This is a genomic window from Cellulomonas sp. P4_H4, from assembly GCF_056400865.1.
This window is the reverse complement of sequence record NZ_JBFUKL010000001.1, coordinates 109982-1021542: the sequence shown is the minus strand read 5'-3', so window position 1 is coordinate 1021542 and position 911561 is coordinate 109982. Positions and strand designations below refer to the sequence as shown.

At 71.6% G+C, this 911561-nt stretch carries 852 protein-coding genes, 12 tRNA genes, 1 other RNA gene, 2 pseudogenes and 5 riboswitches (1 of these 872 cut by a window edge); of the genes and pseudogenes, 347 read left to right on the top strand and 520 right to left on the bottom strand.

The window, feature by feature from the left end:
• Both AC1DPN_RS04920 and AC1DPN_RS04915 read right to left on the bottom strand, forming a co-directional pair.
• On the bottom strand, positions 1 to 487 hold the 5' portion of the coding sequence (locus tag AC1DPN_RS04920; RefSeq protein ID WP_477083579.1) for a glycosyltransferase family 2 protein. Its footprint begins 3014 nt before the window's first position; 487 of the gene's 3501 nt are visible here — the first part of the coding sequence; its start codon is at positions 485 to 487; its stop codon lies off the left edge, out of view.
• Positions 488 to 554: 67 nt separating this feature from the next.
• Positions 555 to 884 carry a WhiB family transcriptional regulator gene (locus AC1DPN_RS04915; protein ID WP_477083578.1) on the bottom strand — a complete coding sequence of 110 codons (330 nt, stop codon included), beginning with the start codon at positions 882 to 884 and terminating at the stop codon, positions 555 to 557.
• A gap of 181 nt (positions 885 to 1065) precedes the next feature.
• Here AC1DPN_RS04915 and AC1DPN_RS04910 point away from each other — a divergent pair, with 181 nt between their 5' ends.
• Positions 1066 to 1803: a TIGR03089 family protein gene (locus AC1DPN_RS04910; protein ID WP_477083577.1), complete on the top strand. Its 738-nt coding sequence runs from the start codon at positions 1066 to 1068 to the stop codon at positions 1801 to 1803.
• Between the two features lie 8 nt (positions 1804 to 1811).
• On the opposite strand, the gene AC1DPN_RS04905 is transcribed toward AC1DPN_RS04910, so the two are convergent.
• Entirely contained in the window at positions 1812 to 2909 is a 1098-nt protein-coding gene (locus tag AC1DPN_RS04905) for a glycosyltransferase family 4 protein (RefSeq protein ID WP_477083576.1), read from the bottom strand.
• A gap of 72 nt (positions 2910 to 2981) precedes the next feature.
• On the opposite strand from AC1DPN_RS04905, the gene AC1DPN_RS04900 reads away from it, so the two are divergent.
• A complete protein-coding gene (locus AC1DPN_RS04900; protein WP_477083575.1) occupies positions 2982 to 3995 on the top strand; it encodes a lysylphosphatidylglycerol synthase transmembrane domain-containing protein in 1014 nt (337 codons plus the stop codon).
• A 39-nt stretch (positions 3996 to 4034) separates the two neighbouring features.
• Positions 4035 to 6125: a hypothetical protein gene (locus AC1DPN_RS04895; RefSeq protein WP_477083574.1), complete on the top strand. Its 2091-nt coding sequence runs from the start codon at positions 4035 to 4037 to the stop codon at positions 6123 to 6125.
• Here AC1DPN_RS04895 and AC1DPN_RS04890 read toward each other — a convergent pair.
• The 3 genes from AC1DPN_RS04890 to AC1DPN_RS04880 all read right to left on the bottom strand — a co-directional run bounded on the left by AC1DPN_RS04890 (position 6063) and on the right by AC1DPN_RS04880 (position 9154).
• The gene (locus tag AC1DPN_RS04890; protein WP_477083573.1) at positions 6063 to 7094 is read right to left on the bottom strand and encodes a glycosyltransferase family 2 protein; all 1032 of its coding nucleotides are present in this window, start codon (positions 7092 to 7094) and stop codon (positions 6063 to 6065) included. The genes AC1DPN_RS04895 and AC1DPN_RS04890 overlap by 63 nt on opposite strands.
• A 97-nt stretch (positions 7095 to 7191) precedes the next feature.
• Complete coding sequence (locus tag AC1DPN_RS04885; RefSeq protein ID WP_477083572.1) at positions 7192 to 8163, bottom strand: GDP-mannose 4,6-dehydratase; 972 nt, start codon at positions 8161 to 8163, stop codon at positions 7192 to 7194.
• A gap of 4 nt (positions 8164 to 8167) precedes the next feature.
• Complete coding sequence (locus AC1DPN_RS04880) at positions 8168 to 9154, bottom strand: GDP-mannose 4,6-dehydratase (protein WP_477083571.1); 987 nt, start codon at positions 9152 to 9154, stop codon at positions 8168 to 8170.
• 107 nt (positions 9155 to 9261) lie between these two features.
• Between AC1DPN_RS04880 and rfbA the strand changes: the two genes are divergently transcribed.
• From rfbA to AC1DPN_RS04845, 7 genes are all read left to right on the top strand, one after another.
• Positions 9262 to 10131, top strand: coding sequence for a glucose-1-phosphate thymidylyltransferase RfbA (rfbA, locus tag AC1DPN_RS04875; RefSeq protein ID WP_477083570.1), 870 nt, complete (start codon positions 9262 to 9264; stop codon positions 10129 to 10131).
• Positions 10128 to 11342: an acyltransferase family protein gene (locus tag AC1DPN_RS04870; protein WP_477083569.1), complete on the top strand. Its 1215-nt coding sequence runs from the start codon at positions 10128 to 10130 to the stop codon at positions 11340 to 11342. Before rfbA ends, AC1DPN_RS04870 begins: the two co-directional genes overlap by 4 nt.
• A 74-nt stretch (positions 11343 to 11416) precedes the next feature.
• Positions 11417 to 12058 carry a class I SAM-dependent methyltransferase gene (locus AC1DPN_RS04865; RefSeq protein WP_477083568.1) on the top strand — a complete coding sequence of 214 codons (642 nt, stop codon included), beginning with the start codon at positions 11417 to 11419 and terminating at the stop codon, positions 12056 to 12058.
• 87 nt (positions 12059 to 12145) lie between these two features.
• A complete protein-coding gene (locus AC1DPN_RS04860) occupies positions 12146 to 14650 on the top strand; it encodes a peptidoglycan recognition protein family protein (protein WP_477083567.1) in 2505 nt (834 codons plus the stop codon).
• 71 nt (positions 14651 to 14721) lie between these two features.
• The gene (locus AC1DPN_RS04855) at positions 14722 to 15336 is read left to right on the top strand and encodes a dTDP-4-dehydrorhamnose 3,5-epimerase family protein (protein WP_477083566.1); all 615 of its coding nucleotides are present in this window, start codon (positions 14722 to 14724) and stop codon (positions 15334 to 15336) included.
• Between the two features lie 20 nt (positions 15337 to 15356).
• Positions 15357 to 16277 (top strand): glycosyltransferase family 2 protein, encoded by a 921-nt coding sequence (locus tag AC1DPN_RS04850; RefSeq protein ID WP_477083565.1) that lies wholly within the window; start codon positions 15357 to 15359, stop codon positions 16275 to 16277.
• A gap of 57 nt (positions 16278 to 16334) precedes the next feature.
• Positions 16335 to 17726 (top strand): ArnT family glycosyltransferase, encoded by a 1392-nt coding sequence (locus AC1DPN_RS04845; RefSeq protein ID WP_477083564.1) that lies wholly within the window; start codon positions 16335 to 16337, stop codon positions 17724 to 17726.
• A 24-nt stretch (positions 17727 to 17750) separates the two neighbouring features.
• On the opposite strand, the gene AC1DPN_RS04840 is transcribed toward AC1DPN_RS04845, so the two are convergent.
• From AC1DPN_RS04840 to AC1DPN_RS04830, 3 genes are read right to left on the bottom strand one after another with little or no spacing between them, the layout of a single operon-like run.
• Positions 17751 to 19577: a DUF6077 domain-containing protein gene (locus AC1DPN_RS04840; protein WP_477083563.1), complete on the bottom strand. Its 1827-nt coding sequence runs from the start codon at positions 19575 to 19577 to the stop codon at positions 17751 to 17753.
• The gene (locus AC1DPN_RS04835; protein ID WP_477083562.1) at positions 19574 to 19972 is read right to left on the bottom strand and encodes a DUF2304 family protein; all 399 of its coding nucleotides are present in this window, start codon (positions 19970 to 19972) and stop codon (positions 19574 to 19576) included. Before AC1DPN_RS04835 ends, AC1DPN_RS04840 begins: the two co-directional genes overlap by 4 nt.
• Before the next feature lie 4 nt (positions 19973 to 19976).
• Positions 19977 to 20648, bottom strand: coding sequence for a glycosyltransferase family 2 protein (locus AC1DPN_RS04830; protein WP_477083561.1), 672 nt, complete (start codon positions 20646 to 20648; stop codon positions 19977 to 19979).
• Positions 20649 to 20761: 113 nt separating this feature from the next.
• Here AC1DPN_RS04830 and AC1DPN_RS04825 point away from each other — a divergent pair, with 113 nt between their 5' ends.
• Entirely contained in the window at positions 20762 to 21784 is a 1023-nt protein-coding gene (locus AC1DPN_RS04825; protein WP_477083560.1) for a hypothetical protein, read from the top strand.
• Here the strand turns inward: AC1DPN_RS04825 and AC1DPN_RS04820 are convergent.
• Both AC1DPN_RS04820 and rffA read right to left on the bottom strand, forming a co-directional pair.
• Positions 21771 to 22541, bottom strand: coding sequence for a GNAT family N-acetyltransferase (locus AC1DPN_RS04820; RefSeq protein WP_477083559.1), 771 nt, complete (start codon positions 22539 to 22541; stop codon positions 21771 to 21773). The genes AC1DPN_RS04825 and AC1DPN_RS04820 overlap by 14 nt on opposite strands.
• Position 22542: 1 nt before the next feature.
• Complete coding sequence (gene rffA / locus AC1DPN_RS04815; protein ID WP_477083558.1) at positions 22543 to 23691, bottom strand: dTDP-4-amino-4,6-dideoxygalactose transaminase; 1149 nt, start codon at positions 23689 to 23691, stop codon at positions 22543 to 22545.
• A 40-nt stretch (positions 23692 to 23731) separates the two neighbouring features.
• Here rffA and AC1DPN_RS04810 point away from each other — a divergent pair, with 40 nt between their 5' ends.
• Genes AC1DPN_RS04810 through AC1DPN_RS04800 form a run of 3 tightly spaced genes read left to right on the top strand, consistent with a single transcriptional unit; the run spans position 23732 to position 27467 of the window.
• The gene (locus AC1DPN_RS04810; RefSeq protein ID WP_477083557.1) at positions 23732 to 24172 is read left to right on the top strand and encodes a GtrA family protein; all 441 of its coding nucleotides are present in this window, start codon (positions 23732 to 23734) and stop codon (positions 24170 to 24172) included.
• Positions 24173 to 24219: 47 nt separating this feature from the next.
• Positions 24220 to 25167, top strand: coding sequence for a glycosyltransferase family 2 protein (locus AC1DPN_RS04805; RefSeq protein ID WP_477083556.1), 948 nt, complete (start codon positions 24220 to 24222; stop codon positions 25165 to 25167).
• A complete protein-coding gene (locus tag AC1DPN_RS04800; RefSeq protein ID WP_477083555.1) occupies positions 25164 to 27467 on the top strand; it encodes a hypothetical protein in 2304 nt (767 codons plus the stop codon). Before AC1DPN_RS04805 ends, AC1DPN_RS04800 begins: the two co-directional genes overlap by 4 nt.
• Here the strand turns inward: AC1DPN_RS04800 and AC1DPN_RS04795 are convergent.
• The 3 genes from AC1DPN_RS04795 to pseB are packed head-to-tail and all read right to left on the bottom strand — an operon-like array spanning position 27452 to position 31028.
• On the bottom strand, positions 27452 to 28894 hold the full coding sequence (locus tag AC1DPN_RS04795; protein ID WP_477083554.1) for a lipopolysaccharide biosynthesis protein: 1443 nt from the start codon (positions 28892 to 28894) through the stop codon (positions 27452 to 27454). The two genes, AC1DPN_RS04800 and AC1DPN_RS04795, sit on opposite strands and share 16 nt — an antisense overlap.
• Positions 28895 to 28903: 9 nt before the next feature.
• Positions 28904 to 30034, bottom strand: coding sequence for a UDP-4-amino-4,6-dideoxy-N-acetyl-beta-L-altrosamine transaminase (gene pseC / locus AC1DPN_RS04790; protein ID WP_477083553.1), 1131 nt, complete (start codon positions 30032 to 30034; stop codon positions 28904 to 28906).
• A gap of 10 nt (positions 30035 to 30044) precedes the next feature.
• Positions 30045 to 31028 (bottom strand): UDP-N-acetylglucosamine 4,6-dehydratase (inverting), encoded by a 984-nt coding sequence (gene pseB / locus AC1DPN_RS04785; protein WP_477083552.1) that lies wholly within the window; start codon positions 31026 to 31028, stop codon positions 30045 to 30047.
• A gap of 88 nt (positions 31029 to 31116) precedes the next feature.
• Here pseB and AC1DPN_RS04780 point away from each other — a divergent pair, with 88 nt between their 5' ends.
• Together AC1DPN_RS04780 and AC1DPN_RS04775 are read left to right on the top strand one after the other, a co-directional pair.
• A complete protein-coding gene (locus AC1DPN_RS04780; RefSeq protein WP_477083551.1) occupies positions 31117 to 31884 on the top strand; it encodes a cytidylyltransferase domain-containing protein in 768 nt (255 codons plus the stop codon).
• Positions 31884 to 33293 (top strand): GNAT family N-acetyltransferase, encoded by a 1410-nt coding sequence (locus AC1DPN_RS04775; RefSeq protein WP_477083550.1) that lies wholly within the window; start codon positions 31884 to 31886, stop codon positions 33291 to 33293. The genes AC1DPN_RS04780 and AC1DPN_RS04775 overlap by 1 nt, the downstream gene beginning before the upstream one ends.
• Positions 33294 to 33297: 4 nt before the next feature.
• Here the strand turns inward: AC1DPN_RS04775 and pseI are convergent, their stop codons facing one another.
• Positions 33298 to 34356, bottom strand: coding sequence for a pseudaminic acid synthase (gene pseI / locus AC1DPN_RS04770; protein ID WP_477083549.1), 1059 nt, complete (start codon positions 34354 to 34356; stop codon positions 33298 to 33300).
• Positions 34353 to 35198, bottom strand: coding sequence for a dTDP-4-dehydrorhamnose reductase (gene rfbD, locus AC1DPN_RS04765; RefSeq protein WP_477083548.1), 846 nt, complete (start codon positions 35196 to 35198; stop codon positions 34353 to 34355). The genes pseI and rfbD overlap by 4 nt, the downstream gene beginning before the upstream one ends.
• Before the next feature lie 113 nt (positions 35199 to 35311).
• Between rfbD and AC1DPN_RS04760 the strand changes: the two genes are divergently transcribed.
• The 5 genes from AC1DPN_RS04760 to AC1DPN_RS04740 all read left to right on the top strand — a co-directional run bounded on the left by AC1DPN_RS04760 (position 35312) and on the right by AC1DPN_RS04740 (position 40449).
• Positions 35312 to 36052, top strand: coding sequence for a glycosyltransferase family 2 protein (locus tag AC1DPN_RS04760; protein WP_477083547.1), 741 nt, complete (start codon positions 35312 to 35314; stop codon positions 36050 to 36052).
• Entirely contained in the window at positions 36049 to 36435 is a 387-nt protein-coding gene (locus AC1DPN_RS04755; protein WP_477083546.1) for a DUF2304 domain-containing protein, read from the top strand. The genes AC1DPN_RS04760 and AC1DPN_RS04755 overlap by 4 nt, the downstream gene beginning before the upstream one ends.
• A gap of 8 nt (positions 36436 to 36443) precedes the next feature.
• Positions 36444 to 37697, top strand: a complete 1254-nt coding sequence (locus AC1DPN_RS04750; protein WP_477083545.1) for a hypothetical protein — start codon at positions 36444 to 36446, stop codon at positions 37695 to 37697.
• A complete protein-coding gene (locus tag AC1DPN_RS04745; protein ID WP_477083544.1) occupies positions 37694 to 38713 on the top strand; it encodes a glycosyltransferase family 2 protein in 1020 nt (339 codons plus the stop codon). The genes AC1DPN_RS04750 and AC1DPN_RS04745 overlap by 4 nt, the downstream gene beginning before the upstream one ends.
• Before the next feature lie 170 nt (positions 38714 to 38883).
• The gene (locus AC1DPN_RS04740) at positions 38884 to 40449 is read left to right on the top strand and encodes a DUF2142 domain-containing protein (RefSeq protein WP_477083543.1); all 1566 of its coding nucleotides are present in this window, start codon (positions 38884 to 38886) and stop codon (positions 40447 to 40449) included.
• Positions 40450 to 40457: 8 nt separating this feature from the next.
• On the opposite strand, the gene AC1DPN_RS04735 is transcribed toward AC1DPN_RS04740, so the two are convergent.
• Positions 40458 to 42959, bottom strand: a complete 2502-nt coding sequence (locus AC1DPN_RS04735) for a SpoIID/LytB domain-containing protein (RefSeq protein WP_477083542.1) — start codon at positions 42957 to 42959, stop codon at positions 40458 to 40460.
• A 147-nt stretch (positions 42960 to 43106) separates the two neighbouring features.
• Here AC1DPN_RS04735 and AC1DPN_RS04730 point away from each other — a divergent pair, with 147 nt between their 5' ends.
• A complete protein-coding gene (locus AC1DPN_RS04730) occupies positions 43107 to 45491 on the top strand; it encodes a DUF1906 domain-containing protein (RefSeq protein ID WP_477083541.1) in 2385 nt (794 codons plus the stop codon).
• Positions 45492 to 45529: 38 nt separating this feature from the next.
• On the opposite strand, the gene AC1DPN_RS04725 is transcribed toward AC1DPN_RS04730, so the two are convergent.
• From AC1DPN_RS04725 to AC1DPN_RS04700, 6 genes are all read right to left on the bottom strand, one after another.
• A complete protein-coding gene (locus tag AC1DPN_RS04725; RefSeq protein WP_477083540.1) occupies positions 45530 to 47416 on the bottom strand; it encodes a methyltransferase in 1887 nt (628 codons plus the stop codon).
• A gap of 44 nt (positions 47417 to 47460) precedes the next feature.
• Complete coding sequence (locus tag AC1DPN_RS04720; protein WP_477083539.1) at positions 47461 to 49365, bottom strand: glycoside hydrolase family 99-like domain-containing protein; 1905 nt, start codon at positions 49363 to 49365, stop codon at positions 47461 to 47463.
• A 175-nt stretch (positions 49366 to 49540) separates the two neighbouring features.
• On the bottom strand, positions 49541 to 50368 hold the full coding sequence (locus AC1DPN_RS04715) for a rhamnan synthesis F family protein (protein ID WP_477083538.1): 828 nt from the start codon (positions 50366 to 50368) through the stop codon (positions 49541 to 49543).
• Between the two features lies 1 nt (position 50369).
• Positions 50370 to 50546 carry a hypothetical protein gene (locus AC1DPN_RS04710; RefSeq protein ID WP_477083537.1) on the bottom strand — a complete coding sequence of 59 codons (177 nt, stop codon included), beginning with the start codon at positions 50544 to 50546 and terminating at the stop codon, positions 50370 to 50372.
• Complete coding sequence (locus AC1DPN_RS04705) at positions 50543 to 51688, bottom strand: ABC transporter ATP-binding protein (protein ID WP_477083857.1); 1146 nt, start codon at positions 51686 to 51688, stop codon at positions 50543 to 50545. Before AC1DPN_RS04705 ends, AC1DPN_RS04710 begins: the two co-directional genes overlap by 4 nt.
• A gap of 158 nt (positions 51689 to 51846) precedes the next feature.
• Complete coding sequence (locus AC1DPN_RS04700; protein ID WP_477083856.1) at positions 51847 to 52617, bottom strand: ABC transporter permease; 771 nt, start codon at positions 52615 to 52617, stop codon at positions 51847 to 51849.
• Between the two features lie 320 nt (positions 52618 to 52937).
• Here AC1DPN_RS04700 and rfbB point away from each other — a divergent pair, with 320 nt between their 5' ends.
• A complete protein-coding gene (gene rfbB, locus AC1DPN_RS04695) occupies positions 52938 to 53933 on the top strand; it encodes a dTDP-glucose 4,6-dehydratase (protein ID WP_477083536.1) in 996 nt (331 codons plus the stop codon).
• A 9-nt stretch (positions 53934 to 53942) separates the two neighbouring features.
• Here rfbB and galE (AC1DPN_RS04690) read toward each other — a convergent pair whose 3' ends face one another.
• Positions 53943 to 54953: a UDP-glucose 4-epimerase GalE gene (galE, locus tag AC1DPN_RS04690; protein WP_477083535.1), complete on the bottom strand. Its 1011-nt coding sequence runs from the start codon at positions 54951 to 54953 to the stop codon at positions 53943 to 53945.
• Positions 54954 to 55100: 147 nt separating this feature from the next.
• Between galE (AC1DPN_RS04690) and AC1DPN_RS04685 the strand changes: the two genes are divergently transcribed.
• Positions 55101 to 56318 carry an LCP family protein gene (locus AC1DPN_RS04685; RefSeq protein WP_477083534.1) on the top strand — a complete coding sequence of 406 codons (1218 nt, stop codon included), beginning with the start codon at positions 55101 to 55103 and terminating at the stop codon, positions 56316 to 56318.
• A 465-nt stretch (positions 56319 to 56783) separates the two neighbouring features.
• A complete protein-coding gene (locus AC1DPN_RS04680; protein WP_477083533.1) occupies positions 56784 to 57713 on the top strand; it encodes an LCP family protein in 930 nt (309 codons plus the stop codon).
• A 16-nt stretch (positions 57714 to 57729) separates the two neighbouring features.
• On the opposite strand, the gene purE is transcribed toward AC1DPN_RS04680, so the two are convergent.
• Complete coding sequence (gene purE, locus AC1DPN_RS04675; protein WP_477083532.1) at positions 57730 to 58269, bottom strand: 5-(carboxyamino)imidazole ribonucleotide mutase; 540 nt, start codon at positions 58267 to 58269, stop codon at positions 57730 to 57732.
• Between the two features lie 132 nt (positions 58270 to 58401).
• On the bottom strand, positions 58402 to 59562 hold the full coding sequence (locus tag AC1DPN_RS04670) for a 5-(carboxyamino)imidazole ribonucleotide synthase (protein WP_477083531.1): 1161 nt from the start codon (positions 59560 to 59562) through the stop codon (positions 58402 to 58404).
• 119 nt (positions 59563 to 59681) lie between these two features.
• Between AC1DPN_RS04670 and AC1DPN_RS04665 the strand changes: the two genes are divergently transcribed.
• Positions 59682 to 60239, top strand: a complete 558-nt coding sequence (locus tag AC1DPN_RS04665; protein WP_477083530.1) for a GtrA family protein — start codon at positions 59682 to 59684, stop codon at positions 60237 to 60239.
• 3 nt (positions 60240 to 60242) lie between these two features.
• On the opposite strand, the gene manA is transcribed toward AC1DPN_RS04665, so the two are convergent.
• From manA to AC1DPN_RS04645, 4 genes are all read right to left on the bottom strand, one after another.
• Positions 60243 to 61439 carry a mannose-6-phosphate isomerase, class I gene (gene manA, locus AC1DPN_RS04660; protein WP_477083855.1) on the bottom strand — a complete coding sequence of 399 codons (1197 nt, stop codon included), beginning with the start codon at positions 61437 to 61439 and terminating at the stop codon, positions 60243 to 60245.
• A gap of 101 nt (positions 61440 to 61540) precedes the next feature.
• On the bottom strand, positions 61541 to 62860 hold the full coding sequence (locus AC1DPN_RS04655; protein WP_477083529.1) for an ATP-binding protein: 1320 nt from the start codon (positions 62858 to 62860) through the stop codon (positions 61541 to 61543).
• A 3-nt stretch (positions 62861 to 62863) separates the two neighbouring features.
• Positions 62864 to 63562 (bottom strand): response regulator transcription factor, encoded by a 699-nt coding sequence (locus tag AC1DPN_RS04650; protein WP_477083528.1) that lies wholly within the window; start codon positions 63560 to 63562, stop codon positions 62864 to 62866.
• A 93-nt stretch (positions 63563 to 63655) separates the two neighbouring features.
• On the bottom strand, positions 63656 to 64690 hold the full coding sequence (locus AC1DPN_RS04645) for a glycosyltransferase family 2 protein (RefSeq protein ID WP_477083527.1): 1035 nt from the start codon (positions 64688 to 64690) through the stop codon (positions 63656 to 63658).
• 35 nt (positions 64691 to 64725) lie between these two features.
• On the opposite strand from AC1DPN_RS04645, the gene AC1DPN_RS04640 reads away from it, so the two are divergent.
• From AC1DPN_RS04640 to AC1DPN_RS04630, 3 genes are all read left to right on the top strand, one after another.
• Entirely contained in the window at positions 64726 to 65793 is a 1068-nt protein-coding gene (locus AC1DPN_RS04640; protein WP_477083526.1) for an ABC transporter permease, read from the top strand.
• A gap of 142 nt (positions 65794 to 65935) precedes the next feature.
• Positions 65936 to 66580, top strand: coding sequence for an ABC transporter ATP-binding protein (locus AC1DPN_RS04635; RefSeq protein WP_477083525.1), 645 nt, complete (start codon positions 65936 to 65938; stop codon positions 66578 to 66580).
• 299 nt (positions 66581 to 66879) lie between these two features.
• Positions 66880 to 69009 (top strand): acyltransferase family protein, encoded by a 2130-nt coding sequence (locus tag AC1DPN_RS04630; protein ID WP_477083524.1) that lies wholly within the window; start codon positions 66880 to 66882, stop codon positions 69007 to 69009.
• Positions 69010 to 69080: 71 nt separating this feature from the next.
• Here the strand turns inward: AC1DPN_RS04630 and AC1DPN_RS04625 are convergent, their stop codons facing one another.
• From AC1DPN_RS04625 to AC1DPN_RS04615, 3 genes are all read right to left on the bottom strand, one after another.
• Positions 69081 to 71207, bottom strand: a complete 2127-nt coding sequence (locus tag AC1DPN_RS04625; RefSeq protein ID WP_477083523.1) for a glycosyltransferase family 2 protein — start codon at positions 71205 to 71207, stop codon at positions 69081 to 69083.
• Between the two features lie 245 nt (positions 71208 to 71452).
• Complete coding sequence (locus tag AC1DPN_RS04620; RefSeq protein WP_477083522.1) at positions 71453 to 73798, bottom strand: glycosyltransferase; 2346 nt, start codon at positions 73796 to 73798, stop codon at positions 71453 to 71455.
• Positions 73799 to 74033: 235 nt separating this feature from the next.
• Positions 74034 to 74435: a hypothetical protein gene (locus AC1DPN_RS04615; protein ID WP_477083521.1), complete on the bottom strand. Its 402-nt coding sequence runs from the start codon at positions 74433 to 74435 to the stop codon at positions 74034 to 74036.
• 12 nt (positions 74436 to 74447) lie between these two features.
• Here AC1DPN_RS04615 and AC1DPN_RS04610 point away from each other — a divergent pair, with 12 nt between their 5' ends.
• Complete coding sequence (locus AC1DPN_RS04610; protein ID WP_477083520.1) at positions 74448 to 75077, top strand: class I SAM-dependent methyltransferase; 630 nt, start codon at positions 74448 to 74450, stop codon at positions 75075 to 75077.
• Positions 75078 to 75263: 186 nt separating this feature from the next.
• Complete coding sequence (locus AC1DPN_RS04605; protein WP_477083519.1) at positions 75264 to 76523, top strand: nucleotide sugar dehydrogenase; 1260 nt, start codon at positions 75264 to 75266, stop codon at positions 76521 to 76523.
• Here AC1DPN_RS04605 and AC1DPN_RS04600 read toward each other — a convergent pair.
• Positions 76520 to 78637, bottom strand: coding sequence for an acyltransferase family protein (locus AC1DPN_RS04600; RefSeq protein WP_477083518.1), 2118 nt, complete (start codon positions 78635 to 78637; stop codon positions 76520 to 76522). The genes AC1DPN_RS04605 and AC1DPN_RS04600 overlap by 4 nt on opposite strands.
• On the bottom strand, positions 78634 to 79782 hold the full coding sequence (locus tag AC1DPN_RS04595; RefSeq protein WP_477083517.1) for a polysaccharide pyruvyl transferase family protein: 1149 nt from the start codon (positions 79780 to 79782) through the stop codon (positions 78634 to 78636). The genes AC1DPN_RS04600 and AC1DPN_RS04595 overlap by 4 nt, the downstream gene beginning before the upstream one ends.
• Positions 79783 to 79958: 176 nt before the next feature.
• On the opposite strand from AC1DPN_RS04595, the gene AC1DPN_RS04590 reads away from it, so the two are divergent.
• Positions 79959 to 81515 (top strand): polysaccharide pyruvyl transferase family protein, encoded by a 1557-nt coding sequence (locus tag AC1DPN_RS04590; RefSeq protein ID WP_477083516.1) that lies wholly within the window; start codon positions 79959 to 79961, stop codon positions 81513 to 81515.
• A gap of 10 nt (positions 81516 to 81525) precedes the next feature.
• Entirely contained in the window at positions 81526 to 82593 is a 1068-nt protein-coding gene (locus AC1DPN_RS04585) for a glycosyltransferase family 4 protein (RefSeq protein ID WP_477083515.1), read from the top strand.
• Positions 82594 to 82602: 9 nt separating this feature from the next.
• Here the strand turns inward: AC1DPN_RS04585 and AC1DPN_RS04580 are convergent, their stop codons facing one another.
• The 3 genes from AC1DPN_RS04580 to AC1DPN_RS04570 all read right to left on the bottom strand — a co-directional run bounded on the left by AC1DPN_RS04580 (position 82603) and on the right by AC1DPN_RS04570 (position 86176).
• Positions 82603 to 84339, bottom strand: a complete 1737-nt coding sequence (locus AC1DPN_RS04580) for a glycosyltransferase family 2 protein (protein WP_477083514.1) — start codon at positions 84337 to 84339, stop codon at positions 82603 to 82605.
• 65 nt (positions 84340 to 84404) lie between these two features.
• Positions 84405 to 85208 carry a hypothetical protein gene (locus tag AC1DPN_RS04575; protein WP_477083513.1) on the bottom strand — a complete coding sequence of 268 codons (804 nt, stop codon included), beginning with the start codon at positions 85206 to 85208 and terminating at the stop codon, positions 84405 to 84407.
• Positions 85205 to 86176, bottom strand: coding sequence for a glycosyltransferase (locus AC1DPN_RS04570; RefSeq protein WP_477083512.1), 972 nt, complete (start codon positions 86174 to 86176; stop codon positions 85205 to 85207). Before AC1DPN_RS04570 ends, AC1DPN_RS04575 begins: the two co-directional genes overlap by 4 nt.
• 61 nt (positions 86177 to 86237) lie before the next feature.
• Here AC1DPN_RS04570 and AC1DPN_RS04565 point away from each other — a divergent pair, with 61 nt between their 5' ends.
• The 9 genes from AC1DPN_RS04565 to AC1DPN_RS04525 all read left to right on the top strand — a co-directional run bounded on the left by AC1DPN_RS04565 (position 86238) and on the right by AC1DPN_RS04525 (position 99772).
• The gene (locus AC1DPN_RS04565) at positions 86238 to 87506 is read left to right on the top strand and encodes a cytidylyltransferase domain-containing protein (protein WP_477083511.1); all 1269 of its coding nucleotides are present in this window, start codon (positions 86238 to 86240) and stop codon (positions 87504 to 87506) included.
• A 42-nt stretch (positions 87507 to 87548) separates the two neighbouring features.
• The gene (locus AC1DPN_RS04560) at positions 87549 to 88433 is read left to right on the top strand and encodes an N-acetylneuraminate synthase family protein (RefSeq protein ID WP_477083510.1); all 885 of its coding nucleotides are present in this window, start codon (positions 87549 to 87551) and stop codon (positions 88431 to 88433) included.
• A 5-nt stretch (positions 88434 to 88438) separates the two neighbouring features.
• Entirely contained in the window at positions 88439 to 89434 is a 996-nt protein-coding gene (locus tag AC1DPN_RS04555) for a hypothetical protein (protein WP_477083509.1), read from the top strand.
• Positions 89431 to 90660, top strand: a complete 1230-nt coding sequence (locus AC1DPN_RS04550; RefSeq protein WP_477083508.1) for a DUF6716 putative glycosyltransferase — start codon at positions 89431 to 89433, stop codon at positions 90658 to 90660. The genes AC1DPN_RS04555 and AC1DPN_RS04550 overlap by 4 nt, the downstream gene beginning before the upstream one ends.
• An 88-nt stretch (positions 90661 to 90748) precedes the next feature.
• On the top strand, positions 90749 to 91963 hold the full coding sequence (locus AC1DPN_RS04545; protein ID WP_477083507.1) for a sensor histidine kinase: 1215 nt from the start codon (positions 90749 to 90751) through the stop codon (positions 91961 to 91963).
• Positions 91960 to 92670, top strand: a complete 711-nt coding sequence (locus AC1DPN_RS04540) for a response regulator (RefSeq protein ID WP_477083506.1) — start codon at positions 91960 to 91962, stop codon at positions 92668 to 92670. Before AC1DPN_RS04545 ends, AC1DPN_RS04540 begins: the two co-directional genes overlap by 4 nt.
• 177 nt (positions 92671 to 92847) lie before the next feature.
• Positions 92848 to 93639: an ABC transporter ATP-binding protein gene (locus AC1DPN_RS04535; protein ID WP_477083505.1), complete on the top strand. Its 792-nt coding sequence runs from the start codon at positions 92848 to 92850 to the stop codon at positions 93637 to 93639.
• A 23-nt stretch (positions 93640 to 93662) separates the two neighbouring features.
• Positions 93663 to 96164, top strand: a complete 2502-nt coding sequence (locus AC1DPN_RS04530) for an ABC transporter permease (protein WP_477083504.1) — start codon at positions 93663 to 93665, stop codon at positions 96162 to 96164.
• Between the two features lie 89 nt (positions 96165 to 96253).
• The gene (locus AC1DPN_RS04525) at positions 96254 to 99772 is read left to right on the top strand and encodes an FtsK/SpoIIIE domain-containing protein (protein ID WP_477083503.1); all 3519 of its coding nucleotides are present in this window, start codon (positions 96254 to 96256) and stop codon (positions 99770 to 99772) included.
• Here the strand turns inward: AC1DPN_RS04525 and AC1DPN_RS04520 are convergent.
• Positions 99757 to 100221: a hypothetical protein gene (locus AC1DPN_RS04520; protein ID WP_477083502.1), complete on the bottom strand. Its 465-nt coding sequence runs from the start codon at positions 100219 to 100221 to the stop codon at positions 99757 to 99759. The two genes, AC1DPN_RS04525 and AC1DPN_RS04520, sit on opposite strands and share 16 nt — an antisense overlap.
• 398 nt (positions 100222 to 100619) lie before the next feature.
• Here AC1DPN_RS04520 and AC1DPN_RS04515 point away from each other — a divergent pair, with 398 nt between their 5' ends.
• Positions 100620 to 100868 carry a WhiB family transcriptional regulator gene (locus tag AC1DPN_RS04515; RefSeq protein ID WP_477083501.1) on the top strand — a complete coding sequence of 83 codons (249 nt, stop codon included), beginning with the start codon at positions 100620 to 100622 and terminating at the stop codon, positions 100866 to 100868.
• Positions 100869 to 100949: 81 nt separating this feature from the next.
• Here AC1DPN_RS04515 and AC1DPN_RS04510 read toward each other — a convergent pair whose 3' ends face one another.
• Positions 100950 to 102437: a sensor histidine kinase gene (locus tag AC1DPN_RS04510; RefSeq protein ID WP_477083500.1), complete on the bottom strand. Its 1488-nt coding sequence runs from the start codon at positions 102435 to 102437 to the stop codon at positions 100950 to 100952.
• Positions 102438 to 102565: 128 nt separating this feature from the next.
• Between AC1DPN_RS04510 and AC1DPN_RS04505 the strand changes: the two genes are divergently transcribed.
• From AC1DPN_RS04505 to AC1DPN_RS04480, 6 genes are all read left to right on the top strand, one after another.
• Positions 102566 to 103063 (top strand): DUF2505 domain-containing protein, encoded by a 498-nt coding sequence (locus AC1DPN_RS04505; RefSeq protein ID WP_477083854.1) that lies wholly within the window; start codon positions 102566 to 102568, stop codon positions 103061 to 103063.
• 373 nt (positions 103064 to 103436) lie between these two features.
• Positions 103437 to 104738, top strand: a complete 1302-nt coding sequence (locus tag AC1DPN_RS04500) for an ABC transporter substrate-binding protein (protein ID WP_477083499.1) — start codon at positions 103437 to 103439, stop codon at positions 104736 to 104738.
• Between the two features lie 97 nt (positions 104739 to 104835).
• Positions 104836 to 105843, top strand: a complete 1008-nt coding sequence (locus AC1DPN_RS04495) for a carbohydrate ABC transporter permease (RefSeq protein WP_477083498.1) — start codon at positions 104836 to 104838, stop codon at positions 105841 to 105843.
• Positions 105840 to 106799: a carbohydrate ABC transporter permease gene (locus AC1DPN_RS04490; protein ID WP_477083497.1), complete on the top strand. Its 960-nt coding sequence runs from the start codon at positions 105840 to 105842 to the stop codon at positions 106797 to 106799. The genes AC1DPN_RS04495 and AC1DPN_RS04490 overlap by 4 nt, the downstream gene beginning before the upstream one ends.
• 112 nt (positions 106800 to 106911) lie before the next feature.
• Positions 106912 to 107940, top strand: coding sequence for a LacI family DNA-binding transcriptional regulator (locus tag AC1DPN_RS04485; RefSeq protein ID WP_477083496.1), 1029 nt, complete (start codon positions 106912 to 106914; stop codon positions 107938 to 107940).
• 242 nt (positions 107941 to 108182) lie between these two features.
• The gene (locus AC1DPN_RS04480) at positions 108183 to 109481 is read left to right on the top strand and encodes a right-handed parallel beta-helix repeat-containing protein (RefSeq protein WP_477083495.1); all 1299 of its coding nucleotides are present in this window, start codon (positions 108183 to 108185) and stop codon (positions 109479 to 109481) included.
• Between the two features lie 66 nt (positions 109482 to 109547).
• Here AC1DPN_RS04480 and AC1DPN_RS04475 read toward each other — a convergent pair whose 3' ends face one another.
• Positions 109548 to 112799 (bottom strand): bifunctional proline dehydrogenase/L-glutamate gamma-semialdehyde dehydrogenase, encoded by a 3252-nt coding sequence (locus AC1DPN_RS04475; protein ID WP_477083494.1) that lies wholly within the window; start codon positions 112797 to 112799, stop codon positions 109548 to 109550.
• 144 nt (positions 112800 to 112943) lie between these two features.
• Between AC1DPN_RS04475 and AC1DPN_RS04470 the strand changes: the two genes are divergently transcribed.
• A complete protein-coding gene (locus AC1DPN_RS04470; RefSeq protein WP_477083493.1) occupies positions 112944 to 114212 on the top strand; it encodes a Glu/Leu/Phe/Val family dehydrogenase in 1269 nt (422 codons plus the stop codon).
• A 59-nt stretch (positions 114213 to 114271) separates the two neighbouring features.
• Positions 114272 to 115303: an LLM class flavin-dependent oxidoreductase gene (locus AC1DPN_RS04465; protein ID WP_477083492.1), complete on the top strand. Its 1032-nt coding sequence runs from the start codon at positions 114272 to 114274 to the stop codon at positions 115301 to 115303.
• Between the two features lie 132 nt (positions 115304 to 115435).
• On the opposite strand, the gene AC1DPN_RS04460 is transcribed toward AC1DPN_RS04465, so the two are convergent.
• From AC1DPN_RS04460 to AC1DPN_RS04420, 9 genes are all read right to left on the bottom strand, one after another.
• Positions 115436 to 115795: an META domain-containing protein gene (locus AC1DPN_RS04460; RefSeq protein WP_477083491.1), complete on the bottom strand. Its 360-nt coding sequence runs from the start codon at positions 115793 to 115795 to the stop codon at positions 115436 to 115438.
• Positions 115796 to 115841: 46 nt separating this feature from the next.
• Complete coding sequence (gene hemQ, locus AC1DPN_RS04455) at positions 115842 to 116534, bottom strand: hydrogen peroxide-dependent heme synthase (RefSeq protein ID WP_477083490.1); 693 nt, start codon at positions 116532 to 116534, stop codon at positions 115842 to 115844.
• A 36-nt stretch (positions 116535 to 116570) separates the two neighbouring features.
• Positions 116571 to 117707: a ferrochelatase gene (locus AC1DPN_RS04450; RefSeq protein ID WP_477083853.1), complete on the bottom strand. Its 1137-nt coding sequence runs from the start codon at positions 117705 to 117707 to the stop codon at positions 116571 to 116573.
• A 126-nt stretch (positions 117708 to 117833) separates the two neighbouring features.
• Positions 117834 to 118838 (bottom strand): carbohydrate ABC transporter permease, encoded by a 1005-nt coding sequence (locus AC1DPN_RS04445; protein WP_477083489.1) that lies wholly within the window; start codon positions 118836 to 118838, stop codon positions 117834 to 117836.
• On the bottom strand, positions 118835 to 119776 hold the full coding sequence (locus AC1DPN_RS04440; protein WP_477083488.1) for a carbohydrate ABC transporter permease: 942 nt from the start codon (positions 119774 to 119776) through the stop codon (positions 118835 to 118837). The genes AC1DPN_RS04445 and AC1DPN_RS04440 overlap by 4 nt, the downstream gene beginning before the upstream one ends.
• Before the next feature lie 139 nt (positions 119777 to 119915).
• On the bottom strand, positions 119916 to 121301 hold the full coding sequence (locus AC1DPN_RS04435; protein ID WP_477083487.1) for an ABC transporter substrate-binding protein: 1386 nt from the start codon (positions 121299 to 121301) through the stop codon (positions 119916 to 119918).
• Between the two features lie 113 nt (positions 121302 to 121414).
• Positions 121415 to 123100 (bottom strand): glycoside hydrolase family 13 protein, encoded by a 1686-nt coding sequence (locus AC1DPN_RS04430; RefSeq protein ID WP_477083486.1) that lies wholly within the window; start codon positions 123098 to 123100, stop codon positions 121415 to 121417.
• A 223-nt stretch (positions 123101 to 123323) separates the two neighbouring features.
• Positions 123324 to 124349: a LacI family DNA-binding transcriptional regulator gene (locus AC1DPN_RS04425; protein ID WP_477083485.1), complete on the bottom strand. Its 1026-nt coding sequence runs from the start codon at positions 124347 to 124349 to the stop codon at positions 123324 to 123326.
• 67 nt (positions 124350 to 124416) lie between these two features.
• Positions 124417 to 124902, bottom strand: a complete 486-nt coding sequence (locus AC1DPN_RS04420) for a MarR family winged helix-turn-helix transcriptional regulator (protein WP_477083484.1) — start codon at positions 124900 to 124902, stop codon at positions 124417 to 124419.
• 118 nt (positions 124903 to 125020) lie between these two features.
• Between AC1DPN_RS04420 and AC1DPN_RS04415 the strand changes: the two genes are divergently transcribed.
• From AC1DPN_RS04415 to AC1DPN_RS04405, 3 genes are all read left to right on the top strand, one after another.
• Positions 125021 to 125596, top strand: a complete 576-nt coding sequence (locus AC1DPN_RS04415; RefSeq protein ID WP_477083483.1) for an NYN domain-containing protein — start codon at positions 125021 to 125023, stop codon at positions 125594 to 125596.
• Positions 125597 to 125861: 265 nt separating this feature from the next.
• Positions 125862 to 126473, top strand: a complete 612-nt coding sequence (locus AC1DPN_RS04410; protein ID WP_477083482.1) for a hypothetical protein — start codon at positions 125862 to 125864, stop codon at positions 126471 to 126473.
• 1 nt (position 126474) lies between these two features.
• Entirely contained in the window at positions 126475 to 129102 is a 2628-nt protein-coding gene (locus tag AC1DPN_RS04405; protein WP_477083481.1) for a methyl-accepting chemotaxis protein, read from the top strand.
• Between the two features lie 53 nt (positions 129103 to 129155).
• Here AC1DPN_RS04405 and AC1DPN_RS04400 read toward each other — a convergent pair whose 3' ends face one another.
• From AC1DPN_RS04400 to nirB, 5 genes are read right to left on the bottom strand one after another with little or no spacing between them, the layout of a single operon-like run.
• Positions 129156 to 129890: a sirohydrochlorin chelatase gene (locus AC1DPN_RS04400; protein ID WP_477083480.1), complete on the bottom strand. Its 735-nt coding sequence runs from the start codon at positions 129888 to 129890 to the stop codon at positions 129156 to 129158.
• Positions 129887 to 131005 (bottom strand): uroporphyrinogen-III synthase, encoded by a 1119-nt coding sequence (locus AC1DPN_RS04395; RefSeq protein WP_477083479.1) that lies wholly within the window; start codon positions 131003 to 131005, stop codon positions 129887 to 129889. Before AC1DPN_RS04395 ends, AC1DPN_RS04400 begins: the two co-directional genes overlap by 4 nt.
• Positions 131002 to 132231, bottom strand: coding sequence for a uroporphyrinogen-III C-methyltransferase (cobA, locus tag AC1DPN_RS04390; RefSeq protein ID WP_477083478.1), 1230 nt, complete (start codon positions 132229 to 132231; stop codon positions 131002 to 131004). The genes AC1DPN_RS04395 and cobA overlap by 4 nt, the downstream gene beginning before the upstream one ends.
• Positions 132228 to 132626, bottom strand: a complete 399-nt coding sequence (nirD, locus tag AC1DPN_RS04385) for a nitrite reductase small subunit NirD (RefSeq protein ID WP_477083477.1) — start codon at positions 132624 to 132626, stop codon at positions 132228 to 132230. Before nirD ends, cobA begins: the two co-directional genes overlap by 4 nt.
• Complete coding sequence (nirB, locus tag AC1DPN_RS04380) at positions 132623 to 135205, bottom strand: nitrite reductase large subunit NirB (RefSeq protein ID WP_477083476.1); 2583 nt, start codon at positions 135203 to 135205, stop codon at positions 132623 to 132625. Before nirB ends, nirD begins: the two co-directional genes overlap by 4 nt.
• Before the next feature lie 134 nt (positions 135206 to 135339).
• On the opposite strand from nirB, the gene AC1DPN_RS04375 reads away from it, so the two are divergent.
• From AC1DPN_RS04375 to AC1DPN_RS04360, 4 genes are all read left to right on the top strand, one after another.
• Positions 135340 to 135867: a DUF1697 domain-containing protein gene (locus tag AC1DPN_RS04375; RefSeq protein WP_477083475.1), complete on the top strand. Its 528-nt coding sequence runs from the start codon at positions 135340 to 135342 to the stop codon at positions 135865 to 135867.
• A gap of 24 nt (positions 135868 to 135891) precedes the next feature.
• The gene (locus tag AC1DPN_RS04370) at positions 135892 to 136338 is read left to right on the top strand and encodes an HIT family protein (protein WP_477083474.1); all 447 of its coding nucleotides are present in this window, start codon (positions 135892 to 135894) and stop codon (positions 136336 to 136338) included.
• Positions 136339 to 136348: 10 nt separating this feature from the next.
• Positions 136349 to 136864 carry a hypothetical protein gene (locus tag AC1DPN_RS04365; RefSeq protein ID WP_477083473.1) on the top strand — a complete coding sequence of 172 codons (516 nt, stop codon included), beginning with the start codon at positions 136349 to 136351 and terminating at the stop codon, positions 136862 to 136864.
• Between the two features lie 86 nt (positions 136865 to 136950).
• Positions 136951 to 138480, top strand: a complete 1530-nt coding sequence (locus AC1DPN_RS04360) for a molybdopterin-dependent oxidoreductase (protein WP_477083472.1) — start codon at positions 136951 to 136953, stop codon at positions 138478 to 138480.
• Here AC1DPN_RS04360 and AC1DPN_RS04355 read toward each other — a convergent pair.
• The 8 genes from AC1DPN_RS04355 to AC1DPN_RS04320 form a co-directional block, all read right to left on the bottom strand.
• A complete protein-coding gene (locus tag AC1DPN_RS04355) occupies positions 138473 to 139543 on the bottom strand; it encodes a zinc-binding metallopeptidase family protein (RefSeq protein ID WP_477083471.1) in 1071 nt (356 codons plus the stop codon). The genes AC1DPN_RS04360 and AC1DPN_RS04355 overlap by 8 nt on opposite strands.
• Before the next feature lie 37 nt (positions 139544 to 139580).
• Positions 139581 to 141068 carry an FAD-dependent oxidoreductase gene (locus AC1DPN_RS04350; protein WP_477083470.1) on the bottom strand — a complete coding sequence of 496 codons (1488 nt, stop codon included), beginning with the start codon at positions 141066 to 141068 and terminating at the stop codon, positions 139581 to 139583.
• Complete coding sequence (locus tag AC1DPN_RS04345) at positions 141065 to 143260, bottom strand: molybdopterin oxidoreductase family protein (RefSeq protein ID WP_477083469.1); 2196 nt, start codon at positions 143258 to 143260, stop codon at positions 141065 to 141067. The genes AC1DPN_RS04350 and AC1DPN_RS04345 overlap by 4 nt, the downstream gene beginning before the upstream one ends.
• A 5-nt stretch (positions 143261 to 143265) precedes the next feature.
• Positions 143266 to 144669 (bottom strand): MFS transporter, encoded by a 1404-nt coding sequence (locus tag AC1DPN_RS04340; RefSeq protein ID WP_477083852.1) that lies wholly within the window; start codon positions 144667 to 144669, stop codon positions 143266 to 143268.
• Between the two features lie 146 nt (positions 144670 to 144815).
• The gene (locus AC1DPN_RS04335; RefSeq protein ID WP_477083468.1) at positions 144816 to 145877 is read right to left on the bottom strand and encodes a sulfate/molybdate ABC transporter ATP-binding protein; all 1062 of its coding nucleotides are present in this window, start codon (positions 145875 to 145877) and stop codon (positions 144816 to 144818) included.
• Complete coding sequence (locus tag AC1DPN_RS04330) at positions 145874 to 146686, bottom strand: ABC transporter permease (RefSeq protein WP_477083467.1); 813 nt, start codon at positions 146684 to 146686, stop codon at positions 145874 to 145876. The genes AC1DPN_RS04335 and AC1DPN_RS04330 overlap by 4 nt, the downstream gene beginning before the upstream one ends.
• Positions 146687 to 146706: 20 nt before the next feature.
• Positions 146707 to 147534 carry a molybdate ABC transporter substrate-binding protein gene (modA, locus tag AC1DPN_RS04325; protein ID WP_477083466.1) on the bottom strand — a complete coding sequence of 276 codons (828 nt, stop codon included), beginning with the start codon at positions 147532 to 147534 and terminating at the stop codon, positions 146707 to 146709.
• Positions 147531 to 147935: a TOBE domain-containing protein gene (locus AC1DPN_RS04320; protein ID WP_477083465.1), complete on the bottom strand. Its 405-nt coding sequence runs from the start codon at positions 147933 to 147935 to the stop codon at positions 147531 to 147533. The genes modA and AC1DPN_RS04320 overlap by 4 nt, the downstream gene beginning before the upstream one ends.
• Before the next feature lie 110 nt (positions 147936 to 148045).
• Between AC1DPN_RS04320 and ppk2 the strand changes: the two genes are divergently transcribed.
• Entirely contained in the window at positions 148046 to 148891 is an 846-nt protein-coding gene (gene ppk2, locus AC1DPN_RS04315) for a polyphosphate kinase 2 (RefSeq protein ID WP_477083464.1), read from the top strand.
• Positions 148892 to 148945: 54 nt separating this feature from the next.
• Positions 148946 to 150325: a Na+/H+ antiporter NhaA gene (nhaA, locus tag AC1DPN_RS04310; protein WP_477083463.1), complete on the top strand. Its 1380-nt coding sequence runs from the start codon at positions 148946 to 148948 to the stop codon at positions 150323 to 150325.
• Positions 150326 to 150337: 12 nt separating this feature from the next.
• Here the strand turns inward: nhaA (AC1DPN_RS04310) and AC1DPN_RS04305 are convergent, their stop codons facing one another.
• The 7 genes from AC1DPN_RS04305 to AC1DPN_RS04275 form a co-directional block, all read right to left on the bottom strand.
• The gene (locus AC1DPN_RS04305; RefSeq protein ID WP_477083462.1) at positions 150338 to 150775 is read right to left on the bottom strand and encodes an SRPBCC domain-containing protein; all 438 of its coding nucleotides are present in this window, start codon (positions 150773 to 150775) and stop codon (positions 150338 to 150340) included.
• A 48-nt stretch (positions 150776 to 150823) separates the two neighbouring features.
• Positions 150824 to 151624, bottom strand: coding sequence for an SDR family NAD(P)-dependent oxidoreductase (locus AC1DPN_RS04300; protein WP_477083461.1), 801 nt, complete (start codon positions 151622 to 151624; stop codon positions 150824 to 150826).
• On the bottom strand, positions 151621 to 152133 hold the full coding sequence (locus AC1DPN_RS04295) for a DsbA family protein (protein ID WP_477083460.1): 513 nt from the start codon (positions 152131 to 152133) through the stop codon (positions 151621 to 151623). Before AC1DPN_RS04295 ends, AC1DPN_RS04300 begins: the two co-directional genes overlap by 4 nt.
• A gap of 41 nt (positions 152134 to 152174) precedes the next feature.
• Entirely contained in the window at positions 152175 to 153188 is a 1014-nt protein-coding gene (locus AC1DPN_RS04290) for an NAD-dependent epimerase/dehydratase family protein (RefSeq protein WP_477083459.1), read from the bottom strand.
• Positions 153189 to 153238: 50 nt separating this feature from the next.
• Positions 153239 to 153799 (bottom strand): methylated-DNA--[protein]-cysteine S-methyltransferase, encoded by a 561-nt coding sequence (locus AC1DPN_RS04285; RefSeq protein ID WP_477083458.1) that lies wholly within the window; start codon positions 153797 to 153799, stop codon positions 153239 to 153241.
• A 91-nt stretch (positions 153800 to 153890) separates the two neighbouring features.
• A complete protein-coding gene (locus AC1DPN_RS04280; protein ID WP_477083457.1) occupies positions 153891 to 154700 on the bottom strand; it encodes an ABC transporter permease in 810 nt (269 codons plus the stop codon).
• Complete coding sequence (locus AC1DPN_RS04275) at positions 154697 to 155686, bottom strand: ATP-binding cassette domain-containing protein (protein ID WP_477083456.1); 990 nt, start codon at positions 155684 to 155686, stop codon at positions 154697 to 154699. The genes AC1DPN_RS04280 and AC1DPN_RS04275 overlap by 4 nt, the downstream gene beginning before the upstream one ends.
• A gap of 87 nt (positions 155687 to 155773) precedes the next feature.
• Here AC1DPN_RS04275 and AC1DPN_RS04270 point away from each other — a divergent pair, with 87 nt between their 5' ends.
• The gene (locus AC1DPN_RS04270) at positions 155774 to 156760 is read left to right on the top strand and encodes a helix-turn-helix transcriptional regulator (protein ID WP_477083455.1); all 987 of its coding nucleotides are present in this window, start codon (positions 155774 to 155776) and stop codon (positions 156758 to 156760) included.
• Here AC1DPN_RS04270 and AC1DPN_RS04265 read toward each other — a convergent pair.
• Together AC1DPN_RS04265 and AC1DPN_RS04260 are read right to left on the bottom strand one after the other, a co-directional pair.
• Complete coding sequence (locus AC1DPN_RS04265) at positions 156741 to 157370, bottom strand: nucleoside/nucleotide kinase family protein (protein WP_477083454.1); 630 nt, start codon at positions 157368 to 157370, stop codon at positions 156741 to 156743. The genes AC1DPN_RS04270 and AC1DPN_RS04265 overlap by 20 nt on opposite strands.
• Positions 157367 to 158749, bottom strand: a complete 1383-nt coding sequence (locus tag AC1DPN_RS04260) for a mechanosensitive ion channel family protein (protein ID WP_477083453.1) — start codon at positions 158747 to 158749, stop codon at positions 157367 to 157369. Before AC1DPN_RS04260 ends, AC1DPN_RS04265 begins: the two co-directional genes overlap by 4 nt.
• Positions 158750 to 159059: 310 nt before the next feature.
• Here AC1DPN_RS04260 and AC1DPN_RS04255 point away from each other — a divergent pair, with 310 nt between their 5' ends.
• Positions 159060 to 159911, top strand: coding sequence for a DNA-3-methyladenine glycosylase family protein (locus AC1DPN_RS04255; protein ID WP_477083452.1), 852 nt, complete (start codon positions 159060 to 159062; stop codon positions 159909 to 159911).
• A 124-nt stretch (positions 159912 to 160035) separates the two neighbouring features.
• Complete coding sequence (locus AC1DPN_RS04250; RefSeq protein WP_477083451.1) at positions 160036 to 161067, top strand: DUF4349 domain-containing protein; 1032 nt, start codon at positions 160036 to 160038, stop codon at positions 161065 to 161067.
• A 5-nt stretch (positions 161068 to 161072) separates the two neighbouring features.
• Here AC1DPN_RS04250 and AC1DPN_RS04245 read toward each other — a convergent pair whose 3' ends face one another.
• Positions 161073 to 162449 carry a pyridoxal phosphate-dependent decarboxylase family protein gene (locus tag AC1DPN_RS04245; RefSeq protein ID WP_477083450.1) on the bottom strand — a complete coding sequence of 459 codons (1377 nt, stop codon included), beginning with the start codon at positions 162447 to 162449 and terminating at the stop codon, positions 161073 to 161075.
• Positions 162450 to 162626: 177 nt separating this feature from the next.
• Between AC1DPN_RS04245 and AC1DPN_RS04240 the strand changes: the two genes are divergently transcribed.
• Positions 162627 to 163643 (top strand): hypothetical protein, encoded by a 1017-nt coding sequence (locus tag AC1DPN_RS04240; RefSeq protein WP_477083449.1) that lies wholly within the window; start codon positions 162627 to 162629, stop codon positions 163641 to 163643.
• Positions 163644 to 163677: 34 nt separating this feature from the next.
• Here AC1DPN_RS04240 and AC1DPN_RS04235 read toward each other — a convergent pair whose 3' ends face one another.
• A complete protein-coding gene (locus tag AC1DPN_RS04235) occupies positions 163678 to 165834 on the bottom strand; it encodes a glycoside hydrolase family 3 N-terminal domain-containing protein (RefSeq protein WP_477083448.1) in 2157 nt (718 codons plus the stop codon).
• 116 nt (positions 165835 to 165950) lie between these two features.
• Here AC1DPN_RS04235 and AC1DPN_RS04230 point away from each other — a divergent pair, with 116 nt between their 5' ends.
• Positions 165951 to 167474: an ArnT family glycosyltransferase gene (locus tag AC1DPN_RS04230; protein WP_477083447.1), complete on the top strand. Its 1524-nt coding sequence runs from the start codon at positions 165951 to 165953 to the stop codon at positions 167472 to 167474.
• 34 nt (positions 167475 to 167508) lie between these two features.
• On the opposite strand, the gene AC1DPN_RS04225 is transcribed toward AC1DPN_RS04230, so the two are convergent.
• From AC1DPN_RS04225 to AC1DPN_RS04200, 6 genes are all read right to left on the bottom strand, one after another.
• A complete protein-coding gene (locus tag AC1DPN_RS04225; protein WP_477083446.1) occupies positions 167509 to 167952 on the bottom strand; it encodes a DUF5658 family protein in 444 nt (147 codons plus the stop codon).
• Positions 167953 to 168183: 231 nt separating this feature from the next.
• Positions 168184 to 169296 carry a substrate-binding domain-containing protein gene (locus tag AC1DPN_RS04220; protein WP_477083445.1) on the bottom strand — a complete coding sequence of 371 codons (1113 nt, stop codon included), beginning with the start codon at positions 169294 to 169296 and terminating at the stop codon, positions 168184 to 168186.
• A 92-nt stretch (positions 169297 to 169388) separates the two neighbouring features.
• Positions 169389 to 170765: a multiple monosaccharide ABC transporter permease gene (gene mmsB / locus AC1DPN_RS04215; protein WP_477083444.1), complete on the bottom strand. Its 1377-nt coding sequence runs from the start codon at positions 170763 to 170765 to the stop codon at positions 169389 to 169391.
• The gene (mmsA, locus tag AC1DPN_RS04210) at positions 170765 to 172309 is read right to left on the bottom strand and encodes a multiple monosaccharide ABC transporter ATP-binding protein (protein ID WP_477083443.1); all 1545 of its coding nucleotides are present in this window, start codon (positions 172307 to 172309) and stop codon (positions 170765 to 170767) included. The genes mmsB and mmsA overlap by 1 nt, the downstream gene beginning before the upstream one ends.
• A 325-nt stretch (positions 172310 to 172634) precedes the next feature.
• On the bottom strand, positions 172635 to 173171 hold the full coding sequence (locus AC1DPN_RS04205) for a hypothetical protein (protein WP_477083442.1): 537 nt from the start codon (positions 173169 to 173171) through the stop codon (positions 172635 to 172637).
• An 18-nt stretch (positions 173172 to 173189) separates the two neighbouring features.
• Positions 173190 to 173975 carry a hypothetical protein gene (locus tag AC1DPN_RS04200; RefSeq protein WP_477083441.1) on the bottom strand — a complete coding sequence of 262 codons (786 nt, stop codon included), beginning with the start codon at positions 173973 to 173975 and terminating at the stop codon, positions 173190 to 173192.
• A 178-nt stretch (positions 173976 to 174153) separates the two neighbouring features.
• Between AC1DPN_RS04200 and AC1DPN_RS04195 the strand changes: the two genes are divergently transcribed.
• Positions 174154 to 174741, top strand: a complete 588-nt coding sequence (locus tag AC1DPN_RS04195; RefSeq protein WP_477083440.1) for a class I SAM-dependent methyltransferase — start codon at positions 174154 to 174156, stop codon at positions 174739 to 174741.
• A gap of 60 nt (positions 174742 to 174801) precedes the next feature.
• Here AC1DPN_RS04195 and AC1DPN_RS04190 read toward each other — a convergent pair whose 3' ends face one another.
• The 7 genes from AC1DPN_RS04190 to AC1DPN_RS04160 form a co-directional block, all read right to left on the bottom strand.
• Positions 174802 to 175167 (bottom strand): hypothetical protein, encoded by a 366-nt coding sequence (locus AC1DPN_RS04190; RefSeq protein WP_477083439.1) that lies wholly within the window; start codon positions 175165 to 175167, stop codon positions 174802 to 174804.
• 361 nt (positions 175168 to 175528) lie between these two features.
• Complete coding sequence (gene narI / locus AC1DPN_RS04185; protein ID WP_477083438.1) at positions 175529 to 176257, bottom strand: respiratory nitrate reductase subunit gamma; 729 nt, start codon at positions 176255 to 176257, stop codon at positions 175529 to 175531.
• Between the two features lies 1 nt (position 176258).
• Entirely contained in the window at positions 176259 to 176975 is a 717-nt protein-coding gene (narJ, locus tag AC1DPN_RS04180; protein WP_477083437.1) for a nitrate reductase molybdenum cofactor assembly chaperone, read from the bottom strand.
• Positions 176972 to 178627 (bottom strand): nitrate reductase subunit beta, encoded by a 1656-nt coding sequence (gene narH, locus AC1DPN_RS04175; protein WP_477083436.1) that lies wholly within the window; start codon positions 178625 to 178627, stop codon positions 176972 to 176974. The genes narJ and narH overlap by 4 nt, the downstream gene beginning before the upstream one ends.
• A gap of 15 nt (positions 178628 to 178642) precedes the next feature.
• Complete coding sequence (locus AC1DPN_RS04170; RefSeq protein WP_477083435.1) at positions 178643 to 182347, bottom strand: nitrate reductase subunit alpha; 3705 nt, start codon at positions 182345 to 182347, stop codon at positions 178643 to 178645.
• Positions 182344 to 183651, bottom strand: coding sequence for an MFS transporter (locus AC1DPN_RS04165; RefSeq protein ID WP_477083434.1), 1308 nt, complete (start codon positions 183649 to 183651; stop codon positions 182344 to 182346). Before AC1DPN_RS04165 ends, AC1DPN_RS04170 begins: the two co-directional genes overlap by 4 nt.
• Positions 183644 to 184429, bottom strand: coding sequence for a DUF2249 domain-containing protein (locus tag AC1DPN_RS04160; protein ID WP_477083433.1), 786 nt, complete (start codon positions 184427 to 184429; stop codon positions 183644 to 183646). Before AC1DPN_RS04160 ends, AC1DPN_RS04165 begins: the two co-directional genes overlap by 8 nt.
• 68 nt (positions 184430 to 184497) lie before the next feature.
• On the opposite strand from AC1DPN_RS04160, the gene AC1DPN_RS04155 reads away from it, so the two are divergent.
• From AC1DPN_RS04155 to AC1DPN_RS04145, 3 genes are all read left to right on the top strand, one after another.
• Positions 184498 to 185187, top strand: coding sequence for a helix-turn-helix transcriptional regulator (locus AC1DPN_RS04155; RefSeq protein WP_477083432.1), 690 nt, complete (start codon positions 184498 to 184500; stop codon positions 185185 to 185187).
• Between the two features lie 614 nt (positions 185188 to 185801).
• Positions 185802 to 186980, top strand: coding sequence for an N-acetyltransferase DgcN family protein (locus AC1DPN_RS04150; protein ID WP_477083431.1), 1179 nt, complete (start codon positions 185802 to 185804; stop codon positions 186978 to 186980).
• The gene (locus AC1DPN_RS04145; RefSeq protein WP_477083430.1) at positions 186977 to 188071 is read left to right on the top strand and encodes an alanine/ornithine racemase family PLP-dependent enzyme; all 1095 of its coding nucleotides are present in this window, start codon (positions 186977 to 186979) and stop codon (positions 188069 to 188071) included. Before AC1DPN_RS04150 ends, AC1DPN_RS04145 begins: the two co-directional genes overlap by 4 nt.
• A gap of 21 nt (positions 188072 to 188092) precedes the next feature.
• On the opposite strand, the gene AC1DPN_RS04140 is transcribed toward AC1DPN_RS04145, so the two are convergent.
• A complete protein-coding gene (locus tag AC1DPN_RS04140) occupies positions 188093 to 188947 on the bottom strand; it encodes a carbon-nitrogen hydrolase family protein (RefSeq protein WP_477083429.1) in 855 nt (284 codons plus the stop codon).
• Complete coding sequence (locus AC1DPN_RS04135; protein WP_477083428.1) at positions 188944 to 189795, bottom strand: class I SAM-dependent methyltransferase; 852 nt, start codon at positions 189793 to 189795, stop codon at positions 188944 to 188946. Before AC1DPN_RS04135 ends, AC1DPN_RS04140 begins: the two co-directional genes overlap by 4 nt.
• Positions 189796 to 189916: 121 nt before the next feature.
• On the opposite strand from AC1DPN_RS04135, the gene AC1DPN_RS04130 reads away from it, so the two are divergent.
• Both AC1DPN_RS04130 and AC1DPN_RS04125 read left to right on the top strand, forming a co-directional pair.
• Complete coding sequence (locus tag AC1DPN_RS04130; RefSeq protein ID WP_477083427.1) at positions 189917 to 192622, top strand: ATP-binding protein; 2706 nt, start codon at positions 189917 to 189919, stop codon at positions 192620 to 192622.
• Between the two features lie 42 nt (positions 192623 to 192664).
• On the top strand, positions 192665 to 193492 hold the full coding sequence (locus AC1DPN_RS04125) for a PhzF family phenazine biosynthesis protein (RefSeq protein ID WP_477083426.1): 828 nt from the start codon (positions 192665 to 192667) through the stop codon (positions 193490 to 193492).
• A 63-nt stretch (positions 193493 to 193555) separates the two neighbouring features.
• Here AC1DPN_RS04125 and AC1DPN_RS04120 read toward each other — a convergent pair whose 3' ends face one another.
• Positions 193556 to 194128 carry an NADPH-dependent F420 reductase gene (locus AC1DPN_RS04120; protein WP_477083425.1) on the bottom strand — a complete coding sequence of 191 codons (573 nt, stop codon included), beginning with the start codon at positions 194126 to 194128 and terminating at the stop codon, positions 193556 to 193558.
• 141 nt (positions 194129 to 194269) lie between these two features.
• Here AC1DPN_RS04120 and AC1DPN_RS04115 point away from each other — a divergent pair, with 141 nt between their 5' ends.
• From AC1DPN_RS04115 to ligD, 3 genes are all read left to right on the top strand, one after another.
• A complete protein-coding gene (locus AC1DPN_RS04115) occupies positions 194270 to 194641 on the top strand; it encodes an ArsR/SmtB family transcription factor (RefSeq protein WP_477083424.1) in 372 nt (123 codons plus the stop codon).
• Positions 194638 to 196308 carry a SulP family inorganic anion transporter gene (locus tag AC1DPN_RS04110; RefSeq protein ID WP_477083423.1) on the top strand — a complete coding sequence of 557 codons (1671 nt, stop codon included), beginning with the start codon at positions 194638 to 194640 and terminating at the stop codon, positions 196306 to 196308. Before AC1DPN_RS04115 ends, AC1DPN_RS04110 begins: the two co-directional genes overlap by 4 nt.
• 77 nt (positions 196309 to 196385) lie before the next feature.
• Positions 196386 to 197348 (top strand): non-homologous end-joining DNA ligase, encoded by a 963-nt coding sequence (gene ligD, locus AC1DPN_RS04105; RefSeq protein ID WP_477083422.1) that lies wholly within the window; start codon positions 196386 to 196388, stop codon positions 197346 to 197348.
• 149 nt (positions 197349 to 197497) lie between these two features.
• Here ligD and AC1DPN_RS04100 read toward each other — a convergent pair.
• Together AC1DPN_RS04100 and AC1DPN_RS04095 are read right to left on the bottom strand one after the other, a co-directional pair.
• Positions 197498 to 197571 (bottom strand) — tRNA-Met (locus tag AC1DPN_RS04100).
• Between the two features lie 94 nt (positions 197572 to 197665).
• Complete coding sequence (locus AC1DPN_RS04095) at positions 197666 to 200632, bottom strand: UPF0182 family membrane protein (RefSeq protein ID WP_477083421.1); 2967 nt, start codon at positions 200630 to 200632, stop codon at positions 197666 to 197668.
• 196 nt (positions 200633 to 200828) lie between these two features.
• Here AC1DPN_RS04095 and AC1DPN_RS04090 point away from each other — a divergent pair, with 196 nt between their 5' ends.
• Positions 200829 to 201380, top strand: coding sequence for a PPA1309 family protein (locus tag AC1DPN_RS04090; protein WP_477083420.1), 552 nt, complete (start codon positions 200829 to 200831; stop codon positions 201378 to 201380).
• A gap of 18 nt (positions 201381 to 201398) precedes the next feature.
• Here AC1DPN_RS04090 and AC1DPN_RS04085 read toward each other — a convergent pair whose 3' ends face one another.
• Together AC1DPN_RS04085 and AC1DPN_RS04080 are read right to left on the bottom strand one after the other, a co-directional pair.
• Positions 201399 to 202523 (bottom strand): YlbL family protein, encoded by a 1125-nt coding sequence (locus AC1DPN_RS04085; RefSeq protein ID WP_477083419.1) that lies wholly within the window; start codon positions 202521 to 202523, stop codon positions 201399 to 201401.
• Between the two features lie 29 nt (positions 202524 to 202552).
• Positions 202553 to 203605, bottom strand: a complete 1053-nt coding sequence (locus AC1DPN_RS04080) for an NAD-dependent epimerase/dehydratase family protein (protein ID WP_477083418.1) — start codon at positions 203603 to 203605, stop codon at positions 202553 to 202555.
• 139 nt (positions 203606 to 203744) lie between these two features.
• Here AC1DPN_RS04080 and AC1DPN_RS04075 point away from each other — a divergent pair, with 139 nt between their 5' ends.
• On the top strand, positions 203745 to 205145 hold the full coding sequence (locus AC1DPN_RS04075; RefSeq protein WP_477083417.1) for a zinc-dependent metalloprotease: 1401 nt from the start codon (positions 203745 to 203747) through the stop codon (positions 205143 to 205145).
• A 7-nt stretch (positions 205146 to 205152) separates the two neighbouring features.
• On the opposite strand, the gene AC1DPN_RS04070 is transcribed toward AC1DPN_RS04075, so the two are convergent.
• Positions 205153 to 205806 (bottom strand): SprT-like domain-containing protein, encoded by a 654-nt coding sequence (locus AC1DPN_RS04070; RefSeq protein WP_477083416.1) that lies wholly within the window; start codon positions 205804 to 205806, stop codon positions 205153 to 205155.
• A 192-nt stretch (positions 205807 to 205998) separates the two neighbouring features.
• Here AC1DPN_RS04070 and AC1DPN_RS04065 point away from each other — a divergent pair, with 192 nt between their 5' ends.
• Positions 205999 to 206157, top strand: a complete 159-nt coding sequence (locus AC1DPN_RS04065) for a DUF5679 domain-containing protein (RefSeq protein ID WP_175348182.1) — start codon at positions 205999 to 206001, stop codon at positions 206155 to 206157.
• A 146-nt stretch (positions 206158 to 206303) separates the two neighbouring features.
• Entirely contained in the window at positions 206304 to 207251 is a 948-nt protein-coding gene (locus tag AC1DPN_RS04060) for a ThiF family adenylyltransferase (RefSeq protein WP_477083415.1), read from the top strand.
• 3 nt (positions 207252 to 207254) lie between these two features.
• On the opposite strand, the gene AC1DPN_RS04055 is transcribed toward AC1DPN_RS04060, so the two are convergent.
• The 3 genes from AC1DPN_RS04055 to AC1DPN_RS04045 all read right to left on the bottom strand — a co-directional run bounded on the left by AC1DPN_RS04055 (position 207255) and on the right by AC1DPN_RS04045 (position 210101).
• Positions 207255 to 207608, bottom strand: a complete 354-nt coding sequence (locus AC1DPN_RS04055) for a WhiB family transcriptional regulator (RefSeq protein ID WP_477083414.1) — start codon at positions 207606 to 207608, stop codon at positions 207255 to 207257.
• A 141-nt stretch (positions 207609 to 207749) separates the two neighbouring features.
• Positions 207750 to 207938 carry a hypothetical protein gene (locus AC1DPN_RS04050; protein ID WP_477083413.1) on the bottom strand — a complete coding sequence of 63 codons (189 nt, stop codon included), beginning with the start codon at positions 207936 to 207938 and terminating at the stop codon, positions 207750 to 207752.
• A 189-nt stretch (positions 207939 to 208127) separates the two neighbouring features.
• On the bottom strand, positions 208128 to 210101 hold the full coding sequence (locus tag AC1DPN_RS04045) for an ATP-dependent helicase (RefSeq protein WP_477083412.1): 1974 nt from the start codon (positions 210099 to 210101) through the stop codon (positions 208128 to 208130).
• Positions 210102 to 210224: 123 nt separating this feature from the next.
• Here AC1DPN_RS04045 and AC1DPN_RS04040 point away from each other — a divergent pair, with 123 nt between their 5' ends.
• Positions 210225 to 210485, top strand: coding sequence for a mycoredoxin (locus AC1DPN_RS04040; protein WP_477083411.1), 261 nt, complete (start codon positions 210225 to 210227; stop codon positions 210483 to 210485).
• 11 nt (positions 210486 to 210496) lie between these two features.
• On the opposite strand, the gene nudC is transcribed toward AC1DPN_RS04040, so the two are convergent.
• The gene (gene nudC, locus AC1DPN_RS04035; RefSeq protein WP_477083410.1) at positions 210497 to 211459 is read right to left on the bottom strand and encodes an NAD(+) diphosphatase; all 963 of its coding nucleotides are present in this window, start codon (positions 211457 to 211459) and stop codon (positions 210497 to 210499) included.
• Positions 211460 to 211583: 124 nt separating this feature from the next.
• Here nudC and AC1DPN_RS04030 point away from each other — a divergent pair, with 124 nt between their 5' ends.
• Entirely contained in the window at positions 211584 to 212537 is a 954-nt protein-coding gene (locus AC1DPN_RS04030; RefSeq protein WP_477083409.1) for a phosphotransferase, read from the top strand.
• 54 nt (positions 212538 to 212591) lie between these two features.
• On the opposite strand, the gene AC1DPN_RS04025 is transcribed toward AC1DPN_RS04030, so the two are convergent.
• The 3 genes from AC1DPN_RS04025 to AC1DPN_RS04015 all read right to left on the bottom strand — a co-directional run bounded on the left by AC1DPN_RS04025 (position 212592) and on the right by AC1DPN_RS04015 (position 220465).
• Positions 212592 to 216263 carry a UvrD-helicase domain-containing protein gene (locus AC1DPN_RS04025; RefSeq protein WP_477083408.1) on the bottom strand — a complete coding sequence of 1224 codons (3672 nt, stop codon included), beginning with the start codon at positions 216261 to 216263 and terminating at the stop codon, positions 212592 to 212594.
• Positions 216260 to 219466: an ATP-dependent helicase gene (locus tag AC1DPN_RS04020; RefSeq protein WP_477083407.1), complete on the bottom strand. Its 3207-nt coding sequence runs from the start codon at positions 219464 to 219466 to the stop codon at positions 216260 to 216262. Before AC1DPN_RS04020 ends, AC1DPN_RS04025 begins: the two co-directional genes overlap by 4 nt.
• A gap of 66 nt (positions 219467 to 219532) precedes the next feature.
• Complete coding sequence (locus AC1DPN_RS04015) at positions 219533 to 220465, bottom strand: DUF3152 domain-containing protein (RefSeq protein ID WP_477083406.1); 933 nt, start codon at positions 220463 to 220465, stop codon at positions 219533 to 219535.
• Positions 220466 to 220512: 47 nt separating this feature from the next.
• Between AC1DPN_RS04015 and AC1DPN_RS04010 the strand changes: the two genes are divergently transcribed.
• Entirely contained in the window at positions 220513 to 221181 is a 669-nt protein-coding gene (locus tag AC1DPN_RS04010; protein ID WP_477083405.1) for a TetR/AcrR family transcriptional regulator, read from the top strand.
• A 69-nt stretch (positions 221182 to 221250) separates the two neighbouring features.
• Positions 221251 to 221481 (top strand): DUF3107 domain-containing protein, encoded by a 231-nt coding sequence (locus AC1DPN_RS04005; RefSeq protein ID WP_477083404.1) that lies wholly within the window; start codon positions 221251 to 221253, stop codon positions 221479 to 221481.
• Between the two features lie 63 nt (positions 221482 to 221544).
• On the opposite strand, the gene AC1DPN_RS04000 is transcribed toward AC1DPN_RS04005, so the two are convergent.
• Entirely contained in the window at positions 221545 to 222282 is a 738-nt protein-coding gene (locus AC1DPN_RS04000; protein WP_477083403.1) for a ferritin-like fold-containing protein, read from the bottom strand.
• A 369-nt stretch (positions 222283 to 222651) separates the two neighbouring features.
• Between AC1DPN_RS04000 and AC1DPN_RS03995 the strand changes: the two genes are divergently transcribed.
• Positions 222652 to 224430: a DEAD/DEAH box helicase gene (locus AC1DPN_RS03995; protein WP_477083402.1), complete on the top strand. Its 1779-nt coding sequence runs from the start codon at positions 222652 to 222654 to the stop codon at positions 224428 to 224430.
• A 66-nt stretch (positions 224431 to 224496) separates the two neighbouring features.
• On the opposite strand, the gene AC1DPN_RS03990 is transcribed toward AC1DPN_RS03995, so the two are convergent.
• On the bottom strand, positions 224497 to 225120 hold the full coding sequence (locus AC1DPN_RS03990; protein WP_477083401.1) for a MarC family protein: 624 nt from the start codon (positions 225118 to 225120) through the stop codon (positions 224497 to 224499).
• Positions 225117 to 225959 carry a PHP domain-containing protein gene (locus AC1DPN_RS03985; protein ID WP_477083400.1) on the bottom strand — a complete coding sequence of 281 codons (843 nt, stop codon included), beginning with the start codon at positions 225957 to 225959 and terminating at the stop codon, positions 225117 to 225119. Before AC1DPN_RS03985 ends, AC1DPN_RS03990 begins: the two co-directional genes overlap by 4 nt.
• 41 nt (positions 225960 to 226000) lie before the next feature.
• Here AC1DPN_RS03985 and AC1DPN_RS03980 point away from each other — a divergent pair, with 41 nt between their 5' ends.
• Positions 226001 to 227515, top strand: coding sequence for an aminopeptidase P family protein (locus tag AC1DPN_RS03980; protein ID WP_477083399.1), 1515 nt, complete (start codon positions 226001 to 226003; stop codon positions 227513 to 227515).
• Between the two features lie 195 nt (positions 227516 to 227710).
• On the opposite strand, the gene AC1DPN_RS03975 is transcribed toward AC1DPN_RS03980, so the two are convergent.
• Both AC1DPN_RS03975 and AC1DPN_RS03970 read right to left on the bottom strand, forming a co-directional pair.
• On the bottom strand, positions 227711 to 228367 hold the full coding sequence (locus AC1DPN_RS03975) for a YflT domain-containing protein (RefSeq protein WP_477083398.1): 657 nt from the start codon (positions 228365 to 228367) through the stop codon (positions 227711 to 227713).
• A gap of 53 nt (positions 228368 to 228420) precedes the next feature.
• Positions 228421 to 229269 (bottom strand): class I SAM-dependent methyltransferase, encoded by an 849-nt coding sequence (locus AC1DPN_RS03970; protein ID WP_477083397.1) that lies wholly within the window; start codon positions 229267 to 229269, stop codon positions 228421 to 228423.
• Between the two features lie 152 nt (positions 229270 to 229421).
• Here AC1DPN_RS03970 and AC1DPN_RS03965 point away from each other — a divergent pair, with 152 nt between their 5' ends.
• From AC1DPN_RS03965 to AC1DPN_RS03925, 9 genes are all read left to right on the top strand, one after another.
• Entirely contained in the window at positions 229422 to 230708 is a 1287-nt protein-coding gene (locus AC1DPN_RS03965) for a magnesium transporter MgtE N-terminal domain-containing protein (RefSeq protein WP_477083396.1), read from the top strand.
• The gene (locus tag AC1DPN_RS03960; protein ID WP_477083395.1) at positions 230701 to 231261 is read left to right on the top strand and encodes a DUF1003 domain-containing protein; all 561 of its coding nucleotides are present in this window, start codon (positions 230701 to 230703) and stop codon (positions 231259 to 231261) included. The genes AC1DPN_RS03965 and AC1DPN_RS03960 overlap by 8 nt, the downstream gene beginning before the upstream one ends.
• Positions 231262 to 231282: 21 nt before the next feature.
• On the top strand, positions 231283 to 232437 hold the full coding sequence (locus tag AC1DPN_RS03955; RefSeq protein WP_477083394.1) for an Mrp/NBP35 family ATP-binding protein: 1155 nt from the start codon (positions 231283 to 231285) through the stop codon (positions 232435 to 232437).
• 75 nt (positions 232438 to 232512) lie between these two features.
• Positions 232513 to 233349: a DeoR/GlpR family DNA-binding transcription regulator gene (locus tag AC1DPN_RS03950; protein WP_477083393.1), complete on the top strand. Its 837-nt coding sequence runs from the start codon at positions 232513 to 232515 to the stop codon at positions 233347 to 233349.
• Entirely contained in the window at positions 233346 to 234545 is a 1200-nt protein-coding gene (gene galT, locus AC1DPN_RS03945) for a galactose-1-phosphate uridylyltransferase (RefSeq protein WP_477083392.1), read from the top strand. Before AC1DPN_RS03950 ends, galT begins: the two co-directional genes overlap by 4 nt.
• Positions 234542 to 235753, top strand: a complete 1212-nt coding sequence (gene galK, locus AC1DPN_RS03940) for a galactokinase (protein WP_477083391.1) — start codon at positions 234542 to 234544, stop codon at positions 235751 to 235753. The genes galT and galK overlap by 4 nt, the downstream gene beginning before the upstream one ends.
• A gap of 279 nt (positions 235754 to 236032) precedes the next feature.
• Positions 236033 to 237061 (top strand): permuted SH3 domain-containing protein, encoded by a 1029-nt coding sequence (locus tag AC1DPN_RS03935; RefSeq protein ID WP_477083390.1) that lies wholly within the window; start codon positions 236033 to 236035, stop codon positions 237059 to 237061.
• Entirely contained in the window at positions 237058 to 237840 is a 783-nt protein-coding gene (locus tag AC1DPN_RS03930; protein ID WP_477083389.1) for an ABC transporter ATP-binding protein, read from the top strand. The genes AC1DPN_RS03935 and AC1DPN_RS03930 overlap by 4 nt, the downstream gene beginning before the upstream one ends.
• Positions 237837 to 239087 (top strand): ABC transporter permease, encoded by a 1251-nt coding sequence (locus tag AC1DPN_RS03925; RefSeq protein ID WP_477083388.1) that lies wholly within the window; start codon positions 237837 to 237839, stop codon positions 239085 to 239087. Before AC1DPN_RS03930 ends, AC1DPN_RS03925 begins: the two co-directional genes overlap by 4 nt.
• Here the strand turns inward: AC1DPN_RS03925 and AC1DPN_RS03920 are convergent.
• Positions 239077 to 239661 (bottom strand): ArsR/SmtB family transcription factor, encoded by a 585-nt coding sequence (locus AC1DPN_RS03920; RefSeq protein WP_477083387.1) that lies wholly within the window; start codon positions 239659 to 239661, stop codon positions 239077 to 239079. The genes AC1DPN_RS03925 and AC1DPN_RS03920 overlap by 11 nt on opposite strands.
• Before the next feature lie 54 nt (positions 239662 to 239715).
• Here AC1DPN_RS03920 and AC1DPN_RS03915 point away from each other — a divergent pair, with 54 nt between their 5' ends.
• Positions 239716 to 240990: an MFS transporter gene (locus AC1DPN_RS03915; protein ID WP_477083386.1), complete on the top strand. Its 1275-nt coding sequence runs from the start codon at positions 239716 to 239718 to the stop codon at positions 240988 to 240990.
• A 10-nt stretch (positions 240991 to 241000) separates the two neighbouring features.
• Here the strand turns inward: AC1DPN_RS03915 and AC1DPN_RS03910 are convergent, their stop codons facing one another.
• From AC1DPN_RS03910 to AC1DPN_RS03870, 9 genes are all read right to left on the bottom strand, one after another.
• On the bottom strand, positions 241001 to 241300 hold the full coding sequence (locus AC1DPN_RS03910; RefSeq protein WP_477083385.1) for an SHOCT domain-containing protein: 300 nt from the start codon (positions 241298 to 241300) through the stop codon (positions 241001 to 241003).
• Positions 241301 to 241421: 121 nt separating this feature from the next.
• Positions 241422 to 242090 (bottom strand): response regulator, encoded by a 669-nt coding sequence (locus AC1DPN_RS03905; protein WP_477083384.1) that lies wholly within the window; start codon positions 242088 to 242090, stop codon positions 241422 to 241424.
• Positions 242087 to 243340, bottom strand: coding sequence for a sensor histidine kinase (locus AC1DPN_RS03900; RefSeq protein WP_477083383.1), 1254 nt, complete (start codon positions 243338 to 243340; stop codon positions 242087 to 242089). The genes AC1DPN_RS03905 and AC1DPN_RS03900 overlap by 4 nt, the downstream gene beginning before the upstream one ends.
• Before the next feature lie 166 nt (positions 243341 to 243506).
• The gene (locus tag AC1DPN_RS03895) at positions 243507 to 246200 is read right to left on the bottom strand and encodes an Ig-like domain-containing protein (protein WP_477083382.1); all 2694 of its coding nucleotides are present in this window, start codon (positions 246198 to 246200) and stop codon (positions 243507 to 243509) included.
• 69 nt (positions 246201 to 246269) lie between these two features.
• Positions 246270 to 247082 carry an exodeoxyribonuclease III gene (locus AC1DPN_RS03890; RefSeq protein WP_477083381.1) on the bottom strand — a complete coding sequence of 271 codons (813 nt, stop codon included), beginning with the start codon at positions 247080 to 247082 and terminating at the stop codon, positions 246270 to 246272.
• A 36-nt stretch (positions 247083 to 247118) separates the two neighbouring features.
• Positions 247119 to 247598, bottom strand: a complete 480-nt coding sequence (locus AC1DPN_RS03885) for a VOC family protein (RefSeq protein ID WP_477083380.1) — start codon at positions 247596 to 247598, stop codon at positions 247119 to 247121.
• Between the two features lie 94 nt (positions 247599 to 247692).
• Entirely contained in the window at positions 247693 to 248577 is an 885-nt protein-coding gene (locus AC1DPN_RS03880; RefSeq protein WP_477083379.1) for a bifunctional methylenetetrahydrofolate dehydrogenase/methenyltetrahydrofolate cyclohydrolase, read from the bottom strand.
• On the bottom strand, positions 248577 to 249860 hold the full coding sequence (gene glyA / locus AC1DPN_RS03875) for a serine hydroxymethyltransferase (protein WP_477083378.1): 1284 nt from the start codon (positions 249858 to 249860) through the stop codon (positions 248577 to 248579). Before glyA ends, AC1DPN_RS03880 begins: the two co-directional genes overlap by 1 nt.
• Before the next feature lie 65 nt (positions 249861 to 249925).
• A riboswitch (ZMP/ZTP riboswitch) is annotated at positions 249926 to 250016 on the bottom strand.
• Between the two features lie 38 nt (positions 250017 to 250054).
• Positions 250055 to 250552, bottom strand: coding sequence for a GNAT family N-acetyltransferase (locus tag AC1DPN_RS03870; RefSeq protein WP_477083377.1), 498 nt, complete (start codon positions 250550 to 250552; stop codon positions 250055 to 250057).
• 48 nt (positions 250553 to 250600) lie between these two features.
• On the opposite strand from AC1DPN_RS03870, the gene purU reads away from it, so the two are divergent.
• Complete coding sequence (purU, locus tag AC1DPN_RS03865) at positions 250601 to 251488, top strand: formyltetrahydrofolate deformylase (RefSeq protein ID WP_477083376.1); 888 nt, start codon at positions 250601 to 250603, stop codon at positions 251486 to 251488.
• On the opposite strand, the gene AC1DPN_RS03860 is transcribed toward purU, so the two are convergent.
• From AC1DPN_RS03860 to AC1DPN_RS03845, 4 genes are read right to left on the bottom strand one after another with little or no spacing between them, the layout of a single operon-like run.
• Positions 251481 to 252695 (bottom strand): sugar ABC transporter permease, encoded by a 1215-nt coding sequence (locus AC1DPN_RS03860; RefSeq protein ID WP_477083375.1) that lies wholly within the window; start codon positions 252693 to 252695, stop codon positions 251481 to 251483. The genes purU and AC1DPN_RS03860 overlap by 8 nt on opposite strands.
• Positions 252692 to 253477, bottom strand: a complete 786-nt coding sequence (locus AC1DPN_RS03855; RefSeq protein ID WP_477083374.1) for an ATP-binding cassette domain-containing protein — start codon at positions 253475 to 253477, stop codon at positions 252692 to 252694. The genes AC1DPN_RS03860 and AC1DPN_RS03855 overlap by 4 nt, the downstream gene beginning before the upstream one ends.
• The gene (locus AC1DPN_RS03850) at positions 253474 to 254568 is read right to left on the bottom strand and encodes a substrate-binding domain-containing protein (protein ID WP_477083373.1); all 1095 of its coding nucleotides are present in this window, start codon (positions 254566 to 254568) and stop codon (positions 253474 to 253476) included. Before AC1DPN_RS03850 ends, AC1DPN_RS03855 begins: the two co-directional genes overlap by 4 nt.
• Entirely contained in the window at positions 254565 to 255749 is a 1185-nt protein-coding gene (locus AC1DPN_RS03845) for an ROK family transcriptional regulator (protein ID WP_477083372.1), read from the bottom strand. The genes AC1DPN_RS03850 and AC1DPN_RS03845 overlap by 4 nt, the downstream gene beginning before the upstream one ends.
• Positions 255750 to 256184: 435 nt before the next feature.
• Here AC1DPN_RS03845 and AC1DPN_RS03840 point away from each other — a divergent pair, with 435 nt between their 5' ends.
• The 3 genes from AC1DPN_RS03840 (at position 256185) to AC1DPN_RS03830 (ending at position 259417) form a co-directional block, all read left to right on the top strand.
• Positions 256185 to 257471 carry an ABC transporter substrate-binding protein gene (locus AC1DPN_RS03840; protein WP_477083371.1) on the top strand — a complete coding sequence of 429 codons (1287 nt, stop codon included), beginning with the start codon at positions 256185 to 256187 and terminating at the stop codon, positions 257469 to 257471.
• Between the two features lie 150 nt (positions 257472 to 257621).
• The gene (locus AC1DPN_RS03835) at positions 257622 to 258527 is read left to right on the top strand and encodes a carbohydrate ABC transporter permease (RefSeq protein WP_477083370.1); all 906 of its coding nucleotides are present in this window, start codon (positions 257622 to 257624) and stop codon (positions 258525 to 258527) included.
• Positions 258524 to 259417: a carbohydrate ABC transporter permease gene (locus tag AC1DPN_RS03830; protein ID WP_477083369.1), complete on the top strand. Its 894-nt coding sequence runs from the start codon at positions 258524 to 258526 to the stop codon at positions 259415 to 259417. The genes AC1DPN_RS03835 and AC1DPN_RS03830 overlap by 4 nt, the downstream gene beginning before the upstream one ends.
• A 75-nt stretch (positions 259418 to 259492) precedes the next feature.
• Here AC1DPN_RS03830 and pulA read toward each other — a convergent pair whose 3' ends face one another.
• From pulA to AC1DPN_RS03795, 7 genes are all read right to left on the bottom strand, one after another.
• On the bottom strand, positions 259493 to 265258 hold the full coding sequence (pulA, locus tag AC1DPN_RS03825) for a pullulanase-type alpha-1,6-glucosidase (protein ID WP_477083368.1): 5766 nt from the start codon (positions 265256 to 265258) through the stop codon (positions 259493 to 259495).
• A gap of 169 nt (positions 265259 to 265427) precedes the next feature.
• On the bottom strand, positions 265428 to 266156 hold the full coding sequence (biuH, locus tag AC1DPN_RS03820) for a biuret amidohydrolase (protein WP_477083367.1): 729 nt from the start codon (positions 266154 to 266156) through the stop codon (positions 265428 to 265430).
• Complete coding sequence (locus tag AC1DPN_RS03815) at positions 266153 to 266758, bottom strand: cysteine hydrolase family protein (protein WP_477083366.1); 606 nt, start codon at positions 266756 to 266758, stop codon at positions 266153 to 266155. Before AC1DPN_RS03815 ends, biuH begins: the two co-directional genes overlap by 4 nt.
• A 64-nt stretch (positions 266759 to 266822) precedes the next feature.
• Complete coding sequence (locus tag AC1DPN_RS03810) at positions 266823 to 267983, bottom strand: BMP family ABC transporter substrate-binding protein (protein WP_477083365.1); 1161 nt, start codon at positions 267981 to 267983, stop codon at positions 266823 to 266825.
• 63 nt (positions 267984 to 268046) lie between these two features.
• The gene (locus AC1DPN_RS03805) at positions 268047 to 268958 is read right to left on the bottom strand and encodes an ABC transporter permease (protein WP_477083364.1); all 912 of its coding nucleotides are present in this window, start codon (positions 268956 to 268958) and stop codon (positions 268047 to 268049) included.
• On the bottom strand, positions 268955 to 270085 hold the full coding sequence (locus AC1DPN_RS03800; RefSeq protein WP_477083363.1) for an ABC transporter permease: 1131 nt from the start codon (positions 270083 to 270085) through the stop codon (positions 268955 to 268957). The genes AC1DPN_RS03805 and AC1DPN_RS03800 overlap by 4 nt, the downstream gene beginning before the upstream one ends.
• Positions 270082 to 271632: an ABC transporter ATP-binding protein gene (locus tag AC1DPN_RS03795; protein ID WP_477083362.1), complete on the bottom strand. Its 1551-nt coding sequence runs from the start codon at positions 271630 to 271632 to the stop codon at positions 270082 to 270084. Before AC1DPN_RS03795 ends, AC1DPN_RS03800 begins: the two co-directional genes overlap by 4 nt.
• Before the next feature lie 174 nt (positions 271633 to 271806).
• On the opposite strand from AC1DPN_RS03795, the gene AC1DPN_RS03790 reads away from it, so the two are divergent.
• Positions 271807 to 272433, top strand: coding sequence for an alpha/beta fold hydrolase (locus AC1DPN_RS03790; protein WP_477083361.1), 627 nt, complete (start codon positions 271807 to 271809; stop codon positions 272431 to 272433).
• 14 nt (positions 272434 to 272447) lie between these two features.
• Here the strand turns inward: AC1DPN_RS03790 and AC1DPN_RS03785 are convergent, their stop codons facing one another.
• The 4 genes from AC1DPN_RS03785 to AC1DPN_RS03770 all read right to left on the bottom strand — a co-directional run bounded on the left by AC1DPN_RS03785 (position 272448) and on the right by AC1DPN_RS03770 (position 275468).
• Complete coding sequence (locus AC1DPN_RS03785) at positions 272448 to 272726, bottom strand: DUF167 domain-containing protein (protein ID WP_477083360.1); 279 nt, start codon at positions 272724 to 272726, stop codon at positions 272448 to 272450.
• Position 272727: 1 nt separating this feature from the next.
• On the bottom strand, positions 272728 to 273144 hold the full coding sequence (locus tag AC1DPN_RS03780; RefSeq protein ID WP_477083359.1) for a hypothetical protein: 417 nt from the start codon (positions 273142 to 273144) through the stop codon (positions 272728 to 272730).
• A gap of 1 nt (position 273145) precedes the next feature.
• Complete coding sequence (locus AC1DPN_RS03775) at positions 273146 to 274138, bottom strand: malate dehydrogenase (protein WP_477083358.1); 993 nt, start codon at positions 274136 to 274138, stop codon at positions 273146 to 273148.
• A gap of 112 nt (positions 274139 to 274250) precedes the next feature.
• The gene (locus AC1DPN_RS03770; RefSeq protein WP_477083357.1) at positions 274251 to 275468 is read right to left on the bottom strand and encodes an NADP-dependent isocitrate dehydrogenase; all 1218 of its coding nucleotides are present in this window, start codon (positions 275466 to 275468) and stop codon (positions 274251 to 274253) included.
• 304 nt (positions 275469 to 275772) lie between these two features.
• Here AC1DPN_RS03770 and AC1DPN_RS03765 point away from each other — a divergent pair, with 304 nt between their 5' ends.
• A complete protein-coding gene (locus AC1DPN_RS03765; protein ID WP_477083356.1) occupies positions 275773 to 276813 on the top strand; it encodes an aquaporin in 1041 nt (346 codons plus the stop codon).
• A gap of 102 nt (positions 276814 to 276915) precedes the next feature.
• Here AC1DPN_RS03765 and AC1DPN_RS03760 read toward each other — a convergent pair whose 3' ends face one another.
• A complete protein-coding gene (locus tag AC1DPN_RS03760; RefSeq protein ID WP_477083355.1) occupies positions 276916 to 277386 on the bottom strand; it encodes a DUF3017 domain-containing protein in 471 nt (156 codons plus the stop codon).
• A 35-nt stretch (positions 277387 to 277421) separates the two neighbouring features.
• Here AC1DPN_RS03760 and AC1DPN_RS03755 point away from each other — a divergent pair, with 35 nt between their 5' ends.
• On the top strand, positions 277422 to 278684 hold the full coding sequence (locus tag AC1DPN_RS03755; RefSeq protein WP_477083354.1) for an NAD(P)/FAD-dependent oxidoreductase: 1263 nt from the start codon (positions 277422 to 277424) through the stop codon (positions 278682 to 278684).
• A 1-nt stretch (position 278685) separates the two neighbouring features.
• On the opposite strand, the gene purH is transcribed toward AC1DPN_RS03755, so the two are convergent.
• Entirely contained in the window at positions 278686 to 280272 is a 1587-nt protein-coding gene (gene purH / locus AC1DPN_RS03750; protein ID WP_477083353.1) for a bifunctional phosphoribosylaminoimidazolecarboxamide formyltransferase/IMP cyclohydrolase, read from the bottom strand.
• 33 nt (positions 280273 to 280305) lie between these two features.
• Positions 280306 to 280393: riboswitch (ZMP/ZTP riboswitch) on the bottom strand.
• A 4-nt stretch (positions 280394 to 280397) separates the two neighbouring features.
• A complete protein-coding gene (purN, locus tag AC1DPN_RS03745; protein WP_477083352.1) occupies positions 280398 to 280982 on the bottom strand; it encodes a phosphoribosylglycinamide formyltransferase in 585 nt (194 codons plus the stop codon).
• A gap of 105 nt (positions 280983 to 281087) precedes the next feature.
• On the opposite strand from purN, the gene AC1DPN_RS03740 reads away from it, so the two are divergent.
• Positions 281088 to 281669, top strand: a complete 582-nt coding sequence (locus AC1DPN_RS03740) for a hypothetical protein (protein WP_477083351.1) — start codon at positions 281088 to 281090, stop codon at positions 281667 to 281669.
• Between the two features lie 2 nt (positions 281670 to 281671).
• On the opposite strand, the gene AC1DPN_RS03735 is transcribed toward AC1DPN_RS03740, so the two are convergent.
• From AC1DPN_RS03735 to sucC, 3 genes are all read right to left on the bottom strand, one after another.
• A complete protein-coding gene (locus AC1DPN_RS03735) occupies positions 281672 to 282985 on the bottom strand; it encodes a cell division protein PerM (RefSeq protein WP_477083350.1) in 1314 nt (437 codons plus the stop codon).
• 230 nt (positions 282986 to 283215) lie between these two features.
• Positions 283216 to 284103 carry a succinate--CoA ligase subunit alpha gene (sucD, locus tag AC1DPN_RS03730; RefSeq protein WP_477083349.1) on the bottom strand — a complete coding sequence of 296 codons (888 nt, stop codon included), beginning with the start codon at positions 284101 to 284103 and terminating at the stop codon, positions 283216 to 283218.
• A gap of 32 nt (positions 284104 to 284135) precedes the next feature.
• On the bottom strand, positions 284136 to 285329 hold the full coding sequence (gene sucC / locus AC1DPN_RS03725; RefSeq protein ID WP_477083348.1) for an ADP-forming succinate--CoA ligase subunit beta: 1194 nt from the start codon (positions 285327 to 285329) through the stop codon (positions 284136 to 284138).
• Positions 285330 to 285563: 234 nt separating this feature from the next.
• Between sucC and AC1DPN_RS03720 the strand changes: the two genes are divergently transcribed.
• From AC1DPN_RS03720 to AC1DPN_RS03710, 3 genes are all read left to right on the top strand, one after another.
• On the top strand, positions 285564 to 285776 hold the full coding sequence (locus AC1DPN_RS03720) for an RNA polymerase subunit sigma-70 (protein ID WP_477083347.1): 213 nt from the start codon (positions 285564 to 285566) through the stop codon (positions 285774 to 285776).
• Positions 285776 to 286333: a Clp protease N-terminal domain-containing protein gene (locus AC1DPN_RS03715; protein ID WP_477083346.1), complete on the top strand. Its 558-nt coding sequence runs from the start codon at positions 285776 to 285778 to the stop codon at positions 286331 to 286333. Before AC1DPN_RS03720 ends, AC1DPN_RS03715 begins: the two co-directional genes overlap by 1 nt.
• 124 nt (positions 286334 to 286457) lie before the next feature.
• A complete protein-coding gene (locus AC1DPN_RS03710; RefSeq protein WP_477083345.1) occupies positions 286458 to 286856 on the top strand; it encodes a hypothetical protein in 399 nt (132 codons plus the stop codon).
• Positions 286857 to 286881: 25 nt separating this feature from the next.
• Here AC1DPN_RS03710 and pcrA read toward each other — a convergent pair whose 3' ends face one another.
• The 5 genes from pcrA to AC1DPN_RS03685 all read right to left on the bottom strand — a co-directional run bounded on the left by pcrA (position 286882) and on the right by AC1DPN_RS03685 (position 292361).
• The gene (gene pcrA / locus AC1DPN_RS03705) at positions 286882 to 289401 is read right to left on the bottom strand and encodes a DNA helicase PcrA (RefSeq protein WP_477083344.1); all 2520 of its coding nucleotides are present in this window, start codon (positions 289399 to 289401) and stop codon (positions 286882 to 286884) included.
• 81 nt (positions 289402 to 289482) lie between these two features.
• Positions 289483 to 289965: a DUF456 domain-containing protein gene (locus tag AC1DPN_RS03700; protein WP_477083343.1), complete on the bottom strand. Its 483-nt coding sequence runs from the start codon at positions 289963 to 289965 to the stop codon at positions 289483 to 289485.
• A 20-nt stretch (positions 289966 to 289985) separates the two neighbouring features.
• Entirely contained in the window at positions 289986 to 290336 is a 351-nt protein-coding gene (locus tag AC1DPN_RS03695; protein WP_477083342.1) for a hypothetical protein, read from the bottom strand.
• A gap of 37 nt (positions 290337 to 290373) precedes the next feature.
• Positions 290374 to 291030 carry a LuxR C-terminal-related transcriptional regulator gene (locus tag AC1DPN_RS03690; RefSeq protein WP_477083341.1) on the bottom strand — a complete coding sequence of 219 codons (657 nt, stop codon included), beginning with the start codon at positions 291028 to 291030 and terminating at the stop codon, positions 290374 to 290376.
• Positions 291027 to 292361, bottom strand: a complete 1335-nt coding sequence (locus AC1DPN_RS03685) for an ATP-binding protein (RefSeq protein ID WP_477083340.1) — start codon at positions 292359 to 292361, stop codon at positions 291027 to 291029. The genes AC1DPN_RS03690 and AC1DPN_RS03685 overlap by 4 nt, the downstream gene beginning before the upstream one ends.
• A 97-nt stretch (positions 292362 to 292458) precedes the next feature.
• Here AC1DPN_RS03685 and AC1DPN_RS03680 point away from each other — a divergent pair, with 97 nt between their 5' ends.
• Together AC1DPN_RS03680 and AC1DPN_RS03675 are read left to right on the top strand one after the other, a co-directional pair.
• Entirely contained in the window at positions 292459 to 293943 is a 1485-nt protein-coding gene (locus tag AC1DPN_RS03680) for a PspC domain-containing protein (protein WP_477083339.1), read from the top strand.
• The gene (locus tag AC1DPN_RS03675) at positions 293943 to 294674 is read left to right on the top strand and encodes a hypothetical protein (protein WP_477083338.1); all 732 of its coding nucleotides are present in this window, start codon (positions 293943 to 293945) and stop codon (positions 294672 to 294674) included. Before AC1DPN_RS03680 ends, AC1DPN_RS03675 begins: the two co-directional genes overlap by 1 nt.
• 48 nt (positions 294675 to 294722) lie before the next feature.
• On the opposite strand, the gene AC1DPN_RS03670 is transcribed toward AC1DPN_RS03675, so the two are convergent.
• The 4 genes from AC1DPN_RS03670 to AC1DPN_RS03655 form a co-directional block, all read right to left on the bottom strand.
• A complete protein-coding gene (locus AC1DPN_RS03670; RefSeq protein ID WP_477083337.1) occupies positions 294723 to 295397 on the bottom strand; it encodes an aromatic ring-opening dioxygenase LigA in 675 nt (224 codons plus the stop codon).
• A gap of 146 nt (positions 295398 to 295543) precedes the next feature.
• Positions 295544 to 296677 carry a glycosyltransferase family 4 protein gene (locus AC1DPN_RS03665; RefSeq protein WP_477083336.1) on the bottom strand — a complete coding sequence of 378 codons (1134 nt, stop codon included), beginning with the start codon at positions 296675 to 296677 and terminating at the stop codon, positions 295544 to 295546.
• A gap of 1 nt (position 296678) precedes the next feature.
• Positions 296679 to 297107 (bottom strand): DUF3817 domain-containing protein, encoded by a 429-nt coding sequence (locus tag AC1DPN_RS03660; protein ID WP_477083335.1) that lies wholly within the window; start codon positions 297105 to 297107, stop codon positions 296679 to 296681.
• A gap of 90 nt (positions 297108 to 297197) precedes the next feature.
• A complete protein-coding gene (locus tag AC1DPN_RS03655; protein ID WP_477083334.1) occupies positions 297198 to 297773 on the bottom strand; it encodes a hypothetical protein in 576 nt (191 codons plus the stop codon).
• 299 nt (positions 297774 to 298072) lie between these two features.
• Here AC1DPN_RS03655 and AC1DPN_RS03650 point away from each other — a divergent pair, with 299 nt between their 5' ends.
• Genes AC1DPN_RS03650 through AC1DPN_RS03635 form a run of 4 tightly spaced genes read left to right on the top strand, consistent with a single transcriptional unit; the run spans position 298073 to position 302094 of the window.
• Positions 298073 to 299155 (top strand): ABC transporter ATP-binding protein, encoded by a 1083-nt coding sequence (locus tag AC1DPN_RS03650; protein ID WP_477083333.1) that lies wholly within the window; start codon positions 298073 to 298075, stop codon positions 299153 to 299155.
• A 26-nt stretch (positions 299156 to 299181) separates the two neighbouring features.
• The gene (locus tag AC1DPN_RS03645) at positions 299182 to 300396 is read left to right on the top strand and encodes an extracellular solute-binding protein (RefSeq protein ID WP_477083332.1); all 1215 of its coding nucleotides are present in this window, start codon (positions 299182 to 299184) and stop codon (positions 300394 to 300396) included.
• Between the two features lie 4 nt (positions 300397 to 300400).
• On the top strand, positions 300401 to 301291 hold the full coding sequence (locus AC1DPN_RS03640; RefSeq protein ID WP_477083331.1) for an ABC transporter permease: 891 nt from the start codon (positions 300401 to 300403) through the stop codon (positions 301289 to 301291).
• Positions 301288 to 302094, top strand: coding sequence for an ABC transporter permease (locus tag AC1DPN_RS03635; protein WP_477083330.1), 807 nt, complete (start codon positions 301288 to 301290; stop codon positions 302092 to 302094). Before AC1DPN_RS03640 ends, AC1DPN_RS03635 begins: the two co-directional genes overlap by 4 nt.
• A gap of 4 nt (positions 302095 to 302098) precedes the next feature.
• Here AC1DPN_RS03635 and guaA read toward each other — a convergent pair whose 3' ends face one another.
• Positions 302099 to 303682, bottom strand: a complete 1584-nt coding sequence (gene guaA / locus AC1DPN_RS03630) for a glutamine-hydrolyzing GMP synthase (protein WP_477083329.1) — start codon at positions 303680 to 303682, stop codon at positions 302099 to 302101.
• 187 nt (positions 303683 to 303869) lie between these two features.
• Between guaA and AC1DPN_RS03625 the strand changes: the two genes are divergently transcribed.
• Genes AC1DPN_RS03625 through arfB form a run of 3 tightly spaced genes read left to right on the top strand, consistent with a single transcriptional unit; the run spans position 303870 to position 307766 of the window.
• Positions 303870 to 305603: an ABC transporter ATP-binding protein gene (locus AC1DPN_RS03625; protein WP_477083328.1), complete on the top strand. Its 1734-nt coding sequence runs from the start codon at positions 303870 to 303872 to the stop codon at positions 305601 to 305603.
• Positions 305600 to 307333: an ABC transporter ATP-binding protein gene (locus AC1DPN_RS03620; protein WP_477083327.1), complete on the top strand. Its 1734-nt coding sequence runs from the start codon at positions 305600 to 305602 to the stop codon at positions 307331 to 307333. Before AC1DPN_RS03625 ends, AC1DPN_RS03620 begins: the two co-directional genes overlap by 4 nt.
• 13 nt (positions 307334 to 307346) lie before the next feature.
• Positions 307347 to 307766, top strand: a complete 420-nt coding sequence (arfB, locus tag AC1DPN_RS03615) for an alternative ribosome rescue aminoacyl-tRNA hydrolase ArfB (RefSeq protein WP_477083326.1) — start codon at positions 307347 to 307349, stop codon at positions 307764 to 307766.
• A gap of 30 nt (positions 307767 to 307796) precedes the next feature.
• Here arfB and AC1DPN_RS03610 read toward each other — a convergent pair whose 3' ends face one another.
• Positions 307797 to 308687 (bottom strand): SURF1 family protein, encoded by an 891-nt coding sequence (locus AC1DPN_RS03610; protein ID WP_477083325.1) that lies wholly within the window; start codon positions 308685 to 308687, stop codon positions 307797 to 307799.
• A gap of 281 nt (positions 308688 to 308968) precedes the next feature.
• Here AC1DPN_RS03610 and AC1DPN_RS03605 point away from each other — a divergent pair, with 281 nt between their 5' ends.
• The 3 genes from AC1DPN_RS03605 to AC1DPN_RS03595 are packed head-to-tail and all read left to right on the top strand — an operon-like array spanning position 308969 to position 314755.
• Positions 308969 to 311434, top strand: coding sequence for a phosphoketolase family protein (locus tag AC1DPN_RS03605; RefSeq protein WP_477083324.1), 2466 nt, complete (start codon positions 308969 to 308971; stop codon positions 311432 to 311434).
• Positions 311435 to 311468: 34 nt separating this feature from the next.
• Complete coding sequence (pta, locus tag AC1DPN_RS03600; protein WP_477083323.1) at positions 311469 to 313538, top strand: phosphate acetyltransferase; 2070 nt, start codon at positions 311469 to 311471, stop codon at positions 313536 to 313538.
• Positions 313535 to 314755, top strand: coding sequence for an acetate/propionate family kinase (locus AC1DPN_RS03595; RefSeq protein ID WP_477083322.1), 1221 nt, complete (start codon positions 313535 to 313537; stop codon positions 314753 to 314755). Before pta ends, AC1DPN_RS03595 begins: the two co-directional genes overlap by 4 nt.
• A 3-nt stretch (positions 314756 to 314758) precedes the next feature.
• Here AC1DPN_RS03595 and AC1DPN_RS03590 read toward each other — a convergent pair whose 3' ends face one another.
• From AC1DPN_RS03590 to AC1DPN_RS03555, 8 genes are all read right to left on the bottom strand, one after another.
• The gene (locus tag AC1DPN_RS03590) at positions 314759 to 316387 is read right to left on the bottom strand and encodes a succinic semialdehyde dehydrogenase (RefSeq protein WP_477083321.1); all 1629 of its coding nucleotides are present in this window, start codon (positions 316385 to 316387) and stop codon (positions 314759 to 314761) included.
• An 88-nt stretch (positions 316388 to 316475) separates the two neighbouring features.
• Positions 316476 to 318185 carry a phosphoenolpyruvate--protein phosphotransferase gene (ptsP, locus tag AC1DPN_RS03585; protein WP_477083320.1) on the bottom strand — a complete coding sequence of 570 codons (1710 nt, stop codon included), beginning with the start codon at positions 318183 to 318185 and terminating at the stop codon, positions 316476 to 316478.
• Positions 318182 to 318451, bottom strand: coding sequence for an HPr family phosphocarrier protein (locus AC1DPN_RS03580; protein WP_477083319.1), 270 nt, complete (start codon positions 318449 to 318451; stop codon positions 318182 to 318184). Before AC1DPN_RS03580 ends, ptsP begins: the two co-directional genes overlap by 4 nt.
• A 60-nt stretch (positions 318452 to 318511) precedes the next feature.
• Positions 318512 to 320023 (bottom strand): PTS fructose transporter subunit IIC, encoded by a 1512-nt coding sequence (locus tag AC1DPN_RS03575; RefSeq protein ID WP_477083318.1) that lies wholly within the window; start codon positions 320021 to 320023, stop codon positions 318512 to 318514.
• Positions 320020 to 320475, bottom strand: a complete 456-nt coding sequence (locus tag AC1DPN_RS03570) for a PTS sugar transporter subunit IIA (RefSeq protein ID WP_477083317.1) — start codon at positions 320473 to 320475, stop codon at positions 320020 to 320022. Before AC1DPN_RS03570 ends, AC1DPN_RS03575 begins: the two co-directional genes overlap by 4 nt.
• A 1-nt stretch (position 320476) precedes the next feature.
• Positions 320477 to 321424: a 1-phosphofructokinase gene (pfkB, locus tag AC1DPN_RS03565; protein ID WP_477083316.1), complete on the bottom strand. Its 948-nt coding sequence runs from the start codon at positions 321422 to 321424 to the stop codon at positions 320477 to 320479.
• Positions 321421 to 322182 carry a DeoR/GlpR family DNA-binding transcription regulator gene (locus AC1DPN_RS03560; protein ID WP_477083315.1) on the bottom strand — a complete coding sequence of 254 codons (762 nt, stop codon included), beginning with the start codon at positions 322180 to 322182 and terminating at the stop codon, positions 321421 to 321423. Before AC1DPN_RS03560 ends, pfkB begins: the two co-directional genes overlap by 4 nt.
• A gap of 225 nt (positions 322183 to 322407) precedes the next feature.
• Positions 322408 to 323532, bottom strand: coding sequence for a GuaB3 family IMP dehydrogenase-related protein (locus tag AC1DPN_RS03555; protein ID WP_477083314.1), 1125 nt, complete (start codon positions 323530 to 323532; stop codon positions 322408 to 322410).
• Between the two features lie 133 nt (positions 323533 to 323665).
• Here AC1DPN_RS03555 and AC1DPN_RS03550 point away from each other — a divergent pair, with 133 nt between their 5' ends.
• Both AC1DPN_RS03550 and AC1DPN_RS03545 read left to right on the top strand, forming a co-directional pair.
• Positions 323666 to 324385 (top strand): exonuclease domain-containing protein, encoded by a 720-nt coding sequence (locus tag AC1DPN_RS03550; protein ID WP_477083313.1) that lies wholly within the window; start codon positions 323666 to 323668, stop codon positions 324383 to 324385.
• A gap of 110 nt (positions 324386 to 324495) precedes the next feature.
• Positions 324496 to 326070, top strand: coding sequence for a helix-turn-helix domain-containing protein (locus tag AC1DPN_RS03545; protein ID WP_477083312.1), 1575 nt, complete (start codon positions 324496 to 324498; stop codon positions 326068 to 326070).
• 72 nt (positions 326071 to 326142) lie between these two features.
• Here AC1DPN_RS03545 and AC1DPN_RS03540 read toward each other — a convergent pair whose 3' ends face one another.
• The 4 genes from AC1DPN_RS03540 to AC1DPN_RS03525 form a co-directional block, all read right to left on the bottom strand.
• Positions 326143 to 326895: a class I SAM-dependent methyltransferase gene (locus tag AC1DPN_RS03540; RefSeq protein ID WP_477083311.1), complete on the bottom strand. Its 753-nt coding sequence runs from the start codon at positions 326893 to 326895 to the stop codon at positions 326143 to 326145.
• A complete protein-coding gene (gene guaB, locus AC1DPN_RS03535; RefSeq protein WP_477083310.1) occupies positions 326892 to 328403 on the bottom strand; it encodes an IMP dehydrogenase in 1512 nt (503 codons plus the stop codon). Before guaB ends, AC1DPN_RS03540 begins: the two co-directional genes overlap by 4 nt.
• 57 nt (positions 328404 to 328460) lie before the next feature.
• Entirely contained in the window at positions 328461 to 329186 is a 726-nt protein-coding gene (locus AC1DPN_RS03530; protein ID WP_477083309.1) for a helix-turn-helix transcriptional regulator, read from the bottom strand.
• Between the two features lie 186 nt (positions 329187 to 329372).
• Entirely contained in the window at positions 329373 to 330275 is a 903-nt protein-coding gene (locus AC1DPN_RS03525) for a MerR family transcriptional regulator (RefSeq protein ID WP_477083308.1), read from the bottom strand.
• A gap of 256 nt (positions 330276 to 330531) precedes the next feature.
• On the opposite strand from AC1DPN_RS03525, the gene AC1DPN_RS03520 reads away from it, so the two are divergent.
• Positions 330532 to 330828: a WhiB family transcriptional regulator gene (locus tag AC1DPN_RS03520; RefSeq protein ID WP_477083307.1), complete on the top strand. Its 297-nt coding sequence runs from the start codon at positions 330532 to 330534 to the stop codon at positions 330826 to 330828.
• A gap of 63 nt (positions 330829 to 330891) precedes the next feature.
• Here AC1DPN_RS03520 and groES read toward each other — a convergent pair whose 3' ends face one another.
• Entirely contained in the window at positions 330892 to 331188 is a 297-nt protein-coding gene (gene groES / locus AC1DPN_RS03515; protein WP_477040242.1) for a co-chaperone GroES, read from the bottom strand.
• Between the two features lie 206 nt (positions 331189 to 331394).
• On the opposite strand from groES, the gene AC1DPN_RS03510 reads away from it, so the two are divergent.
• Both AC1DPN_RS03510 and AC1DPN_RS03505 read left to right on the top strand, forming a co-directional pair.
• Entirely contained in the window at positions 331395 to 332585 is a 1191-nt protein-coding gene (locus AC1DPN_RS03510; protein WP_477083306.1) for a class I SAM-dependent methyltransferase, read from the top strand.
• A complete protein-coding gene (locus tag AC1DPN_RS03505; protein WP_477083305.1) occupies positions 332585 to 333733 on the top strand; it encodes a glutamate--cysteine ligase in 1149 nt (382 codons plus the stop codon). The genes AC1DPN_RS03510 and AC1DPN_RS03505 overlap by 1 nt, the downstream gene beginning before the upstream one ends.
• Here AC1DPN_RS03505 and AC1DPN_RS03500 read toward each other — a convergent pair.
• Together AC1DPN_RS03500 and tsaD are read right to left on the bottom strand one after the other, a co-directional pair.
• Positions 333730 to 336546, bottom strand: coding sequence for a PKD domain-containing protein (locus AC1DPN_RS03500; RefSeq protein WP_477083304.1), 2817 nt, complete (start codon positions 336544 to 336546; stop codon positions 333730 to 333732). The genes AC1DPN_RS03505 and AC1DPN_RS03500 overlap by 4 nt on opposite strands.
• 108 nt (positions 336547 to 336654) lie before the next feature.
• Entirely contained in the window at positions 336655 to 337701 is a 1047-nt protein-coding gene (gene tsaD, locus AC1DPN_RS03495; protein WP_477083303.1) for a tRNA (adenosine(37)-N6)-threonylcarbamoyltransferase complex transferase subunit TsaD, read from the bottom strand.
• An 87-nt stretch (positions 337702 to 337788) separates the two neighbouring features.
• On the opposite strand from tsaD, the gene AC1DPN_RS03490 reads away from it, so the two are divergent.
• Positions 337789 to 338430, top strand: coding sequence for a malonic semialdehyde reductase (locus AC1DPN_RS03490; protein WP_477083302.1), 642 nt, complete (start codon positions 337789 to 337791; stop codon positions 338428 to 338430).
• Between the two features lie 64 nt (positions 338431 to 338494).
• Here the strand turns inward: AC1DPN_RS03490 and AC1DPN_RS03485 are convergent, their stop codons facing one another.
• The 7 genes from AC1DPN_RS03485 to AC1DPN_RS03455 are packed head-to-tail and all read right to left on the bottom strand — an operon-like array spanning position 338495 to position 344165.
• Positions 338495 to 339304: a sulfurtransferase gene (locus AC1DPN_RS03485; RefSeq protein ID WP_477083301.1), complete on the bottom strand. Its 810-nt coding sequence runs from the start codon at positions 339302 to 339304 to the stop codon at positions 338495 to 338497.
• Positions 339301 to 339759, bottom strand: a complete 459-nt coding sequence (gene rimI / locus AC1DPN_RS03480; protein ID WP_477083300.1) for a ribosomal protein S18-alanine N-acetyltransferase — start codon at positions 339757 to 339759, stop codon at positions 339301 to 339303. Before rimI ends, AC1DPN_RS03485 begins: the two co-directional genes overlap by 4 nt.
• Positions 339759 to 340424, bottom strand: coding sequence for a tRNA (adenosine(37)-N6)-threonylcarbamoyltransferase complex dimerization subunit type 1 TsaB (gene tsaB / locus AC1DPN_RS03475; protein WP_477083299.1), 666 nt, complete (start codon positions 340422 to 340424; stop codon positions 339759 to 339761). Before tsaB ends, rimI begins: the two co-directional genes overlap by 1 nt.
• Before the next feature lie 4 nt (positions 340425 to 340428).
• A complete protein-coding gene (gene tsaE / locus AC1DPN_RS03470) occupies positions 340429 to 340929 on the bottom strand; it encodes a tRNA (adenosine(37)-N6)-threonylcarbamoyltransferase complex ATPase subunit type 1 TsaE (protein WP_477083298.1) in 501 nt (166 codons plus the stop codon).
• Entirely contained in the window at positions 340926 to 342089 is a 1164-nt protein-coding gene (alr, locus tag AC1DPN_RS03465) for an alanine racemase (RefSeq protein WP_477083297.1), read from the bottom strand. The genes tsaE and alr overlap by 4 nt, the downstream gene beginning before the upstream one ends.
• Before the next feature lie 22 nt (positions 342090 to 342111).
• Positions 342112 to 342720 carry a nucleoside/nucleotide kinase family protein gene (locus tag AC1DPN_RS03460; RefSeq protein WP_477083296.1) on the bottom strand — a complete coding sequence of 203 codons (609 nt, stop codon included), beginning with the start codon at positions 342718 to 342720 and terminating at the stop codon, positions 342112 to 342114.
• On the bottom strand, positions 342717 to 344165 hold the full coding sequence (locus tag AC1DPN_RS03455) for a bifunctional ADP-dependent NAD(P)H-hydrate dehydratase/NAD(P)H-hydrate epimerase (protein ID WP_477083295.1): 1449 nt from the start codon (positions 344163 to 344165) through the stop codon (positions 342717 to 342719). Before AC1DPN_RS03455 ends, AC1DPN_RS03460 begins: the two co-directional genes overlap by 4 nt.
• An 87-nt stretch (positions 344166 to 344252) precedes the next feature.
• Here AC1DPN_RS03455 and AC1DPN_RS03450 point away from each other — a divergent pair, with 87 nt between their 5' ends.
• Positions 344253 to 345239: an LLM class F420-dependent oxidoreductase gene (locus tag AC1DPN_RS03450; protein ID WP_477083294.1), complete on the top strand. Its 987-nt coding sequence runs from the start codon at positions 344253 to 344255 to the stop codon at positions 345237 to 345239.
• 23 nt (positions 345240 to 345262) lie between these two features.
• On the opposite strand, the gene AC1DPN_RS03445 is transcribed toward AC1DPN_RS03450, so the two are convergent.
• Both AC1DPN_RS03445 and glmS read right to left on the bottom strand, forming a co-directional pair.
• Positions 345263 to 345616, bottom strand: a complete 354-nt coding sequence (locus AC1DPN_RS03445) for a holo-ACP synthase (protein ID WP_477083293.1) — start codon at positions 345614 to 345616, stop codon at positions 345263 to 345265.
• Positions 345613 to 347469 (bottom strand): glutamine--fructose-6-phosphate transaminase (isomerizing), encoded by a 1857-nt coding sequence (glmS, locus tag AC1DPN_RS03440; protein WP_477083292.1) that lies wholly within the window; start codon positions 347467 to 347469, stop codon positions 345613 to 345615. Before glmS ends, AC1DPN_RS03445 begins: the two co-directional genes overlap by 4 nt.
• Positions 347470 to 347523: 54 nt before the next feature.
• On the opposite strand from glmS, the gene coaA reads away from it, so the two are divergent.
• Positions 347524 to 348474: a type I pantothenate kinase gene (gene coaA / locus AC1DPN_RS03435; RefSeq protein WP_477083291.1), complete on the top strand. Its 951-nt coding sequence runs from the start codon at positions 347524 to 347526 to the stop codon at positions 348472 to 348474.
• Between the two features lie 3 nt (positions 348475 to 348477).
• Here the strand turns inward: coaA and AC1DPN_RS03430 are convergent, their stop codons facing one another.
• The 8 genes from AC1DPN_RS03430 to AC1DPN_RS03395 all read right to left on the bottom strand — a co-directional run bounded on the left by AC1DPN_RS03430 (position 348478) and on the right by AC1DPN_RS03395 (position 355257).
• Complete coding sequence (locus AC1DPN_RS03430; RefSeq protein ID WP_477083290.1) at positions 348478 to 349062, bottom strand: hypothetical protein; 585 nt, start codon at positions 349060 to 349062, stop codon at positions 348478 to 348480.
• A 146-nt stretch (positions 349063 to 349208) separates the two neighbouring features.
• Positions 349209 to 349943: a DedA family protein gene (locus AC1DPN_RS03425; RefSeq protein WP_477083289.1), complete on the bottom strand. Its 735-nt coding sequence runs from the start codon at positions 349941 to 349943 to the stop codon at positions 349209 to 349211.
• A gap of 111 nt (positions 349944 to 350054) precedes the next feature.
• A complete protein-coding gene (locus AC1DPN_RS03420) occupies positions 350055 to 350726 on the bottom strand; it encodes a DedA family protein (protein WP_477083288.1) in 672 nt (223 codons plus the stop codon).
• Between the two features lie 162 nt (positions 350727 to 350888).
• Positions 350889 to 351575 carry a peptide deformylase gene (locus tag AC1DPN_RS03415; protein WP_477083287.1) on the bottom strand — a complete coding sequence of 229 codons (687 nt, stop codon included), beginning with the start codon at positions 351573 to 351575 and terminating at the stop codon, positions 350889 to 350891.
• A gap of 34 nt (positions 351576 to 351609) precedes the next feature.
• Entirely contained in the window at positions 351610 to 352959 is a 1350-nt protein-coding gene (glmM, locus tag AC1DPN_RS03410; RefSeq protein WP_477083286.1) for a phosphoglucosamine mutase, read from the bottom strand.
• A 130-nt stretch (positions 352960 to 353089) separates the two neighbouring features.
• Positions 353090 to 353578: a 30S ribosomal protein S9 gene (gene rpsI / locus AC1DPN_RS03405; RefSeq protein ID WP_456844719.1), complete on the bottom strand. Its 489-nt coding sequence runs from the start codon at positions 353576 to 353578 to the stop codon at positions 353090 to 353092.
• Positions 353579 to 353616: 38 nt separating this feature from the next.
• A complete protein-coding gene (rplM, locus tag AC1DPN_RS03400) occupies positions 353617 to 354066 on the bottom strand; it encodes a 50S ribosomal protein L13 (protein ID WP_477083285.1) in 450 nt (149 codons plus the stop codon).
• Positions 354067 to 354324: 258 nt separating this feature from the next.
• Positions 354325 to 355257, bottom strand: a complete 933-nt coding sequence (locus AC1DPN_RS03395) for a LysR family transcriptional regulator ArgP (RefSeq protein WP_477083284.1) — start codon at positions 355255 to 355257, stop codon at positions 354325 to 354327.
• Positions 355258 to 355328: 71 nt separating this feature from the next.
• Between AC1DPN_RS03395 and AC1DPN_RS03390 the strand changes: the two genes are divergently transcribed.
• Positions 355329 to 355925 (top strand): LysE/ArgO family amino acid transporter, encoded by a 597-nt coding sequence (locus tag AC1DPN_RS03390; protein ID WP_477083283.1) that lies wholly within the window; start codon positions 355329 to 355331, stop codon positions 355923 to 355925.
• Here AC1DPN_RS03390 and AC1DPN_RS03385 read toward each other — a convergent pair whose 3' ends face one another.
• The gene (locus AC1DPN_RS03385; protein WP_477083282.1) at positions 355926 to 357608 is read right to left on the bottom strand and encodes an ABC-F family ATP-binding cassette domain-containing protein; all 1683 of its coding nucleotides are present in this window, start codon (positions 357606 to 357608) and stop codon (positions 355926 to 355928) included.
• 79 nt (positions 357609 to 357687) lie between these two features.
• Between AC1DPN_RS03385 and AC1DPN_RS03380 the strand changes: the two genes are divergently transcribed.
• A complete protein-coding gene (locus tag AC1DPN_RS03380) occupies positions 357688 to 358137 on the top strand; it encodes a DUF5709 domain-containing protein (protein WP_477083281.1) in 450 nt (149 codons plus the stop codon).
• Between the two features lie 21 nt (positions 358138 to 358158).
• On the opposite strand, the gene truA is transcribed toward AC1DPN_RS03380, so the two are convergent.
• Positions 358159 to 359073, bottom strand: coding sequence for a tRNA pseudouridine(38-40) synthase TruA (gene truA, locus AC1DPN_RS03375; protein WP_477083280.1), 915 nt, complete (start codon positions 359071 to 359073; stop codon positions 358159 to 358161).
• Between the two features lie 109 nt (positions 359074 to 359182).
• On the opposite strand from truA, the gene AC1DPN_RS03370 reads away from it, so the two are divergent.
• Positions 359183 to 359950, top strand: coding sequence for an ROK family protein (locus tag AC1DPN_RS03370; protein WP_477083279.1), 768 nt, complete (start codon positions 359183 to 359185; stop codon positions 359948 to 359950).
• A 48-nt stretch (positions 359951 to 359998) separates the two neighbouring features.
• Here the strand turns inward: AC1DPN_RS03370 and AC1DPN_RS03365 are convergent, their stop codons facing one another.
• From AC1DPN_RS03365 to AC1DPN_RS03195, 35 genes are all read right to left on the bottom strand, one after another.
• Positions 359999 to 360727, bottom strand: coding sequence for an alpha/beta fold hydrolase (locus tag AC1DPN_RS03365; protein ID WP_477083278.1), 729 nt, complete (start codon positions 360725 to 360727; stop codon positions 359999 to 360001).
• A 67-nt stretch (positions 360728 to 360794) separates the two neighbouring features.
• Positions 360795 to 361316, bottom strand: coding sequence for a 50S ribosomal protein L17 (gene rplQ, locus AC1DPN_RS03360; RefSeq protein WP_477083277.1), 522 nt, complete (start codon positions 361314 to 361316; stop codon positions 360795 to 360797).
• Positions 361317 to 361389: 73 nt separating this feature from the next.
• A complete protein-coding gene (locus tag AC1DPN_RS03355; RefSeq protein ID WP_477083276.1) occupies positions 361390 to 362400 on the bottom strand; it encodes a DNA-directed RNA polymerase subunit alpha in 1011 nt (336 codons plus the stop codon).
• A 134-nt stretch (positions 362401 to 362534) separates the two neighbouring features.
• Positions 362535 to 362936, bottom strand: a complete 402-nt coding sequence (gene rpsK, locus AC1DPN_RS03350) for a 30S ribosomal protein S11 (protein ID WP_028045043.1) — start codon at positions 362934 to 362936, stop codon at positions 362535 to 362537.
• A 60-nt stretch (positions 362937 to 362996) separates the two neighbouring features.
• The gene (rpsM, locus tag AC1DPN_RS03345; RefSeq protein WP_477083275.1) at positions 362997 to 363377 is read right to left on the bottom strand and encodes a 30S ribosomal protein S13; all 381 of its coding nucleotides are present in this window, start codon (positions 363375 to 363377) and stop codon (positions 362997 to 362999) included.
• 158 nt (positions 363378 to 363535) lie between these two features.
• Positions 363536 to 363649: a 50S ribosomal protein L36 gene (gene rpmJ, locus AC1DPN_RS03340; protein WP_013117849.1), complete on the bottom strand. Its 114-nt coding sequence runs from the start codon at positions 363647 to 363649 to the stop codon at positions 363536 to 363538.
• Between the two features lie 60 nt (positions 363650 to 363709).
• Positions 363710 to 363931, bottom strand: a complete 222-nt coding sequence (gene infA / locus AC1DPN_RS03335) for a translation initiation factor IF-1 (RefSeq protein ID WP_013770189.1) — start codon at positions 363929 to 363931, stop codon at positions 363710 to 363712.
• 344 nt (positions 363932 to 364275) lie between these two features.
• Positions 364276 to 365130, bottom strand: coding sequence for a type I methionyl aminopeptidase (map, locus tag AC1DPN_RS03330; protein ID WP_477083274.1), 855 nt, complete (start codon positions 365128 to 365130; stop codon positions 364276 to 364278).
• Positions 365131 to 365145: 15 nt separating this feature from the next.
• Positions 365146 to 365724: an adenylate kinase gene (locus AC1DPN_RS03325; protein ID WP_477083273.1), complete on the bottom strand. Its 579-nt coding sequence runs from the start codon at positions 365722 to 365724 to the stop codon at positions 365146 to 365148.
• Positions 365721 to 367016 carry a preprotein translocase subunit SecY gene (secY, locus tag AC1DPN_RS03320; RefSeq protein WP_477083272.1) on the bottom strand — a complete coding sequence of 432 codons (1296 nt, stop codon included), beginning with the start codon at positions 367014 to 367016 and terminating at the stop codon, positions 365721 to 365723. The genes AC1DPN_RS03325 and secY overlap by 4 nt, the downstream gene beginning before the upstream one ends.
• Before the next feature lie 162 nt (positions 367017 to 367178).
• Entirely contained in the window at positions 367179 to 367934 is a 756-nt protein-coding gene (rplO, locus tag AC1DPN_RS03315) for a 50S ribosomal protein L15 (RefSeq protein WP_477083271.1), read from the bottom strand.
• A gap of 2 nt (positions 367935 to 367936) precedes the next feature.
• Positions 367937 to 368119 carry a 50S ribosomal protein L30 gene (rpmD, locus tag AC1DPN_RS03310; RefSeq protein WP_028045050.1) on the bottom strand — a complete coding sequence of 61 codons (183 nt, stop codon included), beginning with the start codon at positions 368117 to 368119 and terminating at the stop codon, positions 367937 to 367939.
• Positions 368119 to 368790, bottom strand: coding sequence for a 30S ribosomal protein S5 (gene rpsE, locus AC1DPN_RS03305; RefSeq protein WP_477083270.1), 672 nt, complete (start codon positions 368788 to 368790; stop codon positions 368119 to 368121). The genes rpmD and rpsE overlap by 1 nt, the downstream gene beginning before the upstream one ends.
• Positions 368791 to 368830: 40 nt before the next feature.
• Positions 368831 to 369202, bottom strand: a complete 372-nt coding sequence (rplR, locus tag AC1DPN_RS03300; protein ID WP_477083269.1) for a 50S ribosomal protein L18 — start codon at positions 369200 to 369202, stop codon at positions 368831 to 368833.
• Positions 369203 to 369204: 2 nt separating this feature from the next.
• Positions 369205 to 369744: a 50S ribosomal protein L6 gene (gene rplF / locus AC1DPN_RS03295; protein WP_477083268.1), complete on the bottom strand. Its 540-nt coding sequence runs from the start codon at positions 369742 to 369744 to the stop codon at positions 369205 to 369207.
• A 24-nt stretch (positions 369745 to 369768) separates the two neighbouring features.
• Positions 369769 to 370167, bottom strand: coding sequence for a 30S ribosomal protein S8 (rpsH, locus tag AC1DPN_RS03290; protein WP_477083267.1), 399 nt, complete (start codon positions 370165 to 370167; stop codon positions 369769 to 369771).
• Positions 370168 to 370244: 77 nt separating this feature from the next.
• Positions 370245 to 370430 carry a type Z 30S ribosomal protein S14 gene (locus AC1DPN_RS03285; RefSeq protein ID WP_028045055.1) on the bottom strand — a complete coding sequence of 62 codons (186 nt, stop codon included), beginning with the start codon at positions 370428 to 370430 and terminating at the stop codon, positions 370245 to 370247.
• 2 nt (positions 370431 to 370432) lie between these two features.
• Positions 370433 to 371002: a 50S ribosomal protein L5 gene (gene rplE / locus AC1DPN_RS03280; RefSeq protein WP_477083266.1), complete on the bottom strand. Its 570-nt coding sequence runs from the start codon at positions 371000 to 371002 to the stop codon at positions 370433 to 370435.
• Complete coding sequence (gene rplX, locus AC1DPN_RS03275) at positions 371002 to 371343, bottom strand: 50S ribosomal protein L24 (RefSeq protein WP_477083265.1); 342 nt, start codon at positions 371341 to 371343, stop codon at positions 371002 to 371004. Before rplX ends, rplE begins: the two co-directional genes overlap by 1 nt.
• A gap of 2 nt (positions 371344 to 371345) precedes the next feature.
• Positions 371346 to 371714 carry a 50S ribosomal protein L14 gene (gene rplN / locus AC1DPN_RS03270; protein WP_028045058.1) on the bottom strand — a complete coding sequence of 123 codons (369 nt, stop codon included), beginning with the start codon at positions 371712 to 371714 and terminating at the stop codon, positions 371346 to 371348.
• Positions 371715 to 371875: 161 nt separating this feature from the next.
• Positions 371876 to 372169, bottom strand: coding sequence for a 30S ribosomal protein S17 (rpsQ, locus tag AC1DPN_RS03265; RefSeq protein ID WP_477083264.1), 294 nt, complete (start codon positions 372167 to 372169; stop codon positions 371876 to 371878).
• A gap of 4 nt (positions 372170 to 372173) precedes the next feature.
• The gene (gene rpmC / locus AC1DPN_RS03260; RefSeq protein ID WP_426593028.1) at positions 372174 to 372413 is read right to left on the bottom strand and encodes a 50S ribosomal protein L29; all 240 of its coding nucleotides are present in this window, start codon (positions 372411 to 372413) and stop codon (positions 372174 to 372176) included.
• The gene (rplP, locus tag AC1DPN_RS03255) at positions 372413 to 372829 is read right to left on the bottom strand and encodes a 50S ribosomal protein L16 (RefSeq protein WP_028045061.1); all 417 of its coding nucleotides are present in this window, start codon (positions 372827 to 372829) and stop codon (positions 372413 to 372415) included. Before rplP ends, rpmC begins: the two co-directional genes overlap by 1 nt.
• A 5-nt stretch (positions 372830 to 372834) precedes the next feature.
• A complete protein-coding gene (gene rpsC, locus AC1DPN_RS03250; RefSeq protein ID WP_477083263.1) occupies positions 372835 to 373662 on the bottom strand; it encodes a 30S ribosomal protein S3 in 828 nt (275 codons plus the stop codon).
• Positions 373662 to 374033 carry a 50S ribosomal protein L22 gene (gene rplV, locus AC1DPN_RS03245; protein WP_426593030.1) on the bottom strand — a complete coding sequence of 124 codons (372 nt, stop codon included), beginning with the start codon at positions 374031 to 374033 and terminating at the stop codon, positions 373662 to 373664. The genes rpsC and rplV overlap by 1 nt, the downstream gene beginning before the upstream one ends.
• 56 nt (positions 374034 to 374089) lie before the next feature.
• Complete coding sequence (gene rpsS / locus AC1DPN_RS03240) at positions 374090 to 374371, bottom strand: 30S ribosomal protein S19 (RefSeq protein ID WP_028045064.1); 282 nt, start codon at positions 374369 to 374371, stop codon at positions 374090 to 374092.
• 12 nt (positions 374372 to 374383) lie between these two features.
• The gene (gene rplB / locus AC1DPN_RS03235; protein ID WP_055912153.1) at positions 374384 to 375223 is read right to left on the bottom strand and encodes a 50S ribosomal protein L2; all 840 of its coding nucleotides are present in this window, start codon (positions 375221 to 375223) and stop codon (positions 374384 to 374386) included.
• 16 nt (positions 375224 to 375239) lie between these two features.
• Complete coding sequence (gene rplW, locus AC1DPN_RS03230; RefSeq protein WP_028045066.1) at positions 375240 to 375542, bottom strand: 50S ribosomal protein L23; 303 nt, start codon at positions 375540 to 375542, stop codon at positions 375240 to 375242.
• On the bottom strand, positions 375539 to 376225 hold the full coding sequence (gene rplD, locus AC1DPN_RS03225) for a 50S ribosomal protein L4 (protein ID WP_477083262.1): 687 nt from the start codon (positions 376223 to 376225) through the stop codon (positions 375539 to 375541). The genes rplW and rplD overlap by 4 nt, the downstream gene beginning before the upstream one ends.
• A gap of 2 nt (positions 376226 to 376227) precedes the next feature.
• Positions 376228 to 376887 carry a 50S ribosomal protein L3 gene (rplC, locus tag AC1DPN_RS03220; protein WP_477083261.1) on the bottom strand — a complete coding sequence of 220 codons (660 nt, stop codon included), beginning with the start codon at positions 376885 to 376887 and terminating at the stop codon, positions 376228 to 376230.
• A 22-nt stretch (positions 376888 to 376909) separates the two neighbouring features.
• On the bottom strand, positions 376910 to 377218 hold the full coding sequence (rpsJ, locus tag AC1DPN_RS03215; RefSeq protein ID WP_013117879.1) for a 30S ribosomal protein S10: 309 nt from the start codon (positions 377216 to 377218) through the stop codon (positions 376910 to 376912).
• Positions 377219 to 377548: 330 nt separating this feature from the next.
• Positions 377549 to 378205, bottom strand: coding sequence for a LuxR C-terminal-related transcriptional regulator (locus AC1DPN_RS03210; RefSeq protein WP_477083260.1), 657 nt, complete (start codon positions 378203 to 378205; stop codon positions 377549 to 377551).
• On the bottom strand, positions 378202 to 379668 hold the full coding sequence (locus AC1DPN_RS03205) for a sensor histidine kinase (protein WP_477083259.1): 1467 nt from the start codon (positions 379666 to 379668) through the stop codon (positions 378202 to 378204). The genes AC1DPN_RS03210 and AC1DPN_RS03205 overlap by 4 nt, the downstream gene beginning before the upstream one ends.
• Before the next feature lie 4 nt (positions 379669 to 379672).
• Positions 379673 to 380029: a response regulator gene (locus AC1DPN_RS03200; protein ID WP_477083258.1), complete on the bottom strand. Its 357-nt coding sequence runs from the start codon at positions 380027 to 380029 to the stop codon at positions 379673 to 379675.
• 46 nt (positions 380030 to 380075) lie between these two features.
• A complete protein-coding gene (locus AC1DPN_RS03195) occupies positions 380076 to 381545 on the bottom strand; it encodes a TRAP transporter substrate-binding protein (RefSeq protein WP_477083257.1) in 1470 nt (489 codons plus the stop codon).
• Positions 381546 to 381683: 138 nt separating this feature from the next.
• Between AC1DPN_RS03195 and AC1DPN_RS03190 the strand changes: the two genes are divergently transcribed.
• On the top strand, positions 381684 to 383378 hold the full coding sequence (locus AC1DPN_RS03190) for a sensor histidine kinase (RefSeq protein WP_477083256.1): 1695 nt from the start codon (positions 381684 to 381686) through the stop codon (positions 383376 to 383378).
• Between the two features lie 83 nt (positions 383379 to 383461).
• Here the strand turns inward: AC1DPN_RS03190 and tuf are convergent, their stop codons facing one another.
• From tuf to rpsL, 4 genes are all read right to left on the bottom strand, one after another.
• Positions 383462 to 384655, bottom strand: coding sequence for an elongation factor Tu (gene tuf, locus AC1DPN_RS03185; protein ID WP_477083255.1), 1194 nt, complete (start codon positions 384653 to 384655; stop codon positions 383462 to 383464).
• A gap of 123 nt (positions 384656 to 384778) precedes the next feature.
• The gene (gene fusA, locus AC1DPN_RS03180) at positions 384779 to 386881 is read right to left on the bottom strand and encodes an elongation factor G (RefSeq protein ID WP_477083254.1); all 2103 of its coding nucleotides are present in this window, start codon (positions 386879 to 386881) and stop codon (positions 384779 to 384781) included.
• 84 nt (positions 386882 to 386965) lie between these two features.
• The gene (rpsG, locus tag AC1DPN_RS03175; protein ID WP_028045072.1) at positions 386966 to 387436 is read right to left on the bottom strand and encodes a 30S ribosomal protein S7; all 471 of its coding nucleotides are present in this window, start codon (positions 387434 to 387436) and stop codon (positions 386966 to 386968) included.
• A complete protein-coding gene (gene rpsL / locus AC1DPN_RS03170; RefSeq protein ID WP_013770160.1) occupies positions 387436 to 387807 on the bottom strand; it encodes a 30S ribosomal protein S12 in 372 nt (123 codons plus the stop codon). The genes rpsG and rpsL overlap by 1 nt, the downstream gene beginning before the upstream one ends.
• Positions 387808 to 388306: 499 nt before the next feature.
• On the opposite strand from rpsL, the gene AC1DPN_RS03165 reads away from it, so the two are divergent.
• The 3 genes from AC1DPN_RS03165 to AC1DPN_RS03155 are packed head-to-tail and all read left to right on the top strand — an operon-like array spanning position 388307 to position 393988.
• Complete coding sequence (locus tag AC1DPN_RS03165) at positions 388307 to 391708, top strand: S8 family serine peptidase (RefSeq protein ID WP_477083253.1); 3402 nt, start codon at positions 388307 to 388309, stop codon at positions 391706 to 391708.
• Positions 391705 to 392016 carry a hypothetical protein gene (locus tag AC1DPN_RS03160; RefSeq protein ID WP_477083252.1) on the top strand — a complete coding sequence of 104 codons (312 nt, stop codon included), beginning with the start codon at positions 391705 to 391707 and terminating at the stop codon, positions 392014 to 392016. The genes AC1DPN_RS03165 and AC1DPN_RS03160 overlap by 4 nt, the downstream gene beginning before the upstream one ends.
• A gap of 4 nt (positions 392017 to 392020) precedes the next feature.
• The gene (locus tag AC1DPN_RS03155) at positions 392021 to 393988 is read left to right on the top strand and encodes a M14 family zinc carboxypeptidase (protein WP_477083251.1); all 1968 of its coding nucleotides are present in this window, start codon (positions 392021 to 392023) and stop codon (positions 393986 to 393988) included.
• A 53-nt stretch (positions 393989 to 394041) separates the two neighbouring features.
• Here AC1DPN_RS03155 and AC1DPN_RS03150 read toward each other — a convergent pair whose 3' ends face one another.
• From AC1DPN_RS03150 to rplJ, 4 genes are all read right to left on the bottom strand, one after another.
• Positions 394042 to 397917 carry a DNA-directed RNA polymerase subunit beta' gene (locus AC1DPN_RS03150; protein WP_477083250.1) on the bottom strand — a complete coding sequence of 1292 codons (3876 nt, stop codon included), beginning with the start codon at positions 397915 to 397917 and terminating at the stop codon, positions 394042 to 394044.
• Between the two features lie 113 nt (positions 397918 to 398030).
• Positions 398031 to 401537: a DNA-directed RNA polymerase subunit beta gene (gene rpoB / locus AC1DPN_RS03145; RefSeq protein WP_477083249.1), complete on the bottom strand. Its 3507-nt coding sequence runs from the start codon at positions 401535 to 401537 to the stop codon at positions 398031 to 398033.
• Between the two features lie 478 nt (positions 401538 to 402015).
• On the bottom strand, positions 402016 to 402405 hold the full coding sequence (rplL, locus tag AC1DPN_RS03140) for a 50S ribosomal protein L7/L12 (RefSeq protein ID WP_477083248.1): 390 nt from the start codon (positions 402403 to 402405) through the stop codon (positions 402016 to 402018).
• A gap of 94 nt (positions 402406 to 402499) precedes the next feature.
• Positions 402500 to 403033, bottom strand: coding sequence for a 50S ribosomal protein L10 (gene rplJ, locus AC1DPN_RS03135; RefSeq protein WP_477083247.1), 534 nt, complete (start codon positions 403031 to 403033; stop codon positions 402500 to 402502).
• Between the two features lie 325 nt (positions 403034 to 403358).
• On the opposite strand from rplJ, the gene AC1DPN_RS03130 reads away from it, so the two are divergent.
• Positions 403359 to 403772, top strand: a complete 414-nt coding sequence (locus tag AC1DPN_RS03130; RefSeq protein ID WP_477083246.1) for a DUF4383 domain-containing protein — start codon at positions 403359 to 403361, stop codon at positions 403770 to 403772.
• Positions 403773 to 403857: 85 nt separating this feature from the next.
• Positions 403858 to 404316 (top strand): hypothetical protein, encoded by a 459-nt coding sequence (locus AC1DPN_RS03125; protein ID WP_477083245.1) that lies wholly within the window; start codon positions 403858 to 403860, stop codon positions 404314 to 404316.
• Between the two features lie 6 nt (positions 404317 to 404322).
• On the opposite strand, the gene AC1DPN_RS03120 is transcribed toward AC1DPN_RS03125, so the two are convergent.
• Positions 404323 to 406791, bottom strand: coding sequence for a CHAT domain-containing protein (locus AC1DPN_RS03120; protein ID WP_477083244.1), 2469 nt, complete (start codon positions 406789 to 406791; stop codon positions 404323 to 404325).
• A 262-nt stretch (positions 406792 to 407053) separates the two neighbouring features.
• Here AC1DPN_RS03120 and AC1DPN_RS03115 point away from each other — a divergent pair, with 262 nt between their 5' ends.
• From AC1DPN_RS03115 to AC1DPN_RS03105, 3 genes are all read left to right on the top strand, one after another.
• Positions 407054 to 408457 carry a S8 family peptidase gene (locus AC1DPN_RS03115; protein ID WP_477083243.1) on the top strand — a complete coding sequence of 468 codons (1404 nt, stop codon included), beginning with the start codon at positions 407054 to 407056 and terminating at the stop codon, positions 408455 to 408457.
• A gap of 68 nt (positions 408458 to 408525) precedes the next feature.
• On the top strand, positions 408526 to 409155 hold the full coding sequence (locus tag AC1DPN_RS03110) for an RNA polymerase sigma factor (protein WP_477083242.1): 630 nt from the start codon (positions 408526 to 408528) through the stop codon (positions 409153 to 409155).
• Positions 409136 to 409648: a hypothetical protein gene (locus AC1DPN_RS03105; RefSeq protein ID WP_477083241.1), complete on the top strand. Its 513-nt coding sequence runs from the start codon at positions 409136 to 409138 to the stop codon at positions 409646 to 409648. The genes AC1DPN_RS03110 and AC1DPN_RS03105 overlap by 20 nt, the downstream gene beginning before the upstream one ends.
• An 85-nt stretch (positions 409649 to 409733) precedes the next feature.
• Here AC1DPN_RS03105 and rplA read toward each other — a convergent pair whose 3' ends face one another.
• The 5 genes from rplA to AC1DPN_RS03080 all read right to left on the bottom strand — a co-directional run bounded on the left by rplA (position 409734) and on the right by AC1DPN_RS03080 (position 412474).
• Positions 409734 to 410453, bottom strand: a complete 720-nt coding sequence (rplA, locus tag AC1DPN_RS03100; RefSeq protein WP_477083240.1) for a 50S ribosomal protein L1 — start codon at positions 410451 to 410453, stop codon at positions 409734 to 409736.
• An 83-nt stretch (positions 410454 to 410536) separates the two neighbouring features.
• Positions 410537 to 410968 carry a 50S ribosomal protein L11 gene (gene rplK / locus AC1DPN_RS03095; RefSeq protein WP_477083239.1) on the bottom strand — a complete coding sequence of 144 codons (432 nt, stop codon included), beginning with the start codon at positions 410966 to 410968 and terminating at the stop codon, positions 410537 to 410539.
• Between the two features lie 82 nt (positions 410969 to 411050).
• The gene (nusG, locus tag AC1DPN_RS03090) at positions 411051 to 411887 is read right to left on the bottom strand and encodes a transcription termination/antitermination protein NusG (RefSeq protein ID WP_477083238.1); all 837 of its coding nucleotides are present in this window, start codon (positions 411885 to 411887) and stop codon (positions 411051 to 411053) included.
• Between the two features lie 106 nt (positions 411888 to 411993).
• Complete coding sequence (gene secE / locus AC1DPN_RS03085) at positions 411994 to 412272, bottom strand: preprotein translocase subunit SecE (RefSeq protein ID WP_477083237.1); 279 nt, start codon at positions 412270 to 412272, stop codon at positions 411994 to 411996.
• Positions 412273 to 412401: 129 nt separating this feature from the next.
• Positions 412402 to 412474, bottom strand: a tRNA-Trp gene (locus AC1DPN_RS03080).
• Positions 412475 to 412746: 272 nt separating this feature from the next.
• Between AC1DPN_RS03080 and AC1DPN_RS03075 the strand changes: the two genes are divergently transcribed.
• The 4 genes from AC1DPN_RS03075 (at position 412747) to AC1DPN_RS03060 (ending at position 416673) form a co-directional block, all read left to right on the top strand.
• On the top strand, positions 412747 to 413973 hold the full coding sequence (locus AC1DPN_RS03075) for a pyridoxal phosphate-dependent aminotransferase (RefSeq protein ID WP_477083851.1): 1227 nt from the start codon (positions 412747 to 412749) through the stop codon (positions 413971 to 413973).
• 344 nt (positions 413974 to 414317) lie between these two features.
• Positions 414318 to 415322 carry an adenosine deaminase gene (locus tag AC1DPN_RS03070; RefSeq protein WP_477083850.1) on the top strand — a complete coding sequence of 335 codons (1005 nt, stop codon included), beginning with the start codon at positions 414318 to 414320 and terminating at the stop codon, positions 415320 to 415322.
• A gap of 71 nt (positions 415323 to 415393) precedes the next feature.
• On the top strand, positions 415394 to 416293 hold the full coding sequence (locus AC1DPN_RS03065; protein ID WP_477083236.1) for a hypothetical protein: 900 nt from the start codon (positions 415394 to 415396) through the stop codon (positions 416291 to 416293).
• Complete coding sequence (locus AC1DPN_RS03060; protein WP_477083235.1) at positions 416290 to 416673, top strand: GntR family transcriptional regulator; 384 nt, start codon at positions 416290 to 416292, stop codon at positions 416671 to 416673. Before AC1DPN_RS03065 ends, AC1DPN_RS03060 begins: the two co-directional genes overlap by 4 nt.
• On the opposite strand, the gene AC1DPN_RS03055 is transcribed toward AC1DPN_RS03060, so the two are convergent.
• The 3 genes from AC1DPN_RS03055 to AC1DPN_RS03045 form a co-directional block, all read right to left on the bottom strand.
• Positions 416663 to 417760, bottom strand: a complete 1098-nt coding sequence (locus AC1DPN_RS03055) for a UDP-N-acetylmuramate dehydrogenase (protein ID WP_477083849.1) — start codon at positions 417758 to 417760, stop codon at positions 416663 to 416665. The two genes, AC1DPN_RS03060 and AC1DPN_RS03055, sit on opposite strands and share 11 nt — an antisense overlap.
• Positions 417761 to 417823: 63 nt before the next feature.
• Positions 417824 to 419041 (bottom strand): MFS transporter, encoded by a 1218-nt coding sequence (locus tag AC1DPN_RS03050; RefSeq protein ID WP_477083234.1) that lies wholly within the window; start codon positions 419039 to 419041, stop codon positions 417824 to 417826.
• Between the two features lie 26 nt (positions 419042 to 419067).
• The gene (locus AC1DPN_RS03045; protein WP_477083233.1) at positions 419068 to 420429 is read right to left on the bottom strand and encodes an MFS transporter; all 1362 of its coding nucleotides are present in this window, start codon (positions 420427 to 420429) and stop codon (positions 419068 to 419070) included.
• Positions 420430 to 420620: 191 nt separating this feature from the next.
• Between AC1DPN_RS03045 and AC1DPN_RS03040 the strand changes: the two genes are divergently transcribed.
• The gene (locus AC1DPN_RS03040) at positions 420621 to 421688 is read left to right on the top strand and encodes a LacI family DNA-binding transcriptional regulator (RefSeq protein ID WP_477083848.1); all 1068 of its coding nucleotides are present in this window, start codon (positions 420621 to 420623) and stop codon (positions 421686 to 421688) included.
• 34 nt (positions 421689 to 421722) lie between these two features.
• On the opposite strand, the gene AC1DPN_RS03035 is transcribed toward AC1DPN_RS03040, so the two are convergent.
• From AC1DPN_RS03035 to AC1DPN_RS03010, 6 genes are all read right to left on the bottom strand, one after another.
• Positions 421723 to 422142: a MaoC family dehydratase gene (locus tag AC1DPN_RS03035; RefSeq protein ID WP_477083232.1), complete on the bottom strand. Its 420-nt coding sequence runs from the start codon at positions 422140 to 422142 to the stop codon at positions 421723 to 421725.
• Positions 422139 to 422588: an FAS1-like dehydratase domain-containing protein gene (locus tag AC1DPN_RS03030; protein ID WP_477083231.1), complete on the bottom strand. Its 450-nt coding sequence runs from the start codon at positions 422586 to 422588 to the stop codon at positions 422139 to 422141. The genes AC1DPN_RS03035 and AC1DPN_RS03030 overlap by 4 nt, the downstream gene beginning before the upstream one ends.
• A 20-nt stretch (positions 422589 to 422608) precedes the next feature.
• Complete coding sequence (gene rpmG / locus AC1DPN_RS03025; protein WP_028045094.1) at positions 422609 to 422779, bottom strand: 50S ribosomal protein L33; 171 nt, start codon at positions 422777 to 422779, stop codon at positions 422609 to 422611.
• An 82-nt stretch (positions 422780 to 422861) separates the two neighbouring features.
• Positions 422862 to 422935, bottom strand: a tRNA-Met gene (locus AC1DPN_RS03020).
• A 59-nt stretch (positions 422936 to 422994) separates the two neighbouring features.
• A tRNA-Thr gene (locus AC1DPN_RS03015) sits at positions 422995 to 423067 on the bottom strand.
• A gap of 127 nt (positions 423068 to 423194) precedes the next feature.
• Positions 423195 to 423276: transfer RNA gene (locus AC1DPN_RS03010), tRNA-Tyr, on the bottom strand.
• A 160-nt stretch (positions 423277 to 423436) separates the two neighbouring features.
• Between AC1DPN_RS03010 and AC1DPN_RS03005 the strand changes: the two genes are divergently transcribed.
• Complete coding sequence (locus AC1DPN_RS03005; protein ID WP_477083230.1) at positions 423437 to 423943, top strand: YajQ family cyclic di-GMP-binding protein; 507 nt, start codon at positions 423437 to 423439, stop codon at positions 423941 to 423943.
• A gap of 4 nt (positions 423944 to 423947) precedes the next feature.
• On the opposite strand, the gene htpX is transcribed toward AC1DPN_RS03005, so the two are convergent.
• On the bottom strand, positions 423948 to 424832 hold the full coding sequence (gene htpX, locus AC1DPN_RS03000; protein WP_477083229.1) for a zinc metalloprotease HtpX: 885 nt from the start codon (positions 424830 to 424832) through the stop codon (positions 423948 to 423950).
• Positions 424833 to 424934: 102 nt separating this feature from the next.
• Here htpX and AC1DPN_RS02995 point away from each other — a divergent pair, with 102 nt between their 5' ends.
• The 3 genes from AC1DPN_RS02995 to AC1DPN_RS02985 are packed head-to-tail and all read left to right on the top strand — an operon-like array spanning position 424935 to position 427383.
• Positions 424935 to 425777: an ABC transporter substrate-binding protein gene (locus tag AC1DPN_RS02995; RefSeq protein WP_477083228.1), complete on the top strand. Its 843-nt coding sequence runs from the start codon at positions 424935 to 424937 to the stop codon at positions 425775 to 425777.
• 2 nt (positions 425778 to 425779) lie between these two features.
• Positions 425780 to 426652: an amino acid ABC transporter permease gene (locus tag AC1DPN_RS02990; protein WP_477083847.1), complete on the top strand. Its 873-nt coding sequence runs from the start codon at positions 425780 to 425782 to the stop codon at positions 426650 to 426652.
• On the top strand, positions 426649 to 427383 hold the full coding sequence (locus tag AC1DPN_RS02985; RefSeq protein WP_477083227.1) for an amino acid ABC transporter ATP-binding protein: 735 nt from the start codon (positions 426649 to 426651) through the stop codon (positions 427381 to 427383). Before AC1DPN_RS02990 ends, AC1DPN_RS02985 begins: the two co-directional genes overlap by 4 nt.
• A 15-nt stretch (positions 427384 to 427398) precedes the next feature.
• Here the strand turns inward: AC1DPN_RS02985 and AC1DPN_RS02980 are convergent, their stop codons facing one another.
• On the bottom strand, positions 427399 to 428778 hold the full coding sequence (locus tag AC1DPN_RS02980) for an FAD-dependent oxidoreductase (RefSeq protein WP_477083226.1): 1380 nt from the start codon (positions 428776 to 428778) through the stop codon (positions 427399 to 427401).
• A 179-nt stretch (positions 428779 to 428957) separates the two neighbouring features.
• On the opposite strand from AC1DPN_RS02980, the gene rarD reads away from it, so the two are divergent.
• The gene (gene rarD, locus AC1DPN_RS02975; protein WP_477083225.1) at positions 428958 to 429899 is read left to right on the top strand and encodes an EamA family transporter RarD; all 942 of its coding nucleotides are present in this window, start codon (positions 428958 to 428960) and stop codon (positions 429897 to 429899) included.
• Here the strand turns inward: rarD and AC1DPN_RS02970 are convergent.
• Positions 429880 to 430620 carry a PP2C family protein-serine/threonine phosphatase gene (locus AC1DPN_RS02970; protein ID WP_477083224.1) on the bottom strand — a complete coding sequence of 247 codons (741 nt, stop codon included), beginning with the start codon at positions 430618 to 430620 and terminating at the stop codon, positions 429880 to 429882. The genes rarD and AC1DPN_RS02970 overlap by 20 nt on opposite strands.
• Before the next feature lie 268 nt (positions 430621 to 430888).
• Here AC1DPN_RS02970 and AC1DPN_RS02965 point away from each other — a divergent pair, with 268 nt between their 5' ends.
• Complete coding sequence (locus AC1DPN_RS02965) at positions 430889 to 433048, top strand: MMPL family transporter (RefSeq protein ID WP_477083223.1); 2160 nt, start codon at positions 430889 to 430891, stop codon at positions 433046 to 433048.
• Between the two features lie 24 nt (positions 433049 to 433072).
• Here the strand turns inward: AC1DPN_RS02965 and AC1DPN_RS02960 are convergent, their stop codons facing one another.
• The 18 genes from AC1DPN_RS02960 to AC1DPN_RS02875 all read right to left on the bottom strand — a co-directional run bounded on the left by AC1DPN_RS02960 (position 433073) and on the right by AC1DPN_RS02875 (position 454515).
• The gene (locus AC1DPN_RS02960; RefSeq protein ID WP_477083222.1) at positions 433073 to 434548 is read right to left on the bottom strand and encodes an RDD family protein; all 1476 of its coding nucleotides are present in this window, start codon (positions 434546 to 434548) and stop codon (positions 433073 to 433075) included.
• A 72-nt stretch (positions 434549 to 434620) separates the two neighbouring features.
• On the bottom strand, positions 434621 to 435619 hold the full coding sequence (locus AC1DPN_RS02955) for a polyprenyl synthetase family protein (RefSeq protein ID WP_477083846.1): 999 nt from the start codon (positions 435617 to 435619) through the stop codon (positions 434621 to 434623).
• Positions 435620 to 435713: 94 nt separating this feature from the next.
• Positions 435714 to 437435: an NADH-quinone oxidoreductase subunit NuoN gene (gene nuoN / locus AC1DPN_RS02950; protein WP_477083221.1), complete on the bottom strand. Its 1722-nt coding sequence runs from the start codon at positions 437433 to 437435 to the stop codon at positions 435714 to 435716.
• On the bottom strand, positions 437435 to 438964 hold the full coding sequence (locus AC1DPN_RS02945; protein ID WP_477083845.1) for an NADH-quinone oxidoreductase subunit M: 1530 nt from the start codon (positions 438962 to 438964) through the stop codon (positions 437435 to 437437). The genes nuoN and AC1DPN_RS02945 overlap by 1 nt, the downstream gene beginning before the upstream one ends.
• 14 nt (positions 438965 to 438978) lie before the next feature.
• Positions 438979 to 440964: an NADH-quinone oxidoreductase subunit L gene (gene nuoL / locus AC1DPN_RS02940; RefSeq protein ID WP_477083220.1), complete on the bottom strand. Its 1986-nt coding sequence runs from the start codon at positions 440962 to 440964 to the stop codon at positions 438979 to 438981.
• A gap of 11 nt (positions 440965 to 440975) precedes the next feature.
• The gene (gene nuoK / locus AC1DPN_RS02935; protein ID WP_477083219.1) at positions 440976 to 441275 is read right to left on the bottom strand and encodes an NADH-quinone oxidoreductase subunit NuoK; all 300 of its coding nucleotides are present in this window, start codon (positions 441273 to 441275) and stop codon (positions 440976 to 440978) included.
• Entirely contained in the window at positions 441272 to 442114 is an 843-nt protein-coding gene (locus AC1DPN_RS02930) for an NADH-quinone oxidoreductase subunit J (RefSeq protein ID WP_477083218.1), read from the bottom strand. Before AC1DPN_RS02930 ends, nuoK begins: the two co-directional genes overlap by 4 nt.
• Positions 442115 to 442122: 8 nt before the next feature.
• Positions 442123 to 442803: an NADH-quinone oxidoreductase subunit NuoI gene (nuoI, locus tag AC1DPN_RS02925; RefSeq protein WP_477083844.1), complete on the bottom strand. Its 681-nt coding sequence runs from the start codon at positions 442801 to 442803 to the stop codon at positions 442123 to 442125.
• A 148-nt stretch (positions 442804 to 442951) separates the two neighbouring features.
• Positions 442952 to 444319, bottom strand: a complete 1368-nt coding sequence (gene nuoH / locus AC1DPN_RS02920; protein WP_477083217.1) for an NADH-quinone oxidoreductase subunit NuoH — start codon at positions 444317 to 444319, stop codon at positions 442952 to 442954.
• The gene (locus tag AC1DPN_RS02915) at positions 444316 to 446883 is read right to left on the bottom strand and encodes an NADH-quinone oxidoreductase subunit G (RefSeq protein ID WP_477083216.1); all 2568 of its coding nucleotides are present in this window, start codon (positions 446881 to 446883) and stop codon (positions 444316 to 444318) included. Before AC1DPN_RS02915 ends, nuoH begins: the two co-directional genes overlap by 4 nt.
• On the bottom strand, positions 446880 to 448217 hold the full coding sequence (gene nuoF, locus AC1DPN_RS02910) for an NADH-quinone oxidoreductase subunit NuoF (RefSeq protein ID WP_477083215.1): 1338 nt from the start codon (positions 448215 to 448217) through the stop codon (positions 446880 to 446882). The genes AC1DPN_RS02915 and nuoF overlap by 4 nt, the downstream gene beginning before the upstream one ends.
• Positions 448217 to 449065, bottom strand: coding sequence for an NADH-quinone oxidoreductase subunit NuoE (gene nuoE / locus AC1DPN_RS02905; RefSeq protein WP_477083214.1), 849 nt, complete (start codon positions 449063 to 449065; stop codon positions 448217 to 448219). Before nuoE ends, nuoF begins: the two co-directional genes overlap by 1 nt.
• Positions 449065 to 450414, bottom strand: coding sequence for an NADH-quinone oxidoreductase subunit D (locus tag AC1DPN_RS02900; protein WP_477083213.1), 1350 nt, complete (start codon positions 450412 to 450414; stop codon positions 449065 to 449067). Before AC1DPN_RS02900 ends, nuoE begins: the two co-directional genes overlap by 1 nt.
• The gene (locus AC1DPN_RS02895) at positions 450411 to 451196 is read right to left on the bottom strand and encodes an NADH-quinone oxidoreductase subunit C (RefSeq protein WP_477083212.1); all 786 of its coding nucleotides are present in this window, start codon (positions 451194 to 451196) and stop codon (positions 450411 to 450413) included. Before AC1DPN_RS02895 ends, AC1DPN_RS02900 begins: the two co-directional genes overlap by 4 nt.
• Positions 451193 to 451744: a NuoB/complex I 20 kDa subunit family protein gene (locus tag AC1DPN_RS02890; RefSeq protein WP_477083211.1), complete on the bottom strand. Its 552-nt coding sequence runs from the start codon at positions 451742 to 451744 to the stop codon at positions 451193 to 451195. The genes AC1DPN_RS02895 and AC1DPN_RS02890 overlap by 4 nt, the downstream gene beginning before the upstream one ends.
• Before the next feature lie 60 nt (positions 451745 to 451804).
• Positions 451805 to 452167, bottom strand: a complete 363-nt coding sequence (locus tag AC1DPN_RS02885) for an NADH-quinone oxidoreductase subunit A (RefSeq protein ID WP_477083210.1) — start codon at positions 452165 to 452167, stop codon at positions 451805 to 451807.
• A gap of 59 nt (positions 452168 to 452226) precedes the next feature.
• Positions 452227 to 453501: a geranylgeranyl reductase family protein gene (locus AC1DPN_RS02880; RefSeq protein ID WP_477083209.1), complete on the bottom strand. Its 1275-nt coding sequence runs from the start codon at positions 453499 to 453501 to the stop codon at positions 452227 to 452229.
• Between the two features lie 318 nt (positions 453502 to 453819).
• Positions 453820 to 454515, bottom strand: a complete 696-nt coding sequence (locus AC1DPN_RS02875; RefSeq protein WP_477083208.1) for a demethylmenaquinone methyltransferase — start codon at positions 454513 to 454515, stop codon at positions 453820 to 453822.
• A gap of 129 nt (positions 454516 to 454644) precedes the next feature.
• Between AC1DPN_RS02875 and AC1DPN_RS02870 the strand changes: the two genes are divergently transcribed.
• A complete protein-coding gene (locus AC1DPN_RS02870) occupies positions 454645 to 455982 on the top strand; it encodes an isochorismate synthase (protein WP_477083207.1) in 1338 nt (445 codons plus the stop codon).
• 245 nt (positions 455983 to 456227) lie between these two features.
• On the opposite strand, the gene AC1DPN_RS02865 is transcribed toward AC1DPN_RS02870, so the two are convergent.
• From AC1DPN_RS02865 to AC1DPN_RS02845, 5 genes are all read right to left on the bottom strand, one after another.
• On the bottom strand, positions 456228 to 457988 hold the full coding sequence (locus AC1DPN_RS02865) for a S1C family serine protease (RefSeq protein WP_477083206.1): 1761 nt from the start codon (positions 457986 to 457988) through the stop codon (positions 456228 to 456230).
• Positions 457989 to 458096: 108 nt separating this feature from the next.
• Positions 458097 to 459890, bottom strand: coding sequence for a 2-succinyl-5-enolpyruvyl-6-hydroxy-3-cyclohexene-1-carboxylic-acid synthase (gene menD, locus AC1DPN_RS02860; RefSeq protein WP_477083843.1), 1794 nt, complete (start codon positions 459888 to 459890; stop codon positions 458097 to 458099).
• The gene (locus AC1DPN_RS02855) at positions 459890 to 460840 is read right to left on the bottom strand and encodes an o-succinylbenzoate synthase (protein ID WP_477083205.1); all 951 of its coding nucleotides are present in this window, start codon (positions 460838 to 460840) and stop codon (positions 459890 to 459892) included. The genes menD and AC1DPN_RS02855 overlap by 1 nt, the downstream gene beginning before the upstream one ends.
• A 9-nt stretch (positions 460841 to 460849) precedes the next feature.
• Positions 460850 to 461413 (bottom strand): TetR/AcrR family transcriptional regulator, encoded by a 564-nt coding sequence (locus AC1DPN_RS02850; protein WP_477083204.1) that lies wholly within the window; start codon positions 461411 to 461413, stop codon positions 460850 to 460852.
• Complete coding sequence (locus AC1DPN_RS02845; protein ID WP_477083203.1) at positions 461413 to 461736, bottom strand: DMT family transporter; 324 nt, start codon at positions 461734 to 461736, stop codon at positions 461413 to 461415. Before AC1DPN_RS02845 ends, AC1DPN_RS02850 begins: the two co-directional genes overlap by 1 nt.
• A 136-nt stretch (positions 461737 to 461872) precedes the next feature.
• Here AC1DPN_RS02845 and AC1DPN_RS02840 point away from each other — a divergent pair, with 136 nt between their 5' ends.
• The gene (locus tag AC1DPN_RS02840) at positions 461873 to 462835 is read left to right on the top strand and encodes a 1,4-dihydroxy-2-naphthoyl-CoA synthase (protein ID WP_477083202.1); all 963 of its coding nucleotides are present in this window, start codon (positions 461873 to 461875) and stop codon (positions 462833 to 462835) included.
• A gap of 7 nt (positions 462836 to 462842) precedes the next feature.
• Here the strand turns inward: AC1DPN_RS02840 and AC1DPN_RS02835 are convergent, their stop codons facing one another.
• The 3 genes from AC1DPN_RS02835 to AC1DPN_RS02825 all read right to left on the bottom strand — a co-directional run bounded on the left by AC1DPN_RS02835 (position 462843) and on the right by AC1DPN_RS02825 (position 465316).
• Positions 462843 to 463007, bottom strand: a complete 165-nt coding sequence (locus tag AC1DPN_RS02835; RefSeq protein ID WP_477083201.1) for a hypothetical protein — start codon at positions 463005 to 463007, stop codon at positions 462843 to 462845.
• An 85-nt stretch (positions 463008 to 463092) separates the two neighbouring features.
• Complete coding sequence (locus tag AC1DPN_RS02830) at positions 463093 to 464154, bottom strand: DUF3048 domain-containing protein (protein ID WP_477083200.1); 1062 nt, start codon at positions 464152 to 464154, stop codon at positions 463093 to 463095.
• 70 nt (positions 464155 to 464224) lie between these two features.
• Positions 464225 to 465316 (bottom strand): DUF3048 domain-containing protein, encoded by a 1092-nt coding sequence (locus tag AC1DPN_RS02825; RefSeq protein WP_477083199.1) that lies wholly within the window; start codon positions 465314 to 465316, stop codon positions 464225 to 464227.
• A gap of 89 nt (positions 465317 to 465405) precedes the next feature.
• Between AC1DPN_RS02825 and menE the strand changes: the two genes are divergently transcribed.
• Together menE and AC1DPN_RS02815 are read left to right on the top strand one after the other, a co-directional pair.
• Positions 465406 to 466503 (top strand): o-succinylbenzoate--CoA ligase, encoded by a 1098-nt coding sequence (menE, locus tag AC1DPN_RS02820; protein ID WP_477083198.1) that lies wholly within the window; start codon positions 465406 to 465408, stop codon positions 466501 to 466503.
• A gap of 16 nt (positions 466504 to 466519) precedes the next feature.
• Positions 466520 to 467392, top strand: a complete 873-nt coding sequence (locus AC1DPN_RS02815; RefSeq protein ID WP_477083197.1) for a 1,4-dihydroxy-2-naphthoate polyprenyltransferase — start codon at positions 466520 to 466522, stop codon at positions 467390 to 467392.
• Here AC1DPN_RS02815 and AC1DPN_RS02810 read toward each other — a convergent pair.
• Positions 467389 to 467649, bottom strand: coding sequence for a DUF4229 domain-containing protein (locus AC1DPN_RS02810; protein WP_477083196.1), 261 nt, complete (start codon positions 467647 to 467649; stop codon positions 467389 to 467391). The two genes, AC1DPN_RS02815 and AC1DPN_RS02810, sit on opposite strands and share 4 nt — an antisense overlap.
• 73 nt (positions 467650 to 467722) lie before the next feature.
• Between AC1DPN_RS02810 and AC1DPN_RS02805 the strand changes: the two genes are divergently transcribed.
• Complete coding sequence (locus AC1DPN_RS02805; protein ID WP_477083195.1) at positions 467723 to 468058, top strand: PLD nuclease N-terminal domain-containing protein; 336 nt, start codon at positions 467723 to 467725, stop codon at positions 468056 to 468058.
• On the opposite strand, the gene ccsB is transcribed toward AC1DPN_RS02805, so the two are convergent.
• From ccsB to AC1DPN_RS02775, 6 genes are read right to left on the bottom strand one after another with little or no spacing between them, the layout of a single operon-like run.
• Entirely contained in the window at positions 468043 to 469035 is a 993-nt protein-coding gene (gene ccsB, locus AC1DPN_RS02800) for a c-type cytochrome biogenesis protein CcsB (protein WP_477083194.1), read from the bottom strand. The genes AC1DPN_RS02805 and ccsB overlap by 16 nt on opposite strands.
• Positions 469032 to 470723, bottom strand: coding sequence for a cytochrome c biogenesis protein ResB (gene resB / locus AC1DPN_RS02795; protein WP_477083193.1), 1692 nt, complete (start codon positions 470721 to 470723; stop codon positions 469032 to 469034). Before resB ends, ccsB begins: the two co-directional genes overlap by 4 nt.
• 1 nt (position 470724) lies before the next feature.
• Positions 470725 to 471519, bottom strand: a complete 795-nt coding sequence (locus tag AC1DPN_RS02790) for a cytochrome c biogenesis CcdA family protein (protein ID WP_477083192.1) — start codon at positions 471517 to 471519, stop codon at positions 470725 to 470727.
• Positions 471516 to 472121, bottom strand: coding sequence for a TlpA family protein disulfide reductase (locus AC1DPN_RS02785; RefSeq protein ID WP_477083191.1), 606 nt, complete (start codon positions 472119 to 472121; stop codon positions 471516 to 471518). The genes AC1DPN_RS02790 and AC1DPN_RS02785 overlap by 4 nt, the downstream gene beginning before the upstream one ends.
• A 1-nt stretch (position 472122) precedes the next feature.
• On the bottom strand, positions 472123 to 472830 hold the full coding sequence (locus tag AC1DPN_RS02780; protein WP_477083190.1) for a histidine phosphatase family protein: 708 nt from the start codon (positions 472828 to 472830) through the stop codon (positions 472123 to 472125).
• A 30-nt stretch (positions 472831 to 472860) separates the two neighbouring features.
• Complete coding sequence (locus tag AC1DPN_RS02775) at positions 472861 to 473391, bottom strand: MarR family winged helix-turn-helix transcriptional regulator (RefSeq protein ID WP_477083189.1); 531 nt, start codon at positions 473389 to 473391, stop codon at positions 472861 to 472863.
• 100 nt (positions 473392 to 473491) lie between these two features.
• Here AC1DPN_RS02775 and AC1DPN_RS02770 point away from each other — a divergent pair, with 100 nt between their 5' ends.
• The gene (locus AC1DPN_RS02770) at positions 473492 to 474052 is read left to right on the top strand and encodes a YceI family protein (RefSeq protein WP_477083188.1); all 561 of its coding nucleotides are present in this window, start codon (positions 473492 to 473494) and stop codon (positions 474050 to 474052) included.
• Positions 474053 to 474111: 59 nt separating this feature from the next.
• Here the strand turns inward: AC1DPN_RS02770 and AC1DPN_RS02765 are convergent, their stop codons facing one another.
• Positions 474112 to 474807: a redox-sensing transcriptional repressor Rex gene (locus tag AC1DPN_RS02765; RefSeq protein ID WP_477083187.1), complete on the bottom strand. Its 696-nt coding sequence runs from the start codon at positions 474805 to 474807 to the stop codon at positions 474112 to 474114.
• A 48-nt stretch (positions 474808 to 474855) separates the two neighbouring features.
• Positions 474856 to 475149 (bottom strand): glutaredoxin family protein, encoded by a 294-nt coding sequence (locus tag AC1DPN_RS02760; RefSeq protein WP_477083186.1) that lies wholly within the window; start codon positions 475147 to 475149, stop codon positions 474856 to 474858.
• Between the two features lie 63 nt (positions 475150 to 475212).
• Between AC1DPN_RS02760 and AC1DPN_RS02755 the strand changes: the two genes are divergently transcribed.
• Both AC1DPN_RS02755 and AC1DPN_RS02750 read left to right on the top strand, forming a co-directional pair.
• On the top strand, positions 475213 to 476064 hold the full coding sequence (locus AC1DPN_RS02755; RefSeq protein ID WP_477083185.1) for an HAD family hydrolase: 852 nt from the start codon (positions 475213 to 475215) through the stop codon (positions 476062 to 476064).
• Positions 476061 to 476597 carry an N-acetyltransferase family protein gene (locus AC1DPN_RS02750; protein WP_477083184.1) on the top strand — a complete coding sequence of 179 codons (537 nt, stop codon included), beginning with the start codon at positions 476061 to 476063 and terminating at the stop codon, positions 476595 to 476597. Before AC1DPN_RS02755 ends, AC1DPN_RS02750 begins: the two co-directional genes overlap by 4 nt.
• A gap of 102 nt (positions 476598 to 476699) precedes the next feature.
• Here AC1DPN_RS02750 and AC1DPN_RS02745 read toward each other — a convergent pair whose 3' ends face one another.
• The 3 genes from AC1DPN_RS02745 to AC1DPN_RS02735 form a co-directional block, all read right to left on the bottom strand.
• Entirely contained in the window at positions 476700 to 476798 is a 99-nt protein-coding gene (locus tag AC1DPN_RS02745) for a 30S ribosomal protein bS22 (protein ID WP_003792170.1), read from the bottom strand.
• Between the two features lie 178 nt (positions 476799 to 476976).
• A complete protein-coding gene (locus tag AC1DPN_RS02740) occupies positions 476977 to 477201 on the bottom strand; it encodes a helix-turn-helix domain-containing protein (RefSeq protein WP_477083183.1) in 225 nt (74 codons plus the stop codon).
• Between the two features lie 167 nt (positions 477202 to 477368).
• Entirely contained in the window at positions 477369 to 478574 is a 1206-nt protein-coding gene (locus AC1DPN_RS02735; protein WP_477083182.1) for an acetoin utilization protein AcuC, read from the bottom strand.
• Positions 478575 to 478701: 127 nt separating this feature from the next.
• On the opposite strand from AC1DPN_RS02735, the gene AC1DPN_RS02730 reads away from it, so the two are divergent.
• Positions 478702 to 480078, top strand: coding sequence for a TrkH family potassium uptake protein (locus tag AC1DPN_RS02730; RefSeq protein WP_477083181.1), 1377 nt, complete (start codon positions 478702 to 478704; stop codon positions 480076 to 480078).
• Positions 480071 to 480778: a potassium channel family protein gene (locus AC1DPN_RS02725; RefSeq protein ID WP_477083180.1), complete on the top strand. Its 708-nt coding sequence runs from the start codon at positions 480071 to 480073 to the stop codon at positions 480776 to 480778. The genes AC1DPN_RS02730 and AC1DPN_RS02725 overlap by 8 nt, the downstream gene beginning before the upstream one ends.
• Positions 480779 to 480801: 23 nt before the next feature.
• Here AC1DPN_RS02725 and AC1DPN_RS02720 read toward each other — a convergent pair whose 3' ends face one another.
• Positions 480802 to 481632 (bottom strand): maleylpyruvate isomerase N-terminal domain-containing protein, encoded by an 831-nt coding sequence (locus AC1DPN_RS02720; RefSeq protein ID WP_477083179.1) that lies wholly within the window; start codon positions 481630 to 481632, stop codon positions 480802 to 480804.
• 62 nt (positions 481633 to 481694) lie between these two features.
• Here AC1DPN_RS02720 and AC1DPN_RS02715 point away from each other — a divergent pair, with 62 nt between their 5' ends.
• Positions 481695 to 482072, top strand: coding sequence for a DoxX family protein (locus AC1DPN_RS02715; protein WP_477083178.1), 378 nt, complete (start codon positions 481695 to 481697; stop codon positions 482070 to 482072).
• Here AC1DPN_RS02715 and AC1DPN_RS02710 read toward each other — a convergent pair.
• From AC1DPN_RS02710 to AC1DPN_RS02645, 14 genes are all read right to left on the bottom strand, one after another.
• The gene (locus AC1DPN_RS02710; protein WP_477083177.1) at positions 482069 to 482686 is read right to left on the bottom strand and encodes a TetR/AcrR family transcriptional regulator; all 618 of its coding nucleotides are present in this window, start codon (positions 482684 to 482686) and stop codon (positions 482069 to 482071) included. The two genes, AC1DPN_RS02715 and AC1DPN_RS02710, sit on opposite strands and share 4 nt — an antisense overlap.
• Positions 482687 to 482705: 19 nt before the next feature.
• Positions 482706 to 483533: a pyrroline-5-carboxylate reductase gene (gene proC, locus AC1DPN_RS02705; protein ID WP_477083176.1), complete on the bottom strand. Its 828-nt coding sequence runs from the start codon at positions 483531 to 483533 to the stop codon at positions 482706 to 482708.
• Positions 483534 to 483649: 116 nt separating this feature from the next.
• Positions 483650 to 485599, bottom strand: coding sequence for a hypothetical protein (locus AC1DPN_RS02700; protein ID WP_477083175.1), 1950 nt, complete (start codon positions 485597 to 485599; stop codon positions 483650 to 483652).
• A complete protein-coding gene (locus tag AC1DPN_RS02695) occupies positions 485592 to 486545 on the bottom strand; it encodes a hypothetical protein (protein ID WP_477083174.1) in 954 nt (317 codons plus the stop codon). Before AC1DPN_RS02695 ends, AC1DPN_RS02700 begins: the two co-directional genes overlap by 8 nt.
• A gap of 20 nt (positions 486546 to 486565) precedes the next feature.
• Positions 486566 to 487798: an ABC transporter permease gene (locus tag AC1DPN_RS02690; RefSeq protein ID WP_477083173.1), complete on the bottom strand. Its 1233-nt coding sequence runs from the start codon at positions 487796 to 487798 to the stop codon at positions 486566 to 486568.
• Positions 487795 to 488529 (bottom strand): ABC transporter ATP-binding protein, encoded by a 735-nt coding sequence (locus tag AC1DPN_RS02685; protein ID WP_477083172.1) that lies wholly within the window; start codon positions 488527 to 488529, stop codon positions 487795 to 487797. Before AC1DPN_RS02685 ends, AC1DPN_RS02690 begins: the two co-directional genes overlap by 4 nt.
• Positions 488522 to 489715 carry an efflux RND transporter periplasmic adaptor subunit gene (locus tag AC1DPN_RS02680; protein ID WP_477083171.1) on the bottom strand — a complete coding sequence of 398 codons (1194 nt, stop codon included), beginning with the start codon at positions 489713 to 489715 and terminating at the stop codon, positions 488522 to 488524. Before AC1DPN_RS02680 ends, AC1DPN_RS02685 begins: the two co-directional genes overlap by 8 nt.
• Before the next feature lie 139 nt (positions 489716 to 489854).
• Positions 489855 to 491366 carry a DUF7059 domain-containing protein gene (locus AC1DPN_RS02675; RefSeq protein WP_477083170.1) on the bottom strand — a complete coding sequence of 504 codons (1512 nt, stop codon included), beginning with the start codon at positions 491364 to 491366 and terminating at the stop codon, positions 489855 to 489857.
• Between the two features lie 13 nt (positions 491367 to 491379).
• On the bottom strand, positions 491380 to 492015 hold the full coding sequence (locus AC1DPN_RS02670; RefSeq protein WP_477083169.1) for an endonuclease/exonuclease/phosphatase family protein: 636 nt from the start codon (positions 492013 to 492015) through the stop codon (positions 491380 to 491382).
• Between the two features lie 92 nt (positions 492016 to 492107).
• The gene (locus AC1DPN_RS02665) at positions 492108 to 494426 is read right to left on the bottom strand and encodes a sodium-translocating pyrophosphatase (protein ID WP_477083168.1); all 2319 of its coding nucleotides are present in this window, start codon (positions 494424 to 494426) and stop codon (positions 492108 to 492110) included.
• 174 nt (positions 494427 to 494600) lie between these two features.
• The gene (locus AC1DPN_RS02660) at positions 494601 to 494924 is read right to left on the bottom strand and encodes an STAS domain-containing protein (protein ID WP_477083167.1); all 324 of its coding nucleotides are present in this window, start codon (positions 494922 to 494924) and stop codon (positions 494601 to 494603) included.
• Between the two features lie 84 nt (positions 494925 to 495008).
• Positions 495009 to 495854, bottom strand: coding sequence for a 5-oxoprolinase subunit C family protein (locus tag AC1DPN_RS02655; protein ID WP_477083166.1), 846 nt, complete (start codon positions 495852 to 495854; stop codon positions 495009 to 495011).
• Complete coding sequence (locus AC1DPN_RS02650; RefSeq protein ID WP_477083165.1) at positions 495851 to 496474, bottom strand: 5-oxoprolinase subunit B family protein; 624 nt, start codon at positions 496472 to 496474, stop codon at positions 495851 to 495853. Before AC1DPN_RS02650 ends, AC1DPN_RS02655 begins: the two co-directional genes overlap by 4 nt.
• 13 nt (positions 496475 to 496487) lie before the next feature.
• Positions 496488 to 497249, bottom strand: coding sequence for a LamB/YcsF family protein (locus tag AC1DPN_RS02645; protein WP_477083164.1), 762 nt, complete (start codon positions 497247 to 497249; stop codon positions 496488 to 496490).
• 119 nt (positions 497250 to 497368) lie between these two features.
• Here AC1DPN_RS02645 and AC1DPN_RS02640 point away from each other — a divergent pair, with 119 nt between their 5' ends.
• A complete protein-coding gene (locus AC1DPN_RS02640; protein ID WP_477083842.1) occupies positions 497369 to 499891 on the top strand; it encodes a DEAD/DEAH box helicase in 2523 nt (840 codons plus the stop codon).
• A gap of 57 nt (positions 499892 to 499948) precedes the next feature.
• Here AC1DPN_RS02640 and AC1DPN_RS02635 read toward each other — a convergent pair whose 3' ends face one another.
• The 7 genes from AC1DPN_RS02635 to ssd all read right to left on the bottom strand — a co-directional run bounded on the left by AC1DPN_RS02635 (position 499949) and on the right by ssd (position 504181).
• A complete protein-coding gene (locus AC1DPN_RS02635) occupies positions 499949 to 500302 on the bottom strand; it encodes an Rv3654c family TadE-like protein (protein ID WP_477083163.1) in 354 nt (117 codons plus the stop codon).
• Positions 500299 to 500634, bottom strand: a complete 336-nt coding sequence (locus AC1DPN_RS02630; protein ID WP_477083162.1) for a TadE family type IV pilus minor pilin — start codon at positions 500632 to 500634, stop codon at positions 500299 to 500301. The genes AC1DPN_RS02635 and AC1DPN_RS02630 overlap by 4 nt, the downstream gene beginning before the upstream one ends.
• A complete protein-coding gene (locus AC1DPN_RS02625) occupies positions 500631 to 500957 on the bottom strand; it encodes a DUF4244 domain-containing protein (protein WP_477083161.1) in 327 nt (108 codons plus the stop codon). Before AC1DPN_RS02625 ends, AC1DPN_RS02630 begins: the two co-directional genes overlap by 4 nt.
• 116 nt (positions 500958 to 501073) lie before the next feature.
• Positions 501074 to 501616 (bottom strand): type II secretion system F family protein, encoded by a 543-nt coding sequence (locus tag AC1DPN_RS02620; RefSeq protein ID WP_477083160.1) that lies wholly within the window; start codon positions 501614 to 501616, stop codon positions 501074 to 501076.
• Positions 501613 to 502353 (bottom strand): type II secretion system F family protein, encoded by a 741-nt coding sequence (locus AC1DPN_RS02615; protein WP_477083159.1) that lies wholly within the window; start codon positions 502351 to 502353, stop codon positions 501613 to 501615. The genes AC1DPN_RS02620 and AC1DPN_RS02615 overlap by 4 nt, the downstream gene beginning before the upstream one ends.
• Positions 502350 to 503507, bottom strand: a complete 1158-nt coding sequence (locus tag AC1DPN_RS02610; protein WP_477083841.1) for a TadA family conjugal transfer-associated ATPase — start codon at positions 503505 to 503507, stop codon at positions 502350 to 502352. The genes AC1DPN_RS02615 and AC1DPN_RS02610 overlap by 4 nt, the downstream gene beginning before the upstream one ends.
• Before the next feature lie 2 nt (positions 503508 to 503509).
• Positions 503510 to 504181, bottom strand: a complete 672-nt coding sequence (gene ssd / locus AC1DPN_RS02605; protein ID WP_477083158.1) for a septum site-determining protein Ssd — start codon at positions 504179 to 504181, stop codon at positions 503510 to 503512.
• 191 nt (positions 504182 to 504372) lie between these two features.
• Between ssd and AC1DPN_RS02600 the strand changes: the two genes are divergently transcribed.
• The gene (locus AC1DPN_RS02600) at positions 504373 to 505194 is read left to right on the top strand and encodes an HAD family hydrolase (RefSeq protein WP_477083157.1); all 822 of its coding nucleotides are present in this window, start codon (positions 504373 to 504375) and stop codon (positions 505192 to 505194) included.
• 267 nt (positions 505195 to 505461) lie between these two features.
• On the opposite strand, the gene AC1DPN_RS02595 is transcribed toward AC1DPN_RS02600, so the two are convergent.
• Positions 505462 to 506277, bottom strand: coding sequence for a Fic family protein (locus AC1DPN_RS02595; protein ID WP_477083156.1), 816 nt, complete (start codon positions 506275 to 506277; stop codon positions 505462 to 505464).
• 49 nt (positions 506278 to 506326) lie between these two features.
• Between AC1DPN_RS02595 and AC1DPN_RS02590 the strand changes: the two genes are divergently transcribed.
• Positions 506327 to 507739, top strand: coding sequence for an NAD-dependent malic enzyme (locus tag AC1DPN_RS02590; RefSeq protein WP_477083155.1), 1413 nt, complete (start codon positions 506327 to 506329; stop codon positions 507737 to 507739).
• Here AC1DPN_RS02590 and AC1DPN_RS02585 read toward each other — a convergent pair.
• Positions 507736 to 508470, bottom strand: a complete 735-nt coding sequence (locus AC1DPN_RS02585) for an IclR family transcriptional regulator (protein WP_477083154.1) — start codon at positions 508468 to 508470, stop codon at positions 507736 to 507738. The genes AC1DPN_RS02590 and AC1DPN_RS02585 overlap by 4 nt on opposite strands.
• 79 nt (positions 508471 to 508549) lie before the next feature.
• Between AC1DPN_RS02585 and hutH the strand changes: the two genes are divergently transcribed.
• Genes hutH through hutI form a run of 5 tightly spaced genes read left to right on the top strand, consistent with a single transcriptional unit; the run spans position 508550 to position 515355 of the window.
• Positions 508550 to 510085, top strand: a complete 1536-nt coding sequence (gene hutH / locus AC1DPN_RS02580) for a histidine ammonia-lyase (RefSeq protein WP_477083153.1) — start codon at positions 508550 to 508552, stop codon at positions 510083 to 510085.
• Entirely contained in the window at positions 510082 to 511746 is a 1665-nt protein-coding gene (gene hutU / locus AC1DPN_RS02575; protein WP_477083152.1) for a urocanate hydratase, read from the top strand. Before hutH ends, hutU begins: the two co-directional genes overlap by 4 nt.
• 11 nt (positions 511747 to 511757) lie before the next feature.
• Positions 511758 to 512906, top strand: a complete 1149-nt coding sequence (locus AC1DPN_RS02570) for an allantoate amidohydrolase (RefSeq protein WP_477083840.1) — start codon at positions 511758 to 511760, stop codon at positions 512904 to 512906.
• Entirely contained in the window at positions 512903 to 514216 is a 1314-nt protein-coding gene (locus AC1DPN_RS02565; RefSeq protein ID WP_477083151.1) for a formimidoylglutamate deiminase, read from the top strand. The genes AC1DPN_RS02570 and AC1DPN_RS02565 overlap by 4 nt, the downstream gene beginning before the upstream one ends.
• A complete protein-coding gene (gene hutI, locus AC1DPN_RS02560; protein ID WP_477083150.1) occupies positions 514213 to 515355 on the top strand; it encodes an imidazolonepropionase in 1143 nt (380 codons plus the stop codon). The genes AC1DPN_RS02565 and hutI overlap by 4 nt, the downstream gene beginning before the upstream one ends.
• Here hutI and AC1DPN_RS02555 read toward each other — a convergent pair.
• Positions 515352 to 516422, bottom strand: coding sequence for an NADH:flavin oxidoreductase/NADH oxidase (locus AC1DPN_RS02555; RefSeq protein ID WP_477083149.1), 1071 nt, complete (start codon positions 516420 to 516422; stop codon positions 515352 to 515354). The two genes, hutI and AC1DPN_RS02555, sit on opposite strands and share 4 nt — an antisense overlap.
• A 192-nt stretch (positions 516423 to 516614) precedes the next feature.
• Between AC1DPN_RS02555 and AC1DPN_RS02550 the strand changes: the two genes are divergently transcribed.
• Complete coding sequence (locus tag AC1DPN_RS02550; protein ID WP_477083148.1) at positions 516615 to 517706, top strand: hypothetical protein; 1092 nt, start codon at positions 516615 to 516617, stop codon at positions 517704 to 517706.
• A gap of 85 nt (positions 517707 to 517791) precedes the next feature.
• Positions 517792 to 519813: an acetate--CoA ligase gene (gene acs, locus AC1DPN_RS02545; RefSeq protein ID WP_477083147.1), complete on the top strand. Its 2022-nt coding sequence runs from the start codon at positions 517792 to 517794 to the stop codon at positions 519811 to 519813.
• Positions 519814 to 519932: 119 nt separating this feature from the next.
• On the opposite strand, the gene AC1DPN_RS02540 is transcribed toward acs, so the two are convergent.
• The gene (locus AC1DPN_RS02540) at positions 519933 to 520769 is read right to left on the bottom strand and encodes a hypothetical protein (RefSeq protein ID WP_477083146.1); all 837 of its coding nucleotides are present in this window, start codon (positions 520767 to 520769) and stop codon (positions 519933 to 519935) included.
• 122 nt (positions 520770 to 520891) lie between these two features.
• A complete protein-coding gene (locus AC1DPN_RS02535; protein ID WP_477083145.1) occupies positions 520892 to 522091 on the bottom strand; it encodes an NAD(P)-binding domain-containing protein in 1200 nt (399 codons plus the stop codon).
• A gap of 115 nt (positions 522092 to 522206) precedes the next feature.
• Here AC1DPN_RS02535 and mshD point away from each other — a divergent pair, with 115 nt between their 5' ends.
• From mshD to AC1DPN_RS02520, 3 genes are read left to right on the top strand one after another with little or no spacing between them, the layout of a single operon-like run.
• Complete coding sequence (gene mshD, locus AC1DPN_RS02530; RefSeq protein WP_477083144.1) at positions 522207 to 523178, top strand: mycothiol synthase; 972 nt, start codon at positions 522207 to 522209, stop codon at positions 523176 to 523178.
• A complete protein-coding gene (locus AC1DPN_RS02525) occupies positions 523175 to 525421 on the top strand; it encodes an RNA degradosome polyphosphate kinase (RefSeq protein ID WP_477083143.1) in 2247 nt (748 codons plus the stop codon). The genes mshD and AC1DPN_RS02525 overlap by 4 nt, the downstream gene beginning before the upstream one ends.
• Positions 525418 to 526395, top strand: coding sequence for an NUDIX hydrolase (locus AC1DPN_RS02520; RefSeq protein ID WP_477083142.1), 978 nt, complete (start codon positions 525418 to 525420; stop codon positions 526393 to 526395). The genes AC1DPN_RS02525 and AC1DPN_RS02520 overlap by 4 nt, the downstream gene beginning before the upstream one ends.
• Here the strand turns inward: AC1DPN_RS02520 and AC1DPN_RS02515 are convergent.
• The 3 genes from AC1DPN_RS02515 to AC1DPN_RS02505 form a co-directional block, all read right to left on the bottom strand.
• Entirely contained in the window at positions 526392 to 527408 is a 1017-nt protein-coding gene (locus tag AC1DPN_RS02515) for an inorganic phosphate transporter (protein ID WP_477083141.1), read from the bottom strand. The genes AC1DPN_RS02520 and AC1DPN_RS02515 overlap by 4 nt on opposite strands.
• A 5-nt stretch (positions 527409 to 527413) precedes the next feature.
• On the bottom strand, positions 527414 to 528034 hold the full coding sequence (locus tag AC1DPN_RS02510; RefSeq protein ID WP_477083140.1) for a DUF47 domain-containing protein: 621 nt from the start codon (positions 528032 to 528034) through the stop codon (positions 527414 to 527416).
• 355 nt (positions 528035 to 528389) lie between these two features.
• The gene (locus tag AC1DPN_RS02505) at positions 528390 to 528989 is read right to left on the bottom strand and encodes a hypothetical protein (RefSeq protein ID WP_477083839.1); all 600 of its coding nucleotides are present in this window, start codon (positions 528987 to 528989) and stop codon (positions 528390 to 528392) included.
• 189 nt (positions 528990 to 529178) lie between these two features.
• Between AC1DPN_RS02505 and AC1DPN_RS02500 the strand changes: the two genes are divergently transcribed.
• From AC1DPN_RS02500 to AC1DPN_RS02490, 3 genes are all read left to right on the top strand, one after another.
• Positions 529179 to 530684 carry a sugar porter family MFS transporter gene (locus AC1DPN_RS02500; protein ID WP_477083139.1) on the top strand — a complete coding sequence of 502 codons (1506 nt, stop codon included), beginning with the start codon at positions 529179 to 529181 and terminating at the stop codon, positions 530682 to 530684.
• Between the two features lie 179 nt (positions 530685 to 530863).
• Positions 530864 to 531385 carry a MarR family winged helix-turn-helix transcriptional regulator gene (locus AC1DPN_RS02495; RefSeq protein WP_477083138.1) on the top strand — a complete coding sequence of 174 codons (522 nt, stop codon included), beginning with the start codon at positions 530864 to 530866 and terminating at the stop codon, positions 531383 to 531385.
• 63 nt (positions 531386 to 531448) lie between these two features.
• The gene (locus AC1DPN_RS02490) at positions 531449 to 533161 is read left to right on the top strand and encodes an MDR family MFS transporter (protein ID WP_477083137.1); all 1713 of its coding nucleotides are present in this window, start codon (positions 531449 to 531451) and stop codon (positions 533159 to 533161) included.
• Between the two features lie 59 nt (positions 533162 to 533220).
• Here the strand turns inward: AC1DPN_RS02490 and AC1DPN_RS02485 are convergent, their stop codons facing one another.
• The 3 genes from AC1DPN_RS02485 to msrB form a co-directional block, all read right to left on the bottom strand.
• Positions 533221 to 533673 carry a MarR family winged helix-turn-helix transcriptional regulator gene (locus AC1DPN_RS02485; RefSeq protein ID WP_477083136.1) on the bottom strand — a complete coding sequence of 151 codons (453 nt, stop codon included), beginning with the start codon at positions 533671 to 533673 and terminating at the stop codon, positions 533221 to 533223.
• A 123-nt stretch (positions 533674 to 533796) separates the two neighbouring features.
• Entirely contained in the window at positions 533797 to 534579 is a 783-nt protein-coding gene (locus AC1DPN_RS02480; RefSeq protein WP_477083135.1) for a nuclease-related domain-containing protein, read from the bottom strand.
• Positions 534580 to 534703: 124 nt separating this feature from the next.
• Positions 534704 to 535105 (bottom strand): peptide-methionine (R)-S-oxide reductase MsrB, encoded by a 402-nt coding sequence (msrB, locus tag AC1DPN_RS02475; protein WP_477083134.1) that lies wholly within the window; start codon positions 535103 to 535105, stop codon positions 534704 to 534706.
• A 192-nt stretch (positions 535106 to 535297) separates the two neighbouring features.
• On the opposite strand from msrB, the gene AC1DPN_RS02470 reads away from it, so the two are divergent.
• The 4 genes from AC1DPN_RS02470 to AC1DPN_RS02455 all read left to right on the top strand — a co-directional run bounded on the left by AC1DPN_RS02470 (position 535298) and on the right by AC1DPN_RS02455 (position 539191).
• The gene (locus AC1DPN_RS02470) at positions 535298 to 537433 is read left to right on the top strand and encodes a putative bifunctional diguanylate cyclase/phosphodiesterase (protein ID WP_477083133.1); all 2136 of its coding nucleotides are present in this window, start codon (positions 535298 to 535300) and stop codon (positions 537431 to 537433) included.
• A gap of 79 nt (positions 537434 to 537512) precedes the next feature.
• Positions 537513 to 538175: a hypothetical protein gene (locus AC1DPN_RS02465; RefSeq protein ID WP_477083132.1), complete on the top strand. Its 663-nt coding sequence runs from the start codon at positions 537513 to 537515 to the stop codon at positions 538173 to 538175.
• A 145-nt stretch (positions 538176 to 538320) separates the two neighbouring features.
• Entirely contained in the window at positions 538321 to 538935 is a 615-nt protein-coding gene (locus AC1DPN_RS02460; protein ID WP_477083131.1) for a signal peptidase I, read from the top strand.
• Positions 538916 to 539191 (top strand): hypothetical protein, encoded by a 276-nt coding sequence (locus AC1DPN_RS02455; protein WP_477083130.1) that lies wholly within the window; start codon positions 538916 to 538918, stop codon positions 539189 to 539191. The genes AC1DPN_RS02460 and AC1DPN_RS02455 overlap by 20 nt, the downstream gene beginning before the upstream one ends.
• Before the next feature lie 25 nt (positions 539192 to 539216).
• Here the strand turns inward: AC1DPN_RS02455 and AC1DPN_RS02450 are convergent, their stop codons facing one another.
• The 7 genes from AC1DPN_RS02450 to AC1DPN_RS02420 all read right to left on the bottom strand — a co-directional run bounded on the left by AC1DPN_RS02450 (position 539217) and on the right by AC1DPN_RS02420 (position 547158).
• Positions 539217 to 540620 carry an FAD-binding oxidoreductase gene (locus AC1DPN_RS02450; RefSeq protein WP_477083129.1) on the bottom strand — a complete coding sequence of 468 codons (1404 nt, stop codon included), beginning with the start codon at positions 540618 to 540620 and terminating at the stop codon, positions 539217 to 539219.
• 137 nt (positions 540621 to 540757) lie between these two features.
• Positions 540758 to 542626, bottom strand: coding sequence for a sensor histidine kinase (locus AC1DPN_RS02445; protein WP_477083128.1), 1869 nt, complete (start codon positions 542624 to 542626; stop codon positions 540758 to 540760).
• Between the two features lie 43 nt (positions 542627 to 542669).
• On the bottom strand, positions 542670 to 542834 hold the full coding sequence (locus tag AC1DPN_RS02440) for a hypothetical protein (protein WP_477083127.1): 165 nt from the start codon (positions 542832 to 542834) through the stop codon (positions 542670 to 542672).
• 77 nt (positions 542835 to 542911) lie between these two features.
• Positions 542912 to 544396 carry a glycosyltransferase family 2 protein gene (locus AC1DPN_RS02435; protein WP_477083126.1) on the bottom strand — a complete coding sequence of 495 codons (1485 nt, stop codon included), beginning with the start codon at positions 544394 to 544396 and terminating at the stop codon, positions 542912 to 542914.
• A complete protein-coding gene (locus AC1DPN_RS02430) occupies positions 544393 to 545106 on the bottom strand; it encodes a histidinol-phosphatase (RefSeq protein WP_477083125.1) in 714 nt (237 codons plus the stop codon). Before AC1DPN_RS02430 ends, AC1DPN_RS02435 begins: the two co-directional genes overlap by 4 nt.
• 13 nt (positions 545107 to 545119) lie before the next feature.
• Positions 545120 to 546076, bottom strand: coding sequence for an ATP-grasp domain-containing protein (locus tag AC1DPN_RS02425; protein ID WP_477083124.1), 957 nt, complete (start codon positions 546074 to 546076; stop codon positions 545120 to 545122).
• The gene (locus tag AC1DPN_RS02420) at positions 546073 to 547158 is read right to left on the bottom strand and encodes a PIG-L deacetylase family protein (protein WP_477083123.1); all 1086 of its coding nucleotides are present in this window, start codon (positions 547156 to 547158) and stop codon (positions 546073 to 546075) included. Before AC1DPN_RS02420 ends, AC1DPN_RS02425 begins: the two co-directional genes overlap by 4 nt.
• 153 nt (positions 547159 to 547311) lie before the next feature.
• On the opposite strand from AC1DPN_RS02420, the gene AC1DPN_RS02415 reads away from it, so the two are divergent.
• Together AC1DPN_RS02415 and AC1DPN_RS02410 are read left to right on the top strand one after the other, a co-directional pair.
• A complete protein-coding gene (locus AC1DPN_RS02415; RefSeq protein WP_477083122.1) occupies positions 547312 to 548466 on the top strand; it encodes an LLM class flavin-dependent oxidoreductase in 1155 nt (384 codons plus the stop codon).
• 41 nt (positions 548467 to 548507) lie between these two features.
• On the top strand, positions 548508 to 549131 hold the full coding sequence (locus AC1DPN_RS02410) for a CE1759 family FMN reductase (protein WP_477083121.1): 624 nt from the start codon (positions 548508 to 548510) through the stop codon (positions 549129 to 549131).
• Between the two features lie 155 nt (positions 549132 to 549286).
• Here AC1DPN_RS02410 and AC1DPN_RS02405 read toward each other — a convergent pair whose 3' ends face one another.
• Entirely contained in the window at positions 549287 to 549562 is a 276-nt protein-coding gene (locus tag AC1DPN_RS02405) for an adhesin (RefSeq protein ID WP_477083120.1), read from the bottom strand.
• A gap of 140 nt (positions 549563 to 549702) precedes the next feature.
• Between AC1DPN_RS02405 and AC1DPN_RS02400 the strand changes: the two genes are divergently transcribed.
• The 5 genes from AC1DPN_RS02400 to AC1DPN_RS02380 all read left to right on the top strand — a co-directional run bounded on the left by AC1DPN_RS02400 (position 549703) and on the right by AC1DPN_RS02380 (position 554545).
• Positions 549703 to 550107 carry a PNPOx family protein gene (locus AC1DPN_RS02400; protein WP_477083119.1) on the top strand — a complete coding sequence of 135 codons (405 nt, stop codon included), beginning with the start codon at positions 549703 to 549705 and terminating at the stop codon, positions 550105 to 550107.
• Positions 550108 to 550118: 11 nt separating this feature from the next.
• Positions 550119 to 550499, top strand: a complete 381-nt coding sequence (locus tag AC1DPN_RS02395; protein WP_477083118.1) for an iron chaperone — start codon at positions 550119 to 550121, stop codon at positions 550497 to 550499.
• Positions 550500 to 550675: 176 nt separating this feature from the next.
• Complete coding sequence (locus AC1DPN_RS02390) at positions 550676 to 551974, top strand: threonine/serine exporter family protein (RefSeq protein ID WP_477083117.1); 1299 nt, start codon at positions 550676 to 550678, stop codon at positions 551972 to 551974.
• A gap of 729 nt (positions 551975 to 552703) precedes the next feature.
• On the top strand, positions 552704 to 554098 hold the full coding sequence (locus AC1DPN_RS02385; RefSeq protein WP_477083116.1) for an HNH endonuclease signature motif containing protein: 1395 nt from the start codon (positions 552704 to 552706) through the stop codon (positions 554096 to 554098).
• A 96-nt stretch (positions 554099 to 554194) separates the two neighbouring features.
• A complete protein-coding gene (locus tag AC1DPN_RS02380) occupies positions 554195 to 554545 on the top strand; it encodes an MmcQ/YjbR family DNA-binding protein (protein ID WP_477083115.1) in 351 nt (116 codons plus the stop codon).
• Positions 554546 to 554803: 258 nt separating this feature from the next.
• On the opposite strand, the gene AC1DPN_RS02375 is transcribed toward AC1DPN_RS02380, so the two are convergent.
• Positions 554804 to 555910 (bottom strand): LLM class flavin-dependent oxidoreductase, encoded by a 1107-nt coding sequence (locus AC1DPN_RS02375; protein WP_477083114.1) that lies wholly within the window; start codon positions 555908 to 555910, stop codon positions 554804 to 554806.
• A gap of 187 nt (positions 555911 to 556097) precedes the next feature.
• Between AC1DPN_RS02375 and AC1DPN_RS02370 the strand changes: the two genes are divergently transcribed.
• Entirely contained in the window at positions 556098 to 557411 is a 1314-nt protein-coding gene (locus AC1DPN_RS02370) for an alpha-amylase family glycosyl hydrolase (protein WP_477083838.1), read from the top strand.
• A gap of 131 nt (positions 557412 to 557542) precedes the next feature.
• On the opposite strand, the gene AC1DPN_RS02365 is transcribed toward AC1DPN_RS02370, so the two are convergent.
• Together AC1DPN_RS02365 and AC1DPN_RS02360 are read right to left on the bottom strand one after the other, a co-directional pair.
• Complete coding sequence (locus tag AC1DPN_RS02365) at positions 557543 to 559564, bottom strand: glycosyl hydrolase family 28-related protein (protein WP_477083113.1); 2022 nt, start codon at positions 559562 to 559564, stop codon at positions 557543 to 557545.
• Positions 559565 to 559764: 200 nt separating this feature from the next.
• The gene (locus tag AC1DPN_RS02360) at positions 559765 to 561255 is read right to left on the bottom strand and encodes a glycosyltransferase family 39 protein (RefSeq protein ID WP_477083112.1); all 1491 of its coding nucleotides are present in this window, start codon (positions 561253 to 561255) and stop codon (positions 559765 to 559767) included.
• A 78-nt stretch (positions 561256 to 561333) separates the two neighbouring features.
• On the opposite strand from AC1DPN_RS02360, the gene AC1DPN_RS02355 reads away from it, so the two are divergent.
• Complete coding sequence (locus AC1DPN_RS02355; RefSeq protein ID WP_477083111.1) at positions 561334 to 562644, top strand: NAD(P)/FAD-dependent oxidoreductase; 1311 nt, start codon at positions 561334 to 561336, stop codon at positions 562642 to 562644.
• A 12-nt stretch (positions 562645 to 562656) separates the two neighbouring features.
• On the opposite strand, the gene AC1DPN_RS02350 is transcribed toward AC1DPN_RS02355, so the two are convergent.
• Genes AC1DPN_RS02350 through AC1DPN_RS02340 form a run of 3 tightly spaced genes read right to left on the bottom strand, consistent with a single transcriptional unit; the run spans position 562657 to position 567209 of the window.
• Entirely contained in the window at positions 562657 to 564219 is a 1563-nt protein-coding gene (locus tag AC1DPN_RS02350; RefSeq protein ID WP_477083110.1) for an outer membrane protein assembly factor BamB family protein, read from the bottom strand.
• A gap of 45 nt (positions 564220 to 564264) precedes the next feature.
• A complete protein-coding gene (locus AC1DPN_RS02345) occupies positions 564265 to 565701 on the bottom strand; it encodes an outer membrane protein assembly factor BamB family protein (RefSeq protein ID WP_477083109.1) in 1437 nt (478 codons plus the stop codon).
• Between the two features lie 8 nt (positions 565702 to 565709).
• Positions 565710 to 567209: an outer membrane protein assembly factor BamB family protein gene (locus AC1DPN_RS02340; RefSeq protein ID WP_477083108.1), complete on the bottom strand. Its 1500-nt coding sequence runs from the start codon at positions 567207 to 567209 to the stop codon at positions 565710 to 565712.
• A gap of 234 nt (positions 567210 to 567443) precedes the next feature.
• Here AC1DPN_RS02340 and AC1DPN_RS02335 point away from each other — a divergent pair, with 234 nt between their 5' ends.
• Together AC1DPN_RS02335 and AC1DPN_RS02330 are read left to right on the top strand one after the other, a co-directional pair.
• A complete protein-coding gene (locus AC1DPN_RS02335; RefSeq protein WP_477083107.1) occupies positions 567444 to 567680 on the top strand; it encodes a hypothetical protein in 237 nt (78 codons plus the stop codon).
• A gap of 19 nt (positions 567681 to 567699) precedes the next feature.
• Positions 567700 to 568173 (top strand): NUDIX hydrolase, encoded by a 474-nt coding sequence (locus tag AC1DPN_RS02330; RefSeq protein ID WP_477083106.1) that lies wholly within the window; start codon positions 567700 to 567702, stop codon positions 568171 to 568173.
• 16 nt (positions 568174 to 568189) lie between these two features.
• On the opposite strand, the gene AC1DPN_RS02325 is transcribed toward AC1DPN_RS02330, so the two are convergent.
• Positions 568190 to 569947 carry an APC family permease gene (locus AC1DPN_RS02325; protein WP_477083105.1) on the bottom strand — a complete coding sequence of 586 codons (1758 nt, stop codon included), beginning with the start codon at positions 569945 to 569947 and terminating at the stop codon, positions 568190 to 568192.
• Between the two features lie 213 nt (positions 569948 to 570160).
• Between AC1DPN_RS02325 and AC1DPN_RS02320 the strand changes: the two genes are divergently transcribed.
• Positions 570161 to 570856, top strand: coding sequence for a rhomboid-like protein (locus tag AC1DPN_RS02320; RefSeq protein WP_477083104.1), 696 nt, complete (start codon positions 570161 to 570163; stop codon positions 570854 to 570856).
• 30 nt (positions 570857 to 570886) lie between these two features.
• Here AC1DPN_RS02320 and AC1DPN_RS02315 read toward each other — a convergent pair whose 3' ends face one another.
• Together AC1DPN_RS02315 and AC1DPN_RS02310 are read right to left on the bottom strand one after the other, a co-directional pair.
• Positions 570887 to 573058, bottom strand: coding sequence for an MMPL family transporter (locus tag AC1DPN_RS02315; protein ID WP_477083103.1), 2172 nt, complete (start codon positions 573056 to 573058; stop codon positions 570887 to 570889).
• 105 nt (positions 573059 to 573163) lie between these two features.
• The gene (locus AC1DPN_RS02310) at positions 573164 to 573709 is read right to left on the bottom strand and encodes a TetR/AcrR family transcriptional regulator (RefSeq protein ID WP_477083102.1); all 546 of its coding nucleotides are present in this window, start codon (positions 573707 to 573709) and stop codon (positions 573164 to 573166) included.
• 126 nt (positions 573710 to 573835) lie between these two features.
• Here AC1DPN_RS02310 and AC1DPN_RS02305 point away from each other — a divergent pair, with 126 nt between their 5' ends.
• From AC1DPN_RS02305 to AC1DPN_RS02295, 3 genes are all read left to right on the top strand, one after another.
• Positions 573836 to 574162, top strand: coding sequence for a hypothetical protein (locus tag AC1DPN_RS02305; RefSeq protein WP_477083101.1), 327 nt, complete (start codon positions 573836 to 573838; stop codon positions 574160 to 574162).
• Positions 574163 to 574255: 93 nt separating this feature from the next.
• Positions 574256 to 574429 carry a DUF2510 domain-containing protein gene (locus AC1DPN_RS02300; RefSeq protein ID WP_477083100.1) on the top strand — a complete coding sequence of 58 codons (174 nt, stop codon included), beginning with the start codon at positions 574256 to 574258 and terminating at the stop codon, positions 574427 to 574429.
• Between the two features lie 44 nt (positions 574430 to 574473).
• Positions 574474 to 575568, top strand: coding sequence for a DNA glycosylase AlkZ-like family protein (locus AC1DPN_RS02295; RefSeq protein ID WP_477083099.1), 1095 nt, complete (start codon positions 574474 to 574476; stop codon positions 575566 to 575568).
• Here the strand turns inward: AC1DPN_RS02295 and AC1DPN_RS02290 are convergent.
• Complete coding sequence (locus AC1DPN_RS02290; protein ID WP_477083098.1) at positions 575556 to 576449, bottom strand: SDR family oxidoreductase; 894 nt, start codon at positions 576447 to 576449, stop codon at positions 575556 to 575558. The two genes, AC1DPN_RS02295 and AC1DPN_RS02290, sit on opposite strands and share 13 nt — an antisense overlap.
• A gap of 86 nt (positions 576450 to 576535) precedes the next feature.
• On the opposite strand from AC1DPN_RS02290, the gene AC1DPN_RS02285 reads away from it, so the two are divergent.
• Positions 576536 to 577099, top strand: coding sequence for a TetR/AcrR family transcriptional regulator (locus AC1DPN_RS02285; RefSeq protein ID WP_477083097.1), 564 nt, complete (start codon positions 576536 to 576538; stop codon positions 577097 to 577099).
• 67 nt (positions 577100 to 577166) lie between these two features.
• On the opposite strand, the gene AC1DPN_RS02280 is transcribed toward AC1DPN_RS02285, so the two are convergent.
• A complete protein-coding gene (locus tag AC1DPN_RS02280; RefSeq protein ID WP_477083096.1) occupies positions 577167 to 581369 on the bottom strand; it encodes an nSTAND1 domain-containing NTPase in 4203 nt (1400 codons plus the stop codon).
• 102 nt (positions 581370 to 581471) lie between these two features.
• Between AC1DPN_RS02280 and AC1DPN_RS02275 the strand changes: the two genes are divergently transcribed.
• A complete protein-coding gene (locus AC1DPN_RS02275) occupies positions 581472 to 581867 on the top strand; it encodes a hypothetical protein (RefSeq protein WP_477083095.1) in 396 nt (131 codons plus the stop codon).
• 34 nt (positions 581868 to 581901) lie between these two features.
• Here the strand turns inward: AC1DPN_RS02275 and AC1DPN_RS02270 are convergent, their stop codons facing one another.
• Entirely contained in the window at positions 581902 to 583329 is a 1428-nt protein-coding gene (locus AC1DPN_RS02270) for a GH1 family beta-glucosidase (protein WP_477083094.1), read from the bottom strand.
• A 184-nt stretch (positions 583330 to 583513) separates the two neighbouring features.
• On the opposite strand from AC1DPN_RS02270, the gene AC1DPN_RS02265 reads away from it, so the two are divergent.
• The 4 genes from AC1DPN_RS02265 to AC1DPN_RS02250 all read left to right on the top strand — a co-directional run bounded on the left by AC1DPN_RS02265 (position 583514) and on the right by AC1DPN_RS02250 (position 587579).
• Positions 583514 to 584284 (top strand): DUF2510 domain-containing protein, encoded by a 771-nt coding sequence (locus AC1DPN_RS02265; protein ID WP_477083093.1) that lies wholly within the window; start codon positions 583514 to 583516, stop codon positions 584282 to 584284.
• A gap of 159 nt (positions 584285 to 584443) precedes the next feature.
• On the top strand, positions 584444 to 586258 hold the full coding sequence (locus AC1DPN_RS02260; RefSeq protein ID WP_477083092.1) for a ribonucleoside triphosphate reductase: 1815 nt from the start codon (positions 584444 to 584446) through the stop codon (positions 586256 to 586258).
• Positions 586255 to 586902 (top strand): anaerobic ribonucleoside-triphosphate reductase activating protein, encoded by a 648-nt coding sequence (locus AC1DPN_RS02255; RefSeq protein WP_477083091.1) that lies wholly within the window; start codon positions 586255 to 586257, stop codon positions 586900 to 586902. The genes AC1DPN_RS02260 and AC1DPN_RS02255 overlap by 4 nt, the downstream gene beginning before the upstream one ends.
• A 191-nt stretch (positions 586903 to 587093) precedes the next feature.
• Entirely contained in the window at positions 587094 to 587579 is a 486-nt protein-coding gene (locus AC1DPN_RS02250) for a GNAT family N-acetyltransferase (protein WP_477083090.1), read from the top strand.
• 9 nt (positions 587580 to 587588) lie between these two features.
• Here AC1DPN_RS02250 and AC1DPN_RS02245 read toward each other — a convergent pair whose 3' ends face one another.
• The 3 genes from AC1DPN_RS02245 to AC1DPN_RS02235 all read right to left on the bottom strand — a co-directional run bounded on the left by AC1DPN_RS02245 (position 587589) and on the right by AC1DPN_RS02235 (position 591234).
• Positions 587589 to 588350 (bottom strand): DinB family protein, encoded by a 762-nt coding sequence (locus tag AC1DPN_RS02245; protein WP_477083089.1) that lies wholly within the window; start codon positions 588348 to 588350, stop codon positions 587589 to 587591.
• A gap of 126 nt (positions 588351 to 588476) precedes the next feature.
• Positions 588477 to 589541 (bottom strand): SDR family NAD(P)-dependent oxidoreductase, encoded by a 1065-nt coding sequence (locus AC1DPN_RS02240; protein WP_477083088.1) that lies wholly within the window; start codon positions 589539 to 589541, stop codon positions 588477 to 588479.
• A 31-nt stretch (positions 589542 to 589572) separates the two neighbouring features.
• Positions 589573 to 591234, bottom strand: a complete 1662-nt coding sequence (locus AC1DPN_RS02235) for an FAD-dependent oxidoreductase (RefSeq protein ID WP_477083087.1) — start codon at positions 591232 to 591234, stop codon at positions 589573 to 589575.
• A gap of 96 nt (positions 591235 to 591330) precedes the next feature.
• Between AC1DPN_RS02235 and AC1DPN_RS02230 the strand changes: the two genes are divergently transcribed.
• The 3 genes from AC1DPN_RS02230 to AC1DPN_RS02220 all read left to right on the top strand — a co-directional run bounded on the left by AC1DPN_RS02230 (position 591331) and on the right by AC1DPN_RS02220 (position 594591).
• Positions 591331 to 591966 carry a TetR/AcrR family transcriptional regulator gene (locus AC1DPN_RS02230; RefSeq protein ID WP_477083086.1) on the top strand — a complete coding sequence of 212 codons (636 nt, stop codon included), beginning with the start codon at positions 591331 to 591333 and terminating at the stop codon, positions 591964 to 591966.
• A gap of 180 nt (positions 591967 to 592146) precedes the next feature.
• Positions 592147 to 593175, top strand: coding sequence for an alcohol dehydrogenase AdhP (adhP, locus tag AC1DPN_RS02225; protein WP_477083085.1), 1029 nt, complete (start codon positions 592147 to 592149; stop codon positions 593173 to 593175).
• A gap of 111 nt (positions 593176 to 593286) precedes the next feature.
• Positions 593287 to 594591 carry an APC family permease gene (locus AC1DPN_RS02220; protein ID WP_477083084.1) on the top strand — a complete coding sequence of 435 codons (1305 nt, stop codon included), beginning with the start codon at positions 593287 to 593289 and terminating at the stop codon, positions 594589 to 594591.
• Positions 594592 to 594595: 4 nt separating this feature from the next.
• Here the strand turns inward: AC1DPN_RS02220 and AC1DPN_RS02215 are convergent, their stop codons facing one another.
• Positions 594596 to 594769 carry a hypothetical protein gene (locus AC1DPN_RS02215; protein ID WP_477083083.1) on the bottom strand — a complete coding sequence of 58 codons (174 nt, stop codon included), beginning with the start codon at positions 594767 to 594769 and terminating at the stop codon, positions 594596 to 594598.
• 107 nt (positions 594770 to 594876) lie between these two features.
• Between AC1DPN_RS02215 and AC1DPN_RS02210 the strand changes: the two genes are divergently transcribed.
• Positions 594877 to 596169 (top strand): alpha-hydroxy-acid oxidizing protein, encoded by a 1293-nt coding sequence (locus AC1DPN_RS02210; RefSeq protein ID WP_477083082.1) that lies wholly within the window; start codon positions 594877 to 594879, stop codon positions 596167 to 596169.
• A 177-nt stretch (positions 596170 to 596346) separates the two neighbouring features.
• Complete coding sequence (locus AC1DPN_RS02205; RefSeq protein WP_477083081.1) at positions 596347 to 596916, top strand: NADPH-dependent FMN reductase; 570 nt, start codon at positions 596347 to 596349, stop codon at positions 596914 to 596916.
• Between the two features lie 226 nt (positions 596917 to 597142).
• Here the strand turns inward: AC1DPN_RS02205 and AC1DPN_RS02200 are convergent, their stop codons facing one another.
• From AC1DPN_RS02200 to AC1DPN_RS02190, 3 genes are all read right to left on the bottom strand, one after another.
• Positions 597143 to 598537, bottom strand: a complete 1395-nt coding sequence (locus AC1DPN_RS02200; protein ID WP_477083080.1) for a TrkH family potassium uptake protein — start codon at positions 598535 to 598537, stop codon at positions 597143 to 597145.
• Positions 598538 to 598701: 164 nt separating this feature from the next.
• On the bottom strand, positions 598702 to 599337 hold the full coding sequence (locus tag AC1DPN_RS02195) for a cysteine hydrolase family protein (protein WP_477083079.1): 636 nt from the start codon (positions 599335 to 599337) through the stop codon (positions 598702 to 598704).
• Between the two features lie 49 nt (positions 599338 to 599386).
• A complete protein-coding gene (locus AC1DPN_RS02190) occupies positions 599387 to 602167 on the bottom strand; it encodes an FAD-binding and (Fe-S)-binding domain-containing protein (protein WP_477083078.1) in 2781 nt (926 codons plus the stop codon).
• A gap of 114 nt (positions 602168 to 602281) precedes the next feature.
• Here AC1DPN_RS02190 and AC1DPN_RS02185 point away from each other — a divergent pair, with 114 nt between their 5' ends.
• Positions 602282 to 602974, top strand: a complete 693-nt coding sequence (locus AC1DPN_RS02185) for a GntR family transcriptional regulator (RefSeq protein ID WP_477083077.1) — start codon at positions 602282 to 602284, stop codon at positions 602972 to 602974.
• A gap of 26 nt (positions 602975 to 603000) precedes the next feature.
• Here AC1DPN_RS02185 and AC1DPN_RS02180 read toward each other — a convergent pair whose 3' ends face one another.
• A complete protein-coding gene (locus tag AC1DPN_RS02180) occupies positions 603001 to 603489 on the bottom strand; it encodes a nitroreductase/quinone reductase family protein (RefSeq protein WP_477083076.1) in 489 nt (162 codons plus the stop codon).
• Positions 603490 to 603572: 83 nt separating this feature from the next.
• Positions 603573 to 604136, bottom strand: a complete 564-nt coding sequence (locus AC1DPN_RS02175) for a dihydrofolate reductase family protein (RefSeq protein WP_477083075.1) — start codon at positions 604134 to 604136, stop codon at positions 603573 to 603575.
• A gap of 252 nt (positions 604137 to 604388) precedes the next feature.
• Here AC1DPN_RS02175 and AC1DPN_RS02170 point away from each other — a divergent pair, with 252 nt between their 5' ends.
• Together AC1DPN_RS02170 and AC1DPN_RS02165 are read left to right on the top strand one after the other, a co-directional pair.
• Positions 604389 to 605195: a class I SAM-dependent methyltransferase gene (locus AC1DPN_RS02170; RefSeq protein ID WP_477083074.1), complete on the top strand. Its 807-nt coding sequence runs from the start codon at positions 604389 to 604391 to the stop codon at positions 605193 to 605195.
• A gap of 244 nt (positions 605196 to 605439) precedes the next feature.
• Positions 605440 to 607227: a PKD domain-containing protein gene (locus AC1DPN_RS02165; RefSeq protein WP_477083073.1), complete on the top strand. Its 1788-nt coding sequence runs from the start codon at positions 605440 to 605442 to the stop codon at positions 607225 to 607227.
• Positions 607228 to 607593: 366 nt separating this feature from the next.
• On the opposite strand, the gene AC1DPN_RS02160 is transcribed toward AC1DPN_RS02165, so the two are convergent.
• Positions 607594 to 609144, bottom strand: coding sequence for an outer membrane protein assembly factor BamB family protein (locus tag AC1DPN_RS02160; RefSeq protein ID WP_477083072.1), 1551 nt, complete (start codon positions 609142 to 609144; stop codon positions 607594 to 607596).
• Between the two features lie 346 nt (positions 609145 to 609490).
• A complete protein-coding gene (locus AC1DPN_RS02155; RefSeq protein ID WP_477083071.1) occupies positions 609491 to 610555 on the bottom strand; it encodes a DUF1214 domain-containing protein in 1065 nt (354 codons plus the stop codon).
• A 290-nt stretch (positions 610556 to 610845) separates the two neighbouring features.
• On the opposite strand from AC1DPN_RS02155, the gene AC1DPN_RS02150 reads away from it, so the two are divergent.
• Positions 610846 to 610918: transfer RNA gene (locus AC1DPN_RS02150), tRNA-Lys, on the top strand.
• Positions 610919 to 610928: 10 nt separating this feature from the next.
• On the opposite strand, the gene AC1DPN_RS02145 is transcribed toward AC1DPN_RS02150, so the two are convergent.
• Both AC1DPN_RS02145 and AC1DPN_RS02140 read right to left on the bottom strand, forming a co-directional pair.
• Positions 610929 to 612803, bottom strand: a complete 1875-nt coding sequence (locus AC1DPN_RS02145; RefSeq protein ID WP_477083070.1) for a putative bifunctional diguanylate cyclase/phosphodiesterase — start codon at positions 612801 to 612803, stop codon at positions 610929 to 610931.
• Between the two features lie 120 nt (positions 612804 to 612923).
• Positions 612924 to 613208 (bottom strand): hypothetical protein, encoded by a 285-nt coding sequence (locus AC1DPN_RS02140; RefSeq protein ID WP_477083069.1) that lies wholly within the window; start codon positions 613206 to 613208, stop codon positions 612924 to 612926.
• Here AC1DPN_RS02140 and AC1DPN_RS02135 point away from each other — a divergent pair.
• Both AC1DPN_RS02135 and AC1DPN_RS02130 read left to right on the top strand, forming a co-directional pair.
• Positions 613195 to 613623 (top strand): DoxX family protein, encoded by a 429-nt coding sequence (locus AC1DPN_RS02135; protein ID WP_477083068.1) that lies wholly within the window; start codon positions 613195 to 613197, stop codon positions 613621 to 613623. The two genes, AC1DPN_RS02140 and AC1DPN_RS02135, sit on opposite strands and share 14 nt — an antisense overlap.
• Positions 613624 to 613666: 43 nt before the next feature.
• Positions 613667 to 614077: a YkvA family protein gene (locus AC1DPN_RS02130; RefSeq protein ID WP_477083067.1), complete on the top strand. Its 411-nt coding sequence runs from the start codon at positions 613667 to 613669 to the stop codon at positions 614075 to 614077.
• Positions 614078 to 614096: 19 nt separating this feature from the next.
• On the opposite strand, the gene AC1DPN_RS02125 is transcribed toward AC1DPN_RS02130, so the two are convergent.
• A complete protein-coding gene (locus tag AC1DPN_RS02125) occupies positions 614097 to 614324 on the bottom strand; it encodes a DUF7455 domain-containing protein (RefSeq protein WP_477083066.1) in 228 nt (75 codons plus the stop codon).
• A gap of 153 nt (positions 614325 to 614477) precedes the next feature.
• Between AC1DPN_RS02125 and AC1DPN_RS02120 the strand changes: the two genes are divergently transcribed.
• Entirely contained in the window at positions 614478 to 615044 is a 567-nt protein-coding gene (locus AC1DPN_RS02120; protein WP_477083065.1) for an N-acetyltransferase family protein, read from the top strand.
• Between the two features lie 13 nt (positions 615045 to 615057).
• Here the strand turns inward: AC1DPN_RS02120 and AC1DPN_RS02115 are convergent, their stop codons facing one another.
• Positions 615058 to 615630, bottom strand: a complete 573-nt coding sequence (locus tag AC1DPN_RS02115; protein ID WP_477083064.1) for a hypothetical protein — start codon at positions 615628 to 615630, stop codon at positions 615058 to 615060.
• On the opposite strand from AC1DPN_RS02115, the gene AC1DPN_RS02110 reads away from it, so the two are divergent.
• The 5 genes from AC1DPN_RS02110 (at position 615629) to AC1DPN_RS02090 (ending at position 622752) form a co-directional block, all read left to right on the top strand.
• Positions 615629 to 616900: a cation:proton antiporter gene (locus AC1DPN_RS02110; RefSeq protein ID WP_477083063.1), complete on the top strand. Its 1272-nt coding sequence runs from the start codon at positions 615629 to 615631 to the stop codon at positions 616898 to 616900. The two genes, AC1DPN_RS02115 and AC1DPN_RS02110, sit on opposite strands and share 2 nt — an antisense overlap.
• A 137-nt stretch (positions 616901 to 617037) precedes the next feature.
• The gene (locus tag AC1DPN_RS02105; protein ID WP_477083062.1) at positions 617038 to 618690 is read left to right on the top strand and encodes an ABC transporter substrate-binding protein; all 1653 of its coding nucleotides are present in this window, start codon (positions 617038 to 617040) and stop codon (positions 618688 to 618690) included.
• 105 nt (positions 618691 to 618795) lie between these two features.
• Positions 618796 to 619905, top strand: coding sequence for an ABC transporter permease (locus AC1DPN_RS02100; protein WP_477083061.1), 1110 nt, complete (start codon positions 618796 to 618798; stop codon positions 619903 to 619905).
• 1 nt (position 619906) lies between these two features.
• A complete protein-coding gene (locus tag AC1DPN_RS02095) occupies positions 619907 to 621025 on the top strand; it encodes an ABC transporter permease (protein ID WP_477083060.1) in 1119 nt (372 codons plus the stop codon).
• Positions 621022 to 622752, top strand: a complete 1731-nt coding sequence (locus tag AC1DPN_RS02090) for a dipeptide ABC transporter ATP-binding protein (protein ID WP_477083059.1) — start codon at positions 621022 to 621024, stop codon at positions 622750 to 622752. Before AC1DPN_RS02095 ends, AC1DPN_RS02090 begins: the two co-directional genes overlap by 4 nt.
• Before the next feature lie 52 nt (positions 622753 to 622804).
• Here the strand turns inward: AC1DPN_RS02090 and AC1DPN_RS02085 are convergent, their stop codons facing one another.
• The 7 genes from AC1DPN_RS02085 to AC1DPN_RS02055 are packed head-to-tail and all read right to left on the bottom strand — an operon-like array spanning position 622805 to position 629216.
• Positions 622805 to 623953: a hypothetical protein gene (locus AC1DPN_RS02085; protein WP_477083058.1), complete on the bottom strand. Its 1149-nt coding sequence runs from the start codon at positions 623951 to 623953 to the stop codon at positions 622805 to 622807.
• Positions 623954 to 623997: 44 nt separating this feature from the next.
• The gene (locus tag AC1DPN_RS02080) at positions 623998 to 624870 is read right to left on the bottom strand and encodes a prenyltransferase (RefSeq protein WP_477083057.1); all 873 of its coding nucleotides are present in this window, start codon (positions 624868 to 624870) and stop codon (positions 623998 to 624000) included.
• The gene (locus AC1DPN_RS02075; RefSeq protein ID WP_477083056.1) at positions 624867 to 625166 is read right to left on the bottom strand and encodes a lycopene cyclase domain-containing protein; all 300 of its coding nucleotides are present in this window, start codon (positions 625164 to 625166) and stop codon (positions 624867 to 624869) included. The genes AC1DPN_RS02080 and AC1DPN_RS02075 overlap by 4 nt, the downstream gene beginning before the upstream one ends.
• Complete coding sequence (locus AC1DPN_RS02070) at positions 625163 to 625528, bottom strand: lycopene cyclase domain-containing protein (protein WP_477083055.1); 366 nt, start codon at positions 625526 to 625528, stop codon at positions 625163 to 625165. The genes AC1DPN_RS02075 and AC1DPN_RS02070 overlap by 4 nt, the downstream gene beginning before the upstream one ends.
• Entirely contained in the window at positions 625525 to 627099 is a 1575-nt protein-coding gene (gene crtI, locus AC1DPN_RS02065) for a phytoene desaturase family protein (RefSeq protein WP_477083837.1), read from the bottom strand. The genes AC1DPN_RS02070 and crtI overlap by 4 nt, the downstream gene beginning before the upstream one ends.
• A 41-nt stretch (positions 627100 to 627140) precedes the next feature.
• Positions 627141 to 628067: a phytoene/squalene synthase family protein gene (locus tag AC1DPN_RS02060; RefSeq protein ID WP_477083054.1), complete on the bottom strand. Its 927-nt coding sequence runs from the start codon at positions 628065 to 628067 to the stop codon at positions 627141 to 627143.
• A 15-nt stretch (positions 628068 to 628082) separates the two neighbouring features.
• On the bottom strand, positions 628083 to 629216 hold the full coding sequence (locus tag AC1DPN_RS02055) for a polyprenyl synthetase family protein (RefSeq protein WP_477083053.1): 1134 nt from the start codon (positions 629214 to 629216) through the stop codon (positions 628083 to 628085).
• A gap of 253 nt (positions 629217 to 629469) precedes the next feature.
• On the opposite strand from AC1DPN_RS02055, the gene galE (AC1DPN_RS02050) reads away from it, so the two are divergent.
• Positions 629470 to 630429 (top strand): UDP-glucose 4-epimerase GalE, encoded by a 960-nt coding sequence (gene galE, locus AC1DPN_RS02050; RefSeq protein ID WP_477083052.1) that lies wholly within the window; start codon positions 629470 to 629472, stop codon positions 630427 to 630429.
• A gap of 7 nt (positions 630430 to 630436) precedes the next feature.
• Here galE (AC1DPN_RS02050) and AC1DPN_RS02045 read toward each other — a convergent pair whose 3' ends face one another.
• Genes AC1DPN_RS02045 through AC1DPN_RS02035 form a run of 3 tightly spaced genes read right to left on the bottom strand, consistent with a single transcriptional unit; the run spans position 630437 to position 632670 of the window.
• Positions 630437 to 631363: an LLM class flavin-dependent oxidoreductase gene (locus AC1DPN_RS02045; protein WP_477083051.1), complete on the bottom strand. Its 927-nt coding sequence runs from the start codon at positions 631361 to 631363 to the stop codon at positions 630437 to 630439.
• A gap of 30 nt (positions 631364 to 631393) precedes the next feature.
• The gene (locus AC1DPN_RS02040; RefSeq protein WP_477083050.1) at positions 631394 to 632311 is read right to left on the bottom strand and encodes a cation diffusion facilitator family transporter; all 918 of its coding nucleotides are present in this window, start codon (positions 632309 to 632311) and stop codon (positions 631394 to 631396) included.
• Positions 632312 to 632316: 5 nt separating this feature from the next.
• Complete coding sequence (locus AC1DPN_RS02035) at positions 632317 to 632670, bottom strand: metallopeptidase family protein (protein ID WP_477083049.1); 354 nt, start codon at positions 632668 to 632670, stop codon at positions 632317 to 632319.
• A gap of 148 nt (positions 632671 to 632818) precedes the next feature.
• Here AC1DPN_RS02035 and AC1DPN_RS02030 point away from each other — a divergent pair.
• The 3 genes from AC1DPN_RS02030 (at position 632819) to AC1DPN_RS02020 (ending at position 633137) form a co-directional block, all read left to right on the top strand.
• A tRNA-Glu gene (locus AC1DPN_RS02030) sits at positions 632819 to 632891 on the top strand.
• A 57-nt stretch (positions 632892 to 632948) separates the two neighbouring features.
• Positions 632949 to 633022, top strand: a tRNA-Asp gene (locus tag AC1DPN_RS02025).
• A gap of 39 nt (positions 633023 to 633061) precedes the next feature.
• A tRNA-Phe gene (locus tag AC1DPN_RS02020) sits at positions 633062 to 633137 on the top strand.
• 137 nt (positions 633138 to 633274) lie between these two features.
• Here the strand turns inward: AC1DPN_RS02020 and AC1DPN_RS02015 are convergent.
• A complete protein-coding gene (locus AC1DPN_RS02015) occupies positions 633275 to 633532 on the bottom strand; it encodes an SHOCT domain-containing protein (RefSeq protein WP_477083048.1) in 258 nt (85 codons plus the stop codon).
• A gap of 124 nt (positions 633533 to 633656) precedes the next feature.
• Between AC1DPN_RS02015 and AC1DPN_RS02010 the strand changes: the two genes are divergently transcribed.
• The 3 genes from AC1DPN_RS02010 to AC1DPN_RS02000 all read left to right on the top strand — a co-directional run bounded on the left by AC1DPN_RS02010 (position 633657) and on the right by AC1DPN_RS02000 (position 634915).
• Complete coding sequence (locus AC1DPN_RS02010) at positions 633657 to 634106, top strand: phage holin family protein (protein ID WP_477083047.1); 450 nt, start codon at positions 633657 to 633659, stop codon at positions 634104 to 634106.
• Positions 634107 to 634184: 78 nt separating this feature from the next.
• Positions 634185 to 634595, top strand: a complete 411-nt coding sequence (locus AC1DPN_RS02005) for a phage holin family protein (RefSeq protein WP_477083046.1) — start codon at positions 634185 to 634187, stop codon at positions 634593 to 634595.
• Entirely contained in the window at positions 634592 to 634915 is a 324-nt protein-coding gene (locus AC1DPN_RS02000; RefSeq protein ID WP_477083045.1) for a DUF3618 domain-containing protein, read from the top strand. The genes AC1DPN_RS02005 and AC1DPN_RS02000 overlap by 4 nt, the downstream gene beginning before the upstream one ends.
• Before the next feature lie 166 nt (positions 634916 to 635081).
• Here AC1DPN_RS02000 and AC1DPN_RS01995 read toward each other — a convergent pair whose 3' ends face one another.
• A complete protein-coding gene (locus AC1DPN_RS01995; protein ID WP_477083044.1) occupies positions 635082 to 635291 on the bottom strand; it encodes a BldC family transcriptional regulator in 210 nt (69 codons plus the stop codon).
• 524 nt (positions 635292 to 635815) lie between these two features.
• Between AC1DPN_RS01995 and AC1DPN_RS01990 the strand changes: the two genes are divergently transcribed.
• Positions 635816 to 636028 (top strand): DUF3073 domain-containing protein, encoded by a 213-nt coding sequence (locus AC1DPN_RS01990; protein ID WP_477083043.1) that lies wholly within the window; start codon positions 635816 to 635818, stop codon positions 636026 to 636028.
• A 417-nt stretch (positions 636029 to 636445) separates the two neighbouring features.
• Here the strand turns inward: AC1DPN_RS01990 and purM are convergent, their stop codons facing one another.
• Genes purM through AC1DPN_RS01970 form a run of 4 tightly spaced genes read right to left on the bottom strand, consistent with a single transcriptional unit; the run spans position 636446 to position 639922 of the window.
• Positions 636446 to 637567 carry a phosphoribosylformylglycinamidine cyclo-ligase gene (gene purM / locus AC1DPN_RS01985; protein WP_477083042.1) on the bottom strand — a complete coding sequence of 374 codons (1122 nt, stop codon included), beginning with the start codon at positions 637565 to 637567 and terminating at the stop codon, positions 636446 to 636448.
• Positions 637564 to 639111: an amidophosphoribosyltransferase gene (gene purF / locus AC1DPN_RS01980; RefSeq protein WP_477083041.1), complete on the bottom strand. Its 1548-nt coding sequence runs from the start codon at positions 639109 to 639111 to the stop codon at positions 637564 to 637566. Before purF ends, purM begins: the two co-directional genes overlap by 4 nt.
• A gap of 45 nt (positions 639112 to 639156) precedes the next feature.
• Positions 639157 to 639522, bottom strand: a complete 366-nt coding sequence (locus AC1DPN_RS01975) for a histidine kinase (RefSeq protein WP_477083040.1) — start codon at positions 639520 to 639522, stop codon at positions 639157 to 639159.
• Positions 639523 to 639547: 25 nt separating this feature from the next.
• Positions 639548 to 639922: a sterol carrier family protein gene (locus AC1DPN_RS01970; protein ID WP_477083039.1), complete on the bottom strand. Its 375-nt coding sequence runs from the start codon at positions 639920 to 639922 to the stop codon at positions 639548 to 639550.
• 86 nt (positions 639923 to 640008) lie between these two features.
• Between AC1DPN_RS01970 and AC1DPN_RS01965 the strand changes: the two genes are divergently transcribed.
• Positions 640009 to 640572, top strand: a complete 564-nt coding sequence (locus tag AC1DPN_RS01965; RefSeq protein WP_477083038.1) for a hypothetical protein — start codon at positions 640009 to 640011, stop codon at positions 640570 to 640572.
• On the opposite strand, the gene rsgA is transcribed toward AC1DPN_RS01965, so the two are convergent.
• On the bottom strand, positions 640569 to 641573 hold the full coding sequence (gene rsgA / locus AC1DPN_RS01960) for a ribosome small subunit-dependent GTPase A (RefSeq protein WP_477083037.1): 1005 nt from the start codon (positions 641571 to 641573) through the stop codon (positions 640569 to 640571). The genes AC1DPN_RS01965 and rsgA overlap by 4 nt on opposite strands.
• 62 nt (positions 641574 to 641635) lie before the next feature.
• The gene (gene purL, locus AC1DPN_RS01955) at positions 641636 to 643999 is read right to left on the bottom strand and encodes a phosphoribosylformylglycinamidine synthase subunit PurL (protein ID WP_477083036.1); all 2364 of its coding nucleotides are present in this window, start codon (positions 643997 to 643999) and stop codon (positions 641636 to 641638) included.
• Between the two features lie 152 nt (positions 644000 to 644151).
• Here purL and AC1DPN_RS01950 point away from each other — a divergent pair, with 152 nt between their 5' ends.
• Together AC1DPN_RS01950 and AC1DPN_RS01945 are read left to right on the top strand one after the other, a co-directional pair.
• Positions 644152 to 644901, top strand: coding sequence for a DUF2599 domain-containing protein (locus AC1DPN_RS01950; RefSeq protein ID WP_477083035.1), 750 nt, complete (start codon positions 644152 to 644154; stop codon positions 644899 to 644901).
• An 81-nt stretch (positions 644902 to 644982) separates the two neighbouring features.
• Complete coding sequence (locus AC1DPN_RS01945; protein ID WP_477083034.1) at positions 644983 to 645228, top strand: lipopolysaccharide assembly protein LapA domain-containing protein; 246 nt, start codon at positions 644983 to 644985, stop codon at positions 645226 to 645228.
• A gap of 52 nt (positions 645229 to 645280) precedes the next feature.
• Here AC1DPN_RS01945 and AC1DPN_RS01940 read toward each other — a convergent pair whose 3' ends face one another.
• A complete protein-coding gene (locus AC1DPN_RS01940) occupies positions 645281 to 647350 on the bottom strand; it encodes an acyl-CoA dehydrogenase family protein (RefSeq protein ID WP_477083033.1) in 2070 nt (689 codons plus the stop codon).
• The gene (locus tag AC1DPN_RS01935; protein WP_477083032.1) at positions 647347 to 648090 is read right to left on the bottom strand and encodes a TetR/AcrR family transcriptional regulator; all 744 of its coding nucleotides are present in this window, start codon (positions 648088 to 648090) and stop codon (positions 647347 to 647349) included. Before AC1DPN_RS01935 ends, AC1DPN_RS01940 begins: the two co-directional genes overlap by 4 nt.
• A 149-nt stretch (positions 648091 to 648239) precedes the next feature.
• Between AC1DPN_RS01935 and AC1DPN_RS01930 the strand changes: the two genes are divergently transcribed.
• Genes AC1DPN_RS01930 through AC1DPN_RS01920 form a run of 3 tightly spaced genes read left to right on the top strand, consistent with a single transcriptional unit; the run spans position 648240 to position 651744 of the window.
• Positions 648240 to 649562: an acetyl-CoA C-acetyltransferase gene (locus tag AC1DPN_RS01930; RefSeq protein WP_477083031.1), complete on the top strand. Its 1323-nt coding sequence runs from the start codon at positions 648240 to 648242 to the stop codon at positions 649560 to 649562.
• Positions 649562 to 650899 (top strand): 3-oxoacyl-ACP reductase, encoded by a 1338-nt coding sequence (locus tag AC1DPN_RS01925; protein WP_477083030.1) that lies wholly within the window; start codon positions 649562 to 649564, stop codon positions 650897 to 650899. Before AC1DPN_RS01930 ends, AC1DPN_RS01925 begins: the two co-directional genes overlap by 1 nt.
• Positions 650896 to 651744: a MaoC/PaaZ C-terminal domain-containing protein gene (locus tag AC1DPN_RS01920; RefSeq protein WP_477083029.1), complete on the top strand. Its 849-nt coding sequence runs from the start codon at positions 650896 to 650898 to the stop codon at positions 651742 to 651744. The genes AC1DPN_RS01925 and AC1DPN_RS01920 overlap by 4 nt, the downstream gene beginning before the upstream one ends.
• A gap of 59 nt (positions 651745 to 651803) precedes the next feature.
• On the opposite strand, the gene AC1DPN_RS01915 is transcribed toward AC1DPN_RS01920, so the two are convergent.
• Both AC1DPN_RS01915 and AC1DPN_RS01910 read right to left on the bottom strand, forming a co-directional pair.
• Positions 651804 to 652442 (bottom strand): fasciclin domain-containing protein, encoded by a 639-nt coding sequence (locus AC1DPN_RS01915; RefSeq protein WP_477083028.1) that lies wholly within the window; start codon positions 652440 to 652442, stop codon positions 651804 to 651806.
• A gap of 293 nt (positions 652443 to 652735) precedes the next feature.
• The gene (locus tag AC1DPN_RS01910; protein ID WP_477083027.1) at positions 652736 to 654130 is read right to left on the bottom strand and encodes an aminotransferase class V-fold PLP-dependent enzyme; all 1395 of its coding nucleotides are present in this window, start codon (positions 654128 to 654130) and stop codon (positions 652736 to 652738) included.
• A 55-nt stretch (positions 654131 to 654185) separates the two neighbouring features.
• Positions 654186 to 654300: riboswitch (SAM riboswitch) on the bottom strand.
• Between the two features lie 117 nt (positions 654301 to 654417).
• Positions 654418 to 654521, top strand: a riboswitch (SAM riboswitch).
• A 9-nt stretch (positions 654522 to 654530) separates the two neighbouring features.
• Between AC1DPN_RS01910 and AC1DPN_RS01905 the strand changes: the two are divergent.
• The 4 genes and pseudogenes from AC1DPN_RS01905 to AC1DPN_RS01890 form a co-directional block, all read left to right on the top strand.
• Positions 654531 to 654692 (top strand): annotated as a pseudogene (locus AC1DPN_RS01905) (DUF1737 domain-containing protein); the annotation flags it as partial.
• A gap of 26 nt (positions 654693 to 654718) precedes the next feature.
• Positions 654719 to 655138: a rhodanese-like domain-containing protein gene (locus AC1DPN_RS01900; protein WP_477083026.1), complete on the top strand. Its 420-nt coding sequence runs from the start codon at positions 654719 to 654721 to the stop codon at positions 655136 to 655138.
• Positions 655139 to 655146: 8 nt separating this feature from the next.
• Positions 655147 to 656391: an O-succinylhomoserine sulfhydrylase gene (locus AC1DPN_RS01895; RefSeq protein WP_477083025.1), complete on the top strand. Its 1245-nt coding sequence runs from the start codon at positions 655147 to 655149 to the stop codon at positions 656389 to 656391.
• A gap of 53 nt (positions 656392 to 656444) precedes the next feature.
• The gene (locus AC1DPN_RS01890; RefSeq protein WP_477083024.1) at positions 656445 to 657068 is read left to right on the top strand and encodes a DUF1345 domain-containing protein; all 624 of its coding nucleotides are present in this window, start codon (positions 656445 to 656447) and stop codon (positions 657066 to 657068) included.
• A 4-nt stretch (positions 657069 to 657072) separates the two neighbouring features.
• On the opposite strand, the gene AC1DPN_RS01885 is transcribed toward AC1DPN_RS01890, so the two are convergent.
• Positions 657073 to 657555, bottom strand: coding sequence for a pyridoxamine 5'-phosphate oxidase family protein (locus AC1DPN_RS01885; protein WP_477083023.1), 483 nt, complete (start codon positions 657553 to 657555; stop codon positions 657073 to 657075).
• A 121-nt stretch (positions 657556 to 657676) separates the two neighbouring features.
• On the opposite strand from AC1DPN_RS01885, the gene AC1DPN_RS01880 reads away from it, so the two are divergent.
• On the top strand, positions 657677 to 657982 hold the full coding sequence (locus AC1DPN_RS01880; RefSeq protein WP_477083022.1) for a hypothetical protein: 306 nt from the start codon (positions 657677 to 657679) through the stop codon (positions 657980 to 657982).
• Here the strand turns inward: AC1DPN_RS01880 and AC1DPN_RS01875 are convergent, their stop codons facing one another.
• The 6 genes from AC1DPN_RS01875 to purS all read right to left on the bottom strand — a co-directional run bounded on the left by AC1DPN_RS01875 (position 657983) and on the right by purS (position 663280).
• Complete coding sequence (locus tag AC1DPN_RS01875; protein ID WP_477083021.1) at positions 657983 to 658789, bottom strand: DUF1684 domain-containing protein; 807 nt, start codon at positions 658787 to 658789, stop codon at positions 657983 to 657985.
• A complete protein-coding gene (locus AC1DPN_RS01870; RefSeq protein WP_477083020.1) occupies positions 658786 to 660171 on the bottom strand; it encodes an NtaA/DmoA family FMN-dependent monooxygenase in 1386 nt (461 codons plus the stop codon). The genes AC1DPN_RS01875 and AC1DPN_RS01870 overlap by 4 nt, the downstream gene beginning before the upstream one ends.
• Positions 660172 to 660182: 11 nt before the next feature.
• Complete coding sequence (locus AC1DPN_RS01865) at positions 660183 to 661265, bottom strand: LLM class flavin-dependent oxidoreductase (protein ID WP_477083019.1); 1083 nt, start codon at positions 661263 to 661265, stop codon at positions 660183 to 660185.
• A 74-nt stretch (positions 661266 to 661339) separates the two neighbouring features.
• On the bottom strand, positions 661340 to 662296 hold the full coding sequence (locus tag AC1DPN_RS01860) for a GNAT family N-acetyltransferase (RefSeq protein WP_477083018.1): 957 nt from the start codon (positions 662294 to 662296) through the stop codon (positions 661340 to 661342).
• 13 nt (positions 662297 to 662309) lie between these two features.
• On the bottom strand, positions 662310 to 663005 hold the full coding sequence (gene purQ, locus AC1DPN_RS01855) for a phosphoribosylformylglycinamidine synthase subunit PurQ (protein ID WP_477083017.1): 696 nt from the start codon (positions 663003 to 663005) through the stop codon (positions 662310 to 662312).
• Complete coding sequence (gene purS / locus AC1DPN_RS01850; RefSeq protein WP_477083016.1) at positions 663002 to 663280, bottom strand: phosphoribosylformylglycinamidine synthase subunit PurS; 279 nt, start codon at positions 663278 to 663280, stop codon at positions 663002 to 663004. The genes purQ and purS overlap by 4 nt, the downstream gene beginning before the upstream one ends.
• Before the next feature lie 178 nt (positions 663281 to 663458).
• Between purS and AC1DPN_RS01845 the strand changes: the two genes are divergently transcribed.
• The gene (locus AC1DPN_RS01845; protein ID WP_477083015.1) at positions 663459 to 664403 is read left to right on the top strand and encodes a DMT family transporter; all 945 of its coding nucleotides are present in this window, start codon (positions 663459 to 663461) and stop codon (positions 664401 to 664403) included.
• A 6-nt stretch (positions 664404 to 664409) separates the two neighbouring features.
• Here AC1DPN_RS01845 and AC1DPN_RS01840 read toward each other — a convergent pair whose 3' ends face one another.
• Positions 664410 to 665444 (bottom strand): zinc-dependent alcohol dehydrogenase family protein, encoded by a 1035-nt coding sequence (locus AC1DPN_RS01840; protein WP_477083014.1) that lies wholly within the window; start codon positions 665442 to 665444, stop codon positions 664410 to 664412.
• Positions 665444 to 666913, bottom strand: coding sequence for an amidohydrolase (locus AC1DPN_RS01835; RefSeq protein WP_477083013.1), 1470 nt, complete (start codon positions 666911 to 666913; stop codon positions 665444 to 665446). The genes AC1DPN_RS01840 and AC1DPN_RS01835 overlap by 1 nt, the downstream gene beginning before the upstream one ends.
• On the opposite strand from AC1DPN_RS01835, the gene AC1DPN_RS01830 reads away from it, so the two are divergent.
• Positions 666914 to 667708: a DNA/RNA non-specific endonuclease gene (locus AC1DPN_RS01830; protein ID WP_477083012.1), complete on the top strand. Its 795-nt coding sequence runs from the start codon at positions 666914 to 666916 to the stop codon at positions 667706 to 667708.
• Here the strand turns inward: AC1DPN_RS01830 and AC1DPN_RS01825 are convergent.
• Together AC1DPN_RS01825 and AC1DPN_RS01820 are read right to left on the bottom strand one after the other, a co-directional pair.
• On the bottom strand, positions 667705 to 668595 hold the full coding sequence (locus tag AC1DPN_RS01825) for a phosphoribosylaminoimidazolesuccinocarboxamide synthase (RefSeq protein ID WP_477083011.1): 891 nt from the start codon (positions 668593 to 668595) through the stop codon (positions 667705 to 667707). The two genes, AC1DPN_RS01830 and AC1DPN_RS01825, sit on opposite strands and share 4 nt — an antisense overlap.
• A gap of 13 nt (positions 668596 to 668608) precedes the next feature.
• On the bottom strand, positions 668609 to 669010 hold the full coding sequence (locus tag AC1DPN_RS01820; protein WP_477083010.1) for a hypothetical protein: 402 nt from the start codon (positions 669008 to 669010) through the stop codon (positions 668609 to 668611).
• Positions 669011 to 669028: 18 nt separating this feature from the next.
• Between AC1DPN_RS01820 and AC1DPN_RS01815 the strand changes: the two genes are divergently transcribed.
• Positions 669029 to 669547, top strand: coding sequence for a P-loop nucleotide/nucleoside kinase family protein (locus AC1DPN_RS01815; RefSeq protein WP_477083009.1), 519 nt, complete (start codon positions 669029 to 669031; stop codon positions 669545 to 669547).
• A gap of 32 nt (positions 669548 to 669579) precedes the next feature.
• Positions 669580 to 670089, top strand: coding sequence for a hypothetical protein (locus AC1DPN_RS01810; RefSeq protein WP_477083008.1), 510 nt, complete (start codon positions 669580 to 669582; stop codon positions 670087 to 670089).
• Here AC1DPN_RS01810 and purD read toward each other — a convergent pair.
• Positions 670086 to 671390 carry a phosphoribosylamine--glycine ligase gene (purD, locus tag AC1DPN_RS01805; protein ID WP_477083007.1) on the bottom strand — a complete coding sequence of 435 codons (1305 nt, stop codon included), beginning with the start codon at positions 671388 to 671390 and terminating at the stop codon, positions 670086 to 670088. The two genes, AC1DPN_RS01810 and purD, sit on opposite strands and share 4 nt — an antisense overlap.
• A gap of 37 nt (positions 671391 to 671427) precedes the next feature.
• A complete protein-coding gene (locus tag AC1DPN_RS01800; RefSeq protein ID WP_477083006.1) occupies positions 671428 to 672051 on the bottom strand; it encodes a helix-turn-helix domain-containing protein in 624 nt (207 codons plus the stop codon).
• Positions 672052 to 672118: 67 nt separating this feature from the next.
• Here AC1DPN_RS01800 and AC1DPN_RS01795 point away from each other — a divergent pair, with 67 nt between their 5' ends.
• On the top strand, positions 672119 to 673354 hold the full coding sequence (locus AC1DPN_RS01795) for an MFS transporter (protein WP_477083005.1): 1236 nt from the start codon (positions 672119 to 672121) through the stop codon (positions 673352 to 673354).
• 10 nt (positions 673355 to 673364) lie between these two features.
• On the top strand, positions 673365 to 673934 hold the full coding sequence (locus tag AC1DPN_RS01790) for a GNAT family N-acetyltransferase (protein ID WP_477083004.1): 570 nt from the start codon (positions 673365 to 673367) through the stop codon (positions 673932 to 673934).
• A 22-nt stretch (positions 673935 to 673956) separates the two neighbouring features.
• Here the strand turns inward: AC1DPN_RS01790 and AC1DPN_RS01785 are convergent, their stop codons facing one another.
• Complete coding sequence (locus AC1DPN_RS01785) at positions 673957 to 675243, bottom strand: adenylosuccinate synthase (protein ID WP_477083836.1); 1287 nt, start codon at positions 675241 to 675243, stop codon at positions 673957 to 673959.
• A 192-nt stretch (positions 675244 to 675435) separates the two neighbouring features.
• Positions 675436 to 675864, bottom strand: a complete 429-nt coding sequence (locus AC1DPN_RS01780; RefSeq protein WP_477083003.1) for a DUF3151 domain-containing protein — start codon at positions 675862 to 675864, stop codon at positions 675436 to 675438.
• Between the two features lie 112 nt (positions 675865 to 675976).
• Between AC1DPN_RS01780 and AC1DPN_RS01775 the strand changes: the two genes are divergently transcribed.
• Positions 675977 to 676348, top strand: coding sequence for an STAS domain-containing protein (locus AC1DPN_RS01775; RefSeq protein WP_477083835.1), 372 nt, complete (start codon positions 675977 to 675979; stop codon positions 676346 to 676348).
• Here the strand turns inward: AC1DPN_RS01775 and AC1DPN_RS01770 are convergent.
• On the bottom strand, positions 676335 to 678380 hold the full coding sequence (locus AC1DPN_RS01770; protein WP_477083002.1) for an ATP-binding SpoIIE family protein phosphatase: 2046 nt from the start codon (positions 678378 to 678380) through the stop codon (positions 676335 to 676337). The two genes, AC1DPN_RS01775 and AC1DPN_RS01770, sit on opposite strands and share 14 nt — an antisense overlap.
• A 170-nt stretch (positions 678381 to 678550) precedes the next feature.
• Between AC1DPN_RS01770 and AC1DPN_RS01765 the strand changes: the two genes are divergently transcribed.
• On the top strand, positions 678551 to 678964 hold the full coding sequence (locus AC1DPN_RS01765) for an STAS domain-containing protein (RefSeq protein WP_477083001.1): 414 nt from the start codon (positions 678551 to 678553) through the stop codon (positions 678962 to 678964).
• 44 nt (positions 678965 to 679008) lie between these two features.
• Here AC1DPN_RS01765 and fbaA read toward each other — a convergent pair whose 3' ends face one another.
• Together fbaA and AC1DPN_RS01755 are read right to left on the bottom strand one after the other, a co-directional pair.
• Positions 679009 to 680043, bottom strand: a complete 1035-nt coding sequence (gene fbaA / locus AC1DPN_RS01760; protein WP_477083000.1) for a class II fructose-bisphosphate aldolase — start codon at positions 680041 to 680043, stop codon at positions 679009 to 679011.
• Positions 680044 to 680136: 93 nt separating this feature from the next.
• Positions 680137 to 680781, bottom strand: coding sequence for a TrmH family RNA methyltransferase (locus tag AC1DPN_RS01755; protein WP_477082999.1), 645 nt, complete (start codon positions 680779 to 680781; stop codon positions 680137 to 680139).
• A gap of 83 nt (positions 680782 to 680864) precedes the next feature.
• Between AC1DPN_RS01755 and AC1DPN_RS01750 the strand changes: the two genes are divergently transcribed.
• Together AC1DPN_RS01750 and AC1DPN_RS01745 are read left to right on the top strand one after the other, a co-directional pair.
• Positions 680865 to 681632 (top strand): VTT domain-containing protein, encoded by a 768-nt coding sequence (locus AC1DPN_RS01750; protein ID WP_477082998.1) that lies wholly within the window; start codon positions 680865 to 680867, stop codon positions 681630 to 681632.
• Positions 681629 to 682414 carry an HAD-IIA family hydrolase gene (locus tag AC1DPN_RS01745; RefSeq protein ID WP_477082997.1) on the top strand — a complete coding sequence of 262 codons (786 nt, stop codon included), beginning with the start codon at positions 681629 to 681631 and terminating at the stop codon, positions 682412 to 682414. The genes AC1DPN_RS01750 and AC1DPN_RS01745 overlap by 4 nt, the downstream gene beginning before the upstream one ends.
• Positions 682415 to 682472: 58 nt before the next feature.
• Here the strand turns inward: AC1DPN_RS01745 and AC1DPN_RS01740 are convergent, their stop codons facing one another.
• From AC1DPN_RS01740 to AC1DPN_RS01725, 4 genes are read right to left on the bottom strand one after another with little or no spacing between them, the layout of a single operon-like run.
• Positions 682473 to 683042 (bottom strand): LemA family protein, encoded by a 570-nt coding sequence (locus tag AC1DPN_RS01740; protein ID WP_477082996.1) that lies wholly within the window; start codon positions 683040 to 683042, stop codon positions 682473 to 682475.
• 42 nt (positions 683043 to 683084) lie between these two features.
• A complete protein-coding gene (locus tag AC1DPN_RS01735; protein WP_477082995.1) occupies positions 683085 to 683780 on the bottom strand; it encodes a type III secretion system chaperone family protein in 696 nt (231 codons plus the stop codon).
• A gap of 16 nt (positions 683781 to 683796) precedes the next feature.
• On the bottom strand, positions 683797 to 684360 hold the full coding sequence (gene pyrE, locus AC1DPN_RS01730; protein WP_477082994.1) for an orotate phosphoribosyltransferase: 564 nt from the start codon (positions 684358 to 684360) through the stop codon (positions 683797 to 683799).
• Positions 684361 to 684378: 18 nt separating this feature from the next.
• Entirely contained in the window at positions 684379 to 685152 is a 774-nt protein-coding gene (locus AC1DPN_RS01725) for an SDR family NAD(P)-dependent oxidoreductase (protein ID WP_477082993.1), read from the bottom strand.
• 121 nt (positions 685153 to 685273) lie between these two features.
• Here AC1DPN_RS01725 and recQ point away from each other — a divergent pair, with 121 nt between their 5' ends.
• Positions 685274 to 687289: a DNA helicase RecQ gene (gene recQ / locus AC1DPN_RS01720; protein WP_477082992.1), complete on the top strand. Its 2016-nt coding sequence runs from the start codon at positions 685274 to 685276 to the stop codon at positions 687287 to 687289.
• A 9-nt stretch (positions 687290 to 687298) separates the two neighbouring features.
• Here recQ and AC1DPN_RS01715 read toward each other — a convergent pair whose 3' ends face one another.
• Both AC1DPN_RS01715 and AC1DPN_RS01710 read right to left on the bottom strand, forming a co-directional pair.
• Entirely contained in the window at positions 687299 to 687427 is a 129-nt protein-coding gene (locus AC1DPN_RS01715) for a hypothetical protein (RefSeq protein WP_477082991.1), read from the bottom strand.
• A gap of 46 nt (positions 687428 to 687473) precedes the next feature.
• Entirely contained in the window at positions 687474 to 687962 is a 489-nt protein-coding gene (locus AC1DPN_RS01710) for a nucleoside deaminase (protein ID WP_477082990.1), read from the bottom strand.
• 85 nt (positions 687963 to 688047) lie between these two features.
• Here AC1DPN_RS01710 and AC1DPN_RS01705 point away from each other — a divergent pair, with 85 nt between their 5' ends.
• On the top strand, positions 688048 to 688887 hold the full coding sequence (locus AC1DPN_RS01705) for a hypothetical protein (RefSeq protein ID WP_477082989.1): 840 nt from the start codon (positions 688048 to 688050) through the stop codon (positions 688885 to 688887).
• A 3-nt stretch (positions 688888 to 688890) separates the two neighbouring features.
• On the opposite strand, the gene mgrA is transcribed toward AC1DPN_RS01705, so the two are convergent.
• Positions 688891 to 689916: an L-glyceraldehyde 3-phosphate reductase gene (mgrA, locus tag AC1DPN_RS01700; protein WP_477082988.1), complete on the bottom strand. Its 1026-nt coding sequence runs from the start codon at positions 689914 to 689916 to the stop codon at positions 688891 to 688893.
• A gap of 68 nt (positions 689917 to 689984) precedes the next feature.
• Here mgrA and AC1DPN_RS01695 point away from each other — a divergent pair, with 68 nt between their 5' ends.
• Entirely contained in the window at positions 689985 to 690449 is a 465-nt protein-coding gene (locus AC1DPN_RS01695; RefSeq protein ID WP_477082987.1) for a tRNA (cytidine(34)-2'-O)-methyltransferase, read from the top strand.
• 125 nt (positions 690450 to 690574) lie between these two features.
• A complete protein-coding gene (locus AC1DPN_RS01690; RefSeq protein ID WP_477083834.1) occupies positions 690575 to 692284 on the top strand; it encodes a gamma-glutamyltransferase family protein in 1710 nt (569 codons plus the stop codon).
• 23 nt (positions 692285 to 692307) lie between these two features.
• On the opposite strand, the gene AC1DPN_RS01685 is transcribed toward AC1DPN_RS01690, so the two are convergent.
• Complete coding sequence (locus AC1DPN_RS01685; protein ID WP_477082986.1) at positions 692308 to 693327, bottom strand: LacI family DNA-binding transcriptional regulator; 1020 nt, start codon at positions 693325 to 693327, stop codon at positions 692308 to 692310.
• A gap of 106 nt (positions 693328 to 693433) precedes the next feature.
• A complete protein-coding gene (locus AC1DPN_RS01680; protein ID WP_477082985.1) occupies positions 693434 to 694561 on the bottom strand; it encodes a glycoside hydrolase family 3 N-terminal domain-containing protein in 1128 nt (375 codons plus the stop codon).
• An 85-nt stretch (positions 694562 to 694646) separates the two neighbouring features.
• On the opposite strand from AC1DPN_RS01680, the gene AC1DPN_RS01675 reads away from it, so the two are divergent.
• The 4 genes from AC1DPN_RS01675 (at position 694647) to AC1DPN_RS01660 (ending at position 697551) form a co-directional block, all read left to right on the top strand.
• Entirely contained in the window at positions 694647 to 695585 is a 939-nt protein-coding gene (locus tag AC1DPN_RS01675; protein ID WP_477082984.1) for an ABC transporter ATP-binding protein, read from the top strand.
• Complete coding sequence (locus tag AC1DPN_RS01670; RefSeq protein ID WP_477082983.1) at positions 695582 to 696790, top strand: ABC transporter permease; 1209 nt, start codon at positions 695582 to 695584, stop codon at positions 696788 to 696790. Before AC1DPN_RS01675 ends, AC1DPN_RS01670 begins: the two co-directional genes overlap by 4 nt.
• A 153-nt stretch (positions 696791 to 696943) precedes the next feature.
• Complete coding sequence (locus tag AC1DPN_RS01665) at positions 696944 to 697369, top strand: DUF6157 family protein (RefSeq protein WP_477082982.1); 426 nt, start codon at positions 696944 to 696946, stop codon at positions 697367 to 697369.
• Positions 697369 to 697551: a hypothetical protein gene (locus tag AC1DPN_RS01660; RefSeq protein ID WP_477082981.1), complete on the top strand. Its 183-nt coding sequence runs from the start codon at positions 697369 to 697371 to the stop codon at positions 697549 to 697551. The genes AC1DPN_RS01665 and AC1DPN_RS01660 overlap by 1 nt, the downstream gene beginning before the upstream one ends.
• 16 nt (positions 697552 to 697567) lie before the next feature.
• Here the strand turns inward: AC1DPN_RS01660 and AC1DPN_RS01655 are convergent, their stop codons facing one another.
• A complete protein-coding gene (locus tag AC1DPN_RS01655) occupies positions 697568 to 698047 on the bottom strand; it encodes a MarR family winged helix-turn-helix transcriptional regulator (protein WP_477082980.1) in 480 nt (159 codons plus the stop codon).
• Positions 698048 to 698209: 162 nt separating this feature from the next.
• Here AC1DPN_RS01655 and AC1DPN_RS01650 point away from each other — a divergent pair, with 162 nt between their 5' ends.
• A complete protein-coding gene (locus AC1DPN_RS01650; protein ID WP_477082979.1) occupies positions 698210 to 699856 on the top strand; it encodes a bifunctional 3'-5' exonuclease/DNA polymerase in 1647 nt (548 codons plus the stop codon).
• A gap of 4 nt (positions 699857 to 699860) precedes the next feature.
• Here the strand turns inward: AC1DPN_RS01650 and AC1DPN_RS01645 are convergent, their stop codons facing one another.
• Entirely contained in the window at positions 699861 to 700379 is a 519-nt protein-coding gene (locus AC1DPN_RS01645; RefSeq protein WP_477082978.1) for a hypothetical protein, read from the bottom strand.
• A gap of 50 nt (positions 700380 to 700429) precedes the next feature.
• On the opposite strand from AC1DPN_RS01645, the gene AC1DPN_RS01640 reads away from it, so the two are divergent.
• Positions 700430 to 701461, top strand: a complete 1032-nt coding sequence (locus tag AC1DPN_RS01640) for an alpha/beta hydrolase (RefSeq protein WP_477082977.1) — start codon at positions 700430 to 700432, stop codon at positions 701459 to 701461.
• Here the strand turns inward: AC1DPN_RS01640 and AC1DPN_RS01635 are convergent.
• Positions 701389 to 702249: a hypothetical protein gene (locus tag AC1DPN_RS01635; RefSeq protein ID WP_477082976.1), complete on the bottom strand. Its 861-nt coding sequence runs from the start codon at positions 702247 to 702249 to the stop codon at positions 701389 to 701391. The two genes, AC1DPN_RS01640 and AC1DPN_RS01635, sit on opposite strands and share 73 nt — an antisense overlap.
• Before the next feature lie 155 nt (positions 702250 to 702404).
• Positions 702405 to 702797, bottom strand: coding sequence for a hypothetical protein (locus AC1DPN_RS01630; RefSeq protein ID WP_477082975.1), 393 nt, complete (start codon positions 702795 to 702797; stop codon positions 702405 to 702407).
• 40 nt (positions 702798 to 702837) lie between these two features.
• Between AC1DPN_RS01630 and AC1DPN_RS01625 the strand changes: the two genes are divergently transcribed.
• Both AC1DPN_RS01625 and AC1DPN_RS01620 read left to right on the top strand, forming a co-directional pair.
• A complete protein-coding gene (locus AC1DPN_RS01625) occupies positions 702838 to 703353 on the top strand; it encodes a PadR family transcriptional regulator (RefSeq protein ID WP_477082974.1) in 516 nt (171 codons plus the stop codon).
• A gap of 62 nt (positions 703354 to 703415) precedes the next feature.
• On the top strand, positions 703416 to 704600 hold the full coding sequence (locus AC1DPN_RS01620) for a hypothetical protein (protein WP_477082973.1): 1185 nt from the start codon (positions 703416 to 703418) through the stop codon (positions 704598 to 704600).
• 7 nt (positions 704601 to 704607) lie between these two features.
• On the opposite strand, the gene AC1DPN_RS01615 is transcribed toward AC1DPN_RS01620, so the two are convergent.
• Together AC1DPN_RS01615 and AC1DPN_RS01610 are read right to left on the bottom strand one after the other, a co-directional pair.
• Positions 704608 to 706038, bottom strand: coding sequence for a serine hydrolase domain-containing protein (locus AC1DPN_RS01615; protein ID WP_477082972.1), 1431 nt, complete (start codon positions 706036 to 706038; stop codon positions 704608 to 704610).
• Between the two features lie 150 nt (positions 706039 to 706188).
• Positions 706189 to 708771, bottom strand: a complete 2583-nt coding sequence (locus AC1DPN_RS01610) for an ATP-dependent Clp protease ATP-binding subunit (RefSeq protein WP_477082971.1) — start codon at positions 708769 to 708771, stop codon at positions 706189 to 706191.
• 297 nt (positions 708772 to 709068) lie between these two features.
• Between AC1DPN_RS01610 and allB the strand changes: the two genes are divergently transcribed.
• Entirely contained in the window at positions 709069 to 710403 is a 1335-nt protein-coding gene (gene allB / locus AC1DPN_RS01605; RefSeq protein ID WP_477082970.1) for an allantoinase AllB, read from the top strand.
• A 4-nt stretch (positions 710404 to 710407) separates the two neighbouring features.
• Here allB and AC1DPN_RS01600 read toward each other — a convergent pair whose 3' ends face one another.
• On the bottom strand, positions 710408 to 711049 hold the full coding sequence (locus tag AC1DPN_RS01600; RefSeq protein ID WP_477083833.1) for a YoaK family protein: 642 nt from the start codon (positions 711047 to 711049) through the stop codon (positions 710408 to 710410).
• 65 nt (positions 711050 to 711114) lie between these two features.
• Here AC1DPN_RS01600 and AC1DPN_RS01595 point away from each other — a divergent pair, with 65 nt between their 5' ends.
• The 8 genes from AC1DPN_RS01595 (at position 711115) to AC1DPN_RS01560 (ending at position 719541) form a co-directional block, all read left to right on the top strand.
• Positions 711115 to 712188, top strand: coding sequence for an acetamidase/formamidase family protein (locus tag AC1DPN_RS01595; protein ID WP_477082969.1), 1074 nt, complete (start codon positions 711115 to 711117; stop codon positions 712186 to 712188).
• A gap of 4 nt (positions 712189 to 712192) precedes the next feature.
• A complete protein-coding gene (locus AC1DPN_RS01590; protein WP_477082968.1) occupies positions 712193 to 713734 on the top strand; it encodes an AtzH-like domain-containing protein in 1542 nt (513 codons plus the stop codon).
• The gene (locus AC1DPN_RS01585) at positions 713731 to 714942 is read left to right on the top strand and encodes a pyridoxal-phosphate-dependent aminotransferase family protein (protein ID WP_477082967.1); all 1212 of its coding nucleotides are present in this window, start codon (positions 713731 to 713733) and stop codon (positions 714940 to 714942) included. The genes AC1DPN_RS01590 and AC1DPN_RS01585 overlap by 4 nt, the downstream gene beginning before the upstream one ends.
• On the top strand, positions 714942 to 716195 hold the full coding sequence (locus AC1DPN_RS01580) for an allantoate amidohydrolase (protein ID WP_477083832.1): 1254 nt from the start codon (positions 714942 to 714944) through the stop codon (positions 716193 to 716195). Before AC1DPN_RS01585 ends, AC1DPN_RS01580 begins: the two co-directional genes overlap by 1 nt.
• Before the next feature lie 84 nt (positions 716196 to 716279).
• Complete coding sequence (locus tag AC1DPN_RS01575) at positions 716280 to 717032, top strand: HAD-IIB family hydrolase (protein WP_477083831.1); 753 nt, start codon at positions 716280 to 716282, stop codon at positions 717030 to 717032.
• Positions 717029 to 717586 carry an alpha/beta hydrolase family protein gene (locus AC1DPN_RS01570; protein ID WP_477082966.1) on the top strand — a complete coding sequence of 186 codons (558 nt, stop codon included), beginning with the start codon at positions 717029 to 717031 and terminating at the stop codon, positions 717584 to 717586. Before AC1DPN_RS01575 ends, AC1DPN_RS01570 begins: the two co-directional genes overlap by 4 nt.
• A 41-nt stretch (positions 717587 to 717627) precedes the next feature.
• On the top strand, positions 717628 to 718299 hold the full coding sequence (locus AC1DPN_RS01565) for a SanA/YdcF family protein (protein WP_477082965.1): 672 nt from the start codon (positions 717628 to 717630) through the stop codon (positions 718297 to 718299).
• 84 nt (positions 718300 to 718383) lie between these two features.
• A complete protein-coding gene (locus AC1DPN_RS01560; RefSeq protein WP_477082964.1) occupies positions 718384 to 719541 on the top strand; it encodes a class I SAM-dependent methyltransferase in 1158 nt (385 codons plus the stop codon).
• Here the strand turns inward: AC1DPN_RS01560 and AC1DPN_RS01555 are convergent.
• Complete coding sequence (locus AC1DPN_RS01555; protein WP_477082963.1) at positions 719538 to 720482, bottom strand: LysR family transcriptional regulator; 945 nt, start codon at positions 720480 to 720482, stop codon at positions 719538 to 719540. The two genes, AC1DPN_RS01560 and AC1DPN_RS01555, sit on opposite strands and share 4 nt — an antisense overlap.
• Before the next feature lie 107 nt (positions 720483 to 720589).
• Here AC1DPN_RS01555 and AC1DPN_RS01550 point away from each other — a divergent pair, with 107 nt between their 5' ends.
• The 3 genes from AC1DPN_RS01550 (at position 720590) to AC1DPN_RS01540 (ending at position 724866) form a co-directional block, all read left to right on the top strand.
• Positions 720590 to 721618: an aminotransferase class V-fold PLP-dependent enzyme gene (locus tag AC1DPN_RS01550; RefSeq protein ID WP_477082962.1), complete on the top strand. Its 1029-nt coding sequence runs from the start codon at positions 720590 to 720592 to the stop codon at positions 721616 to 721618.
• 208 nt (positions 721619 to 721826) lie between these two features.
• A complete protein-coding gene (locus AC1DPN_RS01545) occupies positions 721827 to 723935 on the top strand; it encodes an MMPL family transporter (RefSeq protein WP_477082961.1) in 2109 nt (702 codons plus the stop codon).
• A 70-nt stretch (positions 723936 to 724005) separates the two neighbouring features.
• Entirely contained in the window at positions 724006 to 724866 is an 861-nt protein-coding gene (locus tag AC1DPN_RS01540) for an aldo/keto reductase (RefSeq protein WP_477082960.1), read from the top strand.
• A 41-nt stretch (positions 724867 to 724907) separates the two neighbouring features.
• On the opposite strand, the gene AC1DPN_RS01535 is transcribed toward AC1DPN_RS01540, so the two are convergent.
• The 10 genes from AC1DPN_RS01535 to AC1DPN_RS01490 form a co-directional block, all read right to left on the bottom strand.
• Positions 724908 to 725414 carry an O-acetyl-ADP-ribose deacetylase gene (locus AC1DPN_RS01535; protein WP_477082959.1) on the bottom strand — a complete coding sequence of 169 codons (507 nt, stop codon included), beginning with the start codon at positions 725412 to 725414 and terminating at the stop codon, positions 724908 to 724910.
• An 899-nt stretch (positions 725415 to 726313) separates the two neighbouring features.
• The gene (locus AC1DPN_RS01530; protein WP_477082958.1) at positions 726314 to 727210 is read right to left on the bottom strand and encodes an ABC transporter substrate-binding protein; all 897 of its coding nucleotides are present in this window, start codon (positions 727208 to 727210) and stop codon (positions 726314 to 726316) included.
• A gap of 188 nt (positions 727211 to 727398) precedes the next feature.
• Positions 727399 to 727830, bottom strand: a complete 432-nt coding sequence (gene dtd / locus AC1DPN_RS01525) for a D-aminoacyl-tRNA deacylase (RefSeq protein ID WP_477082957.1) — start codon at positions 727828 to 727830, stop codon at positions 727399 to 727401.
• Positions 727830 to 728780 carry an asparaginase gene (locus AC1DPN_RS01520; protein ID WP_477082956.1) on the bottom strand — a complete coding sequence of 317 codons (951 nt, stop codon included), beginning with the start codon at positions 728778 to 728780 and terminating at the stop codon, positions 727830 to 727832. Before AC1DPN_RS01520 ends, dtd begins: the two co-directional genes overlap by 1 nt.
• 2 nt (positions 728781 to 728782) lie before the next feature.
• Positions 728783 to 729124, bottom strand: a complete 342-nt coding sequence (locus tag AC1DPN_RS01515; protein WP_477082955.1) for a DUF2516 family protein — start codon at positions 729122 to 729124, stop codon at positions 728783 to 728785.
• 22 nt (positions 729125 to 729146) lie between these two features.
• Positions 729147 to 729560 (bottom strand): type II toxin-antitoxin system VapC family toxin, encoded by a 414-nt coding sequence (locus AC1DPN_RS01510; RefSeq protein WP_477082954.1) that lies wholly within the window; start codon positions 729558 to 729560, stop codon positions 729147 to 729149.
• A gap of 10 nt (positions 729561 to 729570) precedes the next feature.
• Positions 729571 to 729825 (bottom strand): type II toxin-antitoxin system Phd/YefM family antitoxin, encoded by a 255-nt coding sequence (locus AC1DPN_RS01505; RefSeq protein WP_477082953.1) that lies wholly within the window; start codon positions 729823 to 729825, stop codon positions 729571 to 729573.
• Between the two features lie 48 nt (positions 729826 to 729873).
• Entirely contained in the window at positions 729874 to 730983 is a 1110-nt protein-coding gene (locus AC1DPN_RS01500; RefSeq protein WP_477082952.1) for an FUSC family protein, read from the bottom strand.
• Positions 730980 to 732170, bottom strand: a complete 1191-nt coding sequence (gene ygfZ / locus AC1DPN_RS01495; protein WP_477083830.1) for a CAF17-like 4Fe-4S cluster assembly/insertion protein YgfZ — start codon at positions 732168 to 732170, stop codon at positions 730980 to 730982. Before ygfZ ends, AC1DPN_RS01500 begins: the two co-directional genes overlap by 4 nt.
• A gap of 2 nt (positions 732171 to 732172) precedes the next feature.
• The gene (locus AC1DPN_RS01490) at positions 732173 to 732772 is read right to left on the bottom strand and encodes a heme-binding beta-barrel domain-containing protein (RefSeq protein WP_477082951.1); all 600 of its coding nucleotides are present in this window, start codon (positions 732770 to 732772) and stop codon (positions 732173 to 732175) included.
• Positions 732773 to 732957: 185 nt separating this feature from the next.
• Between AC1DPN_RS01490 and AC1DPN_RS01485 the strand changes: the two genes are divergently transcribed.
• Positions 732958 to 733329, top strand: coding sequence for a DsrE family protein (locus tag AC1DPN_RS01485; RefSeq protein WP_477082950.1), 372 nt, complete (start codon positions 732958 to 732960; stop codon positions 733327 to 733329).
• Positions 733330 to 733342: 13 nt separating this feature from the next.
• Here the strand turns inward: AC1DPN_RS01485 and AC1DPN_RS01480 are convergent, their stop codons facing one another.
• The 3 genes from AC1DPN_RS01480 to AC1DPN_RS01470 form a co-directional block, all read right to left on the bottom strand.
• Entirely contained in the window at positions 733343 to 733843 is a 501-nt protein-coding gene (locus AC1DPN_RS01480) for a DUF4395 domain-containing protein (RefSeq protein WP_477082949.1), read from the bottom strand.
• 83 nt (positions 733844 to 733926) lie between these two features.
• Complete coding sequence (locus AC1DPN_RS01475; protein ID WP_477082948.1) at positions 733927 to 734394, bottom strand: thioredoxin family protein; 468 nt, start codon at positions 734392 to 734394, stop codon at positions 733927 to 733929.
• Positions 734395 to 734396: 2 nt separating this feature from the next.
• Entirely contained in the window at positions 734397 to 735131 is a 735-nt protein-coding gene (locus AC1DPN_RS01470; RefSeq protein WP_477082947.1) for a hypothetical protein, read from the bottom strand.
• Between the two features lie 217 nt (positions 735132 to 735348).
• Between AC1DPN_RS01470 and AC1DPN_RS01465 the strand changes: the two genes are divergently transcribed.
• Genes AC1DPN_RS01465 through AC1DPN_RS01455 form a run of 3 tightly spaced genes read left to right on the top strand, consistent with a single transcriptional unit; the run spans position 735349 to position 738286 of the window.
• The gene (locus AC1DPN_RS01465; protein ID WP_477082946.1) at positions 735349 to 736077 is read left to right on the top strand and encodes a winged helix-turn-helix transcriptional regulator; all 729 of its coding nucleotides are present in this window, start codon (positions 735349 to 735351) and stop codon (positions 736075 to 736077) included.
• 9 nt (positions 736078 to 736086) lie between these two features.
• Positions 736087 to 737343 carry a Na+/H+ antiporter NhaA gene (gene nhaA, locus AC1DPN_RS01460; protein ID WP_477082945.1) on the top strand — a complete coding sequence of 419 codons (1257 nt, stop codon included), beginning with the start codon at positions 736087 to 736089 and terminating at the stop codon, positions 737341 to 737343.
• Between the two features lie 10 nt (positions 737344 to 737353).
• Positions 737354 to 738286: an alpha/beta fold hydrolase gene (locus tag AC1DPN_RS01455; RefSeq protein WP_477082944.1), complete on the top strand. Its 933-nt coding sequence runs from the start codon at positions 737354 to 737356 to the stop codon at positions 738284 to 738286.
• On the opposite strand, the gene nth is transcribed toward AC1DPN_RS01455, so the two are convergent.
• Positions 738283 to 738978, bottom strand: coding sequence for an endonuclease III (gene nth / locus AC1DPN_RS01450; RefSeq protein WP_477083829.1), 696 nt, complete (start codon positions 738976 to 738978; stop codon positions 738283 to 738285). The genes AC1DPN_RS01455 and nth overlap by 4 nt on opposite strands.
• Positions 738979 to 739245: 267 nt before the next feature.
• Here nth and AC1DPN_RS01445 point away from each other — a divergent pair, with 267 nt between their 5' ends.
• Positions 739246 to 739728, top strand: coding sequence for a hypothetical protein (locus AC1DPN_RS01445; RefSeq protein WP_477082943.1), 483 nt, complete (start codon positions 739246 to 739248; stop codon positions 739726 to 739728).
• A 117-nt stretch (positions 739729 to 739845) separates the two neighbouring features.
• On the top strand, positions 739846 to 740523 hold the full coding sequence (locus AC1DPN_RS01440) for a Crp/Fnr family transcriptional regulator (protein WP_477082942.1): 678 nt from the start codon (positions 739846 to 739848) through the stop codon (positions 740521 to 740523).
• Between the two features lie 36 nt (positions 740524 to 740559).
• Here the strand turns inward: AC1DPN_RS01440 and AC1DPN_RS01435 are convergent, their stop codons facing one another.
• Genes AC1DPN_RS01435 through AC1DPN_RS01425 form a run of 3 tightly spaced genes read right to left on the bottom strand, consistent with a single transcriptional unit; the run spans position 740560 to position 741553 of the window.
• The gene (locus tag AC1DPN_RS01435) at positions 740560 to 741051 is read right to left on the bottom strand and encodes a RidA family protein (protein ID WP_477082941.1); all 492 of its coding nucleotides are present in this window, start codon (positions 741049 to 741051) and stop codon (positions 740560 to 740562) included.
• Positions 741051 to 741209 carry a DUF4177 domain-containing protein gene (locus AC1DPN_RS01430; RefSeq protein ID WP_477082940.1) on the bottom strand — a complete coding sequence of 53 codons (159 nt, stop codon included), beginning with the start codon at positions 741207 to 741209 and terminating at the stop codon, positions 741051 to 741053. The genes AC1DPN_RS01435 and AC1DPN_RS01430 overlap by 1 nt, the downstream gene beginning before the upstream one ends.
• A 50-nt stretch (positions 741210 to 741259) precedes the next feature.
• Positions 741260 to 741553 carry a WhiB family transcriptional regulator gene (locus tag AC1DPN_RS01425; RefSeq protein ID WP_477082939.1) on the bottom strand — a complete coding sequence of 98 codons (294 nt, stop codon included), beginning with the start codon at positions 741551 to 741553 and terminating at the stop codon, positions 741260 to 741262.
• A gap of 335 nt (positions 741554 to 741888) precedes the next feature.
• On the opposite strand from AC1DPN_RS01425, the gene AC1DPN_RS01420 reads away from it, so the two are divergent.
• From AC1DPN_RS01420 to AC1DPN_RS01400, 5 genes are all read left to right on the top strand, one after another.
• Entirely contained in the window at positions 741889 to 744330 is a 2442-nt protein-coding gene (locus AC1DPN_RS01420) for a transglycosylase domain-containing protein (RefSeq protein ID WP_477082938.1), read from the top strand.
• Positions 744330 to 745277 carry a metallophosphoesterase gene (locus AC1DPN_RS01415; RefSeq protein WP_477082937.1) on the top strand — a complete coding sequence of 316 codons (948 nt, stop codon included), beginning with the start codon at positions 744330 to 744332 and terminating at the stop codon, positions 745275 to 745277. Before AC1DPN_RS01420 ends, AC1DPN_RS01415 begins: the two co-directional genes overlap by 1 nt.
• A gap of 127 nt (positions 745278 to 745404) precedes the next feature.
• A tRNA-Pro gene (locus AC1DPN_RS01410) sits at positions 745405 to 745478 on the top strand.
• Positions 745479 to 745599: 121 nt separating this feature from the next.
• Entirely contained in the window at positions 745600 to 746274 is a 675-nt protein-coding gene (locus AC1DPN_RS01405; protein ID WP_477082936.1) for an SDR family NAD(P)-dependent oxidoreductase, read from the top strand.
• A gap of 5 nt (positions 746275 to 746279) precedes the next feature.
• On the top strand, positions 746280 to 746864 hold the full coding sequence (locus AC1DPN_RS01400) for a GNAT family N-acetyltransferase (RefSeq protein ID WP_477082935.1): 585 nt from the start codon (positions 746280 to 746282) through the stop codon (positions 746862 to 746864).
• On the opposite strand, the gene AC1DPN_RS01395 is transcribed toward AC1DPN_RS01400, so the two are convergent.
• The 8 genes from AC1DPN_RS01395 to AC1DPN_RS01360 all read right to left on the bottom strand — a co-directional run bounded on the left by AC1DPN_RS01395 (position 746840) and on the right by AC1DPN_RS01360 (position 754269).
• On the bottom strand, positions 746840 to 747703 hold the full coding sequence (locus AC1DPN_RS01395; RefSeq protein ID WP_477082934.1) for a DUF4097 family beta strand repeat-containing protein: 864 nt from the start codon (positions 747701 to 747703) through the stop codon (positions 746840 to 746842). The genes AC1DPN_RS01400 and AC1DPN_RS01395 overlap by 25 nt on opposite strands.
• Positions 747700 to 748362 carry a response regulator gene (locus tag AC1DPN_RS01390; protein ID WP_477082933.1) on the bottom strand — a complete coding sequence of 221 codons (663 nt, stop codon included), beginning with the start codon at positions 748360 to 748362 and terminating at the stop codon, positions 747700 to 747702. Before AC1DPN_RS01390 ends, AC1DPN_RS01395 begins: the two co-directional genes overlap by 4 nt.
• Complete coding sequence (locus AC1DPN_RS01385) at positions 748350 to 749711, bottom strand: sensor histidine kinase (RefSeq protein WP_477082932.1); 1362 nt, start codon at positions 749709 to 749711, stop codon at positions 748350 to 748352. The genes AC1DPN_RS01390 and AC1DPN_RS01385 overlap by 13 nt, the downstream gene beginning before the upstream one ends.
• Before the next feature lie 72 nt (positions 749712 to 749783).
• Positions 749784 to 750521 carry a hypothetical protein gene (locus AC1DPN_RS01380; RefSeq protein ID WP_477082931.1) on the bottom strand — a complete coding sequence of 246 codons (738 nt, stop codon included), beginning with the start codon at positions 750519 to 750521 and terminating at the stop codon, positions 749784 to 749786.
• Positions 750518 to 751402, bottom strand: a complete 885-nt coding sequence (locus tag AC1DPN_RS01375) for an ATP-binding cassette domain-containing protein (RefSeq protein ID WP_477082930.1) — start codon at positions 751400 to 751402, stop codon at positions 750518 to 750520. The genes AC1DPN_RS01380 and AC1DPN_RS01375 overlap by 4 nt, the downstream gene beginning before the upstream one ends.
• Complete coding sequence (locus AC1DPN_RS01370; protein WP_477082929.1) at positions 751399 to 751758, bottom strand: GntR family transcriptional regulator; 360 nt, start codon at positions 751756 to 751758, stop codon at positions 751399 to 751401. The genes AC1DPN_RS01375 and AC1DPN_RS01370 overlap by 4 nt, the downstream gene beginning before the upstream one ends.
• A gap of 182 nt (positions 751759 to 751940) precedes the next feature.
• Positions 751941 to 752990, bottom strand: coding sequence for an aspartate-semialdehyde dehydrogenase (locus tag AC1DPN_RS01365; RefSeq protein WP_477082928.1), 1050 nt, complete (start codon positions 752988 to 752990; stop codon positions 751941 to 751943).
• Positions 752991 to 752994: 4 nt separating this feature from the next.
• On the bottom strand, positions 752995 to 754269 hold the full coding sequence (locus AC1DPN_RS01360; RefSeq protein WP_477082927.1) for an aspartate kinase: 1275 nt from the start codon (positions 754267 to 754269) through the stop codon (positions 752995 to 752997).
• Positions 754270 to 754429: 160 nt separating this feature from the next.
• Between AC1DPN_RS01360 and AC1DPN_RS01355 the strand changes: the two genes are divergently transcribed.
• Entirely contained in the window at positions 754430 to 755332 is a 903-nt protein-coding gene (locus tag AC1DPN_RS01355) for an ABC transporter ATP-binding protein (protein ID WP_477082926.1), read from the top strand.
• The gene (locus AC1DPN_RS01350; RefSeq protein WP_477082925.1) at positions 755329 to 756441 is read left to right on the top strand and encodes an ABC transporter permease; all 1113 of its coding nucleotides are present in this window, start codon (positions 755329 to 755331) and stop codon (positions 756439 to 756441) included. Before AC1DPN_RS01355 ends, AC1DPN_RS01350 begins: the two co-directional genes overlap by 4 nt.
• Before the next feature lie 68 nt (positions 756442 to 756509).
• On the opposite strand, the gene AC1DPN_RS01345 is transcribed toward AC1DPN_RS01350, so the two are convergent.
• From AC1DPN_RS01345 to AC1DPN_RS01335, 3 genes are all read right to left on the bottom strand, one after another.
• Positions 756510 to 757085 carry a DUF5063 domain-containing protein gene (locus AC1DPN_RS01345; RefSeq protein ID WP_477082924.1) on the bottom strand — a complete coding sequence of 192 codons (576 nt, stop codon included), beginning with the start codon at positions 757083 to 757085 and terminating at the stop codon, positions 756510 to 756512.
• Positions 757086 to 757098: 13 nt separating this feature from the next.
• Positions 757099 to 757698 carry a recombination mediator RecR gene (recR, locus tag AC1DPN_RS01340; protein WP_477038502.1) on the bottom strand — a complete coding sequence of 200 codons (600 nt, stop codon included), beginning with the start codon at positions 757696 to 757698 and terminating at the stop codon, positions 757099 to 757101.
• 71 nt (positions 757699 to 757769) lie between these two features.
• A complete protein-coding gene (locus AC1DPN_RS01335; RefSeq protein WP_477082923.1) occupies positions 757770 to 760004 on the bottom strand; it encodes a DNA polymerase III subunit gamma and tau in 2235 nt (744 codons plus the stop codon).
• Between the two features lie 47 nt (positions 760005 to 760051).
• Here AC1DPN_RS01335 and AC1DPN_RS01330 point away from each other — a divergent pair, with 47 nt between their 5' ends.
• Positions 760052 to 760657 carry a hypothetical protein gene (locus AC1DPN_RS01330; RefSeq protein ID WP_477082922.1) on the top strand — a complete coding sequence of 202 codons (606 nt, stop codon included), beginning with the start codon at positions 760052 to 760054 and terminating at the stop codon, positions 760655 to 760657.
• On the opposite strand, the gene AC1DPN_RS01325 is transcribed toward AC1DPN_RS01330, so the two are convergent.
• The 3 genes from AC1DPN_RS01325 to AC1DPN_RS01315 all read right to left on the bottom strand — a co-directional run bounded on the left by AC1DPN_RS01325 (position 760654) and on the right by AC1DPN_RS01315 (position 763388).
• Positions 760654 to 762012, bottom strand: coding sequence for an FtsX-like permease family protein (locus AC1DPN_RS01325; protein ID WP_477082921.1), 1359 nt, complete (start codon positions 762010 to 762012; stop codon positions 760654 to 760656). The genes AC1DPN_RS01330 and AC1DPN_RS01325 overlap by 4 nt on opposite strands.
• Complete coding sequence (locus AC1DPN_RS01320; protein WP_477082920.1) at positions 762009 to 762689, bottom strand: ABC transporter ATP-binding protein; 681 nt, start codon at positions 762687 to 762689, stop codon at positions 762009 to 762011. Before AC1DPN_RS01320 ends, AC1DPN_RS01325 begins: the two co-directional genes overlap by 4 nt.
• A 102-nt stretch (positions 762690 to 762791) precedes the next feature.
• Positions 762792 to 763388 (bottom strand): LysE family transporter, encoded by a 597-nt coding sequence (locus tag AC1DPN_RS01315; protein WP_477082919.1) that lies wholly within the window; start codon positions 763386 to 763388, stop codon positions 762792 to 762794.
• Between the two features lie 80 nt (positions 763389 to 763468).
• On the opposite strand from AC1DPN_RS01315, the gene AC1DPN_RS01310 reads away from it, so the two are divergent.
• Positions 763469 to 763891 carry an Lrp/AsnC family transcriptional regulator gene (locus AC1DPN_RS01310; protein WP_477082918.1) on the top strand — a complete coding sequence of 141 codons (423 nt, stop codon included), beginning with the start codon at positions 763469 to 763471 and terminating at the stop codon, positions 763889 to 763891.
• Positions 763892 to 763900: 9 nt separating this feature from the next.
• Here the strand turns inward: AC1DPN_RS01310 and ffs are convergent.
• The 7 genes from ffs to AC1DPN_RS01275 form a co-directional block, all read right to left on the bottom strand.
• Positions 763901 to 763997: signal recognition particle sRNA small type (gene ffs, locus AC1DPN_RS01305), an RNA gene on the bottom strand.
• 96 nt (positions 763998 to 764093) lie between these two features.
• Positions 764094 to 765017, bottom strand: a complete 924-nt coding sequence (locus AC1DPN_RS01300; RefSeq protein WP_477082917.1) for a 1-phosphofructokinase family hexose kinase — start codon at positions 765015 to 765017, stop codon at positions 764094 to 764096.
• Positions 765014 to 765937 carry a carbohydrate kinase family protein gene (locus AC1DPN_RS01295; protein ID WP_477082916.1) on the bottom strand — a complete coding sequence of 308 codons (924 nt, stop codon included), beginning with the start codon at positions 765935 to 765937 and terminating at the stop codon, positions 765014 to 765016. Before AC1DPN_RS01295 ends, AC1DPN_RS01300 begins: the two co-directional genes overlap by 4 nt.
• Positions 765934 to 766818, bottom strand: a complete 885-nt coding sequence (locus tag AC1DPN_RS01290; RefSeq protein ID WP_477082915.1) for a carbohydrate ABC transporter permease — start codon at positions 766816 to 766818, stop codon at positions 765934 to 765936. Before AC1DPN_RS01290 ends, AC1DPN_RS01295 begins: the two co-directional genes overlap by 4 nt.
• Positions 766818 to 767786, bottom strand: a complete 969-nt coding sequence (locus AC1DPN_RS01285) for a carbohydrate ABC transporter permease (protein WP_477082914.1) — start codon at positions 767784 to 767786, stop codon at positions 766818 to 766820. Before AC1DPN_RS01285 ends, AC1DPN_RS01290 begins: the two co-directional genes overlap by 1 nt.
• A 2-nt stretch (positions 767787 to 767788) precedes the next feature.
• Positions 767789 to 769111 (bottom strand): ABC transporter substrate-binding protein, encoded by a 1323-nt coding sequence (locus tag AC1DPN_RS01280; RefSeq protein ID WP_477082913.1) that lies wholly within the window; start codon positions 769109 to 769111, stop codon positions 767789 to 767791.
• A 28-nt stretch (positions 769112 to 769139) separates the two neighbouring features.
• Positions 769140 to 770024 carry an SIS domain-containing protein gene (locus AC1DPN_RS01275; RefSeq protein ID WP_477082912.1) on the bottom strand — a complete coding sequence of 295 codons (885 nt, stop codon included), beginning with the start codon at positions 770022 to 770024 and terminating at the stop codon, positions 769140 to 769142.
• Between the two features lie 134 nt (positions 770025 to 770158).
• On the opposite strand from AC1DPN_RS01275, the gene AC1DPN_RS01270 reads away from it, so the two are divergent.
• Complete coding sequence (locus AC1DPN_RS01270) at positions 770159 to 771220, top strand: amidohydrolase family protein (RefSeq protein ID WP_477082911.1); 1062 nt, start codon at positions 770159 to 770161, stop codon at positions 771218 to 771220.
• A gap of 5 nt (positions 771221 to 771225) precedes the next feature.
• Here the strand turns inward: AC1DPN_RS01270 and AC1DPN_RS01265 are convergent, their stop codons facing one another.
• Positions 771226 to 772077, bottom strand: a complete 852-nt coding sequence (locus AC1DPN_RS01265; RefSeq protein ID WP_477082910.1) for a class II fructose-bisphosphate aldolase — start codon at positions 772075 to 772077, stop codon at positions 771226 to 771228.
• Positions 772074 to 773387 (bottom strand): alpha-galactosidase, encoded by a 1314-nt coding sequence (gene melA / locus AC1DPN_RS01260; protein WP_477082909.1) that lies wholly within the window; start codon positions 773385 to 773387, stop codon positions 772074 to 772076. The genes AC1DPN_RS01265 and melA overlap by 4 nt, the downstream gene beginning before the upstream one ends.
• A 98-nt stretch (positions 773388 to 773485) precedes the next feature.
• On the opposite strand from melA, the gene AC1DPN_RS01255 reads away from it, so the two are divergent.
• From AC1DPN_RS01255 to AC1DPN_RS01225, 7 genes and pseudogenes are all read left to right on the top strand, one after another.
• Positions 773486 to 774295 carry a DeoR/GlpR family DNA-binding transcription regulator gene (locus AC1DPN_RS01255; protein WP_477082908.1) on the top strand — a complete coding sequence of 270 codons (810 nt, stop codon included), beginning with the start codon at positions 773486 to 773488 and terminating at the stop codon, positions 774293 to 774295.
• A 72-nt stretch (positions 774296 to 774367) separates the two neighbouring features.
• Positions 774368 to 775819: a Si-specific NAD(P)(+) transhydrogenase gene (sthA, locus tag AC1DPN_RS01250; RefSeq protein ID WP_477082907.1), complete on the top strand. Its 1452-nt coding sequence runs from the start codon at positions 774368 to 774370 to the stop codon at positions 775817 to 775819.
• An 87-nt stretch (positions 775820 to 775906) separates the two neighbouring features.
• Positions 775907 to 777286, top strand: a complete 1380-nt coding sequence (locus AC1DPN_RS01245) for a DUF2510 domain-containing protein (RefSeq protein ID WP_477082906.1) — start codon at positions 775907 to 775909, stop codon at positions 777284 to 777286.
• Between the two features lie 70 nt (positions 777287 to 777356).
• Entirely contained in the window at positions 777357 to 777866 is a 510-nt protein-coding gene (locus AC1DPN_RS01240; RefSeq protein WP_477082905.1) for a hypothetical protein, read from the top strand.
• 48 nt (positions 777867 to 777914) lie between these two features.
• Positions 777915 to 777999, top strand: a tRNA-Ser gene (locus AC1DPN_RS01235).
• A gap of 239 nt (positions 778000 to 778238) precedes the next feature.
• Positions 778239 to 778622 (top strand): YibE/F family protein, encoded by a 384-nt coding sequence (locus AC1DPN_RS01230; protein ID WP_477082904.1) that lies wholly within the window; start codon positions 778239 to 778241, stop codon positions 778620 to 778622.
• Between the two features lie 69 nt (positions 778623 to 778691).
• Positions 778692 to 779107 (top strand): annotated as a pseudogene (locus AC1DPN_RS01225) (YibE/F family protein).
• Here AC1DPN_RS01225 and AC1DPN_RS01220 read toward each other — a convergent pair.
• The gene (locus AC1DPN_RS01220; protein ID WP_477082903.1) at positions 779084 to 780271 is read right to left on the bottom strand and encodes a YibE/F family protein; all 1188 of its coding nucleotides are present in this window, start codon (positions 780269 to 780271) and stop codon (positions 779084 to 779086) included. The pseudogene AC1DPN_RS01225 and the gene AC1DPN_RS01220 overlap by 24 nt on opposite strands.
• 185 nt (positions 780272 to 780456) lie before the next feature.
• On the opposite strand from AC1DPN_RS01220, the gene AC1DPN_RS01215 reads away from it, so the two are divergent.
• Positions 780457 to 781131 (top strand): arsenate reductase/protein-tyrosine-phosphatase family protein, encoded by a 675-nt coding sequence (locus tag AC1DPN_RS01215; RefSeq protein WP_477082902.1) that lies wholly within the window; start codon positions 780457 to 780459, stop codon positions 781129 to 781131.
• Positions 781132 to 781185: 54 nt separating this feature from the next.
• Positions 781186 to 781608: an arsenate reductase ArsC gene (locus AC1DPN_RS01210; protein WP_477082901.1), complete on the top strand. Its 423-nt coding sequence runs from the start codon at positions 781186 to 781188 to the stop codon at positions 781606 to 781608.
• 26 nt (positions 781609 to 781634) lie between these two features.
• Here the strand turns inward: AC1DPN_RS01210 and AC1DPN_RS01205 are convergent, their stop codons facing one another.
• Both AC1DPN_RS01205 and AC1DPN_RS01200 read right to left on the bottom strand, forming a co-directional pair.
• Positions 781635 to 782336, bottom strand: coding sequence for a cation efflux transmembrane domain-containing protein (locus AC1DPN_RS01205; RefSeq protein WP_477082900.1), 702 nt, complete (start codon positions 782334 to 782336; stop codon positions 781635 to 781637).
• On the bottom strand, positions 782333 to 782665 hold the full coding sequence (locus AC1DPN_RS01200) for an ArsR/SmtB family transcription factor (protein WP_477082899.1): 333 nt from the start codon (positions 782663 to 782665) through the stop codon (positions 782333 to 782335). Before AC1DPN_RS01200 ends, AC1DPN_RS01205 begins: the two co-directional genes overlap by 4 nt.
• A 220-nt stretch (positions 782666 to 782885) precedes the next feature.
• On the opposite strand from AC1DPN_RS01200, the gene AC1DPN_RS01195 reads away from it, so the two are divergent.
• The 4 genes from AC1DPN_RS01195 (at position 782886) to AC1DPN_RS01180 (ending at position 785716) form a co-directional block, all read left to right on the top strand.
• The gene (locus AC1DPN_RS01195; RefSeq protein ID WP_477082898.1) at positions 782886 to 783218 is read left to right on the top strand and encodes a YnfA family protein; all 333 of its coding nucleotides are present in this window, start codon (positions 782886 to 782888) and stop codon (positions 783216 to 783218) included.
• Positions 783219 to 783507: 289 nt separating this feature from the next.
• Positions 783508 to 784587, top strand: coding sequence for a right-handed parallel beta-helix repeat-containing protein (locus AC1DPN_RS01190; RefSeq protein ID WP_477082897.1), 1080 nt, complete (start codon positions 783508 to 783510; stop codon positions 784585 to 784587).
• A gap of 85 nt (positions 784588 to 784672) precedes the next feature.
• The gene (locus AC1DPN_RS01185) at positions 784673 to 785239 is read left to right on the top strand and encodes a dihydrofolate reductase family protein (RefSeq protein ID WP_477082896.1); all 567 of its coding nucleotides are present in this window, start codon (positions 784673 to 784675) and stop codon (positions 785237 to 785239) included.
• Between the two features lie 36 nt (positions 785240 to 785275).
• Complete coding sequence (locus AC1DPN_RS01180; RefSeq protein ID WP_477082895.1) at positions 785276 to 785716, top strand: ScoMcrA-related endonuclease; 441 nt, start codon at positions 785276 to 785278, stop codon at positions 785714 to 785716.
• A gap of 9 nt (positions 785717 to 785725) precedes the next feature.
• Here AC1DPN_RS01180 and AC1DPN_RS01175 read toward each other — a convergent pair whose 3' ends face one another.
• The 5 genes from AC1DPN_RS01175 to AC1DPN_RS01155 all read right to left on the bottom strand — a co-directional run bounded on the left by AC1DPN_RS01175 (position 785726) and on the right by AC1DPN_RS01155 (position 791647).
• Entirely contained in the window at positions 785726 to 786925 is a 1200-nt protein-coding gene (locus tag AC1DPN_RS01175; protein WP_477082894.1) for a BaiN/RdsA family NAD(P)/FAD-dependent oxidoreductase, read from the bottom strand.
• A 181-nt stretch (positions 786926 to 787106) separates the two neighbouring features.
• Entirely contained in the window at positions 787107 to 787433 is a 327-nt protein-coding gene (locus AC1DPN_RS01170; protein ID WP_477082893.1) for a hypothetical protein, read from the bottom strand.
• 18 nt (positions 787434 to 787451) lie between these two features.
• Positions 787452 to 788864 (bottom strand): DUF2252 domain-containing protein, encoded by a 1413-nt coding sequence (locus AC1DPN_RS01165; protein ID WP_477082892.1) that lies wholly within the window; start codon positions 788862 to 788864, stop codon positions 787452 to 787454.
• A 249-nt stretch (positions 788865 to 789113) separates the two neighbouring features.
• Positions 789114 to 790616 (bottom strand): ATP-dependent DNA ligase, encoded by a 1503-nt coding sequence (locus AC1DPN_RS01160; protein WP_477082891.1) that lies wholly within the window; start codon positions 790614 to 790616, stop codon positions 789114 to 789116.
• 29 nt (positions 790617 to 790645) lie between these two features.
• Positions 790646 to 791647, bottom strand: coding sequence for an AraC family transcriptional regulator (locus tag AC1DPN_RS01155; protein ID WP_477082890.1), 1002 nt, complete (start codon positions 791645 to 791647; stop codon positions 790646 to 790648).
• Between the two features lie 39 nt (positions 791648 to 791686).
• On the opposite strand from AC1DPN_RS01155, the gene AC1DPN_RS01150 reads away from it, so the two are divergent.
• The 4 genes from AC1DPN_RS01150 to AC1DPN_RS01135 all read left to right on the top strand — a co-directional run bounded on the left by AC1DPN_RS01150 (position 791687) and on the right by AC1DPN_RS01135 (position 794563).
• A complete protein-coding gene (locus tag AC1DPN_RS01150; RefSeq protein ID WP_477082889.1) occupies positions 791687 to 791944 on the top strand; it encodes a DUF4242 domain-containing protein in 258 nt (85 codons plus the stop codon).
• A 59-nt stretch (positions 791945 to 792003) separates the two neighbouring features.
• Positions 792004 to 792432 (top strand): hypothetical protein, encoded by a 429-nt coding sequence (locus AC1DPN_RS01145; protein ID WP_477082888.1) that lies wholly within the window; start codon positions 792004 to 792006, stop codon positions 792430 to 792432.
• A 320-nt stretch (positions 792433 to 792752) separates the two neighbouring features.
• Positions 792753 to 794000 (top strand): MFS transporter, encoded by a 1248-nt coding sequence (locus AC1DPN_RS01140; protein ID WP_477082887.1) that lies wholly within the window; start codon positions 792753 to 792755, stop codon positions 793998 to 794000.
• On the top strand, positions 794000 to 794563 hold the full coding sequence (locus AC1DPN_RS01135) for a TetR/AcrR family transcriptional regulator (protein ID WP_477082886.1): 564 nt from the start codon (positions 794000 to 794002) through the stop codon (positions 794561 to 794563). The genes AC1DPN_RS01140 and AC1DPN_RS01135 overlap by 1 nt, the downstream gene beginning before the upstream one ends.
• Positions 794564 to 794580: 17 nt before the next feature.
• Here AC1DPN_RS01135 and AC1DPN_RS01130 read toward each other — a convergent pair whose 3' ends face one another.
• Positions 794581 to 794997, bottom strand: coding sequence for a YchJ family protein (locus tag AC1DPN_RS01130; RefSeq protein ID WP_477082885.1), 417 nt, complete (start codon positions 794995 to 794997; stop codon positions 794581 to 794583).
• Between the two features lie 281 nt (positions 794998 to 795278).
• On the opposite strand from AC1DPN_RS01130, the gene AC1DPN_RS01125 reads away from it, so the two are divergent.
• From AC1DPN_RS01125 to AC1DPN_RS01100, 6 genes are all read left to right on the top strand, one after another.
• On the top strand, positions 795279 to 795482 hold the full coding sequence (locus AC1DPN_RS01125) for a cold-shock protein (RefSeq protein WP_028049733.1): 204 nt from the start codon (positions 795279 to 795281) through the stop codon (positions 795480 to 795482).
• A 133-nt stretch (positions 795483 to 795615) separates the two neighbouring features.
• Positions 795616 to 796689, top strand: a complete 1074-nt coding sequence (locus AC1DPN_RS01120; protein ID WP_477082884.1) for a fatty acid desaturase family protein — start codon at positions 795616 to 795618, stop codon at positions 796687 to 796689.
• A 157-nt stretch (positions 796690 to 796846) separates the two neighbouring features.
• The gene (locus AC1DPN_RS01115) at positions 796847 to 797305 is read left to right on the top strand and encodes a hypothetical protein (RefSeq protein WP_477082883.1); all 459 of its coding nucleotides are present in this window, start codon (positions 796847 to 796849) and stop codon (positions 797303 to 797305) included.
• 52 nt (positions 797306 to 797357) lie between these two features.
• Entirely contained in the window at positions 797358 to 797681 is a 324-nt protein-coding gene (locus AC1DPN_RS01110; RefSeq protein WP_477082882.1) for a type II toxin-antitoxin system VapB family antitoxin, read from the top strand.
• Entirely contained in the window at positions 797678 to 798301 is a 624-nt protein-coding gene (locus AC1DPN_RS01105; RefSeq protein ID WP_477082881.1) for a LytR C-terminal domain-containing protein, read from the top strand. Before AC1DPN_RS01110 ends, AC1DPN_RS01105 begins: the two co-directional genes overlap by 4 nt.
• A gap of 77 nt (positions 798302 to 798378) precedes the next feature.
• Complete coding sequence (locus AC1DPN_RS01100) at positions 798379 to 799683, top strand: glycosyltransferase 87 family protein (RefSeq protein ID WP_477082880.1); 1305 nt, start codon at positions 798379 to 798381, stop codon at positions 799681 to 799683.
• On the opposite strand, the gene AC1DPN_RS01095 is transcribed toward AC1DPN_RS01100, so the two are convergent.
• Entirely contained in the window at positions 799680 to 800591 is a 912-nt protein-coding gene (locus AC1DPN_RS01095; RefSeq protein ID WP_477082879.1) for an LLM class F420-dependent oxidoreductase, read from the bottom strand. The genes AC1DPN_RS01100 and AC1DPN_RS01095 overlap by 4 nt on opposite strands.
• A gap of 166 nt (positions 800592 to 800757) precedes the next feature.
• Between AC1DPN_RS01095 and AC1DPN_RS01090 the strand changes: the two genes are divergently transcribed.
• Positions 800758 to 801333, top strand: a complete 576-nt coding sequence (locus AC1DPN_RS01090; protein WP_477083828.1) for a DUF1684 domain-containing protein — start codon at positions 800758 to 800760, stop codon at positions 801331 to 801333.
• A gap of 16 nt (positions 801334 to 801349) precedes the next feature.
• Positions 801350 to 802186 carry a hypothetical protein gene (locus tag AC1DPN_RS01085; RefSeq protein WP_477082878.1) on the top strand — a complete coding sequence of 279 codons (837 nt, stop codon included), beginning with the start codon at positions 801350 to 801352 and terminating at the stop codon, positions 802184 to 802186.
• On the opposite strand, the gene AC1DPN_RS01080 is transcribed toward AC1DPN_RS01085, so the two are convergent.
• The 5 genes from AC1DPN_RS01080 to AC1DPN_RS01060 all read right to left on the bottom strand — a co-directional run bounded on the left by AC1DPN_RS01080 (position 802183) and on the right by AC1DPN_RS01060 (position 807451).
• Positions 802183 to 803088, bottom strand: coding sequence for an Fpg/Nei family DNA glycosylase (locus AC1DPN_RS01080; protein WP_477082877.1), 906 nt, complete (start codon positions 803086 to 803088; stop codon positions 802183 to 802185). The genes AC1DPN_RS01085 and AC1DPN_RS01080 overlap by 4 nt on opposite strands.
• 42 nt (positions 803089 to 803130) lie before the next feature.
• Positions 803131 to 803763, bottom strand: coding sequence for a hypothetical protein (locus tag AC1DPN_RS01075; RefSeq protein ID WP_477082876.1), 633 nt, complete (start codon positions 803761 to 803763; stop codon positions 803131 to 803133).
• A gap of 70 nt (positions 803764 to 803833) precedes the next feature.
• Complete coding sequence (locus tag AC1DPN_RS01070) at positions 803834 to 805723, bottom strand: AAA family ATPase (protein WP_477082875.1); 1890 nt, start codon at positions 805721 to 805723, stop codon at positions 803834 to 803836.
• 131 nt (positions 805724 to 805854) lie between these two features.
• Positions 805855 to 807042 carry an RNA polymerase sigma factor gene (locus tag AC1DPN_RS01065; RefSeq protein ID WP_477083827.1) on the bottom strand — a complete coding sequence of 396 codons (1188 nt, stop codon included), beginning with the start codon at positions 807040 to 807042 and terminating at the stop codon, positions 805855 to 805857.
• 22 nt (positions 807043 to 807064) lie between these two features.
• Positions 807065 to 807451: a YciI family protein gene (locus AC1DPN_RS01060; RefSeq protein ID WP_477083826.1), complete on the bottom strand. Its 387-nt coding sequence runs from the start codon at positions 807449 to 807451 to the stop codon at positions 807065 to 807067.
• Between the two features lie 229 nt (positions 807452 to 807680).
• Here AC1DPN_RS01060 and AC1DPN_RS01055 point away from each other — a divergent pair, with 229 nt between their 5' ends.
• Both AC1DPN_RS01055 and AC1DPN_RS01050 read left to right on the top strand, forming a co-directional pair.
• On the top strand, positions 807681 to 808208 hold the full coding sequence (locus tag AC1DPN_RS01055; protein ID WP_477082874.1) for an NADPH-dependent FMN reductase: 528 nt from the start codon (positions 807681 to 807683) through the stop codon (positions 808206 to 808208).
• Positions 808205 to 808750 (top strand): flavin reductase family protein, encoded by a 546-nt coding sequence (locus AC1DPN_RS01050; RefSeq protein ID WP_477082873.1) that lies wholly within the window; start codon positions 808205 to 808207, stop codon positions 808748 to 808750. Before AC1DPN_RS01055 ends, AC1DPN_RS01050 begins: the two co-directional genes overlap by 4 nt.
• Positions 808751 to 808811: 61 nt before the next feature.
• On the opposite strand, the gene AC1DPN_RS01045 is transcribed toward AC1DPN_RS01050, so the two are convergent.
• The 9 genes from AC1DPN_RS01045 to AC1DPN_RS01005 form a co-directional block, all read right to left on the bottom strand.
• Positions 808812 to 809993 carry an LLM class flavin-dependent oxidoreductase gene (locus tag AC1DPN_RS01045; RefSeq protein WP_477082872.1) on the bottom strand — a complete coding sequence of 394 codons (1182 nt, stop codon included), beginning with the start codon at positions 809991 to 809993 and terminating at the stop codon, positions 808812 to 808814.
• Positions 809990 to 811105, bottom strand: coding sequence for an FAD-dependent oxidoreductase (locus tag AC1DPN_RS01040; protein ID WP_477082871.1), 1116 nt, complete (start codon positions 811103 to 811105; stop codon positions 809990 to 809992). The genes AC1DPN_RS01045 and AC1DPN_RS01040 overlap by 4 nt, the downstream gene beginning before the upstream one ends.
• 119 nt (positions 811106 to 811224) lie before the next feature.
• Complete coding sequence (locus tag AC1DPN_RS01035; protein WP_477082870.1) at positions 811225 to 812232, bottom strand: ABC transporter substrate-binding protein; 1008 nt, start codon at positions 812230 to 812232, stop codon at positions 811225 to 811227.
• Positions 812233 to 812311: 79 nt separating this feature from the next.
• On the bottom strand, positions 812312 to 813079 hold the full coding sequence (locus AC1DPN_RS01030; protein ID WP_477082869.1) for an amino acid ABC transporter ATP-binding protein: 768 nt from the start codon (positions 813077 to 813079) through the stop codon (positions 812312 to 812314).
• Entirely contained in the window at positions 813079 to 814113 is a 1035-nt protein-coding gene (locus tag AC1DPN_RS01025) for an amino acid ABC transporter permease (protein ID WP_477083825.1), read from the bottom strand. The genes AC1DPN_RS01030 and AC1DPN_RS01025 overlap by 1 nt, the downstream gene beginning before the upstream one ends.
• A gap of 50 nt (positions 814114 to 814163) precedes the next feature.
• Positions 814164 to 814751 (bottom strand): GNAT family N-acetyltransferase, encoded by a 588-nt coding sequence (locus AC1DPN_RS01020; RefSeq protein WP_477082868.1) that lies wholly within the window; start codon positions 814749 to 814751, stop codon positions 814164 to 814166.
• The gene (locus AC1DPN_RS01015; protein ID WP_477082867.1) at positions 814748 to 815857 is read right to left on the bottom strand and encodes an LLM class flavin-dependent oxidoreductase; all 1110 of its coding nucleotides are present in this window, start codon (positions 815855 to 815857) and stop codon (positions 814748 to 814750) included. The genes AC1DPN_RS01020 and AC1DPN_RS01015 overlap by 4 nt, the downstream gene beginning before the upstream one ends.
• 214 nt (positions 815858 to 816071) lie before the next feature.
• Positions 816072 to 816191, bottom strand: a riboswitch (SAM riboswitch).
• Between the two features lie 105 nt (positions 816192 to 816296).
• Complete coding sequence (locus AC1DPN_RS01010; RefSeq protein WP_477082866.1) at positions 816297 to 818738, bottom strand: lysylphosphatidylglycerol synthase domain-containing protein; 2442 nt, start codon at positions 818736 to 818738, stop codon at positions 816297 to 816299.
• A gap of 94 nt (positions 818739 to 818832) precedes the next feature.
• A complete protein-coding gene (locus tag AC1DPN_RS01005) occupies positions 818833 to 819219 on the bottom strand; it encodes a winged helix-turn-helix transcriptional regulator (protein ID WP_477082865.1) in 387 nt (128 codons plus the stop codon).
• A gap of 117 nt (positions 819220 to 819336) precedes the next feature.
• Between AC1DPN_RS01005 and AC1DPN_RS01000 the strand changes: the two genes are divergently transcribed.
• The 4 genes from AC1DPN_RS01000 to AC1DPN_RS00985 all read left to right on the top strand — a co-directional run bounded on the left by AC1DPN_RS01000 (position 819337) and on the right by AC1DPN_RS00985 (position 822986).
• The gene (locus AC1DPN_RS01000; protein WP_477082864.1) at positions 819337 to 820236 is read left to right on the top strand and encodes a zinc-binding dehydrogenase; all 900 of its coding nucleotides are present in this window, start codon (positions 819337 to 819339) and stop codon (positions 820234 to 820236) included.
• A 109-nt stretch (positions 820237 to 820345) separates the two neighbouring features.
• A complete protein-coding gene (locus tag AC1DPN_RS00995) occupies positions 820346 to 820720 on the top strand; it encodes a hypothetical protein (RefSeq protein WP_477082863.1) in 375 nt (124 codons plus the stop codon).
• A gap of 35 nt (positions 820721 to 820755) precedes the next feature.
• Positions 820756 to 821454: a hypothetical protein gene (locus AC1DPN_RS00990; protein WP_477082862.1), complete on the top strand. Its 699-nt coding sequence runs from the start codon at positions 820756 to 820758 to the stop codon at positions 821452 to 821454.
• Complete coding sequence (locus tag AC1DPN_RS00985) at positions 821451 to 822986, top strand: protein kinase domain-containing protein (RefSeq protein ID WP_477082861.1); 1536 nt, start codon at positions 821451 to 821453, stop codon at positions 822984 to 822986. Before AC1DPN_RS00990 ends, AC1DPN_RS00985 begins: the two co-directional genes overlap by 4 nt.
• 50 nt (positions 822987 to 823036) lie before the next feature.
• Here the strand turns inward: AC1DPN_RS00985 and AC1DPN_RS00980 are convergent, their stop codons facing one another.
• The gene (locus AC1DPN_RS00980) at positions 823037 to 823849 is read right to left on the bottom strand and encodes a hypothetical protein (RefSeq protein WP_477082860.1); all 813 of its coding nucleotides are present in this window, start codon (positions 823847 to 823849) and stop codon (positions 823037 to 823039) included.
• A 201-nt stretch (positions 823850 to 824050) separates the two neighbouring features.
• Positions 824051 to 825037, bottom strand: a complete 987-nt coding sequence (locus AC1DPN_RS00975) for an alpha/beta fold hydrolase (RefSeq protein WP_477082859.1) — start codon at positions 825035 to 825037, stop codon at positions 824051 to 824053.
• Between the two features lie 81 nt (positions 825038 to 825118).
• Here AC1DPN_RS00975 and AC1DPN_RS00970 point away from each other — a divergent pair, with 81 nt between their 5' ends.
• Positions 825119 to 826054, top strand: coding sequence for a helix-turn-helix transcriptional regulator (locus AC1DPN_RS00970; RefSeq protein WP_477082858.1), 936 nt, complete (start codon positions 825119 to 825121; stop codon positions 826052 to 826054).
• A gap of 45 nt (positions 826055 to 826099) precedes the next feature.
• On the opposite strand, the gene AC1DPN_RS00965 is transcribed toward AC1DPN_RS00970, so the two are convergent.
• Entirely contained in the window at positions 826100 to 826462 is a 363-nt protein-coding gene (locus AC1DPN_RS00965; RefSeq protein ID WP_477082857.1) for a hypothetical protein, read from the bottom strand.
• Between the two features lie 280 nt (positions 826463 to 826742).
• Positions 826743 to 826832 (bottom strand) — tRNA-Ser (locus AC1DPN_RS00960).
• Between the two features lie 77 nt (positions 826833 to 826909).
• On the opposite strand from AC1DPN_RS00960, the gene AC1DPN_RS00955 reads away from it, so the two are divergent.
• Positions 826910 to 827758: an NAD-dependent protein deacetylase gene (locus AC1DPN_RS00955; protein WP_477082856.1), complete on the top strand. Its 849-nt coding sequence runs from the start codon at positions 826910 to 826912 to the stop codon at positions 827756 to 827758.
• Here AC1DPN_RS00955 and AC1DPN_RS00950 read toward each other — a convergent pair.
• The 3 genes from AC1DPN_RS00950 to AC1DPN_RS00940 are packed head-to-tail and all read right to left on the bottom strand — an operon-like array spanning position 827715 to position 831352.
• Positions 827715 to 830021 (bottom strand): FdhF/YdeP family oxidoreductase, encoded by a 2307-nt coding sequence (locus AC1DPN_RS00950; protein WP_477082855.1) that lies wholly within the window; start codon positions 830019 to 830021, stop codon positions 827715 to 827717. The two genes, AC1DPN_RS00955 and AC1DPN_RS00950, sit on opposite strands and share 44 nt — an antisense overlap.
• Positions 830021 to 830875 carry a formate dehydrogenase accessory sulfurtransferase FdhD gene (gene fdhD, locus AC1DPN_RS00945; protein WP_477082854.1) on the bottom strand — a complete coding sequence of 285 codons (855 nt, stop codon included), beginning with the start codon at positions 830873 to 830875 and terminating at the stop codon, positions 830021 to 830023. The genes AC1DPN_RS00950 and fdhD overlap by 1 nt, the downstream gene beginning before the upstream one ends.
• A gap of 9 nt (positions 830876 to 830884) precedes the next feature.
• Positions 830885 to 831352, bottom strand: coding sequence for a nucleoside deaminase (locus AC1DPN_RS00940; RefSeq protein WP_477082853.1), 468 nt, complete (start codon positions 831350 to 831352; stop codon positions 830885 to 830887).
• A 29-nt stretch (positions 831353 to 831381) separates the two neighbouring features.
• On the opposite strand from AC1DPN_RS00940, the gene upp reads away from it, so the two are divergent.
• The 3 genes from upp (at position 831382) to AC1DPN_RS00925 (ending at position 833230) form a co-directional block, all read left to right on the top strand.
• Entirely contained in the window at positions 831382 to 832017 is a 636-nt protein-coding gene (gene upp, locus AC1DPN_RS00935) for a uracil phosphoribosyltransferase (RefSeq protein ID WP_477082852.1), read from the top strand.
• 179 nt (positions 832018 to 832196) lie between these two features.
• Positions 832197 to 832463 carry a hypothetical protein gene (locus tag AC1DPN_RS00930; RefSeq protein WP_477082851.1) on the top strand — a complete coding sequence of 89 codons (267 nt, stop codon included), beginning with the start codon at positions 832197 to 832199 and terminating at the stop codon, positions 832461 to 832463.
• Positions 832464 to 832564: 101 nt separating this feature from the next.
• Positions 832565 to 833230, top strand: a complete 666-nt coding sequence (locus AC1DPN_RS00925) for an SDR family oxidoreductase (protein WP_477082850.1) — start codon at positions 832565 to 832567, stop codon at positions 833228 to 833230.
• Here the strand turns inward: AC1DPN_RS00925 and AC1DPN_RS00920 are convergent.
• Complete coding sequence (locus AC1DPN_RS00920) at positions 833227 to 837219, bottom strand: sigma-70 family RNA polymerase sigma factor (protein WP_477082849.1); 3993 nt, start codon at positions 837217 to 837219, stop codon at positions 833227 to 833229. The two genes, AC1DPN_RS00925 and AC1DPN_RS00920, sit on opposite strands and share 4 nt — an antisense overlap.
• Positions 837220 to 837346: 127 nt before the next feature.
• On the opposite strand from AC1DPN_RS00920, the gene AC1DPN_RS00915 reads away from it, so the two are divergent.
• Complete coding sequence (locus tag AC1DPN_RS00915) at positions 837347 to 838186, top strand: hypothetical protein (protein ID WP_477082848.1); 840 nt, start codon at positions 837347 to 837349, stop codon at positions 838184 to 838186.
• Positions 838187 to 838296: 110 nt separating this feature from the next.
• Complete coding sequence (locus tag AC1DPN_RS00910) at positions 838297 to 839091, top strand: phosphotransferase (protein WP_477082847.1); 795 nt, start codon at positions 838297 to 838299, stop codon at positions 839089 to 839091.
• Between the two features lie 71 nt (positions 839092 to 839162).
• Here the strand turns inward: AC1DPN_RS00910 and AC1DPN_RS00905 are convergent, their stop codons facing one another.
• The 3 genes from AC1DPN_RS00905 to AC1DPN_RS00895 form a co-directional block, all read right to left on the bottom strand.
• Positions 839163 to 839462: a DUF1540 domain-containing protein gene (locus AC1DPN_RS00905; RefSeq protein WP_477082846.1), complete on the bottom strand. Its 300-nt coding sequence runs from the start codon at positions 839460 to 839462 to the stop codon at positions 839163 to 839165.
• A 521-nt stretch (positions 839463 to 839983) separates the two neighbouring features.
• Positions 839984 to 843631, bottom strand: coding sequence for a family 43 glycosylhydrolase (locus AC1DPN_RS00900; protein WP_477082845.1), 3648 nt, complete (start codon positions 843629 to 843631; stop codon positions 839984 to 839986).
• Between the two features lie 2 nt (positions 843632 to 843633).
• Positions 843634 to 849798, bottom strand: a complete 6165-nt coding sequence (locus tag AC1DPN_RS00895; protein ID WP_477082844.1) for an Ig-like domain-containing protein — start codon at positions 849796 to 849798, stop codon at positions 843634 to 843636.
• 273 nt (positions 849799 to 850071) lie between these two features.
• On the opposite strand from AC1DPN_RS00895, the gene AC1DPN_RS00890 reads away from it, so the two are divergent.
• Complete coding sequence (locus tag AC1DPN_RS00890; RefSeq protein ID WP_477082843.1) at positions 850072 to 851787, top strand: GMC oxidoreductase; 1716 nt, start codon at positions 850072 to 850074, stop codon at positions 851785 to 851787.
• Positions 851788 to 851843: 56 nt separating this feature from the next.
• On the opposite strand, the gene nrdF is transcribed toward AC1DPN_RS00890, so the two are convergent.
• From nrdF to nrdH, 4 genes are all read right to left on the bottom strand, one after another.
• Positions 851844 to 852818, bottom strand: coding sequence for a class 1b ribonucleoside-diphosphate reductase subunit beta (nrdF, locus tag AC1DPN_RS00885; RefSeq protein ID WP_477082842.1), 975 nt, complete (start codon positions 852816 to 852818; stop codon positions 851844 to 851846).
• 31 nt (positions 852819 to 852849) lie between these two features.
• Positions 852850 to 854997, bottom strand: a complete 2148-nt coding sequence (gene nrdE, locus AC1DPN_RS00880) for a class 1b ribonucleoside-diphosphate reductase subunit alpha (protein WP_477082841.1) — start codon at positions 854995 to 854997, stop codon at positions 852850 to 852852.
• The gene (nrdI, locus tag AC1DPN_RS00875; protein WP_477082840.1) at positions 854967 to 855383 is read right to left on the bottom strand and encodes a class Ib ribonucleoside-diphosphate reductase assembly flavoprotein NrdI; all 417 of its coding nucleotides are present in this window, start codon (positions 855381 to 855383) and stop codon (positions 854967 to 854969) included. The genes nrdE and nrdI overlap by 31 nt, the downstream gene beginning before the upstream one ends.
• Positions 855384 to 855466: 83 nt before the next feature.
• Positions 855467 to 855712 (bottom strand): glutaredoxin-like protein NrdH, encoded by a 246-nt coding sequence (nrdH, locus tag AC1DPN_RS00870; protein ID WP_477082839.1) that lies wholly within the window; start codon positions 855710 to 855712, stop codon positions 855467 to 855469.
• A gap of 502 nt (positions 855713 to 856214) precedes the next feature.
• Here nrdH and AC1DPN_RS00865 point away from each other — a divergent pair.
• From AC1DPN_RS00865 to AC1DPN_RS00855, 3 genes are read left to right on the top strand one after another with little or no spacing between them, the layout of a single operon-like run.
• Positions 856215 to 856598, top strand: a complete 384-nt coding sequence (locus AC1DPN_RS00865) for a Rid family detoxifying hydrolase (protein WP_477082838.1) — start codon at positions 856215 to 856217, stop codon at positions 856596 to 856598.
• Between the two features lie 55 nt (positions 856599 to 856653).
• Entirely contained in the window at positions 856654 to 859842 is a 3189-nt protein-coding gene (locus AC1DPN_RS00860; RefSeq protein ID WP_477082837.1) for a BTAD domain-containing putative transcriptional regulator, read from the top strand.
• 45 nt (positions 859843 to 859887) lie between these two features.
• Positions 859888 to 860214, top strand: a complete 327-nt coding sequence (locus AC1DPN_RS00855; RefSeq protein WP_477082836.1) for a YbjQ family protein — start codon at positions 859888 to 859890, stop codon at positions 860212 to 860214.
• A gap of 64 nt (positions 860215 to 860278) precedes the next feature.
• On the opposite strand, the gene AC1DPN_RS00850 is transcribed toward AC1DPN_RS00855, so the two are convergent.
• The 7 genes from AC1DPN_RS00850 to AC1DPN_RS00820 all read right to left on the bottom strand — a co-directional run bounded on the left by AC1DPN_RS00850 (position 860279) and on the right by AC1DPN_RS00820 (position 868775).
• Positions 860279 to 861103 (bottom strand): ABC transporter permease, encoded by an 825-nt coding sequence (locus AC1DPN_RS00850; protein ID WP_477082835.1) that lies wholly within the window; start codon positions 861101 to 861103, stop codon positions 860279 to 860281.
• The gene (locus AC1DPN_RS00845; protein ID WP_477082834.1) at positions 861103 to 862086 is read right to left on the bottom strand and encodes an ATP-binding cassette domain-containing protein; all 984 of its coding nucleotides are present in this window, start codon (positions 862084 to 862086) and stop codon (positions 861103 to 861105) included. Before AC1DPN_RS00845 ends, AC1DPN_RS00850 begins: the two co-directional genes overlap by 1 nt.
• A 78-nt stretch (positions 862087 to 862164) precedes the next feature.
• Positions 862165 to 863037: a LacI family DNA-binding transcriptional regulator gene (locus tag AC1DPN_RS00840; protein ID WP_477082833.1), complete on the bottom strand. Its 873-nt coding sequence runs from the start codon at positions 863035 to 863037 to the stop codon at positions 862165 to 862167.
• Positions 863038 to 863065: 28 nt separating this feature from the next.
• A complete protein-coding gene (locus AC1DPN_RS00835; protein WP_477082832.1) occupies positions 863066 to 865546 on the bottom strand; it encodes a glycoside hydrolase family 2 protein in 2481 nt (826 codons plus the stop codon).
• A 32-nt stretch (positions 865547 to 865578) separates the two neighbouring features.
• Positions 865579 to 866400, bottom strand: a complete 822-nt coding sequence (locus tag AC1DPN_RS00830) for a carbohydrate ABC transporter permease (protein WP_477082831.1) — start codon at positions 866398 to 866400, stop codon at positions 865579 to 865581.
• The gene (locus tag AC1DPN_RS00825; RefSeq protein ID WP_477082830.1) at positions 866397 to 867380 is read right to left on the bottom strand and encodes a carbohydrate ABC transporter permease; all 984 of its coding nucleotides are present in this window, start codon (positions 867378 to 867380) and stop codon (positions 866397 to 866399) included. The genes AC1DPN_RS00830 and AC1DPN_RS00825 overlap by 4 nt, the downstream gene beginning before the upstream one ends.
• Positions 867381 to 867467: 87 nt before the next feature.
• Positions 867468 to 868775 (bottom strand): ABC transporter substrate-binding protein, encoded by a 1308-nt coding sequence (locus AC1DPN_RS00820; RefSeq protein WP_477082829.1) that lies wholly within the window; start codon positions 868773 to 868775, stop codon positions 867468 to 867470.
• Positions 868776 to 869008: 233 nt separating this feature from the next.
• On the opposite strand from AC1DPN_RS00820, the gene AC1DPN_RS00815 reads away from it, so the two are divergent.
• Entirely contained in the window at positions 869009 to 870280 is a 1272-nt protein-coding gene (locus tag AC1DPN_RS00815) for an ROK family transcriptional regulator (protein ID WP_477082828.1), read from the top strand.
• Positions 870281 to 870342: 62 nt separating this feature from the next.
• Complete coding sequence (locus AC1DPN_RS00810; protein ID WP_477082827.1) at positions 870343 to 871755, top strand: glycoside hydrolase family 28 protein; 1413 nt, start codon at positions 870343 to 870345, stop codon at positions 871753 to 871755.
• Positions 871756 to 871823: 68 nt separating this feature from the next.
• Here AC1DPN_RS00810 and AC1DPN_RS00805 read toward each other — a convergent pair whose 3' ends face one another.
• Genes AC1DPN_RS00805 through AC1DPN_RS00795 form a run of 3 tightly spaced genes read right to left on the bottom strand, consistent with a single transcriptional unit; the run spans position 871824 to position 874742 of the window.
• On the bottom strand, positions 871824 to 872996 hold the full coding sequence (locus tag AC1DPN_RS00805) for an ABC transporter substrate-binding protein (protein ID WP_477082826.1): 1173 nt from the start codon (positions 872994 to 872996) through the stop codon (positions 871824 to 871826).
• Positions 872997 to 873022: 26 nt separating this feature from the next.
• Positions 873023 to 873664 (bottom strand): flavin reductase family protein, encoded by a 642-nt coding sequence (locus tag AC1DPN_RS00800; RefSeq protein WP_477082825.1) that lies wholly within the window; start codon positions 873662 to 873664, stop codon positions 873023 to 873025.
• Positions 873657 to 874742 (bottom strand): DUF1989 domain-containing protein, encoded by a 1086-nt coding sequence (locus tag AC1DPN_RS00795; protein ID WP_477082824.1) that lies wholly within the window; start codon positions 874740 to 874742, stop codon positions 873657 to 873659. Before AC1DPN_RS00795 ends, AC1DPN_RS00800 begins: the two co-directional genes overlap by 8 nt.
• A 117-nt stretch (positions 874743 to 874859) precedes the next feature.
• Here AC1DPN_RS00795 and AC1DPN_RS00790 point away from each other — a divergent pair, with 117 nt between their 5' ends.
• Entirely contained in the window at positions 874860 to 875540 is a 681-nt protein-coding gene (locus AC1DPN_RS00790; RefSeq protein WP_477082823.1) for a GntR family transcriptional regulator, read from the top strand.
• Positions 875541 to 875555: 15 nt separating this feature from the next.
• Here AC1DPN_RS00790 and AC1DPN_RS00785 read toward each other — a convergent pair whose 3' ends face one another.
• From AC1DPN_RS00785 to dnaK, 5 genes are all read right to left on the bottom strand, one after another.
• Positions 875556 to 876725 carry an aminotransferase class V-fold PLP-dependent enzyme gene (locus AC1DPN_RS00785; protein WP_477082822.1) on the bottom strand — a complete coding sequence of 390 codons (1170 nt, stop codon included), beginning with the start codon at positions 876723 to 876725 and terminating at the stop codon, positions 875556 to 875558.
• A 49-nt stretch (positions 876726 to 876774) separates the two neighbouring features.
• Positions 876775 to 877188: a heat shock protein transcriptional repressor HspR gene (locus AC1DPN_RS00780; RefSeq protein ID WP_477082821.1), complete on the bottom strand. Its 414-nt coding sequence runs from the start codon at positions 877186 to 877188 to the stop codon at positions 876775 to 876777.
• Positions 877189 to 877190: 2 nt separating this feature from the next.
• Positions 877191 to 878177 (bottom strand): DnaJ C-terminal domain-containing protein, encoded by a 987-nt coding sequence (locus AC1DPN_RS00775; protein ID WP_477082820.1) that lies wholly within the window; start codon positions 878175 to 878177, stop codon positions 877191 to 877193.
• Between the two features lie 77 nt (positions 878178 to 878254).
• On the bottom strand, positions 878255 to 878821 hold the full coding sequence (gene grpE / locus AC1DPN_RS00770) for a nucleotide exchange factor GrpE (protein ID WP_477082819.1): 567 nt from the start codon (positions 878819 to 878821) through the stop codon (positions 878255 to 878257).
• Positions 878818 to 880677 (bottom strand): molecular chaperone DnaK, encoded by a 1860-nt coding sequence (dnaK, locus tag AC1DPN_RS00765; RefSeq protein WP_477082818.1) that lies wholly within the window; start codon positions 880675 to 880677, stop codon positions 878818 to 878820. Before dnaK ends, grpE begins: the two co-directional genes overlap by 4 nt.
• A gap of 466 nt (positions 880678 to 881143) precedes the next feature.
• Here dnaK and AC1DPN_RS00760 point away from each other — a divergent pair, with 466 nt between their 5' ends.
• The 10 genes from AC1DPN_RS00760 to AC1DPN_RS00715 all read left to right on the top strand — a co-directional run bounded on the left by AC1DPN_RS00760 (position 881144) and on the right by AC1DPN_RS00715 (position 888013).
• Complete coding sequence (locus tag AC1DPN_RS00760; RefSeq protein WP_477082817.1) at positions 881144 to 881542, top strand: MmcQ/YjbR family DNA-binding protein; 399 nt, start codon at positions 881144 to 881146, stop codon at positions 881540 to 881542.
• Positions 881543 to 882131: 589 nt separating this feature from the next.
• Entirely contained in the window at positions 882132 to 882986 is an 855-nt protein-coding gene (locus tag AC1DPN_RS00755; RefSeq protein WP_477082816.1) for a phosphotransferase, read from the top strand.
• A 242-nt stretch (positions 882987 to 883228) separates the two neighbouring features.
• Positions 883229 to 883627 (top strand): ribonuclease E inhibitor RraB, encoded by a 399-nt coding sequence (locus AC1DPN_RS00750; RefSeq protein ID WP_477082815.1) that lies wholly within the window; start codon positions 883229 to 883231, stop codon positions 883625 to 883627.
• 92 nt (positions 883628 to 883719) lie between these two features.
• Positions 883720 to 884142, top strand: a complete 423-nt coding sequence (locus tag AC1DPN_RS00745; protein ID WP_477082814.1) for a RidA family protein — start codon at positions 883720 to 883722, stop codon at positions 884140 to 884142.
• Between the two features lie 40 nt (positions 884143 to 884182).
• On the top strand, positions 884183 to 884821 hold the full coding sequence (locus AC1DPN_RS00740; RefSeq protein WP_477082813.1) for a YdeI/OmpD-associated family protein: 639 nt from the start codon (positions 884183 to 884185) through the stop codon (positions 884819 to 884821).
• A 93-nt stretch (positions 884822 to 884914) separates the two neighbouring features.
• Complete coding sequence (locus AC1DPN_RS00735) at positions 884915 to 885532, top strand: DinB family protein (protein ID WP_477082812.1); 618 nt, start codon at positions 884915 to 884917, stop codon at positions 885530 to 885532.
• 145 nt (positions 885533 to 885677) lie between these two features.
• Positions 885678 to 886511: a class II glutamine amidotransferase gene (locus AC1DPN_RS00730; protein ID WP_477082811.1), complete on the top strand. Its 834-nt coding sequence runs from the start codon at positions 885678 to 885680 to the stop codon at positions 886509 to 886511.
• Between the two features lie 77 nt (positions 886512 to 886588).
• Entirely contained in the window at positions 886589 to 886999 is a 411-nt protein-coding gene (arr, locus tag AC1DPN_RS00725) for an NAD(+)--rifampin ADP-ribosyltransferase (protein WP_477082810.1), read from the top strand.
• Between the two features lie 148 nt (positions 887000 to 887147).
• Entirely contained in the window at positions 887148 to 887720 is a 573-nt protein-coding gene (locus AC1DPN_RS00720) for a hypothetical protein (protein ID WP_477082809.1), read from the top strand.
• Positions 887717 to 888013, top strand: coding sequence for a transcriptional regulator (locus AC1DPN_RS00715; protein ID WP_477082808.1), 297 nt, complete (start codon positions 887717 to 887719; stop codon positions 888011 to 888013). The genes AC1DPN_RS00720 and AC1DPN_RS00715 overlap by 4 nt, the downstream gene beginning before the upstream one ends.
• A 29-nt stretch (positions 888014 to 888042) precedes the next feature.
• Here the strand turns inward: AC1DPN_RS00715 and AC1DPN_RS00710 are convergent, their stop codons facing one another.
• The 9 genes from AC1DPN_RS00710 to AC1DPN_RS00670 all read right to left on the bottom strand — a co-directional run bounded on the left by AC1DPN_RS00710 (position 888043) and on the right by AC1DPN_RS00670 (position 895039).
• Positions 888043 to 888204: a hypothetical protein gene (locus tag AC1DPN_RS00710; RefSeq protein ID WP_477082807.1), complete on the bottom strand. Its 162-nt coding sequence runs from the start codon at positions 888202 to 888204 to the stop codon at positions 888043 to 888045.
• A 234-nt stretch (positions 888205 to 888438) separates the two neighbouring features.
• Positions 888439 to 889023: a GNAT family N-acetyltransferase gene (locus AC1DPN_RS00705; RefSeq protein ID WP_477082806.1), complete on the bottom strand. Its 585-nt coding sequence runs from the start codon at positions 889021 to 889023 to the stop codon at positions 888439 to 888441.
• A gap of 20 nt (positions 889024 to 889043) precedes the next feature.
• On the bottom strand, positions 889044 to 889979 hold the full coding sequence (locus AC1DPN_RS00700; protein ID WP_477082805.1) for a cold-shock protein: 936 nt from the start codon (positions 889977 to 889979) through the stop codon (positions 889044 to 889046).
• A 115-nt stretch (positions 889980 to 890094) separates the two neighbouring features.
• Positions 890095 to 890544 carry an HIT family protein gene (locus tag AC1DPN_RS00695; protein WP_477082804.1) on the bottom strand — a complete coding sequence of 150 codons (450 nt, stop codon included), beginning with the start codon at positions 890542 to 890544 and terminating at the stop codon, positions 890095 to 890097.
• Positions 890545 to 890570: 26 nt separating this feature from the next.
• Complete coding sequence (locus AC1DPN_RS00690) at positions 890571 to 891698, bottom strand: epoxide hydrolase family protein (protein WP_477082803.1); 1128 nt, start codon at positions 891696 to 891698, stop codon at positions 890571 to 890573.
• Between the two features lie 59 nt (positions 891699 to 891757).
• A complete protein-coding gene (locus tag AC1DPN_RS00685) occupies positions 891758 to 893404 on the bottom strand; it encodes a GGDEF domain-containing protein (protein WP_477082802.1) in 1647 nt (548 codons plus the stop codon).
• A 108-nt stretch (positions 893405 to 893512) separates the two neighbouring features.
• On the bottom strand, positions 893513 to 894016 hold the full coding sequence (locus AC1DPN_RS00680) for a hypothetical protein (protein WP_477082801.1): 504 nt from the start codon (positions 894014 to 894016) through the stop codon (positions 893513 to 893515).
• Positions 894017 to 894164: 148 nt separating this feature from the next.
• Positions 894165 to 894701, bottom strand: a complete 537-nt coding sequence (locus tag AC1DPN_RS00675) for an aromatic ring-opening dioxygenase LigA (RefSeq protein ID WP_477082800.1) — start codon at positions 894699 to 894701, stop codon at positions 894165 to 894167.
• Positions 894702 to 894808: 107 nt separating this feature from the next.
• Entirely contained in the window at positions 894809 to 895039 is a 231-nt protein-coding gene (locus AC1DPN_RS00670) for a hypothetical protein (RefSeq protein ID WP_477082799.1), read from the bottom strand.
• 58 nt (positions 895040 to 895097) lie between these two features.
• Here AC1DPN_RS00670 and AC1DPN_RS00665 point away from each other — a divergent pair, with 58 nt between their 5' ends.
• Complete coding sequence (locus tag AC1DPN_RS00665; RefSeq protein WP_477082798.1) at positions 895098 to 895499, top strand: nuclear transport factor 2 family protein; 402 nt, start codon at positions 895098 to 895100, stop codon at positions 895497 to 895499.
• Positions 895500 to 895518: 19 nt separating this feature from the next.
• On the opposite strand, the gene AC1DPN_RS00660 is transcribed toward AC1DPN_RS00665, so the two are convergent.
• The gene (locus AC1DPN_RS00660; RefSeq protein WP_477082797.1) at positions 895519 to 896337 is read right to left on the bottom strand and encodes an endo alpha-1,4 polygalactosaminidase; all 819 of its coding nucleotides are present in this window, start codon (positions 896335 to 896337) and stop codon (positions 895519 to 895521) included.
• 205 nt (positions 896338 to 896542) lie between these two features.
• On the opposite strand from AC1DPN_RS00660, the gene AC1DPN_RS00655 reads away from it, so the two are divergent.
• The gene (locus AC1DPN_RS00655) at positions 896543 to 896962 is read left to right on the top strand and encodes a GNAT family N-acetyltransferase (protein WP_477082796.1); all 420 of its coding nucleotides are present in this window, start codon (positions 896543 to 896545) and stop codon (positions 896960 to 896962) included.
• Between the two features lie 18 nt (positions 896963 to 896980).
• On the opposite strand, the gene AC1DPN_RS00650 is transcribed toward AC1DPN_RS00655, so the two are convergent.
• The 5 genes from AC1DPN_RS00650 to kdpA are packed head-to-tail and all read right to left on the bottom strand — an operon-like array spanning position 896981 to position 904602.
• Complete coding sequence (locus AC1DPN_RS00650) at positions 896981 to 897670, bottom strand: response regulator (RefSeq protein ID WP_477082795.1); 690 nt, start codon at positions 897668 to 897670, stop codon at positions 896981 to 896983.
• A complete protein-coding gene (locus AC1DPN_RS00645) occupies positions 897670 to 900207 on the bottom strand; it encodes a DUF4118 domain-containing protein (RefSeq protein WP_477082794.1) in 2538 nt (845 codons plus the stop codon). The genes AC1DPN_RS00650 and AC1DPN_RS00645 overlap by 1 nt, the downstream gene beginning before the upstream one ends.
• Positions 900204 to 900848, bottom strand: a complete 645-nt coding sequence (kdpC, locus tag AC1DPN_RS00640; RefSeq protein ID WP_477082793.1) for a potassium-transporting ATPase subunit KdpC — start codon at positions 900846 to 900848, stop codon at positions 900204 to 900206. Before kdpC ends, AC1DPN_RS00645 begins: the two co-directional genes overlap by 4 nt.
• On the bottom strand, positions 900848 to 902941 hold the full coding sequence (gene kdpB, locus AC1DPN_RS00635) for a potassium-transporting ATPase subunit KdpB (RefSeq protein WP_477082792.1): 2094 nt from the start codon (positions 902939 to 902941) through the stop codon (positions 900848 to 900850). Before kdpB ends, kdpC begins: the two co-directional genes overlap by 1 nt.
• Positions 902938 to 904602 (bottom strand): potassium-transporting ATPase subunit KdpA, encoded by a 1665-nt coding sequence (kdpA, locus tag AC1DPN_RS00630; protein WP_477082791.1) that lies wholly within the window; start codon positions 904600 to 904602, stop codon positions 902938 to 902940. Before kdpA ends, kdpB begins: the two co-directional genes overlap by 4 nt.
• Positions 904603 to 905027: 425 nt before the next feature.
• Between kdpA and AC1DPN_RS00625 the strand changes: the two genes are divergently transcribed.
• Complete coding sequence (locus AC1DPN_RS00625) at positions 905028 to 905798, top strand: DUF4118 domain-containing protein (protein ID WP_477082790.1); 771 nt, start codon at positions 905028 to 905030, stop codon at positions 905796 to 905798.
• A 103-nt stretch (positions 905799 to 905901) separates the two neighbouring features.
• Here the strand turns inward: AC1DPN_RS00625 and AC1DPN_RS00620 are convergent, their stop codons facing one another.
• The 3 genes from AC1DPN_RS00620 to AC1DPN_RS00610 are packed head-to-tail and all read right to left on the bottom strand — an operon-like array spanning position 905902 to position 907966.
• Positions 905902 to 906678 (bottom strand): ABC transporter permease, encoded by a 777-nt coding sequence (locus tag AC1DPN_RS00620; protein WP_477082789.1) that lies wholly within the window; start codon positions 906676 to 906678, stop codon positions 905902 to 905904.
• Positions 906675 to 907391, bottom strand: coding sequence for an ABC transporter ATP-binding protein (locus tag AC1DPN_RS00615; RefSeq protein ID WP_477082788.1), 717 nt, complete (start codon positions 907389 to 907391; stop codon positions 906675 to 906677). The genes AC1DPN_RS00620 and AC1DPN_RS00615 overlap by 4 nt, the downstream gene beginning before the upstream one ends.
• Positions 907388 to 907966: a TetR/AcrR family transcriptional regulator gene (locus AC1DPN_RS00610; protein WP_477082787.1), complete on the bottom strand. Its 579-nt coding sequence runs from the start codon at positions 907964 to 907966 to the stop codon at positions 907388 to 907390. The genes AC1DPN_RS00615 and AC1DPN_RS00610 overlap by 4 nt, the downstream gene beginning before the upstream one ends.
• 73 nt (positions 907967 to 908039) lie before the next feature.
• Between AC1DPN_RS00610 and AC1DPN_RS00605 the strand changes: the two genes are divergently transcribed.
• Complete coding sequence (locus tag AC1DPN_RS00605; protein WP_477082786.1) at positions 908040 to 909116, top strand: DMT family transporter; 1077 nt, start codon at positions 908040 to 908042, stop codon at positions 909114 to 909116.
• 7 nt (positions 909117 to 909123) lie between these two features.
• Here AC1DPN_RS00605 and AC1DPN_RS00600 read toward each other — a convergent pair whose 3' ends face one another.
• Positions 909124 to 909999, bottom strand: coding sequence for a helix-turn-helix domain-containing protein (locus AC1DPN_RS00600; RefSeq protein WP_477082785.1), 876 nt, complete (start codon positions 909997 to 909999; stop codon positions 909124 to 909126).
• Positions 910000 to 910157: 158 nt separating this feature from the next.
• Here AC1DPN_RS00600 and AC1DPN_RS00595 point away from each other — a divergent pair, with 158 nt between their 5' ends.
• On the top strand, positions 910158 to 911006 hold the full coding sequence (locus tag AC1DPN_RS00595; RefSeq protein ID WP_477082784.1) for an aldo/keto reductase: 849 nt from the start codon (positions 910158 to 910160) through the stop codon (positions 911004 to 911006).
• 53 nt (positions 911007 to 911059) lie between these two features.
• On the top strand, positions 911060 to 911554 hold the full coding sequence (locus tag AC1DPN_RS00590) for a DinB family protein (RefSeq protein WP_477082783.1): 495 nt from the start codon (positions 911060 to 911062) through the stop codon (positions 911552 to 911554).
• The last annotated feature ends 7 nt before the right edge of the window (positions 911555 to 911561 follow it).

Here is a 911561-nt window from a genome sequence, read left to right as displayed (position 1 = left end):
GGCCGACCTCGAGCAGTCGCTCGGGATCGGTCCAGGTCCGCTGCTTGACGCCCGCGACCGCGACCGACGGCGCACGGCCGACCGCACGGACCAGCTCGGCGAGCGCGGTGTCTGCGGGCGCGCTGTCGTCGTGCAGCAGCCAGAGCCAGCTGGTGCCCGGACCGACCTCGGTGGCGAGCGCGCGGCGCACGGCGTGCCCGAAGGTGCGAGCACCGGGCGCGTGCACGAGATGGAGCGCGGGGGTCGGCGAGTCGAGGACAGCGCCGAAGATGCGGGAGAACACGGGGGCGACGGCGCCGTCCGGGTGCGTCGAGACGTCGACGAGGAAGACACGCAGCGGACGACGCGTCTGCGCCGCGAGCGCGGCGAGGGTCGCCTCGAGGTAGTGGGTGTGGCCGCGGGTGACGACGACCGCCGACACCGGCGTCGTGACCGGTGTCGAGGAGGTCGCCGTGGAGACATCCACGGGCTGGAGCGTGTCAGTCATGCTCGGAACATGGTGCGGCAGTGCCTGCGAGAGCCCGGGACCGACACGCCCCGACGACCTGTGAAGGTCAGACGACACGCCGCTTGAGCTTGCGCCGCTCCCGCTCGGACAGGCCGCCCCAGATGCCGAAGCGCTCGTCGTTCTGGAGTGCGTAGTCGAGGCACTCCGAGCGGACGTCGCAACCGGTGCAGACCTTCTTGGCCTCGCGGGTGGAGCCGCCCTTCTCAGGGAAGAACGCCTCCGGGTCGGTCTGAGCGCACAGTGCGCGCTCCTGCCAGCCCATGGGGCCCTCGTCCTCGAGGGCACCGAAGATCGGCAGCACGTTCGAAGCCTGCGTCTGTGCAGCCTTGCGTGCGTCCGACGGGAAGATCTCGTCGTTGTCGAGCAGATTCCACATGCGTGCCTCCGTGCGGTGTTCTGAGTGCTGCTGTTGGCGAACTGCTTGTGGATGAATCCGTTCCAAGGAATTACACGCGTGTCGTTCGCGTTGGTCAAGCGGGGAAGTGGTAATTGCCCGGTTCTGTCGGGTGAACTTCGGCGAATCTGGGCTCCCGGGCGTGTCGCCATAGGCTGACGACGTGCCTCCGACGACCATCGCCGACCTGCTCGCCCTCCTCACCCGCGAGCCCGGACGGCCGCGGATCACCTGGTACGCCGCGGACGGCGACCGGGTAGAGCTCTCCGGAGCGGTGCTGGACAACTGGGTGTCGAAGTCCACGAACCTGCTCGTCGAGGAGCTCGACGTCGCACCCGGTACGCGGGTCCTCCTCGACCTGCCGACGCACTGGCGGACCCTCGTCTGGGAGCTCGCCGTGTGGCGCGCCGGCGGGTGCGTGGTCCTGCCCGACGTCGCCGACGCGGACGTCGTCATCACGGACGAGCCCGACCGCTACACCGGCGCGAGCGCCCAGCTCGTCGTCGTCAGCCTCCCTGCGCTCGCCCGCCGGTTCGCCGGTGCGCTGCCCAGCCGCGCTCTGGATGCCGCCGCGTCCGTGATGACCTACGGCGACGTCATCGGCTGGGCACCGACCCCGTCGGGTGACGACCCGGCGATCGACCCGGGCCCGACGCACGGCGGGCTCGTCGCATGGGCGCTCGCGTCCCGGCCGGACGGCGACGGCTCGGCCCGCGTCCTGCTGGGTGCCGGGGGCGGTCGGACGTCCCTCGAGGACGCCGCGACGCTCCTCGGCATCCTCGCGCGCAATGGTTCCGTCGTGCTCGTCGACGAGGCCCTGGCGGGCACCCTGGGCGCCGACCCCGGCCGCGCGGAACGCCTCGTGGCCACCGAGCGCATCTCGGTCTCGCTGCTGCCGTAGCCGGCGGGTCAGGCTCCGTGCGGTCCCGTCGTCGCACCCTGCGCCATCGCGCGGACGATCCCGCGGAGCTCGGCGCCCATCCGGTCGCGGTCGAACTGGTCGCGGCAGGCGGCGGCGTAGGCCGCAGCGACCGACGCCATCGCCCCGCCGTCGACCAGCTCGGTGAGGCAACGGACCCAGGCGTCGGCGTCCTGCGTCGGGACGCGACGGCCCGTGACGCCGTCGACGACCGCGTCGCGCAGGCCCTCGAGGTCGGCGGCGACCACCAGCGCCCCGCGCATGCCCGCCTCCACCGCGACGAGGCCGAAGCCCTCCATGTCGCCGTCGACCGGGATGTTGGGCAGGGCGAAGATGTCGCAGCCGCGCATCACCAGCTCGCGGGTCGCGTCGTCGACCTGGCCGAGCACGCGGACGCGGTCGGGGTCCTCGAGAGCCGACCGGGCCGCGAGCACGTGCTCGCGGTCCTCCCCGTCCCCCGCGACGACGTAGACGCAGTGCTGGGGCAGCCGCGGCAGGACCTCGGCCACGAACCACGCCACACCCTTGCGTCGGACCAGGCGACCCAGAGTGGCGATCACGACACTGTCCGGCTCGACACCGAGCCGCTCACGGAGCTCGGTCCGCGAGACCTCCGGGTCGGTCGAGACGTCCGGGACCTCGACACCCAGCCGGACGACCTGGACACGGTCCGGTGCGACGCCGGCCTCCACGGCCGTGACCGCGGTCGCCTCGCTGATCGCGAGGACGCGCAGCGCGTCGGGCAGCCACCGTCGGACGAGCCACTGGTAGGGGCGCGAGCGCCACACGACGTCCTTGCCCATCGCCATCGTGGCGAGCCGCAGGCGGCCCACCCGCGTGAAGGGCCGCAGCGCCAGGTACATGAGCACGTCCCCGGCGAGCACGAGGTCGACCTCCCTGCGACGCGACGCACGGACCGTCGACCAGGTGGCGCGCAGCAGGAACACGGGCAGCGACCGGTTCGAGCCGCCGTGCGCCACGAGCTGCGCGTCCGCGCCGTCCAGCGCACGCCAGACGTCGGCGGCGAGCGTCTCCATCCCCCCGACCGAGGGTGGGAACTTCCTCGTCACGAAGAGGACCTTGTGCATGGAGCGGACAGTACTGTGGCCCGGCCGGTGGGCCCGGCGGGCGGCCACCGCGCGCACCCCTACGATCGACGGGTGCAGCCGACCGCGGACCAGCCCGACAGCGGGCAGGCGTCCTCTCGGCGTCGATGGGCACCCTGGGTCAAGGGCGCGGCCGCACTCCTCGTCCTCGTCTTCGTCGCCACCTTCGTGGCCGGACAGTGGTCCGAGATCGTCGACGCGGTCCGCCGGCTCGACGCGGCCAGCATCGGCGGCGCGCTCGCGTTCGTCCTCGCCGGGCTCGTCGCGGCCTCGCTCTCCTGGCGAGCCGTGCTCAGCGGGATGGGGTCGCGCCTCCCGGTGAGCGCCGCGGCGCGCGTGTACTTCCTGGGCCAGCTGGGCAAGTACGTGCCCGGGAGCATCTGGCCCGTCCTCGCCCAGGCCGAGCTGTCCAAGGAGTACGGGGTCCCGCGCGCCCGGGCGGCCTCGGCGGCGCTCACCCAGCTCGTCGTCGGTCTGGTCGTCGGCATCGCCGTCGCGGGAGTGACGCTCTCGATCGCCTCGGCCGACGCGGTCCGCTCGTACTGGTGGCTGTCCTTCGTCGCCGTCGCCGGCGTCGTGATGCTGGTCCCCCAGGTGTTCAACCGGCTCATGTCGCTCGCGTACCGGGTCCTGCGCCGGCCGGCGGGTGACGCGATCACCGGCAGGACCCTCGTGCGGTCGGCGGGCTGGGCCCTCGTGATGTGGGCCGCGTTCGGCGCCCACCTGTGGTGCCTCGCCGCTGGGTCCGGGGTGTCGTCGCCCAGCCTGGGGCTGCTCACCACCGGGGCGTATGCGCTGGCCTGGGTCGTCGGGTTCGTGATCGTCTTCCTGCCGGCGGGCGCGGGGGCGCGTGAGGCTGCTCTGGTGCTGGCCCTCGCCCCCGTGATGGACCGGTCGGCCGCGCTCGCGCTCGCTCTCGTCAGCCGTGCGCTGATGATCGCCGGCGACTTCCTGTGCGCGGGCCTCGCCGTCCTCGCGGAGAAGCGGCACGTAGCGGCGCAGGCGCGGCGAGCAGGTGCGGCGCCCGATGCGACCGATGAGGACGCGCCGCCCAGGTCGCGCGGATAAGGTCTCGCTACCGACGCCGACGAGAGACGAGAGCGCCACGTGAACTCCCTGCGCACGAGCACGGCCGAGCCTGAGCTGCTCGACCGTGCCACCACGCCGGTAGCCACACCCGGCCGCTGGGCGCGCTCCGTGGTGGGCCTCCCCGACCGGATCGTGATGCTCACGTTCTGGTGCGCGCTGGTCGTCGCCGTGACGGTGCTCTGCTCGCAGTTCCGCCCGATCGTCGTGCTCCCGCTGCTCGTGGTGGTCCTCGTCCTCACCTGGCGGTTCACCCCGGCGGCGCTGCCCGTCACCCGGGCGCACGTCGTCTCGTCGTCGGCGGCGCTCGTCGCGGCAGGCGCGTGGCTCCTGGTGAACCTCCCGTTCGCGTCGTCGTTCATCACGGTGTGGCGCGACCCGGGGTTCCTCACCCTCGAGGGCCTCTGGCTCTCCGGCCACCCCTCCTCCGACATCCCGGTGGGCGCCGCCGAGACGGTCCAGCACGCCGTCCCGGGTCTCACCGCGGCCACCGGCGCCTACGACCTGGTCGGCGGGTCGCTCCAGGTGCAGGGCGCCAAGCTGCTGCCCGGGATGCTCGGCCTCGCGGGCTGGGTCGGCGGAGAGCAGGCGGTGCTCCGCGCCAACCTGCTGATCGGCGCGGTGGGGCTGCTGGCCGTCTTCGCGCTGGGACGCCGCATGGTCCGCCCGGCGTTCGCGCTGGTCCCGGTCGTGGCGCTGGCCCTCTCGATGCCGATGGTGGTCTTCTCCCGGGCCGCGTACACCGAGCCGCTCGCGCTCGTGCTCCTGATCGGCGGCCTCACCATGGCGTGGTCGGCCATCGAGACCCGCGTCTCGTGGCGGTACCTGGTCGCCGGAGGCATGGTCGGCGCGACGGCGCTCGTCCGCATCGACGGCGCGGCCTCGGTGGTCGGTCTCGTCCTGGGCGTCGGGCTGACCGCGGCCGCGGCCGTCGCACCGAAGACCCGCCGGCGGCAGCTCGTCGCTCTGGGGCTCGTCACCGGTGCCGCGCTCACGATGGTCCTGCTCGGCTATCTCGACCTGCGGCTGTACAGCGAGGACTACCTCACCGACCACTACCGACAGTTCACGTCGCTCATCGGCGTCCTCGCCCTGGCCGTGGTCGGGGTCGTCGTGCTCGGCCTCCTCCACCAGCTGGACCCGGCGCGGCGCTGGGTCCTCGCGCGACGCCGTGGGCTCGCCGCCGCGGCGGCCTCGCTGGTCGGCGTCGTCGCGCTCTTCCTGGCGAGCCGGCCGCTCTGGATGGTCAACCACAACGTCCCCGCGAACACCGGGTACTCGATGCACGTCGCGGCGCTGCAGCGCGGGGCCGGGGTGCCGGTCGACCCCACCCGCAGCTACGACGAGTACTCGCTGTCGTGGCACGCCTGGTACTACGGCTGGCCGATGGTCGTCCTCGCGGTCGTCGGTCTGGCGATCATGGTCCATCGAGTGGTGGCGCGTCGCGATCCTCGCCTCGCGCTCGTGTTCGGTGTCGTCGTCGCCCCGTCCCTGCTGTACCTCTACGCCGTGAACATCACGCCCGACCAGATCTGGGCGATGCGACGGTTCCTGCCGGTGACCATCCCCGGGCTGCTCGTGGCGGCCGCGTACACGCTGGACGGGCTCTGGACCCGCAGGACGCGGTTCATGCGGGTGCTCGCGGTGGTCGGCGCCGCCTGCGTCGTCGTCGTGCCGCCGTTGACCTGGGGCCCCGCGGTCAGCGCGATCGAGCAGGACGGACGGCTCGGCGAGGCGCACGAAGCCTGTGCCGCGATCGGCGACGACCCGGTGCTGTACATGCACGTCGGCGAGGGCGCGCCTCCGTACCTGGCGACGCTGCGGACGATGTGCGACGTCGAGGTGGTCCAGGCGGTCCAGCCCATGACGAGGGCCGACCTGGTGGCGATCCGCGAGGCGTGGGGTGGTCGCGACGTGAAGGTCGTCGCGTTCACCCCCGACACCTTGCCCTGGGGCGCGGGCGGCGCGCCCGAGCCGCTGCGGACCTCGATGATCACCTCGTGGCGCGAGAACCTGAACCGGCTCCCGTGGAGCGCCTCCGAGAACCCGTCAACGCTGTGGGTGGCCACCATCGAGCCCGACGGCTCGCTCACCCCGGTCGACGCCGGCTGAGGCCGGCGGCTCGACGGGACCGTCGACCCTCCCGTACTGGAGCTCCTTCATGCGCTCGAGCTGGTCCTCGAGCAGCACGCGGTTGACGCGCTGGAGGTCCGAGAGCACGCCGAGCGACAGCGACAGGAGCGCGGCGACCGCCATGATCGACCCGAAGATGAGCGACTGGATGTGGCCGCCCGGGTCGTCGGTCGTGGCCCAGAGCACCGCGAACCGCAGGAACGGGACCAGGGCGAGCACGCCGAACACGACCGTCAGGGTCGCGAAGACCACGTACGGCTTGTACATCAGGTAGCTGCGCACGATGGCCGCGGCCGACTTCGCCATGTGGTGGTGCATCGACCTGAAGAGGCGGGACTCCCGGGTCACGGCGTTGGTCACCACGGGGACGCTCTCGATCCGGAGCCGCTTGTGGCCCGCCTGGATGATCGTCTCCATCGTGTAGCTGAAGTCCGTGACGATGTTCAGCCGCAGGAGCGACGCGCGCGAGTAGGCGCGGAACCCGCTCGCCGCGTCGGGCAGGTCCGTGTCCGCGGCCCCGTTGACCACGCGGCTGCCGATGCGCTGCATGAGCTTCTTGAACGGGGAGAAGTGCGCGATCGTCGAGGTCTGCCGGTCGGCGATGACGATGTCGGCGCGGCCCTCGACGATCGGGCGCACGAGGTCGGGGATGCGCGCCTGCGGGTACTGGTTGTCGCCGTCCGTGTTGACGACGATGTCCGCTCCGTGCGCCAGCGCGTAGTCGACGCCGTCGCGGAACGAGCGGGCCAGTCCGATGTTGCGCGTGTGGCGCACGACGTGCGTGACCCCGTGTGCGCGGGCGACCTCGACCGTGCGGTCGGTGGAGCCGTCGTCGACGACCAGGATCTCGATCTCGTCGATGCCCTCGACGACGCTGGGCATCGACTCCAGAACAGCGGGAAGGGTGGTCTCCTCGTTGAGGCACGGAACCTGGATGAAGAGCTTCATGACCGTCCTGTCGCCACGTCGCCTGCAGGATCGGCGTGGCCGCCGCGAGGCTGCCTGGATGCTACCGGGGCGGGATGCACGTTCGGTGCCGTGGCCCTCACGCGCTGCGCAGGAGCGCGAGGTCGTGGTCGACCATCCGGCCGACCAACTCGTCGAACCCGACCGTCGGCCGCCAGCCGAGCTCTGCCGCGGCCTTGCGAGCGTCCCCGACCATCTGCGCCGCGTCGACCGGACGGACGAACCGGGGGTCCACGCGCACGTGACGCTGCCAGTCGTCGATGCCCGCCCGGGCGAACGCGGCCGCGGCGAACTCGGCGACCGAGTGCGCCTGCCCCGTCGCCACGACGAAGTCGGTCGCGGACTCGTGCCGAGCCGTCCGGACCATCGCGTCGACGTAGTCCTCGGCCCAGCCCCAGTCACGCCGGGCGTCGAGGTTGCCCAGCTCGAGGTCGCCCTCCCCCGCCACGGCGATCCGCGCCGCCGCCGCCGTGATCTTGCGCGTGACGAACGACGTCGGCCGCAACGGAGACTCGTGGTTGTAGAGCACGCACGTCGAGACCCCGAGGCCGCGGCTCCGGTAGACCACCGCCATCTGGTGCGCGTACGCCTTGGCCGCCCCGTACGGCGACACGGGCCGGATCGCGGTGTCCTCGTCCTGCGGGGAGCGCGTCGGCACCCCGAAGATCTCCGACGACGACGCCTGGACCACCCGCACGGTCCGGCCGGTCGCCTCCTGCACCCGCCACGCCGCCTCGAAGAGCCCGACCGCGCCGACTCCCGTGACCTCGCCGGTGAGCACGGGGTGCTCCCAGGAGTACGCCACCGACGAGATGCCGGCGAGGTTGTAGACCTCGTCGGGCACCACCTCGGCGAGGATGCGGGCCAGCGCGGCACCGTCCCGCAGGTCCGCGACGTGCAGCCGGGCCGACGACGACCGGTGGTCGACCCACTGCGCGACGTCGTCCTCGGAGCGGGCCAGGCCGTGCACCTCGACGCCTTCCGCGACGAGCCGGCGTGCCAGGAGCGTGCCGTCCTGCCCGGTGATCCCGGTGAGGAACGCCGTCGGCATCGCGCTACTTCCCGGCGAGCAGTCGCTGCTCCTCGAGATCGTGCTCGACCATCATCGCCACCAGACCGAGGAAGTCGACCTCGGGCTTCCAGCCCAGCACCGTGCTCGCCTTCGTCGGGTCGCCCACGAGCTGGTCGATCTCGGCCGGACGCATGAACGCCGGGTCCTGCCGGACGTAGCGCGACCAGCCGTCGATCCCGGCGGCGTCGAACGCCGCGTCGAGGAACTCGCGGATCGAGTGGGTCTCGCCGGTCGCCACGACGTAGTCGTCGGCCGTCGGCTGCTGCAGCATGCGCCACATCGCGTCGACGTAGTCGCCCGCGAAGCCCCAGTCGCGCTTCGCGTCGAGGTTCCCGAGCACGAGCTCGTCCTGCAGCCCCAGGGCGATGCGCGCGACGGCGATCGAGATCTTGCGCGTGACGAACTCCGGCCCGCGGCGCGGCGACTCGTGGTTGAACAGGATTCCCGACGACGCGTGCATGCCGTACGACTCGCGGTAGTTGATCGTCATGTAGTGGCCGAACACCTTGGCGACGCCGTACGGCGAACGGGGCCACAGCAGCGTCGACTCGCGCTGGGGCACGTCCTGCGCCTTGCCGAACATCTCGGACGAGGACGCCTGGTAGAAGCGGACCCGGGAGGGGTCGTCTCCGCAGAACAGCCGGACCGCCTCGAGGATGTTCAGGACCCCCATGCCCGTGACCTCGGAGGTCACCCGGGCGTTCTCCCACGAGTACGCGACGAACGAGATAGCCCCGAGGTTGTAGACCTCGTCGGGCTGCGCGATCTCGAGCGCGCGCAGGAGGGATGAGAGGTCACCGAGGTCGCCCGTCAGGAGCCGCACCTCGGGCACGGTCTCCTCGACGAGAGCACGCTTGGGGTTGCTCTGCCCACGGATGAGGCCGAAGACGTCGTACCCCTTGGCCAGCAGGTGCTCGGCGAGGTACAGGCCGTCCTGACCGGTGATCCCGGTGATGAGAGCGCTCGGCATGGCGCCAACCCTAGCGTCGGGCGACGAGGCATCTCGTCCGGTGCTTCGGCCGTCGGGAACCGGCTCCGGGTTCGGTCAGGAGTGCCAGTACGGCAGAATGACCGCCCATGCGCGGAATCATCCTTGCCGGCGGCTCCGGTACACGGCTGCACCCCATCACCCTCGGCGTCAGCAAGCAGCTGGTCCCGGTGTACGACAAGCCGATGATCTACTACCCGCTGTCCACGTTGATCCTCGCGGGGATCCGGGACGTGCTGGTCATCACGACGCCGCACGACGCCGACCAGTTCGTCCGGCTCCTGGGTGACGGCTCGCAGTTCGGCATCAACATCACGTACACGGTGCAGGCCGAGCCCAACGGGCTGGCGCAGGCGTTCGTCCTGGGCAAGGACTTCATCGGCACGGAGCCCGCCGCCCTCGTCCTGGGCGACAACATCTTCTACGGCCCTGGCCTCGGCACGACGCTCCAGCGTTTCGACGACATCGACGGCGGCGCGGTGTTCGCATACCGCGTGGCCGACCCGACGGCCTACGGCGTCGTGGAGTTCGACGACGAGGGGCGCGCCCTCTCGCTCGAGGAGAAGCCGGCCAACCCTCGCAGCAGCTTCGCGGTCCCCGGGCTGTACTTCTACGACAACGACGTCGTGGCGATCGCCCGTGACCTCAAGCCCTCGGCGCGCGGCGAGTACGAGATCACCGACGTCAACCGGGTCTACCTCGAGCAGGGTCGCCTGCAGGTCGAGGTCCTTCCCCGCGGCACGGCGTGGCTCGACACGGGAACCTTCGACTCCCTCCTCGAGGCCTCCGACTACGTGCGCACCATCGAGCACCGGCAGGGCCTGAAGATCGGGTCGCCCGAGGAGGTGGCCTGGCGTCGAGGGTTCCTGACCGACGACCAGCTCGCCGAGCGCGCGCGCGCCCTCGTGAAGTCCGGCTACGGCACCTACCTGCTCGGACTGATCGACCAGGGGCGTTGAGCGCCGCCAGTCCGCTCGAGCTCCTGCCGGTTCGGCCGGCACGCTCGCGGGGGAACGCCTGGTGGCGTCGGGGAGCCTCCGAGCTCGACCCGCGACGCAACGCCCTGAACCTGCTGCGGCTGCTGCTCGCGGCGACGGTCCTCGTGAACCACTGCTGGACCCTCTCGGGCCACGGCGAGGGTCCGATGGTCAACGGGCTGAACCTGGGGCGCTGGGCCGTCTTCGGGTTCTTCGCGATCAGCGGCTACCTCATCACCGGGAGCCGGCTGACCAAGCCGCTGAGCGTGTTCCTGATCCACCGGATCGCCCGGATCTTCCCGGCGTTCCTGGTCTGCCTGGTCGTGGTCGCGTTCGGCTTTGCCCCGCTCGCGTTCTACCACCAGCACGGCACGCTCGCCGGCTTCATGACGACGCCGACGACGCCGACCAACTACGTGCTCACGAACGCGGCGCTCCGGATCGCCACCTGGGGAGTCGCCGGCACCCCGGAGCAGGTCCCGTATCCGGGGGCGTGGAACGGCTCGCTCTGGACGCTGTACTACGAGTTCGTCTGCTACATGATCATCGCCGTCCTCTGCTGCCTCGGCTTCGTCCGACGCCGGCCGGTCTGGCTCGCCCTCGCCTTCGCCCTCTCGGCAGCCTTCAGCTACGGCATCGACTCGACGACGGTGTACTGGCAGGGGAACCCCGACCTCCCCCTGCTCGCCCCGCTCCTGCCGTTCTTCCTCGGCGGCGCGCTGGTCTACGCCATCCGCGACCGGGTGCCGTTCACGTGGCCGCTCGCTCTGGCCGGCGTCGCGGTGTCGGCCGTGCTCGTCGACCGCCTCGGCTGGGGTGGGCAGCAGCTCGCGGCTCCCCTGCTCGCGTACGCGCTGCTGTGGCTCGGAGCGGTGCTGCCGTCCCCTGAGCTCGTTCGTCGGCACGACATCTCCTACGGCGTGTACATCTACGCGTTCCCGGTCCAGCAGCTCCTCGCGACCTACGCCTGGTACCGCTGGGGCTTCGCGGTCTATGTCGCCCTCACCGTCGTCGGTGCCGGTGCCCTCGCCGTGGCGAGCTGGTTGCTCGTGGAGCGCCCGGTCATGCGACGGGCTCGCGCCATCACGGTCGTCCACCTCCCCCGAGGCTCCTCGGCCATCGGTCCGCCCGAGGCCTCGGACCCACCCGACGCCCTGCCTGCGGTGCTCGAGTCGGAGACCGCTCGGAGCTGACCTGGGCACGGTCGCACCGTGCACCCTAGGCTCGACGTGCGCGCACGGACATCTGCGACAGGACGGTGGACCTTTTGGCACTCGACCCGCACACGTCAGGACCGGACGCAACGACTCCGCCGACCGCGGGTCCGGGGTATGCCGAGCGGCTGAGCACGCTCAGCGAAGCCCCGTGGAAGCGGATGCTGCACGTGCAGGCTCCCTACAGCGCCCACCTGCGTCGGCTCGGGCTCGGTCGAACGGTCGACGTCGGGTGCGGGATCGGACGCCACCTGCCCTCCCTGCCGGAGGGGTCGGTCGGGGTCGACCACAACAAGTGGTCGATCGAGGTGGCACGCGACGCCGGTCTGGACGCCTACACGGACGAGGAGTTCTTCGCGGACGAGAGCCTCAGCGCCCCGGAGAGCTACGACGGGCTGCTCGCCTCGCACCTCGTGGAGCACCTCCAGCCCGACGAGGTGCTGGGGGTGCTGGAACCGTACGTCCGCACCCTGCGTCCCGGCGGTCGCGTCGCCTTCATCACGCCGCAGGAGCGGGGGTACGCGAGCGACGCCACGCACGTGAGGTTCAGCGACCTCGAGGTGCTCGAGGAGCTCGCCGGTGAGCTCGGCCTCGGTGTCCGGCGCGGCTACTCGTTCCCGTTCCCGAGAGCCGTCGGCAAGGTGTTCACCTACAACGAGTTCGTGCTGCTGGCACAGAAGCCCTGGGCGCCCTGACGGCGGCGGGGTCCACGACCGACGGAGTGTCGCGTCGACCGTGACGATGGTCCGATGGTCTGATCGAACGGTCGAAAGGGGCGACACGTGCTCTCCACGCTCACCGCACTGGTTCTCGCGATCACGTCGGCCGGGCTGCTGCCCGCCCTCCAGCCCGAGACCCCCGCACCACCGACGAAGCCCGTCGTCGCAGCCGTGGACCCCGCGAAGGGCAGCACCGTCCAGCTGCCCCTGAGCGGTATCGACCCCTCCGCGATCGCGGATCTCCCCTCGGTCGCACCCCAGGCGGAGGACGCTCCGACATCGCGGCGCGCCGCGGCTGAGCCCACCGCTCCGGACGTTCTTACCGCACCTCTGGACACCGCCGACTACTCGGTCCTGGGCCTGACCTGGGACCACCCCGACGCCGCGGCCGACGACGCCGTCATCCGGTACCGGGTCCGGCAGGCCGGTTCGTGGAGCGAGTGGGAGGCCACGACCGCCTCCGACATCGCGCCCGACCCGGACACGGACGAGGCGCGCAGCTCGGGTACGCGCAGCGCGTCCGACGCGATCGTCGCTCTGCACGCCGACGGGCTCCAGGTCTGGGCCGAGTCCGACAGCGGCAGCGTCTCCGGCCTCCAGGCCGTGCTCATCGACCCAGGCACGCGCACCACGGACGCGGACCCTTCGGCGGTCCAGACCAGCAGCAGCTCGGGCGAGGCGACCGTCCGCACTGCGGCACTCGTGACGGCCACCGGGCCGGCGTCGCCGACGATCATCTCGCGGGCCGGGTGGGGCGCGGACGAGTCCAAGCGCAACTGCCAGCCCGACCTCTCCGCGGGGGTCGTCGCGGCCGCCGTGCACCACACCGCGTCGACCACGAACTACACGGTGGCCGACGTCCCGGCGCTCATCCGCGGCTTCTACGAGTACCACACGCGCTCTGAGGCGGCAGGCGGCCGAGGCTGGTGCGACATCGGCTACAACTTCCTCGTCGACCAGTTCGGCCGGGTCTTCGAGGGGCGCGCGGGCGGCACCAACGTCGACGTCGTGGGGGTGCACACCGGCGGGTTCAACTCCCGGACCTTCGGGGTCGCGGCGATCGGCACCTACACCTCGGTCGCGCCCAAGCCCGCCATGACCGAGTCGATCAGCCGCCTCATCGCCTGGAAGTTCGCGATGCACCGGATCTCCGGCTCCGCCAACGTCACGATGGTCTCGGGCGGCGGCGCGTCCAAGTACCCGGCCGGCACGTCCGTCGTGTTCCACACGATCTTCGGTCACCGCGACGCCCAGCAGACGTCCTGCCCGGGGCAGCGGCTCTACGACCAGCTCGGCAACATCCGTGCACGCGTGTCGGCGCTGGCCGATGCGGCCGTGAAGGCGACGCCGATGGGCTCGTGGGACGGGCACTCGACCACCGCGACCACGCTCAGTGTCGGAGGTTGGGCGATCGACCCCGACACGTCGGCGTCGCTGACGGTCCGCGTCGCGGTCGACGGCGTCGACCACTCCGTCGTGGCCGACATCGACCGGCCCGACGTCGAGCGCGCGATCCCGGGCTACGGGTCCCGGCACGGGTACTCGCTGAAGATCAGCGCCTCGTCCGGCCGGCACGCGGTGTGCGTGCGCGTGACCAACGTGGGCGCAGGCGCCGACCGCCTGCTCGGCTGTCGCTGGATGACCGTGCAGAACGCGCTGCCGACCGGGCAGCTCGACTCGGTCAGGCTGGGCGTCGGCACGGCGACGGTCTCCGGCTGGGCTCTCGACCCGGACACCAAGAACCCGATCGCCGTACACGTGTACGTCGACTCTCGGGGCACCCAGGCGACCGCGAACCGCGAGCGCCCGGACCTGGCGCGCTACTACTCGACGACCAACCACGGCTACCAGGTCACCGTGCCGTTCCCGGCCGGCAAGCACCGCCTGTGCGTGTACGCCATCAACGTCCCCGCCGGGAACAACCCCGCGCTGTCGTGCCGCTACCTGACGATGCCCGACAGGGCGCCTGTGGGCCAGGTCGACAGCGTGAAGCTCGGCGTCGGCACGGCGACGGTCTCCGGCTGGGCGCTCGACCCCGACACCACGAACCCGATCGCCGTGCACGTGTACGTCGACTCCGGGGGCACCCAGGCGACCGCGAACCGCGAGCGCCCGGACCTGGCCCGCTACTACTCGACGACCAACCACGGCTACCAGGTCAAGGTGCAGGTGCCCGCCGGGAGGCACCGCATCTGCGTCTACGCGATCGACGTGCCGGCCGGGAACAACCCCCTGCTCTCGTGCCGCGACGTGACCATGCCCGACAAGCCACCGGTCGGTCAGCTCGACTCGGTGTCCGTCAAGGGCACCGTCGCGACCGTCTCGGGGTGGGCGGTGGACCCCGACACCAAGAACCCGATCGCCGTGCACGTCTACGTCGACTCCCGGGGCTGGGCCGGTCGCGCCGACCTCGAGCGCCCCGACCTCGCGCCGTACTTCTCGACGACGAACCACGGCTACCGGATCTCCGTCTACCTCCCGGCGGGCACGCACCGGCTGTGCGTCTACGCGATCGACGTCCCCGTCGGCAACAACCCGGCCCTCGGCTGCCGGACCCTGACCCGCTGACGCCGCCGGTAGGCTGACGCGTCGTCGTCACGCGGGCAGCAGCAGCCCGCACAGCTGAGAAGAGGAACGTCGTGGAGTACCGCGAGCTCGCCGTGAGCGGCGCCTGGGAGATCACGCCGCGGCAGTTCGGGGACCCCCGCGGGGTGTTCCTCGAGTGGTTCAAGGCCGAGATGTTCGAGGACGTCGTCGGTCACCACCTGGACCTCCAGCAGGCGAACGCGTCGGTCTCGGCGGCCGGTGTCGTGCGCGGCATCCACTTCGCCGACGTCCCGCCCGGGCAGGCGAAGTACGTGACGTGCGTGAAGGGTGCGGTGCTCGACGTCGTCGTCGACATCCGGACCGGCTCGCCCACGTTCGGGCAGTGGGACTCGGTGCTCCTGGACGACGTGGACCGTCGCGGCATCTACCTCGGCGAGGGGCTCGGCCACGCGTTCATGTCGCTCGAGGACGGCTCCACGGTCGTCTACCTCTGCTCGACGGGCTACGCCCCGGGCCGAGAGCACGGCATCCACCCGCTCGACCCCACCGTCGCCGTCGACTGGCCGACCACCGCTCGTGACGGCTCCCCGCTCACCGCGCAGCTGTCGGACAAGGACCTCGTGGCGCCCACGCTCGAGGAGGCCCGCGCCCAGGGCCTGCTCCCGTCCTTCGCCGACGTGCAGGCCTTCGTCGCCACCCTCGCCTGACCGTGGCGCCCGAGGTGCCCGTGCACGTCGTCGCCGTCGTCGTGACGTACCGGCCCGAGGTGTCGGCGACCGCCACCCTGCTCGCCGCGCTGCGGCCCCAGGTCGGGGCGACTGTCGTGGTGGACAACGGGAGCGACGCGGACCAGGTGGCCGCACTGCGCGCCCTGCCCGCCGGTGCGCAGGACTCCTTCGTCGCCCTGGAGACGAACCTGGGGATCGCGGCCGCCCAGAACATCGGGATCGCCTGGGCGCGCGAGCACGGAGCCACGCACGTGCTGCTGTCCGACCAGGATTCCCTCCCGGCACCGGACATGGTGGACCGGCTCGTCGTGGCTCTGCAGGCTGGACCGCTGCCCGGTTCGCTGCGCCCGCTCGGGGCGACCGGCCCGGTGATCGTCGACGAACGCAACCCGGACGCACCGCTCGTCTTCTCCGACCACCGCTGGGGACCGCGTCGCGCGACCGTCCCGCGGCAGGACGGCGCACGCGTGGAGGCGACCTTCCTGCTCGCCTCGGGCTGCCTGGTCGACGTCGCGGCGCTCGACGCCGTCGGCGACATGAACGAGGCGTGGTTCATCGACCACATCGATCTCGAGTGGGGGCTGCGGGCCCGTCGTGCGGGCTACGACCTCGCCGCCGTGGTGGGTGCCCGGCTCGACCACTCGCTGGGCGACCGCACGCAGCGCATACCGGGGCGTGAGCGCGACGTCCACCTGCACTCCCCCGTGCGCAACTACTACATGGTCCGCAACACGATCCTGCTGGTGCGCTCGGGCCTCCTGTCTGCGGCCTGGGCCTGGGGCTATCTCTTCTGGATCACCAAGTACGCCGTGTTCTACGTGCTCGCCGTCCGTCCACGCCGGACCCGTGCCCGGCTCATGGCGCGCGGGGCCGTCGACGGCGTCCGGCGACGCACGGGCGTGCTGCGCACCCCCCGGTAGGCTGGCGCCCGTCCATCAGCCCGGACGACCTCGTCGTCCACCACCTCCGAGGACCGCGTGAGCTCGACGTCCGACCTGGCCCCCGCCATCGCCCCCGAACGCCGGATCTCCGGAATGCTCCGCACGTGGCTCCCACCGCTCCTGCTCGTCCTCGTCGCGTTCCTGAACGTGGGCATGCACGTGCACGCATACACGCAGGTGGGCCCGATCGACGAGCTCCAGCACATCGACTACCTGTACAAGAGCCCTGGCATCATCGCGCCCGGCGACACCATCGGCGACGGCGCGATGGAGCAGGAGGCGTGCCGCGGGCTGGACTTCGACGGCTTCACCCCGCCGCCGTGCGTCGAGGGCGGGGACTACGACCCGCTCGACTTCCAGGAGAAGGGGTACAGCACGGCGGCCGCCAACACTCCGCTGTACTACTCGATCACCCACCTCTTCGCCCTCCCGGTCATGGCGCTCACCTCGGCCGACGACCTCGTCACGGCGGGCCGGCTGGTCGGCGCCCTCTGGCTCGCGGCCGGGCTGCTCGTGGCCTACGCGGCCGGTCGCCGGCTCGGCGCGCACCGGTGGGCGCTGACGGGCGTGCTCGCCACGGTGGCGTGCATGCCGGCGGTCGTCTACCCGAGCTCGATCATCACGCCCGACGCGGCGACCTGCGTGGTCGGCGCCGGCGTCCTCCTGGCGGCCCTGTGGTGGGAGGAGCGGCCCGAGCGACGGTGGCCCGTCCTGGCGGTGGTGACCACCGTGGCCCTGGCGATCAAGATGACGAACGTCGTGATCGTCGTCGCGCTGGCCCTGTACATGCTCATCCGGCTGGTCGTGCTCTGGTCCCGCGCCCGGCAGGCCGATCCCCCGGCGGACACCTTCGCGCCGGATGCGAGCTCGTCGGTCACCATGCGCTCGTGGTTGGTCGGCGGCGCGACGCTCGCGATCACCAGCGTCGTCGTCGGCGGTGCGTGGCTCGTCGTGCAGGGCGCCCTCCAGCACGGCGACCCCTCCGACGTGCCCATGAACACACGGTTCGCGGTGGCGGTCCTCCCACTCACCGGGGTGTTCACGGCCGTCGGGAAGTGGCTCACGCCGCTCTCGAGCCCATGGGCCGGGGTAGGCCGCCAGGACATGAGCGACATGCTGCAGCGCATCGGCCAGCTCGTGCTCGGCGCGGGGCTGATCGGCGCCGCGGTGCTCGGGCTCCGTGCGCTGCGCGAGAGGGCGCTGGCCTGGGCCGTGGTGGTCGCGGGACTGACCGGCGCGACGATGTTCGTCCTGCTGACGTTCTACTCGCAGGGCAACTACATCCCGCCGCCCGCGCGGTACGGGTACACGCTGGCGCCCGCGATGGCCGTGCTCACGGCGGTCGGCCTGCGGACCCGGCCCGCCGTCCTCGCCGGGGGTGTCCTGGCCTGCAGCTTCGTCGTCATGTCGGTGCTGCGGCTCGCCTGATCCGTCAGGGCGGCGGGGCACGGCTCAGCCGAGTGGCTGCCTGTCCCGGCACGTCCACGGGCCGACCGCGTAGCGGGTGGTGAAGCCGGCGTCGTCGAAGAGCTCCTGGGTGAACGCGTCGTCCCAGGCGACGCACGCCACCTCGACGTCGAGCGCATCGAGCGCCGCCGCGGCCGGTGCCAGGTTCTCCGGTGTGCGTGCCTCGACCCCGTCGGCGATCGACTGCAACAGCGCGCGGTCCTCGGACTGGCCGTCGGGCAGCTGCGCGAGCGACGTGACGTAGTCCATCCGGGTGCCCACCGGGCGCAGCTCCGACGTGAGCACACCCGCCATCATCGCGACCCAGTTGGCCGCCAGGTACCGGCCCTGCGGATCCTGCGCGACGATCCAGCGGGCCGCGGCGAGGTCCGCCTGGTCGCGCACCTTCCACGTGCCCGGGCGCCCGATGCTGGCGCTGTTGGACGCCGCCCACAGGGGCTGCCCCACGCTCAGGATCGCGACGAGCGCGAGAGCGACGGCCGGCAGGACGGGCAGTCCCCAGCGCCGGGCGGGCAGGCTCGCGACGAGCCCGATGACCGCCGGGACCGGGATGACCCAGGCGAGCCGGTACGCGATCGCGTCCCCACCCGTGAGCGTGGTCAGGATCGGGTAGAGCGGCGGGACCGTGCAGAGCAGGCCGGCACCGAGCGCGAGCGCCAGGCCGGTCTGCGCGCCGTGGTCGATCGCCCCGAACCAGCGTGGCCAGAAGACGCCGAGCGCGACGACGAGGGCCGCACCGACCAGCAGGGCCGCGATCGCCCCGCTCCCGCCGAGGACGGTCACCCACAACCAGCTGGTCGCCCGTCCCCCCTCGTTGCGGGCGCCGACCGACGACAGGACCGTCATGACGCCGGCGACCACGGGACCCACGCTCGCGGCACCCACCACGACGACGGCTTCCCACCAGCGGCGCTGCACCAGCAGCCAGAGGCTCGTGGCGCCGGCGATCAGCGGGACGAGGAACACCGCCGTCGACGAGCAGCCGATCCCGGCGAGCCCGATCATCCCCGCGAGCGCCCCGATCCGCGCGAGCTCCGACCTGCTCGCCGGGGTGGTCCGCGGTCGCGCGACGGTGGCGACCGCCGCGTACAGGTAGGGCACCAGGATGGCCAGCAGCACGACCTTGCCCTGCCAGATCCGGGCGAGGTGCAGGTTGCCCCAGGTCGCGTGCGCGTAGCCGCCGAGCACGAGGAACACGGCCGTGAGCAGCAGGGACGCGGTGGGGCGTCGGGCCTGCCACGCACGGAACAGCACGCCGAGCGCCCAGACCGCGGCGAACGTCGCGAGCGGGACGAAGAACCGGTAGACCACGTCACCCGTCGCCAGGCCCGTCGCGCGCGCGACCACGCCGAAGAGCGCCTCGATCGAGCTGACGTTGGGCACGGCGCCGAAGGTGGCCGGCCAGCCCGGCTGGCTGAACACGAAGTCCCCGCTCGGCAGCGCCCCGTGGTCCGCCACCCACGTGGAGCGGGCGACGAACGACGCGTCGTCACCGTCGGGGCGGCTGATCACGGACGAGAGCGCGGCGAGCGCCAGGGCGACCGCCACGACGGCCCACGTCTGCGCGGCACGCGCGGGCGGCAGCCAGGCGGTCCACGACGCGCGGACCCGCCAGACGATCACGCCGGCGACGGCGACGACCCAGAGCACGAGAGCGATCGTCAGGTCGAGGCCCGCGAGCGCGAACCAGTACAACAGCGTCCACACGGCCAGGGCGGCGACCGAGACGTCGAGGCAGCCGTCGAGGACGCGGCCCACCCGGTGGTGCTGGGCGGCGGTGCTCGGCTCGGCGACGGCGAGCGACGCCGTCACGCCTCCCGCCCGGCGGGGTCGGGCTCGGGCGCAGCGACGCGCTCGGTGACCTCGGTGGGCGGGTGCAGCTCCGGGGCGACCTCGTCGAGCGCGAGGCGTCGGGCCAGCATCGTGATCTGGCTCTCGAGGTCCCGGAACCGGCGGTACGTGGTGACCATGTAGGCGAGGAACACGACGATCAAGCCGTAGAGCAGCAGGTCCGTTCCGCGCCCGACGCCGACCACCGCGGCCGCGCTGTTCCACGCGTCCGGGAAGAGGATCGAGGCCACCGCGAGCAGTCCGAACCCGAACACCGCGATCCGCCGTAGCGCAAGGTGCCGGGCGCCGGCCGGGGCGCGCAGGCTCAGCACGATCACCACGGCGATCGCGACGAGGAGCAGGATCTTGATCAGCACGCCGCTACCGGTACATCTGCTCGGCGACGATGTTCACCGCGTTGATCACGGACTGGCCCTTCGAGCGCGAGTAGTCGGTGTAGACGATGTGCACGGGGTGCTCCACCCAGCGCAGGTCCGAGCGGCCGATCTGCTCGATGATCTCCGACGCGTGCGCCATCCGGTTCTGCCGGATCGAGAGGGTGGCCAGCGCCTTGGCGTTCAACGCTCGCAGCCCGTTGTGCGTGTCCGTCAGCCGCACCCCGGTGGTCAGGTTCGAGTACTGGACCGCGACCTTGAGCACCACGCGCTTGAGCCCGCCCGTGCGCGTCCGGGAGTCGAGGAAGCGTGAGCCCAGCACCACGTCCGCCTCGTCGTGGCGTAGGCGCTCGACCATCGCGGCGGCATCCTCGGTGCGGTGCTGGCCGTCCGAGTCGAAGGTCACGACGTACTCGGCGCCCAGCCGTCGTGCGGCCTCGAACCCCGTCTGCAGCGCCGCGCCCTGGCCCAGGTTCAGGGGGTGCTGCACCACGAGCGCGCCGGCCCGTCGGGCGATCACCGCCGAGTCGTCGGAGCTGCCGTCGTCGACCACCACGATCCGCGGGAACACGGACAGCGCGTCCGAGATGACGTCGCCTACGACGGTCCCCTCGTTGAAGAGCGGGACCACCAGGCAGGTGTCGGTGTTGTCCGCCACCGGGAAGCAGCTCCTGAGGTCGGCCGGATGATGCCCCAGGATAACGGTCGGCCGGTCACCGCGAGGTACGCCACGGACGCGTCCCACCGACAGGCTCCCGTAGGCTCCGGCCCGTGGAGTCGCAGAATCACTACTACGGGCACAGCGGCGCCTTCGCCCGGTTCGTCGGACTGCCTCGCCCGCGGCACGTGCGCGGCCTGGTCCAGCACGGCTGGACGAGCGTGTCGCCGGTGGACACCCATTTCCGGGACTTCCCGACCGTCGGCGCTCCGGGCGGTCGCAACGACCGGCGCCTGCTCGTCTGGAGCCACGCCTCCCGTTCCTGGTCGCCCGGACCGTCGCACGCGACCGTCGCGATCGGCGCCCCGTGGCTCTACCTGTCCGCGACCCAGTCCGGGGCGGCACCGGGCGGCGGCGGCACCGTCATCATGCCCGTGCACGGCATCCCGACCCAGCGGCTCTCGGGTGACCACCGCTCGGCTGCGCGGGACTGGGCGGACGCCGAGGGGCCGGCCACGGTCTGCCTCTACCACGTGGAGGCCGAGGACCCCGAGGTGGTCGCCGCGTACCGCGAGGCGGGCCACCGCACCGTGACCCTGGGGACCCGTACCGACGGCGCGTTCCTCGGACGACTCTTCCGGCTTCTCTCGTCAGCCGACCGTGTGGTGTCGAACCGCCTCTCGACCCCCGTGCTCTACGCGGCCGGGCTGGGCGTCGACGCCGCCGTGACGGGCGACCCGATGCGGCTGGCAGGCGAGGCGGCGGACAGCCAGGAGCGCCTGCGAGCGACGTGGCCGGAGTTCTACGACACCGGCGTGAGCGTGGACGCCCGCCGCTCGGTGGCCGACACCGAGCTGGGGGCGGAGTTCGTGCGCTCACCCCTCGAGCTGTCCGGGCTGCTGGGCTGGGACCGCCGTCTGCGGACGGGTCCGTGGACCGACCACTGGCTCCGCTCCCCGGCGTCGCGCGCCTGGACGAACGCTCGCCGACGCAGCGCACCGACGAGTGCCGCACCCGCGGACGCGGCGACCTCGATGTCCGCGTCGGCCTGGCTGCGCGGCGCGATGTCCTACCTGCCACGACCGCTGGCTGCGGTCGAGGACCCTGCCCGGTGGACGCCGATCAGCGCGGGATGAGCAGCGCGCGATCGACCAGGTGCACGGTGTCGATCGCCGCGAACGGACGCAGGCCGTACCGGACCCAGGTCCGCTGCACGCGCACGTTGTGGACCTGCGTCGAGATGATCAGGCGACCGACACCGGCCGCCGCGGCACGCCCCTCGCACGCCGCCAGCAGCACGTCGTAGAGCCGCCTGCCCTGCACGGCCGGCACGAGCCCCGCGAGCAGGATCTCGACGGCGTCGTCGCCGGTCTCCATCGTGGCCACGCCCACAGGTGCGCCGTCCTCGACGAGCACGACCACGTCGGCAGGATCGGCGGCGAGCGACGACAGCGCCCACTCCTCGTAGCCCGCGAGCGCGGCCGCGTCGTCGAGCAGCGGGTCGACCGTGTAGTGGTTGCCGTAGCCGGCGAACGAGGACCGGACCACGTCACGCACCGCGGCCTCGACGGCAGACGCGGCGAGCTCGGTGGCGCTGACCACGCGCACGTCGGCCGGCACCGACGCGACCGGCTTCTCCCAGTAGGTCAGGGCCCCGGCGGCGAGGCACGCGCGCCGGCCGCGAGCGAGCAGGCCCGGAACCTCCGACCGGGACGCGTCGTACCGTGCCACGACCACGTCGGCCTCGATCTCATCGATCGTCCGCAGCAGCGCGGCCGCGTCCAGCTCGCCGGGCCCGATGGTCAACCGCGACAAGGACAGGCCGAAGCGCTCGCTCTCGCGCGGGCTGTGCCGGACAGCCACACCGGGCGCGAGGAGCGCATCCCAGGACACCTCAGACCGTCGCCGGCTGGAACTCGGACACGGCGGAGACGACCTGGTCGACGTCGGTCGGGCTCATGCCCGCCCACAGCGGCAGGCGCACGATGCGGGAGGCGAACTCGTCGGTCGCCGGGCACGGCGCGGGGGTGACCCCGAAGCGCCGGCCGGCCTCGCTCGAGTGCAACGGGATGTAGTGGAACGTGGCACCGACACCGCGCTCGCGCAGGTGCGCCAGCATCTCGGTGCGCGCGGCCGCCGTGGGCACGAGCGCGTAGAACACGTGCGCCGGGTGGTCGGCCGCGGGCGGGGGCGCCATGAGCACGCTGCCCGTCGCGACCGCCCACGGTGCCAGCTCACGCGAGTAGGTGTCCCAGATCGCGTGGCGCTCCGCCTGGATGACGTCGAACGCGTCCAGCTGGGCCGACAGGACCGCGACCGTGATCTCGCTGGGCAGATAGCTGGACCCGCGGTCCACCCACGTGTACTTGTCCACCTCGCCGCGCAGGAACTTCGAGCGGTCGGTGCCCTTCTCGCGCAGGATCTCGGCCCGGGCCCGCAGCCGCTCGTCGTTGATCAGCAGCGCGCCGCCCTCGCCGCACTGGACGTTCTTCGTCGCGTGGAAGCTCTGCGCCGCCATGATGCCGAACGTCCCGCAGCTCCGGCCGCCCCAGCGCGCACCGAGGCCGTGCGCGTTGTCCTCGACCACCGCGATGCCCGCGGCGTCGGCGAGCGCGAGCACGCGGTCCATGTCGGGAGCCACGCCCCCGTACGCGACGACGTAGACGGCCCGGGTGCGCGGAGTGATCGCGGCCGCGAACGCGTCGACGTCGAGCGACCCCGTGGACATGTCGACGTCCACGAACACCGGGGTCGCACCCGTCATCACGACGGAGGCCGCCGTCGTCGAGAACGTGAAGCTCGGGACGATGACCTCGTCACCGGGCTCGAGCTCGAGCAGCCAGCTGGCGAGCTCGAGCGCGTGCGTGCCCGACCCGGTCAGCAGGGCGTACGGGCTGCCGGTGATGGTCTGCAGCTGAGCCGCCGCCCGATCGGTGAACGGACCGTCGCCGTGCGTGTGCCCCGAGGCGAGGACCGCGTCGACGTAGGCGAGCTCCTCAGGGGCTCGGTACGGCTTCGAGAAGGGCACCCACGGTGTCGACACGCGGACCAGGGTACGACCCCGGCCCTCCTACACTCGTCCCGTGCCCGCCGTCCCGACGTCCCCGCCCGCCGGTGGGCCTACCGAACCCGGGCTGGTCCGACGGACGCTCGAGCGCGAGGAGGTCCGCTACCTCGTCGTCGCCGGCTGCACGACGCTCCTCTACCTCGCCATGCTGGCCGGGCTGCTCGCGACCGGCCTGCAGTACATGGTCGCGATCCTCGTCGCGCAGGCCCTCATCATCAGCATCGCGTTCCCCACGTACCGTCGGCTGATCTTCCGGTCGAACGGCGACTGGCGTCCGGACCTGCCGCGCTTCGTCGGCGTCTGGGCGGGAGGGTTCGTCGCCGGCGTCGTCGCCACCCCCGCGCTGGTCGAGCTGGTCGGGCTGGATCCTCTGCTCGCCCAGGTGATCGCCGTGGCCGCGGTGGCCGTGCTGAGCTACCTCGGGCACAAGTTCTTCAGCTTCGGCCCCAGGCACTGACCGGCGTCGATTCCGGGGCGGCGGCCCGCGTGAGGCATCCTTGTCCCGTGAACGTCAGCGTCGTCATCCCCTGCTACAGGTCGGAGGCGACGATCGGCAACGTGGTCGAGGGCATCATCGCCACGTTCGCCGACGGCACCACGGTCGACGCCTTCGAGATCGTGCTCGTCGTGGACGGCAGCCCGGACGGGACCGCCGCGGTCACGCGGCAGCTCGCCGAGAAGCACGCCGAGGTCCGCGCGGTCGAGCTGCGCCGCAACTACGGCCAGCACAACGCCCTGCTCGCCGGGATCACGCGGGCGCGCCACGAGGTCGTCGTCACGATGGACGACGACCAGCAGCACCGCCCCGAGGAGATCGGCGCGCTGCTCGCGCCGATCGCGGCCGGCACCGCGGACCTCGTCTACGGCGTCGCACGGGTGGAGGAGCACGGACTCTGGCGGTCGGCCGCCTCGCGCGGCGTCAAGCGCACCCTCGCGCTCGCCGGCGTCCCCAAGGCCGAGGACGTGAGCGCCTTCCGCGCGTTCCGCACCTCGCTGCGGGACGGGTTCGAGAGCGTCGAGGACCCGTACATCTCGCTCGACGTGCTGCTCTCCTGGACGACCACGTCGATCGACCGCGTGACGGTCGAGATGGACCCGCGGACCGTGGGCGAGTCGTCGTACAGCATCCGGGCCCTGGTCCGGCACTCGATCAACATGGTGACGGGCTACAGCAACGTGCCGCTGCGGATGGTCGCCTGGCTCGGCGGTCTGTGCGCGCTCATCGGCGTCGTGCTCGGCATCATCGTGGTGTGGAAGTTCGCCACGGGCGACACCACGGTGGCGGGCTTCACGACGATCGCGGCGATGGTCGCCCTGTTCTCGGGGGCGCAGATGCTCTCGCTCGGCGTGATCGGCGAGTACCTCGGCCGGCTGCACACGCGCAGCATGGGCAAACCCACGTTCGTCATCCGCAACGACACCGGGGCCCAGGACCCGGGCGCCGACTCGTGACGGCGTCGACGCCGACCGCCGAGCACGCTCTCAGGTTCTGGTCCACGTCACACCTGCTCCGCTACCTGCCCGCGGTCGTCGCGGTGCTCGCGTGCCTCGGGCTGCTGGCCCGGTACGACACGCCCGCCACGGTCACCCTCCTCTACGTGCTCTACGGCATCGTCGCGGTCGCCCTGCCCGGGACGCTCCTGTGGCGCCGCGTCCGCGGGCCGGCCACGTCGTTCGTCGAGGACGTCGCCGTCGGGACCGCGGTCGGGCTCGCGATCCAGGTGCTCCTGGCGTACGCGCTCGCACCGCTCGGGGTGTCCCGCTTCTCCTGGGTCTGGGCCGTGCTGGTCCTCGCGTGGTTCCTCCTGGTGCCCGCCGAGCGGGCTCGTTCCTGGACGCGGCCCGGACCGCGCGGCACGTCGGTCGCGAGCGCCTGGGTGCAGTCGGCGGCCGTCGCGGCGAGCGCCCTCTGGTTGAGCGCCACGTCGCTGGCCCGTGACCCCGTCGTGGCGGTGGACGGGACCGGCCCCTGGGTCCGTGCCGTCCCCGTGACCGCCTACGTAGACCTGCCGTTCCACCAGTCCATCGCGGCCGGCATCGACCGCACCTTCCCGCTCGTGTACCCCTACCTCTACGACGAGCCGCTGAACTACCACCTGTTCGCGTACGAGCACCTCGCGGGGGTCACGCGCGCCACCGGGATCGACCTGACGTGGGTGCTGTTCCGGCTCGACCCGATCGCCCTGGTCGCGCTCGCCGTGGTGCTGGTCGGCGTCCTCGCGCGCCGGCTGTCCGGACGCTCGCTCGCTGCGCCGGTCGCGGCCGTCGTCGTCACGCTCTCGTCGGCCGTGTCGGTCTACGGCTGGTCGGCCACCCCGTTCCAGAGCCCCGGCCTGCTCCAGTTCGCCACATACCGGAGCCCGACCCACACGTTCGGCATGCCCCTGTTCCTCGCGATGCTCGTGGTGGCGACACCCCTGCTCCGGGGACGTCTGACTCGCCGGGGGCTCCCTCTGCTGGTCGTGCTCACGGTGCTGGCGTTCGCGACCGCGGGGTCCAAGGCGACCTTCCTGCCCGTCCTCGTCTGCGGGCTCCTGCTGGCCGGCGTGGTCCAGCTCGTCCTGCGGCAGCGCGACCGGGCGCTCGCCGTGCTGGCCGTCGGGGCAGTCACGTGCGCGGCCCTGGCCTTCTCGACCCTCGTCATCCTCGGCGGCCAGTCGGGCAGCCTGCTGATCGACCCCCTGCGGCTCACCAGCTCGTTCGCGATCGTCCCCGCCTCCGGCGCCACCTTTCCCGAGCACGCGGCGCTTCTGACCGCGATCGCCCTGTGGGCGTGGCTGTCGGCCGGCATCGGCGTCCTCCTCCTGCTGCGGAGACGCCAGCTCACCGACTCCGCGTTCTGGATGGTGGTCGGATCGGTCGTGGCCGGCACCGCCGCGGCGCTGCTGACCGCCGCCAACGGGTTGAGCCAGCTGTACTTCCTCTACGCCTGCTGGCCGCTGCTCGGGATCCTCACCGCGTGGGGCCTGGTCGAGGCGAGCGCCAGGCTCGGTCGGCCGGCCGCTGTCGTGCTGCTCGGTGCACTTCCCGTGGGCGCGGTGCTGGCCTGGGGAGTCACGCACCTGAACGGGACCGACCAGCCGACGCACGTACCGGGCGGCTTCCCATACCGCGCGATCCTCGGCCCGTGGCTCGTGCTCCTGGTGCTCGCCACGCTCGTCGCGCTCGGCGTCGGGCTGCTCGCCGGCCGCTCGCGGACCCGCGGCGCGGCCGCCGCACTGGGCGCCGCCACGCTCGTCGCGCTGATCGCAGGCGGCTCGCTCACGGTGCGCGCGCACGACGTCGCAGCCGCAGCGAAGCAGGTCGCGACGGACGCGCCGGTCGAGAGCGAGGGCTGGGTCGTGCCGCGCGGCGGCGCGCTCGCAGCACTCGCCCTGCGCGACCAGGCCGGCACCGACGACGTCGTCGCCACCAACGCGCACTGCTACGGCCCGCCCGACAACTGCGACTCCCGGCACTTCTGGGTGTCGGCTCTGACCGAGCGCCGGACGGTCGTCGAGGGCTGGGCGTACCCGGAGGGGTTCCACGAGGGCCAGACGCGCACGTCGCCGTTCTGGGACCAGGCGCGGTACCTGGAGAACGAGGCAGTGTTCACGAGTCCGTCGGCGGACGCGGTCGACGCGCTCGTGCGCGACTACGGGGTGCGCTGGTTGTTCGTCGACCGGACGATCGCCCGCGAGAGCCCGGACCTCGCCCGGTATGCAGACCTGGTGCTCGAGAACGACGACGCGGCGGTCTACCGGGTGGGCTGACCGAGCCCGCCGACCGACCGCAGCAGCCGACGACCGGCGAGCGCGCAGCCGGCCGTGAGCACCACGACCGCGGCCACCCGCCACAGCGCCGCGGCACCGTGCACGGGCAGGAGCGCCCCGAGGACCACCGACGCCACCCAGGCGGCGCCCGTACCGAGCAGGACCGGCGGCCACCACGGCGGCTGGGCGACCTTGCGCTGCAGCGCCGTGGTGAACAGGGCGAGGAAGAGGTACGTCACGAGGTAGCCCGCGCCGACGCCGACCAGCCCCCACGAGCCGGCCGTGAGCGCCGCGAAGGCGAGGCCGATCGCCACTGCCAGGGGCGTCGTCAGGGCCAGTCCCGTGGTGACCCCGCGGGCGAACACCAGGTGCGCGCTCGCCAGGTAGAGCACCGACGGGACGGCGGACGCGCTCGCGACGGCGACGACCGGCACGAGGGCGTCGGTGTCGAACGAGCCGGGTGCGGCCAGCCGAAGGATCCACGGCGCCAGGAGGCCGATCGCGCCGGCGATCACGAGGATGACCAGGGCGATCGAGCGGGTCGTCTCGTCGAGCACGCGACCGCGGTCGGCGGGTGCCGTGCGGTAGACCAGCGGTGCCCAGGCGTTGTTGAGGCCGGCGGTGACGACCGTCGCCCCGGCGCCGAGCGTGAGCGCGACGTTGGCGCGGCCACCGTCGCCGAGCATCCGGTCGGCGATCACGACCAGGCCGGCGAGCGCCAGGTACAGGCTGACCTGGTGCGGAACGGTCGGGATCCCGATCCGCAGCGCGGCGCGCAGGGCCGCGAGGTTGCCGTGGGAGGGACCGGATCGCGCGACGACGACGAGACCGAGCACGCCGGCTGCGAGGAAGCCGCCGGCGACGCCGAGCAGGTACGTCGTCGCGGTCCGCTCGCCGGCGACGACAGCAAGCAGGCCCACCACCGGGCCGACCAGGCTGGCGAGAGCGGCCAGCGCGATGAACGGCCCGGGCCGGTCGGCACCGCGCAGGTAGGCCTGCGCCAGCACCATCCACGCCCCGCCGAGGCAGGCGACGAGCGCGAGCGTCAGCTCGGTCGAGGCGGGCCGGCCCAGCACGAGGGGCGACCACCAGGTCGCGGTGAGCAGCGCCAGGGCCGTCACCGCGGCCGACAGCACGGCGCTGCGGAGCACGAGCGCCCGCGCACCGACGGCACCGCCGGCGGCCAGCACGTACTCCCGCGTGATCGCGGCGCCCATGCCGAGCGCCACGAGCACGAAGCCGACCTGGATGACGACCGTCGCCACAGCCACGAGGTCGTACTGCGCGGTCGGCAGCACCCGGGTCACCACGGGGATCACCGCGACGGCCGCCAGCGCCGGCGCCGCGGTGGCGATCGTGTAGAGCGCGCCGTGCCCGAGGACGGTCCGGGACGCAGAGGGGCCGACGGGGAGCGACGGGTCGGTCATCGCGGTCGCCTAGCGGCCGAGGACGGCGAGCCGCACCTGCTCGATCACGCGGTCCACATCGGCGTCGGTCAGGTCGGGGAACAGCGGCAGGGAGATCTCCTGGCTGTAGTACAGCTCGGCGTTCGGGCACTCCCCGCGGCGGTAGCCCAGGTCGGCGAACACCGGGTGCCACGACGCCGGGACGTAGTTGACCTGCACGCCGATCCCCGCACCGCGGAGCGCGTCGAACACCTCGCGGCGGCGTCCGTCGAGCACGCGCAACGGGTACAGGTGCCAGGCGGGCTCGGCCTGCGCGCGGTGCGCCGGGGTCAGCACGCCGTCGAGGTCGGCCAGGCCGGCGTCGTACCGCGCGTGGATCTGCGCACGTCGGGCGGTGAAGGCGGCGAGGCGGCCCAGCTGCGAGGTGCCGAGCGCGGCGAGGACGTCGGGCAGGCGGTAGTTCAGCCCGAACTCGTGCACCTCCTGGTGCCACGCGCCCTCGTCCGGCCAGCGCTGCTCGGCCCGGTCACGCACGAGCCCGTGGTTCTTGAACCGGCGGGCCCGCTGCTCGAGCGCCGGGTCGGACGTGACGACCGCGCCACCCTCGGCGGTGGTCAGGTTCTTCGTCGGGAAGAACGAGAGGGTGGTCAGGTCGGCGAACGAGCCGACCGGCCGGCCGTTCCAGGTGGAGCCGATCGAGTGGGCGGCATCCTCGAGGAAGAGCGCGCCGTTCTCACGGGCGACTGCGGCGAACGCCTCGGGCTCAGCCGGCAGCCCGGCGTAGTCGACCGCGGCGATCACCTTGGTCCTGGGCGTGATCGCCGCGCGCGCCGCCTCGACGGACAGGTTGCCCGTGTCCGGCTCGACGTCCGCGAACACCACGGTGGCACCGTGCAGGGCAGCAGCCGCAGCCGTGGCGACGAACGTCAGGGGCGTCGTCACCACCTCGTCGCCGGGGCCGACCTGGGCTGCGGCGTACGCGACGTGCAGCGCGGCGGTGCCCGAGGTCACGCTCACCGCGGCGCCCCCGCCCACGTGCCGCGACACCGCCTGCTCGAACGCCTCCACGGCCGGGCCGGTGGTCAGCCAGTCGCTGCGTAGCGCGGCGACGACGGCCGCGACGTCGTCGTCCGAGATCGACTGACGTCCGTACGGCAGCATGCGCGGGCCCTCAGGCGAACCGCGCGACCATGTCGCGCAGCTCGTCGGTGCTCAGCCAGAGGTCGTTGGTGTCCGAGCGGTACGTCCAGCCGTCCTCGACCGGTTCGCCGTCCGCGGGCGTCTCGTAGCCCCAGCCACCGACGTAGGGCATCACCACGTACCGGTCGCCCAGCCGCACGGTCCGGCGCGAGTCGTCCGGAGCGATCATCTCCTCGTGCAGCTTCTCGCCGGGGCGGATGCCGATCTGGTGCATCGCTGCGCCGGGCGCGACCGCCTGTGCCAGGTCCGTGACCTTCATGCTCGGGATGCGCGGCACGTAGAGCTCGCCGCCCGTCATCAGCTCGAACGAGTCGAGCACGAACTGGACCGCCTGCGGCAGCGTGATCCAGAACCGGGTCATCCGCATGTCGGTGATGGGCAGCGAGGCACCCTCCTCGGCCAGCTTGCGGAACACAGGGATCACCGAACCGCGCGAGCCCATGACGTTGCCGTAGCGCACGACCGAGAACCGGGTGTCGTACGCGGCGGCGTAGTTGTTGCCGGAGACGAACATCCGGTCGGCGCACAGCTTGGTCGCGCCGTAGAGGTTGATCGGGCTGGACGCCTTGTCGGTCGACAGCGCGACCACCTTCTGCACGCCCGCGTCGATGGCGGCGTCGATGACGTTCTGGGAGCCGTTGACGTTCGTCTGCACGAACTCGAACGGGTTGTACTCCGCGGTGTCCACCTGCTTGAGCGCGGCCGCGTGCACCACGTACTCGATCCCGTGCATCGCACGGTCGAGGCGCTGACGGTCCCGGATGTCGCCGATGAACCAGCGCAGGCGGGGGTCGTCGCCGAACTGGCGACGGACCTCGTACTGCTTGAGCTCGTCACGGCTGAACACCACGAGCCGGCGCGGGTCGTGGTGGTCGAGCACCTCCCGCAGGAACGCCTTGCCGAACGAGCCGGTCGCTCCGGTGACGAGTATCGAGGCGCCGGTGAGCAAGGACATGCGAAGGACTCCTGGTGGGACACGGTGGGGACCGACGGGTGCGGCGCGCACGAGCGAGGTCGCGCACGCGATAGAGCATCATGGCACGGTGCACCCGGACCCCCGCGCCGCGTCGACCCGCCCACAGCGCCGGGTCGTCGCGGTCGTGCAGGCGCGGACCGGCTCCTCCCGGCTGCCCGGAAAGGTGCTCCTGCCGCTGGCGGGACGCCCGGTGCTCGGGTGGGTGGTCCGCGCCGCCCTCGCGGCCGAGGGCGTCGACGAGGTGGTCGTCGCCACGTCCGAGGCGCCGGGTGACGACGCGGTCGCTCAGCTCGCCCACGAGCTCGGCGTGCGCACCGTCCGAGGCAGCGAGCTCGACGTCCTGTCCCGCTTCGTCCGCGCCCGCGACGTCACACAGGCCGACGCGGTGGTCCGGCTGACAGCCGACTGCCCCCTGCTCGACCCCGCGCTCATCTCGGCGACCGTCGGGGCCTGGCGCGCCGACCCCCGCCTGGACTACGTGGCCACGACGCTGGTGCGCACGCTGCCCCGCGGCCTCGACGTCGAGGTCGCCTCCGCCGCGGCGCTCACCGCGGTCGACGCCACGGCGACCGACCACCACCGCGTGCACGTCACGTCGGCCCTCTACGCGAACCCCGGCGAGTACCGGACGCTCGGCCTCGTGGTCACGCCGCCCGCCCAGGACCTGCGCGTCACGCTGGACACCCCCGAGGACGCCCGGCTCCTCGCCGCCGTCACCGAGGTCCTGGGCGACCGCCCCCCGCCGTGGCGGGAGCTCGTCGCCCTGCTGCGCGACCGACCCGACCTGCAGGCGCTGAACGCGGACGTCCGGCAGAAGTCGATCGAGGAGGCCTGATGCGGGTCGTGCTCCGGTGCGACGCGTCAGCGGGTTCGGGCGTCGGGCACCTCGTGCGCTGCCTGGCTCTGGCCGAGGAGGTCGCGGCCCGCGGCGGGACCTCGGTGCTGGTCGGCCACATCGAGGCGCCGCTCGCTCGTCGTCTGGTCGCTGCGGCCGGCATCGAGGTGCTCGAGCCTCCGGCGGCGGACAGCCTGCTCGACTGGTCCTGGCTGCAGGGCGCGGACGTCCTGCACGTCGACGACTACGCGCTCGGCGCGCTCGGCCGGGGCGACGACCTCGTCACGTCGTCGATCGAGGACGGGCCGTTCGGGCGCCGGTCGGCGGACGTGGTGGTCGACTCCACCCTCGGCGCCGAGGCGGCGGGACGGCCCACGGACGACTCCGACGAGGTGCTGCTCGGCATCCGCTACGCGCCTCTGCGGCACGCCGTCCTCCGCGCGCGCGACGTCGTGCGCGGACCCGACGGTCCCCTGACGGTCCTCGTGGTCCTCGGCGGCACCGACCCCGCCGGCGCGACCGACCCGGCGACTCGGCTGGCCCTCGAGGCGGGTGCGCAGCGCGTGCTCGTGGCGGGCCACGGGACGGTCGTCGACGAGCGCGTCGAGCAGCTCGGCCCCCAGGACGACCTGCCTGCGCTCGCCGCCACCTGCGACGTCGTGGTCAGCGCCGCCGGGACGTCCGTCTGGGAGCTCGCGTGCGTCGGCGCGCCGGCCGCGATCGTGCAGGTCACGGAGAACCAGTCCGCCGGCTACCGGCGCGCGCTCGACGCGGGGCTCGCGGTCGGACTCGGGAGGGTCGAGGACCTGGACGACCCACAGGCGAGACACACCCTGCGCGAGCTCGTCGGCGACCCGGACCGCCGGGCCGCGCTCCGCCGGACCGGCCGCTCGCTCGTCGACGGCCGCGGCGCGGCGCGGGTGGTCGACGCCTGGGAGCGCGCCGTGCGCGGGCAGGTGCGGGTGCGGCCGGCGGTCGCCGAGGACGCGGACCTGCTGCGCCGCTGGCGCAACGACCCGGACACCCGTGCCATGTCACGTACCGACGACGTGGTGGAGCCCGACGCCCACCGCCGATGGCTCGACGCCGTCCTCGCGGACGAGAGCCGCCTGCTGCTGCTCGCCCGCGTCGGTGACCTGCCGGTCGGCACCGTGCGTTTCGACCGCGAGGCCGCCGACCTCTGGGAGGTCTCGATCACGATGTCGCCCGAGGTCCGCGGGCGCGGCCTCGCGCGTGCGGTGCACGACGCGGCGCAGCGCGCATGGCGACGCGAGGTCGGAGCCGGTCCGCGCGTCCTGGCCTGCGTTCGCCCGGACAACGCGGCATCGGCCCGGCTCTTCGTCGGTGCCGGGTACCGCCGGGAGCCTGAGCGCCGCGCCGACGGGCTCGACGCCTACGTCCTGGACTGATCCGTCAGACGAGGTCCCAGGTCAGGGCCGTCCCGCGAGCCGCGTCGACCCGGAACGTCCGGCCGAGCACGGTGTCGAGATGGACCGGCTCCAGGCCGCCTGCGGGGCGGATCGAGCGCACGTTCGCCGGCGTCACCACGTCGCCGGCGCGCACGTCGGTCACGACGTACAGCGACCGACGAAGGCGACCGCTCTCTGCCTCGCCCGCCGTCGGCTCCAGCTGCACCGTCCCGAGCGCCTGCCACGCGCGCTCGGTCTCGACGGCCAGGGCGGTGAGCTCGGCCGGCTCCAGCGAGAAGTCCGAGTCGACACCGCCGTCCGCGCGCGCCAGGGTCACGTGCTTCTCCACCAGGCACGCGCCGAGCGCCACGGCGGCCACGGCGGCACCGATCCCCGCCGTGTGGTCGGACAGACCGACGACCACGTCGAACGCGTCGCGGATCACGGGGATCGAGCGCAGGTTCGACTCGGTGGGCAGGGCCGGGTACGACGACGTGCAGGCCAGGACGACGACCTGATCGTTGCCCTCGGCGCGGATGGTGCGGACCGCGGTGTGCACGTCGGCCGTGGTCGCGGCGCCGGTCGAGATGATCACCGGCTTGCCCGTGCGCGCCACCCGACGCAGCAGGGCGATGTCCCCGATCTCGAGGGACGCGATCTTGTAGACCGGTGCGCCGAGCTCCTCGAGCAGGTCGACCGCGGTGTCGTCGAACGGGCTCGAGAACGGCACCAGCCCGTGCTCGCGCGCGCGCTCGAAGATCGGTGCGTGCCAGGCCCACGGCGTGTGCGCCTCCTCGTACAGGGCGTAGAGGTTCTTGCCGCCCCAGAGGCTGTGGTCTGACGAGACCCGGAACGCGGGACCGTCGTGGTCGATCGTGATCGTGTCGGCCGTGTAGGTCTGCAGCTTGACGGCCTGCGCGCCCGACGCCGCGATCGCGTCGACGATGGCGAGCGCACGGCCCAGGTCGCCGTTGTGGTTGCCGGACATCTCGGCGACGACGAACGGGCGGTGGTCGGCGTCGACGGTGTGCTCGCCGATCCGTACGCTGCGCCCGGCACTCATGCCAGCACCCCCGCCGCGGCGGAGCGCCACTGCTGCGCCCAGTCCCCGATCGGTGTCACGCCCGCCGCCTCGAGCGAGGCGTGCCCCAGGACGGAGTACGCCGGTCGCGGTGCCGGTCGGACGAAGGACTCGCTCGTGGTCGGTTTCACGATCTGCGGGTCGAGGCCCGCCGCCGCGACGACCTCCTGCGCGAACCCGTGCCACGACGTGCTGCCCGACGCGGTGCCGTGGTACGTGCCGGAGGGCGCGCGGGCGTCGACCAGGCGCACGATGAGGTCGGCGAGGTCGACGGTCCACGTCGGCTGCCCGACCTGGTCGTCCACGACGTCGAGCCCGCCGCGCTCCCGCGCCACCCGCGCGATCGTCTTGGGGAAGCAGGGCCCCCCGGCGCCGTACAGCCACGCGGTCCGCACGATGAGGTGGTCCGGCGCCTCGGCGCGCACGGCCCACTCCCCCGCCGCCTTGGTGCGGCCGTAGGCAGAGCGCGGCAGCACCGGGGCACCGTCCTCGTAGGGCTGCGTCGCGACGCCGTCGAAGACGTAGTCGGTGGAGACCTGCACCAGGCGCGCTCCGCCCGCTGCAGCCGCGCGGGCAAGGTTGGCCGCCCCGACCGCGTTCGCCGTGAACGCCCCGGCCTCGTCGGACTCGGCGTCGTCGACCGCGGTCCACGCCGCGCAGTTGACGACGACGTCGTGCCCGGCGACCGCGGCGAGAGTCGCCTCCGGGTCGGCGATGTCCAGCTCGGCCTTGCCCACCGCGGTCACCGTGTCGCCACGAGCCGAGAGCTGCGCGACCAGGTCCTGCCCGAGCATCCCGCGGGCACCCGCCACCAACCAGCGCACGTCTTCTCCTTGCGTCGTCCCGTCCTGCGTCCGTGGTCAGGGTAGTCGCGCTCCCGCCGCGGTCCCGTGCGTCCGGCGCTGAGGCCGCAAGGTGCTCGACTAGAGTGCTCCGCGTGTCCAGCCCGATCTCGCGCGTCCTCGTCGTGCTGCCCGCGTGGAACGAACAGGTCGCCCTGCCGGCCGTGCTGGCGGAGGTGAGCGCGGTCGCACCCCAGGTCGACGTGCTCGTCGTGAACGACGGCTCCACCGACCAGACGTCGGCCATGGCGCGCGCGGCGGGCGTCGCCGTGCTGGACCTCCCAGTGAACCTCGGCGTCGGCGGGGCGATGCGGGCGGGCTTCAAGTACGCGCTGCGGCACGGGTACGACGCCGTGATCCAGCTCGACGCCGACGGCCAGCACGACCCGCGCAACATCGCCGACCTGCTCACGGCCGTCGCCGACGGGGACGCTGACGTCGTCATCGGCGCGCGGTTCGCGGGCACCGGCGAGTACCGGGCGCGCGGTCCTCGGCGCTGGGCGATGAGCGGCCTGTCCGCCGTGCTCTCGCGGCTCGTCGGCACGAGGCTGACCGACACCACGTCCGGCTTCAAGGTCTCCGGGCCGCGGGCGGTGCGGCTCTTCGCCGGCAACTACCCGGCCGAGTACCTCGGCGACACGGTCGAGTCGCTCGTGATCGCGCACCGGGCCGGGCTCGTCGTCCGTCAGGTCGGCGTCTCGATGCGGCCGCGCGCAGGTGGCGAGGCCTCGCACGGCCCGGTCAAGGCGGCGGTGTTCCTGCTGCGAGCGGGTCTCGCGCTGGCCGTCGCGCTCACCCGCCCGGCGACGCCACTGCCCGGCGAGCTCGTCGCGTGAGCGGCTACCCGTTCGCGCTCGCGCTGTGCGTGCTCACGTTCGCGTTCCTCGTCTGGCTGCTGCGCTCCCGCCGCCTGCGCGAGAAGTACGCGGCCATCTGGCTGGTCGTCCTCGCCGTCATCATCGTGCTCGGTGCGTTCCCCGGCGTGCTGTTCGGGCTTGCCGAGGCCGTCGGGGTGGAGACCCCGTCCAACCTGCTGTTCGCGTCGAGCCTCGTCGTGCTGCTCTTCGTCTGCATCCAGCTGAGCATCGAGATCTCACAGCTCGAGGAGGAGACCCGGACGATCGCCGAGGAGCATGCGCTCCTGGCCCGGCGTGTGGAGCTGCTCGAGAGCGGTTCGACGGCAGACGACACGACGAACGGCCAGGACCTCTCCCCGTGACGTCGTCCATGACCGCGACCCGTCGGGTCTCCGGCGACGTCCTGTGGGTCGGCGCCGGGATCGGTGTCTACGGGCTGTCGTCGTTCGCGTTCCTCGCGATCGCGGCGCAGACCATGGGCCTCGGGGCGCCCTATACCGCGCTCGCGCTCATGTGGACGCTGCTCAACGCGATCGGCATCGGGCTCTACCTGCCCGTCGAGCAGGAGTCGGGCCGGAGCATCGTCTCGCGACGCTCCCTCGGCCACCCGACCGCGTCGGCCCTGCGCGTCCCCCTGCGGTACGCGGGCTCGTCACTGCTCGTGATCGCCCTCGTGGTGGCCCTGGCGAACACCTGGTTCACCGACGAGGTCTTCGACGGCCAGTCGGGCATGACCTGGGTCTTCGTCGTCGCGCTGGCCGGCATGGCGCTCGCCTACCAGGCCCGCGGCGTCCTGGCGGGCACCGGCAGGTTCCCGCGGTACGGCCTCCAGCTGGGCGTCGACGGTGCCCTGCGCGTGGCCGGAGCCGTGTTCCTGGCGGTGCGGGGGCTCGACGGTGCCCTCTGGTTCGGCGCGGTCCTCGCGCTCTCGCCGTTCGTCGCGACCGCCGTCACCTTGATCAAGGCCGGCCCGCTGCTCACGCGCGGCCCCGGGTTCCGGTCGACGACCGTCATGACACCCCTCGTGCTGGCCTCGATCACGTCGCAGGCCCTCGCGAACGCGGGACCCGTGGCCGCCCAGCTGCTCAAGGGTCCAGGCGAGGAGGCCGCCGCCGCCAACCTGGTCAACGCCCTCACCGTCGCCCGGATCCCCCTGTTCCTCTTCGCCGCCGTCCAGGCGGTGTTCCTGCCACGCCTCGCGCGCTACGTCGCGCACGACGAGCGCGGCGGCTACGTCGGAGCGCTGCGCACCGCGACGTTGCTCACCGCCGTGATCGGTGCGCTGGGGGTCGCGGCCGCTGCGCTCGTCGGGCCGCAGGTGGTGCAGCTGCTCTTCGGGCACGACTTCGCGATCGGGCGCGGCGACATCGTGCTGCTCGGCGCCTCGGCGGCCCTGTTCATGAACACGCAGGTCCTCGTCCAGGGCCTGCTCGCGAGGTCGCGCGACCTCGCTGCCGCAGCCTCCTGGTCCGTCGGCCTGCTCGCTCTCGTCGCCGCGCTCGCGATCCCGCTCGAGCTGACCCCGCGGGTGGCCCTGGCGCTCACGATCGGGTCCGCCGCAGCCCTGGTCGCCGCCGCGGTCGCGCTGCGGCAGACGCTGCACCGGTGGTCGGAAGCCTCATGACGGGCCCCGACGTCTCCGTCGTCATGCTCGCCTTCGGCGCCGAGCCGTACCTGCACGACGCCGTGGCCGCCGTCCTCGCGTCGACCGGCTGCACGGTCGAGCTCGTCCTCGTCGACAACGGCTGCACGAGCGACGCCGTCGCGACGCTTCCGGCCGACGACCGCGTCCGGGTGCTGCGACCCGCCCGCAACCTCGGGTTCACGGGCGGTGTCGAGCTCGGGATCGCCGAGGTGCGGGCACCCGTGCTCGCCCTGGTCAACTCGGACGCGATCGTCGCGCCCGACGCGCTGACGGAGCTCGCGCGCGCGCTGGACGATCCGGGCGTGGGTCTCGTCAGTGGCCAGATCCGGCTCGCTGACGACCCCGCGACGATCAACTCCGTGGGCAACCCGGTGCACGTGCTCGGCCTGTCGTGGGCGGGCGGCATGGGCGACCCGGTCTCGGCGCACGGCACCGGCACCCCGGTCGCGAGCGTCAGCGGCGCCTGCATGGCGGCGCGCACCAGCACGTGGCGGGAGCTCGGCGGCTTCCCCGTGCCGTTCTTCGCCTACCTCGAGGACCTCGAGATCAGCTGGCGCTCGTGGCAGCGCGGCCTGCGCGTCGAGTACGTGCCCACGGCCGTGGCCGTGCACCACTACGAGTTCGGGCGCAGCCCCCTGAAGATGTACCTGGTCGAGCGCAACCGGCTGCTCTTCCTGGCCACCTGCCACCAGGCACGCACGCTCGCACTGCTGGCCGTGCCGCTGCTGGGCTTCGAGCTGGCGATCTTCGTGGTCGCGGTGGCGCAGGGCTGGTGGCGGCAGAAGGTCGCCGGATGGCGCTGGTTCCTCACGCACCTGTCGTGGGTCCGGGCACGACGCCGCGAGGTGCAGTCCGCCCGTCGGGTGCCGGACCGCGAGCTGGCCGGGCTGCTGACCGACCGCTTCGACCCCGCGCAGTTCCCGCTGCCCGCCGGTGGCTCTGCGGCCGAGGCCGTGCTGCGCGCGTACTGGAGCCTCGTCCGCCGGTTCCTGTGACCGAGGTCCCAGATGTCGGCACGATGTGGCGAGGATCGCACGTGCGGACGGGGTGATGTCGGTCCCGTGACGCGTGTGTGGCCCGAGAGGCCGCGCGCGCCTCGTACGCTTGGGGCGCCTTGAGGCGGCCCGCCGCCGCCGACCGTCGACAGAGGACTGCCAACGTGCCCGTGCGAACACCACCCGGCGCGTCCTGGCCTACCTCTCGGTCGATCGCCGCGGGCGTCCTGCTGCTCGCGATGATCGCGGCGTGGGCGGTGGCGATGCCGCTCATGTCGTCGCCGGACGAGCCGAGCCACGTGATCCGGGCGGCCGCCGTGGCCCGCGGCCTCGAGGGCACCCCCGGTACCGGTCCGATCAACGCCGACGAGCCCGGGGTCCCCACCCACGTCGAGCTGCCGTCGCGCCTCGTGGCCGTCACCGAGCTCACCTGCTTCCGGTTCGAGGAGACGGTTCCCGCCGACTGCTCAGCCGCCCCCGTGGACGAGGTCCGACCGGGCGTCGCCATCGGCACCACCTACGCGGGCAGCTACCCGCCGCTCTACTACGCGCTCGTCGGGTGGCCGTCCCTCGTGCTCGACGGCCCGGCCGCCGTGTACGCGATGCGGCTGGTCAGCGCCCTGCTCACCGGCGCACTCGTGCTCTGGGGCATCAGCACGCTCGTCCGCACGACCGGCCGGAGCACCGCACTCTGGGCCGCCGCGATCGCCCTGACCCCGATGTGCCTCTTCCTGTTCGGCACCGTGAACCCCAACGGCCTCGAGATCGCCTCGGCGTTCGCCTTCTGGGCTGCGTGCCTCGGGCTCGTCCGCGGCGGGCCGACGGTGCGCACCGCGGTGCTCGTGCAGGCCGCGGTCGCGGGTGCGCTGCTCGTGCTGGTGCGCACGTCGGGACCCCTGTGGGCGGTGCTCATCGTCGGCGTCGCCCTGCTCTGCGCCCAGCCCGGGACGCTCCGGGTCCTCGTCCGAAGCCGGGCCGTCTGGTGGGCCGTCGGCGTCGCGGTCGTCGCCGGGGTGCTGGCCGCGGCCTGGATCGCCACGCACGGCTCGATCGTCACCACGTCGGGTCGGTCGCCCGAGCTCGCCCAGCCCCGCCTCGTCGTCGCCGTCATGCTGCTGTCGGTCCCGGCGCTCGTCGAGCAGATGATCGGAAACTTCGGCTGGCTCGACACCGAGGCGCCGTTCCCCACGACCGACGCCTGGGTGGCCGCGCTCGCGGTCGTCCTGCTGCTCGGCCTCGCCGTCCGCCGTGCGCGCCGCCGCAGGGTCGCGCTGCTCGTGCTCCTGGGTCTCCTCGTCGTCGTGCCGATTGCGCTCACCGTCCCCACGGCCGAGGCGGCCGGGATCATCTGGCAGGGCCGCTACTCGCTGCCGCTCGCGATCGGCGTGCCGCTCGTCGCCGTGCCTCTCGTCGTCGCCGGGTGGGCCGAGGTCCGCGCGCTGGTGTTCCGCCTCGCGGCCGTCGTCGTCGTGCTCCTCGGGGTGGGCCACGCGTTCGCGTTCTACTGGGCCGAGCGCCGGTACGCCGAGGGCTCGGAGGGCTCCTGGGCCACGCTGCACCCCGACTGGAGCTCGCCGCTCGGCTTCCTGCCGATCGTCCTCGTCTACGGGTTGCTCACCGTCGCGCTCGTCGTCCTCGTGGTGCGGGACGTCGTGGCGCCGGCGACCCGGCCGGGCGCGCCCGAATCGCTCGTCGCCCCCGTCCCCGAGCCGCAGCTCAGCCCGGTGGCCGCCTGACTGACGGGCTAGTGCGCCGGGACAGTCACCGTGCGACACGCGAACGCGGTGTTCGTGCCCACGCCGGTGTTCGCCACGGTCACGCACACCCGGTGCGAACCGGCGGCCGCCGCGACGACGCCGTCGAAGCCGAACGCGCTGCCGTACAGCGGGTAGGCCTTGCCGACGTCGGCACGGGAGAGCGACGCCCGCAGGTACTGGCCCTTGCCGTCCACGGCGACCCAGACGTACGGCGACGCCGTCGTGTCGGGGTCGATGGCCCAGCCCTTGACGTGGACACCGGTCGACACGCCCTCGACGACCTCGAGGTTGCCGAACGGTGAGCCTCCGGGCACGACCGTCGTGCGGCAGCCGAGCGCGGTGTCGGGGCCGGCCGGCCCGACGTTGATCGACGTGACGCAGACGGTGTGCGTGCCCGGCGCGGCGGCGACGACCGTCGAGTAGCCGTGCAGAGGGCCGAGCCTGGGGTTCGCCGCAGCGACGTCCGAGCGGCTCACGTCCGCGCGCGCCGGAGCGCCGTGCCCGTCGACGTTCAACCACACGTAGGTGGGAGCCGTCGTGTCCGGGTCCAGTGCCCAGCCGCTGACGAGCACGCCGCCCGGGCGTCCGGCGACGACCTCGGACGTGCCGCGCGGAGCCGCGCCGGGGACCTTCACGGTCCGGCACCCGAGGCTGGTCGCTGCGCCGGACGGGACGTCGAGGGCCCGCGCGCACACCTGGTGCGAGCCGGGAGAAGCGCTCGCCGAGAGCCGGTACCCGTGGTCGGGACCGGCTCCGGTCACGGCCGCCGCCACGTCCGGCCGCGACCCGTTCGCGGTTCCGCTCTTCACGACCTTGCCGTCGACGAGGACCTGCATGGACAGCGACGTCGTCAGCGCGTCCGGATCGACCGACCAGCCGGTGACCGTCACCTTGGACACGGCCGCCCCGGTGGCCGCAGTCCCGACCGCGGCGTCGATCGAACCGTATGGAGCGCCCGAGGTCACCGTGACCGTCTGGCACCCCAGGCTGAGGTTCGCGCCGGACCCGACGTTCAGCACCGTCACGCACACCGACCTCACGCCGGCCGGGGTCGGGAGGCTCACGTCGAAGCCGTGGAGCGGGCCCGACGCCGGGTAGGCCGACCCGACGTCCGGCCGCGAGAGGTTCGCGACCACGTCCTTCACCAGGCCCGCGTAGGTCACACGGACGCTCACGGGCGCGGTGGTGAGGTCAGGGTCGAGCGCCCAGCCCTTGACGCGGACGGTGCCCGACCCGCCGGCGACGAGCTCGAGGTTGCCCAGCGGCACGCCGACCGACGTCGGACGCCACCAGCTCGAGAGCAGCCCGAACGCGGGAGTCGAGACCGTCGCGGTGCCCGTGGTGCACTCCAGCTTGGCGGACTTGATGCGGCCGCCGAGGTCTCCGAGCCCGTCGCGCGTCAGCACCATCCTCTGGAGCTTCCCGCCCGACGGGCACGAGGCCTCGACGCGGGCGACGGACAGGGTCGAGGTCCAGCGGGTGCGGGTGTCCCCCGGCGCGGTGCCCGAGTACGGGTCCGCCTTGGCGACGAGGTAGGGCTTCGACCCGGCCTTGGAGTAGCCGCCGTTGGTGGACGAGAACTGGGTGAACGCGGGACCGCCGCCGTAGTAGCGGGCGATCCGGGCGGTGGCAACGATCGCGGCGTCGGTGCCGGACGCGAACAGCTCGGTGACCGTTCCGCCCGCGGTCGACGACGCGGCGCCGCCGTAGACCTGGCAGCTCGTGGTGTCGCAGATGTCGGCCGAACCGGTGGTGGAACGGACGGAGAGCGCGTAGCTGCGGGCGGCGACAGCCTGCGCCTGGAGCGCGGCAGGGGCCCAGCTCGAGGGCGACTCGCGTGGCACCACGCCCCGCAGGTACTGCTCCATCGGCACGTAGTTGATGACCTCGAGCGCCGTCGTGCTCGTCGCCGAGGCGCGCAGCTTCCCCGGGTAGCGCACGCCGGTGCCGGTGCTGCGGTACGCCCACACCTGGGTGCCGCCTGCGCCGGTCACCTCGACGGGGCCGACCACCGTGGTGACGCCGCCGATCGCCAGAGGTGTCTGGGTGGCACCCTGCACGACGGTCGTCGTGAACCCGGCCGACGTCCGCTTGACGAGCACGCGCGCGCCCGCGGGGACCGCTGCGCTCTTCGTCGAAGCGACATCCTTGACCACGAGCGAGCCACCGGGCACCGGGCCCATCGTGGCGGACGCGCCCGCGAGCGCGGAGAGGCGGACCTTGAGGGGATAGTCCTGACCGATGTCGAACCGCGTGGTCCCCGGGTAGTAGAAGTCGAGGATCTGCTCGGCCGTCAGCCCCTTCAGCGCAGCACCCTGGGCGCCCCACTGGGACATCCCGATGCCGTGGCCCCAGCCGCGGCCCTCGACCGCCCACGATCCGGAGGCGGGGACCGTGACCACGTCGTCCGCCTGAGCGGACGCGGGGACCAGCACCAGCGCCAGCACCACGGCTGCGACCGTCGCGGTCGCTCGGATCACTCGTCTCATCTCACACTCCCAGGCGCTGCATGCCGCCTGTCGGCGCGGACGAGGAGCAAAGTAACGCTCTCGCGGCACACCGGCAGCGTTGTCGGTCGGCGCGTCGAACCAGCCTAGGCTCTCTGCCTGCCGCAAGCGCCAAAAGGGGATCGGACGATGTTGCACATACCAGGACGAACCGCACTCACCGCGTTGGGTCTGGTGCTCGCACTGGCCGTCACAGCCCTTCCCGCCGCTGCCGACGAGCCCGTCTCGCCCGAGCCGAGCGCCTCCTCGACGGTCGCGGACGAGCCCGTCTCCCCCGGGCCGAGCGCCTCGTCGGCAGTCGTCGACGAGCCCGTCTCCCCTGTGCCGAGCGCCTCCTCGGCCGTCGTCGCCGACCCTGTCTCACCCGAGCCGAGCACCGCGTCGACCGTCCCGGACGAACCCGTCGCCGCACCCGGCACGGGGCCCGAGCAGGCGACCTACGCAGGGGTCACCCTCGACGTCCCCGAAGGTTGGGCCGTCGTCGACCTCGACGCGGATCCGACGGCGTGCGTCCGGCTGGACGTCCACGCTGTGTACCTGGGCACGCAGGGACCGGCGCCCCGGTGCCCGTCGACCCTCGTCGGTCGCTCGTCGAGCATCCAGCTCCAGACCGTCCCCGCCGAGCTGCCCTACGGCACCGTCACGCTGGCGGCCGGTTCCGCCCCCGCGCTGACGGCCGCCCAGCAGACCGCGGGTGAGCTCGTCGGCGTGGTCGCCGGGACGCGCGTGCTGGTCACGGTCTCGTTCACCGGCGACTTCGCGACGCTCGCTCCGGTGCTCGCCACCCTGCAGGCCAGCCCGGCGCCGGCTGCACGCTTGGCAGCGGGTCCATCGGCCATGGCCGTCGCGGCCGAGACGGCACCGCTCGATGCCTCCTTCACGCGGTACTACGGCAAGGGCTTCGACGCCTGCACGGCGCCGACGCTGTCGACCATGGCCGCCTGGGGCGCGTCGCCGTACCGATCGATCGGCGTCTACATCGGCGGGGTCGCACGTGGCTGCGCCCAGCCCAACCTCACCGCGAGCTGGTTGCGGAGCCTCGCCTCGACCGGCTGGCACGCGCAGCCGATCTACGTGGGGCTCCAGGCGCCGTGCTCGCAGTTCGGCAGCCGGATCACCTATGGCAAGGAGTGGGACCAGGGCCGCGCCGCCGCGCTCGACGCGATCGCCCGCGCCCAGGCGCTCGGCCTCGGGGCCGGCTCGGACATCTTCTACGACATGGAGAGCTACCCCCAGGGCCCGCAGTGCAGCGGCTCGGTGCGCGCCTACCTGTCGTCGTGGACGAGCACGCTGAAGTTCAACGGCTTCACGTCCGGCGTGTACAGCAGCCTGTCCACGGGCATCGAGGACCTCGCCTCCGGAGCCGGCCAGCCCGGGTTCGTGCCGCCGGACAAGATCTGGATCGCCCGGTGGAACGGGGTGCCGAGCATCTACGGGCACGAACCGTCGGTCGCGGACAACCAGTGGGCGCCGTACAGCCGGATGCACCAGTACAACGGCGGCCACAACGAGACCTTCGGCGGCGTGACGATCAACATCGACAACAACCTGCTCGACACCGATCCCAACCGCGGCAGCCCCACCGGCCAGATCGACACGGTCACCACGACCCCCGCGCGGATCACCGCCACGGGCTGGGCCATCGACCCGGACACCTCGAACCCGATCATCGTGCAGCTGTACATCGACGGCGTCTACGCCGCGATGGTCTCCGCGAACGGTGCCCGGCCGGACGTGGGCGCGGCGTTCCCGGCCGCCGGCCCGAACCACGGCTACTCGGTGCAGGGCAGGACGACAGCAGGCAAGCACTCCGCGTGCCTCTACGCCGTGAACAGCGGGCCCGGGACGAGCCGGCAGCTCGGCTGCCGCACGGTCACGGTGCCGAGCAGCAACCCGTTCGGCCAGATCGACCTGGCCAAGGGCACACCGGGCAAGGTCACGGCCAGCGGGTGGGCCATCGACCCCGACACGGCGTCGCCGATCATCGTGCAGATGTACGTGGACGGGTCGCGTCACGCGCTGACCACCGCGAACGCGGCCCGGTCGGACGTCGGCAAGGTCTTCCCGGCGGCGGGGCCGAACCACGGCTACACGATCAGCCTCTCCGCGCCGACCGGGACGCACACGGTCTGCGTCTACGCGATCAACACCGGGCCAGGCGTCTCGCAGCTCCTCGGCTGTCGCACGGTCTGGGTGCCGTCCTCCGACCCCATGGGCCACGTGGACGGGCTGAGCGCCTCGGGAGGCACCATCACGGCCCGAGGCTGGGCCATCGACCCGAAGACGACGGCGCCGATCATCGTGCAGATGTACGTGGACGGCTCGAGGTACGCGATGGCGTGGGCCAACATCTCCCGCAGCGACATCGCCGCCGCCTTCCCGGGCTACGGCGCCCAGCACGGATTCAGCCTCTCGCTGGCCGCGTCACCAGGGACCCACACCGTCTGCGTCTACGCGGTGAACTCCGGCGTCGGTCCGAGCCCGACCCTCGCCTGCAGCAAGATCACGGTCTGATCGTCTGAGGGCGCCGCTCGAGCGGCGCCCTCAGACCGTCAGTGCCGGCTGAAGCGAGCCTTGACCTGGCCGAGCCGACGCTTGACGCGCCGACCCAGCAGCCGCAGCGGGTGGTCCCGCAGGCGCCGGATCTCGGCGTGCGCGCTGTCGAGCTGGACGTGCAGCGTGTCGAGCAGCGCCCGGGCCTCGTCGAGCTGGGCGCCCGTGGCGAACAGCAGGTCACGGGTGGCCACCGCGTCCTGCAGAGCCTCGGACTCACCGGCCCACGCCCGCTGCGGACGCACGCCGTGCTCGGCGTGCTCCAGCTGCCGGTGCAGCTCGGACCGGACGGCCCTGCGGATCACGTCGTGGTGCGGCGTGCCGATCGCGGCACCCCCGACCGTCGACTGCAGCTCGGCCTCGACCTCGATCGCCTGCCCGATCTCCTCGACCGACAGCTCCTCACCGGCCAGACCGGCGATCCGCTGGACGAGCGCGAACGGGCTGTCCACCGCCCAGACCTCGAGCGGCGTCACGGCCAGCAGGTCGCGCGAGAGCAGCAGGGCGCCTCGCACCACGGCCTCGCGCGGCGAGACCGACTCGGAGCGCCACTCGTCGTCGATGATGCGTGGCACGTCGCCGACGTAGTGGATGTTGTGCGGCAGCACGTCGAACGGGGTGCCTTCGGTGCTGACGGCGGTACGGCCGCGCAACAGCTCGGCCCAGACACCGACCTCCGCCTCGAGCGTGCCCGGTGCCGCGAGCAGGCGGTCGACGAGCGACGGCCCCTCCTCCCAGCGCTCCGAGTACGGCAGCACGGTGATCCCGTCCGCGGAGCCCGACCCGAGCCGGCGGCTCGTGATGACGACCTCGTCGACGTCTCCGCAGACGGTCTTGACCACCTGGAACGGTCGCCGGCGACGCATCGAGAAGTAGCGGGCGAGCTGGTCCGGCGCCCACAGCGCGGGAGCGGTCTCGTCGCCCGCGGTCCCGGCGATCACCAGGAACGAGTTGCTGAACTCAGCACCAACACCGGCGTCGACCAGCTCCTGCCACAGCTTGCCCTCGTCGAGCAGGACGGGCCTCGGCACCACCCAGTCCGGGCTGGGGAACTGCGGCGCGTGCACGGCCAGGCTCGGCGCGGCCGCCAGCAACGAGTCGTCCAGCACCACGCGCGTGAGCTTGTAGTCGGGGAACGCTCCCAGCACGGTCGACCCCGTGTAGCCGGCCTTGGTCATCAGGTTCGCCAGTCGGCGGCGGCTGAACGTCCGCGCGGGCCCGTCCTGCGGGTACCCCTCGACGGAGTGGAACACCTCTCCGGAGTGGTCCTCGGGCGCACCTGCGAGGTACTTGGCCCCCAGCTCGTTCTCGATGGCGAGCACCAGCCGGCCACCGGGCAGCAGGGTGCGGCGCAGCTGCTCGAGGAACTCGACGTACGGCGCCTCGTCGTTGCCGCCGTTGCCCACGTACTCGAGCACCCCGACGACGACCACGAGGTCGTACGCGGGGACGGCGGGCAGGTCCTGGACCTCGGCGTTGACCACCGTGACCCCCGGCAGCTCCTCCGTGCGACGCGCGGCCACCCGGGCCCGGGCGAACGTCGGCTCCAGGGCGTCCACGTGCGCGCACGTCTCGCCGAGGTAGCGCGTGATGGCGCCGCAACCCGCACCGATCTCGAGGACGAGCGCGTCTGCGGGCAGGTCGAGCGACCGGATGACGTTGGCCCGCGACGGGGACAGGTGGTACTGCTCGGGCCAGTTCGTGGCCGTCGCGAACAGCTCGTCGCTGAGGGAGTCGAGAGGCAGGCCCGTGCCCATGCGCTCGAAGAGGACGTCCTCGGAGCCGTCAAGCCACGTCGCGCCCGTCTCGCGGACCACCCGGACACCGTCGACGACGGTGTGCGGGAGCCCGCGCAGCGGTGTGGTGGGTGCGTCGGCCTGTGGCACGGGTACTCGCTCTCGGTTCAGAGAAATCGGGGTCAACGGCGCTGTCACCCCTGCACGACGTCGCGCACGGCGCAAAGATACCCGTACCCGTGACGTGTCGTGGGCTCCAGCACAGCACCCTCGGCCCACTCGTTCCACGCGTTGACGAACACGAGCCTCTGCTCGGGCTCACGGCACTGGACGGCACGCGCGGTGGCCGACAGCCAACGGCGGAACGTGTACGGGTTCGAGCCGTGCCAGATGTCCGACGCCCACTGCCGGCGCGCCGTGTTGTCGAAGTTCACCATCACGGCCGGGTACATGGCCGGGTCGAGCTTGCCGAGCTTGCGCTCGGCGTCGTCGACCATCGCGCCGTAGCTCAGCAGGTTGCCCCGGAACTCAGCGTCCGCGCCCAGGTCGGCGTAGTCCACCCAGTCCCAGTGCGCGTTGTGCGGCGGGAATCCGTGGGTGCCGTCCAGGCCCGCGGTGGCGGCTGCACGGTCGAGCCCGTCGAACTCGCGGGCGACGTCGACGTTGACCAGGAGGAGCTCGCCGATCCCCTCCTCGCGCGCTCTCGTCCGCCAGTGCGCGAGCACCGCCGGGTAGTCCGGGATCTGGGAGATGCGGTAGACCGAGATGAGCTTGCGGCCGTCGACCGTGAGGTACCTCGGGTCCCGGAGGAACTCGAGGATGTCCTCGATGAACTCCGTGGCCGGCACCCGCTCGTAGTCCTGCCCGATGAGCAGGTCGGACGACCGGCCGTCCCACCGGCGCGTCCAGTTCTCGTTGGCCCACATCAGGCAGAACGTCTTGGGCGTCGTGCCGGCGAGCAGGGACTCGACCGGCATCGACAGCAGGCGCTTCCCTGCGAACCAGTAGTAGTAGTACATGAAGCCCTCGACGCCGTGCGCGGTGGCCAGGTTCTGCTGAGCGTCCCGGATCGCGTCGAGGCGCAGGTCGTAGAAGCCCAGGTCGGCGGGCAGGAGCGGCTGCTCGTGGCCGGGGTAGACCGCGTGCGCCGCCGTCACGTTCTGCCACTCGGTGAAGCCGGCGCCCCACCAGCGGTCGTTCTCGGGCGTCGGGTGGAACTGCGGCAGGTAGAACGGCACGGCCCGGATCCGACGCTCACGGGGCGCGTCGACCGCGTAGCGCTCGGCCCGGGCGGGTGCGCCGGAGACGGAGCGCCGCTCCTCGACCCGCAGGCCGGCCTCGGCGCTCAGCACGCCGACGAGTCGCTCGAGCGCATGGGCGGTCGTGCCGTCGACCTGACCCGCCTCGGGCTCGAAGTCCTCCGCCGTGAGGGCCATCGACCGCAGCCCCTGCAGCACGATGCCGCGGACCCAGTACATCGAGCCGGCCGGGAACCGCAGCGTGGACGGCGTGAGCCGGATGCCGAGCCGCTCCAGCAGGTCGCGAGCCGCCGGCTCGTCCCCGCCCCAGAACTCCGGGCCGAGCACGCTGCCGTCGGCCGTGACGACGCCGAGGTCGGGGTCGTCCGCGAACGCGCCGAGGATCTCCCGCACGTTGCCCTCGCTGGCGAGGAGTGCGTCGAGGAACGAGTCCTTCCACTCCGTGCCCGAGCCCCCGAGCTCCGCGTGCTCCGCGCGCCAGGCGCTGCGCTTGGTGTGCACCTTGAGCACCAGGTCGTACGGGTCGAGCAGGCCGGCGTTGACCACGCCGATCATCGGAAGGATGTCGCGGCCGTGGTTGGGCGCCTCGAGCACCGCGACCTGCCGGATGGTCGGCAGCTCCGTTGCGTCGATGGTCACGGTCGAGCCGGACGAGTTGGTGACGAGGAGGTCCACCTGCACCGGAAGGTGCACGAGCTGCGCGAGCAGCTCCGGGACCAGCTCGGGGTAGTGCACGTGCATCAGGACGGCGATCCGCGACGGCTCGGCGAACGGGAGCGCCGGGTGCACCCGCCAGGCGTCCGGGAACGCACCCGTGCGCCGACCACGCTCGCGGCGCACCCACGACTCCATGCTCGTCCGCGTGCCGGTGTCGGGCCGACGCGGCCGGGTGCCCGCGATCCGAGCACCGACAGCGATACGTAGTCGCTTCGCACGGCCGACGAGGCCTGCTCTGGTGATCCGTCTCATGCTGTGGTGCCCTCCTGCGGCAGCTGTGGCGACCGGTGTCGCCCGTTCACGCTTCGACCCACTCCGCGGGGTCCGCGCCGAACCGCGACAGCAGCTCGTGCACGATCTGGTCACCGTCCGGTGCCAGCTCCGGGGATCGCACGATCTCCCGCTTCACGAACGGCCAGCCACGATCGAGCAGCGTGCGCCACCCGGCGATCGTGGGGTTGTCGGCCGCGTCGACCACGGTAGGCGCCGGGTAGGCGGCGTCGACCGTGAAGCCTTCGGCCCGCAGCAGCCGGGCCAGGCCCAGCTCGTTGCGGTGGATGACGAGCTGCTTGTCCTCGTAGTGCCGCACGTCCGCCCAGAACTGCCGCAGCGGCGCCTCGAGCAGCACGCCCCGGCGAAAGCCGAGGAAGAAGCTCTGCGCATGGCGCGTGAACTGCATCGTCTCGGTCAGACCCCAGACGTCGGCGGGGGACGCGTGCAGCTGGTCGAGCAGCGGCTGGAAGGACGCGAACGGCCCGGCCAGGCTGTCGTTGGTCAGCACGACGTCACCGCGGCCCGCGACCTCGGGGTAGAGGTGCAGCCCGATCGCCCACGAGCCGAAGTCGTACCCGACGTTCGGCTTGCGCAGGACCGTCACGTCGGTCAGGTCGAGGTCCCCCCAGCGCAGCGGCTCGGTGAACGTCGAGCTCGACACCACGATCAGCCGGTAGCCGGCCTCGAGGAACTCCTCGACATAGCGCCGTACGGACCTCGTCACCTGCGGCGACGTCGCATGGTGGGCCATGACGACCACGCGCTCGGACCCCCCGGGCGCTCGCCCGGCATGCTCGACCGTGGTCGCACCGCCCGCCAGGTCGACCACCCGCGGGTAGGAGGAGCCGAGCACGTCAGCGCGCCCGGAGGCGGGCCACGCGACGCAACGGCCACGTCAACCGCCAGGACGCGCTGTGCCGCATCGTCTCGACCTGCGCCCACGCGGAGTCCCGCTGGCTGCGCAGCGCGGCCACCTCGAGCTCGAGCCGGGCGATCCGGTCCTCCGCCGACGCGGCGGGCTCGCTCGTCATGAGACCACCGTGCTGGTGACGGTCGCCTGCGAGCGGTCGAGGACGAGCTCGCCCCACGTGCCCTCGAGCCGGACGGCACCTGGCTCGACCTCGGACCCCGGTGCGCGGACCGTCAGCTCGAACGCCTTGTCCAGGTAGTCGTAGGTGTGCCCGTGGCTGCGGATCGCCGTGGAGAGCCGCCAGTTGGCCGGGAGCAGCGGCAGCCGCTCGAACCGGTAGTCGAGGTGCCCGACGCCCGGCACGAGGTTCAACGGTGCGCCGTGCATCCGCGTGTTGGTGCCCGCGATGCCGATGCCGTTCTCGTGGACGAACCCGAGCGACAGGCTCCCCGTCGGCACCGCGGTCGAGCACTCGAGGCGTACCCGAATGGTCACCGGCTCGCCCGTGACGAGGAACGGCAGCACCGCACCGTCGTTGTCGAGCAGCTCGACACCGGTCACACGCGCCTCGCCGGAGCCGCTGCGGAAGGCGTCCAGGCCGGTGACCTCGGCCGGCGACCGCTGGTCGCTCGCACGGGCCTCGGCCTTGTTCACGTCGCTGAGGTACGCGTCGATGACCTCGGTCGCCGGGCCGATCGCCCGCACCACGCCGTGGTCGAGCCAGACGGCACCGTCGCACAGCTCGGCCGCGAGCCCCATCGAGTGCGTGACCAGCACGATCGTCGTGCCCTGGTTCCGCAGCCGGAACAGGTGGTCGAAGCACTTGCGCTGGAACTCCTCGTCGCCGACCGCGATGATCTCGTCGACGATCAGGATCTCGGGGTCGAGGGTCACCGCGATCGCGAACCCGAGACGCACGTACATGCCCGAGGAGTAGATCTTCACCGGTGAGTCGATGAACTCGCTCAGCCCGGAGAAGTCGATGATCTCGTCGATGGAGCCATCGATCTGCTTGCGGGACAGGCCGAGGATCGACCCGTTGAGATAGATGTTCTCGCGGCCCGTGAGCTCACCGTGGAACCCGGCGCCCAGCTCGAGCAGGGCGGACACGCGGCCGTCGACGAGCACGCCGCCGGTGGTCGGACGGTAGACGCCCGCAAGGATCTTGAGCAGCGTCGACTTGCCGGAGCCGTTGTGCCCGACGAGCCCGAACGTGGTCCCGCGGGGCACCGTGAACGACACGTCGTCGAGCGCGCGGAACATCCCGTCGGAGGTCGACTTCCCGCGCACCACACGCTCCTTGACGGAGTTGCGGCGCTCCTGGTGCAGCTTGAAGTGCTTCGACAGGTGGTCGACGCGGATCGCCGGAGCGGCGTCCACGGGGATCACACGCTTCGGGACCACGGCGGACTCGTCCACGCTCACAGCTCCTCCCCCAGGTCGCCGCCACGTCGGCGGTACACCAGGACGCCGAAGACCAGTGCGGCCGCGGTCCAGCCGAGCATCGCCAGCCAGACCGACACCGGCGGTACCTGGAGCCCGTAGGTCAAGGCACGCAAGGTCTCGACGAAGAGGCTCAGGGGGCTCCACGCGATGATCGCGCGCAGTGGGATGCCGTGCAGGTCCTCAGGCACGATGGCGATGCTGTAGATGATCGGCGTGGCGTAGAACATCAGCTGCAGGCCGACAGCGACCAGGTGCGCGAGGTCACGCACGTACACGTTGAGGATGGCCAGCGCTGTGCTCAACGCGGTGACGAACACCGTGAGCAGCACCAGCCAGACGGGCAGGAGCAACCACGAGACGCCGAGGTTGCCCAGCACCAGGAGGATCAGCAGGTACAGGCTGAACTCGATCGCGCTCTGGACCGCCTGCGCCACGACCGTGCCGAGCACGGGGGCGTAGGCGGGGAAGAAGATCTTCTTGAGCAGGGCGCCCGTGCCGATCAGGCCGCCGATGCCACCGTTGACGCTCGACGCGAAGAACGTCCAGGTGGTGAGCCCGCCCCACATCCAGACGACGAAGATGCCCTTGTCGCCGTTGCCGAAGTCCGGCGGCGCTCCCCGGAAGACCACGGAGAACACGACCGTGTAGATGGCGAGGGTGGCGAGCGGGACGACGAGGGACCACGCCCAGCCGAGCACCGACCCCTTGAACTTGGACTTCAGGTCGCGCTGCGCGAAGTTCCAGATGAGGTTCCACTGCCGCCAGATCGGCGGCGTGTACCGGACCTCACGGGTCAGGACAGGTTCGGTCGTCGCCGCGACGGACGTTCCACGCTTCTCGATGTGTCGTGCCTCCAGCTTCGGGGACGCCCCGGCGTCCTGGTGCAGTCTGCCCGCGCGAGCGGCTGACCGCAGACCATTCCGAACGGTCCGCTGCTCGCGCGACCATCGGTGGATCGACCAACGAGATTATCAGCGTCTGCGCCCTGATCGTCCCGACCTGCCGCTGCTCGCCCGACGCGCCCCGGTAGGGTGGAGCCGTCCCCAACGCCCCGGAGGTCTCGCTCGTGCACCTGCTCGTGACCGGCGGAGCCGGCTTCATCGGCTCCAACTTCGTCCACCAGACCGTCCGCGAGCGTCCCGACGTCCGGGTGACCGTGCTCGACGCGCTGACGTACGCGGGCGACGAGCGCAGCCTGGACCCGGTCGACGGCAAGATCGTGTTCGCGAAGGGTGACATCGCCGACCCGGACATCGTCGACTCGCTGGTCAAGGACGTCGACCTGGTCGTGCACTTCGCGGCCGAGTCGCACAACGACAACTCGCTGCACGACCCGTGGCCGTTCCTGCGGACCAACGTGATCGGCACCTACCAGCTGCTCGAGGCCGTCCGCCGGCACGACATCCGGTACCACCACATCTCGACCGACGAGGTCTACGGCGACCTCGAGCTGGACGACCCGGCGAAGTTCACCCCGGACACCCCGTACAACCCGTCGAGCCCGTACTCGTCGACCAAGGCGGCGTCCGACCTGCTCGTGCGCGCCTGGGCCCGCAGCTTCGGCGTGCGCGCGACGATCTCCAACTGCTCGAACAACTACGGGCCGTACCAGCACGTCGAGAAGTTCATCCCGCGCCAGATCACGAACGTCATCGACGGCGTGCGCCCCAAGCTCTACGGCTCGGGCGAGAACGTACGCGACTGGATCCACGTCGAGGACCACAACAGCGCCGTCTGGGCGATCATCGAGCGCGGCCGCCTGGGCGAGACGTACCTGATCGGCGCGGACGGCGAGGAGAACAACAAGACCGTCGTCGAGGACATCCTCGAGATCATGGGTCTCGAGAAGGACGCCTACGACCTCGTCAGCGACCGCCCCGGTCACGACCTGCGGTACGCGATCGACTCGACCAAGCTCCGCGAGGAGCTGGGCTGGACGCCCCGCTACCAGAACTTCCGGGCCGGCCTCGAGGCGACCGTCTCCTGGTACCAGGAGAACGAGCGCTGGTGGCGTCCGCAGAAGGACGCGACCGAGGCGAAGTACGCCCAGCTGGGTCGCTGAGCACGGGCTCTACGCCGACTCGACCGGGGTCTGCCGGCGGGCTGACAGCGCGCTCGTGAGGATCTGGTCGAGATCGAGCTCTGCCCGCCACCCGGTGAGCCGCTCGATCTTGTCGACCGCCGCGACGACGTTCGCAGGGTCGCCGGCGCGGCGGCCCTCGAGCTCGGGCCGCACGTCGGACCCGGTGAGCGAGACGAGGCGTCCGACCACCTCCAGGACCGAGGCGCCCGTGCCGGTGCCCACGTTCAGCACGTCGAAGGCCGGTGCGCCCGGCGCACCGAGGTACCGCAGCGCCGCGACGTGCGCGCGCGCCAGGTCCTGCACGTGCACGAAGTCACGCACGCACGTGCCGTCCGGGGTCGGGTAGTCGGTGCCGAAGACCCTCGGTCGCTCGCCGCGCTCCAGGCCTGCCAGCACGATGGTCACGAGGTTCAGGACCTCGGGGTCACCCAGGTCGTCCCACCCGCTGCCGGCCACGTTGAAGTAGCGAAGTGCCACCCCGCGCAGGCCCGGACGCGCGCGCACCGCGTCGCGGACCAGCCACTCGCCGACCAGCTTGGACCGGCCGTACGGGTTGACGGGTTCCGTCGGCGCATCCTCGACGATCGGGGCTCCGCCTGAGGAACCAGCCGAGCCGACCGCCGTGTCGCCGTACACGGCTGCCGACGACGAGAAGACGATGCTCCGGACGTCCGCGGTCTCCATCGCCGCCAGCACGTTGTGCACGCCCGTGATGTTCTGCTCGGCGTACCAGAGGGGGCGCTCCAGCGACTCGTCGACGCGTTTGCGCGCGGCGAGATGGATGACGTCGTCGACGGAGCGGTCGCGCATCACCTCGGCCAGCAGTCGGGCGCCCTGCGCGGACGCGACGTCCGCGCGCAGCACCTCGACGTCGGCCACCCGCGCCGCGTCGCCGGTCGACAGGTCGTCGACGACCACCACGTCCTGCCCGGCGGCCACGAGCAGCCGGACGACGTGCGCACCGATGTATCCGGCACCACCGGTGACGAGCACGCTCATGGCAGCGACCCTAACCGCTGAGGCCCTGGCGCCTGCCCCGTGCCGGGGCATCGGCTCCCGGCGCAGGTCGCTGATCTGCACAGTTCCTCCACCACGCCGTACCGTGGCCTCCCCCGGTGGGAAACATCGACCTCCTACGATCGACCGGTGACCCATCGCCACGCCTCGTCCCCGCGCCCTCGCCCGGCCCGCCACGCCCGCCGCGTGCGGACCCACGGGACGCTGCGCGGCATCGCTCTGACCGTCGTGGCGATCCTCGCGTTCGGGGCGGCCGGGTCCGCAGCGCTCGCGGTCAAGCTGCAGGGAAACGTCGACCACGTCGACCTGGCCGGACTGGTCGACCCGGTGCCGTCGTCGAGCACTACGCCCGACCCTGACGACCCCAACGCGGGCAAGTCCGTCAACATCCTCATCCTGGGCTCCGACCAGCGTGACGGCCTCAACGGCCAGATCGGCGGCGACCGGGTCACAGGCATGCGCTCGGACACCACGATGGTGATGCACATCTCGGCGGACCGCAGCCGCATCTCGATCGTCTCGATCCCCCGTGACTCACTGGTCGACATCCCGTCGTGCACCATGACGAACGGCAAGACGAGCCGGGCGACGAACGGCATGTTCAACTCCGCGTTCGCGACCGGGTGGGACATGGGCGGCGACATGGCGTCTGCCGCGGCGTGCACAATCAACACCGTCCAGCAGAACACGGGCGTGCCGATCGACCACTTCGCGGTCGTGGACTTCGCGGGCTTCCAGCAGATGGTCCAGTCGATCGGCGGGGTGTCCATCTGCATCCCCAAGCCGATGAAGGACAAGCTGGCCGGCCTCGACATCCCGAACGCGGGCCTGCAGACCCTCGACGGACCGACGGCACTCGCCTATGCCCGCGCCCGCAAGAGCGTGGGTGACGGCTCGGACACCAACCGCATCGGCAACCAGCAGAAGCTCGTGGCAGCGATGGCGCGCGAGGTCCTCTCCGCGGACGTCCTCACGAACCCGGGCAAGCTGCTGTCGTTCCTGAGCGCCGCGACGAGCTCGCTCACCGTCGACTCGGGCATGTCCCTCGCCGACATGACCGGCCTCGCCTACAACCTTCGGAACATCGACCGTGGGAACATCACCTTCGTGACGATCCCGTGGGCCCCGGCCAAGTCCGACCGCAACCGGGTCGAGTGGACGGACGCTGCCGCGCAGGTCTGGTCCGACATGGCGAACGACGTGCCCCCGGCCTCGAGCACGCCCGCCGCGACCGCGACCCCGACGCCTGGCAGCACCGCGACCACGCCGGCGACGCCGACGCCCGCCGAGACGAAGGACGCCGGCAAGGAAGAGTTCTCGGTCGCCGACACGACTGACGTCTGCTGACGGATGGCTTCCGACGAGCGCACGACCCGGACCCCGCCGCCGAGCTTCGCGCCCGGCACGGCCTCGCCGCAGTCCCGTCCGGACGCGCCGCCGATCGTCGTCGGACGGTCCGCCCCGCCGGCGAGCCCGCCCGCGGAACAGCGGGCAGGGGCGCCTTCCGGTCCGTCACCGAGCAACCGGCCGGCCTCTTTTGCGCCTGCCGCCCCGTCGGATCGCCCTCAGGCGCCCGCAGTCGAGGTGGGCGGCGCGACGAGGCCGGCGCGACCGACCTCGCCGCGTTCCGCGACCTCCGCGCGCTCCACGGCACCGGCGCGTCCGGCTGCCGGGCCGGCCGCACGCACCGTGTCGTCCCAGCCGGCCGGGCGACGAGCCTCGGCCCCGCCGCCTGCTCGTCCATCGACGCCGACGCCGACGACGCCGACGACCCCGCCCGGAGCGCCGCGCGCACGACGCCGGCGATGGCCCGTGGTCGCGGTGGTCGCTGTCCTGCTGCTGGTCGCACTGCTCGCCTGGCCCATCGGGCTCGCGCGGTGGGCCGACGGCAAGGTGCAGCACACGGACGCGCTCAGCGGGGCGGCGAACACTCCCGGGACCACGTACCTGCTGACCGGCTCGGACTCACGCGCGGACGGAGGGATCAAGCAGGACGGCACGGAAGGCGCCCGGACGGACACGATCCTCCTGCTCCAGGTGCCCGACAGCGGGCCGGTCGCGCTCATCTCGCTGCCCCGTGACACCTATGTCGACATTCCCGGGCACGGAGGGTCCAAGCTCAATGCCGCGTTCGCCTGGGGCCAGGCTCCGCTCCTGGTGCAGACGGTCGAGGGGCTGACGGGTCTGACGGTCGACCACTACGCCGAGATCGGCATGGCCGGCGTGGAGAACATCGTCACCGCGGTCGGCGGCGTGCGCCTCTGCCACGACACCGACGTCGACGACAAGGACTCCGGGATGGAGTGGACCGCGGGCTGCCACGAGGTCGACGGCACCCAGGCCCTGGCCTTCGCCCGGATGCGCAAGGCCGACCCGACCGGGGACGTCGGTCGTGCGGAGCGCCAGCGTCAGCTCGTCAAGGCGGTCATGGGCAAGATCGACCCCAAGTCGTTGGCGCTGCACCCGTCCCAGCAGGTGGCCCTGATCGACGCCGGCACCCAGGCGCTGACCGTCGACACCGGCACCGGCATCGTCGACATGGGCAAGCTCGCGCTGGCGTTCCGGGCCGCGAACGGCCCCGACGGCGTCACCGGCACCCCGCCCATCAAGAGCCTCGACTACCGCCCCGGTGGCGTCGGCTCCACCGTCCAGCTGGACCCCGACCTGACTCCCGCGTTCTGGGTCGCCGTCCGGGACGGGACTCTGGAGCCGGGCAAGGTCGGCGGGATGCCCGGCTCCTGACTGACGCGCGCGGGACTCAGACTCCGAAGCCGATGCTGGGCCGGTTGCTCGTGTGGGCGCGGAGCCGCTCGCCCTTGACGTCGGCCTGACCCTCGAGCTCGACCTGGAACGCCGCCATCGCGGCGCGCAGCCGGGCCGCCTCCTCACCCTCGCCCGAGGCGAGGATCCGCGCGGCCAGGAGCCCGGCGTTGCGCGCGCCCCCGATCGACACCGTCGCGACAGGGACGCCCGCGGGCATCTGGACGATGGACAGCAGGGAGTCGAGGCCGTCGAGGGTGGCCAACGGGACCGGGACGCCGATCACGGGCAGCGTGGTCACCGACGCGAGCATGCCGGGCAGGTGGGCCGCTCCCCCGGCGCCGGCGACGAGGACCCGAAGACCCCGGTCCGCGGCCGAGCGGCCGTAGGCGATCATCTTCTCGGGCTGCCGGTGCGCCGAGACCACGTCCACCTCGACCGGGACGCCGAAGTCGCGCAGCACCTCCGAGGCGGCCTGCATGACCGGCCAGTCCGAGTCCGAGCCCATGACGATCCCCACCACGGCCTGTCCTGCCATTGCCCGTCTCCCGACCCTGTGTCCGAGCCCGCGGCCCGGTCCTCGCACTGCCTCAACGACGACGTCGCGCGCCCATCATGTCTCAGCCGTCAGGGCCGAGGCGCCGCTGTTCGCGGCGGGCAGACAGTCAGCTCAACGCTCGCCGCGCACGAGGGCGGCTGCCGCGGAGGCGCGCGCGCGAAGGTCGGCCAGGTCGTCACCGCTGACGTTCACGTGGCCGAGCTTGCGACCAGCACGCACCTCTTTGCCGTAGAGGTGGACCTTCGCAGCCGGGTCGGCCGACCCCACGGCCGCGAGCGCATCGGTCGGCTCAGCGAGTGCGCTGCCGAGCACGTTGGCCATGACGGTCCAGGTAGCCGTCGTCGCGGTGTCTCCCAGGGGCAGGTCGAGGACGGCGCGCAGGTGCTGCTCGAACTGGCTGGTCACGGATCCGTCGATGGTCCAGTGGCCCGAGTTGTGCGGTCGCATGGCCAGCTCGTTCACCAGGACGGTGGGTGCACCACCCGCGGCCCCGGGCACCTCGAACAGCTCGACCGCCAGCACGCCGGTGACCTGCAGACCGTCGACGATCCGCTCAGCGACCGCGAGCGCCTGCGCGCGCGTCTCGGGGTCCAGGTCGGGTGCGGGAGCAACGACCTCGGCACACACCCCGTCGCGCTGCACGGACTCGACGACGGGCCAGGTGCGGATCTCCCCGCTCGGTCGGCGAGCCACCAGCACGGCGAGCTCCCGGGTGAACGGGACCAGCTCCTCCGCGAGGAGCGGAGCGCCCGTCCCGGCGTCGGCTGCCGCGAACCAGTCGGCCACCTCGTCGGACGTCCGGACGACGCGCACGCCCTTGCCGTCGTAGCCACCGCGGGCCGTCTTCACGACCGCAGCGCCCGTGCCGGCGGCGAGGAACGCGTCGAGGTCCGCCGCCGAACCGAGGGCGGACCAGCGAGGCACGGGAACCCCGAGGTCGGTGAGCCGCTGACGCATGACGATCTTGTCCTGCGCGTGCACGAGCGCGGACGCGCTGGGCTGGACCGAGACGCCCGACCCCGCGAGGCGGTCGAGGAGCGCGTTGGGCACGTGCTCGTGCTCGAACGTCAGCGCGTCGGCGCCGATCGCCAGCCGCGTGATCGCCGCCTCGTCGCTGGCGGAGCCGACGGGAGAGTCCACCACGACCTGCGCGGCCGACGACGTGCGGCTCTCGACCAGGACTCGCAGGTGCACGCCCAGTGCGGTCGCGGCCGGAGCCATCATGCGGGCGAGCTGTCCGCCGCCGACCACTGCCACCACGGGTGCTGTCACGAGCGACGAGAGTAGTCGAGCGCGACCGTTCACCCGTACAACGCCGCGGACCCCCCAGCCGGGTCCCAGGCGGCCGGGCTATCCTCACGGGCACCACAGTCCTGGCCGCAAGGAGCGCAGTGAGCACGAGCGACGACCTGACGGACGCCCTCGCGGCTCCCCGTGGGCACGTACCGGCCGTCGGGCCGGGACACGTCGCGGAGCCGGAGCCGGCGCTCCGCGTCGCGGCCCTGCGCGCACGGGCACTCGAGATCATGCGGTTCCTGTCCGTGGGCGCGGTCGCGTTCGTCGTCGACATCGGACTGTTCAACCTGTTGCGGTTCGGACCCGGTGAGCTGCTCGAGCACAAGCCCGTGACGGCAAAGGTCATCTCCGTGGTAGCCGCGACGCTCGTGTCGTGGCTGGGCAACCGGCACTGGACCTTCTCCCGTCGCCGCACCGACCGACGCGCCCGTGAGCTGGCCGTCTTCGCCGCCATCAACATCGTGTGCGCCGCGATCCCGATCGCCACGCTCGCGCTCTCGCACTACGGCCTCGGACAGACCACACCGCTGGCCGACAACGTCGCGACGGTCCTGGGCATCGCGATCGGCACCGTCGTGCGCTACGTGAGCTACAAGCGCTGGGTCTTCACGGGCCACGCGGTCACGGTGGCGCAGGACATCCCGACACCCTGAGGGTCAGGGAACGTCGGCCTGGACGACGACGCCGTCTCCGGACGCGGTGAGCTGGCCCTCCGACGCCGGGATGAACACCGACTGTCCCCGCCGCAGGAGCAGGATCGGCCCGCGGCCGGTGGACACCTCGATCTCACCCTCGATGCACAGCACCACGCGCGGCCCACGGCCCGGGATCCGGGTCGCACCCTCGTCGGTCAGCCGCGTCACGGAGAGCTCGAAGTCCTCGACCGGCGCGTAGAAGATGCGGGTCGACGTGAAGACACGCTCCGGAGCGATCCGGATGGGCGGCGCTGCGACGCAGTCGACGTTCCGCAACAGCTCCTCGACGTCGACGTGCTTGGCGGTCAGCCCCGCGCGCAGCACGTTGTCGGAGTTCGACATGATCTCGATGCCGACCCCGTGCAGGTACGCGTGCACGGTGCCGGTCGGCACGAACAGCGCCTCGCCGGGCTGGAGCGTCACGGGGTTGAGCAGCACCGACGTCACCGCGCCGGGATCCCCCGGGTAGGCCCCTGCGAGCCGGATGACCGTGCGGTCGGTGCGTGGCGAGGGCGACCCCTCCTGCAGCCGGCGCTGGCACGCCTCCACCAGCTTGGCCACGTCCGCCTGCCCGGGACGCGTGGACGGCATGAGGAGCCACTCGAACGCGGACCGCACGCCGTTCGAGCTCGGGTCCGCGGTCAGGATCGCGTGCAGGTCGTGCGCCAAGGGCGCGTCGAGGTCCGCCAGCAGCTCGGCGGCACGTCGCGGCGCACGGAAGCCGACCATCGCGTCGAAGCGCGTCAGCGCGTAGACGAGCTCCGGCTTGTGGTTGGGGTCGCGGTAGCTGCGCTCGGGTGCGGACGCCGGCACCCCGGACGCCTCCTCCTGGTCGAAGCCCGATCGCGCGCGCTCCAGGCCGGGGTGCACCTGCAGGGACAGGGGCGCGTCCGCGGCCACGATCTTGAGCAGGTACGGCAGCCGGGACCGGAACCGTGAGGCGATGTCCTCGCCCAGGTGGAACTCGGGGTCCGACCTGATGAGCTCGTCGAGGTTCGACCACCCGTCTGCGGTGCGCGCGACCGACGGGGCGCTCGTGTGCGCACCGAACCACGCCTCGGCGACGGGGCTGCCGTCCGGCACGCTGGCGAGCACGTCCGGGATGGCCGTGGTCGAGCCCCACGCGTAGTTCTGGAGGGCGGGAGTGAGCCGGTACAGAGCGATCGTCTCCTGGGTCTGGGGCAGCAGCATCGGCCGAACGAGTTATCACGGTATCGGCTACCGCACGGAAACAGGCAGCCCGTCGCGAGTGATGTCTGTCAGCGTCGACGCCGGTCAGGGCGCGTGACCACCTCACCGAGGGGCACGACCACGTCCGGCCGCAGCGACGTCGGGACGCCCGAGAGGAAGAGCGCGAACACCGCGGGACGCCGCTGCGCGAGCTCGAGCCGGCCGCCGTCCGCGGACGCCAGGTCGCGGGCGAGCGCGAGGCCGAGCCCGGTCCCGCGGCCGGAGGTGACCTCCCGCTCGAAGATGCGCGGCGCCAGGTCGTCCGGCACGCCCGCGCCCTCGTCGGCCACCTCCACCACGACGGCACCCGACGGACCGCCGGTGCGTGCCCGGACGGTCGTCGTGCCGGCGCCGTGCTTGAGCGAGTTCTCGATGAGCGTCGCCAGCACCTGGGCCAGCGCGCCGGGGGTCGCGAGGACCTGGGTGGACGGGTCCACGTCGACGACGAGGTGCCGACCGCTGGCGTCGAACGTCGGCTGCCACTCCTCTTCCTGCTGGTGCACCACGTCCAGCAGCATGAGCGCCTCGGTGGTGCCCCCCTGCGCGCGCCGCGAGCTGGCCAGCAGGTCGTCGACCACACGGACGAGGCGTTCGACCTGCTCCAGCGAGATCCGTGCCTCCTCGCTGACGTCCGGGTCGTCGGTGGCGATCATGATCTCCTCGAGCCGCATCGTCAGCGCGGTCAGGGGCGTGCGCAGCTGGTGCGAGGCGTCGGACGCGAACTGCCGTTCGGCCGCGAGCCGGCCCGCCATGCGGTCGGCGCTCCGGGCCAGCTCCGCCGCGACGAGATCGATCTCCTCGACGCCCGAGGGTTCTAGCCGCGGGCGCACCTGTCCCGCGCCGAGCTGTTCCGCCGACGCCGCGAGGTAGACGAGCGGCGCCGTCAGCCGGTTGGCCTGCCAGATCGCCATGGCGATGCCGGCCGCGAACGCGACGACCGCGGCGGCGACCACGAGCGCGATGACCCGCGCGCTCAGCCAGAACACGTCCCACCACGAGACGTAGAGGTTGACCTCGGCGCCGGTCTGCGAGGTCACGGTGACCGACAGCGAACGGCCCTGCACGCGCTCGCCGGCCTGGTAGATCTCGCCGTCGGGCGCCTGGACGGTCACCGACGCGGGGATGTCCCCGGGCCCGCCCGTGGCGTTCTCGAGCATGCGGTCGGTGAGGACGATGTTCTGCTGGATGCGGAAGTCGACCGAGCGAGCCACGGTGTCGGCCCGTGCCTGCAGGGCCTGCATCTCGTTCTCGCGCACGAGCTGCGCGCCCAGGAACGCCAGGGGGAAGCCCAGCAGCACGACCGCGACGGTGACCGCCGCGATCGTCGCCTGCAGGACGCGACGACGCAAGGGTCAGCCTCCCGTGCTGGTCGCGCCACCGGTCTCGAAGCGGAACCCCATGCCGCGGACGGTCGTGACGTACCGCGGCGCGTTCGCGTCGTCGCCGAGCTTTCGGCGCAGCCACGACACGTGCATGTCGAGAGTCTTGGTCGAGCCCGTGGGGTCCGAGCCCCACACCTCGCGCATGAGCGTCTCGCGCGCCACGACCGTGCCCGCCGCACCCACGAGCACGCGCAGCAGGTCGAACTCCTTGGCGGTCAGGTGCAGCTCGCGCTCGCCCTGGAAGGCACGGTGCGCGGCGACGTCGACCCGGACGTTCTGCGCGTGCACCTCGTCCTCGTCGCCCGGGTCCCCCACGCTGCGGCGCAGGAGCGCGCGGACGCGGGCGAGCAGCTCGGCGAGGCGGAACGGCTTGGTCACGTAGTCGTCGGCACCGGCGTCGAGCCCGACGACGAGGTCGACCTCGTCGGCGCGCGCGGTCAGGACCAGCAGGGGCGTTGTGAGGCCGAGGTTGCGGATGGCGCGGGCCACGTCGAGGCCGTCCATGTCCGGGAGGCCGAGGTCGAGCACGACCAGGTCCGCGGCAGCGGCGCCGTCGATCGCGCCTTGACCCGTTCCTTGCACGCGCACGTCGTAACCTTCACGCCCGAGCGCCCGGGCCAAAGGCTCGGCAATCGCGGGATCGTCCTCTGCCAGCAGCACCTGGGTCATTCGCCCATGCTAGGTCACGAGACGGTGTGGTCCGCTAGTTCAACCTGTGACCAGTTCGTGCGCCCGACGTGCGCGGGCGTCTGCCCGCCCGAGTCAGCGTTTCGGGCCGCTGCGTCCCTGGAGGAACCCGAGACCCCAGCTCGCGTGCATGCACGCGACGACCCCGGGCAGGTGCCGGCGGGTCGACCACGGAAGACCGCGACCCGCCGCGAGCCCACCGCCGACGACGACGACCGCGTAGCCCGCGGGGATCAGGAGCGCGGCCGATGCGGGAACGCTCCCGAGAACCAGCCCCGTCACACCCACGACGAGCCCGACCGCACTACCCACGACGGCGAGGGGCGCGGCCACGTAGCGCAGCGAGGCGGTCGCGGGGTACCGCGCGATCACCTCTCGCCGCCAGCGCCCGCTGCCGTTGAACTGCTTGGCGAGCTGGCGGTACGACGAGCGCGGCCGGTAGCCGACGCGGAGCCGGGGATCGAACCAGACGACCTCGCCCGCCTGTCGCAGGCGGAAGTTGAGCTCCCAGTCCTGCGCGCGGCTGAAGTGCTCGTCGAACCCTCCGAGACGCTCGAGCGCGTCGCGCCGGAAGACGCCGAGGTACACGCTCTCGGCGGGACCCGCGTGGCCCCCGACGTGGAACGGTGCACTGCCGATGCCGATGCGGCTGCTCATCGCGCACGCGACGGCCTTCTCGAACGGCGTCTTGCCTTCGGCCGCCATGACGCCACCGACATTCGCGGCGCCCGTCTCGAGCAGGGTCTCGACGGCGTCCTGGATGTAGGTGTCGGGCACGAACCCGTGCGCGTCCACCCGCACGACGATCGGGTTGCTCGTCGCTGCCAGGGCGGCGTTGAGCGCGGCAGGAGTACTGCCGCTGGGGTTGCTGACCAGCTGGATCGACGGATGCTGCGCGACCAGCCTGCGGGCGACGGCGTCGGTGCCGTCGACCGAGGGGCCTAGCGCGAGCACCAGGGTGGTCTCGCCGGGATAGCTGCTGTTGAGGATGTGCTCGACCGACGACGCCAGGTGCGGGGCTTCGTTCATCACCGGCACGACGACGTCGACGGCCGGCCAGTCCTGATCCGAAGCCGCCGAGGGCGCAGCTCTGTCAACTGGCGAGTCCATGGCAACGCACAGGTTATCTCTCAGCGAGGCCTGTCATGGACACCGGTGCCTGCGGATGCGTGACGTGTGAGTCGACGGTCTGCGGGCCGGTATCCTCGTGGGGCACTAATTCTCCTTTGGAGGTACCCGATGCGGCTGGCCGTCGCGCACGTCGCACGACCCACCTCACGCCGTCGACCTGTCGTAGGTGTCGCGTGAGCGATCAGCCCATCGAGCCCACCCGCCCGGACCTCACGCCGCGCGGCCGGCTGAGCACGACGGCGCTCGCCGAGCTTGTCGCGGCGAACAGCCTGGACTCGGTTGGTGGACGTCCGCGTTGGGGCGTTTACCTGCGCGAGCTGTGGCGGAGCAGAGCCTTCACGTGGGAACTGGCCAGTGCGAGCGCCTACGCCCGCAACCAGGACAACCGGTTGGGCCAGCTGTGGCTGGTGCTCAACCCCCTGCTGTCTGTGGGCGCCTACTTCCTCGTGTTTGGTCTCCTGCTCGAGACCGACCGCGGCGTCGACAACTTTCTGGCGTTCCTCACGGTCGGTGTGTTCATCTTCTCGTTCATCTCCGACACCGTCACGGTCGGTTCCCGCTCGGTACTGCGCAACCAGGGCATGATCCGCGCGATGCGGTTTCCCCGCGCCGCCCTGCCGATCTCGGCGACCATGACCGAGCTATTGCAGCTGATCCCCGCGATCGGGGCGCTCCTCGTCATCCTCCCTTTCACGGGCGAGCCCATCCGCTGGACATGGCTACTCCTCCTGCCCGCGCTCATGATGCTGCTCACGTTCTGCGCAGGCGTCGCACTGCTGATGGCACGCATCGTGGCCAGCTCACGCGACCTCGCCAACCTCGTTCCGGTCATCATGCGCATCGCTCGGTACGTCTCAGGCGTGTTCTTCAACGTCGCTTCCTACGCCGGGGACGGCGCCATCGGTCTGATCCTGCAGTACCAGCCGATCGCCATATTCCTCGACCTGTTCCGTTCTTGCGTCATGGTCGAGGTGCCCGTCCAGGCCGGCCACTGGGTCGCAGCCGGCGCCTGGACGCTGATCGCGCTCGTCGGTGGACTGATCTATTTCTGGCGGGGAGAGGGCACCTATGGGCGCGGTTGAACCGTCGGACGCTAGCCCCGAGATCTCCGTCGTCGCGAACGACGTCCACGTCACGTACCGCACGTACGGTGGCACCCGCACTGAGCTCCCGACCGAGAATCCGTCGCCCTGGAGCGCTCTGGCGGCCCGCGCGGGACGGCACGTGGGGTCCGCCAGCGAGGTGCCAGCGGTGCTCGGCGTCTCGTTCGTCGCCAACCGCGGGGAGTCGATCGGCATCATCGGCAAAAATGGCTCGGGAAAGAGCACTCTGCTGCGCGCCGTTGCCGGGCTCGTCCCGCTCGAATCGGGAGGCGTCTGGGTCGGTGGGTCTGTCGCCCTCCTCGGAGTGTCCGCGGTGCTGCAGCCCAAGCTGACCGGCGCCCGCAACATCGTCCTCGGCGGTCTCGCGCAGGGTCTGACATACAAGCAGATCCGGGAGTCGTTCGACGACATCGTCGAGTTCTCCGGGATCGGCGACTTCGTCAACCTGCCGATGCAGACGTACTCGTCAGGCATGAGTGCCCGGCTGCGCTTCGCGATCGCATCTGCGGGTCGACCCGACATCCTCGCCATCGATGAGGCACTGTCCACCGGTGACGCAGAGTTCCGCGAGAAGTCCGCACGTCGGATCGACGAAATCCGCGCCAACGCCGGGACGGTCTTCCTGGTGAGTCACTCGCGCACCACGGTGCGGGACACGTGCGACCGCGCGCTCTGGCTGGAGCACGGCGTCGTCGTGGCCGACGGCAACGCTCGCGACGTCGTGAAGGCTTACGAGGACAAGTACCTTCCGGCGCGGGGAAAGTAGCTGCGTCGCCATCGAGACGGCCCGTCGTCGCTTGCTCGGCCTGTCGCGGCGTCGTCCCCCGCCGACTGGCTCGATGGGCGCTGTGCGCACTGCCGCCTCGATCTTCCGTCCGACCCGAAAGCACATCCCCACTCGCGTTCAGTGGGTTGCGACGTGGAACAGGCACGTCTCGGCGGGTCCGAGCCATCCGCCAGGCCTAGGTAGGATCGTGCGGCGCAGCGACGTCGGTTGGCCGCCTATCGGCCGCATCAGAGCCTCCGGTCACGCTGCGGCCGTCGAGACGAAGGATTGAGCCCCCCATGACATCCGCCACGCTCGGGGCCTCACCCCGCGAGGCCGACGTAGCGGTGCCCGTCCCACATGGCAGCCGCTTCCGGCCGGACATCGAAGGGCTCCGTGCGCTGGCCGTCGGGCTCGTGCTCTTTCACCATGCTGAGCTGCGGTGGGTCAGCGGCGGGTTCATCGGTGTCGATGTCTTCTTCGTGATCTCGGGGTTCCTGATCACGGGACTACTCGTTCGCGAGGTCGAACGCACGGGCCGCATCGCTCTCTCATCGTTCTACGCGCGACGCATCCGCCGCCTGCTTCCGGCTGCGGCGCTCGTCCTGGTCGCGGCGACTGTCCTGACTTGGTGGCTCCTGCCAATTACCCAACGTCGCGTGTTTGGCGGCGACATCGTGTCGGCCGCGTTCTACGTGCTGAACTGGCGACTTGCCAACCGTTCCGTCGATTACCTTGCGGAGGGGGTCGACCCGTCGCCCGTCCAGCACTATTGGTCGCTGGCGGTCGAGGAGCAGTTCTACATCATCTGGCCGCTGCTTATGGTGTTTGCGCTGGTCCTGGTCCGGCGCCTGCGCCTCCCGCTGCGTCCGACCCTCGGCGTCGGCATCGCCCTCGTCATCGTCCCCTCGCTGGTCTGGTCGATCTACGCGACGAGCTCGAGCCCTGCGTCCGCGTTCTTCCTGACCACCACCCGCCTCTGGGAACTGGGCATAGGCGCCGCCGTCGCCGTAAGCACTCCCTTGTGGACCCGCCTGAACCACAAGGTTGCTGCCGTCCTTGCCCTCGTAGGCTTCGCAACGATCGTGGGGTCTGCGCTGGCCATCACGCCGAGCGACGCCTGGCCGGGGAGCCTCGCCTTGGCACCGGTGCTCGGCACGGCCGCTGTCATCGCTGCCGGTGTCGCGACGACGCGAACCCTAGTAGCTCGCGGCCTCGGCCTGCGCGCAATGGTCTGGGTCGGCGGACTGTCATACTCGATCTACCTGTGGCACTGGCTGTTCATCGTCGGCGGCGGCGCCTACTTCGGCACGCTCGGTGCCCGGCGCGGTGTCCTCCTCACGCTCGCTTCACTGGTCCCGGCCTGGCTGTGCCACCGATTGATCGAGAACCCCGTGCGTTTCGCGCCCAGCCTGGCACGCTCGCCGAGGCTTGCACTCTCCGTCGGAGCGAACCTGTCCCTCGTGGCGGCGATCGCCGGCCTCACGCTCGTGATTCCCGAGACCGTGCCGGCGGCGTCTCCAGGGTCGCAGTCACCTAAGGGAGTGCAGGCGATCCTGGACGATCCGAACGGCGGCAAGGACTTCTGGAGCGTCGACACCGCCGAGTCGATCCAGCCCGACCCGAACGTCGCGACCGAGGACCTACCCGAGCCCTACGGCTCCGACTGCGTCGTTAACCTCGAGGGTGCTGAGCTACGCGTCTGCGAGTACGCGGCACTGAACTCGGACACGACGGTGGCACTCGCGGGTGACTCGAAAGCCTTGCAATGGTTCAGCGCATTGGAGCAGATCAGCGTTGAGAACGGGTGGCGCCTGATCCTGCTCAACAAGTCGGCGTGCGCGCTGTCCGACGCGTTGCTCAAGAAGGACGACGGTCCGAACGAGTCCTGCGCGGCCTGGAACGAGCAGGCCCAGCGATACCTTGCCGAGAATCCGCCGGATCTGCTCCTCACATCTAGTCGCGCTTCGAAAGCATACGAAGCCGGGACAGAGAAGGTGTCGTCCGAGGGCCTCGCTGACGGCTTGACGGCTGCCTGGCAGGAGCTCCAACGGGCCGGGATACCGGTGATCAATATCCTCGACAATCCCGCACCTGCCGACGAGGTCTACGAATGCGTCGCCAAAAACCGCGACGCGCTGTCGTCTTGCTCATTCGAGGGCGCCACAGCATCCGCCGCTGTGCAACGCGCGGCCGCGGACCGGCTCGGCAATGTCGGGCTCGTGGACCTTTCTCCCTACCTGTGCCCGGGTGGGCACTGCCCCGCCGTGATCGGGGACATGCTCGTGTATCGCCAGGGGTCCCACATCACCGACACCTACGCCCGGTCTCTGCAGCACGTCATCGCCCATTCGATCGGCTCCGCCGCGGAACAGACGACGCCTACGGTTGATCCGGACATCGTCGAGGCGCTGACGGCGGGAACCTAGCGTCTTTCGTCGGGCGGCAGACGACGTCCGTACCGGCGACCGCCTCGACGGGCGCGTGCGGCGCGACTTATCTATCCGATCTCGGCCAACCGCTCCCGTACCCAAGCAACGCGGGCGTCTCGTGCGTCCAGTCCACGCGCGTATGCGAGTGCTTCGGCAGACTGCCGCGAGTAGACGCTCGCGGAGCAACGCCAGGCTCCGGCGGGGCGGAGCCCGAGGCGGTCCGGCCAGCCCTCGGGGCGTCGCTGCACGACGGGAACTACACCGGCGGCGAGCGCAGTGACCGCGAAGGTGTGCTCCACGATGCCGGCCGCACCCGACATGACTGCGAGATCGAGGCTGCGTGCGAACTCGTCGATCGAGACGTCGCTCAGAGACGCTTGGGCGATCTCGGAGAGTGTGGGGTACGCGTCTCGGACAGACCTGAGAACGTGAGCAGGCGCGAGGAGTCGTACGTCGCATCCCGCTCGCGCCGCCCCCACCAGCGCGCCTGCCCACTTCGAGCTCACCTGCGTCATCGCTGCACCGACGATCTGCTGTCCAGCGCGCACCACACGGGGACGCCCGGACAGGTGGCTCGGGATGACCGGGAATGCTGCGTCCTCGACGTCCGCCCAAGGCAGCTCGACGCGGAGCCACATCCGTGCGTCGGCAGTCCGGCCCGCCCAGCGCGGCTCGACGCCGAACACCCAGCGCGCGTGTTCGTGACACTCGAACGCTGTCCGCACCGACCGCGGCGCATCTGCCACGCCCTCGACAGCGTCCATCAGGACTACCTCTCGCGGATGCCATGTGGCAGCCCCAGGCGGCGCAACCTGCAGAACACCCGCGTCGGCCACGACGACTTGCTTGACGTCCGCAGCGTCATCGAGCGCGACGAGCTCGACACGGCGGTCGTTCACGAGATCTAGAAGCTCCGAGCAGAGGGGCGTCCTGCCTCGAGAGAAGCGCCGAGCGTCTTCGAGGTGCAGGGCGCCGACCTTCAGGCCAGCGTCCGCCAGAGTCACCAGCTCGTGTGCCAACGGGTGTGCCACACCCGCCGGGCTCTCCCAGTCGGCGACGAGGACGATGTCGAGCACCGGCGTACGTGACTCCACGGCAAACCGCTGCGGAACCGCCAGCCGCTCCACGGTTGTGGCGAGGGGTGCGCCGGCAGCAAGTGCTTGTCCGTGCACCCGGTTGGCAAGGTCCCAGAACGCGACGCGCGAAGGGTGGGCCCAGCCCGGACCGAATTCCGCCCGGGAGAGTGACGACGCTGTGAGGCGGTAGACGGAGAGCGGCAGATCGACGGGATGTGCCGGGTGGCCAGTGGCGTGCCGGACACGCTCGACGATTTCTCGATCGGCCCCCTTGCGCGCAGGGAGGTAGCCGCCGAGCTCGCGCAAGACGTCTCGTTCGGCGAGGAACGAGGGCAAGTGCGTCGCAACTAGCCGCGACCCAGGCTTGCAGAACCGCAGGTCGGGAGTCGCTCGAAGCGACTGGCTGATCGAGGACCTCCCGCCGCCGCGCAGGATCGGCGCCATCTGGGCCTCGATCCGCTGCGGGTGCGCCCAGTCGTCGTCGTCCTGGCCCGTGACGTAGCGTCCTTCGGCTACCGCGAGGGCCGCGTTCCGCGCGAGGTAGGTTCCCCCGTTGACGGCGAGACGAACAACCCTGATGCGGTCGTCCAGAGACTCGATGTGGTCCAGAACCTCGTCGTACTCAGGTCCGGACGCGTCGTCCACGACGATTAGCTCGAGCTGGCACCATGACTGCTTGAGGATCGAGCGCACGGAGGCAAAGATCTCCTGCCCCGGCCGGAACGTCGTCATGGCGACCGAGACCAGCGGACCGTCCGCTACGGTCGCGCCGGGATCGCACGTGAGTCCGTCAAAAGCCGTCGGCGCACCATCGGCCACGCTGATCGGGGCGAGGCCACGCGTGACATAGAACTCCGCGAGGCGCCGCGCCCACCCATCAGCGTCGCCGGTCGCCCGGCCGAGGGCTGGATTCAGCGCGTCCAGGGCGATCAGCTCCGCGTACCGAGTGTCCGGCGATGCATCGAGGAACGACAACGCCTCCGCCGTTCGGCCCGTCTCGATTAGCAGCAGTGCGTGCAGCGCTTGGGCGTCGGCGTCCGTCGTTCCCAACGCGAACGAGTCCAGGAGGCTCAGGGCCGTCTCGAAGTGGTCGGGTACGTCGTGCTGCAGTGCAACCACCCGAGCAAGAGCGACGGCCCAAGGCTGGGACAGTCCAGGAGTGCGTCCGTCTGCGATCGTCGCGACGACGTCGTCGTAGGTCAGCGATCCGTCGGAACCGATCCAGGCCATGAGGTCGGCGATTCCCGCGCCCCGCGTTCGTAGGGCGGTCGAGAAGACAGACCCTGGTCCCCCGCGGGGCCCCGCCGCATAGAGCGTCGAGCGCAGGCGGGCGAGGACCTCAAGATCGCGAATGCTCGGAGTGCTCACCACGTCGTTCCGATCGATCCGCCCAGCACAGCGACGGCCCGCTGGATGTCAGACCCTGCCAGCACACGACCAGTCGATGCGCGCACGTGGTCCGCCTCTCGGACGTCGGACCACACCGCCTCGCCGAGCGAGTCCGACGTACGGACGAGACTGCCATGCGGGTTGCCGACACCTGGTGCCACAACAACAACACCAGCAGCGGCGCACTCCAGCGCGATGCGTGCCACGCCCTCCTGCCCAGGTCCGATCGCGATCACATCGATCTGCCGGAGGAAGTCATCGAACGTGACGTCGCGCCGGTAGAGCACTGTGGTGGATCCCCGAGATCCCGTGACTCGCCCCTCGACCTGGCGTTCGACCGCAAGGGCGCGAACGCCTCCCCGCGAGGGCACCCCTCTCGTGTCCGGTACTGCCCATTCACCGTCAGCGCGCGATACGAGCGCTCCGAGGACCGCCGGCCGGGCCCGGCGGTCCTGCCAACGCCGTGGCCACAGCTTCGCATCGATCGTGACCGGGAGGTCTTGGTCGTACAGGCGCACATCCGCGGCCTCAAGTGCACGACGGGCGTCGGACGTCCTCGGTAGCCAGATGGGTTGAACATCCCATCGCTCTTGAGCGAGCTCGTCGCACAACACGGGGCTCCACGACGCCTCGGCACCGCGCCCAGGCACGTCGGCCACTATCACGACACGGTCGGCCGCGATTTCGTTCCCCTGGGTCGACATCCACGCAAGCGCCCTCGGCTCTGTCACGACGAGCGCGCGTGCAGTGCACGCCTCGTCGGGCGCGACGTGGCCCACGATTCCCGCGTTGACCAGTCGCGTCGCGCCCGTGTTCGCCGGCCACTGCGGCCGCACCGGAAACCACGGGTCGTCGAGTTGCGTGAGTGCGACCCTGCCACCGCGAGCCGCCACTGCAGAGACGAGCTCCAGCCACTCCCGGACACTCGGCGTGTCGTAGCGCCAGTCGTTGGCGACCACGAGGTCGAAGGTCCCGCGCACCGCGGGGCTGAGCGCCAGCCGGTCCGGAATCTGCGGAAGTTGCCCGGTGGATACAGCGCTCGTGCTACCAGCAGCAATTCTGGCGTGCCACTCCTCGTACGAGCCCCGCATGAGCAGCCGCGCCGGATGGTGCCAGCCAGCGAAGAAGTCAGAGCGGGACAGCGAGCCCTGCTCGATCCTGGTGACCCACAACGGCTCAGGTACGTCTACGACGGCACGCCCGGAAGCGCGGAGCCGAGCGACCAGCTCGCTGTCGGCACCCCGTCGACATGCCACGTATGAGCCGAGCGCAAGCACGTCGTCGCGTCGGAACATGAGCGAGCCCTCACACCAGCGTTCGGGCCAGAAACCGCGACGATGCAAGCCGAGGCTGGGGCTGACCGTCCACGCGCGGCACCGGGTCGCGACGACATGGGTGTTGTCCAGTAGCGGCTGGAGCTGATGCTCGATCCGTAGTGGGTGGGACCAGTCGTCCGAGTCCATTCCTGCGACTATCGACCCCCGGGCCAGCCCGATACCGATGTTCCGGGCGACATACGTGCCGCCGTTGACCTCCAGTCGGTGCACGCGGACGCGATCGTCTAGCTCTCGAACCTCCGCAAAGGTCTCGTCGAACTCGGCTCCCGACGCGTCGTCAACGACGATCAGCTCGAGGTTGCGCCACGACTGCGCGAGGATCGAGCGCGCAGCGACGAAGATCTCCGGCCCGGGTCGGTACGCGGTCATGACTACCGAGACAAACGGCCCTGCCGTCCGCACCGGGACGCGCGGCGCTGTGAGGCCGTCGAACCTGGAGGGTGCGTTCTCGTCGATGGTCGGGGCATCGAGTCCGTAGGCGGCGAACAGGTCGCGCCAGATCCGCGACCACGTCCCTGCATCGCCGCCGAGCACGGGATTCTCGACATCGAGTCGCAGGAATCGCCCATCCCCTCCAGGCAACGCCGAGTCGATGATGTCCCGGACTTCGTCGAGACGATGTTCGATCAGCAACAGCTCCGCGAATGCAAGGCGATGCCGGTGACCGAGCCAGTCTGACCCGAACCGCTGCACGAGCGCCTCGTAGAGCACGAGGGAGTCTGCGGTGTCGGATTGCTCGAGGCTCTGCATCCCGACCACGAGTGCGAGACTCTCGAGCCAGCGCGGCTCGAGCGCCTCTATCTCGCCGGAGCGCGCGCGCTCGATGGCGTCGCGGAAGCTGCTCGTCCCGGCGGCTACTGCGAGCGGCTCGCGAACTGTGTGGCTGCGGAGCCTCAGTGCCGTCCGCTCCACGCCCTCATGCGGGTAACTCGCGAAGTTTCGAGCCCACACCGCGGTTGGGCCGCCCGTGTCCAGCGCCGACACCCAACCTCCACATTCTCGCCATCGTCCACGTTCAGGCTGTGTGACCAGCACGTTCGCAGTGAGCGCTCCGAGTGTAGGCTGACCGCGCCGACGCGACCAAGCCGGGCCGCGTCCCCACAGGTTGGTGACTGACAACGCCATGAAGAAACTCGTCCTGCGCGCAGTCGCTCCGACGGTCGCGGTCCTCGCTCTTGCGGGCTCCGTCCTCGCGGCGCTCGACCAGCTCCGTTGGGCGCTAGCCATTAGCCTGCTGATCGTGGGAGCCGGTGCGGCGCTCGCCGCAGAGACCTACCGCAAGACCGTTCGCACGGCGACGGCTTCCCGCCTCGACGCGGTCGCGGCAGGTGTGACAGGCCGGGTCGACCGGCTCGAGGAGCGTACGAACCGTCGTCTCGGAGAGCTCGGCGACCGCGTGGTCAGCGGAGACCGGACCCTGAGTCGCCTCGAAGCGGCTGAGAAGCGCCTGTTGCTCTCCGTCGAGCGGGTGCGCTTCAGTGTCGAGGACCTCGCGCCGCTCGTGGAGGATGTGGGCGCGACGGTTCGATCCGTCGATACGGAACTTTCGCCCCTCGTGCGAGAGGTTTCCTCGACTGTCCGATCCGTCGAGAAGCGCCAGATCCGGGATCGCTTCGCGCACAGGGACGCGATCGTGGAAGCTGTGCGGAACATGGACGCGACGCTCCAGCTGCTGCCTCTCGTCTCTGCTCGGGCGCCGCTGCCGCCCACCGGCGGCTGGGCGATCTCCGCGCGGAACCTCCTGCTGACAGTCACGCTCGCGCGTACCACCACCCCGCGGACTATTCTCGAGCTCGGCAGCGGGACATCGACCATCTGGCTCGGGTACGTCGCTGTGGAGACCGGCGCCAGGGTCGTGGCGCTCGAGCACCTCGACCAGTTTGCTGAGGCCACGCGCGCGGAGCTGGACCGGCACGGTCTGGCGCACGCGGTGGAGGTTCGAACGGCTCCACTCGTGCCCGTCACACTTCCGTCGACGAACCAGCCGTGGTACGACGTGTCGGCCCTCGGGGATCTCGACCAGGTCGAGCTCCTCCTGGTCGACGGACCTCCGGAGTCGACCGGACCGGCGGCGCGCTACCCGGCTCTTCCGGCGCTGGTGGACAGACTCGCGGATGAGGCGTGGATCGTGCTCGATGACGCCGCACGCGAGGGCGAGGCGGAGTCGATCGAGCGTTGGCTCGCGGAGGTTCCGGGCCTGTCGCTCGTGCCGACGTCGAGCGAGTCCCTCGCGTTCCTGCGCTTTGTCCGGCCGATCGGCTGACCCACCGACGGCCGCAGTCGGGGCGGCGCTCGGCGAAGCGTCCGGCTGTATAGACTCGCCGGCGAGTCTCCGGCCCGGCTGGATGAGATCGAAGGTCGTATCTCGGTCACCGTTCTACCCGCAGCCGACGGCGCGCGACTGGCAGTCGACGCGCCCCACGAGCTCACCACCACCGAAAGGCACTTCATGACCTCGGACCTCGTCGTCGTCGGACTCGGCTACGTCGGCCTCCCTCTCGCGCAGCAGGCGGCCCGATCCGGCCTCACCGTGACTGGCTTCGATGTGAACCAAGGCGTGGTCGACGGCCTCAACGGATCGGTCTCGCACATAGACGACCTCTCCGACGAGCATGTCGCTGAAATGCGGGCGGCCGGCTTTGTTGCCACGACCGACGAGTCGGTGCTCGCCGGCGCTGGGGCGATCGTCATCTGCGTACCGACACCTCTCAGCGCGGACGGCGGACCGGACCTGGGTCCGGTGCGCAGCGCCACCGCCACCGTGGCACGCAACCTCACTCCAGGCACGCTCGTCGTGCTCGAGTCCACTACATACCCAGGCACCACCGAGGAGCTCGTGCGCCCCGCGCTCGAGGCTGGTGGCCTCGTCGTTGGCAAGGACATCAACCTCGCGTTCTCGCCCGAGCGGGTCGACCCTGGTAACCCCGTGTACGGCATTAAGAACACCCCGAAGGTCGTGGGCGGTAGCACTCCGGCCTGCACCGAGCGTGCCGTGACGTTCTACGCCCGGTTCATCGACACGATCGTGCCCGCGACGGGCACCCGCGAGGCCGAAACGGCGAAGCTGCTCGAGAACACGTACCGCCACATCAACATCGCACTCGTCAACGAGATGGCTCGCTTCTGCCATGACCTCGGCATCGACCTGTGGGACGTCATCGGGTTGGCCAAGACGAAGCCGTTCGGCTTCCAGGCGTTCTATCCCGGTCCGGGTGTGGGGGGCCACTGCATCCCGATCGACCCCAACTACCTGAGTTACAGCGTGCGCAGCCAGCTCGGATACCCGTTCCGCTTCGTCGAGCTCGCTCAGGAGATCAACGCGACGATGCCGGGGTACGTCGCCCACCGCGCGCAGAACATCCTGAACGATGCCGGACTGGCCACGAAGGGGGCCCACGTGCTCCTGCTCGGTGTCACATACAAGCCGAACATCACCGACCAGCGCGAGTCCCCCGCCGTCGACCTGGCCAAGGCGCTCATCGAGCTTGGAGCCGATATCAGCTATCACGACCCGCACGTCGAGCGCTGGGGTGTCGAAGGCACCGCTCTCACGTGCGTCGAGAATCTCGACGCTGCCGTAGCCGAGTCGGACCTCGTGATCCTGGTACAGAATCACGCAGCCTACGACGCCCCTGGCCTGGCGTCGAAGGCCCAGCGGTTCTTCGACACCCGCGGCGCTACCGCCCCGGGCGTCGCGCACCGCCTCTAGCCGGAAGAGCGGACTGACTTCAGGGCCCGTTCGATCGCGCCGACTAGGTAGGGCCCCAGGCTCCTGCTGTAGGTACCGGTCAGGTGACCCACCGTGTCTCGGTAGACGAGTTGGTTCCCGATCACCGCCGGGCATCCCGTGTCGTCGCAGTAGAAGCGTGTCACGTCCGCGAGCGCGGACCCAGGGGTGGCGGCGACTGCCGCGACCAGCGGATCCGGCACTGACGCGCCTTCGCGGAGGGTCATCCCGCAGTCGTCGCCGGCACGGAACCCGACCCGCCCGACGCACTGCAGAGCGGCCTCGGTGACCACCGGCGTGTCGGACACGGCAATCACCGAGGCGCCGGCGCCGATCAGCGGCTGCCACGCGGCCGAGTACCGCTCTGCCGTCTCCGAGGCATCGCTACCCGCCTTCGTCCGTGCACCGGCCGTCAGGATCAGGTCGTATTGCCCGGCATCGACGGCCGCAAGGATCTCCTTCATCGCGGTGTCGCAGTTGCCCTGGGTCGCCTTCGGGCCCTTCTCCCTCAGCTGGCACCCGTTCCCGACGTAGGTGTCCAGCCGCCAACCGGTGGCGTCGAGCTGGTCGCGCAGGCCGGGCAGCAGCATCGCGGCGTGGCTGTCGCCCACGAGAGCCACCCGCAGGGTCTCGCCCTCGGTCCTGCCGAACGTGCACGACTTGAGCGGCTTCTTCGCCGCCGTATAGCACGAGAACGCCCCACCAGTGTCGTCGACCATCTCGCTCGGATCGGGAGTCACCGAGGACGCGTAGACCGCATCCTCGCACTCCGCGCCGGGAGCCCACGCCGCAGCCCCGTCACAGGAGCCCTGAGGACTGCCCGGGCTGTCATGGGGACCTTCAGAGGCACTGCTCTGGGCGGTAGACGCAACGGAAGCGAGCACCGCCCACGACGACCCACCCAGGACCGCCAGCATGACCACCCCGGCCACGAACGGGCGGCGGTACCGACGCACGAAGCCCGTGCCGGGAACGACCGCCGGTCCGGAGCGGCGGGCGGGACTCTCCACCAGGTGGTACGCGGCGATCGCGAGGACGAACGCCAGGGTGAGGGCGACTATGTCGAACTTCTTCGAACCCGAGAGCATGACCGTCGGCAGCAGGATGAGAACAGGCCAGTGCCACAGGTAGAGCGAGTAGGACATGTCGCCGACGTAGCCGCTGGCCCGGTTCGTCAGCGGCCACGGACCGTCCTCGTCGGACCCGTGGCCGGCGAGGAGCACGAGCGCCGTCGCGGCGACCGGTAGCGCGGCCCAGGGCGCCGGGAAGCCGTGGTCGGCACGGACCACGAGCAAGGCGGCCAGAATGCCCAGCAGCCCTACCCAGGAGAGCGCCCGGCGCACGACGCCCGACCGGGGCACGACCGCACTGCCCAGGATCGCGACGAGTGCGCCCGCGCCGAGCTCCCACACCCGGCCCAGGCTCGAGAAGAACGCGAAGCTGGGGTTCGAGCCCGTCTGGTGCAGTGCCCACGCGAACGACGCAACGACGACGACCCCCATGGCCGCGCCCACGAGGGCGCGCTGCGCCCGTTCGCGAGATCGGTGCCGAACCAGGGCGAGCAGCAGCAACATCACCCATGGCCACACGAAGTAGAACTGCTCCTCGACCGACAGGGACCAGAAGTGCTGCACCGGTGACGGCGGCAGCCCTTCTTGGAAGTAGTCGGTCCCTGTCAGCGCGAAGCGCCAGTTCGCGGCGCACAGTGCAGCCCACACCGCGTCGACCGCGGTTGTCACCGCGCGAACGCCCCCGACGAGCAGACCGGTCACCAGCACCGTCGCCGCGAGCGTCAGGGCCGCGTTCGGCAGGATGCGCCGCGCCCGTCGGGCGTAGAAGCCGCGGAACGAGATGCTGCCGGTGCGTGCGTGCTCGCGCAGCAGCAGGCCAGTGATCAGGTACCCGCTGACGACGAAGAAGACGTCGACACCCACGAAACCGCCCTGTGGCCAGCCGAGCAGGTGGTCGGCCACCACAGCCAGCACCGCGACGGCGCGCAGTCCCTGCACGTCGCGTCGCTGCGTCGTGCGCGTTTCGGGCACGCCTGCGGAGCTCGCGTCGAGCGAGTCCCGCGCGACGACCTGCGGACCGGTCATCGCGCTGGGGCGGCCACCGCGACGGCCTCGATCACCGCGTCGACCAGGTCGCGCATGTGCTCCTCCGCCTGGGCACGGATCCGTGTGACGTCGGCCGGGTTGACCTCGGGCCGAGCGTCGAACGTCTCCACCAGCTTCGGGGACTCGAAGCGGGCAACGAGGGCGTCGAGCCCGATGCGGCGCATGAAGTTGACGTTCTTGTTGGTCGGGACCAGCACGATGGAGGGGACGCCGTACATCGTCGCAACGACGGTGCCGTGGAACTTCATCGAGGCGAGCACGGTGCACTCCCCGATCGCGCGCGAGAGGTCGTCGAGTTCTTCGCTGTACACGATCTCCTTGCCCTCGATCTCCAGCGTGTCGGCGTTCTCGCGGTCACGCACACCGACCACACCCGTGCCCAGCACGATGTGCCGGATCCGCCAGCCCTCGTCAGTCGCGTGGTGCGCCAGGCGCTTCAGCTGCGTGTAGTCGTCCGGTACCGCGATGCCGGAGCGCAGGCGCGTGACGAGACCGAGGATGGGCGCACCTTCTGGCCGCACGGCCTCGGGGAGGTCGAGGCTGCACACGATGTCGGGGGCGACCAGCACCTCGAGCGGCGGCTCGAGCCACTTGCGGATCCACTGTGCGGCCTGGTCGTCGCGCACGCCGATCCGTCGGACGTTCGGGTGGTGCATGAACCGCCGGTGCCGTCGGATGATGGGCTCGCGCTCGGGTCGCGCGTTCGCTCCGCTGTACTGCGGGACTCCGACGCCGACGACGAACACCGGCTTGGCCAGGAACGCGTGGTTGAAGTAGCGCGGGTCCTGGTTCCAGGGCTGCAGGATGTCGCCGCCGCCGATGACGATCGCATCGAGCTCGGCGACGATCTCCTCTACTGGTCTGGAGAAGAACGGCGGGTTGGACAGGTCGGCAATCACGCGAAGCTCGAACTGCGGGCCGAGGTACTGCTTGAACACCTCGAGGAAGAGCTCGTCACCGTAGTTGCCGTCTCCGAAGAAGCCGGCGAGCCCAACGACCTTGCGACGGTTCGGGTCGGCGGCGGCGCCCGCAGCAGGGGGTGCCGGAAGACGGCTCAGCGCAGTGCGGCCGGAGATCCGCGCGCGGCGTCTCAGGCGGCCAGCCGCCTGGCGAAGTCGACGCATCGGGTCGGGTCCTCTCGTCTGGGGTCGGTCCGAGGACCATGACCCGGGGCCGTCCGTCCACGCAGGCTCGGACTGCGGCGCGTGGGCTCGGGACGACAACTCCGGGGACGAGGATACGGCCCGGGAGGCGATTGCTCCTCGCACCCGCGTCCTGCAAGGTCGACTATCCTCAGCCCGTGGACGAGCCTGGCGACTTCTTGCGACGTGTCGGCGGGGTCTCCACGTTCCAGTGGAACCCGCTGCGTCCGATTCCTGGCCGAGACGAACTCGTCACGGTCAACAACGTCGGAGACCTGCTCGGCCCACTCGTCGTCGAGCTCATGCTTCAGCATCTCGACCCGGACGCCCGCGTCGAGGAGACGCCGGACCGCACGGTGTTCTCTGTCGGCTCGGTCATGCACTTCGCTGGCCGCGGAGACGTCATCTGGGGTACCGGCATCAACGGCAAGGTCTCCAACGACACCATTCGTAGGGACCAAGGACTCGACGTTCGCGCCGTGCGCGGACCGTGGTCCGCGGCGTTCTTGACCGCCCGCGGCTGCACGGTCCCCCGGGTGTACGGCGACCCGGCCCTCCTCCTCCCCCGGCTCATGCCCGAACTCCAGTCGTGGGCTCGGACCACCCGCCGCGACGTCCTGGTGGCACCCAACTTCAACGACCTGGGAACTATGGAGACAGGCGACCACGCCGTCCTGATTCCCACCGACCCATTGAGAACGGTCCTGCGGACCATCGCCCAGTCGGGCTTCGTCGTGGGTTCCTCGCTGCACGCGATCGTCGTCGCCGACTCGCTCGGAATCCCCGCGCGCCTCGTCGCATCCCCGTCGGAGGACCTGTTCAAGTACCGCGACTACCTTGGGGGCACCGGCCGATCGCTCACCCGGGTTGCGGCATCTGTCGAGGAGGCGTTGGCGCTCGGCCCCCACGAGCCAGCCGACGTCGATCTCGACCTCCTCCAGGCGACGTTCCCGCTGGACGTCTGGAACCTCGGGCCCCGCCAGAGGACCTACCGCGGCGCCGAGATAGCAACCGCTGAGTTCAGCACCGCGCTGCTCGACGCGTGGCTCACGTCGGTCACTCCCGAGGCCGACCATACGGCGATCGAGCGCGCATTCGTCGACGAGCGACTCCCAGCCGTCCTGCGGGCGGCCGCCGATCCCGAGCACGCCGCCGAAGCGGTCGACGAAGCTGCGACCTACCGCGAGCTCGTCCTGCCCGCACTCGATCCGGGCATCCTCCCGCCCGAGCTCGCCGAGGCGCTCACGCTGCTCGACGACCGCGACGTGACCCGGCTGCGCCTGGCTCACCACCTCCACGGCGCGCCCGAGGTCGCCGAGCTCCGCGCCGCCCGACCGACCTCGCGAGGAGCGGTCCTGGCCTTGTCCATCCGGCTCAGCCGAGTCCGGGGTGGCGTCGAGCGAGCCGAGCTCGAGCTCGTCGGCGTGCAGACCGGCGACGTGCGCACGGTCCGCCTCGACACCTTCCCGCTGCACGCCGCGCAGTGGCTCCTCGAGCTGGACGTCGTCGTTGACGTCGCCCCGCAGGCGGAGCCGCAGCAGGTCTTCGTGCGACTGTCAGACGCGGATGGCAACGACCGACGGATCGCGGTGGGCGCGCCAGGCACGATCGGCCTCCGGCTCGACCTCGACCGACAGGAAGCACAGACGCCGCCAGAACACGTCGGTCCGTGGGTCCTCGATCCCGCCGTCCTCTCGACCGACACAGCCGCTTAGGACCCGCACAATGCCGCGCATCGTCGCCTTCCCCGCGTGGGAGGACAACCCGTACCTCAACATGCTCTACCTGTCCGCCGTCTCGAGCGGCTGGTCGCTGCAGGGAACGACGCGCACCGACAACCTCATCCGACTGCTCGGGACGATGGGATCCGGCGACGTCGTGCACATCCATTGGACGGCCCCGGTCTGCCAGCGCGCCGACTCCTACGCCGCTGCCCGCCGTCAGCTCGACGAGTTCACCGAGGCTCTCGAGTCGGCCACAGCTGCCGGCGTGGACCTCATCTGGACCGTGCACAACGTTCTTCCCCACGAACTCCACTACCGAGACCTCGAGATCGAGCTGGCGAACCTGCTGGTCAGGCTGTCGGCGCAGGTCATCCAACTCAACTCCCACACAGTGGAGGCCGTCGCGGCCGACTACGAGCTGCCGGTCGACAAGGTGGTGACCCTGCCGCACTCGTCGTACCACGGGGTCTACCCGAATTCCGTCACTCGCGCCGATGCAAGGGCGCGGCTCGGCGTTCCGTCGACGTCGCCCACCGTGGCTTTCGTGGGACAGATACGGCCCTACAAGGGCATCAGCACGTTGCTCGCAGCGGTGGGCACCCTTTCGGACGACGTCGAGGACCTAACCCTGCTTCTCGCCGGAAAGGTACATCCGGACCTGCTTCCGGACATCGATCGTCAGCTGCCGGTCGGGGTACGCGTCGTGCGGTCGCACGGCTTCGTCGACGACGCCGACCTACAGCTCTGGTACCGCGCCGCCGACGTACTCGTACTCCCGTACGACCGCGTGCTCAACTCCGGCAGCGCCCTGCTGGCCGCAACCTTCGGGCGGCCGTGCATCCTGCCCGGCGAGCCGCACATGGTCGGGGAGTTCGGCGACGAGGAGTGGGTGTCGTTCTTCACCCCCGGGGCCGGGGCGGTCGCCAGCCTGGCACGTGCCCTGCATACCGCGCTCGACGGCTCAGCAAGGACCGGTGCGGCAGCCGAGACCTTCGCGCTCGCCTACACGCCGTGGCAGATGAGCCGCGACTACGTCCGGATTCTCGAGTCCCTGTCGGCACCGGCCTGACCCGCTGGACTAGCGTGCAAAACTCCTCATCGCCCGCCGGAACATGCGCTCGTGGACCGCGGCGAGTCGAACGACAGACACCGGCCCGTCGCGCTTCAGGCGTCTGCTGACCGAGAGCAGGCGCCATCGGCTCCGCGAGGCGGTCACGGCGGACCGTTCGACCACGAGAGGGGACTGGGCGGCACCCCCGGACGTCGGGTACGTGATCTCGAAGACCCACGTGCCCTGACTCGGCAGAGCCCGGGCAGGGACGCGGAAGCGCAACGTGCCCCCGCCGTCTCCTCGCAAGGTCGCAACCTCGCGACGGCTCGCAGGTGAGCCGGGCTTGACGGCAGTCACGCTTCCCGAGTCGTCCAGGGCGCGCACCGGGCGCTCGATCACCACGTCAGCCGCGCGTCTGCCCACGACGACCGAGCGTGCCCGTACTGCTGCGAGCACGCCGACCGGTGGAGTCCGGAGCAGCTGCGAGACGTCACCCGTGGCCAGCGCCTGGCGGATGCGGGCGTCGTGCGGGCGTTCCGCGTCGCCGACCGGGCTGTCGAACAGGGCCTCGTGACCGGCCACCACCGCCAGCAGCTCCTGCGCTTCCGGCTCCGACAACGGCGTGGGCAGAGCCGTCATGCTCTCCACGACGTAGCGGTACGCAAGAGCGTGTAGGCCGGCGTCGGGCACGCGAGAGGACTCGACGAGCACCGCCACGATCTGCATAGCTTCACGCGGCTGCAGAGGCACGAAAGGTCTGTCCTCCTCGCCCATCATGCCTACGACCGCCCGCGCCCACTCGTGGTGTCCGAGAGCGAAGAGGCTGTAGACGGCCTGACGGTCTGCAGAGAGCCGCTGCCAGGCGCTCGGCGGGGCGCTGCCCAGCATCCGCGTCAGGAGCGCTGGCAGCTCGGCGTCGACCTGTCCCGTCGTCGGCTCCTGCAGGTATCGCCGGACGTGAACCCACCCGTCGGCATCCAGAAACATGCTCCAGAACACGGCTGTCAGACCAGGATCTTCCACGCCCGCGACCAGCGCCGCGCACACGATCTCCTGCGAGAGGTAGCTGCGCAGGCTCACGTCGGCGCGCGCCTGCGACGTCATCGAGGACGCACCCGGACGGTCGCGGTAGAGGTAGACGATGTCCGGGAGCACGTCGATGCTCGTCGCACTCACGAGGGCCGCGGTCATCGGGGCGACGTCGTTGGAGCGGGGAACGCTGGGGAACCGGATGGCCTCGCGCTGCCAGAACTCGCGGCTGAACAGCCTGTTCCAGCACGCGCGGTTGCGGATCAGGACGGGGTGGTCGACGAGCCGGATGCCTGCCCGGGGCGTCCCGAACGCGTTCCAGCGGCCCGTGGGGCTCCACGTGCGCAGTGCCGAGAACTTGAGGAAGTCACCGATGACCATGTCCGAGCCCGAACCGGCCGCGGAGGCGTGCATGGTCGCGTACGCCCCCGCCGGGACGATGTCGTCGCCGTCGCAGAACGCGATGTAGCGGCCGCGAGCGAGCTCGGCGCCGTAGTTGCGGCACTGGCCGCCACCGGTTCCCGGCATGCGCACGGCGCGGATCCGTGGGTCGTGGGCCGCGCGCTCGAGCACGCGCGTCCACGTGCCGTCCGTCGAGCCGTCGTCGACGAGCACGACCTCGAGGTCGAGGGTCTGCTCGTCGAGGATGCTCGTGAGGCAGTCGTCGATCCAGTCGACGACGTTGAACGTCGGGATGATCACCGAGACGTCGGGGGACGTCACTGGGTCAGCCACCTGTACCTCACTCTTCTGCGGGCTGCTCTCGTCAGCTTCGGCGTCTGCGTCCTGCACGCGGGGCGTCATCCTATGTCGATCCTCCGCACGGCCCGCCGCTGCCAGGCCCGCTCGCGGCGGCGGCGGACGGCCGCGCGTGCACGGTCGGCCCGCACCCCGCGCAGCGTGGCGTCCACGACGGCGCGACCACTCTTCCGGACGGCCGCACGGGCGCGACCGCGCGACGCCCGCCCGGACGGCCGCACGCTGCGCGCGGCGAGCCGCAACGCACCGCCGAGCGCGACGAGCGGCCTGGGGTCCCACAGGAGCGCCTCTGCCGAGCCCGGTGCCCCGGCCCCTCCGGCAGGGCCCACGAGGACGGCGGGCGCGCGGAGGTGCGGGAGGACGTCCGGTGAGGTGTCGGCGACGACGATGCGGCGTGGTGCGTCGACGACGGCGCGGCGCCCCCCGGCGGACGCCCACGCGAGACCGTCGCGCGACCGGACGAGCACCGTGACGTCGGCTGTCGGGAACGCGGCGCGCAGCACACGCCCGGGCGCGGACGGCGGTGCCTCGATGGTCAGCTCGTCGACGTCGGTCGGACCGACGGCCGCGGCGAACCGCTCCGCGAACACGCCGTCGCGCAGGTCGGTCTCCCGCCAGGCGAGCGGGTGCTGCGGCCAGATGAGCTGGTTGAGGTCGACCACCTGGTCGAAGGCCGCGGCGACCTCGGCGAACGCCGGGTCCTGGTCGAACCGGTCCGCGAGCTCGGGTACGTCGGCGCAGCCCGCGGTCAGGAGGACGACAGGGCGCTGGTAGGCGCCCGAGCGGACCGCCCCGGCGGCGAGCTCGGCAGCCTGCATGTCGGTCACGACGATCACGGAGGTCACGACACCCCCCGACCGGCGCGGTACAGGCCGCGCAGCAGGGAGTGCTGGTCCGGAGGCAGAGTGGGCAGCACCGCCTCCAGGGTGTCGGCATCGGCACGGGCCAGCAGCGCCGCAGCATCGGCCATGAGTCGAGCCTGCAGGTCCGGGCCCAGACGCGCTCGCTTCTTCACGTGGAAGGCGACGATCCGGCACGCGCCGAACACCGCACGTCGTTCGTGGCTGGCGACGCCGGAGGCGAACGCCAGGTCGAGAACCCGGTGGTACGCCGGCAGGAAGTCGAGCAGGCGCTCGTCGCGCGACTGCGTCAGCGACCCCGACCCGTCGGACCGCCGGTAGAAGTAGCCGGGCGAGTCCACGACCGCGAACGTCCGGGTCCGCAGGTGCAGACGCCAGAACCACGGCCGGTCGGACGCCGTGCGCAGGCTCTCGTCGAACCGCAGGAGCGCAGGGTCGACGCTGGTCAGGTCGTACACGCCCGCCCAGAGGTAGGGGTAGTCGACGAGCGCCTTGCCCCCGGCGTCGCCGATCCCGTCGGCGGCGGGCACGGCGACCCCCCGCTCGTCCCAGGGTGCACGCTCGGGCGTCCGGCGCAGGCCGTCGACCCGCACGTGGTCGGTGCGCACGACGTCGACGCGCAACGCCTCGGCCGAGGCGAGCATCGACGCGACGTGACCAGGCGCCCACCAGTCGTCGGCATCGAGGAACGTGAGGTACCGCGCGTCGACGAGGTCGAGGGCCGTGTTGCGCGCCCGGGCCGCCCCGCCGGCATGGTCCGTGCGCAGGTGGACGACGTACGGCATCGTCCGCGCGGCGTCCTCGAGGATCCACGGCGTCCGGTCGGTGGAGCCGTCGTCCACCATGAGAAAGCGGGTCCCGTCGGGGGCGTTGGCGCGGATCGTCTGCAGGCACGCGTCGAGGTGGCGCTCCGCGTCACGCACGGGGACGATCACGTCGAGCCGGCCGCTCACGGCAGTGACCTCCCCCTCCGTCCGCGGTCCCGTCACCGCCGATCTCCCCCGTCAGCCTAGAATGCTCGGCGACGATCACCGGCCGCACGGCCCGCACCGGCCCACGCAGGCGCCGGAACCACACCTGGAGGACGACCTGAACCCCGACCTGCCCGGCTCGGCCGCCGTCGCGGTCAGGACGGTCGTCGCGGTGATCCCCGCGCGGGGTGGGTCCAAGGGCGTCCCGCTGAAGAACCTCGAGGCTGTCGGGGGGCGCTCTCTGGTGGCCCGCGCGGTGGACTCGGTCCTCGGCGCACCGTCGGTCACGCTCGCGGTCGTGAGCACCGACGACGACCGGATCGCCGCCGAGGCGCGAGCAGCTGGTGCGCGCGTGGTGGTCCGCCCTCCGGAGCTGTCCGGCGACGAGGCGAGCTCGGAGTCCGCCGTGCTGCACGCGCTCGACGAGCTGGTGCGCGACGGGACCGACCCCGAGGTCACCGTCCTGGTGCAGGCGACGTCCCCGTTCATCGACAGCGCGGCGCTCGACGTCGCGGTCCGCCGTGTGCTGGACGGGTCGGACGACGTCGTGCTGGCCGCCGCCCCCACGCACGCGTTCACCTGGAAGCTCGACGGCACCCAGGCGGTCGCTGTCGGGCACGACGCCGCGACCCGGCCGCGTCGCCAGGACCGCGAGCCGATCTACCGCGAGACGGGCGCGTTCTACGCGATGCGCACCAGCGGTCTGCGCTCCTCCGGGCACCGGTTCTTCGGCCGGACCGGGCTGCAGGTCGTCGACGAGGAGTCCTCCCTCGAGATCGACACCCCCGCCGACCTGCGTCTCGCGCGCACCCTGGCCACGGCCGCACCGACCGGGTACCTCGACGTCGACGCGCTCGTCACGGACTTCGACGGCGTGCACACCGACGACCGCGCGTACGTCGACGCGGACGGGCGCGAGCTCGTCTCGGTCACGCGCGCCGACGGCCTCGGCGTCGCCCGGCTGCGGGACGCGGGCGTCCCGGTGCTGATCCTGTCCACCGAGACGAACCCCGTCGTCGGTGCTCGCGCGCGCAAGCTGCGCGTCGAATGCCTCCAGGGCGTGACCGACAAGGCCGTCACCCTGCGACGGTGGATGGCCGAGCACGACCTGGACCCGGCTCGCGTCGCCTATGTCGGCAACGACGTGAACGACCTGCCGGCACTCGCCCTCGTCGGCTGGCCGGTCGCGGTCGCCGACGCACGCCCACCGGTGCTCGACGCGGCACGGCTGGTGCTCGACACCCGCGGCGGCGCCGGGGCGGTCCGCGAGATCACCGACCTCATCCTGGCCGCGCGCGGCCGCTCGACCTGACCACACCACCCGGCACGCGCGTGCCGGCCGAAAGGACTCACCGTGCCCAGTACCTCTGCTCCCGTCGCGATCGGCACCGACCTCGTCGGGGACGGTCAGCCCGTCTACGTGATCGGTGAGATCGGCCTCAACCACAACGGCGACGTCGAGATCGCGAAGCAGCTCGTCGACGTGGCCGCGGACGCCGGCGCGCAGGCCGTGAAGTTCCAGAAGCGGACCCCCGAGATCTCCACCCCGCTCGCGCAGCGCGACCAGATCCGGCAGACGCCGTGGGGCGAGATGACCTACCTGGAGTACCGCTACCGCGTCGAGTTCTCGCGCGAGCAGTACGAAGAGGTCGCCCGGCACGCCGCCGCACGCGGGCTCGCATGGTTCGCGTCGCCGTGGGACGTGCCGTCCGTCGCCTTCCTCGAGGACCTGGGCGTCGTCACGCACAAGGTGGCGTCCGCGTCCGTCACCGACCTGGAGCTGCTGCGCGCGCTCGCCGCGACCGGCAAGCCCGTCATCCTGTCGACCGGCATGTCCACGATCGAGCAGATCGACGCCGCCGTCGAGACGCTCGGCACGGACCGGCTCGTGATGATGCACGCCACGTCGACCTACCCCCTCCCCCCGGAGGAGGCCAACCTGCGGATGATCACGACGCTGCGTGAGCGCTACGGGGTGCCGGTGGGCTACTCGGGCCACGAGCGCGGGCTCCAGATCTCGCTCGCGGCCGTGGCTCTCGGCGCGGTGACGGTCGAGCGCCACATCACGCTCGACCGCACCATGTGGGGCTCCGACCAGGCCTCCTCGCTCGAGCCCTCCGGCCTGCAGCACCTGGTGCGCGACATCCGCATCATCGAGCAGGCGATGGGCGACGGCGTGAAGAAGGTCTTCCCCGGCGAGCTCGCTCCCCTGTCGCGACTGCGTCGCATCGGCGCCTGACCTCCGTGGCAGCACGCGGCACCGCCTGGGTGGAGTCGCCGTTGCAGCTCGTCGGCGCTCTCGAGGCTGCCGCGCGCGGGCTGCTCGGCGACGCCGTCGACGTGGTGATCCGTTCGGGGCTCGCCCCGCTCGAGGACCTCGAGCGATCGCTCGGCTCGGCGTCGCTGCCCCCCGGCGTGACCCTCCGTCGCGGTGACCGGGTCCCGGTACCGCACCGCACGGGCGCCTGGGGGGTGGGCGACCCGTACTCCGGTCGCGTCCAGACCGCCGTGGTCACCCACCGCCGCCCGGCCGCCACGGTCGTGGTCGACGACGGGCTGGCGACGCTACACCTGCTGCGGGCCCTGACCTCGACCGAACCCGGTCCCCTCGTGCGACCCCGCGCCACGGTCGGCCCGGCACGTCGCGTCGTCGGGAGCGCGGTCCGCCGTTCGCTCGTCCGTCGCGCGCGCGCAGGGTCGCTGACCGTGTGCACGGCGATCGACGTGCCGACCGAGCTCGCCGTGGCGTTCACCGCTCTGGGAGGCGCGCTCGTCACGCACGCGTTCGACTGGTCCGGAACCGTCGCCGAGGTCGACCCGATCACGGACGGTGAGCTGGTCGTGGGGTCCGCGCTCGCAACCGACCAGCTCGTCGAGGCCGACGCGTACCTCGGTTGGGTCAGCGGGATCGCCCAGGCCGCGAGCGGGCCTCTCGCCTACGTGCCGCACCGGCGCGAGAGCACGGTGCTGCGCGACGCGGTCGCCCAGATCCCCGGGGTCGTCGTCCGACCGAGTCCCTGGCCGATCGAGGTGCGCCTGCGGTCGCTCGCGGCCGGGTCCCGCGTGCACTGCCTGCCCTCCACCCCGCTCGTCACGCTGCGCGCGTCGCTCGGACCGCGCGGCGTGGACGTCGTCGGCACGGACATCCCTGACGCCTGGTGGACGCCGGGGGCGCCGGCATCGTTCCGCGAGCACCTCCTGTCGTCGACTGCCGCGCCCGACGAGGAGAGTGCCGCGTGACGAGCGTCCTCGCGATCGCCGACTCCGACTCCTACCTCAAGTGGGCCGCCGCGACGCTCGAGCGACTCACCGACCGCGATGGCGACCTCACCGTCGTGCGCACCCCGCTCGCCCCCAACGAGGAGCAGCTCCGCTCGGCCGTCGCCGGGACCAGGTGGGAGCACGAGCCGTCGCCTGCGGTGCTCTCACGCGGGCGCCTGTCGGCACGCCTGCGACGAGAACGCCCCGACGTCGTGCTGGTCGCCACGACGGGCCCGGTCGCGGTCGAGCTGCTCCGCGATCTCGCCGACCTGCCGTACCGCCCGGTCGTGGTTACCGGCCTGCCGGGGATGTCGATCCCGGCCACCCGGCTCGCTCTCCAGTACCGCCCGACGGTCGACGTGTTCGTCGTCCACTCCGAGCGCGAGCGCGAGGACTTCGGCACGCTGGCCGCCGAGCTCGGTTTCTCCCCACGCCTGGTCCTGAACCGGTTGCCCTTCCTGACGGGGCGTCCCGACGAGGCGACCGTGACCGACGGGTCCGCGGTGAGCAGAGTCGTCTTCGCACCGCAGGCGAAGTTCCCCGAGACCGCCGAGGAACGGCTCTCGGTCCTCCACGCCCTCGGCGACCTGGCCGACGCCCGACCCGAACTCGCGGTCGTCGTCAAGCTCCGTGCGCGCGCCGGCGAGGCCCAGACGCACCGCGAGGAGCACCCCTACGACGTGCTCGTCGACGAGCTCGGCGACGCCGCCGGGACCACCGCCCGGCTCCAGATGGAGACCGGCCCCCTCGCGCCGCACCTTCTTCCGGGTTCCGTCCTGGTCACGGTGAGCTCGACGGCCGTGCTCGAAGCGGTCGCCCTCGGGCTGCGCGCCGTCGTCCTGTCCGACTTCGGGATCGGTGACCACAACCTCACGTCCGTCTACGTCGGCAGCGGCCTCGTCGCCAGCCTGGACGACGTGCGCCACGGCGAGTTCGCGCATGCCGATCCCGCGTGGACGCGCGCGAACTACCTGCACGGGACGCCCGACGAGCTCGGGACCGTGCTGGACGAGCTCGTTCCCCGCGCCACCGCCGGCCGGCTCGCGCCCCTGGCGGTCCCCCAGGCCCCCGGCGGCCCTCGGGCTCGGCTCCGGCGGTGGCTGCGGCTGGGTGTGCCGGTTCCCGTCCTGCACGCAGCCGCGAGGGTGACCGCCCCTGCACGGTCTGCGCTGCGGCGGTTCCGCGCTCGTCGCGGCACGTCGTGACCTCGTCCGTCTGTCGGTGGACACCGGCGCACGGACGATCCCCCCGCGGGGGCACGCGAGCGACGATCGCCGCCCCTACCCTCGGGAGGTGACGATCTGGGAGCGGCTGCTGCGCTGGGAAGAGGCGCACCGGTTCGTCGTCGACGCGACCTTCACGGCGCTCCTTCTCCTCGTGGTCGCGCCGGCGTCGATCGCCTTCGGCGCCGCCTCGAACGTGGAGAGCTCACCACTCGTCGTCGGGGCGCTCACCGTCGCCCTCGTCGTTCCCCTGGCCTGGCGGCGCGTGGCGCCCAACCTCTCGGCCGCGATCGTGTACGCGGTCGCCCTCCTGCAGGTGCTCCTGGGCGTCCCGATCGTCTTCCCGGCCGACGGCGCGGTGCTGCTCGCCCTCTACTCGGTCACGGTCCACGGCGCGCGATGGGCGCACCGGGTCGCGATCGTCGGGGCGCTCGTCGGCTCGATGCTTCTCGGCGTAGCGCTCGCGGGGCCGTCCGACCTCTCCGGCACCTCCGGGATCGCGATGTTCACCGGCGTCGCCTCGCTGGCGGTGTGGGCGTTCGGCTTGGTCCGGCGGTCGCGCCGGGAGCGGATCGAGGCGCTGGAGGATCGTGCCCGACGGCTCGAGGTCGAGCGCGACCAGCAGTCGAAGATCGCGACCGCGGCGGAGCGCGCCCGGATCGCCCGCGAGATGCACGACATCGTGGCGCACAGCCTGACCGTGATGATCGCGCAGGCCGACGGCGGCCGGTATGCGGCCGAGGCCGACCCGCAGGCGGCCACGCGCGCCCTGAGCACCATCGGCGAGACGGGACGCGCGGCGCTCACCGACATGCGCCGGCTGCTCGGAGTCCTGCGTGGGAACGAGGGCCGGACCCCCGACTTCGAGCCGCAGCCGGCCGAGTCCGACGTGGGCAGCCTCGTCGAGCAGATGAGGTCCAGCGGGATGCGGGTCTCGCTCGTGCGCATGGGCACCCCTCGCACCCTGCCGCCGGGCACCGGCCTGACCGTCTACCGGATCGCCCAGGAGGCGCTCACCAACGTGCTCAAGCACGCAGGTCCTGACCCGTTGGTGTCCGTGCTCGTGCAGTGGCTGCCCGAGGCGATCGTCCTCGAGGTCAGCGACGACGGTCGTGGCGCGTCCGCCGACTCCGACGGCCTCGGACAAGGGCTCCTCGGGATGCGGGAGCGCGCGACGATGTTCGCGGGCACCGTGACCGCGGGTCCGCGACCCGGCGGCGGCTTCCGGGTCCGCGCACACCTTCCGACGCCGCCCGGCGCCGCTCGCCCACAGGAGACGTCATGACGGACCAGATCATCCGCGTCGGCCTCGTCGACGACCAGCAGCTGGTCCGTGCCGGCTTCCGCATGGTCATCGACTCGCAGCCGGACCTCGAGGTCGTGGTCGAGGCAGGCGACGGCGCCCAGGCGGTCCGGGCGCTCGACCCCACGACCTGGCCGGGCGTCGTCGACGTCGTGCTCATGGACGTGCGGATGCCGACGATGGACGGCCTCGCGGCGACCGCGGAGATCGTCGCGCGCGGAACCGCGGCCGCGCCCGCCCCCAAGGTGATCGTGCTGACCACGTTCGACCTCGACGAGTACGTCCTGTCGGCGATCCGCGCGGGCGCCAGCGGATTCCTGCTCAAGGACGCGCCGCCCGAGGAGATGCTCGGCGCGATCCGCACCGTGCACGCCGGTGATGCCGTGATCGCGCCGTCGAGCACCCGGCGACTGCTCGAGCACCTGGTCACCGCGCTGCCGCCCGAGCAGCCGGGGCAGCCGACCGACCCCGCCCGGCTCGCGGTCGCGGAGCTGACCGACCGCGAGCGCGAGGTGCTCGTGCTCATGGCCCGTGGCCGGTCCAACACCGAGATCGGCAAGGACCTCTTCGTCGCCGAGGCGACCGTCAAGACGCACGTCGGACGCATCCTGGCCAAGCTGCACGCGAGGGACCGGGTGCAGGCCGTGGTCGTCGCCTACGAGACGGGCTTGGTGCGACCCGGCGCGTGAGCGCTGGTCGTCGTCGCTCCTGGGCCGGTCCGGTACGACCCGGCGCGTGAGCGCGACCGACCGCCGTGCGACCACGGGATGACTCCCGACGTCCGACGACGACACCGTGGCCTGATGTGACGTCGTCGGACCGCTCCGTAGCGTCGAGCACGTCACCGAACGAAGGAGCAGAACCCCGTGGACACCACCGTCTTCCGGCCGATCGACGACGACGCCCCCACTGCCACCACAGCCTCGAGCGCGCGCGCCCTGACCAAGGTCTACGGCCGCGGCGCCGCTGCCGTGCACGCGCTGGACGGCGTCGACGTCGACTTCGCGGCCGGTGCGTTCACCGCGATCATGGGTCCGTCGGGCTCCGGCAAGTCGACGCTCATGCACGTCCTGGCGGGACTCGACCAGGCGACGTCCGGGACCGCGCGGCTCGGTGACACCGAGATCACGGCGCTCGGCGACGACGACCTCACGCGGCTTCGGCGCAACCGGGTGGGCTTCGTCTTCCAGTCGTTCAACCTCCTCCCGATGTTCACGGCGGAGCAGAACATCCTGCTGCCCCTCGAGCTGGCGGGCTCCGCGGTGGACAGGGCGTGGTTCGACACGCTCGTCGAGACCCTGGGCCTGGGCCAACGGCTCACGCACCGGCCGAGCGAGCTGTCGGGCGGTCAGCAGCAGCGCGTCGCGATCGCCCGCGCACTGATCGCGAGGCCCGAGGTGGTCTTCGCCGACGAGCCGACCGGAAACCTCGACTCCAGGTCCGGTGCCGAGGTGCTGAGCTTCCTGCGGCGGTCCGTCCGCGAGCTCGGACGCACGATCATCATGGTCACGCACGACCCGACCGCCGCCGCGTACGCGGACCGGGTGGTCCTGCTGGCCGACGGGCGGATCGCCGGGGACATCGAGAACCCGACGCCCGAGTCGGTCCTCATGGGCCTCGAGGCCCTGCGCTCGCTCGAGCAGCCGGCGGCCCTCTGATGCTGCGCCTCACGCTCGCCCAGATGCGCCGCAGCCTCGGCCGGCTGTCCGCGGCCGCCGTCGCCATCGCGATCGGGTCCGCCTTCCTCGCCACCACCCTGCTCGCGGGCGGCGTCATCACGCGCACGGGGTACGACGCCGTCACCGCGACCTTCGGCCACGCGGACGTCGTCGTCCAGGGACCCCTGACGGCCGAGGAACGTCGCGCCATCGCCGACGAGCCCAGCGTGGCGGCGGTCGATGCCCTGCTCCCGGTCACGCTCCAGTTCCGCGGCAACGGCCAGACCCGCCTGCAGACCGTCCTGCCCGTCCCGTCCGACCCGCGGCTCGGGTCGTTGACGCTCGCTCAGGGCGACGCGCCCAGCCGGGCCCACGAGGTCGCGCTGCCGCCCGACCTCGCCTCCGCCCTCCGCGTCGGCGTCGGCGACCAGGTCGCCGTCGTCCCGATGTCCTCCGACGGCACCCCGGTCGACTTCACCGTGGTCGGCATCACCGCCGACCCGTCGCACGCCTGGTCGGCCTCGGGCGGCGCCGGCCTCGTCACCCTCGAGGACGCCGTCGACATGGCGTCGCTCGACATGACCTCGGACAGCTCCGTGCTGCTGGTGGCCGCTGCGGACGGCGTCACCACGACCGACCTGCGCGCCACGCTGAGCCCGTTGGCGAGCGACGCGAAGGTGCTGACGCGCGACGAGGCTGCCGCGGCGTCGGTGTCCGAGCTGTCCGACGGCGGCAACGTGCTCGTCACGGTCGTGCTCGGCTTCGCGGCCGTCGCCATGCTCGTCGCCGCCCTCGTGATCGCCAACACCTTCCAGGTGCTCGTCGCGCAACGCACCCGCACGCTCGCGATGCTCCGGTGCGTCGGCGCGAGCAAGCGCCAGCTGCGCCGGTCGGTGCTGCTCGAGGCCGGGATCCTCGGGCTCGCGGCCTCGCTGGCCGGCCTGGTCGGCGGTACGGCTCTGGCACAGGTCGCGCTCACCATCCTGAACCGCGCCGACCTCGGTGTGCCGCTCCCGTCGACCGTCCAGATCACCGCTGCCGTCGTCCTCGTGCCGTTGCTCGTCGGGACGCTGGTGACCGTCCTCGCGTCGCTCGTGCCCGCACGGGAGGCCACGCGGGTCGCACCGATCGCCGCGCTGCGCCCCGCCGACGCACCCGCGGTGAGCGCCCGAGCGGGTCAGGTGCGGCTGGCGATCTCGCTGCTGCTCGTCGTCGGTGGCGCCGGGGTCCTCCTGATGACCGCCATGCTCTCGGCCCGTGGCTCCGGTGGCGCGAGCCTGCTGCTCGGCGTCGGGACGCTCGCCGGGGCCGCCTCGTTCGTCGGGGTGCTCCTCGGGGCCGTGTTCTGGGTGCCGCGGGTCGTCGCGCTGCTCGGCCGCGCCCTCGCCTCGACCGGGACCAGTGCCCGGCTCGCGGCGGCGAACACCGTGCGCAACCCACGACGCACCGCCGCCACGAGCACCGCGCTGCTCATCGGCGTCACGCTCGTCGTGATGATGAGCACCGGGGCCGCGAGCGCGCGCACGTCGCTGGCCCGCGAGCTGGACGCGCACTACCCGGTCGACCTGGTGGTCGAGAGCCTGTACTCCGTCGACGGCGAAGCGGCGGACCCCGGCAGCGTCCTGCAGGCGGTGGCGGGCGTCGACGGGATCGACAAGGCGGTCTCCGTCCGGACCGCGGACGTCGCGTTCCCCGACGGGAGCATGCGCACGGTCGCGGCGGTGGAGGCCGACGCTGCCTCGAGCGTGCTGCGCGACAGGTCCCTGATCGACGCCCTCGGCGACGACACCGTCCTGCTCCCCGCATCCGCCGGCGACGCCCTGGCGGGCGACACGACCGTCAGCTCCCGCACGTTCGACGCGGAAGGAAACTCCGAGCCGGACGGACCGGTCGTGGAGCTGCGCGCGGTGGCCACCGACCTCGGCGGGCAGTCGGCGATCGTCACGAGCGCGACTCTCGACCGGATCGCGCCGGAGGCGGACGTCACCGCCGTGTGGGCGTCGATCGACCCCGACGCCGACCCGGCCGCGGTCCTCCAGGACGTCCGGGCAGCGCTCCCGGACGGCGCGATGGACGTCACGAGCTCGGCCGCCATGCGGGTCAGCGACCAGCGGCTCATCGACTCCCTCCTCGGGATCGTTGTGGGGCTCCTGGCCGTCGCGGTCGTGATCGCCCTCATCGGCGTCGCCAACACCCTGTCGCTCTCCGTGATGGAGCGCCGTCGCGAGTCGGCGACGTTGCGGGCGATCGGGCTGTCGCGACGCCAGCTGCGGTGGATGCTCGCGGTCGAGGGGATGCTCATCGCGGGAGTGGGGGCGCTGCTCGGAGCCGGGCTGGGCCTCCTGTACGGCTGGGCCGGGTCCGTGGTGATCTTCGGCATGCTCGGCGACGTGCTGCTCACCGTGCCGTGGCGCGACCTCGGGCTCGTCCTGGTCGTCGCGCTGGCCGCCGGGCTGCTGGCGTCGGTGCTGCCCGGCCGGGCCGCGGCGCGCACGTCGCCCGTGGCTGCACTCTCGGTCGACTGACCTGACCTCGGCCCTGTGGACGGCACACGTCGTCCACAGGGCCGCAGGTCAGACGCCTCCCGGTGCCCGGCGCAGGGCATCGTCGCCGGGTGCGCATCACCCTGCTCCACCCCGATCCCGAACGTGGGGATGGGGTCGTCACCACGGACGTCGAGGTCCTGCCCGGAACGGCCCCGGCGGTCCTGCGCCCCGCCCTCGCCCGGCTGACCGGTCACCCCTCGTGGGCGAGCACGGCCCACCGGCTCGCCGTGGCCGACCAGCTGCTCGACGAGACCCACGTGGCCGGACAGGTGCCCCTGGTGCACGGGTGCGTGCTCACCCTCGGCGAGCGCCCTCGACCGTCGGCAGAGGACGCGATGCGGTCGGACTGGCACGTCGCGGTCGTCGCGGGATCCGACTGCGGCGCCCTGCTCGGCCTTCCGGACCGCACCCGCGTCCAGGTCGCGGCCGGGCTGTCCGTCCGTCGACGCGGCGACCGGGTCCACGTGCGCACCGGCCACCGGTCGAGACGATGGCGCTCCGCCGACGACCTCGTGGTCGGACCGGCGACCTACCGCGTGCGCCCGCGGACGCTTCCGGGACCCGCGCCGAGCGAGCCCGAGCGCCCCCGGCCGTCGCTCGCCACCTGGCTGACCCCGGCGATCGGGTCGGTCGCGCTCGCCGCCGCGCTGCACCAACCCCTGCTCGCGCTGCTGGGACTCGTCGGCCCGCTCGGGGCCCTCGGGTCCCTGCGCCCGCTCCGCAGGCATCCCCCAGCCGTCGACCCCGCCGTGGCTGATCCGGCCGCGCTCGTCGCCGCGACCGTGCGGGCCGGGCCCGACGACGAGCCGCTCACGGCAGCCGTGCCGTGGGACGACGCTGGCACGATCACGGTGGTGGGTCCGCGCTCGCAGGCGCTGCCGGTGGCGCGGGCTATCGTGCTCGCCGCGCTCGGCACCCACCTAGCCGGGCCGCTCGTCGTCCGCAGCGGCCGCCGACACGACTGGTCATGGTGCGTCTGGGCGGGACCGGCCGACACTCCCCTGCCCGGTCCTGACCTGCCGTCGGCCGTCGTCGTGGGCGACGAGCCGCCCGACCCCGCGGCGCTCGGCCGGTGGCGGGCCGCGGCGCCCGCGGCGCAGCGGCTCGTGCTCTTGGCCGCCAGCGCGCGGGACGTCCCCGCCTGGTGCGGCTCGCGCGTCGAGGTCTCCCGCGGGTCGGTCCGCCTGCACGACGCGCACGGCAGGGTCACCCTCGTCGCCCGGCACGCCGTCACGGAGGCGACCGCCCTGGCGCAGGTGCGGCGTGCCGCGGCTGTGCGCTCGGCGCGGGACGAGCACGCCGGGCTCCCGGCGCACGCGTCGCTCGGAGCGCAGCCCGGCATCCCGTCCCCCACCGCGTCCGACGTCGCCGCGGCGTGGGACCGGTCGCCGCACGGGCTGCCCGTCGCCCTGGGAGCGGGCTCCGCCGGCCGACCCGTCTCCGTCGACCTGGTCGCCGACGGTCCGCACGCGCTGGTCGCCGGGACCACCGGCGCGGGCAAGTCCGAGCTGCTGACGACGGTGGTCCTGGCGCTGGCGCTGACGCACCCGCCCGACCGGCTGTCGATCCTGCTGGTGGACTTCAAGGGCGGCACCGGGCTCGGCGCCGTCGCGGGGCTCCCGCACGTCCTCGAGCACGTCACGGACCTCGACGCGGCTCACGCCCACCGGGTGCTCACCGGCCTGCGCGCCGAGATCCGTCGCCGCGAGCGCGTGCTCGTCGCCGCGGGCGCGCGGGACCTCGTCGAGCTCGACCCGGGCGCCCCCTCGACGCCTGGACGCCTGCTCGTGGTGGTCGACGAGCTGCGCGCCCTGACCGAGGACGTGCCGGAGGCGTCCGCCGCGCTCGCCCGGCTCGCGGCCCAGGGGCGAGCGCTCGGGGTGCACCTGGTCCTCGCGACGCAGCGTCCCGCGGGTGCGATCGGCGCCGACCTGCGTGCGAACGTCAGCCTGCGGATCGCGCTGCGGGTCGCGGACGCCGCGGACTCGACCGACGTCCTCGACGCCCCGGACGCAGCGCTGATCGACCCCGGTGCTCCGGGCCGCGCTCTGGTCCGACGGGGCTCCCGCCCGCCGGAGGCCGTCCAGGTGGCTCGGGCGACGGCCGCCCCCGAGGTTCCTGCCGTGCGCCTCGCGGAACCGTGGTCGCCGCCGGCGCACCGATGGACGCCTGCCCCGACGGACCGTGCCGGAGATGCGGCACCGGCGTGGGTGTCGGCCGCGATCGACGCCGCCGCCGTCCGGCGGTCCGCTCGCATGCCGTGGCTACCCGCGCTGCCGGCAGTCGTCGGGGTCGGGGACGTCCCCGACGGGCCGGGTCTGGCGGTGGGCGTCGCGGACGTGCCCGACGAGCAGCGCCGCGGCGCCGTCCGCTGGGACGCCTGCGACGGACACCTGCTCGTCCTCGGCGGACCGCGCTCGGGGCGCTCGACCACGCTCGTGACCGTCGGCCTGGAAGCCCTCGCACAGGGCTGGGGCGTGCACGGCGTCGGCCTGTCGCGCGACGCGGAGCAGCGCCTCTCCTCGGGCGACCGGCACGGCACCCTCGGCTCGCTGCTGGCCACCGACGACGTCGTGGAGACAGCGCGGCTGCTGGAGCTGCTCGAGCGGGAGCCCGGGAAGAACGTGCTGCTGGTCGACCGGGTCGACCTCGCCCTGGCTGCGGCGGGTGGCCTGGCGCGCGGGGCCGGCGCGGACCGGTGGACCGCGGTCTGGCGCGGCGGCCGGTCGGCGAGCGGGCTCGCGGTCGCGGCGAGCGCCGACGTGGGCGCCGTGGCGGCGCAGCACGCAGGCGCGTTCCGGGACCACCTGGTGCTCCCTCTCGCGGACCCCGTTCTCGACGCGCTCGCCGGTGTCCCCGCCGCGTTCGCGGGCCGACGCGTCACGCCGGGCCGTGCGATCCATCTGCACCCCGGCGGCACCCAGCTCGTCCAGGTCGCGTTGCCGGCGGCGGCGACTCACCCCGTCGGGCCGCCCGACCGGTCGATCGTGCGCGTACGACCGCTCCCGGCACGGGCACCGTTGCCGGACCCGGCGGCGGCTCCGCCCGGGCACGTGCTGCTCGGGCAGGGCGGCGACGACGCGCGGCCCGTCACCGTGGACGTCACCGGCGGCCTGCTCGTCGCGGGACCGCCCGGCTCCGGACGGAGCACGGCGCTCGCGGTCGTGGGGCTCGGGCTCGTGCGTGCCGGGCACACCGTCCTGCACCTCGCCGCCGGGACGCCGGCGCTCGATCGCTTCGCGGCCGTCCGGCCGTCCGACGCGGCGGGACTGCCCAGCGACGTGACCCTCCTGGTCGACGACATCGACGAGCTCGAGCGCCAGGACCCGGACCTCGTCGGCACGCTGCGAGCACGGCTCGTGGCCACCTGCACCTCCCTGGCCGCCGGCAGCGCCTACCGCGGGGCCCTGCCGACCCTGCTGCGGGGTCGGCGGGTGCTCGTCCTCGACCTGCACGACACCGCGTCAGCCGAGCTCGTGGGTCCGCGCGCCCCCTGGCTCGCGGACCCGGGCCGGCGCCCCGTCGGTCGTGGCGCCCTGGTTCTCGGGCGCGACGTCACGCCGCTCCAGGTCTACGACCCCGGCTGAGCCGGCGGGTTCGGCGTGGGCGGCGTCGTCGCGCGCACGACCGCGGGAAGCAGGAGGGCACCGCCGATCACCAGAGCGATCCCGACCACGACGAGCGCCCAGGCGGACGGGTCCGCGTTGTACCAGCCGAGTGCGAGGACCACGAGCAGGATCTGCCACATGATCACGGGCGAACGTGCCCAGCGCCGTCCGCGCCACAGCCCCCGCGCGCACAGGCCGAGGAGTGCGGCGATGCCCAGCGCGCAGACGGCGAGGAAGGCCGTCGCGCCGGGCATCGTCGCCCGGCCACGCACGAGCTCGGCTCCCACCGCGATGCCCAGCCCGGCGAAGGCGGCGGCCTCGAGGAGGATCAGGCAGCAGACGGCGAGCAGCACGGGCGGGCGGGCGTCGGTGTCCTTCGAGGAGCCTCTCGCGGGGCCGTCGGCGGGATCGGTCGTGGGACTGGTCACAGAAGGAGCCTAGGCACCAGGGGCCACGTGCTCTTGCGTCCGGTATCCCCGGACCCCGGCGTGCGCTCCGCGAATACCACGTCGCGAGGGGTGATCGGTCCACCGATTGTTACGAAAGGTGAGGTCAGGGCAGGCTTCTGACCTGGACATCTGTCCTACATAGCCCCCGACCTGCGGCGACGCAGTGACGCTGCTCACCCACAGGCCCGACACAGGTGTGACGAACGCCTCAGTCGTTACCGACATGAAACCTTCCCGTAACCCCTTGTGCGGACGGCAGACCGATGTGACCCTTGAAGAAGCAACAAACGTCCCCGCACAACACCCCCCGATTTCATGCCGTGTTCCGCGCGCCCACACCCCGGGCGCGGCAACGGCGTGTGCCTAGGAGAGAACTCATGGATTGGCGCCACCGCGCGGCGTGTCTCGACGAGGACCCCGAGCTGTTCTTCCCGATCGGGAACACCGGTCCCGCCCTGCTGCAGATCGAGGAGGCCAAGGGCGTCTGCCGCCGTTGCCCTGTCGTCGACACCTGCCTGAAGTGGGCCATCGAGACCGGCCAGGACGCCGGCGTCTGGGGCGGCCTGTCCGAGGACGAGCGTCGCGCGCTGAAGCGTCGCACCGCGCGTCAGCGCCGCGCGAGCTGACCCTCCCGACCCACAGGCTCCGGACGCCGCGTACCCCCTGGGGTGCGCGGCGTTCGTGCGTCCGGGATCGGCCGTCTCGAGCTAGATCAACGAGGCCGCGTCGCGCGGCGCCCGGAGCCGGGCCTCGATGACGACGGACGTCCCGCCACCCTCGCGCTGCGCCCACGCGATCGTGCCCCGCATCTCGTTGGTCACCAGCGTCGAGACGATCTGGGTCCCCAGGCCGGAGCCGGCGCCCTCAGCGCGGTCCGCCGGCAGGCCTGAGCCGTCGTCGGCGACCTCGACGCGGATGACGTCGTCCTGCCGGTCCACGATCACCTCGACGGTCCCCGACTCGCGGCCCTCGAACCCGTGCTCGACCGCGTTGGTGACCAGCTCGGTGAGGATGAGCGCGAGCGCGGTCGCGTCCTCGGCCGGGATCGACCCGAAGGACCCGCGGACAGTGGTGCGCACGTGCGCCCCCTCCGTGGCGACGTCCGCGGCAAGACGCAGGCTGCGCCCGACGAGGTCGTCGAACGGTACGGACTCGTCGAGCGTCTGCGACAGCGTCTCGTGGACCAGGGCGATGGTCGCGACACGACGCATCGCCTCACCGAGCGCCTCGCGCGCCTCGGGGCTGCTCATCCGGCGCGACTGGAGCCGCAGCAGCGCCGCGACGGTCTGCAGGTTGTTCTTCACGCGGTGGTGGATCTCGCGGATCGTCGCGTCCTTGGTGATGAGCTCACGCTCGCGGCGCCTCAGCTCGGACACGTCGCGGCACAGGAGCACCGCGCCGACGCGCTGACCGTGCTCGGTCAGCGGCACCGAGCGCAGCGAGAGCGCCACGCCGCGCGACTCGACGTCCACCCGCCACGGGGCCCGGCCCATCAGGACCAGCGGCATCGACTCGTCGACGGTGTCCTTCTGGGAGATGAGGTCGGCCGTGACCTCGACGAGGGACCGGCCCACGAGGTCGCCGACCACGCCGAGGCGGTGGAAGCACGACAGCGCGTTGGGGCTCGCGTAGAGCACCTCTCCCTCCGAGTTCAGGCGGACCAGCCCGTCGCCGACGCGAGGGGCACCGCGGCGCGGCCCGGTGGGCGCGTCGGGGGCGGGGAACTCGCCGCGGCCGACCATCGCGAAGATGTCGTCGGCGGCCTCGACGTAGTTCAGCTCGAGCCGGCTGGGGGTCCGAGCGCCACCGAGGTTGGTCTGGCGGGCGAGCACGGCGATCGGGCGGCCGTTGCGGACGACCGGGACCGCCTCCTCACGCACCGCGTACGAACCGAACCAGCGAGGCTCTCGCGAGCGCTGGGCCGCCCGCTCGTCGAGCGAGCGCTGCAGCTGCGGCCGCTGGCCGTCGGGCGCGGTCGACCCGACGACGTCGTCGTAGTGCACGGTCGCCCCCGTCGACGGGCGGCACTGGGCGACGGCCACGAAGTCACCGTCGGCGGTGGGGAGCCAGAGCACGAGGTCCGCGAACGCGAGGTCCGAGAGCACCTGCCAGTCACCGACCAGGAGGTGCAGCCACTCGAGGTCGGGGCCGTCGAGTGCGGCATGGCGAGCGACGAGGGTGCTCAGTGTGGACACGGGACCAGGGTAGGTGTCGCGGACGGTGACCGGTCCCGCTGCCCAGGACCGCACCCAGCCGCCGTCGTCCCGCACTCGGCTAACCTGGGAGAACCCATCGACGCCTGCTAAGGACCACCTCCGTGCGAATGAACGTGACCCTGGACCTGCCGACCGGAGCCCACGAAGCGGCCCTCCTGCTGAGCAACCCGGAGTACGTGCACGCGAAGGTGCGCGCCAGCGGGGCGCTGGAGCAGCACGTGGACATCACGGGCTCCCCCGATGCGGCGTTCACCGTGACCACCCGGCGCTCGTTGCCGACCGACCAGATCCCCTCGCACCTGCGCAGCTTCGTCGGCAACCGGATCGACGTCCGCCAGGTGGAGGCGTGGGAGGCAGCCGCGCCGGACGGTTCGCGGGTCGGGACGGTGCTCCTGGACATCGCCGGTGCCCCCGTTCGGCTCAGTGGCCGCACGAGCCTCGTGCCCGCCGGGCCCGACGCGAGCACCGTGAGCTACGACGGCGACCTGAAGTCGACCCTCCCCCTGTTCGGCTCGACGATCGAGAACGCCGCGGCCGGCGCGCTGCGTGCCGCGCTCGAGGTGGAGCAGGACGTGGCACGACGGTGGATCGCCGACCACTCCTGACCACGGGCCCGTCCATGGACGTGACCACGGGCAGACCATCCGTGACCACACGCGTCCCACGAAGGTTACGAACCGCCTGTCACGCCGTAACAATTCGGTAACGCGTCTCCCGCGGTACAGATGCTTTGACCTGCAGGTTTACTGGTGTGGGATCGCTACCACACCACCCGATCGCGTCGGCCTCCTTGACACCTGAGGGGCCTCGGACGACAGTTCTCCGCAACGCGTGGGAACGCTCCCGCACACTGCGGATGGGAGCGCGACCACGCCGGGTCCACCAGGCCCACCTGAACGTCCGACGCTCTGCTGCGTACGGATCACAGGAGCCCTCGGGTTACGGCGAGGACGCCGTCCGACTGACAAGGGAGTCATTGTGCGCAAGACCTCACGCAAGATGTGGGCGGCAACTGCTGGCGTCGCCAGCATCGCCCTGCTCGCCACTGCTTGTTCCTCCGGGGACGGGAGCAGCGACGACGAGTCGTCTGCCTCGTCGGACGAGCCGATCACCCTCTCGGTGGCGACGTTCAACGAGTTCGGGTACACCGACCTGTACAAGGAGTACATGGCGGACCACCCCAACGTGACGATCAAGAGCAACAAGATCGACACGTCGGACAACGCCCGTCTCGCCGTGCAGAACGCGATCGCCACCGACACGGTCGCTGACGACATCGTGGCCGCCGACGGCGACTGGATGCCCGAGCTCCTCGCGTCCTCCGACTTCTTCCTGGACCTCGGTTCCGACACGGTCACGGACCGCTGGCCGGACTGGAAGACCGACATGGCCACGGACACCGACGGCAAGCTCATCGGCTACGGCACCGACTCGGGCCCCGAGGCCATCTGCTACCGCAAGGACCTGTTCGAGGCTGCCGGTCTGGCGAGCGACCGCGACTCCGTCTCCCAGATGCTCGACGGTGACTGGGACAACTACTTCTCGGTCGGCCAGCAGTTCATGGCGGCCAACACCGGCGTGGCGTGGTTCGACTCGATCGGCGCGCTGTCTCAGGGCATGATCAACCAGCTCGAGGCCCCGTTCGAGGACCCCGAGACGGGCGAGATCACAGTCCTCGAGGCTGACTCGCCGACCAAGTCCGTCTACGACCAGCTCACCAGCCCCGAGGTTCTCGCCGAGTCGGCACACCTCAAGCAGTGGACCCCGGAGTGGAACGACGCCTTCAAGGGTGACGTCTTCGCCACGCAGCTCTGCCCGCCGTGGATGACGCAGATCATCGCCGGCAACGCGCCGGACCAGACCAACTGGGACATCGCGGACGTCATGCCCGGTGGCGCCAGCAACTGGGGCGGCTCCTACCTCCTGGTTCCCGAGGGTGGCAAGAACGCCCAGGCCGCCAAGGAGCTGGCCGACTGGCTGACCGCTCCGGAGCAGGCCGCGAAGGTGTTCGTCACCTTCGGCAACTTCCCGAGCCAGACCGAGGCCACCACCAACGCGGACGTCGTCGCCAAGACGGACCCGTACTTCGGTGACGCCCCGACCGGTGAGATCTTCTCCAACCGCTTCGCACCCATCGCGACGCAGCCGTACCGCGGGGAGCAGTACTTCCCGATCAACGCTGCTCTCGGCGACGCGTACACCCGGGTCGACGTCGACAAGACCGACGACGCCGCCTCCTCCTGGGCCAAGTTCGAGACCGCGGTCAACGACCTCGGCTGACGACGTGTGAAGCACCGGGGCCGGCAGGGCTGTCCCTACCGGCCCCGGTGTGCCACCGTCGTCCTGCTCGACCCCGCCCAGCACGCGAAGGACCGACATGACCAGCACCCGAACCCCCAACGTCGCGGGGCCCACGGCCGGCGACGAGCTGGCGCGGACGCCGCGTCGCGCCGGCTTCTCCCAGACGCTCGGGCGCTGGGACGTCAAGCTCTCGCCCTACCTCTACATCTCGCCGTTCTTCCTGCTCTTCATCGTCGTCGGCCTGTTCCCGCTCTTCTACACGGCCTTCGTGTCGGTGCACCAGTGGGGCCTGCTCAAGGGCCAGGGCGACTACGTGGGGCTGGAGAACTTCACCACCGTCCTCCAGCAGGAGATCTTCTGGAAGTCGGTCCGCAACACCATCAGCATCTTCCTGCTGAGCTCGATCCCGCAGATCGCCATCGCCCTCGTGATCGCCGCGATCCTCGACGCGAACCTGCGCGCCAAGACCTTCTGGCGCATGGGCGTGCTCGTCCCCTACGTCGTCGCACCGGTCGCCGTCGCCCTGATCTTCGGGCAGATGTTCGCTGACCAGTCCGGCATCATCAACCAGGTCCTGCGGAACATCGGCCTCGAGGGCGTGCGCTGGCACGCCGAGGTGTTCCCCAGCCACGTCGCCATCGCGACGATGGTCAACTTCCGCTGGACCGGCTACAACACCCTGATCCTCCTGGCGGCGATGCAGGCCATCCCGCGGGACCTCTACGAGGCAGCGCTCATCGACGGCGCCGGACGCCTCCGCCAGTTCTTCTCGGTCACCATCCCGATGCTGCGCCCAGCGATCATCTTCGTGATCATCACGTCGACCATCGGTGGCCTGCAGATCTTCGACGAGCCCCGCATGTTCGACCAGGACGGCCGCGGCGGCTCGGACCAGCAGTACCTGACGGTGACCAACTACATCTACCAGGTGGGCTGGGCGCAGAAGAACTTCGGTCGCGCCGCAGCCGTCGCGTGGCTGCTGTTCCTCATCATCGTCATCATCGGCATCGTCAACTACCTGATCACGCGCCGGATCTCCTCCGAGAACCAAGGTGGCAAGAAGAGGAAGAAGGTCGGCGCATGAGCGTCATGGGAGCCGGCGCCGGTGGCGAGATGGGCGGCGCACCGTCCGTCGCAGCGATCGAGCAGTTCGCAGGGAAGGGTGCCGCGCGCAGCGCCGCCCGCAGGCGTGGCCGTCCCGGCGCTGAGGGTGGCACGCAGCGTCGACCGAGCTGGATCACGTACGTCCTGCTGACGATCGTCGTCATCATCTCGTTCTACCCGCTCTACTACGCGTTCCTGCTCGCGTCGTCGACGGCCCCGGACATCGCGCGGCACCCGATCCCGTCGCTCGTCCCCGGCACGCACTTCTTCGACAACGTCTCGCGGGTGCTCGAGTCGGGCGTCCCGTTCACGCAGGCCGTGATCAACTCGGTGATCATCGCCGTGGTCATGTCGCTGTCGGTGGTGCTCTTCTCGACGCTGGCCGGGTTCTCGTTCGCGAAGCTGCGGTTCCGCGGTCGCGGTCCGCTTCTGGTGTTCGTCATCGCGACCACGGCGGTCCCGACCCAGCTCGGCGTCGTGCCGCTGTTCCTCGTCATGAAGCAGCTGCACTGGATCGGTCAGCTGCAGGCCGTCATCGTGCCCGGTCTGGTCACCGCGTTCGGCGTGTTCTGGATGACCCAGTACCTCGAGCAGGCCCTGCCGTACGAGCTCATCGAGGCGGCCCGCGTGGACGGCGCATCCATGCTCCGGACGTTCTGGAGCATCGCGCTTCCCGCCGCCCGGCCCGCGGCGACCATGCTGGCGCTCTTCACGTTCGTGGCGTCCTGGACCAACTACTTCTGGCCGTTCATCGTCCTCGGGTCGAAGAACCCGACTCTGCCGATCGCGCTGCAACAGCTGCAGGCGGCCTACTTCAAGGACATGTCGCTCATCATGGCCGGCGTCGTCCTGTCCGTGATCCCGCTTCTGATCCTGTTCGTCATCGCCGGACGTCAGCTCGTGGCCGGAATCATGCAAGGTGCCGTCAAGGGCTGAGCAGCCATGGCAGGCTGACGCGGCGGACGGGGACACTGGTCCTTGGCGTCCAGCCGATCGGCCGACGCTGCGCTCGCAGCCTAAGGAGAGAAGACCAAGGGTGGTCGAGAACGTGACGCAACAGATCGATGACGGGCGGCCCCCCGCTCCGACGCTCGAGCAGGTGGCCGAGCGGGCAGGGGTGTCTCGCTCGACGGCGTCGCGCGCCATCAACGGCGGCCTGCGGGTCTCCCCCGAGGCGCTCGCCTCGGTCGAGCTCGCCGTCGCCGACCTCGGCTACACGCCCAACCGCGCCGCACGTTCGCTGGTCACGCGCCGCACGGACTCGATCGCCCTCGTGGTGCCCGAGCCCGACGAGCGTGTCCTGTCGGACCCGTTCTTCGCGGGCACCCTGAACGGTCTGAGCACCTCGCTCGCCGACTCCGACGTCCAGGTGGTCCTCGTGATCGCCCGCCCCGGCGAGTCGGAGCGGACCGTGCGCTACCTGCGCAACGGGCACGTCGACGGCGCCATCGTGGTCTCGCACCACCGCAACGACGAGCTCGACCGTGCCCTGCAGGCGTCCCGCGTGCCCAACGTGTTCGTCGGTCGGCCTCTGTCCGCGGACGACGGCGGCGTGCAGTACGTCGACACTGACAACGTCGCGGGCGGGCGCATCGCGACGCAGCACCTCATCGAGCGCGGCTCGCGCCGGATCGGCACCATCGCGGGTCCGCAGGACATGTCCGGCGGTATCGACCGGCTCACGGGCTGGCGCAGCGCCATGGCAGACGCGGGGATGCCCGACGACGCCGTGGCCTACGGGGACTTCACGCTCGCCTCGGGCGCCGCGGCCGCCCGCGAGATCCTCGCCCGGTTCCCCGACATCGACGCGCTGTTCATCGCCTCCGACCTCATGGCTGCCGGCGCGCTCGGCGTGCTCGCCGAGCTCAACAAGGACGTCCCCGGGGACATCGCCGTCGTCGGATACGACAACCTGGGCGTCGCTGCGTCGACCGTCCCGCCGCTGACGTCGGTGATCCAGCCGGTCGTCGCCATGGCCCGCGCCGCGGGCGCCCGGCTGCTCGCGCAGCTCAACGGCGCTCCCCCGTCGGAGCCTCTGATCTTCGCGCCGGAGCTGGTGGTCCGCGCGTCGACGTAGGCGGGCCCGCCCAGTGTCGCGCATTCGCACGAGGCGACCGGAGGAGCGCTGCCGCACCCGACGCGGGTCCGCCGCAGTCGAGGAATGCGTCGACCCTTAGCCCATTGGCGCTGGATTAATCCCAGCAAACCGGGCGATCTGCGGACATATCGCTGCTACGACGTCAGCGCATTCTTTGCGGCTGGTCCCCGTGCTCGTAGCATTTGCCTCCGCGTATATCCACACCCTCGGGGGCATGAATCATGACGACCGTCACAGTGCAGACTGCGGGGCGTCACTCCGTCCCTCGGCCGCGCGGCCGGGCCCTTCGCGGGCTGCTCGCCGGACTTCTCGTCGCATCGACGGCCGCGGTCGTGCTGGTGTCCCCCGCCGCCCCTGCGTCAGCCGTCTCGACGACGCTGAGCACGACGAGCATCGCGGCGGCCGCGAGCGGAGGTCGCGTCATCTACGTGTCGACGTCCGGCTCGGACACCATCCAGGAGTACAAGGACTGGTACAACGGCGGGAGCTACAAGACCTACCCGCGGATGCAGTGCCTCGACGATCCCACCACGGCCCCCGAGAGCCAGACCACCTGCCCTGAGCCGACGAGAGACCGCCCCCTGCGCACGATCGAGACGGCGATCCGGATCGCCAAGCCCGGCGACGTCATCGTGGTGCGCGGCGGGACGTACGCGGAAGCCATCGGATGGGGCGCCCGCCGCGCCTACTCCACGAAGCAGATCGTGCTGCAGTCCTACCCGGCCGAGAGGGTCGTCGTCGCCGGCACGCTCACCCTCAAGAATGCCGACTACTGGAACGTCCGAGGGATCCATTTCGTCTACAACTCGGCCATTCAGACCGGACAGTCCGTGGTCGCATTCTCCGGTGGTCTGGGGTGGACGTTCGCGAACAATGAGGTCACCGGTTCGCACGGCGTCGCCAACATGCTGGTCCAGGCGTCGGCCGCGTCGTCGACCACGACCGCGGCACTGACGGCTGCGGCGCCCCGCAACTACAAGATCGTCGGCAACTGCATCCGCGACAACCGCGGGACAGACGCCCACGGCACCGACCACAACATCTACCTGATGGCCAGCATCTACTCCACAGGCGGCCTGATCGAGCGGAACCTCATCGCCGGGGCGTCGAACGGCGCGAACATCAAGGCCGCCGCCAGCGGAACCTCGACCATCAACGCAAGCCCACGCAACGTGACGATCAGGTACAACACCCTGCTGTACGCGGCGTCCGGGATCACCATCGGCCTCAAGGCCGAGAAGGTGCTGATGGAGCGCAACCTCATCGCGAACCCGAGCGGTTCGCAGCAGTACGACGGAGGGGTCAAGGGCTACCAGCTGGCCAACCCCGGTGCGAACGCCGTCAAGGACAGCATCATCAGCGGGTACGCCGTGCCGATCCGCGAGGACTACGGAGCGGCGCACATCTTCACCGCGCGGAACGTCACGACGGCGACCGCGATCACGGGGTCGGTCGCGAACTGCAGCGCGCGCGCGGCGTCCTCGACGGTCTCCGCGAAGTACGGCCAGTTCGCCGGCTGAGCGAGACCGGGCCCGCTCCACGGTGGAACGGCACGGTCGTGGCTCCGGCCCCGAACGGCGGCTGAGCTACGCGCCGCGGTCCTCGCCGGGCGGCACATGGCCGAACCGGTGGAGGGTGCGGCTCACCGCCTGCTCGCGGACCACGGTCATCAGCTCACGCGCGGCGCTGGCCACGACGGGAGCGTCCAGCACCGTCACGTCTCCGAGTCGGGTCACCGCAGCCTCACGCAGTCCGGGGGCGTCGCCGACGACGCGGATGCGGCCCGTGACCCAGCCGTCGCGGACGCGGGCGGCGAACTTCTCGTGCGGCTCCGTCTCGATCGAGCTGACGGTCACCCGCACGCCGGCGGTCGCGGCGGCGTGCCGGACGCGCTCCACCTGCACCGGTCGAGCGTCGGAGCCCACCCGGATGGTCAGCAGCGGGATCGGCCGGTAGCGCAGGACGTTCGCCTCGACGCGCAGGCCCGACGGATCGTGCTCGACCGCGAGCTCGGAGGCCCACACGCGGTCGTCGTCCGCCGACGCCCAGGCCAACCACGCCTCGTCGTCGACCGGGACGTCCGGCGAGTCCGACCACGTGCCGATCTGCGCGACGTAGTGCGGGCCGCCGGCCTTGGCGCCGGGGCCGACGGTCGAGGCCTTCCAGCCGCCGAACGGCTGACGCCGCACGATCGCACCGGTGATGTGCCGGTTGATGTAGGCGTTGCCCACCTCGACGCGGTCCAGCCAGTGCGCGATCTCGGCCTCCTCGAGCGAGTGCAAGCCGCCGGTCAGGCCGAACGCCGTCTCGTTCTGGGCGTCGATCGCCTGGTCCAGCGTCTCGACGAACATGATCCCGAGCACGGGGCCGAAGCACTCGGTGGTGTGGAACCACGAGCCGGGCTTCACGCCGAACTTCACTCCGGGGGACCAGAGACGGCCGGAGTCGTCCAGGGGACGCGGTGTCACCAGCCATGACTCCCCCTCGTCCAGGGTGGTCAGAGCGCGCAGCAGCTTGCCGCTCGCAGGCTCGGTCAGCGGACCGACCGCGTTGCCCAGGTCGGTGGCCGGGCCGACGCGCAGCGACGAGACGGCGTCGGCGAGCTGGCGGCGCAACCGGTCGGAACGACCGGCCGTCCCGACGAGGATCGCGAGCGACGCGGCCGAGCACTTCTGCCCGGCGTGCCCGAACGCGGACCTCACCAGGTCGGCCACCGCGAGGTCGACGTCCGCCGCCGGGGTGATGACCAGGGCGTTCTTGCCGGAGGTCTCGGCGAGCACGTCGAGCGACGGACGCCAGCCCGCGAAGAGCCGCGCGGTCTCGATCGATCCCGTGAGCAGCACCCGGGAGACCGACGGGTGCGTGACCAGGTGTCGCCCGACAGGGCCCTCGGGGCTGAGCACCACGGTCAGCGCACCGGGCGCGTCGAGGCCGCGCTGGATCGCCGCCATCGCGACCTGCCCGCACACGGGTGTCTGTGGTGCGGGCTTGACGATCACCGGGCTGCCGGCGGCGAGCGACGCGAGCACCGAGCCGACGGGGATCGCCACCGGGAAGTTCCACGGCGGCGTCACGACGGAGATGCCCGACGGCGTGTGGACGGCACCGTCGACCGAGGCGAGGTCCAGCGCGCGGTCCGCGTAGTAGCGCGCGAAGTCGACGGCCTCGCTGACCTCGGGATCGGCCTCGGCCACCGTCTTGCCGGCCTCGTGGACCATCGCTGCGACGAGGTCGGCGCGGGCGTCCTCGAGCGACTCGGCCACGCGGTGCAGCGCCTTGGCACGGTCGGCGGGCGACACGGCGGCCCAACCGGGCGCGGCGGCCACCGCGCTCGCGACGAGCTCGTCGACCTCCGCGACCGTCGAGACGACCACAGCCCCCGGCGGTGCCTCGACCTCGCGCTCGACGATCCCCCGCGCCCAGGCACGGGCCATCGCCGCGGCAGGGTCGGTGTCAGGCGTGTTCTCGAAGGAGTCCGAGAAGTCGAGCGCGGGCCGGGCCACCCGACGGGGCTCCGTCGACGGCTCGAACCGGTCCCGGTACGCGTCGCGGAACGCCGACTCCTGGGCGTCCATCGCCGCCTCGTCGGCGAACAGGGCGTGCAGGAAGTTCTGGCTCGCGGAGTTCTCCTCGAGCCGACGCACCAGGTAGGAGATGGCGACGTCGAAGTCGTGCCGCGCGACCACGGGCGTGTAGAGCAGGACCGAGCCGACGGCGTCCCGCACGGCCCGCGCCTGGGCGGGCGCCATGCCCTGCAGCATCTCGACGTCCAGGGCCTCCCCCACCCCGCGCTCCTGCGCGATCAGGTGCGCGGCGGCGACGTGGAACAGGTTGTGGCTGGCGACGCCGACGCGCAGGTTCTTCGTGCGCTCCGGGGTCAACGCATGGTCGACGAGGCGCAGGTACGCGGCGTCGACGTCGGGCTTGGTTCCGTACGGAGCCTGCGGCCAGCCGTGCAGCTCGGACTCGACCTGCTCCATGGCGAGGTTCGCGCCCTTGACCAGGCGCACCTTGAGCCGCGCGTCGCCGGTGCGTCCCTGCGCCACCGAGCTCAGCTCCTCGAGGGCACCGGCCGCGTCCGGCAGGTATGCCTGGAGCACGATCCCCATGGGGGAGCCGCTCAGCTCCGGGTCCGACACCAGCCGCTCGAACACCCGGATCGTCAGCGCGAGGTCGCGGTACTCCTCCATGTCGAGGTTGAGGAAGGTGCCGGACCGGGCGGCCGCCAGGTAGAGCGGCCGCAGCTTCTCGACGACACGCGAGACGGACCCCTCCGTGTCCCAGGTGGACAGCTGGCTCGCCACGGCCGAGACCTTGACCGACACGTAGTCGACGTCCAGCCGTTCGACGAGCGCCGTGACGCGCGCCAGCCGTGCCGCAGCCTCCCGCTCCCCGAGCACCGCCTCACCGAGCAGGTTCAGGTTCAGACGGAACCCGTCGGCCCGGGTCGCCCTGAGGTGCCGCGCGAGCCCCGGACCGTCGTCGGCGACGAGGTGTCCGACCAGGCTGCGCAGCCGCTCGCGTGCCGCGGGCACGACGACCGACGGGAGGCGGGTCCCGACCAACGAGCCGAGGCCGAGCATCGCCTTGTCCGCCCGTCCGAGGAACCCGGCCGACGACGCCGTCAGCTCGGACAGCTCGCGCGCGGCCACCCGCACGTCCTGCGGCCGGGCCACCCGGTCGACGAACCGGACGGCCAGCTCGAGCCCGGCCGGGTCGGCGACGAGGGCGGCCAGCCGGCCGGTGGTGCGACGTTCGCGTGCCGTCTGCCCTTCCGCGGTGGCCGAGAGCCACTGCCGTGCCAGCCGAACCGCGTCGTCCGTGACGTCCTGCGACATGCCGCTCCTAGGTCGAGGTCGATCCAGTGTCTGCCTTAGTACGCGGAACGGCTAGATCGTGCGTGCGTTCCCGCACCGTGGACATCGGCGGCTCGCCCCTCGGTCGTCCCCGGTCCCCGCTGCGGCCAGTGGCATGGTGTGCACGTGACCGATCTCACAGAGTCCCCCGTCCCCGCCAACCCGCTCGACACCGCCAAGGCGCAGCTCGCCTCGGCGGTCGACATCCTCGGCTACGGCGAAGGCCTGCACCGCATGCTCGCCACGCCGCGCCGGGAGATGAACGTCGCGGTCCCGCTGAGGCGCGACGACGGCGAGATCGAGCTGTTCATGGGCTACCGCGTGCAGCACAACATCTCGCGCGGACCGGGCAAGGGCGGGCTGCGGTACTCGTCGTCGGTGGACGTGGACGAGGTGCGCGCGCTGGCGATGTGGATGACGTGGAAGTGTGCCGTCGTCGACGTGCCGTACGGCGGCGCCAAGGGCGGCGTCACCATCGACCCCCGCGAGCACTCGATGCAGGAGCTCGAACGGGTGACCCGCCGCTACACCAGCGAGATCATGCCGATCATCGGCCCGGAGCGGGACATCATGGCGCCCGACATCGGGACCGACGAGCAGACCATGGCCTGGGTCATGGACACCTACTCGGTGAACCACGGCTACACGATCCCCGCCGTCACCACGGGCAAGCCGTTGACCGTCGGCGGATCGCTCGGCCGGGCGACCGCGACGTCACGCGGCGTGGTGCACGCGGCAGCGGCAGCGCTCGGCGACGCGGGGGTGCAGCTCAACGAGGTGACCGCCGCGGTCCAGGGCTTCGGCAAGGTCGGCTCGCACGCCGCGCAGTTCCTGCACGACGCGGGCGCGCGGGTCGTCGCGGTCTCTGACGAGTCGGGTGGCGTCTACGCCGCCGACGGTCTCGGCCTCGCCGCACTGATGCGGCACGTCCACCAGACCGGCCACGTCGCCGGCTTCGAGGGCGGCGACGCGATCGACAACACGCAGCTGCTGGCCCTCGACGTCGACGTGCTGGTGCCGGCCGCCGTCGAAGGAGTGATCAACGCCGAGACCGCCGGCAACGTCAAGGCCAGGTGGGTGGTCGAGGGCGCCAACGGGCCGACGACCAACGAGGGCGACCGCATCCTCGCCGAGCGCGGCATCGTCGTCGTGCCGGACATCCTCGCCAACGCCGGCGGCGTCATCGTGTCCTACTTCGAGTGGGTGCAGGCCAACCAGGCGTACTGGTGGACCGAGCGGGAGATCGAGGACCGGCTCGAGCACCGCATGGTCACCGCGCACCGGGCCGTCGCCGCGGTCGCGCACGCCGAGTCGATCTCGCTGCGGGACGCGGCGCTGACCATCGGGGTCCGACGGGTCGCCGAGGCCCACCAGATCCGAGGCCTCTACCCGTAGCCGGGAGTACCGAGGGGGGCGCGGGCGTTGCCATCGAGGTGACCCCCGTACCCACCCCGGTGCCCCTCTCCGTCCTCGACACCGCCCCCGTCTCCGTCGGCCAGTCCTCCGGCGACGCCCTCGCCGCGTCGACGGCGCTCGCCCGCACCGCCGAGGCCGCGGGCTACCTGCGGTTCTGGGTGGCCGAGCACCACTCGATGGCCGCCGTCGCGTCGACCTCGCCGGGCGTGCTGCTCGCGCACCTGGCGGCGTCGACGACGACGATCCGCGTCGGGTCGGGTGGCGTCATGCTGCCCAACCACCCCGCCCTGGTGATCGCCGAGCAGTTCGCGATGCTCGAGGCGCTGCACCCCGGACGCGTCGACCTGGGCATCGGGCGTGCACCCGGTGCCGACCCGATGACCGCCGCGGCGCTGCGTCGCACGGTGGACGGCCTGGGTGCCGACGACTTCCCGGCCGAGCTCGTCGACGTGCTCGTCCTGCTGGGCATCTCGCTGCCCGGCCGCGCGGGGTCGCTGAGGGCCTCACGGCTGTCCGCGACGCCGGCCGCGACCTCCGCCCCCGAGGTGTGGCTGCTCGGCTCATCCCTGTTCAGCGCGCAGCTGGCCGGTCAGCTCGGCCTGCCGTTCAGCTACGCCAACCACTTCAACACCGGCCTCACGCTGGAGGCGGCCCACGCCTACCGGTCGTCGTTCCGGCCGTCGCCGGTGCTGGCCGAGCCGCGCCTGATGGTCTCGGCGTCGGTCCTCGTCGCCGACTCCGACGAGGAGGCGCACTACCTGTCGGGCCCGAGCCGCGTGATGGCCCTGTCGCTGCGGACCGGCCGCCCGCTCGGCCCGATCGTCTCCCCGGACGATGCCGCAGCCGCCCTGGCGGAGATCGACCCGGTGCAGGCCGCGGAGTTCTTCGAGAAGTTCCCCGGGACGCAGATCGCGACGACCGCCGACCGCGCCGTCGACGAGCTCACGGGCCTGGTCGACCGCACGCGGGCCGACGAGCTCATGATCACCGGCACCGCGTTCGACATCGCCACCCGGCAGCACACGATCGAGGCGATCGCCGCCCGCTGGCCCGCCTCGGTCGGCGTCTGACCTCAGCCGGCCACCACCCGTCCGGTGCATGGCCTGACCTGGACGTTCACCGTCCTCATCGGTCTGTTCATCGCGTGGTGCGTCGTCACCTGGTGGCACCGCGGCGCTGACCGGGCGGGCGCAGACCCGGCGCTACACCGGTTGCTGGCCCGCCGTCGCGTCGCGGACCAGGGTCGCCGCGCCGCCCGAGCCGTCGAGCTCGATGGTGTCGCCGTCCGGGGTCACCAGCTCGACCGGGTCGCCCAGCAGACGCAGGATCCTCTGCTCGCACGCCATCGCCTCGGGCGGGCCGGCCATCATCGTCGAGACCATCTGCCCGAACACCAGGCGCGTGCCGTGCAGCTCCCAGGTCCCGCGCACCCGGTTCACGCCCGTGTCGCCGTAGACCTGCCCGTCACCGTCGAACGTCAGGAAGGGCGCGGAACGCACCCCCGCCGAGACGTCGGCACCCAGCACCGCCGTGAACCGCCATGTTCCCGCGAGGTCGACCATGAGGCCGATCCTGCCACTGTGCTCCGGGAAACGATCCCCGAAGGCTTCAGCCTCGGGGCTGCCGATCTGCCCAGGCCTCGAGCGTGACGCGCGGGCCGGTGTAGAAGGGAACCTCCTCGCGCACGTGCAGGCGCGCGTCCGTGGCGCGCAGGTCGCGCATGAGGTCGACGATGCGGTGCAGCTCCGGGGCCTCGAAGGCGAGGATCCACTCGTAGTCGCCGAGCGCGAAGGCGGACACGGTGTTGGCACGGACGTCGGCGTACCCGCGGGCCGCCTGGCCGTGCTCGACCAGCATGCGACGGCGGTCGTCCTCGGGCAGGACGTACCAGTCGTAGGAGCGCACGAACGGGTAGACGCAGATGTAGTCCCCGGCCGGCTCGCCCGCCAGGAACGCCGGGACGTGCGAGCGGTTGAACTCCGCGGCTCGGTGCAGGCCGACCACGGACCAGACCGGCAGCAGGTGACGGCCCAGGTCGCTCGCCCGGAACCGCTGGTAGGCGCCCTGGACCTCCTCGACGGTCTCGGCGTGCCACCAGACCATCAGGTCGGCGTCGGCCCGCAGGCCGGCCACGTCGTACCAGCCGCGGATCTCGAGGCCGTCGCGGGCCACGGCCGCGAGCGCGTCGGCGATCAGCCGACCACGCTCACGGTCGCTCTCGGGCAGCACCTCTTCGAGCGCGAAGACGGTCCACATCGTGTAGCGGACGGTCGCGTTGAGGGCTTCGGCGTCGTGCGTCATCGCAGGTTCTCCAGACAGCGTTTCAGGACAAGGTGTTCAGGACAGGGGGTCTGACGAGCAGGCGGCGGGGATGCCCGTCGGCTGGCTGGCGCGCATCAGGCAGCAGCCCGGCCGGCAGACGTCGCGGAAGGCGGGGAGCGTCCCGACGGACACGCGCGGGTCCGGCTCGACCCCCGCATCCTGCGCGCGGGCTGTGGCGGCCCGCTCGACGACGAGGTCCACGAGGCCGCGCACGAACGGCTCCCGCGTCCCGACGGAGTCGGCGCGGACCGAAACCAGGCCGAGCCCGGCGGCGGTCTCGAGCGCCTCGGTGTCGAGGTCGAACGCGACCTCCATGTGGTCGGAGACGAACCCGAGCGGCGAGATCACGACGGACTGCACCCCGTCGGCAGCGAGGGCCGCGAGATGGTCGTTCACGTCCGGCTCGAGCCACGGCTGGCTCGGCGGGCCGGAGCGCGAGCAGTAGGCGAGGTCCCAGGTCACCGCGTGCCCGAGGCGCGCCTCGGCACCCGCTGCGACCACGGCGGCGACGTCCAGGTGCTGCGCGCTGTAGGACGCCCCGGAGACCGCAGAGGCCTCCTCCATCGTGTCCGGGATGGAGTGCGTGACGAACACGAGCCGCGCGTCGGCCGGGACGGTGGCGTAGGCCTCGACGACCGCGTCGATGTTGGCGTCGACGAATCCCGGGTGGTTGAAGTACGAGTGCACCTTGTCGACGACGAGCCCGTGCTCACCGGCTGCGAGCCCGAGGTCGACCGACAGCTCGTCGAGGGACGCCCAGAGGTTCTCCCGGTACTGGCGGCAGCCCGAGTACGACGAGTACGCGCTGGTCACGAGGGCGACGAGCCGTCGCGCACCGCCCGCGTGCGCGGCCGCGAGGGCGTCCTTCGTGTACGGCTCCCAGTTGCGGTTCCCCCACACGACCGGCAGGTCCAGGCCGCGCCGGGCGATCTCGTCCTCGATCGCCGCCTGGAGTGCGAGGTTCTGCCCGTTGATCGGGCTGGCGCCGCCGAAGTGGTGGTAGTGCTCGGCGACGACCGCGAGCCGCTCGTCGGGGATGTTCTTGCCCGCGGTGACGTTGCGCAGGAACGGCAGGACGTCCTCGGGGCCGTTCGGGCCCCCGAACGAGAAGAGCAGCAGCGCGTCGTACGGGGCGACTGGGGACGAGGGCATGGGGGTGCTCACGGCAGTGTCAGGGGCCACGTCCCGATCATCCCACCCAGGCAGCACGACGCCCGGCGGTCAGCGGACCGCCGGGCGCGTGAGATTGTCCGGACGCGTTGTCAGAATCGCCGGAGGTCAGCCCTTGACCGCTCCTCCGAGGCCCGCGCCCCGCAGGAACATGCGCTGGAACACCAGGAACATGGCGATCGGGATGAGCGTCGCGATCGCGTACGCGGCCATCAGCGTCCCGATGTCGGTCGTTGCCACGAGCGACGGCAGCCGCACCGACAGGGGCTGCAGGTCCGGGTTGCGCAGCACCAGCAACGGCCACAGGAAGTCCTTCCACGACGCGATGACCGCGAACACGGACACCACGCCGAGGATCGGCTTGCTCATGGGCAGCACGATCGACCAGAAGAGCCGGAACGGACCGGCGCCGTCCACCTTGGCCGCCTCGAACACCTCGCGTGGGAGGTTGTCGAAGAACCGGGCGACGAGCACGACGTTGAACGCGCTCGCCCCGGCGGGCAGCCAGACCGCCCAGTACGAGTTGACCAGCGAGTGATCGACCAGGGGCGGGTGCAGGATGATCAGGTAGAGCGGCACCAGCAGCACGACGGCCGGCACGAACAGCGTCGCCAGGACGAGCCACTGAGCGACCCGGGCCCACCGCGGACGGAGCACCGACAGGACGAACCCGCCCGTCGTCGCGACGAGGAGCTGCGAGGCCCACGCCCCGATCGCCAGCACGACGGTGTTGACGAAGTACTTGCTGATGTCGATGTCGTACCAGGCGTCGTGCAGGTTCGACCACTTGATGCCGTTGGGGAAGATCGCGAGCGGAGTCCGCAGGATGTCCTGCGTCGGGGTGACCGCGAACTTGGCCAGCATGAGCAGCGGACCGATGCTCACGACGATCAGGCCGAGGAGCAGCAGGACGTGCATCGTGTTCCACGTCCTGCGTACGCGGGGTCGGCGCCAGTCGGCCACCGACAGCGCGCTCCGGTCCTCCGTCGACTGGCGGGAGGCCTTGCGACGGGCGGGGGCGTCGTCGGGCGGCAGCGCACCGCCCTCGTCGGCCGGCGTCTCCGACGCCTCGGGGAACGGCATGGCCCCGGGGGCGGGCGTGGTCGTGGTCACGAGGTGCTCCAGCTGCGGGTGATCCGGAAGTAGATGAGCGACATGACGGCCAGGAACACGGCGAGCATGAGGCTCAGCGCCGTCGCCATGCCGTAGTTGCCGCCGAGGCTGTTCTGGAACGCGTACCGGTAGACCAGCAGGAGGACGGTCACCGTCGCGTTGGCCGGACCACCGCCGGTGAACAGGTACGGCTCGAGGAACACCTGGGCAGTCCCGATGATCTGCAGGATGAAGGTGATGAGCAGGACGCCGCGCAGCTGCGGCATCGTGACGTGCCAGATCTTGCGCCACACGGAGGCACCGTCGACCTCGGCGGCGTCGTACAGCTCGGTGGGGACGCTCGTCAGGGCGGCGAGGTAGATGATCACCGTGCCGCCCGCGGCCGCCCAGGTGGCCTCGAGCACGAGGGACGGCATCGCCGACGTCGCGCTCTGCAACCACAGCTGGGGTGGTATCCCGAAGTAGCCGATGATCGTGTTGAAGACGCCCTCGGGCCGCGGGTCGTAGAAGAACTTCCAGAGCAGCACGGCGACGACGGGCGGCACCACGACCGGCAGGTAGGCGAGCGCCGAGAACAGACCCTTGCCGCGGCGCACCTCGCTCATCAGCACCGCCGCGATCAGCGGGACCGGGTAGCCGAAGATGAGGGCCAGCAGCGCGAAGTACGCGGTGTTGCGGATCGCGACGGGCAGCACCGGGTCCGCGAACACCCGCTGGAAGTTCTCCAGGCCGACCCAGGACGTGACGATGAGGTTCGTCTTCTGGAAGCTCATCACGACGGCCTTGACGATCGGCGCCCAGGAGAAGACCCCGAAGATCACCAGCATCGGGAGGGCGAACAGCAGCGTGCTCAGTCCGCCGCCGCGGACCCACGTGACGGGTGAGCGTCGCTTACCGGCTCGTCGTCGTTGCGGGACGACGGGGTCGGTGGTGACCATCGGGACCTTCTCTCGGTGCGTGTCTTTCGGTGGAGCAGTTCGGTGGAGCAGTTCGGTGGAGCAGTTCCGTGGAGTGCTGTCCGGGGAGTTCGACGGTGCCCGACCAGGCAGGACCCGGCCGGGCACCGTCGAGCGGGGGTCAGCCCGCCTGGTCGATCAGTGCCTGCGACTGCTCGTTCGCGGCAGTCAGCAGCGCGTCGATGTCGACGCTCGGGTCCGTCATGACCGCCTGCACGATCGGGAAGAGCAGGCCGTAGGTCTCCTGCGTGGCACGAGCGGCCTCAGGGATGACGGGCTGGGTGAACATGACGTCGGTGTAGCCCGCCATGTGGTCGAGCGGGACGTTGACGTAGTCCTTGATCCAGCCGAGCGACGTCTCGTACTGCTCCTTGCTGAAGATCGGGAGCGTCGGGGTGCCGACGGCCTGCGGCGGGGTCTGCTCCGCGAGGATCTTGGCGTCGGCGACGGCCTGGTCCTCGTCGACCAGCTTGGACAGGTACCAGAAGTCGATCCACTTGACCGCGGCGTCCTTCTCCGCGTCGGTGGCCTTCGGGTCGACGGCCGCGTAGGTGCCGCCGCCGAGCGTGCCGGCGTCCGAGCCCTCGGTCGGGAGCGCCGTCAGGCCGTAGTCGAGGTTGTCCGCCGTGACGCCGTTGTTCTGCACCAGAGCGGTGTAGATGTCGGAGCCCGACGTGTACATGGCGAACTGACCGGCCGCGAAGCCGCTGTTCACGTCGCCCCAGCCGAGCTGCGTGTTCTCGAACAGCGAGCCGTCCGACTTGAGGTCACCCAGGAACTCGAGCGACTCCTTGACCGCGGGGTCCGTCAGCGTCGCCGTGTACGTGCCGTCCTTCTCGGTCTGCGTGCGGCCACCGCGCGAGTAGGCCGCGGCCGTGAGCTGCCAGCCGCCCGCGTTGTCGAGCGCCATCATCGCGTAGCCCGGCACGCCGGTCTTGTCGTGGATGGTCTTGGAGGCCGCGCGGATCTCTTCCCACGTCGTCGGCGGGTTGTCCGGGTCCAGACCGGCGTCCGTGAAGAGCTTCCGGTTGTAGTGCAGGGCCACGGCGTAGATCGACTTGGCCGGGACGGCGTAGATCTTGCCGTCGTCGCTCAGTCCGGCTGCGAGGACCTGGTCGTTGAAGTCGTCCGCGTACGGAAGCTGCTGGACCTGGGCGTCGATGTCGGCGATCTGACCGTTCTGGATCAGGACCTTGGTGTCCGTCGCCGGGACCTCGAACACGGTCGGCAGCGTGCCGCCGGCCAGGTCGGCAGCGAACGTCGACGCGAGCCAGTTGTACTCCTGCGTCTCGATCTTGATGTCGGGGTACTTCTCCTCGAACTGCGTGACGCGCTCGTTGAGCGCGTCGATCGCGGTCTGCTCGGCGCCGGGCTGGAGACCGGCGACCGTGATGGTGACCTTCTCGTCTCCCGGCGCGCTCGAGGCGTCGCTGCTGGAGTCGTCATCAGAAGAGCACGCGGCCAGCATGGTCAGAGACATGGCTCCGACCAGGGCGAGTGCGGTCATGCGTGAGGACCTCATCGTCACTCCTTCGTGAAGGTCCGACGCCGGCATTGTGCCGGATCGGACGTTGCGGGGCGGGGAACTGCTCGGGCGTCGTACGGGAACTGGTCGAGCGGTCAGGCGGTGCGCAACCACGCGGCGGTGTCGCGCGGGAGCAGCCCTGCCTCGAGCGGCGCGCTCGTGAGCAGGAGGTCGGTGTGGGCAGGCAGAGGTGCGGGCTCGTCGCCCAGGTTGACGACGCACACGAGATCGCCGCGGGCGAACGCGAGCACGTCGTCGGAGGTGTCGAGCTGGTCGAGCCAGCGCAACGGCCCGTCGCCCAGGGAGGGCTCGGAGCGACGGATCGCGAGCAGGTCGCGGTAGAGGTGCAGGGTCGACGCGGGGTCCGACTCCTGTGCCTCGACCGTGAGATCGCTCCAGTCCGCGGGCTGCGGGAGCCAGGTCTGCACCGTGCCACCTGAGCTCCCGACCGCGCCGTCGGGACTGAACCCGAACGGGGCGGACGTCCCGGACCAGGGCAGCGGCACACGGCAGCCGTCCCGGCCGGGGTCGACGCCCTCGGATCGGAAGTGCATCGGGTCCTGCAGCAGGTGGAGCGGCAGGTCCTCCACCTCGGGCAGGCCCAGCTCGTCGCCCTGGTAGATGTACAGCGAGCCCGGCAGCGCTGCGGTGAGCATCGCCGCGGCGCGGGCACGACGCAGCCCGACAGCGAGGTCGGTCGCCGTCCCGAACCGCTTGGCGCTGAACGCGAACGAGCTGTCCTCGCGCCCGTAGCGGGTCGCCGGGCGTGTGACGTCATGGTTGGACAGCACCCACGTGGCGGGCGCACCGACCGGGCCGTGCGCGGCGAGGGTCAGGTCGATCGACTCGCGGAGCTTCTTCGCGTCCCACGGGCGGGCCATGAAGTCGAAGTTGAAGGCCGTGTGCATCTCGTCGGGACGCAGGTACTGCGCGAACCGGGAGACGTCCTGCAGCCAGACCTCGCCGACGAGGACGCGGGTGCCCGGGTAGGAGTCGGCGACGGCACGCCAGCCGCGGTAGACGTCGTGCAGCTCGTCCCTGTCCACGTGGGGGTGCTCACCCGGCCGCGGGTGCTCGGGCACCTCGGGCAGCTCCGGGTCCTTGATGAGCAGAGCGGCCGAGTCGATGCGGATGCCGGCCACGCCGCGGTCGAACCAGAACCTCAGGACGTCCTCGAACTCTGCGACGACCTCGGGGTGGGACCAGTTGACGTCCGGCTGGGCGGGCGCGAACAGGTGCAGGTACCACTCGCCCGGCGTGCCGTCGGGGTTCGTCGTCCGCGTCCACGTGCTCCCCTGGAAGTCCGAGACCCAGTGCGTCGGGATCTCGTCGCCGTTCTCGCCCTTGCCCGGGTGGAACCAGAAGCGCGCACGCTCCGGCGAGCCGGGGCCCGCCGCGAGCGCCGCTTGGAACCAGGCGTGCTGGTCGGAGACGTGGTTCGGGACGACGTCGATGATCGTGCGGATGCCCAGCGCGAGCGCGTCCTCGATGAGCCGCTCGGCCTCGGCGAGCGTGCCGAACGCCGGGTCGATCGCCCGGTAGTCGGCCACGTCGTAGCCGCCGTCGGCGAGCGGGGAGACGTACCACGGGGTGACCCAGATGGCGTCGATCCCGAGATCACGCAGGTACGGCAGACGCGATCGCAGGCCTTCGAGATCGCCGGTGCCGTCGCCGTTCCCGTCGGCAAAGCTGCGCGGGTAGACCTGGTAGATCACCGCACCGCGCCACCACTGGGGGTCGGTCTCGGGCTGAGGCTGCGTCACTGCGGTCTCGTCTCTCATGTGCCGTCGCTACGTCATCGTCGCGAGATGGACACTAAAGGACTCGACTGAAAGTACGCAAGAACCTGACAGCGGAGTTATCGAAGTGTGACCAAAGGGGGGCCGAATCTCGATCATCCACAGGTCCTCCGTGCACCGCCGACCGAGACGGATGCTCCGAGAATCGGGCGTCACGGACGAAGCCCCCGTCGCACGGGGCGACGAGGGGCTCGGGCGGGTCCGGTCAGACGGCGGCGACCTGCCGGGCGCGCGCCGGGCCGGTCGAGCCGCGCACGACGAGCTCGGGCTCGAAGAGCAGCTCGTCGTGCGGGACCACCGCGCCGTGGATCTGGCTGACGAGCAGGTCGATCGCGGCGCGTCCCATCGGCTCGATCGGCTGTCGGACCGTGGTGAGGGGCGGCTCGGTGCAGCTCATGAACGCGGAGTCGTCGTAGCCCACGACGGAGATGTCGTCGGGCACGTTGAGGCCGGCCCTGCGAGCCGCGCGGATGACGCCGAGGGCGAGCGGGTCGCTCGCGCACACGATCCCCGTGACGCCCTCCTTCAGGAGCCGGTTGCCCGCGGCCTGCCCGCTCTCGAGCGAGTAGGCGCTGCGCACCACGTGGTTCTCGCCCAGCTCCAGGCCGAGGCGTCGCATGATCACCTGCGCCGCGCGGAGCTTGCGCTCGGAGGGCACGTGGTCCACAGGGCCCAGGACGAGCCCGATCGTCGTGTGCCCGAGCGAGGCCAGGTGCCCGATCGCCTGCTCGATCGCCACCTCGTCGTCGCACGAGACGCGCGGGAACGGCAGCTCCTCGATCGATGCGTTGATGAGCACGACGGGCAGGTTGCGGCCCGTGAGCCGCTCGTAGTGCTCGTGCGTGGCGTCCCGCTGGGCGTAGTGACCGCCCGCGAACACGATGCCCGAGACCTGCTGCCCGAGGAGCAGCTCGACGTAGTCCGCCTCCGACACACCACCGGCGGTCTGCGTGCACAGCACCGGGGTGAACCCCTGCTGCGCGAGCGCCCCGCCGACCACCTCGGCGAACGCCGGGAAGATCGGGTTCTGCAGCTCGGGGAGCACGAGGCCGACCAGACGGGCCCGCTCGCCCCGCAGCTTGGTGGGTCTCTCGTACCCCAGGACGTCGAGCGCCGTGAGCACCGCCTCGCGCGTCGACTCCGACACTCCGGGCTTGCCGTTGAGCACCCGGCTGACGGTGGCTTCACTGACACCGACCTTGCGCGCTACCTCTGCGAGTCGCCGTGACATGCGCGTCATCGTACGCGCCTTCGCGCAAACCGCTTGCAGGGCGTTGCAAGTGCCCTACAAGTGGTGGTCAGACGGCTCCAGGGTCGGAGATCGAGGCCTGCGCGAGGCGCAGCTTGTCCGTCAACGCGCGCAGCGTCGCCAGCTCGTCCGAGTCGAGCGCGCCGCCCACCAGGTGCCTGATGCTGCGCACGTGCCTGCGGCCGATCTCGCGCTGCATGCGCGCTCCCTCAGGGGTCAGCGTCACGAGCACGCCGCGGGCGTCGCCCTGCACCGGTCCCCGCGCGACGAGACCGTCCTTCTCCAGCCGCTCGACCAGCCGGGACAGGCTCGGCTGCGTCAGCAGGCTGCCCTCGCCGAGCTCGCGGAGCCGTGCCGCACCGCCGGGGCAGCCCGAGAGCGTGAACAGGACGTCGTACTCGCGGATCGTGAGCGGTCCCCACACGTCGTCGCGCTGGAACCGACGCATGAGCGCCACCTGCGCGCGGAACAGTGACTCCCACGCCTCGGCGGCCTCACGCGTCGCCGGCAGCTCCACGGTCCCCTGCTCCCTCACCGCACACCCCTTCGTGCCCTCTGTCGATGTCCATGCGAACGCATGCACCTCTCAACGGTGCACGAGCCGCTCCTGTTCCACCCGCGCCACGCGATCCACCTGCGGATACGCTCGGGCGATGAGCACCGAGGCGGCCCCGCGCACCACGTACCTCCTGGTGGACGGCGAGAACATCGACGCCACCCTCGGCTCGTCCATCCTCGGGGGTCGGCCGACGCCCGAGCAGCGGCCCCGCTGGGAGCGCGTGCTCACCTTCGCGCAGCAGACGTGGGACCAGCCCGTGAAGGCGCTGTTCTTCCTCAACGCGTCCAGCGGCTCGCTGCCCATGTCGTTCGTGCAGGCGCTCCTGGCCATCGGGTTCCAGCCGATCCCGCTGTCCGGCGAGTCGTACGAGAAGGTCGTCGACATCGGCATCAAGCGCACGCTGGAGGCGATCGCGGCGCGCGACGGCGACGTCCTGCTGGCGAGCCACGACGGCGACTTCGCACCCGAGCTCGAGGTGCTCGTCGACGACGAGGAACGCCGCGTGGGGCTCCTGGCGTTCCGGGAGTTCACCAGCACACAGCTGTCCGCCCTCGTCGCGAAGGGACTCGAGACGTTCGACCTGGAGACCCACGTGGCCGCGTTCAACGTCCAGCTGCCGCGCCTGCGGATCATCCCGCTCGACGAGTTCGACCCGCTGCGCTACCTCTGACGAGGTGCGCGGGCCGCACAGCGGAGGCCCAGGTTACGGCCGGGTAACAATGTATGTAGTACCGCCAGCATTTACCTAGTACCGCATGGCTCAGGTGTCTTCGAGGGTGCTAGACAACACCCGGGTCCCGCCCGAAGGGTCCGGTTGGCAACGCTTTCAACGGCGATCGCGGAGCACTGACCACCCCTCGGGCGGACCCCACTCACCAGCAGCTGGGCGAGCGGGCGAACCGCGGCCCTCGACTGCACAACACGACGGGGTGGCAATGAAGCGGTACCTCCTGGCGGGGCTCGTCCTCGCGCTGGTCACGACGGCAGTTGTCCTGTTCTCCTCTCCTGACCTGCAGGGGGTCGCGCTGCTCGGCGCCGCCCTCGGCGGGACGCTCGGGCTCGTCCCGGACCGGTCACCCGCGCAGCGGGTCGGCGGCTTCGCCGTCGGGTTCGCGGCCGCCTGGTTCGGCTACGCGCTGCGCGCAGCGGTGCTGCCCGACGCCAGCTCCGGCCGCGCCGTGGCCGTCCTGCTCGTGCTGCTCGTCTGCCTCGCGGTCGCGGCAGGCACCCGAGGGCGTCTGCCGCTGTGGTCCACCCTGCTGGGCACTGCCGCGATGTCCGGCGCCTACGAGTCGACCTACGCAGCCGACCCGACGGCCTTCGTCGGCACGTCGACGACCACCGCGACCGCGATCCTGCTCGCCGCCGGCGCCGGCTTCCTCGCGACTGCGCTGCTCGGGCCGCGCATCGTCGAGGACCGCGAGGCCGAGCGCGAGGCAACCGTCCTCCCCCTCGAGGAGCCGGAGACGGCTCCGGAGCCCGCACCGGCGCCTGCGCGCCCGGTCGCGTCGCCCACCTTCTCATTCGACCCCCAGCCGGAGGCCTGACGTGCGCCGCTCCCTCGCGACGGCCGGAGTCGCCGTCGTCCTGCTCCCCCTGACCCTCGGCGGCGCAGCCGTGCCTGCGCTCGCCACGGCCGACAGCGGCGACGTCGCCGTGACCAACACCGAGACCGTCCAGGCGAAGCTCAGCGCCTCGGGCGAGCTGATCGAGGCCCGCGTCTACGAGCAGCTCGCCCTGTCCGGACACGGCACCACCACGATCCACAACCCGGTCTCGACGAAGGGCCTGCGCAACCTCGACGGGTTCGGCGGCTACCAGGTCGTCGACGGCGAGGTGGTCAGCCAGGTCACCGTCGACGGGCAGACCCGCCAGCGCTCGGTCAGCGACTACGACCAGGACCTGCCCCTGACCGTCAAGGTCGAGTACACCCTCGACGGCGAGCCCGTCGAGGCCGGGCACGTGGTCGGACGCACCGGCACGCTCGGAGTGCACTACACGGTCAAGAACGTCACCGGGAAGACGCAGGACGTCACCTACGACGACGGCACCGGCAAGCAGGCGACCGCCTCGGCGCAGACCGTCGTCCCGATGATCGGCCAGCTCGTCACCACGCTCCCGTCGACCTTCACCGACGTCCAGTCCGACGAGGCGGGCATGGCCGGAGACGGTCACGGCGGGACCCGCCTGACGTTCCAGATGACGCTCTTCCCGCCCATCGGCTCCGACACCGCCGAGTTCGGCTACACGGCGCACGTCGCGCCGGGTCGCGTGCCGTCGGCGAACCTCACCTCGATGGCCGTCTCCCCCCTCGACTACCCCTCGTTCAAGGGCGGCGCAGCCAGCTACGAGGCCGGCGCCCAGAAGGGCGTCGACCTGACCGCCGGTGCGCTGCAGATCGACGAGAGCGTGCTCAAGCTGCACGACGGCGCTGCCACGCTGCTCGCGGGCCTGCTCCGCATGCACGCCGGAGCGACGCTGCTGTCGGACGGCCTCAACAATCGGCTCGAGCCGGGCTCAGAAGAGCTCGCATCCGGCCTGAACAACAAGCTCGCACCCGGCGCGCACCAGCTCTCCGACGCTCTCAACGACCAGATCGCGCCCGGCGCGGACGAGCTCTCGGCCGGCCTGAACGACCGACTGGCTCCCGGCGCAAACACCCTGGCCGAGGGCCTGAACGACGAGGCTCTTCCGGGTGCCCAGAAGGTCGCGGCCGGTCTCGGCGCGGCCGCACCCGGCGCTGCACAGCTGGCCGCTGGTTCGGCGGCGCTCTCCTCCGGCCTCGCGAGCGCAGCCGGGGGTGCGCCGTACCTGCTCGACGCCCTGGACCAGGTCAACGGAGGTCTTGCCGACGTCGATGAGGGTCTCGTGCTGCTGTACGGCGGCATCGGCGCACTGCCGACACAGGCGCAGGCGCTCCACACCGGTATCGGCCAGGTCAAGGCGGCGATCGGAACGACGACGACTCCCGGCACCCTGCTCGCAGCAGTGGACCAGATTCGCGGCGGGGTCGGGGGCGCTGCGACGTCCGCCACAGCCCTGAAGGCCGGCGCGGTCACACTCGCTGGACAGCTCGACCAGGGCCTGGCGGCACTGACGAGCCTTCGCGCCGGGATGAACCCCGCACTGCTCGACCAGTACGACGCGGTGCTGGATCAGATGTCGGACGGCCTGCCGCTGATCGGCGACGTGACCCGGGCCGACTCTCTCGCCGGGGGTGCGGCGGCCTTGTCGACCGGGCTCAGCGGCGCGGCCGCCGGGCTCGGACAGGTGGAGTGCGGCCTGAGCGGCCAGCTCCCGATCTGCCCCGTGGACGGCGCAGGCAAGAAGCCGGTGGGAGTCCTGGAGGCGGTCTCGGCCGTCGATGCGGGTATCTCGCAGCTGGTGAGCGGCGTCGTGAACACCGTGCAGTCGGCCGTCGGCGACGCCGACGACACCGCCCTCGACCACACCCTGCGCGGCGGGATCCACTCCCTCGAGGCCGGCGTCGGCCAGATCCAGACGAGCGGTGGTGGACTTGTGACGGGACTCGAACAGCTCAACGAGGGCGCCGCTGCGCTGGCCGAGGGCAGTGCAACGCTCAACGGCGGCGTTCAGCAGCTCGCCACCGGGTCGCAGCAGCTGGCTGACGGACTTGCGCCCGCCGCCGCAGGTTCGGCCGAGCTCGCGGACGGCCTGAACCAGGCTGCGGCCGGTTCCAGCACGTTGGCCGGCGGCATCGGTAGAGCCGCGACGGGCTCGAGCGACCTCGCGAGCGGAGTGTCCAAGGCCGCAGACGGCTCGACCGACATCGCGGACGGCGTCAGTCTGGCGGCCGACGGTTCCACCCAGCTCGCCGACGGCATGACCGAGGCGTCCGAGGGTGCCCCTGCGCTCGTCGACGGGGCCCAGCAGCTCTCTGACGAGGGTTCGTCGCAGGTCGTGGTCAGCGGGCAGGAGACCGCCGCGGACTTCGGGGTGAAGTACGCGGTCCTGACCGCGGGCGCCGAGCGCGCGTCGGCCGAGGGCATGGCCTACGGGGCCCCGGAAGGTGCCGTCGGCGCTACCGCGTACTCGATCGACATCGCAGGTGCGGACGGCTCGGGCGTGAACACGCTCGCGCGGCTCATCCTCGTGATCCTGCTGTTCGCAGCCGGCATCGGGATCGCGGCGCTGGTCAGCCGGCGCACCGCGTGAGGGACCGAGCACGGCTGAGGGCGGGCACCTGTCAGGTGCCCGCCCTCGGCGCGTCAGGTCTCGTCGTCGTAGCGGTCCAGCACGATGTCGACGAGACGGTCGTCCGGTGCGAGCGGGTCGGTGACGACGTCGGCCCCCGCCTCCCGGACGCGGTCGTGGAAGTACCCCGGTGCCAGCAGGTACGAGGCGACGACGACGCGCCCGCCCGGGGTCAGGTCGGCCCGGGCCGCGGCGACGGCCGCCGGGACGCGCGGTTCGGCACCCGCGCCGTAGCCGATCGTCACGGGCTGCGGGATGCGGTCGGCGAGCCCGGCGGCGACCTGCTCGACCGCGAGCGCGGCCGCCGGGTCGGTCGAACCCGCCGCGGCGAGCACCACGAGGTCGTCGGGACCGAGGTCCACGGCCGCGAGCCGGTCGACCAGGATGTCGACGAGACGCGGGTCCGGGCCCAGCGGCGACGCGGCCGTGGCACCGGGCTGGTCGACCGCGGCAGCGATGTCGACCTTGACGTGGAACCCGATCGAGAGCAGCAGCGGCACGACGACGGCACCTGCGGCGTCCCCGTCGAGGGCGTCGGCCACGACGTTGGCCACCTCGGGCTCCTGCACGTCGACGAACGCCTCGCGCACGTCCAGCTCGGGGCGCAGCGCGGCGGCTCCCTTGAGGATCGATCGGACGGCGGCACGACCGCTGAGGTCGTCGGTGCCGTGCGAGCAGCCGACGAGCACCGGGTGGGCCGGCTCGGCGTGGTCGGGTGCCGGGCCCCGGGCGTGCAGTGCGTTCGTCATCGCGCCTCCTCCAGCTCGAGACGGTAGCCCCTCTTCACGACCGTCTTGATGAGAGCTCGGCTCCCGGTGGCGTCGCGGAGGCGCGCGATGGCGACCTCGGCGGCGTGCGGGTCGGTCGAGTCGCCCGGCAGCACGGCCAGCACGTGGTCCCGCGGGACCACCGAACCTCCGGCCTTGACCAGCAGACGGAGCACCTCGAGCGACGTCGGCGTGAGCGCGAGCACCTGCCCGTCGAGCACGGCCGCGCCCCGGTGCACCTGCAGCGGGCCGGCGATCGTCTGGAGAGCCTCCAGGCCTCCGTAGTGCCCGACGAGCGCCCGGACCAGGGAACCCAGCCTGCCGCGGTCGGGGATCAGCGGGTCGATGCCGCGTTCCTGCAGCGGCTTGGCGGTGATCGGCCCGACGGCGGCCATGACCACGCTCCCCCGACGGGCCAAGCGGACGACCTGGTCGGCCACGTCCGCGTCGTCGGCCGCCGCGAACCAGGCGGCCGCACCGGGCGCCGACGTGAACACGACCGCGTCGATCTCCCCTGCGGCGACCGACCTGACGGACGCCTCGACGACCCCAGCGTCCGGCGGGGGGCCCCAGCGGTAGACGACCAGGCTGCGCACGCGAGCACCCGCGGCGGCGAACGCCTCGTCGAGCCCGTCGGCGCCCGCGCCGTGGTGCTGGATCGCGATGTCCCGCCCGGCGACGCCCTCGTCGAGCAGAACCTCGGCGATCTCGGCGCTCGTCTCGGACTCGGCGACCCAGTCCGCCGTCAGCCCCGCGGCCTGGATCGCACCGCGCGCCTTGGGTCCGCGCGCGACGAGGCGGGTGCCGCGCAGCATCTCGACGAGCGGCTCGGCCAGGCCGTAGGCGTCGGCGGCCTCGATCCAGCCGCGGAACCCGATGCCGGTGGTCACGATGACCGTCTGCGGCGGGTCGGCCAGCAGCGAGCGGGTGCCCGCGAGCAGAGCCGCGTCGTCGGTGTGCGGAACCATGCTCAGCGCCGGGGCGTGACGGATCGCCGCCCCGCGCCGACCCAGCGCAGCGGCGAGCTCGGCGGACCGCCTGTCGGCGGTCACCAGCACGACACAACCTGCGAGGGTCTGGTCGATAGGTTCGGTCACGACGCCATTGTGACGGGTGGACGTTCCGGAGTTGTTTCCAGGAGGTCCGCCGCGGCGACGTCTCCGATCACGATGACGGCCGGCGCGCGGACTCCCGCCGCGACCGCCGCGTCGACCACGTCGCACAGGGCCGCGCGCGTCACGCGCTGCCCCGGCAGCGTGCCCTCCTCGACCAGTGCGACCGGCGTCATCGGGTCGGCGCCTGCGTCCAGCGCCTGCTGGACCAGCGACGGCAGGGCGCTCACACCCATCAGGACGACGACGGTGCACGACTTCTCACGCAGGCCGAGCAGTGCGGCCGAGGACCAGCCGTCGTGCCCGTTCATCACGTGCACGGCGCCGACCGTACCCCGGTGGGTCAGCGGGATGCCGGCGGCGGCGGGCGCACCGAACGCGCTGCTCACGCCGGGGATCACCTCGACGTCGACGCCGGCCTCGCGGCAGGCGAGCACCTCCTCGCCACCGCGCCCGTACACGAACGGGTCGCCACCCTTGAGCCGCACCACGGTACGTCCGCGCTGCGCCTGCTCGACCAGGATCCGGCCGATCTCGTGCTGCGGGACCGGGTGGTTGCCGGGCGTCTTGCCGACGTCGATGACCTCGACGCCGGCGTGCAGCTCGTCGAGGACCGCGACAGGACCGAGGCGGTCGGTCACCACGAGGTCGGCCTCCGCGAGCGCGCGCCGTCCGGCGATCGTCAGCAGCCCGACGTCGCCCGGGCCGCCACCGACCAGGATGACCCGTCCGCGGGAGGCCCGGCGCCGACGCAGGTCGACCTCGCCCTCGCGCAGCTGGGTCGCGATCGCGTCGCGCACGACCTGGGTGCGCGTCGGGTCGGGGCTCCCGGTGCTGACGACGCCGACGAGCACGTCACCCTGCTGCGTCGTGGCCGGGGTCCGCGCGGACCCTGTCGACGCCCCTGCGTCGACGCAGAACGTGCGGCGCGCTTCGGCCCATGCGACGACGGCAGAGTCGGTGCCGCGGTCGCCTGTCGCCGTGTGCACGAGCCAGACACCGTCGACGTCGGCCTGGACCACCTCGCGCGCGTGCCACTCGACCAGGCCCCATCTGTGCATGTCACGCATGACCTCGCACAGCTGCGGCGCGACGACGACGACCCGCGCAGCGTCGGCGAGCAGAGCCTGGGCCCTGCGAGCGGCGACCGGTCCGCCACCGACCACGAGCACGCGCCGACCGGTGAGGTCGAGCCCGAGCATCGTGGTCATGACGCCACCTCGACGAGCCCGTCGCGTACCCGGACCTGCCAGGTCCGCAGGCCGGGTTCCAGTGCACGCGCCGGTGTCTTGCCGGCCACGTCGAGACACACACCCGTCGCGAGCGCGAAGACCTGCTTGTACATCGGCGAGGCCACCGTCGGTACGTCGACCCCGTCGATGCGTCGCGAGCCCACGATCCCCCGCGAGATCACGAACGCGTCGCTGAACGGGTCGTGCTGCTGGACGGCGAAGACGCGGTCGTCGACGAGGCGGAACAGCGCGACCTGCTCACCGTCGGCGAGCAGCGCCGCGGCGCCACGCTCCGGCGCGAGGTCGGACAGGCGGCACACGACGGTCCAGCCCGAGAGGCTCGCCTCGACGGGAGCGACGTCCAGCGTGGTCATGAGCGGACCTCCAGGGTGGTGCCGGCAACCAGGACAGGTTCGCCACGCAGGGCGGCTGCACGCTCGTCCGCCGTCGCGGGACGCGACTGACCGCGCTCCGGGACGTAGGCGAGCGACGGGTCGGGGGTCTCGGGAGCGTTGACGAACGACGCGAACCGGCGCAGCTTCTCGGGGTCCTCGAGGGTCGCGCGCCACTCGTCCTCGTACTCGTCCACGTGCGAGGCCATCTGCGCGTCCAGGTCGGCGCAGATGCCGAGCGAGTCCTCGAGCACCACGGAACGCACCCCGTCCAGACCGCCCTCGACGTCGTCGATCCACGGTGCGGTGCGCTGCAGCCGGTCGGCCGTGCGCACGTAGTACAGGAGGAACCGGTCGATCGTCCTGACCAGGGTCTCGGTGTCCAGGTCCTCGGCGAGCAGCTGCGCGTGCCGTGGCGTGAAGCCGCCGTTGCCGCCGACGTACACGTTCCAGCCCTTGTCGGTCGCGATGACGCCGACGTCCTTGCCGCGGGCCTCCGCGCACTCGCGGGCGCACCCGGAGACACCGAGCTTGATCTTGTGCGGCGAGCGCAGGCCGCGGTAGCGCAGCTCGAGCATCACCGCGAGCGCGACGGAGTCCTGCACACCGAACCGGCACCAGGTGGAGCCGACGCAGGACTTCACGGTACGCAGCGACTTGCCGTAGGCGTGCCCGGACTCGAACCCGGCGTCCACGAGCTTCTGCCAGATCACGGGGAGCTGGTCGATCCGGGCGCCGAACAGGTCGATCCGCTGCCCGCCGGTGATCTTGGTGTACAGCCCGAACTCCTGCGCGACGGACCCGATCGCGATCAGCCCCTCGGGCGTCACCTCGCCGCCGGGGATGCGCGGGACCACCGAGTAGGAGCCGTCCTTCTGCAGGTTGGCCATGACGTGGTCGTTGGTGTCCTGCAGCGCGGCCCTCTCGCCCTCGAGCACGTGCGCCGGGGACGTCGTCGCGAGGATCGACGCGACGGTCGGCCGGCAGATGTCGCAGCCGCGGCCCGTGGGACCGGTGCCGAACCGCTCGATCACGGCCGTGAACGACGAGGCGCCCGAGACCCGGATGGCGTCGTACAGCTGCGCGCGGGAGATCGCGAAGTGCTCGCAGAGCGCCGAGCTCACGGTGATGCCCTGCTTGGTGAGCTCGGTGGTCATGAGCTTCTTCACGAGCGGCAGGCAGGACCCGCAGCTGGTGCCGGCACGCGTGCACGCCTTGACCGCACCGAGGTCGGTGCAGTCGTGCTCGGTGACCGCCGCGCGGATGGTGCCGGCGGACACGTTGTTGCACGAGCAGACGCCGGCGTCGTCGGGAAGCTCGAGCTCGGGAGCTCCGCCGCCCCCTTCCGGCAGGAGGAACGCGGCCGGGTCGCCGGGCAGCTCGCGGCCCAGCATCGGACGCAGGCTGGCATAGGCGGAGGCATTGCCGACGAGGACGCCGCCGAGCAGCGTGCGCGCGTCGTCGGACATCACGAGCTTCTTGTAGACGCCGCCCACCGGGTCGGCCCAGACGATCTCGAGCGCGCCGGGGGTGGTCGCGAACGCATCCCCGAACGACGCCACGTCGACGCCGGAGAGCTTGAGCTTGGTGGCGGTGTCCGCACCGGGGAAGGTGGACGAGCCGCCGAGCAGCCGGTCCACCGTGATCTCGGCCATCGCGTAGCCGGGGGCCACGAGGCCGATGCAGGCACCCTGGATGCTGGCCACCTCGCCGACCGCGGAGATGTCCGGGTCGCTCGTCAGGCACGTGTCGTCGACGACGATGCCGCCACGCTCGCCGATCGCCAGGTCGGACGCACGCCCGAGCTCGTCGCGCGGCCGGACGCCCGCGGCGATCACGACGACGTCCGCGTCGATGCGCCCACCGTCGGCCAGCTCGAGGCGACCGACCCCACCTCGCCGGTGCGGGCGGATCTTGGTGGTCATCGCGTTGAGCCGCACACCGACACCGAGCTGGTTGATCAGCCGCCGCAGCGCCTCACCACCGCCGAGGTCGACCTGAGCGGACATCAGGTGCGTGCCCACCTGGAGCACGGTCGTCCTGGCGCCCAGCGCCTGCAGAGCGCCGGCCGCCTCCAGCCCGAGCAGACCACCACCGAGGACGGCTCCCTTGACCACGCGCTCCTGCGACAGCTTCTCGACGTAGCCACGGAGCTCCGCGACGTCGTCGACCGTGCGGTAGACGAACACGCCCGGCAGGTCCGCACCTTCCAGCGGCGGCACCCACGCCGACGAGCCCGTGGCGAGCACGAGGTGGTCGTAGCGCTCGGTGCGCCCGCGCCCGGTGGTCACGGTCTTGGCCGCCCGGTCGATCTCGGTCACGGCGTCGTCGCGCACGAGGGTGACCAGCGGGTCGTCCCACAGCGCCGGGTCGCCGAGCGCCAGGTCGTCGGCGTCACGACCCGAGAAGTAGGAGGTGAGCGCGACACGGTCGTAGGGCCGCCGCGGCTCCTCGGCGAGCACGGTGATCCGCCAGGCACCGCTCGGGTCCCGGTCGCGCAGCGCTTCGACCAGACGCTGGGCGACCATGCCGCCGCCGACGACGACGAGGTGCTGGGTCATGGGGTGCTCCGTCGATCGGGGGGCTGGGGCGTCTCCCACGCTAGGAAGCCGGTGTTGCGCGGTGGGTGCACGGCCGTTACCTCGGAGGAACCTTTCCCGCACACGGGGTGGGTGGGTGGTGTGAGAGTGAGGACATGAGCCCGGTCATCGCCCTGCTGCGCGCCGTCAACGTCGGCGGCCGAAAGGTCACCTCCGCCCAGCTCAAGGCCGTCGCGACCGGCCTCGGGCACGCGTCGGTGGTGACCTATGTGAACAGCGGCAACCTCGTGCTCGTCCCCACCGACGACGCCGACGTGGCGACCGGGCTGTCCGCCGCGCTCGCCGACGAGCTCGGGTTCGACGTGCCGGTGATCGCGCGCACGCTGGAGGAGTGGGACGCCGTCGTCTCGGACGTACCGCTGCCCACGGACGACCCTACGCACCTGGTCGCCGTGTTCTGGGACGGCCCCGTCGCCACGACCACGTCGGACTTCGACCCGTCGCGCTACGGCCGCGAGACCGTCGCGTGGGCCGGGCGCGAGACCTACGCCTACTACCCCGACGGGCAGGGCCGCTCGAAGCTGACCATCGACGTGCTGTCCAAGGCCGCCGGTCGCGTGGGCACCGCCCGCAACTGGAACACCGTGCTGGCGTTGCAGAAGCTCGCGCGCGAACGCGCCTGACCGCCCAGCACTAGCGTGGGAAGCATGGCCACCCTGTTCACCAAGATCATCGACGGAGACATCCCCGGCAGGTTCGTGTGGGCCGACGAGGTCGCGGTCGCGTTCGGCACGATCGCCCCGATCACCGACGGGCACGTGCTCGTGGTCCCCCGCGCCGAGATCGTGCAGCTCACGGACGCGCCGGACGACGTGCTGACCCACCTGATGCTCGTCGCCCGCACGATCGGCCTGGCCCAGCAGAACGCCTGGTCAGCACCCCGCGCCGCGCTGCTCGTCGCGGGGTTCGAGGTGCCCCACCTGCACCTGCACGTGCTGCCTGCCTGGGACGAGGCGAGCCTGTCGTTCCGCAACGCCCGTCCCGACCTGCCCGCCGCAGAGCTGGACGAGGCGGCCGAACGCGTGCGGTCCGCGCTGGTCGAGCTGGGCCACGGTGCGCACGTACCCGCCTCCCTCGGATCGGCCGCCCTCTGACATGACGCGGATGCCGAGGCACGAGTCGGGCCGCTGGACCGACCTGCCCTCCTTCGTGCTCGACGGCCCGGACCGGTCGAAGGAGGGCTTCGCCGTCCTCACCCAGGAGCGCGAGCTCGAGTTCCTGAGGCACGCCATGCAGGGCGTCCCGACGACATCCTGGACGCCGAACGAGATCGACTGGGACGCGTACCGGTTCCTGAGCCGGTCGGGGCCGTTCGACACGACCGACGAGCTCGCCGCCGAGCTCGTCGAGGTCCTGCGCGCGCACTCGACCGAGGAGGAGACCGTGGTCGTGGTGTGGAGCGGCAGCAGCAGTGCGGCGGTCGCCATGAGCTCCCGTGCTGCGCAGGAGAACATGGCAGACATCGAGGAGGCATGGTTCTTCCTCCTCGACCAGCGGGTTCTCGTCGTCGGCGACTGGGACGGATACGTCACCGCGGCACGGCTGCAGGACCTCACCGAGCCGATCGTCGCCCGGCTGCGCACGTTCTTCGAGGAGCCGTCGGACGGCCGGCACCTGTGAGTTCCTGACGGTGGCCGGTGGAAGGTGCGCGGGGTGACGACAAGACGCCACGAAGGGGGCAGAGTCGCCTAGTGACAGTGACCAGCGTGGCGGCACGCAGGCAGACAGGACAGGCAGCGGTCGCGGGGCTCGTCGCGGGCGTCGTGACCATCGGCGTCGGCTCGCTCGTCGCGCTGGTGACCGGGCCGTCGTCGGACCCGCTGGTCGCTGTCGGGGCGGCGTTCGTCGACGCGACGCCTCAGTGGCTCAAGCAGTTCGCGACGACCAACTTCGGCACCGCGGACAAGCTGGTGCTCGGGATCGGCGAGGTCGTCGTGCTGCTCGGGCTGGCGGCGCTGGCCGGCGTGCTCGCGGCCCGGAGGTGGGCGTGGGGCGCGACGCTCGTCGTCCTGCTCGGTGCGGGAGCCGCCCTGGCCGCGACCGCGCGACCCGACGCGGGAACGCTGGCGGGGCTGCCGAGCGTCGTCGGGACGGTCGCCGGTCTGTGGACGCTGCGGTTCCTGATCCGGCGCATCCCGCCCGCGGACACCGCGTCCAAGCGGCAGGCGGCTGCCGAGCGGCGCGGGTTCCTCCAGGCGACGCTCCTCGCGGGGGCTCTCGGCGTGGTCGCCCTGCTGCTCGGTCGGACCATCGGCAGCGGTGCTCGGGGTGCCCAGACCGCCCGCGACGACCTGCGCGTGCCGACGCCGGCCACGACGGCCGACCCCGTGCCGACCGGCGTGGACATCGGGGTCGACGGCGTCGACCCGTGGCTCACCCCCGCCGAGGACTTCTACCGGATCGACACCGCGCTGACCGTCCCGCACGTCGACCCGTCCGGCTGGAGCCTGCGCATCCACGGCATGGTCGACCAGGAGGTCACGCTCACCTGGGACCAGCTGCTCGCCTCGGACCTCGTCGAGGCGTACGTGACGCTGGCGTGCGTGTCGAACCCGGTGGGCGGTGACCTCGTCGGGAACCAGAAGTGGCTCGGGCTGCCGATCAAGGGGCTGCTGGAGCAGGCGGGCCCGACGGGCGACGCGGACATGGTCCTGTCGACGAGCGTCGACGGCTTCACGGCCGGGACTCCGCTGACCGCCCTCATGGACGGCCGGGACGCGCTGCTGGCGATCGCGATGGACGGGGAGCCGCTCCCGTTCGAGCACGGCTTCCCCGTGCGGATGGTCGTGCCGGGCCTCTACGGGTACGTCTCGGCGACGAAGTGGGTCACCGACCTCGAGGTCACCCGGTTCGCCGACGCGGAGGCGTACTGGACGAAGCGGGGGTGGTCGCAGGAGGGCCCGGTCAAGACACAGTCACGCATCGAGGTGCCGCGCGCGGGTACGACGGTCCCCGGAGGTCCCGTCGTCGTCGCCGGGACGTCGTGGGCGCAGCACCGTGGGATCACCCGGGTGCAGGTGCGCGTGGACGACGGCGCCTGGAACGACGCGACGCTCGCCGACGAGGGCGGGATCGACTCGTGGCGCCAGTGGTCCTGGACGTGGGACGCGTCGCCCGGTGATCACGAGCTCTTCGTCCGGGCGTTCGACCCGTTGGGTCCGCAGACGGGCGCAGTCCAGGGCGAGATCCCGGACGGCGCGACCGGCTACGACTCGCTGACCGTCAAGGTCAGCTGACCGGCGCCATCGCGCTCGCGAGCGGCTGCTCGACGCGCGACGCGCTCACGACCCGGTGGACGAAGTCGAGCTTGCGGGCCACCGGCTCGGGGATGGTGAACGGGTAGAGGTCGTGCTTGCCCATCGCCCGGTTGACGCGGTTGAAGAACGTCGAGACCGGGAGCCAGTCGCCGAGGATCTCGTCCATCGTCGCGTCCGCGTAGCTCGTCCGCGGCGTGATCTCCATCTCGGGGACGCTGCGGACACCCTCCATGCGCACGCTCAGGTTGCCGGCTGCCGCGGTCACCAGGGTGCGGGTGATGTGCAGGTAGTGGGCGAAGCACTCGGCGAAGTCCTCCCACGGGTGCATGGTCGCGTACTGGGAGATGTAGCTGTCCTGCCAGTCGTGGGGCGCACCCGTGCGGTAGTGGCGGGCGATCGCGTCGCGGTACGAGGCTCGCTCGTCCCCGAAGATGGTCCGGCACTCGTCGATCCAGTCCGTGCGCTCGACCAGGATGAGCTCGTAGTAGTGGCCGACCTCGTGCCGGAAGTGGCCGAGCATCGTGCGGTACGGCTCGCCGAGGCTGATCCGGAGCGCCTCGCGGTGCTCGTCGAGGGACTCCGCCAGGTCGATCGTGATGATCCCGTTGGCGTGGCCGATGGACACGCGAGCGCCCTCTGACCGCGACGAGAGCAGGTCGAAGCCGAGTCCGCCCTCCCGCTCGAACCACGGCGTCACGGGCAGGCCCAGGTCGGCGAGCTGCACGAGCAGCCGACGCTTGTCCGCGGACGCGCTCGCGAGCTTCTCCAGGGCGAGGGTGTCGTCGTTGTCCGGGCGCTTTCGCGTCAGCCGGCAGGCCAGGCAGCGGCCCGAGCCCGAGTCGGCCGCGGCGAGCCAGTTGCAGCCCCACTCGCGGTTGCTGCACGGGAACCACCAGACGCCGTCGACGTCGGTGCCCTGCTCGGGTGCCGAGCGCATCGTCAGCGTCGGCGGGTGCAGGCCCATCTCCATCCCGCAGGCGCTGCACTCGGTGGTCTCGATGAAGGCGAGGGTTGCGCAACGGGGGCAACGGAAGACGTCCACGCGCGAACCGTAACCCGTGCGCAGGTCAGAGCAGCACCTATCGGGCTGCCGCCGGCTGCCGAGCCTCCGCCGGCTGGTCCGGGTCGGTCTGCTTGAGCCAGTCGACGATGCCGCACACGGCGTCCTTGCAGCCGCCGCAGCCCGTGGTCGCACGTGTCGCGACGGCGACGTCCTCGACGCTGCGTGAGCCGTGCCGCCAGCAGCCGACGATGTCGCCCTTGGTCACGCCGTTGCACCGGCAGATCACGGCCCGGTCGGGCATCTTGACCGGCGAGGCGGCGGGCACCGCGGAGCCGGCGACGGGACGCAGCAGGAGCTGTGCAGGGTCCGACGGTGCCGGAGTGCCTCGCGTGTAGGCCGCGACCAGGTCCGCGGCGACCGCACCCGCCCCGACGCACGTCGCGCCGATCACGCGCCCGTCGTCGACGACGACCTCGATGTACCGGCCGCCGTCGGGGTCGCTGAGCTGGACACGTCGACCGGGTACGGGCTCGCCGCGCGGGACACCGCACACGCCCATCGTCACGACGTCGAGCCCGGCACCCTTGACCTTGACCACGTCGGTGCCGACGGACGGCAGCGCCTCCTCGGGAGTCGACGCCGTGAGCCGGGTGGCGAGCCGTCGGGCCTGGTCCCAGCCCTGCGCGATGAGCCCCGAGCCGCCCTCGGGCGGCTGCGCGCAGTCGCCGATCGCGAAGACGCGCCCGTCCGCGAGCGTGGCCAGGTCGTCGCCGACGACGATCCCGCGTGCCACGTCCAGGCCCGCACGCTGCGCCAGGTCCACCTCCGCCACGGTCCCGGCCGTCAGCACGAGCAGGTCGGCGGGGATGGTCTCCCCCGCCTCCAGGCGGACGCCGGTGATCCGGCCTCCGCGCACGATCGCCTCCTCGGTGCGAGCCCCGACCCGTACCGAGACGCCGAGTGCCGTCAGCCGCGCCATCGCCACCGAGGCGGCGATTCCGTCGAGCTGCCGGTCCATGAGGTGCGCACCGCCGTGCACCACCGTCACGTGCACACCGCGACCGGCCAGCCCGCAGGCCACCTCGAGCCCGAGCACACCGCCGCCGACCACGACGGCGCGCTGCGCGTTGACGGTCGCGGCGACGATCTCGCGGGCGTTGTCGAGGGTCCGCAGTGCGTGCGCACCCGCGGGCAGGTCGTCAGCCCCCCGACGCCCGAACAGGTCGGGAACGCGCGCACGGGCACCCGTGGCCAGCACCAGCAGGTCGTAGACGTGCTCCTCGCCGGCGTGGTCGGTCACCGTGCGGGAGGCGCGGTCGATCGAGACCGCGCGCGTGCCGGGCAGCACGTCGTGGCCAGCCTTGTGGGAGCCGCGAGGCAGCGTGATCGAGGCGACGTCCAGCTTCCCGGCGACGACCTCGGAGAGCAGCACCCGGTTGTACGGCTCGTACTCCTCGGCACCGAGCACCATCGTCGTGAACCGCTTCTCCGAGTCACGTGCGTGCAGGTCGTCGACGAACCGCGCGCCGACCATGCCGTGACCGACCACCACTACGCGCGTCATGAGACCTCCAGCAGGGACGAGTCGTCGAGCACGTCGGCGGAACCGGTCCAACGGCTCACGGAGACGGCGCACACCTTGAACTCCGGCATGCCCGAGATCGGGTCGGTGGCATCGGTGGTGAGTCGGTTGGCGCTGCTCGTGCCGCTCCAGTGGAACGGCAGGAACACGGTGTCGGTGCGGACGGCCTCGGTCAGCCGGGCCCGCACGACGCCACGCCCGCGTCCGGTCTCGAGCTGCACCAGGTCGCCGTCGGCGATCTCGTACCGGTCGGCGAGCAGCGGGTGGATCTCGACGTACGGGTTCGGGGCGCTGCGCACCAGCTCGGGCACCCGTCGCGTCTGCGCACCCGACTGGTAGTGCGCGAGCAGGCGGCCGGTGATGAGGAAGACCGGGGCGTCCCGGCGCAGGTCGTCGCTGGGGCCCCGGTGGTCGACGGGCACCAGGCGGGCGCGCCCGTCGGGCGTCGGGAAGCGGTCCAGGAACATGCGCGGGGTGCCCGGGTGGTCCGCCGACGGCACCGGCCAGAACAGCGCCTCCTCGGTGTCGAGGCGCGCGTGGCTCAGGCCCGCGTAGTCCGCGCGACCGCCGGCCGAGGCGCGGGCCAGCTCGTCGAACACGAGCGACGGGACCGTGTCGAAGTGCACGGTCGAGCCGAGCCGCCGCGCGAGGTCCGCCATGACGTCCAGCTCGCTGCGCACGCCGGGAGGCGGGTTCAGCACGCGTCGGCGTCGGATCACGCGCCCCTCGAGCGAGGTCATGGTGCCCTCCTCCTCGGCCCACTGCGTGACCGGCAGGACCACGTCGGCGAGCATCGCGGTCTCGGACGGGAGGAAGTCGCACACGACGAGCAGCTCGAGGTCCTGCAGCCGGCGTCGCACCGCGTCCGCGTCGGGCGCGCTGACCAGCACGTTCGAGCCGTGCACGAGCAGAGCGCGCGGTCCGCCGGGCGTGCCGAGCGACCGCAGCAGCTGGATCGCGGGCATCCCCGTGCGCGGCAGGGCCGCAGGGTCGACGCCCCAGACCCCTGCGACGTGCGCGCGCGCCGCGTCGTCCTCGATCGAGCGGTAGCCCGGCAGCTGGTCGGCCTTCTGCCCGTGCTCGCGGCCACCCTGCCCGTTCCCCTGCCCGGTGATCGCGCCGTACCCGGACCCGACCCGCCCCGGCAGACCCAGCAGCAACGCGAGCGTGATCGCGGCTGTCACGGTGTCGGTGCCCTGCGTGCTCTGCTCGACGCCGCGCCCGGTCAGGATGTACGCGCCCGAACCCCCACGGGATGGTGAGGCGTTGGCGAGCAGGAACGCGACGCGCCGCAGGGTCGCGACCGGGACGCCGGTCACCTGCTCGGTCCGCTCCGGCCACCAGAGGGCCAGCGATCGTCGGACGTCGTCGAGCCCGGTCGTGCGCTCCTCGAGGTACTCGGTGTCCGCCAGGTTCTCGGCCAGCACGATGTGCGCGACGCCGAGCAGGAACGCGAGGTCCGTCCCGGGCACCGGCTGCACGTGCACGCCCTGCTCGTCCGAGGCCAGCTCGGCGGTCGCGGAGCGACGCGGGTCGACGACGATGACGCCGCCCGCGGCCCGCGTGTGCGCGAGGTGCTGCACCGACGGCGGCATGGTCTCAGCGAGGTTGGAGCCGAGCAGCATGATCGCCTGCGCGCCGCCGAGGTCCTCCAGCGGGAACGGCAGCCCCCGGTCCAGGCCGAGCGTGCGGTTGGCGCCCGCCGCCGCCGACGCCATGCAGAACCGGCCGTTGTAGTCGATGTTCGGGGTGGCCAGCACGGTCCGCGCGAACTTGCCCAGCGCGTACGCCTTCTCGTTGGTCAGCCCCCCGCCGCCGAACACCGCGACGGACTCGGGTCCGTGCTGCGCACGCAGGGCGGCAAGCGTCGTCGCGACGAGGTCGAGCGCGGTGTCCCAGTCGGTCGGCTGCAGGACACCCGCGGCGTCGCGGACCAGCGGGGTGGTCAGCCGCTCGGTCGAGCGCAGCAGCGTCGGGCTGGTCCAGCCCTTCTGGCACATGCCGCCCTTGTTCGTCGGGAACTGTCGCGCCGAGGCCGTGACCACGCCGTGCTCGTCGGGCGTGAGTGTCTGCGCGCACTGCAGGGCGCAGTAGGGGCAGTGCGTGTCGGCGGGCGCGGCGGAGCCGGCCGCGGACGTTCCCGCAGCCGGCGCCACCACGTCGAGAGGGGTCATCAGGCTCAGATGACCGTCGAGCCGAACGTGCCCGAGCGGCGCTGGTACACGCCCCAGGTGGTCAGGGCCATGACCACGTAGAACCCCACGATGACCCAGAGAGCGGCCTGGATGTTGCCGGTCAGCGACGTGGAGACCGCGAACCCGCGGGGAACCAGGAACCCGCCGAAGGCGCCGATCGCACCGGCGATGCCGAGGCACCCGGCGGCGGCCTTGATGCGGCGGGCGCGGTCCGCGTCGTCCGTCGTGCCGAACCGGAAGACGGCCGGGATCATCCGGTAGACCGAGCCGTTGCCTGCGCCGGTCGCCGTGAAGAGGACCAGGAAGCTGGCCAGGAAGGCGCCGAACGAGTGGGCCCGCAGCGAGAAGATCGCGCAGACCACGCCGATCCCCATGATCGTGAACGCTGCGATGGTCACCCGGGCACCGCCGAGCCTGTCGGCCAGGATCCCGCCGAGCGGACGAGCCAGGGAGCCGACGAGCGCACCGGCGAACGCGATGGAGATGGTCACGTCGGGGAACTGGCCCTTGAGGAGCGTCGGGAAGGCGCCCGAGAAGCCGATGAAGGACCCGAACGTCCCGATGTAGATGAACGAGATGATCCAGGTGTTCCTGGAGCGGGCCGCGACGGCGTACGAGCGGGGGTCGGACTTCGCGTTGGACAGGTTGTCCATGAACTTCCAGGCGAGGAACGCTGCGACGACGACCAGCGGGACGAACATGTACCCGGCGCGCTCCAGCTGGATGCTCGCGGCGCCGACGATCACCAGCGGCACGGCGAACTGCACCGCGGCGGTGCCGAGGTTGCCGCCCGCGGCGTTCAGCCCGAGCGCCCGGCCCTTCTCCCGCTCCGGGTAGAAGAAGGAGATGTTGGCCATCGACGAGGCGAAGTTGCCGCCGCCCAGACCGGCGAGGGCGGCGACGGCGAGCAGCGCCGGGAAGCCCCACGCGGGGTTCTGCACGACGACCGCGAGCCCGATCGTCGGGATCAGCAGGAGCAGGGCCGAGATGATCGTCCAGTTGCGCCCGCCGAACAGCGGGACCGCGAACGTGTACGGGATGCGCAGCGTCGCGCCGACGAGGCTGGGAACCGCGATCAGCCAGAACGTCTGGTCGACGCTGAGCACGAACCCGGCTGCTGCGAGCTGCGGGACGACGATGCTCCACACGGCCCAGACACCGAAGCCGAGGAACTCGGCGAAGATCGACAGGCCCAGGTTCCGGCGAGCGATGACCTTGCCGACGGACGCCCACTGGCCTGCGTCCTCGGGGTCCCAGCCGTCGATCCAGCGGCCGGGGCGGGTCGTGATCGGGGCACCGGTCAGGGCCCCGGTGTCGAGCGTTCTGTCGGTCGTTGCGGGCGCCGTCGTCGTGTCGACGGCGTCGGCGGTCGCGAGCGGTGTCGCCATGGTGACCTCCGGGAGGGACGGGGTGGGGTACGTCCCGAACGCTAAGGAGGTCATGTTTCCGTCGGACTGCGTCCCCGGTTGCGCGTGCGGAACCTTTCTCGCACTGGTTGCCGGGGGTGCCTGTGAGGTTCCGGACGCACGCCCGGTCAACGCAGGCGGCGCACCCGCACCAACGACGACGGCACGCTCAGCCGCAGCGGCGCGCCCACCCGCAGGTCGAGGCGGGCGACGTCGGCGGGCGGCAGGTCGACGACGACGTCGCCCGTCGTGCGGACGCGCACGCCTGTCGTGCCGGGCTCGAGGTCGACCACGCGAGCGTCCCAGCCGTCCCGTCCGTCGGCTCGGTCGGCTCGGTCGAGCACGACCGCGGTCGGGGGGAACGTGACCTGCGCGCGTCCCACGGCCGCCTCGCACGGGACGAGCACGCCGTCGGGTCCGGCCAGCGCGGTGGTGCCGTCGGGACGGATGACGACCGTCCCGACGACGAGGTTCACACCGGCCAGTGCGGCGGTGAACGGGTGGACGGGGTCGGTCAGCACGTCGAGCGGGCGCCCCTGCTCGACCACCTCGCCGTCGTGCAGGACGATCAGGCGGTCGGCGAGCGTGACGGCGTCGAGCACGTCGTGCGTGACCAGGACGGTGGCCGTCCGGGTGCGACGGACCTGGTCGCGGACGAGCTCGCGCAGGTCGGCGGCGGTGCGGACGTCGAGCTGCGCGAACGGCTCGTCGAGCAGCAGGACCGACGGCTCGGCCGCGAGCGCCCGCGCGAGCGCGACGCGCTGGCGCTGGCCGCCGGACAGGGCAGCGGGCCGGCGGTCTTCCAGACCGGACAGACCGACCGCCGCCAGCCACTCGTCGGCAGAGGCGCGTGCCTCGCGCGCGGGGACGCCGGCCGCGCGCGGGCCGAAGGCCACGTTCTCGCGCGCGGACAGGTGCGGGAAGACCAGCGGGTCCTGGCCGAGGAGCCCGACCGACCGCTGCTCGGGTCGGACGGCGACGTCCGAGGAGGTCAGCGTCCGAGCTCCGACGCGCACGGTGCCGGCGACCGGGCGCAGCGTTCCGGCCAGCACCGCGAGCAGCGTCGACTTGCCGGCGCCGTTGGGCCCGAGCACCGCGACGATCTGCCCGGGTGCGGCCACGACGTCGACCGTGAGCCTGAAGGCCCCGCGCGCGGCCTCGACCGAGGCGACGAGCCCGGTGTCGCTCATGCGGCACTCCGTCCGGGACGCCAGGCGCGGGCCGCGAGCAGCACAGCGACCGCAGCGACGACTAGCAGCAGCGAGAGCGCGACCGCGGTGCCCTGCGTCACGCCGGCGCCGTTGAACGCCGAGTAGATGGCCAGCGGCATGGTGCGCGTGACGCCCGGGGCGTTGCCCGCGAACAAGGCGGTCGCACCGAACTCGCCGAGCGCGCGGGCGAAGCACAGGACCGTCCCGCTGACCAGGCCGGGCATGACGAGGGGGAGGGTGATGCGGCGCAGCACGGTCCACCGGGACGCACCCAGGCTCGCGCCGACGGCCTCGTAGCGCGTGCCGGCGGTGCGCAGCGCCCCCTCGACACCAAGGACGAGGAAGGGCATCGCGACGAACGTCTGGGCGATGATCACGGCCGTCGTCGTGAACGGGATGGAGATGCCGAACCAGCTGTCCAGCGACTGCCCGATCAGCCCGCGCCGGCCCAGCAGGAACAGCAGCGCGATGCCCCCGACGGTCGGCGGCAGCACGAGAGGCAGCGTGACCAGCGCACGCAGGATGTCCGCCGGCCAGCCGCGCGAACGTGCGAGCACGACGGCCAGAGGGAAGCCGAGCACGACGCACGCGAGCGTCGCCGTCAGCGACGTGCTCAGCGAGAGCCACAGCGCCTGGAGCGCCGCGGGCGAGGCGATGTCGGACGGCAGCGAGCGCCAGTCCGCACGCACGAACAGCGCAACCACGGGCAGCACGAGCAGGCCGACCGCGAGCACCGCGGGCGCCCAGAGCAGCCCGGGCACACCGACGGAGTCGTCGCGGTCAGTCACCCGCGACGGGGCCACCGTGGTCACGGCGTGCTGAACCCCGCGTCGGTCAGGATCTGCCGGCCACGCGCGGACAGGACGAGGTCGACGAACGCCTGCGCGACGGCCTCGTCGCCCTGTCGGGTCGGCTCGGCCAGCACCGTGATCGGGTAGGTGTTGACGGCCGTCGCGGACTCGGTGAACTCGACGCCCTCGACCGTGTCGCCGGCGGCCCGTACGTCCGTCCTGTAGACGAGCCCCGCGTCGGCGTCACCGGACTGCACCTTGGTGAGCACGGCCTTGACGTTCTGCTCCTCGCTGGCCGGCGTGAGCGTGAGGCCGGCGCTGTCGAGCACCTGGTGCGCGGCGGACCCGCACGGCACCTCCGCGGCGCAGATCACGACCTTCCCACCGCTCGTCGAGACGGCGGCGAGGTCAGCGAGCGACGCGATGTCCAGCGGGTTGCCGGGCGCGACGACGATCTCCAGGGTGTTCGTGGCGAAGACGGCCGGCGTGCCCGGCGCCAGCCCGGCGTCGGTCACGGTGGCCATGTTCTTCTCGTCCGCCGTCGCGAGCACGTCGGCGTTCGCACCCTCGACCAGCTGGGTGGCCAGCGTGGAGGAGCCGTCGTAGGTCGCTGCGTTGACCGTGACGTCGGGATGATCGTCGGCGAACTCCGCGAGGAGCTGGTCGAACGCACCGGTCAGCGACGCGGCCGCGAACACGGTCAGGTCCCCGGTGAGCGGCTCGACGGTCGCGGTGGGCACGGTCGTCGGTGAGGTGGACGAGGCGGGGCTGCCGGAACATCCGGCGACCGCGAGCAGGACGGCGGCGCCGGCGACGAGTGCACGGGCCGTGGTCCTGCCGGTCACCGCTGGGCCCTGGGGGTCTCGACGAGCACGGTGGTGGCCTTGACGACGGCGGTGGCGCGCGAGCCGACCTCGAGACCGAGCTCGCGCACGGCCTCGCTCGACATGAGCGACACCAGGCGGAACGGGCCGGCCTGCAGCTCGACCTGCGCCATGACCGTGTCGGAGATGATCGCGGTGACCAGACCGGGCAGGCGGTTCCGGGCAGAGCTCGTCCCGGCTGCGGGATCCTCGGGGGTCCGGGCCCGCTCGACGGCCAGCGCCGCGAGGTCCACGCCGTCGATCACGCTGCGGCCCGCGTCGTCGTCGGACACGGCCAGGGAGCCCGCGTCGACCCACCGCCGGACGGTGTCGTCGCTCACCCCCAGCAGCTCGGCTGCCTCGCTGATGCGGTACGTCGTCACGCGAGCGACTCTACTGCCGCAGGTGCGGCTGTTGTCACTCGCGCGATCCGCAGGTGAGGACTTTCCCGCAGGACCGCTCGCCCGGGACGAAAGGTCGGTAGCGTCGGGCCATGGCGAAGAAGTCGGGCAAGAAGAAGCACAAGGACAAGATCTCCAACAGCGTCTACGAGGCCGAGATCTTTCGGCTCCAGGCCGAGCTCGTGAAGGTCCAGCAGTGGGCCAAGGCGACCGGCGCCCGGGTGGTCGTGATCTTCGAGGGTCGCGACGCTGCCGGGAAGGGCGGCACGATCAAGCGGATCACCGAGTACCTGAGCCCCCGCGTCGCTCGGACCGCGGCACTGCCGACGCCCACGGAGCGCGAGAAGACCGAGTGGTACTACCAGCGCTACGTCTCGCACCTGCCCGCAGCCGGCGAGATCGTCCTGTTCGACCGCTCCTGGTACAACCGCGCGGGCGTCGAGCACGTGATGGGCTTCTGCACGCCGCAGGAGTACAGCCGCTTCATGCGGCAGACACCGATCTTCGAGCAGATGCTCATCGAGGACGGGATCCTGCTGCGCAAGTACTGGTTCTCGGTCTCGGACACCGAGCAGCTCAAGCGCTTCCGCTCACGCCTCAACGACCCGGTCCGGCAGTGGAAGCTCAGCCCGATGGACACCGCCTCGCTCAGCAGGTGGGAGGACTACTCCAAGGCCAAGGACGAGATGCTCGTGCACACCGACGTGCCCGCGAGCCCCTGGTTCATCGTCGAGTCGGACATCAAGAAGCACGCGCGGCTCAACATGATCAGCCACCTGCTCTCGACGCTCCCGTACACCGACGTCCCGCACGACAAGGTGGTCCTGCCGAACCGCCCACCGGCCTCGACGGGGTACGTGCGGCCGCCTCGCGAGCTGTCGACGTACGTGCCCGACCACGTGGCCGCCCTGCGGGGCGATCCCGAGAAGCACCTCTGACGCTCTCGGTGAACCCCGTTGCGTAGGGGCCGCCGACCTGCGACTTTGGTGCGCATGTCGGCGACCTCTACGACCCCCGGCCCGTCCTTGCGGGTGTCCCTCCCGGGCCTGCAGCCGACCGTCAAGGACTTCCTCACCAACGAGGCCGGCAGCGCGATCTACCTGCTCGCGGCCACGATCGTCGCGCTGGTCTGGGCGAACTCGCCGTTCGCCGACGCCTACGAGTCGTTCTGGTCGACGACGGCCGGCTTCCACATCGGGACCTGGGGCGTCGACCTCAGCCTGCACGGCTGGGTCAACGACGCCGCGATGGCCATCTTCTTCGCGGTGGTCGGTCTCGAGATCAGCCGCGAGGCGACCACCGGGGACCTGCGCGACAAGCGGACCGTGGCCGTCCCGGCACTCGGCGCGCTCGGTGGGCTGCTGGTCCCCGTCCTGATCTACCTGGCGTTCAACGGCGGCACCGACGCGGCCCACGGCTGGGGCGTCGTGATGTCGACCGACACCGCGTTCCTCGTCGGCATCCTCGCCCTGTTCGGCCCCAAGTGCCCCGACCGGCTGCGGCTGTTCCTGCTCACGCTCGCGATCGTCGACGACATCGGCGCGATCACCGTGATGTCGATCTTCTACACGGACGACATCGACGGCATGGCGCTGGCCCTGTCGGCAGCGGTGGTGCTCGGCATCGTCGTCCTGCGATGGCTCAAGGTCTGGCAGCTCGCGCCCTACGTCGTCGCGGGTATCGCGCTGTGGTTCGCGGTCCAGGCGTCCGGCGTCCACGCGACCCTGGCGGGCGTGATCATCGGGCTGATGGTGCCCGCGCGCCCGGCCGACCGGGAGGTCGTCGAGGAGGTCGCCGAGTACGGCCGCGACCTGATCGACACCCCGACGGCCGATCGGGAGCACGCGGCCGAGCTCGCGGCACGAGCGGCGGTCCCGACGAGCGACCGCCTGCAGCGCATCCTGCACCCGTGGAGCGCGTTCGTCGTCGTGCCCCTGTTCGGCCTGGCCAACGCGGGGATCGCCCTGAACGCCGAGTCGCTGACAGCCGCGGCCCACTCGCGTCTGGCCATCGGAGTCGCGGTCGCGCTCGTGCTCGGCAACGCGATCGGCATCACCGGGGCCTCCACGATCGCCCTGCGCTTCGGCCTGGGTGAGCTGCCCGGTCGTGTGCGCTGGGGCCACCTGCTGGGCGGCGCCGTGCTCGCCGGGATCGGGTTCACGATCTCCCTGTTCATCGCCGAGCTCGCGTTCGACGACCCGACCATGCTCGACAACGCCAAGATCGGGATCCTCGCCGGCTCACTGACGGCCGCGGTCCTCGGGTCGATCCTGCTGCGGTGGCTCGGCGAGAGGCTGCCGCTCTGCTCCCCCGCCGGCGACGGACCCCCGCCCGCGCTCCCGCCGCTGCCGTGGACGGCCCCGGCGGTCTGACGGGCGGCCAGCTCAGGTCGTCGTCGCGACGAAGGCCGCGTAGCGGTCGAGGATCACGGGCCAGTCGGTGAACTTGGCGCGATCCGTGGCGTTGTCCTCGTTCCAGCCGCCGTGCTCGAACTCGAAACGCGTGCCGCCCTCGTCCAGCGGGACGAACTGCGCGGTGATCCGGCTCGGGTGCTCGGCGTCCTGGCCGAGCGTCGAGGTGTGCACGACGACCGCGCCGGGCGCGATCGCCAGCACGCGTCCCCAGACGACCTCGCCCAACGACGCGTCGACCAGGTAGACGCGCCCACCGACGCGCGGCTCGATCGTCAACCCCAGGTACCTGTCGGCGTCGGGCGAGTACGACGGGTCCCACCACTGGCCGATGTCCTCGACGTACGCGTCGAAAGCCTCACGCGGCGTGACCGGCAGGACGTACTCGTGACGGATGGGCGCGGTGTCCATCGGTCGATCGTGCCGTTCTCGGGCGAGCCGGGTCCACCCCGTCCGGCCCTATGTGACCGGGTCGTCGTCCCCGTAGTGGCGCAGGCTCAGGGTGCGGGCGTCGGCGGCGAGGATCCGCGCGGTCGCCGCCTGCAGCGACTCGACGGTGTCGGTCCCCGCGCGCACGAACCGGCCGGAGAGGGCGTCCAACGAGCCGTCGCCGAAGGCCCGGACCAGCTCGGCCACCGCCTCGACGGGCGTCCAGTCCGAGCGACCCGCGTGCATCGGCATGCCCGTCGTCATCTGCGTCTCGACGTGGCCCGGCGCGAGGTCGAGCACACGCAGCCCCCGGTCCCGGTACTGCGCGTCGAGCTGCGTGGTGAACCGCGCGAGCGCGCCCTTGCTGATGGCGTAGCCCGTGTACTCGGTCATCGCCCGGTGCCCGGCGCCGGAGTTGAGGTTCACGACGCGACCACCGCCGCGCGCGAGCATGCCGGGCAGCACCGCGTGCGTGACCAGCAGCGGCCCACGCACGTTGGCCTCGATCACGCGCCACGAGTCCTCGACGTCGTCGCCGACGAAGTCCGTGGCCTCGCGCTCGATGACGCCCGCGTTGTTGACCAGCAGCCCGATGCCGCCCAGCTCGTCCTCGATCCGCGCGACGGCGTCATCGACCTCCGTCGGGTCGATCAGGTCCGCCGCCGCCACGAAGACGTTCTGGCCGATCTCGTCGGCCACCGCATCGAGGTGTGCCCGCGTCCGGCCGACGAGCCCCACCGTGTACCCGGACCGCGCCAGGCCGATCGCGATCCCCCGCCCTATCCCCCGACCCGCACCCGTGACGAGTGCCGTACGCAGCAGCGTCCTCATACCGCCACCGCCTCCACGGCCTCGCGCAACCGCTCCAGCGTGACCTTCCCACGGAACCGCTCGCCGTTGACGTAGAGCGTCGGCGTCCCCCGCACCCCGGCCTCGATCCCCGCGGTGTAGTCGGCCTGGATCGCGCCCGCGAGCGCCTGCGCCCGATCGCCGACGACCTCGGCCGGGTCGAGGCCGAGCGAGGCCGCCGCCCGCTTCAGGTCCGGCTCGCTCAGCCTCGACTGGTCGGCCATCAACGCGTCGCGCATCTCCCAGAACTTGCCGTGCCGTCCCGCCGCCTCGGCCGCGAGCGCCGCCGACAGCGCGTACGGGTGCACCTCGAACAGCGGGAAGTGACGCCAGACCAACCGCACCATGCCCTGAGACGTGTCCACGAGCTCCCGCAGCGGACCGGCCGCCGCGCGGCAGTAGGGGCACTCGAGGTCGCCGAACTCGAGGATCGTGACCGGGGCGTCGACGTCGCCGTACACGTGCCGCTCCGCGGGGAACTCGTCAGCCATGGGTCGAGGATGCCTCACGCGGGCGCCGGGCGGCCCGCCACTCACCGCGGGTGGCGGGGGCGTAGGGGCTCGCTTGCCGTGCCGGCGCCCGAGGCGATCCCGGCGACCGCGTCCCGCAGGGTGGCCAGCGCGGTCCACTGCGGGCGGAAGTCGAGCTCGCGGGCGGCGCGTGCGGTGTCCAGCAGCGGGGCCGCGAGCGCCAGGTCGAGCCAGCCCGGTCCGACCGGGACCGCGCGGGCATGCCAGGCCGTGGCCAGCTGGCGTCGCGCACGCGAGGCCGGGACCTCGCGCAGGCGTCCGCGGGACACGATGTCCGCGACGTCCTGCCCGCGGAGCACGCCGGAAGCGGCGACGTTGAACGGGCCCTGGACGTGGCGGACCGCGGCCTCGCGGACGGCGGATGCGGCGTCGTCGGCGTGGACCGTCTGGAAACGCAGCCCGACCGGGCACGTCACGGTCGCGAGGTGGCCGTCGAGCGCTCGCCTGGGCACCCACGGACCGAGGACGGACCGCGCGAGCTGCTGCCCGGCCGAGTGCTGGAGGACCAGGGCCGTGCGCAGCCGGGCGATCGTCAGGTCGGGGTACTCGTCGAGCAGCCGCTCCACCTCGGCCTTGTCGGCGCTGTATGGGGACGTGGGCACACCGTCCGTCGCCCAGCCCTCGCCTCGGGGCACGTCGTCGGGCGCCGGTGAGTAGGCCCCCACCGACGAGGCGACGACGAGGTGCGCGACCCCGGCGCGGCGGGCTGCGTCGAGCACGTTCCGCGTGCCCCCGACGTTGGTCGCGTGCAGCTGCTTGTGCTTGTGCGGGGGCTCGCTCGCCCAGGCCAGGTGGACCACCGAGTCGGCGCCGGCGAACGCGCTCGTCAGCCGGCCGACCGCGTCCGGCGCGCTCATGTCGCAGGGCACCCAGCGTGCGACGTCGTACGGGGAGGAGGTCGGGTCCGGCACCCGTCGGGCGACCGCGACCACGGACGTCACCGTCGCGTCGGCGGCGAACCTGCGGAGCACAGCGGTGCCGACGTTCCCGCTCGCTCCCACGACGACGACCCTCATGGGGATGACCCTTCCAGGTCAGCCGCGGACGCGCAGGTCAGGAGAGCAGGTCAGAACAGCAGGTCGGGCGCGCCCTGCTCGAGATCCAGCAGGAACCGCTTGCGGTCCAGCCCCGCGGCGAAGCCGGTCAGCGTGCCGTTCGCGCCGATCACGCGGTGGCAGGGCACGACGATCGCGATGCGGTTTCGACCGTTCGCCGCACCGACGGCGCGCGACGAGGTGCGCGGGTCGAGGCCCACCGACTCGGCGAGCTCGCCGTACGACCACGTCTGCCCGTACGGGATGCGCAGCAGTCCCTCCCACACGCGCACCTGGAACGTGGTGCCGACCAGGGCCAGCGGCAGGTCGAACGTGGTGCGCTCGCCGGCGAAGTACTCGTCGAGCTGCGTGCGCGCGTCGTCGAAGCCCTCGTCGTCGCGCTCACCGAACGGTCCCTGCACCTCCGCGTACTTCGAGCTCGGCATGAGCAGCGCGCTCAGGCGCCCGTCGTGCGCGACCAGCGTGGTCGGGCCGAGCGGCGTCGCCACGACCGTGTGGGTGATCCGAACCTCTGCGTCGGCGCCCGGACGCGTGTCCACACCTGCCTGCACGCGGTCCTCGTCGAGAAGCATGGTCCCCATCTTGTCCCCTCCCACCGACATCCCCGACGCGCCCGTCGCGCGCCTCCACGAGGAAGACGCGCGACGGGGTGCGGGCGTGAGGTCAGTCGGCGCTGCGCAGCAGGGTCCGCACCCCGACCACCAGCCCGACGACCGCGGTGAGCACCGCGGCGAGCCAGCCCCACGCGACGGCGGAGGCCGTCAGGTCGCCGGCGAACAGGGCGCGCTCGGCCTCGACGACCCACCGCAGCGGGTCGAACGCCGAGGCGACCTTCATCCACTGCGGCCCGGACTCGATGGGCAGGAGCATCCCGGACAGGATCAGCAGCGGGAACAGGACGGTCTGCTGGACGGCCCAGAACATCCACTCCTGCTTGCGCACCGCGATCGCCAGCGCGTAGCTGAGAGATCCGAGACCGATGCCCAGCACCGCGAGCATCAGCAGCCCGACCACGGCCCCGGGGATCGAGGCACGGAACCCGAACGGCAGCATCACGAGGATGACGATCAGCGCCTGGGCCACGAGCGGCACGATCTCCTTCAGCGACCGCCCGACGAGCTGCGACGACCGGGACAGCGGCGTGACCAGCAGGCGCTCGTGCGCGCCGGTCTGCATGTCGACCTGCAGGTTCGAGCCGGTGATCGAGGTGCCGAACAGCGTCGTCATGACGAGGATCGCGGGGACGAACCACTGCCAGACGTCCTGCGCCGGCAGGTCCGTGGAGCCGGCGAGCAGCGGCCCGAACAGGGCGAGGAACACGAGCGGCTGGACGAGTCCGAAGACCACCGAGAACGGCTCGCGGATCACGGGCCGCAGCTCGCGGGTCATGACGAGCCAGACGTCCGAGATCCACGACCGGCGGGCGGCCGTGGGGGTCGCCAGGACCGGGGTGTCGAGGGTGAGCGTGCTCATGCTGCGTCCTGCCCTTCTTCGTCGACGGTGGTGCGCGAGCCTTCGTCGCGCAGGCTGCGGCCGGTGAGGGCCAGGAAGACGTCGTCGAGCGTCGGCCGGACGGCCAGCGCCTCGGACAGCGGTGCGCCGGCCCGGGACGCGGCGAGCACGAGCTCGGGCACGGCGGCGGCGGCGTCGGCCACGCGCGCCTCGACCCGCGAGCCGTCGACGACCACCTCGCGCGCCCCGTCGACCCGGGCGACCAGACCGGCGACGACGGACGCTGAGCCCAGCGTCGTCAGCACCACCCGGTCCCCCGCGAGCGTCCGCTTGAGCCCGTCCGCGGTGTCGTCGGCGATGACCTGCCCGTCGTCGACGACCACGACGCGCTCGGCCATGGTGTCGGCCTCGTCGAGGTAGTGGGTGGTGAGCATGATCGTCATGTCGTGCTCGCTGCGCAGCCGCAGGATGTGCTCCCAGAGGTTCGCGCGGTTCTGCGGGTCGAGGCCCGTGCTCGGCTCGTCGAGGAACAGCAGCTGCGGCGCGTGCACGAGGCCGAGCGCGACGTCCAGGCGCCGACGCTGGCCGCCGGAGAGCTCGCTGACCTTGCGGGTCGCGTGCGCCGACAGGTCGAGCGCGTCGACCAGGTCGCCCGCTCGCCGACGCGCCGAGACGCGGTCGAGGCCGTAGATCAGGCCCTGCGAGTACAGCTCGTCGACGCCGCGCTGCGTGTGGCCCGCGCCGTTGCCCTGGCCGACGTAGCCGATGTGGCGCCGCACGGTCGCGGGATCGGCGACCACGTCGACGCCTGCGACCGTCGCGGTGCCCGCGGTCGGCCGGACCAGGGTGGTCAGCATGCGCATGGTCGTCGTCTTACCTGCGCCGTTCGGGCCGAGCACGGCGACGAGCTCGCCAGGGGCGACGTCGAGGTCGATCCCGCGCACGGCGTGCACGGTATGGGTCTTGCTCAGCACGAAGTCCTTGGTGAGTCCTCGGGTCTGGATCATGGGCTCTTCCTCTCGGGAGGGGTACGACACGACTCTCTCGGAGGTAGCGGTCAGTTCCTGTCCGCTATTCGATGGCATCCTGACGTCATGTCCACGCCGTCCTCACGCCTCCTGTCGCTGCTGTCGTTGCTGCAGTCGCGCCGGGACTGGCCCGGAGAGGTGCTCGCCGACCGGCTCGGCGTCAGCCCACGCACCGTGCGCCGCGACGTGGACCGGCTGCGCGAGCTCGGATACCCGGTGCACGCGGCCAAGGGCCCCGACGGCGGCTACCGGCTCGAGGCGGGCACCCAGATGCCGCCCCTGCTGCTGGACGACGAGCAGGCCGTCGCTCTCGTCGTCGCACTCCAGACCGCCTCGACAGGCGTCTCGGGGGTCGACGAGGCCGCGGTACGCGCACTGTCGACCCTGCGCCAGGTGATGCCCGCACGGCTGCGCACCGCGGCCGACGCCCTGCAGGTCACCGCCGTGGCCCGCGGCAACCAGACCGCCCGCCCGTCGGTCGACGCGGACGCCCTGCTCTCGATCGGGAGCGCGGTGCGCGCGCACGAGGTGCTGCGCTTCGACTACGACGGCGGCAGCAGCGCCACGATCGGGTCGGGCGAGTCGGCGTTCCGACCGCCACGCCGCGCCGAGGCGCACCACCTCGTCACCTGGGGCGGCCGCTGGTACCTGGTCGGCTTCGACCTGGAGCGCGACGACTGGCGCACCTACCGCGTGGACCGCATGACCCCGAAGAGCCCAGCCGGACCCCGGTACGCACCCCGCGACCTGCCCGCACCCGACGTGGCGACGTTCGTCGCGGAGCGGTTCCGGTCGATCTCCGCCCCGAACCGGGTGCAGGGCGAGGCGATCGTCGACCGGTCGGCGGACGAGATCGCCCAGTGGGGCGGCCGGGACGCGATCGTGGAGCACCTCAGCGAGAACCGGTGCCGGGCCGTCCTGTCGGCGTGGTCGTGGGACCAGCTCGCCGCAGTGTTCGCGATGTTCGCGGCGCCCATCCGGATCGTCGGTCCGCCCGAGCTCGTCGACGCGACGCACCGGCTCGTCGAGAGGGTCACCGCGGCGGTTGCGTGACCTCGAGCGCCGGGTGCCGCGGGTCGTCCACGTGCACGACGAGCTGCGCGACCGCGGCCGGCAACATCTCGGCGTCATACCGGGCGAACGCGGGCATCTGCCACCGGTCGTCGGCCGGCGTGCGTCGTGCGAGCGTCTCGGGCCGCACGGTCAGGTGCACCGCGACCTCGTGCTCGAGCCACCGACCGAGCAGGAGGCCTCCGTCGAGCACGAGCACCGCACCCTCGGCCGCGACGGCGTACGGCTCACGGGTCGCACGGTCGGCCTCCGCGTCCCACAGCGTCGGCAGGTAGCGGCCGTCCTGCGCGAAGCGGTCGAGGACCTCGCGTCCCAGCGCGCCCAGGTCGAGGCGGTCCTCCAGGTAGGCGTCGGGGTCGTTCCGCCCGAGCTCGAACCGGAGCGACGCCGGCCGCAGGAAGTCGTCGGCCCGCACGCGCGCCACGGCACGCCCGGCGGCGCGCAGAGGGCCGACGAGGCTGTCGGCCAGCGCGCCCGGCAGGGTCGGCGGTGCGCCGTCGACGATCACGCGCACCCGGCCCGGTCCGGCGGCCAGCACGCGCGCGACGACCCGGTCGAGGAGCGAGTCGACCGAGATGGGCTCGATGCTCACGCCGGGGATCGGCCCTCGCCGTGCTCCTCGGCCGCCTGCTCGCGCTCCTCGATCACGTCCTTGCCCGGTCCGGTGAAGTGCCGCGACCGTTCGAGCGCCTCGATGCTGCCGGTGAACAGGCGGGCGTCGTTGGCGCCGGTCGTGATGGTCATGGTGTCGTCGGCGGTGCCGTTGTCGGCCTCGTTGCCCGACCAGGCGCCGGGCGGCGGCAGCACGGGCGTCGGCCGCGACGCAGCCTCCTCCTTGCGGGAGCGCCGCGTCTCCGGGGTCACCGGGGCGGTGCCCTCCCACCGGGTCCGCGGGATGGCCTGCGGTGCGACGTCCTGCAACCACGCGACCAGCCCTTCGCGCACGTAGCACCGCAGATCGAAGAGGGTCGGGGCGTCGACCGCGCTGGCCAGAGCACGCACGCGCACGTGCCCGCCGACCGCGTCGGTCACCTGCAGCACGCCGACCCGGCGGTCCCAGAGGTCCGTATGCTCGAGCAGCCGGACCATCTCGGCACGCATCTGCTCGACCGGGACGTCCCAGTCCAGGTCGAGCTCGACCGTGCCCAGCAGGTCGGCCGCGCGCCGGGTCCAGTTCTCGAAGGGCGTCGTCGTGAAGTACGTGGACGGCAGGATCAGCCGCCGGTCGTCCCAGATGTGCACCACGACGTAGGTCAGCGTGATCTCCTCGATCCGGCCCCACTGGTCGTCGACGACCACCACGTCGTCCACCCGGATCGCGTCGGTGAACGCCAGCTGCAGCCCGGCGAACACGTTGGCCAGGGAGCTCTGCGCGGCCAGGCCGGCGACGATCGAGATGAGGCCGGCGGACGCGAGCAGGCTCGCCCCCAGCGCCCGGGCCGACGGGAAGGTCAGCAGGATGCCCGCGATCGCGCACACGACGAGGATCGCGACCGTGATGCGCCGCAGCACCTGCACCTGCGTGCGGATCCGCCGGGCATGCCGGTTGTCGGCGACGTCGATGCGGTACTTCTGGACAGCGGCATCCTCGACGACGAACGCGAGGCTCCCGATCAGCCAGGTCACGGTGATGATCAAGGCGATCAGCAGCACATGCTCCACCTGCACCGTCCAGTCGGCCGGATCGGTGCTCAGCCGCAGGGCGACCCACACGGCGATCACCAGCAGCACGGCGCGCAGCGGCTTACGGGACCGTCGGCTCAGGTCGGCGGCCATCGGGGACGTGCGGGCGATCCGGCCCACGAAAGCCGCGACGAGCGTGGCCAGGACGTACGCGACGACGATCGCCGCGAGGATCGCGAAGACGGGGACCACGACGCCTTGGACCTCGTCGCCGACCGAGTCGTCGGTGACGGAGCTGTCGGTGACGGCGCGAAGGGCGGCGGCGGGAAGCAGGATGAGCGGGTGCACGCGGCTCAGCGTAGGCAGATGGGCGGCAGACCTCACCTTTCGGGCATAGGTGCGCCCCGCCTCCGAGGGAGACGGGGCGCAACGGAGAGGCGTCTCGCCGGCACGAGGCTTGGCGCACTCCCTGAACCCTGACGGGCGGCCCGGCTCTCGCCGTGGCCCTCTGCGGCGCGGTTCAGCATTCCCTCCAGCCTCGCGTCCCGGCTTCCCGAGACGATCGACTGCAGTGCTCTCACCCTCCCACAGATTGGCCGCAAAGTGCCATGTGACGTCAACGAATTTGCAAAGTTCTTCGCCGGGCTACCGTTCCCTGGTGAACGAGCTCGAGGTCTCGGTGGTGGTCCGCCGACCCGTCGACCCCGCACCGCTGCTCGCCTCGCTGGTCGCCCACGCGGTCCCCGGCGTCGAGACCGTCTCCCCTGACGGAGTCGTCCGGCGCGTCGTCGAGCTCGACGGTTCGCCCGCTCTGGTCGAGGCCTCGCTGAGCACCGACACGGTGTCGCTCACCGCCTCGTCCGGCACGGCGGACGCGCTCACGCGACTCGCGGAACGGTGGTTCGGGCTCGCCGACGACCTCTCGGCAGTGACCGCCGCGTTCGCGCAGGACCGCGTGCTCGCTCCTCTCGTCGCGGCCCGCCCGACGCTGCGCGTCCTCGGGCACCCCGACGGCTTCGAGGCTGCCGTCAGCACGGTGCTCGGTCAGCAGGTCTCACTCGGCGCGGCCCGGACCTTCGGGGGTCGGCTCGCTGCCGCCTACGGCACCTCCGGCCCCGGGGACCTGCTCGTCTACCCGTCGGCGGTCCGGTTGGCGGCCGTCGACCCGGTCGAGCTGCAGGCCGTCGTCCGCATCACCCACGCGCGCGCCCGGACCCTGCACGCGCTCGCGGTCGCGTGCGCCGACGGGCTCCACCTGGCGCCGGGGGCCGACCACGCGGACGTCCGTGCCCGGCTGCTCGCGCTGCCGGGGATCGGCCCGTGGACGGTCGACTACCTGGCCCTGCGCGTGCTCGGCGACCGGGACGCGATGCCCGTCGGTGACCTGGTCCTGCGCCGGGCGCTCGGCATCGACGACGCACGAGAGGTCGCCCGTCTCGCGGAGGGCTGGCGTCCGTGGCGAGCGCTCGCGGCCGTCCACCTCTGGACGGCGACCGCGTACGCCGTGTGACGGACGCCTGTCCGACACCTGTTCCGGAAACGGCGCGGTCACGATTGCAACACTTCGGGCGGTGGACGGTCACGATTGACACCACATCGGTCCGCAGCGAGCGCGCCTCCCCTACGTTCACGCCATGACCTCGTCGACGAGTCGCCGCAGCCGATCCACCGTGCACCGGGGTGCCGCCTTGGCAGTCGCCTCGGTCCTGGCCCTGTGCACCCTGCTCGCCGGGTGCACGGCGTCCGACTCCGGCACCGACGAGAGCATGCCGCAGGACAACTCCGCGGCCGACGAGGACGCGGGCGGCGCGAGCCAGCCTGAGGCGGCGGGCGACGACTTCGCGGCCGGCGCGGCGGACACCGAGCGTCAGGTGATCCAGACGGGCGACATCAGCATCACGGTCGAGGACCCGCAGGATGCCGCCGACCAGATCGTCACGCTCACCGAGAAGGCCGGCGGGCGCGTCGACAACCGGTCCGAGCAGGCCGCGACCGCGCAGGACGTCGGCACGGCCCAGCTCACCATCCGCCTGCCTGCCGACGAGGTCAGCGGTGCGGTCGACACGCTGCGCACCCTGGGCACGATCGACCAGATCAACCTGACGGCCACGGACGTGACGGGCGCGGCCCAGGACCTGGACGCCCGCATCCACGGACTGGAGATCTCCGTCGCGCGCATGGAGGACCTGCTCGCCCGCGCCAGCACGAGCGCCGAGGTCATCGCGGCGGAGGGTGCCCTGGCCGAGCGGCAGACGAACCTCGAGCAGCTCAAGGCCGAGCGGGCACGCCTGGCCGAGCAGGTCGCGCTGTCGACCCTGACCGTCGCGCTCTACGGCCCCGGCCTCGCCCCGGAGGTCGTCAGCACGGGACCCGACTCGTTCCTCGACGGCCTCACCGACGGCTGGAACTCGCTGGTGTCGGTGGTCGAGTTCCTGGTCATCCTGCTCGGGGTGCTGCTGCCCTGGCTCGTGGTCGGCGGTCTGATCACGCTCGCCTCCGTGGCTCTCGTCCGGCGGCACCGGCGGCTGCACCCGCGGCCCGAGCCGACCCCGGCCCCGCGGCCGTGGGAGCTGGTGGGGGCCGGCGTGGGTCCGGGCGCAGGGCAGCCCGGTCAGCCGGCTCAGCCGCCCGCTGCGCCGCCGGCGCACGACCCGAACGGCGAGTAGCGGGCTCAGCCGGCGGCCGCCACCGCCCGGCGCACGGCGTCGACGGATCTCGCGACGTCCTCCTCGTCGGTGGACCAGTTGCTCACCGACACGCGCAGGATGTCGCGACCCTGCCAGCGCGACCCGGACATCCACGTGCCACCGTCGGCGATCAGGGCCTCGCCGACACGCCGGGTCCGCTCGTCGGAGCCGAACGCGACGCACACCTGCGTGAACACGACGTCGTTGACGATCTCGGCGCCGTCGATCGTGCGCAGGCCGTCGGCGATCTGCCCCGCGCGAAGGACGAGGCGGTCGACGAGCTCCGCGACACCGGAGCGCCCCAGCGACCGCAGCGCGGCCCAGACGGGCACGCCGCGTGCTCGTCGGGACAGCTCCGGCACCTTCTCGAGCGGATCGCCTGCGCCGGCGAAGGCCGCGAAGTACTCGGCCTGCATGCCGAAGGCACGCCGGAGGGGCTCCGGGCGCGCGACGACGGCGACGCCGCAGTCGTAGGGCACGTTGAGCGTCTTGTGCGCGTCCGTCGCCCACGAGTCGGCGAGCTCCAGGCCCGCCACCAGCCCGCGCAGACGCGGAGACGCCGCAGCCCAGAGACCGAAGGCGCCGTCGACGTGCACCCACGCACCGTGCGCGTGCGCGACCTCGATCGCCTCGGCCAGCGGGTCGAACGCCCCGGAGTGCAGGTTGCCCGCCTGCAGGCACACGATCGTCGGACCGGAGCCGTCGGCCAGGGCGTGCGCAAGCCCGTCGACGACCAGGCGCCCCTGGTCGTCCGCAGGCACGGTCGTCGGGAGCCCGAGGCCCAGGTAGCGCAGCGCGAGGTCGAGCGTGCCGTGCCGCTCCTCGCCCACGAGCACACGGACGGGCGGGCACCCGGCCAGCCCGTCGCGGTTCACGTCCCAGCCGACGTCCGCCAGCACCTGCTGACGCGCTGCCGCCAGGCCCGTGAAGTTCGCCATCGTCGCACCGGTGACGAACCCGACGTCGGCGGTCGCGGGCAGCCCGAGCACGTCGAGCAGCCACGCCGCGGCGGCCTCCTCGACCGCGACCGTGCCCGGCGTCGCGTACCGCATCGCCGTGTTCTGGTCCCAGGTGGAGGTCATCCAGTCGGCCGCGAGCGCCGCAGGGTGCGACCCGCCGATCACCCAACCGAAGAACCGGCCCGACGGCATGCTCATCAGCCCGGGTTCGATGGCCGCCGCGAGCTCGTCGACCACGAGCACGGGATCGGTCGGACCGTCGGGCAGGTGCCCTCCGAAGGCGAGCTCGTCAGCGCTCGCACGGGGATGGACCGGTCGGTCGTCGAGCGAGGTGATCCACTGCTCGGCGTGGTCCAGCGCGCGGTTCAGGACGGGGGCGAACTCCACCCAGCGTGCGGTCATGCGACCCACCTTGCCACCACGATCGGATGACGCCAGTGCCCTGATCGGGGCATTCGTCCGATGCGCCGTCGAATTGTCCTGCTCTGGGTCACCCCAACGGTCCGAGCGGCAGGGACGGTCGAGCGCCTAGCGTCGTGAGGACGGCTGGGCACGACCTCGACGACCGGGGAGGTGGACGTGAACCAGGTGGCGAAGAACCCGCAGTGGCGTGACGCCGAGCGCTTCGCCGAGCGGCACGCCCGCTCGGTCCTCGCTTTCCTCGACGTCCGGGTCAACCTCGAGCCCCAGACCCAACCGGACAACGCGCTGGACCTGCTCGGCGTCGACTTCTCCGGGCGCGTCGAGCACCAGCGCAACCCGGTCGAGCGGACCGAGATCGAGAGCTTGCGGGCCGCCGCCGGATCGACGGTCGCGGTGTTCTACTCCCGCGCAGGCTTCACGAAGGTCGCGGTGCTCTACGCCGAGGAGCACCGCGTGGCCCTCTTCGGGTACTCGGACTCCGGCTACGCCGCCCCCATGAACCAGTGCGCGACGGACCTCGTCCTCAGGGCGCAGGCGGAGAGCGCCCGACAAGTGCGCGCGTCGACCGAGCTCGTCGCACGACATGCCACCGCCGTCCGCGCCGAGGCCGAGCGACGTGAGCGTGAGGCGCTCGCCGACGCCCTGCGCGCCGAGCACGAGGCGCGCGAGGTCGCCGAGCGTCGACGGGTGACGCGGGCGCGACAGGAGACGGTGCTCGGCCGGACCGTGGCGCTCCTGCTGCAGCTCCAGGTCCGCCCCGACGCTCTGCGGGGCATCGTCGAGCACCTCGCGCAGTCGACGATCGTCAGCGCCGTCGCGGTCGCCGCCAACCAGATGTCGCTGGGCGAGCGACCGCACGCGATCGCCCTGGTCCGCGCCCTCTTCGACGACGCCGCCGCCGCGCTCGAGGTCATGACGCCGGCCGGCGAGCGCGACAGGTCGAACTACTGGGCCTCCAGGCAGGCGATCGAGCGCGGGCTCGACGCCCTCGACGCCGCCGACGGGCAGGGCAGCGTGGGGCACGTCGGCCCCGACGACGTGTCGACCCAGCTGCGGCAGGCGGAGCGCTGCTGGCGAGCCGTCGCGGACGAGCTCGAGCGCCGCATCCCGGCTCGGGTCCCGAGCGGTGTGCCCCAGCCACGGCGTGCACGGCACCTGACCCCGACGAGCTGAGCTCGCGCGACCCGCTCGAGGCGCGCCGGTCGCCTCACCCGAGCGTGAACGCCACCGGCTCCCCGCTGGCCGAGTCCGGAGCGATCCAGAGCGCGAACTCCCCCGGGTCGACGCGGAACGTCCCGTCCGGACCGTAGTAGCCCAGCTGGTCCGCCTCGAGCGTGAACGAGACGGTCCGCGACGCCCCCGGCGCGAGCTCGACGACGGCCCAGTCCACGAGCTCCCTGACCGGGCGGGTCACCGCGGCGACCTCGTCACGGACGTACACCTGCACGACCTCGGTCACGGCGCGTGCTCCCGTGTTCGTCACGACGACGGACGCGTCGACCATCGCACCGTCGGGCTTCCGGACCGCGACCGTGACGTCCGAGTACCCGACGGACCCGTACGTCAGGCCGTACCCGAACGGGTACAGCGGCGTCGAGAGGCTGTCCTGGTACCGACCCGACGTCGGATCCTGTGCCTCGGTGATCGGGCGCCCGGTGGACCGGTGGTTGTAGACGAGGGGCTGCTGGCCGCCCGAGCGCGGCAGCGTGATCGGGAGGCGCCCTCGCGGCTCTGCCGCGCCGAAGAGGACGTCGGCGATCGCGTTGCCCCCCTCCGAGCCCGGGTGCCAGGCGTAGAGCACCGCGTCGGCGTTCTCGGCGACCCACTCGAGAGCGAGGGCACGCCCGCCGAGAACCACGACCACGAGCCGGACGCCGACCGCCTTGATCGCCCGCAGGGTCTCGAGCTGGCCGACGGGCAGGTCGAGCGTCGTGATCGAGTTCGCCTCACCGCTGCGCACGGGATGCTCGCCGACGAACGCCACGACCGTGTCGACCTCGCGCGCCGCGTGCAGCACCTGGTCGCTGTGCGTCCAGGCCACCGACCTCGTCCCCGTCCCCGTCCCCGTGAACCTGCTCAGCCCGTGCGCGATCGGCACGACCTCGTCGGCGCGACCGTCCAGGGTCCACGTGCCGAACAGGGCGTCGGTCGCGTCCAGCAGCGGCCCGGTGAACAGGATCCGCTCGTCCGAGCCCGCCTCCAGCGGCAGGATGCCGTCGTTCTTCAGCAGCACCAGGGACGCGGCGGCCGCGGCCCGGGCCTCGGCGCGGTGCTCGTCGGAACCCGAGACCAGCGCCTCGAGGCCCTCGTCGGTGAACGGGTGCTCGAAGAGCCCGCAGCGGAACTTCAGCGTCAGGACGCGGCGCACGGCGTCGTCGAGGACGTCGAGCGGGACCCGACCGTCGGAGACGACCTGCTCGAGGTGCGCGAGGTAGGAGCCCGACACCATGTCCATGTCGACGCCCGCCTCGATCCCCTGGCGGGCGGCGTCGGCCGCGTCGGCCGCGACCCGGTGCCGGACGATCTCCCCGACCCCGTCCCAGTCGCTGACGATCGCGCCGTCGAAACCCCACTCGTCCTTGAGGATCTCCCGCAGGTACCGGCGGTTCGCGTGCACGGGCACACCGTCGATGTCGTTGAAGCTCGACATGACGGTCGCGACGCCCGCGCGGACGCACTCGTGGAACGGGCGGAGCTGCAGGTTGCGCAGGGTGTTCTCGCCCGCGGTGACCGAGTTGTAGTCGCGGCCGCCCTCCGCGAGGCCGTAGCCGACGTAGTGCTTCGCGCACGCGGCGATCGCGTCGGGCGCGGACAGGTCGTCGGTCTGCAGGCCACGTACGGTCGCCGCCGCGAGCCGCCCGGCCAGCACCGGGTCCTCCCCGAGGCTCTCCGCGACGCGGCCCCAGCGGTGGTCGCCCGTGATGTCCATCATCGGCGTGAACGTCCAGCCGATCCCGACCGCTGACGCCTCGACGGCGGCGACGCGAGCGCCACGCTGCACCAGGCCGGCGTCCCAGGTCGCTGCCTGACCGAGGGGGATGGGGAACACCGTGCGGTGCCCGTGGATGACGTCACGCGCCATGAGCAGCGGGACGCCCAGCCGCGACTCCTCCACCGCGATCCGTTGCACGGCGTTGACCGCACGGACCGCCACACCGTCGTCGCGCACGTTTCCCGCGGTCGCACCGCTCGCCGACAGCGAGGTGCCGATCCGCCCTGCGCGCAGGTCGTCGGCGTCGTCGACCGCGCTGATGTTGGCCGGCTGGTGCAGCTGGCCGACCTTCTCCGCGAGCGTCATCTGTGCGAGCAGCAGCCCGGCGCGTTCCGCGGGTGTGCGGGCGGCGTCCAGCCAGGGCTTGTCCATGGGAGCGTTCCCTCTCGTCGTCGAGGCCACATACCCTAATCGGACCACCCACGCACGCCCCGCAGGCGGATGCCGTGCAACGGTGCGCCCCACCTCCCCGACCCTGGAGCCCCGCGTTGGCCGTTGACCTGAGCACGCGCCCCACGGCACCCGCCGTGCGCTTCGCGCTGCCGGTCATCCCCACGCGACTGCTCGGCTGGCTGATCGCAGCCGGCGCGGCCCTGCTGGCGTTCGTCGTGCGCTGGAACCTCGTCGGCGGTGGTCCCGGAGTGCGCGGCTACCACGGGTACGACGACGGCGTGTACTTCGCCTCTGCCGTCGCGCTCGTGCATGGAGAGCTGCCCTATCGCGACTTCCTGTTCCTGCACCCCCCGGGCGTCACGCTCGCGCTCGCGCCGTTCGCCGCGCTCACCCACCTCGTGAGCGACTCCGACGCCTTCGTCGCCGCCCGGGTCGGGTTCATGCTCGTCGGCGCCGCCAGCGCGGTGCTGGTCACGAGGATCGCGTGGCGGTGGGGCACTGCGGCCGCGGTGGTCGGCGGGCTGCTGTACGCCGTCGCGTCCGCCGCCGCGTACGCCGACCGGCTCACGCTGCTCGAGCCGCTGGGCACCGTCACGCTGCTCGGCGGCGTCCTGCTGCTCCTGCGGTCCGCCGACGACGGCGCGCGTCCCTGGTGGATCTGGGCGGGCGGTGCCGTGCTCGGGCTCGGGGTCGTCGTGAAGATCTGGGACGTCGTGCCCGTGCTCGTCGTGCTCGCCTGGCAGCTCGTCGCGCGCGGCTGGCGCCCCGCGCTGCGCGCGACCCTCGCGGCCGGTGCGGCGATCACCGCGACCGTCCTGCCGTTCGCGTTCGCGGCTGGCCCGGCGATGTTCCGGTACGTCGTGCTGGACCAGGTGGGACGACCGCGCGACGGTCGGCCGGCGAGCATGCGGCTCGAGGGCATGACCGGCGTGAGCCTGACCAACCTCACCGAGAACGAGGCGCACCGACGGCTCCTCGTGCTCGTCGTCTGCACCCTCGTCGTCGCGTCCGCTGTGCTCGCCTGGTACCGACGGCGGGGGCGCCTGTGGGTCGTGATGCTCGTGGCGCAGAGCACGGTGCTGCTGCTGTCGCCCTCCTACCTGCCGCACTACGCCGCCTACACCGCACCGGCGCTGGTGCTCGTCGTCGCGGCCGCGGTCGCGTCGGTTCCGGAGCCGACGCGCGTCCCGGTCGCCGTCCTCGGGTGCGTGCTGCTCGGGCTGACCATGGGCGCGTGGCGCGAGTCGCCGCTCGTCGACTTCCCGGCCGACGCGATGACCGAGCGCCTCCCGGCCGGCTGCGTCCAGGCGGACGCCCCTGCGGCGCTCGCCCTGCTCGACGTCCTCTCCCGCAACCTCGACCAGGGGTGCGACGTCGCCGTCGACCTGTCCGGCCAGACCTTCGACGCCGGGCACACCGACGCGAGCGGCGCACGGGTCGAGCGCATCGACAACGCGCAGTGGCAGCAGGACGCACGGCGCTATCTCATGTCGGGCGACGCGATGGTGCTGGCCCGCACGCGCGGCAACTACTTCGACACCGAGACGCTCGCCGAGCTGGACCGGTGGCCGGCCGTCGTGGACGTGCGCGGGATCCAGCTCCGGCTGCCCCCGGGGTGACAGCGACCCGGTCCTGACTGCGGCGTCGTGCCGGCTAGGTCGAGACGGCCACGCCCAGGACCACCAGGTTCGAGAAGGTGACGGAGAGCTTGACGGCACCGACGGTCGCCACCGCGGACCAGATGAACCACGTGTACCAGGACGTCGGGCGGTTGGCGAGGATCAGGAAGACGATCACGAGCGGGACCGTCAACACGAGCATGAAGAGCGGCACCGAGCCGAGGGCGGCCTGACCGGCGGCCGAGACCGGGTTGCCTTCGTGGATGCCCTCGACGTGGGGCATCGCCGAGGTGGTGAACGCGTCGCCGAGGGCGCCCAGCATCGCGAGGACGGCCACCGCACGGCACCAGCTCTGACGGCGCCACGCGCGCAGGGTGCCGTCGAACCAGTCCACCGAGTCGGCGAGCTGGTCCGTCGCCCGTGCGGGCACGGTTCGCTCGGCGACGGTGGCCGAGGAACCGGGCGTCACGACGCTCATGGGTCGCTCACCCGCACCGTCGCTGCTGTCCTGCCGAAGTCCCTCTGCACAGTGGGAACTATCGACTGGGTGCTGACACCCTTGAGAGGTACGCCGAGCCTTCATCCGACCGTGGCAACGCAGCCGAACGGGCGACGGGGGTCGCGATGCGCCGAGCAGGCAGACAGACGCCCTCCCCGGCCGGAGCCGGGAAGGGCGTCTGCGTGAGAGGTGGTGCTACGAGCTACGAGATCACTGCGTGAGCGCGAGGAGGTCCGGGTTGTTGGCGTACGCCTCGGCCGCGTTGTCCTTGGTCACGATGACCGGGGGCAGCAGGAACGACGGGACGACCTTGACGCCGTTGTCGTAGGACTCGGTGTCGTTGACGTCGACGTCCTCGCCCTTCTGGAGCTGCTGGGTCATCTTGATGGCCTGCGCGACGAGCGCGCGGGTGTCCTTGTAGATCGTCGAGTACTGTTCGCCGGCCATGATCGACTTGACCGACTCGACCTCGGAGTCCTGACCCGTGACGACCGGGATCGGCTTGCCGGCGTCCTTGACGGACTGGATGATCGCGCGGGCCAGGTTGTCGTTCGGCGACAGGACGCCGTTGAGGACCTTGCCGTCGCTGTAGGTGCTGGTCAGCAGCGTGTCCATACGCTCCTGGGCGTTCTCAGCGGTCCAGCCGTCGATGGCCGTCTCCTTGACGGTCATCTGGCCGGAGCCGACGACGAGCGTGCCGTCGTCGATCTTCGGCTGCAGGACGCTCATGGCGCCGTCGAAGAAGACCTTCGCGTTGGCGTCGGTCGTCGAGCCGGAGAAGAGCTCGATCGTGTACGGGCCCGCACCCTGGCTGGCCTCGAGGCCCTCGAGCAGGGACTGGCCCTGGAGCTCGCCGACCTTGAAGTTGTCGAACGCGACGTAGTAGTCGACAGCCTCGGTGTTGAGGATCAGGCGGTCGTACGCGATGACGGTCGCGCCGGCCTCCTTGGCCGCCTCGACCTGCGTGGCCAGCTGGCCGCCGTCCTCGGCGCCGATGATGATGACCTTGGAGCCGTTGGTCACGAGGGCCTGGATCTGGCTCTGCTGGTCGGCGACCGTGTTGCTGGCGGCCGCGTACTGCACGTCACCCTTGAAGCCGGCCTCCGCGAGGCCGTCCTCGAACAGGCCACCCGCGAGAACCCAGTTCTCCGAGGTCTTGGCGGGCAGGGCCACGCCGATCGTGGAGTCGGCCGGGAAGCCGGCGGCTGCCTCGGAGGAACCCTCGGACGGGGTGTCGCTGCTGTCGTCGCGGCTGCTGCAGGCCGTGAGGGCCAGCATCGCGATCGCCGTGAAGGCGATAGACGCCTTGGCGAGCTTGCGCATCTTTTGTCTCTTTTCTTCCGCTCGGGCGAGACGGAGTCAGTTACCGGGCAGCGGCTTTGCCGTCCGGGTGGTGCGGGAGTGCAGTCGGTGGGTCAGTGCGGACCGAGGTCTGCGGGCCGTGCGGTCTGCGTCGGTCCGACGGGCATGGGCTCGGAGGTGCTCATCGCCGGGCTCTCGGCGATCGGAGCGCCGCCGTCCCCGCCGCCGCGGAACGATCTGGTCAAGAACCCGAAGATCGAGGTGCGCCCCTGCTGCTTGTTCCACACGTCGATCGCGACGGCGAACAGGAGGACGAGGCCCTTGATGATCTGCACACGGTCGAAGCCGACACCGAGGAGCTGCAGACCGTTGTTCAGGACGGCCATGACGAGACCACCGACGATCGAGCCGGTGACGGTACCGACACCACCGGCGACCGCAGCGCCACCGATGAACACGGCGGCGATCGCGTCGAGCTCCCAGCCGACACCGTCCTGCGGGCCGGAGGCCGCAGACCGGGCGACGAAGATCATGCCGGCGAGCGCGGCGAGCATCGACATGTTGGTCATGACGAGGAAGTTCACGCGACGCGACTTCACACCGGACAGCTGCGCGGCGAGCGAGTTGCCACCGACCGCGTAGACGTGGCGACCGAAGATCGTCGAGTTCGTGACGAACGAGTAGATGATGATCAGCGCGACGAGGATCATGCCGGCGATCGGGAAGCTGGTGCCGACCCGGCCGCTGGCGAAGCGCAGCGTCAGGAAGAGCAGAACGCCGATGACGATCGTCATCTTGACGAAGCTGACCCACGCCGGAGCCATCTCCGCGTGCATCGCCTTCTGCGTGCGACGCAGGCGGATCTCGCGGTAGATCAGGACGAGCGCTGCAGCCACGCCGAGGATCAGCGTGAAGTTGTTGTACCCGGTGTCGGGTCCCCACTCCGGGAGGTAGCCCGCCCCGATCTTGCGGAACGCGTCGGGCACCGGGACCGTCGTCGAGTCGCCGACGAACTGGTTGAGGCCGCGGAACAGCAGCATGCCGGCCAGCGTCACGATGAACGCGGGGACGCCGATGAACGCGACCCAGAAGCCGTGCCAGAACCCGATCAGGATGCCGACCGCCAGGCCGAGCAGGATCGCGAGGTACCACGGCAGGTTGTAGTCGTGCATCGACTTGGCGACGATGATGCCCGCGAAGGCGGCGACCGACCCGACCGACAGGTCGATGTGGCCGGCGATGATCACCATCACCATGCCGATCGCGAGGATCAGGATGTACGACCCCTGCGCGACGACGTTGATGATGTTTCCGGGGCTGAGCGTGAGGCCGTTGGTCTGCCACTCGAAGAATGCGACGACGAAGATCAGCGCGAAGATCATGCCGAACTGGCGAGCGTTCGACGTCCCGCCGCCGAACATCTTCTTGATGTCGGAGAGCTTGAACTCGCTCTTCGCGGTGTCCGTGGGTTCAGTGGTGTCTGTGCTCATCAGGAGGCCAGCTTCTTCTTCGAGGAGGTCATGGAGCGCATCAGCGCCTCGGGGGTGGCTTCGTCGGCGTGCATCTCGTTGGTGATCGCGCCCTCGAAGATCGTGTAGATCCGGTCGCAGATCCCGAGCAGCTCGGGCAGCTCGGACGAGATGATGACGACGCCCTTACCGGACGAGGCGAGCTGCTGGATGATGCCGTAGATCTCGTACTTGGCACCCACGTCGATGCCACGGGTGGGCTCGTCGAGGATCAGCAGGTCGGGGTCGGTGAACATCCACCGTGCGAGGACGACCTTCTGCTGGTTGCCCCCCGAGAGCTTGCTCACGCCGACGTCCACGGAGGGCGTCTTGATGCGCAGGCTCTTGCGGTACTGCTCGGCGTAGGCCCGCTCCTGCTCGGTGCTCACGACGCCGCCGCGGGAGATCTTGGACAGCTTCGCCGCCACCGTCGAACGCTTGATGTCGTCGATCAGGTTGAGGCCCAGGACCTTGCGGTCCTCGCTCACGTACGCCAGACCGTTGTCGATCGCGTCGGCGACGCTGCGGAGCTCCAGCTCCTTGCCGTCCTTGATGATCCGTCCCGAGACGAAGTTCCCGTAGGACCGTCCGAAGATGCTCATCGCGAGCTCGGTGCGACCTGCGCCCATGAGTCCGGCGAAGCCGACGATCTCGCCCCGTCGCACCGTGAACGACTCGTCCTTGCAGACCAGGCGCTCGTGGCGGACCGGGTGCTGGACCGTCCAGTTCTGCACCTCGAAGAACACCTCGCCCAGGTCCGGCGTGTGGTCCGGGAACCGGCTCTCGAGGTCGCGGCCGACCATCCCGCGGATGATGCGGTCCTCGTCGACCCCTCCCGCCGTGACGTCGAGCGTCTCGATGGTCTTGCCGTCGCGCAGGATCGTGATGGAGTCCGCGATCGCCTCGATCTCGTCCAGCTTGTGGCTGATCATGATCGAGCTGACGCCACGCGCCTTGAGCCCCCGGATGAGGTCGAGCAGGTGTGCGGAGTCCGCCTGGTTCAGCGCCGCGGTCGGCTCGTCGAGGATCAGCAGCTTGACGTCCTTCGAGAGCGCCTTCGCGATCTCGACCAGCTGCTGCTTGCCGACGCCGATGTTCTTGATCAGGGTGTCGGGGTCCTCGCGCAGACCGACCCGGGCGAGCAGCTCGACGGCGAGGCCGTGGGCCTTGCGCCAGCTGATGACGCCCCTGGAGGCCACCTCGTTGCCCAGGAAGATGTTCTCGGTGATCGAGAGCCCAGGGATGAGCGCCAGCTCCTGGTGGATGATGACGATGCCCTGGTTCTCGCTCTCCCGGATGTTCCGGAAGCGAACGATCTCGTTCTGGTAGCTGATGTCACCGGTGTAGGTGCCGTACGGGTAGACCCCGGACAGCACCTTCATGAGCGTCGACTTGCCGGCGCCGTTCTCTCCGCAGATCGCGTGGATCTCTCCGGCCTTGACGCTCATCGACACGTCAGAGAGTGCCTTGACCCCGGGGAACTCCTTGGTGATGGACCGCATCTCGAGGATCGTCGGGCCGGCCATCACCGGCCCCCTGACTGACCGAGCAGCATTGCTCGCATGGATCTCCTTCGAATACTGCACAGTTTCGGACAATCGCGCCGGGGGAAGTAAACGCGCGCCGACGCCTTGTCGTCAACTCTTGAACGCAGCGGTTAGGTCACGTCCAGATAACAACTTGGGCGGGCGCCAGAAGTGCCCTCAAAACCGGGGTCCTTCGGCCCTGGATGCGGCATCGCGAACCGTCCGAGGGGAACGAGAATGTCTGATGTGCACCATTGCGGTCGCACGACCAGAGGCACGACGTGGGGCTGCCCGCCCCGTCGTGGATCGTCGGCAGATCGCCTGTCTAGGCGGCGATCGCCAGGACCAGTGTGACCGCGACGAGCCCAAAGAGCACCGCGGCCGCCCCCAGTGGTCCGCGTGCGAGCCGACGCACCACCGGGGCGTCGTCCACCCGTCCGCGCGCCGGCGGCCAGGCCTCGGTCAGGCGTTCGGCGACGACGTCGACGCGCGAGCGCCCGCCGAGCAGGCGTCCGCCGCCGGGCTGCACGGCCCAGACGCCGACGAACGCCCCACCGTCCAGGATCACGTTGACGCGCGCGTTCGGGACGATCGTGACGACCGCCGACCACGGCACCCACGTCTCGTGCACCACGTTGCGCACGTAGATGCCGGTCGAGCGGGCCTCCAGCACGGGGAGCAGCGAGCCGACCAGGCTGAACCAGACGAGCACGGCTCCGACGACGACGAAGACCGGCGAGCCCTGCGTCGTCCCCACGGCGGCGACGAAGATCCCGAGGACGACGCCGATCGCACCGAGCGCGAGGGTGCTCACCGACATCCGCTCACGCCAGAGCAGGTCACCGTTCCGGAGATCGTCCACGGGGACGTCTCTACACCCTCAGGGCAGGTAGCCGCCGATCATCCCGTCCACCCACGCCTGCTTGTCGGCGCTCGAGCAGTCCGACGTGTAGTGCGTCCACGTGGCGCCGAAGCGCAGCGCGACGCAGTCCGCGGCCCTCTCGGTCGCCGAGGACCCGAACGCGGCGGACATCCGGGCGTTCAGCGCGCTCCACGACAACCCGGCCGCGGCCGCGAGCCGGCCCTCGTAGATGTGGGCGATCTCGTGCCGGACGACGTCGCCGGTCTTGGCGGGGTTCCCGGCAAGACGCTGGGCGTTGACCATGATGTAGCTGGTGCTCCCCGACCAGACCCCGCCGAGGTGCCCGCCGAGGTCGGGGTCGTCCCAGTGGATCTCCACCCCGGCGTTCCCGGGCAGCGAGCGCAGGGTCGCTTCTCCCGCCTCCCACACGGTCCCGGCGTCTGCGAGGGCGGCTCGGCGCGCCGATTCAGCGACGCGCTGCTGCTCGGCGGTCCAGGCCGCCTCGGCAGCGGCGCGCTGGGCCGCGACCGACGCGAGGGCCTCGGCCCGGGCGCGAGCGGACGCCGATCGCAGGAACGACTGCTCGATCTGCCAGTCGGTCGCGAGCGCGTCGACCCGCTGGGCGACCGCCCGCGCGTGCGCGAGACGCTCGGCGCGGTGCTGCGCCGCCCGCTCCCCCGCGTGGCCGATCAAGCCGACGCCGGAGACGATGAGCACGACGAGAAGCAGGACGACCGGTGGGTTCGTCTGGCGCACGGCACGCGACGCGGACCGCTGCGCGACCGACAGCTCGTACGTCGTCACAGAAGGCACCTCTCGGAAGGAATACGCCTTCCATCGGCAGTTTCGCTGCCGACATCAAGAGTCACGTGTCGATTGACTACGAGGGTTGAAGGTATCACTCGTTCGAGTGACGCCTCCGGCACGGACGGACGCGAGCGTCTGGATCTCGCGCCTGCCGTCGGTCCCTAGGCTGGAACGTGTGACACGCCGTGATGACCGGCTGCAACGAGCCTGGGACCGCCGAGCCGACGCCTACGACCGCGACATGGGCGCGGTCGAGCGGCGCTGGTTCGCCCAGACGCGGCCGTGGGTGTGCCGACGAGCCAGCGGACGCACGCTGGAGGTCGCGCTGGGCACCGGCCTGAACCTGCCGCTGTATCCCGAGGGCGTCGAGCTGGCCGGCATCGAGTGGAGCCCGTCGATGCTCGCGGTCGCGCAGCGGCGGGCTGCGGCGCTCGGGCTCGCCGCGGACCTGCGGCTGGGAGATGCGCGGGCGCTCCCGTTCGACGACGGATCGTTCGACACGGTCGTCATGACCTTCTCGCTGTGCGCCGTGCCCGATGCCGGGCGCGCGCTGGAGGAGATGGTGCGCGTCCTGCGCCCCGGCGGCCTGCTGCTGCTGGCCGACCACGTCGAGTCCTCCGCGTGGCCCCTGCGGGTGCTGCAGCGGCTCGTCGACGCGTGTCGGTACCTCTCCAGGGCGAGCGGTACTGCCACCGCCCGCTGCGACGCGTCGAGGCGCTCGGTCTGGTCGTCGAAGACCGCGAGCGCACCCGGATCGGGATGATCGAGCAGCTGGCCGCCCGCCGGACGAGCTAGTGGGTCTCCACCCGAACGACCGCGCGCGTCAGTCCTCCCAGGGCGGGGTGTCGCCGAGCTTGGCGTAGTACCGGGCGAGGTGGCCCTTCACGCGGGCGCGGTCCTTGTCGGGGATGTCGACGCCGCCGCGCGAACCCTGCATCACGGCCGCCGCAGCGAAGACCCCGCGAGGGACCGCCTTGAGCCGGCCGTCGACCACATCGGCGATCAGCAGCTTGTAGGCGGTGAAGTTCTCCTTGGCCTCGGCGTCGTACCAGACGTGCGCGTCGCGGTACTTCTCGTTCGGCTCGTCCTGCGCGTCCGCCCACGTGCGGACGCGCTTCTCAGCGGCGGCTCCGTCCCAGTCGCGGTCGCGGTCGGCCATTGGAAAGTCCCCGAACGTGGTCACAGCCATCGTGGTCACCCCTCCGACCGTTCGGACAAGGACCAGACCAGCCCAGCCATCCTTTCTCGGGTCCGGGGGCGGTACGCGCCGAACGCGTCACGAGTTCGACGGTCGCACCGGTCCCGCTCGCGCGCACCCGGAGGCACCGTCACGCATCAGAGCGACCTCACTCCCACGGCGCCGTCGCCGTCCCCATCCCGGCGATCCACCCGTCGGCGTCGAGCGCACCGGTGAAGAAGTCCTCCATGGCGGTCTGCATGCCCGTGGTGCGCTCGGTCGGGAGCTCGTAGTCCCAGGAGACCTGGTAGGCGGGCGCGGAGGGTGCATTCGCGCCCGGCCCGGGCCGGGCGCGTGGGTGAGTCCCGGCGACTCAGTGCGAGATGCGGTCCCAGCCTCGCCGCGGCCGGTGGCTGCCCAGCTGGTCGTCGCGGCTGCGATAGACGATGTACGGGCGGGTCAGGTAGCCGATGGGCGCGCTGAACACGTGGACCAACCGGGTGAACGGCCACAGCGCGAACAGCCCGAACGCGACAAGGGCGTGCAGCTGGAAGCCCAGCGGGGCGTCGGCCATCAGGCTCGGGTCCGGCTGGAAGGCGAGGAACGAGCGGTACCAGACCGACACGCCCTCCCGGTAGTTGTACTCACCGCCCACGCTCAGGATCGAGCCCGCGATGGTGTTCCACATCCCCAGCAGCATCACAGTGCCGAGGAAGGCGTACATGACCTTGTCCATGACGGTCGTCGCCGAGAACACCGGACCGACCGTGCGTCGGCGGTAGATCAGGATCGCCAGCCCGACGACCGCCATGATCCCGGAGACGAGGCCGCCGACGACCGCCACCAGGTGGTAGGTCTCGTGGCTGATCCCGAGGGCGTCCGTCCACGACTGCGGGACGAGCAGGCCGATGATGTGGCCGCCGACGACCCCGAGCATCCCGAAGTGGAACAGGGGCGAGCCCAGCCGCAGGAGCCTGTCCTCGTAGAGCTGCGAGGACCTCGTCGTCCAGCCGAACTTGTCGTAGCGGTAGCGCCAGAAGTGCCCGATGACGAACGTGGCGAGGCACAGGTAGGGGACGATCACCCAGAGGAAGGTGTCCATGTCAGCGGGCTCCTGGGAACGAGGGCATCGGCAGCGCGATGGGCGATCCGGACGACGCCGGTCCCGGTGCGAAGGTCGGGGTCGCGTACGGGTCGAGGCCGACCTCTTCCTCGGGAGGCCCCTCGGCGGCCAGCCGACGGACGGCGTCCATCTCGTCACCCTCGAGCGGCGGCAGCGTGGACGTGATCGCCTCGACCGCGCCGGCCCACCGGGAACCGGTCGCCGTCAGCGCCAGGCGCAGCAGCTCGAGCCCGGCCCGGTGGTCCAGGATCAGCTGCCGTCCGCGTTCCTGGTCGATGGTCGCGGCGTACTCCAGGACGACGCACAGGTGGTCGGGAAGCTCGTCGTCGCTGAGCTCGAAGCCCGACGCCAGGTAGGTCTGCTTGAACCGCAGCAGCGCCATGCCGCGCTTGCGGGTGTCGCCGTGCGCGAAGTAGGTGAGGAACAGGTTGTGCCGGCGTCGGGTGTCGAACGTCTCGACGTACTCCGCCTCGAGGTCGGCGAGCGTGGCGTCCTCGAGGCGTCGCAGGCAGGCACGCAACGGCTCCCCCACGTTCTCGGGCAGCTCGCGCGACGCCCGCTCGACCAGGTCGAAGCGGTCGAGCAGCTGCTGGTCCGGGTAGCCGAGGAGCAGGGACGAGGACTGCCAGGCGAGCGTGAGCTGCTCGGGGCTGAGCGCGACCTCGCGACGAGACCGGGTCCGGGCGATGCCGATCATGACTCGTCCGTCTCGTCGGACGGCTTGCTGGGGAACAGCCCGTTCGGGGCGCCCTTGCCGTCCCAGTTGAGCAGGTTGACGCGCGAGGCACCGGGCGACGGCACGGTGTCCGACGTCTGACGTTCCTGCAGCAGCCGGAAGTTCTCGACCGCGAGCGGCGTCTGCGACCCCGACCCCTCACCGAAGATCTCCGGGTTCCCGCCGCCGTACTGCGACACCGAGCACTCGGTGGCGATCTCCTCCAACGAGTGCGCCTGCTCGGCGTGCGCAGCCGGGATGACGTACCGCTCCTCGTACTTCGCGATCGCGAGCAGGCGGTACATGTCGTACATCGTCTGCTCGGTCATCCCCACGGCGGCCGGGATGGCCGGGTTCGGGTCACGGCCCATGTTGATGTCACGCATGTAGGACCGCATCGCGGCGAGCTTCTTGAGCACCAGGTCGACCGGCGCGACGTCGCCGGCCGTGAACAGCTCGGCAAGGTACTCGATCGGGATCCGCAGCGCGTCGATCGCCGCGAAGAGGTTGCCCGTGTCCTCGGCGTCCTCGCCAGTGTCACGGACCACGTCGATCACGGGTGAGAGCGGCGGGATGTACCAGACCATCGGCATCGTGCGGTACTCGGGGTGCAGCGGGAGCGCCACCTTGTACGTGTTGATCAGGGCGTGGATCGGCGAGCGCTGGGCCGCGTCGATCCAGTCCCGGGGGATGCCGTCGCGCTCGGCGGCCCTGATGACCTCGGGGTCGTTCGGGTCGAGGAGCACCGAGCGCTGGGCCTCGTACAGGGCGTGCTCGTCCTTCACGGACGCGGCCTCGAGCACGCGGTCGGCGTCGTACAGGATCAGGCCGATGTAGCGCAGCCGGCCCACGCACGTCTCCGAGCAGACGGTCGGCAGCCCGACCTCGATGCGCGGGAAGCAGAACGTGCACTTCTCGGCCTTGCCGGTCTTGTGGTTGAAGTAGACCTTCTTGTACGGGCACCCCGACACGCACATCCGCCAGCCGCGGCAGCGGTCCTGGTCGACGAGCACGATGCCGTCCTCGGCGCGCTTGTAGATGGCTCCGCTGGGGCACGAGGCCGCGCAGGCCGGGTTGAGGCAGTGCTCGCAGATGCGCGGCAGGTAGAACATGAACGTCTGCTCGAACTCGAACTTCACCTTGTCGGCGATCTTCGCGAGCATCGGGTCGTGCTTCTCGGTAGCCGCTGAGCCCCCGAGGTTGTCGTCCCAGTTCGACGACCACTCGATCTTCATGTCCTTGCCGGTGAGCAGCGACTTCGGCCGCGCGACCGGCGTGTGCTCCTGGGCCGGCGCGTCGGTGAGCGTGGCGTAGTCGTACGTCCAGGGCTCGTAGTAGTCCTGGATCTTGGGCATCTTCGGGTTGGAGAAGATCGTCGCGAGCTTCTTCATCCGCCCGCCGGCCTTGAGCCTCAGGCGGCCGCGCCGGTTGAGCTCCCAGCCGCCCTCCCACTGGTCCTGGTCCTCGTAGCGACGCGGGTAGCCCTGCCCGGGCCGGGTCTCGACGTTGTTGAACCAGACGTACTCGGTGCCGGTCCGGTTGGTCCACGCCTGCTTGCAGGTGACCGAGCAGGTGTGGCACCCGATGCACTTGTCGAGGTTCATCACCATCGCCATCTGGGCCATGACCTTCATCGTCAGTACTCCATCTCAATACTCGACGTCTTGGTTGCGCCGGCGGATGACCGTGACCTCGTCGCGCTGGTTGCCCGTAGGGCCGAGGTAGTTGAACGCGAAGGACAGCTGCGCGTAGCCGCCGATGACGTGGCTGGGCTTGACCAGGATCCGGGTCAGCGAGTTGTGGATCCCGCCACGCTTGCCCGACGTCTCCGCGAGCGGGACGTCGATGAGCCGGTCCTGGGCGTGGTGCATGTAGACGGTGCCCTCGGGCATCCGGTGCGAGACGATCGCGCGCGCCACGACGACGCCGTTGCGGTTGACCGCCTCGATCCAGTCGTTGTCCGAGACCCCGACCTTGGCGGCGTCCTTGTCGCTCATCCAGATCGTCTGACCGCCGCGCGACAGCGACAGCATGAACAGGTTGTCCTGGTACTCGGAGTGGATGGACCACTTGTTGTGCGGCGTCAGGTACCGCACGGTGACGCTCAGCTCGCCCATCGCCTCGCCGACCGTGCCGATGGCGGGTTCGGCGAACAGCGCGCCCATGTTCAGCGGTGGCCGGTAGACCGGCAGCCCCTCCCCGAGCTCGGTCATCCAGTCGTGGTCGAGGTAGAAGTGCTGTCGACCGGTCAAGGTGTGCCACGGCTTGAGCCGCTCGACGTTGATGGTGAACGGCGAGTACCGCCGGCCCCCGGACTCCGAGCCCGACCACTCGGGCGAGGTGATCACCGGGACCGGCGCTGCCTGGGTGTCGGCGAAGGTGATCTGCTTGCCCTCGTGCTCGGCCGCCAGATCGGCCAGCTTCGTCCCGGTGCGCTTCTCGAGCGTCTTGAAGCCCTGCGTCGCCAGGTGACCGTTGGTGGTCCCGGACAGCGCGAGGATCGCCTCGCAGGCGTGCACGTCGCGCTTGAGCGACGGGCGGCCGTCACCGGGTCCGCCGCGGACGGCACCGTTCTTGGCCCGCAGGTAGTCGATCGACGCGGTCACGTCGTAGGTGACGCCCTTGGTCGTGGTGCCGAGCGTGTCCAGCAGCGGACCGAGGGCCTGCATCTGCGCACCGACGGCCGTGAAGTCACGCTCGACCTCGACGATCTTCGGCATCGTGACGCCGGGGATCGGCTCGCACTCGCCGAGCTTCCAGTCCCGCACGACGCCGTGCGGGTTGGCCATCGCGTCCGGCGTGTCGTGCAGGAGCGGCACCGCCACGACGTCGCGACGGGTGTCGAGCCGGCCCGCGGCGAGCTCGGAGAACTTCGTGGCGATGGTCTGCCAGGCGTCCCAGTCGGTCCGCGTCTGCCACGGCGGGGCGATCGCGGGGTTGAACGAGTGCACGAACGGGTGCATGTCGGTGGTGTTGAGGTCGTGCTTCTCGTACCAGGTCGCGGCCGGGAGCACGACGTCGGAGAAGATCGTGGTGCTCGTCTGCCGAAAGTCCAGGGTGAGGAGCAGGTCGAGCTTTCCTTCGGGTGCGTGCTCGTGCCACTCGACGTCCTTCGGCCGCTGGCTCTCGGCGGCCTCGGTGGCGCGCAGCGAGTTGTCGGTGCCCAGCAGGTGCTTGAGGAAGTACTCGTTGCCCTTGCCCGAGGAGCCGAGCAGGTTGGCCCGCCAGATCGCGAGGATGCGCGGGAAGTTCTCCGGCGCGTCCGGGTCCTCCGCGGCGAACCGCAGGGCGCCCGACTTCAGCTGGTCGACCACGTGCTCGCCGACCGGGCGACCCGCCTCGGCCGCCTCGTCGGCCAGGTCGAGCGGGTTGCGGTTGAAGGTGGGGTACGAGGGCATCCACCCCATGCGGGCGCTCTTGGCGATCACGTCCGCAGTGCTGAGCCCGGCGAGCTTGCCCGTGCCGGTCGCGGCCGAGACGGTGTCCGCCGAGAACGTGTCGTAGCGGTACTGGTTGGTGTGCAGGTACCAGTACGCGGTGTGGATCATCTGACGCGGCGGGCGCTTCCAGTCGAGGCCGAACGCGAGCTGCGCCCAGCCGGTGACCGGGCGGCACTTCTCCTGGCCGACGTAGTGCGCCCAACCCCCACCGTTGACGCCCTGGCAGCCGGTGAGCGTGGTGAGCCCGAGGAAGCCGCGGTAGATCGTGTCGGAGTGGAACCAGTGGTTGGTGCCGGCGCCCATGAGGATCATCGACCGGCCGTTCGACTCCTCCGCGTTCGCCGCGAACTCGCGCGCGATCCGGCTCGCGGCGGCGGCCGGGACACCCGTGATGCCCTCCTGCCACGCCGGCGTGTAGGGCGCGGTCGCGTCGTCATAGCCCGTCGCGTAGTCGCCGGCCAGGCCGTCGCGGCCCACGCCGTACTGGGCGAGCATCAGGTCGAAGACCGTGGTGACCAGGCGTCCGGCGACCCGGCGCACGGGGACCGCGCGCGGCAGCGAGCCGGGAGACCCGTCGACGTTGTCGAACCGAGGCAGCTCGACGAGGACCGAGTCGACGCCGGCGTCGTGCAGGCTCAGCAGCGGGTCGACGCCGTCGAGGTCGAGGTTCCAGCGGCCCACCCCCTCGTCGCCGAACCGGTGGCCGAGCGACCCGTTGGGCACGACCGGCATTCCGGTGGCGGAGTCCAGGATCACGGTCTTGAAGTGGGCGTTCTCGACTGCGGCGTGCTCCGGCAGGTCCGCGGCGGTGAGAAACTTTCCGGCCCGGTACAGGTCGTCGCTGACCTCGTCGAGCGCGACCAGGTACGGCAGGTCCGTGAACTTCTTGGTGTAGTCCGTGAAGTACGGCGTCGTGCGGTCGACGAAGAACTCTTTGAGGATCACGTGGCCCATCGCCATCGCGAGCGCGCCGTCGGTCCCGGGCTTGATGGCCAGCCACTCGTCGGCGAACTTGACGTTGTCGGCGTAGTCGGGCGAGACGGCGATGACCTTCTGGCCGCGGTAGCGGGCCTCGGTCATCCAGTGCGCGTCGGGCGTGCGGGTCACCGGGACGTTGGAGCCCCACATGATCAGGTAGCCGGCGTCCCACCAGTCGCCCGACTCGGGCACGTCGGTCTGGTCGCCGAACACCTGCGGGGAGGCGACCGGCAGGTCCGCGTACCAGTCGTAGAACGACAGCATCGAGCCACCGATCATCGACGTGAACCGCGCCCCGGAGGCGTGCGAGACCATCGACATCGCGGGGATCGGCGAGAAGCCGGCGACCCTGTCGGGGCCCCACTTGTCGATGGTGTGCACGTAGGCGGCGGCCACCATCTCGGTGGCCTCCTCCCAGGTCGCGCGGACGAGGCCACCCTTGCCTCGCGCGGACTTGTAGGCCTTCGCCCGCTGGGGGTTGTCGACGATGTGCGCCCAGGCCTTGACCGGGTCGCCGTCGTACTGGGCCTTGGCGGCGCGGTACATCTGCAGCAGCACGCCACGGACGTACGGGTACCGCACCCGCGTCGGGGAGTACGTGTACCAGGAGAAGGCCGCCCCGCGCGGGCAGCCGCGGGGCTCGTACTCCGGCTTGTCGGGCCCGACGGACGGGTAGTCGGTCTGCTGCGTCTCCCAGGTGATGATCCCGTCCTTGACGTACACCTTCCACGAGCACGAGCCCGTGCAGTTCACGCCGTGGGTCGACCGGACCACCTTGTCGTGGCTCCAGCGGTCGCGGTAGAAGTCGTCGGCCTGGCGTCCACCCTCCTTCGTCAGGGTGCGCAGGTCGTCGGAGACCTTGCCCTTGGTGAAATAGCGACGACTGCTCACCAGCGCATCGCTGAGGCGGCCGTCCAGGCCCGGCTTCTGAGTCACGGCGTCAACCTCTTCTCGACGGAACGGTCGTAGGCACGTGCGGTCGAACGGACGACGGTGAGCGTGAGGACGAGCGTGAGCGCGGCCGTGATCGACAGGAGCCACAGGCCGATGCCGTAGGACTCGGTCCGCCCGTAGACGTAGCCCATGATCAGCGGCGGGACGAAGCCGCCCAGCCCACCGGCCGCGCCGACGAGCCCGGTGACACCGCCGACCCGCGACGGCTCGGTGACCTTTGCGATCAGGGCGAACGTCGCACCGCTGCCGGACCCGAGCGCGGCCGCCATCGCGAGGAAGGCGACCGTCCCGACGCCGTTCAAGGGCGGCGTGCCGGCCGAGATCGCCGCGCAGACCGCGACCACGGCGAACCCGACGGCGAGCACCCGGATCGCGCCGACCTTGTCGGAGAGCCACCCACCGACCGCACGCATGATCACCGCGACGACGACGAACCCGGCCATCCGGTTGGCCGCGTCAGCGGGCGTCAGGCCGTGCGCGGTCTTCAGGTAGGCCGGCAGGTAGACCGAGAAGGCCACGTAGCCGCCGAACGCCACCGCGTACAGGATGCACGCCTGCCAGGTGATCGAGAGCTTGGCGTTGGCGACGAGGCGGGGCACCAGTGGCGTCGTCGGGACGACGCGGCCGGGGGCGTCGCGCATGAGCACCCACGACACCACGGCGTACACGGCGAGGACGACCGCCGTGATCAGGAAGGGGGCCATCTCCCCCACGTTCGTGTAGAGCTTGACCGTCGTGAGGGCGCTGATGGCCGTGCCGCCCATGCCGACACCGAAGATGCCGATGGCGAGCCCGCGCTTGTCCGGCGGGAACCACGAGTTCACGAACGGCACGCCCACAGCGAACGCCGTGCCGCCGATGCCGAGGAAGAAGCCGCCCAGCAGGATCAGGGCGTACGAGTCCAGCGCGAAGAACGCCAGGAACAGGACCGGGACGATCGTCGCGGCCGAGACCAGCGGGAACATGACGCGGCCGCCGAACTTGTCGGTCAGCGCTCCGACCACGATGCGGCCGAGAGAGCCCACGACCACCGGGACGGCGACCATCAGTGCGACGTCGGACTCGGTGAGCTCCCCGAGGGTGCCCTGGTCGCGGAACAGCGGGCCGAGCGGGCTGAGCAGCGCCCAGGCCCAGAAGTTGACCGCGAACCCGATGGTCGCCAGGGTCAGCATCAGCCACGGCGACCTGACCGTGTCAGGGCCGTCGAGCGTCGTCACGAGCGTCGAGCGGCGTTGCACGGCGTCACCTTGTTCATACTGGCCGCCGGCGGTGCCGCTGTCAGCCATGACGCGCAACCCGGTCCGCGCGCATGAGGCTCAGGCGCCATGCGTCAGGCCCCTGCTCGAGGTAGTAGACCGTGAACTCGCCCGGCGAACGCGCCTCCAGCTGGGCCAGCAACGGCAGCGGGTCGTGCGGTGCGACGAGCACCAGGCCACGCCCCGGCTGCACGGCGTCCAGCGCTCCGAAGATCGTCGCGTGACGGATGGCGTGCGGGATCACGCGTGCGTCGAGCTCCGGCAGCTCGGACTCGTCCTCCTCGTTGCAGCCGCAGCTCCCGCCGCAGCCGGCCTCCTTCTCGTCCCCTCCGAGCAGCTCGTGCACCCCGTCCAGCAGCTCGGCCACCGACACGTCGGGCGCCCCGACCAGCAGCGGGATGACCTGCTCGTTCTCCTTGGCCAGGTGGGACTCGAACACGACGAGGAGCGCCCCGGCCGCGACGGCCGCGGAGACGGCGTCGGGGGCCGCCCGGAACGTCTCGACGAGACCGATGAGGAGCTGGTGCTCGGCGAGCATCGCCTCGACGAGGAGCCGGCCCTCGGGTCGCTGGGCGGCTGCCCGGTAGAGCGTCGTCTCCTCCGCCAGTGCGTGCGGGACGAGCTCGGTGCTGCACCAGTCGACGAGGTCAGCACGTACCCCCTCGTCGATCGTCCGGTCGGCACGCGCGAGAGCGGTCATCGACTCGACCTTGAGCGCGAGGGTGAGAGCTAGCTGAGCGTGGTGTCGCTCGATCGCCTGCGCGGCGCGCGCGTCGGCCTGGTCTGAGGCGATGACTAGGGCGTCCATGTCCTGACTCCTCCTGGGTGGCCGCCGGGTGGTGGCCGGTGCCCCCTATATTTACTACACTTACCTCCGTGGAAAATAACAAGCGTTTCGGGCCTCGCACGGGGGCTCCCGTCCGGCCCTTGTCGGCGCCGCGGGCCGCGATCATGGACAGGCTGCGCGACCAGCCGGAGGCCCTGACCCTGGCGAGCCTCGTGAACGCGACCGGCCTCCACGAGAACACCCTGCGCGAGCACCTCACCGCACTCGTGCAACGCGGTCTCGTCCGCCGTCATCGCGCAGAACCCACCGGTCGCGGCCGCCCGGCGTGGCTCTACGAGGTGGCGGGCGAGGAGCGGACCGGTTCGGAGTACGCCGGCCTCGCCGCGGCGCTCGCTGCAGCGATCTCCCACACGAGCGACGACCCCGCCGGGGCCGCCACCGCCGCCGGCGAAGAGTGGGGCCGTGAGCTCGCGCGAGACCGGCACCACGCACCGGACTCCCCCGAGGCCGCGCGCGACGAGGTCGTGCAGCTCCTCGGCGAGCTGGGCTTCGCGCCCGAGAGCTCTGCGAAGCTGCCCGCCGAGATCCGTCTGACCCGCTGCCCCCTGCTCGAGGCCGCGCACCGCCACCCGGACGTCGTCTGCGGGGTCCACCTCGGCATCGTCCGCGGTGTCCTGAGCGAGCTCGGGGCCGACCCGACCGGGAGCGTCCTCGTGCCGTTCGCCGAGCCGGGGGCGTGCCGACTCCTGGTTCCGCCGCTGCCGGGCGACGCTCCCTAGCGGCCGGCGCTCACGCGCGAGCGGCTGCGGGTCAGCCAGGGCGAGCGGACGCGGCCCGGCGGCGGCCGAGACCTCGACCCCGGCCGCCGTCGATCGAGCGTGCTCGTCAGGAGTGGCGCAGGTCCACCGTCCAGACCTCGCCACCGAGCGTCAGCACGTACGCCTTGCCCCTGATCACCTCGAACGCCGTCGGGTCGGCGTGGGATCGAGTGACGGGTGGTGGGCGTACGCCGCGGACGGCGTGAGCAGCAGCAGAAGCGCAGATCCGAGCACCAGCAGAATTCGTCGCGGACCCATGGGGCCCTCCCCTCGGCGACCTTGACACGTGCACAGTCGGGTGCGCCGGGCGTCTCCGCACCAGCCCATCCGGGTGCGGGCCCATCCCTGGACCGTTCCCGACGGTAGTCCTCCCTCGACGAGCCGACGAGGGTGCCGGCGGCACCGACCGGTCGACCGGGCCGAGGGCGCGATGCACGGTTGTCGGCGACGAGCGGCTAGTGTCGCTCGTGCCGGCAACCTTGCTGGCACTCAGTGCAGACCACTCGTTGACCGTTGGGCTCATCACCCGGCCACGATTCCCGTCGCCTCCTCTGAGCCTTCTCAGAGGAACCCACGTGTCTGCGCCTACCAACAGCTCCTCACCTCTCGACGCCTGGCAGGGTCTCGAGACAGAGCCGGCCGCTCCCTTCGACCTCCCGGTCGGCTCGACCGCCGTCGTCTACTGCGAGGGCCAGTTCGGGGAGCAGGACGGCAAGACCGGCAACGGTCTGGTCCGCCACTCCGAGAAGTACGTGATCCTCAGCGTCATCGACAGCAGGTGCGCCGGGGCCGACGCCGGGGAGTTCCTCGACGGGATCCCGAACGGCATCCCGGTCGTCGCGTCCCTGAGCGACGCCGTCGCCGATGCCCGGCAGGTCCCGGACTACCTGATCTGCGGTCTGGCGCCGGCCGACGGCCTGCTGTCCGGGGCCCAGCGGGTCGTGCTGCTCGACGGGATCGCCCGAGGCATGCACATCATCAACGGCCTGCACGAGTTCCTCAACGACGACGCCGAGTTCGTCGCCGCCGCGCTGATCGCCGGGGTGACCATCACCGACGTGCGCCGCCCGAAGGCCGCGCGTGACCTGCACCTCTTCTCCGGCCGGATCTTCGACGTCACGTGCCCTCGGATCGCGGTCCTGGGTACCGACGGCGCCATCGGCAAGCGGACCACCGCGACGCTGCTGGTCCAGGCCCTGAACGCTCGGGGGATCAAAGCGGTCATGGTCGGAACCGGCCAGACCACCTTGATCCAGGGCGGCAAGTACGGCGTCGCGCTGGACGCCCTGGTCCCGCAGTTCTGCTCCGGTGAGGTCGAGCACCAGGTCGTCGCCGCGTTCGAGGGCGAGAACCCGGACGTGATCGTCGTCGAAGGGCAGGGCGCGCTCAGCCACCCGGCCTACCTGACCTCGGGACACATCCTTCGAGGCAGCCGCCCGCAGGGCGTGATCGTGCAGCACGCTCCGAAGCGCAAGGTGCTCGGGGACTTCCCGATGATGCCGATGCCGACCGTCGCCAGCGAGATCGCGATGATCGAGGCGTTCGCCGACACCCGCGTGATCGGGGTGACGATCAACCACGAGGAGATGACGGCCCTCGAGCTCGACGAGTCCATCGCCGAGCACCGGCTGGAGCTCGCTCTCCCGGTCACGGACCCGCTGACCCGGCCCGGCCAGGACCTGGTCGACATGGTCCTGGGCGCGTTCCCCGATCTTGCACCGACGACTGCACCCCACATCTCGACCCTGGGGTGAGCGCCCCACGGATCGAGATCGACCTCGACGTGGTCCAGCGCAACACCCGCGTCCTGGTGGACCGTCTGGCGGCGCACCACATCGGGGTCCTCGGGGTCACCAAGGCCACCCTCGGCTCACCGCGAGTTGCCGCTGCGATGCTCCGCGGTGGAGCCGTCGGCCTGGGTGACTCCCGGGTCGAGAACCTTGCTCGCCTGACTGGCCTCGACGGACCTGCGCCGCGCACGCTGATCCGTTCACCCATGATCAGCCAGGTGGGACGCGTGGTCCGTACCGCGACCGCAAGCCTGAACACCGAGGCCGCCGTGCTTGCGGCCCTCGACGGCGCCGCGCATCAGGCCGGGATCCGCCACGACGTGATCCTGATGGTCGAGCTCGGCGACCTCCGCGAGGGGATCGCCGTCGACGACGTGGCGGCAGCGGTCCGGGTCGTCCTGACGTCGCGGTCGCTCCGGCTGATCGGGCTGGGAGCCAACCTCGCCTGCCAGAACGGAGTGGTGCCGGACGACGCGAACATGGGCGTCCTGCACCGGCTCGTCGACGAGACCGAGGCCCGCCACCGCATCACGCTCGACGTCGTCTCCGGCGGCAACTCCGCCAACCTCGAGTGGGCACTGACGACGACCGAGCCCGGACGCACCAACCAGCTGCGACTCGGTGAGGCGATCCTGCTCGGCACCGAGCCGCTTGGCCGCACACCGATCACGGGACTGAGCACGAACGCGTTCACCCTGGTCGGCGAGGTCATCGAGGTCGCCGAGAAGCCCGCCCGGTCCTGGGGAACCCGGGCGCAGTCCGCATACGGCGAACCGCCGGCCCGTGCAGGGAGAGGGACGCGCCGGCAGGCGATCGTGGCCCTCGGTCGCCAGGACGTCGACCTCGACGGTCTCACCCCACCGGTCGGGATCTCCGTGCTCGGGATGAGCAGCGACCACCTGGTCCTCGACATCGGCGACGAGCAGATCGCCGTCGGCGACGAGATCCGGTTCCAGCTCGGCTACGGCGCACTGGTGCGGGCGATGACCTCACCGTTCGTCACGCGAGTGGAGCTCCCGGAGGCCAGGGCCCTCGGCCTCGCAGCCGGCCTCTGATGAGCGCGAGCACCGTTCCGCTCAGGTTCGCGTGGTGACCACGGGACGGGGGCGGGTGTCGACGTGCAGCTCGAAGACGTCGGGGCGGTGGTAGTGCCCGACGGGGTCGAACAGCCGACGCGCCTCCGCCACCAGGTCGAGGTCGATCTCCGCGGTGAGGATCCCCTCCGCATGCCGCAGGGGCCCTGCGACGACCCGTCCGCCGGGGTCGCAGATCACCGTGTTGCCCGGCTCGATCCAGTCACCGTCGCCGGGGTCGGGCTCGGGGGCGATCCGGTGCCGGTCGGGGAGGTCCGCCGGGAGCTGGTCCGAACGCAGGACGGGGTTGACCCCGACGACCCAGACCCGTCCCTCCAGGGCGATGTGCTGCATCGTCGCGACCCAGCCGTCGCCGCGGGCAAGGGTGGGCGCCAGCCATACCTCCACGCCCTGCGCGTACTGGTGGAACCGCGCCAGCGGCATGCGGTTCTCCCAGCAGATCAGGCCTCCGAGCAGGCCGAGCGCGGTCGGCACCACGTCGAGGGTGGATCCGTCGCCCGGAGCCCACACCGTGCGCTCGGACCCGGTGGGCACCAGCTTGCGGTGCTTGCCGAGCAGCCGTCCGTCGGGACCGATGTACAGCGTGGTGTTGTAGATCGTGGTGCCGTGCGGCTCTCGCTCCTGGACGCCGATCACCACGTGCACCCCGGCCGCGCGCGCTACCGCACCGAGCCGCGCGGTCGCCGGCCCGGGGACGAAGGCCTCGGGGAAGACGACCAGACGTGCGCCCAGGTCGGCCGCCTCGGCGACCAGCTCCTCGACGCGGTCCAGCGTGGCTTCGCGGTCCAGCAGCACGTAGGAGGCCTGGACGGCTGCGACGACGTAGCGGCGGTTCATCGGGTGCCGGCCAGCACGTGGAGCTCGCACGGGCCGACGAATCCCGCGCCGTCGTCGTACTCCGACAACGCCTGCTCGATCTGCTTCCAGACCCCTTCGCGGTCGGACTCGGGCACACCGGCGAGCATCTGGTGCAGCGCTCCGAACGACTCCCGCTCGAAGCGCACGCACTCCGCCGCGGACGTCAGCCGGAGCGGCGCGGCGAGCGTGTGCACCTCGACGTCACGGAAGCCCGCACCGGTCAGCAGGTCCCGAGCCACGGTGGGATCCCCCAGGCTGAACGGCCCCGGTTGGCCGGGCTGGGGAGCGGGCAGTGCCGCGCACTCCCGGATGATCGAGACGGGCACCGAGAAGAAGCGGTTGCGGTCGGCGCCCGAGTACACGACGGCCGCGAAGCTTCCGCCCTCGCGCAACGAGTCACGGATCCCCTTCAGAGCGAGCAGCTGGTCGGGGAAGTAGATGAGTCCGACCCGGCAGATCGCCGCGTCGAACGCACCCGGCCACCGTCCGACGAGGTCCTCGCCGTCGACCTCTGCGGTCGTCACGTGCCGCAGGCCGGCCTCGGCGGCGTCGCGACCGGCGTAGCCGAGGATCGTGGGCGACACGTCGGTGACCAGGACGGACCCGTCCGGGCCCGTACGTCGTGCGGCCGCGAGCGCCTGCCCGCCCGCCCCACCGGCGACGTCGAGCACCCGGCTCTGCGGCCCCACCCCTGCGGCGTCGAGCATGGCCCGCGTCGCGTCGCCCTGCCACTCCTCCAGGGTCGGCCCCCACCGGTGCCAGGCCTCTGCCGCCTCCTCCCACTGCCGGCGGGTGGTGGTCTTGTACACAGCTGCGTCGAACGACATGGCGTCCTCCTCGGTTTCGGTACGTCCCACGCTCGCCCCGGGGACGACGGCCGGGCATCCGTGGCCACCACGGATCTCGGCGGTCTGGCCACAGGGGTCCGGCAACGCCGAGACTGGGCAGGTGACGGGACCGTCCGCGCGCGCGTGGGGCGTGACCGACCGTGAGCATGACGTCCTCGTGCTCGTGGCCGGGCACCTCACCAACGCGCAGATCGCGGACCGGCTCGTCGTCTCGGTGCGGACCGTCGAGTCGCACCTGTCGTCCTTGATCCGCAAGCTCGACGTCGCCGACCGGCGGAGCCTCGCCCGCCGGGCGGACCAGCTGGGGCTCCTGCGAGGTCGCGTCCGCTGGCCGGTCCCGGGCAGCGGCTTCGTCGGGCGCGAGGCGGAGGGAGCCACCCTCGCGACGGCCCTCGCCGAACGGCGGATGGTGACCGTCACCGGGCCGGGCGGCGTCGGCAAGACGAGGCTGACGGTACGCACCGCCGAGCAGGTCGCCCGCGAGCGGCCCGACGGCGGCTGGTTCGCCGACCTCAGCCTGGTCGCCGACGGCCGATCGGTCGTGACGGCGGTCGCGTCGGCGGTCGGCGTCGTCGAGCCGCCGGGTGGTTCGGTCACCGAGGCGCTCCGCTCGGTGCTGGCGCGTGCCGACGGCGTGCTCGTGCTGGACAACTGCGAGCACGTGCTGGCCGAGGTGGACCGCTTCGTGGACCGCGTGCTCACCGAGTGCCCTCGGGTCACGATCGTGGCCACGAGCCGGGCGCGGCTCGGAGCGTCGTACGAATGGGTCTACGAGCTGCCCGGGCTCGGGGACGACGACGCGGTCTCCCTGTTCTGCGACCGAGCGGCCTCCGCCGGTGGCCCTTCGGACGTGGACCCGTCGCGGGTCGCGGACCTGTGCTCGCGGCTGGAGGGCATGGCACTGGCGATCGAGCTCGCGGCGGCGCGCTACCCGTCGCTGGGGTTCGACGGGCTGGCGGCGGGACTGGACGATCCGCTCCGGCTGCTCGGCGGTCGCGACGACGGACCCCGGCAGCGGTCGCTGCGCAGCACGATCGCGTGGAGCGTCGCCCTCCTCGACGACCCCGACCGTGAGGTGTTCGAGGTGTGCTCGGTGTTCGCGTCCTGGTTCACCGGTCTCGCGACGCACGGGGTCCTCGCCGCGGACCGGTCCGCGGCGGACGCCGCGCAGGCTCTGGCCCGTCTGGCCGACCAGCACCTGCTCCAGGTGAACGTCGGCGAGCCCACGCGGTACAGGTTCCAGGAGGTCGTCCGACAGTTCGCCGCCAAGCGGCTGGGGTCACGGGCCGCGAGCGCGGAGGCTCGGCACGCCGCGTGGGTCGCCTCCGAGCTGGAGTCGCTGGGGCGCGGCCCGCGAGACGCGGCGTGGTGCGACGCGTTCGACGCGCTCTCCACGGAGGCGCGCGTCGCCGTGGACCGGACGGGCGCCGGCAGTCCGCTCGGGGAGAGGTTCGCCGAGGAGCTGGTGCAACGGGGTCGGCTCGAGGAAGCCCAGCTCTGCTTCGAGCGTCTGGCGGCCGGCACGACCGGAGGTGAGCGCGTCCGGCTGCTGCGGCTCGCCGCGGGGGCGGCGGCGGCCCGGCTCGTCGGCGACGAGGCGATGCGTCTGCTCGAGGAGACCCACGCCGCGGCCGTCCTCGACGGGGACCTCGCCGCGGCCGCGGACGCCCTGGCGTGGCAGGTGATCTACGCCAACCTGGCACCCGGGATCATGGCCCATCCCCCGCCGGCGGACGTGACCGAGCGGGCGCTGTCGGAGGCGGACCGCCTGGCACCAGCGGGCTCGCGGGCCGAGGCGACCGTCGCGGTCGCGGCGGCGACGCACCTGAGCGAGGCCGACCCTCGCGCGGAGCCCGCTGCCCGTTCGGCAGCGGCGCGCGCCGAAGCGGCAGGACGTCCGATCGCGGCCTCCCACGCCCTCGACCAGCTGTGCGGCGCCCACCTCACGCGGAACGAGATCTCCGACGCCCTCCGGGTGCTCGACGAACGGGGTCGCCTGCTCCGCGACGTCCCGCTCGACGCCGCGAGCGCCTATGCCTTCAACGACTACCTGCTGATGGGCTGCGAGGTCGCGCTGGCCGCCGGGGACCTGCCACGCTCCGTCGCGTACGCCGAGCAGCTGGCGGCGCTGCCGTGCTACCGCGACTACGAGCACCCGGCGCTCGCCCGTCGCCTCGAGGTCGACGTCCTGTCCGGAGACCTGGGCGGCGCGGTCGAGCGAGGCGAGCGGTTCCGTGCCTCGTGGGAGCGTGCCGGGCGGCACCGGGCGTCGACCCTGGCGGTGGGGACCTACTCGCTCGCGCTCGCGCACGGGCTGCTGGACCACCAGGACGAGCGCGACGAGTGGCGACGGGCCACCGAGCACCTGCTTGCCGCGCGGAACGGGACGACGACCGATGCCTCCACCGGTTGGGCGCCGACCCTCGACGCGATCCTCCTGCTCGACCGCGGCGACGTGGCCGCCGCGCAGGAGCGCCTCACCGTGCACCCCGACGACCCCCTCTGGCGGGCCTGGAACACGGGGCTGTGGCTGCCGTGGTACGCCGCCGTGTGGGCCGAGTCCGCCGTCCTGTCGGCCCACCCGGACGCCTCCTCACGGGTGACCGCGGCGGCTCACGCCGCTCGCGGCAACCCGGTGGCGGCGGCCGTGGTGCACCGGGCCGAAGCCCTGGCGACGGGCAGCCTCGCCCGGGTCGACGACCTCGCCGTCACCTTCGACCGGCTCGGCTGCGCCTATCAACGAGACCGCAGCAGGCGCCTCGCCCGGGACCCGGCGTCGGGCGCCGGAAGGGCCAGCACCGTCTGATTGGCCATCGCGCTCGCGGACGGTCCACGCCAGGATCGGCGCATGAAGATCCTGAGGTACCGGGCGTTCACCACTGCCGAGCCCAGCCCTGAGTCCGGGAACCCGGCCGGCGTCGTGCTGGATGCCGAGGAGCTCACCGACGCCGAGATGCTCCGGATCGCGGCAGAGCTCGGCTTCAGCGAGACGGCCTTCCTCACGTCGATCGACCATGACGCCGCGCGCGTGCGGTACTTCACCCCGCGCGCGGAGATCGCGTTCTGCGGCCACGCGACGATCGCGTCGGGGGTGGCCCTGGCACGGCAGCGCGGCTCGGCCGACGTGGTGCGGCTGACGACGAACGCCGGGCTCGTCCCCGTGGAGGTGACCACGGAACGGGCGACGCTGGTGGCCGTCGACACCGAGGTCGAGGACCTCGACGACGGCCTCCTCGACGAGCTGCTGACCGCTCTACGGCTCGACCGGGGCGACCTCGACCCCGTGATGCGTCCGGCGCTCGTGCACGGTGGCAACCTGCACCCACTCGTCGCGGTGCGGGCCGGCGTCCTCGAACGGCTCGACCACGACGGCGACGCGGTGCTGAAGCTGCAGGACCGTCAGGGGTGGGACGGCACGGTGCCCGTCGTCGAGCGGCTCACGGCAACCCGGTTTGCCTCGCGCAACCCGTTCCCACGCGGTGGCATCCGGGAGGATCCGGCGACGGGGTCAGCCGCGGCCGGCCTCGGCGCGTACCTGCGGACCCGCGGGCACGTCGACGCACCCGCGGTGCTCACCGTCGACCAGGGTGCCGAGGCGGGGCGACCGTCGCTGCTCGTCGTGGAGGTACCGCGCGAGGGCCGGGTGCGGGTCTCCGGGAGCGCGGAGGAGATGTAACGCACGCGGGCCGCTCCGCGACGGTGATCGCGGAGCGGCCCGGGTCGGGTCGGACGCTGGTGGTCAGAGGACGCCGAAGCCGCCGGTCCACGAGATCTTCTCGCCGACGGCGAGGACCAGCTGCTGGAACCCGATCGCCTCGAGCTCGTGCGCGCGGGCCAGCGAGCCGGCGTCGACGCCCTTGACCCCACCGGACTCGACGGCCGCGATGAGGGCCGACTTGGCGTCGTTGTCGTCGCCCGCCACCAGGACGGTCGTCGGCGATCCGCCGACCTGCTTCGAGGACAGCGTCGCGGCGAACGTGGTGTTGAACGCCTTGAGGACCTTCGAGGCCGGGAGCTTCGCGGCGATCTCCGCGGCGGCAGAGCTTCCCGCGGGCACGACGAGCGAGTCGAACGTCTCGAAGTTCAGCGGGTTCGTGATGTCGACGACGGTCTTGCCTGCGAGCTGGTCGCCGTAGCTGTCGACGATGCCGTCCACGGCGGCGTACGGCACCGCGAGGATCACCGTGTCGCCCAGCGGCGCCGTGCCGACGTCCTCACGCGTGACGTAGGCGACGTCGTTGCCGCCGTCGGCCAGGACTCCGCCGATCGCGTTCGCCATGCTGCCGGTTCCGATGATGCTGAAGTTCGCCACGGTCCTGCTCCTCGCTCGGGTAATTACTTGTATCTACAACTAAGACTCTACTCCTCGATGGTTGTAGAGACAAGTGATTCCGTGGTGAGGATCGAAGGTCGCGCTCGATCGCCGTGGGCGACGCGATATGATGATTTCATCATGCCGCACAGTCAGCCGTTCTCCCGGAGTCAGCGCCCCCTGTACGAGGTCAAGGCGGGCCTGTTCAAGGGCCTGTCCCACCCGTTCCGGATCCGACTCCTCGAGCTTCTGGCCGACGGCGAGGAGCACACCGTCGCCGAGCTCCAGGCGCAGACCGGGCTCGAGGCGTCACACCTGTCGCAGCACCTGGCCGTCTTGCGCCGCCACCGCCTGGTCGAGTCCGACCGGCGCGCGAGCCACGTGCACTACCGACTGGCGCACCCGGAGGTCGCCGAGCTGCTCGCGGTCGCCCGTCGGCTGCTCGTGGACATCGTGACCACCGACAGCGCCATGCTCGACGACGTCGCGGGCCTGCCCGCCCTGTCTCGATGACGCGGCTGCGGGCGTCCGCACTGCGTCTGCTCCCGAGCCGGGCCGACTACGCCGAGCTCCCCCGCTCGTGGCGCGGCGACCTGCTCGCGGGACTCACCGTCGGCATCGTCGCCCTTCCGCTGGCGCTTGGCTTCGGCATCGCGTCCGGCGCCGGCGCAGAAGCCGGGCTGGTCACCGCGATCGTCGCTGGGCTGGTCGCGGCGGTGTTCGGCGGCTCCCACGTCCAGGTGTCCGGACCGACGGGAGCCATGGTCGTCGTCCTGGCGCCCGTCGTCGCGGCACACGGCGTCGGGGCCGTGGCGCTCGTGACGCTCATGGCAGGGGTCCTGGTCGTCCTCGCGGGCGTCGCCCGGCTGGGCCGAGCGGTGTCGTTCATCCCGTGGCCCGTCATCGAGGGGTTCACGCTCGGGATCGCCGTCATCATCTTCCTGCAGCAGGTGCCCGCCCTGACCGGAGCCGACGGGACGTCAGGACCGCACACCAACGTCGTCGCCTCAGCGGTCTCCTCGTTGACGCACGCCGATCCCGTCACGCTCGCGTGGTCGCTCGCCGCCGTGGGCGTCGTGGCCGCCTGCATGCTGCTGCTCCCCCGGCTGCGACGCGGCATCCCCGGATCGCTCGTCGGCATCATCCTGGTGACGCTCGCGACGCTCGCCCTGCACGCCCCGCTCGCGACCATCGGCGCCCTCCCGCACTCGTTGCCGGCCCCCGCGCTCCCCGCCCTCGACCCGGCGACCATGCAGGCGCTGCTCCCCGCAGCGCTCACGGTGGCGGCGCTCGCGGCGATCGAGTCGTTGCTGTCGGCCCGGGTCGCCGCCTCCGTCGCGGACACCGGCGCGTACGACCCCGACCGCGAGCTGCTCGGCCAGGGTCTGGCGTCGCTCGCAGCCGGCCTCTTCGGAGGGATGCCGGCGACCGGGGCGATCGCCCGCACGGCGGTCAACGTCCGATCGGGTGCGCGCACCCGGGCCGCCGCCGCGGCGCACGCGCTCGTCCTGCTCCTCGTGGTTCTCGTCGTCGCTGGCCCGGTCGCCCAGATCCCCCTGGCCGCACTGTCCGGCGTGCTGATGGTGACCGCCGTGCGCATGGTGCACGTCGCGACCGCCCGGTCGATCCTGCGTTCGACCCGCGCCGACGCCGTCGCCTTCGTCGTGACGGCCGTCGTCACGGTCTCGGTCGACCTCATCGTCGCCGTCGCCATCGGCGTCGTCGTCGCGGGTGCGTTCGCCCTGCGTGGCCTCGCCCGCGCCGCGGGTGTCGCCCGCGAGCCGGTGCCGGGCAAGCCACAGCCCGGCGACGAGCGGATCGCGATCGTCCGCATCGACGGACCGCTCTTCTTCGCCGCCGCCGACCGCGTGCTCGACGAGGTCACGGGGCTCGACGACGTGACGGTCGTCGTCCTGCGCATGTCGCAGCTCGAGCTCGTCGACGCCACAGGGGCCCACGTGCTCAGCGAGATCGTGCAGCGGCTCGAGGCCCGTGACGTGACGGTGCTCATCAAGGGTGTGCGCGACGGGCACGTCGAGCTGTTCCGCACCGTCGGCGTGCTCGACGCGCTGCGCCATCACGCGCACCTGTTCGACGACCTGGACGCCGCCGTCGCGCACGCGCGCGACCACGTGCGCCGGGCGGGGAACCCACTCGCCGCCGACTTGAGGGCCGCGTAGGCATCGGCCGGTCAGAGAGCGCGCGCGTCCGCTCCGATCGACGCGCCGCGGAGCCACGCAGCGCGCTTGAATGAGGAATGGCCCCGGAACACTCACCCGCGATCGAGCTCGAGGTCGGGTCCCGCACCGTGCGGCTCTCCAACCCCGACCGCGTCTACTTCCCCACCAGCGGAGCGACCAAGCTCGACCTCGCGAACTACTACCTCGCCGTGGGTGACGGGGTCGTGCGTGCGCTGCGGGATCGCCCGTGCATGCTGCACCGCTACCCGACGGGCGTCGCCGGGGAGAAGGTGCACCAGAAGCGGCTGCCACGCGGCGCGCCGCCGTGGATGGAGACGGTGGAGGTCTACTTCCCGCGCTACGGCCGCACCGCCGACGAGCTGTGCGTGACCGAGCTGGCCCACGTGATCTGGGCGGTGCAGATGTCGACGGTCGAGTTCCACCCGTGGAACAGTCGCCGGGCCGACACCGAACGCCCTGACGAGTGGCGCATCGACCTCGACCCGATGCCCGACTGCCCCTTCGACCGGGTGCGGCGGGTGGCGCACCTGGCACAGGACGTCCTGGACGAGCTGGGCGCGGTCGGCTGGCCGAAGACCTCCGGAGGCTCCGGCCTGCATGTCTACGTCCGGGTTGCGCCCGCACTCGGGTTCGCGGACGTGCGCCGGGCGGCGCTCGCCTTCGCGCGGGAGCTGGAGCGCCGTGCACCGGACGACGTCACGACCGAGTGGTGGCGGCGCGACCGGGACCCGTCGCTCGTGTTCGTCGACTACAACCAGAACGCGCGCGACCACACCATCGCCTCGGCCTACTCGGTGCGCGGAACTCCGGACGCCACGGTGTCGACGCCCTTGCGCTGGGACGAGATCGACGACGTCGATCCTCGCGACTGCACCCTGCGCACGGTCCCCGCACGGTATGCCGAGCTCGGCGACCTCCATGCCGGGATCGACGACGCGGTGTTCGACCTGGCGCCGCTGCTGCGCTGGGCCGAGCGCGACGAGCACGACGGAGCCCCCGCGCCCCCGGAGGGCGACTGATGAGGTGCGGTGACGCGGAGGTACGCCGTGGCCGATGTCGTCAGGCATGCGGCCGGTGGAGCGATCACCGCGGACGCGCGTCCGCACCCGCGATCGACTGCTCGAACGACGAAGGCCCGGACCATCAGGTCCGGGCCTTCGTCATGTTGTAGCGGGGGCAGGATTTGAACCTGCGACCTCTGGGTTATGAGCCCAGCGAGCTACCGAGCTGCTCCACCCCGCGTCGGTGAGTACAACCTATCGCACCCCGCAGGAGCACCCAAATCCTGGCGGCCCGACCGGCGGTTGCGTACGTCACAACCGCCGGTCGGGAAGCGTCACGGGTTCAGCCGCGCCTCGGCCGCGAGCGCGGCGTCGATCGCCGAGTCGAGGCTCTTCTGGGCCTCGCCGTAGGCGGCGAAGTCGCCGATCGCGAGGGCGGCCTGGCCGTCCTGGATCGCCTTGTTGGCCTGCTGGAGCGCCTTGGTCAGGTCGGCGCGGGCGGCGGCCTGGTCGTCGGGGCTGACAGTGCCTCCGCCGTCGTCCGTGCCACCACCCGTGTCGTCGGGCGGCGTCGTGGGCTCGGCGCCGGGATCCGTGCCGGCGTCGCCGGCGTCCGCACCGGAGTCGCCGCCGAACACCTGGTCGAGGGCACCGTCGAGGGTGTCCGCGAAGCCGATGTTGTCGCCGAAGCCGACCAGCACGCGCTGCAGCAGCGGGAACGTCGTGCCGCTGGCGGCCTGGACGTAGACGGGCTGCACGTACAGCAGGCCGCCGCCGACCGGAAGGGTGAGCAGGTTGCCGCGCCGGACCTTCGAGTCACCACGGCCCAGGATGTTGAGCTCGTTGGAGACCGTCGGGTCGGACGTGAAGTTGTTGTTCATCTGGCCGGGGCCGGGGACGGTCGAGTCGCGGGGCAGCTCGAGCAGCCGCAGCTTGCCGTAGTCCTCCGACGGCTTGCCCGCCACGTTGCCCGCGTCCGCGTCCACCGCGAGGTAGCCGGTGAGCACGTTACGGGCGTTGCCGGTCGGGATGAACGTCGACATGAGCGAGAACTTGGCGTCCTTCTGGTCGGGCATCTTCAAGGTCAGGTAGTACGGCGGCTGCGGGACGGCGACCGTGCTCGTCGGGTCGTCCGGGTTGTTCCAGAAGTCGTTGCCCGAGAAGAACTGCCCGGCGTCCGTGACGTGATAGCTGGTGAGCAGGTTGCGCTGCACCTTGAACAGGTCCTCGGGGTAGCGCAGGTGGCTCATCGTGGCGCCGTCGATCTCGGAGATCGGCTTGAGCGTCGACGGGAAGGTCTTGGACCACGCCTTGAGGATCGGGTCGTCGGCGTCCCACGCGTAGAGCGTGACCGAGCCGTCGTAGGCGTCGACCGTGGCCTTCACCGAGTTGCGGATGTAGTTCACGTTCTTCGGCTGCAGCGCCTGGATGGTCTCCGACGTCTCGGTCAGCGAGTCCGTCGTCGCGGCGTCCAGCGAGCGTGACGCCGAGTAGGGGTACTGGTCCGTCGTCGTGTAGCCGTCGACGATCCACTTGACCTCACCGTTCACGACCGCCGGGTACACGCGGCCGTCGAGCGTCAGGTAGGGGGCCACCTTCTGCACGCGCTCGCGCGGGTCGCGGTCGTAGAGGATCTGCGAGTCGTCGGTGACGCGGTCGGAGAACAGGATGTTGCCCTGGCCGAACTTCAGCGCGTAGAGCAGCTTGTTCAGCGGGTCGCCGATGCTCGGGCCGGCGCTGACGGTCTGCGTCGGGAAGCGGGTGTTGACCGCGCCCGAGGACTTGTCGTCCGGGTAGTCGAGCTCCCAGCCCGTGGTGCCCTCCGGTCCTCCGACGATCGAGTACTCGGGCGACTTCGGGCTGAAGTAGATCCGGGGCTCGTACTCGCCCATGTCACCGGTCGACGGGATGCCGCCCTCCCAGAAGTCGGGGGCGCCGCGCGCGGCGGTCGTGTTGCCGAAAGCGGCCACGACGCCGAACCCGTGCGTGTAGACCGTCGCGTCGTTGGTCCAGTTGCGCTGCTGGGCGTTCAGGCCGCCGAGGTCGAGCTCGCGCACCGCGATCACCGTGTCGCGGCTCTCACCGTTGACCTCGTAGCGGTCCACCGCCAGCGAGTCCGGGAAGTCGTAGAAGCCTCGGATCTGCTCGAGCTGCTTGAACGAGGGGCTGACGACCTGGGGGTCGAGGAGCCGGATCGACGCGGTCGTCTCGGCGTCCTGCCGCAGAGCCCCGGCCTCGGCCGTCACCTTGGCCGTGTAGTCCGTCTTCTCGACGTCCTGCAGACCGTAGGCGTCGAGCGTCGCGTTGATGTTCCGGGCGATGTAGTCCGCCTCGGCGTCCTGCTGGTTCGGCTGGACCTGGAACTTCTGCACGACGGCCGGGTAGATCCCGCCGACGGCGATCGCGGCGACGACCATCAGGCCGACGCCGATCGCGGGCAGCCGCCAGTTGCCGCGCACGGCGGTCGCGATGAACATCACGGCGACGAAGACCGCGATGCCCGCGAGGATCGCCTTGGACGGGATGACCGCGTGCACGTCCGTGAACGAGGCGCCTGCGAACTTGTTGCCCTGGCTCTTGGTCAGGATCGAGTAGCGGTCCAGCCAGTAGTTCGCGGCGATCAGCAGCATGATCACCGCGGCGATGACCGAGAGCTGGACGCGAGCCGCCCGGGTGGTCCGCGGCGCCCCGCCGCGCTGGCCACCGATCCGCAGCCCGCCGTAGAGGTACTGCGTCGCGACGGCGCCGATGCCGGCGAGCACGGCGACGGCCATCAGGAACGACGTGATGAACCGCAGGCCCGGCAGCGTGAACATGTAGAAGCCGAGGTCGATGTTGTACTGCGGGTCGACCTCGCCCACGGTCCCGCCGTGGATCCAGAGCTGGATGGTCGCCCACTGCTGCGACGCCGCCGCGCCCGCGAACAGGCCGAGCACCGCCGGTCCGACGATCATGACGAGCCTGCGCAGCGGCTCGATCGCCTCGCGGTACTGGTCGAGGTTGGCCTGCTCCTGCGTGGACGGCGCGTAGACCGGCCGCGACCGGTAGCCGAAGTTCAGGCTCCAGCCCACCGCGCCGGCCATGATCAGGAAGCCCGCGACGAACAGGATCAGCCGCGTGCCCCACTCGGTGAGCAGCACCTGGCCGAAGCCGAGCTGGCGGTACCAGAGGACCTCGGTCCACACCTGGGCCAGGATCAGGACGAGGACCACGAGCGCGCCCAGCACGATCAGGGTGGGCACGAGCGGGCCCCGGCGGCGTGGACGAGCCGGGGCCGGGCGGGGCGGGTTGGCGGAAGTCACAGTGCTGCGGTCCTCGTCGTCGTCGTCGGCCAGACACCGAAAAGGCTGGTCTGGCAGGTGTGGCACGGTACCGGACCGGCCTGAACGGACAAACCGATGACGGGCGACCGCTCGAACGGTGAACGCCCCGGTCGTTGCGCCAGTTCCCGCCGTTACCGGTTCGAGTCCCGACGCGCTCGAGTGCGACCATAGGGCCGTGACCGAACCCGTCCTGGATCCCGCTCGCGTTGCCCTCGCCGAGTCCGTCCTCGAGATCGAGCGCCACGTCGCCGACGCCGGGTGGGACGGACCCGTCCGCGTCTTCGCGCTGGTCCGCACGCAGGAGGCGCTGCTCACCGAGCCCGGGCTCGCGTCGCAGCTCGACCCGGCCGTCCTTGCCGCAGCGACCGCCCACCCCTGGCACCTGACGTCGATCGAGCAGGAGGACCTGCCCGCGGCCCCTGATCTCGAGACCCTGCTCGCCGGACTCTCGTGGCCCGAGACGGTCGACGGTATGGCCGTCACGGTCGAGCGCGTCGTGCTCCCGCCGGCCGCCGAGGAGGCGATGCCGAAGGAGGCGTCGGCAGCGCTGGAGTACCTGCTCGCCCACCCCGAGCGTCAGGACGTGCGGCTGGTCGTCGGCGCTCTGCGTGGCGGGCCGTCATGGTGCGCGGTGCGGACGCGCGCGAACGACGACGCCGAGCAGGTCGGCCAGGGGCCGGACCTCGTGCCCGGACTCGTCGCCGCGGTGTTCTCGACGTTCGACTGACCCCGTTCGACGGAGCCTCTACGGCGCCGTGCAGGTCGGCAGGTCGTCCGTCGTGCCCGCGCCGATCGCGATCATCGCGGCCCGGGCCTCGGCCAGGGTCGAGATCTTCGTGACGCTCAGTCCGTCCGGCACGTGCCCGACCACCTCGTCGCAGTTCGACGACGGAGCCAGGAACCACGTCGCCCCGTCACGCTGCGCGCCGGCGAGCTTCTGCCGGATGCCGCCGATGGGACCAACCTTGCCGTTGACGTCGATGGTGCCGGTGCCGGCGATGTCCTTGCCGTCCGTCTCGTCCTCCGGCGTCATCTTGTCGACGATGCCGAGCGCGAACATCGTGCCCGCACTGGGGCCGCCGATGTCGTCGATGCTGATCGTCACGTCGACCGGGAAGTCGAACGTCGGGTCGATGTAGATGCCGATCTGCGCCGTGCCGTCGTCCCGGGTACCGGTGATGATCGGGACGTCGACGGTCTGGCCGTGCCGCTTGACCGTCAACGTGATCGTCGAGCCCGGCTCGACGTCGGCCAGGTGGTCGAGCAGCGTCGTGTAGTCGGGCACCGTGATCCCGTCGATCGCGACGATCACGTCGCCCTCCTCGACCTTGCCGTCGGCGTCCGTCCCTTCGACGGTGCCCGCCACGGCGAGCGTGGCAGGAACCTCGTACCCGAGCTCGGTGAGTGCGGCGACCGTCGCGTTCTCCTGGGAGGAGACCATCTCGGCGTTGTTCGACTCGTCGATCTCGTCCTGCGACGCGTCCGGCGGGTAGAGCGTCTCGACCGGGAGCACCACCGACGACGTCGAGAACCAGCCGTCGATCACGTCACGGATGGTCGACGGGAACCCGGGACCGCCGGTGCCCGAGACGGTCGTCAGGCGCAGCTCCCCCGTGGTCGGGAACGTGTCGGCGCCGCTGATCTGGATGAGCGGTGTGCCGTCGTGCTCCCCCAGGACGTCCCGCGTGGGACCCGGGCTGTTCACCGCGTACGGCGTCGGCAGCACGATCAGCACGGCCAGGAGCACGGCGGTGGCCAGCATCCCGACGGAGAGCATGATCGAGCGCGGGCTCGCGCGCTGGGCGGGTTCGTCGTACGCGTACGGCGGACCGATCTCGGGGTCCGACGGCACCGGGGGCTGCTCGAGCACGCCCCGATCATCCCCTACCCCGGCGTTCGTCAACGTCCCCGCCGCGCGCGGGCCTGCCGCCACACCGCGGCTGTGCCCAGGAACGCCACGGCGGCGCCCGCCGCGCCGATCGCCGCGGCATCGCGCGTGCCGAGCCGCCGACCCGCCACCGCCACCCGGCCCTGCACGCCCTCGAGCAGCACGTCGAGGCACGCCGCGCTCGTCCAGGTCGGCGCCCACCCCGCCGCGCGCAGGCCGTCCGACGCCACGGTCCACGGGTAGACGACGAACGCCAGCTCCGCCGCAGGCGACGGCAGTACGCCGACCCTGTGCAGACGCTCGGCCGTGCCGAATGCGGTCGTCGCGGCCAGCTCGATCCGACGCATCCCGGACGCCCGCTCGACCTGCTCGGGAGTCAGCACGTCCCCGGCGCCCACGGTCAGGGTCCCGGTGAGCCGGTGCTCGACCGCGAACCGAGCGGCGGACGCCAGGTCCTCGACGTGGACGAACTGCCACTCCCTGGTCGCCTCCCGCACGGTGAGGAGCCGCGGCGCCTCGAAGTGCCGCGTCACGAACGTGTCGACACCCGGGCCGGCAAGGGCCGCGGGCCGCAGGATCGTAAGGAGCGGTCTTGCCCGCTTCGCACCGCGCTCGAGCACCGCCTCCATGGCGAGCAGGTCGCCGACGAGACCGTCGCGCGACGCCTCGTCGACTGCTGCCACGGGGTCCTCGTCCCGGATCTCCGCGCGGTCGGGCCACGCACCGTGCACCACGGCCGACGAGATCGCGACCAGGTGCCGGACGCCGACCGCTCGCGCCGCGGCCAGGGTCCGCTGCGTGTGCGCGACGACGTCGGCCTGCCTGTCCCGCTGACCGCGCGTCCCGACGACCTCCTGCTCCCCCGAGTGCCCGACGAGCACCACCACGGAGGCGCCGACGAGCCTCAACCGAGCGCCGTGCACCGGAAGCTCGTCGACCGTGCGCACGACGCCGGGCCAGCCGGCAGCGACCGCTCGCGCGACCGGACCCCGCCCGACGACGACGACCTCGTCGACACCGGCCGGCCCGACGTCGGTGCTCGACGGCTCGACGTCCGCGCTCACCGCACCACGCTTCGGGCTGCGCCCTGAGCGAACCTGCTCCTTCACCGTTCCCCGATCTCCTGGCTGCGTGGTTACCGTGGATCGCAGCCCGCCCATATCGTCGCAGGTCGACCTACACAAGGCGTTCCAGGAGGTCCACGTGAGCCCCGACAGCTCGGCCGTGCCAGGCGACGGCGTCCCTGCCTGGGAGCAGATGATGCGCGCCATGCTGGGCGAGGGAGCCGACGAGGCGATCCGCGAGCTGCAGGAGCGCGGCTTCGATCCTGCCGCGATGGCCGCCGCCTCGGGTCTGCCCGACGACCCGGCCGCGCTGCAGCAGGTGGTGGCGCAGGTCCAGGCGCTGCTGTCGGCCTCCGGCGACGAGCCGGTGAACTGGCAGATGGCCCACGACCTCGCCCGCCAGCAGGCCGCCGTCGGCGGCGACCCCTCGCTGACGTCGGGGCAGACCAAGCAGGTTCTCGACGCGCTGGCGGTTGCCGAGCTGTGGCTCGACGCCGCGACCGACCTGCCGCCGTCGACGGGAGCGCCGCACGCGTGGAGTCGCGCCGAGTGGGTCGAGGCGACCCTGCCGACGTGGCGCACCCTGACCGAACCCGTCGCGTCGTCGTTGTCGAGTGCTCTCGTCAACGCGCTCGGCGGTTCCCTGCCGCTCGACCTCGGTGAGCAGGAGCTGCCCGGCCTCGATCCCGCCCACCTGCTGCGTCAGCTCGGGTCGGCCGTGTTCGGCATGCAGGTCGGCCAGGCCGCGGGCACGCTCGCCCGCGACGTGTTCGGCACCACCGACATCGGCCTGCCGCTCCTCGACAAGCCCGCGCCCGCGCTCGTCGCCGCGAACGTCGACGCGTTCGCCGAGGGCCTCGACGCACCGATCGACGAGGTACGCCTGTTCCTGGCGGTGCGCGAGGCAGCGGCGACGCGGCTGTTCACGCACGTCCCGTGGCTGCGCTCGCACCTGCTGTCCACCGTCGAGGCCTACGCCCGCGGCATCACCATCGACGTCGACCAGCTCGAGGAGGCCGTCTCGGCGATCGATCCCACCGACGCCGAGGCGCTCCAGCAGGCACTCTCCGGCGGCGTGTTCGCGCCGCACACCACTCCCGAGCAGCTCGCCGCGCTCGAGCGCCTGGAGACGTCGCTGGCGCTCGTGGAGGGCTGGGTCGACGAGGTCGCGTCGAACGCGGCGCTGCCGCACCTGCCGCACACGATGGCGCTGCGGGAGATGATCCGTCGTCGTCGCGCCGCCGGCGGTCCTGCCGAGCAGACCTTCTCCAACCTGGTCGGGCTCGAGCTGCGGCCCCGCCGCCTCCGGGACGCCGCCGCGCTGTGGGCCCAGATCGCGCGCGACAACGGCGCGACCGCGCGTGACGCCGTCTGGGACCACCCCGACCTGCTGCCGAGCACCGAGGACCTGGACGACCCGTCCGGCTACGCCGCTCGCCGCGCGACCGCGGTGGACGACGCAGCGGAGGTCGACCGCGCGCTGGCCGAGATCTTCGGCGAGGACCCGGACGCCGGTCCGGACCCCGACCCCCGGGCGTGACGCGCCGCTAGGCCTCGGTGCCGAACAGGGTCTCGCTGAACTCCTCGTCGAGGCCCTTGCCGGAGTCGGCGTCGACCACCGCGTCCTCGTCGTCGTCGAAGCCGGGCCCGTCCACCTCGGGCTCGCCGCCTTCGGCAGCCTCGTTCCCGGGGCGGTCCGAGCGGTAGGCGTACCCCTCGAGGAAGCCGCGCGCACGTGCGGTGCGGGGGTACGCGTCGAGCTCGGCCCAGAACTCCGGCCCGTGCCCCGCGTGCAGCAGGTGGGCCAGCTCGTGCAGCAGCACGTAGTCGAGCACCCAGCGCGGCATCCCGCGCACGCGGTCGGAGATCCGGATCGTCGCGTCGGACGGCGTGCACGAACCCCAACGCCGCCCCTGGTTGGTCGACCAGCGCACGCTCTTCGGGATCGCGCGGCCGCCCAGGTAGCGCGTCGACAGGTCGAGCGCCCGCGCCGCGAGCTCGACGTCCGACGGCTTGCGGCGCCGCTCCTGCGCGTCCAGGCGGGCGAGCATGCGCTCGACCCACTCGTTCTCCTGCGCCCTGGTGAACCGTGCGGGGACAGCAACGATCGTGCGGTCGCCCTCGCGCCACGCGGACACCGTGCGCACCCGCTTGCGCGACCGGCGGATCTCGACCTGCGACAGGTCCTGCGTGGACGGCACACGAGAACGCTAGCGCGCGTGCCCCACATGCGGGGTTTCACCTGTGCGCGCCCGGCGAGTCCTGCGAGATCTCGCGGATCTGAGCCCGTTCGGCCACTACTGTGATCGTCGCGCGGGCGTCGGTGCTTCCACCACGCCCGGCCGCCGGCCGGCGGATCCCCGGTCCGGTGCACGACACCGAGGGAGGCCACCATGGCTGAGACGTATGCAGGCGAGTTCTACTGCGTGAAGTGCAAGGAGAAGCGCGAGGCCGAGGGCGACGTCGTCATCTCGGAGTCCGGTCGGCGCATGGCCAAGGCCGTCTGCCCGGTCTGCGGCACGAAGCTGAACCGGATCCTCGGCAAGGCCTGACCGCACCAGCTCTGCGCCACGGGGCATCGTTCGTACGGACGGTGCCCTTCGGCATGTCCGGGGGCTGGTGACTGGCCGAGCCGTGCAGCCCGGCGACCTGTGGACGACGGCCGACGCGCTGGGCGGCCGGGTGCCAGAGTCCTGCGATGCGACTGCGCGATGGGCTCCGAGTGGTGCGTCGGACCGCGACGGAGATCCAGGTCGGCACCGACCCACGGTGGGCCGTACGGCTCACCGACCTTCCGTCCACGGACGCCGAGCAGCTTCCCGAGCTGCTCACGGCTGATCCCGTGCTGGCCGACCTGCTCACCCAGGCGCGGCTCACGCAGGAAGGTCCGGGCGGCACCGTGCCGGCCGGACCGGCGGTGGTCGACGCGCAGGTCTTGTCCTTGCTGCGTCCGGGCGCCGATGGTCCGACGATCGTCCAGGCACGCGAGCGGCGGGTCGTCGCGGTCCTGGGACTCGGTCCGACCGGGCTCGGGATCGCGGCCGGGCTCGCCTCGGCCGGCGTCGGGACGGTGCTGCTCGACGACGGCGGACCGGTCCGCCCCGTCGATGTCGGACCGACCGGGTATCGCTGGACCGACGTCGGCTCGGCGCGCACCTCGGTGGCCGCGCGACTGCTGCGGGACGTGGCACCGCGCGTGTCGACGGAGTCGGTGCGGCCGCCGGAGATCGTCGTGATCGTCGAGACCGACGCCGCTGACCCTGATCGCGGGTCCGCCCTCGTCGCGACCGGGACGCCGCACCTCTCGATCGTCGTGCGCGAGGCCGACACGGTCGTCGGCCCGCTCGTCGTCCCTGGTGACGGCCCGTGCCTGCGCTGCCTGGACCTGCACCGCACCGAGGGCGACCCCGCCTGGCCGGACCTTCTGGGTCAGCTCTGCACGGCTGGGGCAGCCGACGAGCCCGCGGTGACCTCGTGCGTCGCCTCCGGCCTCGGTACCGCCGCGGTGCTCGCGCACCTGGACGGGGTCACCGGCCCGACACCGGGGGTGACGTACGAGATCGCTGCGCCTGACGCCGTGCCGCACCGACGCACGTGGGCGGTGCACCCCGACTGCGGGTGCACCGCCCTGCCGCCTGTCCCGTAGCCATCAGGCTGCGGGGGCGGCGTCCTTGCGGGGGCGTCCACGACCACGCTTGGTCGCGACCACCACACCGCCGATGAAGACCTCTCCACCCCACACGCCCCAGGGCTCGGCCCGCTCGAGCGCGCCTGCGAGGCAGCCCTCGATGAGCGGGCACTCCCGGCAGAGGGCCTTGGCCTGCTCCACCTGGGCGGTCCGCTCGGCGAACCAGAGCTCGGGGTCGTTCGACCGGCACGGGATGAAGTCCGCGACGAGCTGGTCGAACTGCGAACCGTCGTCGGTGGTCGAGATGCTGTCGGTGAGGGGCCAAGGTCCGGATCCGCCCTGGTTCACCGTGTCGAGCAGCGTCGTGAGCCGCACGATGTCCTCCTGATGTCCTTGCTGGTGAGCGTCTTGCGTCAGTGCCGGACCGACGCCTTCGCTCTCCCCGGAGTTCATCGGGAGAAACAGAAAGGCCGCGGGTCCGAGTTCGGACTCCGCGGCCTGTGCCCTCGTCGAGGGTCAGATCATGAGAGTCCGGGTGCTGTGCGTGCGGGGATCGATAGCCATACGACGCTTCTCGCCCGTCGTCGGCACGAAGGCGCCGCCCGTGGGCAGAGCGCTCCCCTGGTACCAACCGGAGATGGGCGCGAGAGATCGCGGAAGGAACGCGCAAACGGCGTTCGACGTCTGGATCTGCTTGATGTTCATCAGGGCACCCACCTCCTTCTACCTCGGGCCCGCGCCTCTCGGCACGGCCCATCAACAGGGACATCGTCACCCTAGGACGGGGTTCCGCAGGGGGACAACCGAATTAACGAGAAATCTTCGACGAGTTTCTGCCATCTCGGATCTGGCCCCAAGAACCGCGACAATCCGGGCCGAGAAGCCGGCCGGGGCTCAGCGGACCGGTGTCCGCAAGGCTTCGAGGAGCTGCTCGCCGAGGTCCGCGAGCATCTTCGGCCCGACACCGCGCACCTGCCCGAGCTCCTCCAGCGTGGCGGGACGGCGCTCGGCGATCGCGCGGATGGTCGCCGTGGTGAGCAGTGACCCCGGCTGCCGCCGCAGCTCGGCAGCGCGGGCGTCACGCCACCGGGTCAGGGCATCGACGTCCCGCTGGTCGGGCTCCGGCGTGTCCGTCGGAACCTTCACGGTGCGGCGCTCCCCCGGCCAGAGGTCGGTGAGGAAGCGCGAGACGTTGCGCGAGGCACGGGCACGCGGGTGCCGAGCCCGCGAGTACGAGAGCTCGAGATGCTCACGCGCGCGTGTGACGCCGACATACAGCAGCCGGCGTTCCTCGGCGATCGCGGCGTCGTTCTGCGCCTGCGACGTCGGCAGGAGCCCGTCCGAGAGGCCGACGAGGAACACGGCCTCCCACTCGAGACCCTTGGCCGCGTGCAGCGACGCCAGCGTGACGCCCTCGACGGTCGGCGCGTGCTGCGCGGCGGCACGTTCGTCGAGCTCGGCGACCAGATCGGCGACCGTCGCCGGTGCACCGGCCGGCGGGGCTGCGGCGAGGACGTCCGCGAGCCCGACCAGGGCCTGCAGCGCGTCCCAGCGCTCACGGCTCGCGCCACGCCCCTCGGGCGGCTTCTCGGTCCAGCCGGCCGAGCGCAGGATGTCCCGCACCGACTCGGTCATCGGAACCTCAGGATCCGCGCCGCGAGCGCCTCCCCGCAGCAGGACCAGGGCCTTTCGCACGTCGGCGCGGTCGAAGAACCGGGCGTTGCCGCGCACCTGGTAGCCGATGCCCCGGTCCGCGAGAGCCGCCTCGAACGCCTCCGACTGCACGTTGGTCCGGAACAGCACCGCGATGTCGGCGGCCGAGAGACCGCCACGGATCAGCGACGCTATCGACGCGGTGACCCCCGCCGCCTCCGCTTCGTCGTCGGCGTAGGTGACGAATGAGACGTCGGGGCCGTCGGGGCGCTGCGCCCGCAGCGCGAGGGGCGCCGGACCGTCGGCCTTGCGCATGATGTGGTTCGCCAGGCCGACCACCTGCGGCGTCGAGCGGTAGTCGCGCACGAGCTCGACCGTCGTGGCCCGGGGGTACGACGCCGTGAACGCCGTCAGGTGGTGCGCCGTGGCTCCGGCGAACGAGTAGATGGTCTGGCTCGGGTCGCCGACCACGCAGATCTCGTCGCGGCCTCCGAGCCACTGGTCGAGCAGGTACTGCTGGAGCGGGCTGACGTCCTGGTACTCGTCGACGACGAAGTGCTTGTACTGCTCACGCACCGAGTCCGCGACATCACGTCGCTCCGCGAGCATCGCGGCGAGCAGCAGCAGGACGTCCTCGAAGTCGATGACACCCTGCTGGTCCTTCGCGGTCTCGTAGGCCGTCATGAGTCGGGCCACCGCCTGCGGGTCGACGCCACCCGGCGCCGGCCGGTCGGTCGCGGCGGCCGCCTTCTCGTAGTCGTCGGCCGTCACGAGCGAGACCTTCGCCCACTCGATCTCCGACGCCAGGTCACGGACGCTCTCGCGGTCGGTCTCGACGCCGACCAGCTGCGCAGCGTGCGCCACGACCTGCAGCTTCTTCTCGAGGATGCGCGGCGGCGCACCACCCACCACCTTCGGCCAGAAGAAGCCCAGCTGGCGCAGCGCCGCGGCGTGGAACGTCCGGGCCTGCACACCCGAGGCGCCGAGCGACCGCAGTCGGGTCCGCATCTCCCCCGCAGCCCTGGCGGTGAACGTCACCGCGAGGACGTTGCCCGGGCGGTACGCGCCCACGTGGATGCCGTACGCGATCCGGTGAGTGATCGCGCGCGTCTTGCCGGTCCCGGCACCCGCCAGCACGCGGACCGGGCCCCGCAGCGTCGTCGCGACGGCGCGTTGCTCGGGGTCGAGCGCGTCGAGGAGGGATTCGGAGGACATCGCTCCCAGTCTCGCAGCCCGGACCGACACGTCGGCACGGGTTGTGGACGACACTCGTCGGGAATCGAACGTGCGTCTCGCACGTTGTCACTGTGCGATCCACCACCGAGCGACCGAGGACCGATGACCACGCAGACCCTGCCCGAAGCCGGCACCATCACGATGTACTCCACCACCTGGTGCGGGTACTGCCGTCGGCTCAAGACGCAGCTGGACTCCGAGGGCATCGGCTACACGGAGATCGACATCGAGGACGTCCCGGACGCTGCTGAGCTCGTCGCGTCGCTGAACGGCGGCAACCAGACGGTCCCCACGGTGATCTTCCCGGACGGCTCCGCGGCGACGAACCCGTCGCTGCTGCAGGTCAAGCAGCGCCTCTCCTAGAGCGAGCCGCGCTATAGCGGGCCGCCGAACCACTCCTCCACGAGCGCCCTCGCGATCGACGTGCGGCCCGGCGCGACGACCTCGCCGCTGGCCACTGCCGCGCCGAGCTCGCCGCGCGAGAACCAGCGCGCCTCGGTGAGCTCGACCCCGTCCACCGCGACGTCGGTCGACTCCGCCACCGCGCGGAAGCCGAGCATCAGCGACGCGGGGAACGGCCAGGGCTGGCTACCCCGGTAGGACACCTCACCGACGACGACGCCGGTCTCCTCCAGCACCTCGCGCCTGACCGCGTGCTCGAGGGACTCACCCGCCTCGACGAACCCCGCGAGCGTCGACCAGCGCCCGGGCGCCCACTGCGCGGCGTGACCGAGCAGGATCCGGTCGTCGGCGTCCACGACCGCCATGATCACGGCGGGATCCGTGCGCGGGTAGTGCTCGGAGCCGTCGACCACGCAGACGCGCGTCCACCCCGCCTGGCGCACCTGCGTCGCCGCACCGCACCGCGGGCACCGGACGTGCCGTTCGTGCCACGCGTCGAGCGCGACCGCGGTCGTCGCCAGACCCGCCGCCGCACCGTCCAGGCTTGCGCCGAGCTCGCGCAGCGACGTCCACCCGGTGCGCTCGGTCGAGGAGTGGCGATGCACGAGGACGTCGGACGGCTCGCCCGTCAGGGGCAACGGGTCCAGCTCCGGCACCCGCCGGGCGAGGTACGTGACGCCCGCCGCATCCTCTCCGAGCAGCAGCCAGTCGGCCTCGGGCTCGGCCTCGTCGACCTGGGGCAGGTCGGCGACCTCCGCCGCCGACCGGTACGCGACTGCCCGCTCCGGGGACGTGCCGATCGACCCGCCGCGCACGAGCAGGATGCGCGTCGAGGGGTCGGCAAGAGCCTCGGCGACGACGTCCTGGTGGCCCCGGCGGAGCGCGGCACGGTCGATCTCGGCACGGGACAACGGCAGGTCGTCGGAAACGATCACGGCGTCACGCTACGCGGCGGCACGGCTTCCGACCCGGACAAGATCGAGCCAAACGGACGAATCGGGCGCGGACACGCCGAGCGGCTCCCCGGGCTGGGCGGCGTGTCGCTCCTATCCTGGGCGCGTGGTTCGCTCCCCCCTCGCCCTGGCCGCACTGGCAACTGTTGCCGTGCCGGGCCTCGACGCGTTCGACGTCCGTCGACCGGCCCGGCCCGGCACCGACTACGACACGGCGGTCGTCATCGACTCGACCCGGCAGCGCTGGGTCGTGCGCGCGCCGCAGCACCCCGCGGCGGGTGCGGCACTGGAGGCCGAGGTCGTGCTCCTGAGCCTCCTGGCCCCCGAGGTCGCCGCCGGACGCCTGCCGTTCGCCCTGCCGGTGCCTGCGGGCTTCGCTCATCTCCCCGAGGGCGGCCGTGCGACCGTGCACGCAGAGATCCCCGGCCAGTCGCTCGGCCTCGAGCACCTGCAGCCCGGCCCCGGGCTCGCCGCTTCGCTCGGTCGGGCGCTGGCCGCGCTGCACGAGCTTCCGACGAGCATCGTCGAGGACGCCGGCCTGCCCGTGTACGACGCGTCGGCCTACCGGCAGCGTCGCCAGGCCGAGGTCGACGAGGCCGCACGCACGGGCAAGGTGCCGCCCGCGCTCCTGCGCCGCTGGGAGTCCCGACTCGAGGACGTCGCGCTGTGGCGGTTCCGTCCGACCGTCGTGCACGGCGACCTGAGCGTCGATCGTGTCCTCGTCAGCGGCGACGCCGTCACCGGGATCTTGCACTGGGGCGACGCGTGCGTGGCCGACCCCGCCGACGACCTCGCCTGGTTGCTCGTCGCGTCCCCGTCGGACGCCGCCGACTCGATCATGGAGGCGTACCAGCTGCGCCGCACCGAGCTCATCGACCCGCACCTCGTCGACCGCGCCCTGCTCGCGGGTGAGCTCGCGCTGGCCCGGTGGCTCCTCTACGGCGTGCGGACCAACGACGCCGAGATCATCGACGACGCGGTCGCGATGCTCGTGGACCTCGACGACCACACGCGGGCCGTCGACGAGGCAGAGGCCCTGGCCGAACGCCAGATGGTCTGACCGGCGCGCCCGGCTCCGGCTGCACCGACCCTCCGGACCGACGCGCGAGCGTGCTCAGCGGTCGACCGCCCCGTCACGCGAACCGTCGCGCGACACATCACGCGACCCGTCGAGATCGAGCATCGGCTGGTCGTCGACGCGTCGAGGCTTCCGCCCCTCCCACCCCACACGTGTGCGCGCCGGACCGTTGTCGCGACGGCCCGCACGGTTCCGCCCGGGCATCGCAGGTCTGGCGGCACGCGCCACGTCAGGGGTCTCGCGGGTGGTCGCAGCCCGCAGCAGCGCCGTGATCTCGGCCTCGTCGAGCAGTCGCTCGGGATAGACCGTGACCCCGGAGCCGACGTAGCAGAACGCCGCCCGGACCCGCTCGAGCGGGATGCCGGTCCAGCGCGACCACGCGAGCCGGTAGACCGCGAGCTGGAGCTCGCGCGCGGCCCGGGTCGCGTCGTCCTTCGGCGGCGCGCCGGTCTTCCAGTCGACGACGACGACACCAGGCGCGTCCGACCCGCCAGCGCTGGACACGTGGGCGTGGTCGACACCAGGCGCATCGGGGCCCATGGACCCCGTGTCCGCGAACACCGCGTCGATCCGTGACCGCAGCACGTAGCCGTCCACGGGCGTCTCCACGTCGACCTCGATGGCGATGGGCGACCGACTGGCCCACTCCGTGGCCTGGAACACCTCGCGCAACGCCTCTTCGTCCAGGTCGACGACCGAGGACTCGTCGTCCGCGCCTGGGAGAGCGTCGACGTCGACCAGCGAGGCCGCGCCGTACCAGCTCTCCACCCACGCGTGGAAGCGGGTGCCGCGACGCGCCTGTGGCGAGGGCTCGGAGGGCACCGGCCGACGCAGGTGCCGGGCGAACTCGGCAGGGTCGCTCTCGAGCCGGACGACAGCCGACGCCGACAGGTGCGCGGGCAGCTCGACCTCCGCAGAAGGCGTCCGCACCCGCTCCCGCTCGGCCAGCAGACGCGTCGCCAGCACCGCCCAGGGGTGCCCGTCCGTACCAGCGGGGTCCGCCGAGGCCGGGTCGCCGCCCGTGACCGCGTCCATCGCTGCGCGTACCCGCCGTGCGGCGTCCTCGACGTTCGCGCGGCGCGGGGAGACACCCTCGGTCGCGAACGGGTCGGCCGGCCAGGTTGCCGAGAGCACCAGGGCACCCCGCGGGTTCTGCTCGCCGTCCGCGGGTGCCGGGTCCCACGCGTCGAGCTCGACCAGACCCGCCGCAACGAGCTCGTCGAGGAACGTCGACACCTTCCGGGCGCGCGACCCGTCACCCCACCACGCAGCGGTGAGGAAGAGGTCGGTCCGCGCGCGTGTCAGCGCGACGTAGGCGAGCCGCCGCTCCTCGGCCACCTGGTGCTCGCCCGCGCGCAGCACGAAGTCCTTGCGACGCTCGTCGAGATCCTTCGGGTCCGACGCGCCGGAGTAGGCGAGCTCCGGGAGATCGTGACGGTCGCCCCGCAAGGGGTAGGGCAGCGAGCCCAGCCCGGTGAGCCACGCAGAGTCCTTGGGCCCTTCCTTCCCCTGGGTCGCGGTCGCGGGCAGACCGCCGTCCACGAGTCCCGCGACGGCGACGACGTCCCACTCGAGCCCCTTGGCCGCGTGCACGGTGATGAGCTGGACGGCGTCCGGGTCCGGCTCGGCCACGGGCATGTCGAGCCCGTGCTCCTTCGCCTCGGCAGCCTCCAGCCAGGCCAGGAACCCGCCGAGGTTCGGGTGGTCGGCCGACCGGGCGAACTCGCCGGCCACGTCGCGGAACGCGTCCAGCTGCGCGCGCGCCCGGCCCGGTGTCGTGCCGGCTCGCGCGGCCACCTCGATGTCGAGACCCAGCAGCCGCTCCGCCTCCGCGACCAGCTCGGGAACCGAGAGGTACGTGTGTGAGCGGACGACGCGGAGCAGGCTCGCGAGGTCGAGGAGTCGCGCCCGGCCGGTCGCGCTCAGGGTCCGCCCGCCGCGGCTGGTCCAGCCCGCAGCAGGAAGCTCGCCGATCGCGTCGAGCGCGTCCACGATGCTCCGCTCGTCGACGGCGTCGGCCTCGACGACGACCTCGTGCGCGGCGCCCGGGTCATCCGCGCCGGGAGAGGGCGACTCGGTCGAGGCGACGGCCGAAGTCGCGTCGTGCCGGGCTCGTGCCGAACCGGTGTGCCGTGCGGCCAGCTCGGCGGACCAGGCCGCGAGGGCGTGCAGGTCCGCGGCGCCGAGCGCCGTTCGGGCACCCGTGAGCAGCCGCATCAAGGCATCTCCTCGAGACGGGTCGTGCGCCGCCTGCAGCACCGCGACGAGGTCCACGACCTCCGGCGCGGAGAGCAGACCACCGAGCCCGACGACCTCGACGGGCAGACCGCGAGCACGCAGCGCACGTCGCAGCGGCTCGAACTGCGAGCGCTTCCGGCACAGCACAGCCGCGCTCACCCGCCCTGCTCCGTTGACGGCTGGGCGCCAGCGCTCGGCGACGAACGAGGCGACCGCAGCGGCCTCGTCCTCGATCGTCGCAGCGACGTAGCCGTGCACCCGTCCGTCGCCCGCACCCGGTCGGGCGCCCAGGACCGGCACCTCGACGCGGGTGCTCGCGGCCCGGAGCGGACCCGCGACGTGGTTGGCGGCCGCGAGGATGCGTGCGTCGTTGCGCCACGACGTCGACAGCTGGTGCACGTCCGCCCGCGTCCGGCTCCCGTCGGCGTGCACGTGCGGGAACTGTGCCGGGAAGCCCTCGAGACCGCCGGCGCTGGCGCCCCGCCAGCCGTAGATCGACTGGTGCGGGTCACCGACCGCGGTCACGGGGTGGCCGTCGCCGAAGAGCGCGCCGAGCAGGGTGAGCTGCGCGTAGGACGTGTCCTGGTACTCGTCGAGCAGGACGACCCGGAACCGGGTGCGCTCCCCTGCGGCGACCTCCGGGACGTCCAGGGCCAACCGGGCCGCGAGCGCGACCTGGTCACCGAAGTCGATGGCGTCCGAGGCCCGCTTGCGACGTCGGTACTCGTCCACGAGGTCCAGCACGCGGGCGCGTTCGCCCAGTGAGCGGACGAGCTTCTTGGTCTCGGCGTAGGGCGCCTTCGGGGGCGTTCCCGCGGGGGTGGCCAGCAGCGCCTCGACGATGTCCTCGATGCCCGCACGGGCCGTGCGCGGGTCGAGCAGGTGCTCGTCGAGCGCGCCCGAGAGCGTCAGGACGGCCTCGATGACGGTCGATGTCGCCGCGTCGGTGTCGAGATCGTCGCTCCAGGCCTCCACGACGTCGCTGGCCAGCTGCCACTGGGCGGCCTCGCCGAGCAGGCGCGCGGACGGGTCGAGCCCGAGCCGCAGGGCGTGGTCCGAGACCAGCGAGGAGGCGTACGAGTTGTACGTCGAGATCGTCGGGCGAGCCAGGCCGACGAGCGCGTCGGCCGCATCCCCCGACGCACCGTCTGCGAGCGCGACCCCCTGCGCCGCCGCTGCCCGGGTCAGGGTCCGCAGTCGCTTGCGCACGCGCTCGGCCAGCTCACCGGCGGCCTTGCGTGTGAACGTCAGGCCGAGCACCTGGTCCGGCAGCACCACCCCGTTGGCGAGCAGCCACACGACGCGGGCCGCCATCGTCTCGGTCTTGCCGGACCCGGCGCCGGCGACGACGAGAGACGGCCCGAGCGGCGCCTCGATGATGCGGCGCTGCTCCGGCGTGGGGTCGGGCTGACCGACGAGGACCGCGATCTGGGTGGCCGACAGGATCGTCTCGGGGGTCCCCTGCCTCATGCGACCACCTGCGCGCCCTCGCCGCGGACCGGGCACGACCGCCGGACCGGGCACCGGTCGCAGAGGTCGTTGGCGGTGGCCTCGAACGTCGAGGCGGCCATCTTGTCCGCGACCTGGTCGACCAGCACACGAGCCCAGCTCGGCTCGTCGGACTCGGGACCGAGCGCGGGCTGGACACGTGTCGTCGCGGACGCGCCGGTGCCCAGGAACACGAGCTGCGCGCCGCCGCTCGTGGTGCCCGGCGGCAGGTCGGCGAACGCGCCGGTGTCGACCGCGAGCTGGTACGCGCCGAGCTGGGGGTTCTCGGCGGCCCTGGCCACGCTCGGCGGGCTCGCACCCGTCTTCAGGTCGACGACGCGCACCTCCCCGTCGTCGGCCCGCTCGATGCGGTCGATGCTGCCGCGCAGCGTTGCCCTGTCGGTCTCGACCGTGAACGCGCCCTCGACCAGGAGCGGCTCCCCCGACGACTGCAGGTAGCCGGCGAGCCGGCCCACCATCGCGTCTGCGCGTCGTCGCGTCGCCGTCGCCGGCCAGCCCGCGCCCAGGCCGAGCTCGCCCCACCGGCGGTCCAGGGCGGCCGACAGCTCCGCGTGCGTGCCCTGCGGGTGCTCCTGCGCGATCGCGTGCAGCAGGGTGCCGAGGTTCTGGAGGCCGCTTGCGGACGCGGTTCCGCCCGCGGACTCGAGGGCCCAGCGCAGCGCGCACCGCTGCGCCGTCTCGACCTTCGAGGGCGAGACGGGCACGCGCTCGTCCGGTCCCCACAGCGGGCCGTCGCTCGACGGGGACGCGAGACCGAGCCACTCCTCGGGATCGGCACCGACGGCGCCAGCAGCGGCGAGTCGTGCCAACGTCTGCGCCGCCAGAGGGTCGGGCTCGACGCCGTCGGCGGCGGACTGCTCCAGGTGGGCGCGCAGCCCGGCGACGAGGCCGCGCAGGTCGAGCGGCGAGGGTGCGCTGGTCCGCCGCGGGTCGAGGTCCTCGTCGTTCGGCTCGACGAGCTCCACGAACAAGGACGGCTGCTGGTCGACGTCGTCGACCGCGGTGACGAGCAGTGACGTGCGGGCGCGGGAGCACGCCACGGCGAACGTCCGCAGCTCGTCCGCGAGCACCGCCTGGCGGGCCTCCGCGGCGTCTCGGCCGGGATCGGACGACCCGCCCGGGACCGCGCGGCCCGCGACGATGTCGACGAGCGCCTGCGCTCCGAGCAGGGAGTCGCGCAGACGCAGGTCGGGCCATGTGCCGTCCTGCACCCCCGCGACCACCACGACCTCCCACTCGCGCCCGGCGGCACCAGCCGGCGTGAGCACCTGGACAGCGGCCCGCCGGGCACGCGCCGCCAGCGAGTCCGAGGGCAGGTCCTGGGCCTGGAGCCAGTCGACGAACGCTGCCGGCGCCGAGCGTGGCATCCGGTCCACGAACGTCTCCGCCGCCCGGAAGACCGCCAGCACGGCGTCGAGGTCGCGGTCGGCGCGCTCGCCGGCCGTCCCACCGGCGAGCGCGGACCGCCGCCACGACTCGGCTTGCCCGGTCGCGTCCCAGAGCGACCACAGCACCGTCTGGGCATCCGCCTCCGGTCGCTCTGCGGCTGCCCGGCCGGCGGCCAGCACCCGAGCGAGGCGGACCACCGGGCGCGCTGCGACGGGCAGCGCTTCGGGGGCATCGCCGCTCAACGCCTCGACCAGCAGCTCGTCGCTGGCCCGGCCACCCCCCTCGGCGATCTCGTGCGCACGCAGCGCACGACGCACGCGCCGAAGCCCGACGGCGTCCAGACCGCCCAGCGGTGAGCAGGCGAGCCGGGCGGTGGTGCTCGCGTCCAGGACCGCGGCCCCGACGCAGACCCGCATGGCCTCGAGCAGCGGAGCGACCGCGGGCTCGTCGCGCAGCGGGACGTCGCTGCCGAGCACGCTCACGGGCACGGCGGCCCCGGCCAGCGCCCGGCGCAGGGCGGTGACCTGCGCGCCGGTCGGTGCGATGACTGCCATGTCCGCCCACGCCACGTCCCGCTCGATGTGCGCGGTGCGCAGCGTGTGGGCGATATACGCGGCCTCCTGCGCGGCGCTCGGAAGCAGCGCCACGCGCGCCCCGTCACCCGTCTGCCCTGCGGCGGTCGCGTGCCGGTGCCGGACCACGCCGACCGTGCCGATCCGCTCGGTGATCCGGCCGACGACCTGGCGCAGCTCGGCGTCGTGGCGCCAGACCGTGCGCAGCGTCGTGGTGCGTGCCCCGAGCTCACCAGGACCGGACCCGGTGACGACCGCGCGCCCGACCAGCGCCGGCTCGGCGCCCCGGAACGTCTGCACGGCGGCGTCCGGGTCGGCGAGGAGGACCACGCGCGCGTCGTCGTCGGCCAGGGCCCGCACGAAGCGCGCCGTCGCCGAGGTGCTCTCCTGATGGTCGTCGACGATCACCAGGCGCCAACCCGGCCGGACGGCGCCGGGAACCTCGTCCTCCCAGGTCGCCAGCGCCTGCGCGGCCTCGTCGACGACGATCGCGGGGTCGAGGCGGGCGCCGAGGTCCGGGGTGCCGGAGCGCAGCTCCACGACGTCGAGGTACTCCTCGTACAGGCGCGCGGCGCTCACCCACGTCGGCCGGCCGAAGCGCTCGCCGAGCTCGGCCAGCCCCGCAGGCCGCACCCCGCGCTCGGCCGCGCGCATGAACAGGTCGCGCAGCTCGTCGCGGAACGGACGCAGTCCGAGGACGTCGGGGCGCACCTGCGCGGGCCACGCGAGCGGGACGCCGTCGCCCGCCGTGTGCCCTGCGAGCAGCTCACCGAGCATCAGGTCCTGCTCCGCGCCGGACACGAGCGTGGGGGGCGGCTCGCCGAGCTGAGCGGCGCGCGCCCGCAGGACCGAGCACGCCGCCGCCGCGGCGGTCTGCACGAGCGGTCGCCCCGAGGTGGCGCGCAGCCGCGCCGAGAGCCGGTCGCGCAGGTCGGCCGCCGAACGTCGGCTCGCCGCGATGACCAGCACGTCGTGCGCGTCGAGACCGGACTCCACCGCGGCGACCACCGACTCGAGCGCGACCGTCGTCTTGCCCGTTCCCGGCGCACCGAGAACCAGGAGCGCCTGCTCCGTGCCGCGTGCGACCGCCGCGACGGCTGCCGCCTGGTCCGGGTCGAGATGCACCAGCGAGCCCGGGCCGGAGGCCGGGACGTCCGCGAACGCCGGGCGCACGAGGCGCAGGGCGGGAGTCGCGGTGGTCACGCAGAAGAGTCCATCACGGGCCGCCGACAAGCCTGCGCAGGACCCGCCCTCAGCGACCGATCGGGCCTACGGGAACGGCCAGGCGTTGGGAAGGCACGGCGCCACCTGGTACGACTGCTGCTGCATCACCGGGGCGATCTGCCCTGCGCCGCCGCAGCTCTCGTGCTGGTGCCCCAGCAGGTGCCCGACCTCGTGGTTCACCAGGTACTGCCGGTAGAGCACCTTGTCGGCGGCGTACTCCGGCGTCGCCTCGACCCAGCGACGCAGGTTCAGAGCCGCGTGCCCTGCGCGGCCGCAGGAGACCTCGCCCCTGGTCCGCAGCGGCGCGCACAGCGCGTCGACGGTCTTCGGCGAGGCCAGGAGCACGCGCAGCTCGGCCTCGCCGTCGGTCCGGGCGAACGACGTCGACCCGTCGCCGCCCCAGCCGCGTGCATCGTTCAGCGTCGCCATGACGGTCGCGGCGAACAGTGCGCCGTCGACCGCGAGACCCGCCTCGACCTCCACCCGCACCGTCCGGACGGTCCCCGTGCCGGGACCGGGATCGCTGCCCGGCACGACGACGAACGTGCCGCCCGCCACCTCCGGCACGTCCGCCGACAGGAGGCCCGAGGCGACGTCGGCGGCCGTCAGCCCCGGTGGGAGCGCGACGACCTCCGGGACCGGCTCCACGGGGACGGCGACCTCTGACGGGGCGGCGACCGGGTCCGGATCCTCGAGCGAGGAGCTCTTCTTCGCGTCCGCCTCGGGCGCGGCCTCGTCGGACACCACGTCACCAGGGCTCTCAGACGCCGCAGTCGCGGGCGTCGTCTCCCCACCGAACAACCCGCTCACGCGCGGATCCGCGGAGGTCGCCCACGCACTGCCCGCTCCCGCGACGAGTCCGACGACCACGGCGACGCCGAGCAGGGCACGCCTGCGCGCAGGCACACCTGCGGGGCGCGCGTGGCGGCGCACGCGCGCCGCATCGTCGGCATTCCGGCCTGCGCCGGTCTTCTTCACACCCGCATCGTCGCATCGTTGACACATGCCGTCGCTACGATCACGGGATGACGGCCGAGTCAGAAGGCTCCCCCCCGCGTCCGCGCAGCCCGCGGATGGCTCGTGACGAGCGCCGGGCGCAGGTGCTCCGGATCGCCCAGGAGCTCTTCTCCACCGACGGCTACCACCACGTCTCCATGGACGACATCGCGGAGCGCGCCGAGGTCAGCAAGCCCGTGCTGTACCGGCACTTCCCGTCCAAGCTCGACCTGTACCTCGCCGTCGTCGACCTGCGCGGGACCGACCTGCTCGTCGCCGTCGACGCGGCGGTCGCCGGCATCGAGCAGGGACCTGTCCGCCGGGGCGACGGACGCGACGTCATCGCCGCGATCGTGGAGGCGTACGTCATGTTCGTCGAGAGCGCAGGAGAGGCCTCGGTCCTGCTGTTCGAGTCGGACGTCACGCACGACGCCGACGTGCGCGCCCGGGTCGAGCACGCGTCCTCGCAGGCGGCGTTGCGGATCACGACCGTGTTGTCCGAGGTCACAGCCCTGTCGCTCGAGGACGCGGGCCTGCTGGCGGTCTCGATGATCGCGATGGCGGAGGGCGCGGCGACGCACCGGCTGCGCAAGCCGGACGACGTGACGCCCGAGCGGACCGTCCAGCTGGTGACCCAGCTCGCCTGGGGCGGGGTGTCGGCGCTGATCCGGCCCGACTTCGTCTACGAGGACGCCTAGGATCGGACGATGCGCCTTGGCCCACCGGCCGGCGAAGCAGCGAACGCCTGAGTAAGGGACGTGGAAGAGATGACGGTGGAGATCACCATCGGCGTGCAGAACTCACCCCGCGAGATCAGCCTCGAGTCGGACCAGACGCCCGACGAGATCGGCGCGGTCGTCGCAGCCGCCCTCAGTGGCCGGCCGACCCTCGAGCTGACCGACGTGCGCGGTCGCCGGGTCATCGTGCCGGTCGCGAGCCTCGGCTACGTCGAGATCGGCTCGGAGCAGAAGGGCCGCGTCGGCTTCGGCACCCTCTGACGCAGCGAACGAGAGAGCCCCGGACGGTGACCGTCCGGGGCTCTCTCGCATCTTGAGGCAGGTTCAGGCAGTGAGGCCCAGCCGCGCCATCCGCCGCGTGTGCTGCGCGGTGAGCTCGCCGAACAGCTTGGGGGGCGCTCCCGGCGCGTCGCCGGACGCACCCTCGGGGGTCCGAGCGGCACCGAGCGCGACGAGCCGGACCAGCGCGGGCCGCTGCACGAGCAACCGCTGCACCACACCGAGCGCCTCGCCGACCAGCCGACGACCCCAGAGCGCGAGCCGAGCGCTGAGCACACCGTCCACCGAGCCCGCGGCGTCGAGCTCGGCGACGGCAAGCTCGGCGTGCGAGGCGTCGTCGAGGACCTCGAGCACGATCGCACGCGACCCTTCGTCGAGCCCCTCGGCAGCCAGCCTGCAGAAGTCGTCGGCGACGCCGTAGCCGACGTACGCCTTGAGCAGCCGCTCCCACCAGGTGCTCGGCGGTGTGCGGGCGTCGAAGTCGTCGAGGACGTGGTCGTACTGCCGGACCGCCTCGACAGGGTCGCCACCGATCTCGGCGATGCGTGCCAGGATCTTGTCGCGGCGGGTGATCGCACCAGCCGCGAACCTGCTGAGCTCGAGGCGCTGCTCGATGGTCGGCGCGAGCGCTGAGTCCGCCGCGAGACGCCCGAAGGCCACGTGCTCGAGCTGCGCGACGAGACCGAGCAGCTCGACCGCGTCGTCGTGCTCCAGCGCCGTGCTCCCGTCGCCGAGACCGGGGGCTCGTTCGGCGCTCTCAGGTCGCGAGGGGGTCGTGGTCATCCGAGGATCTTAGTCCGGTCCGGCAGCGGCGCGCAGGGCAGCGGCACAGCGGGTCGACGAGCGCGACCGCGAGCCGACGGCGGGTCCCGGGACCAGCCCCTGAGGCGTCGGATAGACTGGGCGTGTACATCGGTTGCCCGGTCGTCTCGTTCGCAAGAGTTCTGACCCACCTCGCTCAGCCCCGGCTCGTCCGGAAGACGCTCGCGAGTCGCCTTTCACGATCGGCTGCCGGCCACATCGCGTGGTGAGCTCCGCTGTCGCCCGGGAACGATCCGACGAACCCGACGGACATCCGTCGAATGCTGTCGAACTGTCGTGAACACCCGGACAGCGCGCGAGTCACCACCCTTCGCAGTGAAGAGCTTCTTGGTGACGACGACCGACATCAACCCGACCGCGTCCGACGACACGCCCGACCAGATCGAAGATCAGGTGCCGGAGCAGGTGTCTGCCCTGGCCGCCCCCATGTCCCGCCCGCTGAAGAACACCTGGTCCTCCGTGCAGGCCGTCGAGGCCTCGTTCGCGGACTTCGACGTGCGCCCCGAGATCGTGCAGGCGCTCGCCGACGCCGGGATCACGCACCCGTTCCCCATCCAGGCGATGACCCTGCCCGTGGCGCTGTCCGGCCACGACATCATCGGCCAGGCCAAGACCGGTACCGGCAAGACCCTCGGCTTCGGCGTCCCGATGCTGCACCGCGTCATCGCCCCCGGCGAGGAGGGCTACGACCAGCTGCCCGAGCCGGGCAAGCCGCAGGCGCTCGTCGTCGTCCCCACCCGTGAGCTCGCCGTGCAGGTGGCCGGTGACCTCGCCACGATGAGCGCGCGCCGCTCGGTCCGCGTGCTGCAGGTCTACGGCGGGCGTGCGTACGAGCCGCAGATCGCCGCGCTGAACAGCGGGGTCGACGTCGTCGTCGGCACGCCGGGCCGCATGATCGACCTGCTCAAGCAGCGTCACCTCGACCTGTCCCGCGTCAAGGCGGTCGTGCTCGACGAGGCCGACGAGATGCTGGACCTCGGCTTCCTGCCCGACGTCGAGACGCTCCTGAGCGCGACCCCCGCGAGCCGCCACACGATGCTGTTCTCGGCGACCATGCCGGGCGCCGTCGTCGCGATGGCGCGCCGGTACATGACGCAGCCCACGCACATCCGCGCGGCTGACCCGGACGACGACGGCCAGACCGTCAAGAACATCAAGCAGGTCGTCTACCGCGCGCACGCGCTGGACAAGGTCGAGCTCCTCGCCCGCATCCTGCAGTCGCGCGACCGCGGCCTGACGATCGTGTTCGCCCGCACCAAGAGGACGGCCGCCAAGGTCGCCGACGACCTGGTCGAGCGCGGCTTCGCCGCCGGTGCGCTGCACGGCGACCTCGGTCAGGGCGCGCGCGAGCAGGCGCTGCGGGCGTTCCGGCACGGCAAGGTCGACGTGCTGGTCGCCACGGACGTGGCAGCCCGCGGCATCGACGTCGAGGCCGTCACGCACGTCATCAACTACCAGTGCCCCGAGGACGAGAAGACCTACCTGCACCGCACGGGACGCACCGGCCGCGCCGGCGCCAAGGGCACCGCGGTCACGTTCGTCGACTGGGACGACATCCCCCGCTGGGGCCTGATCGACAAGGCACTCGGCCTGGGCATCCCCGAGCCGGTCGAGACGTACTCCAGCTCGGCGCACCTGTTCACGGACCTCGACATCCCCGAGGGCACCAAGGGCCGCCTGCCCAAGGCGCAGCAGACCCGCGAGGGCCTCGGCGCCGAGAAGCTCGAGGACCTCGGCGAGACGGGCAAGCGTGGCGGTGGCAGCCGTCCGACCGGCTCCGACTCGCGCTCGGGCGGCGACCGCGGTCCGCGCACGGGCAGCACCTCGGCTCCGCGCAGCTCCGCACCCCAGTCGGAGGGCACCGACGGCGAGAGCCGTGGTCGCCGCCGCGGTGGTCGCGGACGCGGCCGTGGAGAGGCCGGTCCGGCGGGCACGTCGACGACCGGAGCGGCCGGCGCCGAGGCCACGGCCGGCGGCCCGACGAGCACCACGACGGGCGGCGAGCCGGGCACGTCGGCACGTCGCAGCCGCAACCGTCGCCGCACCCGCAGCGGCGCGAGCACGGGCACGGAGGCGACCTCGACGCCGGCTCCAGCCACGGACGCCTGACCCCAGCCACAGACCGGACGGGCACGCATCCCTCGCGGGGTGCGTGCCCGTTCGTCGTGCGAGCGGCTACGCGGCCTTGATGAACGCCTCGACGGCGTTCGCGATCAGCTGCACGGCGATCGCGGCGAGCAGCAGACCCGCGATCCGGGTGACCAGGATCGTGCCGCCGTCGCCGAGCACCCGGTGGATCACGTTGGCGAACCGCATGGCCAGGTAGAGGCACACGTGCACGGCGAGGACGCCCAGGGCGATCGCCACCCAGTCGGCCGCGGTCTGGTCGGACTGCTGCACGAACACCATGGTCGCGACGATGGCACCGGGCCCGGCCAGCAGCGGGGTCCCGAGCGGCACCAGCGCCACGTTGACCTTGCCGTCCCCGGCTGGCTTGGGCTCCTCCATCTTGCCCGTCAGCAGCTCCATGGCGACGAGCAGGAGGAGGAGGCCGCCGGACGCCTGCAGCGCGGGCAGCGTGATGTGCAGGTAGTCCAGCAGCTTCTGCCCGAACAGGGCGAACGCGACGATCACGCCGAGCGCCACGAGCACGGCCTGGCGGGCGGCGCGGTTGCGCTGGCTGCGCGTCATCGCTGCGGTCAGCCCGAGGAAGATCGGGACGGTCCCGGGCGGGTCCATGATGACGAAGAGCGTGATGAACACCGACCCGAACAGCTGCCAGTCGATCACGGCGCTCATGCGCGCACGACCCCGGTCACGCCCTGGTCCTCGATCGCCGAGAGCACGTCGGGGTCGGTCAGGTTCTCCCCGAGCCGGTTGAGCTTCCCCGACCCGTGGTAGTCGCTCGACCCGGTCACCAGGAGCCCGAGCCGGTCGGCGATCCCGGTCAGGCGCGCTCGCTGCGCAGGGCTGTGGTCACGGTGGTTGACCTCGATGCCCGCGAGGCCGGCGGCGGCCAGGCGGTCGAAGTCGGCGTCCGGAACCACCTGCCCCCGCGCATCGGCACCGGGGTGCGCGAACACCGGCACGCCACCCGCGGCACGGATCGCGCGGACCGCGTCGGCCCCGTCGGGCGCGTAGTGCGGCACGTGGTAGCGGCCGTCGGCCCGCAGCAGGTGGACGAACGCGGCGTCCCGGTCGGGCACGATCCCCAGCGCGACCAGCGCGTCCGCGATGTGGGGACGGCCGATGACCTCCGCATCCTGGGAGTGCTCCAGCACGTCCTGCCAGGTGATCGGGTAGTCCGCCGCCAGCAGCTCGACGATCGCCCGGGCGCGGCCGACGCGCGCGTCCCGGGTCTTGTCGAGCTCGAGGGTCAGGGCCGTCGCGGTGGGGTCCTGCAGGTAGGACAGCAGGTGGATGCTGATCCCGTGCGCGCGGGCCGACACCTCGGTGCCGAGCACCAGGTCGATGCCGTGCCGTCGCGCCGAGTCGGAGGCCTCGTCCCAGCCCACCGTCGTGTCGTGGTCGGTCAGCGCGACGACGTCCAGCCCAGCGGCAGCGGCAGCGGCGACGACCTCACCCGGGGAGTCCCTGCCGTCGGAAGCTGTGGAGTGGGTGTGGAGGTCGATGCGCACGGGCCCACGGTAGCGGTGGCGACGGGTGGGAAGATGAGCCCATGAGCGAGGAGAGCACCACCGAGCAGTCGCTGGCAGACCGTGCGTCCAACAGGTCGCAGCGACCGTCGTCCGCCGAGTTCGTCAGGTTCATCACCTCGGGCTGGGGCGACCGGCCCGCGTCCGACGTCGTGCGCGGTCCCGCGGCCGACGCGACCGCGGCCCGACGCGGCGAGATCTCGAACCGGTTCCCCGGTGAACGCCTGGTGATCCCCGCCGGCACGTTCAAGGTGCGCTCCAACGACACCGACTACCGCTTCCGCCCCCACTCGGCGTTCGCGCACCTCACAGGCCTGGGCGTCGAGCAGGAGCCCGATGCGGTCCTGGTCCTGCACCCGGTCCAGGACGGCACGGGCGACGACGGCAGCGGCCACGAGGCGGTCCTGTACATCCGGCCGCTCGCGGGCCGCGACACGGAGGAGTTCTTCTCCGACGCCCGCTACGGCGAGTTCTGGGTGGGCGCGCGGCCGTCGCTCGAGGACATCGAGACCCTGACGGGTGTCCGGACCGCGCACGTCGACGACCTGCGCGACGCGCTGGCCAAGGACGTGGGCGTGGACGGCGTGCAGCTGCGCGTCGTGCCCGACGTCGACGAGGCGATCGAGGCCGTGGTCGACGAGATCCGCGCGGCCGAGCAGGCCGGAGTGCGCGACGAGGTGCTGGCCGAGGCGCTCTCGGAGCTGCGTCTGGTGAAGGACGCCCACGAGGTCGAGCAGATGCGCCTCGCGGTCGCGACGACGATCGACGGCTTCGAGCAGGTCGTGCGGCGGCTGCCCGAGGCGATCGCGCACCGGCGTGGCGAGCGGGTGATCGAGGGCACGCTCGTCGGGCACGCGCGCCAGGAGGGCAACGCGGTCGGCTACGAGACGATCGCCGCCGCCGGGGAGCACGCCACGACGCTGCACTGGACCGACAACGACGGCAAGGTACGCGCAGGCGAGCTGGTCCTCATCGACGCGGGCGTCGAGGTCGACTCCCTCTACACGGCGGACATCACGCGGACGCTCCCGATCGACGGCACGTTCACCGAGGTGCAGCGCCGCGTCTACCAGGCCGTCCTGGACGCCGCGGACGCCGGTCTCGCGGCCGCCGTGCCGGGTGCGAAGTTCCGTGACGTGCACGCTGCGGCGATGCAGGTGATCGCCGAGCGGCTCTCCGAGTGGGGTCTCCTGCCGGTCTCCGCCGAGGAGTCGCTGCTGCCCGAGAACCAGCACCACCGCCGTTGGATGGTGCACGGGACGAGCCATCACCTGGGCCTCGACGTGCACGACTGCGCGCAGGCGCGGGCCGAGCTGTACCTGGACGGCGTGCTCGAGCCGGGCATGGTGTTCACGATCGAGCCGGGCCTGTACTTCAAGTCCGACGACCTGCTGGTTCCGCAGGAGTACCGCGGCATCGGTGTGCGCATCGAGGACGACGTGCTGATCACCGCGGACGGCAACGAGAACCTCTCGGCCGCACTTCCGCGCGACCCCGACGAGGTCGAGGCGTGGATGGACGGACTTCTGAACGGGTAGTCGAGCACGCCCGCCGTCGCGCGTCACCCCTGCGCCGGGACGATCCACGTCCCGCTAGCACCGGGAGGCACACGGTGGAAGGACTTTCCGCTCTCTTGTTCCAGAAGTTCGCGCACGGCGACATCCGCAGCGCCCTGCCCGACGCGCCGACGCTCGAACCTCCGTTGACGTCCGCGGAGCGGCGGGCGGCGCGGGTCAGGGCGCGGCAGGCGGCGAGGGCGGTCCGCTCGGCGGAGCGGGTGGTGCGGGCTTCTCGTCCTCGACCGGCGGCGCCTGCGGTGCGGCAGGCGGGTACGCAGCCGACGGACCCGGCGACGCTGTGGTGGTGACGGGCGTGGGAGGGACGGGGCGTGCGGGCCAGCCGGACTGCACGCCGCCGATCTCCCGGAGGAGGTTGCGCGCCTTGTTCGCCTGCTCCGCCTTGCACAGCACGGCGTAGGACGACGCGACGATCTGGCTCGTGGACGTGAAGTCACGCCGACGGCGCGTCATCGAGTAGGTCACCACCGAGAAGAGCATCCCGAACGCGCCGCCGATCAGGATCGCCGACAGGATCGGTGTGCCGGAGCCCGCCTCGGAGAACAGGCTGAGCAGCAGCCCGACGAACAGGCCGAGCCACGCTCCGGTGAGGAATCCGCCGAGCGCGGCCCGCGGGTAGGACAGGCGACCGGTGACACGCTCGACCATCCGCAGGTCCGCGCCGACGATCGTCACGAGCCGGACCGGGAAGTCCTTGTCCGCGAGGTGCGCGACGGCCCTCTGGGCCTGGGCGTAGGTGTCGTAGGCCGCGACGGTCTCCCCCTGCGGCTGCGTCTGGTCGCGCGGGGTGCGCGCTGCGCCGGGGAACGACATGCGGCGATCCTCTCCCACGCGTCCGGCGATAGCCAGGCCCGAAGCGGCCCCGCTCAGCCCCGTCGGTGCGCGAGCCTGTGCCACGCCTTGCCGCCGACCAGTCCGATCCCCCCGACGAGCGCCCGAGCAGGCTGGGTGACCGGCGCGAAGCGGCCGGGGCGCCTCCGGTCGACCTTGCGGATCACGTAGACCTCGTTGTGCATCGCGTCGATGCCGCGGGACCGGTCGACTGTGTTCACGGTGGTGACGCTCGTCCCGCCCGTCCACCGCGACAGCAGGTCCTCGAAGTCCTGGCCGTACTCGTAGGTGACCAGCGCACGGTGGTCCCCCACCGGGCTGCCGTGGTACTGAGCCGGACGGAGGTGCTCGACCGTGCCGTCCGACGCGAGACGCGCACGCTGCTTCGTCTCGTCGAGCCCGCGGAACTTCGGCGTCGTGAACACGTGCGCGCCGCCGGGGCGCAGCACCCGGTGGATCTCGGCGACGGCCCGCTCGGGGTGGAAGACATGCTCCAGGACGTCCTGGGTGACGACGAGGTCGAACGTCCCGTCGGCGAACGTCAGCTCCTCGACGGACTCGCACCGGATGCCGTCGACCTCCGCTCCGAGGGCGACCTCGGGAAGGTACTGCGAGCTGGTGTAGTGCTGGGCGAACCTGCTGATGTAGTCGTTCGACGGCGACGACTCGTGGATCTGGAGCGCCTCCCAGCCGGGGAACTGGTCGTCGAGCACGGCTTGGAGGTGGCGTTGTCGCGGGATCGAGCCGCACACGCCGCAGACGTAGTGGTCTCGCAGCCACTCCTGGTGCGCGCGGAACGTGGTGAGGTGGCGACAGCACGCGCAGTAGCCGTCGTTCTCGAAGAGCCAGTCCTGGTCAGTCGACGCGGCGGTTTCTTCGTTCACGCGATTCCCTCCACGGGTCCTGGGTCGTCGTGCACCTGCAACCTAAGCGACAGCGGGGCACCGCGGGCAGACGCTGCGCGGACCGGATCGGATCGGCGTGTGCCGCGCCGTGAGGGCGTGCCCCGTCGGCGCGCCGGTCTAGGCTGACCGACGTGAGCAGCGTCGGGACCCGGGTGTTCGTCGCGCGCCTTGCCGGGACCAGCGTGTTCGACCCCCTGGGTGACCAGGTGGGACGTGTGCGCGACGTCGTCGTGCTGGTGCGTCCCAAGGGTGCGCCCCGAGCCGTCGGGCTCGTGGTCGAAGTGGGCAGCCGTCGCCGGGTGTTCCTGCCGCTCACGCGTGTCACGTCCGTCGACGCCGGTCAGGTCATCTCGACCGGCCTGGTGAACATGCGCCGGTTCGAGCAGCGCGCGTTCGAGACGCTCGCGGTCGGGGAGCTCCTCGACCGCACGGTGGAGTTCGTCGACGGGTCCGGCGTCGCGTCCATCGAGGACGTCGCGATCGAGCTGCAGCGCAACGGCGACTGGGTGATCTCCAAGCTCTTCGTGCGGCGCCGTCCGGCGGGACGCTCGGGCATCCTGCGCCGCCGCGGGGAGACGTTGCTGGTCTCCGTCGACGAGGTCACGGGACTCGCGCAGGCCACGGCCGCCCAGGGCGCCGAGCTGATGCTCGCGCAGTACGAGGACCTCAAGCCCGCCGACCTGGCGGACGTCCTGCACGACCTCGGGCTGACGCGACGCCTCGAGGTGGCCAGCGCGCTCGACAACGAGCGCCTCGCGGACGTGCTCGAGGAGCTGCCCGAGGACGACCAGGTCGGCATCCTGCAGGGGCTGGCGCGCACGCGTGCGGCCGACGTCCTCGAGGCGATGCAGCCTGACGACGCGGCGGACCTGCTGAACGAGCTGCCGGACGACCAGCAGGCCGAGCTCCTCGAGCTGATGGAGCCCGAGGAGGCCAAGGACGTCCGGCGCCTGCTCGCGTACGAGGACAACACCGCGGGCGGTCTGATGACCACCGAGCCGGTGATCCTCGGTCCGGAGACCCCGATCGCCGCAGCCCTCGCGCACGTCCGCCGGCAGGACCTCACGCCCGCGCTCGCGTCGATGGTGTTCGTCGCGCGGCCCCCGCTGGAGACGCCGACCGGACGGTTCATCGGTGTCGTGCACCTGCAGCGGCTGCTGCGCGAGCCGCCGCACGAGTCGATCGGCTCGATCATCGACACCGACATCGAGGCGCTCGAGGTCGATGCCCCTCTGCTCGCGGTGACTCGCCAGCTGGCCACCTACAACCTGCTGGCCCTGCCCGTCGTCGACGCCGAGAAGCGCCTGCTCGGCGTGGTCTCGGTCGACGACGTGCTGGACCACCTGCTGCCCGAGGACTGGCGCGAGACGGACGACGACGGCACCATGCCGCAGGACATGGGCGTGCGCCGTGCCTGAGCGCCTCGACACCCCGCGCAGCACGCGCCGCGTCCTGATCCGCCGCCCGCAGATCGACGAGGACGCGTCCGGCAAGATCTCGGAGAGCATCGCCCGCTTCCTGGGCACGCCGCGGTTCATCATCTGGCTGTCGATCTTCTGCGTCGCGTGGATCCTCTGGAACGTCGACATCGGTCCTGACCGGCCGCAGTTCGACTCCGCCGCACGCGGCTTCACGGCGTTGACGCTCGTCCTGTCGCTGCAGGCCTCCTACGCCGCCCCGCTCATCCTCCTCGCGCAGAACCGGCAGACGGACCGCGACCGCGTGCAGGCCGAGCAGGACCGCCAGCGCTCGGAGCGGAACCTCGCCGACACGGAGTTCCTGGCGCGCGAGATGGCCGCCCTGCGCATCGCGCTGTCCGAGGTGGCCACCCGCGACTTCATCCGATCCGAGCTGCGCAACCTGCTCGAGGACATGGCCGCGGAGCGCGACGACGACAAGGGCGAGGCCGGGGCGGAGCGCGAGGCCGCCGACAAGGAGCCGAAGAAGTCCCGGCGGTCTCCTCGCACCTGATCGCCAACCTACGATGGGCGCATGCCCGAACCGACCGACCCGCTGACCGATGCGATCCGCACGGCACTCGCCGGCGTGCTCGACCCGGAGATCAAGCGGCCGATCACCGACCTCGGCATGGTCCGCTCGATCGAGGTCGCCGGGACGTCACCCGCCGGCCGGCACGTGGTCGTCGGCATCGACCTGACCACGCCCGGCTGCCCGCTGAAGGACACGCTGACGCGTGACGTGAGCGCCGCCGCCGCGTCCGTCGAGGGTGTCGGCACGGTCGACGTGGTGTTCGGAGTCATGTCCAAGGAGCAGCGCGCCGACCTGCGCACCCTCCTGCGCGGCCCCGGGACCGAACCCGTCATCCCGTTCGCCCTGCCGCAGTCGCTGACGAAGGTCTTCGCGATCGCGTCGGGCAAGGGTGGTGTGGGCAAGTCGTCGGTCACGGCCAACCTGGCGGTGGCGATGGCAGCGGACGGACTGCGCGTCGGCATCGTGGACGCCGACATCTACGGCTTCTCGATCCCCCGGATGCTCGGCGTCACCCGCCAGCCCACGCGGGTCGACGACATGCTGCTGCCGCCCGAGGCCTTCGGCGTGCAGGTCGTCTCGATCGGCATGTTCGTGCCGCCGGGGCAGCCGGTCGTCTGGCGCGGGCCCATGCTGCACCGCGCACTGCAGCAGTTCCTGGCCGACGTGTTCTGGGGCGACCTCGACGTGCTGCTGCTCGACCTCCCGCCCGGCACGGGCGACATCGCCATCTCGGTCGCCCAGCTGCTGCCGAGCTCCGAGCTCGTGGTGGTCACGACGCCGCAGGTCGCGGCCGCCGAGGTGGCCGAGCGCGCCGGCTCGATCGCCGTGCAGACGCGCCAGAACGTGGTCGGCGTGGTGGAGAACATGTCCTGGCTGGAGCAGCCCGACGGGTCGCGGCTGGAGCTGTTCGGATCTGGTGGCGGACAGCGCGTGGCGGACAACCTGTCGACCCTCACCGGCCGCGACGTCCCGCTGCTCGGTCAGGTGCCCCTGGACATGCGTCTGAGAGAGGCCGGAGACGGCGGCCACCCAGTGGTACTGTCCGAACCGGACTCACCTGCGGCTCAGATCTTGCGCAGCGTGGCCCGCTCCCTCGCAGCACGACGTCGTGGCCTCGCAGGGCGATCACTGGGGCTCTCCCCGGCGGCACACTGAAAATTCACCCGCTCGTCGGGCGATTCATCGACCGACCACGTTGGTTTCTGTTCGATCTCGTGTGATGATGTTCACATGCTCGCTACGCAGCGCCAGGAGCGCATCCTCGCAGCAGTCCGCGCGCACGGGGCCGCCCGTGTAGCGGACCTGGTAGAGAGCCTCGACGTCTCCGACATGACGGTCCGCCGGGACATCGCCGAGCTCGCCCGCGCCGGCCTCGTCCGACGCGTCCACGGCGGGGCCGTGGCGCCTGACGCCCCCGGTCGTCCGACCGACGAGCCCGGGTTCGACGCCAAGCGCGGCTGGGCCGGCGCGGAGAAGACCGCCATCGCCGAGGCCGCCCTGGCCACGATCGAGCCCGGCCAGGCCATCGCCCTGTCCGCCGGAACCACCACGTACCTGCTGGCCGAGCTGATCGCGTCGGACCCCGCGCTGCGCCCGCTCACCGTCGTGACGAACGGCCTGCGGATCGCCGACGTGCTGCACACCGCGACGGGCATCCAGGTCATCCTCACGGGTGGCGTGCGCACGCCGTCGGACGCGCTGGTCGGCCCCGTCGCCGACTCGACCCTGGCCAGCCTGCGCGTCGACCGCACCTACCTCGGCGTGCACGGCATCGACGCCGCCGGTCTGACCACCCCGAACCTGGCCGAAGCCGCCACCGACCGCGCCCTGATCTCCTGCGCCGCGGTCACGACGGTCCTCGCCGACCACACCAAGTGGGGCGTCGTGGGCCTCGCCCGCATCGTGCCGCTGGACGACGTCGACACGTTGATCAGCGACGACTCCCTGTCCCCCGACGCACGTCGGCAGCTGGCGGGTGGAGCGACCCAGCTCCGCCTCGTCTCCGTGGGCCCTCACGGCTCGCCGACGAGCACGACCTCTGACCCTCAGCCTGGAGCTTCTACGTGACGACGCACGACGCGCCCACCCCGCCCGTCCGCCTGACCAGCACACGTCTCGCCGACGGCCGGGAGCTCCTCTACTTCGACGACAGCGAGCCCTACGTCTCCGGCGCCAAGACTCGCCGCCTGGACGACCCGAGGCCCCTGCCGGACCGCTTCGCGCCGGTCGTCGGCCCCGACGGCGTCGCCGCCCCCGTCACCGGGCCCGAGCTGCGTCGTGACCCGCTGACCGGCGAGTGGATCCCCATGGCCGCGCACCGGATGAACCGCACGTTCCTGCCCCCGGCCGAGGCCAACCCGCTCGCGCCCGCGAAGCCGGGAGCGCCGTACCAGGACGGCGAGATCCCGGCCGAGGACTACGACGTCGTCGTGTTCGAGAACCGGTTCCCGTCGCTGCTGGCGGTGCCCGGCGTCCCCGACGCCCCGACGCTGCGCTCGGACGAGCCGCTGTGGACCGTGCGCCCGGCCGCGGGCCGCTGCGAGGTCATCTGCTTCTCGTCGGACCCGACCGCGTCACTGCGCACGGTCGGGCCCCGGCGCATGCGCACGATCGTCGAGGCGTGGACGCAGCGCACCGAGGCGCTCGGAGCACTGCCCGGGATCGAGCAGGTCTTCATCTTCGAGAACCGCGGCAAGGAGATCGGCGTCACGCTGCACCACCCGCACGGGCAGATCTACGCCTTCCCGTACGTCACCCCCCGGACGCAGGCGATGCTCGCCGAGGCGACGGCCTACTCGGACCGCACCGGTCGGCTGCTGGGCCGCGACGTCCTGGACGCAGAGCTCGAGCACGGCGAGCGGATCGTGCTGGAGTCGGAGCACTGGGTGGCGTACGTGCCGTTCGCCGCCCGCTGGCCCGTCGAGGTCCACCTGGCGCCGCGCCGTGACGTCCCCGACCTGCCGGCGCTCACGGACGAGGAGCGCGACGACCTGGCGACCACCTACCTCACGCTGCTGGAGCGGCTCGACCGGTTCTTCGTCGGCCCGCAGGGCGAGGCGATCCCGCTGCCCTACATCTCCGGCTGGCACCAGGCGCCCGTGCACGAGGGGCGCGACGTCTCCCGACTGCACCTGCAGCTCTTCTCGGTGCTGCGCGCGCCCGGCAAGCTCAAGTACCTCGCGGGCGTCGAGTCGGGCGTCGGCGCCTGGATCAGCGACACCACCCCGGAGCGCATCGCGGCTCGTCTGCAGGAGCTCGCGTGACGGGGGAGGTCGCCTGGGTCGACGCGTGGACGCGTGAGCAGGGCAACCAGCGGGCCAGGGCACTGTTCACGGAGCGATTCGGCACGACGCCGGACGGCACGTGGTCGGCTCCGGGCCGGGTCAACCTCATCGGGGAGCACACGGACTACAACGGCGGCCTGTGCCTGCCCATCGCGCTCCCCCACCGGACCTACGTGGCACTGCGGCGTCGCGACGACGACCGGGTCCGGCTCGTCTCGGCGCAGGAGCCGAACGACCTGCGTGAGCTCGGGCTGGGCGACGTCGGACCGGGTGCCGTCGATGGCTGGGCCGCCTACGTCGCCGGTGTGGCGTGGGCCATGCGCGAGGCCGGGCTGCCCGTGCTGGGCTTCGACGTCGCCGTGGACTCGTGCGTGCCGTACGGCGCCGGCCTCTCGTCGTCCGCGGCCCTCGAGGCGTCGGTCGCGGTCGCTCTGGACGCGGTGTTCGAGCTCGGGCTCGCGGGTCCGACCGACGATGCGGGCCGAGCTACGCTCGCCGCGATCTGCGTGCGCGCCGAGAACGAGATCGCAGGCGCCCCGACCGGGGGCATGGACCAGGCGGCCTCGCTGCGCGCCCAGGTGGGCCACGCGCTGCTGCTCGACTGCCTCGACGGCTCGGTCCGGCACGTGCCGTTCGACCTGGCGGCGCAAGGGCTGGCGCTGCTCGTCGTCGACACCCGGGCGGAGCACGCGCTCGTCGACGGGCAGTATGCCGCTCGGCGCGCCTCCTGCGAGGCGGCGGCCGCACACCTGGGCGTCGAGACGCTGCGCGAGATCACCACGGACCCTCGCGGGATGGAGTGGGCGCTCGGCAAGCTCGACGACGAGGTCCAGGTGCGGCGGGTCCGGCACGTCGTCACCGAGATCGACCGCGTGACGTGGTTCGTCGCCCTGCTCGACGCGGGCGAGGCCGGTTCCGTCGGACCGCTCATGAACGCGTCGCACGCGTCCTTGCGCGACGACTACGAGGTGTCGTGCCGCGAGCTCGACCTCGTCGTCACGACGTCGGTGCAGGCCGGAGCGCTCGGCGCGCGGATGACCGGCGGGGGCTTCGGCGGGTCTGCCATCGCCCTCGTCCGGACCGACGAGGTCGAAGCCGTCGCCCAGGCCGTGGCGGACGCGTTCGCCGACGCTGGGCTGCACGCACCCGCGTTCCTCGTCGCGACCGCACAGGCTCCGGCTGCCTGAGGCTCACCCTCCAACACGCCCGCACCACGATCAGGTTCGATTTCCGCCCGCTAGCGCGCACAACGCAGTAGTGTCTGTCGCGCGGTTGTGGTCGAGATCATCCTCGGGACTGATTCGTCGGCCCCGACCCGGTGGCTACCGTCCAGGCAGCAGCTCGGCGGCGCTCGTCCGCGTACTCGTTCGCGTACTCGTTCACGTGCCCGTTCGACAGCAGTCCAGCACGACCCGGGGGGGCATCCCGGCGCGCCCGCAAGAACCATCGACGCGAGGAGTCCGACCGTGGGGGTCACCCGAAGGATCGTCTTCCCGATCGTCCGCCTGGTGATCTGGGCGGTCATCGCCGTCTCCCTGGTGAAGATCGCCTTCACCGGTGCGGACGTCAGCACGCAGGACACGTCGCTGAAGCCCACGGGCGCGGCGGTCGAGCCGACGGTCGTGGTCGAGACCGGCACCGTCACCAACGCCGTCACCATCCAGGCCTCCGTCGTCGCCGACCCCGCGGTCCTCGTGAAGGCCACGCTCGCCGGCACGGTGAGCCGGCTGCTGGTCGCGGACGGTGCTGTCGTCGCGGTCGGTACGCCGATCCTGGAGGTCCGCAAGGAGACGCCGCAAGACCCGGTCGAGATCACGGACCCTGCGACCGGGGAGGTGACCACCCGGGAGCGCCGGCCCAAGGTCGAGACCGTCGTGGTCCTGGCGCCGGTCGCGGGGACGCTGTCCCTGCCCACGCTCGAGGACCAGGAGGTCTCGGTGGGCACGGAGGTCGCGAGCGTGTCGCCCGGGACGCTCTCGGTGAGCGGCACTCTGACCCCGGACCAGCAGTACCGCCTCGTCGGCGCGCCGCAGCAGGCCAGCGTCACCCTGAACGGCGGCCCGGCGCCGTTCGACTGCACCGGGCTGCGGGTCGGCGCCGCGGCGACCGCGCAGAGCGCCGAGCCGGACCCGAACGGCGGGGGCACGACACCCTCGAGCGGCACCGTCTCGTGCGCGATCCCCGCAGGCATCACCGCGTTCGCGGGCCTCGGAGCCAACGTGGAGATCACGAACGGCACCGCCGCGGACGTCGTCGTCGTCCCGATCTCGGCCGTGCAGGGCACGGTCCAGTCCGGGAACGTGTGGCTGGTCGACCAGGACGGGGAGAACACCAAGAAGGCGGTCTCGCTCGGCCTGACCGACGGGAAGAACGTGCAGATCACCGAGGGTCTCGCCGTGGGCGACACGGTCCTGCAGTTCATCCCCGTGCCCGGCGGCCAAGGGCTACCGGTCGACTGCGCCATGAACTACGACCCGACGGTGTGCGGCGGATGACCCTGCTCGAGCTCACCGACGTCACCCGGTCCATCCGGTTGCCCGACGACCGGATGCTGCACATCCTGCAGGGCGTCACCATCGCGGTCGACGCGGGCGAGCACGTCGCGGTCGTCGGACGCTCCGGCACCGGCAAGTCGACGCTGCTCAACATCCTCGGTCTGCTCGACGCGCCGACCACGGGCGAGTACCTGCTCGAAGGCGTGCCGATCGGCCGGCTCTCGAACGGCACGCGCACCCGCAGGCGTGGTCGCGACTTCGGTTTCGTCTTCCAGCAGTTCAACCTCCTGCCGGGGCGGACCGCGCTCGAGAACGTCGCCGCTCCTCTGCTGTACGCCCGAGGGCGTCAGTTCTGGAGCCGCACCAGGCTGGCCACCGAGATGCTCGAACGGGTGGGCCTCGGCGACCGCGTCGACACCATGCCCGACAAGCTCTCGGGTGGCGAGCAGCAGCGGGTCGCCATCGCCCGGGCGCTCGTCCGCGGCCCGCGCGTGATCCTCGCCGACGAGCCCACGGGCGCGCTCGACGTCGAGACCGGCGGTGCGGTCATGGACCTGCTCGACGAGATCGCGTCGCAGACCGGCGCCGCTCTGGTGACCATCACGCACGACCTCGCCGTCGCGAGCCGCGCCGAGCGGCAGTTCCGCCTGACGGAAGGTGTCCTGCTGCCGATCCAGCTCGACACGCAGTCCGACTGGGTGGGCGACGTACCGACGCTCGTCGCCAACCGCTCGGCGGCCAGCGAACGCCGGCTGCCCGAGCCGGAGGTGCGCTCGTGACCGGCATCGTCGGCGCGATCGTCGAGGCCTGGGACGAGCTGCGCATCCACAAGCTGCGCGTGCTCCTCGCGCTCATCGGGGTCGCGTGCGCGGTCACCGCGATCACGAGCGTCACGGCCGTGATCGCGATGCTCAAGCAGGCGACCCAGGAGCAGACCGACCGGCAGAACGGCCGGCTCGTCAGCCTGATCGTGAGCGCCTACCCGCAGGACCAGTCCGCGGCGACGCCCGCCGACTGGGACACCGCGTTCGACCAGCTGCTCGACCGCTACTCGATCACGTACGCGAGCCGCGACGCGTGGCTGCAGGTGCCCGTCCGGTTCCCCGACGGCAGGCGGCCGATCCAGATCCGCACCGTCGACACCGATCTGGGCACGATCAACCGGATCGCCCCGACCACGGGGCGTTGGTTCACGGAGGTCGACGAGACCGCGCTGGCCCCGACCCTCGTCGTGAACCAGGCCTTCCTCGACTCGCTCGGCCAGGCAGACCTGTCCGCCCACCCGACCGTCGAGATCGGGGACCGCGCACCGGTGACCGCGACGGTCGTCGGCGTCACGCGCGACGAGTGGCAGGGTGCCGAGCCGACGGCGTTCGTCCTCTACGACCAGTACCACCGCTGGATCGGCGACGACGGCTCGGGCATCCAGTCGGGCGGTGCCGCGCCGGCCGAAGGGTCGATGGCGGCGGCCATGAACCAGCAGGTTCCCTCGGTCATCCTCTGGGTGCCGACGGACCAGTCGGCGGAGCTGACCGCTCGGATCACGCAGGACATGCAGACCGTGGCGCCGGGCTGGCAGGTCGACGTCCAGGACAACTACTACGACAACGGCGGGCTCGACCGGGCGACCCGCTACGTCGGCATCGGTGTCGGCGGTCTGGCGCTGCTCCTCGGCGGGCTCGGGCTGGTCAACATCGCGCTGGTGACGGTGCGCTACCGGATCCGCGAGATCGGCATCCGACGCTCGTTCGGGGCGACGTCCGGACGGGTGTTCTTCGGTGTGATGCTCGAGTCGGTGGTCGCGACGTTCGTCGCCGGTCTGGTCGGGGTGACCCTGTCCGTCGCGATCATCAAGAACATCCCGATCGACCGGGTCTTCGGCGGGGGGATCCAGGACATGCCACCGTTCCCGCTGTCAGCCGCGGTGATCGGCATGGTCTGCGCGACCGCGGTCGGTGCGCTGGCGGGTATCATCCCGGCCTCGTTCGCCGTCCGCGTGCGGGTGATCGACGCGATCAGGTACTGATACCCCCCACGGCGCCGTCGATCGGCCCGGCTTCGTCGATCGGCCCGGTCGGCGAGGTCGTGGCGGTGGGTGGCGCCTGTCGCAGCACGTCCTCGTGCAGCGCGAAGAAGAGCGAGTACGGGGTGCCCCCGGGGGTCGGCGCGCGGTCCGCGAACTCCTCGAAGAGGGCCGACACGCGCTGGCCGAGCTCCTCGTACCCGGCAGGGTCGAGCCGCAGGCCGAGCCGGGTGGCGATGACCTCGCTCGGGTCGACCAGCGCGACCTCCTCGAGGAACGTGTCGATGAGGATGCGGGTCGATCCCTCGAGGCCGGGTGTCCGCCACGACTTCCCGGTGGCGAGGTACGGCACCTCGCGCGAGCCGCGCGCGCCCCGCCTGACCGGTTGCGCGGCGAGGAACCCGCGATCGACCAGCGTGCGGACGTGGTGCAGGAGGGTCGCCGGGTTCCGGCCGAGGCGCTCGGCCAGCTCGCGGTTGGTCATCGGCTCGTCCAGGCAGAGCCGCAGGATCCGCATGCGCAGCGTGCTGGCCAGGGCGCGCGCGTCCGCGTCGGCGTCTGTCTCGTGCGTCGTCACCAGCCGATCCTCTCACTGATTGACTTTTCCCAATCAGTTGCTGATCCTAGTGCTGTGAGCCAGTCCCTCGTGCACCATCCCGACTTCCGCCGCCTCTGGACGGGCGACGCCCTCGGCCAGTTCGGCGTCCAGCTGACCGGCCTCGCGCTGCCGATCTACGCGGTGCAGGAGCTCGCCGCGACCGAGTGGCAGATGGGCATGCTGACGGCGGCCGAGACTGCGGCGTTCCTCGTCATCGGGCTCCCCGCGGGTGCGTGGGTGGACCGCATGCGCAAGCGCCGGGTGCTCGTCGCCTCGGACCTGGTGCGTGCGGCCGTGCTCGCGATCGTCGTCGCTGCCGCCCTGACCGGCCGTGCGTCCGTGCCGTTGCTCATCGTGGCCGGTCTGGTGATCAGCGTCGCGTCGGTGTTCTTCGACGTCGCGCACCAGAGCTACGTGCCGGGGCTGGTCGGGCTGGACCACATCGTCGAGGGCAACTCCAAGCTCCAGGCGACGCAGTCGGTTGCCACCGTGGCCGCACCGGCCATCGGCGGACTGCTGCTCAAGGTCATCACGGCACCTGTGCTCATCGGCGTGAACGCGGTTATGTACGTGACCTCCGCGTTCGCCGTCGGACGGATCCGGCACCGCGAGACCCCGCCCCACCCGGACACGCGGCGTCCACTGCGCACCGAGATCGGCGAGGGCCTCTCGTTCGTCGTGCACGAGCCGATCCTGCGGCGCATCGTCGCGACCACGGGACTGGGGAACTTCGCCAACGCGATGATGACGGCTGTCGTCGTCATCTACGCCCTGCGCGTCCTGGACCTCGGCGTGGCCGCCTGGGGCACCGTCCTCTCGGCCTCGGCGGTCGGCGGCCTGGTCGGCGCCGTGGTGGCCGGTCGCATGGCGCACTGGGTCGGAGAGGCCCGCCTCGTTCCCCTCTCGATGCTCGCCGCCGTCCCCGCGGCCGCCCTGACCCCGCTGGCCTCGGTGCTGCCGTTCCGACCGGCCCTCGTGCTCATCATCGGTGGCGTGACGTTCTCGTTCGCCGTCGTGCTCTACAACGTGGCACAGGTGAGCTTCCGGCAGCGCGTGTGCCCGCCGCCGCTGCTCGGCCGGATGAACGCCTCGGTCCGGTTCATCGTCTGGGGAACCATCCCCATCGGCGGGCTGCTCGGCGGCTGGCTCGGTACGCACCTCGGTGTCGAGCCGACGCTCTGGGTCGCCGTCGCGTTCACCGCCTTGTCCGTGCTGCCGGTGCTCCTCTCGCCGCTGCTCGGCATGCGAGACCTCCCGGCCGCTCCGCCCGCACCGGCTGAGCGGGCGGAAGCGTCCGAGGAGGTCTAGCGCCCGTCCGTCACTCGGGCGGCTGCGGGCCGGTCGACAGCAGGACCTCGAGGCGGGCGCGGTACTCGCTCTCGTCGATCTCGCCGCGCGCATACCGCTCCGCGAGGACTCCACGGGCGTTCGAGACGCCCCGCTGCGGACCCCAGCCGCCCTCGGCCCAGTACTGGCGGCGACGACGGGCGCCGAAGGTGAAGAACAGGGCGATGACGCCGAACCAGAACAGCGGGATGAGAAGGAACCAAGGTCCGGGACCCCAGCCCCAGCCCCACCCGACGGGGTGCGCCGCGAGGGTGGCGAGCGAGCTGAACATGATGACCTCCGGGTCGTGTCGATCGGCCGTCCGTCGGCCGCACCACCACGGTCTCCCTGCGCACCGGCACGCGTCGTCGTCCACCAGGATCGTCCGAGGCGCTGCGGACGGAGCGGCTCGTCTACGACCAGCCCGGTCGGACCACGCCGGACTCGTAGGCGACGACCACGAGCTGTGCCCGGTCGCGTGCCCCGACCTTCGCCATGGCTCGCAGCACGTGCGTCTTGACCGTGAGCGGGCTCAGGAACATGCGCGCGCCGATCTCGTCGTTGGACAGCCCCTCCGCCACCAGCGCGAGCACCTCGCGCTCCCGCGGCGTCAGGTCGCTCAGGCCAGGGACCTCGGTGACCTCGCGCGTCGCGCGCGCCACGGTGGCGAGGAGCCTCCTGGTCACGGTCGGCGACAGAAGAGCGTCGCCGGCCGCCACCACGCGGACCGCCCGCAGCAGGTCGGCCGGCTCGGTGTCCTTGACCAAGAAGCCGGACGCGCCCGCCCGGATGGCCTCGGCGACGTACTCGTCGAGCTCGAACGTGGTCACGACGACGACGCGGACGCCGCCCGTCCGAGGTGCCTGGACGATGCGCCGCGTCGCCGTGAGACCGTCGCTGCCCGGCATGCGGATGTCCATGAGCACGACGTCCGGGAGCAGCTCGACGGCGAGCCGCACGGCCTCGTCGCCGGTCGACGCCTCGCCGACGACCGTCAGGTCGGGCTCGGCGTCGATCAGCGCGCGGAAGCCGCCACGCACGAGCGCCTGGTCGTCGGCGAGCACGACGCGGATGACGGTCACGGGCCCTCCCAGGGGATCTCGACGTGCACCCGGAAGCCACGCTCGGAGGATCCTGCGTCCATCGTCCCGCCGATCGCCTCGACCCGTTCGCGCATGCCTCGTAGTCCGTACCCTTCGGTCGGCGCGTCTTGTACAGGACCGTCGTCGGACACCTCCAGGCTCGCTCGACCATCGTCGACCACGAGCCTGACCTGCACCGATGCGTTCGGAGCGTGCCGCCGGACGTTGGTCAGCGCCTCCTGCAGGGCACGGTGGATGACTGCGACGACGGCGCCGGGCACCACATCGAGGGAGGCCCGCACCGTCTGCGCCAGACCGTCGTCGTCCACCGTCAGTCCGTCCTCTCGTGCCTTGCGCACCAGCTCGAGCAGCCCGCCCAGCTCTCGGGCGGCCGTCGGCTCGCGAGGCGCCTCACCCTGCGCCCGCAGCACGCCGAGCACGTCGCGGACCTCGTCCAGGGCCTGCCTGCTGGTGTCCCGGATCGCCCCGAGCGCCTTGCGAGCGTGCTCCGGCTCGCGGTCCATCAGGTGCAGACCGACGCCCGCCTGCACGGTGATCGCGGACAGGGAGTGCGCCAGGACGTCGTGCAGCTCGCGCGCGATCCGCAGACGCTCGGCCGCGACTGCCGCCTCCTCGCGCGACTCCCGCGCCACGATCTGAGCACGGATCCGCTCGCGACGACCCCGCGCGCCCTCGCCGATGCCCGCCGCGAAGCACAGCCCGATGACGGTGAACGTGGCGTACAGGGCGGTCGGTGACCCGGTGCCGAGCGCGGTCGCGACGACTCCGAGCGCCCCCGCCGCAGCGGCGGTCAGGGACAGGACGCGCTGTCGGGTCGCACCCGCGGCCACGACCACGAAACCGAGTGGGACCACGGCTGGACCCGGCGGATAGCCGAACGCCAGGTACGACACCGGGCCGACGACGGCCAGCACTGCCCCGGCCACCGCCCACGCACCTCGCCGGACGACGAGCAGGATCGCTGTCGGCGCCAGGAGGAGCAGGCCGACGGCGCCGAGGTCGAGGGGCCGGGTGTGCGCGTGCCAGAACCCGACGAAGACGCACCCCATGATCGTCACGATCGCGAGCACGGCGACCGGCAGCACCAACCAGCCCCTGCGGGGAGGACCGCCCGCCCACGGCGGCGCGCCGTCGTACCAACCTGGGCGCGCACCGTGCCGGCCAGGCGGCCCGGCGCCCCAGCCGCGCGGTCCGCCGGGCGGACCGCCGCGGGGCGCGGGCGGAGTCATCCGACCACGGTAGCGACGGGCACCCGCGCCGCGCGTCCTCCGGAGGGAGCGCACGACGTGCTCCGCTCAGAGGTCGTTCTCCACCGTGACCAGCCGCTGACGTGTCGCTTCCCCGCCCCGGACGACGCGCCGCGGAAGTCTGCAGCGCGTCCTCGTGGCCGGCCGGCTAGGCGCGACGCCGAGCCGCGCCCACGAGCACGAGCACGCCACCACCGATCACGAGCGCGAGCGCACACAGCAGGACGGGCACGGGCTCGGCTCCCGTGACCGCCAGGACGTCGCCCGTGTCGGCTGTCGAGCCGCCCGCCGGGCCGGGGTCAGGCGTCACGGGTTGCGGTGGCTCCGGCGGTACCGCGACGCTCACGACGACGGTGACCGTCGTGGTCGAGCACAGGTCCGGCGCCGTCGTCGCGCAGATGGTGTACGCGAAGGTGTCGGTGCCCGTGAACCCTGGGTCCGGGACATAGCTCGCGACGGTTCCGCTGAACGTCACGGTCCCGTTCCCGGGCGGCGCCGCCAGGACCGGGGGCGCGACGAGACCGGCGTCGTTCGTCGAGACGTCGAGATCGACGGCAGTCCCCTCGGTGGTCTGCGCGCTGTCCGGCGCAGCGACGGGAAGCACGTCGACGTCGACCCGCGCTGTCGAGCACAGCTGCGGGACCCCGTCGTCGCACGCAAACACGCCGTAGTGGTCACGCCCCGCGTACGACGGGCTCGGCGAGTACGTGGTCGACCCACCCGGTTCGACGAGCTCGGACCCCGTTCGCGGGGGGATGCCGGGATGCGTCGTGACGGCGTCGCCGTTCGGGTCGTCGACGGCCAGGTCGTCGGTCACCGGGGAACCTGTCGTCGTGACCATGTGGAGCGGCGCGATCGTCGGCGGGTCGTTGCGCACGACGACCGTGACCCTGACGACCGCGGTGTCGCAGAACGTGGGCTCGGTCGGCGAGCAGATCTCGTAGGAGAACGTGTCGACGCCTGTGAAGCCCGCGACCGAGGTGTACGTCGCCGTTCCGGTCGCGGGGTCGAGGGTCACGCTCCCGTTCGTCGGCAGGGACACGGCCGTCGCGTCGAGCGGAGCACCGTCGGTGTCGTTGGCCAGGACCGGCACGGTCACGGAGACGGCCGCGAACGTCACCGCGAGGTCGTCCGCGGCGCTCGGCCGGACGTTGATCGTGACGACCCCATCGTCGCAGCCGGGTGCCGACCCGTCGTCGCAGACCTCGTAGCCGAACGTGTCCACCCCGGCGAAGTCCGACGCCGACCGGTACTGGAAGTTGCCGCTCCGGTCGAACAGGACCGTGCCGTCCGTCGGCGGCGCGAGAAGCGTGAAGGTGAGCACCTGCCCGACGTCAGGATCGGTCGCGGTCACAGTCCCGAGCTCCAGCGTGCCGGTCGTCGTGTCTCGGACCAGGTCGTTCGCGACCGGCGGGGTGTTGGTGGGCGGAAGGGCGCCGACGACCTCGGTGGTCACCTGACTCAGCTGGGAGCTCCCGTCGTTGTTCGACGGCAACGGGTCAGTGGTGGCCGAGGTGCCGCTGACGACGTTCACCAGCGTGGCGGGCGGCGCTGCGGTGACGACGCCCGAGTACTTGAGCGGCAGGGTGACGCCCGCCGGGAGCGTCGCGAGCTGCCAGGTCAGCACGTTGCCGACGAGGGTTCCCGACGTCGACGCCGGGTCGAGGTCGAAGCCGGCCGGGAGCGTGTCGCTGACGACGACGTCGGTAGCCGGGTCCGGACCCCGGTTGGCCACCACGACCTCGTACGTCACCGTGCTGCCTTGGATCGCTTTCGCGGGGCCGGTCTTGAACGCCGCGACGTCGGCACTCGGGCTGCCCGGGTTCGCGCAGCCGGCCGGCTGGGCGCCTGCGTCCACGGTGGTGCGAACGACGTTGCTGATCGTCCCCGTCTCGACGTCGAAGATCTGTCCCGCTGGCGCCACGGACTGCACCCGGATCGGGTCGGCCGGGGAGTCCCCGACGAAGCTGCCCTGGACGGACGTCGTGCTCGAGAACTGGTAGCCGCCGTAGCCGCTCACCGAGCCGTCGTCGGTGAGGGTCGCGGCAGTCAGGACGCCACCGCTCGTCTGACGCCAGGCGCCGTTGTTGAGGAATCCCACGTCCACCGTCACGAGCCCGGCGTTCTCCGAGCCGAGACCGTTGTGGATGAGGCTCCCGAGCGTTGTGAGCACGCACGTGTTCCTCAGCACGCCAGAGCCGTTGACGGTCAGAGCAGCACCGAACGTCGCGGTCCCGGAGTTGTCGAGGGTGCCGTCGATGGTCGTCGAGCCGGCGACGTCCATCGCGCCGCCATTCTCGATACGCACCGTGGCGTTGAGGTTGAGCGTGCCCTGCACGTCGAAGGTGCCCTCGTTGCGGAAGGCGCCTCCGCCGGGTGCGAAGGAGCTCTCGACGACGAGCAGGGCTCCGGGGTGGACGTGCACGTCGACGCTGCCGTTGGCGCCGAGGCCGTCGAAGTGCGCCGTCCCTTCGAGCTGGAGCGAGAACCCGGCGGCGACGACGACGGAACCGAAGTCGATCGCGGCTCCGGGCGCCACGACGAGCGCCCCCTCGGCGTTGTTCATGTAGAGCCCCGTGAGGGTCGCGCCGGACGCCACGCACAGGGTCCCGCCGCTCGGGAGTGCGTTCACACCGCCGGTGAAGTCGGTGGCGACCAGGACCACCTCACCCGACCCGACCGAGATCGCGGGGTCCGTCGCGCCCACCACCCGGTCCGGCGCTGCGCACTGCGACACGAAGTCAGCGCGTGCGACAGAGGCGGGCGCCAGCACGAGGCCCACGAGAACGATCAGCGTGGCCGCTAGGGCAGCGACCGACCGCCCAGCGTGTCGACGGGTCATGCTGCTCCGTTCCTCGGCCCCTGTGGGGCCAAGGTACCTGCGCCGACGAGCCGAGCAACCGCAAGCCGCTCACAGGTCGTACTCGACCACCACCGGCGCGTGGTCCGAGAACCGCTCGGCGTACGTGGCCGCACGGTCGACGGTGGCGCTGACCGCCGCGTCGGCGAGGTCGGGCGTCGCGAGCTGGTAGTCGATCCGCCATCCGGCGTCGTTGTCGAAGGCTTGCCCGCGCCACGACCACCACGTGAAGGGACCGGGCCCCTCACCGCCGAGCTCGCGACCGAGGTCGTGCCAGCCGAGGTCGTCGAACCAGCGGTCCAGGTAGGCGCGCTCGCGCGGCAGGAAGCCCGCCGACTTGAGGTTTCCCTTCCAGTTCTTGATGTCCGCCTCACGATGGGCGATGTTCACGTCGCCCGCGACCACCGCGTACCCACCGCCCTCGGCGATGTCGGCGAGCCGACCCGTGACGTGGTCGAGGAACGCGTACTTCTCGTCCATGGACGGCTGCCCGACCGTCCCGGAGTGCAGGTACGTCGAGACCACCGTGATGCTGCGAGCAGGTGCACCCTCGTGCGCCGGGAGGGCGAGGTCGGCCTCGACCCAGCGGCCGGAGTCACTCGTCACACCGGTCTTGAGCCCGATCCGGATGGCCGTCATCGGGAGCCTCGACGCGATCGCGACACCCGCCCTGCCCGCCGTCTCGCTGGCCTCGTGCGCCAGGTGCCACTCGCCGGCCGGCAGGTGGTCGGCCAGGATCTCGTCGGTCGCGCGGACCTCCTGCAGCAGCACCACGTCCGGCTTGCGGGCCTCGAGCCACTCACCCATCCCCCGCTTGTAGGCGGCCCGGATCCCGTTGACGTTCACGCTTGCGATGGTCAGCACCGGACCATCCAAGCATCGCCCGACGACACCGTTGACCTACCCGGCGTACGCCGCCTCGAGCGTCGCGAGGTCGAGCTTCACCATGGGCAGCAGCGCCGCCATCACACGCGCGGTCCCCTCGGGATCGGCGTCGGCGCCCATCCACCGGTCGAGCGACGCGGGCGTGACCTGCCACGACAGCCCGAACCGGTCACGCAGCCAGCCGCACTGCGACTCGACTCCCCCGTCGGCCAGGAGCGCGTCCCAGTAGTGGTCGATCTCGTCCTGGGTCGTGCAGTCGAGCACGAACGAGAACGCGTCGTCGAGCTTGAGCACGGGACCGCCGTTGAGGAACGTGACCGGCATGCCGTCGAGGGTGAGCTCCACGATGAACGCCGCACCCTCCGCCACTCCGGGCGTCCCCGCGGGCGCACGCACGACCGACTGGATGGACGTGTTCGGGATGACCGAGACGTAGAAGTTGGCCGCATCCTCGGCCTGGTCGTCGAACCAGAGGTGCGGACGGACGATCCCCATGAGCTGTTCCCTTCGTCGGCCGGACGAGCTCCCACGGGTACAGACTCGCCCCGGCACGCGACCACGTCGAGTGCCGGGGCGTTCGTCCGAACGATCAGGCCCCGAGGAGCCGCTCCGCCGTGTCGACGACGTTGCTCAGCAGCATGGCCCGCGTCATGGGGCCCACGCCGCCGGGGTTCGGCGACACCCAGGACGCCACGTCCCGAACGCTCGGGTCCACGTCGCCGACGACGCGGCTCTTGCCGGTCTCCGGGTCGACGGACCGCGAGACGCCGACATCGATCACGACGGCCCCCGGCTTCACGATCTCCGAGGTGATGATCCCCGGGACGCCCGCCGCCGCGATGATGACGTCCGCGTGCCGCGTGTGCTCCGCGAGGTCGTCGGTCCCGGTGTGCGTGAGCGTGACCGTCGCGTTGATCTCGCGGCGCGTGAGCAGGAGCCCGATCGAGCGCCCGACGGTCACGCCGCGACCGACGACGACGACGTCCGCGCCGCGCAGGTCGATGTCGTGCCGCAGCATCAGGTCGATGATGCCGCGCGGCGTGCACGGCAGCGGCGACGTGACCGGCTCGTTGACTCGCAGGACCAGGCGCCCGAGGTTGGTCGGGTGCAGGCCGTCGGCGTCCTTGTCGGGGTCGACGAGCTCGAGGATGCGGTTGGTGTCGATGCCCTTCGGGAGCGGCAGCTGGACGATGAACCCGGTGCAGGCCGGGTCCTCGTTCAGCCGTCGGACGGCAGCCTCGATCTCGGCCTGCGTCGCCGTGGCGGGCAGGTCCTCACGGATCGAGGCGATGCCCACCTCGGCACAGTCCTTGTGCTTGCCGGCCACGTACCACTGCGAGCCCGGGTCGTCACCGACCAGGAGCGTGCCGAGCCCGGGCGTGACCCCGCGGGTGGCCAGTGCGGCCACCCGCTCGGTCAGCTCGGCCTTTATCCGCTTCGCGGTGGCTGTGCCGTCGAGAAGCTGGGCCGTCATCAGTACTGCTGCAGACCGTCGTAGAGCGGGAAGGCGTCCGTGAGCTTGAGCACCCGGGCCTTCAGAGCGTCGAGATCGGTGGACGCGCCGTCGATCAGGGCCGTCGCGATGATGTCCGCGACCTCCGTGAACTCCGCGTCACCGAAGCCGCGCGACGCGAGCGCCGGCGTGCCGATGCGCAGGCCCGACGTGACGCGCGGGGGGCGCGGGTCGAAGGGCACCGCGTTGCGGTTGACCGTGATGCCGGCCGAGTGCAGGAGGTCCTCGGCCTGCTGGCCGTCGAGGTCCGAGTGCCGCAGGTCGACGAGCACGAGGTGCACGTCGGTGCCGCCGGTGAGCACCGAGACGCCCGCCTTGGTGACGTCCGGCGCGGACAGCCGCTCCGCGATGAGGCGGGCGCCGTCCAGCGTGCGCTGCTGGCGGTCCTTGAACTCCTGCGTGCCGGCGACCTTGAACGCGACGGCCTTGGCAGCGATCACGTGCATGAGCGGGCCACCCTGCTGGCCGGGGAAGACGGCCGAGTCGATCTTCTTGGCGTACTCCTCCTTGCTCAGGATGAAGCCCGAGCGGGGGCCGCCGATCGTCTTGTGCACGGTGCTCGACACGACGTCGGAGTGCGGCACGGGGCTCGGGTGCAGGCCCGCGGCCACCAGGCCGGCGAAGTGGGCCATGTCGACCCAGAGCTTGGCGCCCACCTCGTCGGCGATGGACCGGAAGGCCGCGAAGTCGAGGTGCCGCGGGTAGGCGGACCAGCCGCCGATGATCACGTCGGGGCGCTGCTCGAGCGCCTTCGCCCGCACGACGTCCATGTCGACGAGGAAGGTGTCCGGGTCCACGCCGTAGGCACCGACCTGGTACAGCTTGCCGGAGAAGTTGATCTTCATGCCGTGCGTGAGGTGGCCGCCGTGCGCCAGCTCGAGGCCGAGGATCTTGTCGCCCGCGTTGATCAGCGCGTGCAGCACCGCAGCGTTCGCCGTGGCGCCCGAGTGCGGCTGCACGTTGGCGGCCTCGGCACCGAACAGCGCCTTGGCGCGGTCGAGCGCGATGTTCTCCGCGATGTCGACCTGCTCGCAGCCGCCGTAGTAGCGACGGCCCGGGTAGCCCTCGGCGTACTTGTTGGTCAGCACCGAGCCCTGCGCCTGCAGGACCGCGCGGGGGACGAAGTTCTCGCTCGCGATCATCTCGAGCGTGCCCTGCTGGCGGGCCAGCTCACCGTCGAGGACGGCGGCGATCTCGGGGTCGAGCTCGGAGATGTTCTGATCGATGATCGGGGTGTTGCTCATGGCACTCCCTGGCAGTCAGCGCGCACGGTGTCACCGCGCACTCGGTAGTCGGACCGGTGTGGGTGACCGGGGGCCCAGGCGTCCGACCCATGGTCTGCTGCTGCTGCGTCGCTCCCCGGTGGTGACCCACCCGTTTCGCCAGTCGCGACGCCGCACAGACTACCAAGCCGGAGCGGCGCTCGTCCCCGGTCGTCTCAGTCCTCGACGGGCGTCCCCTCGCCGAGGAGCTTGCGCAGGTACGCGTAGGTGAGGTCGCCGGCGGTCTGGTCGTGCTGGTGCTCGTAGCCGTGCTTGGCGTAGAGGGCGATGTTCTGCACGGAGTCGCGCCCGGTGAACACCCAGACCTCCTCGATGCCCTCGGGCAGGAACGGCAGGATCGCCATGAGCATCTGCGTGCCGAAGCCCTGGCCCTGCAGGTCCGGGGCGACGGCGAACCGGCCGAGGGTGGCCTTCGAGCCCTCGATGAGCACGCGGATCGAGCCGACGAGCCGGTGGCCGTACCAGCCGCCGAGCGTGATCACGCCGTCCTCCTGCAGGTCCGCCTCGAGCTCGTCGAGCGTCTGCGTGAGCGGTGGGATGTGCGGGTCGCCGTACTGCTGGGCCTCCGTCACGAAGGCGGCGCGGCGGAGCGTCAGGAGCTCCCCGGCGTCGTCGAGGGTCACCGAACGGATGTCGAGGTCGGCCTGCGTCATGGCGCCCATCGTGTCAGCCGATCAGCGCGACCACTACTCTCGGACCTCGTGTCCTCCGCCACGCAGCTGCCAGTCGAAGCGTCCGCCGACCAGCCCACCCACTGGGTCCTGTCGCTGTCCTGTCCCGACCGCCCCGGGATCGTGCACGCCGTCGCGGGGCTGCTCGCCGAGCTGGGCGGCAACATTACCGAGTCGCAGCAGTTCGGGGACCCGCTGTCGGGCCTGTTCTTCATGCGCGTGCAGGTCACGGCGACGGCCCCGCGCGAGCAGCTGGACGCAGCACTGCACGCGGTCGCGGGCAACTTCGACATGCAGTGGTCGCTCGACGTCGTCGGCCGCCCGGTCCGGACGCTCGTCATGGGCTCCACCGCCGCGCACTGCCTGAACGACCTGGCGTTCCGGCAGCGCTCCGAGAACCTGCCGATCGAGATCGTCGCCGTCGTCTCGAACCACACCGCGCTGGAGCCGCTGGCCGGCTTCTACGGGATCCCGTTCCACCACGTGCCCGTGACCGCGGCGACGAAGGCGCAGAGCGAGGCCCGGCTGCTGGAGCTCGTCGAGGAGCTGGACGTCGAGCTCGTCGTGCTGGCGCGGTACATGCAGATCCTGTCCGACGACCTGTGCCGGAAGCTGACGGGTCGCGTGATCAACATCCACCACTCGTTCCTGCCGTCGTTCAAGGGCGCGCGACCGTACGCGCAGGCGCACGACCGAGGCGTGAAGCTCATCGGCGCGACCGCGCACTACGTCACGGGCGACCTCGACGAGGGGCCGATCATCGAGCAGGACGTCGAGCGGGTCGACCACTCGCGCGCGGTCGACGACCTGGTAGCCCTGGGTCAGGACGTCGAGCGCCGCGCACTCGCGCGGGCCGTCCGCTGGCACGCCGAGCACCGCGTGCTGCTCGACGGCCACCGGACGATCGTCTTCAGATAGCGGGCGACCGGTAGCTCTCGCGGGCCCGGGCCTGCAGCGCGTCGATGGTGACCGCGAGCGCGAGGACGAGCCCGGTGACGACGAGGCGCGCGGACGTGTCGAGGTTGAGCAGAGTGAGTCCGGTCGAGATCGACTGGATGACCAGGATGCCGACGAGCGCCGACCACGCCGACCCGCGCCCGCCGAACAGGCTGGTGCCGCCGATGATCGCGGCCGCGATGGCCGTCAGGTTCGTGTCGCCCGCTCCCGTGCCCTGGTTGGCCGCCGCGAGACGACCCACCGCGAGCACGCCACCGAGCGCAGCGAAGCTCGAGCACAGGATGAAGACCGTGAAGAAGACCCGTCGGACGGGCACCCCGGCCTTGCGTGCCGACTCGACGTCGCCCCCGACCGCCCGCACGGAGCGCCCCCAGCGCGTGCGCCGCAGCAGCAGGTCGACGACGGCGACCAGCCCGACGAACAGGGCGAACACGGCCCCCACACCGCGGTTGGTGTTCAGGTAGGCCACCGCGACGGACAGCACGATCGCCAGCACCGCCACCCGCGCGACGAGCTCCAGCGGCGAGCTCACCGGGAGCTCGACGCGCACGCGCCGGCTCCGGTCCAGGAGCCGTCCGGCGGCATACCCCGCGACGACCAGGAACACGATCGCCCACGAGAGCGACGGGTCGAGGAACGCCGTCTGGCAGAACCGGACCAAGGGCGACTCGAACGGCACGTTGACCGAGCCGGTGGGCCCGAGCACCCGGATCTGCAGGCCCGTGACCACGAGCAGACCGGCGAGCGTGAACACGAAGCTGGGTACCGCGAGCCGGGTCTGCAGCGCGGCGTAGATCGCGCCGACGACGACGCCGACCGCGAGCGAGGCCGCGAACGCGAGCAGGAACGGCCAGCCCAGCTGGACCGAGCAGACGGCGACCACAGCCGCGGCGAGCCCCGAGACGGCGCCCACCGAGAGGTCGATCTGGCCGATGTGCAGCGTGAGCACCACGCCGAGCGCGATCACTCCCGTCGAGGCCGACTGCTGCGTGATGTTGACCATGTTGTCGCTGGACAGGAAGTGCGGGTTCAACGCCTGGAACACGATCCACAGCACGACGAGGACGCCGGTGATCGGCACCACGCCCGCATCGCCCGTGCGGAGGCGCTGCCAGGCGGCGGCCCAGACGCCGAGGGACTGCTGGACGGGTGCGCTCAGCCCGTTCACTTCTCGCTCCGGATGCCCGTGACCGCCGCGAGCAGCTCTTCGTAGCTGGTCTTCGCGGCGTCGAACTCCCCGTTCGTCCGCCCGAGACGCAGCACCACGATCCTGTCGGACACGGCCTGGACGTCAGCGAGCGAGTGGCTGGTCAGGACGACTCCGTGTCCCCGCTCGCGCAGGCGCTCGACGAGGGTGAGGAACTCCGCGGTCTGCCGGAGCCCGAGTGCCGCGGTGGGCTCGTCCAGGACGATGACGCGCGGATCTCCCAGCAGGGCGCGCGCGATCGCGACGGCCTGGCGCTGACCACCGGAGAGAGCGGCCACCGGGACCCGGACGGAGGGCACGCGCGCGGCCAGCTGGTTGAGCAGCTCCCACGCGTGCTTCTCCATCGTGACCTCGTCGAGCAGCGCGCCGCGCTGGACCTCGTGCCCCAGGTAGAGGTTCTCGACGACGTCGAGGTTCTGGCACAGCGCGAGGTCCTGGAACACCGCCGCGATCCCGTACCCCCGGGCGACCGCTGGGTCGGAGAGGGTCACGGGCCGGCCGTCGACGACGACCTCGCCCGCATCGGGGGCAAGAGCTCCGGTCAGGGTCCCGACGAGGGTCGACTTTCCCGCGCCGTTGTCACCGATGACGGCGACGACCTCGTGCGGGCGGACCTCGAAGTCGATGTCGACGAGGGCACGCACAGCGCCGTAGCTCTTCGAGACCCCGCGCAGCGAGAGCACGGGCGCGGTGGCGCCGTCGTTCACGGTCGCACCGTCGGTCGTGGGGGCGACGTCGTTCATGGGGCACCCGTCTCTGCGAACAGGCCCGCCTCGGCGCAGGCTTCGGTGTAGGGCTGCACGCAGATCTCCTCGGTGGTGTACACGCCGCCGTCGATGATGACGCGGCGCAGGTTGCCGATGTTCACCGACACGGGGCTGAGCAGCAGGGCCGGGACGCCCTGCACCCGGGACGTGGGCATCGGCGTCTCGCCGCGCAGCAAGCGGACGGCGAGCTCGGCGGCGGTCCGTGCCTGCTCGTTGATGGCCTTGTAGACGGTCATGACCTGGTCGCCGGTGATGATCCGCTGCATCGCCGTGAGCTCCGCGTCCTGCCCGGTGACCGGCGGGATCGGGTCGAGGCCTGCGGCGTACATCGCGGAGATCGCACCGCCGGCTGTGCCGTCGTTGGCTGCGAGCACCGCGTCGACCTGGCCCGAGAACTCGGTCAGCTGCCCCGTCACCCACTCCTGGGCCTTGTCCGGGCTCCAGTCGGGGGTGTCGTACTCGGCGAGGACGTTGATCGGCAGACCGTCGAAGGCCGCCCGGGCGCCCTGCTCGAGCTGGGCCGAGTTCGGGTCCGTCGCGGCGCCGTTGACCATCAGCACTCCCTTGGGCGCGGAGGGATCCAGACCGTCGAGGGCCAGTGCCCGAGCGAGCGCCTCGCCCTGGAGCTGGCCGATCCGGCGGCTGTCGAACGACACGTAGAAGTCGATGTCGGCGTTCGCGATGAACCGGTCGTACGCGATCACCGGCACGCCTCGCCGGTTCGCCTCCTCGACGATGCCGACCGCGGCGTCCGCGTCGACCGCGTCGAGCACGAGCACACCCGCACCCTGCGTGAGCACGGCCTCGGCCTGCTGCTGCTGGAGCGCGGCGTCCTGGTCCGCGTTCGCGTAGAGCACCTTGCACTCGGTGCAGCGCCGCGCGACGAGTCCCTCGAACGCGGGCCTGTCGACCGCCTCGTACCGCGCCGTCTTCGACTCCGGCAGGAGCAGGGCGATGGCCATCTCGGTCCGCGGGTCGCTCGCCGGCGCGCAGGACAGCAGGCTGAGAGCGAACCCGACGACGGCGATCACGACGGCCGTCCGCCGCAACCTTCGGTGAGCGCTCATGCGAGCACCGTCCCGGGTGCACCGATGGTCACCCGGTCGAGCGCGATCGCCAGGGCGCCGCGCACCTCCGCCGCGGCCCCGAGCTCGGCGGCCACCACCGGGACGTGGCCGGCCGTGCTCGGGATCGTGCGCTGCGCGATGACCGCACGGATCGGCTCGAGGAGCAGCTCCCCCGCGTCCGCGAGGTCACCACCGATCACGACGAGCTCCGGGTCGAACAGGTTGCTCACGCTCGCCGCCGCGACGCCCAGGTGGCGGCCCGCGTCCGCGATGACGCGGCGACAGCCTGCGTCGCCTGCCTCGGCGCGAGCGATCGCACCTCGCAGCGTCAGGTTGCCGTGGCTGGGCCGCAGCATGTCGAGCAGGACCGGCGCCCCGACGTACATCTCGAGGCAGCCACGGTTCCCGCACCGGCAGACCGGACCGTTCTCGTCGACCGTCGAGTGGCCGATCTCCCCCGCTCCGCCCGCACGCCCGTGGTACACCTCGCCACCGAGCACCAGACCGCCACCGACGCCGTGCGAGGCGTGGATGTAGACGACGTGCTTCCGCCCGCGCGCCGCACCGACCCGGACCTCGGCGAGTGCGCCCAGGTTCGCGTCGTTGTCCATGTAGACGGGCAGGCCGAGCCGCGCACCGAGCAGGTCCGGCACCGCGGCGCCGTCCCACCCGCGCAGCATCCCGAGCGAGGAGATCTTGCCCGTGCGCACGTCTACCGGCGCCGGCACGCCGACCCCGATGGCCAGGACCTCGGACAGCTGGGCGTCGACGGAGTCGACCATCTCGGTCAGCAGGAGGGCGGCGCGCTCGAGGCCCTGGTCCGCGCGGTGCTCGGGGGGCAGCGGCATGCGTTGCTCGGCGACGATGCGGTGCGCCACGTCCGACAGCGCGACGCGCAGAGACCGGCTCCCGAAGTGCATACCGGCGACGAGGCCGAGGTTGCGCGCCAGGGTCACCTGCTGGGCGCGACGACCGGAGCGCGAGGTCGGGGCCGTGTGCAGGACGCCGGCGCTCGTGAGCTCCTTGACGATGTTCGACACGGTGGCTGGGGACAGGCCAGTGACGCCGGCCAGCTCGACCTGCGTGAGGGAGCCACGCTGCTGGACGGCGCTGACGATCCGCGCCCTGTTGGCTTCACGCAGTGAAGTCTGGGAGCCCGGAGTGACCCGGTCATTGCCCACGCGCGAAGAATACACAGGCCCCTACGGGACGGACGACGCCGGGTACGGACCTCACCCATTGGGCATTGCGGCACAAACCGTGCATATGCTCCACACCGCATCGACCTGCGGCTGGACGGGTGAACCTGGGTGGACGCACCCCTCACCCAGGTGAGTGAACGCCTCGCGCCGGACTACGGCATCCATCAGGTGAAGACCTGATCACGATTTGGCTTCGCATTCGTTCACTTCTTGACTTCAATGCCTCCGGGCCGCTGTGATGTGACCCGTATCGGGCGAGGCGCACTGCCGAGCCTCCCCCGACCGCCAGGCGAATCGCTCCCGCATCGACTGGCGACCACCCCGACTGCGGGACTCCACAGTTCTTCGGTCTTTGCACCACCCCTTTATCCACGGCAAAGAAGGCGTAGGAGACACATGCGTACAGGACGCAGAATGACAGCCGTCGCAGCCGGCATCGCGGTTGCCAGCCTCGCGCTGGCCGCCTGCAGCTCGGGCGACGACAGCAGCGACAGCAGCTCGGACGCCAGCGGCTCCGGCGACGCCGACCAGGTCGAGGTCTTCACCTGGTGGGCCAGCGGCTCCGAGAAGCTCGGCCTCGACGCTCTCGTGAGCGTCTTCAACGAGCAGCACCCCGACACCGAGTTCGTCAACGGCGCCGTCGCCGGTGGCGCAGGTTCGGCCGCCAAGGACCTGCTGCAGTCGCGGCTCCAGGCGAACGACCCGCCGGACACGTTCCAGGCGCACGCCGGTGCCGAGCTCACCGACTACATCAACGCCGGCCAGGTCGAGGACGTCTCGGCTCTGTACGACGAGTTCGGCCTGCGCGACGCCTTCCCGGCGGACCTCGTGGACCGCCTCACGGTCGACGGCAAGATCTACTCGATCCCGTCGAACATCCACCGTGCCAACGTCGTCTGGGCCAACTCGGCCCTGCTCACGGACGCGGGCCTCGACCCGGCCGCGACCTACGCGACGTTGGACGACTGGTTCGTCGCCCTCGACGCCGTCAAGGAGAAGACCGGCCGCACGCCGCTCTCCGTCGCGACGACGTGGACCCAGGTCAACCTGCTCGAGACGATCCTCCTGTCCGACCTGGGTGCCGACGGCTACTCCGGCCTGTGGGACGGGTCGACCGACTGGTCCGGCCCCGAGGTCACGAAGGCCCTCGAGGACTTCGGCAAGCTGATCAGCTACACGAACACCGACCGTGACGGTCTGGACTGGCCGGACGCCACCCAGCAGGTCATCGACGGCAACGCCGCGTTCAACGTCATGGGCGACTGGGCCGTGGCCGCGTTCGAGGAGGCCGGCAAGGCTTCCCCGGCCGACTACGTCTACTTCCCGGTCCCCGGCACCGACGGCGTGTTCGACTTCCTGGCCGACTCCTTCACGCTCCCCGTGGGTGCCCCGCACCCCGGTGGCGCCAAGGCGTGGCTCGAGACGGTCGGTTCGCTCGAGGGCCAGGTCGCGTTCAACAAGGCCAAGGGCTCCATCCCGGCCCGTACGGACGCCGACCCGGCCGACTTCTCGACCTACCAGCAGTCCGCCATCACCTCGTTCGGCAAGGACACCATCGTGTCCTCGCTCGCGCACGGTGCCGCTGCTCCGGCCGCCTGGTCGAACGCGATCAGCGACGCCACCTCCAAGTTCACGACCGGTGCGTCGGACGTTGCGACCTACCAGTCCGAGCTGGCTGACGCCGCCTCGGCGAACAGCTGACCTACCGCATGAAGTGAGACCCGGTCTCGTCCCGGTCCTGGCAACAGGGCCGGGACGGGGCCGTGTCCCACGTCAGCACCTCTTTCACCCGGGCCTGTGACAGCGACCCTGGCCCCGTCCACACGCTCGAACCGAACACGGGAGGCACTCGTGCCCCGTCAGATCCGCAAGTGGGGTCCTCCCCTCCTGCTCATCTCGCCGTCGCTGATCCTCCTGGGGATCTTCGTCTACGGTCTGCTCTTCATGAACGGCGTGACGTCCACCAAGGACATCTACACCGCCGCGCAGACCACGGGCAGGGAGCCGTCCGGCTTCGTCGGCCTGACCAACTACACCGACCTGCTCGGGTCGGACAGCTTCCAGCACTCGTTGAAGAACCTGCTCATCTACACGGTGGTCTTCCTCGTGGGCACGATGCTCTTCGGCTTCCTGTGGGCGTGGATGCTCGACCGGCCGGTGAAGTTCGAGGGGGTCTTCCGCTCCGTCTACCTCTTCCCGATGGCCGTCTCGTTCGTCGCCTCGGGTGTCGTGTGGCGGTGGCTGCTCAACTCGAACCAGGGCGAGCAGGCCTCGGGCCTCAACCGTCTGTTCCAGATGATCGGTCTGCCGTTCCTCCAGAACAACTGGTGGAACAACGTCAGCATCGGCATCGCGGCCATCGCGATCCCGGCCATCTGGCAGCTGTCCGGCTACGTCATGGCGCTCTTCCTCGCCGGCTTCCGCGGAGTGCCCGAGGAGCTGCGTGAGGCCGCCAAGGTGGACGGCTCGTCCACCTGGCAGATGTACCGCCACGTGATCTTCCCGCAGCTGAGCCCCGTGGCCCTGTCGGCGATCATCATCATCGGCCACATGTCCATGAAGTCGTTCGACCTCATCATGTCGATCTCCAAGCCGGCGAACTACCAGACCAAGGTGCCGTCGATCGACATGTACGTGTTCAAGTCGAGCTTCAACTACTCCAACGCAGCAACGGTCGGCGTGATCCTGCTCGTGATCGTCGCGGTGCTCATCGTCCCGTACCTGGTGCACCTCAACCGGACGGAGAAGAACGCATGAGCACCGTCGCCACCGACGACCTCCTCGCCCCCCTCGGCAAGGCCCCCCACGTCGAGCGCACGCCCGTCAACCGGTTCTCGAAGGGCCGCACGGCGAAGTACGCGCTGCTGATCTTCTTCGTCATCGTCGTGATGATCCCGGTGTACGTCCTCCTGGTTACCAGCTTCAAGGGCCAGGGCGACGCGACACCCGCGCGTGCCTGGAACCTGCCCCAGCTGTGGACCACGGAGAACTGGAGCGCGGCGTGGACGGCCCTGTCCCCGTCGATCTTCCGCACGCTCACCATGGTCGTCCCGGCCGCGATCATCTCCTCGGTCCTCGGGTCGATGAACGGCTTCGTGCTGGCGCGCTGGCGCTTCAAGTACGCCGACATCGTCTTCACGCTGATCCTGTTCGGGATGTTCATCCCGTACCAGGCCGTCATGATCCCGCTGCTGCAGCTCATGAACGGTGTCGGTGTCCCCTCGGGCATCCCCTCGCTGATCGTGCTGCACGTGATCTACGGCCTGCCGATCACGACGCTGATCTTCCGGAACTACTACATGTCCATCCCCGAGGAGCTCATCGAGGCCTCGCGCATGGACGGCGCCGGGATGCTGCGGACCTATTGGTCGGTCGTGCTGCCGATCTCGATCCCCAGCTTCGTCGTCGTGCTCATCTGGCAGTTCACCTCGGCCTGGAACGACTTCCTGTTCGCGGTGTTCTTCTCCTCCAGCCAGAACGGCCCGGTCACCCTCGCCCTGAACAACCTGGCGAACGGTGCCCTGCTCACCAACTACGGCGTGTCCATGGCCGGCGCCCTGCTGGCCTCGCTGCCGACGCTGCTGGTGTACGTGCTCCTGGGCAAGTACTTCATCGGTGGTCTGATGTCCGGGTCGGTCAAGGGCTGACGCTCTGCACCTGATCCACCACGAGGGGCCCGCGACCACCGGTCGCGGGCCCCTCGTCCGTTCAGCGGTCCGCCGTCAGGAGCGGCCCGCCCTGTCCACCAGCACCGCCACCGTGCGCGGCGGGACGGTCACCGTGCCCGTGACCTTGTCCCACGTGGTGGTGCGGACCACCGGGTCGCTGCCCCGCGCCTGCACCGGCGAGAGCACCAGCTTGTGCCCGGCCAGCGCGGACACCGTCTGCGTGGTCGGCTCGTCGGAGGCGTTGAGGACCACGAGCACGCCGTCGAGCGACTTGTCGACGTCCTTGGTCCAGCGCCGTGCGGCCTTGTCCCAGCCCGGCTCGTCCGAGATCGACATGACCACGACACCCGGGTCCGCATCCGGTCCGGAGCCCGGGAACGTCACCTTCTGCTCGATGAGCGACGCCGAGCCGAGCCGGAACAGCGGAGTCGAGAACCGGAGCTTCAGCAGGTCGTCGGCCGCCGCCGAGGCGTCGGCGATGTCGGCCGCGGTCGGCTTGAGCGCGGGGTCGGCCAGGAGCGGCTTCTGGATCGACCATTTCCCGTCGTTGTCGGCCGCCGGCGGCAGACCACGGCCGAAGCCGTTGTCCTTGCCGGACAGGTCGAGCGAGTTGAACCAGTCGCCCGAGTCGTAGCTGTTGCGGTCGAGCGACTTGCTGCGCAGCAGGTCGGCGCCCGCGTGCCAGAACGACGGCGTCTGCGCGAGGGCCGTGGTGGCCAGCGAGACCGTGTTCATCCGGACGCGGTCCGCCATCGCGGTGTCCGTCGGCAGCTTGTACGTCAGCGAGTCCCACAGGGTCTCGTTGTCGTGGGCGTCGACGTAGGTGATGACCTCCTCCGGGGAGTCCGCGTAGCCCGCGGGCTGACCGTTGTAGTCCAGCTCGTCGCCGCTCTGCATCGTGCCCGCGCTCGTCAGGAAGGCGAAGTCGCGCAGGTTGCCGGCCATGCCGAGCCGCACCAGGTCGGCGTCGTGCGCCGCCCGAGCGGCCTGGTCGGTCTCGGTGCCGTTGATCGGGTCGCCGTTCGGGTCCGTGCCGCCGCCCGAGCCGAAGCCCTGGATGTGCGGGTTCGAGTCGAACGGGCCTCCGCCGCGTACGGCGTCGCGCAGCCGGTCGGAGAAGGTGCCGATGCCCGTGCCGCCGAGCTGGCCCTGCGTGGCCTGCGTGAACAGCGCGTTGTCGGCCACCTCACCGAAGTTCCAGCCCTCCCCGTAGAGGTACACGTTCGACCCGTCGACGCCGTCCTCGCGGGGCGTCAGCTCGTCGAGCGCCTTGCGGATCGCCTGCATGTTCTCCACCGAGTGGTGGCCCATGAGGTCGAAGCGGAACCCGTCGACCTTGTAGTCGCGAGCCCAGGTGACGACCGAGTCGACCATGAGCTTGCCTGCCATGGCGTGCTCGGTCGCGACGTTCTGGCAGCAGGTGGACGTCTCGACGTTCCCCACCGCGTTGAGCCGCTGGTAGTAGCCGGGCACCACGCGGTCGAGGATCGACTGCGTCGCCTGGCCGCTCGCGGTGGTGTGGTTGAACACCTGGTCGAGCACGACCTGCAGGCCGTCGGCGTGCAGCGCGCCGACCATCGTGCGGAAGTCGGCCACGCGGCCGCCACCGTCCTGGTGCACCGCGTACGACCCCTCGGGCGCCTGCCAGTGCAGCGGGTCGTAGCCCCAGTTGAAGCCGTCGGTCGACGCCTGCGCCATGACGCACGCCTGCTGCTTGTCGGAGTCCGCCGGGAACGACGCCAGGTCGCACTGCGGGGTGGTCTGCTTGCTCCGGTCCTCCTCGATCGACGCGATGTCGAACGTCGGCAGCAGGTGCACGGTCGTCAGTCCGGCCTTCTCGAGGCTCCGGAGGTGCTGACGACCGGCACCGTTGCCCGCGAACGCCAGGTAGGTGCCCCGCTGGGCGGCGGGGACGGTCGTGTCGTTGATCGAGAAGTCGCGCACGTGCAGCTCGTAGATCGTCTGGTCCACGGGGCGGACCACGGGCTGCTTCGCCTTGACCCACTGGGTCGGCTCGTACGCCTTGTCGGCCAGGTCGACCAGCACGGAGCGGGTCGAGTTCACGGTCAGCGCGACCGAGTAGGGGTCGGTGACCTCGTTGACCTCGACCTTGTCCGTCGTCGGCGCGTAGACCGTGACGTCCCAGAGGAACTGCTTGCCGGACCAGGACTTCTTGCCCGCCACGGTCCAGGAACCGTCCTCCTGCTGCTCGGCCGCGACCCTGGTCGCGTCAGCGCCTGCGGCCCCTGCCCACACGAGCAGGTCCACGTTCTGGGCGGTCGGTGCCCAGAGTGCCAGCGACGGCGTCCCCCGGTTCCACGTCGTGCCGAGTGCGCGCTTGCCGGCCTGGCCCGCGTACAGGTCGTCGAGCACGCCCGGGATCTGCACGCCGGTCACGGCCTGCAGGGTGTCGCCCGAGCTCTGGCTGACCAGCAGGGCGCCCCGGAGCAGCTCCTTGACCCGCTTCGGCGACGCCTCGACGTGCAGCGCGAGGTAGCCGTCGGCCAGAGCGGGGAACCGCTTGACCTGCTTGGCGGACAGTCCGTCGGCGTCGTAGGTCAGTGCGACCGGCGAACCGTCGTCACCCGTCACGACGCCGTCGACGACGACCGGCTGCTTCGTCGGCGAGCCGTGCAGGACCCAGCTCAGGGACGCCGGGTCGGCGCCGTCCGGGACGAGGCCCTCGGGCCACGCAATCGTCTTCGCGTCGATCCACTGCGCCTGGTCCGTCCCGGTGCCGGGCAGAGGCGGGTCGGTGACCACGACCGTCAGGATGTGCGTGGCCAGCACGTACGAGAACGTCACGGGCTTGCCGCCGGGTGCCGTGAAGGAGATGTTCGCCCCACCCGGCTGCCCGTTCGCGCCGTAGTTCTCGTCCCAGCTGAGGTTGTGCGCGACCTTGACCTCGTAGGAGCCCGCGGGCAGGTCGTTCGCGACGAACGTGAAGGTGCCGTCGCCGTCCGGGTCCTGCAGCCACGACTTCATGCAGTCGGGCGCCCAGTCGCCCTCGCAGCCCAGCTCGCTGTTGTCCGAGCCGGGGACCGTGAGGATCGGGCCCTGCGCGGTCGAGGTGAACCAGTGGGTCGACGGGTCGTAGTAGAAGGTCACGGGACCGGACGCGGCCACGGTGTAGGCGACGTTCCCGCCCGTCGGGCTCCCTCCGACGCCGTAGGCCTCGTCCCAGGTGCCGCCGATCGCGACCTTGTACTCGTAGCTGCCGGCCGGGAGCGTGAACGTGCCGGAGTAGATGCCGTCGGCACGCTTGGTCAGCTTGGCCGCCTCGCAGTCCGGCTGCCAGTCGCCCGGGCACCCCATCTCGCTGTTGTGGTTGCCCGGCACGGTGACGAGCAGCTCGCCCGTCACCGGCGGGCTCACGACCGTGCCGTACGTCGAGGCAGCGGACGTGTGACCCGCGGCGTCGACCGTGACCGCACGGAACTCGACTAGGGCACCGACCGGCAGCCCGCTGACGTCGGCGTACACGCGCGGGCTCGTCGTCTCTGCCGTTCCCAGCGCCGTCCAGGCACCGTCACCGGCGACCCGGTAGGAGAACGACGTCTGGCTCCACACGTCGGTGGCCACGTCGGCGGTCACCGGGATCTGGCCCGTGATGCCGGAGCCGGCGGCCGGCGTGCTGACCGCGATCGAACCCGCCGCTGCCGGAGCGCCCACGGTCGTCCCGGCCCGCAGGACGATCGCGCTCAGCGCCGGGACGGTCAGGGACACCGTGCCGTCGGCGCCCGCCGTCGCGGAGGACGACGTGCCGAAGAGCGGGCTGAACGTCGCGTTCGGCGTGAGCGTGTCGACGGCGACCGTCGCCGGCGAGGTGCCGTTGTTGAGCGCGACGAGGTGCTCGACCTTCTCGGTCGCGTCGACGCGCGAGAACGCGTAGACGGAGCCGTCGGCGTAGCGCTCGATCTGGGCACCGTCGGTCAGCGCCTTGCTGGAGGAGCGCAGCGCCGCGAGGGACGCGATGTGCTCGTACAGGGCCGACCCGGTGTCGTACCGGTCGACGGAGCCCGCGGTCGTGCCGTCGAGCAGCTGCTGGTTCGCGTACTCCGGCACCTGCGTGGCGAACAGCGACTGCCGGGCGTCCTTGTCGGTCCCGTTCAGCGACCCGTTGCCCACGAAGCCCTGCTCGTCGCCGTAGTAGACGACCGGCTGCCCGCGCGTCAGGTACATGAGCGAGTGGGCCAGCTCGGAGCGCTGCTCGGGCGTGCTCGCTCCCTTGACCATGTAGCCGATGCGGCCCATGTCGTGGTTGCCCAGGAACGTCGGCAGCGCCTGCGCGTTCGTCGTGGGCGTCGTGTACATGTCGTCGCCCGCGTAGAGCGTCTGCAGGCGCGTCGCCGCGAGGCCCTTGGCGTAGTCCGAGGCCGCCGACTGGAACGTGAAGTCGAGCACGCCGTTCATCTCGCTCTTGCGGACGTACGGCGACAGCTTGGCGGGGTCGGCGTCGTAGACCTCGCCGAACATGAAGAAGTCCGGGTTGCCCGCGGCCGTCGCGTGGTCGTGGACGGCGGTCGTGAACTTCTGCCAGAACTCGAAGTTGACGTGCTTGGCGGTGTCGATGCGGAAGCCGTCCACGCCGAGGTCGACCCAGCCGTTGTAGACGTCCGCGAAGCCGTTCACGACCGCGGGGTTCTCGGTCATGAGGTCGTCGAGGCCCGAGAAGTCGCCGTACGTCGTCGACTCGCCGGAGTACGTCGAGTTTCCGCGGTTGTGGTAGAGCGTCGGGTCGTTCAGCCAGTCCGGGACCTTGACGTGCGCGTCCTCGGGCTTGATCACCGGCGTGTACGGGAAGCTCGTCGCCGCGTCCATCGTCGGGAACGTGTCCGTGCCCGCGTACGTGTGCGGGTCGAAGGCCGTGCCGTTCGCGTCCTTGTACGGCCGCGTCGCCTGGTCGATGTAGGTGTACTTCTGCTGCGTGTAGTCGATGACGTCGGCGGTGTGGTTAGTGATGATGTCGAAGTAGACCTTGATGCCGCGCGCGTGGGCGTCGGCGATCAGCGACTCGAGCTCGGCGTTGGTGCCGAGGTGCGGGTCGATCTGCGTGAAGTCGGTGACCCAGTAGCCGTGGTACCCCGCGGACGCGTCGGCGCCCGTGCCCTGGACCGCGCGGTTCTTGAACGACGGCGTGAGCCAGATGGCCGTGCTGCCCAGACCCTGGATGTAGTCGAGCTTGCTGTGCAGGCCGGCCAGGTCGCCGCCCTCGTAGAAGCCCTTGTCCGTCGGGTCGTAGCCGGTGGCCAGGCGGTCGCCGGTCAGGCCACCCGTGTCGTTGCTGTCGTCCCCGTCGGCGAACCGGTCGGTCATCACGAAGTAGAACTGCTGACCCGCACCCGGGTCGCGCACCGGCGTCGCGACGAGGGCGTCGTCGGCCGGCGTGTAGCCGCCGTCCGGGCCCGTCAGCGTCGTGTGGTGCGTCGTGTCGTCGTAGGTGAAGCGGATGGTCGTCGGCCCGGCGACCACGAGCGGGGTGTTGTTGCCGCCGCCGTCCGCGCCGTAGGCCTCGTCCCAGGTGTCGTTCAGCGCGACCTTGTACTCCCACGAGCCCGCCGGGACGGTCAGCTCGGCCGCGTACTGGCCGGCGACGCCTGTCTGGGCGAGCTCCGTCTGCGTGCAGTCCGGCGCCCAGTCGCCCGCGCACCCGAGCTCGGACTGCAGGCTCCCGACGAGCGCCGCGGTGCGCTCGGCCGCGGCGACCGGGGTCGCGACGACCGCCGCGCCGACGAGTCCGAGCAGCGTGACCGCGAGGGTGGTGAGGGCTGCGACGGGACGTCGCCAGGAGCGGGTTCGAGCAGTGTCAGCGGGCGCCATGGCGACTCCTTCGTCTTCCCGCAGACGTCTCTGTGCGCGGGCTGTGCCGGGTGATGTCGCCGACCGTAACGCTTGCAGCAACTTGCAGCAACCGTTTCGTCCGAAATGGTGGCGGAACGACGAACGACCGGCACCCGCTGGGCGGGTACCGGTCGTCGTTGGTCGTGCGTCAGCTCAGCGGCGACGCCAGCGACGCCAGCAGCGCGGCCGAGTCCGCGACCGCGCCGAACACACCGCCCTGCATCTTGACCATGTTCAGCGCCGCCAGGTAGTTGCCATAGTCGGTGGCACCTGTGCAGTCCGACAGCAGGAGGCACTCGTAGCCGCGGTCGTTGGCGTCACGCATGGTCGTGTGCACGCAGACGTCGGTCGTGATCCCGGTCAGGATGATGTGCGTGACGCCCTTCGACCGCAGGATCAGGTCGAGGTCCGTCGCATAGAACGACCCCTTGCCGGGCTTGTCGATGATGACCTCGCCGGGCAGCGGTGCGACCTCGGGCACGATCTCCCAGCCGGGCTCACCCCGCGTGAGGATGCGGCCGCACGGGCCCGAGTCGCCGATGCCCGCGTTGATCCGACGCGACCGCCACAGCTTGTTGGCCGGCAGGTCCGACAGGTCCGGGCGGTGCCCTTCGCGCGTGTGGATGATGTGGAAGCCCAGCTCACGGGCCACCTCGAGCATCGCCGCGGTGGGCGCCAGGCCGGCGCGCGTGAGGTTGAGGTCGTAGCCCATGGCGTCGACGTAGCCGCCCGGGCCGCAGAAGTCCTGCTGCCAGTCGATGTTGATGATCGCGGTCGTCGCCGGGCTGAAGCTGCCGTCGTACGGCCAGGGGTACGGCTCCGCATCGACGGGCCCGAACGAGACGTCGGTCGCGGTGGCGAGCTGGTCGGTGGTCATCGCAGGTCTCCTGAGGTCAGGGCGGGAACGGGGCTGAGGGCGGCGACGACGTCGGCGGTGCGGCCGACCGCGCCGAAGATTCCGCCGGACATCTCGATGCTGGACACCGACGCGGCGGTGAGCGCCGGGTCCACCGGGACGCAGGCGTCGATCACGAGGAGGCACTCGTAGCCGCGGTCGTTGGCGTCGCGCATCGTCGAGTGGACGCACGTCTCCAGTCCGACGCCCGCCAGCACGAGCCTGCGGTAGCGGCCCGTGCGCAGGACGATGTCGAGGTCGCTGGCGTAGTAGCCGTCTATGCCGCCGGCGACCATGTCGATGTCGGGGACCAGCAGGCTCGTGATGTCCAGCAGGTCCGTGGACGGCGTGACGGGCTCGCGAAGCCGTACCCCACCCGGGGGCGGCGCCGTGGTCCGGACGACGATCACGGACCCGCCGGCCGCACGCACGGCATCGGCGAGGGCCTCGAGCTGCGGGGCGATCGGCGCCGCGCTGGGGCCGGCGTCGGCGGTCAGGACCACGAGCAGCGCGGTCTGCGCGCCGCCGAGGTCACCGTCGTAGGGCCACGGGTAGGGCGTCGTGGCGGAGACGTACGGGGTCATGGGTCCCCTCGCTGTGTGAGAACCCCGGGATCGGCCTCGTGCGAGGCCGACCCCGGGGCGGTGATCAGGAGATGGTGCCGACGACACCCTGGACGAAGTAGTCCATCTGCTCGATCGTCTCGATCGGCGGGGTCTCGCCGTCCGGGACCTCGACGGTCCCGTCCTGCGCGGTGATCGGGCCGGTGAACGGGCTGCCACCGTCCTCGATCTTCTTGGCGGCGTCGGCGATCAGCGCCTTCGTGTCGTCCGAGACGCTCGGCCCGAAGGCGGAGGCGACGAACGGGTTCTCGCCGCTGGCCATGTTCGCCCGGTAGTTGGCGTTGTACTCGCTGCCGGTGAAGTCACCGTCGATCGCCGTCTGGACGATGTCCGTGTACAGCGGGCCCCAGTTCCACTCGGAACCCGTGAGCCAGCCCTTCGGAGCGAGCGACGACGCGTCCGCGTGGTAGCCGACGGTGTACGCGCCGGCGTCCTCGGTCGCCTCGATGATCGTCTTGGTGCAGTCCTGGTGCTGCGTGACGACGTCGACCCCGGAGCCGAGCAGCGACTGCACCCGGTCGGCCTGCGTGGCCGGGTCGCACCAGCTGGTCGTCGAGACGGCCGTGACCTCGACGTCGGGTCGCACCGTCTGCGCGCCGAGCGTGAACGCGTTGATGTTGGCGAGCGTCTGCGGGATCGGGATGGCGTAGATGTAGCCGAGCTTTCCGGTCTTCGTCGCCGCACCCGCCGCGATGCCCGCGAGGTAGACGGGCTCGTAGACGCTGCCGAAGTACGAACCCATGTTGGCGGGCGCCGGGTCGTCCAGCAGGCCACCCTGGTGGACGACGACGACCTCGGGGTGCGCAGCGGCGACCTGCTTGGCCGCGTCGAGGTGGCCGTAGCTCGTCGCGAAGATGATGGTCGCGCCCTGCGCGATCATGCTCTCCATCGTCGTGGCGGCCGTGTCGTCCTCGGGGATGTTGTAGGCGTCGAGCACCTTGACGTCCGGGAAGCTCTCCCGGAGCGCCTCGACCCCCTGGTAGACCGCCTGGTTGTACCCGAAGTCGTCCTTCGGTCCCACGGCGATGACGCCGACCGTCGTCGCGCCCTTGCCGGGTGCGGCGTCGGAGGACGTCGCGGCCGACGAGCTCCCCGGGTCGTCGTTGGACACGGCGGGGCTGCACGCGGCGAGCACCGCCACCACCGCCGCTGCGATCAGTGCGCCAGCTGTACGTCGGATCCGCATGGATGTTCCTTCCGGTCGCCCGCGGGGCGGGATGGGTCGAGGGGGTGGGCGGGGTGGAGAGGGTCAGGCGGTGCGACTGTTGTCGAACACCTTGGAGAGCTCGTCGGGGGCGGCGAGCATCGTGCGTTTGCCCAGGACACCGAGCACGACGAGGGTCAGGACGAACGGGATGGCGGCGAGCGCGAACTGGTTCACGGCATAGCCCGCGGTCTGCAGGACCGAGGCCAGCGAGAGCGCGATGCCGAAGAGGTAGGCGCCGGCCATGATGCGCAGCGGGTTCCACATCGCGAAGATCACGAGGGCCACAGCGATGAAGCCGCGGCCGGCGATCATGTTCTCGAACCAGCTGTTCGCGTAGGCGATGGAGATGTGCGCGCCACCGATCCCGGCCAGCGCACCTCCCGCGATCGTCGACCAGTACCGCACCGACTTCACGCTGTAGCCGTTGACGCCGAGAGCCTCCGAGCGCTCGCCGGCGGTCCGGACCAGCAGGCCGACGCGCGTCCGGAACAGCACCCACCAGATCACCGGGGCCGCGACGAACGCGATGTAGACCAGCGGGTCGTGGTCGAACAGGATCGGTCCGAGCCCGGGGATGTCGGACAGGCCGGGGATCGCGTACGGCGTGAACGAGTTGATCTGCTTGCTGACGTAGTCGACGCCGAACAGCGCGGTGACGCCGAGCGCCAGGAAGTAGAGCGTCAGGCCGCTCGCGAACTGGTTGGCCCCGCGGCTGACGACGAGCACGGCGTGCACGAGGCTCAGCAGCGCACCGGCTGCCGCACCGCCGAGCACGCCCATCCACGGGTTGCCCGTGTGCGCGGTGACCGCGTACCCGCCGAGCGCCCCGAGGAGCATCGAGCCCTCGGTGCCGAGGTTGATGATGCCCGCACGCTCGGAGATGGTCTCGCCGAGACCCGCGTACATGATGGACGTGCCGCCGCGGACGGCTCCCGCGAGCAGGTCGATGATCATGACTTCGCCTTTCGCGGGCTCGTCCAGCCGAGAACGGCGACGAGCAGGAGGCCCATGAGGATGTTGACGCTCGCGGCGGGCAGGCCCGAGTTGATCTGCAGGCTGTTGCCCGAGACCGCGATCGCGGCGAGCACGAGAGAGGCGAGCAGCAACGGCAACGGCTTGTGCCGGGACAACCAGCTCGCCAGGAACGCGACGTAGCCGATGGTCAGGCCGAACGTGGGCCGCAGCTTGTACTCCATGCCCGCGAACTGCACGAAGCCCGCGAGCCCGGCGAGCGCTCCGCCGATGAGCAGCGCGGTGAGGATGAGCGTGACGACCGGCATGCCGGCCCGGCGCGCGGCCTCACCGTTGCCACCGACGACCGAGAGGCGGAAGCCCCACGTGGTCCGGGTCAGCGCGAACCAGACGACGACCGCGGCGACCACCGCGATGATCACGCCGACGTGGACCTGCGTGCCCGCGATCACGGGGAGCTTGGCGGCGTCGTTGAGCTCGACGCTCGTGGACTGGCCCAGCGCCGACGGGTCCTTCCACGGCCCCAGGATCAGGAAGAGCATCGTGTACAGGGCGACGTAGTTGAGGAGCATCGTCGTGACGGCCTCGTTGACCTTCACGACGAGCCGCATCGCGGCCGCGATCCCGGCCCACAGGGCACCGGCGATCATCGCGCTGACCATCATCGCGATCACGACGACCCACGGGGACATCAGCGGGGTGAGCCACAGGGCCGCCGCCGCCGCACCGATGCCGCCGATGATCAGCTGCCCCTCACCACCGACGTTCACGAGGCCCGCGCGGGCCGGGACGACGACGGCGAGGCCCGCGAGCGCGATGGGCGCCGCCCGCAGGATGATCTGCTGGAACTGCCCGGACTGCGTCAGGGTCGAGTTCCAGATGTCGGCGTAGACCGCGATCGGGTCGGCGCCGTTGGCTAGGACGAACGCGCTGAACAGGATCAGGCCGGCGAGCACAGCCACCAGCCAGCGCACCCCGGTCGACCAGCCGGCGCTGATCCGGGGACCGCGGTCGGTCGGCACGTCGGCCGGGACCGCAGTCGCGACGATCGCCGCCGCGACGGCCGCAGTCTCGTCGACCTTCTCGGTGCCTTGGGTCTCCTGCGTCATGCCACACCCCCGAGCATCAGTCGGCCGATCGACATCCGGTCGGCACCCGCGGTGTCGATGACGCCGACCAGGTGCCCGTCGTGCATGACAGCGATCCGGTCGGCCACGGAGATGAGCTCGTCGAGGTCTTCGGAGACCATGAGGACGGCGGCACCCCGGGCACGGTGCTCGAGCAGCACCTCCTGGGTGCGGCGCGTGTTGGCGACGTCCAGACCGCGGCTCGGGTAGGCAGCGACGACGAGGGTGGCGTCCTGGCCCAGCTCGCGGGTCAGCAGGACGCGTTGGATGTTGCCTCCGGACAGCGAGGCGAGCGTGCGCTTCTTGGGCGCCATGTGCAGGCCGACGCGCTCGTCGAGCGTCGTGGTCCGGGCGTCCACCGCGGACCAGTCGATGCCGAACCCGCGGCGCGGCACCTCCCGCCCGTCGAGGACCATGTGCTCGAGCACCGACAGCCCGGGCACCACCGCGTCCGCGACGGGGTCCTCGGGGACCGCCACGGCACCCGCGGCGATCGCCTCGCTCGGACCGAGTCCCGACGCGGGCGAGTCGCCGACCCGGACGGTGCCGGCCGAGACGGGGCGCAGCCCGAGCGCGACCTCGCACAGCTCCTTCTGGCCGCTGCCGGCCACGCCTGCGACGCCGACCAGCTCACCGGGGTGCACCTCGAGGTCGACGCTCTTGAGCGCGACGTGACCCCGGTCGCCGAGCGCCGTGGCGCCCTGCAGCTCGAGCACGGCACGCTCGCTGACCGGGACCGGCTCGCGCTCCCGGGACAGCGGCGGCACGCGCCGACCGACCATGGCCTCGACGAGCTCCTCGTCGGAGAACTGCGTGGGGTCGGCGGACGTGAGGACCGCCTGGCCGCCGCGCAGGACGGTGACCTGGTCGGCGATCGCGCGCACCTCGTTGAGCTTGTGCGTAACGAGCACGATGCCGAGGCCCTGGTCCCGCAGCGAGGCGACGACCGTCAGGAGCGCCTCGACCTCCTGCGGCGCGAGCACGCTCGTCGGCTCGTCGAGGATGACGAGCCGGGCGCCCGTCATCAGGACCTTGAGGATCTCGGCGCGCTGCCGCTCGCCGATGGACAGGTGCCGCACCTTCGCGGTCGGGTCCACCGCCAGGCCGAACTCCTGGGACGCCGCCTCGATCTTGGCCGAGAGCGCCTTGAGCTTGAGGGTCGGACCGTCCGGGAGCGCCAGCGCGATGTTCTCGGCGACCGTGAGCGCGGGGACCAGGCGCAGGTCCTGGAACACCATGCCGATCCCGAGGCCGCGGGCGTCGGCGGGGTTGCCGGGCGCCACCAGGTTCCCGTCGATGAACATGCGTCCCTCGTCCGGGGTGTAGACGCCGTAGATCATCTTGAGGAGCGTGCTCTTGCCGGCCCCGTTCTCACCGATGAGACCGTGCACCGTGCCGGGCATGACCGTGAGGTCCACGTCCGAGTTCGCCACCACCTCGCCGAAGCGCTTGGTGAGGCTGCGCACCTCGAGGAGGGCCGTCGGCTTCCCGACGCGGCTCTCCGCGCGGGCGACGGCGTCCGAGGTCATGCCCGCGTCCCCGCGTCGGAGGGCAGTCCGACGACGGTATCCAGCGGCGTATCCGTTGGTGTATCCATGCCTGGAGGCTAGGAGCGCGATGTTTCCGAATCCGACGGCACACGTAACGCTCTCGTGTCCGGTCGAGCACGATTTGGTGCGAGATCACCGCCTACAGTTCGCGCCATGACTCGTGTGCTCCTGGTGCATGGCGCCGCCACCACAGCCCTGGTGTGGGACCGCCTGCGCCCCCTCCTCCCGGACGTCGAGCTCGTCGTGCCGGACCGTCCGTCGAGCGGCGACCTGGAGGTCGAGCTCGCCGCGCTGGCGCCTGCCGCCGAGGGATCGGTCGTGGTGGGCGTGAGCGGTGGGGCGACGCTCGGTCTGGCACTCGCCTGTGCATCGTCGCACCTGGCGGGCGCCGTGCTCCATGAACCTGCGGTCGGATCTCTGGCGCCCGACCTGCTCGACCACGTCGTGGCCGGCTGGGCGACCGGCGGCGTCGCCGGCTTCGGGTCCGCGCTCTACGGTCCGTCCTGGGACCCGTCGATGGCACCGGCGGACGCCGACGCGGTCGCTCGGGACCTGGCGATGTTCCGACGCTTCGAGCCAGCCACGCTGGTCGAGGGCAACGGGCGCGTCCTGGTCACGGTCGGGGCGGACTCGCCCCCGGTGCGGCACGCGGCCGCGGCGGCGCTGCACGAGCGGCTCGGCGTCGAGGTCGGCGTGCTGCAGCACAGCGGCCACTTCGTCCAGCACGACAACCCCGCGGCCCTCGCCGCCGCGGTGCGCTCGGTGCTGGCCGCGCTCTAGGCTCGCCGCCCGCGTCAGTCCTGCGGTGATCCGCGCAGCCCGGCGAGGCGGGCGTCGAGGTCGGCCGCTGCGTCGTCGTCGACCTCCACCAGCTTGTCCCTGCTCGTCGAGCCGGAGACCAGCCGCACGTGCCGCGGCCGGATCCGCAGTGCGTCCGCCAGGGCGGCCAGCACGGCCTGGGTGGCAGCACCGTCGACGGCCCGCGCGGTCACCGCGACGACGAGGCGGTCGCCGTACGTCCCACCGACCCGGGTCCGCGACGCGCCCGGTCTCACCCGGACCGCGACCCGCACGTCAGCGCCTCGGCGGGTCGATGAGCCGGGGCGCGCGACGCATCCGCAGGAAGAGGACGACGCCGACGACCGCGCACGCCACGGCGACGAGGAGGAACGGGACAGGCGACATCGACGTGCTGCACGTCGATGTCGTGAGCACCGAGTCCGCACAGGACGCCTCCGGCCAGTTCCGGTTCTTCCAGGCGAGCGCGAACGGGAGGGCGCTCAGACCCGTGAGGATCCCCCACTGCGCGGGCCGCAGGCCCTGGCGGACCACCAGCACCCCGCCGAGCAGCAGTGCCACGAGCCCGACCAGCAGCCCCGCGGCCGCGGGCAGGCTGAACCCGCCGCCGACGGCCATCCCGAGCAGCACCCAGCCGAGAAAGGCACCGACGCTCGTCCCCGGGCGCGGGACGGCGACGTCCTGCGCCCACACGTCAGATCAGTCCGAGCGCCCGGACGGCGTCCCGCTCCTCGACCAGCTCCGCCACCGAGGCGTCGATGCGACCGCGGGAGAACTCGTCGATCTCGAGACCCTGCACGATCTGCCAGGCACCGCCCTCGGACGTGACCGGGAACGACGAGATCAGTCCCTCGGGCACGCCGTACGACCCGTCCGAGACGATGCCCGCCGAGGTCCAGTCCCCCGCGGGCGTGCCGTTGACCCACGAGTACACGTGGTCGATCGCGGCGTTCGCTGCCGAGGCAGCCGACGACGCACCGCGCGCCTCGATGATGGCGGCGCCGCGCTTGGCCACGGTCGGGATGAACGTCTCGCGCACCCAGGCCTCGTCGTCGACCACCGACAGCGCGGGGCGGCCACCGACGGTCGCGTGCGAGAGGTCGGGGTACTGGGTGGCGGAGTGGTTGCCCCAGATCGTCAGGCGCGCGATGTCCGACACCGGCGCACCGGACTTCGTCGCGAGCTGCGCCACGGCCCGGTTGTGGTCGAGGCGGGTCATCGCCGTGAACCGCTCGCTCGGCACGTCGGGAGCGTGCGAGGCCGCGATGAACGCGTTGGTGTTGGCCGGGTTCCCGACGACGAGGATGCGCACGTCGTCGGCAGCGCCCGCGTTGATCGCCTCGCCCTGGGGCTTGAAGATGCCGCCGTTCGCGGAGAGCAGGTCGCCGCGCTCCATCCCCGCGGTGCGCGGTCGGGCACCCACCAGCAGAGCCACGTTGACGCCGTCGAACGCCGCCGTCGCGTCGTCGTAGATCTCCACGCTGTCGAGCGTGCTGAAGGCGCAGTCGTCGAGCTCCATCGCGGTGCCCTCGGCCGCCTTGACCGCCTGAGGGATCTCGAGGAGCCGGAGCCGCACGGGTACGTCCGCGCCGAGCAGCTGGCCCGAGGCGATCCGGAAGAGCAGCGCGTAGCCGATCTGCCCAGCGGCTCCGGTGACGGTGACGGTGACGGGCGAGCTGACGGTCACGAACGGGCTCCTTCGGTCGGCCGAGGGCGCAAACGGCGCTACCGGCACGCTACCCCGGGACGCACGAACGGCGCCCGACCACGAGGGTCGGACGCCGTTCGGTGCGCGTTGCTCAGGCGAGCTTGGCCGCCAGGTTGGCGTCCAGCGTGGCCAGGAACTCCTCGGTCGTCTGCCAGACCTGGTCGGGTCCGACGAGGGCCGCGAGGTCCTTGGTCATCGCGCCGGACTCGACGGTCTCGATGACGACCTGCTCGAGCGTCTCGGCGAACTGCGTCACCTCGGGGGTGCCGTCGAGCAGACCACGGTGCTTGAGGCCGCCGGTCCAGGCGTAGATCGACGCGATCGGGTTGGTCGACGTCGGCTTGCCCGCCTGGTGCTGGCGGAAGTGGCGCGTCACCGTGCCGTGCGCCGCCTCGGCCTCGACCGTCTTGCCGTCGGGCGTCATGAGGACGGACGTCATGAGGCCGAGCGAGCCGAATCCCTGCGCGACCGTGTCGGACTGCACGTCACCGTCGTAGTTCTTGCACGCCCACACGTAGCCGCCCTCCCACTTCATGGCCGCGGCGACCATGTCGTCGATGAGGCGGTGCTCGTAGGTCAGGCCCGCCGCGGCGAACTGCTCCGCGTACTCGGCGTCGAACACCTCCTGGAAGATATCCTTGAACGAGCCGTCGTAGGCCTTGAGGATCGTGTTCTTCGTCGACAGGTAGACCGGGTAGCCGCGCTGCAGGCCGTAGGCGAACGAGGCGCGCGCGAAGTCACGGATCGAGTCGTTGAAGTTGTACATGCCCATCGCCACGCCGCCGCCGTCGGGGTAGGTGACGACCTGCTGGGTGATCGGCTCGGAGCCGTCCGCCGGCGTGTAGGTCATGGTCAGCGTGCCGGCGCCGGGCACCTTGAAGTTGGTGGCGCGGTACTGGTCGCCGAACGCGTGACGGCCGATGATGATCGGCTTGTTCCAGCCCGGCACCAGGCGCGGGATGTTGCTGATGATGATCGGCTCGCGGAAGACGACGCCACCGAGGATGTTGCGGATCGTGCCGTTGGGCGAGACCCACATCTTCTTCAGGCCGAACTCCTCGACGCGCGCCTCGTCGGGCGTGATCGTGGCGCACTTGACGCCGACCCCGTGCTCCTTGATCGCGTTCGCCGCGTCGACGGTGACCTGGTCGTCCGTCGCGTCGCGGTTCTGGATCGACAGGTCGTAGTACCGCAGGTCGACGTCGAGGTACGGGTGGATGAGACGGTCCTTGATGAACTGCCAGATGATGCGCGTCATCTCGTCGCCGTCGAGCTCGACGACCGGGCCGACTACCTTGATCTTCGCCATGCGGGGATCTCCTGTACTGGGGACGGGTGGGGCAGTGCACGAGAAGTCAGTGCCTGCGCGGGTCCGGGGGCAAGATTACTCGACATCGAGAGACTTCTGTGAGCCGTGATCGTGCGGATGCGCCACACGAACACGCCGATCGATCAGCAGCCCGCATCGGCGCGCACCGTGACCGTGGCTGCGGCGCCTGGCATGCTGGCCCCGACGGGGCATGGCGTCCGCCAGCCGGACGCGCGCACAGCCGAGCGTGGCACGCTCCGATCGCACCTGCCCAACATCTCCGGATTCTCACGACAGGAAAGACATGTCACAGGACAACGCAGACAAGGCCGCGGCCCTGCCTGACCCCGAGCCCGACGAGACCTCCGCTACGGAGGCGACCGAGGCTCCCGCCGCCGAGGCCCCCGCCACTCCCGCCGCCGCGACCGAGTCGGTTGCTCCGATCGCCGCCGAGCCCGAGGCGGAGGCCGCGGAGGACTTCGACGCCTACTACGTGCCCGCGGGCACGGTCGTCGAGGTCGGTCCGGGTCTGGTCGCCCGGCTCGGCGCCGAGGCGTTCGGCACGTTCTTCCTCGTGCTGGCCGGCCTGGGCGTCGCGCTGTACTCGGCCGTCAACCAGAGCGGCACACTCGCGGTGGCACTGGCGTTCGGCATCGCGGTCCTCGGTGGCGCAGCCGCGGTGGGCCACGTCTCGGGTGGTCACTTCAACCCGGCCGTGACGCTCGGCGCCGCGATCGGCGGACGCACGGCGTGGCGCGACGTCCTGCCCTACTGGCTCGCGCAGCTGGTCGGCGGTGCCGTGGCGGCCGCGGTCGTCTTCATCACGATCCCGAAGACGCTGCCCGCGCTGTTCCAGAAGTCGGACCCGCGTGAGCTCTTCTCCGGTGTCGCCAACGGGTTCGGCACGCACTCGCCGCTCTACGGCACCGTCCAGACGGCCACCTCGGGTGCGCAGACGTCCGAGTTCACGCTCACGACGGCGCTCCTCGTCGAGGTCATCGTGACCGCGATCTTCGTCGGCGTGATCCTCGGCGTCACGGACCGCCGCGCGAACAAGGTCCAGGCGCCCGTCGCGATCGGCCTGGCCCTCACGGTGCTGATCCTCGTTGCCATGCCGGTCACGAACGCGTCGCTCAACCCGGCCCGGTCCACGGCGGCGGCGATCTTCTCTGACAGCTGGGCCTTCCAGCAGCTCTGGGTCTTCTGGGTCGCGCCGCTGGTCGGTGCCGCCCTCGCCGGCCTCGTCTACCGCGCGTTCGCCGCGGAGCCGCCGGAGGACAACCTGCTCGAGGAGGACGAGGAGTTCGTCACGACCGAGGACACCCTGGTCGTCACGGAGCGCTGAGACCGACCCTGCACGACGAGAGCCCGGGACCTCCGCGGTCCCGGGCTCTCGTGCGCTCGCGGCCGGCGCGCCCACGCGGGGCGCTCGTCGACAGCGATCCGGTCAGCGTGCGCCGTCGGTCAGGAACAGGGACAGCACGCCCAGGCCGACCGCGAGGGTCAGCAGCACGGCGACGTCGATCCGCCGCGCACGTACGGACAGCGCGACCGGACCGGGCTCCGGCCGGACCCACCGCACGACGCCGCACGCGGCGACGAACACGGCGAGCACGATCGAGCCGGCACTCGTCCCGACGACCAGCGAGACCGCGACGGCGACCACGATCCCGGCGCTGACCCACCACAGCGAGGCGTTGCGCCCGGCCGCGAGCGACGCGCGCGCGATCGCGCGCGGGTCGAGCGGCAGCTCCTCGACGGGGATCGGCCCGGAGACGGCGGGCGGCTCGGGATCGGCAGACGGTTCGGGCGCGGCCGCGGGGTCAGGGGTCGACGGGGGCGTCGGCTCGGGCGGCGCAGGGTGCGGCGGGACGGCAGGGCGTAGCCCCGCACCACCGCTCGTTCGCTCGTGCACCATCGTTGCGCCTCCCGACGGGAGACTACCGTTGCCGGGTGATCGACCCGGAATCCGCCGCCGTCCCGGTCGGTGCCGCGCGCTCGTTGATCGTCGTCGGAGGCGGGCTCGCCGCGACCCGGACGGTCGCCGAGCTGCGCGAGCAAGGGTTCGACGGACGGGTCGTGGTGCTGGGCGCCGAGCCGATCGCGCCGTACGACCGGCCTCCGCTGTCCAAGCACCTCCTGGACCGGCCGGAACCGACCTGGCTGCGCGACGAGATCGGCGTCGACCTGCCGGCCCTGGCCGACGAGGTCCGCCTGGGCACGCCGGCGCGCGGCCTGACGATCACCGCCGACGGCGTCGAGGTCCACGCCGACGACGGCACCCGGACCGCGGACACGGTCGTGGTCGCCACCGGCGCGCACGCGGTCCGACCGCCCGGCTGGGAGGCGGCGTTGACGCTGCACACGGCCGCGGACGCCGTCGTCCTGCGCGAGGCGCTCGTCCCCGGCACGCGGCTGGTGATCATCGGCGCTGGCTGGATCGGCGCGGAGGTGGCGACCGTCGCCGCGGCGGCGGGCGTCGACGTCACGGTCCTCGAGGCGACGGGTGACCCCCTCGGGGCCGCGCTCGGACCCGTGGTGGGCGCCCTGACGGCACCCTGGTACGCCGCCGCGGGCGTCCACCTGCGCCGCGGGGCGCACGTGGTCGAGGTGGGGGCCAACGGGGTCCGGCTCGCCGACGGGACGCTGGTCCCCGCCGACGTCGTCCTGGCCGCGGTCGGCGCCCGGCCCACGACGGCGTGGCTCGGCGGGGCCCTTCCCCAGGAACCCGACGGTTCCCTGCGGACCGACGAGCACCACGCGGTGCTCGGTCCTCGGGGTCCGATCCACTCCGTCCGGGCGGTCGGGGACGTCGCGCTGCGTCGGTCCGCCCGGCACGGCTGGGTCCCCGGCGGGCACTGGGACGGCGCCCTGCGCGGCCCCTCGGCCCTCGTCGCCGACCTCTTGGGCACGCACGACGCCGCCCCCGATCCCGCGCCCTACGTCTTCTCGACCCAGCTCGGCCACGAGCTCGCGCTCTTCGGCCTGCGGCACGTGGACGACGAGGTGGTTCTGCGCGGTGACCCGACGGGCGTCGGCTGGACCGCCCTGTGGTTCCGGCCGGGTTCTGACGAGGTCAGCGCCATCCTGACGGTGGACCGGCCCCGTGACGTGGGGGCCGCCCGGCGGCTGTTCACCGCCGCCGGGCTACCCACGCTCGACCGGTCACGCGTGCGCAACACCGGGATCACACTGCGGGACGCGGCACGCGCCTGACTCAGTGCGCGAAGTGGCGCGTGCCCGTCAGGTAGAGGGTCACGCCGGCCGCCTGCGCCGCCGCGACGACCTCCTCGTCGCGCACCGACCCACCCGGCTGCACGATCGCGCGCACGCCGGCGTCGATGAGCACCTGCGCGCCGTCCGCGAACGGGAAGAACGCGTCCGACGACGCCACCGCACCCCGGGCCCGTTCGACGTCGCCCGTGTTCGCGCGGGACACCGCGAGCGCGCACGAGTCGACCCGGTTGACCTGACCCATGCCCACGCCGACCGAGGCGCCGTCGTTGGCGAGCAGGATCGCGTTCGACTTCACGGCGCGCACCGCCCGCCAGGCGAAGACGAGATCGGCGAGGGTCGCCTCGTCGGCGGCCTCACCGGCGGCGAGCGTCCAGCCGGAGGGGTCGTCACCGGGCGCGTCGATCCGGTCGATCTGCTGGACGAGCATGCCGCCGGTGACCGGGCGCAGCTCGGTGGTGTGCGTGGCCTCGTCGAGACCCGTGACCCTGAGGAGTCGGATGTTCTTCTTCCGGCTGAGGATCTCGACCGCCTCGGGCTCGAAGTCCGGGGCGACGACGACCTCGGTGAAGACCGGCGCGATCTGCTCGGCCGCGGCAGCAGTGAGCGTGCGGTTGGTGGCGATGACGCCACCGAACGCCGAGACCGGGTCGCACGCGTGCGCCTTGGCGTGGGCGTCGGCGACGTCCGTACCGACCGCGATGCCGCACGGGTTGGCGTGCTTGATGATCGCGACGGTCGGGCCGTCGTGGTCGTGCGCGGCGCGCCAGGCGGCGTCGGCGTCGACGTAGTTGTTGTAGCTCATCGCCTTGCCGTGCAGCTGTTCGGCGCCCGCGAGCCCGCGACCGGCCGCGCCGGTCGGCGAGAGGTAGAGCGCCGCGTGCTGGTGCGGGTTCTCGCCGTAGCGCAGCACCTCACCGCGGTCCCAGGTGCTGCCCGCGAACGTGGGGAAGCCGCTGTCGTCGTCGGGGGCGTAGCTCGAGGCGAACCAGCTCGCGACCGCCGTGTCGTAGGCGGCCGTGTGCGCGAACGCGTCGGCGGCGAGCAGGCGCCGGGCGTCGAGCGTGAAGCCACCGGCGTCCACCGCCGCGACGACCTCGTCGTACCGGGCCGGGTCGACGACGACGGCCACGCTCGGGTGGTTCTTGGCGGCGGCACGCACCATCGACGGCCCACCGATGTCGATCTGCTCGACGCACTCGTCAGGAGAGGCACCCGAGGCGACGGTGGCCGTGAACGGGTACAGGTTGACGATCACGAGCTCGAAGGGCGCGATGCCCAGCTCGTCCAGCTGGCGCAGGTGCTCGGGCAGGCGGGTGTCGGCCAGGACGCCGGCGTGCACGCGGGGGTGCAGCGTCTTGACGCGCCCGTCGAGACACTCGGGGAACCCGGTGAGGTCCTCGACGCGGGTCACCGGCACACCGGTGGCGGCGATGGTCGAGGCCGTGGAGCCGGTGGAGACGATCTCGACACCGGCGGCGTGCAGCGCGGCGGCCAGCTCGGTCAGGCCCGTCTTGTCGTAGACGCTGACCAGGGCACGGCGCACGGGGCGAAGGGTGGTGGAGGGCACGGCAGCTCCCGGATGTTGGGTCGGAACAGCGGACCCGTGCACCCAGGCGGGCGGTGCGAGGAGGGGAACTTCGGCCGCTTCCCGGTGGTTGAACCCACCTGCGCCAGTCACGACCGGGGCCGAGTCTAGCCGACGGTGGCGTGGCGACCTTCGACCGTGAGCCCGCCGCGCGCGATGCGCCCGACCCACTCCACCAGCAGTGCACGCTCGACGACCTTGATCCGCTCGTGCAGCGTCGCCTCGTCGTCGTCGGGCTCCACGGCGACCGCCGCCTGGGCCAGGATCGGGCCCGTGTCGATGCCCTCGTCGACGACCATCACGGTGCAACCCGTGACCTTCGCCCCGTACGCCAGCGCGTCCCGCACGCCGTGCGCGCCCGGGAAGGCTGGCAGCAGCGCCGGGTGCGTGTTGACGATGCGGCCGCCGAACCGCCCCAGGAACCCGGTGCCGAACAGCTTCATGAAGCCCGCGAGCACGACGAGGTCGGGCGAGAACACCGCGACCGTCTCGGCGATCGCGGCATCCCAGGAGGCCCGGTCGTCGAAGTCCTTGAGCGAGACGACCGCGGTCGGGATGCCCGCCTCGGCCGCGATGTCCAGCGCGCGGATCCCCCGACGGTCGGCGACGACGGCGACGACTCGGGCACCGAAGGCGGGGTCGTCGTGCGCCGCGAGCAGTGCGGCCAGGTTGGATCCTGTTCCGGACACCATGACGACGAGTCGACCGGAGCCGCGGGTGGGGGGCGAAGGATGCTGGGTGGACGACGGACTCACGCGCCGACCCTACCGGTGCGGTTCGTGGGCGAGAATGCAGGGGTGAGCAATCCGTACGCACCCCCCGAGGACCGTCCGCGCAAGCCGGACGGCGACCAGGCCGGTGCGCCCGCGCAGGAGCGCGGCCCTGCCCAGCAGCCGCCGCCGTACCTGCCGCAGCACCCCTACCAGCAGCCCGTACTGCAGCAGCAGCTCGCGCCGCAGCCGGTGCGGGAGCCGGTCCCGACCGACCCCGAGGGAGCGGCGCGCGCGAGCCGCATCGCGAGGTGGTTCGCCCTGTTGGTCCTCGCGTCGGTCCTGGTCAGCATGACGCGGCTGCCGTTCTCGCTGGCCGCCTCGGTGCTGGGACTGGTCGCGATCGGCGTCGGGGTCTGGGCACTCATCGTGGCCGCCCAGGCGCACGTGCGCGGCACCCTGCCCGTGATGCTCGCCGTCGGGCTGTTCATCTCGCTGCTGTGGTCGATGACGGCGAGCCTGCCCCTGCTCACCCTGCGAGCGGACCTGGACCACCAGGCGTGCCTCGACGGCGCCCTGACCGTGTCCGCCAAGGCCGCCTGCGAGACGGAGTACGAGAAGGCCCGTCAGGAGCAGGTCGAACGGCTCGGCGGAGGCGCTCGCGGCTGAGCTCAGTCGGCTGAGCCCGCGGGGACCTCGTCGTCCGTCTCCTGGGCGGTGCTCGACCGTCGGGCTCGATGGACCACGCGGCGCACCTCGCTGCGCACCAGCGGGTCGCCCGGTACCGCGACGACGAGGGCGCCCACCAGGACACCCACGCTCGCGAGCAGCCCGACCAGCAGTCCGTGCGCGCCGACGTGGGCCAGCCGCCCGGGGCCGACACTGCCGCTGGCGGCAGCCACCAGGACGGCGACCAGGACGGCGACCGTGAGCGAGAGGGTGCCGACCGCCGCGAGGACGTGCCACCACCGCGTCGCACGGAGCCTGCGGTGCACGTACAGCCCGACGATCGCCCCGACACCGACCACGAGGATCGGGACCAGGCTGGTGGCGGGACCCACGGCCTCCGGCGTCGGGAGGGCGCCCAGCAGCGGGACCGCGGGCAGCGGGCCGCCGAGGACCGCGTCGGGCGCGAAGTGGGTTCCTGACCCGACCGAGAATCCTTCCCCCGTCAGCCACGCGATCGCCCAGACGACGAGGTTGGGGACGAACGTGACCTCGGCGAACGCGAACACGACGCCGCCGATCGCGTCCAGCCCCAGCCCTCCGACGACGTCGCTGATGGTCGCCATGCCCGCCACGATCCAGAGCGTCACGACGGCCGTCGCCACCACGACGAGCAGCGCCAAGGCGAGCACGGCCGCCGCTGCGCCTGTCCGGATCGGCGCCGCCACGCGGGTCCACAGGGGTCGGGTCAGCTCACGCCACGCAGGCGCCTCGGGGCGCGCGAGGAGCCCGGTGCCCAACCCGGCGGCCGCCACGACGGCGCCCCCGACGAGGGCTCGGGCGACACCGAGACCGTCGACCCCGCACAGCAGGGCCACGACGACGGTGGCCAGCGTGTACGCCCCGACACCGGCTCCGTAGCCTGGCCACGTCGCCAGCCCGGACCGCCTCGCCGAGGCGTAGCAGGTGAACAGGGCCAGGATCGTCACCCCGAGCGGCACGATCGTCACCGAGACGGCGCCCACGACGACGGGGACGCCGTGCCCGAGCAACCAGATCGACGCGCCGACCCCGACGGACCGGAACCAGCCGACGCCGTCGTTGGACGGGTCGGCCGACGTCGCGACGTACGCCGCGATCGAGGGGAGCACGAGGACGAGGATCGACAGCAGCGCCGCCTGCAGGGCCGCGAGGACGCCCGCGACCCACCGGGGCGCCCCGTCGAGGGCGCTGCCGAGGAACTGGTCGGTGCGCGCCGGTCGGCGTCGCCCGCGGGACCGCGGACGTGTGCGGTCGAGGACGCTCCGGGAGACACTCACCGTGCCATGGTCGCCGCCGCGCAGCCCGCTCGGGCGAACCCCGCGCGGCGCGTCGGCGGACGAAAGAGTGACGTGGGCCGCGAGAGGCCAGCCCGCTCGGGCGAACCCCGCGCGGCGCGTCGGCAGACGAAAGAGTGGGGCGCGCCGACGACGGGCGCCCGGGCACGCGAGAGGCGCCGGTCCCTGGTCGGGAACCGGCGCCTCTCGGTGTGCTGAGCGAGCGGTGAGGCTCAGGCCAGGAGCTGGCGCGCGAGCGCGGCGGTCTCGGACGGCGTCTTGCCGACCTTGACCCCGGCGGCCTCGAGGGCCTCCTTCTTCGCCTGCGCGGTGCCCGACGAGCCCGAGACGATGGCACCGGCGTGGCCCATGGTCTTCCCCTCAGGAGCCGTGAAGCCGGCGACGTAGCCGACGACCGGCTTGGTCACGTGCTCCTTGATGTACGCGGCCGCGCGCTCCTCGGCGTCGCCACCGATCTCACCGATCATCACGATGACCTCGGTCTCGGGGTCGGCCTCGAACGCCGCGAGGGCGTCGATGTGCGTCGTCCCGATGATCGGGTCGCCGCCGATGCCGATGGCCGTCGAGAACCCGAAGTCCCGCAGCTCGTACATCATCTGGTAGGTGAGCGTGCCGGACTTGGAGACCAGGCCGACGCGGCCGGGGCCGGTGATGTCGGCGGGGATGATGCCGACGTTCGACTTTCCGGGGCTGATCAGGCCGGGGCAGTTGGGGCCGATGAGCCGCACGCCCTTCTCCTGAGCCAGCGCGAAGAACTCGGCGGTGTCCGCGACGGGGACGCCCTCGGTGATGATGACGACGAGCGGGACGCCCGCCTCGATCGCCTCGACGACGGCCGCCTTGGTGTGTGCCGGCGGGACGAAGATCACGGAGACGTCGGCGCCGGTCGTGGCGACGGCCTCGGCGACGGTGCCGAAGACGGGCACCTCCACCGCTGCGTCACCCGAGCTGAACGCGACGGTCGTTCCTGCTTTTCGCGGGTTGACGCCGCCGACGACCGACGTGCCGGACGCGAGCATGCGGGTCGTGTGCTTCTGGCCCTCGGCCCCCGTCATGCCCTGGACGATGACCTTGGATGCCTCGGTCAGGAAGATCGCCATGTGTGTGTCAGCTTCTCTCTAGTTCAGGGCGTTCAGGCGGCGGCGTGGGCGAGCTCGGCCGCCTTGTCGGCGCCGCCGTCCATGGTGTCGGCGAGCACGACGAGCGGGTGGCCGGCCTCGGCGAGGATGCGGCGCCCCTCGACCACGTTGTTGCCGTCCAGCCGGACGACGAGCGGCTTGTTCTCCTCGTCGCCGAGGATCTCGAGCGCCGCGACGATGCCGTTGGCGACCGCGTCGCACGCCGTGATACCACCGAAGACGTTGACGAAGACCGACTTGACCTGCGGGTCCGTCAAGATGATGTGCAGGCCTGCCGCCATGATCTCGGCGCTGGCGCCGCCGCCGATGTCCAGGAAGTTGGCGGGCTTGACCCCGCCGTGCTTCTCACCGGCGTACGCCACGACGTCGAGCGTGCTCATGACGAGCCCGGCCCCGTTGCCGATGATCCCGACCTCGCCGTCGAGCTTGACGTAGTTGAGGTCCGCCTCCTTGGCGCGCGCCTCGAGCGGGTCGGTCTCGGCCGAGTCCTCGAGCGCCTCGTGGTCCGGGTGACGGAAGCCCGCGTTCTCGTCGAGCGTCACCTTGCCGTCGAGAGCGACGATGTCGCCGTCCTCGGTGAGGACCAGAGGGTTCACCTCGACCAGCGTGGCGTCCTCGGACTTGTAGACCGTCCACAGCGTCTGCAGGACGGCGGCGACCTTCGGGGCGAGCTCGGGCGTGAAGCCCGCGGCCGCGACGATCTCGTCGGCCTTCGCCTGGTCGATGCCCGTGCGCGGGTCGACCGCGACCTTGGCCAGAGCCTCGGGTCGCTCGACGGCGAGCTGCTCGATCTCCATGCCGCCCTCGACCGAGCACATCGCCAGGTAGCGGCGCTCGGCCCGGTCCAGCAGGAGCGAGAAGTAGAACTCGGTGGCGATCTTGGCACCGGCCGCGATCATCACGCGGTGGACCGTGTGGCCCTTGATGTCCATGCCGAGGATCTCGTCGGCCTTCTCGGCCGCCTCGTCCGCGGAGCGCGCGAGCTTGACGCCGCCTGCCTTGCCACGGCCGCCGACCTTGACCTGGGCCTTGACGACGACGACCCCACCCGGGCCGGCGCCGGCACCACCCAGAAGCTGCTCCGCGCCGGCGCGGGCCTCCTCCGTGGTCGTGGCGACGACGCCACCCAGCACGGGTACGCCGTGCTTCTCGAAGATGTCACGTGCCTGGTACTCGAACAGGTCCACCTGGTCTGGGTCCTCTCATCACCGGCGCTCGACGGCCTCGGTACGGCCGAAACGCCCCGGTCGATGGTAGCGGGCAGGGAGAGATCTCTCGCCGTCGAGAGATGTGGCGTGCGCGACGTTCATGCGGATCGTGCGACAACCCACCTGTGGCGTCTGCGCTCGTGGGCGCCGTGGCGCGCGGGTCCGTGTCAACCTGGGTTGACAACCTTGCCGGCGTCAACGTAGGTTGACAACATGTCCGAGGAACTCATGACCGCTGCGGCGGGGGCGGCCGAGCCGGCCGAGGGGTTGCGCGCCGTGCGTTCCCTACGAGCGCTCGCCGACCGACTCGAAGCACTGCACGTGCAGCGCGCACGGGAGCTGGGGTGGTCGTGGCAGCAGATCGCCGTCGCCCTCGACGTGTCGCGCCAGGCGGTCCACAAGAAGTACGGGAAGAGGTTCAGCTGATGTTCGAGAGATTCGCGAACGACGCCCGCGACGCGGTGACGCAGGCGGTCGAGGAGGCTCAGGGCTCCGAGCGCATCGGCGCGGAGCACGTGCTGCTGGGCACCGTCCGGACGCCCGACACCGTCGCGGCACGCGCCTTGTCGCAGCTCGGCGTGGACCAGGCACGCCTGCGGAGCGCGGTCCACGGCGTCCGCGCCGTCCCGCCGGACGGACTGGACGCCGACGCGCTGGCAGGGGTCGGCATCGACCTCGACGCCGTGCGCGCTCAGGTCGAGGCCGAGTTCGGACCTGGCGCGCTCGACGACGTCACGGCCGCGCCTCGCACCGGCGGGCACAAGCCCTTCGACGGCCAGGCCAAGAAGCTGCTCCAGCTCTCGTTGCGCGAGGCCCTGCGGCTCAAGCACAAGCGCATCGACACCGGTCACCTGCTGCTCGCGGTGGTCCGGCTCGACGACCCGCACGCCGCAGGCGCCCTCGACGCCCTGGGGCTCGCCGACGACGACGTCCGCACAGCCGTCGCGGCGGCGTGGTCGCAGTCCCCCGTCGGTCGGCCGTGATCTTCCTGCCGTCGTCGGGCACCTTCCGACCCGTCGCTGCACCGTCGTCGACGGTCCCACCGTCGCGTCCGCAGGTGCCCGACGACGGCCCGGACCACCCGGAGCAGCCGCGTACGCTCGGTTCGTGATGGCACCGGCATACGCCAACCCCACCGGCAACGCAGACCAGGCGCGACGGTCGCCCCGGGTGAGCAGGCGGGCAACCCTCGTCCTGCTCGCGCTCCCGGTGCTCGCGATCGCCGCCCTGGTCTACCTCTCGACCGACGACGCGGTCGTCACCCTGGTGATCGTCGGACTCATGGTCGCCAGCCTGCTCGTCGGCTGGGCGCTGACCGCCCGCGACGGTGGCCGGCGCCGACGGGGCCGCGTCAGCGCTATCGACGAGGCCCGCAGCGCGCTGGACCTCGAGCGGGTGCACGCGGCCCGCATCGAGCACGGGGAGTCGGCAGGGATCACCGAGATCCGCCGCCAGCTCCCCACGCTGACCTACGACCAGGCGGTCGAGATCCACCGGTACGTCTGACTCAGCCGGCGGGTGTGCCGCGAGCTCAGAGCTTGGTGACCGGTGAGAACCGGAGCAGCAGACGCTTGGTCCCCTCCGAGCCGAAGTCGACCTTCGCCACGGCGTTCGGGCCGGAACCCTCGATCGCGACGACCGTGCCCAGCCCGTAGGAGTCGTGCGTGACGCGGTCGCCGACGGCCAGCTGCGGGATCGCGGAGTCGGGGCGCGGCTTCGCAGAGCCGAACGTCGCACCGGTGGTCGGCAGAGCCGGCCGCGCCTCGCGCGGGGGCCGTTCGCGGTAGCCACCGCCGCCGCCCGACTGGTTGCGGTAGCCGCCGCTGGTCCCGTAGCCCGAGCCCCAGCCGCCGCGCAGCTGTGAGGTCGAGGACTCCCGGCGCCGCCAGTCGATGAGCTCGTCGGGCAGGTCGTCGAGGAACCGGCTGGGCGGGAACTCGTTGGGCACCCCCCACGCCGTGCGGACCGCCGCACGCGAGATGTAGAGCCGCTCCCGCGCTCGCGTCAGACCCACGTACGCGAGCCGCCGCTCCTCCTCCAGCTGGTCGGAGTCGGACAGCGACCGCAGGTGCGGGAAGGTGCCGTCCTCCATGCCGGTGAGGAACACGACCGGGAACTCGAGCCCCTTGGCGGTGTGCAGCGTCATGAGCGTGATCACGCCGGGGTCCGGACGGGCGGGTGCGTCGGCGTCCGCCTCGTCCGGCGTCGGGATCTGGTCGGAGTCCGCCACGAGTGAGACGCGTTCGAGGAAGTCGGCCAGGTCGCCCTCGGGGTCGCTCTGCGAGAACTCCGACGCGACGGCGTGCAGCTCGGCCAGGTTCTCGACGCGCGAGGCGTCCTGCGGGTCGTCGCTGCCGCGCAGCTCGGCCAGGTAGCCCGACCGGTCGAGCACGGCGCCGAGCACCTCGGCCGGACCCGCCTCGGCGGCGAGCGAGCGCAGCTCGGACATCATCTCGGCGAACGAGCCGAGCCCGACGATCGCGCGCGTGCCCAGCCCCGGCACCTCGTCGAGACGTTCGAGGGCGGCGCCGAAGGAGATCCGCTCGCGCTCCGCGAACCCCGAGACCATCGCCTCGGACCGGTCCCCCAGCCCGCGCTTGGGGACGTTGAGGATGCGGCGAAGGTTCACGTCGTCGTCCGGGTTCGCGATCGCGCGCAGGTAGGCGATCGCGTCCTTGATCTCCTTGCGCTCGTAGAACCGCGTGCCGCCGACCACCTTGTAGGGCAGGCCGACGCGGACGAGCACCTCCTCCAGCGCCCGGGACTGCGCGTTGGCCCGGTAGAAGATGGCGACGTCGCCGGGTCGCACGCTCTCGGCGTCGCCCAGCCTGTCGATCTCCTCGGCGACGAACCGCGCCTCCTCATGCTCGGTGTCCGCGACGTACGCGACGATCTGCGCGCCGGCGCCCGAGTCGGTCCACAGGCGCTTGCCGGCCCGACCGGGGTTGCGGCTGATCACGGCGTTCGCGGCCGAGAGGATGTTCTGCGTGGATCGGTAGTTCTGCTCGAGCTTGATCGTCCGGGCGTCCGGGTAGTCCGCCTCGAACTCGAGGATGTTCCGGATGGACGCGCCGCGGAACGCGTAGATCGACTGGTCGGCGTCGCCGACGACGGTCAGCTCGCCCTGCGGCACCTCGTCCTCGGGTCCGCCGTTGCCGACGAGTTCCCGCACCAGCACGTACTGCGCGTGGTTGGTGTCCTGGTACTCGTCGACGAGCACGTGCCGGAACCGCCGCCGGTAGTGCTCCGCGACCGCCGGGAACCCCTGCAGCAGGTGCACGGTGCTCATGATCAGGTCGTCGAAGTCGAGCGCGTGCGCCTGCTTGAGGCGCGCCTGGTAGCGCGTGTAGACCTGCGCCAGAGCGGCGTCGAAGTCGTTGGTGGCGCCGTTGCCGTTGGTCGCGGCGAACGTCTCGGGGTCGACCAGCTCGTCCTTGAGGTTGGAGATCTTGTTGGCGAGCGCCTTGGCCGGGTACCGCTTGGGGTCCAGGTCGAGCTCGCGCGCCACGAGCGTGAGCAGCCGCTGCGAGTCCGCCGAGTCGTAGATGGAGAAGCTCGAGCGCAGCCCGAGCGTGCCGGCCTCCCGGCGCAGGATGCGCACGCACGCGGAGTGGAACGTGGACACCCACATGCGGCCCGCGGCCGGACCGACCAGCGACTCGACGCGCTCGCGCATCTCGGCGGCGGCTTTATTGGTGAACGTGATCGCGAGGACCTCGCCCGCGCGGGCCCGCTGCGTGGCCAGCAGGTAGCCGATGCGGTGGGTGAGCACGCGCGTCTTGCCCGAGCCGGCTCCCGCGACGATCAGCAACGGGCCACCCTCGTGCACCACGGCCTCGCGCTGCTGGGGGTTCAGGCCCTGGACCAGGGCGTCGGCCTTGGCCTGCCGGCGCGCGCGGCGCTCCTCGGCCGCGGCCTCGTGGTCGTCGTCGGAACCCTGGTCCGACGGGCGGGGCGCGAGGCCCGACGGGAGGACGGCGGACGCGTCCCGGGGCGGCCGCGAGGGCACGCCGGGGACGGAGAGGGAGAGGCTGTCGAAGAGCGAGGTCATGGCAGTCCCAGGATAGGTGTCGTCGCCGACATCGACGGCTCTCCTGTGGACGCGGCGGGGCTCACGGTGTGGGCCCCACCCTCACGTCAGCAGCAGGCCCACGATCCACGCCGCCGTGGTGACGAGCGCGCCGGCGAGCTCCACAAGGATGGTCAGCCCGGTCGCCTGCAGCGCGGCGACCGTCGAGCGCCAGGCGACGCGGTGGTCACGCGAGCGCAGCCACTCCGCGAGGAAGACGCCGAGCACGAAGCCGATGATGAGCCCGACCACCGGGATCACGAAGAACCCGATGATGCCCAGCACGCCACCGACGACCATCGTCGAGAACGGCACGCCCGCGCGCTTGAGATGCCGACCGGCCAGCAGGTACTGCCCGACGAACGCGAGACCGGTGGCCAGCACCGCGACGACGACGACGGTCCAGCCGACCGACCCGCCCGTGACGACCCCCCAGAGGATCACCGCGGCCGCCACCAGGAACAGGCCGGGCAGGACCTGGACGACGACGCCGACCAGGCCGACCAGGATCACGAGCCCGACGAGGACTTCTCCGAGGGTTCCCACCCAGGGACCCTAGATCCCGATCAGTGCCAGATGACGGCGATCCCGACGTTGACCACGACGAGTCCGGCGATCGCGGCGAGGTAACCACGCGTGACGACCGCAGGCTTGCGCACGCCGCGCACCACCAGGAAGGTCGCGACCAGCGCGATCACGAGCTTCACGGCGAGCTTGGTGCTGCTCGGCTCGTGGTCGGTCCAGCCGTCCGCGGAGGCGAGGCCGGCGAGTGCGATCCCCGTCACGAGCGCCGTCAGCATGCCGTGCAGCACCCCGGGTGCGATCCGCGGCTCGCGCAGGCTGACAAGGGTGCCGCCGAGCACGATCGCCCAGCCGAGCAGGTGCAGGACGACGATCAGTTCGTAGATGAGGTGCATGGGTCGACCCTACGGGATCTGACGCCTAGTCAGAAACCTAGAGCAGGCGGCGGGCCGCGGCCCAGCGCGTGAGCTCGTGGCGGCTGGACAGCTGCAGCTTGCGCAGGACGGCGGACACGTGGGTCTCGACGGTCTTGATCGAGATGAACAGCTCGGTGGCGACCTCGCGGTAGGAGTAGCCGCGCGCGATCAGCCGCATGACCTCACGCTCACGGGCCGACAGACGGTCGAGCTCGTCGTCCCCGATCGCGACGTCGCCGGCGGTCGACCCGAACGCGTCCAGCACGAACCCCGCGAGCCGCGGCGAGAAGACCGCGTCGCCGCCGGCCACCCGCCGCACGGCGTCGGACAGGTCGGTGCCGTCGATGTTCTTGGTGACATAGCCGCGAGCGCCGGCACGGATGACCGCGACGACGTCCTCGGAGGCGTCCGAGACCGACAGCGCGAGGAACCGCGTGGTGCTGAGCAGGTCGGCGCAGGCGCGGATCACCTCGGCACCCCCGCCCCCGTCGCCACCGGGCAGGTGCACGTCGAGCAGGACGACGGGCGGCTTCAGCAACCGGACCAGCCGGATCGCCTCGTCGACCGTGTCTGCCTCCCCCACGACCCGCACGCCGGCGTCGAGCGACGCCTTCACACCCGTCCGGAACATGTGGTGGTCGTCGACCAGCACCACATCGACGACGTCGCTCATCGCGCTTCTCCTTCGGTAGAGCCGACCGGCACGAGCAGGTGGACCTCGGTCCCGCGTCCGGGTCTGCACGTCACGGACGCCGTACCTCCCCGACGACGGACGCGGCCGATGATCGACTCGCGCACGCCGAACCGGTCGGAAGCGACCTCGTCGACGTCGAACCCCTCGCCATGGTCTCGCACGAACACCTCGACCTGGGAGGCACCGACCTCCAGGTAGAGCGAGACGGGCGGCAGCCCGTGCACGACCGCGTTGACCAATGCCTCGCGGGTGGCCTGCAGCAACGCCTCGGTGTCGGCGTCCGGGACACGGTCCCCGACGACGACCGACTCGATCGCGACGGGGTCACCGGACGGTCCCGAGCGTGAGTCCTCGACCTCCGCGACGATCTCCCGCAACGACGCCGCGACCGACGTGCCCGGCGCGGGGCGGTCGTCGTAGAGCCACTCCCGCAGCTCGCGCTCCTGCGCGCGCGCCATCCGGGCGACCTCGGCGGAGTCGTCGGAACGCGACCGGATGAGCGCGAGCGTCTGCAGCACGGAGTCGTGCAGGTGGGCCGCGATGTCGGCGCGCTCGGACTCGCGCGCACGCGCGGCCCGCTCGTCGCCGAGCTCGCGGACCAGCCGCAGCCACCACGGCGTGAGCACCAGCGCGACGCCGCCGAGCATCACGACGGCGGCGATGATCGACTGCGCGAGCGTCGCGGGCTCGACGCCCTCCCCGGAGAGCAGCCCGACGAACAGCAGCACGCCGACGCCGGCGAGGAGGATGCCGCCCGCGACCCGCAGCGCGCTGACCGGGGTGCGGCCACCGGCACGGTCCTTGAGCCGGTCGCGCTGCGCGGCGTCGAGCTGGCTCCAGGCCAGCCACAGGCCGGCGAGCACGATGAGCGCGGGCAGCAGCCAGTCCGCCTGCACGTCCGCACCGGCCCGGACGGCGACCAGCAGCACCGCGGCGATCACGAGGACCGCCCCGATGGCGATGTCGGTGACTGGGATCCGACGCCCCGGCTCGACGATGTTCTGCCGCCGCGCGATCCGGGTCAGGGTGCTCGGGCGGACGTCCTGCGCGGCGTCGGCGGGATCCCCTGCCGGGACGGTGAGCCACCAGAACAGGTAGAGCAGAGGCCCGACGCCGGCGAGCGGGGTCAGGACGACGAACAGGAACCGCGCCAGGCCGACCGGGACGTCGAGGTGCGCCGCGAGCCCGAGGGCCACGCCACCGAACCACCGACCGCGCACGGGGCGCCGCAGCGGGAGCCGGCGCGCGGCGAAGGGTTCGGTGGTCTGCACGGTCCGATCGTCACACGGCCGCACATCCCCTGGGCGCATTCTCGGGGGCGCTTCAGGGCTTCGCCGCCGCATGTTCAGGGTGCGCTCAGGGGGACACCCGATGCCGCTCCGCGGCGCGGCGCAGCAGGATCGAGTCATGGACACGAGCACTCCCCCCACACCGGCGGACCCTGGCCCCGCCACGGCGCCCCACGCGACCGACGGCTTCTTCGCCGGCGTACGCCGGATCGGCATCTCGCGTGGCGACGACCGCTGGATCGCCGGCGTCAGCTCGGGCATGGCCGACCGGTTCGGCATCGACCCGATCCTGGTCCGCGGCATCTTCGCGGCCTCGCTCCTGCTCGGTGGCTTCGGGCTCGTCGTGTACGGCATCGCCTGGGCACTGCTGCCCGAGCGGCAGGACGGCCGCATCCACGCCGAGGAGATGCTCCTCGGGCGGTTCGACATCGCTCTCCTCGGCGCCCTGGCGTTCCTGCTCGTCGGCCTCGGCCGCGGCGACACCTGGTTCTTCTTCTGGGGGCCCCCGGGCTGGATCCAGGGGCTGCTCTGGCTGCTGTTCATCGCGGGCATCGTCGCCGTGGTGCTCGTGGTCGTGAACCAGCGACCGTCCACACGACCCCCTGCCTACGGGTCACCGCAGTACGGACCGCCTGCCCCGCCGACCGCCCCCGGACCCGTCTCGGACGCCTCGCCCTTCGCAGCTCCCGCCCCTGCACCCGTCGTCGCCGCGAGCCAGACCGCCGCGCCGGGCACGACCTATGCCGCAGCGCCGGCTCCCACCTACCCGCCTGCGCCCTACGGCAGCTACCCGCCCCCCGGGTCCTACCCGCCGCCCCCCGCCTCCAAGCACCAGGGCACCGGCCGCCAGTCCACGACGCCTCCTGTGCCCAAGCCGCCTCGGCCCGTCAAGCCGCGGACGCCCAGCGCGGGCGCCGGCACGGTCGGTGTGGTCGTCGCGCTCAGCCTGCTCTCGCTCGCCGTCCTGCTGGTCGCCGAGCGCACCAGCGACTTCGACGGACCCGTCGCCCTCACGGCCCTCGGCGTCGCGATCGCCCTGGCCGGGCTCGGGATCATCTTCAGCGGTCTGCGGGGTCGTTCCAGCGGCGCCCTCGGCGGGCTGGCGATCCTCGGCCTGATCGCGGCCGTCCCGCTCGGCTTCGCGGCCAGCGCCAGCTCGTTCTGGCAGCAGGACGGCGAACGCAAGTTCAACGCCTCCGACGTCACGGCCACGAGCCGCTCCGAGGCTGCCGACGGCTACTCCATGGGCTTCGGTGACGTGACGGTCGACCTGACCGCGGTGCCCCTGACCGACGAGACGCTCGTGGTGCCGATCTCGCTCGCCGCCGGGGACCTCACGGTCGTCGTGCCCACGGGTGCCACGGTCGACGCCGACGTCAACCTCGGCGCCGGCGAGATCACCTGGAACGTGGACGGCGCGAGCCGCTCGCAGGACGGCGTGGCCATCGACGACGGCAACTTCACCACGGGCTCCGTCGACGACCCTCAGCTCCACCTGCAGATCAAGGTCGGTGCCGGGCAGGTCGAGATCGTCGACGAACGCGTCACACCGCCGCTCGCACCCGAACCCACGCTGCCGGGTCTGCCCGGGGAGGAGAACTGATGAGCACCGAGAAGCGCCCGGACACGAGCACGCCGTCCGACGACGAGACCACGCAGGTCGTCGACGTCGTGGAGGTCGATGAGGTCGTGGAGCCGGCAGACGAGGTCGACGCCACCGAGGCCCCCGCCGACGCGGTTCCTGCCGACGAGGCTCTGGCCGGCGAGCCAGCCACGGCCGAGCTCCCGGTCGACCAGACGCAGGTCATCGCGCAGATCGACGAAGCACCCGCTGTCGAGAAGACCGCTGTCCTCGAGACGGCCGCCGACGAGACCGCCGTCCTCGAACCGGTCGCCGAGACCCGACCTCTCGACGTCGAACCACTGGCGGAGACCTTCGACGACACGCCCGCGAAGACGACCACGACGGCGTACCCGATCCTCACGGGCGAGCCGGCGCCGACCCGGCCTGTACAGCCGACGCCGCCGCTGACCCAGCCCGGCCCGGCTCAGGACGCCGCGTACGCGGGCGCGTTCGCCGAGCCCGTCGCCCATTCCATCACCGAGACGCCGGTCGTCGTCAGCCCGCCCGAGGCCGAGCCACGTCGGCTCCGCCTGCGCGTCGGCACGGTCGTCTGGGGCCTGGTCATCGCGGCGTGCGGCCTCGGTGTGCTCGCCTGGGCGGGCGGGGCTCGCATCGACTTCCAGCTCGCGCTGATCATCCTGCTGGCCGTGGCAGGCAGTGTGCTGCTGATCGGGTCGCTCGTCTCGGGCGCACGCAGCGCCCGACGCTGACCACCGACGTCCGGTCCCGTCGCGGGGACCGGACGTCGGCGCGCGGTCTCAGACGACAGTGGGCGGGGCCGCAGGCGGCGCACCCGGGGTCGTCGGCGGGACCGGCGGCGCGACCGGCCTCGTCGCGATGACGGGGTCCGGCGTAGCGGCCGGCGGCGGCGTCGTCACGACCGGTGCAATAGGCGCGGCTGCCGCAGGTGCAGCTGCTGGGGGTGCAGCTGCTGCAGGTGCGGCGGCTGGTGCGGCCGCCACCGGGGTGGCTGCCACGGGTGCGGCTGTCACCACCTCGTCGCCGGTGCCCTTGCCCACGCGCCGGACTGCCCAGCCGAGGATGATGAACACGACGCCGATGCCCACCACGAGCAGGGCCACGCCGAAGGCGACCACGGACGTGAAGAGGGACGCCCGGAGGAACGAGGCCGTCATGACGGTCTGGCGCGTCGGGTCGTCCTGCGGGAGCTCGGCGTACGTCTTGCCGCCGGATGCTTCCAGCGCGTGCGTGTTGATGATGTCGGCCTGGAACCAGGCTTCCCACGGGGTGTCGACCAGCTGACCGCCGAACGCCTGCGCGTCGTCGGAGACCGTGATCTTCTCGGCCGCCAGGTTGCTGGAGACCGCCCCCCAGGTGATGCCGCCAGCGATGATGAAGATGATTCCGAAGATCAGGGTCACGAGCCCGGCTACGCGGACTCCCTTCGAGCCCTCGTTCACTGTCGTCGTCATGTCGTCCCTTCCCAGTCCCGCCGCGGGGAACGGGCCCCTGAGGGCCGGATGAGCACCGCAGCTCATGGCAGAAGATCCCAGCGACACCACCGTAGCGAGGAAATCCCGGCATTGGGGGACAAGTTGGGCGAGCCTTGTGGCCCTGATCAGGCAGGCAGCACCAGAGAGCGGGCTCGGGCGTACTCGGACTCGGCCGCGCCGAGCACGTCGTCCCACCCGAACGGAGGCCGAGTTCCTCGGTTGTGACGCAGGATCTTCGCGAGCTCGGCCCGGTCCCTCGCGAGCCGGACGACCGCGTCCGCCATCAAATCGTCGTCGGCCACGAGGAAGCCGTCGACCCCGTCCTCGACGAACTCCGCGATCCCGGTGCCTCGCCGCGCAACGACGACCAGACCGGCGGTGCGCGCCTCGAGCGCCGCGATCCCGAACGCCTCGAGCTCGGCCGGTGCGAGGAAGACGTCGGCCTCGGCGTAGGCCGCACGAACCTGCGCACGGGTCAGGCGCCCCGTCAGGTGGACGACGTCCTGCAGGCCTTGCGCCTCGACGGCCGACGCCACACGCCCCTGGGCCGGTCCCGAGCCGATGACCGACAGCCGCAGCGCGTTCGTCGGGAGCCGTCGGGCAGCGGCACCCACGAGCTCGACGAGCGGGACGGCACGCTTGCGCGGCGCCAGCCGCATCGTCGACACGAGACGCAGCGGACCGCTCTCGTCGACCCCGAGGGACGGCTGTCCGGGTGCCCACGCGTCCAGGTCCAGCCCGTTGGGCATGACCGACACCTCGGCACCGAAGACGTCCCGGACCCGGCTGGCGGCCTCGTGGCTCACGGCGCTCAAGGCTGCCTGCGCCCGGTTCCAGCGGGTGTGCCCCACCACGGTCCGCAGGGGTCCGACGACGCCGTCCAGCATGCAGTGCCACGTGATGGCCGTGGGCAGCTGCAGGTCGAGCGCGATGCGGGCGCCGTCGAACGCGAACGGCGAGAGCACCCCGGCGTGGACGTGCACGACGTCGGGGGCGAGCGACCGGAACGCGTCGCGGATCAGACGAGGGCCGACGAGGTTGACAGGAAGGTCGAACGGGATCCGAGCCCCGAGCCGGTGCACGTGGACTCCGTTCTCCAGGTCGACCACACCACCGCGCTCGCCCGCGTCGCCGAGCGTCGCGGTGAGGACGTGCACCTCGTGCCCTGCGGCGACCTGCCGGGCTGCCAGGTCCCCCACCTGCGACTCGATGCCGCCCGTGCGTGGCGCGTAGCAGTCGCTGACGTGGGTGATCAGCACGTCAGGCCTGCTGCGTGCTGCGGGCGGCCTCGATGCGGGCGACCCCCTGCGCGTGCACCTTGCGCTCCAGGATGAAGGACATGACGGGCACGACGCCCGCAGCGGCCATCGTCGCCAGGCGACCGACGCGCCAGCGCATCGTCGACCACAGGTCGAAGACGGTGACCAGGTACACGACGTAGAGCCAGCCGTGCGCGTACGCGATCCACGCTCCGAGCACCGGGTTGGGGTGCCCGTCGGCGCCGACGCCGCTCGCGTGGAACACGTACTTGAGGATCAGCTCGGCGCACAGCAGGAGCAGCATCGTCCCGGTGAGCCACGCCATGATCCGGTACCGAAGGAGCGCACCGGCCGCTCGACGTGGCCACGCCGCGGCCTTGGCGGTGTTCGTCGCGACCACGGCCGGAGCCTGGTCCGAAGGCTGAGTCATGGGCCGATTCTCCCTCACCGACGCAGGGGTCACGAACATCCGACCAGCCGTCGTGATCACACCCGTGATCGAGAACGGGCACGCCGCCTGCTACTCCAGCGGCGCGGCACCGCTTCGCCGACGCGCCCGGACGACGAGCGGGATGCCGACGCCGAGGCCGATCACGACGATCGCGAGGAGCCACCACACCCACGGCTCGACGCCGGACGACTCCTGGGCGTCCTCGACGGGCGGGGCGGGTGTCGGCGTCGCGGTGGGCGTCAGTGTGGGCGTGGGCGTGGGAGTCGGCGTCGGTGTCGGTGTGGGAGTCGGCGTGGGCGTAGGTGTGGGCGTGGGCGCGGGTGTCTCGACGACTGGGGGCGCCGGCGTCTCGACGACCGGAGGTGCGGGGTCCTCGGTAGGAACGGGCTCCTGCGTCGGGGTGGGCTCTTCCGTCGGTACAGGCTCCAGCGTCGGGGTGGGCTCCGCCGTCTCGGTCGGGAGCACGATCGGCGGTTCGACGGTCGGCGTCGGGCGCGACGGGAGCGTGACGGTCGGCGTCGGGAGCGTGAAGGTCGGCGTCGGGAGCGGGCGATCGATCGTCCCGCACGCGGCGAGCACGACGAGGACCAGGACCACACCCATGGTTCGCGCGACACGCGTCCGGTGCTTCTGCGGAGTCGTCACGTCTGGCCTTTCCCGGCGCACGCTCGTCGAACCTGACGACAGGGCTGCGCCGGATGCCCGGGCTGCACGCCAGAACGTAGCGGCTGGATATGCCTGCCGGAAAGCACCGTCTCGGCTGTCGTCGCCCGATTCATCCGAAGGGTCGTGCGCCGGAGCCATTCGTCGGACCCGCGTCGCGAATGCAACCGATTCGTAATGCGGAACGTCGTCCAGACAACGGATATCCGCTATGTTCCGTCCAAAAGGCTTCGAATTCCGCGGTCGAAGCCGAGCCAGCCGCCGACAGAGAGGCTGCAGCGATGGCGAGCCAGGACGAGCGCGTCGCTGTCCGGCTCCGCGCCGTCCGCAAGGAGTTCGGCGACGTCGTCGCCGTCGACCGGGTGGACCTCGACGTCCTCGACGGCGAGTTCATGACGCTGCTCGGCCCGTCCGGCTCGGGCAAGACGACCGTGCTGCGGATGATCGCGGGATTCGAGCTCCCGACGGACGGCACAGTCGAGCTCGCAGGCGTCGACGTCACCCGGCGCGCGCCGTTCGAGCGCGACGTGAACACCGTGTTCCAGGATTACGCCCTCTTCCCGCACATGAGCGTGCTGGACAACATCGCCTACGGCCTGCGGGTCAAGAAGGTCGGCCGCAAGGAACGCACGGCGCGGGCGCTCGAAGCGCTCGAGAGCGTCCAGCTCGGCGCCTACGGTGCGCGCCGCCCGGCCCAGCTCTCCGGCGGGCAGCGACAGCGCGTGGCGCTCGCGCGGGCGCTGGTCAACCGGCCGCGGGTCCTGCTGCTCGACGAACCGCTCGGCGCGCTGGACCTCAAGCTGCGCGAGCAGATGCAGGTCGAGCTGAAGGGCATCCAGCGCCAGGTCGGCATCACCTTCCTGTTCGTCACGCACGACCAGGAGGAGGCCTTGACGATGTCCGACCGCATCGCCGTGTTCTCCGGCGGGCGGATCGAGCAGGTCGGCTCCCCCACGGAGGTCTACGAGCATCCGGCCTCACCGTTCGTCGCGGGGTTCGTCGGGACCTCCAACCTGCTCGTCGGGGGCGTCGCCACAAGCGTCCTCGGCCGTGCGGGCACGTGGTCCGTCCGCCCCGAGAAGATCCGCATCGCCTCGGCGGACGCCACGCCCGGACCCGGCGAGAACGCGGCCGCAGGCACCGTGCGCGAGGTGGTCTACGTCGGCTCCGCAACCAGGTTCCTCGTGGACCTCGACGCCGGCACGACGCTCGTCGCCCTCCAGCAGAACCAGCAGACGTCGTCGATGGACGTCCAGCGAGCCCGTGGCGACCGCGTCCTGCTCGTCTGGGCGACGGAGCACGAGTTCGAGGTCCCGACGGTCCCGACAGTCCCGAACCCCGCGGCGGACACCCTCCAGCCGTGAGCCCGCTGAGAACGAAGGAGACGACGATGAAGCACCTACGTCTGCTGAGGTTCGTGGCCGTCGGCGCTGTGGCCGGCCTCGCCCTGGCCGCATGCGGCACGTCGGACGACGACGGTGGTGGCGGCGGCTCGGCCGACCGCGCCACCCCGCCGGCGATGGAGGCACTGAGCTCGGTGGGCGACGGGGAGGGCGAGGTCAACATCCTCGCCTGGGCCGGCTACGCGGAGGACGGCTCGACGGATCCCGCGATCGACTGGGTCACCCCGTTCGAGGAGAAGACGGGCTGCACCGCGAACGTTCAGGTGGCCGACACCTCGGACAGCATGTTCGAGAAGATGGGTACCGGTGACTTCGACGTCGTCTCGGCGTCAGGAGACTCGTCGCTGCGCATGATCTACGCGGGCAAGGTCGCGCCGGTCAACACCGACCTGCTCACCAACTACCCCGACGTCCCCGACTTCCAGAAGATGCAGACCTGGAACTCCGTCGGTGATGTCGCCTACGGCATGCCGCACGGCTGGGGAGCCCAGCTGCTCGGCTACCGCACGGACGCGGTCGACCCGGCACCCGACTCGTGGGCCGTCGCGTTCGAGCCCGACTCTCCGCAGGCCGGCAAGATCACGGTCTACGACTCGCCGGTCGACGCGATCGCGGCCGCCGCCGTGTACCTCATGTCCACGCAGCCCGACCTCAAGATCACCAACCCGTACGCGCTCGACCAGGACCAGTTCGACGCCGCGGTCGCCCTCCTGACCGCGCAGCAGCCGCAGGTCGCCAGCTACTGGGCCAGCTACGCCGACGCGCAGAAGGCGCTCGAGAACGGGAGCACCGAGGTCGGCTCCACGTGGCAGATCATCATCAACCTGGCCCAGGCCGACGGGGCCCCGGTCGAGTCGACGCTGCCGAAGGAGGGCGCCACCGGCTGGGCCGACACCTGGATGATCGACGCCAAGTCGCCGCACCCCAACTGCGCGTACCTGTGGATGGACTGGGTCACGAACCCCGACGTCCAGGCGCAGATCGCCGAGTGGTTCGGCGAGGCCCCGGCCAACACCAAGGCCTGCGCCCTGACCGCCGAGCCGACGCACTGCGACACGTTCCACGCGGAGGACGAGGACTACTTCTCGAAGATCTGGTTCTGGTCGACGCCTCAGTCGGACTGCCTCGACGAGCGGACGGACGTGAAGTGCGTGCCCTACGGCGAGTGGGGCAAGGCGTGGAGCAGCGTGAAGAACGGCTGACCCTGTGACCGCTGTCGAGCAGCCGGCGTCCTCAGCAGGACGCCGGCTCTCGGCCGCCCTCTTCCGACGGCCACGGCTCCGGCTCGCCGGACTCCTCGTCCTGCCGACGACGTGGCTGGTGCTCGTCTACCTGTCCGCGCTCCTCGCCCTGCTGGCCACGGCGTTCTTCACCGTCGACGAGTTCACCAACGACGTCGTGCGCACGTTCACGTGGGAGAACATCCAGGACGTCCTGTCCGACCCGGCCTACCGGATGGCCACGCTGCGCACGGTCGGCATCGCGGCCTCCGTCACCGTGCTCTGCGTCCTGCTCGGCTTCCCGATGGCCTTCTTCATGGCGAAGGTCGCCAGACCGCGCTCGCGAGGACTGCTCGTCGCCCTCGTCGTCACGCCGCTCTGGGCGTCGTACCTCGTGAAGGTCTACGCGTGGCAGGCCATGGTGCAGCCCGAGACCGGCGTGCTGGCCTGGATGCTGCAGCCGTTCGGGCTCGACGGGCCCGGCTACGGCATGGCGGCCACGATCCTCACGCTGAGCTACCTGTGGCTGCCGTACATGATCCTGCCCATCTACGCGGGCCTCGAGCGGATGCCCGACAGCCTGCTCGACGCGTCGGGCGACCTCGGAGCGCACCCGGCCCGGACCGTGCGGAGCGTCGTCGTCCCGCTGGTCTACCCGTCGATCGTGGCCGGCTCGGTGTTCACGTTCTCGCTCAGCCTCGGCGACTACATCACCGTGCAGATCGTGGGCGGGCGCACCCAGATGCTCGGCAACATCGTGTACCAGACCTACACCAGCAACCTGCCGTTCGCGGCCGCGATCGCGCTGATCCCGGTCGCGATCATGGTCGTGTACCTCCTGCTCGTCCGTCGTACCGGCGCCCTGGACAACCTGTGAGGAACTCTCGCCGCGCCCGGTGGACCTTCGGCCTGCTCATGCTGTTCGGGCTCGCGTTCATCTACGTGCCCCTGGGCGTCATCGTCATCAACTCGTTCAACGCGAGCACGGTCTTCGCGTGGCCGCCCCAGGAGCTCACGACGAAGTGGTGGTCGGCCACGTTCGCCAACCAGGGCGTCCGGTCGGCCGTGCTCACGTCGGTCGAGGTCGGGATCGTCGCGACCGCCGTGGCCCTCGTGCTCGGGAGCCTGCTCGCGTTCGCGCTCGGGCGGTACACGTTCTTCGGACGGCACACCCTGTCGCTGCTCGTCGTGCTCCCGATCGCGCTGCCCGGCATCGTGACTGCCCTCGCGTTCCGCACCGGGTTCCGGACGTTCCTGGGGATGGAGCTGTCGATCTGGACCGTCGCCATCGCGCACGCGACCTTCTGCATCGTCGTCGTCTACAACAACGTCCTGGCCCGGATCCGGCGGACCGGGACCAGTCCCGAAGAGGCGTCGATGGACCTGGGCGCCGACACGTTCACGACGTTCCGGCTCGTGACGTTCCCGCAGATGCGCGGTGCCCTCGTCGCCGGCGCCCTGCTGGCCTTCGGCCTCTCGTTCGACGAGATCGTCGTGACGCTGTTCACCGCACCGCCCGACGTCACGACGCTGCCGATCTGGATCTTCCAGAACCTGCAGCGCCCGAACCAGGGCCCGGTCGTCAACGTCGTCGCAGCCGTGCTCGTGCTGCTGTCGATCTTCCCGATCTGGCTGAGCCAGAAGGTCGCGGGTGAGTCGACGAGCGGTGGGCGGCTCTAGCGGGTCACTCCCACTCGATGGTGCCCGGCGGCTTGCTCGTGACGTCGAGGACCACGCGGTTGACCTCGGGCACCTCGTTCGTGATGCGGGTGGAGATGACCGCCAGCACGTCGTACGGGAGTCGGGTCCAGTCGGCGGTCATGGCGTCCTCGGACGAGACCGGCCGCAGGACGACGGGGTGCCCGTAGGTGCGGCCGTCGCCCTGGACGCCGACCGAGCGGACGTCCGCGAGCAGGACGACCGGGCACTGCCAGATGTCGCGGTCGAGGCCGGCCCTGGTCAGCTCCTCGCGCGCGATCACGTCCGCGGCGCGCAGGATGTCGAGGCGCTCGGCGGTCACCTCGCCGATGATCCGGATGCCCAGGCCGGGGCCCGGGAACGGCTGGCGCCAGACGATGCCCTCGGGCACGCCGAGCTCCAGTCCGACCGCGCGGACCTCGTCCTTGAACAGGGTGCGCAGCGGCTCGACGAGCGCGAACTGCAGGTCGTCGGGAAGCCCGCCCACGTTGTGGTGCGACTTGATGTTGGCCGCACCCTCGCCGCCGCCGGACTCGACGACGTCCGGGTAGAGCGTGCCCTGGACGAGGAACTTGACCTCCTCGTCGCTGCCTTCCACGATCTCGCGCGCCGCGTCCTCGAACACGCGGATGAACTCGCGGCCGATGATCTTGCGCTTGGTCTCGGGGTCCGTGTGCCCGGCGAGCGCCCGCAGGAACCGGTCGCGCGCGTCGACAACCTTGAGCTGCACGCCCGTGGCGGCGACGAAGTCCTGCTCGACCTGCTCGGCCTCGCCCGAGCGCAGCAGACCGTGGTCGACGAACACGCAGGTCAGCTGGCTGCCGACGGCCTTCTGCACGAGCGCCGCGGCCACCGAGGAGTCGACGCCGCCGGACAGCCCGCAGATCACGCGGGCCGAGCCGACCTGCGCGCGGATCTTCTCGACCTGCTCCGCGACGACGTTCCCGGCGTTCCAGTCGGGCTTGAGGCCGGCGCCCTCGTAGAGGAAGTTCTCGAGCGCCTTCTGGCCGAGCGGCGAGTGCTTGACCTCCGGGTGCCACTGCACACCGAACAGCCGACGGCTGCGGTCCTCGAACGCGGCGACGGGGCTGCCCGACGACGTCGCGAGGACCGTGAACCCCTCGGGTGCCGCGTGCACCGCGTCGCCGTGGCTCATCCAGACGGTCTGGTTGTCAGGGCTGCCGCCGAGCACCGTTCCGGGCTCGGTGACGGACACCGACGTGCCGCCGTACTCGCGCTGGCCGGTCTGCGCGACCGTCCCGCCGAGCGCTGCCGCCATCGCCTGGAACCCGTAGCAGATGCCGAGCACGGGGACGCCGGCCTCGAACAGGGCCGGGTCGACGAACGGGGCGCCCGTGGCGTACACCGACGACGGTCCGCCGGACAGGATGATCGCGGCCGGGTTCTTGGCCAGCAGGTCGGCCACCGACGCCGTGTGCGGCACGATCTCGGAGTACACGTTGGCCTCGCGCACGCGTCGCGCGATGAGCTGCGCGTACTGGGCACCGAAGTCGACGACGAGGACCGGCTGGTGGTCGGTGGTGGCGGGCGGCGGGGGCGTCTGCGTCACGTGCTCAGGGTACCGGCGCGGCGGGACGCCTCGGGCCGTGGAAAGTACAGCGCGGCGGGACGCCTCGGGCCGTGGAAAGTACAGCGCGGCGGGACGCTTCGGGCCGTGAGCAGCGCAGCGTGAGGGGTGCCCCTGTCCGCGAAAAGCGTTCGGGACGTGTCAGTACTGCCACGTAACGTTGCTCCTCGTGCGTTCTCTCCCTCTTGCAGACCCCGGTACGCCGCCGTTGAGCGGTCCCTGGGCGCTGCTGTGGTGGCTCGCGCGGCGGCAGTGGGGCATCCTCCTGGTCGCGATCCTGCTGGGCATCACGATGTTCGCGTGCCAGGCGTTCACCCCGTTCGTCGTCGGCAAGGCGATCGACGACGGCCTCCAGCACGGGTTCGGCCCGGAGCTCTGGCGGGCGTGCGCGACGCTGCTCGCGCTCGGCGCGGTCGTCATCACCACGTCCGCGATCGGCCACCGCTACGACATCGCCAACTGGTTGCGCGCGGCGTTCACGTCGTCACAGCTGGTCGGCCGCACGGTGTCCCGCAGCGGGCACGCGATCACCTCGGAGCTGCCCACCGGCGAGGTGGTCTCGGCGGTCGCCAACGACGCGCTGCGCATCGGTGAGCTGTACGCCCACGCCGCGCACTTCGTGGGCAGCCTCGTCGCGTACGGCGTCGTCGCCGTGCTCATGCTGCGCGTCTCGGTGCCGCTGGGACTCGTCGTGATCCTCGGCCTGCCCACCGTCGCCGCTGCGCTCGGACTGCTGGTCAAGCCGCTGCAGAGGAAGCAGAGGGCTCAGCGCGAGGCATCCGGCCGGTTGACGACGCTGGGCGCCGACACCGTCTCCGGCCTGCGGATCCTGCGCGGCATCGGGGGTGAGTCGGTGTTCACCGGCCGCTACCGGGAGCAGTCGCAGGCGACGCGCCGGCGCGGGGTCGAGGTGGCGCAGACGCAGTCCATCCTCGACGCGCTGCAGGTTCTGCTCCCGGGCATGTTCGTCGTCGTGCTCATCTGGATGGGCGCGCACATGGCACAGGCCGGCACGCTCACGGCCGGGCAGCTGGTGTCGACGTACGGGTTCGCCGCGTTCCTCGCGTGGCCCGTGCAGAACGCCACGATGATGCTCCAGGCCGCGAGCCGCGCACACATCGGCGCGGGCAAGGTGGTCAAGGTGCTGCGCGTGGTCCCGTCGACGGGTGCGACGCCGGGTTCTGCCGAGCTTCCGGAGGCGGGTTCCCCGCTCACCGACGAGTCGAGCGGGCTGGTCGTCGAGCCCGGCCGCGTGCTCGCGCTCGTCAGCGCGGACCCGGACGAGTCGGCGCGCATCGCCACCCGGCTCGGTCGGTTCGACGACGAGGCGGAGGCGGAGACGCCCGTCCGGCTCGGCGGCGTGCTGCTGGCCGACCTGGACAAGGACGACGTGCGTACGCGGATCGTCGTCGCCGAAGCGACACCGCAGCTGTTCTCGGGACCGCTGCAGGGCGAGCTCGACGTGCACGGTGCGGCCTCCTCGGAGGACCTGCTGCGCGTGATCGCCACCGCCGACGCGCACGACGTCCTCGACTCCGTCCCCGACGGCCTGTCCGGCGAGCTGCCGGAGAAGGGCCGGTCGCTCTCGGGCGGCCAGCGGCAGCGCGTGGCACTGGCACGTGCCCTGCTCGTCGACCCGGAGATCCTCGTGCTCGTGGAGCCGACCAGCGCGGTCGACGCCCACACCGAGGCCCGGATCGCCGCGCGCCTCGCCGACGCCCGCCGGGGCCGCACCACGCTCGTCGTCACGGCGAGCCCGCTCGTCCTCGACCACGTCGACGAGGTCGCGTTCGTGCAGGACGGCGTCGTCGTCGCGCGCGGCCGTCACGAGGACCTGCTCGACGACGTCGCCTACCGCGCGGTCGTCGGGCGCCGGATGGACGAGGAGGTGCTGGCCGGATGAAGCTGCCCATCGCCGACACCGCGACCGTGCGCGCCTACGCAGGTGTGCTGATGCGCAAGCACCGCCGCCCGCTGCTCGGCATCGTCGTGCTGCACACGCTCGCGGCGACCGCCGGCCTGGCCGGTCCGGCCATCCTCGGTCTGCTGGTCAACGCCGTGACCCAGGGGACGACGTCCGCCTACATCAACACGCTCGTGCTCGCAGGCGTCGTCGCGGTGCTCGCGCAGACCGTGCTCATGCGGTTCGCGCAGCGCACCTCGATGGTCTTCGGCGAGGAGGTGTTCGCCGAGCTCCGCGAGGAGTTCATCGAGGCCGTCACCGCTCTGCCCCTGTCGACCGTCGAGCGCGCCGGCACGGGCGACCTCGTCGCGCGCACCACCAACGACGTCAACAAGCTGCAGCACGCCGTGCGGTTCGGGGTGCCGCGCGTGATCGTCGCCGTCGTCACCATCGTCCTGACGGTGGTCGCGTGCCTGATCATCGCGCCGCTCGTCGCCATCGCGATGTTCGTCGGCGTGCCGACGCTGATCCTCGTCACACGCTGGTACCTCAAGCGCGCGACCCCGGGGTACCGGCGCGAGTCGGCCGCGTACGCGACGCTGAACGGGACGATCACCGAGTCGGTCGAGGGCGCGCGCACCGTGGACGCCCTGCGTCTCGGGCCGCGTCGGCTGGCGCGCGTGAACGCGGACCTGGCGGAGGCGTTCGAGGCCGAGAAGTACACGCTCCGGCTGCGCACGATCCTCTTCCCGGGCATCGACGCGACCTTCGTCCTCGCGCCGGCGGCGGTGCTGCTCTGGGGCGGCTACCTGGCCTCGCAGGACCTCGTGACGGTCGGCGCGGTCACGGCGATCGTGCTGTACAGCTACCAGGTGACCGGCCCGGTGTGGGAGCTCATCTTCTGGATCGACGAGATCCAGGTCGCTGCCACGTCGCTCGCACGCATCGTCGGCGTCCAGCTCGTCGAGCCCGACCGCACGGCCCGACAGGGCACCCCGGTCGACGAGACCGTCGAGGCGCGCGACGTGACGTACGCGTACCGCGAGGGCCACAACGTGCTGCACGGGATCGACCTGGATCTCGCCGTCGGCGAGCGCCTGGCGGTGGTCGGCCCGTCCGGTGCGGGCAAGTCGACCCTGGGACGGATGCTCGCGGGCATCCACCCGCCAGGGGGCGGTTCGGTCTCCGTCGGCGGCGTCCCGCTCATCGACCTGCCCCTCGAGGAGCTGCGGGGGCACGTCGCCCTGGTCACCCAGGAGCACCACGTGTTCGTCGGCTCCGTCGCGGACAACCTGCGCCTGGCACAGGTCGACGCCACCGACGAGGCGCTCCAGCGCGCCCTGTCGGCCGTCGACGCCTGGGACTGGGTGCAGGCGCTGCCCGACGGGCTCGCCACGGAGGTCGGCTCGGGCGGCGCGCCGCTGACGCCCGCGCAGGCGCAGCAGATCGCGCTCGCACGACTGGTCCTGCTGGACCCGCACACGCTCGTCCTCGACGAGGCCACCTCGCTGCTCGACCCGCGGGCCGCCCGACACCTGGAGCGGTCGCTGTCCGCGGTCCTCGAAGGCCGCACGGTCGTCGCGATCGCCCACCGGCTGCACACCGCGCACGACGCGGACCGGGTGGCCGTGGTCGACGACGGTCGGATCATCGAGATCGGCGCGCACGACGACCTCGTCGCCGCCGGCGGCGAGTACGCCGCGCTGTGGCACTCGTGGCAGCACGAGTAGTGCGGTCCCGGTGATGCTCGAGCTGCGCGGGGGCGTCGTCGTCCCGGACGACGCGCTCGCGTGGCGGTTCTCCCGGTCCAGCGGGCCCGGGGGACAGTCCGTCAACACCACGGACTCCCGGGCAGAGCTGTCGGTCGACCTCTCGCGCGTCGCGTGGACCTCGCCGACACAGCAGGACCGCGTCCTGGACCGCCTGCGCCCGCGGTTGCGGGGCGACGTGCTCACGATCGCGGCCTCGGAGTACCGGTCGCAGCTGCGCAACCGCGAGGCCGCCCTCGTCCGCGCCGCGGCGCTCCTCGACGAGGCCCTCGCTCCCCCGGGGCCGACCCGCAAGGCGTCGCGACCGAGCCGCGCCTCCCGCGAGCGCCGCACCCAGGCCGAGCGCCAACGCCGCGCCACCAAGCAGCTCCGCCAACGCCCACCACGCGCCTGACGCCGGCCGCGCCGGACGCTGGCGCAGCCGTCAGGCGGGTTCGGGCGTCGGCTCCGGATCGTCGTCCGGCGCGGCGCCGCGGGCCTCGTCGCGGACCAGACGGAGCCAGAGCAGGACGGCGAACGCGCCGAAGATCCACCACTGCGCGGCGTAGGCAAGGTTCTGGATGTTCAGGCCCGAGCCGGGCTTCGTCGGCGGGTCCAGCAGCTCGACGGACGACGACTGAGCGGGGTCGGACGACGCCACGACCAGGTATCCCGTGTAGATCGGGCCGCCCCAGGCGTTCAGCAGCTCGGGCGAGCTGATCGCCTCGGTCTGCCCGTCGACGACCCCGGGTCCCGCCTCTTCCGACGCCTGCAGGTAGCCGACGACCGAGACAGGTCCGGCCGGCGGGACGTCGGCGTCGGACGGTGAGGCGACCCAGCCCCGCACGACCGGGAGGACCGGCGAGTCGGAGGCCGACACGGTCAGGGGCGTGAGGACGAGGTACCCGACGGTGTCGTCGTGCGCACGGTGGGGCACGAGCAGCTGACCAGCGGCGTCGTAGGTACCGGTCACCGCGACCTTGCGACCGACCAGCGGCCCGGTGAACGACGTCTGCGGCTGGAAGACCGTGTCCAGCGGTACCGGGTCCGCAGCGACCAGGGCGGCGGTGTGCCGCTCCTCGGCCGACGCGCCGCGGACCTGGGCGCGGTCGAGCTGCCACACCCCGAGCCGCGCGCAGACGGCGCCGGCCGCGAGCAGGAGGACCAGGAGCACGAGCATCCGGGGGCGCAACGCCGCGCGCAGCATCGTCGTGGGAGGTCGGCGTTCGGCCTGCTCCCACGCGGGACGCGACGGCCCCGCGGCACGGGCGGCCGACCGGGGAGCAGGCTCGCGCGGAGGCGCTCCCGCCTCGTCGACAAGCTCCGGCTCTGCCACGCCTCACGGTACCCCGCAGGCCGCCGACGAACCGAAGCGCCCCAGCACGCCGCGACCCGCCTGACCTGCGCAAGGATGGGTGTGCGAGTGAGCACTGTGGCGAACCCCACGTGTTCGACGAACGTTCGCCCTCCCCCTGTGCACATGCCCCTCACCTGGGGTTGTATGGCATAGCGAGGGGTGCGCGTCCAGGCCTTAGGGCCCTAGGTCGCGGGATCGCCCGAGACAAGGCTGGCATCGAGGCCGGACCTGGCCGCGAGGATGACGGGGAGCAGCGCACCATGAGCACTACGACACAGCCCACCACCTGGCGTCGGGGAGCGGGCCACCCGGTCGACGCCGCGACCCTGCAGCGGATCGACAAGTGGTGGCGTGCGTCGAACTACCTGTCGGTGGGTCAGATCTACCTGCTGGACAACGCCCTGCTGCGCGAGCCGCTCACACGGGACCACGTCAAGCCGCGCCTGCTTGGGCACTGGGGCACGACGCCGGGCCTGAACTTCCTCTACGCGCACCTGAACCGCGCGATCGCGGAGCGCAACCAGTCGACCATCTACATCATCGGCCCGGGGCACGGTGGCCCGGGCCTCGTCGCGAGCGCGTACCTCGACGGCACCTACTCCGAGGTCTACTCCGACATCACCGACGACGCCGAGGGCATGAAGCGCCTGTTCCGGCAGTTCTCGTTCCCGGGCGGCATCCCCAGCCACGTCGCCCCCGAGACCCCCGGGTCGATCCACGAGGGCGGCGAGCTCGGCTACGCGCTGAGCCACGCGTACGGCGCGGCGTTCGACAACCCCGACCTGCTCGTCGCGACGATCGTGGGTGACGGCGAGGCCGAGACGGGTCCGCTGGCCACGAGCTGGCACTCGAACAAGTTCGTGAACGTCCAGAAGGACGGCGTCGTGCTGCCGATCCTGCACCTCAACGGCTACAAGATCGCCAACCCGACGGTCCTCGCGCGGATCAGCGACGACGAGCTGAACTCGCTCATGGTCGGCTACGGCCACAAGCCGCACGTGTTCGTCGCGGGGTTCGACGACGAGTCGCACGAGAGCATCCACGGCCGGTTCGCGACGATGCTCGACGAGGTCCTGGACGAGATCGCGGACATCAAGGCCAGCGACAGCGAGCAGCGCCCGATGTGGCCCATGATCGTCTTCCGCACCCCGAAGGGCTGGACCGGGCCGGACTACATCGACGGCAAGAAGACGACCGGCTCGTGGCGCGCGCACCAGGTTCCGCTGGCCAGCGCACGCGACACCCCGGAGCACCTGGACGTCCTGCGCACGTGGCTCGAGAGCTACGGCGTCGACGAGCTCTTCGACGAGGGCGGGACGCTGCACGCGGACATCCGCTCGCTCGCACCGCAGGGTGACCTGCGGATGAGCGCCAACCCGCACGCCAACGGTGGTCTGCTGCTCAAGGACCTGCGCCTGCCCGACTTCCGCGACTACGCGGTCGACGTTCCGACGCCGGGCGGCTCGTTCAGCGAGGCGCCGCGCGTGCTGGGCGACTGGCTGACGGACGTCATCAGGCAGAACCCGGACAACTTCCGGATCTTCGGGCCCGACGAGACCGCGTCGAACCGCCTGCAGTCCGTGTTCGCGGTGACCGACAAGCAGTGGAACGCGGACTTCTACGGCGCGGAGGTCGACGAGCACCTGGCCCGCGCGGGACGCGTGATGGAGATGCTCAGCGAGCACCAGTGCCAGGGCTGGCTGGAGGGCTACCTGCTCACCGGCCGGCACGGCCTGTTCAACTGCTACGAGGCGTTCATCCACATCATCGACTCGATGTTCAACCAGCACGCCAAGTGGCTCAAGGTGTCCGACGAGATCCCGTGGCGCCGACCGATAGCGAGCCTCAACTACCTCCTGTCCAGCCACGTCTGGCGCCAGGACCACAACGGCTTCAGCCACCAGGACCCGGGGTTCGTCGACCACGTGGTCAACAAGAAGGCCGAGGTCGTCCGGGTCTACTTCCCGCCGGACGCGAACACGCTGCTGTCCACGTACGACCACTGCCTGCGCAGTCGCCAGTACGTGAACGTCGTGGTCACCGGCAAGCAGCCGGCACCCAACTTCCTGACGATGGACCAGGCGGTCGCGCACTGCACGCGCGGGCTGGGCATCTGGGAGTGGGCAGGCACGGAGGTGCCCGGCGAGAAGCCGGACGTGGTCCTCGGTGCGGCCGGAGACGTGCCGACGCTCGAGGTGCTGGCCGCGGCCGACATCCTGCGCCGTGAGCTGCCGGACCTCAAGGTCCGCGTCATCAACGTCGTCGACCTGATGCGCCTGCAGGACGAGCGGGAGCACCCGCACGGGCTGTCGGACGCGCAGTTCGACGGGCTGTTCACCGAGGACCGCCCGGTGATCTTCGCGTACCACGGCTACCCGTGGCTCATCCACCGCCTGACGTACCGCCGCACGGGCCACAAGAACATCCACGTGCGCGGGTACAAGGAGGAGGGCACGACGACGACGCCGTTCGACATGGTCATGCTGAACGACCTCGACCGGTTCCACCTCGTGATCGACGTGATCGACAACGTGCCGTCGTTGCGGACGGCTCAGGCCGGCCTGCGGCAGCGGATGGTGGACGCCCGCCTGGAGGCCCGCGAGTACACGCGGGAGCACGGCGACGACCTGCCGGCCGTGCGCGACTGGGTGTGGCCCGATGCCGCCGACGCTTCCGACGAGGGTGAGGTGGCGGCCACGCTCTCGACCGGCGGAGACAACGAATAGCCCTGACCAACCACCGAGGTCAGGAGACCTGTTCGTGGCACGCAGCATCTATGTGACCTCACCCGAGGGCGACTCCGGCAAGTCGATCGTCGCCCTCGGGCTGGTCGACCTCCTCACGCGCACCGTCCAACGTGTGGGGGTGTTCCGACCCGTCGCCCGCTCGACGACCGTCCGCGACTACGTGCTGGAGCTGCTGCTCCAGCAGGACGGCGTCGACCTGACGTACGACGAGTGCGTCGGCGTCACGTACGAGCAGGTGCTGCAGGACCCGGAGGCAGCACTCGTCCAGATCGTGTCCCGGTACCACGAGGTCGAGCGACGCTGCGACGTCGTGGTCGTCGTCGGCACCGACTACACCGACGTCGCGGGACCGACCGAGCTCGCCTACAACGCGCGCATCGCGGCGAACCTCGGCGCACCCGTGGTGCTCGTGGTGAACGGGAGCGGGCGCTCCGCCGCGGTCATCGCCCAGGTGGCCGAGGTCGTGGTGACCGAGATGCAGGCGAACCACGCGCAGGTCGCCGCGGTCGTCGGCAACCGGTGCGCGGCCAACGCTCTCGACAGCGTGCGCGTCGCCCTGAGCATGGACCTGGGGCTGCCCGGCTGGGCGCTCCCGGAGAGCCCTCTGCTGACCGCGCCGACCATGCGCCAGCTCGTCGCGGCGGTCGACGGCACCCTCATCGCGGGCGACGAGTCGCTGCTGTCCCGCGAGGTGCTGAACGTCATGGTCGGTGCGATGTCGATCGAGCACCTGCTCGACCGGCTGTCCGACGGTGCCGTGGTCATCGCGCCCGGCGACCGCTCCGACGTGCTGCTGGGACTGCTCATGGCGCACCAGGCGGAGGGGTTCGCGTCGCTGTCCGGCATCATCCTCAACGGCGGGTTCCTGCCGAGCCCGACGATCACGCGCCTGATCGACGGGCTGGGCAGCCGGATGCCGATCGTCAGCACGGAGCTCGGGACGTTCCGGTCCGCGAGCGCCGTCGGCGAGACCCGTGGACGCCTGACGTACGACTCGCAGCGCAAGGTCGACACGGCGCTGTCCTTGTTCGAGCAGCACGTCGACGGCCCCGCCCTGCTGGCCGCGCTGGACGTCGAACGGCCCGAGGTCGTCACGCCGTTGATGTTCGAGTGGGCGCTCCTGGCTCGGGCGCGCGAGAACCGCAAGCACGTGGTCCTGCCCGAGGGCGAGGACGACCGGATCCTGCGGGCCGCCTCCACGCTGCTGCAGCGTGGCGTCGCGCAGATCACGATCCTGGGCGACGAGACGTCGGTCAGGGCCCGCGGGACCGAGCTCGGCCTCGACCTGGAGGACGCCGCGGTGCTCAGCCCGCACGACCCGGAGCTGCTCGAGCGGTTCGCCGTCGAGTACACCGAGATGCGCAAGCACAAGGGCATGACGGTCGAGCGGGCGCGCGAGATCGTCTCGTCGGTATCGTACTTCGGCACGATGATGGTCCAGCTCGGCCTGGCCGACGGGATGGTCTCGGGCGCGGCCCACACGACAGCGCACACGATCAAGCCGTCGTTCGAGATCATCAAGACGACGCCCGGCGTCTCGAACGTGTCGAGCGCGTTCCTCATGTGCCTCGAGGACCGTGTGCTCGTCTACGCCGACTGTGCGGTGATCCCGGACCCGACCGCCGAGCAGCTCGCCGACATCGCGATCTCGTCGGCGGGCACGGCCGCACAGTTCGGGATCGAGCCGCGCATCGCCATGCTGTCGTACTCGACCGGGGCATCCGGCTCGGGCGCCGACGTCGAGAAGGTGCGCGAGGCGACTGCCCTGGTGCGGTCGAGGCGTCCCGACCTCTCGGTCGAGGGTCCCATCCAGTACGACGCCGCCGTCGACGCGTCGGTCGCGCACACCAAGCTGCCCGAGTCCACGGTCGCCGGACGTGCGACCGTGTTCGTGTTCCCCGACCTGAACACGGGCAACAACACCTACAAGGCGGTGCAGCGGTCCGCCGGTGCCGTCGCGATCGGCCCGGTCCTGCAGGGACTGCGCAAGCCGGTCAACGACCTGTCGCGCGGCGCGCTGGTCTCGGACATCGTCAACACGGTCGCCATCACGGCGATCCAGGCCCAAGGACAGCAACCGTGAGCACCGTTCTCGTCATCAACTCCGGATCGTCGTCGATCAAGTACCAGCTGGTCGACCCCGTCGGTGGCGAGGCCGTCGCGTCGGGCATCGTCGAGCGGATCGGCGAGGACGAGAGCGTCGTCAAGCACTCGTTCGCAGGGCAGACCACCACGCAGAACGACGCCATCGCGGACCACGGCGCGGGCCTGCGCGCGGTGCTGGCCCTGTTCGCGTCCGTCGGCCCGGATCTCACCGAGGCCCGGGTGGTCGCCGTCGGGCACCGTGTGGTGCAGGGCGGCTCGGTCTTCGACGGCCCGGTGGTGGTCGACGACGAGGTGATCGCGCAGATCGACGCGCTCTCGCCGCTCGCTCCGCTGCACAACCCGGCGCACGTCATCGGCCTGCGGGTAGCCCGCGAGCTGTTCCCCGACGTCCCGCACGTCGTGGTGTTCGACACGGCGTTCTTCCGCACCCTGCCCGAGGCGGCCTACACCTACGCGATCGACCAGGACGTCGCCCGCGCGCACGGCGTCCGTCGGTACGGCTTCCACGGGACGTCGCACCAGTACGTCTCGAGGCGCGTGGCCGAGTACCTCGGCCGACGACCCGAGGACGTCAACCAGATCGTCCTGCACCTGGGCAACGGCGCGTCCGCGTCCGCGGTCCGGGGCGGCGTCGCGGTCGAGACGTCGATGGGGATGACGCCTCTGGAGGGGCTCGTCATGGGCACGCGCTCAGGCGACATCGACCCCGCCGTGCTCATCCACCTGCAGCGCAACGCCGGGATGTCCGTCGACGACGTCGACGACCTCCTCAACCGGCGCTCGGGGCTCAAGGGCCTCTCGGGCGAGAACGACTTCCGGGCGCTGCACGAGCTGGTCGAAGCCGGGAACGAGGCCGCGATCCTGGCGCTCGACGTCTACCTGCACCGGCTGCGCAAGTACATCGGCGCGTACTACGCCGTCCTGGGGCGGGTGGACGTCATCGTGTTCACGGCAGGCGTCGGGGAGAACGACGACATCGTCCGAGCGCGTGTCCTCGAGAACCTCGAGCCGCTCGGGATCGCCGTCGACCTCGGGCTCAACGCGGGGCGCGTCAAGGAGCCTCGCGTCATCTCACCGGACTGGGCGTCGACGACCGTCATGGTGGTGCCCACGAACGAGGAGCTCGCGATCGCCCGCCAGGCGGTGGCGTTGGTCGGTGTGCCCGAGGACGACGCCGACTTCGGGCACGCCTGACGACTACGGCAGCCGGAACGCCTTCATCACGCGGAGGGCCTCGGTGTACAGCCGCGGCCAGGTCTCGGTGCCCAGGTCGAACATGCGGTGCAGGCCGACCCCGGGGCCGCCGAGCACACCGTGCACCCCGTGCTGGACGGCGATCGTCTGCGTCCGGGTCGTCGCCCAGATCCCCTCACGACCGTGCCGGCTGCCGATGCCCGACGAGCCCACGCCGCCCTGCGGTGCACCGACCGAGCCCCACGTGGCGACGTAGCCCTCGTTGACGTTCACCGACCCCGACCGCACGCGGGCGGCCAGCGCCGCGCCGCGACGGGTGTCGGCCGTCCAGACGCTCGCGTTCAGACCGAACTCGGTGTCGTTCATCGCCGCGACGGCCTCGTCGTCCGACGCGACGCGGTAGATCGTCACGACGGGACCGAACGTCTCCTCGCGGACCAGGCGTGCCTCGTCCGGGACGTCCGTCAGGATCGTCGGCTCGTAGAACCACGGGCCCAGGTCGGTGCGGTGCACTCCCCCGGCCAGGACGGTCGCACCGTGCCCGATCGCGTCCTCGACGTGCTCGACCACGGTCGCGAGCTGGGCCGCCGACGTGAGCGAGCCGACGTCCGAGCGGTAGTCGAGGCCGGACCCGAGCCGCAGCTCACGCGTCCGGCGGACGAACGCCGCGATGAACTCGTCGGCGATCTCGTCGCGCACGTAGACCCGCTCGATGCTCACGCACACCTGACCGGTCCCGACGAAGCAGGCACGCACCGCGCCCTCTGCCGCGACCTCGACGTCCACGTCCTCCGCGACGTACATCGGGTTCTTGCCGCCCAGCTCGAGGGTGGCGGGCACGAGCCGCTCACCGGCGTGCGCTGCGACCAGCCGGCCGGTGCGCGTCGATCCCGTGAAGCTCACGTGGTCCACGTGCTCGACGACCGCGGCACCGATGGTCCCGTCCCCGACGACGACCTGCAGCACCCCGTCGGGCAGCCCGGCCTCCTCGAGGAGCTCCGCGGCCCACAACGACGTCAGCGCCGTCTGCGGGTCCGGGCGCAGGATCACGGCGTTGCCGGCCACGAGCGCCGGCAGCACGTCACCGAGCGTGAGGGTCAGCGGGAAGTTCCAGGGCGCGACGATGCCGACGACGCCGACCGGGTGGCGCAGGACGCGCACGGAGGTCAGCCCGGGGATGAGCCCCGGCGCGCGGCGCGGGGCGAGGTACCGCGAGGCACGCAGCGCGTAGTGCCGCGAGACGTTCGCGATGTCGCAGACCTCCTCGAACGCCGAGACGCGCGCCTTGCCCGACTCGAGCTGGATGAGGTCGAGGACGTCGCTCTGCCGTTCGAGGACCAGGTCGTGCACCCGCGAGAGCACCGCGGTGCGCTCACGCAGCGGGCGCGCTGCCCACAGCCGGTGTGCCGAACGCGCCCGCGTCGCGGCCCGTGCGACGTCGTCTGTGGTCGAGAGCGGGACCGCGGCGATGGGCCCGCCGGTGAACGGTGCGTGGGACGTGTACGTCGCGGCACCCGGGGATGCCACGACGCGTCTCAGGAGCGTCCGGATGTCGTCCGGCTCGAGCACGTAGGTCGCGAGCGGGTCGGTCTCAGGGTCGTGCAGCTCGATGTGTCCGGGGTCGTGCGCCATACCCGCGAGGGTACGCGCGGCGGGGAGCGAATCGGCCCGACCACACGCCGACCTCGTGCGCGTGCCGGTCGGACCGTGCCGCCGCGGACTACACGCCGAGCGTCGTCCGTACGTCCGGGTGCAGCAGCGTCAGCACCGCTGCGCGAGCGTCGACCGCCGAGGGTGCCGCGAGTGCCGCGGCAGCCATCGTGGCGCACTGCGCGGTGCTGTGGTGCCGGAGGGCGTACCGGACGGCAGGGACCGACCCGGCGGACATCGACAGGCTGGTCACCCCCAGCCCGACCAGGACGAGCGCGAGCACCGGGTCGGACGCGGACTCGCCGCACACCCCGACGGGCTTGCGGGCTTCCTGACCGGCACGCGCGGTGGCGTCGACCAGATCGAGGACGGCCGGCTGCCAGGGGTCGAGCAGGTCCGCCAGCTCACCACGCAGGCGGTCGGTGGCCATCGTGTACTGCGCCAGGTCGTTGGTGCCCAGCGACACGAAGTCCACCTCGGCCAAGATCTCCCGTGCACGCAGGGCGGCTGCGGGGACCTCGATCATGACGCCGACCGTGGCCACCCCCGCGGCGCGAGCTCGGGTGGCGAACGCGCGCGCCTCCGCGGGCGTCGCGATCATCGGCGCCATGACCCACGGCTTCGTGCCCGTCGCCGCCTGCGCTCGGGCGAGCGCCTCGAGCTGGGTGTCCAGGAGCTCCGGGTGGGTCCGCACGAGGCGGTAGCCGCGCACGCCCAGGGCGGGGTTCTCCTCGTCGGGCTGCGTCGCGAACGCGAGCGGCTTGTCGGCACCCGCGTCGAGCGTGCGGACGACGACCTTGCGGTCACCAAACGACGTCAGGGCGCGTCGATACACCTCCGCCTGCTCGTCCACGGTCGGAGCCGAGGTGCGCTCGAGGAACAGCACCTCGGTGCGGAACAGGCCGACGCCTTCCACCGCACCCCCGGCGACGCGCGCGGCGTCCTCCGCCGTGCCGATGTTGGCGAGCAGGGCGACGAGCCTGCCGTCCGACGTCCCGCCTGCCGCGGTGTCGGACTCCAGGGCGGTCTCGACCGCCGCGCGCCTGTCCACCTCGGCCCGCTGGGCCGCGCTCGGCTCGGTGGTCACGGTGCCGTCGGCCGCGTCGACGGCGACCTGCGTACCGTCCTCGATCGTGGTCGCGCCGGTGGCACGGACGATGCACGGCAGGCCCAGCTGCCCGGCGATGATCGCCGTGTGGCCGGTCGGCCCACCGAGCTCCGTGACGATCGCGAGGACGTTCGCCAGGTCGAGAGCCGCGGTGTCGGCGGGTGCGAGGTCCTTGGCGACGACGACGGACGGCCGCGTCAGCTCGGGCACGCCGGGCGCCGGCAGACCCATCGCCGCCGCGACCACGCGGTCACGCACAGAGCGCAGGTCGGTGACGCGCTCGGCCAGGTATCCACCGGCCTGCTCGAACATCGAGGCGAAGGCGTCGACGACGCCGTCGATGGCGCTGACCACCGGCTCACCGCCGTCGATCCGCGCGAGCACCTGGGTCCGCAACGCCCGGTCGTCCGCCATCTGCGCCGTCGCGGCGAGGACGTCCTTCACGGTGCCCGCGGACCGGGCGGACTGGTCGCGGAGGCCGGCTGCGACCTGGGCGAACGCGGCCTCGACCACGGCGTGTGCAGTGTCGATGTCCGCGGGGACACCGTCGACCAGCAGGGGCGCGTCTGCCTCCACGTGCGTCGCGGGGCGCACCTGCGCGACCGGTCCGACGACGGCGCGCCGCCCGACCCCGACGCCCTGGAGCACGCGGCCCTGCGTCGTGGTGCTCACGGCGCGTCCAGGTCCGTGGCCAGCAGGGCGACGAGCTCGTCGAGCGCGGCGTCGGCCCCGGCACCTTCGACGGCGAGCGTGACCTCCTCGCCGCTCGGGACGCCGAGCGACATGACGAACAGGATGCTGCCGGCGTCGACCGGTTCGCCGCCCGGACGGGCGATGGTGACGGGCAGGCCGGTCTCGGCGACGGCCTGCGTGAACAGCATGGCGGGGCGGGCGTGGAGGCCGACGCGGGAGGCGACGACGACGGTGCGCTGAGGCATGACGGTTCTCCGATCGGGGTGCCGCCCGGCAACGGTGCCGGGCGGCGGCGGGTGGTGGTGTCAGGCGGCCGTGGCGACGAGCGCCTGGGCGTCGGCCGCCTCTTCAGCCAGGACGAACTCGTTGGGCTTGGCGCTCTTCAGGACGACGACCAGTCCGGTCGCGATGACCATCCCGACGGCCACGGCCATGAGGAACCCGATCGGGCTCGAGATGAGCGGCAGCACCCAGATGCCGCCGTGCGGGGCCCGCTGTCCCGACCCCACCGCCATGACGAGGGCGCCTGCGGCGCTCGACCCGACGACCGAGGAGACGATCACGCGCCACGGGTCTGCCGCGGCGAACGGGATCGCACCCTCGGAGATGAAGGAGAGGCCGAGCAGCCAGGCGGCCTTGCCGTTCTCCCGCTCGGCGTGCGTGAACAGGCGCTTGCGGACGACGGTCGCCAGGGCCATGGCCAGCGGGGCCACCATGCCGGCAGCCATCACGGTCGCCATGATCTGGTACTGGACCGCGTCGGTGGCCAGGCCCTCGGTCGCCAGGCCGGTCACCGCGAACGTGTAGGCCACCTTGTTGATCGGCCCGCCGAGGTCGAAGCCCATCATCGCGCCGAGCAGCGCGCCGAGCAGGATCAGGTTGGAGCCGGACAGGCCGTTGAGCCAGTCGCTCAGACCCGTCATGAGGCTCGCGATCGGCTGGCCGATGAGCACGATCATCACGAGCCCGACGACGAACGTCGACAGCAGCGGGATGACCACCACCGGCATCACGCCGCGCACACCCTTGGGCACGCTCCACCGGCTGATCCACAGGGCGAGGAAGCCCGCGAGGAAACCGGTGACGAGGCCACCGAGGAAGCCGGCCCCGACCGCCACGGAGATCGCGCCGCCGACGATGCCGGGCACCAGGCCGGGCCGGTCGGCGATGGCGTAGGCGATGAAGCCGGACAGGATCGGCACCAGGAAGCCGAACGCGATCGCGCCGGTCTGGAACAGGAGCGCGGCCCAGTCCATGCCGTTGGTCACGGCGAAGTCGTTCAGGAGGTGCGTCAGGGGGACGCTGGTCACGGCGACGACGCCGTCGCTGCCGCCGGCGAACTGGGCGACCATGAAGCCCAGCGCGATGAGGATCCCGCCTGCGGCGACGAACGGGATCATGTAGGAGACACCGGTCATGAGCCACTGACGGATCCGCGTGCCGACTCCCGCGTTGCGGTCGACCTTCGTCGCGGGACCTGTGGGGGCCGCAGGCGTTCCGGCGGGCACCCCCGCCTCGACGGCCGCGACCGCTGCTGCGATGACACCCGGGGCGTCGTGCACGGCCTTCTTGACGCCGACGTCGATGTACGGCTTGCCGGCGAACCGACCCTTGTCCTTGACCTCGAGGTCCGCGGCATAGATCACGCCGTCGGCGTCGGCGATGATCTGCGGGTCCAGCGGCGTGGAGCCGGCCGCACCCTGGGTCTCGACGTGGACCTCGTGCCCGGCGGCCTTGCCCGCCTGCTCGAGGGCCTCGGCGGCCATGTAGGTGTGGGCGATGCCGGTCGGGCAGGAGGAGACGGCGACGAGCTTCATGAGGGGACCACCTCTCGGGTGACGATGTCGGCGACGGTGACGGGATCGGTCGCGTCCTTGAGCGAGGTGCGGAAGGACTCGTGCACGAGTCGGCGGGCGAGCGCCGCCAGGATCTGCAGGTGGTCGCTGTCGCCCTCGGTGGGCGCGGCGATGAGGAAGATCAACGTCGCCGGCCCGTCGGGGGCACCGAAGTCGACGCCGGCGGCGACCTTGCCGACGGCCAGGCTGGGAGCGGTGACGAAGCTCGAGCGCGCGTGCGGGAGACCGATCCCGCCGGGCATGCCCGTGGCCATCTGCGCTTCCCGGGCCCGCACGTCAGCGTGGAAGCCGTCCGCGTCGGTCACGCGGCCTGCCGCGTGCAGGAGATCGATCAGCTGGCGGGTCGCGTCGTCGCGGTCCGTGGCGACGAGGTCGACGGCGACCAGGTCCGGGGTGATCAGCGGGGTACTCACGTCACAGCTCCTTGAGGGCGAGTCGGGAATCGGGGTTCTCCATGACCCGGACGGCGCCCGGGTCGATGTCGGTGGCGCCGGGGACGGCGGTGCCGGGAAGCAGCACGGCCGCCCGGCCGAAGGCGACCGAGGCGCGCAGGCGTTCGCCCGACGAGCCCTCGGTGGCGAGGAAGCCGGCGAGGGTCGAGTCCCCCGCGCCGACGGTGGACAGCGGGACGATCGGGGGGCCTCCGGCCCACCAGACTCCCTGTGCCGTGACGAGCAACGCGCCGTGCACACCGAGGCTCACGAGGACCTCCTGCGTGCCGGCGTCGAGGAGCTCGTGCGCGGCGTCGACGACGTCGCCGACGGTCAGCAGCTCACGACCGGCCAGGTCGGCCAGCTCCTCGTCGTTCGGCTTGACCAGGGCCAGCCCGCCGGCGCGTACGGCGCGGGCGAGCGGGACGCCTGACGTGTCGAGCGCGAACGGGACTCCGTGGCGGGAGGCGAGGCCCGCGAGCTCGACGAAGAAGTCCTCGCCCGCACCGAGCGGGAGGCTGCCTGCGCCGACGAGGGCACGGGGTCGCGCAGTGAGCTGTCCCTCGACGGCCGCGAGCAACGCCGTGACCTCGTCGGGCGAGAGCTCGGGGCCAGGGGCGTTGACCTTGGTGGTCGCGCCGTCCGACTCGACGAGCGTCAGGTTGGTGCGTGTGTCGCCGGCGACCGGAACCGCCAGCGCGGGCACCCCGTGCTGGGCGAGCAGCTCGACGAGCCGGTTCCCGTCCAGGCCGCCGGCCGGGAGGACCGCGACCGACTCGATGCCGTGCCGCACCAGGACGCGAGAGACGTTGATGCCCTTGCCGCCCGGGTGCACGTGCGCCCGGTCGGCGCGATTGACCTCCCCGACGACGAGGCGGTCCAGCTCGAGCGCGCGGTCCAGGCTGGGGTTGGGGGTCACGGTGACGATCACGCGATCACCACCCGCGGGCCGGCGGCCTCGATCTCCTCGACCAGCTCCGGCTCGGCGCCCGAGTCCGTGATGACGGTGTCGACGGCGGAGAGCGGCACGACGAGTGCGAAGTCGACGCGGCCGATCTTCGAGTGGTCGGTCAGGACGACCGTGCGGCGGGCGTTGGCGACGAGCGCTCGCTTGACGGCCGCCTCCGCGAGGTCGGGCGTCGTGAGCCCGTGTTCGACGCTCAGGCCGTTGGTGCCGACGAACGCGACGTCGGCGTGGATGTCCGCGAGCTCCCGCTCGGCCCAGGCGCCGACCGCCGCGAGGGTGCGGCCGCGCACGGTGCCGCCCACCAGGTGGAGCGTGATGCCGGGCCGCATGGCGAGCGCCATCGCGACGGGAAGCGCGTGGGTGACGACGGTGAGCTCACGGTCGGAGGGCAGCAGCTCCGCGAGCCGGACCGTGGTGGTGCCGGCGTCGAGGATGACGGCGCCGCCGTCCGGAAGCTCCTCGAGCGCCGCCTTCGCGATCCGCTCCTTCTCGACCGCGAACTTCGCCTCACGGTCGGCGATGCCGGGCTCGAAGCCCAGCCGCTCGACGGGGATCGCTCCGCCGTGCACCCGACGCAGGAGCCCGTGGCGCTCGAGCACGGTGAGGTCGCGTCGGATGGTCTCGGGGGTGACGTCCAGGTCCTCGGCCAGCCGGTTGACGTCCACCCGGCCGTCAGCGCGCGCCGTGGCCAGGATCTGCTGGTGCCGCTCCGGTGCGTACACATCGACTCCGTCGTCCGTGCGCCGATCTGACTACGGCGTCCGCTACGTCCAGGGTGCTCTTGGTCACAGCCGATGTCAACCCATACGGACACATCCGGCGACAAACAAATGTTGATTCAAAGATTCCTGCAGGTCAGAGTCGAGAGTTTCCGGACCGGACACAGACAGACGCCCGGGAGCGCCCGTTTTGGGCGCCCGCCGGGCGTCGTGTGGTCGCTGCGCGCGCTAGTTCGGCTGGTACGGGCTGACGACGACCTCGACGCGCTGGAACTCCTTGAGGTCGGAGTAACCGGTGGTCGCCATCGCACGCTTGAGGGCACCGATGAGGTTGAGCGTGCCGTCGGCCGTGTGGCCCGGACCGAAGAGGATCTGCTCGAGCGACCCCGCGGTGCCGACCTCGACGCGCTCGCCGCGCGGGAGCTGCGGATGGTGAGCCTCGGGACCCCAGTGCCAGCCCTGACCGGGTGCCTCGGTCGCCCGGGCGAGCGCGGCACCGAGCATGACCGCGTCGGCTCCGCACGCGACGGCCTTGACCAGGTCGCCGGAGCGGCCCACCCCGCCGTCGGCGATGACGTGCACGTAGCGGCCGCCGGACTCGTCCAGGTAGTCCCGACGGGCCGCGGCGACGTCGGCGACGGCCGACGCCATGGGCGCGTGGATCCCGAGCGAGAGGCGCGTCGTGTGCGCGGCGCCCCCGCCGAAGCCGACGAGCACGCCCGCCGCGCCGGTGCGCATGAGGTGCAGAGCGGCGGTGTAGGTGGACGCGCCGCCGACGATCACGGGGACGTCGAGCTCGTAGATGAACCGCTTGAGGTTCAGCGGCTCGGCGCGGCCGGACACGTGCTCGGCGGACACCGTGGTGCCGCGGATGACGAAGAGGTCCACGCCTGCGTCGACGACCGTGCGCCAGAACTCGTTGGTCCGCTGCGGGCTGAGCGCCCCGGCGACCGTGACTCCTGCGGCACGCACCTCCTTGAGGCGGGCCGTGATGAGCTCGGGCTGGATCGGGGCCGAGTAGATCTCCTGCATGCGCGCGGTCGCGCCGGCGGCATCGAACGTGGCGATCTCCTCGAGCAGCGGCGCCGGGTCCTCGTACCGGGTCCACAGACCTTCGAGGTCGAGCACACCCAGACCGCCGGCGTTGCCGAGCGCGACCGCGGTCGCCGGGCTCATCACCGAGTCCATGGGGGCCGCCACGACCGGGAGGTCGAAGTGGTACGCGTCGATCTGCCAGCCGACGGAGACCTCCTCGGGGTCGCGGGTACGTCGCGACGGGACGACGGCGATGTCGTCGAAGGAGTACGCGCGGCGCCCGCGCTTGCCGCGGCCGATCTCGATGTCGTTGCTCACCCGGCAAGGCTACCGGGGCTGGGGGGCACGCCACGCGGGCATCCTCCCTGGCTGTGTCAGTACCCGGTGCGATCCTGACTGCGGTTGCTGGGAGAGCCGCCGGGGAGACCGCTGGAGAGACGGAGTGCGACGGATGAGCTGGACGGACGGGCCGCTGCTCGGCTTCGACACGGAGACGACCGGCATCGACGTCGACAACGACCGCATCGTCACCGCCGCCCTGGTCCGTCGCGACGAGACCGGCACGCACATCCGCAGCTGGCTGATCAACCCGGGCATCGACATCCCCGAGGCCGCCTCGGCGATCCACGGCATCAGCTCGAACCATGCGCGCACGCACGGCACGAAGCCCAAGCAGGCGCTGGAGGAGATCGCCTCCGAGCTCGCACAGGCGTTCCGCGACGGCGTCCCGGTCGTGGCCTACAACGCGACGTTCGACCTGTGCCTGCTCGATGCGGAGCTGCGTCGGCACAAGCTCAAGACGCTCCCGGACCGCCTGTACAACGAGGCACGTCCGGTGATCGACCCGCTCGTGCTCGACCGGGCCGAGGACCAGTTCCGGCACGGCAAGCGCAAGCTGGTCGACCTGTGCGGGTACTACGAGGTCGTCGAGTCCGGGACCCTGCACACGGCGGACGTCGACGTGGTGGCGACGCTGGACGTGCTGGAGCGCATCGTCGGGCGCTTCCCGCACCTGGCCGACCTCGACCTGGACACGCTGCACGAGTACCAGTCGACGGCGCACCAGGCCTGGGCCGAGGGCTTCAACGCCTGGCGTCTGTCCCAGGGGTTCGACGGGCCGGGGGCGTCGGACGTCTGGCCCGCGCGGGAACCGGTCGGCACCCTCTGGTGAGACGCGCGTCATATCGCCAGTGAGTTCTGGGCGATCCGAACAGGACGCTGTGACCTGGTTCGACGGGTAACCGAGATGTCAATATCTCATCCATGAGTTAGCGTCGTCCCATGACGACGACCACCACCCCGGTCCCCCTCAGCACCGGCGCGCTCCCGATCGTGGCGGACCAGCTGGCCCACGTGGGCACCCTGGTCCGGGCCGCACGCCAGCACCAGGGCCTCACCCAGGCCCAGCTCGCCGAGCGTCTGGGCACCAGCCAGTCGGCGATCCACCGCATCGAGCAGGGTGCGCAGAACGTCAGCCTCGAGATGCTCACGCGCATCGGCGCCGCGCTCGACTCCCCCATCGTCACGCTCGGCGGCCCACAGCGCACCCATCTTCGGGTCCAGGGCGGCCAGACGCTCAGCGGCCGGATCGACGTCAACACCAGCAAGAACGGCGCGGTCGCCCTGCTGTGCGCGTCGCTGCTCAACCGCGGCACCACGCGCCTGCGCAACGTGGCCCGGATCGTCGAGGTCGACCGGATCGTCGAGGTGCTGCGGTCCGTCGGGGTCAAGGCGGTGTGGTCGACTGACGGCCGCGACCTGGAGATCGTCGTCCCCGACCGCCTGCAGCTCGACGCGATCGATGTCGACGCGGCCCGCCGCACGCGCTCCATCATCATGTTCCTCGGCCCGCTCCTGGGCCTGGAGGACGAGTTCCGCCTCCCGTACGCGGGCGGCTGCGACCTGGGTACGCGCACGGTCGAGCCGCACCTGATCGGGCTCCGGCCGTTCGGGCTGGAGGTCACCGCGACGACCGGTGACTACCACGCGCTCGTCCAGCGCTCGACGACGAAGGACCTGTCGGTCGTCCTGACCGAGCGTGGCGACACGGTCACGGAGAACGTGATCATGGCCGCAGCCCGCCGCTCGGGCATCACGACCATCCGCAACGCGAGCCCCAACTACATGGTCCAGGACCTGTGCTTCTACCTCGAGCTCCTGGGCGTGAAGATCGACGGGATCGGCACCACGACCCTGCGCGTGCACGGCCTCGCGGACATCGACGCCGACGTCGAGTACGCCATCTCGGAGGACCCGGTCGAGGCCATGAGCCTGCTCACGGCGGGCATCGTGACGTCGTCGGAGATCACGGTCGGTCGCGTGCCGATCGAGTTCATGGAGATCGAGCTGGCCACGCTCGCCGAGATGGGCCTGCACTTCGAGCTGTCCGACGAGTACGCGGCACAGAACGGTCGCACCCGGCTCGTCGACGTCACCGTGTTCCCGAGCGAGCTGCGCGCACCGATCGACAAGATCCACCCGATGCCGTTCCCGGGGCTGAACATCGACAACCTGCCGTTCTTCGCGGCCATCGCGGCGTGCGCCACCGGCTCCACCCTGATCCACGACTGGGTCTACGAGGGTCGCGCCATCCACCTCACCGACCTGACGCGCCTCGGCGCGGACGTGCGGCTCCTCGACGCGCACCGCCTGCAGGTCAGCGGCCCGACGCACTGGTCGGGTGCCGAGGTGTCGTGCCCGCCTGCGCTCCGGCCGGCCGTGGTGATCCTGCTCGCGATGCTGGCCGCCAAGGGCACGTCCGTGCTGCGCGACGTCGACATCATCGCGCGCGGCTACGAGCAGCTGCAGGAGCGCCTGGTCCAGCTCGGCGCGCGCATCCAGACGTTCCGCGACTGAGCGCAGGCGAGAACGGACCTGTCGACGGGATTCGGCTCGTCGACGTCGACAAGTCCGTTCTCGCCGGGCCGTTCAGCTCGCCGGGCGCAGGAGAACCGTGAAGCTGGTGGCGTCCGGACGGGCGGGCGTGCCGTCGTCGTCGTCGAGCACGGCATCGACCCGCAGGCCCGCGCGCACGCACAGCGCGGTGAACCCCTCGACCGTGTGCCAGTGCAGCAGCCACTCGCGGTCGACGGTCTCGGTACGGCCGTCGCACGCACGCTCGTAGCGCAGCATGGTGCGCCGCGTCCGGGCGACCACGTCGTAGTCCTCGCCGGTCGTCGAGACGCGGATGACCGCACCGTCCGCGTCGACGTCCGACCGCAGCTCGCCCACGCCCTCGGAAGGCGGCGGGACCCACAGCGGGATCCTCGCCGTGCCGTCGGGGTGCAGGTGCGCACGGATCCGCACGAGCGCGGCCAGGACCGCGTCGTCGGACGGCAGCAGGTTGAACGTCGCGCCCGCGACGAAGATCGACCGGTACTGCCGCGGCAGGTCCAGCTCCTCGAACAGCTGCTGGTGCACGGTGACGTCCAGCGCGCCGGCGCGGGCGCGGAGCCGTTCGAGCATGTCGGACGACGAGTCAACCCCGTCGACGTCGAGTCCGAGCGCCCGCAGGGCGAGCAGCGGGTCACCGTCTCCACAACCGAGCTCGAGCGCCGGCTCACCGGTGTGCGCGATGAACGCGGCGAACGTGTCGGGTGACGGCGTGTACGAGCGCAAAGGCGCGTAGAGCTCCGCGACCAGCCCGGTGTAGAAGTCGGCCGGTTGCAGGCCCGCCGTCACCTGCTGGAGTAGTTGGGCGCCTCGGAGACCATCTGCACGTCGTGCGGGTGCGACTCCTTGAGCCCGGCCGGCGTGATGCGGATGAACTTGCCGCGGCTCTGCAGCTCGGGGACCGTGCGCGCGCCGACGTAGAACATCGACTGGTGCAGGCCACCGATCAGCTGGTGCGCGACCGCCGCGAGGGGTCCGCGGTACGGGACCTGCCCCTCGATGCCCTCGGTGATGATCTCGTCGTCGGAGAGGTCGCCCTGGAAGTAGCGGTCCTTGGAGTAGGACCGGCGGTCGCCGCGGGACTGCATCGCGCCGAGCGAGGCCATGCCGCGGTACCGCTTGAACTGCTTGCCGTTGACGAACACGAGGTCACCGGGCGACTCGTCGCAGCCGGCCAGCAGGCCGCCGAGCATCACCGTGTCGGCACCGGCGACGAGGGCCTTCGCGATGTCGCCGGAGTACTGCAGGCCACCGTCGCCGATGACCGGGACGCCGGCCGGCTTGGCCGCCAGCGAGGCGTCGTAGATCGCGGTGATCTGCGGGACGCCGACACCGGCGACGACACGCGTCGTGCAGATGGAGCCCGGGCCGACGCCGACCTTGACGGCGTCGACGCCCGCGTCGACGAGCGCCTGCGCCCCCTCGCGGGTCGCGATGTTGCCGCCGATGACCTGCACGTGCTTGGTGCCCGGGTCGCCCTTGATGCGGCGGACCATGTCGAGCATCAGGCGGGCGTGGCCGTTGGCGGTGTCGACGACGAGCACGTCGACCCCGGCCTCGACCAGCGCGGTCACGCGGTCCCACGCGTCCCCGAAGAACCCCACGGCGGCTCCGACGATGAGCCGACCCTCTCCGTCCTTCGTCGCGTCGGGGTACTGCTCGGACTTCACGAAGTCCTTGACCGTGATCAGTCCGCGCAGGATGCCCGCGTCGTCGACCAGGGGCAGCTTCTCGATCTTGTGCTTGGCGAGCAGCGCCGCGGCGTCGTCCCGCGTGATGCCGACCGGTGCGGTGACCAGCGGCATCGCCGTCATGATCTGGCTCACGCGCAGCGACTCGAACTCGCCGGGCGGGACGAACCGCAGGTCGCGGTTGGTGATGATGCCGAGCAGCTGGCCGCCCACCCCGACGACGGGGAGCCCGGACACGCGGTAGATGCCGCAGAGGTGGTCCAGCTCGGCAAGGGTCGCGTCGGGCGAGACCGTCACCGGGTCCGTGATCATGCCGGACTCGGAGCGCTTCACCAGGTCGACCTGGTGCGCCTGGTCCTCGATGGACAGGTTGCGGTGCAGGATCCCGATGCCGCCCTGGCGCGCCATGGCGATGGCCATGCGCGACTCGGTGACCGTGTCCATGGCGGCCGACAGCAGCGGCACGCGCACGGAGATCTCCCGCGTGAGGCGCGAGGCGGTGTCCACCTCGCTCGGGATCACGTCGGTCTCCCCCGGCAGGAGGAGCACATCGTCGTAGGTGAGCCCGATCCGGGCGAACGGGTCGGCAGGCGAGGGCTCCGTCATCGGCCCAGGATACGCGCTGCCCGACGCAGCTCCGGATCCTGCCTGCCTACCGGACCGCTACTGGATCAGGCCCCGGCGCAGCCCGATGGCCACCGCCTGGGCACGGTCGTTCGCACCCAGCTTGCGGAACAGACGGCGCGCGTGGGTCTTGACCGTGTCCTCGGACAGGTAGAGCTCGGCACCGATCTGGGCGTTCGAGCGCCCGTTGCTCATGCCGATCAGAACCTCGATCTCGCGCTTCGTCAGCGGCACACCGGCGATCGCACCCGACGTCGGTGCACCCGGCGCGGGGGCGGCGTTGGCGTCGTTCGCGGGCACCGACGAGGAGATGCGGTTGTCCCCCGAACGCTGCGCGAAGCTGGCCTGGCTGGGCACGTCGACCGTCTGGGTGCGAGCGCCGGCCGAGACCGGCAGCACGGGGCTGGCGAGCACGTGCGCGGCGACCGCGGACAGCTCGGCGCGGCCTACGTCGGGAGCGAGGAACCCGCGGGCACCGAGCGCGAGAGCACGGTCGAGCGCGACGGTGTCGTCAGGAAGGGCGAGGAGCACGATCGCCGCAGAGGGAGCAACGGCACGCAGACGGCGGATCGCCTCGATCGCACCCGGTGCACCGAGGTGCGCATCCAGGAGAACGACCGTCGGCGGCATCCGGCGCGCCAGGCTGAGCAGCTCGTCGACCGTGGCCGCAGCGCGCACAGGACCGAGCGCGGGCACTCCGATAGACGTCACTACCAGCCGCTCACGCACGACTGCCGAGCCGTGACAGACCACGACTCCTGCCATGTTGATCCCCTCTCGGGCCCCGCACGGGGCACGTGTCGTGTATCGGTCGCCCGGACGAGTGACGTTAGGTCTCGATGCGACCGACCGGCGCGGGGGTCGGGAAAACGTCCGAGGATGCGTCGCAAGTGCAGAATGTCTCACCCGGTAGAGCGGGTGAAATGGCTGATCAGCGGCGTCGAACGACCTTCAGGAGGGTCGTGTGGCGACCGCGAGGACCTCGTGCACGAGACCGGTGAAGGACCGTGCACGGTGCACCGACCGGCCGAGGGGGACGGCGTGCGCGGCGTGATCCGGCACCATGACGAACTGGGGCAGTTCCGGATGCTCCTGGCCGATGCGCTCCACCACGCCGAGGTCCACCGAGCCGCCCTCGCCGATCGTGACCACCGCGCGCGTCCGCGTCATCGCGACGAGCTCGATCGCGTGGTGAGCACCTCCGGGTCCCCCGACGATGCGCGCGTCGACCCCGCGGGCCGCGAGCGCGCCCGCCACGGCGTGGGCCACGAGAGGACGGGTCTCGCGGGGCGCGCCGAGCACGAGGACGACGGGCCGCCGGGCACCCGTGTACCCGCCGGTCCGGTCGCGCAGGGCCGCGAGCGCCGCCGCGTGGATCGTCGCGGCCGCGTCGACCCCGGGCGGGTCGACGACGGTGCGGCGGGCGAGCGCCTCGAGGGCGGGCTCCACCAGGCCGGTCCACCAGGTCAGGACGTCGACGTCCGGCACGAGCGCCAGGACGCGAGAGCACCCCGCGAGGTCTCCCGCCAGCGCCGCGTCGACCACGGACGTCGGTGTCCGTTCCGCCAGGGGGCGCAGACCGGACGGTCCGGAGGCGTCCGCGGCCAGCGCGATGCGCGCCGACTCGGCCGGAGCCACGCCGTCCAGGGTGAGGCGCCGCATCACGAGCAGGCGCTCGACGTCGGCCGCGGAGTACCGCCGGTGCGCGCCGGCGGAGTGCTCCGAGGGTCCGAGCCCGTACCGACGGTCCCAGGTGCGCAGGGTCGCCGGTGCGACGCCGAGCCGACGGGCGACCGCAGCGACCGCGAGGGCGGGCGCCGGGGCGTCCGTCGAGTCGCCACCGCTGTTGTCCATGGCGCGATTGTGCCAGTCCCAGCGGTGTGAGGATCGTTTCGGCGAACTTGTAGACACGGGGCATCCACCTGCGGTAATGGGCCCAATCGTTTCATCACCCCATCGTGCGAACGGGTCTTGAACAACTTCTGAAGCGGTTGTAACGTCCTCAACATCGCGTCAACCCGTGGGGCACACCTCGCGGATCGCAGTTCACGTACTTCCGGCACGGCCGCCGATCCGCGGCTACGTGTGCGGAGCGACTGAGGAGGAAGCCATGGCTGAGATCTCCCGACTTCCGGGGCCCGTGATGGACCTGTGGGAATGGCAGTTCGACGGTGCATGCCGCGATGCGGACCAGGACCTCTTCTTCCACCCCGAGGGCGAGCGAGGCTCTGCACGACGCCGCCGCGCCGAGGCCGCCAAGGCCATCTGTGCCACCTGCCCCGTGATCAAGGCGTGCCGGGAGCAGTCGCTCACCGTGCGCGAGCCCTACGGCGTGTGGGGTGGACTCTCGGAGGACGAGCGGACCGCCGTCCTCGCCCAGCGCAGTCGGGCGACGCGCGCGGGCTGACCGTACGAGAACGGCCCCCCTCGGTCCGAGGACCGAGGGGGGCCGTTCTGCGAGTGCGTCAGATCACTTGACCACGACGGCCAGGATGTCGCGGGCCGAGAGGATGAGGAGCTCCTCGCCCGCGTACTTGACCTCGGTGCCGCCGTACTTGGAGTAGATCACCTTGTCGCCGACGGCGACGTCGAGCGGGACCCGGTTGCCGTTGTCGTCGACACGGCCGGGTCCGACTGCCAGGACCTCGCCCTCCTGGGGCTTCTCCTTGGCGCTGTCCGGGATGACGAGACCGGAAGCGGTCGTCGTCTCTGCCTCGAGCGTCTTGACGACGATCCGGTCCTCGAGGGGCTTGATGGAGACCGACACAGCGGACCTCCCCTTCGCATGTGAGTAGTTCATGAGTCCGAAGTGCGCTTTCGGGCCGCCGTCGTCGCGGGTGCCGGGGCCTGCAGCGCTGTTGGCACACTCACAGGGAGAGTGCCAGCTCCTCACTCTAGGAAGGCGTTAGCACTCGGTCAAGGCGAGTGCCAACCAGCCCACAGCGAACACAGCCTTCGTGCAAGGATCGCGACATGGACTCCGAGGGCCTCTCCCAGCTGCTCAGCCCCGCGGGCTGGGCCCTGCTGTCGGCGCTCCCGCCCTACGACGAGTCCCGCACCATGGCCCTCTCGGCGCGGATGCGCGAGGAGGGCCTGGACCCGGCCCTGGTCGCGGCGGCCCTCACGCAGTCGCGGTTGCGCGCCAAGGCCGCGGCCAAGTTCGGGGACTTCGCCGGCGGGATGCTGTTCACCGCCGCGGGCCTCGAGCAGGCCACGCGGCTCAACGTCGCCGCGCACCACGCTCGGCGCTACCGCGACGCGGGCAGCACTCGGGTGGCTGACCTGACCTGCGGGATCGGTGCGGACGCCATGGCGTTCGCCGGGATCGGCCTGCGCGTCCTGGCCACGGACGTGGACGAGGCGACGGCCGCGATCGCCACCGTGAACCTGCGCCACTTCCCCGACGCCGAGGTCCGGCACGGGGACGGGCTCGCGCTCGACCTCGCCGGTGAGGGCATCGACGGTGTGTACGCCGACCCGGCGCGTCGGACCTCGTCGGGAAGCCGCGTGTTCGACCCGTCCGCCTACGAGCCGTCGCTCGACCGGGTGCTCGAGCTGCGTGAGCGGGTCCCCGCCCTCGGGCTCAAGCTCGGCCCGGGAGTCCCCCACTCGGCCCTGCCGATGGACGCGCACGCGCAGTGGGTCTCGGTCGACGGTGACGTGGTCGAGCTGGGCCTCTGGTTCGGTCCGCTCGCACCCGAAGGCCCCGGGCGGTCCGCGCTGGTGCTCCGCGACGGTCAGGCCCACACGATCCTGGCGAGCGACCCGGACGGCATCTACCGGCCGCCGTCGGGCGCGGTCGGCGCGTACCTGTACGAGCCGGACGGTGCGGTGATCCGCGCGGGGCTCGTGGGCGAGCTCGCCGACCAGGTGCGCGGGCGGCTCGTGGACCCGACGATCGCCTACGTGACGTCCGACGTGCTGACACCTGTGCCGACCGCCACCGCCTACCGCGTCCTGGACACGATGCCGTTCGGGCTCAAGCGGCTCAGGACGTACCTGCGCGAGCGCGACGTCGGCCGGCTGACGATCAAGAAGCGCGGCACCGCAGTGGTGCCCGAGCAGCTGCGGCGCCAGCTCGACCTGCGGGGCAACGCGTTCGCGACGATCATCCTCACGCGCGTCGCAGGCAGCCAGCAGGTGCTCGTGGTCGAGGCCGCCTGATGGCGTCGCCGGTCACCTTGCCGTTCGCGCACTCGGAGCGCTCCACCATCGGCATCGAGTGGGAGGTCGCGCTCGTCGACGCCGACTCGGGTGACCTGCGCCAGGCGGCCGAGGCGATCCTGTCGGCCGTGCGCCCCGACGACGGTGGCGAGCACCCGCTCATCACGCAGGAGCTGCTGCTCAACACGGTCGAGCTGCGGTCCGGGAAGTGCACGACGGTAGCCGAGGCGGTCGCGGACCTGCAGCGCGCGCTCGCGCTCGTCGGTGCCGCCGCCGAGCCGCTGCGCATCGAGCTCATGGGCGGTGGGACGCACCCGTTCGCGCAGTGGTCGCAGCAGAGGGTCACCGACAAGGCGCGGTACGCGACCCTGATCGACCGGACGCAGTGGTGGGGCCGGCAGATGCTGATCTACGGCGTGCACGTGCACGTGGGCATCGAGGACCGCGCCAAGGTGCTCCCGATCTCGCGCGCCATGCTGACGGTGTTCGCGCACATCCAGTCCCTGTCGGCGTCGTCCCCGTTCTGGGGCGGCAAGGACACCGGCTACGCCTCGAACCGCGCGCTGCTCTTCCAGCAGCTGCCGACCGCGGGCCTCCCGTTCGGGTTCGAGGACTGGTCGCAGCTCGAGCAGTACGTCGGCGACATGATGCACACCGGCGTGATCGACCAGTTCGACGAGGTCCGGTGGGACGTGCGGCCCTCGCCCCGGTTCGGGACGCTCGAGATGCGGATCGCCGACGGCGCCTCCAACCTCCTCGAGGTCGCCGCGATCTCGGCCCTGACCCACTGCTTCGTCGAGCACTTCTCCACGATGCTGGACCGCGGCGAGGCGTTGCCGACGCTGCCTCCGTGGTTCGCACAGGAGAACAAGTGGCGTTCGGCGCGGTACGGGATGGACGCGATCATCATCACGAACGCGGCGGGCGACGAGGAGCTCGTCACCGACGCGATCGGCCGCTGGCTCGTCGACCTCGCCCCCGTCGCCGAGCGGCTGGGCTGCTCGGCCGAGCTCGAGCAGGTGCGCACGATCCTGCGCCGGGGCGCCTCCTACCAGCGGCAGCGTGCCGTGGCTCGCCGTCACGCGGGCGAGCTCGACGGCGTCGTCCGCTCGCTCGTCGCGGAGCTGAAGGCCGGCCGACCCCTCTAGCCGAGGCTCGTCACCTGCACGTCGTCGTACGTCACCGCCGCCGGGCCGGTCGTCGCGCCCGAGCTGAGGTACGTGGTGATCCGGACCGACCCGGGTGACTGCAGACCGACCACCGAGTTCATGACCGTGTGCGTCCACGTCGTCGGCTCCGGTGTCCCGTCGGCCCAGACGCGCACCCGCAGCGTCGTCGGGCCCGTGCCCTGGACCTGCAGGCGCACGTGCGCCGTCAGGCCCGGACCGACGACCCCTGCGGGCAGCGTGCTGGCAGCGAGCACGGTCGAGCCGGTCAGCAGGTTGAGCTGGGTCACGCCCGTCGGGAGCACCTTGAGCCGCGCCGTGTAGTCCGCTGTCCCGACGAGGCGTCCGACGAACGACAGGTACGTCGCGGTGTCGGGCTGGGCCGCGTAGGAGACGGTCGCATGCAGATCGGTCGCTGATGAGGAGACGCTCGGCAGCGTGGCCGTGAGCGTCGAGCCGGAGGCCGCCTGGACCCGGCCCGCGCCGCCGCTGACCGAGAATCGCGTCGCCCCGGTCAGAGCCCAGGCTCCGCCGACGTCGGCCGTGCCCCATCCGCCGGTCACGGTGCGGTTGAACGCGTCGGAGGCGAGCGTCGAGGCCGGCGGTGGAGCCGTCACGACGACCTGCTGGGTCGTGCTGGCCGTCGCCCCGTCGTCGTCCGTGACCGTCAGGACCACCGGGTAGGTGCCGGCCACGGCGTAGGTGTGGCTCGCGGTCGTCGTCGTGGCGGTGCCGCCGTCGCCGAAGGTCCATGCACGCGACACGATCGTGCCGTCCGGATCGACCGAGGCCGACGAGTTCACCGAGACCGACAGGCCGGTCGGCGTAGCGGTGAACGACGGCTGGGGTGGCTGGTTGGCCGGGGGGTCCGTGACGACGACCTGCTGGGTCGTGCTGGCCGTCGCGCCGTCGTCGTCGGTGACTGTCAGCACGACCGGGTACGTGCCGGCCACGGCGTAGGTGTGGCTCGCGGTCGTCGTCGTGGCGGTGCCACCGTCGCCGAAGGTCCACGCGCGCGACACGATCGTGCCGTCCGGATCGACCGAGGCCGACGAGTTCACCGAGACCGACAGGCCGGTCGGCGTGGCGACGAACGACGCCTGCGGGGGCTGGTTCACCGGAGGCGGCGTCGTGCCGATCTGCGTGACGAGGACGTCGTCGTAGGAGGCCACGAGCGAGCCCCCGGTCGTGGTGCCGCTCGCGTACGTCGACAGGCGGATGCCGCCGGCGGTCTGCAGCGCAGCAGTAGCCTCCGTCGCGACGACCTGCCAGGTGGTCGGCTCGGTGGTGCCGTCGCGCCACACCCGGGCGCGCAGCGCGGTGGGCGCTGTGCCCTCCGCCTGCAGGCGCACGTGGATCCGGGTCCCGGCCGTCAGGGCGAACCCGGGAGCGGCGACGCCGGAGATCGCGACGCCGGTGCGGAAGAGCTGCAGCTGAAGGGCACCCGTCGGTGCGATCTTGATCCGGGCGGAGTAGTCCTGCGAGCCGACGATCCGGCCGCCGAAGGTCAGGTAGGCGGTGACGTCGGGCACGCGGTCGAGCGCCACGGAGGCGTGCACGTCGGTCGCGGTGGACCCGAACGACCCCAGCGTCGACGTCAGTGTCGAGCCGGGCGGTACCGCCTGCCTGCCCGTCCCGCCGGCGACGGTGTATCGCGACGCGGAACCGGCGTGCGTCCACGGCCCGCCGATCTCAGAGGATCCCCAGCCCGATGACGACGTGCGTCCGAACTGGTCGCTCGCCAGTGCTGGGGGCCCACCGGGGTCGTTGCCGGACATGTCGTACGGCATCACGAACTGGCTGTCGGCGTCGGTCTCGAACGCGCTCAGGTGCGGCGAGTACGTGAACGCCTTGATCTCGTTGGTGGCCGGGTAGAACGTGTAGTACCGCAGCCAGCCGTTGCCGCCGTTCGCGCGTTCCTGGTAGTCGGTGAGGACCTGCAGCACCGGCTTCCCGCACGCGTTCGCGTCCGTGCGCCGGGCCTCACCTGCCTCGCCGTTGTGGAAGTGCCCGCTGACGACCATGAAGATCGAGCAGCTCGTGGAGACGAGGTTGTCCCAGAGCTCGATGCCGCTGTTGCCGCCGTCGGCACGGATCACCTGGGCCGTACGCTGCCCCGACAGGTCGAGGAAGCTGTGCGTCGCGAGGATCGCGCGCCGGTCGGGGTACGCGGCAAGCACACGCTTGGCCCAGGCGACCGCCGCGTCGGGCGGGTTGAACTCGAGGCTGAGCACCAGGAAGTCCATGCCGCCGGCCGTGAACAGGGAGTAGCTGTCCGCGTTCTGCCGGTCGATCGCGTCCGGCCCGAACTGGTTCTGCCCCAAGTAGCCGCCGTACGTCGTGGTCGACGGCGTCCACGAGTTCACGGCGTACCTGCTGACCGGGAAGTACTGGCCGAAACGGATGAGCTCACCGTTCGCCATGTTCATGTCGTGGTTGCCCGGCACGACGCTGCTCGGCACACCCGCGGCGTCGAGGATCCCCCAGTACTGCGAGGCGCGGTCCCAGTTGGTCAGGTTGTCCTCGAACTCGACGATGTCGCCGAGGCTCGCGACGAACTCCGTGCCCATCGCGGCCCGGTTGTCGGCGATCCACTGCATCTGCTCACCCATGATCGGGTGGTTCGCCACCGACTTGGTGTAGCTCTGCGTGTCCGGGACGACGACGAACGTGAACGGCGCGGGTGCCGGGTCTTCCGCCACCGCCGGGTTCGCGACCAGTGCGGTCAGCACCAGAGCCGCGGATGCGGCGACGGCCGCTGTCCGACGGTGGAAGACGGTGTGCAGGTGCGACATGGACGGGCTCCTCGCAGTCCCGGACACCGTCCACCCGGCACGAAATGGTGTCAAGTCATCTCAAGCAGGACAAACAGGACATCACCCGCTCGGGGCGCACCCGGCGACTCAGGCCCGGACGAGCACCTGCGTCAGGGGCATCGACGAGTCGACCGGCAGGTCGAGCGGCGAGGGCGGCAGGCCACGGCGCAGCACCGCGGAGCCGAGCGCGGCGATCATTGCCCCGTTGTCGGTGCAGTAGCGGATCGGCGGGATGCGCAGCGTGATCCCGGCCTCGGCACACCGCTTGGCGGCCATGTCGCGCAGCTGGGAGTTGGCGGAGAAGCCACCACCGATCACGAGGGTGTCGACGCCGTGCTTCTTCGCCGCGGCGATCGTCTTGGCGGTCAGCACGTCGGCGACGGCCTCCGCGAACGAGGCGGCGACGTCGTTGAGAGGGATGTCCTCGCCGGCGTCCTGGCGGGCCTCGACCCAGCGTGCGACGGCCGTCTTCAGGCCGGAGAAGGAGAAGTCGGCGGCGTGCGCGGTCTGGTCCTTGGGGGCCGTCAGGCCGCGCGGGAACCGGATCGCGGTCGGGTCGCCCTCGCGCGCGAGCCGGTCGATGTGCGGTCCACCCGGGTAGGGCAGGCCCAGCAGCCGGCCGACCTTGTCGAAGGCCTCCCCCGCGGCGTCGTCCAGGGTCGAGCCGAGCTCGGTGACGTTCACGGTGTCGTCGATGAGCAACAGGCTGGAGTGCCCGCCCGACACCACCAGCGCCATCACGCGTGACGGGAACTGCCCGTCGACGAGCTCGTCCACGACCGCGTGGCCGATCACGTGGTTGACGCCGTACAGCGGCTTGTCGAGCGCGAGCGCGAGCGCCTTGGCGGCGGACGCACCGACGGTGAGGGGCCCGACGAGACCCGGGCCGGCTGTCACCGCGATGGCGTCGACCGCGTGCAGCGAGACGTCGGCCGTGGCCAGCGCCCGCTCGATCGTCGGGACCATGGCCTCCAGGTGGGCCCGTGAGGCGATCTCCGGAATGATGCCGCCGAACCGTGCGTGCTCGTCCACCGAGCTCGCGACGGAGTCCACGAGGAGGTCGTAGCCGCGGACCAGGGCGACGCCGGTCTCGTCGCAGGACGTCTCGATCCCGAGCACGAGGGGGTCTGCCATACGGGCCAGTTTAGGCGGGGCCGACGACGTGACGCGCCTCACCTCGTCGCCCGGAACAACCGTTGGTAGTTGACGCTTCAATCAGACATGACCACTGACATCACGGTACTCGACGGCCTCGACTTCCCGACGCCCGCGCTGGCTGTCGCCGACGACGTCGCCGACCTTCTCTTCCGCGAGGCGCGCACCGTCGCGGAGTTCGCTCCGGGCGACGTCACCGACGAGCAGCTCGCGGCCGTCTACGACCTGGCCAAGTGGGGCCCGACCGCGATGAACACGCTGCCGCTGCGGCTGCTCGTCGTGCGTACCCCCGAGGCCCGTGAGCGGCTCGCCGCCCTGATGAACGAGGGCAACCGCGAGCGCGTCCTGGCCGCCCCCGTGACTCTCGTCCTCGCCGCCGACCTCGGCTTCCACCAGCACATCCCGACGCTCGCGCCGCACGCCGCAGCGTTCAAGGACGTCCTCGAGGGCCAGCCCGAGACGCGCGAGACCATGGCCCGCACCAGCGCGCTGATCCAGGCCGGCTACCTCATCGTCGCGCTGCGCGCCGCGGGCCTGGGCGCCGGACCGATGGCCGGTCTCGACTTCGCCGCGGTCGACGCCGAGTTCTTCGCCGACAACGACTGGAAGTCGCTGTTCGTGATCAACGTGGGCAACGTCGAGGGCACCGGCACCCCGCGTCCGCGCGCCGAGCGCCTGAGCTACAGCCAGGTCTCCAAGAACGTCTGACGCGCACACCTGAGCTGGCGAAGGCCGCGATCCCCCTTGGTCGCGGCCTTCGTCGTCCTCGGGGTCACTCCCCTACGGCAACAGGGCGGGCCGGGTCGTTCGACCACTGCGACCACGAGCCCGGGTAGAGCGCCGCGTCGACGCCGATCGTCGCGAGCGCGGCGACCTCGTGCGCGGCCGTGACGCCGGAGCCGCAGTAGACGGCGACCGGACCGTCCAGCGAGTCGAACCGCGCGCGGAGCACCTGGTCCGGCAGGAACGTGCCGTCCGCGTCGAGCAGCCAGGCCGTCGGGAACGACCGGGCTCCCGGGATGTGCCCGGCCTGCGGGTCGACGGGCTCGACCTCGCCACGGAAGCGCTCGGCCGCACGAGCGTCGAGAAGGGATCCGCGCCAGGTGGCCGCCTCGTCGGCGTCGATGGTCGGCAGCGCGCCGCCGGCCAGGACCACGTCGCTCGGCGTCGGGACGACCTCACCTGCCTCGAGCGGCTGCGTCCACGCCCCCAGGCCGCCGTCGAGCAGACGGACGTCGCGCAGGCCCGCCCACCGCAGCAACCACCAGACGCGCGCCGCGGACATACCGCCGACCGCGTCGTAGGCGACCACGGGCCGGTCGGCAGTCACGCCCCAGCGGCGTGCAGAGGCCTGGAGGTCGACGGGCAACGGGTGCCGGCCGCCGCTCGGGGTCGCGGGTGCTGCCAGCTCGGTCTCGAGGTCCACGTAGACCGCGCCGGGCAGGTGTCCAGCGAGGTACCGCTCGTGGCCGTCCATCTGGCCGAGGGCCCAGCGGACGTCGAGCAGCACCGGCCGGCGCGGTCCCGCGAGCTCCGCCTCGAGCGCACCCGCCGTCACGAGCACGTCGTCACGATCGGTCATGTCGCCTCCGTCCTCAGGTCGAGCCGCATGGTCCAGGCGTCGATGTTGCCCGGCTGGTAGTAGGCGCGACGCTTGCCCAGCCGCTCGAACCCGACGCTCTCGTACAGGTGGATGGCCGGCTCGTTGTCGACGCGCACCTCGAGCAGGACCACCGCCGCGCCGACCTCACGCGCGCGCGCGAGCAGGTTGTCGAGCATCAGCCGGGCGTACCCACGCCCCTGGAACCGCTCCTCGGTGCCGATCGTCATGACCTGCGCGTCGTAGCCGTCGAACCAGAGGCCCGCATACCCGACGAGCTCGCCGTCCTGCTCGACCCCCACGTACCAGCGGCCCGAGCCGACGAGCTCGTCGGCCAGCCCCTGCGGCGACCACGCGGCGGCGCCGAACAGCTCGCCCTCGAGGCGTTCGAGGGTCGGCAGGTCGCCGGCGGTCAGCGGGCGGACGAGCGTGGACATCAGAGCACGCGCTTGCGGGCGGCCTGCGGGACCGCGTCGGGCCGGCGCAGGTACAGCGGCTCGGTGTCGAGGACCTCGTCGGCGCGCTGCAGCGAGAGGCGCGCCAGCTCGGCAGGGTCGGGGTCGAGGAGACCGTCGCGCGGGTCGACCCGCCCGAAGACGTCCGCGTACAGGTCTGCGCCGCGCCCGATCACCAGCGCACCGTCCAGCGGCACCTCCGCAGCGGGGCCGACCGACGGCGGGACGAGCACCTGGACGCGGCCCGGCCCGGCGAGCCGGTAGGACGACCAGTAGACCTCGCGACGGCGCGCGTCGGTCGCGACGACGACGTGGGTCCCCTCAGGAAGTCGTCGCGACGCTGCCGACGCGATCGCGTCCAGGCTCGGCACGCCTCGGGCCGGGATCCCGAGCGCGAGCCCCAGCGTGCGCGCGGTGACGAGCCCGACCCGCAGGCCGGTGAAGGGGGCGGGCCCGGTGCCGACGACCACCGACGTGAGCTCGCGCCGGTCGACGCCGGCATCCGCCAGCACCGCGGCGATCATCGGGGCGAGCAGCTCGGCGTGGTGGCGCTGCTGCGCGTCGGAGCGTTCCGCGAGGAGCGCGCCGTCGTCGTCGGTCAGGCTGACCGCGACGGCTGCGGACGTGTCTAGGGCAAGGACGGGCACGGTCTCAGCCTGCCATCGAACCGGGCAGCTCGACGCCCGCCCAGCGCGCACCGACCGGGTTCAGCGTGACGATCCGCTCCCCCGTCGCAGCGTCGTCGAGGTCCTCGAGCGCCCCGCCGCGCGGACGCTGCAGCGTGACCTCCAGGCGGTCGTCCGTCAGCCCCTCGACCCAGCCCTCGCCCCACTCGACGACTGTGACGGCCTCGTCCAGGCTCGCGTCGAGGTCGAGCGCGTCGACCTCGTCGAGAGATCCCAGCCGGTAGGCGTCCACGTGGACGAGCGCGGGCCCGCTCGCCAGCGACGGGTGCACGCGCGCGATCACGAACGTCGGCGACGCGACCTGCCCGCGCACGGAGAGCCCGGCCCCGATCCCCTGCGTCAGCGTCGTCTTGCCCGCCCCGAGGTCGCCCGTGAGCACGACCAGGTCCCCAGCCCGGAGCACGCCCGCGAGCGCCCGGCCGAACTCCCGGGTCGCCTCGGCGTCGGGAAGTCGCACCTCGGTCATGCCTCGCCCTCGCTGTCCACGTGCACGCGCGGCACACGTGCGCCGAGCCTCGTGACGATCTCGTAGGAGATGGTTCCGGCGGCCTCCGCCCAGTCCTGCGCGGTCGGACCGCCGTCGGCGCCCGTGCCGAACAGCTCGACCCGGTCACCGGCGACCTCGCTCGCGCCCGGCCCGAGGTCGACGACCACCTGGTCCATGCAGACCCGCCCTGCGACGCCCAGGGTGCGGCCGCCGACGCGGATCGGACCACCCACCCGGTCCTGCGAGCCCGACGCGTGCCGCGGGATGCCGTCCGCGTACCCGAGCGGCACCAGGCCCAGCACGGTGTCACGAGGGGTGACGTAGGCATGGGCGTACGAGACGCCGGTGCCCGCAGGTACATGTTTGACGTTCGCGAGCTCCGCCTCGACCGTCATGGCGGGCACCAGCCCGAACTCGGCCGAGCCGCCGAGCTGCGGGACGGGCGACAGCCCGTAGACGGCGATCCCCGGGCGCACCAGGTCGTAGTGGGTGTCCGGGCTGGTCAGCGTCGCCGCCGAGTTGGCCAGGTGTCGCACCTCGAGCCGGAGCCCAGCGCCCTCGACGACCTCCAGGGCCTCGGCGAACACGACCGACTGCTGCTTGACCGACGGGTGGGTCGGCTCGTCCGCATAGGTCAGGTGCGACCACAGGCCGACGACGTCGAGCACCCCCTCCGCCTCGAGACGATGGATTGCCGGCAGGAGCTCGGACAGGTCCGACGGCGTGAGCCCGTTGCGGCTCAGACCCGTGTCCACCTTGAGCTGGACACGGGCCGTCCTACCCGCGGCGCGCGCGGCGTCGGCGACCTCGTCGAGCGCCCAGGCGGCCGAGACCGTGAGGTCGATGTCGGCCTCGACGGCCTCCTGCAGCGGCGCTCCGGGGGCGTACAGCCACGTGAGGATCCGAGGCGCCGCCAGACCCGCGCGTCGCAGCTCGAGGGCCTCGCCGACCTGCGCCGTACCCAGCCACGTGGCACCGCCGGCGAGTGCCGCCTGCGCGGACGGGACGAGCCCGTGCCCGTAGCCGTCGGCCTTGACGACGGCCATCACCTGAGCGGTCGGGGCGTGCGCGGCGAGCGAACGGACGTTGCCGCGGATCGCCGCGAGATCGATGACGGCGCGCGCGGGGAACAGGCTCACGCCGCCCAGTCTCGCACTGACGTCAGGTGACAGTGACGACGACGTCCGCACGGTGGGCCGTCGCCGCGACGAGCCGCGCGTTGTTCTCGTCGGGACCGTGGGACCACGCGCGCGCCGCCTCGGGCGACTTCCCGAAGGCCTCGTGCCGGGCGACCAGCCGCGCGAGACGCACCTCGTCGTCGGGCGCGACGAACCAGGACTCGTCGAGCAGCGCGGCCACCGGGCCGAACCCGTGGCCGTCGAGCAGCAGGTAGTTCCCCTCGGTGACCACCAGCGGGACGTCGGCGGGCACCGCGATCGCGCCCGCGACGGGGTTGCGCAGGTCGCGGCGGTACTCGGGCGCGTAGACCGTGCCGGACTCGACCCGCAGGCGGGTCAGCAGGGCCACGAACCCGGCGGCGTCGAAGGTGTCCGGCGCACCCTTGCGCTCGGCCCGGCCGATGCGTTCGAGCTCCGTCTGCGCCAGGTGGAAGCCGTCCATGGGGACGACGACGGCCCGCGGACCGAGGGCCGCGACCACCTGTGCGGCGAGCGTCGACTTGCCCGCACCGGGCGCGCCGACGATCCCGAGGAGCCGCCGCTCGCCGGTCGCCAGCAGGGCCTCGAGCCGTGCGAGGAGCTCAGGCGTCACGCGTGCAACAGCTCCGCGATCGTGCCCGGCAGGGCGTCGACGACGGCCGTCGCGGAGATCGGGCCCTCGGGGTTCGCCCGGTGCGCGGCGCGACCGTGGACCATCGCCGCCGTCGCTGCGAGCGCGGCCGCGACGGTCGCGTCCTCGTGGATGGCGTCGACCCGAGCGGCCAGCAGGGCCCCGAGCAGTCCCGCCAGGACGTCTCCGGCACCCGCCGTCGACAGCCACGCCGGAGCGTCGGCCTGGGCGTACGTCGCACCGTTCGCCCCGACGACGAGCGTCACGGGGCCCTTGAGCAGCACGGTCGCGCCCGTGAGCTCGTGCGCCCGGCGCGCCCAGCGCAGGGGCTCGGCCTCCACCGCGGCCCGGTCGACGTCCTCGCCGCGCGCCGCCAGGAGCTCGGCCAGCTCTCCGGCGTGCGGCGTCAGGACGGCGTGCGGGCCGACGCGCTCGGGCAGCAGCACGAGCGCGCCCGCGTCGACCACCGCGGGCTCGCCCTTGACCAGCACGTGCTCGAACGCGTACCCGATGCGACGGCGCTGGCTCGCGTCGTCGGTCGAGACCCCCGGCCCGAAGACCCACGCCTGGACCCGGCCGTTGCCGACGACCACCTCGGGATTCTTGGCCACGACGAGCTCGCCGACGTCGCCCAGGTAGCGCACCATCCCCACGCCGGCACGCAGCGCGGCACTCGTCGTGAGGATCGCGGCCCCCGGATACGCACGCGACCCGGCCACCACCCCGACGACGCCTCGCGTGTACTTGTGCGCGTCCGCCGTCGGCACCGGCCACACGGCGGCGACGTCCTCGGGCTCGAGCCGGACCACCGCCGGGGGCCCGTCCAGCGCGAGCCCGATGTCGACCACCTCGACCGCGCCCGCCCGCCGCGCGGCCGGAGGGAGCAGGAGTCCGGGCTTCGCACTGCCGAAGGTCACCGTCAGGTCGGCGTCGAGGACCGTCCCGGACGCCACGCCGTCGTCGACCCCGATGCCCGACGGCACGTCGACCGCGACGACGTACGGATCACCGACGAGGCCCTCGACGACCTCGGCGGCACGACCGCGCAGGCCCGACCCGTCTCCCCCGATGCCGACCAGCCCGTCGAGCACGAGATCAGTGGCGACCGGGTTCGGGACGACGCGCCCGCCGGCCCGCACCAGCGCGTCGAGTCCGCCCGCGTGGACTCGCTCGCTCGCCAGGACGGCACGCACCTCGACCCCGCGCCGCGCCAGGAGAGCACCCGCGTACAGGGCGTCGCCTCCGTTGTTGCCCGACCCGGCAAGCACGAGCACGCGCGCACCGGCGACACGCCCGCGCAGCTCGACGAGCGCGGCGCACACGTGCACGTGCAGCGCGAACGCGGCACGTGCCATGAGCGGCACGTCGGCAGCCAGCAACGGCTCCTCGGCGGCTCGGACCTGCGACGACGTCCACGACTGCAGCACAGGCCCATCCTGACGGACACAGCAGGCACGGGCGACCCGGTCCCAGCGACGTGGCCCGGCCCGACCACCGGAGGTACGGTGCGGACCATGCGCTTCGGACTCTTCATCCCCCAGGGCTGGCGGCAGGACCTCACGGGCATCGAGCCACGCGACCACTGGCAGGTGATGAGCAGCCTCGCCCGACACGCGGACGAGGGCGACGCGTACGAGTCCATCTGGGTCTACGACCACTTCCACTCGACGCCCGAGCCCAACGGTGAGGCGACGCACGAGGCATGGAGCCTGATGAACGCGTTCGCGGCGTCCACCAGCCGCGTCCGCCTCGGCCAGATGTGCACCTGCATGGCGTACCGGAACCCCGCCTACCTGGCCAAGGTCGCAGCGACCGCCGACATCATCTCGGGCGGTCGGGTCGAGATGGGCATCGGCGCCGGCTGGTACGAGCACGAGTGGCGCGCGTACGGGTACGGCTTCCCGCGCGCGGGCGAGCGGATCGGGATGCTCGACGAGGGCGTGCAGATCTTCAAGCAGCTCTGGACGAACGGCACCGCGACCCTGGACGGGCGGTACTACCAGGTCGACGGTGCGCAGCTCGCCCCGCTCCCCCTGCAGGTCGACGGCCCACCGCTGTGGATCGCCGGCGGCGGCGAGCAGAAGACCCTCCGGATCGCCGCCGAGCACGCGCAGTACACGAACTTCGACGGCGCGCCCGAGGGCTTCGCGCACAAGTCCGAGGTCCTGCGTGGCCACTGCCAGGAGATCGGCCGTCCGTTCGACGAGATCACGCGCTCGGCCAACTACAACGTCGTCATCGGGGAGACGGAGGCCGACGTCGACGACCGCATCGCCTGGGCCGAGGAGCACCTGTCCAACACCGTGCCGTCGAGGGCCGCCGAGCTGGCCGAGAGCCTGCGGAACGGCCCGCTCGTCGGCACGCCCGAGCAGGTCGTCGAGAAGCTCGGTGCCCTGAAGGCCCTCGGGCTCGGGTACGCGATCACGTACTTCCTCGAGGCCGCCTACGACCGCACGGGCATCGAGCTGTTCGAGACGCAGGTCATCCCGGCGCTGCGCTGAGCCCCGGGCCGATCGGCCCGGCCTCAGTCACGTTCCGCGACGACGACCGCCGACGCGATGCCCGCGTCGTGCGAGATCGACAGGTGGAACCGGTCCACACCCGCCGCGGCGGCTGCGGCCGCGACGGTACCGACGACCTCGACCACGGGCTGCGCCCCTGCGACCCGGCGCACGGTCGCGTCCTGCCAGCTCATCCCGGGCGGAGCGCCGAGCGCCTTGGCGATCGCCTCCTTGACCGCGAACCGCGCCGCCAGCGACGTCTCGGGCATCTCGCGCTCCTCGGGCGTGAACAACCGTTCCCGTAAAGCCGGGACTCGGTGCAGCGTCGCCACGAACCGGGCCACGTCGACGACGTCGATGCCCACGCCGACGATCACTCGACCGTGACCGACTTCGCCAGGTTGCGCGGCTGGTCGACGTCGAGCCCCTTCGCCGTGGCCAGCTCGCACGCGAAGATCTGCAGCGGCACCACCGCCAGCAGCGGAGCGAGCAGGGTGGAGGTCTTCGGCACGTAGAACACCTCGTCGGCGTACGGACGCACGGCCTCGTCGCCGTCCTCCGCGATCACGAGCGTGCGGGCTCCCCGCGCGCGGATCTCCTGGATGTTCGAGACGACCTTCGAGTGCAGCGAGTCGCGGCCGCGCGGCGAGGGGACGATGACGAACACCGGCTGTCCCTCCTCGATGAGCGCGATCGGCCCGTGCTTGAGCTCGCCCGCCGCGAACCCTTCGGCGTGGATGTACGCGAGCTCCTTGAGCTTGAGCGCACCCTCCATGGCGACCGGGAAGCCGACGTGCCGCCCGAGGAAGAGCACCGACGTCGTGTCCACCATCGACCGGGCGGTCTCCCGCACGCGGTCGGCGCGGTCGAGGACCTGCTGGATCTTGTCCGGCATCTCGCGCAGCTCGGCCAGGATCGCGGCGACCTCGTCGGCGTACTTGTTGCCGCGCAGCTGCGCGAGGTAGAGGCCCAGCAGGTAGGCGGCGGTGATCTGCGCGAGGAAGGCCTTGGTGGAGGCGACGGCGATCTCCGGACCGGCGTGGGTGTAGAGGACCGCGTCGGACTCGCGCGGGATCGTCGAGCCGTGCGTGTTGACCAGGGCGAGCACCTTGGCGCCCTGCTCGCGCGCGTGCCGCACGGCCATGAGGGTGTCCATCGTCTCGCCCGACTGCGACACCGCGACGACGAGCGTGCGCTCGTTGACCACCGGGTCGCGGTAGCGGAACTCGTGCGCGAGCTCGACCTCCACGGGGATCCGGCACCAGTGCTCGATCGCGTACTTGGCCACGTGCCCGGCGTAGGCGGCGGTGCCGCAGGCGACGACGATGATCTTGTCGACGGTCCGCAGCACCGACTCGTCGATCCGGACCTCGTCGAGCACGAGGCGACCCCGTGCGTCGGTGCGGCCCAGCAGGGTGTCCAATACGGCCTGGGGCTGGTCGTGGATCTCCTTGTCCATGAAGGACTTGAAGCCACCCTTCTCGGCGGCGGCCGCGTCCCAGTCGACGGTGTAGCGGCGTGCGTCCGCGGGCTGCCCGTCGAACCCGGTGACGACGACGGCGCCCGGCGTGATGGTGACCACCTGGTCCTGACCCAGCTCCAGGGCCTCCCGCGTGTGCGAGATGAACGCGGCGACGTCGGACCCCAGGAAGTTCTCGCCCTCGCCCAGCCCGACGACCAGCGGGGAGTCGTGCCGTGCACCGACGACGACGTCGGGGGCGTCCTCGTGGACGGCGAGCAGCGTGAAGGTGCCGTGCAGCGTGCGGGCGACGGCGGTCATGGCCGCCGTCAGGTCACCGGTCTGCGTGTAGGCGCGTGCGATGAGCTGCGCGGCGACCTCCGTGTCGGTCTCGGAGAGGAACTCGACGCCCTCGCCGACGAGCTCGGCCTTGAGCGTGGCGAAGTTCTCGACGATGCCGTTGTGGATGACCGCGAGCTTGCCGGCGACGTGCGGGTGGGCGTTCACGTCGGTGGGTCCGCCGTGCGTCGCCCAGCGCGTGTGGCCGATCGCCGCGGTCGACGACGGCAGGGGGTGCAGGTCGAGCTCCTCGACCAGGTTGGCCAGCTTTCCGGCCTTCTTGGCGGTCGCGAGCCGACCCTCGGGACTCACCAGCGCGACGCCCGCGGAGTCGTAGCCGCGGTACTCCAGCCTCCGCAGCCCCTCGAGCACCACGTCCAACGGACGATCGCTGGCGACCTGGCTTCCGACGTACCCGACGATTCCGCACATGGCCGCGAGTCTACCGGCGCGCCCCGGAGGCCCCGGCTCGGGCACAATCGTCCCGTGCCACCCTCGCTCAGTCCGGCGACCCCGTACGTCGACCTCGATCGCGACGCGTGGGCACGCCTCTCCGCCTCGACGCCCCTGCCTCTCACCGACGCCGACGTCGATCGCCTCGCCGGCCTCGGCGACCCCATCGACCTCGCCGAGGTGGACGTCGTCTACCGCCCGATCTCCCGGCTGCTCGACCTGCACATCGAGGCGACCCGCGGGCTGCACGCCGCGTCGAGCACGTTCCTGCGCGAGGACGTCGGCGGGACACCGTTCGTGATCGGCGTCGCCGGCTCCGTCGCCGTCGGCAAGTCGACGACGGCTCGTCTGCTGCGCGAGCTGCTGGCCCGGTGGCCCGCCACGCCGCGGGTCCAGCTCATCACCACGGACGGCTTCCTCTACTCCAACGCCGAGCTCGAGCGCCGCGGGCTGATGGAGCGCAAGGGCTTCCCGGAGTCGTACGACCGCCGGGCGCTGCTCCGGTTCGTCTCCAAGGTCAAGGCCGGACGCCCCGAGGTCCGCGCGCCGGTGTACGACCACCTGACCTACGACATCCTCCCGGGGCGCGAGATCGTGGTGAACCGCCCCGACGTGCTGATCGTCGAGGGCCTCAACGTGCTCCAGCCCGCCAGGCCGACCGCCGAGGGCACGTCGAACCTCGCGGTGAGCGACTTCTTCGACTTCTCGATCTACGTCGACGCTCGCACCGTCGACGTCCGTCGCTGGTACGTCGACCGGTTCCTGGCGCTGCGGCAGACCGCGTTCGCGCGACCCGAGTCGTACTTCCACCGGTACGCGGCGCTCACCGACGACGAGGCCGTCGAGCGCGCCGAAGGGATCTGGGACTCGATCAACGAGCCCAACCTCCTGCAGAACATCCTGCCCACCCGGAGCCGCGCCACGCTGGTGCTGACCAAGGGCAGCGACCATGCGGTGGAACGGGTCCGGCTGCGCAAGCTCTGAGCCCTACCCCGCGTCCTGGACCGGGTACTTCTCGCTGTCGGTCTCCTCGAGCGCTGCCAGCGCCCGGGTCACGCGCGTGCTGGGCGACCCGCAGCGGTCGGTCGGCCACGTCGGTCGCATCGCCCGCCCGAGGGCGTCGACGAGCCAGAGCGCGGGCGCGTCGACCTGTGCGGAGCTGCACGTCCCGCCACGCTCGGCCGAGGGCGCGGCAAGAGCTGCGACGAGGGCCTCGAGGTCGCCCTCACGATGGCTGGCCGTCAGCGCGAGCCAGGTGCCCGACGCGTCGTGCAGCGAGCCGTCCGGTGTGCAGACGACGACGCTGACCGGCACGAAGTCCTCGGGCACCGCTCCCGCCTCGGGCGTCGAGGTCTCGCTGCTCTCGGCACCGGTGGTGGACGCGGGCATGAGGCCCAGGTCCCTCAGGACGGCCGGAGACAGGCAGTCCGCGGCGGGGGCGACGATCGCGGTGGGTGTGCTGTCAGAGGCGCCCGCGGAGGCGTCCGTGCCCGCGCTGCAGGCCGTCAGGACGAGGGTCGCGGGCAGCACGAGGAGCGCCGCCCACCTCGTCCGCACGCCCATCGCGCTCATACCTCTCGCCACCGCCGGCCCTGGAGAACCCATGCCGCGGCGCACCCCCACGGGTGTCTGACGAGGATGGGAGCGCCGTCATCACCGCCGGCACTCTTCGAGAGTAACCGCGGTCATGGGCCCAGTGACCGGGCGAGACCGGATCGTTAGGCCGCGGGGTCCGATCGTGAGCGTCCCGTGACCGGACGCGGTGCGGTGGCGAGCTCGACGACCGGGTCGGTGCCCGGCTCCGGGGTTGGGTCGGTCGCCGCGGGCGCGGTCGGGCCGTCGGACGCGGTCGTCGCGTCGGGGCTGGTCGGGTGCGTGAATCGCCGCATGACCCAGTCGATGATGACGCCGAGCGTGATGCCACCGACCACGCCGACGGCCACGGCGACGAACATGTTGTCACCGAGCCACGCGCCAGCCCCGATGCCGATGAGCGCGGCGTACGCGGCCCAGGTCACGGCGGCGATCGCGGTGAGCCCGACGAACCGTCGGCGCGGGTACCCCACGGCACCCGCGGTCATGTTCACGGCGACCCGGCCGACCGGCACGTACCGGGCAGCGATGATGAACGCGGCCCCCCGCTTCGCGAGGGTGTGCTCCGCCCAGTCGATCGCGGCCTGCCCGCGGGCCGAGCTCAGCACCCTGAGCTGCCTGACCTTGACCTTGGTGCCGATCTGGTACGCGATCTGGTCACCCGTGAACGCACCGAGAGCTGCCGCGAGCATGACGAGCCAGATGTTCGGCTCACCGCTCGAGATCGCCACCGCCGCGAGCGCGATCACCAGCGACTCGCTCGGGATCGGCGGGAAGAAGCCGTCGACCATCGCGAAGAGGTAGAGGACGACGAAGATCCACGGGGAGCCCACCAGGGCCATCGCCCATGCTTCGATCATCTGACTCCCCCCTCCGGTACGCGCATCGGCCGCCTCGTGCGACCGGTTGTAGGTCTCAACGGTAAGCCGCCCTGATACGTGCCCGGTATCGCGGACGGCTCGAGGCTCGGCTCATGCCCCTTCACGGGCGCCCGCCCCGGCACCCACCAGCTCACGCTCGCGCTCCGCGGGCACGGGGACTGGCCCTCGACGCTCGGAGGCGATGTCCGTGACCCTGCGCAGCACCTGGTCGATCACGACGCCCAGGGCGACACCCCCGACCACGCCGACCGCGATCCCCAGCATCGTGTGGCTGCCGAACCAGGCGCCCGCCCCGATGCCGATCAGCGCTGCGTACACCGCCCACGACGCCGAGGCGATCGCCGCGAGCCCGACGAACCGGCGCCGCGGGTAGCCCACAGCCCCGGCGGTCATGTTCACCGCGACGCGTGCCACCGGGACGAACCGCGCGGCGATGATGAAGGAGGCACCCCGTCGCGCGAGGACGTCCTCGGCCCGCCGGACACCGCTCTGAGCGCGTCCCGACCTCAGGACCCTCGGCTCGCGGCCCTTGACCCTGCAGCCGATCCGGTAGGCGATCTGGTCGCCCGTGAACGCGCCGAGTGCTGCGACCAGCATCAGGAGCCACACGTTCGGGGTGCCCTGGGAGAGCCCGAGAGCCGCGAGCGCGATGACGGCGGACTCGCTGGGGATCGGCGGGAAGAACCCGTCGACGGCAGCGAACAGGAACACGACGAGGAAGATCCACGGCGACGCTGCCAGGGCCACGGCCCACGCTTCCACCACCAGGCACCTCCGGCGTCGGGCGGCCGGACCGGCTCGCCTCCGCACTCGACGCTAGGCGGCCGCTGCTCGTCCCGACATGGGGGATGCCCCCGGTTCTACCCTGGTGGCCAGCCCACGCGGATCAGGGGGCCAGCCCCCGCACGACCGGCCCGCGATCGCTCAGTCGATCGGGAAGCCGAGCGCGTGGCTCGCGCCCGCGGGTCGAGGCTCGGCAGCCCAGCGCGCGCCGAAGCCGTCCGTCGTCGCCAGAGAGCGCAGCTCGGCGCGGTCCAGGTAGAGCGTGCCGCTCAGGTGGTCCGTCTCGTGCTGGACGATCCGGGCCGACCAGCCCGTGACCTCCTCGTCGACCGCCGCACCGCGCTCGTCGAACCCCGTCAGGTGCACGTGCTGCGCCCGCGCGACGACGGCGGTGTAGCCGACGACGCTGAGGCAGCCCTCGTAGAACGACGCCCGCACGGGGCCGACGGGCTCGTGCGACGGGTTCACCAGCACGCGGTACGGCAACGGCTCGCGCTCACGCACGGCCGCGTGCTCGTCCGACGTGGTGCCGGGGTCCTCCAGCACCGCGATCGCGAGCGGCAGGCCGAGCTGCGGCGCGGCGAGCCCGACGCCGGGTGCCGCACGCATCGTCCGGTGCATGACGTCGAGCAGCGCCGTGAGCTCCTCGTCCGACAGCTGCGCGTCGTACGGGGTGGCGACGGCCCGCAGCGCCGGGTGCCCGGCCTGCACGATGGGGGCGATGCCCCGCTCGTCACGGGTGCCCGCGTCGATGATCCACAGGGCGGTGTCCCGCAGTGCCTGGTCCCATTCCGGTCCCGAGTGGCGCGGGCCGTCCGGGACGGTCACGACACGGTCCCGCGGGCGAGCCCGTCCGGCACGCTCACAGGGCCAGCCGGTCGCGCACCACGCCGGCCAGCTCGTGCGCGACCCGGTCGGCCTCCGCCTGCGTGCCCGCCTCGACCATGACCCGCACGAGGTTCTCGGTGCCCGACGACCGGAGCAGCACCCGACCGGTGCTGCCCAGCCCGGCCTCGGCCATCCGGACGGCGTCGAGCAGCGCACCGTCCTTGTCCGCACGGCCCTTGTCGACGCCGGGCACGTTGACCAGCGTCTGCGGGAGCCGCCGGACCACACCGGCCAGCTTCGCGATGGGCTCGCCCGTCGCCGCGACCCGCGCGGCCAGCTGCAGGGCGGTCAGGACGCCGTCCCCCGTTGTCGCGTGCGCCGCCATGATGATGTGCCCGGACTGCTCGCCGCCGAGCGTGTACCCACCCGCGCGCATCGCCTCGAGCACGTACCGGTCGCCGACCGCGGTGTCGATCGTCGCGATCCCGGCCTCGGTCATCGCGATCTTCAGGCCGAGGTTGCTCATCACGGTGGTGACCAGAGTGTCGTCCACCAGGTCGCCGCGGTCCTTCATGGCGATCGCGAGGATCCCCATGATCTGATCGCCGTCCACGAGCACGCCCGACGCGTCGACGGCCAGGCAGCGGTCGGCGTCGCCGTCGAACGCGACCCCCAGGTCCGCACCCGAGGCGACGACGGCCGCCTGCAGCTGCTCGGGGTGGGTCGAGCCGCACTTCTCGTTGATGTTGCGGCCGTCGGGCGAGGCGTTGATGACGACGACGTCGGCACCCGCGGCCCGCAGCGCCGCCGGACCCACCTCGCTGGCGGCACCGTTCGCGCAGTCGACCGCGATGCGCAGGCCGGTCAGCGGGGCGTCGATCGTGCCGACGAGGTGCTCGACGTATTGCTCGCCTGCGCGCCCGGTGTCGACACGGATGCGGCCGACGTCGCCGCCGAGCGGCCGCTGCCAGTCCTCACCCATGCGCGCCTCGATGGCCGCCTCCAGCTCGTCGTCGAGCTTGTGCCCGCCGCGCGCGAGGAACTTGATGCCGTTGTCCGGCATGGGGTTGTGCGACGCGGAGAGCACCACACCGATGTCGACGCCCAGCGCAGCGGTCAGGAACGCGACCGCCGGCGTGGGCAGCACTCCGACGTTGTTCACGTCGACGCCCGCCGACGCGAGCCCGGCGGAGACCGCAGCGGCGAGGAACTCCCCCGAGGCGCGCGAGTCACGTCCGACGATCGCCCGCGGCCGGTGACCCTCGAACTGCCCGAGCGAGCCGAGCACGTGTGCGGCCGCGACCGAGAGGTCGAGCGCCAGCTCGGCGGTGACGTCCCGGTTGGCGAGCCCACGCACGCCGTCTGTTCCGAAAAGCTGCCCCATGGTGGTCAGACTCCTTTGTCGTCGCGAGGCCCGGGAACGAACCCACCGAGCCCCGCGTAGATGGTCGCAGACATGCCGATGGCCCCGCTGGTCGTGAGACCTGCGGGGCCATCGGCCTGAAGAGCGAAGATCAGCGCTTCGAGTACTGCGGTGCCTTGCGGGCCTTCTTGAGACCGGCCTTCTTGCGCTCCACGACGCGTGCGTCGCGGGTCAGGAAGCCAGCCTTCTTGAGGGCCGGGCGGTTGTGCTCCTCGTCGATCGCGTTGAGCGCACGGGCGATGCCCAGGCGCAGCGCGCCTGCCTGGCCGCTCACGCCACCACCGGTGATGCGGGCGACCACGTCGAAGCGGCCCTCCACGTCGACCAGCTTGAACGGGGAGTTGACGAGCTGCTGGTGCACCTTGTTGGGGAAGTAGTCCTCGAGCGTGCGCCCGTTGACCTTCCACTGGCCGGTGCCGGGGACCAGGCGCACTCGCGCGATGGCCTCCTTGCGGCGACCGAGCGCGTTGGCCGGGGCCACGTTGCTCAGACCGCGCCCGGTGGGGGCAACCGTCTCGGAGGTGTAGCTGGTGGGGGTGTCATCGCCCTCGAGGTCGATGTCGACCGTGGTCTCTGCCACTGGTTTCCTCGCGTCCTTGTTCTCTGCGCTCAGCCGGCTCACGCCTGCTGAGAAACCTGGGTGATCTCGAAGGGCTTCGGCTGCTGCGCCGCGTGCGGGTGCTCCGCGCCGGCGTAGACCTTGAGCTTGGTGAGCTGCTGGCGTGCGAGCGAGCTCTTGGGGAGCATGCCGCGCACTGCCTTCTCGATCGCGCGCTCGGGGTGCTTCTCCAGGAGGTCGGAGTAGGCCACGGCGCGCAGACCACCCGGGTATCCGGAGTGGCTGTACGCGAGCTTGTTCTCGCGCTTGTTGCCGGTCAGAGCAACCTTCTCCGCGTTGATGACGATGACGAAGTCACCGCCGTCGACGTGCGGAGCAAAGGTCGCCTTGTGCTTGCCGCGCAGCAACGTGGCCACATGAGTGGCCAGGCGGCCCAGGACGACATCGCTCGCGTCGATGACGTACCAGTTCCGCTCGACGTCGCCGGGCTTCGGGGTGTACGTACGCACGGTCGTCAGCCTTCGTTTCGATACGAATCTTGTCGCGGCGGAACTCCGCAGGGTGCGGGTCCGCCGATGAGAACTCTCGTATGGCATCCGGACGGCGAGCGGGAACGCACCGGTCCTGCCGTTCTGCTCGGTGCTGAGTACACCGGTTGGCACTAGGCCGCTCGAACGGGGACGCACAACGACTCACTAGGTTACCGGCCGCTCCGGTGAGGGGTCAAAACGCGGTTGATCACACAGTCCGCGCCATCCGCTGCTGCATCACGCCGCCGTCGGCGGTCCGTGCCGCCGCACGGGTCGGAGGGCCACGGATGCGGCCTTGACGACCCGGTCCGTCAGGTCGTCGAGCGTCGGGGTGCGCAGCGCCCAGTGCTGCCAGTAGAGCGGGACGTCGAGCGTCCTGCCCGCACGCACCTCGACCAACGAGCCGCGCTCGATCGCGTCACGCGCGGCGACCTCGGGCACCATCCCCCAGCCGAGCCCCGCCTCGACCAGCCCGACGAACGCCGACTGGGACGGTACGTAGTGGACCATCGGCGTCACAGTGCGCCTGCCGACAACGGCGGCGACGAAGCGTTCCTGCAGGCCATCCTCCCTGTTGAAGGCCAGCAGGGGCGCCGTCGCGAACGCCTCGGCGGTCAGCCCGTCGCCGAACCAGCGGTCCCTGCGGTGCGGCGCTGCGACGGCCAGGTACCGCATGGCGCCGAGGCGTCGGACGCGGCAGCCCTGCACCGCGCGCGGGTCCGCGGTGACCGCGGCCATCACGGTCCCGTCACGCAGGAGGCCGGCGGACAGGTCCTGGTCCTCGCGTCGCAGGTCGAGCAGGACGTCCGGCGGGAGGTCGGCGACCGCGGCGGGGAACCACGTGGACATCGAGTCGTCGTTGACGGCGACGGGGAGGCGTCGCGACGCCCCACCCGCACGGACCGCCCCCGCAGCGGGCATCAGCTGACCCATCGCGTCGCGGCCGAGCAGCTCCACCTGACCCGCCAGACGGAGCAGCACCTCGCCGTCGTCGGTCGGCCGGCACGGGCGTGTCCGGAGCACCAATACGCGTCCCACCTGCAGCTCTAGGGCCTTGACACGTTGACTCACGGCCGACGGGGTGATGTGCAGGCGCTGCGCGGCCGCGTCGAAGCTGCCCTCGTGGACGACCGCCGCGAGGGCACTCAGCTGGTCAGGATCGAACGCCATGTGAATGATCCTAACGGTTCTACAGAATCATTAACTGGCCTTCATCATGGCGGCCGTCTAGCGTCGCCGACATGTTCCCCGCTGCCCTCGCCGGCTTCCTCACATCGATGACCTTGATCGTGGCCATCGGCGCCCAGAACGCCTTCGTACTGCGCCAGGGGATCCGCCGCGAGCACGTCCTGCCGGTCGTGGCCGTCTGCGCGACGGCTGACGCCGTGCTCATCACGGCGGGCATCGCGGGCCTGGGCGCGCTCATCACGAACCACCCGGCCGTCCTGACGGTCACCCGGTACGGCGGTGCCGCGTTCCTGCTCGTCCTCGCCGTCGGCGCCTTCCGCCGCGCACGCCGCCCGGAGGTCCTGGACCCGGCGTCCGCTGGACCGGCCAGCCTGTCGGCGGTGCTGACCACCTGCCTGGCACTCACGTTCCTCAACCCGCACGTGTACCTCGACACCGTGGTGCTCCTCGGGTCGCTCGCGCACCAGCACGACCCGGGCGCGTGGGCGTTCGGGTTCGGCGCCGTCCTGGCAAGCATCACGTGGTTCACGGCGCTCGGGTTCGGCGCCGCCTTCCTGCGCCCCGTGTTCGCGCGCCCGCGGTCGTGGCAGGTCCTCGACGTGATCATCGGCGTCGTCATGGCGACGCTCGCCGTCCTCCTGGTGCTGTGACTACCGAGCCCGCCCCACGCGTCCCGCGTCCCAGACGGGCTCCGGCGTCTCGATCACGTCGCCGTCCGCACCGAAGACGAGGAACCTGTCGAACGTCCGCGTGAACCAGCGGTCGTGGGTGACGGCCAGGACCGTCCCCTCGAACGCGGCCAGGCCCGTCTCCAGCGCCTCGGCGGAGTGCAGGTCGAGGTTGTCGGTGGGCTCGTCGAGGAGCAGCAGCGTCGCTCCCCCGAGCTCGAGCAGGAGGATCTGCAGCCGCGCCTGCTGCCCGCCGGAGAGGGTCTCGTACCGCTGCTCGGCGGCCGCGACGAGCTCGTACCGGTCGAGCGCCTTGGACGCCTGCTCACGACCGATGCCCGAGCGGTGACCGTCCCCACGGTTCAGGATCTCGAGCAGTGTCCGGCCGACGAGCTCGGGGTGGCCGTGGTTCTGTGCGAACCAGCCCGGACGCACGCGCGGTCCGAGCACCACGCGGCCCGTGTGCTTCACGGGAGCCACGGGGGTGTCGTCGGCGGGCTCGTGCTCGGGGCTCGGGTCGCTGCCGCCCGCGGCCAGCAGCCGCAGGAAGTGCGACTTGCCGGAGCCGTTGGAGCCGAGCACGGCCACGCGCTCGCCGAACCAGACCTCGAGGTCGAACGGCTTCATGAGGCCCGTCAGCTCCAGGCCCGTCGCGACGATCGCTCGCTTGGCCGTCCGGCCGCCGTGCAGGCGCACGCGCACGTTCTGCTCACGCGCGAGCAGCGTGGGCGGACCGGCCTCCTCGAACTTGCGCAGGCGGGTCTGGGCGGCCTGGTAGCGCGACGCCAGACCGTCGTTGAACGCCGACTTCGTCTTCAGGGTGAGCACGAGCTCCTTGAGCTTGGCGTGCTCCTCCTCCCAGCGCCTCAGCAGCTCCTCCAGCCGCGAGCGCCGGTCCTCCCGGGCCTGGTGGTACGTGCCGAAGCCGCCCCCGTGCACCCAGACGGTCGCGCCCATGACGCCCGGTTCCAGCGTGGCCACCTGCGTCGCGACGTTGGCGAGCATCTCCCGGTCGTGGCTGACGAACAGGACCGTCTTGTTCGACGCCCGCAGCTTCTCCTCGAGCCACCGCTTGGTGGGCACGTCGAGCGCGTTGTCGGGCTCGTCGAGCAGCAGGACCTCGTCGGGCCCACGCAGCAGCGCCTCGAGGACCAGGCGCTTCTGCTCGCCGCCGGACAGCGACCGCACCTCGCGGTGCTGCGCCTGCTCGAACGGGATGCTCAGCACGGCGTCGGTCACCCGGTCCCAGCCGGCCTCGGCCTCGTAGCCCCCGACGTCGGCCCAGTCGACGAGCGCCTGCGCGTACCGCATCTGCGACGGCTCGTCGTCGGTCTCCATGATCGCGATCTCGGCGGCGCTGAGCTCGACGGCGGCGTCCCGCACCGACGCCACGGCCAGCGACGCCAGCAGGTCGCGGATCGAGCGGTCGTCGTTGATCCGGCCGATGTCCTGCCGCATGATCCCGAGGCCACCGCTGCGCCCGACCGACCCAGCGTGCGGGCTCTCGTCGCCCGCGACGATCCGCAGCAGCGTGGTCTTGCCCGCGCCGTTGGGCCCGACGAGGGCGACGCGCGCGCCGTCAGCGACCCGGAACGTGACGTCGTCGAGGAGAGGCCGGCCGTCGGACAGCACGTAGCCGATCCCGCCGATGTCGAGGTGACCCATGCGACCAGTGTCCCTTGGCGTCGCGCCACGCAGCACCGCAATACTGGCGTCTGGGCTGCAGCGGTGCGAAGGTCGGAGCATGAGCTACGACACCTCCGGCACCAGCAGCGACCCCGAGCTCGACAGCGAGGGCGACACCGACCAGCTGTCCAGCGAGGACACGCTGCTGGACCGCGGCGTCGACGACCTGCTGGACGAGGGCTACTCGGTCCCCCTGCGGCCGCGGTCCAACCACTACGGCGAGACGCCGTGGGAGGAAGCGCACCGCGAGACGATCGACCAGCGCATCGGCCAGGAGGAGCCCGAGGTCTGGGAGGCGCGCGAGCGTCCTCTCGACGACCGTGAGCAGTTCCGGGCGGGCCGCCTGGTCGAGGACGACGGCGCGGTCGAGGCCGGCGGCACCGACGGGTTCGCCATCGACGCCGGGATCTCGGGCGGCGCGGCGAGCGCCGAGGAGGCCGCGGTCCACCTCATCGCCGAGGAGTACGTCGACGACCGTCGGTACCACGACGACGACGACGAGCTCTGACGCTCTGAGTTCGGGCACCCCTTACCCGCAGCACCCCACGGGGCTCGTGTCCACGTCGTGCGCCTCACGGCGAGCCCGCGTCTGCGAGGCCCGCACGCCCATCTCGTCTGCCGGCGGATAGCCCACCTCCTCGAGGGTGAGGCCGTGCGCCGGCACCACGTGCGCGCCCGCGAGCCGGCTCCTCGCCGCCAGCAGCTGAGCCGGCCAGCCGACGTCCCGTCGGCCTTCCCCCACGGCCATGCTCGCGCCGACGAGGGTGCGCACCATCGAGTGGCAGAACGCGTCGGCCTGGACGGTCGCCACGACGAGCCCGGCGTCCGGCCCGTCGAGCGGCCTGGACCAACGGAACACCTCCAGCGTGCGGATCGTCGTGGCACCCGGTCGCGGCTTGCAGTAGGACGCGAAGTCGTGGCGTCCCTGCAGCGGGATCCCGGCGCGGTCCATCGCCTCCATGTCCAGCGGGCGCCGGTGCCACAGCACGTGAGCGCGCGAGAGCGGGTCGCGGCGGGCCGAGTCGTCGCAGATCCGGTAGGTGTACCGCCTGCTGAGGGCTGAGAACCGGGCGTCGAAACCCTCCGGGGCGTGCGTGACCGCGTGCACGACGAGATCGGTCGGCAGGACCCCGCCCAGACGGGTCAGGAGCGCCTCGGCCACTGGCCGTTCAGCCCGGCCGCGTGACCGCTCGAGCAGGTCGACCGGGATGTCGACGTGGGCCGCCTGGCCGCGCGCGTGCACGCCGGAGTCGGTCCGCCCTGCCACGGTGACCCGCGGCGGACCGTCGGTCCGCAGAACCATGGCCAGCGCGTCCTCCAGGATCCCCTGGACGGTCCGCAGACCGGGTTGGACGGCCCATCCCGCGAACTCGGTCCCGTCGTAGGCAAGGTCCAGTCGCAGCCGCACCACGGCCGCGGTGCCGTTGTCAGAGGTCGCACTCACGGGTCCACACGCTAGTCGCCGCGCGTCGCTCTCCCGTCGTGGCGGTCCGCGGGTCGCGCCCGGTGGCACGGCGTGCGTGGTCCGCGGCCGGGGTCGCTACCGTGGGGCCGTGCCGAAGAGCATCGAGGACCTGTTCACGCTCGCCGTCGACTGCGGCGGCGGGGGGATCAAGGCGTCGGTGCTCGACGCCGCCGGCACGTTGCACGCGCCGGCTGTCCGCGTGCCGACGCCGTACCCGCTGCACCCCGACCGGCTCGTCGCGACGATCGCCGACATCGCGGCAGGGCTGCCGGCGGCGGACCGGGTGACGGTCGGGATGCCGGGCATGGTCCGGCACGGGGTCGTCGTCGCGACCCCTCACTACGTCACCCGGAGCGGCCCTCGCAGCGCGGTCGACCCGGACCTGGTCGCCGCGTGGTCCGGGTGTGACATCCGCGCCAAGGTCGAGGCGCGGCTCGGCCTGCCGACCCTCGTCCTGAACGACGCGGAGGTCCACGGCGCAGGGGTCATCTCCGGGACGGGCATCGAGCTGGTGCTCACGCTCGGCACCGGGCTCGGCTCGGCGCTCTTCGACGGTGGCCGCCTCGCGCCGCACCTGGAGCTCTCGCACGCGCCGGTCCGCTGGGGCACGTCGTACGACGTCTACATCGGCCAGGTCGAGCGGTCGCGGCTCGGCGACGGCCTGTGGTCGCGACGCGTGCGGCGCGTGGTCGACGGCCTGCGGCCGGTGTTCTGGTGGGACCGCCTCTACCTCGGCGGCGGCAACGCCCGGCAGGTGACCCCCCAGGTGCTCGCCAAGCTGGGCGACGACGTCGTCGTGGTGCCGAACCAGGCGGGCATCGTCGGCGGCGTCCGGGCCTGGTCGCTCGACCGCTGACGGTCCCGACCCTCGCCGCCGCACCCCCTACGGCGTCGGGGGCGCACGTCACCGAGCTGCGGCAGCCACCCGGTCGTCGACCTCGGCCAGTGCCTCGAGCAGCACGCGCGTGAAGCGGGCCGGCTGCACCAGGTTCACCAGGTGCGACGCACCCGGCACCACGACCAGCCGCCCGTCCTGGCACGCCGCGAGGAATCGCCGCTCTTCACCGCGGAAGTGGTCCAGCCGTCCGTTGACCAGCCACACCGGCGCCTGCACCAGGGCGAGGTCGTGCAGCGGCGTGGCCGTCGCCATCTCGCGCAGCACGTCGTCCGTGACGTCCAGCGCGAAGCCGCCGGCCCCCGCATCGATCGCCCCCTGGCGCGGTAGCACGAGGTCGACGAAGAACTGGTTGAGGCGCGCCCCACCGTCGGGCAGCCGGACGATGTACCGCGCGCCGAACGCCCAGCCCGCCAGCAGGATCCGGTGCGGGCGCGTCGAGCACGACGCCGCGAGCAGCCCGCCCACCTGCTGCGGGTGGGTCGCTGCGTGCCGGATCGCGACGTAGCCACCCAACGACAGCCCCACGACGAACGCGCGACCCCCGAGCTCGTCGACCGCCCGCGCCACCGTCGCCACCGACTCGTCCAGCGTGAACGGCTCACCGAGCCGGGCTCCGTGCCCGGGCAGGTCCACCGCGACCGCCTGGCGACCGGCTCGTTCCAGCGCCTCCAGCTGCGCGCGCCACATGGTCCGCGACGACCGCAGACCGTGCAGCAGGACCACAGGCAGGCTCATGCTCGCGACTCTAGGCATGCCAGAGGGCCCGGAACCAGTGCGGTTCCGGGCCCTCTCGTGGACTGCGTCAGGCCTTGTCGGCCTCGGGTGCGTCCGTCTCGTCGACGGGAGCGTCCTCGACCGGGGCGTCCTCGACGGGAGCGTCCTCGACCTTGGGCTCGGCCTTCGCCTTCGGCGCAGCCTTCGCGGCGGCCTTGGTGGCCTCCTTCACGACGGCCTGCTTCGGGGAGAGCGGCTCGAGCACGAGCTCGATGACGGCCATCGGGGCGTTGTCGCCCTTGCGGGGGCCGATCTTGGTGATGCGCGTGTAGCCACCCTGACGCTCGGCCACGGCCGGAGCGATCTCGGTGAAGAGCACGTGCACGACGGACTTGTCCTTGACGACGGTCATCACGCGGCGGCGGGCGTGCAGGTCACCACGCTTGGCGAACGTGATGAGGCGCTCGGCGAGCGGACGCAGGCGCTTGGCCTTCGTCTCGGTCGTCGTGATGCGCTTGTGCTCGAACAGTGCCGTCGCGAGGTTCGCGAGGATCAGCCGCTCGTGCGCCGGTCCGCCACCGAGCCGGGGACCCTTGGTGGGCGTAGGCATGGTTATTACTCCTTGAGTTCCAGTGATGGGCTACCAGCAGGCCGGCGCGAGCCGGCCTGTGGTGTCCCCGGCGTCAGTACTGCTCGTCCTCGACGAAGTCGCCCTCGTCGTCGCCGTAGTAGGCGCTGGCGGACGGGTCGAAGTCGAGCGGGCTGTCCTTGAGCGTCAAGCCGAGCTCGGCGAGCTTCTCCTTGACCTCGGTGATGGACTTCGCACCGAAGTTGCGGATGTCCAGGAGGTCGGCCTCGGAGCGCGCAACGAGCTCACCCACGGAGTGGATGCCCTCACGCTTGAGGCAGTTGTAGGAGCGGATCGTGAGCTGCAGGTCCTCGATCGGAAGAGCGAGGTCCGCGGCGAGCGCAGCGTCGGTCGGCGACGGGCCGATCTCGATGCCCTCGGCCTCGACGTTGAGCTCACGAGCCAGACCGAACAGCTCCACCAGCGTCTTGCCGGCCGAGGCCAGCGCGTCGCGGGGGCCGATGGCCGACTTCGTCTCGACGTCGACGATCAGCTTGTCGAAGTCCGTGCGCTGCTCGACACGCGTCGCCTCGACCTTGTAGGTCACCTTGAGGACCGGCGAGTAGATCGAGTCGACCGGGATGCGGCCGATCTCGGCGTCGAACGACTTGTTCTGGTTGGCCGACACGTAGCCGCGGCCCCGCTCGACGGTGAGCTCGATCTCGAGCTTGCCCTTGTCGTTCAGCGTCGCGAGGTGCAGGTCGGGGTTGTGGATCTCGACCCCGGCCGGCGGCACGATGTCCGCGCCGGTGACCTCACCAGCACCCTGCTTGCGCAGGTACATCACGACGGGCTCGTCGTTCTCCGACGAGACGACCAGCTGCTTGATGCTCAGGATGATCTCGGTGACGTCTTCCTTGACACCAGGAACGGTCGAGAACTCGTGGAGCACGCCGTCGATGCGGATCGACGTGACGGCGGCACCCGGGATGGAGGACAGCAGCGTCCGGCGGAGCGAGTTTCCGAGCGTGTAGCCGAATCCCGGCTCCAGGGGCTCGATGGAGAACCGCGACCGGTTCTCCGAGATGACCTCTTCGGTCAGGGTGGGGCGCTGTGCAATGAGCACGGTGTGATTCCTCTCAGCGGGCGTCCGCCATATGACGCTGCGCAGTACTACGAGCCGACCTGGTCTCGGTCCACCTGGTCGGACGGACTGATGCCGGGCCGGTGTCCGAGGACACCGACCCGGCTAAACCAAGGTCAGACGCGGCGACGCTTGGGCGGGCGGCAGCCGTTGTGCGCCTGGGGCGTCACGTCCTGGATCGAGCCGACCTCGAGGCCGGTCGCCTGGAGCGAACGGATCGCGGTCTCACGGCCGGAGCCGGGACCCTTGACGAAGACGTCGACCTTCTTCATGCCGTGCTCCTGCGCGCGGCGAGCAGCGGCCTCGGCGGCGAGCTGCGCGGCGAACGGGGTCGACTTGCGCGAACCCTTGAAGCCCACCTGGCCCGACGAGGCGGACGCGATGACGGCGCCCGACGGGTCGGTGATGGAGATGATCGTGTTGTTGAACGTGCTCTTGATGTGCGCCTGGCCGTGGGAGATGTTCTTCTTCTCCTTGCGGCGCGGCTTGCGCACGGCGGAACGGGTCTTGGGAGGCATTCTCTTCTTCTCTCGAGGTCTTGACGGCTTGCCCTGGCGCGAGGCGCCCGGGGCGGAGGGCTACTTGCGCCCGGCCTTCTTCTTGCCGGCGACGGTGCGCTTGGGGCCCTTGCGGGTACGCGCGTTGGTCTTCGTGCGCTGACCGCGCACGGGAAGGCCACGGCGGTGGCGCAGGCCCTCGTAGCAGCCGATCTCGACCTTGCGGCGGATGTCGGCGGCGACCTCACGGCGGAGGTCACCCTCGAGCTTGTAGTTGCCCTCGAGGAAGTCGCGGAGCGCGACGAGCTCGGTGTCACCGAGGTCCTTCACGCGGATGTCCGGGCTGATACCGGTGGCGGCGAGAGTCGCCTGCGCACGCGTGCGCCCGACTCCGTAGATGTAGGTGAGTGCGATCTCGAGCCGCTTCTCGCGGGGGAGGTCGACTCCGACAAGACGTGCCATGTGCCTGGTGGCTCCTGAACTGCGTCGGAGGTCTTCCGCACCGCCTCCCCGCGTTCTGCGGGCCCCGGCCTCCGACCGGGGGTTCACCGGACCCGAGGGTCCGAGGTGGTGGTGCGCTTGCTTGCTGGTGGTGCTAGGTCCTGCTGAGCAACAGGGCGTCAGCCCTGGCGCTGCTTGTGGCGCAGGTTCTCGCAGATCACCTGAACGCGACCGTGCCGGCGGATCACCTTGCACTTGTCGCAGATCTTCTTGACGCTGGGCTTGACCTTCATCGCGTGTTTCCTCCGCCGCCGTGTGATCTCCCCTAGGAGGACGGCGTGATCGAGTGGCTGTTACTTGTAGCGGTAGACGATCCGGCCACGGGACAGGTCGTACGGGCTCAACTCCACCACCACACGGTCCTCAGGAAGGATCCGGATGTAGTGCTGACGCATCTTGCCCGAGATGTGGGCGAGCACCTTGTGGCCGTTGGTGAGCTCCACGCGAAACATCGCGTTAGGTAGAGCCTCCACGACGCTGCCCTCGATCTCGATGACACCGTCCTTCTTCGCCATATCCTCCGCTAACTGTTCGTCCGAGTGCTGTCCGAAACTTGATCAACCCACGTCGGCAGGCGTCAACCAGCGCGAAGCTGGTCGTCGTCGCTCTCGTGGAGAGTGCGGGTGCCCGTGCCGAGCGGCTTCGCCGTTTGCACGACGGAGAGCCCGGAAGCTGTTCCGATGAACCGGGCGCACACACCCAACGGACGATTCTACGCCATCAGGCCGATTCGAGGAAACCGGCTGCAGTGGCATCGACCACACCCGCTCAGGGCCCTCACCCGCGCCCCGCAGCCGGTACACGCCGCACGGTCGACGGCTGTGCGTCGGCCCCCCTGCCTCCGACGACCTGCGGGCTCTCAGGCGAGCGGTGCGATCTGCACGCCGAGCGCGCCGAGCGCTTCTGCTCCCCCGTCGACCGCCGTCAGCACCCAGATCCCGTCCTCGAGGATCGCGACCGAGTGCTCCCAGTGCGCGGCGCGCGAGCCGTCGTCGGTGACGACCGTCCACTCGTCGTCGAGCTCGCGCGTGAATCGCGAACCACGCACGAGCATCGGCTCCACGGCCACGCACAGGCCCGGGCGGATCTTCGGTCCGCGGTCGCGGGTGCGGTAGTTCAGGACGTCCGGCGGCTGGTGCATCGCCGTGCCGATCCCGTGGCCGACGTACTCCTGGACGATGCCGTACCGCGCACCGTTGTTGAGGCCGGCCCGCTGGGCGTCGTCGACGAGGTCCTCGACGGCGTCGCCGACGACACCGAGCCGGTCACCGGTGGCGAGCGAGGCGATCCCTGCCCAGAGCGCCCGCTCGGTCGTCGCGACGAGCTCGGTGTCGAGCTGGGAGTCCGCTCCGTCCACGCCGTCGAGCACGACGGTGATCGCCGAGTCACCGTGCCATCCGTCGACGATCGCGCCGCAGTCGATGCTGACGACGTCGCCCGGTTCCAGCACGCGGGCGCCCGGGATGCCGTGCACGATCTCCTCGTTGACCGAGATGCACAGCGTCGCCGGGTAGCCGTGGTACCCGAGGAACGACGGCTTCGCGCCGAGGTCCCCGATCACCGTGGCGGCGGCGCCGTCGAGCGCGGCGGTCGTGACACCCGGCACCGCTCGTTCACGTACTACCCGCAGCGCTTCGGCGACGACGAGCCCGGCACGACGCATGAGCAGAACCTGCTCATGCGTCTTGTACTCGATCCGGTCCCGGCCGAACATGCGCGACGAGCCGGCTCAGCCGGCCGCGGTACCGATCGCCGCGAGCAGCCGAGAGGTGACGTCCTCGACCTCGCCGATGCCGTCGACCTGCGTCAGCAGACGACGGTCGGCGTAGACCGTCGCGATAGGCGCGGTCTCCTGGGCGTAGACGTCAAGGCGGTGCCGGATGACGTCCTCGGTGTCGTCCTCGCGGCCCTCGACCTCGGCGCGCTTCAGCAGCCGGGGCACGACGACCTCGGGGTCGGCGACGAGCTCGACCGCGAGGTCGAGCGTCGCGCCGGCGTCCGCGAGGATCGCATCGAGCTCGGCCACCTGGGCGACGTTGCGCGGGTACCCGTCGAGCAGGAACCCCTGCGCCGCGTCCGCCTGGGCGAGCCGGTCGCGCACCATGTCGTTGGTGACCGAGTCCGGCACCAGCGCACCACGCGACGTGTACTCCTGGACCTTGAGGCCCAGCGGCGTACCGCCCTTGATGTTCGCGCGGAACAGGTCGCCCGTCGAGATCGTCGGGATGCCGAGCGCCTCGGCCACCTTGACGGCCTGCGTGCCCTTGCCCGCACCCGGAGGGCCGAGCAGGACCAGACGTGCCGTCATCGCAGGAAGCCTTCGTAGTGACGCTGCTGCAGCTGCGACTCGATCTGCTTGACCGTCTCCAGGCCGACGCCGACGACGATGAGGATCGACGACCCGCCGAACGGGATGTTGGTCCCGACGCCGAGCATGATGAACACGATCGTCGGGATGAGCGCGACCACCGCGAGGTAGATCGAGCCTGGCGCCGTGATGCGCGAGATCACGAAGTCGAGGTACTCGGCCGTCGGACGGCCGGCCCGGATGCCCGGGATGAAGCCGCCGTACTTCTTCATGTTGTCCGCGACCTCGTCCGGGTTGAACGTGATCGCCGTGTAGAAGTAGCAGAAGAAGATGATCAGGAAGACGTAGAGCGCCAGGTGCAGCGGCGCGCTCGACGACGCCAGGTGCCGCGAGACCCATTGCACCCACCCCGCGGTCGGGTCGCCGAACTGGGCGATCAGCCCTGGTACGGCGAGCAGCGACGACGCGAAGATGATCGGGATGACGCCGGCCATGTTGATCTTGATCGGGATGTAGGTGCTCGATCCGCCGTACATGCGGCGTCCGACCATCCGCTTGGCGTACTGCACCGGGATGCGGCGCTGCGACTGCTCGACGAACACGACCATGCCGACGACCAGCACGATCACCAGCATCACGATGATGAACTTGAAGGCGCCGTTGTCACCGCCCGCGATCGACCAGAGGGCGGTCGGGAAGCTCGCCGCGATCGACGTGAAGATGAGCAGCGACATGCCGTTGCCCACGCCACGCTCGGTGATGAGCTCGCCGAGCCACATGATCAGGCCGGTACCGGCGGTCATCGTGATGACCATGATCAGCAGGACGGACCAGCTGTCGTCCGGGATGACGTCCACGGTGCAGCCACTGAACAGCTGACCGCTGCGCGCGACGGTGATGATCGTCGTCGACTGCAGGACGGCCAGGGCGATGGTCAGGTACCGCGTGTACTGCGTGAGCTTCGCGGTGCCGGACTGGCCCTCGCGGTGGAGCTCCTCGAAACGGGGGATGACCACCCGGAGGAGCTGCACGATGATGCTCGCGGTGATGTACGGCATGATCCCGAGCGAGAACACCGACAGCTGGAGCAGAGCCCCACCGCTGAACAGGTTCACCAGCCCGAGCAGGTCGTTGCCCGACGACTGTTCCACACACGCCTGCACGTTCGGGTAGGAGACCCCGGGGGTCGGCAAGAACGAGCCCACCCGGAAGATGACCATGATCCCGATGGTGAAGAGCAGCTTGCGCCGCAGGTCGGGCGTTCGGAACGCCCGCACGAATGCGCTGAGCACCTGTCCTCCTGAGCGGCCGGAGCCGCGTCTCGTACGACCGGTTCATTCCGGCCGTGCAGCCTGCGTTACGTCGCAGGCACCGGGGCACCCTAACTGATGCTGAAGAACATATGGGTACGGGACCGGTGGGGAGCTATGACCCCACCGGTCCCGTCCTTTCGATCAGTCCTGCGCGACGCTTCCGCCGGCCGCCACGATCGCGTCCTTCGCGGTTGCCGAGTAGGCGTCCACCGCGACAGAGACCTTGACCGTGAGCTCACCGGTGCCGAGCACCTTGACGGGCTGGCCCTTGCGGACCGCACCCTTTGCCACCAGGTCGGCGACCGTCACGTCGCCACCGTTCGGGTACAGCGCCGAGAGCTTGTCCAGGTTGACCACCTGGTACTCGACGCGGAACGGGTTCTTGAAGCCGCGCAGCTTCGGGAGGCGCATGTGCAGAGGCATCTGCCCACCCTCGAAGCGCACGGGCACCTGGTAACGGGCCTTGGTGCCCTTGGTGCCACGACCGGCCGTCTTGCCCTTGGAAGCCTCGCCACGACCCACGCGGGTCTTGGCGGTCTTGGCGCCCGGGGCCGGACGGAGGTGGTGCATCTTGAGCGTTCCACCGTTGCCGGGCTGCGCAGCAGCCTCGGCTGCCTTGGCCGCAGCCGCGGACACGGTCTTCTTCGGCGCAGCAGCCTTGGGCTCGGCCTTGGCCTTGGGCTCGGCCTTCGCCTTCGCCGCAGCCTTGGGCTCGGCCTTCGCCTTCGCCGCAGCCTTCGGAGCTGCCTCGGCGGCAACCTCGGCCTTGTCGGCCTTGGGTGCAGCCTTCGCCTTGGTCGCCTTCGGAGCGGACTCCGAGTCGGCCTTCTTCGCGGGGGCCTTCTTGGCGGCGGCCTTGGGGGCCGTCACCTCGTCAGCCTTCTTCTCGTCTGCCATGGTCACTCCACCTCTTCGACCGCGACAAGGTGCGTCACCGTCTTGACCATGCCGCGGATCTCAGGGCGGTCCTCCTTGACGACGACGTCGCCGATCCGCTTGAGGCCGAGGGTGCGCAGAGTGTCGCGCTGGTTCTGCTTGCCGCCGATGCCAGACCGCGTCTGGGTCACCTTGAGTCGAGCCATCAGACACCTGCCTTCGTGCCCGCCGCAGCGGCCAGGCCGGCAGCCTGGGCGCGCAGGAGGGCAGCAGGGACGACGTGCTCGACCGGGAGTCCACGGCGCGCGGCCACGGCCTCCGGACGCTCGAGCCCACGCAGGGCCGCGACCGTCGCGTGCACGATGTTGATCGCGTTCGACGAACCGAGCGACTTGCTCAGGACGTCGTGGATGCCGGCGCACTCGAGGACGGCGCGCACCGGACCACCGGCGATAACGCCGGTACCCGGCGACGCCGGACGCAGGAAGACGACACCGGCAGCGGCCTCACCCTGGATGGGGTGCGGGATCGTGCCCTGGATACGGGGAACCTTGAAGAAGTTCTTCTTGGCCTCCTCGACACCCTTGGCGATCGCCGCGGGCACCTCCTTGGCCTTCCCGTAGCCGACGCCGACCGTGCCGTCGCCGTCGCCGACCACGACGAGCGCGGTGAAGCTGAAGCGACGGCCGCCCTTGACGACCTTGGCGACGCGGTTGATCGTCACGACGCGCTCGAGGAACGCACTCTTCTCTGCGGCGTCGCGGCCACCACGGCCGCCGTCGCGGCCACCGCGACCGCCGTCGCGACGGTCACCGCCGCCGCCGGCTCCGGCGCCGCCCGCGGGCGCGCCGGTGTTGCTGCGCTGAGGAGCAGCCATCAGATTGTCCTCTTCTTCGTTCGGAAGTTCGTCGTCGTCGTCACAGCTTCAGACCGCCCTCGCGAGCGCCGTCCGCCACCGCTGCGACGCGGCCGTGGTACTTGTTGCCGCCGCGGTCGAACACGACTGCGTCGAGGCCGGCAGCCTTCGCACGCTCGGCGATGAGCTCGCCGACCTTGCGGGCCTTGGCCGTCTTGTCGTCGTTCGACCCACGCAGGTCGGCCTCGAGGGTCGACGCGGAGACGAGGGTCTGGCCGATGCCGTCGTCCACGACCTGCGCCGTGATGTGCCGGGCGGACCGGGTCACGACGAGACGGGGACGAGCAGCCGAACCGGAGACCTTCTTGCGAAGGCGGACGTGGCGACGCTGGCGGGCCTTGCGCTTGCCCTTGCCGATGATCTTGAGTGCCATGGTTACTTACCGGCCTTTCCGACCTTGCGGCGCACGTTCTCGCCCGCGTACCGCACGCCCTTGCCCTTGTACGGCTCAGGCTTACGGATCTTGCGGATGTTCGCGGCGACCTCGCCGACCTGCTGCTTGTCGATGCCCTGCACCGAGAAGCGGGTCGGAGCCTCGACGACGAAGGTGATGCCCTCCGGCGGGTTGACCGTGACCGGGTGGCTGAACCCGAGCGCGAACTCGAGGTCCGAACCCTTCGCCGTCACGCGGTAACCGGTACCGACGATCTCGAGGTTCTTGACGTACCCCTCGGTGACGCCGGTGACGAGGTTCGCCAGCAGCGTGCGGGTAAGACCGTGCAGCGAACGCGAAGCGCGCTCGTCGTCGGGGCGGGTGACCACAAGGGCACCTGCCTCGTCACGCGCGACCTCGATGGGCGCAGCGATCGTGTGGCTCAGGGAACCCTTGGGGCCCTTGACCGTCACGACGGCACCGTTGATGTTGACCTCGACGCCGGTGGGGACCGGGACGGGGACTCTGCCGATTCGGGACATGGCTAGCTCCTTTCCGTCTCGGACTTACCAGACGTAGGCGAGGACTTCCCCACCCACGCCCTTCTTGGCGGCCTGCTTGTCGGTGAGGAGACCGGAGGACGTGGACAGGATCGCCACGCCGAGGCCGCCGAGCACCTTGGGCAGGTTGGTCGACTTGGCGTACACGCGCAGGCCCGGCTTGGACACGCGCTTGACGCCGGCGAGCGCACGCTCGCGGTTCGGGCCGTACTTCAGCTCGATGATGAGGTTCTTGCCGACGACGGCATCCTCAACCGTCCAGCCCGTGATGTAGCCCTCGGCCTGGAGGATCTCCGCGATGTGCGACTTCAGCTTCGAGAACGGGATCAGCACGGTGTCGTGGTGAGCCGAGTTCGCGTTACGCAGCCGCGTGAGCAGGTCTGCGATGGGGTCGGTCATAGTCATGGGGCTATCGCCCTTCCTCGCCGGGGTATCCCGCCCATCTCTGGGCTGGACCTACCGACGCTCGTCTTGCTCGGTTGTTACCAGCTGCTCTTGGTGACGCCGGGGAGCTCGCCACGGTGGGCCATCTCGCGCACGCAGATCCGGCACAGGCCGAACTTGCGGTACACCGAGTGGGGCCGGCCGCAACGCTGGCAGCGCGTGTAGCCACGCACCGCGAACTTCGGCTTGGCAGCAGCCTTGTTCTTGAGGGCAGTCTTCGCCATGGTCAGATCTCCTTGAACGGGAAGCCGAGGAGCTTGAGGAAAGCGCGACCCTCGTCGTCGGTGTCAGCGGTCGTGACGACCGTGATGTCCATCCCGCGGACCCGGTCGATCTTGTCCTGGTCGATCTCGTGGAACACGGACTGCTCCACGAGGCCGAAGGTGTAGTTGCCGTGACCGTCGAACTGCTGCGGCGAGAGGCCACGGAAGTCACGGATGCGCGGGAGCGCGGTCGACAGCAGACGGTCCAGGAACTCCCAGGCACGGTCGCCGCGCAGCGTGACGTGCGCGCCGATCGGCATGCCCTCACGCAGCTTGAACTGCGCGATGGACTTGCGAGCCTTGGTGACCTGGGGCTTCTGGCCGGTGATCTGCGTGAGGTCGCGGATCGCGCCCTCGATCAGCTTGGAGTCCTTGGCGGCCTCGCCGACGCCCATGTTCACGACGACCTTCACCAGGCGTGCGACCTGGTTGATGTTCTCGTGAGCGAACTGCTCGAAGAGCGCGTTGCGGATCTCGTCGTTGTACTTGGTCTTCAGACGGGGCAGCTCGACGGCTGCGAGAGTCTCGGTCATCAGATGTCCTTACCGGAGCGCTTGGCGACGCGGACCCGAACGTTGCGGGTACGGCCGTCGCGCTCGACCTGCTCGGTGCGGTAGCCGACCCGGGTGCCCTTCTTGGTCTCCGGGTCCACGAGCATCACGTTGCTGATGTGGATGGGCGCCTCGACGGTCTCGATGCCGCCGGTGCGCGTGCCGCGCTGCGTCTGGCCGGCCTTCACGTGCTTGGTGACGCGCTGGACACCTTCGACGATGAGGCGCTGCGACTCGACGAGGACCTCGAGCACACGGCCCTGCTGTCCCTTGTCGCGGCCGGAGATGACGACGACGAGGTCGCCCTTCTTGATCTTCGCCATGGTCAGAGCACCTCCGGTGCCAGCGAGATGATCTTCATGAACTTCTTGTCACGCAGCTCGCGCCCGACCGGGCCGAAGATGCGCGTGCCGCGGGGCTCGCCGTCGGCCTTGAGGATCACTGCGGCGTTCTCGTCGAACTTGATGTACGAACCGTCCGGACGGCGGCGCTCCTTGCGGGTGCGCACGATGACCGCCTTGACGACATCGCCCTTCTTGACGTTGCCGCCGGGGATGGCGTCCTTGACGGTGGCGACGATGACGTCACCGATGCCTGCGTAGCGACGGCCCGAGCCACCGAGGACACGGATGCAAAGGATCTCCTTGGCACCGGTGTTGTCGGCGACGCGAAGTCGCGACTCCTGCTGAATCATTACTACTCCTGATGTCTGGCGGGTTCTCGTGCCGACTGCCTGGGCGGGCGGGACGAGCCTGGCCGAACGGATAGTTGCCGTGATGCACACGTTGCGCCGGGTGCCGCTGCTGCGTCACCCGGCGCCCGTGGGCAACTGGGGGTGGTGCGGTACTGCTGTGCTTACTTAGCCTTCTCGAGGACCTCGACCAGGCGGAAGCGCTTGGTAGCGCTCAGCGGCCGCGTCTCCATGATGAGCACCAGGTCGCCCACGCCGGCCGTGTTCAGCTCGTCGTGCGCCTTGACCTTGCTCGTACGCCGGATGACCTTGCCGTAGAGCGGGTGCTTGACCCGGTCCTCGACCTCGACCACGACGGTCTTGTCCATCTTGTCGCTGACCACGTAGCCACGACGCGTCTTGCGGTCGTGACGCTTCGCAGCGACCGCGGTCGTGCTCTCGTTCTTCTCGTCGCTCATAGTCTCACTCGCTCGCGCTCGGGGCGGTACGGATGCCGAGCTCGCGCTCACGCAGGATCGTGTAGATCCGCGCGATGTCGCGGCGAACGGCCTTCAGACGCCCGTGGCTCTCGAGCTGACCGGTTGCCGACTGGAAGCGGAGGTTGAACAGCTCCTCCTTGGACTTCTTCAGCTCGGCGACCAGCTTGTCGTCGTCGAAGGTGTCCAGCTCGGTGGGAGCCAGCTCCTTGGTGCCGATAGTCATCAGTTACCACCCTCGCGAACCACGAAACGTGTCTTCATCGGGAGCTTGTGCTGCGCGCGGCGCATGGCCTCGCGAGCCAGGGGCTCCGGGACGCCGGCGAGCTCGAAGAGAACTCGGCCCGGCTTGACGTTGGCGATCCACCACTCGGGCGAGCCCTTGCCGGAACCCATGCGGGTCTCGGCGGGCTTCTTGGTGAGAGGACGGTCCGGGTAGATGTTGATCCAGACCTTCCCTCCACGCTTGATGTGGCGGGTCATGGCAATACGTGCAGCTTCGATCTGCCGGTTGGTGACGTAGGCCGGCTCGAGAGCCTGGATGCCGAACTCACCGAAGGAGATCGCGGTACCACCGGTCGCGGCGCCGGAACGCCCCGGGTGGTGCTGCTTGCGGTGCTTCAGCCTGCGCGGGATAAGCATTGCGGTCAGGCCTCCGATCCGTTGTCAGCGGCCGACTCCGCGGGAGCGGGGGTGGCCTCAGGAGATGCCTCGACAGCGTCACGACGAGGAGCGCCGCCGCCACGAGGGCCACGGTCGCCGCCACCGGGACGGTCCGTCCGCGGGCCACGAGCCGGGCGCGGGGCCTGGGTCGCCTGCTCGCGAGCAAACTCCTTCTCGGTCATGTCGCCCTTGTAGACCCACACCTTGACGCCGATGCGGCCGAAGGTGGTGCGAGCCTCGAAGAAGCCGTAGTCGATGTTCGCGCGCAGCGTGTGCAGCGGCACACGACCCTCGCGGTAGAACTCCGTGCGGCTCATCTCCGCGCCACCGAGGCGGCCGGAGACCTGCACGCGGATGCCCTTGGCACCGGCGCGCTGGGCCGACTGGATGCCCTTGCGCATGGCACGGCGGAACGAGACGCGGCTCGCCAGCTGCTCGGCGATGCCCTGGGCGACCAGCTGAGCCTCGATCTCGGCGTTCTTGACCTCGAGGATGTTCAGCTGGACCTGCTTGCCCGTGAGCTTCTCGAGCTCGCCGCGGATGCGGTCGGCCTCCGCGCCACGACGCCCGATGACGATGCCCGGGCGGGCGGTGTGGATGTCGACACGAACGCGGTCACGCGTGCGCTCGATCTCGACCTTGGCGATACCGGCGCGCTCGAGACCCGTGCTCATGAGCTTACGGATCTTGACGTCCTCGCCCACGTAGTCGCGGTAGCGCTGACCCGGCTTGGTCGAGTCGGCGAACCAACGCGACCGGTGGTCGGTGGTGATGCCCAGGCGGTACCCGAGCGGGTTGACTTTCTGTCCCACTATCGGGCCCTTCCCTTCGAGGTCTCGCGCTCAGCAACCACCACGGTGATGTGGCTGGTGCGCTTGAGAATCTGACTGGCCCGGCCCTGCGCACGCGGACGGAACCGCTTGAGCGTCGGACCCTCGTCGACGAACACCTCAGAGATGTAGAGGTCGCTCTCGTCGAGACGCTCGTTGCTGCGCTTGGCAGCCTCACGAGCGTTCGCGATCGCGCTCTCGACGACCTTGAGGACGGTCTCCCCCGCGGCCTGCGGTGCGAACTTCAGCACCGCCACGGCCTCGCCGGCCTGCTTGCCACGGATGAGGTCCACGACGCGCCGGGCCTTCTGGGGCGTGACGCGGACGAACCGCGCCTTCGCCTTGGCTTCCATTGCTGTCCTGCCTTCTTGTCTCTGCCGGTGAGGGCGTCGCCTGGCTGACCCGGGGGTCAGCGGCGACGACCCTTCCGGTCGTCCTTCTCGTGGCCGCGGAACGTCCGCGTCGGAGCGAACTCGCCGAGCTTGTGCCCGACCATCGACTCCGTCACGAACACCGGGGTGTGCTTGCGTCCGTCGTGCACGGCGAACGTGTGGCCGAGGAAGTCCGGCGTGATGACCGAACGGCGCGACCACGTCTTGATGACGTTCTTCGTGCCGGCGGTGTTCTGGACGTCGACCTTCTTCTGCAGGTGACCGTCGACGAACGGGCCCTTCTTCAGGCTACGTGGCATCTCAGGCTCCTATCAGCGCTTGTTCTTGCCGGTGCGCCGACGGCGCACGATGAGCTTGTCGCTCGGCTTGTTCGGACGACGGGTACGGCCCTCGGCCTGGCCCCACGGGCTGACGGGGTGACGTCCACCGGACGTCTTGCCCTCGCCACCACCGTGCGGGTGGTCGATCGGGTTCATGGCGACACCACGGACGGTCGGGCGCTTGCCCTTCCAGCGCATGCGGCCGGCCTTGCCCCAGTTGATGTTCGACTGCTCGGCGTTGCCCACCTCGCCGACCGTGGCGCGGCAGCGCAGGTCGACGTTGCGGATCTCACCGGACGGCATACGCAGCTGGGCGTAGGGGCCGTCCTTGGCGACGAGCTGCACGGACGCACCAGCCGAGCGCGCGATCTTCGCACCGCCACCGGGCCGAAGCTCGATCGCGTGGATGACCGTACCGGTCGGGATGTTGCGCAGCGGCAGGTTGTTGCCGGGCTTGATGTCGGCGCCGGGGCCGTTCTCGATGCGGTCACCCTGCGACAGCTTGTTCGGCGCGATGATGTAGCGCTTCTCGCCGTCCGCGTAGTGCAGGAGCGCGATACGAGCCGTGCGGTTGGGGTCGTACTCGATGTGAGCGACCTTGGCCGGCACGCCGTCCTTGTCATGACGACGGAAGTCGATGACGCGGTACGCACGCTTGTGACCGCCACCCTGGTGGCGCGTGGTGATGCGACCCGTGGAGTTGCGGCCGCCCGTCTTGTGGAGGGGACGGACGAGCGACTTCTCCGGAGTGGATCGCGTGATCTCGACGAAGTCGGCCACGCTCGAGCCACGACGGCCCGGCGTTGTCGGCTTGTACTTACGGATTCCCATGAGTTCTCAGTCCTTCTCAGCCGACCGGGCCACCGAAGATGTCGATCGTTCCCTCGCGGAGGGTGACGATCGCACGCTTCGTGTCCTTGCGGCGGCCGGTGCCGAAACGGGTCCGACGGGACTTGCCCTGCCGGTTCGCTGTGTTGACCGAGTCGACCTTGACGCCGAAGACCTGCTCGACGGCAATCTTGATCTCGGTCTTGTTCGCCCGCGGGTCGACGAGGAAGGTGTACTTCCCCTCGTCGAGCAGGCCATAGCTCTTCTCGGAGACGACCGGTGCGAGCAGGATGTCGCGCGGGTTCTTGCCGATGTCGGTCACTTCGTCTCCTCCTCAGCCTCAGCGGACGTCGCCACGGCGGAGGCACCCTTGACGGGGCCGGCCAGGAACGCGTCGAGCGCGCCCTGCGTGAAGACGACGTCGTCCGAGATCAGGACGTCGTAGGTGTTGAGCTGGTCGGCGACCAGCAGGTGCACCCGCTCGACGTTCCGCAGCGACTTCCACGTGATCTCGTCCTGACGCTCGACGACGACCAGGACGTGCTTGCGTCCCGAGAGGTTGTCGAGCACGGCGAGCGCGGACTTGGTCGAGGGCGCGGTGCCCGGGGCGAACCCCGTGACGACGTGCACGCGACCGGCACGAGCGCGGTCCGAGAGAGCACCGCGGAGCGCCGCGGCCTTCATCTTCTTGGGGGTGCGCTGCGAGTAGTCACGCGGGGTGGGGCCGTGAACGACGCCACCACCGGCGAACTGCGGAGCACGCGTCGAACCCTGACGGGCGCGGCCGGTGCCCTTCTGCTTGTACGGCTTGCGGCCACCACCACGGACCTCGCCACGGCTCTTCGTGTCGTGGGTGCCCTGGCGAGCCGCCGCGCGCTGCGCGACGACGACCTGGTGGATCAGCGGGATGTTGGTCTGCACATCGAAGACCTCGGCGGGCAGATCGGTGGAACCGGTCTTGTTGCCCTCGAAGTCGACGACGTCGACGGTCAGCGTGTCAGACATGGTCACGCCCCCTTCACAGCGGAACGCACGACCACGACGCCACCCTTGGGGCCGGGAACGGCACCCTTGACGAGGAGAAAGCCCCGCTCGACGTCGACCGCGTGCACGGTCAGGTTCTGGGTGGTCTGGCGGTCCACGCCCATGCGACCGGCCATCTTGATGCCCTTGAACACGCGCGACGGCGTCGAAGCGCCACCGATCGAGCCGGGCTTGCGGTGGTTGCGGTGCGCACCGTGCGAGGCGCCGACGCCGTGGAAGCCGTGACGCTTCATGACACCGGCGGTGCCCTTGCCCTTGGTGGTGCCGATGACGTCCACGAGCGCGCCGGCCTCGAACAGGTCGGCGGTGAGCTCCTGGCCGAGCGTGAACTCGGAGGCGTTCGGCGTGCGGATCTCGGCCACGTGCCGGCGCGGCGTGACGCCGGCCTTCTCGAAGTGGCCCTTCAGCGGCTTGGTGACCTTGCGCGGGTCGATCTGGCCGTGGGCCAGCTGGACCGCGGCGTAGCCGTCAGCGTCAGCGGAGCGCACCTGGGTCACGACGTTCGTACCGACAGCGACGACCGTGACGGGGATGAGGCGACCGTTGTCGTCCCACACCTGCGTCATGCCGAGCTTCGTGCCGATCAGAGCCGTGACTGCGCGCTCGTTCTGCTGGGTAACCATAGAAATCAGTTCCTTCCCAGCGTCAGAGCTTGATCTCGATGTTCACGTCCGCAGGCAGGTCGAGACGCATGAGCGAGTCGACGGCCTTCGGCGTGGGATCGATGATGTCGATGAGACGCTTGTGCGTACGCATCTCGAAGTGCTCGCGGCTGTCCTTGTACTTGTGGGGCGACCGGATGACGCAGAAGACGTTCTTCTCCGTCGGCAGCGGCACCGGACCCACGACCGACGCACCAGCGCGAGTCACCGTGTCGACGATCTTGCGCGCCGAGCTGTCGATGACTTCGTGGTCGTAGGACTTGAGCCTGATGCGGATCTTCTGTCCCGCCATGGCGCGTCTACTTCTCTCTGTTGAAAACCGGCTCCGTCCGACCCCCGCACTCGGGCGTGTCGCTTGGCGCGACACACCGTTGCGCTGCGTACCGTTGTCGGCACGAGATCGGTGGTTGTTGTCGGGCGCCAACCTCCGGGTGAACCCGGGGTCCAGACGCCGTCCACGTGTGCGAGCCCCGTCGTGTGCAGCGCGCGCAAACGCGCCGCCCTCAACTAGGCAACCTGAACAGTGTGCCAGAACGGGCGTAGGAACTCCAATCGCCTGCGTCACACCTGGCGTGATCTCCCGCGTGATCTCTCGCACAGGCGTCGCACCTCCGGGCGACGTTCAGGCCTGGCCGTCCGAGCTCAAGTAGCGCAGGACTGCCAGGACGCGGCGGTTGTCGGCCGGTGACTCGCGGACGTCGAGCTTCTGCAGGATGGTACGGACGTTCGCCTCGACGGTCTTCTCGCTCAGGAACAGCCGTTGGGCGATGGCCGCGTTGGTCCGCCCCTCGGCCACGATCGCGAGCACCTCTCGCTCTCGGGCCGAGAGCGCCTCGAGCGGACCGTGGCCACGTGGTCGCCGCAGCACGGTGCTGACGATCGTCGGGTCGACGACGCACTCCCCCGCGACCACCCGCTCGAGGGCGTCGAGCAGCACCCCGAGGTGCGAGACGCGGTCCTTGAGCAGGTAGCCGATGTGGCCCGGGACCTCCTCCAGCAAGCCGGTCGCGTAGTGCGACTCGAGGTATTGCGAGAGGACGAGCACCCCGAGCGTCGGCCGCGCGGCGTGCAGGTCGCGGGCGGCGCGCAGCCCCTCGTCGGTCTGGGTCGGGGGCATGCGGATGTCGACGATCACCGCATCGGGTGCCGTTCGCGCGACCTCCTCCATCAGCACGGTGGCGTTGTCGGCGGTGCCGACGACGTCCACCCCGTTGTCGGTGAGCAGCCTGGCCAAGCCCTCGCGCAGCAGCAGCGAGTCGTCCGCAATGACAACCTTCACCGCTGACCTCCGGTCGGGATGCGCGCGGAGACGACTGTGCCGCGGCCGGGCGGGCTGGTCACGTCGAACGTCCCGCCCAGGGCGGCGACCCGGTCTGCCAGCCCTTGGAGGCCGCCGCCGGCCGCGTCGGCACCACCGACGCCGTCGTCGGCGATCTCCACGTGTACCGAACCGTTCACCTGGCGGACCGCGACGTGGACGTCGTGAGCACGCGCATGCTTGGCGGCGTTCGTCATGGCCTCGCTGCAGATGAAGTAGACGGCCGACTCGACGATCTCGGGCAGTCGTCCCACCGTGACGGTCGCGTCGGCGGGCAGCACGGCCCGCAGGCCGTCGGTGGCGAGCACCTCGGGTCGCAGGCCCTGCGCGAAGCGACCCAGCTCCAGCCGCGCCGCGGCGGTCGCGTCGCTGAGCGCCTGCAGATCGGCGCGCGCGGCGGGATCGGCAGGTACCGCCGTCCGCAGCATCTGTTCGGCGAGTTCCAGGTCGCGTACCGGGCCGTCCGAGAGCTCGGCCAGCAGCAGGCGGTGCTGGTCGTCCGTCGCCTCGACGAGACGCCGCCGCGCGGCAGTCAGCTCGGTTGCACGCCGGGCGATGTCATCCCTCAACCGCTGGTTCGCCACTGCCAGTCGCAGCGCCGCGACGGCGCCGGACAGCAGCGCGGGGTCGTCGAGCAGCCCGCCGTCGTGGACGAGCACTGCCACGACCCGGCCCTCGTCCGACACCGGGGTGACCACCCGACCGGGCCCGTTGGTGTCGATCGCGGCGCCGGCCTCGTCGACGAACGTCCCGCCGGGACGGGCATACCCGAGGCGCAAGGTCGCGTCGCCCAGAGCGCGGCGCAGCTCAGCCTCGAGGCTGGCGTCCTGACGGTCGCCGCCGAGCTGGGTGACCAGGTCGGCGACGGTGGCGTCGGTCCAGCCACCGTGCAGGAGGTCGAGCGCCAGCCAAACCGAGACGACGATCATGACGGCGTCGTAGGCCAGCGCCAGTGCGTCGTCCGCCTGCCAGTCCAGCAGCTGGTTGGCGGCGCCGAGGCCGACGACCGAGGCGAAGAGCAGGGCCGCGATCAGTGCGGGCAGGCCCGCCTTCCGTGCCGGGCCAGACGTTCTCAGATAGGTGTCGAGCGCGGCAAGCGCCACGACGACCGCCACCGCGGCGGTGATCGACGGCGCCGATCCCCACCCCTCGGCGACAGCCCAGACGTACGCGCCGGCCACGACGAGCCGGATGGGCCAGCGGTGCAGCCGCCCGGTCGGGTAGGACAGGTGCATATGGACCATCGGTCCGCGGTGCAGGAACACGAGATACGCGCTGGCATCGCCCAGGAACCACGTGGCCGAGGCGAGTCCGAGCAGCAGACCGACCCGGTGCCCGGGCCGACGGATCAGAACGAGGGCCGCGGCGCCGACCAGCACGAGCCCGACTGCCAGGTCGGCCGCGGCCAAGGTGCCCCCGGACATCGGCTCACCCTGCCAGCTCGACGACGGCGGCCGCCGTGAGTCGCGACTTGGGGACGAACCCGCGCGCCCGCGTCGTGGCCATCTGGTCGGCGTACTCGGACGCGTCCCGGCTGGAGGTGAGCACGACCGCGGGCGGATCGGGACACTGCGTCAGGCGCTCGCACACATCGAAGCCGTTGCCGTCCGGCAGCGCGACGTCGAGCAGGACGACCTCGGGGCGCAGCTCTGCCACCCGGGCCACGGCCTCGGCTGCGCCGGCGGCCTCGCCGACGACGTCGTGCCCGGCGGCTTCGAGGATTCGCCGTGCGACCGCGCGGAAGCCAGCGTGGTCATCGACGATCAGGAACCGGGCCGCTGTCACCTGTTGATGGTGGCAGCGACCCGTCCCTCCCGCAGCAGTGCTGTCCCTACTTTCCCCCGGCGGCGGCCTGCAGGACCCACGGGTGACTGGCCCAGACCACCTCGGTGTCGCATGCGGTCGAACGCGGGTTGGCCAGCGTGAGGGTCGAGCCGTCGAACGTGAAGTCGAAGACCGCCGGATCGACGCCGGGTTGGTCTTCGTCCAGCTCGAAGTTGTCCCGATAGGTCTTGTAGCTGCCGGTCCAGCCGAGCTGCCTGCTGCCGGACGCGTAGTCGTACTGGCGGATCTGGTCGCCCTTCACCTCCATCTCGACCTTGAACGGCTTGGCGCTCGTGGCGGCGGGGTTGTAGAAGGGGTCTCCGGGCTCGCAGTACTTGGGGATGTCGACACTCAGGTCGGCCGTGAACCCGTAGGTGCCGTCGGGCAGGACGCCCCCGGACCGCGATGGGCTGTCGACTCCATCGCAGGTGACCGTGTCGGGCGGGGTGGCAGAGTCGGCTTTGAGGGCTCGGATCTGCTCCAGCCACGCCTTGCTCGCGGCACCAGTGGACGCGATCTGTTCGTACACGGGCTCGAACGCGGTCTCGAACTCCCCAAGCTGTTCCGGCGTAGAGGACGACACTGTGATCCCCGCGTTGCACAGGTCCGCGATCGCTTCGGTGTCCTCGTCGCGCGAAGCGTCCAGCGCGGCGCTCTGAGCGACCTTCGCTGCGTCCCGCAGAATCCTGCGCTGCTCGTCCGACAACCTCTGCCACGCCTTGGGTGCGGCGATGATTGCCAGCGGGCGCGGCCACAGGTTGACGTTGCCGACGATGTCTGCCGCGCCCTGCTCCTCGTAATGGTTGAGCCACACGAGCCCGATCTGCGGGTCGTACGCATCGACCTCGTCGATCGGTGCACCCGTGCCCAGGTGGACAGTGGTGGCGCCCAGCGCTTGGTACGCCGCCTCGGACAGCGCAGAGGTCTGGGTCCCGACGACCTTGCCGCGGAATGCATCCGGCGAGGTGAACGCGTCGGCCTTGCTCATCGGCCGACGCAGCGGCCCGGGCAGGACGCCGACCCCGACGACACCGATGCGATCGACCCCGGCGAGCATCTCGTCCGGGATCCCGGCGTCGAACACCTTGCCCTGCAGGTCCTGGCTGTCGATGAGCAACGGTGCGAGCATCGCCTGGAAGTCCGTGACCCCCAGGGTGTCGAAGACCCGCGGCCCGACCCATGCGAGGTCGACGGTCCCGTCCTTCACGTCCTGCACGATGGTGGACTCGTACTCGGGTTCGGGGTGGTGGATGTCGTCCTGAAACTCGATCTTGAGCCCGCCGTGGGAGAGCTTGTCGACGTTCTCGGCGAACGCCGACAACTGATCCGGGGGCGAGCCGTTGCCGTTGCCCAGGGTCAGCGTCGTGACCGTCGTTCCAGCGTTGCCGCCGGCACGGTCGTTGCTGGTACATCCCGTCGTCACGAGCCCGGCGACCGCGACCGTCGCAGCCAGTCGGGCGACCCATGTCCGCCGCATCGCGCACCTCTCTCATCGGATGCACCGACGCTATGGACACGGAGCTGGCACGACACCCGGGGTACCCCTCGAGGATCGGGCGTCGGACGAGTGCTGACCATCGTCCCGCTCGCGCCCGCTCGGTGCCACGATCGATGCATGCCGACTCGGCTGGCGATCATGGTGTGCGGCGTCCTGGCGGGCGCGTTCACGCTCACGATCGCTCGCGACGGGAAGGCGTTCTCGGCCACCGAGGGGACTCTCGCCGGGCTCACGCTTCTGATGAGCGCCTGCGTGGCACTCACCGCCGCTGCTGCGTGGAACGTGCAGCGGCGCGGACGGCGAGCCGTCGCGATCTTGCTGCTCCTCGCGGCGCTCGCCTGGTGCGTGGGCGAGTGGGGCAATCCCACGGCCCACGCCCTGGTGTTCACGATCGGGCTCGCGTTCCTCGCAGCGACGCCGGTGCTGGTGCTGCACGCCGCGGTCGCCGCGACCGGGATGTCGACCGACCGTCCGGCACGGATCGTGGTGACCACCGGCTATCTCGTGATGCTCGGCGCGGTGGGCGTTGGGAGTGCCCTCACCTTCGATCCCGACGCGTCCGGCTGCTCGTGGTGTTCCGCGAACCTGCTCGACGTGGTGCACGGGACCAACGCATGGGTGCACGCCGGCGGACTCGGAATCGGGGCCGGCACCGTCTGGCTGTGCGCGTCGCTCCTGCTGCTCGGGTGGTGGTTCCTGCGCGCGGGCAGGCTCCCGCGTCGGGACGCGTCCTGGTTCGTCCTCGCCTCGGCTGCGTATCTGGCCGTGGAGCTCGTCCGGTACGCGCGCAGCCTGGACAGCGGTCGGTTCGCCTCGGGTGCCGATGCCCGGAGGTTGTGGCAGGTCGAGGCGCTCTGCCTGATCGCCGTCGCGCTCGCCGCGGTAGGGGACGTGATGCGGGCCCATCGGGCGGAACGGGCGCTGACCCGGGTGGTCAGCGAGCTGGGAAGCAGCGACGACCTGACGGCGAGCCTGGCCCGACGTCTAGGCGATCCGGACCTGCGCCTGGCCTATCCGTCAGGGGACGGCGGGGGCTACCTGGACGGCACGGGCCGCCCGGTGGATCTCGTCGCCCGGATTGGCCTCACCCTGACCGCCGTTGAGCGCTCCGGGACGACCGTAGCGGTGATCGCCCATCGATCGGGTGTCGCGCCGCGCCGGGTCCGCGAGCTCGCGGACGCGGTGCGCCTGGCACTCGACCACGAGCGGCTCCGCGTCCAGGCGCTCGCCCAGCTGGACGCGCTGCGCCAGTCGGGGGCGCGTCTCGTCGCGGCCGGCGATGCCGAACGGCGCCGACTGGAGCGGGACCTGCACGACGGGGCACAGCAGCACCTCGTCGCCCTGCTGCTCTCCGTGCGCCTGGCCCGCCGAGCGCGGGACGAGCTGGCCGAGGTCGAACGGCTGCTCGAGTCGTCGGTCGAGCGGTTGCGGACGTTGGCACGCGGGCTGTACCCGGTCCTGCTGGAACGGGCGGGGCTCGCCGTGGCGCTCCGCGCACTCGCCGAGACACGTGCGCTGCGGATCGAATCGCTGCCGGACGAGCCGCTGCCTGCACTCGTCGAGTCCACGGTGTACCTGGTGGTCGAGCGCGCCTCGCGGGCGGGCCCGTCGAGCGTCCGGATCGCGAGGGCCACGGGAATGGTGGAGGTGCAGGTACAGGTCGACGGTGAGCTACCCGACCTTGCCGCGATAGCCGATCGGGTCACCGCCCTGGACGGAGGGATGCGCGTCGACCCGTGCGACGGCCGGACGAAGGTGACCGCCACGCTGCCGTTGCCGGCAGATCTCCTGGTCGCGGACGGTCCTGCGTAGTCGGTCGGGCCGGGACGCAGAAGGGCCCGACAGCCGAAGCTGTCGGGCCCTTCTGTCAGATCAGCAGCCCCGAGGGGCGAGCATCACTTGATGATCTTGATGACCTTGCCCGAGCCGACGGTGCGGCCACCCTCGCGGATGGCGAAGCCGAGGCCCTCTTCCATCGCGATGGGCTGGATGAGGGTCACGTGGATCTCGGTGTTGTCGCCGGGCATGACCATCTCGGTGCCCTCGGGGAGCGTGATGACACCGGTGACGTCGGTGGTGCGGAAGTAGAACTGGGGGCGGTAGTTCCCGTAGAACGGGTTGTGACGGCCGCCCTCGTCCTTGGCCAGGATGTAGACCTGGCCCTCGAACTCGGTGTGCGGCGTGATCGAGCCGGGCTTGACGACGACCTGGCCGCGCTCGACCTCCTCGCGCTTCGTGCCACGCAGGAGCAGACCGACGTTCTCGCCGGCCTCGGCGTAGTCGAGCAGCTTGCGGAACATCTCGACGCCGGTGACCGTGGTCTTGATCGCCTTCTCCTTGATGCCGACGATCTCCACCTCCTCGTTCACCTTGAGCTTGCCGCGCTCCACGCGACCGGTGACGACGGTGCCACGACCGGTGATCGTGAAGACGTCCTCGATCGGCATGAGGAAGGGCTTGTCGATGTCGCGCACCGGGTCCGGGACGGACTCGTCGACGGCGTCGAGCAGGGCCTCGACGGACTTGACCCAGACCGGGTCGCCCTCGAGAGCCTTCAGGCCGGAGACGCGCACGACGGGAACCTCGTCACCATCGAAGCCCTGGGCGGAGAGGAGCTCGCGCACCTCCATCTCGACGAGGTCCAGGATCTCCTCGTCGTCGACCATGTCGGTCTTGTTCAGCGCCACGAGCAGGTAGGGCACGCCGACCTGACGGGCGAGCAGGACGTGCTCACGCGTCTGGGCCATCGGGCCGTCGGTGGCGGCGACCACGAGGATGGCGCCGTCCATCTGCGCCGCGCCCGTGATCATGTTCTTGATGTAGTCCGCGTGACCGGGAGCGTCGACGTGAGCGTAGTGACGCTTCTCCGTCTGGTACTCGACGTGCGCGATGTTGATGGTGATACCGCGCTGCTTCTCCTCAGGCGCCTTGTCGATCTCGTCGAAAGGCGTGAAGGGGTTCAGGTCCGGGTACTTGTCGTGCAGCACCTTCGAGATGGCCGCGGTCAGCGTCGTCTTACCGTGGTCGACGTGACCGATCGTGCCGATGTTGACGTGCGGCTTCGTCCGCTCGAACTTCGCCTTGCCCACTGGGTGTCCTCCTCAGGACTTGGTAGAGATTGGCCGACGGTGCGGCTACCGGAGAGTAGCTGCTTGGCGCGGCGTCCTACGGGTCGGTTTGTGTGATGGAACTACAGGTTTCGACCTGTGGGACTACTCGCCCCGGGTCTTCTTGATGATCTCGTCGGCAACGTTCCGAGGAACCTCGGCGTAGCTGTCGAACTGCATCGAGTACACCGCACGACCCTGGGTCTTGGACCGCAGGTCGCCGACGTACCCGAACATCTCGGAAAGGGGGACCTGCGCACGGACGACCTTCACGCCCGTCGCGTCCTCCATGGACTGGATCATGCCGCGGCGCGAGTTGATGTCGCCGATGACGTCACCCATGTACTCCTCAGGAGTACGGACCTCGACGGCCATGACCGGCTCGAGGAGAACCGGGTCGGCCTTGCGGACCGCTTCCTTGAGGATCATCGATCCCGCGATCTTGAACGCCATCTCCGAGGAGTCGACGTCGTGCGCGGCACCGTCGAGCAGGATCGCCTTGACGCCCACGAGCGGGAAGCCCGCGAGGACGCCGAGCTGCATCGCGCTCTGGATCCCGGCGTCGACCGACGGGATGTACTCGCGCGGGATGCGGCCACCGGTGACCTTGTTCGAGAACTCGTAGATCTCGCCGTCCGCGGTGTCGAGCGGCTCGAAGGTCATCTGGACCTTCGCGTACTGGCCCGACCCACCGGTCTGCTTCTTGTGCGTGTAGTCGATCTTCTCGACCGAGCGACGGATCGTCTCGCGGTAGGCCACCTGCGGCTTGCCGACGTTGGCCTCGACCTTGAACTCGCGACGCATGCGGTCCACGAGGATGTCGAGGTGGAGCTCGCCCATGCCGCCGATGACGGTCTGGCCGGTCTCCTCGTCGTGCTTGACGCGGAACGTCGGGTCCTCCTCGGCCAGCTTCTGGATGGCCACGGAGAGCTTCTCCTGGTCACCCTTCGTCTTCGGCTCGATGGCGACGTCGATGACCGGCTCCGGGAACGTCATGGACTCGAGCACGACCGGGTGTGCCGGGTCGCACAGCGTGTCACCCGTGGTGACGTCCTTGAGGCCGATGAACGCGTAGATGTGGCCGGCCGTGGCGTCCTCGACCGGGTTCTCCTTGTTGGAGTGCATCTGGAAGAGCTTCCCGATGCGCTCCTTCTTGTTCTTGGTCGAGTTGAGCACCTGGGCGCCCTGCGCCACCTTGCCGGAGTAGACCCGGACGTAGGTGAGCTTGCCGAAGAACGGGTGCGACGCGACCTTGAACGCGAGGGCCGAGAACGGCTCCGTCGAGTCGGGGTGACGCTCGACGACGAGCTCCGGGTCCTTCATGTCGTGGCCCTCGACCGCGGGGACGTCCAGGGGCGTCGGCAGGTAGTCGATGACGGCGTCGAGCATGGGCTGGACGCCCTTGTTCTTGAACGCCGAACCGCACAGGACGGGGTACGCCTGCGACTTGACCGTGAGCTGGCGGATGCCGGCCTTGATCTCGGCCTCGGTCAGCTCCTCGCCACCGAGGAACTTCTCGAGCAGCTCGTCGTCCGTCTCGGCGACGGCCTCGAGGAGCTCGGCGCGGTACTGCTCGGCCTTCTCGACGAGGTCGGCGGGGATGTCCTCGACCTCGTACTTCTCGCCCAGGGCGGTCTCGCCGCGCCAGACGAGGGCACGCATGGTGACCAGGTCGACGACGCCGATGAAGTCGTTCTCCGAGCCGATGGGCAGCTGGATGACCAGCGGCTTGGCCTTGAGGCGGTTCACGATGGTGTCGACCGTGAAGTAGAAGTCGGCGCCGAGCTTGTCCATCTTGTTGACGAAGCAGATGCGCGGGACGTCGTACTTGTCGGCCTGACGCCAGACGGTCTCCGACTGGGGCTCGACGCCCTCCTTGCCGTCGAAGACGGCGACGGCGCCGTCGAGCACGCGCAGCGAGCGCTCGACCTCGACCGTGAAGTCCACGTGGCCAGGGGTGTCGATGATGTTGATCTGGTTGTCGTGCCAGTAGCAGGTCGTCGCGGCGGACGTGATCGTGATGCCGCGCTCCTGCTCCTGCTCCATCCAGTCCATCGTCGAGGCACCGTCGTGCGTCTCACCGATCTTGTAGTTGACCCCGGTGTAGAAGAGGATCCGCTCGGTGGTCGTCGTCTTGCCGGCGTCGATGTGAGCCATGATGCCGATGTTGCGGACCTTTGTGAGGTCGGTGAGCACGTCGAGTGCCACGTGAATTGCCCCTTACCGGTTAGGTCGTGGTGGTGGCGCGGTCCCGTCCGCGTGGTGCGGACGGGCCGCGCCGTCCTGCCGGGATTACCAGCGGTAGTGCGCGAAGGCCTTGTTGGACTCCGCCATCTTGTGCATGTCCTCGCGACGCTTCACCGCGGCACCCAGGCCGTTGGACGCGTCGAGGATCTCGTTCATGAGGCGCTCGGTCATCGTCTTCTCGCGGCGAGCGCGCGAGTAGTCCGTGAGCCAGCGCAGCGCGAGGGTGGTCTGGCGGACCGGGCGCACCTCGACGGGCACCTGGTACGTGGCGCCACCGACGCGGCGCGAACGCACCTCGAGCGACGGGCGGACGTTGTCCAGCGCGCGCTTGAGCACGACGACCGGGTCGCCCTGCGTCTTCTCACGAACGCCCTCGAGGGCGCCGTAGACGATGTGCTCCGCGACGGACTTCTTGCCGTCGAGCAGGACCTTGTTGATCAGCTGCGTGACGACCGGGGACCCGTAGACGGGGTCGATGACGAGCGGCCGCTTCGGGGCCGGACCCTTGCGAGGCATCAGCCCACCTTCTTCGCGCCGTAGCGGCTGCGCGCCTGCTTACGGTTCTTGACGCCCTGCGTGTCGAGGGCGCCACGGACGATCTTGTAACGGACACCCGGGAGGTCCTTCACACGGCCACCGCGGACGAGCACGATCGAGTGCTCCTGCAGGTTGTGACCGACACCGGGGATGTACGCGGTGACCTCGACCTGGCTCGAGAGGCGAACGCGCGCGACCTTGCGGAGGGCGGAGTTCGGCTTCTTGGGGGTCGTGGTGTAGACGCGGGTGCACACACCGCGTCGCTGGGGGGAGCCCTTGAGGGCAGGCGTCTTCGACTTGTTCGTCTTCGCCTGCCGGCCCTTGCGGACCAGCTGCTGGATCGTAGGCACTACGTCTCCGTCTGTTGGATGAACTCTGGTCGACCGGCTCCGTCACCCTGGACGGCCGGCATGGTCGGGGATCGTCGCCCGTCGCGCGACTACCTCAGGTCTCGAGTCCCGCACCGACCCCCGCACCCGGGCGTGTCGCCCCCGTCTTCCGCACCGCAGCCCGCAAGAGACGTTCCTTGCCGGAGTGACGGCGCGATGGAGGGGGAACCACCGGTGCACCCCGTGAATCGGGTGCATGCGCGAGAGCCCGACGGCGCGGGCACGGTGTCCTACGTTACCTGGCGCCCGGAAGGGCGTCAAAGCGGGACTCCATCACATCACGGCTGGCACCCGGACCGACACCCGGACCGACACCAACGACACACAACCGCTCGGCCCCCGGTTTTCATCCAGGGCGCAGGGGACGTTCTTCATGTGTCCGGTATCACACCAAATGCCCCTGCTCCCCTCCCTTCATGAGGCGCCGAGCCCGGCGCCGCCTTTCTGAGGGGGCTCTGTCATGAAGCGTCACTACTACCTGCGCGGCAACCTGGTCGAGGTCGACCAGGTGGACGACGTGGTCGCCGTCCGAGGCGCCGCACCCGCGCCCGAGCTCGCCCGTGGCATCGACGCGGCCGCCGCGGTGCGCAACGCCGTCCCGGGCGTCGACGAGGAGTCGCTCGCCGTGTTCGCGGCCGCCGGGTGGCGCGTCGTCGAACCCGCGCCGGGGCGGTCAGCCGACGAGGTCCGTGCGCGAGGCCAGCGCGCGGCCGATGCCGACGCAGGGACGGTCCTGGTCGGACGCGGCGGTCGCGTCTCGATCGCCACCGACCTGCTGAACGTGCAGCTCGCGGGAGACCCGACCGAGACCGAGACCGATGCGATCCTGACGGACGCCGGGCTCGCGAAGGTCGGCGCCCTGCGGTTCGCGCCGCACCTGTACGAGGTCCGTGCCATCTCGGGCGACGCGCTGGCCGCCTCGGTCACGCTGCACGACGACCCGCGTTTCGTCTTCGCCGAGCCGTCGCTGCTCGAGCACATCCCCGGCCGGTTCACGCCGGCCGACCCGCGGTACGGCGAGCAGTGGCAGTGGAGCAACACCGGCCAGCTCGGCGGCACCGTCGGCGCGGACGTCAGCGCCGAGGCCGCGTGGGACCACACCTTCGGCGCGGGCATCCGCGTCGCGGTCATCGACAACGGCTTCGACGCCGACCACGAGGACCTGGCCGCGGGCGTCGCCGCCGGCTCCGGCTTCTTCCAGTCCGGCTCACCTGCGACCTTCACCTCGGGCACGGCAGGGATGCCAGGGAGCGACCACGGGACGTTCTGTGCCGGGATGGTGGGCGCACGCTCGGGCAACGGCCTGGGCGGCGTCGGAGCCGCTCCCGAGTCGGACCTCATGCTCGTCGCCTGCCTGGGTGACCAGGTGGGCACCCAGACGACGCTGGCACGCGCCATCGCCTACGCGGCCGACCCGACCACCGAGGGCGGCTCCGCGGCGAACGGGGCCGACATCATCGTGTCCTCGCTCGGCCCGAACGGCGCCGCGTGGGACCTCACCTCGACGCTCGACCTGGCTCTCGTCGGCGCCGCCGCGAACGGTCGTGGCGGCCTCGGGACGGCCATCTTCTGGGCGGCCAGCAACGGCAACAACGTCGACATCCTCGAGGACGAGGTGGTGTCGCACGCCGACGTCATCGCGGTGGTCCGGTCGACCAACATGGACCTCGAGGACAACGCCGCCCGCGGGCCCGAGGTCGAGCTCATCGCACCCGGTGTCAACGTGGTCAGCACGCACGAGGACGACGACTACGGCCCCTGGACCGGCACGAGCTTCGCTGCCCCGTGCGCCGCCGGCTGCGCGGCGCTCGCCCTGTCGGTCCGCCCGACCCTCACGCGTGACCAGCTGCGCGAGATCATGCACACGACGGCCGACCAGATCGGTGGCGTGGTCTACGACGCGGCCGGGCACAACGACGACTACGGCTTCGGCCGGGTCAACGCGTCGGCCGCCGTCCGGGCCGCGGCCCGGCGGGTCGCGCTCATGACCGACCCCGTCGACTTCAACGACGTGCCCGAGGGCGAGACGACCGCGCGCTCGATCACGTGGGACGTGGAGGGCGTCGAGGACTTCACGTTCGAGGTGACCAGCGGTCCGACCACGACCACGGGCCCCGCGAACGCGTTCCAGCTGCTCCTCGGCCCGAGCGTCCTGCTCCCGTCGCCGGGGGTCGGGGTCACCGCGCAGGCCCGCATCTGGTTGACCTACACGGGCACGACCGCCGGAGACACCGCGACCGGCACGATCGAGGTGCACAGCGTCGCGACGGACGAGACGTGGACCGTCGACCTGCAGGCCAACACGATCGAGCGCCCGACGGCCGCGGTCGTCATGGTGATGGACCAGTCCGGCTCGATGGACGCCGACGCCGGCGACGGACGCACCCGCGTGCAGGTGCTGCGCGAGTCGGCCGGGATCCTCGTCGACACCCTGCGTGCCGACACCGGGATCGGCATCGTCCGGTTCGATGACGACGCCACGCCGTTCATGTCGGTCACCGACGCCGGCCCCGAGGTCTTCGGCGTCGGCCGCGCGCAGGCCGCTGCCCTCGTCGCGGGCCACACCGCCAACCCGGCGGGGATGACGTCGATCGGCGACGGTGTCGTCGAAGGAGGGCTGCTCCTCGACGCCGCGGCACCGACCTACGACACGACGGCGATGATCGTCCTCACCGACGGCCAGGAGAACAGCCCTGCCTTCATCGCGGACGTCACCGCGAGCATCGACGACCAGGTGTTCGCGATCGGTCTCGGCACCCCGTCGGCGATCAACCCCGCGGCGCTGACTGCGCTGACCAATGGCACCGGCGGCTACGTCAACGTCACCGGCGACCTGTCCGTCGACAAGAGGTTCCTGCTGGCGAAGTACTACCTGCAGATCCTCGCCGGGGTGACCAACGACCAGGTGGTGCTCGACCCGGACGGCTACCTGCAGCCCGGCGACACGGTGAAGGTCCCGTTCGACCTGACCACCGCGGACATCTCCAGCGACGTCATCCTGCTCACGCCCGTGCCCGACGCGATCCGGTTCACGATCGTCACGCCCAGCGGCGCGACCCTCAGCCCGACCGCGAGCGGCGTCACGTTCGTCAAGGGCGCGCAGGTGGCGTACTACCGGTTCACGCTCCCCCAGGTCGACCCGGGCGGGAACGCGGACTGGGCGGGCACGTGGCAGGCGGTCCTCGAGCTCGAGAAGCGTACGTACCAGGCGTACCTCAACAAGCTCGAGTCGAGCGACCTCAAGACCTACGAGTTCGTCGTGAAGAACGGGCTCCGCTGGGTCGTCGAGGTGCACAGCCGGTCGAACGTCCGCTTCGGTGCGACGCTCGAGCAGTCCTCGACCGACCCGGGTGCGGTCATGACCGTGACCGCGACGGTCGACGAGATGCAGATCCCGGTCGATGCGGGCCGCGTGAAGGTCTACGCGGAGGTCACGACGCCGACCGGCCCGGTCGTCCTGCCGATCGATCCCGTCCAGGACGGGGTGTTCGTCGGCAAGCTCACGGCGAAGGACTACGGGCTCTACACGTTCCGCGTGATCGCCGACGGCACCACGCTGCGCAAGGAGCACTTCACGCGTGAGCAGCTGCTCTCGGGTGCCGTGTACGTCCCGGACAAGCCCCAGGACGAGGGCGGCCACGACGGCGGCGACAAGGGTTGCGACAGGACGATCGCGATCTTCGTCGACACCGTGAAGGGCAACGCACGGCTGGCCAAGATGCTCGACGCGTACCTGCGACGCAACGGCTCGAGCCTCAAGGAGCTGCTGGCCTGCCTGAGGGGCCGGGGCCGTGGCGCCACCGGCAACGCCTCCCTGGCCGACGCGCTGCGCACCGCGGCCGATGCCCTGGAGTCCCGGTGACGCTGTTGCGCTGCCGCGTGACCGGGGACGCGCCGACCCTGCGCGCGTTCCTCGCCGAGACCGGCGCCGACGTCCCGTGCCGCCCCGTGGCGGTCCGGGACGCCGGGGCCGGCTCCGGCGGGCTGGTGCTCCAGGTCCTCCTCGAGGACACGGAGGTCAGTGCTCGGGCGGGTCGGGCCGACGGACCGGAGATCCAGGTGGTGGAGGACGTCACCGCCGCGACGGATGCGGCCCGCCAGGAGGTCTCCCCCGGCGGGCGCTACGCCGACCGGGCCGCCGTCCCACGCGGCCTCGGCCGCAATGAGTGAGGACATGTACTCGACGACCGACGAGCTCGAGGCCGCGCTGGCGAGCCTCGCAGCGGCCTACCCGACCACCAGCACGCTGCACGCGGTGCCGCACCCGACGCACGACGGCCGCCCGGCCCATGTCCTTCGGGTCGGCGCGCGCACCGACGGACCGGACGGCATCGTGATCCTCGGCGGGGTGCACGCCCGAGAGTGGATCCCGCCGGAGATGTGCGTCAGCCTGGCCGCCGACCTGCTCGAGGCCTACGCGACCGGCACCGGCCTCGGCTACGGCGGGGTGTCGTTCACCGCCACCGAGGTCCACCGCATCATGCAGACCGTCGACCTCTACGTGTTCGCGTGCGTCAACCCGGACGGTCGGGTGCACAGCCAGGCGACGGAGTCGCTGTGGCGCAAGAACCGACGAGCCAACGGTGGCGGCTGCTTCGGCGTCGACCTCAACCGGAACTTCGACTTCCTCTGGGACCACACGGCCAAGTTCGCGAGGGACTCCGAGGTGAACACGTCGTCCGACCCGTGCAACGCGACGGTGTACCGCGGCCCGTCAGCGGCGTCCGAGCCCGAGACGCAGAACGTCGTCTGGCTGCTCGACACGTTCCCGGTCCGGTGGCTGGTCGACGTGCACAGCGCCGTGCCGGTGGTCCTGTACAGCTGGGGCTCCGACACCGACCAGACGGCCGACACGACGCAGAGCTTCCTCAACGCGTCGCTGGACACCGTCCGCGGCCGCCTCGGCGACGGGGTCGGTGAGTACCTCACCACGCACGACCTGTCGGTCGGCAGCACCCTCGCCACGACCATGAGCGACCAGGCCCTCGCCGTGCGCGGGACCGTCTGGCCCGTCGAGCAGGCCATGACGCTCTACCCGACCTCCGGGGCGAGCGACGACTACTCGTTCTCCCGGCACTTCGCCGACCCGGCCCGACCGGTCGTCCATGCCTGGACCATCGAGTGCGGGTCCTCGTTCCAGCCCGCGTGGTCGGAGGCCGAGCAGGTCGTGCTGGAGACCTCTGCTGCGCTGCTCCGGTTCGCGCTGGACGCCTACGAGGTCACCGACGGCTTGTCGGTCACGCCCGTCAACACGTCGCTCGACCTGCAGGTGGTCGAGCTCGCGACCTCGGCGCAGGCCGCCATTCTCGACGTGAGCGGGGCGCACGACGTCACTCTCGTGGCGACCGTCTCCCCCGGGTTCGAGCTGCCCCTCGGGGACACGGTCCACGTGGCCGGTCCGGGACTCGGGTCCACGACCCAGGGCCGGGTGTGGGTCTCGTGGACCGCGGGACCGGCGGGCACGACGGCGACGGGAGGCCTGACCATCCGGTGCCCCGAGACGGACGAGGAGTGGGTCGTGCCCATCTCCGCGACGTCGCTGCCCGCCGTCTCGGTCGCCGTCGGGCTGGTCCTCGACGCGTCCGGATCGATGCTCGCCGACGCAGGAGACGGCCGGGCACGCGTCGACGTGCTCAAGGACGCGGCCGCCGTGTTCCTCGCGGTCGTGCAGCCTCGGCACGGCGTCGGGGTGGTGAAGTTCGACGAGGACGCGACGACCGTGCTCGCCGTGACCACCGTCGGGCCCGAGCACTTCGGACCCGGCAGGGCGGCGGCACAGGCTGCGGTCGCGGCCCACGTGCCGAACCCCGACGGGTCGACGTCGATCGGCGACGGAGTCCTGGCCGGTCAGGCGGTCCTGGCGGGTTCCGTCGGGTTCGACCTCGACGCGCTCGTCGTGCTCACGGACGGCGAGGAGAACGAGCCCGCCTGGATCGCGGACGTCGTGCCGGGCAACCGGACGTTCGCCATCGGGCTCGGCCGCCCCGAGGTGCTGAACCCGGCCGCGCTGGGTGCCCTGGTCGGCGGGGACGGGTGGGTCGGCGTCACCGGCGACATCTCGATCGACGAGCGGTTCCTGCTGGCGCAGTACTTCCTGCAGGCGCTCGCCGGCGCGACGAACGACCAGATCGTCACGAGCTGAGGACGCCCGAGGGGCCCCACCGCATGCGGTGGGGCCCCTCAGTGTGTGTCACCTCAGCGGTAGTCGCCGAAGTCGATGTCCTCGAGCGGGATCGCCTCGCCGGAGCCGAGGCCCAGGGCGGGGAAGTCGATCTCGTCGTAGCCGAAGGTCGGGTACAGCTCGGCCTTGGCCTCCTCGGTGGGCTCGACCGCGATGTTGCCGTAGCGGGGCAGACCCGTTCCGGCCGGGATGAGCTTGCCGAGGATGACGTTCTCCTTGAGGCCGAGCAGCGGGTCGGAACGACCCGACATCGCAGCCTCGGTGAGCACGCGGGTGGTCTCCTGGAAGGAGGCCGCCGACAGCCACGAGTCCGTCGCGAGCGACGCCTTCGTGATGCCCATGAGCTCGGGACGACCGGAGGCCGGCTGGCCGCCCTCGGACACCGCAGCGCGGTTCGCGTCCTCGAAGCGCCCACGCTCGGCGAGCTCGCCGGGCAGCAGGTCGGTCGTACCGGAGTCGAGGACCGTCACGCGACGCAGCATCTGCCGCACGATGACCTCGATGTGCTTGTCGTGGATGTCCACACCCTGCGACGAGTAGACGACCTGCACCTCGTCGACCAGGTGCTTCTGCGTCGCACGCGGGCCGAGGATGCGCAGGACCTTCTTCGGGTCGACCGCACCCTGGACCAGCTGGGTACCGACGGAGACGTGGTCGCCGTCCGAGATCAGCAGGCGCGTGCGCTTGGTGATCGGGTAGGCGATCTCCTCGGAACCGTCGTCCGGCGTGAGCACGAGGCGACGCGAGCGGTCCCCGTCCTCGACCGCGATGCGACCCGAGAACTCCGCGATGGGCGCCTCACCCTTGGGGGTGCGGGCCTCGAAGAGCTCCTGGACGCGGGGCAGACCCTGCGTGATGTCGTCGGCCGAGGCCACGCCACCGGTGTGGAACGTACGCATGGTCAGCTGCGTGCCGGGCTCACCGATCGACTGGGCCGCGATGATGCCGACGGCCTCGCCGATGTCGACGAGCTTGCCGGTGGCCAGCGAACGGCCGTAGCAACGCGCGCAGGTGCCGACGCGGGACTCGCAGGTGAGGACCGAGCGGATCTTGAGCGTGTCGACGCCCGCCTCGAGGAGACGGTCGAGCAGCACGTCGCCGACGTCGTCACCGGCGTGACCGATGACCTCGCCGTCGACCTCGATGTCGCTCGCCAGGGTGCGCGAGTAGACGCTGGTCTCCACCTTGTCGTGGCGACGCAGCGGGCTGCCGGCGCCCGCGGACGGGACACCGATCGGCATCGTGAGGCCACGCTCGGTGCCACAGTCGTCCTCGCGGACGATGACGTCCTGCGAGACGTCCACCAGACGACGGGTCAGGTAGCCCGAGTCGGCGGTCCGCAGAGCGGTGTCCGCCAGACCCTTACGGGCACCGTGCGTCGCGATGAAGTACTCGAGGACCGACAGCCCCTCGCGGTAGTTCGACTTGATCGGGCGAGGGATGATCTCGCCCTTCGGGTTGGCGACGAGGCCACGCATACCGGCGATCTGGCGAACCTGCATCCAGTTACCACGGGCTCCCGAGCCGACCATCTTGTAGACGGTGTTGTGCTTCGGGAAGTTCTCCTGCATCGCCTTGGCGACCTTGTCCGTGGCCTGCGTCCAGATCTCGATGAGCTCCTGACGACGCTCGTCGTCGGTGATCAGGCCCTTCTCGTACTGGCCCTGCACCTTCGCCGCGCGGCCCTCGTGCTCCTCGAGGATGGCTGCCTTGGCCGACGGGGTCGCGACGTCCGAGATGGAGATCGTGACGCCCGAGCGGGTGGCCCAGCGGAAGCCGGCCTCCTTGAGCGCGTCCAGGGACGCAGCGACCTCGACCTTGGGGTACCGCTCGGCCAGGTCGTTGACGATGACCGAGAGGCGCTTCTTGTCGACGACGCCGTTCTCGTACGGGTAGTCGACCGGGAGCAGCTCGTTGAACAGCGCCCGACCCAGGGTCGTCTCGTAGAGCAGCGCGTCGCCCTCGGTCCAGCCCTCGGGTGCCGCCTCCTCGGAGAGGACGAGGTCCTCGAAGCGAATCTTGATGACGGCGTTGAGGTCCAGGGAACCCTGGTCGAACGCCATCATCGCCTCGGAGACCGTGCTGAACGCACGGCCGGCGCCGAGGGGCTCGTCCTTGTCGTTGGTCAGGTGGTACAGACCGATGATCATGTCCTGCGAGGGCATGGTCACCGGACGCCCGTCCGACGGCTTCAGGATGTTGTTGCTCGAGAGCATGAGGATGCGGGCCTCGGCCTGCGCCTCGGCGCTCAGGGGCAGGTGGACGGCCATCTGGTCACCGTCGAAGTCCGCGTTGAACGCGGCGCAGACGAGCGGGTGCAGGTGGATCGCCTTGCCCTCGACGAGCTGGGGCTCGAACGCCTGGATGCCCAGACGGTGCAGCGTGGGTGCACGGTTGAGCAGCACCGGGTGCTCCGTGATGACCTCTTCGAGGACATCCCAGACCACGGGGCGCGCGCGCTCGACCATGCGCTTGGCCGACTTGATGTTCTGCGCGTGGTTCAGGTCCACCAGGCGCTTCATGACGAACGGCTTGAACAGCTCGAGCGCCATCTGCTTGGGCAGGCCGCACTGGTGCAGCTTGAGCTGCGGGCCGACGACGATGACCGAACGGCCCGAGTAGTCGACGCGCTTGCCGAGCAGGTTCTGACGGAACCGACCCTGCTTGCCCTTGAGCATGTCCGAGATCGACTTGAGCGGGCGGTTGCCCGGACCGGTCACCGGACGGCCACGGCGGCCGTTGTCGAACAGCGAGTCGACGGCCTCCTGGAGCATCCGCTTCTCGTTGTTGACGATGATCTCGGGCGCGCCGAGGTCGAGCAGCCGCTTGAGGCGGTTGTTCCGGTTGATCACGCGGCGGTACAGGTCGTTCAGGTCCGAGGTGGCGAACCGGCCACCGTCGAGCTGGACCATCGGACGCAGGTCCGGCGGGATGACCGGGACGGCGTCGAGCACCATGCCGGTAGGCGAGTTGCTCGTCGTGAGGAACGCGTTGACGACCTTCAGACGCTTGAGGGCACGCGTCTTGCGCTGGCCCTTGCCCGTCTTGATGATCTCGCGCAGCGAGTCGGACTCGGCCTCCAGGTCGAAGGCCTCGAGGCGCTTCTGGATCGCCGCGGCGCCCATCGAGCCCTCGAAGTAGTTGCCGAAGCGGTCCTGGAGCTGGCGGTACAGCATCTCGTCGCCCTCGAGGTCAGCGACCTTGAGGTTCTTGAAGCGGTCCCACACGGTGTCCAGGCGCTCGAGCTCGAGGTCGGCACGCTTGCGCAGCTGAGCCATCTCGCGCTCGGCCGAGTCGCGCACCTTGCGGCGGGCGTCGGCCTTGGCACCCTCGGCCTCGAGCTCGGCCAGGTCGGCCTCGAGCTTGGTGGCGCGGGTGTTGATGTCGTTGTCCCGGCGGTCCGAGATCTCCTTCTTCTCCAGGTCGATCCCGTTCTGGAGGTTGGGGAGGTCCTCGTGACGACCGTCGACGTCGACCCAGGTGATCATGTACGCCGCGAAGTAGATGACCTTCTCGAGGTCCTTCGGGGCGAGGTCGAGCAGGTAGCCGAGACGCGACGGCACACCCTTGAAGAACCAGATGTGCGTGACGGGCGCGGCGAGCTCGATGTGGCCCATGCGCTCACGACGGACCTTCGAGCGGGTCACCTCGACGCCGCAGCGCTCGCAGATGATGCCCTTGAAGCGCACGCGCTTGTACTTGCCGCAGTAGCACTCCCAGTCCCGGGTGGGACCGAAGATCTTCTCGCAGAACAGGCCATCCTTCTCCGGCTTCAGGGTCCGGTAGTTGATGGTCTCGGGCTTCTTGACCTCGCCGTGCGACCAGGCACGGATGTCGTCGGCAGTGGCAAGGCCGATACGCAGCTCGTCGAAGACGTTGACGTCGAGCAAGGGGGGTCCTACTTCCTTCGCTTGCCGGCTTTTGTCAGCCGGCTGACGGAAATGTTGCTAAGGGTGCGGGCGCCCGCCGCCCGCCCTCACGGAAAGGGCGGCGGGGCTCGACGTCAGATCTCTTCGATGCTGCTGGCGTTCGGACGCCGGGACAGGTCGATGCCGAGCTCCTCCGCTGCGCGGTAGACCTCGTCGTCGTTCTCCTTCATGTCGATGGAGACGCCGTCCGAGGAGAGCACCTCCACGTTCAGGCAGAGCGACTGCATCTCCTTGAGGAGCACCTTGAAGGACTCCGGGATGCCCGAGTCGGGGATGTTCTCCCCCTTGACGATCGCCTCGTACACCTTGACGCGTCCGGGGACGTCGTCCGACTTGATGGTGAGGAGCTCCTGCAGCGTGTAGGCAGCGCCGTACGCCTCCAGGGCCCACACCTCCATCTCGCCGAACCGCTGGCCACCGAACTGCGCCTTACCACCCAGCGGCTGCTGCGTGATCATCGAGTACGGGCCCGTGGAGCGAGCGTGGATCTTGTCGTCGACAAGGTGGTGCAGCTTGAGGATGTACATGTAGCCGACGGCCACCGGCTCCGGGAACGGCTCGCCGGAGCGGCCGTCGAACAGCCGCGCCTTGCCGTCGCCACCGACGGTGCGGACACCGTCCCGGTTCGGCAGCGTGGCGGAGAGCAGACCGGTGAGGGTCGCCTCCGGAACACCGTCGAACACCGGCGTCGCGACCGGGTTGCCGGCCGGCGAGCTCGCGGCGATCGCCGGGACCTCGTCGCGCCACGACACGTCACCCTCGGCGAGCTTGATGTCCCAGCCCTGCTTGGCCACCCAGCCGAGGTGCGTCTCGAGCACCTGGCCGACGTTCATGCGGCCGGGGACACCGAGCGGGTTCAGGACGACGTCGACCGCGGTCCCGTCCGCGAGGAACGGCATGTCCTCGACGGGCAGGATCTTGGAGATGACGCCCTTGTTGCCGTGACGGCCGGCGAGCTTGTCGCCGTCCGTGATCTTGCGGCGCTGCGCGATGTAGACGCGGACCAGCTCGTTGACACCGGCGGGCAGCTCGTCGCCGTCCTCACGGCTGAACGTGCGGACCTCGATGACCGTGCCGGACTCGCCGTGGGGCACCTTGAGCGACGTGTCGCGGACCTCGCGCGCCTTCTCACCGAAGATCGCGCGGAGCAGGCGCTCCTCAGGGGTCAGCTCGGTCTCGCCCTTGGGCGTGACCTTTCCGACGAGGATGTCGCCGGCCGCGACCTCGGCACCGATGCGGATGATCCCGCGCTCGTCGAGGTCCGCGAGGACCTCCTCGGAGACGTTGGGGATGTCCCGCGTGATCTCCTCCGGGCCGAGCTTCGTGTCGCGAGCGTCGACCTCGTGCTCCTCGATGTGGATCGAGGACAGGACGTCGTCCTGCACGAGACGCTGCGACAGGATGATCGCGTCCTCGTAGTTGTGACCCTCCCAGGACATGAACGCCACCAGCAGGTTGCGGCCGAGCGCGAGCTCGCCCTCGTCCGTGGCGGGTCCGTCAGCGAGCACCGAGTTGACCTCGACGCGCGCGCCGGTGTCGACCAGCACGCGCTGGTTGTAGCTCGTGCCCTGGTTGGAGCGGCGGAACTTCGCGACGCGGTGCGTCGACGTGGTCGCGTCGTCGTTCGCGATGACGATCAGGTCGGCGGACACCTCGGTGACCACGCCCGGCTTCGTCGCGACGATGACGTCGCCCGCGTCGATGGCCGCACGCCGCTCCATGCCGGTGCCCACGAGCGGGGCCTCGGAACGGACCAGCGGGACGGCCTGGCGCTGCATGTTGGCACCCATGAGGGCGCGGTTGGCGTCGTCGTGCTCGAGGAACGGGATCAGGGCCGTTGCCACCGACACCATCTGGCGCGGGGAGACGTCCATGTAGTCGACGGCCTCGCCGGCGACGTACTCGATCTCGCCACCCTTGACGCGGACCAGGACGCGGTCCTCCTCGAAGGCACCGTTGGCCTTGAGCGGGGCGTTGGCCTGGGCGATGACGTGGCGGTCCTCGTCGTCGGCGGTCAGGTAGTGGACCTCGTCGGAGACCTTGCCCTTGATGACCTTGCGGTACGGGGTCTCGACGAAGCCGAACGGGTTGATGCGCCCGTACGTGGCGAGCGAGCCGATGAGGCCGATGTTCGGGCCTTCCGGGGTCTCGATCGGGCACATGCGGCCGTAGTGCGACGGGTGGACGTCACGGACCTCCATGCCGGCGCGGTCACGGGACAGACCACCCGGGCCCAGCGCGGACAGACGACGCTTGTGCGTCAGGCCGGCGAGCGGGTTGTTCTGGTCCATGAACTGCGACAGCTGCGACGTGCCGAAGAACTCCTTGATCGACGCCACCACGGGGCGGATGTTGATCAGGGTCTGCGGCGTGATCGCCTCGACGTCCTGCGTCGTCATGCGCTCGCGCACGACGCGCTCCATCCGCGACAGGCCCGTGCGGACCTGGTTCTGGATGAGCTCGCCGACCGCGCGGATGCGACGGTTGCCGAAGTGGTCGATGTCGTCGGTCTCGACGCGGATCTCGACGGCCTCGCCGGCGCGGCGGCCGGGCAGGGTCGGGAGGTCGATGTGCAGCGACGCGAGGTACTTGATCGTCGCGACGATGTCGTCACGCGAGAGCACCGAGTCGGCCAGCGGGACGTCCTCGCCGAGCTTCTTGTTCAGCTTGTAGCGGCCGACCTTGGCGAGGTCGTAGCGCTTCGGGTTGAAGTAGAAGTTCTCGATGAGCGCGCGACCGGCCTCGACCGTGGGCGGCTCGCCCGGGCGGATCTTGCGGTAGAGGTCGAGCAGCGCCTCGTCCTGCGTCTGGACGTGGTCCTTGTCCAGCGTGTCGATGACGGCCGGGTACGCGGCGAACTCCTCGCGGATCTCGGCGTCCGACATGCCGAGGGCCTTGAGCAGCACGGTGGCGTTCTGCTTGCGCTTGCGGTCGACGCGCACGCCGACGTTGTCGCGCTTGTCGATCTCGAACTCGAGCCAGGCACCACGGCTCGGGATGACCTTGGCCGTGAGGACGTCCTTGTCGGACGTCTTGTCGGCGGTGCGCTCGAAGTACACGCCGGGCGAACGGACGAGCTGCGAGACGACCACGCGCTCGGTGCCGTTGATGATGAAGGTGCCGCGCTCGGTCATGAGCGGGAAGTCGCCCATGAAGACCGTCTGGCTCTTGATCTCACCGGTGGTGTAGTTGACGAACTCTGCCGTGACGAACAGCGGCGCGGCGAAGGTGAAGTCCTTCTCCTTGCACTCCTCGGCCGTGTACTTCGGCGGCTCGAAGCGGTGCTCGCGGAAGGAGAGGGACATGGAGCCGCCGAAGTCCTCGATCGGCGAGATCTCCTCGAAGATCTCTTCCAGACCGGCGGTCTCGGGAACGTCCTGCCGGCCGTTCTCGAGGGCCTTGGCCACCCGGCCCTGCCACTTCTCGTTTCCGAGGAGCCAGTCGAAGCTCTCGGTCTGGAGACCCAGGAGGTCAGGGACCTCAAGTGGCTCGTGAATCTTGGCGAAAGAGATACGACGGGATGCGGTGCGGTTCGCGATGGCGTCGGCGGTCGGAGCAGAAGGGGTGCGCGAGGCAGCCAAAAGAGGGGTCCTTCCCAGCGGATCGAGTGCACGCTGCACTGGTCCTGGCTAGGCGCGATCCCCCGGCCGGCGAGCCTCCGGACGTCGTGTACGAACGACGTCGGTGGACTCGGGTTATACGGGATCGCGGGCACAGGCCAGCGCAAAGCGCTAGCATACTCGTGCGCTCAGGGAAAGTCCAACCCTTCCCGCTGCACTCACACTTGCATCGACACCCCCTGATCCGGCTCTGATTCGAGCGGACCCTGAGGGCGTCCGGTCCGTGCCAGCAGCTCTGCGGCACGTGGCGACGACGTTGGCGCCGCGCACATGGTGGCACACCCGACCGCGCCGACGAAAGTCTGCCTGGGGAAGGTTCGCCCGGCCGCGCCGGTGCCAGACCTCTGGATACCCGCGAATGCAGCAACGAGGCCCGCATCCGTACGGATGCGGGCCTCGTTGGAACTCCGGGCTCTCCGTGGAGAGCGCGGAGGTCAGATCACTTGAGCGTGACGGTGGCGCCGGCGCCCTCGAGCGTCTCCTTGGCCTTCTCGGCGGCCTCCTTGTTGACACCCTCCAGAACAGCCTTGGGGGCGGCGTCAACGAGGTCCTTGGCCTCCTTCAGGCCGAGGCTCGTGAGGGCACGCACCTCCTTGATGACCTGGATCTTCTTCTCGCCGGCGGCCTCGAGGACGACGTCGAACGAGTCCTTCTCCTCCTCGACGACGGCCTCGGCAGCGCCACCGGCGCCGGCGGGGGCCGCAACGGCGACGGGAGCAGCAGCGGTGACCTCGAAGGTCTCCTCGAACGCCTTCACGAACTCGGAGAGCTCGATGAGGGAGAGCTCCTTGAACGCGTCGATGAGCTCGGTGGTGGTGAGCTTCGCCATGATGGCGGTTCCTTCCGTTCGATGCCCGGGGCCGTGGTTGGCCAACCAGGACTTAGATCTGTCTGGGGGCAATGATTTGCCTGTGCCGGATGGCTCAGGCAGCGACCTCGGCCGACTCTTCCAGCTTGAGCCGGAGTGCGTCGACGGTGCGTGCAGCCTGAGCGGCGGGGGCAGTGAACAGGTAGGCCGCCTGGTACAGCGACGCCTTGAACACGCCGGCAGCCTTGGCCAGCAGAACCTCACGGGACTCGAGGTCCGCGAGCTTGGTGACATCCGCAGCCGACAGGGCGCGTCCGTCGAGGACACCGCCCTTGATGATCAGTGCGGGGTTCGCCTTGGCAAAGTCACGCAGTCCCTTGGCCGCCTCGACCGGGTCACCGGAGATGAAGGCGATCGCCGACGGGCCCGCAAGCACGTCGTCGAGGCCCTCGAGCCCAGCATCCTTGGCCGCGATCGCGGTCAGCGTGTTCTTCACCACGGAGTACGTTGCGTTGCCGCTGAGCGCCTTGCGCAGGTTCTTGAGCTGCGCAACGGTGAGCCCGCGGTACTCGGTCAGCACGGCCGCGTTGGACTCGCGGAAAAGCTCCGTGAGCTCAGCGACTGCGGCTGCCTTGTCCGGCCTCGCCATGGCAATCCTTCCGATGGTGTTGCCACCGGTCGTCACGCCCCACAAACGAAAGAGCCCCGCGCAGGCGCGGGGCTCGGCGTCAGGACCGGCGCGAGCCGATCCATCCGTGAACACTCACCTGCGCTGGCCCCCGCGTGCTGCGGGACTTCGGGCGATGGCATGTTCCCACTGCGTGGGCGCACACCGATCGACGACCGGCGGTCTTTGGATGTCCCCAGGGTACGTGACGCCTGCGTGACAACCAAATCCGACCAGGCTCCCCATCCGCCTCCGGGTCTGCTCCGAACCAGGGACGTCTGCACCACCCGTCCCAGGAGGCCACCTCATGTCCACCAACCGCCTCGTCGGCGCCGTCTTCGGCATCGTCTACCTGCTCGTCGGCCTCGCCGGCTTCTTCGTCACCACGGATGTCGCGTTCGCCGCGACGGACGGTCGGGCGCTCGTCGTGTTCGACGTGAACCCGCTGCACAACATCGTCCACCTGCTCGTCGGCGCCGCACTGCTGCTGGGCTCACGGACGGTCCGGTCCGCCAAGGCCGTGAACGCGACCGTCGGTGGGGTCTACCTGCTGGTCGGCATCGTCGGTCTGTTCCTGGTCGGCTCCGCGGCGAACATCCTGGCGCTCAACGACGCCGACAACGTGCTGCACTTCGCGAGCGCGATCCTGCTGCTCGGCGTCGGCCTGGCTGCCGACCGCTCCCCCGCACCGGCTCACGCGGCCGCGACCCGGACACCGTGATGACCGCGGTACCCCTCGCGACGGAGGGCACCCGACAGTTCGTCGGGCGGACCTGGTCGGCCTACGCGGCGCTCGGGGCCGGGCCGTGCTCCTCGCACTCGCCTCCGAGCACCTCGACCAGCACCTCACGCTGGGCGTCGCGCTCGCGGCGCTCGGCGTGGCCGAGGCGCTCTGGGCGGTCCTCGCCCTGCGCGGCCCGACGCCATGGCCCAGGGCGGCGTTCACGGTCCTCCTGGCCGGAGGCGTCGGCTGGCTCGTCGCTGCCGTGCTCGTCGACGGGGTCCTGTCGGGTGCCGACGCTGCAGCCGGTGCTCTGCAGATCGCCGGCGCAGTCCTGGTGGCGGTCGGGTCGCGTCCGTCGGCCGTCGAGGCCGATCCGGAGCCGGGCGACGAGAGGTCAGCCGGGCCCGGCGCACGGCTCGCCGCGCTTGCTCTCGGCTCACTCCTGTTCGCCGCACTCACCGTTCCGGGGCTCGCAGCGACCGACGCGGGCGACCACGCGCACATGCCCGGCATGAGCTCGATGCACGAAGGGCACGGCTGACTCGACTCAGGCGGCGCCGTGGGCGCTGAAGGTGCACCAGTTGACGAAGCCCTCGGGGCTGTCGCGGTCGATGCGCCCGCGGGCCGCGTGCAGGGCGCGGGCCAGCGTCTGCCCCTCGCGCAGCCCGCGGTGCAGCTCGAGCATGAGGTCCACCGCCGCGACGTCGGGCACGGCCGCGATGCTCGCGACGACGCCCGCGGTGCCCTGCGCCAGCATCGCGCTGACGAAGCCGAGGACCTCGTCGCCGAGGTAGGCGACGTCCGCACCCGAGTGGCACGACGCGAGGATCAGCCGGTGGGGCGCGACGCCCGCCCCGTGCAGCTCCTGGACGGTCACCGGGCCGTCCGCGAGAAGTAGCGACGAGAACATCGGGTTGTCCGCGCGGGGTGAGCCGTGGCACGCGAGGTGCGCCAGGTCGGCGTCTGCCATGGCGGTGACGACCTCGTGCGCGGTGCTCCGCTCCGGCGCCAGCACCAAGGAACCGGGGTGGACGTCCGCGAGCGCGTCGACCTCCTCCCGGGCACCCTCCAGGTCCGGGCCGGCCACGAGGAGCGTGCCGTTCGAGGGTGCGTGCGTCTGCGCCGACCTGTGGGTCCGCACCCAGAAGGTCGCCGAGGGCGCCTGTGCGAGCGGGGCGTCGTGCAGGCACGACCAGGGCACACCGTGCAGCAGGGCCACGGGCACCACGACGAGCTCGTCGTCCGCCCCGACGCCGAGGGGCGCGACCAGCAGGGCACGCAACCGCGCGATGCGCAGGTCGGCGCTCGCGCGGGCGGCCTCGGCGGCCTCGGGACCGCGCGGGTTGGCGAGCCGCCTCAGTGCGAAGAGCAGCGGCCGCAGCTCGCTCTCGACGGCCGACTCCGGACCGAGCTCGACCACGCGGGCGCGCCGCGGATCGACGACGACGGCGACGAGCCGCCCCGCGTGCCGCCCGAACTCGACGAGGGTGCGCCCCGCGAGCTCCGTGCGCAGGGCGGCGAGGCCGAGGCGCTCGGCCTGGGCGGGCTCCGTCTCCGCGGGCGTCTCGACCATCCGGGTCCAGTCCGAGGTCCGACGGCGTCGCACGTCCTCGGTCTCGTGCGTCGCCACCGACCGGACGGCACCCACCGCGCCGCGCTCGGGCGCCGTTCCGACCCGCTCGGCGAGCACGTCGTCCGAGCCCGGAAGCCGACTCATGAGTGCCGCTGCCCTCGTGCGCTCCATCCAGGCGAGAGTCTTCGCAGGAGAGCCGCCGTCCAGCACGATGCCGAGGCCGATCTCGCCCAGCTCGGCGCCGTGCCCCGACGCCAGGGCGCGCAGCTCGATCGTGGGCAGGCTCGAACGGTGCACCGCGAGGTCACGCAGACCCGCCCGGCACTCGGCCAACGCGGTCGTCGGGCGGGACGAGGCGCGAGCCGCCAGCGCGCCGGCGAGCCGGCCGCGGACCCGCACGAGCACCTGCCCGCTGCGCCCGAGCTCGTGTGCGCGGTCGAGCGCCGGGATCGCGTCGCGCGGCCGGTCCATGTCGAGCGCGACACGACCGGCGACGAGGTAGGCCTCGACCGCGCTGTGCAGGTGACCGGTCTGCTCCAGCCGGACGGCCGCCCGGCGTGCGGCGACCAGCTCGGCGACGCCGGCAGAGCCTGCGCGCTGCCGGGCTTCGACGCCGACGAGCACGGCCTTGTCCCGCCAGCCTGCGCGGTGCTGCCTGCGGGCCGAGTCGGCCGCTGCGGCGGCCAGGTCCCGGGCGGCGTCGAGGTCGCCGGTGAGCAGCGAGATCCGGGCCAGCCGCAGCTGCGCGTCCGTGGCCATCATCGAGACGCCCGCAGCGACGAGCTCCTCGACCGCACGCTCCGCGGCCGCCGTGGCCTCCGGCAGCAGCCGGAGGTCCATCATCGCGTCCGCGTACTCGGTGTAGTACTCACCGAGCGGCATGCCCGCAGCCGTGTAGGCGCTGGCCGACCGGTCGAAGTCCTGCAGCCCCTCGGACAGCCGCCCGGCGCGCACCGCGATCCACGCCCGCGTCTGCACGACCGGGCCCAGACCACCAGGAGCGTCCGCCGCGAGGGCGACCGCGCGGTCGGCCTTCTCGAGCGCGAGGTCGTACGCACCCCGTTCAGCCAGCACGAGCGCGAGGTTGTTGTGGACGACCAACGCCGTGCGTCGGCTGGTGAGGAAGGGGTCGTCGAGCAACGCCCAGTAGCGGGCCTCAGCGTCTGCGAGCCGGCCCGCGTTGTGCGCCACGACGGCCCTGGACAGCCGGACCCGGACGAGGAACGCCCCTCGCTCGTCGGGGTCGACCCCGACCGCGCGGCTGATCGCCACGAGCGCCCCGTCGAGGTCTCTCGCGGACGCAGACGCCCGACCGAGCTCCTGGTGGACCGACGCCCGGCTGGCCAGCGCCCCCGCCTCGATCGAGTGCAGCGCGTGCTGACGCGCGACGCGCACCGCCTCGTTCAGCAGGCGGCGCGCGGTCGAGTCGTCCTGGCGGGACACGAAGCTGAACGCGAGCGCCCGCAGGCTGAGTCCCAGCAGCTCGGGGTCTCTCCTGCGGCGCGCGAGAGCGACCGCTGCTCGCGCATCCTGCTCTGCACCCTGTGGATCCAGCTCGGCAGCGGTAAGAATCTGACGAACGTGTATCAAGAGCTCGTCCCGGCCCTCTGTTAGGGCGTAAGACTCGTCTTTCGACGTCGGCGGCTCGGTCCCGAGCGCGGGCGGGCACATCTTCCGGATTCTAGGCGGAACACAGGGAGCAGCAGTGAGCGTGTTTTCAGACGGACCCGGTTCGCCCGGGCGCCCTTTCGGCGACGACTACCGCAGCCCGGCCGAGGGCGACGCGGTCGAGCCGCGAGTACGCGCACGCGTCCAGCGCCAGGTCAACGACCTGACCCAGCGACGCCTCGACCCGAGCTTGCGCCGCCGCCTGAACAACGCCGTGGTCGACCGGTGGTCCCAGCGCCGCGACGTCGCGCTCGACGTCCGGACCGCCGAGAACGGCCTCGAGACGATCGTGGTGAACGGCGAGATCCTGCTCACGGCCGCATCGTGGCTCATGCCGAACGTGGAGACCTACCTGACCCGCCGGGGGATGACCCGCCAGCCGGTCGGCTGTCCCGACCTCGAGGACCGCATCGTGCGCGTGGTCAGCGACCGCCCGGCCACGCCGGAGCGGCTCGAGGACATCGTGGCCGAGCTGCGCACACGCGGCGTCTCGGCGTCGCTGACGCACATCACTCCCCTGGCACCGGTGATGAAGCCCCTGTGCGGGGTCGCCGTCCCGAGCATCGGGACCTTCGAGGACTACGGCGTGCACCCCACCGGCGAGGGCGTCGGTGCGCGGGTGGCCGTGATCGACACCGGCATCGACGGGCACCTGCGCAGCGACGGCTGGCTGACCGGCATCGACCGGCGCACCGACGACCCTGCGACGCACGGCAACGAGGACAACGTCGACCCGCTCGACAACCAGCCCGCTGACGGGTACCTCGACTTCGCGGCCGGGCACGGCACGTTCGTCGGCGGGATCGTGGCGCAGGTGGCGCCCACCGCGGACGTCCGCGTGTACCGGGCGCTCACCACCGCCGGGTCCGGCAGCGAGATCGAGGTCGCCTGCGCGCTGATCCGCGCGGTCCGCGAGGGCGCGCAGGTCGTCAACCTCTCGCTGGGGACGCAGACGCAGTACGACCAGCCCTCGATCGCGATCGGCGCGGCGCTCGACGTCGTCCGGGAGATCGAGGCAGAGCGCGGCGAGGAGGTGCTGATCGTCGCGGCGGCCGGGAACTTCGGGGACTCGACGCCGGTCTGGCCCGCTGCGTTCCGACGGGTCGTCTCGGTGGCCGCGCTCACCGCCGACCTGCAGCCCAGCATGTTCACGAGCCGCGGCTGGTGGGTCGACTGCTCCGTCGTCGGCGAGGGGATCCTGTCGACGTTCGTCGCCGGAGACCAGTCGCCGGACTTCACCAGCGACCCGGAGACCTTCCCCGAGGACGCCTTCGCACGATGGAGCGGCACCTCGTTCGCCGCACCCCAGGTCGCGGGTGCCATCGCCCGACTCATGCACGAGCGAGGCATCGGCCCGCGCGACGCCTACGTCCAGCTGCTGGCCACGGGCGAGCCGGTGCCGGACTTCGGGCAGACCTTCACGATCTTGCCGGGCCTCTAATCATGCTGGGCACACTGTGGCGGGCGCGCCATGATGGCATCCACGTCGAGAGACGAAAGGATGGACGCGTGGACAACGACGACCCGTACCGCGCGTGGGACGCGCCGGCGCTGGTCACAGGCGCGCTCAACGGCGACCAGGGGGCCTGGACCGAGATCGTGCGACGTCACGCACCCGCCGTGATCGCGCGCGTGCGCCAGTTCCGACTGACTCCGCACCAGGCCGAGGACGTCGCACAGACCGTCTGGCTCAACCTGCTGGAGAACCTCGAGAAGCTGCGCGATCCGCACGCCCTGCCGGGATGGATCGCGACGACGGCGCGGCACGAGTGCATCCGCGTCACCAACGCGAACCGGCGAACGGTCCCGGTGGACCCGCAGGCCGGCCGCCTCGACGGTGCGACCGAGACCGACCTCGACGAGCGCATGCTGCTCGTCGAACGGGAGCGGGCGCTGCGGGAGGGGCTCGCCGAGCTGCCCGAGCACCAGCGAGAGGTGCTGCTCATGCTCTCGGTGGACCCACCGCTGAGCTATGCCGAGATCGCCGAGAGGCTCGGCGTTCCCATCGGCTCGATCGGTCCCACTCGGGGCCGAGGTCTGGCGCGGCTCCGCCAGACGACAGCGATCAAGAGCTATGTGGCGGCCTGGACCGCCACGACAACAGGAGAGGGGGGACGCGATGTCCTGGCACTCGGATGACCGCGCCCACGCCCAGTCGCCCTGGGCGGACGACGAGGCACTGGGCGGAGACCTCGTGACCGCCGTCGCCGGAGCCGACCTGTACGACCACGTGCTCGCGAGCGCCGACCTGGCGTTCCGCGCCCACCGCGGGATGGTCGACGCCCGTGCGGGCCTCGAGATGGACCTGCTCCTGCTCGAGCTCGTCTACGACTCCGGAGCCGCCGACGCCCCCGCGGGCGTCCGGGACCGCTCCGGCGGCACGTCGCGCACGCTCGTCTTCCAGGGCGACGCTCTCGGCGTCGAGCTCGAGGTCGAGACGGCGTCGATCGAGGGACAGCTGATCCCGCCGCGGGCCGGGCACGTGACCTTGCGGACGCCGTCCGAGGAGGTCGCATCGGTCGACACCGACGACGTCGGCTACTTCCGGTTCGACATCCGCCCCGACGGGCCGCTCCGGCTGGAGTGCAGCAACGGCGACGGCACCTGCGTCACGCAGTGGCTGCCGTACTGATGGCGTCCTGAGCTCGCACTGAGCCTGTGGACGACGAAAGGCCCGGTCCTCGCGGACCGGGCCTTTCGTGCCTGTGCTGCCAGCGTCAGGCTGCGTCGTCCTCGGAGGTGAGGTTCCGCGTCTTGTTCTGGTCGACCAGGATGCCGGGGCCGTTCGTGGTCGAGAACGTCGCCTTGGCGATGTAGCGACCCTTCGACGACGACGGCTTGAGACGCAGGACCTCGTCGAGCGCCGCGGCGTAGTTCTCCACCAGCTGGACGTCGCTGAACGACGTCTTGCCGATGATGAAGTGCAGGTTCGCGTGACGGTCCACGCGGAACTCGATCTTGCCGCCCTTGATGTCGGACACGGCCTTGGCCACGTCCATCGTCACGGTGCCGGTCTTCGGGTTCGGCATCAGGCCACGCGGACCCAGGACCTTGCCCAGTCGACCGACCTTGCCCATGAGGTCCGGCGTCGCGACGGCGGAGTCGAAGTCGGTCCAGCCGGCCGCGACCTTGTCGATCAGCTCGTCGCCGCCGACCTCGTCGGCACCGGCCGCGCGAGCCTGCTCGGCACGCTCGCCCGTCGCGAAGACGATGACGCGGGCGGTCTTGCCCGTGCCGTGGGGCAGGTTGACCGTGCCACGGACCATCTGGTCCGCCTTGCGCGGGTCGACGCCGAGGCGGAAGGCGACCTCGACGGTCGCGTCGTACTTGGTGGTGGACGTCTCCTGCGCGAGCCGGACAGCGGCGAGGGGGGCGTACAGGACGCCGTCCTCGATCTTCTCGGCGGCGTTGCGGTACGCCTTGCTGTGCTTGGCCATCTGCTTCGTTCTCCTTGGTAGCAGTCGTGGTCTGTCGGGCCGCACATGGCCCTGCCACTGGGGGTGTTTCTCGGTCTTCCAGGTCAGCCCTGGACGGTGATGCCCATCGAACGCGCGGTGCCGGCGATGATCTTCTCAGCGGCGGCGAGGTCGTTCGCGTTGAGGTCCTCGAGCTTCGTGGTCGCGATCTCGGTGACCTGCGCCTTGGTCAGCGAGGCGACCTTGACGGTGTGGGGCGTGGGCGAACCCTTGGCCACACCGGCGGCCTTCTTGATCAGCTCGGCGGCCGGCGGCGTCTTCGTGATGAAGGTGAACGAGCGGTCCTCGTACACCGTGATCTCGACGGGGATGACGTTGCCGCGCTGCGCCTCGGTGGCCGCGTTGTACGCCTTGCAGAACTCCATGATGTTGACGCCGTGCTGACCCAGCGCCGGACCGATCGGCGGCGCGGGGGTGGCGGCGCCAGCCTTGATCTGGAGCTTGATCAGGCCGGTGACCTTCTTCTTCGGGGGCATGCTCAACTTCCGTTCCGTGTCGTAGGCCGACGCCATGGGCGATGACCCGGTTGCAGGACCCGTCCGCTGGACGGGCTCTCAGTCAGATCTTGGCGACCTGGCTGAAGGACAGCTCGACCGGGGTCTCCCGGCCGAAGATGGAGACGAGCACCTTGAGCTTCTGGTTCTCGGCGCTGATCTCGGAGATCGTCGCCGGCAAGGTGTCGAACGGGCCGTCGGTCACGGTGACCGACTCGCCGATGGTGAAGTCGACCTTGATCTGCGAAGCGGCCTTGGCGGCGCTCGCGGCGGTGGTCGGCGTCTTGGGCTCGAGCGACGGCGCGAGCATCGAGAAGACCTCGTCGAGCGTCAGCGGGACGGGCTGGTGGGTGTGCCCCACGAAGCCGGTGACGCCCGGCGTGTGCCGGACGGCGCCCCACGACTCGTCGGTCAGGTCCATGCGCACCAGGACGTAGCCGGGGATGCGCACGCGCTTGACGACCTTGCGCTGCGCGTTCTTGATCTCCACGACCTCTTCCATGGGGACCTCCACCGCGTAGATGAAGTCCTCCATGTTCAGGCTCTGGCGGCGGTTCTCGAGGTTCGCCTTCACGCGGTTCTCGTAGCCGGCGTAGGAGTGGATGACGTACCAGTCACCCAGCTGGCTGCGGAGCTGCGCCTTGAACGCGGCGACCGGGTCCTCCTCGACGTCGGGCTCGACCTCGTCGGCCTCGTCCTCGGGCTCGGCCCCCTCGTCGGACGCAGCCTCGTCGGACTCGACCTCGTCGGACTCGACGTCGTCGGCGGCGTCGCTCTCGGTGGCGTCGACGTCGACACCCTCGGCGTCCCCGGCCGTTGCCTCGACAGCCTCGACCGACGCGAGAACGTCGTCGAGCTCAATCTCGGCGCCCGTCGTGGGCTCCTGCGACTCCTGCGACACGTGCGAACCTGCCTTCTCTAGCGTGTGCGCCCCGGCATGCCGGGGCGGTGAGCGCCCCTCGGGGCGACTTGGTAGGGATGATCGAGGGCGACCGGCGCGAGCGCCGTCAGCCTCCGAAGACCCAGAACGTGAGCTTTCCGACGAGCAGGTCCACCACGGTGACGAACGCCATGATCACGGCGACGAACACCAGCACGACGCTGGTGTAGGTCAGCAGGTCAGATCGCGTCGGGCGGACGACCTTCTTGAGCTCGCCCTTGACCTGACGGAAGAACAACGCGATCCGGGCGAACAGTCCGGGACGCTCCTTGCCCTTTGCGGGCTTGGAGGGACGCGCAGCCGAACCCTCGGCGTCGGACGCCGCAGCCGGTGCTGTTTCGCTCACGTCAGGCCCCTACGTCTCGTGGTGGTCGGGCTCCGTACGGAACCCGACGATCGGACGGGCCGACGCGTCGCGCCGGACCGACCGGCGGTCCTGCTCACCGCTCTGCCCCAGGAGGGCCGAGCGAATGCGCAGGGTAGACAGGACTCGAACCTGCAACCTGCGGTTTTGGAGACCGCTGCGCTACCAATTGCGCCACTACCCTTCGGAGGCTTCGAGCCGCCATGACGTTCCGCGCGCGCCGACGGACACCACCCGCAGGGGGTCCGTGCACGTCACCCGATGCAGCGATCTCGTGATGCGATCACGCACTCCGGGGCACGGCTCATCATGGCGGAAGTCAACCGCCGGGGATCCACTGTACGCGACGGTTGCGGCTGGGTCGAACCGCTCGTCGTCGACCATCGGTCCGTGGATCGGGCTCGCGATGTCTGGTCCGTGAAATGCCGGACGCTCCCCCACGTGACCTCTGCCACTATGGGGGCCGTGACCGAGCAGACGCCCTCTCCCCGTCCCCGCGTGTCCGCCCGACTGGCCGCGATCGCCGAGTCGGCGACGCTCGCGGTCGACGCCAAGGCCAAGGCGCTCAAGGCCGCCGGGCGCCCGGTGATCGGGTTCGGCGCCGGTGAGCCCGACTTCCCGACGCCCTCGTACATCGTCGACGCAGCCATCGCCGCCGCGAAGGACCCGGTGAACCACCGGTACTCGCCCGCGGCCGGCCTGCCCGCCATGCGCGAGGCCGTGGCGGCCAAGACGCTGCGGGACTCCGGTTACGAGGTCAAGCCGTCGCAGGTGCTCGTGACCAACGGCGGCAAGCAGGCCGTCTACCAGGCGTTCGCGGCGATCGTGGACCCGGGCGACGAGGTCCTGCTGCCCGCGCCGTACTGGACCACCTACCCCGAGGCGATCCGGCTCGCGGGCGGCGTCCCGGTCGAGGTGTTCGCCGGGGCGGACCAGGGCTACCTCGTCACCGTCGAGCAGCTCGAGGCCGCGCGCACCCCGAAGACGAAGGCGCTGCTGTTCTGCTCGCCGTCGAACCCCACCGGCGCGGTCTACTCGCCCGAGGAGACCGCCGCCATCGGACGCTGGGCGCTCGAGCACGGGATCTGGGTCATCACCGACGAGATCTACGAGCACCTGACCTACGACCACGCCGTGTTCACGCCCATCGTGCGCGTGGTGCCGGAGCTGGCGGACAGGACGATCGTCCTGAACGGCGTCGCCAAGACCTACGCCATGACCGGCTGGCGGGTCGGCTGGATGATCGGGCCGGCCGACGTGATCACGGCCGCGACGAACCTGCAGTCGCACCTCACGTCGAACGTGGCCAACGTGTCGCAGCGCGCGGCGATCGCCGCGCTGACCGACGACCTGGCCGCGGTCGAGGAGATGCGGTACGCGTTCGACCGTCGTCGGCGCCTCATCGTCGAGATGCTCAGCACGATCGACGGCTTCGAGGTGCCGGTGCCGCAGGGGGCGTTCTACGTCTACCCGTCGGTGCGGGGTGTGCTCGGCCGCACGATCCGCGGCGTCACCCCCACCACGTCGGCCGAGCTGGCGACGCTGATCCTCGAGCAGGCGGAGGTCGCCGTGGTGCCCGGCGAGGCGTTCGGGCCCAGTGGCTACCTGCGTCTGTCCTACGCGTTGGGTGACGACGACCTGATCGAGGGGGTCAGCCGGATCCAGGCGCTGCTCGCGCAGTAGCGCGCGAGCTTCCTGATCTGAGTTCCGGGCATACGGCCCTGCCTGCGCGGACATACCGTCCGACATGTCCCGCAGTGCCGGCGTCGGCGGTCGTGCCCATGCACGCCCTCCGCACGCACGTTCGCACTTCGCGGGAGGTGCCGACGACGGCGACCGGCTCGATCCTGCTGCGTCGCCGGACGCTCGCGCACCTCACGGTCCGCACCGGCGACACCCGGCGCTCCCGAGGCCGACAGCTGGCGAGGGGCGAGGTCGGCGCCGAGCACTTCGACACCGTGCGCGGCGTCGGCTACCGGCTGGCGGACGCGTCGGTGCAGCACCGAGCACACTGGCAGACTGACCGGGTGCGCGATCTGGCCGTCCTCCCGAAGGCCCACCTGCACCTGCACTTCACGGGGTCGATGCGCCTCTCGACGCTCGAGGAGCTCGCCACGGCCCACGGGCTGCGACTCCCCGACGCGCTCCTCGACGACAGCCCTCTGCACGTGCCCGCCGACGAGCGCGGCTGGTTCCGGTTCCAGCGGCTCTACGACGCCGCGCGCCAGTGCGTCCGCAGCGAGGCCGACATGCGCCGGATCGTCTCGGAGGCGGCCGCCGACGACGCCGCGGAGGGCTCGGGCCGGCTCGAGATCCAGGTGGACCCGACGTCGTACGCCCCCTTCGTCGGCGGCATCACCCCGGCTCTCGAGATCGTGCTGGACGAGGCACGCGCGGCGTCGCTCGCGACCGGCGTCGACATCGGCGTGATCGTCGCGGCGTCCCGGATGCGCCATCCGTTCGAGGCCCGCACGCTCGCGCGCCTGGCCGCACACCATGCCGGCCCCGTCGTCGGGTTCGGGCTGTCCAACGACGAGCGGCGCGGCGAGACCTCCGAGTTCGCGAACGCGTTCGACATCGCCCGCGAGGCCGGGCTGGCCTCCGTGCCGCACGGCGGCGAGCTGCTCGGACCGGCGCACGTCGAGTCCGTCGTCGACCACCTGCGGCCCGATCGGCTGGGTCACGGCGTCCGCTCCGGCGAGGACCCTCGGGTGCTCGACCGCGTGGTCTCGTCGGGGATCGCGCTCGAGGTCTGCCCCGCGTCGAACGTGTCGCTCGGGGTGTACCCCTCGGCGCAGGAGGTCCCCCTGCGGGCCCTGGTGTCCGCCGGTGCGACCGTCGCGCTCGGCGCCGACGACCCCTTGCTGTTCCGGTCGCGTCTGGTCGACCAGTACGAGATCGCGCGCGACGTGCACGGCTTCACCGACGACGAGCTGGCCGAGCTCGCGCGGTCGTCGATCCGGGCCAGCCGCGCGGCGGAGCAGGTCAAGACCCGGCTGCTCGCGGGCGTCGACGCCTGGCTGGCGCCCTGACGGGCCACTTGACGAGCTGCGCACGATGGAGGATTGTATCAATCGATTGATCCATTGATACAGGGGGTCCGATGTCCGCCGTCCTGCCGTTGCTTCTCGTCCTGCTCCTCGGCCTCGGCGTGGGATGGGCGCTGCGCCCGGTCCGCACCGACGGACCTCAGAGCCCGTCGGCCGCCTGGCTCGCGGCCGAGCAGCACGCGCGCCGCGTGGTCGCGGTCGCCTGGATCGTCCTCCTGCTGGTCCCGGTGCTCGTGGCCGTCGGCCCGATGATGCCCGGCGGGGTCCAGCGAGGTGCGGTGCTGGGGATCCTGCCGTGCGTCGCCGGGATCGCCTTCCTGCTCGTCAGCGGCTTCGGCGAGCTGACCTGGCCACGGCCCGCCGGTGCCCTGCGCCGCGCGCCGCTCGTGCGACGGCGGGTCCTCGACGTCGTGCCGCGCGCACTGTCGATCCTGACCGCCGCCTGGGTCGGCCTGCTGACGATCCTGCTGCTGGTGTGCGGAGCCGCCGCCGGCACGGACGGACGGTCGCTGTCGTACTCGCGCGCACCGGGCACGCTGAACACCGCCGGCCCCTTCCCCGGCTGGTACTACGGGCGCCCCATCGGGATCACGCTCCTGGTCCTCGTGCTCCTGACCGTCCTCGTGCTGGTTCTCGTCGCGCGCCGGCCCGCGGTCAGCGACACGTCGCCCGAGGCCGACCTCGCGCTGCGCCGGACCTCGTCGCGCCGCGTCCTCGCCGGCGTGCAGCTGGTCGTCGCGTGGACGCTCGCCGGCTGCCTGTACATCGCCTCCACCGCCGTCCACAGCGTCCAGCCCCGCTGGGCGGACGCGCTCGGCCCCGGCACGTCCACGACGATCGCGGCGATCCTCGCGTTCGCCGCGGTGGGGATCCCGATCGCGGCCGCCGTCGTGGCCGTGCGCGGCTCGGTCTCGAAGGCAGGGGCGGCCACCCGGACGTCGGTCGCCGCATGAGCGCGCAGCTGGAGGTCGACGTCACGTCGGGCGTCCCCGCGTTCGAGCAGATCCGGTCCCAGGTCGTCGCGCACGTCGCCGCGGGGCGGTTGGTGGCCGGTGACCGGCTGCCGACCATCCGCGCGCTGGCCACCGACCTCGGGCTCGCCGCGGGGACCGTGGCACGCGCGTTCCACGAGCTGGAGGCCGAGGGGGTCGTCGAGACGCGTCGCCGCGCCGGGACCGTGATCGCCGCCGGAGCCTCGGTCCCGACCGACGTCGCCCGGCGGGCCGCCCAGACCTATGTGGCAGCGGTCCGTGCGGTCGGGCTCAGCGACGACGAGGCGCTCGTCCTGGTGCACGGCGCGCTGATCGGCACGCCGCCGGACGTCAGAGGCTGACGCCCACCAGGACCGGCTCGGGCTCGAGCGTGACGCCGAACGTCGACGCGACCCCGGCTCGCACCTCGCGGGCGACCGTGAGCAGGTCCTCGGCCGTCGCGCTCCCACGGTTCGTGAGCGCGAGCGTGTGCTTGGTGGACAGCGTCGCCGGACCCGGCGACCCGAAGCCACGCGCGAAGCCGGCCCGGTCGATCAACCAGGCGGCGCTCGTCTTGACCAGGCCGTCCTGCGCGGGGAACCGAGGGGCATCGTCCGGCAGCTCCGCCGCGTCGGCCGGGCTCAGCAGCGGGTTGGTGAAGAACGAGCCGGCGCTCCACGTGTCGTGGTCGTCCGCGTCGAGCACCATGCCCTTGCCCGCGCGGAGCCCGAGGACCGCGGACCGGACCTCCCCCAGCGGGGCCCGCTCGCCCACCGCGACCCCGAGGGTCCGGGCGAGCTCGGGGTACGCGATGGGACGGGACAGGTCGCCGGGCCGGAGCTGGAACGTCACGTCGAGCACCACGTAGCGCGGCGTCGGTCCCCAGGGCGCGTGCGGGTCGTCGGAGGAGCCGTGCATCGAGCGCTTGAGCAGCGACGTCCGGTACGCGAAGGCCAGCGTGACCAGGGGCAGCGTCCGGACGCGGCCGCGAGCGCGGTCCCAGACCCGGACGATCGAGATGCTCTGCGACACCTCCTGGCCGTACGCCCCGACGTTCTGCACGGGTGTCGCGCCCGTCGAGCCGGGGATCCCCGACAGCGCCTCGACGCCCGTGAGCTCCTGCTCGACCGCGTACCGCACGACGTCGTCCCACGGGGTGCCCGCCGGGACGGTGAGGGTCGCTCCGGCGCACGCGGAGGCGTCCGGCACCTCGACCCCGGAGCGCACGTCCCGCACCACGACCCCGTCGAAACCTGCGTCCGCGACGAGCAGGTTGGACCCGCCGCCGACGACGAGCAGCGGCTCCCCGTCGGCATCGGCGGAACGGACGGCGTCGATCAGCTCGGCCTCGGTGCTCGTCTCGACGTACCTGCTCGCCGGGCCCCCGACACGCAGCGTGGTCAGGTCGGCGAGGGTCCTGGCGGGAGTGCTGACGGCGGGCCAGACGATGGTCGGGGGGACGGTCGCCGGCGAACAGTCGGCCGTGCTCAGCTCGGTCTGCACGTGCTCAGGTTAGTCCTGCGCCGCAGGAGGGACCGAGGCGGGCCGCAGCGGCGCGGCTGCTCCGACCACGCAGAGCCCGAGCGCGATGGGGACGATGACGACGAGCAGCGCGTGCCGGTAGCCGACGTGCTGCGCGAGCAGACCGATGAGCGGCGGGCCGGCGAGGAAGGCGCTGTAGCCGATCGTCGCGACGACGCTCACGCGGGCCGGGGCCCGTAGCGGGTCGTCGGCCGCGGCGCTGAGCCCGACCGGGAACCCGAACGCGGCGCCCATACCCCAGGCGACGACCCCGACCAGGGCGAGCCACAGCGGCCCGGCGAGCGCGAACACGACCAGCCCGACGAGCGACAGGATCGCGGACAGGCGCAGCACGACGACACGGCCGCGCCGGTCGAGCAGCACGCCACCGAACCAGCGCATGGACGTCATGGCCGCGACGAACACGCCGAACGCCAGCGCGCCGAGCGCCTCCCCGGTGCTGAACCCGTCGACGACCGCGAGGCTGACCCAGTCGTTGGCGGATCCTTCGGTCAGTGCCGCGGCGAGCACCACGACGCCGATGAGCAACGTGCGCGGCTCGAGCCAGGCCTGCATCGCGGCGCGACGACCCTTCGGCGGCGCCTCCGCGTGCGCGACCTCGTGCTCGTCGGCAGCGGGCAGGAACCGCCGGACCGCGAAGGCGACGACGACCACCGAGGCGATCACGGCGATCGGGACGTGGACGACCACAGGGACGCTCAGGAAGGCCATGAGGGCGGCCAGGCCGGCCGCGGCGACCGTGCCGAAGGAGAAGCCGGCGTGGAACCTCGGCATGATCGTGCGGCCGAGGTGCTGCTCGACGGCGGCACCCTCGAGGTTCATGGCCGTGTCCCAGATGGCCGTGCCGATGCCGAACATGATGAGCCCGAACCCGACGACGAGCACCTGCCCGGCCGCGACGCCGAACGAGGCGACGACCAGCCCGGATGCGTTGAGGATCGCGAACGCGAGCACCGTGCGTGCGGCCCCCAGTCGCTCGACGACGATGCCGGACAGCGGGAGCGCGATGAGCGAGCCGGCCGCACCGACGAGCAGCAGGGCACCCATCTGGGCCGGGGAGAAGTCGAGGCCGTCGCGGATCGCCGGCAGGCGTGCCGCCCACGTCGCGAAGTTGAAGCCGTTGAGGAAGAAGACGAGGAAGACGACGACGGAGGCACGCTCGACGAGCCGGGCGTGGGACAGCGTCACTCCCTGATCGTCCTGCACGCGATCCGTCACGGCACGCGCACCGGACGACGGCGGCGGGTGCGCTGCGTCGGGACGAGGTGGCGGGAGGGAGCCACGGGATCCGTTGCCCCGTGAGCGACCAGCGCGAGCTCGTCGACCGACTGCTCGGGCTTCTCCGGCGCCACCCGGGCCGCGAGCACGACGCTGGCGACCATCGCGACCGTGATGAGGACCAGCGCGTGCCGGGCACCGGTCGCGGCCGCGGCGATGCCGAGCAGCGGCGGAGCGGCGATCGACGCGACCGACGCGAAGGACGAGACGACCGCGACCCGGCCGGCCGCGCGCATCGGGTCGTCGGACGCGGCGGCGATACCGATGGGCACGGCGAGCGCGGCACCGAAGCCCCAGAGCACGACACCGACACCAGCGAGCGCCAGCGTGGGGGCGAAGCCGAACAGCAGGAGACCGACGATCGCGACGGACCCCGAGGCGCGCAGGACGACCACGCGCCCGTACCGGTCGATCAGGCGCGTGCCGAGCAGCCGGACGAGGGTCATGGCGCCGACGAACACGCCGAGCATCGCGGCGCCGACCGCCTCGGGCTTCTCGAACCCGTCGACGACGGCGAGCGAGAGCCAGTCGTTGGCCGACCCCTCGGACAGCGCCGCCGCCATGACGACGACACCGATCAGGAGCGTGCGGGGCTCACGCCACGAGTCGAGCGCGCTGGCGATCTTCCGCGTGCGGCCCGTCGTGACCTGCGGCTCCCCGCCCACGACGACCGGGATGGCCGCTGTCCGCGGGCGGTCGCCCGGCGCCTGCGCGAGCACGACGCCTCGCAGCGACCCGAGCCGCCACGCGACGGCGACCGCGGCGATCACCGAGAACTGGAGCGCGACGGAGATGTCGAAGTGGGAGGCCAGCGCACCGATGACGGAACCCACCACCGCACCGATGGAGAACGCCGCGTGGAACTGCGGGATCACGGTGCGGCCCATCGCGCGCTCGATGCGCGCCGACTCGACGTTCAGCGGGACGTTGCCGAGCGCGATGGCCACGCCGTTGAGGAAGATGCCGACGCCGAGCAGCCAGAGCGAGCCGACCGTCGGCCCGACGCCCATGAGCACGTACCCGACCGCGAGCACGGCGGTCGACAGGAGCAGCGAGGTCCGGCTGCCGAACCGCTGCACGACGATGCCCGCGAAGGTCACGGTCAGCAGGGCGCCGAGCGAGCCGATCAGGAGCATCAGGCCGAGCTCGCTGGTCGACAGGTCGAGCAGGTCGCGGACCGACGGGATCCGGGCGAGCCAGCTCGAGAAGATGATGCCGGTGAGGGCGAACAGACCCATGAGGAGCCAACGGGCTCGACTCACGGCAGGGGGCAGCCCGGGGTGGGCGGGGTGACTCACGGAAGCTCCGAGACGGTGGTGATTGGCGTGGTGGTCGATCGGTCCCACTCAAAATCGAATCGATTCGACTCGCTGACGATCAGGCGGTCGAATCGATTTGAGGGACACGATCATTCTGCGGGTACGCTTGCCGCTGCGTCAAACAGTTTCCGAGCCCGGCCTGCTGATTCGCCCGATCTGGAGGATGTGCCCTGTCCCCGACCCGCCCCACGTTGGCCGACGTCGCCGCAGCGGCGGGCGTCTCCGTGTCGACGGCATCCCTGGCGTTCTCAGGAGCCGGGCCGATCGCCGCGACGACACGCCAGAAGGTCCTCGACGCGGCCGCCCGGCTCGACTACTCCGGGCCGAACCCCCTCGGTCAGCAGCTGCGCCGCGGTCGCTCAGGAATCGTCGGCGTCGTCGTCGGCGACTCCCTCGGCCGCTCGTTCCGCGACCCCGTGTCGATCCAGGTGCTCGACGGCCTGGTCAGCACGCTGGGACCGCTCGACCTCGGCGTCCTGCTGATCCCCGGCTCGAGCGAGCCGACAGGACCGGCGGTCGACCCGCTCATCGAGACCGCCGCGATGGACGTCGCCGTGCTCATGTGGGGCGGCACCACGGACGACCCGATGCTCAGCGCCCTGCGCCGGCGCGGGATCCCCGCGGTCATCGTCGAGGGCAAGAAGGCCGACGACGTGTCCTCGGTGGGCATCGACGACCGCAGCGGCATCCGCCAGGCGACCGAGCACCTGCTCTCCCTCGGCCACACCCGGATCGCTACGGTCACGCTGCCGTTCAACCGTCTGCGCAACGAGGGACTCGTCGACGAGGAGCGCCTGTCCCACCTCGAGTGGGAGATCACCAAGCGGCGGATGGCGGGCGTGACCGACGCAGGAGTCACCCCGGTCGCCACCTACGAGACGCCGGCCTCCCTCGTGGAGCACGGTCGGTCGGCGGGGCTCACGCTGCTCGCGATGGCGGATCGCCCGACCGCGGTCGCGTGCCAGTCGGACCTGCTGGCGTCCGGCGTCGTGCTCGCCGCCCGCGAGCTGGGGCTGCGCATCCCCGAGGACGTCTCGATCAGCGGCTTCGACGGGCTCGACCTGCCGTGGCTCGCGCCCGACGTCCTGACGACGGTCAGCCAGCCGCTCGCCGAGAAGGGCGCAGCGATCGGGCACGCCGTCGAGGAGCTGCTGGCCGGCGAACCGGCCTCGTCGCGCGAGCTGCCGGTCGAGCTCCGCATCGGCACGACGACCGGACCGGCACCTTCGGTCGCCTGAGAGCGGCCTCGTCGCGCCGCTCTCGAAGGACGGCCTAGAGGCGGACGACCGCCTGGGCCTTGCCCAGCACGCGCGCGCCCTCGACGCTCACCGTCAGGTCGATCCGCGCGGTCCCGGCCTCGGCGTCGAGCGCTCCGACGACGGCGACGACCTCGATCGTCGCGGCGCCAGGGTCGGGAACGGGCACGGGACGCGTGAAACGCACCTGGTAGTCGACGACCTTGCCGGGGTCGCCCACCCAGTCGGCCACGACGCTCACGGCGGCACCCATGGTCCACATGCCGTGCGCGATCACGTCGGGCAGACCGACGGACGTCGCGATGCGGGCGTTCCAGTGGATCGGGTTGAAGTCGCCGCTGGCGCCCGCGTACCGGACCAGGCGCGCGCGGTCGACGGTGACCTCGCGGCGGGCGACCTCGGTGCCGACGGCCAGCTCGGCGACGGTGATGCTCACGAGTCCTCCGGGCGGACGGCCAGGGTGGAGACGACGGTCGCGACGGCGTCGCCCGCATCGTCGGCGATCTCGGCGCGCGTCGTGATCATGGCCAGACCGGCGCGCACGGTGATCGAGTCGACGTGCAGCACGGTGACCAGGCGGTCGCCCGCATGGATCGGCCGGTGGTGCGTGAACCGCTCGTCGGCGTGCACCACCCGGCTGAAGTCGATGCCCGCTGCGGGGTCCTCGAACAGCTGCGCCTCGGCACGCTGCGCCACGACGACGGCGAACGTCGGCGGCGCGATGACGTCGGGGTACCCGAGCGAACGCGCCACCGACGGATCCGTGTGGGCGGGGTGGGAAGCGCCGACCGCGTCGGCGAACTCCCGGAGCTTCTCGCGGCCTACCTCGTAGACGGCGTTCGGCGGGTACTCACGTCCCGCATAGCTCGTGTCGACCTGCATCCTGGTTCGATGAACCGAGATCAGCGGGTCTCGCGGTGCACGGTGTGACGGTTGTCGCGCGGGCAGAACTTCTTCATCTCGAGACGGTCGGGGTCGTTCCGACGGTTCTTCTTCGTGATGTAGTTCCGCTCCTTGCACTCCGTGCACGCGAGCGTGATCTTCGGACGGACGTCCGAGCTCTTGCTGGCCATGGTCTTGCCACCTCTCGCGCCCTCACGGGCACTGCGATTCTCGTCTTGCGCGCCGGCCGACGCGCTGTTGTGTCACTGGCGGTAGCGGGAGCGGGACTCGAACCCGCGACACCACGATTATGAGCCGTGTGCTCTAACCACCTGAGCTACCCCGCCACTGTCGGTGCGACCGGGACCCGCCGCTTGCGCAGCGAATCCGTTGGTACACACCACAGAGCCCCGAAAGGGAATCGAACCCTTGACCTTCTCCTTACCATGGAGACGCTCTGCCGACTGAGCTATCGGGGCAGCGCGAGCAAGGTTACACGGGCTCTGGCGTGGTCGCGAAATCGGTCCCACCCCAGGGCCGTGCATGCTGGTGGCCCAGCCCTTGCACCGCAGCAGCCCGGACCGATGAAGGTCCGGGCTGCGTCCGTGGCGGGTGAGGGATTCGAACCCCCGTAGGCGTTGCCAGCTGATTTACAGTCAGCCCCCTTTGGCCACTCGGGTAACCCGCCAGGGTTGTGCCCACCGTCCCACGACCGTCCAGCCTTGACTGGCCGGCCGCGCGAGCAGCGTGCGGGTGGAAGGATAGCAACACCCGGGCAGTGCTAGCGAAACGCTGGCGAGACCGATACGGCCACCGGGGTAAGGGACCCAGCCAGCAGGAGGAGAGTCATGGCGAGCGAAGCGTCGTTCGACGTCGTCAGCAAGGTCGACCGCCAGGAGGTGGACAACGCGCTGAACCAGGCGTCGAAGGAGATCGCCCAGCGGTACGACTTCAAGGGCGTCGGCGCCTCGATCGCGTGGAGCGGCGAGAAGATCCTGATGATCGCCAACTCCTCCGAGCGGGTCCTCGCTGTCCTCGACGTCTTCGAGACGAAGCTCATCCGCCGCGGCATCTCGCTGAAGTCGCTGGACACCGGTGGCGACGACGGCCCCGAGCCCAAGCCGTCCGGCAAGGAGTACCGGCTCGAGGCGCTCATCAAGGAAGGCCTCTCCAGCGAGACCGCCAAGAAGGTGGCCAAGATCATCCGCGACGAGGGTCCCAAGGGCATCAAGACGCAGATCCAGGGCGACGAGCTGCGCGTGACCGGCAAGAGCCGCGACGACCTGCAGGCCGTCATCGCCCTGCTCAAGGGCGCCGACGTCGACGCCGACCTGCAGTTCACCAACTACCGCTGATCGATCAGTAGCGGGTGATGCCGCCCTGCTGGTTGGCCTGCTTCTCGAGGCGAGCGATCCGGTCGGCCATGGGAGGGTGCGTGGCGAAGAGCTTGCCCATGCCCGCACCGGAGAACGGGTTCGCGATCATCAGGTGCGAGACGTCGACGAGCTCACGGTCCTGGGGCAGCGGGCGGGCCCGGGTGCCCTGCTCGAGCTTGCGGAGCGCTGACGCGAGCGCGAGCGGGTCGCCCGTGAGCGTGGCACCGTCCTCGTCGGCGTCGTACTCGCGGGTGCGGCTGATCGCCAGCTGGACGAGCATCGCGGCGATGGGCGCGAGGAGTGCGAGCAGCAGTCCGGCGATCGGGTTGCCGCGGTCGCGGTCGTTGCCGCCCCCACCGAAGAAGAGCGCGAACTGCGCGAGGGACGTGATGACGCCCGCCACGGCCGCGGCCACCGACGACGTGAGGATGTCGCGGTTGTAGACGTGCATGAGCTCGTGCCCGAGGACGCCGCGCAGCTCGCGCTCGTCGAGCAGCCCGAGGATGCCCTCGGTGCAGCAGACGGCGGCGTGGGACGGGTTGCGGCCGGTCGCGAACGCGTTCGGCGCGGCCGTCGGCGAGATGTACAGCCGGGGCATCGGCTGGCGGGCCTGCGTGGAGAGCTCGCGCACGATGCGGTACATGGCCGGCGCCTCGAGCTCACTGACCGGACGTGCCCTCATGGCACGGATGGCGATCTTGTCGGAGTTCCAGTAGCTGTACGCCGTCATGATCAGGCCGAGCGCGGTGAAGAGCACCAGGAACTTCGGTGTCCCGCCGCCCAGCAGCCAGCCGATCCCCAGCAGGATCGCCCACATCACGCCGAACAGCGCCGCCGTCTTCAGCCCGTTGAAGTGCTGGTGGCCCATCGTCTCCCCGTCTCTCGTCTGCACCCGTGAAACGCGCACGGGTCTGCGCAGGTTCCCTCGTATCCTGGGCCCACGTCCCCACTGAAGACACCGGAGTACGCCGTGCGACTTGCCCGTTGGACCACCCTTGCCGCCGTCGTCGCCCTCGCGCTCGCGGCGTGCGCTCCCACCGACGACTCGACGGGCGACGCGCCGAGCGAGTCCACGGGCGCCCTGGAGACCCTCAAGAGCGGCGTCCTGACGATCGCGACCTCCGACCCCGCGTACGAGCCGTGGGTCGTCGACAACGACCCGACGAGCGGCAAGGGCTTCGAGTCCGCCGTCGCGTACGCGGTCGCCGAGCAGCTCGGCTTCGACAAGGACCACGTCACCTGGGTCACCGCGAGCTTCGACCAGATCATCGCGCCGGGGGCCAAGAACTTCGACTTCGCGGTCAACCAGGTCTCCATCAGCGACGAGCGCGAGGCGAGCCTCGACTTCTCGTCGCCGTACTACACGACCGCGCAGGCCGTCGTGACCCTGGAGACGTCGGCCGCCGCGGACGCCGCGTCGCTCGCGGACCTCAAGCCGCTGCGCATCGGCGCCATGGTGGGCACGACGAGCCTGACGGCGGCGCAGGAGTCGATCGACCCGAGCACGCCCGTGCAGGTCTTCAACGACAACGACCAGGTCAAGCAGGCCCTGACCTCGGGCCTGGTCGACGCGATCGTCGTGGACCTGCCGACCGCGCTGTACATCACGGCGGCGGAGCTGGACGGCGGCAAGGTGCTCGGGCAGCTGCCCGACAGCGCCGGCGGTGACGCGTTCGGCCTCGTGCTGGACAAGGGCAGTGTCCTCACGGTCGCCGTGACCGACGCCGTGGACGCTCTCCGCGAGGACGGCACGCTCGCCGACCTCGAGGCGGAGTGGCTCACCGACGCCGCGGGTGCCCCGGTCCTGAAGTGAGCGTGACCGCGGCCTGGGTGCCGTCCGCGCGCCAGCAGGAGCGGGACAGGTTCCGACGAGGACGAGCGCGCCGCTCGACGGCGGTGGCGATCGTCTCGACGGTCCTGCTGGCGGCCGTCGCGTGGCTCGCGCTCGTCTCCTCGCCCGGGTGGCCGCGGGTCAAGGCGTCGTTCTTCGACTGGGAGGTCGCCAAGGCGTCCTTCCCGGCGATCCTGGAAGGACTCTGGCTGAACGTCCGCGTCATGGCGTGCAGCGCGGTCGTCATCGTGGTCGTCGCCATGGCGCTCGCGCTCATGCGCACGCTGCGCGGACCCGCGTTCTTCCCGCTGCGGGCGCTCTCGGCCGGCTACGTCGACATCTTCCGGGGGCTGCCCCTGATCCTCGTGATGCTGCTCGTCGGCTTCGGGCTCCCGGGTCTGCGCCTGCAGGGCATCCCGACGTCGGCGGTCTGGCTGGGCGGCCTGGCGCTCGTGCTGACCTACTCGGCGTACGTGGCGGAGGTGTTCCGGGCCGGGATCGAGTCCGTGCACCCCTCCCAGGTCGCTGCCGCGCGGTCGCTCGGCCTGACGCACGGGCAGTCGTTGCGGCACGTCGTCCTGCCGCAGGCCGTGCGCAACGTCGTGCCGCCGCTGCTCAACGACCTGGTGTCGCTGTCCAAGGACTCGGGCCTCATCTCGATCCTCGGCGCGATCGACGCCGTCCGGGCCGCGCAGATCGAGACCGCGCACTACGCCAACTTCACGCCGTACGTCGTCGCCGGGGTCCTGTTCGTGCTGCTCACGTTCCCGCTGGCGCGCTTCACGGACGCGCTGGCCAAGCGGTCCGGGTGGATCGGCGCGCAGAGCACGATCGCCGGGAGCGGGGCGCTGCGATGAGCCCGCTGCTCTCCGTCCGCGACGTCCGCAAGTCGTTCGGTGACCATCTCGTGCTGGACGACCTGTCGCTGGACGTCGACCCGCACAAGGTCGTCGTGCTGATCGGCGCCTCCGGGTCGGGCAAGTCCACGCTGCTGCGGTGCATCGACCTGCTCGAGGACATCGACGACGGCGTCATCGAGCTCGAGGGCCAGGACATCACCGACCCGCGGCTCGACGCCAACTCCGTCCGCGCGCGGATCGGGATGGTGTTCCAGGCCTACAACCTGTTCCCGCACCTGAGGGTGCTCGACAACGTGACGCTCGCCCCGCGGCTCGTGCACAAGACCGCACGCAAGGACGCCGAGGCCGAGGCGCTGGCCGTGCTCGAGCGCGTCGGCCTGGCGAGCAAGGCGAAGGCCTACCCCGACGAGCTGTCGGGCGGGCAGCAGCAGCGCGTCGCGATCGCCCGCGCCCTCGTCGGGAAGCCCGCCGTGATGCTCCTCGACGAGGTCACGAGCGCGCTCGACCCCGAGCTGGTGGGCGAGGTGCTCTCGCTGCTCGCCGAGCTGAAGCAGACCGGCCTGACCATGGTGATCGCCACGCACGAGATGGGCTTCGCGCGCGAGGTCGCCGACGAGGTCTGCTTCCTGCACGAGGGCCGCGTGCACGAGCGGGGTACGCCCGCGCAGGTGCTCGGCGACCCGCAGGAGGACCGCACGCGCGAGTTCCTCCGGCGGATCACCGGCTGACGGTCAGGCCAGCCCTCAGGACTCCGGGACTTCCTGCCCGAGCGCGACGGCGACCATGTGATCGCGCGGGACGAGCTTGATGCGCTCGCGGCCGTGCGGCTCGCCCAGCCCGCGCTCGTACGCGTCCAGGAGCTCCCAGCCGGTCCACTGGATCACGTCGACGCTGCGGCTGGTCAGGAACTCCACGACGGCTGCCGGGTCGCGGTCGGTGGCCGTGTAGAAGGCGTCGCCACCCTCGGCCACGTCCTCGCCGAGGTGCCGGATGGTCTCCGACGCGTCCGACTTCGTGTGGCCGATGAGGCCGACGGGCCCGCGCTTGATCCAGCCGGTCGCGTACACGCCCTGCAGGTGCTCGCCGTCGACGTCGACCACGCGGCCCTCGCGGTTGGGGATGACGCCCGCGACGTCGTCGAACGGGATGTCCACGAGCGGGGAGCCGAAGTAGCCGACCGCGCGGTACACGGCGCCCACGGCCCAGTCGTGCGTCTGGCCCGTGCCTGTGACGTTGCCGTCCCCGTTCAGCGCGGTGCGCTCGGTGCGGAGGCCGACCACGTGGCCGTCCTCGCCCAGGACCTCGACGGGCTTGTGCAGGAAGTGCAGGTGGATGCGCCGGCTCGCGGTGTTCTCCTCCGGCTCCTTCAGCGTCCAGTCCGTGAGCGTCTTGACGACCTGCTTGGTCTGGTTCGAGGAGTGGATCGCCGCCATCGAGCCCTCGTCGAAGTCGAAGTCCTCGGGGTAGACGATGACGTCGACGTCCGGCACGTGGCCGAGCTCGCGCAGCTCCAGCGGGGAGAACTTGACCTGGGCCGGGCCGCGGCGCGCGAAGACGTGCACGTCGGTGACCGGCGAGGCCTTGAGGATGTCGTAGACGTTGCCCGGCAGCTCGGTGGGCAGCAGGTCGTCGGCGTGCTTGGCCAGGATCCGGGCGACGTCGAGCGCGACGTTGCCCGCGCCGAGGACGGCGACGTGCTGCGCCTCGAGCGGCCAGGTGCGCGGGACGTCGGGGTGGCCGTCGTACCAGGACACGAAGTCGGCGGCACCGTAGGAGCCCTCGAGGCCGATGCCCGGGACCGGCAGCTCGGCGTCGCGGATCGATCCGGTGGAGAAGATGACGGCGTCGTAGAACTGGCGCAGGTCGTCCAGCTTGAGGTCCGTGCCGTAGTCGACGTTGGCCAGCAGGCGGATGTCGCCGCGCGAGAGCACGTTCTGCAGCGCCACGATGATCTGCTTGATGCGGGGGTGGTCGGGCGCGACGCCGTAGCGGACCAGGCCGAAGGGTGCCGGGAGGCGCTCGAACAGGTCGATGCTGACGTCGAGGTCGGTCTTGGACAGGATGTCGGCGGCGTAGATACCGGCCGGTCCTGCGCCGACGATGGCCACTCGCAGGGTGCTCACTGGCGCGCTTGCCTTCCGATCTTGGGGAGCTTGTGTCCAGCCCAGGGTGCGCGTACATCGGCATCTGCAGGGCTGTGCAGGGGCCAGTGTAGGGCGCAGAGCGACGTCGCCCTCAGGCCGCTGCCAGAATGCGGACACGCGTGAGACGGCGTGTCGCGCCCACGACCTAGGCTGACCGCGTGTCCGAGACCCGCCAGCCCAGCGCCGCGCTCGACGGGATCGGCCTCGCTGCCGGCGTCGGCGCGTACGCGCTCTGGGGCATCCTGCCCCTCTACTTCCCGCTGCTCTCCCCGGCCACGCCGGTCGAGATCATCGCCCACCGCGTCGTCTGGTCGCTGCTGTTCTGCGCGATCCTGTTGTTCGCCACGCGCGGCTGGGCCGGGTTCTGGCAGGCGTTGCGGACGCGCCGGATCCTCGGGCTCCTGTCGATCGCCGCGGTGCTGCTGGCGATCAACTGGGTCACGTTCGTCTTCGGGGTCCTGACCGACCGGGTGGTCGACGCGTCGCTCGGCTACTTCATCAACCCGCTCGTCACGGTGACGCTCGCGGTCGTCATCCTGCGCGAGCGTCTCCGGGTCGCCCAGTGGGTCGCGCTCGGCTTCGGGGCGCTCGCCGTCGTCGTCATCACCCTCGGCTACGGGCAGCTGCCGTGGATCGCGCTCGTGCTCGCGCTGTCGTTCGGCTTCTACGGCTTTCTGAAGAACCGCGTCGGCCGCACCGTCGAGGCGATCCCCGGTCTGGCCGTCGAGACGCTGCTGCTCGCTCCCCTGTCGCTCGGCTACCTGCTCTGGCTCGGCGGCACGGGGGACGGGACGTTCGCCGCACAGGGCGTCGGCCACGCGCTCGTGGTCGCCGCGGCCGGCATCGTCACCTCGGTGCCGCTCCTGCTCTTCGGCTCGGCCGCGCGCCGCCTGCCGCTGAGCATGATCGGGCTGCTCCAGTACATCGCGCCGATCCTGCAGTTCATCATCGGTGTCGCGATCCTGCACGAGCAGATGCCGCCCGCCCGCTGGTGGGGTTTCGCGCTCGTCTGGGTCGCGATCGCGATCCTCACGGTCGACGGGCTGCGCGCGAGCAGGGCGAGCCGGCTCGAGCGTCGGGCTACCGAGGTCTCCGTGTGAGCGCGGCGTCCACGACGATCACCGTCACGTTGTCCTTGCCGCCGGCCGCGAGCGCCGCCGCGACCAGCTTGTCCGCCGCCTCCTGAGCGTCGTCGCTCGCCCGGAGCTCGGCCTCGATCCTGGCGTCCGCCAGAGAGTCGGTCAGCCCGTCCGAGCACACGAGCATGCGGTCCCCCGGGCTGACTGGCAGGAGCCACACGTCGGGCTCGACCTGCCGTGCCCCGCCCCCGAGCACCCGCGTGACGACGTTGCGGCGTGGGTGCCGGCCAGCCTCCTCCGCCGGCACCGCGCCCGCGGCCACGAGCTCGGCGACCTCGGAGTGGTCGTGCGTGACCTGCTCGAGCACCGCTCCGGCCATCCGGTAGGTGCGGGAGTCCCCGACGTTGAGCACCAGCCAGCAGGGCAGGTCGTCGTGCTGGGTGAGCACGACGCCGGTCGCGGTCGTGCCGGGGTGTCGCCCGGTGCCCTTCGGGAGCGCGCGCACCGCCGCGTGCGCCTCGCGGACCATCGTGCGGGCGTCGTCGAGGGTCGGGACACCGTCGCCGAGGCCGCGCAGGACCTCGATCGCGACCTGGCTGGCCACCTCGCCACGATCGTGACCACCCATGCCGTCGGCGACGAGGAACACGCCGTCCTGCGTCCAGACGGAGTCCTCGTTGCGCGCCCGCTGTGCCTTGTCCGTGGCGACGCCGACCTGCAGGCGCACCCGGTCGTCGTTCATGGGGTGTCGACGCGCGACGTGGTCGCAGCCGTCATCGCGTCCTCGTCCCGCTCGCAGGCCCGCGCTGCGGATGCTCAGCACCCGTGCGCCCGATCGACGGCCAGCATAACGACGGCGCTGTGCGATGCCGAGCACCCCGGCTCGGTGCATCGGCCGAAAGGACCAGCCGTCCGCCGCCCGATCGGCCCTGCACGCCCGTACCCGGCGGCCGATGTGACGGCGCACGGCACCCCGAGACGATCGAAGCCACCCACCTTGGAGGCTTCCGATGTTGTCGCAGACCTTGTTCCGCCTGGGCCGTCTCGCGGCTCGCCGTCCCTGGGCCGTGATCGCGTCATGGCTCGTCCTGGCCGTGCTCGTCGTCGGGGCGTCCAGCGCCTTCGGCGAGAAGCTCGAGGACTCCTTCCGTGTGCCCGGCCTCGACTCCCAGCAAGCGAACGACCTGCTCGAGGAGGCCGGCTCCGGGCAGGCCGGTGTCACCGCGCTCATAGCCGTCACGCCGGCCGACGGGGGCTCGTTCGTCGACGACCCCGACGCCCTGGCCCAGCTCGCGCAGCTGCAGACCGCGGCTGCCGCGATGCCGCACGTTCTGGGGACGACCGACCCCGCCGGAGAGCTCGCCGGGTCGACCGACACCGCCGGAGCCGTCTCCCCCGACGGCCGGGTCGCCCTCGTGCGCGTCCAGTACCCGACGCTCGACCAGCTCTCCGCGGCGGACCTGGACAACCTCAAGGCGCTCGACGGCGGCCCGGCGCTACGCGTCGAGAAGGGCGGGGACCTGTACTTCGCCTACGAGGAGTCGACCGGGAACGCCGGGGAGCTCGTCGGCATCCTCGCCGCGCTCGTCATCCTCTTCCTCGCCTTCGGGTCGGTGATCGCGGCGGCCCTGCCCATCGGCATGGCGGTCCTCGGCCTCGCGGTCGGCGTCAGTGCGATGTCCCTGCTCGCGAACCTCACGGTGGTCCCCAGCTACGCACCGGTCCTCGGCGCGATGGTCGGGCTCGGCGTCGGCATCGACTACGCGTTGTTCGTCGTGACCCGGCACCGGGAGTACCTCGCGCGCGGGCTGGTGGTCGAGGACTCGATCGCTCGCTCGATCGCGACCGCGGGCCGGCCGGTGGTGTTCGCCGGCGGGATCGTCGTCGTCTCTATCCTGGGCCTGGCGGTGGCCCAGGTGCCGTTCATGACCGCGGGCGGCATCGCCATCTCGCTCGTCGTCCTGGTCATGGTCGTCGCCTCGACGACCCTGCTCCCTGCACTGCTGGCCGTGTCCCAGCGGCACGTCGTCGGGCGCCGGCCCGTGCACGCGACGAGCCCCGGCTGGGCGCGCTGGACCCGGCACGTCACCCGGCACCCGCGCGTCTACCTGGTCGGGGTCACCGCCCTGCTCCTCGCGCTCGCCGCCCCGGTGCTCGCGCTGCGGGTCGGGATCCCCGACGACGGCGCACTGCCGCCGAGCTTCACGCAGCGGCAGGCCTACGACCTCGTCGCCCAGGGCTTCGGCCCCGGCAGCAACGGCCCCCTCGTCGTGGCCGTGCAGCTCAACGGCGACGCCGCGGTGCTCACGACTCTGGAGACCGCGATCGCGGACGACCCGGGAATCGCGGGGGTCGAGGCTCCCGTCGTCCGCGGCGACATCGGCACCATCGTCGCCTTCGCCACCACCGGCCCGCAGGAGGAGACGACGCACGACACCGTCGAGCGGCTGCGCTCCGAGGTGTTCCCTGCCGCGCTCGCCGACAGCCCCGCGCAGGCGCACGTGGGCGGGCAGACCGCGAACTTCGCCGACGTCGGGGTCCGCGTCAACGACCGGCTGCCGGTGTTCATCCTGGCGGTGCTGGCGATGTCGTTCGTGCTGCTGATGCTCGTGTTCCGGTCGGTGCTCGTGCCGCTCAAGGCCGTCGTGCTGAACCTGCTGAGCATCGGGGCGTCCTACGGCGTCATGGTCATGGTGTTCCAGTGGGGCTGGGGTGCGGACCTCATCGGGCTCGAGTCCACGGTGCCGATCGTGTCGTTCATCCCGATGTTCATGTTCGCGATCCTGTTCGGGCTCTCCATGGACTACGAGGTGTTCCTGCTGAGCCGGGTGCGCGAGGAGTACCAGCTGACGGGGTCGAACGAGCAGGCCGTCGTCAACGGAGTCGCCAAGACCGGGCGCGTCATCACGTCCGCCGCGCTCATCATGGTCAGCGTCTTCCTGGCCTTCGTGCTCGGCGAGGACGCGGCGACGAAGATGTTCGGCGTCGGGCTGGCGACCGCGATCCTCGTCGACGCGACCCTCGTCCGGATGGTGCTCGTGCCGGCGACCATGAAGCTGCTCGGTCGCGCGAACTGGTGGCTGCCCGGCTGGCTGGACCGGGTGCTCCCGAAGGTCGAGGTCGACGTCGAGGAGCACCTGCCCGAGCCCAAGGTGCTGGTGCCCGCCTGAGGGCCTCCGCCCTTCCGGAGGGCTTCAGTCGTGCTCCGACGTGCTGCGGACCTCGATGCTGCGGCGCCCGAACCGGACGATCCAACCGGCCTCGACCCTCGCCCGCTTCCCAGGGGCGAGGGCGAGCTCGGTCCCGTCGGGCCGGACCAGGACGGTGCCGTTCGTGGAGCCCCGGTCGACGAACCAGAGCCGGTTGCCACGTCGCTCCTGCCCGAACGCCAGGTGGACGCGCGAGATCGAGCTGTCGGGGTCGTCGACGGCCACGAGGTGCGTCAGACCCGGCTCGGCGTCCGGCGCGCGGCCGACCAGACCGTCCCCCTCGACCACGACGCGCTCGCCCGTGTCGAACAGGAGCACCAGGCCCGGCGGCGTCACGCGGGCCGGCGGCTCCTCCGGGCGCAGGCGCGCGTGCTCGAGCTCGGGCAGACCGGGATCTGCGGGGCGGATCTCCGGCTCCACGAGCCCGTCGGGGCGGACCTTCGACCTCCCGCCGATGCGCGGCAGGCGGGGCACGCGGCGGCGAGGTCGGACGACCGAGATCGCCTCGGTGGGAGGAGCGCCGATGACCGGTCCGGGCGCGCCCGGCTCCGACAGCTCGGACAGCAGGCGGTTGGGGACGTCGATCAGCGGAACGTCCGGTCGTACCTCGGGGTGCACGACCCGAGGTCCCGGCGGGCCCGTGATGAGCTCAGGAGGCACGACGGCGGTCTCCGCAGCCGTGCCGGGTGCGGGTGCCGGCCGGACCAACCCCGGCGCGGCCTCGATGATCGGTCCGACGCTCAGCGGCGCGGGCCGTGGTGCAGCGACCACGCCAGGCGCGGGCCGGACCAGTCCCGGAGCGGGCTCGGCCGCGCGCAGGGCGCGCGCCACCGCGGGGGCGGTGCCCGGCCCGTCGACGCCCGCGTCGCGGACAGAACGGGCTCGAAGGACCAGCGTCCGGGCTGCCTTGTCGTGCCAGCCGCGTCGCGCAGGCGACCGGTCCCAGGCGCCAGACGACGCGACGACCCAGGCCCCGACGAGGGCGAGAACGGCGCCGGCGAGCTCGACGAGGGCACGCACCCCGATCGCGAGCATCCCCGCCGGCCGGTGGGTCCCCGACCCCATGGTGCGGATGCCGGTCGTCCCGTTGCCGACCGTGGCGCCCGTTCCAGCCTCCACGAGCCACTGCGTCAGGGCCGCGACGACGAGCAGCCCCGGGACGGCGAGGGACATCGGAGCCCACGACCCGTCGTCGTACTGCAGACCGCCGGAGACGCTCGCCACCAGATAGCCGACGCCCGCCGCGAGGACGAGGACGACGACGTCGATCGTGAACGCCAGGACGCGCAGAGGGACCGGAGCGACCGACTGCGGGGTGAGCTCCGCGACCGCGTCGAGGACGGGCCTGGGAGACGCCCGGCGTGCGATCGCAGCAGGAGGCACCGGTGGGGCCCCGCACGCGGCACACCGCTTGGCGCCGGGCACGAGCGCGGCGCCACAGGCGGCGCACGTAGTGCTCACGTCAGCCCTCCCGGAGATGGCCACCATGCGGTCCGCTGCCATGGTGACAGACCGACCCCGGCCGGTGCCGGATCAGGATGCGCGGTCGACCAGCGCGTCCGCGAACGACACCAGCGCGTCCTTGACCGGTCCCTCGTCGAGGGAGTCGAGCTCGAGGACCGCAGCCCGGGCCAGGGTCACGGCGCGCTCACGCGTCTCGTGGACCACCGGGTGCTCACGCAGTGCAGCGACCGCGACCGCCAACGCGTCGTCATCGCTCAGGTCGGCGTCGAGCAGCGCGAGGACCTCCCGGTCCTGGGCCGTCGCACCGGGCGACGCGGCGCGGGCGCGCAGCAGGAGCGCGGGCATCGTGGGGACCCGCTCCCGCAGGTCCGTGCCGGGGGTCTTGCCGGTGGTCTCGCCGTCCGAGGTCAGGTCGATCACGTCGTCGGCGAGCTGGAAGGCCACACCGATCTTCTCGCCGAACGCCGAGACGACGGCCACGACCTCCGGGCGGCAGCCCGAGAACATGGCGCCGAAGCGCGCCGACGTCGCGATCAGGGAGGCGGTCTTGTCGGCCAGCACCTGCAGGTAGTGCGCGACGTGGTCGTCGTCGGGACGCGGACCGACGGTCTCGTGCAGTTGGCCCAGGCAGAGGCGCTCGAACGTCGCCGCCTGGATGCGCACCGCCTCCGGGCCCAGTCCGGCGACCGTGGCGGACGCGCGGGCGAACAGCAGGTCACCCGTGAGGATCGCCACCGAGTTGCCCCAGACCTCGTGCGCAGCCGGGGCGCCGCGGCGCAGCGGGGCCGAGTCCATGACGTCGTCGTGGTACAGCGTGGCCAGGTGCGTCAGCTCGACGACGACCGCCGCGTCGATCACCTCGAGCCGGGACCCGTCCCCGAGCTCGGCCGCGAGCAGGGTGAGCAACGGCCGCAGACGCTTGCCGCCGGCGTTGACCAGGTGGCGCGACGCGTCGTCGGCCAGCGGGTCCACGTTGGTCACGGCGTCGCGCAGGCGCTCCTCGACGATCTCGAGTCGTGCGGACAGGCGATCGCCCAGGGCGGCATCGGCCAGCGGGAAGGCCGTCATCGAGGTCACGGCAAGAACCTATCTTCCCAGCGACGCCTTCCAGGACACGTCTCCCGGATCGGGGCCTCGCCGACGGCCTTCCTCACGGCCCGGATCACGGCAGGAACGACGCCACGCTCTGGATCGTCTCGATGACCGGCGAGGGCGCGATGCCGAGCACGATCGTGACCAGGGCACAGATCGCGATCGCCGCCGTGGCCAGGCCCTCGGTCCGGACCACCGTGGTCGTGATCGCGGACCGCGCCTCGGGCTCGGCATCGAGCAGCGTCTCGACGGCGGTCGCCGCGGCGGAGTCACCCGCGGGGTCCGACCCGACGTACGCGAGCGCCGCGACGTCGGTGGCACCCGCGACGGCGGAGGCCGCGTCGCCGCCGGAACCCGGTGCGTTCGTGAAGAACATCAGGACGATGATCCGCACGTAGAAGAACGCCGCCGCCGACGACGCGAGCACGCCGATGAGTGCCAGCGGCCAGGCCCCGCCCTCGACCGCGGCGGAGAACACCCCGAACTTCCCGATGAAGCCCGCGGTCAGCGGGATGCCCGCGAACGAGAGCATGAACAGCGAGAACGTGACGGCGAGCGGCGGGTTCGTGCGACCCAGGCCGGCCCACTGCGACAGGTGAGTCGCCTCGCCGAGGATCGGACCAGGCGATCCGTCGGCTGCCTGGCTCGTGCGCTCACGCACCAGCCAGACGATGCCGAACGCCCCGATCGTCGCGGCCCCGTAGACCAGCAGGTAGAACAGCACCGCGGTGATGCCGGCCTGGTCGAGCGCGATGATGCCGGTCAGGATGAAGCCGGCGTGCGCGACCGAGGAGTAGCCGAGGATGCGCTTCATGTCGCTCTGCACCAGGGCTCCGACGGTGCCGATGACCATCGTCAGGATGGCGACCGTCCAGAGCACGACTCCGAGGTCCCAGGCCAGGTCCGCGAACACCGTGTAGACGATCCGCAGCAGTGCGCCGAACGCGGCGACCTTGGTGCACGCGGCCATGAACCCGGTGATCGGCGTGGGCGCACCCTGGTAGACGTCGGGGGTCCAGGTGTGGAACGGGACGGCGCCGACCTTGAACAGCAGGCCCGACAGGATCAGGACGCCGCCGACGAGCAGCAGGCTCTCCATGCCCGACGGGGTGCCGATCGCGGTCGCGATGTCCGAGTACCGCAGGGAGCCGCTGTACCCGTAGATCAGGGCGATCCCGAACACGAACGTCGCGGACGCGAAGGCGCCGAGCAGGAAGTACTTCATCGACGCCTCCTGCGAGAGCAGCCGACGACGTCGGGCCATGCCCGTGAGCAGGTACAGCGGCAGCGACAGCACCTCGAGCGCCACGAAGAGCGTCAGCAGGTCACCGGCGGCCGGGAAGACCAGCATGCCGCCCGTCGCGAACAGGACCAGAGGGTAGATCTCGGTCTGGCGCACGCCCTTGCGGCGGGCCACCTCTTCGTAGTCCGAGCCGGGGACCGCCGCGGCGTTGGGCGCGAAGGCGTCCTCCCCCGTCTCGGTGCGGTCGGCGATGATCAGCAGAGCGATCAGCGCGAGCACCGCGATCGTCGCCCACAGGACGAGGGTCGGCCCGTCCACCAGCAGCGACCCGCCCAGCACCGTGGTGCCGCCGGTGTCCTCGACGCCGGGCCACAGGAGCACGACCGCGACGAGCGCGCCGACGAGCGCCAGCAGGGACAGCGCGAGCTGGACCGTGCGGCGCGCCTTGGCGGGAGCGAACGCCTCGACGAGGACGCCGATGATCGCGGCTCCCAGGACGATGACGACCGGGCTGAGGGCCGCCCAGTCGATCGTGGGTGCGGTGAACATCAGTTGCTCCCCTCGTCGGCGGGTAGATCGGTCACGCCGACCTGCTCCAGGGTGACGGTCGCCGGCGGGCTGACCAGGTCGAGGGCCGGTCGCGGCACGAAGCCGAAGACCAGCATGAGAAGAAGGAGCGGCGCGATCGCCCACCGCTCACGGGTCCGCAGGTCCGCGGTGCCCTCGAGGTAGGCCGGCGTCGGGCCGGTGAACACCCGCTGGTAGAGCCAGAGGATGTAGATCGCGGCCAGCACGACGCCGAGCGTCGAGACGATCGCCGCGACCGGGTGGCGGGCGAAGGTGCCCACGATGACCAGGAACTCGCTGATGAACGTCGACAGGCCCGGCAGCGACAGGACGCTCAGCCCGGCGACCATGAAGAAGCCGGCGAACACCGGCACGATCTTCTGGAGCCCGCCGAACGCCGAGATCTCCTGGGAGCCACGGCGGGCGACCAGGAACCCGGCCAGCAGGAACATCGCGCCCGTCGAGAGGCCGTGGTTGACCATGTAGAACGACGAGCCGGCGATCGACGTGGTCGTGAAGGCGAAGATGCCCAGGACGATGAAGCCGAAGTGCGACACCGAGGTGTACGCGATCAGCCGCATGATGTCCTTCTGGCCGATGGCCAGGGCTGCGCCGTAGAGGATCGAGAGGAGCGCCAGCACGATGATCGCCGGTGCCGCCCAGCGGGAGGCGTCCGGGAACAGCGGCAGGCACAGCGTGAGCATCCCGAAGGTGCCGACCTTGTCCAGCACCCCGACCAGCAGCGTGGACGTGCCGGCGGGCGCCTGCTGCGCCGCGTCGGGCAGCCAGGTGTGCACCGGGAACATCGGCGCCTTGATGGCGAACGCCAGGAAGAACGCCAGGAACAGCAGCTTCTCGGTCGTCGGCGCGATCTCGAGGCCCGTGAGGTTCGCCGTCAGGAAGCCCTCCGGACCACCGGGGCCCTGCAGGTACACGGCGATGACCGCGACGAGCATGATCAGGCCGCCGGCCAGCGAGTAGAGCAGGAACTTCACTGCCGCGTACCGCCGCTGCGCGCCGCCGAACATGCCGATCATGAAGTAGACCGGGATGAGCATCGCCTCGAACAGGACGTAGAACAGGAACACGTCCCGCGCCGAGAAGACCGCGACGATGAACGCCTCGAGCAGGAGCACGAGCGCGAGGTAGCGGCGCAGGCGGTCCGTCGGGAGGGTCAGCGACCCCTGCTCGCGCCAGGCGGCGAGCACGACCAGCGGCACCAGCACGACCGACATGAGCAGCAGCGACAGGCCGACGCCGTCGACGCCGACCGCGTACGAGACGCCGAGCGCCGGGATCCAGGGCTGCTGCTCGTAGAGCTGCACCGTCTGGGCGGCGCTCGTGTCGAACGCGAGGAGCGCGCCGACGGCGAGGGCCACGACGACCAGCGACGCGCCGAGCGCGACGGACCGCGTGTGCTTGCGGAGACCGGCAGGGAGCGCCCAGAGCAGCACCGCGCCGAGCACGGGCACCACGATGAGGGCGGTCAGCCAGGGGAAGGAGGACGACATCGGTGTGAGCTCCATCAGTTCTGGATGACCAGGACGACGACGACGAGGGCGACCAGGCCGAGCAGCATCGTCGCGGCGTAGGACCGCACGTAGCCGGTCTGGACGAGTCGGGCGACCGCACCCAGGCCGACCGTGAGACGGCCGACGCTCGTGACGGTCCCGTCGATCGCGGTGCGGTCGACGTAGACGAGCGAGCGGGTGAGGGCCTGGCCCGGCTCGACCAGCAGGACGTCGTTGACGGCGTCCTGGTAGAGGTCGACGCGGGCGGCGCGGGTCAGCGAGGTGCCGACGGGCGGAAGGACAGGGACCTGCGAGGTGACGTACCGACGCCAGGCGACGAAGATGCCCAGGGCGACGAGGGCGAGCGTCGCCGCCATCAGGACGGGAACGGGCAGCACCGGCTCGTCGTGCTCGGGATGGCCGAGCACGGGTGAGAGCCAGTCGACGAACTTGCTTCCCGCGTTCAGGTAGTAGCCGAGGCCCACCGAGCCGACGGCCAGGACGATCATCGGCCAGGTCATGAGCCTCGGGGACTCGTGCGGGTGCTGGTGGGTCCCGTCGGCCTTGTCGGACCAGCGCTTCTCGCCCTCGAACGTCATGAAGAACAGCCGCGACATGTAGAAGGCGGTGAGCCCCGCGGCCAGCATCGCGACCGTGCCGAAGAACCAGGCCCGCCACGGCGCACCCTCGACCGGCACGAACGCCGCCTCGATGATGTGGTCCTTGCTGTAGAAGCCGGAGAACGGCGGGACGCCCATGATGGCGAGCCACCCCGCGCCGAACGTGATGTACGTGATCTTCATGTACCGGCCGAGCCCACCGAACCGGCGCATGTTCACCTGGTCGTCCATGCCGTGCATCACGGACCCGGCACCGAGGAACATGCCGGCCTTGAAGAAGCCGTGCGTCACCAGGTGGAAGATCGCGAACGCGTACCCGACCGGGCCGAGGCCCGCGGCCAGGACCATGTAGCCGATCTGGGACATCGTCGAGGCGGCGAGCGCCTTCTTGATGTCGTCCTTGGCGCAGCCGACGATCGCCCCGAACACCAGCGTGACCGCGCCCACGCAGACGACGACCAGCTGGGCGTCGGGCGCCGCGTTGAACAGCGGGGCCGACCGCACGATCAGGTAGACACCGGCGGTCACCATGGTGGCGGCGTGGATCAGGGCCGACACGGGCGTCGGGCCGGCCATCGCGTCGCCGAGCCAGGACTGCAGCGGGAACTGCGCGGACTTACCGCAGGCGGCGAGCAGCAGCATGATCGCGATGCCGTTCAGCGTCGCCTGGCTGGTCGAGTCCGTCACGCCGTTCAGCACCGCGTCGAAGCTGACGCTGCCGAACGTCGCAAACATCAGGCCCATCGCGATGATGAGCCCGAGGTCACCGATGCGGTTGGCGACGAACGCCTTCTTCGCCGCTACGGCGTAGTCGAGCCGGTGGTTCCAGAAGCCGATCAGCAGGTACGACGCCAGGCCGACGCCCTCCCAGCCGAAGAACAGCAGCAGGTAGCTGTTGGCCAGCACGAGCGTGAGCATCGCGGCGATGAACAGGTTGAGGTACGCGAAGAACCGGCGCCGGTCCGCGTCGTGCTCCATGTAGGCGACCGCGTAGATGTGGATCAGCGTGCCGACGAAGGTCACCAGGAGCACGAACGTCAGCGACAGCGGGTCGAGCCGCACCCCGGCATCGAGGTGGAACGCGCCCGCGTCGATCCAGTTCCCCAGGTTCACGTCGAGCACCCGGCTGCCCTCGGAACGCTGGAGCATCTTGACGAAGACGATGGCTCCGATGACGAACGCGGCCGACGAGGCCAGAACGCCGAGCCAGTGGCCCCAGCGGTCCGTCCGACGTCCGAGCACCAGCAGCAGGGCAGCGCTCAGCAGCGGGATGCCGACGAGCAACGGCGCGACGAGCAGGACGCCCGCGCTGATGATCTCGGTCTGCGGTCCGATCGTGTCTGATGGCAGGCTCGCCACCAGGGATGTCAGGGTGTGCACGTCCCCGCCCCTCAGTTCTTCAACAGGTTCACGTCGTCGACCGAGGCCGAGCGTCGGGTTCGGAAGATGGCCACGATGATGGACAGCCCCACGACGACCTCGGCGGCCGCGACGACCATCACGAAGAAGGCCATCACCTGCCCCGTCAGGTCACCGTGGATGCGCGAGAACGTGACGAGCGTGAGGTTGGTGGCATTGAGCATGAGCTCGATCCCCATGAACACGATGATCGCGTTGCGCCGCAGCAGGACGGTCGTCGCGCCCAGCGAGAACAGGATCGCCGCCAGCACGAGGTAGTGGGTCAGGCTCACTGGATCTCCTCCGTCGCCGCGTTCCCCGGGTTGTCCGAGCCGCCGAGCGGCCTACCGGCCACCTCGGACCCGCCGGCGAGCACCTTGCCGATGCGGGCGGCGAACGCGTCGGCGTCGGCCTCCTGCCCACGGATGCGAAGCACGCGCGGGACCGAGCTCTCGAGCGGGCGCCCGTCCGGCCCGAGCGCCGGGACGTCCATGGCGTTGTGCCGGGCGTACACGCCAGGAGCGGGCAGCGGTGTGAGGGTCGCACCGGCGGCCACGCGGGCGTCGGCCCGCTCCTTCTGGCCGACGCGCGGGACGAGCCGCTGCCGGTGCGTGAGCACGAGGGCGCCGAGCGCGGCGGTGACCAGCAGGGCCCCGACCACCTCGAACGCGAACACGTACTGCCCGAACAGGATCGCGGCGATGCCCGTGGGGTTGTTGTTCACCGCTTCGGGCGTGAAGCCCTTGGCCTCGTACACCGCGGTCGCGACGACACCGACGAGCACGCACGCCAGGCCGGCACCCGCGAGCAGGGCGATCCAGCGCTGTCCGCGGATCGTCTCGACGAGCGAGTCCGACCCGTCGACGCCCACGAGCATGAGCACGAAGAGGAACAGCATCATGACGGCGCCGGTGTAGACGACCACCTGCACCATGCCGAGGAACACCGCGCCCTGCGCGATGTACAGGATGGCCAGCGAGATCATGATCGTGATCACGAGCAGCGCGGCGTGCACGGCCTTCTTGACGACGAGGAGCCCGATGCCCGCCAGCACCATGATCGGTGCGAGGCACCAGAACAGGATCGCCTCGGCCGTGGACGTCTGGCCCGTCTCGCTCAGTGCATGGAGCATCGCCGCGCTCATCGGGTGCCCTGCCGGTTCGCCGCCGCGACGGTCGAGGCCATCACGGCCGCGGTCTCACCCGGCACGTTCGCGGCGTCGAGGCCCGCGCCACCCGGCAGCGTCGGGTCGTCGGGACGGTGCTCCGAGACCCAGGCGACCTGCGCCGGGGTGGAGCCGGTGACCTCGCCGCGGTAGTACTCGGTGTCGGTCGTGCCCTCGACCATGGGGTGCGGCGCCTGCAGCATGCCGCTGCGCAGCGGAGCCAGGAGGTCCTGCTTCTCCCAGATCATGCCCGCGCGGGTCGGACCTGCGAGCTCGTACTCGTTGGTCATGGTCAGCGCCCGGGTCGGGCACGCCTCGATGCACAGGCCGCAGAAGATGCAGCGCAGATAGTTGATCTGGTAGACGGAGCCGTACCGCTCGCCCGGCGAGTGCTGGGCCTCGGGGGTGTTGTCGGCGCCCTCGACGTAGATCGCGTCCGCGGGGCACGCCCAGGCGCACAGCTCGCAGCCGATGCACTTCTCGAGGCCGTCCGCATACCGGTTCAGCTGGTGCCGACCGTGGTAGCGCGGCTTGGTCGGCACCTTCTCCGACGGGTACTGCTCGGTGACCGTCGGACGGAACATGTTCGAGAGCGTGACCCCGAACCCTCCGACGGGCGCGAAGAAGTCCGAGACCGCGTTGCGCGGCTCGATCATCGACTGGTAGCCCTCGGGCTTGACGATCTCGCCCGACGGCCGACGCGGCGCGACGCTCTTGCCGGTCGCGGGCTTGGCGGGTGCCGGCTTGCCGGACGCCGGCTTGCGGGCCGGCTGCTTGCCGGACCCGGCAGGGGGCTTGGGCTTGTCAGCCACCGTGCACCACATCTCCTTCGTCGCGTCCGTCGGACTCGTCGGCCCCGGACGAACCAGCCGTCACGGACGCCTTGGCCGCGGCCATCCGCACCTTGCGGGAGGACGGCGGCAGGACCTGGCCGGGCAGGGGCGGAACCGGGTAGCCGCCCGCGTAGGGGTCGTAGACCTTCGGGGCCGCCGGTGGTGGCGGTGGTGGCGCCTGCTTCTCCGGGATGAACAGGGAGGCGATGACCAGCACCGCGAGCACGCCACCGGCGATGAGGAAGATCCGCTGCACCGGCAGGTCGCTGAACTTCAGCATGCCCTGCACGAGCGCCACGACGACGACGAACGCGAGGGCCGCCGGGATGAGGACCTTCCAACCGATCTTCATGAACTGGTCGTACCGGAACCGCAGCACCGAGCCGCGGACCCAGACGAAGAAGAACATGAAGATCCAGATCTTGGCGACGAACCACAGGATCGGCCACCAGCCGGTGTTGAGCACCCCGTCGCCGACCCACGAGATCGGCCACGGTGCGCGCCAGCCGCCCAGGAACAGGGTCGTCGCGATCGCCGAGACGTTCAGCATGTTGATGTACTCCGCGAGGAAGAACCAGGCGAACTTCATCGACGAGTACTCGGTCATGTAGCCCGAGACGAGCTCGCCCTCGGCCTCGGGGAGGTCGAACGGGAGGCGGTTGGTCTCGCCGACCATCGACACGATGTAGATCACGAACGCCGGGATCAGCGGGATGATCCACCAGATGCCCTCCTGCGAGGACACGATCTGCGAGGTCGACATCGAGCCCGCGGCGATGAACACGGTCACCAGCGACAGGCCCATGGCCAGCTCGTAGGAGATGACCTGCGCGGTCGAACGGACCGAGCCGAGCAGCGGGTAGGTCGAGCCCGACGACCAGCCGCCGAGCACGATGCCGTACACGCCGACCGACGCGCACGCCAGGATGTAGAGCACGGCCACCGGGAAGTCGGTCAGCTGGAGCGGGGTGTCGATGCCGAACATGCTCACCATCGGCCCGAACGGGATGACCGCGAACACGAGCAACGAGCAGAACACCGCGATCATCGGCGCCGCGATGTAGACCAGCTTGTCGGCCGCCTTGACCGTCATGTCCTCCTTGACCAGGAGCTTCATGGCGTCGGCGAGCGACTGGAGCAGGCCGAACGGGCCGTGCACGTTGGGGCCGGGCCGCTGCTGCATGCGACCGACGACCTTGCGCTCGAACCAGATCGCGAACAGCACGCTCACCAGCAGGAACACGACGATGGCGACGGCCTTGATCAGGACGATCCACCACGTGTCGTCGCTGAAGTCCGCCGTGACCGGCGGGAGTGCGTCTGCGGGCAGGAAGATCACGCGCCGACCTCCTCGGTGGATCGCGGGCCGGGCGCCAGGTGGACCAGGTCTCCCGCGTCGGCGTGCAGTGTCTCGCGGACCGTGCTCGCCACGGAGTTCGTCGGCAACCAGACCACGTGGTCCGGCATGTCGGTGACGACGACGGGCACCGTGATCGTGCCCGCGTCCGTGCTCACCGCGATCGAGCCGCCGTCGACGACACCGACGCCGTTCGCGGTGCCGAGCGAGATGCGGGCGACCGCGCGCTTCGCGGTGCCGGCCAGGTACGGCTCGCCCGACTGCAGGCGACCCGTGTCGAGCAGCTGGTGCCAGGTGGCCAGGATCGCGGTGCCCTCGGCGACGGCCGGGGGTTCCGCTGCGGCGACGGACGGGGCATCGACGCGTGCGCCGTCCCAGCCGCCCAGCTGGTCGAGCTCGGCGTGCACCGCTTCGAGCGACGGCAGGCCCAGCTCGACGCCGAGCGCGTCGGCCAGCCGGTCCAGGATGCGGTAGTCGGCCAGCGCGTGCGTCTCGAGCGCGACCGGGAACGGACGCGGACGCCCCTCCCAGGTGACGAACGTGCCGGACTTCTCCGAGGGCGGCGCGACCGGGAGGACGACGTCCGCCCGGTCCGTGACCTCGGACCTGCGCACCTCGAGTGAGACCAGGAACGGCACCACGTCGAGCGCCTCGCGGGCGGCCGCCGGATCGGGCAGGTCGGCCGGCTCGAGGCCACCGACGACGAGCGCGCCGAGCCGGCCGGAGCGCGCCGCCTCGATGAGCTCTCCCGTCGAGCGCCCTGTGTCGGCGGGAAGCGTGTCGACACCCCACACGGCAGCGAGGTCGACGCGTGCAGCGGAGTCCGCGACCGGGCGACCGCCCGGCAGCAGCGTCGGGAGCAGGCCCGCCTCGACCGCGGAGCGCTCGCCGACCCGGCGCGGGATCCACGCCAGGCGGGCACCCGTGCGCTCCGCCAGCCGCAGGGCTGCCGAGTAGCCGCCGGGCACGCCCGCCAGCCGCTCTCCGACGAGGATCAGCGCGCCGTCCCCACCGAGCAGGTCGGTCACCTCGGCGTCGAGACCGTCGAGGACCTCGGCCTCCGTCCCCGGTGCCGACGGGACCAGCGTGCCGTTCAGGCGCTGCAGGCCACGGCTCTCGAGCGCGGCGACCGACAGGACCCGGGTCTTGTGGTCGAGCACCGCGGAGCGCAGGCGCAGGAACGCGATCCCGGCCTCCTCCTCGAGCTCGAGCCCGACCAGGAGGACGGCGGTCGCACGGTCCAGGTCCGCGAACGTGACCTCGAGCGTGCGTCCGGCGACGTGGTGCCCGAGGAAGGCCTCCTCCTCGGCGGAGTGCGGACGGGCACGACCGTCGACGTCGTTGGTGCCGAGGGCGACGCGCGCGAACTTGCCGTACGCGTACGCGTCCTCGAGCGTCAGGCGACCGCCGGGCAGGACGGCCCAGCCGACCGCCGTCTCGCGCTCGTCCGCGGGGAACGCGGCTGCCCGCAGCCCGGCAGCCGCGGTGTCGAGCGCCTCGACCCAGCTCGCCGGCTCCAGCTCACCGTCCCCGTTGCGCACGAGCGGGGTGGTGATGCGGTCCGATGCGGCCTGCCACGTGAACGCGAACCGGTCCTTGTCGGTGATCCACTCCTGGTTGACGGTCGGGTCCTCGCCGGCGAGCCGGCGCAGGACCACGCCGCGGCGGTGGTCGACACGGATGGCCGAGCCCTGCGCGTCGTGCTCCCCGACCCCGGGCGTCGAGACCAGGTCGAACGGACGGGACCGGAACCGGTATGCCGCGCTGGTCAGCGCGCCGACCGGGCAGATCTGCACGGTGTTGCCGGAGAAGTAGCTGGCGAACGGGCGGCCCGAGGTGTCCTCGGTCGCGGCTCCCAGCGGCGTCTCGCCCTCGAACCCGAGGATCTGGGTGTCGAAGCGGCCGATCTGCTGGTTCGCACCGCGCTTCTGCAGGTCGATGAACACGTCCCCGGCGATCTCCTCGGAGAACCGCGTGCAGCGCTGGCACAGGATGCAGCGCTCCCGGTCCAGGAGGATCTGCGTCGAGATGGCGATCGGCTTCGGGAACGTGCGCTTGATGTCGACGAACCGGGTGCTCGCGCGCCCGTTGCTCATCGCCTGGTTCTGCAGCGGGCACTCGCCGCCCTTGTCGCAGACCGGGCAGTCCAGCGGGTGGTTGATGAGCAGCAGCTCCATCACACCGTGCTGCGCCTTGTCCGCTTCCTCGGAGGTGTGCTGCGTCTTGACCTGCATCCCGGGCGACGCCTCGAGCGTGCAGCTGGCCTGCGGCTTGGGCATCTTGGCGAGGTTGCCGTCACGCCCGGGTGCCCACACCTCGACCAGGCACTGGCGGCACGCGCCGGCCGGTGCGAGGAGCGGGTGGTCGCAGAACCGCGGGATCTGGATGCCCAGCTCCTCGGCGGCACGGATGACCAGGGTGCCCTTGGGCACGGTCGTCTCGATGCCGTCGACGACGAACGTCACGGTGGCCGTCGGCTCCTCGACCGGCTCGGACGGAGCTGTCGGGACGAGCTTGGTGTTCGACCCGGAGGACAGGATGGTCATGCGTGGACCCCCGCGAGGGCGCCGGTCTGGCGCGGCGTGTAGGCGAACAGCGAGCTGTTCTCGGGCGGGAAGAGCGCGTCGGCCGGTGTGTGCGTGCCGGCCTCGAACTCCTCGCGGAAGTACTGCACCGCGGACGTGATCGGGCTCGTCGCGCCGTCGCCCAGCGCGCAGAACGCGCGGCCCAAGATGTTGTCGCACAGGTCGAGCAGCAGGTCGATGTCGGCCGACGTGCCCTGCCCGGCCTCGATCCTCTGGAGCACCTGCGTCAGCCAGTACGTGCCCTCACGGCACGGGGTGCACTTGCCGCAGGACTCGTGCTTGTAGAACTCGGTCCAGCGCGTGACCGCACGCACCACCGACGTGGTCTCGTCGAAGATCTGCAGCGCGCGCGTGCCGAGCATCGAGCCCGCCGCGCCGACCGACTCATAGTCGAGCGGCACGTCGAGGTGCTCGGCCGTGAAGATCGGCGTCGACGAACCGCCCGGCGTCCAGAACTTCAGCTCGTGGCCCTCGCGGATGCCGCCGGCCATCTCGAGCAGCTCCCGCAGCGTGATGCCGAGCGGCGCCTCGTACTGCCCCGGGCGCGTGACGTGGCCGGACAGCGAGAAGAGGCCGTGGCCCGTGGAGCGCTCGGTGCCCATCGACTTGAACCAGTCCGAGCCGCCGACGACGATGCCCGGCACCGACGCGATCGACTCGACGTTGTTGACCACCGTCGGGCGGGCGTACAGGCCCGCGACGGCCGGGAACGGGGGCTTGAGCCGAGGCTGGCCGCGCAGACCCTCGAGGGAGTCGAGCAGCGCCGTCTCCTCACCGCAGATGTAGGCGCCCGCACCGGAGTGCAGCGTGATCTCCAGGTCGTAGCCCGAGCCGAGGATGTCGCTGCCCAGGTAGCCCGCGGCGCGCGCCTCCTGGATCGCCAGGAGGAGCCGGCGGTACACGTGCAGGACCTCGCCGCGCACGTACAGGAACGCGTGGTGGCAGCCGATCGCGTAGCTCGTGATGATCATGCCCTCGATGAGGTGCTGCGGGCTGGCCATCATGAGCGGGATGTCCTTGCAGGTCCCCGGCTCGGACTCGTCGGCGTTGACGACGAGGTACCGCGGTCCACCGTCGGGCGCGGGCAGGAAGCCCCACTTCATGCCCGTCGGGAACCCGGCGCCGCCGCGGCCGCGCAGGCCGGAGTCCTTGACCATCGTGACGACGTCGGCGGCCTGCATGCCGAGCGCGCGCCGCAGCCCCTTGTAGCCCCCCGCACCCTCGTAGGTCGCGAGCGTCCACGAGCGGTCGGCGTCCCACGTGTCCGTGAGGACCGGGGTCAGCGTGGTCGCCATCAGGACTCCTTCGCGTCGTCGGAGGTCTGCTTCTTCTGCTCGCCCTCGGGCGACACGTCACCGGCCGTCGTCGCGGGCCGTTCGGCACTCGACTGCTCGCCGCCGACCTCGGGCGTGCTCGGTGCGGCACCCGCGGCGGAACCGTCGGTCTCGAGCGGCGGTGACGTCCAGCCCTCGGCGCGGGCGAGCTCGATGCCGCGCAGGGTCGGGACGCCTCCGCCCACACCCTCGCCGGCGCGTCCGTCGTCGAACCCCGCGAGCACGCGCGACATGTCCTTGAAGGTCACGACCGTGTCGGCACCGCGGGTGGGGACCACAGGCTGCCCGGCGGCGATCGTGTCGACGATCTCGCGGGCGCTGTCCGGCGTCTGGTTGTCGAAGAACTCCCAGTTGACCATCACGACCGGCGCGTAGTCGCAGGCCGCGTTGCACTCGACGCGCTCGAGCGTGATCAACCCGTCGTCGGTGGTCTCGTCGTGCCCGATGCCGAGGGAGTCCGACAGCTCCTCCCAGATGGCGTCGCCACCCATGACCGCGCACAGCGTGTTGATGCAGACGCCCACGGTGTACTCGCCGTTGGGGTGGCGCTTGTACTGCGTGTAGAACGTCGCCACCGCCGAGACCTCGGCCGTCGTCAGACCCAGGTGGGACGCGCAGAACGCGATCCCCCGCGGGCTCACGTAGCCGTCCTCGGACTGCACCAGGTGCAGCATCGGCAGCAGCGCCGAGCGCGCCTGCGGGTAGCGGGCGACGATCGCGTCCGAGTCGGACGTGAGGCGCGCGTGCGTCTCGGCGTCGTAGGACGTGCGATGCGTCTGTCCGGGAGTCCGGCCAGCTTCGACGGACATCAGCGGTCCACCCCTCCGAGCACAGGGTCGAGCGACGCGACGGCGACGACGACGTCGGCGATCTGCCCGCCCTCGCACATGATCGACGTCGCCTGCAGGTTGTTGAACGACGGGTCCCGGAAGTGCGCGCGGTACGGGCGCGTCCCACCGTCGGACACCAGGTGGACTCCGAGCTCGCCACGGGGGTGCTCGACGGTTTGGAACACCTGACCGGCCGGAACCCGGAAGCCCTCGGTGACCAGCTTGAAGTGGTGGATCAGGGCCTCCATCGAGGTGCCCATGATCTCGCGGATGTGATCGAGCGAGTTGCCCATGCCGTCGGCGCCGATGGCCATCTGCGCAGGCCAGGCGACCTTCTTGTCCTCGACCATCACCGGGCCCGGGCCCAGCTTCTGCAGGCGGTCCAGGGTCTGCTCGACGATCTTCATCGACTGGTAGCACTCCTCGACGCGGACGACGAGGCGCCCCCACGAGTCAGCGGTGTGCTCGACCGGCACGTCGAAGTCGTAGGTCTCGTACCCGCAGTAGGGGTTGGCCTTGCGCACGTCGTACGGCAGGCCCGCGCTGCGCAGCACCGGCCCCGTCATCCCGAGCGCCATGCAGCCCGACAGGCCCAGGTAGCCGACGTCCTTGAGACGCAGGTGCAGGATCGGGTTGGCCATCATCAGGTCTTCGAGCTGCTTGAAGAACTTGCGGACCGTCACGAGGGTCTCGCGGATCGTGTCGATCGCGCCCGGGGGGATGTCCTGCGCGACGCCGCCGGGGCGGATGAACGCGTGGTTCATGCGCAGGCCGGTGATCAGCTCGAAGACCTTCAGGATCTCCTCGCGCGCCGTGAAGCCCACGGTCATGATCGTCGTGGCGCCCAGCTCGTTGCCGCCGGTGGCCAGGCACACCAGGTGCGACGTGATGCGGTTGAGCTCCATCAGCAGCACGCGGATGACGGTCGCGCGCTCGGGCACGTCGTCGGTGATGCCGAGCAGCTTCTCGACGGCCAGGCAGTACGCGGCCTCCTGGAAGAGCGGAGCCACGTAGTCCATGCGCGTGCAGAAGGTCACGCCCTGGGTCCAGGTGCGGAACTCCATGTTCTTCTCGATGCCGGTGTGCAGGTAGCCGATTCCCGCGCGGGCCTCGGTGACCGTCTCGCCGTCGATCTCGAGCATGAGCCGGAGCACGCCGTGCGTCGACGGGTGCTGCGGGCCCATGTTGACGACGATCCGCTCCTCGCCGAGGCGAGCGGCCTCCTCGGCGATGTCGGACCAGTCGCCGCCGGACGCCTCGAACGAGGGGACGTCCTCGGTGTCGCTGTCCACCACGCGTGCGGTGGACCTTGGTGTCTGTGTGGTCATCGGTACGACCTCCGCTGGTCCGGGGGCGGCACGGTGGCGCCCTTGTACTCGACCGGGATGCCCCCGAGGGGGTAGTCCTTGCGCTGCGGGTGGCCCGGCCAGTCGTCGGGCATCTCGATGCGGGCGAGGGCGGGATGACCGTCGAAGATGATCCCGAAGAAGTCGTAGGTCTCGCGCTCGTGCCAGTCGTTGGCCGGGTAGACCGCGACCGTCGAGGGGATGTGCGCGTCCTCGTCGGGAACCGCGACCTCGAAGCGCAGTCGGCGCGAGTGGGTCACCGAGACGACGTGGTAGACCGCGTGCAGCTCGCGGCCGGCGTCGTGCGGGTAGTGCACGCCGGAGACGCCGAGGCTGAGCTCGAACCGCAGGTCCTGGTCGTCGCGCAGCACCTGCGCCACCTCCACGACGTGCTCACGCCGGACGTGCAGGGTGATCTCCTCGCGGTCGATCACCACGGACTCGATCGCGGCGGCGAAGCCGGTGCCGGACTCGTCCAGCACCTCGGTCAGGATGTCGACCGCCTCGTCGAACCAGCCGCCGTACGGTCGCTCGCTCGGCCCGGGCAGCGCGATCGGCGAGACCAGCCCGCCGTAGCCGGAGGTGTCGCCCGACCCGGTCACGCCGAACATGCCGGTGCGGACGTCGACGATGTCGATCGGGGTCCGCGTGGTGTTCTGGGCACCGGCCTCGAGCGCGGCCTCCGTGTGCGACTGCGCACCGAGCCCGGCGACACCCGGCTTGACGGCCTCCGCGGCATCCTTCTTCGCGCTGGAGTCGTTCACCGCAGAAGGCCCGTCATGTGCGACGTCGGCGTCGCTGCCAGGGCGGCGGCCTCGGCGGCGGCGACGGCCTGCTGACGGTTCACGCCGAGCGGCTCGTTCTCGATCTGCTCGTGCAGCGTGAGGATCGCGTTGATGAGCATCTCGGGCCGCGGCGGGCAGCCCGGCAGGTAGATGTCGACGGGGATGATGTGGTCGACGCCCTGCACGATCGCGTAGTTGTTGAACATGCCGCCGCTGCTGGCGCACACACCCATCGAGAGCACCCACTTGGGCTCCGACATCTGGTCGTAGACCTGGCGCACCACCGGGGCCATCTTCTGGCTCACCCGGCCGGCGACGATCATCAGGTCCGCCTGGCGCGGCGACGCGCGGAACACCTCCATGCCGAAGCGGGAGATGTCGAACCGGCTGGCCCCTGCGGCCATCATCTCGATGGCACAACATGCCAGGCCGAACGTGACCGGCCACAGCGACGACTTGCGGAAGTAGCCGACGAGATCCTCGACCGTCGTCAGCAGGAACCCCGACGGTGCCTCTTCGATCCCCATCTCAAACCTCCGGACGAGCTGTGCGATTGGTGCGGGCCCGAGCTGTGCTGCTCATGGTGCTCAGTCCCACTCGAAGCCCCCGCGACGCCACTCGTAGACGAACGGCACGGTGATGATCAGCAGGAACCCGATCATCGCGACGACCCCGAACCAGGCGAGCATCGTGAAGCTCACGGCCCACGGGTAGAGGAAGACCACCTCGATGTCGAAGACGATGAACGTCATGGCCACGAGGTAGTACTTGATCGGGAAGCGTCCGCCGCCGATGGCGTGCGGCGTGGGCTCGATGCCGCACTCGTACGCCTCGAGCTTGGCGCGGTTGTACCGCTTGGGTCCGAGGGCGACGCTCGAGCCGACGCCACCGAGTGCCATCAGGGCGGCGATGCCCATCAGGAACAACAGAGGCACGTAGGGGTTGCTCATCGTGCGTCACTCCTCAACGGCGAGGTCTTGCTTCGGTAGCCGGGGGCGGCTTGAGGGTTTCAGGCTGCCGGTGCGAGCCGGCTGAGTCCAGAGATGACCCGGTCGACCAGGTCACCACCGCGGGGTTCGTAGCAGTCGGACAAGAGCTTCAGGACGAACTTCATGACGAGCGGCCGGGGTAGGCCGTACCGCGTGCACACCCGCATGATCTCCGGGTGCTCGATGAGCCGGACGAACACCCGGCCGAGCGTGTAGTAGCCGCCGAGATCGTCCTTCATCCGGCGCTCGTAGGTGGCGAACGCGCGCTCCCGGCCGGCGGCGGTCCCCCGCGCCAGACCTTGCGCGATCGCGTCGGCGGCGACCCGTCCGGCCTGCAGGCCGTACGCGATCCCCTCGCCGTTGAACGGGCTGATCATCCCGGCGGCGTCGCCGACGAGGACCAGGCCGTTGCCGTACAGCGGACCACGGTTGAAGCCCATCGGCAGCGCGGCACCGCGCACCGGGCCCACCTGGTTGTCCGGGGTGAACTCCCACTCGGCCGGCGCGTTCGCCATCCACTTGGCGAAGAGCGACTTGTAGTCGACCTTCGTCGCGGCAGCCGTCGAGGAGACCGACCCGAGCCCCACGTTCGCCGTGCCGTCGCCGAGCGCGAAGATCCAGCCGTAGCCCGGCATCAGGTTCGACCGGCGTGGCTCGCCGTCCCAGAGCTCGAGGTGGCTCTCCATCCACGCGTCGTCGTGCCGTGGGGTGCGGAAGTAGGTGCGGACCGCGACACCCATCGGGCGGTCCATGCGCTTCTCCAGGCCCAGGCCTGTCGCCAGCCGGGCGGAGACACCGTCGGCGGCGATGACGACCGGCGCGCGGTACGTGGCGGCGCCGTCCTCGGTCTTGGCGGTGACCCCGACGACCCTGCCTGTGCGCTCGTCGCGCAGCGCACCCGTGACGTTCGTGCGCTCCTGCAGCTTCGCGCCTGCGGCACGCGCGTGGTCGGCCAGCGTCTGGTCGAACGACATCCGCGACCTTGCCAGCCCGTACGACGGGTAGCTCGACAGCTCGGGCCACTCGAGCTCCAGCCGGTGACCACCGCCGATGACGCGCAGGCCTCGGTTCCGGATCCAGCCGTCCTGCTCGCGGATGGGCAGTCCCATGCGCACGAGCTCGGCGACCGCGCGGGGTGTCAGGCCGTCGCCGCAGATCTTGTCGCGGGGGAACTCGGACTTCTCCAGGAGGAGGACGTCCAGGCCCGCGGAGGCACAGTGGAATGCGGCTGCGGACCCGGCCGGGCCCGCGCCCACGACGATGACGTCGGCGTCATCGTTCGTTGCATCCACCACCAGTGACCCCACTTGTGACGCTGTTCACGTACTGACTCGGCGAGTGTAACCACGGCCAGAAACACTGTCTGCGAAGGCATGACTTACTTGCGGTCCACGTGCGCCGAGCAGGTGTGGAACGGTGCCTGATCTGCTGGGAGACACCCTGGTGAACACCCGGCGCGCGACGCCCTCGTCGGCCGAGAACGGCCTCGCGGAGTGGCGTCGCGACCCCATTGTTCACCCCGACGGGCGACAGCACCCAGCATTCGTCGTTCCTCGCGGCACCGGCCGGGAGCGGGAGACAGGCCGCGCGCGCGTCCGGCGTGGCCCGGTTCGTCAGGCCGGGCGGGTGGCGCGGTGCAGCGCGACGACGCCGCCGGTCAGGTTGCGGTAGGCGACCTGGCTCCAGCCCGTGCCCTTGATGAGCTGGCCGAGGGCCGCCTGGTCGGGCCACTCGCGGATCGACTCGGCGAGGTAGACGTAGGCGTCGGGCTCCTTGGAGACGGCCCGCGCGACGGGCGGCAGCGCCCGCATGAGGTAGTTGGTGTAGATCGTGCGGAACGGCGCGAACGTGGGCCGTGAGAACTCGCAGACCACGAGCCGGCCGCCGGGCTTGGTCACGCGGTACAGCTCGTCCAGGGCGCTCTCGACGTCGTTCACGTTCCGCAGCCCGAACGACATGGTGACCGCGTCGAAGGACTCGTCGGCGAAGGGCAGGTGCAGCGCGTCCCCGGCCACGAACGCGAGGTCGGGCCGGCGGCGCTTGCCCACCTCGAGCATGCCGACCGACAGGTCGCACGCGACCACGCGCACCCCGGCGTCCGCCATGGGTTCCGACGAGGTCCCCGTGCCCGCCGCCAGGTCGAGCACCGTCTGGCCGGGCTGGGCGTCGACGGCCTTGATCGTGGCGCGCCGCCAGGCCCGGTCCTGCCCGAGCGACAGCACGTCGTTGGTGCGGTCGTAGCGGGCGGCCACGGCGTCGAACATCTCGGCGACGTCGTGCGGGTCCTTCTCGAGGCTGGCGCGCGGCATGCTCCTATCGTCGCAGGTCGGCTGCGCAGGGAACGAACCGACCGCAGACGGCGGACGGATCGAGGGCGTTCTGAGGAGGGCCTGAGGGCTTGACGGGCGCCACCCGCCCCGAGGCTTACGCTGGAGCCGATGAGCCAGCTGCCCACCGCCCCTGCGCCGACGGGGAGCCCGGTCCCCCACCCGCTCGTGGTGCGCTCCGTCGCTCTCGAGAACCTCGCCGACCGGCACTCCGCGCGCGACCTCCTGGACCTGCTCCCCTCGACCGGCGCACCCCTGGCCTGGGTCCGTCGCGGGGACGGCCTGGTCGCGTGGGGCGAGACGCTGCGGGTCGAGGTGGGCGGAGCGTCCCGGTTCGCCGACGCCGAGCGCGCCTGGCAGGAGCTGCTGACGCACGCGATCGTGCGCGACGAGGTGCAGGTGCCCGGCTCCGGCCCGGTCGCGTTCGGCTCGTTCGCCTTCGACGACGACTCACCGGCGGGCGGTGTCGTCGTCGTGCCGAGCGTCGTCGTCGGCCGACGCGGCGGGACGACGTGGTTGACCACGATCACCTCGGGCGCTCGCCTCGGGCGGGTACCCAGGCTCAGCGACGTCATGGGGGCGCGCGTCCCGCCGACCGACCCCGGCACGGTGACCTACGCGGAGGACGAGGCGGGCGCCTGGCGTGACGTGGTCGCGCGCGGCATCGCCGCCATCCGCGCGGGCGAGGTGGAGAAGGTCGTGCTCGCCCGCGACGTCCACGCCCAGGCCGAGCACCCCGTCGACGTGCGGTGGGCGCTCGACAGGCTCGCCGACGAGTACGAGTCGTGCTGGACGTTCAGCGTCGACGGGCTGGTCGGGGCGACGCCCGAGCTGCTGGTCCGCTCCGAGAAGGGCCTCGTCACGTCGCGCGTGCTCGCGGGCACCATCCGGCGCACCGGCGACGACGACGCCGACGTGGCCCGCGCCGCGATCCTCGCGCACTCGTCGAAGGACCTCGAGGAGCACGAGTACGCGGTGCAGTCGGTCGCGGACGCGCTCGGGCCGTTCTGCTCGTCGACCAACGTGCCCGACGTGCCCTTCGTGCTGCACCTGCCCAACGTCCTGCACCTGGCCTCCGACGTCACCGGCGTGCTCGCGCCCACCGAGGGCGCACACCCGTCGTCGCTCGCCCTCGCCGCGGCACTGCACCCGACGGCCGCCGTCTGCGGGACGCCGACCGTCGCTGCACGCGAGCTGATCCGCAGCATCGAGGGGATGGACCGCGCACGCTACGCCGGCCCCGTCGGCTGGTTCGGTGCCGACGGCGACGGCGAGTGGGGCATCGCGCTGCGCTCGGCGCACGTCGACGCCGACGACCCCCGACGCGTCCGGCTGTTCGCGGGGTGCGGGATCGTCGCGGCGTCCGACCCGGCGGCCGAGCTGGCCGAGTCCGAGGCCAAGCTCGAGCCGATGCGCCACGCGCTGGGCCGGGACGCACTGCCCGCCTGACCTCTCGTCGGCAAGAGCCCGGCGCGACGCCCCAGCAGGAATGCCGAAGTCCCGAACCGCGGGTGCGCGGTCCGGGACTGGCTGCGGTCCGGGGACGGACCACGGGGGCGCGGCTCAAGGGGTGTGAGCCGCAGCCGTCCGGGCAGGACGATGACCTGCCCAGAGCCGGCGGCCGGATCCTCGATGGGGGGTACGAGGACCGGCGGCCGCCGGCCGTCAGGAAGACTGCCGGGCAGTGCGGTCGGTCAGCCTGCGCCGTCCTGCTGGCTCTGGAACCACTTCCACAGGTCCTCGGGGCTCATGCCGTTCGGGAGGCTGTTGGCGCCGCCCTGGTCGCTGCCGTCGCCCTGCTGGCCCTGGTCGGGCGCCTGCTGGTCGGGAGCCTGCTCGTCAGGAGCCTGCTCGTCGGGCGCCTGCTGGCTGCCGTTGTCGTTCGAGGCAGCGGCCTCGGGACGGACCGCGAGCGTCACGTCGATCTCCGACGTCTTGCCGTCACGGACGACCGTCAGGGTGACCTTCGTGTCGGCCGGGAGCGCCCGGACGGCTGCGGTGAGCGACTCGGAGCCGGCCACGGCCTTGCCGTCGATCGCGACGATCGTGTCCTGCTCCTTGATGCTCGCCTTGGCGGCCGGCGAGCCGTCGCTGACCGACTGGACGAGCGCGCCACGGCGGGTCACGCCGTCGGCGGTGGCGGTGCCGTCCGAGAGGGAGACGCCCAGGAAGGCGTGCTCGGCGGTGCCGTCGTCGATGAGCTGGGCTGCGATGTTCTTGACCAGGTCGACCGGGATGGCGAAGCCGAGGCCGATCGAGCCGGACTCCTGCGACAGCGTCGCGATCGAGGAGTTGATGCCGATCACGCGGCCGGACGCGTCGAACAGCGGCCCGCCCGAGTTCCCGGGGTTCACCGCGGCGTCGATCTGGATGGCGCTCGTGACGGCGGCCTCGCTGCTGTTCTCGCCCGAGGTCGAGACCGGGCGGTCGACGGCCGAGACGATGCCGGTGGTCACGGTGCTGGCCAGGCCGAGCGGGTTGCCCACGGCCATGACCGGCTGCCCGACGACGACCTTCGAGGAGTCGCCCAGGGCCGCGGCCTTGAGGTCCTTCGGCGGGTCGGTGAGCTTGATGACCGCGAGGTCCGTGGTCGCGTCCGTACCGACGACGGTGGCCTTGAAGATGCGACCGTCGTTGAGCGAGACCTCGATGCTGTCCGCGTCGGCGTCCGCCACGACGTGGTTGTTCGTCACGATGTGCCCGGCGTCGTCGATGATCACGCCGGACCCCTCGGCGCCGCTGCTGCCGCCGCCGATGGTCACCTGGATGGCGACGACCGAGGCCTGCACGGCCTTGGAGACGGCCTGCCAGTCGGGGTTCTCCGACGAGGAGCCCGAGACCGGGACGGTGTCGTTGCTGTCCTGGCCGACCGTGGCGAGCGACGCGGGGCGACCGCTCCCGCTCGCGTCGTCGGAGGAGAGCGTGTGCGAGACGCCCGCGGTGGCGATCGCGGCGATGATCGCGGCGGCTGCGGCGGCGGACGTCACCGGGATCCACGTGCGGCGCTTGCGCTGCGTCGGGACCTGCGGGGACTGCGTCGGGATCTGACCCTGAGGCGCGTACGGCTGCTGCGCGTACTGCCCCGGTGCAGCCTGCGGCGCGACCTGGTACGGCGCCGACTGGTGCACGACCGGCTGCTGCTGCATGAGTGCCGGGTCCTGCACCGCGGCACGCTGGGCGGCGTCCCACTGGGCACGGCGGACGGCCTCGGCCTGCGCGGCGGCGGCTGCTGCTGCCTGGGCCGCCTCGTACGCAGCGCGCTGGTCGGCGGGCGCCGCGGGGTGCGGCGGCGTGAAGGGGTTCGTCGGGTGGGCCGCGGGAGCGACCGGCAGCGGCTGCGTCGCCTGGACAGGCGGAAGCGGCTGGGTCGGCGCGACCGGAGCGATCGGCTCGGTCTGCTGGTCCTGCGGGTGCTGGTCGCCTGCGTTGGCGCCCTGGTCCGGGGTGCTGGTCATGTCTGTGGCCTCCTTGGTCGAGTACCACTACACCGGGCCGCGCTGAAGGCTCCCTTCGCAGAACCTGGGAATTGCCTGCGAGTTTCGCATGCATCTAGGACCTCGGTCCTAGAGGGCTCCGTCCACGGCGCTCGCCACCTCGGCGGCGAGCCGCTCGCCGAGCGCCCGGCGGCCGGTCCGGTCCACCCGGACCTCCACGACGCTGAGCCCCGGTCCCGGCGCGGCGAGCGCCGGCAGCAGCCCGTCGACGTCCCCGACGCGCGTGTGCCGGACGCCGTAGCCGGCGCACAGGGCGGCGATGTCGGCGCCGTGCGGCGTGGCGAAGACGCGCTCGAACACGTCCGCACGCTCGGGCGCGCCCGGTTCGAGCGTCGCGAAGATCGAGCCGCCGTCGTCGTTCGCGACGATCAGCTGCAGGTGCGGCGTCTGCTCGAGCGGCCCGCGCAACAGCCCGCCGACGTCGTGCAAGAACGTCAGGTCGCCCAGCAGTGCTCGGACGCGGCGGTCCGGCAGGCCGAGCGCGACGCCGACAGCGGTCGACACCGTGCCGTCGATCCCGGCGAGCCCGCGGTTGGCCACGACGAGCGGCGGCGCCGACCAGCGGGCCACGAGGTCGAGGTCCCGCACCGGGTTCGACGACCCGAGCACGAGCACGTCGTCAGGCGCGCTGACCTGGGCGACGGCACGCGCCAGGGCGGGACCCGTGACCCGCGTCCCGCTGCGCGAGCGGCGCCCCACGTCGTCCCCCTCGAGGACCGTGTCCACAGCCGCCTCGGCGGCCTTGTCCGCGGCCAGCCAGGCCTGGAGCCACCCCTCCGGCGCGCGCATCCGGCCGTTGCGCATGCGCGCAGGGGCGTCCTGCAGCACCTCGCTCGCGGTGCGCGGCGCGTCGGGCCAGTCGACACCGCGAGGCGAGATGACCAGCACCTCGACGTCCGAGCGCCCGAGCAGCGCCTGCACGGGACGGGCCAGCGTCGGCCGGCCCAGCAGGACGACCCGGCGCACGGAGCCGCCGAGCATCGGGTGTGCGAGCAGGTGCACGTACGCGGCCACCGCGTTCGAGCCGCCACGGGCACCCGACGACGGCTCCGCGAGGAGCGGCCAGCCGTTGGCCTCGGCGAGGCGTCGTGCGAGCGGTCCCGCGCCGTCGCCGGCCACCACGACGGTCGGCGCACCGCCGCGCCGCGCACCGGCCGACTGCTCGGCTGCAGGTGGGAGCGCCGGGACCGGTCGCGACTGGACGTGGGCCAGGCCCTCGGTCGACCGCGCGGGCCAGCCTGCAGCTCCCGGAACGAGCGGCTCGCGGAACGCCAGGTTGAGATGCACCGGGCCGGGGTCGCCCGTGCGCGCACCCGTCGCGGCCGCGATCGCGCGAGCGACGGTCCTGCGCACGTCGCGCGCCTCAGATGCGAGCCCGACGGGGGCCGGGACGTCCAGGCCGAGCCGGACGGCCGAGCCGAACAGGCCGACCTGCTCGGTCGTCTGGTTGGCGCCCGTCCCGCGCAGCTCGTGCGGGCGGTCGGCCGTGATCAGCAGGAGCGGCAGACCGCTGTGGTGCGCCTCGAGGACGGCGGGGTGCAGGTTCGCGACGGCGGTGCCCGACGTGGTGACGACCGCGACCGGCCGCGGCGGCACCGGCGCTCCGTCCGGCCCGAACCCCGAGGCCCGCGCCAGACCGAGGGCCACGAACGCCGCCGAGCGCTCGTCGACGCGGACGTGCAGGCGCAGGGCGGGGGCGCCGTCGGGTCGGTCGGGGCGGGCCGCGTCCGCCAGCGCGTAGGCCAGCGGCGCGCTCCGGGAGCCCGGGGCGAGCACGACGTCCTCGACCCCGAGGGCGGCGAGCGCCTGGACCAGGACCCGGGCGGACTCGGTGGCCGGGTACGTCGTCGTCACGTCCGCCATCATGCCTGAGCCTGGACGGCGGCGATCCGACGGTGCCACCTGTCGACAAGGTCCGGGGGCGCGGCGGCGGCCTCGAGCAGCGCGGCGTCGGGCACGGGTCGACGGACGGCGATGGCGCCGCCGACGGGCAGGAGCGGCTCGGCGACCAGGTCGGCTGTGAACAGCTGGGCCGTGGCGAGCCCGCACGCGTATGGGAGCTCCGGCAGGGCGGCGGCTAGCGCGATCCCCGCCGCGAGCCCGACCGACGACTCCAGGGCGCTCGACACGACGACCGGCAGCCCGATCGCCTCGGCGAGGTCGAGGCAGGCGCGCACCCCACCCAGCGGCTGGACCTTCAGCACGACGACGTCCGCGGCACCGGCCCGCGCCACCGCGAGCGGGTCCTGCGCCCGACGGATCGACTCGTCGGCCGCGATCGGCACGTGCGTGCGCCGGCGCAGCACCGCGAGGTCGTCGACCGACGGCACCGGCTGCTCCGCGTACTCCAGGCCGCCCGCCGCGCGATCGAGCACGAACAGGCGCGCCACGGCTGTGTCGACGTCCCAGGCGGCGTTGGCGTCGACACGGATCGCTCCGCTCGGTCCGAGCGCGTCGCGCACGGCCTCGAGCCGCGCCATCTCGTCGGACAACGACTGCCCGGGCTCGGCGACCTTGACCTTCGCCGTCCTGCACCCGCCGGACGCGAGCACGAGTCGGTGAGCCGTCTCGGCGTCCACGGCCGGGATGGTGACGTTGACGGGGACCTGGTCCCGCACGGGCTCCGGCCAGCCCTGGTCGGCGGCCTCGCGGGCCGCCCGCCACCAGGCGAGCGACTCCTGCTCGTCGTAGTCCCAGAACGGGCTGAACTCACCCCAGCCCGCGTCTCCGCGCACCAGCACGCCGTCGCGCACCGTCAGCCCGCGGAACCTGGTCCGCAGCGGGACGGCCCAGACGTGCAGGTCAGCGGGCATGCCTCAACCCTAGGGCCGGCGCCAGGCCGCCACGAGCACGGCGTAGGCCGTGCGGCGCACCGACCGACGCTCGGTCAGCGCGCTGACGACGGCACCGTCGACGAGCGCGACGGTCAGGGCGGCGCTCGTCGGGGCACCCACGAGCTGCACGAGCTGCTCCACCGCCGCGTCGACCTCCGCCCGCCCTGCCGCGAACGCCTCGGCGAGAGCCGCTTGCCGGCCCGCGGCGAGCAGGTGCTCGTAGTGGCTCCGGATCTCGGCGTCCTCACCCGGCGGCAGGATCGCGTCGGCGACGAGGACCGCTGCGGCACGCGGGTCGTCGGCGACGCGTTGACCGTCGTGCACGGCCGCACGGGCGTGCGCGGCCCATGCCTGCACCATGGCTCCGCCCGCAGCGACCGCGAGGTCCTCGAGCGTCCCGAAGTAGTACGTCGTGGCGGAGACCGACGCCCCCGCCTCGAGCGCGACGCGTCGGTGGGTCAGCGCGCCCGGCCCCTCGCGCAGCAGGAGCGCCGCAGCGGCGCGGGCCAGCTCTGCGCGACGGCGTGCCCCCTTGCCCGTCGCGCCCGGCATCAGTGCCCGCCGCCGGACAGGTTGAGCCCGACCACCCCGGCGACGATGAGGACGAGCGAGACGATCTTCAGGACCGAGACCGACTCCCCGAAGAACACGATCGCCAGCACGGCCGTCAGTGCTGCGCCGATCCCGACCCAGACCCCGTACGCAACGCCGACGGGCAAGGTCTTCAAGGCCCAGGCGAGCCCTCCCATGGAGCCGACGAGCAGCAGGACGAACGCGACGCTCGGCCACAGCTTGGTGAAGCCGTCGGAGGCCTTGAGGCTCAGGGCCCAGCCCGCCTCGAGCATGCCGGACACGATGAGAACGATCCACGCCATGGTGATCCACCTTCGTGCCGCCAGGACGGACGAACCGAGCATCCGACGGCGGCTGGAATCGTGCGCGCCGGGTGGCAGTCCCCGCCGTCCCGCGCACGTTCTGGTACGAGTGTACCAAACAGTTAGGGTGGGCGTCGTGACTCTTCCCGCATCCGTCAGCGACACCTTCGACCCCACCCGTTGGCGGACCGTCGACGGGTTCGAGGACCTCACTGACCTCACGTACCACCGCGGCGTCGCCCGGCCCACCCCGGAACAGGCTGCGGACGGCGCGGAGCAGCGCGACCTCCCGGTGGTGCGCGTCGCGTTCCACCGGCCCGAGGTGCGCAACGCGTTCCGACCGCACACCGTCGACGAGCTGTACCGGGTCCTCGACCACGCCCGCACCACGTCGTCCGTGGGAACCGTCCTGCTGACCGGTAACGGCCCCGCGCCCAAGGACGGCGTCTGGTCGTTCTGCTCCGGCGGCGACCAGCGCATCCGTGGCCGCGACGGCTACCGGTACGCCGAGGGCGACACGGCTGCCGAGATCGACCCGGCACGGGCGGGCAGGCTGCACATCCTCGAGGTGCAGCGCCTCATCCGGACCATGCCCAAGGTCGTCGTCGCCCTGGTGAACGGCTGGGCGGCCGGCGGTGGGCACTCGCTGCACGTCGTCGCGGACCTGTCGATCGCGAGCCGGGAGCACGCGCGGTTCATGCAGACCGACGCGAACGTCGGCTCGTTCGACGGTGGGTACGGCTCCGCTCTGCTGGCCCGTCAGGTCGGGCAGAAGCGGGCACGGGAGATCTTCTTCCTGGCGCGGGAGTACTCCGCCGAGCAGGCGCTGGCGTGGGGGGCGGTCAACGACGTCGTCGACCACGCCGACCTGGAGGAGGCGGGGATCGAGTACGCGCGGATCATCGCGACCAAGTCGCCGCAGGCCGTCCGGATGCTGAAGTTCGCCTTCAACCTCGCCGACGACGGGCTGGCAGGTCAGCAGGTGTTCGCGGGCGAGGCGACCAGGCTCGCGTACATGACCGACGAGGCCGTCGAGGGCCGCGACGCCTTCCTGCAGCGCCGCGAGCCGGACTGGTCGGGCTTCCCGTACGCCTACTGAGCGCCGTCTACTGAGCCCCCGCGGCCCAGCCGGCGACGTCGACTAGCGCGCCGATCACGCCGGCCGCGGCCACCAGGAGCGCGACGACGACGACCCCGGAGACGACGACCGCAACGATCGAGCGGGTGTCGTGCTCGCGGGCTTCCGCTTGCTGTTCCGTGAGAGCTGCCATACCTCCACGGTCGTCCACCGCGGCGGCCCGGCGCATCGGCCGAGGGTCGCGCGTGTGCGGCGCGGCGTCATCCCTGAGGCGGAGGTCAGCTGATCGTCAGGGAGCCCGTCCCGGCCGGGACGAGCTCGACCCAGGTGTTCCCCGGTGCGAGGTCCGCTGGTGCGCCGTCCGCCGTGAACAGGCGCAGGGGCTGGTCCTGAGCGTCCTTCTTCCACGTGATCGGCATCGTCTTGCCGCCGGTCGCGATCACGCCCTGACCCGTGCCGACCAGCTCGTACGTCGGCACGGGCGCACCGCCCTGGGCAGAGAACTTGGAGTTGGGGTGCGCCGCGGTGATGGAGACGACGTTGACCGCCGAGAGCTGCGAACCGCTGCGCGCCATCGCGGCGGCCGATCCCTCGAACCTCAGCCAGCGGCCGGTGCTGCCGTCCCAGACCCAGGTGGGGTGGGACGCGCCCGAGAGGTTGAAGCTCAGCTTCGTCGCCGGCGTCCCGGCGACGATCGCAGCAGCACGGTCCGCCGAACGTGCGAAGGTGAACTGCTCACCGGGCGACGCCTGGTGCTGGGCGTCGGCGAGGCTCCAGAACGTGCTCGGTGTGCCGTAGACGTTGTGCGGCGCGGGACGGTCGTTGGACCGGTAGAAGCCCGGCGTGCCGGCGTCGTGGCTGAGCATCTGCAAGCCACTGGCAGCGACGAGGTCGAGGATGCCCCGCTGGCCGCCCGAGAACGCGATGAGGCCGTGCAAGGGCGTGGCGATCAGGGGGTCCATCGGGCGCACCGAGCGGATCGGTCCCACCTCGGCCGGGACCTGCGAGTGGTACACGGCCATGAAGCGCGCCACCTCGAACTCGACGATCGTCTCCCAGACCACGTCGGCCTGCTCGAGCCCCGTCTGCGGGCGGGCTGCTGCGGTGTTCTCGATCTTGACCGCGAGCGCCGGCCGGGTCACCGGCTCCCCGGGCACGCCGGTCAGGGGCCACGTGGCCACGACGACGGGTGCGGGCGCAGCAGCCTTGTCCGCAGTGATCGTCGGCCTGGCCGTCACCGTCGTGGGAGTCGGCTCCGGTTCCGCCGGTGAGCTGCACGCCGCCAGGGCGAGCATCGCCCCTGCCAGCAGCGCGACCGTCCCGCGCATCCGTGTCGTCATCGTCGTCCCCCGCGTGTCCATGCTCCAGACTCGCACGGTTGGCACCGCGAGCCGGGTAGCGCCTGCCGTGTCAGCTGATGGTGACCGAACCGGTCCCGCGCGGGACCAGCTCGATCCAGGTGTTCCCCGGGGCGAGCTTCGCGACCGCGCCGTCCGCCGTCGTGATCGTCAGCACCGCGTCCTTCGCCGTCTTGGTCCACGTCACCGGGACGAACTTGCCACCCGTCGACAGCGTCCCCTCGCCGGCCCCGTCCAGCACGGTCTCGGGGACGGGGTTTCCGGCCGGGTCGATGGTGCCGGAGTCGATGAGCTGCACGCTGAGCGTCACGATGTTCGTCGCAGACAGGCGGGCGCCCGAGCGCACGACCGCGGGCTTGGCGCCCTCGGAGCGCAGGAAGGTCGACGTCGCGGCGTCCCACGTCCAGGTCGGGTGCGAGCCGCCCGAGAGCTTCACCGCGACGGTCGAGGCCGGGGCACCGGAGACGACCGCGGTGGCCGCCGCAGCCGTCCGGGCAGGCACGAACTGGGCCTGCGGTGGGGCGCTGTGGCTCGCGTCGGCCTGGTCCCAGAACGTCTGCGGCGTCCCGTACACGTTGTGCGGCGCGGGTCCGACGCCCTTCTTGCGGTAGAACCCGTCGGCACCGGCGTCCATGCTGATCGTCTGCAGACCGGCGTCCTTCAGGGCCTGCACGAAGGCCGCCTGCCCGCCGGAGAACGCGATGAGACCGTGCAGAGGAGCGGTGATCGCCGGGTCCATCGGGCGGACCGAGCGGATCGGGCCGACCTCGCCGGGCACCTGGGAGTTGTAGACGGCCACGAACCGGGTGATCCCGCCCTCGACCACCTGCTCCCAGACGTTGTCGGCCTGGTCGAGGCCCGTCTGCGGACGCGCGTCGACGGAGTTCTCGATCTTGATCGCGAGAGCGGGGCGCTCGGGTGCGTCGGCGGCGCGGACGGTGCCGAGCAGGGGCCAGCGCGGGGGCACGACGGGCGCCGGCGGGGTGGCCTTGGCGGGCTCGATCACGGCCGGTTGCGTCACGTCCGGCAGAGGGGACGGCGTGTCGGACGAGCCACCGCTGCACGCGGCCAGCAGCGACGCCACGGCTGCGCTGGCGACGAACAGCACCGGCAGACGGCGGACGCGGGTGGTGGCAGTGCGCACGTGAGCTCCTTCGGGTCGGACCGCCGGTCACTCTACGGGCGGATCCTGGGTCGGTCGGGGACCCCGGGGGCGCGGCCTACCCTGGTCCCGTGAGCCGGCCCCTGCGCGACGTCCCCGCGCGCGCCGATGCTCTTCTCCCGGCGTTGACGGCGGCCCTGGACGGCACCGGGCCCGCGGTGGGCGACGGACCCGACACCGTCGCGGACGAGGTCGCCGTCGTCGTCCGCACGTCGGGCTCGACCGGCGACGCCCGCGCCGTGCTCCTGTCCGCGGCCGCGCTGCGCGCCTCGGCCACGGCGACGGCCCACCGGCTCGCCGGTCCAGGGAGGTGGCTCCTCGCTCTGCCCCTGCAGCACGTCGCGGGGCTCCAGGTGCTGATCCGGTCGGTGCTGGCCGGCACGACGCCGGTCGCCGTGCCGGACGGGCCCTTCCGCGCTCCGGCGTTCGTGGAGACGACGAGCCTGCTGGGCACCGGCCCGCGGTACACGTCGCTGGTGCCCACCCAGCTGGTCCGCCTCCTCGACGACCGCGCGGGGACGGAGGCTCTGCGCACGTTCGACGCGGTCCTGGTCGGTGGTGCCGCGACCGGCCCCGACGTCCTGGACCGGGCACGGTCGGCAGGCGTCGCGGTCGTCACCACCTACGGCATGTCCGAGACGTGCGGTGGCTGCGTGTACGACGGCGTCCCGCTGGACGGGGTCGAGGTCCGGATCGACGACGACGGCCGCATCATGCTGGCCGGCCCGGTGCTCGCGCTCGGCTACGCCGACGGGATCGAGGAGCCGTTCGTGCACCTCGACGGCCGCCGCTGGATGCGCACCTCCGACCTCGGTGCCTGGGCCGACGGCCGGCTGACGGTGCTCGGCCGGGCCGACGACGTGCTGGTCACGGGCGGCACCAAGGTCTCCCCGCAGGCGGTCGAGGCTGTGCTGGGAGCGTTCGGCGAGGTCGTCGTCGTCGGGCTTCCCGACGAGGAGTGGGGGCAGGTCGTCGTCGCTCTCCTCGTCCCGCGCCCGGGCGCCGCCCCGACGCTCGCACAGGCCCGAGCCGCGGTGACCGACCGGCTGGGCCCCTCCCACGCGCCCCGCCACCTCGTGGTCACGAGTTCGCTCCCGGTGCGCGGGCCAGGCAAGATCGACCGTCGGGCAGCCACGGAGCTCGCCCGCTCCCTGCTCGAGGGACCCTGACCGAGAGGAACGACACGTGACCACTGCCAGCGACTGGGTGCAGGGCGCTCGACCGCGCACGCTGCCCGCCGCCGCCGCGCCGGTCTTCGTCGGCAGCGGCGCCGCCGCACAGCTCGGTGCGTTCGACCTCGGCCGGGCGGCACTGGCGCTCGGCGTCGCACTGACCCTGCAGGTGGGCGTCAACTACGCCAACGACTACTCCGACGGGATCCGCGGCACGGACGTCGACCGCGTCGGTCCGATGCGCCTGACGGCGTCCGGCACCGCGAGCCCAGGCTCGGTGAAGGCCGCGGCGTTCACCGCGTTCGGCGTCGCGGCCGTCCTCGGCACGTGGCTCGTCTGGCTCACCGGCCAGTGGTGGCTGCTCGCGGTCGGCGCCGCCGCGATCCTTGCAGCCTGGGGCTACACCGGCGGGCGCAAGCCCTACGGGTACCGCGGGCTCGGCGAGGTGGGAGTGTTCACGTTCTTCGGGCTGGTCGCCGTGCTCGGTACCACCTATACGCAGGCGGGCGAGCTGTCGTGGCCGGCCTGGGTCGGTGCGGTCGCGGTCGGGATGCTCGCGTGCGCCCTGCTCATGGCCAACAACCTGCGCGACGTGCCCACCGACGCGCTCGTCGGCAAGCGGACCCTCGCGGTGCGACTGGGCGAGTCCCGGTCCCGCCGCGTCTATGCCGCGCTCGTCGTGCTGCCGATCCTGCTGGGCGGCATCGTGTGCGCGTTCGCCAACCCGTGGACCCTGATCGTCCTGCTCCTGCTGTTCCCGTCCGTCGCGCTGGCCGTGACGGTCCTCCTGGGCGCTCGCGGACGCGCACTGGTCCCCGTGCTCATGTTCACCGGCATGCTCGAGCTGGCCTTCGGCGTGCTGCTCGGGATCGGGCTCGCCCTCTAGGGCTCGCGACGAGCGGCGTCGTCGGCGGCGTCCTCGATCGACGCGTCGTCCTCCGAGCGCCGGGTGCGCTGCGCCCGGTCCGCGAGGTAAGTCGCGGCGGCGTCACGAGGCCCGGACAGCAGCGCGTACGAGATGCCCCAGGCCAGGAAAGCCGCGACCACGGGCGTGAGCCACGACCGCATCCCGACCCACCAGAGCAGGGCGAAGCAGACCGCGAACAGCGCGAGGCGCAGGAGCGAGAAGACGACGACAGGCACGGGTACCAGGGTAGGCCGCTGCGCCGACTGACCAGCCCCCGCGACCGCGCGCCCGGGCGTCTAGGCTGACGGGATGCGCAACCTCGTCGTCCTGGCGATCATCGGCCTGGCGATCTACTGCCTCTTCGACATCCTGCGCAGCACGCGCGACGAGCGGCTCGGCGTGCACCCGCTGCTCTGGATCCTGGTCGTGCTCTTCGTGCCCCTGTTCGGGCCGCTCGCCTGGCTCGCGGTCCGCTGGTCACGCCGGACCACCTACGCCGACCTCTCGGGCACACAGCCGACGAGCCGCCCCGAGCGGCTGCGCTCGTCGGCACCCGACGACGACCCGGAGTTCCTGCGGCGGCTGGACGAGCAGAGGCGCCGCGACAAGAACGGCGGCAGCAGCTCGGGTCAGAGCCCCGAGTAGGAGTGCTTGCCGGTGACCACGAGGTTCACCACGGTGAAGTTCATGAGCACCACGGCGTAGCCGACGAACACGAAGTACGACGCCCGGCGCCCGCTCCAGCCACGCGTCGTGCGCGCGTGCAGGTAGGCCGCGTAGACGACCCAGGCGACGAACGTGCCGACCTCCTTGGGGTCCCAGCCCCAGTACCGGCCCCACGCGTGCTCCGCCCAGACGGCGCCGCCGATGAGCGTGAAGGTCCACAGGATGAACGCGACCGAGTTGAGCCGGAAGGACATCGCCTCGAGGTCGCGCCCGGTGGGGACCTGCTCGAGCCAGGTGAACCGCCGGCCGGTGAGCGCGCGACGCACGGCGTTCGGGTTCTCGACGGCACCCGCGAGAGACCCTTCCTCCCTGAAGCTCTTGAGCACCTGGAGGACCGACGTGCCGAACGCCACCGTGAAAATGCCGGTCGCGGCGATGGCGACGCCGACGTGCAGGACCAGCCAGTAGCTCTGCAGGGCGGGCTGGACCTCGTCGGCCTGGATGTAGAACCAGTTCAGCGCCACGACGAGAGCGACGACGGACAGGCCCATGACGACGACGGACAAGAACGCGATGATCCGGCGGCGTTGGACGACGGCCAGGATCAGCGTCGCCCAGAACACCGCGACGAGCGTGAACTCGTACATGTTCGCGGTCGGCCAGCGTCCCGCCGCGACACCGCGCAGCACGATGCCCGCGAGCAGCAGCGCGATCCCGACGACGTGCGTCGAGCGCGCGATCCCCTCGGCCCGCACCGAGCGGCTGGCGGCGCGCTGGTCGGTCGACCCGGCGGTCGCCGAGACGGGCGCGCCCGCACCGACGAGGGCGGGTTCCTGCTTGACGCGCTGCGAGCGCTCGGCGATGCGCGCGAGGTCCACCGAGTACGCGACGAGCGCGATGGTGAACGCGGTCGCGGCGGCCCATACCAGCAGCGTGCTCAGGTCGCCGGTGTTCATGGTGTGCCCTCCGTATCGGGTGCGTTGCCCGGTGCGTCTGCCAGCGTCGCCGCGAGCACCCTGTCCAGCTCGGGCTGGAGCCCGACGTCGTCGCCGCGCGCCAGTGCCGCGGCGGTCACCACTGTACGGCCGGCGCCAGCGGCGTCGCCCTCCGGCGCGGCAGGCGCGAAGCGCAGCCAGACGCGCCGACGAGGCGCGAACAGCGACGTCGCGAGGCCGGCGAACGCGAGCAGCGCGAACACCAGCACGAACACCAGGGCGGGGTCGTGCCGCAGGTCGAGCGCCACGAACCGCTCGATCCCGTTGAACGTGAGCGTGCCCAGGCCGTCGGGCAGCTCAACCGTCTCGCCGGGCTTGACGACGAGGATCACGGGGTCACCGTCGGCGTCCTTGACCTGGGTCATGCGCGCCTCGTCGAGCTCGTACACGTTCTGCGGGACGCCGGTGTCGAGGCCGAGGTTGCCCTTCCAGACGTTCAGCACGAGGACGGGGTCGTTCGGCTCGGGGAACTGCGACACGTAGGCCGGGCCGTTGGCGGTCTGGATGGTCTGCTTCGTCGGCAGCAGGAAGCCGACCAGCCCGATCTGGTCCTGGTCGCCGGTGACGTCGGGGACCTTGATCACGCCCTTCGACGTGTACACCTGGTCCTGCGGCAGGAACGGCGTCGGACCGTCGCTGACCAGGGCGCCCGACGCGTCGTGGATCGAGATGTCGGGCGCGTAGCCGTTGCCCTGCAGGTAGACCTTCGCGCCGCCCGCGTCGAGCGGGTGGTTCACCTTGATCGTCTCGGCCGCGGGCTCCTCGCCGGGCTCCGTCAGCGTGACGTGCGCCGTGAAGTCGCGCGACGCGAGCGTCTCGGGGTCGAACCGGGACTCGAAGTCGTCGAGCGTGAGCGTGAAGGGGACCAGGCTCGTCGGCGAGTACGCGGTTCCACGCTCGAACGTGTCGTACGCGCCCTGCGAGTTGGCGAACCCGGTGCCCTGCACCACGATCATCTGCCCGCGGTAGTGCAGCACCTGGCCGGTCGCCACCGAGATCAGCAGGCCGACGAGGGCCAGGTGGAACACGAGGTTGCCGGTCTCCCGCAGGTAGCCGCGCTCCCCCGCGACCGACCACGTGCCGTCGCCCTCGTCGCGGGCCTCGACCCGGTAGGTCGGCACGAACGGCAGCAGCCGCCAGCCCCGGCGCAGCACGGTGACGGCCCGCTGGGAGAGGTGCTCGGGCGTCTCGTCGGACGTCCCCTCGCCCTGCGCGGGGAACCGGCCGAACCGGCGTGGCGCGCGCGGCGGCCGTCCGCGCACACCCGCCAGGTGCACCTTGGTGCGCGGCAGGATGCAGCCGACCAGCGAGACGAACAGCAGCAGGTACACCGCGCTGAACCAGACCGACGAGTAGACGTTGAAGGCGCCGATGCGGTCGAGCACCGGTCCGAGCGTCGGGTGGTCCGTGAGATAGGCGACGACCTTCTCGGGGCTCTGCGCCCGCTGCGGCCACACCGTGCCGGGTACCGCGGCGACCGCGAGCAGCATGAGCAGCAGGAGCGCGACCCGCATGCTGGTGAGCTGCCGCCAGGCCCAGCGCAACCAGCCGGTCAGCCCGATGCCCTGGACCACGGGCTTCGGGCTCTCCGGGGCCTCGGTGGGCTCGGTGAACACGTCGGAGATGCCCTCGGGGCGGTACTGGCTCATGTCACACCACCGGCACGAACGGGTCGTTGCCGGTCACGAGACCCTGCAGCCACGCAGCCCACTGGCCCCAGACGCCGGTGACCAGCGCGAGCCCGAGCACGATGAGCAGGCCACCGCCCAGGCGCATGATCGCGAGCCGGTGCCGACGCAGGAACGCCAGCGCCCGCGCGCTGCGCTCGACGCTGAACGCGACGATCAGGAACGGCAGGCCCAGTCCCAGGCAGAACGCCACCGCGAGCAGGCCGCCACGGCTCGCGGTCCCGCCGTCGAGCGACAGGGCGATGATCGCGGCGAGCGTCGGGCCGATGCAGGGCGCCCAGCCGAGGCCGAACGTGATGCCGAGCAGCGGCGCTCCCCACAGGCCTGCGCGCGGGGCGAGGTGCAGCCGGCGCTCGTTCTGCAGGAACGGGATGAACCCGAGGAACGCCAGTCCCATGACGATGACGACGACGCCGAGCACCCGCATGATCGTGTCCTGGTACTCCAGGAGCACCCCGCCGAGCGAACCCGCGAGCACCCCGAGCGCCAGGTACACGGCCGTGAACCCGGCGATGAACAGCGAGACCCCGAGCAGCAGCCGGCTCCGCTGGGGCTTCGGGACGGGCGTGCCGATCGGCCGCGTCCCGGCGGCGCCGGTCATGCCGCCGAGGTAGCCGAGGTAGGCGGGCACGAGCGGCAGGACGCACGGCGAGGCGAACGAGACCAGCCCGGCGAGCACCGCGACCGGGATGGCCAGCAGCAGCGAACCGGAGAAGATCGCCTCGCCGAAGGCGTCACCGGCGCTCGCGACGATCACGGCGCCGTGGTCGAGACGGGCTCGGCCTGCACCGGCTCCGCGACGAGCTCGTCGAGCATCGAGCGCAGGGTCGTCGGGTCGACGACGCCGAGGATCCGGCCGGCGACCATGCCGTTGCGGTCCAGCAGGATGGTCGTCGGCACCGCGTTGATCGGCACGACGCCCTCGAGGGCCGCGGTGGCCGTGCTCTCGGCGTCGTCGATGCTCGGGTAGGGGACCCCGAACGTCGTCTGGAAGGCCTGCGCGGTACCTGCGGCGTCGGTGTGGTTGATACCCAGGACGTGCACGCCCTGGTCCGCGTAGTCGGTGGACACGGCGGCCAGGTCCGGGGCCTCGGCGCGGCACGGCGGGCAGTTGGCGTACCAGGTGTTGAGCACGACGACGTCGCCCAGCCAGTCGCTGACGTCCTGCATCCCGCCCTCGTAGTCGGTTCCGCTCAGCTCGAGCGGCCCCTCGCGGTCGTCGACCGCCCAGGTGCGGGTGCTGCCGTCGCCGGACTGGTAGCCCTGCTGGGCGACGTCAGTGTCGTCGTTGCTGCTCGGGGCGCACCCGGCCAGGAGGAGGGCTGCCGCCGCGAGGGCCGCCGCGAGCCGTACGCGCACGTCAGGCTCCCGCGACGGTCGGGGTCCCCGGCAGCAGCGCGGCCGCGGGCTCGCTGTAGCCGATGCCGACCAGGGTGTCGCCGTCGTAGCGCAGGCTCGTGAGGGACGCGACGGAGCACTGACGCTTGCGCGGGTCGTGCCACAGGCGGCGGTTCTCGAGCGCGAGACGCGTGACCCAGACGGGCAGCTGGTGGCTCACGAGGATGGCCTCGTGGCCGCGCGCGAGCACGAGGGCGTCGGCGACCGCGGCGAGCATGCGCTCGACCTGCTCGGCGTACGGCTCGCCCCAGGACGGACGGAACGGGTTGCGCAGGTACGGCCAGTGCTCGGGGTGGCGCAGCGAACCGTCGCCCACGCCGAACGTCATGCCCTCGAAGTGGTTGCCCGCCTCGATGATGCGCGGCTCCGTGCCGATCTCGAGCCCGAACGCGGCAGCGATGGGCGTGGCCGTCTCCTGCGCGCGCTGCAGCGGCGAGGCGATCACGGCGACGACGTCGCGACGCGGCGGTGGCACGGCAGCGGGCGCACCGTTGAGGCGCCGTTCACCGCCGGGCAGGCCCGTAGAGGTGCCGCCGAGGTGGGCGGCAACCGTCTCGGCCATCGCGACACCGCGCTCGGACAGGCGGTATCCGGGCAGGCGGCCGTAGAGCACACCCTCGGGGTTGTGCACCTCGCCGTGCCGCATCAGGTGGATCGTTGTGGCGACCATGGGGTCAGTCTCGCAAACACTCCTGTGCGCTCAGCACGCGTCGGGCTCCCCCTCGACGTGACACGCACCACCCGTGAGGTGCAGCCGCACCGTCTCCATGGCGTCACCGAGCGCGGCGAACTGCTCCGGCGTCAGCACGTCGACCAGGTGGTCGCGCACCGACTGCACGTGCCCGGGGGCGGCCGCCACGAGCGTCTGCCAGCCCTTGTCGGTCATCGTGGCGTTCACGCCGCGGGCGTCGGACTCGCACGGCACCCGTGCGACGAGGCCCGACTCCTCCATCCGACGGATCGTGTGGGTGAGCCGGCTGCGGGAGTGCGCGACGTTGTCGGCGAGCTGCGCCATGCGCAAGGTCCGCGCGGGCGCCTCGGACAGCCGCACGAGCACCTCGTACTCGTGCGTGGACAGGCCGGACTGCGCCTCGAGCTCGTGCTCGAGCACTCCGAGGAGGCGTGCGACGCCCTGACGGAACGAGCGCCACTGCTGCTGCTGCTCGGCGGTCAGCCACACGACCTCGCGGATCTCTTGGAGAGCGTGACCCGTCTCTGTGCTCGTACTCACAACGTCTCTTCCTCGTCTTGGGGTTGCGGGGGGATCCCCAGTGTAGTACAACTTTGAACTAACAGTTTGGTTGACGCTTCAACAACACGGAGGACTTCCCATGAGCACCACCACCTCGACCGCTCTCCCCACGGGTCTGACCACCGGCACCTGGGCCGTCGACGCCTCGCACACCGAGGCGAGCTTCACGGTGCGCCACGCCGGCATCTCCAAGGTCCGGGGCACGGTCGCGCTCAGCGAGGGCGTCATCACGGTCGGCGACGACCTGGAGAACACCTCGGTCTCCGTCACGCTCGACCCCTCCACCGTCTCGACTGGCGACGCGAACCGCGACGGCCACCTCAAGAGCGGCGACTTCTTCGACGTCGAGAAGTTCGGCCAGTGGACCTTCGTCTCCACCGCCGTGCGCGAGGCCGGCAAGAAGCACGTCATCGTCGGCGACCTGACGATCCACGGCGTCACGCAGTCCGTCGAGCTCGACACCGAGTTCAACGGCACCGCGGTCGACCCGTTCGGCAACACGCGTGCCGGCTTCGAGGCCACCGTCGCGATCTCGCGCAAGGACTTCGGCCTGACCTGGAACGCGGCCCTCGAGGCCGGCGGCGTCCTGGTCGGCGACAAGGTCACCATCTCGCTCGACGTGTCGGCCATCAAGGGCTGACCCACTGCTGGGCACGACGACGGCCGGCTGCTCCTCCTTCAGGGGCGCGCCGGCCGTCGTCATGCCGAGTCACCCGTACCGGCCCGCCGCCGGTCGTGGAAGGCGAGGATCTGCAGCTCGGACGCCACGTCCACGGCCCGCAGGTCCACGTGCTCGGGAACGCGCAGCGGCCGCGGCGCGAACGTCAGGATGCCGACCACGCCCGCATCGACGAGGGCGTCGCACACCGCCTGGGCGCTGGCCGCCGGAGTGGCGATGATGCCGATGGTCGCTCCCGCGGTCCGGACCAGCTCGGCCAGATCCTCGGCCGGGTGCACGACGAGGCCACCGACGGAGGTTCCGACGACGCCCGGGTCCGTGTCGACCAGGCCCACCACCGCGAAGCCGCGCTCCGCGAACACGGAGTAGCTGGCCAACGCGTGCCCGAGGTTGCCGATGCCGACGATCACGACGCGCCGCTGGATCGAGAGGCCGAGGACGACACCGATCTGCTCCGAGAGGTGCCGCACGTCGTAGCCGACCCCGCGCCGACCGTACGAGCCGAGGAACGACAGGTCCTTGCGCAGCTGCGCGGGCGTGACACCGGCCGCCCTGGCGAGCTCGTCCGACGACGTCGTCACCACCCCGTCGAGCGCCTGCAGCGCCCACAGGTAGCCGGGCAGCCGCGCGACCGTCGACGGAGGGACCTCCCGGGCAGCCCCGTGGCCCGTCGCACCCGAGCTGCGCGCCCGGGCTCCCGTCCGCTGCGTGTCCACATCGACTCCCGCGACAGCCCTACCGACCGGTGACGCCGGATCGTGTCGTCAGGTTAGGGGTCGAGGGACGGCCCGGGTAAGGGTTCGCCGCAGACGCGCGGGATCGATCCGCCAATACCCCTGCTGGACCCCGTCCACCTCGACCACCGGGATCAGCTCTCCGAGCTCGTCGACGAGGTCCCGACCCTCGTACGGGCCTGCCTCGATGTCGACCTCGGCCCAGCCCGTGCCCGTCTCGGCGCACACGCTGCGGACGACCTCTCGTGCCTCGTCGCAGAGGTGGCACCCGGAGCGGCCGTAGAGGAGCACCCTCGTCTCCCCCGTGCCCGTGCTGTTCACCATGCGTCCACGGTAGCGACCTAGGTACCTGCGCGACCTCACAGCGTCCGTCGTTAGAGTGGAAGAGTGCGATCGGCCCCCGCGAGCTCCGTCGCCCCCGCCCCCGTCCCCCGGGAGCCAGGGGCCAGCCCGGACGGCCCCGGCACCGGCGCCTTCTTCGACGTCGACAACACGATCATCCGCGGCGCGAGTGCGTTCCACCTGGCCAAGGGCCTGTACCTGCGCGGGTTCTTCCGCAAGCGCGACCTGTTCCGGTTCGGCTTCCACCAGCTCCGGTACCTGACCTTCGGCGAGAACAAGAACCAGATCGACGAGGTCCGGCAGCGCGCGCTCGAGATCATGACCGGACACTCCGTGGCGGAGGTGACCGCGATCGCCGAGGACGTGTACGACGAGGTCTTGCTGCTGCGCATCTACCCGGGCACCCAGCGCCTGCTGGACGAGCACGTCGCGGCCGGCCACTCGGTCTGGCTGGTCACCGCGACGCCGCACGAGATCAGCGAGATCATCGCCCGCCGTCTCGGTGCCACCGGCGCGCTCGGCACGATCGCCGAGCACAAGGACGGCTACTACACCGGGCGGCTCGTCGGGGACATGCTGCACGGCCGCGCCAAGGCCGAGGCGGTCCGCGCCCTCGCGGAGAGCCACGGGATCGACCTCGCCCAGTCCTACGCCTACGGCGACTCGACGAACGACGTGCCGATCCTGTCCGAGGTCGGGTTCCCCTGTGCCATCAACCCCGACCGTCGCCTGCGCAGGCACGCCGCCGAGGTCGGTTGGCCCGTCCGTGAGTTCCGCAACCGTCGGCGCAACACGCGCCGCGGCACCGCCGTCGTCAGCCTCGCCGGCCTGGCGTGGGCGTTCGGTCTCGTCGCCCGCACCGTCCTGCGGTCCTGGCGCGGGTCGCGCGAGCTGTGATCGTCCGCCCCGCGGTCACCTCCGAGGTCCCGACGCTCGCCGAGCTCGCCGCGCTGACGTTCCCGCTCGCGTGCCCGCCCAGCTCGACCGTCGCCGACCAGCAGGCGTTCATCGCGAACGTGCTCTCGCCGGAACGGTTCACGTCGTACCTCGCCGACCCAGACCGTGCCGTGCTCGTCGCCGTGGACGCGACGGTGGGGTTCGCCCCGCTCCTGGGCTACACGATGCTCGTGTTCACGCCTCCCACCGACCCGGACGTCCAGACATCGCTGACGCTCGCGCCCTCGGCCGAGCTGTCGAAGTGCTACGTGCACCCCGACCACCACGGCGCCGGCGTCGCCCACGCACTGATGGCCGCGTCGCTCGAGGTGGCCCGCGATCGCGGTGCGGTCGGCATGTGGCTGGGCGTGAACCAGGAGAACGCCCGGGCGCGCGCGTTCTACGAGCGCTCGGGCTTCACCGTCGTCGGGACCAAGCACTTCACCGTCGGCACCCGCATCGAGGACGACTACGTCCTCGAGCGCCCCCTCTGACCGCCACCCGGCAGCGGGCACAACAAAACGGGCCCGGCGTCTGCCGAGCCCGTCGTGCTGACTCCTGCGGAGCGACCTACGCCGAGCGGACTCGGCGCGGGGTCACTTCTTGTTGCGACGCTGGTGGCGCGTCTTGCGAAGAAGCTTGCGGTGCTTCTTCTTGGCCATCCGCTTGCGACGCTTCTTGATGACGGAACCCATGGGTCCTCACTTCACTTCCGAGTGGAGGCCCGGCGGCGGGCCTGGCCTGCTTGGTGGTCGATCGATGCGCGTTCAGTCGATGCTGTTCAGTCGATCGCCCACGCACGGAGAAAGTCCGAGGCTCTACCTTACGCGATCAACAGGGCCCTCAGCGACGCGCGACCGGATCGAGCGGGACCTAGGAGCTCTTGCGACCCTCGTCGGCCACCGTCGGCTCGATCGGGAGGGACGTGGAGAGGTAGTGGTCGAGGGCGTCCTGCGGGACACGGAACGACCGGCCGACGCGAACGCCGGGCATCTCGCCCGAGTGCAGCAGGCGGTAGACGGTCATCTTGGAGACGCGCATGATCTCGGCGACCTCGACCACAGTCAGGTACCTGGGGCGGGCAGGCTGCTCGCTCATGCGTGGTCGCTCCTCAGTTCGGCCCCCGGTGACGTGCGGGGTCCGCACACCCACCGGAGGATGCCTGGTCAGCGTAGTGGCCGGTGGGACTGGAGTGAAAGGGGTGGCTGGTGGGACTCGCCCGTGCGGCCCAACGGCTCACGCCGGCGCGACCCGCCGAGTCGCTCTCAGTCCAGCTCCGGATCGAGGCCGAGCTGCGGGAAGACGGCCGCCCTGGTCGCGCGGACGGCACGGTCGACCTCGTCGCCCGGGTCGTAGCCGGACGCCCACGGGCTGAAGCGGGCGTCGCGTCCGTCGGTCATCAGATCGGGTCCGTGGCGGCCGTGCCTCTCCTGGACCAGGGCGCGCCAGGTCTCGGGGACCACCGTGGACGGGTCGACCGGTCGGTGCACGGCGATGCCCAGCAGGTGCGTCCACGACCGCGGCACGACGTCGACGAACGCATACCCTCCGCCGCCGAGGGCGATCCAGCGGCCGCCAGCGACCTCGTGCGCCAGGCCGTGCAGCATCTCGGCGGCCGTCCGCTGGCCGTCGACGCTCACGCGCAGGTGCGTCAGCGGGTCGAGCATGTGGGTGTCGCAGCCGTGCTGCGTGACCAGGACGTCCGGGGCGAACGCGCGCACGACCGCCGGGACCACCGCGTCGATCGCGCGCAGCCAGCCCGCATCTCCCGTGCCGGACGGCAGGGCGATGTTCACAGAGGTCCCCTCGGCACCGGGGCCGCCGGTGTCGCGCGGGTAGCCGGTGCCTGGGAAGCGCGCGTGGCCGGTCTCGTGGATCGACACGGTCAGCACCCGCGGGTCGTCCCAGAACACCTCCTGGACGCCGTCACCGTGGTGAGCGTCGATGTCGACGTAGGCGACGCGTTGCGCCCCCGCGTCCAGCAGCGCGCGGATGCCGACGGCGGCGTCGTTGTAGACGCAGAAGCCCGACGCGGCACCGGGCATCGCGTGGTGCAGTCCGCCCGTGACGTTGACGGCGTGCACAGCTCGCCCCTCCCAGACGGCCAGCACCGAGTCGACCGTCCCCTGCACGACGCGCGCGGTCGCCGCGTGCATGTCCGGGAAGATCGGGTCGTCGGTCGTGCCGAGGCCGTGCTCGAGGTCGATCACGCCGTCCGTCGAGGCCAGGTGCACCGCGGCGATGTAGGCCGGGTCGTGCACCGTGGCCAGCAGCTCGTCGCTCGCGATGCCCGCGTCGGCCAGCTCGATGTCGGCCGCGTCGAACAGGCCGAGGTCCTGTGCGAGCCGGATCGTCAGGTCGAGGCGCTCGGACGTCATGGGGTGCCCCTGGCCGAAGTCGTAGGCGAGCATCTCCTGCGACCACACGACGCGCACCGGTCCCGCGAGAGGCCCTTCACCTGACGCGGTCATGCGCCCACCGTCGCATCCGTTCGGGCCGGTGTCGATCGCAACTGCGCCGGGCATGCGGCGGCGTCGGTCGTTCTCGGCGCGCGCTCATGCCAGAGTGAGCCCGTCCGACAGGTGAGCGGGAGGTGTGATGGCGCGGGGTGGCCCCGGCGTGGCATGGCGGGCACGCGAGTACGTCGACCGCTCGGCACGTCATTCCCCGGCACGGCTCGCGCTCGGCGTCTTCGGGCTCGTCATCTCGGTCTTCACGGTCCTGCTCTCGACGCCGTGGGCGACGGCGAGCGGGCATCGCGCGCCGTTCGTCGACGCGTTCTTCACCGCGACCTCGGCGAGCACCGTCACCGGCCTGGTCGTCGTGCCGACCGGCTCGTACTGGTCGACCGCCGGTCTCGTCGTGATCCTCATCGCGATCCAGGTCGGCGGCCTGGGCGTCATGACGCTCGCGTCGCTGCTCGGCATGGCCGTCTCCCGGCGCATCGGCCTGACGCAGCGGCTGCTGGTGTCCTCGGAGACCAAGGAGACCCGCCTCGGCGAGGTCGGGTCTCTGATCCGGACCGTCGTCATCACGTCACTGACGCTCGAGGCGTTCATCGCCATCTTCCTGTTCCCCCGGTTCCTCATGTACGCCGAGAGCCCGGGACGAGCCGCGTGGCACTCCGTCTTCTACGCGATCTCGGCGTTCAACAACGCGGGTTTCGTGCCCACGACGTACGGCCTGGAACCCTTCGTGTCCGACTGGTGGGTCCTGATGCCCATCATCATCGGCGTGTTCATCGGCTCCCTCGGGTTCCCGGTGATCCTCAACGTGGCCAGGCACCTGCGCGAGCCGCGTCGCTGGAGCCTGCACTCCAAGCTGACGATCACGACCAGCCTCGCCCTCGTGATCGTCGGGGCCGTGCTCATCGCGGCGTTCGAGTGGACCAACCCCGACACGTTCCAGCCGCTCGACTTCAGCGGGACGACCCTCGCGGCCCTGTTCGCCGGGGTCATGCCGCGCTCGGGCGGCTTCTCGACGGTCGACGTCCACTACATGCACGAGACCACCTGGCTGGTCAACGACGCCCTCATGTTCGTCGGTGGCGGCTCCGCATCGACGGCCGGCGGCATCAAGGTGACGACGCTCGCCGTCATGCTCCTGGCGATCCTCGCGGAGGGCCGCGGCGACAAGGACGTCGAGGCGTACGGTCGCCGGATCCCGCGCGAGGCGCTGCAGGTCGCGATCGCGGTCACGATGGTCTCGGCCACGTTCGTGCTCGTCGCGTCGCTCCTCCTGCTCGCGATGACGGACCGCACGCTCGACGTGGTGCTGTTCGAGGTCATCTCCGCGTTCGCCACCTGCGGGTTGTCCACCGGCATCACACCGGAGCTCCCTGATCCGGCGAAGTACGTCCTTGCTGTACTCATGTTCATCGGCCGGACCGGCACGATGACCCTTGCGGCAGCGCTCGCGCTGCGCAACCGTCGTCGTGTGATCCGGCTACCGGAAGAGAGGCCGATCATTGGCTGACAGATTCGGCGACCTGTCCAAGGGGTCGCAGAACGCACCGCGCTCGCCCAAGAAGGACTCAGGCGTGCTGGTCATCGGGCTCGGTCGGTTCGGGTCCGCCATCGCCGCGACCCTCGACCGGCTCGGTCAGGACGTGCTCGCCGTCGAGCGCAGCCCTGAGCTCGTCGCGCAGTGGGCCGGCCGGATCGCGCTCGTGGAGGCGGACGCCGCCAACCCCGACGCCCTCGAGCAGCTCGGCGCACGCGAGTTCCCTGTCGCCGTCGTCGGCGTCGGGTCCTACCTCGAGGCCTCGGTTCTCATCACCGGGAACCTGGTCGACATCGGCGTGCCCCAGATCTGGGCGAAGGCCGTCAGCAACGAGCACGCGCGCATCCTGCAGCGGATCGGCGCGCACCACGTGGTGCTGCCCGAGGCCGACGCCGGTGCACGCGTGGCGCACCTGGTGTCCGGCAAGCTGCTCGACTACATCGAGGTCGAGGACGGGTTCACCATCGTCAAGATGCGGCCGCCCAAGGAGACCCAGGGCTTCACGCTCGCGCAGTCGAAGGTGCGCGAGCGGTACGGCGTGACGGTCGTCGGCGTGAAGAGCCCCGGCATCGACTTCGTCTACGCGACGCCGGAGACGCGTCTCTCGTCGAACGACCTGATCATCGTCTCGGGCCACGCCGACCTGCTGGAGCGGTTCGCGGCCCGGCCGTAGCGACCCGCGCGCTCCGAGGTGGGCTACTGCGTCGACTCGACGATCAGCGCGCGCAGCCGCTCCAGGACGCGCTGGTCCCCGTCGCGCTCCAGGGTCTTCCCGGCGGAACGGCCCCACAGCCACAGGTCGAGCTCCCACGCGGTCCCGCTGATCGTCGCGTCGACGTCCTGGTCGGCTCCGTCGGCCTGCGTGCCGCGGACGAGCTCGGCGCACTCCTCGTCGTACGACGTGCCCGTCCTGGGTGACGTGCCCGCGAAGCGTCCCGACGCCAGGACCCAGTCGCGCCGCGCATCCGTGGCCAGGACGCGGACGCGCGAGCCGTCCGGGGTGAACGCGGCCCAGGGCGGCAGTCCGCTGACCATGACGCCGAGCATCTCGTCGACCCCGTCTGCCGCGAGCTCGACGCCGGGATCGGTCACGGGCAGGTCCGCGGTCTGCTCGGCGTCGACCCGGTGCACCAGGGCCTCGTGCGCCTGCCTCCTGTACACCCAGCCGACGGTGCCCCCAGTCGGCGACCATGACCAGCACGGGTCCGCTGGATCACGTGCGGCGAGAGCCGCGAGCAGGGCGGCGGTCCGGGTGCGCAGGAAGGGGACCAGCTCGTCGTCGGGGCGCCGCGCGGTCTCCTCGAGGTCGTCAGGGCCCGTCGGTGCCCCGTCGACCAGGTTCGACCAGAAGTCCTGCACCTCGCCGAGGTGGTAGGCCAGGTCCGCGGCACTCCAGCCCGCACACGACGGCACGGAACGGCCGAGCGGAGCGGCCGCGAGCGCGTCGGCGGCGCGGGCGGACTCGCGTGCGATCACGACGCCGTAGTCGGCTGGCACGAACGCCGGTGCATCGGGGGTCTGCTCCACGTGCCGCACGCTAGCCGCGGCCACCGACATGCACCCACGGGAGACCGTGCGTACCGTGGCGCGTGCTCTCCGACGTGCTCCGACGCCACGGTCCAGCGCTCGCACTCGCCGCGCTCCTGGGCGGCTCGGGCGTGCTTCACCTGTGGCGGCCGCGGGTGTACCGGGGCCTCATCCCGAAGGTGCTCGGCGATCCCGGCCCGTGGGTGCTCGGCAGCGGCGTAGCCGAGCTCGCCTGCGCCGCCGCGCTCGCCGTCCCTGCGACGCGACGCGCGGGAGGGCTGGCCTCGGCCGCGCTGCTCGTCGGGGTGTTCCCGGGGAACATCACGATGGCCGTGCGTTCGCGCGGGCGGACCGGGCTCGCCGTCGTGGCATGGGCACGGCTCCCGCTGCAGGTTCCGCTCGTCGCGTGGGCCTGGAGCGTCGCGCGCGCTGCTCGCTAGAGGTCGCCCGTCAGGTAGTGCTGGAGCGTCGGCGCCACGATCCTGACCACCTCGGGGACGGACAGCGACGCGATCGGCTCGAGATGGATGAGGTTGCGCGCGAGCAGCACCCCCGCGACCTGCGAGACGACGAGGGAGACGCGCAGTCCCGGTTCGGGCCCGGGCAGCAGGCCTGCGATCTCGTCGAACACCTCCCGGCCGACGGCCCCCAGCAGCGCCTCGGCCTGCATCTCGGTCGAGCTCAGCCCTGCGAAGAGGACCCGGTAGGCAGCCCCGCCGTCCGCCTCCCACAGGTCGAGCAGGGACGTCAGCAGCCGCTCACCGAGCTCGTCGGCACCACCGGCCGTCACGGTCGCGACGAGCGTCGCGGGATCCACGTCGTCCGGGACCATGGCGGTCGCGAAGAGCTCCGGCTTGTCACGGAAGTAGTGCCGGACGAGCGCGGGATCGACCTCGGCGCGACGTGCGACCGATCGGATGCTCGCGCCGTCGTACCCCCGCTCCGCGAACTCGTCGCGCGCAGCAGCCAGGATGTCCCCGCGGGTGTCTCCGCCTGCTGGGCGCCGACCGCGCGGGCGACCCGAGTCGGTCGATCCGGCGGCGGACGTGGACATGAGTCCAGCCTAGGAGCGCCTACGAATACTGCGCGCCGAGCTCGCGAGACCGGTTCCGGGCCGCCTCCGCGGCGGCGACGATGCCCGCGCGGACGCCGTGCGCGTCGAGCACCTGGACCGCGGCGACGGTGGTGCCCCCGGGAGAGGACACGCGCTCGCGCAGCACCGCCGGGTGGTCGCCGGACTGCGCGGCGAGGGCCGCGGAGCCCTCGACGGTGGCCACCGCGAGCTTCGTCGCGACGTCCCGGCTCAGCCCGAGCAGCACGCCGGCCTCCGCCATCGCGTCGATCACGTAGAACGCGTACGCCGGGCCGGACCCGGAGATGGCGGTGACCGCGTCCATGTCCTTCTCCTCGACCCGGATCACGAGACCGGTCGCGGCGAGCATCCTCTCGACGAGCACCAGGTGCCCGACGGTCGCGTTCGTCCCGGGGGCGATCGCGCTGGCGCCCTTGCCGACGACCGCGGGGGTGTTCGGCATGACGCGGACCACCGGCGTGCCCTGCGCGAGGCGCTCCTCGTAGCTGGAGATCGGCAGGCCGGCTGCGACGCTCACGATGAGCGCGCCGCCGAGCAGCACGGGACGGATCTCGTCGAGCACCGACGCGACGACGTTCGGCTTCACGGCCAGCAGGATCACGTCCGCACGCGACGCCGCCTGTGCGTTGGACGAACCGGTGCGCACCGCGTAGCGACCGGCCAGCTCGCCGGCGCGCTGCGTCGAGCGCTCGGTGATCTCGACCCGCTCGGGCGTCCAGCCGGCGGTCAGGAGCGCGCTGAGCAGCGTCTCCCCCATCACGCCGCCGCCCAGCACCGCGACCTGCGGCGTCTCGCCCTGCTCCGTCATCGTCGTCCTCCGTCCGTGCCGCGTCCGCGACGCCGCGAGCCTACCGAGGCGTGAGACCGGAGCACCCCGGCAGACCAGCTGCCGGGGTGCTCGGGCAGGACGCGGCGGACGGAGGCTCAGCCGCCCTGCGAGGTGCCGCCCGGCATCGTGCCCGTGAACCCGGGCGGGGGCCCACCGTCGACCACAAAGCCCTGCGGTGCCTGGTCGTCGTCGCCGAGACCCGAGAGCCCGTTGCTCGTCGACGACGTCCCGGTGTCGATCGCCTGGTCGAGGTCGGCCAGCACGACCTCCTGCCCGACGGACAGGCCGTCGGTGATCTCCGTGCGCTCCGCGCCGACGGCGCCGAGCGTGACGGTGACGTCGGTCGGCGTTCCGTCCTGGAGCACCTGGACCGTCGCCGTGGTGCCGTCCACGTGCACCGCGGACGTCGGGACGGTGAGCACCTCGTCGGCACCTGCCACCGCGATCCGCACGGTCGCCGAGGCACCGTCGTAGAGCTGGACGTCCGTCGGGTCGAGCGCCAGCACGACCGTGTAGGCGGGCTCGCTGGTGGTCGACGCGTCGAGGACCCCGATGCTGGAGACCGTCCCGGTCAGCTGGGCGTCGGTGCTCGGCGTGGTGAGCTTTGCGGACTGCCCGACCTGCACGATGTCGATCTTGTTCAGGGGGACGGTCGTGGTGACCGTGTAGCCGTTCGTCCCGATGACCGTCACGACGGCGGTTGTCGACGACGCCTCCACGGAGTCACCCACGGCCAACGACACGGCCGCGACCGTGCCCGCGATCGGGCTGGTCAGTGTCGCGAACGGCAGCTTGCTCTGCGCGAGCGCGACGTTCGCCTCGGCGAGGTCGATCGCCGCCTGGTCCGCCAGGATCGTCGCCGCGGATGCTGCCGTCGTCGTGGCGTTGCCCCCCGAGGGGCTCGACGAGGACGGGGTGCTCGTGCTCGAGGTCGGCGTCGTCGTCTCCTGGGACGACGGGGTCGACGAGCCGGTCGGCGTGGTCGAGCCGCTGGGCTGCTCCGACGTGCCCGCCGCGTTCTCGATCGCGGTCTGCAGCGCAGCGACGGAGTCGTCGAGCGCCTTGGCCAGCGTGAGCAACGCCTGCTGCTGGGTGTCGGTCGCGGTCTGGGCGTCGAGCGCGCCGGACAACGCCGACTGGCAGTCGGCGAGCGCCTGCGTGACGGCGGTCGTGTCCGTCACCACCGGATCGATCGGGTCCGCCGGGTCAGCCGGGTCGGTCGGGTCCGCGGGATCCGCCGGGTCGGTCGGGTCCGCAGGGTCTGCGGGGTCCGACGATTCCGCGGGGTCCGACGAGTCCGCCGGGTCGGTCGTGTCGTCGTCGGAACCCGTGACGTCCGCCGGGACGACCGCGAGGAACGCCGCGCACGACGCCTGCGACGCCGTGACGCTCTCGCCGCTGGCCGCGAGCGCGTCGGCCGCGACCTGGTACTGGTCCAGGAGCGCCTGCTGCGCGTGCTGCACGTCCGCGACCGCCTGGGCGACCGCCGGGTCCGTGGTGTCGCCGCCGGGCTCGTCGGTCGACGGCGTCGACGGGGTGGACGCGCTGGGCTCGGGCGACGGAGTCGACGAGGAGTCGGAGCTAGGGGAGTCAGAGCTCGTCGAGTCGGAGCTCGACGAGTCGGAGCTCGACGACGTCTGCGAGTCGAGGTCGTCGCTGAGCTGCTGCTGCGCCGTGGCCAGGTCTGCCTGCGCCGCCTCCACCGCATCCTGCAGCGACTCGGTGTCGAGCGTCGCCAGCGTGTCGCCGGCGACGACCACCTGACCGACGGTCACGTTCACGGTCGCGACGGTGCCGCCCACCGAGAACGACGCGTCCCGACGCGTCGCGGACGCGATCGTGCCGACCGAGTCGATGAGCTGCTCGACGCTGGACTTCTCGGCGGCGACGGTCCGGTAGCGGGAGTCCTCGCCGCCGGTCACGGCGAGGGCGACCCCGCCGCCGGCCGCGACGAGCACGACCGCACCGACGGTGCCGAGCACGACGATCCGACGACGACGGGCGCGACGCCGGGCCGCCAGGGAGGGCCTCACCGACTCAGGCATGGGTCGTGCCTTCCTGCTGGTCGTCCTGCCCCGAACCGCCGGGACCGGTGCCGCCGGGACCGCCGTTGAACACGAACCCGCTGGTGCACGAGCCGTCGGTCGGGGCGGAGATGCTCACGGTCGTCGCGGTGACCTTGCCGCTGTCGTCGGCCTCTCCGCGTGCGGTCGCACACTGGCCGACGACGACCGCGGTCGCGTCCGCGGCCTGCGTGCGCGTGTAGGTGGTGTCGGCCGAGACGGTGACCGTCCGGCCGGTCGTGGTCGCGTCGGAACCTGTCGTCTCGACCGTCAGGGTGCTGCCGTCGACCGCGGTGACCTTGCCGCTCGCGCCTCCGCCGAACATGCGCAGCCGGCCGTCGGACCCCCCGTCCGGCGCACCGGACGGGCGGGTGCCGTCGGCGGGCATCGACGGGGCATCGGTGGGTGCCCCGTCCGGGAGGTCACCTCCGCCGCCGCCGGGACCGCCGCCGAACCCGCCGCCGAGCGACGGCGTGCACGTGCCATCGTCAGCCGGCTCCGTGATCCGGATGGTCGTCGCGGCGACGGGCGTCGAGTCGTCGGTCGACGCATCGCCGGACGAGTCCGTGGTCGGCGCCGCGACGGCCACCACGCAGGTTCCGACGGTCACGTCGGACAGCGATGCGGCCACCTGAGCGGTGAAGGTGGTGCTGTCGGTCCAGGTCACGGCCGTCTGCGAGTCCGTGCTGCGCAGCTGCATGACCGTGCCGTTGACGGAGGCGATCTCACCGGACGCGCCACCGCCACCGGGGCCGTCCTGCTGGGAACGCTGCGGGCCGCTGTCGTCGCCGGAACCGGCGTCGGCGGTGCTGGCCGCCGAGGGGGCAGCGGCCGCCGGCTCGGTGCCGCCGGTGCAGGCACCGAGCAGCAGGACGCTCGCCGCCGCGAGGGTGGGTAGCAGCAGTGCATTGCGGAGTCGGGTGGACATCAGGGGGCTCCTTGGGTGGGTCATTCCGCGCGCAGCGCGTCGATGGGGGCCAGTCGCGCGGCGCGCGTGGCGGGGTAGACGCCGAAGACGAGTCCGATGCCCATGGCGACCACCACGGCACCGACGACGGCGGCACCGGACACGACGACCGAGGTGTCGAGCAGGTTGGGCAGGACCTGGGCCGCGACGATGCCAAGGGCGGCACCGAGCAGCCCACCGGACAGGCCGAGCACGGTGGCCTCGACCAGGAACTGCCGACGGATGGCCCACGGCGGGGCGCCGAGCGCCTTGCGCAGACCGATCTCGCGGGTCCGCTCGGTGACCGAGACGAGCATGATGTTCATGACGCCGATGCCGCCGACGAGCAGCGACAGGGCCGCGATCCCGGTGAGCAGGACGGTGAGCGTCTTGTAGACGGCCGTCGCCGTGGACACGAGCGCGTCCTGGCTGTTGATCGTGAAGTCGGCGCTCGCCGAGTCGGTGATGCCGTGCAGGTTCAGCAGGAGCGTCTCGGCCTCCTGGTAGGCGGCGTTGAGCTGGTCGGTCGAGGCGGCCTGGACGTAGATCGTCGAGACCGCGTTCCGGCTCAGTCCGCCCGTGACGGTGTCCGCCGCCGTCGACATCGGCAGGACCGCGACGTCGTCGAGGTCGCTGTCGCCGGACGCTCCTTCGGCCTCCAGCACGCCGACGACCTGCAGCTCGGTCCCGTTCACCGTGACCGTCTGCCCGACCACGCGGGTGGTGCCGAACAGCTCCTGCGCGGTCTCGGGCCCTAGCACGACGACCGCCGCGCGGTTCGCCTCGTCCTCGGCCGTGAAGAACGCGCCGCTCGCGACCGTGCGGCCCCGCACGTCCAACCACTCGGTCGTCGTGCCGGTGACCGTGGTGGTCCAGTTGGTGTCGTTGGCCTCGAGCGACGCGTTCGTCGTCTTCTCGGCCGCGACGGCCCCGATGTCCGGTGCGTTCACCGACGACGCGAGCGCCTCGGCGTCGGCCGTTGTCAGGGTGGTGCGTGAGCCGAAGCCGCCGCGCACGCCCTCGGCGGTCGTGCTGCTGCCGGGCCGGACGATCAGCAGGTTGCTGCCCAGCTCGCTGATCTGCGCGCTGACGTCCTTCTGCGTGCCGAGCCCGAGGCCGACCGTGAGGATCACCGCGGCGATGCCGATGAGGATGCCGAGCACGGTGAGGATCGAGCGGAGCGCGTGCGTGTGCACGGCGGCCCACCCGGTGCGGAAGGTCTCCGTCCAGGTCATCGCGCACCGCCGTCCGACGTGACGACGCCGTCCATGACGCGCACCACCCGCTCGGCACGCTCGGCCACGTCGGCCTCGTGCGTGATGAGCACGATGGTCCGGCCCTGGGCGTGCAGCTCGTCGAAGAGGCCGAGGATCTCGTGGGTCGACGACGAGTCGAGGTTGCCCGTCGGTTCGTCGGCGAGGAGGAGCGCCGGTTCGCCGACGAGGGCGCGGGCCACCGCGACACGCTGCTGCTGGCCGCCCGACAGCTCGCCGGGACGGTTCGCCAGCCGGTCGCCGAGACCGACCCGCTCGAGCGCGGCGGTCGCCCGTCGCTTGCGTTCGGTGCCGTGCACCCGGCCGTAGACCAGCGGCAGCTCCACGTTGCGCAGCGCCGACAGCGACGGCAGCAGGTTGAACTGCTGGAACACGAAGCCGATGCGACGGTTGCGGATGTCCGCGAGGTCGATCTCGTCGAGCTCGCTCACGTCCTCACCGGCCAGGTGGTACGTGCCGCGGCTCAGCATGTCCAGGCAGCCGAGGATATTCATGAGCGTCGACTTGCCCGACCCCGAGGGGCCCATCACGGCGACGTACTCGCCCTGCTCGATGCGCAGGTCGACACCGCGGAGGGCCTCGAACTCGATGCTGCCCGACGTGTAGGTCTTGCCGACGCCGGCGAGGTCGATGACCGGGTGGACGTCGGTGGCCGGCGCCTCGTCGTAGAACGGAAGGGTCAGCTCAGCCATTGGTCGGACCGCCCTGCTGGACCTGGGGACCCGTGTCGGTGCCGCCACCGGGGCCGCCCTGGAAGAACTGCCCGCCGCCGGGAAGCTCCCCCTGCTGCTGGGTGTCCCGTCCCGTCCCGCCGGACCCGGGGGTGAACACGGCCAGCACGACCTCGTCGCCCTCGGCCAGGCCCTCGGTGATCTCGGTGAGGTTCCCCGACGTCTCCCCGACCGTCACGTCGACCGTGCTGGTCGTGCCGTCCGCGGCCTGCACGTCGACCGTCGACTTCCCGTCGGTCGTGGTGACCGCCAGGCTCGGGACGGTGAGCACGTCCGTGCGGCGCTCGTAGATGAGCTTCACGTCCGCGCTGACGCCGTCGTGCAGGCCCTCCTGGTCGCCCGTGACCGCGACCGTGACCGGGTAGGCAGCGACACCCGTGTCGCTCGTCGACAGCAGGCCGATCTCGCTGATCGTGCCGAAGACCGGCGTCGTCGCACCGTCGAGCGTGACCTCCGCCTGGTCGCCGACCGCGACGAGCGCGACGTCCGCGTCGGAGACCGTGACGTCGACCTCCCAGGTGTCGGTCGCGACGATCGTGAATTGCGCGGTCGAGGAGTCGGAGGCACCGCTCGGGCTCTGGCTCGACCCCACGGCGTCCCCGACCTCGAGGGTGACCGCCGTCAGCAGGCCGGCGACGGGCGCGACCAGGATCGCGCCGCTCAGCGCGGTCTGGGCGGTGTCCACGCCCGCCTGCGCGACGTCGACCTGGGCCTGCGCGGCCGCGATCTGAGCGTCGCTCGTCGTCGAGCCGGTGTCGGCGTCCTCCGCGTCGGAGAGCCGGGCCCGCGCGCTGGCCAGCGTCGACTTCGCCTGCAGCAGGTCAGCCTCGAGCTGGAGGGTGTCGACGGTCGCCAGCGTCTGCCCGACCGTGACCGTCTGCCCGACAGCGACCGGCACCGAGGTGACCGTCCCGCTGACCTCGAAGCTGACGTCCTGCTGCACGCTCGGCGTGAGCGTCCCGGAGGCGGCGACCGACTTCTCCATCGTCGTCAGGCTCGCCGCGACCGTCCGGGTGACCTGGTCCTCCGTCGCCGCAGAGGCGTCCCGGATCCCGAACCACCAGATGGCGGTCGCGACGACAGCCACGATCACCACCGCGCCGAGCGTCCGCGTCAGCGGACCCGTCCGCGTCCATACGCGCTGCATGTTCTTCCCTCACGTCTAGGACCAGGTTGATCAACCTGGCCGAACGTAGGGAGGCGCCCTGGACCGCTCGTAGCACGGACCTGTGGCTGACCTGTGAGAACGCGCTCGTAGGGCCCGCGTGTACGGACGTCGCGGGGTCTTACGACGACGGGAGCAGGAGGCCGTCGCGGACCAGGCCGCGGGCCGACGGGAGGATGTCCGCGGCGACCGCGTCGGCGCCCACCTCCAGGAGCGCGCCCAGCGCGTTGACGATCTGCCCGACCGAGAGCTCGCCGTCGCACGCGCCGACGAACCCCGCGAGCGCGGTGCCCGCCTGGACGGCCCGGCCGAACCCGCCGCCCTGACGTAGCAGGACCACCTGCGGGTCGGGGTCGCCAGGGGTCAGGTAGCGCTCGTCCGTGACGTCCGACGACACGACCAGGTAGGAGTCCAGCAGCCCCTCGTCGTCGTGGAGCTCGAGCCAGTCGTGCGCGGCGAGCGACGCCGCGATCGCGGTGCCGAGCGGCTGACGCACGGTTCCGGTGACCTCTTCGAGCCGGCGCAACGACGGAGCACCCGCCAGCGGCTTGCGCAGCGTCAGGAAGCCGAAGCCGATGGCCTCGACGTCCCGCGAGTCGAAGTCGTCGAGCCACTGGCCGTACCGGTCGGCCCAGGCGCCGCGGTCGCGGTCGGGAGTCGTCCCGCCGTCGCGGATCCACGTCTCGGCGTACTGGGCGGGGTCCTGCAGCTCGCGCTGGACCACCCAGCCGTCGAGGCCCGACGCGTCCAGCCACGAGCCCACGCGGTCCTGCCACTGCTCGCCGCGGCGGACCTCCCAGTTGCCGAGCAGCTGTGCGACCCCGCCCGGGGCCAGCACCTCGGCGACTCCCTCGACGAGCTCGCTCACGATCGCGTCGCCCGCCCGACCACCGTCTCGGTACTCGTACGCGGGCATGCCCGGGGTGCGGGGCGTGATGACGAACGGCGGGTTGCTGACGACGAGGTCGAAGCGCTCGTCGGCGACGGGTTCGAGCATCGAGCCGGATCGCAGCTCGAGCGAGACACCGGCCAGCAGCGCGTTGAACCGGGAGAACTCGAGCGCGCGGCCGGAGATGTCGGTGCCGATGACGTGCGACGAGTGCCGGGACGCGTGCAGCGCCTGGATGCCGCAGCCGGTGCCTAGGTCGAGCACGAGGGAGCGCTCGTCGCGGACCGTGACCTGAGCGAGCGTGGTCGACGCACCGCCGACGCCGAGCACGTGGTCGGTGCGCAGGGCGTGCCCGGTCGCCAGCTCGCCCAGGTCGGACGCGATCCACCAGTCGACCTCCCCGCGGCCGTCGACCGCGGTGTACGGGCGCAGGTCGACCAGTGCGCGCACGTCGTCGCCGTCGGCCCGGAGCAGGCCGAGGCGAGCGGCACCGTCGACGCCCAGCCGAGGCAGGGCGCGTCCGACAGCCCGGGCGGAGACGACGCCACCCAGCAGGAACGCCCGGACGAGCACCGCGACCGGCTCGTCGGAACCCGCGGTGGCCCGCAGCGCGGGGACGGGCTCCTCGCGGTGCAGGGCGTCGGACGCGACCGGCCCGAGCACCTCCTCGACCCCCGCGACGCCGTAGCCCGCGGCCGTCAGGTCGTCGCGGAGCCGGTCGATCAGGGTGAGGTCGTGTTCCACGCGCCCCAGTGTGTCAGCGCAGGTCGACGACGATCGGCCGGTGGTCGCTGCCCGCCTCGACCGCCGCGCCGGCGGGCACGAACGCGCCGGTCAGGACGAGGTCGGCGGTCGGGATCACGGCGTCGATCCGCTGCCGAGGCTCGACCGCGGGGAACGTGGGACCGGTCGGCACCGCCGCGGAGCCGAGATGGGCCACCAGCCGCGCCCACGCCGGACCGTCGGGCCGCTCGTTGATGTCGCCGAGCACCACCGTCGTTTTGGTCGGGACGACCTCGTCCAGGAGCAGCTGCAGGTGCGCCGCCCGCTCGGTCCGGACGAGCGAGAGGTGGACGACGACGATCGTCACGCCGTCGACCACGGCGACCGAGGCGCCGCGCCGGGTCCGCCCCGGGCGCCAGGGCAGCCGGACGGCGTGCGCGGAGTGCACGGGCAGGCCTCGGACCAGCAGCGCCGTCGTCCGCGCACCGAACCCGTTCACCACCGGGACCATGCCGACCGCGGACCCGAACTTGCGCATCCGGAGCCGACCGAACAGCCCGCGCGGCGGCTCCTGGACGGCCAGAACGTGAGGCGCGGCGTCGCGCACCACCGTCGCGGCGGCGGTCGCCGACAGGTGCAGACCCTTGAGGTTGTAGGTCATGAGCCTCATGCGCGGAGCAGGGTCACGGTCGGGTTGCACCTACGACACCATAGCGACGCCCCCGGTCGTGGTGACCCGGGGGCGTCGCTGGTCGTCCTTCGTCAGCTTGCGAGCAGCTTCTCAGCCTCGCGCGTCAGGTCGTCCTTGTCGTCGCGCGCGGCCCGCAGACGGGACGCGACGACCGCACCGAACGCGATCAGGGCGGCGGCCGCCGCGATCCCCAGCCGCAGAGCCGGGTTGGCGTCGTCGCCCACCGACACGGCCACGACGGCCGGGGCGATGAGCAGCGCGACCAGGTTCATGACCTTGATCAGCGGGTTGATGGCCGGGCCGGCGGTGTCCTTGAACGGGTCGCCGACCGTGTCGCCGATGACCGCCGCCGCGTGGGCGTCAGACCCCTTGCCGCCGAAGTTGCCGTCCTCGACGATCTTCTTCGCGTTGTCCCAGGCGCCACCGGAGTTGGCCAGGAAGACGGCCATGAGGACACCGGTCGCGATGGCCCCGCCGAGGAACCCGGCGAGCGGGCCGACGCCGAGGCCGAACCCGACCGCGATCGGTGCGAACGCCGCCAGGAGGCCGGGGGTGGCCAGCTCGCGCAGCGAGTCGCGCGTGCAGATGTCGACCACGCGGCCGTACTCGGGACGGACCTCGTAGGTCATGATCCCGGGGTTCTCACGGAACTGGCGGCGCACCTCGAACACGATGGCGCCGGCGGCGCGGGTCACCGCGTCGATGGCCAGGCCCGAGAACAGGAACACCGTCGCGCCGCCGAGGATGACTCCCACGAGGGTGACCGGGCTGATGATCTCGTAGTTGACCATGGCCTGAACGATGTCCGAGCCGGGAACTGCGTCGCCGCGCTCCCACGTGGGCAGGGCCTCCCGGATCGACGACACGACTGCCTCCGCGTACGAGCCGAAGAGCGCGGTCGCGGCGAGCACGGCCGTGGCGATCGCGATGCCCTTGGTGACCGCCTTGGTGGTGTTGCCGACGGCGTCCAGGTCCGTGAGGATCTGCGCGCCCTCGGGCGTCACGTCGCCGGACATCTCGGCGATGCCCTGAGCGTTGTCGCTCACGGGGCCGAACGTGTCCATCGCGACGATGACGCCGACGGTGGTGAGCAGGCCGCAGCCGGCGAGCGCGATGAGGAACAGGGCCAGGCCGATCGAGCCGCCGGCCAGCAGGAAGACCCCGCAGATCGCCGCCGCGATGATGCCCGCGGTGTAGACGGCGGACTCGAAGCCGACGCCGATGCCGGACAGGACGACCGTGGCCGCACCGGTGAGCGTCGTGCGCGCGACGTGCAGCGTGGGCTTGCTCGTCGTGCCGGTGAAGTACCCGGTGACCCACAAGATGATGCCCGCCAGGACGACACCGATGGCGACCGCGACGGACGCGATGAGCCGCGGGTCACCCCCGTGGTCGGCCAGTGCTGCGGCGACCCCGTCGATGGCCCCGAACGTCGACGGGAGGTAGGTGAAGGCAGCGACCGCGGAGAGCAGGACCCCGACGAGCGCCGCGATGTAGAAGCCGCGGTTGATCGCGGTCAGTCCGGACTCGGCACCGCGGACGCGCGTGATGGCGACGCCCAGCACGGCGACGATCGCGCCGATCGCGGTGACGATCAGGGGGAAGACGAGACCTTGCTCGCCGAACGCGGCCTTGCCCAGGATGAGCGCCGCGACGAGCGTGACCGCGTAGGACTCGAACAGGTCCGCCGCCATGCCGGCGCAGTCACCGACGTTGTCGCCCACGTTGTCGGCGATCGTGGCTGCGTTGCGCGGGTCGTCCTCGGGGATGTGCTTCTCCACCTTGCCGACGAGGTCGGCGCCGACGTCGGCAGCCTTGGTGAAGATGCCGCCGCCGACCCGCATGAACATGGCGAGCAGCGCGGCGCCGAAGCCGAAGCCCTCGAGCACCGCGGGCGCCTCACCCTTGTAGATGAGGACGACCGACGACGCGCCGAGCAGGCCGAGACCGACGACGCTCATGCCGACGAAGCCGCCTGTCCGGAACGCGATGCGCGCCCCTTCGGCCCGCCCGCCCTCCTGGGACGCGGCCGCGGCGACCCGGACGTTCGCCCGCGTCGCGAGCCACATGCCCAGGTACCCGATCGTCGCCGAGAACACGGCTCCGATCAGGAAGAAGACCGAACGCCCGACCTTGACGCCGCTGTCGCCCGGCAGCAGGAACAGGAGTGCGCAGACGACGACCGCGAAGACCGCCAGGGTGCGGAACTGCCGGCTCAGGTACGCCGACGCCCCCTCCTGCACGGCCTTGGCGATGTCCTGCATCTTCTCCGTGCCCTCGCTCGCCGCGAGCACCTGCCGACGAAGTACGACAGCGATGACCAGTGACACGACGGCGATCGCCGCGATGACGCCGACGATCGTGAGGCTCGTGGACCCGAGCTCGACCATGCATCCTCCTCGACACCGCGCGGACCCCCCGGACCGCGCCCTGTCCAACAGCCCCGTTGCTGCGTGACCGGGCGAGTCTAGCCATGAGATGTGACGTGGATCGCACCACGACGCGTCCAGCATGTGACCACTGCGGAACGCCGAGGTCTCCCGGAACGACGTCCGGTGGTCGGTCTAGGCGCCGAGCGCCGACTCGAGCGTCTCGTGGACCGTGAACACCTGCAGCAGCGCGGTGATCCGGAAGACCTTGAGCAGCTTCTCGGAGTCGATGACCAGCTGGAGGGTGCCGCCCTGCAGGCGCACCTTCTTCAGGGTGCCGACGAGGAGGCCGAGCCCGGTCGAGTCCATGAAACGCACCGCACGCAGGTCGATGATGAGGTCGACGCGCTCCCGCTCGAGCAGGACGGACAGCTCGTCGCGCAGGGCGTCGGCTGTGGACACGTCGATCTCGCCGTCCACCTCGATGACGGTGTGGGGACCGATGTCCCGGCTGGTCACGCGTATGTCCACGGTTCACCCCTCCTAGGGGCATTCAAGCAGGCCAGGCCCCGGTCGCCACCAGCCTCCGGGGTGAGTCTGTGGTCAGTCGACGACGAACCGCACCCGCTCGCCGGGGCGCACCTGGCCGAGCAGGTCGAGCGAACGGGCGCGGACCACGGCCAGGACCGGGTAGCCGCCGGTGACGGGGTGGTCGACGCCGAAGACGACCGGCCGGCGGTCGGGTGGAACCTGCACCGCGCCGGGGACCAGGCCGGCAGGAGGCAGCTCGCCCTCCACGCTGCGCTCGATCGCCCGTCCTTCCAGGCGCAGAGCGACGCGGTTGGTCGCGGGGGTCACCGTGTAGTCGCCGGACACGAGCGTGGCCAGACCGTCGGCGTACCAGTCGACCTGCGGGCCGGGCCGGACCGCGAGCACCACGTCCGTGGGCCAGCGTCCCGCGGGTGCGAGGTCGACGACCGGCCAGTCGTCCGGTGCCGGTCCGACCGGCAGGACGTCACCGGCCGACAGGGGCGCGGGACCGATGCCCCCGAGCTGGTCGGTGGACCGCGAGCCGAGGACCGCTGGCACCGCGATCCCGCCGCGCACCGCCAGGTAGGACCGCAGCCCCACGGTCGACGTCCCGACGCGCAGCTCGGTGCCCGCCGCCAGCTCGAGGACCGCGTTGTGCGCGACCGGTGTCCCGTCGACCCAGACGGGTCCCGGCGCACCGGACACGGCGACGGTCAGCGGGCTCCCCGCACGGATCCGGAGGCCGCCGAGCAGCACCTCCAGTCCCGCTGCGCCCTCGTCGTTCGCGACGAGTCGGTTGGCGAGCCGCAGCGACCCGACGTCGGCCGCACCCGAGCGACCGACCCCGACGTGCGCCCAGCCCGGCCGGCCGAGGTCCTGCACGAGCGTGAGAACACCAGGGTCGAGGACCTCGATCACGGCGCCACCACGAACTGCACGCGGGTGCCGGGCACCAGCAGGGCCGGCGGGTCGCGGTCGACATCGAAGAGCCGTACGTCGCACCGCCCGAGCAACCGCCAGCCGCCCGGGGTGGCGGCCGGGTACACCGCGCTGAACTCGTCGGCGATCGCGACCGATCCGGCCGGCACCTTCGTGCGCGGGGAGCCGAGCCGCGGCACCCGCAGCAGCGGGTCGAGACCCGTCAGGTACGCGAAGCCGGGCATGAAGCCGCCGAAGGCCACGGTGTACTCGGCGCCGGTGTGACGCGCAACCACGTCGTGCACCGACAGCCCCGTCAGCTCGGCGACCCCGGCGAGATCCTCGCCGTCGTAGGTGACCTCGAGGACGACGAGCTTGCCCGCGGCGGCGTCGTCGGCCGTCCGGTGCGCCCACGCCTGCGGGACGAGCTCCGCGAGCGCGTCGGGGTCCGGGCCGCGCAGCAGGAGCGTGCGCGCGCCGGGGACCCGGTCGACGACCCGCGGGTCGTCCAGCTCCCGGATCGCAGCGTCCAGGGCGTGCACGGCGGCCAGGTCGGGCAGCTGGACGAGGACCGCGCCGTCCCCGAACGGCAGCGTCCTCGGCTCGTCGGTCCCGCTCATCTCCTGCTCACCTTCACGCCGTCGCGAAGGCCCGCACGACGACGCCCGACTCCTCCAGCGCCCGCCGGACGGAGCGTGCAAGGGAGACCGCACCTGGCGTGTCGGAATGCACGCAGACCGACTCCGCGCGCAGCTCGACGTCGGTGCCGTCGACCGTGGTCACCCGGCCCTCGTCGGCGATCCGCACGACACGAGCCGCCACCTGCTCCGGGTCCGTGACGAGCGCGCCCTCCTCGCTGCGCGGCACCAGAGTCCCGTCCGCGCGGTAGCCACGGTCGGCGAACGCCTCCGCGACGGTACGCAGCCCCTTCGACGCGGCGAGCGCGAGCAGAGCCGACCCGGGCAGCCCGACCAGCGGCAGGTCCACGGCCTCGACGACCGCCCGGGCGTGGACCTCGTCGTGCACGACGACGTTGTAGAGGGCGCCGTGCGGCTTCACGTACGCGACCGTCGCGCCGACGCTGCTGGCCACCGCCTGGAGCGCACCCAGCTGGTAGGCGACCTGCGCCCGCAGCTCGTCGTGCGGGACCGCGAGGGCTCGTCGACCGAAGTGCTCGCGGTCCAGGTACGAGACGTGGGCGCCGATGGACACCCTGCGGAACGCGGCAGCGCGGCAGACCGCCGCCATCACGCGCGCGCCTCCGGCGTGGAACCCACAGGCCACGTTCGCGCTGGTCACGACGTCGAGCAGCTGGGTGTCCAGACCTTCGACCCCCGGCACCCACGGGTCGACGTCCTCGCCGAGGTCGCAGTTCAGGTCGATGTTCGACGCCATGCACCTGATCCTGCCAGCGTGCCGTCGGCTCGTGCTCGGCCCGGTGCGAGGATGACCAGGTGGTGGGAACCGGCGAGCTGCTCGACGTCTTGCTCGCGGGGGGCCGGCGAGCGGACCGGATGACCCACGTGCAGTACCTGCCCGCCCGGCCTGGGACGCACGCCGACTGGCCGCAGTGGGCCGACGGGGACCTGGTGCGGGGTTACCGGTCGCTGGGCGTGGAGCGCCCGTGGACGCACCAGGCGGCCGCGGCCGACGCCGCCTGGTCCGGTCGGCACACCGTGCTGGCCACCTCCACCGGCTCGGGCAAGTCCCTCGCGTTCTGGCTGCCGGCGCTCTCGCGCGTCCGCGCGGCGGCCGCGGGCTCGACGCTGGACCCCGGGCGGATCGAGTCGCTCGCGCGTCGTGCCACGACGCTCTACCTGTGCCCGACCAAGGCACTCGCCGCCGACCAGCTCGTGGCCCTCGACCGCCTGCTGACGGCGAGCGGCACCCGCGACACGCGCGTGGCCACGTGCGACGGCGACACGTCGCTCGAGGAGCGCCGCTGGGTGCAGGAGTACGGCGACGTCGTCCTCACCAACCCCGACTTCCTGCACTTCGCGCTCCTGCCGCAGCACCGCCGCTGGGCACGGATGCTCGGGTCGCTGCAGTTCGTGGTGGTCGACGAGTGCCATGCGTTCCGGGGGGTCTTCGGTGCCCACGTCGGGCTCGTGCTGAGACGGCTGCGGCGCCTGGCCGAGTCGTACGGCGCCTCACCGACGTTCCTGCTGGCCTCGGCGACCACCTCCGACCCTGCTGTCAGCGCGGCCCGGCTGATCGGCGTCGACCCGTCCGAGGTCACCGCCGTCACCACGGACGCCTCCCCCGCAGGCCGCAAGACGTTCGTCCTCTGGCAGCCACCCGAGCTGCCGGGCATCGCGTACCCGGTGTCCGAGGACGACCCGTGGGCCACCGACCTGCCACTGCCGGATCTCGCCCGCGCGCCCGACGACCTCGGGCCGCCGGAGCCGGACGACGTGTGGGGTCTCCCCCTCCCTGTCCGACCTGTGGACCCCACCGCCTCCGCGACCACCGCGTTGTCGTCGGTCGCCCTCCGTCGCGAGGGCTCAGGGCCGCTCGGGACAGGTGAGCGAGTGGTCAGCGAGCCCGCCGACCGGCCCCGCCGCACCGCGACGGCCGAGATCGCCGACCTGCTGGCCGACCTGACGATCGCCGGCGCGCGCACGCTCGCGTTCACACGCTCGCGCCGGGGCGCCGAGTCCGTCGCCGCCTCGACCCGCGGGCACCTGGAGGAGGTCGACCCCGCACTCGGCCGCAGGGTGTCGGCCTACCGAGGCGGCTATCTGCCCGAGGAACGTCGGGCGCTGGAGCACGCGATCCGGACCGGTTCGCTGCTGTCGCTCGCGACCACGAACGCGCTCGAGCTGGGCGTCGACATCTCGGGGCTCGACGCGGTGCTGATCGCCGGTTGGCCCGGCACGCGAGTCTCGCTGTGGCAGCAGGCGGGCCGCGCCGGCCGGGCAGGCGCGGACGGTCTGGTCGCGCTCGTCGCGCGCGAGGACCCGCTCGACACGTTCCTGGTGCACCACCCCGAGGCGATCTTCGACACCCCCGTCGAGGCGACGGTGTTCGACACCACCAACCCGTACGTCCTGGCGCCACACCTGTGCGCCGCCGCCGCCGAGCTCCCGCTGCGGTTCGAGGAGCTCGACCGATTCGGACCTCGGACGTTCGAGCTGCTGGGCGAGCTGGTCGAGCGCGGTGCCCTGCGACGACGGCCGTCCGGCTGGTACTGGACCCGCAACGAGATCGCGAGCCGCCTGACCGACCTGCGCGGCTCGGGCGGCGAGCCGGTCCGCGTCGTCGAGTCCGTGACGGGCCGCCTGCTCGGCACCGTCGACGCCGGGTCCGCCGACTCGACCGTGCACACCGGCGCGGTCTACGTGCATCAGGGCGCGACGTTCGTCGTCGACGAGCTGCGCCTGGAGGACGGCGTCGCGCTGGTCACCCGACGGGACGTCGACTACGGCACCTGGTCCCGGCACGCCACGAGCACCGAGATCCGCTCGGTCGATGCGCAGGTGCCCTGGGGACCCATCACGTGGGGGTTCGGCGCGGTCGACGTCACCACCCAGGTCACCGGCTACCAGCGCAAACGCATCCCCGACCTGCAGGTCCTGGGCAACGAGACCCTCGACCTGCCTGCGCGCACGCTCCGCACGACCGCCGTCTGGTGGACCGCCCCTCCGTCGATCCTGGAGGCCGCGGGTGTCGACGCCGAGACCGCGCCGGGCGCCCTGCACGCCGCCGAGCACGCCTCGATCGGGCTCCTTCCCCTCCTGGCGACCTGCGACCGCTGGGACCTCGGCGGCCTGTCGACCGCGCTGCACGCCGACACCGGCATGGCCACGGTCTTCGTGCACGACGGCTACCCGGGTGGCGCCGGCTTCGCGGAACGTGGGTTCACCCTGGGCGCGACGTGGCTGCGCGCCACCCGCGACGCGATCGCCGCCTGCCGCTGTATCTCGGGCTGCCCCGCGTGCGTCCAGTCCCCCAAGTGCGGCAACGCCAACAACCCGTTGGAGAAGGCCGCCGCCGTCCGGCTGCTCGACGCGGTGCTCGCGCACGCACCCGCCTGAGTCGGCGTTCGCGCTCCAGCTGCTCGACGCCGTGTTCGTGCAGCTGGACCGGATGCCTCACCCACGCGCGGACGCCGGACCCGCTCGCGCCTGCGCCGTCGCGACGCCGATGCGCGTCGGCACCACGACGCGGACGTGCAGGACGCCGCTCCCCTCGTCGTCGCACCCGACCAACCGTCCCCCGTTGTGGGAAACCGTCTGGGCGGCGATGCCGCACGGATCACCCCCGCCCAGCGGCAGCAGCCGCGACGCGCCCGCGAGCGCCGCCAGGTCCGCCGCCGCCTGCGCACGCCCTCGGGCCGCCTGCGCCGAGGCCACGACGCCCAGCAGAGCCGCCATCAGGACCACGACGCACACCAACCCGAGCAGCAGGACGGTCCCCGATCCCTCGTCACCGGACGGCCTTCTCACGGCTCCTCCCGGGCCACCGAGGTCGTCGATGCCCGCAGAGGAACGCCTTGCCACGGGCCCACGTCGTCGCTCACCGTGACGCTCACCCAGCCGCCCGAGCGCGAGACGCTCACCGCCGCGTCCCCACCGGCCACGCGTCGCGCCGTCGCGACCACCGTCGCGTCGTCCTCACCGAGCGCGGCCGACCGCGCCCCGGCCCGCGCGCCGTCCGCACACCGCGTCTGGGCGACCGCCGCCGACGACACGACGAGCAGCGCGACCAGGACGAGCACCACGGCGGGCAGCCCGACGGCGAGCTCGGCGGTGACGCTCCCCCGGTCGCGCCCGGTCACTGGCCCAGCGCCTGCCGGATGATCGCGAGCAGGAAGCCCTTGACCTCGTTGCCGCGCATGATCGCCACGAGGAGCCCGGCGAACCCCACCGCCGCGAGGGTGGCGATCGCATACTCCGCCGTTGCCATCCCTGCCTCCGCCAGCTCGTCGCGCACATGGCGGCCGCGGTCCTGCGCGCCGGTGACCAACGGGCGCACGGCCCGACGTCGAGCCGCCAACCACGGCTCCAGGAAGTGCCGCGCCCGGTCGGCCGAGATCGGCTCCAGCCATGGCGGAGCGGCCCGGTCGTCGGCGCCGTTCGTCGGTTCCTCGTTGCCCGTCATGTCCTTCTCCCTTCGTCGGGACACCGACCGTCCGGCGTCCCGACCAGCGTGCGTGGACCCGGCCGCCCCACACCGACCGCCTTCTGGATCACCAGCGGCTCGGGGCTGTGGGTGCATCAGCCCGTGCCGAACAGGCCGGACGCGAGGCTCAGCAGCATCGGCACGAGACCGAGCAGGACGAACGCCGGCAGGAAGCACAGGCCGAGCGGCAGGACGAGCCGCACCCCCAGCGCTCCGGCCGCCGCGCGCGCTCGTGCGCGGCGTCGGCGACGGCGTTGGTCCGCACGAGCGCGCAGCGCCGGGCCCGGTGCGGAGCCGGTCGTCCAGCTGGCCTCGAGCACGTCGGCGACGTCCAGCACGCTCGACGGGCAGCCCGCCCACGCCGACCGCCAGGAGGCCCCGAGCAGGAGCGACGCTGATGCGCGCGACAGGTACTCGCCCGGCGGTCCACCGACGGACTCCCCCACGGCGGCGAGCGCGCGCGGCACGGAGACGCCGGTCGTCAGGGCCACCTCGACGAGGTCGAGCAGCAGGACAGGGTCCGACGTCGTCGGGGCCGCCGCCCGATCGCGCCCCGGCCGCCGCACCGGGCGCCGAGGCCGGACCCACCAGGCACTCGTCGCGCCGAGCAGAGCAAGGGCGACCACGACGCCGATCACCCGGCCCACCCTGAACCTTCCCCGAGAAGCGGGCTGCTCCTCGAGCGGTCACCGATCAGCCTCCCCAGCCGAGACCCGTCACCCGTCGCCCGGCGCCGAGCAGACACGTCGTCGTCGCGTGCCGCGCGGACGAGCAGAGCACTCGTCCACCACCGGCCGAGCGCCACGAGCACGAGACCGGCCCCTGCCGCGGCCGTCCCGACGCCCCCGCCGAGCACGACCGCGACCGGGTTCGCCCCAAGCTCGACGCCGAGCACCAGCCCGAGCAGCGGCAGCCACGCGAGGACCTGGGCCGTCGCCCGCGGTCCGGCGAGCGCTGCGAGCCGTTCGCCCTCGCACTCCTCGTCGGCCGCCATCCCGAGAGCCATCCGGTCGAGGACGCCGGCCAGCGGCGCACCGAGGTCGTCGGACAGCCGGGAAGCCGCGACGACCGCCGCGGCCCGCTGCCCGTGCGCCGCCCGGGAGCGCCGCCGTGTCGTCGTCCGACCGACCATCTGCGCGACCGACGGCACCCTCCCCACCGGCTCCCCCAGCGCGCGCGACCAGGCCTCACCCGCCGACGCTCCGGCACGCAGCTGGGCCGCCGCCGAGCCGAGCACTCCGGAGAGCTCCATCGCGGCCGCACCCACCGGCCGGCCATGGGGCCGCCGGCCGGCGTGCACGACGACGTGGCGCGGCACACGGACCCCCATCGCGAGCACGGCCATCCCCACAGCCAGCCCGACGAGGACCGTCACGGGCGTCCGCCCAGCCCGAGCCGGTCGGCGAGCGCGGGCCAGGCCGGTCCGCTCACGCACGCGCCCCCGGGATCGGCCCGCACGGCATCGACGACCTCGAGCGCACCGCTCCCGGAGCGCCGCACGACGCCCACCTCCGCGACGTACCGCAGAGCGCGGTCGGCGCCCGCCCGCCGCAGGTGCAGCACGGCGTCGACGGCGCTCGAGGCCTGCGCGGCGACCGCGTGCGTCGACATCCCGGCGAGAGCGGCCAACGCCTCCAGCCGCGCGGGGACGTCGGCCGCCGCGTTCGCGTGGACCGTCGCGCACCCGCCGTCGTGGCCCGTGTTCAGCGCGGTCAGGACCTCGCGCACCTCGGCTCCGCGGCACTCGCCGAGCACGATCCGGTCGGGCCGCATCCGCAGCGCCTGCCGGACCAGCTCGCTCAGGCCGACGGACCCGGCCCCATCCACGTTGGCCCTCCGGGCGAGCAGTCGGACCACGTGCGGGTGGTCCGGCTGCAGCTCGCCGGCCTCCTCGATGACCACGATCCGCTCGTCGTGCGGCACCAGTGAGAGCATCGCCGCGAGCAGGGTGGTCTTGCCGGATCCCGTCGCGCCCGAGACCAGCACGTTCGCCTTCGTCGCGACCAGTGCCCGGACGATCGGCACCAGGCCCGGGGCGAGCGTGCCGGACCGCACCAGCTCGTCGAGCGTCAGCGCTCGCGACCTGACGACCCGCAGGCTGAGCACGGCTCCCGCACCTGAGACCGGCGGGAGCACCGCGTGCAGACGCGTGCCGTCGGGAAGGCGCGCATCGACCGCCGGTGACGCGTCGTCGAGCCGTTGGCCCCCGGCCGCCGCGAGCCGCACCGCGAGCGCGCGCACCTCTGCCTCGGAGCCGAGGTCGAGGGCCACGGCCGTGAGCCGTCCGGCCCGCTCGACCCACACGTCCCGCGGCCCGTTGACGAGCACGTCCGTGACGTCGGGGTCGTCCAGCAACGCCTGCAGCGGACCTGCACCGAACAGCTCGTCGCGCGCGGTCCGCGAGGCTGCGAGGAGCGCGGTGGACCCGAGCACGACGCCCGACGACCGCGCAGCCGACTCCACTGCGGCGTCGACACCATCCCCTCGGCCGACCCGCGCGCGGACCCGGTCGAGGAACGCCGCATCGATGCTCACGGCAGCCCCCGCGCGAGACGAGCGGCCAGGCGGGACGTCCGCCCGCGCGCGGGCAGACCGCCCCGCGCAGACGAGAGCCCGCGATCCCGACGGAGCGTGCCCAGCACGGGCAGGTCGACCGCGTCCGCCACCTCAGCAGCGCCCAGCACGGCCGGGCCTCGCACGACGAGGCCGACGCCCGGTCCGTCGAGGAACGGCCGCATCGCCAGGACGCCCGCGACCGACCCGAGGTCCCGGGGCACGACGACGAGGACCGCGTCGCACGCCGCGACCATCGACTCCCCCGCCACGACGGAGCCACGGTCGAGGTCGAGCACCACGGCTCCGACCGCCGCGCAGAGCCCGTGCAGCACGTCCGCGACGACGGCAGGCTCGGGCGCACCGGCCCGGAACCGGTCGGCGCTCAGCACCGCGCACGCTCCCCACCGCGGCAGCAGCGCGACCACGTCGGCGCCGGGGACGTCGCCACGCGCGCCGCTCAGGTCGGGCCAGCGCACCCCGTCGGAACCTTCTGTCCCGAGCAGCACGTCGATCCCGCCCGACCCGCGGTCGAGGTCGACCAGCACGGTCGCCGTGCGCCTGGCCAGCTGTCCCGCGAGCGCGGCTGCGAGCGTCGACGCCCCCGCACCACCGCGCGCCGACACGACACCGATCACCGACGCCCCCACGGAGAACCCTCGTCCCGGCCGGTCGGTCGCCGGCGCGTCGCCAGTCTCGGCGGCCGACCGGCTGGAGGAAGGCCTTGCCGGGAGCTCTCGCAAATACGCGGGGCTGTGGTCGGGTCACGACATCCGTCACGTGTCGGTGAGTGCCGTTAGGCTCGCGGAGCACGCAGCCGACACCGCACACCCGGAGCACCATGGACCAGGAGCAGACGCCTCAGGCGCCCGCGTCTGCACCCCGGGCCGCGGCGTTCTTCGACCTCGACAAGACGATCATCGCGACGTCGTCGGCGACCGCGTTCTCGCGCCCGTTCCTCGCCGAGGGCCTGCTGACCCGGCGCGCCGTCATGCGTTCCGCGTACGCGCAGCTTCTCTACCTGGTCGGTGGCGCCGACGAGGACCAGACCGAACGCCTCCGTGCCCAGCTCAGCCGGATGGTGACCGGCTGGGATGTCGCCCAGGTGTCGTCGATCGTCGCGGAGACCCTGCACGAGTCGATCGACCCGTCGGTCTACCTGGAGGCGGTTGCGCTCATCGACGAGCACCACGCGGCGGGCCGGGACGTCGTCGTCGTGTCAGCGTCGGGCGCGGAGGTCGTCGAGCCGATCGCCGCGGCCCTGGGCGCCGACCACGTGATCGCGACGCGGATGACGGTCCTCGACGGCCGCTACACCGGTGGCATCGACTTCTACGCGTACGGCGAGAACAAGGCGGAGGCCATCACGGCACTCGCGGCCGAGCAGGGGTACGACCTGTCGGCGAGCTACGGGTACTCGGACTCGATCACCGACGCCCCCATGCTCGGCGTGGTCGGCCATGCGTTCGCGGTCAACCCCGACCGCCCGCTGCGCCGCCTCGCTGCCGAGAAGGGCTGGGGAGCGCTCACGTTCAACCGGCCGGTGCCCTTGTTCTCGTTCGCCCGACCGCCCGCACGCGTGGTGACCTCGGGCGCGATCGTCCTGGTCGTCGCGGCCGTCGTCGTGACGTGGGTGCTGATCCGCCGCAAGAAACGGTCGTGACGAACGACAGCGCCCCCGAGGGGGCGCCGTCGCCAACGATGACCGGAGGGTGATCATGCGTGCACTCTCGATGGTCGCTACGGGGCAAGCCCGGTCGACCCGTCCATAGGTGGACTCTCCTGCGCGTGGGTGCCCTCGCGGGTCATGCAGTTGTGACTCCTTGGTACTCCCGTGGGGCTTGAAAGGGAACCCCCGCGCGGCCGACCGCAGGTCAGAGGGGTTGGGCCGCCACATGGTGGGACAACCGTCCGGGGCGTGGGACGTCGGTCAGTCGGCCGGAACGGTCCCGGCGAGCACCCCGTCAGCGACCGCTCGCGCCCTCGCAGCACCCTGGACGACCGCCGACGAGCACGCCTCGATCCACTGTGCGACACCCGTGGAAGTCCCGGTCGCGAAACCCGCCGCGGCCCCAAGGTACGGGTTCAGCGACCACGACTCGATGACGGAACCCGTCGGGTCCAGACCCCGCGACGACACCATCAGCCGAGCCATCGCCCGCGCGACGACGCCGTTGCCCGCCCGGAACGGACGCAGCGTCAGCAGCTCGCCGTGCACGACCGCCGCGACGACGAGCGCGGGTGCCTGCGACGAGGCCGCCGTCGAGGCCAGCAGGTCGACGCGGGCCGCCAGCTCGCTGCCCGCCAGGGCCGGCCCGAGGCCGGTCAGGTCGGCGGGTGCCAGGTCCACGCGGAGGCGTCCGACGTGCTCGTCGGGCAACCACGCCCCGGTCGCTGCGGCGTGCACGCGCGCGAGGACCTGACCGAACGGCGGGAGCGACGGGGCACCGCGGGCACCGAGGTCGGGCATCAGCTCCTCGACGACGACGGTCGCGCGCAGGGCCCCGGCCACGACGGGTTCGTCGTCGGAGGTCGGGGCCGTCGCCAGCGACCGTACGACGGACAGCGGGACCCGGGCTCCCTCGAGCTCGGCGGACACCCGCGTCGCCCTCAGACCTGCCTCGGCACGCACCTCGCGCCAACGCCGGCGGTAGGCCTCGTGCCAGCGCAGCTCCTCGCACGCGACCCGCGCCCGCTCGACGGCATCGGTGACTCCGGGCAGCTGGAGCAGCGGGTCGAGGGTCACGGCGACACCCTACGAGCGGATGACACCCCGAAAGCGACACAATGACCGGATGGTGTCACCGAGCGTCTCCTCGTCCATCACGGCACGGCTGGAGGTGCAGGCTCGTCCGACGGCGGTCAGCGAGCTCACCACTGCCATCGAGAAGGCAGGCGGCATCGTCACCGCCCTCGACGTCACGGCGTCGGGCCACGAGCAGATGACGGTCGACGTCACCTGCGCGACGCGTGGCGAGCAGCACGCGGCGGACATCGTCGAGGCCCTGAGGGACCTGGCGGGCGTCGTCGTCGACCGTGTCAGCGACCGCACGTTCCTCATGCACCTCGGCGGCAAGCTGTCGATCGAGTCCAAGGTGCCGCTGCGCAACCGCGACGACCTGTCGATGGCCTACACGCCCGGCGTCGCCCGCGTGTGCGAGCAGATCGCGGCCCACCCCGAGGACGCCCGCCGCCTCACCATCAAGCGCAACACGATCGCGGTGGTCACCGACGGCACCGCGGTCCTCGGGCTGGGCAACATCGGCCCGCTCGCGTCGCTGCCCGTGATGGAGGGCAAGGCCGTCCTGTTCAAGCGGTTCGCGGGCATCGACGCCTTCCCGATTGCGCTCGACACCCAGGACGTCGACCAGATCGTGGAGACGATCTGCGCGATCGCACCCGTGTTCGCGGGCATCAACCTCGAGGACTTCTCGGCGCCGCGGTGCTTCGAGATCGAGCGACGCCTGCGCGAACGCCTCGACATCCCGGTGTTCCACGACGACCAGCACGGCACCGCGATCGTCGTGGTCGCGGCACTGACCAATGCGCTGAAGGTCGTCGGCAAGAAGCTCGGGGCCGTGCGCATCGTGCTCTCGGGCGCCGGCGCCGCTGGCACGGCCGTGCTGAAGCTCCTGCTCGCCGCGGGTGCGCGCGACGTCGTCGTCGCCGACATCGAGGGCGTCATCCGGCACGACCGCCCGAACCTGGCCGAGTCGCTGAAGTGGACCGCGGCGGTCACCAACCCGCGCGGCATCACCGGTTCGATCCCCGATGCCCTGCGGGACGCCGACGTGTTCATCGGCGTCTCAGCGCCCGACGTGATCACGGGCGACGACGTCGCGACGATGGCCCCGGACTCGATCGTGTTCGCCCTGGCCAACCCCCGACCCGAGGTCGACCCGGACGACGCGGCACTGCACGCGGCGGTCGTCGGGACGGGCCGCTCGGACTTCGCCAACCAGATCAACAACGTGCTCGCGTTCCCGGGGGTGTTCCGCGGCCTGCTCGACGCGCAGTCGCACCGGATCACCGACGAGATGCTCCTGGCCGCCGCGTACGCCCTCGCGTCGGTCGTCACCGACGACGAGCTGAACCCCACGTACATCGTGCCGAGCGTCTTTAACCCCGAGGTCACGACGAGGGTCGCTGCTGCGGTGACGCACGCCGCGCACGCCAGCTCGGCGACGCCCGTGAGCTACGCGATCTAGACCCGTCGGGCCAGCTCGGCCGCGGCCCGCTCGGTCGCGCGCGCGAGCCCCTCGGGGACGTCACCGTCCGCGAACGTCACGGCCAGCCCGGCGATCGGGTGCCCGGTGCGGTCGCGGACTGCGCAGGCGACGGACGCGAACCCGGCGGTCACGTCGCCGCGCTCCTGCGCCCAGCCGACCCGGCGCACCTCGGTGAGGACCGTGCGTAGCTCAGACAGCCGTCGCGGGCCGATCCCGGTGCGATCGACGAATGCCTCCCGCCCCGGGAACAGCGCACGCACCTGGGCCGCGGGCAGCGCCGCGAGGATCGCGCGGCCGCTCGCCGTGAGGTGGGCCGGGAGCCGCACGCCGACGTCGGTGACCAGCGCGGGCCGGCCGGCGGCGCGCTCCTCGACGATGTACAGGACGTCCCGCCCGTGCAGGACGGCCAGGTGCGCGCTCTCGCCGACCTGGTCGACGAGCCGAGCGAGTACCGGTCTCGCGGCGCGCGCCAGGGGCGCCTGGCGGGAGTACGCCGAGCCGAGCTCGAACGCGGCGAGGCCCAGGCCGTAGCGGCGCTCCTCGGGAAGGTGGACGACGAAGCCGTGCTCGGTGAGGACGGTGAGCAGGTGGTAGGTGGTCGACCGCGGCAGGTCGAGCGCGGCCGCGAGCGAGGCGGCGGGCAGCGGGCCGGTCCGCGACAGGTGCTGCAGCAGCCGGAGGGTGGCGTCCGCGGCGGGCACAGCGCTCATCGGGTCTCCTGTCTGGTATCCCAGACACTATCTCCAGGGAGCATCTGGGCCCGGGCGCCGGTGCGCGGTGTCATGAACCATGAGCACCATCGACACCGTCGTCGTCGGCACCGGCCCCGTCTCCGTTACCGAGATCGTCGCCGTCGCCCGGCACGGCGCCGGGGTGCGCCTGTCCGACGAGGCCCTCGCCGCGATCGCCCGCGGTCGTGCGGTCGTCGACGACCTGGCCCGGGACACCCAGCCGCACTACGGCATCTCGACCGGTTTCGGCGCGCTGGCCACCCTGGCCATCCCGACCGAGAAGCGTCGCGACCTGCAGCGCAGCCTGGTCCGCTCGCACGCCGCGAGCACCGGTCCGGAGGTGGAGCGCGAGGTCGTCCGGGCCCTCATGCTGCTCCGCCTCTCGACCCTCGCCACCGGCCACACCGGCGTCCGGCCGGAGACCGCGAGCGCCTACGCCGCGATGCTCGACGCGGGCGTCACGCCCGTGGTGCGCGAGTACGGCTCGCTCGGCTGCTCGGGCGACCTGGCACCGCTGGCCCACTGCGCGCTGGCGCTGATGGGTGAGGGCGACGTCCGCGACGCCGCAGGCACGCTCATGCCGGCAGCGGAGGCGGGACTGAGACCCGTCACGCTCACCGAGAAGGAGGGCCTGGCCCTCATCAACGGCACCGACGGCATGCTCGGCATGCTCGCGCTCGCCCTGCACGACCTCGACCTGCTCCTGACCACAGCCGACGTCGCCGCGGCGATGAGCGTCGAGGCCTTGCTCGGCACGGACGCCGTGTTCGCCGCGGACCTCCAGGCCCTCCGGCCGCACCCGGGCCAGGCAGTCTCGGCCGCGAACATCCGGGCCGTGCTGCACGGCTCCGAGATCATGGCCAGCCACAAGACCCCGGAGTGCACCCGCGTGCAGGACGCGTACTCGCTGCGCTGCGCGCCGCAGGTGCACGGCGCAGCCCGCGACACGGTCGCCCACGCGCGGGCCGTCGCCGAGCGCGAGCTCGCCGCGGCGATCGACAACCCGGTGATCACCGACGACGGTCGCGTCGAGTCCAACGGGAACTTCCACGGCGCGCCCGTCGGCTACGTGCTCGACTTCCTCGCGATCGCCGTGGCCGACGTCGCGAGCATGTCCGAGCGCCGCACGGACCGATTCCTCGACGTCGCCCGCAACCACGGTCTCCCCGCGTTCCTGGCGCACGACCCCGGGGTCGACTCGGGCCTGATGATCGCGCAGTACACGGCAGCCGGTCTGGTCTCGGAGCTCAAGCGGCTCGCGGCTCCGGCCAGCGTCGACTCGATCCCGTCGTCGGCCATGCAGGAGGACCACGTGTCGATGGGCTGGCACGCGGCTCGCAAGCTCCGTCGCGCGATCGACGCCCTGACCCGGGTGCTCGGCATCGAGGTCCTCACGGCGGCCCGCGCGATCGACCTGCGCTCCCCGCTCACGCCGTCGCCCGCGTCCGGCGCCGTCCGTGACCTGCTCCGCGAGCGCGGGATCTCGGGCCCCGGCCCGGACACGTTCCTGTCCCCCGACCTCGAGACGGCGGCCGAGGCCGTCGGATCGGGAGCTGTCGTCGCTGCAGCCCTGCACGAAGGAGCACGCCCATGACCTCCGGTCCTCGCCCCGTCCGCGCGCCTCGCGGAACCACGCTGACCGCCCGCAGCTGGCAGACCGAAGCCCCGCTGCGCATGCTCATGAACAACCTGGACCCCGCGGTCGCCGAGCGCCCGGACGACCTGGTGGTCTACGGCGGCACCGGCAAGGCCGCGCGGTCGTGGGACGCGTACGACGCCATCATCCGGACACTCACGACGATCGACGACGACGAGACGCTGCTCGTCCAGTCGGGCAAGCCGGTCGGCGTGCTGCGGACGCACGAGTGGGCGCCGCGCGTGCTGATCGCGAACTCGAACCTCGTCGGCGACTGGGCGACCTGGCCCGAGTTCCGACGGCTCGAGCAGCTCGGCCTGACGATGTACGGGCAGATGACCGCAGGCTCGTGGATCTACATCGGCACGCAGGGGATCCTCCAGGGCACCTACGAGACGCTCGCAGCGGTCGCCGAGAGCAGGTTCGGCGGCACCCTCGCGGGAACCCTGACGGTGACCGGCGGCTGCGGCGGGATGGGCGGCGCGCAGCCGCTCGCGGTGACGCTCAACGGCGGCGCGTGCCTCATCGTCGACGTCGACGGCGAGCGCCTGCACCGACGCGTCCGCGACCGGTACCTGGACCGGGTCGCGACGAGCCTCGACGAGGCGATCGCGCTGGTCACGGAGGCGAAGAGCACGAAGACGGCACTTTCCGTCGGCGTCGTCGGCAACTGCGCGTCCGTGCTGCCCGAGCTGCTGCGCCGCGGCGTCGAGGTCGACGTCGTGACCGACCAGACGTCCGCGCACGACCCGCTGAGCTACCTGCCGGTCGGCGTCGACGTCGCCGACTGGGCCGCGTACGCCGCGGCCAAGCCCGACGAGTTCACCGAGCGCGCCCGCGAGTCGATGGCCCGGCACGTCGAGGCGATGGTCGGGTTCATGGACGCCGGCGCCGAGGTGTTCGACTACGGCAACTCGATCCGCGACGAGGCCCGTCAGGGCGGCTACGACCGCGCGTTCGAGTTCCCCGGCTTCGTGCCGGCGTACATCCGGCCGCTGTTCGCGGAGGGCAAGGGGCCGTTCCGGTGGGCCGCACTCTCGGGCGACCCGAGGGACATCGCCGTCACCGACCAGGCCGTCCTCGACCTGTTCCCGGAGAACGACCACCTGCACCGCTGGATCCGCGCCGCCCAGGACCGGGTGGCGTTCCAGGGCCTGCCGGCGCGGATCTGCTGGCTCGGGCACGGCGAGCGCGACCGCGCCGGGCTGCGGTTCAACGAGCTCGTCGCCTCCGGGGACGTGGCCGCGCCGCTCGTCATCGGCCGCGACCACCTCGACGCCGGGTCGGTCGCGTCCCCGTACCGGGAGACCGAGGGGATGGCCGACGGCTCGGACGCGATCGCCGACTGGCCGCTGCTCAACGCGCTGGTCGCGGCGTCGTCGGGCGCCACGTGGGTGTCGATCCACCACGGCGGCGGCGTCGGCATGGGTCGCTCGATCCACGCCGGGCAGGTGTCCGTCGCCGACGGCACCGACCTGGCCGCACGCAAGCTCGCCCGGGTGCTGTCCAACGACCCAGGCATGGGCGTGCTGCGGCACGTCGACGCGGGCTACCCGCGGGCCGACGAGGTCGCGGCGGCCAACGGGCTGCGCATACCCATGCGGGAGGGCGGGTCGTGACCTTCGCGCGGATGTGGGCGGACCTGCAGCCGGTCGGTCGCGCCGACGACGGCGGCTACCGCCGGTTCGCCTGGACCTCCGAGGACCACCAGCTGCGCGAGTGGTTCGCCGGCGAGGCCGCGGCGCGCGGGCTCGACCTCGTCACCGACCGCGCAGGCAACCAGTGGGCGTGGTGGGGCGACCCCGACGCGGCGCCGGGGATCGTGACCGGAAGCCACCTCGACTCCGTGCCCGGCGGCGGCGCCTTCGACGGGCCGCTCGGGGTCGTCAGCGGCTTCGCGGCGCTCGATGCGTTGCGGGAACGCGGGTTCGCGCCCTCCCGGCCGCTGGGCATCGCGAACTTCGTCGACGAGGAAGGTGCCCGGTTCGGCGTCGCGTGCGCGGGCTCCCGCCTGATCACGGGGGTCCTCGATGCCGACCGTGCCCGCGGGCTTCGCGACGTCGACGGGGTCACGATGGCGGAGGCGTGGAGCACGGCGGGGCGCGACCCGTCGTCGCTCGGCCCGGACCCGGAGGCGCTGCGCCGGATCGCGTCGTTCGTCGAGCTGCACGTCGAGCAGGGCCGCGGTCTCGTGCACAGCGGGGACCCGGTGGGCGTCGGCCGGATGATCTGGCCGCACGGCCGCTGGCGGGTCGAGCTCCGCGGCGAGGCCAACCACGCCGGGACGACGCCGTTGGCCGACCGCCGCGACCCGATGCTCGCGCTCGCCGCGTTCGTCACGCACGTGCGTGACGCGGCGCAGCGTGCGGGCGCGCTGGCCACCGTCGGCAAGCTGCGGGTCGATCCCAACGGGGTCAACGCGATCCCGTCGCAGGTCACGGCCTGGCTGGACGTGCGCGCGGAGGACGAGGCGGCGGTCCGCGCGGTCCTCGCCGCCCTGGCGTCCTACGAACCGGCCGAGGAGTCCTGGACCCCGGTCACCGTCCTTGACGCGGACCTCGCGGACGTCGTCGCCGGTGCCCTGGGCGACCCGCCGCGGCTCGGCACGGGCGCGGGCCACGACGCCGGCATCCTCGCCGCGGCGGGCATCCCGACGGCGATGCTCTTCGTCCGCAACCCGTCCGGCATCTCGCACGCGCCCGCCGAGGACGCCGACGAGGCCGACTGCCTGGCGGGCGTCGAGGCGCTCGCCGCGACGCTCGAACGCCTCCTGTCATGACGACCTACTGGGCCGCGCAGGCGCTCCTCCCCGACGGCCTCGCGACGGACGTCCGCCTGGAGACGGCCGACGGCCGGATCACCACCGTCACGCACGGGCGACCACAGCCCACCGACCACCGGCTCCCCGGCGTCGTCCTGCCCGGCTTCGCCAACGCCCACTCGCACGCCTTCCACCGCGCGCTGCGAGGCCGCACGCACGACGAGGGCGGCACGTTCTGGACCTGGCGCGAACGGATGTACGCGCTGGCCGCGACCCTCACGCCCGACACCTACCTCGATCTCGCCCGCGCGACCTATGCCGAGATGGTCCTCGCCGGGGTCACCGCGGTCGGCGAGTTCCACTACCTGCACCACACCCCGGGCGGCACCCCGTACGACGACCCGAACGTCATGGCCGAGGCTCTGCGCACCGCCGCGCACGACGCCGGGCTGCGGATCACCCTGCTGGACACGGCCTACCTGACCGGTGGGATCGACGCGCCTCTCGAGGGCGCCCAGCTGCGGTTCGGCGACCACGACGCCGACGCATGGGCCGCCCGGGTCGCTGCGATCCGGCCCGACGACACCCTCAAGGTCGGCGCCGCGATCCACTCGGTCCGCGCCGTCCCGCTCGACGCGATCCCGGCGATCGCCGCGCACGCCACCGGGCGTCCGTTGCACGTGCACCTGTCGGAGCAGCGCCTGGAGAACGAGCAGTCGCTGGCGACGTTCGGCGTGACCCCGACCCGCGTCCTGGAGGACGCCGGCGCGCTCGGTCCGGCGACCACCGCGATCCACGCCGTGCACCTGACCGCGGAGGACGTCGCGATCCTCGGCTCGACCCGGACCGGCATCTGCCTGTGCCCGTCGACGGAGCAGGACCTCGGCGACGGGATCGCCCCCGGCTCGGCGCTCTCGGCAGCCGGCGCGCGCCTGAGCGTCGGCAGCGACCAGCACGTCCGCACCGACCTGCTGGCCGAGGTCCGGTCGGTCGAGATGCACGAACGCCTCGCCGCCGAGTCGCGCGGGGTCTTCACGCCCGCCGAGCTCGCCGAGATGCTCACGGCGGGAGGCCACACGAGCCTCGGCGACCCGACGGGTGGGCGGCTGGAGCCCGGCGCCCGGGCCGACCTCGTCGCCGTCCGCACCGACACCCTGCGCACCGCGGGTTCCGACGCGGCTCAGCTGGTCCTCGTCGCCGGCGCGGCCGACGTCGACACGGTGGTCAGCAGTGGCGTCGTGCGGGTCGCGGGCGGGCGGCACGTCCTCGGTGACGTCGGGGCGATGCTGGGGGCTGCCGTCGCAGCAGCCTGGGAGGGGACCCGATGACGTCGCACCTGGTCACGGGGATCGGCGAGCTGATCACGCACGACCCCCGGTTCGACGGACCGCTGCTCGACGCGGCACTCGTCGCGGAGGACGGGGTCGTGGCGTGGGTCGGTCCCGCGCGGGAGGCGCCCGCCGCCGACCGGGCCACCGACCTCGGCGGCGCCGCGGTGCTCCCCGGCTTCGTCGACTCGCACACGCACCTCGTCTTCGCGGGCGACCGGGCCGCCGAGTTCGAGGCCCGCATGGCCGGCACCGCGTACACCGGCGGCGGGATCGCGACGACGGTCGCGGCGACGCGGGCGGCGACCGACGACGAGCTGCGCGCACGCCTGGCCGCCCTGGTCGCCGAGGCGCGCCACCAGGGCACCACGACCCTCGAGATCAAGAGCGGCTACGGGCTGGACGTCGCGACGGAGGAACGCCTGCTCGGCCTGGCCCGCGAGGTCACGACCGAGACCACGTTCCTCGGCGCGCACGTGGTCCCGCCGGACGTCGACCGGGCCGACTACGTCTCGCTGGTCACCGGCCCCATGCTCGCGGCGTGCGCGCCGCTCGCTCGCTGGGCCGACGTGTTCTGCGAGCCGGCGAGCCCGGTCGCGTTCGACGGCGACGAGGCCCGCGAGGTCCTGCTCGCCGCCCGGTCCGCGGGCCTCGGGCTACGCGTGCACGGCAACCAGCTGGGTCACGGGCCGGGTGTGCGGCTGGCCGTCGAGCTCGATGCGGCGAGCGTCGACCACTGCACGTACCTGAGCGACGCGGACGTCGCGGCCCTGGCCGAGGGCAGCACGGTCGCCACCCTGCTGCCGGGCGTCGAGTTCTCCACGCGTTCGCCATACCCGGATGCCCGGCGACTGCTCGGCGCCGGCGTCGAGGTCGCGCTAGCCACCGACTGCAACCCCGGCACGTGCTTCTCGACGTCGATGCCGCTGATGATCGCGCTCGCCGTCCGCGAGATGCGGATGACGGTCGCCGAGGCCGTGCGGGCGGCCACCCTCGGAGGGGCTCACGCCCTGCGTCGCGACGACGTCGGCCACCTGCGGCTCGGAGCTCGCGCGGACCTCGCCGTGCTGGACGCCCCGAGCCACCAGCACCTGGCCTACCGGCCGGGCGTGCCTCTGGCTCGCAGCCTGACCTTCTAGGCCCAGGTGGCGCGGCGGTACTGCGGCTGCCACGCCGAGACGTCGTCGGCCGCCAGCTCGTGCGCCGCGCGCAGCGGCCAGAACGGGTCGCGCAGGGCCTCGCGACCCAGCAGCACCGCATCCGCCGACCCGTCCTCCAGCACGGCCTCGGCCTGCTCCGGGTCGGTCAGCAGACCGACCGCGGCGACCGGCAGCCCGGACGTCGCCCGCACCTCGCGCGCCGCGGGCACCTGGTAGCCCGGCCCGACGGGGATGGACGCGGGTGCGTTCCCGCCCGTCGAGACGTCGACCAGGTCGACGCCGTGCCCGCCGAGCTCCTTGGCCACCTGGGCCACCTCGTCGACCGTCAGTCCGCCCTCGACCCAGTCGGTCGCCGAGAGCCGCACGAACAGGGGCTTGTCGTCCGGCCACACGGCACGGACAGCATCCGCGGTCTCGACGAGCAGCCGCGCGCGGTTCTCGAGCGGGCCTCCGTACTCGTCGTCGCGCTCGTTGGACAGCGGTGAGAGGAACTGGTGCAGCAGGTAGCCGTGGGCGGCGTGCAGCTCGACGACGTCGAAGCCTGCGTCGTCGGCCCGGCGCGCGGCGGCAGCGAACGCCGCCGGGATGGCCGCGATCGCGTCGAGCGTCATCGCGACGGGCGCCGCGTAGCCCGGGAAGGCCGTCGCGGAGGGCCCGACGGTGGTCCAGCCGCCCTGGTCGAGCGGCACCGAGCCGCGTTCGGCGGCGAACGGGGAGAAGGTCGACGCCTTGCGGCCGGCGTGCGCGAGCTGCACGCCGATCAGGGTCCCGCGCTCGTGCACGAAGTCGGTGATCCTGCGCCAGTCCGCGATGTGGAGGTCGTGCCACAGGCCGGTGTCCTGCGGCGAGATGCGTCCCTCGGGGACGACGGCCGTGGCCTCGGCGATCAGCAGGCCGAACCCGCCGGACGCGCGCGATCCCAGGTGGACCAGGTGCCAGTCGTTCGGGCTCCCGTCGACCGCGGAGTACTGGCACATGGGCGCCAGCCAGGCTCGGTTGGCGAACGTGGTGCCGCGCAGGGTCAGCGGGGTGAAGAGGAGGCTCACACCGCGTGGCAACCGACGGACCGCCGGGACCATTCCCCGGGTGGGATGTCAGAGGCCGCCACCGCCGGCGAGCCGCGCGCCGCACGGCGGGCGACGCGTCCCGGCAATACGGTGATCGGGACAGCCGCGTCGTCCGACGCCGCAACCTGCACGCCGCGCCCTGCGCCCAGCGCCCTGCACCGAGGAGCACGCATGAGCACCTCCGACCCGGATCGTCCGGCCGACGACACCACCTCTCCCGAGACGGTTCCGACGAGCCCGGACGCGCCCCCCACCGAGCCCGCCGTCGAGTCGCCGGCCGCCGTGGAACGCGTCGTCACCGAACAACCCGAGGCCGGGGCGCACGCCGCCGCCGAGACGCCCGCAGCGACGGCACCTGTCGCCAAGACGCCGCCGGTCACCACGCCGACCGCGACACCGGCAGCGGAGACGACACCAGTCACGACGCCGGTCGCGAAGACGGCGCCGGTCGCGGAGACGACGCCTGCCAAGACGCCGGTCGAGGAGAGCCCCGCCGAGGCGCCGGTCGTCGCCAAGACCGAGCCGGTGAGCCTCGACACGGGCCGCCACGCGGTGGTGCGTCCGACCCCCGTCCCACCCGCCGACGTGACCCCGGACCCTGTCCTGGCGACGGCGCCCGTGACTGCGGCGACGACTCCGACCCCGGCCGTCGCCCAGACGCCGGTCGCCGACCCGACGCTCGCCGCTGTCGCCGCGGCCTCCGTCGCGAGCCCCCCGCCGACCCAGCCCGCCCCCATCACCCCGGAGCCCGAGTCTGACGGCCGTCTGTTCCCCGACCCGAACGCCCCGAGCCGTCCGAGCGTGGGCTCGCACATCCTCGGTGTGCTGGTCGGTCTGATCCTGACGCCGATCGCCGCCGGCGTCCTGCTCCTGGGCGAGTCGGAGGTCCTCGAGGCGCAGGTCGACGGCTGGGACGCGACGACGTCGGTCTTCGGCATCGTGCTGGTCACGCTCGGTCTGCTGCTGCTCGGCTGCGTCATGCTGCTGGGCGTGTGGACGGCCGCAGTCCCGATCACAGGCGGTGCCGTGCTCACCGCTGTCGGGGCGGTGTTCCTGTACTCGCCCTCGTTCGCGCGCGAGCAGACGCTGACGATCCTGTCGTCGACGGGCTGGCGACCGACGATCACCCATGTCACGGTCGCCGCGACGTCGGGCATGGTGATCGCCGTCGGGTTCCTGCTCCTCCTGGCCGGCCTCGTCATCGCGTCGGCGCGCCGGCGCGGTGTCCACCTCGGGGAGTTCCGCGAGCGCCACAAGGCCTGATCGGCAGGTGGTCCGTACTCCGGCTAGAGTCCTCCCGGACCTCGGTCCCACCTGCACCGACGTAGCTGCACAGGAGGTGGTCCACGTGACCGCGAACGAGCCCGAGACCACCCCGAACCCGGCGGCGACCCCGGGAACAACCAGCCTCGAGAACCTGCTCACCGAGGAGCGCCGCTTCCCCCCGAGCATCGAGTTCGCCGCGCAGGCCAACGCCCAGCACGACCTGTACGCCTGGGCCAACGCGGACCGCCCGAGCTTCTGGGCGGACCAGGCCCGAGAGCTGTTGAGCTGGGAGAAGCCGTTCGAGGAGGTCCTCGACTGGTCGAACGCCCCGTTCGCACGCTGGTTCGCCGACGGGACGCTGAACGCGGCCTACAACGCGGTCGACCGGCACGTCGAGGCAGGCAACGGCGACCGGGTCGCGCTGCACTTCGAGGGTGAGGCCGGCGACACCCGCACGATCACCTACGCCGACCTGCAGCGCGAGGTCTGCAAGGCCGCGAACGCGTTCACCGCGCTCGGCATCGGCCTGGGTGACCGGGTCGCCATCTACCTCCCGCTGATCCCCGAGGCCGTCGTCACGATGCTCGCGTGCGCGCGCATCGGCGCACCGCACTCGGTCGTGTTCGGCGGCTTCTCGGCGGAGGCGCTGAGCAGCCGGATCAACGACGCCGAGGCCAAGCTCGTCGTCACCGCGGACGGCGGGTACCGCCGGGGCGCGGCCAGCGCGCTGAAGCCTGCGGTGGACGACGCGATCGCCAAGGGCACGCCGTCGGTCGAGCACGTCCTCGTCGTGAAGCGCACGGGCCAGGACGTCACCTGGAACGACCGCGACGTCTGGTGGTCCGACGCCCTCGAGAACGTCTCCGACCAGCACACGCCGGTCGCCGTCGAGGCCGAGCACCCGCTGTTCATCCTGTACACCTCGGGCACCACCGGGAAGCCCAAGGGCATCTTCCACACCACGGGCGGCTACCTGACGCAGGCGGCCTACACGCACCGCAACGTGTTCGACCTCAAGCCCGAGACGGACGTCTACTGGTGCACGGCCGACGTCGGCTGGATCACCGGTCACACCTACGTCGTCTACGGCCCTCTGATCAACGGCGCGACCCAGGTCATCTACGAGGGCACGCCGGACACCCCGCACCGCGGCCGCTGGTGGGAGATCATCCAGAAATACAAGGTCACCATCTTGTACACCGCCCCCACGGCGATCCGTACGTGCATGAAGTGGGGCGAGGAGATCCCGAACCAGTTCGACCTGTCGAGCCTGCGGGTGCTCGGGTCGGTGGGCGAGCCCATCAACCCCGAGGCCTGGATCTGGTACCGACGCGTGATCGGCGGGGACCGCGCGCCGATCGTCGACACGTGGTGGCAGACCGAGACCGGCGCGATCATGATCAGCCCGCTCCCGGGCGTCACGGAGACCAAGCCGGGCTCGGCCCAGGTCGCGTTGCCGGGCATCGCAGCGGACGTCGTCGACGACGAGGCACACTCCGTGCCCGACGGGGCCGGCGGCTACCTCGTGATCACCGAGCCGTGGCCGTCCATGCTGCGCGGCATCTGGGGCGACCCGGAGCGCTACAAGGACACCTACTGGTCGCGGTTCCGGAACCTGTACTTCGCAGGCGACGGCGCCAAGAAGGACGACGACGGCGACATCTGGCTGCTGGGTCGCGTCGACGACGTCATGAACGTCTCGGGCCACCGGCTGTCGACCACGGAGATCGAGTCCGCACTGGTGAGCCACCCGTGGGTCGCCGAGGCGGCCGTCGTCGGCGCCAACGACGAGACGACGGGGCAGGCGGTCGTCGCGTTCGTGATCCTGCGCGGCGACGCGAGCGGCGGCGACAAGGACGCGGACGCCGTGCAGACCGAGCTGCGCAACCACGTCGCCAAGGCCATCGGCCCGATCGCCAAGCCTCGCCAGATCCTCGTCGTGGCGGAGCTACCCAAGACGCGGTCCGGCAAGATCATGCGGCGGCTGCTGCGCGACGTCGCCGAGCACCGCCAGGTGGGCGACGCGACGACCCTGGCCGACTCGTCGGTCATGGACCTGATCGCGCAGGGGCTGTCGGCTCCGGGCGCGAAGCAGGAGGACTGAGCCGGAGCGAAGCGGAGGGTGTGGGCCGCGCAGCGGCACGCGCCCGTAGCGGAGCGCAGACTCGGGCCGACATCAGGCAAAAGGACTGAGCCGGAGCGCAGCGCAGGCTCGGGCCGACATCAGGCAGGAGGACTGAGCGCCGCCCTGTTGCTGGCGGACGCCTCGGCCGAGGCGTTCGCCGGGCTCAGGGCCAGCGCCACGCATCCGCCAAGCGCGAGCGCGATGCCGATCGCGGCTGCGGGGTCCCAGCCGTCGCGGATGCGGTCCCCCAGCACCCAGATGCCCACGACGCCCGGGACCACGACCTCCAGGACGGAGACGACCGCGGCCGTGGTGCCCACCGACCCGCGTTCGAGAGCGCGCAGGTAGGCGAGAGCCCCGGCAACCACGCACAGGACGATCGCCAGGGCGAGCGGCTGGAAGATCGTCGCCCAGAAGCCGTCCGACCAGGTCGCGGCACGGGCCCCGATGGCTGCGCCGGAGTAGCCGAGCCCGCCGATCACCGCCAGGACGATCGGCGGCCCTGACCTGTAGGCCAGGACCATGAGGACCGTGAGCCCGACGGACGCGACGAGCATGATCGTGACGAAGCCGGGCGGAGCTGGGACCTTCGGCTGTTCGCCGCCGGCGAGCGACACGAGCACGAGGGCGACGACGACCGTGATCACCGCGACGACATCGAGCGGGCGCATCCGGGTGCCGAGCACGAACCGCGCGAGGACCACGACGACCACGAGCGACGCAGCGATGATCGCCTGCACGACGAACAGCGGCAGCTTGTCCAGCGCCAGGAGCGAGAGCACCGCGGCCAGCCCGTCGACCGCGAAGGCTGCGATGACCAGCGGCTGCTTGACCACCGCGAGTCCGGCAGTCCTGCGCGTGGCCACCGCCTGCATGATCGTGCTGACGCCGTAGGCGGCCGACGACACGACCGCAGCGAGGATCGCCCAGATCACCTCAGCGCGACCACAGGGTCCGCAGGTGGTGAACCGCCTCGCGGCCCGCGCGGTTCGCACTCATCTCAGCGACCAGAGCGTCCGCAGGTTGTGAACCGCCTCGCGGCCCGCGCGGTTCGCACTCATCTCAGCGACCAGAGCGTGCGCAGGTTGTGAGCCGCCTCGCGGCCCGCGCGGTTCGCGCCGATGGTCGACGCACTAGGCCCGTAGCCCACGAGCTGGATACGCGGGTCGGCGACCACCTGCGTGCCGTCCATGACGATCCCGCCGCCGGGCGCCCGCAGGCCCAGAGGGGCCAGGTGGTCGAGCGAGGCGCGGAACCCGGTGCACCAGAGCAGCGTCCGCGCCTCGACGAACTCCGGACCGCCCACCCAGCCGTCGGCCACCTCGTCGTCGGAGGACCACGCGGCGCCGTCCGGCGTGATCCGGGAGAACATCGGGCGTGCCGCGAGGATCCCGGCGGTGATGCCGAGGCGGTACTCGGGGGTGAGCGGCAGGCCGGTCACCGACACGATGCTCTGGGGCGGCAGCCCCGCCCGGGTGCGGGCGTCCACCTGCGCGACGGCGTCACGGCCGACCTCGGGCGTGAACAGCACGTCGCTCCACGCGGGCGGCCGGCGGGTGACCCAGGTGGTCGTCGTGACGCGGGCGATCGCGAGCGTCAGCTGGACCGCGGACGTGCCGCCGCCGATCACGACCACGTGCCCGTCGGACAGGTCCTCGGGGAGTCGGAAGTCGTGCGAGTGCAGCTGGCGACCCTCGAACGACTCGCGTCCGGGGTACGTCGGCCAGAACGGCTTCTGCCACGTGCCGGACGCGTTGACCAACCCTCGGGCGCGCCACACGACGACCTCGTCGGGACGCGTGACGCTCTGTGACGAGACGAGCAGGGAGCCGTCGGAGTCTGTCACGCGCGTGACGCGCACGGGTCGCTGCACGCGCAGGTCGAACGCTTCCTCGTACTGGGCGAAGTAGTACGGCACCGCGAACGCAGCGGGCTCGGCAGGGTCGGGCGCGACCAGAGGCATCCCCGGCAGGTCGTGCACGCCGTGCGCGTCGGCCATGGTCAGGCCCGGCCACCGGTGCTGCCACGCGCCGCCGGCCTGCGGTGCGTCGTCGAGGATCACGAACGTCTCGCCGGCCGACTCCCAGCCGGCCTCGCCCACGGCGACCATGCCCTGCGAGCGCAGGTGGTACGCGGTCGAGAGCCCTGCCTGTCCCGCGCCGATCACCACGACGGTCACGTCGACCGGGACGGGCTGCGCGGGCGTCCGGGCGCGCCGGGACCGACGTGTCTCCGGGGGGCTCTGGGACGGGTCCATGGCCCGCCCAACCTACCCGCTCACGCCGGGCGGGCCCGGACGACCGGAGTGGTTCACCGGAACGCGCTCCGCCTGCTGGACACCCGTCCGGTTGGTCGCGTGGTGGGATGGGGTCATGGCCGACCAGGTGTCCACGAAGGTCGTCGTCACGGCGACGGCGGGTCCGCTCTCCCCCTCGGTCGCGGAGTCCGTCCGGGCACTGGCCCAGCGGGCCGCCGCCACCGACGGCGTCGCGCCCCTCTCCGAGCAGCCGCTGCTCCGGCTCGTCGAGCCCGAGGCCCCGGCCGTGCACCTGCAGGCCGTCGTGGACGGCGAGCTCGTCGGCTACGCACAGCTCGACGTCGGCTCGCAGACGAGCCTGCGGGCCGAGCTGGTCGTCGACCCGGCGCACCGCAGGCGTGGCGTCGGCCGAGCGCTGCTCGCGCGGGCACGGGCCGAGGCTGGCGTCGTCACGGACCGGGTCGTGCGGGTCTGGGCGCACGGCGACCTGCCCGCCGCACGGGCGTTCGCCGGGTCGGTCGGCTGGGACGTCGTCCGCGAGCTGCTCCAGATGCGCGTCGACCTCACCACCCGGCACGGCGCCGCACCGGCGCTGCCGAGCGGCGTCGCCGTCCGCCCGTTCGTGCCGGGTTCCGACGAGGACGCGTGGCGCCGGGTCAACTCGCGCGCGTTCGCGCACCACCCCGAGCAGGGGCGCATGACGTCGGCAGACCTGCTGGCACGCGAGGCCGAGGAGTGGTTCGACCCCTCGGGCTTCCTCCTGGCCGAGCGGGACGGCCAGCTGCTCGGCTCGGTGTGGACCAAGGTGCACCCGGCGGGCGAGCACGGACCCGAGCCCGTCGGCGAGATCTACGTGGTCGGTGTGGACCCGGACGCCCAGGGCCTCGGCCTCGGTCGCGCTCTGACGGCGCTGGGCCTCGACCACCTGGCATCCCGCGGCCTGTCGGCGGCGATCCTCTACACCGAGGCGGACAACACGGTCGCCGTCCACACCTACGAGCGTGCGGGCTTCGTCCGCGCCGGTGCCGACGTGATGTTCGGATCGGATACCAAGAGTTCACCCCGGGGTGTCACGATGGGCGCATGACGGACCTCACCGCCCTCGAGCCCTCGCTTGCCGCCCACATCGCCGAGCACGTGCGACCCGCGGACACCCTGGAGCTGGCCGAGGCGGAGCTCGAGCTCGAACCGCTGCCGGACGACCGCTTCCTGGACCGCGAGCTGTCCTGGCTGGCGTTCAACGAGCGCGTGCTCGAGCTGGCGGAGGACCCCACCAAGCCGCTGCTGGAGCGGGTCCGCTTCCTGGCGATCTTCGCCTCGAACCTCGACGAGTTCTTCATGGTGCGCGTCGCCGGCCTCAAGCGCCGGATCGCCACCGGCATCGCGGTCACGGCCGCGTCCGGTCTCTCCCCGCGGCAGGTCCTCGAGGCCATCAGCGAGGAGGCGCACAGGCTCATGGACCGGCACGCCGCGGTCTTCGCGGACCAGGTGCAGCCCGAGCTGGCCGCCGAGGGCATCACGCTGGTGCGCTGGGACGAGCTGGGCGAGTCCGAGCAGGACCGGCTCCGCAAGTTCTTCCGCCGGCAGATCTTCCCCGTCCTGACCCCGCTGGCCGTCGATCCTGCGCACCCCTTCCCGTACATCTCGGGCCTGTCGCTCAACCTGGCGGTCGTGGTGGCGAACCCGGCCACGGGCAAGGAGCACTTCGCGCGCGTCAAGGTCCCGCCGCTGCTCCCCCGGTTCATCGCGGTCGACGCGTCCGGCCGCCCGAGCGCCCCGGACGTGCAGGCAGCCTCCCTCGAGCGCGGACCGATGTCGTTCGTGCCCGTCGAGGACGTCATCTCCGAGCACCTCGAGCAGCTGTTCCCGGGCATGGTGGTGCAGGAGCACCACACGTTCCGCGTCACGCGCAACGAGGACGTGGAGGTCGAGGAGGACGACGCCGAGAACCTTCTCAAGGCCATGGAGAAGGAGCTGCTGCGTCGGCGGTTCGGCCCGCCGGTCCGCCTCGAGATCGCCGACGGCATCAGCCCCCGCATCCGCAGCCTGCTCATCCGCGAGCTCGGGATCGACGAGGACGAGGTCTACCAGCTGCCCGCGCCGCTGGACCAGACCGGTCTGAACCTCATCGCGGACCTCGACCGCGCGGCGCTGCAGTTCCCGCGGTTCGTCGCCTCCACCCCACGCCAGCTGGCCGAGGTCGAGAGCGCGACGCCGGCGGACATGTTCGCCAAGATCCGCGAGCGCGACATCCTCCTGCACCACCCGTACGACTCGTTCTCGACGAGCGTGCAGACGTTCCTGCAGCAGGCCGCGGCCGACCCCCAGGTGCTCGCGATCAAGCAGACGCTCTACCGCACGTCGGGCGACAGCCCCATCGTCGACGCCCTGATCGACGCCGCGGAGGCGGGCAAGCAGGTCCTCGCGCTGGTCGAGATCAAGGCGCGCTTCGACGAGCAGAACAACATCTCCTGGGCCCGCAAGCTCGAGCAGGCGGGCGTCCACGTGGTCTACGGGATCGTCGGCCTCAAGACGCACTGCAAGCTCTCGCTCGTGGTCCGCCAGGAGTCCGACGGCCTGCGTCGCTACTGCCACATCGGCACCGGCAACTACAACCCGAAGACCGCGCGGCTGTACACGGACCTCGGGCTGCTCACCAGCGACCCGGAGGTCGGTCAGGACCTCACCCGGCTGTTCAACCAGCTCTCGGGGTACGCACCGAAGTCGCGGTTCCACCGGCTGCTCGTCGCGCCCCGCTCGGTGCGCAACGGCCTGGTCGAGCGCATCGACCGGGAGGCGACCGCAGCACGCGAGGGCAAGCCCGCGTGGATCAAGATCAAGGTCAACTCGATGGTCGACGAGGCCACGATCGACGCGCTCTACCGGGCGTCGCAGGCCGGCGTGCCGGTCGACCTGATCGTGCGCGGCATCTGCGCGCTGCGCCCCGGCGTGCCGGGTCTCTCGGAGACGATCCGCGTCCGCTCGATCCTCGGCCGCTTCCTCGAGCACGCGCGCATCTTCGCGTTCGCATCGTCCATCAAGCCCGAGGACGCCACGTTCGACGGTCCGGAGGTCTACATCGGCTCCGCCGACCTCATGCACCGCAACCTGGACCGTCGCGTCGAGGCGCTCGTCCGGATCGCCGACATCGACCAGGTCAGCGAGCTGATAGAGCTGCTCGACGAGTCGATGGACGACGGCACGGCATCCTGGCACCTCGCCTCCGACGGCAGCTGGGACCGCCACCACACCGGACCGGACGGGCCGCTCGTCGACCTCCAGACCGCGCTGATCAACCGCCAGCGCCGCAAGCCTGGCGCCGGGCGGTGAGCCCGACGCAAGCACCGGCCGTCGTCGAGGCGGCCGGCGCGCTCGTCTGGCGCGTTCGTCTGGGGAAGCTGCAGGTCGCCCTCGTGCACAGGCCGCGGTACGGCGACTGGTCGTGGCCCAAGGGCAAGGTCGACCCGGGAGAGACGATCCTGGGCGCGGCGACGCGCGAGGTCGCCGAGGAGACCGGTCACGACGTGGTGCTGGGCATCCCGCTGCCCGGTCTCGAGTACGACCTGTCCGACGGGCGCCGCAAGCGCGTGCACTACTGGGCCGCGCAGGTGGCCGGCCGGCCCGACGCGGCAGCGCTGCGCGCGCGCGCACCGGTCCCGCCGGTGTCTCCCAAGGAGATCGACCAGCTGCGCTGGTTCGACGCCGACGTCGCATTCAAGCGACTGACCCGCCCCGACGACCAGGAGCCGCTGGACGAGCTCGTCGAGGCCTACGCCAAGGACCGGCTGGACACGCGCGCCCTGGTGGTCGCCCGCCACGGCACGGCCCGTCGACGGTCGGACTGGAAGGGCACCGAGCTGGACCGCCCGCTCACGCCCGAGGGCCTGCGGCAGGCCAAGGCGCTGGTCCCGATCCTGTCGACGTTCGGGGTGGGCCGCGTGGTCACCAGCGCCTGGGCGCGCTGCGTCAGCACGATCGCGCCGTACGCCTCCGCCGCGCAGGTGGTGCCCGAGGTGTCGTCGATCCTCACCGAGGACCAGCACAACAGCTCGCCCGCCCGGGTGGCCGCGGAGGTCCTGGCGCTGCTCGCGGCGCACTCGGACGCCGTGCTGTGCACCCACCGGCCGGTGCTGCCGACCGTGGTCGACGTCCTCGCACAGCACGCGCGCCGCCCCGTGGCGGACGCCATGCCCTTCGAAGACCCGTTCCTGCACCCGGCCCAGGTGCTCGTCGCACACGTCGCGCAGACGCCCAAGGGGCCGCGCGTGGTCGCGACCGAGACGCACCGGCCGCACGAGGCCTAGCGGGCCCCGAGCCCCAGCAGGATCGGGTTGAGGATCCAGTAGACGACCGCCGCGACGAGGGCCGCCGCGGGGATGGTCAGCACCCACGCGAACGCGATGTTCTTGGCGACTCCCCAGCGGACGGCCGAGAGCCGCTTCGTGGCGCCGACGCCCATGATCGCCGAGGTGATCGTGTGCGTCGTCGAGACGGGTGCGTGGAACCAGTACGCGCTGCCGTAGAGCACGAAGGACGCGACCGACTCGGCCACGAAGCCACGGGCCGGGTCGAGCTCGATGATCTTGCGGCCGAGCGTGCGCATGATGCGCCAGCCGCCCGCGTAGGTGCCCAGCGAGATCGCGGTGGCGGCGGAGAGCTTGACCCACAGCGGGATCGACGTGCCGGTGTGGAACCCACCCGCGACGAGCGCCAGGACGATGATGCCCATCGTCTTCTGGGCGTCCTGCAGACCGTGGCCGAGCGACATGGCCGCCGCGGAGGCCGTCTGCGCGAGCCGGAATCGCCGCTGGGTGCGAGCGGGGGCGCGGTTCCGCACGAGCCACAGCACGAGGACCATGAGGGTGAACGCGCCGAGGAACCCGATGACCGGGGAGAACACCATCGGCAGGACGACCTTGTCCCAGATCTGGTCCCAGTGCACCGTCACGCTCGCCGCGATGCCGACGCCGGTCAGCGCGCCGATGATCGCGTGCGTCGACGACGAGGGCAGGCCCAGGCGCCACGTGATCAGGTTCCACGTGATGGCGCCGACGAGCGCGGAGAGCACGATGATCAGGCCCTCTTCGGGGCTGACGTCCGTGATGCTGATGATGTCCTCGGCGATGGTCGTCGCCACGTTGGTGCCCAGGAGAGCGCCGAGGAGGTTGAAGAACGCGGCCATCAGCAGCGCGACACGCGGGGTCAGCGCCCGGGTGGAGACCGAGGTCGCGATCGCGTTCGCGGCGTCGTGGAAACCGTTGGTGTAGTCAAAGCCGAGCGCGAACACCACGACGATGATGACGAGCGCGAGTTCCACCGCGTTCAGGACTCCTTGAGCGCGATGGTCTCGACGGTGTTCGCCACCTTCTCGAACGCGTCAGCGGCGTCCTCGAGCCGCTCGACGATCTCCTTGATCTTCATCAGCTGGATCGGGTCGGTGATCTCGTCGAACATCTGGGCGAGCAGCTTGCGGTGGATCTTGTCGGCCTGGTTCTCGAGGCGGTTCACCTCGACCCAGTACTCCGACAGCGAGTCCATCGAGCGCAGCCGGGGCATGGCCTCGGCGGTCAGCTCGGCGGCGCGCTGGAGCACCTGCACCTGGTCGGACACGCGGGCCGGCAGGTCGTCCACCTTGTAGAGGACGATGAGGTCGGCCGCTTCCTCCATGAAGTCCATGCAGTCGTCGAGGCTCGACGCGAGCATGTAGATGTCGTCGCGGTCGAACGGTGTGACGAACGTGGAGTTCAGCCGCCGCATGATCAGGTGCGTCGCGTCGTCCGCCTCGTGCTCCGCGTCGGCGATCCGCTTGCCGATCTCCTTGCGGGACGAACGGTCGGCGCCGAGCATCTCGCCGAGCAGGTTCGCTCCGGTCACGAGATGGATCGCCTGGTCAGCGAAGAGATCGAAGAACGTCGTGTCGCGCGGTGTGAGGCGCAGGCGCACAGCAGGCTCCGGGAAGAGTGGACTGGGGGCGGGGAGGCGGGATCAGGCTAGGTCACGCCCGGTCGAATGCCTAACGCACGGCGGCCTGCGCATGGACACATGGTGACAGGCGGGCGACGTCCGCGGATCCACTTCGGCGGCACCTTCTGGCGCGACTGCCGGTGTGATGACGCCGGGCCGGGAGCGCCTCTCGGCGCGGGGCCGCTCGAAGCGGCTTGAGATGGAGCCCGGGGCTACCGCGACCCGGCGTCGGTCCCCATTCTAGTCCGCTGTGCATGCTCCCCGGCATGGACCCGCTGCGCGCGAAGCGAAATCGGAGGCCGCATACCCGCCCCAACCGGGACAGAGGCGCCTGCTAGTCGAGCATGCCCGCCCGCCACAGCGACGCTGCGCGAGCGAGCTCTTCGGCCGTGCGGACCAGCGACGCCGCTGCGCGGGTCAGCCTGGCGGCGCCTGACGGGTCGAGGTCGTCGAGGTGGTCGGCGTCGAACGCAGCGCCCGTAGCGAGCACCTGGCAGAAGGCGGCTGCGCGTTCCAGGGCTACCGCGAGATCACCCGCATAGACGCCCGAGAGGACGGCGTCGGCGACGGCGCGCACGTCTGCCGGTCCTGGCGCGTCGGCGACGCCCGCGACGGCATCGTGCACCGGGGCCGCGGCGACGCCCATCCGGTACCGGTCGGCGATCGTCTCCGGGTCACGGCGGACCCACTCGCGCAGCACGTACAGACGCCACAGCGCACCCGGCAGCGTGTCCGGGGAGCTGTCCGACCACAGGGCCGCGACGACGTCGAGACCCTCGGTCTCGACCAGCGACACCAGCCGGGCGACGACCTCGGGCTCCGCGTTGGCGCGCCCCTGGTGCACCAAGGCGGCCGCGGACGCGTGCGCCGCCTCGTTGCGCACGGCCGGGTCGTACCCGCCGGGCAGCTCGTCGGCGGCGGCAGGGTCGAGCATCGCGGGCCTGCGGGGCCGCCGCGCGCTTCCACCGGTCGTCGCGTCCATCGCACGATCTTGCACCGTGGCCGCACCGTCGGCCAGCATCTCGCCGCCGGCCACACCGACCGCGTGCGCAATCACCGGTCCGGGGCCAAGGTGGACGAAGCTCCGGGGAACTGCTCGGGAGCCGACAGAGGGGTCAGGGGCATGTCGGACGCGTCAGTGCAGCCGCCGGGGCAGGCGGCCGAGAACCCGTACAAGAACAAGGCGATCGGCCTGGCCGTCGCGGCCGCGGTCGGCGGGTTCCTGTTCGGGTTCGACAGCTCGGTGATCAACGGAGCGGTCGACGCCATCAGCGACGAGTTCGACATCGGGTCCACGCTCACCGGCTTCGTCGTCGCGGTCGCCCTGCTGGGTTGTGCGTTCGGCGCGTGGCTCGGCGGGAAGCTGGCCGACAGGTTCGGGCGGACCCGCGTGATGTTCGTCGGCGCGGTCTTGTTCTTCGTCTCGTCGATCCTGTCCGGGCTCGCGTTCGGCGTGTGGGACCTGGTCCTGTGGCGCGTGCTCGCGGGCGTCGGCATCGGTATCGCCTCCGTGATCGCGCCGGCCTACATCGCGGAGATCGCCCCGGCGGCCATGCGTGGCCGGCTCGGGTCCCTCCAGCAGCTCGCCATCACGCTCGGTATCTTCGCCGCGCTGCTGTCCGACCAGCTCCTCCAGGGCGTCGCGGGCGGCGCCTCGGAGACGCTGTGGTTGGGCCTCGAGGCCTGGCGCTGGATGTTCATCGTCGCCGTGATCCCCGCGGCCGTGTACGGCTACCTCTCGCTGCGCATCCCCGAGTCGCCCCGCTACCTGATCGCCACCGGGAGGCGCGAGGAGGCCAAGGCCGTGCTCGCGACGACGCTCGGCGAGGGCGTCGACGTCGAGTCGCACGTGGTCCAGATCGAGCACACGATCGCGACGGACAAGAAGCTCGAGTCCCAGTCCAGCCTGCGCGGCAACCGGTTCGGCCTGCTGCCGGTGGTGTGGATCGGCATCCTGCTGTCGGTGTTCCAGCAGTTCGTCGGCATCAACGTGATCTTCTACTACTCGACGACGCTCTGGCAGGCCGTGGGCTTCGACGAGAGCCAGTCGTTCATGGTCTCCACGATCACGTCGGTGACCAACGTCGCCGTCACGTTCATCGCGATCGCCCTCATCGACAAGGTCGGTCGCCGCCCACTGCTCCTGACCGGGTCGATCGGCATGGCGACGACCCTCGGGCTCATGGCGATCGCGTTCACGCAGGCCACCTACACCGAGGTCCCCGACCCGGACAACGTCGGCCAGATGATGACGCAGACGGACCTACCCCAGGCCTGGGGCATCACCGCGCTGATCGCCGCCAACCTGTTCGTGGTGTTCTTCGGCGCCACCTGGGGCCCGCTCGTCTGGGTGCTGCTGGGCGAGATGTTCCCCAACCGCATCCGCGCGGCGGCGCTCGGTGTGGCCGCGGCCGCCCAGTGGATCGCGAACTTCCTCATCACGATCTCGTTCCCGCCCCTGCTGGACCGCTTCGGAGCCGCGATCCCGTACCTGATGTACGCGATATTCGCGATGCTCTCGTTCCTGTTCACCCTCTGGAAGGTGCCCGAGACCAAGGGCATCGAGCTCGAGGACATGGAGGGCGTCAAGGTCGACCGCTCCCGGCGGGGCACGGCCGCGTCCCCCTGACGAGGACGCGATCCGCCGTCGGGGCGGGCGAAGGCGGCGCGGTGGGCTCCTGCAGCCACCGCGCCGTCGTGCGTCCAGGTTCTGCTCGACGGGACGGGAACAAACTCGCGGCTTAGTTGCTTGGAGCACATATAGATGTACAGTTGTGCTGAGCAACCAAATCAACCGAGGAACCCACCATGCCCACCACCGCGTCCGAGAGCCGGACCGAGACCCAGGTCGACGGCCTCCACCGCGCACCCGAGACACGAGAATGCACCCCGCAGGAGACGCTGCTGCAGTCGATCTCGTCGTTCAGCCGCGCGCTGCGTGAGTCCGCGCTCGAGCTGAGCCGGGACCTCGGCTGCTCGCGCGGCACCCTGTCGATCATCCGGATCCTCGAGGTGCGCGGCACGGTCCAGGTCGGGGAGATCGCCCACCTGATGCGCGTCGACCTCTCGGTCGCGAGCCGCCAGGTCAGCCAGCTCGTCGACGAGGGACTCGTCGAGCGCGCGGTCGACGACGACGACCGGCGCGTGCGCACGGTCCAGCTCTCCCCTGCAGGTCGTCGGCTCGCACTCGACCTGCACGTCCAGCTCGAGAGCCGCGGCGCGCTGATGTTCGGCGACTGGACGGAGGCGGACGTCAGGTCGGCGACCGAGCTCCTCGACCGCCTCGCATCGACGATCACGGCGCCCCAGCACGCACCCACGCCCGCCTGACCCGAAGAAGATCACGACCTGCCGACGTCGCCGGGTCCCCGTCGGAAAGAAAGAACGAAGCACATGTCCGCACAGGCAGCATCCAGCACAGAGCCCACGTCGACGGCCGAGAGCGAGCTCGCGCACGCCAAGGCCGCCCCGCCCACCATGACCCGCCGCGAGGTCCTCGAGTCGCTCTCCGGCATCCTGCTGGGGATGTTCGTCTCGATCCTTGCGACGAGCGTCGTCTCCTCGTCGCTCCCTCGGATCATCTCGGACCTCGAAGGGTCCCAGTCCGCGTTCACCTGGGTGGTCACCGCCACCTTGCTCACCACGACGATCTCGACCCCGATCTGGGGCAAGCTCGCCGACCTCGTCGACCGCAAGCTCCTCATCCAGCTCGCACTCGCCATCTCGGTGATCTCGTCGGCGCTCGCCGGTCTGTCGCACGGCGTCGGGATGCTCATCGGCATGCGCGCCCTGCAGGGCATCGGCGCGGGTGGCCTGACGGCACTCGGCACGGTCCTGATCGCCGACATCATCAGCCCGCGCGAGCGTGGCAAGTACATGGGCCTCATGGGCGCGGTGATGGGGCTCGGCATGGTCGGCGGCCCGCTGCTCGGTGGCGTCATCACCGACGGACCCGGCTGGCGCTGGAACTTCTTCGTCGGCCTTCCGGTCGCGATCGCGGCGATCGTCGTCCTGCAGCGGACCCTGCACCTGCCCAAGCGCCCGAAGCGCGTCGTGAAGATCGACTACCTCGGCGCCGCGTTGCTCTCGATCGGCATCGCCCTGCTGCTCCTGTGGATCACGTTCGCCGACAGCTCGTTCGCGTGGGCGTCGTGGCAGACCGCCGCGATGGTCGGGGGCTCGGTCCTCGCGCTCGGGCTGGCCATCTGGACCGAGACCCGGGCCGACGAGCCGATCATCCCGCTGCACCTCTTCAAGAACCGCACGCTGGTGATGGCCGTGATCGCGAGCATCTCGGTCGGCGTCGCCCTGTTCGGCACCTCGGTGTTCCTCAGCCAGTACATGCAGCTGGCGCGCGACAAGACCCCGACCCAGTCCGGCCTGCTGACCATCCCGATGATCGCCGGGCTGCTCGTCTCGTCGACGATCTCGGGCCAGATCATCAGCCGCACGGGCCGCTACAAGGGCTTCATGGTCGCCGGCGCGATCCTGCTCACCGGCGGCATGGCGCTCATGGGCACCATCGAGTACGACACCAGCTTCACGCTGGTCGGCCTCTACCTGGTGGTCATCGGCCTCGGCGTCGGCATGCTGATGCAGAACCTCGTGCTGGCCGTGCAGAACACGCTCGACATCAAGGAGGTCGGCTCCGGCACCGCGACCGTCGCGTTCTTCCGGACGCTCGGCGGCGCGCTCGGCGTCTCCGTTCTCGGCGCCGTCCTGGCGAACAAGGTGACGAGCCTGCTGGTCAGCGGCCTCGCGTCGGCCGGCATCGACCCGTCGCTCATGGGTGGCAGCGACGCACTGCCCGATCTCTCGACCCTCCCGGACAACATCCGGGTCATCGTCGAGCAGTCGTTCGGCACGGCGATCGCCGAGCTGTTCCTCGTCGCTGCGCCGATCGCGCTCGTCTCGCTGATCGCCGTCCTGTTCCTCAAGGAGGTGCCGCTCGGCAACCGCTCGGGCATCGAGCAGCTCCTGGACAACGGTGCCGTCGAGGGTGCAGTCGAGGGTCGGTCGGTGCTCCCCGCGTCGTCGCACGACGCGGTCACCGTCGAGGACGAGCTCGAGGAGCTCGTGGACGACTCGCGTCGCGCCCGCGCGTGACCTGAGCGAAGATTCGGCACGCGCGGCCCTCGGTCCCCTCCGACCGGGGGCCGCGCGTGTCAGTCCTTGGGTTCCCGCGCGGCCGCGAGGTCGGAGTTCAACCGGGCCACCTGGACCGCGAACGAGCTGATGTCGTCGTCCGTCCACCCGCCGAGGGCCTTGCGGAAGAACAGGCGGCGGGCGTTCTGCGCGGTCTCGTACCGGTGTCGACCCTCGTCGGTGAGGTCGAGCAGCTGACCGCGGTAGTCGTCGGGATCCGGACGGCGGGACACCAGGCCGAGCTCGCCGAGCCGGGCGAGCTGACGAGACATGGTGCCGCGACCGACGCCGATGTTGGCGGCCAGGTCGCTGGCTCGCACACCGGGGGTCGCGGCGATCATCGCGAGGAGCGAGTAGGCGGCGGGCTCCAGGTCCGGGTGGACGTGCCGCGAGATGGCGGCAGACGACGCCTGGGCCCGGCGCAGGAGCAGGCCCATCTCGCGTTCGAGCTGCCGGAACTGTTCGTCGACCACCGCCCCATCTTGGCGGACCTGGCGGCGTAAAGCCCCTAGCGGCACCGGGTTAGAAACTCGGCGTTGCTCCAGATCAGCGACGAGACATGGGTGTCAGCACCCAGACCACGTGGTGAGACTGGCTCAGCGGGACCAGGTCGCGCGCTTGCGGGCGACATGGGCGATCGCGGCGACGCGATGCACGTCGAGCCGCTCGGGCATCCGCCGGAACTCTGCCTGCAGGTCCTGTCGCGCCATCACGGTCGTCTCGCACCGCGCGGTGCCCGGCAGGATCTCGAGCTCACCGTGCACGACGACCACGCCGCGGACGTTGACGTTGGCACAGCCGGCCGACAGGAGCATCCCCCGGACCAGGCCTGCCTCGAGAGAAGCGTCGCGCAGGTAGGCCATCGAGCGGCCGTCGACCTTGAGGCTTCGTCCCTCGACGACGACGCGCTGACCGGGGTGCCGACGCTCGGCGACGGTGAAGACGCCGCCCGGTCCGATGAGCAGGTGCTCGACCAGGGTGCCCTGACGACCCAGCGGGACGTCGTGGATGACCTGCCAGCCCTCGTCGCCGAGGCGCTCGAGCCGGGTGCGCACGGAGCTTCCGCGCTCGGCCCGGACCGTGTCCAGGTCGATGGCGTCCCAGTCGTCGCCGCCCAGCCACGCCTGCAGCGCGGCATCGTCCGCAGCGTCGAGCGCACCGACCCCGGGCGTAGCCACGGGAAGGGCGAGCTCGGTGACGTCGGCGCGCAGGTAGGCCTGCGCCGCCCTGCGCAGCCCGAGCTCCAGGACAGGGTCGTCCGCGACGACCTCACCGGACTGCAGATCGACCGAACCGACCCTGCGGCCGGTCTCCTGCGTGACGAACAGACGGTCGGCGCCGTAGCGCCGCCATCTCCGCACTGTCAGGACATCTTCCACGCCTGCATTATCGGCACGAGACCCTCCAGACTTCAGCGGTGTCGACCATCCGGACGTCACACGGACGGGGTGTTGCGGCGACGCGCCGCGACGTTCCCCGTCCGTGTGTCCCGATGCGGGCTCGTCAGCTGTCTGCCTCGAACGTCAGGCTGACCGAGTTCATGCAGAACCGGTCCCCCGTGGGCGTCTGCGGGGCGTCGTCGAAGACGTGCCCCAGGTGCGACCCGCAGCGCGCGCAACGCACCTCGGTGCGCACCATCCCCAGCGTGCGGTCGGTGATCAGCTCGACCCGGTCGCCCGCCAGCGGCGAGAAGAAGCTGGGCCAGCCGCAGTGCGAGTCGAACTTGGTGTCGGAGCGGAACAGCTCGTTGCTGCACGCCCGGCACCGGTAGACGCCCTCGCGCTTCTCGTCCAGCAGCTCACCCGTCCACGGCCGCTCGGTGCCCGCCTTGCGGAGCACGGCGAACTCCTTCGGCTCGAGCTCCAGGGCCCACTGCTCGTCGGTCTTCGTGACCTCGTACGTCATGAGACTCCTTCCAGGATCGTCGTCGGACCGGTCCCCTGGACCGCCCGACGTCCTGCTCAACCACGCCACCGTCACGAGAGTTCCCGACGCGCCTGCACGGCGCTCTGACCTGCGTTGTCGTGATTCGCACCACACTTCCGAATACGCTCTGCCCAGCGGGCGCCCTATGCGCTCGCCCCTGGAGGACATCCCGTGCCACGAGCCGCTCGCCGACGCTGGTCGCTGACGCGCTACTTCGCCGTCGTCAGCATCGTGGCGATGGCTGTGCTCGGTGTGGCCCTGGTGTGGGTCACGTGGACCGTCATGAGCGACCAGGCGGTCCGCGACGGCATCGACGCAGCCGAGTCCGTCCAGACCTACGCGACGGCCACGGTCCCGACGGACTCGTTCGTGCTGCCCGACGTCCTGACACCCCAGCAGGCGGCCGCCGTCGGCGTCGCCACGGCCGGGTTCGCGGAGAACCTGATCGAGCTGCGGCTCTGGGCGCAGGACGGGTCGCTCATGTACAGCTCGGAGACCCGCACGACCACGGCGTTCCCCGCGGGCGAGCGGCTCGACCGCGTCCTGACGGGCGGCGGCCCCGACGCGCAGATCATCACGGACGTGCGCAGCGTCGACCTCGAGTCGGACCAGAGCACCCAGCGCGACGTACTCGACGTCTACGTCCCCGTCGCCGTCGACGACACGTTGGAGCGCGGCTCGACGCTCGACCCCATGCCCGCCAGCGACGAGATCGTCGGCGCGGCCGAGGTCATGCTGGACCACACTGCGTCCACCACCGCACTCGCGCAGGCGGTCCGGACCGTGTCCGTCGTGGTCACGCTCGGCCTCCTCCTGCTGTGGATCCTGCTCTTCCGGACGGTGTTCACGACGTCGCGACGCCTGCAGGCCACCGCACTGGAGAACGCGCGCCTAGCACTGCTCGACTCCCTGACGGGCCTCCCCAACCGGCGCATGCTCGCCGAGCGGATGCGACGCACGATCCTCGACGCCGAGGAGACCGGCAGCCGGGTCGGGCTCATGCTCCTGGACATCGACCGGTTCAAGGACATCAACGACTCGCTCGGCCACGACCGCGGCGACGAGCTGCTCGAGCAGGTTGCCGAGCGGCTGCGCGGCGCGCTGCGTGACGACGACATCGTCGCCCGCCTGGGCGGCGACGAGTTCGCGATCCTCCTGCCCGACGTCCGTTCGGTGGCCAACGCCGAGCGCCTGGCCCGCCGGGTGCGTGGCCTGTTCGTCCCGCCGTTCATGCTGGGCGAGCTGCCGCTGCACGTGGACACGTCCGTCGGCGTCGCGTGCCTTCCGGACCACGCTGTCGATGCGTCGTCGCTCATGCGCACCGCGGACGTCGCGATGTACTCGGCCAAGCACCATCGCACGGGCGTCTCGGTGTACTCCGCCGACGAGGACGACTCCTCGCCGGCCCGGCTGGTGCTGCTGGGCGACCTGCACCGTGCGCTGACGCCGGCCGAGGGCGCGCCGCGCGAGCTGCGGATGCACTACCAGCCGAAGATCGAGCTGGTCTCGGGACGGACGATCGGCCTCGAGGCGCTCGTCCGCTGGGAGCACCCCACGCGCGGGCTCCTGCCGCCCAACCTCTTCATCCCGCTCGCCGAGCAGTCGGGGCTCATCCACGACGTCACGCGCTACGTGCTCATCGAGTGCATCGCCCAGCTGGCCGAGTGGAGGTCCGAGGGACGGGCGACGCCCGTCGCGGTGAACCTCTCGGCGCACGACGTCACGACGTCGGCGGTCGTCGACCTCATCGAGCAGCTGCTCGAGGAGCACGGCGTGCCGGCCGACCTCCTGGAGGTCGAGATCACCGAGACGGCGCTGGTGTCGGACCCGTCGCGGGTCGTCCCGGTCCTCGAGCGGCTGAGCGCGCTGGGCATCCGCGTCGCGATCGACGACTTCGGCATCGGCAACACGTCGATCTCACAGCTGCGTGACCTGCCGGTCGACGAGCTGAAGATCGACCGCCTGTTCGTCTCCGACCTCGGGGCGGGTGGTCGCGAGGGTTCGGACGTGCTCGTGCAGGCCATGGTCGACCTGGCCCACTCGTTCGATCTTCAGGTGGTCGCCGAGGGCGTCGAGGACGAGAGCACGGCGACGATCCTGCGTCGACTCGGCGTCGACCAGGCGCAGGGGTTCCTCTACTCGAAGGCCGTCCCCGCGGGCGACCTGCCACTGGTCAGCGCGGTCCCCCGTCCACGTCGCGGCCGCAGCGTTCGCGCGCGTGCGTCGTCCACGATCGTGACCGACGAGCGACCCCTGCGACACGCCCGTCCACCGCGACCACCCCGTCCCGAGAACCCGATCGGGTGATAATTCGGCATTGCGCTCAAGTTCGGCCACTCGATGCCGATAGGGCTGTTTCGGTCTACGCCCTCTGGAGGGTGCAACGATGATGGACGACCTGCTCCAAGAGATGATCAACCCGGCTCCGGCCCCGCGCGACGCGCCCCGTCGCCGGCGACTGTGGACGACGATCCTCATCGTCGGGCTGGCCGCGATCGGCGCGACGACGCTGACCACGTCGGCGCTCTTCACGGACGACGACCAGACGTCCGCTGCGATCCACACGGGCAACGTGGACCTCGTCCTCGGCGGCCCCGTGCCGTTCGAGTTCACCCCGAACGACCTGGCTCCCGGCTCGTCGACGTTCGTGCCGATGACGGTCTCGAACGCAGGCTCGCTCGAGCTCCGGTACGCCATCTCCTACTTCGGCACTGCCGGTGCGGGTGGCGGTGGCGGCGATCTGACCGACGTCCTCGAGCTGCGGCTGTACGCGGTCTCGGACTGCACCGAGGCGGGTACCGACGCAGCGAGCACGATCAACAACTCCGGCCAGCCGGTCAACAACTGGCCGACCACCGCGTCGGCTCTGGTCGGCAACCCGGCAGTCGGGCAGCAGACGGGTGACCGGGCGATCGCGGGCGGCACCAATGCCACCCAGAACCTGTGCGCGCGCGTGGACTTCCCGCTGGACTCGGGGAACGAGTACCAGGACACCACCGCCACGCTGACCCTGGTGTTCAACGCCGAGCAGACGCTCAACAACCCCTGATCCGCACATGTCCGTGACCGGCGGGAGCCGCAACGCTCCGCTCGTCGACCGCCGGGCCCCCCGTCTGGAGGGCCAGCCGGGCGGCCGGGCGGCAAGCAGGTCGACCCGTCGTCGACCGCTACCCCTGTGGCGGCGCGCTCTGTCCGTGGTCCTGTGGTCCGTCGTCGCCGTGTGCGGCCTGGCGTACGCGGTGACGCTGGCGGTCCCCCTCTGGTTCGAGGCGCACGACCAGCGTCTCCTCGTCGTCACCTCGGGGTCGATGTCTCCGGTGTTCGACGCGGGCGACGCGGTCGTGCTGCGCGCCATCACCGACGAGTCCGACCTCAAGGTGAACCAGGTCATCTCGTTCTGGCCCACGGGCTCCGACGAGCTGGTCACGCACCGGATCGTCGCGCTCCAGCGGATCCCCGAGACCACTCCCGACAAGGTCACGGGTCGCCCGGTGCCCAAGCTCGACGCCGACGGCCAGCCGAAGATGCGGTCGTACGTCATCACGAAGGGGGACGCGAACTCGCACCCGGACGTGAACGCGACCCCCGTCGAGCGCGTGCGCGGCGTGGTCCTCGCCTACCACCCCGGCTGGGGCTGGATCCTGAACTGGGCGGGATCCAACATCGGACGCGCCGTGATGCTCGTGCCTCCGCTGCTCGCGCTCGCTACTCTCGAGCTGCTGTCCGCCCACGACCGTCGCCAGTCCGGGCGCGGTCGCACCGCGGCGGACGCCGGCGACAGGAGGGTCGATGAGCTCCTCCTGGACTGATGCCGGTCGCGACGGGCAGCCGCCTCGGTTCCTCTCGGTGGACCGCGGCTCGCTCACCCGTCTCGCCGTCGTCCTGGCGTTCGCGGCCGCGGCGTTCGTCGGACCGTTCCTCGGCACGACGTCCGCGCGCTTCACCGACTCGACCGAGCTCGGCGTGACCTTCTCGGTCCCCGCCGAGGTCCCGCCGCTCCCGCCGCTCCCGCCGCTCCCGCCGGTCGCCCCGGACCCTGACCCCGTCCCCGATCCCGTTCCCTGAGCCGTCCCCTGAAGGCGTTCTCTGATCAGGAACGGACCCCGCGGGCCGCGAGGAGCACCGCGTCGGGGTCGTAGACGAGCGAGAGCGTCTGGAGCCGTCGGGCCACGTCGGCCGGGAAGACCCGTGCCGCCCACACCGGACCCGACGTGTCGGTGAAGTTGGGCAGTGCTCCCTCGGCCGTCCACGGCGCCATCCCGCTGTGCACGCGCGCGCTGTCGCTGACGACGGAGTGCGCGACCTCGGGGATCATCACACCGAGCGTGAAGAGCGAGAACTCGGCGTCGCGCCACGCGAACGCGCTCGGCACGCCGCGGTCGTCGCGCACCTTGCCGCCCAGCTGACGCACCTCCACCATCGCCTGCGAGGTCGCGGCGTCGGGACCGACCAGCTCGATGAGCCGCTCGGCGGCCTCCGGGCCGAAGTCGGCGAGCAGGCTGTGCTGCTCGTGCAGCGGCATCGGGTCGACCGGGTCGGTGTGCACGTCGCCGAGGTCCGCGTACGGCATGACGCGGACGGTGTCGATGAGCGGTGCCGCCACCACACGCAGCGCCTGGATCATCTCGGCGCCCACGGCGGGGTCACCGGTCCAGGCGAACCGCACGGCCAGCGACGTCCGGCCACGCAGGGGCTCGGGGAAGACCGGCAGGTCGGGAAGACGCATGAGGGCGAACGACGTCGTGCCCTCCTCGGGCAGCAGCGACGACCACAGGCTCCAGGTGCGGATCACCGCGGGGGCCGCCGCAGCGTCGAACCAGAGCGCACCGGCGTAGAGCGACGCCTGCTCGACGAGGTCGAGCTCGACCGCGGTGACGATGCCGAGGGTGCCCTTGCCGCCGCGCAGGCCCCAGAAGAGGTCGGCGTTCTCGGTGGCGCTGGCGCGGCGGATCACGCCGTCACCCGTGACCACGTCGAACGCGCGGACGGTGTCGGACGCGAGTCCGTGGGTGCGGGCGACCGGTCCGAGCCCGCCGCCCGTGACGTACCCGACCACCCCGACGTCGGGCGACGAGCCGGCCAGACCCGCCAGGCCGTGGGGCGCGCAGGCGTCCAGGACGGCCCGCCACTTCACGCCCGCGCCGACCCGGGCCCACCGCTCGTCGGCGTGCACGGTGACCTCGTCGAGCGCGACCGTGCTGACCAGGATCGCGTCGTGCATCGCCTCGGTCGCGCCGTGCCCCGTGCCCTGCACGCCGACCCGCACGCCGGCACTTGCGGCGAGCCGCAGCGCACGGCTGACGTCGTGCGCGTCCCGCACGGCCACGACACCGGCGGGCGAGATCGCCTTGACGAGGTTGCTGGTCGCGGTCAGGGCGGCGTACTCGTCGGACCCGGGCAGGTGCACCGGCACACCGGCGTCGGTCAGGGCCGTCAGGGCGGCGGTCGGGGAGGGGCGGTAGTCCGAGCCGACGGGCGAGCTGAGGATGGTCATCGTTCGAGTTCCTTCGGAGTGTCCTGGCGCGGGTTCCCGCGCTGCTTCGTGTCCGCGCCGATCTCGGCGCACGGGCAGGAAGGGCGCGCGGCAGCGCGCCTGATACATCCCGAGATGTCCGATGCTGTCGGCGACGCCTAGCGGGTCGGCACGGCCGGCAGCTCGATGGTGAAGGTCGTGCCCTCGCCCACCAGGCTCGAGATCGACAGCGTCCCGCCGTGCGCGTCGACCACGGCCTTCGTGATCGACAGGCCCAGACCGACGCCGGGGATCGCGCGTCGCGTCGCGGTGGAGGCCCGGAAGAACCGGGTGGTCAGCGACTCCAGCTCGTCGGGGGGGATCCCGATCCCGGTGTCGGCCACGGCGATCCGCGCACCGGATCCCTCCGGCGCGACCGACACCCGGATGGAGCCGCCCGGGGGCGTGAACTTGATCGCGTTGGACACGAGGTTGTCGAGGGCCTGCGCGAGCCGCACGGCGTCGGCGACGACCGGGGTCGGCTCGATCGAGGCCTCGAGCGTCACGTGGGCGCCCTCCGCCGCGGGCGTCGCGGACTCGATCGACGCGCGCGCCACGTCAGCGAGGTCGGCCGGCTGCGGCGTGATCGCGAACCGCCCGGCGTCCACCTGCGCGGACAGCAGCAGGTCACCGACGAGCCGCAGCTGACGGCGGGCGTTGCGGTCGATCACGGTGAGGTACTCACGCTGCTCGTCCGTGAGCGGGTCGGTGCCGTCCGTGAGCAGGTCCAGGTAGCCCAGCACCGACGTGAGCGGGGTGCGCAGCTCGTGGCTGACCAGGCTGACGAACTCGTCCTGCAGGCGCGCGGCCTCGCGTTCGGCGGTCACGTCGGTGGCGACCACGACGTACCCGGCCACCGAGCCGTCGGCCTCGTCGCGACGCGTCACCGCGAGCCGCACCGTGAGGGTCTCCCCGTCACGGCGCACGTACGTCCAGTCGCGCACCTCGGGCCGACCCGCGAGCGCCGCGGCGACCAGCGTGTCGAACATGACCTGCGGGTTGTCGATGCCCTCGGTGTCGTCGAAGAGCGACCGGCGGCGCGCGTCGATCTCGGACTGCAGGTGGAACGCCGTGAGCCGCACGTGCCCGACCATCTCGCCCTGCGAGTACCCGAGCAGCCGCTCGGCACCCGGGTTGAACACCTCGATGATCCCGTTGGCGTCGGTCGCGATGATCGCCTGCTCCGTCGCGGAGTCGATGACCGAGATGAGCTGGTCACGTGCCGCGCGGCGTGCATCGGCCACCCGGGCCAGCTCGACCGCGTCCGCGCGAGCCCGCGCGAGGAGCTCCCCCTGCTCCCTCTGCAGTCGCTCCAGCATCGCCGTCCGGGCTCGGAGACGGTCGGTGATCTCGTGGACCGACAGCCCGATGACGAGCGCGACGAGCGCGACGAAGATGCTGCGGACCGCGACGTTCCCCGTGACCGGCACGTCCGGGTCGAGGAGAGCCGGAGCGAAGATCGCCGCGGCCACCCCGACCGCGCCGATCACGACGCCGCGCCGTCCACGCTGCGACGCCAGTGCGGCGACGGGGAGGAACACCATCGTCGTGAAGAGCGAACCGGTCCCGCCGGTCCCGGCGCGCAGCACGCCGATTGCGACGATCTGCATGACCGGGAGCCAGTCCTGCGCGCTCTCGTTCCAGCGGCTCCAGGGCAGCAGCCGCGCGGCGAGGACCTGCCCGACGACCACGAGCCCGGCGATCGCGACGTAGCCGACGCGGACCACGGGGATCCACGGCGTCAGCAGCAGGAGCATCGCGACGGCGTACAGGCACAGGAACGGCAGCTGCCGTTCGAGGACCGACGCCTCCGGACCCACGAGCCTGTGCACGGTCGCGGTCCAGGGGGTCTGGTTCACGCGGTCGGTGGAGCGGCGGCCCGTCCCTGCCCGCGCGGTACCGAGGCGGCGGTCCCTCGTGAACCGTCGTTCGATGCCGTTCCACGGCAGCTCCGCGACCTGATGGTCCGGGTCAGGGGTCTCCGTCACCGGCGCGACCCTCCCGGCACCGTCGGGTCGGTGGGAGCACGCGTCATGAGAGCAGCCCGTGCAGGATCAGCATCACGACGGTGCACGCGGCGGCCACGAGGGTCACGGTGACCAGGAGCCGCCGCTCGGTCCGGCGGTTGCTGCGGATCTCGTCCCGCAGCGCCTCGTCGGTGAGCGTCGCCCAGTTCTCCTGCTCCTTGCTGTTCATCCCACTCATCCCACTCATCCCACCACCCGCTGCATTCATCCCACCACCCGCTGTACTCACCCCACCACCCGCTGTACTCACCCCACCACCCGCCCTGTCTTCACCGTCTTGTCCCACACCGCCGCCGCGCCCCTCCACTGCTTCACGTACGCGTCGAGGGTGATCGCGCACAGCACCGGGCCGAAGCCCGCCAGGTAGAGCAGGGGCAGCGCGAGGGGTCGGAGCAGCCTGGTGCGCTCGAGCTGCTTGACCAGCCACGCGAGGAGCATCGCGAGCACCGACCACGAGTAGAGCGTCAGGGTCCAGACCTCGCGACCCACGGGCGTCATCTCCCAGCCGAACAGCGCCGGCAGCCGCACCTCGAGCAGGTTCGGGAACCAGGCGGCGACCATGACGACGATCGCGCCGAGGCCCGGGAACAGGACTCCCTGGAGCCACGAACGCCTCGCGGTGTCGCGGTCCAGCAGCATCGTCGTGACCGTGATGAACACGTACGCGACGACCGCCACCCACCAGAGGCTCTCGAACGCGGCCGTCGCGGTGACCTCGGCGACGAAGTAGAGGCCGACGAGCCCGACGGCAGCCAGCACCATCGCCACGGGCAGCAGGTAGATGGCGAACCAGATGATGCCGAAGTCGAACCGGCCCAGGCCGTGCGCGCGTCGCGGACGGAACCAGATCCGACGGAAGGTCCGCGTGATCTGGACGTTGCCACGCGCCCAGCGCACGCGCTGCTTCCAGAGCGCCGTGACGGTGTCCGGCTCCTCCGCGAGCACGACCGCCGCGGGCTCGAAGACCACCCGGCGGCCCGCGAGCTGCGTCAGGAAGGTGGTGTACGTGTCCTCGGCGAGGGTGCTGGTGTCGACGTGACCGCCGACGGCCTCCAGGTTGGCGCGCGAGTGCAGCTGCGCGCCGCCGGCCAGGCACGCCATGGCGCCCATGACGTTCTGCGCGCGACGTGCGGCCGCCTGCGCGGTCACGTACTCGTAGCCGATGAAGCGCGCGACGGTGCCCGGGTGCCCGCTGCCCTCGCGGATGAACGCGGTGACGGCACCCACCTGCTCGTCGGCGAGGTGGCGGGTCATCCGTCGCAGCGAGTCCGGGCGGTAGATGACGTCGGCGTCCATGATCAGCAGCGCCTCCATCCAGTCGTCGTCGAGCGCCACGCGGATGCCGTGGTTGAGGGTGTGCGCCTTGCCCTGCCCACCCTGCTCGCGTCGCAGGTGCACGATCCGACCGTCGTACTGGGCCGCCTTGGCCCGCACGACGTCCGGGGTGTCGTCGGTGCTGGCATCGTCGACGACGAACACCCGGAGCCGGTCGGGCGGGTACTCCAGCCCCATCAGACGGTCGAGCGACGCACCCAGGACCGCACCCTCGTTCCACGCCGGGACGATCACGACGACCCGGGGCAGGTACGGCGCCGCTCGGGGCAGGTGGTTGCGGAACGCGTGGACCGGGATCAGGAGGTACTGGTAGAGCCCGGCGAGCACGGGGATGGCGCCGATGCCGACGAAGGCCACGAGGACGGCCACGAGCACGTCCCGGAACGGGCCCGTCACGGCGAGCGGACCCACTCGTAGGCGCCGACGTCCGCCGAGGTGTGCGCGTCGGTCGACGCCACCAGCAGGACTCCCGCGGCGCGCCACCGGTCGGCGACGCGCGAGCCCGGGCACTGCCACTTCTCGTTGACCTCGACCAGCGTGCCCGTGGCGATCGTGACGTCCCCGAGCGCATCGAGGAGCTGGTCAGGCACGTCGTCCTCGGTGAGCCCGATCTTCGGCAGCACCGAGAACGGGTGCGCGAGCTGCGCGGGCCCGACGTTCTGGATCGCGCGGATCGTCGCCGTGACCAGCATCTCGATCACGTCCGCCGGGGCGAGGCCGTCGACGATGCGCTCGAGGGTCGCGCGCGGGCTCCACGGGCCGTCCGGGCCGGGTAACTGGTGGTCGGCGAGCAGGATCCGGTCGGGGCCGCCCGGCTCGCCGACCGATGCGAGCAGCTCGGGCGGGGCGTCGACCGAGCCGTCGACGTCGAGGATCTTGGCCTCGACACCCGTCAGCACCGTGAGCCCCTCGATCCGCGGCAGCGCTCGCACTGCAGCGAGGAACTCCGGCACGTACGTCGTCGTGACGCGGACGTGGTCGACCATCCGGATCACGCGCAGGCGGGCACGGTCCGCGGCCGCGAGGTTCTCGGCGGGCGTGCTGAAGCCGTCGTCGGAGAACGTGGAGTGGACGTGGTGGTCCTCGTCCGGCGGCGGCACTCTCATCGCGGCAGCGCCCTCATCGCGGCGCCAGGATCTCGGCGACCGGCAGGAACACGTCCTCGAGGTAGCGCACGTTCGCGATCTCCTGGAAGTCGACGTGCGCCGGCAGCGGGCGTCCGAGCACCGCGTCGAGCGTGAGCGACGGCATGTCGACGCCCGCCGCGATCGTCAGGGGCATGGCGCCCGGGAAGCGTGGGTTGACCTCGAGCAGCCCGGGGACACCCGCCGCGTCGTACTTGAGCTGGACGTTGGCCACGGTGCTGAGCCCCACTGCTCGGGCGACGGCCGACGCGGTGTCGATGAGGGCGTCGTCGTGCACCGTCACCCCGGCCACGGCCACGCCCGAGTCGACGCGCAGGCGCGCACGCGGGACGGCGGCCACCACGTTCCCGTCCAGATCGGCCAGCACGTCCACCGAGAACTCGTCGCCCGGGAGCATCTCCTGGACGATCAGGTCCTCCTCGTCGTGCACCGCGTCGAGCTCGGCCTGCGAGTGCACGGTCCGCACGCCACGCGAGCCCGCACCGCGACGCGGCTTGACGATCACCGGGAAGTCCCAGCCGCTCGTGGCCTGCGGGGTCCCGAGCAGCTCGGTGCGGGGCACCCGGACGGTCCGTTCGCAGGCCCGGGCCAGGGCGAGCTTGTCGAGGCACGTCTCGAGGGTGCGCAGGGACGGCGACGCGAGGGCGGCGCCGAGGTCGTCGCGGACCGCGGCCAGGCGCGGGAGCTCGACGTCGACGGTCGGGAACACCACGTCGATGCGGTCGTCGCGGATGATCGCGCGGACCACGTCGACGAAGTCCGGTGCGCGCCCGGCCGGGACAAGACGTCGGTAGGGCGCATCGACGAGGTAGATCGCGCTCGCCCAGCGGTCCATGTCCGCCGCGAACACCTCGACGTCGCCACGGCGCAGCAAGGAGCGGATGACAGCGACTCCCGCGGGTCCGCCGGCGCCCGTCACGAGCACCCTCACGAGTGCGCTCCGTGCTCGTCGGCGGAGAGCTCGTCGCGCAGGTGCTCCTCGGCGACGACGAGGCCCACGCGCCCGCGCAGCATGGCGGCGGCCCGGATCGTCTCCAGCGGCTCCGCGAACGCCCCGGCCCCGAACCGCGACCAGTAGCGTGCGGTGGCGCGAACCAGCTCGGGGTCCATGTAGTCGCGGCCCGACTGCGAGGTGAACGCCTCCAGCATCCGCAGCTTGGTCTCGACGAAGCCGTCGACCGGCACGAAGCGCGTCGGCCGGAAGTCGATCGTCGAGGACGGGCTCTGGAAGCACGCGAGCGACGGGACACGGCGAGCGGCCACCTCGACGGCCTGCCGGACGGCGCGATGGTCCTGGTGCCGGTCGTGCTCCGTGTGCGTGTAGACGATGCTCGGCTGCACCTCGCGGATCGTCTCCTCGATCGTGGTGATGAGTCCGTCGGCCGGGTCGAGGCGGGTGTCCTCGAAGTCGTGCAGGTAGAGACGCGCACCGATGATCGCGGCCGACGCGAGCGCCTCGTGCCGGCGAGCCTGGATGTCGCCACCCATGGAGCCGCTCGACAGCGTCAGGATCACGACCGAGTCGCCCGCCGCCCGGTGCGACGCGAGCGTGGCACCGATGCCGATCTCGACGTCGTCGGGATGGGCTCCGACGGCGAGGACGACGTCTTGCGGGCCTTGCGCCGCGCGGCGTTGGCGGCCCTGTGCCGCGAGCGCGCCGATGCGCTCCAGGAGCGTCGCAGCCGCGACGGGCTTGACCAGGAACTCGTCCGCGTCGCGGCGCAGTGCGTCGACCGCGTAGTCCACGCTCGCGAACGCGGTCATGACCGCGACGGGCGTGCCCGACGAGCGCGAGCGCAGCTCGTCGAGAAGCTCGAGGCCGCTCATGCCGGGCATCTGGATGTCCGTGAGCACCACGTCGAACTGCGTCCGGGCGACCTCCGCCAGTGCCGACATCGGCTCGTGCACGACGGTGACGGCCATCCCGCCGCGACGCTCGAGGACCGTGCGCACGTACTGCGCGGTGTCCACGTCGTCCTCGACGACGAGGATCTTGTACTGATCGTCCGCCACGCTCCGTCGCCCTCCGTCGCCGGTCGATTGCTCACACGCTATAGGCACGCACCACGAGCCACCTGCCGGGGAATAGGCGCGGCGGGTCTCCTGTTGGAGCGGCATGTACATGCAAACGCATGAACATGTGGTCCACCTGTGAGGCGAGTTCAGATGCAGTTCGGGATCTTCACCGTCGGCGACGTCACCACCGATCCGACGACCGGCCGTACGCCGGACGACACGGAGCGGGTGCGCAACATGCTCACCGTCGCCCAGCACGCCGACGCCGCAGGCCTCGACGTGTTCGCGACCGGCGAGCACCACAACCCCCCGTTCGTCCCGTCGTCACCCACCACGATGCTCGGCTACCTCGCGGGTACGACGAAGAACATCATCCTGTCCACGGCGACCACCCTGATCACCACGAACGACCCCGTCCGTCTGGCCGAGGAGTACGCGATGCTCCAGGTCATCTCGAACGGTCGGATGGACCTCATGATGGGCCGCGGCAACACCGGCCCCGTGTACCCGTGGTTCGGCCAGGACATCCGCCAGGGCATCCCGCTGGCCATCGAGAACTACGCGCTGCTGCGCCGCCTCTGGGAAGAGGACGTGGTCGACTGGCAGGGCAAGTTCCGCGGTCCGCTGCAGGGCTTCACGTCCACCCCTCGCCCGCTCGACGGCGTCGCACCGTTCGTCTGGCACGGCTCGATCCGGTCCCCCGAGATCGCCGAGCAGGCCGCCTACTACGGTGACGGGTTCCTGCACAACGCGATCTTCTGGCCGCTGGAGCACGCCGCGCAGATGGTCAACTTCTACCGTCAGCGCTACGAGCACTACGGGCACGGGCAGGCCGACCAGGCGATCGTCGGCCTCGGCGGGCAGGTGTTCATGCGCAAGAACTCGCAGGACGCCGTCCGTGAGTTCCGGCCCTACTTCGACAACGCGCCCGTCTACGGGCACGGTCCGTCGATGGAGGACTTCGTGCGCGACACCCCGCTGACCGTGGGCAGCCCGCAGGAGGTCATCGACCGGTACGGGAAGTTCCGTGACCAGGTGGGCCACTACCAGCGTCAGATGTTCCTCATGGACCACGCGGGTCTCCCGCTGAAGACCGTGCTGGAGCAGATCGACATCCTCGCGACCGAGGTCGTCCCGGTGCTCCGCGCCGAGGCCGAGTCGGCCCGTCCCGCCCACGTGCCGGCCGATCCGCCGTCGCACGCCGCACGGGTGGCCGCGGCGCGTGCTGCGGGTACCGTGCACGAGCAGGTCGTTGCCGAGGACACCTTCACGGGCCTCCGGGCCGAGGACTCGCTGCAGTCATGAACTCTGCTTATCTCACAGACCGTTCCGGGAAGGCACGCACAATGAACGACCGCTCGATCGTCGTCATCTCGGCGGGGCTCTCCCAGCCCTCGTCGACGCGTCTGCTGGCCGACCGCCTCGCCGACGCCACCGTCACCGAGCTCGCCGCCCGAGGGGTCACGGCGCACGTCGAGTACGTCGAGCTCCGCGACATCGCCCACGAGGTCGTCAACATGACCCTCACGAGCTTCGCGTCCGGCCCGCTCACCGACGTGATCGAGAAGGTCACCGCGGCCGACGGCGTCATCGCCGTCACGCCGATCTTCTCGGCCTCCTACTCCGGGCTGTTCAAGTCGTTCGTCGACATCCTCGACAAGGACGCTCTCGTCGGACGTCCCGTGCTCGTCGGTGCGACCGGCGGTACCGGGCGACACTCGCTCGCCCTCGAGTACGCGCTGCGGCCACTGTTTGCCTACCTGCGCGCCGATGTCGCCGGCACGGCCGTGTTCGCGGCCACCGACGACTGGGCGGACGGTGGCGGCGACGACGTGAACCCGCTCCCCGCCCGCATCCGCCGGGCCGGCCGCGAGCTGGCCGAGATGGTCGCCGACCGCGAGCCGTCCGCGGCCGTCGGGCTGTACGACGCGGTGCCGTCCTTCGAGCAGATGTTCGGCGGGACGTCGTAGCTCGCTCGGCGGGCCGGTCGAGCGCCAGCGCACAACGAGGGCGGGGAGCCGTGGCTTCCCGCCCTCGTCGTTTGGCTGCCCGTGCACCCGGGCCGGTCGTGCCCCGGCCGTGCACAGGCGACTTCGGGGGACTCGATCTCTCTGTGCGTGTCCGGCTACTGCGGCCCGAGCGTGAACGCCGTGCCGGTCGCTCCCGGCTCGACGTCGAGGCGCTGGTCAGCCAGCGTCACGGACGCCTCCGGGTCCACGTACACGCGACTCGTACCGTCCGTCACCACATCATCACCCGGGAGCGGCTCGGGCACGAGCGCAAGCTCGAAGCCCCCCGCCTCCTGCTGGGCGATGCGCAGGCCCCCGGTCTCGTCGGGAAGACCCGCCTTGCTCGTCAGGGTGTGGACTGTCGTGCGTGCGCTGTCGGTCAGGGTGAGCACGTGGCTCTCCTTCCATGGACGACTTCTGGCACCTCCACCGTCCCCACGACCGGCCGACGACCGCAACCCGGGGTCCGCTGGGCGAGACCTCACCGGTCCAACGGTCGCGAGCCCGCCTGAACGGCTCTACCCTCCGCACCATGCCCCTGCCGATGTGGGTGACGCGAGTGAACCTGCGGGTGGCGAACCCCGTGATCGGCATGCTCTCGGACGACCTGCCGCCCCTCGCGACGCTGCACCACGTGGGCCGAACGAGCGGCCGCCGGTTCCGCACGCCGATCATGGCGTTCCCGTCGCCGGACCACCGTCGGATCACCATCGCCCTCACCTACGGCCCGCAGGTGCAGTGGCTGCGCAACATCGAGGCCGGTCGACCCGCCCGGCTCGTGCGCCGTCGCCGGGTGCTCGCCCTGTCCGATCCCGTGCGTCTGCACGGCGCCGAGGGCGCCCGGTCGGTACCGCGCTGGACACGTCTCGCGCTGCGCGCGCTGGGCACCGACGAGTTCGTGTCGCTGCAGGCCGACGATCCGTACCATCGGCGCTAGGAGGTGGCGAGATGCCGCGCACGGGCTATCCGGCGACGACCGTCGAGGAGTACCTCACCGCCGTCCCCGCGCCCGCGGGCGCCGCACTCCGCGTGGTGCTGGACCGGCTCGTCGCGGTCGTGCCCGAGGCCGGGCAGACCATCTCCTACCAGGTGCCGACGGTCACTTACCGCGGCAAGCCCTTGATGGCGCTGTCGGTCGCCGCGTCGCACTGCAGCCTGCATCTCATGAGCCCACCGCTGGCGCGCTCGCTCGCCGGGACGCTGCCCGAGGGGCGGCTGTCGGGCGCCACCCTGCACTTCCCGGCCGACGCGCCGCTCGGCGAGGAGACGGTCCGGCGGATCGCCCTCCTGCGGATGGCCGAGGTCGACGCGCGACTCGACGCTCGATGACAGAGAGCCCGTCGTCGCCGGCACCTCCGCCGTCGTCGGCCGTCCCGGAGGCGTCCGTGCCCGCGACGTCCCCACCTGCACCCTTCGTGCCCATCGCCTCCGTTCCCCGGCCCTCCGTACCCGCCACCTCCTCCGCGCCGCACGGCGTGCACATGGGCGGGCGGTGGCGCCGAGCCATGCGAGCACTCACCGAGCCGCCACCGCCCGGCGTCATCGAGGAGCCCGGCGAGCTGCCGACCGTCCCCGCCGACCTCGTCCCGCTGCTCCGCGAGCTCGGAGGTGCGCTGCTCTCGTCGGGCCAGTCGGTCATGGACACCGAGCAGCAGATCGGCGACATCGCGCAGGCGTACGGCGCCGACCAGGTGCGCACCCTCGTCCTGCCGACCGGTGTGTTCATCCACATCGAGACGGCGCACGGGCCTGAGAGCGACTTCACCGGTCCCGACACCGAGCAGACCCTTCCCCTGCACCAGATCGGCGCCGTCGACCGGCTGGTCCGCGAGCTGTCGACCGGTTCGGCGGACCTCGCCGAGTCGCGCGTCCGGCTACGGCAGATCCTCGCGACGCCACCCCACTACGGGCCGCTCGCCGTGGTGCTCGGGCACGCGTTGCTGACCGTCGGCTTCGGGCTGATCCTCTACCCCGCGATCAACGCTCTGCCGGTCTACGCCGTGATGGGCGCGCTCGTCGGCGTCCTGCGCCTGCTCGCCGACCGGTGGCCGACCTTGTCCACCGCCCTCCCCGTCGTCGCGGCCTTCCTGGTCAGCCTCGCGACGATCACGATCGTCGCGCCGGCCCTCGACACCGACCCCATCCGCCTGCTCGCTCCGCCCCTGGTCAGCTTCCTGCCCGGTGCCGTGCTGACCGTGGCCGCCATGGAGCTCACCAGCAACCAGGTCATCGCGGGCGCGTCGCGACTCGTCTACGGGATCGCCCAGCTGATGCTGCTCGCGTTCGGGGTGGTCGCCGCCGTCACCGTCGCGGGACCGTTCTCCACCGAGAGCACCTCTCCCCTGCTCGGGTCCTGGGCCGCATGGGTCGGGGTCCTGTTCGTCGCGGTCGGGCACCGGTACTTCTCGTCGCCGCCCCGCGGGTCGTTCTGGTGGCTTCTGCTCGCCCTCTACGCCGCCTTCGCCGCCCAGACCATCGGCCTGCTCCTGCTCTCGCCGCAGCTCTCGGGGTTCGTCGGCGGGCTCGTCCTCGTGCCTGTCTCGCAGGCCATCCAGCGTGCGCGCACCGGTCCGCCCGCGATCGTGACGATGCTGCCCGCGTTCTGGCTCCTCCTGCCCGGAGCCCTCGGGTTCCGCGGCGTGTCCGAGCTGGCGACCGGCGTCGACGCCGGGGTCACCGACGTCATCGACACCGTGCTCGCGCTCTTCTCCATCGCGCTCGGCGTCATCGTCGGGACGGCGCTGACCCGCGACGCCCGACGCGTGGGCCGCGCCGTCGTCCGGGCAGTGACCCCGCCGGCGTAGTGCCGGCGACGTGCGTCGACGCCTGTTGCGTGTCGCGTCGCGCCTCGAAGCGCATGTCGCGGCGATGCGCGACTGGGCGATGCGCGTGACGTAGCGATGCGCGTGCCGTAGCGCCACGTTGAGCGTGGCGTGGCGTAGCGGCTTCGAAGCGCGTGGCGCGTGGCCCGTGGCCTTGCGGCTTGATGCGTGCTGGGAGCCCACTCACCGCAACCTCAGACCGACCCCCGGCGGTCGTCCACGATTCCCGACGACACGGTCGTTCCCGCCCACAGCCCCGTGTCCGTGCACCCTCCGTCTCCTAGACCGTCCCCCGGCGGTCGTCCACGATTCCCGACGACACGGTCGTTCCCGCCCACAGCCCCGTGTCCGTGCACCCTTCCGCGCAGTGCATGCCGCACGTCGGGCACACCCACAGGGTGTGATGACGATCCACCGTGCAGCCACAGGTGACGAACCGTTCCGACGGCCTGCCTGGCCCGCTCGTGGTCCACCGGTGCCCGGCCGGGCACCCCGCGGGCGGCACCCGCACCCACCCTCGTGACGTCCGTTGCCACTTCGACCAGTCGATCTCCCGGACCATCGCGCCAGTCCGTTCTCGCGTTCGCGCGCACTTGTCCACAGATGTTCCGGCGGGCGGTCGCGTGTCAGAGGTCAATCGTACACTTGTTCGAATGACGGAGTTCGGCCAGTCGGTCGACCGATCCGTTCGGCGAGACACAGGAGGTGCCCATGGATGGCGTCAACGCTTCGCCATTGTCCGTCGCGGTGTCGGCGTCGTTGCCGTCATCCCCCGCGTCCGGTGCGTCGTGGGTCGAGCTGGCAGGGCTGCTCAACGGTGTCGATCTGGCCGGGTTGCTCGCGCGCGTTGATCTTGCGGCGTTGTCGGGCGCTGAGGTCATCGAGGTCGTGCAGAGGCTCGAGCAGCTCATCCGTGCCGCACAAGCGGCTCAAGCGGTCGCCGTCGCGGACCTGGAGCGGCGTCGGCCCGAGCACCCGAGCCCGGTACCTGACGAGCTCGCGTGCGCACTCGTCACCACCCGTCGGTCCGCGGAGATGCTGTTCGTGCGCGCGTCCCTGGCCACCTCACGCCCAGCGGTACTCGCGGCGTGGGCCGGCGGCCTGCTGGATGCGCGCAAGGTCGATCTGCTGCTCAACGAAGCCCTCGCTGCCGCTCCAGCAGATCAGGCCGCCGTGATTGAGGTAGGGATCGAGGCGGCGTCGCGGATGACCGGGCCCCAGCTCGCCCGGCACGTGCGAGCTGCGGTTCTGGCCATCAATCCCGCCGCGGCGGACGAACGCCACCTGGTCGCTCGGGAGGACCGGTCGGTGTCGCTGACCCCTGCCGTGGACGGGATGGCATGGCTGTCGGCGTACCTGCCCGCCCCCGACGCCGTGATGGCGTTCACGGTGATCGACGCGTTGGCAGGAACCACAAAGGTCGACGGTGACGACCGGTCGGTGGACCAACGGCGTGCGGACGCACTCAGCGACGTGTTCACCGGGATCCTGCACCGGCAGGCAACCCCAGACGGAGAGCCGTTGCCGCGCCGTCACGGACAAGCCGTCACCGTCGGGGTCACCGTCGCCGCCACCACCCTGGCCGGCGTGGACGAGAACCCCGGGTTCTTGGACTCCCACGGCCCGATCCCCGCCCAGCTCGCCCGCGAGCTCGCCCAGGACGGGAGCTGGCGACGCCTGCTCACCGACCCGGCCACCGGGCTGGTGCGCGAAACGGGCACGGTGGTCTACAAGCCTGGAGCGGACCTGACTCGCACGGTCATCGCCCGGGACGTGACCTGCACCTTTCCGGGGTGTCGCGCACCGGCGATCCGCTGCGACCTGGACCACATCGTCCCGTTCACCTCGGACCGACCCGCCCATGAGCAGACCTGCGAGGCGAACCTTCACGCCCTGTGCCGCCATCACCATCAGGCGAAGACGAAGAAGCGGTGGAAGGTGCACCGCGACCCGACCACCGGGGTGACGTCCTGGACGAGCGAACACGGCATCACCTACTACCGAGACCCCGTGCCGATCCTTCTCGCGCCCTCAGCGCTGACCGCTCACCCTGGCGCCAACCCGCACGGCGGCGGTGCCACGTTCGACCACCCACCACCCTTCTAGATGGGTCTCCCGACGAGGCGTGTCTCCGAACGCGACTCGGTGTCGTCGCTCCCGCCGCGGCCGACGTGTGTGGGTGGCGCGCGCTTGGATGGGTGGATGGACGAGGACGATGCGCGGCGGCTCGCGCTGGCTCTGCCCGAGGTGTCGGAGCGGCAGAGCTGGGGGCAGCCCGCCTGGTTCCATCGCAACCTTGTCGGTCGGATGTGGGACGACGAGCGGCTGACGGTGCGGGTGGAGGACGACGGGGAGCGGTTGGCGCTCGTGGAGCAGGTGCCCGCGCTGTACTCGACGACCGACCATCACGCCGGCACGAACCTGGTGCTGATCTCGCTCGCCACGGTCGACGCGGAGACGCTCGAGGCGCACCTCGCCGAGTCGTGGTGGTGGGCCGCCCCACCCGTCCTGCGCAAGCGCTACCCGCACCTCGGCCCGACGGACGGGGCCTGATCGCGTCGCGATCGCCGGTCCGCGGCAACGGCGGTGCCTCCGCCCGGCCTGCGCCAGTGCCAGGGCTGCCGCCAGCGGCGGCCGGGGTCGGGGCTTGGGTCGCGGGCCAAGGCCGAGGCTGGGGCTGGGGCTGGGGCTAGGGCTGGGGCTGGGGCTGTGCAGGGTCGGGCTGGGGCTGTGCAGGGTCGGGCTGGGGCTGTGCAGGGTCGGGCCGGAGCCAGTTCCGGCGCCGGGGCCCGGGTCGGGCGGGTGCGTTGCCTATGGCTGAGGCAGCGCAGCGATGCGTTGGGCTGCTCTCGGGAGGACTTCCTCGCCGACCCGGTAGGCCTCCTCGACGTGGGGCCAGCCGGACAGGATGAACTCGTCGAAGCCCGCGGCGGCGAGCTCGGCAAGACGGTCGGCGACCTCGTCGTGGCTCCCTACCAGGGCGGTGCCGGCACCCTCGCGCAGGAGGCCGATGCCCGCCCAGAGGTTCGGCCCGACCTGCTGGTCGTAGGCGGACGGTCCGAGTCCGCGAGAGAGGCTGTTCATGCGCGCCTGGCCGACGGACTCCAGGGTGGCGAACCGCGCCTGAGCCTGGGCGAGGGCCTCGGGGTCCATGCCGGCGAGGAGGCGGTCCGCCTCGGCCCAGGCCTCGTCGGCGGTGTCGCGCGAGATGACGTGGAGCCGGACACCGAACCGGGGAGCGCGGCCGAGCACGGCGGCGGCTGCGCGCACCCGGGTCAGGCGCTCCACCAGTGCCGGGAGCGGCTCGCCCCACGCGAGGTAGACGTCAGCATGCTGGGCCGCGACAACCTCCGCGGCCGGTGACGCACCCCCGAAGTAGATGTCGGGCCGCTGAGCCTGCAGCGACGGGAAGCCGCCGCCGTCGACGGTGTAGTGCGCGCCGTCGTGCGAGAGCCGGGTCGGACCCCATAGGCCCTCGAACACCTCGAGGAACTCCGCGGTCCGCGCGTACCGCTCGTCGTGGCTCAGGGTGTCGCCGTACGCCCGCTGCTCGGCCGGGTCTCCACCGGTCACGATGTTGACCGCGAGCCGCCCACCCGAGAGCCGCTGGAAGCTCGCGGCCTGCTGCGCGGCGAGCGTGGGGAGCAGAAAGCCCGGGCGGAACGCGACGAGGAACCGGAGTCGCTCGGTCAGCGGCAGGAGCGCGGCCGTCGTGATCCAGGCGTCCTCGCACGCCGAACCGGTAGGCGTCAGGACCGCATCGAACCCCGACTGCTCCGCGGCCCGGGCGATCTGCCCGAGGTAGGCGAGCGACGCCGGGCGCGTCAGCACCCGCCGCGCGACGCCGGCCGCGGCGACCACGTTGGCCACGTGCCGGCCGTCGCCGTTGGTGGGGAGGAACCAGTGGAAGGAGCTCATGTCGCCTGTCCGGGATCTCGTCGGGAGGAGCATGCTCGCCCCGAGGCCGCGGCGGGACAAGCGCGTGGTGGCGGCGTCTCACGGCTCGGATGCCTGCGGAGGTCCAGCCCTCGCGGGTCACGGCGGCGAGAGGTGCCCGCCGTGCCCATGTTGGTGACGACGGCCCTAGGTTGGGCAGGTGAGCGACATGGCGAGCGGTGCGGTTTCGACAGGCGAGCCGGACTGGGTGCGGCACGCGATCTGGTGGCACACGTACCCGCTGGGCTTCGTGGGGGCCCATCCCCAGACGGGTCCGGTGGGCGCGTCGCCCGACGAGCACCGCCTGCTGCGGATGACCCGCTGGTTCGACCACGCGATCGCGACCGGGGTGTCGGGCGTCGCGCTGGGACCGGTGTTCGCGTCGGAGACGCACGGGTACGACACCGTCGACCACCTGCGGATCGACCCGCGGCTCGGCACGGACGACGACTTCGACGCGCTCGTCGAGGAGGCGCACGCGCGCGGGCTCAAGGTGCTGCTCGACGGCGTGTTCAACCACGTCGGGCGCGGCTCGCAGATCGCGCGGCGGTCGGTCGAGGCGGCTGAGGGCAGGTCCGACGACGAGGTCTGGCTGCGGCGGGTCGAGGGCGGCGGCCCGACGGACTTCGTCAGCTTCGAAGGGCACGACGCGCTCGCGACGCTCGACCACGAGCACCCGTCGGTCGTCGACTACGTCGTCCGCGTCATGAACCACTGGCTCGACCGTGGCGCGGACGGGTGGCGGCTCGACGCGGCGTACGCGGTGCCGACGAGCTTCTGGGCCCAGGTGCTGCCGCGCGTGCGCGCTGAGCACCCGGATGCGTGGATCGTCGCCGAGGTGATCCACGGCGACTACGCCGAGTTCGTGCGGGAGTCGGGCGTCGACTCGGTGACGCAGTACGAGCTCTGGAAGGCGATCTGGAGCTCCGTGAACGAGGTCAACCTCTGGGAGCTGGCCTGGTCGCTCACGCGGCACGACGAGTTCCTCGACGCCTTCGTCCCGATGACCTTCGTCGGCAACCACGACGTCACGCGCATCGCGAGCAAGATCGAGGACGACCGTCACCTGCCGCACGCGCTGGTGGTCCTGCTCACGGTCGGCGGGACACCTTCGATCTACGCGGGCGACGAGCTCGGCTACCTCGGCGTGAAGGAGGAGCGGCTGGGGGGCGACGACGCGGTGCGGCCGGAGTTCGCCGCGGACGGCCCCGAGGAGAACGACGAGCGGGCCGCGTCGATCCTTCGTCTGCACCAGGACCTGATCGGGCTCCGACGCCGGCACCCGTGGCTCCACGAGGCCCGGACGACGCAGGTCGAGCTGGCGAACGAACGGTTCGCTTACGAGGTCCGCAACGGTGACGACGCCCTCGTCGTTGCCCTCAACCTGGCCGACGACGGATACGCGCTGCCGTCGGGCGACGTGCTGCTGGCGAGCCACGACGGCACGGTCGGGCCGCACGGGTGGGCGATCGTCGCCCCGTAGGGGATGAACCACGAGGTAGCGCACGAACGGGTGGCCGATCGTCGCGCTCCAGGAACGGCCACGCCCACGAGGCGTGGCGAAGCAAAGCGCGGGTGGCGCACCGACGCAGCTGCGGTGCGCCACCCGGGCAGTCACCAGCCGGAGGGGGCCGGCGGCACGACGACCGGCGGACGGTCGTCGCACGTGATGGTGTTCGGCAGCTCCCAGGCAGCGAACCACGGACCCGTGGTGCCGCCTCCGTCGTTGCCGCCGAGGTCGATCGACGACCACTCGGACCCTGCGGGCGTGAAGTGGAACGTGCCGCAGTTGTTGATGCCGACGGCACCGACGTTGCGAGCGTCCACGTTCTCGAACGTCGCGGAACCGGCGACCCGCGCGCTGAGCACCGAGGTACCGGTGCCGTCGACGCGGATGTCCTTGAAGTGCACGTTGGTGATCGAGTACAGGTCCTTCACGGGCCAGTCCGCCACCAGCATGATCGCGTTGTAGGTGTTGTCGAGGAAGTGGTCGCCGACCACCTGGATGTCCGCGTCGATGTTCTTCTCGAGCGCGTAGAACCAGATCGCCCCGAGCCCGATGTTCCAGTTGAGCTCGAAGGTCCCCGACCGGACCGTGGTGTTGTCGGTGATCCACAGGTGCCCGGCGAACGCCTCGGCGCCGAAGCGGGAGCCGACCTGGATCGCCGAGCCCTCGCGCAGCGGGTCGGCGATCAGGTTGCCGGACACCGTGTTGTCGGTGCCGCCGTAGATCGCGACGCCGTTGGCCAGCGTCGGCGTCTGGATCGTGTTGTGGTCGAACGTGTTGCCGGCGTTCGTCGTGTGCTCGGACCACATGGCCAGGCCGTCGTCGCCGGTGTTCCGGACGAAGGTGTTGCGCACGGACGAGCCGGTGACGCCGGTGTGGAAGTTCACGCCGTCGGCGATCTGGTCGACGATGATCGAGTTGCTGATCGCCACGTCGTCCATCGGCCCGTCGAGCCAGATGCCGACCTTGGTGTGCTGGATGTACAGGCCGTCGACGGTCGAGTCGCTCAGTGCTCCGCCGATGCCGTTGACCTGGTCGGTGTCGATGCGTTCGCGCACGTCACCGCGGATGGTGAACCCCGACAGGTGCACGTTGTGGCTGCCGCCGACGGACGCGTCCTTGCCGTAGAAGCCGACACCGGTGTGCACGGAGCCGTCGGGGGCGGGCGTCGCGAGCGCGACCTCCTTGCCGCGGATGACCGTGTACCAGCTGCCCGCGCCGATGATCGTGACGTCGTCGACGATGATGTGCCGATTCACCTGGAAGACGCCCGGCGGCACGTAGACCGGCAGGTGCGCCTTCTTGGCGAACGCGATCGCCTTGTCGAACGCGGCCGCCGAGTCGCGTCGACCGAGCGGGTCGGCGCCGAAGAGCAGTACGTTCGCGGCCTTGAGCTTGACGACCGGCAGGCCGACCTTCTCGGAGTCGAGCAGGTCGACGACGGTCCAGGCGACGCCCGCGGGAGCGGTCAGCCGGACCACGGAGCCGGCCTTGTACGTGGCACCGAGCAGGACGCGCTGCTCGTCGTAGAAGTGCATGGGGCGGAACGGCGTCGTGATGACGGGCGTCGGGGTGGTGGCGGCCGGCACGCAGCCGCACTCCGTGATCCACCAGTCGGGGTGCAGCAGGCCCGCGTTCGGGTCGTTGGAGAACGGGTACTGGTTGTACAGGTACGAGTACTGCGAGGTCAGCGGGGCGTTCGCGGCACGGGCGCCGTTCACGGTGATCGGCATCGATGCGGTCAGCCCGCCACCGTTCGGAGCGTCGGGCAGCGCGTAGCGGACGGTCAGCGCGTTCGCGGCCTGGGGCAGCGTGAACTCGACGTACTGCCCGGGTGTGAGCTTGACCGCGGTGCGGCCCGACGCCTCCGCGGCGAGCGTGTACGGGGTGCGGTCGGGGCCGATCCTGGTGCCGTTGGTGACCGCGTTCTCGGCCTCCTGCTCGACGAAGCCGACGTCGGCGCCCCGGCCGGCGACGAGCGACGGGTCGAGCGCGGCACGTGTGACGGGGGTGGGGACGGGCGTCGGTGAGGCCGGGTGCGCCGAGGCGCTCGTCGCGGGGACGACGAGGGCGAGGGCGAGGGTGGTGAGCAGGACGGGGAGCCGAGAACGACGAACGGTGTTCCGCACGGGAGCGCCTCCTTGCGCAGCCGGGACGGCGTCGGGCAGGGGGAGCCGCGCCGCATGACGGGACACACCGTAGGTACTGGACGATATGTGAGACAAGACCGAATCGTGAATTGCAAAAACTTACGCTTATGACGCAAGTAGATGCGTATACAGCCGGTGAACGCACGTGGGATCAGCGGAGACCGTGGCCGGCAGGCCCGCTACGCGGACAGGTGCGTCACCCGCGGCCAGACGGACTCCCAGGTCCCGGCAGGGGCGGCGCACACCTGCACGATGCCGTCCTGCTCCTCGTTGTCCACGTCGAACCCGTTGTCGATCCGGTCGACCACCTCGCACCCGACCGCCCAGTCGGGCGCGGCGTCGTACCCGACGACGACGAACGGACCGTCGGACCCGACCGGCTGACCCCAGGCCGCGTAGCCGTTGTGCCCGCTGTAGACCGGCACGTCGATCCCGTACCACTCGAGCGCACCGGCCTCCCCGTAGTTGCCGGTGACCACGTGCGTGGCTCCCGACGAGGACACCGCCGAATCGACCGTGGCGACGAAGGCGGGCCAGCCGATCATCTCGACCTGGTCGTCGTTGATCTCGGCGAAGAACGACTGCCCGAACGGCCGCTCGGACAGGATGGGCAGCCCCGCGGGCCACACGATCAGACCACTGAGCCCGATCGCCACTCCCGCCAGGACGACGCCGCGCGTGCTCCACCGCTCGACGAGCCCGCACGCGCCGGCCGCGATCAGCACGGGCACGGCCCCGACGACGTAGTACGCCTTGCCGCCGGTCAGGAAGAACACCACGACGAGGAGCACGAAGGCCCATGCCAGCGGCTTGGCGCGCACGAGAGCAGGAACCCGGAACAGCCGCACGAGCCCGTAGATCCACAGGACCGCGGTGACCGGGCTGAACTGCACGAGCAGCAGGCCGAGGAACGAGAACCGCTCCCCCAACCCGCCGTACTCGGAGCGGATGTCCGCCGCGAGGGTCAGCTGCGGCCATCCGTTGAGCGCCTGCCAGACGAGGTTCGGCAGCCACAGGGCCAGCGCGATCGCGACTCCGCCCCACGCCCACGGCGAGCGCAGGTGGTGCCGCACGGCGGGCGTCAGGGCGACACCGACGACGATCCCGACGGCCAGGAACGCGATCAGGTGCTTGTCCTCGAGAGCGAGCCCGGTGAGCCCGCCGACGACCAGCCAGCCGCGCGGTCGGTCCCGGGACAAGGTCCAGACCGCCGCGTAGACGATCGCGACCCAGAACAGGGTGTCGATCGACGTCGTCGACAGCATGTGCCCGAGGATCGCGACGACCACACCGCAGCCCGTGGCGACCATCGTCAGCACCTGCGCGGCGGTCGTCCCGCCGAGCTCGCGCGCGGTCAGTGCGGCCAGCACGACGACTGCGGCCATGGCCAGGGCCGGAACGACGTGCAGCGCCACGAGCGAGCCCGGGGCGGCGACGTCGGCGAGGTGCGCGAGCAGCGGCGTCAGCGAGGGCTGGTCCGGGTAGCCCCACGCCAGATGCCGGCCGGCAGCCAGGAAGTAGAGCTCGTCGCGGTGCGGCCCGTACCGGCCCGAGAACGCGACGAGGACCGCGAGCAGCAGACCCGCGGAGGCGAGCACCCACGGCCAGGCGACGGGAGGTGGCGCAACGGGACGCCGGCCGGGGTTCGAGGCGACCACAGGGGCGACCACACAGGGAGCGTAGCGACGGGCGCGGGATCAGGACATAGCGGATAGCGTCGCCAGGAGGACTCCGAGCAGGAGGTGGAGATGAGCGCACGCCCGCACGTGGTGGTGGTCGGCAGCGGCTTCGCCGGGTTCTTCGCGGCCCGCACGTTCGAGAAGCTGGTGCCACCCGGCGCCGCCGACCTGACGATCGTGAGTGCGACCGACCACCTGTGCTACTCGCCGCTGCTGCCCGAGGTCGCCGCCGGACGCCTGGACGCACGCCGCATCGCGATCCCCCTGCACTCGGCACTGCGGCGCGCACGGATCGTGCAGGGGCTGGTCGAGTCGGTCGACACCGACGCACGGACGATCGACGTGGCCTGCGACCTGGCGGACCCGCTCGTGATCCGCTGGGACCGGCTGGCGATGACGGTGGGGTCGGTGACCCGGCGGCTGCCGACGCCCGGCATGGAGGACCACGCGCTCGGACTCAAGACGCTGGTGCAGGCCGTCTACATCCGCGACCACGTGCTGCGGCAGATGGAGATCGCCGACGCCACGGACGACCTCGCGGACCGCCGCGCCCGCCTGACGTTCGTGGTGGTCGGAGCCGGGTACGCAGGCACGGAGACGGCTGCACAGCTGCAGGTCATGACGCACGCGCAGCTGGACCGGTTCCCCCGACTGCGCACCGAGGACGTCACGTGGCTGCTGGTCGACGTCGCCCCTGCCGTGCTGCCCGAGCTGGGGCCACGCCTCGGCGAGTTCGCGCTCGACCAGATCCGGGCGCGGGGCATGCAGGTTCGGCTGAGCACGTCGGTCACCGCGATCGCCCCGGACCGCGTGACGCTCTCCGACGGAGAGACGATCCCCTGCCACACGGTGCTCTGGACGGCGGGCGTCACGCCACCTCCGCTCGTGGGCGCGCTCGGGGACGCCGTCGAGCGCGGGCGGCTCGTCGTCGACTCCCGGCTGGAGGTACCGGGAGAGACGCACGTCTGGGCCGCGGGCGACGCGGCCTCCGCCCCCGACCCGTACGACGCGCAGCACCGCGCGTACCCGCCGACCGCCCAGCACGCGCAACGCATGGGCGTCGTCCTCGGGCACAACATCGCCGCGAGCCTCGGCCACGGCGAGCCCCGCGACTACCGGCACCACGACCTGGGCCTCGTGGCCGACCTCGGCAGACGCAGCGCCGTGGCGCGCCCGCTGGGGGTCTCCCTGACCGGTCTGCCCGCGAAGGTCGTCGCGAAGGCCTATCACCTGTATGCGGTGCCCTCGATGGCCAACCGAGCCCGCATCGCGGCCGACTGGGCGCTCAACCTGGTCAGTCGACCCGTGCCCGCGCAGCTCGGTCTGGTCCAGCCGGGCCAGGCACGGTTCGCGGCAGCGGAGCACACGGCCGGGCGTTGAGCGAGGCGTGCGTCAGCCGAGCCGCGCGACCCGCACGACGCTGCTGAAGTACTGCGTCTCGGCGTACGCGACGCCGACCAGCGTGCTGCCGACGGGGTGGACCTCGTAGAGACCGGCCGGGATCGGCGCGCTCCAGACCTGGTCCGCGCCCGTCAGCGAGTACGCGTCGATCCAGTCGCCACCGGTCATGCCAGGAGTCCGCACCGCGAGAAGGTTCCGACCGTCCGTGAGGAGGGTGGTGTAGGTGACGCCGTCCGAGGGTGCGATGGTCCAGAGCACCTTGCCCGACTCCCCGTCGAGGACGACGATCCCCTTCGCCCCGAGCACGTAGACGCGGCCGAGCATGACGAGCGCGCCGTACCCGCTCGTCGAGATGTCGGCCGTCCAGAGGGTCCGGCCGGTCCTCACGTCGGAGCCGCGCAGCGCTCCGGGAGGGACGTCCTCCTCGCTCCCGTCCGTGGCTCCCGAGGGTGACGGCACCGTGAGGATCAGGTTCGGCACGCTCCGGTCGTCGACCGGTGGGTAGACCAGGTCGCCCGAGAGGGTGGCCTCCACAGCCCCGTCCGAGCCGAGCAGCTCGGTCCTGGTCGTCCCGGTGCTGCTGTACGTGACCGCGATGTAGCGGTCGTCGCTCGGCGCCTCGACGAGCCAGCTGCCGCCTGAGGCGTCGTCCCCCTCGGGCTGCACCGCGAGCGGCACGCCGTCCTCGTCGAGCCGCATCGACCAGCTGCTCGAGCCGACCTCGATGAGTCCGCCCACGCCCTGGACCGACGGCGGATAGTCGCGGCGGATCGCCATGTGCGGGACGTCCAGCCGCCGGGACCACACCGTGTCTCCCGTGGTGGGTTCGTACCCGGTGACCTCGATCCCGTCGTCGGCCCAGCGTGCCAGGACGACACGGCCGCCCGAGACGGCGATGCCGCTCTCACCCGCCGGCCACCGCACGATCTCGTGCCCGTCGTGGGTGTCGAGGACGCGGACGAGCGTCTCGGTCGCGGGGACCTCCACGTACTCCTCGCCGTAGGTCTGGAACCCGTCGCTGACCATGCAGGCGATCGAGGTCGGCTCCGCCGCGTGCGGCCCTACCGGCAGGCAGTACCCCGACGAGGTCCCACCCTCGCCCTCGCGCGCCGCCGCCAGAGCGGGGCTCGGGCCGTACACGACCGTCGACCAGCGTTCGGCACCCGTGGCGAGGTCGATCGCGACGACCCGTTGCGAGCCGTCCGCCTCGACGACGAGGTTCATCGTCGCCCCGTCCGCCACGATCCCGTACGCGGCCGCCTGGGTCGACGTGCCGGACATGTCCCAGCGGATCGGCAGGTCGGGGTCGATCGGGGCGAGCACCCCGGGGACGTGCGCCAGCCCGGCGAGCAACGACCGCTGACGCGCGTCCGTGATGCTCTGGTACCCGACGAGCGCGAGCACGACCGCCGCAGCGGCGGCCGGCACGAGCCACCATCGACGTCGATGGGGCTGTCCTGAAGGAGGTGGCCCGCCGTCCCCGCCGTCCGTCGCGGCGCCATCGGTCACGACGTCGACGAGCTCGACGTCCTGCATACCGCCCCCGCGCGCCATCTCGCGATGATACCGAGCGGCCCTGACGCCCCGAGGGTGAACGTCTCACCCGAGGACGACCACCCCGGCCGTCGTGAGGCCGAGAAGCGGGCGGCCCACCGAGGTGCTCGACCGGATGCCGTCAGGCAGCGGAGCGCTCCACAGCGCGTGCCCGTCACCGAGGTCGTACGCGACGAGCTGGCTGCGCTGCTGGCCCGCGACCGGATCGTCGGCGACGAGGAGCGCGGAGCCGTCCGTCACGAGCGTGCCAGGCACATGGAGCGGCGTGAGGGTGGACCGCCAGACGATGTCGCCGGTCCGGCCGTCGAGCGCGACGGTCCCGGTCCTCGTCGGCACGTAGACGCGGCCCTGCAGCACGAGCGCCGAACCCATGGCGACCTCGTCGGACGACCACCGCCGGGCACCGGTCCGGGCGTCCCAGCCGCGCAGCGCCGCGTCTGAGGTGAGCACCAGGTCGGGAACGCTGCCGTCGTCCACGGTGACGTCGAGGTACGTGCCCGGGAGGTCGACGTCCTCGCGTCCGGTGCGGACCAGCGTCGAGCGGACCTGCCCGGACTCGGTGGTGCTCAGCAGGGCGAGGATCCCGGCGGTCGCGCCGTACCGGTAGCCCGCGAGCGCCGGGACCGGCTCGCGCACGAGGTCACCCGAGGCGTTGAGGAGAGCGACCGACCAGCCAGGGTTCGTCACGCCGACCAGGTCGCCCGCGGAGAACACCTGCACCGCGGACGTGAACGCCGCCTGGCTGAGGTCCTCGCCCGCGCTGCGTGGCGTGTACCGCCATCGCACCTCGCCGGTGAGCAGGTCGCGGGCGGTCACCTCGGCGCCCGGCGCGCTGAGCACGACCAGCCCACGGAGCACGGCCATCGAGGTCGCGGCGGGCGTCCGGTTGTCGGCGACGACGCTGCCATCCCGCGTGTCCACCACGACGACGCGGGTGATCGTCGCGGGGACGACGGTCGGGCTGCCCGCCTTGTCGAAGTGCTGGAAGCCGTTGCTGACCAGGCAGGCGATCTGATGGGCCGCCGAGGGTGCGCACCGGCCGGCCGACCGCCGGTCCAGGGAGAGGGCCAGCGAGGCGTCGGGACCGAACATCGGCGTCGACCAGCGGACGTCGCCGGTCCGCTGGTCGACCGAGACGATCTCCTGCCCCCCGTCGTCGGTGATGCTGAGCCCGACGAAGGCGCCGTCGGAGGGGACCCCGCCGAGCACGAGGCCTGACAACGCCTCCGACGGGCGCCAGAGCACCTGCACCGACGAGTCGACGGGCGCAACGACCCCGGGCACGGCCGCGAACCGGGCGAGCTCCGCCCGCTCCCGCGCGTCGAGCACGGTCTGCGTGACGACGAGGACTGCGGCGGCCAGCACCGCGACGCCCCCGACCCACCACCAGCGCCATCGGCGCCGGTGCGACGGGTCGGCCGCGGGCGCCTCGACGACGTGAGCGTCCTCGAGGTCGACCTCCTGCATGCCGTGCCGGCTCATGCCTCCACCTACGACCCGGTGTCGCGAGCGCTGCCCAGCACGGCCGCCCCGACGTCGGAGCCCACGAGCAGGAGCTTGCCCTGGACCGACGCCGTGCCGAGCCGCTCGGGAAGGACCGCACGCCAGAGGTGGGTGCCGGTGTCGAGCGTGAAGGCGTCGAGGGTCCCGGACTGCTCGCCGGTGGCCGGAGAGTTGGCGACGAGGAGCGAGGTGCCGTTGGTCAGGAGCGTCTGCACCTGGTCGTAGGAACCGGTGTTCGCGCTCCAGACGAGGGCGCCCGTCCGGCCGTCGAACGCGAGCACCGCGCCCGCGCTCGCGCCGCTCATGCAGTACACCGAACCGTTCAGGATCACCGCCGGGCCTCCGATCGGCCCGTCGTTCTCCCAGAGCAGCTCGCCCGAGCCCGCGTCCCAGGCGCGGACCATCGAGCCGTACGTGATCTCGACGTCGTCCAGGGAGCCGTCGTCGACGGACCGCGCCAGGAGGTAGCCAGGCACCGTGGCGTCGGGACGGCCGGGGCGGACGACGGTGGTGGCCGGACGCCCCTCGGCAAACCCCGAGAGCAGCTCGAGCCGGTCGGTCCCGACGATGACGGGCGACCCGTCGAGCACCCGGCTGCGCTCACGGACGACCTGGCCGTCGGCCGACAGCAGCGTCACCTGCCGACGCGCCTCCTGCACACCGACCCGGTCACCGAGAGGGAACAGCCGGAACCCGGCGACGTCACCGGCCGGCGCGATGCCGGGCGTCGGCGAACGGAACTGCCACACGCGCTCCCCGGTCACGGCGTCCTGTGCCGTCACCTCGGCGTGGCCGTCCGCACCCGGCAGACCGAGCACGACCAGTCCGGCCAGCGTCGTGAGCTCGATCGCGGGGGGCGCAGGCTGGTCGGCGACGACGTGCCCGTCCGCCGTGTCGACCACGACGACGTGCGACCGGACCGGCTCACGCACGTAGGTGGCCCGCCCCCGTTCGCCGACGCTGACCACGGCGTCCGACCCGAGGCACGCGACCAGCACGGCGCCGTCCCCTGCGACCGGGATGCTCCGGCACTCGCTGGGGGACGCCTCGCCGCCGCGCAGCGCCAGCTCGGTGTCGGGTCCGCGCAGGGGGGCGGACCAGCCGCGGTCGCCCGTCGCCGCGTCGCGCGCCTCGACGCGCTGCGAGCCGTCGAGGGCGGTCCGCACGCCGATCACCGCGCCACCCACCGTCACCGCGCGCTCGAGGTAGGCGAGGTCCCTCTCGTCGACGCGCCAGAGCTCGGCGACGTGGGCGTCGATCCCGTGGACCACCCCGGGAAGCGCCTGGACCCTGGCCACGGCGGCGCGGTCCCGGGCGAGGAACGCGGCCTGCGTCCCGACGAGGGCCAGCGCGACGACGGCGACACCGAGCCACAGCAGGAGCCGACGACGCCGGCGGACCGGGTCCGCGGCGCGCTGCGGCGGCTCGTCCGGCGCGCGGACGTCGTCGAGGAGCTCGACCGGCTGCATGTGGCTGCGGTGCCCCATCCTCGGAGGCTAACCCGGCACCCGGACCCGGGGCCCGCCGAGGAGGGGTGATCCGACCGACGGGACGCCTCCGACGGCGCGCAGCAGCGTCCTGGCACCCCCTGATGTCCGTCATCGCCTCGGCATCCGCACAGGCGCCCCGCGGGCCAACCGGGCGAAATTGCGCGTGTCGGTGCTGCACCGCGCCGAAACAGTCGAAAGATGGAGGGAGAGGTTCGAGGCGAAGGAGCCGACATGAGCGTCACCGACGAGCAGCTCCAGGTGGACCCCGCGCTCGAGGCGCAGGTTCGCGTGGCCTACGCGGGCGCGTCCTGGTTCGAGCTCGCCAGCGCTACGGCGAAGGCCCACCACGAGTACGACACGGTCCGCCGGCAGCACGACCAGGAGGCGACGGACCGTGCCCGCGGGCGGCTGCACGTGCTGGAGCTGATGCTCGACGCAGAGGGAGAGCGTCTCCACAGGCACGCGTGACGGCTGCCATCCTTGTCCGGTGGCCCCGACAAGCGCAGGTCTGCTGCTGTTCCGACGAACCGTGGACGGAGGCATCGAGGTCCTCGTCGGCCACATGGGCGGACCGTTCTGGGCGCGCAAGGACGCGGGTGCCTGGACGATCCCGAAGGGCGAGCCGTCACCAGGTGAAGACCCCTACGCCGCCGCCCTGCGCGAGTTCGAGGAGGAGCTCGGGTCCCCACCGCCGGCCGGTGACGCGCCCGACCTCGACCTCGGGTCGATCCGGCAGAAGTCCGGCAAGGTCGTCACCGCGTGGGCGCGCGAGGGCGATTTCGACGCGGCGAGCGCCGTGAGCAACACCGTCGAGATCGAGTGGCCGCCGCGCTCCGGGCGCCGCGTCGAGGTGCCGGAGATCGACCGCGTCGGGTGGTTCTCCCCCGCCGAGGCGGCCGCCCTCGTGGTCGCCGGGCAGGGCAAGCTGATCGAGCGCCTGACGGCCCTCCTCGACCGCTGACCTGCAGCCTGGCGACCTAGGGCTCGCGCGGCTCGTCGGGCTCGTCCCACGCTCCGGTGGGCTCCGGCGGCTGTTCACCTGTGGTCGTGACCGCCGTCGCGCCGGGCGGAAGGTTCGACAGATCAGGGGCGATGACGAGGCCAGGCAGACCGGAGTCGGGCAGCCGGATGGTGGATGCCTCGGTCGCCGCGCCCACGAGCACGAGGTCGTGCGCGCCACGCATGGGGAGCGTCTCGCCTCGGAAGAAGGCCGGCTGCCGGATCCACCACACGACCATCAGCACCAGGCCGATGAGGATCGCGACGACCCCGACCACCGCGACCGCGCCGATCCCGAGGATCGTCACGTTCTCGTCGTTGTCGTCGGTCAGCCAGTCCGGCGCCGCGAACTGGATCAGCGCGTAGACGAACGCGGCCAGCAGGATCAGCCCGCCGAGCGACGGCAGGACGCCCTGCATGAAGAAGTCGCGAGGCTTGTGGTGCAAGGTCCGGCGGTAGAACCAGCTGCATGCGAACCCGGTCAGGCCGTAGTAGAAGGCGATCATCAGGCCGACCGAGCCGATGAGCGCGGTCAGCAGGTTCGGGCTGATCAGCGTGAAGAGCAGGTAGAACGCCATCGAGACGACGCCCATCGCGATCGTCGAGACGCCCGGCGTCAGGTACTTCGGGTGGATCTGCGCGAACGCCTTGGGCACCGCCTTGTACGCGGCCATGGACAGCGTGGTGCGGGCCGTCGGCAGGATCGTCGTCTGGGTGGAGGCCGACGCCGAGGTCAGGATCGACGCCGAGAGCAGGAGCAGCGCGATCTTGCCGAGTCCCGAGTCGCCGAACAGGGCCGGCCCGATCGCGGCGAACACGTCGTCGGCGTTGTCCGGGTTGCCCAGGCCGATGCCGGTGGTGCCGACGCCGGCGAACGCGACAGCCGCCGTCGAGACGAGGACGTAGGTGACCAGCAGCAGGACCGTCGAGAGGATCGCCGCACGGCCCGGGGTCGTCGCCGGGTCGTCGGACTCCTCGTTGACCGACACAGCGGTGTCCCAGCCCCAGTAGATGAACACCGCGGTGAGCAGGGCCGGCGCGATGACGGTGGACACGTCCAGGCCGCCGGGCCAGAACCAGCTCCACTGCGGCGTGAGCGAGTACGGCTCCCCGTTCCCGGTGTAGACCTTGGTCAGCGCGACGACCGCGAACATGATCAGGACGACCACCTCGATGGACAGCAGCGCGTACTGGATGCGCGCGGAGACCTCGATGCCGCGGTAGCAGAGGTAGGTCATGACGGCGATCCACAGCAGCCCGACCGCAGTCGTCCACGCGACGCTGGAGTCCAGGTCCCCGGCCGCGGTCCAGCCGAGCTCGCCGAGGAACGTGAACGTGTAGGTCCCGGCGATCTGCGCCAGGTTGGCCATGACGATCACGTCCGCGGCGATGATGCCCCAGCCGCCGAGCCATCCGGTGATCGGCCCGAACGCCCGGGTGGCCCAGGTGAACGTGGTGCCGCAGTCCGGCTCGGCGCGGTTCAGCTCCTGGTACGTGACGGCGATCAGGTACATCGGGACGAACGCCAGCAGGATGATCGCCGGCGCCTTGACGCCCGCGAGGATCGCGCCGCCTCCGGCGACGACGAACCCGAGGCTGGCCGCCAGGCTGTACGCGGGTGCGGTGGACGCCGTGCCGACGACGACGCTCGAGACGAGCCCGAGCGCACCGCCCTTGAGTCCCTTGCCGGTCTCCGGGAACCCCAGAGGAGCGGCGTCGGTGGTGGAGGCAGACACGAAACCTCGCAGTGGCGCGGCCCGCGGCATCGTCGCCCCGGGCGGATGGACCTGGCGGATTCGTTGCGGTGTGGTGCGGATGGAGCAGATCTCACTCGTCGCCGGCCGTCTCGGCCACCGAAACCGTAGCGCTCGGCGTCGTCGGCCGGAAGACGTCCCGGACACCGTCCCAGGCTGCCGGAGCCATCGTGCAGGCACCGCTACGGTGTCGGGATGACCGACCGGTCGGCGGGCGAGCTGGTGCGGGAGGTCCTGGTCGACGTCGGGCGGACCATCCGACGCGCGGACCTCGCGATCGCCTACTGCGCGGTGGTGACGGCCGTGACCGTCTGGGTCCACCTGCAGACCCCCGAGCGGCAGGCCGAGATCTACGACCGCGTGAGCAGCAACCTCGACAACCTCCGGGCCGAGCCGCTCGTGTCGATGCTCGGCAGCGCGTTCGTCGTCGAGAGCCTGGTGGGGCTCACGCTCGTGGTGCCGCTGCTCGTCGTGCTCGCATACCTGCAGCGGTTCGTCGGGCGCGTCGCCTCGCTCGTCGTCGGGCTCGCGGGACACGTCGGGGCCGGCCTGGTCGTGGCCGCAGCACTCACGACCGGTATCTTCCACGGCTTCGTCGACGACTCGGTCGCGGAGGTGACCGACGTCGGCGTGAGCTACGTGATGGCCTGCGCGATGGGCTTCCTCGTGCTGGCCGTTCCGCCGCCCTGGCGCTGGTGGTACCTCGCCGGCACAGCCCTGCTCTGGCTGCTGCCAGGCGCGTTCCTGCGGACGTTCACCGATGCGGGCCATGCGACCGCGCTCGGCATCGGTCTGCTGCTAGCGCTCGTCTCGTCGCGCGTGGTCACCGCCGACCATCGCGCACGCGCACGCGGCGAACGCGGGATCGACCCGCCCGAGCTCCACCGCTGAGGGCGAGCCGGACCGGTCGATCCCCGTGCCTCAGCGCGTCGCGACGGGCTCCGGCTCGTCCGGCGCGGCCGTGCCGGCCAGCCGCAGGTGCGCACCCTCGATGTCGACGTTCGGCGTGATCTTGTCGAGCCAGCGGGGCATGCTCCAGGCGCGGTCGCCCAGGATGGCCAGCACCGCCGGGACGATCGTCATGCGGACGAGGAAGGCGTCGATGAGCACGCCGACCGCGAGGCCGAACCCGATCGCCTTGATGGTCGGGTCGTCGACCAGCATGAACCCGGCGAACACCGAGGACATGATGAGCGCCGCAGCCGTGACCACGCGCGCGCCGTGCCCGACTCCGGCGATCGTCGCCTCGGTCGCGTGGCTGCCGTGCACGAACTCCTCGCGGACCCGGGACACGATGAACACCTCGTAGTCCATGGCGAGCCCGAACAGGATCCCGATCATGATGATCGGGAGGAAGCTGACCAGCGGGCCGGGGTTGTCGACGCCGAAGAGCGCGCCCGCCCAGCCCCACTGGAACACGCCGACGACGAGGCCGAACGTCGCACCGACCGTGAGCAGGAACCCGAAGGCGGCCTTGAGCGGCACCATCCAGGAGCGGAACGCGATGAGCAGCAGCAGGAACGACAGGCCGATCACGACGCCGAGGTAGACCGGCAGGGCGGCTGCGAGCTTGGCGGAGACGTCGACGCCGATGGCGGTGGTGCCCGTGATCGCGATGCTCTCCGACGTGCCCTCGGTCTGCGGCTGGACGGCGTCGCGGATGTCCCGGACGAGCTGCGCGGTCTCCTCGGTGCTCGGGCCGCTCTGCGGGATGACCGTGATGAGCTGGGTCTGGCCCGACTCGCTCGTGGCGCCGGGCTGCACGGCGACGACGTCGTCGAGACCCTGGACGGTCTCGGTCACGTTCGCTGCCAGGGCGGCCGTGGACTCCGCGGTGTCGCCCTTGACGACGACGATCAGCGGGCCGTTGACGCCCGGGCCGAACGCCTCGGCGGTCATGTCGTACGCGACGCGCTGGTGGCTGCCCGCGGGAGCGGTGCCGCCGTCCGGGAGCGCGAGGTGCATGTTCAGCATCGGGATCGCGAGCGCGCCCAGTCCCAGGACACCGAGGATCACGATCGGGGTACGGAAGCGGATGACGCGACGGGCCCAGCGGAAACCGACGCCGTCCTCGGCGTTCGGCGTGATGGTGACGCGCTGCTTGCGCGGCAGGATCCGCTTGCCGACGAATCCGAGCAGCGCGGGCAGGAGCGTCAGCGCGACGATCACGGCGGTCAGGACGGTGCCGGCGGCGGCCAGTCCCATCGTCGTGAGGAACGGGATCCCGGCGATGGCCAGACCCGCGAGGGCGATGACGACGGTGGCCCCGGCGAACGTCACGGCGGAACCGGCCGTGGCGACCGCGCGGGCGACCGACTCCTCGTAGTCGAGCCCGTCGGCCAGGTTGTTGCGGTGCCGCGAGCTGATGAACAGCGCGTAGTCGATGCCGACCGCGAGGCCGAGCATGAGCGCGAGGACCGGTGCGGTCGAGGTGATGTCGACGAACGCGGTGAGGATCAGCAGCCCGCTCATGCCGGCGGCGAGACCGACGATCGCGGTGAGCAGGGTCATGCCGGCGGCGACCAGTGAGCCGAACGTGACGATCAGGACGACCGCCGCGACAAGCACGCCGATGCCCTCGGTGGGGCCGACCTCGGGCGGGGCCTGCGACAGCTCACCGCCGGAGACGACCTTCAACGCCTCGGTGGTGGCGGAGTCGCCGAACTCGTCGAACGCGTCCTTGGCCTCCTGCGAGATGCCGTCCAGGGGCGTGCCGTAGGCGACGGTGACCAGCCCGGTGCGCCCGTCGGGGCTGACCGCCTGCGAGACGGTCGGGTCGACCACGCCGACGACCTCGGGCAGCGTCGCGGCGTCGGCGAGGACCGGCGCCAGCGCGTCGGCGTCGAGGGTCTCGCCCTCGGGCACCTGCACGATGAGCGTGGCGGTCGCACCGGATGCGGCGGGCAGGTCCGTGCGCAGGTCGTCGAGCGCCTGCTGCGCCTCGGTGCCCGGGATCGACAGCGCGTCGTCCGTCGAGCCGGCGATCGTGGCGACGCCGACGCCGAGCAGGACGAGGACCACGCCCCAGATCGCGACGACCCGGCCGCGGCGGCGGAACGAGAACCGCCCCAGTCGGTAGAGGAGCTGTGCCATGTCGAGGTCTTCCGTTTCGATCGGTGTGACGGGGTGGAGGTCCGCGCCGCATCCTCGGGGCACGTCGGTGGTGCTGTGCTGGTCCAGAGGATCTGGTCCGCAGGATCAGGTCGGGAGGAGGAGCCTCTTCATGCAGGTCAGGAGAAGGGCGCGCAGGCTCTCGTCCGTGTGCGTGTGGTCGTGGCACTCCGCGATGGCGCCGTTCAGCGCGAACGTCGCGATGCGCAGGCGGTCGGGTTCCGTCCCGCCCGCGAGCAGCCGCGGCAGCTCGAAGCACGAGTCGGCGACGGCGATGAACGACGGGACCTCGGCCAGGAGCTCGGCGCCGTCGAGCACGACCGACAAGCTGCGGTACTCCACGACGACGTCGACGAACTCGTCGATCGCCCGCTCCTGCGCGTTCGGCATCGCGGGGTTGGCCAGCAGCCCCTTGACCAGCGCGTCGAGCCGCAGCGCGGCGGGCTCGAGCACCTCGGAGATGATCGCGCCCTTGTTGGCGAAGTGGTAGAGAACCGTCGCCTTCGAGCAGCCGACCGCCGCCGCGATGTCCGCGAGCGAGGTGTCGTGGTACCCGTGCTCCATGAACAGCTCGAGCGCACGGTCGAGGATCTCTCGACGGGTGCGCTCGCGCAGGGGGACGGTGGTGGTCATCTGGCCAGCATAGCCTGACCGATCGGTCAGTCGCCGACCGATCGGTCAGGTTTTCACCCGCCGCGCACCCGACTCCCCCAGCGCACACCTTCATGAACGGCCGTCGGATGACGATGAGTGGGTCATATGGAGACCGTCCTGCGCCTCACGCCGAGCCGACCCGCACGGGTCGCGATGCGGCGCACGCGGAACATCGTCGTCACCCTCGGGGTGCTCTACACGATGTCCTGCGTCGTGGACCCCGCGACCACCCGGATGCTGCGTGCCGGCGGCGAGCGGGCTGCCGACGCGGCCCTGCGGAGCATCGAGGACCTCCGCGGCGTACTGACGAAGGCGATCTTCGACTACGCGATCGTCCCCGGGCTCTTCGTCGCGCTCGCCGGGATCGTCGTCGCCCTGTGGGTCGGCCAGCAGGTCGGCGGCCGAGTCGCACGCCGCGACACCTCCGCCTGACGCTCGACACGCCGCCGGAGTCACCCGCGGCAAAGGGGTGAATCGGACAAACCGCCCACGCCGGGGTGCTGGCGCTCTGCCACTATCAGCCTCATGAACGGCTACCCACCCGCTGGCTGGTACCCCGACGGCACGACCGTCGGAGTAGTGCGCTGGTTCGACGGTGCCGCCTGGACCGAGCACGTCATGCCCGAGCCGCTGCATCCCGCACGCTGCCGAGTGCTCGCGACAGCAGCATCCTCGACCGGCGAGACCGCGTCCGTCTAGGCACGCACGAGCGCGTGTGGGACGCCCGCCCTAGGCTCCCAGACGTGCACCAGCTGTCCCGCGCCGACGCCCGTCGTGTGGCCCTGCGCGCCCAGCTGCTGACGGCGCAGCGACCGACCGACGTGCACGAGACGGTGCACGCGCTGACCTTCCTCCAGCTCAACCCGACCGCCGCTGTGGCTCCCAGCGCCGACCTCGTCCTGTGGAGCCGGATCGGTTCGTCGTACGACCCGGACGAGCTGCGCGAGGCGCTCGACCAGCAGACGATCCTCGACTACCGGATGACGCTGCGGGTTGCGCAGGACATGGCGCTCTACCGCGCGGAGATGGCGGACTTCCCCGGCACGGGCGACCACGTTCCCCTCTGGAAGGTCGCCAACCGCCAGTGGGTCGACGACAACGAGGCGTGCAGGCAGGACATCCTCGAGCTCCTGCGCACCGACGGCCCGCTGCCCGCGAGCGAGCTGCCGGACACGTGCGTGCGGCCGTGGCGCTCCTCGGGCTGGAACAACAACCGCAACCTCACGATGATGCTCGACCAGCTCGTGCTCATGGGCGACGTCGCGGCCGCAGGCGGGACGGGCCGGGACCGGCTCTGGGACCTGGCCGAGCGCGTCTACCCGCCCGGCCCGCAGATCCCGCTCGACGAGGCCCGGGAGCTGCGCAACCGGAAGCGGCTCGGTGCGCTCGGGATCGCCCGGTCGAAGGGTCCGGCGTGCCCGGTCGAGCCTCTGGACGTCGGCCTGGCCGGGGAGCCCGCGGTCGTCGACGGGGTACGCGGCGAGTGGCGCGTGGACCCGTCGCTCCTCGACCTGCCGTTCGAGGGCCGCGCCGCCCTGCTGTCGCCGATGGACCGGCTGCTGCACGACCGCAAGCGGATGACCGAGATCTTCGAGTTCGAGTACGTCCTGGAGATGTTCAAGCCGGTCGCCGCCCGCCGCTGGGGCTACTACGCGCTGCCCGTGCTGGTCGGCGACCGGCTCGTCGGCAAGCTCGACGCCACCGCCGGCCGCGAGGTCCTGCAGGTGCACGCCCTGCACCTCGACGAGCCCCTGTCGGCCGACGAGCGGGACGCCGTCGACGAGCAGGTCGAGGACCTCGCGCGGTGGCTCGAGCTCGACCTCGCCTACGAGGTGTAGTAGCCAGCCGCCAGGTCGTCCAGGAGTCCCGGTTGGGTCGGCTGCCAGCCGAGGAGCCCGCGGGTGAGCGCGCTGGACGCCGGGGTGTCGAGCGCGAAGAAGCGACCGATCCAGCCGAAGTGCTCGGCGGCGTCGTCGGGAGCGACGGACGCCGTGGGGAGACTCAGACCCTTGCCGATCGCCTCCGCGATGTCCCGCGTGGCGACTCCCTCCTCGCCGACGGCGTGGACGACCGACCCGGCGGGCGCCGCGTCCAGCGCGAGGCGGATCAGGTGCGCAGCGTCGCGGACGTGGACCGCCGGCCAGCGGTTGGCTCCGTCGCCGACGTAGCCGGAGACGCCCGTCGCGCGGGCGATGCCGGCCAGGTGCGCGACGAAGCCGTGGTCTCCCTGTCCGTGGACGGTCGGGGCGAAGCGCAGGCCGACCGACCGGATGCCGCGGTCCGCGGCCGAGAGGGCGAGGTTCTCGGCGCCGCCGCGCATCGACTCGGGGCCGTGGTTCGGCGACGCGTCACGCTCGGTCGCGGTGCGGCCCGGCGTCAGGCCCGCGACACCCGACGCCAGCAGCAGGGCGCGGTCGGAGCCCGCGAGCGCCTCGACGAAGGTCTCGACCGCGGCCCGCTCGGTGCGCCAGGCGCCGGCCATGTCGCCGAAGTCGTGGTTGAAGCCGAGGTGGATCACGGCATCGGCCGCCTCCGCGCCGGCACGCAGGGCGCCGAGATCGTCGAGGGACCCGCTCAGCGGGGTCGCGCCCGCGGCCTCGATGCGTGCGGCGCTGGCCGCCGATCGAGCGAGGCCGACCACCTCGTGGTCTGCGGCCAGCAGCTCTGAGACGGTGGCAGACCCGATCCACCCGGACGCTCCGGTCACGAACACGCGCATGATGCGCTCCTTCAGAAGTGATGTCAGCAACTGTCATCACTACTGTACGTCCGATGTCAGTGTCTGTCATCACTACACTCGTCGCCATGGGTCGATGGGAGCCGGATGCACGCGGACGCCTCGCGCGGGTCGCGCTGGAGCTCTACGCCGAACGCGGCTTCGAGCAGACGACCGTCGAGGACATCGCCGAGCGCGCCGGCGTCACCGAGCGCACGTACTTCCGGCACTTCGCCGACAAGCGCGAAGTGCTGTTCGACGGTTCGGCGACGCTGCAGACGCTGCTGGTCGACGCGATCCGCGACGCGGCGCCCGGGCGCCCGCCCATCGAGGTTGTCGGAGACGCGTTCGAGAGCGCGGCAGCACTGCTGGAAGAGCGCGGCGACCATGCCCGGACGCGCGCCGGAGTCATCGCCGCCAACCCGAGCCTGCAGGAGCGCGAGCTGTACAAGATGGCGACGCTGAGCTCGGCTGCCGCGAGCGCCCTGCGCTCGCGCGGGGTTCCGGCGGCCTCGGCGTCGCTGGCCGCGGCCGCCGGCGTCGCCGCGTTCAGCGCCGGCTTCGAGGCGTGGGTCGCGGACGCGTCGTCGACGGACCTCGCCGGCTGCATCCGCGCCGCGCTCGACGAGCTGCGGGCCGTGACTCAGGGCTAGGACAGGCTCGGGGCTGCTAGGACAGGCTCGGGGCTGCTCGGGGCTGCTCAGGCCTGCTCAGGGCTGCTCAGGGCTGCTCAGGGCAGGTTTGGCGGTAGTCGCCGAGCGTGGAGGCGTAGGTCGACCACTCGCTGCGCGTCAGGTTGCGGCCCGCCAGGCTGCACGCCGCGGCACTGAGGTGGGCCGGGTCCAGGTCCCACTCGGCGACGCCTTCCGCGACCGAGACCAGGACCGCCTGCCCGTCCGGTCGCAGGTACCCCGGGTAGACGACCGGCTCGGCGTCGTCGTACCGGGTCTCCTCGATCGAGTGGTTCACCACCGAGAACGGCACCGAGCCTGGCAGCGGGTCGCCGAGCCGGATCCCCGCCGCCGCGTCGTAGATGCTGACCGTCTGGTCATTCGCGGTCGCGACGAGGACCGCGCCGTCGTCAGAGAACTCGAGGTTGTTGATCGCGCCCCGCGCACCCGGCAGGTCGCGAATGGTGCGCATCGTGGAGCTGTTGACCAGTGCGACCGCACCACGGTCGGCAATCGCCAGGACGCCGTCGTCGGACAGTGCCACGGCGTCGGCGTTCGGCCGCGGCGACCCGATGACCTGACCGGTCGCGCCGTCGAACATCTGCAGGAACGTCTCGACGGAGCGGTCGCCACTCCTGGCCGCGGACCAGTCCGAGCCATCCACGGACGCGACCGCGACCAACGAGCCCTCGGCCGTCACTGACACGTCCAGGACGAAGAGGTTGCCCCCCAGTGGCGGCGAGAGCCACGCACCGGTAGCGGCGTCGCCGACCCAGACCTGCACGTCGTTCATCGACACATAGGCGCGGTCCCCGCGGCGCGACGGCCACACCGACCTTGCCAGGACGGGGACGTCGAGACCATCCAGGACCTCTCGGCCGGTGCGCGCGTCGACGGAGTGCATCGTGTTGGTCGCCGGGTCGTAGGTGAGGACGGTGTCCTCGAACATCCATCCGACGGCCTCGAGCGTCGGCGGCAGGAGCGCCTTCGGGGCGTCCTCGCGGGCGTCCCAGACCGCGTAGTGCGTCAGGTCCGCGCTCGGGTCGGAACCGGTCGCACGCCGACCTGTGATGAACGAGCGCCCGTCCGGCGCGTAGCCGGACACAGCGACCTGACCGTGCGCGATGACACGGGTCACCGGCCCGGAACCGTCCACCCGCCACCGTGCGACCACCGGCGCCGACGCGCCGAACGCGACGAGCTCCCCCTGTGCGACCGTGAGCTCGCCGACATCGCCGAGCTGGACGTCACGCTGGACACCGGTCGGGTTGCCGTCGACCAGGGACCACTCCCGGACGACTCCGAAGGCGTCGCCGCAGAACACGAGGCCGGGTTCGGGGGCGGCCGCAAGCCACTCGCACGGCTGGTCCGCGCGCATGGGCGCCGTCCAGCGCACCGACCCGGTCGACGGCTCGACGGCGACCAACGCCGACGCACCGACCAGGACGACCATGTCGTCGCCGGCCGCGACGGCGTGAAGCTCCGAGGCACCGGTCGTCGCCTCGACCGTCCGCACAAGTCGGAGCGCCCGCGGGTCGAGCACGCGGATCGCCCCGTCCTGGGCTCCGACGACGAGCTCGCCGGAGTCGTCGAACGCGGCCCCTGCCATCCCGGACCCCGCGGCCGTCCCCGTCACCACCCCGTCGGCGACGCGCCGGGCGGTCACCGCGCCGGTGTCGCCCGCGACCGTCACCACCGTCGACCCGTCCGGGGCGAGGGCGAGGTCGCCCGCCGGGCCGGTCGACACCGGGCCGAGAAGCCGCTCGCCGCTGGCGAGATCGTCGACGGTCAGCGATGCCCCGACCTGGATCGCGACCCTGGTCCCGTCCGCGCTGACCCGCACGAGCGGACGAGGTCCCTCCTCGCTCTGCGCCACCGGCTCGAGCGTTCGGACCACGGCGCCCGTCTCGGTGCTCACGATCTCGACCGTCATCGCATTGACGACGATCACGGAGGTCGAGGTCCCGGGAACCGCGGCGCCTGCGATGCGGGTGGCGCCCGGCACGCGGCGATAGCCGACGAACCCCGGCGCGGCCGTGAAGGTCGCCAGCAGGGCCGATCGCGCCCGCGCGTCGTGCGGCGCTCGCCGGAACGCTTCGACCGCGAGCAGCGCACCCGCGTCCCGGTTGGTGCTCTGCAGCGCGATCGACTGGTTGACCAGGGACTCCAGCTCGGCCGTCGTGCGGGCCCGAGCCGCGTCCGCCCGGCTCACGCCCGCGAGGCTCCCCGCGACGACGGCCACGACGAGCACCGCGACCGCGGCCGACAGCGACACGCGCAGCCGGCGGTTCTGCCGGGCGTCCCTCGCGGCCCGTCGTGCCAGCTGGTCCGCGTCCGAGAGGCGCAGCGCCTCGGACGCGTCGAGGAACTGCCGCTCGAGCTCCGTCAGGTCCGGCGTCGCGCCGGCCCGCCACTCCAGTGCCACGTCCAGCCTCGCGCCGCGGTACAGCTCGCCGTCCGGACGGCCCAGCGAGTCCCACCCGGCGGCGGCCGCGGTCAGGTGCCGCAGGATCCGGACCCCCGCGGCGTCGTCGTCGAGCCAGGCACGCAACCGCGGCCACGCCCGCACCAGCGACTCGTGGGCGATCTCGACGGTGCCCTCGTTCATCGTCAGCAGCCGCGCGCGCACCAGGTCGTTCATGACCCGCTCCCGAGCCGCGTCGAGACCCAGCGCCTGCACGGGCTGGCGGCGATGGATCGCGCCGCCCTCGACCGACGGCGTGACCAGGCGCAGCAGGACCGCCCGGCACGCGGACCGGTCCGCCTCCGGGTACGCCTCGTAGAGGCGCTCTGCCGTGTTTGCGACTGCCGCCGAGATGCCGCCGGACGCCCGGTACCCGTCCACCGTCAGCACGGAGCCGTCGCGCCGAGCCCAGGTCTCCACGAGCGCGTGCGAGAGGAGCGGCAGCGACCCGGACCCGTCGTCGGCGTCCTTGACCAGGAGCTCGACCAGGCCGGGCTCGAGACGCAGGCCGGCACGGACCGCCGGCTCCTCGATCACCTCGCGCAGCTGCTCGTCGCTCAGGGCACGGACGAGGTGCAGCCCCTTCTCGGTCAGCTGGGCGAGGCGGGGGTCCTGGCTCAGCCCGGCGATCTGGTCGGCCCGGACCGTGAGGACGACGCGCCGGGTCTCGGTGGCCTCGGCGAGCAGCCGGCAGAACTCGCCGACCACCTCGTCGGGGTAGCCGCGCAGGAAGAGGTCCTCGAGCTGGTCGACGACGAGTGCCGCCGGTTCGCCGCCGAGGGCGTCGACGAGCGTGGCGATCGGGTGGGGTCCCGGCATGACGACGACCGGCTCGACCCCCTCCCGCAGGAGCGCGGCCGCGACACCGGCGCGGGCCAGCGAGCTCTTGCCGGCCCCGGACGGTCCGGCGATCACCAGGAGCGGGGTCGACCGCAGCCGGTCCAGGCACGCTGCGACCTCGGCGGACCGGCCGAAGAACCGCTCACCGTCCTCGATCCCGTAGGCAGGGAGCCCGCGGTACGGGCAGTCACCAGAAGCCATCGGCAGCCTGGTCGGAGCCGCGATCGCCGGGGCGTGGTGGAGCACCTGCTGCTCCAGCCGTTCCAGCTCGGCGCCGGGGTCGACTCCCAGCTCGTCGGCGAGGAAGCGCCGCGCGTCCCGCAGGGTGCGGAGCGCATCGCCCTGCCGCCCGCACCGGTACTGCGCCAGCGCGAGGATCCCCCACCGACGCTCTCGGAGCGGCTCGTCCGCCACCAGCGTCTGCGCCTCGCTCACGACGAGCCGGTGCTCGCCCGCGGCGAGCTGGGCGTCGAGCAGGTCCTCCTGGCACGCCGACCGCAGGTCGGTCAGTCGGGCGACCTCGCTCGTCGCACCCGCCCAGCCGTTCAGGTCCGCGAACGGGTGCCCGCGCCAGAGCGCCAGCGTCCGGCTCAGCGTGCTGGCGGCCCGGTCGGGCTCCCCCGACGCCATGAGCGCCCGGCCACGTGACACCCCATCGACGAACCGTTCGACGTCGATGTCGTCGCTCGGCAGGTCCAGACGGTAGCCGCCGGCGCACGTCACGACGGCCCCGGCGGGGAGCGCCTTGCGCAGGTGCCCGATCGTCGCCTGCAGCTGCTTCGGCCAGGTCGACGGCGGCGTCGGCCCCCAGCTCGCATCGGCCAGCTCGTCGACGCTCACGGACACCGGACGGCGCAGCACGAGGGCGCACAGCGCGGTGCGCGCCCGAGGACTCAACGGTGACGAACCATCGTCGAGCTCGACCGGGCCCAGCACGCGGACGCCCACACTGCGATTGTTCGACCGTCGGGTACCGAGGTCAATCACCCGCATACCCGGTGCATACCGCCCCGATGCGGGCCGCATACCGCTGACGCGCACGGTCGGCGCATGAACAGACACCCGCACGTCAGAACCCTGATCACCTTCGACGGAGAACCCGAGCCCGAACCCGAGCCGGCGGACCGCGTCCGCCCGCACCGGGGCATCGGAGTCGCTGTCGTCGTGGCGGCACTCGCGATCGCCGCCACGTTCGCCGCCCGCACGCCCTCCGGTGAGGCGCTGGCGGCCTACCCGTCCCCCGCGCCGGTCTCGACACGCACCGCGCAGCCCTGCGCACCCGGCGTCCTGTGCTCACCCTCGGCAGAGGTCGCCGCCTGCGGAGGCAAGACGCTCGGGGTCCCGTTCCCCGAGTACCCCTGTGGACCCGGGGGTGGCTACCGGCCCCTCGCGTCCTCCACGTCGGGCCCGGCGTGCACGCTGACGAGGCCGCGCGCGGTCGAGTGAGGCCGTGGTCGCGGGGCCCTGACGAAGCGCACGGTCAGGTCCCCGCGATCACCTGCGAGTACCAGTGAGCACTGTCCTTGGACGTGCGCTCCTGGGTGTCGAAGTCGACGTTGACCAGGCCCCAGCGCTGACGCAGGCCACGCGCCCACTCGAAGTTGTCGAGGAACGACCACGCGTAGTAGCCGCGCAGGTCGACGCCGTCGTCGATCGCCCGAGCCGCCTGCTCGAGGTGGGTGCGGAGGAACTCGATCCGAGCGTCGTCGTGCAGCCCGGGGTACGTCTCGTCGTCGGGGATGCCGTTCTCCGTGATGGCCATCGGCGGCAGGTTCGGGTAGTCGTCGCGGAGCCGGGTCAGGAGGTCGTACAGACCCTCGGCGTGGATCTGCTGCCAGCCCGCGGCCGACGTCGGGTACGCGTTCCCGTAGTTCCCTCGCTCGTCGATCATGGCGACGCCGTAGTAGTTGACGCCCAGCACGTCGCAGGGAGCGCCGATCACGCCGAGGTCGCCTTCGTGCACGAGAGCCGCGAACCGGTCCGGGTCGACGTGGAGCTGGCCGTTCAGGTCGCCGATCGCGTCGGTCGGGTACGCCCCGGTGAGCAGCGGGTCGAGGAACATGCGGTTCTCGACGGCGTCGACGCGCACGGCCGGCTTGTCCGACGAGCCGACGTGGTAGACCGGCAGGAGGTTGAGCGCGATGCCGATCTGACCGTCGGCGCCCGACGCGCGGAACGCCTGGGTCGCCAGGCCGTGCGCGAGCAGCTGGTGGTGCACCGCCGCGACGCCCGCCTCCGGGTCACCCAGACCTGGCGCGTGCTCCGTGCCTGCGTAGCCGACGTAGGCCGTGGTCTTCGGCTCGTTGATCGTCAGCCAGGTCGCGTCGACGTCTGACAGCGCGTCGAAGACGATGCCTGCGTAGTCCGCGAACCGCTGCGCCGTGTCGCGCGCCGCCCAGCCGCCGACGTCCTGCAACGGCTGCGGCAGGTCCCAGTGGTAAAGGGTGATCGCCGGGTGGATGCCGCGGTCGAGCAGCCCGTCGACGAGCCGCCGGTAGAAGTCGACGCCCTTCTGGTTCGTGGCACCCGACCCTGTCGGCTGGATGCGCGGCCACGCCAGGGAGAGCCGGTAGGCGGGGATGCCGAGCTCGACGAGCAGGTCGAGGTCGGACTCCCAGAGGCGGTAGTGGTCGGCGGCCGGATCACCCGTCGCGCCGCCGTCGATGTGGCCGGGCTTCGCGGCGAACGTGTCCCAGATCGAGGGCCCACGACCGTCGATCGTCGTCGACCCCTCGACCTGGAACGCCGAGGTGGCGACGCCCCACGTGAACGCTGCCGGGAAGCCGGGGATGCTCGACGACGGAGCCGGCGACCGCGACGGTGCAGGCGTGCCGGTCGGCGTGCAGGCCGCGAGCAGCACGGCTGCGCCACCGGCGAGGAACGTTCGGCGGTCGATCGGGTCGGGCATGCGTCGGCTCCTCGTCGAGCGGTCGCGTCCGTCGTGGGCTTCGTCGTGGGATCGCTCCCACACCGTCACCGACCCATCGTACGGCGATCCGCCGACATGCCCCCGTCCGACCGCAGATGCCGCATCCGGGTGAATGGTCCGGCCAGCCGTCCGGTGCCCGCGAGCGCGCTGGCACCATCGTGCGATGAACGCGTTCGCGCCCGCTGGTTGGTACCCCGACGGATCGACGCCCGGCGTGGTGCGCTGGTTCGACGGTTCCGGCTGGACCGAGCACACCGCGCCGGACCCAGCGGCCGCGGCCGTGCCGGCTCCGGCTCAGCAGCCGGTCCTGGTGCCGCAGGCATGGTCCGCGAAGCCGACCGCGCCGGTGCACCAGGGAGCGCCCGCGGCCGGCCACGTCGGCTCGCCCGCGCAGGCGTTCGGGACAGCGCAGGCGTTCGGCACAGCGCAGGCGTTCGGCAAAGCGCCGGCGTTCGGCACAGCGCCGGCGTCCGGCACAGCGCAGGGGTTCAGCACAGCCCCGGTGTCGGGCAGCGCCCCGGCGTTCGGCAGCGTCGTCCCGGTGCGGGTCGGGCAGTCGCTGAACCTCGCCGACCACGTCGCGGACGGCGCCGACTACCAGCGCAACCGCAGGGACGACGCGCTGAGGCTGCGCCGCCGGGGCTTCGGCATGTACTACGGCGCGCTCGCGATCCTCGTCGTGACGGGCTGCGTGGGTCTCGGGATGGGCGGGATCGACCTGCTCTGGTGGATCGGCGGTGCGGCCGCCTTCACGCTGCTCGCCCGGGCATGGCGGGACTACCAGAACGCGACGTTCCGGGGCGCGCCGGAGCTGACCCGGACGATGTGGATCGTGGCCGGACTCGGGTTGGCGCTGGCGGTCGCCGTGTACGTCGGCGGGCCCGTCGTCGTCGTCGACAGCCTCGCGCACATCGGCGACGACGCGACGCTCTAGCGGCTGTCGAGGATCACCCGCTCCGGGGAAAAAACACGCCGGGTGCGCGTGCGTGCCGAGGCCTCTGACGGGTCTAGCCTCTGTTCCACGAGTCGTGCTCCACCCCGCGCGGGCGGTGCCGGTCCAGTCACCCCAGAACGACAAAGACGAGGACCCGTCATGACCTCCGCTTCCGCGCGCCCGAAGAGCGCCTACAACACGATCGACGTCGCCGCCACGATGGACGAGTACCTGGACCGCACCGACTGGCGGGTCAACGCCAACGCCAACCAGGGGTACTCCCTGGGCGGGCTGATCCTGCAGACCGCAGGAAAGGTCACGGCCAACTACTGGCTCTCGCAGGTCTACCCGCCGGCGGTCGGGGAAGCCCACCGTGCTGGTGACCTGCACATCCACGACCTCGACCTGCTCTCCGGCTACTGCGCCGGCTGGTCGTTGCGCATGCTGCTCAGCGAGGGCTTCAACGGCGTGCCGGGAACGATCGAGTCGCGGCCGCCCAAGCACTTCTCGTCGGCCGTCGGCCAGATCGTGAACTTCCTGGGCACGCTGCAGAACGAGTGGGCGGGCGCGCAGGCGTTCAGCTCGTTCGACACCTACATGGCGCCCTTCGTGCGCACCGACGGCCTGGAGTACGACGAGGTGCACCAGCTCGTGCAGGAGCTCGTGCACAACCTCAACGTGCCGTCCCGGTGGGGCACGCAGACGCCATTCACCAACCTGACGTTCGACTGGACCTGCCCCGACGACCTGCGCGACGAGGTTCCGCTCGTCGGTGGGGAGCCAGTGGACTTCACCTACGGCGACCTGGCCGTCGAGATGGCGATGATCAACCGCGCCTACATCGAGGTCATGACCGAAGGTGACGCGTCGGGCCGGGTCTTCACGTTCCCGATCCCGACCTACAACATCACCCCGGACTTCGACTGGGACTCCGACAACGCCGACCGGCTGTTCGCGATGACCGCCAAGTACGGGCTGCCGTACTTTCAGAACTTCCTGAACTCCGAGCTGGAGCCTGGCCAGATCCGGTCGATGTGCTGCCGCCTGCAGCTCGACCTGCGTGAGCTGCTGAAGCGGGGCAACGGGCTCTTCGGGTCGGCCGAGCAGACCGGCTCGCTGGGCGTCGTCACGATCAACTGCGCGCGGCTCGGGTACGTCCACAAGGGCGACTGGGACGGGCTGCTGGGGGCGCTCGACGAGCTGCTCGACCTGTCGCGCGACTCGCTCGAGATCAAGCGTGAGGTCGTCGACCGCTACATCGCCGACGGGCTCTTCCCGTACACGCGCCGCTACCTCGCGGGCGGGCTGGTCAACCACTTCTCGACGATCGGCGTCAACGGGATCAACGAGATGGTCCGCAACCTGACCGGCGACGAGGAGAACATCACGACGCGGGCGGGACACGCGTACGCGGTCGCGCTGCTCGACCACGTGCGGGCGCGGATGGTCGAGTTCCAGGAGGCGACCGGCCACCTGTACAACCTCGAGGCCACCCCCGCGGAGGGCACGACGTACCGGTTCGCCAAGGAGGACCGCGCACGCTTCGCCGACATCCTCCAGGCGGGCACCGACCGCAACCCCTACTACACGAACTCCTCGCAGCTGCCGGTCGGGTTCACCGACGACCCGTTCGAGGCCCTCGACCGGCAGGACGAGCTGCAGACGAAGTACACGGGCGGGACCGTCCTGCACCTGTACATGTCGGAGCGCCTCTCGACCCCTGAGGCCTGCCGCAAGCTGGTGCAGCGCGCCCTCGAGAACCACCGCCTCCCGTACATCACGGTCACGCCGACGTTCTCGATCTGCGCGTCGCACGGCTACCTGGCGGGCGAGGTCCCGGCGTGCCCGACCTGCGGCGCGACGACCGAGGTGTGGACCCGTGTCATGGGCTACCACCGGCCGGTGTCGTCGTTCAACGTCGGCAAGTTCGGCGAGCACGAGGAGCGTCTCCACTTCTCTGAGCCCCTCGCATGACGTCGCGACCGCTGGTCGTGGCCGGTCTCACGCCGCTCTCGACGTGCGACTGGCCCGGCCAGCTGGTCGCCACCGTGTTCCTGCAGGGCTGCCCGCTGGCCTGCACCTACTGCCACAACCCGGACCTGATCGATCCTCGTCGGCCCGGCACCGTGCCGTGGGCCCAGGTGCTGGAATTGCTGTCCCGACGACGCGGCCTGCTCGACGGCGTCGTGTTCTCCGGGGGCGAGCCGACGATGCAGCACTCGCTGGTCGGCGCGGTCCGCGACGTCCGCGCGCTCGGGTTCGCCGTCGGCCTGCACACCGCGGGCACCTACCCCGCACGGCTCGAGGAGATCATCGGCCTCGTCGACTGGGTCGGGCTCGACATCAAGTCCGTGCCGCGCCTGTACGCGGCGCAGACCGGTGTCGACGCCTGGGGCAAGGCGCTCGCGTCGCTGGGCATCGTGCAGCGGGCGGGCGTCGCGATGCAGGTCAGGACCACGGTCGACCCGACCGTGCAGACGGACGACGACGTCGCCGAGCTGACCGACCTGCTCGCGTCGCTGGGGGTCGAGGAGCACGTGCTGCAGGAGGTGCGCCCGGACGGCACGACGACCGAGTACCGCGCGTCGCTCGAGCATCACGGCGCGCGCGGACGCTGAGCACGCGTTCGAGTGACTCCGGGGGTCTCGGCGAGGTACGCCGGCATCCCGGGCCGGTCCGCGACGACGGTGACACCGGTGACGGTCACGGTGCCCTGACCACGAGCGACGCAGGCGGGTGGCGTCAGGATGTGCCCGGGCGGGCGCTCCCGCGATCGCGGCACGGCGATCGTCCTGCGTACGGTCGGCGCATGACCGCTCCGCGCCCCGCCACACCCGACGACATCGACGCGATCCACTCCCTGCGCCGCTCGCTCGAGGAGTGGATGGCCGCGCGTGGAACGGTCCAGTGGCCCGTGGGCTCGCTGCCGCGTGAGCGCATCGCCTCGCAGGTCGCGGCCGGCGAGTGGCACGTCCTCGACGACGACGCCGGCCTCGTCGGCACCATCCGGGTCCTGTGGTCGGACCCCGACTTCTGGGGTGCCGACGAGACCCCGTCGGTCTACGTGCACGGGTTGATGGTCGACCGCACGCGTACCGGCCAGGGCGTCGGCACGGCCCTGCTGGACTGGGCGCGCCGGCGCGGGCTCGACGCTGGCGTGCAGAAGCTCCGGCTCGACTGCAGGACCACCAACCCGGTGCTGCGCACCTACTACGAGGGCTACGGCCTGACGGTCGTCGGGCGGCGCGACTTCGCCGACTTCTCCTGCCTGCTGCTCGAGCTCGACCTGCACTGAAGGGTCCCGCTAGCCGCCGGGCGTCGCCTCGATCGCGGCGAGGTCGCGCACGGCGTACCGGTGGTGCTCCCACTCCTCCTCGAGGATGGTGCGCAGGCACGACAGGACGGTCTCGTCGTACTCGGGGCACCATGGGTTCTTGCGCGTCTCGGCCAGCTGCTCCGGTGTGACGTCGGCGAGGAAGTCACGCACCCGCGCGACGTGCTCCGCCCGAACCGCCAGCACGTCGGAGTAGGACGGCAGCTGCGACGAGAACACCGACAGGTCGTTGCCGTGGGACGCGTACGAGGCGTCCGGCTGGCCGATGGGGTGGAAGGGCTGCTCGACCCCCTGGATCGCCCGGCCCAGCCAGGTGTCCGTCGCCATGACGAGGTGCCGCAGTGTCTGGGCGAACGACCACTCGCCGTCCACGCAGACGTCGACCGCGCCCGCCGGCATGCCCGCGACCCGCTCCAGCGTCGCCGCCCAGGTGCGTTCGACCGCCGCCCACGCCGCGCGCAGGCCGTCCGGGTCCGCCGCGCGCCGGCCCTCGCGGCCCGGGAAGCGCCGGTTGAGCTCGGCGTCGACGAACGGCGCCACGTCCACACCGTTGACGAGCAGGGAGCCTTCACCCTCCAGCAGCCACGGCGCGTCGATGTCCGCACCCTCCACGTCGACGCCGCGCATCACCGCGCCGGCGAGGCTCGACCTGGTGAAGCGGGCGCCCTCCAGGTCCGCGCCGGTGAACTGCGCGCCGCGCAGGTCGTCGGACCGGTCGAAGGTGGTGGCCATGGCTGCTCCTGTGCCGAAGGAGTCGGGCATTGACAGCCATTGTCGTCAACGAGCGGGCTCGCGGCAGTCCCACATCGAGCCCGGCTCGATGTCGGGCTCGATGCGGCTACCGGGACAGCCCGCGGCTCAGGCCGCCGACCAGCCTCCGTCGGACGGCAGGATCGCTCCGGACACGTTGGTTCCGTCGTCGCTCAGCAGGAACGTGATCGACGCCGCGAGCTGCGCCGCCTCGGCGATGTCGGGCATGACCGTCATCGCCGCGCTGATCCGTCGTTGGCCGTGCGCGGAGGCGAAGCTCGCCTCGATGCCGGTGGCCACCGGGCCCGGTGCCACGGCGTTCACGCGGATCCCCTTCGGTCCGTACATGAATGCCGAGCTCTTGGTGATCCCGACGATCGCGTGCTTCGACGCGGTGTAGGCCAGGCCTGCAGCCGACCCTCGGAGCCCGGCCTCGGACGCGATGTTCACGATCGAGCCGCGCCCGGCCGCGAGCATGGTGGGCAGGACGGCACGTGTCAGGCGGAACGTGCCGTCCACGTTGACCGCGAAGATGCGCTCCCAGACGGCGTCGGACACCTCGTGCAGCGGGGTCATGTCGTCGGCGATCCCGGCGATGTTCGCGAGCCCGTCGATCCGGTCCCCCGCCGCCGCCACGATGCGCGCGACGTCGTCCTCGTTCGTGATGTCAGCCGTCACGGCCACGATCGCCGCTCCGGCGTGCTCGGCGACGAGAGCCTGCAGCCGGTCCTCGGCGATGTCGACCGCGACGACGCGTCCGCCCTCGCGCGCGATCCGGGACGCGGTCGCGCGGCCGATGCCCGAACCCGCCCCGGTGACGATGACGGTCCTGCCCTCGAACCGGCCGCCGACCACGCGCTCGACCCAGGGCTCGGGCTCGACGTCCTCGTCCTGGTCGTCCGTGTCGGTCTCGTCGGGCTCGTCTGCGGCGACACCGACCGGCAGCTCGCCGCTGTTCGCCCGCGCGACGAGGTCGTCGACCGTCTCCTGCGTGAGCATGCCCTGGCTCATCGCCACGAGGCGCTGCAGCGAGAACAGCCGCACAGGCCGGAGCACGCTCGCGTCCTGCCCCCCTTGCGCGAGCATGTCCCGCAGCAGCGGTCCGCCGACGGGGTGCTTGAGCCACTCGCCGACCGACGAGCTCGCGGTCAGTGCCTTGTCCTTGCGTGCCATGTCGAACCTCTCCTTCCGGTGGGCGTCGGCGTCAACCGACGATCGCGGCTGCGACTCGTGCGGCGGCGTGCTGCGCGCCCAGGTAGCCGAAGACGACCGCGGGGCCGATGGTCGCGCCCGGGCCGGGGTACGTCCGTCCCATGACCGAGGCCGTCGTGTTGCCCGCGGCGTAGAGCCCCTCGATCACGTCGCCGGACTCGTCCAGGACGCGCGCGTGCTCGTCGGTGAGGAGCCCGCCCTTGGTGCCGAGGTCACCCGGGACGAGGCGCACCGCGGTGAAGGGTCCGCGCTCGATCGGGCCGAGGTTGGGGTTCGGCCTCACGGTGGGGTCGCCGTAGTAGCGGTCGTAGGCGGAGTCGCCACGGTGGAAGTCCTCGTCGAGCCCCGACGCCGCGAACCCGTTGAACCGCGCGACGGTCGCGCCCAGCCGGTCCGGGTCCATGTGCAGCAGCCGGGCGAGGTCGAGGAGGGTGTCGGCGACGACGATCGTGCCGTTCTTGCGCAGGGCCTTGGTGCCGCTGGGCGCGATGCTGAAGAGGTAGCGGCGGCGGGCACGTGCGTCCATGACCAGCCAGGACGGCACCGCCGGGGAGACCTCGTCGCGCTCGAGCATGGCGTGCCCGAAGTCGATGTAGCTGGCGGACTCGTTCGTGAACCGCGCACCGCCTTGGTCGACCACCATGCTGTAGGGCATCGACCGCTCGCTGAGCACGAAGCCGTTCATGCCCTCGTCCATGGCGACGCCGGCACCCCACCACGCGTCGTCCATGAGCGCGAGCGCTCCGCCCGCGACCACGCCGGCCTCGATCCCGCTGCCCATGTCGGTCTCGGCGGCCGAGCTCCAGCCGCTCACCCCGTGGTACCGCTCGCGCCACTCCGTACGGTGCGCAAACCCGCCTGCGCCGAGCACGACGCCACCGCGTGTCCGTACGGCACGGGTACGGCCCGGCGATCCCACGATCGCGCCCACGACGACGCCGTCCTCGACGACGAGCTCCGTCAGCGGCGTGCTCAGCAGCACCGGCGTGCCCTGCTCGCGCACGATCGCCATGAGCGAGCACACGAGTGCGGCACCGATGCCCGCGGGGCGCTGACCCGTGACGAGCTTCGACAGCGTGCGACCCACGAACCTGGCGCCCCGCACGAAGCCACCGGTCGTCGACCAGGCGCGAGCGAGGAGCCAGACGTCGTCGGTCTTGAGCGGCAGCGGCATCCCGCCGTCGGACATCCGGGACTGCTGCATCCACGACCCGAGCCGCTTGGTGTTGAACGGCTCCGCCTCGATGCTCCGGCCGATCCGGCCGCCCGGACGTTCGGGGTAGTAGTCGGGGTAGTCCTTGGCCCGCGCCCAGCGCACGCCGAGCTCGCCCAGACGATCGACGACCTCCGGCACCGCCTCCACGAACGCACGACGACGTTCCGGCGAGCTCGCCGGCCCGACGTCGGCGACGACCTCGTCCAGGTAGGTGAGCGCATCCTGCGCCGAGTCCTGCACGCCGTCCCGCAGCATCAGCGGGTTCGCCGGCATCCACAGCCCGCCGCCGCTGCGCATCGTGGTGCCACCCCAGCGATCGGAGGCTTCCACGACCAGCACCGACGCACCTGCGTCCGCCGCGGCGATCGCCGCAGCAAGGCCCGCGCCACCCGTCCCTGCGACCAGGACATCGACGTCGTCATCCCATGACCGCGCCATTGCGGCCTCCTTCGGAAGCTTGAAGCGGAGGAACACCCTCCGCTTATCCAGGGTACCTCTTCCTCCAGCGACGCGGGAGGCGCCAGACTGACCGCTGTGACGACGACGGGGGACGCAGTGCTGCGGGCGGACGCGCAGCGGAACCGGGCCCGGGTGGTCGCGGCGGCGACCGCGCTGTTCGTCGAGGTCGGGCCGGACGTGCCGCTCGACACCGTCGCCCGGGCCGCGGGCGTCGGGATCGGCACCCTCTACCGACGGTTCCCCGACCGCGACGCACTCATGCACGCCGTCGTCAGCGACGCGCTCGACGCCGTCCTCGCGGACGTGAGCCGCGCCCGCGAGCGCTCGGGCACCGCGTGGGACGCGCTCGTCCAGGCGCTCGGATGGTCCCCCGACGTGCGGCTGATCCTGCGCCTCGTGGAGCTCCCGTCCCTGGCGGAGAGCGCCGCCCTGCGGAACGACCCGCACGTCGCCGAGGTACGGGACGGGCTCTTCGCGACGATCGACGCCCTGGTCCACGCCGCACAGCAGGAGGGCACCCTGCGGCTCGACGTGACGACCGGAGACGTGCTGCTGCTCATGTCCGCCGTGAGCCGCGCACTGCCGGCGGCGAGCGACCGCGCCGAGAACGCGTACGTCCGCGCCCACGCGCTCGTCCTCGCCGGGCTGCGCGCCGCCGACCACCCGCCGCTGCCCGGAGACCCGGTCCGGGTGGCCGACCTGTCGTTCTGATCGCGTCGTCCTCCCTGGCACAACGGCACGTCGACCTGCTGCGCGGAGAGCACGACGGAAAGCGTTCGCAGACTCGGGACTACTGGCACTACTGCTCACTGCCGAACCCGTTCGACGCTCGACTTCTCGCAACGTCGCGAGAAGCCCCACGCGGGGTCGAACAGGCAAGGAGTACGCGTCATGGACAGCATGCGGGCCGGCGTCGTCCGGTCGTTCACCGCAGACCTCGACATCGCCGAGGTACCCATCCCCACAGTCGGCCCGCACCAGGCTCTGGTGAAGGTCGACTACTCCGGCGTGTGTCACACAGACCTGCACGCCGCGCACGGCGACTGGCCCGTCAAGCCCACACCGCCGTTCATCCCGGGCCACGAGGGCGTCGGCCACGTCGTCGCCGTCGGCGACTCGGTCACGCGCGTCGCTGTCGGCGACCTGGTCGGCAACGCCTGGCTGGCCTCGGCGTGCGGCGAGTGCGAGTACTGCGAGACGGGCTGGGAGACCCTGTGCCCGAACCAGCAGAACAGCGGGTACTCGGTCGACGGGTCGTTCGGGCAGTACATGCTCGTCGACTCGCGCTACTGCCCGGTCCTCCCCGACGGCGTCGACCCAGCAGCGGCGGCGCCCGTCCTGTGCGCCGGCGTCACGGTCTACAAGGGCCTCAAGATGACCGACACCCAGCCCGGCGAGTGGGTGCTGATCTCCGGCATCGGCGGCCTCGGCCACCTCGCGGTCCAGTACGCGGTCGCGATGGGTCGCCGGGTCGCCGCCATCGACGTCGACGACGCGAAGCTCGCGCTGGCGACGAAGCACGGTGCCGAGGTCGTCGTGAACGCGGCGAACGAGACCGACCCGGCCGCCCGGCTCCAGGAGCTCACCGGCGGGGTGCACGGCGCCCTGGTGACGGCCGTCAACGCCCACGCGTTCCCCCAGGCCGTCGGTGCCCTGCGTCGCGGCGGCACGGTCGCGCTGGTCGGGCTGCCGCCGGACCAGTTCCCGCTCGACATCTTCACGACCGTGCTGTTCGGGCTCACGGTGCGAGGGTCGATCGTGGGAACCCGCAAGGACATGACGGAGGCGCTCGACTTCTTCGCCCGCGGACTGGTCACGCCGACCTTCACCGTCCGGCCCCTCGACGACATCAACGCGATCTTCGCGGAGATGCTGCGCGGCGAGATCGACGGTCGGGTCGTCATGGACATGCGCAGCTGAGCTCGCCCTGGTTCGGGGCGCTGACCTGCGAGTCTGCAGAGGTCGGCGCCCTGCGCCGCGCTATCGTCGGCGCTGTCCACGGCACCGGCGGTCGCACCTAGGGGTCAGCACATGTCCGAGCCCGCTCCGCAGTCGCACCTGACGGTTCGCGGCGCCATCACGCTCGGCGTCGGGGCGATGGTCGGCGCCGGGATCTTCGCGCTGCTCGGGCAGGCCGGCGAGGTCGCGGGCTCGGCGGTGTGGATCTCGTTCCTGCTGGCCGGGACGATGTCCGCCGCGCTCGGGTACACGCTCGTCAAGTTCGCGATGCGCTGGCCGTCGTCCGGCGGACTGATCGTCTACCTGCAGCACGGGTACCGCAGCCGCCGCCTGGTCGGGGTCGCCGCCTGGCTCGGGTACCTGACCGCCATCGTCGTCGTCTGCGCGATGGTCGCGGCGTCGTTCGGCGACTATGCAGCGGACGTGATCGCCGACGGGCCGGCCGGCGGCTGGCTGTCCAAGCTGTGCGCGTGTGCGCTCGTGGCGTTCGGGGCGTGGCTGACGGTCGCGGGGCCGCGTCTGGTCGACCGGGTGCAGTCGGCCATCGTCGGCGTGCTGCTCGTGGTGTTCGCCGTGTTCATCGTCGGCACCCTCTCGCAGGTCGACCTCGCGCTCCTCGCGCCGAGCACCTACCCCGGCGCCTCGGACATCGTCGCCAGCGTGGCGCTGACGTTCTTCGCGTACCTCGGGTTCGCTGTCATCTCCTTCGCGGGCGACGACCTCGCCGAGCCACGCCGCTCCTTGCCTGTCGCGATGTACACCGCGCTCGCGATCACCACGGTGCTGTACGTGCTCGTGTCGCTGGGCGTGTTCGGCACGCTCCCCGTCGACGAGGTCGTGGCCGCCGGGCCTCGCGCGCTCGCCGTGGCCGCGGAGCCCACGCTCGGTCACGCCGGCTACGTCATGATGACGGGCGCCGCGCTGCTCGCCACCTCGTCGAGCGTGACCGCGACGCTCTACGGCTCGGCGGGGCTGACCAGGGCTCTGGCGAGCTCGGGGACGTTCCCGCCCGCGTTCGGGCCGACCGGCCGGCTCGGAAGGCACGGCGGGCTGGTCATCACGGCGGCCCTGACGATCGCCTTCGTGACCGTGCTCAGCATCGGCGCGCTCGCGTCCGTCGGCAGTGCCGTGTCGCTGGCCGTGTTCGTGCTGGTCGCGATCGCGGCGTTCCGCCTCCGGGCCGAGCTCGGCGCCTCGACGCTGGTGACGGTGGCAGCCGTCGCGATCGCCGGGACCGTCCTCGGGTGGTTCGTCGTCGACCTGTTCACGAACCAGCGTCGCTCGTTCTGGTTCATGGTCGGGCTGGTCGCGCTGGCCGTCGTCGTCGACGAGGTGTGGACCCGCCGTCGGCGCTCCGCCGACGCACCGGCGAGCTAGTCGCTCAGCGCTTCTGCTTCCTGGGCGGGATCCGGGTCACCGGCCGCGCGTACTCGATGTAGCAGGCCTTGAGGCCGCACTCCGTGCACGTGAACCAGTGGATCAACGAGTCGGTCTCGTCGTGGTGCAGCTCGATCACACCTGAGGTGATCTCGATCTCGACGTGCTCGCAGGACATCGGAGCTCCTCACGGTGGGCGCGGCCGGCCCGGGTGGGCGCACCCTACGAGCCGGCACTGACACGCGATCCCCAGCCCGCATCCTCTGCTGCTGCCACACTGCCGAGGTGAGCGACGACGCGAGTACCAACCCGGCCCCGTCCGTCGGCCGGACCGTCCAGTCACGCATCTTCCGCGCCGGGGTCTTCGGCCACAGGCCGGTCGTCCCGGTCGCCCCGGAGGCGCTCGCCGCCACGGCTCGGCGGCGGATGAGCAACACCGCCTGGCGGTACGTCGCAGGCAGCGCCGGGCAGCAGCGGACCGCCCGGGCGAACCTCGAGGCGTTCGACCGCCACCGGCTGGTGCCGCGCATGCTCGTGGATGTCGAGCGACGCGACGCCTCCGTCGAGCTCTTCGGCCGCCGGATCCCCGCTCCCCTGCTGTTCGCGCCCATCGGGGTGCTCGAGCTCGCCCACCGGGACGCCGACAGGGCCGTCGCCCAGGCGGCCCGCGAGCTCGGCCTCCCGATGGTCCTCTCCTCCCAGGCGTCGGTGCCGATGGAGGACGTCGCTCGCACCCTCGAAGACGCGCCGCGCTGGTTCCAGCTCTACTGGAGCAAGGACGACGACGTCGTCGACTCGTTCGTCGCCCGAGCCGAGGCCGTGGGCAGCGAGGCGCTCGTCGTCACGCTGGACACGCACGTCCTGGGCTGGCGCACGCAGGACCTGGACGTCGCGTACCTCCCCTTCGCCCGCGCGGAAGGGATCGCGCAGTACACGAGCGACCCCGCGTTCCGACGCCTCGTCGAGGCCCGGGCCGCCTCGCCGGCGGGCGCCGATCCGACTCCGCGACCGACCCTGTCCGCGGTCCGAGCGCTCCTGTCGATGGCTCGCCACTACCCGGGACCCCTGCGCGAGACCCTCCGCTCGCCGCTACCCCGCGCCGCGGTCGACACGTTCCTCGACGTGTTCTCCCGGTCGTCGCTCACCTGGACCGACCTCGCGCGACTGCGCGAGCGGACGTCGCTCCCGATCGTCCTCAAGGGGATCCAGCACCCGGCCGACGCCGCGCTCGCCCTGGACCACGGCGTCGACGGCCTGATCGTGTCCAACCACGGCGGCCGACAGGTCGACGGTGCGATCGCGTCGCTCGACGCGCTGCCCGGAGTCGTCGAGACGATCGACGGACGCATCCCCGTGCTGTTCGACAGCGGCATCCGCGGCGGTGCCGACGTCGTCAAGGCGCTCGCCCTGGGTGCGCAGGCTGTGCTCGTCGGTCGCCCCTGGGTCTACGGGCTCGCGCTCGCGGGGGCCGACGGCGTGCGCGCGGTCATGGAGCACGTGTGGGCCGAGCTCGACCTCACCATGGCGCTGACCGGGGTGCGGTCGATCGACGAGATCGGGCCGCACCTGCTCGCCTGACGTCTCCGTCGGGTGCGCCCGAGTCCTCCCGTCGTCAGCCCGCGCACCGTGCCGCTCGTCGTGCTGCCGTAGCGCGCGGGAGCCAGGCGCGCGCCGATACGGTGGCCTGAGCCGCTCGTCATCGTCGCAACGCCCGGCGACCCCGCCCGGCGTGCCAGCAGAGAGGTGGGTGAGTCCGTGACGACGTATCAGGTCGGGTACTTCGTGGGGAGCCTGTCGTCGACGTCGATCAACCGGACGCTGGCGAAGGCGCGGGTCCGCCTCGCCCCGGACGACCTCGAGCTCAGCGAGATCCCGATCAAGGACCTGCCCCTCTACAGCCCGGACTACGACGAGGACTTCCCTGCCGAGGCCCTCGCGTTCAAGGCGGCGATCCACTCCGTCCAGGCCGTCCTGTTCGTCACCCCGGAGTACAACCGGTCCATCCCGGGCGGGCTCAAGAACGCCATCGACTGGGCGTCGCGACCGTACGGCCAGAACTCCTTCGACCACATCCCGGCGGCCGTGATCGGGATGTCGACCGGGCCCATCGGCACGGCCCTGGCCCAGCAGAGCCTGCGCGGGGTGCTCAGCTTCGTCAACGCGCGTCAGATGACGGCGCCCGAGGCGTACCTGCGCTGGTCGCCGGACATGTTCTCCGACGACGGCGACGTGCTCCTGGAGGCTACCGAGGCGGTCCTGCGCAGATTCATGGCCGAGTTCCGCGAGCACCTCGTGCGGGTACTGACCGTCCTTCCCCGGTCGTGACCTGCAGGGCGCTACATCTCCTGCGCCCAGGTCCGCCCTGCAGGAAGGCCCGAGCACTCCCCCATCTCGAACCGCGCGGCGATCCCCCTCGTGGTCGGCATCCTGATGGCGGTCGTGGGACTCGTCCTGCTGCCCGTCGGGGTGTTTCGTCTCTCGACGAACGTGGACCTCGCCGCGTCCGTCGCAGCAGGCACGCTCGCGCGGCAAGAAGAGCAGGGCGATGGCATCAGCCGATCAGCGGGCGTCCTTCGGGGCGCCGGATGAGCCGTCGCCGCTCGCGCAGGACGAGCGCCGACGCGAAGGTCACGGGGCCGAGCCGGCCGGCGAACATGAGGAGGATGAGGATGAGCTGCTGACCGGAACCCAGGTCCGGGGTGATGCCGGTGGACAGGCCGACGGTCGCGAACGCGGAGACGTTCTCGTACAGGATCTGGTCGAGCGTGAACGGGCTGGTCATCGCGATGGCGAGCGTCGAGGCGACGACCGCAGCGACGCTGAGGAGCGCGACCGAGATGGCCTGGCGGATCACCGCCGGCGAGAGCCGCCGGTCGAACAGCTCGGCATCGGGGTCGCCGCGCAGCTCGGCGATGATCACGAGCAGGAGGACCGCGAACGTCCCGACCTTGATGCCGCCGGCGGTACCCGCGCTCCCGCCGCCGATGAACATCAGGACGTCGACACCGAGCAGCGTGCCGGTGTTCATGTCGGCGGGGTTCACGCTGTTGAACCCCGCGGTCCGGGGCATCACGGCCTGGAAGAAGCCGACCAGCATCCGACCCGCGGGATCCAGCGGGCCGAGCGTCGCGGGGTTGCCCCACTCGGCGATCGTCACGAACAGCGTCCCGCCCACGAGCAGGATGACGGTCATCAGGAGGGTGAGCCGGGTGTGCACGCTCCACCGGCTCGGCCGACGGTGCTGGCGCAGGACCTCGAGGATGACGGGGAACCCGATACCGCCGATGATCACGGCGAGCGCGATGGGCAGGCAGATCCACGGGTCGGTGGCGAAGCCGATCAGGTTGTCGCTGAACAGCGCGAAGCCCGCGTTGTTGAACGCAGAGACGGAGTGGAAGACGCCCCACCACAGGCTCGTGGTCCACGGCTCGTCGTAGGCGGTCGCGAAGCGCAGCGTCAGGACCAGCGCGGTGACGGCCTCGACCGTGACACTGATGAGGGCGACGCCGACCAGCACGGCGCGCACGTCGCCCAGTCCGCTGCTCTTCGTCTCCCGGGCCGCCAGCACGCGGGAGCCGAGCCGGAGTCGCCGCGAGATCAGCAGGCCGAGCAGGGACGCCAGGGTCATGACCCCGAACCCGCCGACCTGGATGAGCACGAGGATCGCCACCTGACCGAACGGCGACCAGTACGTCGCGGTGTCGACGACCGTCAGGCCCGTCACACAGAGTGCCGACGTCGCCGTGAACAGGGCGACGAGCGGCGGCGCACCTCCCGGGCCGGCTCTGGCGATCGGCAGCATCAGCAGCAGCGTGCCGACCAGGATCCCGGCAGCGAACGCGACCACGATCACCTGCAGCGGCCGCGACGACCCCTGCCGCAGCCCGTGGGAGCCGGCGACGAACGGGCGCCGCGGACGACCCGGCGAGCTCGGTCTCACGGCCATGGCGTTCCACCTCGTGCGCAGGACGCGGACCGGTGGCCCACGAAGCCGGCACGAGTGCCGACCTGCCGAGCCTACGAGGCCGGCCGATCAACGCACGTGGCCGCCGTTCGGCGTGTTCCCGAGCGACGGTGCGGTGGCGTGACCGCACCGCCGCCCGGAGGCGCTCAGTAGCCTCGCGAGCTGTTGGCGGCCACCGGTGCGCCGCGCAGGGTCGCGACGTACTCGCCGGCCGTCATCGGCTTCGAGAACATCGGGTAGTCGAACGTGATGGCGTTGTCGTGCTCGGCCTGCGAGGTCGCGCCGACGGAGTCGGTGAGGGTGATGACCTCGAAGCCCTTCTCGTAGGCCGAGCGCATGGTCGACTCGACGCAGCAGTTGGTGAGGAAGCCCGCGAGCACCACGGTCGTGATGCCCTTGGACCGCAGGATGAAGTCGAGGTTCGTCGAGCCGAAGGCATCCAGACCGCGCTTGCCCTCGATGACGATGTCGCCCTCGACGGGTGCGACGTCCTCGACGATCGCCGCGCCCCACGATCCCTTGACGAAGGCGTGGGAGTCGACGACGCCCTTGAGGATCCCGTAGGGGTGCGCCGTGATCTCGCCGTAGCCCTCCTGGAAGGAGATGGGGCTGTGGATCACCGTGGCGCCCGCAGCGCGGGTGGCCTCCAGGGCGGTCTTGGCGTGCGCGAGCATGTCGGTGCTCTGCATCACGGCCTCGACCGCGCCGTGCAGCACACCGCCCTCGGTGGTGAAGTCGTTCTGGAACTCGATCAGGACGAGTGCGGTCGTCTCCGGGTTCATCTCTGGCTCCTTTGCTGGAAATGCGGACGGGCGGAACGGGTGGTGCGGATCAGGGGAGGGCCTGCTCGGCCAGCAGCTCGACGACGTGTCGGTAGGTGGCGCCGGTGGCTCGCGACATCCCGAGCTCGCAGGTGCGGTTGCAGCTAGCGTGCGCCTGCGCGTCGAGCCGGACAACCTCGGCGGCCTCACGCCGGGTGGCGGACGCCGTCAGCTCCGGGTGCAGCATGCCGCGGTCGCCCGCGAACGCGCAGCAGCCCCAGTCGAGGGGGACGTTGACCGTCTCGGCGACCGCCGACGCGACGGTCGTCAGAGCCGGGTCGAGGCCCAGCTGGGTCGACGAGCAGGTCGGGTGCAGCGTCACCGAGGACAGCCGCTCGAACGGCCCGAGCACGGGCAGGACGCGCTCGGCGACGAACGCCACGACGTCGATCACCCGGAACTCGTCGCCCAGCAGGTGCCGGAAGCCCTCGGTGCACGACGACGCGTCGCAGACGATGGGCAGCCGGGCGCCGTCGGTGGCCTCGCGAACGAGCGGCAGCACGCGCGCTCGCATCGCCTCGTGCCCCGCCGCGATCCCCTTGGACGACCAGGGGGTGCCGCAGCAGACCGACTCGATGGCGTCGGGAACCAGCAAGGAGATACCGGCCGCCGCGCACAGATCCTCGAACGCGACCTGGACCCCAGGGCCCTCGGCCGGGCCGAACATGACGTTCACGCAGGCGGGCAGGTAGACGGCATCGGGTGGCGACCACGGCCGGGAACGGCGTCGGGACGCGCCACCGCGCGGGAGGTCGGCGGACCACTGCGGCACGGTGTCGGCGCCCAGCAGGACACGACCGGCCGCGGTGACCGCCGACACGAAGGGCAGGGCCGGGGCCGCCGTGAGCGCCGCCGAGGCCAGTGCCGTCGTGCTCCCCCAGTGCTTCGCCGCGACGGTCCAAACGGCGGCGGTCGGCGCGGGGAGGTTCTCGCGGCGCAGGGTCTTGACCAGCAGGCCCGTGTTGATACCGACCGGGCACGCGGTGCCGCACATGCCGTCGACCGCGCACGTGTCCACCGCGGGGTACTCGTACGCCTTCTCGAGCCGCTCGGCCGTCGTCGCGTCACCGGCCAGCTCGGCGGCGCGGATGTCCCGACGGAGCACGATGCGCTGCCGCGGCGTGAGCGTCAGGTCGCGCGACGGGCAGACGGGTTCGCAGTACCCGCACTCGACGCAGCGGTCGACCTCCGGCTCGATCTGCGGCGCCAGCTTGATGTGCCGCAGGTGCGCCTGCGGGTCGTCGGAGAGCAGGACGCCGGGGTTGAGCAGCCCGCGCGGATCGAACAGGGCCTTGACCTCGCGCATGACGTCGTAGAGCTCGTCGCCGTACTGCCGTCGGACGAAGGGCGCCATGACCCTGCCGGTACCGTGCTCGGCCTTGAGGGAGCCCCCGTTGTCGAGCACGAGCGAGACCAGGTCCTCGGTAAATCCCGCGTACCGGGCCAGCTGCTCGCGCGTCTCGAACCGGTCGGTGAGCATGAAGTGGATGTTGCCGTCCTTGGCGTGCCCGAAGATCACCGAGTCCTCGTAGGCGTACCGGTCGAACAGCCCGGTCAGCGACGTGCACGTGTCCGCCAGCCGTTCGACCGGGACGACGACGTCCTCGAGCAGGGCGGTCGTGCCGCTGCGGCGCGCCCCCGCGACCGACGTGTAGAGCCCCTTGCGCAGGCGCCAGAGGTCGCGACGCACGACGACGTCGGTGGTCGGCTGCGCGGGTCCGAGCGCCGAGCGCGCTCCCTCGACGAGGCGCGCGAGCTCGTCGGCGGAGGTCGCCTGGTACTCGACGAGCAGCGCGGCCTGCCGGTCGACGGTCAGCGCGGCGACTGCGGCAGGGCAGTCCGCCAACCCCTGCCCGACCCGCAACGAGGTCGCGTCCATGAGCTCGAGCGTCGCGGCGCCGGTGGCCACGAGGCCCGGCAGCGCCCGGTTGGCCGAGGTGAGGTCGTCGAAGACCAGCAGGGTGGCGGCGGCGTGCGGACGCAACGGGACGGTGCGGAACGTCGCGGAGGCGACGAAGGCCAGAGTCCCCTCGCTGCCGACGACGAGGTGCGCGAGCATCTGCGGCACCGTGTCGAAGTCGACCAGGGCGTTGATCCCGTAGCCCATCGTGTTCTTCATCGAGAACTGTCGCGCGATCGTCGCGACGGACGCGGGGTCGGCGAGCACGCGCCGTCGCAGCGCGTGCAGCCCCCCGTACAGGTCGGGCTCAAGGGTGCGCAGCCGCTCGTCCGCGTCGGGTGCGCCCGTGTCGACGACCGTCCCCGACGGGAGCACCGCGACCAGCGACTCCAGGGTGCGGTAGCTGTTCTCGACGGTGCCGCACGCCATCCCCGAGGAGTTGTTGGCGACGACGCCCCCGATCGTGCAGGCGACCTCGCTCGCCGGGTCAGGCCCCAGCTTGCGGCCGTACCGGGCCAGCCGAGCGTTCAGGTGCCTGACCGTGACTCCCGGTTGCACGCGCACGCGCTCGCCGCCGTCGAGCACGTCGATCTGCTGGAAGTAGCGCCGCACGTCGACGAGCACGCCGTCTCCCCCGGCCTGCCCGGACAGGCTGGTCCCGCCCGAACGGAACGTCAGCGGCACGCCGGCGACGGCCGTCGCGCGGAGCAGGCGCCCGACCTCGTCGGCGTCCCGCGGGGCGACGACGGCCCGTGGGACGAGCAGCATGTGCGACGCATCGTGGGCGACGGCCCGGCGCAGCAGCTCGTCCGTGCGCACCTGTCCGGAGTCGCCGACGCACCCCGCGAGCAGGGCGGCGAGCGTGTCCGGCGTCGGTGCCGTCGAGATCATGGAAGCTCCATCTGACGTGTCGTCAGATTGTCGGACAAGTAGACTCACCTGACAAGAGGTCAGCACCCCTTACTCTTCAGTGACTCAGCGAAGAGGCGCAGCGAAGGGACGCAGATGGCGCGAGGGATCGTGGTGACGAGCCTCGTCGACGCCGTCGTCGACGACCTGCGGACCCTCGTCGTGACCGGCGCCCTCGCGCCCGGCACCCCGCTCACCGAGCTGGACGTGGCCACGCGGTACGACGTGGCCCGGGCAAGCGCCCGTGCCGCGATCGAGCGACTCACCGCCGAGAAGGTCCTGGTCCGCAACAACCACAAGACGGCCAGGGTCGTCGAGCTGGGCCCGGACGACGTGCGGGACATCTACCGGACCCGCACCTACCTCGAGTCCGAGGTGCTGCGCCGGCTCGCCGACGAGCGCCGGGTGCCGGAGTCCGCTCGGGAGGCCAACGCCGAGATCGCCGCGCTCTGGGCCCAGGGTTCGTACGCGGTGGTGGAGCCGGACATGCGCTTCCACACGAGCCTGATCGACGCGCTCGGCAGCACCCGGACCAGCGCGATGTACCACTCGCTCGCGTTCGAGGTGAAGCTCTGCATGGGCCAGCTCCAGGGACGGCAGCGGTTGAGCCCGGAGATCATCGTCGCCGAGCATGCCCGTCTGCTCGAGCTCATCGGCGCCGGCGACGCGGACGGCGCGGCCCGCATGCTCGACGAGCACCTGGCGCGCGCCCGTGAGCTGCTCGCCGCGTCGCTCGGCGGCGAGGCAGGCCCGGAAGCGTTCGTCCACTCCTCGGCTCTGCCGGCTTGACCTGAAACGCTCGACCCCTCGCGAGGTCACCAGCCGGCAGTGCCTTCGTGCCGTGGCTCGAGGACGACGACCGCGGTCGGCGACGGCCGCCTGGCCGCGAGCTGGTCGAGGCCGACGTCGATCTCCTGCCACCGGACCCACAGCCGGTCGCGTTCCTCACCCACGGCCGCCCGACCGTGCACCTCCCGACGACCCCCGTGAAGCTCGACGGTCACGTCCGGCTGCGCCTGCAGGTTGAGCCACCACGCGGGCTCCGGCGCCGCCCACCCGTTCATCGCGAGCGTGACCAGGTTCGGTCCGTCCTCGAAGTACCCGAGGATCGCGGTGCGCCGCTCACCGGTCCGCCGCCCGACCGTCGTCAGGGCCAGGGTCCCCCACTTGCCCGGCTTCGGACGCCACACGCCTCGCCCTCGGGTCAGGCGGAAGTACGCGCGGTGCACGGCCCAGAAGGTGCGGACGACCCACCGTGGCGGAAGTCGCGGTGCCTTCGGGTTCGAACCGCCGGTCTCTTCCACCAGCCGTCCTCCGTCCCCAGAGCGCCGGTCCACGAGGTGACGGCGCCGCCTCGGGCCTTCGAGGCGCGCCTCGAAGGGCGCAATCAGGCTACCGGCGGTCCGCTCAGGACGGTGGGCACGTACTCGAGGAGCTGCAGCCGACCGTCGAACGTCTGGCTCGCGACCATGTCCAACCGGACGTCGGGATAGCCGTCGTAGATCCGCTCCTGCCCCGTCGCCCCGGTGATGACCGGGAAGACGACCACCCGGAAGCGGTCGACGAGGTCGGCCTCCAGCAGCGAGCGGCACAGGGACAGGCTGCCGAGCGTGCGCAGCTGGGCGCCGTCCTGCTTCATCGACCGGACGACGTCTACCGCGTCCTGCGAGACCAGACGCGTGTTGGCCCACTCGAGCGGTTCGGTCAGGGTCGACGAGAACACGACCTTGTCGGCGTCGGTGAGCGGCGAGACGCCGGGCTCGTCCGACGCCGCGAAGCCCGACATCACCCGGTACGTCGTCGCGCCCATCAGAACCGTGTAGTCACCTTCGGGTGCCCTGTCCAACCACCCCAGGTACTCGGGACCTTCCATGCCCCAGAAGCCCGGCCAGCCCTCCGCGGACGCGTAGCCGTCGAGCGACGTGATGAAGTCCACCAGCAGCTCTGCCATCGCCTCTCTCCTCTCCCTCGCCGTCCACCGTGCGCGGCGCACGGTGCGAGAGCAACTCGAGCGGCCTCCTGCCTTATCGACGTCGACGTCGACGTCGACGTCGATCGGCGTCAGATCACCTCGTCCAGCTCGGCCTGCACGATCGCGCCGATCAACGAACACGCCGCGTCGCCTCAGGTGGCGCGCACACTTGTCGGGTCCGCGTCGTTGTGGCCGCCACGCCCGACGGCACGCTCGAGAAGCGAGACCACCATGGACGAGACCGGCGCCCGACACTGGGTCGTCAACCGCGAGCGCTACGACCGCATGTACGAGCCGTTCCAGGCCGCCCTGCTGTCGGCCATCGACATCCGGCCCGGGGAGCACGTGCTCGACGTGGGCTGCGGCTACGGCACGACCACGCTCGCCGCGGCCGACCTCGCTCGACCAGGGAAGGTCACGGGCATCGACCTCTCACCGACCATGCTCGGTCTGGCGCGAACGAGGGCCGTCGGTCGGGACGACATCGAGTTCATCGAGGACGACGCGCAGGTCCATGCGTTCCTGCCATCCACGTTCGACGCCGTGCTGTCCCGGTTCGGGCTCATGTTCTTCACCGACCCGGTGTCCGCTCTCACGAATCTCCGTCGCGCCGCCCGACCCGGCGGGCGCCTGGCGTTCATCTCGTGGCGGCCCCTGGCGCACCAGCCCTGGCTCCGTGTCCCCGGAGCAGCCGCCGCGCGCTTCGTCGGGGTTCCTGACCTGACGAACCGTGACGGGCTCGGAATGTTCTCCCTCTCCGACGAGCACCGTGTGAGGAACCTGCTCGACACCGCGGGATGGAGAGCAGTGGCGCTGGAACCGGTCACCACGAAGATCCTTGTCGGAGGCGGGGGCTCCACCGAGGACGCCGTGACGTTCCTGCGCAGCGGTTCGCTCGGTCGGCGGCTCCTGGACGGCGCAGACGAGATCGCCGAAGCCCGCGCACTGGCCGAAGTGAGAGCAGCCCTTGCTCGGCACACCGAGTCCGACGGGGTCCGCCTGGAAGCCAGCGTCTGGCTGGTCCAGGCAACGGCCTGAGGAAGCGCTCGGCAGGAGAACCCTGCGCGACACGCCCGGACAACGCGCGCGTCGACCCCCCATCGCGCTCGCAGGCCAGCGCCCGCAGCGGCCGGGTCTCGCGTGAGAGCTTGCCCGCCAGACGGGCGAACCACGTCGTGACGACATCAATAGGGCGGTCTGCGCTGCCGATGGAGTGACAGAGCCTCCCAAAAGGGGGCAACGAGTCCGATCTCCATCGTCGTCCAGTCACGGAGCACCACTCATGCCTCGCATCTTCCGCCGATCGCTGACGAGCACCCTCGTCTCCGCGGTCGCGGTCGGAACCTTTCTCCTGGCGGCACCCCCTTCGGTCGCGGACACGCAGCCGCCGGTGGTCTACCACGACGAGTGGCCGACGCTCGCGGCCGACGCGTTCACACGAACGTCGACCGAGGGTTGGGGCACGGCCCGGGCCGGGGGGAAGTGGACGCATGCAGGGGTGACGTCGAGCTACCGGGTCAACGGCTCGGCCGGCACGATCGCCGTTCAGCGAGCGGGGTCGACGCTCTCCTCCTACCTCGGCGGGGTCTCCTCGACCGACACCGACGTCACGGTCTCGCTCAGCACCAACCGGTTGCAGACCGGCACCGGTAGCTACGTCTCGGTCGTCGGCCGACGCGTCGGCACGGTGAACCTCGGCACGAGGCTTCGGCTGAGGTCGGACTCGACGGTCGCCGTGTCGCTTCTGGACGGTTCCGCGACCATCGGCCTGGTGTCGTTGCCTCGAAAGCTCGGCGTCGGCACCAAGCTCATGGTGCGCACCCAGGTCATCGGAACGGCCCCGACGACCCTGCGCACGAAGGTCTGGTTCGCCGGCACGAGCGAGCCGACCGCGTGGACCGTCAAGGGCGTCAGTGCCGTGGCCAGGACGGAGCCCGGAACGGTCGGCGTCTCCGCGTACCTGGCGGGTTCGGTCACCAACGCGCCGATCACCTTCACGTTCGACAACTTCGCGGCCCGGACGACCAAGCCCGTGTCTGTGGCCAACTACGTGCCCACGGCACAGTTCAGTGCAACGGTCACCGGCGCGAGTGCAACGCTCGACGGGACCGCCTCCAGCGACGTCGACGGCACGATCGCCTCGTGGGCCTGGGCTTTTGGCGACGGCACCACAGGCACCGGTCAGCGGACGTCGCACAAGTACCTGACCGCCGGGCAGAAGTCGGTGACACTCACGGTCACCGACAACTCCGGTGCCAAGCACTCGACGACCAAGACCGTCACGCCGCAGCTCGCGGCCATGCCCAGCGCCGACAACACCGGCGTTCCGGCCGGCAAGACCATCACCAAGGTCGTCCTGGGCAACGTCGCGGTCACCACGGACGGCACCGTCATCGACGGCTGGGACATCCGCGGTTACGTGTCGGTCAGGGCCAAGAACGTCGTCATCCGCAACTCCTACATCCGCGGCGCGGCCGTCCCCGAGAGGAACGACCTGGTCCGGGTCCAGGGCGACGCCTACTCGGTGACCATCGAGGACTCCACGCTGGTCGCCCAGACGATGAGCCCGAACGTCGACGGGGTCAAGGGCTGGAACTTCACGCTGCGCCGCGTCGAGATCGCCAACGTGATCGACACCGTCCACATCCATGGATCGAACGTCCTCGTCGAGGACTCCTGGATGCACGACAACGCGCACTACTACAGCGACCCGAACTGGAACGGCGGCCCGAGCCACAGCGACTCGGTGCAGATCCAGTCGGGCTCCAACATCACCGTCCGGCACTCGACGATCACCGGCTCGCACAACGCGGCCTTCATGGTGACCCAGGGCACCGGGCCCGTCACCAACTTGTCGATCTCGGGCAACTACCTCGACGACGGTGCGTGCACGATCAACGAGGCCGCCTCGACGTACGGCGCGCCGACCGGGATGGCCGTGCTGAACAACGTGTTCGGTCGCGGCATGCAGTACGCGGGCTGCGCGGTGCGCATCCCGACTGCCTACGCTCTCGACCTGCGCGGCAACACCTACCAGGACGGGGCCGTCGTCACCCGGACCAACATCTGATTCGTCACGTCCCGCCGACAGCCGCAGCTCCCCGCCGGGCTTCAGGGTGACCCGATCGGGTGTTGTCACGCCCCGGGACCAACCAACCCGACCGTCCGCACGTTCTTTGACTGTCGACCTGCCCTGCCTGGGCGGGGGCGGCGACCTGCCGGCCGGGGTGTACCTGGCCGTGCTTGGTCTGACCCTGAACGCCAACGGGACGACCTACGCCGACGAGGGCCCGGTCGACGTGTTCGTCGGCGGCTACGACGCGGCGATCGCAGCGACACAGAGCTGGGACAGGACGAGTAGGAGACGCAGGCGTTCGGTGCGCACCGGACGAACGTCTGAAGAAGGGCGGGCGGTCCCGAATCCTGACCGCGCGCGTCAGCCGAGTCGAGCGACCCGCACGACGTCGGTGTAGTGCTGCGCCCCGGCGTAGGCCAGGCCGACCAGCATGGTGCCGACACCACGAACCTCGATGAGACCCGCAGGGATCGGCGCGCTCCAGACCTGGTCCGGGCCGGTCAGCGAGTACGCGTCGATCCGGTCGCCGCCCGCCTGGCCCGGACTCCGCACGGCGAGGAGGGCACGACCGTCGGTCATGATGCTGCCGTAGGTGACGCCGTCGGACGGCTCGACGGTCCAGAGCAGCCTGCCCGAGCGCCCGTCGAGAACGTCGATCCCCTGACCTGCGAGCACGTAGACACGCCCCAGCAGGACGAGTGCGCCGTACCCGCTCGTCGAGATGTCGGCCGTCCAGAGGGTCCGGCCCGTGGTCGCGTCGGAACCGCGCAGCGAGCCGACCCGGACCGCCTCCTCGCCACCGTCCGTGGCTGCCGAGGGCGTGGGCAGCGTGAGGATCAGGTCGGGCAGGCTGCCGTCGTCGACGGCCGGGTAGACCAGGTCGCCCGAGAGGTCGTGCTCCACCGTGCCGTCGGCGCCGAGCAGCTGCGTGCTCGTCCCGCTGCTGCTGTGGGTGACCGCGAGGAAGCGGTCGGCGACGGGAGCCTCGACGATCGAGCTGCCATCCATGGACGCGTCCCGCTCGGGCTGCACCGCCAGCGGCACGCCGTCCTCGTCGAGCCGCATCGCCCAGCTGCCTGAGCTGACCTCGATGAGGCCGGCGGCGCTCTGGACCGACGGCACGTAGCTGGGGCGGATCGCAATCGGGGGGACGTCGAGGTGCCGGGACCACACCGTCTCGCCCGAGCTGGGTTCGTACGCGGCGACGTCGATCCCGTTGTCGGCCCAGAGGGCCAGGACGACATGGCCGCCTGCGATGGCCATCCCGGCCTCGCTCGTTGGCCACTGCGCGATCTCGTGCCCGTCGTGAGTGTCGAGGACCCGCACGAGCGTCTCGGTCGCGGGGACCCTTTCGTACAGGCCGTTCGTCTCGAACCCGTCACTGACCATGCACGCGAGCAAGGTCGGGTCCACCGCCCGGGGTCCGACCGGCAGGCAGTGCCCCGACGACGCATCACCCTCGCCCTCGCGCGCCTTCGCCAGACCCGCGTTCGGGCCGTACACGACGGTCGACCAGCGTTCTGCACCCGTCGCGAGGTCGATGGCAGCGACCCTTTGCGCGCCGTCCGGGTCGACCACGATGTTCATCGCCGCCCCGTCGGCCACGATCCCGCCCGCGGCCGCCTGGGTCGACGCGCCGGCGATGTCCCAGCGGATCGGCAGGTCGGGCTCGATCGGGTCGAGCACCCCGGGCACGTCGGTCAGGCCGGCGAGCAGCGACCGCTGACGTGCGTCGGTGATGCCCTGGTAGGCGACGAGCGCGAGCACGACGGTCGCCGCTGCGGCAGGTATCAGCCACCATCGGCGGTGTCGACGAGGCGGTCCCGGGACACCCCCCTCGTCGTCCACCGCGGCGCCCTCGCTCACGGCGTCGACGAGCTCGATGTCCTCCATGCCGCCCCCGCGTGCCATCCGGCGATGATATTGCGTCGCAGATGGTCGCCCGGGGAACTACCCCCGAAGGTTCCACGGATCAAACCACGCATCCCCCGGGCCTCTGGGGGATCAGTCTTCCAATCCGTACCTGCTGCACCGCGGGCGGCTGGATCGCGCCAGTCGTCGGTACCAGAACGGGTTCTCCGCACTCCCGGAATGGCTCCGAGTGCGGAGGGCGTCCCCACTCGCCACCAGTGGTATCGCGCGCCGGCGAGCACCACAGGTGGACGCTCGCGTACACCGCGACGCGCTTCCCCCGGTGGCCACCCTGTCCCTCGTCCGGGAAGCTCCCGACGATGCTTCTGTTACCTCACGTCCAGGTTCAGCTGGCGGCGTCGATCTCGGGGAATCTCCACGTCCCGTCCAGGATCTCCGGCCGTGGCCGGTACATCCGAACGGTGTAGTTCCACCCGTCCTGGACGGGGAGCGGGTTCAGGTCGATGGCGTCACCCCCGAAGGTCACTGTTATCGAGCCGTCCGGGTTCTTCGAGCCAGAGACACTGTTGACGCTGTAGGCGTCCAGCTCGTTCGCATGGAGAAATCCGTCGGCGCCGTAGACGGTGATGGACCAGAACGCCTCTACGGGAACGGCCGCGGCTGTGATCGTGTATCGGCCAACCGGCAGGTTCGGCTCGCGGCTCTCGTAGTAAGCCTCGCGCTCGGGCAGCCCGCCCCAGCCTGCGGCGGTGCCGAGCAGATGGGCGTGAACGTCGACCTCGTTGCGCGTACCAAACATGCCGTGGGTGCCGTGGAGGCCCTTCGATGCTTCGGCGAGCACAGCTGACCGGACCGCCGTGAACGACTCGTCGTCGTAGTCCGGGAGGTCGAGAGGCTCGTCGGAATCGGCGCTGAGGGCTAAGCCGTCCTGGAGGCCGTGGACCTGGGAGATGTCGTCCGGGTCGGTGGGGTCGACCAGAATGCGGGCGGCCAGCAGCACGTACGGCGTGTCGAACTCGTCCATGGTCAGCACGTACTCGCCGGGCTCCGTGAAGACCCGGTTGATGTAGTGGTCCTGGTTGACGACCATCACCGTCAGGTACCTGCCGGAGGCGTCTGGGATGGAGACCGCGGCCCCGGCGGAGATGTTCACGACGGCGAAGCTGTACAGGGTGTCGCGGTTCGTACGGATCACCGTCTGTTCGTCCACCGGCACCGGCTCTCGGTGGTGCTTCCAGCGGTTCAACCCGCCGGACTCGGCCTGTAGGCCCACGAGCATGCGGTTGGTCTCGGCCCGCACGAAGTTGTCTTCGGTCACCGCAATCGCCATGGAGGACTCCCCATCGGTAGAAAACGCTCGAGTTTGCAGCGTATCCACCTGCAGCTGAGTGGCTCGAGGGCCCGATGCTCGACGGGACGATCCCTGGGTCAACTCCTGCAGAGAAGTCAAAGTCCTCTTGGGGTGCGCCTCCGATCAGGCAGAACCACGGTTCCGGCAGGTCGCGTTGGCGTCACAGGAGTCGATTGCGCCGATCTCTTCGGCACGCACCGTTGAACGCTGTCGGAGCAGGCCCGCTTCGACGACAACAACTGAACAGAGTACGAGCCCCGCGACCCACGCACTGTTGGGGACTGGGGCACGCTGCGATGCCCGCAGGCCGACTACCATCGGCGAGCGGGAGCAGGCGAACCACACCGGAGTTGTACGGAGGGTTCTACGGATTGAAACCCTGATCTCCCGGGCCTCTAGCTCAATTGGCAGAGCAGCGGACTTTTAATCCGCGGGTTGTGGGTTCGATCCCCACGGGGCCCACCGTGACCGGTCAGGACGCCCCGACCGACGCACTGCTGGGCGACGTGCGCTGCAGGAGCCAGGCATCGAGCTGCGTGGCGGGCATGGGGCGGGCCAGGTGGTAGCCCTGGGCCTGCTCGCACCCGAGCTCGCGCAGGCGGTCCCAGACGTCGGGCGTCTCGACGCCCTCAGCGACGACCCGGAGGCCGAAGCGGTGCGCCAGCGTGAGCAGCGACTCCGCCACGTAGGCGTCCTGCTGCTCACCGAGCATGCCGGTGATGAAGGTGCGGTCGATCTTGAGGGCGTGCACCGGGAGGGTCGACAGCAGCGCCATGGACGTGTACCCGGAGCCGAAGTCGTCCAGCGAGACGCGGATGCCCATGGCGGCGAGCTGGTGCAGCACCGCGGTGGCGGCCGCGGGGTCGGCCATCACGGCCGTCTCGGTGATCTCCAGCTCGAGCAGGTGCGCCGGCAGGCCGGTCCGCACGAGCGTCTCCATCACCATCGCGGGCAGGTCCCCGCCGACCAGGGATCGAGGGCTGATGTTCACCGCGACCGCCAACGGACGGCCGGCGGACCGCCACTGCACCGCCTGACGGCACGCACGGTCGAGCACCCACTCGGTCAGCGGGTGGATCAGACCGGTCGGCTCGGCCATGGGGATGAAGGAGACGGGCTGCAGCAGTCCGTGCCGCGGATGAGCCCACCGCACCAGCGCCTCGACCGAGAGCACCTCGCTCGAGTCGAGCTCGGCCTTCGGCTGGTAGTGCAGCACCAGCTCGTCGTGGTCGATCGCCTGTCGCAGCTCGGCGAGCAGCTGCAGCTGGACGACGTCGTGCGGGTCCACCTCGGAGCTGTAGGGCACCACGCGGGAGCCCGAGCGCTTGGCGGCGTACATGGCGATGTCGGCGCGCTGCAGCAGGCCGGCGACGTCGGGAGCGTCGTCGGGAAGGATTGCCAGCCCCGCGCTGGCCTGGACGTCCAGGAGCACGCCCTCGACGGTGAAGGCACTTCCGTCGAGCCCGTCGACGAGTCGGCGCGCCACCGCCATGGCGGCCCCGGGGGTGGCGATGTCGCGGATCAGGACCGCGAACTCGTCGCCGCCGAGCCGGACCACCAGGTCCGTCTGGCGCGCGAGGCGGGTCAGCACGTGGGCCACCTGCACGAGAAGCGCGTCGCCGGCCTGGTGGCCCAAGGTGTCGTTGACGGCCTTGAACCGGTCCAGGTCGAGCAGCAGCAGGCCCGACACCTCGTGGCCACGCAGCGACGACTCCGCCTGCGCCAGCGCAAGCCGGTTGCCCAGCCCGGTCAGGGGGTCCCGCAGCGCTTCCTTCTGGCGGCTCCGCGCACGGCGGTTCGTCTGGACGAGGCCGGTGCCGACGAGCAGCGCAGCCAGGCCTAGCGCCGCGTAGAGCCGCAGGATGTCCTGCGTGACCTCCGCGCGCACGGAGGGCAGAACGGCCTCGACAGTCGCATCGGCAGTCCCGTCCTCGTCGGCGTCGTAGGCGACGAAGACCTCGATCGTGTCCTGGCCGTCGACCGAGCGGTCACCAGGCTGGGTGAACATGGGCTCCCTGGCCGCGCGCTGTCGCTCGTCCAGCGGCATGCGGATCTCGTCCACGGGGTGCCCGGCGTCGGCGAAGAGCAGCGTCCCGTCGAGCCGCCACACCTCCAGGCCGTACAGCAGACCTCGACCGCTCAGGACGTTCACGTTGGTGTTCATCGTCGCCGCCACCGACGGCGTGAGCGGGTCGGAACCCTCCAGGTCGCTGGAGGTGACGTTCTGCTCGACCGCCATGGCGACGACCGTCTGCGCCGTCAGACCTGCCTGCCGGACAGCACGCTGCTCGACATGGGACGCCAGCTGCGCGCCGACGAGCGCTGCCGCCAGGACGACGACAGCCACGGCGCAGCCGAGCAGCCACCCGGGCACAGGTCGAAGACGCCAGCTAGTCACGTCGTATACATCGACCGGTGTGGTCCAGGTCCTGAGTGGATGCGACCGTCCAGGTCAGCGCGGCTGCGGTCAGCGGCGACGCAGACCGACCGGGGCAGGAGGTTCGTCGCCCTCGACCCAGGTCGCAGACGCCCACACCGCGGCGAGGGAGATCGTCAGCTCGGCGCTCTGATCGTTGAGGACGACGAGCTGGTGCTGCGCGCCCTGCTGGGCCTTGAGCCGCATCGAGAGCTGGCTGATCGCGCTGTTGTCCTTCTGCGGCCCGAGCTCGTGCGTGACCCCCACGGCGCGCGAGCGCCGCATCTTGGGCGAGCGGGCCGCAGGTGCGAGAACCTCAGGGATGACCCGACGCATCCAGACCGACGACCCGACGTCCCGACGCATCGCCCGCGTCCTGCTCGGCCTCAGCCTGCTGTTCGCGGGCATCAGCCACCTGACCTTCGCGCGCGACGAGTTCCGTGCGCAGGTCCCTGGCTGGTTCCCGCTCGACGACGACGTCACCGTCCTCGCGTCGGGTGCGGTCGAGGTGGGGCTAGGCGCGAGCCTCGTCCTGTCGCGCCGTCGGACGGCGGTCGGGCTCCTCACAGCCGCGTTCTTCGTCGTGATCTTCCCGGGCAACGTCGGTCAGTGGCTCGAGCGCAAGGACGGCTTCGGGCTGGACACCGACGGGCGCCGGCTGGCCCGCCTGTTCTTCCAGCCCGCCCTCGTCGCGTGGGCCCTGTGGTCGACCGGCGCCCTGCACGCGCTGCGGAGAAGGGCGCGCGCCTGACCTCGACGCGTGTCTACTGTCGAGCCGTGAGGGTCAGCAGCTGATGTGGTGGCGGGTCGCCGCGTCGGCGCTGCTCGGGGTCGTGCTGCTGTGGGTCGCTCTGCTCGTGGCGCTCTGGCGCCTGGCCCCGGAGAACGCGTCTCTGCGCGAGCTGCTCCGGCTGCTCCCCGACGTCGTGCGGCTCCTGAAGCGGTTGGCGGGCGACCCGTCCTTGCCCCGCGGCGTCCGGACCCGGCTGTGGCTGCTCCTCGTCTACCTGGCGCTGCCGATCGACCTCGTGCCGGACTTCATCCCGGTCCTCGGCTACGCGGACGACGCGATCATCGTCGCGTTCGTGCTGCGCAGCGTCGCTCGACGCGCCGGCCCCGAGGCTGTGAGCAGGCACTGGCCGGGCTCACCAGAGGGACTCGCGGCCGTCCTCCGGCTCATCGGGACGGGCACCGGGCACGGCTAGCCGCGACGCGCGCCGCCGCTCAGGCGTCCGCGCGCTGCTCGTCGATCCGGTGGCGCTCGTCCACGATGACCGCGCCGGCTGCCGCGAGCTTGACCTCGTGGTCGCGGTAGTGGTGGCCGCAGAAGAGCAGCTCGAGGTCGTCGCCCAGCATCGCCTTGACGTAGGCCTGCGCACCGCAGCGGTCGCAGCGGTCCTGGCGGGTCAGGGTCGCGGTGGGGGTTGTCTCGAGCACGGTGGCTGCGGTCATCAGCGGTTACCTCATCCTTCGGGCGGACTTCTTGCGCGTCACGTCTTGCGCTACTGATCGACCGAACGACGGGTCGAACTGAAGGATTCCGGTGTTCGCTGAGCGGGGAACTGCGCCGGGCCGATGTCGGTAGCGGACCGTAGCGTGGGCCGGGTGGCCGTGGAGGTGCTGCCCGCAACCGGGCGATACGACGACTTCTTCGAGGTCGTGGGTGTGAAGAAGCCCGGCGGCCGGGGCTGCTGGTGCATGGCGTACCGGGACTCCTCGGTGCCTGCCGACGAGCGCGCGCAGTACATGCGCGACGAGTGCGCGACCGAGCCCGGGCCTGGGGTGCTCGCGTACGTCGACGGTGTCGTCGCCGGCTGGTGCTCGGTGGCGCCGCGCAGCACGTACCGGCGCCTGATGAACTCGCGGACGATCCCCTTCGTCGACGACCGCGACGCGTGGAGCATCGTCTGCTTCGTGGTGCGGGCCGGTTTCCGACGGCAAGGGCTCATGCACGAGCTGCTGGCCGGCGCGGTGGCTCACGCGACCAGGAACGGCGCGACGGTCGTCGAGGGGTACCCGGTGGTCGTCGACGAGCTCGGCCGGGTCGACGTCATCTCGGGCTACGTCGGCACGAGTCGCCTGTTCGAGGCCGGGGGCTTCCGTGTCGCGTCCGAGACGACCGCGCACAGCGGCGGCAGGGAACGGGTGGTGATGCGCCGGGAGCTCCGCTGAGCACCGGTCGGCCTCAGCTCGCGGATGCCTCCCGACGTTCGAGGTAGGCCTGCCCGCGCGGCGACAGCCGGTAGCCGACCTCGAGGCTGTGGGTCAGGCCGAGCTCCTTGAGCCTGCGGACGTCACGCTTGAAGGGGGCCGTCTCGCGGCCGACCGAGGCCGCCAGGTCGGGTGCACGCGTCGCCGGCCTGTCCCGGATCAGCTCGAGCGTCTCGCGCGTCCACGGGGTGCGGGCGTCCCAGCGGGCGAGTGTCGCGGTAACCTCCGCGAGCGCCTCCGCGGTGAACGACGCGTCCGACGAGAGCGCGTCGCGAGGGTCCGGTCCGCCCCACGACACCTCGACCCGGAACAGAGGCAGCTCGGTCCGGCCACCGACCACCTCGTCGACCGACGACGCACCGGCCGCGCGTGCTTCGTCGAGACTCACGGCGGCCGGGTCGACCTGCGACACCGTCCCGACCCGCACCACGCCGACGACCGACAGGAACGAGCCGCCCGCCCGGACGCGGGGCGTCGCCCACCGCCGGAACGCGAGGGCGACCGAGCCGTCGGCGATGCCGTCGGCCGTGCGACGGTCCAACAGCATGGCCACGCTCCGGGTCTCGACGACGGATCACCTCCATGATGGCTTCATGGAGCTCGCGTTCACCGGCGGCATCGCCGCGATCGTCCTCTTCGGCGTTCTCGGTCAGCTGCTCGGCAGGGCGACGCACATCCCGTCGATCATCCTTCTGCTGCTCCTGGGCCTGCTGGTCGGCCCGGTCCTGGGATGGGTCGACCCGGACGAGCTGCTCGGCGACGACCTCTTCCCGCTGGTCTCGATGGCGGTCTCGGTGCTCCTGTTCGAGGAGGCGCTCAAGCTCGACTTCCGGCGGCTGAGCGGTGGCGCGCGACGGCCGGTGCTCGGTCTCGTGACGGTCGGCGCCGCGTTGACGGGGCTCGGGGCGTCGGTGCTGACGTACGTCATCTTCGACCTCTCGGTCGCGCGTGCCGCAGTGATCGGCGCGATCCTGATCGTCTCCGGACCGACCGTCGTCGGCCCCCTGCTCGCGGTGATCAGGCCCAAGCAACCACTCGAGTCGGTGCTCGCGTTCGAGGGCATCTTCATCGACCCGATCGGCGCGACGGTCGCGCTCGCCATCACTCACGTCGCCCTGCACGAGCACCCGCCCGGCCTCTTCCAGACGGGCCTGACCGGGATCGTCGTCGGCCTGCTCACCGCCGTGCTCTACCTGGTCCTCGTCCGGTTCGCCCGGGTGCCCGCGTCGATGCAGGTCGCGCTCGCGCTCGCGCTCGCGCTCACGGCGTTCGCGTCCGCCGAGGCGATGTTCGAGGAGTCCGGCCTCTGGGCGACGACGACCCTCGGCGTCGCACTGGCCAACCAACGGTTCGTCGCGCTCGGTGCGCTGCACGAGTTCGGCAGCCATGTCGGCGTCCTGATCATCGGCTCGCTGTTCATCCTCCTGGCTGCCCGCGTCGACCTCGATGCGCTCCTCCGGTACGCGCCCGCGACGCTCGTGCTCGTCGCCCTGCTGGTCCTCGTCGTGCGACCTGCGGTCGCCTGGCTCGCCACGTCAGGCACCGTGCTGTCCCGACGAGAACGCGGCATGGTCGGGTGGATGGCGCCACGCGGCATCGTGGCGGCGTCGACCGCGAGCCTGTTCGCTCTGCAGTTCGAGGATGCACGCAAGCCGTTCCCCCAGCTGGTGCCGGTCGTGTTCGGGGTGGTGCTGGCCACGGCGGTCATCTACGGGCTCACCGGGCCGTTCGTGGCGGCACGGCTCGGCGTGCGGTCCGACAACCCAGAGGCGCTCGACGCCGACGGGCTCCCGCTCGCTACCGCCGATAACGATTGAGACTCCATCGACACCCAGACGTTACTTAGCAGTAGGAACCTCTTCATATTGGCAACATCGGTGTGCTACCCATAGCCCACCGAGAACCAGTAGCGGTTGAACCATGCCCGCGACTCCGACAGAAGAGGTAGTAGCGCATGACCTCCTTGGCACCCCACCGCCGCATGATTGTGGCGACAGCCGGACTTGCGGCGGTCGCCCTCGTCCTGACCGCCTGCGGAAGCAACGACGACGACGGCGGAGACGGCGGCAGCACCTCAGACAGCGGCGCATCGGGCTCGCTGGTCGTCGGCACCACGGACAAGGTCACGACGCTCGACCCGGCCGGTTCGTACGACAACGGCTCGTTCGCCGTGCAGAACCAGGTCTTCCCGTTCCTCATGAACACGCCGTACGGCAGCCCCGACGTGGAGCCGGACATCGCGGAGTCCGCCGAGTTCACGGCGCCGACGGAGTACACCGTCAAGCTCAAGCCCGGCCTGAAGTTCGCCAACGGCCACGACCTCACCGCGTCCGACGTGAAGTTCACGTTCGACCGCCAGGTCGCGATCAAGGACGACAACGGCCCGTCGTCGCTGCTCTACAACCTCGACACCACCGAGGCGGTCGACGACACCACGGTGGTCTTCCACCTGAAGTCCGCCAACGACCAGGTCTTCCCGCAGATCCTGTCGAGCCCCGCCGGCCCGATCGTCGACGAAGAGGTCTTCGCGGCCGACGCGCTGACGCCGGACGACGACATCGTCGCCGGGAACGCGTTCGCCGGTCAGTACACGATCACCGACTACGACTTCAACAACCTGATCTCGTACAAGGCGAACCCGGATTACCAGGGCATCCTCGGCGCACCGAAGACCGACGTGGTCAACGCCAAGTACTACGCGGACTCGTCGAACCTGAAGCTCGACGTGCAGCAGGGCAACATCGACGTGGCCTTCCGCAGCCTCACGTCCACGGACATCGCCGACCTCAAGACGGACGACAACGTCAAGGTCGTCGACGGTCCCGGCGGTGAGATCCGGTACATCACGTTCAACTTCAACACGATGCCGTTCGGCGCGACGACGCCCGAGGCCGACGCCGACAAGGCGCTCGCCGTCCGCTCGGCCGTCGCCGACCTCGTCGACCGTGCCGCCATCGCGGACCAGGTCTACAAGGGCACCTACACGCCCCTGTACTCCTACGTCCCCGCCGGCCTGACCGGCGCGATCGAGCCGCTCAAGGACATGTACGGCGACGGCGACGGCGGCCCCGACGCCGACAAGGCCAAGGCCGCGCTCGAGGACGCCGGCGTCGAAACTCCGGTCGTGCTCAACCTGCAGTACTCCAGCGAGCACTACGGCCCGTCGTCCGCCGACGAGTACGCGCAGATCAAGGACCAGCTGGAGAAGGACGGTCTGTTCACCGTCAACCTGCAGACCACCGAGTGGGTGCAGTACTCCAAGGACCGCACGGCTGACGTCTACCCCGAGTACCAGCTCGGCTGGTTCCCCGACTACTCGGACGCGGACAACTACCTCACGCCGTTCTTCCTCACGGAGAACTTCCTGAGCAACCACTACGACAACCCGGCCGTGAACGACATGATCCTGGAGCAGGCGACGACGGTCGACCCCGATGCCCGCACCGCGCTCATCGAGGACATCCAGACCGCGGTCGCCAAGGACCTCTCGACGGTCCCGCTCCTCCAGGGCGCGCAGGTCGCCGTGGTGGGCAAGGATGTCGACGGCGCGCAGGACACGCTCGACGCCTCGTTCAAGTTCCGGTACGCGGCTCTCTCGAAGGGCTGACCCGCAACGACCGACCGGGTGTCTGGCGCATGCGCGCCGGGCGCCCGGTCGGTCGTGCACCGCCGCACACCTGGCACACGAGCGCACCAGAGCAAGGCAGGAAACATGACCTCGACCATCACGGGAGCCCCCACGGGCGTCGCGCCCGGCCAGCCCTCCCCCGCGCCGGACGCGCAACGCAAGAGGCAGGGCGGTGGTGGCCTCGGCCGTTACCTGCTCGTGCGCTTCCTGCTGATCTTCCCCACGATCTTCATCCTCGTGACGACGGTCTTCCTGCTGATGCGGACCACGGGCGACCCGATCACCGCCGCGCTCGGAGGGCGACTGCCGGCCGACCAGCTGGCTGAGCGGGTGCATGCGGCCGGCTACGACCGCCCGCTGTTCACCCAGTACATCGAGTACATGAGCCACATCGTGCGGGGCGACTTCGGCAACACCATCTCGGACAACCGGCCTGTGACCGAGGTGCTCACCACCTACGGCCCGGCGACATTCGAGCTCGCGTTCTACGCGCTGATCGTCGCTTTCCTCATCGGCATCCCGCTCGGCCGGTACGCCGCGTCACGCCGGGACAAGGCACCCGACGCGGGCCTGCGCATCGGCGCGGTCCTCGCCTACGCGACGCCCGTGTTCTTCATCGGCATCCTGCTCAAGCTCGTCTTCTCCGTCTGGCTGGACTGGCTGCCTGTGGCGGGACGCGCCTCCACCGGGTCCGAGATCGCGATGCAGCACGAAGGCCTGCAGACCGGCTTCTACACGATCGACGCCATCAGCACCGGCGACCCGCAGATCCTGCGCGACGTGCTCGAGCACGCGGTCCTCCCGGCGATCGCGCTCGGCCTGCTCACCGGCGGGATCTTCCTGCGGCTCGTCCGCACGAACGTCATCGGCACCCTGAACACCGGGTACGTCGAGGCCGCGCGGTCACGCGGCGTCAACGAGAGGCGCCTGCTGCGCAAGCACGCCTGGCGTCCGGCCCTCGTGCCGATCATCACGGTCATCGGGCTGCAGGTCGCCCTCCTGCTCAGCGGCGCCGTCCTGACCGAGACGACCTTCGAGTGGAAGGGCCTCGGCTTCCAGCTGATCCAGTACGTGCTGGCGCGCGACTTCGTGGCGGTGCAGGGCATGGTCGTCCTGCTCGCAGTGATCGTGGCCCTGACCAACTTCCTCGTCGACATCATCGCGGCGCTCGTCGACCCCCGGATCAGGTTCTGACATGACTACCAACCTCGCCCCCACGCGTCCCTCCCTGTGGAAGCGCCTGCCCGTCGTCCACCAGGTGCGCAGCAGCGTCGGGCTCCAGCGCACCATGCTCGTCGGCGGGCTCGTGCTCGTCGGCATCTACGTGATCACGGCGATCTTCGCGCCCTGGCTCGCCCCGTACGGTTTCGCGCAGATCCGCGTGGGCGACACCCTGTTCGGCTCGCAGCAGCCCCCGTCCTCCGAGCACTGGTTCGGGACCACCGTGGCGGGCTACGACGTGCTGTCCCGGTGCCTCTGGGGCGCCCGACCGGCCCTGCTCGTCATGGTCGCCGCCGTCGTGCTCTCGATCCTCATCGGCGTCACCGCCGGCCTGCTGTCCGGCTACTTCGGCGGGTGGGTGGACCGCACGCTCGTCGTCGTCGCGGACGCCATCTACGCCTTCCCGTCCCTTCTGCTCGCCATCGTCGCGGCCATCGTGATCAGCGGCGGCCAGTCCTCCCTGCGGGGCGGCATCCTCGCGGCGGCCCTCTCGATCACCGTCGTGTTCATCCCGCAGTACTTCCGGGTCATCCGGGCCGAGACCGTGCGGATCAAGTCCGAGGCGTTCGTCGAGTCGGCGCGCGTCATCGGTGCCAGCCACCCGCGGATCATGACGCGCCACGTGCTGCGCAACTCGACCCGGACCCTGCCGCTGATCCTGACGCTCAACTGCTCCGAGGCCGTGCTGACGCTCGCGGCGCTCGGGTTCCTCGGGTTCGGCATCGAGCCGACGGTCGCGGCCGACTGGGGGTACGACCTCAACAAGTCGCTGTCCGACGTGACGAGCGGGATCTGGTGGACCGCGCTGTACCCGGGGCTCGCGATCGCGCTCTCCGTCCTCGGCGTGACGCTCGTCGGTGAGTCCCTGAACGACCTCGCCGACCCCCGTCTTCGCACCCGGCGCGCGGCTGCGCAGGCCGCCGGCGCCGTGGGTGCCGTGACCGTGGTGCCGGGCGGCGTGCTGAGCGCCGGCGCCGAGGGCATCGACGGTCTGGACCTGCTGGAGGGCACGGCCGACGAGCTGTTCGCCGGGCCGACCGACGACGAGCTCCTCTCCCGACCGCACGACGACGAGGAAGGGGGCCGCTCGTGACCGCCGCGACCCAGGACGACCGGAACGTCGTCGTCGACATCCAGAACCTGCACATCTCGTTCGCGACCGATGCGGGCACCGTCCGCGCGGTCTCGGGAGCGTCGCTCCAGGTCAGGTCAGGCGAGGTGCTCGCGATCGTCGGCGAGTCCGGTTCGGGCAAGACCGTCACGGCGCGCTCGATCCTCGGCCTGCTGCCGGAGACCGCACTGACCAGCGGCGCCGTGCTGCTGAACCGCAAGGACGGGTCGGACACGCACGACGTCACGACCTTGCGCGGCAAGGACCTGCGCGACATCCGTGGGCGCGACGCGGCGATGGTGTTCCAGGAGCCGTCCACGGTCCTGAACCCCGTCTACACGGTCGGCTGGCAGATCGCCGAGGGCCTGCGGGCCCACACGCAGATGTCCAAGGCCGACGCCCGCGAGAAGGCGATCGACATCCTGCGGCGGGTCGGCATCCCCGACCCCGAGCACCGCGTCGACCACTACCCGCACCAGTTCTCGGGCGGGCAGAAGCAACGCATCGTCATCGCCCAGGCGATCTCGCTCGACCCGGGCCTGATCATCGCCGACGAGCCCACCACCGCCCTCGACGTCACAGTGCAGGCCGAGATCCTCGAGCTCCTGCGCCTGATCCCGCAGGAGTTCGGCGCGGCCGTCGTCCTGATCACGCACAACATGGGCGTCGTCGCGGACCTCGCCGACACCGTCGCGGTCATGTACAAGGGCGAGATCGTCGAGCAGGCCGACGTGCACACGCTCTTCGCGTCGCCGCAGCACGAGTACACGCGCGCGCTGCTCGACGCCGTGCCGCGCCTCGGCGGGCGGCGCTTCCGGGACCGGATCATCGTCTCGGACGAGGACGCGGCCTTCGAGACGATCGAGGTCGACCCGTCGGCCACGCCCGTCGTGGCGGCGCAGGACCTGCGGATCGTCTACCGCGGTCGCTTCCGGCAGCCCGACTTCACGGCCGTCGACGGGGTCTCGTTCGAGATCCGGCCCGGCGAGGTACTCGGTCTCGTGGGCGAGTCCGGGAGCGGCAAGACGACGATCGGCCGCGCGATCGCCGGTCTCACGCCGGTCAGCGACGGCTCGTTGAAGGTGCTCGGCGTCGAGATGCTGGGCGTCAAGGAGCGGACGTTCCGGCCGATCAGGCGGCGGATCGGGTTCGTGTTCCAGGACCCTGCCACCAGCTTCAACCCGCTGCTCACCATCGCGCAGTGCGTCGCCGAGCCGCTGGTCGTGCACGGGCTCGCGCCGAACCCGCACGAGGCTCGCGGCCGGGTGGACGACCTGATGGAGGCGGTGCAGCTCCCGAAGGCGTTCGGGGACCGCTTCCCGCACGAGCTCTCGGGTGGTCAGCGCCAGCGCGCCAGCCTGGCCCGTGCGCTCGCCCTGGACCCGGAGCTGCTGATCGCCGACGAGCCGACCTCGGCCCTGGACGTCTCGGTCCAGGCTCGGGTGCTCGACCTGTTCGCGCGCTTGCAGGCCGAGCTCGGGTTCGCGTGCCTGTTCATCAGCCACGACCTCGCGGTCGTCGACCTGCTCGCCCACCGGATCGCCGTCCTGCACAACGGGGTCCTGGTCGAGGAGGGCACCGGCGACGAGGTGCTGGGTGCGCCGCGGCACGCCTACACGCAGCGGCTGCTGGCGTCCCTCCCGGTCCCTGACCCGGTCGAGCAGGCAGCCCGGCGTGAGGCGTGGCGGAGCCTTCGGGCAGCCGACTGATCGACCCAGCCGTCGCGCGGCGGAGCGGTGCGAGCCGCTTCGCCGTGCGTCGTCAGGCCGTGACGAGCTCGGGCTCCGGTGCGGGGAGGCTGGCCTCGCGGCGGGCGGAGTAGCGGTCGTACAGCGTGACGATCAGGGCGACGACGTAGGCGAACAGCAGGACGTCACCGACGGACAGGTCCGACGCCCCGCGGCTGGCGAGCGCCGCGAAGAGCAGCATCGCCGCGACGCTGACCACGGTGTTGATCGCGACCTGGACGCCCAGGTGCGCCGCGCCCGTCCGACCGGTGCGGGAGCGCCACACGGCCAGTCCGGCGAACGCGAGCACCGTCGCGGTGACGACGAGCAGGACCTGCGAGAGGCGGGCGTCGAGCAGGGGCCAGGACTCGAACAGGATGAGCGTCACGAGGCCGGCCAGTGCGATCTTCTCGAGCACGTGGCCGGTGCCACGGGGAGCCACCGCGACCGGCCCGCGAGGGGCCCAGCCGACCCGCTGCGCGATGACGTCGGCGTCGACCGTGAAGGGCCAGTCGGCCGACGGCAGCCGCTTGGCCAGGCGCCAGCCGAGGACCACGAGCGCCACGATCAGGACGGCGAGCCCGATCACGACGCCGGGGCTGTCGGTCCAGGCCTGCGACCAGGGAGCGTCGGCGGGGATCCCGAGGATCTTCGTCTTGAACTCGTCGGTGAAGTCGAGCTGCGCGACGTGGATCCACCACTCCTGCGGAAGCTTCACGAACACCCAGATGAGGGCAGCCGTCCAGACGAACGCCTTGTTCGACAGGCGCCCCGCGTCCCAGCGCGTGCGCACCACCTCGATCGCGATGACGAAGTACTCGAAGGTGTTCGGGAACAGCATCAGCAGCCACCGCTCGCCGGTGATCTCGAAGGCGAGCACGCCGACCAGCCGGTAGTACCAGAGTGCGGCGGCGACCCCGAGCGCGAACGGGTTGCGCCAGTTCCGCATCACCGACAGGTACGCGACCGTCAGGTAGTAGATGTCGAGCGCCTTGTCGTAGGACTGGTAGTTGTCCAGCGGCAGGTCGGTGAACGTCGCGAAGAGCGTCTGGTCGATGCCGTCGATCACGAGGCAGGCCAGGAGCGCCGGAAGCGGGAACCGCGGGATGAACAGCGGGACCACCAGCCGCAGCCCGACGATCACCAGAAAGATCGACCAGTCGTGCGCGGAGAGGTTCGCCATGGCGCGCACTCTAGCCAGAGCGGCAGGTCAGCGGCTCAGGAATGTCACGGCACGCGGGCGATCACGATCAGCAGCATGGTCACGAGGAACCCGGTGACCAGGTTGAGCCACAGGAACCGACGCCAGCCGGCGTTCGCACGCTCGCAGTCGTCGTCGCGCACGGACCAGAACTGCGCGGTGCTGACCGCGTACGGGATCGGCAGGACGGCCGCGAGCACGCCGGGCCACGGAACCAGGAGGAGCACCACCGCGGCGAGCAGGTAGAGGACCGTCGCGGCCACGACGGTCGCGTGCGCGCCGAGCGCCGTGGCGACGGACGCGATGCCCCCTTCGCGGTCCGCGCGCACGTCCTGCACCGCCCCGAACGCGTGGGACGCCATGCCCCACAGCACGAACGCGACGAGCACCGGCCACGTCGTCCTCGTCGTCAGGGACGCTCCGACCAGCACCAACGCGTAGAGCAGGGGACCGACGAAATGCATCGCGGACGTGAACGAGTCCAGCACCGGCCGCTCCTTGAACCGCAGCACCGGGGCCGAGTACGCGACGACGAGGAAGAGGACCAGTGCGAGCACGACGTTCGCGCTGAGCGACCCGTTCACCGCCAGGTAGGCCACGAACGGAGCGTTGAGCAGCACGCACGACCACAGGATCCGCCGGTGCACCGACCGGGCGCGCTCCGGCGGCACGAGGCCGCCCTCGATCCCGCCCTTGCGCGGGTTGCGGAGGTCCGAGGCGTAGTCGAAGACGTCGTTGATGCCGTACATCAGCAGGTTGTACGGGATCAGGAAGAACAGGGTCCCGACGACCAACAGGGCATCCACCCGCCCACCCGTGGCCAGCAGGTAGCCCGCCGCGAACGGGTACGCCGTGTTGATCCAGGAGAACGGTCGCGACGCGGCGAGGACCTCCCTCACTCGTCGCCCCGCTTCCGTCGTCCGAGGACGGTCCAGAGCACCGGCATGCCGACACCGGCGGCGATCGCGTAGGCGAAGTCCTCGAGCGGGGCGCCCCAGATGTACCAGCCCAAGATCTTGTCCGGGTCGAAGACGTACAGGCCGGCGTCGATCATGATCGTGTCGAACACGGCGGTGAGCACGCACAGGTGCACCACGGTCCACACGACCGGCATCGTCCGCCCATGCCGCAGCACCGGCCACGAGACTGCACCGAGAACGGCCAGGACGACCACGTTGAGGGCGATGTTGGTCACGGCTCACCTGCCTCGTCGCGGCGGTCCCGGACCGCCCGTCGGCCCTCGTCCCGCAGCGCGGCGCTCCTGTCGAACCACCGCCACGCGAGGAGTGCCGTGTAGCAGAGCAGCGCCAGGAAGAAGGCCTCTTCCACCGGCAGCTCCGGCGCGAGCAGGAGCCCGGTCATGTGCGGGGAGTCCCCGCGCGCGAAGATGCCCAGCCCGAGTCCGGCGAGGTCCCACAGCAGGAACCCGGCGACTCCGATGCCGACGGACAGCCCAGCGCGTCGAGGGTCCGCCCAGAAGGCCAGCCGGAAGCGGCGGTCGAGGACGGCGAGGCCACCCAGCGAGAGGATCAGGGCACCCAGGTACGCGAAGCTCATCGGTTGACGGCGCTCCACACACCACGCGGCCGCGCGGAGGCGAGGAACCCCGGCCGCAACGGGGCGGGCAGCGGACGCGTGGACGTCTCACCGAGAATCCGCTTGACGACGAGCTCGGCGCTGATCAGGCACATCGGCAGTCCCACACCGGGGATCGTCCCACCGCCCGCGTGCAACAGGTTGGGGACGCGCGTGGACACGTCGCCGGGCCGGAACATCGCGCTCTGCCGCAGCGTGTGCTCCATGCCGAGCGCCGTCCCGCGCCACGCGTGGAGGTCGGTCGCGAAGTCCGCGGGGCCGACGACCCGTCGTGTGACCACGCGCTCACGCAGGTCCGGGATGCCCGCCCAGCTGCCGATCTGGTCGAGGTACCGGTCGGCGTGCACGTCCAGGTCCGTGATCGACGTGTCGGCGGGGAACGGAACGAGCACGAAGAGGTTCTCGTGACCCTCGGGCGCCGCGGTCTTGTCGGTGGCCGTGGTGCGCGAGACGTACAGGGAGGCGACCTCGGGGACGCTCGTCCGCGAGGACGACCTGTCCGTGCCGAGGATGTCCTCGAAGTTCCTCGGCCAGTCGCGCGTGAAGAACAGCGAGTGGTGCGCGAGCTCGGGCAGCTCCCCGCGGACGCCCGCCATGATCAGCAACGCGGAGATGCCGGGGCCCTTGCGGTCCCAGGACTTCTCGGGCAGGTCGCTGTGAGCCGGGTCGAGCAGGGCCGTCTCGGTGTGGTGACGGTCGGCGGCGGAGACGACGACGTCCGCGGGTACGAACGTGCCGTCGGCGAGCCGGACACCCTGGGCAGTTCCTGACCTGCGGGGACGTAGGACGGAGGGTTTGTCGACGACGTCGATCGACTCCACCACGACGCCGGTGCGGATGCGCACGCCCTCGCGGATCGCCAGATGTTCGAGAGCCTCGATGATCGTGTACATCCCACCGCTCGGGAAACGTACGCCGTCGACCAGGTCCAGGTGGCTCATGAGCGAGTAGAGCGCGGGCACCCGGTACGGGGAGCTCCCGAGGAAGACCGCGTGGTAGCCGAGCACCTGCCGCAGGACCGGGTGGTCGACCGTCCGTTCGATCCGCTCGGCGAGCGTGTGGGAGAGCAGATCGACCAGCGTGCGGGAGCGGCGAACCGTGTCGGCGTTCAGCACCCGGGCGGGTCGGGCGAACGTCGTGTACAGGAACTGGTCCAGCGCGTCTCGGTATGCCTGCGTCGACGCCTCGGTGTACTGCCGGATCGCGTCGCCCGCGCCCGCCTCGAACGCGTCGAACGTCTTCCAGTTCGCGGACGCGTCCTGCACGACGTCGAACGACCGCTCGTCGATCGAACCCGGCTCCGGGAACAGCCGGTAGGCAGGATCGAGCCGTTCGAGCTCGACGTGGTCCTCGATCCGCTCGCCGAGCAGTGCGAACGCGTGCTCGAACACCTCGGGCATGAAGTACCACGACGGTCCGGTGTCGAACCGGAACCCGTCGACCTCCCACGTCCCCATCCGCCCACCGACGCGGTGGTGCTGCTCGAGCAGGGTCACATCGGCACCTCCGCGCGCCAGCAGGGCCGCGGTCATGAGGCCGGCGATCCCCCCGCCGACCACGACGACTCGTCCGCTCACCGGTCCGCCCGGTCCTGCGCGAGCCCGGCCGCCCGGTCCTGCGCGAGCCGGGCCGCCCGCGCCTGCACGACGACGGCCTCGCCGACGACCCGGAGCTTCGTCGGGGCCGACAGCCGGATACGGCGTTCGAGGATCTCCGCGGGGGTGCACTGCGCGATGTCGTCGAGGAGCCGCTGGTAGAGCGCGAGCGTCGCGGCGACCGCGTACCGTGCGCGCGACGGCAGCTCGGGCAGTGCGGCGCGCGCCACGGCCACGTCGGCGTTGATCTCGTCGAGGATCTCGCCGAGCTGCTCCGGGGTCACGTTCCCGGGTGTCGTGCCCGGGAAGTACGTGCGGTCGAGCTCGCCGTTGTCTTCGGCCAGGTCCCGCAGGAAGTTGATCTTCTGGAAGGCCGCCCCGAGCGCCCGAGCGCCCGCCACCTGCGTCGGTGACGGCTCGACCACGGGGTCCCCCGTGACGCGGGACTCGTTGAGGAACGCGCGCACGCACATCAGCCCGACCACCTCGGCCGAGCCGTAGACGTACGCCTCGTAGCTCGCGCGGTCGTGGGTGTGCACGGTCAGGTCGGCACGCATCGACGCGAAGAACGGCACCGTCTCCGCCTCCGTGATGCCCACACGACGGGCGGTCCGGGCGAACGCGTGCACGACGAGGTTCGTCGAGTACCCCGTGCGCAGCGCGCGGTGCGTCTGCGCCTCGAGCTCGTCGAGCTCGGCACCTGCGTCCGCGCCGCGATACGTGTCGACGACCTCGTCGGCGAGCCGGACGAGGGCGTACACGGCTCGGATGTCCTGCTGCGAGCGTCGGCCGAGCAGCCGCGTGCCCAGCCCGAAGCTCGTCGAGTACGCCGCCAGCACCCCGGCGCTCGTGCGCGCGGCGGTCACGTCGTAGAGCCGCAGTGCCCGGTCCCGCTGCTGCCCCACGCTGTCCTCCGTCACTCAGTGGCCCCGTCCGACGAGATCGTCCACGACGCCCACCAGGTAGCCTCCCAGCGGTTCGGGCAGCGTCGCCACCGCGAGCCCGCGCGCCCGCAACCCGGTCTGCCGCGTGAGGTCCCGGACGGCGTCGACCGCCCCACTCTCCCGCATCACCGCCCGAACTCGGGCCGCTGCGTCCTCGTCCAGGTCCGCGTCGCCGACGAACCGGTCGAGGACCGCGCGGCCCTCGTCGGACGCGAGCGCGTACGTGCGCCGCAAGAGCTCTGTGCGCTTGCCCTCGCGCAGGTCCGACAGGACCGACTTGCCCGTGACCTCGGGGTCACCGAACACGCCGAGATCGTCGTCGGCCAGCTGGAACGCGATGCCGAGCGCGGACCCGACGGCGCTCAGAGCAGCGAGGACGTCGTCGTCGGCACCCGCCAGGATCCCGCCCACCACGAGCGGGAGACTGCCCGAGTAGGCGGCGGTCTTGAGCTCCGCGACCGCGAGCGCGTCCACGTCCCGCGGGGCAGCGAGCGCCGCGGTGACGTCCAGGAGCTCGCCGACGACGGTCGTCTCGATGCCGTCCGCGAGCCGCTCGATGATCTGCAGCCGGGCCTGTGGGTCGGTCGGAGCGCTCGCGACGAGGGAGAACGCCGCCGCGATCGCGAGGTCGCCCGCGAGCAGCCCCGCCGCCAGCACCTGGTCCTCGACGGTCCGAGCGTCCAGGCCCCGCCCGGCCAGGCGTGCCCGCATCGCCCCGGCGACGTTCGGTCGCCCGCGGCGAAGCTCGTCGTGATCGAGCAGGTCGTCGTGCACGAGCATCGCCGTGTGGAGCACCTCGACAGCAGCCGCGACGGGAGCGACGGCAGCGGGGTCGTCACCGCCGAGACCCAGGTACGCCGCGACCGCGAGCCTCGGACGCATGAGCTTGCCGCCGACGACCCCCGCGAGGTCGATCCACAGGCGCATCGCGACGTCGCCACGCCCGGCGGCCAGCCGGGCGCGCTCGTCGACGAAGGCGGCCAGCACGTTCGCGGTCCGCGCCATCACGCTCTCGACGTCGCCCGCGAGGAGAGCGAGCGGGCCGGCCGGGTCGGGGGCGGCTGCGACTGCGGTGGCGGTGTCGCGCAGGGCAGTGGTCTTGCCGTGCATCTCGTCCTCTCGGCCGTGGTGCCTGTGCCGGGCGCCCGCACTTGAGATGCTCAGGCTACTGAGCATTCACAGGCTCGCCAGTGCAACGGGTGTCACCCGCACTTCCGGACGAGCTGCCTGCCTGGATGCAGCCACGTGCATCGAAGCTCTCTGGACAGCTGAAACGCACAGCGATACACATGAACGAACAAATTCCATCTCGATCCGTGGTCATCTCTGCGGCTTTTCGCGTCACCTCGGTACGCTCGTTCCCATGACATGGCTGGTCACCGGCGGTGCCGGGTACATCGGGTCCCACGTGGTTCGCGCGTTCGGGCAGGTCGGGCTCAGCACCGTCGTCCTCGACGACCTGTCGAGCGGGCACAAGGAGTTCGTCCCCGACGACGTGCCGCTCGTCGTCGGCTCGATCCTCGACACGGACCTGGTCGCGGACACGCTGAGCCAGCACGGGATCGTCGGTGTCGTGCACCTGGCCGGGTTCAAGTACGCCGGCGTCTCGGTCACCCGACCGCTGCACACGTACGAGCAGAACGTCACCGGCACCGTGCACCTGCTCGAGGCCATGGCCTCGCAGGGCGTCGACGCGATCGTGTTCTCCTCGTCGGCCGCCGTCTACGGCACGCCCGACGTGGACCTCGTCACTGAGGGCACCGCGACGCACCCGGAGTCCCCGTACGGCGAGTCCAAGCTCATCGGCGAGTGGCTGCTCGCCGACCAGGCCCGCGCCACGAGCCTGCGGCACACGTCGCTGCGGTACTTCAACGTCGTCGGCTCGGCGACGGACGACCTCTACGACACGAGCCCGCACAACCTCTTCCCACTGGTCCTCGACGCCCTGTCCGCCGGCCGCACGCCGCGCATCAACGGCACCGACTACCCGACGCCGGACGGCACGTGCGTCCGGGACTACCTGCACGTCGCCGACCTCGCGGCGTCGCACGTCACGGCTGCCCAGGCGCTCGCCGCGGGCACCTCGCTCGAGCCGGTGTACAACCTCGGCTCTGGCGACGGGGTCTCGGTGCGCGAGATCATGACGGCCGTGGCGCAGGCCACGGGCATCGCGTTCGAACCGGAGCTCGCCGCACGCCGTCCGGGCGACCCGGCCCGCATCGTCGCCTCCGGCGAGCTCGCCGCCCGGGACCTCGACTGGCAGATGCGCCACTCGCTGCTCGACATGGTCACGAGCGCCTGGTCGGCCCGCCAGGCCCACTGACCTTCCTTCACAGCCGCGCGGGGACCTCCAGCGCCTGGAGCGCGGGCAGCTTCGCGACGAGAGCCTCGAGGACCTTGGGCGAGCCCGCGTAGACGCCGTGGTCGCGGGGCCAGTGGACGATCACGTCGGTGAACCCGAGGGCGGCCGCACGTTCGACGCCTTCGACGACCCGCTCGGCCGACTGCATCGAGAAGATCGGCGCCCCGTCCAGGCTCAGGTAGCGGCGCAGCGGCGGCAGACCCTCCGGCCGGTGCGCCTCGACGGCCTCGTCGACGCGTTCCTGCATCGTCGCCAAGCCCTCCCACCACTGCGCCTGCTCGGTGTCGAGGTCGACCTCCCCCGACGACAGGAACGTCTGCCCGTACGTGACCCACCCCTGCCCGTAGCGCGCGGCGAGCGCCATGGTCCGCGGACCGTTCGCGGCGACGACGAAGGGCGTACGAGGTCGGGCCAGCGTCCCGGGGATCATGCGAGCACCGTCCGCCCGGTAGAACTCCCCCTGGTGCTGCGTGACGGGTCTGGTCAGCAAGGTGTCGAGCAGTCTGACGAACTCCTCGAACCGCCGCGTCCGCTCACCGCGGCTGATCGGGTCGCCCGCCACCCACGAGTCGAGCCCCTCCCCGCCGGCTCCGACCCCGAGCAGGAACCGCCCGCCGCTGATGTCGTCGAGACCGAGCACGTCCTTGGCGAACGGCACCGGGTGCCGGAAGTTCGGAGACGCGACGAACGTCCCCAGCCCGATCCGCGACGTGACCGCTGCGGCCGCGGCGAGCAGCGGGACGGTCGCGAACCACGGACCGTCGACGAGCGTGCGCCACGCGAGGTGGTCGTACGTCCACGCGTGGTCGAACCCCCACTCCTCGGCCTGGCGCCACTTCGCCTGTCCGGTGGCCCACCGCTCCTCGGGCAGGATCGCGATCCCCACAGCAACCATGCCCCGACCCTAGACGTGCCAGAGGGCTGGTCACGCGTGGGAGTGGCGCTCCTCGAGGCTGGTCGAGGGAGGCTCCAGCTGGAACGTGCAGTGCGCGACGTCGAAGTGGCCGGACAGGCAGTGCCGCAGGTCGTCGAGCACGCGGCCGGCCTCCCCGCGGGCCAGCAGCTCGTCGGGCACCTCGACGTGCGCCGAGAGGACGAGGACCCCGGACGTGATGGTCCACGCGTGCAGGTCGTGGACGCCGAGCACGCCGGGCACGCCGCAGATGTGCGACCGGATCGCGTCCAGGTCGACGCCCCGCGGGGTCGCCTCCAGCAGCACAGCGCCGACGTCGCGCAGCAGTCCGACGGCCCGCGGCACGATCATCAGCCCGATCAGCACCGACGCGATCCCGTCGGCACGCAGGTAGCCCGTCGCCATCACCACGACGGCGGCCGCGACCACCGCCACGGATCCGAGCAGGTCCCCGAGCACCTCGAGGTAGGCGCCGCGGACGGTCAGCGACTCCCCCTGCCCCCGCTGCAGCAGGGCGAGGCCCACGGCATTGGCGACGAGGCCGACGCACGCCACGGCGAGCATCAGACCCGCCTCGACAGGGGCAGGGTCCAGGAGCCGACGCACACCGCCGACGATCACGAGCACCCCGACGACCCCGATGACCAGCCCGTTCACCAGGGCGGCCAAGATCTCGGCGCGCTGCCACCCGAACGTCCGGGCGGCGGTCGCGGGACGTGCGGCCAGCGCGGTCGCTCCGAGCGCCAGCCCGACCCCCGCGGCGTCGGTGAGCATGTGCCCCGCGTCCGCGACCAGCGCGAACGACCCCGAGACGATCCCGCCGACCACCTCGACCACGAGAACGACGAGCGTCAGGACGAGCACGACCACGAGTCGGCCCCGGTGAGCCTGCGCGGCGGTCGAGTGGTCGTGGCCGTGCCCGTGGCCCACCGAGCTCAGCCCCAACCGAGGGCGTGCAGACGGTCGTCGTCGATGCCGAAGTGGTGCGCGATCTCGTGCACGACGGTGACGGCGACCTCTTCGACCACGTCGTCCCGGTCGTCGCAGAAGCTCAGCGTCGGCAGGCGGAAGATCGTGATGCGGTCGGGCAGCGACCCCGTCGCCCAGAAGTCTCCGCGCTCGGTCAACGGCGTGCCCTCGTAGAGGCCGAGCAGATCGGGCTCGTCGGCCGGTGGCGAGTCCTCCACGAGCACCACGACGTTGTCCATCATCGCGGCGAGCTCGTCCGGGATCTCGTCGAGCGCGTCACGCACCGCATCCTCGAACTCGGCGCGCGTCATCTCGACCATGGCTCCATCTTCGCAGGCATCGCCGCAGGCATCTGCGCAGGCAGGAGCGGTCCGGCGACCGTCGCCGAGGGCCGCTTTGGAGTTCGGGCCGATGACCCCGTATGCTCATCACCGGTCTTCCGACGCCTCGACGTCAGGGGTTGGACATGCCCCCATCGTCTAGCGGCCTAGGACCCCGCCCTTTCACGGCGGTAGCACGGGTTCGAATCCCGTTGGGGGTACGTGCAGTACAAGCAGTGCAGCAGGAGCAGTTCAGCAGTAAGGCCTTGCCTCACCAAGGCCCCGTAGCGCAGTTGGTTAGCGCGCCGCCCTGTCACGGCGGAGGTCGCGGGTTCAAGTCCCGTCGGGGTCGCTCGATTCGCCGGTCCACGGACCGGCGTTGTCGTTTCAAGGCTCTGTAGCTCAGTTGGTAGAGCGCACGACTGAAAATCGTGAGGTCACGGGATCGACGCCCGTCGGAGCCACCACAGCTCAATCACCGGTAGACGCCGCAGGCCACAGGCCTGCGGCGTTTCTCTTGCCCAGAGGAGCTGGGCGACGCACGAAAGCCCCACCCGGTCTGACCAGAGTGGGGCTTCGTCGTGCTGAGGTCGCGCACACCCCGTCAGCCGAGCAGCTTGGCCTTCGCGATCGTGAACTCCGCCTCCGTCAGGATGCCGGCAGCCTTGAGCTCACCGAGCTTGGTGAGCTGGGCGATGACGTCCCCCTCAGGAGCTGCGGCGACGGGAGGCGGGGCGTACTGCGCCTGCTGGGCGGCCGCTTGAGCGGCTGCCTGCTCCGCCGCCTGTTGCTGCTGCGCAGCCTGTGCGTCGGCGGCCTGCTGCTGGCCTGCGGCCTGCTTCTGCGAGACGCTGCCCGCCACCGCCGTGGCCGTGCCCGCGATGACGCGTTGGACCCAACCTCGTTGTATCGCCGAGGCGTGACCAGGAGATATACCCCGCGCGTCCTACGCTGGGCAGCAGCCGACCCAGCTGAAGGAGCCCCACATGACCAGCACACCCGAGACCGACCGGCCTGACCGGCCCCGTCGGTTCTTCGACCGTCTCACCGAACCGTTCGCGGACAAGGCGCGCGAGAAGTTCGAGCAGGTGGAGGACCACGTCCGCGAAGCGGTCCAGGCCGAGATCAACGCGGTCACCATCAGCGTCCGCGCTCGCGCCGTCGAGGTCCGCCCGTCGGCGATCGCGTTCGGGATCGCCGCTCTGGTGACGTTCTTCGGGCTCGCGCTCTTCGTGACTGCTGCCGTGCTCGGTCTGTCGCACGCCGTCGACCCATGGCTGGCCGCCCTGATCATCGGCGTGGCGCTCGTGCTGGTCGGTGCCGGGGCAGCCGCATGGGGTCGCCGGCACCTGCCGAGCGGGCCGCCCATCTCGGTCGTCCGGGTGCACGAACCGACCCATCCGGCCGAGGAGCAGGTCCACCCCTGGGAAGACTGACGACCGCACCTCTCGCGTGGCGGTGCCGCGACCAGCACACTTGTACCTCCAGGAGTCACCAGAGCGAGAGGTTGCGCCATGACCACCCAGTCGGGACCCCCAGGTGACGAGCGAACCCTGGGCCAGCTCGTCAGCGAGATCAGCGAGACGGGCGCCAGGCTCGTCCGCGCCGAGATCGAGCTGTTCAAGGCTGAGCTCGCCGGTCGTGCGCAGAAGATCGGCATCGGCGCCGGGCTGCTCGCGGCCGCTGGGTTGCTGGCGCTCTACTTCCTGGCGGCGGCGATCGCGACGGCCATCATCGCGCTGGCCCTCGTCGTCGACCTCTGGCTCGCGGCCCTGATCGTCACCGTGCTCCTGCTGCTCATCGTCGCGGTGCTCGCGCTGATCGGCATCCGGAGCATCAAGAAGGGCACACCGCCGTCGACCATCCGAGCCATCGAGACCGTGCAGGAAGACATCGACGCGATCAAGACGGGGATCCGCTCATGAGCGAAGAGACGACCGACCAGCCGGCCAAGCCGGTAGTCCCGTTCAGCACACCGCAGATGGTGGCCATCGAGGCCGACATCACCGCGACCCGGGCGCAGCTGGCAGCTACCGTCGACGAGCTCGCGGCCAGGCTGGACCCGCGCGCACAGGCCGGACGCGCGCTCGAGAGCGCCCGTCAGCTCTGGTCCGACGCGATGGGGCAGGACGGGGAGCCCGCGGCCCGCAAGAGGGCACTGACGGTGCTCGGGAGCGTCGTCGCAGGAGCTCTGGCGTTCGTCGGGCTCGTCGTCGTGGTGGCCGCTCGTCGAGGCGAGGACTGATCCGACGCCCCTGCGTGGATGAGCATGGGCTTCAGGCTGAGCCGCTTCGGTGACCGGGCTCGTGGCCCGGCGCGCTCAACCTCGTTCGCGCTCAGCCTCGTTGCTGTACGCGCACACTCCGACCACCCGCCCGGCACGACGGGACGGGTGCCTCAGGCGTCGTGCCTCAGCCGTCCGCGGGACGCTGCTGCGGGATGCCGTTGAGCAGGTCGCGGACCTCGGACTCGCGGTACCGGCGGTGCCCACCCAGGGTGCGGATGGACGACAGCTTCCCGGCCTTTGCCCAACGGGTCACGGTCTTCGGGTCCACACGGAAGAGCGTGGCGACCTCGGACGGGGTGAGCAGGGTCTCGGACTCTGCTGCGTGTGCGTTCATCAGCTGCCTCCTGGCGAGCGTGCGTCCTCGGCCCCGACGGCGTCGGGTGCCGGGCCTGTTCGGTGCGACGTGATGTTGTGGTCCAGCTTCATCAGCTCCACGCACCCACGGGTGCGCATAGCAGGACATCTCCCCCAGCATGCATCAAAGCCACAGATACCGCACCGCTGGGTAGTGACCCCGCAACGGATCTTCACAGCACCCTCATGCACCCTGCGTACGACCTCCCCCCAGGCCGTCAGGCAAGAATAAACCCGACCAAAGGGGCAAACCACCCGACACGCTCGAACATCGCCGCGCTACATGGACGCGCGTCCGGGATCGACGCCCCCTCGGCCCTCTGTCGGACGAGGGACGGCAATCAGGACGACCCGGGCACGTGATGCTTATCGCCCGGGTGCAAGTGGTCGGAATACGCGAGGAGCATGTACGGTTGCCCCACGAAGAGACGAAATTCAGCACCCCGGGGCCGCACGTGTCTTGCACGGAGCCGCCCCGCATCCACGTAAGAGGGGGTCGATGCCATGGGGCGCGGCCGTCAGAAGGCTAAGCAGACGAAGGTGGCCCGGGAGCTGAAGTACTTCAGCCCGGAGACCAACTACCGAGCTCTCGAACAAGAGCTCACGTCGCACGGCCACAACGATGTCGTGACCGACAACCGCCCTCGCGCGGTTGTGGAAACCGACTCTGACGACGACAACGACGACTACCGCCGTTGGTCGGACGACGATCGTTGAACGCGGTAGGGGCTTGACGTCGCGGTAGCGCAGACGACCGTCCTCGACTCGCTCGATCAGAGCGCGTCGAGGGCGTCTCTCGTTGGGTACTTCGCGGCGTCCGTCGTCGTGCGACGACGGTGCGGGACGTCGGTCCGGACCTGATCAGGCGTCCCGTCACGAGGTCGGTGCCGTGATCAGGCATCGGTGCACGCCGTCGTCGTTGGCATGCTCGGGCACGCTCGGGGCGGCGTTCCGCCCTTAGTCGCGGGCGTGAGCCATCGCGTCTAGCTGCGGTTGGGCGCGATCAGGCGACCCCGCCCGGCGCCGCTGCGTCTCGCGCGCCGTGCTCGCGTTCACGTGCCGGCCGCGACCATCCGGTCGTCGACCGGGCGCGTCCGGAACCCTGGCAGCACGCTCGCGCGCTTCGCCGCGACGTCAGGCGCGGTAGGAGCCCGTGAGCTGGACTGCACCGCCGTGCACACCCTTGGTGCCGGCGACGAAGCCTGGGGCGCCCACGACGTCCTTCGACGCATCCGCGTCGCGCACGGCACCCAGCGTCCAGGCGGTCATCCCGAGCTCGCGCGCGTGCGCCAGGACGGCATCGACCGCGTCCGGCGCGACGATCGCCACCATGCCCACGCCGAGGTTCAGCGTGCCCTCGAGATCCGTCCAGGGGACCTGACCGAGTCGCTGCACGAGCGAGAAGACGGGCGGCAGCTGCCAGCCGCCGCGGTCGATGTCCGCGACGAGCCCCTGGGGCAGGACACGCGCGACGTTCGACGCGAGCCCACCGCCGGTGACATGGCTGTACGCGTGCAGCTGGTCCGCGCCGGCCCGCTCGACGAGGGCCAGGCAGTCGCTCGCGTAGACGCGGGTGGGCTCCAGGAGCTCCTCGCCCAGGGTGCGTCCAAGCTCGTCGACGTGCCGGTCGAGCTGCCAGCCGGCCACGTGGACGACCTTGCGGACGAGCGAGTAGCCGTTCGAGTGCAGGCCGCTGGACCCCAGCGCCACGAGGACGTCTCCGGACCGCACGCGCTCCGGGCCGAGCAGCTGGTCGGCCTCGACCACGCCGGTCGCGGCGCCGGCCACGTCGTACTCGTCGGGACCGAGCAGGCCCGGGTGCTCGGCGGTCTCGCCTCCGACGAGAGCCGTCCCGGCCACCGAGCACGCTGCGGCGATGCCGCGCACGATGCCGGCGATGCGCTCGGGCACCACGCGGCCGCACGCGATGTAGTCGGTCATGAACAGCGGCTTGGCACCGACCACGACGATGTCGTCGACGACCATGCCGACCAGGTCGAACCCGATGGTGTCGTGGATGTCGAGGGCCTGCGCGATCGCGACCTTGGTGCCGACGCCGTCGGTCGAGGTGGCCAGCAGCGGCTTGCGGTAGGTCAGCAGCGCGCTGGCGTCGAAGAGCCCGGCGAAGCCGCCGACCCCACCGAGCACCTGCGGTCCGTGCGTCGCGCGAACCGCGTCCTTCATGAGCTCGACGGCCTTGTCACCCGCCTCGGTGTCGACCCCGGCACCGGCGTAGGTGACCTGCGCGCCGCTCACGGGTGGTCCAGGGCGGTGCCGCCGCCCGCGCCAGGGACGATGGACAGCAGACCGTCCTCGGGAGCACCGAGCGGGAGCTCGCTCTGCTCGAGCAGGTACTTGCCCATGCGGTCGGCCGCGGGCAGCTCGATCGGGTACTGACCCGTGAAGCAGGCGGCGCACAGCTGCGACGCGGGCTGCTCGGTGGCGGCGATCATGCCCTCCGGGGAGATGTAGCCGAGGGAGTCCGCGCCGAGGGAGGCCGCGATCTCGTCGGGAGACAGGCCGTTGGCGATGAGCTCCGCACGGGAGGCGAAGTCGATGCCGTAGAAGCACGGCCACTTGACGGGCGGGGAGCTGATCCGCACGTGCACCTCGGCAGCACCGGCCTCGCGCAGCATGCGGATGAGGGCGCGCTGGGTGTTGCCACGGACGATCGAGTCGTCGACGACCACCAGGCGCTTGCCGCGGATGACCTCGCGCAGCGGGTTGAGCTTGAGCCGGATGCCCAGCTGGCGCAGCGTCTGCGACGGCTGGATGAACGTGCGGCCCACGTAGGCGTTCTTGGTCAGGCCCTGCCCGAACGGGATGCCCGACGCGGCGGCGTAACCGACGGCCGCGGGCGTGCCCGACTCGGGGACGGGGATGACGAGGTCGGCCTCGACCGGGTGCTCGACCGCCAGGCGGCGGCCCATGGCCACGCGCGCGGCGTGCACGGAACGGCCGGCGATCGTCGTGTCGGGGCGTGCGAGGTAGACGTACTCGAAGACGCAGCCGGCGCGGTCCGGCGTCGCGAACTTGGTGCTGCGCAGGCCGTCGGAGTCGATCGCGATGAACTCGCCGGGGTCGATCTCACGGACGAACGAGGCGCCGACGATGTCGAGCGCAGGCGTCTCGCTGGCCACGACCCAGCCGCGCTCCAGGCGGCCGAGCACCAGAGGGCGGACACCCTGCGGGTCGCGCGCGGCGTAGAGCGTGTGCTCGTCCATGAAGACCAGGCTGAACGCGCCGCGCAGACGCGGGAGCACCTCGAGCGCGGTCGCCTCGAGCGTGTGGTCGGGGTCCCCCGCCAGCAGCGCCGTGATCAGTGCCGTGTCGGTGGTGTTGCCGCGGGCGAGCTCGCCGCGGCGCTGGCTGCCGTAGCGCTCGGCGACGAGGTCCACCAGCTCGGCGGTGTTGGTCAGGTTGCCGTTGTGGCCGAGGGCGACGGTGCCGGCGGACGTGGGTCCGAGCGTCGGCTGCGCGTTCTCCCACGTGCTGCCGCCGGTCGTCGAGTACCGGGCGTGCCCGATCGCGATGTGCCCCTGGAGGGCGTTCAGCGCGGTCTCGTCGAACACCTGGGAGACGAGGCCCATGTCCTTGTAGACGAGCAGCTGCTGGCCGTTGGAGGTGGCGATGCCCGCCGACTCCTGGCCGCGGTGCTGCAGGGCGTAGAGCCCGAAGTACGTGAGCTTGGCGACTTCCTCGCCAGGAGCCCAGACACCGAAGACGCCACAAGCGTCCTGGGGGCCTTTTTCGTTGGGGAGGAGGTCGTGGTTCAGACGTCCGTCTGCGCGGGGGGCCACTGCCTCATCGTCTCACACGACGGCGGTCCGACGACGGCCCGACCATCAGTCAGACGTCGTCGCGGCCGTCCGGCGCACGCTGCGTCGATCAGCGAGCACCGCGAGCAGCCCACCGACGAAGCCGCCGAGCACCGCGCCCGAGACAGCCATGACGGTCCGCACCGCGTTCTCGCCGTCCAGGAACGGCAGAAACCCCGAGCCGTCCGTGGCCAGTGGAATCTCGGGGTTGACCAGAGCGGTCGCGACCAGGCCGACGACGAACCCGACGATCGCGCCGGCCGTGATGAAGGCGCCGAACTTCGGGGCGTGCCGGATGGTGGCATCGGGCGCGGCCGCGAGCTCGTCGGGTGTGGGCAGCGCTTCCTGGCCCGGGGTGTTCGCGGGCTCGGTCGGCTGCGGGTCGTCGGACACGCCGTGATCCTAGGTCAGACGGGGCTCAGGGCCGTGCTCGGGCGGCCTGCAGCGGGAGCCAGTCACGCAGGTCGGCCCGTTCACCAGAGGCACGAATCCGGCCACCCTCTGTCGCGTCGTCCCAGGTCAGCACACCCGTCGCCAGCTCGAGCCAGGTCTGCGGATCCGTCTCGACGACGTTGGGCGGAGTACCGCGGGTGTGACGAGGACCCTCGACGGCCTGCACCGCACCGTCGGGCGGCACCCGGACCTCGACCGCGTTGCCGGGCGCGACGTCGGCCAGCTCCTCGAGCGTGAACCGGACCGCGGTCCGCCGGGCCGGCACCAGCGACGGGTCCTCACGCCACGCGGCGAGCGCGGCACGCCCGTCGGCGGGGTCGGTACGACGACGAGGAGGCATGTCTCCATCCTCTCTCGGTATCAGGCAGTCCCAGGAGCGGCTCCTTCGAGTGTTACCGGCCGAGAGGCCAGGGGTGGGGGGACCCGATGCCACTGCTTCTGACGCGCGCTCTGCGGGCCGCCGTCGTCGGCTTCGTCGCTCTGCTCGCCGCCTGCTCCGGCCCCCCGGTGCTGCCGATGGCGTCTCCGAGCACGGAGACCGCCTCGGTGCACCTGCCGCGGGGCAGGGCGGTGCCCGTGCTCACGGCCACGGTCGGCGGCACGGGCACCGGGCGTCCGGTCGCGCCGGGCATCGTCTGCTCCCTGTGGACCTGGGGCTCAGACGCGCTCCCCGCTCTGGCCGACGGGCTCTCCTTCCGGGTCGACCACGCCGTCGTCGTCCCGGACACCTGGGTCGCGATGTCCGACGTGTGCGCGACGAGCGCCGTTCCCTCGTGCGCGAGCGCCGTGCTGACCGCCGACGCGCCGACCTGCAGCGTCGGGTTCGTGCGTTCCAGGACGGCGTCGCCGCACGCGTTCGTCGGCGTGATCGGAAGCCTGCTGTGCCCCGCCGCGCACCGCGACTGCGTCGCGCCGGCCCGACAGGTCGACGCGGCGTCCGACGTCTCGTCGAGCCTCGACCTGGAGGCATTGGCTCGGCAGGACGGCTAGCGGGCGCGACCCGCCCCGCGCAGGCCGCGCTGATAGTCCCGGGTGACCCGCTTCCACCGGGCCCGCTCCTCGGCGGCCAGGCGCGCGTCGGACCGGCGGGCCTGGTACGCGGCCTCCTTGGCCAACCGGCGCCAGCTGTCGAACCGCCGCTCGCTCAGCTCTCCGCTCGCCAGCGCGGCCTCGATCGCGCACCCGGCGTCGCCCGCGTGGTGGCAGTCCGCGAAGCGGCAGGCTTGGGCCAGGGTGGCCACGTCGGCGAACGCGGTGTCGAGTGCGTCGGCGTCGGCCACCAGACCGACACCGCGGATGCCCGGGGTGTCGATCAGCATCGCGCCGCCGGTCAGCGGGACGAGCTCGCGGTGCGTGGTGGTGTGCCGTCCGCGGCCGTCGTTGCGCTGCCCGCCGGTGTCCATGACCTCGCGGCCCGCGAGCGCGTTGACCAGCGTGGACTTTCCGGCCCCGGACGGTCCGACGACGACCAGCGTGACGTCGGGCCGCAGCAGGTCCCGCAGCGGCTCCAGACCACGGTCGTCCTGCACGCTCACCGCGTGCACGTCGACCGCGAGCGCGACGGCCGCGACGTCGCCGGCCATGCCGCCGGGGTCCGGGACCAGGTCCGCCTTGGTGAGGACGACGACCGGCTGCGCACCCGAGCGCCACGCGAGCGTGAGCAGGCGTTCGATGCGGCCGAGGTCCGGGTCGGGATCGAGGTGCTCGACGATCAGGACGACGTCGATGTTCGCGGCGAGCGCCTGCACACGGCTCGTGCCGCCGGCGGTGTCGCGGACCAGGGCCGTGCGGCGCTCGTGCAGAAGCACCGCGCGACCGTCGTCGACGTCGAGCCAGTCGCCGACCGTCGGCGCGAGCCGGTGCCCCTCGCTCGTCGCGACGAGCCCGTCCCGGTCGAGGACGACGCGCACGGGCTCGTCCTCGGAAGCGGGCAGCACGAGGACCGCGCCCTTGTCGGCGCGCACCACACGAGCTGCCTCGGACGTGACCACGGCACGACGCTAGAAGCCGACCTCGTCGACAAGCGACCGATTAACCGTGCGAGGTCCGAACCTCAGCCGAAGTAGCGGGGCAGCGTCGCCTCGTGGGCCTCGCGGGCCTCCGAGAGCGGCAGCGTGAACAGGCCCTGCACCTCGACCGCTGGACCGTGCACGTGGTCGGCCTCGTCGACCGGGGTGCCGGCGCCCGGGGAGCAGGACTCCGCCGTCTCTCCGAGCCGCAGCGCCGGGACCCCGCGCGCGGTGCAGAGGTCGACGAGGCGGACCTCCTCCGAGCGCGGGACCGCGACGAGGGCGCGAGCCGTCGACTCGGAGAACAGCGCCTCGAACGGGGTGATGCCGTCGCGCGCGCACAGCCCGTCGAGCGAGACCTGCACGCCGACGCCGTAGCGCAGGCTCGACTCGACGAGGGCCTGCGCGAGGCCGCCCTCGGACAGGTCGTGCGCCGCGTCGACCAGGTCGTCGCGGCTGGCGTGCGTGAGGACCCACGCCAGGCGGCGCTCGGCGGCCAGGTCGACCGCGGGCGGCAGGCCGCCCAGGTGGTCGTGCACGACGTCGGCCCAGGCGGACCCGTCGAGCTCGGCGCTCGTTGTGCCCAGCAGGTAGACGGCCTGGCCGGGGGTGGTCCAGCCCGACGGGGTGGCGTCGGCGACGTCGTCGAGAACGCCCAGAACGCCGACGACCGGCGTCGGGTGGATCGCCGAGTCGATGAGGCCGGGCTCGCCCGTGCCGTTGTAGAGCGACACGTTGCCGCCGGTCACGGGCACCTCGAGCGTCTGGCACGCGTCCGCCAGGCCGCGGATGGCCTCGACCAGCTGCCACATGGAGTCGGGGTGCTCCGGCGAGCCGAAGTTGAGGCAGTCCGTCACGGCCAGCGGGCGGGCGCCGGTGGTCGCGACGTTGCGGTACGCCTCCGCGAGGGCGAGCTGAGCGCCCGTGTACGGGTCGAGCTTGGCGTACCGGCCGTTGGCGTCGGTGGCCAGCGCGACACCGAGACCGGTGGTCTCGTCCACGCGGATGACGCCCGAGTCGTCGGGCTGCGCGAGCGCGGTGTTGCCCTGCACGAACCGGTCGTACTGGCTGGTCACCCAGGCCTTGGACGCGAGGTTGGGCGACGCCAGCAGACGCAGGACGGTCTCGCGGAGCTCGGCGTTGGTGGACGGGCGCTCGAGCGACGACGACGTGTCCGCGTTCAGCCCGTCCTGCCACGAGGGGCGCGCGTACGGGCGGTCGTAGACCGGGCCGTCGTGGGCCACGGACCGCGGCTCGACGTCGACGATGCGCTCGCCGTGGTGGTCGATCGTCAGGCGGCCGGTGCCGGTGACCTCGCCGATCACGGCGGTCTCGACGTCCCACTTGCTCGTGATGGCCAGGAACTCGTCGAGCTGGTCGGGCCGGACGACGGCCATCATCCGCTCCTGCGACTCCGACATGAGGATCTCGCCGGCGGTCAGCGTGGGGTCGCGCAGCAGCACGTTCTCCAGGTCGACATGCATGCCGCCGTCACCGTTGGAGGCCAGCTCGCTCGTCGCGCAGGAGATGCCGGCCGCGCCCAGGTCCTGGATGCCCTCGACGACGCGGGCGGCGTAGAGCTCGAGGCAGCACTCGATGAGCACCTTCTCCATGAACGGGTCGCCCACCTGGACGGACGGTCGCTTGGAGGGCTTGGTGTCGTCGAACGTCTCGCTCGCGAGGATCGAGGCACCGCCGATGCCGTCGCCACCCGTGCGCGCGCCGAACAGGACGACCTTGTTGCCCGCGCCCGAGGCGTTGGCCAGGTGGATGTCCTCGTGCCGCAGCACCCCGAGGCACAGCGCGTTGACCAGCGGGTTGCCCTGGTACGACGCGTCGAACACGAGTTCGCCGCCGATGTTCGGCAGACCGAGCGAGTTGCCGTACCCACCGACGCCGGCCACGACGCCGTGCACGACGCGGGCCGTGTCGGGGTGGTCCACGGCGCCGAACCGCAGCTGGTCCATGACCGCGACCGGCCGCGCGCCCATCGAGATGATGTCGCGCACGATGCCGCCGACGCCGGTCGCCGCACCCTGGTACGGCTCGACGTAGGACGGGTGGTTGTGCGACTCGACCTTGAAGGTGACCGCCCAGCCGTCACCGATGTCGACGACGCCCGCGTTCTCGCCGATGCCGACGAGCAGGTGCTCCTTCATGGCGTCGGTGGTCTTGTCACCGAACTGGCGCAGGTGGTTCTTGCTCGACTTGTAGGAGCAGTGCTCCGACCACATGACCGAGTACATGGCGAGCTCGGCGGCGGTGGGCCGACGGCCCAGCAGGTCGCGGATGCGCTGGTACTCGTCGGGCTTGAGGCCGAGCTCGGCGAACGGCTGCGCCAGGTCCGGGGTCGCAGCGGCGTTCTCGACGGTGTCGGACACGTGGGCGTGGGTCGTGCTGGAGGCCATCTGATCCCTCGATCGGGGGCCGCGCGCAACGGCAGCGGCAGGGGGTCGGCAGACGACGCACAGCCTACCGGGGCCTGTGGGACACCCGGAGCCGCGTCTCGTCTGGGCACATGCGCCGATCGGGTTCCGGCCGACGTTGCTACGGTCGGCGCATGCCGACGTCACGCCGACCCGACAGCGACCGTGTGCGATCGTCGGGTCGGCTCGTCGCACTCCTCACCATGGCGCTCGCGCTGGCCGCGTGCACCGAGCCGGCAACGCACCCCACCCCGGCCCCGACGCCGGTCACCGCGACGCCGACCACCTCACCTCCCCCGCCCGTCTCGGTCACCGCGGGCTCGACGACGATCACCGTGCAGCCGCTCGACAGCGCTGCGGTCGCGACCGCCACCCCCGTCGAGGATGGGACCGTGCGCCTCAGCGTCTCCGCGGGCGACGCGATCCTGACCGGCCCCCCGGAGACTGCATTCCGGGCACTCGACGACGGGACGGCCGTCGTCGAAGACGGCGCAGGAACCTTTGTCACCGGACTCAGCGTCGACGGGCCCGGGATCCGGATGGTGCAGGAGACTCCGGGCTCTGTGCGACTCACGGGCGTGGCGCCGCTCGGGATCTGGGTGTCGAGCGTCGCCGTCCAGGACGCCGTCTGGGGACAGAACGAGGGAGGGCAGTCGCTCGCGGTGACGCCGAGCGCGTGGGCGCGAGCCGGGGGCTCGGCCGCGAGCACGGGGCTCTGGTCGCAGCTGGTCGTCCGCGAGCCCGACGCCGACACCCCGAGCATGAGGGCGCAGCTGGAGTGCCACGAGCTCGGCGCTCCGGACAAGGCCACCTGGAACCTCGAGCCGTGGCGGCCCGACGTCAGCACGCTCGAGATGATCTCGGCGCGCTGCAACCCCGAGTAGCGCATCTCCCCACGTCAGGGCCACTGAGGCGGAACAATCGGGACGACAGCGCAGTCCGTTCCGAATCCCGGGGGTCGCCCGATGTCGCAGAACAGCACGCCGAAGTCGGAGAGCCCGGTCGTCGCGTTCCTGAAGCGCCGGTGGCTCGCGCTGCTGATCCTGGTGGTCGTGGTCGCGCTGATCCTCGCCAACGGGCAGCCGGTGGAGCTCGACCTGATCTTCACCACGTTCGAGACGCCCGAGTGGGTCATCATCCTGGGCGCTTTCCTGCTCGGCGGCATCGTCGGCTGGATCGCCAAGACCCGCCGCGCGTCCCGCAAGGGCTGAGCCGGCAACGTCCGCACCCACGAGTGCGGACGTTGCCGGCTCTGCGCCGAGATCAGCGGTGGTGCTTCTCCGGGACCGGGGCGTCGCCCGAGGCGCGCTGCGTCCGGTAGTACGCGCGGGCCTCGTCCTGGCGTGCCGCCTCGGCGCCTGAGGCGATCGGGGCACGCAGGTGTGCCTGCTCGTAGCCGAACGCGTCGACCAGGCTCTGGGCGTGCGGCCGCAGACGGGCCAGGAGCCGGTCGATGTACGACGTGACCGTGCGGGCACGCCCGGTCGAGAGCCGGCCGTTCATCAGGTACCAGGTCAGGTGCCGCTCGATGAGCGTGAGCCCGAACAGGTCCCGCACCCACGTGAGGATCTGCCGCGTGCTCGGGTCGGTGACCCGCTCGAGCGCCGCGGTGAACGACTCCCACTGCACCAGCTCGGCGTGCGCACGGGCCGCCTCGACGAGCTCGTGCTGGTGGGCGTTGAACAGGGCTGCGGCCTCCTGGGGCGAGGCCTTCTGGGCGGGGCGAAGGGCCTGTGCGACGTCGGCGACCATCGTCTCGACGCGGTCCACGAGCAGCTCGCGCTGCGTCGTCGTCTCACGCAGCTGGCCGGCCGAACGACGGGGGTCACCGACGTCGGCGATCGTCTGGACGGCCCGACGCAACGGCGTGCGGTACCGGGCGGCGTCGGCGGCACGCTCGGCCACCAGCCGGGCCACCTTCACCGCGTCGAGGTGCTTCATCGTCTTGCCGTAGTCCGCCAGCAGTCGCTTGCCGACGAGCTGCAGGAGCACGGTGTTGTCGCCCTCGAACGTCGCGTACACGTCCATGTCGGCACGCAGCCCTGTCAGACGGTTCTCGGCCAGGAAGCCGGCACCACCGCACGCCTCGCGCGACACCTGCAGCGTGTTCAGCGCGTGCCACGTGGAGGTCGGCTTGAGCGCGGCGGCGAGCGTCTCGAGGTCCTCGCGGGTCTCCGGGGTGTCGTTGCGGCCCGAGAACACGTCGTCGAAGGCGGCGAGCAGGTCCTCGTGCGCGAAACCGGCCGCGTACGTCTCGGCGAGCAGCGGGAGCAGGCGGCGCTGGTGCTCGGCGTAGTCGAGGATCACGACCTCCTCCGTGGGCGACGAGGACGCGAACTGGCGCCGCTGGTTGCCGTAGGTGATCGCGATGGTCAGCCCGAGCCGGGAGGCGACGACGGCCGCGCCGTCGAGGGACACGCGCCCCTGGACCAGCGTGCCGAGCATCGTGAAGAACCGACGTCCGGGGCTGTCGATCGGCGACTCGTACACACCCTCGGGCGTGACGTCGCCGTAGCGGTTGAGCAGGTTGGTGCGCGGGACGCGCACGTGGTCGAACCAGAGTCGACCGTTGTCGATGCCGTTCAGACCGCCCTTGAGCCCGTCGTCCTCGCCGCCGACGCCCTCGACGAAGGCCATCGAGTCCTCGTCGCGGATCGGCACGTAGAACGCGTGCACCCCGTGGTCCACGCCCTGCGTGACCAGCCGCGCGAACACGACCGCGGCGGTGCCGTGAACGCCGGCGTTGCCGAGGTAGTCCTTCCACGCCGCACGGAACGGGGTGTGGATCACGAACTCCTCGGTCTCCGCGTCATAGGTGGCGGTGGTGCCGATGGCGGCGACGTCCGAGCCGTGACCGGTCTCGGTCATCGCGAACGCGCCGGGAACCTTGATCGACAGCGCGTCGGCCAGGAACTCCTCGTGGTTGCGCTCGGTACCCAGGTGGTAGATCGCCGACGCGAACAGGCCCCACTGCACGCCGGACTTGATCTGCAGCGAAGGGTCGGCGTGCGTGAGCTCCTCGAACCGGGCGAGGAAGCCGCCGTGGTCCTCGGCACCGCCGAAGCGCTCCGGGAACGAGCGGTGCACGTCACCCTCGACGGCCAGCAGCCGCAGCTGCTCGAGGACGCGCTCGCGGTGCGCCGGCAGGTCCTGCCCCTCGATCCGGTGGAACCGCGGGTCGGACATCAGGTTCCGTGCCGCCAGCCGGAGCTCGGGGTAGTGCCCGAGCAGGACCTTGCTCAGGTGGGCGGTGTCGACCGAGACCTCGGCGTCGAGGCGAGGGTCGCCCGCGTCGTCCACCGTGGACACGGGACGCTGCGTGGTGGTGCTCATGCTTCCTCCGTTACGTGCTTGCGGTCTCGGGCCAGGAGGCCCACGGGTCCTGCCCACAACCAGGCGGCGACCTGGGCGGTGATCTCTTCACGGTCCGGCGTGCCGGGCTCGTCACGGTGGGCCATCCACCACTCCCCGGAGCCGCGCACGAAGCCGACGGCGCCTGCGGCCCACGCCTCGGCGAGCGCGACGCGGGCGTCGGGGCCGTCCTCGGGTCGGCGGGCGCGTCCGGTCGCCTCCTCGGTCAGACCGCGAGCGAACGGTGCCGCGACGAGGGCGGTGACGGAGTCGAGGAAGTGGCCGAGCGGGCCGCCGGACTCGACCGACCCGTTCCGCGTCACGAACGCGTACACGTTGGGCGACGACTCGATCATCTCGAGGTAGACGGCGACCATGGCGCGCAGCCCCTCGCGGGGGGTGGGCGCGACGCGCAGGACACCCTCGAGGGCGCCCTGGATCTGGGAGACCACCAGCTCGGCGACGGCGATCTGCAGGCCGGTCTTGTCCGAGAAGTAACGGTAGACGATCGACTTGGAGGTTCCCGCGGCGGCCGCGATCTCCTCCATCGAGACGTCCGGACCGTTGTGGTGGACGGTCTTCCGGGCCGCTCGGACCAGCTCGGCGCGACGGGCCTCGCGATGGTCAGCCCAACGGGTCGAGCGGCCGTCGGGCTCGGGCTGCTCGAGAGACATGGCGGTGAGGGTCGTCGTCGTCGACGTACCCGGGGGGCTCGGGCTCACGAGACCGAAGGTATCAGGTACTGTGGGTTTCGGACACCGTGTCATCTCGATCGCCCGATCCCGCACCCGCTTCGCGAGCCCGGATCTCCCGAGCCAGACTTTCATGTGCCAGTTCGCTTCATCGACGAATGCGAGAGGAACGAGCCCTCATGGCCCGTCGCACCACCCCCGTCCCCGCCGAGTCCGCCGGCCCCCGCTCCGCCTACGTCCTCGGCGGCAACCGCATCCCCTTCGCCCGCGCCGGCGGACCGTACGCGCACGCCAGCAACCAGGACATGCTCACCGCCGCGCTCGACGGGCTCGTCGCCCGGTACGGGCTGCAGGGTGAGCGCATCGGCGAGGTCGCTGCAGGTGCGGTCCTCAAGCACAGCCGCGACTTCAACCTCACGCGAGAGTCCGTGCTCGGCTCGGCCCTCTCCCCCGAGACGCCCGCGTACGACGTGCAGATGGCCTGCGCGACCGGGCTCGAGACCGTCGTCTCGCTCAGCAACAAGATCCGCCTCGGGCAGCTCGAGTCCGCGATCGCGGGCGGCGTGGACACCACGTCCGACGCCCCGATCGCCGTGAGCGACCGCCTCCGTCGCCAGCTGCTCGACCTGTCCCGCGCGAAGAGCGCCGCGCAGAAGCTGGCCGCGGTCGCCCGCATCCGCCCGAAGGACCTCGCACCGTCGGCACCCCGGACCAGCGAGCCGCGTACGCACCTGTCGATGGGCGAGCACCAGGCGTTGACCACGGCACAGTGGGGCATCTCTCAGGAGGCGCAGGACGAGGTCGCCCTCGCGAGCCACCAGAACCTCGCCGCGGCGTACGACCAGGGCTTCTTCGACGACCTCGTCACGCCGTTCCGCGGGCTCACGCGCGACGCGAACCTGCGCGCCGACTCTTCCCTCGAGAAGCTGGCGTCCCTCAAGCCGACGTTCGGGCTCGGGCTGGACACCCCCGCGACGATGACGGCGGGCAACTCGACGCCGCTGTCCGACGGCGCCTCCACCGTGCTGCTGGGCTCGGCCGAGTGGGCGGCTGCCCACGACCTGGTCCCGCTGGCCGCGGTGGTCGACTCCGAGGCTGCTGCGGTCGACTTCGTGCACGGCGTCGACGGTCTGCTCATGGCGCCGGTGTTCGCGGTGCCGCGCCTGCTCGCCCGCAACGGGCTGACGCTCGACGACTTCGACCTGATCGAGATCCACGAGGCGTTCGCGTCGACCGTGCTGACGATCCTGGCGGCGTGGGAGTCCGAGGAGTTCGGACGGACGCGCCTCGGTCTCGACGGGGCGTTCGGGACCGTCGATCGCGCGAAGCTCAACGTCCACGGGTCCTCGCTCGCAGCCGGCCACCCGTTCGCGGCGACCGGCGGGCGCATCGTCGCGACCGTCAGCAAAGAGCTCCACCGACGCGGCCCGGGCACCCGGGCGCTCGTCTCCATCTGCGCCGCCGGCGGGCTCGGCGTGACCGCGATCCTCGAGGCGGCCTGATGTCCACCGACACGTACCTCAACCTGGTCAACGGCGGCTTCGTCGGGAAGGTCGCCAAGCAGCTCGGCCTCCCCCAGCCGACGACGCTGAAGCGCCACGCTCCGGGTCAGCCCTTGCTCGACGGCCCCGTGCTCGTGCTCGGCGACGACGACGACCTCGCACGACTGCTGTCGGCCGACTGGGACCTCGACGTGCACCGGCACGCGACCCCCGAGACGCGCTACTCGGCCGTCATCCTCGGGCTCACCGGGCTGACACACCCGTCGGAGCTGAGCGCTCCCGTGCTCGAGCTGGCCGGCGTCCTGAAGAAGCTCGCCCGCTGCGGCCGCGTGGTCACCCTGTCCCGAGCAGCACGAGCCGACGACGCACCGGCGGTCGCGGCCGCACGGCAGGGTGTCGACGGCCTCCTGCGGTCGGTCGCCAAGGAGCTGCGCGGCGGGGCGACCGCCAACGGGCTCGTCCTCGGCGACGCCGTCCCGGTGACCGCGCCATCCGTCGTCGGCGCGCTGCGGTTCTTCCTGTCCAGCCGGTCGGCGTTCGTCGACGGACAGCTGCTCGCGGTGGACTCGTCCGCCGGGACGCTCCCCGCCGACTGGGACCTGCCGCTGGCCGGTCGGGTCGCGGTCGTCACCGGCGCCGCACGCGGCATCGGCGAGTCGATCGCGGACACGCTCGCGCGGGACGGTGCGACCGTCGTCGCGGTCGACGTTCCCGCGGCCGGGGAGCAGCTCGTCGCCGTCGCGAACCGCGTGCGCGGGACAGCCCTGCAGCTCGACGTGACGGCACCCGACGCCGGCGCGCGGATCCTCGAGCACACGTTGCAGCGGCACGGGCGGATCGACATCGTCGTGCACAACGCCGGGATCACGCGCGACAAGCTGCTGGCCAACATGACCCCGGACAAGTGGGAGTCGGTGCTCGCCGTGAACATCGCGTCGCAGCTGGCGATCAACGAGGCGCTGCTGACCTCGGGAGACTTCACCGACGCACCGCGGATCGTCTCGCTCGCCTCGACCTCGGGCATCGCGGGCAACCGCGGCCAGTCGAACTACGCGGCGTCCAAGGGCGGCGTGATCGGCATGGTCCGCGCGACCGCACCTCTGCTCGAGACCTTCGGGGGGACCGCGAACGCCGTGGCGCCCGGGTTCATCGAGACCGAGATGACCGCACGCATCCCCGCGGTCACGCGGCAGGTCGCCCGGCGGCTCAACTCCTTGCAGCAGGGCGGTCAGCCCGTCGACGTGGCCGAGACCGTCGCGTTCCTGGCCTCACCCGCCGCCGGTGGCATCGTGGGCCGCGTGCTGCGGGTGTGCGGGCAGAACCTGGTGGGTCAGTGACCGTCGTCGTCCTGCCTGGCGTGCCCGGGCTCGGCGGGTTGTACGCGCGCGGTGCCGCGTCGACCTTGCGACGACGCAGGGAGCGCGAGCTGCCCGACGTCGAGTACGTCGTCCGATCGGTCCGGGCCCAGGCCGCCCACCTGACCGAGTACCAGCACCTGCTCGGGGAGTCCGCGAGCGACCTGCTGCCCGCAGGGTTCGTGCACGTGCTCGCGTTCCCCGTCGCGACGGCCGTCATGGCACGCTCGGACTTCCCGCTGCCGTTGGCCGGCCTCGTCCACCTGTCCAACCAGGTCACGCAGCACCGCCCGCTCTCGCTCGCGGACACGTTCGACGTCCGGGCCACCGCGGCGAACCTGCGTGCACACCGCACCGGCACGCAGGTCGACCTCGTGACCACGGTCTCGGTCGGCGACGACGTCACCTGGCGAGGCGTGTCGACGTACCTGGCGAAGGGCGTGTTCCTGCAGGGCGAGGGTGCGTCCGACGAGCGCCCGCCGTTCCAGGCGCCCGTGCCGACCGCTCAGTGGGTGCTCGCCGCAGACACCGGGCGCCGGTACGCGGCGGTCTCCGGCGACCGCAACCCGATCCACATGTCGTCCTTGGCCGCCAAGGCGTTCGGCTTCCCTCGTGCGATCGCCCACGGCATGTACACGGCGTCGCTCGCACTCGCGGCCGTCGGCGCAGCACGAGGCGACGCGTTCGACTGGTCCGTCGAGTTCTCGAAGCCGGTCCTGCTGCCGTCGACGGTGTCGGTGCATGTCGGTGCGCTCGAGCGGGGCTTCGAGATCGCGGCCTGGACCGCGGTGCCGCACCTGACGGGGACCGTCACACCCCTGGCCTGACGCGGCGGCAGCCGCCGGGTCTCGGAGCCCGACGACTGCTCACCTGCATCCATCCTCGGTCAGAGGTCGGCCGGGCGCAGCACGAAGGTGATCGCGTGGGCGATCTGGACGTTGCCCGCGTTGAGGTCGAGCTGGCGGCGGATCAGGAACGGGTTCAGGTCGTTGCGGTCCTGGTCCTTGAGCTGCACCAGGGCGAGCCGCTTGCTCAGGACGTCCACCTGGAACGTGCCACCCTGCGCCGTCGTCAGCACCGCGTTGTCCGACGCCAGCGCGGCCGACGAGTCGATCGTCACGCCCGGGACGACGTGGTACAGCAGCACCTGCTCGATCGCGTCGATGCCTACGGCGCCGGCCAGCGCCGTCAGCACCTTCTGCTCGCTGCCGTACCAGTGGTGCGTGAGGTCCCACGCCAGCAGCTGGAACGCACGGTCGTTCGGCACGAACGCGGTCAGCGGCACCGTGCCGTCCGCGAGCACCGCCACCGGGCTGGCGGGCTTGGCAGCCAGCACCGCGGCGACGGCCTGGTCGAGGATGTCGAAGTCGTACCAGCTGCGGTCGAACGTGTCGCCGTCCGACGCCAGCAGTGCCGCAAGGCTCGACGTTCCTGGGGCGGCCGACGCGGCCGGCGCGAGCGCGAGTCCACCTCCCGCGGCGAGACCGGCGACGACCAGGGCGGACAGAGTGCGGCGGATCCTCATGATGGGCTCCTACGGACGAGGGTTCACGGCCGACGCCCCAGCGCCGCACCGCGCGGGCACCCGGTCGGACGCCCTGCACCCACTTCCCGGCCACCCCGCGCGACGGATGCACGCGGTCACAACGCGGCCGATGTCGCACCCGATGGCGTCGCGTCGCCGTCGAGACCGTCACTCCGACACGAGACCGGCACGTGGAACTGCCGGGCTCGTGTGGGACTGACGGTCTCGTGGCTGCGGGTGGGCAGCTGGCCGACCAGCGGTCGGCAGCCAGGGCTGCCGCCTGGGGCCGGCGGCTAGTCGTCCAGGGCCGGGCCGCAGGCTGCCGCGGCCGTGGCTGCCAGGTGGTCCAGGCCGTGCACGGCGACGAGCGGGCGGGTGTCCTCGACGACCGCCCAGCAGCCGTCGACGACCTCGTAGCCGGAGCTCGGGCCGTCCGTCAGGTAGGTGGTCAGCGCGGAGATCAGACGGTCGACAGCCTCACTGGTGGTGCCGACGCCGACGGACGCGCGGATCGCACCGTCGGACGCGTCGAGGTGCGCGAGGAGCGGGTGGGCGCAGAAGCGGCCGTCGCGGACACCGATGCCGTGCTCGGCCGACAGGTACGCGGCGACGAGGCCGGGGTTGTGGCCGGGCACCGTGAAGGTGAGCACGCCGACGGGTGCCGCCGAGTCGGGCCAGATGCGCGCGATATCGACGCCGTCGATCGCGGCCAGACCCGCGACGAGCCGGGACCGGAGGGCATCCTCGTGCGCGCCGAGCGCACCGGCGGGCAGTGCGGCGAGCTGGTCGCAGGCCTCCGCGAGCGCGATCGCACCGATCACGTTGGGCGAGCCGGCCTCGTGGCGCGCCGGCGCGGGCTGCCAGACCGTGCGGTCGGTCCGGACGTCGCGCACCGCACCTCCCCCTGCGAGGTACGGCGAGCCGGTGTCGAGCCAGTCGCGACGGCCGACCAGGGCACCGGCCCCGAACGGCGCGTAGGTCTTGTGCCCCGAGAACGCGATGTAGTCCGCATCGGTGGCCGCGAGCGAGAAGCCGCGGTGGGGCACCAGCTGGGCACCGTCGACAGCGACGCGCGTGCCCTCGGCGTGCGCGAGGGAGATGACCTCGTCGAGCGGCAGCGACTCACCGGTGACGTTGGAGGCGCCCGTGACGGTCAGGAGCGCGTAGTGCTGGCGGGCGAGCTCGTCGCGAAGCTTGGAGAGCGTCTCCGCCACGGTGCGCGCGATCGGCAGGATCGTCGTCGAGTGGCCGTGACCGTCGCCCGAGTGCACCCAGGGCAGCAGGTTGGCGTGGTGCTCGATGTCGAGGACGAGAACCCGGGAGCCCTGCGGGACGACCCGCGCGAGCAGGTTGAGCGAGTCGGTGGTGTTGCGGGTGATGATCGCGACGTCGTCGGGACGGGCGTCCACGAAGCGCGCGATCGTCTGGCGTGCGGACTCGTACAGGGCCGTGGACACCTGGGACAGGTAGCCGGCACCGCGGTGCACGGACGCGTACAGCGGCAGGACCTCGGTCACGCGCGCGGCGACGGCGTCGAGAGCCGGGGCGCTCGCCGCGTAGTCGAGGTTGGCGTAGACGCGCTGCGTGCCGTCGACGAGAGGAACGGTGGTGTTGCCGCCGACGACGGGGAGCAGGGCGCCCACCGCATCGACGTCCACACACGAGAGGCGCTCGACGGTTGCGGTCATGATGGTCCTCCGACAGGTCTCGAGGGCCACTCTTCAGCCGACCAACAGCCGGTGGACCCCGCGCTTGCCGTGCTCCGGACGGAGCACAGCCAGGTCGTCACCCGGGGCACCCCACCGCGGAGGAGGGTTGCCGGCCAGCGAGCCGGGGCTTGACGCTGGCGCTCATGACCTGAGAAGAGGGTCCCCGCAGCCCCGCAGGACTGTCAACGCGTGATCCGATTCATCTCGGATGGCAAGACTTCGATACCACCAGTTGGAAACGTCGAGGCGTCGCACTAGCATCACCGACACCATCCAGAGCGGCTGAGAGATCTGGCTCGACGACGCCGCAGCAACCCGCATGCACCGACAGGTGCCTGGTCGAGGGTGCTACCGCCAGGACCGATGGAGGTTCCCGCACGTGACCGAACGACTTCTCTACCGGCTGCTCAGCGGCCCGGACGACCTTGCATTCTGCGAGCGCGTCTCAGAAGCCTTGGCTAACGGCTACGTCCTGCACGGCGGCCCGGCCGCCACCTTCGACGGGACGCGCGTGGTCGTCGCGCAGGCCGTCGTCCTTCCCCGCCCCACCCACGAGACGAGGCCCGCATGAGCTACGCCGGCGACCTGACCCCCCAGCAGGCCTGGGACCTCCTGACGTCCGACTCGAGCGCGCTGCTCGTGGACGTCCGCACCGACGCCGAGTGGGCGTACGTCGGCATCCCCGACGGGTCCTCGATCGACGGCCGGGCCGCGCTCGTCGAGTGGGTCACCTACCCGTCCGGGCGCCCGAACCCGCAGTTCCTCAAGCAGCTCAGCGAGGTCGGGCTCGCGCCCGGCGACGGGCGTCCGATCGTCTTCCTGTGCCGCTCGGGCGTGCGCTCGATCGCCGCCGCAAACGCGGCCACCGCAGCCGGGCTCGGTCCGGCGTACAACGTGCTCGAGGGCTTCGAGGGCGACGTGGGCGCCGACGGGCACCGTGGGCACTCGGGCTGGCGCGCTGCCGGCCTGCCGTGGCGGCAGCGGTGAGCCCCCGCGTGCCGGGTCCCGGCGACTGGGACGAGAAGCGGGTCGAACGAAGCACGCTGCGCCCCGACACGCTCGCCGTGCGCGGCGGGCTGGTGCGGTCCCAGTTCCAGGAGATGTCCGAGGCGCTGTTCCTGACGCAGGGATACGTCTACGACGACGCCGCACAGGCCGAGTCCGCGTTCGCCGGCGAGTACGACCGGTTCCTGTACTCGCGCTACAACAACCCGACGGTCTCGACCTTCGAGGAGCGCCTGCGCCTGCTCGACGGCGCCGAGGCCGCCTTCGCGACGGCGAGCGGCATGTCCGCCGTGTTCACCGCCATCGCGGCGGTCGCCAAGGCGGGCTCCCGCGTCGTCGCGGCCCGTGCGCTCTTCGGGTCGACCGTCGTGCTCTTCGAGGAGGTCTTCGCCCAGTGGGGCGTGACGACGGACTACGTCGACGGGCACGTGCTGTCGCAGTGGGAGGAGGCGCTCTCGACGCCCGCCGACGTCGTCTTCTTCGAGACGCCGTCGAACCCGATGCAGGACCTGGTCGACATCGCGGCGGTCACCAAGCTCGCGCACGCGGCGGGCGCCCTGGTCATCGTCGACAACGTCTTCGCCACGCCCGTGCTCTCGCGCCCGCTCGACTTCGGCGCCGACGTGATCGTCTACTCCGCCACGAAGCACATCGACGGTCAGGGGCGAGTGCTCGGCGGCGCGATCCTGGGCACCGACGAGTACATCCACGGCCCGGTGCAGACGCTCATCCGGAACACCGGCCCGTCGATGTCCGCGTTCAACGCCTGGGTCCTGCTCAAGGGCCTCGAGACCCTCTCGCTGCGCGTCAGGCACCAGACCGCGTCGGCCCTGCGCCTGGCGACGTGGCTCGAGGAGCAGCCGGGCGTCTCGATGGTCCGCTACCCGTACCTGCCCTCGCACCCGCAGCACGCGCTCGCGCTCGCGCAGCAGTCGGGCGGCGGCACGGTCGTGACGTTCAACCTGGCGGTTCCCGAGGGAGCGACGCCCGACGTGGCCAAGAAGGCGACGTTCGGGGTGGTCGACGCGCTGCGGATCATCGACATCTCGAACAACCTGGGCGACGCGAAGTCGATCATCACGCACCCCGCGACGACGACCCACCGCAAGCTCGGTGCCGAGGGGCGCGCAGCCGTGGGTATCGGCGAGTCGACCGTCCGGCTGTCCGTGGGGCTCGAGGACCCGGACGACCTGATCGACGACCTGACGCAGGCGCTGGGCACGCTCGGGCACTGACGCCTGGGCGCGCCTGCCGATGGGTGTCCGTGCCGCCGGTGAACACTGGCGGCATGGACACCCGACAGCTGGCGACCACCTCGGGTGCTCGCCTGCTGGTGGGCGTGCTGGTCGCCATCCCGGTGGGGATCGTCGTGGGCCGGACGTCCGTGCCGGCAGCGCTCCTGGCGGCCTGGGCGTGCGCCGCGATCGTGTTCGTCGGGTGGACCTGGGTGGAGTGCGCGCCGATGGGTCCCGACGCGACGGCGTCGCACGCCACCCGCGAGATCCCGGCGAACGGCCTCGTGACGCACCTCGTCGTGATCGGGGCGGCGCTCGTCGCCCTCGCCGGCGTGGCCGTCGTGCTCTTCCGGCACGAGATCGGCCAGGCACTCCCGACCATCGCGGTGCTCGCCAGCGTCGTGGGGTCGTGGGCGGCGGTGCACACCGTGTACGCGCTGCGGTACGCGCGGCTCTTCCACACGTCCGGCGGCGGCATCGACTTCCACATGGCGGAGGCGCCGCGCTACACCGACTTCGCCTACGTGGCCGTGACCGTGGGCATGAGCTTCGCCATCTCGGACACCGACCTCGCGTCCTCGCTCATGCGCCGGGTCGCCCTCGTCCACGCGATGCTCAGCTACCTGTTCGGCACCGTCATCATCGCGCTCCTGGTGAACCTCGTCGCCTCGGTGTGACGTCTCAGAACGCGACCGTCTCGTTCTCGCCGCCGTCGTAGCGCTCACCGGTGAGCTTCGCCTTGACCAGGCTGAATGCCGTGGTCAGCCTGCCGCCGGGGGCGTGCCAGTACTCGGCCGTCTCGCCGCGCAGCGCGATGAGCACCACTCCCGACGTCTCGGGGCCGTCGGGGAACCACGCGTCGGCCGTCGGACCCCAGAGCTCCTTGATCTTGGTGAGGTCGCGCACGACCTCGGCCGACCCGGAGACCGAGACCCAGGCGGTCGAGTCCGCGAACGCGGCGTTCGCCGGGCTACCCGACTCGATCTCGTGCACCTTGTGGCTGTCGTCGTCCGCGAAGAACCAGAGGTCACCGTCGAAGTCGACGTCCTGCACACCCATCGGACGGCTGACCAGTGCACCGTTCTCGCCCACCGTGGTGAGCATCGCGATCCGCGCGTCCTTGATGAGACGGGCGACCGTGGCGACGTCGTCGTCGTGCGTCATGAGAGCTCCCTGCCTGTGGTCCGCTGCGGGGTGTTCTCACCGTGGCGGCGGCGCCACGCTAGGCACGATTGCCCGGGCTCACCACCGGAACGACCGGCCGCGGCTGAGGGATCCTCAGCACATGAACGAGTTCGACGCGATCGCCGTGGACCTCGTCGCGCGCGGCGCGACGCTCGGCCAGATGATGGGCCACCCGATGCTCAAGGTCGGGTCGTCGATGTTTGCCGCACACACGGGCGACGGGCACCTCGCGGTGAAGCTGGGACGGAAGACCGCGGAGCACGCCGAGGCGCTCGAGCTGCCCGGCGCGGCCGTGTGGTCGCCGGGCGGTAGCGGTCGCCTGTTCTACGACTGGGTGTCGCTGCCGCCCGAGCAGGAGGACCACTGGATGCGGTTCGCCGAGGCGGCCCGCCTGCTCGTCAGCTGATCAGCGGACCCACTGCTCACCGGCCTCGACCGCGACCGTCAGCACGTTCTCGGCGGGCGGGACCGGGCAGGTGGCGAACTCGGTGAGGCCGCACGGCAGGTTGCTCGCGCGGTTGAAGTCGAGCCTGACCGTGCCGTCGACCAGCTCGCCGAGCGTGAGGATGCGCGACGCCGGGTAGGTGGTGACGCCGCTGGTCGCGTCGCGGAACAGGACGCTGAGACCGCGTTCGCCGCCGTCGAAGACGACGAGCTGCTGCGGAACCCCGGAGACCTCGAAACGCACCGTGCCGACGGCTGCGTGGTGGTGCTCGAGGCCCTCCACGACCGCGCCCGTCATGACCCTGCGGGGCGCGTCGAACGCCTCGAACGTGCCGCTGAGCGACCATTTCTCGTCCGGCGCGTACGCCGGGATGCCCGTGAACGCGGCGAGCTGCGGCGCGCGGGGGTCGTGCACGCGGACGATCACGTGCGCGGTCCGACGAGCCACCTCGAGGATCAGGTTGCCGGAGCGCACCCGCAGGCCCGGCCCGCCCTCGACCGGGTCGAGCGTGGCCACGCCGTCGACGACGTCACCGCCCGGCAGCACGAGCCCGTCGGTAGCGGCCGCCTCGACGGTGAGCGGGTCGCCGGGCGCCGCGGTCCAGCGGCCCGGGAACTCGTCGAACACCGAGGCTTCCGAGGTGAGCCAGTGCAGCGCCGTGATGGCGACCCAGCCGTGCGGCTCCGCGTAGTAGGCCTCGCGGGAGGCGTGCCACGTCTCCCAGTCGGAGACGAAAGTGTCGGTTGCAGTATCGGTGTCGACGGTCATCGGGCGGTCCTCTCCAAGGAGACGGGATCGAGGGTGTGGCCGAACGCCTCGGCGACGGGCAGTCCGAGGTTCTCCCGCAGCGTGGAACCCTCGTACGACGTGCGGAACGAGCCGCGCTCCTGCAGCAGCGGGACGACCTTCTCGACGAACTCGTCGAGCCCGTGCGGGGTCAGGTGCGGGACGAGGATGAAGCCGTCGGACGCGTCCTCCTGCACGTAGCGGTCGATCTCGGAGGCGACGTGCTCGGGGGTGCCGACGAAGTTCGTCCGGCCGAGGACCGCGATGACGAGCTCCCGGATCGACAGCCCCTTGGCCTCCGAGAGCTCACGCCACTGGCGTGCGATCGCCACCGGGTCCTTGAAGAAGCTGGCCCGACCGTTCGTGATCGACGGCGCGTCCACCAGGGGGTCGATCGTCGGCAGCGGGCCGTCCACGTCGTAGTCGGACAGGTCGCGGTTCCACAGCTGCTCGACGAACGCACGCGCGACCGACGGACGCACCGTCTGGAGCTGGAGCTCACGCAGCCGCTCCTCGGCCTCCGCCGTGGTGTCGCCCAGCACGAACGACGACCCCGGAAGGATCAGCAGGTCCTCGGGCCGACGACCGTACCGGGCGAGCCGACCCTTGACGTCGGCGTAGAACGTCTTCCCGTCCTCGATCGCCGAGTGCCGCGAGAAGACCGCGTCCGCCACCTGCGCCGCGAGCTCGCGGCCGCCGTCGGAGTCGCCGGCCTGGATGATCACCGGGTGCCCCTGCGGCGGCCGCGGCAGCGTCGGCGTGGCCTCGATGTCGACCAGTCGGCCGGCGGTACGCACCGTCCCGAGCGACCCGGGCCGCACGAAGTGCTCTGCCTCGTCGACGATCGCGTCGGGCGCCCACGCGTCCCACAGCGCGCGGGCGGCCTCGACGACCTCACGCGCGCGCTCGTACCGGTCCGGGTATTCCAGGTACCCGCCGCGGCGGAAGTTCGCACCGTGGAAGGCGTCCGACGACGTCACGACGTTCCAGGCGGCGCGTCCCGCGGACAGGTGGTCGAGCGTCGCGAACTGACGCGCGAGCTCGTACGGGTCGTTGAACGTCGCGTTGATCGTGCCGGCGAGGCCCACGTGCGTCGTGACGCCGGCCAGTGCCGCGAGCACCGCGTACGTGTCGGGACGGCCGACGACGTCCTGGTCGACGAGCTGCCCGCGGTGCTCGCGCAGGCGCAGCCCCTCGGCCAGGAACACGAAGTCGAAGAATCCGCGCTCGGCCGTGGCGGCCAGGTGCTGGAACGACGCGAACGCCGACTGCGTCTCGGGCCGGTGGCTCGGGTCCGTCCAGACGGTGTGGTGGTTGACGCCCGGGAAGTGGGCGCCCAGGTGGATCTGCTTCTTGGCGGTCATCGTGGCGTCCTTCAGCGGGTGGTGGCCGGGGCCGCGTAACGGCTCACCGGGCGGGGCAGGCCGAGCGTGGCGCGCAGCGTGGTGCCGCGCGGGTGCAGCGGCAGGTGGCCGGAGAGGTGGGTCAGAGCCGTGGCGTCGGCGAGCGGGCGGACCGTCACGCCGTCGACGCCGGTCGTCGCGACGAGCTCCACGAGCGCGTCCGCGACCGTGCGGGCGCCTCCGACGACCGCGGGGGACGGCCAGTGCTCGTACCCGTCCAGCGTCGCCAAGGTCGCTCTCGCCTCGGCGTCGGACGCTCCGAGGAGCACGTCGACGTCGAGCAGGATCGTCGCTTCCGGGGCCGCGTCGCGGGCTGTCTGCGCGGCCTCCGCGGTGGCGACCCGGATCACGTCGGCCCGACGCGCCGCGACGGCGAGCTCGACCGGCTCGTCGCCGCGGACCACCACGACCGGACGCCCCTGAGGGGAACGCGGCGTGATCGACGCGCCGTGCACCGAGAAGAACTCTCCGGTGAACTCGATCGCGTGCACCTTGTCGCGGTCGATGTACCGGTCCCCGACCTCGTCGAGGATGATCGCGTCGTCCTCCCAGCTGTCCCAGAGCCGCTGGATCACCTCGATGGTGTCCTCGGCCTCCCTCCAGAGCGCGGGCAGCTCACGCGGGACCCGCTCGTCGTAGCGCAGGGCCTCGGCACCCGAGCGCGGGTCGAGGGCCGCCGCGGCCACGTCGACCTGGACCGCGCCGCGGCCGAGGCTCACGTGGTCGAGCGTCTGGATCTCCTTGCCCACGTGGAACGGCTCGCGGTAGGTCACGGGGACCACCGGAGCCAGGCCGATCCCGCCCGTCACGGGCCCGAGGAGCGCGGCGACACCGACCGCGTCGAGGCTTCCGACGAACCGGCCGGCGCGCTCGACCGGGGGGGCCGAGGAGTCGTCGACGAGGACGAGAGCCGCGCCCGCGTCGTGCGCGGCCTGCGCGTTGCGCACCCAGTGGCGGGCGGTGAACGCGCCGGCGGCGTCGGTGGGGGCCAGGCGCCAGGCGGCGGGATGACGACCGGCGGGGGTGAGCTCGACGGCAAGATGGAACTGGTTCATGGGCGCAGACCGTAGGGCTGGGACGCCGCTTGACCAGGGGTTGGTCGGAAAGTCCCGCGATGCGAGACGCCTGGTCAGAGGTCCTTGCCGAAGAGGAGCGAGAGGAAGTCGTCCCTGTACGGCCCGAACGGGGCGATCGGGCGGTAGCCCGCCGAGAGGTACAGCGTGACCGCCTCGGGCTGCCGGATGCCGGTCTGCAGCACCACGGACGTCAGGCCCGCCGCGCGGGCGTCGTCCTCGATCGCCGTGAGCAGCGCGCGGGCCGCGCCGGCCCCGCGGGCCCTGTCGTCGACCCAGACCTTCTTCAGCTCACCGGAGCCCTCGGGGTAGCCGTCCTTGGCCGCCCGTAGGGACGCGCAACCCACCGGCACGCCGTCGAGGTCGGCGATCACCGAGCTGATCGTGCCGACGCCCTGGGCGGGGTCGTCGACCGCGAAGCCGCCCGGGGTCACCTCGACGATCTCCGGGTAGCGGACCTCGATGTCGAGCCACATCCGGTACCGCAGCGCGACCGCGTCCGCGTGGTCCCAGGCGACCCGTCGCAGCGTGAGCCTGCCCGGGTGCTTCGGCCCTCGGACGCGCGCCTCGTCAACGAGGTCCTTGGCGAAGCAGCGTGACGCCGTCTCGGCGGCGTACTCGCCGAAGTTCGGGATCGAGCGGTAGCCCGCCGCCAGGTAGAGGCCGATCGCGGCGACCTGAAGGACACCGGTCTCCAGCACGAGCCGGTGGAAGCCCCGCTCCAGCGCGAGCCGCTCGAGCTCGGCGACGACCACCCGGGACAGGCCGCGCCCCCGGGCTGCGGGGGTCACGAACATCCGCTTCAGCTCGCCGACGCCGTCGCCGAGGTCCCGGATCGCGCCGCACGCCACGGGCTCGTCGTCGATGCGCACGAGCACCATGACGGCGATCTCGTCGCCGGTCATCTCGTGGCCGATGTCGTCCTCGCCGTAGAGGTCCTTCAGCTCGGCCTGCTGGGCGTCGCGGAGCTGCTTCGCCGCGGGGTCGTCCCAGCCGACGAGGTGGATCGTCACGCGCGAGCCCGAGTCAGCCGACGAGGGTCTTCAGGACAGACGTGAAGAAGCGCAGCCCGTCGACACCCGTACGGGGGCCCTTGGCGCCGTCCGGGCCGAAGCCCGACTCGACGGCGTGCTCGGGGTGCGGCATGAGGCCGACCACGTTGCCCGCGGCGTTCGAGATGCCGGCGATGCCTCGTCGCGACCCGTTGGGGTTCCAGCCCTGGTAGCGGAAGACCACACGGCCCTCGCCCTCGAGCTCGTCGAGCGTGTGCTCGTCGGCGACGTACTGGCCGTCCTGGTTCTTCAGCGGGATCGTGATCTGCTCGCCCTGCGCGTAGTCGCGCGTCCAGGCCGTGTCGACGTTCTCCACGGAGAGCACCTGCTCGCGGCAGACGAAGTGCAGGTGGTCGTTCTTGATCATCGAGCCCGGCAGCAGGTGCGCCTCGGTGAGGACCTGGAAGCCGTTGCAGATGCCGAGCACCGGCAGACCCTTGTTCGCTGCGTCGATGATCGAGCCCATGACCGGCGCGAACCGGCTGATCGCGCCGGCGCGCAGGTAGTCGCCGTACGAGAAGCCGCCGGGCAGGACGACCGCGTCGACACCGTGCAGGTCGGCGTCCGCGTGCCACAGGGAGACCGGCTCGGCACCGGCCAGGCGGACCGCGCGCGAGGCGTCGCGGTCGTCCAGCGTGCCGGGGAAGGTGACGACGCCGATTCGAGTCACAGCGCGCGGCCCTGCCCGTCTGCGTCCTGCGTGTCCTCGTACACCGCGACGACGTCCTCGATGACCGGGTTGGACAGGACCTGCTCGCCGGCCGCGCGGGCCGCCGCGAGGACCTCCTCGGTCACCGGCCCGTCGACCTCGAGCTCGAAGCGCTTGCCCTGACGGACGGAGGCGAACTGGCCGAACCCGAGCCGCGGCAGGGCGCCGGCGACGGCCTTGCCCTGCGGGTCGAGGATCTCGGGCTTCGGCATGACATCGACGACGACTCGTCCCACGAAAGGGCTCCAGGTGTTCGCGCGGCGGTGGGGGTTGCGGCGATTCTAGCGAGTCGCTACCGGGGCTCAGCGCCCTGTCCACGAGACAGCGCCAGCCACCGTGGACTTCCCGCCAGATCGGAGGGTGGGGTGCGCCGGGCGGCGGTCCGTGTCGGTGGCTCGGGTGAGGATGTCTGCCATGCCTTCCACGGGGTCCTCAGGTTCTGCCACGCGCGGATGGGTCGGGCCGTACCTTCTGCTCGCGGTGCTCTGGGGATGCAGCTTCCTGTTCATCGCCACGGCGCTGCAGTCCTTCACGCCGACGCAGGTCGCGTTCGGGCGGATCGTCATCGGCCTCGCGCTGCTCGTCGTCGTGCTGCTCGCGCGCCGCGAGCGCGTCCGGGTCCGGCGCCGCAACGTGGGTGACTGGGTGCTGGTCGGCGCGGTCATGACCGCGATCCCGTTCGTGCTCTTCGCCCTCGCCGAGCAGCGGGTCAGCTCGGTGCTGGCCGGGCTCGTGAACGCGACGACCCCCCTGTTCACCGCCCTGTTCGTGGCGTTGCTCATCCCGGCCGAGCGGCCCGACCGCGTGCAGCTGGGCGGCCTGCTGGTCGGGTTCGGCGGCATCGCCGTCCTGCTCGGCATCTGGGACGCTGGCGCCATCGACCTCGTCGGCGGGCTGATGCTCCTGGGCGCGACGTTCTGCTACGGGCTCGGCAACTCGTGGGCCCGCTGGCGGCTGACGGGCACCGGGCTCTCGACGGTCGCACTGCCTACGGTGCAGCTGGTCGTCGGGGCGCTGATCGTGCTCCCGTTCGCGGTCACCACCCCTACCCCCGCTCCGCTCGCGCTCGCGCCCGCGCTGTCCCTGCTCGCTCTCGGGCTCGGCGGGACCGGGCTGGCGTACGTCCTGTTCTGGCGGGTCATGTCGATCGCTGGTGCGACCGTCGCAGCGAGCGTCACGTACGTGATCCCGGTCGTCTCGACGGCCCTCGGCGTGCTCGTGCTGCACGAGGGCCTGCACTGGTACGAGCTGGTCGGAGGCGCGGTCGTCCTCGGCGGCGTCGCGTTGACGCAGTGGGGCGCCGCCCGGCGTCGTCGTGCCGCGATGCCGGCGGAGGTCACGGCCGAAGCGACCGCCTGAGGGCGCTCACGGCACGATCACCGTCATGCCGGGGCCACCGGCGCCCGCGCCGAGCGCGACCAGAACCGCCGGAGCCTCGTCGAGGCCGATCGTCCGGCCGACCAGGAGCGACGGGTCGAGCGCGCCCGAGGCGATCCGCTCGAGCATCGCCGGGTACTCGTGCGCGGCCATCCCGTGGCTCCCGTAGAGCTCGAGCTCCCACGCGATCACCCGGCCCATCGGCAGGGCGGGCGCTTCGTCGGCACCCAGCAGGAGGCCGACCTGGACGTGCCGCCCGCGACGCCGCAGGGACAGGATCGAAGCGGTCGCGGTCGCGGTGCCGCCGAGGGCGTCGATCGAGACGTGCGCACCTCCCCCGGTCACCTCGTGGATGGCGGAGACCGTGTCGTCGGACGCGTCGAGGGCCACCGACGCACCTCGCGCGAGAGCGGCGTCCCGGGCGGCCGGCGAGAGGTCCGTCGCGACGACCCGCGCACCGGCGGCGACCGCGATCATCACCGCGGACAACCCGACCCCGCCGCAGCCGTGCACCGCGACCCAGTCGCCGGGACCGACCCGGCCGTGCACGGTGAGCGCCCGGTAGGCGGTCGCGAAGCGGCACCCGAGGCCGGCAGCGACCACGGGCGACATGCCGTCGGGCAGCCGCACCAGGTTCACGTCGGCGTGGTGCAGGGCGACGTACTGCGCGTAGGAGCCGTCGTCGGTGAACCCGGGCTGGCGCTGGTTCTCGCACACCTGCTGCTCACCGGCCAGGCAGGCCGCGCAGGACCCGCAGGCGCAGACGAACGGCACCGTGACCGCGTCGCCGACCGTCCACCGCCTCACGCCGGGCCCGACCCGTACGACCACCCCGGCCAGCTCGTGACCGGGGACGTGCGGGAGCGTGACGTCGGAGTCGTGCCCCTGCCAGGCGTGCCAGTCGCTGCGGCAGACGCCGGTCGCCGTGACGTGCAGGACGACGCCGTCGTCGGGGCAGGTGGGCTCCGGGACGTCGCGCACCGTGGGGGCGACGCCGAACGCGTCGATCACGACCGCGCGCATCAGAGCCCGGCCCGGTGCGTCCAGCGACCCGCGGCCAGCGTGCCGGCGACCGGCATCTCCCGGAGCGGCGCGGTCAGCGGGTCGGCGTCGAGCACCACCAGGTCGGCCGGACCACCGACCACCGGTACGAGCCCGCGCCCGTCGACCGAGGACTCCAGGGCCACCGACCGCTCGATCGCCTGCTCGGGGTGCCACGGTGGCCGGCCGTCGCGGGACCGTGTCACCGCGGCGTCGAGCGCGACCCACGGGTCGAGCGGCGCGACCGGGGCGTCGGAGCCGAGCGCGAGCCGTACGCCCGCGCGGTGCAGGTCGGCGAGGGCGAACGAGCGGTCCGTGCGGCCGGCCCAGTGCAGGTCGGCGACGTCCCGGTCGTCCATCGCGTGCTCGGGCTGCACGCTGGCGACCAGGTCGAGCTCGGCGAGCCGCGACAGTGCGGCCGTGGTCAGCAGCTGCGCGTGCTCGATCGACCCCGAGGCGCCCGAGTCCCGGAACGCGTCGAGCGCGAGGTCGTTCGCGGCGTCGCCGATCGCGTGGATGGCCGAGCGCAGACCGTGCCGGGTCGCGTGCGCCATGAGCGGGACGAGCCGGTCGGGCGCGACCGCGAGGATCCCGTGCGACGACGTGCCGGGGTACGGGTCGTGGCAGTAGGCGGTCCGGGTGTTGAGCGAGCCGTCGGTGATGACCTTGAGCGGCCCCTGCTCGACGAGCGGGAACCCGAGCGAGTCGCCGGTGTGCAGGTCCTCGCGAACGACGCGGTCGAGGTAGTCCTCCCAGACGCCGGCCCGGACGCGCACGGCGCCGCGTCGCGCGGCGGCACGACGACGCCAGACCGCGAGGTTGTCGGCGATCTCGAAGTCGACGACCCCGACGACGCCCCGCGCGGCCGCGGCCAGGCACGCGTCGTGCACGAGCGAGTCGGCGACCGCGTCCGGCACGTGGTTGACCGCACCCGAGATCGGGAGCCACTCCGACTCGCGCAGCAGCCCCGTCGGGTGGCCGTGAACGCCCAGGAACCTCAGACCGGCGGTCGACGCCCACGCACAGTGCAGGTCGCCCGAGACGAGGACCACCGGCAGGTCCCCGACGGCCTCGTCGAGCAGCGCCGACGTCGGAGCGTCCGGCCAGAGTCCGTCCCGGAAGCCGGCCCCGACGAGGGCGGTCCCGGGGACGGGCGGCGGCGCGGCGACGACGAGCGAGACCGCGTGCGCGGCCGACGTCGCGCCCGAGACGTCGAGCCGGCTCCGGGCGAGCGCCCACTGCGTCAGATGCACGTGCGCGTCCCAGAGGCCGGGCATGAGCCAGCGCCCGTCGAGGTCCACCACCTCGACGCCGTCCGGAGCTGCATCGATCGCGGCGACGTGGCCATCGCGGACGAGGACATGAACAGGGGACGACGAACCGAGCAGGCGCGCGTTGCGCAGCAGCACGGCCCGGTTCGCGTTGTCGGTAGCGGTCGATACGGTCGACATGTGAGCACCGTAGAGCCGGGATACGACCCGGCGTTCCTCGGCCCGCCGGTGCCTCTGCCGGGAACCGCGCGTGAGGTGCGCGAGCTGCCGTCGGTGCACTTCACCGTGCTGCTCGACCCGGCGCGCAGGCTGGCAGCCGCGACGGCGGTGAACATCGACGGCGCGGAGCTGGTGGACGTCCCGCGGGGCGACGACTGGCACCTCGATCCGCGCGTCCCGGCCGACGAGCAGGCGGGTCCCGAGCTGTACGCGCACAACGACCTGGACCGTGGGCACCTGGTCCGTCGTCGTGACCCGGTCTGGGGACCGGCCGCGGCGCAGGCCAACCGGCAGACGTTCGCCTACCCGAACGCCGCCCCGCAGGCGTCCACGTTCAACCAGGGCGAGCAGCTGTGGGTGGGCCTCGAGGACCACGTCCTCACCTATGCCAGCACCTACCGGCTCCGGTTGTCCGTGTTCACCGGCCCGGTGCTGGCCGACGACGATCCCGTGTACCGCGGCATCGGCATCCCGCGGCAGTTCTGGAAGGTCACCGCCTGGGCCGCGGACGGCACGGACCTGCGCGCCGCGGCGTTCCTGCTCGACCAGACGCCGCTGATCACTGCGCTCGCCGCGGACGTTCCGCCGCTGGGGCCGTTCCTGACGTACCAGGTGCCGGTCTCCGACGTGCAGGCCCTCACCGGGCTGGATCTGGGACCGCTCGTCGACGCGGACGTCCTGGCGCCGATCGCCGCCCAGGGCGAGCAGGACCGGTGGGTCCTCCTCACCGCTGCCGAGGACGTGCGCCTCGACTAGAGGACCAGCGCCGAGCCCGTCAGGCGCTCGTACGCCTCGAGGTACCGGTCACGGGTGCGGGACACGACGTCGTGCGGCAGCTCGGGCGGCGGGTTGTCCGAGGCGCGGTCCCAGCCGGACTCCGGCGAGGTCAGCCAGTCACGCACGAACTGCTTGTCGAAGCTGGGCTGGGCGTGGCCGGGCTCCCACTCGTCCGCGGGCCAGAACCGCGACGAGTCCGGGGTGAGCACCTCGTCACCGAGCGTGATCCCACCGGTCGCGGGGTCGGTGCCGAACTCGAGCTTGGTGTCCGCGAGGATCACGCCCTTCGCGCGGGCGATCTCCTCGGCACGCGCGTAGACGGCGAGCGTCAGGTCGCGAAGAGCCGCAGCGTTGTCGGGTCCGACCGTGTCGACGACCGCCGAGAACGGCACGTTCTCGTCGTGCTCCCCCAGCTCGGCCTTGGTGGCCGGCGTGAAGATCGGCTCCGGCAGGCGGGAGCCGTCGACCAGACCGGGCGGCAGGGCGATGCCGGTGACCGAACCGGAGACCGCGTACTCGGCCAGCCCGGAACCGGTCAGGTAGCCGCGCGCGACGCACTCGACCGGGAACATCTCGAGCCGCCGGCAGATCATCGCGCGGCCCGCGACCTCTGCCGGCACGTCCGTCGAGACCACGTGGTTGGGCACCAGGTCCGCGAGCTGGTCGAACCACCACAGGCTCAGGGTGGTGAGCACGATGCCCTTGCCGGGGATCCCGGGGCTCAGCACGTGGTCGTACGCGGAGACGCGGTCGCTGGCGACGACGAGGACGACGTCCCCGAGAGCCTCGGACGGGACGGTCGGCAGGTAGAGGTCACGCACCTTGCCGGAGTAGGTATGGGTCCAGCCGGGGAGCTCGAGAGTCACGGGGCCAAGTGTGTCAGAGCAGGTCGGCGCCGCCCTCGAGACCCTCGGGGATCGGCAGCCCGATCAGCCGGATCAGCCGCTCGACGGTCTCCTCGACGAACGTGTCCTCGGGCTCCTCGACGTGCTCGTCGGCCAGGAGGCGCCGGACGTGCTTGGCCTCGACGTCGACCGCGCCGACCAGCAGCGCCCACTCGGCGAACGCCTCGGACTCGGCAGCCAGGTCGACGGGCGCTGACTCGGCAGGGTCGTCGAAGAAGTCCCGCGGCTGGAAGCCCAGGTAGAACCGTCCGAGGCCGGGCGGCGCGGGCGCGTACTCGACGGTCGCGATGTCGCCGTCCTGCACCTCGATGCGCAGGCTCGGTGGGACCGCCGCGTCGCCACCCCAGGACCCGTCCCCGTACACGTAGCCGCCCATGAGGCGATACTGCCCCACATGACCGCTGCGCCCCTCCTCCTGGTGCTCGGCGGGTTGCCGGGCACCGGCAAGACGACCCTCGCCCGCCTCCTCGCTCGCGATCTCGGTGCCGTGCACCTACGGATCGACACGATCGAGCAGGCGGTGGTCCAGTCGTCGCTCGCGGTATCCGAGGCCGCCGAGGTCGGCTACACGGCAGCGGCAGGGGTGGCCCGTGACAACCTGAACCTCGGGCTGTCCGTCGTCGCCGACTGCGTCAACCCGGTGGCGGAGAGCCAGGCCGGGTGGCACGCGACCGCGGCAGCGACGGGCGCACGGATCGTCGAGATCCGGCTCGTCTGCTCCGACCCTGCCGAGCACCGTCGCCGGGTCGAGGACCGTGTCGCGGACATCGCCGGACATGTCCAGCCGACCTGGGCCACCGTGTCCGCGGCGGTCCTCGCTCCGTGGCCGAGCGCCACTGAGCTGGACTCGGCCGGCCGCACTCCGGCCGACCTTGCGTACGACGCGCACAGCGTCATCAACCTGGGTACATGACAGAACGGTTCGGAAGGGACATCCTGCGGATCATGAGCGTGGACTACCAGTACTTCGCCGCCCCGTCGGTCAAGGTGGCGTCGGAGGTCGCCCATCGCGAGAGCGGACCGACCTCCGGGGCGGCCAAGCGCGTGGGCAAGCGCAAGGTCAGCAAGAAGGACCGCGCGGCATCGCCGACGTTCAAGGTCGTCGACGCCCCGAAGATCGACCCGTACGTCGTCGCCGCGACCCTCACGGCCATGCTCACGGGCCGCAAGTACGACGACATCGTCGACGACCTGGACTGGGGAGATGTCGTCGCCGAGGGGCCTACCGGTCACCTGGTGATCGCGACGACCGATGCGTTCGTCAAGGCCCTGGCCACCAGCGACGACGCGACGCTGACCGAGGTCGCCGAGTCGTGGTCGCACACCGACGAGCTCGAGGGCGTTCCTGCGGCCGACCTTGCCGCGAAGCTGCACGAGCTCGCGGCGCTGGCTCGCGCCACCCGGGCCGACAAGGCCCGTCTCTACTGCTGGGTCGGCTCCGGAAGCCTGCGCTAGACCAACGGCCCGTCGCTCGCCGCCGCGGCGATGTCGGTGCGGTGGTGCGAGAACGGCAGCTCGATCTGCTCGACGCCTGCGTAGGCCGCGGCCCGGGCCGCGGCGAGGTCCGCACCGACGCCGACCACCGACAGCACGCGACCGCCCGCCGAGACCAGGTGGGCGCCGTCGATCGCGTCGTCGTCGTCGGCTGCCGGGTTGAGCCGGAGGGCCGTCCCGGCGTGCAGGACGTGGACCCCCGCCAGCGCCTCGGCGTCCTCGATCCCCGTGATCGGGTCTCCCGAGCGGACCGACCCGGGGTAGCCGCCGGAGGCGATCACGACCGTGACCGCGGCGGCGTCGAGCCACTCCAGCGGGGGCAGCGCACCGAGCGTGCCGGTCGCCGCGGCGTGGAGCACGCCCGCGAGAGGGGTGCCGAGTCGTGAGAGCACGACCTGGGTCTCGGGGTCCCCGAACCGGGCGTTGAACTCGACGACCTTCATGCCCGTGCTCGTCATCGCGAGGCCGACGTAGAGGACGCCCGCGAACGGGGTGCCCCGCCGCGCCATCTCGGCGATCGTCGGCTTGGCCACGCGCTCCACGACCTCGTCGACGAGGCCGTGCGGCGCCCACGGCAACGGTGAGTACGCACCCATGCCGCCGGTGTTCGGGCCCTCGTCGCCGTCGTCCACGCGCTTGAAGTCCTGCGCCGGGACGAGCGGGACGACGTCGACGCCGTCGCTGAGGACGAACAACGAGACCTCGGGACCGTCGAGGTAGTCCTCGATGACGATCGTGCCGCCGGGCTTGGCCAGGCAGTCGGCGGCGTGCGCGAGCGCCTCGACGCGGTCGTGCGTCACGACGACACCCTTGCCCGCAGCGAGACCGTCGTCCTTGACCACGTAGGGCGGCCCGAACGCGTCCAGGCCGGCAGCCGCCTCGTCCAGGGTCGTGGCGACGCGCGGCTCGGCGGTCGGCACACCGGCAGCGGCCATGACGTCCTTGGCGAATGCCTTGGAGCCCTCGAGCTGCGCGGCGGCGGCCGACGGGCCGAACACCGCGATGCCGGCCGCACGTACGGCGTCGGCGACACCGGCGACGAGCGGGGCCTCGGGTCCGACGACCACGAGGTCCGCCTCCAGACCGGCGGCGAGCGCTGCGACCGCGGCGCCGTCGAGCTGGTCGACCGGGTGCAGCTGCGCCAGCTGGCCGATCCCGGGGTTGCCCGGGGCAGCATGCAGCTCCGTCACGGCGGGGTCGAGGGAGAGCGAGCGCACCAGGGCGTGCTCACGGGCACCGGTGCCGACGACGAGGATCTTCACGGTCCGTGAGCCTACCGAGCCGTGGCGCGGGCCACGCTCAGCCGTTCGGGGACTGGTCGTCCGGCGGCAGGGGCAGCGCATCCAGGTAGATGCGGGCGCGGCGCCGACCGGTCGTCTCGCCCGCGTCCTTGCGCGCCTTCGCCCTGTCCAGGTGCTCCTGCATCACGGTCTGCATCGCGAGCACGACGTCGTGCAGCTCGTCGGCCGTCAGGTCGGCGGTCGAGCGGTCGTTCATCGACGCCGCACGCCACCGCGGGTCGGGCTCGGGTGCGGCCATCCACCGGCTGAGCACCTGCGCGCGCTCGGCGACGACGCCCTGCAGCAGCGCCCGGGCGGCCTCGGCCGTGCGCGGGTCGGCGAGCATGTCGCGCCCCTCGACGCTGAACCCGACGGCACGCCACCAGCGGTCCCGTCCGCGCGGGTGGGCGGGGTCGTCTTCGACGAACCCGTGCCGCTCGAGCTGGCGCAGGTGGTAGCTCGTCTGCCCGCTGCTCTCGCCGAGGTGGCGGGCGAGCTGGCTGGCGGTGGCCGCGCCCTGCTCGGAGAGGTAGTTGTACATCGCCATCCGCAGCGGGTGCGCGAACGCCTTGAGCGCCTCCGGGCCGATCTCGTGCTCGCGCAGCAGCGGGGTCAGCGACTCGTCGCCCTTGCTCTCCGACATTTGCAGAGATACCTTTGCAGAGTTGTCTTTGCAGAACTTTCTCTTCGATCGTACCGGGAGCACCGCCATGTCCGAGCCTCTCGGCCGTCGGTTCACGGCCCACCTGACCGCCACCGGCCTGGCCAACCTCGGAGACGGCATCGTGCAGGTCGGTGTCCCGCTCTACGCGCTGACGCTCACCCGTTCTCCCGGCCAGATCGCGCTCCTGACCGCCGCCGCCTGGCTGCCCTGGCTCCTGCTCGGCCTCGTCGCCGGTGTCGTCGTGGACCGCACGGATCGTCGACGGACCGAGATCGCCGCCCTCGGTGCCCGCGCGGTCCTGTTCGCCGCCGCCGCCTGGCTGGTCGTCGCCGGTCACATGTCGGTCCCGGCGCTCGTCGTCCTGGTGCTCGCGTACGGCGTCACCGACGTGTTCGTCGACCTCGCCGCGACCGCCCTGGTCCCGGACCTCGTCCCGCGCTCGCGCCTGGAGGCCGCCAACGGGCGCACCCTGGCGGCGCAGCAGGTCGCGGCCGCGTTCGTCGGCGGCCCGGTCGCCGGTGCCGTCCTGGCGATCGGCGCCGGCTGGGTGTTCGCGCTGCCCGCCGGGCTCGCGGTCGGCGCGCTGGCGCTCCTGGCCACCCGGGTCCCCGGCCGCTACCTCCACGCACCCGTCGAGCGACGCTCAGCCGCGGCCGAGGTGCGCGAGGGCGTGCGGTTCCTCGTGCGCCACCCGGTGCTGCGGCCGCTGCTGGTGTGCGGGTCCGTGATGAACCTGGCGAACGCGGGATACTTCGCGGTCTTCGTGCTCTGGATGGTCGGACCGGACTCGCGCGTCGGGCTCACGCCGTCGCAGTACCCGCTGGTCATCGCCTTCCTGGCGGTCGGCGCGGTGCTGGGGTCCGTGCTCACCGAGCGCATCTGCCGGCGCGTCGGCGAGGTCCGGCTGCTGCTCGGCTGCTGGACGGTCAACGCCGCGCTGCTGATCGTCCCCGTGCTCGTGCCCACCGCGCCCGCGATCGCGGCCGCGTTCCTGGCGCTCGGGTTCACCAACACCATCGGCAACGTGCTCTCGCAGGCGATGCGGCAGCGGATGGTCGCCCCGGGGATGCTCGGCCGCGTCACCGGCGCCAGCCGCACGATCGGGTACGGGCTCATGCCCGTGGGCGCACTGCTGGGCGGGCTGGTCGCCGAGCACTGGGGGCTGCCCGCGGTCTTCGTCGGCGCGACCGCCCTGTGCCTGCTCGCGGCCGCCTACCCGCTCGCGGTGGTGCGCCAGCACCTGGTCGCCGAGCGCGAGCTGCCCGTCGCCGTCCCCGTCTAGGCTGGCAGCCGTGCCCCGGACGACCCCCGACGCCGTCGCGCACGGGCTGCTCCGCTCGCTCGACCAGCCGGTCCTCGACGCCGGTCCCGTCGTGCTCCGACCCTGGCGCTCGGGCGACCAGGACGCCGTGGTGGCCGCCTACACCGACCCGGACATCACGTACTGGCACGCTCGCACGATGAGCCCCGACGAGGCTTCGGCGTGGATCGCGCACTGGCCTCAGCGGTGGGCCGACGAGACCGGGGCGGGCTGGGCGATCACGCGGGACGACGAGGCCGTCGGGCAGATCAGCCTGCGCCAGCTCAACCACGTGGACGGGCTCACGGACGTCTCGTACTGGGTGCTGCCCGCCGGGCGCGGTCGTGGCGCGGCCACCTCGGCCCTCGACGCCGTAGCGCGATGGTCGTTCGACGTCCTCGGGCTGCACCGGATCGTCGTCGACCACTCGATCCACAACCCGGCGTCGTGCGCGGTCGCGACGAAGGCAGGCTTCGGGCTCGAGGGCACCAAGCGCGGTGACGCCCTGCACGCCGACGGCTGGCACGACATGCACCAGCATGCGCGTCTGGCGGGCGACTGAGCGCCGCCCGCCGGACGCGGGTTCAGCTGAGGAGGTCGTGCCGGATGATCGTCGCCTCGCGCCCAGGTCCGACGCCGATCGAGCTGATCCGGGCGCCTGAGATCTCCTCGAGGCGCATCAGGTACTTCTGCGCGTTGCCGGGCAGGTCGTCGAACTCGCGGGCGCCGCTGATGTCCTCGGTCCAGCCGTCGAGGTACTCGTAGATCGGTGTGGCGTGGTGGAAGTCCGACTGGTCGTCGGGCATCTCGTCGAAACGGCGTCCCTTGACGTCGTAGGCCACGGCGACGGGGATCCGAGGCTTGCCGGTCAGCACGTCCAGCTTGGTGACGACGAGGTCGGTCAGACCGTTGACGCGGCTCGCGTAGCGGACCACGACGGCGTCGTACCAGCCGCACCGACGCGGTCGGCCGGTGGTCGTGCCGAACTCGCCGCCCGTCTGGCGCAGCCACTCACCGTCGTCGTCGAGCAGCTCGGTGGGGAACGGGCCCTCGCCCACGCGCGTCGTGTACGCCTTGGCGACGGCGACGACGCGGTCGATCCTCGTCGGCCCCACGCCCGAGCCCGTGCACGCGCCACCGGCCGTGGCCGACGACGACGTCACGAACGGGTAGGTGCCGTGGTCGACGTCGAGCATCGTCGCCTGGCCGGCCTCGAAGACCAGCGTCTTGCCCTGGTCGAGCGCGGTGTTGAGCAGCAGAGGAGTGTCGGCGACCAGCGGCCGCAGTCGGTCGGCGTGGCGCAGCAGGTCCTCGAGGGTCTCCTCGACCGTGATCGCGCGACGGTTGTAGACCTTGACCAGCAGGTGGTTCTTCTGGTCGAGCGCGCCCTCGATCTTCTCGGTGAGGATCTTCTCGTCGAACAGGTCCTGGATGCGGATGCCGACGCGGTTGATCTTGTCCGAGTAGGCCGGGCCGATGCCGCGGCCGGTGGTGCCGATGCGGCGCTTGCCCAGGAACCGCTCGGTGACCTTGTCGAGCGTGCGGTTGTACGGCGCGATGACGTGCGCGGCCGACGAGACCCTGAGGGCGGAGGTGTCGACTCCACGCGCCTCGAGCGCGTCGATCTCCTCGAACAGCACCTCGATGTCGACGACCACGCCGTTGCCGATCACCGGGACGACGCCCGGCGAGAGGATGCCCGACGGCAGGAGGTGCAGGGCGTACTTCTCACCGTCGATGACGACGGTGTGCCCGGCGTTGTTCCCGCCGTTGAACTTGACCACGTAGTCGGTGCGCGCACCGAGCTGGTCGGTCGCCTTGCCCTTGCCCTCGTCGCCCCACTGGGCCCCGAGCACCACGACGGCCGGCATCTGAATCACCACTCCCATCTGCCTGTGCAGCGGGCGGAGCGGCGGAGGACGCGTCGATGCTGACGCGGCGCTTGCCGGGACCCGGGCACCGGGCGGCAGGGACCCAGTACCTCCGAGAGGGTACCGGACCGTCAAGAAATGGTCATGCCGGGTCCGCCAGGCGAGCCGCTGGATCCCGGGCGGGCCCCCGGCTCAGCGCAGCGCCGCGACCTCGTCGTCGGACGTCCCGCAGTCGCGCAGGAACTGCAGGCAGCGCTCCGCCTCCTCGGACTCGTCGATGGCCTCGGCGGCCTCCGAGAGCGCGAGCAGGGCGCGCAGGAAGCCCTGGTTGGGCTGGTGGTCGACCGGCACCGGGCCGCGACCCTTCCAGCCCGCCCGGCGCAGCGCGTCCAGGCCTCGGTGGTAGCCGGTGCGTGCGTAGGCGTAGGCGGCGACCGGGTCGCCGTCGTCGGCGAGCGCGTGCTCGGCGAGCAGGGCCCAGACCAGCGACGACGCCGGCGCGGCGGGCACCGCCTCACGCGGCCCCGATCCCGCGGAGAGCGCAGCGCGGGCGTCTGCGTCGGCGCCGTCGGCGGGCAGCAGGGTGGGCGCGGGTCCGTCCAGCAGGTTCTCGTGGCTCATGGCGCCAGTGTCCTCCACGCTTTCGGGGTGCAGGTGCAGGAGAGCGCGATTACAGTCGTTCCGCCGACCTGGACCGGTGTTCGACACGACCCCCGACGACGGGCGAACCCTGATGATCGAGATCTCGACATCTTCGACGACGACGACACTCACCGTCGCCGGCGACCTCGACCTGGCCGAACGCGACCACTTCCCCGAGATCGCTGCGCGCGTCGTCGGCCTGCGGCAGCAGCTGCTCGTGATCGACATGTGCGAGGTCAGCTTCATGGACTCGACAGGTGCCGCGTTCCTCATCTCGCTCGCCGACTCGAACCGCAAGCGCGGAGGTGCGACCGTCCTGCGTGGCGCCGACCAGCGCGACCTGTTCGTCATCGAGATCTGCGGCGCGCTGGACCTGTTCCGGGTCGACGCCGACCACCACTGCGAGAAGGGCACGGCCGACTCGGGCTTCCGCCGCCCGGACGGGGCGTCTACTCCGGCGTGACGGTCGGCAGCGGTGCCGGACGCACCTTGGCCCACACCAGCTTGCCGCCGTGCGACTGCCGCCAGCCCCAGTCCGCCAGGCGCTCCACGATCTGCATGCCGAACCCGCCCACGCGCCCTGGGTGGCCGTCGGTGGTCACGGGCGGTGTCGGGTTCGCGTCCTCGACCTCGATGCGCAGCCCGTCGCCCGTGTCGTACAGCTGCAACGAGACGTGGCCGTACCCGTGGAGCACGGCATTGGCGACGAGCTCGGACACGACCAGCTCGGCGTTCGCCGAGTCGGGGATGTCCCACGCCCGGCAGGTGCGCACGACCGCGTGCCGGGCCCGCCCGATCGATGCCGCCTCGCTGGGGAGCGACCACCGGCGGCGCCGCGGGCTGCGCGCCTGCGACGAGCTGTCGTGCGGCGACGGCACGCGTACGACCACCACCGCGACGTCGTCCTCGGGATGGTCGGCCAGCCGGGAAAGGAGCTCCTCGCCGACGCCTGCGGCGTCCAGCGCCGTGATGCCGGCAGCCACCGAGAACAGCGCGTCGAGCCCCTCGCGAAGGCCCCGGTCCCGCCGCTCGATGAGGCCGTCGGTGAAGTAGAGCAGCACGTCACCGGGTCGCAGCCGTGCCGAGCCGGTCGTGCGCGGCTTGCCGCCGAAGCCGATGAGCGAGCCCGCGGCGTCGGACAGCGCCGTGACGACTCCGTCGCGGACCAGCAGGGCGGGCAGGTGTCCCGCGCGTGAGTACTCCACCCGCCACGCGTCCTCGTCCCGGGTCAGGGTCGACAGGACGAGTCCCGCCGGGCGGGGCACACGCATGCCCGCGACGAGCTGGTCGACGCGTTCGAGGACGGGTCCGGGCTGGGTGATGTCGAACATGTACGAGCGCACCACCGAACGGAGCTGGCCCATCGCGGCAGCGGCCTCGACGTCGTGGCCCACGACGTCGCCGATCACGACACCGACCACGTCGGGCGACACCTGCAGGACGTCATACCAGTCGCCGCCCACCTGGGCGTTCTCCGAGTTCGGCGCGTAGTACGTCCAGACGTCCAGCCCGTCGACCTCCGCCTGCTCGGGAAGCATCGCCCGCTGGAGCGTCTCGGCCAGCCGGTGCTCGCGGTCGTAGAGCCGGGCGTTGTCGATGACCAGGCCCACCCGGCGCGCCGTGAGGTCGAGCACGGTGCGCGCCGACGGTTCGAGCCCTCGCAGTCCCCCGACGACGTGCACGACCAGGACGCCGAGCACGCGCCGACGACCCGGGAGCGGAAAGACCACGGTCTGCGCGCCGTCCGGCAACGGCGGCTGGTTGTCGTCGGCGGCGAACGCCTCCAGGTGCTCGTCGACGTTGCGCGCAAGCCAGGCGGACAGGCTCCCGATCGCGTAGGCGTCCGGGGCGGCGAGGTCGAACGGGCGGTCGTTCTGACCGTCGAGCAGCATCTGGACGGCGTCCTGCCCGTGAGGCTGGAGCCTGGAGCGGGGCCGCGCACCACGGCCGGAGGGCACCTGGCCCGAGACGATGCCGTCGGTCGGCCGCAGCCCACCGTCGTCGAGGTAGAACTGCGCCCAGGACACGACCGCGCGCCGCAGCACGGCAGCGATCTCCCGCAGCGCGCGCGGGTCGTCGACATCCATCAGCAGGTCCGAGACCTGCGCGATCAGCCCCAGGCTCCGGCGCTCGCGGCGCTCCGCCTCGACCAGGTCGGCCTGCTCCGCGTCGTGCGTGAGCTGCGCGGTGAGGTCCTGCAGCGCGACGACCCAGTGCGTGCCGGCGCCGTCGGCGCCCCGGACCGGGGACAGCACGGCGCGGCAGGTCAGGCGCGACCCGTCGACCCGTCGCAGGGTCAGGGTCTGCGAGACCTCTCGACCGCTCTCGATCGCCTCCTGGAGCTCGCCGATGTCCGGCGGGAGCAGCGCCGAGTCCTCGACGACTGCGTCCTGCCGTCGGCGGGCCTCGGCGAGGCCGTACCCGGTGACCCGCTCGAACGCGTCGTTGACCCAGACGACCGGCATGCCCGGCGCGGCTGCATCCAAGAGCGCCATCGGGACGGAAGTCGCCTGCAGGGCACGGTCTCGCAGGTCCGCGAGGGCCCGATCGGGTATCGGTGGCTCGTGGGGATTGACCACCACCACCTCCGATCGTCTAGCGTTCCGAACAGGCAACCCGTCGAGAATGCGGCGTAAGTCCGGATGTACGACACCGAAGGAGCGCCGTGCGCGACGGTAACAGCACGATCCCCGACGGGCCCGCGGAGGCTTCACGCGCCGGCCTGGGCGATCCGATCAGCGGAGAGCCGGGCGCAGTGCACGTCATCGTCGGTGCGGAGTCCACCCGCATCGTGCTCTCGGGCGAGGTCGACGCCGACCTCGGCACCGAGCTGCAGGAGGCGACCGCGGAGGCCGAGCAGATCGGCCTGCCGATCGAGGTCGACGCCCATCACGTCACGTTCATGGACTCGTCGGGGATCGCGTTCCTCGCCCGACTGTCGATCCGGTCCCAGCACCGCGTCCGGATGATCCGCGTGCCCGCGCACGTGCGCTTCCTGCTCGACGTCACACGGATCGGCGAGCTGGTCGACGTCGTCGAGAGCGACGACGAGGCCGACTTCCAGCCCGTCGGGGAATGACGAACGGCCCCCCGGGTGACCGAGGGGCCGTTCTCAGAACAGGATCAGGCGCTGAGCGACTGCCCGGCAGAGCGGAGCTGCTGGGCAGCCTCGACGAGACGCGCGGCCATGCCGGCCTCGGCGAGCTTGCCCCAGGCGCGCGGGTCGTAGGCCTTCTTGTTGCCCACCTCGCCGTCGACCTTGAGCACGCCGTCGTAGTTGCGGAAGAAGTGGTCCGCGACCGGGCGGCTGAACGCGTACTGCGTGTCCGTGTCGATGTTCATCTTGATGACACCGTTGTCGACGGCCTCGGAGATCTCGGCCTCGGTCGAACCCGAACCGCCGTGGAACACGAGGTCGAACGGGTTGACGACGCCGATCGCGTCGCCGACGGCCTTCTGGATCTCCGCGAGGATCGACGGGCGGAGCTTGACCGCGCCCGGCTTGTAGACGCCGTGCACGTTGCCGAACGTGAGGGCGGTGAGGTACCGGCCCCGCTCGCCCGAGCCGAGCGCCTTGACCGTGGCCAGGCCGTCCTCGACGGTCGTGTAGAGCTTGTCGTTGATCTCGGCCGTGTGGCCGTCCTCCTCGCCACCGACGACGCCGACCTCGATCTCGAGGATCGTGCGGGCCGCGACGGAGAGCTCGAGGAGCTCCTCGGCGATGATCAGGTTCTCGTCGAGCGGCACGGACGAGCCGTCCCACATGTGCGACTGGAACGTGGGGAGCTTGCCGGCCTTGACCTGCTCGATCTCGAGGGCCAGCAGCGGGCGGACCCAGGAGTCCAGGTTCTGCTTGGCGCAGTGGTCGGTGTGCAGCGCCACGGTGATCGGGTAGCCCTTGGCCACCTCGGTCGCGTAGGCCGCGAGCGCGAGCGAGCCGGAGACACGGTCCTTCACGGTCGAGCCGGCTGCGTACTCGGCGCCGCCGACGGAGACCTGGATGATCCCGTCCGAGCCGGCCTCCGCGAAGCCCTGCAGAGCGGCGGTGACGGACTGGGAGGACGTGATGTTGACGGCCGGGTAGGCGAACTTGCCTGCCTTCGCCCGGTCGATCATCTCGGCGTAGACCTCGGGGGTGGCGATGGCCATCTGCAGCATCTCCTGCGCACTAGAGGGGGGGTTATCGCTCTGATTCTGGCACGGCAGCACAGATCGCCGCCGGGGCCGAACGTCCCGTGGACACCGCGTTCTTCACACCGCGTCGCCGACGTTCGCGTGCTGCGCGACCCAGGCGTGCATCGCGATGGCCGCGGCCGCTCCGGCGTTGATGGAGCGCGTCGACCCGAACTGCGCGATGTGCAGGACGTCGACGACCGCCGCGCGGGCCTCGTCGGAGAGCCCCACCGACTCCTGCCCGAACAGGAGCACGCACTCGCGCGGCAGTGCGTAGCCCTCCAGGGGGACGGACCCCGGCAGGTTGTCGACGCCCAGGACGGGGATGCTCTCCGACGAGGCCCAGGCCAGCAGGTCGTCGACGGACGCGTGGTGCCGCACGTGCTGGTACCGGTCGGTGACCATCGCCCCACGCCGGTTCCAGCGCCGGTTGCCGACGATGTGCACCTCGGACGCCAGGAATGCGTTGGCGGTGCGGACGACCGAGCCGATGTTCATGTCGTGCGCCCAGTTCTCGATGGCGACGTGGAACGGGTGCCGGCGGGTGTCGAGGTCGGCCACGATCGCGTCGAGCGACCAGTACCGGTAGCGGTCGACCACGTTGCGCCGGTCGCCCTGCGCCAGCAGCTCGGGGTCGTAACGCTCGTCGGCGGGCCACGGGCCGGTCCACGGGCCGACGCCGACCTCTGCTCCCTGAGCTGCGCGAGCTCGCTCCTCGTCCACGCCCGCCACCGTAGACGTCAGGCGCACACGGTCCGCACATGTGGCCCACGGGGCGCGCACGGGTGGGCCCGTAGGCTGGGCGCATGCTGACTGACGCGCTCGCCGCGACCCTGCCGACCCTGGGCCCGGTGCACGCCTCCATCACCGACTACCTCGACGCGCAGCACCTGATCGACTCGTTCGGCAAGTGGGTCCTGCTCGGCATCATGGCCGTGATCTTCGTCGAGGTCGGCCTGCTGTTCCCGATCCTGCCCGGCGACTCGCTGCTGTTCACCGCAGGTGCGCTGGTAGCGCAGGACCAGCTGGACGTGAAGATCAGCATCTGGGCGCTGATGGGGCTGCTGATCGTCGCCGCCTACGCGGGCACGCAGACCGGGTACCTGATCGGTCGCACCGCGGGTCCGAAGGTCTTCGCCAAGGAGGACTCCCGGTTCTTCAAGCAGAAGTACATCGACCAGACGTACGCGTACTTCGACAAGTACGGCGGCCGGACGCTGATCGTGGCGCAGTTCATCCCGTTCGTGCGCACGTACGCGTCGGTCGCGGCCGGCGTCGGCAAGATGAAGTACCGCCAGTTCGCGCTCTGGAACCTCATCGGCGTGGTGCTCTGGGCCGGCGGCGTGACGTTCCTCGGCTACCTGCTGGGCAACATCGGGTTCATCAAGGACAACATCGAGGCGCTCCTCGTCCTCGTCGTCTTCTTCTCCGTCCTGCCCATCATCGTCGAGGTCTGGCGCAAGCGTCGTCGGACCAAGAAGGGTCTCGGCGTCGCCGAGGGTGACGGGCGCGACGAGCGCTACGACGAGCAGGCCGAGCGCGACGCCGTCGAGAAGAAGGCCTTCGGCGCATGACGCACCACGGTCCGCGCGAGATCCGCTCCTGGCTCTCGGACATGGACGGCGTGCTCGTGCACGAGGGCACGGCCATCCCCGGTGCCTCGCAGTTCGTCCGAGCGCTGCGCGACGGCGGCCGGCCGTTCCTGGTCCTGACCAACAACTCGATCTTCACGCCGCGGGACCTGCGCGCGCGGCTGGCGACCTCCGGGATCGACCTGCCCGAGGACGCCATCTGGACGTCGGCGCTGGCCACGGCACAGTTCCTGGTCGACCAGATGCCCGGCGGGTCCGCGTACGTGATCGGCGAGGCCGGGCTGACCACCGCGCTGTACGAGGCCGGCTACACGCTCACGGCGTCGGAGCCGGACTTCGTGGTGCTGGGCGAGACCCGGACGTACTCGTTCGAGGCCATCACCCAGGCCGTGCGGCTGATCCAGGGCGGCGCACGGTTCATCGCGACGAACCCCGACGTCACGGGGCCGAGCCGCGAGGGCGACCTGCCGGCCACCGGGGCCGTCGCGGCGATGATCTCCGCGGCAACCGGGCGGCAGCCGTACTTCGTCGGCAAGCCGAACCCGATGATGATCCGCAGCGCGCTCAACCGGATCGACGCCCACTCCGAGACCACCGTGATGGTCGGCGACCGCATGGACACCGACGTCGTGGCCGGGATCGAGGCCGGCCTGCGCACGTTCCTCGTCCTGTCCGGGTCGACGCAGCGCGCGGACGTCGAGCGGTTCCCGTTCCGGCCGAGCGAGATCGTCGACTCGATCCAGGACCTCGTCGACCGGATCTGAACGTTCGGCCGACGAGGTACCGAGGATCAGGACGGACCAGGGGCGGCGGTCCGCAGGCTCAGAAACTGACCGTCGGCGCCTGACGGACCTGGGGGTCCTCTGCCTCGAAGTACTCGGCGCGCTCGAAGTGGAACATCCCGGCGACGATGTTCGACGGGAACGACTCGACCTTGGTGTTCAGGGTGCGCACGTTCGCGTTGTAGAACCGGCGACCCGCGGCGATGCGGTCCTCGGTGTTGGTCAGCTCGGCCTGCAGCTGCTGGAAGTTCTCGCTGGCGCGCAGGACCGGGTAGGCCTCGGCGACCGCGAACAGCCGGCCGAGGGCCTGCGTCAGCTGGTTCTCCTGGGCGGCCTGCTCGGCGGGACCCGATCCGGGCGCTGCGGCTGCGGCACGGGCACGCGCGACCTCGTCGAAGACGCCGCGCTCGTGGGCGGCGTACCCCTTCACCGACTCGACCAGGTTCGGGATCAGGTCGTGGCGGCGGTTCAGCTCGACGTCGATCTGGCGCCACGCCTCCTGCACGAGGTTCCGCAGCCGGACGAGCCCGTTGTACATCCCCACGAACCAGAGCAGCAGGATGACGACGATCACGACGATGACGATCAGGGCGATGACTGCACCAGTCACGTGGTTCCTCCGTGGATGAGGTGGGTCAGGCGATCGTATCGGTCAGACGGTCGAGGTCAGAGGGTCGAAGCCGTGGTCGAGCCACACGTGCCGCGGGATCGACCTCACGACGGCGCGCAGCATGCCCAGACGCCCGGCAAGCCGGTCGAGGTCGGTCGCGCCGGTGGCCCAGGTCAGGATCCAGTTGCCCTCGATCCGCCACGTGCTTCCCACCGTGTCCGGGCGCAGCATCCGCTCCATGAGGCGCGGGTGCACGATCGCGTGTGCCGCCTTGGCGTCAGACGACGCGACGCGGAACCTCCGGTTGAAGTCCTCGGACTCGAACTGGAGGTCCTGCGCGCCGACCAGCTTGGCCAGCCGCGCTCCCAGCCCCTCGGGGGTCAGCTCGACCGTCGGCAGGTACGTCGGCAGAACCATGCCGACGATGTGCACGGTCTGGGTCGTCTGGTTCTTCCCGCTCCCGGTGGTCCAGCGGTACGTGAACGAGAGCGCCGAGTGCCCGTCGTAGCGGCCCGCGAGCACGTCGGTCGCGCGCTTGGAGTGGCCGACGCCGAAGGGCTGCATCCGCGAGAAGTCGACGAGTGACCGGTCGCTCGGCGTGTAGGTCCAGCCGTTCGTCGTCGCCCAGGCCTTGAGGCGTTCGCGACGCTTGACCGAGGCCCACCAGCCGAGGATCGCGAACGCGACCATGCCGATGGCGAAGAGGACGAGCAGGACGTCGAACAGCCCCCCGCTCATGGGCGTCAGTCCAGCATCAGGCGAGGCCGAGGTCGGACAGGCTGAACAGGTAGTGGTACGGCACGCCGAGGGCCTCGATCTTGGCCTGCGCCCCGGTCGCCCGGTCCACGATCACGGCGACGCCGCGCACGTCCGCGCCGATCTCGCGAGCGGCCTCGACCGCGGCGATCGGCGAGCCGCCTGTGGTCGACGTGTCCTCCAGGACCACGACCCGCCGGCCGACGATGTCCGGTCCCTCGATGCGGCGCTGCATGCCGTGGGCCTTGGCCTCCTTGCGCACGACGAACGCGTCGAGGTCCTGCCCGCGCGAGGCGGCCGCGTGCAGCAGGCTCGTCGCGACGGGGTCCGCGCCGAGCGTCAGCCCACCGACGGCGTCGATCTCCGCGGTGCCCAGACCCGCCTCTTCCAGCAGGTCGAGCATCAGGTGCCCGATCAGCGGGGCGGCGGCGTGGTGCAGCGTCACGCGGCGCAGGTCCACGTAGTAGTCGGCCTCGCGGCCCGACGAGAGCGTGACCTTCCCGTGCACGACGGCGAGGTCCTTGATCAGTTCGAGCAGCTGCTCGCGGGGCGTCTGGGTCACGGCGGTCAGGTTATCGGCTCAGGCACCCTGTTCGAGCGCCTTGCGGTAGCGGCCCAACCGTCGGATCGCGAACCGCGGGCTCATCCGCACCGCGGCCGACGCGGCCCGGTAGCGCACGCTCGGCGTGGAGATCACGACCCCACGGCGGACGTCGGCGAGCCCCTTGGCCACGACGTCCTCGGCGTTCAGCCAGGCGATCTCCGGGTACGCCGAGACGTCGATGTCGCCGCGCGCGTGGAACTCGGTGTGCACGAACCCGGGGCACAGGACGGTCGCCGTGACGCCCGTGCCGTCGAGCTCGACGGCCAGCCCCTCGGTGAACGAGCGGACCCAGGCCTTGTGCGCGGAGTACGTGCCGCCCGCGAGCAGAGCCGCGACGGACGCGACGTTGAGGATCGCCCCGCGACCACGCGCCACCATCGCTCCGGCCGCCGCGTGCGACAGGACGAGTACCGCGGAGACCATGACCTCGAGAGCAGCCTCCTCGCGGGCGAGGTCTCCGCCGATGAACCGCTGGTTGAGCCCGACACCGGCGTTGTTGACCAGCAGGCCGACGGGCCGCTCGTCCGACCGCAGCCGCTCGGCGACGCGCTCCACGTCGGACCGCACGGACAGGTCCGCGACGAGCACCTCAGCGCGGATCCCCGCGGCCGCCTCCAGCTGGCCGGCGAGGCGCGTCAGGCGGACCTCGTCGCGCGCCACCAGGACGACGTCGTGCTTCGCGGTGGCGAGCTGCCAGGCGAACTCGAGGCCGAGCCCCGCGGACGCGCCGGTGATCAGAGCGGTTCCCATGGTGAACACCCTACGGACGCGCCCGGACACCTGCGCACCGGGACCGGGCGCTCACCGCCGCCCGGACGCCGCCGTCCACAGGGCGGCGTCGAGCGTCGTACCTGGCTCGTACTCTTGGCGCGTGCCTTCTGGACCGGACGACGAGTTCCCGCCGTATGACCCCGCATACGACGAGCCCCCGTTCGACGAGCCACCGTTCGACCCGTTCTACGACGCCGCGCCGCCGGAGGACGCTCCCAGCCGGCGCGACCGGCCGGCGCCGCCTGCGCGACCGGACATCCCGCGGGCCGTCGCCGAGGTCCTCGATCCCGCGGCTGCGGTTGCTGCGGCGTCGGCCGTCCTGCGCGACGTCTGGGGGTACGACGACTTCCGCGGCGAGCAGGCCGACATCGTCGAGACGGTCATCCGGGGCGGCGACGCGCTGGTCCTCATGCCCACAGGCGGCGGCAAGTCGCTCTGCTACCAGGTGCCCTCGCTCGTCCGCGAGGGCACCGGAGTCGTCATCTCGCCGCTGATCGCACTGATGCAGGACCAGGTGGACGCCCTGTCCGCGCTCGGCGTGCGCGCGGGGTTCCTGAACTCGACGCAGCAGTCGTTCGAGCGGCGCACGGTGGAGGACGCCTACCTCGCGGGCGAGCTCGACCTGCTCTACCTGGCGCCCGAGCGGCTCCGCGTGCGCGAGACGGTCGAGCTGCTGGACCGCGGCACCGTCGCCCTGTTCGCGATCGACGAGGCGCACTGCGTGTCCCAGTGGGGGCACGACTTCCGCCCGGACTACCTGCAGCTGTCGATGCTGCACGAGCGCTGGCCCGAGGTCCCGCGGATCGCCCTGACCGCCACGGCGACCGACCAGACGCACGCAGAGATCGCCCAGCGGCTGCAGCTCGGCGAGGCACGGCACTTCGTCGCGAGCTTCGACCGGCCCAACATCCAGTACCGGATCGCCCCCAAGGACAAGCCGCGCGACCAGCTGCTCAACCTCCTGCGCACCGAGCACGAGGGCGACGCGGGCATCGTCTACTGCCTGTCGCGGAACTCGGTCGAGCAGACCGCGCAGTTCCTCGTCGAGCGCGGCGTCACAGCCCTGCCGTACCACGCGGGCCTCGACCGGCAGGTCCGCGCGCGCAACCAGTCCCGGTTCCTGCGCGAGGACGGCGTCGTGATGGTCGCGACGATCGCGTTCGGCATGGGCATCGACAAGCCCGACGTGCGGTTCGTCGCCCACCTCGACCTGCCCAAGTCGGTCGAGGGGTACTACCAGGAGACCGGTCGCGCCGGGCGCGACGGGTTGCCGTCCACCGCCTGGCTCGCCTACGGGCTGGCGGACGTCGTCCAGCAGCGCCGCATGATCGACACCTCCGAGGGCGACGCCACGCACAAGCGTCGGCTGACGGCACACCTGGACGCGATGCTCGCGCTCTGCGAGACCGTGGAGTGCCGCCGCGTGCAGCTGCTCAACTACTTCGGTCAGTCGTCGCAGCCGTGCGGCAACTGCGACACGTGCCTGACCCCGCCCGAGTCGTGGGACGGGACCGTCGCTGCGCAGAAGCTCCTGTCGACGGTGGTCCGTCTCGAGCAGCGCGGGCAGCGGTACGGCGCGGGACACCTGGTCGACATCCTGCGGGGCAAGGTGACGCCGCGGATCACATCGCTGGGGCACGAGTCGCTGAGCACGTTCGGGCTGGGCGCGGACGTGTCCGAGGCCGACTGGCGTGGCGTCGTCCGCCAGCTGCTCGCGATGGAGCTGCTGGGCGTCGACTCCGACGGCTACGGCACCATCCGGCTCTCACCCGAGAGTTCGTCGGTGCTGCGTGGCGAGCGGACCGTGCGCCTGCGACGCGAGACCGAGAAGGTCGTGCGCTCTCGCGGGTCCAAGAGCCGGGCCGCGGTCGCCGACCTGTCCGAGGAGGGCGCCGAGGTGTTCGAGGCGCTGCGGGCGTGGCGTGCGGGTGTCGCGAAGGAGCAGGGCGTTCCTGCGTACGTGGTGTTCCACGACGCGACGCTGCGCGAGGTGGTCACTCAGCGACCCACGTCGCTGGAGGCGCTCGGCGGCATCAGCGGGATCGGTGCGGCCAAGCTCGAGCGTCACGGCCCGGGACTGCTCGCGGTGCTGGCCGAGGTGGCCGCTCCCGCGTGACGCGACCGCCTAGCGCTGGTCCTCGTCGTCGTGCCGTACTCGGACGGGTACCCGCCGAGGCTTGGTGAGCACGGCACCGGCGGCGACGAGAACGGCACCGATCACACCGGAGACCACAAGAACGTCGGCAGGGCTCATGTCTCGACCATAACCCCGGAGCGAACGGGCCTGACAAGCGGTTCGCTCAGGGCGTTGCCCGCTCGAACGACCGGCGCTGGAGCTCCTTGACCTCGTCCTCGAGCGACGGCTCTGGCCCGTCCACGGGAACTCCGGGTGCGACCACGTGGATCGGGAGCACGGCGACCGGGCCGGGCGCCGCACCCCAGGACGCCCGCCAAGCGCTGATCTGCGCGGACGACACGGCGTAGACGATCCGGCCCAGACCCACCCACGCGTGCGCTGCCGAGCACATCGCGCAGTGCTCGCCCGAGGTGTAGACGGTCGCGGCCGCGCGCTGCTCCGGCGTCAGGTTCTCGACGGCCCAGCGGGCGGCCGCGAACTCCGGGTGGCGGGTCTCGTCGCCGTCCTTCGTGCGGTTGCCGTCCTCGAACCGCACGACGCCGTCGGCGTCCACGAGCACCGTGCCGTAGGGCTCGCTGCCGTCGAGCAGCGCCTCCCGCGCACGAGCGACGGCGCGGGTCAGGAGGGCACGGTCGGTGTCGTCGAGACTCATGCGGTAGTTCTACCCGATGTCGCGCGGCCCGGTCGTCGACGGCCGGACAGGATTGCGCTCGACCCCGCCTGCCACGATGCGAGGCATGTTCCGCTACGAGGCCGACCCGAGCGTCGGCGACTGGCTGCGGCCCCGCCTCGGCCCTTTCGGTGCCACGGTGGGCTCGCTGGTGCCCCGCGGCTTCGTTGCCTACGCGCGGATCCTGCACCCCATGACGGACACGGACGGCACCCCAGTCCGCTGGTCGGAGGTGGCGGCGGCGACCGGCCGTACCGTGCACCCGACCGCGCAGTCGTGGAAGGTGGAGAGACGCCCTGCTCCGCACAGCGGGGCACCCGCGCCGACGCCGGAGCTTGTCGAGCTCGGCGGGCGCGAGAGCACACCCAGCGAGTGGCGTGGCGACGACCCGGGCGAGGGATCGCTCCCCGGGCCCGAGCTCGGTGCGCTCGCGCGCGTGCTGGGCAGGCACGCCGACGGCGAGCTCGTCGTCGCCTTCTGGGAGGGGTCCGGCTGGGAAGGCGGGTGGCAGAGGGTCGCCTGGTTCGGCGAGCCTCCCGCCACTCCGCCGCCGCCGCACCGGGCACCCGACGACCTGGCGCCTGAGGCGCTGAGAGGTCCGAAGCTCGAGCTCCCGCACCGCGCGCACGTGCTGTTCCGAGCGACCACCGGCGACCTCGAGGCGCTCGCCGACGGGCGGGCCGTGGCCGACGTAGAGCCCTTCCGACCGGGCTGGCGCACGCCGAACCTCGTGTGGCCGGACGACCGCTCGTGGTGCGTCGCGACCGAGGTCGACCTCGACTCGACGGTCGTGGGCGGCAGCCGTGCGCTCGTCGACGATCTGCTCGCCGCTCCTGACCTCGAGGTCCTCGAGGTCACCGAGAGGGACTCACTCGGTTGGTACGACGACGCGGTCAACGTTCCCTGAGGACTACCGCTTCGCGGTGCCGTCGACCGCGAACGGCTCGATCGCGGCGATCTCCTCGGCGGTCAGCGGCGGTGCCGACAGGGCGGCCACGTTGTCCTCGAGCTGACGCGTCGAGCTCGCACCGATCAGGGCGGACGTGATCCGGTCGTCGCGCAGCAACCAGGTCAGGGCGAGCTGCGCGAGCGACTGCCCGCGGCCCGCGGCGATCTCGTTGAGGGCCTTGGCGCGCGACAGGTACGTCTCCGAGAGCTGCTCGGGCTTGAGGAAGTGCCCGACCGCCGCGCGTGAGTCGGCGGGAACCTCTCCCGAGAGGTAGCGGTCCGTCAGCAGGCCCTGCGCGAGCGGGGAGAAGACGATCGTGCCGATGCCGAGGTCGCCGACGACGTCCAGGAGCGTCTCGCTCTGCCCGTCGGCAACCTGCTCCACGTGCCGGTTGAACATCGAGTACGACGGCTGGTGGATGAGCAGCGGCGTGCCGAGCTCGGCGAGGATCTGGTGGGCACGGCGCGTGTCCGACGGTGAGTAGTTCGAGATGCCCGCGTAGAGCGCGCGACCGCTGGTCACCGCGGTGTGCAGGGCGCCCATCGTCTCCTCGAGCGGCACGGAGGGGTCGGGTCGGTGCGAGTAGAAGATGTCGACGTAGTCGAGGCCGAGACGCGCGAGCGACTGGTCCAGCGACGAGAGCAGGTACTTGCGGCTGCCGCCGTCGCCGTACGGGCCGGGCCACATGTCGTAGCCCGCCTTGGAGGAGATGACCAGCTCGTCGCGGTACGGCTTGAGGTCCTGCGCGAACAGCCGCCCGAAGTTCTCCTCGGCAGAGCCGTACGGCGGGCCGTAGTTGTTGGCCAGGTCGAAGTGCGTGATGCCCAGGTCGAACGCGCGGCGGAGCACGGCGCGCTGCTGCTCGAGCGGCGTCGTGTCGCCGAAGTTGTGCCACAGACCGAGCGAGAGCCCCGGGAGCGACAGGCCGCTGCGGCCCGTCCTGCGGTAGGTCATCGCGTCGTAGCGGGAATCGGCAGCCTGGTACATGAGGTCCTCTCGAGGAAGCGCGAACGGGACACGCTAACGCGCCCCGCAGACGGTGCGAGGATCTGCCCGTGCTGCACATCGTCTTCTTCGAGCCGCGGATCCCCGGGAACACCGGCGCCGCCATCCGGCTCTCGGCTGGGACGGGCGCCACCCTGCACCTCGTCGAACCCCTCGGCTTCGACCTGTCGGAGGCCAAGCTCCGGCGGGCCGGCCTGGACTACCACGACCTCGCGCACGTCGTCGTCCACGACGATCTCGCCGCGCTCTGGACCGTGCTGCCGACGAACAGCGTCTACGCGTTCACCACCCAGGCCACCCGCTTCCACACGGACGTGACGTACACGCCCGACGACGTCCTGCTCTTCGGCCCCGAGCCCACCGGCCTTCCCGACGAGGTCCTCGCCGACCCGCGGATCACCGACCAGCTCCGCATCCCGATGGTGCCTGGTCGCCGTTCGATGAACCTGTCCAACGCGGCCTCGGTCGGGGTCTACGAGGCGTGGCGTCAGCTCGGGTTCCCGGGCGGGGCGTGACGGTCGCCGTCGCAGTGTGACCATCCGACGCCGACGATCACGTCTCCGAGGGGTGCAGCTCCCCGTCGGTGCGGCAGTATCGGAGAGTGTTCACCACACGCCCCGTCCTGACGGGGACCTTGGGCATGGTCGCCTCGACGCACTGGCTGGCGTCGAGCGTCGGCATGCGGGTGCTCGAGGCCGGAGGGAACGCGTTCGACGCGGCCGTCGCGGTCGGGTTCACGCTGAACGTCGTCGAGCCGCACATGAACGGGCTCGGCGGTGACGCCCCGATCATCGGCCACCGCGCCTCGGACGGCCACACGTTCGTCGTCTGCGGCCAGGGCACGGCACCGGCGACCGCGACGATCGACGCCTACCGCTCTCTCGGGCTCGAGCTCGTCCCGGGGACCGGCCACCTCGCCGCCGTCGTGCCCGGCGCGTTCGGTGCGTGGCTCGATCTGCTCGCGCGATACGGCACGCTCCCGCTCGCGGACGTGCTCGAACCTGCGATCGGCTACGCGCGCTCCGGGTACCCGCTGGTCGCCGAGGCGGCGGACACGATCGGTTCCGTGGCGGATCTGTTCGCCGACCACTGGCCCTCGTCGGCAGAGGTCTACCTCCCTGCTCCGGCGCCGGGCGCGCGGTTCACCAACCCCGCGTTGGCCGAGACGCTCTCCCGCCTGGCCGACCAGACCGGGACGCGCGAGCAGCAGATCGAGGCCGCGCGGAGGATGTTCTACGAGGGCTTCGTCGCCGAGGCGGTCGACACGTTCGTCTCGGGCACCGCGGTCCTCGACTCGTCGGGACGCGAGCACACGGGCTTCCTGAGCGGCGACGACCTGTCCGGTTGGCGCGCGACCGAGGAGCCGACCGTCTCCGTGCGGTTCGCTGGTCGGACCGTGCACAAGACCGCCGCATGGGGCCAGGGTCCGGTGCTCCTGCAGCAGCTGACCATGCTCGACGCGCTCGGGCTCCCCCCGGACGCCGACCCCGTCGACCTGGTGCACACGGTCGTCGAGGTGGCCAAGCTCGCGTTCGCCGACCGCGAGGCCTGGTACGGCGACGTGCCCGACGTGCCCCTGGCCACCCTGCTCTCGTCGTCGTACGCGGCCGACCGCGCACGGCTCGTCGGCGCGACGGCCGGCGAAGGTCTGCTGCCCGGTTCGCCCGAGGGTCGCACCCCGCACCTCGCGGCCAACCTCTGGGGGCACGCCGTCACACCCGGTCTCGCAGCCGGCGTCGGTGAACCGGTCACGACGGGCCGCCGCTCCGGCGACACCTGCCACGTCGACGTCGTCGACCGTTGGGGCAACCGCGTCTCCGCGACTCCGTCGGGCGGCTGGCTGCAGTCGAGTCCCGTCGTGCCCGGCCTCGGCTTCTCCCTGCCGACGCGCGCGCAGATGTTCTGGCTCGAGCCCGGCCTGGCCGCATCGTTGGTTCCTGGACGACGCCCGCGCACCACCCTGAGCCCGGGCATGATCCTCGACGACGACGGCACGGGCCTCGCGTTCGGGACCCCCGGGGGCGACCAGCAGGACCAGTGGACCGTGCCCTTCCTTCTGCGGCACCTGGTGGGCGGCCTCGACCTCCAGGCCGCGATCGACGCCCCCACCTGGCACTCCAGCCACGTGCCCAGCTCGTTCTACCCGCGCACCCACACGCCCCGCGGCGTGGTCGCCGAGTCCCGCCTCGGCGCACAGGTGCTCACCGCTCTCGCCGGGCGCGGCCACGTCGTCAGCGACGCCGGCCCCTGGGCGCTGGGCCGGCTGAGCGCCGCGGGGATCCGCTCCGACGGCCTGCTGGTCGCCGCCGCCAACGCCCGCGGGATGCAGGGCTACGCCGTCGGACGCTGAGCCCCGGTCGGCAACGCCTGGGGTCAGCGCAGGCGCGGTGTGGTGTTCCGCAGGACGACCTCGGTGCGGACCACACGGATCTCGGGCTCCTCGCCGGGCTCGGCCAGGGCCAGCTCCGTGGCCATGATGCCGAGCTCGCGGAGCGGGATGCGGACGGTGGTCAGCGACGGTGTGACGTCGCGCAGCGTCGGGATGTCGCAGAACCCCGCGATGGCGACATGCTCGGGGCTGCGGATCCCTGCCGAGCGCAGCACCTCCATGGCGCCGAGTGCCACCACGTCGGAGACGGCGAAGACCATCTCGGGCAGCGGACCGCGAGCCATCAGGGTCCGGATGCCCGCCTCACCGCCTGCGTGCGAGAGCTCGCAGGGGACGATCGCGTCGTCGGAGAGCTCGATGCCACGCTCGCGCAACGCGAAGGAGAAGGCGTCGCGGCGGTCACGGGCGGAGAGGTCGCGCGGCGAGCCTGCGAGGATCGCGAACGAGCGGTAGCCGAGGTCGTGCATGGCCCGTGCGAGCTCTGTGGCGCCCTGCGCGTTGTTCACCACGATCGTGTTGACGCCGAGGATCGGTTGGCCGATGAGGGAGGCGGAGCCACCCGTCGCGCGGTAGTCGGCGAGCGCGAGCCGCAGGCGGTCGTTGATCTCGACGTCGTTGGTGCGGCCGCCGGCGAGCACGATCGCTCGGCTGCGCTGCCGCCGCAGCAGGTGGACCAGGTCGACCTCGCGCGCGGGGTCGTGCTGGCTGCTGGCGAGGGTCAGCTGCAGGCCGGCCGCGTCGGACGCCTCGGAGACTCCGGCTGCGATCGACGAGAAGTAGGGGTTGGCGATGTCGTGCACGATGAGGCCGAGCGACGTCGTCCGGCCACGCGCCATCGCCTGCGCGTTCGCGTCGGGGGTGTATCGGAGGCGCTCCGCGGCGGCCAGGACACGGTCGCGCAGCTCGGCGCCGACAGTGCGGCTCGCGGAGCCATTGATCGCCCGGGACGCGGTCGCCAGCGAGACACCGGCCTCGCGAGCCACGTCGCTCAGCGTCACAGTCATGATCGGAGGTTAGGGGTGAGCGGCTTCCCTCGTCTGCCAGTCGGGGGAGTTGATACCAGTCAGTACGTTTTATGACAGCGTTTTCATCCTTGATGTGGCCGCTTGTTCAACTTTTCGCCGCCAGGACGCGCAGCACCGCCGCGTCGACGAGGTCCGCGAACGCGGGGTCGGCCTGCGCCTTGGCGGTGAGAGCGCTGATCATCTCTGGCAGGACCGTGGGGTCCTTCGACGCGAGCACGATGTCGCAGCCGGCCGAGATCGCGTCTACGGCGCGGTCCCCGGGGCTCCAGGCCGCAACCTGCTCGGCGGCCGAGAGGTCGTCGGTGATCACGACGCCCGCGAACCCGAGGGTCTTGCGGAGCAGCTGGTCGACCACGACGGGCGAGAAGGCGGCCGGCGCGGACGGGTCGATCTGCGTGTAGATCGCCGTCGAGACCATCACCATCGACGTCCCTCGCTGGATCGCGTGCGTGAACGAGTCGATCTGGACCGAGCCGGGGCCGGTCGTCGTGTCGGTGACGTTCGCGGTGGTGTCGGTGTTGCCGGTCACCTCTCCCAGGCCCGGGAAGTGCTTCACCGAGGTCTCGACGCCCGACGCCGCCATCCCGTTCGCGAAGGCGTCGGCGTGCGGGCCCACGTCCTGGAGCGTGTACCCGTACTGGCGGTCGTAGTGCCCGATCGGCATGTTCTGCGCCGCGCCCGCCTCGGTCGGGATGTCGACCACGGGGGCGAGGTTGAGGTTCACGCCCGCCGCGGCGAGCTCGGCACCCCAGGAGGTCGCGGCCGTCTGCAGGTCTGCGGGTGACATGGCGCCCTGGTCCAGTGCCGACGGCATCGTGCTGAACCCCGGGCCGGTGAGCGTCTGGACCTGCCCGCCCTCCTGGTCGACGCCGACGAAGAGGCGGGTGTCGTGGGCGGTCGGCTGGTCGGTGAGCTGGTGCACGAGGTCGAGGACCGCCTGCGTGCCCGACGACGACCGGCCGTGGAGGAACACGTTGCCGACGTGCGCGTCGGTCACGGAGCTGATGCTGGCGGGCTGCGGTTCCGTGAGGTCCACGCCGACCATGACGATCTGGCCGATCTTCTCCTCGAGAGTCCAGCCTGCGAGCGGGTCGGGCTCGGACGTCGTCGTCGTCGGGTCAGGCTCGGTCGTCGGGTCGGGCGACCCGCCGCTCGTGCACGCCGCCAGGGTCGCGACGAGGGCAAGGACCACGGACAGGGATCGCGCTCGCATAGGCGCATCCTGCCCGCTCCGCCTGTGGGCGCTCTCCACCTCAGGTCCGAGGCGCGTGTCCGATCGGTCTGATTCCATGGTTTCCATGAGTGCGCTCACGATGACGTCCCTCAACAAGACCTACGGAACGGTCCGGGCCCTGCGCGACCTGTCGATGGAGGTACCGGCCGGCGAGATCGTCGGATTCGTCGGCTCGAACGGCGCGGGCAAGTCCACGGCCATGCGCATCACGCTCGGCGTGCTCGAGGCCGACTCGGGCGAGGTGCGCTGGGGCGGCAAGCCGATCGACCTCGACGTACGCCGCCGCATCGGGTACATGCCCGAGGAACGTGGCCTGTACCCCAAGATGCGCGTCGGGGAGCAGCTGGTCTACCTCGCCCGGCTGCACGGGCTCGACGCGTCGTCCGCGACCACCGCGATGGAGCACTGGACCGAGGTGCTGGGCATCGCCGAGCGACGTTCCGACGAGGTGCTCAAGCTCTCGCTGGGCAACCAGCAGCGCGTGCAGCTCGCGGCAGCCCTCGTGCACTCCCCCGAGATCCTGGTGCTCGACGAGCCGTTCTCGGGCCTCGACCCGGTCGCGGTGGACGTCATGAGCTCCGTGCTGCGCGAGCAGGCGGCGGCCGGCGTGCCGGTGCTGTTCTCGTCGCACCAGCTCGACCTCGTCGAGCAGCTCTGCGACCGCGTCGGCATCATCAAGAGCGGGTCGCTCGTCGCATTCGGCGGGATCGACGACCTGCGGGCGACCGACACGCGGAGATGGGTCGTCGACGGGCCTCCGCACACGGAGTGGCTCCCGACGGTCCGGTCGGCCGAGGTCGTGTCGACCGACGGGTCGCGGACCGTGGTCGAGGTGCTGGACCCGTCACGGACGACCGTGGACCAGGAGCTGCTGGCCGCCGCGCTCGCCGCTGGTCCGGTGCACGAGTTCTCCCGCATGCGGCCGTCGCTCACCGAGCTCTACCGGCACGTGGTGAGCACCCCGACCGAGGCTGCCCTCGTCCCGCAGGAGGTGAACGCGTGAACCCGACGTTCCGGCCCGTGAGCTCGGGCGCAGCGGTCCGCATGATCGCGGGCCGCGAGATCAGCACCCGCATGAGGTCCAAGGCCTTCATCTGGACGACCGTCGCGCTCGTCGCCGGCGTGATCCTCGGCGGCGTGCTCCTCAACCTCGCGACGGCGAGCAGCGACAAGGGATACACGGTCGGGCTGCTCCCGGCCGCGTCCGGGGCCGGCGAGGTGCTCGTCGCCACGGCCGCTGCGTCGGGCGTCGAGGTGACCACCCAGGACGTGCCCGACGAGGCGGCCGGGGAGCAGCAGCTCCGCGACGGGGATCTCGACGCCTTGCTGACGTCGACGGACCCGTTCACGGTCGTCGTCCACGAGTCCGCTCCCGAGGCCCTGACGCCCGTGCTCGCCTCGGCGTCCCAGCAGGTCGCGCTCTCGTCGGCCATCACCGACCTCGGCGGCGATCCCGCCGAGGTCAGTGCGCAGATCGCGTCCGCGGTCCCCGAGGTCATCTCGCTGGAGCCGCCGCCGGAGCGCGACGCGCCACAGGTCGTCGCGGGGTTCGTCTCCGGGATCCTGCTGTTCATCACGCTCCTCTCGGCCGGGCAGCTGGTCGCGCAGGGTGTGGTCGAGGAGAAGTCGAGCCGCGTGGTCGAGCTCCTCCTGGCGACCGTCCGCCCGTGGCAGCTGATGGCCGGCAAGGTGCTGGGCATCGGCCTCATCGGGCTCACGCAGATCGTGCTCGTCGTCGGCGCCGGTGCGGGGACGGCGGCCGCGCTGGGGCTGGTCGACGCGTCGAACCTCGACGTCGGGATGACCGCCCTGTGGGTCGTGGTCTGGTTCATCGTCGGGTTCACGGCGTACGCACTCGCGCTCGGTGCCCTGGCGGCGCTCGTGTCGCGGCAGGAGGACGTCGCCTCGGTGACGGCCCCGGTGATGACGATCATGATGATCCCCTACATCATCGGCGTGAGCATCGCGCCCTGGGACCCGACCAACCCGCTGGTCGTCGTCCTCTCGTTCATCCCGTTCTGCGCGCCGCTGATCATGCCGATCCGGATCGCGCTGGGCGAGGTAGCGCCGTGGGAGGTCGCCCTCTCTCTCGGCCTGTCGCTCGCGATCATCCCCGTCCTGATCTGGCTCGCCGGACGCGTCTACTCCCACGCCGTGCTGCGCAGCGGCGGCCGCATCAAGCTGAGGGACGCACTGTCGGCACGCTGACCTCGCGCGCGAGAGCCCGACAACGTCGCCTACTACCGAGCGCTCGGCTACGACACCGTGCGCTCGCCCGTCACGCTCGGCAGCTCCGACGAGGGCCCCTGGGGCTTCCCGAAACGACGCTCCCCCGTCACAGCAGTTGGTTAAGGTTCAACTATGGAGCTCGTGGACTACGTCTCGACATTCATCTGCGTCGCGCCCGACTCGACCGCCGTCGGAGGAACCGTCCCCGCGTCACGTGGGACCGAGCCGACGGTCGCGTCCGCGATGTACGACATGATCGCGGCGGCGCCGCCGTACACGTACCGCAGCTCGGACGTGATCTTCACCGTCTGGGCCGACCGGAACGACGTGCCGTCGGAGACCCGCCCCGAGGTGTGGCCGACGTTCTTCTCCGGCCCGCACGCCTGCCTGCGGTCCTCGGAGCTCGGTAAGAAGTTCGGCTGGGGGATCCACGCCAACGCCGACGGTCGTCTCGCCGTCTACGCGGTCGGGACGCCGGAGTACGCGGCACTCGCGGCCGGGTTTTCGCGCGACGGCTCGCCGGTGAAGGTGACCCGGGCCCTGCGCTCCGGTCGCTGATGTCCGACCCGTTCGACGACGAGCCGTACCGGCACCCGCTCTCGCGGCGTGTCATGGCCGCCGTGCTCGTCGCCGTGCTGATCCTCGGGGTGGTCGGCGTCGGCGTCGCGATCGCTCAGGCGCACTGGGGCGCACCCACGGCGCCGGCCTCGGAGCAGCCGGCCGTCAACGCCGCCGGCTAGCTCTGCTGACGTGGCGTCAGTCCTGCGCCAGCTCCTCGGTCGCGACCACGCAGGCATCGCGGGCGCGCTCCAGGAAGTCGGAGATGAGCGCCAGCTCGGACTCGTCGTACGCGGTGAGCAGGTCCTCCATCGAGCGGTTCATACCGCGGTACAGCTCGTAGAACCGGCCGGACCGCTCGCGTTCGGCGCGTACGACGACCGCGCGGCGATCGTTGGAGTCGCGCTCGCGGACGATCCAGTCGGACTTCTCCAGCCGGTCCAGGACGCCCGTCAACGTGGCCGGGTGCAGGCTCGCGGAGCGCGCCAGTGCCGAGGCTCCCATGGGTCCGTGCCGGCTGATGATGTCGAGGCACTCCATGTCGACGGCGCGCATCTCGAGACGCCGGCCCACCTGCTGGTCGATCTTCGACAGCTGGAGGCTCAGCTCCCGCACGTTCACACGCACGTTCATCGCGAGCTGCCACTTGCGACGGCGCGCGTCGGGACTCTCGGGCATAGTTCGGCGCTCATATGTTACGGCTCTCAGAATCTCTGCACCTCTGATTTGAACGTACACCTGCCCGTCCGAGGAGACATCGCCGGACCGGGCGATCGTTGGATGCCGCGACGACGTTCCCGCACACGCGGACATGTGGGTGCCGGCGACGACAATGACGCAATGACCCTGCTCCTGCTCGACGACGACGCACGCGTCGACCGCGTCGTCCTGCAGGAGCTGACCGACGAGGGCGTCCTCGTGAGCAGCAAGGACGTCCCTGTCGAGCACCTGGTCGACGTCGTCCGCGAGCGCGAGGCAGACCGGCCACGCTGGGTGTGGGACGACACGTCGCGCCGGTACCCGCCGCTGCTGGACGCCGGTGTGCGCGTGGAGCGGTGCCATGACCTGCGGCTCTGCCACGCGATCCTGCGGCGGAGCGTCTACTCGCAGCACTCCGAGCTCGCCCGCGGACCCCGCACGGCGTGGGACGGACCTCGGCCGGGGGCTCCGGAACCGGTCGAGGTGAGCCTGTTCGACGAGGAACGCCCGGAGGTGCTCGACTGCGCCGAGGAGCTCCGCCGTCAGCTCGACGCGCTGCAGTCGTCGGCCGAGCCGGGCCGGCTGCGGCTGCTCCTGGCCGCCGAGTCGACCGGCGCCCTGATCGCCGCCGAGATGAACCACGTGGGCATGCCGTGGAGCGTCGAGGCCCACGACGCGCTGCTGACGCAGATGCTCGGGCCACGGCCGACGAGCGGTCGGCCCGCCAAGCTCGAGGCGCTGGCCGACGAGGTCCGCGCGGCCCTCGCGCAGCCGAACCTCAACCTCGACTCCCAGCAGGACCTGCTCCGGGGGCTGCGCGCGGCGGGCTACGACGTCGGGTCGACGAGCAAGTGGGAGATCGAGCAGGTCGACCTTCCGGCCACCCAGCCGCTCCTCGCGTACAAGAAGCTTGCCCGCCTGCTCAGTGCCAACGGCTGGACGTGGATGGACACGTGGATCCACGACGGACGGTTCCGTCCCGACTACGTGCCGGGTGGCGTCGTGACCGGCCGCTGGGCCACCAAGGGCGGCGGTGCGCTCCAGCTCCCGGCGAGCATCCGGGGCGCGGTGCGGGCCGACGACGGCTGGAAGCTGGTCGTCGCCGACGCCGCGCAGCTCGAGCCTCGCGTCCTGGCGGCGATGTCGGGCGACGACGCGATGGCCGGAGCGGGCCGTCGGGCCGACCTCTACCAGGGCGTGGTGGACGCCGGGATCGTCGCGACGCGTGCCGAGGCCAAGGTCGCGATGCTCGGCGCGATCTACGGCGCCACCACCGGACCGAGCGCCGTGCTCATGCCTCGCCTCGAACGAGGGTTCCCGCGGGCGGTCGCGCTGGTCGAGGCTGCGGCCCGCGCCGGCGAGCGCGGCGAGGTCGTCGCGACGTGGCTGGGCCGAACCTCCCCCGCCCCTGATGCCGCGTGGCAGGAGGCGCTGGCCGCCGCCTCGGCGGAAGGAGCGGGCGCCGACGACGTCCGGGCCGCCCGGCGACGAGGGCGCGACTGGGGACGCTTCACGCGCAACTTCGTCGTCCAGGGCACCGCCGCCGAGTGGGCCCTGTGCTGGATGGCCTCGTTGCGCCGGCGGCTGCGTGCACTGGGCCCGGACGCCGAGCTGGTGTTCTTCCTGCACGACGAGGTCATGGTCCACTCGCCTGCCGAACAGTCCGCGGTCGTCGCGCAGGCCGTGCGGGACGCGGCACTCGAGGCCGGGCACCTGCTGTTCGGGGGCACGCCGGTGGACTTCGCGCTCAACGTGACGGTCGTGGACAGCTACGACCAGGCGAAGTGAGCGCTCAGTGCAGGATGATCTTCAACAGGATGATGACCAACCCGAACCCGACCGCGACCGCGGTCTCCCCGGCCAGCGACCACCGGCGGGCGCCCGCCCGATGGGCCGCGTAGCACCCCACTCCGCCGAGCAGCGCGACCGTGAACCACAGCGCCGCCCAGGCTGACGCCGTCAGGTCCCACCCGAGGAGCCGGCACACGGCGAACACGATCATCGGCGGGAGGCTGCCGACGATCACGCCCGTGTTGTTGCGCAGGGCGTGCGCCAACCGCCAACCGGTGGAGTGCTCGTGGTCGCGGAAGCGTCCTCCGACGGCGTCCACGTACACGTGAGCGAGCCAGTAGGTGACGTTGACCAGCCCCGTCGCGATCAGCACCGACCGGCTGTCCTCGGCGTGCGCGCTCGAGACCGCGAGGATCGAGCCCGACACCAGCGCGCCGTACAAGAACTCCTCGACCTGACCGGCTCGCACGATCCTGCGGGCCGCACGGTGCAAGGGGTGGGTGGTCGGCTGGTCCGTCACAGCGACCATCTTGGCCCCTCGAGACGTCCGACAGGTGCGACGATCACCGCATGAGGCGATTCGGGTGGGCGGTCCTGGCCCTCGCCGCCCTGCTCGTCGTGCTCCTGCGGGCGACTCCGTGGCCCGTGGCGCTGTTCTACCGTCGTCGGTTCGACCGCAACGGCATGCGCAGGTCCCGCGACTCGGCCACGTTGGTGCCCGACGGTGTGACGACCCTGCACGACCTGGCCTACCGGCCCGGCGACCCCGACGCGCTGCTCGACGTGCACCATGCCCCGGGCGCCACCGGCGCTCGGCCGACGATCGTCTGGGTGCACGGCGGAGCGTGGCTGTCAGGCGGCAAGGGGCACATCGCCAACTTTCTGCGCATCCTGGCGGCCGGGGGCTGCACCGTCGTCGGCGTCGGCTACTCCATCGCTCCCGAGGCGCGGTACCCGACCCCCGTCGGCCAGGTGCTCGACGCCCTCACGTACCTGTGCGACAACGCCGAGTCCTTGGGCATCGACCCGGACCGCCTGATCCTCGCGGGCGACTCGGCCGGCGCCCAGATCGCCGCTCAGGTCGCCGGCATGATCACCAGCCCCGACTACTCGGCCTCGATGTCCATGCGCCCGACCGTCGGGCCGTCGCAGCTCGTCGGCACGGTGCTGTTCTGCGGCGCGTTCGACCTGTCCCTGATCCATCCCCTGCGCGGCGTCACCCGCTGGTTCGTCGACTCGCTGATGTGGACGTTCACCGGCAGCCGCGGGTACCTCGAGGACGCGCGGTTCGCCGGTCTGTCGGTCGCCGGCCACGTCACGGCCGACTACCCGCCGACGTTCCTGGCCTGCGGCTCGACCGACCCGATGATCGCGCACCAGTTCGTGATGGACCAGGCGCTCGACGACGCCGGTGTCCGGCACGAGACCCACATCGCCGACGGCGCAGGCCACCAGTTCCAGTTCGACCTGGGTACCACCGCGGCTCAGACCGCGATGACCGAGGTGCACGCGTTCGTCGCGACGCTGGTTCAACCCATCCCGCAGGACTCGCCGACGAAGTCGTGGAGGGCGCCGCGCAGCTCGTCGGACGACGCGACGTAGAACACCGGTTGGGGCACGCCGTCGACGGTGGCGTGCACGCCGAAGAACGTCCCTCGCTTGTCCTCCGCCACGGCGTGCGCGTCGCACCGCGACGGCACCACCTGGAGCGGGATGCTCATGGGCTCCCCGGAGACCGTCCAGCTCGTCGCACCGCCGACCGGGGCGAGCAGTACCGTGCCGTCCACCTGCGTGATCGCGACCGACGGACCGCCGTCGACGGGAGTCGCGTCCAGGGTGATCGTCGCAGCCAGGCGCCCGTCCACCGGCGTGGTCGTGAGCGCGTCGTCGAGGGCGAGGGTCGCTCCTGCGGCCACCGCGGCGGCCGCGCAGTCCTCGCCGTGGATCCTGGCCAGGTGTCCCTGCGGGTCCTGCGGGGTCACGACGAGGGTCGAGGCGCGTCCCGCGTCGTCGACCAGGTCCAGCTCGACGCTCGCCGGAGCGGCCGTCGGGCTCGCGCAGTCGGGGTCACCCAGGGCGACGGACACGTCCCGGTCCACGCCTGCGCGGACCGGGCGCTCGCGATCGCTCGTCGCCACCCCGTCGTCGTCGGGCGTCACCAGCCGCGCCTGTGTGACCGTGACGTCCCCCGGGCCCGCGTTGGTCACGCGGACCTGCACGACGCGCAGCGCCCAGTCGGAGCGTGCCTGCCGGATCTCGACCGACAACCCAGCGAGCGTGTCGGAGGGGATAGGCGTGGGCGTCGGTGTGGCCGGCGACGACGGGGCTGCGCTGCATGCGGCGAGCGTGAGCATCACGGCGGCGACTGCCGCGACCGCGCAACGCCTCATGCGCTGATCGTGCACTGCGAGGTGCCCGGGAGGCGAGCACCCTGACGGGCACTCCCCCTGCGAGTGCCCGTCCCCAGGAGACGGCTCCGTCAGGCGGAGTCGCGGATGTGGAGCGTCGGCTCTGGTCCTGTGGGGGGACCAGAGCCGCCGTCGTCTCAGGCCATCCGCGGCTCGAGCGCCACGCGGGCCGGAGCCGCCTTCCACAGTGCCACCGACGCCACGACCGTGACGGGCACCCACACGAGCCGCTCGACGATCGACGGCGACGCGAGGTTGAGCAGCGCTCCCGCGCCGATTACGACGGAAGCGGTCCGCAGCACGCGGCGTCGGACCGTCGGCGTGCCGACGATCCCGAGGGCCACGCCCGCGAGCGCAAGGTAGACCGGCGCCGCGATCGCGCTGGAGAGCCGCTGCTCGGCGGGCAGGACGCCCGCGTTCCCACCGCCGTACGCGGCCTCACCCCAGGGCACCCCGAGCGCCAGGGCGGCCTGGAACGTGGCGACACCGACGAGGGTCCAGCCGGCCACGCGCCCTGCTGTGGTTGTCATGAGACTAGCGAAACATATCTGACAGATATAGTCTAGGGCGATGGCCCGTCGACCACAGACCGAGACCGCGGTGCTCGGCGCGCTCTCGGTGGAACCCATGACCGGGTACGCCGTGCGCGCCGCGATCACCACGACTCTCGGCCACTTCTGGAGCGAGAGCTTCGGGCAGATCTACCCCACGCTCGACCGGCTGGCGGCGGACGGCCTGGTGGTCCGCGACGAGGACAAGCGCTTCGTCATCACCGATGCGGGCCTGGCCCGGCTGCGGTCGCTGCTGGCCGAGCCCGTCGAGGCCGTCCCGGCGCGCAACGGCCTGCTGCTGCGGCTGTTCTTCGGCCGGATGCTCGGGCGGGACGTCTGCATCGAGCTTCTCGAGCAGGCGCGTGCGTCGTCCGAGCAGAGCCTGCAGACCCTGACCCAGATCCGGGCACAGGTCGAGGCCGAGACCGGCTCGCCCGACCAGGCGTACTTCCTCATCACCATCGGGGCGGGCGAGGCCGGCGCACGCGCGCAGATCCAGTGGGCGACGGAGTCGATCGCGATTCTGCGCGCCTGACGTATCTCGGGCGGCATCCGGAACTCCTCTGTGTCACGCTCACCACAGACGAGAGGTTCTCCATGCTTCTGGCGCAGCGCACCGTAGCGTTCGACCCGGCCACGCACGGGTTCGCCTTCCCCAACGCCTTCGTCAACGTGGTCCTGCAGCTGCCCAACGGTGCCAAGATCACGACCGCCGGCCGGTGCGGCGGCATGGCGTACGCGGCGCTCGACTACTTCCTGCCCGGACAACCGGTCCCCCGCTGGCGGTCCGAGCTCTACGGACCCAGCCGCGTCCCGCCGGACGGGCACTGGCTCTCCCAGTACTTCTCCGCGCGGCTGCGCGACTCGTTCTTCACGGGGTCCGCCGCCAAGTTCGTCACGTGGTCACTGCACTCCGACGACCCGACCTGGGTGTTCAAGGGTGTCTCGCGGTGGACCAAGGAGGAGGAGGTGCCCCGCCTGGTCGCCTCGATCGACCGTGGACGGCCCGTCGTCCTCGGGCTCGTCGTCGCCCGCAGCCTCGGCGCCATCGGTGACAACCACCAGGTCGTGGCCTACGGGTACGAGAAGCGCTCCGACGGGCGCGTCGTCATCACTGTGTACGACAACAACACGCCGGGCAGGCCCGTCACACTCACGTCCTCGGAGGGCCAGCACGAGTGGGTCGCTTCCAACGGGCACGTCTGGCGCGGGTTCTTCGTGCAGGACTACACGCCGAAGTCGCCGCGCGTGCTGACGCGCCACGCACCCGACCCCAAGGCGCCCGTCTCCACCGGGGACACCGTCAAGCTCTCGCACGTCTGGACCGGGCTGACCCTCCACTCGCACCGGATCGTCTACACGCACCCCGGGACCGACGGCCAGCAGCAGGTCACGTGCTTCGGGGGTTCCGACGACAACGACAGCTGGCTCGTGGTCGGCGCCTCGGCCGGCGTGCCGCTGACCCACGGCTCCGTCGTCCGCCTGCGCCACCACACGACGGGGCGCTGGCTGCACAGCCGGTCCGGGGTGCCGTCGCCGATCTCGCACCAGCAGCAGGTCAGCGCGGTCGACGACGGTTCGCTGGACACGTGGCGCGTCGAGCTCGAGCGCCCGGGCCCGTGGCTCGCCGGCTCACGCGTCCGCCTGGTGCACGTGCCGACGGGCACCTTCCTGCACTCGCACCACGGCTCCGACCCGGACTTCACGGCCGGACAGCAGGAGACCAGCACCGTCGCGGTCCGCGACCCGGACACGTTCTGGACGGTGCTCGAGCTGTCCTAGCCCCGGCTCACGCCGGGGAGACCTTGCCCGCGAACGGCGGTAGCTCGCGCGGACCGAACGACGCGTTCCAGACGGGCGCGACCGAGACGTCGTCGCCGACGAGAGTCGCTGTCGCCGTCAGGACGAACGGGGACTCGACGAACCGGCACGTCAGGACGTAGGTGTCGGGGGCCGTCCACGTCCCGCTGACGAGGACGTCCTCCGGGGCCTGACGGCGGAACGCACCGCGGACGAGCGACGGCGACCCGCGTCCGACCTCCACGAACGCAGGTACCGGTTCGCTGCCCTGCCCGACGTCCCCCGCGAGCACGTGGGAACCGAAGTCGATCGTGAGCCGGTCCGCGCCGTCCCCGACGTCGAGCACCGCGCTGCGCAACCCGCACGGGTTCGCGTCGAACGTGATCGTGCGGCCGCTGATGCGCGTCGCCAGCAGGGTGCTCGGCTCGCCGGTCGGCGGGTCGAGGCGCATCGCGGCGATGGAGGCGTCGAGCTCGTCGTGCGGAGCCGGCGCGAGCGGGTCGTCGGACAGGCCCGGCAGCAGCCGGTCCCACAGGACCTGCAGGTACTCGTGCATGTCCTGGCGTCCGGACGTCGTCGCGACGACCAGGTCCTGGTCGGGCAACCCGACCATGTACTGCCCGAACGCCCCGTCGCCGCGCCAGCTGTTCGGCGGGCGGCACCGCCAGAACTGGTACCCGTAACCCTGGGCCCAGTCGTTGTCCGGGTCGTCGCCGTTGGACACGTGCGCCCGCGTCGCCTCCTCGGCCCAACCGTCCGGAAGCACCTTGCGGCCTTCCCAGACACCGCCCTGGAGGTACAGCAACCCGATCGCAGCGATGTCCTCCGTGGTGGCCGACAGCCCGTACCCACCCGTGTCGACGCCCGTCGGGGACTGCTCCCAGGTCGCGCCCTCGATGCCGAGCGGCTCGAAGAGTCGAGGCTGCAGGTAGTCGAGCAGCCGCTGGCCGGTGGCCTGCTGCACGAGCGCCGAGAGGATGTAGGTCGCGGCCGTGTTGTAGACGAAGTGCGTTCCCGGCTCGTGCTCGACGGGCAGCCGGAGGAACTCCTGGACCCAGTCGCCGCCGCTCGGGAAGACCCGCGGAGACGGGTCCTCGTCGTGGCCCGTCGTCATGGTCAGCAGGTGCCGCACCCGCATCCGGCGCAGGTTCGCGTCCGGCTCGCTGCCGGCCGGGAGACGATCGCCGACGAGGTCCAGCACCAGGTCGTCGACGTCGAACAGGCCCTCCGCGACCGCGAAGCCGACCGCCGTCGACGTCACACTCTTGCTCAACGAGAAGAGCTCGTGCACCCGGTCCGGGGCGAACGGCGCCGCCCACCCCTCGGCGACGACGAACCCGTGCCGCAGCACCATGATCGAGTGCAGCTCGGGCAGCGCGGTCAGCGACCGGATCACGTCCGCGAGGGCTGCCGGATCCACCCCCTGCTCTTCCGGTGAGCTCCGCGGCAGGCGTCGACGTCCAGGCATGACCCCACCCTGCCATCTCGCGCCCCGGCGCGTGGCGGGACCACTCCGGGTACGACGACGCCCCGCTCCCTCGAGGGGAACGGGGCGCCACCGAGATGAGCGTCAGAGGGCGGGCAGGGTGCCCGTGCCTCCGTCGCCGATGGCCGAGATGGGCGGGGCCGCGGGCAGGTCGGTGCCCGAGCCGGGGGTGCCCACCGAGGCGCCGACCTTGACCGGCTCGTCGGAGTGCGCACCGCGCGGGACGCCGCGGAAGGTGAACTCTCCGAGCAGACCCTCGCCCTCGCCGTCCACGATGATCAGCTGGCCGGCCTTGACTTCGCCGAACAGGATCTTCTCGGACAGGACGTCCTCGATCTCCCGCTGGATCGCACGGCGCAACGGACGCGCACCGAGAACCGGGTCGTAGCCGCGCTCCGACAGGAGCTTCTTGGCCGCTGGCGTGACCTCGATGGCCATGTCCTTGTCCCGCAGGCGCTTGTCCAGCTTGGCGACCATCAGGTCGACGATCGCGAAGATCTCCGGCTGGGACAGCTGCGGGAACACGACCACGTCGTCGACGCGGTTGAGGAACTCCGGGCGGAAGTGCTGCTTGAGCTCGTCGTTGACCTTGGACTTCATGCGCTCGTACGACGTCGACAGGTCCCCGCCGGCCTGGAAGCCGGTCATGAGGCCCTTGGCGATGTCCCGGGTGCCGAGGTTCGTGGTCATGATGATGACGGTGTTCTTGAAGTCGACCACGCGGCCCTGCGAGTCGGTCAGGCGACCGTCCTCGAGGATCTGCAGGAGCGAGTTGAAGATGTCCGCGTGGGCCTTCTCGACCTCGTCGAACAGGACCACGGAGAACGGCTTGCGCCGCACCTTCTCGGTCAGCTGGCCACCCTCGTCGTACCCGACGTAGCCGGGAGGCGAGCCGAAGAGCCGCGAGACCGTGTGCTTCTCCGAGAACTCCGACATGTCGAGCTGGATCAGCGCGTTCTCGTCGCCGAACAGGAACTCCGCGAGCGCCTTGGCGAGCTCCGTCTTCCCGACACCGGTCGGGCCGGCGAAGATGAACGACCCACCCGGACGCTTCGGGTCCTTGAGGCCGGCACGCGTACGACGGATGGCCTGCGAGAGCGCCTTGATGGCGGCGTCCTGGCCGACGACCCGCTTGTGCAGGTTCTCCTCCATGTGGAGCAGGCGGCTGGACTCCTCCTCGGTGAGCTTGAACACCGGGATGCCCGTGGCGTTCGCCAGCACCTCGGCGATGAGCTCCTCGTCCACCTCCGCGACCGCGTCGAGATCGCCGGACTTCCAGGCCTTCTCCTTCTCCACGCGCTTGAGACCGAGCTGCTTCTCGGCGTCGCGGAGACGGGCTGCCTTCTCGAAGTCCTGCTCGTCGATCGCCGACTCCTTGTCGCGACGCGTCTCGGCGATCTGCTCGTCGAGGTCGCGCAGCTCCGGGGGAGCCGTCATGCGGCGGATGCGCAGGCGGGCGCCGGCCTCGTCGACCAGGTCGATCGCCTTGTCCGGCAGGTAGCGGTCGTTGACGTACCGGTCCGCCAGCGTGGCGGCGGCGACCAGCGCGGCGTCCGTGATGGACACGCGGTGGTGTGCCTCGTACCGGTCGCGCAGACCCTTGAGGATCTCGATCGCGTGCGCCAGGTTCGGCTCGGCCACCTGGATCGGCTGGAAGCGGCGCTCCAGCGCGGGGTCCTTCTCGACGTACTTGCGGTACTCGTCGAGCGTCGTCGCGCCGATGGTCTGCAGCTCGCCACGCGCCAGCATGGGCTTGAGGATGCTGGCCGCGTCGATCGCGCCCTCGGCGGCACCCGCACCGACGAGGGTGTGGATCTCGTCGATGAACAGGATGATGTCGCCGCGCGTGCGGATCTCCTTGAGGACCTTCTTCAGGCGCTCCTCGAAGTCACCGCGGTAGCGCGAGCCGGCCACGAGGGCACCCAGGTCGAGCGTGTAGAGCTGCTTGTCCTTGAGCGTCTCGGGCACGTCGCCGCGCACGATGTCCTGCGCGAGACCCTCGACGACGGCGGTCTTGCCGACACCGGGCTCCCCGATGAGGACCGGGTTGTTCTTGGTGCGGCGGGACAGCACCTGCATGACCCGCTCGATCTCCTTCTCGCGCCCGATGACCGGGTCGAGCTTGCCATCGCGCGCAGCCTGCGTGAGGTTGCGACCGAACTGGTCCAGGACGGCGCTGCCCGAGGGCTGGCCCTCCTGCGGACCGCCGGCGGCGACGGGCTCCTTGCCCTGGTAGCCGGAGACGAGCTGGATGACCTGCTGGCGCACGCGGTTCAGGTCCGCGCCGAGCTTGTTGAGGACCTGGGCGGCGACGCCCTCGCCCTCGCGGATGAGCCCGAGCAGGATGTGCTCGGTGCCGATGTAGTTGTGGCCCAGCTGCAGCGCCTCGCGCAGCGACAGCTCGAGAACCTTCTTGGCGCGCGGCGTGAAGGGGATGTGGCCCGACGGCGCCTGCTGGCCCTCGCCGATGATCTCCTGCACCTGCGCACGCACGGCCTCCAGCGAGATGCCGAGCGACTCCAGCGCCTTGGCAGCGACGCCCTCACCCTCGTGGATCAGTCCCAGGAGGATGTGTTCTGTGCCGATGTAGTTGTGGTTGAGCATCCGTGCCTCTTCTTGGGCAAGGACGACCACGCGACGGGCTCGGTCCGTGAATCTCTCGAACATGTGCACTCCTCACGAGCTGCGTGCCCACCGATCCCCGGGCTGGCGCACCGGGGGACTACGGGCGGCGTTGTTTCGATGCTAACGGCGAGGTGGTACCCGTACTGCCCATGTTCGCCAGGGGCGTGACAAGAGGTCGGTCGACACACGAGCCAGTGACCAGCAGGGTCGGCGACGATCACCCGGGTGGCGGTAGCCGAACGGGCGGCGGGCGTCGGAGGCGGGAAACACCCAGGACACAACCAGGCGGCACATTGTGGCCGTAGCCTGACGCCAGCCGACACCTCCCCGGGAGCACGGATGCCTGATCTCGTCGTACGCGCTCGACGTGTCTGGGTCGGCGGCGCGTTCCAGGCGGCTCAGGTGCGGGTCGCTGACGGCCTGATCACCGCGGTGCTGCCCTTCGACGAGCAACACGTCGGCACCGTCACGCTGCCCGACGACCAGGTCCTCCTGCCCGGCCTCGTCGACTCGCACGTGCACGTCAACGAGCCGGGGCGCACGGCGTGGGAAGGGTTCGCGTCGGCCACGAGGGCGGCCGCCGCGGGCGGGGTCACGACGATCGTCGACATGCCCCTGAACTCGATCCCGCCCACCACGACGGTCGAGGCCCTCGAGGCCAAGAAGGACGCGACCGCCGGCAAGCTCTCGGTGGACGTCGCGTTCTGGGGCGGCGCCGTTCCCGGCAACCTCGGCTCGCTGGGCGCCCTGCACGCCGCCGGCGTCCGTGGGTTCAAGGCGTTCCTGGCCCCCTCGGGCGTCGACGAGTTCGAGTACCTGCCCGCGTCGCTGCTGGAACCCGCACTCGCGGAGATCGCGTCGATCGGCAGCGTGCTGATCGTGCACGCGGAGGACCCGACGCACCTGCACGAGGCGCACGGGCGGTCCTACGAGGACTTCGTCGCGTCGCGGCCGCCGGTCAGCGAGCGCGAGGCCATCGCCCACGTCATCGACGCCATGCGTCGGACGGGTGCCCGGGCGCACATCCTGCACGTCTCCGCGGCGGACTCCCTCGACCTGGTCCGTGCGGCCCGCGCCGAGGGCCTCCCGCTGACCGTCGAGACGTGCCCGCACTACCTGACGCTGCGGGCCGAGGACGTCCCCGCCGGCGGCACGCAGTTCAAGTGCTGCCCGCCCATCCGCGACGGCGCGAACCAGGACCTGCTGTGGGACGCCGTGCTGGACGGGACGTTCGACGCGGTCGTGTCCGACCACTCACCGGCCACGCCCGACATCAAGAGCGTGGCCGACGGCGACTTCGGCCTGTCGTGGGGCGGCATCGCCGGCCTCCAGCTCGGGTTCGCGGTGGTGTGGACGGAGGCCCGACGGCGCGGGCTGCCGCTCGAGGCCATCCTGCCGCTGTTCACGACGGGGCCGGCACGCGTGGCGGGGCTGGAGGCAGGCGCCATCGCGGTGGGCGCCCCGGCGCACCTGGTCGCGTTCGCGCCCGACGACCGGTGGGTGGTGGACGTGCGCGCGCTCGAGCACAAGAACCCCGTGTCCCCGTACGACGGCGCGACCGTCGCGGGTGTCGCGCGGACGGTCTGGCTGCACGGGTCGCCGATCGTGGTCGACGGCGCGGTCAGCGCGCCCGGCACCGGACAGGTCCTTCTCCCGGAGGCGGCACGTGCCTGAGGAGCTACGCCTCGCGGTGTCGGTGCCCCAGACCCGCAGCGACCAGCGCGAGCACCCCGGCCACCAGCATCCCGACGCCGACCCCGCGCTCCCCACCGGCCTTGAGCAGCAGCGCGCCCACGGCCGCGCCGACCAGGATCAGGCCGACCGCGAGCGAGCGACGCGCCCAGCCGTCCCCGGTTCCACCGGCCAGCCGCGAGTCGGCGGCCAGGCCGGTCAGCGTCGACGTCACCACCACGGTGGTCACGTCCTTGACGGCCAGCCGGCGCGCGGTCGCGGCCTGCAGACCCATCGCGACGGCCAGCAGGCCGGTCACGACGAGCGCCCAGACCTGGCCCTGCTTCGGGGGTGCGGCGACTGCGGCGACCCCCAGACCGACGGCCAGCACACCGGTCGCGGCGAACGTCATGCTCGTGCGGTGCGACCAGCCCGCCGGCGCGGTGCGCAGCACGCGACCACCGACTGCGGCACCGCCGAGGAACGCGCCGAGCGCGATGAGCGGGCCGAGCACCGGCAGGTCCTCAGCACCCACGACGGCCATCCCGAGGATGACCACGTTGCCGGTCATGTTCGCGGTGAAGACGCGGTCGAGGCCCAGGTAACCGACGGCGTCGACGATGCCCGTCGTGAACGTCAGTGCCAGCATCAGCACCAGGTGGCGTCGTCCGTCGTCCCATGTCTTCACGGCGTCATGGTGGGGGTGCGGGGGCGATGAGTGCAACGTTGCAGCCGGGCACGGGCCCGATCGGCTCGCCGACCTACCTGCGCTCGACGCCCGAGACCGTCCTGTGGGGCCGACTCCCCTGCGCGTCCGACCGGCCCGTGCTGCGCGTCGCGGACGGCGAGACCGTCACCGTCGACACCGTCAGCCACGAGGGTCTGCTGGCCGACCAGGGAAGCGACCCGCTCGCGTACTTCACGGGCCACGGGGTCGCAGCCGACGACGTGCTGGCGGACGCGATCGAGATCGTCGCCACCCTGACGCGAGGCCCCGACGACGGCCCCCACATCGTCACCGGCCCGATCTTCGTCGACGGAGCGATGCCGGGTGACCTGCTCGCGATCACCGTCCTGGAGACCACCCCGCGCGTCCCCTACGGAGTCATCTCCAACCGGCACGGCCGCGGGGCGCTCGCGGGAGAGCTGCCGCGCGGCGCGGGTGAGGTGAGCGTGTTCACGCCGGTGGTCGAGGGCCACGGGCGGCTGCCGGTCGTCGAGGGCGGCTCGCGTGACGTCGCGTTCCCGCTGGCGCCGTTCCTCGGGATCATGGGCGTCGCGGCTGCGGGAACCGTCCGACCCCACTCCGTCCCGCCCGGTACGTACGGCGGCAACATCGACATCAACCTGCTGCAGGTCGGCGCCACGCTCTACCTCCCCGTGCAGGTTCCCGGCGCGCTCGCGTACGTGGGCGACCCTCACTTCGCGCAGGGTGACGGGGAGGTCGCGCTGACCGCCCTGGAGGCCTCGCTGCGGGTCACGCTGCGGTTCGAGGTGGTGCCGGCGGACGTTGCGAAGAAGCAGTTCGGCGAGCTCGACGGGCCGATGGTCCAGACCTCCGAGTACCTCGTCCCGACCGGCCTGCACCGCGACCTCGACGAGGCCATGCGCCGTTGCGTCCGTGCCGCGATCGCCCTGCTGCGGGCACGCTGGGGCATGGACGAGCACCTCGCGTACGCGTACCTGTCCGCGGCGACGGACTTCGACATCTCGCAGGTGGTCGACCAGGTGTGCGGGGTGCACGCCCGGATCCGGGTCGCAGACTTCAACTCAGTGAGCACAGGGTGAGCAGATGAGCGTTCCGGCAGAGCTCTGGGCCGCCTTCGAGGCGTACGAGACGGCGATCCTCGAGGACGACGTCGCGGTGCTCGACGACTCGTTCGCGCCCGGTCCGACGACGATGCGCGGCGATGCGGCGGGGCTGCTCGTGGGGCACGACGCGATCAGCGCGTTCCGCAGCGGCCGCGGCGGCGTCGCGCCGCGCACCCTGGACCGGGTCGAGACGCGACAGCTCGCCGACGGCTGCTGGCTGATCGTCGCGACCTCCCGCTACGTCGGCGGGGGAACCGGGCTGCAGACCCAGGTCTGGCAGCTGGCCGACGGGCGCTGGCGCATCACCGCGGCGCACGTGACCGGCCGGACCCGGAGCTTCGACACCTCGGTCTGGCGCACGGTCGGCGACCCGCTCTACCAAGGTGCGTTCGACGGGCCGCTGCTGGGGCTGCGCGTCGCGGTCAAGGACCTGTTCGCGATCAAGGGGTACCGGATCGGCGCCGGAAACCCGACCTGGCTGCACGACGCCCCCCGCGAGCGCCAGCACGCTCCCGTCGTGCTCGACCTGCTGCGAGGGGGTGCGTCCATCCGTGGCCTGGCGCGCACCGACGAGCTCGCCTACTCGGTGGCCGGTGCGAACGCCCACTACGGCACCCCGGTCAACGGAGCGGTCGCGGGCGCGCTGCCGGGCGGCTCGTCCAGCGGGCCGGCGACGGCCGTGGCCACGGGACAGGCCGACGTCGGGCTCGCCAGCGACACCGCGGGCTCGATCCGGGTCCCGGCCAGCTACCAGGGCCTGTGGGGGCTGCGCACGACGCACGGGCTCGTGCCCCGGCAGGGCATGCTCGCGCTCGCGCCGTCGTTCGACACGGTCGGCTGGCTGACGCGCGACGGTGCGACGCTCGAGTCAGTTGCGTCGTGGTGCCTGGAGTCCGCGGTCGACGAGCCCGCGGACACCGGCGAGCACGCCGAACCGGCGCTCCCCGACCTCCTCCGCGTCCCGCGCGAGGCTCTCGACGCAACGGAGCCCGCTACCCGCAGGGCGTTCGAGGCGTGGTGCGACGGCCGTCGCGTGGAGCTGGTCGACGTCGGCCCGCTCGCGGACTGGTACGAGGCGTTCCGCGTCGTGCAGGCGGCCGAGGCGTGGCGCGCGCACGGCCAGTGGGTCACCGAGCACCCCGGCGCGACGGGCCCGGACATCCGCGAACGGTTCGCGATGGCCGCGACGATCACGCCGGAGCGGGAGGCGGACGGTCGAGCCCAGGTCGCTCACCACGCCGCCGTCGTCCGCGCGCTCGTCGCCGACGCCGTCCTGGCGCTGCCGACGACCCCCGGACCGGCACCGGCCCGCAACGCCCCGCTCGACGACGTCCGCGCCGCGACGCTGCGCATGACGTCGTTGGCCGGCGTCGGCGGGCTGCCCGCGCTGAGCGTCCCGGCGCTGCGCGTCGACGGCCCGCTCGGCGTCGCGCCGGTCGGCGTCTGCCTCGTCGGACCCCGCGGGAGCGACCTGTCCCTGGTGCGCTACGCGCGCCGCCTCACGTCTGGAGAACTCGCATGACCCGCCCGGTGAACCCGCCGCCCCGTCTGCTCATGGGCCCCGGCCCGGTCAACGCCGACCCCCGCGTCCTGCGGGCGATGTCCACGCCGCTGATCGGCCAGTACGACCCGGTGATGACGGGGTACATGAACGAGACGCAGGCCCTGTACCGACAGGTGTTCGCGACGAGCAACGAGGCGACGCTGCTCGTCGACGGCACGTCGCGCGCGGGGATCGAGGCGGCGATCGTGTCGCTCGTCCGGCCCGGCGAGCGCGTCCTGGTCCCGGTGTTCGGGCGGTTCGGGCACCTGCTCGCCGAGATCGCGCTGCGCGCGCAGGCTGAGGTCCACACCATCGAGGTCGAGTGGGGGCAGGTGTTCACGCCGTCGGCGATCGAGGAGGCCATCACGAAGGTGAAGCCCCACCTGCTCGCCATCGTGCAGGGCGACACGTCGACCACCATGAACCAGCCGCTCGACGAGCTGGGTGCCATCTGCGCCAAGCACGGCGTCCTGTTCTACACGGACGCGACGGCGTCGCTCGGCGGCAACCCGTTCGAGATGGACGCCTGGGGCCTCGACGCCGCGACCGCCGGACTGCAGAAGTGCCTGTCAGGCCCGTCGGGCAGCGCCCCGATCAGCCTGTCCTCGAAGGCGGTGGACGTGATCCGCGGCCGCCGACGGATCGAGGCGGGCATCCGCGAGGAGTCCGACGAGGACTCGGGCGAACCCGTGCACTCCAACTACTTCGACCTCGGCATGATCCTCGACTACTGGGGACCGCGGCGGCTCAACCACCACACCGAGGCGACGACGATGCTCTACGGCGCCTACGAGTGCGCCCGAGTGATCCTCGAGGAAGGCCGGCAGGACGTGATCGACCGGCACGAGCGCGCGGGCCGCGCGATGCTGGCCGGCGCTCAGGGGCTGGGTCTGTCGGTGTTCGGGTCTCTCGAGCACAAGATGAACAACGTCGTCGCCGTCTACATCCCGGACGTCGTCGAGGGCGACGCCGTGCGCGCCGACATGCTGAACGACTTCAGCATCGAGATCGGGACGTCGTTCGGGCCGCTGCACGGTCGCGTGTGGCGCATCGGGACCATGGGCACCAACGCGCGCCTCGACACGGTTCTCACCACCCTCGCCGCCCTGGAGCAGGTGCTGAGGCGACACGGAGCGTCCGTGCCCGTCGGCGGAGGGGTCGACGCGGCGTACGAGGCGTGGGGCTGATGGTCGAGGAGGCGCTGTTCAGTGAGGCTGCCCGCCGGATCATGGCCCGGTGCGACGAGCTCGCGCGGTACTCGTCGATGGAGGGCGGGATCGAGCGCGTCTACCTGTCGCCCGAGCACGCGCGCGTGAACCGTCTCGCGTCCCGCTGGATGCGTGAGGTCGGGCTCGACACGTGGCAGGACGAGGCCGGGAACCTCAACGGGCACCTGGACGGGAAGGACCCCGAGGCGCCGTCGCTGCTGCTCGGGTCACACCTGGACAGCGTGCGCGACGCCGGCCGGTACGACGGGATCCTCGGCGTACTCATGGCGATCGAGGTGGTGCGGATCCTCAAGCCGCGGGCGTCCTCCTTGCGGTTCGGGCTCGACGTCGTCGCGTTCTGGGACGAGGAGGGTGCCCGCTTCGGGACCGCCCTGCTGGGCAGCTCCGCGATGGCCGGGCAGTGGAACCCCGCGTGGTGGGACCTGACCGACGAGCACGGCACGACCCTGAAGAGCGCGTTCCGGGAGTTCGGCCTCGACCCGGGGCGGGTGGGAGCCGCGGCCCGGCGCCCCGAGAGCCTCGCCGGGTACCTGGAGGCGCACATCGAGCAGGGCCCCGACCTCGACCGCGCCAACGCTCCCCTCGGCGTCGTGACCTCGATCGCGAGCGCGCGACGGTTCTCGGTCCAGATCCTCGGCGAGGCCCGCCACGCGGGCGGCACACGCTACGAGGACCGGCACGACGCGCTGCTCGGCGCGTCGGAGGCGACCCTGGCCGTCGAGCGGCTCTGCCGGGCGGAGCACCACATCGTCGGCACCGTCGGCCGTCTGGAGACCTTCCCGGGCGCGGTCAACGTGGTGCCGGGGGAGGCCAGGCTGACGGTCGACCTGCGCGGCGAGCACGACGACGACCGCGACCGCGTCTGGGCCGACATCGCCCGCGAGATCGACCAGATCACCGGGCGCCGCGGCCTGACGTGGTCGTCGCGCCAGATCCACGAGGCACCTGCCGTGTGGTGCGACGGGCTTCTGCAGGACGTCGTCCGCGCCGGGATCGAGGACCTCGGAGCCGGCGAGGCCCCGACCATGTTCAGCCGCGCCGGCCACGACGCCATGGCGATCGGGGCGGTCACGGGCGTCGGCATGCTCTTCCTGCGCAACCCCGACGGCATCAGCCACCACCCCGACGAGTCGGTGAGCCTCGCGGACGTCGAGACCGGCCTGCGGGCCATGACGGCGACCGTCGAGCACCTGGCCCGTGAGGCCGCCTGAGAGGATCGTCCCGTGACCTCAACCCTCGTCGACGCTCCGCCCCTCTTCGACCACGTCCCCGACATCCGGCTGATCGCCGTCGACATGGACGGGACGCTGCTCGACGACGACAAGCAGATCCACGACGAGTTCTGGCCGTTGCTCGACGAGCTGGACAGCCGCGGGATCGTCCTGTGCCCCGCGAGCGGTCGTCAGTACGCCTCGCTGCGCCGCCAGATCGGCCGTGCGGAGCTCGTGTACATCGCGGAGAACGGCGCGTACGTCATGCGCGACGACGTGGAGCTGAGCTCGGAGACGCTCGAGCTCGACACCGCCCACGACGTCATCCAGGTCCTGCGGGACGCGCACCACCTGGACGTCGGCACCGTCCTGTGCGGCAAGCGCTCCGCCTACGTCGAGCGATCCGACGAGGCGTTCCTCGCGCAGGTCCGCCCGTACTACGCGGTGTTCGAGGTCGTCGACGACCTGCTCGCCGTCGACGACGACATCCTCAAGGTCGCGATCCACGACTTCGGCCAGGTCGCCGAGGGTGCCGGGCCGCTGCTGCAACGGTTCCCCGGAGCGGTCGTGTCCGGCGAGCACTGGGTCGACGTGATGAACCCGGTCGCCGACAAGGGCCTCGCGCTGCGGCACGTGCAGGACACGCTCGGCGTGACCCGCGAGCAGACGATGGCGTTCGGTGACTACTTCAACGATGTCGGCCTGCTCGACGCGTCGGAGTGGTCCTTCGCGATGGACAACGCACACCCCGAGGTCCGGGCGCACGCGCGGTTCGTCGCACCGGCGAACACCGCCAACGGCGTGGTGCGCACGATCCGGTCCGTCCTGGGCCTGTGACCGTCGCCGGCCTGCTCCTGACCCCGGGCGCGAGCGCGGGTCGGGACAGTCCGCCCCTGGTGGCCGTCGAGGCGGCCGTCGCGCCGCTGCCGGTGCTGCGCGTCGAGTTCCCGAACCGCGCCGCGGGCAGCCGCGCACCGGAACGCGCGCCGGTCGCGATCGCGCACGTGCGGTCGACGGCGGACGCGATGGCCGAGGCGCTGGGCGCCGCCGCGGACCAGCTCGTCCTGGGCGGCCGGTCGTTCGGCGGGCGGATGTGCTCGATGGCGGTCGCTCAGGGACAACCGGCCGCCGGGCTCGTCCTGCTGTCCTACCCGCTGCACCCGCCTGGCCGGCCCGACCGGCTGCGCATCGAGCACCTCCCCGACATCCGGGTTCCCGTCCTCGCGGTCTCGGGCGAGCGCGATCCCTTCGGCACGCCCGACGAGCTCCGGACGCATCTCTCCGTCATCGCTGGGCCGGTCACGACGGTGTTCGTCCCCGGGACCCACACCCCGTCGAACAACGGAGCCGTCGCTCAGGTGGTCCGGGAGTGGCTCGCCACGATCGGCTGATTCCCGCCCGCGGCACGGTCACGACGCCCTACGCTCCCCGGATGACGACGACGCGCTGGTGGACACGACGCCGCGTCGTCTGGATCTCGCTCGGCGCGCTGGCCCTCGTGCTCGTCGCGCCCCTGCTGTGGGTGCAGGGCCTCGGCCAGGTGAAGGTGCGCTCCGCCGCGGCCATACCGCCGACCCCGGTCGCGCTCGTCCTCGGCGCGGGCCTCAAGCGCGACGGCACCCCGTCGGTGTTCCTGGAGCGTCGGCTCGAGGCCGCCCGCAGCCTGTACGAGCAGGGCGCCGTCGCGGTGATCTTGGTCAGTGGCGACCACGGCACGGTGAGCCATGACGAGCCGACCGCGATGCAGGACTGGCTCGTGAGCAACGGCGTCCCGCTCGACAAGATCGTCCGCGACCACGCCGGCTTCGACACGCACGACTCCTGCGTGCGGGCGCACGACGTGTTCGGGGTGCGCGACGCGGTCGTCGTGACGCAGGACTACCACCTGCGAAGGGCGCTCTTCTCGTGCGACCTGGCCGGCATCGACGTGGTCGGCGTCGGGGTGTCGTCGGACAGCGTCCAGCCGAGGCAGGCGGTGCTCTGGCGCCTGCGCGAGGTGCCCGCGTCGTGGCGGGCCGCCTGGGATGCGGTCACCCGACGGTCGGCCGTCTACCCAGGCCCGACGGAGACCTCCGTGCAGGACGCGCTCGCCTCCGCACCCTGACGTCGAGGGGGCTGCCGTCGGATACGGTCGGTCGATCCGCCGGCCTCGGCGGACACGGACGAGAACCGACGGAGATCGCAGCCCATGCCGGAGTTCACGCTCGACGCACTGCGGCGCTGGCCCGACGTCGAGGGCCCGGACCTGGTGGCCGTGGACGCGACCGACCGTCTCGTGCTCGACGAGGCCGCGGCCGCGCTCGCCGAGGCGGCCCCCGGCCAGGTCGTCACCGTCGGTGACCGGTACGGGGCGCTCACTCTGGGCGCGGTCGCCCTGCACGGCGCGCAGGACGTGCGCAGCCACCAGGACCTCCGCTCCGCCGAGCGGGCGCTCGCCGCGAACGCGGAACGGTGCGGGCTCTCGGGGACCTACACGTCCGGCCCCCTCGACGCGACGACGCTCGGCGGCGCTCGGCTCGTCCTGCTGCAGCTCCCCCGGTCGCTCGACGCGCTCGACGAGATCGCCGAGCTCGTCGCCACGCACGCCGACCCGGACGTGGTGCTCGTCGCGGGCGGTCGCATCAAGCACATGACCTTGGCGATGAACGACGTGCTGGCGCGGTGGTTCACGGTCGTCGAGCCGCGTCTCGCCCGGCAGAAGTCACGGGTGCTCGTGGCGTCGCGGCCGGTCGCCGCCGACGACCGGCCCTCGACCGCGTGGCCGGCGCAGCAACGGCACGACGACATCCTCCTGCTCGACGGCGCTCCCCTGACCGTGTGCGCGCACGGCGCAGCCTTCGCCGGCACCCGCATCGACGTCGGTACCCGGTTGCTGCTCGCCGCGCTCGACCGTGCCGCACCGGACGCGACGACGGCCGTCGACCTCGGCTGCGGCACCGGCGTCCTCGCGACCGTCCTCGCCGCCCGCCGGCCCGGCATCCGGGTGATCGCGACGGACGACTCGGCGTCGGCTGCCGCATCTGCCGCGGCGACGGCTCGCGCGAACGGCGTGGACGACCGCGTCCGAGCGGACCAGGACGACGCCGCCGCCTCGCTGGCCGACGCGAGCGTGGACCTGGTCGTGCTGAACCCGCCGTTCCACGTCGGCGCGGGCGTGCACACCGGCGTGGCCCACAAGCTGTTCGACGCTGCCGCGCGCGTGCTGCGTCCGGGCGGCGAGCTGTGGACGGTCTTCAACTCGCACCTGCAGTACCGGACCGCGCTCGAACGCACGGTCGGCCCGACCCGGCAGGTCATGCGCGACCCGAAGTTCACGGTCACGGTCTCGACGCGCCGCGCCGGCTAGGACCTCGCCGACGCCTCGATCGCGTCGATCGTCGCCGCGACCGCGGGGACGCGCAGCAGGTCAGGGGTGGTGACCACGTGCACCCGGCGCGCGGACGTCCCTGCCGCGCGGCGCATGACGACCCCCGGTTGTCGCTGCGCGGTCGGGCGGACCATCTCCGGCAGCAGCGCGACGCCCAGTCCGGCCGCGACGAGGTTCAGCACCGCGACGTAGTCGTCCGTGGCGTAGGCGATGGCCGGGTCGAACCCCGCCCGCTCGGCCGACGCGAGCAGGTGCCGGCGGCAGCGGGGGCAGCCGGCGATCCACGCGTCGCCCGCGAGCTCGGCCAGGTCGAGGCGGTCCTGCGCGGCGGCCGGATGGTCGGCGGGAAGCGCGACCATCGTCGCGTCGTCGACGAGGTGGCGCGTCACGAGACCGGCGAGGTCGTCGTCGGAGCCGTAGGAGAACGCCAGCGCGACGTCCGCCGACCCGGCCCGGAGCGCCTGCAGGGCCTCAGGCGGCTCGGCCTCCTCGAGCGTGATCGTCAGCCCGCGGTGACGCTGCCGCAGGTCCACGAGCGCCGCCGGGACGATCGCGGCGGACGCCGACGGGAAGGCCACGAGCCGAACGCGCCCGGACCGCAGCCCCGCAAGCGCGGAGATCTCGGCGTCCGCCGCCCGCAGCGCGGCTGCGACCGTCGACCCGTGCCGTGCGAGGACCTCGCCCGCCTCGGTCAGCCGGAACGTGCGGCCCGACCGGTCGAGCAGTGACGTCCCGAGCCGACGCTCCAACCGATGCACGTGCTGGCTCACCGCGGGCTGGCTGTATCCGAGCAGCGCGGCCGCGCCGGTGATCGTCCCGGCGTCGGCGATGGCCCGCAGCATCCGCAACGACGCCACGTCCAGCCCGGCGACGACAGTGTCCGAGGCCGCCGGCGCCGCGGGTACTGCCTGCTCGGACATCGCCGGTGCATGGGTGTGAGGCACAGGGTCAGTATCACCGCTGGTTATGGAGAGCGGCAACAGGTTGCCGTTGTGTGATGGCCGCATCGCCGGGCAGCATCGACCGCATGGACGATCTGCGTACCGCCTTCGACCCCGTGCGGGGCTATCTCGACGCGGCGACGTGCGGCCTACCGGCCCGGGCGACGGTCGAGGCGCTGCGCGACGGTCTCGACACCTGGCAGGCAGGCAAGGCAGACCTGGCGGTCTACGACGAGGCGGTGGCACGGAGCCGGGCCGCCTACGCGCGGATCGTCGGGGTCGACCAGAGCGCGGTCGCGATCGGGTCGCAGGCGAGCGTCCAGATCGGCATCGTCGCCGCGAGCCTGCCCGACGGAGCCGAGGTGCTCGCCGTCGAGGGCGACTTCACGTCGGTGACGTTCCCGTTCGAGGTGCACGCGGACCGCGGCGTCACCGTGCGCTACGTCCCGCTCGACCGGCTCGCCGACGAGGTCCGCGACACCACCGACGTCGTCGCCTACTCGCTGGTGCAGTCCCGCGACGGGCGCGTCGCGCCGGACCAGGTCCGCGTGGCCGCGGCGGCGCACGGCGCCCGCACCGTCTGCGACGTCACTCAGGCCGCCGGATGGCTACCGGTCGACGCGTCGGCCTACGACGTCACGGTCTGCGCCGCCTACAAGTGGCTCTCCGCACCACGCGGCGCCGCGTTCCTGACTGTGCGGCCCGACGCCGACCTGCGCCCGACCGGAGCCGGCTGGTACGCGGGCCAGGACGTCTGGGGCAGCGTCTACGGCCCGGCCATGCGGCTCGCCGACGACGCCCGCCGGTTCGACGTCTCGCCCTCCTGGCTGAGCTGGGTCGGCGCAGCACCGGTCCTCGAGGCGTTCGCGGCGGCGGACCTGTCGGCCGTGCACGCGTACGACGTCGGGCTGGCCAACGCGTTCCGCGCGGGTGTCGGCCTCGAACCGTCCGACAGCGCGATCGTCCGGCTTCCCGACGACGCCGCCGGCACCCGGCGGAACCGCCTCGCCGACCACGGCTGCCGCACCGCCGGACGCGGGGGCGGCGTGCGGCTCGCTTTCCACCTGTGGAACGACGCGGAGGACGTCTCGCGGGCGGTCGCGGCCTGTTCCTGAGAGTCCCCTGAGGGAGGACTCTCGAAAACTGAGTGCTTCCTAGGGGCTCCCTGAGAGAACATTCGGGGGTATCCCCTATATCCCTGGTCGGGGAAACGGCGGAATCCTAGTTCCACACACACCACGGCCCAGTTTCCGCGACGAGGTATCACCGTCGGTCTGGCCGCACCCTCCAAGTCGACGCCGACACCTCTGCAGGAGTACACCCATGGCTCACGTCGCCGGTTGGATCACCCACCGCTACGTCAAGTTCTTGATCATCGCCTTCTGGCTCGTGGTCGTCGCTGTGCTCGGCCCGCTCGCGGGCAAGCTCACCGACGCACAGAGCAACGACGCGAAGTCCTGGCTGCCGCAGAGCGCCGAGTCGACCCAGGTCCTCGACGTCGCGACCGGGTTCGTCTCGTCCAACACGATCCCCGCAGTCATCGTCTACCAGCGTGACGGCGGGCTCACCGAGGCCGACATGGCGGTCGTGGCCGCCGACGCCGAGGAGTTCGGCACGCTCGACACGCTGGACGGAGCGGTCGTCGGGCCGGTCCCGTCCGAGGACGGCGAGGCCGCCCAGATCATCGTCCCGCTCGACCTCGGCAGCGACGGCTGGAACCTGGCCGCCGACGCCGTCGTCGACCTGCGCGCCACCGCGGAGGACGGCGCCGACGGGATGAGCGTCTACATCACCGGGCCTGCGGGCGCGGCCGCGGACTCGTCCGCGGCGTTCGAGGGTCTGGACAGCACGCTGCTGTTCTCGGCCGCCGGCGTGGTCATCATCATCCTGCTGCTCACCTACCGCAGCCCGATCCTGTGGCTCCTGCCCGTCATCTCCGCGGGCGTCGCGCTGACCGTCTCGCAGGCCGTCATCTACCTGCTGGCCGACAACGCGGGCCTGACCGTGAACGCGCAGAGCGCGGGCATCCTCACCGTCCTCGTGTTCGGCGCCGGGACCGACTACGCGCTGCTGCTCACCGCCCGATATCGAGAAGAGCTGCGCAAGCACGGCGACCGGCACGAGGCGATGGCGCTCGCCCTGCACCGCGCCAGCCCGGCGATCATCGCGAGCGGCGCCACCGTCGCGATCTCGATGCTCGTGCTGCTCTTCGCCTCGATCGCGTCCACCGCGGGCCTCGGTCCGGTCGCTGCCATCGGCATCGTCGTCGCCGTGATCGTCATGCTGACGCTCCTGCCCGCGCTGCTCGTCACGTGCGGTCGCTGGGTGTTCTGGCCGCGTGCGCCGAAGCTCGGTGACGCGGAGCCGTCGGAGCACGGCTTCTGGTCCCGCGTCGGGACGCGCATCGAGCGCCGCCCGCGCCGCACCTGGGTCGTCACGTCGCTCGCCCTGCTCATCGCGGGCTTCGGCGTCGTCGCACTCAACGCGACCGGCCTGAGCAACGAGGGGTCGTTCACCTCCGAGCAGCCGTCGATCGAGGGCGAGAAGGTCCTCGCGGCGCACTTCCCGGGCGGCGCCGGTGCACCGGTGGTGGTCATCGCGAACACCGACCAGGCATCCGACGTGGTCGGCGTCTTCGCGGACGTCGAGGGCATCGACACGGCCAGCGTCCAGCCGCTGGGCGACAAGGACGGCGTCACCTACATCGAGGGCACGCTGACCTCCGCTCCCGACAGCCAGGACGCGTACAACACCGTCGACCGGGTCCGGGACGCGGTGCATGCCGTGCCCGATGCCGACGCCCTCGTCGGCGGCACCAGCGCCATCACGCTCGACGTGCAGCGCGCCGCCGTGGCCGACAACAAGCTGATCATCCCGCTCATCCTGCTGGTGGTCTTCGTGGTCCTGATGATCCTGCTGCGAGCCGTCCTCGGGCCGCTGGTGCTCATCGGCACGGTCGTGCTGTCGTTCGCGGCGGCCATCGGTATCAGTGCGCTCTTCTTCAAGTACGTGTTCGGGTACGAGGGCGCAGACACAGCCTTCCCGCTGTTCGTCTTCGTCTTCCTGGTGGCCCTGGGGATCGACTACAACATCTTCCTCATGACGAGAGTCCGGGAAGAGACCATCAGGATCGGTCACCACCGCGGCTCGCTGGTCGCCCTGGCGGCAACCGGTGGCGTCATCACCTCGGCCGGCCTGGTGCTCGCCGGAACGTTCGCGGTCCTCGGCACTCTGCCCCTGGTCGCGTTCGCCGAGATCGGGTTCGCCGTGGCGCTCGGCGTCCTGCTCGACACCCTGATCGTCCGGTCCGTGCTGGTCACGGCGCTGAACCTCGACATCGGCAAGATGATGTGGTGGCCCAGCGCCCTGGCCCGCAAGCCCGACCCGACTCCCGCGGTCGAGGCCGAGCAGCAGTCGGTCCCGGTCGCCTGAGAAAGCTGATCCGGCGCGGTCCGCACCTGGAGGGGATGCGGACCGCGCCGGATCCGTCTGTGATGGGTACATGCACACACGCACCCTCGGAGACGTGAAGGTCAGCGCCATCGGACTCGGCGGCATGCCGATGTCGATCGAAGGCCGACCCGACCGCGAACGCTCGCTCGCCACCATCCACGCCGCCCTCGACGCCGGCGTCACGTTCATCGACACCGCCGACGCGTACCACCTGCACGCCGACGACGTGGGGCACAACGAGTCCCTCATCGCCGAAGGTCTGAGGACCTGGGGCGGCGACGCGTCGGGCGTGCTCGTCGCGACGAAGGGCGGTCACCTGCGCCCGGGCGACGGCTCGTGGACCGTCGACGGCTCCCCGCAGCACCTGCGGCAGGCGGTCGACGGCTCGCTGCAGCGCCTCGGTGTCGACGCCATCGGGCTCTACCAGTTCCACCGCCCGGACCCGCGCGTCCCGTACGCCGAGTCGGTCGGCGTGCTGGCCGAGCTGCTGGACGCCGGCAAGATCCGCCTCGCGGGCATCTCCAACGCGAACCCCGACCAGATCCGGCTCGCGCAGGAGGTGCTCGGAGGCCGCCTGGTCTCGGTGCAGAACCAGTACTCGCCCGCATTCCGCTCGTCGCAGCCCGAGCTCGACCTGTGCGCCGAGCTCGGTCTGGCCTTCCTGCCCTGGAGCCCGCTCGGCGGGATCGCGCGCGCGGGTGCCCTCGGGTCGCGCTTCGACACCTTCCAGACCGTGGCGACGAACCATCACGTGAGCCCGCAGCAGGTGGCCCTGGCCTGGGAGCTGGCACAGGCGCCCGTCGTCATCCCGATCCCGGGCGCCTCGCGTCCGTCGTCGATCCAGGACTCCGTGCTGGCCGCCGACCTGATCCTCGCGCCGGAGGAGCTGACGGCCCTCGACGCGGCCTGACCACCGCGGGCGGCCACCGCGGGTCGGTCACCGCGAGCCGGTCACCCCAGCACGGCCTCGAACGCGGTCAGCGCTGGGCCGGAGAAGAGCACGAACCGCACCAGCTCGACGCTCGTCGGCGTCGCGCGCGTCGTCGAGACGGCGATCCGCGCGACGTCGTCGACCGACCAGCCGTACACCCCCGCGCTCACGGCGGGGAAGGCGACGCTCGTGGCACCGATCTCGTCCGCGACCCCCATCGCCCGTGCGAAGCACGACGCCAGCAGCGCCGGATCGGTCTGGCCACGGTGGCGGTTGGGCCCGACGGTGTGGATCACCCAGCGCGCCGGCAGACGGAACCCTGCGGTCACGACCGCCTCCCCGACCGGCAGTCCGTCGGGCAGCACCGTGCGCCGCAGCTCCTGGCACGCCACCAGCAGCTCGGGTCCGGCGGCCGCGTGGATCGCACCATCGACCCCGCCCCCGCCCAGCAGGCCGGAGTTCGCGGCGTTGACGATCGCGTCGACGTCCTGCGTCGTGATGTCACCCTGGACGGCCTCGATCCGCATGCACCTATTCAAGGCCTGGGCGGCCGGACGGCAACTCCGGGCGGTGCGCAAGGCAAAGGCCCCTCGGACGCTTACTCCGAGGGGCCTTCACCTGCTCCGAGGGTACCGGGGGGCACGCGGCGGACGGGTGAACGCCACACCCTTCATCCACACATTTTGTCCACAGGCCTGTGTTAACAGCACGTTTCCGCAGGTCGCCCTGTGGATGACCCTGTGGGGTCAACGGTGGATAAAGAAACCCTCCGGAAGCCCTTGCGGGGGGTTGAAGCGCAGGACTAGAAATCTCACATCGAGGTCGACAGATCGAGATCCGCAGGCGAAGGGCCCCCTCCGGGGAGCAGAAGCCGGCAGGTGACGGAACCCCTCCGGGGGCCCACGGAACCGGCCGACGGAGCACACCGGACGGACCAGAACCTCAGGCGTCGGAGCCCTCTCGAGGGCACCGGAGCCCGGCGGCGAAGGAACCCCCTCGGGGGCGACTTGGGCGGCGGTGACAGGCAGTCGAGCTCGGGCCGGCCGGAGAACGGGCGACCACATCGGAGGGGCAACCCGACGACTCGCGTATGACGACGCGAGGGTCGCTACGGACCGGGCGGTGGATCGTAGTCGTCCCGCCCACGGCGGGTCGCCAGCTTGAGTGCCCCTCCGGGGGAGCGCGAGCAGGTGACGCACCGGGTGTCGGGACGTAGCCACATCGTCGGCGTGGCGCCAGTTCCCGGTTCGCCGGGGACGGACGGCCTGCGGTTCACGGAGGGGCCCCTCGGACGCTTACTCCGAGGGGCCCTTCTTCATGTCCGGCATCGAGGTCCGACATCGAGAGGTCCGGCATCGAGAAAGGGCCCCTCGGACGCATGCTCCGAGAGGCCCTCTTCACGTCCGGCGTCGCGCCGGCAGGGATGTCAGTCGATCGCCGGGTTGATCTCGGCGGTGGTGACAGCACCGGCCTGGACGCCCCAGCCGGTGAGGATCCGGCCGTAGTCGCCGCTAGTGATGAGCTTCTGCACGGCCTGCTGGACCGCGCTCGTGAGCGCGGGGGCGTCCTTCGAGACGACGATCCCCTGCGGGGCGCTCGCGAACACGTCGCCCAGCTGCTCGAGCTGGCCCGCCTCCTCCAGGATCGCGTGGGCGATGATCGGAGAGTCCGCGTACATGAGGTCCGCCTTCCCGTCGATGAGCGTCGCCGTCACGTCCGTCTGCTTGGCCAACGACACCGGCGTGATCGCGTTCTTGCCGGCTGCCGTGCACTCGCCCGAGAGGGTGGCGAGCTCCTCCTCCTCGATCGTGCCCGTCTGGACGCCCACCGTCAGGCCGCACAGGTCGGAGCCCGAGATCTGCTTCGGATTCCCCTTCTCGACGGCGAAGGCCTCGCCGGCCTGGAAGTACTGGACCATGTTGGCCTCGGCCAGGCGCTCGGCGTTGATGGTGAACGACGAGATCCCGAGGTCGTACGTCGACCCGGTCTCCGGGATGATGGCGCCGAAGTCGGCGGGCTGGATGTCCGCCTCCAGGCCGAGCACGACGGCGATGGCGCGCGCGATGTCCACGTCGTACCCGGCCGGCACGCCGAACTCGTCGATGTACTCGGCCGGGGCGTAGGACGTGTCGGAGCCGACGACGAGCTTGCCGCTGCTCGCGACCGCTTCGGGAACGAGGGCTGCGATGGCGGGGTCCTTCTCCAGGGCGCTCGGGCCGAACGATCCGGCGTCATCGGGCGACAGCTCAAGATGCGAGCCCCCGCCGGCATCGCTGCACGCGGTGAGGAGAAGGAGGGCGCCCACGGCAACTGCAGCGGACATGGGGACGAGACGAGAACGACGCACGGGTCTTCCTCCTGTTGCGGCGAACGCGCGCCGTTGTGAGATGCAATGGTCGACCGCGGCCACCGCGCGCTCACAAGGTGAAGCGCTACACGACAGCGATGGCGAATGCTAAGGCCCGATGGCCCTACCGCAGCGGATGAAAATCCTCCGGGCCCAGCGCCAGGTCAGGCGTTCGACTCCAGCAGGATCGTCACCGGACCGTCATTGACCAGGTCAACGGCCATGTCGGCACCGAACACCCCGGTCGCTACCTCGAGCCCGCGCTCACGGAGAGCGGCCACGACCGCTACCACTAATGGCTCAGCGACGGCAGCCGGCGCAGCCGCGTTCCACGTGGGTCGACGGCCCTTGCGGGTGTCGCCGTACAGCGTGAACTGGCTGACGACGAGGACCGGTGCACCGACGTCGACGGCTGACTGCTCGTCGCGCAGGATGCGCAGCTCGGCGATCTTGCGTGCGATCAGCTCGACCTGGGCCGGCCCGTCCCCGGGCGTCACACCGACGAGCGCGAGCAGTCCCGGACGGTCGATCGCACCGACGACGATCCCGTCGACGGTCACGGACGCGCGGGTCACGCGCTGGACGACGGCTCGCATCAGAAGGCGGCCACGACCTCGCCGACGGGGACGCCGTGCCCGAGCACGGGCGTGAGCCCGACTGCCTCGACGAGTGCGCGGTCCACTCCCGCGGCGGCGAGCGACGCGGCGAGCACGGCAGGTCGGGGGCGCGCGGAGCCGTCGAGCACCTTGAAGGCCACCGACGAGCCGTCGGGCAGGCCGGCCGCGTAGATCCCGTCGGCACCGTCCTTGGCCACCAGACCCGGGACCGCCTCCATGAAGCGGGTGGCGTCGCGTCCGGTCCCCGCGACGTGCCACGGGTGGCCGGACATGGCCCGTGCGACCCGGGCCTCAGGTCCCTCCGAGGCCGAGGCGACAGCCCCGAAGGACCGCGCCAGCCCGGTCAGCGTCGTCGAGAACAGCGGTGCGCCGCAGCCGTCGACCGTGACGTGCTCGGCCTCGACGCCGGTCAGGTCCTCGACCGTCGAGCGGATGGCTACCTGCAGAGGGTGCGCAGCGTCGAGGTAGTCGAGCGACCACCCGTTCTGGGTACAGGTCGCGAGCATCCCGGCGTGCTTGCCCGAGCAGTTCTGGGTGATCGGCTCCGTGCCGTGCCCGTCGCTGCGCCACTCGAAGGCGGCGTCCGGGTCCAGGGGCCAGTCGGGGGTGTTGCGCAGATCGTCGGCGCCCAGGCCCGCGAGCGACAGCAGGGTCCGGACGACGGCCAGGTGCCCTCCCTCGCCGTTGTGGCTCGCGCACACGAGCGCCAGCAGCGCGCGGTCGACGTCGAGCCCGCTGCGCAGCATCGCTACTGCCTGCAACGGCTTGAGCGAGGACCGCGCCCAGATCGTGACGGACGGGTCGCCGAGCTCGAGCCGAACCGAGCCGTCGGGCGCGAGCACGACGAGGTGCCCCAGGTGGACCGACTCGACCAGACCCCCGCGCAGCACCCGCGCGAGCGGGACGGCCGCGGTGGCGACGTCGCGCACGGTCACCAGCCGCCGGACGGACGGCTCGGGCCGCCACCGCCTCCACGACGACCGGAGTAGGGCGCGACCGCGGGCTTCACGTCGACCAGGTAGACCACCGCGGCGACCGCGGACAGCAGGGCCAGGAAGCTCGGGAACGGCAGGTTGAGCGGGTACGGCAGCGAGATGAACGCGACGACGACCGCGGTCGTGAGGATGAGCGCCCACTTCGTCTTGGTCAGCTTGCCGGCCGAGGTGAACGCGCTCGTGGGTCGCCGGGACAGGTCGATCAGCGCCCACGCCGCGATCGCGAGGATCGCGAAATAGAACGCAAAGAACAGGAACAGCTGGATGGTGGCGATCACGAGGTGAGCCTACGAGACGCCGTCACGGAACGACCCGCAATCCCTCGGCCCGGGCCGCGGCGGCGAGGTGCGCGTCCCACACGGCGACCACCAGGTCGGGCGAGCGCAGCTCGAGCGCGGAGGCGAGGTGCAGGGCGTCGGCGGCGCGCAGCGGGTGCTGGTCGACGAGCTGGGCGGCCGTCGCCGTCACCGATGCACCGAGCTCGAGGACGTGCAGCCCCGGCCAGAGACGGTCCCACTCGGCAGTCGCCCCGCCGTCGTCGTCGAGCCGGCCCGCCCGACGGCCACCCGCGAGCGCGGCGCGCACCTCGGCATCGGACAGGCGCGACGTCACGACGAGGTCGGCGCCGTCCCACAGGGCCGCGACGAGCGCGGAACCGGGCTCGTCGACCACGAGCTTCACCAGTGCGCTGGTGTCCAGATAGACGATCGCCATCAGGAGCCCGTCAGCGCCGCAGCCGGCGCACGAGGTCGGAGACCCCGCCCTTCGCCGGGGCGCCGGGGCGGGCCGGGGGGCGTGGTGCGGTCGCCGGCGTGAGCAGGCCGTCGTGCTCCAGACGCGCCAGCAGGTCCGCCGACTCGATGCCGCTGAGCCGGGCGACGGGGATCCCACGTTCTGTGATCACCACGTCCTCGCCCGCACGCGCGGCCTCGATCCATTGCTTGAGCTCTGCGCGCAGCGCGCTGACCGAGACGTCCACACGGCGACCGTACCGAACACCGAGGCCAGCGTGGGTGCGAGCAGCAGGTCAGATCTCCGGGAGGGCGTCGCGTGCGACCTGCGGCTCGATGCCGGCCGCCTCCGCGAGGTCCACCACGAGCGACCGCTGGAGCAGGACCAGGCTCTGGACCTGGAAGTCCTCGAGCGCGAACGGATCGAGCTCGGCCAGGACGGCGAGCAGCGTGGCGCGCGCCCTGACGGGCTCGCGGCCGGACCCGAGCGCCGCGGACAGCTCGGCCGTCGCGCTGGCCATCGCCTCGACGTGCGCCGTGACCTCCGTGAGGTCGTGCGTCCCCGCCTCGACCGCCGCGAGCGAGCGGCGCACCAGCACACGCGCGTTGCGCATCGCCCGGTCGACCAGCACGGCCGACCGCTCCAGCCCGGCGAGCTCCTCGCGGTGGTGGCGGATCGTCGGCGACACGCGCGCCAGCTCGCCGGCGTTGCGAGCCGTCTCGGACCACTCGTCGAGCGCGGGCTGCGACGCCCGGGCCCGCACCAGGGCGTCCTCGACGTCGTCGCCCGACCCGGTACGAAGCCCGCGGGCGAACAGGTTGAGGACGCCGACGAGCTCGTCGCACGCGGCCTGGGCGAGTGCACGTGGCCGGCGACGGGGATCGCGCGGAGTCAGCAGCGCCACCGCGAGCGCCACCGCACCACCGACGGCCGCGTCGATCCACCGTCCGAGCGGGCCCCCTGTTGCCGAGACGACCGGCAGCCCGACGATGACGAGCGCCTGGACGCCGGCCTGGGTCGTGAGCATCGGGCCGCGGTCGATGAACCGGGCGATCGTCGCGGCGAGGAACAGGACGACCGCGACCTGCCACACGCCGTTGCCGATGAGGTGCACCAGCAGGTCACCGAGCGCGACCCCGATCGCGACGCCGACGGCCAGCTCGGCCACCTTGCGCACCGACCGGTCGGCGGTGAAACCGAGGGCCACCCATGCACTGACCGGAGCGAAGAACGGGTAGGGATGGCCGACGACGAACTTCGCGATGCCGAACGCGATCGCGGCCGCCACCGACGCCTGCAGGATCGGAAACCAGGCGGCGTGCACGCGGGAGAGGCCCTGCCGGACGCGGGAGTCCAGGACCAGGCGCACGTTGCGCCGCGCCGGAGCGGCCGGCTCGGCCGTCACAGCATCGGGTGGTGCCCCAGCCCGCGGGCCACGGGTCCACGGGGCGCCGGCCGGTCGGTCGAGACACCCTCGCCCGGCACGATCGCCTCCTGGTTGACCGCCACGGCGCCGCCGTCGCTCTCGACGACGAGCTCGGCGTCGACCGGCGTCGACCGCTTCACCACGGCGAGCGCGACGGGACCCAGCTCGTGGTGGCGCGCGACGGTGGTCACCTGCCCGACGGGCCGCCCCGGCTCCTGCGACGTCTCGGTGCGGACCACGTCGTGCACCTGCGCGCCGACCTCGGGCAGCACGTGACCCGAGCCGTCCAGGTGCAGCATCACGATCCGCCGCGGCGGACGCCCCAGATTGTGGACGCGCGCGACCGTCTCCTGCCCGCGGTAGCAGCCCTTGTGCAGGTGCACCGCGGTGCGCAGCCAGTCGAGCTCGTGCGGGATCGTGCGGTGGTCGACCTCGTGGGACGCCCTCGGACGCCACGCCTCGACGCGCATCGCCTCGCTGGCCCACGTGCCGACGAGCGGCCAGCCCGCCGCCTCACGCGCCCGGACCTCCTCGACGAGGCGGTCGCGCGGGACCAGGACGAGCCGCCAGTCGCGGTCCGCCCCGGGGTGCTCGTCGTCGGCCGGTCCGTACCGCGTCCCGCCCGGCGCGGTGGTCGGCCACGGGTCGCGCCAGGTCACCGGCTCCTCGGGCGTCCCCTCGGCGTCGACAGGTTCGCCGATCGCTGCCCAGTCGTCGGTGACGTCCGCGATCTCGACCTGGAGCATGAACTTCATGCGGTTCAGCCAGGCGGCGAGCGCGATCGGCGTCTCGGTCAGCAACCACGTCGTCGCACCGTCGTCGACGACGCCGGCCGCGTGCTCGACGTGGCCCTGCGGGCTGAGCACGAGCAGCTCGGTGCTCGTCCGAGGCGGCAAGGCGGTCAGCTCCTGCGACGTGATCGAGTTCAGCCAGCTGAGCCGGTCGGGGCCGCTGACCGTGACGACGCCGAGGTACGACTGGTCGACGACCGCACCGCCTCGGCTCAGGGCACGCTGCTCGGCGGTCGGGTCGCCGTAGTGCCAGGCGACGCCGTCGTCGGGACCCGACGCCCGAACCGCTCCGCGGCGGTTCAGCAGAGGACTGGCGTGTCGCGGCGGCTCCCCGTGGCGCTCGACGGCCTGGGCTGCGTCTACCTCTGCGGGCACGGTCACGATGCTTCCTCGTCTGCTTCTAGGGCCTCGACCCGGGCGAGCCGGCCCGAGGCGTACGACTGCATCGGTTGCCCGAAGGCCGCGATGTCGTGCGCCCACATGAGCTCGCCGTTGACCAGCCCGTACAGCCGCTTCTCCGCGCTGACGTCCGCGCCGCTGGCCGCGCGCGCGATCACGTCGCTCACCAGGTCGATGCGTCCCTTGCCGACCGCCCCGACGAACAGGCCCACGTGCCCCGACGGGTCGGCCACGAGCACCTCGACAGGGTGCTGCTCGTCGGTCAGCCCGTGGTCGGTGGGGCGCTCGGGCGGCACCCGCCAGTAGCCGGACTCGGTCTGCCAGACGGGACCGTCGGGGATGTCCGCACCCGGGTCGACCAGCGCCGACGGATCCGCGGGCGCCTCGACGAGCCGGATCGTGGACGTGTACGCCAGGTACGGGCCGCCGTCGTGGTCGAAGACGATCTCCTGGGTGAAGGACGCCTCGTCGATACCGGGGTAGTCCACGACTCCCTCGCCACGCCAGGCGCCCAGCAGCCAGGCGAGCGGGTACACCTCGGGCGCCAGGCCCTCGGGGTCGGGCAGGACGAACGGCATCTCAGAGCCTCCCGGTCACGAGCGGACGCAGGACTGCGTCAGCTCTGACCCTTGTAGAGCCGGTAGACGACGAGCATCGCGATCCCGCCGATCGCCAGCGTTGCCGCGACCAGCAGGCCGATGAAGACTCCCTCGAGCGCAGTCATGCACCGATCCTAACGAGCGCATCCCCCTAACCTGTTCCGGTGACCACCCCTGCGCGCTCTCTCGTGATCAAGACCACGTCCGGCACCGACCGCCCGGAAGCCACCAACCAGGCGTTCACCGTCGCGGCCGCGGCGGTCGCCGCAGGAGCGACGGTCAGCCTCTGGCTCACCGGCGAGTCCGCGTGGTTCGCGCTGCCGGGACGCGCCGACGACCTGGTCCTCGAGCACGCCACACCGCTCGCCGAGCTGCTGGACCTGGTGCTCGCCGAGGGCTCGGTCACCGTGTGCACGCAGTGCGCAGCCCGCCGCGCGATCGGCCCGACCGACGTCCTGCCCGGCATCCGCGTCGCGGGCGCGGCGGTCTTCGTCGAGGAGGCTCTCGCCCCGGACGCCCAGGCGCTCGTCTACTGAGGCGTCAGCCCGTTCAGGCAGCCGTCGCGCGGCCCGCGCGCAGCCGGACGCCCAGCAGGTAGAGCTCGCAGCCGAGGCACAGGCCGAAGACCGCGTTGAGGAACGCGGCGATCAGCGCGAACGCGGCGGCCACAGGGACGGCGGCGCTCACGCCGAGCAGGCCGAGGACGAGCCCCGCGCCGGTGATGATCAGGCCGACGAGCTGCGCGAACGTCGGCGGGCGCGGGTCCTCGAGCTCGGTGGGCGGGGCGAGGCGCGGGCGGACGACCTTGCGGAACACCCAGCCCTGCCAGGTGTGCCCGACACCCCGGAAGGTGCCGATCGCGAAGCTGACGACGATGACGGCGAGCACCGCGGTCGCGGCGGCGGGCCAGGCGCCGAGCAGCAGGACGGCGGCGAGCAGGACGAGGTTGATCCATGCGCCGAACCGCGGGCCGCGGGGATCGATCCCGGCGGGGGCGGACGACGTGGGGGTGGACGCAGCAGGGGCAGACGCAGGGGCGGACTCAGACATCGGGACTCCAGGCAGGGGGCGGGACGCGGGGGCACGGGGCCGGGGCCGACGCAGCCCTGGCGACCACCCTCGCGGGCGCGACCTCAGGGAGCGGAGACCCCGCCCGGACACGCCTCGAGCGCGCTGAGCGCGTGCCGACGGTCCGTCGCACCGGACAGACGACCGACCACGACGCCGCGGGCGTCGAGCAGGAGGATCGTCGGGGTGCGCATGATGGAGAAGCGTCGCACGAGGTCGAGGTGCTCCACCACGTCCATCTCGACGTGTGAGAGGTCTCCCGACTCGGAGACGAGCTGCCCGAGCACCGCGGCGGTCCGTCGGCAGGGCGTGCAGACCTCGCTCGAGAACTGCACGAAGGTTGCTCGACGGCCGAGCGGGGCACCGATCTCGGCGGCCGTCAGCCGGAGGTGGTCGCCCACGTCAGGCTCGTCGGCGGCCTGCTCGAGCACGCTGGCGGCCACCGGCGTGTACCGACCGTTGCGCGAACGCCACCAGAACCCGATGCCGGTGGCGACAGCGAGCAGGGCCAGGACGACCAGGACGTTGCGCACGCTCACCTCACCAGGACGCGACCGATGACGTACACAAGTGTCCCCGTCACGGTCACCGGGAGCGTGACCGCGGCCAGCGACGGCCAGGCCCGCTCCAGCGACGGGAGCTCGTCGAAGAGCACGTGCAGCGTGGCGACGAGGACGCCGACGGCGAGTCCGAGCACCAGCGCCGGCACGACGTCGATGTCCGGCAGGATCGCGCCGCCGAGGGCACCCGCGAGTGCCGCGGCGACGCTCGTGACGACAGCCCCGAGCCAGGTGGCGAGGTGCAGCGCGACGACGGCCGAGCCGACCGCGAGCGCGAGCGCGCCGACCACGACGAGCGGCTCCCCGCCCGGAGTGTTGCCGGTGGCCACCCAGCCCGCCGCGGCGACCGCGACCAGGGTCCCGGTGACGGTGCCCGACACCGACTCGACGAGGCGCTCACGCCCGTCGCGCCGTACCAGCTCGTTCACGAAGGACAGGAGGATCGCGGCGGCGAACACGACCGGCAGGAAGCGCAGGTACGGCTGGTCCTCGGTCAGGTGGACGACGACGACGGCACCGATCCCGCCGACAGCCACCACGACGGTCGAGCCGATCCGGAACGGCAGACCGACCAGGGACGGCCAGCCGAGCGCGAATGCGAGCGCCAGCAGGGCGGCGGTGATCGTGAGGGGAAGTCCGCCGAGATAGCCGGCAACAGCGACGGCGGCGGCGAGCGCGGCCGTGACGACGGCGCGGGTAGCGAGCTGCACGCCTACCGTCCTGCGTCCGGGGTCACCACGGGCGCGGACGCGGGACGGACACGGAGCGATGGCAGGAGCACGCCGCCGATTGTCGCATCTCGCGCCAGTTTCCCCGGCGTTACGGCGGGGTCCCCACCATCGGGTGAGGTCAGCGGGCGACCAACGGACGCAACCTGCACGGAACACGCGATACCGTGTGCCCCACTCGCACGCAGGGAGGTAGGACGTGGCGGATCTGTTGCTGCTCACTCCGGCGTCGGGGGGCTCCGCCCAGGTGCTCCCGGCTCTCGGACTGCTTTCCCACCGCGTTCGCGTCCTGCCGGTCGAACCGTCGGCACTCGTGGACGCACCCGACGCCGACATCGTCGTGCTCGACGCGCGCCGTGACCTGGTCACCGCGCGGACCACGTGCCGGCTGCTCCGCGCCACGGGCCTCACGGTGCCGCTGGTGCTCGTCCTGACCGAGGGCGGCCTGACGGTGGTCACCGCGGAGTGGGGCGCCGACGACATCATCCTCGAGACCGCCAACCCCGCCGAGGTCGAGACGCGCTTCCGCCTCGTCATGGAGCGTGCCGCGACCGCGGGCTACGACGACGCACCGCAGGAGATCTCCTCCGGCGAGCTCACGATCGACGCCGGCGGGTACACCGCCCGCCTGCGCGGCCGACCGCTCGACCTCACCTACAAGGAGTTCGAGCTCCTGAAGTACCTGGTGCAGCACCCGGGTCGCGTGTTCACGCGTGCCCAGCTGCTGCAGGAGGTCTGGGGCTACGACTACTACGGAGGCACCCGGACGGTCGACGTGCACGTGCGGCGCCTGCGCGCCAAGCTCGGCCCGGAGCACGAGCAGCTGATCGGGACCGTGCGCAACGTCGGCTACCGCTTCGACCCGCCGAAGGACCGCCGCGGTGGCGTCGACGGCCGCACCGAGGTCCCCGAGCCCGCCGACGCCTGAGGAGGCCGCGTGGCCAGCCGGCTGTTCTCGTCCCTGTCCCCCGGCTCCGAACGCAACCTTCTGGACACGCTCCGCGAAGAGCGCGTGGGTGGCACGCTCCTGCTCGCAGGTACGGTCGTCGCCCTGCTCTGGGCCAACATCTGGCCCGACGCGTACGAGACCGTCTCCGACACGGTCGTCGGTCCGGCGGCGCTGCACCTCGACCTCACCCTCGCGACGTGGGCGACCGACGGCCTTCTCGCGATCTTCTTCTTCGTCGTCGGGCTCGAGCTGAAGCGCGAGATCGTCGCGGGCGAGCTGCGCGTGCTGAAGACGGCCGTCGTGCCGATCGTCGCGGCAATCGGCGGCATGCTCGTGCCGGCCGCTCTGTACCTGGCCGTGAACCTCACCGCCGACGGCGGCGTCCCGAAGGGCTGGGCCGTCCCGACGGCGACGGACATCGCGTTCGCCGTCTCGGTGCTGGCCATCGTCGGGCGGAGCCTGCCGAACGCGCTGCGCGCCTTCCTGCTCACCCTGGCGGTCGTCGACGACCTGCTGGCCATCCTCGTCATCGGGGTCGTCTACACCGAGTCCGTTCACGTGGTCTGGCTGGGCGTCGGGGCGGTCGTCGTGGTCCTGTTCGCGCTCGCGATCCGGCGTGGGTGGATCAGCGGCTGGCTGCTCATCCCGCTCGGGCTCGCCGCCTGGGCTGCCGTGCACGCGTCCGGCGTGCACGCCACGATCGCCGGCGTCGCCCTGGGGCTCGTCGTACCCGGCACGGCGCTCGCCACGCAGCGAGCACTCCGGCTGCCCGACGAGCCGGCCGAGTCGCTCGCGGAGCGGTGGGAGCACTCGTGGCGACCGGTGTCCGCCGGAGTGGCCGTGCCGGTGTTCGCGCTCTTCGCCGCGGGCGTGACCTTGAGCAGCGGCTCGCTGTCGAGCGCGTTCTCGGACCCGGTGGCACAGGGCGTCGCGCTCGGGCTCGTCGTCGGCAAGCCGCTCGGCATCTTCGGGGCGACCTGGCTGGTCGCCAGGTTCACGCACGCGTCGCTGGCACCCGGCCTGCACTGGGGTGACGTCGGCGCCGTCGGACTGCTGGGCGGGATCGGGTTCACCGTCTCGCTCCTCGTCGGCGAGCTCGCGTTCGGTCCGGGCAGCGCGCATGACGAGCACGTCGTCGTCTCGATCATCGCCGCCTCGGCCGTCGCCGCCGTGCTCGGCGCCCTCGCGCTCATGCAGCGGGACCGCTTCCACGCCCGAGAGTCACGAATCGCGTCGGGCGGGTAGGTTCGCACCGATGAGTAGCGTCGACTCCGCCACGCTCCTGTTCGACGGCCCCTGGGAGCACCGCTTCGTGGCCGCGAACGGAGCCCGGTTCCACGTGGCCCTCGCGGGTCCCGACGAGCGCGACGCCCCGCTCGTCGTGCTGCTGCACGGCATCCCTGAGTTCTGGTGGGCGTGGCGGCACCAGCTTCCGAGCCTCGCCGCAGCCGGCTACCGTGTCGCCGCGATGGACGTCCGGGGCACAGGCGGTTCGGACAAGCCGCCGGTCGGCTACGACGTCCCGACGCTCGCGGCCGACGTCGCGGGCGTGGTCCAGTCCCTCGGCGCATCAGACGCCGTCGTCGTCGGGTCCGGCACAGGCGGTGAGATCGCCTGGGCCATGGCGGGTCTGCATCCCCGCCACACGCGTGCCGTCGCCGCGCTCGGCGCCCCACACCCGCTGGACACCCGCGGAAAGCTGCGCGCTGCCGTCCGCCCGTCCGCCGCCAAGCGGCTCGCATTCGCGCAGCTGCCGTCTTTCCCCGAGCGCGCCTTGCTGCAGGGCGACCTCGTGTCGCGCCTGCTGCACGAGTGGGGTGGCAGCCCGGGGTGGATCAGCGCCGACGACGAAGCCGTGTACCGCTCGGCGGCGCGCGTGCCGTTCGCGGCCCACAGCCAGATGGAGCAGCTGCGCTGGATCGTCCGGTCGATGCCACGCCTCGACGGTCGGCGCTACCACGCGGCCCTCCAGCGCACCCCGCCGCTGCCGGTCCTGCAGATCCACGGCGGACGCGACGGGATCCGCCCGGCGGCGCACGCGGCGCTCTCGAAGGATGCCCAGGCCCTCGTCGGCCCGGGCTACCGGTTCGAGCTCGTCTCGCTGGCCGGTCACTTCCTGCCCGAGGAGGCTCCGGACCAGGTCACCGACCTGCTCCTGGACTGGCTGCGCGAGGTCGCGGCGACCTAGCCCTTCAGCAAGGCCGCGGCGCGGACCGGGTCGTTCTCCCCGATCCCCGCCGACGGGCAGGACGAGGCGATCGGGCAGGCACCGCACGCGGGCTTTCGGGCGAAGCAGGTGCGCCGGCCGTGGAAGATCAGCCGGTGCGAGGCCATGGTCCAGTCGGCCCGCGGCAGCAGCTGGTTGAGGTCCTTCTCCACCACCAGCGGGTCCTCGCTCGTGGTGTACCCGAGGCGCAGCGACAGGCGCATGACGTGGGTGTCGGTCGTGATGCCGGGAATCCCGAACGCGTTGCCGAGAACGACGTTCGCCGTCTTGCGCCCCACGCCCGGGAGCGTCACCAGGTCCTTGAGGCGTGGTGGCACCTCGCCGCCGAACCTCTCGACGAGGGCGGCCGACAGGCCCATCACCGACTTCGTCTTCGCCCGGAAGAACCCCGTCGGGCGCAGGATCTCCTCGACGTCCTCCGGGTTGGCGACCGCGAGCGCCGCGGCGTCCGGGTACCGGGCGAACAGGATGGGCGTCGTCAGGTTCACGCGCACGTCCGTGGTCTGCGCCGAGAGCACGGTCGCCACGAGCAGCTCGAACGGTGACGAGAAGTCCAGCTCGCAGTGTGCGTCGGGGTACCGCACGGCGAGCGCCCGGTCGACGCGCCGGGCGCGGCGGGTGCGCGCGAGCGCCGTCTCGCCCGAGGGAGCCACCGCGGTGGGCGGGTCCTCAGGAACGCGATCGCCGGCGAGTTCGTGGGCGCTGTCCGTCGGGGTCACCCAGGCAGCGTACGACCCGCCACCGACACTCACCGCGTGACCCCCGAGCAGACCGCACGACCCCGGACTATGACCGCCTCACCGGCTTGACCTGCGGCGTTGCTCCCTTGGAGTGATCTTGCCGCCCACCCCGAATGCGCACTCAAGGTGCCCGCCGCACAGACCGAAACCAGACACGGACCCCGAGGAGGAACCGCCCACATGACACCTGCCGTGGAGCACCGGGTACGCGATCTGCGCCTGGACCGCCGCGCGCTGCGCGCCGAGCACGCCCGCGTCACCTGGTGGCGCCGGCTGGTCCGCGCTCGCCTCGACCTCGCGGTCGCGCAGGCGGCACAGCCTCCGACGCTGGGTGAGGACATGGCCTTCCAGCTCCCGCCCGAGATCGGTGTCGAGGTCCCGCGGCCCGCGGTCCTCGCCGCGGTGCTCGGCCCGGGTCGCGGCTCGACGACGTGGCCGGAGCTCGCCGCGACCGACCGCAGTGCGGACGGCACCGGGCTGGACGGCACCGCCCCGGTCCAGCTCCGTCTCGACGAGCTCCGCGCCCTCGACGAGCAGCTCGCCCGCTACGGCGACGGTGTCGCCGCGGCGCTCGCACGTGCGACCGAACGCCTGATCTCGCGCCTCGCGCAGGAACCGTCGCAGACACTCGCCGGGCTGCCGGAGCCCCTGAGCCGCGGTTGACCGCTCCGATGGGGCAGACTGAGCGTGGCTCGGGCCGCTGACCAGCGGCCACCTTCGTCCGTGCGGTGCCACGAGTGGTTCCGCACGAGACTCGTGCAGGAAAGGTGAGGTATCACCGTGGAGGACGACATCGTGCTGTCGGCCCCGTTGTTCGCCGGACTCGAGCCGGAGGCGTCGGAGGCTCTCGTCGCGACGATGAAGGCGATCGAGGTCGTCCGTGGTGACACGCTCTTCCACGAGGGTGAGCCCGGCGACCGGCTCTACGTGGTGCGCGAGGGCAAGATCAAGCTCGGTCGACGCTCGAACGACGGCCGCGAGAACCTGCTGGCCGTGCTCGGACCGGGCGAGATGTTCGGTGAGCTGTCCCTGTTCGACCCCGGCCCCCGCACCGCGACGGCCACGGTCGTCGCCGATGCCGTCGTCCTCGAGCTCGGCCACGGCGACCTCATCCGGTGGCTGCACGACAAGCCGTCCGTCGCCCAGCACCTGCTGCAGGCGCTGGCCCGCCGGTTGCGCCGCACCAACGAGGCGCTCGCGGACCTCGTCTTCTCCGACGTCCCCGGCCGCGTCGCCAAGGCGCTCCTGGACCTGTCGACCCGGTTCGGAGAGAAGGTCGACGAGGGCATCCGCGTCGCGCACGACCTGACGCAGGAGGAGCTCGCCCAGCTGGTCGGCGCCTCGCGCGAGACCGTCAACAAGGCGCTGGCGGACTTCGCCGCTCGTGGCTGGGTCCGTCGCGAAGGCCGTGCGGTGGTCCTGCTCGACGTCGACCGCCTGGAGCGGCGCGCCCGGTAGGACGGCCGCTCCTCGAGCGGCCGTCGACTGCTGCGGCTAGGACTGCTCGGGGACCAGCTCGACGACGATCTCTACCTCGACCGGCGAGTCGAGCGGGAGGACTGCGACACCGACGGCCGACCGGGCGTGCACGCCGGCCTCTCCGAGCACCTCGTGCAGGAGCAGGCTGGCGCCGTTGACCACCGCAGGCTGACCCGTGAACGTGGGGTCGCTCGCGACGAAGCCGACCACCTTGACGACCCGCGCGATCCGGTCGAGCCCGTCAGCCCCTTCACCGATCAGTCCGGCGACCGCCGCCAGGGCGTTCAGTGCCGAGATCCTGGCGTACCCGGCCGCGTCGTCGGGACTCACCAGTCCGGGCGCAGAGCCGACCTTCCCCGTCGCCGGCAACGCCCCGTCGACGAACGGGAGCTGGCCCGCGGTGTACACGTAGTCGCCCGTGCGGACGGCGGGCACGTACGCCGCGACCGGTGCGGCCACGACCGGGAGCTCCAGCCCGAGCGCCGCAAGCCTCTCGGCGGCGCCCATCAGGAGCTCGTGGGCCGCTTCAGGTACGCGACCAGCCCGGCGTCAGGTCCCTGGATCACCTGGACGAGCTCCCAGCCGTCGGCGCCCCACTGATCGAGGATCGCCTTCGTGGCATGGATGATGAGCGGAATGGTCGCGTACTCCCACGTCGTAGCCATGCGCACACCCTAGCCGTCAGCGGTCGTCGCCTGACATCACAGGAGCGCTCTCACGCGAGGACCAACGGCTCCGACCCCACGAGCTCGGCACGCCACGAACGGACCTCGGGCCGCCGGCGCAGGAGTGCCCGGCGCTCGCGCTCGGTCATGCCACCCCAGACGCCGAAGTCCATGCGGTTGTCGAGCGCGTCGGCAAGGCAGGCGAGCCGGACAGGGCATCCCGTGCAGACCGTCCGAGCCTCTCGCTGCGCCGCGCCCTCGACGAACAGGGCGTCGGGAGCCAGCTTTCCGGTCCCGCACTCCGCGAGCGCGGTCCAGTGCGTGTCCTGAACAACTGTTGTCACACGGCCTCCCTGCCTACCGAGGAGCGTTGCAGCGCCCCAAGTCCTGCCCGGAAACTAGCGGTACGCGGGGCTTCCTGGCGAGCCTCCGAAGGTGTTGTTCCGGGTGTTGGACGAGTGAACATGTCTACGGCTGCACCGCCCGGCATGACTGGGTCACCCGTTCGTGTCATGGGCTAGCCGCCGTTCGACCCCGTTCGGCAGCTGTCCGCACGGAGCGCTCCGGTCGCCTCTTCGGCCGTCTCGGGTGATCGCCCCGATGTGCAGGTCCGGTGGAGGTCGGGTCAACGACCGGACTTCTAGGCGGCTCTGACATCACCTCCTACTACCCTGACGGCATGCCGAACCCTGCGCGCTCGCGCGGCCGTCAGGTCAACGCCTTCCAGGCGTTGGCCCTCTTGCTGTCCTTCGTGCTCGTCGCGGGCATCGGCGGCGTGCTCGCCGCGGGCCTCGCGCTGCCGGGCGTCGCGATCGCCAACGGTGCGACCGGCATCACCGCGAAGGCGTTCGACGACCTGCCCACCGAGCTCGACCAGCCGGGCCTGCCGCAGAAGTCGACGATCCTGGCCAACGACGGCACCGTGCTCGCCACGTTCTGGGACCAGAACCGCGTGGTCGTCCCGCTCGCGCAGATCTCCCCGATGCTCCAGCACGCGGTGATCGCCACGGAGGACAAGCGGTTCTACGAGCACGCCGGGGTCGACCCTGCGGGCATGCTCCGCGCCTTCGTCCGGAACCAGTCCTCCACGGGCGGCCAGCAGGGCGCGTCGACGCTGACGCAGCAGTACGTGAAGAACGTGCTCATCGAGGCCGCGCTCGCCAAGGACACCGAGGCGGAGAGGCAGGCGGCGCTCGAGGATGCCCGCGGCGCCGAGGGCAGCGAGGGGATCGCGCGCAAGCTCCGCGAGGCCAAGCTGGCCATCTCGCTCGAGAAGAAGATGACCAAGGACCAGATCCTCGAGAAGTACCTGAACATCGCGCAGTTCGGCAAGCAGCAGATCTATGGCGCCGAGGCGGCCGCGCAGTACTACTTCAGCAAGCCCGCGAAGGACCTGACGTACCTCGAGGCCGCGACGATCGCCGGCGTGACGCAGAGCCCGAGCAAGTGGGACCCCGTCGCCCACCCGGAGGCCTCGCAGTCGCGTCGCAACACGGTCCTGCGCCTCATGCACGAGCAGGGCTACATCACCGACGCGGACTACACGACGGGTATCGCCACGCCGCTGGCCGACACCCTGCACCTGCAGGCGGTCAAGCCCGGCTGCGCGCTCGCCAGCACGGTCGTCGCGGGCTCGGGATACTTCTGCGACTACGTCACCAAGGTCATCGTCAACGACAAGACGTTCGGCGAGACGAAGGCCGAGCGCGCGTCGACCCTGTACCGCGGCGGGCTCACCATCAAGACCACCCTGAACCCCGGTCTCCAGACGATCGCCGACAGGGAGGTCAAGGCAGGCATCCCCGTCCTGGACCCGACCGGCGTCTCCAGCGCGATCATCACCGTGCAGCCGGGAACAGGTCAGATCATCGCGATGGCCCAGAACCGCGAGTACGGGGCGGTCGGCGACCCCGCGACCCGCACGGAGTCGGTCAACTTCAACACCGACTTCGCGTACGGCGCATCGGGGGGCTTCGCCCCCGGCTCGACGTTCAAGCCGTTCACCCTGCTGGAGTGGCTCAAGTCCGGGCACAGCCTCTACGAGCGGGTCAACGGCACCGAGCGCACCCTGAACACGAACCAGTTCACGACGTGCGGTGCGAAGGGTCCCAACAAGCCGTACCCGGTGCACAACTCCGAGGGTGGCCAGGGCAACATGACCGTCCTCGACGCCACCAAGAACTCGGTCAACCTCGCCTACCTGTCGATGGCCATGCAGCTCGACATGTGCAACATCATGCAGGGCGCCACCGACCTCGGGATGCACCTCGCCAAGCCGCGCGAGGACGGTTCCGTCACGCCAGGCCTGAACCCGTCGAACGTGATCGGCACCGACTCCGTCGCACCGCTGTCGATGGCGGCGGCGTTCGCCTCGTTCGCCTCGGGCGGCGTCTACTGCACGCCGATCGCGATCCTGAGCGTGGTCGACGCGAACGGAAAGTCGCTGCCGGTCCCGTCCGCGAACTGCGAGCAGCGGATCGAGCCGAAGTACGCCAACACGATCAACTACGCGCTGAGCAACGTGTGGAAGGGCACCGCGTCGAGGGTCGGCGCACCGCCGTTCCCCTCCGCCGGCAAGACCGGTACGACGAGCCAGAACGAGGACACCTGGTTCGTGGGCTACACGCCCTTGCTGGCCACCGCCGTGTGGGTCGGGTACAAGGAGGCGCCCACCCCGGTGCAGCGGATGACCATCAACGGGACGTACTACCGCAACGTCTACGGCTCGTCGATCGCCGCACCGACCTGGAAGCGGTTCATGGTCCAGGCGCTCGCCAGCGCCACGAACCCGCCGTTCGCCGAGCCTGACCAGAAGCTCATCTTCGGCGAGAAGATCCGCGTGCCCTCCGTCGTCGGCAAGTCCGAGGACTCCGCGACGAGGATCCTGGAGGACGCCGGGTTCAGCGTGAAGATCGATCCCACGCAGGTGGAGTCGAGCGTGCCCGCCGGTTCGGTCGCTTCGCAGAACCCGTCCGGCACCGCGACACGCGGGTCCGTCATCACGCTGACGTTGTCCAACGGCCGGCAGCCCGAGTCGAACCCCGACAACCCGTTCCCGGGCTTCGGCGACAACGGGGGCAACGGCGGGAACGGCGACGGCCCCGGCAAGGGCAAGGGCTGATGGCGTCAGACGCCGTCCGAGCGGTCGCCCGCACGGCTGGCGGTCTGGCCGTCGCGGGCGCCGCGGCACTCGCGTACGCCGCGCTCGTCGAGGTCCGCTGGTACGCGCTGCGTGAAGTCACCGTGCCCGTGCTGCCGGCCGGGCAGGACCCGCTGCGGATCCTTCACCTCTCCGACCTGCACCTCGTGCCGGGTCAGCGACGCAAGGTGGACTGGGTGCGCGACCTTGCCTCGCTCGACCCGCACCTCGTCGTCGACACAGGGGACAACTGGGCGCACCTGGACGCGATGCCGGACCTGCTGCACGCCCTGGAGCCGCACCTGGCGCGGCCGGGAGCCTTCGTGCTCGGCTCCAACGACTACGTCGCACCCGTCGCCAAGAACCCGGCGCGCTACCTGCTGCCGGACGCCCGGCGGCCGCGCCCGAAGAAGGCGCCCGAGCTGCCGTGGCGTGAGCTGACCTCGCGGTTCCGGTCGGCAGGCTGGATCGACCTGACCAACCGGCGCGACGTGGTCAAGGCAGACGGGCGCGTCCTGTCGCTCGTCGGCACCGACGACGCCCACCTGAACCGGGACCGGTACCCGGACGCGGGTGGCCCCGACGACGCGCGCACCGGTCCGTCGCCGGTCGACCTGCACCTCGGGGTGACGCACGCGCCGTACCGACGGGTGCTCGACGCGATGCATGACGACGACGTCGACCTGGCGATCGCCGGGCACACGCACGGCGGACAGCTGGCCCTGCCCTTCTGGGGTGCCCTGGTCACCAACTGCGACCTCGACACGAGCCGCGCCAAGGGTCTGCACGGCTGGCCCGGACCGCGCCCCGACCGCCCGGGCGGCGCCGGGTCGACCTGGATGCACGTGTCCGCGGGGCTCGGCACGTCGCCCTACGCCCCCGTCAGGTTCGCCTGCCGGCCGGAGGCGACGCTCCTCACGCTCGTGTGAGAAGCGCCCGATCGGCGCCGACGCGCACGAGACCTGCGCGCGACGAGCGTGTGACGAGCACGGCACCCGAGCCGAGGTATCCGGTTTCGTTGCACGGCCCCTCGTCGGCTATCCTTACCAGGCTCCACGGGGTGTGGCGCAGCTTGGTAGCGCGCTTCGTTCGGGACGAAGAGGTCGTGGGTTCGAATCCCGCCACCCCGACACTGTGGAGAAGGCCCCTGGCCAGCGGAGACGCTGACAGGGGCCTTTCGCATGCCCGGGCCGCACGCCCCACAGGCCGCGGCTATGGTCGACACGACCACACGTTTCGGAAGGGACCGCCATGCCTACGATCGCGATCATCGGTGCCGGACCGGGCCTGGGAGCCGCGGTCGCGCGAAGGTTCGGCGCCGAGGGCTTCTCGATCGCGCTCATCTCTCGCGATCAGGCGAAGCTGGACACGTTGGCAGCCCAGCTCCAGGACAGCGGTCTGGTCGCGCGCGGCTACGCGGCGGATGTCCTGAACTCCGCCTCCCTCGAGGCCGCAATCGCGCGTGCCGTGGCCGAGCTGGGTCCGATCACGGTGCTGCAGTACAGCCCGCTGCCTTCCAGGACGTACCTCGAGCCGGTGCTCGAGATGACGCCCGAACTGGCGCTGGAGGCGCTGCGGTTCTCGGCGCTGGGGCTCATCCACGCCGTTCGATCCGTCCTGCCCGCGATGCGGGGGGCAGGTGACGGCAGCATCATCCTCGTCAACGGCGGCACGTCAGTGAAGGCGCGAAGCGACTTCGCGGGCACCTCGATCGCGTTCCCTGCCGAGAGTGCGTACGGCGAGATGCTCCACGACGCACTGGACGCCGACGGCATCCGCGTCGTCCAGCTCGTGATCCCGGGAGGCATCCCGAAGCTTCAGCTCGAGAACGGTATCGACGACGTGGCCGCGCGCATCTGGGAGCTCCACAGCACCCGCGGCCCGTTCAGGACCATGCTCATCCCGCTGGAAGAGGGCCGAGAGTAAGGCACATGAGTCGCCTTGCGGCGGTCGAGGTGCTCACTCTGGAGGTTGGGATGACCCAGCTCACCACCGAGCGACTTCTGCTGCGCCAGTGGCGCGACGACGATCTGGACGCCCTCGCCGCGATCGACGCGGACCCCGAGGTCATGCGCTGGATCGGCGACGGGAGCGTGCGCGACCGGGCACAGACCGCGGACGCGATCGCGCGGTTCCGGCACGAGTGGGCAGAGCAGGGCTGGGGGCGGTTCGCGGTCGAGGAGGACGGCGTCCTGGTCGGCTGGGTGAGTCTCGCGGTGCCGACGTTCCTGCCCGAGATCCTGCCTGCGGTCGAGATCGGCTGGCGGCTCTCACGCAGTGCTTGGGGTCGCGGGCTCGCGACGGAGGGTGCGCGGGCCGTGCTGGCGTACGCCTTCCACGACGTCGGCCTCGACCGTCTGGTGAGCGTCTGCAACGTGCAGAACACGGCCTCGGAGCGCGTGATGACGAAGCTCGGTATGTACAAGGACCGGGCCACCGTCGTGCCGTCGCACGGTGTCCCGGTCCTCGTCTACGCGATCGACCGCGCTGCCTACGAGTCGCGTGGGCCCAGGTAGGACGCGCTTCCGTCAGCGGTGTGGATGCGGACACTGATCGATGCGTTCGGGTCGGTCGGCGCGTCGACCGTCTGCCGGCCGTCGGTCGTGCCGATGGTGAGGGCGACCGGTTCCCCGTTCCCGTGGACCGTGACGTCGCCGTCAGAGGCGCGGGCGTCGATGTCCCCCTCGACCGCGGCGATCGTCGTGCTGCCGTCGTTCGTGTGGGTGGTGACCGATCCCGTCACGCGCTGCACCTCGATCCGGCCGTCCGAGGTCGTCGCGTCGACGTCACCGTCGATCCCGTCGATCGAGACACTCCCGTCCGAGGCCCGCAGCGAGACGTCGCCGTCGATGTCGGAGATGCTCGTCGAGCCGTCGCTCGTGCGGACCGTCAACGGGCCGGTCAGGGACGTCGCCTCGACGGACCCGTCGCTCGAGCGCACCACGACCTCGGTGCCCTCGGGCACGGTCACGTTCAGACCCGCCGTGCAGAACCCGGGCCGCCACCAGTCGCACTCGTGCCGGACCACCAGGCGGTCGCCGCTGACGGAGGCCGTGTACTTGGTGTCGCTCGACGCGGAGCGGGACGTGCGCTCGACGTCGACGCCCGCACCGCCGGTCGTCACGGTGATGTCGCCGTCAGCCACGAGCTCGACCACCGGGGCGGCGTCGTAGGACTCCGAGGCGATCACCGTGGACGGGTCGGCGTTGGTGAAGACGAGCAGGTTGACCAGGCTGAACGCACCGGCGATCAGCATGAGCGCGCCGAGGATCCCGCCGGCCCACACGAGGGCGCGCGCGCCGTCGGACCGCGGCGGCAGCGGCGGGGCGGGGGGACGGTCGAGGGTCGTGGTCATGAGTGGTCTCCCGGTTCGTGCTCGAGCCAGCGGAGCACCGCCAGCACGCGACGGTGGTCGTCGGCGTCCTGGGCCAGGCCCAGCTTGGTGAGAATCGAGGTGACGTGCTTCTCGACGGCCGGCAGGCCGACCACGAGTCGCTCGGCGATGGCCGCGTTGGAACGGCCCTCCGCCATGAGGCCCAGCACGTCACGCTCGCGCGGCGTGAGGGTCTCGAGGCCCGACCGTCGGGTGCGGGCGAGGATCTGGGCGACGACCTCAGGGTCGATCACGGTGCCGCCCGAAGCCACGCGACCGAGGGCGTCGAGGAACTCGTCGACATCGGCCACGCGGTCCTTCAACACGTAGCCGAGGCCGCGGACGTCGCCCGCGAACAGCTCCTGCGCGTAGCGCTGCTCGACGTACTGCGAGAGCACCAGCACGGGCAGCCTCTTGTGCAGGCTGCGCAGGTGCACGGCGGCCCGCAGGCCCTCGTCGGTGTGGGTCGGGGGCATCCGGACGTCGGTGACGAGCACGTCCGGCATCTCCTTCGCGGACCCGAGGGCGGCGACGAGCTCGTCGGCCGTCTTGTAGCCGGTGACCTCATGGCCCTCCGCGACGAGCAGCCTGGTCAGGCCGTCGAGCAGGAGGACGGAGTCCTCGGCGATCACGATGCGCACGGCACCTCCACGGTGAGTCGGGTGCCGGCTCCGGCCGGGCTGTCCAGGTCGAAGGTGCCGTCGAGCGCGGCGACGCGGCTACGCAGGCCGTCCAGGCCGCTGCCTGGCGTCGGGGTGGCCCCGCCGCGTCCGTCGTCGGCGATCTGGAGCCGCAGGTTCTGCGACGGCGTGATGGTGGCCGTGACCCGCACGTTCGTGGCCTGCGCGTACTTGGCGACGTTGGTCAGGGCCTCGGCGACGACGAAGTACGCGGCGGCCTGGGCAGCGGTGCTCGCGCGGGTCAACGGCGCCGGCACCTCGACCGAGACCGGCACCGGGCTGCGCGCGGCGAGCGCGGACAGCGCGGCGTCGAGGCCGCGGTCGGTGAGCACCGCCGGGTGGATGCCGCGCACGAGGTCGCGGAGCTCGGCGAGCGTCTCCTTGACCTCGCGGTGCGCGTGGTCGAGCGCCGCTGCGGCTTCAGGATCGCTCGATGCCCGACGCTTCGCGGCACCCAGCTCCACGCCGAGGGCCACGAGACGCTGCTGCGCGCCGTCGTGCAGGTCGCGCTCGATGCGGCGGCGTTCGTCGTCCGCAGCACCGACCGCCGCTGTCCGGGTCTCGGTCAGGTGGACGGCGCGACCCTCAGCCTCGTCGGCCCGCGCCTGCGCCTGCCGCGCGGACTCGATCGCCTCCGCACGCGGCGACGAGCCGAGCATCGAACGCGCACTGCGGACGAGCCCGAACGACGCCGCCTGCACCCCCAGAGCACCGACCCAGGCGGCCGCGAGCGCGGCCAGGACGAGGAAGGGCAGCGGGACGGGCGTGCTCACCTCGTCGCCGTAGAAGACGACGAACGCGAGCAGCGCGAGAGCGCCGGACAGGCCGACCGAGACGATCACGGTCGAGACCGTGAGGATCAGGCCCCCGACCAGCAGGTACGCCACGTGGGCCCACGACCGGCTGTCGCCGAGCACCGCGGTGCACGCCGACCACCAGCCGGGCCGACGCGGCCGCTTGTAGGTCGGGCTGTCGATGGACACCCGGAGCTGCGCGTGCAGCCGGGCGCGCTCGAGGCGGGCGAACGGGCGCACCGCGAGCAGGACGACCACGACCATCGGGATGCCGACGAACAGGATCGCCAGGCTGACGGCCACGGAGAGGGCGACCACCACCGCGATCGACACCGACCCGACGAGGAACCCGCCGATCACGGTCTGCGAGATGCCGGCCCACGTCGCACCCGACACGGGCGCCGCGAGCAGTGGTCGCCACGCGGTGAACGCCGGCGCGACCACCCGGAGGTCGTCGGCGCTCGGCACACAGGTGCCGGTGCCGGTCACGGTGCCCGTGGGGTGGTCTGAGGTCATGACACAGACGCTAGGGGTCCGGCCGCTCGACCAGACAGCCTGGCCACCCACGGACCTGTGGTGGGGTCAGCCCTACCGCTTGGTCGGAACCCGGACGCCGCGAACGAGCACGTCGTAGACGATCGCGAGCACTGCCGCCGAGACCAGAGCGAGCACGCTGCCCAGGAGGAGGCCTCGAGAACCGCTGAACAGCCCGGTGCCCCACCCGAGCAGACTCGACAGCACCAGGAGCGGGCCGACCGTCAGCGGCAGGGTGAGGGTCCCCCACCAGCCGCCGCCCCGCAGGTAGACGGCAGCCACAAGCAGTCCCGACACGTACGCGACGACGAGCGTTGCCGCATTCGCGACGAGGAACGCCCCGAGGTACGCACCCGACGAACCGACGTTCACGGACACGCCTTCGGCGATGTGCCACTGCCACCCGAAGGCGGCGTACGTCGCACGCTCCGCGACGAGGAGGACGGCATATCCGCCGCCGTACAGCAGGACGGTGGCCATCGCCCCGAGCAGCGACCCACGGGACAGCGACCGCCGGGTGAGCCCGGACGCCACGTGGACGGGCAGGTAGACGGCCGTGAGGCCGATGAAGATCGAGAACGGGACCCACATGATCGCCTGCCGACCGAACGCGACGACGCTCGTCGTGACCTGGTCGGCTGCCAGTGCGTAGACGGTGATCGCGAGCAGGGTCACGACGACGGCGATCGTCCAGAACCACCTCGCCACCCGGACCTGGGCGGTCAGGAACCACCGGGCGGTGAGGTCGACCGGACCGCGCCGGACGGGGGTGTCGAGGGTCGCGGTGCTCATCGGACGGTCTCCTTCGCGTGGTCGGTGAGGTGGACGAACAGGTCCTGCAGGGGGACAGGTCCGAGCTCGAGCCCGCCCAGGCGCGCGTTGCGCTCGTCGTCGGGAAGTCCGCCGACCACCGTCGCCTGGACCGTGCTCCCGAGCCGCTGGCGGGCCACGACGTCCCGCCCCACCACGAACGCCTCGACCGCATCGGCCGGTCCCGTCACCGTCAGGCCGCGTGTGCGCAGCGAGTCCGCGTCCTCCTGGACCAGCACCGTCCCACGGTCGAGCACGACCACGTCCTCGAGCAGCCGCTCGACCTCACCGATCAGGTGGCTCGACAGGACGATCGTGCGCGGGTGCTCGAGCCAGTCGGCCAGCAGCGCGTCGTAGAACGCGTACCGGGCGGGCGCGTCCATACCGAGGTGCACCTCGTCGAGCAGCGTCAGCGGAGCGCGGCTCGCGATGCCGGCGACCACCCCGAACGCCGACTTCTTGCCCCGCGACATCCGGTCAGGACGGTCGTCGGGTCCTAGCTCGAAGGTGTCGAGCAGCTTCTCCGCGAGCTCGATGTCGAACGTCGCGCGCCGGTTGGCCAGCATGCGCACCATCTCCGAGACCGGCCGGTCGGGCAGCAGGTCGCCGCTCTCGCGGATCAGGCACGTCCCGCCCATCACGCGCGCGTTCTCCCACGGCTCCTCGCCGTCGACGAGCGCCGACCCGCTGGTCTTTCGCATGAAGGCCGCCAGCACCGACAGAGCCGTGGTCTTGCCCGACCCGTTGCGTCCGAGCAGGCCCGTGATCACGCCAGGGCGGAGATCGAACGAGACCGCGTCCAACGCCGTCGTGTCGCTGTACCTGACCGTCAGGTCCCTGACCTGCACACCGAACCCGCTCATCGCGGTCCCCCGTTCCTCAGGTGCTGGATGACGTCCTCGACCGGGATGCCCAGGACCCTCGCCTGCGCCGCGACCGGCGCGACGACCTCGGCGAAGAACGCGGCCCGCTTCTGGGTCAGCAGGCGGTCCCGGGCGCCCGGTGCGACGAACATGCCGATCCCGCGACGCTTGTAGAGCACGCCCTCGTCGACGAGCTCGGTGAACGCCTTGGCCGCAGTCGCCGGGTTGATCCGGAACGTCGTCGCGTACTGCGTGGTCGACATGACCTGCTCCTCAGCGCCCAACGCCCCGGACAGCACGTCCGCACGGATCTGGTCGGCGATCTGCACGTACAGCGGATCTCGTCCGTCGAACATGCCGTCACCCCCCTGTTGGTTCATTACTCAACCAACTAACCATAGAACCGTACTCGAGGGCAACCCCCTGTAATCGACCGCGTCCGCATTCGTGGGCGCTGCGGGCATCGCGAGGCGGCACACAGCAACGTCGGCACTCGTGGGGGTTGTACCTCTCACGAGTGCCGACGTTGCGGATCTTGCTAGACGGTGGTGAGGCGCTGGGCGGCGACGAGCTCGGCGATCTGGACCGCGTTGAGGGCGGCGCCCTTGCGCAGGTTGTCGTTGCTGATGAACAACGCCAGACCTCGACCGTCCGCCACGCCCTCGTCCTGGCGCAGGCGGCCGACGAACGACGGGTCCTTGCCGGCGGCGTGCAGCGGCGTCGGGACGTCGGCCAGCTCGACGCCGGGGGCGTCCGACAGGAGCTCGGTCGCCCGTGCGACCGACAGCGGCGACGCGAACTCCGCGTTGATCGACAGCGAGTGGCCGGTGAAGACCGGCACACGGACGCAGGTGCCCGAGACCAGCAAGGACGGGATGTCGAGGATCTTGCGCGACTCGTGCCGCAGCTTCTGCTCCTCGTCGGTCTCGAACGAGCCGTCGTCGACGATCGAGCCGGCCAGCGGGATGACGTCGAACGCGATGGGCGCGACGTACTTGACGGGCGCCGGCAGCTCGACGGCGGAACCGTCGTGCACGAGCGCGAGCGTGTCCTGCGTGACGGCGGCACGGATCTGGCTGTCGAGCTCGTCGGCGCCCGCGAGGCCCGAGCCGGAGACGGCCTGGAAGGTCGAGACCACGAGGCGCGTCAGGCCGGCCTCGTCGTGCAGCACCTTGAGCACCGGCATCGCGGCCATCGTGGTGCAGTTCGGGTTGGCGATGATGCCCTTGACGGCGTCCTTCAGGGCGCCCGGGTTCACCTCCGAGACGATGAGCGGGACCTCGGGGTCACGACGCCACGCCGAGGAGTTGTCGATGACCAGCGCTCCGGCAGCGGCGAACCGCGGCGCGTGCACCTTCGACGCGGCACCGCCGGCGGAGAACAGGGCGACGTCGATGCCGGACAGGTCGTCCGTCTCGACGTCCTCGACGACGACGTCGGCACCCTTCCACGGCAGCGTCGTGCCCGCGGAACGCGCCGACGCGAAGTAGCGGATGGAGTCGACGGGGAAGTCGCGCTCCTCGAGCAGGCGGCGCATGACGCCACCGACCTGGCCGGTCGCGCCGACCACCGCGATGTTCAGTCCCACAGTCCTACCGTCCCGTCCCGCCGTACACGACGGCCTCGTCCGACGTGGAGTCCAGCTCGAACGCCGTGTGCACCGCGCGAACGGCCTCGTCCAGCGAGTCCGCGCGAGTGACCACGGAGATCCGGATCTCCGACGTCGAGATCATCTCGATGTTGATGCCCGCGTCCGACAGCGCGGCGAAGAACCGCGCGGAGACACCGGGGTGCGACTTCATGCCCGCGCCGATGAGCGAGAGCTTGCCGATCGTGTCGTCGTACTGCAGCGAAGCAAAGCCGATATCCGGCTGGTGCTCCGTGAGGGCCTGGGTGCCGGCGGCGCCGTCGGTCGCCGGGAGCGTGAAGGAGATGTCCGTGAGGCCCGTCGAGGCGGCCGACACGTTCTGCACGATCATGTCGATGTTGACGCCCGCCGCGGCGACGACCTCGAAGATGCGCGCGGCCTTGCCCGGCACGTCGGGCACACCGACCACGGTGATCTTGGCCTCGCTGCGGTCGTGCGCGACGCCCGCGATGATCGGCTGCTCCACGTTCTCTCCTTCGGGGGCGGGCTCATCGGTCACCAGCGTGCCCGTATGAGTACTGAACGACGAACGCACGTGGATCGGTACCCCGTACCGGCGGGCGTACTCGACGCAGCGCAGCACGAGGACCTTGGCGCCGCTGGCGGCGAGGTCGAGCATCTCGTCGTAGGTGACACGCTCGAGCTTGCGCGCGTTCGGGACGATCCGGGGGTCGGCGGTGAACACGCCGTCGACGTCCGTGTAGATCTCGCAGACGTCCGCCTTGAGGGCCGCGGCGAGCGCCACCGCCGTGGTGTCCGAGCCGCCACGGCCGAGCGTCGTGACGTCGTTGGTGGTCGGGTTCACGCCCTGGAACCCGGCGACGATGGCCACCGACCCCTGAGCGATCGTCTGCCGGATGCGGCTGGGCGAGACGTCGATGATGCGGGCCTTGCCGTAGGCCTCGTCCGTGAGCACGCCCGCCTGCTGACCCGTGAACGACTTGGCGTCGACGCCCAGGTTGTGGATCGCCATCGCCAGAAGCGACATCGAGATCCGCTCGCCCGCGGTGAGCAGGATGTCCATCTCACGCTGCGGCGGCAACGGGGTCACCTGCTGGGCGAGGTCGATGAGCTCGTCGGTCGTGTCACCCATCGCGCTGACGACGACCACGACGTCATGGCCGGCGCGCTTGGCCTCCGTGACTCGCTTGGCCACACGCTTGATGCTGGTGGCGTCGGCGACGGAGGAACCGCCGTACTTCTGCACGATCAGGGCCACGGGGGAGCTCTTTCGCGGGCTCGGGAGAGGACCGGGCGAGTGTACGGCGGTGTTCACCTGGCGGAAATGTGGTTTCAGATGCCGGATCGGCACAGCCTCTGCACAGACTTCGCGGCAGTTCGTCGGACACCGTCCCCCGCTCGGTCCTACGGTGGCGCCCATGGACGACGAGGTCGGAATCAGGGTCAGCGGTCTACGTCGCGCGTTCGGCCGCGTGCAGGCACTCGACGGTGTGGATCTGACCGCTCGGGCGGGCAGGGTCACGGCGCTCGTCGGCCCCAACGGCTCGGGCAAGACGACGCTGCTGCTGGTGCTGGCCGGTCTGCTGGTCCCGGACGCCGGTGAGGTGTCCGTCGGCGGGACCACCGACACCCGCGCCGCCCGAGCGCACACCGGCTGGATGCCCGACGCGTTCGGCACCTGGGACTCCCTGACTGCCCGCGAGGTCCTCACGACGTTCGGCGCCGCCTACCGGCTACCGCGGCCCGCCGCGGCCGCCCGTGCCACCGAGCTGCTGGAGACCGTGCACCTCACCGAGTTCGCCGACCGCCCCGCCAGCGTCCTGTCACGCGGGCAGAAGCAGCGTCTCGGCCTCGCGCGCGCACTCGTGCACTCCCCGAGCGTCCTGCTCCTCGACGAGCCCGCGAGCGGCCTGGACCCTCGCTCGCGCGTAGACCTGCGGGTCCTCCTGCGTCGGCTTGCCGACGAGGGCACCACGGTGCTCATCTCCAGCCACGTCCTGTCCGAGCTCGAGGAGATGGCCGACGACGCGGTGTTCATCTCCCGCGGTCGCACCGTCGTGCCGGTGGCGGGGCCGTCGCAACGGACCTGGCACGTGCGGGCCCTGTCCCCTGACGCGCTCGGCACCTGGCTCACGTCCATCGACGCCGCGTGGCAGCCCGGGGATGCCCCCGGGTCGGTGCTCGTGGAGATCGACGGCGACGAGGGAGCGGCCCGGCTCGTGGCCGACGCGGTCGCCGCCGGCGTCCCGCTGGTCTCGATCAACCCCGTGGGCGGCTCGCTGGAGCATGCCTACCTGACGCTCGAGGAGGACCGGCGATGACACAGTCCGTCGAGCTCCAGATCGACCCTGTCGAGACCTCCGACGACGGCGGCGGGTGGTGGCGAGGCGTCTGGACCGTGAGCGTGCTGGAGCTGCGGCAACGCGTCCGGTCGACGCGCTGGATCGTCGCGCTCATCGTGTGGTTCGTGGTGGTCGGAGGCATCACGCTGCTCACCACCGGCGCGCTCGCGGCATTCTCCGAGGACGGGGGCGAGATCGCCAGGTCGTCCGGACCGTCCAACGGACCGCTCCTGTTCGCGGCTGTCTCGTTCCTCGTCCTCGGGCTCGGCCTGCTGGTCACCCCGACGCTCACCTCGACCGCGATCAACGGCGACCGCAACGCCGGGACGCTCGCCACCCTGCAGGTCACGCTCCTGAGCCCCTCCGAGATCGCCACCGGCAAGCTGCTCGCCGCCTGGTTGTCGGCCTGCGCCTTCCTCGTCGTGAGCCTGCCGTTCCTCGGCCTCGCGCTGGCGATCGGCGGGACCCCCGTCATGTCGCTGGTCCGCGTCGTCCTGATCATCGCGGTGCTGCTCGCCGCGGTCTGCGGGATCGGACTCGGGTACTCGGCGCTCAGCTCGCGCTCCGCCGGATCCACGGTGCTCACGTTCCTGACCGTCGCCGCTCTGACCCTGCTGACGCCGATCCTGTTCGCGACCACCTACCCGTCGATCTCCCAGGACGAGTCTGTCGAGGTCTACACGACCGTGCCGACCGCGGACGGCGGCTACGAGTGCGAGTACGTCACCGCGGTGCGGTCCGTCGCGCACACCGAGCGGACGTGGTGGCTGCTCGGCATCAACCCGTTCGTCATCCTCGCCGACGGCGCCGAAGCGGCGCCCACGTCGCCCTATGTCATCGAGGAGCCGCTCGCCGGCATCCGGACCGGAGTTCGTCAGCTTCGCGCCGGGCCCACGGCGCAGCTCAACGAGTGCTGGGCGGAGGGCAACGTGACGACGCAGGACGCTCTCGACGACATCTCCGCGACGCCGTTCTGGTTCTGGGGGCTGGGCGCGAACGTGCTGCTCGGCGCCGCAGGGTTCGCCGTCGCAGTCCGCCGGTTGCGCATCCCGCAGAAGAAGCTGGCCCGCGGGACGCGCGTGGCGTAGCGCCGCCTAAGGGCTGGAGGGCGTCGTACTCCGCCTCTGCGGCTGTGCCTTCGCGTCGCCTGGCGGGGTCAGGGCTGGAGGGCGTCGTACTCCGCCTCTGCGGCGACGTCATCCTCCACGTCCAGCCGCAGGTGGGCCAGGATCGCCTGCAGGGTGCGCAGGACGCTCGTCGCGCGCTCGCCCCAGTCGGACAGGTAGGAGAACTGCCACCACCAGAGGGCCTCGAGCACGTGGCCGTTCTCGTAGTGCCGCAGCCCCTGCGCCAGGGCGCCTGCGATGCCCACGAGGTCGCCGGAGACGCTCGACCGCTCGACCTCGATACCGAGCAGCGGGTCGACGACCTCGACGTACTCGTCGATCCCCTCGAACACGTTGGCGAGGTTGGCGCGCAGCGGGTCGACGTCCGGGTCGGGCCCGGCGTCCGGCTCGAAGCGCTCCACCGGCACGACGTCCGTTGTCGCGCCGAGACGTGCGCCTGCGGCCAGGATGTCGCTCACGGCCAGGAGCAGCAGCGGGAGGGCGGCGTTGGGGGCCGAGCCGGCGGCCACCTCCGTGACGGTCGTGAGGTAGCGGCGCGACTCGTCGGCGACCGCCACAGCGATGTCCCGCAGATCGGCGTCGACCGTCGTGTGGTGCGGTGTCATCGTCGTCCCCCTCCTACGCGCTGATCCGGCGACGACCCTCGAACGCCCGCCCGAGCGTGACTTCGTCGGCGTACTCCAGGTCACCGCCCACCGGCAGGCCCGAGGCGAGCCGGCTGACCGTGAGACCCATCGGTACCAGCATGCGCGCCAGGTACGTGGCTGTCGCCTCGCCCTCGACATTGGGGTCCGTCGCCAGGATCACCTCGGTGACCGTGCCGTCCGCGAGCCGGGTCAGCAGCGACTGGATGCGCAGGTCGTCCGGGCCGACGCCCGCGATCGGGTTGATGGCCCCGCCGAGCACGTGGTACCGGCCACGGAACTCGCGCGTGCGCTCGATCGCGACGACGTCCTTGGGCTCCTCGACCACGCAGATCGTGGCCAGCGAACGGCGCGGGTCGCGGCAGATGCGGCACTGCGTCTCCTGCGCGACGTTGCCGCAGATCTCGCAGAACTGGACGCGGAGCTTGACCTCGGTGAGCGCGTCGGCGAGCCGTCGCACGTCCGCCGGGTCCGCCGCCAGCAGGTGGAACGCGATGCGCTGGGCGCTCTTGGGACCGACTCCGGGCAGTCGCCCGAGCTCGTCGATCAGATCCTGGACCGCACCCTCATACACGTTCGCCAGCCTACGGGGTCGGGCGCCGCGGTCGGTCGGGCGCGCGAGGGCGGGGGCTCGCGAGTGCTGCGCTAGGCCGTGCCGTCGTCCAGCTGCTCGTCGATGACCGTGCCACCGAGCATCTGCGCGACGAGCGGGGCGCCGATCAGGGACGAGCCGCTGATCTCCGGGTCGTCCGGCGACGGTTCGTCCGGCACCCCGGGCACGACGCGGGCGGCCGACTCGCGGGCCGCTGCCATGCCGCGCTCCCGGGCGGAGCCCTGCGGTGCCGGACCGCTCGCGGCCAGGTCCTCGGGAGGCTCGGGGGCGTGCGCCGGCTCGCCCGGGTCGTCCTGCGGCGGTTCGACGGCGGGCGGCTCGTCGTCCCAAGACGCGGCCGCCTCGGCCGGAGTGACTGCGCGCGGGTTCTCGCGGTCGTTCACGGGACGGGCCGGGGCTTCCGTGGCAGCGGGAGCCGCCGACGCCTGCTCGGCCAGGATCCCCTCGACACGGACGTCGAACCCGAGGGTCTCGCGTACGGCGCGGGCGACGACGTCCGCGTGGGCGCCGTTGCGGAAGGTGGTGGCGAGCGCGGGGTTGTCGAACGCGATGCGCAGAGTGGTCGCGTCGAGGTCCGCGACCTGGGCGTTGCGCGGGTCGATGAGCGCCCAGGTGACGCGACGCAGGCCCTTGACGGTCTCGAGGACCTCGGGCCAGCGGCGGCGGACGACCTCGGTCTCCGGGCCGGGGGTGTGTGGCACCGGCGCCGCGGCGACGGGTACGGCCGCGGCAGGAGCAGCGGCGGCTTCCGCATCAACCCGCGCCGGCTCAGTCTCCGGCGCGACCGCCTCGACGCCGGACGCGGCAGGTGCGGTCGGCTCAGCCGAGACGGCGTCTTCCGGCTCGGCGGCAGGCGAGGCCGTGGGCGAGGCTTCAGGCGCGCGCTCGGGTGCCCGTTCGGCCGCGGCCGGCTCGGGCACCGACGCGGGCGTCGGATCGACCGCTCGGTGCACCGGCGTCGGCTCGGCGGGCCGGGCGGCAGGCGAGGGCTCCGCGGTGCGGGCGGCAGGCGTCGGCTCCGCGGAGCGCGGAGTCGTAGCCGGTTCGGCGGGACGATGCGTGGGCGTCGACGCGACCGGGACGCGAACTCCGTCGGCGGGCAGGCCGCGCTCCAGCCGGTCCAGACGCGCGCCGATCGACGAGCGGGTGTCCTCCGCGGCGGGCAGCAGGAGGCGGGCCATGAGCAGCTCGAGGTGCAGCCGCGGGGAGGTCGCACCGGTCATCTCGGTGAGTGCGGCGTTGGCGAGGTCGGCGGACCGCGAGAGCTCGGAGGCGCCGAGGTGCCCGGCCTGCTGACGCATGCGCGTCATCTGGTCGGTCGGCACGTCGCGCAGCGCGGCGTCGGCGGCGTCCCCGGAGGCGGCGATGACGATCAGGTCGCGGAAGCGCTCGAGGACGTCCTCGACGAACCGGCGCGGCTCGTGGCCGGTCGAGATCACGCGGTCGACCACGCGGAACGCGGATGCCCCGTCGCGTGCGGCGACGGCCTCGACGACGTCGTCGAGCAGCGAGGCCTGCGTGTACCCGAGCAGGTCCGCGGCGCCCTCGTAGGCGAGCTCGGCGCCGCCGGACCCCGCGATCAGCTGGTCGAGCACGGACAGGGTGTCGCGGACGGATCCCCCGCCGGCGCGCACGACGAGGGGGAGCACGCCGGACGCCACCTGGACGTGCTCGGAGTCGCAGAGCTGCTGGAGGTACGGGACGAGGACGTCCGGCGGGACCAGGCGGAAGGGGTAGTGGTGCGTCCTCGACCGGATGGTGCCGATGACCTTGTCCGGCTCCGTCGTCGCGAAGATGAACTTGATGTGGGGCGGCGGCTCCTCGACGATCTTGAGCAGCGCGTTGAAGCCCTGGTTCGAGACCATGTGGGCCTCGTCGAGGATGAACACCTTGTACCGGTCGCGGGCGGGCGCGAACGTCGCGCGCTCGCGAAGCTCACGGGCGTCGTCGACGCCACCGTGGCTCGCCGCGTCGATCTCGACGACGTCCAGGCTGCCCGGACCACCACGCGCCAGCTCGACGCACGACTCGCACACGTCGCACGGTGTGTCGGTGGGGTTCGCCTCCGTGTTCTGGGCGCAGTTCAGGATGCGCGCGAGGATCCGCGCGGACGTCGTCTTGCCGCAGCCGCGCGGGCCGGAGAACAGGTACGCGTGGTTGACCTGGCCGCTGCGCAGCGCTTGCCGCAGGGGTGCGGTGACGTGGTCCTGCCCGATCACCTCGGCGAAGTTCTCGGGCCGGTACCGCCGGTACAGGGCTGTGCTCACGCCAGAACCCTAGACGCCCGCGCCCACAGGCTCTCTACGATCCAGTCGTGACCCTCGACCAACAGGTGCTCGACCAGCTCTGGGACTTCTCCGACCCGGCTGCGAGCGAGGCTCGGTTCCGAGAAGCCGCCGGCCGGGCCACCGGCGACGACCGCGACGAGCTGCTCACCCAGGTGGCGCGCAGCCTGGGCCTGCAGGAGCGGTACGACGAGGCCTCGGCGGTGCTCGACACGGTCGGCGCGCAGGCACCGACCGTCCTCGCGCGGGTCGCCCTCGAACGTGGGCGCCTGCACAACAGCGCAGGTCGGCCCGCACAGGCGATCCCATTCTTCGAGGCCACGGCGGCGCAGCCGGTGGACCCGTTCCTCGTCGTCGACGCCCTGCACATGCTCGCGATCGCGGACCCGTCGCACGCCCACGACTGGACCGACCGAGCGCTCGACGTGCTGAAGACGACGCCCGACGCGCGCACCCTGCGCTGGCATGTGGCCCTGCACAACAACCGCGGCTGGACGCTGTTCGACGCGGGCGACCCCCGGGCGGCCCTCCCCGAGTTCGAGGCGGCGCTCGACGCGGCGCACCGCTGGGGCACCGAGCAGCAGGTCGCGTGGGCGAACGAAGCGCTCGACGAGTGCCGCACCGCACTCTCCTAGTCCGCGCGCACCACGGTGTCCGCGAGCACGGAGCGCAGCAGCGCGCGTGACGTCTCCGTCGCGGCGAAGACCAGGGCGCAACCGCCCGCCAGGAAGGCGAGCAGGAGCCCGATCCCGGTCGGGTCGGTGATCGCGACGGTGCCGAGCAGCGGCAGGAACATGACGAGCGCGGTCGCCGCCGAGCCGAGTGCGACGAACAGCAGGGGGACCAGGACCGACCGTCGACGGACCGAGTCGAGCAGCTCGACGGGCATCCCGGCGAGGTTCTGCAGGGCGATCTCCCGACGACGGTCGAGCACCGCGGCCGCCTGCGCGATCCCCGCCGACACCGCGGCGAGCAGGAACGCGACGACCAGCGTGACCAGGGCGCCAGTGACCAGGTCGTCCTGCAGGATCGCGCCCTGCGGGTCCTGCGACGCGTCGACGTTCGTCAGAGCCGGGATCACGGCCAGCGCACCCGCCACGAATCCGGCCAGCCCGAGCCCGCCGACCACTCTCCAGGCGGCGCGCGGGTCGTCGAGCAGGCGGCGGGCCGCGAGCAGCCGCGCGGGCGTCGTCGCACGACGCAGCTGGACCTTCCCGACGAGCCCCAGCACCCACGGACCGACCACGTTGAGGGTCGCGAAGCCGACCGCCATGGCGCCGACGAGCGCGGCGATCGCCGCGGCACCCAGCGCACCGCCCGCGGCGCTGACGATCATGAACAGGCCGATGCCCGCCAGCGCGACGACCAGCCGCACGAAGCCGAGCGCGCGCGGCGTCGAGCGCCGTGCGACGCCGAGCGGGGAGATCGCGACCCGCCGCAGAGACACGGCGCCGGACACGCCCGCGAGCAGCGGCACGACGACCAGCGCGGCGACCAGCCCCTGCCACCCGACCCAGAGCTCACCGACCGTGAACGTCGTCCCCTGGAACGGCAGCAGCGCGCACACCGGCAGCAGCAGCCCGTACAGCGCGATGCCGAGCACGGCGCCGACGAGCCCCTGCCAGGCCGTCTCGACGAGCGTCAGCCCGACGACCTCGCGCGACGTCACCCCGAGCAGCCGAAGCGTGGCCAGCCGCGCGTCCCGGCGCGCGACCCCGAGCCGCGCCGCGCTGCCACCGAGGGTCACCAGGGGGACCACCAGCAGGACGACGGCGACCCAGGCGAGGATCTCGTAGAGGGACCGGATGTCGTTCTCACCCGGCGCCAGAGGTTCGTCGGCACGCGCGACGAAGCCGAGCAGGCCTCCGACGACGCTGAGCGTCAGGCCGGTGGTGACGGCGAACGCCGTGAGCGCGAGCGCCGTCGTGACGCGTGAGTCGCGGCCCCCGGCGCGCTGGAACCTCGGTGCGAGCGCGACGACGGGGTTCATCGGGCGTGCACCTGAGACCCGACGACGACGCCGTCGCGCACCTCGATCCGCCGGTCGCACCAGTCCGCCACCTGAGCGTCGTGGGTCACGACGACGAGCGACGCCCCCGCGGCCCGCGTCGTCTCGACGAGGATCCGCATGACGTCGTACCCGGTCGACTGGTCGAGCGCGCCGGTCGGCTCGTCGGCGAAGACGACGTCCGGCCCGGTGATCAGGGCACGCGCGACCGCGACCCGCTGCGCCTGCCCGCCTGACAGCTCCCCCGGGCGCCGGCCCTCCATCCCGGCGAGCCCGAGGTCGCTGAGCCATCGCTGCGCCTGCGCGGTGGCGTCCTTGCGGCTCGCGCCCAGCAGCATCGCGGGCAGTGCCACGTTCTCCACCGCGGGCAGCTCGGAGAGCAGCTGGCCGAACTGGAACACGAACCCGTACTGCTTGCGTCGCAGCAGCGAGCGCGCGCGATCCCCCAGCGCGCCGACGTCGCGACCCTTCAGCGCGACGGTCCCGGCGTCCGGGACCAGGATGCCCGCGAGGCAGTGCAGGAGCGTCGACTTGCCCGAGCCCGACGGCCCCATGACGGCGAGCGACTCACCGTCGGCGAGGTCGACGTCGACGCCCGCGAGCGCGGTCGTGGTTCCGAACGTCTTGACGAGTCCGCGGCCGGACAGGCGTGGGTTCATGCCTCCAGCGTCGCCGTCCGAGGGCTCGCGGTCGTCGGCCCACGGGACGGTCCTGCGAGCGCGCGCGTGCACCCACGGGGGGACCGGCGTCCGACCAGAGGTTCAGACGACGAGCGACACCGCGACCCCGATGACCACGAGCGACCCGGCCACCGAGACCCACGTGCGCGCGGACGGCGGCAGCCGCAGCCCGAGCAACCCGCTGCTCAGCGCCAGCACGAGCTGCCACGCGAGGGACGCCGCCCCGACACCGGCGACGAACGCCACGGCGGCCGCCGCCGAGCCGCCCAGACCGGCGGCCATGCCGATCGCGACGGTCGTGAAGGTGACCGCCGTGAGCGGGTTCACCGCCGTGAGCCCGACGAACCGGAGGTACGTGCCGTGCGACGACGGCGGCGGCGCACCGTCGGCTTCCGGTGCGCGGCGTCTCACCAGCCCGAGGACTCCGACCACGACGAGAACCACCGCGGAGGCAGTCCGTACCAGCCCGTCGTGCGCCTCGACGGCCTGGCTGACCGGTGCGCCGACTGCGACGGCGACGACCCCGTACAGGAGGTCGACGGTCGCGATCCCGCACGCCGCCGCGACCGCCACCCGGACCCCGTCGACCAGGCCGCTGCGCATCAGCAGCACGCCCACCGGCCCGACGGGCATGGCGACGGCCAGCCCCGCGAGGGCACCGAGCAGGAAGGCGGTCACACGGCAAGGGTCGCCCGCGGGTGCCGACGAGGTCACGTGGATACTGCGGAAACCGTCGTGGGGCTGCGATCCTCGTACACATGGACCCTCTCGACGAGGCAATCATCCGTGAGCTGACCGCCGATGCGCGGATTCCGTACAGCGACCTCGGGGAGCGTGTCGGTCTCAGCCCGAACGCCGCCGCCAACCGCGTCCGGCGCCTCGTCGACAACGGAACGATCCGCGGCTTCACGATCGTCACCGCGTCGGCGCCGGGGCTCCCGAAAGGGCTGGAGGTGTTCATCGAGGTGCGGATGACCGAGGGCACCACGAACGAGGACTTCACCGCGGCGCTCGCCAGCGGCTTCCCGCAGGTCCTCGACGCGGTCCACGTCACCGGCTCGTACGACTACCTGATCCACGCGGTCGTCGCCGACCCGTCGGCCCTGGACCAGCTCGTCCGGCGCCTGAAGCGCGAGGCCGGCGCGGGCCAGACGTTCACGAGACTGGCTCTGCGCGGCTGAAAACGGGCATGAAAGGACCCCCCGCACACCCGCCAGAGCTCACCTGCCCTTGCTGCCTTCCGGCCCTGGGGGAGTTCAGCGAGATGACGCCGCACGAGGGGTCGTCGAGAATTCTAGCCCAGCCACGAGGGGTCCTCGATCACGTGCAGCCCGGTCAGGTTCACGCGCCTACCTCACCACAGTCACCCCGGCCGCAGCACGGTCAACCGTGCCGCACCACGACGTCGTTCGCGAGACGTTCGACCACGGCGGGGTCGAAGCGTGCGGCGCCCGGGACCAGCGCGTTGGCGCACCCGGCGGCGGCCGCGAGGCGCAACGCGTCCTCCAGGGGGCGGCCCCCGTCGAGCGCCCGGACGAGCGCTCCCAGCACGGAGTCGCCGCTGCCGACCGGGAACTCGCCGACGACATCCGGGACGGAGGCGGTGAGGGTCACGGTCCCGTCGGTGGCCCGCAGTCCGTGGACCCCGTCCGTCACGACGACGAGGCCTCCGGTCAGGGTCCGCAGCCGGTCGACGAGGTCGGCGAGCGACGCCGTCTCGGGCAGGCCCGTGACCTCGCAGGCCTCGGACCGGTTCACCTTGAGCAGGTCGGGACGCCCACCCGACAGCAGCGCGTGCAGCGCCGGACCGTGGCTGTCGACGGCGACCCGGGCACCCGCCTCCAAAACGACGTCGACGACCTCGCGCAGCGCCTTCGGCCCGAGCGAGTCCGGGAGGCTGCCACTGACCAGGCACCAGCCGCGCCGGGCGGCGAGCTGCTCGACGAGTTCGGCCAGGAACCGGTCGAAGACGGCTCGCGATACCGGCGTGGCGGGCTCGTAGATCTCGGTCAGGACGCCTGTGGAACGTGTGTGCACGCTGACGCAGGTGCGCGTGAGCTCCGCACCCTCGACCACGTGCACGTCCAGGCCGTCCGCACGGGCGAGGTCGGCGATCACCGCACCCGTGCCACCCCCCAGCACCGCCACGGCACCGACCGACGACCCGAGCAGTGCGGCCGCGCGGGCGGCGTTCAGCGCCTTGCCACCGGCCACCCGGTGCACGGCCAGCGGCCTCTGGATGCCGTCGAGCTCGTCCACCTCGTACGTGACGTCGAGAGACGGGCTGACGGCCGCGGCCGTGATCAACGCGCGCCCACGTCCTCGAGCGTCGCCTGCCGCCCGGTGCCGCCCGCGCCCAGCGTCGACAGCGAGCCGGCGGTCGTGGCCCAGCGCAGCCGCTTGGCCTCGTCGTCGATCCCGTGCGCCAGCGCCGCGAGGTAGCCCGCGTCGAAGCTGTCCCCCGCGCCGGTGGTGTCGACGACCTCGACAGCCAGCCCGGATGCTCTGCAGAAGCCGTCAGCGCCGACCGACCAGCCGCCGTCGGCTCCGGCCTTGACGACGACCCGCGGCCCGAGCGCGGCCAGGTGCTGGGCGATGTCGATGTCGGACCCGACCGTTCCCGCTACCGCACCCAGCGCCCGGAGCTCGGAGAGGTTGGGCAGGAGGACGTCGACGAGCGGGAGGAGGTCGAGCACCCCGCCCCAACGCTCCGCCGGGTCCCAGTTGGTGTCGAGGCTCACCGTCACCCCGGAGGCACGCGCTTCGGCCAGCAGCACGGGGAGCTCGGCGGCCAAGGAAGGCTGCAGGAAGTACGACGCGACGTGCAGGTGTCGCGCGCCGGTGGCCGCGAGCGCGGTCCGCACCGCGTCGGCCCGCAGCGTCGGGATGGTGCCGGGCACGGTCAGGATCGCGCGGTCGCCGGCGGCCGAGAGGATGACGGAGAGCCCCGTCGGCGACGCGGGGTCGACCTCGACCTGGCCGGTCCGGACACCAGCAGCCGCGAGTCCGTCCAGCTGGAACCGCCCGAAGGCGTCGTCGCCCACGCGCGCGACCAGCTCGGTCGGCACGCCGAGCCGGGCCAGCCCGCAGGCCGCGATCGACGCGCTGCCGCCGAGCACGAGCTCGCCGGAGTCGACGAGCTGCTCGGCCTGCCCGAACCGAGGCACGACGTCGCCGCGGAGCACGAGATCCACGTTGGCGTCCCCTGCCACCAGGACGACGCTCATCCCTTCAGGCCCGAGAACGTCATGGTCGCGATGAACTGCTTCTGGGCGATCAGGAAGAACAGGATCAGCGGCAGCGTGGCCACCACGTTGCCGGCCATCAGCAGCGACCAGTCCGTGCGCCGGTCGCCCTGGAAGTTCGTGATGCCCAGCTGGAGCGTGAAGCTGTGCGGGTCGTTGATCGCGATGAGCGGCCAGACCAGGTCGTTCCACGAGCCGAGCAGCGTGAAGATCGCGAGCGTCGCCATCGCCGGCTTGGCCAGCGGCAGCACGATCCGCCAGAACACCGCGAGCCGGCTGCAGCCGTCGAGCACCGCCGCCTCCTCGAGCTCGGCGGGGAGCGACAGGAAGAACTGCCGCATGAGGAAGATGCCGAACGCGGACGCGAGCCACGGGACGATCGCGGCGCCGAGGGTGTCGATCAGGCCGACCTTGGCGAACATCACGTACGTCGGGACCATGAGCAGCTGGGTCGGGATCATGATCGTCGCGACGATGGCCAGGAACCCGAACGTGCGGCCGGGGAACTTCAGCCGCGCGAACCCGTAGCCGGCCAGCGAGCACAGGACCAGGTGGGACGCGACCCCGACTGTCGAGACGATCGCGGTGTTGAGCAGCCAGCGCAGGATGTCGGACTCGGCGAAGAGCTTGCTGAACCCGTCGAGCGTGAGGGACGCCGGGATCAGGCGCGGCGGGAACTTGTTGATCTCCGAGGCGGGCGTCAGCGCCGTGAGGAACATCTGCACGAACGGCAGCGCGAACAGCAGCGCGATCGGGGCGAGCAGCAGGTGCCACCACCAGTGGCGCCGCCCGCGGCGACGAGTGAGCCGGATGTCGTCGGGCGTGTCGGGAACCGGGGTGCGGGCGAGCATCTGGACCGCCATCAGAACGCCTCCACCTTCGCGCGCCGGGAGTACAGGACGACGCCGCCGGTGATGATCAGCGTCACCGCGAAGAGCCCGTACGCAACCGCCGACGCGTAGCCGAACTCCAGGCTCTTGAACGCCGTCTCCCACAGGTAGTAGACGATCGTCTGCGTCGCGTTGAGCGGTCCGCCGCGCGTCGTCGTGTAGACGAGGTCGAACAGCTGGATGGCGCCGATCACCTGCCACACGGTCACGAACACGGTGACCGGGGCGAGCTGCGGGAACGTCACGTGCCAGAACGCCTGCCACCGGTTGGCGCCGTCGATCCGAGCCGCCTCGATGAGCTCCGAGGGAATGTCCTGCAGGGCGGCCAGGTAGATGACGGTGGTGAACGCGGCCTGCCCCCACAACGACATCAGCGTGATGACGACCATCGCCTGCGACGGGTCCTCGAGCCAGCCCTGCTGCGGCAGGTGCAGGGCTCGCAGGACCGTGTTGGCCAGGCCGAACTGCGGGTTGAACAGGTAGGTGGTCAGGATGCCCGTCGCCGCGGCGGAGGCGACGAACGGCAGGAAGATCGCCGTCCGGTAGAAGCCGATCATGGCGAGCGTGCGGTTGAGCAGCAGGGCCAGCGCCAGGCCGAGCAGCACCGACGCCGGAACGAAGAGCGCGGTGTACAGGATCGTGTGCCCGACGGCGTCGCGCAGGGCGGCGTCCGTGACCATCTCTTGGTAGTTCCCGAGCCCGACCCACGTCGGCGTCGAGAAGCCGTCCCAGCTCTGCAGCGACAGCCAGAACGCCCACGCCGCGGGGAAGATCGACAGACCGAGCACGATGAGCATCGCGGGGGCGACGAAGCCCCAGCCCTGCAGCCCGGCCCTGCGCCGCTCCTTGCGGCGGCCGGGGCGCGCGACCGTCGTCCGCGGGGCGTGCGCCTGCGGCAGGAACGCGCCGCGGCGGTGCGACGCGGCCGTCGTGCTCGCCATCGTCACCCTCCGAGGGCCTGTGTCGCGGTGGCTGCGGCCTGCTTCAGTGCGTCGGCCGGCTCGCCCTGACCCTGCAGCACCTCGGAGATCGCCGTGCCGATGGCCTCGGAGAGGTTGACGTAGCCCTTGACGGTCGGCCGAGAGTGCTTGGAGTTGACCATGTTGGCGGCCATGACGTCGAGGCCCGGCAGCGCGTCGACCTGTGCGAGGAACTCGGGCGACTCCGCCTCCGACGAGCGCAGCGGCAGGTTGCCGTAGGCCACGTTCCACTTGATGTCCTGCTCGGCCGACGTCAGCCACTTGGTGAGCTCGTAGGACCAGTGGGCCCTGTTGGCGTCCTTGTGGTCGAAGAGCACCCACAGGTCCGGACCCGAGACGGTCTCGTGGTTGCCGTCGACGCCGGGCAGCGGCACGACGCCGTACGACGTCTTGGCCGTCTGGAGGTCGTAGAGCGTCCACGGGCCCGACGTGATCATGCCGATGCGGTCGCTCGCGAACAGCTGGGCCGCCTTGGTGTCGGTCTGGTCGAGGTAGACGCTCTTGTCGTCGACCGCCATGTCCCGCAGAAGCGTCAGCGCCTGCACCCCGGCGTCCGAGTCGAAGGTCGCCGTCTTCTGGTCGTCCGAGAGGATCTCCCCGCCGTTCTGCCACAGGTGCGGCCAGAACTGCCAGGTCGTCTCCTCCGAGCCCGACACCGAGTAGCCGTAGCCGTAGGTGTTGGTGTCGGGGTCGGTGAGCTTCTTGGCGGCGTCGCGGAAGTCGTCCCAGGTCCAGTCGTCGGTCGGGTAGTCCAGGCCGGCCGCGTCGAACACCGTCTTGTTGTAGATGAGGGTCAGGTTGTCGACGACCGCCGGGAAGCCGATCGTCGTGCCGCCGCCGGGCTGCGCCGTCTGCCGTGCGGCGGCCGGGAACTCGTCCCACAACACGTCGGCGTCCTGCACCTGGTCGGTGATGTCGAGCGTCCGCTTGGATGCCTGGAGCTCGCTCGCCCACGAGCCGTAGGCGTAGGAGACGTCCGGGTACGTCCCGCCGGCGAACCCTGCCGACAGCTTCTGCAGGAGCTCGTCGGTCGACGGAGCGCCCGAGGAGATGTCGACCGTGACGTTCGGGTGCAGCTTCTCGAAGTCGTCGGCAAGACCCTCGAGGATGGTCTCGGCCTGGTCGGCCTGACCCGTCCACCAGGTGATGGTCGTCTTGGCCTCGGGGTCGAAGGTCTTGGCGCCTTCGGCGGACCCGCCCGAGCATGCGGCGAGGCCGAGGGAGACGACGGCAGTGGCCGCAGCGACTGCGGCGAGACGTGCGCGGGGCGAGTGCTGGGGGAACAACTCGATCTCCTCGGTTCGGTGGGCGCGGTCAGGACAGGACGACGGATCGGGTGAGGTGTCGGGGCGCGTCCGGGGTGAGCCCCTTGCTCTCGGCCAGCGCCACGGCGAACCGCTGCGCCTGCACGAGCTGGACCAGGGGGTCGTCGTCGCTGGTCAGCACCTGGGCACCGGTGGCCTCGATGTCGGCGACGAGCGCGGGATCGGCCGTGCCGAAGATCGTCACGAGCGACCCGGGGTGGGCGACGGCGATGGGACCGTGGCGGTAGTCCAGGACCGGGTACGACTCCGACCATGCCTGGGCGGCCTCCCGGACCTTGAGCGCCGCCTCCTGCGCGAGCCCGTAGGTCCACCCGGTGCCGAGGTACACGACGTGGTCGACGCCCGCGACCGGCACGGGCAGCGGCTGCTCGAGCGCGCGCCGCGCCGCGGGGACGAGCGCCGTCTGGTCCTCGCCGAACGCCGCGCGTGCGAGGACGAGGGTGGTCGTCGGGAACCGCGTCTGGACGACGGACTCCTCGTCGACGTAGTCGAGCAGCAGGAACTCGTCCACCCGACGAGCGACGGGGCTGTCGGCGACGCCCACGATCGCGGCGGTCGTGGTCCCGGCCTCGACCAGCTCCAGAGCCGCGAGGACCTCGCTCGTCGTGCCGGACCGGCTGATCACCAGGACGCGGTCGTACGGGCGACCCGGGCGCCACTCGGACGCGTAGGCGGCGTCGGTCAGACCGAGACCCGCCTGCTCGCGCAGGACCGCCAGCGACTCCGCGACGAACGCGCTGGTGCCGCAGCCGAGGATGAGGACGCTGTCTCCGGGCCGACCGAAGATCGCGCCGGAGGTCTGCGCCTCGACCAGCGCGCGCTCCCACACGGTCGGCTGGCTCGCGATCTCTCGCGCGGTGATGCTGCTGCTCACGGTGGTGCCCTCTCGTCTCCGGCTCCGGAGTTGACGCCGGCGCCGTGTGCGCAATACTGCGTACCGAAGTGATCGATCTGCAATGAAACTGCGGCAAACGCTCACTCTGACTGAGCGGACGAGAGGAGACCCGGATGCCCGACTGGACAGCCGCCGCACACCTTCGCCTGGCGGACTGGCACCCGCGGAGCAGGCTCGCCGCGCACACCACGGACGTCGGTGGGACCGCCGTTCCGTCGATCGACGTGCACAACCACCTGGGGCGATGGCTCACGCCGCCGGGGTGGACCGCACCCGATGTCGGCGCGCTGCTCGCCCTGATGGACCGCCGCAACGTCGCGACTGTGGTCAACCTCGACGGCATGCACGGCGACGAGCTCGAGGCCAACCTCGACCGCTACGACCGCGCGCACCCGACGCGCTTCGTCACGTTCTGCCAGCTCGACTGGACGTTGCTCGCGCGGCCCGACGGCGAGGCCCTGCTCGAGGCGCAGCTGCGGGACTCGGCAGGTCGGGGCGCTCGTGGGCTCAAGGTCTGGAAGACCCTCGGTCTGACCGTCAGGGACGGCGCGGGACGGCTCGTGCTGCCCGACGACGAGCGGGTCGTGCGCACGCTCGGCCTCGCCGGCGACCTCGGCCTCCCGGTGCTGATCCACGTCGCCGACCCGGTCGCCTTCTTCGACCCCGTGGACGCGCACAACGAGCGGATCGACGAGCTGCAGGCCAACCCGGACTGGTGGTTCGGCGACGGTGCGGTGCACCCGAGTTTCGACCGCCTGCTGACCGCCCTCGAGACGCTCGTGCTGGCGACACCCGGGACCACGTACATCGGCGCGCACGCGGGATGCGTCGCGGAGGACCTCGACCGGGTCGAGCGCCTGCTGCGGGCAGCCCCGAACTGGCACATCGACATCGCCGGACGGATGGCCGAGCTCGGTCGGCAGCCGCGACGGACGCGTCGACTCGTCGAGGAGTTCCCCGACCGCGTGCTCTTCGGCACCGACGCCTTCCCGCTCACCGACGAGGCCCTCGCCACCCACGTCCGCTTCCTGGAGACCTCCGACGAGGCGTTCGAGTACGCCCCGGGCGAGGCGGTGCCGCCGCAGGGCCGGTGGACGGTCTCAGGCCTGCACCTGTCGACCGCCGCTCTCGCGGCCGTCTACGCCGGGAACGCTCGGCGCCTCCTCGGGCTCTGAGGCGTTCAGGCGGCGCGGATCGTCGCGCAGCTGGCCGCGACCACCTCGGCGACGGCCTCCCGGCCGGGTGCGAGGTACCGGCGCGGGTCCGTGATCCGAGCGTCCGCCGAGAGCGCGAGCCGGACCTGCGCGGTGAGCGCGGCGTTGAGCGCCGTGCCGACGTTGATCTTGCGGATGCCTGCCCGGACCGCGTCCTGGAGCGCGGCCGGCGGGACTCCCGACGAGCCGTGCAGGACGAGCGGCACCGGTACGGCCGCGGACAGGCGCGCGAGCAGGTCCAGGTCCAGGTGGGCGGTCGCGCTGGTCATCGCGTGCGACGAGCCGATCGCGACCGCGAGCCCGTCGATGCCCGTCTCGGCGACGAACCGGGCGGCCTGCGACGGGTCGGTCCGCGCGCCCGGTGCATGAGCGCCGTCCTTGCCGCCCACCTCGCCGAGCTCCGCCTCGACCCAGAGGCCGGCGGTGTGCGCCGACCGGGTCACCGCGGCCGTCGTCGCGACGTTCCGCGCGTAGTCCAGGTGCGCCGCGTCGACCATCAAGGAGGTGACGCCGTACTGCGCCGCCGACGCGACCCCCTCGGAGAGAAGCCCGGCGTCCTGCAGGTGGTCGAGGTGCAGACCGACCGGGACGGATGCCGAGGCCGCGAGCTCGTGGCAGGCGGCGAGCAGGGGCCCGGCGCGACCCTCCCGGTAGCGGACCGCGTTCTCGCTGACCTGCAGGAGGCCGGGCGAGCCGGCGCGCTCGAGGCCGGCGACGATGCCCTCGGCGTGCTCGAGGGTGATGACGTTGAAGCAGAGCACGGCGGTGCGTCGCCGCACGGCATCGTCGACGAGGTCCCGCGTGCGAGCGACGGTCACAGCCCCGCCGCGGGCAGCAGGGCGCGAAGCGGCTCGGGCAGCAGCTCGCCGTGGGCCAGGACCAGCTCGTCGCACAGCTCCCAGATCTGCGCCGGGGTCAGAGACGAGCTCGCGTTCCCGTCGAGGAGCACGGCCTGGCGCACCAGGCGCGGGTCGCCCGTGCGCACGGCCTCGACCGTCAGCTCGGCGACGGACAGGTAGGTCCGGTTCAGGGCAGCGCACTGCACCGGCAGCGCACCCATCGCGACGGGCGTCACCCCGGACGCGTCGACGAGGGCCGGGACCTCGACGGCCGAGCCCGCGGGCAGGTTGTCGACGAGCCCGTGGTTCGGGACGTTGACGTGGATCTCCCGCGGCGTTCCGGTCAGGATCGAGTGGATGACCTGCGGTGCGTACTCGGATGCGCCTCCCTCGAGCGGCAGCGGCTCTCCCGCGTCGAGCAGCTCCTTCGCGTGCTCGAACTCCGCCACGTTGTCGCGACTGATCCCGATGTACTGCAACGGCTCGATGCGGAAGCGCTCGACCTGGTCGTGGGACCGCAGGAACCACGACAGGTACTCCGACGAGTGCTCGCTCGTCTCGGTGGGGTAGTACCCGATGCGGCGGAAGATCTCGACACGCACCCGACGCTCGAGCTCGGGGTCCTGCGCGATCCGCTCGACGAGACGCGGGTAGAGGCTCTCGCCGTCGAGCGTCCACTCGGTCAGCCAGGCCTGGTGGTTCACCCCGAACGCGCGGTACCGCGTCCGGTCGACGTCGAGGCCCAGGAGCTCGGCCAGGTCGTGCGCGGTCCAGTAGACCGAGTGGCACAGCCCGAACGTGCGGATGTTCGGGGCCACGACCGACGCCCACCAGACGTTCATGGCCATCGGGTTGGTGTAGTTGAGCAGCAGCGCGTCGGGGCAGAGCGCCCGCATGTCCTCGAGGATGCCGGTCAGCACGGGGAACGTGCGCAGTGCGCGGAACACCCCACCGACGCCCGTGGTGTCGCCGATGGTCTGGCGGAGGCCGTAGCGGGCGGGGATCGTCAGGTCGGTGATCGTCGCATCGATCCCGCCCACCTGGATCATGTTAATGACGAAGTCGGCTCCGTCGAGCGCCGCACGCCGGTCGAGCGTCGCCGTGACGGTCGCCGGGTGCCCGAGCTGCTCCACCAGCCGGTGGGCCGTGCCCTCCGCGACAGCGAGCCGCTCCGGGTCGACGTCGTGCAGTGCGAGGTGGAGCTCGAGGTCCCCGAACCGCAGCAGGTCCGCGACCAGCTGACGGGTGAAGACGACGCTCCCGGCGCCGACGAACGCGATCTTGGCCATGCCTGGATGATCGTCGGGGTGAGCGATCCGTGCAAGAATCCGTCAGGTGATCACTCAAAGTGCTCACTCTGACTGAGCGAACTCGGAGGACCGCGGCCATGTCGCACCCACAGGACATGCCGCGCGCGACGTCCCGCAAGCGGTCCGACCGGATGCGGTCCGTCCTCACGATGCTCGAGTCGGGGGACTCCGTGACCCTCACGGACCTCACCGCGTCGCTCGGTGTCTCGCCGGCGACCATCCGCCGCGACCTCGCCGACCTCGAGGAGCAGGGCCTCCTCGTACGGACCCACGGCGGAGCCCGGGCCTTCGCCAGCGCCTCGCGCGCCGAGGTGCCGGTGCGGCTGCGGGACTCGCAGTTCCGCGTGGCCAAGCAGCGCATCGCGCGTCGGGCCGCCGAGCTGATCCCGACGGGTCCCTACAGCGTCGCGATCAGCGGCGGGACGACGACCGCCGAGGTCGCCAAGGTGCTCGCCACCCGCCCGGACCTCGCGATCGTGACCAACGCGCTCACCACGGCCATGGAGATCGCGTCGCGCCCGAACCTCAAGGTGATCATGACCGGCGGCGTCGTACGGTCGAACTCTTTCGAGGCCGTCGGCGTCATCGCCGAGCACACGTTCAACGCCATCAACGTGGGCACCGCGATCCTCGGCACCGACGGGTTCAGTGCGGCCGGTGGTGCAACGACGCACGACGAGACCGAGGCACGCACCAACAACGCGATGGTGACCCACGCTCAACGGGTCGTCGTGGTCGCCGACGGGTCGAAGGTCGGCCGCGTCACGCTCGCCAAGATGGCCGACCTCTCGCAGGTGCACGTCCTCGTCACCGACACGACGGCCGACCCGGACGAGCTGGCGCGCATCGTCGCCGGGGGCGTCGAGGTGCTGATCGTCGACGTCTGACCGGTCGGGGTGTTCACGCGCCCGTGATTCGCAGGACTCACGCCAGGACCGGTTTGTGGGCAGACTTTCCTCATGACCGTTGACGACGCCGTGGACCTGCTGCTCACCGACGAGCACGCCTACGAGTACGACCTCCTCGTCATCGGCACCGGCCCTGGTGGACAGAAGGCGGCGATCGCCGCCGCGAAGCTCGGTCACAAGGTCGCGATCATCGAGAAGCGGCACATGATGGGCGGCGTCTCGGTCAACACGGGCACGATCCCCAGCAAGACGCTGCGCGAGGCCGTGATGTACCTGACCGGCATGGCGCAGCGTGAGGTGTACGGCGCGAGCTACCGCGTGAAGTCGGACATCACGATGGACGACCTGTTCGCGCGCACGCACCACGTGATCGGCCGCGAGACGGAGGTCATCCGTGCGCAGCTGATCCGCAACCACATCGACATCCTCAACGGCACGGGCTCGTTCGTCGACGCCCACACGATCGCCGTGACCGAGGAGGATGCGGCGCGCCCGACGACGGTCACGGGGCGGTTCGTGGTCATCGCCACGGGGTCCAAGCCGCACCGGCCCGACACCGTGCAGTTCGACGACCGGAAGGTCCTGGACTCTGACGGGGTGCTCGCGCTGGAGAAGGTCCCGACGTCGATCGTCGTCGTCGGCGCCGGGATCATCGGCATCGAGTACGCATCGATGTTCGCGGCACTGGGCTCGCGCGTGACCGTGATCGACAAGCGGCCGGCGATGCTCGAGATGTGCGACCCCGAGGTCGCCGAGTCGCTCAAGTTCCACCTGCGGGACCTGTCGGTGTCCTTCCGGTTCGGCGAGGAGGTGGCCGGGGTCGACAGCAACACGAACGGCACCGTGACCCGGCTGGCCTCTGGCAAGCGGATCGCCGCCGACGCGGTCATGTACTCCGCCGGTCGCCAGGGGCAGACCGACGCGCTCGAGCTGCAGAACGCGGGGCTCGCGGCGGACTCGCGTGGTCGCATCAAGGTCGACGACCAGTACCGGACGGTCGTGCCTAACATCTTCGCCGTGGGCGACGTCATCGGGTTCCCCGCCCTGGCGGCGACGAGCATGGACCAGGGTCGTCTCGCGGCGTACCACGCGTTCGGGGAGCCGGCCCGTGAGCTGCAGTCGGTGCAGCCCATCGGCATCTACACGATCCCCGAGATCTCCTACTGCGGTCGCACCGAGGAGGAGCTGACGACGTCGGCGATCCCGTACGAGGTCGGCATCGCGCGCTACCGCGAGCTGGCGCGCGGGCAGATCGTCGGCGACTCCTACGGGATGCTCAAACTCCTGGTGCACACCGAGACGCGCGAGCTCCTCGGCGTGCACATCTTCGGGACGCTGGCCACGGACCTCGTGCACATCGGTCAGGCGATCATGGCCTGCGGCGGGACCGTCGACTATCTCGTCGACACGGTCCTCAACTACCCGACCCTGTCTGAGGCGTACAAGGTGGCCGCGCTGGACGCGACGAACAAGATCCGCCAGGTGGCGCGCTTCAGCCAGTGAACCCGAGGACGTGTGGCGATCGCGACACGCGATGGCAACGATCCCACCCTTCAGCAGCCGCATCGGGGTGCCGATGTCCCTTTCACGATGAACACGACTCCCCAGGGTTGGTACCGCGATCCCGCGGACCAGGCACGCGTGCGATGGTTCGACGGCCAGACATGGACGGCGAACACCCTTCCCGCGCCAGAGCCCGGATCGGCTCCGCCGCCCCCGCCCGCACCGGCCGTTGCTCGGGTACCTGAGGCGCCCGTCGCGACCGCGCGTCCGCGGACCTCGGCGGCCACGGTGAGCGAGCGCGCCGTGGAGGTGCCGACGTCGCACGCACCCGCCGCGATGGTCGTCCCGCTGCTCGAGCCGGACGACCCGGACGAGTACGTGGACGAGCGGGTCGACGAGGAACCCGAGCCGGCGTTGTCCGCGCCGGTCGAGCCCGAGCCCGCGGTCGAGCAGCAGCCGTCGCAGTACGGCGACGATTTCCGCCCGGGAACCCAGCCCGCCGGGGCTCCCTACGCAGCCCCCGCCGCGCAGTACGGCGACGAGTACCGCCCCGCAGCCCAGCCCGCCGAAGCCCCCTACGCAGCCCCGGCCGCGCAGTACGGCGACGAGTACCGCCCCGCGACCCGGCCCGCCGAGGCCCCCCACGCAGCCCCCGCCCCGCAGTACGGCGACGAGTACCGCCCCGCAGCCCAGCCCGCCGAAGCTCCCTACGCAGCCCCCGCCGCGCAGTACGGCGACGCCTACCGGCCGGCCGCGGCGGCTCCGCAGTACGGCGCCGAGTACGCTCCGTCGGCTTCGCAGCAGCCCGAGCTGCCGCCCTACGTGCCGCAAGCCCAGCCGTCCGCGTTCGGCCAGCAGCCCGCCGGCTACCCGCAGGCCGGCTACCCGCAGGCTCCCCCGGCCGGATACCCGCAGGCACCGGCCGGGTACCCGGCCGCACCTACCGGATACCCGCAGGGAGCCCCGATGGGCTACCCCTCGCAGGGGCCCGTCCCCGGCTGGCAGGCCAACGGGCCGCAGCAGTGGGGAGCCCCGGTCGAGACGAAGAAGAAGAGCAACACCAAGGTCGTGCTCATCGTCGTCTGCGCCGTCGCGGCCGCACTGATCGGCGTCAGCATCCTCGCGGCGATCGCCCTCCCCGTCTTCCTCGACCAGCGTGCCAAGGCAGCCGTTGCGGAGCTCGGACTGGACGCGGTGACGTGCGAGCAGGTCGCCACCTACGCGGTGCAGGTCTCGTCAGCCGGCCAGGCGCAGGGCACCGAACCGCTGATCTCGATGACCGACGTGGCACTGCTCCAGGACAACCGCGCTGCGGTCCGCGTGCCGGCCGCCGGGGAAGAGCCCGCGTTCGTGCTCAGCTGCGCCGGAACCGGCACCAGGTCGGACGGCACCACCGCCGCGGTCACGGCCAACCTCTTCGTCGACTCGAACTCGCAGCAGCTCGTCGCGTACGGCTGGGACGAGTAGCCCTCACGCTTGAGGCCCGTCGCTCGGATGCCGATGTACCAGGCATCGACCGATGGGAAGGGAACGAGCCGTGAACGACGCGACGACCGGCTGGCTTCCCGACCCCGCGGACTCCTCACAGGTGCGCGTCTGGACGGAGCATCACGGGCCGGCGCCCGCTGACCCGCCGAACGACGTGTCCCGGCGCCCTCGCACGAGGGTCCTGCTCCCCGGCGGGATCGCTGCGGGCATCGTGGCCCTCGGCCTTCTCGTCGCTGCCGCCGTGCCCGGCTACCACCAGCAGCGCCAACGCGTGGCCCTCGCACCACTCGTGTCGATGACGTGCGACGACGTGGCCGGTGAAGCCGTCGAGATCGCCCGCACGGAGAAGGACCTCGACCCGCTCCAGGCTGTCACGAGCGCCACCGTCGCCCGGGACGGCCGAGACATCCTGAGGATCCCCCCACCCGGCGTGGAGGAGTTCGTCATGAGCTGCTCCGGCACGGGCATCCGACCCGACGGCTCCACCGCCCCGCTGACCATCGACCTGTACATCGACCACGAGCGCACGCACCTGCTCTGGTACACCTGGGACGTCTGAGGCCGCAGTTCGGCCGGGGGCCCGCGTTCGGGTATCCTCTGTCGGCCGGGAGGATTCGCCTAGTGGCCTATGGCGCACGCTTGGAAAGCGTGTTGGGTGAAAGCCCTCGGGGGTTCGAATCCCCCATCCTCCGCCGGTCGAAGGGCCCGCCACCTGCAGCGATGTGGGTGACGGGCCCTTCGTCTTGCCGCCACAGTCGTTGCCTCGAGCAGCGCCGGTAGCAGTTTTGGTAGCAGTTCGTGCGAGGACGGTCTGTGCGAGGACGGTCAGACGGCGACGGGGTCCATCAGCCCGAGCACCGAGCCGGCCTGCTCCTTGGTGAGGTACTGGAAGCTCTGAGGGGCTCAGGTCCCGCCCGAGTACCTGCCCGAGGTGCATCCGGGCGACAAGATCATTGCTGCGGACACCGGAAACTCCGGCCTCGTGTTCACGGACTTCGTCCGCGGTCGGCCTCTGGCACTCCTGGCTATCGGCTTCGCCGTCTTGGTTGTCGCGGTCGCCCGGTGGCGTGGGTTTGCCGCGCTGCTAGGCCTGGGTATCTCGCTCGGCGTGATCGGGGTGTTCATGCTGCCCGCCCTGCTGGAGGGAGAGCCGCCGCTGGCGGTCGCGCTGGTGACGGCGTCGGCCATCATGTTCGTCGTGCTGTACCTGGCGCACGGGTTCACCTTGCGCACGTCGACGGCGCTCGTCGGCACCCTGCTCGGGCTCGTCGCGACCGGGCTGATCGCGGCGTGGGCCAGGGGGCCGCGCACCTGACCGGTCTGTCCGGGGAGTACGCGCTGGACCTGATCTCGCGCCGCAGGCCCGGATGAGCTCGATCCTGATGTGTGGGATGGTCATCGCCGGCCTCGGCGTCCTCAACGACGTCACCATCACCCAGGCTCGGCGGTGTGGGAGCTGCACGCTGGAACACCCAACTCTTCCTGGAGGGACCTGTTCAGTCGGGGGATGCGGATCGGCCGGGATCACATCGCTCGACGGTCTACACGATCGTGTTCGCCTACGTCGGCGCCACCTTGCCGCTGGTGCTGCTGGTGAGCATGTCCGACCAAGCGCTGCTCTCGGCGCTCAGCAGCGGTGAGCTGGCCGAGGAGGTGGCACGCACTCTGGTCGGTTCCATCGGGCTGGTGCTGGCGATCCCGTTCACCACGGCTGTCGCGGCGTGGGTCGCGCGCTCGGGGGGCGCGGCCGACGTCGCCTCCGACGAGGTCGACGGGTCAGTGCCGGTGGCTGTGGCCTGACGGCGTCAGGGACTCGGCTGGTCTGGACCGTGCCACCAGGGCTGCGATCGCTGTGGTGAAGGGGATCGCCAGCACGAGGCCGATCGACCCCGCGAGAGTGCGAACGATCTCTGGCGCGAACTGGCTGCCGGTCAAGGTCTGACCCAGTGGCAGTGCGTAGATCTGCAGGAGGAGCAGCACCGGCAGGGAGGCTCCCGCGTACGCGAAAGCGATCGTGTAGATGGTGGAGGCGATGTGGTCGCGGCCGATGCGCATGCCGCCGTCGAACAGCCCGCGCCACGAGACGGTCGGGTCGGCGCGGCGAAGTTCCCACACCGCGGACGCCTGCGTGACCGTCACGTCGTTCAGCACGCCGAGTCCGGCCAGGACGACCCCGCATAGGAACACGCCGCGCAGCGCGGCCGCACCGTTGTCGCCGAGCAGGGACGCGAGCCGGAAGTCGTCCTCGGAGGCGACACCCGATAGGTGAGCGGCGTGCGCCCCCAGCGCCCCGAGCGCGCCGATCAGCAGCAAACCGGTCAGGGTGCCCAGCAGCGCCGTGCTGGTGCGCAGCGAGAAGCCGTGCGCGAGGTAGAGGACGACGGTCATGATGACCGCCGACCCGCACAGTGCCAGGACCATCGCGTCCTCACCGGCGATCAGCCCCGGCAGGATGTACAGCCAGATCACCACGAAGGCGATCACCAGTCCGAGGATCGCCAGCAGTCCGCGCCATCGGGCGATCAGCGCGACGAGCAGGACGAACGCCAGCGCGAACGTGGCCAGAGGAACTGTTCGCGCGTAGTCCGACCATGCCCACGTCTCGGGCGAGCCCTCGGCGGCGGGGTAGTGCTCGACGATGATGCGCGTGCCGGCTGGGACGTCCGCGGGTGTCGTCGTCGCGGTCGCCCAGATCTCGATGTCGGCGCCTTCTTGCGGCCCGGACGTGACCGTGGCTAGCACCTGGAGGCAGGCGACGGTGTCGGGCACCGTGCCGTCGGGGAGGCGGTCCTCGATCGTCGCGTCGCATTGCTCCTCGCGCGTCCCGGTGACCGTGGCGGCGACGTAGGTGACGCCGTCGTCACCGAGCCCGGCGGCCTGGGCCGACTGCGGTGTCCCGTGTGGCCAGGTCAGCGCCATGCCCGCGACGGCGGCAAGCACCAGCGGCCCGATCACTAGGGCCATCCACAGGGATGACCGGGATCGCGGTGCCGAGCGCGCCGTGCGGCGTCTCGTCGACCGGGCGTCCGGCGGAATGGTCCCTGTGGTCACCCGTGCGATTGTCCATCATCGCGACTGACCCCCGACCCGGGAGGCGAACACCTCGCGGCGCCTTGACCTGGCAGGATCACTCAGCGACTATTGAGTCAATGAACACTGAGTGGCATGCGGAGATCGAACGGCGCGCCGCGTTGCACGCCGTCCTGGCCGACCCCGGCCGGCTCGCGGTCGTCGAGCTGCTCGCGCTGGGCGACCGGTCCCCGTCGGAGCTGTCGGCAGAGCTGGGTATGCCGTCGAACCTGGTCGCGCACCACGTGGGCGTGCTGCTCGAGCACGGCCTGGTCAGCCGCCGGCGGTCCGAGGGCGACCGCCGTCGCACCTACGTGCACCTGGCACCCGACGCCGTCGTCGTGCCTGCGGGCTGGACGATGCCGCGACCCGACCGCGTGCTGTTCGTGTGCACCGCCAACTCGGCCCGGTCCCACCTCGCGGTGGCGCTGTGGCGCCGCACGAGCCGCGTCGGTGCCGCCTCCGCCGGGACACATCCCGCCCCGTCGGTGGCCCCTGGTGCGGTCGCGGTCGCAGCCCGGCACGACCTGTCTCTCGCGGACGCCACCCCGCGGCTGCTCGACGACGTCCGCCGGGACGGGGACCTCGTCGTGACCGTGTGCGACAACGCCCACGAGGAGCGGGGCACTCGTTCCGACCTGCACTGGTCCGTCCCGGATCCGGTCCGCGCGGGCGACGACGCCGCGTTCGACGCGGCCTTCGACGAGATCGCCCGCCGGGTCCAGGACCTGGCACCCCGTGTCGCACATGACTGAGCGTGTCGAAGGCCGCGTTCCACATACCCGATCCCGCACCGCCCGAGGAGAACCATGAGCACCACCGCCAAGCCCAGCGTCCTGTTCGTCTGCGTCCACAACGCCGGCCGGTCCCAGATGGCGGCAGGATTCCTCAGGTCGCTGTCCGGCGGTGCCGTCGAGGTCCGTTCGGCGGGTTCGATGCCCGCCGACAGGATCAACCCGGTCGCCGTCGAGGCGATGACCGAGGTCGGCATCGACATCCGCGCCGAGCAGCCCAAGGTCCTGACGACCGGGGCCGTGCAGGCGTCCGACGTCGTCGTGACCATGGGCTGTGGCGACGCATGCCCGTACTTCCCCGGCACGCGGTACGAGGACTGGGTCCTGGAGGACCCGGCCGGTCAGGGCATCGAGTCCGTGCGCCCGATCCGCGACGAGATCCGCGGACGCATCCTGTCGCTGCTCGACGAGCTCGGAGTCGCTCCCGTCACCGTCTGACCCACCTCGCCGGGCCTCCCGTCAGGTCATGGGCCGTCGTGCCCTGCTGGCCCGCAGCAGTCGTCGTCGCAGTCGTCGTCGCCGATCAGTGCGGACGCTGGTGCGCAGCAGGCTTCGCCTCGCCAGGCGTCGAGCCCCTCCTTCGCGGCCCACCCCGCGATGACCAGAGCGGCCAGCGGGTCGGCCCAGCTCCAGCCGAGGGTGCTGTTCGCGACGAGCCCGAGCAGCAGTACGCCGGACAGATAGGTGCAGAGCAGCGTCTGGTGGGAGTCCGCGACCGCGGAGGCCGACCCGAGCTCGCGCCCCGTGCGCCGCTCGAACCACGAGAGCGTCGGCATGACGACCAGGCTCAGCGCCGCGAGGGCGATGCCGACCGTCGAGTGCTCGGGCTCGACGGCGCCGAGCAAGGTCCGGAGGGCGTCGGCCGCGACCACGAGGGTCAGCCCGAAGAACGACACCGCGATCAGGCGGAGCGCGCGGCGCTCACGGAGGTGAGGCTCCGGTGCGGCGAACTGCCACGCCACCGCTGCTGCCGACAGGACCTCGACCACGGAGTCCAGGCCGAATGCCAGCAGCGCACTGGACGACGACGCTCGACCCGCGGCCAGCGCGACGACGGCTTCGACGACGTTGTAGGCGATCGTGCCCGCGACGACCCAGCGGATCCGCTGCTCGAGCACCGCACGGCGTCGGGAGGAAAGCGGGCGCGGCCCGATCGAGAGCGTCATGCGCAGGTGCAGCCGCTCGAGTCGCAGCAGGACGGGTCGACGGCGACGACGAGCCGCAGCAGCTCGCCCAGGGCGGGTGCGAGGTGCGGATCCGTCAGCCGGTACCAGGTGCGGCGCCCGTCCGGGATCGCCTCGACGAGCCCGCAGCCCCGCAGGCACGCGAGCTGGTTCGACATGACCTGCCGTGACACGCCCAGGGCGTCGGCCAGGTCGGACGGGCACGCGGGTGCCTCGCGCAGCGCCAGCAGGATCTGCGTCCGGGTCTCGTCGGACAGTGCGTGCCCCAACCGGGCGAGCGCCGAGGTGTGGGTCAGGGTCACGGTCGTCATCCGTTGACAGTACAGGGTTCGCTGTATCGTCGGTTCGTTGGCGCCGGGCTCTTCGCACCCGTCGGAGCCTTCGCCAGGGGGACCCCGTTCGTCGCGATCACGCTCCTCGCACTCGCCGGAGTCGCCTCGGTCGTGTGGTGGGTCCGCCGCCGGGCCGCCTACGCGACGTCCTGCGAGTGCGTGGGTAGCTGCTGAGCGGAGTCCGGCAGACTCGTTGCCCATGACGCTCCTCCGCTCCGTCGCCTTGTTCGCCCTGGCAGCGCTCGCGGAGATCGGCGGCGCCTGGCTCATCTGGCAAGGCGTGCGTGAGCACCGCGGCGCGCTCTGGATCGGCGCCGGGGTCGTGGCCCTCGGCGCCTACGGGTTCGTCGCCACCCTGCAGCCGGACGCCAACTTCGGCCGCATCCTCGCCGCGTACGGCGGCATCTTCGTCGCCGGCTCGCTGGCGTGGGGGGTCGTCGTCGACAAGTTCGCGCCCGACCGCTGGGACGTCATCGGCGCCTCGATCTGCCTTCTCGGCGTGGCCGTCATCATGTACGCGCCCCGCACCTGACGGGCCGAGCGCCCGTCAGCGGCGGGCACTTTCATCCTCACGCATCCGGACAGAACCGGGCATAGTGGACGCGAGAGCTCGAGCGGGGGGCCGCGACGGCGCGTTCTCTCGAGCGGGTCGGAACCGTCGACTCAGCTCGAGCGGGGGGCCGTGACGGCGCGCTCTCTCGAGCGGGTCGGCACCGTCGACTCGGGCAGCAGGTGCTGCGTCGGTCTGGTCAGGTCCGGGGGGATCTCCAGGTTCGTGCGCGTCTGCCGACCCCTCATCCGAACCCGCTCTGGAGGTTCCCGTGCGCGTCCCGGCCATCCTGTCCTGCTTGGCGCTCGCCAGCGCAGCCGTCCTCGTCGCAGCTCCCGCGAGCGCGGCACCACCCCAACCCACCTGCGGCTCGACGCTCACCGTCGACACCGTGCTGCGGGCCGACCTCGTCTGCGACGGCCCCGGCCTGATCCTCGGCGTGGGCGTCGACCTCGACCTGCGCGGGCACTCCCTGGAGGGCACCGCCGGCGGCACCGGGCTGGTCGTGATCTCCACGGGCACCGAGTCGATCAAGAACGGCACGCTCACCGGCTGGGACAACGCGGTCAGCACCGAGTTGATCTTCGACGGGCCAGGATCTGGTCCGCTCCTGGTCGACCGGGTGTGGTTCCGCGACAACCGCACGGGGATCGACGGCGTCGGCGTCGGCCTGGGGGCCAAGGACGTGACGATCACCCGTTCGAAGTTCACCGACAACACCTTCGCCGGCATCACCGCCCAGCTGAGCTCGGTGAGCATCGACCGCACGACCTTCGCCGACAACTCGGTCGGCTACTGGGGGGACACCGGTTCAGGGGCGACGATCACCGACACGCGGTTCGTGCGCAACGCCCGGGCGGCCATCGTCACGGAGGCGAGTGCGACGTTCGAGCACTCGACGTTCATCGACAACCCGAGGGCCGTGGTCAGCGCCGGCGTCATCAGTGGCTTCACCATCACGAACAGTCGTCTCACCGGCTCCGACGTCGCGGTGGACGGCGCCGGCGCGGTGTCGACGATCATCGGGTCGACGTTCGTCGGGAACACGACCGCTGTGGTCGTCGGTCAGTTCGGCGGGACGGTCAGCTCGAACACGTTCCGCGCGAACCACGTCACGATCTCGATCCCGGAGGAGCTCGTGAGCGACGCCTTGGTGCAGGACAACACCTTCCGTCTCAACGGCGACGGCCTGCTGCTCGATCCGGCGGACCCGCTCGTGAGCATCGGCGGCAACAACGCCCGGAACAACACCGGCTGGGGCATCTACGCCCCGGGCGCCATCGACCTGGGCGGCAACACTGCGAAGAACAACGGCAACGACCCGCAGTGTGTCGGGGTCGTCTGCTCGTAGAGGCTGTCGGATCGGGCGCTCGGCGTTCGTAGGAGAGTTGTCCGGCGGCCGACGGGGTCGCCGGGCACCGACCGAGGAGCGCGACATGACCACGACCTACACCTTCGACATCTTCTCCACCCTGGACGGCTACGGCTCGTACGGTCCCGACGGCGACTGGGGCGGCTACTGGGGCAAGCAGGGACCCGAGCTTCTGGCGCACCGCCTCTCCCTGTACGGCGAGGCGCAGCGGATGGTGCTCGGAGCCAACACCTTCCGGGAGTTCGCGGCCATGCCGTCCTCGGCGACCGAGGAGGACTGGGGGACCCGGATGCGGAACCTCCCGACGACTGTCCTGTCCTCGACGCTCGAGGGCCCCTTCGACTGGCCGGACGTGACCGTCGTGAGCGGCGACACCGTCGACCTCGTCGCCCGGCTCAAGGAGGAGTCCGACGTGCCGTTGCGGTCGGTCGGCAGCCTGAGGCTGAACTGGGCGCTCATGGCCGCCGGCCTCGTCGACCGCGTGCAGGTGACGATCTTCCCCGTGATCAGCGGGAAGACCGGGGTGGAGCCGATCTTCGAGGGTGCCGCCGACTTCGACCTCGAGCTGCTGGAGAGCCGGACGCTCGACGGCCGCAGCCAGGAGCTCGTCTACCGGCCCACTCTCCACTGACGCCGGCGGGTCTCGAGCGACGTACGCTGACTGGTCGTGGCCACCTTCTCCTCTGTGTCGACGCAGCACGTCCTCCAAGCGATCGCCGAGTACGACGAGAGGGGCGGCGAGCAGTTCCTCGACGTCTACGGCTTCGCGCCGACGCCCGGGTACGCGATAGTGCAGGACGGCCGGACCTATGACGCGAAGGCGGTCCTCGGGGTCGCACACCGGTTCGCGACAGGGCGCCTGGCCACGCCCGACGAGTTCAGCAGCGGCATGGCGAGCGCGATGGTGCTCCTGCGGCGGCGCGGCTTCGAGGTCACCGAGCCGGCTGTCGCGACGCGTCCCGCACCCGTGAAGGCGACCCGCACACGCGCCGCGCGAACCCCGGCGACCCGAACGCCCGCCGCCCGGACCGTCGAGGCTCCTCCGGCGATCTGCCCGACGTGCTCGATGGTCCTGCCTGCCACCGGCATCTGCGACGACTGCGGCTGACCGAACGCCTCAGTCGGCCGAGAGCCTGGCCAGCACACCCCGTGCCGCGGCGACGCCGGTGCTGAACGACGCCTGGAGCAGGTAGCCGCCCGTCGGAGCCTCCCAGTCGAGCATCTCCCCCGCGACGAAGGTGCCGGGAAGCCGACGCAGCATCAGGGACTCGTCGACCTCGGACCACGCGATGCCACCGGCCGACGAGATCGCGCGCTCGATCGGCATCGTCGAGGTGACCGCGACCGGCACGGCCTTGACGAGCGCAGCCATCACGGGGGCGTCGGTGGGCAGCGCGACGCCGGCCGACTCGCGCAGCAGCCCGATCGACGCCGGGTCGAGCGCGATCGAACGACGAAGCCAGTTCGACGCGGAGTCCTTCGGCCGCCGGCGACGCAGCCTCTCGGCGACCTCCGACACGGTCAGGTCCGGTCGCAGGTCGACCTCGACGACGCACCGCCCGTCGGCGTCGAGACGGTCGCGGATCGCGGCGCCGATCGCGTAGACCGGACCCCCTTCGAGGCCCGTGCGCGTGAGCGTCGCGTCGCCGCGGGCGACCCGCCCGCGGGCCGTCAGGGCAACGTGCTTGAGCGGCTTGCCCTGGAACCGGTCGATGAAGGTGTCCGTCCAGTCGACCCGGACGCCGACGTTCGCGGGTCGCAGGGGCGCGACGACCACCCCGCGCTCCTCGAACCGCCCGACCCACCCGCCGTCCGACCCGAGCCGCGGCCAGGACGCGCCACCGAGCGCGAAGACCGTCGCATCGGCGACGACGGGATCGTCGGCACCCTCGAAGCTCAGCCCGCCGCCCACCCAGCCGGTCCACCGCTTCCGGCGCTCGATCATGACCCCGAGCTCCGCGAGCCGCGTGAGCCAGGCGCGGACCAGGGGTGTCGCCCGGAACGACTGCGGGAACACGCGGCCGCTGGACCCGACGAACGTCGGCTCGCCGAGGCTCGCACACCACTCGCGCAGGTCCCCCGGCCCGAACACCTGCAGCATCGGCGCGAGCCGGTCCGCGGAGCCGCCGTAGCGGGCCAGGAACGGCACTCGGTCCTCGGAGTGCGTGATGTTCAGGCCACCGTGCCCGGCCAGCAGGAACTTGCGTGCGGGCGACGGCATGCGGTCGTACACGGTCACCGCGACGCCGGCCCGCGCGAGCACCTCGGCCGCGATGAGCCCCGCAGGTCCGCCGCCGACCACGACCGCTGTGCTCATCGGCTGCACCACGTCCGGGCCCTCGACCGTCCGGCCCCGACGACGAAGGCCGTCCTGGTCTCGTACAAGACAGCTCCTCTCGTGCACCCCGGACGCATTGTGCCCGGCCGCTGCGCGACGAGAACACAGTCGTGCACGCCGAGCACGCTGCACGCGTTCACAAGTTTCGTTCTCGAGCGGGTCAGTCGGTCGGCCGGCGGCCGATCGCGACCACGTGGCGACGCTCCAGCTCGACCGTGTCCCCGGCGTGCAGGCCGATCATCTCGACCGCGTCGCTGTGGAACGTCCCGACGAGCCCGGCGTCGGACACCGCCGTCAGGACGACCCACATGCGCTCGGCGATGCCCTTGTCCGGCTCGACGATCACCTTGACCCGGTCGCCCACCTGCAGCGATCCGGTCGCCTCGTCGTCGGGGATCCGAAACCTGTCCGGCGCGAGCCGGTGCCGCTCGACCGCGTCGGCGAGGGTCCACCTCGTCTGTCGTCGGAACACGTCAGAGAGGGCCACGCGCCGAGCGTAGGCGCCTCAGACCCCTCGCTCGATCGGGAGGCGTCCCGACGCGACCGCCCGGACCATCGCGGCGTGGTCGGCCTCCGTCTGGTCCGCGTACGCGTGCGCGAAGCGGGCCATCGCGACGTCGAGCTTGTCGGAGCGACCCGCGTAGCCCGAGATCATCGACGCACCGCTCGTGCGCGCGTGCCCCTTGGCCAGGAGCCGGCCGACGATCGCCGCGTAGTCGGCGAGCGAGGCGGGATCGATCGCGTCCAGGGCGACCGTGCCCTTCATGTTCCGGAACTGGCGCACGTAGAACTGCAGGCCGCCGACGGTCGTCCAGCCGAGCAGCGGGTCGCTCACCGTCTGCAGCGCCTGCTGGTACTCGACGACCCGCTGGCCCTGGTGAGCGTGCCAGGCGCTGTCGCCGTGCACGTGCTGGGCCAGCACGGAGCGTCGGGCCTGCTTGAGCTGGAGGAAGACGACGTCGTCGGGACTCGATCCTTCGAGCAGTGCGATGTACGCCCGCAGGCCGACCGAGCCGACGCCGACGACCTTGTGGGCGACGTCGACGAGCGTGTAGCCGCCGAGCGCCCGGCGCCAGTGCGGGGCGAGCGTCGCCAGGTAGTCGTCGAGCCCCTCGGCGACCGCGTCGGCTTCGGCTTCGGGGAGGCGCGTGAGGAGCGGGGGCTGCTCGACGATGCGTCGCTGCCCGCCGTCCGACGACGTGAACTTCGGCAGTGCTCGGTCGCTCGTCCGGGTGCGTGCGCGCTTCACGGCCCGGTCGATCTCCGCGGCGAGCGTGCCGTGCGGCGCCCGCTCGTGGATCCGGTCGACGTCGAGCCGCTCGAAGGAGCGCTGCAGGAGCGGCCGGTCGGCGAGGCGTCGGATCTCGTCGCGGTAGGCCGCGCTGCACGAGACGACCGCCGACTCGCACGCGTGCTCGGGAGCGCCGTTCTGCCGCCCGGCCACCCAGATGCTCGCGACGAGCCGCCGCAGGTCCCACTCCCAGGCGCCGGGGTGCGCCTCGTCGAAGTCGTTCAGGTCGATGACGAGGTCCCGCTCCGGAGAGGCGTAGAACCCGAAGTTCCCCAGGTGCGCATCCCCGCAGACCACGGGCGTGATGCCGGTCGCGGGCAGCGTCGCCAGGTCGTTGGCCATGACGATCGCCGACCCACGCAGGAACCCGTACGGCGACGCAGCCATGCGCCCGACGCGGATCGGCACCAGCCAGTCGAGCCGCCCCTGGTGGCTCTCCTCGACCTGCGCGACCGGGTCCCGGTCGGCCAGCGCCCACTCGCCGAGCACCGATCGCGGAACCGCATCTCGCAGGGCCCGACCCGTCGCGTACCGCTCCTCGCGGCTGACTGGCCGACGCCGCAACGACGCGTAGTCACTGCTGTCCGCGCTCGCCAGAACCACGTGCCCGCTCGGTGAAACCGCCATCGGTGCCTCCTGGAGTCCGCGCGCCTCCTGGCACGGTAACGCTCACCCCGTCGGGCGCGAGCACTCGACCAGCGGCCGGGCCGAACGTGAACGTCAGGCAAACACGTCGGTCCGGGAGCCCCGGTGAAATCCGGCGGAAATGGACGCTGTGCGACGCTCGATGCACGCCCCCGGGGTCTTGGTTCGAGCGCTGCTCCTGGGGCCTCGGGGCGCTTGCCTCAGCGGCCTCGACAGCCGGCGGGCAGGTCCTCACGCCAGAGCGCGGACCGTCTCGATCGTGTCGGCCTCGGCGGCGGTCTTGTCGTCGCGGTAGCGCAGGACGCGCGCGAACCGCAGGGCCACTCCGCCGAGGTAGCGCGAAGACCGCTGCAGGCCGTCGAACGCGATCTCGACCACCTGCTCGGGGCGGACGGTCACCACCCACCCGTTGTCGCCGGTCGACAGCTCCTGGAACCGTTCCGTCTGCCACGCGAGCATCTCGTCAGTCATGCCCTTGAACGTCTTGCCCAGCATGACGAACCCGCCCGCCGGGTCCCGCGCGCCGAGGTGGATGTTGGACAGGAAGCCGCGACGGCGGCCGCTGCCCCACTCGACCGCCAGCACGACGAGGTCGAGGGTGTGGCGTGGCTTGACCTTGACCCAGCCGGCGCCGCGTCGGCCGGCCTCGTACGGCGCGGTCGACGACTTCACGACGACGCCCTCCTGACCTGCGGCGACGACGGAGAAGAAGCGTTCCGACGCCTCGTCGACCGACGTCGTCACCAGCCGCTGCACCGCCCACGGGCCGGCCACGGCATCGAGGGCGGCCAGTCGGTCCAGCAACGGCGCGTCCAGCAGGTCGGCGCCGTCCACGTGCAGGCAGTCGAAGAAGAACGGTGTCAGCACCACGTCGGTCGGCGCAGAGGCGGACCGGGACGCGGTCTCCTGGAACGGTCGCGGCCGTCCGTCCGGTCCGACCGCGAGGGCCTCCCCGTCCAGCACCACGGACTCGGCCGGCAGGGCGCGCACGACGGAGACGATCTCGGGCACGCGTGCGGTGATGTCGTCGAGCGACCGCGTGTACACGCCGACCTCGTCGCCACGCTTGTGGACCTGGATCCGGATGCCGTCGAGCTTGGTGTCGACGACGACCGGGGGCACCAACGCCTCGAAGGCTGAGGCGACGTCGGGCGCCGACTGCGCGAGCATCGGCCGCACCGGCCTGCCCACCACGAGCCCGAAGGCAGCGAGCGCGGCGAGCGGCTCGTCAGACGTCAGTGCGGCGACCGCCACGGGCTCGGTCGCGCCGGCGAGCATGGCCGCGCGCCGCACCGCGTCAGGCGACACCCCGGCGGCCTCGGCGACCGCGTCGAGCAGCAGCGCGTCCAGCGACCCCTGCCGCAGCTCGCCCGTCACCAGGCCGCGCAGCATGCCCTGCTCCTGCTCGGTGGCTGCCGAGAACAGCGCACTGACCAGGGCACCGCGCGCCGTCGAGGACCCTGTGCCCGACAGCGCGGCCATGCGGTCGAAAGCGCTGTCGACGTCCTGGACGGTCAGGGAGGGCTCCAGGGCCGGCTCCGGCAGCGACGACAGCGACCGCCACCCCAGCCCTGTCCGCCGCTGCCTCAGCTCGCCCCCGAGGTACCGCGAGACGACGGCGACGTCGGACGCAGGCGTCTTGAGCAGCAGCTCCACCAGCAGGGCACGCTTGGCGAGCCGCGAACGGGTCGCGGCGACCGACACGGAGGTCGCAGCGAGTTCGGCGAACAGCATCCCCGCATCCTGCCGCGGACCGCCCACACTCACCCGCTCGACGTGGACCGCCACACGCTCGGTGCGACGCCGAAGGCCCGCTTGAACGCCCGGCTGAACGCCTCCTCCGACTCGTAGCCCACCTGGTGCGCGACGGCGAGCACGCCCAGGTCCGTCGTCGCGAGCAGGTCCTGCGCCACGTGCAGGCGCCACTGGGTCAGGTACCGGATCGGCGAGCGCCCGAGCACCTCACGGAACCGCGCGTCGAGCAGTGACCGGGACACCAGGGAGACGGCCGCGAGGTCGGTCACGGTCCACTTGCGCTCGGGCGTCGCGTGCATCGCGGCCAGTGCCGGGGCGAGCACCGGGTCGCGCAGCGCGGCCGCCCAGCCCCGGTCCACCGCGGGAGCCGACGCCAGGTGCAGCCGCAGCACCTCGACCAGAAGGAGCTCGGGCAGCTTCGTCGGTACCCCGAGCGAGGACGTCGAGGTCTGGGTGAGGGCGTACTCGATGTTCGCGCGCACCCACTCGGCCCCCGCACCGGGCGGCGGCGTCACGACGAACACCGGCGGCAGCGCGCGAAGGGATGGCTCGAAGAGCGGGTCCCTGCTGTGCAGGTAGCCGCAGACGACGTCCGTCTGCGCCCCCTCGACACCCAGCCGCAGGACCGGCATCTGCGTCCACGGCAGCGCGGGCAGGAAGGCGGCGATCGGCACCACCTCGGCGTCGGCCAACCCACCCATCCGGTGCTGGTCGCCGTACGGCAGCACGATCACGTCGCCGGCCGAGGCCCAGTGCTTCGGACCGTCGTCCACCGAGACCCAGCAGGTCCCTGAGGCGACGACGTGGAACAGGACGACCCGGTCGGTGCCGGGCCGCAGGAGGTTGGCGGTGACCGGCCCGGTCATCGACTCGTACGTCCAGGGTTCGCGGTACTCGGCCCGCAGGAACACGGCACCTTCGAGCCGGAGCCGCTCCAACGAGGTCGACAGCGTGGTGTCCGGATCAGGTGCTTCGGGTACGCGGTCATGGTCCGCGGCGACGCTCCCCACGAGGCTGATCGTGTCACAACGACCTATCGGAGGAGCACGATGAAGATGGCACTGTTCATGGACGTCCACACGATCGACGGACCCGTCGGCATGGCTGACGTCGAGAAGGCCCACGCAGCCGACCTGCAGACGCAGGGCGCCCACTCCGTGAGCTACCTGAAGTACTGGGTCGACGAGACGCAGGGCAAGATCTTCTGCCTCGTCGACGCCCCCGACGCGGAGTCGGCGGCGAACGTGCACCGCGAGGCGCACGGCCTGGTGGCCGACGAGATCTACCGGGTCGACGAGGGCGTCTGACCGTCCGACGGCGCCGCGGCCCGGACTTCCGGCGCCGCGGCGCCGATACCCTTTCCCGCATGGCTTCCTGGAGAGACACCACGCCCGACGCCGTCCTCGCGGACCTCGACGGCCTGGTCACCGCGGCGCTCAAGAGCGCCCAGGCGCTGCTCACCAAGAACAAGGGGTTCGCCCCGTACGGCCTGCTGATCGACGACGCGGGCAACCTCGCGCCACTCAAGCCGGCCGACGACGCGATGGACTCCCCGGAGACCATCCTCGACAGCCTCTACCTCAAGGCCGCGGCCCGTGACGACGTCCGCGCGGTCGCGTTCGTCGCCGACATCACCTACAACGGCGCCGACGCCGTCCGCGCGGCGATCGAGCACCGCGACGGCGGCCCGGCCCTGTCGGTGGTAGCGCCCTACACGAGCAAGGACCGCGCGACGAGCCCGGTCACGTACGGCGACCTCGAGATCGTGGAGGCCGTGCGCCGTACGTGGGTCTGAGGCTCCTCAGCCGAACGCGAGCAGGCTCGCGGTCTCCTCGAACATCTGCCGGTCGGCAGCGTAGGCAGCACCGGCGGCCGGAGCTCGGGCTCCACGGCCAGAGCTTGACGATCGCCTCACGAGCGGCGGCCATGTCCTGCGTCGGCCAGGGCCTGCGCGTCGTCGCTCCGGTCAACTGTCACGTCGGCGAGCGTCCGTCGCGGACAGGCGGGCGCAACGACCTCGCCGGCAAGTCGCCTACTTGACTAGATAGACAGGTCTGTCTAGGTTGGGTCTTCGTTGATAGACAGACCGGTCTACCTAACCGATTCGAGGCCATCGTGACCCAGACTCTCCCGAACGTCGTCACGACATCGACCGCCCGGGGAGTCTCGTCGGGCGCCGGCATCGCGATCCTGTCGTCGGTGTTCGTCGCGTTCCTCGCGGCGTCGAGCGCCCCGACCCCCCTGTACGCGATCTACCAGGCCGAGTGGGGCTTCTCGGCGATCACCACGACCGTCGTGTTCGGCGCCTACGCCGTCGCGGTCCTGCTCGCACTGCTCACGCTCGGCAGGCTGTCCGACCACGTGGGCCGGCGGCCCGTCCTGCTCGCGGCGATCGCCGTCCAGGCGCTGGCCCTGGTCATCCTCGCGACCGCCGACGGCGTCCCGGCGCTCCTCGTCGGCCGCGTCGTCGGCGGAGTCTCGACCGGTGCCGCCGTGGCCGCGGGAGGCGCGTGGATGCTCGACCTGAACCGCGAGAAGGGCACTCTCGCCAACGCCGCGGCGCCGGGGTTCGGTACCGCGTTCGGCGCGATCCTGGCCTCGCTCGTCGTCGCGACCCTGCCTGCGCCCACGCACCTGATCTTCGTGCTGGTCATCGGCGCGCTCGCCCTCCAGGCGGCGGCCGTCGCGCGCATCCCGGAGACCGCGCCGCGCGAAGCCGGCGCGCTGGAGAGCCTGCGGCCACAGATCTCGCTCCCCCGTCACGTGCGACGCGCAGCGACCACGGCGCTGCCCGTGATGTTCGCAGTCTGGGCGCTGGCCGGGTTCTACGGGTCGCTCGGGCCCGCACTGATCGGCACGCTGGTCGGTTCGCACTCGGCGGCGGTCGCCGGGCTCGGGCTGTTCGTGCTGGCCGGCGTCGCTGCACTGACCGTCCTGGCCCTGCGCAACGTCCCGGCCCGCGCCGTGATGCTCGTCGGCATCGCGACACTGATCACCGGGGTCGTCGGCGTCGTCGTCGGCGTGGAGCTGCTCTCGCCCGTCCTGTTCTTCCTCGGCACTGCCGTCGCTGGTGTCGGGTTCGGAGCCGGCTTCCAGGGCGGCATCCGGCTCGTCCTTCCGCAGGCGCTTCCCGACGAGCGCGCCGGGGTGCTCTCGCTGCTCTACGTCGTGTCGTACCTGGGCCTGGGCGTGCCCGCGGTCCTCGCGGGCGTGGTCGTCGTCCACACCGGCAACCTGCTCACGACCGCCCGCGACTACGGCTTCTTCGTCATCGCGCTGGCGCTGGTCGCGCTCGTCGGACTGCTCGTGCCGCGGCGTACGCTGCACCGATCTGTCTACGTGAGCCCGACCGAGGAGAGGTGATGACCATGGCGACCGCGACCGCGCGGGAACGGCTGCTGGAGGCGGCGGACGACCTCTTCTACCGGGTCGGGGTGCAGACCGTCGGCATCGACCGGGTCATCGAGCAGGCGGGCGTGGCCAAGGCGTCCCTGTACAACACGTTCGGCTCCAAGGAGGCCCTCGTCGAGGCCTACCTCGACGGACGGCGCGTGCGGCTCGTGGACCAGATCCTGCGGCACGTCTCGGCGTACGACGAGCCCCGCGCGCGGATCCTCGCCGTGTTCGAGGCGCTCTCCGAGATCGTGAAGGAACCCGGGTATCGCGGGTGCGCGTTCGCGCTGGCCTCTGCCGAGGCCCCGTCGGACGGCCTCGTCGTCCACGCCGCCAGGGAGTACCGGTCCTGGGTCCGTGGCCTGCTCACCGAGCTGTCCTCCGCGCTGGGCGTCGCCGATCCCGCGCTCCTTGCCCGCCAGCTGCACCTGCTCTACGACGGCACGAGCCAGGCGGTGCGGATGGACCGGAACCTGTCGGCCGCGGTCGAGGCCCGGGACGTCGCGGCGCTGCTGCTCGACGCCTCGCGCTGAGGTCCCGGCCCGCTCGCTCAGGCCGTCAGCGCGTCGATCCCGCCGTCGACGTACAGCCAGCTGCCGTCCTCCCGGACGAACCTGCTGGTCTCGTGCAGACGGCCACGCTGCCCGATCGCGGTGCCGTCGTCGACCCGGTAGTGGGCGACGAACTCGACCGTCCCGGACTCGTCCCACGGGCCGCCTGCGTCCGTCGCGACGATGTCGAGCCGCCGCCAGATCATCTGCTCGTCCAGCTCGAGCTCGTCGGGTCGCGTGCTGGGGTGCCAGCTCGCGACCAGGTAGTCCCGGTCACGCGTGGCGAAGGCTGTGTAGCGGGACCGCATCAGAGCCTCCGCCGTCGGCGCACGGCGACCTTCCAGCAGGTAGCGGCCGCAGCAGTCGACGAACGCGTCACCGCTCCCGCACGGGCATCGGTCGTCGTCCACATCCATCGTCGGCTCCTCGCGGCTGGGGTTCGCGCGGGCGAACCGCACAGGCTGTGCCGGACCCCGGAAGGGGATCCGTTTCATGATCGAGACAGTGCTCTCGTTCCGGTCAGGCCCATGTTGCCGTACGGTTGTCCCTGTAGTCGCAGTGAATCGCTTGTCAGAAAGCCGCGGGAGACCCGGCAGAACGTTCTCGAGGATCACCTCGGAGCAGGACGACGAACACCGCTACCACCGGTCCCGGTTCGCCGGGGTTGTCCATACCGCACGTGAGAGAAGAGAGCATCATGCCTGTTGGCACCGTGAAGTGGTTCAACGCCGAGAAGGGCTTCGGCTTCATTGCCCCCGAGGATGGCGGACCCGACGTGTTCGCGCACTACTCGGCCATTACGACGAGCGGCTACCGCACGCTCGAGGAGAACCAGAAGGTCCAGTTCGAGGTCACGCAGGGCCCGAAGGGCCCGCAGGCGTCGAACATCACGCCTCTCTGAGCCGTATAGCTCCAGAGCACGAGACCCCGGCCGATCTCGTCGGCCGGGGTTTCGTCGCATCATCGGCAAGTGCGCCCGAGGATGTCGTTCCACACGCACGTCTGCGCGCCACGCACGATGGAGGGGACCCCTCATGAGCTCGACAACAGCCCTACCCACCCGCGCCCGTGACCGAGCCGTCAGCGACTTCACCGAGCTGACACGCACCGTCCAGGCCGCCGGCCTGATGAAGCGTCGGCCCGCGCACTACGCGGTGCGGCTCTCCGCAGCCGTGCTGGCCGTCCTCGGCCTCGTCGCGACGATCATCCTGGTCGGCGACTCCTGGTGGCAGGTGGCCGTGGCCTTCGCCGCCGCCGTCATCCTCACGCAGGTCGCCTTCCTCGGCCACGACGCCGCGCACCGGCAGATCTTCGCCGACGGACGCGCGAACAACTGGACCTCCCTCGTGCTCGCCGACCTGTTCGTCGGCTTGAGCCACGGCTGGTGGCAGCGCAAGCACACGCGCCACCACGCCAACCCGAACAAGATCGACGCCGACCCGGACATCGACCTCGAGGTCCTCGCGTTCACGCCCGAGCAGGCCGCGAAGCGCACCTCGAAGTGGTCCGTCTGGTTCCTGCGTCACCAGGGCTTCTTCTTCTTCCCGCTGCTGTTCCTCGAGGGCCTCGCGCTGCACATCGCCGCGATCAAGCGCCTCTCGTCGCGGGACAAGCTCGAGCACCGCGCCGCCGAGATCGTCATGATGACCATCCGGCTCGGTGGCGGCCTCGCCCTCGTCTTCCTCGTGATGTCCTGGCCGATCGCGCTGGTGTTCCTGGCCGTGCAGATGGGCGTCTTCGGGTTCTACATGGGCGCCTCGTTCGCCCCGAACCACAAGGGCATGCCCCTGATCCCCAAGGACTCGCGCCTCGACTTCCTGCGCCGCCAGGTGCTCACCAGCCGCAACATCGGCGGTGGCAAGTGGGTCGACGTGCTGATGGGCGGCCTCAACCACCAGGTCGAGCACCACCTGTTCCCGTCGATGCCCCGGCCGTCCCTGCGTCGCGCCAAGCCGATCGTGCAGGCGTACTGCAAGGAGCACAACATCCCGTACATGCAGGTCTCCCTGCCCAAGTCGTACGCGATCATCGTGAAGTACCTGAACACCGTCGGCATGTCCGACCGCGACCCGTTCAACTGCCCGATCACGGCCGTCTACCGCGCCTGATCCGCCGGCCACTCGTCGAGAAGCCCCCGCCGCCCCCTGGGCCGCGGGGGCTTCGTCGTTCCCCAGCCGACCTCAGATGCCGACAGGACGTATCTGCGACGCCTCCGCGCTCTCTTCCCGACGAGGCGCAGCGCGTCGTCGCGACCAGGGGAGATCCATGACGCTCAGCACGACGGTCATCGACATCATCGGCGAGCACCACCCCGCGATCTTCGACCTGTACGGCCGGCCCTTCGGTCCGAAGGTTCACGCCACGACGCCGGCCCGGCCGATCGCGCTCCGTCCTGCGCCGCTGCCGCCCGGCATCCGCTCGGGGATCGCGGCGGGCTTCGAGCTCGCCGAGCTCGCCAGGTTCCACCACGCGACCCGCTCGTCGGGGGCTGTCGCGGTCTCGGACTACTGCGGCGACGGGGAACGCCCTCGGACGTCCCTCACACGACCGCTACCGACGGTCTCCGCGCCCTCGCCCGACCCGGGGATCGACTACCACCTCGGTCTCGCCTTCGCCCTCGAGCTCACGGCCCACACCTGGGAGCACACCGCTCTCGCGGACGATGTCGAGCAGGTGCACGTCGCTGCGCTCGACGAGACCACACGCCGCCTTGCCCGAGGGTGATCCCCGGGCCTTTTGTCGAACACGCGACGCCCGCTCCGCTTAGACTCCCTCCGTGATCTTCAAGGCCGTGGGCGAGGGCAGGCCCTATCCGGACCATGGCCTGACCACGGCCAAGCAGTGGGCCGAGGTCCCTCCACGCCAGATCCGGCTCGACGAGCTGACGACGACGAAGCGGACGCTCGACCTCGACGCGCTGCTCGCGGAGGACTCGACGTTCTACGGCGACATGTTCGCGCACGTCGTCCAGTACCGCGGCGTCATGTACCTCGAGGACGGGCTCCACCGGGCCGTCCGAGCCGCTCTGCACCAGCGGCCCGTGCTGCACGCACGGGTTCTCGTGCTTCCCAGCGACGACGCCGCGCGGGGGACTCCGTGAGCGAGCTCGATCGCAACCGGCAGCTGCGCCGCCGCCACATGCACGAACGACAGGCGGTCATCTTCGGCGTGCTGCTCGCAGGGCTGGCGCTCGTCGGACTGGCGTCGGCCGCCGTCTACACCGGGAACCTCGACCTCCCCGGCCTCGACCGGGCGATCGCGCAGGCACCCAGCCCGACCGTGACGCAGAAGCCGTATCCCTGCCCGCCGGTCGGCGCGATGCCGGCCGCGTACGCCACCGTCGTGGTGAACGTGAACAACGGGACCACGCGGACGGGCCTCGCAGCCGCTACCGCGGCAGACCTGGCCTCGCGCGGCTTCACGGTCGGCAGCACCGACACGGTCGAGGGCGTCGACGGCGTCGCGCGCATCTCGTTCGGCAAGAACGGCGTGACCCAGGCCTACACGCTCCTGGCGCAGTTCGACGGCGCGACGATGCTGGCGCTCGGCGGCGAGGACGCCACCGTCAACGTGGCCCTCGGCGACAAGTTCGACGGGCTGAAGCCGGTCGAGGAGGTCACTCTGGACCCGGCCGTCCCGCTCGTCCCACCGGCTGGTTGCACCCCGTACGAGGAGTTCGCCTCGACCGCGCAGACCCCTGCGCCGACGCCGTCGGGCTGACCGCCGGGTCTGGCCACCTGAGGCACAGGCTCGCGGACTAGCCTGGCATCCGCACCGCCACGGTCCCGATTCGGGTCATGTCCTGGGAGGTCCCCCTGCGCCAGAACCTGCTGAGCTCCAAGCCTGCCGTCTGGATGTTCTTCGTCCTCGTGCACGCGTGGTTGGCGTTCGTCGGTCTGGTGATGATCCCGGCGAAGGCGTTCTGGGACCTCGAGCTCTACCGGTACTGGATGTGGCTCGGCCTGCACCAGGGCCAGTGGCCCGTGCTGGGGGGCGACTGGGTGTACCCGGCAGGCGCGATCCTCCCGATGATCGCGGCGGCGGCGGGCGGCACGGGCGACCACTCGCAGTACGCGACGGTGTGGGCAGTCATGGTCACCGTGCTCGACGCGATCGCCCTGGCGTTCCTGCTGCGGGTCCCCCGGCCCGACCGGCCCGGCGACGGTGGCAGCACGACCGGTGCGTGGTGGTGGCTGGCGTTCCTGCTGCTGCTCGGGCCGATCGCGATGGGGCGGCTGGACGGGTTGGTCGCGCCGGTCATCATCGTCGCGCTGGCCATCGCGCTCAACCACCCGCGCATCGCGACGTCGCTGCTGACCGCGGCCGCCTGGGTCAAGGTCGCGCCTGGCGCGCTCCTGCTGTCGATGTTCTTCGCCGTCCGACGGCCCTGGCGCAGCGTCGTCGTGCCCGGCGCCCTGGTCAGCCTGGTCATCGTCGGCGCGGTCGCGCTCGGCGGCGGGTTCTCGCACGTCGCGTCGTTCCTCACCGAGCAGGACAAGCGCGGGCTCCAGATCGAGTCGCCCGGTGCGACCGTGTGGATCATCGCCGGGCTGTTCTCGTCGCAGGTCCGGCCATTCCTCAACGAGCCGATCATCACGTGGGAGATCGTCGGTCCGGGCACGCAGGCCGCCGTCGACGTCCTCGGCATCCTCCAGCCCGTGATGCTCGCCCTCGCCGTGCTGCTCCTGTGGTGGCGTCGCGAACGGATCGGCGCCGCCCTGTGGTCGGGTGGCCTGGCGCGCACCGAGATGCTGATCCGCGGCGCGATGCTCATCACGCTCGTGCTCATCGTGTTCAACAAGGTCGGCTCACCGCAGTACATGACCTGGCTGGCGCCGCCGGTCGCCGTCGCGCTCGCTCTGCGCCTGCCTGGGTGGGGCCTCACCGCCTGGGTCACGCTCGGGGTCGCCGGCGCGACGCAGCTCGTGTTCCCGTGGTTCTACAGCGAGGTCATCAACCAGGGCCCGGGCCTGACCCTGGTCCTCGCGGCGCGCAACGTCGCCCTGGTCTTCCTGCTCGTGCACACGGTCGTCGTGCTGATCCGGGCACCCCGAGCGGACCCGTCGCTCGAGGTGCCGACCACGTCGCTGGTCTCCGCCTAGAGCTGGCTCGCGACCTCGGACGCCACGAACGCCAGGTGGTCCAGGTCCTGCAGGTCGAGAACCTGCAGGTAGATGCGGCTCACCCCGAGCTCACCGAACGCGCCGATCCGGTCGACGAGCGCCGACGGGGTGCCGGCGAACCCGTTCTCCCGGAGCTCCTGCACGTCGCGGCCGATGGCCGCCGCACGGCGAGCCACCTCGGCGTCGTCGCGACCCGCGCAGAGCACGTTGGCCGCCGAGATCGTGAGCGTCTGCGGGTCCCGTCCGACGGCCTCGCACGCCGCCGTCAGCACCTTGACGCGAGCCTCGACGTCCTGGGGTGCCGGGAAGTTCAGGTTGAACTCGGTGGCGTACCTGGCCGCGAGCGCCGGGGTCTTCGTCGCGCCGCCCCCACCGATGATCAGCGGGATGCTACCGACGGGCTTCGGGAGCGCGGGCGAGTCCGTCAGGTCGTAGTGCTCGCCGTGGAAGCTGTACGGCCCGGTCGAGCTCCACAGCCCTGTGATGATCTCGAGCTGCTCCGCGAACAGGCCGAACCGCTTGGCCGGGAACGGGATGCCGTACGCGGCGTGCTCTCGCTCGAACCAGCCCGCACCCAGCCCGAGCTCGACCCGGCCGCCCGACATCTGGTCGACCTGCGCGACCTGGATCGCCAGGATCCCCGGGTGACGGAACGTGGCCGACGAGACGAGCGTTCCGAGCTTGATCCGCGAGGTCTCGCGCGCGAGGCCCGCCAGAGTGGTCCAGGAGTCCGTCGGACCGGGCAGACCGTCGCCCGCCCCCATCCGTAGGTAGTGGTCGGAGCGGAAGAAGGCGTCGAAGCCGAGGTCCTCGGTGGCCTTGGCCACGGCGAGCTGGTCGTCGTAGGAGGCCCCTTGCTGGGGCTCGATGAAGATGCGCAGATCCATGTGCTCCACACTCACACAGGGCGAGGGCCGAGGCAGATCGGTGCACAGGATGCGGACATCAGGTCGCCGGATACGGCTCCCACGTGCGACGGTGGTTCTCGTGACAGCACCTGCGTCGGCCTTCGACCCTGTGGCCATAGCCGACTGGCGCCGCCGAGTCGCCCAGATGTACGCCGACGTCCGGCGGATCGCCGCGAAGGACCCGCAGGCCGCGCACGGGGTGTGGGTGCAGCAGCGCGACGAGCTCTTCGCGACGCACCCTGCCTCACCGCTCGACGTCGTCACGTCCGCGTCCTTCGCGGGCCTGGACGTCGCGCCCTACGACCCCGCCTTCCGGTTCGAGGCGCTCCTCGAGCCGGCCGGTGAGCAGCGGATGGACGTCGCCACCGCGACCGACGGCGTCGTGGCGTTCGAACGCATCGGGACTGTGCGGCTCGGGACGCTCGGGTCGTTGGCCGTCTGGTCGCTCAAGACCTATGGAGGCGGGCTCTTCCTCCCGGTCCGCGACGCTCTGGCCGGTACCTCGACCTACGGCGGCGGCCGGTACGTCCTCGACACGATCAAGGGCGCGGACCACGGCATGGCGGACGACCGGCTCGTCGTCGACCTGAACTTCGCCTACAACCCGTCGTGCGCCTACAACCCGGCGTGGACCTGCCCGCTGGCCACGCGCGCCAACACGCTGGCCGTCGAGGTGCCCGTCGGCGAGCTGGCGTTCCCCTCCGGGCACGACGCACCATGACCGGCTCCGTCGCACTGTGAGCAGCTCCGCGCTCACCTCCATGTGGGCGTGGGACAACCCTGTGCTCCCGTCGGTCGACGCGCGCGGGCGGGGATACGCACCCGCCGCACCTGACGCCCTCGTCGAGTTCTGCGCGTCGCGCGGTCTCGCTCGGGTGTTCCTGTCCGCGCCGTGGGCCGCCGACGAGGGACCGGTGGGCGACTGGTTCGCTGCCGCGAGCACCGCGCTGCGCGAGGCGTCCGTGCAGGTCGGCCCGCTCGGCGGCGACCCGGGCTGGCTTCCCGAACCTGCCCTCGCCCTGACCTGGGCGCTCGCCGCGCTGCGCTCGGGCGGCGGCCACACCGTGCAGCTCGACGTCGAGCCGTGGACCACGCCCGCGTGGACGAACGACCGACCCCGTGTCCTGGGTCAGTGGCTGGCGCTGCTCGACCACGTGCTGGCCGGGCTGCCCTCCGGCGTCGGGCTCGGGATCGACGCGCCGTGGTGGCTCGCGCACGAGCCGTACGGTCAGGGGACCGTGCTCGACGAGGTGCTCGCCCGGGCCTCGTCCATCGGGGTCGTGGCGTTCAGCGACCACGCCCAGGGGCCGGACGGCATCGTGTCGCTGGCTGGTACGGCGGTCGTCGCCGCGTCGGCCGCCGGCGTGCCGTTCACGGTCGGCGTCGAGACGGACACGGCCGAGGTCGCGGGTGGCGCGCAGTACACGTTCGTCGACGAAGGGCCGGCCGTCCTCGAGTCCGAGACCGGCCAGGTGCGTGAGGCGTTCGCCCAGCTGCCCGGGTACGAGGGTGTCACGGTCGAGCACCACCGCGCCTGGCGCAGGCTGCTCGGGCTCGACGCGGCGACCGGCTAGACCTGACAGGTCGGGCACCAGTAGAGGTTGCGCCCGGCCATCGCCTCGACGACGACCGGGGTGCCGCTGACCAGGCACGGCAGACCCGTGCGGTGGTAGACCCAGTTGCGCAGGGTCGGATCGGCGAGCGCCTCGTCGGCAGACACGTCCCGCGTGACGATGATGCCGGTGCGGATGCCCTCGGCCAGGAGCACTGCCCAGTCGTCCCAGAGCGCGCCGGCGACCTCGCGCGGGACGCGGCGGCCCGGCGTGTGCGGGTCGAGGCGGGCACGGAAGAGCAGCTCGGCGCGGTAGATGTTGCCGATCCCCGCGACGACCGCCTGGTCCATCAGGAGCTGGCCGACCGCGACGTTGCGTGACGTCAGCCGCCCGACCATGACGTCCCGGCCCGCCTCCCCGGAGGTGACCGGGTCCGGGCCCAGGCGCGCGAGCGCCGTGGCCGCCTCGGACGGGTCGAGCACCTCGCACGCGGACGGCCCGCGCAGGTCGGCGACCGTCTCGTCGGACACCAGGCGCACCCGGACCTGACCGACCGGAGCGGGCGGGAAGTCCGACTCGTCGCCGGGATCGCTCGTGCGCTCGTCCTCACCCATGCGGACCGCCCGACGCAGGCGCGGCGCGCCCATGCTCCCGCGGGCGACCTCGCCCGGCGCGAGAGGGGTCAGTCGACCGTAGAAGTCCCACGCCCCGTACAGGCCGAGGTGGACGCGCAGGACGTCACCGGACTCGAACTCCAGGAACAGCTGCTTTCCGACCGCGCGGGACCCGACGAGGACCTGGCCGTCGATCCGCCCGGCCCCTGCGGCGAACCGCCCCTGCGGGGAGCTCACGGCAAGGCGACGGCCGACGAGGTCGAGCCCGAGCTGGCGGGCGATGCGGTGGACGGAATGACCCTCGGGCACGCCGACAGGCTAGGCGACCCGGCGAGGTCTGGTGCGCGAGGGTCAGGCGGCGACGTCGACCGGCCGCTGCCACACCCCGTCCTGGGACCGGAACCCGACGCGCTCCAGGTACTCGGTGCTCTTCGGGCCCGGCTCCACGACGAGCGAGCGGAACCCGTGCGCCGCGAACACGCCGCTGCGGCGGTACACGAACTCGCCTGGCGTGAAGTCCCGGAACCGCGGCGTCACCCAGTCGAGCTCGACGCGTCCGACGCCGTCACCCACCCCGCGCACGACGACCACCCCGACCGTCTCGTCCCCGCGCACGACGAGGAACGACGCCCGGCCGTTCTCCGGCGCGGTCGGCGCGTCGAGCTCGAACGCCGGCTGGAACTGCGTGATGTCGTCACCGTGCACCCGCAGGATGTGCCGCAGGTAGGCGTCGTCGAAGGACACCTCGACGACCGCGTACACGTCGTCGTCGTGCCGCTCCCGCGTCAGCCGCCAGAGCCAGTAGAGGTCGATCACGGTGATGACGGCGTTCATCGCCGCGAAGGGCCACACGCCGATGGCCGCGTTGTACCCGGTCGCCAGCAGAGCTCCCACCAGGTTGAGCACCCGGAACCGGAGCACTCGTGCCTGCGTGAGCGAGACGATGATGAGGATCGAGCCGGCCCAACCGATGACTTCCAGCATGCTCGAAGTAAATCGCTCTCAGGCCCCGGGTGGCGCACTCCCCGCTCGCACGGGTCGCGCGCCGCCCCGGTCAGGCGACGCGGAGTCGCGCGGCGGCAGCAGCCTCGGCCACAGCCGCGCCGGCCGCCACGGCAGCCCGGTTCCCGGCCTCGACCTCGGCGCTGATCCTGGCCTGGGCGACGATGGCCTGCTCGAGGACGTCGGTGATCTCGATGCCGATGAGCTCGTGCCGCTCGAGGAGCGCGTCCCGGAGGGCCTCGACGAGGTAGCGGTGCTTGGACAGCAGCCGACGGACCGAGCTGCGAGCGTCGTCGAGCACGGCCTCGAGCTGGTCGCGGGAGGGCTTGTCGGACAGCACAGCGGAGACCAGGTCGTGCGGGGTCGCGGCGAACGAGATCAGCGACCCCGTCATGCCGGCCGCGCCGACCATCTGGGCGGCGGTCCGGGTCGCGGCGGCGAGGTCTCCGGCGGGACCCGTGCTCGTCTGGCCGAAGAACAGCTCCTCGGCGACCCAGCCACCCATCGCGATCTGCACGAGCGCGCGCAGGTCGTACTGGGAACGCGTGTAGACCTCGTCGCAGTCGTTGTGCGCGAGCAAGCCGAGCGCCTCGCCACGACGGACGATCGTCAGCACCTCCAGGGTGCGGGTCGGGGCGACGAGCCAGGCCGTGACCGCGTGCCCCGCCTCGTGCGTCGCGATGAGCTTCTGCTCGTGCAGCGTGTACGTGACCGGCTGGCCGATGCCGACCATCTCGGTGATGCGGGCGTGCTCGATGTCGGCGTAGTTCATGGTCCGCGAGCCGCGGCGCAGGGCGTTGACGAGCGCCTCGTCCATGAGGTGCTCGATCATCACCGGCGTCCAGCCGCTCGTCGCGGCAGCGAGCCGGTCGCGCAGCGTCTGGTCGGAGAGCTCCTCGTCGACCGAGCGCGACGACAGGAAGTGGTCGACGAGCGCGCGCCGGCCGTGCACGTCCGGGGCCGCGAAGGACAGGCACCGGTCGAAACGGCCCGGCCGCACGAGCGCGGGGTCGAGCGCGGCGGCGCGGTTGGTCGCGGCGAGCAGCAGGATCGGCGCCTTGCCCGGCTTGCGCAGCGGCCGCTGGCGGTTCCCGGGCAGGAACAGGTTCGCGCGCGAGATGAACCAGTTGACGAACCGGTCGCCAGGCGACGGCACGTCGAACGACTGCATCTGCACGAGCAGCTCGTTGACCACGCCGCCGGTCGCGTCCGCGTTCAACGGGCTCAGGATCGCGCGCGGGTCGCGCCCCATGCGCACCTGGTCGAGCGGGCTGAAGGACGAGCGGCTCATGGCGTCGCGACGCACGCCGATGGCGTCGATCTCGTCGATGAACCCGATCGCGCCGCCCTCGGTGCGGGCCGCTTTGCGCAGCGCCTTGAAGTACGAGCGGATCTTCTTCGCGGTGCCGCCGTAGTAGACGGACTGCATCGAGGTCGCGGAGATGAACAGGAACGGGACGCCGGCTTCGGCGGCCATCGCCTTCGCGGTCATCGTCTTGCCGGTTCCCGGAGGGCCCTCGAACAACAGGCCGCGGCGGGGCGAGCCACCCATCTGGTCAGCGAACTGCTGGTGCGTCTGGAACAGCTCGAGCGAGCGGCGGACGTCCTCCTTGACGGCGTCGATGCCGATGACGTCGTCGAGCGTCACGTCGACCTGCTCGGGCCGCACGACGATGTGCGTCGAGCGCGACGTGATGCCCTGACCCAGGACCGCGAGCAGGAGGAGTGCACCGAAGAACAGGACCATGGTGACGAGGAACGGGTCCATCGGCGGGAGCCGGGGGATCACCGGCTTGTCGGCGAGCAGCCGGGCGATGACCCAGGTCTCGGCGACCAGCAGGACGGTCAGCAGGCGCACCACACGCCGGCGTCGGATCCGCTCGCGCGAGCGAGCGATGTCGTGGGCGCCGTTCTGCAGCGAGATGTCTGGCTCGTTCTGCACAGTCGTGCCTTTCCCTCGGCGCCTGGGGTCAGACGGCTCTGCGTCGCGGGAGGTGCGATCGGTTCATCGTCTGGCGGAACGGACAAACCCGCAAGATCGGACATATCGGGCCACCCGAATGGTCCAACGCGTCACTCTGACGGGTGTCGCAGGCGGCTCACCTGAAGCAGCAGGTAGTCACGCTCGGCGAGGCTCCTCGTGCGTCGCGACGCCACGAGCAGCTGATCGGCGGCACCGAGCGGGTCTCCGGCACGCTCGAGCAGGTGGCCCCGGACGGCAGCGAGCCGGTGGTGCGCGCCCAGGGACGCGTCGAGCGTGTCGAGCAGCGCCAGACCGGCCGACGGTCCGTGGACCATCGCGACGGCGACCGCACGGTTGAGCGTCACCATCGGGTTGCCGGTCATGCGTTCGAGCAGCCCGTACAGCGCGAGCAGCTGAGGCCAGTCCGTGTCGTCGGCCGACGTCGCCTCGTCGTGCACCGCCGCGATCGCCGCCTGGAGCTGGTACTCGCCGACGGTCCCGCGCGCGAGCGCGTCCTCGACAAGCGCGACCCCTTCCGCGATCATCGACGCGTCCCACCGCGAGCGGTCCTGGTCCGGGAGGGCGACCAGCTGGCCCTGCGGCCCCGTACGGGCGGGCCTGCGGGCGTCGGTCAGCAGGATCAGTGCCAGCAGACCGGACACCTCAGGGTCGTCGGGCAGGCTCGCGTGCAAGGCACGGGTCAGGCGCAGCGCCTCGACAGCCAGGTCGGCGCGGGCAACCGACGGCCCCGACGTGCTCGCGTACCCCTCGTTGAACATCAGGTAGAGCACCCGCAGCACGGCCCGCAGCCGCTCGACGTACTCGTCCGCCGACGGCATCCGGAACGGCCCGTCGAGCTCGCGCAGCGTCCGGCGCGATCGGCTCAGACGCTGCGCCATCGTCGCTTCGGGTACCAGGAACGCCCGCGCGATCTCCGCGGTCGTCAGGCCGCCGACGGACCGGAGAGTCAGCGCGATCGCGGACGGGGGTGACAGCGCCGGGTGGCAGCAACCGAAGAGGAGCAGCAGCGAGTCGTCTCCCGACGGGGTGTCGTAGACGGCCTCCGGTGGCGCGACGAGCTCCTCGCGACGTCGCCGGGACTCCTGCGCACGCCACGCGTCCACGAGCCGGCGCTGGCCGACGACCACGAGCCAGCCGTGCGGGTTGTCCGGCACCCCGTCGACGGGCCACTGCGTCGCGGCCGCCAGCAGCGCCTCCTGCAACGCGTCCTGGGCGTCCGCGAGGTCGCCCGACCTGCGCACCAGCACCGCGAGGACCTGCGGCGCGAGACTGCGCAGCAGGTCGTCGTCGACGGTGGGCTCACTCGGTGACGTCGGGTGCCTCCATCAGGGCGCGGACCTCGATCACCTGCTGGATCGGCACGCCGTCCGGTCCGGGGGCCGCCGACGCCTTCGCGGCGATCTCGACGGCACGGGCCTCGCTCTCGACGTCGACCGTCCAGAACCCCGCGAGGAACTCCTTCGACTCGGCGAACGGCCCGTCGGTGATGACCGGAGGCTGCACGCCGTCGCTGCGCACGAGCTTCGCCTGGTCCGGCCAGGCGAGCCCGCCGGCGCCGACCAGCTCGCCGTTGGCCACCAGCTCCGCGTCGAGGTCGTGCTGGAACTGGATGTGCCGGCGGAGGTCCTCGGGCGTCCAGGTATCGATCGGCGGCACGCCCTCGACGTAATACTTCATCAGCAGCATGTACTTCACGGTGCGCTCCCTGGTGTCGTCACGTGTCCGGCTCGGCCGGCCCTCACCCAGTGGTCGGAGCCGTGCGCGCGATCTCGACACGCATCCTTTCGCGCTTTGCCTGCGGACGGCAGGTGTCCGTCATTCGGGATTCTCCGCAGAACCCCTTGTCGGGCGCGCCGACGTTGCTACAACTCGCGGCGAGGTACGAGCACCAGTGCACAAGCCAAGGAGAACCCCCGTGGTCCACCAACCAGAACCGTCCGTCGTCGCCCTCGTCGGCAATCCTCGCCCGGGGTCTCGCACCCTCGCCGCCGCGCAGCACGTCGCCGCCCGGCTCGGTTCCGACGTCACGTCGGTCGACCTCGCGACGATCGGGCACGAGCTGTTCACCGCGGACAGGACGCTGCTCGACCCGGCGCTGCGCACGGTGGCCGGGGCCCGGCTGCTCGTCGTCGCGACCCCCGTGTACAAGGCCTCCTACACCGGTCTGCTGAAGTCCTTCCTCGACCTGTACGGCCCCGACGGGCTCGCCGGCGTCGTCGCGGTGCCTCTCGTGATCTCGGGCAACCCGGCGCACGCGCTGGTCGGCGAGGTCCACCTGCGGCCGCTGCTCGTCGAGCTCGGCGCGACGGTACCGACCCGCTCGCTCACCGTGACCGAGGCCGACCTCACCGACCTCGACCCCGCGATCGACCGCTGGCTCGAGCGCGCTTCCGGTGCGCTCGAGCGATCGCTGGCACCCGCCCTGGTCGGAGCGGACCGATGACCGCCGATACCCTTCGCCACCTCCAGGACGACCTTGTGCAGCAGGACGAGCCGCAGCTGACCCCCGACGCGTACAAGGAGGTCTTCCGACGGCACCCCGCGGGTGTCGCGGTCGTGACGTTCCTCGCAGACGACGGTCGCCCCGTGGGCTTCACCGCCACGTCGGTCATCTCCGTGTCCGCGGCGCCGCCGCTGCTGGCGTTCTCACTGGCGTCGACCTCGTCGTCGTGGGCTCCGCTGTCCCGCGCACGCACGCTCGCGATCAGCTTCCTGGCCTCCGGGCAGGACGACGTGTCGGCGCGGTTCGCGACGAGCGGCATCGACCGGTTCGCCGCGGGCGGCTGGACGGCGCTCGAGTCCGGGGAGCCCGTCGTCGACGGGGCCGTCTCGTGGGTCCGCGGCCGGATCGTGCAGCGCGCGCCCGTGGGCGGCTCGTACCTGGTGTCCATCCGGGCGCTCGAGCACGGGATCTCCGACGAGGCCCTCCCGCTCGTCTACCACGACCGCACCTACCACCGGATCGGCGACCACACGGCCGTCTGAGCGCCGACGAAGCGACCCGCCGAGACCAGGTCTCGGCGGGTCGCTTCATGTCTGGACCGTGTCAGGCGACCGCCCGAGCGCCCGCACCGACGAGCGAGCCCCGCAGGCCCCACTCGCGCGCGAGGAGCTCGTACGAGCGGGCCGTGTCGGACGGGTCGTGCGTGATCGTGGTGAGCAGGAGCTCGTCGGCTCCGGTCGCGCGGACCAGCGCGTCGAGGCCGGCCGCGACCGACGACGCGTCGCCGACGAGGCGGGTGTCGATGCGGTCGCGGAGCAGCGCGCGCTCCTGGTCCGGCCGCTCGTCCCACGGGGTCGTCGTGCCGGGGCGCGGGTAGGGGATCGCGCGAGCACCCGAGCGGATGGAGAGCACCCACGCGGCGAACGGGTCGGCCAGCGCCGTCGCCTGCTCGACCGTCTCGGCGACCAGCACGTCCGCCGACACGACGACGTAGGGCGCCGCCAGGACACCGGGCCGGAACGCGTCGCGGTAGGCGGCCACGGTCTCCAGGATCGTGGACGGGCTCACGTGGTAGTTCGCGGCGAGCGGCAGACCGAGCTCACCGGCGACCCGCGCGCTCTCCCCCGCGCTCGACGCGAGCACCCACAGGTCCAGGTCCGATCCCTCGACCGCCGGGCTGACCGCCTCGCGGCCGTCGTCGGAACGCGCGGTGCCGGCCTGCAGGTCGAGCACCGTGCGTAGCTCGTCGGTGAACGCGCCCGGCGTGCGTCCCGCACTCAGGTAGCGCTGCTGCGCGACGAACCGCGCGAGCAGGTCAGGGTCGCGGAAGCTGAAGGGCGGGTCGGCAGGGACCAGCAGGCCGTCGACGATGCGGTCCTCCGAAGAGCCGTGGGCACGTTCCGGCACGGCGCGCGGGGCGTCGCCCTTGTCGGGCGGCGGTGGGAACGACGCGCGTCCGAGGCCGAGGTCCACGCGCCCGGGGTGGGCGGCGGCGATGGTCCCGAACTGCTCCGCGGCGACGACCGGGCTGGTCGAGCCGAGCAGGACCGCGGCCGAGCCGACGCGGAGGGTCGACGTCACGCCGGCGGCCAGCGCGGCGAGCACGCCGGGTGCGGCGGACGCGACGCCGGGCGCGAGGTGGTGCTCGGCGAACCAGATCCGCCGGTAGCCCAACTCCTCGACGAGGCGCGCACGGTCGAGCGCGGCCCGGAGCGCCTCGGCGCCCGTCCCGCCCTCCCACACGGGTGCCAGGTCGAGCACGGACAGAGGGACGCGGCGGGTCATCGGGACTCCTGGGGGACGAGACGGGACAGGTGGAAGGCGGGATCGGAGGCCCGGACGGGGTCGTCGACGGGCTCGTCGGCAAGGTCGGCCAGCACGCGACCGATCGCGGGGCCGAACTTGAAGCCGTGGCCGGAGAAGCCGGCGGCGACCACCAGCGGACCGCGACGGTCGAGGATGAAGTCGCTGTCGGGGGTGGTCGTGTAGGTGCACGAGATCGGGTGCGGGTTGCTCGCGTCGACGCCGGGCAGCCACTGCTCCGCGTAGCGCTGCAGGAGCGCGAGCTGCCCGGGTTCGGGCGTGAACGAGCGGTGGTCGGGGTCGGTCAGGGGTCCGACGCCGTGGAACCCGACCTTCACGCCTTCGCCCGGCGTGAGGAGTCCGTACGTCCCGCTCGGGTAGGGATGCGCACCGAGCGGGCGATGCGTGAACGACGGCCAGTCGGCGGGATGCGCGAGGTCGAAGTGGGCGGGCTGCTCCTGGGTCACGACGAGGGGCGCGGGTCGCCCGAGCAGCGTGCTCGTCCAGGCGCCGACCGCGAGGACGACGCGTCCGGCCCGCAGGGGACCGTCCGAGGTCTCGACGACCACACCGCTCGACCCGACGGTCAGGCCGAGCACGCGGACACCGTGCCGGACGTCAGCGCCGAGCGCGGCGGCCGCGGACTGCAGCGCGGCGACCGACCGGTCGGCGTGCAGACGACCAGCGGTCCGGGTCTCGTGCAGCACCGTCCCCTCGAACCGCAGGCCGGACCACCGCTCGCTCGCCGCGGCCGGTGAGAGCACCTCGTGCGGGATCCCACGTGCTTCGAACGCTGCGAGCACGGACGGCGATGGCTCGCCGTGGCTCACGCCGCCGGTGAGCGTGAGCAGCCGCGCGCCTGTCGCGTCCTCCAGCTCACGCCACAGACCGAGCGCCTCGACCGTCAGGTCCAGGTACTCGGCGCGGTCGTAGGTCTGACGGTAGATGCGGGACGCACCGTGCGACGCGCCCTGGGCGTGCCCGGGCTCGAACCGCTCGAGCAGGACCACCGAGCGTCCGCGCCGGGCGAGCTGCCACGCGGCCGCCGAACCCATCACGCCGCCGCCGATCACCAGGTGGTCGACGTTCTCCATCGGGGGTCCTCTCGTCGCTGCAGATGACAACACGGTGGCCGGCCGGGCGTCCCCCGACCCCAGCCGGCCACCGTCGAGTGCGCTGGTGTGAATACCAGGGGCACTCGGCTCAGGATGGTTCAGCTGGTCTTGGGCAGACCCGGGGGGTTCGTCTCAGACGTCTCGATCGCCTCGGCCTCCAGGCCCCAGCGCTCGAGCACCTGCTGGTACGTGCCGTCCTCGAACGTGTGGTTGAGCGCCGCGGTCACGGCCTCGGCCAGGCCGGAGCCCTTCAGCGTCGCCACGGCGATCTGCGCGGTGTCGGGCCAGCCGCCGTTGAGCGTGCCGACGACCTTGAACTGGTCGGGCGCGGTCGCGGCACTGTAGGCCAGGCTCGCGTTCGGCCCGACGTAGGTGTCGAGCCGACCCGACTGCACGGCGAGCAGGACGTCGGAGTAGTTCTCGTAGTACTCCGGCTCGCCGCCCTTGATCGGCTCGAGACCGTTGTCGATGTTCTCCTGGTTCCAGGCCAGCAGGATCTTCTCCTGGTTGGTCCCGGAGCCGACGCCGATCGTCAGGCCCGCGATGTCCTTGGGCTCCTTGATCTGCTTGATGTCGCTGCCCGCGGCAGTGAGCCAGCCGAGCTGGTCGTTGCGGTACGACGAGAAGTCGTAGAGCTCCTTGCGCTCCTCGGTCACCGTGACGTTCGAGATGACCGCGTCGACGTCACCGGACTGCAGCGCGAGCGGCCAGTCGGCCCACGCCTTGACCTCGATCTCCAGCTTGAGGCCCAGCGCGTCGGCGACGAGCGAGGCGATGTCGGGCTCGTTGCCGATCGGGGTCTTCTCGTCGTCGGCCAGGAAGCCGAGCGGCGGGAGGCCACCGGCCGTCGTCGAGACCTTCAGGACGCCGGCCTCCTTGATCGCGTCGGGCAGCAGCGCGATCGCGTCGGCCGACTCGGTGGAGTGGATGCGGTCCTGGTCGGGGCTCGTGTTGATGGTCAGACCGGCGGCGGCAGACGCGGAGCCGGCGGGCTCGGCGGCGACGTCGTCTTCCGCGGCGGCCGATCCGCTGCACGCGGCGAGCGCCAGCAGGGGCGCGACGGCCAGTGCGCTCAGGAGCCGGGAGCGTCGGAGGGGTGTGGTCACGGGAGTGTCTCTCTTTCGGTGGGTGCGCGAGGGCGCGCGGGTGTGCGGGGACGGTCAGGGGTGTGTTCGGGCGGAGGAGCTAGAGCACCTTGTCCAGGAAGGCTCGGGTGCGGGCGTGCCGGGGGGCGTCGAGCACCTGGGACGGCGGTCCCTGCTCGACGATCCGGCCGCTGTCCATGAAGACGATCGAGGTGGCGACCTCGCGGGCGAAGCCGATCTCGTGCGTCACGACGACGAGCGTCGTGCCGGTCGCGGCGAGGTCCCGGATGACGTCGAGAACCTCACCGACCAGTTCCGGGTCGAGCGCGGACGTCGGCTCGTCGAAGAGCACGACCGCCGGCTTGACCGCGAGGGCCCGAGCGATCGCCACCCGCTGCTGCTGCCCGCCGGACAGCTGGCGGGGGTAGGCGTCGGCCTTGTCGGAGAGCCCGACGCGTTCGAGCAGGGCGCGCGCCTCGACGACCACCTCGGCGCGGGGGCGGTGCTGGGCCGAGATCGGGGCCTCGATGACGTTCTCGAGCGCGGTCAGGTGCGGGAAGAGGTTGAAGTTCTGGAACACGAACCCGATCCGGGTCCGCTGCGCCAGGACGTCCTTCTCCTTGAGCTCCTGCAGCGCCCCGTCGGAGCGTCGCTTGTAGCCGATGAGGTCGCCGTCCACCGAGATGAGCCCGCGGTCCACCTTCTCCAGGTGGTTGATCACGCGCAGCAGCGTCGACTTGCCCGAGCCCGACGGACCGAGGATCACGGTGACCTCGCCCGGCTGGACGGTCAGGTCGATGCCGTCGAGCACCTCGAGCGTCCCGTAGGCCTTGTGCACGCCACGCACCTCGACGAGTCCGGCGGCCATCAGAACCCTCCCTCGTTGGTGGGGCGACCGGTGCGGACCAGTGCGTTGCGGGCAGCACGCCCGTAGCTGGGCGGTAGATCTCGGGGCAACGGTCTGCCCGTGAGCCGCGACCAGGTGACGCCCAGTCCCCAGCGAGCCTTCTGGATCGGGGTCGGCGGCAGCTGACGCAGGGCCCCCTTGGCGTAGTGCCGCTCCAGGTAGTACTGGATGACCGTCAGGACGGTGGTCACGACGAGGTACCAGATGCCCGCGACGATGAGCAGCGGGACCACGCGCTGGTTCCGGCCGTAGATGACACCGACGATGTAGAACAGCTCGCCGTACGCGAGGACGTAGACCACCGAGGTGCCCTTGACCAGGCCGATGATCTCGTTGACGGCGGTCGGGACGATCGTCCGCATGGCCTGCGGCAGGATGATCCGCCGCTGCTGGCGACGTCTCGGCAGTCCGAGGGCGGCGGCCGCCTCGTGCTGGCCCTGGTCGACACCGATGATCCCGGCGCGGATGATCTCGGACGCGTAGGCCGCCTGCGAGAGCCCGAGCCCCAGGACCGCGGCGCCGAACTTGTCGATCACGGACAGCGTGTCGAGCTCGACGAACGACGGACCGAACGGCACCCCGAGCGTCAGGTGCGGGTACAGGTAGGCGAGGTTGTACCAGAGCAGGAGCTGCAGGATCAGGGGCACGGACCGGAAGATCCAGATGTAGCCCCAGGCCACGGACCGCAGCAGCGGCGACTTGGACAGCCGCATCAGCGCGAGCACCGTGCCGAGCCCGAAGCCGACCACGGCGGCCGCGGCGGTGAGCCGGAGGGTGCCCCACAGGCCGTCGAGCACGGACGGCCACGTCAGGTACTGCCAGACGATGCTCCACTCCCACCTGGGGTTGGAGACGAGCGAGCTGACGACCATCGCGAGCAGGACGGCGACGATCGCGGTGGCCACCCAGCGGGCGGGGTGGCGGGCGGCGTAGACGCGGGGTTCGTCGTGGACGACGACGTCAGACAGGTCCGGCTGGACGTCGTCCTTGTGCAGGAAGGCGGTGGACACGGGTACTCCGGGGTTCGGGGGGCTGCTTGCGGGAGCTACGGCTGCGGGGCGTCGTGCTCCGGACAGAGCCACTTCTCGAACGCCAGCGGGCCGATCTCCTCCGGGGGGAGGGTGGTGTCGAACAGGGGGTGCCAGCCGGTCGCCAGGTACAGCGCAGCGGCCTCGGGCTGCCGCGGACCGGTGGTCAGGTACAGGCGCTCGTAGCCGGCCGCGGCCGCACGATCCTCGAGCTCGGCGAGGACGAGCCGGGCGAGCCCACGGCGACGGTGCGCCGAGCTCGTCCAGATCCGCTTGTACTCAGCCGTGCGGACGGTCGGCAGACCGTCCTCGTCGCGCGTGCCGGGCCGGCTGAGAAGGTCTGCCGAGCCGAGCTCGGGCTCGGCACGCAGCCGGAAGGCGCCGCCGGCCACCGGGACCTCGTCCTCCAGGATCAGGACGAGGTCGCCGTCGGGAGCCGCGAACTGCTCCGCGGGATACCGCTCGAGCTCGGTGCGCAGGTCGGCCTCGGTGAAGAACTCGCTGTAGCGGGTCAGGTACTCGACCGCCAGCTCGTCGAGCATGGGCCGCACGGCCGGGTCGCTCAACGCGTAGGAGCGCACGACGCGCTCGTCGGTGGTCGTCATGCCGTGGCCGCGTACGTGTGAGCTGCGGCGGCGCCCGCGGTGCTGTGCAGGCCGAGCGTGTCGCGGAACGTCCGGCCGGGGTACTCGGACCGGAAGGCGTCCGCCGCTCGCAGGACCGGCAGCACTCCGTCGACAAGGGCGACCAGGTCGGTCTGCACGGACGCCGGCCGGACGGTGAAGCCGTCGACCGCGTCGGCGTCGAGCCAGTCGGTGACCAGGTCGGCGAATCCGGTGGACGTGCCGACGAACGCGAGCGAGCCGGTGTCCCAGCTGACGCCCTCGAGGTCGGTGAGCATGTCGAGGCGGGCCTGCGCGCTCGCGGTGTCCGGGCCGACGATCAGGTAGACGTCGACCAGGACGCGCACGTCGCGCGGGTCGCGACCGGCGGCGACGACCGCGCTCAGCACACGGGCGCGGGTCTGCGCGGCCTCGTCACGAGTCGTCGCGCGGATGCGCACCACGTCGGCGTACCGGCCGGCGAGGTCGATCTCGGGGGGCGTCGTGGCCCGCACGACGACGGGCGGGCGGCCCTGCGCGGGACGGGCGGTCGCCTTCGGCTTGCCGGCGGCGAAGTTCACGCCGTCGTGCGTGGTGAACCGCGGACGGACCACGGGCAGGTCGTCGGCGCTGTCCCAGAGCCGGCCGACCGTCGCGGCGGCGTCGGCGGCACCCTGCACCGCTGCCGCGTGCGCGGACGTGGACCGCGGACCGGCGGTCGGCACCTCGTCGAGACGCGTGCTCCAGCCGACCTGCCACCCGGCGCGACCACCGCTGGCCTGGTCGATCGTCGCGATCGCGGTCGAGATGTGCGCGGGGGCCGTGTGCGTGGTGCCGACGGCCGCGACGATCCCGATGCCCTGCGTGCGGGGGGCCAGCCGACCCGCGACGAGGGCTGCGTCGAGGCGGCTCGTGCTGCCGCCGGGGTGCAGCGCGAAGTCGTCGTCGAACACGACGAAGTCGAGCGCGCCACGCTGGGCGACGGCGACGAGCTCCTCGAGCCGGCCGGCGTCGAAGAGGCGCTGACCCTGGGAGCCGTGGGTGCGCCAGGCGGCGGCACGGGCGCCGGTGTCGGACAGGTCGACACCGAGATGGGCATGGGTGGACACAGGGGTATCCGTTCGTGTGGTGCGAGAGGTGGGGGCGCGCACGGTTTCGGGGTGCGGCGGGGCGCGCCCCGTCAGGGGGCGTGCGTGGGGTGGGACGGGGCTGCTAGGGGGTCAGCGACAACAGGAACGCGAGAGCATGGCGACGCCGCTGCTCGTGGAGCGGGTGGCTCCGATCGCGTTCATGGTCCGTCCTCTCGTCCCGGCGGGGCCGGGGCTCGCGTTGTTGCCGTGCGGGGGCTCGACGCCCTCCACGACCAGGTCCTCATCCGGGGCACCCCGCCACGCGGAGGGTTGCCATCCAGCTAGCCGGAGCTTCGCGCTGGAAATCTTGACCTTGTTGGTAGGAATTTAGGCGGCATGATTCCGGCACGTCAAATGGCTGGCCACATCGTGAGATCGGACATCGGCCCTGGTCACGCGGTGTTGGTCAGCAGGTCGCCTACACGTACTCGTGACGACGCAGCCACCGCATCGCCGCGGCACCCCAGATCGGGGGCAGGTAGAACGTCACGAGCCGGAACGTGATGGCCGTGGAGATCGCGATCGCACTGGGGACGCCGATCGCCTGCAGGCAGAGCGTGAGTGCCGCCTCGGAGACTCCCACGCCGCCCGGGATGGGCATGAGGCCGGAGAACAGCGACACGGCCGTGTTGATGAGGATCAGCTGGGAGAAGTGCGCGCTCTCCCCGAACGCGTGCAGGCACAGGCCCAGGACCGCGGCCTGGAGGAGCTGGGCGCCGAGGTTCCCGCCGAGCATCGCCGCGACCTTGCCGGGCCTGCGAAGGACGCCGAGCGAGGACTGCGCCGCGTGGACCTGGCCCGCGAGCGACGCCCGGATCCGCGGGACGATCGCCGTGACCCGGTGGCGCAGCTGCGGGACGACGAGGGTGACGACGACGCCGATCACGACCAGCGCGATCAGTGCCGCGAGCAGGGACGGGCTCGTCGACCCGTCATCCGAGCCGCTCGACCCCGTCAGGACACTCTCGCTGAAGCCGGGCAGCCCGCTGACCAGGACGACCAGGATCAGGCCGACCTCCACGACGAACCCGCTGACGCTGTCGATGAGCCCGAACGAGAGGGCTGTGGCGGCGGGGATGCCGAACTTCTGGAAGAAGCGGACCTCGAGCGCGAGCCGGGCTGCGGTCGCGGGGATGACCAGCGAGATGAACTGGATCGCGTACTGCAGCATGAGGACCGGGAAGTACCGCAGACGTGCGAGCGAGGCGCCCAGCGTCGCGCCGGCCGTCGAGGCCGGGATGAGCGGACAGAGCAGCAGCGCGGCGACGACCCAGGCCCAGCTCGCCGAGCCCAGCGCTTCGGCGACGCTGGCGACATCGATGCCGACGAGCAGCGAGACGACGAAGTACACCAGGAGCCCGACGAGCAGGAGCTTCCCGACCGACGCCGGCGTCACGCGTCGCAGACGTTCCAGCGGTGGTTCGTCGACCCCAGCGGCCGCGATGGCGCCCGCCCGCAGCTCGTCGATGGTCCAGCTCCGCGCCCGGACGTCCGCTCGTGTCCCGTGCCCGAGCGCGGCGGGCTGCAGGTACGGCAGCACGTCTGCCAGGCCACCGGCGCCGAGCGCGTCCAGCGCCGCGGCGACAGCCCGGTCCGGTCCGACGACCAGGGCCGTCGCGACGAGCAGCCGAGCCCGGTCGGTGCGCAGGTCACCGTCGTCGGAGGCCGACGCCGCCGCGTCGAAGTCGGCCAGGGCCACGGCGCCGTCGGGGCGGACGACGACCCGGGCACCGTCGATCTGACCGTGGCTGATGCCCGCGCCGTTCAGCGTGACCACCGCGCGCCACATCTCCGCGAGCAGGCCGTCGTCCAGGCCGTCGGGCTCGAGCTCCGCCAGCGTGGTCGCGGGGCTGCTGGTGACCAGGAGGGCGTCTCCCTGGACGGCCATCCCGACCGCGACGATGTCGAGCGTCGGCACCTGCGCCTGCGCGGCCAGGAGGGTCATCAGGGCCTCGTGCTCGACGCGCGACCTGCGACTGCTGCCCACGTGCGCCCGCTCACCGCGCCGGGTCAGGGCGGTCCACAGCGACCCGACGACCTGGCTGTCCCACGCGTCGCGCCCGTAGACGCGGACGCGCAGGTTCGTGCCGTCGTCGGTGCGTGCGAGAAGCATGGTTCCGGTGGGAGCGATGTGCGGGGTCGAGCGCACGTCGTCCACCGGCACCCCGAGATCCGCGAGCGCGACCTGCACCTGGGCGTCGGTCAGGCGCCCCTGGGGAGACCCGAGGATCAGGTGCGTGATGGCGGCCGCTGCGATCCCGACGGCGACGGCGGCCGCAGCCCCGAGGACGTTGGTCGTGCCCACCCCGATCGCGGCGACGGCACCCAGGGCGATGACCAGGCGGTTCGCGTACCGCCACGGCCGCGCCAGGTGCGGTGAGGCCACGACGACGATCGCCGTGAGCACCGCGACGCGGGTCGCGACGTAGATGGCCGGCGGTCCGGACGCGATCAGGGCCGCGACCGTGTCGGAGGGATCCGTGCCGGCCAGCGCCCCCACGCCCATCGCCGCGCCGAACGCGAGCGCGGCCGCGACCGCTTGGTCGACGAGCAGCCGGCGCCGTCCTCGGCTCACGGCGGGGAGCAGGACCAGCACGAGTGCCCACAGCGCGAGGAGGGCGTAGGCGATGTTCCAGAGCCAGCCGAACACCGGCTCGAGCCACGCGAGAAGGGTGTCCATCGCGTCGTCGGCACCCGACGGTCCCGGCGCGGCCAGGGCGAGCAGTCCCAGGGTCAGGAGCGAGACGGCGAGCAGCAGGATGTCCGTCGGGCGGCGCAGACGTGGTGCCTGTTCGGCGGACGACCAGACGCGCACGAGCTCGCGCACCGCGGTGCGGGACCGTTGCGACGGGCCGGGCATCGAACCTCCTGCGCAACGCGACGCGACGGACGCCGGCTGACCTGCGCGGCGTCTGGACGAAGGGTACTGGCCGCGGTGGCGGGCGAGGGCGCGATCAGACGCGCAGGTCGTAGGCCTCGCGGGCACGCGCGACCGAGTCCATGTTGGCCTCGGCCCAGAGCTTCACCGCGTGCACGACGGACGTCAGGGAGACGCCCAGCTCGGTCAGCTCGTAGTCGACGCGCACGGGCACCGACGCGGTGACGGTGCGGGTGACGACGCCGTCGCGCTCCATCGAGCGCAGCGTCTGCGTGAGCATCTTCTGGCTGACGCCGTTGAGCCGGCGACGCAGCTCCGAGTGCCGCTGCGGCCCGTTCACGAGCGCGACGAGCACGAGGCTGACCCACTTGTCGGAGAGCTCGTCGAGGAGCTCGCGCGTCGGACAGTCGGCGTCGAACGCGTCGTACCCGGAGCTGGGCAACGGCGGCATGGTCTCGAGCACGGCAGCCTCCAGAGGAACTGGTCGAACCCCATAGGCACCAGAAGGTGCCTACTTCCCAAACCATACTATTGCGCTGAGGATGACGGCGACCAGATCAGCGACCGTCAGGAGGACGCCATGAGCGCCGTCACCGTCACCACACCCGGACCCACCGCCACCGTCGAGATCGTCGACCAGCCCGTCGCCGAACCCGGCCGCGGCGAGGTCCGGGTCCGCGTCGAGGCAGCCCCGGTGCACCCTGCCGACGTCGCGACCGTCCGCGGATACTTCCCGGTTCCGCCGGCCGCCCGGTACGTGCTCGGCTGGGGGCTGGCCGGAACCGTCGACGCCGTCGGCCCCGAGGTGACCGACCTCGCCCCCGGCGCCCCCGTGCTCGCCCTGTCCGACTGGTTCGACACCCTCGTCGGCGCCCAGGCCTCGTCCGTCGTGCTCCCCCGGGCGTCGGTCGGCGAGCGCCCGGCGTCTCTCGGCGCGGTCGAGGCGTCGACGCTGGCGCTCAACGCGCTCACCGTCGCCCAGGCCCTCGACCTGCTCGACCTGCCCTCGGGCTCGACGCTCGTGGTCACGGGCGCGGCCGGTGGTCTCGGCGGCTTCGCGGTGGAGCTCGCCCGGCACCGCGGGCTCTCGGTGCTGGCGATCGCACGCGAGGAGGACCGCGCGTTCGTCGAGCGCACCGGTGCCCGTCTCGTCCTGCGCGGCACCGACCTCACGACGCTCGCCGCCGACGGCGCCCTCGACAACGCGGCCCTCGGCTCGGCAGCCCTCGACGCCGTCCGCGACGGTGGGGTGCTCGTCGCCGTCACCGAGCCGTCGACGCCCGCCCCCGAGCGGGGCATCCGCGTCTCGACGGTGCACGTGGTGAGCGACTCCGCGGGCCTCTCCCAGGTCGCGGCCCTGGCCGCCGAGGGCGTCCTCACGCCACGCGTCGCCGACACCTACCCGCTGGAGAAGGCCGCCGACGCGTACGACGCGGTCGCCGCCGGCGGGCTGCGAGGGGTCGTCGTGCTCGTGCCGTGAGGCCACCCGGTATCTGGTCCGGCGACGAGCGCTCCTCTTCTGCGAGCGACCCGCCCGGGTCGCAGCGCCCGACGCCGACCGGCGCGGGCCCGACCGATGGGGGTAAGTCATGGGTTTCTACATCAAGGACCTGTACGTGCAGCGGGTGCCGAAGTTCGTGTGGCACGACCCGCTCACCAACCCGCCGACGATCCCGGAGACGTCGCCGATCATCAAGATCGCCGCACTGTCGCCGCAGCTCGGTGAGCTCCGGCCGCGTGGCGGTGGCGGTGGCGTCTTCCTGCCCGCCGACGACACGACGCTGTACACGATCCCTACCTCCATCACCCCGATCGTGACCCCGATCGGTCACCTGGAGGAGGCCGACCTGCAGACCGTGCGAGAGACCCTCGCCGTGACGCTCAAGGCCGTCGAGCAGCAGATCGACCAGATGCAGCCGACCGCGGAGGAGCTCAGCTACGCGGGCTCCGTCCTCAAGGGCTGACCTCGGTGCACACACCTGGCGGGCGCCTCGCCCGGATGACCCGAACCGCGGTCGTCCGGGCGGCGGCGTGCGCCCGGTGGACCGGGCCCCAGGAGCTCACCGCGATCCTCTACCGGTCCGGGGGCACCGCGGTCGACCCGCACCACGACCCGCGCTGGCCGCGCTTCCTGGTCGACCGCGCCGAGCGCGCCCACCCCGACCTCGCCGGCTACGGGCACTCCCGCACCGAGCACTGGAACGCCTGGACGGCACCTGGCGTCGACGCGTCGACGCTGGTGCACAAGGTCTACGTGAGCCCGGCCGTCCCCTGCCTCCCCGACGCGCTGGCGGTGGTCTTCGCCACCGCTTCCGAGCTCGACGTGCCGTCGTGGAAGGTGGGCGCCGATGCCGCCGGCCTGCACCGCGCGGACAAGATCGTCCTGTACCTCCCGTCGGCTCGACGCGCCGACGACGTCGCCTCCCGCCTCGCGAGCGCACTCGACGGGCTGACCGCGCAAGGCGTGCTGTTCACGGGCCAGGTCGGGACGACGGGGATCGTCTCCCGCGGGCGCGACCACGGACGGCAGAGCTGGCGCGCGGTGCTGTGCCAGACCGTTGCCGCCGCACTCCACGAGCAGTACGCCGCGGTGGGCGCCGACGCAGCTCCGGTCGAGGTCGCCGACGCCGCGCTCGACCAGCTCGCGTCCACCTACGACGTCCGCGGCTGGTACCCCGAGACGCGGGTCCCCGCATGAGCGCCGCCGACGCCCTGTACGTGCTGCACCCCGACGTCGAGGTCGTCCCGATGGTCGACGACGACGAGGTGCTCGTCGCCCGGCGCGGCAGCCGCGTCCCGCCCCAGCTCCTGTCGATCGACACGATGGCGCTGCTCGAGCGCTTCCGGGAGCCCGCGTCGCTCGTCCAGGCCGTCCTCGCCTACTGCGCCGAACGCGGCACCGACCCGATGACCACGCTCGACGACGCGTTCGGGGTGCTCGTCGCGCTGACCCGCAGCGACATCCTCGTGGCCGACGGCACCGCGCCGGCCGGGCCGCTCCAGGAGCGGCACCACCTCGGCGAGCGCGTCGGTCCGGCGACCCTGACCGCGCGGATCCGCGTGCTGCGCGACAGCGAGATCTGGCGCGGCGTGCTGGCGGACGGGTCCCGGGTCGTCGTCAAGGTCGTCGACGACGACGTCCACGGTCCTGGCCTCGTCGCGCGCGAGCTCGCCGCGCTCGACCGCTTGGACGGGCACGTCGCACCCCGGATCGTCTGGCACGAGCCGACGACGACGGGCGGGACGATCGTCCTCGACGAGGTCGACGGCGACCCCGCCGACCTGGTGACCCTGGGCGTCGACGACGACCAGCGACGACGGACAACGCAGGCCGTGCTCGACGCCTATGTGGAGCTGCACGACAGCGGCGTCCTGCACGGCGACGTCCACCCCGGGAACGTCCTGGTGGGCTCGGACTGCCGCGCGAGGCTCGTCGACTTCGGGCTGGCCGGCACGGCGACCGCACCACCGCCCCGTCCAGGTGGCGGCGAGTACCTCGACCCGCAGGCGGCGGAGGCGCTGCGAGCCGGGACGGACATGCCCCCGCTGGACGGCCGAGCCGAGCAGTACGCCGTCGCGGCGATCGCGTTCCGTCTGATGACCGGCAGCGCGCCGTTCGACCTCGCGTGCGAGCGGGACGAGGCACTGCGCCGCATCGTCGAGGACCGCCCCCGCTCGTTCCTCGCCGTCGGCGCGACACCCTCCCCGGCGCTGGAACGCGTCCTGCGCCGAGCGCTCTCGCGCGACCCTGCGCGCCGCTACCGCTCGCTGCGGACCTTCCGGGACGCGTTCGCCCACGCCGCCGCACCACCGGCGACGGCCCTGGTCGACCTCGGCCCCGTCGTCGCGTCGCTGGACGTCCCCGGACCCGTCTGGGCCACGGCCGACGACGCTCGCGCCTCCCATGTCGCGTGGTTCCTCGACCGGGTCGCCACCCTGACCGGCGACGCCGAGGCCTACGACCTCGCGCAGGTCTGGGCCGCCCGCTGCGGCCACGCGCTCCCGCCTGCCCCGGACCCGCGGAGCACGGTCGCCCGGGCACACCGCGCGGTCGCCGGCTGTACCCCCGCCGGTCAGCAGGTCGCGCACGACCTCGCCACGCAGCTACGCCCGGATGAATGGGGGCGCGGACCGGTCGATGTCCTCGCCGGCCCGTGGGCCGGACTTCTGCTGCAGCTCGAGTGCACCCGCCCGGCCTTCGCCGTCGCCCCGGGAGCCACGACGCGCTGATCAGGCGTCGAGCTGCTCGTGCCCGGGGACCGCGCCCGCAGGTGCGTTCGTCAGCCCTGCGTCGTGAGGGTGATCGTCGCCTCGAAAGCGCCGCTGTTGTTCTCCACGCCGGCGTCGTTGACTCCGAGGTACAGCTCGCCGTCACGCGGGCAGACGAAGGTCGCCGACTCTCCGACGACGAAGAACGTGTCCGGTTTCTCGTCGAGGCTGCCGATCACCGTCATCGTGTTGGCGTCAGGGAAGCCCTCGACGTTGAACTGGTGGAACGCCGGGTCGAGCAGACCCGTCGGCCCGACCGTCCCGCTGTCGGTCTGGTCGTGCGACGCGGACCCGCTCATCGCGATGCGCAGCACGTCACCGTTCGCGCACTCGACCCCCATCGGCGTCCACACCTGCGTGGCGGGCACGCTGCGGTCCACGACGCTCACCGTCGGCGCGGCCGCCGTCTCGGCCGGCGACGGGCTGTCTGACGGTGCGCTCGTCGCAGCGGGCGGTGCCCCCGTGTCGGAGTCGGTTCCGCCGTCGGGCCACAGCGCGAACAGCAGCGCCCCGAGGACGACGGCCCCGCCGACGCCCGCCGCGATCCCGATGAGCAGGGGCCGACGCGAGGGGTCCGGCGCGTGTCCGTCTCCGGCGGAGCCCGACCATCCCGTCCCCGACGCACCCGCACCGCCCTGCCACTCACCGGCCCCGAGCCCCGACGACGGGACGACCGGCTGCGGCGTCGTCGGCGTGGACCAGTCGTCGAGGCTGCTCGGCTGGGCTCCGGTCGATGCGGGTCCGGGCGTCGGTGCGGACGCGGGCCTCGACGTGTCATCGGGTTGCCGTTCGGCACCGCCGTCGGGTTCGTTCGTCGTGTCCACAGCGCACACCTCCCGTCACGGGCGCACGCGCACAGAACACGGCGCCATCAGCATGGAGCGCTGATGGCTCCAGCCTGATACGCCCGGCCGTGACCTGTCCGGGCGGTACGGGTGGCCACACGGGCGCTGATCCGTGCCCTTTCGTCGGCCCGTTCGGCAGCCCGTTCGGCAGCCGCCCGCTCCCGGCTGCTGGACGAGGTCCTAGGTGGCATCCCGCCCGTCCAGCCACGTGAGAATCGCTTGGTTCGTCTCGTCCGGCAGTTCTTGCTGGATCCAATGACCGCAGTCCAGAGAGACGACGTCCACGTTCGGCACGAACTCAGGCAGTCTTTCCGACCTCAGGACCGCATCCCGATCGCCATAGATCATGAGCGCCGGCTGCTGGATGGTGGGGTTCACATCCGCCAGCAAGCGCCAGTTGCGATCCAGGTTCCTGTACCAGTTGATGCTGCCCGTGAAGCCTGATGTCTCGAAGGCGGCGACGAAGACCGCCAGCTCGTCGTTGCTCATCAGAGGCTCGCCGAGCGGGGTCTCAGCCCTCGCGAGATTCATGAGCGCCATACCTGGCTGAGGCTCTGCGAGCGGCGGCTCGTTCGTGCGGTACAGGTTGCGGAGGAACTGGAAGGTGTTCGCCTCGAGCACGGCGTCGGCGACGCCTGGCTGTCGATTGAAGTGGACGAAGTAGAAGTCACCGCCGAGCACGGCCTCCATGAGCTCGATCCAGGGCGTCTCTCCGCGCTCCTGGTAGGGCAGGCTCAGGGCGATCACCTTGTTGACCCGGTCCGGGTGCAGAAGGGTCAGTCCCCACACGACGAAGGCACCCCAGTCGTGACCGACGAAGGTGGCGCCGTCGTAGCCGTAGTGATCGAGAAGTGCGACCAGGTCACCCGACAGACAGGCGATGTCGTAGGCGGTCACCTCGGCCGGACGAGACGAGTTCCCGTAGCCCCGCTGGTTGGGAACGATGACGTGGTAGCCCGCTGCGACCAGGGCCGGCACCTGATGGCGCCAGGAGTAGGCGTGCTCTGGCCAGCCGTGGCAGAGCACGATGGGTCGCCCTGCGTTCTCTCGGCCCGCTTCGAACACCTCGAGCTCCACCCCGTTGACCGAGACAAGGGTGGGCTCGGGGAAGTCGACAGGGCGAGGGTCGATGCGGTCGTGGGTCGTGGGACTCGTGGTTGAGGTCATGTCGCCATCGTGCGGACCGAAACCGGTCACCTCCTGACCGGTTATCTGTGGGAGTTTGTCGGGGTGCGAGCTGACCGGCTGATGGCCACCCTCCTCTTCCTGCAGCAGCGCGAGCAGGTGACAGCGACAGAGGTCGCCCGAGAGCTGGAGGTCTCCGAGCGCACCGCCCGCCGCGACCTCGACGCGCTGGCCATGGCCGGAGTGCCCGTGTACTCCCTGCAGGGTCGAGGCGGCGGCTGGCGCCTCGTGGGCGGCGCCCGCACCGACCTGTCCGGTCTGACCGCGAGCGAGGCCCGTGCCCTCTTCCTGGTTGCCGGCCCCGCCTCCGCTGCGACGCCGGCCGTGAAGGCGGCACTGCGCAAGCTCGTCCGTGCCCTGCCGGAGCCCTTCCGGGTGCAGGCCGAGGCAGCAGCGTCGTCGTTGGTCACGGACCCGCGGCGATGGGGGGCGGCGGATCGGGTCGAGCACCGACCGCCCCGCTTCCTCGACGACCTCCAGGACGCGGTGATCCGCGGCGTCCAGGTGCGGCTCGGCTACGTGGACCGCGCAGGCGTCGAGACCGAGAGGACCGTCCACCCGCTGGGCATCGTCGCCAAGGGTCCGTCCTGGTACCTCGTCTCCCACACCGACGCCGGCCGGCGGACCTTCCGGATCGATCGCGTGTCGTCCGTCGACCCGACCGACGATCCCGTGCACCGGCCCGAGGACTTCGACCTTGCCGAGAGCTGGCGCGAGATCGCCGACGAGGTCGCCCGCTTGCGCACGCCCCTCGAGATCCAGGCGGTGTGCGTGCCCCAAGGGATCAGCGTGCTCCGGATGGCCTTCGGGGGTCGGCTCGAGGTGGGCGGTTCGACGACCGACGGCCGGATCGAGGTCGTGATCCGCGGCGGCGACGACGAGCACGTGCTCGCCGGCGAGCTGGCCGGGCTGGTCGATTGGCTCGAGGTGACCGGCCCTCCGGGTGTGCGAGACCACCTGGCGGCGATCGGCGACGCGCTGGTCAAGCGATACGGCTGACCAGCCAGAGGCTCGGCGCGGCGCACCGCGCGGGCATGGCGTCGCTCAGCGAGGCGTGAACGAGGTGCTGCACTTCCAGCTGGTCGAGCCCTTCGTCGCGTACACGTTCACGACGACCTTGTAGCCCTTGGTCGCAGAGGCGATGTAGTACGGCACAGAGGCCTTGCCCGCGGTGGACGCCGTCGTCTGCTTCCGGTTCGTCGTCGTCCTGTAGTACGCGGCGGTGGTCACCTTGGCGGAGCCACCGACGCCCGAGACGCGCACGGTGGTCGTCGTGTACTGGGCCGGTGCCGTGACCGACATCGACGCGGTGCAGCTCCGCGTCGCCGCGGCGGCAGGGGTCGCGGTGACCGCGACCGGAGCGAGGGTGAGAGCAGTCGCGAGGGCGACGGTGAGTGCGCGGCGCACGAGGGCTCCTGAGGCTATGGGCGGGTCGGACACACAATTCTGGTGCCTTGCCGCCGTCGGGCCGACGCCTCCCGCGTGACCCACGTCATGTCCCGCCCGAGCCGGGTCCGCGTTGTCGTGGTTCGTCAGGGTCCTCGGCACGATCGGGAGCGCCTGGCGGCCGAGAGTTCACCCGCTGGCTCGGCGACCCAGAAAGCGCGAACCCCTTGTCGAGACGCCCTTGGGCGCCCCGACAAGGGGTTCGTCACTACAAAGGGCTCGAGCTTCGTCAAGACCCTCTTGGCGGTAGCGGTGGGATTTGAACCCACGGTGGACTTTCACCCACACACGCTTTCGAGGCGTGCTCCTTAGGCCGCTCGGACACGCTACCTCGGGGAGAACGGTACCCGGTCGAGGGCCATCCCTCCGAATCGGACGTCGCCGCGGTCCGAGACGTACCGTGAGCGGATGAGCGTGACACCGTTGACCGCCGGCTCGCTGGCCGACGTCGTCTCCCTCCTGGCCGGGCACCGGCTGGCGGTCCTGACGGGCGCGGGCGTGTCGACGGACTCGGGGATCCCCGACTACCGCGGGCCCGACTCACCGCAGCGCACCCCGATGACGTTCCAGCAGTTCACGGGCGACGAGGGGTTCCGACGCCACTACTGGGCCCGCAACCACGTCGGCTGGCGGCACGTGCACCGGACGATCCCGAACGCGGGTCACAGGGCCCTCGCGGCGATGGAGCACCGTGGGGTCGTGAGCGGGCTGATCACGCAGAACGTGGACCTGCTGCACGAGGCGGCGGGCAGCACGCACGTCATCGACCTGCACGGACGGTACGACCGGGTCCGCTGCCTCTCGTGCGGCACGGTGATCCCGCGGTCGGAGCTCGCGGAACGGCTGGACCTGCTGAACCCCGGGTTCGTCGACGCCGTCGCGGACATCGAGATCGCGCCCGACGCCGACGCCGTCATCGAGCAGACGAGCCACTTCCGCATCGCGGACTGCTCGCGCTGCGGCGGCATGCTCAAGCCGGACATCGTCTACTTCGGCGAGAACGTGCCGCGTGAGCGGGTGGATCGCGCGTACGCGATGGTCGATGACGGCGACGCCCTGCTGGTCGCGGGGTCGTCGCTCACCGTGCAGTCGGGGCTGCGGTTCGTGCGGCACGCGGCCCAGACCGGCAAGCCGATCGTCGTCGTCAACCGTGGCGCGACCAGGGGCGACAAGTACGCGGCCGTGACGTTGGACGCGGGGACGTCCGAGACGCTCACGGACCTGTCGGAGACCCTTCCGACACCAGCCGCACGATGATCGCCTTGGACACGGGCGTGTTGCTGCCGAGTGCGGTGCTGGCCAGCGGGACCAGCACGTTCGCCTCGGGGAAGTAGGCCGCCGCACAGCCGCGGGACGTCGGGTAGGCGACGACGCGCTGGTGCCGCAGGACCCGGTCCGGTTCACCGGGCCACTCGCTGTGCACGTCCACCCGGGCACCGTCGGCGATGCCCAGGTCGAGCAGGTCGGACGGGTTCACGAAGATGACGTCGCGGCCGCCGCGGATGCCCCGGTAGCGGTCGTTCAGGCTGTACATCGTGGTGTTGAACTGATCGTGCGAGCGCATGGTCTGCAGGATCAGCCGGCCGGGCGGGCAGTCCACCGGGACGAGCTCGTTGACCGTGATCATCGCCTTGCCCGTGGCGGTCGGGAACGTTCGGGAGTCGCGCGGACCGTTGGCCAGGACGAAGCCGCCGCGTCGCCGGATGCGCTCGTTGAAGTCCTCGAAGCCCGGCACGACGCGGGAGATCGAGGACCGGATCGTGTCGTACGAACGCTCGAACGCCGCCCAGTCGATCGGGCCGTCGTCGCCGAGCACGGCCCGGGCCAGGCGCGTGACGATCGAGACCTCCGAGAGCAGCTGGTCCGAGACGGGCGTGAGCGCGCCGTGCGACGCGTGCACGGCACAGACCGTGTCCTCGACGGACACGAACTGCGGTCCCGTCGCCTGCAGGTCGACGTCCGTGCGGCCGAGCGTCGGCAGGATGAGCGCCTCGGCGCCCGTCACGGCGTGCGAACGGTTCAGCTTGGTGGAGACCTGCACGGTGAGCTCGGTCCCGCGCATCGCCGCCTCGGCCGCGGCGGTGTCGGAGATCGCGGCGACGAGGTTCCCCCCGAGCGCGAACCACACCGTGATCTCGCCGCGTCGCATCGCCTCGATGGACTGCACGGAGTCGAGCCCGTGGGCCCGCGGCGGCTCGAACGAGAACTCCTCGCGCAGCGAGTCCAGGAACCAGTCGGGGGCCTTCTCCCAGATGCCCATCGTCCGGTCGCCCTGCACGTTGCTGTGCCCGCGGATCGGCGAGGCACCCGCGCCCGGCTTGCCGATGTTCCCCCGCAGCAGCAGGAGGTTGACGATCTCCTTGATCGTGTCGACGCCCTTGCGGTGCTGCGTCAGCCCCATCGCCCACGTGATGATCACGCGGTCTGCGGCGAGGTAGCGGTCGGCGAGCTCGTCCATCTCGGCGAGCGTCAGACCGGTCGCGGCGAGCACCTCGTCGAGGTCCAGATCCGCGAGGTGCTCGCGGAAGGCGGCCAGACCCAGCGTGTGCTCCGTCAGGAACGCGTGGTCCACAACGGTCCCCGGAGCCCGGTCCTCGGCCTCGAGGACGCGCTTCGACAGGAGCTGCAGCAGCGCCATGTCACCACCGCTGCGGATCTGCAGGAACTGGTCGGCCATGTCCGTGCCGCGGCCGACGATGCCGCGCACGGTCTTGGGGTTCTTGAACCGTCGCAGGCCCGCTTCTGGCAGCGGGTTCACGGACACGATCGACGCCCCAGCCCGTTTGGCGTCCTCGAGGGCGGTGAGCATCCGGGGATGGTTCGTGCCCGGGTTCTGACCCATGACGATGATGAGGTCGGACTTCTCGAAGTCGTCGTACGCGATGGTCGACTTTCCGATGCCGAGCGTCTCGATCATCGCGGTGCCCGTCGACTCGTGGCACAGGTTCGAGCAGTCGGGCAGGTTGTTGGTGCCGAAGGCCCGGACGAACAGCTGGTAGACGAACGCCGTCTCGTTGGCCGTGCGCCCGCTCGTGTAGAACGCGGCCTGGTTCGGGGAGTCGAGCCCGTGGAGCTTCTCGGCGACGAGCCGGAAAGCAGCATCCCAGCTGATGGGCACGTAGTGGTCGCTGCCGGCGGGCTTGTGGACCGGTTCGACGAGCCGGCCCTGCGAACCGAGCCAGTACTCCGACCGGGCCTGCAGGTCGGTGACGGAGTGCTCCGCCCAGAAGCTCGTCGGGACGGTCAGTGCGGTGGCCTCCCAGCTCACGGCGCGCGACCCGTTCTCGCAGAACTCCGCCAGCTTGCGGTGCTCCGGGTCGGGCCACGCGCAGCTCATGCAGTCGAAGCCCTCGCGCTGGTTGACCTTCGAGAGCAGGCTCAGCGACCGCGCCGGCCCGAGCTCGTCGAGCGCGTACCGCACCGAGCTGACGACCGAGGGGAGCCCGACGGCCCACGCCTGCGGGGGCTCGACGCTCAGGTGGTCGTACGACGGGTCGTCGACCGGCGGCTTGCGCGCCACTAGACCGAGACCTTGACCAGCACGCGCTCGGGCCGCGTGTAGACGACCATCGACGACCCGCGCAGGAACCCGACGAGCGTGATCCCGGCCTCCTGAGCGAGATCGGCGGCGAGCGAGGACGGCGCGGACACCGACGCGAGGAACGGGATGCCCGCCATGAGCGCCTTCTGCGTGAGCTCGAACGACGACCGGCCGGAGACCATGAGCACCGTGCCGCGCAGCGGCAGCAGACCCTGCGTCAGCGCCCAGCCGACCACCTTGTCGACCGCGTTGTGCCGGCCGACGTCCTCGCGCAGCACGAGCAGCTCGCCCGTCGCACCGTCGAACAGCCCGGCGGCGTGCAGACCGCCGGTCTTGTCGAACACCTCCTGGTGCTCGCGCAACCGGTCCGGGAGCGTCGCCAGCAGGTCGGCGGGCACGACGAGCTCGTCGTCGGCGACCGTCCAGTGCGAGTGGGTGCGCACGGCGTCGATGCTCGCCTTGCCGCACAGCCCGCACGACGAGGTCGTCGTGAAGCTGCGCGCGAGGCTCGGGTCGGGTGCGGGAACCCCACGGCCCAGCGTGACGTCGAGGACGTTGTACGTGTTGACACCCTCGTCGGTGGTGCCCGCGCAGTAGCGCGCGGCCGCGAAGTCGTCGGCCGAGGACACCACGCCCTCGGAGACCAGGAACCCGGCGGCAAGCTCGACGTCGTGGCCCGGGGTGCGCATCGTGACGGCGAGCGGACGCCCTGCGACGCGGATCTCCAGCGGCTCCTCGGCGGCCAGCAGGTCCTCGGTGCCACGCGTGTCGCCGTCGCCGGCGCTGTCCACGACGATCCGTGTCACCCGTCGCCGCACCGCGATTCTCTGCACCACCCGATGCTAGGACCGATGCGCCTCGAAGAAGGCTGTCAGCAGGGCCGAGCACTCGTCTGCACGCACGCCCCCGACCACCTCGACCCGATGGTTCAGACGTCGGTCGCGCACCACGTCCCACTGCGATCCGCACGCCCCGGCCTTCGGGTCCCACGCACCCAGGACCAGCCGCGGCACGCGGGCCAGCACGGTCGCGCCCGCGCACATCAGGCAGGGCTCCAGGGTCACGACGAGGGTGCAGTCGTCCAGCCTCCACCGGTGCAGGGTCGCCGCGGCCTCCCGCAGGGCGTGGACCTCGGCGTGACCCGTCGGGTCGGCGGACGCCTCACGCGTGTTGTGGCCCCGGCCCACCACCGCACCGTCCGGCCCGAGCACCACGGCGCCGACCGGGACGTCGGCGGTGAGCAGCGCGAGCCTCGCCTCGTCGATCGCCAGGCCCATCGAGCGCTCGTCGGCGGCGCGCGGCGATGTCATGGCGCACATCCTCCCAGTAGGTTGTGGCCATGCGCCTGCACGTCGCCGACCACCCGCTGGTCGCCCACAAGCTCACCGTCCTGCGCGACATCCGTACACCGTCGCCCACGTTCCGGCTCCTCGTCGACGAGCTGGTGACGCTCCTGGCCTACGAGGCCACGCGTGACGTGCGCACAGAGGCCGTCGAGATCGTCACGCCCGTCGCCCCGACGACCGGCACCAAGCTCGCCGACCCCCGTCCGATCGTCGTGCCGATCCTGCGCGCCGGGCTCGGCATGCTCGACGGCATGACCCGCGTGCTGCCCACCGCGGAGGTCGGCTTCCTCGGCATGCAGCGCGACGAGGAGACGCTCGAGGCGATCACGTACGCGAACCGCCTGCCCGACGACCTGTCGGGTCGCCAGTGCTTCCTGCTCGACCCGATGCTGGCCACCGGCGGCACGCTCGTCGCGGCGATCGACTACCTGCTGCAGCGCGGCGCGCGGGACGTGACCGCGGTGTGCCTGCTCGCGGCGCCCGAGGGCCTCGCGGTCGTCGAGCAGTTCGTCGGGGACCGGGCCGAGGTGAAGATCGTCGTCGCGGCGGTCGACGAGCGGCTGAACGAGAAGGCGTACATCGTCCCGGGGCTCGGCGACGCGGGCGACCGGCTCTACGGCATCGTCTGAGGGCTTCCGCCGGTGGCCACCCTGTAAGACGCGGGCGAAATCCCTTGGTCGTGCCCTCCGGAACGTGCCAGAGTCACGCCTCGTGACCCACACGTGCGCCTGTTATCGATCCTGAGCACCTCAGCGACCGACGACCATCGCGCCCCCGACCGGGCGGCGCCGCGCACCGGAGACGTCCCATGGCACTACCCCGATCGGCCCCTCGCACCATCGCCCCGACTGCGGGCCTCGTGCTCTACGTGAGCCTGCCTGCCCAGACGGAGCTCGGTGCGGGCGACCTCGCCGAGGCCGCCGAGCTGCTCCAGGAGATGGCCCTCGAGCTGATCCCCGGCGCCGAGTCGTACGCGGCGCTCTCCTTGGCACCGGCGGGTTCCGACGACATCCACCGCCTCGGCGAACGGCTCACGCACCTGCGACTCGTCGCGCGCGCGCAGGACGCCGGCTGACGACGCCGCCCGAAGACGCGCTGTCGGGCTCGGGTCAGGGGGTGCGAGCCCGGCAGCGCCTCCGGTCGCCGGTCCACCACACGTTGCTTACCGTGGGTCATATGCGCATCGCGATCGCGGGCGGGCACGGGCAGGTCGCCCGACACCTCTCGCGCGCACTGACCGCCCGCGGCGACGTCCCGCTCGCGCTCGTGCGCCAGCTCGGGCACGTGAACGACGTGCTTGGGGACGGTGCGGAGGCGGTGGTCCTGGACCTCGAGCGCTCGAACGCGCGCGACGTCGCCGAGGCGATCTCCGGGGCGGACGCGGTCGTGTTCGCGGCCGGGGCCGGACCGGGCAGCGGGATCGCGCGCAAGGACACGGTCGACCGGGCCGCTGCCGGCCTGCTCGCCGACGGAGCCGAGCAGGCCGGCGTGCGCCGGTACGTCCTGATCTCCTCGCTCGGCGCCGGCGCACCGCCACCGATGGGGACCGAGGACGTGTTCGCCGCCTACCTCGTCGCCAAGCGGTCCGCGGAGCTCGACCTGCGCGCGCGGGACCTGGACTGGACGATCCTGCGTCCGGGCAGGCTGACCGACGAGCAACCCACGGGCACGGTGCAGCTCGAGGACCGGGTACCGCACGGAAGCATCTCGCGTGCCGACGTCGCGCAGGTGCTGGCCGCGCTGCTGCACGAGCCGCGGTCCGCGGGCCTGGTGCTCGAGCTCGTCAGCGGCGACCTGGCGATCGACAGCGCGATCACGGCCACGCTCGAACCGGCGGGCTAGCGGTCTGCGGCGTCGATCGACGGCGGGGTCGTGCGCAGCGTGATCGCCCCGATCAGGTACTGGTCGCCGCTCGTGCTCGCGGTCAGCCTGCTCACGTCGCACGCGAGCGTCTGCGGCGCGAAGCCCTTGGCGTCCGTGCCGAGCGAGTTCGCAGCGCGCCATCCGGTGGCCGTCGAGTCGAACGCGTTGGTGTTCGCGCCGCCCGCCACGAACCCGGTGCCGCCCCAGCGTTGCGGCGTCAGGGCGTGCTGCTGCGCGGGGACGGTGCACGTGTCCCCGAGCACCAGCCTGTCGCCGGTGCCCGTGCGGTCGCCCTCCCAGGCGACGACACCGATCCGGGCGTTCGTGCCCGCCTCGGCGGCGAACTCGAACGGGGTCGGCGCGTACGACGTGCCGACCCATGAGCCACCGTCGTAGACCGTGACCGACGCGTCGCTGCCCGGCGCGGCGTAGACGACGACGAGCGACCAACCTGCGTAGTACGTCTTGTCGGCGTCCTTGCGGGTGTTGCTCACGGCGACGTCGGCCACCGACCACGTACCCGAGCCCAGCTCGGCGACCTGTTCCGTGACGTCGGCGAACGACTGGTAGTACTGACGGCCGGAGTTGTCGGTCGGCTGCGAGAGCGTCTCGCCGACGACGCTGACGTAGGTGCCCGACGGACCCCGCAGCTCGGCCTTGTGCAGCGGTCCGCTCCACGTGTCGTAGGCGCCGGCCACGGCGGACCAGTAGAGGCCGGCGAACGCGATCTCGCGCCCGGCGGGGACGGACAGGACCGTCGAGGAGGACACCGGGACCTTCGCACGCTTGCCCGGGACGGGCTTGGCGTCGTCGAGCGGGATCATCTCGAGCGAGTTGTTGTCGGCCGTGCCGCTGTTCAGCGCGTTCGTGCACACGGCGAGCTTCGTGTCGCAGGACAGCAGCGGCGCGCCGACCTCGGTCACGTTCCAGCCGCCGTCGAACCGGACGCGGGGTGACAGCCCGCCGGACGACGTGGTCACCGTGCTGCTCGAGCTCACGCGGGCCGCCCCGGTCGCGGCGGCCTCGACGCGCACGGCGTCCTTGGCGCTCCCGGTGACCGTCACGTTGACGAGGCCCTGGACGGCGGCGCCGGCCGCGATCGTGCCGAAGTTGCAGATGACCACGCGCTTGGTGGACGGCACGCAGGCGCCGGTCTGGACGCCGCCCTCGTCGGGAGCGAACCGCACGTTGGGCGGCAGGTTGACCGTCGCGACGACCGCGTCGGCGTCGACGCCCTCTGCCACCGACACGGTGAAGCTCACCGTGCCGGCGCCCTTGTAGAGCAGCACGGTCGGGTCGCCCTCGGCCAGCGACAGCACGGGCGCGGTCGACGTGATCGCGACGCCGAGCGGGGGACCGGAGTCGGCGTCGGCAGCAGCCGCCGAGACCGTCAGCGAGCCCAGTGGTCCGACGAAGCCGGGCAGGGGCGTCAGCGTGACCGGTAGCGCGAGCGAGCCACCCGGCGCGATCGACCCGGCCGTGCACGTGCCGACCCCGCAGGCCCACGTGTCGTCGTCGACCGTGACCTGGACGCCCTCCGGTGCCGTCAGGCTCACGCTCACGGCCGACGACGGCAGGTCGCCGGTGTTCGTCACCGAGAGCTTGACGAGCGTGCTCCCGCCGAGCGCCACGGTCGCGGACGGGTCTCCGACGACGTCGAGGGAGGCGGGCCGGACGAGCTCGAACGCCGCGATGCTCTGGTAGGGCGCCTGCCGACCACCCGGGGCGAGGAGCACCGACAAGGTGCGCGTGGTGACCGCGTCCGGGGTGCCCGCGGTGAGCGCGAGCGTCAGCGGCGCCCCGGTCCGAGCGGCGAGCGCGTCGATCTGGCAGGTCAGCGTCGAGTCCTCGACCGCGGCGGCCTCCGGAACAGCCCCGACCGCGGACGTGCAGGACCACGGGCTCGACCCCGGGGCGAGCGCGCCCGTGACGCCGGCCGGCAGGACGATGGTCGCCGATCCGGTGCCGGGCGCCAGCGCGCTGCCACCCACGTTGCCGACGTCCAGGGCGAGGTTGCGCGTGCGACCACTGACGAGCTGCAAGGCGGGAACCGGGGAACGCAGCGCGAGCCTCGCCGGCGACGCAGCGATCTTGACCTTGATCGGTGGGGCCGTGTAGCTGATGCCCGCACCGTTCACGACGAGCCCCACCTCACCGTCGGACCGGTCGTAGGACTCGTCGACGGCGACCCGGAGCGTCAGCGTCGACGTCGTCATGGGCGGCAATGTTTCGAGGGTGCACCGGGCGCCCGTCGGGACGTCCGTGCAGATCCAGCCCGCGCCCACGGACACGGGCGCGAACCGGCCGGTGGGGCCGGCGAACGCGGCCCCGGAGATGCCGTCGAGCGTGACGCCCTCCGGGAGGGTCACCTGCGCGACGAGGTTCGTGGCTGCGGTGCCGCCGGTGTTGCGCACGCCGACCGCGAGCTCCTGGCCCGCCAGACCTGCCTCGAGGGCGAGTCCACCGTCAGGCAGCTCGACGGTGACGTCGGCCGGGGCCACCGGGGGCGTGGTCGGCTCCTCCGTGGGCTCTTCCGTGGGCTCCTCGCCGGGGGGCTCCTCGACTGGGGGTTCCTCGGTCGTCGGCTCGTTCGCGGTGCCGTCCGTGGTCAGCGGCGCCGTCGAGTCGTCGGCCGTGTCCTGCGGCAGCTGGTCCTCGGGGAACACGGTCGGCAGGTCGGTCGGCTGCACCGAAGGAGCAGCACCAGGCGACGTCGGCTCGGGTTCGCTCGACGCGGACGGCGACGCCGACTCGGACGTCGTCGGCGCGGCCACGGGGGCCCCACCGTCGCCGGGACCCGACAGAAGGCTCACGATGCCTACCGTGGCGACAGCCGCGAGCGCCACGCCACCGACGACCGCAGCCGCGGCGCCGAGCGGGATGGTCGCGATGAATGCTGCGACGCCTCCAGCGGCCGCCGCACCACCGACCGCACCCGCCGTGGCCGCGCCCGCACCGACACCGACACCCGCCGCCGCGCTACCGGACGTCGCCGCCGCGGCACCGGCGCCCGCACCGCCGACCGCCGCCGTACCGCCGGCGGCCGCTGCACCTGCACCTGCACCGCTGGCCGCACCGCTCGCCGCGCCACCGGCCGCGCCGCCCGCCGCACCGGCGCCCGCACCGGTCGCTGCGGCACCGGCCGCGAGGCCACCGCCCACGGGGAGCAGGACACCGAGGGCTCCGAGTCCGGCGAGGCCCAGCACGAGCGGGGCGATGACGGCACGCATGCCGTGGTTGACGTCGCCGAGCTCGAGCACGAGGCCGCGACACGTGCCGCAGTCCTGGAGGTGAGCCTCGACCTGCGCGGTCTCCCGCGAGCCCAGACCGCCCCGGACGTAGGAGCCGAGCTTGCCGGAGACCGCACGACAGCCCTCGTCGAGCGGGTCCTGCAGGTGCTCCTGGAGGTACGCCTGCCGGAGCCCCTCACGTGCGCGGTAGGAGAGCGCGGCGACGCCGTTCGCGGTGAGCCCGAGGATCGGCGCGATCTCTGCGGGGGTCAGGTTCTCGACCTCGGTGTGCCACAGGACCGCCTGCCAGCGCTCAGGCAGCGAGTGGAACGCACGCGCGACGACACCACGCTCGAAACCTGCGAGGGCGGGGTCCTCGGCGGTGGGCGCCATGACGGTGCCGCGCTCGAGGACCGCGACGTCGTCGGTCGGCTCGACACGCCGGTTCTTGTCCCGCTGGACCGCTGCCGTGCGCCGCACGACGGTGAACAGGTAGGCGCGGAACGCGACCTCGGGGCCCTTGCCGCGCTGTAGTGCGCCGAACACGGCAGCGAACGCGTCAGCGACGACGTCATCGGCGTCGGCCTGCGAGTTCGTGTACTGACGGGCGACGACCCATGCCGCTCCGGCGTGCCGTTCGTAGAGCGCACCGACGGCCGCAGCGTCACCGGTGCGCGCAGAAGCGATGAGCTCTGCGTCCCCCGTGACGCTGTCGTCGAGCTGCGCGCTAGTTGACACACGTGCTCCCGTCAGATAACTCGTCCGAGGGCACAGCCTGCCATATGCGATGAATCCGCAGAAAACTGACCGGGTGAAAAGCCGACGAGTGCCGTCACAGTTGCCGAGGCACCCTCTCTCATCCGGCGTGACGATCAACTCGGGACCGAACGACGCTGCCCTCTCGGGATTCTCCGGCGACGCCCTCGACGGGGTGCTGACTCACGGCGTCCTGCCCACCGCACTGCGTGAGCGGTGGCGCGACGAGAGCGTCGGGTCCGTGTGGCTGCGTCCCTCGGACTGGTATCACCCGGCCGTCGACGCGATCGCCGCCGCCATCCTGTCCCCGAACGACACGTCGATCGCCGCCGAGGAGCTCGGCCGTGCCCGCGGGTACGACGGAGTCGGCATCGGCGAGACGATCGACGACCTCGGCGCTCTCTACCGGGCGCTCGGCTCGACCGAACCCCCTGCGACCGTGGTCCGCGCCCTGTGCGAGGGCTGGGCCGACGCCCAGGCCGGTGCGCTCGCGTTCGGCACCGCGCTCGACCCGGAGTCCGGGCTGCCGACGCGGCAGTACCTCGCAATCCGGCTCGCGGAGACGTACCGCGACGCGGCTCTCCCGACGCAGCGAGCCCGCACGAACGGCGACCTCGGCCACCATCTCGTGCTCGTCGACGTGGCCGCGGGCGACATCGACCCGTTCACACGCGCCGCACGGTCGGCCGCGGTCGGCGCCGCGATGACGACCACGTACGGCGAGGGCCACCCGATGGCGACGCTCGGCGGGGGTGTGTTCGCAGTGCTCGCGCGGGCCGACGAGAGCACGCGCGCGCCGTTCGAGCAGCTGCAGGCCGAGATCGACCGCCGGTGCGAGCTGCTCGACATCCGCGCCCTGACGCGCCTTCCCGTCCGCGTGTGGGTCGAGCCGCTGCCGAACACCCACGAGCAGGCGTTGCGCACCCTGGAGCGCGTCGCGCGGACCTGACGGCGGAGCCGCCCACAGGGCGGGACGCAGGCTCGTACCGGCCGTGCAGGTCAGCGACGAGTCGGTCGCACTACTGCGACAAGCGCCGAAAATGCGTCTACCGTCTATGCATGAATTCCGCAGGACTGGTCCCGACCGACCCCGGGAGCGCCGCGCACGACTCGCCGCTCCCGCCGGTCGACGTCGTCCTCGCCGCCGACCCGGGACACGTCATTGCCTCGGGTGCAGCGACCGACGTGTTCGCTGTCGACGACTGCAGGGTCCTGCGCCGCTACCGCTCGGGACGCGACGCGACGCATGAGGTCGAGCTGCTCCGCCACGCGGTCGCGCACGGGTTCCCCGCCCCTGCCGTGCTCGCCGCGAGCGGTCCTGACCTCATGATGGAGCGCCTGCACGGCCCGACGCTGCTGCAGGCGCTCGGTGCCGAGGAGATCTCGCTGGCCGACGCAGCCGCGATCCTGGCCGACCTGCACACCCGCCTGCACGCGATCGCCGCACCCGAGGGCTGGGGTTCGAGCGATCCGGAGGTCTGGCCTCGCATCCCGACCGGTCCGGTCATCGTCCACCTCGACATCCACCCGGCGAACGTGATCCTGTCGGAGTCCCGAGGTCCGGCACTGATCGACTGGTCGAACGCTCGGACGGGCACCGCCGAGCTCGACATCGCTCTCACCGCGCTGATCATCGCCGAGGTCGCCGCCGACGCCGGTGGCGTCTACTCGCAGGCGGCCCGCGCGCTGCTCGCCGCGTTCCTGCACGCGATCGACGTCGACCTGCTGCCCGTGCTCGACGACGCCGTGGCGGTCCGCTCCGCCGATCCGTCGCTGGTGCCCGGCGAGAAGGCACTCGTCCCCTCGGCGGCCGCACTGGTCCGCGACCTCATCGTGGTGGCCAAGCCGGCCTGAGCTCGCTCGTGCACAGCGAAGGCCGCCCGGATCGCTCCGGGCGGCCTTTCGTCGTGAAGCGGGGGATACGGCTACGCGGCCGTGAAGGTGAGGCAGTCTGCCTCGTCGTGGCCCGCGCCGATGCGGACGGACGATGCCGTGCACTCGAGGGACGAGTTATGGGCGCACTCCGAGCGCTGGCACGCGCCCACGTGCGTGACGACCTTGTCGAGGCCGCCCTTCACGCCGAGGGGGATGAACGTCGTGCACTGCGCGTCGCCCGACCCGCCACCGATGGTCACCGCGGCCGCGTGGCAGTGCGAGTGGTCGTTGTACGAGCAGCCGGCGACCGAACACTCGGCGACAGCTGGCATGTCCATCAGGGTGCTCATGACGACCTCCGTGGGGTCTCACCGGTCTGTTCCACCCGACCGTAGACCCGTTCCCCGCGCCTTGCCTAGGCAGGGGGCGCTGGCCAATCCGCAGGTCAGAGGCACTTTTCAGGTGAGGCTGCCCTCACTAGGACAGCCGCCCAGGCGTCTCACCTGCGGCTTCGCCAGGACGCTCATCCAACGCCACGGTCGGGCAACAACGTGCGGACCGCTCGGCCAAGGACGCCGAGCTGGCGGACAGCAAGGATCTCGACCGAGCCGATCGCTGGGCAGTCGCTGCTCGAGATGTGCGACTCGGCTCTGAAGGTCGTGCCGGCGACCGAGAACGAGGCGATCGGCGCGCACGTTTGGTCTCCGTCGTCGTCCACCCGGATCTCGTGGTCGAACCAGCCCGCCGGTGGTGGTGTGCTCACGTGTGCCCCCGTGCCGCGCGACGGACCGAGAACGACCGAACGGCCGACTCCCGAGGGAGTCGGCCGTTCGCGATCGGTGGTTGAGCACCCGTTCGGGTCACACGTCGCTCAGTCCCAGGGCCACCTCATGCCGCCACCCGTCCAGAGCCACGTCCAGCCGGTCCGGGCCGGTGTCACCGGCCCGACCGGGTCCGAGGTCACGGACGCGGTCACGAGGCCCGGACCGTACCCGGTGACCCGGACCGACAGGCTCGCACCCTCGAGCGCGGGGGTCACTGCGATCTTGTCCCCTGTCGCACCGTCCAGTCGGACACCGTCCGCGAACCACGCGTACGCGAGGCGGACGTCGTCCGGCTGCCAGCCGGACGTCTTCGCACGCAGGGTCTCGCCGACCCGCGCCTGCCCCGTGATCCGCACCGTTCCCGGCGCGACCGTCGCGGCCGGCGAGCAGTCGGGCTCGTCGGCCCGGAAGGCCCACGACGTGGCCTGCGGACCGGCCGGGAAGGCGAACCCGCCGAGCGGTCGGGCGGTCACGGTCACCGTGCTGCCGAGCGGGACGGCGAGCTCCAGGCCCGCACTCGCCCCGGCGACGGTGTACGCGACGCCGTCGACGACCGGCACCGCGAGCGAGCCGTCCCCGGCCTGCCCGTCGGTGCACACCGGCGCCGTCCAGACGGGCGGCTGCGCCGTGACGACGACGTCCTCGACGGGACAGTCGGGAGCCGTGAACGTGTGCTCCCACTCGCTCGTGGCACCGCCGGCGATCTCGTAGCCGTCGGCCGCCCGGGCGGTCACCACGACGCGCGCGTCGGCCGCGACCTCGACCGTGCCCGGGACGTCCTGGCCGCCGATCGCGTAGATCACGCCCTCGACCTCCGGGATCGTGACCGTCGCCGACTCCGGCACGCCGTCGGTGCAGAGCTCGGCCTCCTGGAACGTGGGAGCGGAAGGCGTGACGACGCCGTCGGCCTGCGCCGCCCCGACCTGCCACTCGTGGATGCCCACCGAGCCCTGTCCGGCAGCGGCACCCCACGACTGCGCGACGATCCGAAGCGCGCGCGTCGTCACGGGCTCGAAGCCGACGGGTTCGAACCCGTCGCTGGTCCGGCCGTACTCCCCCGACGTGAGCGTGACGTCGCGCCACGTGGTCCCGTCGGCGTCCAGGTACTGCAGCACCCACGACCGCGGCGCGATGAGGCCCTCGTTCTGGGCGTCCGGCACGTTCTGGTACCACCACACGTTGGCGCGGTCCACCGTCACGTCGAAGTCCCACGACAGCCTGGCCCACTGCTCACCGACCTGGTCCCACGTGCCCCAGCTGGACCCGTACTTGGACTCGTCGTCCTCGGCCCACGCGTTGGTGCCGTCGTTCAGGCCGGCGATCGACTCCCAGCCCGAGGTGAACGAGGTCGACGGCGTGGCGTACGGCGCGACGTTGCCCTGCAGCTGGGCTCCGTCGCCGAGCGGCACGGACACCGTGGTCGTCGCCGTGTTGCCCGCGCGGTCGCGGCTCCGGACGACCAGCTCGTGCGGCAGCATGTCGGGCGCCGGCACCACCGTGCCGGGCTCGGCGACGACCCAGTCGCCCGCGCCGTCGAACTGGTACTCCAGGGCCGCCAGCCCGGACAGTGCATCCGACCCTCCGACGGTGACCTCACGGGTCGCGGCGTCCAGCGTGGCGCTGACCGTCGGCGCACCCGTGTCGACCTTGACCGTGCGACTGACCTCGGCCGACGCGTTGCCCGCTGCGTCGGTCGCGCGGCCTGTGACGACCGACTCGCCCTGGGTGGACACCGGGACGTCGACGTACCGGACGTCCGATGTGCTGCTCCAGGCGCCGTCACCGACGCGGGTCTCGATCGTCGTGAGGTACGACGCGTCGTCGTCGGCGGCGACGCGGACGGTGACCGGGGAGGAGAACCAGCCGTCCTCGCCCGAGGTGCCAGATGCGGCGACCGTGACGGTCGGCGCGGTCGTGTCCTCGTCGCCCGGGTCGACCGTGCCGCCCACGTGGACGGTCGCCGTGAGGTAGGCCGCGGACTGTCCGAGCGCCCGGCCCTCGACGGTGAACGTGCCGGCAGCGGCGTACTGCGCCGGGTCCACGGGCCGCCAGTTCACCGGCGTCCAGAGCGAGCCGGCGTCGCCGTACGGCAGACGGACCGCCTGGGGGAGCACGGGTGCCGTCCCGACGGGCGTCGCGACGTCGACATCGACCAGCGAGTCCGCCTGCACCCCGTAGACCTCCCACTCGGAGACGGCCACGGAGTGCACGTAGGCGCCCTCGTCCTGGCCGCGGAACGTGGCCCGCAGCCCGCTCGACGTGACCGGCGTGAAGGTCACGGTGCTCCACGTGTCCGTGGCCGTCGGGTACGTCGCGCCCTCGACGGGCTTCCAGTCACCAGCCGCGTCCTGGTACTCGACCACCCACGAGGCGGGCGGGCGGATCCAGTTGGAGTCCTGGTGGAACTCGATGCCGACGCTGCCGGTGCGCACGGGTGCGTCCCACGTGTACTGCACCCAGTCGGACGGGTTCGAGCTCGTGGTGCCACGGTAGTTGCCCCACTGGTCGGGCGGCAGCAGCGCGGTCGTGGCCCGGAACCCGTCGTTGACGGAGCGCAGCGTCATGGGCGGCTGCTCGGTGAACGACGCGGCGGCGGTCGCGGCGAGCGCCACGTTGTCGGTCAGCCGGAAGTCGGGGTCGTCCGCCCGGGTCGGCACCACCGGCAGGATCGTGTCGCCGTCCCACTGCACCTCGTCGATCGCGACCGAGCGGCGGAAGTGCCCACCGCCGACGGCGTCCTTGGTGTGGTACGTGATCCACCAGCGGCCTTCGTGCTCGACGATCGACGGGTGCACCGTCGTCGCCGAGGTGCCGCCCAGGATGATGCCCTGGTAGGTCCACGGGCCTGACGCCGACGGCGCCGACGCGTACGCGATGCAGGCCTGGTAGTTCGACGGGGTGCAGGACGAGCCGCCCTGCTTCCAGTCGTACGCCAGGTAGTAGGTGCCCTCTCGCTCGAACACCCAGGGCGCCTCGAAGAACCCCGTCAGGCCGGAGAGCGTCGAGATGGCGCCCGTGGTGGCCGTCATGGTCGGCTCGAGCTCGACCATCCGCGCGACGCCCCACGAGCCCCAGTACAGGTACACGCGGCCGTCGGTGTCGGTGAAGACGTGCGGGTCGATGACCTCCTGGCCGTTGGTCGACGAGCCGAACACGTCCGTCCACGTGAGCAGCGGCTCGCCGACGGCGTCCGTCCACGGCCCGAGCGGTCCGTCGGAGACCGCCACGCCGATCGCCATCTGGTTCGGGACGGCGGTGTTGTCCCACTGCACCGGCGCGTACCAGTAGAACTTGCCGTCTGCGCCGCGGGTGACCTGCCCTGCGTACGCCCCGTCCCCGGTGGCCCACGAGAAGACCTCGTCGGGGTCCAGGTCGTCCGCGTAGAGGTCCCAGTCGCCCGACGTCGGGTCGTCCGTCGCGAACACGCCGTAGTCGTGCATCTCGAAGCCGGCCTGCTGCTCCGCGGCCTCGTCGTGCCCGGCGTACACATAGAGCTTCCCGTCGACGGACAACGGTGCCGCGTCCGCCGAGTAGTACGAGCCGTCACCCAGGATCGGGTTGCCGTCCGTGTGGAACGACCGGGTCGCGGCGGGGTCTGCCGCGACGGCCGCCGACGGCCAGGCCGCGAGCGTGGTCGCGACGAGCGCCCCGGTGAGAACGGCGGTGACGGCCCTGCGAGTCGTGTGCGTCGTCATGATCAACGTCCCACCTTCGTGGCGTCGGAGGTGCGGGTGGTCGGGGCGTAGCCGTCCTTGGTGCCGGTCACCTTGACGGTGAGCTCGCCACCCTTGTCGGCCGTACGCACGACGTACACCGGAGAGGTCGCGCCCGTGATCGGCTTCCCGTCCAGGAACCACTGGTAGTGGAGCGACACGGGGAACGGCGCCCAGGGCACCGTCACCGCGACCACGGGGAACCGCGGCTTCGCGATGCCGACGACGTGCACGTCGTGCGTCCCGAGCTGCCCGGGTTGGACTGTCGTCGGTGGCGACGCCACCCACGCGGAGGGTTCGTGGCCGGACGCGGTCCCCCGGACCTCGACCGTGAGCGCCTTGCCGACGTCGGAGGCACGGGGGCTGTAGGTGCTGCCCGTCGCGCCGCGGATCGGCGATCCGTCGAGCGACCAGCGGTACTCGAGCCGGACGTCCGGCGCCCACCCCGCGGTCTGCGGCGTGACCCGCTCGCCCACGACGGCGGTGCCGAGCGACACCGTGCCCGCGAGCACGGTCGGCTTGACCACCGCAGCGGTCTCGGCCGAGGTCACCGAAACGCTCTCCCAGCCGTCCAGGTAGCCGGTGACCTCGACGGTCACGGTCTTTCCGACGTCCTTCTTGGTCGGTGTGTACTCGGCCCCGGTGACGTCCTTGACCACCTTCCCGCCGACCGACCACCGGTACCCGAGCTCGATGCCGTCGGGTCCCCAGCCGGCACTCTGCGCGAGGAGCACCTGGCCGACCGTCGGGACGCCGACGATCTCGACCGTTCCCGCCGTGACCACGGCCTCGCCCGGTCCGGCGGTCACCTCGAGGGGTGCCTCCGCGACCGACTCGCCCTGTGCGGCCCGCACCGTGTACGCCCCACCGGGCAGGTCTCGCGGCAGCGGTGCCGTGCGCAGGGTGCCCGCGCCGTGCTCGTCGGTCGCGAGCGTGCCGAGCTCGACGCCACCCGGCTCGAGCGTCACGGCGTAGTCGGTACCGACCGTGCCGCCCGTGAGAGCCACGTCGATCGCGTCGCCCGTGGCCACAGGGCCGGTCGGCGCAGTGAGTCTCAGCGGCACGACGGGCGCGCTGTCGACCTCCCACTCGACGATCCCGACGTAGCCTCCCGCGGGCTTCGCCAGCGTCGCGCGCAGTGCCGTCGTCGTCACCGGGGCGTGCGTGACGATGTCGAACTGGCCGAGCGTCGTGGTGAATCCGGACGGCTCAGGCACGGGTGCCCAGGTGGTGCCGTCCTCGAGCAGGTATTCGAGCGTCCACGACGCGGGCAGACGCACGCCGCCACCGTCGTCGAAGAACATGAGCCGGCTCGTGGTCGTGGTGACGGGTTCCGGCCAGTCGAGGCGAGCCCACTGGGTGTCGCCTGCGATGTTCCACGTGCCCCAGGCCGAGGCCTGAGAGGTGACGGGGTGGACCGCGACGCCGTCGGTGATGCCCGCCGCGCGGTTCCACGTCGTCGTCGCGGACACGCTGACCACCGCGTTGGGCGCGATGTTCACCGGTGCGTTCGGATCGGGCGCCGGGACGTCGATGCTGCCGACGGCCGAGACGTTGCCCGCCAGGTCGGTCGCCCGGTACTCGACGATCGCTGCCTGCGCGATCGTCGCGCCGGATCCGTAGAGCGTCCACACCCCGCCGTCGACCCGGTACTCGATGGACGCGACACCGGAGCCGGTCTCCGTCGTCGAGAGCGTCAGGCGGCGCCGGGAATCGTCGAACGTCGCTGCCACCACGGGTGCGGTGCCGTCGATGTCGACCGCCGCGGTCTGCACCGGCGAGACGAGCCCGCCGGAGTCGGTGGCCCGGCCGCGAACCGTGTGCCGACCGTCACCGCTGAGGTCCACGGGCCCGGTGACCGGGTTCCACGCGCCGCCGTCGACCTGCACCTCGACAACGGGCGACGGGTCGTCGTCGGTCGCGGTGACCGTCACCGCGACGGGGCCGGTGAACCAGCCGCTCGCCGGGCGCGCGGGCTCGGTGGTCAGGGTGACGACCGGGGGTGCCGGCGCGCCTGAGGTGACGGTGACGACGACCTGCGGCCGCTTGTCGGTGCCGGCCACGGTCCCCTCGACCGTGAGCTCGCCCGCCTCGGCGTACGCCGCCGGGTCGACCGGGTCCCACGTCACGGGCAGCGACGCCTGCGAGCCGTCGTTGTAGACCGCGATCGCCCGGGCCGGGAGCGCAGGCGCGATGCCGGCGACGGTCGTCACGGACTGCTGCTCGAACGTGTTGACCTGCACGGCGTCGGTCGGGCGCACCCAGACCGTCGCGCGGGCCAGCTTCGAGGTGCCCTGCACGAAGCCCGGGACCGTGAAGTCGCCCTGTGCGCCGTACGCGTCGGCAGGGATGTCCTGCCAGGTCACCGCGCGTGGGACGCGGGTGCCGTCGGCGAACACGACCTCGACCTGGTCGGGCAGCACGGGTGCGACCCCGACGAGCGTGCGCACGGCCACCGGCTCGACCGACACGGGCTCGTCCGCGAGCGCCTGCCACTCGATGATGCCCGGGTAGCTCGCGCCGTTGCGGACCAGGGTGGCGCGCAACGACGTCGTCGTCACCGCGCCGTGCGTGACGGAGTTGAGCTCACCGTCGACCGTCGGATAGCCGCTCGCCGCCGGGACCGGCTGCCACGTCGCGTCGGCGGCCAGGTACTCCAGCGTCCACGACGACGGGGGCAGAACGCCGCCCGGGTCCTGGTTCGAGTGGAACAGGATGCGTGACTCGTCGACCCGCACCGGTTGGGGCCAGGTCAGCCGCGCCCAGTAGGTGTTGCCGGGACCGGCCGCGGTCCCCCACGTCCCCCACGCGTCCGACTCGGCCGCGACCGGGTAGCTCGCGTTGCCGTCGTTGATGGCGGCGATGCTGTTCCACCCGGTGACGGCGGAGGCCGTCGCCGTGGCGTCGGGTGCGACGTTGGTCTTCGCGTTGGCACTGACGACGGCGTCGACGACCACGTCCGCACCGGTGCTCAGCTCGCCGTCCGAGGCCGTGAGCCGCAGGACGTACCGGCCGCTGGTGTCGAACCGCACGACGGTCGTCGCGGACGCAGGGCTGGCGATGACCGCCTCGGCGCCGTCCGGTGCGCTGACCACGGTCCATGCGCTGGTCAGGGTGCCTGCGGGCTGGGCGTCGTCGGAGACCGAGCCGATCAGGCGGACCTGGCCGGGCTGGTCGAACGTCGTGTCCTGGTAGGCCGAGACCTTCGGCGCGGCGTTGGTCGACGGTGGTGCCGCGACGCCCGTCGAGAACGCCTGGATCTCCTTGAGGCCCGTGCGGAAGCCCGCCGCGTGCTTCACGGTGACGCGCAGCCGGTCGGCCTGGACCGCCGGGAACTGCAGGTGGTTGAGGTTGGCCGTCGAGTAGACCGGCGTGCGCGCCTGCCCGGCGACCGGGTGCCAGCCTGCGGCGTCGTGATACTCGAGCGTGTAGAGCTCGGGCGCCGCGTAACCCTGCACCGTCGCGCTCGTCGACGAGCGGTAGAAGTACAGCCGGGCGTCGTCGACCGTCTGCGTGCCGTCGAGCTCGACCTCCAGGGAGTCGGTCGCGTTCGGCGATCCGGCTGTGCCCCAGAACGGCTCGTTCACGGTCGTCCCGTCCACGGCACCGGCGGCTCCGCGTCCGGCGGCCCCGTAGGTCGCCGTCACCGGCCGGCCTGCGGCGAGGTTCGCCGAGCCCGTCGACGCCGTCGTGATGTCGGTACCGGCCTTGGCGAACACGTCGACGACGCGGTCGGTGTCGGCGAACCGCACGTCCGCCGCGGCCGCCAGCTCGGAGGACGACGAGGTCACGACCTGGGCGCCACCCTCGGGGAGCTCCACCACACCGGTCGTCGGGTCGTAGACGACGTGGGCCAGGTCGTCGACGGTGAACGCGAGCTCGCCGTCGAGGAACACGGAGTACCCCGCGGGGACCTCCGAGCCGTAGTGGTCGCCGGTCTGGTCCCACGTCACCGTCAGGTCGCGGTCGTGGTACCGGATGTTGTTGGCGGTGAAGTACGGCCAGTCGATGTCGACCGGGTCGAGCTCGATCTTGCCGTCCGCGCGGCTGCGCAGACCCATCGCGTCCTCGATGACCGTGAAGTTGGTCGCGCCGAGGATCGTGTGCTGGATCCATGACCGGTACCCGATGGAGCCGCCGTCCGCGGCAGACCCGTCGGCCCAGAACTCGTTCTGGTTCGGCAGCCGGTTGTCGCCGCCCTGATAGTGCGCGAACGCGTTCCAGTAGAGGAGCTGCTTGTACATCTCGGGCGTCACGTAGTCCGAGGGGTAGTCGCGCAGGACCGAGGCGAACATCCGGAAGAGCACCGTCGAGTTGATGACGGAGAAGTTGTTCGACCCCGCCTCGGGCGAGTCGTCCTTGTCCACCTGGTTGGCCGTGAAGAACGGGAACACCGGGAACTGGTCGGCGTCGGCGAACAGGCGCAGCGCCTCCACGTACGAGGCGTCGTAGTCCGGGTCGCCCTGCTTGGGCATGAGGCCGACGGTGAACGGGTAGTAGTTGTTGATCTCCTTGTACGGGTTGAGCGTCCCGTCCTGCGTCATGCGGTGCTTGAGCAGGTTGCCGTAGAGACCGACCTGGTCGGGCGTCGTCTGTGCCGGCTCCCACAGGTACTCCAGGACGGCCGAGCGCACGCGCGCCGCAAGGTCCTCCATGTGCTGGGCCTTCTCGTCCTCGCCCGCGACGCGGAAGAACTCGGCGGCCGCCTTGGCGTTGGAGTACAGGTACGCACTCTCGGTCCGGTCCATGTTCGCGCCGTGCCCGGGCCAGTGGAACGACACCGCGTCGGCGTCGTTGCCGGTCATCGCGCCCCAGCTGTACTCGATGAGGTCGTTGCCGTTGCCGTCGTACGCGTCGAGCAGGCCCTGGACGTCGTCCATCGAGTGCTGGCCGAGCGTCGCGCCGATCGCCCCCGGGCCGCCGTGGAGCTCGTAGGCGCGCCACGCGGCCTCGGTGATGTACTCCGTGTACGAGTTCGACCAGTTGGCCGGGTCGCCCGGGTTGTCGACGAACTTGCCCCGCTTGGACACCTCACCGACCGCCACGGCGGGCCCGTACGCGTAGGTCGGGTCGCGGAAGTACTTGAGGTCGTCGACGAACATCCCGACCGTGAGGACGATCGCGTTGTTGTAGCCGAGCACGCCCTCCATCGACGTCGGGAACTGGTAGTCGTTGCCCGGGACGTCGGCGTCGAGGTAGTTGTAACGCATCAGCCACCAGCGGTAGAAGAGCGTCTTGTCGATGTTGTCCTCAGGCGTGTCGAGGTACGGGATGTTCTCGGCCCACCACCGGTTGTACGTCGTGACGTGCGTGGTGAACGCCTCGGCCGGACTCGCCGCCCGGTACGCCGCGTACTCGGACTCCGCTGCGGGCAGCTCGTCCACGAGCATCCCGAGCTGGAGCTTGGTGCCGGCCGTGCCGCTTGCCGGGACGGCCAGCTCGCGCACCAGCGCGCCACCGCCCGGCGACGCCGTGAACCCGTCGCCCGACAGCCGCGGGTAGACGGTCGTGATGTTGTTGAGTGCGCGCACGGCGCCGACCAACTCGTCACCGTCTGCGCGGGTAGTCAGTGGCGACGTCGCATCCAGGCGCACCGTGCGCGCGGCGCCCGACGTGTCGGTGACGTCGACGTCGGCCACCATCACGTCGTCCTGGGTGATGAACTTGGTCTGCCGGAGCGTGAGCCCACCGCCGGTGAAGGTGCTCGAGAAGTACGACGGCGTCTGCCTGCGCTGCGAGGGCTGCTCGGTCAGTGCGACCGGCGTGCCGTCGACCTCGACGGTGTAGGTGAAGGCGCCCCCGCGGCCGAGCGACTCCCAGTACGCGACGTCCCCGCTCCAGCCGAGGACAGCGGGGTCGTGACTCTTCATGAACACGGCTCGGCCACGGGTGAACGCGACACGGTTCTCGTCGGCGTCGAATCCCTGCCCGGAGCGGGCGAGCATCCGGTCGACCCAGAAGTCGTTCCCGGGCGCGGTGCCGGCGCCCGCGCCCACGTCGGCATCGAACACGCGCTGCAGGTACGGCGACGGCGCGTAGTCGACGCCCGTGTCCGGGACGGGAGCCTCCGAGCCGTGGAAGACGGGCATCCCGAGGCTGCTCTGCGGGACCTCCGCACCCGGCACGGCCGCCGCGGTGAGCGGGACCAAGGAGGTGGCGACGACCGAAACGGCGACAAACGAGGTTGCGAGTACCCGGGCGCGGGCACGGGCGGGGAGGGACATCTTCACGACCGGGTGCTCTCTCTCCGTTGAGAATGCGAGGTTCGTGAAGAGCGTCGCATAGGTCAGAAATGCCCGCAACCGTTTTCGGACTTTTCGGAGTTTCGGCGCGCGTGGCTCCTCGCCCGTCCCGGCGTGGTGCTCGCCGTACAGTGGCGACACCTCTCGGGAATGGGCCGCTCCAGGAATCGCAGGTCTCGAATGCAGGAGTACGACGTCGTGGTCGTCGGCAGCGGGTTCGGCGGAAGCGTCGCGGCGCTCCGGCTCACCGAGAAGGGCTATCGCGTCGGCGTGCTCGAGGCGGGTCGCAGGTACGCGGACGACGAGTTCGCACGGACGAGCTGGGACGTCCGCCGGTTCCTGTGGGCGCCGAGGCTGGGTCTCAAGGGAATCCAGCGGATCCACGTGCTGCCCGACGTCGTGGTCCTCGCCGGCGCGGGTGTGGGTGGCGGATCGCTCAACTACGCCAACACTCTCTACGAGCCGGTCGCAGACGCGTTCTACCAGGACCCGCAGTGGTCACGCATCACGAACTGGCGAGCCGAGCTCGCGCCGTTCTATGCGCTGGCCAAGCGCATGCTCGGTGTCGTCACGAACCCGACGACGACCCCCTCGGACATCGTCATGAGGTCGGTCGCCGAACGGCTCGGCATCGCCGACACCTTCACCCTGACCCCGGTCGGTGTCTTCTTCGGGCAGGACGAGCCGCGGCCCGGTGTCAGCGTGCCGGACCCGTTCTTCGGTGGGACCGGGCCCGCGCGTACCGGCTGTCTCGAGTGCGGCCAGTGCATGACCGGCTGCCGGCACGGCGCGAAGAACACGCTCGTCAAGAACTACCTGTACCTGGCCGAGCGCGCCGGGGCCGTCGTCCACCCCGAACGGACCGTGACCCGGATCCGTCCCGTCGGCGACCACTACGAGGTGACGACAGTCCGCTCGGGCAGCTGGGGACGCGGACGACCGACCACCTTCCGTGCGCAGCAGGTGGTCCTCGCGGCCGGGACCTGGGGGACGCAGCACCTCCTGCACCGCATGAAGCAGTCCGGTGACCTGCCGGGGCTGTCCGACCGCCTCGGCCACCTGACACGGACCAACAGCGAGAGCCTCGGCGGCGCGATGACCCGTCTGCGGTCCCCCGTCCGGCCCGACTTCACGCGCGGCGTCGCGATCACGTCGTCCATCCATCCCGACCCGACGACCCACGTCGAGCCCGTCCGGTACGGCAAGGGCTCCAACCTGATGGGCCTGCTGACCACGGTCGCGACGAAGGGCGGCTCCGGCAGGAGGTGGGTCGCGTGGCTGCGGCAGGTCGTCCGCCACCCAGGGCAGCTCGCGTCGATCTACCTCGGCATGCGCCACTGGTCGGAGCACAGCGTCATCGCGCTGACGATGCAGACCCACGACAACAGCATCACGGTCGCCCCGCGACGCACGCGGTTCGGGCGGTTCAGGCTCACGAGCACGCAGGGGCACGGCACTCCGAACCCCACCTGGATCGAGGCCGCCGACACCGTGCAACGGGCGATCGCCGACGAGATCGGCGGGTTTCCGCTGGGCTCCGTCAGCGACATCGTCGACGTCCCCATGACCGCGCACTTCCTCGGGGGCTGCGCCATCGGCGCCACTGCGGACGAAGGCGTCGTGGACGGCTACCACCGCGTGTTCGGGTACCCGGGGCTGCACGTCGTCGACGGGTCGGCCGTGTCCGCCAACCTGGGCGTGAACCCGTCGCTCACGATCACCGCGCAGGCCGAGCGCGCGATGTCCCTGTGGCCCAACAAGGGGCAGCCCGACCAGCGGCCTGCGCCGGGAGCCGCCTACCGGCCCGTCGCGTCCACCGCCCCGCTGCACCCGGTCGTCCCGGCCGACGCTCCCGCGGCCCTCAGGCTGCCGATCGTCGACGTGCGGCACCACTGACGACGAACGGCTGGGCACCCGATCGGGTGCCCAGCCGTTCAGTGCCGAGACGAGGCTCAGAAGTCCCAGTCGTCGTCTTCCGTGTTCACGGCCTTGCCGATGACGTAGGACGAGCCGGACCCGGAGAAGAAGTCGTGGTTCTCGTCGGCGTTCGGGGACAGGGCCGACAGGATCGCCGGGTTGACGTCGGTCTCGTCGCGCGGGAAGAGCGACTCGTAGCCGAGGTTCATCAGCGCCTTGTTGGCGTTGTAGCGCAGGAACTTCTTGACGTCCTCGGTCAGGCCGACGCCGTCGTAGAGGTCCTGCGTGTACTCGACCTCGTTGTCGTACAGCTCGAAGAGGAGCTCGAAGGTGTAGTCCTTCATCTCCTGCTTCTCGTCCGCCGACAGCTTCTCGAGGCCCTTCTGGTACTTGTAGCCGATGTAGTACCCGTGCACGGCCTCGTCACGGATGATCAGGCGGATCAGGTCGGCCGTGTTGGTGAGCTTGGCGCGGCTGGACCAGTACATGGGCAGGTAGAAGCCCGAGTAGAACAGGAACGACTCCAGCAGCGTGCTGGCCACCTTGCGCTTGAGGGGCGAGTCGCCGCGGTAGTACTCCATGACGATCTCGGCCTTGCGCTGGAGGTTGGCGTTCTCCTCCGACCAGCGGAACGCCTCGTCGATCTCCTTGGTGGAGCACAGCGTCGAGAAGATCGAGCTGTAGGACTTGGCGTGCACCGACTCCATGAACGCGATGTTCGTGTAGACGGCCTCCTCGTGCGGCGTGATCGCGTCGGGGATCAGCGAGACGGCGCCGACCGTGCCCTGGATCGTGTCCAGCAGCGTCAGGCCGGTGAAGACGCGCATCGTGAGCGTCTTCTCCTGCTCGGTCAGCGTCGCCCACGACTGCACGTCGTTGGACACCGGCACCTTCTCCGGCAGCCAGAAGTTGCCGACGAGGCGGTCCCAGACGTCCGCGTCCTTGTCGTCGTCCAGGCGGTTCCAGTTGATCGCCGAGACACGGCTGACCAGCTTCAGCTTCTCGCTCATCGCGTTGCTTCCTTCATGTTCAGAGCGGCGGTCAGAGCATGCACGAGACGCAACCCTCGACCTCGGTCCCCTCCAGCGCGAGCTGGCGGAGGCGGATGTAGTAGATCGTCTTGATGCCCTTGCGCCAGGCGTAGATCTGCGCCTTGTTCAGGTCACGCGTGGTGGCCGTGTCCTTGAAGAACAGGGTCAGCGAGAGGCCCTGGTCGACGTGCTGCGTGGCCTCGGCGTAGGTGTCGATGACCTTCTCGTAGCCGATCTCGTACGCGTCCTGGTAGTACTCCAGGTTGTCGTTCGTCATGAACGGCGCCGGGTAGTAGACGCGGCCGATCTTGCCTTCCTTGCGGATCTCGATCTTCGACGCGATCGGGTGGATCGAGCTCGTCGAGTGGTTGATGTACGAGATCGAGCCGGTCGGCGGGACGGCCTGCAGGTTCTGGTTGTAGATGCCGTGCTCCTGCACCAGGGCCGACAGCGCCTTCCAGTCGTCCTGCGTCGGGATGTGCACGCCGGCCTCGGCGAACAGCGCCTCGATGCGCGCCGTCTTCGGCTTCCACTCCTTCTCGGTGTACTTCTCGAAGTACTCGCCGGTCGCGTACTTCGAGTCCGCGAAGCCCTCGAACGCGCTGCCGCGCTCCTGGGCCAGCAGGTTCGATGCACGGATCGCGTGGTACGCCACGGTGTAGAAGTAGATGTTGGTGAAGTCGAGGCCCTCGTCGGAACCGTAGAAGATGCGCTCGCGAGCCAGGTAGCCGTGCAGGTTCATCTGACCCAGGCCGATCGCGTGACCGCCGGCGTTCGCCTTCTTGATCGACGGCACCGACTCGATGCTCGTCTGGTCGGCGACACCGGTCAGGGCGCGGATCGCGACCTCGACGGACTTGCCGAAGTCGGGCGAGTCCATCGACAGCGCGATGTTCATCGAGCCGAGGTTGCAGGAGATGTCGCGGCCGACCTCCTTGTAGGAGAGGTCCTCGTTGTACGTCGACGGCGTCGAGACCTGCAGGATCTCGGAGCACAGGTTCGAGTGTGTGATCTTCCCGGCGATCGGGTTGGCCCGGTTCACCGTGTCCTCGAACATGACGTACGGGTAGCCGGACTCGAACTGCAGCTCGGCGAGCGTCTGGAAGAACTCGCGGGCACTGATCTTGGACTTCTTGATGGCCGCGTTGTCGACCATCTCGTAGTACTTCTCGGTCACGTTGATGTCCGCGAACGGAACCCCGTACACGCGCTCGACGTCGTACGGCGAGAACAGGTACATCGGCTCGTTCTTCTTCGCCAGGTCGAACGTGATGTCCGGGATGACGACTCCGAGCGAGAGGGTCTTGATCCGGATCTTCTCGTCGGCGTTCTCGCGCTTGGTGTCGAGGAACCGGTAGATGTCCGGGTGGTGCGCGTGCAGGTACACGGCACCGGCGCCCTGGCGGGCACCCAGCTGGTTGGCGTACGAGAACGAGTCTTCGAGGAGCTTCATCACGGGGATGACGCCCGAGCTCTGGTTCTCGATGTGCTTGATGGGCGCGCCGTGCTCGCGGATGTTGGTGAGCAGGAGCGCCACGCCGCCGCCGCGCTTGGAGAGCTGCAGCGCGGAGTTGATGCCGCGCGCGATGGACTCCATGTTGTCCTCGATGCGCAGCAGGAAGCAGGAGACGGGCTCGCCGCGCTGCGCCTTGCCGAGGTTGAGGAACGTCGGGGTGGCCGGCTGGAAACGGCCGGACGCGATCTCGTCGACGAGCGAGATCGCGAAGTCCTGGTCACCCTCGGCCAGCGCGAGCGCGACCATGCAGACACGGTCCTCGAAGCGCTCCAGGTACCGCTTCCCGTCGAACGTCTTGAGCGTGTACGACGTGTAGTACTTGAACGCGCCGAGGAAGGTCTGGAAGCGGAACTTCTTGGAGTACGCGTACTCGAAGAGGGTCTTGATGAACGCGCGGTCGTACTGCTCCAGGACCGCGGGGTCGTAGTACTTGTTCTCGACGAGGTAGTCGAGCTTCTCGTTGAGGTCGTGGAAGAAGACCGTGTTCTGGTTGACGTGCTGCAGGAAGTACGCCCGAGCCGCCTCACGGTCCTTGTCGAACTGGATCTCATCGTCCGCGCCATACAGGTTCAGCATGGCGTTGAGGGCGTGGTAGTCCAGGCCTGACGTCTCTACGCGGGTATCTGCGACTGTCGTTGCCAAAATCTTCCCAATCCCTCGCGGACGCTTCTGACGTCCTCTTGCGTTCCCATGAGCTCGAACCCGTACAGGTAGGGGACGTGGCACTTGGCCGCGATGATGTCCCCCGCTATGCAGTAGGCCTCGCCGAAGTTCGTGTTACCGGCCGCGATGACGCCACGGATCAGTGCACGGTTGTCCTCGTCGTTGAGGAACTTGATGACCTGCTTGGGCACTGCGCCACCCTCGTTGCCCCCGCCGTACGTCGGCAGGATCAGCACGTACGGCTCGGAGGCATGCAGGAACGGGTCTGTCGGCTTGAGCGGGATGCGCTGCGCGTCGAGACCGAGCTTCTGCACGAAGCGGTGGGTGTTGTCCGAGGCAGAGGAGAAGTAGATGAGGGAGCTCATCGGTCCATCCCCTCGCTCGGGTCCTTCGGGCATGCCCACCGGGCCGGCGCGGTGTCGAGACCAGCGCCGGACCCGGGAGTGTGTCAGGCGACGGCGGTGGCCAGTCGCTCGGCGAGTGCCTTGATGCGGTCGGGCCGGTAGCCGGACCAGTGCTCACCGTCGACGATCACGACGGGCGCCTGCAGGTGGCCGAGCGACATGACGTAGTCACGTGCGTCGGCGTCCTGGCTGATGTCCACGACGTCGTAGTCGGCCTCGAGCTTGTCGAGCGCACGGTAGGTCGCGTTGCACTGGACGCACGCCGGCTTGCTGTAGACCGTGATCGTCATCGTGGCTCCTGTGTGATCTGGCTGCTGCGTGCTCCCCCGAGCCCGCCGCACTGCTGCTGTTCTGAGTGACCGGGAGACCGCTTCACACGCCTCGTCCGGGGGATCAATCCGCCGGACTCTGCCTGCTCACTGCCCGCTCGCAACCGCTCGCTCGTTGCCAACGACTCTCTCGTAACGTCTGAACAAGACACTACACCTAGTGGTCGGGGAAGCAATGGACCACTAGGGGTTGTAGTGACACGGATGTCATTCTTCACCCTGTGGACAAGATCCAGGCTATCGCCGACCACTGACACAGGCCCCGACCAGCAGGTTCACGGGGCCGTCCACAGACATCCACAGGCCCCCATCGGACACCCACAGGGCCGTGCACATCGCTGTGCACACGCCGTGTGTCCGATTCGCCCCGAAACGTTCCCCGGGCGGTACCTTTCGACGGGTAGGACGCGGCTCCGACCGCATCCGTTCTGCCCGCCCCGACACCGTCCGTCTGGGAGATCCGATGACCCGGCACAGCATCCACACCGACGACGCCCCGGCCGCGCTCGGGCCGTACAGCCAGGCGATCGTCGCGGGTGGCTTCGTCTTCTGCTCGGGCACCGCCGGGATCGACCCCGTGACCGGGGACGTCCCCGACGGCATCGAGGCCCAGACCGAGCTGGCTCTGCGCAACATCGCCGCGACCCTCGAGGCGGCGGGCGCGTCGATGGCCGACCTGGTCAAGACCACCATCTTCTACGCCGACGTCGCCGACTTCGCGGCTCTCAACGCCGTGTACGCCCGCCACATGCCCACCCCACCGCCCGCGCGGTCGGCACCCGCGAACGTTCGCCTGCCTCGCGGCCTGCTGGTCTCCATAGACGCGATCGCGGTCGTCCCCGGCTAGGCGAGCTCGACCAGCGCGGGCGCATGGACGCGGCGCGGTGCGGGATGCTGTGCACGTGCAGATCACCACCCTCGGGGCGCTCACCGTCGACGGTCGCCCCGTCCGTGGGGACCGGCTGGTCGCCCTCATCGGCGCGCTGCTCGACGCGCGCGGGCGTGTCGTGTCGTCGGCGGCCCTCGTCGAGGACGTGTGGGAGGGCATCCCGCCCGACGACGCCGTCGGCGCGGTGCAGGCTCTCGTCTCCCGTGCGCGACGGCTCGGGCTGCCCGTCACCGGTGCACCCGGCGGCTATCGGCTGCCGACCGAGGACCTCGACATCGACGTCGCCGAGCTCGAGGAGCTGCTCGACCAGGGCCGTGCCGCACTGCGCGCGGGCGATCCGTCGACCGCGCACGAGCTGTCCGGCCGGGCCCGCGCGATCCTCCCGGCGGTCCCCGACCTGACCGACCCCACGACCGCGCGGCTGCTCGCCGAGGCGGTGACCGTGCGCGCCGAGTCGGGCCTCGCGCTGGGTGACACGACCGACGTCGTCGACGACCTGCGCCGCCGGGCCCTGGGCACCCCGCCCGACGAGCCGCTGGTCGCGCTGCTGGTCCGGGTGCTGGCGGCGCAGAGCCGGGACGCCGAGGCGCTCGAGGTGGTCGACCGCGTCCGCACCGAGCTGGCCGAGCGGTACGGCACCGACCCGTCCCCGGTCCTCGCACAGGCCCACCTGGCGCTGCTGCGCGGCGAGCTGGCCGCGACAGCGCCGCCCGCGCCCGCCACGACCGCGCCACGGGTGCACCTGCCGGGCGCCTGGCGTCGGCCCGCGACCGCGCTGGTCGGTCGCGACGAGGACGTGGCCGAGATCGAGGCCGCGCTCGCGACGAGCCCGCTGGTCACGATCGTCGCGACCGGCGGCGCCGGCAAGACCCGGCTCGCCACCGAGGTCGCGCGCCGCGCGGCGGCCGCCGGCCGGCCCGTCCGCGTGATCGAGCTGGCCGGCGTGCGTGCGCCGGGCGAGGTCCTGCCGACCGTGCTGGCCGCGATCGGTGGCGCCGACGCGACCGCCTCGCGCGTCGAGCTCGCCCTCCCCCGGCAGCTGCACTCGCCCGAGGACCGGATGCGGCTCGCGATGCAGGACCTCGACGGCCTGCTCGTCCTCGACAACTGCGAGCACGTGCTGGATGCCGCCGCGAGCGTCGTCGGCGACCTGCTGGCCTTGGCCGCGGACGACGTCGTGGTGCTGGCCACGAGCCGAGCGCCCCTGGGCCTCGTCGGCGAGGCCGTGCACCGCCTGCGCACGCTCCCCGACGCCGACGCCGTCGCGCTGCTCGAGGCGCGGGCGCGTGCCGGGAGGGCGGCGGTCGGCTGGGAGCCCGAACGCGCCCTCGAGCTGTGCCACCGCCTGGACAACCTGCCGCTGGCGCTCGAGCTCGCCGCGGCTCGGCTGCGGTCCATGGCCGTCGAGGACGTGCTCGACGGCCTGACGGACCGGTTCTCCCTCCTCGACGACGCCCTGCGCGGGCTGCCCGAGCGGCACGCCAGCCTGTGGGCGATGGTCGACTGGAGCCGCGAGCTGCTGGAGCCCGCCGACCGCGACCTCCTGCAGCGTGTCTCGGTCATCCCGACCGCGTTCACCGCCGAGACCGCGATCGCCGTGGCGGGCACCCAGCCGCACATCGTGCGCCGCGGGCTGGCGACGCTGGTCGAGCAGTCGCTGCTCACCCTCGACGACCACGACTCGGGCGTCGTCCTGTACCGGATGCTCGAGACCGTCCGCGAGTACGGAGAGGCTCGTCTGGACGCCGCCGGGGAACGCTCCGACGCGATGACCGGGCTGGTGCGCTGGGCCGGGATCGAGGCCGGCCGCCTGTTCGACAGGTTCGTCGGCCGCGACCAGATCGACGCGTTCGACCGCTGCGCGCAGCAGCAGGAGTCGTTCCTCGCCGCGCTGCGCTGGGCGCTGGAGAAGGACGACGAGGTCACCCCCGTGCGGATCGCCAGCGCGCTGTTCCACCTGTGGAGCGTGCGCGGGGCACACCTCGAGGTCATCGAGTGGGCGCCCCAGATCCTCAAGGCGTACGACCCCGCCGCTCGCAACCGGTCGGCGCTGTACCACGGAGCCGCCGCCGGGCGGCCGCTCCCGGACGCCGACCGCATCACCTCGGCCTGCCTGTTCGCGGCCGTCAACGCCGGCGTCTCCGGCTCGTACCGGATCGGGGCGCTCGCGGCACGGGTCATCGGTCGGGTCATGGCGGACCGGCCCGAGCAGGTGTCCCCGCGCTCGGCCGCGCTGGCGTCGCTGCTGCCCGGCCTGAGCACCAGCGACATGTCCGTCGCGCTCGCGGCCGCGGAGCGGATGATCGAGAACGACGACCCCTACCTGCGCGGGCTGGGCCTCTTCATGCGGGCGGCGACCCGTGAGAACGCGGGCGACCCGAGCATGTCGAGCGACGACGCCCGCGAGGCCTACCGCGCGTTCGAGCTCGCCAGCGACCACTGGGGCATGGGCATGGCGGCGCAGGGCATCGGGCAGTGGGCAGGTGCCCGCGGCGAGCCCGATGCCGAGGAGTGGCTGCTCCGCAGCGTCGAGCACCTGGAGCTCGTCGGCGCCCAGCACGACGTCCGCAGCATCACGGTCCTGCTCGACGTGCAGCGCGCGCTCGCGGGCGAGGAGGGTGCGGTCGAGCGCCTGCGCGAGGTCACGCTCTCCCCGCAGGTCGAGGACATGGACATCGCCCAGGCCCACCTCGGGCTCGCGCACGTGGCGTGGGCCGCCGGGGACGTCACCAGCGCGGTGACCGACGCCGAGGCCGCCACCGCGCTCGTCGAGAACGGGGTGGTCGGCGCGCCGCAGGCCCGGGTGCTGTTCCGCGTCGCGGCCGCCGTGGTCCACCTGCGCTCGACCGGACTCGGCCGCGCCGACGACCGTGGTGCCGAGCTGCGCGCCGTCGAGCTGCTGGAGCTGGCCGGGGACGACGCCCAGAGCATGCAGGACATGCCCGTGCTGGGCTCGTACGCCCTCGGTGTCGCCGAGCTCGCGGCCCACCGGGGTCGGGCGGCGGACGCGCGCGAGCTGTGGTCGCTCGGCATCCGCCTGGGCGCCAACCTCGCGATGCTGTTCCAGCTCGGGCTGGGCGCGACCCTCGCGGGCCTGCTCGGGGACGACGACGAACGTGAGAAGACGCTCCGCCTGTGGCGCGACCGCCCGGGACCCGACGCCGCCGCACGCATCCGCGAGCTCGCTCCCGCCATCGTCTGACCTACGCTCGGAGACAACAGCCGCTCGCCCCGAGGGGGAACCCTGATGGACTTCCTGGTCTCGACGATGAACGACGCCCCCGGGTTCAGCATCACGACCGTGCTCGGCGAGGTGACCGGGCTGACCGTGCGCGCGCGCAACGTCGGCGTGCAGATCGGAGCTGCGTTCAAGGCGTTCGGCGGCGGCGAGCTCAGAGGCCTGACCAAGCAGCTCCAGGAGAGTCGCGACGAAGCCGTGAACCGCATGGTCGAGGCCGCGCGGGCCCGCGGCGGCAACGCCGTGATCGCGATGCGGTTCGACGCCAACGAGGTGTCCGCCGGCTACCAGGAGATCGTCGCGTACGGCACCGCCGTGGTGATCGTCCGGGAGTGAGCGTGCCGACGACGGAAGAGGGCGGCCACCGTGTCCGGTGACCGCCCTCTTCTCGTCGCGAAGGTCAGGCCTTCTTGCGGTACGCGCGCAGCGCGAGCGGCATGAACACCACGACCAGGCCGAGGCACCACAGCAGCGTGTAGACGAGGCTGTTGCCCATCGGCGAGCCGAGGAAGAAGCCGCGCATCGCGGCGACCAGGTGCGTCAGCGGGTTCCACTGCACGAACGTCTGCATCCAGCTGGGCAGCGTGGTCGCCGGGACGAACACGTTGGACGCGAAGCTGAGCGGCATGATGATCAGGAACATGATCCCCTGCACGGCACCGGACGTCCGGACCTTCATCCCGACGAACACGGACACCCAGCTCAGCGACAGAGCGAACGTGATGGCGAGCAGGCACCCGGCGAGGGCGCTGAGCGGATCGGTGAGGATCCGGAAGCCCATCAGGTAGCCGACGACGAACGTCGAGACGATGACGACGACGTAGCGGACCACGTCACCGAACACGGCTCCGACGAGGGGAGCGGCACGCGGGATCGGCAGCGACTTGAAGCGGTCGAAGATGCCCTTGCCCAGGTCGGTGTTCAGGTTGACGCCGATGGCGATCGAGCCCTGCGCGATGGTCTGGGCCAGGATGCCCGGGAGCAGGAACTGCAGGTAGGTCGTCGTGTCACCGGCGACCGCGCCACCGAAGATGTAGACGAAGATCACGAGGAAGATCGCTGGCTGCAGCGTGACGTCGATGAGCGCCTCGGGCGTGCGCCACGTCTTGATCAGGCTGCGCTTGGCCAGCGACAACGAGTGCCGGACCAGCGGGAACGGCCGCCTGGCTGCGGCGACGGCGGCGGACGGCGTCTGCCGTGCCGTGGGGGTTGCGACGGTGGTCATCACGCCACCTCCTTGTCTGTGGTGACGGTCGTGTCGTCCTCGGACGCGGTGCGGCCCGTGAGCGTGAAGAACACCTCGTCGAGGCTGGGCAGGTGCAAGGACAGCTCGGTGACGCCGATGCCGACGCTCGCCAGGCGGGAGACCGTCGCGGTGAGCGCGGAGTCGTCGGCCACCGGGACCGCGAGGACGCCCTTGCGGATCTCCTCCGCACGGCCGTCGGAGGACACCTGCGCCAGGATCGTCGCCGTCTCCTCCAGCCGAGTCAGGTCGGCGGGGCGGACCTCGAGGGTCTGACCGCCGACGATGCGCTTGAGGCCGTCGGGGGTGTCGTGCGCGATGACGCGACCGTGGTCGATGACCGTGATCTCGTCGGCCAGCGCGTCGGCCTCCTCCAGGTACTGCGTGGTCAGCAGGACTGTCGAGCCCTCCGTGACGAGCGAGCGCACGACGTCCCACATGTCCTCGCGCTTGGAGGGGTCCAGGCCGGTGGTCGGCTCGTCGAGGAAGATCACGTCGGGGCGTCCGACGAGGCTCGCGGCCAGGTCGAGGCGGCGACGCATGCCTCCGGAGTAGGTCTTGGCGGGCCGGTCGGCCGCGTCGGTCAGGTCGAACCACTCGAGCAGCTCGGCGGCGCGCGCACGGGCGCCGGCCTTGCCCAGGTCGAGCAGCATGCCGAAGAGCACGAGGTTCTGCCGGCCCGAGAGGTCCTCGTCGACGGACGCGTACTGACCCGTGAGGCCGATCGACTGACGGACGCGGACGGAGTCCTTGACCACGTCGTACCCGGCGATACGCGCGGTGCCGGCGTCGGGGGTGAGCAGGGTGGACAGGATGCGGACGGCCGTCGTCTTGCCGGCTCCGTTGGGGCCGAGCACGCCGAGGACGGTTCCGCGGGCGACGGCGAGGTCGACGCCTTGCAGCGCCTTCGTCGTACCGAAGTGCTTGACGAGGCCGTGGGCCTCGATCACCAGGTCTGATGTCATGGCTCGAGCCTGCAGGACGTCGCTGACAGCAGGCCGACATGGCGCTGACACGGGCGTGACACCCGTGTCGGACTCGTGTCAGGCGGTCCCTGTGCCCATCGAGCTCGGCTCGGCGAAGCGTCCGGTCGACGCACGCGCCGACAGTCGCTGCATCGGCGCCTGGTACGCGCGGACGGGTCCGTCGGCGAACGTGTTCAGCACGCACATGCCCACCTGCTGGCCCATGCCGTGCACGTCGAGCGTCATGGCCGACAGGGTCGGGTTCGACAGGCGGCACAGCGCCGAGTCGTCCCACGCCAGGAGCGAGAGCTGCGCGGGGACGGGGATGCCCATCTCGGTGGCGACCGCCATGGCCGCGAGCGCCATCACGTCGTTGTCGAAGATGATCGCGGACGGCGCCCCGCGACGACCCAGGAGCGCACGCGCCGCGCTCTTGCCCGAGTCCTCGGTGTAGTCGCCCTCGACGATGACCCCCTGCACGGACCGCTTCGCGCACTGGTCGAGGAACGCGTCGCTGCGCTCGCGCGTGTGCACCAGCTGACGCGGGCCGCTGACCCGGGCGAGGTGCTCGTGCCCCAGGCCGACGAGGTAGTCGACGGCGTCGCGGCTGGCCTGCGCGTCGTCGATCCAGACGTTGGAGAACTCCATGCCGGTGCGCGGCCCGCCGACGACCACGGCCGGGATGCCGAGCTCGGCGAGGACCGGCATGCGCGGGTCGTCGACGACGACGTTGACCACGATGACCGCGTCGACCATCGAGCCGGCGGCCCACCGACGGTAGGCCTCGATCTCGGCCGTCAGGTCCGGGACCACGTGCAGCAGCAGCGATCGGTTGTCGGTGGCGAGCACCTCTTCGATGCCGGCGATCAGCTCGCCGAAGAACGGCTCGTGACCCAGCATCCGCGCGGGGCGTGCGAGGACCAGTCCCACGGCATCGGTTCGATTGGTCACGCGGTCAGGGTAGTGGTCAGGACGCTCCTCAGACGGCACGGGCCAACCGCACGGAAGCCAGGTCGTTGGCCGTCCGCAGGACCGGTGCCGTGACGAGCGCACCGGCCAGGTCCGGCACGTCCGAATGCACCCGGATCGTCACCGACGACCCGGCGTGGAGCGTGTGCAGGCCGACGTCGACGGAGGCGTCCGGGTCGAGCCGGTCGACGTGGAGCGTGAGGTCCTTGACGAGCGAGCGGGCCCGCACCGTCACCTCGTAGCCGTCCGGCGTCGGCTCCGCCTGCACGTCGAGCGCGTCGGGGTCGAGCCGCAGGTCGACGTCCTCGACCCAGCAGTGCGTGGTCTGCAGGCCGTCGAACTCGGCGACCAGCACCTCGTCCGACGCGTCCTCGGCGGTGCGGACGTCGCTCGGCAGCTCGAGCAGTGCGACCGCGCGTGGGGCGACGTCCACGGGCAGCTCGGTGGCCGCGAGCAGCACGCCGTCCAGACGCTCGCGCTGCACCGCGACCGTGCCCTGCCAGGGCGTCGCCGTGTCGTTGACGACCGCGAGCACCAGGCGCCCGTCACGCAGCTGCACGGTGAGGATGCGGTCGGCGTAGGCCGCGCGCAGTGCCCACCACAGCGGCTTCGGCCGCTCGTCGCCGTCGATCGCTGCCCAGGACGTGACCGGCCAGCAGTCGTTGAGCTGCCAGACGATCGAGCCCGCCGTGCGCGGCCACCACGAGCGGTAGTGCGTGATCGCGTGCGCCACGGCACGGGCCTGGTTCAGCTGCGTGGCCCAGTGCCAGTCGGCGAAGTCGGTCGGCACGCCGAGGTGCGGCTCCATGCCGCGGTCCAGCTTGCCGTTGCCGTCCTCGGCCTTCTGGTGCAGGAGCCAGACCTCGTCCTCCTTGGCCAGCGGTGCGCCGTCGGCGTTGCGGACCGCGCGCTCGAGCGTCGCCCAGGTGGGCGGGCCCTGGAAGCCGAACTCGCTGCTGAAGCGCGGGATGTCGTCGCGGTAGTGCGTGTAGTCGATCCGGTTCCACACCTCCCACTGGTGGTGCGTGCCGTGGTCGGGGTCGTTCGGGTGCACGTCCTGCGGGTCGCGACGCGGGGAGATCGGGCTGCCCGCCGCGTACGGCGTCGTCGGGGACAGCTCGGCGACGACGCTCGGGAACAGGCTCTGGTAGTAGCCCAGACCCCAGGTCGCCTCACCCAGCTTCTCCTTCCAGCCCCAGTCCTCGTGGCCCCAGATGTTCTCGTTGCCGCCGTTCCAGAGCACGAGCGAGGGGTGCGACGACAATCGCGTGACGTTCTCGCGAGCCTCGGCCTCGAACTCGGAGCGGTGCGGCTCCTCCTCCGGGTAGGCGAAGCAGGCGAGCGGGAAGTCCTGCCACACCAGAAGGCCACGCTCGTCGCACAGCTCGTAGAAGTCGTCGGACTCGTAGATGCCGCCGCCCCAGACGCGCAGCAGGTTGAGGTTGGCGTCGACCGCCTGGTCCAGCCGGCGCGCGAGCCGCTCGCGAGTGATGCGGGTCAGCAGGTGGTCGTCGGGGATCCAGTTGGCGCCCTTGGCGAAGACCGGCACGCCGTTGAGGACGAACGTGAAGGCGGTGCCGTCCTCGTCGTCCGGGGTGGCCAGCTCGACGGTGCGCAGCCCGATGCGGCGCTCCCACGAGTCCAGCCCGGCCAGCTCGACGCGCAGGTCGTAGAGCAGCTGGTCGCCGTAGCCGACGGGCCACCACAGCCGCGGGTCCTCGACGACGACGTCGACGACCGCCGACGAGGAGCCCGCCGCGACCGTCCCGGTCACCACGGTGCCGCCGAGCGTCACGGCCACGTCCAGATCGGTCGCGGTGCCGAGACCGGAACGCTCGACGTCGACGTGCACGGCGACCGTGGCCGCACCGTCGATCGTCACGAGCGGGCGCACCGAGGCGATCCGGGCCGTGCGCCAGCGCTCCAGCCGGACCGGCTTCCAGATCCCCGCGGTCTGCAGGTCGGGGCCCCAGTCCCAGCCGAAGCTGCACGCCATCTTGCGGACCATGTTCAGCGGGTGCGGGTACGCGCCGGGGCGTGCGCCGATGCGCTCCTGCTCGGCCTCGGCCGTCTCCAGCGCCGACCGGAACAGGACCTCGAGCTGCTGCGCCTCGCCCGACAGGTACGGGCGCACGTCGAACCGGTACCCACGGTGCTGGTTGGCGGTGCTCCCGATGCGACGACCGCCCAGGCTGATCTCGGCGACCGTGTCGAGGCCGTCGAACACCAGGTCGACGCGCTCGTCGTCGCCCGCAGGCCGTGCCGCGAGCTCACGCGAGTACAGCCACTGCGCGCGGTGCGCCCAGACCAGGGCCTTCTCGCCCAGGTCGACGTACGGGTCCTCGATGAGGCCGGCCGTCAGCAGGTCGGTGTGGGCGGTGCCGGGCACCTGCGCCGGGATGGTCCGCCCGGCGATGTGCTCGGGGACGGGGCTGCCCGGTCCTGCGGTGGTGCGCAGGGTCCAGCCGTCGTGCAGGGTGGTGCGGTTCATCGTGGAAGCTCCTGGTGCTTGCTCGGTCGCGCTCACTTGGTGGCCCCGGCCGAGAGGCCGTTGTAGATGTACTTCTGCAGGGCCAGGAAGACGATCAGCGTCGGGATGATGACCAGCAGGGCGCCGGCCGAGAGGACTTCCCACTGCGTGCCGAGCGGTCCGCGGAAACGGAACAGGGACGTCGAGACGACACCCAGCTCCTGCGACGGCATGTAGAGGAACGGGATGTAGAACTCGTTGTAGATCGCGACGCCCTTGATGATGACCACGGTCGCGATGGCCGGCTTGAGCAGGGGGAAGATCACGCGCCGGTAGATCGTGAAGTGGTTCGCGCCGTCCAGGGTCGCCGCCTCGTCGAGCGAGATCGGGATCGACCGCATGAACTGCACGAAGATGTAGATCGACACGATGTCGGTGCCCAGGAACAGGGCGATCGGCGCGAGCCGGGTGTTGTAGAGACCGAGCGTGTTGACCACCTGGAACGTGGCCACCTGCGTGGTCACGCCGGGCACGAGGGTGGCCAGCAGGAACGCGCCCAGCACCAGCTTCTTGAACCGGAAGTGGAAGCGGTCCAGCGCGTACGCCGTCATCGTCCCGATGATGATCGTGCCGATCACCGACGCGACGAGGATGACGGTCGTGTTGACGAACGCGCGGCCCATGTCGGCGTCCCGGAACGCGATGCCGAAGTTGGCGAACGTGACGTGCTTCGGCAGGTCCAGCGGCCCGCTCGTCGCGTAGTCCTGCGCCGTCTTGAGCGCGGTGAGCACGATGACGGCCAGGGGGACCAGCGTGACGAGGCTGGCGAGCACGAGGCTCGAGTACTTGCCGGTCGCTGCGAGAGTCTGCTTCACGTGAGGTTCACCTCCTCCTCGGGGACGAGGCGTCGCTGGATCCACGTGATGATCAGGATGATCACCAGCAGGATCACGGCCATCGCCGACGCGAGCCCGACCTTGTTGGACTGGAACGCGGTCTTGATGGTCTGGATGACGAACGTCGTCGACCCGTTCGCGCCGTCGGTCATGATGAACGGGATCTCGAAGACGGCGAGGCTGCCGGAGATCGCGAGGATGAACGACAGGCCGATGATCGGCTTGATGCCCGGCGCGATGATGTAGCGGAACTGCGCCCACCGTCCCGCGCCGTCGAGCTCGGCCGCCTCGTAGATGCCCGCCGGGATGGACTGGATCGCACCGAGGAACAGCACGAAGTTCAAGCCCATGTAGCGCCACACGGACGTGCCCGCCAACGAGAAGTTGATGATGTCCGGGTTGCCCAGCCACTGCGGCATCGAGTCCATCGGGACCCCGAACAGGTGGATCACCGAGTCGAGCGTCCCGCCCGGCTGGAAGAAGAACAGGAAGATGAACGACACCGCGACGCCGTTGATCAGCGACGGGAAGTACAGGATCCCCTTGAACGCGTTCTTGAACCGCGTCCTGAAGCTCAGCAGCGTCGCGAAGTACAGCGCGAGCGCGATCTGGAGGACCGACGCAGCGAGGTAGTAGAGGCTCACCCAGAACACCCGGAACAGCTCCGGCCGCGTGAAGAACTCGACGTAGTTGTCGAGGCCCACGGAGTTCTTGACCTTGCTGATGCCGTTCCAGTCCGTCGTCGAGTACCAGAACATGTTGGCGACCGGGATGTAGGTGAAGGTCACCAGCAGGACCAGCGGGACGAGCAGGAAGAGCCACGGCGTCAGGCGCCAGCCCCGGTTCGTCGTCTGCGGTGCTGCACCCGATGCCTTGCCACGGAAGGGCAGCAGGACGGACGAGCGCAGCCGACGCGGGACTTCAGCGGGTGGCGCGAGCACCTCGGGGATGTCGCTCATAGGTGGTGTCGCTCCTAGCAGAGGGGTTCCTGGGCCGCGGCACGGCGGGTCCACCGGATGAGGATGGACCCGCCGTGAGCAGCTCGGTCAGCCGACCGACGCGCGCGCGTCGGCCCACTTGGCATTCAGGCCCTCGAAGATCGACTCCTTGGTCTCGTCCGACGCACCGCGCGCCGAGTCGACCAGCTGGCGGTAGTAGTCGGGCTGGCCCAGGCCGATCTCGGCCTGGTTGTCGATGCCGGACAGCGTCGCCTCCGGCGTCATCTCGAGGTACTGCACCCCGGTGGCCTCGAAGTCCTTGAGGTTGGCGGGAGCCGGGTCGGAGATGACGGTGGGCAGGCCACCGGCGTAGTCGTAGAAGCCGGACTCGTTGATGAACCAGTCGAACCAGGCACGGGCGGCAGCCTTGTGCTCCGAGTTCACGTTGATGGCCATCTTGTAGTCGCCTCCGATGGGCGAGGTGGGCGTGCCGTCCACGGCGAACGGCGGCGGCATGAAGCCGATGCTCGCGGGGTCGGTCCCGGCCTTGGTGGCGGCCTCCTGCATCTGCGGCACGGCCCAGGAGCCGAGCGCCATCGCGGCGATCTTGCCGGTGGCGATGAGGTTCTTGGAGTTCTCCCAGTTGGTCGTCGTCGGGTCGTCCTCGATCAGGCCGGCCTTCGTGACGTCGTAGAGCAGGGAGTCGACGGTGGCCTTCTCGCTGCCCTCGGCCCACGGGGCGTCGTCCTTGGCCATCTTGACCAGTGCGTCCTTGTCGCCCGAGACCGCACCCATCCAGCTCTGCGGCCAGGTCAGCGGCCAGCCGTCCTTGTAGTTCGTGTAGAACGGCACCGCATCGGTCTTGTCCTTGACCGCCTGGAGCGCGGTGATGAAGTCCTCCGGCGTGGTGGGCAGCTCGGTGATCCCGGCGGCCTCGAACACGTCCTTGTTGTAGACCACGCCGTTCGCGTTGCCGAAGGTGGCCAGGCCGTAGGCGGTGCCGTCGAGCGCGGCCTCGTTGACGAAGCGGTACGTCGTGCCGAGCTCGTCGGTCGACCCGATCGGCTCGAAGAAGTCGGGGTAGTCGGCGACCGAGACGCTGTTGGGGATGAGCAGGACGTCGCCGTAGTCCGTCGTGTTCATCCGCGTCTTGACCTCACCCTCGTAGTCCGTGAGGGCCTCGAACTTGACGGTCACGTCGGGGTACGCGGCCTCGAACGTCTTCTTGTACTCCTGGAACTTCGTGTCGACCAGGTCCGTGCGGTTGGTCAGGACCAAGATCTCGCCCGAGGGCGTGCCGTCGCTGGCTCCGTCGGAGCTGCTGTCGGCGTCGCCGTTCGAGCAGGCGGCGGTCAGGCTCAGGGCGGCCACGGCGGCGGCAGCCACGGCGATCCGCATGTGTCGCGTGTGGAACATCGGTGATCCTCTCGACAGTTCGGCACCTCGGTGTGCCGATGGGGAGGGCGTCCTCGCCAGGGCCGGGGAGACGGCCACAACTCCTGGTGGACATTCTTAGATCGGTTGCTAAAGTAAGTCAACCCAGGGGTGAAAGCCTCCTACCGATCGACGCAGAACCGTTACCGTGGGCCCGATCGGTCACCAGACGGCCTGGGCCGTACCCGCAGGTCGACGACGACAAGGAACCGCCCATGAGTGCCGGACCCAGCGCTTCCGGGGCGACCCATGTCACGACGCGCGCCGCGATCCTCGACGTGATCCGTGGCGCCGGCCAGATCAGCCGCGTCGAGCTGACGCGCCAGACCGGGCTCACCGGTGCCACGATCTCGACCGTCGTGCGCCGCCTCATCGACGACGGCCTGGTCGTCGAGATCGGCCATGCCGAGTCGACCGGCGGCAAGCCCGCCGTGCTGCTCGCGCTCGACCCCGACGCTCGCTACGCCGTCGGTATCCACCTCGACCACGCCGGGATCACCTACGTGCTGGCCAACCTCGGCGGCGCGATCGTCGGGCGGTGGCGACGCCCGGGCGCCGGCACCGACTCTCCCGGGAGCGTCGTCGACCGCATCGGCACCGAGCTCACCACGTTCGTCGCGCAGGTGGGTGTCGACCCCGACCGGATCGTCGGCCTCGGCGTCGTCTCCCCCGGCCCACTCACCGGGTCCACCGGCATGGCCCTGACGCCCCCGGTCATGCAGGCGTGGACCGCGTTCCCCGTCGCCGACGCCCTCCAGGCCGCGACCGGCATGCCGGTCATGCTCGAGAACGACGCGACCGCCGCGGCCGTCGGCGAGTACTGGTCGGGGACGGGCGAGGCCAGCTCGTGCTTCGCCGCCCTCTACATGGGCACCGGCATCGGCGCCGGCGTCATGGTGCACGGCGACGTGTACCGCGGGGCCAGCAGCAACACCGGCGAGATCGGGCACATCTGCGTCGACATCGACGGCCCGCGCTGCTGGTGCGGCGGCCAGGGCTGCGTCGAGGCGATCGCCGGTCCCGCCGCGGCCGTCGCCTCGGCCCGTGCAGTCGGCTTCGCCCTGCCGGACATCGGGATCTCGGAGGACTTCGCGGCGCTCTCCCGGGCCGCTCTGGCCGGGCACGAGCCTGCCGCGTCGATCATCGAGCGCTCCGCCCGCTACGTCGCCCTCGCGGCGCAGGCGCTCGCGAACATCATGGACCTGGACCGCGTCGTGCTCACCGGCCCCGCCTTCGCGCACGCGGGCTCGCTGTACGTCCCCGCCATCCGCGCGCAGCTCGACCGGACGTTCTTCGCGCGCACCAGCCACCCGATCGAGGTCGTCATCTCCACCCACGCGGCCGAGGCCGCCGCCGTCGGTGGTGCAGCACTGGTGCTGCAGAGCGAGCTCGCTCCCCGCGCCTCGTCCGCCCGTGCGCTGGGCAGCACCGTCCGCGCCTTCCCGGTGTCACGCGCACCGCACCAGCCCGAACCCACCCACGCCTGACCCGCTCGACCCGTTCCGGCCGCACCGGCCGCGCTCCCCTGCACCACCGAGAGGACTTCGCCATGCCCACGTTCGACATCCGCGACCACGGAGCGACCGGTGACGGCGCGACCAACGACGCCGCCGCGATCCAGGCCGCCATCGACGCGTGCCACGCCGCAGGCGGCGGCCGGGTGCTCGTGCCGGCCGGGGCGACCTACCTGAGCGGGTCCATCGAGCTGCGTTCCCACGTCGAGCTGCACGTCGAGCGCGGCGCCGTGCTGGCCGGTGCTCCGGACCCGGCGGCCTACACCGCCCGGCTCGAGGTCGGCGCCCTGTCCGCCGGTGTGGTGAACGACGAGAACGACGCGGCCCTGGCCTTCATCACGGCGAACGGTGCGACCGACATCGCGATCACGGGCGCGGGCCGGATCGACGGCGCCGGGCGCGCCTTCATCTTCGAGGACCTCGGGACGATCTACCGCTGCCCCAACCAGCGCCCCTTCACGGTCTTCCTCATCGGCTGCTCGCGCGTCCACATCCGCGACGTGCGGTTCACCGACGCCGCCCTGTGGTGCGTGCGCCTGTCCGGCTGCGAGGACGTGGTCATCCACGCGATCACGATCGACAGCGACCTCAAGTACCCCAACGCCGACGGGATCGACCTGGACCGCTGCCGTCGCGTGCGGATCAGCGACTGCGAGATCTCGTGCGGCGACGACGCCATCTCGCTCAAGACCTGCGAGGAGTTCCCCGACCTGGGCCCGACCGAGGACATCACGATCACGAACTGCACGCTGCAGTCGACGTCGAGCGCCGTCGTGGTCGGCGTGGACGCGATCGCCGACATCCGCAACGTGGTCGTCTCGAACTGCGTGATCCGGTCGTCGCACCGCGGGCTGGCCGTCAACCTGGGCCAGGAAGGAAACTTCGAGAACATCCTGTTCTCCGACTGCGTCGTCGAGACCCGGCACTTCGACCGCGGCTGGTGGGGGCACGGCGAGCCGATCTACGTGAACGTCGGCGCGTGGCACGACCAGGTCGGTCGGCTGCGCAACGTCCGCTTCCGCAACATCCTCTGCCGGTCCGAGAACGGCGCGTACATCGGCTCCGACGCGCCCGGGCTGATCGAGGGTGTGGTCCTGGACGGGGTGCGGATCGAGCTGGACCGCTGGTCGCGCTGGCCCGCCGGCGAGTACGACCGCCGGCCCACGTCGGACGGTCCCGAGGTCTACGCGCACCCGACGTCCGGCATCCACATCGACACGGCGACCGACGTCACGCTCCGTAACTGCGAGGTCGTGTGGGCCGGTGCCGACCCCGCCTTCGCGCACGCGGTCGAGGCGATCGACGTCGACGGCCTGGTGATCGAGGGTCTGCGGGGAACCGCGGCCCGTCCGTCGCTCGAGGCGGTCGTGCAGCGTCGGCGCGAGCCCGGCGAGGTGCGCTACCCCGTCGGCGTCCCGATGCCGGTGATGCGCGCCGCCGGCGACTGACGCCGTCGCCCCCAGGAAACAGCTCGCGACGTCCGCGCTCGTGAGAGTGCGGACGTCGCGAGTCCTGGCTACGGCAGCGCGATCGTCGGGTCGAGGAACTCGTTGGTGTAGAGGTCCGTCGCCTTCAGCCCCTCGGCCGGGGCGGTGCCGGCGTCGGTGAGGATCGGCGTCGCGATGTCGAGGATCTTCTGGACGCGGGCCTCCTCGAAGCTGCCGAGCGTCCCGTCGGGGGCGTTGGCGACGATGCCGAGGTCGATCTGCTGCTTGGTGCCGTCCTCGGCCTGCGCGGCGTCGTAGACCCAGCCGGTGTTGAACTCCTCGACGGCCTTCACGACGAGCGCGTTGGCCGTCGTCGGGTCCGCGAAGTAGTCGACGGTCGCCTGCTGGACCACCGGGACCAGCTCCTTGAGGCAGTCGGCCTGCTTCGTGACGTCCTCGGTGCGGACCGACAGCGCGACCGCGTACAGCGGGTAGCCCGTGTCGGCGATCAGCTGGTAGTCGACCGGCTTGTTCCAGGACGGGAGCTGGTTCTCGTAGACGAACGGCTCGTCGGTGGCGAAGCCCTGCTGCGCGTCCTTGCCCTGCGCGGCGACGAAGTTCGCGGGGGTGCCGTCGTAGGTGCCGTCGATCTGGTCCTCACGCAGCTGGCCGGAGCCGGTCAGGTAGGACATCCACGTCGCGCCGGCGAAGTAGCGGACGAAGGCGTCGGTGTCGGCCAGGTCGGAGATCTCGTGCACGTCGGGGTACGTGGCCGGGTCCCACATGATCATCCACGGAGCCTTCTCGAAGGTCGCCATGACGGCTGTCGTCGGCAGCGCCACCGAGTTCTGCACCGACTCGTCGGTGTTGACCCAGCCGAGCAGCACGTCCTTGTCCGAGTACATCTGCGACGGGACGGGCGTGAACCCGATCGCGGGGCCGCCCGCGCGGATCTCGACGTCGACGCCAGTCGGCTCGCCCTGTGCGTACAGCGGTCCGCGGACCACCTTCGCGTCGGCGTCGATCGTCGGGTCCGGTCCGAGCAGCTGGTAGAGCCCGCCCTGCTCGGCCTGCGGGTTCCAGTCGGTCTGGATGACGACCGTCGCGGGGCAGACGCCGCTGAGGTCGACCGCGCCGATGGCCGTCTCGGACGCGCTCGGGCCGTCCGCCTCGGGGGTGGCGGAGCTCGCGCAGGCCGCGAGCGAGAGCGTCACGAGACCGCCGGTCAGGGCGGCGGCGACGCGCGTTCGGTTGCTGGTCATGTGGTGCTCCTTAGGTGGGGAGGGTGTCACAGCTGGTCGATGTCGGTCGCCGAGACGGGGGTCCCGGAGTCGTCCGACGCGAGGGAGAAGCGGTTCTCGGTGGTCACGTAGAAGCTGGCGCCGAACCTGCCGACGGGGTGGAAGTCCTGGAGCATCACGCGCCAGCGCTCGGTGTCGATCAGGCCGTCGGCGGCGTGCAGGTGGTGGATCCGGCCGAGGTAGACCTGGCGGCTCGTCGTGAGGATCCGCTCGTGCACCGTGCACTCGAAGGCCACGGGTGCCTCGGCGATGCGAGGCGGTCGAACGCGGTGCGACGGCGTCGCGGTGAACCCGACCGTCGCAAGCTCGTCGACGTGGGCGGGGAACCGTTCGCCGCACCGGTGCATCCGCGCGGCCATGGACTCGTCAGGGATGTGGACGACGAGCTCGCCCGTCGCGTCCAGGTTGGCGGCGGTGTCCTTCTGCGCGCCGTCGTCCAGCCGGTTGACGCTGATCATCAGCAGGGGCGGCTCCTCGCCGACCATCCCGAACATGCTGAACGGGGCGGCGTTGACGACACCGTCCGGACTGACCGTCGTGACCAGCGCGATCGGCCGGGGCACGATGAGGCTCGCCATGAGCTTGTACCGCTGGTACTCGCCGAGGGAGTCGAAGTCGATCTCAGCCATGCGAGCCGACCCACCAGCTCAGCAGGACGTCCCGCAGCGCGTCGCCCTGGTCGGCGTAGCGCTCGGTGTCGTGCAGCGCCCTCAGGCGGGCGGCGTCGGCCTCGTCGAGCTCGACGGCCACCGGTTCGAGCCGGACCGGTGTGCGGGCGAAGGCGGGCTCGTAGTCAGGGACCTTGGAGAGCCGTCGCTCGGTGCGGATCGTCGGCTGGCGGAAGTCCGAGGGCGTGCGCTGCGTGGCGTAGGCCCGCAGCGGCGGGACCGCGTCGATCTCGGCGCGCGTCGCGGTCAGCACCTCGACGCGGACCGGGTTCAGCGAGAAGTTGCTGGTGCCCATGATGTCGTTGCCACAGACGTTCGGGACCGCGAGCACGTCGACCAGCGCGAGCAGCTCGACGTGGTCCTTGGGCGCCGTCGACTGGCGCAGGATCTCGGGCATACCGTCGACGACGCGCGTCGCCATGAACAGGTTGAACGAGTCGTGCACGTCGTCGGGGGTCAACCCGTACTCGCGCTGCGCCTCGGCCTGGATGTCCGCGCAGTTGGTGTGGTCGGCGAAGCCGTGCATCGACTCGTACATGTTGGCGCTGCACCGCGGGAACAGGGTGTCGTTGATACCCGCGGTGTCGGTCTGCAGGTACATCAGCGCGCGCTCGCGGGGCGGCGCGGACCAGAGGAACGACCCCGTGCTCGGGTTGGTGCCGTGCAGCGTGCGCGTGCGGCCCACGTGCATGAACTCGCGGTAGTCGTGCAAGTTGAACACGTTGAGGTCGACGCACTGGTCGCCCGTGATCTGCTCGACGCGCAGGATCTCGCCGGCGCGGACCTCGAAGGCCTTGCCGGTGCCGGGCTCGAGGACGACGTCCTGGCGGGACTCGCGCTCGGCCGGGGCGACGAGGCCTTCCCACCACTGCCACGGGCGTCCGGTCGTGCGGGGGTGGCTGCGTCGGACGACGCCCTCGGCGGTCTCGCGCAGGGCGAGCCGGACCAGGGACGGGGCGTCCGACGCCTCACCGGCGGCGAGCGAAGCGCCGACGAGCTCGAGCTGCTGGTCCGTCAGACGGACGATGATCTGCGACATGGTGTCCTCTCGTATACGGAACCGAAGGTAGTTCGTATACTGAAAACAGTCGTTTCGTATCCGTCAAATGTCTGTTGCAGTCTCGTTTCGGCACGATCGGACGTATACGGTGACCGCATGGACAGACCCGCCGACCGCGCCAACCACGCCTTCCTGAGCCTGCGGTCCGCGATCGTCGAGGCCGCTCTGCCGCCCGGCACCCGTCTCCCCGAGGACGTCCTCGCGCAGCAGTACGGCGTCAGCCGCACCCTGGTGCGCGGCACGCTCGCGCGGCTGACCGCGGCCGGGCTCGTCGAGACCGGCAAGGCGAAGTCGGCGCTCGTCGCCAACCCGTCGCTCACGGAGGCCAAGGAGACGTTCCAGGTCCGCAGGTGCCTCGAGCGCGAGGCCGTCCGCTGCATCGCTCTCGGGTGGCAGCCGTCGATGGCCGCCGCGCTCACCGAGCACGTCGAGCGCGAGCGCGCCGCCGCTGCCACGGGTAACCAGCAGGTGTCGGGCCGGCTGGGCGCCGAGTTCCACATCCTGCTCGCCGAGCTCAGCGGGAACGCGCTGCTCGAGCGCTACCTCAGCGAGGTCGTCTGGCGCTGCGCTCTGATCCTCGCCATCCACGGCCGCGACCACGACCAGTCCGGCTCGGTCGACGAGCACGCCTCCCTGGTCGAGCTGCTCGCGGCAGGCGACGCCGACGCGGCCGAGGCGCTGGTCGTCCGGCACGTCGCCGCGGTCGAGGAGCGGACGCTCTCAGGTGTCGACGAGGGGCGCGCGCTCGACCTCACGACGGTGCTCAGTCGCTACTGAGGAGCGAGACGGTGCTCAGCGCAGCGTCGCGAGCAGGCGCTCGAGGTCGTCGTCGGACGTGTAGTAGTGCGGCGACGCCCGGACCACCTCGGTCAGGCCACGCGCACCGAAGTCGAGCTGGGCCGACGACACCCGGGTGACGCTGACGTTGACGCCCTTCTCGGTCGCGGCAGCGCGGACCTCGTCGGCAGAGCGTCCCTCGACCGTGAACGTGACGATGCCTGACCTGCGGACACCCTTGTCGCGCACGGTGATGCCGTCGATGGCGTCGAGCTCGGTGCGCAGCGACGCCGCGAGCGCGGTGACCCTCTCCTCGATCGCGGGAAGCCCGGTCGAGAGCGCATAGTCCACGGCCGCACCCAGGCCCAGGTTGTCGGCGACCGACCGCTCCCACGTCTCGAAGCGACGCGCACCCGCGACCGGCACGTACGACGTCGGGCCCGTCCAGGTCGCGGCACCCAGCCCGAGGATCGGCGGCACGAGCGTGTCGGTGATCGCGCGCGACGCGTACAGGAACCCGGTCCCGCGCGGCCCGCGCAGGAACTTGCGCCCGGTCGCCGCGAGCAGGTCGCAGCCGAGCGCCTCGACGTCGACGTCGAGCTGACCGACCGACTGGCACGCATCGAGAAGGAACGGCACCCCGGCCGCTCGGGTCAGGGCGCCGACCTCCGGGGCAGGGTTCACCACGCCGCCGCCGGTCGGGATGTGCGTCAGCGCGACGAGCGCGACGTCCCCGCCTCCGAGCGCGTCGGCCAAGGCGTCGAGGTCGACCTGGCCGTGCTCGTCGTCCTCGATGACCTCGAGCGTCACGCCCGCGCGCTCGCACGCCTGCAGGAGCGCGATCGCGTTGCTGATGTACTCGGTGCGCGCGGTCAGGATCCGCTGGCCGGGCTTGAGCGGGATCGACGAGAACGCGACGTTCCACGCCACGGTCGCGCTCTGCACGAGAGCGATCTCGTCCTCGTGGGCGCCGACGAGCCTCGCGACCGACCCGTACACCGCCTCGACGCGCTCGGACGACTCCTCCTCGGCCTCGTAGACGCCGATCTCCGCCTCACGACGCAGGTGCGCGACGACCGTGTCCGTCACGACCTGCGGGCGCAGCGCGCCGCCGGCGTTGTTGAGGTGGGCCACGTGCTCGACGCCGGGGGTGTCACGGCGCGCCTGGGCGAGGTCGATCGTCACCCGGGGAGTCTAAGCAGGCGACGAGCCCGTGCCCCGCCGGAGTCCGCGGTCAGCGGTTCGACGGGCGCCAGAGGACGACCGCGGCGCGGTCGGACGGGCTCGTGGGACGACGGCTGCGTGTGCGGTTGACCGCGACGTCGCCCGTGGGGTCGGCCGTGAAGACGCGGCGGCCCGGGTCGACGAATGCGCGCAGGTACTCGATCTGGCGTCGCATGCCCTCGAGCTCGGCCTCCAGCTCGAGGATGCGCTTGATCCCCGCGAGGTTGACGCCCTCGTCCTGCGACAGCCGCTGCACCTCGCGGAGGGTGGCGATGTCCCGCAGCGAGTACCGGCGACCGCGGCCGCTCGCGCGGCTGGGGATCACCAGGCCGAGGCGGTCGTACTGACGCAGGGTCTGCGGGTGCATGCCCGCCAGCTCGGCCGCGACCGAGATCACGTAGACCTTGGCGTCCTCGGCGACCACGGCTACTTCCTCGCCGAGTCCAGCAAGCCGGCGCGCACGTCCTCACCCGACGTCGCGATGCCGAACGCCTGGACCGCCTCGCGTGCCGCGGCCGACAGCCGCTGCGGGACGACGACCTGCACGGTGACCAGCAGGTCTCCCGCGCCCTTGGCAGCCTGCACGCCGCGCCCCTTGACGCGCAGGACGCGCCCGGAGGGGGTGCCCTCCGGGACCTTCACGCGGACGGTCGAGCCGTCGAGCGTCGGCACCTCGATCGTCGCGCCGAGCGCTGCCTCGTCGAACGCGACCGGAACGGTGAGACGCAGGTTCTCGCCGTCGAGCGAGAAGACCGGGTGCGGGGTGACGTTGACGGTGACGACGAGGTCACCGCCCGGCGCTCCGGCGGTGCCGGGCCGACCCTTGCCGCGCAGCCGGATCTTCTGGCCGTCGCGCACACCCGCGGGGATGCGCGCGTTCACGGTGCGGCCCTCGACGTTGAGCGAGACCTGCGAGCCCTCGACCGCCTGCCGGAACGGCATGGTGACCGTCGCGGACAGGTCGGCGCCCTGCTGCGGGCCGCGACCGCCCGAGAACCCCGCGCCGCCGCCGTTCCCGAAGAGCCCGCCGAGCAGGTCCTCGAACCCGGCGCCTCCGGGCTGGCCGCTGGAGTACCGGACGCGGCCGCCACCGGGCGCCCCGCCCCCGAACATCCCGCCGAAGACATCCTCGAAGCCGCCGTTGGCCCCGCGTCCGCCCGACGTGAACCGGGCACCGCCGGCCATCTGGCGCAACTGGTCGTACTGACCGCGCTGCTCCGGGTCGGACAGGACCGCGTACGCCTCGCCGACGTCCTTGAAGCGGGCCTCCGCCTTGGCGTCGCCGGGGTTGTGGTCCGGGTGCATCTCGCGCGCGAGCTTGCGGTACGCCTTCTTGAGCGTGGCCGCGTCCGCATCCTTGGGGACGCCGAGAACCGCGTAGAAGTCCTTCTCGAGCCAGTCCTGACCGGTCACGACGCCTCCTTCCAGATCTTCGTAGGTCCGAGCGGACAAGTGCGTGCACTCGTCCGCTCGGACGCTACAGGTGGTTCTTACGCCTCGGGGTCCACCACGGCCACACGGGCCGCGCGGAGCACCCGGTCGGACGTGCGGTACCCGGGCTGGAGCACCAGCTGGACCGTCGGCTCGGTGACGTCGGCGGAGTGGGAGTGCATGAGCGCCTCGTGCACCGCCGGGTCGAACGGCTCGCCGGCCGTGCCGTAGCGGGTCACGCCGAACCGACCCAGGGTCGCCTCGAGCTTCTCCGCGATCGACGCGAACGGTCCGGTCAGGTCACCGTGCTGGCGGGCCAGCTCGATGTCGTCGAGGACCGGGATCAGAGCCTCCACGACCGAGTGCACGCCCCGGTCGTGGGCGGCCAGACCGTCGGCCTTGGACCGCTTCACGAACGACGAGTACTGCTGCTCGAGGTTGTAGTAGGCCGCCTTGGAGCGCTGGAGCTCGTCCAGACGCTCCGCCGCGATCCGCTCGACCTCGACCAGACCCTCGAGGACGACCTCCTCCTCGGCGTTCTCCGCGATCGACTCCGCCTCGGCGAGGACCTGCTCCTCAGGAGTCAGGTCGTCGCCGTCGGAAGTGCCCTCGGTGGACGAGGTCACTTGGCGGCCGCCTCGTCCTCGTCGTCGACGATCTCGGCGTCGACGACGTCCTCATCCTTCGAGGACGCAGCGGGCTCGTCGGAAGCGGGCGCGTCGGCCGTGTTGCTCGCCGAGTACAGCGCCTCGCCGATCTTCTGGCTGGTGGTCAGCAGGGCCGAGTGCTTGGCCTTGACCTCGTCGATGTCCGTGCCCGCGAGCGCGGTCTTGAGCTCGCCGACGGCGGCCTGGACCTCGGTCTTGATGTCGTCCGAGAGCTTGTCCGCGTTGTCCACGAGCAGCTTCTCGGTCGAGTAGACGAGACCCTCGGCGCCGTTGCGCACCTCGGCCTCCTCGCGACGCGCCTTGTCCTCGGCAGCGTGCTCCTCGGCCTCGCGCACCATGCGCTCGATGTCCTCCTTGGGGAGGGCCGAGCCGCCGGTGATCGTCATCGACTGCTCCTTGTTCGTGCCGCGGTCCTTGGCGGACACGTGCACGATGCCGTTGGCGTCGATGTCGAACGTGACCTCGACCTGCGGCACACCACGCGGAGCCGGCGCGATGCCGGTGAGCTCGAACGTGCCGAGCGGCTTGTTGTCCCGCGCGAACTCGCGCTCGCCCTGGAACACCTGGATCAGCACCGACGGCTGGTTGTCCTCGGCCGTCGAGAAGATCTCCGAGCGCTTGGTCGGGATGGCCGTGTTGCGCTCGATGAGCTTGGTCATCACGCCGCCCTTGGTCTCGATGCCGAGGCTCAGCGGGGTGACGTCGATGAGCAGGACGTCCTTGCGGTCGCCCTTCATGACGCCAGCCTGCAGCGCGGCACCGACGGCGACGACCTCGTCGGGGTTGACGCCCTTGTTGGGCTCCTTGCCACCCGTGAGCTCGGTGACCACGTCGGTGACGGCCGGCATACGGGTCGAGCCGCCGACGAGGACCACGTGGTCGATCTCGGAGAGCTTGATGCCCGCGTCACGGATGACGTCGTTGAACGGCTTCTTGGTCCGGTCGAGCAGGTCCTGCGTCATCTGCTGGAACTGGGCGCGGCCGAGCTTGGTGTCCAGGTGGACCGGGCCGTTCTCGCTCATCGAGAGGTACTGCAGCGAGATGTTGGTGGTCGTCGCGGACGACAGCTCCTTCTTGGCCTGCTCGGCAGCCTCACGCAGACGCTGCACGGCGATCTTGTCCTTGGCCAGGTCGACGCCCGTGGAGTTCTTCACCTCGGCGACGAGGAACTCGACGATGCGCTGGTCCCAGTCGTCGCCACCGAGGCGGTTGTCGCCCGAGGTCGCGCGGACCTCGATCGTCGAGAAGCCGTCGTCGTCCTTGCCCACCTCGAGCAGGGACACGTCGAACGTGCCGCCACCCAGGTCGAAGACGAGGATGAGCTCGTCCTCCTTGCCGCGCTCCAGGCCGTAGGCGAGGGCGGCCGCGGTGGGCTCGTTGATGATGCGCAGGACGTTGAGGCCCGCGATGGCGCCCGCGTCCTTGGTGGCCTGGCGCTCGGCGTCGTTGAAGTACGCCGGGACCGTGATGACGGCCTCGGTGACGGGCTCGCCCAGGTAGGCCTCCGCGTCACGCTTGAGCTTGGAGAGCACCCGCGCGCTGATCTCCTGCGCGGTGTACTTCTTGTCGTCGATGCTCGTGGACCAGTCCGTGCCCATGTGGCGCTTGACGGACGTGATCGTGCGGTCGACGTTGGTGACGGCCTGGCGCTTGGCGATCTCGCCGACCAGAACCTCACCGGTCTTGGAGAACGCGACCACCGACGGCGTCGTGCGCGACCCCTCGGCGTTGGCGATGACCGTGGGCTCGCCTCCCTCGAGGACCGCGACGACCGAGTTGGTGGTACCGAGGTCGATGCCGACTGCTCGTGCCATGTGTGTGCCTTCTTTCGTGTGGTGCGGGGTGTGTCGTCTCGCTCTTGAGTCCGGCTGGCTCAAGTCTGCGCCGCTTCTCGGGCGTTCGCAAACTCGGTCGGCCTAACTTGAGTCTGTATGGCTCAACCTTGGCTCGACGCGATCCATTCCCCGCTGATGGCTCACGGCCGGCCGGTCCGAATTGCTCGCGTGGAGGCCAAATCCCTTGGTAGGGCGCAGCAGATCCCTCGGTAGGACGCCCAGATCGCTCGGTAAGACGTTCAGATCGCTCGGCAAGCAGCGTCGGTTCGCATCCGGCCGCTCGGGAAGACGCGTGGCGCAGCCCTGGGGTTGTTGGACCTGCGGGCACACAGTCCTCCGAGCTGGGCCCGATAGTCCGATGACGTCGGCGCGGCCCCGCCAACCCCGGAGACTCTGATGTGCTGATGTCCTACCCGGCGGGGAGGATGGGCGCGGGAAGGTACAGATGAGCGACATCGCGGACGTTCCACCCGCCGTTGTGGGCCGGCTCCGGGTGATCTGCGGGGAACTGCCCGAGGCGTACGAGGAGCCGGCGTGGATCGGCCTGCGGTGGCGGATTCGCCGGCGGACGTTCCTGCACGTCTACACCACCGACGAGAGGCGGTCGGCGTACATCGATCTGGACCATCCGGCCATCCTGATGACCTTCCGGGCGCCGCCCGGGGAGTTGGCCGCGCTGGCGCATGCCGGCCCTCCGTTCTTCCGGGCCGACTGGGGTGAGAATGTCGTGGGAATGGTGCTGGAAGACGAGACGGACTGGGTCGAGGTTGCCGAGCTGGTGACGGACAGCTATCGCGTGCAGGCGCCCCGCCGCCTCGCGTTCCGGCTGAAGGCAGGTGGATGAACCGCCGGCTCGTCCCAGTGGGAACTCACCGGCGTGATCGGTCGGCCACGTGCCGCAACTCGCAGTCGCCGTCAGGAGAACAGCTGGACCTGGCGCTCGACGCCACTTGGTGGCTGGGCAGATCAGCGAGACCGGCTCGGGCATAACGAGGTGCCGGGCTGAGGATTCGGACAACTAGGTGAGACGCGCGCAGGCTCACCTATGTGTCCTGCAGCAGGTCAGGCCGTTGAGCGTCGGACAAGTTCGATGAGTTCCTACAGTCCGAATAACCTGTGGGATCCCGTTCTAGCTGGCCAAATCCCCCCTAGTTGGCCAGGCCGTGGCCAGTGGGCGTCCCACCTACTTGTCCTGGCCCAGGTCAGGAGCGGCTTCGGGCTCCGGACGCCGCGGCGTGTCGTCGAACCTCGTAACGCCTGAGCGGCTGGCGACATGGCTGAGGCTCCACTCTGACTCGTGAGTCGGGGTGACCACCCAGCTGGCGGAGCTGCCTTCGGAGGCCGCCGCCTGATCTGCCGATCTGCGCAGGCTCGGCCGGGTGCCTGGCTACGGTGATGCAGCGTGCGCCACGGTGTGGCCAAGGAGGTCGACCATGCATGAGTCAGAGGTGCGCCGTGCAGTTGCCGCGGCCACGGCGATCGCTCTGTCGCTCAACCTCCCGGTCGACGAGGTCGTCCTGCTCAACGTCTCCAACCAGCTCGCCCTGCGCCTGCTCCCCGGCGATGTCATGGCTCGGGTGGCACTCGGGACGGATCACGTGGCGTCGTTCGAGATCGAGGTCGCTCGACGCCTGGCCGCGTGCGGGAGCCCGGTGGCGCGTCTCGATCCCCGGGTCGAGCCCCGTGTGTACGAGCGCGACGGCTTCGCGGTCACCTTGTGGACGTACTACGGGCCCGCACCGGGTCGCGGAACCTCCTCGGCTGACTACGCCGACGCCCTTGCTCGGTTACACGCTGACATGCGCCGGCTCGACGTCGCGGCACCGCACTTCACAGAGCGGGTCGAGGAGGCCCGACGGCTCCTCGTGAGCCGCGACCGCACTCCAGCACTCCCTGAGGGGGACCGCGAGACCCTCATCCGCACGTTGGGACGTACCGCATCGGTGGTCGGCGAGCACGGCGGTCCGGAGCAGCTGCTGCACGGCGAGCCGCACCCGGGCAACCTTCTCTTCACGACGGAGGGGCCGCTGTTCATCGACTTCGAGACCTGCTGCCGCGGGCCTGTCGAGTTTGACCTCGCCCATGCGCCCGACGACGTGGTCGAGCACTACGCGGGCGCCGACGGCGAACTTCTCCGCGCGTGCAGGATGCTCGTCCTCGCGATGGTCACGACGTGGCGCTGGGATCGTGACGACCGCCTTCCCCACGGGCGCCGGCTGGGCGCGGAGTGGCTCTCCCAGCTCCAGGCAATGCTCGCCCACGACGGCATCGACGGCATCGACGGCTGACCCTCCCCAACTGAGGATTTGGACAGCTTCGTGAGACGCGAGCCGTCTCACCTACTTGTCCACGCGCAGGTCAGCACGCCGCGATCCGGACAACTCCGCTGAGTTCCTACACGAATCCCGCCGTCGTCTGCGGGCTCGCGCGAGTTCGACGGGGGCGATCGGGTAACACGGTTCCACCCTCACGTCCTGCACTTCACACTTGGCGGGCGAGAGCGCACCGCATTAGAGGGAGAAGACGAATCGTGGCCTGGTCACTCCGGTCATTGCTGTCCCGCTTCGATCGTCGAGCGGTCGACGTGGAGGAACGCTCACCTCAGCTGGGGTTGAAGTACAAGGACCTCATGCTCCTCGGAGCGATCTCTGAGCAAGGCGGCGACCTGAGTGAGCCTCGGCACGTCGTCCACCACCTGTACCTGCCATCTGAGCCGGCCGCGCGAGCGGCCAGCTCTGAGCTCAGCACGCACGGGTGGAGTGCGGAGGTTCGCGAGCCCCTCCCCGACTACCCCGGTCAGTGGGCCGTCGTGGCGGAGCGGGCCGACGCAGTGCTGTCCCCTGACTTCGTCCGAGATGCGACGGATCTCATGGAGGCGGTCGCTTCACGCGGTCAGGGCGAGTACGACGGCTGGGAAGCGTCGGCGTAGGTCTCGCGTCGCCTCGCGGATCGCCGCTAAGGCGAGCCCCACCTCCGGCGCGCGCACCCGCGAGCCGCGGCCGGCGGGCGGATCATGGCCGCATGCCTCTCGAGCCCGCGATCACCTTCGTCCGACCTCCGCAGCTGGCGGCGAGAGCGCCTTACGCCTACGCAGCTGTTGTGGGTCCCGGCCAGCTCGTCTTCACCGCGGGAGCCTGCCCGCTCGACGCTGACGGCAACACGGTCGCTGTGGGCGACATCGCCGGACAGGCCGCACAGGTCATGGCGAATCTCGTCACCGCGCTGCAGGCCGCCGGCGCGCAGCTGACCGACGTCGTCAAGACGACCATCTACGTCGCGTCGTCCCGGCAGGCCGATCTCGGCATCGCCTGGCACGTCGTCCGTGGCGCCTTCGGCACCCACGACGCCCCGAGCACCCTGCTCGGCGTCAGTGTTCTGGGCTACGACGACCAGCTGGTCGAGGTCGAGGCCGTCGCGATCCGTCCGAAGCCGAGCACGATCTGAAATGACACGTGACCAGGCAGAGTCCGAGGCTCCGGGTCGGATGGGCGGCTCACCCGAACGACCAGCGCGCTTCTTCGACAGTGCCGAGGAGTTCGGCGCCTGGCTGGCGCTGCACCACGACACCGAGACGGTGCTGTGGATGGGCTTGAAGAACAAGGGCTCGGCCGATCGCGGCCTGACCTGGGAGCAAGCGGTCGTCGAGGCGCTGTGCTGGGGATGGATCGACTCGGTCGCGCAACGCATCGACAACGAGTCCCGGCGGCAGCGCTGGACCCCTCGCAAGAGGGCGTCCCACTGGAGCCGGGTCAATCTCGACCTCGTCGAGAAGCTGCGCGCCGAGGGGCGGATGCAGCCGAGCGGGTTGGCGATCTGGGAGCAGCGCACCCGCGAAGAGGCGCCCTACAGTCACGAGCGACCTTGGGCCGGACTGCCGGACTCCTATGCCGAGGAGCTGGCTGCGTCGCCGGCGGCCACCGCCTTCTGGGAGGCTTCGACTGCGACCTACCGCAAGTTCTGCGCCGTCTGGGTCACCTCAGCCAAGCAGGACGTCACACGCGCCCGCCGGATGGCACAGCTGATCGAGTGCAGCGCCGAGGGCCAGCTCGTGCCGGGCCAACGCTACGGCGACGTTCCGCCGTGGTTGGCGCGGGCCGCGGCGGCCGCGGCAGAAGCACGATGACGTAGTCAGGGGAACGCAGCGAGTCTCACCCAGGCGTTCTAGGCCGTCGAGAATCTTCTTGCCGTCGGCGCCCCCACGCGGAACGGTCAGGGCATGACCGTCCCCCCCCGTCTCGCACCCCTGCTGGCCGAGTACGACTTCGCCAGCAACCGTCTCCTGCAGCGCCTCAGCGGCCCCTGGGTCGACAGCGGCGACGACGAGCAGGTGGTGGTCGAGCCGCTCACGGACGCGGAGCTCCTCTGGGAGCCCGTCCCAGGCGCATGGACCATCCGCCGGCAGACGGACGGGCCTGGCGGACTCGGCGCGACGAGACTCGTCGGAGCGGGCGAATGGGGTCACGACGGGGGTCGCCCACATCCCTGGCCGCCACCGGTCACGAGCATCGGCTGGCGCATCAACCACGTGGCCAAGACACTGGCGGGCCGCGCGGACCACACCGACGGCACCCACACCCACACGGAGGCGTCCGACGAGCCGCAGGGCACAGCAGCAGGCGCGATCGCGAGCCTGACAGCAGGGATCGCGGCATGGCGCGCGACGCTCCTGGGAGCCGACGACGCCGCCCTCGACACGGTCGGCTACAGCACCTACCCGAACGGCTCCGATCCTGAGGAGACGTTCCTCGACGTCGTCTGGTGGATGAACCAGGAGGTCGTCCACCACGGCGCTGAGATCGCCCTGCTCAGGGACCTGTACATCCGGCTGGCGTGACGCGCACGTCCTTCTGGATCTGCGCCACGTGCCGTGGCGAATGCCGACCAGTCCGACGTGTGCGCCGATGAACGCCCGTGGCGGAGCGGCAAACGACGGGGCCGGGGCTGTGAGAGCCTGGGCGGAGTCGGCAAGGAGGCCACAGATGTGCCGCTGGATTGCGTACTCGGGTTCGCCGGTGCTGCTCGACGAGCTCCTCTACAAGCCTGCCAACTCGCTCGTGATGCAGAGCCTGCACAGCAGGCTGGGGGCGGAGCCGACGAACGGCGACGGGTTCGGCGTCGGCTGGTACGACGAGCACTCGCCGACGCCCGGACTGTTCCGGAGCGTCGAGCCGGCGTGGAGCGACCGGAACCTTCGGGAGCTGTCGCAGCACGTGCGGTCCGGCGTCGTCCTGGCGCACGTGCGGGCGACAAGCGGCACCGCCGTGCAGCAGACGAACTGTCACCCGTTCCGGCACGGGCGGTGGTTGTTCATGCACAACGGGTTCGTCGCCGGGTTCGGTGCGATGAAGCGCGACCTGCAGCTGGCTGTCGCCCCTGAGCTCTTCCCGACCATCGAGGGCACCACCGACTCCGAGACCCTGTTCCACCTTGCGCTGACGTTCGGGCTCACCGACGACCCGCCGAAGGCGGTCGCCGCAGCGATCGGGCTCGTCGAGGACGTCGCGCGCCGGCACGGCGTCGAGTACCCCTTCCAGGGCACCATCGCGACGACCGACGGGGAGCGGCTCTGGGCGTTCCGGTACTCGTCGGAGAGCCGGTCGCGCTCCCTCTTCCACAACCAGGACGTCTCCGTGCTACGCCACCAGTACCCCGACAACCCGGCGCTGCACGGTCTGTCCGACGACACGCGGATCGTCGTCTCCGAGCCGCTCGGAGACCTGCGCGGCGCCTGGCTCGAGATCCCGGAGAGCACGTGCCTCGTCATCGGCGGGGGGGCCCTGGAGACCCAGCCCTTCGTCCCGACGTCCCCCTGAGATCCGCGGGCCTGTCGCCAGCGGCGGCAGACCCATGCCCGAGCCCCCGCGTGTGGTCGGCCTCGTAAACTGCCACGGTGAGTGACGCGTCGGACCGGGGCCGGTTCTTCCATGGCACGAAGGCCGACCTGCAGGTGGGCGAGCTCCTCACCGCGGGCTTCCGGTCGAACTACCGGCCGGACGTCGTCATGAACCACATCTACTTCACAGCGCTGCGTGACGGTGCCGGGCTCGCCGCCGAGCTCGCGGCAGGCGACGCTCCTCCGCGCGTCTATGTCGTCGAGCCCATAGGTGCGTTCGAGGACGACCCGAACGTCACCGACAAGAAGTTCCCGGGCAACCCGACCCGGTCCTACCGCAGCACCGAGCCTCTCAGGATCGTCGGAGAGGTGACCGACTGGACGCGACTGAGCCCCGACGCGCTACAGACGTGGCGCGATCGACTGGCGGCGATCCGCGCCGACGAACGCGCCGAGATCATCAACTGATCGAGAACTGACTGTCGACCCTCACGGCGCGGCGCCGTCGAGCCCGGTTGCCTCGCCATCGCCTACCGCGCACCCGGCATCCTCGCGACGACCAGGTCCGAGCTGCCGATACTTGCCATGTTGGAAAGTTTGATTAATACTTTCCAACATGGAAAACATGGAGCCCGCCGCGGCGGCCGCCGCCCTCGACGCGTCCGACCGGGCGCGCTCCGCCATCGCCGGGTCGGTGCGGGTGCCACGCGGTCACGACGTGATCATCGGCGCCGCGGTCGCGATACAGATCGCCACGGCGGTCATCGGGATCGCGAGTGCCGACGACGTCGGCGCGTCGGAGCGCTCCGTCCTCGGCTGGGTGGCCGCCGGTGTCGTCGTGTTCCTCGTGGCCGCACTGGTCGAGGTCGTGCGGTTCCGTCGGATCAACGGGGTGCGGCTCGACGGGTTCACGGCCCGGGTCGTCCTGGGCACCGACCTGTGGGCGTCGTGCTCGTACGGTGGCGCCGCGGTCGTCGCCTACGTCGCTGCGGACAGCGGGCTCTGGTGGCTGGCCGTGCTCGTGTCGTCCGCGGGCGGCGCGGCCTACGCGTTGTGCGGCCGGCGCTGGATGCGCCGATACCGGGAGGTTCCCGAGCGCGGGCTGCGCAACGAGTCGAGGGTGCTCCTCGGTCTCTTCGTCGCCGTCGCGATCGTCGCGCTCGGCCTGCTGGTCGCGAACGCACGATGAGCGCCACGCTCGACCCCCTGATCAACCCGCCCGCGCGGCTGATGCTTCTGTCCATGCTCTCCGCGGTGTCCGAGGCGGAGTTCGTGACCGTGCGCGACCAGCTCGACGTCAGCGACTCGGTGCTGTCCAAGCACGTGTCCGCACTGGCCGCCGCCGGCTACGTCGCGAGCCGAAAAGGGGTGCACCGCGGGCGCCGCACCACCTGGATCGCGCTCACCGCGACGGGCCGGACCGCGCTCGCCGGCCACGTTGCCGCGCTCCGGGCCGTGATCGCCGGCATCCCGGCTGACTGAGATCTCCGCCGGGATGTCCGGACGGCCCATCAGTCGCGCTGGGCTACCACAGCGAAGGTCCACGAGCTCGGGTCGTAGGGGGTGCCCGTCAGGTCTCCGAACACGTCGGACAGGCTGAAGCCCGCTGCATAGAGCTCGTCCGACACCTGCTGAGGCGAAAGGCAGTGCATCCAGTTCCAGATCTGGCGCACGCGTGCGTCCTTGACGATGGTGTACCGGTCGAGCACCAGGCGTAGGTCCGGGTACGTCCACGCGACACGGGCGCCGAGACCGGGTCGAGATGGAACGCCAGCATCTGCGCCGAGATGTGCGGGTCGTCCCAGAACTCCGGGGTCGTGTACGTGCTGAACACGGCCGGGCGCTCGCTCATGCGGTCAGGCTCCCCAGGGTCGGGCATCTCGTGCTTCGAACATCGCATGTGACCGTCAGAGGGGTGACGGCCCGGCGACCGACCGTTCCCACTGCTCCCTGGTGATCTCGTACCGGTACCCGCCGAGCTCAGCTCCCTCGACCGCCAGCATGTCCTCGGGCGTCGCCAGTGTCTGCGTGACCGCCATCCCGACCTTCTCCATCACGTTCTGCGAGGCGCGGTTCAGCGCCATCGTCGCGCCCCACACGACGCGGACGTCGAGGTCGGTGAACGCCTTCGCGAGCAGGGCCGAGGAGACCTCGGTCGCATAGCCACGGCCCCAGGCGGCCCGCCGCAGCCGGTACCCGAGCTCGGCCTCGTCCCGTGGCCCCTCACGCTCGGGGCGCAGGCAGAACCACCCGACGAACGCGCCACCCGCCTGCTCGTACGCCGCGAAGAGCCCGAAGGCACCAGCCCACCGGTCATAGCCGGCGAGGATGCTCGGCAGGTCTCGATCGCGGATCAGCTCCGGTGCGGTCGTGTCGCCTCCGGACAGGTAGCGCATGACCGCGGGGTCGCTGTCGAGCTCGATCAGCAGGTCGGCGTCGTCGACACGAAAGCGGCGCAGCGTCACGCGTTCGGTCTGCAGGTACGTGTCCACGGCGGGATGCATGCCTGAGCTCACACCCGTTCGACGCTGTCCGCCTGCGGTCCCCGATCACTCTGGCGCACCTTGTACCGGACCCGATCGCCTTCCTGCAGCGCTTCGGCGCCCCTCACGACCGAGACGTGCACGAACAGGTCCGCACCCCCGGCATCCGGGATGATGAAGCCGAAGCCACGGTCCGCGTCGTACCGCGCGACGACGCCCTCGCCGCCGCGCACTGCGCCGCCGGACTCCCTCGCGGGGCCGGATCGACCGCGGCCCGACGCCGCGGGCGCACCCTGCCGTGCAGAGCCAACGAGCCGGACGTTGCGGGCCTGCGGCCCCTTCTCACCCTCGGCGAGGTCGAAGGTCACGCGATCCCCCTCGGACAGCTCGGCCAGCCCTCCGGCCAGATCGCGGACGTGGGCGAAGGCGTCCTCGCCGCCGACGTCAGGCGTGACGAACCCGAAGCCCTTGTCGACGTCGTACCAGGACACCGTGCCGTCCGCCCCGTCGGAGGCAACGGGCCGGGCGGCCTGGGCCCCGAGCGGCAGCAGGTGGTCCGCCTGCGGCCCCTTATCCCCGTCGACGACCAGGAACGCCACCCGCTGCCCGTCCGAGATCACGCCGCCGCCCACGATCGCTGAGCTGTGCACGAAGATCTCGCCGCCACCGCCGTCGGGCGTGACGAAGCCGTACCCCTTGCCCGGCTCGTACCAGGAGACCGTGCCGAGCACTCCGAGGGGTGCGTCCGGGGCATGGTCACCCGTGACCCGGACGCGCCGGGCCTGCGGGCCACGGTCGCCCTCGCCCACCTCGAACTCGACGACCTGGCCCTCGCGGAGCAGCTTCGTCCCGTCGTCGTTCACGACCTCGGATGCATGCACGAAAAGGTCGTCGGCCTCCTCCCCGAGAGACAGGAAGCCGAACCCCCGCTCGGCGTCGAACCAGCGGACAGTTCCCTGGGGCACGTTGGACTCCTCGTCGAAGCAGATGTTTGCTGCCCCCAGTCTCCCCCGGCAACACGGCCCGCTGCGCGAGCGATGGCCCACGAGCCTGCGGCGGCGGGACGACGTCGAGGTCGAGTCAGCCCGTGGACGCGGTGGCGGCTCTGATCGCTTGCGCGTCGGCGTCGAGGAGCGGCCTGTCGCGTTCCTGGACCTCGGGCTCGATGGTCCAGCCGTCCCCCGCGTAGCGAGGGATGACGTGGAGGTGGAAGTGGAACACCGTCTGGAAGGCGACCTCGCCGTCACAGAGGAGGACGTTGATCCCCTCGCAACGCATGCTCGAGCGGCGCAAGGCTCGCGCCATCTCGTGGCCGACCGACCAGACGTGAGCGCTCGTGGCTCGGTCGAGGTCTTCGAGGCCCACAGCGTGTACGCGCGGAACGACGAGAAGATGGCCGGGCACGACGGGGTTCAGGTCCATGAAGACCACGACGGTCTCGTCCTCGAACACCACGCTCGCCTCGGCCTGTCCGGTCACGATGGCGCAGAAGATGCACTCGTGCGGCGTCGGTGTCGCGTGAGGTGTCATGCGCGCACGAGCTCTCGCTCGCTTCCTCATCGGAGGGCGCCGTCGCCGGGCTGCAGATGCAGCTCGCTCGCGAACCGACGCACGCGCTCAGCCATCGCCTCCGGCACCTCCGCGACGGCGAAGTGCCCGCCCTCGGGCAGCCGCTCGAACACGCGCAGGTCGCGGTAGAACCGCCGTGCCACCGACTCGGGGTTGTCGTGCTCGTGGCGCTGCACGAAGACGGCGGCCGGCACTTCGACCGGCGGGATGACCGCGTCGGCACCGTCGACGTAGGTCCCGAACGACGTGCCGATGCTCTGCGTCACCCAGTACAGAGTCGCCTCGGTGAGGATCCGCTCGCGCGAGATGCGCCGTTCCACGGCGGCCGGGTCGCCGGGCGGGGTGTCGCTCCACTCGACGAGCTTCTCGGTGATCCACGCGAGCAGTCCGGCCGGAGAGTCGTTGAGCCCCGCGGCGAGGGTGTCGGGACGGGTGCCCTGCACGTGGGCGTAGCCCGCCTGCTGGTACCAGCCGGCGGCCATGCGGTCGTAGAAGGCGCGCTCGGTCACGTCGCTCGACGCCGCCTGCTCGTCCTGCGACAGGAAGTGCGCGTGGGTGACCACGAGCCCGGCGACCGACTCGGGATGCGTCGCAGCGACGAGGTCGCTGACGTTCGCGCTGATGTCCTCGCCGTACGTGAGATAGGTCGAGTAGCCGAGGACGTCGGTCATGAGGGCGTGCGCCAGCCCGGCGAGCCGCTGCTCGGTCGGCGGTCCGTCCAGCGGCGGCGAGAACGCGAAGCCGGGCAGGCTCAGCACGACCACGTCGAGGTCGGGAAGCAGGTCGGCGAAGTCCAGCTGCAGCGCGAACGTGTGCGGCCAGCCGTGCATCACCAGGAGTGCAGGCGCGTGCGGGACGGTGGAGCGCAGGTGGGCGAAGTGGAGCGTGGTGCCGTCGACGTCCGCGAGGAACTGCGGGTGCGCGTTCAGCCACGCCTCGCGGGCACGCCAGTCGAACGCCTGCCAGGACGAGACGAGCTCCCTCAGGTACGCGGAGGTCATGCCCGACTGCGGCCGGCGAGGTGAGTCGTCGAGGAGGCGCGTACGCGCCAACCGGTCGCGCAGGTCGTCGAGAACCGGCTGCGGGACGTCGATGGCGAAGGGGCGAACGTTCATCGGCCCACGCTAGAAGAACCCACCGACATCCCTCGACGTGGGGGCTCCGGACCGGGCAGTCAGGCGTAGGCGACGACGACCCGGTCGCGGCCCGCGTCCTTGGCTGACAGCAGCGCGAGGTCGGCCGCGTGCAGCGGACGGTCGCCGTCCAAGAGGGGTCCGACGCCCACCGAGACGGTCACCCCGAGGCCGGGCGTGAGCTCGCCCCACGCGCGGCGGCGGACGAACTCGTGGACGCGTCGCGCGACCGTCTGCGCCGCCACCGCTCCTTCGCTGGGCAGGATGACGAACTCGTCCCCGCCGTAGCGCGCGACGATGTCGCCGCTGCGCGAGGCCGCGCGCAGGATCTCGGCGATGGTCTGCAGGACGAGGTCTCCGACGGAGTGGGACCAGGTGTCGTTGATGGTCTTGAAGTTGTCGACGTCGATGAACACCGCCCATGCGCCATCGGGTGCCGAGGCGAACGCTGCCGGGAGCACCCTGCGGTTGGCGAGCTGGGTCAACGGGTCCTGGTCGGCCGCGCGGCCCGCACGGAAGGTCTCAGACGCCAGGCGGCGCAGGTCGTGCCGGTCTCTCAGCGCGGAGTACCGGGCTTCCCGTTCTGCCCATGCCCGCCCGAGCGCCACCTGGGCGGTCTGCCGCCACAGGAGCATCGCGGGTTGTGCCCCCTGCTCGGCGATCATGAGGTCGGCCATCTCGGCGCGCGCGGCCGCCGCCCAGACCTCCCGGCTCGTGCTCTGCGTCGCCTGGAGCAGGGCGTCGAGCTCGTCGGTCGCCGCGTCGTAGTCCTTCGCCGCACCGTGGGCTCGGGCCATGACGAGGTGCAGCATGTGCGTCTCGAGGAGCTCGGGCCGCGCCGAGAAGCCTTCCGCCGCGCCACGGGCACGGCTGAACGCCAGCTCCGGCTCACCCAGGTGCAGCATCGCGTACGCCTCGATGACGCCGGCACGGGCCTCCATCGAGGCCTGCGCCGTCGCCCGCGCTAGCCGCCGCATCCACGTCGCCCTGCTGGCGGCCCGCACCAGGTGGGCCGCGGCCTCGTCCTCGCGCCCCAGGGTGAGCAGGGCGGTCGCCCAGTACGCGCTGAGCAGCGCGGTCTCCTGCACGACGAGGAGCTCGAGCTCTGGCTCGCTGTGCCGGGTGATCGCGGCGAAGGCGGCCTCCGACTGCTCGACCAGGTGCGCCGAACGCATCGCCAGGGCTACCGCCATGGTCGCCGACAGGTGGCCGTAGCTGCTGGCTGGGACGTCCTGGAGCAGCCAGTCCGCCTCGGCCAGCGCCGCGATGGACACGCTGTGCTCGCCGAGGTGGTTGGTGGCCTCGGCCAGCACAGCGAGCGCCTTTGCCCGCCAGGCGGGCTTGGGTTCGTCGCCCAGGCTGTGCAGGAGGACCTGAGCGGCCGTCACCGCGGCCCGGTGCTCACCGAGCTCTTTCAGGGCGATGAGCTCGATATAGCGCAGGTACAGCGAGGTGGGCTGGTCGCCTGCCGCCTCGGTGACGTACAGCCACCGGCGGCACTGGTCCACGGCCCGGGTGGAGAAGCCGTCGATGTAGCTTCGGTGCGCCACGTCTGAGAGCTCGTCCAGCGGGCCGAACTCGGAGACCAGGACAAGCTCGCGCGACGTCGCCGGCCCGGACCCCTCGGCGCGTGCGCTCAGGCCCGGGCTCGGCGGGGGGCCCTCGGGCTCGGCATGGGAGAGAGGCACGACACCTCCCCTGGAGACGAGTGCGGCGACCGGTGCGCCAATCGACGCCCGAGTGTTCTATCGGACGATCGGCTGGGCTTTCTTCAGTCTCCCGTCGGGCGAGATCGCTCACACTTCCGTGTCAGCACTCCTGGCCCTGCTCGGGACCCCCGGTCGCACGAACGTCGTCTCCCAGTTGACCGACCATGTCGACCCGTCGTCCCACGAGAAGGACTGCTGCCACCGCGGGACCTCCTCCGAGGTGAACCACTCGAACCGCACCTGCACGTCGGCATCACGGATCCGCTGGACCGCGTCGAAGACGCCGTGCCCGTCGACGAACCTCCCGACGACCGGCTCGTCGAGCACGCCCGGAGCACGGTCGGAGCTCCACCAGATGCGCCACACGGCCTCCTCGGGCGAGTAGAGCCGCAGCGTCAGGCCTTCGAACGCTCCGAGCGGCGAGTCGCGGACGATCAGTCGGTCCACGTTCCCGCCCGACAGCACGGGCTCGCAGGTGCCGACGCCGACGAACTCGATCCACTCCGTGCCGGCGGGATCGGTGACGTCGCGCAGCCGGCGGTTCTGCACGACCCACTCGCCGTGCAGGAAGTCGAAGTCGGTGGTGGTCATGGCGCGCACGCTACGACCGACCCCCGACAGAGGTCCGGCCCGCAGCGACGCGGTCACGGCCGGAGGGTCACCAGGGACGAAGAGAGGCCCCGAGCCGTGGAGCTCGGGGCCTCTCGTGTGCTGACCGGAGGTCAGCGTCAAGCAGGGGTCACGCGACGGCTTCGGGTGCCTTGACTGCCTCGATGGGCTGGCACCGCGTGAGGGCGTAGCCGACGATCCCGAACACGACACCCAGACCCATGACGAGGGCTGCGACGCCGAACGCGATCACCGAGGTGAACAGCGACGCGCGCAGGAACGAGCCGTTCATCACGGTCGTGCGCACGCCGGTCATCTTGGCCATGTCGGGGTCGGCCTTGATCTCGTCGGCCGTGGCGCCTTCCTCGGTGAGCTTGGCCTCCAGGGCGTGCATCTCAGCGCCGATCTCCGCGTACGTCTTGCCGTCAGCGGCGGCCAGTGCGTGGTGCTTGATGATGTCGGCCTGGGAGAACGCCTCCCACGGCGTGTCGACGAGCGCGCCACCGAAGTGCGCGGCGTCGGGCGACACGGTGATCTTCTCGGCCTTGAGGTTCGAGGAGACGGCTCCCCAGGTGATGCCACCCGCGACGAGGAAGATCGCGCCGGCGACCATGGTGATGATGCCCAGGATGCGCACCAGCCCGTGGGACTTGCGTACCGCAGTCATGTCAATGATCCCTTGGTGTCCAGACGAAGCGACACCGTTGTGTCGTCTCGGTGGGGTGTCCCCACACCAGTCCCATCGGCCACCCTGCGGCGCGCGTGGATAGGTCTTTAGACCCCAATGGCCTCGTCGGGCCGTGGCTCGGTCGCCGGGAACAGCGCCGGACCGCTCAGGATGGCGCCGACCTCCTCGGCCCGCACGGGCCGGCTGAACAGGAAGCCCTGACCCTGCCGGCAACCCAGCGCGCGCAGGGCGTCGGCCTCCTCGACGGTCTCGATCTGCTGGGCATGACCAGACCGGTCGGCGGGTTCCACCCGCGCCAGGGCCTCGACCGCGACCACCTGGTGACCGTCGAGGGTGACGACGGGCTGGTAGAGGACGGGCTACTAGGGTCGGCCCATGGCAATGACGCCGCAGGACGCCGACGCGGCATGGCACGCCGCCTGGTCGGCCCGGGACCAGGAGCTGGCCGCCGAGCTCCTCCATCCCGACTACGCGCTCGTACTCGTGCATCCCGCCCCCGCGCGCGTCGCTCGCGACGAGTGGCTCGCCACACTGCCGGTCTACGTCGTGACCGGGTGGGCCACGCTCGAGTCCGCATGGGACGTCGACGGCGACGTGGCCGTGCACCTGCAGAAGGTGGACATGGCCGCGTCCGTGGCCGGCGTCGACCGTAGCGGGATCTTCATCCTCAGCGACACCTGGCGACGCACGCCCGACGGCTGGCGGGTCTGGCGTCGGCACTCGACACCGCTCCGGGCCGGGGAGATGCCGCGGCCCGAGGCGAGCGGGTCGGCCTGACCCGCCCGCCCCGGAAGCATCAGCAGAACTTGTACACGTACCCGCTCGTGCCCTGGGCCACGACGTCGCGGTCGCGATAGACCACGCTCGTCGTCGCACCCCGGGCGTTGCACGCCTGGGTGAAGTTGGCCGTGCCGCCGTTGTCCGTGTACTCGATCTCGTACACCTGCGCGCCGTAGGTCGACGTGAAGTCGTCGCACTCGTCGTAGACCTGGCACTCCTCGACGATCGCAAAGTCGAACCCGATCGCCTTGCCGTCCGCCGCCATCGACGAGTCGTTCTTCTGCGCGATCGCCAGGCCGTCCGCGTGCGCCCGTGCCGCCAGCAGCGTGGCGAAGTCGACGTTGTTTTGCCTGGTCAGGCGCTTGGCGCTGCGGCTGTAGCTGTCGAGGTTGTCCGGCTCGATCGCGCTGTAGCCGCGGGCCTTGCAGCCGTCGACCCAGCGGCCGACGATCGCGAGGAGCTGGGTGCGCTTCGCGGCCGTCGACGTGTCCAGCAGCATCTCGTCCCAGGCGCTGTCGATGACGTACGACCCGTTCGCCTTCTTCAGCAGCAGGTCGTCGTGGTGCGTCTTCCACCAGGTCGCGTCGTCGGGCTGGGTCTGGAAGGCGTTGACGTAGCAGACGTTGTACCTGCCGGACGCAGGTGCGTCGAGCCGGTCGCGGTCGACGATCGTGACGGTCGACGACGGCGTGTAGGCGCCGCCGATCTGGTAGTCGAGCTGCCCGTTGGCGGGCGGCAGCGGGTACGTCGCGGCAGTTCCGGACGACGCGCAGCCGAGCAGGAGAGCCGCACAGGACAGGATGACGACGGCGAGGCCTCGCACAGGGGCGCTCATCAGAGACCTCCAGGAGTCGCGGCGCTGTTCGTCACTCGGCCGGAGCGCCCCTCGGCTCCCCCGGACGTGGCATGGCGTCTCCGCCAGCCAGCAACCACGGTCGAGGATTGGTCTAGCGCATCCGCCGTGCCCGTGCGCACATGTGAGCAGAACGGTTGCGCGTTTTCCAGAGCGGCGCTCCCCGAGGTCGCGACAGGATGCTCAGGTGGACAACAGGATCAGACTTCACGCCAGGGGGGAGCTGACCGACCCGGAGCTCAGCGCACTGCACGCGGCCGCGTTCGGCCACCCGCTCACGGTGATCCCCTGGCAGCAGCGACTCGCGGACCACAGCGTCACGTGGATCACTGCCCGGCTCGACGGTCGGCTCGTGGGCTTCGTCAACGTGGTCGGCGACGGAGGTGTCCACGCGATCCTCCTCGACACCTGTGTCGCACTCGAGCTGCAGGGGCAGGGCGTCGGAATGTCGCTCGTCGCGGCCGCGTCCGAGGAAGCGAGACGTTCCGGCTGCCAGTGGCTGCACGCGGACTACGAGCCCCACCTGGTCGACTTCTACGAGGGCGCGTGCGGCATGCGCCACAGCGAGGCGGCTCTCTTGCGACTGGACAGCACCGCCCGGGACTGACGGCCGGGCGCGTCACGACTACACCTCGAACAGGTACCCCATGCCGGGCTGCGTGATGATGTGCCGAGGGTGGGCCGGGTCGGTCTCGAGCTTGCGTCGCAGCAACGCGGAGTAGACGCGCAGGTAGTGGGTCTCGTCGGAGTAGCCCGGACCCCAGACCTCCTGGAGAAGCTGGCGACGGCCGACGAGGCGGCCGCGGTTGCGCACGAGGACCTCCAGCATCGACCACTCGGTCGGGCTGAGCCGCACCTCGTCACCGTCCCGGAGCACGCGCCGCCGGGCGAGGTCGATGGTCAGCTCTCCCGCCGCCACCAGGGCGTCGTCCGCGTCGGTGGCCGGTGCCGTCGAGCGTCGGACGGCGGCGCGCAGGCGGGCGAGCAGCTCGTTCATGGCGAACGGCTTGGTGACGTAGTCGTCGGCCCCGGCGTCCAGGGCGTCGACCTTGTCCTCCCCGTGCTGTCGCGCCGAGAGGACGACGATGGGCACCCGGCTCCAGCCGCGGATCGCCGCGATGACGTCGAGCCCGCTCATGTCGGGCAGGCCCAGGTCGAGCAGCACGACGTCGGGGGCGTGCGACGCCGCGGCTGCGATCGCCGTCGCTCCGTCGACAGCCGTGCTGACGTCCCAGCCGGAGGCCCTCAGGGTGATCGACAGGGCGTGCGCGAGCCCGGGCTCGTCGTCGACCACGAGGATCTTGTTGCCGGCCATCAGGCGCTCCCATCCGCGAGCGGGACGCTCACGAGCATGGTCAGGCCGCCGCCCGGGGTGTCCTCGACGCTCAGCTCGGCGCCGACCGCCGTGGACAGCCCGTCGGCCACCGCGAGGCCGAGGCCCAAACCGGTGCCGGTCGTGTCTCCGAGGCGCTGGAAGGCCGCGAACATGTGCTCCTTGAGCTCGTCGGGGATGCCCGGACCCTCGTCGACGATCCGCACGACCATGCCGCTGCGGACGACCGACGCACTCACGACCACGGGGCTGCCCGCCGGTGCGTGGCGGACGGCGTTGGAGACCAGGTTGGCGACGACGCGCTCGAGGAGCCCGGGGTCGGTGTGCACCAGAGGCAGGTCGTCGGGCACGTCGAGCACGACCGCACCGGGCGGGTACCCCTCGACCGCGAACGGCACGATCTCGTCCAGGCTCGTCGCGCGCAGGACGGGACGCACGCTGCCGGTCTGCAGCCGGGAGAGGTCGAGCAGGTTGTCGATGAGCCTCTCCAGGCGCGCGGTCGACGCCTCGAGGGTCCCGACGAGCGCCGCACGGTCGGCCTCGTCGAGGTGCAGGTCCGTCGAGGTCAGCCCGTCCACCGACGCCCGGATGGTGGCCAGCGGGGTGCGCAGGTCGTGGGAGACGGCAGCGAGCAGTGCGGTCCGCGTCGCGTCGGCCTGGCCGAGGATGCGTGCCTGCTCGGCCTGCGCGCGCAGGCGCTCCTGCTCCAGCACGATCCCGACCTGGGACGCGAAGGCCTCGAGCACGCGGCGGTCGCTGGCGGGCAGGACACGACCGGTCAGGGCGAGCACGCGCTCATCGTCCACGACCAGGACCACCTGCGCCGACTCCGGGTCGAGCGCCGGCTCGGCGCCGTCGGTCGCCAGGACGTCCCACCCCCCGGTGCCGTTCTTCGCGAGCAGCGCCACGGCCTCGAGCGTGAACGTCTCGCGGAGCCGCGCGACCAGCGCGGCGGCGGTGTCCTCGCCCGAGAGCACGGAGCGGGAGATCGCGGCGAGGGCGGAGGCCTCGGCCCTGGCGCGGAACGCCTCGGTCGTGCGCCGGGCCGCCAGGTCGACGACGGACGCCACACCGGCGGCGACCAGGACGAAGACGCCGAGCGCGAGCGCGTTCTCCGGCTGGGCGACGGTCAGGCGGCCAGTCGGTTGCGTGAAGTACCAGTTGAGCAGCAGGAAGCCGACGACCGCGCTGACGATGGCGGGCCACAGCCCACCGACCAGCGCGACCAGGACGGTCAGCGCGAGGAAGAGCATCAGCTCGGTCGGCAGGCTCACGACGTCCCGCAGGACCGTGAGCAGGACCACGGTGAGGAGCACCGGCCCGACGATCGCCAGCAGCCATCCGCCGATCCGACGGGATGCCGAGAGCGCCGATGCCCGACCATGTCGACGACGACCCGAGCGCGCGCGCTCGTGGGTGACCAGGTGCACGTCGATCATCCCCGCGAGCCGGGCGATCTCGGTGCCGTTGCTCTCCCGGACCGCCTCGCGCCACCGGCTGCGCCGGGACACACCGACCACGATCATCGTGGCGTTGACCCCGCGTGCGAAGTCGACGACAGCGGAGGGCACATCCTCGCCGACGACCGTGTGGAACGTGCCGCCGAGCGACTCGACGAGCTGTCGTTGCTCGGCGATCCGCGCCGGCGGCGCGGAGGGGAGCCCGTCGGTGGCCAGCACGTGCACCGCGAGCAGCTCGGAACCGGCGGCTCGCTGGGCGATCCGCGCGCCGCGTCGCAGCAGGGTGTCGCCCTCGGGTCCGCCCGTGACTGCGACGACCACGCGCTCCCGAGCGGGCCACGGTGACTCGATGCGGTGGTCGCGCCGGTAGGTCGCGAGGGCGTCGTCCACGCGGTCGGCGAGCCAGAGCAGCGCGAGCTCACGCAGCGCCGTGAGGTTGCCGACGCGGAAGTACTGCGTGAGCGAGGCGTCGATCTGCTCGGCCCGGTACACGTTCCCGTGCGCTAGCCGCCGACGCAGCGCCTCGGGAGCGAGGTCGACCAGCTGGATCTGGTCGGCGTCCCGGACCACGTGGTCCGGGACGGTCTCGCGCTGCTTCACGCCGGTGATGGCCTCGACGTCGTCGTTCAGCGACTCGAGGTGCTGCACGTTGACGGTGGTGACCACGTCGATGCCCGCGTCGAGGACACGGTCCACGTCCTGCCAGCGCTTGGCGTGCTCGCTGCCCGGCACGTTGGTGTGCGCGAGCTCGTCGATCATGACCACCTGCGGTGCCCGCGCAAGCACCGCGTCGACGTCCAGCTCGGTGAACGACACGTCACGGTGCACGATCGTCCGCCGAGGCAGCACCTCGAGCCCGTCGAGCTGGGCGGCGGTCGCGGCGCGGCCGTGGTCCTCGACGAGGCCGATGACGACGTCCGTTCCCCGGGCCATCCGGCGGTGAGCCTCGTCGAGCATCGCGTACGTCTTGCCGACGCCCGGGGCCGCGCCCAGGTAGACGGTCAGCCGGCCCCGACGAGGGCGGTCGACGCCTGCGGCGCCCTCGTCGGGGCGGGTCATGCGCCCTGCAGGGCGAGGTTGAGCCGCAGCACGTTGACGCGCGGCTCGCCGAGGACGCCGAGATCGCGTCCGGCGCTGGCTTCGTCGACGATGCTCCGCACCTGGTCCGTCGTCAGGCCCCGTTCCTTCGCGATGCGCGCGACCTGGAGGTGCGCGTAGGCGGGGGAGATGTCGGGGTCGAGGCCGGACGCCGACGCGGTCAGTGCGTCGACCGGCACGTCGGCGTGGTCGACGCCCTCGTCCGCGGCCACCGCCGAGCGACGTTCCTCGACGGTGCCCAGCAGGTCCTCGTTGAGCGGACCGAGGTTGGACCCGGCCGACGCGAGGGTGTCGTACCCGTCGCCGGCGGCCGACGGGCGCGGGTGGAACCACTCAGGTCCGTCGAACGACTGGCCGATCAGCACAGATCCCACAGCCTCATTGTCGGGGCTGACGACGCGCTGGCCAGACGATGTGACGAGCGAGCCGTTCGCCTGCCACGGGAAGGCGAGCTGGGCGACGCCGGTGACCGCGAGCGGGTACGCGAACCCGAGCACGACGGTCAGCACGAGCAGCACGCGCAGGCCTGCCCAGGTCTGTCGCACGAACGCGACTGTGTCAGAGCCGGCGGAGTAGTGGGCGCGGTTGGTGGTGGTGGTCATCAGGACATCCCCAGGGCAGTGACGAGCAGGTCGATGAGCTTGATGCCGACGAACGGTGCGATCACGCCACCGAGCCCGTACACCAGCAGGTTGCGGCGCAGCAGGGCGGACGCGGCGGAGGGCCGGTACCGCACGCCCCGCAGCGCCAGCGGCAGGAGCGCGACGATGATCAGCGCGTTGAAGATCACCGCCGAGAGGATCGCGGACTGCGGGCTGCTCAGGTGCATCACGTTGAGCACGTCGAGCTGCGGGAACGCGACGACGAACATGGCCGGCAGGATCGCGAAGTACTTGGCCACGTCGTTCGCGACGGAGAACGTGGTCAGGGCGCCGCGGGTGATGAGCAGCTGCTTGCCGATCTCGACGATCTCCAGGAGCTTGGTCGGGTTCGAGTCGAGGTCGACCATGTTGCCGGCCTCCTTCGCGGCCGTCGTCCCGGTGTTCATCGCGACCCCGACGTCCGCCTGTGCGAGTGCCGGTGCGTCGTTGGTGCCGTCACCGCACATCGCGACGAGCCGTCCCCCTTCCTGCTCACGCCGGATGAGTGCGAGCTTGTCCTCGGGCGTCGCCTCCGCGAGGAAGTCGTCGACGCCGGCCTCGCTCGCGATGGCCTTCGCGGTGAGCGGGTTGTCGCCCGTCACCATGACGGTCCGGATGCCCATCGCGCGCAGCGCGTCGAAACGCTCCCGCATGCCGTCCTTGACGACGTCCTTGAGGTGGATCACGCCAAGCACCCGGGCGGGTGCGTCCCCGAGCTGCTCCGCGACCACGAGCGGCGTCCCGCCCGAGGCGGAGATCGCGTCGACCGTCGCGGCGACGTCCGCGCCGGAGTGGCCGCCCGTGGTGCGCACCCAGTGGGTCACGGCCGCGGCGGCGCCCTTGCGGACCGCCCGAGCCGGCCTCTCGGCGGTGGCCGGAAGGTCCACGCCGCTCATCCGGGTGCGGGCCTGGAACGGGACCAGCTCGGCGCCGACCAGGTCACCCTCCGGGCGCTCGCGCAACCCGAAGCGATCCTTGACCAGGACGAGGACCGAGCGGCCCTCGGGTGTCTCGTCGGCCATCGAGGACAGCTGCGCGGCATCGGCCAGGGTCTCGGGCGCGACACCCGCGGCCGGCAGCAGGTCGGCCGCCTGCCGGTTGCCCAGCGTGATCGTCCCCGTCTTGTCGAGCAGCAGGACGTCGACGTCGCCCGCGGCCTCGACCGCGCGCCCGGACATCGCCAGCACGTTGCGCCGGACGAGCCGGTCCATCCCCGCGATCCCGATGGCCGACAGCAGCGCACCGATCGTGGTCGGGATCAGGCAGACCAGCAGCGCGACGAGCACGATCAGCTGCTGCTGTGCTCCGGAGTAGACCGCGAACGGCTGCAGAGTGACGACCGCCAGCAGGAAGATGATCGTCAGCGTGGTGAGCAGGACGTTGAGCGCCACCTCGTTCGGGGTCTTCTGCCGCTCCGACCCTTCGACCAGCGCGATCATCCGGTCGACGAACGTGTGCCCCGCGGGCGCCGTGATGCGCACGACGATCCGGTCGGACAGGACCACCGTGCCCCCCGTGACGGCCGACCGGTCGCCGCCGGACTCGCGGATGACCGGCGCGGACTCTCCGGTGATCGCCGACTCGTCGACGCTGGCCACGCCCTCGATGACGTCGCCGTCGCCGGGGATGGTCTCGCCGGCCACGACGATCACGACGTCGCCGATCGTGAGCGACGACGACGCGACCTCGGTCGTCGCCGTGCCGACCACCTTGCGGGCGGTGGTCTCACGCTGCGTCGCCCGCAGGCTCGCCGCCTGAGCCTTGCCCCGTCCCTCGGCCACCGACTCGGCCAGGGTCGCGAACAGCACCGTGAGCCACAGCCAGACGGTGATCGACCAGGCGAAGACGCTCGGCTCGAGGATGGCGAGGACCGTGGTGAATGCGGCGCCGACCTCGACGACGAACATCACCGGGGAGTCCCACAGCTTGCGCGGGTCCAGCCCGCGCAACGCTCCGGGCACCGCGGCACCGATCTGGCGGGGCGAGAGCGTCGACGGTGCCGCGTCGACCGTGTGAGGCTCGGCGGGCGGCTTCTGGAGAAGGGTGGTGCTCATGAGAGGGACTCCACGACGGGACCGAGAGAGAGGACGGGGACGAAGGTGAGACCGACGACGACGAGGGTCACCGTGACCAGGAGGCCGACGAACAGCGGCGTGTGCGTGGGCAGGGTGCCTGCGCCCTCGGGCACCTTCCTCTGGCTCGCGAGACGGCCGGCCAACGCCAGCACGAGCGCGATCGGCACGAACCGACCGACCAGCATCGCGAGCCCGAGCAGGGTGTTGTAGAACGGCGTCCCGGTGGTCAGCCCGCCGAACGCCGAGCCGTTGTTGTTCCCCGCGGACGCGAACGCGTAGACGATCTCCGAGAGGCCGTGCGGGCCGCCTTGCAGCTGCCCGGCCAGACCGGCACTCGTCGAGATGGCGATCGCCGAGCCGATCAGGACGACCGCGGGCATCGTCAGCACATAGAGCGCGACGAGCGTGATCTCCTGCCGGCCGATCTTCTTGCCCAGGTACTCAGGCGTGCGCCCGACCATGAGCCCGGCCAGGAACACCGAGACGATGATCAGCACGACCATCCCGTACAGGCCGCTGCCGACGCCGCCGGGGGAGACCTCGCCGAGCAGCATGCCCAGCATGGCGACGCCGCCGCCTTGCGCGGTGAGCGAGTCGTGCATCGAGTTCACGGCGCCCGTGGACGTCATGGTCGTCGAGGCCGCGAACAGCGCCGACGCAGCCTCACCGAATCGGACCTCCTTGCCCTCCATCGCGCCACCGGCGGCCGCCGGAACGAGTCCGGGTCCGGCCATCTCGGCCCAGGTCAGGAATCCGACCGCAGCGACCCACAGGGTCGACATCGCCGCGAGGATGGCCCACCCCTGACGGCGGTCACCGACGATCCGGCCGAACGTGCGCGGCAGGCTGAACGGGATCACGAGGAGCAGGACCACCTCGAACGCGTTGGTCCACGGCGTCGGGTTCTCGAACGGGTGCGCCGAGTTGGCGTTGAAGAACCCGCCGCCGTTCGTCCCGAGCTCCTTGATGGCCTCCTGCGAAGCCACCGGTCCTCCGAGCACCGACTGGGTCCCTCCGGCCAGCGTCGTGATCTCGGTGTGCGCGTGCAGGTTCTGGATGACGCCCCCGGCGACCAGCACGAGCGCGGCGACGAACGCCAGCGGCAGCAGCACCCGGACCGTCACCCGCACGAGGTCGGCCCAGAAGTTGCCCACCCGGGAGTCGGTCCCGGACCGGGCGAACCCGCGGGCGAGCGCCGCGACGACCGCGACACCCACCGCCGCCGACAGGAAGTTCTGCACGGCGAGCCCGGCCATCTGGAACAGGTGTCCCGCGGCCGCCTCACCCGAGTACCACTGCCAGTTGGTGTTCGTCACGAAGGAGACGGCGGTGTTCCACGCTCCCGCCGGGTCCAGCGGGGCCATCCCGATGTCGAGCGGCAGCTTGTCCTGCATCCGTCCGAGACCGAACAGCAGCAGCACGGACGCGAGCGAGAACCCGAGCACCGAGAGCAGGTAGGTGCTCCACCGCTGCTCGGCGTCGGGGTCGACCCGCATCAGCCGGTAGCCCGCGCGCTCGACCGCCAGGTGCTTCGGGGAGGTCAGGGTGCGGTAGATGTAGTCACCGAGGGGTCGGTGCGCGGCGGCGAGGACCACGACGACGATCGCGATCTGGCCGACGGCGGTCCAGGTGGCGCTCATCGGACCTTGTCCGAGCGCAGCAGCTGGACCACCAGGTAGACGAGCAGCGCGCCGGCCACGGCGAGGCCGGCGATCTCGAGCCCGCTCATGACCGGTCCAACCGGCGGGCGAGGAGCGCGACGGCGGCGAAGAACGCCACGGTCAGCGCGAGGAATGCCACATCGGCCATGGGTCTCACAGCACCTTCGACGTCGGGCGGAGGACCACTCGCACCGGCCACTCCGACGACCCGCACCGGGGCCGCATCCGCAGGTCTACGCCGCTGTTCGCGCGTCGTCGGCTCCCTTGACGGAACCTTGACGGCGCCGCCCCGGGTCTTAGCGCAACGTTGTCGGCCACCTCCGTGCCGGAAGCGCCATGCTCGAGGGAGACCCGAGACGCGGGCCGTCGTCGCCGGTCCACCCGACGACGGGAAGGAGGCGGAGATGCCGCTCGGAGTGACCTACCGGTCGGTGGTCCTCGGGTACGCCGTGCTCGCACCCCTGATCGTCGGGGCCACCCTGCACGCGCTGCGGGACGAGATCACGACGACGACGGCGGCACTGGTCCTGGTGCTGCTCGTCGTCACCGCAGCAGCCACAGGTCTGCGCTCGGCCGGCATCGCGGCCGCTCTCTCCGCGGGCGTCTGGTTCGACTACTTCCTCACCGAGCCCTACCTCAGCCTCAAGGTCACCAGCAGCGACGACATCCAGGCGACCGTGCTGCTCCTCGTCGTCGGCATCGCCGTCAGCGAGATCGCGCTCTGGGGTCGGCGCCAGGCTGCGCGTGCCAGCCGCCGCGCCGGGTACCTGGACGGGGTCTTCGGGACCGCGGACATCGTCGCCCAGCCCGGGGCGTCCCCCGAGGCCCTGGTCGACCGCGTCGATCGCCAGATCGTCGAGATCCTCGACATCGACACCTGTCGGTTCGAACGCCTCGAGGAGGACTCCGGCACGACTCGGCTGCACCGCGACGGCACCGTGACGCAGCGGGGCACCCCGTACGACGTCGACCGTCACGGGCTGCCGACCGACGACGTGATCACGCTCGCAGTCCGGCACAGCGACCGCACGTACGGCCGGTTCGTGCTCACGGCGGCGACGCGGGTCGTCCGACCGACGTTCGAGCAGCGACGCGTGGTCGCCCTGCTCGCCGACCAGGTCGGCGCCGCACTCGCCAGCCGTGCCGAGCCCCGGGGAGCCGAGCATTCGTCATGACGTCGGTCGTCGACGGGCGTCAGCACGCCTGCCGGCTGCCGGCAGACGCTGCGCTGTCTCGAGGTGGGAGGAGCTGGAGTCTCGATCGACCACTCACGCGCGCTCAGCGTGCGAGCTGGAGTCGGTCCCAGAGACCGATGGTGAGCGCGGCACACGCGCCTCCGAACACGGCGACGAGCGCGAGGGCGCCCGCGGGTACCGCCGTGGGGTCCATGGCCCACAGAGCCGGCGCGGCCAGGGGAACCCAGGACGTCGCGCCCGCGAACACCGAGATCTGGGCGACGACGATCGTCATCGCCGCGACCGCGACGCCGGGCAGGATGCCCCGCCCGAGCGTCGCGGCCACGGCCGCCGCCACGGCGAGCAGCGCGGACAGGACGCCGAGCACGACGATCCGGGCGAGCCCCTCGACGACATCCTGTCCGGGGGCGCCCAGACCGAACGACAACCCCACCAGAGCGAGGGTCACGACGAGGACCAGCGAGACGAGCGCCGCCCAGACGAGGTGCACGACGAGCTTGGCCGACGCGATCGCCGAGCGGCTCACGGGGAGGCCGAACAGCGCAGGCGCCGTGCCGTCGACGAACTCCCGTCCGACGAGCCACGCTGCGCCCAGACCGAACGCGAACACCGAGGCGGCCGCGGTCACCTGCGTCGCGGCGAGGACGAGCGCATTCCAGTCGGCCCTTGCGATCTCCGGTCCCAGCTTCGCCAGGATCTGCGCACGGGTCTGCGGGGTGCCGCCCCCGCGGGCAGCCGCAAGGATCGAGGCGACGATCGCGGGGACCCCGAGGGCGAGCAGCAACCCGGTCGCTCGGAGCGTGGCTGACGCCCTCGCCTTGCGCGACTCGACGACGAGCGCCGTGCGGAACCCGTTCACGTCGCCGCCTCGTGCACCTTCGCGAAGAACGCGCGCTCGATGTCGACGCCGCTCGGGTCCAGCGACCCGACCACCCGGCCTTCGGCGATCACCGAGATCCGGTCCGCGATGCGCGCGACCTCGTCGAGGTGGTGGCTGGAGACCAGCACGCCCGCACCGGACGCGACGCGGCGGAGCAGCGCCTCGCGCAGGGCGATGATCCCAGCGGGATCGAGCGCGGTCGTGGGCTCGTCGAGCACCAGCAGACGCGGGCCGTGAGCGAGCGCGGCCGCAAGGCCGACCCGCTGCGCGTTTCCCGAGGACAGCCGTCGAACGAGCACCCGTGCGTACCGCACGAGATCGAGCTCGTCGAGCACCGCGCCGACGACACGAGGGACGTCCCGCGCGGCGACGCCGTGCAGGCGCGCGGCCAGCGCGAGGTTCGCAGCAGAGTCGAGCTCGCCGTAGGTCAACGGGTGCTCGACGAACGCCCCGATGGCCGCCCACTGCTCGGGGCCCGCGGACGCCACCTCCGTTCCGAGCACTTCGACCGTGCCCCGCTGCGTCCGCAGCATGCCGAGAACGAGCTTCATCAGAGTCGACTTTCCGGCACCGTTCAGGCCGACGAGCGCATGCACCTCGCCGGCGCGAACGTCGAGGTCGACATCTCGGACCCCGGCACCGCCGCGATAGGTGTAGCCGACGCCGGCCAGGCGGAGGAGCGTCTCGGTCATCGGCCGTGCTCCAGGAGGTCGAGGGCACGAAGGATCGCACTGCCGAGCGTCGCGCCCGTCTGCTCGGGCCACGCGAGCAGGGCAGTCATGAGTGCGGCCATCAGTGCCGCCGCGCAGACGTCCGCGTCGGCCGGCGCGGTGCCGCCCGCGACCAGCTGTTCGGCGATCGCCGCCTCCGTCTCCGCGGTGCCCGAACGGACCACGGGCAGCAGGCTCGGCGTCCGGGCTGCCAGCGCGATGCGTGACCTGAGCGTTGCGTCGTCGTCGAGGGGGCTCCCTTCCCACGCGGCCCGGACACCCCGGACGGCGCGGACAAGAGGCGGAAGGTCTGTCGGCTGGGCGCCGATCGCCGCGGCGATCAGTGGGTCGTACGGGTCGTCGACGACCAGCTGACCCTTGCTGCGGAAATGCCGGTAGAACGTCATCTCGGTCACGCCGGCGTGCCCGGCGACCTGCGCGACCGTCGTCGCGTCGTACCCCTGCCGACCGAACAGCTCGAACGCGCTCTCGACCAGCCGGACGCGGGTGCGCTCGGCCTTGGTCGACCCGAGGGAAGAGTTCTGGGCGCGAGCCATGGCTGAAATGTTAGTGACTAACAATCCATGCGTCCAGGGCGGGCGACAGCCGACGCGGCCCCGTAAGCTCCGCATGGGCGACGATGGAGTCGTGATCGACCACTCACGCGGGCTCAGCAACAGCGGTGTGCGTGCCGCGCTGCTGGCGGCCGTGCTGTTCGGGGCGAGCGCCCCGCTCGCGAAGCTGCTGCTCGGTGAGGTCAGCCCGTGGCTGCTTGCCGGACTGCTCTATGTCGGCGCGGGCCTCGGCATGTGGGTCTGGCGGGTGGTGCGACGCGCGCCCCGGGTCCGGCTCGCTCGCCGCGAGGTGCCGTGGCTCGTCGGCGCCGTGGCGGCGGGTGGGGTCGCGGGCCCCGTGCTGCTGATGTTCGGGCTGTCCTCCATGCCGGCGTCCGGGGCGTCGCTGCTGCTGAACGCCGAGGGTGTCCTGACGGCCGTCATCGCGTGGTTCGTGTTCCGTGAGCCGGCGGGCCGACGCGTCGTGCTCGGGATGGCGGCGATCGTCGCCGGGGCCGTCGTCATCGCGGTGCCCACAGGGCAGGCACAGGTCACCTCGGTGTGGCCCGCGGTCGCGATCGTGGGTGCGTGCGCGTGCTGGGCTCTGGACAACAACCTGACCCGCAAGGTGTCGCTGACGGACGCGACGTGGCTGGTGGCGGTCAAGGGCTCGGTCGCCGGGCCGACGAACCTGGTCGTGGCGCTCCTGCTCGGCGCGCAGCTCCCCGGGCTGGGGACGACCGCCGCCTCGCTGGCGCTCGGCTTCGTCTCCTACGGGTTGAGCCTGGTGCTGTTCATCGTCGGCCTGCGACACATCGGCGCCGCCCGGGCCGGCGCGTACTTCTCGATCGCCCCGTTCTTCGGCGCGGTCCTGGCCGTGACCCTCGGCGACCCCGTGACCTGGCAGCTGCTGCTCGCCGGCGCGCTCATGGCCGTCGGGACGTGGCTGCACCTCAGCGAGGAGCACGGCCACGAGCACACGCACGACGCCGTCACGCACGAGCACTGGCACACGCACGACGACGGCCACCACGACCATCAGCACGCGGAGCTCGTCGCGCCCGGTGTCCGGCACCGGCACGTGCACAGCCACGAGCCGGTGACCCACACCCACGAGCACTACCCCGACGCGCACCACCGCCACGAGCACTGACGGCCCGTCACGTCGTCGCGGTCGTCCGGGTCGCGGCGAGGGTGGCGAGCAGCTGGAGGCCGTCGGCGGCGGGCGTGCCGGGTGCGGCGCTGTAGGCGATGAACACGAGGCCCGGCTCCGCCACGAGCTCCATGACGTCGTACTCCAGGGCGAGGATCCCGACGTCGGGGTGCCGCAGACGCTTCAGGCCGGTGCGGTGCAGACGCACGTCGTGGGTCGCCCACAGGGTCCGGAACGCTTCGGAGCGGGTGGACAGCTCGCCGACGAGGTCGGACAGCGCCTTGTCGAACGGGTTGTGCCCGGCCGCGGCATGCAGCGCGGCGACACAGTCATGGGTGACCTGCTCCCAGTCGGGGTAGAAGTCCCGCGCTGCCGGGTCGAGGAAGGCGAACCGGGCCGAGTTCGGCAACGTGCCGGTGTGCTGGGCGAACCGGTAGACGGGGCTCTGCAGCTCCCGCGCCAGTGCGTTGTCCGCGACCGTGTCCATGTGCGAGTCGCGCACGTACGCCGCGACGGTGCCCATCGCATCCAGCACCCGCTGCATCGAGGCCCCGACGGGCGTGCGCGGTGTGGTGGCCGTGCGCCGCCGACGCGCGGGCTGGTTCGCTGCGTGGGCGAGGTTGCGCAGGTGCAGCAGCTCGGCCTCGTCCAGTCGCAGCGCGCCGGCGATCGCGTCGAGCACCGCGTCGGAGGCCCCGGCGAGGTTGCCGCGCTCGAGGCGGGCGTAGTACTCGGAGGAGACGCCGGCCAGGACGGCGACCTCGTCGCGCCGCAGCCCGGGCACGCGCCTCCGGCCGGTCCCTGCGGGCAGCCCGACGTCGGTCGGCGCGAGCCGCGCCCGGCGGGACGCCAGGAAGTCGCGCACCTCGTCACGTTGGTCCATGCCCTCGACCGTACGAGCACGCCGACCCGGAAGCCACGCACTGTCAGTGCACCCATCGGCAGAGCGTTCCTGCGCGTGGGCGCTCGTGGTGTGGTGGGCACAGTCGATGCACCGCCCGGCCGGTGCCTCGTCCCTGAACGCGACGAAGGAGCTCCACCATGCAGACCGTGACCCTGAACAACGGCGTCGAGATGCCGATCCTCGGCTTCGGCGTCTTCCAGATTCCCGACGACGAGACCGAGCGGGCCGTCTCGTCCGCGCTGGAGGTCGGCTACCGATCGCTCGACACCGCGGCGGCCTACCAGAACGAGGAGGCCGTCGGCCGTGCCATCACGGCCGCAGGCATCCCCCGCGACGAGCTGTTCGTGACGACGAAGCTGTGGATCCAGGACGCCGGCGACGAGGACAACACGCTGCGCGCGTTCGACCGGTCGCTGCAGCGCCTGGGTCTGGAGCACGTCGACCTGTACCTGATCCACCAGCCCTTTGGCGACTACTACTCCCAGTGGCGGGCGATGCAGCGTGTCCTGGCCGAGGGTCGCACGCGCGCGATCGGGGTCTCGAACTTCCCGATCGACCGGCTCGTCGACCTCGCGCTGCACAACGACGTCGTCCCCGCGGTCAACCAGGTGGAGACGCACCCGTTCCGCCAGCAGCGCGAGAACCAGGAGCAGATGGCCGAGCTCGGTGTCCAGATCGAGTCGTGGGGGCCGTTCGCCGAGGGGAAGAACGGCTTGTTCAGCAACCCGAGCCTCGCGGCGATCGCCGAGGCGCACGGTCGCACCGTCGGACAGATCGTGCTGCGCTGGCTGACGCAGCGCGGCGTCGTGGCGATCCCTAAGTCCGTGCGCCCCGAGCGCATGGCCGAGAACCTCGCCTCGCAGGACTTCGACCTCACCGACGCCGAGATGCAGCAGGTCGCCACCCTCGACACCGGCGAGTCGCAGTTCTTCGACCACCGCGACCCGCAGTGGGTGCGCGCCCTGGGCGGCCGCCGCGTCGACTGACCGCGGCCGCCTGACGATCGGACAGGAACACCACCCGGCGCTAGCGTCGTTCCGTGCGAACACCCGCGCGTCTCGCTCCGCTTCTCGCGCAGTACGACTGGGCGACCGAGCGGCTGCTCGCGCGCCTGACGGGTCCGGACATGGACAGCGGTGACGGGGAGCGCGTCCGCGTGGTGCCGCTCACCGACGCCGAGTACCTCTGGGAGCCCGTGCCCGGGTCGTGGTCGCTGCGCCGGCAGGCCGACGGACCCGGACCGGGAGCCACGGTGCTGGTCGGCGCGGGCGACTGGGGGCGCGACGGTGGCCGGCCGCACCCGTGGCCGCCGCCCGTCACGACGATCGCGTGGCGGATGGCCCACATGACCGAGATGCTCACGCTCCGCGCCGAGTGGACCGTCGGTGAGCGCCGCCGCACCGAGGCCGACCTGCAGTACGCCGGCGACGCGGCCGGCGCGGTGCGCGCGCTCCAGGACGGGGTCCTCGCCTGGCGGGGGGCGCTCACGAGCGCAGACGACGTGGCGCTCGACACGGTCGGGCGCAGCACCTAGCCCGACG

Bases quoted from the DNA above. Each gene is read 5' to 3' on its own strand.
- AC1DPN_RS03805 (WP_477083364.1), bottom strand. From the start codon at position 268,958: ATGATCATCGACCTGCTCGCGGGAGCCGTCCGCGGCGGCACGTCCATC.
- AC1DPN_RS02570 (WP_477083840.1), top strand. From the start codon at position 511,758: ATGTGGGCGGACCTGCAGCCGGTCGGTCGCGCCGACGACGGCGGCTAC.
- AC1DPN_RS01865 (WP_477083019.1), bottom strand. From the start codon at position 661,265: ATGAACCAGTTCCATCTTGCCGTCGAGCTCACCCCCGCCGGTCGTCAT.
- AC1DPN_RS02160 (WP_477083072.1), bottom strand. From the start codon at position 609,144: ATGGCACGCGGGGGCGGCATGGAGGACATCGAGCTCGTCGACGCCGTG.
- AC1DPN_RS01405 (WP_477082936.1), top strand. From the start codon at position 745,600: ATGCCTACGATCGCGATCATCGGTGCCGGACCGGGCCTGGGAGCCGCG.
- AC1DPN_RS02290 (WP_477083098.1), bottom strand. From the start codon at position 576,449: ATGCGCGTGTTCGTGACCGGAGCGTCCGGGTGGATCGGGTCTGCCACC.
- AC1DPN_RS04515 (WP_477083501.1), top strand. From the start codon at position 100,620: ATGGATTGGCGCCACCGCGCGGCGTGTCTCGACGAGGACCCCGAGCTG.
- adhP (WP_477083085.1), top strand. From the start codon at position 592,147: ATGGACAGCATGCGGGCCGGCGTCGTCCGGTCGTTCACCGCAGACCTC.
- AC1DPN_RS02455 (WP_477083130.1), top strand. From the start codon at position 538,916: ATGAGCTCCTCCTGGACTGATGCCGGTCGCGACGGGCAGCCGCCTCGG.
- pulA (WP_477083368.1), bottom strand. From the start codon at position 265,258: ATGGCGCCCGCTGACACTGCTCGAACCCGCTCCTGGCGACGTCCCGTC.
- AC1DPN_RS03525 (WP_477083308.1), bottom strand. From the start codon at position 330,275: ATGGACAACAGCGGTGGCGACTCGACGGACGCCCCGGCGCCCGCCCTC.
- AC1DPN_RS00645 (WP_477082794.1), bottom strand. From the start codon at position 900,207: ATGACCCGCCCCGACGAGGGCGCCGCAGGCGTCGACCGCCCTCGTCGG.
- AC1DPN_RS01435 (WP_477082941.1), bottom strand. From the start codon at position 741,051: ATGGGCGCCGCCGAGAGGCTTGCGGCGCTCGGGCTGGAGCTCCCGGTC.
- AC1DPN_RS01175 (WP_477082894.1), bottom strand. From the start codon at position 786,925: ATGAGCACAGCGGTCGTGGTCGGCGGCGGACCTGCGGGGCTCATCGCG.
- AC1DPN_RS00595 (WP_477082784.1), top strand. From the start codon at position 910,158: ATGCAGACCGTGACCCTGAACAACGGCGTCGAGATGCCGATCCTCGGC.
- AC1DPN_RS02275 (WP_477083095.1), top strand. From the start codon at position 581,472: ATGAACAGACACCCGCACGTCAGAACCCTGATCACCTTCGACGGAGAA.
- AC1DPN_RS00820 (WP_477082829.1), bottom strand. From the start codon at position 868,775: ATGTTCCACACGCGACACATGCGGATCGCCGTGGCTGCCGCCGCCGTG.
- AC1DPN_RS03165 (WP_477083253.1), top strand. From the start codon at position 388,307: ATGAAGCGTCACTACTACCTGCGCGGCAACCTGGTCGAGGTCGACCAG.
- hutU (WP_477083152.1), top strand. From the start codon at position 510,082: ATGACCTCCGGTCCTCGCCCCGTCCGCGCGCCTCGCGGAACCACGCTG.
- AC1DPN_RS01635 (WP_477082976.1), bottom strand. From the start codon at position 702,249: ATGAGGCGTTGCGCGGTCGCGGCAGTCGCCGCCGTGATGCTCACGCTC.
- AC1DPN_RS01095 (WP_477082879.1), bottom strand. From the start codon at position 800,591: ATGGATCTGCGCATCTTCATCGAGCCCCAGCAAGGGGCCTCCTACGAC.
- nrdI (WP_477082840.1), bottom strand. From the start codon at position 855,383: ATGAGCTCCCTCATCTACTTCTCCTCTGCCTCGGACAACACCCACCGC.
- AC1DPN_RS01320 (WP_477082920.1), bottom strand. From the start codon at position 762,689: ATGAACCCACGCCTGTCCGGCCGCGGACTCGTCAAGACGTTCGGAACC.
- AC1DPN_RS01820 (WP_477083010.1), bottom strand. From the start codon at position 669,010: ATGGGCGGCTACGTGTACGGGGACGGGTCCTGGGGTGGCGACGCGGCG.
- AC1DPN_RS04340 (WP_477083852.1), bottom strand. From the start codon at position 144,669: ATGGCGACACCGCTCGCGACCGCCGACGCCGTCGACACGACGACGGCG.
- AC1DPN_RS01060 (WP_477083826.1), bottom strand. From the start codon at position 807,451: ATGCTGCTGATGAAGTATTACGTCGAGGGCGTGCCGCCGATCGATACC.
- AC1DPN_RS01600 (WP_477083833.1), bottom strand. From the start codon at position 711,049: ATGCTGGCACTGACGTTCACGACGGGCATCGTCGACGCCGTCGGTTAC.
- AC1DPN_RS02875 (WP_477083208.1), bottom strand. From the start codon at position 454,515: ATGCCGCGCGCCAGCCTCGAGAAGGACCCGCACGACGTCGCCGAGATG.
- AC1DPN_RS02805 (WP_477083195.1), top strand. From the start codon at position 467,723: ATGCGCAACCTCGTCGTCCTGGCGATCATCGGCCTGGCGATCTACTGC.
- AC1DPN_RS01705 (WP_477082989.1), top strand. From the start codon at position 688,048: ATGTTCCGCTACGAGGCCGACCCGAGCGTCGGCGACTGGCTGCGGCCC.
- resB (WP_477083193.1), bottom strand. From the start codon at position 470,723: ATGAGCCAGTACCGCCCCGAGGGCATCTCCGACGTGTTCACCGAGCCC.
- AC1DPN_RS01150 (WP_477082889.1), top strand. From the start codon at position 791,687: ATGAAGATGGCACTGTTCATGGACGTCCACACGATCGACGGACCCGTC.
- hemQ (WP_477083490.1), bottom strand. From the start codon at position 116,534: ATGACGCACGACGCCGAAGCCCTCAACGCGACCGTCCGCTACACGATG.
- AC1DPN_RS03620 (WP_477083327.1), top strand. From the start codon at position 305,600: ATGAAGCTGCCCATCGCCGACACCGCGACCGTGCGCGCCTACGCAGGT.
- AC1DPN_RS02710 (WP_477083177.1), bottom strand. From the start codon at position 482,686: ATGTCCACGTCCGCCGCCGGATCGACCGACTCGGGTCGCCCGCGCGGT.
- AC1DPN_RS01890 (WP_477083024.1), top strand. From the start codon at position 656,445: ATGGACACCCGACAGCTGGCGACCACCTCGGGTGCTCGCCTGCTGGTG.
- AC1DPN_RS01965 (WP_477083038.1), top strand. From the start codon at position 640,009: ATGCCACTGCTTCTGACGCGCGCTCTGCGGGCCGCCGTCGTCGGCTTC.
- AC1DPN_RS03690 (WP_477083341.1), bottom strand. From the start codon at position 291,030: ATGAGCGACGTCGTCGATGTGGTGCTGGTCGACGACCACCACATGTTC.
- AC1DPN_RS04290 (WP_477083459.1), bottom strand. From the start codon at position 153,188: ATGAGGGTCGTCGTCGTGGGAGCGAGCGGGAACGTCGGCACCGCTGTG.
- purL (WP_477083036.1), bottom strand. From the start codon at position 643,999: ATGGCCTCCAGCACGACCCACGCCCACGTGTCCGACACCGTCGAGAAC.
- AC1DPN_RS02305 (WP_477083101.1), top strand. From the start codon at position 573,836: ATGGAGACCGTCCTGCGCCTCACGCCGAGCCGACCCGCACGGGTCGCG.
- proC (WP_477083176.1), bottom strand. From the start codon at position 483,533: ATGACGGAGCAGGGCGAGACGCCGCAGGTCGCGGTGCTGGGCGGCGGC.
- AC1DPN_RS04495 (WP_477083498.1), top strand. From the start codon at position 104,836: ATGACCAGCACCCGAACCCCCAACGTCGCGGGGCCCACGGCCGGCGAC.
- AC1DPN_RS01205 (WP_477082900.1), bottom strand. From the start codon at position 782,336: ATGACGCTCTCGATCGGGCCGCGCCCGCTTTCCTCCCGACGCCGTGCG.
- AC1DPN_RS03060 (WP_477083235.1), top strand. From the start codon at position 416,290: ATGAGCGCGCAGCTGGAGGTCGACGTCACGTCGGGCGTCCCCGCGTTC.
- narJ (WP_477083437.1), bottom strand. From the start codon at position 176,975: ATGATCGGCATCGCCCGGACCCGGTCTCGTCGCGAGGTCGCGCTCAGC.
- rplC (WP_477083261.1), bottom strand. From the start codon at position 376,887: ATGGTTACCCAGCAGAACGAGCGCGCAGTCACGGCTCTGATCGGCACG.
- AC1DPN_RS02250 (WP_477083090.1), top strand. From the start codon at position 587,094: ATGACCGCTCCGCGCCCCGCCACACCCGACGACATCGACGCGATCCAC.
- AC1DPN_RS00815 (WP_477082828.1), top strand. From the start codon at position 869,009: ATGAGTGCCGGACCCAGCGCTTCCGGGGCGACCCATGTCACGACGCGC.
- AC1DPN_RS02830 (WP_477083200.1), bottom strand. From the start codon at position 464,154: ATGACGACACGGATGCGCGGGACGGTCGCGCTGCTGGCAGGGGCGATG.
- AC1DPN_RS02970 (WP_477083224.1), bottom strand. From the start codon at position 430,620: ATGAACGACGACCGGGTGCGCCTGCAGGTCGGCGTCGCCACGGACAAG.
- AC1DPN_RS03105 (WP_477083241.1), top strand. From the start codon at position 409,136: ATGTCCTGGCACTCGGATGACCGCGCCCACGCCCAGTCGCCCTGGGCG.
- infA (WP_013770189.1), bottom strand. From the start codon at position 363,931: ATGGCGAAGAAGGACGGTGTCATCGAGATCGAGGGCAGCGTCGTGGAG.
- AC1DPN_RS02240 (WP_477083088.1), bottom strand. From the start codon at position 589,541: ATGGCACGCAAGGACAAGGCACTGACCGCGAGCTCGTCGGTCGGCGAG.
- AC1DPN_RS04735 (WP_477083542.1), bottom strand. From the start codon at position 42,959: ATGAGACGAGTGATCCGAGCGACCGCGACGGTCGCAGCCGTGGTGCTG.
- AC1DPN_RS04640 (WP_477083526.1), top strand. From the start codon at position 64,726: ATGGACACCGGTGCCTGCGGATGCGTGACGTGTGAGTCGACGGTCTGC.
- AC1DPN_RS02780 (WP_477083190.1), bottom strand. From the start codon at position 472,830: ATGGTCGCCACAACGATCCACCTGATGCGGCACGGCGAGGTGCACAAC.
- AC1DPN_RS02085 (WP_477083058.1), bottom strand. From the start codon at position 623,953: ATGGCGAACCTCTCCGCGCACGACTGGTCGATCTTTCTGGTGATCGTC.
- AC1DPN_RS02350 (WP_477083110.1), bottom strand. From the start codon at position 564,219: ATGGCGCGCGGGGGCGGTATGCAGGACGTCGAGCTCGTCGACGTCGTG.
- AC1DPN_RS00905 (WP_477082846.1), bottom strand. From the start codon at position 839,462: ATGAGCACCCTGATGGACATGCCAGCTGTCGCCGAGTGTTCGGTCGCC.
- AC1DPN_RS00835 (WP_477082832.1), bottom strand. From the start codon at position 865,546: ATGAACCGCACCACCCTGCACGACGGCTGGACCCTGCGCACCACCGCA.
- AC1DPN_RS01835 (WP_477083013.1), bottom strand. From the start codon at position 666,913: ATGTCGACCGTATCGACCGCTACCGACAACGCGAACCGGGCCGTGCTG.
- AC1DPN_RS01885 (WP_477083023.1), bottom strand. From the start codon at position 657,555: ATGACGCACGACGACGACGTCGCCACGGTCGCCCGTCTCATCAAGGAC.
- AC1DPN_RS01380 (WP_477082931.1), bottom strand. From the start codon at position 750,521: ATGAGCACCGCGACCCTCGACACCCCCGTCCGGCGCGGTCCGGTCGAC.
- AC1DPN_RS02625 (WP_477083161.1), bottom strand. From the start codon at position 500,957: ATGACGGGCAACGAGGAACCGACGAACGGCGCCGACGACCGGGCCGCT.
- AC1DPN_RS02115 (WP_477083064.1), bottom strand. From the start codon at position 615,630: ATGCTGTTGGACCGTCGCACGGCCGACGGCATCGCCGACGGCTCGGTC.
- AC1DPN_RS01145 (WP_477082888.1), top strand. From the start codon at position 792,004: ATGGCTTCCTGGAGAGACACCACGCCCGACGCCGTCCTCGCGGACCTC.
- AC1DPN_RS00890 (WP_477082843.1), top strand. From the start codon at position 850,072: ATGCAGGAGTACGACGTCGTGGTCGTCGGCAGCGGGTTCGGCGGAAGC.
- AC1DPN_RS02585 (WP_477083154.1), bottom strand. From the start codon at position 508,470: ATGAGCGCTGTGCCCGCCGCGGACGCCACCCTCCGGCTGCTGCAGCAC.
- AC1DPN_RS02890 (WP_477083211.1), bottom strand. From the start codon at position 451,744: ATGGGGATCGAAGAGGCACCGTCGGGGTTCCTGCTGACGACGGTCGAG.
- AC1DPN_RS04165 (WP_477083434.1), bottom strand. From the start codon at position 183,651: ATGGCTGACAGCGGCACCGCCGGCGGCCAGTATGAACAAGGTGACGCC.
- AC1DPN_RS04245 (WP_477083450.1), bottom strand. From the start codon at position 162,449: ATGACCGCACGCTGGGTGGAGTTCGCCCCCGTCCTGAACCGCGCGCTG.
- rpsG (WP_028045072.1), bottom strand. From the start codon at position 387,436: ATGCCTCGCAAGGGTCCGGCCCCGAAGCGGCCGCTCGTCATCGACCCC.
- AC1DPN_RS01685 (WP_477082986.1), bottom strand. From the start codon at position 693,327: ATGACTGTGACGCTGAGCGACGTGGCTCGCGAGGCCGGTGTCTCGCTG.
- AC1DPN_RS00930 (WP_477082851.1), top strand. From the start codon at position 832,197: ATGGCACTACCCCGATCGGCCCCTCGCACCATCGCCCCGACTGCGGGC.
- AC1DPN_RS01125 (WP_028049733.1), top strand. From the start codon at position 795,279: ATGCCTGTTGGCACCGTGAAGTGGTTCAACGCCGAGAAGGGCTTCGGC.
- AC1DPN_RS04600 (WP_477083518.1), bottom strand. From the start codon at position 78,637: ATGACCGGTCCGCAGGTCGTCGCGCGGGACTCGCTCGACGCGAGCTCC.
- AC1DPN_RS02450 (WP_477083129.1), bottom strand. From the start codon at position 540,620: ATGACCATCCTCAGCTCGCCCGTCGGCTCGGACTACCGCCCCTCCCCG.
- AC1DPN_RS01880 (WP_477083022.1), top strand. From the start codon at position 657,677: ATGAACGAGTTCGACGCGATCGCCGTGGACCTCGTCGCGCGCGGCGCG.
- rimI (WP_477083300.1), bottom strand. From the start codon at position 339,759: ATGTCCACGCTCGTCCGCCCGCTGACCGCCGGCGACCTGCCGACCCTC.
- AC1DPN_RS01925 (WP_477083030.1), top strand. From the start codon at position 649,562: ATGTCCACCGACACGTACCTCAACCTGGTCAACGGCGGCTTCGTCGGG.
- AC1DPN_RS04415 (WP_477083483.1), top strand. From the start codon at position 125,021: ATGAGCACCGAGGCGGCCCCGCGCACCACGTACCTCCTGGTGGACGGC.
- AC1DPN_RS00900 (WP_477082845.1), bottom strand. From the start codon at position 843,631: ATGACGACGCACACGACTCGCAGGGCCGTCACCGCCGTTCTCACCGGG.
- purE (WP_477083532.1), bottom strand. From the start codon at position 58,269: ATGGCAGGACAGGCCGTGGTGGGGATCGTCATGGGCTCGGACTCGGAC.
- AC1DPN_RS01375 (WP_477082930.1), bottom strand. From the start codon at position 751,402: ATGAGCGGGTTCGGTGTGCAGGTCAGGGACCTGACGGTCAGGTACAGC.
- AC1DPN_RS03485 (WP_477083301.1), bottom strand. From the start codon at position 339,304: ATGACCGATCGTGACGACGTGCTCGTGACGGCGGGTGCGCTCGAGGCG.
- AC1DPN_RS03365 (WP_477083278.1), bottom strand. From the start codon at position 360,727: ATGAGCCTGCCTGTGGTCCTGCTGCACGGTCTGCGGTCGTCGCGGACC.
- AC1DPN_RS01285 (WP_477082914.1), bottom strand. From the start codon at position 767,786: ATGGCGAGCACGACGGCCGCGTCGCACCGCCGCGGCGCGTTCCTGCCG.
- AC1DPN_RS02550 (WP_477083148.1), top strand. From the start codon at position 516,615: ATGAGCACCTCCGACCCGGATCGTCCGGCCGACGACACCACCTCTCCC.
- AC1DPN_RS02125 (WP_477083066.1), bottom strand. From the start codon at position 614,324: ATGACCGCAGCCACCGTGCTCGAGACAACCCCCACCGCGACCCTGACC.
- AC1DPN_RS02345 (WP_477083109.1), bottom strand. From the start codon at position 565,701: ATGAGCCGGCACGGCATGCAGGAGGTCGACCTCGAGGACGCTCACGTC.
- AC1DPN_RS01270 (WP_477082911.1), top strand. From the start codon at position 770,159: ATGCCCGACTGGACAGCCGCCGCACACCTTCGCCTGGCGGACTGGCAC.
- AC1DPN_RS01625 (WP_477082974.1), top strand. From the start codon at position 702,838: ATGGCCCGTCGACCACAGACCGAGACCGCGGTGCTCGGCGCGCTCTCG.
- AC1DPN_RS02100 (WP_477083061.1), top strand. From the start codon at position 618,796: ATGACCTCGACCATCACGGGAGCCCCCACGGGCGTCGCGCCCGGCCAG.
- nhaA (WP_477083463.1), top strand. From the start codon at position 148,946: ATGTCGGCGACCTCTACGACCCCCGGCCCGTCCTTGCGGGTGTCCCTC.
- AC1DPN_RS01350 (WP_477082925.1), top strand. From the start codon at position 755,329: ATGACACAGTCCGTCGAGCTCCAGATCGACCCTGTCGAGACCTCCGAC.
- AC1DPN_RS01595 (WP_477082969.1), top strand. From the start codon at position 711,115: ATGAGTGCAACGTTGCAGCCGGGCACGGGCCCGATCGGCTCGCCGACC.
- AC1DPN_RS00615 (WP_477082788.1), bottom strand. From the start codon at position 907,391: ATGACCGAGACGCTCCTCCGCCTGGCCGGCGTCGGCTACACCTATCGC.
- AC1DPN_RS01370 (WP_477082929.1), bottom strand. From the start codon at position 751,758: ATGTTCGACGGACGAGATCCGCTGTACGTGCAGATCGCCGACCAGATC.
- rpmD (WP_028045050.1), bottom strand. From the start codon at position 368,119: ATGGCTCGACTCAAGGTGACCCAGACGCGGTCTGGCATCGGCGGCAAG.
- AC1DPN_RS02565 (WP_477083151.1), top strand. From the start codon at position 512,903: ATGACGACCTACTGGGCCGCGCAGGCGCTCCTCCCCGACGGCCTCGCG.
- AC1DPN_RS01770 (WP_477083002.1), bottom strand. From the start codon at position 678,380: ATGGCGCTCTTGGATGCAGCCGCGCCGGGCATGCCGGTCGTCTGGGTC.
- AC1DPN_RS04115 (WP_477083424.1), top strand. From the start codon at position 194,270: ATGCCGCACAGTCAGCCGTTCTCCCGGAGTCAGCGCCCCCTGTACGAG.
- AC1DPN_RS01580 (WP_477083832.1), top strand. From the start codon at position 714,942: ATGGTCGAGGAGGCGCTGTTCAGTGAGGCTGCCCGCCGGATCATGGCC.
- htpX (WP_477083229.1), bottom strand. From the start codon at position 424,832: ATGGGCCACCAGCACTTCAACGGGCTGAAGACGGCGGCGCTGTTCGGC.
- AC1DPN_RS02650 (WP_477083165.1), bottom strand. From the start codon at position 496,474: ATGAGCGGGACCGACGAGCCGAGGACGCTGCCGTTCGGGGACGGCGCG.
- AC1DPN_RS04305 (WP_477083462.1), bottom strand. From the start codon at position 150,775: ATGGACACCGCGCCCATCCGTCACGAGTACGTCCTGCCGGTCACGCCG.
- nuoE (WP_477083214.1), bottom strand. From the start codon at position 449,065: ATGTCCGTCGAAGCTGGCCGGACTCCCGGACAGACGCATCGCACGTCC.
- AC1DPN_RS04460 (WP_477083491.1), bottom strand. From the start codon at position 115,795: ATGGTCGACCTCGCGGGAACATGGCGGTTCACGGCGGTGCTGGGTGCC.
- AC1DPN_RS02590 (WP_477083155.1), top strand. From the start codon at position 506,327: ATGGTGTCACCGAGCGTCTCCTCGTCCATCACGGCACGGCTGGAGGTG.
- rplX (WP_477083265.1), bottom strand. From the start codon at position 371,343: ATGGCGAAGATCAAGAAGGGCGACCTCGTCGTCGTCATCTCCGGCCGC.
- AC1DPN_RS04275 (WP_477083456.1), bottom strand. From the start codon at position 155,686: ATGATCCAGACCCGAGGACTCACCAAGGACTTCGTGCTGAGCAAGACC.
- AC1DPN_RS02315 (WP_477083103.1), bottom strand. From the start codon at position 573,058: ATGGCACAGCTCCTCTACCGACTGGGGCGGTTCTCGTTCCGCCGCCGC.
- AC1DPN_RS02955 (WP_477083846.1), bottom strand. From the start codon at position 435,619: ATGACGGCCTTCCCGCTGGCCGATGCCGCCCTGGGCGATCGCCTGTCC.
- AC1DPN_RS00985 (WP_477082861.1), top strand. From the start codon at position 821,451: ATGAGCGCCGCCGACGCCCTGTACGTGCTGCACCCCGACGTCGAGGTC.
- AC1DPN_RS03550 (WP_477083313.1), top strand. From the start codon at position 323,666: ATGAGCTGGACGGACGGGCCGCTGCTCGGCTTCGACACGGAGACGACC.
- AC1DPN_RS03975 (WP_477083398.1), bottom strand. From the start codon at position 228,367: ATGTCGTTCCCCGGCGCAGCGCGCACCCCGCGCGACCAGACGCAGCCG.
- menD (WP_477083843.1), bottom strand. From the start codon at position 459,890: ATGGCGGACGTGACGACGACGTACCCGGCCACCGAGTCCGCCCGGGTC.
- AC1DPN_RS01290 (WP_477082915.1), bottom strand. From the start codon at position 766,818: ATGGCGGTCCAGATGCTCGCCCGCACCCCGGTTCCCGACACGCCCGAC.
- narH (WP_477083436.1), bottom strand. From the start codon at position 178,627: ATGAAGGTCATGGCCCAGATGGCGATGGTGATGAACCTCGACAAGTGC.
- AC1DPN_RS03795 (WP_477083362.1), bottom strand. From the start codon at position 271,632: ATGACCTCGGACGCCGTCGCCCGCGCGGAGAGCCGCGTCGGGAAGCCG.
- AC1DPN_RS03530 (WP_477083309.1), bottom strand. From the start codon at position 329,186: ATGGCAGGAGTCGTGGTCTGTCACGGCTCGGCAGTCGTGCGTGAGCGG.
- nrdH (WP_477082839.1), bottom strand. From the start codon at position 855,712: ATGACGATCACGGTCTACAGCAAGCCGGCGTGCGTCCAGTGCAACGCG.
- AC1DPN_RS03395 (WP_477083284.1), bottom strand. From the start codon at position 355,257: ATGGCGTTCGATCCTGACCAGCTGAGTGCCCTCGCGGCGGTCGTCCAC.
- AC1DPN_RS03770 (WP_477083357.1), bottom strand. From the start codon at position 275,468: ATGGCGAAGATCAAGGTAGTCGGCCCGGTCGTCGAGCTCGACGGCGAC.
- AC1DPN_RS03910 (WP_477083385.1), bottom strand. From the start codon at position 241,300: ATGTTCAGCTCGCTCGCCACCCTCGCGGCGCACCCCGTCGGGTGGGGC.
- AC1DPN_RS01810 (WP_477083008.1), top strand. From the start codon at position 669,580: ATGAGCGTGGACTACCAGTACTTCGCCGCCCCGTCGGTCAAGGTGGCG.
- AC1DPN_RS02235 (WP_477083087.1), bottom strand. From the start codon at position 591,234: ATGGCGCGGTCATGGGATGACGACGTCGATGTCCTGGTCGCAGGGACG.
- AC1DPN_RS01255 (WP_477082908.1), top strand. From the start codon at position 773,486: ATGTCGCACCCACAGGACATGCCGCGCGCGACGTCCCGCAAGCGGTCC.
- AC1DPN_RS03650 (WP_477083333.1), top strand. From the start codon at position 298,073: ATGGCGAGCCAGGACGAGCGCGTCGCTGTCCGGCTCCGCGCCGTCCGC.
- AC1DPN_RS01100 (WP_477082880.1), top strand. From the start codon at position 798,379: ATGTCCTGGGAGGTCCCCCTGCGCCAGAACCTGCTGAGCTCCAAGCCT.
- AC1DPN_RS02505 (WP_477083839.1), bottom strand. From the start codon at position 528,989: ATGCTCGACCCTGCCGCCGCCGACGAGCTGCCCGGCGGGTACGACCCG.
- AC1DPN_RS03930 (WP_477083389.1), top strand. From the start codon at position 237,058: ATGACCCTGCTCGAGCTCACCGACGTCACCCGGTCCATCCGGTTGCCC.
- AC1DPN_RS02730 (WP_477083181.1), top strand. From the start codon at position 478,702: ATGGCGCGGGGTGGCCCCGGCGTGGCATGGCGGGCACGCGAGTACGTC.
- AC1DPN_RS03670 (WP_477083337.1), bottom strand. From the start codon at position 295,397: ATGACGACGACAGTGAACGAGGGCTCGAAGGGAGTCCGCGTAGCCGGG.
- mmsB (WP_477083444.1), bottom strand. From the start codon at position 170,765: ATGAGCACAGACACCACTGAACCCACGGACACCGCGAAGAGCGAGTTC.
- AC1DPN_RS01785 (WP_477083836.1), bottom strand. From the start codon at position 675,243: ATGCCGGCCGTCGTGGTGCTCGGGGCCCAGTGGGGCGACGAGGGCAAG.
- AC1DPN_RS01245 (WP_477082906.1), top strand. From the start codon at position 775,907: ATGAACACGACTCCCCAGGGTTGGTACCGCGATCCCGCGGACCAGGCA.
- crtI (WP_477083837.1), bottom strand. From the start codon at position 627,099: ATGACCGCGGCCCTGCTGGCGCGCGGAGGTGCCGATGTGACCCTGCTC.
- pcrA (WP_477083344.1), bottom strand. From the start codon at position 289,401: ATGACCTCGCTCTTCGACAGCCTCTCCCTCTCCGTCCCCGGCGTGCCC.
- pseB (WP_477083552.1), bottom strand. From the start codon at position 31,028: ATGTCCTTGCTCACCGGCGCCTCGATACTCGTCACCGGAGCGACCGGC.
- AC1DPN_RS04650 (WP_477083528.1), bottom strand. From the start codon at position 63,562: ATGACCCAGGTGCTGCTGGCAGAGGACGATCCCGCGATTGCCGAGCCT.
- rplO (WP_477083271.1), bottom strand. From the start codon at position 367,934: ATGGCAGACGAGAAGAAGGCTGACGAGGTGACGGCCCCCAAGGCCGCC.
- kdpB (WP_477082792.1), bottom strand. From the start codon at position 902,941: ATGAGCACCACCCTTCTCCAGAAGCCGCCCGCCGAGCCTCACACGGTC.
- AC1DPN_RS03760 (WP_477083355.1), bottom strand. From the start codon at position 277,386: ATGGTGCACGAGCGAACGAGCGGTGGTGCGGGGCTACGCCCTGCCGTC.
- AC1DPN_RS02440 (WP_477083127.1), bottom strand. From the start codon at position 542,834: ATGAACAGCAAGGAGCAGGAGAACTGGGCGACGCTCACCGACGAGGCG.
- AC1DPN_RS03830 (WP_477083369.1), top strand. From the start codon at position 258,524: ATGAGCACCGTCGCCACCGACGACCTCCTCGCCCCCCTCGGCAAGGCC.
- AC1DPN_RS02140 (WP_477083069.1), bottom strand. From the start codon at position 613,208: ATGCGTCGGGTCATCCCTGAGGTTCTCGCACCTGCGGCCCGCTCGCCC.
- rplB (WP_055912153.1), bottom strand. From the start codon at position 375,223: ATGGGAATCCGTAAGTACAAGCCGACAACGCCGGGCCGTCGTGGCTCG.
- AC1DPN_RS01165 (WP_477082892.1), bottom strand. From the start codon at position 788,864: ATGGCGGTTTCACCGAGCGGGCACGTGGTTCTGGCGAGCGCGGACAGC.
- AC1DPN_RS00735 (WP_477082812.1), top strand. From the start codon at position 884,915: ATGACCGTCCCCCCCCGTCTCGCACCCCTGCTGGCCGAGTACGACTTC.
- arfB (WP_477083326.1), top strand. From the start codon at position 307,347: ATGCTCGAGCTGCGCGGGGGCGTCGTCGTCCCGGACGACGCGCTCGCG.
- AC1DPN_RS02130 (WP_477083067.1), top strand. From the start codon at position 613,667: ATGTGGTGGCGGGTCGCCGCGTCGGCGCTGCTCGGGGTCGTGCTGCTG.
- AC1DPN_RS03765 (WP_477083356.1), top strand. From the start codon at position 275,773: ATGTCACAGGACAACGCAGACAAGGCCGCGGCCCTGCCTGACCCCGAG.
- rplR (WP_477083269.1), bottom strand. From the start codon at position 369,202: ATGGCACTCAAGATCATCGGCAAGGGCAAGCGCAAGGCCCGCCAGCGT.
- AC1DPN_RS04730 (WP_477083541.1), top strand. From the start codon at position 43,107: ATGTTGCACATACCAGGACGAACCGCACTCACCGCGTTGGGTCTGGTG.
- AC1DPN_RS00995 (WP_477082863.1), top strand. From the start codon at position 820,346: ATGGGTTTCTACATCAAGGACCTGTACGTGCAGCGGGTGCCGAAGTTC.
- rpsQ (WP_477083264.1), bottom strand. From the start codon at position 372,169: ATGAGCGACGAGAAGAACGAGAGCACGACCGCGGTCGCTGCGAAGCGT.
- AC1DPN_RS03450 (WP_477083294.1), top strand. From the start codon at position 344,253: ATGCGCTTCGGACTCTTCATCCCCCAGGGCTGGCGGCAGGACCTCACG.
- AC1DPN_RS01715 (WP_477082991.1), bottom strand. From the start codon at position 687,427: ATGAGCCCTGCCGACGTTCTTGTGGTCTCCGGTGTGATCGGTGCCGTT.
- AC1DPN_RS02490 (WP_477083137.1), top strand. From the start codon at position 531,449: ATGTCCGCACAGGCAGCATCCAGCACAGAGCCCACGTCGACGGCCGAG.
- AC1DPN_RS01160 (WP_477082891.1), bottom strand. From the start codon at position 790,616: ATGCTGTTCGCCGAACTCGCTGCGACCTCCGTGTCGGTCGCCGCGACC.
- AC1DPN_RS02430 (WP_477083125.1), bottom strand. From the start codon at position 545,106: ATGAGAGTGCCGCCGCCGGACGAGGACCACCACGTCCACTCCACGTTC.
- AC1DPN_RS02395 (WP_477083118.1), top strand. From the start codon at position 550,119: ATGCCGCGCACGGGCTATCCGGCGACGACCGTCGAGGAGTACCTCACC.
- AC1DPN_RS00605 (WP_477082786.1), top strand. From the start codon at position 908,040: ATGGGCGACGATGGAGTCGTGATCGACCACTCACGCGGGCTCAGCAAC.
- AC1DPN_RS02865 (WP_477083206.1), bottom strand. From the start codon at position 457,988: ATGACCAGCACCCCGGACCAGGGCGCCAACGCAGGCGACCAGCACCCG.
- AC1DPN_RS00600 (WP_477082785.1), bottom strand. From the start codon at position 909,999: ATGGACCAACGTGACGAGGTGCGCGACTTCCTGGCGTCCCGCCGGGCG.
- AC1DPN_RS00975 (WP_477082859.1), bottom strand. From the start codon at position 825,037: ATGACCTCAACCACGAGTCCCACGACCCACGACCGCATCGACCCTCGC.
- AC1DPN_RS04710 (WP_477083537.1), bottom strand. From the start codon at position 50,546: ATGACGAGCGAGCCCGCCGCGTCGGCGGAGGACCGGATCGCCCGGCTC.
- AC1DPN_RS02600 (WP_477083157.1), top strand. From the start codon at position 504,373: ATGGACCAGGAGCAGACGCCTCAGGCGCCCGCGTCTGCACCCCGGGCC.
- AC1DPN_RS02215 (WP_477083083.1), bottom strand. From the start codon at position 594,769: ATGTCCTGCGAGCACGTCGAGATCGAGATCACCTCAGGTGTGATCGAG.
- AC1DPN_RS03425 (WP_477083289.1), bottom strand. From the start codon at position 349,943: ATGATCGAAGCATGGGCGATGGCCCTGGTGGGCTCCCCGTGGATCTTC.
- mgrA (WP_477082988.1), bottom strand. From the start codon at position 689,916: ATGTACCAGGCTGCCGATTCCCGCTACGACGCGATGACCTACCGCAGG.
- AC1DPN_RS02870 (WP_477083207.1), top strand. From the start codon at position 454,645: ATGAGCCAGCTGCCCACCGCCCCTGCGCCGACGGGGAGCCCGGTCCCC.
- AC1DPN_RS02135 (WP_477083068.1), top strand. From the start codon at position 613,195: ATGACCCGACGCATCCAGACCGACGACCCGACGTCCCGACGCATCGCC.
- AC1DPN_RS03675 (WP_477083338.1), top strand. From the start codon at position 293,943: ATGAGCACCGAGAAGCGCCCGGACACGAGCACGCCGTCCGACGACGAG.
- AC1DPN_RS03950 (WP_477083393.1), top strand. From the start codon at position 232,513: ATGCTCGCTACGCAGCGCCAGGAGCGCATCCTCGCAGCAGTCCGCGCG.
- AC1DPN_RS04630 (WP_477083524.1), top strand. From the start codon at position 66,880: ATGACATCCGCCACGCTCGGGGCCTCACCCCGCGAGGCCGACGTAGCG.
- AC1DPN_RS00695 (WP_477082804.1), bottom strand. From the start codon at position 890,544: ATGACACCTCACGCGACACCGACGCCGCACGAGTGCATCTTCTGCGCC.
- map (WP_477083274.1), bottom strand. From the start codon at position 365,130: ATGTTCGGCCGGGACCGGATCGAGTACAAGACGCATGAGCAGGTTCTG.
- AC1DPN_RS03030 (WP_477083231.1), bottom strand. From the start codon at position 422,588: ATGCAGGTCGACACGAGCTATGCGGGACGTGAGTACCCGCCGAACGCC.
- AC1DPN_RS02465 (WP_477083132.1), top strand. From the start codon at position 537,513: ATGATGGACGACCTGCTCCAAGAGATGATCAACCCGGCTCCGGCCCCG.
- AC1DPN_RS03840 (WP_477083371.1), top strand. From the start codon at position 256,185: ATGACAGCCGTCGCAGCCGGCATCGCGGTTGCCAGCCTCGCGCTGGCC.
- AC1DPN_RS00845 (WP_477082834.1), bottom strand. From the start codon at position 862,086: ATGACATCAGACCTGGTGATCGAGGCCCACGGCCTCGTCAAGCACTTC.
- rpsK (WP_028045043.1), bottom strand. From the start codon at position 362,936: ATGCCTCCCAAGACCCGTTCCGCCGTGCGCAAGCCGCGCCGCAAGGAG.
- dtd (WP_477082957.1), bottom strand. From the start codon at position 727,830: ATGCGAGCCGTCGTCCAGCGCGTGACCCGCGCGTCCGTGACCGTCGAC.
- AC1DPN_RS01040 (WP_477082871.1), bottom strand. From the start codon at position 811,105: ATGGAGAACGTCGACCACCTGGTGATCGGCGGCGGCGTGATGGGTTCG.
- AC1DPN_RS02185 (WP_477083077.1), top strand. From the start codon at position 602,282: ATGGCGCGAGGGATCGTGGTGACGAGCCTCGTCGACGCCGTCGTCGAC.
- AC1DPN_RS04225 (WP_477083446.1), bottom strand. From the start codon at position 167,952: ATGAGCGTCGTGACGCCCGGTTCCTCGGCCACCGTCGCCGAGCGAACC.
- AC1DPN_RS04795 (WP_477083554.1), bottom strand. From the start codon at position 28,894: ATGACCGACCCGTCGCTCCCCGTCGGCCCCTCTGCGTCCCGGACCGTC.
- AC1DPN_RS02965 (WP_477083223.1), top strand. From the start codon at position 430,889: ATGTTGTCGCAGACCTTGTTCCGCCTGGGCCGTCTCGCGGCTCGCCGT.
- AC1DPN_RS00940 (WP_477082853.1), bottom strand. From the start codon at position 831,352: ATGACATCGCCGCGCGCCGCCGACGAGCGCTCGATGGGCCTGGCGATC.
- rplN (WP_028045058.1), bottom strand. From the start codon at position 371,714: ATGATTCAGCAGGAGTCGCGACTTCGCGTCGCCGACAACACCGGTGCC.
- AC1DPN_RS03520 (WP_477083307.1), top strand. From the start codon at position 330,532: ATGGCTGAGATCTCCCGACTTCCGGGGCCCGTGATGGACCTGTGGGAA.
- AC1DPN_RS01215 (WP_477082902.1), top strand. From the start codon at position 780,457: ATGAACACTGAGTGGCATGCGGAGATCGAACGGCGCGCCGCGTTGCAC.
- AC1DPN_RS00745 (WP_477082814.1), top strand. From the start codon at position 883,720: ATGCCTCTCGAGCCCGCGATCACCTTCGTCCGACCTCCGCAGCTGGCG.
- AC1DPN_RS01990 (WP_477083043.1), top strand. From the start codon at position 635,816: ATGGGGCGCGGCCGTCAGAAGGCTAAGCAGACGAAGGTGGCCCGGGAG.
- AC1DPN_RS03685 (WP_477083340.1), bottom strand. From the start codon at position 292,361: ATGCGCCCAGGGGATGTGCGGCCGTGTGACGATCGGACCGTGCAGACC.
- AC1DPN_RS01020 (WP_477082868.1), bottom strand. From the start codon at position 814,751: ATGACGACCACCGACGAGCGCGTCGTGCGCTCCTACGCGTTGAGCGAC.
- AC1DPN_RS01575 (WP_477083831.1), top strand. From the start codon at position 716,280: ATGGACGGGACGCTGCTCGACGACGACAAGCAGATCCACGACGAGTTC.
- AC1DPN_RS03005 (WP_477083230.1), top strand. From the start codon at position 423,437: ATGGCGAGCGAAGCGTCGTTCGACGTCGTCAGCAAGGTCGACCGCCAG.
- AC1DPN_RS04350 (WP_477083470.1), bottom strand. From the start codon at position 141,068: ATGACGCGCGTAGTGGTGGTCGGTCACGGCATGGTCGGCGCGCGGTTC.
- AC1DPN_RS04140 (WP_477083429.1), bottom strand. From the start codon at position 188,947: ATGAACCGCCGCTACGTCGTCGCAGCCGTCCAGGCCTCCTACGTGCTG.
- AC1DPN_RS01655 (WP_477082980.1), bottom strand. From the start codon at position 698,047: ATGCCCGAGAGTCCCGACGCGCGCCGTCGCAAGTGGCAGCTCGCGATG.
- AC1DPN_RS01430 (WP_477082940.1), bottom strand. From the start codon at position 741,209: ATGGCTACGACGTGGGAGTACGCGACCATTCCGCTCATCATCCATGCC.
- AC1DPN_RS03325 (WP_477083273.1), bottom strand. From the start codon at position 365,724: ATGACGGCACGTCTGGTCCTGCTCGGCCCTCCGGGTGCGGGCAAGGGC.
- AC1DPN_RS03895 (WP_477083382.1), bottom strand. From the start codon at position 246,200: ATGACCCGTCGACACGCTGGGCGGTCGGTCGCTGCCCTAGCGGCCACG.
- AC1DPN_RS01445 (WP_477082943.1), top strand. From the start codon at position 739,246: ATGACACCTGCCGTGGAGCACCGGGTACGCGATCTGCGCCTGGACCGC.
- AC1DPN_RS02300 (WP_477083100.1), top strand. From the start codon at position 574,256: ATGAACGGCTACCCACCCGCTGGCTGGTACCCCGACGGCACGACCGTC.
- AC1DPN_RS04280 (WP_477083457.1), bottom strand. From the start codon at position 154,700: ATGAGCACGCTCACCCTCGACACCCCGGTCCTGGCGACCCCCACGGCC.
- AC1DPN_RS01870 (WP_477083020.1), bottom strand. From the start codon at position 660,171: ATGACCGCCAAGAAGCAGATCCACCTGGGCGCCCACTTCCCGGGCGTC.
- AC1DPN_RS01325 (WP_477082921.1), bottom strand. From the start codon at position 762,012: ATGAACCCCGTCGTCGCGCTCGCACCGAGGTTCCAGCGCGCCGGGGGC.
- AC1DPN_RS03790 (WP_477083361.1), top strand. From the start codon at position 271,807: ATGACTCGTGTGCTCCTGGTGCATGGCGCCGCCACCACAGCCCTGGTG.
- rplD (WP_477083262.1), bottom strand. From the start codon at position 376,225: ATGTCTGACACGCTGACCGTCGACGTCGTCGACTTCGAGGGCAACAAG.
- AC1DPN_RS02265 (WP_477083093.1), top strand. From the start codon at position 583,514: ATGAACGCGTTCGCGCCCGCTGGTTGGTACCCCGACGGATCGACGCCC.
- AC1DPN_RS04050 (WP_477083413.1), bottom strand. From the start codon at position 207,938: ATGAACATCAAGCAGATCCAGACGTCGAACGCCGTTTGCGCGTTCCTT.
- AC1DPN_RS01115 (WP_477082883.1), top strand. From the start codon at position 796,847: ATGACGCTCAGCACGACGGTCATCGACATCATCGGCGAGCACCACCCC.
- AC1DPN_RS00625 (WP_477082790.1), top strand. From the start codon at position 905,028: ATGCCGCTCGGAGTGACCTACCGGTCGGTGGTCCTCGGGTACGCCGTG.
- rpmG (WP_028045094.1), bottom strand. From the start codon at position 422,779: ATGGCCAGCAAGAGCTCGGACGTCCGTCCGAAGATCACGCTCGCGTGC.
- hutH (WP_477083153.1), top strand. From the start codon at position 508,550: ATGAGCACCATCGACACCGTCGTCGTCGGCACCGGCCCCGTCTCCGTT.
- AC1DPN_RS01995 (WP_477083044.1), bottom strand. From the start codon at position 635,291: ATGAACGCACACGCAGCAGAGTCCGAGACCCTGCTCACCCCGTCCGAG.
- AC1DPN_RS01415 (WP_477082937.1), top strand. From the start codon at position 744,330: ATGGCGTCAGACGCCGTCCGAGCGGTCGCCCGCACGGCTGGCGGTCTG.
- AC1DPN_RS01950 (WP_477083035.1), top strand. From the start codon at position 644,152: ATGCCGACGTCACGCCGACCCGACAGCGACCGTGTGCGATCGTCGGGT.
- rpsE (WP_477083270.1), bottom strand. From the start codon at position 368,790: ATGGCTGCTCCTCAGCGCAGCAACACCGGCGCGCCCGCGGGCGGCGCC.
- rplJ (WP_477083247.1), bottom strand. From the start codon at position 403,033: ATGGCGAGGCCGGACAAGGCAGCCGCAGTCGCTGAGCTCACGGAGCTT.
- AC1DPN_RS00675 (WP_477082800.1), bottom strand. From the start codon at position 894,701: ATGACTGCGGTACGCAAGTCCCACGGGCTGGTGCGCATCCTGGGCATC.
- AC1DPN_RS02945 (WP_477083845.1), bottom strand. From the start codon at position 438,964: ATGTCGTCCTCCTTCCCCTGGCTGACCGCCCTCATCGTGGTGCCCGTG.
- AC1DPN_RS02845 (WP_477083203.1), bottom strand. From the start codon at position 461,736: ATGGCGTGGATCGTTCTCATCGTGTCCGGCATGCTCGAGGCGGGCTGG.
- hutI (WP_477083150.1), top strand. From the start codon at position 514,213: ATGACGTCGCACCTGGTCACGGGGATCGGCGAGCTGATCACGCACGAC.
- AC1DPN_RS04335 (WP_477083468.1), bottom strand. From the start codon at position 145,877: ATGAGCGACACCGGGCTCGTCGCCTCGGTCGAGGCCGCGCGCGGGGCC.
- pseC (WP_477083553.1), bottom strand. From the start codon at position 30,034: ATGCTGCCGTACGGACGTCAGTCGATCTCGGACGACGACGTCGCGGCC.
- AC1DPN_RS01970 (WP_477083039.1), bottom strand. From the start codon at position 639,922: ATGCCTCCTCGTCGTCGTACCGACCCCGCCGACGGGCGTGCCGCGCTC.
- AC1DPN_RS02370 (WP_477083838.1), top strand. From the start codon at position 556,098: ATGGCGAGCGGTGCGGTTTCGACAGGCGAGCCGGACTGGGTGCGGCAC.
- AC1DPN_RS01815 (WP_477083009.1), top strand. From the start codon at position 669,029: ATGACCGCTGCGCCCCTCCTCCTGGTGCTCGGCGGGTTGCCGGGCACC.
- AC1DPN_RS00720 (WP_477082809.1), top strand. From the start codon at position 887,148: ATGGAAAACATGGAGCCCGCCGCGGCGGCCGCCGCCCTCGACGCGTCC.
- AC1DPN_RS02770 (WP_477083188.1), top strand. From the start codon at position 473,492: ATGAGCACCACCACCTCGACCGCTCTCCCCACGGGTCTGACCACCGGC.
- galE (WP_477083052.1), top strand. From the start codon at position 629,470: ATGACATGGCTGGTCACCGGCGGTGCCGGGTACATCGGGTCCCACGTG.
- nuoN (WP_477083221.1), bottom strand. From the start codon at position 437,435: ATGTTCACCGCACCCACGATCGACTGGGCGGCCCTCAGCCCGGTCGTC.
- rfbA (WP_477083570.1), top strand. From the start codon at position 9,262: ATGCGCGGAATCATCCTTGCCGGCGGCTCCGGTACACGGCTGCACCCC.
- AC1DPN_RS04125 (WP_477083426.1), top strand. From the start codon at position 192,665: ATGAAGATCCTGAGGTACCGGGCGTTCACCACTGCCGAGCCCAGCCCT.
- mshD (WP_477083144.1), top strand. From the start codon at position 522,207: ATGGCCGACCAGGTGTCCACGAAGGTCGTCGTCACGGCGACGGCGGGT.
- biuH (WP_477083367.1), bottom strand. From the start codon at position 266,156: ATGACCACCGACCAGCTCGCCACCGCGACCGACGTCTCGTTCGGGCCC.
- AC1DPN_RS03990 (WP_477083401.1), bottom strand. From the start codon at position 225,120: ATGAGCGCCGTGATCGACTGGCAGCTGTTCGGGTCGGTGTTCATCACG.
- AC1DPN_RS04220 (WP_477083445.1), bottom strand. From the start codon at position 169,296: ATGCGCAAGCTCGCCAAGGCGTCTATCGCCTTCACGGCGATCGCGATG.
- AC1DPN_RS02320 (WP_477083104.1), top strand. From the start codon at position 570,161: ATGACCGACCGGTCGGCGGGCGAGCTGGTGCGGGAGGTCCTGGTCGAC.
- AC1DPN_RS01660 (WP_477082981.1), top strand. From the start codon at position 697,369: ATGTCCGACCCGTTCGACGACGAGCCGTACCGGCACCCGCTCTCGCGG.
- AC1DPN_RS03545 (WP_477083312.1), top strand. From the start codon at position 324,496: ATGACGACGACCACCACCCCGGTCCCCCTCAGCACCGGCGCGCTCCCG.
- AC1DPN_RS01930 (WP_477083031.1), top strand. From the start codon at position 648,240: ATGGCCCGTCGCACCACCCCCGTCCCCGCCGAGTCCGCCGGCCCCCGC.
- AC1DPN_RS04345 (WP_477083469.1), bottom strand. From the start codon at position 143,260: ATGACCCCTCTCGACGTGGTGGCGCCGGCTGCGGGAACGTCCGCGGCC.
- AC1DPN_RS04190 (WP_477083439.1), bottom strand. From the start codon at position 175,167: ATGGCTGTGACCACGTTCGGGGACTTTCCAATGGCCGACCGCGACCGC.
- upp (WP_477082852.1), top strand. From the start codon at position 831,382: ATGCGCCTGCACGTCGCCGACCACCCGCTGGTCGCCCACAAGCTCACC.
- AC1DPN_RS04410 (WP_477083482.1), top strand. From the start codon at position 125,862: ATGAAGCGGTACCTCCTGGCGGGGCTCGTCCTCGCGCTGGTCACGACG.
- AC1DPN_RS01420 (WP_477082938.1), top strand. From the start codon at position 741,889: ATGCCGAACCCTGCGCGCTCGCGCGGCCGTCAGGTCAACGCCTTCCAG.
- AC1DPN_RS01385 (WP_477082932.1), bottom strand. From the start codon at position 749,711: ATGACCTCAGACCACCCCACGGGCACCGTGACCGGCACCGGCACCTGT.
- AC1DPN_RS02380 (WP_477083115.1), top strand. From the start codon at position 554,195: ATGGACGAGGACGATGCGCGGCGGCTCGCGCTGGCTCTGCCCGAGGTG.
- AC1DPN_RS04110 (WP_477083423.1), top strand. From the start codon at position 194,638: ATGACGCGGCTGCGGGCGTCCGCACTGCGTCTGCTCCCGAGCCGGGCC.
- AC1DPN_RS04160 (WP_477083433.1), bottom strand. From the start codon at position 184,429: ATGGACGCCCTAGTCATCGCCTCAGACCAGGCCGACGCGCGCGCCGCG.
- AC1DPN_RS04595 (WP_477083517.1), bottom strand. From the start codon at position 79,782: ATGCGTCGACTTCGCCAGGCGGCTGGCCGCCTGAGACGCCGCGCGCGG.
- rplL (WP_477083248.1), bottom strand. From the start codon at position 402,405: ATGGCGAAGCTCACCACCACCGAGCTCATCGACGCGTTCAAGGAGCTC.
- AC1DPN_RS01690 (WP_477083834.1), top strand. From the start codon at position 690,575: ATGGTCGCCTCGACGCACTGGCTGGCGTCGAGCGTCGGCATGCGGGTG.
- AC1DPN_RS03580 (WP_477083319.1), bottom strand. From the start codon at position 318,451: ATGCCTCAGCGCACCGTCGTCGTCGCCTCCCGCGTCGGCCTCCACGCC.
- AC1DPN_RS04010 (WP_477083405.1), top strand. From the start codon at position 220,513: ATGACGGCCGAGTCAGAAGGCTCCCCCCCGCGTCCGCGCAGCCCGCGG.
- nirD (WP_477083477.1), bottom strand. From the start codon at position 132,626: ATGACCACGCTGGACGTCGCTCCCGTCGAGGCGAGCCTCTCGGGCTGG.
- rplV (WP_426593030.1), bottom strand. From the start codon at position 374,033: ATGGAAGCCAAGGCGAAGGCGCGGTTCGTCCGCGTCACGCCCCAGAAG.
- AC1DPN_RS02000 (WP_477083045.1), top strand. From the start codon at position 634,592: ATGAGCGAAGAGACGACCGACCAGCCGGCCAAGCCGGTAGTCCCGTTC.
- AC1DPN_RS03720 (WP_477083347.1), top strand. From the start codon at position 285,564: ATGTCCGAGGAACTCATGACCGCTGCGGCGGGGGCGGCCGAGCCGGCC.
- AC1DPN_RS01565 (WP_477082965.1), top strand. From the start codon at position 717,628: ATGACGACGACGCGCTGGTGGACACGACGCCGCGTCGTCTGGATCTCG.
- AC1DPN_RS04475 (WP_477083494.1), bottom strand. From the start codon at position 112,799: ATGTCGCAGGACGTCACGGACGACGCGGTTCGGCTGGCACGGCAGTGG.
- AC1DPN_RS01490 (WP_477082951.1), bottom strand. From the start codon at position 732,772: ATGCCGTTCGTCCTGCCCGACCCCGAGGGCCTGGCGCCCGAGGTGTAC.
- fbaA (WP_477083000.1), bottom strand. From the start codon at position 680,043: ATGCTGCAGATGGCCATCGCCACCCCCGAGGTCTACGCCGAGATGATC.
- AC1DPN_RS00990 (WP_477082862.1), top strand. From the start codon at position 820,756: ATGACCCGAACCGCGGTCGTCCGGGCGGCGGCGTGCGCCCGGTGGACC.
- AC1DPN_RS00730 (WP_477082811.1), top strand. From the start codon at position 885,678: ATGTGCCGCTGGATTGCGTACTCGGGTTCGCCGGTGCTGCTCGACGAG.
- cobA (WP_477083478.1), bottom strand. From the start codon at position 132,231: ATGACCACGATGCTCGGGCTCGACCTCACCGGTCGGCGCGTGCTCGTG.
- AC1DPN_RS03680 (WP_477083339.1), top strand. From the start codon at position 292,459: ATGGACACGAGCACTCCCCCCACACCGGCGGACCCTGGCCCCGCCACG.
- AC1DPN_RS04235 (WP_477083448.1), bottom strand. From the start codon at position 165,834: ATGGACAAGCCCTGGCTGGACGCCGCCCGCACACCCGCGGAACGCGCC.
- AC1DPN_RS04645 (WP_477083527.1), bottom strand. From the start codon at position 64,690: ATGGACTCGCCAGTTGACAGAGCTGCGCCCTCGGCGGCTTCGGATCAG.
- AC1DPN_RS02855 (WP_477083205.1), bottom strand. From the start codon at position 460,840: ATGCCCGCTGACCTGCACGTCTGGGCCGTCCCGCTGCGGACCAGGTTC.
- AC1DPN_RS04530 (WP_477083504.1), top strand. From the start codon at position 93,663: ATGCGCCGCAGCCTCGGCCGGCTGTCCGCGGCCGCCGTCGCCATCGCG.
- rpsM (WP_477083275.1), bottom strand. From the start codon at position 363,377: ATGGCACGTCTTGTCGGAGTCGACCTCCCCCGCGAGAAGCGGCTCGAG.
- tsaE (WP_477083298.1), bottom strand. From the start codon at position 340,929: ATGACCGAGGTGCGACTTCCCGACGCCGAGGCGACCCGGGAGTTCGGC.
- guaB (WP_477083310.1), bottom strand. From the start codon at position 328,403: ATGACGGAGCCCTCGCCTGCCGACCCGTTCGCCCGGATCGGGCTCACC.
- AC1DPN_RS03065 (WP_477083236.1), top strand. From the start codon at position 415,394: ATGTCCGCCGTCCTGCCGTTGCTTCTCGTCCTGCTCCTCGGCCTCGGC.
- AC1DPN_RS04025 (WP_477083408.1), bottom strand. From the start codon at position 216,263: ATGAGGCAGGGGACCCCCGAGACGATCCTGTCGGCCACCCAGATCGCG.
- AC1DPN_RS02745 (WP_003792170.1), bottom strand. From the start codon at position 476,798: ATGGGTTCCGTCATCAAGAAGCGTCGCAAGCGGATGGCCAAGAAGAAG.
- AC1DPN_RS00795 (WP_477082824.1), bottom strand. From the start codon at position 874,742: ATGTCGCAGATCATCGTCCGTCTGACGGACCAGCAGCTCGAGCTCGTC.
- AC1DPN_RS01940 (WP_477083033.1), bottom strand. From the start codon at position 647,350: ATGAGCACCACCACGCAGCGTCCCGTGTCCACGGTGGACGACGCGGGC.
- AC1DPN_RS00690 (WP_477082803.1), bottom strand. From the start codon at position 891,698: ATGAACGTTCGCCCCTTCGCCATCGACGTCCCGCAGCCGGTTCTCGAC.
- AC1DPN_RS04540 (WP_477083506.1), top strand. From the start codon at position 91,960: ATGACGGACCAGATCATCCGCGTCGGCCTCGTCGACGACCAGCAGCTG.
- kdpA (WP_477082791.1), bottom strand. From the start codon at position 904,602: ATGAGCGCCACCTGGACCGCCGTCGGCCAGATCGCGATCGTCGTCGTG.
- rplA (WP_477083240.1), bottom strand. From the start codon at position 410,453: ATGGCCAAGCACAGCAAGGCGTACCGCAACGCCGCCGAGAAGATCGAG.
- AC1DPN_RS02690 (WP_477083173.1), bottom strand. From the start codon at position 487,798: ATGACCTGGACGGAGACCTTCCGCACCGGGTGGGCCGCCGTGCACACG.
- AC1DPN_RS01345 (WP_477082924.1), bottom strand. From the start codon at position 757,085: ATGACACCGCACCACACGACGGTCGACGCCGATCTGCGGGACATCGCT.
- AC1DPN_RS02670 (WP_477083169.1), bottom strand. From the start codon at position 492,015: ATGAGGCTCATGACCTACAACCTCAAGGGTCTGCACCTGTCGGCGACC.
- AC1DPN_RS03800 (WP_477083363.1), bottom strand. From the start codon at position 270,085: ATGACGCAGGAGACCCAAGGCACCGAGAAGGTCGACGAGACTGCGGCC.
- AC1DPN_RS01665 (WP_477082982.1), top strand. From the start codon at position 696,944: ATGGAGCTCGTGGACTACGTCTCGACATTCATCTGCGTCGCGCCCGAC.
- AC1DPN_RS02310 (WP_477083102.1), bottom strand. From the start codon at position 573,709: ATGACCACCACCGTCCCCCTGCGCGAGCGCACCCGTCGAGAGATCCTC.
- AC1DPN_RS04370 (WP_477083474.1), top strand. From the start codon at position 135,892: ATGGCCACCCTGTTCACCAAGATCATCGACGGAGACATCCCCGGCAGG.
- AC1DPN_RS02165 (WP_477083073.1), top strand. From the start codon at position 605,440: ATGCCTCGCATCTTCCGCCGATCGCTGACGAGCACCCTCGTCTCCGCG.
- AC1DPN_RS03380 (WP_477083281.1), top strand. From the start codon at position 357,688: ATGAGCTACGACACCTCCGGCACCAGCAGCGACCCCGAGCTCGACAGC.
- AC1DPN_RS03715 (WP_477083346.1), top strand. From the start codon at position 285,776: ATGTTCGAGAGATTCGCGAACGACGCCCGCGACGCGGTGACGCAGGCG.
- AC1DPN_RS03880 (WP_477083379.1), bottom strand. From the start codon at position 248,577: ATGACGGCCCAGCTTCTCGACGGCACAGCCACCGCGAAGCGGATAAAG.
- AC1DPN_RS02355 (WP_477083111.1), top strand. From the start codon at position 561,334: ATGAGCGCACGCCCGCACGTGGTGGTGGTCGGCAGCGGCTTCGCCGGG.
- AC1DPN_RS02385 (WP_477083116.1), top strand. From the start codon at position 552,704: ATGGATGGCGTCAACGCTTCGCCATTGTCCGTCGCGGTGTCGGCGTCG.
- rplP (WP_028045061.1), bottom strand. From the start codon at position 372,829: ATGCTTATCCCGCGCAGGCTGAAGCACCGCAAGCAGCACCACCCGGGG.
- glyA (WP_477083378.1), bottom strand. From the start codon at position 249,860: ATGAGCAACACCCCGATCATCGATCAGAACATCTCCGAGCTCGACCCC.
- msrB (WP_477083134.1), bottom strand. From the start codon at position 535,105: ATGACGTACGAGGTCACGAAGACCGACGAGCAGTGGGCCCTGGAGCTC.
- AC1DPN_RS03385 (WP_477083282.1), bottom strand. From the start codon at position 357,608: ATGGGTCACCTCGACATCGGCGGGATCGGCTACGTGCTGTCCGACGGC.
- AC1DPN_RS02835 (WP_477083201.1), bottom strand. From the start codon at position 463,007: ATGGCAGCTCTCACGGAACAGCAAGCGGAAGCCCGCGAGCACGACACC.
- AC1DPN_RS03430 (WP_477083290.1), bottom strand. From the start codon at position 349,062: ATGAGCGCGATGGGCGTGCGGACGAGGTGGGCGGCGCTCCTCGTGCTG.
- AC1DPN_RS02525 (WP_477083143.1), top strand. From the start codon at position 523,175: ATGACGGACCTCACCGCCCTCGAGCCCTCGCTTGCCGCCCACATCGCC.
- AC1DPN_RS00955 (WP_477082856.1), top strand. From the start codon at position 826,910: ATGAGCGTGACACCGTTGACCGCCGGCTCGCTGGCCGACGTCGTCTCC.
- AC1DPN_RS02645 (WP_477083164.1), bottom strand. From the start codon at position 497,249: ATGGCGTCGAACATCGACCTGAACTGCGACCTCGGCGAGGACGTCGAC.
- AC1DPN_RS02260 (WP_477083092.1), top strand. From the start codon at position 584,444: ATGACCTCCGCTTCCGCGCGCCCGAAGAGCGCCTACAACACGATCGAC.
- AC1DPN_RS00650 (WP_477082795.1), bottom strand. From the start codon at position 897,670: ATGGCCGGCAACAAGATCCTCGTGGTCGACGACGAGCCCGGGCTCGCG.
- AC1DPN_RS02335 (WP_477083107.1), top strand. From the start codon at position 567,444: ATGAGCGTCACCGACGAGCAGCTCCAGGTGGACCCCGCGCTCGAGGCG.
- AC1DPN_RS00660 (WP_477082797.1), bottom strand. From the start codon at position 896,337: ATGAGCGCCCCTGTGCGAGGCCTCGCCGTCGTCATCCTGTCCTGTGCG.
- AC1DPN_RS04250 (WP_477083451.1), top strand. From the start codon at position 160,036: ATGACCTCGTCGACGAGTCGCCGCAGCCGATCCACCGTGCACCGGGGT.
- AC1DPN_RS00800 (WP_477082825.1), bottom strand. From the start codon at position 873,664: ATGGCTGAGATCGACTTCGACTCCCTCGGCGAGTACCAGCGGTACAAG.
- AC1DPN_RS01030 (WP_477082869.1), bottom strand. From the start codon at position 813,079: ATGGCCGCCGGACTCGTCGAGGTGCGTGGCGTGCACAAGGCCTACGGG.
- AC1DPN_RS02270 (WP_477083094.1), bottom strand. From the start codon at position 583,329: ATGCCCGACCCGATCGACCGCCGAACGTTCCTCGCCGGTGGCGCAGCC.
- rpmC (WP_426593028.1), bottom strand. From the start codon at position 372,413: ATGACTATCGGCACCAAGGAGCTGGCTCCCACCGAGCTGGACACCTTC.
- AC1DPN_RS02005 (WP_477083046.1), top strand. From the start codon at position 634,185: ATGACCACCCAGTCGGGACCCCCAGGTGACGAGCGAACCCTGGGCCAG.
- AC1DPN_RS04745 (WP_477083544.1), top strand. From the start codon at position 37,694: ATGACGGGCCCCGACGTCTCCGTCGTCATGCTCGCCTTCGGCGCCGAG.
- rpsH (WP_477083267.1), bottom strand. From the start codon at position 370,167: ATGACTATGACCGACCCCATCGCAGACCTGCTCACGCGGCTGCGTAAC.
- AC1DPN_RS01840 (WP_477083014.1), bottom strand. From the start codon at position 665,444: ATGCGCGCGGTCGTGATCGACGCGTTCGGCGTCGCCCCCACGGTGCGC.
- AC1DPN_RS02095 (WP_477083060.1), top strand. From the start codon at position 619,907: ATGACTACCAACCTCGCCCCCACGCGTCCCTCCCTGTGGAAGCGCCTG.
- AC1DPN_RS04430 (WP_477083486.1), bottom strand. From the start codon at position 123,100: ATGAGAGACGAGACCGCAGTGACGCAGCCTCAGCCCGAGACCGACCCC.
- AC1DPN_RS03605 (WP_477083324.1), top strand. From the start codon at position 308,969: ATGAGCACTACGACACAGCCCACCACCTGGCGTCGGGGAGCGGGCCAC.
- AC1DPN_RS01135 (WP_477082886.1), top strand. From the start codon at position 794,000: ATGACCATGGCGACCGCGACCGCGCGGGAACGGCTGCTGGAGGCGGCG.
- AC1DPN_RS02700 (WP_477083175.1), bottom strand. From the start codon at position 485,599: ATGCCTGAGTCGGTGAGGCCCTCCCTGGCGGCCCGGCGTCGCGCCCGT.
- AC1DPN_RS02220 (WP_477083084.1), top strand. From the start codon at position 593,287: ATGTCCGAGCCCGCTCCGCAGTCGCACCTGACGGTTCGCGGCGCCATC.
- AC1DPN_RS04375 (WP_477083475.1), top strand. From the start codon at position 135,340: ATGAGCCCGGTCATCGCCCTGCTGCGCGCCGTCAACGTCGGCGGCCGA.
- AC1DPN_RS03075 (WP_477083851.1), top strand. From the start codon at position 412,747: ATGGGGGCCGTGACCGAGCAGACGCCCTCTCCCCGTCCCCGCGTGTCC.
- AC1DPN_RS01075 (WP_477082876.1), bottom strand. From the start codon at position 803,763: ATGCTGGAAGTCATCGGTTGGGCCGGCTCGATCCTCATCATCGTCTCG.
- AC1DPN_RS04565 (WP_477083511.1), top strand. From the start codon at position 86,238: ATGCTCGGCGACGATCACCGGCCGCACGGCCCGCACCGGCCCACGCAG.
- AC1DPN_RS01800 (WP_477083006.1), bottom strand. From the start codon at position 672,051: ATGTCGGAGAGCAAGGGCGACGAGTCGCTGACCCCGCTGCTGCGCGAG.
- rplK (WP_477083239.1), bottom strand. From the start codon at position 410,968: ATGCCCCCGAAGAAGAAGGTCACCGGCCTGATCAAGCTCCAGATCAAG.
- AC1DPN_RS00790 (WP_477082823.1), top strand. From the start codon at position 874,860: ATGGACAGACCCGCCGACCGCGCCAACCACGCCTTCCTGAGCCTGCGG.
- AC1DPN_RS01000 (WP_477082864.1), top strand. From the start codon at position 819,337: ATGAGCGCCGTCACCGTCACCACACCCGGACCCACCGCCACCGTCGAG.
- AC1DPN_RS02285 (WP_477083097.1), top strand. From the start codon at position 576,536: ATGGGTCGATGGGAGCCGGATGCACGCGGACGCCTCGCGCGGGTCGCG.
- AC1DPN_RS03190 (WP_477083256.1), top strand. From the start codon at position 381,684: ATGCCGACTCGGCTGGCGATCATGGTGTGCGGCGTCCTGGCGGGCGCG.
- AC1DPN_RS01750 (WP_477082998.1), top strand. From the start codon at position 680,865: ATGCTGACTGACGCGCTCGCCGCGACCCTGCCGACCCTGGGCCCGGTG.
- AC1DPN_RS01725 (WP_477082993.1), bottom strand. From the start codon at position 685,152: ATGGGAACCGCTCTGATCACCGGCGCGTCCGCGGGGCTCGGCCTCGAG.
- AC1DPN_RS02105 (WP_477083062.1), top strand. From the start codon at position 617,038: ATGACCTCCTTGGCACCCCACCGCCGCATGATTGTGGCGACAGCCGGA.
- AC1DPN_RS03195 (WP_477083257.1), bottom strand. From the start codon at position 381,545: ATGCGGCGGACATGGGTCGCCCGACTGGCTGCGACGGTCGCGGTCGCC.
- AC1DPN_RS00740 (WP_477082813.1), top strand. From the start codon at position 884,183: ATGGGCGGCTCACCCGAACGACCAGCGCGCTTCTTCGACAGTGCCGAG.
- ppk2 (WP_477083464.1), top strand. From the start codon at position 148,046: ATGGCGAAGAAGTCGGGCAAGAAGAAGCACAAGGACAAGATCTCCAAC.
- AC1DPN_RS02900 (WP_477083213.1), bottom strand. From the start codon at position 450,414: ATGACCACACAGACACCAAGGTCCACCGCACGCGTGGTGGACAGCGAC.
- AC1DPN_RS03810 (WP_477083365.1), bottom strand. From the start codon at position 267,983: ATGCGGATCCGACGTACAGCTGGCGCACTGATCGCAGCGGCGGTGGTG.
- melA (WP_477082909.1), bottom strand. From the start codon at position 773,387: ATGGCCAAGATCGCGTTCGTCGGCGCCGGGAGCGTCGTCTTCACCCGT.
- glmM (WP_477083286.1), bottom strand. From the start codon at position 352,959: ATGGGGCAGCTTTTCGGAACAGACGGCGTGCGTGGGCTCGCCAACCGG.
- AC1DPN_RS01295 (WP_477082916.1), bottom strand. From the start codon at position 765,937: ATGAGCGTCGTCCTGGTGGCAGGGGACGCCAACGTGGATCTCGTGCTC.
- AC1DPN_RS01560 (WP_477082964.1), top strand. From the start codon at position 718,384: ATGCCGGAGTTCACGCTCGACGCACTGCGGCGCTGGCCCGACGTCGAG.
- AC1DPN_RS01195 (WP_477082898.1), top strand. From the start codon at position 782,886: ATGACGCTCCTCCGCTCCGTCGCCTTGTTCGCCCTGGCAGCGCTCGCG.
- AC1DPN_RS01710 (WP_477082990.1), bottom strand. From the start codon at position 687,962: ATGAGTCTCGACGACACCGACCGTGCCCTCCTGACCCGCGCCGTCGCT.
- AC1DPN_RS04270 (WP_477083455.1), top strand. From the start codon at position 155,774: ATGTCCACGCCGTCCTCACGCCTCCTGTCGCTGCTGTCGTTGCTGCAG.
- AC1DPN_RS01010 (WP_477082866.1), bottom strand. From the start codon at position 818,738: ATGCCCGGCCCGTCGCAACGGTCCCGCACCGCGGTGCGCGAGCTCGTG.
- AC1DPN_RS04480 (WP_477083495.1), top strand. From the start codon at position 108,183: ATGACGACCGTCACAGTGCAGACTGCGGGGCGTCACTCCGTCCCTCGG.
- rpsS (WP_028045064.1), bottom strand. From the start codon at position 374,371: ATGCCACGTAGCCTGAAGAAGGGCCCGTTCGTCGACGGTCACCTGCAG.
- galE (WP_477083535.1), bottom strand. From the start codon at position 54,953: ATGAGCGTGCTCGTCACCGGTGGTGCCGGATACATCGGTGCGCACGTC.
- AC1DPN_RS02640 (WP_477083842.1), top strand. From the start codon at position 497,369: ATGACCCACGTGCAGTACCTGCCCGCCCGGCCTGGGACGCACGCCGAC.
- AC1DPN_RS03490 (WP_477083302.1), top strand. From the start codon at position 337,789: ATGACCACTGACATCACGGTACTCGACGGCCTCGACTTCCCGACGCCC.
- AC1DPN_RS00665 (WP_477082798.1), top strand. From the start codon at position 895,098: ATGGCAATGACGCCGCAGGACGCCGACGCGGCATGGCACGCCGCCTGG.
- AC1DPN_RS01780 (WP_477083003.1), bottom strand. From the start codon at position 675,864: ATGAGCCACGAGAACCTGCTGGACGGACCCGCGCCCACCCTGCTGCCC.
- AC1DPN_RS02535 (WP_477083145.1), bottom strand. From the start codon at position 522,091: ATGGACCCGTCCCAGAGCCCCCCGGAGACACGTCGGTCCCGGCGCGCC.
- AC1DPN_RS02340 (WP_477083108.1), bottom strand. From the start codon at position 567,209: ATGGGGCACCGCAGCCACATGCAGCCGGTCGAGCTCCTCGACGACGTC.
- AC1DPN_RS02680 (WP_477083171.1), bottom strand. From the start codon at position 489,715: ATGCAGCGCGTATGGACGCGGACGGGTCCGCTGACGCGGACGCTCGGC.
- AC1DPN_RS02665 (WP_477083168.1), bottom strand. From the start codon at position 494,426: ATGGTCGAGCTCGGGTCCACGAGCCTCACGATCGTCGGCGTCATCGCG.
- AC1DPN_RS01530 (WP_477082958.1), bottom strand. From the start codon at position 727,210: ATGTCCGCTGCAGTTGCCGTGGGCGCCCTCCTTCTCCTCACCGCGTGC.
- AC1DPN_RS02740 (WP_477083183.1), bottom strand. From the start codon at position 477,201: ATGAGCGAGCAGCCTGCCCGCCCCAGGTACCTGACTGTGGTCGAGGTC.
- AC1DPN_RS02695 (WP_477083174.1), bottom strand. From the start codon at position 486,545: ATGTCCACCCGACTCCGCAATGCACTGCTGCTACCCACCCTCGCGGCG.
- AC1DPN_RS01650 (WP_477082979.1), top strand. From the start codon at position 698,210: ATGACCCTGCTCCTGCTCGACGACGACGCACGCGTCGACCGCGTCGTC.
- AC1DPN_RS03980 (WP_477083399.1), top strand. From the start codon at position 226,001: ATGAGCGAGGAGAGCACCACCGAGCAGTCGCTGGCAGACCGTGCGTCC.
- pseI (WP_477083549.1), bottom strand. From the start codon at position 34,356: ATGAGTGCCGGGCGCAGCGTACGGATCGGCGAGCACACCGTCGACGCC.
- rplF (WP_477083268.1), bottom strand. From the start codon at position 369,744: ATGTCCCGAATCGGCAGAGTCCCCGTCCCGGTCCCCACCGGCGTCGAG.
- AC1DPN_RS01640 (WP_477082977.1), top strand. From the start codon at position 700,430: ATGAGGCGATTCGGGTGGGCGGTCCTGGCCCTCGCCGCCCTGCTCGTC.
- AC1DPN_RS01680 (WP_477082985.1), bottom strand. From the start codon at position 694,561: ATGCGAGCGCGATCCCTGTCCGTGGTCCTTGCCCTCGTCGCGACCCTG.
- AC1DPN_RS02885 (WP_477083210.1), bottom strand. From the start codon at position 452,167: ATGAGCAACCCCTACGTGCCTCTGTTGTTCCTGATGGGCATCGCCGCC.
- purN (WP_477083352.1), bottom strand. From the start codon at position 280,982: ATGGTGTCCGGAACAGGATCCAACCTGGCCGCACTGCTCGCGGCGCAC.
- nuoF (WP_477083215.1), bottom strand. From the start codon at position 448,217: ATGGCGACCACGCTGACCCCGGTCCTCACGGACACGTGGGACGCCGAC.
- AC1DPN_RS02255 (WP_477083091.1), top strand. From the start codon at position 586,255: ATGACGTCGCGACCGCTGGTCGTGGCCGGTCTCACGCCGCTCTCGACG.
- glmS (WP_477083292.1), bottom strand. From the start codon at position 347,469: ATGTGCGGAATCGTCGGGTACGTCGGAAGCCAGGTCGCCAGCGATCGT.
- AC1DPN_RS03155 (WP_477083251.1), top strand. From the start codon at position 392,021: ATGTACTCGACGACCGACGAGCTCGAGGCCGCGCTGGCGAGCCTCGCA.
- kdpC (WP_477082793.1), bottom strand. From the start codon at position 900,848: ATGACCACCACCACCAACCGCGCCCACTACTCCGCCGGCTCTGACACA.
- AC1DPN_RS01045 (WP_477082872.1), bottom strand. From the start codon at position 809,993: ATGACCCGCCGCGTCCCTCTGTCCGTGCTCGACCTGGCACCCGTGTGG.
- AC1DPN_RS03590 (WP_477083321.1), bottom strand. From the start codon at position 316,387: ATGGCGCACGACCCCGGACACATCGAGCTGCACGACCCTGAGACCGAC.
- AC1DPN_RS04400 (WP_477083480.1), bottom strand. From the start codon at position 129,890: ATGACGAACGCACTGCACGCCCGGGGCCCGGCACCCGACCACGCCGAG.
- AC1DPN_RS02375 (WP_477083114.1), bottom strand. From the start codon at position 555,910: ATGAGCTCCTTCCACTGGTTCCTCCCCACCAACGGCGACGGCCGGCAC.
- AC1DPN_RS00715 (WP_477082808.1), top strand. From the start codon at position 887,717: ATGAGCGCCACGCTCGACCCCCTGATCAACCCGCCCGCGCGGCTGATG.
- AC1DPN_RS02400 (WP_477083119.1), top strand. From the start codon at position 549,703: ATGCCCCTGCCGATGTGGGTGACGCGAGTGAACCTGCGGGTGGCGAAC.
- AC1DPN_RS04885 (WP_477083572.1), bottom strand. From the start codon at position 8,163: ATGCCGACGGCGTTCCTCACCGGGATCACCGGGCAGGACGGCACGCTC.
- rplQ (WP_477083277.1), bottom strand. From the start codon at position 361,316: ATGCCTACGCCCACCAAGGGTCCCCGGCTCGGTGGCGGACCGGCGCAC.
- AC1DPN_RS01310 (WP_477082918.1), top strand. From the start codon at position 763,469: ATGGACCCTCTCGACGAGGCAATCATCCGTGAGCTGACCGCCGATGCG.
- AC1DPN_RS01675 (WP_477082984.1), top strand. From the start codon at position 694,647: ATGAGTGCGCTCACGATGACGTCCCTCAACAAGACCTACGGAACGGTC.
- AC1DPN_RS01795 (WP_477083005.1), top strand. From the start codon at position 672,119: ATGTCCGAGCCTCTCGGCCGTCGGTTCACGGCCCACCTGACCGCCACC.
- AC1DPN_RS04005 (WP_477083404.1), top strand. From the start codon at position 221,251: ATGACGGTGGAGATCACCATCGGCGTGCAGAACTCACCCCGCGAGATC.
- AC1DPN_RS04605 (WP_477083519.1), top strand. From the start codon at position 75,264: ATGACCTCGGACCTCGTCGTCGTCGGACTCGGCTACGTCGGCCTCCCT.
- AC1DPN_RS02760 (WP_477083186.1), bottom strand. From the start codon at position 475,149: ATGGTGAACAGCACGGGCACGGGGGAGACGAGGGTGCTCCTCTACGGC.
- AC1DPN_RS01900 (WP_477083026.1), top strand. From the start codon at position 654,719: ATGAGCTACGCCGGCGACCTGACCCCCCAGCAGGCCTGGGACCTCCTG.
- AC1DPN_RS03205 (WP_477083259.1), bottom strand. From the start codon at position 379,668: ATGTCCGGGGGCACCTTGGCCGCGGCCGACCTGGCAGTCGGGCTCGTG.
- AC1DPN_RS03955 (WP_477083394.1), top strand. From the start codon at position 231,283: ATGCCCGAACCGACCGACCCGCTGACCGATGCGATCCGCACGGCACTC.
- AC1DPN_RS00865 (WP_477082838.1), top strand. From the start codon at position 856,215: ATGACCCGGCACAGCATCCACACCGACGACGCCCCGGCCGCGCTCGGG.
- ligD (WP_477083422.1), top strand. From the start codon at position 196,386: ATGGCCCCGGAACACTCACCCGCGATCGAGCTCGAGGTCGGGTCCCGC.
- AC1DPN_RS02735 (WP_477083182.1), bottom strand. From the start codon at position 478,574: ATGACCGCGTCAGGTGAAGGGCCTCTCGCGGGACCGGTGCGCGTCGTG.
- AC1DPN_RS01610 (WP_477082971.1), bottom strand. From the start codon at position 708,771: ATGTTCGAGAGATTCACGGACCGAGCCCGTCGCGTGGTCGTCCTTGCC.
- AC1DPN_RS01210 (WP_477082901.1), top strand. From the start codon at position 781,186: ATGAGCACCACCGCCAAGCCCAGCGTCCTGTTCGTCTGCGTCCACAAC.
- AC1DPN_RS01545 (WP_477082961.1), top strand. From the start codon at position 721,827: ATGGCTCACGTCGCCGGTTGGATCACCCACCGCTACGTCAAGTTCTTG.
- AC1DPN_RS01550 (WP_477082962.1), top strand. From the start codon at position 720,590: ATGGACGATCTGCGTACCGCCTTCGACCCCGTGCGGGGCTATCTCGAC.
- AC1DPN_RS02195 (WP_477083079.1), bottom strand. From the start codon at position 599,337: ATGAACCCGGAGACGACCGCACTCGTCCTGATCGAGTTCCAGAACGAC.
- AC1DPN_RS01620 (WP_477082973.1), top strand. From the start codon at position 703,416: ATGCTTCTGGCGCAGCGCACCGTAGCGTTCGACCCGGCCACGCACGGG.
- AC1DPN_RS00805 (WP_477082826.1), bottom strand. From the start codon at position 872,996: ATGACCAGCAACCGAACGCGCGTCGCCGCCGCCCTGACCGGCGGTCTC.
- AC1DPN_RS04915 (WP_477083578.1), bottom strand. From the start codon at position 884: ATGTGGAATCTGCTCGACAACGACGAGATCTTCCCGTCGGACGCACGC.
- AC1DPN_RS01510 (WP_477082954.1), bottom strand. From the start codon at position 729,560: ATGGCGATCGTCTATCTGGACACCAGCGCACTGGTGAAGCTCGTGGTC.
- AC1DPN_RS02110 (WP_477083063.1), top strand. From the start codon at position 615,629: ATGGCCACGCTCCGGGTCTCGACGACGGATCACCTCCATGATGGCTTC.
- AC1DPN_RS03850 (WP_477083373.1), bottom strand. From the start codon at position 254,568: ATGAGCGCTCACCGAAGGTTGCGGCGGACGGCCGTCGTGATCGCCGTC.
- AC1DPN_RS02500 (WP_477083139.1), top strand. From the start codon at position 529,179: ATGTCGGACGCGTCAGTGCAGCCGCCGGGGCAGGCGGCCGAGAACCCG.
- AC1DPN_RS01480 (WP_477082949.1), bottom strand. From the start codon at position 733,843: ATGTCTGAGTCCGCCCCTGCGTCTGCCCCTGCTGCGTCCACCCCCACG.
- AC1DPN_RS01220 (WP_477082903.1), bottom strand. From the start codon at position 780,271: ATGGCCCTAGTGATCGGGCCGCTGGTGCTTGCCGCCGTCGCGGGCATG.
- AC1DPN_RS04435 (WP_477083487.1), bottom strand. From the start codon at position 121,301: ATGACCGCACTCGCCCTGGTCGGAGCCATGTCTCTGACCATGCTGGCC.
- nrdF (WP_477082842.1), bottom strand. From the start codon at position 852,818: ATGAGCGAGAAGCTGAAGCTGGTCAGCCGTGTCTCGGCGATCAACTGG.
- AC1DPN_RS04365 (WP_477083473.1), top strand. From the start codon at position 136,349: ATGCCGAGGCACGAGTCGGGCCGCTGGACCGACCTGCCCTCCTTCGTG.
- AC1DPN_RS04750 (WP_477083545.1), top strand. From the start codon at position 36,444: ATGACCGCGACCCGTCGGGTCTCCGGCGACGTCCTGTGGGTCGGCGCC.
- AC1DPN_RS02415 (WP_477083122.1), top strand. From the start codon at position 547,312: ATGCAGTTCGGGATCTTCACCGTCGGCGACGTCACCACCGATCCGACG.
- AC1DPN_RS02045 (WP_477083051.1), bottom strand. From the start codon at position 631,363: ATGGTTGCTGTGGGGATCGCGATCCTGCCCGAGGAGCGGTGGGCCACC.
- tsaD (WP_477083303.1), bottom strand. From the start codon at position 337,701: ATGGCAGACCCCCTCGTGCTCGGGATCGAGACGTCCTGCGACGAGACC.
- AC1DPN_RS00970 (WP_477082858.1), top strand. From the start codon at position 825,119: ATGGCCACCCTCCTCTTCCTGCAGCAGCGCGAGCAGGTGACAGCGACA.
- AC1DPN_RS02850 (WP_477083204.1), bottom strand. From the start codon at position 461,413: ATGCCGGGCGCGACGGGCAAGGGGGCACGCCGTCGCGCAGAGCTGGCC.
- AC1DPN_RS03870 (WP_477083377.1), bottom strand. From the start codon at position 250,552: ATGACGCAGGCCGACCTCGACATCCGTTCGGTGACCCTCGACGACGCC.
- AC1DPN_RS01200 (WP_477082899.1), bottom strand. From the start codon at position 782,665: ATGACGACCGTGACCCTGACCCACACCTCGGCGCTCGCCCGGTTGGGG.
- AC1DPN_RS01395 (WP_477082934.1), bottom strand. From the start codon at position 747,703: ATGACCACGACCCTCGACCGTCCCCCCGCCCCGCCGCTGCCGCCGCGG.
- AC1DPN_RS01120 (WP_477082884.1), top strand. From the start codon at position 795,616: ATGAGCTCGACAACAGCCCTACCCACCCGCGCCCGTGACCGAGCCGTC.
- AC1DPN_RS01590 (WP_477082968.1), top strand. From the start codon at position 712,193: ATGAGCGTTCCGGCAGAGCTCTGGGCCGCCTTCGAGGCGTACGAGACG.
- AC1DPN_RS00810 (WP_477082827.1), top strand. From the start codon at position 870,343: ATGCCCACGTTCGACATCCGCGACCACGGAGCGACCGGTGACGGCGCG.
- AC1DPN_RS03900 (WP_477083383.1), bottom strand. From the start codon at position 243,340: ATGACTCCGCCCGCGCCCCGCGGCGGTCCGCCCGGCGGACCGCGCGGC.
- AC1DPN_RS04040 (WP_477083411.1), top strand. From the start codon at position 210,225: ATGACCACGCAGACCCTGCCCGAAGCCGGCACCATCACGATGTACTCC.
- sucD (WP_477083349.1), bottom strand. From the start codon at position 284,103: ATGGCGATCTTCCTGACCGAGGCATCCAAGGTCATCGTCCAGGGCATG.
- AC1DPN_RS01185 (WP_477082896.1), top strand. From the start codon at position 784,673: ATGACCACGACCTACACCTTCGACATCTTCTCCACCCTGGACGGCTAC.
- AC1DPN_RS01845 (WP_477083015.1), top strand. From the start codon at position 663,459: ATGCCTTCCACGGGGTCCTCAGGTTCTGCCACGCGCGGATGGGTCGGG.
- AC1DPN_RS02175 (WP_477083075.1), bottom strand. From the start codon at position 604,136: ATGGCAGAGCTGCTGGTGGACTTCATCACGTCGCTCGACGGCTACGCG.
- narI (WP_477083438.1), bottom strand. From the start codon at position 176,257: ATGGACACCTTCCTCTGGGTGATCGTCCCCTACCTGTGCCTCGCCACG.
- AC1DPN_RS02390 (WP_477083117.1), top strand. From the start codon at position 550,676: ATGCGAGCACTCACCGAGCCGCCACCGCCCGGCGTCATCGAGGAGCCC.
- AC1DPN_RS04490 (WP_477083497.1), top strand. From the start codon at position 105,840: ATGAGCGTCATGGGAGCCGGCGCCGGTGGCGAGATGGGCGGCGCACCG.
- AC1DPN_RS01630 (WP_477082975.1), bottom strand. From the start codon at position 702,797: ATGACAACCACAGCAGGGCGCGTGGCCGGCTGGACCCTCGTCGGTGTC.
- AC1DPN_RS04705 (WP_477083857.1), bottom strand. From the start codon at position 51,688: ATGTTCCGCGCGCTCGACGACGTGTCGTTCACGGTGCCCCGCGGGACC.
- AC1DPN_RS02055 (WP_477083053.1), bottom strand. From the start codon at position 629,216: ATGCACGGCAAGACCACTGCCCTGCGCGACACCGCCACCGCAGTCGCA.
- AC1DPN_RS04285 (WP_477083458.1), bottom strand. From the start codon at position 153,799: ATGCTTCTCGACGAGGACCGCGTGCAGGCAGGTGTGGACACGCGTCCG.
- AC1DPN_RS00610 (WP_477082787.1), bottom strand. From the start codon at position 907,966: ATGGCTCGCGCCCAGAACTCTTCCCTCGGGTCGACCAAGGCCGAGCGC.
- AC1DPN_RS04300 (WP_477083461.1), bottom strand. From the start codon at position 151,624: ATGAGGACGCTGCTGCGTACGGCACTCGTCACGGGTGCGGGTCGGGGG.
- AC1DPN_RS04135 (WP_477083428.1), bottom strand. From the start codon at position 189,795: ATGTCGTTCGACGCAGCTGTGTACAAGACCACCACCCGCCGGCAGTGG.
- AC1DPN_RS01090 (WP_477083828.1), top strand. From the start codon at position 800,758: ATGTACGCCGACGTCCGGCGGATCGCCGCGAAGGACCCGCAGGCCGCG.
- AC1DPN_RS01910 (WP_477083027.1), bottom strand. From the start codon at position 654,130: ATGACCGCAACCGTCGAGCGCCTCTCGTGTGTGGACGTCGATGCGGTG.
- AC1DPN_RS03505 (WP_477083305.1), top strand. From the start codon at position 332,585: ATGGCGTCGCCGGTCACCTTGCCGTTCGCGCACTCGGAGCGCTCCACC.
- AC1DPN_RS02685 (WP_477083172.1), bottom strand. From the start codon at position 488,529: ATGGCTGAGCTGACCCTTCCGTTCTACGACGAGGCGCCGGCCACCGAC.
- nuoI (WP_477083844.1), bottom strand. From the start codon at position 442,803: ATGATCGAGCCGCGCAACGCGGTCTCGGACTTCTTCGCGCCCGTCGGA.
- AC1DPN_RS03815 (WP_477083366.1), bottom strand. From the start codon at position 266,758: ATGACCCCGTACGTCTCCGCCACGACGCCCTACCCGTGGCCCTACGAC.
- AC1DPN_RS03285 (WP_028045055.1), bottom strand. From the start codon at position 370,430: ATGGCGAAGACTGCCCTCAAGAACAAGGCTGCTGCCAAGCCGAAGTTC.
- AC1DPN_RS04440 (WP_477083488.1), bottom strand. From the start codon at position 119,776: ATGGTCACCACCGACCCCGTCGTCCCGCAACGACGACGAGCCGGTAAG.
- AC1DPN_RS04505 (WP_477083854.1), top strand. From the start codon at position 102,566: ATGAACGTGACCCTGGACCTGCCGACCGGAGCCCACGAAGCGGCCCTC.
- AC1DPN_RS03645 (WP_477083332.1), top strand. From the start codon at position 299,182: ATGAAGCACCTACGTCTGCTGAGGTTCGTGGCCGTCGGCGCTGTGGCC.
- AC1DPN_RS00825 (WP_477082830.1), bottom strand. From the start codon at position 867,380: ATGAGCGACATCCCCGAGGTGCTCGCGCCACCCGCTGAAGTCCCGCGT.
- AC1DPN_RS01775 (WP_477083835.1), top strand. From the start codon at position 675,977: ATGATCGAGATCTCGACATCTTCGACGACGACGACACTCACCGTCGCC.
- AC1DPN_RS01585 (WP_477082967.1), top strand. From the start codon at position 713,731: ATGACCCGCCCGGTGAACCCGCCGCCCCGTCTGCTCATGGGCCCCGGC.
- AC1DPN_RS04585 (WP_477083515.1), top strand. From the start codon at position 81,526: ATGCCGCGCATCGTCGCCTTCCCCGCGTGGGAGGACAACCCGTACCTC.
- rpmJ (WP_013117849.1), bottom strand. From the start codon at position 363,649: ATGAAGGTCAAGCCCAGCGTCAAGAAGATCTGCGACAAGTGCAAGGTG.
- AC1DPN_RS02170 (WP_477083074.1), top strand. From the start codon at position 604,389: ATGGACGAGACCGGCGCCCGACACTGGGTCGTCAACCGCGAGCGCTAC.
- AC1DPN_RS01455 (WP_477082944.1), top strand. From the start codon at position 737,354: ATGAGTAGCGTCGACTCCGCCACGCTCCTGTTCGACGGCCCCTGGGAG.
- AC1DPN_RS02410 (WP_477083121.1), top strand. From the start codon at position 548,508: ATGAACGACCGCTCGATCGTCGTCATCTCGGCGGGGCTCTCCCAGCCC.
- rplE (WP_477083266.1), bottom strand. From the start codon at position 371,002: ATGACCGAGACTCTCGCAGCCGTCGAGCTGCCCCGTCTGAAGACCAAG.
- AC1DPN_RS04905 (WP_477083576.1), bottom strand. From the start codon at position 2,909: ATGCACAAGGTCCTCTTCGTGACGAGGAAGTTCCCACCCTCGGTCGGG.
- AC1DPN_RS01050 (WP_477082873.1), top strand. From the start codon at position 808,205: ATGACCGCCGATACCCTTCGCCACCTCCAGGACGACCTTGTGCAGCAG.
- mmsA (WP_477083443.1), bottom strand. From the start codon at position 172,309: ATGGCCGGCCCGACGATCCTCGAGATGCGGTCCATCACCAAGGAGTTC.
- dnaK (WP_477082818.1), bottom strand. From the start codon at position 880,677: ATGGCACGAGCAGTCGGCATCGACCTCGGTACCACCAACTCGGTCGTC.
- AC1DPN_RS03500 (WP_477083304.1), bottom strand. From the start codon at position 336,546: ATGTCGCACCTGCACACCGTCTTCCACCGTCGGACAGCGGCCGTCGCC.
- nirB (WP_477083476.1), bottom strand. From the start codon at position 135,205: ATGACCCAGCACCTCGTCGTCGTCGGCGGCGGCATGGTCGCCCAGCGT.
- sthA (WP_477082907.1), top strand. From the start codon at position 774,368: ATGACCGTTGACGACGCCGTGGACCTGCTGCTCACCGACGAGCACGCC.
- AC1DPN_RS02190 (WP_477083078.1), bottom strand. From the start codon at position 602,167: ATGATCTCGACGGCACCGACGCCGGACACGCTCGCCGCCCTGCTCGCG.
- AC1DPN_RS04295 (WP_477083460.1), bottom strand. From the start codon at position 152,133: ATGGCTGACGAGTTCCCCGCGGAGCGGCACGTGTACGGCGACGTCGAC.
- AC1DPN_RS02245 (WP_477083089.1), bottom strand. From the start codon at position 588,350: ATGGCCACCACCTTCGACCGGTCCGACGACCTGCGCGGCGCGCAGTTC.
- AC1DPN_RS01745 (WP_477082997.1), top strand. From the start codon at position 681,629: ATGACGCACCACGGTCCGCGCGAGATCCGCTCCTGGCTCTCGGACATG.
- AC1DPN_RS00760 (WP_477082817.1), top strand. From the start codon at position 881,144: ATGAGCGACATCGCGGACGTTCCACCCGCCGTTGTGGGCCGGCTCCGG.
- AC1DPN_RS00755 (WP_477082816.1), top strand. From the start codon at position 882,132: ATGCATGAGTCAGAGGTGCGCCGTGCAGTTGCCGCGGCCACGGCGATC.
- AC1DPN_RS04045 (WP_477083412.1), bottom strand. From the start codon at position 210,101: ATGTCCTCCGAATCCCTCCTCGACGCGCTCGACCCCGAGCAACGCGCC.
- AC1DPN_RS03695 (WP_477083342.1), bottom strand. From the start codon at position 290,336: ATGCACCTCATCTACGAACTGATCGTCGTCCTGCACCTGCTCGGCTGG.
- AC1DPN_RS01400 (WP_477082935.1), top strand. From the start codon at position 746,280: ATGAGTCGCCTTGCGGCGGTCGAGGTGCTCACTCTGGAGGTTGGGATG.
- AC1DPN_RS02010 (WP_477083047.1), top strand. From the start codon at position 633,657: ATGACCAGCACACCCGAGACCGACCGGCCTGACCGGCCCCGTCGGTTC.
- AC1DPN_RS00910 (WP_477082847.1), top strand. From the start codon at position 838,297: ATGAATTCCGCAGGACTGGTCCCGACCGACCCCGGGAGCGCCGCGCAC.
- AC1DPN_RS02200 (WP_477083080.1), bottom strand. From the start codon at position 598,537: ATGGCCGTGAGACCGAGCTCGCCGGGTCGTCCGCGGCGCCCGTTCGTC.
- AC1DPN_RS03885 (WP_477083380.1), bottom strand. From the start codon at position 247,598: ATGGGGATCGTCCGTCCGCACCTCTGGTTCGACGACCAGGCCGAGGAT.
- allB (WP_477082970.1), top strand. From the start codon at position 709,069: ATGCCTGATCTCGTCGTACGCGCTCGACGTGTCTGGGTCGGCGGCGCG.
- AC1DPN_RS02985 (WP_477083227.1), top strand. From the start codon at position 426,649: ATGAGCCCGCTGCTCTCCGTCCGCGACGTCCGCAAGTCGTTCGGTGAC.
- AC1DPN_RS00850 (WP_477082835.1), bottom strand. From the start codon at position 861,103: ATGACCACCGTCGCAACCCCCACGGCACGGCAGACGCCGTCCGCCGCC.
- AC1DPN_RS03510 (WP_477083306.1), top strand. From the start codon at position 331,395: ATGGACTCCGAGGGCCTCTCCCAGCTGCTCAGCCCCGCGGGCTGGGCC.
- AC1DPN_RS01945 (WP_477083034.1), top strand. From the start codon at position 644,983: ATGTCGCAGAACAGCACGCCGAAGTCGGAGAGCCCGGTCGTCGCGTTC.
- AC1DPN_RS01875 (WP_477083021.1), bottom strand. From the start codon at position 658,789: ATGACCGTCGACACCGATACTGCAACCGACACTTTCGTCTCCGACTGG.
- AC1DPN_RS03575 (WP_477083318.1), bottom strand. From the start codon at position 320,023: ATGAAGCTCGTCGCCGTCTCCTCCTGCCCGACCGGCATCGCCCACACC.
- ccsB (WP_477083194.1), bottom strand. From the start codon at position 469,035: ATGAACACCGGCGACCTGAGCACGCTGCTGGTATGGGCCGCCGCGACC.
- AC1DPN_RS01130 (WP_477082885.1), bottom strand. From the start codon at position 794,997: ATGGATGTGGACGACGACCGATGCCCGTGCGGGAGCGGTGACGCGTTC.
- AC1DPN_RS04890 (WP_477083573.1), bottom strand. From the start codon at position 7,094: ATGAAGCTCTTCATCCAGGTTCCGTGCCTCAACGAGGAGACCACCCTT.
- AC1DPN_RS04065 (WP_175348182.1), top strand. From the start codon at position 205,999: ATGGCTGAGACGTATGCAGGCGAGTTCTACTGCGTGAAGTGCAAGGAG.
- AC1DPN_RS02035 (WP_477083049.1), bottom strand. From the start codon at position 632,670: ATGGTCGAGATGACGCGCGCCGAGTTCGAGGATGCGGTGCGTGACGCG.
- rpsJ (WP_013117879.1), bottom strand. From the start codon at position 377,218: ATGGCGGGACAGAAGATCCGCATCAGGCTCAAGTCCTACGACCACGAA.
- AC1DPN_RS04775 (WP_477083550.1), top strand. From the start codon at position 31,884: ATGCGGGTCGTGCTCCGGTGCGACGCGTCAGCGGGTTCGGGCGTCGGG.
- AC1DPN_RS01555 (WP_477082963.1), bottom strand. From the start codon at position 720,482: ATGTCCGAGCAGGCAGTACCCGCGGCGCCGGCGGCCTCGGACACTGTC.
- AC1DPN_RS03660 (WP_477083335.1), bottom strand. From the start codon at position 297,107: ATGACTCAGCCTTCGGACCAGGCTCCGGCCGTGGTCGCGACGAACACC.
- AC1DPN_RS01915 (WP_477083028.1), bottom strand. From the start codon at position 652,442: ATGAGGATCCGCCGCACTCTGTCCGCCCTGGTCGTCGCCGGTCTCGCC.
- AC1DPN_RS01735 (WP_477082995.1), bottom strand. From the start codon at position 683,780: ATGAGCGGGGGGCTGTTCGACGTCCTGCTCGTCCTCTTCGCCATCGGC.
- AC1DPN_RS04060 (WP_477083415.1), top strand. From the start codon at position 206,304: ATGCGACTGCGCGATGGGCTCCGAGTGGTGCGTCGGACCGCGACGGAG.
- AC1DPN_RS00855 (WP_477082836.1), top strand. From the start codon at position 859,888: ATGGACTTCCTGGTCTCGACGATGAACGACGCCCCCGGGTTCAGCATC.
- AC1DPN_RS04000 (WP_477083403.1), bottom strand. From the start codon at position 222,282: ATGACCACGACCCCCTCGCGACCTGAGAGCGCCGAACGAGCCCCCGGT.
- AC1DPN_RS00925 (WP_477082850.1), top strand. From the start codon at position 832,565: ATGCGCATCGCGATCGCGGGCGGGCACGGGCAGGTCGCCCGACACCTC.
- AC1DPN_RS01540 (WP_477082960.1), top strand. From the start codon at position 724,006: ATGCACACACGCACCCTCGGAGACGTGAAGGTCAGCGCCATCGGACTC.
- AC1DPN_RS02915 (WP_477083216.1), bottom strand. From the start codon at position 446,883: ATGACCATCCTGTCCTCCGGGTCGAACACCAAGCTCGTCCCGACAGCT.
- AC1DPN_RS03855 (WP_477083374.1), bottom strand. From the start codon at position 253,477: ATGAACGACGTCGCCCCCACGACCGACGGTGCGACCGTGAACGACGGC.
- AC1DPN_RS04425 (WP_477083485.1), bottom strand. From the start codon at position 124,349: ATGTCACGGCGACTCGCAGAGGTAGCGCGCAAGGTCGGTGTCAGTGAA.
- AC1DPN_RS02495 (WP_477083138.1), top strand. From the start codon at position 530,864: ATGCCCACCACCGCGTCCGAGAGCCGGACCGAGACCCAGGTCGACGGC.
- AC1DPN_RS02930 (WP_477083218.1), bottom strand. From the start codon at position 442,114: ATGCTCCATGCACTGAGCGAGACGGGCCAGACGTCCACGGCCGAGGCG.
- AC1DPN_RS02070 (WP_477083055.1), bottom strand. From the start codon at position 625,528: ATGAGCTTCGCGTACCTGGGTGCCCTGATCCTCTCGCTGGGTGGCCTC.
- AC1DPN_RS03130 (WP_477083246.1), top strand. From the start codon at position 403,359: ATGTCCACCAACCGCCTCGTCGGCGCCGTCTTCGGCATCGTCTACCTG.
- AC1DPN_RS00680 (WP_477082801.1), bottom strand. From the start codon at position 894,016: ATGACCACCACCGACTTCGACTTCCTGCACGGCGAGTGGGTCGTGCAG.
- AC1DPN_RS01535 (WP_477082959.1), bottom strand. From the start codon at position 725,414: ATGCGGATCGAGGCCGTCCAGGGTGACATCACGACGCAGGACGTCGAC.
- AC1DPN_RS04450 (WP_477083853.1), bottom strand. From the start codon at position 117,707: ATGCCCTCGTCCCCAGTCGCCCCGTACGACGCGCTGCTGCTCTTCTCG.
- AC1DPN_RS01355 (WP_477082926.1), top strand. From the start codon at position 754,430: ATGGACGACGAGGTCGGAATCAGGGTCAGCGGTCTACGTCGCGCGTTC.
- AC1DPN_RS03390 (WP_477083283.1), top strand. From the start codon at position 355,329: ATGTTCCCCGCTGCCCTCGCCGGCTTCCTCACATCGATGACCTTGATC.
- AC1DPN_RS04880 (WP_477083571.1), bottom strand. From the start codon at position 9,154: ATGCCGAGCGCTCTCATCACCGGGATCACCGGTCAGGACGGCCTGTAC.